A 913,628-nucleotide genomic window follows, 5' to 3' on the forward strand; every position below is an offset into this window, starting at 1 on the left:
CCTGGCGACTCTACATTAAAGGGCGTGACTTATGTCTCTAAAACAAATATGGCAAGCAGCAAACCCTAAAGGACATCTGCTGACCGCTATCTCGTTTCTGATCCCCATTGTCTGTGGTTCTGGGTTTATTATCGCCATCGGTATGGGGCTTGGCGGAACGGTGCAGGACACGTTAACTCCGGGACAATTTGATGTATGGCAGGCGATGGCCACCCTGGGCGCCAAGGCGCTTGGGCTGTTGCCGGTGGTGATTGCCGTGGGAATATCTGGCTCGATTGCCGGCAAACCAGGCATCGCGCCAGGATTTGTCGTCGGGCTGGCGGCGAATACTATAAGCGCAGGCTTTATCGGTGGGATGATTGGTGGCTATATTGCGGGGTATATTGCGCTGGCGATCATTAAAAACGTCAAGGTGCCTGACTGGGCCCGCGGGTTGATGCCGACGCTGATCGTTCCCTTTTTTGCCTCCATTATCAGCTGCCTGATTATGGTCTATATCATCGGTACGCCTATCGGTATCTTTACGGAAGCGCTTACGTCTTTCCTGAGAAGCATGGGCACGTCTTCGAATTTGGTGTTAGGCGCAGCCATAGGCGCATTGTGTATCATTGACTTTGGCGGCCCGCTGAATAAGACATGCTTTGCTTTCGTGCTGACCCTGCAGGCGCAGGGGATAAATGAACCCATTACCGCACTTCAGTTAGTTAACACCGCTACGCCTATCGGATTTGGCCTGGCTTTCTTTATTGCCAAACTGCTGCGTAAAAATATCTATAACCGTGAAGAAGTGGAAACCTTAAAATCAGCGGTTCCGATGGGGATTGTGAATATCGTTGAGGGTTCTATCCCGATCGTCATGAATGATATTGTGCGCGGTATCGCGGCGGCGGCTATCGGCGGCGCGTGCGGCGGGGCGGTCACCATGGTCTATGGTGCGGATGCGACGGTTCCTTTTGGCGGAGTACTGATGATCCCCACGATGTCACATCCGATGGCAGGCATCATGGCCCTGCTGGTGAATATCGTTGTTACCGCCACGGTCTATGCCGTCATCAAAAAAGATATCCCTCGCGACGTGATTGTTGATAATGATTACGAAGAAGAGGATATCGACCTGGATGATATTAAAGTGAGCTAACGTATCCCAGGGTTATTTTAAATCAACATTAAGCTCTTCCTGTAAGAACATCAGCCCATGACTAAGCATTACTTAGTCATGGGCTACTCTTTGCATCTGTCATCCCCGAAGAAAAATGGAGCAGGGTAAGCAGAAGATCAGGGGAAATAATCTTGTTGCAAAAATGTGAACCCTTCAGTAGCCTTGTCTCTTTCGGAGACAGGAAATGCTCGTCACTGATTCACTTCTTGCTTACACCCTCGCTGCTACACTGCTTACCCTGACGCCAGGTCTTGATACTGCTCTTATTCTCCGCACGGCGACTGCTGAAGGGGGACGCAAAGCCTTGCATGCCGCGTTAGGCATCGATCTCGGGTGCTTTATCTGGGGCGCGCTGGTGGCCTTTGGTTTAGGTGCGCTACTGGCGGTTTCTGAGTTGGCTTATACCTTATTGAAATGGTGCGGAGCAGGATACCTTTGCTGGCTGGGCATCCAGTTGCTCCTGCGACCACGCCAGCAATTTAACACCCACCCTGCCGAATCAGATTCCACGAGTAACTGGTTTCTGCGTGGGATGCTGGGGAATGTGCTTAACCCCAAAATGGGCGTCTTCTACGTTTCGTTTTTGCCCCAGTTTATCCCTGCCGGGCATTCACCGATCAGCTGGACCTTTCTCCTGGTCACCATCCATGTATTGATAGGGACGCTGTGGTCGTTAACGCTGATTACCGCCACTCGCTATGCCGCCGGCATCCTGAAAAAACCGGCCGTAGTGAAATGGATGGACCGAACGACCGGCTGCCTGTTTCTGTTGTTTGCCGCGAAGCTGGCCATGAGTCGGCGGTAATCTCCGGTTTCATCTTCCCGGGGGGCAATGCCCGCTTTCATCCGGTGTCGCCTTGCCGGAATACAGACTTTCCTGCCATACCATGGCAAATTTCCTGCACTTTGATGCTCATTGATTATACTTTGATGGCAGCTTGTGCTGCCTCAAGCAGTTGTCGCGATGGTGGATATCAAAACCAATATCCCGAACATTGGGTCAACGGGGCCGAGGAACATGTGTTCATGTAACAGTCGTGGAGGTATGGAAAGATGGGATTATTAAATTTTGTGAAAGAAGCGGGCGAGAAAATATGGGATGCCGTCTCCGGCGACAGTAAAGAAGATCGGGCTGAAAAGCTGAAAAAACATATCGATGGACTTAATCTGCCTGGCGCCGAAAAGGTCAATATTGATGTTGCGGAAGATGGCACAGCAACGGTCACTGGTGATGTCGCTTCGCAGGAGGATAAGGAAAAAATTCTGGTTGCGGTCGGGAATGTCACTGGGGTAGGCCAGGTCAGTGACGGCGTTAAGGTGACGCAAAGCGGGGCGGAAAGTCGTTTTTACACGGTCAAATCCGGTGACACTCTGAGCGCAATCTCAAAAGCGATGTATGGCTCGGCCAATGAGTATCAACGCATTTTTGAAGCCAATAAACCGATGCTGACCCATCCCGACAAAATCTATCCGGGTCAGGTGCTGATTATCCCGGCGAAGTAGGCCACTCAGCAGCAACATCAGTGATGGCAGGAATACTTGCTTTATACCGCTGTCGGAAGCCGCCGCGGACATCTATTCCTCTATCAACGGCAAAAGAGCCAGCAAGCTGGCTCTTTCAGGCGCTTACTGTGCGTCAGCCAGTGCCAGCCGGGCCTCTTCCTGCTCGGTGATTTTACGCTGTTGCTCAAGTTCCAGCGCGCCGCGATGAGAGAGGTAGCAGAAGAGTATGCAGCAGACGATCCCGCCCATCAGCAGATAGAACCCGCCGTGCCAGCCCATTTTATCGACCATTACGCCGAACAGGCTGGTGCCTAACGATGCGCCAAAGATATAGCTCATAAATCCGCGCAGACCCACGGCTGAACCGACGGCAAAGCTGGGGACGATTTCCATGGTCTGGACCGAGGCCAGAAACTGCGGGACATAAATAAGGCAGCCCACAATCGCCGCGAATACCGTGACCATCAGTAGCGATTCGCTTTTCCAGTAGCCGATCAGACAGATGAAGATTAGCGTCATACAGATTATGGCTAACGGCATCCGGCGCCCTTTAAACAGCTTGTCGGAGAGCCAGCCGGCCAGCAGAGTAGACGGAATCGCCGCCCACTCAAAAAACAGGAATGCGACGCTCATTTGTTCTTTGGAAAAATGTTTCACCGTCAGCAGGTAAATTGGCAGCCAGCTGATCATGCCGAAACGCACCATATAGACAAACACATCCACAAAGGAGACATACCAGGCGTTTTTGTTACGCAGTACGTAGGTACAGAAGATCTGAAATGCGCTCATGTTCTCCGGCGCTTTCTGGCCGTGTTTGGTCTTCAGCACCACTTTCTCTTCCGGCATCATCTCTGCCAGCGAAGGCAGACCTTCCTCGCGCGGCGAACCCTTACCCAGCACCAGTACGCTAATGGCGAATACCACCGCCACGCAGGCCGGTACAATGTAGCTGGCGCTCTGCCAGTGCTCGGTGCCGAGAATGGCGAATGCGGCGCCGACGATCGGGGCGACAATTCCGCCGCCGACGTTATGGGAAATGTTCCAGAACGCCCCTACGCGGCCACGCTCACGGCGCGGGAACCAGTTCGCAATAGTAATAAAAGAGGGGCCGACCCCCATACCCTGAAACAGGCCGTTCAGGACAACCAGCGCAGCGAAGACCCAGAATGCGGTACTGAATCCTAACCCGACGTTGACGATAGCGCACAGCACCAGGCCACAGGCCATAAAGACTTTCGGGCTGGCTTTATCCGCGAGGCTGCTCATTACGCCTTTACTGATCCCGTAGGCGATGAGCATACAGCTGCTGAGCAAACCGATCTGCGTGGCGCTGAGGTCTAACTGTTCTTTCAGATAGGGCGTGGATAAGGTGAAGTTATTGCGCACGATATAGTACGCCAGGTATCCCAGAAATACGCTTAGCAGCGCCTGCATACGGTATCGACCATAGGTTGCCTGAATTTTCTCAGCAGGAACTTTATTCGCCGACGGGCCTTTTTTTAATAATGATAACATGTCGTCACCTGTATTTATATTGATATGAACATCAGGAGTAATTACCCCGAAGGGTGAAATAAGCGGCTAAAAAATTCAAATCGTCGAAATGAGTCAAAATTGACTCAAAATAATGCAGGGACGGGTTGTTTTTGACCCATCTGGCATGAGCGAGATTTTGCGTAATTAATTTTGCGCTGATTTTATGTCCGGCTTGTGCGGACACTAACAAATTGCCTAATCATTATCTGGTAATCTTTCCCGATATTCCCGGACGCCCGTTTGACTATTTTTTCGCTCGCGGCGATTAATTCACCAGATGTCATAAACGGGTAAGTTTTGTCTCAACGCGGTTTTTACGGTATTTCAATATTTATGAACGGGATCACAAACATATTTCTTCGTGGGGGCAGGATAGTGAGCAAAATGTTCGCGCTGCTGCTGCTGACCGCATGGCTGAGACCCTGTGCGGCGCAAGGCAATGAGCTGGTGATGGCGACGACATTTTCTCCCAGCGCCACCGTGTGGATTATCGACCGCTGGCAGAAAGAGCCGGGGTCGGTGATGATAAGGACGCTCAACCGCACCAGCGCCTCGCTGGAACAGTTGCTTGATACAGCAAATGCCGAAAATGTCGATCTGATCCTGACTTCGTCGCCGATGCTGCTGCAGCATCTTCAGGAGCATCAAAAACTGGCGCCGTTCAGCGGTGCGCCGGCAGTCAGCCAACATCTGGTGCCGGAATCCATTCGCTCCACCTCCGTGGCCGTGGCGATCTCCGGGTTCGGTTTGCTGATGAATCGCTTGGCACTGATGACCCGGCATCTGCCTGCGCCAGCGGACTGGGATGACCTGACCGATCCCCGTTATCAGGGGGCGCTGCTGATGAGCAGTCCGTCGCGTTCGGATACTAACCATCTGATGGTGGAGTCGCTGCTGCAACAAAAAGGCTGGATTAAAGGATGGGAAACGCTGTTGACGACGGCGGGAAATCTCGTGACCATTTCATCCCGCAGCTTTGGGGTGGCAGATAAGATTAAAAGCGGCCTGGGCGTGGCTGGTCCGGTGATTGATAATTACGCCAATCTGCTGCTGAACGATCCGCACCTGGCTTTTATCTATTTCCCGCAGTCGGCGGTTTCGCCGACCTATGTCGCAGTGCTTAAAAACAGCCAGCACGCCAGCGAAGCGCGGCGGTTTATTCGCTATCTGTTAAGTCCGGAGGGCCAGACGATCCTCGCCGACGCTAATACCGGGAAGTATCCGGTAACACCGCTGGCGCCAGGCAATCCACGGGCGGCGCAGCAGGCGATGCTGATGAATCAACCGCCATTAAACTATCGATTGATCCTCAAACGTCAGCGTTTGGTTCAGCGGATGTTTGATACGGCGATTAGCTTTCGTCTTGCCCAGCTCAAAGACGCCTGGCGAGCGCTGCATAGCGCGGAGGTCCGTCTTAAGCGTCCGCTGCCCGAGATACGGGCGCTGCTCACCCGTGTCCCGGTGGATCCGGCCAGCAGCGAGGATGAAGCCTGGCTGGCTCAGTTCGACAACAAAAGTTTTGCGGAACAGCAGATGATGGAGTGGCAGCTCTGGTTTCTCAACAACCAGCGGCAGGCGATTACTAAACTGGAAGAACTGAAATGACGGACAGGTCCATGCTGCAACGCCTGCGGCAAATCAGTATCAGTAGCAGTCTGCGCGGGGCATTTCTGACGGGGGCGCTGCTTACGCTGATTGTCAGCAGCGTAAGCCTCTATTCCTGGCATGAACAAAGTTCGCAGATCCGCTATTCGCTGGATGAGTATTTTCCGCGCATCCATGCGGCTTTTCTGATTGAAGGGAATCTCAACCTGGTGGTCGATCAGCTCAATGAATTTCTGCTGGCGCCAAATACCACGGTACGACTGCAGCTGCGCAACCAGATTATCCAGCATCTGGACAAAATAGAACGGCTAAGTCAGGGGTTGTCGCCGGCAGAACGCCAGCAGTTGGGGGTGATATTGCAGGACAGCCGCGCGCTGCTGGCGGAACTGGATCGCGTGCTCTACAACATGTTTCTGGTTCGTGAAAAGGTGGGAGAGCTTGCGGCGCGGATCGACTGGCTGCACGATGATTTCACCACCGAGCTGAATTCGCTGGTGCAGGATTTTACCTGGCAACAGGGAACGCTGCTCGATCAGATTGAAGCCCGACAGGGGGATGCGAGGCAGTATCTGAAACGCGCCCGGGAAGTGCAGAATGAACAGCAGCAGGTCTATACCCTGGCTCGTATTGAAAATCAGATCGTTGACGACCTGCGCGACAGGCTCAATGAACTGAAATCCGGGAATGATGACGGCATGCTGGTGGAGACGCATATCCGCTATCTTGAAAACCTGAAAAAAACGGCGGATGAAAATATCCGTGCGCTGGATGACTGGCCGAGCACCATTACCCTGCGACAAACGATAGATGAGCTGCTGGAAATTGGCATGGTGAAAAATAATATGCCGGATACCATGCGCGACTATGTTAGCGCGCAACAAGCGCTCGTGGAAGCCAGCCGGTCCAGAGAAGCGACGCTGGGGCGCTTCAGAACGCTGCTGGAAGCCCAGCTTGGCAGCAGTCACCAGCAGATGCAGATGTTTAATCAGCGTATGGCGCAGATTGTCCGGGTCAGCGGCGGGTTAATCCTGGTGGCGACCTTGCTGGCGCTGCTGCTGGCATGGGGGCTAAACCATTATTTTATTCGCTCGCGGCTGGTGAAACGCTTTACCGCGCTGAATCAGGCGGTGGTGCAGATTGGTCTGGGCCGGACCGAGGCGACCATTCCGGTTTACGGGCGCGACGAGCTGGGACGTATTGCCGGTTTGCTTCGTCATACCCTGGGTCAGCTTAATGCGCAAAAACAGCAGCTGGAACAGGAGATTGGCGAGCGAAAAGCGATTGAGGCCGATCTGCGCGCCACGCAGGACGAGCTGATCCAGACCGCTAAACTGGCGGTGGTGGGACAGACGATGACCACCCTGGCGCATGAGATTAATCAGCCGCTGAACGCGCTGTCGATGTATCTTTTTACGGCGGGAAGGGCGATCGAACAGGGACAGGCGGAGCAGGCGCGGACGACGTTAAGCAAAGCAGAAGGGCTGATCAACCGCATTGACGCGATTATCCGCTCCCTGCGCCAGTTTACCCGCCGCGCAGAACTGGAAACGCCGCTGCATCCGGTCGATTTGCGTCAGACGTTTACCGTGGCGTGGGAACTGCTGGCGATGCGTCATAAGCCTCAGCAGGGGACGCTGGTGATACCGGATGACACTGTCTGGATCCAGGGGGACGAAGTGCGCGTCCATCAGGTGCTGGTGAACGTGCTGTCCAATGCCCTCGACGCCTGCCCGCACGCCGCGCAAATCACCGTGAGCTGGCAAATCCAGGGCGGAAGGCTGTGCGTGTTGATTGCCGATAACGGCCCTGGCTGGCCTGCGGCCTTACTCCCTTCGCTGTTAAAGCCGTTCACTACCAGTAAAACCGTGGGGCTCGGAATAGGGCTTTCGATATGTGTTTCGCTGATGACGCAAATGGAAGGGGCGTTGCGCCTGGCGTCGACCTTTACACGCAGTGCCTGCGTGGTGCTGGAATTCAATTTGACGGATGTAAAAGATGTTGAGTAATAACTGTTCGATTCTGCTGATTGACGATGATGCCGATGTGCTGGATGCCTATACGCAGCTGCTTGAGCAAGCGGGGTATCATGTCAGTGCCTGTAATAATCCGTTTGATGCGCGGGAGCAGGTGCCGAAGGACTGGCCCGGCATCGTTTTAAGCGATGTCTGCATGCCCGGCTGCTCCGGTATCGATTTAATGACGTTGTTTCATCAGGATGACGATCTGCTGCCGATTCTGCTTATCACCGGTCACGGCGATGTGCCGATGGCGGTGGAGGCGGTGAAAAAAGGGGCTTGGGATTTCCTGCAAAAGCCGATCGATCCGGGCAAGCTGCTCACGCTGGTGGACGCCGCGCTGCGTCAGAGGCAATCGGTTATCGCCCGTCGCCAGTATTGTCAGCAAAAATTACAGGTTGAGCTTATTGGCCGCAGCCAATGGACGGTTCGGTATCGCCAGCGCCTTCAGCAGCTGGCAGAAACGGATATTGCGGTATGGCTTTACGGCGAGCCGGGAACCGGCCGCATGACCGGCGCGCGTTACCTGCACCAGTTAGGACGGCACGCTGAAGGTCCGTTTATCGCCTGCGAGCTGACTCCGGCTAACGCCCATACGCTTAATGAACTGATCGCCCAGGCCCAGGGCGGGACGCTAGTCTTAAGTCACCCCGAGCATCTGACTCACGAGCAACAGCATCAGCTGGTACAGCTGCAGAGTCATGAGAAGCGGCCTTTTCGCCTGATTGGTATCGGTAGCGCTTCGCTGGTGGAGTTGGCCGCCAGCAGCCAGATAGTGGCGGAACTCTATTACTGCTTTGCGATGACGCAAATTGGCTGCCAGCCTCTGTCAAAGCGACCTGATGATATCGAGCCGCTGTTTCATCACTATTTGCAAAAAACCTGTCAACGGCTGAATCATCCCGTCCCGGAGGTGGATGCTGGTCTGTTGAAGGGGATGATGCGCCGGGTGTGGCCAAATAACGTTCGCGAACTGGCGAACGCCGCCGAGCTGTTTGCAGTGGGGGTATTACCACTTGCAGAAACGGTTAATCCGCTGATGCACATCGGCGAGCCGACGCCGCTGGATCAGCGGGTTGAGGACGTCGAACGGCAGATCATCACCGAAGCGCTGAATATCCACCAGGGACGTATTAATGAGGTGGCGGAGTATCTGCTGATACCGCGTAAAAAACTTTATCTCAGAATGAAGAAGTATGGTCTGAATAAAGAGCACTACAAAGGGGTTTAGGGCATCTTGTCAGACGATGGTTGAAAATTATGAGGACAGATACAGATTATAAATGCCTTCAAGTCAGCAGAGGCGATTTATGTTATTGTGACTGCTTAAATTTCCTTAAAAGGTGTGACTGTTGAACATGCGAATATTGACTGTAGTTGATTATGATGAGATGTGGCCGGCTTTATTTGAGAACGAACGTACTCTGTTGCAGATGACGCTTGGTAAAGTGATATCCCGGATTCATCATATTGGTAGCACCTCGGTGCCTGGATTATCAGCTAAGCCAGTAATAGATATATTAATCGAAGTTGCTAATCTTGAAGAACTGGACAGTTTGAATCAGGCAATGGAGGGTATAGGATATACTGTGCGTGGTGAAAACGGCATTTTAAATCGTAGGTACTTTACAAAAGGTGGAAATCAGCGTAGTCATCATATCCATGCGTTTGCCACCGGGGATGCTCAAATCATAAAACACCTGGCATTCCGTGATTACCTTATTAAACACAATGACGTAGCCATTCAGTACGCTTTAATGAAAAAAAGCGCGATGTTATTATGTGAAAATGACAGCCACCGATACAGCATTTATAAAGCGGATTTCATTCAGAAACATCTTCGTATGGCGCTTATTGATGCGGGTCACCTGGGCTAGCCTTCAAATAAACTACAAACCATGTTTTTTTGTAATTTTTCACAGCGTTACCTCTTGTTTATCCATTATTAGCAAACAGCACGCCTTGCAGACTCCCTGCGGCTTCCTGCAACTGAGCATTCTGAATAAGCGACGGGGCGATAAAGCCGATAACGCATCGTTCAGTATGGAGGCACTATTTCACAACCCCAGCGGCCTGGCCTCCTGTATGAACTCAATCAGAAGGCGAAGCCCGGTCGGCAATTGCCGGCGGCTTGAATAATAGATATGAAAACCTTCCTCCAGTGGGGACCATTCCGTAAGCACCAGACGGAGCCGTCCATCCTTGACATAGGGTGCAACAAGAGGCTCCGGAAAATACATCAGGCCAGCCCCGCCCAATACGGCCACCAGACCCGTTTCGGCATGATTGACCGTCACTGAGCCTGGCACCGTCATTTGGTATGTTTCGCCGTCTCGCGCAAGTTCCCAGCGATAAACCCGATCGTCACCGAGACGATTGCTGATGCAGCGATGGTGTAATAAATCATCCGGATGTTCAGGCGTTCCGTAGCGTTCCAGGTAATCAGGGGAGGCCGCGATAACCCAGCGAATATCGGCAGATAAACGCCGGGCAACCATGTCCTCCGGGACGGTGCCACCGTAGCGGATGCCGGCATCGAAGCCCGCATCAGTCACGTCAACCATACGGTTGCTGGCCACAATATCGATTTCAATATCGGGATAGCGATCCATAAAAGCGGGCATGACCGGCGCAAGCAAAAGATTTGCCGCTTCAACGGCTGCATTGATGCGGATACGTCCGGTAGGGGTATTGCGATACCGGTTAAGCGATTCAAGCGCGCCTTCTATGGTGTCGAAAGGCTGAAGAACAGACTGAACCAGTTCCTCGCCGGCTGCCGTAGGGGTGACGCTCTTGGTCGTGCGATTAAGCAGGCGAACCCCAAGCCGGGTTTCCAGCCCCTTCAGGGCATGACTCAGCGCTGATGCACTGACGCCTAGTTCAATTGCCGCACGGCTGAAGCTGCGATGACGTGCAATCGCCATGAAATAAATAAGATCGGCAACATCAGCTCTGCTTATTTGCATACAGAATAGTTTTCCTTATGCGGCGTTAAAACCCGAATGCGTTGATGAAGAAATGATATACACCTTAGACCGATTAGGGCTAATCCGTTGCTGAATTTTTTTCACAAGTCCATTCATGCACGTCCACTCACTGTACACGTTGTGCTTCGTTATTCTTGAAAATCATGCGCTCTGGCTGGTAGGCCAGGGCGGAACACTCATCTAACGGAGCCGTTTATGAACTATACGCATCTTGGCCGCACCGGCCTGAAAGTCAGCCGCCTTTGTCTCGGAACCATGAATTTTGGTGACGTCACCGACGAGAAGACCAGCGCCCGCATTCTGGATGAGGCGCTTGAGGCGGGTATCAATTTCATTGATACAGCAGACGTGTATGGCACTGAACAATCTCCCGATATCCAGCAAGGCTCGGGGCTGTCCGAGGAAATTATTGGTCGCTGGCTTCAGCAGGGTGGCCGCCGTGAACGCATCGTTCTGGCGACAAAAGTCTATCAGCCTATGGGACCGGGCCCGAACGATCGCCGGCTTTCTGCTTACCATATTCGCAAAGCCTGCGAGGACAGTTTGCGACGGCTTAAGACCGACCATATTGACGTCTATCTGATGCATCACATCGATCGTCATACGCCGTGGGAAGAGATCTGGCAGGCCATGGAACTGCTTGTTCAGCAGGGAAAGGTTCTTTATATCGGTAGCAGCAATTTCGCGGGCTGGGACATTGCGACTGCGCAGTCAGTCGCCACGGCCCGTCATTTCCTGGGCCTGGTCGCCGAGCAAAGTCTTTACAATCTGACTGCCCGAACTGTTGAGCTGGAGGTCATTCCCGCATGCCGCCATTTTGGCCTGGGGTTGATCCCCTGGAGCCCGCTTGCCGGAGGGCTGCTTGGCGGCGTACTGAAAAAGATGGCAAGCGGGCGCCGTGCCAGGCCCGCGTTTGCCCGTCTAATCGAACAGTATCGTCCGCAGCTGGAAGCCTACGAGGGATTATGTGAGGACCTCGGCGAAACCCCCTCCGATGTGGCCCTGGCGTGGCTCCTGCAGAATCCTGTCGTTACCGCTCCACTGATTGGGCCTCGTACGGTCGAACAACTCCAGCAGGCGCTTCACGCAACGACAGTCACGCTATCAGACGACACCATGAGCTGTCTCGACGAAATCTGGCCCGGCCCCGGGGGAGAAGCGCCCCAGGCTTATGCCTGGTAATGACCAATTAATGAATCCTTTCTTCGTTATAGGGAGTTCCAGTTTATGAGCAAGATGATGCATGACCAGCCTTCTGCTGCCGTACCCGCTTCCCGGGACCGGCGCAATTTTCTGATCGCCGGCGCCGGTCTGGCGTTGGCCGCAACCACCCTTGGCAGGAGCGGCGCCGTGATGGCGAAACCGGCTGGTCAGGACACGCCGAACGCCCCTTCGGATGCTGCTCCCGTCCGGAAGGAAACCTTAACCACGCGTAAACTCGGCTCGCTGGAGGTGTCCAGCATGGGACTCGGGTGCCTGCCGATGGTGGGTTATTACGGCGGAGGTCCGCGCGATCGTAAAGCCATGGTTTCGCTTATCCGGGCAGCCTTCGAACAAGGTATCACGTTCTTTGATACTGCCGAGGTCTACGGCCCCCATCTCAGTGAAGAATTTGTCGGGGAAGCACTGGCCCCTGTTCGCGATCGTGTGGTGATTGCCACCAAGTTCGGTTTCGGCGTGGAGGAGGGGAAGCCCACTTCCCTTAACAGCCATCCTGACCATATCCGCCGTGCCGTAGAAGGCTCGCTAAAGCGTCTGAAAACGGACCACATCGATCTTCTCTATCAGCATCGCCCCGATCCGAATGTGCCGATCGAGGATGTGGCGGAAACCGTGAAGGCGTTGATCCAGGAGGGTAAAGTGAAACACTGGGGACTGTCGGAAGCGAGTGCCAGGACAATTCGCCGCGCACATGCGGTACTCCCTGTGACTGCGGTGCAGAGTGAGTATGCCATGTGGTGGCGGGAACCAGAGACGCGGATATTTCCAACGCTCGAAGAGCTGGGTATCGGTTTCGTACCTTACTGCCCGACTGCCCGCAGCTTCCTTGCCGGAGCAGTCAATCCAAGCCAGCGGTTCGACAGCACCGATCGGCGGCATAACCTGCCACGCTTCCAGCCCGATGCCCTGGCCAAAAACATGGTGCTGCTTGAATTTGCGCAGTCGTGGGCCCGTCGCAAAAACACCACTCCGGTTCAGTTCGCGCTGGCCTGGGTAATGGCCCAGCGGCCCTGGATTGTCCCAATCCCGGGTACGACGCAATATCCGCACCTGATAGAAAACAGCGGCGCACCGCAAGTCCGGTTGACGGACAGCGAGCTACGCGAAATCGATGCGGCGCTTGCCAAAATCCCATTGCAGGGCGGTCGCGCCGATCCGTTTACCGAAAGTCAGTTTGATAAAAGTTAATACCTGCTGTCACAGGGAGACTGCAGGTGAAGTCTCCCTCTGTATTATTGCCGGGGATAAACCACATGAATGGACTAAATCATAACGCGCTTACATGTAGTGCCGTCCCCATACCGCCCTGGGAGCGTTCTCTTCAGACCGTGGAGGCCCAGCCGTACTTCAACGTTTCACAGGCGTCGCTCGTGCTCGAAGGGATCGTGTTCGATCGGAACAATAACCTGCTGTTTGTTGATGTGGCGACGGGGCGCGTGTTTAAGCTCACCCCGGAGCGGCAGCTTTCCATTGTCCTTAAGGAGAATTCATTCGGTGCTTCCGGCCTGGCGGTACACAAGGATGGACGGATCTTTATCGCCTCGGTGGGCGATATGCAGCGAGGTTCTGTCCGGGCTATCGAACCCAACGGCACCCGTGAGCAGATGATTGTTGCCCCTGATACTGGATTTCTTGTCAACGATCTGGTCTTTGATAATCAGGGCGGATTTTATTTCACTGACAGCCGGGGAAATTCAGCCGATCCACAGGGTGGGGTGTTCTACGTTAGTCCCAATGTCGGGTCAATTCATGCCATCCTGCCTGGACTAGCGGTCGGGAACGGCATAGCGATTGACCCCGCCGGCTCTCAGATATGGGCCACAGAACACGCTAAAAACAGGCTTCATCGCGTAAGACTGTCAGACGCCACCACGGTCGCCCCGTTTGGTTCAGTTGTTACCTATCAGTTCACCGGGCCGGCGCCAGACGGGGCCCGTGTCGACAGCGAAGGCAATGTATATGTGGTCATCTCAGGCCAGGGCCGCGTCATGGTCTTCAACCGCAACGGACTGCCTATTGGGCAAATTGTGCTGCCTGACCGCGACAAAGGCCGTAACCTTAAATCGACAAGCCTGGCGATCCGCCCCGGGCATCGCTAGTTGTTTATTGTCGCTAACAGCGGGACCGAACCTGGTGGAGCGATGATTTTTCGATCGGGCGCATTCGCGCCGGCACCGTTTCCCTTTTCACATCAGTGACCGGGAATGAGTGGTCTGGGAGACCCGGCAACGCCGGGCCAGGGCAGGGTGTTAACAGTTCTGGATCGCTGAAGGCGGCGTGAGGGAAGGCGGCGTATCCGGAAGCGGGGGAATGATCCCGTCAACTTTCAACCCGCTACGACCCAGATTCACATACTTCATTCGGTGTTCCTTCTTTTATTGCCAGCAATTATGTTTGTGACAGGGTATTGCACTGGTATGAAGGGAACCAGCATGCGCCATTGAATGGTGTTATGAGTTTTTTTCACAAGTAGACAACATTCTCATATGCCAGCCTAGGCCCAAAGTCGGTATAGCGTTCGCGGATAATATTGAGTGCGTACCGGGCAAGACCATCAGGCAGCTGGTTATTGCTGGGTTATCCACGACGGCGGTTAGGCATACTCAGTGGGCCTGATTGATTGTAACGCGAGAGAAGGCGTCGGCACTGGCGATCGGGAATACCCAGGCGCTGCGCGGCCATCTGAGTGGTCAGACGCCGGTCGACAACGTCATGAATGATTTAGAGTCGGTTAACTTCATCCAAAGTAAAAATGCCGGTGCATGATCCGTCATCAGAATCCTTTGATTGGGAAACTATCTTTGAAAGCAGTGATCGCTGTGGTGAGACTGTAGCGCGGACATGTCTATTTGGTCAGAGGCGGATATCTCAATTTAGCTACTACAACATGTGTCAAAGCTCAATTGAAATGTCCTTTATCCGGCTCAATTAAAATGTCCACTTTGATCTCAGATTCTCTTTGCTGATAGACTTTCCTTCGACTGAAACAACAGGATGATTGATCTCATGCTTCGATACGAGTTAACGCCGAACAATGCAGGTTTTATACTGTGGGGAGATTCAGAAGCCCTGAATGAATTGCACGAACTCGTTCATTACATCGTGGATGAAAGCCCACTGATTAAAGTTAAAGACGGATTTATGTTATCCCTTGCCTATGATATTCGTAAAGCGCGGGAAGGTAATCGTCGTGTTGAGCAACATCAGTATGATCAACATGATACATATAAGCTTTATGGTGTTGAGATTTTATGGCCTCTGGTCCTGGTTCAGTCCTCAATACTCAGAAACTCAATGGGTTATATTCAGACAGACAAAAACCAGCTGTCTGTCATGTATGCCTTTGAATACCTGATAGAATCAGCATTAACAGAGTCTGACCGAACAACGTCGAATGATATTATGCAAACAGCAAAATATGCATCAGACTCTGATTTTAATTTCATTGAGGATAATATTGACAGCAGGTGCTGCTATTTTATCAGCTTATCTCCGGAGCAAAGAAAAAAGCAGTTAATCAGTATTGTTCGCTCTTTTGATTCATTATGGGGTAAGTATGCCCGTGAAAAGCAGGACATAAAGATGCTGAACGAAATGAATAATACATCATGGGTCTGGCCGGACAATATCAACTGGTGAGCAACAACCGTCCGGTCAGTGAGTACCATCAGCGGGCTCTTTTACCAAAAATATCCTCTGAACGTGACTGAAGCTGTTTGAGTGCTTCGAGCATGTCATCATTATCCAGTGAGCGCTGGGATTTCTTCCCTTCCTGCTTTGGCCGTCGTCGGGAAGGGCCATCACCAGCGGGAATTGACTGAGAGCGCGTGTTATCCCGCTTGCTCTGCACCAGACTGATAAACTCCAGGGTTCGGCCAAGACGCTTGTTATCGACAATCGCGCCCTGGTCGATTTCTGACAGTCGGTCGTAAGTAGAGTAGGGAAGTAACGTACCGTTCAGGCGCAGCTCTTTTCTGCCATCAGGATAGTGATACACATCGATATATTTACCTATTGCACGGCGACTCAGCTCGCTGTCTTCAATCAGGTACAACATTTTATCATATTGTATCGTCAACGATTTTGAGACTTTACGTTTTTCACGAACAGTGAAAATAAGCTCCAAGTCTTCATCATGTTCTACAGCACGGTGTACGTCAAAATCATGTCGCGGTACTTTGCCAAAACGGCGGTTATAGTCAGCCATATAGGCCTCAGCGAAGTCATTTGCAGCCTCCATTGAGCAAATGCCCTGTAACCGCAGTTCTTTTACCAGACGATCCTGTAAAGTCAGGTGAGCACGTTCTACACGCCCTTTGGCGGGGCTGGTTTCTGCACAGATAGTCTGGATGTTCAGTTCATGCATGGCTCGCCCAAACTGAGTATGTCCGTCTCCGCCTGTGGCGTGTTTATTGTTAACACGAAAAACACCAGCTTTATCGCTGTACAGTGCCAGCGGTTTACCATGCTTATCAATATAGCGCCGCGTGGCTTCAAAGTAAGAAAACGTGGACTCCGATTTAACAAACAACAGTTCCATCAGTTTGCTGGTTGCATCATCAACGTAGACCAGCGCTGTGCAGGCCGGGCCACGGCCTTCAAACCAGTCATGATCACAGCCGTCAATCTGTATCAGTTCACCAGTGCAAGGACGCCGGTACCGTGGTTGAGGGATCCTTGCGGCGCGTTGTTTACGGGGGATCCATAAACCAGCCCGGACCATGATGCGCCGGACTGTTTCTTTGCCAAGAAACAGTCCGTGGAGCTCTTCGAGCTTTTCACGCGCGAGAGTTGGACCGAAATCAGCATAACGCGTCTTGATCAGTTCCAGAGCCTCGTCTGCGAGCCCGGGAGGCAACTGACGGTTACCACGCATGCCACATCGTCTGCTGGCCATACCAAGCGGACCGCCTTCACGGTAACGAGCAAGAAGACGGCGGCATTGTCTGTCGCTGATACCAAGGTGCTCGGCCGCACGACGCGTTGTGATGCGGCGTTCGATGACGTCCTGTATAATCTTAACCCGGTTGATCTCTTTCAAAGTAAACACTCCTGAGCTTTCTGCGCTCATGATATGCCTCCCGGTAGTTTAAACGGACCAGTGAAGCTTACCATAACGCGGACATCTGAATTGAGCCACAGGCGGACATTACTATTGAGCCCCTACAATACAGGTGCGCATAATAAAGATTATGTTAAATGCAATGTCGTACTCAATAACGTCATCTTTGATAGCTGCCTCTTCCCACATCAACACTATGACCGTCATTCCTTTCATGCACGTGAATGCTGCGCTATAAGGCAAAATGTTCGAGGTGATAAATCAAGCATGGCTTTTAACAATCACTTCGCCCACTACAGCCTGTTCTCCTTCAGTAAAAGCCAGGGAAATTCATTCAGCCACACCTGCTGCTTGTACTGTCCGGCATATCTTACTGCTGTTGCATTTTCTGACCGAACGCGTCACGGGATGCCAGATGAAATGCTCATTTGATAGCGCGCCGCCTGCAGTGTGTATCAACCGGGCTTGATCAGCCACAGACGTGATTATCAAAAAGATGCCAGCTTCGTTTTCCGCACTCAAATGGCGAGTGCCATCGCGACCATAAACAGAACCGCCAGCTGAAGTTGAATGGTGTACTGAAGCCCAACGCAGCCGGCTTCCATGTTGACAGGCTCTGCCTCACCTCCCCCTTCCCTTGTATCTGGTGATTAGCTACCACCAGGGAGCACCTGACTACAACATATCGCAATTCCGTTCATCGCCGAAAAAGCATAAATGCTCTCCCGGGCATTTATGCTTTTATATCGCGGTCAGAAAGATTTGTTATGTTTCATCTATGAATGATACTCGAGCCACTATTCATCCAGCTGAACTGCTTATACTTTTACAGATGAATACAACACACAGTGGATTAGCTTTCACGCTTTGCCATCATCAATGCCAGATCAACGAGACGATTAGAGAATCCCCATTCATTGTCGTACCACGCCAGAATTTTGACCATATTACCGCCAATCACCAGCGTTGATAGACCGTCGATAATCGACGAGCGTGGGTCTCCCTGGTAATCGCTGGAGACGAGCGGTTCATCGCTATAACCCAGGATCCCTTTCAGAGGTCCCGCTGCGGCGGCTTCGCGAAAAGCATTGTTCACCTCTTCGACCGTCACATCTCGCTCAAGCGTGACGGTGAGGTCAACAGTGGACACCACTGGCACAGGGACGCGTAGCGAGTATCCCGTTAAACGCCCATCCAGCTCAGGAATAACTTTACCCAGAGCCTTCGCTGCGCCGCTGGAGTAAGGCACAATCGACAATGCGGCGGCGCGAGCCCCGCGCAGATCTTTTTCCGGCTGATCGTGCAGCGCCTGGCTGTTGGTGTAGGCATGGGTGGTGTTCATCAGACCATGCTTAATACCGAAATGCTGGTGCAGGACCTGTGCAGCAGGTGCAAGACCATTGGTGGTGCAGCTTCCGTTGCTGATCACGTAGTGTTTATCCGGGGAGTAAAGGCTCTCATTAACGCCCATCACAATGGTTAAATCATCGTTTTTACCCGGGGCAGAGATAATCACGCGCTTGGCGCCACCGCTGTGGATATGTACAGCAGCCTTTTCACGGTCCGTGAATAATCCTGTAGCCTCAATAACGATGTCGACTTCACACTGACGCCACGGAATACTGGCCGGGTTGCGTTCACTGAATACGGTAATGGGTTTACCATCAACAACAAGCCCCCCTTCACCCGCGGTGACCTCTGCATCCAGCTTACCGAGAAGCGAGTCGTATTTCAGCAGATGCGCCAGCGTTTTGCTGTCCGTCAAATCGTTGATTGCCACAATTTGAATATCCGGATTATTCAGTGCTGCGCGCAGTACATTGCGTCCGATCCGGCCAAAACCGTTAATACCGACCTTTACCATAATTAACTCCTTATCGATTATCGCTGGAGTCAGAGTAGGACGGACGGGTTATGGCGTAAATGACAAAAAAGGATCACTTTACGCCATTTTGCGACAGTGAAATCGTTGACGATATTCACCTGGAGTGAGGTTAAGCTGTTTCTCAAACAAGCGTCGCAGGTTAATACTGCTGCCAAATCCCGTTTGCTCGGCGATACGATCCAGCGTCTCGTGAGTCTGCTCCAAACGCTGCCGCGCGGCGGCCAGGCGGGCTTCCGCGACGTACCGCGCTGGCGAAGCGCCGGTTTCCCGGGTAAAGACGCGGGTGAAATTTCGCGGACTCATGGCGACTTTTTCCGCCAGCTTATCTACGCTGAGGTCGGCGGTGAGGTTTTCGAGCAACCACGCCAGCAGATCGTTAATCGGGCCTTGGGTGGCGGTCTGCTGAAGGTTATAGCGGCTAAACTGCAGCTGGCCTCCCGGGCGACGCAGATACATGACGAAGTCCTGGGCGATATCGCGCGCCAGGCTGAAGCCATAGTCTTCTTCAACCAGCGCCAGCGTAAGATCAAAGCCGGAACTGACCCCGCCAGAGGTCCAGATATGTTCGTCCTGAATATAGAGCGGCCCGCCCTCGACGCGGATCTGCGGGAATTCCGCCTGCATGGTTTCCAGCAGCTTCCAGTGGGTAGTGGCCCGTCTGCCGTCCAGCAGTCCGGTTTGCGCCAGCAGCATCGCACCGCCGCAAATGGAGACTATGCGGCGGGCATGGGGAGCGGCAAGGCGCAACCAGTCAACCACCGCCATCCCCTCCTGCGGGTTTTGACCTCTGCCGGTAATCATGATGGTATCGAGGGGCTCGCGAGGGTCAATCTCATGCAGACGATGGTCGGCCAGCAGATTTAAACCTGACTGACCATGGATAACCTGATGCGGTTGAGTTGTCGCTAGCTTGACCTGGTAGCAGATTTCCCGGGCACCTTCCGGGTGCAGGCGGTTGGCCTGCATCAGAATGTCAGCAATACCGGCGGATTCAAACAGCATGCCGCCATCGGGTACAATAATAAGTATCTTTTTCATGTCCTGAAAAGTAATCTTTTTACAGAATAAGTCAACAAAAGGATGTAAAAACCTGAAGGCTCGGAAAGAGTGGTTTCATACGTGCCTTCAGTTTCAGGGAGATGAACGTTAAACAGGTAGATTTTGCCTCACAGTACAGGCAGCATCACTTTGACAGGACATCACGAAGGTAGAATCTCAATCGTGGCTGCCCTGGCGCGTATCCCTGTCATTGCGGAAACATAGCTGCTGCCGGACTACTTTTTCAGGTAAGCCTGATCAATTTTACTTTCAAGCTCAGGGTCCGAGGGTTTTGCGAACAGTACGTCGAATTCCTGTCCGATAGCCAGTATCTTACCTGCCTGCTGGGACAATGCAGCCTGATACCATTTTGAACGGATACCACTATAGGCTCGGACGAAAAGTCGGTTGTCCACCTTCACTTCCCATATCCATGTCGGCGTACCGGTCGTATTCATATCGGGATGATACGGTGCGATTTTCAGGTCGTCGGCCGCATCTATTCTTGTTAATACTTCAGGGTTCCAGTACATATACCTCTCCTCTTTCATATGCGGTTGCTTTTTTCTGTCGCAGGATTAACTCGATAATATTCGGAAATTAATATCGCATCAGGAATTAGTGCCAGCTTTATCAGTAACAATAGAATACCCAACACCCCATGCTAAGAGAGCAGTATCTGTCGTTTGTCCCACAGACACTGCATCTGAAAACACCGGACGGTGCTATGGCTTATTTATTAAGATTTTTGTTGAAAAATGCAGTGATGTTATCGAACGGGATCTTGTCCATACGATCATATAAATCAACATGGGTAGCATTTTTTACAATCAGCAGCTCTTTTGGCTGATTTGCCGCTTCATAAGCCGTTTTGGAGAAGTAAAGCGAATGCGCCTTTTCACCATGGATGAACAGGATCGGGCGCGGAGAAATTTCCTTAATATAGGTCATGAGCGGGAAATTCATAAAGGCCATCGGCGTTGTCACGGACCATGAATTGCCAGAGTTGACGGCTCGGGGATGATAGCCGCGTTTAGTCATGTAGTAGTCCGCATAGTCCACGAGGAACTGTGCTTCACCGCCCTTCAGTTTATTATAGGCTGGCTGGTATGCCGGTTTGCCGTTTGCTGCATCTTCCCAGCGTTGAAGACTCATCTTCTCCAGCGCCTGCTCGCGTTGCTCCGGTATTACGCTGTCATTGTAGCCTTTTGACATTACGCGGCTCATATCATACATGGTGCTGGCAACGACCGCTTTTACGCGCTTATCCACGGCAACAGCGTTCAGGGCAATCCCCCCCATGCCGCAGATACCGATGACACCGATACGTTCACGATCCACATAAGGTTGTAGTCCCATAAAATCGACTGCAGCCATAAAGTCTTCGGTATTGATATCGGGTGAAGCAATATTGCGGGGTTCACCACTGCTTTCACCGGTATAAGACGGATCAAATGCCAGCGTCACGAATCCGCGCTCTGCTAAAGTCTGAGCATAGAGACCCGAGGCCTGCTCTTTTACCGCGCCAAAAGGCCCGGAAATAACAAGCGCAGCAAGCTTCTTGTTCCCGCGATCTTTTGGAAGATACACATCTGCGGCCAGCGTAATGCCGTAACGGTTTTTAAAAGTAACTTTTTGATGATCCACTTTTTCGCTCCTTGGGAAAGTTTTATCCCACGTCTGAACCAGACGGCCTGAAGAATCTGCTGTGCCTGGTGCAGGCTGGGCCACCGCAACTTCTGTTGAAATCAGAGCCATCGCCCCGGCAAGGAGTGCGCCATTAAAAAAGCGCGTCGAAGATATTAGCGTCATGATATTAAAACCTTTCATTGGATATTGAGGGACCTATTTCAGACAACATGCATGAGTATTTCAGTTACAACTTTCGGCCGGTAATCACTGGCGATACCAAACGCTTTGACATTGATCTGGACGTTCTCAACGATAGCGGGCAGATCTGCTTCCTTGATGTTCAGCTGTTCAAGACGTGTTGGCGTACCAATTTCTTCAAACCACTTCTCAAGCGCAGCGATGCCGTCGTGGCAGTTAAAAAATGGCTTAAACCTGAACGGGTTAAATTTGCTCGCGGTGAACCCTGATTTCAGGACACTGCCTCATTTCAGAGTTATTATTTTGAATGTCTTTAATAAAAGGTGTTATTAAAATACTCTGCATTATTTGCCTGATCCTCTGAACCTAATCTCAAAGCGTGTATTTCAGTTTTCATAGCTGCTAAGTTGATAACCTCAAAAGAGGTCAAAAGTGTGGGGCATTACAGAATGATTCCTGACAAATCGGTTGAAATACTGCTGGGTGAGCTATCGAGGGATATTGCACAGCGCACACCCGGCACCGGCGATTTCCCTACCGCCGTAGAAGGGCTCGAATTGTTTCGCCGAAACGAACCCGCTCCCCCGGTAAGCTGCCTGGTCCCTCCCAGTATCGTTCTGGTGGCCGATGGCGCGAAGATCATGTGGGTTGGGGGTGAACCTTATGAATATAATGCGGAAAAATTCCTGATTACCTCTCTTGACCTGCCGGCCAGTTCGGAAATATTGCAGGCTTCGACATCCCAGCCCTGCGTCGGCGTAGCCTATAAGCTTGACCAGCGCGTGCTAATGGAATTAATTGCCCAGGGAAGCCTGCCGCCGGTCAAAAAACGAGACGCGGGAACGAGTGTCGGGATAGGTACTATTACCGATGCTTTGCTGGAGCCTTTCTGCCGTCTGCTTTCTTTGCTTGACGAACCTGAAGCCATTCCTGTTCTCGGGCCGCTGATCCAAAGAGAGATACACTACCGGCTTTTGATGAGCGATCAGTCCGATCATCTCAGACAGATTGCAGCAGTCGACGGCCATGGCTACCGTATCGGTAAAGCTATCGACTGGTTAAAGACCAATATTGCATCACCTTTACGCGTCGAGGAACTGGCAAGTCGGGTGCAAATGAGCACGCCCTCTTTCCACCACCATTTCAGGCAGCTTGCGGGGATGAGCCCGCTACGGTATCAGAAATGGCTGCGCCTCAATGAAGCCAGGCGACTGATGCTGAATGAACATTACGATGTCACCACAGCAGCCTATGCGGTCGGTTACGAAAGCCTGTCCCATTTCAGCCGGGAATATACGCGGATGTTCGGGGAATCGCCCAAGAGGGATATTACTGAACTGAGAAAGTCAGCGGGTAAGCTTTAATCAATTCTGGACCGCCTGTACCATGCCTGGTCTTCGATATCCCCCCGGCACGTGAGTCTAATACCCAAAACTTTACCCCGCCCTGATGGACGGGATTTTACGACGCGCTGGTTAGTGACAACGTCACAGCAGCGCGCTAAAGATACTCCTCTTCATCCAGCGAGATCACCTGAATGCCGGCATTACGATACGCCTGAACATCATCAGGCAGACGATCCACCACCACCGTGTCAATTCGATCTGCGGCGGTAAATTGGGCAAGCGAGGTGTTATTCAGCTTGCTGTAGTCGCAGACAATAATCACCTGACTGGCGTGTTCCACCATGCCTCGTTTCGTTTCTGCCAGCATGATATCGGCCACGCAGGCGCCGTGTTTCAGCGACAGCGAATTGGTGCCCATAAATGCTTTATCGACGTTTAGCGTGTCGAGAATGGAACGTCCGTTGATCGCCACCACGCAGTGGTATCCCTTCTTAACGATCCCCCCGAGCAGAATCGTTTGAATCGAGGGACTGGCCTCAAGCTCCCGGGCGATTTGGTAATCATTGGTAACCACCGTGACGTTCTGTCTGTCACGAATATTGCGCGCGATATGCAGCGTCGTGGTACCGGTATCCAGCACGATTATATCGCCATCCTCAACCAGCGCCGCCGCGCGCTGGCCGATCCGTTCTTTCGCGCTGAGATTGACAATTTCGCGGGCGTCCGATGCTTGTTCGAAGCTCGCTCGGGTACGAAGAACGGCTCCGCCATGCGTTCGGGTCAGCAACCCTTCCTCTTCCAGCTGGCGGAGATCGGCACGAATGGTAGCGCCAGATACATTAAAGACGTCACACATCTCAGAAACAGCAACTTTGCGTTTTTCCCTGAGAATACCGAGTAACTTCTCCTGTCTTTCTTCTGCAAACATTCTGCCTCTCTCTTTTTTACAGCTCGTTACGCGCGTAGCGGCGCTGGCTTACCTTTGCGTATCAGTCGGGTCCTACGCTGAGCGCATCCAGCCTGTCGTATAAGGCAGCGGATTGCCGGTACAGCGTATCAAAAAGCTCGCAGCAGGCGTGGTAATAATCCCGCAGACGGGGATCCGGTGAGATCAGTTTGTCGAACTGCACCGTTTGCCGCACGCCGCTGGCAAAATCGGCGTACAACCCTACGCCAACCCCGGCGATAATACCGCATCCGGTGACGCCATTCTCCTGATTACGCGTAGATAATATCGGCAGATTGTACGCTGCGGCTTTGATTTCAAGCCACAGCGAGCTGCGCGCGCCGCCGCCGGAAGCGATCATTTGTTGCGGATACTGCCCGCACTTCTGCAGCTGCCGAAGATTGCGCCAGGATGCAAAGGCCACCCCTTCCAGAACTGCGCGGAATAAATGACCGCGGCGATGCTTGCGCTGCAGGCCAAAAAACTGTGCCCGCGAGTTCGTGTGTTCGGCCAGACGTTCTCCCGTCAGATAGGGAAGAAACAGCAGCCCTTCTGCCCCCGCCGGCACCGCCGCCGCTTCCTGTAAAAGCTGTGGATGCGTAATCTGGTTATCGGCAAGTGCCAGCCGCGCCCAGCGAACGGCATCGCCGCCGGCGTCGAGGATCGTAAATCCGCCCCAGGCCGCGTTGGCAAGATGTAGATTATTAACCAGCGGATGGTGTAACGGACGCGGCGACACCACCGTCATCAGCGTCGACGTGCCGGTTGAATCAGACGCCATCCCCGGTTCATACACACCCGAGCCCAGCAGAGAGGCCGCCATATCCGACGTCCCGGCAACCACCGGGATACCCGCCGGCAGGCCCGTCAGGTCGGCTGCGCGCTGCGTCACCTGGCCGATTATGTCGCTGGAAAGTTTAAGCTCCGGGAGCTGATCGACCCGCAGACCAAACGTTTCGCAGGCTTGCGAAGACCAGCTACGGGTTTCGCTGTCCATCAGGAAATAGCACGACGCTTCGCTATAATCGGTCGCCATGGCACCGGTCAGCATGAAATTAATATAGTCCTTCGGCATTAATACTTTGGCGAGCTGCGACCAGCGATCCGGATGATTTTCGCGCCACCAGGCTAACTTGAAAGCGGGCCATGCTGCCGCAGGCGGATTATTCAAATGCGCCAGCCACTTTTCCCAACCTTCGCGCGCGTTAAAGGCGTCCACCTGCGGCTGGCTGCGCTTATCATTCCACAGCAACGCCCTATCCTCCACCAGCTCGCCACGGTCGTCCAGAAGGACGGTGCCATGCATCTGTCCGCAAGCACCAATAACCGCAATTTGCGCTGCCGTTTCAGGATAGCGGTAAAGCACCTCGCGTATACAGTCGCAGGCGGCCTGCCACCATAAAGACGGGGCCTGTTCTGACCAACCTGCACGCGGCGTGGTTTGCTCATACTCTCTTTGCGCAAAGCCGATCATCGCGCCGTCAATGCGCACAATAGCGGCGCGGGTACTGCCAGTGCCAACATCAATCGTGAGTATTTTATCTTTCATCACTAACTCCGGTGACGTCTTAAGGCGGGCCACCAGGCCCGCGGTCTCTCAGTTTAATCGGCGTTCAGCTCGGGAAAACGTTCCGGGTGCTGCTCCAGTTCAGCCAGCACCTTGGTTACCGCGCCATGGCTCATGCCAAAGCGGCGCACGCCAAGCTGGTACAGCGCACGCACCGTGGCCAGATCGCGAATGCCCCCGGCGCCTTTGATATCGATTCGGCCTTTAAGCTGGTCGGCGATGATCCTGACTTTTTCCACCGTGGCGCCGGTGGGCGCCCAGCCGGTAGAGGTTTTGACCCACTTCATCCCCACCTCTACGGCAATTTCGCACACGTGACGAATCTGCTCCTCATTAAGATAGTGCGTTTCAAGGATCACTTTGGCCGGTACCGGGGCGGCGGCTTCCACCACGCGGCGCAAATCTTCGCGCACATAGTCATAATCGCCGGAGAGCACTTTGCCGATATTCACGACCATATCCACTTCCCGAGCGCCGTCGGCAATCAGCTGCCGCACTTCCTGAACCTTGGTATCGGTGGTATGCCCACCGCCGGGAAAGCCGACCGGACCGCCAATCATCACCTCTCCCGTACCCTGCTGCGGCAGCAACGTACTGAGAAAGCGCGTCCAGCAAGGCAGTACGTGGACGGAAATAATGTTGTATCTGGCAGCCAGCTCGGCGCAGGCGCGAACATCCGCTTCGGTACTGGTGGCCTGAACTGCGCTCAGATCAACTAAACGTGCAAAACGACGGGTTGTTTCATTCATGGTCTTATCCTGTCCTTTGTTTTTAATTACTTTCATTTAATGCTGATATTTGGCTTAAATCCATTTAAAAACGCATCAAATGAAAATAACGTGATCAAATTAGCATTTTTTTATTTTCATTTGTTTTTAATTAGCAGCAGGAAATAAGCGTTAACCTTGCAGAGCAGGCGTAATCGGGCATAAATGGGCGCAAAAGCAATCTTGCATTTATTTTTGTTTGTTTTTGTTTATGCCTGAATCACGGGCGAAATAGCGCAAACCGCTGACGGAAGTGAAGCGAAATGCGTGCGCTATCACAGTGTTCGGCTGCGGATAGCTTGCCTTCGTGGGACATTCCCGAGGTCTCAACGCTCTGCGCAAGGGAAAGGTAATCTGATTATGTACTTCAGGAGAGAGCTATGTTGCCGCTGGAACGTCATCGTTTGATTGTTGAACTGCTGGGCCAACACGGCGTCATGCGGGTGAATGAGATTGCGCAAGCGACTCGGGTCTCCAGGGAAACGATTCGCCGCGATCTGAGCGAGCTGGAACGCAAAGGGATCTTAACCCGAAGCCACGGTGGAGCGCTGGCGGCGGAAAATCCGCTGCCGGCGACCCGGGCGGCGGCATCCGCCCTGCCAGTTGAAGATAGCCAGGGAAGCTTTCAGCACAGAACGCTGCTGCACAGCGAAGGCAAAATGCGCGTGGCCCGTAAAGCACTGCAGTTTCTCCAACCGGGACAGACCATTGTCCTGGACGGGAGTAGCACCAGCTGGTTTTTGGCCCGGCAGATGCCGGAGATGGCGTTGACGGTGATTACGCCCTCCATTCGCATCTTACAAACTCTGATGAGCCGACGCTCGTTGCATCTCGTCGGGCTGGGGGGCGATTTCTCCCCGACCGAAGAGTCGTTCTTCGGGGAAACCGCCTCACGAACGCTACGCGAATATGCCATTGATACGCTCTTTTTCTCCTGCCAGGGGCTGGAGCGCGATAGCGGCTTGTATGCGGGTACGCAAGCCCACGCCGCCCTGCTGAAACAGATGCTGCTGGCCGCCCGTCAGACTGTGGCTTTGGTCGACGGCAGCAAGCTGGGGCGAACAGGCGTCGCGCGTATCGGCGGACTGGGCGAGCTGGACTGTCTGGTGACTGAAAGGTTTGTCGATCCGCTGCTGGAAAAAGAGATGACCTGGCATAACGTCAGCCTGCAAATAGCCTGAGTACGCCGTCATGACGTGACGGTTAATACGCGCAATGTCGAAACGCTGCTTACCGCGGCAGGGCCAGACTTTGCCTGAATTCAGCCACCACCGGAATAAATGAGGCCTTATGCGTTATTACCTTTCTCCCTCGCTGATGTGTATGGACATGATGAAGCTGACGGAACAGCTGCGCTTTCTAAACAGCAAAGCCGACAGGCTGCATGTCGACATCATGGACGGCCACTATGTCAAAAATCTGGCGTTGTCGGCCAGCTTTGTGGCGCAGATCCGTCCCTACACCTCGCTTCCTATCGATGTCCATCTGATGGTCGAAGCGCCCGCTTCGTTTATACCGGCGCTGTTAGACGCCGGCGCAGACGCCTTCTCACTGCATCCGGAGACCATCTGCCGCGAAGCGTTCCGGGTTATCAATATGCTTCGTCAGGCGGGGAAAGAGGTGGGAATGGTGCTCAATCCCGCCACACCGGTTGAGAGCATCCAGCACTATCTGCATCTGCTCGATAAGGTGACGGTGATGACCGTCGACCCAGGCTATGCCGGTCAGCCGTTTATTCCTGAAATGCTCGCCAAAATTACGCAGCTTCATCAGCTCAAAGAGACCGGCAGCCTCCGCTTCTTGCTGGAAGTCGATGGCTCCTGTAACCGCAACACCTACCGCGCGCTGCTGGGCGCCGGCGCACAGATATTAGTGATGGGCAGCAGCGGTTTATTCCGCGCTGATATGCCGCTCGAGCTGGCCTGGGAAACCATGTCCCGCGAACTGTCCGCCGCGCTGCACTCCCCCGAGCTGGTATAGAGGAGCGAATGATGTCAGGAAAAGTCTGTGTTTTTGGTTCATTCAATTTCGACATGGTCGCCAGGGTGGATCGCTTTCCGGTACCAGGTGAGTCTTTAGTGGCCTGCGGAAGTATGACCAGCGCCGGAGGTAAAGGGGCGAACCAGGCCACCGCCGCGCTAAAAGCGGGAGCAAATGTCCACTATATCGGCAAGATTGGCAATGACACCTTCGGCCATTTTGCCCGCCGTCATCTGAAAGGCGTGGGCTTCAATGCTGTGACGCTGCTGGTCGCCGAAGAGATCCCCACCGGCAATGCTCTGATTTATGTCGCCGGTAACGATGCCGAAAACATGATTGCCGTCGATCCCGGCGCGAATATGACGGTGACCGATGATGAAATCGCCGGCTGCATTCCCGCTATCGGCTGCGCGGATGTGGTTCTGGTTCAGCTGGAGAACAATCTTTCTGCTATTGAACAGGTCATAGACGCCGGCAAACAAGCCGGGGCCTTGGTAATACTCAATCCCGCGCCCTGGCAGCCCGTTGAGCACGCCGTTCTAAGCAAAGTGGATTTACTTACACCGAACGCCACGGAGGCCGGGTTAATGACCGGACGCCGGGTTGACAGTCTGACGGCCGCGGCTGAGGCCGCCGACGTGTTACATGCTCAGGGCGCGCGCAACGTCATTATCACTCTCGGCGCCAGCGGCGCCCTGCTGAGCGAGCATGGGGTGAAATCCCCTATTCCCTGCTTTCCTTCTCACCCCCGCGACACCACCGGTGCGGGCGATGCCTTCAACGGCGCGCTGGCGGCGCGGCTGGCCTGCGGGGAACCGCTACAGGCCGCAGCCCGATTCGCGGCGGCCTATGCCGCCGTCAGTGTCGAAAAGCAAGGCGCCTCATCTTTACCTGAGTACCTGGAGGCACAGGAACGGCTTCTCCGTGCCGCCGCTGATTATGAAATGGCATAAACCCTACTGTATAAAAAACATTAAGAGGATAGCTCAATGAGTACGCTAATCACGGATAAGGTCGATAACGCAGCGGTCCAAAAAGAAAAACTGGACACCAGTGCGTATTTACCCCATACCCCCTGGCTGCAATTTTTACTGGTCTGTTGCCTGTTTGCGCTATGGGGGATGGCGGGCAACCTGAATGATATTTTGATCGCCCAGTTTAAAAAGGGCTTCGATTTAACGGATACCCAGACAGCGCTGGTGCAGTCGATTTTTTTCCTCGGCTACTTTTTTGTCGCCCTGCCCGCGGCGGCGCTGATTAAGCGTTTCTCCTATAAAGCGGCGATTATTATTGGGCTGTGCCTGTACGCCCTCGGCTGCTTCCTGTTCGTTCCGGCCGCACAGATCATGACCTACGGCGCGTTCCTCGCCTGCCTCGGAGTGATCGCCTGCGGACTCTCTTTTCTGGAAACGTCGGCAAACACCTACTCCAGCCTGCTGGGTCCGATTCAATCCTCCACCCAGCGTATTAACTTTTCGCAGATCTTCAACTCGCTGGGCGTGATCTCCGGCGTATTAATTGGCCAGCTGATGGTCTTTGGCGAAAACGATCCGAGTCATGAACAACTGCTGGCGATGCCCGCCGCCGCTGCAGACGTTGCACGCCATCAGATGGTTGGTCAGGTGGTCGGGCCCTATCTGATTATCGGCTCCGTACTGGTGGTGCTGGCGCTGGTGTTCGTGTTTATTAAATTCCCGTCGTGCAAGGGCGCGCCCGCTCAACAGCAACAACTCCCGACGGAAAGCATGGGGCCAACGCTGAAACGCCTGTTTGCTATCCCGCGCTTTCGCCTCGGGATCCTGTCGCAGTTTTTGTACGTCGGCGCCCAGGTTGGCGTATGGAGCTTCACGATTCGCTTTGTGCAGCTCGTGCAGCAAGGCACCAGCGAGCACTCCGCGACTTACTGGCTGCTGGCTTCTCTGGTGATTTACGCCGTGGGAAAAACCGTGGCCACCTGGTTGATGAACCGTCTGAATCCGGCGATGCTGCTCGGAACGTTTGCCCTGGCCGCCACCGCCCTGTTACTGATTGCCGTTTTCAGCGGTTCAATGCTGGCGGTCTATGCGCTCATTCTGGTCAGCTTCTGTATGGCGCCATGCTGGCCGACGAACTTTGGTCTGGTGATCAAAGGGATGGGGAAAGATACCCAGACCGCAGGCTCGATCGTGGTGATGTCGATTATCGGCGGGGCCGTAATTCCGCTGGTGATGGGCATTATCTCGGATATGAACGGCGGCAATATGCAAATCGCCTTTATCGCTCCGCTCCTGTGCTTTGTGTATGTCGCTTTCTACGGCTTCTGGTGCGTGCGTAAGGGGGTATAACATGCGCGAACTTATCAACACGATTGCTCATATTGGCTATCAGGTCAGTGACTTAACGCGTTCGCTTGCCTTCTATGAACCGCTGGGCTTTCAGCGCCAGCAGCGGTTTAGCAAGCCATCGCCACAGGGCACTATTGAAGTTGCGTTCCTGGAAATAGCGGGCGCCGTCCTCGAGCTGTATCAGCTTCCCGCTGGAACGCCCTTTGACGCCCCTCGCTGCGGTATCGATCATCTGGCGCTGGAAGTCAGCGACCTGGATGCGGTGCAGCAGCGGCTGGCGGCGCTCGGTTATCCGCTCGATGAAGGGCCGATAGAAGAAGACAACGTGCGCTTCCTGCTTATTCGCGGCCCCGATGGCGAACGGCTCGAGTTCGATGCCTGTAAACGCTAAGCGGCAGGGCTGACCCCTTCACTCTTTTAGGCCCGGTTAATACGGGTCTAAAAGATAGCGTCCTCTGGCATTATTCACGTCGGTTTGATTCGCAGATATCTCTCCCCCACCCGGTCTCTCCTGCCCATTGTGCAATGTTACAAAATTGCTTCTGTTTTGTTGATTTTCTATTGTGAGCCATTCGGCAATTTCCTCTCCTGAATTTCCCCAGACTACTCCTACTCAATACGCGATATCAGGAGAGACACATGAACAGCACCTCCGCCGACTTCCAGAATCTGTACCAGGCCCTGAGCCACAGCGCCGCCCGCAGCCCGGATGCCCTGGCGCTGGCGTTTGAGGATCGGCGCTATCTGTACCGCGATTTTCATCTGCGGGTACAGCGGGCGATGGCGCAGCTTGATCGCGGCTGGTCGCTGCGCAAAGGCGACCGTATTCTGCTGGCCTGGGGCAATCACTCCGCTTTTTGCGAAGTCCTTTTTGCCGCGCTGGGTTTGGGCATCGAAGTGGTGCCGTTCAGCACCAAGCTTAAGCAGGCCGAAAGCGAGGCGCTGGTAGGCCATATCGCTCCCCGGGTTGTCCTGTTCGATGCGACCGTACAGGACTGGCTGAAAAACACCCCTGACGCGCGTGCGGTTTCACTCAGCGAATGGCAGGCGCTCTGCCTTCCCGAACCGCTGACCCGCCCGCCGGTCCCGGTTAACCGCGACGATACGGCGGTGATGATGTTCACCTCCGGCACCACCGGAGAGCCTAAAGGGGCGATTATCACCCACAATAACCTGCTCTGCGCGATTGACGCCTATACGCAAAAACTGAATCTCACCGCCGCGGATAGCACCATCCTGGCGGTGCCTATCTATCACATCACCGGCCTGTCGGCGCTGCTGGCGCTGTTTATTAGCCTCGGCGCGAGCATCTGGCTGCAGCATCGGTTCAATGCCCCGCAGGTGATCACCACCCTGCGCGAGCAGAACATTACCTTTCTGCACGGCTCGCCCACCATTTTTATCCTTCTTTGCCAGGCTGCGCGTGAGCAGAGCGTCAACCATCCCAGCGATTTTCCGGCATTGCGCACGATTGCCTGCGGCGCTGGCCACCTGAGCGATGGACTGATCAAGGAGTTAAAAACCCTGTTCCCGCATACCGCGATTCAGCCAATCTACGGCCTCACCGAAACGACCTCGCCTGCGACGATTTTTCCGGGCGACGTCTGGGGCAGCGATAAATGCGGCAGTTCAGGTCAGGCGATCCCGGGTCTCGCCATTACCATCCGCAACGATCGCCAGCAGCCCCTCCCCGCCGGACAAATCGGCCATATCTGGCTAAAAGGCGATGTGGTGATCCGCGAATACTGGCAGCACAGCGAGCGACGCCCGAGCTGCGATGCGCAGGGCTGGTTTTGTACCGGCGATCTGGGCTATCTCGACGACGAAGGCTGGCTGTACATCAAAGACCGCAGCAAGGACATGATCAATCGCGGCGGCGAGAAAATTTACTCACTGGAGCTGGAAAACATTCTCTCTACCTATCGGGGAGTACGGGAAGTTGCCGTCATCCCGACCCCCAGCCCGGTCTACGGCGAAGAGCCCGTGGCGTTTATCGTGCCGGATGGCCAGCATCACCTGACCAGCGAAGAGATCCTCGACTGGCTGAAGGTCAAAATCGCCCGTTTTAAGCTACCGGCGCGCATTATTTTCACCCGTGCTTTACCGCGTACCCACAACGGCAAAGTGAGCAAACAGCAGCTCAAAACGCGTCTCGCAGAATCCATCATCACGCTATCAACGGAGGATAAAAAGTGAGCAGCAAATTTATCGACGCCCATGAGGCGGCGCGGTGGGTCGCCAGCGGCGACACCGTCTGCACCGTCGGGATGACGCTTATCGGCGCGGCGGAGTCCATTTTAAGCGCCATCGAAGCGCGCTTTCTGACCGCGGGCGAACCGCGTGACCTGACGCTACTGCATGCCGCGGGGCAAAGCGATCGCCAGCGCGGTATCCAGCACTTTGCCCATCCGGGTATGGTGACCCGCCTTATCGGTTCGCACTGGGGCCTGGCGCCGCGCTGGATGGCGATGATCAACAACAACGAAGTGGAAGCCTGGTGCCTGCCGCAGGGGCAGATCGTTCATCTCTATAGCGCGATGGCCGCCGGACTGCCGGGGCGGCTTTCTCCCGTCGGTCTCGGTACCTTTGTCGATCCGCGCATAGAGGGCGGAAGGATGAACGCCCGCACCCGCGAACGACCCAATCTGATCGAGCACGTCACGTTTCGCGGCGACGAATATCTGTTTTATCCGGCTCTTCCTCTGGACGTGGTCATTGTGCGCGGCACCCATGCTGATGAAGACGGCAACCTCACGACCGATGAAGAGGTGATGAAGCTGGAAGTCCTGCACGCCGTTCTCGCCGCCAGACGCTACGGGGCGAAGGTGCTGGCGCAGGTGAAATATCGCGTAGCGAAAGGCTCGCTGCATCCGAAAAGCATCACCGTTCCCGGCAACCTGATCGACGCCATTGTGGTATGCGAAGAGCCGCAGACGGATCACCGCCAGACTTCAAGCTGGGCCTTCGACCCAGCGCTGTGCGGCGATATCCAGCTGCCCGCCGCGCAAAATGCGCCGCTGCCGCTGGACCTGCGCAAGCTTATCGGGCGGATTGCCTGCCGCTATCTGACCCCCGGCTGCGTCATCAATCTCGGCACCGGTATTCCCAATGACGTGATTGGCGCCATCATTCACGAGGAACAGCTCGGCGAGCAGGTCACCATCACCGTCGAGTCAGGGATCTACGGTGGGCAGCAGGCGGGTGGCGTGGATTTTGGTATCGGCCGTAATCTGAGCGCGATGATTAGCCACCAGGATCAAATGCTCTACTACAACGGCGCAGGGGTCGACATCACCTTTATGGGCGCCGGCGAGATGGACCCGCACGGGCACGTCAATGCCACACGGCTCGGCGCATCCTGCCCCGGCGCGGGCGGTTTTATCGATATCACCCAGAATGCCCGCCACGTCGTGTTCTGCTCCTCTTTTACCGCCAAGGGGCTGGAGATCGCCTGTGAACACGGGGCGCTGCATATCCGCCGCGAAGGCGAAGTGCGTAAATTCGTCGCCGGGGTAAACCAGATTTCTTACAACGGCGAACTGGCCCGCGCCAAAGGACAAACCATGCATTACGTCACCGAACGGGCGGTTTTCGAACTGCGCCCGGAAGGACCGGTGCTGACGGAAATCGCCCCCGGCATCGATCTTGAGCGCGACATCCTGGCGCATATGGATTTTCATCCGGCGATCGCCGCGGATCTTCAGGTTATGGACAGCCGATTGTTCGCCCCGCCGCCCTGCGGTCTCGCGGAACATCTGTCCCGGAATTCATCCTCTGACTCATAAGGAACGTTGCTATGAAACTTGCCAGTAAAACCGCCATTGTCACCGGCGCCGCACGCGGTATCGGCTTTGGCATTGCCCAGGTGCTTGCGCGGGAAGGCGCGCGAGTGATTATCGCCGATCGTGATGCACACGGCGAAGCCGCCGCCGCTTCCCTGCGCGAATCGGGCGCACAGGCGCTGTTTATCAGCTGCAATATCGCTGAAAAAACGCAGGTCGAAGCCCTGTTTTCCCAGGCCGAAGAGGCGTTTGGCCCGGTAGACATTCTGGTGAATAACGCCGGAATCAACCGCGACGCCATGCTGCACAAATTAACGGAAGCGGACTGGGACACGGTTATCGACGTTAATCTGAAAGGCACTTTCCTCTGTATGCAGCAGGCCGCTATCCGCATGCGCGAGCGCGGTGCGGGCCGCATTATCAATATCGCTTCCGCCAGCTGGCTTGGCAACGTCGGGCAAACCAACTATTCGGCGTCAAAAGCCGGCGTGGTGGGAATGACCAAAACCGCCTGCCGCGAACTGGCGAAAAAAGGTGTCACGGTGAATGCCATCTGCCCGGGCTTTATCGATACCGACATGACGCGCGGCGTACCGGAAAACGTCTGGCAAATCATGATCAGCAAAATTCCCGCGGGTTACGCCGGCGAGGCGAAAGACGTCGGCGAGTGTGTGGCGTTTCTGGCGTCCGATGGCGCGCGCTATATCAATGGTGAAGTGATTAACGTCGGCGGCGGCATGGTGCTGTAAGGAGAAAAACAATGACCCAGGCTAATGATATTGTGATTGTCAGCGGCGTCCGTACCGCTATTGGCACGTTTAACGGCAGTCTTAAACATACCCATCAGCATGACCTTGGGGCCGCCGTCATTCGCGAAGCGATCGCCCGCGCCGGGATTGCGCCGCAGGATATCGACGAAACGATCGTCGGCAACGTCGGGCAAATCGCCGAAAGCGGTTTTATCGCCCGCATCTGTCAGCTGCGCGCGGGGATCCCGCAGGAGAGCACCGCCTATTCCGTTAACCGCCAGTGCGGCTCCGGACTTCAGGCCCTGGCGGACGGCATGATGCAGCTGCAAAGCGGCCAGGCCGAGGTGGTCGTCGTCTGCGGCACTGAAAATATGACCCAGCTGCCCTACTACCTGCGTAAAGCGCGCGATGGCTATCGCATGGGCCACGGCGAGCTGGAAGATGGCCTGATCTCCATTCTCACCTGGCCGGAAGGCCCTTATCACAACGGCATCACCGCGGAAAACGTCGCGCAACGCTTCGGTATTACCCGCGAAGCGATGGACGATTTCGCCTGGTCGAGCCAGCAGAAGGCGCTGAAGGCGATCGCGGAGGGTCGCTTTCGCGAGCAGATCCTGGCCCTTGAGGTGCCGGACGGCAAAAAAGCGACCCGCCTGTTTGCGACCGATGAACACCCGCGCGACACCCCGCGTGAAAAGCTCGCCACGCTGCGTCCGGCGTTTAAAGCCGACGGCGTGGTGACGGCGGCCAACTCATCGGGCATTAACGACGGCGCGGCGGCGCTGGTGATGATGACCCGCCAGCAGGCGGAAAAACGCGGCTTAACCCCGCGCATGCGCATTCGCGGCTGGGCGGTCGCCGGCTGCGGGGCGGAGATTATGGGGTTTGGTCCCTCTCCCGCTACCCGACGCCTGATGGACCGTCTCAATATAGATGTGCAGTCCATTGATTTAATTGAACTCAACGAGGCCTTCGCCGCTCAGGCGCTGGCGGTGATGAACGATCTGCGTCTCGACCCGGCCCGCGTTAACGTCAACGGCGGCGCGATCGCCCTCGGCCACCCGGTAGGCGCCAGCGGTGCGATTCTGCCGGTCAAACTGATGTATGAAATGGCGCGCAGCGGCGCACGCACTGGTCTGGTCACCATGTGCATCGGCGGCGGCCAGGGGATTTCTATGCTGTTCGAGCGCGAAGGCGCTTAGCAAAAGACGGCCCGAAGTGGGGCTTCGGGCCGGGCGTCGTTCGGGTCAGCACCCGGCGACAACCTGTGAGCTGACGAACGGGATCGTCTCGATCCCGGCAAGGCTTCTGACCACGAATACGGGGAAATAATAACCATGTCCGCAATAAATGAAAAGGCGGTAAACGGGACGCAGCTGCAACGCACCCATAAAAAAATCTACCGCCATTTGATGCCGCTGCTTATCGTGGCGTACATCATCAGCTTTATTGATCGTACAAATATTGGCATGGCGAAAGCGACCATGTCGGTGGATATCGGCCTTTCCGCAACCGCATTCGGCCTCGGGGCCGGGTTGTTTTTTCTCACCTACGCAGTGCTGGAGATCCCCAGTAACCTGTTTCTCACCCGGATTGGCGCACGGCGCTGGATAGCTCGCATCATGATTACCTGGGGCATCCTCTCCTGCGGTATGGCGTTTGTCACCGGGCCTACGTCCTTTTACGTGATGCGCCTTCTGCTCGGCGCCGCCGAAGCGGGACTCTATCCGGGCATTATTTACTACCTCACCCTCTGGTTTGGCCGCGAAGAGCGCGCAAAAGCCACCGGCCTGTTCCTGCTGGGGGTCTGTCTGGCCAATATTATCGGCGCGCCGCTGGGCGGATTGTTATTAAGCCTTGATGGCATGTCCGGCTGGCACGGCTGGCAGTGGATGTTCTTTATCGAAGGGCTGCCTGCGATAGCGCTGGCGTTCGTCGTCTGGCGCAGACTGCCGGATAAACCAGCCGACGCCCGCTGGCTGGACAGCGACGATGTGCAAGCCATTAACGCGGTACTGGCGAAAGAAGCCGAGGAAACGCGCCATACGCCGAGCCGTTTCTCCCTGAAAACCGCGCTGTCCACCCGAGTGTTTTTGTTGCTGGTGCTGATTTACTTTACCCACCAGTTTTCGGTTTACGGCCTGAGTTATTTCCTGCCGGGGATCATCGGTAGCTGGGGCCAGCTTACTCCGCTGCAGATTGGTCTGCTGACCGCCATCCCGTGGATTGCCGCCGCCGCGGGTGGGATCCTGCTGCCGCGATTCGCCCGCACGGAACAGCGTTCCCGCAGCATGCTGATGGCCGGATATCTGGTCATGGCAACCGGCATGGCGATTGGCGCCATTGCCGGCCACGGTATGGCGCTGCTTGGCTTCTCGCTGGCCGCTTTCATGTTCTTCGCTATGCAATCCATCATCTTTAACTGGCTCCCGTCCATCATGAGCGGGCATATGCTGGCGGGCAGCTTCGGCCTGCTCAACTGCCTCGGGCTGTGCGGGGGCTTTCTCGGGCCGTTTATTCTCGGCGCGTTTGAGGACCGCACCGGTGCGGCAACGTCCGGCTTATGGTTCGCTGTCGCGCTACTGATTATCGGCGCGCTGGTGTCCCTGTTTCTCAAAAGTTCCTCATCCCCAGGCTCCGTCGTATCGGCGAAACAGGCCCACGGCGAAAAAGTGTAATCAGGAGGCCATTATGCGCATTGAAGTGTTACTGGATTTAAAAACCCGACTCGGCGAAAGCCCGGTCTGGGATGTCGAACAGCAGCGTCTTTGGTGGGTGGACAGCCTCGACGGGCGCCTGTTCGCCTGCAACGCGCAGGGCGGCGCGATCAAGAGCTGGGACGTGCGACAGAAAATTGGCTCTTTCGCCCTGCGCCAGAACGGCGCAGGCGCGGTGGTGGCGCTGCAGAATGGAGTTCATCTGCTCGACTTCGCCAGCGGCGAGCTGACGCTGTTGCACCATCCGGAAGCGGACCGACCCTTTAACCGGCTCAACGACGGCAAAGTCGATCGTCAGGGACGCTTTCTGTTCGGGTCAATGGATATGCGCGAAGAGGAACCGAGCGGCGCGCTATATCGCCTGGACCCCGATCTGTCACTGCACGTGCTGAAGAAAGACATTATCGTCTCTAACGCCCCCTGCTGGAGCCCCTCCGGCGAGACGTTCTATTTTGCCGATACCTGGACGGGCGAAATCTGCGCCTGGGACTACAACACCGCGACCGGCGATCTTTCCGGCGAACGGGTCTTTTGCCATGTCGATCGCAGCGAAGGCGGCGCGGCGGACGGCGCCACCGTGGACAGCGAAGGCTATCTGTGGAACGCGCTGGTCTACGCGGGCAAGCTGGTGCGCTATACCCCGGAGGGCAAGGTCGATCGCATCATTGAGATGCCGGTGAAAAAAGTGACCAGCGTGATGTTCGGAGGCGAAAACCTTGATGTGCTGTACGTCACCTCCATGGCGCAGCCGCCCCTGCCGCGCTTCCCGGAAGATAATCAGCTGCGCGGCAGCCTGTTCGCCATTTACGACCTGGGCGTGACCGGCGTAGCGGAACGGCGCTTCGCCGGCTAAACGAACCACCGGCTCGCCGCGATAACAATAATACCCGGCGAACTGACTCTGACCCTGACACCAGGCGGCGCGCATCATGCTGTCGCGACGCCGCGGAGTAAACACGACTATGACAACAATCAATCACACACCTGCCGGCGAACAACGTGGCAAAAAGCGGCTGATACATCGCTTCTCCTGGGTTTCGCTACTGGTTTGCTGGCTAATCTGGGTGCTTAACGCCTACGATCGCGAGATGATCCTGCGCCTTGGCCCGGTCATCTCTAAGGAGTTCTCGCTCTCGCCGGAACAGTGGGGCAATATCGTCGCCCTGATCATGGTAGCCCTTGCGGTGCTGGATATTCCCGGCTCCATCTGGAGCGATCGCTACGGGTCTGGCTGGAAACGAGCGCGCTTTCAGGTACCGCTGGTGCTGGGCTATACCGCGCTGTCTTTTATTTCCGGGATTAAAGCGATCAGCCACGGGCTGACGGCCTTTGTGCTGCTGCGCGTGGGCGTCAACCTTGGGGCCGGCTGGGGCGAACCCGTCGGCGTCAGCAACACCGCGGAGTGGTGGCCGAAAGAGAAGCGTGGTTTTGCGCTGGGGGTGCATCATACCGGCTATCCGATTGGCGCGCTGCTGAGCGGCGTGGTGGCAAGCCTGGTGCTTGCCACGTTTGGCGAAGGCAGCTGGCGCTACTGCTTCCTGCTGGCGCTGCTCGTCGCCATCCCGCTAATGATCTTCTGGGCAAAATATTCTACCGCCGACCGCATCAACACGCTTTATCAGCATATCGACAGCCAGGGGTTGACGCGCCCGGCGACGCAGGAAAGCAGCCATGTCGCCAAAGGCGAAGGGATGAAGACCTTTTTACGCACCCTGCGCAACCGCAATATTTCGCTGACGGCGGGCAATACCCTGCTGACGCAAATCGTCTATATGGGCATTAACGTTGTACTGCCCCCGTATCTTTATCACGTCTCCGGCCTGTCGCTGGCGGCGTCCGCCGGGCTGAGTATTATCTTCACGCTTACCGGTACCCTGGGTCAGGTAATCTGGCCCTGGCTGTCGGATAGCTTTGGCCGTAAACGAACCCTGATCGTCTGCGGTCTGTGGATGAGTATCGGCATTGCGCTGTTCTATTTCGCCACCAATATGCCGCGCCTTATCGCCATTCAGCTATTTTTTGGCCTGGTGGCCAACGCCGTGTGGCCTATCTACTACGCCATGGCGTCGGACTCCGCCGAAGAACGCGCCACCTCGACCGCTAACGGAATCATCACCACGGCGATGTTTATCGGCGGCGGCATTTCGCCATTGCTTATGGGCTGGCTCATTCAGTTTGGCGGCGGCTGGGAAAATCCAGCGGGTTATATCTACGCCTTCTTTACCATGGCGGGATGTGCGCTGCTGGGGATGTTATTACAGCTCATGACCACCGATAAAACGCCGCGCAAAGCGCATTAACGCAGGAGAACGTATGAAGATTGTTATCGCGCTGGATTCGTTTAAAGGTAGCTGTAGCGCGCAGGCCGCTTGCGCAGCGGTAGCCCAGGGATTGCGCCGGGTTGACCAGACGCTGGAGCTGGTCGAAATGCCCGTGTCCGACGGCGGAGAGGGACTGCTGTCGACTCTGGCGGATAGTCCGTTGCTTAAGGGGGCGGTGTGGCAACAGCAGCGCTGTACCTCGCCTTACGGTCTCTCCGTGCAGACGGATTTCCTGATCCTGCCCGGCGAGCGGGCCATTATCGAGATGGCGCAAAGCTGTGGGCTCGAACTCACGCCGCCAGCGCAGCGGGATGTGCGTCAGGCCAGCAGCTACGGGCTGGGCGAACAGGTAAAGGCGGCGCTGGACGCCGGGTGTCGGCACTTGATTATCGGCCTGGGCGGCAGCGCGACCAACGATGGCGGCATCGGTTTTGCCCAGGCGCTCGGCGCACGATTCTGGCGTAAGGACGGCACCCTGCTGCCGGCTCCCGCGGCAGGTCAGGACCTGGCGCATATTCAGCGCATCGATTTGAGCGGTCTGGACCCGCGTCTACAGCAAAGCGAAATACAGGCCTCCTGCGATGTCACTAACCCTCTGCTTGGCGAGCATGGCGCCACCTGGGTGTATGGGGCGCAGAAAGGCGCGGACGAGGCGGCGCTCTGCGAACTGGAGGCGGGAATGGCGCATTATAGCCAGCTGCTTACGCAAACCCTCGGATTCGACGTCAGCGGACGGCCCGGCGCCGGGGCCGCGGGCGGTATGGGGGCTGCGCTTATCGCCTATACCGGCGCCACGCTGCGTCCGGGCATTGACCTGGTGCTGGAGCTGCTTAACGCCGACGACCATCTTCGCGATGCCGCGCTGACGATCGTGGGTGAAGGCTGGCTCGATCGGCAGAGCGCCTTTGGTAAGGCCCCGGTGGGCGTGGCAGGCAAAGCCGCACGCCATGGCGTGCCGGTTGTGGCCCTTTGCGGCGGGCGTGATGAGAGCAGCCGGCAATTATATCAACACCATATTGACGCAATGTGGTCTATTTGCCAGCGCCCTATGGCGCTGGCAGAGTCGATGAACACATGCGAACCGCTCCTCGCCGACGCCGCGGAGAATGTTCTACGAACCTTTCTGAGCGGGTGGCGCGGAGAGGCACATAAGCGGATAACTGTATGATTATTACAACAGCGCTGGCTAATGAAATTGTCGCCCGGGCAATGGCGATAATTCATCATAACGTGAATGTGATTGACCATCATGGACAGATCATTGCCTCAGGTGAACGGCATCGTATCGGCGAACAGCATGAAGTCGCCCGGGAGGTAATACGCACCGGGAAACGCATTTGTATTAACAACGCCGCGGAAGCCGCGCGTTTTCACAACGTGCATCCTGGTATTAATCATCCCATTATCTATGACGATCGCGTGGTGATGGTGGTAGGCATCAGCGGCGATCCCGCGGCGATAAGCCGCTATGCTGAACTGGCGGTGCTCACCGCCGAACTGCTGGTCCGCCAGGCCATAGAGATGCGGGAAACCAACTGGCGGCAACGTCTGCGTGACACCTTGTTTTGTCAGTATCTGGAACAAGGGGCTACGCCCGCCGGGCAAGAAGCGCTTCATCGCCTGCTGGAACTTGGTTTCGATTTTGATACACCGCGGGTTCCGATCGTAGTGACCGTGCAGGTCGAACAGCATCAGTTAAGCGACATACTGAGTACGCTGTTGCGGGAATTCTCGCAGCTCTCCGGCGTAAGTGACGTTATTTTGCTGGGCAGCCATGAAATATTGATCCTCAACGCGCTAAGCGAAGCCCAGGAAACCCTGCTGCGGGGCATTGAGTTTGTACTGAGTAATCAGATAAGCCATTACTATATCGGAATTGGCGTGCAGGCGGACAGCGCCCCGGACATTCGCGAGGCCATTCGGTTCGCCCGCTCGGTGATCGAAGTGGGTAGCAAAGTGCAGCCGCAGCGGCAGATCTACTACTTTCGCGAAATGGCAATGCTCTGCCTTTTCAGGGTGCTGGAAGACAGCTATATGGTCAATTTTTTTATCAATAACGTACGCCAGCTGCTTGAGCATGATTCCGGAGAAGTGCTGCTGGATACCCTGAGCAGCTTTATTGCCAATAATGCCGAACCGGGCAAAACGTCGCTGCTGTTGGGGATTCATCGTAATACGCTCACCTATCGGCTGCAGCAAATTAAAAAGCATATACAGCTCGATCCGATGGTCTTCACCGACCTGACGCAGCTGGCGGTGTCGGTACACTGTTATCGCCGGCTGAATCCGCGCCAGAGCGAATGGATTGATAGCTTAAGCTAACGTACGATAGATTCGAATTGATGCCCCATCCGCCAGGATAAGTGGCCACCATGGCCACTTCTTTCCTGGCGTGGGTAGGAAACTACGCTTTTGACGACGGCGACAGCCACTGATATACCGCAGACAAATCCTCTCCGGCATATCCCGCGTCCGCCGCCTGCTGCCACAGTTCGGCGATGTTTTCCAGCCCCGGCATGGTGTGCGGCTCGGCCAGGGAAAGCGCCAGCCGGGCATCTTTCAGGGCATGCGCCAGCTGCATCTGCGGGGTAAACTGCTCGCTGGCGATGGCGTCCAGTTTCACTTTGACATAGGGCGCCGCCAGCGGGCCGCCTTCCAGGGCGCTCCACAGCTGGTCGGGGGTGAAGCCCAGCGTCTTCGCCAGCTGGGCGCTTTCCGCGATGCCCTGCATCATCGAAATCAGCCAGGCATTGAGGACCAGCTTCATTTTCTGGCTGTTGCCCGCCTCGCCAAACCACTGCGTCCCGCGGGAGATAGCCGCAAACACCGGTTCGGCAGCGGCGCCCTTTTCCCGATCTCCGCTGGCGAGCACCAGGATCTGTGCCTTCTCCGCGGGGGCTTTGGTCCCCGACACCGGGGCATCAATATAGGTCATCGCTGGCTGAAGTTCCCGCAACAACGCGATGGCCTGCCGGGTCTCCGGCAGGCCAATGGTGCCCATCTGGCAATAGATCGCCTGCGGCTGACAGGCGGGCGCGATTTGCGCCAGTACCTCGAGGGTGGCCTCGCCGTCGGCGAGCATACTGATGATCACCTCGGCATCGGCCACCGCCTGCTGCGGCGTGGCGTGCAGAGATAACCCATGCGCCTGTAAATCTTCGCCGCGGGCTGGCGAACGGTTCCAGCCGGCAACGGTAAAGCCGTTTTTCAGCAGGTTACTGGCAAAAGCGTGTCCCATGGCGCCGAGTCCCAGCACCGCGACCTTTGGTAATGTACTCATCTTGTCTGTCCTGATTCGCGTCTTAATAAAAGCGGACCTCTACTATCGCATCTCTGGCACGGATGTCAGTAGCAATAACGGGCATGAAAAGTGACACTGTCACTGATATTCTCAAGGCTGACGAAGCCATTCCAGTAAGCGGCGCATCGCTGGCGACAGGCTGGCGTCATCCTGGTAGCACAGGCACAAACGGCGCTGCGCCCAGCGGTCCTGTAACCCGATGACGGCAAACGAATAGCGCTGCCGGTAACGCTCGGCAATAACGCGCGGCAGGATCGCCCCGCCGGCGCCGTGCGCCACCATCTCGCAAAGCCCTGCAAAATGGCTCATCCTGACCCGAACGTTTAGCGCCTGGCCGAGTTCAGCTGCGTGCTGTTCGATATGCTGCTGTAGCGCACTGGTCTGATAGAGGGCGACCAACGGCTCGTTGAGCACCGCCGCAAACGCCACTTCCTGTTTTTCGGCCAGAGGGCGAGCTGGCGGCACGATCAGCACCAGCGGGTCGTCAGCGACGGGATCGAGGCGCAGCGGCCCGGGGTCGACCGCATCGGACACCACTCCGGCCTGCGCCACGCCCGCCAGGATACAGCTGACGATATCCGCGCTGGTGCGTTCTTCGGTTTCGATCTGCACCGCCGGGTGCGCTGCCATCCAGGCGGCGAGCTTCCCCGGCAGAAAGGCCGACATCGCCGAGGTGTTGGCGAACAGGCGCAGCGTCCCCCGCTGACCGCAGGCGAAGGCGTGCATCGCCTGGCGCAGACGCTGCTGCTGCGCAAGAAGCGGGCGGGCATGGCGCGCCAGTATCTCCCCGGCCTCTGTCATCGTCACCCCGCGGGCATGACGGTGCAACAGCGGCACGCCGATCTCGGCCTCCATCTTGCGCAGCCTCTCACTGGCGGACGCCAGGGCCAGATGGGCATTCGCCGCTCCGCCGGTGATACTGCCGGTATCCACGATGGCGATAAATAGCCGCAGATCGGCCAGATCCAGTCGCATCAGGCCCTCCTTTCCCTTCGGTTTTTCCGTAGTCTATGGCCAACATACCGCATTGTGGCCCTCACGACCAGCTGTTTCAATGCCCCTTTCTACCCTGAAAAGTGAGCCATAATGTTCGATTTACACACGATCTCTTTCCTGTTGATCTTTATTGCCGCCGGGCTGGTCAAAGGGGTGACCGGCATGGGATTGCCCACCGTGGCGATGGGCCTGCTTGGCCTGCTGATGCCGCCGCAGGCCGCAGCGGCGCTGCTGGTGCTTCCCTCGCTGCTCACCAATCTCTGGCAGTTACTGGCAGGCCCGGCGCTGGCGCAGATTGTACGCCGTCTCTGGCTTATGATGACCGGGATTATTATTGGCACGTTGGCCGGGTCCTCACTGCTGATCGGCCTCAATCCTCGGTGGTCGGCGCTGGCGCTTGGCGCCGCATTGATAGTCTATGCCGGGTATGCGCTCTGCAGTCCGGTGTTTCAGGTTTCCGGCCGCGTGGAGAAGTGGCTGTCGCCGCTCATGGGCGGGCTGACCGGCGTTATCACCGGGGCGACCGGGGTATTTGTTATTCCGGCCGTTCCCTGGCTACAGGCGCTGGGCTTTCGTCGCGACGAGCTGGTGCAGGCCCTGGGGTTGTCGTTCACCCTTTCCACTCTGGCGTTGGCGGCTGGCCTCGCCCTGCACGATGGCTGGCATGATGATGCATGGCTATTGTCGGCGCTGGCGCTGTTGCCGGCGCTGCTCGGCATGTGGCTGGGACAGCGGATCCGCTCGCGTCTCAGCCCGCAGCGCTTTCGTCAGGGCTTTCTGTTGTTCCTGCTGGCGCTGGGGATAGAGCTGATCGCCCGGGGATGGCTGGTCTGAATCCTCTAGCGGCGGGTAATGTGCTTCACATTGTACTTACTGGTGTTCTGGTAGATCTCTGAGAAATCGACGATCGCCCGGTTCTGGGCGTAGCTGATCGACTGCACCCGCAGCAGGAGGCTGTTTGGCGCCACCTGCAGCAGCTCCGCCTGCTCACGGGTCGCCAGCACCGGGGTATAGCTGCGGTGGCTCTCGATAATGGTGATATGGCACTCTTTTTTGAAATAGTTGAACTTAGACTGCTCGAGGTTACCCACGCTGAGCCAGGGGAAGGTGGCGAAGGGGATATAGCTGTTTTCCACCAGGATTGGGACCTCATCGATCAGCCGCAGCCGTCTGACGTAATACACTTTCTCCCCCGGCTGGATCTTTAACTGCTGGGCAATGGCTGGCGGGGCATCAAGCAGCGTAAATTCAATAACTTTGTTACGGTAGTTGGTGACGCCCACCACCTGCATCTGGTAGTTAAAGCCCTCCAGTTCCCCGCCATGATAGTTACTTTTACGCACAATGCAGGTTCCGCTGCCGTGCCGCCGCGCGATCAGCTTTTCTTCCTCCAGTAGCGCCAGCGCTTTGCGCAGCGTCATCACCGAGACCTTCAGCTCCGCGGCGAGCGCTTTTTCGCTGGGCAGCATATCGCCGACGGCATAGTCGTCGCTGTTGATGCGGGCCTTCAGTTCAGTGGCAATCTTTTTATAAATCACTTTTAGATGTCTCGATGGAGTGGCGCCAGTCAACGGTAACCATGAATAACCTAATGTAATTAAATGATTATTTTTATCTCGCAGCGAAAAAATCAACAACGACACATCTATAAATCACGTCATATTTATATATCTATCCAGCAACAATATATATGACTTTCGTCACAGATGGCCCTTTTCCTGCTCGGGTTCCCGGTGGTCTGCTCCTAGTCTGATAAGCCTATTCATCAGGTGATGACAGCGGTCTGCAAAGACGAGAGGACAACCATGATTGGAGTGAAAAAGCTTCAGGACTTTTCCAAGGCGATGATCGGGCCGGTGCTGTATCTGCCAGCTATCGGCCTGTTGATCGCCCTGTTCAGCATGACGACCAACCGGCTGTGGGTGGATGAAAGCAGCGGGCTCTACCTGGTGGGGAAATTTGTCTCCAGTATGCTCTGGGCGCTGATGAACCATCTTGGGTTTCTGTTCTGCCTTGGGCTGGCCAGCGGTCTGGCGAAAACCCGCAAGGCCGAAGCGGCCTTCGTGGCGGCCATGACCTGGCTGATGTACCTGGCGGCGAATAATAGCTGGCTAACCCTCACCCATCGCCTGGCGACCGGAGCCACCAACGCGCAACTGTACGGCAGCGGACAAACCTTTATCTTCGGTTTTCAGGTTATCGATATGGGCGTATTCTTTGGGATTATCCTTGGCTGCGCTGTCGCCTTTGTCCATAATCGCGTGATTGGGATTGAGTTTCGCGGCGCGCTGTCGATCTACGGCAACAGTAAGCTGGTGCTGATCGTGATGCTGCCGCTGGTTGGCATGTTCGCCATCGCCACCGTCTATCTCTGGCCGGTAGTGGAGCTGGGCATCTCGGCGCTGACCGGCTTTATGAAATCCTTTGGCGCCATCGGGGTCTTCCTGTACGGCTTTCTCAACCGGTTCCTGATCCCCACCGGGCTGCATCATCTGATCTGGTCGCCGTTCGTTTTTACCTCTATCGGCGGTCAGCTGCTGATCGATGGTCAGACCGTCATTGGCGCTAAGCCTATTTTCCTGGCCGAAATCGCCCGCCACCCCGTTGACGCGCTCAGTGATTCCGCCCGTTTCCTCACCTATGGGATGGTGAAGATTTTTGGCACCGCCGGCATGGCGCTCGCCTTCTACCGTACGGCGAAACCGGAGAATAAGCAGCGGCTGAAAGTCACGCTGATCCCCTTGATTGTTACCTCCGTCCTGGTGGGGATCACCGAACCTTTTGAGTTTCTCTTTATCTTCACCGCCCCATTGCTGTGGCTTATCTACTCCCTGCTGGACGGTTTTTTCCAGATGCTGGCCTGGCTGCTTCACGTCAGGGTCTGCGCCACTAACGGTCTCATCGATTTCGTCGTCTATAACCTCCCGGCGGGAGTCAGCGCGACGCGCTGGCCGGTGTTTGTCGCCCTCGGTCTGCTGGAAACCGCGACCATGTACCTGGTCGGCACCTTCTGTATTACCCGTCTGCGGCTGCTCACCCCGGGCCGCGAAACCGCAGCCGAAGATGAGCATTCGCAACAGGCTAATAGCGAGCATCCGGATAAAGGCGCGCTGGTGATTGCCGGGCTGGGAGGGAAAGAGAATGTCTGTGCGGTGGGCAACTGTTTTACCCGTCTGCGGGTTGATGTGCGGGACCCCGCCCTTATCCAGCAGACGCTGTTGAAAGAGAGCGGCGGGAGCAGCGTGCTGATTAAAGGAAACCATGTCCAGGTTATCTATGGCCTGGGAGTTAACAAAATTCGAACGGCGGTCAACGCCAGTCTGGGTGTTACTGAATAACGAGGTGGTAAATGAAAGATAATTTTGTGGTCACCATTGCCGGCGGCGGCAGTACTTATACCCCTGGGATTGTGATGATGTTACTGGAAAATATGTCCCGCTTTCCCCTGCGGGAGATCCGTCTGTACGACAACCATCACCAGCGTCAGAAGACTATCGGCGACGCCTGCGCCATCCTGGTGGCTGAACGCTTCCCACAGGTGAAGTTCAGCTATACCACCGATCCGCAGGCGGCCTTTACCGACGTCGATTTCGTGATGGCGCATATTCGCGTTGGCCTGTATGAGATGCGGGAAAAGGATGAAAAGATCCCGCTGAAATATGGCGTGCCGGGCCAGGAGACCTGCGGTCCGGGTGGGATTGCCTACGGTATGCGCTCGATTGCCGGGGTGCTGGAGCTGGTCGATTATATGCAGCAGTACGCACCAGGGGCCTGGATGCTCAACTACTCCAACCCGGCGGCTATCGTCGCGGAAGCGACCCGTCGCCTGCGGCCCGACGCGCGCATCATCAACATTTGCGATATGCCGGTGGCTATCGAGGGTCTGTTCGCCGACATCCTCGGCCTGCCGTCGCGCAAAGCGCTGAACGTTCGTTACTATGGCCTGAACCACTTCGGCTGGTGGACCAGCATCACCGATAAAGCCGGTAACGATTTGATGCCCGCGCTGAAGCGTCACGTGGCGGAGCAGGGATACAGCAGCCCAAAAGAAGACTTTCAGCATAAGGCGCCGAGTTGGATCGAGACCTTTAAAAAGGTGAAGGATGTGTTTGCCCTCGATCCGTCGACGCTGCCTAACACCTATCTGAAATACTATCTCTACCCGGACTATGAAGTGGCGCATTCCGACCCGGAGTTTACGCGGGCCAACGAGGTGATGGCCGGACGCGAAAAAGAGGTCTTTGATATGGCCCGGGAGATCACCCGTCGCGGCACGGCGGAAGGCGCGCATTTCCATGCCGGGGCCCATGCCACCTTTATCGTCGACCTCGCCTGCGCCATCGCCTTTAACACCCAGGAGCGGATGCTGTTGATCGTCGAGAACAACGGAGCCATCGCCAACTTCGATGAGACGGCAATGGTGGAAGTCCCCTGCCTGGTGGGCGTTAATGGTCCGGAACCGCTGGCGATGGGGAAAATCCCGTCATTCCAGAAAGGGTTGATGGAGCAGCAGGTGGCAGTTGAGAAACTGGTGGTTGACGCCTGGATTGAGGGCAGTTACCAGAAACTGTGGCAGGCCATCGCCCTGTCGAAAACGGTGCCCAGCGCTTCGGTGGCGAAAGCTATCCTCGATGAACTGATCGTCGCCAACGAAGGCTACTGGCCCGCACTGCACTGATCTTTTTCGTGATGGGTAAGATGCAGAGAATCCCCCTTCTCTGCATTTTTACCCGGTGTTTCCCCCGGTGATGCATTCATCCTTAACCTCCGCCCCCGTGGGCAAAGCGAACCGCTCATTTCCCCTTCAGACCGGAGGTAAAAGGCCTCTATCTTCATTTTGCCCCGATCGTGACAATGAAATATAAATTCTATTCTTCAATATTATGGCGTAAAAATGTGATCTGCGTAGTATTCTTCGATTTACATTAACCCACTGAAAACAACATCGTTATTACCTCACTGTAAATTTAACCTGCTTTTCATGGGGATATACTCCCTTTAGCCTTTGTGATTGGCTTCATGCATTTACCATTCTGCAACACTGATTTGAAATTAAATTTTCATAATGTGATCTTGTTGCATGTTCATTCCATTTCTTTGTGCCATATTCTTACCACGGTAAATCGCCGGAGCGACAGCAACGTGCCACACCAGAGCGCTGTTCATCGGCAAATGTCGTCGCGACTGACGCACTAAAGACCGCTAACCCGCAAAGGAGAACGGATATCGACTACATCCATGTCAACACCAAGCCGTAAACCTCTTTGACCGCCATTGCTTAGCGTACCCTGCCTTGTGCTGAGCAATTACACAAAGAAGAAAATCATTTAATTCAGTTAGATACGACAACACAGGCGTGATAAATCCTGACTGGGGAGATGTATTTTTATCTTGTGTCGTTCAACAAAATAAAGGGACTACCATGTCATTTATAACAAACCTGAACCAGCAACAGAGAAAACGACTTCATCAGATCACCTTAGTGGCCACCTTCGGCGGCCTGCTTTTCGGTTACGACACCGGCGTTATCAACGGCGCCTTTTCCTCACTGAAGCAGTACATGGCGCTGACCCCAACCACCGAAGGGCTGGTAATGAGCGTTCTGCTGGTCGGCGCCGCGCTGGGCAGCGTGTTTGGCGGCAAATTTGCCGATTACTTCGGCCGGCGTAAATATTTACTCTTTCTCTCCTTTGTTTTTCTCATCGGCGCGTTGCTTTCCGCCGCGGCCCCCGATATCACTACCCTGCTGATTGCCCGCGCCCTGCTGGGCTATGCCGTCGGCGGCGCTTCGGTCACCGCCCCCACTTTTATTTCAGAAGTGGCGCCTACCGAGATGCGCGGCAAGCTGACCGGCCTGAATGAAGTCGCCATCGTCATTGGCCAGCTGGCGGCGTTTGCCATCAACGCGATCATTGGCATCATCTGGGGCCATCTGCCGGACGTCTGGCGCTATATGCTGCTGGTACAAGCGATTCCGGCCATCTGCCTGTTCGTTGGCATGTGGCGCGCGCCGGAAAGCCCGCGCTGGCTGATCAGCAAAAATCGTCATGATGAAGCGCTGCATATCCTCAAACAAATCCGCCCGGCGGAACGCGCGCAGAAGGAGTACGATGACATCTCTACCCTGATCAAAATTGAAGCTTGTAATAAGTACAGCGCCCAGAGCACCTTTGCGACGATCGTCAAAACACCCTGGATCCTCAAAATTTTGCTGGTCGGCATTACCTGGGCCGCACTGCAGCAAACCACCGGCGTTAACGTCATTATGTATTACGGTACGGAAATCCTGAGTGCCGCCGGTTTCTCAGAGCGTACTTCGCTGATCTGCAACGTGCTGAACGGTGTTTTCTCCGTGGGCGGTATGCTGATCGGGGTGCTGTTCCTTGTCGACCGCTTCAAACGTAAGACAATCATCATCTACGGTTTCGCCATTATGGCAACCCTGCATCTGATTATCGCCGCTGTCGATTACACCCTGGTGGGTGACCTGAAAGCTACCGCCATCTGGCTGCTGGGCGCGCTGTTCGTCGGCGTGATGCAGGGCTCCATGGGCTTTATTACCTGGGTGGTATTAGCCGAACTGTTCCCGCTGAAATTCCGCGGACTGTCGATGGGGATCTCGGTATTTTTCATGTGGATCATGAACGCGGTGGTCAGCTATCTGTTCCCGCTGCTGCAGGCAAAACTGGGCCTTGGGCCGGTCTTCTTTATCTTCGCCGCCATTAACTATTTAGCCATTCTTTTCGTGGTCTTTGCCCTGCCCGAGACCTCCAATAAATCGCTTGAGCAGTTAGAAGCAGAGCTGTCAGCAAACCATGAAGATAAAAAATCCACTCGTCTCACCAGGGAGGTTGGTTATGATCGATAACATCACGCTGGATAATCTGCATATTGGCTGCAAAGCCAGTAATAAAGCGGAAGTCATCGCCATGATCGGCGCGGAGTTTAAAGCCAAAGGCTATGTCAATCAGGAATGTGTCCACTTTCTGCTGGAGCGTGAACATCAGGTCTCGACCTTTTTAGGCAATGGCATCACCCTGCCGCATTTGCCGAAATCCGCGACGGATATCATTCTTAAAACCGGGATTGAGATCTATCAGTTTCCTGATGGCGTAATCTGGGATCGGAGCAATGTAATGTTTATTGCCATCGGCGTGATCGCGAAAGAGAAAGAGCATATTGACGTACTCAAGGAAATTGCCTCGATATTTAGCGATGAGCTGATCGCTAACGCACTGTCATTAATCTCCGACAAACATGATTTCCTGAAAATTCTGCAGCATAACGCCTTGCCCCATTAAGTATGACACCGACCGGAGCTCTGGCCCCGGTCGGATTTTCACCCCTCGCCCAGCAAACATGGCGAATAATCTGATTCTCCCCGTTATAACCTCAATGGCAATAATAACCAGAGAAACCAACGTATTGCTACTTGCTTGAAGTACGCACATTAGCGCAGGTATCTCACAACTAAAATCCCATTAAAACAATGAGTTAAATATTCTCCAGGGCTACTGTTTCTCAGGTTTATTGCTCGCGCTGTTAGCACCGTACGCCAGTGATTCCTGCGGTATTCCATTAGTTTTGATTTATATCAATACCTGTTCGATCGTTAAAATGCATTTTACAGTGCGATTATTTTAGCAGGGTGAATACGACATTGGTTTTACGATTGGGATATTTATTTAGCCGACCCGCAAGTCTGTGGGGATGGCTGATGTGTAATGCGTTTAACGGTATTGCGATTGTCCTCTGCTTTCGTGGCATAAGCATCGTCACCGGTTTCAGCGAGGCGATCTGGCAGGTCATCATCACGCTGGCTATTATCATATCGACCTGGTACAGCGCTAACTATTTTGCTGCGCTGGAAGCTCGACGCGATAAACGACGCTATCTGCTACTGGCCTGGGTGGTCATAACCATTCTGTTGAATTTTATTCACCTTGGCGGTGGTTAACGCCATTTATTAAAGGTTCATACCATGACGCTGGCGATGCTGTTGGTGCTTATCAGCCACCATAAAGGGCTGACGCTCTTGCTGATCGTAATTATTGCGCTGCTGTTTATTGCGCTCACTCCGCTGGTCAAAAAACTGTTGAGTCACCTTCACGATCGTTCCTGAATTTTCTTTTATGACCGCCTACAGGGGGCCTTCTCTTCGTCATCTCCGTTTATCCCGTCACCCGCTCCCCCAGCATACAGTTTGTGGCAACGCCAGAAAAAGAAATGAGAACCATTATCATAAAAGCTGTGCTAACGTGTCAGCCCAACAATAACGCCAGAAGCAACAAAACAGGGGGACAGACGAGGTGAAGTTGAGTTCAGGGAGCATCACAACAGGTCGTACGAGCGGGCTGCTGACGCTGGCGATTGGCGCACTCTTCTACAGCAGCGGCAGTATTGCCCGGCCGGATCTTCAGCCGCTGGGGCCGAACATTGCGGATAAAGGGTCGGCGTTTTACCACTTTACACAACGCCAGTATGACTCTGCCGATGGCGAACGTCACTACCGGGTATGGACCGCAGTGCCGGACAAAGCCCCGCCCGCCGCCGGCTATCCGGTACTGTATATGTTGGATGGCAACGCGGTGATGGATAAACTCGACGACGCGTTTCTGCAGCAGCTCTTCGCCGGCTCCCCGCCGGTAATCGTCGCTATCGGCTACCAGACCGCGCTGCCCTTTGATACCGCAGCCCGCGCCTGGGATTACACCCCACCGCTAAAGACGCATGAGCCTCGCGCCGGGAAACCCGCGCTACCGCCGCGTAAAACCGGGGGCAATGATGTTTTTCGCCAGCTGCTGACCGAAACGATGGTTCCCCAGACGGAAGCTAACCTGAAAATAGATCCCCACCAGCGCGCTATCTGGGGCCACTCCTACGGCGGATTGTTTGTGCTCGACGCGTGGAGGAAGGCTTCGCCGTTCGGGATCTACTATTCCGCCAGCCCGTCGCTAGGTCAGGCCCTGCAATCGCCTTTGCAGGCAAGCCAAAGTCTTGATGCCGTCCGCTTTCGCGGGAAATCGCTGTACCTACTCGAGGGTGACGGTAAAGCCCGTGGAGAGCCGTCCGGGCACGAGGCCTCGCTTGAGGTGTTGCGTCAAACCCAACAGCAGCTTGCCAGTAAAGGGTTGACCGTAGCCTTCTGGCGCTACCCCGGCCTGACGCACGGTCAGATGTTCGAGGTCTCGCTGCGCTCGGCGCTGCTGCATCTTTCCGGGCAGGCAGCGCTTGCGCATCAGTAACGCCCTTACGCCCACCAGCGGAGGGTGGGCGCATCAGCGCCGGTCGGGCAGGTGTTTGATATCGACCGGCTCGCCGAACAGAAATCCCTGCATTTCGTCACATCCCTCCTCTTCGAGGATCTGCAGTTGTCCAGCCGTTTCCACCCCCTCGGCGATAAGCGGCGTATTGATCGAATTGCCCAGCGAAATAATGGCTCGCACGAATGAGCGTACCTGAGGGTTGCTCTCCACATCTGTCATAAAGCTGCGGTCGAGTTTGATGACGTCGAAATGAAAATCGCGCAGCATGCTCAGGGAGGAGTAACCGGTGCCAAAGTCATCCAGCGCAATACTGATCCCCATTTTTTGCAGATGATGCAGAACGCTGAACGCCAGCTGTTTATTGATCACAAACGCCGTTTCGGTGACCTCAAACTCCAGCAGACTGACCGGGTAGGCGGTACGCATCAGGATCTCGCGGACTTTTTCGATAAAGCTACGATGACGCAACTGCACCGGAGAGATATTGACCGAAACTTTTCTGTTCAAACCATTTTCCAGCGATTCGTTACACACCTGCTCGAGCACCCAGTAACCTAAGGGCACGATGGCGCCGCTCTCTTCGGCGATGGGAATAAACACGTCCGGCGGGATCGTCCCCAGCTGCGGATGCTGCCAGCGCAGCAGCGCCTCGTAACCGGTGATGCTACGATCTTTGATGTTGCGGATAGCCTGATAGTGGAGCGAAAACTCCCCGGCGTGAATACCGCGCCGGATATCGGCGGCCATCATATTGCGCTGCCGCGTCTTGTCATCCATTTCACGTTCATACCAGCAAATCTTATGGTCGAGGCTGCTTTTTGCCCGATACATAGCCAGATCGGAATTGCTCAGTATCGTATTAATATCCGTGCCGTCCTCCGGGTAGACTGAGATGCCAATGCTGGCGGAGAGAACCACTTCCGTCGCGGCAAACGTCTGCTTACCGCTGAAGCAGTGCCACAGGCGCGCAGCAAAGGCATCCACTTCACCCTCATCGGAAAAAGGTTTAACGGCCACAAACTCATCGCCGCCGAAGCGGGCGACCATCTCCTCCTTCTGCAGCGTTTTGAGCACGGCGCCCGCCACGCGCTGCAGCAGCTGGTCACCAATCAGATGGCCCTGCAGATCGTTAATCTCTTTAAATTTGTCTAAATCGATCGTGAAAATGGCAAAGCGGCGGGCATCATTTCCAGTGATCAGCTTCTCCACCCGTTCAAAAAACTCCACCCGATTGGGTAAACCGGTTAACGCATCGTAGCGCGCCATCCAGGCGATGCGGTCGTTAATCGCCTTCTGTTCACTAATGTCGCGGGTAATTTTGGCAAAACCCAGCAGGGTGTTCTGCTCATCGCGGATGGTATCGATCATGACATGCGCCCAGAATCGGGACCCGTCTTTGCGATACCGCCAGCCTTCCCCTTCAAACTGCCCGCTACGCAGGGCGATTTCCAGGTTTTTTGCGGGTACACCGGAGAGTTGCTCAGCTTCGCTATAGAAGAGACCGAAGTAGCGACCGATGATCTCATCGCTCAGGTACCCTTTTGCCCGGCGGGCGCCCTCATTCCAGCTAATGACCGTGCCGTCGGCGCTCAGCATATAGATGGCATAATCTTTAACGCTTTCAATAAAGTGGCGATAGGCAATATCCGTCAGGTGATCGTTACTCATGGTACAGCGCTCTCTGTGGCTTGATCGTGGCAAAACGCATTAGATATAGCAGAATTACGCCTATTAAGAATACAAGGAGATAGCCTTTTGTTGGCCTCTTTCTGACCCGGACACCGCAGTAGGCGCGGCGGACGCTCTCGTTAAGCGTAGTGGACCAGGCCGTCCGAAGGAGTGATATTCCCCGCGATTTTTGCACTTAGGTCGCCCACTAATAGTTACTTTTATTGATTAAAAAGTTTGATTGAAAGAATAAATAAAAGGAGTAATGTTAATAATACTTTCTATGGAGGTTAAATATGTTGCGTGATTATTTAAAAGTGGAAAAAGAAGACCAGCTTGTTGAACAACAGAGTCGGCATGACAATAGCCAGCATTATTCTTCGGTGACCGAATGGGTTATTTTAAGTAAAGATGGCCAGCGCAAAGGCCGGGTATCCCTGTTCGACCGCTTCACCACCCGCCGCTCCTGGAGCGACAGTTTCCGCATTACGCAGTTCGATAATGCGGGTAAAGTGGTGGTGGATAAACTCACTGACGCGCTGTAAATCCTTCCGATTCCCGGCCTGACGGGAGAATATTAATACGCAAAATTAACACCTGCATAAAATATATTGATGCGTCGCCATCATGTTATTTTCTTTCTGCATACCGATAATCTAATGGGTAATTTTCGCCATGGTGCACAGCGCGAATTTTTAACCCGAAAAAATGCTGAATATAAGCCCGCTGGTCGGGCTTTTTTGCATGGTGCTCGCCATCCACGCCACAAAATGCCAAGGACATCCCGCGCTGGATTGCATACGATGTATATACGAATCATTACGGTATATATCTATGGGAATCGTCAAAATCTCCGATCTGCTGCACGATGATATTCGTGATGCCAGCAAAGCCATGTCCCGCTCCGTCAATGCCCAGGCGGAATACTGGATCCGTCTGGGCATGATGAGCGAACTCTACCCTGAGCTTAACCACCAGCAGATCAAACTGCTGATGCTGAAATCCGGCTCTGACCGTCTGCTGGAGGTGATCAATGCCATCAATAATCATTAAAACCGCCGACGAACTCGCCCGGCAGCGCCATGCCGGCCAGCTGCTGGCGTCAGTGTTTGATATGCTGGATACTTTTATCGTTCCCGGCGTAACGACGATGGCGATTAACGATCGAGTGGAAGATTTTATCGTCAACCAGCTGCACGCCCGCCCGGCCAGCAAGGGGCAATACGATTTTCCCTATGTGTTGAACACTTCCATTAACGATGTGGTGTGCCACGGGATCCCCAAAGCGACCGAACATCTGCGCTCCGGGATGATTGTTAACGTCGATATCACCCTCGAGAAAGCGGGCATGATTGCCGACTCCAGTAAGATGTACCTGATAGGCGATGTCTCCCCGCTGGCCCGCCGGCTGGTAAAGACTACCTATGAAGCGATGTGGAAAGGCATTGAGGTGGTGAAGCCTGGCGCGACGCTGGGCGATATTGGCCACGCTATTCAGCGCTGGGTGGAGGAACATGGCTATAGCGTGGTCAGAGAATATTGCGGTCACGGCGTCGGTCAGGAAATGCATGAGGAACCGCAGGTGCTGCATTACGGCCGCCCCGGAGAAGGCGCCGTGCTGCAGGAAGGCATGGTGTTCACCATTGAGCCGATGGTCAACCAGGGCGACAGCCGTATCAAAACCAAAAAAGATGGCTGGACGGTGGTTACCCGCGATAAAAAACTCTCCGCGCAATGGGAGCACACCGTGGCCGTCACCGCCAACGGTTTTGAGGTGCTGACGTTACGCGACGATGAACAGTCGCGGATCCGCTGAGTTGCTTCCCTTTCTCTATGACGGTGGGCCGCTTTCCGATCCCGGAGCTCGCTTGGGCGCCAGACGACACCTGATTCTGCCGCCGGGCGGCGGCAATAATTGTTTTCATGAATGATTTTCTGCGCGCGCGTCTGCCCGCTGGTTATGGCTGATGCGCGCATAAACCGCACAACGGTTTATCCTTTACCTCCTTGCATCAGCTTACTCTTCATTGCCTTTATCCCGCCTTAGCGATAGCGAATAATGACATCCGCTTCACTATGCTGCGCATTTCGCCAGTGAATACTGACCTCACCACGATTGTCCGGCATGGCGTAGCGAGGACGGTTGTTTGTCAAGGCGACCTGTTCCGGTGAATGGTGCTGGCACGAGACATCGATACGATCGTGCCGGGGGGCGATAACACAGGCCGGATTGATGACCCGTCCTGAAAAATGAACCTGGCCGGAAAGCGCAGCAGACGACGCCAGCGGCGCCAGGCACAGACATAGCAGAGCGAGACGGAATGGAGACATAGCAATCTTCCTTGATAACGGGTGACACTGCGCGGCACAGCATCGTTTCTGTGCCCTACAACCTGCGGCTTCCTGCCGTCACTCCACGCTACTGCAAAATAGCGGCAGCGTAAATGATTATTCCGGGTCACCCGGTCAACTGCCGGGAATAACAGCAACTTTTTCGTAAAATTTGCTCAGAACAGTTATCTCCCGGAAATAATGCATTATACGTATGGGACTCTTTTTAATATTTAATGAGATTATACTTACACCAAAAAATAAATAATGTTACAGCTTAACACATCTTATCAATGGGCCTTTACGATGTTCTCCGTATAATCCCGCCCCCGACGGTAACATACATTAGCGATGCTTACCGTTTTTTTGTGAACAGAAATAAAAAACATGCTTTAAAAATGTTAAACGCTTTTGTTAACTTGTGATTATTTAATAAGGTTTGAGTATGAAAGAAAAAGGCACCCTGCTGGTTGTTGGTTCACTGCTGGCCTTAAGTCTGGCTACTGTGACCACCGCCCGCGCGGCGGGTACACTGAATTTCACCGGTAAAATTATTAACGAGTCCTGCCAGATCGCCAATAACGGTGGCGATGTTAATGTCGATTTTGGCAACGTCGATATGTCGGCGCTGAAATCCCATGAAGCGAAAACCGCAGAAACGCCGTTCACTATCAACCTCACCGGTTGCCCACTGGCGCAGAACATCAGTATCAGCCTGGAAGGTACTCCGGATACCAACGCTAACGGCACCAGCGCCGCCGTGCTGGCGCTCTCTGACGCCGCGGATACCGCCAAAGGGGTGGGCATTGAAGTCTTCTCTTCCCCTGACGGCTCAACGGAAGGCACTCAGCTGACCTTTGACAAGCAGAGCAAAACGGCGGTTTCGCAAGCCGACGAAAACGGTGATATTGCATTTAACTTTATTGCCGATCTGAAGAGCGATTCCTCACAGGATGTCACCGCCGGCAATATTAATGCCACGGCCAATATTGATATTGTGTACGAATAGAATGTCCTGATTGCCACTTTTCCAAGGGCAGCGTCCCCCTGCCCTTATTCTCATTCCTCGTGACCGGATCCTCAATTATGCAGTGTTATAAAGCGGCTTTTATCCTGAGCCTTCTCTTTTGCCCGTTCCTGGCGTCTGCCGCCGGGGTTGCCATTGCCGGCACACGTGTCATCTATAATGAACAAAGCCATGAGGCAGACATCACGGTAAAAAACACCAATCCTCACGATCCGGTGCTTATTCAGAGCTGGGTAGACGATCTGGCTGATAATAATAAATCACCGTTTATCGTCACCCCGCCATTGTTCCGTCTGGATGCCGGAGACAGCAACGATCTGCGCGTGTTATTAACCTCGGCGCAACTGCCAAACGATCGGGAAAGTTTGTTCACCCTGAATATCAAAGTGATTCCCGCCAATACCGCGCCGGCTGGCGAGAACATTCTGCAATTTGCTATAAAGAATCAACTGAAGCTCATTTATCGCCCGGCAGGGCTCCCTGGCTCGGCGCTCGACGCGGCGCAGCACCTGCGCTGGCGGGTCAGCGGCAACCACCTGCAGGCGGAGAATGCCTCCCCCTATTATGTGACTATCACCACGCTCAGCTGCGCGGGCCAGAACCAGAAAACGCCGCTTGAGCGCAGCGTGATTGCTCCTCACAGCCGTGAAGAGTATTCCCTCCCCGGCGAGGCCTGCGCCCGCGAGGTGAGCTGGCGCATTCTGGATGACTTTGGCGCTGTGCAGACGTTTAGCGCTCCCGTTTCGGCGCACTAAGCGTCTGATGTCGCGATGCGCCATGGCCCGGCTCATACCGTTACCGTCGTCAGCCTCTCCATCCTGCTGGGCGGACAGAGCGCGCTCTTGCACGCCCAGGCGACCTTTAATATGGATCTGCTGGAGAAAAACGACCATTTGCCGGCAGTGGATCTGCAACGCTTCAATCAGCAGGCGGGCCAGCCGCCAGGCGCCTATCCGGTGAGCTGGCAGGTCAACGGCGTCACGCTGGACGCCCGTAAGACCGTCACGTTTCGCCAGAACGATCGCGGACAGCTCACGCCCTGCCTTAAGCCGGAAGATCTGCTGCAGGCCGGAGTTAACCCGGCCGTGCTGTCCCAGGCGACCGGCGCAACGTCCCGCTCATGTCCCGAACTCAACGCGCTGCTGCCGGGCAGCACGGTCAATTTCGATTTTGCTCATCAGCGGCTGGTAATGACCATTCCTCAGGCGCTGATGACGCACCGGGCGAGGGATAATGTTCCCTCTGCGCTGTGGGACGAAGGTATTAGCGCCTTCCAGAGTAACTATCGTTATTCAGGCGCCAGCCAGCGTACCCGCGAGGGCAGCACCGAGCGCGATAACTATCTGATGTTGAAAAGCGGCGTGAACGTCGGCGCCTGGCGCCTGCGCGCCAGCAATAACCTGACCGCCAACAGCGATGATAAGCCCCAGTGGACGACCAGCGGCGCCTGGCTTGAGCGCGACCTGACGCGCTGGCAGAGTGAACTGACCCTCGGGGATACCTTCACGTCGGGCGATGTGTTTGACGCGGTACAGTTTCAGGGAATATCCCTCGCCTCCAGCGATGCAATGCTCCCGGACTCGCAGAAAGGTTTTGCCCCGACCATCCGCGGGATTGCCAGAACCAACGCCCAGGTCACGGTTCGGCAAAATGGCTACGTGCTGTATCAAACCTACGTCACCCCCGGCGCGTTCGTGATTGACGATCTTTATCCCACCGCCAGCAGCGGCAATCTTGAGGTTGCCGTCAAAGAGTCGGATGGCGAAATCCGCCGCTTCACCCAGCCGTATGCTTCGGTGACCAGCATGCAGCGCGAAGGCAGCCTGAAATACAACCTGGTCGCCGGGCGCTACCATAGCGACGATGCCAGCCAGCGGCCGTTGATGATGCAGCTGTCGCTGATGCGCGGGTTCGCCCACAACCTGACGCTGTTTGGCGGACTGCAGAGCGCGGCGCAATACCATAACCTCTCGCTCGGCGCAGGACAGGGTTTGGGAGAAGCCGGGGCGCTCTCGCTGCAGCTGTTAAACGCCCGCGACCGGCACCAGCAGGATCCGATCGATGGCCGGGCCTGGCAGCTCCAGTACAGCAAAGGTTTTGATCGTCTCGGCACGCAGTTGACTTTCACCGGCTGGCGTTATTCGCATCAGCGCTATGCCACGCTGAGCGAGGCGTATTCCAGCCCGGATCCCGACGCCGACTCGCGGGATAACGACAACAAAAAAACGACCCTGCAAATCACCGCCAGCCAGAGCCTGCCGTACGATATCACCCTCTATCTGAGTCTCGACCAGGACAGCTACTGGTCAGGGGGCGCCACACAGCGTACCGCCAATATGGGGATCAGCAGCCAGGTTCACGGTATCGCGTGGTCGCTCAGCTACAGCGACTCCCGCAGCAGCCACGGTGACGAGGAGGATGACGAGCCGCATTCCGACAAAGTAGTGACGTTATCACTTTCCGTGCCGTTGAGCCACCTGCTGCCGGGGAGCTATGCCGGCTATACCCTGACCTCCTCCCGCCACAGCGTTGGCAGTCAGATGGTCAGCCTCAACGGCACATTGCTGGACAATCACGCGCTTAGCTACGCCGTCAGCCAAACCCGCGATCGGCAAAACGGGTCCAGCGGCAGCCTGACGGCCGGGTACAGCAGTGGAAGAGGCGATCTGAATCTCGGCTACAGCCACGATTCGCAGGCCGCTCGTCTGAACTACGGCGCCAGCGGGGGCATTCTGATTCACCGCCACGGGGTAGTCTTTACGCCGGAAATGAATGGCGCTGTCGTCCTGATTGACGCCGGTGGCGCCGGGGGTGTGACCCTCGCCAACCAGAAAACCATCGCCACCAATGGTGACGGGTACGCCGTGCTGCCCTTCGCCACCGCCTATCACCGCAACGACGTCTCTCTCGACAGCCATTCGCTGCCGGAGAATGTGGATCTGGCCAACAGCACCGTGACGCTGGTCCCTACCAAAGACGCGGTGGTTCTGGCGCGCTTTCACACCCACGTTGGCTATAAGGCGCTGTTTACGCTGCAGTCGCGGGGACAACCGCTGCCCTTTGGCAGCGAAGTACGCGCCAAAGACACCAACAGCATCGTTGCCAGCGAGGGTCAGGTGTACCTGGCCGGCCTGGCGCCAAAAGGCACCCTTTATGCGCAATGGGGGCCGGGCCCTCAGCAGCGCTGTAGCGCCCGCTACGATCTCACCCCGACGCTGGCGCAGACCCCCCATCCACTCATTTTACAGCAGACGTTATCATGTCCTTTTTAACTCTCCTGCGTCGGGTCGCCATGACGCTGTTATTTATTCTGTTACCGGCCGCCAGCGGATGGGCCTGTACGCCAGTGTTTGTCCGCGGCCAGGCCTCCACCCTTCGGCTGAACGTGGGGCAGCTCACGGTTCCGGCTGACGCCAGACCCGGCACCCCGCTGTATCATAAAAGTTTCGCCTGGAACCGCCTTAGCGACGGCGGCGAACAGTGGATCCGCTGCGCGGACGATCCGCACGGGTTGTCGCCGCTGCTGCTGGACAGTCTGCTGTCCGGGGGAGTGACGCGACCGACGGTTTATCAAACTAACCTCGCCGGCATTGGCGTTCGCGTATCGCTGCGCGCTATCGGCGGCTATGGCGGCTTTCCTGACCGGCCGACGCCCTCGCCGTTTAGCCAACGGGTGGACAATCCCGCCGCCTTGCCCGATGCGGTGTGGAAACTGGGCTATTTCCGCCTGACGATTGAGCTCATTAAAACCGGTCCCGCGGCGACGCCGGGCGAGCTTGAGTATCACAGCGAGCGCTTTTTAATGGCGGAGCATACCCCGCTGGCCGCGTTAGACTTAACCGGCAGGATCAGCACCGCGGGATGTTCAGTGAATGACGCCACGCCAGCCCTGATTAAGCTCCCTGCGGCGATGCTTGACCACTTCGGCGGCGTCGGCAAAACCACCGGCGACACCCCTTTTGCGCTGCAGCTGGATTGCAACAGCGCGGTCACGATTTCCCTGCGAGTTGACGGCGCGGAGCCCCTCTCCGCCCGGGGGCATGGCGTTCTGCGCAATGACGCCACCGACGATCGGGCGCAGGGTATTGGCGTGCAGTTGCTTTACCATCGTCAGCCGGTCGTACTGAATCATGAGATGACGCTGGGCAGCGCGAGCGCGGGCCGGTTTACCCTGCCGCTCACTGCCCGCTACTACCAGACACGTTCCCGGATCACCGCCGGTCAGGTGTCGGCCGTCGCGACCTATACCTTGCATTATGACTAGGCGATGGCGAACCGACGGATGAAGCGGATGAAGGAATTGCTCTGACCGGCGAATCGTAAGAGAATAGCGCCTACACGCGACGATCTGAGTACACGGGAGTTCATCATCAGCCATTCTCGTCGATTCCCCTTAGCCAGCAAAGTGGCGCTGGCAGGCGCGGCGCTCATCGCCGCTGGCATGCTGTTCAGCTGCACCAGTAAAGCCCCTAAATCCCTTGTCACGCCGCCGAACGCTGCCGCCGTCAAAGCCGGGCAGGCGCACCGGGAGCCGGTGCGCGGCGTGTGGCTCACCACCGTTTCGCGCCTTGACTGGCCGCCGGTCGGGTCGATTATCGCCAGCACGCCGGAGAGCCGCATCACGCAGCAGAAGCTGGCGCTGATCGCTAAACTCGATAACCTGCAGCGCCTGGGGATCAACACCGTCTTTTTCCAGGTGAAACCGGACGGTACGGCGCTCTGGCGGTCGGATATTCTGCCGTGGTCCGATATGCTGACCGGCAAAATCGGCGAATACCCTGGCTACGATCCGCTGCAGTTTATGCTGGATGAAGCGCACAAGCGCGGCATGAAGGTTCACGCGTGGTTTAACCCCTACCGCGTCTCGGTCAACACCAAACCGTCGACGATTGCCGAGCTGAACAACACCCTCACCCAGGTACCGGCCAGCGTGTTCGTCCTGCACCGTAACTGGATCCGCACCGCCAGCGATCGCTTTGTCCTCGACCCGGGCATTCCCGAAGCGCGTGATTGGATCACCAGCATCGTCGCTGAAGTGGTGCAGAACTACCCGATTGACGGCGTGCAGTTCGACGACTATTTCTACACCGAAACCGCCTCTTCACCGCTTAACGACAACGAGACTTTCCGCCGTTACGGGCAGGGCTATGCCTCGAAGGGCGACTGGCGGCGGCATAACACCCAGCAGCTCATAGCCCAGGTTTCCACCACCATCAAAAAGCTCAATCCGAACGTCGAGTTTGGCGTGAGCCCGGCCGGGGTGTGGCGCAACCGCTCCCACGATCCGGCGGGGTCCGATACCCGGGGCGCGGCCGCCTATGATGAATCCTATGCCGATACCCGCAGCTGGGTGCAGCAGGGACTGCTCGACTACATCGCGCCGCAGATCTACTGGCCGTTTGCTCGCGATGCCGCGCGCTATGATGTGCTGGCCAACTGGTGGGCCGAGGTGGTTAAACCGACGCATACCCGGCTGTATATCGGCGTGGCGCTGTACAAGGTGGGTGAACCGTCCAAAAATGAGCCTGACTGGACGGTGGATGGCGGCGTGCCGGAGCTGAAAAAGCAGCTCGATCTCAATGAGACTCTGCCGCAGATCCAGGGCACCATCCTGTTCCGCGAAAACAACCTCAATCAGCCGCAAACCCGGCAGGCGGTTAACTATTTGCGCAGCCGCTGGGGGCAGCCGCAGAGCTAGCCGCCAGCCGGCTCTGCTATAGCGCCTGCAGCCCTTGCTGCAGGCGGGCGTGCAGCTTCAGCATGTTCTCTGTAATGGCCTGCCAGACGTGGCTGGAAAAGTCCGCCGGCAGCGTCCGGCGAGCGCTTTCGATTGCCTGCGGCACATGCCCGGCAAACTCCTGGAGGATCGCCAGCATCTGCTCCCGGGGAAAGTTCACCGCTTTGGCCGTCGCCAGAAAATGACGCGGATAGATGGCGTTAATCTCTGTTTTACGCCCTTTTGTAGCATTGAGCCCCATCGACAGCTTCAGATCGCGCAGATGCAGTCCCGTGCCGCCCAGCACCGGAAACGCCGAAATAATGTCGTAGAACGGTGTTAAGCGGTAGCTGCCGCCGGGCAACAGGTAAATTGAGAAGTTTTTTGCGTGACCGTCCGTCGCCCCCGTCAGCCACTGGAAGACCATGAACTTCATAAAGTCATAGCGATCTTTCAGCGCTTCACTCGAGCCCAGCAGAAAGGTCATGATCGCGGCGATACCCGGCCCGCCGTCAGACTCATATTTCATCGCTGAAGGAAGACCAAAAGCCTGACACAGATCCTCCTGCGGCAGACGCAGCAGCACCCGTCCCTCCTGCGCCCAGCGCCGGTCGAAGCGGGTTACCGCCAGGGCGCGGATCCGCGGGGTGGCGATGATCTCCGCTTCCGGCACCGCCAGGCCCAGTTCTCTGGCCAGCGCCAGGCACAGATACTCATTATCCACGCTTTCACGCAGATCCAGCGTCGCATTGGGCTGCTTGATCTCGCCGATGGGCAGCTTAATGATATGCGTGGTCGGCGTGGCGCCCTGCGGAATACACCACTGCTCGCCCATCCGCAGCAGCGCCGTTTTCTCCTGGGCGCCGGCCACCGAGATACGGAAATCGTCCTGGCCGGTAATCATCCCGAGGGGGATATCCGACTGGTAAGCGGTCAGCAAAGCGGTGAGCTGCGCCTCGTCCAGTGTCTGCCAGCGTAATCCTTCCAGGTGCGCCTCTTCCCCCGGCGGCAGGAGGGTCACCGCCCCTACGCTATCCCGCCCGACTTCGGCCAGCAGATCGAACGGCTGCTTCGAGCGCGCCTGATAGCGCCTGACGATCCGGTCGCGGACCTGCGGGCTGTCGGGCAGCAGGTTATCAAAATAGTGATACACCGCGTCGGCAGTGATATTGCCATACTGCAGCGGCAGTGAGAGGGAGAGCGGTCTGGCGCGCGGGCTGCGCAGCCACTCTTCGTCATAGCGAAAACTGTGCGCCCCGTTAGCCTGGCGGGTTAAGGTTCCCACGCGCACATTGTTCATCCAGGTGGTAAGCGTCGCCATTACCAGTCAAGGTCCGTGTTGTTATCGGGAGCCGGCGCCGTCTCAGCAGCTTTGGCGTTCAGCGTCATCACCACCCCCAGCGACTGGAGGATCTTAAACAGCGTGGTTAAGGTGGTTTTGTCGGGGTGATTTTCAAAATTGGACAGCGTGGCCTGCTTAATGCCGATCCGCCTGGCCAGCGCATCCTGGGTCCAGTGGTTCTGCTGGCGCAGCAGCTTCAGGTAATTGGCCAGCTGCACGGGACTGTATATCTGCGGGGAATTCATCGCCTTGTTCCTCACCATCATTTATCCCCCTGTCGGGATAAACTTGGTTTTATACCCTGTAGGGGATAATGTCAAGGTTATCCCCTGGTGGGGATAGGAGAATAATTATCCTTGTGTGGGGATAAAACAGGAAGGATGATCGCCGGAGCCACCTGTACATGCCCGGTGGCGGCTGCGCCTTACCGGGCCTACGGGCTGTCTCTGCCCGCTCCGTAACGATCCAGGCCGGGCAAGCGCAGCGCCGCCCGGCAGCGGACAGCCGGCTTAGCTGCCGCGGTAGGTCGACCACCCGCCCGGGGCGATGAGAAACGGCAGATGGAAATGGTCCTCTGCCGCCTCGCCGATAACAAAATCAATCTGCGCCCGGGTAAAGACGCTCTCGCGCCCGGCGCGGGCAAACCACGCCCCGGTTTCCGCTGTTAAGCAATAGCGCCCCGCCGGCAGCGGCGCGGCGCTAAAGGTGGCGATACGCCCCTGGGCGTTGGTCACCAGGTTCGCCAGCGTCTCGCCCTCCCGGCTCAGGCTGACCGTTACGCCTTCTGCCGGCGTACCGGTGGAAATATCCAGAATATGGGTGCTCAGGGTGCTCATTCGCCAATCACTCCTTCCAGTCTTAACATCGTAATCTCTCGCAGCTGGGCAAGCGCCTCGGCCACTTCTTCGTCGGCGGTATGCTGCAGCCGGCGCGTCAGCGCCTGCAACATCTCATCGCCGCTGCGCCCTTTGGCGCGGATTAAAAACACCCGGCCAAAGCGGGCTTCGTAGCGGGCATTCCCCTCCCGCAGGGCCTGCGCGAGCCGCTCATTCTCGCTGTCCACCGCCGACTGCTCCTGGCGCGACAGCGCCGCATGCGCCTGGCCGCCGGTCGGCTTTTCACCGATCCGCGGATGGGCGCTGAGCGCCGCGTTCAGCTCATCCTCTCCCCAGTTAGCCATCGCCTTACGGGCGGCCTGCAGCAGCGCATGGCGGCTGGCGAAAGGTCGTAAGCTCACCAGCATCTCGCCCCAGGCCGGGATCGCCACGCAAGGGGCCAGCAGCCCCGCCGCCTCATCTTTGCTCAGGCTGTTAAACTGACTCAGCGCGATCATCCTGACTCCTTAACGATTTCGTCGCCGCCTGCTCCTGCGGCAGAATAAGGTTCAGCGCTATCGCTACCAGCCCACCGCTGGTGGCCGCCGAACCGAACAGATCGCCGACCATCGGCGGAAAATGGCTGAGAAACGCCGGCACCGACTCCACGCCAAGACCCGCGCCAAACGCCAGCCCCACGATCAGCACATCGCGACGGCTCAGCGGGGTCTGGGTAATAATCCGGATCCCGGCCGCCACCACGCAGCCAAACATCACCATCGTGGCGCCCCCCAGCACCGGCGCCGGGATCTGCCGCAGCAGTTCGCCCACCGGGGGAAACAGCCCGAGCAGGATCAGAATCACGCCAATGTAGCGTCCGACATAGCGGCTGGCCACCCCGGTCATCTGGATCACGCCGTTGTTCTGCGCGAAGGTGGTGTTCGGAAAAGCACAGAGCATGGCCGCCACCATACAGCTGACGCCATCCGCCAGGATACCGCCCTTCAGCCGGTTACGGAAAGCGCGATCGTCAACAGACTGTTGCGAAATCAGCGAGTTGGCCGTCAGATCGCCCACCGCCTCCAGAATACAGACCAGCGACACCAGGGCGACCGGCAGAAATATCGCGCTGTTAAACTGAAAGCCAAACGGAAACAGCGTCGGCAGGCGAAACAGGGTGTCGCCCAGGCTGTGAAGATGGAACTGACCGCTCAGCCCCGCTGCGATGCAGCCCACGGCAATGCCCACCACCACCGAGGAGAGCCGCAGCCAGCGGTTTTTGGCGCAGCTCAGCAGGACGATAACCCCGAGGGTGCCCGCCCCGAGCGCGATATTGCTCATGCTGGCGAAATCCTCGGCCTTTTCCCCACCGCACCAGTTGATGACGCTGACCTTGATCAGGCTGATGCCGATCAGCGCAATCACGCTGCCGGTAATGATGGGAGTAAAGATTTTCTTCAGCGGTTCGATAAAGCGGCTGACAATCACCGGCACCAGAGCGGCGACAAAGTTAACGCCAAACAGCATCGCCATCATATCCTGCGGCCCGCCGCCCTGGGCTTTTACCCACATCCCTCCGGCCACCGTCACGCCGAGGAAGGCAAAACTGGTGCCCTGCATGCAGATCATCCCGGCGCCGATGCCCCATACCCGATTGGACTGCAGAAAAGTGCCAATGCCCGAGGCCAGCAGCGACATACTGATGAGATACGGCAGCCAGTCGCCAAGCCCGAGGGTAGCGCCGATAATCAGCGGCGGCGTGATGATCCCCACCAGGCCCGCCAGCACATGCTGGAGAGCGCTGAAAAAGGCCGGAAGCGGTGGGATCCGCTGTTCAAGGCCGTAAAGCAGGCCACTGTGATGTTCGTCAGACATAGTGATATCCCGTAGCAAAGAGAAGTGCATGGGCTTGTGCACAAAGCAGGCCAGAGACGACAAAAGGGCACCAATAAATTTATTATCACTCCAAAATCATCAACTTAGATTACGCTCGTGATGCATCACTCCTCTTCACTGCTGAACCAGGCGCCTGAAACGATAGATTCTTAATGCAACATACAGAAACTTTTGATTCATAAAAAGGCAACCAATACCTCACATTGCACCGATGCGGTGCGTCATGAGCCATCGCTGTGCCTCAGGCAGGCGGTTTTCCTCCCTCCAGCGAACTGGTACGCAAATTGCTGTAGTCAGTCACAACATCGGGAGAAGGAGAAAAAAATGAAAGCAATCGTGATTGGCGCCGGCATCGGCGGTTTAAGCGCGGCAGTGGCGCTCAAACAGTCGGGGATCGACTGCGACGTCTATGAAGCGGTGAAAGAGATCAAACCGGTCGGCGCAGCGATTTCCGTGTGGCCCAACGGCGTGAAGTGCATGGCCCACCTCGGCATGGGCGACATCATGGAGACCTTCGGCGGGCCGCTGCGCCGGATGGCGTATCGTGATTTCCGCAGCGGCGAGAACATGACCCAGTTCAGTCTCGCCCCGCTGATCGAACGCACCGGCAGCCGCCCCTGCCCGGTCTCCCGGGCAGAACTGCAGCGGGAAATGCTGGATTACTGGGGACGGGACAGCGTGCAGTTCGGCAAGCGCGTCACCCGCTGTGAAGAAGACGCCGACGGCGTGACGGTATGGTTTACCGACGGCAGCAGCGCCAGCGGCGATCTGCTGATTGCCGCCGACGGCAGCCATTCCGCACTGCGTCCGTGGGTGCTGGGCTTTACCCCGCAGCGCCGCTACGCCGGCTACGTCAACTGGAACGGTCTGGTGGAGATAGATGAAGCGCTGGCCCCCGGCGATCAGTGGACCACCTTTGTCGGCGAAGGCAAGCGCGTCTCGCTGATGCCGGTCTCCGCCGGCCGGTTCTACTTTTTCTTTGATGTGCCGCTGCCGGCGGGTCTGGCGGAGGATCGTGACACCCTGCGCGCTGACCTCAGCCGCTACTTTGCCGGCTGGGCGCCGCCGGTGCAGAAGCTGATCGCCGCCCTCGACCCGCAGACCACCAACCGCATTGAAATCCATGATATCGAACCTTTCAGCCGCCTGGTGCGCGGCCGCGTCGCGCTGCTCGGCGATGCCGGACACAGCACCACCCCGGATATTGGCCAGGGAGGCTGCGCGGCGATGGAAGATGCAGTGGTGCTGGGCGCCGTTTTCCGCCAGACCCGCGATATTGCGGCCGCCCTGCGCGAGTACGAAGCCCAGCGCTGCGACCGGGTTCGTGACCTGGTGCTGAAGGCGCGCAAACGGTGCGATATTACCCACGGGAAGGATATGCAGCTCACCGAAGCCTGGTACCAGGAGCTGCGCGAGGAGACCGGGGAGCGCATTATCAACGGCATGTGCGACACCATCCTCAGCGGGCCGCTGGGCTGACCGTCGCCATGGATTCGATCACCGCACTCAGCGTCTGAATGGCCATTTGCGCGGGCCGCGAAAGCTGACGCGAGGGTGCAGTACACAGCGCCAGGGTCAGCGGTCGCAGCAGCGTACTGCGCAGCGGGACAAAGGCCAGCTGTCCACGCTGGACCTCGTCCAGCACGTCGAGCAGGCTAAGGAGCGTCACGCCGCTGCCGCGCAGCACCAACGACTTGATAAGCCGGATATCATTGCAGCTGATGGTATTCTCCGGCGCAAAGTCATGGTGGCGATAGAGGAGCGCCACCCGCTCATGGACGATCAGCGGCGCGCCGGGCACGATATGCCGCTCCAGGCTGAGCTCGCCCAAAGACAGCGCCTTCGCCCCCGCCAGGGGATGGTCCGGACGCATCACAATCCCCACCTCCAGTTCGGCAAAGGCCAGCACGCTGAGTCCAGCCTGCCCCTGCGGATCGAGGATCAGGCCGACGTCCAGGTCCGCCTGACGCACTTTCTGGCTGACGGTGTGGCTGTCAGCCACCTGCAGATCCAGTTCCAGCCACGTCCAGCTGGCGATGATCTCCGCCAGCGCGGCGGCGAAGCCCCCTTCCGCCAGCGCCTGCACCATGCCAACGCTAACGCTCCCGCGCTTCATCCCCTGCAGCTCATCAAATTTCTGTCGGGTCTGACGAAATTCCTTCTGCCAGCGCAGCAGATTGTCATACAGCAGTTCACCGGCGGTGGTCATCCGCAGTCCCTCCGGCAGGCGCTCGAACAGCGGGGTACCGAAGGCCTCCTCGGCCTGCAGGATCTGGCGGTTAATTGCCGAGGCGGAGATATGCAGCTGCTCGGCGGCCCGGCGCAGACTGCCGCAGCGGGCCACGGCGATGAAATAGTGCGCGAAACGGGAAAATGGACTCATGGCGCCCCTGTACTCTTTTTTGCAACAGCAGAGTGAATTAATGGTGATGGATGTGAACACCCTAATATGACAACAATAATCTCACAACAATAAAACAATCACCGATGTGAGCAGGAAGAGAAATCATGAAGACAACCACCCCCACGCCCCCCGCCCATTGCACCTTTGATCCAGAGGACTGGCTGCGGCTGGCCCGCTGCTGGCACCCGGTGGCCCGCGCCTGCGATATTGCCGGCGCCCCGGTGAAAGCCACCTTGCTGGACGAACAGCTGGTTATCTATCGTATTAAAGGCCAGGTGGTGGTCGCCCGCGACGTCTGCCCGCACCGCGGGGTGCCGCTGACCCTGGGGTTTCATGAAGAGGAAGGCATCGTCTGCCCCTATCATGGCCTGCGCTTTGGCGAGGATGGCCGCTGCAACCGCATCCCCTCCAGTCCGGGGCAACCCATTCCGGCCAAACTGCATCTCACCAGCTTCGCCGTGGAGGAGCGCTACGGGCTGATCTGGACCTGCCTGGCCTGCGATCCGGACAATCCGCCGCCGTTACCGACCATGCCGCACTGGGACGACGCCGGCTTTCAGCAAATCAACTGCCCGGCCTTCGAGGTAAAGGGATTTGCCGGCCGCCAGGTCGAAGGCTTTCTCGATGTCGCCCACTTCGCGTGGATCCACACCGACACCTTCGCCGATCCGGACAACCAGCGGGTGCCGGACTATACCCCGCAGGAGACGCCGTTCGGCTTTGTTGCCGACTACTGGAGCTCGGTGGGCAATTACCCGGCCAGCTCTGATTTCCGCGCGCCGGAAGGGTTCCAGTGGCTGCGTCACTTTGAAATGCATCTGCCGTTCACCGCTACGCTGACCATCCATTTTCCCGCCGACGCCAGGCTGGTGATCATGAACGCCGCCTCGCCGGTGTCGTCCCGGGTGACGCGGATGTTTGCCCCTATTGCCCGCAACTTCGATCTGCACGTGCCGGTGGAAGACGTACATGCGTTCAACCTGCGGGTATTTGAAGAGGACCGCCTGATGGTCGAGACCCAGCGTCCGGAACGGTTGCCGCTGGATCTGACCCTGGAGGCGCATATTCCGGCGGACCGCAGCTCTATCGCCTACCGGCGCGGGCTGAAGAAGATGGGCTTTGGCGATTTCTTTCTGGTATGAGTGGAGGTCATATGCGCGACATACTCCCGGTGGTGGTCGATGGCCTGTGGCGCCAGGGCGCGAAAAATCTGGCCGTTCGTCTGGTGAGCGCCGAGGGGCAACCGCTGCCGGCGTGGACGCCCGGCGCCCATATCGATCTCCATCTTCCCTGCGGGCTGATCCGTCAGTACTCCCTGACCGGCAACCCGGCCGAACGGGATCGCTATCTGCTCTGCATCGCCCGCGAGTCGCAGTCTCGCGGTGGCTCCCGTTATATTCATGACACCCTGCGCCCGGGACAGCCATTGATGATCTCTGCCCCGCGCAACCACTTTCCGCTGCACGAGGGCGGCCATGTGGTGCTTCTCGCCGCCGGGATCGGCATTACGCCGCTGCTGGCGATGGCCCACGCCCGGGCGGCGTCCGGCGCCAGCTTTACGCTGCACTATTACGTTAGCCGTGCGCAGGAGGCCGCCTTCGCCACCGAGATCGCCCGCCAGCTAGCGGGTGGAATCTGCCAGATCCACTGCTCAGACGAGGGGCAGAGTCCGCGCCAGCGGCTGGCGCAGGATCTGGGGGCTCCGGACGCCGACACCCGGGTCTACTTTTGCGGTCCGCCCGGATTTATGGCCCGGGTTCGCGATACCGCACGGGCGGCCGGATGGGAGGAGGCGCAATTGCACAGCGAAGCGTTCCAGCCGCCCGCCCCGACGGCGGCGTCGGCGGCGGACGGAACCTTCACCATCACCCTCGCCTCCACCGGGGAGCGCTGGCCGGTACCGGGGGACAAAACCATCGCCCGGGTGCTGCAGGAGCATGGCGTTGAGGTGCCGCTCTCCTGCGAGATGGGGATCTGCGGCGCCTGCCTGACGCCGGTGCGGGAGGGAACGGTCGACCACCGGGATACCGTGCAGTCGGAGGCGGAAAAACAGGCCGCGGAGCAGCATATCGCGCTGTGCTGCTCCCGCAGCCTGTCGGCCAATTTAGTTATCGATCTCGCGGGATAAGCGGCCGGTCTCCGGCTGATCGGCGCTGGCGACCGGTTTCACCCGCACGGCGGTGAAGACCACGACCATCGCGGTCAACAGCAGCAAACCGCTGCCGGTGAAGACGCCGCTGGCGCCATGCAGATCGAACACCGCCCCGCCGCCGGCGGCGCCGGCGCTGATGGCCAGCTGAATAGAGGCCACCAGCAGACCGCCTGCGCTTTCCGCCTCATCCGGCACGGTGGTGGCCAGCCAGGTGGACCAGGCCACCGGCACCAGACCGAAGGCAAATCCCCACAGGGCGACCAGCACCCCGTCGAGCACGGACAGATGGCCAAACGTCACCATCAGCAGCGCCAGGACGCTCATCATCAGCGGCACCAGCGCCAGGGTCAGACGCAGGCTGCGGTTCAGCAGATAGCTCGCGACCGAGGTGCCGATAAAGTTAGCGACACCGAAGCCGAGCAAAATCAGCGAAACGCCTTCAACGCTGGCCTGCGCGACGGTCTCAAGGAACGGTCGCAGGTAGGTGAAGAAGGCGAAATGGCCGCTGAAAATCAGGATCGACGCCAGCATGCCCCCCAGCATACCGGAACGGCGCAGCACCCTGAACAGCGTGGAGAAGGTGCCAACGCTCTCCGGGCGCATGGAGGGCAGCACCCACAGCTGCCAGAGCAGCGCCAGCAGGCTGGGTATCGCACAGAGAATAAACACGTTGCGCCAGCCGATCAGCTCCCCGAGGTAGCTGCCGAGCGGCGCGGCCACCACCGTGGCGACAGACACCGCGGAAAAGATGATCGCCAGCGCCTTTGGCACATGGGCCGCCGGCACCAGACGCATCGCCGTGGCGGTGGACATCGCCCAGAAGCCGCCGATGGCGATCCCCAACAGCAGACGGCCCAGCAGGAGAAACGCCAGCGAATCGGCAAACGCGACCATCAGGCTGGAGACTATCTGCAGTATGGAAAAGAACATCAGCACCCAGCGGCGATCGATATTGCGGGTGGCGGTGGCGATCAGCAGGCCGGTAACTAACGCCACCAGCGCCGTCGCGGTGACCGCCTGTCCGGCCATCCCTTCACTGACGCCGAGGCTGCTGGCCATCGGCGTTAACAGGCTGGCGGGCAGAAACTCGGCCACGATCAGGCCGAACACCCCGAGGGCGAGGGCATAGACGGCGCGCCAGGCAGGTTTGGCGGATGACAGGCTCGCGTCAGCAGCTATGCAGGAACTCATATACAACTCTCCAGGTTTATTAACATCCTGGTCATCTTAGGGCCTTACTTTCGGACGATATATGATACATACTCTTCAGTTATTGATTATTCGTCCGGAATTACCATGAGCCAGCCTGCCATCGATCTGACCAGCGAACTGTTGCGCGGTATGCGCCTCTCCGGCGTTAACTACCGGCGCATCGAAACCGCACGCCCGTTCGGCGTCGGCTTTAGCGCCGTGGCGGGTAAAGCCCAGTTCCATTTCATCAGCCGCGGGCCGGTGCTGCTGCGCATGGCCAGCGGGGAACAGTTCACCCTCGAGAGCGGCGATGCGCTGTTTATTCCCAACGGCGACGGGCACGCCCTGCTCTCGGATCCGCAGGCCACGGTGGTCAATGTGGCGCAGCTGCCCAGCGAAACGGTGTGCAGCACGGTAAGTTGTATCAACGCTGGCGACCAGCCTGACTGCCCGGAGCGCGCCGTCATTTTCAGCGGTTGTATGGACTTTGAGCTCGGCGGCATGCAGCCGCTGGTCAAGGCCATGCCGGAGGTGATGCGGGTCAGCAGCCTGCTTAATACCTGGCCGGAGATCCAGCCGCTGCTGGCGGCGATGGAGCGGGAATCCCTCACCCGCCAGGCAGGCTATGCCGGGATCCTCTCCCGGCTGGCGGACGTGGTGGCTGCGCTGATTGTCCGCGGCTGGGTAGCGTGCGGGTGCGGCAACGCCACCGGCTGGGTACAGGTCCTGCGCGATCCCCGGCTGGCGAAAGCGATCTACGCCATGCATCAGCGCCCGGGGGTCAACTGGAAAGTGGAAGATCTGGCGCGGGAGGCGGGTCTTTCACGCTCGCTGTTCGCGGAACGTTTTCTCGCCGCCACCGGCACCACCCCCGCCCGCTATCTCACCGAGCTGCGTATGCGGCTGGCGGTGCAGTACATCACCTATGAAGGCCAGGCGCTGGAAAAAGTCGCCTTCAGCCTCGGGTATCAGTCGCTGGCGGCCTTCAGTCGGGCTTTCAAACGCATCACCGGCCAGCCGCCGGGGGCCCTGCGCGCCACGGCACGCTAGAGTCAGCCTTTATGTAAAGCGATACACGCCGTTGCCGACACGAAAGCGCAGCCCCTTAAGCGCCGGGTTGGCGACGCGGAACACCAGTTCGGTCAGCTGGTTGGCAGCCCCTTCACGGAAGATAAATTGCTGGCCGCCCACATCCAGTCCCTGCTCCCCCAGGGGCGGAAAGCCCAGCAGCGCCTGCCAGCGATCGCGCACCGCCTGCGGATTGACCACCTCGAACACCGCCTGCTCAAGCGTAATGTCGCCCAGCGGATGCGGCGCGTCCAGCCTCTGGGCGCGCAGCCGCGTCAGCCGGGTGGCGTCGTCTTCTCCCCACTGCAGCACAAAGGGATAGACCAGCCCGGCAGTGTCGCCATCGATGGTGAAGATCCGCCAGCGGATGATATTGCCCTGCGGATCGTTGCGCTGGCCATCGACAATCGGTGACACTGTCACCCCTGTACGACGCAACTGGTCATAGGTGGCGTCGATGTCGTCGCTGCGCAGCGCCACCCGAAACAGCGCCTCATTCTCCGGCAGCAGCCGTGCGGCGTCGCGCGAAAGGAGGAATTTGTCCGTCGCGGCGCGCAGTTCGTCCGGGTCGGCAATGGCGAGGAATTCGATATAGGTCAGGCCAAAATAGCTCAGCGCATTACGGGTTCCCCACCCCGGATGCCGCCCTCCGGCCACCGCCCGCAGCTGCTGCCCGGCAAAGATTTCAATCGCCGCTTCCGGCTGATTCACAAACTGTACTGCGTGGTCCCACTGCAAGGTTGCCATGATCTCTCCCGCGATTGTGCCTGGTCAGGCGCCTGCGGCAAAAGATAGTGCTGGGGTGAAGGGAATGGCAAACAAGAATTAAATATATCGAAAGCTGGATAAGTGATTTATATCAACGCGGTATGTCGCATCTGACAGGCGATGAAACGGCGGGCAAAGAACCGCCCGCCGCGGGGTCAGACCGACCCTTCTTTCTCAATCACCAGAATACGCGCCGCCCCCTGCGGGTGGGCGACATGCTCGCATCCCACCCCGGCGTAGAAGATATCGCCGGCGTTTAGCATGATAACCTGCTCCTCGCCGTCGACTTTCACATGCATCGCCACCTGACCATCCATCACGGCAAACACCTCCTGACCATCATTGATGTGCCAGATATAGGGTTGGTCGGTCCAGTGCAGACGCACGGTGGTGCCGGAAAAATTGGCAATATCCAGCGCGCCCCACGCGCGGTCGGCGGTGAAATCTTTACTGCTCCAGCTCTGCATGATGGTGCCCTGTGGTAAGGGTTATTTTTTCTGCCAGTTTGCCCAGGGATCCGCTTTCTCCACCGGCGCGTCATCATCAAGGGAGGCGAGATACATAGCCTCCACCTCTTTGCGCGCCCACGGCGTCCGGCGGAGAAATTTGAGGCTGGACTTAATGCTGGGATCGCTTTTAAAGCAGTTAATGTTGACCTGGCGGGCCATTTCCGCCCAACCATAGCGCGCCACCAGGGCATTGAGCAGCGCTTCCAGCGTCACGCCGTGCAGGGGATCTTTCGAGCTGTGCATTACGATACGTCCGTTCCGCATTAAAAAGTGCGCCTACCTTACTGGCTCTCACCGACGGGCGCAACAGGCTTCATTACGCGCTTCGCGCCTATATCTATTTAACGCAAAAGCACTGAACCCCGCGCGGTCATAAATTAGAAAATAACGTTATTGGTTGCTTATTTGGCCTTGAGGCAAGCTGTGTTCAGCCCCGGACAGAGGAAATCACCATGCGCTGCTGTTGTGCCCGAACCCAGAACCTGAATCTACCCATAACTTATTACCCCGTTTTCGGAGAACACAATGAACGCGACCACCCTGCCGATTCTCGACCTGGCCCGCTACGCGGACCCCGCGGATAAAGCGGCCTTCCTGGCCGACCTGCGTCATGCCGCCCGCGACATCGGCTTCTTCTATTTGATCAACCACGGTGTCGACGACGCGCTTCAATATGAAGTTCAGCGCCAGTCCCAGCGCTTTTTTGCTCTCGATGAGGCGCAAAAACAGCAGGTGGCGATGATCCACTCCCCCCATTTTCGCGGCTATAACCGCGCGGCCTCTGAGCTGACGCGCGGCCAGCCTGACTGGCGAGAACAGTTTGATATCGGCGCCGAACGTCCGGCGCTAACCCTCAGCGACGACGCCCCGCGCTGGCAGCGCCTGCAGGGTCCGAATCTGTGGCCTGCCGCCCTGCCGTCGCTTAAACCGGTATTACTTCACTGGCAACAGCAAATGACCCAGGTGGGCATCCGCCTGCTGCGCGCCTTTGCCGAAGCCCTGCAGCTCCCGGAGAATGCTTTCGATCAGCTCTACGGCGACAAACCCAACGAGCATATCAAACTGATCCGCTACCCCGGCCAGCAGGAGACCCAAAGCAGCCAGGGCGTCGGCGCCCATAAAGATTCGGGGTTTCTCAGCTTCCTGCTGCAGGACGAGCAGAAAGGACTGCAGGTAGAGGTCGCGCCTGGGGAATGGATCGACGCCGTGCCGCTGGCCGGCAGCTTTGTGGTCAATATTGGCGAACTGCTGGAGCTGGCGACCAACGGGTATTTGCGCGCTACCGTCCATCGCGTGGTGTCGCCGCCGGCGCAGCAGCAGCGCCTCTCCATCGCCTTCTTCCTCGGCGCCCAGCTTGACGCGGTGGTGCCGGTTTACACCCTGCCGCCCGAGCTGGCGCGTGAAGCGCGAGGGCCGGACAGCGACCCGCACAATCCGCTGCTGCGCGATGTCGGCTGGAATTATCTCAAGGGCCGTCTGCGTTCCCATCCGGACGTGGCGGAACGCTACTATCAGGACGTGTTTCGCGAACGCGCCGAGCAATTGATCGTTTAACCATAACTAAAAAGGAACACATCATGAAATATGCCGCTTTTAAACTGGCAGGAGTCGCACTGTCTCTTTCTCTGGCATGGACGTCTGCCCAGGCTGCCGCGCTGCGCGTCGCCGCGGACCCGGTTCCCCACGCGGAGATCCTCAACTACATCAAAAAAATTGATCCCAGCCTCGATCTGAAGGTGGTGGAGCTGACCAGCGGGGTCAACGCCAATGAACTGCTGGCCAGTGGCGATGTGGATGCCAACTACTTCCAGCATGTTCCCTATCTGAAGGATCAGGAAAAAGCGCTGGGTAAAACCTTTGCCGTCGCGGCCACCGTGCATATTGAGCCGCTGGGAATTTACTCGCATAAGCATAAAGATTTCTCATCACTGCCGGAAAACGCCACCGTGGCGGTGCCGAATAACACCACCAACCTGAGCCGGGCGCTGTTCCTGCTGCAGGCGCAGAAGCTTATTAAGCTGGACCCTAAATTTACCGACCCGGCCACCACCCTGGCGACGCCGAAGGATATTGTCGAGAACCCGAAACACCTGAAGATTCTGGAGATTGAATCGCCGCAGATCCCGCGCTCCCTCGACGATGTCGACCTGGCGGTGATTAACGGTAACTACGCGCTGGAAGCCGGCCTGGTGCCAGCGAAGGATGCCCTGGGGCTGGAAAGCGCCGAGCATAACCCGTACGCCAATATTCTGGTGACCACCCCAGCCCTGGCGAATGACCCGCGCATTAAGGCGCTGGCGAAAGACCTGACCTCGCCGCATGTGGCGGAGTTTATCCGTAAAACCTACAACGGCTCGGTGATCCCGGTGGCCCCTCAGTCATGATAACCATCGAAGGGCTGAGCAAAACCTACGCCGGAACCGGCCGACCGGCGCTGAACGATATCGCGTTGCAGATACCGAAAGGGGCAATATACGGCATTCTCGGGCGCAGTGGCGCCGGCAAAAGTACGCTCATCCGCTGTCTCAATTTACTGGAGCGGCCCACCTCGGGCCGCATTCTGGTGAACGGACAGGATATTACCCAGTTGAACAAGGCGGCGCTGCGGGATTATCGCCTGCGCACCGGGATGATTTTCCAGCACTTCAATCTGCTGCATGCCCGCACCGTCGCTGACAACGTCGCGGTGCCGCTGGAGATTGCCGGAGTGCCGAGGGCCGCTCGCGAGGCCCGGGTGCGCGAACTGCTGGCGCTGGTGGATCTCAGCGAAAAGGCCGCCGCCTTCCCGTCGCAGCTTTCCGGTGGGCAAAAACAGCGCGTCGGCATCGCCCGGGCGCTGGCCGCCCGGCCGGAAGTGCTGCTGTGCGATGAGGCGACCAGTGCGCTGGATCCCGAGACCACCGCCTCGGTGCTGGCCCTGCTGGCGGATATTAACCAGCGCCTCAATCTGACCATTGTGCTGATTACGCACCAGCTGGAGGTAGTGAAAACCATCTGTGACCACGCGGCGCTGCTGGAACAGGGCGAGATTGTCGAAAGCGGTAAACTCGCCGACCTGCTGGTGACCCCATGGTCGCGGCTGCGCCAGTCGCTGCTGCACGACCCGCAGGCTGAACAGGAATTTCTTACCCGCCACGGCGTTCAGGGGAGGCCATTATGCGGAGTAGCATGAGCTGGGAAGATTTGTGGCCGTTATTACTCGACGGCACGCTGGATACGCTCTATATGGTGGGCCTGGCGGCCCTGTTTACCGTGCTGATCGGGCTGCCCACCGGCGTGCTGTTGTTTATTTCCCGCGCCAACGGGCTGGCGCCGATGCCGAAACTGAACGCGCTGTTAGGCGCGGTGATCAACATCGGCAGGTCGCTGCCGTTTATCGTACTGCTGATCGCCCTGATCCCCTTTACCCGGCTGATCGTCGGCACCACGCTGGGCAGCACCGCCGCCATCGTGCCGGTGACCATCGGCGCCTTTCCGTTCTTTGCCCGTCTGACGGAAAACGCGCTCGACGAGGTGGACTACGGGAGAATTGAAGCCATTCTGTCGATGGGCGGCAACGTCTGGCACGTGATTTTTAAATCCCTGTTGCCGGAAGCCCTGCCAACGCTGCTGGCCGGGATCACGCTGACCATCGTGATGCTGATTGGTTTCTCCTCCATGGCCGGTGTGATCGGCGGCGGTGGACTCGGCGACCTCGCCATCCGCTACGGCTATCAGCGGTTTAATAATGAAGTCATGTTTGGCACAGTGCTGATCCTGGTGGCGATGGTCCAGGGGGTGCAAATGGCCGGCGATCGGCTGGTGCGCCGCCTGGCCCACCGCCGCTAGCCGTCAGTCATTAGTTCCAGCCGCTCTCTGCCGCCAGCTGGCGGACCAGACTGGCGGCGTCACACTCGCGGATCAACCCCACCCCCTGCCCGGCCCAGTGGGCGCCATACTCATGGACGCCCTGGGCTTTCGCGGCGGCGGCCAGCGCTTTGCCGATATCATACGCCAGCGGATAATCCGGCACGGCGCTCGCCGGACAGGCTTCCCCCAGCGCACAGAAGGCATTCGCCAGACAGCGTGCCGGACGCCCGGATATCGCGGAGGTCAGCACCGTACGCCCGTCAAGGCTGTTGTGGATCGCCGCGCGGTAGCCGGCGTCGGCGGCCGATTCCGGACACAGTAAAAACGCCGTACCGAGCTGTACGCCCTGCGCCCCCAACTGCATCACGCTGGCGATCCCCGCTCCGTCCATGATGCCCCCGGCGGCCACCACCGGGATGGTTAGTCGACGCCGCAGAAGTTGCACCAGGGTGAAGGTGCTCAGCTGCGCGTCAGGCGCCTGCGGAGCAAAGATCCCCCGGTGCCCGCCCGCCTCATAGCCCTGAGCGACCACCACGTCGATCCCCTGCTGTTCAATCAGCAGCGCCTCCTGCAGCGAAGTCGCTGTCGCCAGGGTAACGATCCCCTGCCGCCGCAGACGCTGGATCGTCTCACCTTCAGGAAGACCAAAATGAAAGCTCACCACCGCCGGCGACAGGTCGAGAAGCAGCTCCAGCATCGGCGCATGACCGATAAATGTCTGGTAGATCTCGCTTAACGAATCCGGTGGCGTACTGCCATAGCGGGCAAAATGGGGACGTAATGTTGTTGCCCAGTCGGCTTCCCGCCGGGCGTCGCGCCGGGGCGGCGCATGGCAGAACAGATTGACATTGAACGGGCGGTCCGTCAGCTGGCGGGTGGCGACTATCATCGCTTCCGCCTGGGCAACGGTTGAAGCGCCCAGCCCCAGCGAGCCCAGCGCACCGGCATTACTTACCGCGGCAGCCAGCGCGGGGGTGGAGACGCCCGCCATCGGGGCCTGAATCAGGGGATAATCAATATCAAGAAGCGAAAGCAGCGGGTTGCTCATGGTTTCCTCATGCATTAACGATGCTGGAGGCTTACCATCTCCTTTAAAGATGGTAAGATCAACATTATTATCGTATTGAGAAGAAAAATATGAACCACAGCACACTCGAGATCTTCATTCAGGTGGCAGACACGCAGAGCGTCACCCAGGCAGCAAAACGGCTGGGCCGCGCACAGTCCAATATCACGACCCGCATTCAGCAGCTGGAAGAGGAGCTTGCCGTTGAGCTCTTCGTTCGCGGCAACAAAAAAATGGTGTTGTCCCCGGCAGGCGTGCAGTTTCTCAGCTATGCCCGGCGGATCCTGAGCCTGGCGGAAGAGGCAAAGCAGGCTCTGCATCCGACAACCCCAGGCGGCAGTCTGCGTCTGGGCGCGATGGAGGCGACCGCCGCCAGCCGGCTGCCGCCGCTGCTTACCCGCTTCCAACAGCAGTGCCCACAGGTGGATATCACCCTCATCACCCAACCGACCCGCCAGTTAACCGAGGGGGTGTTAACCGCCGCCCTTGATGCCGCGCTGGTCTGCTTGCCGCCAGGGGCCGATGGGCAACCGGCCTGTCCCGCTGAGCTGGCATTCACCCCGGTGTTTTATGAAACCCTGATGCTGGTCCGTCCGCAGACCCCGGGTCCGCTGCGGTTCGCGGCATTTGCCAGCGGCTGCAGCTACCGCGCGCTGGGAGAACGCTGGCTGGCGGAACAGCAGGCGGCCGTCGAGGTGCATGAGGTCAATTCCTATCACAGCATGCTTGCCTGCGTGGCGTCCGGGCGCTACGCCTGCCTGCTGCCGGAGAGCGTGCTGTCGCTGATGACGCTTCCCGAAAACTGCCTTAGCGAACCGCTGTGCGAGGCGACCACCCAGCTTATCTGGCGCAGCGGCTTGAGCGCCCCCGCCCTGAGCGAGTGGCGTAAGCTGCTGCAAAGCGTGGCGATTGGCTAAGCCTGGCGTTCGGTAAAGACCAGCCCTGCGGCAATCAGCAGCGCCAGCGCCGCGGCATAGAGCGCCGGGTTAAATGAAGCCGCGATCTGATACAGCGCGCCGGCGATAAGCGGCCCGGCAATCTGTCCCACACCGTACAGTGCAGTCATCGCGGCAATCATATTGAAGCTCACCTGATGGCTGAGACTTTTCGCCTTCGGTAGCGCAATGGTTACGGTGCCCATAAAGGTAAAGCCCACCAAAAGCGCGCTTAGCACGCAAAACAGCAATGAAGCGCTGCAGGCTGGAAGGATCACGCCAAGCGCCTGGACGAGCAGGTTGCGGGTCAGCGCTTGCCGGTATCCCCACTTTAGCACCAGCTTATGCCAGATGAGGCAGGACGGCGCGGCCGCCAGACCAAACAGCGCCCACAGATGGACCGGGTCAACGCTCTGCAGCGAACCGGACAGAAACAACGGCAGATAAGTGGCGGTGATGATATAGCCGAAGCCCGCCAGGCCGTAAACCATCAAGAGTCGCCACGCCGCGCGACGGGTATCGCTCCCGGACGCAGGCAGGGAGGTCTCAACATGGGAAGCCCGCACCAGTGCAGCCGGCGGAGTCAGCAGCCAACGGATCGCCAGCGCCAGCAGCAGACCGGCGCATAATGCGCAGAGCAGCCAGATCTGCTGGCTGGTGAGGCTCAGGGCATGTCCAAGGGCGATCCCCTCCGCGGAGATAAATATCCCCAGCCCCACCCCGGCATACAGCAACGGCGCCCCGTGATGATGCCCCATATGTTCCAGCAGCCACAGCGAACCTGCAATCAGCGTTATCGCGCTCAGCGCGCCGGCGACGGCGCGCAGCGTAATAATGGTCCACGGCGAGCTCACCCAGGCCAGCAGCGCCAGGCTGGCGATGGTCAACCCGGCGGAGATAATGCTCAGTCGGGTGGCGGCCCCAGGCTGCACCCGCGCCAGCAGCAACGCACCGACCAGATAGCCAGCGTAATTGGCCGACGCGGCGAGATTGCCCTCGTGCAGGGTTAACAGACCTTCATTAAGCATAAGCGGCAGCACGCCGGTGAAGGCAAAGCGCCCGTAGCCCATGCCGATCATCAGTACTATCGATCCAGCCAGTGCCAGCCATAAGGCCTGGCGCGATTGGTTATTCATCCACCACCCCACAATGATTCTCAATTTAAGAATAATAATATTGAATGATTCTTTTTTTATTATGATTAAGAGGTAATGTTGGCGCAAGGCGGATGTTAGTCCGCTATGGTATTTACAGAGAGAAGGTGGCGCCTGGGCACGGCTTAACACACGCCGGGCCGATTTACCGGTACAGTATCAACTCAACTTATGCTCACGGGAGTCATTATGTCGTTCTGTCATATGCGCATTGCCAGGCCGGTCAGCGAACTGGACACCACCGCCAGCATGTATTGCGCCGGGCTGGGACTCGAGCTGCTCGGCAGCTTTACCGATCATGAAGGATTCAGCGGGATAATGCTCGGCGCGCCCGAAGCGGGCTGGCATCTGGAATTCACCCACTGCCGCCACCATCCCGTCACCCCCTCGCCAGGCGATGAAGATCTGCTGGTGCTGTACTATCCGCAGCAGGCGGCATGGGAGGCACAGTGCGCAGCCATGGACGCCGCCGGATTTCTGCGCGTTACGGCGTTTAACCCTTACTGGGAGGTCAATGGCGTCACTTTCGTCGACCGGGACGGTTACCGCACGGTATTGCAAAACCGCGCCTGGGGCATGGTGTGTGATTCGTCGGGTATGGCGGCGAGCTGACGCTGAGCGAGGCGGGCGTTAAGCGCTGTAAAAGCAGTTATTTACATTCGTACAAATATCGTTCCCGTCGGTTACCGATAAAACGCTGTCGCGCCTCGCCAGCGTCCTCACGGCGCGCTATGCTACACATCCCGTTGTATTAACCTCTTATCCCTATGAGCACTTCCGTCAGCACTACACAACTCAATTTGCGCATTATTTCGATCGTTGTTTTTACCTGTATCTGCTATCTCTCCATTGGTCTGCCGCTGGCCGTACTGCCGGGCTATATTCACTATCAGCTGGGCTACAGCACCTTTGTGGCCGGAATTGTGATCAGTCTGCAGTACATATCGACGCTGGTAAGCCGGCCGCACGCCGGGCGCTATACCGATATCTGGGGGCCGAAAAAAGTGGTCAGCCTTGGGATCGTCTGCTGCCTGCTCAGTGGCGCCTTCACGCTACTGGCGGTAGTCCTGCAGGCAACGCCGATGCTGGCCATTGCCGCGCTGCTGGCGGGCCGGGTGTTTCTCGGCGTCGGCGAGAGCTTTACCGCCACCGGCGCCACCCTGTGGGGGATCAAAACCGTCGGCGCGATCCACACGTCACGGGTTATCTCCTGGAACGGCGTGGCGACCTATGTGGCGATGGCGGTCGGGGCGCCGCTGGGAGTTACCCTCAATCACTATTTTGGCATCAGCGGCTTTGCTACGGTGGTAGTGCTGGTCGCGGCCATCGGTCTGCTGTTCGCTCGTACCCGCCAGGACGTCAAGGTGACCGCCGGCGCCAGAGCGCCCTTTCACGCGGTGGTGCGAAAAATCTGGCCTTACGGCCTGGGGCTGGCCTTTGGCACCGTCGGTTTCGGCGTTATCGCCACCTTTATCACCCTCTACTTCGCCGCGCACAGCTGGCAGGGCGCCGCGTTTACCCTTTCGCTGTTCAGCGTCGGCTTTATCTGCGTTCGCCTGGTGCTAGGAAATACCATTACCCGCTTTGGCGGAGTCCCGGTCTCCCTGGCCTGCTTCATCATCGAAAGTCTCGGCCTGCTGCTTATCTGGCTGGCGCCATCAGCATGGATGGCCGGCGTCGGCGCCTTTCTCACCGGTTCGGGTTTCTCGCTGGTCTTTCCGGCTTTAGGAGTTGAGGCGGTAAAACAGGTGGAAGAGCAAAATCAGGGAACCGCCCTCGGCACCTACTCGGCGTTTCTTGATCTGGCGCTGGGCCTGACCGGGCCGCTGGCCGGCTGGGTCGCCGGGTTCTACGATCTCGCCACGCTGTATCTGCTGGCGGCGATCGTGGTGGCGCTCGCATTCCTGCTGATTTTCCGCGTACATCGGCAACAGCGGCTTGTCGCCAGAGAGTAGTGTGGCCCGGCTCGCGGGCCGCCGCTGTCCGATGACGCCGGCAAAAAATGAATCGGCAATTGACGACGATTCGGCTTCCGTGCCAACATCCCGTCAGCGTCTGGCAACAGATGCATGGACGGTACTGGTAGACAACAGAGTTCGCGCAACGATCCAGCCCGGTACCGTAGTCCAATCCGAATCACTGACCCACACGGTGAATTCCTGATTCTGGCGGGAAACACAGACATGCACCAAAGTTTTAATCAGCGCGTTCATTTCTATTACTGCGTCCTGGTCGCGCTGAAGATGCACGGAAAATCGAAAAAAGCGGGTGGTATCAGGGGAAAGAATAACTTTCTGCTGAAATGGCTGCGCCGGGCGCAGGATAACAACATTTTTCCTCCCGATATCACCAGTGAAATCGAATGGCTGCGAGGAAAAATTATTCAGGCTGGCTATGACACCGATCTCGAGCCGATGCTAGATTTTGTCTACGCCACCGCCAGCCGCGCCGAGGCGCTCAAAAACGCCGAATAGGCTCCTGCGCCCGCCACGGGCGCAGAGACGTTCCCTGCCATGTCTCAATCCCAGGTTCGGCCAACAGCGCAGGCGCAATCCAGCCACGTTCTATTTTGTGACACTGTCACGCATAAAGGTGACCGCTGAGGTTCATTAACCGCTGACATGCCGCCTGACGCGTTCTATGCTTTACCCTGTCTCCCTCCTCACACAGGAACTGCACCCGATGGCCGACTGGAATCCTTCGTTGTATCTGCAATTTGACGCTGAACGTACCCGCCCCGCGGCCGACCTGCTCTCGCGTATTGCCCATCTGCAGGTCGAGCACGCCGTCGACCTCGGCTGCGGGCCGGGAAACAGCACCCGCCTGCTACGCGCCGCCTGGCCGTTGGCGACGATCGTCGGTATCGATAACTCCCCGGCCATGCTGGTCCAGGCGGCGCAGGCCTTACCCGACTGCGAATTCCTTGATGCCGATATTGCCCGCTGGCGGCCTGCGCAACCGCCAGATGTGATCTATGCCAACGCCTCTCTGCAGTGGCTGACGGATCATGAGACGCTTTTCCCCCATCTGGTAAACCAGCTGGCGGACAACGGAACGCTGGCAGTGCAGATGCCGGATAACTGGCAGGAACCTTCCCATACCCTGATGCGTCAGGTTGCCAGCGAGATGGGGTTGCCGGACCGTGGACGCCAGCCGTTACTCCCGCCCGCCGCCTGGTACGATCTGCTCAGCCGCCAGGGTTGCGAAGTTGATATCTGGCGCACCACCTATTTTCATCCCCTTGCTTCTCATCAGGCGATTGTCGACTGGCTGCAGGGCACCGGGTTACGCCCCTATCTGGCAGGCCTGGACGAGCAGGCCGGAAGCGCGTTTCTCACACGCTATCTCGCATTGCTGGCCGCACACTATCCGTTACAGTGTAACGGGAAGGTGCTCCTGCGTTTCCCACGGCTGTTTATCGTGGCGCGAAAGATCGCCGCCTGACCGTTGGGATAGGTGGGCAGAAAAGCGGAGTGATGAAAGGTGTAAAGGATCGGCTATACCATCCTGATTTTCAGGATTGATAATCCTGAACGTTGCGATATTCAATATCTTAGTCAGCGTGCGACAGTGATGACTCCTTTAACCTGCAAAGAGAATCACTATGAGTACTCCTCCTGTCGATCGCCGAACGCTGGCTGCTATCGCGCCAAAGCTAGCCGAGCTGACCGAAACGGTGCTGTTTGGCGATATCTGGGCGCGTAGCGAGCTGTCGCCCCGCGAACGCAGCCTGATCACCCTTTCCGCCCTGACGGCGCAGGGCAAAACTGAACAGCTGCCGTGGCACATCGCGCTCGGCTATCAGAATGGCCTGAGCCGGGAAGAAATTGTCGAATTATTTACCCATCTGGCGTTCTATGCCGGTTGGCCGGCGGCGGCCAGCGCCCTGACCTGCCTGAACGCGCAGGAGGCGTCATGCCCCTGACCCGAATTTCGCTTGGCACAGCCTGGCGTCCCGCGGAGTTTGCTCAATTGTCGGCGCTCTTTCATGAGTGTCTGGTGGCGGAGTTCGACGTTCCGTCAGCAGATAGATTTCAGTTTATCGAACGGGCCGCTGATGAGCAGCGCATTTACGACCCGCACTACCTCAGCGAAGGACGCAGCGCCCGCTTCGTGCTGTTTCATATTTTCGCTGGAAAACCGCGCAGCCGGGCGCAGAAACAGGGACTCTATCGTCGGCTCTGCGCGCGGTTAGACGATGAGATGGCGGTCAGCCCGCAGGACGTGATGGTGGTTATCCAGTTTAACCAACTGGAGGACTGGAGTTTTAGCGCAGGGAAGATGGCGGGTGAATGAGACAGGCGGCGCCGCAAGAGGCGCCGCGTTTCAGCACTATATCATTTGCTACCATGCACAACAGCGATCGTTCCATGAATCACGATACATGATGTTCCCTTCTGTGTATATCCAGGTGATCGTCTCATAACGGAAATCAATGTCTTCAAGGTGAGTACTTGTCATTCCGGCCGGATGTAAATTTGGTGTGATTGCCGTAATCTTAATATTCGCCATCGCTATGTTAAAATATTCAACTTCCAGTCCCGCCTCATTTATTCTGTACATTTTTAGCGTTGCCGATCTTAATGTTCGACCTTCACAAAGAGCCCTAAATAGCAAAGGTGTTGTTCTGTCAAACTCTTTTTGAATTTTAACCGGTGTATGAAGACGGGTTCCCGTCAGCTTTCCTGTATTATTATCGGTAGGTAACCAAACATGATGATTCACTGCGCGCAATTCGATGGAACCCGTGCGTGTGGGCATCAGGCAAGAACCTATAATAGGCGAATCATTCTCATCAGTTAACCATAAACATGCTGGATTTGACATTACCCCTCCTCTTTCATATCAGTTTTTAACTTTAAACCAAACGACAACGTGAAACCCAATGATTAATAAAACAAAAAGTCCTATTAAGTTAATGGCAATATCAGGAAAAAGAGAGACTGCAATCATGCTAAATATATGATTAATAATACAATACCCCATCCCCATAAAAAAAGAATGAATTCTTCTTTTAACCATCTTTTCAAGAAATCCATCCATTCACCTCATTAATTTAATAAGTAATTCAGCAAGTTCATCATCAGAAATAATCATCGGATTTAAATAAGGAACGCCTGTGATGACAGATTAGATCATTCATTGTTCCGGCACATATTTCTTATGATCATCTGGCCTTTCAATATACTTATAAAACGATGGCCTTGATAGTAATATTGACGCTACTCTTTTGTTTATATTCCCTCGCCCCCTGCCCGGTTTAAAATATCTCGGTTAGCTATTACTTCGTATTGTTTCATATTTTCGCCGGAAAACCGCGCAGCCGGGCGCAGAAACAGGGACTCTATCGTCGGCTCTGCGCGCGGTTAGACGATGAGATGGCGGTCAGCCCGCAGGACGTGATGGTGGTTATCCAGTTTAACCAACTGGAGGACTGGAGTTTTAGCGCAGGGAAGATGGCGGATGAATGAGACAGGCGGCGCCGCAAGAGGCGCCGCGTTTCAGATGATATAATTTACTACCACGCGAGATGATGCACCATCGAGAGATCCCAGGCCGTTGCCAATAGCGAAAGAAACATTATCACATTGACCACTGTTTCAAGACGTTTTTCCATCGTTGCTTCTCCTGAGCCTGTTTCCCCTGTTATAGCGGGAAAAGCTTAACAACCTCTTACCGCTTCAGGACTCAAGCGTGATCCTGTAGCGTACGTAATCGTCAGCCGGGGTAAACTCATCATACAGATGACGGGCGGGATTATCACGGCGCGTATGCCAGTACAGCCGCGACCAGCCTTTGTCCGCCCCTTCGCTTTGCAGCGACTTAATCATGGTTCTGGCAATACCCTGTCCACGGAAGGCGGGATCGACAAACAGATCCTCCAGATAGCAGATCGGCGTGGTAACCCAGGTTCCCTCATGAAGAACACAGATAGCGAAGCCGACCACCGCATCATCCACCACCGCGACTCTACCCAATACAGACGAGTTTACATCCAGCATCCGCTGCCAGGTGCATTCGGTCACCTCTTCCGGCTGCGGGCTACCGTAAAAACGAGTGTAGCCTTGCCAAAGCTGAAGCCATTCGGCTTTGTCGTGGGGCCGTACTTCCCGGATATCGATGACCATGAGAGTTTCCTTACAGATGAATGCATTAGCCTGCGAATATTGGCAGGAGATATGAGTTGAGGTCATTATTTTCCTGCGCAGATATTTGTTCAAGCGCTTCGGCCATAATTCTCCTGCTGTTCGGAACGATTTGGCACTAAAAAGCCGTATGCAGAGGAGCCACTGACCGGCTGTTACAGGTTAGTATAATAGTATGTTGTAACTAATAAAAATCCTGCACAACCCGGCCGCAGCCGGGTGTATAGATGGACTATCAGCAAAGAGGTTTGACGGCGTCGCGCATACCGCAGGTCAGGATAGCGTCAAGGTCGGCAGTCACTAGCTCCACCAGCCCCGGGATCTGGCTCAGATCCTGCTGCCAGTGATCCGCCACGCTGAGCACGGCGGTGACCAGCTCGCGAGTGCTCATCTGGCCATCGCGATGGCGGGCCCACAGCGTTTGATAGCGCGATATCCAGTCGGCGTCATCCTGTACTGGATAGCTCTCACCATCCCGCTCTCCCCGGTAAAAGGCGATCAGCGCTGCCAGGGCAAAGGTCAGACGCGGCGGCAGCGCGCCATGCGCTTTCTGCCCCGCCAGCAGCTGCGGCAGAATACGGGTGCGGTACTTGGTCATGCCGTTGAGCGCAATCGAGAGCAGCTGATGTTTAATATAGGGATTACGGAAGCGCCCTGTCACGGCGCTGGCGAATGACACCAGCTCATCGCGCGGCAGATCCAGCACCGGAATAATCTCGTCATAAATCGCTTTTTCGACAAACGCGCAAATCTCCGCATCGTTCATCGCCTCACCCACGGTGTCGATCCCGGCCTGGAAGGCCACTGGCACCAGCGCGGTGTGCGCCCCGTTAAGGATCGCCACTTTGCGTTCTTTATACGGCTTGATATCGTCCACAATGCGCACATTCAGCGGCAGTTTATCGAGACGCAGCTCGGCCTCCAGCGAGGCAGGCCCCTGGATCACAAACAGGTAGAAATGCTCGGCGGTATCAAGGAAAGCATCTTTATAGCCGGTCTGCGCCTCGAGAGCCGCCACTTCATCACGCGGATAGCCGGTCACAATGCGATCCACCAGCGTCGAACAGAAGGTATTCGCTGAGGTCAGCCAGGTGATAAATGCCTGCGGCAGTTCCCATTCGCTAGCATAGCGCAGCACCAGCGCCTGCAGCGCCTCGCCGTTATAATCGATCAGCTCGCAGGGAATAATCACCCATCCCTTGTCGGCCGCACCGGCGAAATGCTGGTAACGCTCAAACAACAGACGGGTCAGTTTCGCCGGATAACTGACCGGCGGCGCGTCGTCAAACCGATCCCCGGCATGGTAGCTGATGCCCGCCTCGGTGGTGTTGGAGAAGACAAACCGCATCTCCGGGTTATGCGCCAGGCGTAAAAAAGCGTCGAAGTCTGCGTAAGCGCTGATCTCCCGGTTGACCGAGCGGATAAGACGCGCATCGCTGACCGCTTCGCCCTGCTCGTTCAGGCCGCGAATAATAGTCGTGTACAGGCCATCCTGGGTGTTCAGCGAAGGCGGAAAATCTGTGGCGATAGGCCGCACGACCACGATGCCCGCATTCAGGTCGGTATGCTCGTTGAGCAGGTCGATCTGCCAGTCAACGAATGCGCGCAGGAAGTTACCTTCCCCAAACTGGATGATACGGTCAGGGTACTGCGCGCCGGGGAAATCACGACGGTTTAAAGTTTTCACAATGGGTTCCCTCTAATAGTAGTCATACAACCTGAGTAATTGGTCCAATAAGTTATCAGATTTTGCTACCAGTGAAACCCTGTTTTGATCAAAGCAATCTGCAATAGCGGCCGTCAGGGCAGAAACTTATAGAATAGTGAGGTGGCAGTCATTTCGCCGTCGGGCATCAGCGCATAGCGCGGAATTTCCCCCACTTTTTCCCAGCCGCAGCGGGCATAGAACTGTTCCGCCCCGCTGCCGGTCGCCGTGTCCAGCACCAGCACCGTCTTCCTTTCCCGCCGGGCAATGCGCTCCAGCTCGCTCATCAACGCCTGGGCGATCCCCTTGCGGCGGACATTTTGGTGAACCAATAATTTGGCGACATCCGCTCGATGGGGCTGGTTTTCCGGTTGACTGGTGATAAGTTGCACGGTGCCAACGGGACGTTCCTCCGCGTCGAAGGCGGCCAGCACAATGCGCTCCCCGGCCGCCACGCTGTCGGCAGTGCGTTGCCAGAACGTTATCGCCGTTTGCGGCGCGAAAGGCAGCATAAAGCTCACCGAGGCGCCGCCGTTGACGCAGCTTGCCAGGATCTCGCTTAATGCCGGGAGGTGATGGAGAATATCGTCACGCGAGAGCGTGCGCAGTGAAAAGGATGTGGTCATAAAAGCTCCCTGTTATCGACCACATCACTATGTTTTTAACCAAAAATTAGCACAAGTAGGATCCCGATAGGATTTTCTTATGGCGCGCTTTCGGTCAGCGTCGGCATACAAATTTGGTTACGACCGCTCTGTTTGGCTTTCACCATCTCATCGTCCGCCGCCAACAGCAGCTGGTTAAACAGCTCGGTGATGCGGGCGTGGCCTACCTCGCGCGTCTCCAGTCCCAGACTGATGGTCAGGTGGATCGGGTTCTGGCCCAGGCCGAAAGGCTGCGACTCCACCCCGTGACGGATCTTTTCCGCCAGCAAATAGCCCTGCTGGGCGCTGTCGACGACGGCGGCCACCGCAAACTCTTCGCCGCCGATACGGGCCACCATCCCCTGCTCACCCACCAGCTGTCGAACCTGCTGGGCAAACTGGGTCAGCACGCAATCGCCGCCTTCATGGCCCAGAGCATCATTCACCCGTTTGAAGCCATCGATATCCAGCACCATCACCGTCAGCAGCTTATCCGCCGGCAGCGTCTGACGCTTCAACGCTTCGCTCAGTCCGGAACGGGAATAGACGCGGGTCTGAAAGTCAAAATCGGCGCGCAGGGCCAGCTGCTTCACCAGCGTGTTAATCGCTTCGACACTGGATGCGACAATCACCGGGCTAATCAGCATGGCGGCAATTCCGAGGCGGGTGGAGAACAGCTGCCACGGCTGCATTCGCGCATCTGGCGAAAAGTGAATTAACGAATTAGCGACCAGCAGTATTTCGCCGATGCCAGTGAGAAAAGTCAGCAGACAGGTCAGCGGCAGCGGATAGCGTACAGCGCACCAGATCAAAGCCGGTAACGGGAAGGTAATGCTGCCCGCGCCGCCTACCGCCACGCCAAGCGCAATTGACAGGACCAGCGCCAGCACCGGCAACAGCTGGCGAAAGCGAAAACCGCTTAATGCCGAAGGCAGCGTCAGGGTCAGAATAAAGGGCAGGATTAATACCGCCGTCGAGAACTGTTCGCTAAACCAGTCCGCCAGCTGGGGAACGAAGGTGGCGCGTTCAACATCCACCGACCCCAGCGCGCCGACCGCTGCGCACAGTAAGGCGGCTAACAGGCAGAAACAGAATAAATTAAGCGCGTTTATCGGGCCCGGCATGGAGTCGGCGCGACGTTTATCCCACAGCACCAGCTGCGCCAGCGTCACAATAAAGACAATATTGGAAAAGTTAATCAGCAATGAGGCAAAGCCCATTCCCCAGCGCGAGGTTAATCCGTCATAGACCAGCATTGCCGCAAAACAGACGGCATAAAAATAGCTGCGGTTAAGCCATACATAGCGTGCAAAAATGCCGGCCATCACTGCATTGAGCGGCCAGAAGAAAGAGAGCTCCTGCACCAGACGCAGCATAGCGCCAAGAAAATGCAGCAGTAGCGTTAACGTAAATAAGACCAATGCATCGCGCACGGGTTGTTCTTCACGAAACAGCGTAAATGACCGAATCGACAGTGAAGACATTCAGTAATTATCCGTCTAATTGTTTCAGGAAATTATTATGTTAATAGTTAGTTAGCGGATTATCATAACATGAGAATATTTATCAGGCATACTCCGGCGCCGATCAAATGCAAATTAGCGCACAGACGGCGCATTCATTTGTAGCACCAGCCAGCGGTGGATGACCTGCACGATATAGTCCTGCTCCGGCTCGCTCAGCGCGCGGCCGTGGGGAATGGCATGCCATTTTTCCAGGCAACCGCGACAGCAGGTAGCGGTCGCGTGCTGGGCGATAAACACCGGGTGACCGCGCATCGGCGTCTGCTTGCCATCATTGATCGGCGCAGCGGGCGCCAGCCGCTGGCGAATAAAGTCTGCGGCATGCCGATCAATGACCTCCGGTCCCTTATCGAGACAATATTGCCGCTCTTTCCCCCCCAGACGGAAGCGTGAGCGAAACGTCGAGCGCGCCAGGCGCGCAAACAAGCGATCCTGATCGACCATCAGAACACCGACCTCCCCATCCGCTGAGTTAGTTTTTCCAGCATCGCCACGCCGGCCAGCGAGTTCCCGGCGTCGTCAAGCTCCGGGCTCCACACGGCGATCGCCATCTCCTGCGGGACAATCGCCACGATCCCGCCGCCGACGCCCGATTTCGCCGGCAGGCCAACGCGCCAGGCGAATTCACCGGCGTTCTGGTACATGCCGCTGGTCATCATCAGGGCATTCACCTGGCGGGACTGGATGGGCGCAATAACCGGCGCGTCGAGATGCGAGGCAATGCCGCGGTCGGCGAGAAACAGAAAGGTTCGCGCCAGCTCAACGCAGCTCATCTCCAGCGAACAGTAGTGGAAATAGTTCTGCAGCACGGTGGCGACGTCGTTATGGAAGTTACCAAAGGATTTCATCAGCCAGGCGATGGCGGCGTTGCGCGCCGAATGCTCAAACTCTGAGCGAGCCACCACCGGATCGTAGGCGATATCGGCCACGCCGCTCAGACGGCGGACAATCTCCAGCATCCGCTGACGCGGGGCGCTGAGCCGGCTCTGCAGCATGTCGCAGACCACCAGTGCCCCGGCGTTGATAAACGGGTTGCGCGGTTTGCCCTGCTCGATCTCCAGCTGCAGAAGCGAGTTAAAGGGCTGGCCGGAAGGATCTTTCCCCACCCGCTGCCAGATCTCCTCCTCCTGATAGTGGTTCATGGCCACCACCAGGCTCAATACCTTGGAGATTGACTGGATGGAAAAACGTTCATGGGCATCGCCAGCGGCAAAGTGCTGACCGTCCACCGTACTGATCGCGATACCAAGCTTGTCGCCGCTGACGCTGGCCAGCGCCGGAATATAATCCGCCACTTTTCCGCGGCCAATCAGCGGCCTGATTTCTGCCAGAATGGCTTCCAGCATTGCATTATTGATAACCGTCGCCACACGCGGCTCCTTGCCCACCATCAAAATTCGGTGGGCGAGTATAGCAGACGTGGACGACGGTCGTCAGGGGCTAACGTTGATTAGCGACGGTCTTTCCAGACGGTCTGCGCATTACAGAACTCGTGCAGGCCAAAATGCGACAGCTCGCGGCCAAAACCGCTCTTCTTCACACCGCCGAAGGCCACGCGGGCGTCGCTGGCGCAGTAGCCATTGAGGAAGACGCCGCCGCACTCCAGCTCGCGGGCAAAGCGCTGGGCCTGCGCCTCGTCGGTGGTATAGACCGTGGCGGACAGGCCAAACTCGCTGTCGTTGGCGAGGGCCAGTGCATGGTCAGCGTCGCGAGCGGTGGTCAGGGTTGCTACCGGACCAAACAGCTCCTGACGAAAGCCGGTCATCCCGGCGGTGACGTTGCCCAGCACCGTTGGCGCATAGTAGTTGCCTGCCCCTTCGATTTTTTCCGCGCCCAGCAGCAGAGTCGCTCCTTCATCAAGGGTCGCCGTTACCTGCTGGTGCAGTTCATCGCGTAAATCGAACCGCGCCATCGGTCCGACGTAGTTTTGCTCATCGCGCGGGTCGCCCATCTTCAGCGCTGCCACGGCGTCGACAAATTTGCGGGTGAAGGCCTCGGCAATGCCGGCTTCGAGAATAAAGCGTTTCGACGCCGCACACACCTGGCCGCTGTTCTGATAGCGGCCGGTGACGGCGGCTTTCACCGCTTCATCGAGATCGGCATCGTTGAGCACGATAAAGGGATCGGATCCCCCCAGCTCAAGCACGCATTTCTTCAGCGCCGCGCCCGCCTGGGCGCCAATCGCCTTCCCGGCGCGGACGCTGCCGGTGACGGTCACCGCCGCGATGCGGTCGTCATTGATAATCTGCGAAACGCCGTCATTGGTGGCGTTCACCCAACCAAATACACCATCCGGCAGGCCGGCGGCGGCAAAAATTTCGCCCAGCAGACCGGCGCTGCCCATCACGTTCGGGGCATGCTTCAGCAGATAGCTGTTGCCGGCCAGCAGGATCGGCACCGCGCCGCGCATCACCTGCCAGACCGGGAAGTTCCACGGCATCACCGCCAGTATGGCGCCCAGTGGACGATACTCAATTACCGCCTGGTTATTTTCCACCAGGGTAGCTTCCGTCGCCAGCATCGCCGGGCCGTGTTCAGCGTACCAGTCGCAGAGGTTGGCCGATTTCGCCACCTCGCCGCGCGCCTGAGCGATCGGCTTGCCCATCTCAAGGGTGATCATCTGGGCCACCTCTTCGCCACGGGCGCGCAGCGCGGCCCCGATGCGGCGCAGGGCGTCGGCGCGGTCGGCAAGCGGCGTCTGACGCCACTGGCGATAGCCCGCCGCGGCGAGCGCGATCGCCGCGTCGACCTCGCGTTCGCTGGCCCACGGCAGCGAGGAGACCACCTCACCGGTAGTCGGATTGACGGAGACGGCGTGCGTTGCAGATAAATTCATCATTATTCTCTCTCGTTGCTTGCGAAGTGTCCGTATTCTGGCTTACCTTTCCATTCATTGAAAATGAATAATATTAAGCAACGCATTCACAAAAGAAGAATATCATGGACCTGACTCAGCTAGAGATGTTTAACGCTGTCGCCAGCACCGGCAGCATTACCCAGGCGGCGCAGAAAGTGCATCGCGTGCCGTCCAACCTCACCACCCGCATCCGCCAGCTGGAGGCCGACCTCGGCGTTGAGCTGTTTATCCGCGAGAACCAGCGCCTGCGCCTGTCGCCTGCGGGACACAGCTTTTTGCGCTATAGCCAGCAGATCCTCGCCCTGGTGGACGAGGCGCGAATGGTGGTGGCGGGCGACGAACCCCAGGGGCTGTTTTCACTTGGTTCGCTGGAGAGCACCGCGGCGGTACGGATCCCCAGCACTCTGGCCCACTTTAATCAGCGCTACCCGAAAATTCATCTGGCGCTCTCAACCGGCCCTTCCGGGACGATGATCGACGGCGTACTGGAGGGCGCCCTGAGCGCCGCGTTTGTCGACGGCCCGCTGGTGCATCCGGGCCTGGAGGGGCTGCCGGTGTTCCCTGAAGAGATGATGATCGTCGCCCCCTACGGCCACGCACCCATCACCCGCGCCAGCGAAGTGAACGGGGCCAACGTCTACGCCTTTCGCGCCAACTGTTCCTATCGCCGGCATTTTGAGAGCTGGTTTCATGCCGACAGAGCGACCCCGGGCAGGATCCACGAGATGGAGTCTTACCACGGGATGCTGGCCTGCGTCATCGCCGGCGCCGGCCTGGCGTTGATCCCGCGCAGCATGCTGGAGAGTATGCCCGGCCATCAGCAGGTTTCCGCCTGGCCGCTGGCCGAAGAGTGGCGCTGGCTCACCACCTGGCTGGTGTGGCGCCGGGGCGCCAAAACCCGCCAGCTGGAGGCGTTTATAGCGCTGCTGAACGAAGATCGGCAAACAGTGGTTTCTCCATAAACACGCTGAGCGGATCGGGTTGATACGGCGCAAACGCGCAGCGGGTCTGGTAGCCGTTGCGCGTGTAGAGGGCGATGGCCGCATGCTGATGGATACCGGTCTCCAGGCGCAGGGTATGGCAGTCGCGCTGACGCGCTTTCGCTTCCAGCGCCGCCAGCAGCTTTTCTCCCAGCTGCTGGCCGCGGTGCTGGGGATCGATATAGACCCGCTTCATCTCGCCAAAGCCTTCCTCACTGAGGACAATAGCCCCGCAGCCAACGGCCTCGCCCTGCGGGCTGCGGATCGCCAGGGCGATGACCGTCTGCGGCGGCAGCTGGCTAAGGTCCAGCAGGTGGTTGCTCTCCGCCGGGTAGAGGGTCTCCTGCCAGGCGTCGAGGGCGGCAATCAGGGCGATAAATTCGGCGTCGGTAGGGGCGATGTCGGTGATGGTGTACATAGGTGAGCTCCTTTTTTACCCCACTGTAGCGCGGCCGGCGGCTTTTCCCGACATAGCATTAACTTATATTGCCGCCCGCCTATTGCGCTAACCAACTGAAACACAGTAATTTTATCCCCTGCCGTTCGTACTTGAGATCTGAATATGCACACCAAAGCCCGTAAAGTGATGATTATTGGCGCCGGCAATGTCGGCGCGTCGGCGGCCTACGCCCTGCTCAACCAGAGCATTTGCGAGGAGCTGATCCTCGTCGACCTTAACCAACAGCGCGCTGAGGCCCACGCTCAGGACCTGAGCGACGCCGCGGCCTACCTGCCGGGGATGATGACCATCTCCACCCGCGAGGCCAGCGACTGCGCCGATGTCGATATCGCGGTGATCACCGTCTCCGGCGGCGCGCTGCGCCCCGGCCAGAGCCGGCTGGATGAACTGACCTCCACCGCGAAGATTGTGAAGAGCATTGTGCCGACGATGATGGCCAACGGATTTAACGGCATCTTTCTGGTGGCCACCAACCCCTGCGACATCATCACCTGGCAGGTATGGCAGCTTTCCGGCCTGCCGCGCAGCCAGGTGCTGGGCACCGGCGTCTGGCTGGATACCACCCGCCTGCGTCGCCTGCTGGCGCAGGAACTGGAGATTGGCGCCCAGAGCATCGACGCCTTTATCCTCGGCGAGCATGGCGATACCCAGTTTCCGGTGTGGTCGCACTCCTCGGTATATGGCACGCCAATCGCCGACCTCTACCAGCAGCGCACCGGCCTGCCACTCGATCGCGAGGCGATGGCTGACAAAGTGCGCAAGCTGGGATTTGAGATCTACGCGGGTAAAGGCTGCACCGAATATGGCGTGGCAGGGACCATCGCCGAGATCTGCCGCAATATCTTCACCGGCAGCCACCGCGCGCTGGCGGTCTCCTGCATTCTTGACGGCGAGTACGGGGTCAGCGGCGCGGCGGCTGGGGTGCCGGCGGTGCTGGCCCAGGGTGGCGTGAAGCAGATCATTGAACTGCAGCTGGCCGGCGAAGAGCAGGCGAAGTTCAGCCAGTCGATCGCGGTGATCAAGGCCAATATCGCCCGTCTGCCCTGACGGCAGCCTGCGAGTCAGTCGGCAATGATCAGCTGCGGGGAAAGGGTCTCCAGCGCCTCGCGGGTTTTATCCGGCAGGTGGGCGTCGGTCACGATATCGGTCAACGACGCCAGCGGAGCGATGTTGAACAGTGACCAGGCGCCGTATTTGGAGCTGTCCGCCAGCAGGATACGCCGCCGGGCATTGGCCATCAGATCGCGCTTCAGGGCGGCCTTTTCCTCCGTCGGGGCGGTGATCCCCTTCTCAAGGTCCCAGCCGTTGCAGCTGACGAAGGCGAGATCGGGCCAGATGGTCTGCAGCAGGCGGCGGCCGTGATCGCCGATGCACGACTGGCTGCTGTCATCGATGCGCCCGCCGATAATCGTCACTTCGATCTGCTTAAATTCTGATAGGAACAGCGCGATATGTAAATCGCTGGTGATCACCCGCAGCGGCAGATGGGTGATCTGCCGCGCCAGCTCAATCATGGTGGTGCCGGCGTCAAGCACAATGGCGTCGCCGGCTTTCACCAGCGCTGCCGCCGCACTGGCGATAGCCTGCTTCTCAAGCGGACTACGCTGGGCTTTCTCCAGCGTCGTCGGCTGGGAAGGAATAAACCGGTTCAGCGTCACCCCGCCGTGCGTTCGGCTGATCACCCCTTCCTGATCGAGTTTGATCAGGTCGCGGCGAATGGTGGCCGGCGAGGCGTTGGTCGCCGCCACCAGCTGGTCGACTGTCACCAGATTATGGCTTTTCAGGAAGTCCATAATCTGCTCTAACCGGTTATATCCCTTCATGTTATTCCTGCGCGATGTGCATGGCGAGCTCAATGGAGGTTGCCATGCTCTCAGACTTCGCTTTACCTGTCCAGGCAATATCAAACGCAGTGCCATGATCCGCGGAGGTACGGATAAACGGCAGCCCGGCGGTAATATTCACCCCGTCATAGAATCCCAGCAGCTTCAGCGGAATATGCCCCTGGTCGTGATACATCGCCACCACCATGTCGTACATGCCTTCGTGACACTGCATAAACACCGTGTCCGGCGGACAGGGGCCGGTCACCTCCACTCCCTTCGCCCGCATGGCGGCGACCGCCGGGGCGACGATACGGATCTCTTCATCGCCAAACAGGCCGTTCTCCCCGGCGTGCGGGTTAACGCCGGCGACCGCGATGCGCGGACGCGGATAGCCGACGCGGCGCAGAAAGCGATCCGCCACGCCAATCACCGTCTCAATCCGCGGCTGGTTGAGGGTATCGAGGAACTGGCGCAAGGAAATATGGGTAGTGATATGGATAACCTTAAGCTTCTCGGTATAGAGCACCATGGCGTAATCGGTAGTCTGCGTCAGGTGGGCCAGCAGTTCGGTATGGCCGGGATAAGCGTGCCCGGCGAGATGCAGCGCCTCTTTATTCAGCGGCGCGGTAGCGATGGCCGCGACCGCGCCCTCCAGCGCCAGCGCGGTCGCCCGCCTGATGCAGCGAAACGCGAGATCCCCTGCCTGGGCCTGGACTTCGCCAGGGCGCAGCCCCTGCGGGTCACTGAGTGGTTCATCAATGACGTTGATGGTCGCTGGGGAGAAACTCGCCTCGGCGGGATGGTCAATAATGCGCAGCTCCGCACGCGGTGTGATATTTAGCGCCAGGATCCGCCGCAGCGTCTGCGCGCAGCCCACCACCACCACCGGCGCGCCGCTCAGCGCCCCCTCGGCGAGGGATTTGATAATAATCTCCGGACCAATCCCTGCCGGGTCGCCCATTGTCACTGCAATCATCTTAGACACTCAGTTTCTCCTCAATAAAATTCACAACATGTAATAGCGTGGTGTCGGTGCCGAATCCTCCGGCTTTGGTCATCACCGGCCGCGACCAGCGGCCGCCGAGAAAATGCCCGTATGGAACGCACTCCGCCACCCGGCCGCGGATCTGAAACCCTGTGGCGCCGAGCGCGTGCGCGACGGCGATGGCTACATCGCCGCCAGAGAGGTACAGGGCACCCGGTGGGCACAGCGCCACCACCAGTGCCGTGACGTCGGCAAGCCAGGCGCAGATGTGCTCCCCGTAGGCGGCGCGGCTGAGACCGCGTTCACGGCACCGGGCTTCAATCCCGTGCCGGGCGGCGTGATTCGGGCGGGTGGTCACCACGCAGTGCTGGCCCTCGCGCAGCGCCCCGGCGATCCGTGAAGCTTCCTCCTTCGGCGATCCGCTAAAGGTCTGTTCGACATCAATTTCAATCACCCGTACTCGGGAATGGACCTGCAGCGCAGCAACCTGACGCTGCGCCATCTCGCTCATCGAACCGACCACCGCCAGCAGCGGGCCCTGCTCGCTGCGGCGCAGGCGGCGAGCCAGCGCCTCGCAGAGACCCGCCGAGCCGACCAGCAGGGTCTCCCGCGCATGGGGCGCAACGGCGTCGATCACCTGGTCCAGATGGCTGTCTTCCCAGGCGTCGACAATCAACACTCGCTTCTCCTCGCCCGCCGTCGCTAATGCCGCCGGAAGCTGGCCAGCGTTCAGGGTCAGACAGGGAAGACGGCTCTGCATGGCGATAATTTCGCTAATCTCCGCCCGGCTCACCGGCGTTTTCGGATCGCTGGCAAATTCGGTCTGATCGAGGGGCACACCATGCACATAGCAGCGCCCGTCCCGGGTATGCCGCCCGGCTGCCGGATAAGCCGGGGCCACCACCGCCATCCGGCAGCCTTGCGCCGCCATCATTGCCTCCAGTTCGCCGCCGGGATTACCGCGCAGCGTGGAGTCAATCTTCTTTACCTGCCAGTGCGGGACGAATGTCGCCGCGCCGCGCAGCAGAGCGGCGACCTTGTCCGCCGCCGCCGCGGCGCTCATCGCCCGGCTGTCGCTGTTGAGAATTAATGCCCGGGCGGTTGATGGCTGTCCGGCGGTGAAGGCCACTTCCACCGACATACCCGCCTCCGCCAGGCTGACCCCGGCGTCATTGGCCCCGGTAAAGTCATCCGCCAGCACCAGCACTCTGTTATTGCCGTCGTTCATTGTCCTGCCTTGTAGTCGATAAAATCTTAAATTGATTATATTCAATCATATTTGATTAAATGTGAGCAAGCTCAAGTTATTAAGCTGCCGTATAAATTATAACTTTTCCCCATCAGACGAGTGGCAAGATTTATGAATGATTGAATTCAATCAATTACTACCAAGGAGAAACGCGTGGCGACGATACACAGCACAATCATCAGCGGGGCTGGCGCCTCATCGGCCCTGCTCCCGCTGCTGGCCGGTAAAACCTCAATCCTGCTGGTGACCGACAAGAACGTCGGGGCGCTGGAGGCAACCCAGGCGATTCATCGCCTGCTGGCGGCTGAAGGGCGTGAAGTTGAGGTCATTGACAGCGTGCCAGCTGAGCCCAACCATCACGATGTTACGCAGATCGTCAGCCAGCTGGGCGCCAGCCAGCCGCAGATGGTCGTTGGTATCGGCGGGGGGAGCGTACTGGATGTAGCAAAACTGCTGTCAGTACTTCTGCACCCTGAGGCGCCCTCGCTGACGTCCCTGCTGGCAGGCGAGCAGCCGCAACGACGAATTTGCTCATTGTTAATCCCGGCCACCGCGGGCACCGGATCCGAAGCGACGCCGAACGCCATTCTGGCGATCCCCGAGCAGCAGACGAAGGTGGGGATCATCTCCCCGGTGCTGCTTCCGGACTATGTCGCCCTGCTGCCGGAGCTGACCACCAGCATGCCGCCCAGCATCGCGGCGTCGACCGGAATCGATGCTCTGTGTCATCTGCTGGAGTGCTTTACCTCCACCGTCGCCAACCCGGTGAGCGATAACGCCGCGTTAATCGGTTTACACAAGCTGGTACGCCATATCGAGCGTTCGGTAAATCAGCCGCAGGATCTGACGGCGAAGCTGGAGATGCTCTGGGCCTCGTGGTACGGCGGCGCAGCGATCAACTATGCCGGCACTCACCTGGTGCATGCGCTCTCCTATCCGCTTGGCGGTACCTGGCACCTGCCGCACGGGGTGGCCAACGCCATTCTGCTGGCGCCCTGCATGCGGGTGGTCCGCCCTCACGCGGTGGCGAAGTTCGCTCAAGTCTGGGACCTGATCCCCGATGCAGATCGCACGCTCAGCGCGGAAGAGAAATCCCATGCGCTGGTCGCATGGCTGGCGGCGCTGGTCAAACGACTGCCGCTGCCGGACAACCTGGCCGCGCTAGGCGTGCCTCAGGAGAGTATTTCCGCCCTCAGCGCAGCGGCGCAAAACGTCAAACGCCTGATGAACAATGCCCCATGCAGCGTCAGCCGCGAAGAGATCGCGGCCATCTACCAAACGCTGTATCCAGAACATGCCTAACAGGAGAAAGTTAAATGAGGAAAGCTATTAGCGGCGTACTCACCGCCATTGTCACTCCCTTTACCGCCGAGGGAGCGCTTAACCTGCCGGCTCTACGCCAGCAGGTGCAGCGCCAGCTCGCCGCAGGCAACGGTATTTTCTGCGGCGGCACCAACGGCGAGTTTTTTGTCCTCAATGAGGAAGAGAAGATCGCCGTCGCCAGAACCTGCGTGGAAGAGGCGGCCGGTCGCGCGCCGGTGGTGGCCCATATTGGGGAGGTTTCCACCCGGGAGACGCGCCGGCTGGGCCAGCAGATCGCCCGCCTCGGAGTTGACGCGGTATCGGCCATTACCCCGTGGTTCGTGCCCTTGAAGCAGGAAGAGCTGATTAACCACTATACGGCGATCGCCGACGCGCTGAGCGTCCCGCTCTTTCTTTACAACATTCCCGCCCGCACCGGCAACACTATTGCCCCGGAGACCGCGCGCCAGCTGGCCCGCCACGAGAATATCGTCGGCATTAAGGATAGCGCCGGCAGCTACGACAGCCTGAAAGGCTTTCTCGACGCGGTGCGCGATATCGACGGTTTCGACGTTCTGAACGGGCCGGACTCGCTTATCCATCAGGGATTTGTCGACGGCTGCTCGGCCTGCATCTCGGGGCTTGCCAACGTCGCCCCCGCTGAAATTAACGCCATCTGGTCGCGCTTTCACGCCGGGGATATCGCCGGATCGCGCCAGGCCCAGGAGCAGGTAACGGGCCTGCGCACCGATCTGTATAAAGTGGCGTTCTCGCCTGCGGCGGTGAAGAAAGCCCTGCAGCTAATGGGTCACGAGGTGGGCGACAGCCGCTACGCGGTGCAGTTTAGTGACCACCAGCTGCAGCAGATTAAAAATATCATTAACACCTACCTTCACTAATTTACGTATCCCCCCCGGCCATCACTGGCTGGGGCAAGGTCTTGTATTTGCGACGCTCATTGTCGCCAGTAAACAGGAAACGGTTATGAAAGTAATTTGCACCTCGCCCTCATTCGCCAAATACGACGATGCGCCCATTTCGGCACTGAAAGAGGCCGATCTTGAACTGGTCATGTTGCCTGCCGATGCCTCTATAGAGATGCTGGCTCAGCATCTGCCTGATGCCATAGCGATGATTGTCGCCTTCACCGACATCAATGAATCGCTGCTGGCAAAGGCCCCGAGGTTAAAAATTGTCTGCAAACACGGCGTTGGTGTGGATAACATCGATCTTAACGCTACACGTCAGCGCAAAATTTTTGTCACTAACGTTCCTGATGCCAACAAGCATGCGGTGGCCGATTTTGCTTTTGGCTTAATTCTCAATACTGCCCGCCAGATTTCTCAGGCAATCAGTGAAACGAAAGCAGGCAACTGGCCTCGTATTTTTGCCACTGATGTGTATGGCAAAACCCTGGGGATCGTCGGTTTAGGCCATATCGGTAAGGAAGTGACGCGACGTGCGCGCGGATTCAATATGCGAGTGCTCGCCACCGACGCCTGGCCAGACAGAGAATTTGCACAACAACACCAGATTGAATATGTCTCACTGGATACCCTGACGGCGCAAAGTGATTTTATTAGCCTGCATACCCCTTTAACCCCGGAAACTGAAAATATGTTTAATGCCGCCCGGCTACAGCAGATGAAATCAGGGGCATTCCTGATCAATGTTTCCAGAGGCGGTATTGTTGATGAACAAGCGTTGTATGAAGCACTAAAATCAGGACACCTCGCCGGAGCCGCAGCTGACGTTTTTCTCGAGGAACCTTGCGCTACGCACCCTTTATTTACCCTGGCGAATTTTGCGCCAACATCTCATATTGCTGGATATACGGATGGCGCAATTAGCAATATTAGCGCGCGCTGCGTCAACAATATTATTACCTGCGTCTGTCGTGGTGAACGACCTGAAAACATTATGAATTCGCTGTAAATAACGAGGTGGGAAGCATGCCATTCCCACCAATATAACGAACATCTACTTAGAGCCGAATATATGAACACGACAGCTAACACTACTCGTATTCGCTGGTGGATAGCCGGGTTAATGTGGTTGGCTATTGCCATCAACTATATCGACCGGACAGTATTATCTGCCGCAGCCCCACATTTAATCGATGAACTGAAACTCGACCCCGAAATGATGGGGTTTATCATGGCTGCTTTTTTTTGGTCATACTCGTTATTACAGATCCCCGCTGGGTGGTTCGCCGATCGTTTTGGTCAGAAAAAAGGTCTTGGTTTAGCCGTCGCCTGGTGGTCAATTGCCACCTCGATGATGGGTGTTGCCACGGGTTTTAAATCACTTCTGGCACTGCGTCTGGCTTTAGGTGTTGGCGAGGCCGCCGCCTACCCCAGCAACGCAGGGATCGCCGCACGCTGGTTTCCGGATAAAGAACGTGCCACCGTATCCGGACTCTTCGATAGTGCGTCAAAATTTGGCGGGGCGATTGCCATGCCGCTTATCGTCTGGATGATCTACACCTTTGACTGGCGACTGACCTTTTTGATTATCGGCAGTGTGGGCATTTTATGGGTTATCGCCTGGTATTTTATCTATGCTGAAAACCCGGAAGAACACAAACGCATCAGTCCTTCAGAAGTGCGTATTATTCGCGATGGCCAAAAACAACATCACGGCGACAAAACTGTATTGCCCATGAAATGGTATAAGCTCTTGCGTTATCGTAACATTTGGGCAATGTGCATCGGCTTTTTTACCATCAATTATACCTCCTATTTTTTTATTACCTGGCTCCCTACTTACCTGGTAAAAGAAAAAGGTATGGATTTTATTAAAATGGGAATGGTAGCCGCTCTGCCTTTATTATGCGGGATGGTGATTGAAGTTTTTGCTGGCTGGGCCTCGGATCGTCTGGTACATAAGAAAGTACTGTCTCTAACAGCGACCCGTAAACTGTTTTTGACTATCGGCTTGCTTATGGCACTTTGTATCGGCTTTGCACCATTTACCGACTCTGTGTTTATGACCGTCTTTCTCTTGTGTGTCGCGAAATCAGGCACGACGGTCGCCGCATCGCAGGTTTGGGCCTTACCGGGTGATGTTGCACCCAAAAATAGCGTCTCAATTGTCGCTGGGCTGCAAAATACGGTTTCGAATATGGGAGGCGCAGTCGGTCCGATCATTACGGGTGCGATCGTTGCTGCGACAGGCTCATTCAACTGGGCACTGATTTTCTCGGCCATTCTTGTCGTTATCGGGATAATCAACTACCTGTTCCTGATGGGTAAAATTGAACCTATCAATGACAAAGGTGGAAAGTCACCCGTCCTTAATGCCGCAGAACAACATTAAGTCCAATCCGCCCGGTAGAGGACGCCACCGGGCGTAAACACATTGTTAACCTCGCAGGTAAACCGTTCCGCGCATATAGGTGGTGGCCTGGCCGCTAATCAGCACACGGTCGCCCTGCCACTGGCAGCGCAGGTCGCCGCCGCGAGCGGAGACCTGGCGCGCCATCATGGTGGTTTTCCCCAGCTTTTCGCCCCACCAGGGGATCAGCATGCTATGGGCGGAGCCGGTGACCGGATCTTCCGGCACCCCTTCTCCCGGGCAGAAGAAGCGGCTGACAAAGTCATACTCTTCATCCGGCGCGCTGACGCAGATCATTTTGCCAAGCGTTCGCAGCCGCGCCATATCCGGTCGCACCGCTTCAACCTGCTGGCGATCCGCCAGTACCACCAGATAATCGCGTCCTTCCCGAACTTCAACGGCGGCCTCGAGTCCCAACCCGGTCAGCAGATCCGCCGGCGGGTTTTCCACCGGGGAGGTCGACCACGCCGGGAAATCGAGCGTCAGCCAGTCGCCATTACGGGTGACCCGCAGCTCACCAACAAAACGGGTGCTAAAGAGAATCGTCGCCGAAGGATGGTCGAGATATTCGAAAATAACGTGCGCAGCGGCGAGGGTCGCGTGGCCGCAGAGATTGATCTCAGCGAGTGTGGTAAACCAGCGCAGCTCATAGCCCTCGTCGGTACGGACAAAGAAAGCCGTTTCGGATTGATTATGCTGCTGGGCCATTTTCAGGAGCACATCGTCGGCTAACCACTCGCTGAGCGGGCAGATGGCCGCGGCATTGCCGCCAAAGTTTTTATCGCTGAAAGCATCGACCAGATAAAATTGAATTTCCTGCATACCCTGTCCTTACTTTTTTTACTTTCCTTCAACATGACATAAAAGCGCCCCCTTGACACTATCCATAGCAAAATTAATCGCTTAACCGCGGCCAGCCCCTTGCGATGAAATGAGACGCAGATCACAAAATGATTGTCTTTTCGCCAACAATCGTTTTAAGATCAGCGTCACATCTTTCCCTGAATCACCAGTCCAGAGCTTATGACTACGAATACGGTCTCACGCAAGGTAGCGTGGCTACGTGTCGTGACGTTGGCCATCGCCGCGTTTATTTTTAACACCACAGAGTTTGCCCCGGTCGGTCTGTTGTCGGATATTGCCGACAGCTTCGGCATGGAAACCGCCCAGGTGGGCATGATGCTGACCATCTACGCATGGGTGGTGGCGTTAATGTCGCTGCCGTTTATGCTGCTGACCAGCAAAGTGGAGCGCCGGCGCCTGCTTATCGGCCTGTTTATTCTGTTTATCGCCAGCCACGTCCTGTCGTTTTTTGCCTGGAATTTTGACGTGCTGGTGATCAGCCGCATTGGTATCGCCTTTGCGCATGCAGTGTTCTGGTCGATAACGTCGGCACTGGCCATCCGCATGGCCCCGCCGGGCAAACGGGCGCAGGCGCTGAGCCTGATCGCCACCGGTACCGCGCTGGCGATGGTGTTTGGTATTCCGATCGGGCGCATTATCGGCCAGTACTTTGGCTGGCGGATGACCTTCCTGGCGATCGGCCTCGGCGCGTTAGCCACCCTGGCCTGCCTCGTAAAACTGCTGCCGACCCTGCCGAGCGAACATTCTGGCTCGCTGAAAAGCCTGCCGGTGCTGTTCCGCCGTCCGGCGCTGGTCAGCGTGTACATTCTGACCGTGGTGGTGGTGACCGCTCATTATACCGCCTACAGCTATATCGAGCCCTTTGTCCAGACGGTAGCGGGCCTGAGCGGCAACTTTGCCACCGTACTGCTGCTGATCCTTGGCGGGGCCGGTATTATCGGCAGCATTCTGTTCGGTAAACTCGGTAACCAGCACGCGTCGGGGCTGATAAGCCTGGCGATTGCCCTGCTGCTCGCCTGCCTGCTGCTGCTGCTGCCGGCCTCGCATAACCCGCAGCACCTGATGCTGCTCAGCATCTTCTGGGGGGTGGCGATCATGATTATCGGTCTCGGCATGCAGGTGAAAGTGCTGGCCTCCGCTCCGGATGCCACCGACGTCGCCATGTCTCTGTTCTCGGGCATCTTTAATATCGGCATAGGCGCCGGGGCGCTGGTCGGCAGCCAGGTGAGTCTGCATCTTTCCATGGCCTCCGTCGGCTACGTCGGCGCCATTCCGGCGCTGGTCGCGCTGGTCTGGTCGCTGATGATATTCCGTCGCTGGCCGGTATCGCTGGAAGACCATCAGCCGCACCACTCCTGAATCCGTCGCACAAAAAAGCCCGCCGGTATCGCGCCGGCGGGCTTTTTTTCTCTGCGCATCGCGGGCGGTCAGGGATGCCAGGTCGAAATGATCTCCAGCACGCCATTAATAATAAACTGCACGCCCATGCAGACCAGCAGAAAGCCCATCAGTCGCGAGATGGCCTCGATGCCGCCTTTGCCAACCAGACGCATAATCGCGCCGGAACTGCGCAGACAAGCCCACAGAATCACCCCTAACAGCAAAAAGATGATCGGCGGCGCCGCCAGCACCACCCACTCCGGGAAGTCCACGCCGTGCTTAACGGTCGAGGCGGAGCTAATAATCATCGCGATGGTGCCCGGACCGGCGGTGCTTGGCATCGCCAGCGGCACAAAGGCGATATTGGCGGTCGGTTCATCCTGCAGTTCTTCCGATTTGATCTTCGCTTCCATCGAATCGTGGGCTTTTTGCTGGGGAAACAGCATGCGGAAACCGATAAAGGCCACAATCAATCCGCCGGCGATACGCAGCCCAGGTATTGATATGCCGAATGTATTCATCACCACCTGACCGGCATACCACGACACCATCAGGATGGCGAAGACATACACCGATGCCATTAACGCCTGTTTATTACGCTCGGCGTTGTTCATATTACCGGCCAGGCCAAGGAACAGCGCCACGGTTGTGAGTGGATTCGCCAGCGGTAAAAGCACCGCCAGGCCGAGCCCTATTGCTTTAAACAAATCGAACATAGTTAATTAAAGTCCCGTTAATATTCATTTTTTAAGAATGGTTTCATTCCGTGAGTATATCGGCTTCAACAAATTTGACGCCAACCTGCTGATAAATCACTTATGCAAAAAAATAACAAGCGTTAGAAAAATCATAAAGAGTGACCCACATCGTACTTTTCCATTTTAGCAAATCGTGGCATCGGCCAATTCATAATGTTGACTTATGATTGCCTGGGCAATAGTATCACTTGCAACTAATTACTTGCCTGGGCAACCATTATGAAAAGTACCAGCGACCTGTTTAATGAAATGATCCCGCTGGGTCGCTTGATCCAGATGGTTAACCAGAAAAAAGATCGCCTGCTCAATGACTACCTCTCACCTATGGATATTACCGCGACCCAGTTTCGCGTGCTCTGCTCCATTCGTTGCGAAGTATGTATTACCCCCGTTGAGCTGAAAACCGTGCTTTCCGTCGACCCGGGCGCGATGACGCGCATGCTCGACCGCCTGGCGTGCAAAGGCTGGATTGAACGGTTACCCAACCCCGCTGACAAGCGCGGCGTGCTGGTGCAGTTGACGCCGGACGGCGCAGCCCTTTGCGAGCAGTGTCATCAGGTTGTGGGTCAGAAGTTACACCAGGAGTTAACGAAAAATCTGTCGGCGGACGAAGTCGCCATGCTTGAGCAACTGCTCAAGAAGGTCCTGCCGTAAAAATAAGAAGAGGTAAGATGATGTCCAGACGTAATAATGACGCCATCACTATCCATAGTATTTTGTCGTGGATCGAGGATAACCTGGAATCGCCCCTGTCGCTGGAAAAAGTGTCTGAGCGCTCCGGTTACTCTAAGTGGCACCTGCAACGTATGTTTAAGAAAGAGACCGGCCATTCCCTCGGCCAGTACATCCGCAGCCGCAAGCTGACGGAGATTGCGCAGAAGCTCAAGCAGAGCAATGAGCCAATCCTGTACCTGGCGGAACGCTATGGTTTCGAGTCGCAGCAGACCCTGACGCGAACGTTCAAGAACTATTTCGATGTTCCGCCCCACAAGTATCGCATAACGAATGTACCTGGCGAATCCCGCTATCTACATCCGCTAAATAACTGATGTTAATCGCCTGCACTATAAAAGACGTATTGAGGAAATCATGAAACTATTCGCTGCCGCAGCTATCGTAGTCTTGTCGTTGGCCTCCAGCCTCAGCTATGCGGAGCAAAACACCACGCCGGTGCGTCAAAACCAGCGTGATACAATGATTATCCCTTCAGAACATAATGATTCGCCGTTTGATTTCAATCATATGGCGGCTGGTAATGATAAATCTGACGAACTTGGCGTGCCGTACTACCAGCAGCACGACCTGTGATGCCATTACACGCATAATTGTGTATAGCCCCGTCTCCGGGGCTTTTTTTTAACCGCGCGCCATGCCAGGCCGCACCAAACGTAAGCCAAAGACATTAATGTAGAGCCCGGCCATAATCAGCACCGCCCCGGTGAGCTGCAGTCCGCTCAGCGTCTCCCCGAGCAGCAGCGCAGCGCTGGCCATTCCCACCACCGGCACCAGCAGCGACAGCGGCGCCACCCGCCAGGTTTCATACCGCCCCAGCAGCGATCCCCAGATGCCATAGCCGACGATAGTGGCGATAAACGCCAGATAAAGCAGCGACAGTATCGTTAGCAGATCGATGTGTTGCAGACTCGCCAGCATGGTCTGCGGGCCATCGATCAACAATGAGGCCAGCATAAACGGCAGCACCGGGATCAGCGCGCTCCAGACCACCAGCGACATGATTGGTGGCCGGCTCGCCTGGGACATGATTTTCTTGTTGAAAATATTGCCGCAGGCCCAGCTGAGCGCCGCCGCGAGGGTCAGCATAAAGCCCACCAGCGGCACATGCTCCCCGCCAAGGCTGCCCTCCACCAGCACCAGCACGCCAAAGATCGCCAGGGCGATCCCCGCCAGCTGCTTGCCCTGCAGACGTTCGCCAAAGACGAAGGCGCCAAGGATGATGGTGAAGAAGGCTTGCGCCTGCAGCACAAGGGAGGCCAGCCCGGCCGGCATACCCAGACCGATAGCGCAGAACAGAAAGGCGAACTGACCGAAACTTATGGTCAGGCCATAGCCCAGCAGCAGGCGCAGCGGAATAGCTGGCCGGGCGACAAACAGCAGCGCCGGGAAGGCGACCAGCATAAAGCGCAGCCCCGCCAGCATCAGCGGCGGCATATTGTGCAACCCCAGCTTAATCACCACAAAGTTAAGCCCCCACACCACCACTACCAGCAGCGCCAGTAGTCCATCTTTCCTCGTCATACCCCTGCCTCTGTCGTTATTGGAATTTTTGTGAACAAAATCAAAGTAGCGAAAAAGCGGCCGCCGGGATAGATCATTATTTTTGGCAGGCCCGGAAGTGCGCCCGTCGACCGCGATGACCTGTACAAGGCGTAATGGCCGTGTTATTTGTGATCGAAGACATAAAATTATAACAACATGACAGGCAAGGAAATCATGATCACCACTCTCCGGCGCTCCACCATCGCGCTGCTGGCATCGTCGTTACTGTTGACTATCGGCCGCGGGGCCACACTGCCGTTTATGACCATCTATCTCACCCGACGCTTTCAGCTGGAGGTGGATGTGATTGGCTATGCCCTGTCGCTGGCGCTGGTGGTTGGGGTGTTGTTCAGCATGGGTTTTGGCATCCTCGCTGACAGGTTCGATAAAAAGCGCTATATGGTGTGGTCAGTGCTGGTGTTTATTCTCGGCTTCAGCGCAATACCGCTGGTCAATAACGCCCTCCTGGTGGTGATCTTCTTTGCGCTGATCAACTGCGCCTACTCGGTCTTTTCCACCGTCCTGAAAGCCTGGTTCGCCGACCGGCTGACGGCAGAGAAAAAAGCGCGCATCTTCTCGCTGAACTACACCATCCTCAACATCGGCTGGACCGTTGGGCCGCCCATCGGCACCCTGCTGGTAATGCACAGTATCAATTTGCCGTTCTGGCTGGCGGCCGCCTGCGCCGCCTTTCCGCTGGTGTTTATTCAGCTGTTTCTTCAGCGGGATGGCGCCGCCGCGGCCCAGCCGGGCGCCGCGCCCTGGACGCCTTCGGTGTTGCTGCGCGACCGGGCGCTGCTGTGGTTTACCTGCTCCGGGCTGCTGGCCTCCTTCGTCGGCGGCGCCTTCGCCTCCTGTCTCTCGCAGTATGTGCTGGTGGTCGCCAGCAGCGATTTCGCCGAGAAAGTGGTGGCCGTGGTGCTGCCGGTCAACGCCGCGGTGGTGGTTGCTCTGCAGTACGCGGTTGGCCGGCGGCTGAGCGCGAGAAATATCCGCCCGCTAATGACCTTCGGCACCGTCTGCTTTGTGATCGGCCTTGTGGGCTTTATGTTCTCTGGCGCCAGCCTGTGGGCGTGGGGGATCTCGGCGGCGATCTTCACCCTCGGGGAAGTGATTTATGCCCCCGGGGAGTATATGCTGATTGACCATATTGCCCCGCCGGGGATGAAGGCCAGCTACTTCTCCGCCCAGTCGCTGGGGTGGCTGGGGGCGGCATTCAACCCGATGCTGACGGGGTTGATCCTCACCCATCTGCCGCACTGGTCGCTTTTTGTCATTCTTATCGTGGCGATTGTCGCCGCCTGGCTGATGATTTTCCGCGGGATCAATGCCCGCCCCTGGCAACCGGATTCTCCGCTGGCCAACGCCTGACGCCAGCTGGCGTGCGGCTGTCAGGTTGCTGTCGGGCCGTTGTCGGGTCGCTGTCGGGTCGCTGTCGTGGTGGCTGGCGGCCCGGTTCACCATACTCCATCACAGGTTTACATCCGCAGAACGTTATGGAGCATACGAATATGAACAGCAACAATCAGGTCAAACAATTACGGCTGCAGCGCGCCTGGTCCCAGGAGCAGCTGGCCGAAATGGCGGGTCTCAGCGTCCGCACGATCCAGCGCATTGAGAATGGCGAACGCCCGGGGCTGGAGACCCTCAGCGCCCTCGCCGCGGTCTTTGAGGTGACGGTGGCCGAGATCGGCGGCGAAGCCCGGCGGGAAGACGCGCCGGGCCAGGAAGCCTCACTGGATTTGCGCATAGAGGAAGCCAAAGCGCGGGTGCATCAGGAGAGCCGCTTTTTCCGTTCGCTGTCGGTGGCGCTGGTGGTTTGCGTGCTGCTGGCGGTGCTTAACCGCTTCACTAATCCACAGTACTACTGGTCCGGCTGGGTCGCCCTGATCTGGGGCGCCCTGCTGGTGGTGAGAGGATTACGCCTGTTCGTGTTCGGCGAATGGATTAAAAACTGGCGCCAGGCGCGCCTGCAGCGGCTGCTGCGCAAATAGGCCGCAAACCGGCGGCGCGACCGCCGCCGGCCTGGTCAGATGGTCACCATGGCGCGCACGCCGTCGCTCTCCATATCACCCCCCTTGCCTTGCTGGACGATGGCGCCGCGCGACATCACCAGGTAGTGGTCCGCCAGCCCGGCGGCAAAGTCATAGAACTGCTCCACCAGCAGGATCGCCATGTCTCCGCGGCTCGCCAGCTGGCGGATCACCTCGCCAATCTCTTTGATGACCGAGGGCTGGATCCCCTCGGTGGGTTCATCAAGGATCAGCAGCTGCGGGCGGCTGGCCAGCGCGCGGCCAATCGCCAGCTGCTGCTGCTGGCCGCCGGATAAGTCACCGCCTCGCCGCTGCTTCATGGTCCTGAGCACCGGGAAAAGCTGGTAGATCTCCTCCGGCACCTGCTGCGCTTCGCGGGCGGGAAAGCGCGACAGCCCCATCAGCAGGTTTTCTTCCACCGTCAGGCGCGGAAATATCTCGCGCCCCTGGGGGACGTAGGCGACCCCGGCCTGCACCCGCTGGTGCGGTTTGCGATGGGTGATGTTCTGATCCTGCCAGCGTACCTCACCGCTGCGCGCCGGGATCAGCCCCATCAGGCATTTCAGCAGCGTGGTCTTACCGACGCCATTGCGCCCCAGCAGGCAGGTGACTTCGCCCTGGCGGGCGGAAAAATCCACCCCACGCAAAATATGGCTGCCGCCGTAGTATTGATGTAGCTGACTCACCTGTAACATTGGCGCTCCTTAACGTCCCAGATAAACTTCAATGACCTGCTCATTGGCCTGTACCTCCCGCAGCGATCCCTCCGCCAGCACCTGGCCCTGATGCAGGACCGTCACCCGGTCGGCGATGGTCTCGACAAATCCCATGTCGTGCTCCACCACCATCAGGGAGTGCTGTCCGGCCAGGGTACGAAACAGCTCCGCCGTATACTCCGTTTCCGCATCGGTCATGCCGGCCGCCGGCTCATCAAGCAGCAGCAGATGCGGCTCCTGCACCAGCAGCATGCCGATCTCAAGAAACTGTTTCTGACCATGGGACAGCAGACCGGCCTGGCGGTAACGCTCGCCGTCAAGACGCAGCAAGCGCAGCACCTCATTCAGCCGATCGTCCTGTTCGCTGCTCATCCGGGCGCGCAGGCTGGCCCACACCGATTTATCCCCCTTCATCGCCAGGGCGAGATTTTCCGCCACCGTCAGCGCTTCGAAGACCGTCGGCTTCTGAAACTTGCGCCCGATGCCCTGGCGGGCGATGGCCACCGGGTCAAGAGTGGTCAGATCCACCGACTGGTCATAGAGCGCTTTGCCGCTTTGCGGCCGGGTCTTGCCGGTGATCACGTTCATCAGGGTGGTCTTGCCCGCCCCGTTGGGGCCGATCACACAGCGCAGTTCGCCGACGCCTATCGCCAGCGACAGATCCGTCAGCGCCCGGAAACCGTCAAAGCTGACGTTGATGTTCTCCAGCTGCAGCACCGGATCGGTTTGTTCGCGAAAGCGATCGCCGGGCAGCTGGCGGGTAAATAGTCCTTCATCCGGTTGCATTAGCGGTCTCCTCGACGCAGCAGGCCCATCACCCCGCGGGGTAAAAACAGGGTCACAATGATGAAGATGAGGCCGAGAAACAGCTGCCAGTACTCTGGCATCGCCACGGTGAAAATGCTTTTCGCACCGTTGACCAATCCGGCGCCAAGCACCGGGCCAATCAGGGTGCCGCGCCCGCCGAGCGCCACCCAGATGGCGGCCTCGATGGAGTTGGTCGGCGACATTTCGCTGGGGTTGATGATCCCGACCTGCGGGACATATAACGCCCCCGCCAGACCGCAGAGCACCGCCGACAGCGTCCACACCAGCAGCTTGAAGCCGCGCGGGTCGTACCCGCAGAACATCAGCCGGTTTTCGGCGTCACGTACCGCGGTGAGGATCCGGCCAAACTTACTCTGCGCCAGCGCCGCGCCCAGCCACAGCGTCAGCAACAGCAGCAAAACCGTGGCCATAAACAGGCTGGCGCGGGTGCCGGTGGCGGTGACCGGAAAACCCAGCAGCGTGGTAAAACCGGTGAAGCCGTTATTCCCGCCAAACCCGGTCTCGTTGCGAAAGAACAGCAGCATACCGGCATAGGTCAGGGCCTGGGTCATGATCGAGAAATAGACCCCTTTGATCTTCGAGCGGAATGCAAACCAGCCGAAAACCAGGGCCAGCAGACCGGGAACCAGCACCACCAGCGCCATCGCCCAGGCGAAATGCTGCGTGCCCCACCAGAACCAGGGCAGCTCGCTCCAGGAGAGAAAAGACATAAACGCCGGCAGACCGTCGCCCGCCGCCTGGCGCATCAGGTACATCCCCATGGCGTACCCGCCGAGGGCAAAGAAGATCCCGTGCCCCAGCGACAGCATACCCGCGTAGCCCCAGACCAGATCCAGCGCCACCGCCACAATGGCGTAGCAGAGGATTTTGCCGCTCAGCGTCAGCAGCCAGCTCGGCACCGCCAGCGGATGGGAGGCCGGCAGCAGCGCCAGGAATGGCATACTCAGCAGCCCCAACACCAGCAGGATCCCCAGCCAGCGCAGAGGCCGCGGCGCGCGCTGCGCCAGCGTTAAGGTGATTGGTTGGCTCATTAGTCAATAACCCTCCCTTTCAGCGCGAACAGACCCTGCGGGCGTTTCTGAATAAACAGAATAATCATCACCAGGATCAGGATCTTGCCCAGCACCGCGCCCATTTGCGGTTCGAGAATTTTGTTGAAAATGCCCAGCCCAAAGGCCGCCGCCACGCTGCCGGCCAGCTGGCCGACGCCGCCGAGCACCACCACCAGAAACGAGTCGATGATGTATCCCTGACCCAGTTCAGGCCCGACGTTGCCAAGCTGCGACAGCGCCACGCCGCCCAGCCCGGCAATACCGGAGCCGAGGCCAAAGGCCAGCATATCCACCCGCCCGGTAGGTACGCCGCAGCAGGCGGCCATCGCCCGGTTCTGCGTCACGGCGCGGACGTTCATACCCAGACGGGTACGGTTCAGGATGAGCCAGGTAAAACACAGCACCAGCAGGACGAACGCCAGCACCGCCAGCCGGTTCCACGGCAGGATCAGGTTCGGCAGGACCTGCACGCCGCCGGAGAGCCAGGCCGGGTTTGCCACCTCCACGTTCTGCGCGCCAAACAGCATCCTCACCAGCTGGATAAGCATCAGGCTGATCCCCCAGGTGGCGAGCAGCGTTTCCAGCGGCCGACCATACAGATGACGAATAATGGTGCGCTCCAGCGCCATGCCGATCCCGGCGGTCACCAGAAACGCCACCGGCAGCGCGACCAGCGGATAAAAGGCCAGCCATTGCGGCGCGAGCTGCGCCAGCGCCTGCTGTACCAGCCAGCAGCTGTAGGCGCCGATCATTAACATCTCGCCGTGGGCCATGTTAATCACCCCCAGCAGGCCATAGGTGATCGCCAGCCCCAGCGCGGCCAGCAACAGCACCGATCCCAGCGACAGCCCCATAAAGGCCTGGCCCAGCAGATCGCCGAGCAGCAGACGATGTTTGATCTTTTGCAGGCTGTCGCTGGCCGCCTCGCGCACCGCCGCATCCGGCTCATGTTGGGCATCGGTAAAGGGGATAAGCAGCGCCTGGGTTTCCGGGTCCGCGGAATGGCCGAGCAGCGTCACGGCGGCCAGCCGCGCGCTGGCCTCAGGCTGAGTCAACTGCAGGCGCGCCAGCGCCACCTCCAGCAGACCCCGCACATTATCATCGGTTTCCGCCTGCAGCCGCTGTTGCAGCAGCGCGGCCATAGCCGGGGTCGCTTCCCGCTGTAGCGTTCGTGCGGCGGAAGCTCTCTCCGTGACGTTGTCACTTAAAATAAGGTGGCTGGCCAGCGCGCCGGCAGCCAGATTGCGCAGCCTGTTGGTCAGACGGACCGGTCGGGTTTCGCCCTGCGGCGCGGCGACAGCGCCCAATGGCTGTAATCCGCCCTGTCGGGTGCGGAAAGCATGTTTTCCGTCGTCCATCACCAGGCTCTCGGTGGTCAACGCCCGCAGCAGCGGCAGACGATCCGCCTGCGGCGCTGCCGCCCACTGGGTCAACAGCTGCGCCTGCTGGCTGCGACTGGCGGCAACGAAGTCGTCCGCCTCCGCGGCCTGCGCCCGCCATGGCAGCAGGATCAGCAGTAGCGCCAACACATTCATGAGACGCAATGCGTTCATGTCGTTCTCCTCTGGTCAGCGGCCGACGAGCGCGACGCTCCCGCCCCGTCGGCCGTGGCGCTTACTGGCTGACGGTTTTCACCGGATGGTCAGGTTTCTTATCATTACCGGGGATCCACGGGCTCCACGGCTGCGCGCGGACGGGCTCATCGGTCTGCCAGACCACGTTGAACTGGCCGTTGCCTTCAATTTCACCGATCATCACCGGCTTATGCAGATGGTGGTTGGTGGCATCCATGGTCAGGGTAAATCCGGACGGCGCGTTGAAGGTCTGCCCGGCCATCGCCTCGCGTACTTTGTCAACATCGGTGGTGCCCGCTTTGGTCACCGCCTGCGCCCACATATGCAGGCCCACCCAGGTCGCTTCCATCGGATCGTTGGTCACCACCGTATCGGCATTCGGCAGCTTGTGCGCTTTGGCATACGCGCGATAATCGGCGACAAAGGCTTTGTTGGTCGGATTATCGACGGACTCAAAGTAGTTCCATGCCGCGAGGTTGCCGACCAGCGGTTTGGTATCGATGCCGCGCAGCTCCTCTTCCCCCACCGAGAAGGCCACCACCGGTACATCGGTCGCTTTCAAACCCTGGTTAGCCAGCTCTTTGTAGAACGGTACGTTGGAATCGCCATTGATGGTGGAGACCACTGCCGTTTTGCCACCGGCGGCGAATTTTTTGATATTGGCGACGATGGTCTGGTAATCGCTGTAGCCGAACGGGGTGTAGACCTCCTCGATATCTTTGTCCTGGATCCCTTTGGCATGCAGGAAGGCGCGGAGGATCTTGTTGGTAGTGCGTGGATAGACGTAGTCCGTCCCCAGCAGGAAGAAACGTTTAGCGCCGCCGCCGTCCTCGCTCAGCAGGTATTCCACCGCCGGGATAGCCTGCTGGTTAGGCGCCGCGCCGGTATAGAAGACGTTGGGGGACATCTCTTCCCCTTCGTACTGCACCGGGTAGAACAGCAGGCCGTTCAGCTCCTCAAACACCGGCAGGACCGATTTACGCGAGACCGACGTCCAGCAGCCAAACACCACCGCCACTTTATCCTGGGCCAGCAGCTGGCGCGCCTTCTCGGCAAACAGCGGCCAGTTGGAGGCCGGGTCGACCACCACCGGCTCCAGTTTCTTGCCCAGCACCCCGCCTTTGGCGTTGATGTCGTCGATGGCCATCAGCGCGACGTCTTTCAGCGGCGTTTCGGAAATCGCCATCGTCCCGGAGAGCGAATGCATGATCCCGACTTTGATGGTGTCGGCGGCATAGGCCTGAAAGGAGAGACCCATAGCCATAACAGAGGCGGAGAGTGCAAAAGCTTTTAATAACGTTCTACGTTGCATGATTCACTCCTGAGTAGCGCAAAAAATAAAGAATTAACAGCTAACCAGAGGTGATAAGGCAAAAAAGGTGCCAGGTTGTGAAAACAGCAGGATGCGGCGCAGGTGGGCGATAGTGGCGAAGAGGATGGCAGCGTTGCCTCATCACGGTGCAACGCTGCGCTAAGAAAGCAATTACCAGACGTCGGCGGCGATGGAGGTCACCAGACGGACCTTTTGCCATTGCTGGTCTTCGCTGAGGGCATTCCCCTCTTCAGTGGAGGCGAAACCGCACTGCGGGCTGAGGCAGATCTGCTCGAGCGGCACGTACTGCGCGGCCTCGGCGAGACGCGCTTTTACCCCTTGCGGATTCTCCAGCTCGCCGTTTTTGGTGGTGATCAGCCCGAGGACCACCTGCTGGTGGCCGGGACGAATAAAGCGCAGCGGCGCGAAATCCCCGGAGCGGTCGTTGTCGTACTCCAGGAAGAAGGCATCGACATTAACGCCGCCAAACAGCACCTCGGCAACCGGCTCGTAACCACCTTCCGAGATCCAGGTTGAACGGAAGTTACCCCGGCAGACGTGCAGGCCCACCGTCAGATCGGCCGGCTTACCCTCCAGCGCCTGGTTCAGCACCCGGGCATAAATACGCGCCAGCGCATCCGGATCCTCGCCGCGCTCGCGTACCTGCTGGCGCTGGGCATCGGAGCACAGATAGGCCCACACGGTATCGTCCAGCTGCAGATAGCGGCAGCCGGCGTCATAAAACGCGCGGATGGCGTCGCGCCAGGTGGTGGCCAGATCGTCGAAGTAGTCGCTAAGATCCGGGTAGGCCGTGGCATCGATATCTTTCCGCCCGCCGCGGAAGTGCAGCACGCTCGGGCTGGGAATGGTCATCTTCGGCTGCGCGTCGCCGCTGATGCTTTTCAGATATCGGAAATCCTCCAGCATCGGGTGGTCGCCAAACGCCAGCTTGCCGGTGACGCGAACGCCGTGCGCTTTGGTCTGCACGCCGTTGAACTGGATCCCCTGCTCGGCATCGTAACGTTCAACGCCCTGCAGGCCATCGAAGAAATCGAAATGCCACCATGCGCGACGAAACTCACCGTCGGTAACCACATGCAGGCCGCAGTCGCATTGCTGCTGAACCAGATGACGGATCGCGTTATTCTCAATCTCGCGTAGCTGAGCGGCGTCGATAATCCCCTCAGCCAGCTGCTGACGCGCCTGTTTAATGCTGTCCGGGCGCAAAAAACTGCCGACGATGTCTGCGCGGAACGGGGCCTGTTGACGTTGCATGCTGTCTCCTTAGCGGTGGGCGCGTTAGTTGCCCACCGTGATAGTTCATTATTTGAATTTTTAGACTTCTGGATGGCTATATGTCCAGATACTGGCATGCAGAGTGGTGGGTCGCAAACGAGAATATTTCATGGTACATGAAAAATTTTCATTTACCGGAAACAAACGCATAGCCCTCATCTTCCCAACCGGTGAGTCCGCCGAGCATCATTTTCACCGGCCGCCCCAGCTCAGCCAGCTTCAGCGCGGCAACGTCAGCGCCGTTGCAGTGCGGCCCGGCGCAGTAGACCACAAAGAGGGTATCCGCCGGCCAGGCCGCCATTCGCTCGGCGGTGATCTGGCTGTGCGGGAGATGCTGCGCGCCTGGCAGGTGACGTCTGGCGAAAGCTTCCTCGCTGCCGACCACGTGCAGCAGGACAAAGTCGACCTCGCCGGCACGCTGGGCGCTGTGCACATCGGCGCAGTCGGTCTCAAGATGCAGCTTATGGCTGAACCAGCGGATAGCCTCAGCGGAGGTGGCGGGGGGAAATTGGGTTACTACACTCATGGCGTCTTCTCCTTGTCTGTGATAACACTACTTTACTGACGCCCATCACCCTGATCTGCCGACAACCATGACAGAAAACGCTAACATCCTGACAACCCCTTCTGTGACACCGTCACGTCATCAGGTGGTCGTCCTCGCCTACGATGGCCTGTGCACCTTTGAGTTTGGCGTAGCCGTGGAGATCTTCGGCCTGCCGCGCCCGGAAATGGGCGACAACTGGTACCAGTTCGCCGTCGCCGCCGTCGATGAAGGGCCGCTGTGCGCCACCGGCGGCATCCGCCTGATGACCGACGGCGGTCCTGAACTTCTCGCCCAGGCGGATACGATTGTGGTCCCCGGCTGGCGCGGCGTCGACGCCCCGGTCCCCGAGGCGCTGTGCGCCGCGCTGGCTTCCGCCCACGCCCGCGGATGTCGGATTATTTCTATCTGTTCCGGGGTGTTCGTTCTCGCCGCCGCCGGGCTGCTCAATGGCCGCCAGGCGACAACCCACTGGCGCTACACCGCGGCGCTGCAGTCCCGTTTTCCGCAGATCCAGGTGGTGGAGGATGTCCTTTACGTGGGCGATGCTTTGCTGATGACTTCCGCCGGCAGCGCGGCGGGGATCGACCTTTGTCTGCATCTGGTGCGTGAAGATTTCGGCAGCGAAGCCGCCAACGTCGTCGCCCGCCGCCTGGTCGTCTCTCCCCATCGCGACGGCGGTCAGGCGCAGCAGGTCCTGCGCCCGGTAGCCCGCAGCCGGGAGAGCCTGCGCCTCGGTCAGCTGTTTGACTATCTGCACCAGCATCTTGCCGCCAGCCATACCGTCGCTTCCCTCGCCCAGCGCGCCGGCATGGGGACGCGAACCTTTTTGCGCCGCTTTGAGGAGGCCACCGGTAAAACGCCCGCCCGCTGGCTGCTGGAGGAACGACTGCTGCGCGCCCGCCAGCACCTGACGGAGAGCACGATGGGCATCGATCAGATCGCTGAGCGCTGCGGGTTTGCCAGCGCCGGCACCCTGCGCCACCATTTTCGCCAGCACTTCGCGCTCAGCCCGCTGCAGTACCGTAAACAGTTTACGCCTTCTCCGATTGCAAAATCGTCGCAGCCACGGACAATAGACGGCCACAGTAAACCGGTCGCCAGGAGGGTCGATGATGAAGAAAGAGTGTCGGGTAGTGATCTATAAAGAGGGGCTGCTGGGCAGTCTGTTTTTTGGCGAAGCCAAGGCCGACCCTGACAAAATGAGCCAGTTTCTCAGCAGCTATACCCGTGAGGGATGGGAAGTGAAAACCATGTCGGTGGAGCGCCGCCGTACCGCCCTGTTCTGGTCGCGGGAAGCGTATCTTTTCGTGCTCGAACGCCCCCTCTGACAGCCTGCGCCTGGTTTACCCGTTTAAGCCAGGCGTTTCTAAGCGTCAGCTTTCAGGGCTGACGGATATAGCCCTGCTCCTGCATTTTCTGCATGCCTTCCTCGCTGGCGCAGACCATGCCGGTAGTCAACATGGCAAAGCCAAAGCGCTGATAAAACGTAATTTTATCGGCCACCGCATAGATAAATATTTTGCCAAAGGGCAGGAGTTGCTCCCGGATGGCCAGCATCAGCTGTTGCCCGTAGCCCTGTCCCTGACGAGCGGGGACGATCGCCACATCCGCCAGATAGCTGCTCCAGGTGCAGTCGCTGATGGCTCGCGCCACGGCAATCAGCTGACCGTTCTCATAGCCAAACCAGCAGAAGGTGCTCTGGCGGAACGCCTGCTCCAGTTGCTGAACATCACGCTCATTCAGCCCGGCCTCGGCGATGATCGTTCGCACTCGTTGCCAGTCCACCCGCGCGATCGCCTCTTTACCCTCAATCACCATCATGACCTTGTCTCCCGTCGTCTCCCGGAAGCAAGATCTAGCATGCCGCGGCAGGATATGCCAGATGGAAAGCCGGACTGAAGCAGTCGGTACAGGGTGGAAGGGGCAAAAAAAAACCGCCATATGACTGGCGGTAAATCAATGCTTGCATGGATAGATTGTGTTTTGCATTTTTCGCAGACAGATAAGCTTTACCTCTCTACGTTTGCTGCCGAAGTTAGCATGCTCAACCTCAATAAAGCCTCAACGACCAGCAGCTAAAGCTTCTCCACCAGCGCTTTCAGCTGCGCCAGGGTCTGCTGCCGGTCCTCCGCGGCGGCGACAGGCCAGGCCGACTGGCGCACGATGAGCCGGGTCGGCAGCAGCTCGCGGATCCGCAGCTGCGGGGCCGCCATCAGGGCAATCAACCGCTCCACCGCCCTTTTGCCCAACAGATCGAAGTCCTGCGCCACCGTGGTGAGCGGCGGCTGGAAGTAAAGGCTGTCGGCGGTGTCATCGTAGCCGGTCACCGATACCGCCTGGCTGCCGCTGCGATTGAGCTGGGCCAGCGCGCTGAGCACGCCGAGCGCCATCTGATCGTTTGCCACCACTATGGCGCTGATCCGCGGCTGCAGGTGGAGGAGCTCGAAAGTTTTCTGCCAGCCGCTGGCGGCGCTCCAGTCGCCAAACACCGTAGTAGAGCGGGCAATATTCAGACTGTGCAACGCCTCGCGCCAGCTGGCGAGACGCAGACGGGCGGAAACCGAACTTTCCGGTCCCGCCAGCAGACCAAATTCGCGATGCCCCAGCTCCCACAGGTGGCGCACGCAGGCCCCGCAGCCGTCGCGATGGTCGAAGCGCACGCAGCAGACATCGGCCTCCGGGGAGACATCGAGAAACAGGCAGGCCATATCCGGATTGTCTTGCACCAGCCGCTCGGCAGTGGCGCTCTCCAGCGGCAGACTGACGATCACCCCGCGAATATGCTGGGCGCGCAGCTCGTCCAGCCGGGCCTGCAGCGCGACAAAATCAGCCTGCGCCGGCATCGCTATCGCCACTTCCAGCTGATGCAGGCTGGCATGGCTCTTTATCGCGGCGGCGATCTGCGAGGGGGCGTGCAGCGTCAGCGAGGCGGTAATCAGCCCGATGGAGGGCGCCGCTTTGCCGGCAAGCAGCTGCGCCGAGCGGTTAGGCACATAGTGCAGCGCCTGCATCGCGCGGATCACCTGCTCGCGGGTGCGGGCTGACACCACCTCAGGACGGTTCAGCACCCGGGAGACCGTCTGCTGGGACACGCCCGCGGCGCGGGCGACATCCTCCAGGGTTGCGGTACGACGCGGCATCTTTTCTCCTCAGCAATAACAATGTCGTGCGCTAACATTTTATGTTTAACGCGCGACAAAAAACAGCGCTTCGCCCCCGCTTTCGTGATCGTCTGTTAATTTCGATTCCCCCGAGATTGCTGGACAAAACAAATTACCCGATAACGTTAATCATCCTGTTTAGCGAACGACAATTTCTGACTTACCGGGGTTTAATATGCAAATTAGCGATACCGGCCGCAGCCACACTCCTGACTTTCACGCCGTCCTCGCCCGTGAAGACTGGCAGAACCAGACTATTACCCACCTTAACCGCCTGCCAGCGCATCCCGTTTTCGCCAGCTGGCGCGATGAGCTTGCCGCCCGCGATAACCTACCTTCATCCCGCCGCCGTCAACTGGACGGCGAGTGGCAGTTCTCTTACGCCCGTAGCCCGTTTGCCGTCGATGCGCAGTGGTTGACGCAGGATCTACCGGACTGCCGCGGCACGCCTGTGCCTTCCAACTGGCAGATGGAGGGCTATGACGCGCCGATCTACACCAACGTCCGCTATCCCATCGACACCACCCCACCGCGGGTGCCGGAGGATAACCCGACCGGCTGCTACTCCCTGCACTTTACGGTTGAGGACACATGGCGCGAGAACGGGCAAACGCAGATTATTTTCGATGGCGTCAACTCGGCGTTTCATCTGTGGTGCAATGGCGTGTGGGTCGGCTATTCGCAGGACAGTCGCCTGCCGGCGGCGTTCGATCTCAGCCCCTTTCTGCGTCCGGGCGACAACCGCCTGTGCGTGATGGTCATGCGCTGGAGCGCCGGCAGCTGGCTGGAAGACCAGGATATGTGGCGGATGAGCGGTATTTTCCGCTCGGTATGGCTGCTGAATAAGCCGCAGCAACGGCTATGCGACGTGCAGTTGACGCCAGCCCTTGACGCCCTCTATCGCGACGGCACTCTGCAGGTCCAGGCGACCGTCGAAGCGACTGAGGCGGCGCTTGCCGGGCTCAGCGTCGGGGTTAGCCTGTGGCGCGGCGAGGAGCAGATCGCCGCCGGGCGGCAGCCGTTAGGTACCCCGACGGTGGATGAGCGCGGCCACTACGCGGAACGGGTCGATTTCTCCCTGGCGGTGGCGACGCCGGCGCACTGGAGCGCGGAAACCCCGAACTGTTATCGCGCCGTGGTCACCCTGTGGCGCGGCGACGAACTGCTGGAGGCCGAAGCGTGGGACATCGGTTTTCGCCGCATCGAGATTGCCGATGGCCTGCTGCGTCTCAACGGTAAACCGCTGCTGATCCGCGGCGTTAACCGCCATGAGCATCATCATTTGCGCGGGCAGGTGGTCACCGAGGCGGATATGGTGCAGGACATTCTGTTAATGAAGCAGAACAACTTTAACGCCGTGCGCTGCTCGCACTATCCCAACGCGCCGCGCTGGTATGAACTCTGCAACCGCTACGGTCTGTACGTGGTCGATGAAGCCAATATTGAAACCCACGGGATGGTGCCGATGAATCGGCTGTCCGACGATCCGGCGTGGCTGCCAGCCTTCAGCGCCCGCGTCACCCGGATGGTACAGAGCAACCGCAACCATCCGTGCATTATCATCTGGTCGCTGGGCAACGAGTCCGGCGGCGGCGGCAACCACGAAGCGCTGTACCACTGGCTGAAACGCAACGATCCGAGCCGTCCGGTGCAGTACGAGGGCGGCGGCGCGGATACCACCGCCACCGATATTATCTGTCCGATGTACGCCCGCGTCGAACGCGACCAGCCGATCCCGGCGGTACCCAAATGGGGGATCAAAAAATGGATCAGCCTGCCCGGTGAGCAGCGGCCGCTGATCCTTTGCGAGTACGCCCACGCGATGGGCAACAGCCTCGGCAACTTCGCCGATTACTGGCAGGCCTTTCGCGAGTATCCGCGGCTGCAGGGCGGGTTTATCTGGGACTGGGCCGACCAGGCGATCCGCAAAACCTTTGCCGACGGCAGCGTCGGCTGGGCCTATGGCGGCGACTTTGGTGATAAGCCTAACGATCGCCAGTTCTGTATGAACGGTCTGGTGTTTCCCGATCGCACGCCGCATCCGTCGCTGGTGGAGGCGAAGCACGCCCAGCAGTATTTTCAGTTCACGCTGCTGTCGACCTCGCCGCTGCGGGTGCGCATCATCAGCGAATACCTGTTCCGCCCAACCGATAACGAAGTGCTGCGCTGGCAGGTGCAGGCGGCCGGTGAACCCCTGTATCACGGCGACCTGACCCTGGCGCTGCCCCCTGAGGGCAGCGACGAGATAACGCTGCTCGATAGCCTGATCCTGCCTGAAGGCGCCCGCGCGGTGTGGCTGACGCTGGAGGTGACCCAGCCCCAGGCGACCGCCTGGTCAGAAGCGGAGCACCGCGTCGCCTGGCAACAGTTTCCCCTGCCCGCCCCGCTGGCGCTGCCGGCGCCCACCGTGTCTGCCGGCGCTCCGGATCTTATCGTCAGCGATGAGGTCTGGCAGATCCGCGCCGGTTCGCAATGCTGGACCATCGATCGCCGGACGGGTCTGCTGAGCCGCTGGTCGGTTGGCGGTCAGGAGCAGCTGTTGACCCCCCTGCGTGACCAGTTTATTCGCGCGCCGCTCGACAACGACATCGGGGTCAGCGAAGTAGAGCGTATCGACCCCAACGCCTGGGTGGAGCGCTGGAAAAGCGCCGGCCTGTACGATCTTGAGGCGCACTGCGTCCAGTGCGATGCGCAGCGCCTGGCAAATGAAACCCTCGTCGACTGCCGCTGGCACTACCTGCGCGGCGAAGAGGTAGTGATTGTCAGCCACTGGCGCATGCACTTCACTGCTGACGGAACCCTGCGGTTGGCGGTGGACGGCGAACGGGCGGAAACCCTGCCGCCGCTGCCGCGGGTCGGGCTGCACTTCCAGGTGGCGGATCAGCAGGCGCCGGTGAGCTGGCTGGGTCTGGGGCCGCATGAGAACTACCCCGACCGGCGGAGCAGCGCCTGCTTCGCCCGCTGGGAGCAGCCGCTGGCGGCGATGACCACCCCCTATATCTTCCCGACGGAAAACGGCCTGCGCTGTAATACCCAGGCGCTGGACTGGGGGCGCTGGCACATCAGCGGTCATTTCCACTTCTCCGTTCAGCCATGGAGCACCCGTCAGCTGATGGAGACCGACCACTGGCACAAGATGCAGGCCGAAGACGGCGTGTGGATCACCCTCGACGGCCTGCATATGGGGGTGGGAGGCGATGACTCCTGGACCCCCAGCGTGCTGCCGCAGTGGCTCCTGAGCCAAACGCGCTGGCAGTACGAGGTCTCATTGCGTTGCTTTTAATCCGTGGGGGCGACAGCCCCCACCCCACAAACAGAATAACAAGGGATCATGGTGATGAAATTCTCAGAACTAGCGCCACGAGAACGGCATAATTTCGTCTATTTCCTGCTGTTCTTTTTCTTTTACTATTTCATTATGTCGGCCTACTTCCCGTTTTTTCCGGTGTGGCTGGCGGACGTTAACCATTTAACTAAAACGGAAACCGGGATCGTTTTCTCGTCTATCTCGTTATTCGCCATTATTTTTCAGCCGGTGTTCGGCCTGATGTCGGATAAGCTCGGCCTGCGCAAACATCTGCTGTGGACCATTACGGTACTGTTAATTCTGTTCGCGCCATTCTTTATTTTCGTTTTCTCCCCGCTGCTGCAGATGAATATTATCGCTGGTTCGCTGGTAGGCGGGATCTACCTGGGGATTGTTTTCTCCAGCGGCTCCGGGGCGGTGGAAGCTTATATCGAACGCGTCAGCCGGGCCAACCGCTTTGAATATGGTAAAGTGCGGGTCGCAGGCTGCGTCGGCTGGGCGCTATGCGCCTCGATAACCGGCGTGCTGTTCGGCATCGATCCCAATATCACCTTCTGGATCGCCTCCGGCTTTGCGCTGGTGCTCGGTCTGCTGCTCTGGCTGTCGCGGCCGGAAAGCAGCAACAGCGCTCAGGTTATCGAGGCGCTGGGCGCCAATCGTCAGGCCTTTTCGCTGCGTACGGCGGCAGAACTGCTGCGTATGCCGCGCTTCTGGGGCTTTATCGTCTATGTGGTGGGTGTCGCCAGCGTCTACGACGTGTTTGACCAGCAGTTCGCCAACTTTTTCAAAAGCTTTTTCGCCAGTCCGCAGCGCGGTACCGAAGTGTTTGGCTTCGTCACCACCGGCGGCGAGTTGCTCAACGCGCTGATCATGTTCTGCGCGCCGGCCATCGTTAACCGCATCGGCGCCAAAAACGCCCTGCTGACCGCGGGCATGATCATGTCGGTGCGTATTCTCGGGTCGTCCTTCGCCTCATCGGCAGTCGAGGTGGTGATCCTCAAGATGCTGCATATGTTTGAGATCCCCTTCCTGCTGGTGGGAACTTTTAAATATATCTCTTCCGCCTTTAACCCGCGCCTCTCGGCCACCCTGTTCCTGATCGGTTTTAATCTGTCAAAACAGCTGTCCGGGGTGGTGCTTTCCGCCTGGGTGGGCCGGATGTACGACACCGTCGGCTTCCATCAGGCCTATCTGATCCTCGGCTGCATAACCCTGAGCTTCACCCTGCTCTCGTTCGTCACCCTACGCGGCGGCAACCGTCTGCTGCCGACCGCAGAGACGCAGAGCCCCGCCTGACTCCAGCGCCCCCGTCAGGGATGACGGGCTTCACTCGACAATCCGCGTCTCCCCGCCACGATTCTCCAGCGCATAGCGCTGACAAGGCGCCCCGGCGGCGATAAGCTCCGCCAGCTCCGCCGAGTGGCTGGTCAGCCAGATCTGGCTGTAGCGCGAGGCCTCGATAATCAGCCGGGCCAGCGCGGGCAACATGTCGCGATGCAGGCTGTTCTCCGGTTCATTGATCGCCAGAAACGCCGGCGGGCGCGGACTGAGCAGCGCGACGGCGAGGCACAAAAAGCGCAGCGTACCGTCGGACATCTCCGCCGCCAGCAGCGGGCGGCGGATCCCTTCGCGACGCATTTTCAGAGCGAAACGCGAGTGCTCGTTTTCACAATAAAACTGGCAGCCGGGAAAGGCGTCGGCAAGGATTTCATGCAAAATCTCCTCCGCGCCGATCTCGACAATGGTCTGAAAGGCGGCGGCGAGATTCTGGCCATCGCTGTCGAGGACTGGCGAACGGTAACCCACGGCCGGCTGACGCAGCGGCGAATGACGGCCAATCGCGAATTCATGATAAAACCGCCAACGGCGCAAGGTCTCCCGCACTCGCGATACTTCGGGGAAACGGTGCGGCTCGCCAAGCTGACCGAACACCGACTCATTTTCATAAATACTCTCGGTGAAAGTACTTTTCTCCCCGGTGACATCGACGAGAAACGCCGCCTGATTCTTGCGCTGCAGTACGCGGGAGGAAGGCCGGCGGGAGTAGCCGGCCAGCCAGATATTCTCTTCTTTAACGATAGGATCGAGCATGAATTGCGTCGGATAGGGCAATTTTTCAGGGAAGCCTATCTGCAGCTCATAATCGAAGCTGTCGGTCCGGCAGGCAATTTGCAGCCGGCGGGGGTGACGATCGAGGGGCGAACGCTCCCCGGACCACATCATATTCTCCAGACCGCCCTCTTCGCTGATAAACCCCGAAAGCCTGCCCTCAGCGGCAGCGGTCAGCAGGTGGATGGCGTTATAAATATTGGATTTACCGCAGCCGTTAGGGCCGAAGACAATGTTCAGCGGCCCGAGCTCCAGCGCAATATCCTTCACTGAGCGAAAATTTTGAATACGAATGTACTGAATCATTATGCGTCCGGCCCTGGAAATAGAAGGCTGCCACAGTAGCACAGCGGCGCCCGGCACACCCTCTTACGCCCCCTTTCGGGCAGGGTTTAACAGAACATTTTTTTCATTCCACGGGTCAGGGCGACCCGCGTCAGCTTATCGCTATCCTGATGGGCGTCGCTGAAAACGCCAAAAAAATAGCGTTCATCGTCAATGGTTTGGCTAACAATTCGGTAGCTCAACGGTTGCCCGGATAGCGCACCGTACTGCGCAGGCGTCACCGAGACCTCGGTCGCGTCATCGGCGACGCTGACCAACAGCCCGTCCGCCTTACCGCCCACCAGCATGACCTTAATTATCGGGTGCACCAGTTCCTCCCGGGGTGGCATATAGCGTTGGCGAACCGCAGGGACCGGCGGGCGTGGTGATCGGCAAACAGCGACGCCCGACAGAGTGCGGTATTTAGTACTTTCTTATAGTTCATCACGGCCTTGAGTCAAAAAATAGCGTGCTTAGGCAGGGCTAGATATTGATTATTCGAAATAAAAGATGACAAATGATGAAGGAAAAAAGAGGAATTGTGAATCAGCAAAACGCCGGGTTATTCTTATTTGTCGCTTCTTTACTCGCCTTTATCGGCCCTCACTCAAGGATGTATGTGGTTATGCGTTATATTCGCCTGTGTATTATCTCCCTGTTAGCCACCCTGCCGCTGGCGGTACACGCCAGCCCGCAGCCGCTTGAGCAAATTAAACTAAGCGAAAGCCAGCTGTCGGGCCGCGTAGGCATGATAGAAATGGATCTGGCCAGCGGCCGCACGCTGACCGCCTGGCGCGCCGATGAACGCTTTCCCATGATGAGCACCTTTAAAGTAGTGCTCTGCGGCGCAGTGCTGGCGCGGGTGGATGCCGGTGACGAACAGCTGGAGCGAAAGATCCACTATCGCCAGCAGGATCTGGTGGACTACTCGCCGGTCAGCGAAAAACACCTTGCCGACGGCATGACGGTCGGCGAACTCTGCGCCGCCGCCATTACCATGAGCGATAACAGCGCCGCCAATCTGCTGCTGGCCACCGTCGGCGGCCCCGCAGGATTGACTGCCTTTTTGCGCCAGATCGGCGACAACGTCACCCGCCTTGACCGCTGGGAAACGGAACTGAATGAGGCGCTTCCCGGCGACGCCCGCGACACCACTACCCCGGCCAGCATGGCCGCGACCCTGCGCAAGCTGCTGACCAGCCAGCGTCTGAGCGCCCGTTCGCAACGGCAGCTGCTGCAGTGGATGGTGGACGATCGGGTCGCCGGACCGTTGATCCGCTCCGTGCTGCCGGCGGGCTGGTTTATCGCCGATAAGACCGGAGCTGGCGAGCGGGGTGCGCGCGGCATTGTCGCCCTGCTTGGCCCGAATAACAAAGCAGAGCGCATTGTGGTGATTTATCTGCGGGATACGCCGGCGAGCATGGCCGAGCGAAATCAGCAAATCGCCGGGATCGGCGCGGCGCTGATCGAGCACTGGCAACGCTAACCCGGCGGTGGCCGCGCGCGTTATCCGGCTCGTAGCACCTCGCAGGCGTGCCGGGCGATATGACTGGCGGCGGCATCGGAGAGATGCCGGTCGGTAATGATGGTGGTGAACCGGGTCAAAGGTAACGCCATAAACGTGGCCACCTGATTGTATTTCGAACTGTCGCACAGCAGGATGCTTCTCGCGCTGACCTGGCTGACGGTCTCCTTGACGGTAACCTTGTTCTCATCAGGGGTGAATATCCCGCGACTGTCCCAGCCGCTGGCGGAGATAAAGGCCGTATCGATAGCCAGGTGGCGTAACGTACGCGCCGCCGATTCGCCCACGCAGGAGCGGTTCTCCCGGCACAGAGTGCCGCCGGTGTGGATCACGCCGCACTGACTGGCATCGATCAGCAGCTGGGTTATCTCAAAATCATTGGTGACCACCTGGAGATCGTTCCGGTCGAGGATCGCCCGCGCCAGCGCCAGGGTGGTAGTCCCGGCATCCAGATAGATGCAACTGTTTTTGGCAATATGACTCGCCGCCAGCGCGCCGATCGCCTGTTTCTCCTCACTCTGCAGCGTGCTTTTCACCAGATGACTGGGTTCCGCAGCCAGCCGGCTGACGGCGCGTACGCCGCCCGAGACGCTGACCAGCAGCCCCTGCTCCTCCAGTTTACTGACGTCCCGACGGATGGTCATATGGGACACGCCGAGGATCTCCGTCAGCTCGTTAATGCTTACCGCCCCACGCTGCTCCACCAGGGCTAAAATACGCTGATGTCGTTCTATTGGAATCACCGCTCTCCCCTTACCATTTTTTCACACCAGGCGTCACCACCCAGGCTACGGCCCTGGCGACACCCGGTGTTGTTATCGCGCTTTGCCACTGTTTTTACGCTATTTTAGGGCAAGAATCGCCGTTGTGCAGCCTCTTTCCGCCTGTGAATTTTTTATATTCATGTGGGTTATTCGTGATAACTCTCACATAAATTCACATGATAACGCTTTATTCTATCATTAAATCACATTAATTAACTAATGTTCACAAGGAGACCAGCATGGCTGCACACACTAACGTCTGCGTGATTGGACTGGGTTCAATGGGCATGGGCGCCGCCCGCGCCTGCCTGCAGGCGGGCCTGAACACCTGGGGCGTTGACATCAATCCCGACAACTGTCGCGCACTGCTGGCGGCGGGCGCCAAAGGCGCGGGCCCCAGCGCGGTGCCGTTCGCCGCGGAACTGGATGCAGTTGTGCTGCTGGTGGTCAATGCCGCCCAGGTGCGGGGGATCCTGTTCGGCGAGAGCGGCCTCGCCGCCCATCTGAAGCCGGGCACCGTCGTGATGGTGTCGTCCACCATCGCCTCCGCCGATGCTCAGGCCATTGCCGAGGCGCTGGCGGAGTACCAGCTATTGATGCTCGACGCGCCGGTATCGGGCGGCGCCGTGAAAGCGGCCGCCGGCGACATGACGGTGATGGCCTCCGGGAGCGATGCCGCCTTTGCCCGCCTCGCGCCGGTGCTGGACGCCGTGGCCGGCAAAGTCTACCGCATCGGGAGCGACATTGGTCTTGGCTCGACGGTAAAAATTATCCATCAGCTGCTGGCCGGGGTGCACATCGCCGTTGCCGCCGAAGCGATGGCGCTTGCCGCCCGCGCCGGGATCCCACTGGAGACGATGTATGACGTGGTCACCCACGCGGCGGGTAATTCCTGGATGTTTGAGAATCGCATGCAGCACGTCCTGGATGGCGATTACTCGCCAAAATCCGCTGTCGATATTTTTGTCAAAGATCTCGGGCTGGTGAATGACACTGCCCGGGCGCTGACCTTCCCGCTGCCGCTCGCTACCACCGCGCTGAATATGTTCACCTCCGCCAGTAATGCCGGATTCGGTCGGGAAGATGACAGCGCGGTGATCAAGATTTTCAACGGCATCACCCTGCCGGGCCATAAACAGTGAGGAGAGACAACATGCAGCTTGGTGTCATTGCCGATGACTTCACCGGCGCCACGGATATTGCCAGCTTCCTCGTGCGCAACGGCATGCCGACGGTGCAACTGAATGGCGTGCCGACCCGCGATCTTCCGCTGACCAGCGAGGCGGTGGTCATCAGCCTGAAAACCCGCTCCTGCCCGGCGGAAATGGCCGTCAGCCAGTCGCTGGCGGCCCTGCGCTGGCTGCAGGCCCAGGGCTGTCAGCAGTTTTATTTCAAGTACTGCTCCACTTTCGACAGCACCGCGCAGGGCAACATTGGCCCGGTGCTGGATGCCCTGCTGGCCGAGCTGGGTGAGACGCGGACGGTGATTTCCCCGGCGCTGCCGGTTAACGGCCGCACGGTCTATCAGGGATATCTGTTCGTCGGCGAGCAACTGCTGAATGAGTCCGGGATGCGCCACCATCCGGTGACGCCGATGGAGGATGCGCACCTGGGCCGCTTAATTGAGCGCCAGGGGCGCGGAAAAGCCGCGCTGATTGCCTGGCCGATTGTCGCCCGGGGGCCGGAGGCGGTCGCCGCCGCGCTGGCGGCAGTCAACGATCCGGCGGTGCGCTATGTGGTGCTCGACGCCCTCAGCGAACAGGATCTGCTCACCCAGGGCGTGGCGCTGCGGGAGATGAAGCTGGTCTCCGGCGGTTCCGGCCTCGCCATCGGCCTCGCCCGCGACTGGGCGCAGCGCCATGGCGCCCGGGGTGAAAGCGCTCAGGCCGGCATGCCGCTGGCCGGCCCGGCGGTGGTGCTCTCGGGCTCCTGCTCGGTGATGACCAACAGCCAGGTGGCGGCCTATCGTCAACAGGCCCCCGCCCGCGCCGTCGACTTAAGCGCCTGCTTTAACGATCTGGAGAGCTACGTCAGGACGCTGACTGACTGGGTGGACGCGCAGCGCGATGCGCCGCTGGCGCCGATGATCTATGCCACCACCGAGCCGCAAACGCTGCAGCGGATCCAGGCGCAGTATGGCGACAAGGCCAGCAGCGAACGGGTGGAACAGCTGTTTGCCGCTCTTGCCGCCGCCCTGAAGGCGAAAGGATTTACCCGCTTTATTGTGGCCGGAGGGGAAACGTCGAGCATTGTGGCGCAGAACCTGGGGGTTGAGGCGTTCCATATTGGGCCGACCATCTCCCCTGGCGTGCCCTGGGTGCGTGACACCCGCCAGCCGCTCTCCCTGGCGCTGAAGTCAGGTAACTTCGGCGATATCCAGTTCTTTGCCCGTGCCCAGCAGGAGTTTCGTCATGACTGAGCAACAACTGCGAGAGGAAATGGTGCAGATTGGCGCCTCGTTGTTTAGCCGCGGCTATGCCACCGGCTCCGCTGGCAATCTGTCGTTGCTGCTGCCGGACGGCAACCTGCTGGCGACGCCGACCGGCGCCTGCCTCGGCGAACTGCAGGCTCAGCGGTTGTCGGTGGTGACGCTGCAAGGGGAATGGATCTCCGGCGATAAACCATCGAAAGAGGTCACTTTTCACCGGGCGGTCTATTTGCACAACCCGGCCTGCAAGGCGATCGTCCACTTGCACAGCCATTATCTGACCGCGCTCTCCTGCCTGCAGGGGCTCGACCCGCACAACTGTATCCGCCCCTTTACCCCCTATGTGGTGATGCGCGTCGGCGACGTCCCGGTGGTTCCCTACTACCGGCCGGGCGATGACCGCATTGCCCAGGCGCTGGCCGGGCTGGCGCCGCGCTATAACGCCTTTTTACTGGCCAACCACGGACCGGTGGTCACTGGCTCATCGCTGCGCGAAGCCACCAACAATACCGAGGAACTGGAAGAGACCGCACGGCTGATATTTACCCTCGGCAACCGCGAGATCCGCTACCTGACCGCTGACGAAGTAAAAGAACTGAGATAAAACCATGCCAAAATTCGCTGCAAATTTATCCATGCTGTTTACCGAACTGCCGTTCCTGGAACGCTTTGCCGCCGCTGCCCGGGCGGGATTTGAAGCCGTTGAGTTTCTGTTTCCCTATGAGTATGCCGCCGGGGAAATCAGACAGCGCCTGCAGGAGAACCAGCTGCAGCTGGTGCTGTTCAATACCCCACCCGGCGACGTCAACGCCGGAGAATGGGGGCTCGCCGCCATCCCCGGGAGAAGCGCGGAGGCCCGACGCGATATTGAGCTGGCGCTGGAGTATGCCTGCCAGCTCGGTTGCCCGCAGGTGCATATCATGGCCGGCGTGGTGCCGCCGGGAGCGGATCGCGCAGCCTGCGAGGCCGTGCTTATCGATAATCTGCGCTACGCGGCGGAGTGCTTTGCCCGCCACGACAAGCGGATACTCATCGAAGCGCTGAATCCGCAGACCAAACCGGGCTATCTCTACCACAGTCAATATCAGACGCTGGCGATGGTGAAACGGGTCGACAGGCCGAACCTGGCGGTGCAGTTAGATCTGTTTCACGCGCAGAAGGTGGACGGCAATTTAAGCCATCTTATTACCGAATATGCCGGCCAGTATCGCCATATTCAGATTGCCTCCCTGCCCGACCGTCATGAACCGGATGAGGGCGAAATAAACTATCCGTGGCTCTATGCGCTACTGGATAAAACCGGTTATGACGGCTGGATCGGCTGCGAATATATCCCCCGGACAGACACGCTTTCCGGGCTGGGGTGGTTCTCGCCCTACCGGAAAAAATAAACGCCGTTTTCTAAAAAAATAACTCTCTGTACACCTGTTAATACCCGAGGCAAACCTATGTCGACATCGGCGCTGTTACTTATTGCGTTAGCCAGCGTAGTGCTGTTGCTCCTGTTAGTGATCAAAGCGAAAGCACATCCTTTTGTGGCGCTCCTGATCGTCAGCCTGCTGGTGGCATTCGCCACCGGCATTCCGGCAGATAAAATTATAACCACCATTGAAAAAGGCATGGGCGGCCTGCTTGGCCACATCGCCAGCATTATTATTCTGGGCTCAATGCTGGGGGTGCTGATTGAAATGTCCGGCGGCGCCGAATCGCTGGCGAAAACGTTGACCGGCGTACTGGGTGCAAAACGAACCATTGCCGCCTTAACCATCGTGGCTTTTATTCTCGGCACCCCGGTCTTTTTTGAAGTCGGCTTTATCATCATCATTCCGTTAATCTACGGCTTCAGCAAAGTCGCCCACGTGTCGCCGCTGAAGTTTGGCCTGCCGATGGCCGGCGTGATGTTAACCGTCCACGTGGCGCTGCCCACCCATCCTGGCGCAGCGGCTGCGGCAGGCATTCTGCATAGCGATGTCGGTTGGCTGATGCTGGCGGGGATTGGGGTGTCGGTGGTCGTCGGTATCGTGGGCTATTTTGTCGCCCGGTTTATCAATCGCCGCCATTATCATCTGTCGATTAACGTGCTGGAGCAGCAACAAACGGCGGAAGTACCGGATCTCTCGGTTAACGCGCAGCAGACCCGTCTGCCGCCGCCGAATGCGCTGGTTATCGGTGGGCTGATCGTGGTGCCCATCATGCTGATTGTTTCCGGGACGCTGTGTCAGGCGCTTCTGCTGCCGGAAAACGCGGTTCGCCAGCTGATGACCGTCATTGGTACCCCGCCGGTCGCCCTGCTGATCTCCCTGGGCCTGGCCAGCTGGACGCTGGGCATCCGTCGGCGGATGAGCCTGAAAAAGCTGGGCGAAGTCACCGGCAGCGCGATCCCCTCGTCGGCGGACGTGATCCTCGTCGCCGGCGCCGGCGGCGCCTTTGGCGGCGTACTGGTCGCTTCCGGCATCGGTAATGCCTTAGCCGAGGCGCTGGAGACAATACATCTGCCGCTGATGCCCGCCGCTTTTCTGCTATCGCTGGTGCTCAGAGCCTCGCAGGGTTCGGCCACCGTGGCGATCCTCACCACCTCCGGTCTGCTGTCGCAGGCGGTTGTCGGTCTGGAGCCGCTGCAGCTGGTGCTGGTGACGCTGGCGACCTGCTTCGGCTCGCTCGGGCTGTCGCACGTCAACGACGCCGGATTCTGGGTCGTCACGCGCTATCTCGGACTCTCGGTGCCAGATGGACTCAAAACCTGGACCGTCTTGACAACCATCATGGGGGTGACGGGCTTTCTCATCACCTGGCTGCTGTGGTTTGCGCTTTGATGTTAACCTGGGTGGCTCCGGCCACCTTAACTTCGCCCCGGCACAGGCCCTGACCCACTACCGCTGTCAGACCGCAGACCCGCTGCCGACAGCGTCACCGGGATAAAATAGCGTACGCGATAGCGCCTGTCCCCTGCCTCTTCGCCTTCCGCATGGCGGGTTATAAAACATTCAATGTCATAGCCGTCCCGACGACTTACCCCCAGGGATGGCAGCAGCTCCATATACAGATCGCTGGATAAACGAGCATAACGTGACCAACTGCCGTAGAATTCAACCCCGACATAAAGCCCTGACCGGGTGGTCAGCGAGCTGTTCATGGCCAGCGCGGGGGGCAGCTTTCCCGCCTCATGACAGCCGACAAAAGCGTTAACCTCGACGTTAAGCTCATTTTTGCTCGCCGCGGCGTAGTCGGAAAGTACGGAAAGCGAGCCTCCGCCAGCGGTGAAAAAACGGTCAACCTTTTGTCTGATGCTCGTCTTAGCGGTGCTTTGCAACACCAAATCCGACAGGCGCAGTTCATACTTCATCGGATAGCCGTAATAGACCTGTTCCGGCAGAGAAAAAAAACGAGCCAGAGGTAGGCTCTCTCCGTCCGGGTGAAACTTTTTCAACAGCTTTGCCGTGTCCCAGTGCGCCGCGCAACGGTATTCACGTGGCGAGAGCGAAAAGCGCTTCTTAAACTCCCGGGAAAAGGTCTGCGGCGAGTCATAGCTTAACTGCCAGGCAATAGCGGCGATCGGTTGCCGTGTTAAGCGCAGACTGACCGCTGCGATGGTCAACCGCCGCAGACGAATATACTGCCCGATGGGTAACTGGCCATACTGGTAAAACACGTCGTACACAAACCGACGCGAATAGCCCATATACTGCGCCAGGTCATCGATCGCCGGGTTACAATAGATATTATCCTCCAGCCACGCCAGCATTTTCAAATAGAGCATCTGCTTCATAAGTACGGCATACATCCTGTATTCTTGTCCTCCGCTAATTTTAACAACAGAGCGCGGCTATCACTAAGCTTTTTATGCATCGCAAAAATAAAAAAACAGGAAACGGCTTTAAATAGTGAAAAACATATGCTTAAGGTTTTGTTTATTAGGAACTTTCGCATATCAATATACCGTTATCTCACTTTCCCCACCAGATATTGCATTAATGGAAAACATCCCTTAGATTACCACGGCTAAAAATAGTACCTGCATCATCATTATATTCTTTAATTTATCCAGATATGTTTTTTAATGCCCACAGGGAAGTTATATGACTAATTTTTTGTTCAATATAAAAAATCACTATTTGCGAGTCGCTATTGCTGAACTGGTTGATGAAGCGATGAAGGCCGCCGGGCGGCCACACTATCAGTTTTCTCAACAATGGGATGCAGGATCGATGGCGCAAGCTGATGTGATATTCACGGAAATGGTCGCGGGGGAGTGGTACTTGTGCCAGGATCTTTTTCAGCATGCCCCGGAACAATATACGCTTTTTATTTTCCCGGACAATGAACACGCTACCGTAGATGAGGGTTTACCGAATTGTCTGCAGCATGTGGTGTTTATGCCGCCTCACGCTCGCGTTCAGCGGCTGAAAGATGAGATAGCTAACGCCATTGAGCGTCCGCTGCTACCGCGGCAAGACCCGCCGTTCAATCGTCTGCGGCGTTGCATTAATTGCGCCTGCAGGTCGGTCAGCGACGCGCAAACCAAAGTCATTTACGCGTTCAGTATTGGCCTGAGCCCTCATGAAGTCGCCGCTGCGCTAAATATTAGTCCCAAAACGATTCATTCACATAAAAAGAATATTATGAGTAAATTTAATTTGAATAGCCGTCAGCAGTTTAACAACCTTGTGCAACTGCTCGCCAAACGCTGATACAACTCGTCATTTTATTCTGTCAAACAATCATCTTCTGGAACGGAAAACATACCGTCTCTTGCGCCTTTCCTGAATATAGGAAAAGCCACTCCATAAAGAAATGATGGGACATAAAATCAGACACAAAATAATAAAGAAGTCGCTCATATCAAACCTGACAAAAGAATTTAATTTAGAGTAATAATATTCACTCGATTATATTCAGGCAAGACCAGCGCCTCATTTTTGAGAGTGGGAAATAGAATGGTAGGATAATTCCTGGTAGCGAATATTAACAGGTAAAATAAGACGCAGCGCCAGTGTCTGAGGAGGGAATGAGAGGCCTGTTAGCGTCATTTTGCATTGAGGATGAGAAAAAGATAGCCAAATGTGTAATTCCCTGTACAGTGGAGGGAATCACAAAGTGAAGCTCGCGTTCCGCGTAGCGGACATCACGGTTGGTTGAATGTTTGTACATATCAGCCTCGCCCTCCTTTAGGGTCAGGCCATACTCATCTTGCATGCTGAGCGCGGATGTTCTTACGCCGCGGGAGCGATCGTAACAACTATGCTAACCACCCTGATTTACCGCAGCCAGGTTCATCCTGACCGCCCGCCCGTCGATCTCGACGCTTTAGTCCATCGCGCCAGCAGTAAAAATTTGCCCCTTGGCATCACCGGCATTCTGCTGTTTAACGGCCTGCAGTTTTTCCAGGTCCTGGAAGGGACTGAGGAGGCACTTGAGTCGCTGTTCAGCGAAATCCAAAGCGACCCGCGTCATCGCGACGTAGTGGAGCTGATGCGCGATTACTCAGCCTACCGACGTTTTCACGGCACCGGAATGCGCATACTGGATCTCCGGCTGTTTGAAACCGATGGCGCGCTGGAGGAAATTCTGCGCTTTAGCACGTTTGGGGTCACCGAACCGGTCAACGACCGGATGTTCCGGCTGCTTAGCGCCTTCATTGCCGACGGCGGCCGCTATTGCCTGCCCGAGCCGCTGCAGCCCTCTCGCTGGATGATGATGCCCGCGTCAGGTACGGCCGCGCCGCAGCACCTGCCCGGTCAACCTTGCCAGTTTGCTCTGCAGGCTATTGTCGAGCCGGCTAAAAAGCGAGTTTCTTCCTTTGAGGCTCTGATCCGCAGCCCAACCGGCGGCTCTCCCGTGGAAATGTTTGCCGCCATTGCGGCGGAGGATCGCTACCGTTTTGATCTTGAAAGCAAAGCGTATGCATTCGCTCTCGCCGGCCTGCTGCCGCTCGGGAAACATCAGCTGGCGATTAACCTGTTGCCCGGATCGCTGTATCACCACCCTGACGCCGTAGGCTGGCTGATGGACAGCCTGCTGGCGGCCGGCCTCAGACCGGATCAGGTACTGATCGAGGTCACCGAGACAGAGGTGATCACCTGCTTTGACCAGTTCCGCAAGGTGCTCAAAGCCCTGCGCGTCGCGGGCATGAAGCTGGCCATCGACGACTTTGGCGCAGGTTATTCCGGCCTGTCGTTACTGACCCGTTTTCAGCCTGATAAAATCAAAGTGGATGCGGAACTGGTGCGCGATATCCATATTAGCGGCACCAAACAGGCGATTGTCGCCTCGGTCGTTCGCTGCTGCGAGGATCTTGGCATTACGGTGGTGGCTGAAGGTGTCGAAACCCTGGAGGAGTGGTGCTGGCTGCAGTCGGTGGGCATTCGCCTGTTTCAGGGCTTTCTCTTTTCCCGACCCTGCCTTAACGGCATCGGGGAGATCTGCTGGCCGGTAGCGCGCCAGGCAATGGACCTGTAAGGCCGCGCACCCGGGCATCGTCACTGCCAGTGGGGAAGCTTTTCGCTCAGCGCCGCCAGGGCATATCGTACCGCTTTCGCCACCACGGTCTCACAGTCGCCGGCAAAGCACATCCGTTTGGTTTCAGTCTGGCCGCGAAAATTCCAGGCAAACCATACCGTGCCGGCGGGGGTACCATCTTCCCCGCCCTCCGGTCCGGCGTAGCCGCTGACGGCGATGGCGATATCGGCCCCGGCGAGCGCCAGAATACCAGAGGACATCTCCTGAACGCAGGCTTCGCTGACGGCGCTGTGTACCGCCAGGGTTTCCGCGCGAACCTGCAGCACGTTGCGCTTGGCTTCATCGCTGAAGGTCACTACGCCGGTATCATAAAATGCCGCGGTATCCGCCTGGGCACAGAGCGCTGCCGCCAGATTCCCTCCGGTGCAGGACTCCGCCGTGGTCAGTCGCCAACCGCGCGCGATCAGCGCCCGAGCCACTTCAGCGGTTAGTTCATGCGTACTGTTTGCGTCGCTATCGATCTCGTCAGTCATTCTTCCTCCTCGCCGAAATTGAAAGAAATAGCAGACTCACTGCGTCTGTTAACAGAATAGCATATCGATTTCTTTGTCGTCGGGAGGCCATTTATATTTTCAGGGGGAAAGGATAAAGGCCCGCAGGGCGGGCCTTTAAGGTAACATCGTCGGAACAACGGTGAATCAAACTTTATGTTCTATCACGCGCCCCTGATTCTCGATCGCAATTTTACGCGGTTTTTCGCTCTCCGGGATCTCCTGGTGGATGGCTATTTTTAAGATGCCGCTATCCAGCTGCGCCTGATTAATTTGGGCGTGTTCAGGAAGAGAGAAACTGAGCTGGAAATTAGCGCGGCGGATACCTTTATAAATCCAGCGTTCACCGCTGTCTGTCGAGGAATCGGTTTCCTGGCGTTTCCCGGAAATATGCAGATTCCCCCCTACGGTTTCTATTTCCAGCTCATCATCTTTCCAGCCAGGCACGCTGACGCTGAGCAGGAAATTGCTGTCGTCGACTTTCTGTAAATCATAAGCCGGTAAAGTGCCCACCGGCGTATCGCCCGTTAACTGGCTGAAAAGACGGTCAATACGATTAAAGCGATCGGCAAAAAGAGAATCAGCAAATACCGGGAGTGCTGACAAGGTTTTGAGTGCCATAATTAACCTCCTGAATATTCATTCAAAAGCTCAACATAAAGGCAAGCATTGCTTGTCCGCTATATAAAATAATATCTAAGGCGCGTTTTTCAAGACCCGAAATAAAAAATTTTTCTTCGCCAGCCTCAGTGAAAAATAAGCATGCCGGTGGCGAAGTTACCCCCGCCCGACGGCGGGGGCTGTGGCGCTTCTGAGTCCCATAACTGATGCTGTTTAACATTCAATAAACAGAAGCGACATGTATATATAACTTGTTTAAGGGGATGTCAACGTCCGAATCGCTCCCCCTTTGCCGTCGTGTATTCTCCCCATGAACAGCGCGTTTAGCAACACGGCTGCCTGTCAGGATCCCCTTGCCAACAGCGGCGCTTCGACGTGGCATTCGCCTTGTTGCCGTCAACCGGACGCCGCTGGTGAAAATATACCCGGCCGGGTAAGGAACCTTTCATCCGACACCGTGCCTAATGATCTGCATACGCACTTTCTGAGGCACCGCCATGACCAGCATTTTTATCTCAACCACCCTGTTCGCCCTCTTCGCGTCGATGTTGATCGGCCTGGGAATGGTGTGGAAAAGCATTTCCAACAATCCTGATAACTGATTCTGTTGTACGCCGTTGCTGTTCACCCTCCGCAGCGGCGGGTCTACCCCGCCCCTTTTTATCAATGACCACCCCAGGTTTCGCTCAGGCGCAATCTCCTCAAGGACCCGCGCCTGCAAAAGGTATTTTTGAAAAAGCAATTCATACAGTGAATAAGTAACTCTGATTAATATATTTGAGACCAGAATTAACGCATGCAATATAAGCAATTTAAGCAGTTTGTGCCAAATTAGCGGTCATGCCCGCGCAACGCTAAAAAAATAAGTCATTGATTAATATGCCATTAATTTCACTCGCCAGCTCAAAGTCCAAAATTAGACTTATTGCATTTGTTGATTATTAGAAATATCCTAAAGGCATACGCATTTAATGTTCTCCACTTTAAATGCATGACAACTTTCACGATCGCCATGACTATGCCTGATATTTTAATTAACACTGAAAACATATTTCTTAATCGCGGAATTTGCGAACTGCTTAGCGAGATCGCGAAAGAAGAACACATCCGTGAACCGTATTCCGTTGTGGACTGTTCCACAGATATATTAGGTCCGATTGATATGCTGTTCACAGAAATGGCCGCTGGTGAACATTATCTATGCCACCCGTTTTTCAAAAAACTTCCTCCGCACACGTCTATTTTTATTTTCGTCGCCACCGACAGCGCTTTGCAGGTTGAACAGTTACCACTTTGTCTACGCGATGCCACTTTTATCAGCATGAACAGCGGCTTGCGCCGCGTAAAAAATCAGATTGCAAAACGTCTGACGGAGTCGACAACATCTAGTTGCGGTGGGCTGGAAAAAGACAGCAGACGCTGTGTCAAATGCCCTCGGTTAACCTTGACCAAATCACAACTTTATATTATCGATGCGATCAGAACGGGAATGAACAATCAGCAGATAGCGCAAAAACTGGGCATCAGTCATAAGACGATCTTCTCTCACAAAATCAATATTATGAAAAAATTCCAAATAGCTACCAAACAAGAGTTAACGAGATTCTCATCTGTTGCTCTTGCGCTTTCCGCAGGAAGGATCGGTTAACGTCGGAATTTATTAAAGCGCATCTTCATTTTTCTTCTTTCTCTAACATAGGACAGGCCAAAAAACAAAGATGTAAACAATAACACCACCGCCAGGACTAATAATAGTAAGTTACTCATAACAACCTTTTAAAAGATAAAGATGACTTTTTAAATAATAAGGGGTGGATATTTTCAAATACAACCCAGCGACAACCATTTCAAACAAAGGTAAAACTCTGTGCGATAATTCTGAAAGATAATAAAAAGAGTAAAAACGATTTCCTTTATCAGACAGGCGTTAGGGTAATAACGATGAAGCATAAACGGACAATGCCAGGCCTAACGCCCAGCGTGTACTGTCGCGACGTCAGGCAAGATGACGGCCTGAAATAATGGTCTACTAACGTGGAAGGAGCGTGGTGATTGGGCAGGTGAAAACACCGTTTTGCAGCTGATCTATACTGTTAGTCAGACATGACGCTGGAGGTGGCTATGTGCGGACGTTTTGCGCAAGCGCAAAGCCGGGAGGAATACCTGGCGCATCTCGTGGAAGCGGCCGAACGAGATATTGCCTGGGACCCGGCGCCTATCGGGCGCTATAACGTCGCGCCCGGGACAAAAGTTTTACTCCTCAATGAACGCGATGAGCAACTCCATCTCGATGCCGTTTACTGGGGCTATGCGCCAGGATGGTGGGATAAACCGCCGCTGATTAATGCCCGGGTTGAGACTGCAGCCTCCAGCAGGATGTTCAAGCCGCTGTGGGAGCACGGACGGGCGATCTGCTTCGCCGACGGCTGGTTTGAGTGGAAAAAGGAAGGAAATACAAAGCAGCCATACTTTATCCAGCGTAAGGATGGCCAGCCAATTTTTATGGCCGCGATTGGTCGGACTCCGTTCGAACGTGGGGACCATGCCGAAGGATTCTTGATCGTGACGGCCGCCGCCGATCGCGGTCTTGTCGATATTCATGACCGTCGGCCGTTGGTCCTGGCGCCTGAAGCCGCCCGGGAATGGATGAGGCAGGATGTCACCGGCGCGGAAGCGGCGGAGATAGCCAGCGACGGAGCCGTTTCCGCCGACGATTTTACCTGGCACCCGGTAACGCGGGCGGTCGGCAATGTGAAAAATCAGGGGCCCGAATTACTTGCCCCTCTCATCCCATGACAAACGTAATCAAAGCGGCGGATAACGCATCATGTTCAGCGAAGAGATAATTAAATTTTATACCGCCCTGGAGTAGTGCCGAACATCCGACGGAACAAGGCTATGAAGGCACTCACATTGTCATATCCCAGATCCAGCGCTATCGCCGTCACTGGCTTGCCGGCAGCCAGTAGCTCAAGAGCCCTGAGTAAGCGTATCCGCTGTCGCCATTCATTGAAGCTAAAACCCGTTTCGGCTCGGAATCGTCGCGTGAGCGTGCGTGATGACATGCCGGCCCAGGCTGCCCATTCTTCCAACCTGCGCCCGTCGTCCGGGTTTGCTGACAGCGCCTGCGCGATTCTGAGCAATCGGCTATCTTGCGGCATTGGAAGCCCAAGATTAACCCTGGGAAGGGAACCAATTTCATCAAGAATAACGCCAGCTAAACGTTTTTGGGACGCATTAAGCTCTACACCTTGCCATGCAGCCGCTCGCGTTATCGCTTCACGCAGCAGATTTGTCATTGAGAGAACAGATGGCTTATCAGGTAGCTCGCCACAGGCTTTGGCAGAAACATAAACACTCCATCCTGAATATGTACCGTGCGAGCACAGGCCGTGCGGAACACCTGGCGGTATCCAGACGGCATGTGTTGCCGGTACCACCCAGCGACAATCACCGCTATCGACCGTAAGTAGCCCACGTATGGCACCGATTAACTGCCCACAGCTGTGATGGTGGCGTGGAGTCTCCCGTATTACCTCAGACTGACGTACCGCGACGAGTAAAGTGGGTCCCTGGGGTGAAAACACCGGTTCGAATGGAATCAATGGATCGTGCATATTGGCGTGTTTGAGGTGTTTAATGTCTTTTATACCGTACTGAAGCCAGTTAGTCGATTGTAAAGTATTCATCACTTTCACAGAGGACTAACCATCAAAATGATTACTATTACTAGGGTATTGGATGAAATTATCAACCACCAACAGATACCACTGGATCGGATACTCAGTCGCTATTTTAGTCCCGGTTATCGGCAGCGTACTGATAACAAGTGGGAAGGATTAGATGGCTTTGCTCAGCATGCGCGTAGACTCCGGGAAATTATCGCCTTCGCTAAAATTGAGTTACATGACGAACTTCGTAACGGGAATCTTTATGCCACAAGGCATCGCGTTCTGTGCACCAGGCGCAGCGGAGAAGAGGTGGACATGGAAGTTTATATGTTCGCTGAAATAGATGATTCCGGGCGCTTCATTCGTATCGAAGAAGCCACGCTAATGCTTAAAGGGAGAGAGAGCGATAGAGATTTAGGCAGCGTGAGGTAAAAGAAATATAAGGTTACGACTAGATCAGACAAAAAACCGGGCAGCGCGCCCGGTTATCTTGTCAGACTAAAATTGCCCTACGCACTCAACCCGCGATTTTTCAGCATCGGCTCAATCTGCGGATCGTGTCCGCGCCACTGGCGATACAGTTCAGCTAAATCAGTGCTGTTCCCGCGTGATAAAATCGCCTCACGGAAACGCTGACCGTTCTCACGGGTCAAACCGCCCTGCTCCACGAACCATTGATAGCCGTCGTCGGCCAGCATCTGGGTCCACAGATAGGCGTAATAGCCTGCCGCATAGCCGCCGCCGAAGATATGGGAGAAATAGCTGCTGCGATAGCGCGGGGGGACCGCCGCCAGATCCAGGTTCTCTTCCCGAAGCACCAGCTGCTCAAACGCGTCCACCTCCTCCGGTAATGCCGAGGTCGACAGGCTATGCCACCGCATATCGAGTAACGCAGCAGCCAACAGCTCGCTCATGTCGTACCCTTTATTGAAGGTTGCCGCACGCAACATATTGTCGCGTAGCGCTTGCGGCATCGGCTCCCCGGACTGGTAGTGCTTCGCGTAGTGGGCAAACACCTGCGGCTGGCTGGCCCAGTGTTCGAAGATCTGCGAAGGAAATTCGACAAAATCGCGCGGCGTATTGGTCCCCGAGAGACTGGCGTAGCGCTGGCTGGCGAACAGCCCATGCAGGGTATGGCCGAACTCATGAAACAGGGTGATCACCTCATCCCACGACAGCAGCGCGCTCTGCCCTGCCTGCGGGCGGACGTAGTTGCAGACATTGTAGATAACCGGGCGCTGCGCGCGCAGAGTCGACTGTTCGACAAACACATCCATCCATGCGCCGCCGCTCTTTGAGTCACGAGCGTAGTAGTCACCGTAAAACAGCGCCATCCCTTCGCCGTTGTGATCGAAGATCTCCCAGACCCGCACATCCGGGTGATAGACCGGTATATCGAAGCGCTCAACAAAGCGCAGCCCAAAGAGCTGCGTTGCCGTCCAGAAGACGCCGTCGTGCAGCACCCGCTCGAGGGCAAAATAGGGTTTGAGCTGCGCGTCGTCAATGGCGTAGGCAGCCCGCCGCACCTGCTCGCTGTAGTAAAGCCAGTCCCATGCCGTCGCGCGAAAACCCCCGCCTTCGTTGTCGATCACCTGCTGGATGTCCGCCAACTCACGTTCCGCCCTCGCCCGCGCCGCCGGCGCGATCTGACGCATAAAGCCCAATGCCTCCGCCGGGGAAGCCGCCATTTGATCGGTCAGCGCCCAGCTGGCGTAATCAGCGGCTCCCAACAGCTCAGCCTGCTGCGCGCGGATCGCCGCCAGCCGCAGTACCAGGTCACGCGTATCATGCTCATCGCCCTGCTGATTGCGGGTCCAGCCGGCGGCGAAGAGATTCTCCCGCGTTTGCCGGTCGCGCAGCGCAAGCAGCTGCGGCTGCTGGGTGGTATTGGTCAGCGTCAGCAACCAGCGGTCGCTAAGCCCTCTTTCACGCGCTGCGTCAGCCGCCGCCGCTATCTCCTCATCGCTCAGGCCAGCCAGTTGATGCCGGTAATCAACCACCAGGCCGCCGCTTTTTGCCGCTCCCAGCAGTCGCTGCTGGAACTGACTTTGCAGCGTAGCCGCTTCGGTGTTCAGTGTGCGCAGCGCCGCCTGCTGCTCGGGAGCCAGCGTCGCCCCGGCGTGAACAAAACGTTGCCACGTCAGGGTCAGGAGACGATAGGACTCGCTGTCCAGCGCCAGCGCGTCGCGCTGCTCGTAGACGCTGTTCACGCGCTGAAACAAGGCCGCATTAAGCCAGATGTCATTCCCCAGCTCGGCGAGTTCGGCGGAAAATTGTTCATCCAGTGATTGAATATAAGGATTGGTATGGGCGCCAGCCATGGCGAAAAAGACCCGCGTCACCCGCGCCAGCAGCTGACCACTCTGCTCCAGCGCCTCGAGCGTGTTGGCGAAACTGGCCGGCTGCGGATTGTCGATAATAGCGCGAATTTCGGCCCGCTGCTGCCGGACGCCCTCATCAAACGCCGGGCGATAGTGGCTGTCGTCAATCACATCGAACGGCGGCGCCTGGTAAGGCAACGTACTGACGCTAAAAAAGGGGTTTCGTTCGGACATCTTTCTCTCCTGTACAGGCTAATGCTGTAAGATTAGGCCTCTCCTTAAGGGGTCGCAATGATTTCCGTTACCGGTCGCCGCCTGTGCGTGCTATGGTATGAAAACACAAAAAGCGTTGAGGAACAGTAAGATGATTATCATGGTCACCGGCGCCACCGCCGGTTTTGGTGAAAGTATTACTCGCCGTTTTATCGCTAACGGTCATAAAGTGATTGCCACCGGTCGTCGTGAAGAGCGCCTGAAGACGCTGAAAGACGAGCTGGGCGATAATCTTTATATCGCGCAACTTGACGTCCGCAACCGCGCCGCCATTGAGACGCTGATTGCTGACCTGCCGGCCGAGTGGCAGGCTATCGATGTGCTGGTGAACAACGCCGGCCTGGCGCTTGGTCTGGAGCCGGCGCACCGCGCCAGTGTGGAAGACTGGGAAGATATGATCGACACCAATAATAAAGGGCTGGTGTACATGACCCGCGCCGTGCTGCCGGGGATGGTGGAGCGCAATCGCGGCCATATCATCAATATCGGCTCTACGGCAGGCAGCTGGCCTTACGCCGGCGGAAACGTCTATGGGGCGACCAAAGCCTTTGTCCGTCAGTTTAGCCTCAATCTTCGTACCGACCTGCACGGCACCGCGGTGCGCGTGACCGACATCGAGCCGGGTCTGGTGGGCGGCACCGAGTTTTCTAACGTCCGCTTTAAGGGCGATGACGCTAAAGCCGAAAAAGCTTACGAAAATACCCAAGCGCTAACGCCGGAAGATGTGACCGAGGCGGTCTGGTGGGTCGCCACCCTGCCGAAACATGTCAACATCAACACCCTGGAGATGATGCCGGTGAGTCAGAGCTTTGCCGGACTCAGCGTTCACCGTCAGGGCTAACCGTCAGCCACCCGGCCTGCGGGCCGGGTATGGGCGGAAACGCAAAAAACGCGTAAAATAGTGCGCATAACCCCCTAAAAAGTAACCATCAATGGCCGCAGAATCGCAACTGAATCCGACGCAACCCGTCAATCAGCAAATTTATCGCATCCTCCGCCGGGATATCGTTCACTGCCTGATCCCGCCTGGTACACCGCTGTCGGAGAAAGAAGTCTCCGTGCGTTTTGCGGTGTCTCGTCAGCCGGTGCGCGAAGCCTTCATTAAGCTGGCGGAAAACGGACTTATCCAGATTCGTCCCCAGCGCGGTAGCTACGTCAATAAAATCTCATTGTCGCAGGTGCGTAATGGTTGCTTCGTCCGCCAGGCGATTGAGTGCGCGGTGGTTCGCCGTGCCGCCGGCATGATTAACGAAGAGCAACTTTATCAGCTGGAACAGAATCTTCACCAGCAGCGTATTGCCGTTGATCGGCAGCAGTTAAACGACTTTTTCCTGCTCGATGATGAATTTCACCAGAAGCTGTCGATTATCGCCGACTGTCAGCTGGCCTGGGATACGGTGGAAAATATTAAAGCCGCCATCGATCGCGTCCGCTATATGAGTCTGGACCATGTCACCTCTCCGGAGATGCTTCTGCGCCAGCATCATGAGATTTTTACCGCGCTGGAAAAACGCGATGCCGAGGCGGTAGAAAAAGCCATGAGTATCCATTTGCATGAAATCAGCGAATCCGTACTGCTGATTCGCCAGGAGAACCGCGACTGGTTTAGTGAAGAATAAGAGTCAGACGGCTGCCGGCATGGCCGACGCAGCCGTCGTCATTGAAGGGATTATCTAACGACCAATACCGGCGTTTTGGCGTAGCGCAGAATTGACTCGGCGTTGGAGCCCAGCAGATGGGTCGAGATCCCCGGTTTGCGGGAACCAATCACAATGACATCGAACTCTTCGTTGTTACTGATAGCCAGAATTTCGTCACGCACGTTGCCAAAGACTACGCGGGTATGGATCCGCGTCATGGGGATGGCGAACAGTCGCGCCACCTCGCGCATTTTTTTCTCCGACTCTTCTTTCATATAGGCTTCAAACTTACGAATATCCGCCGTAAAACCGCGCAATAGCGAACGGCTGCTGTTCGGCAGAACGTTGAGCAAGGTGATCTCGCCATTTTCGGCCGAAGCGAGAAATTCCGCGTGACGCACCGCTTTATCGCTTAAATCCATTTCAAAGACATCAACAGGCAATAAAATTTTTTTATACATGGCCCGTACTCCTTTTGCAGAGAAAGTTCTTTTTCAATAACTTAACTATGCCATTATTGCGGTGAAATACCAGCCATTGTTCGGAAAAATAACAGCTAATTATCTTTAGTAAATCAGGGAAATATAGAGTTATGTATAGACATTGCGTTCGATCATATTCTGCGTCTGCTAAAACCGATCGTCAGCAAAAAATAGACATCAGCGGAGTATCGTAAAAATAACTGAAGAGCCGGTGTCGACCCCGGGACCGACACCGGAAAAAGATTATTGCGCGGCGGCCCACGCGGCGACGGTAGCTTTAGCCCCCTGCCGCTGCAGCGCTAAGTAGGCGCGGGTCACCGCCGTGACAAAGCGTAACTCCTGCGGCAATTCGACGCCGAAAATCGCCTCAATACCCAGCAGCGCTTTGACTCGCGCTTCGCCATCGGCGCTGGCAGCCACCGCTTGCTGGATAACCGGCAACAACGGGTCGCATATCTCGATTGCCTGGCCCGCATCGTCAACGCCGCCAACGTAGCGCATCCACCCTGCCACGCCCAGCGCCAGCAGTGTAAAATCACGCTGATGCACCAGATGCCAGCGTATTGAGTCCAGCATGCGCTGGGGCAACTTCTGGCTGCCGTCCATGGCTATCTGCCAGGTGCGGTGCTTCAGCGCCGGATTGCAGTAACGGTCAATCAGCAAACTGGCATAGCGTGACAGATCCACCCCCTGCACCTTCAGCGTTGGTGCTTGTTCGTCCAGCATCAACGACAGCGCCGCGCGACGGTAGTTATCGTCCTGCATACAGTCGTTGATATGCTGATAACCGGCCAGATAGCCGAGATAAGCGAGGAACGAATGGCTACCATTGAGCATTCTCAGCTTCATCTCTTCGAAAGGCACCACGTCGGCGACCAGTTCCGCTCCCGCTTTCTCCCACTGCGGACGTCCGGCAACAAAGTTATCCTCAATCACCCACTGACGGAAAGGTTCGCAGGCCACCCCGGCCGGGTCGCGCACCCCGGTCAGCTGGGTAATTTTATCGAGGGTTTCGGCAGTCACCGCCGGGACAATCCGGTCCACCATGGTCGACGGAAAGGTGACATTCTGCTCTATCCATGCGGCAAGATCCTCGTCTAAAGCCCGGGCGTAGGCGCAGACGACGTTGCGCATAACGTGACCATTTTCCGGCATGTTATCGCAGGACATCACGGTAAAAGCAGGCAGGCCGGCCGCCCGGCGGCGAGATAAGGCCTCCACCACTACCCCCGCCGCCGATTTTGGCTGGTGCGGGTTATGCAGATCGGCGGCGATCAGCGGGTGATCGAGCTGCAGTTCGCCGCTGGCTGGCGAATGGCAATAGCCTTTCTCAGTAATCGTCAGGGAGACAATGGCCACCTGTGGCTGGCACATCGCCGCCAGCACCGCTTCGAGACCATCAACCCCGGCGTGCAGCGCTTGCTTCACCACACCAACCACGCGCGCGGTCCAGGCGTCGGCGGACATTTCGGCGACGGTATACAGCAGATCCTGCTGCTGGAGATCGGCGATCTGCTGCTCGCCGCCAATCAGATTAACTTCGGTGTAGCCCCAGTCGCTGCCGTGCTCGCTGGCCAGTATATCGGCATACACAGCCTGATGAGCGCGATGAAACGCGCCAAAACCAAGATGAACGATACGGGGGATCAGTGCGCTGCGATCGTAGGTCGGCAGCGTGGCGTTAGCGGTTAAGAGGGTGTTTTCCATGATGACTCTCGTTGTTATGTAGCCCATCAACCATTCTCGGGGAGAACTCTCGAGGAGAATGCCTTTGTGCCTCAACCATCTCACGCAATTGGTATAACATCTTTGATTTCTGTCAACTACCATACAAGAAGATCTTGCGTGATAAAGCACGGGGCACGAGGCTGCAATCGCCGCAGTGACAGGATAGCGCAGGTAACGGGAGGAGAAGAACATGGCGGCCGCGCGTCCCTGCGGGCCTGCTGTTGACGAATCGCCGAGCGTTGCTAATCGATGCGAGTTTTGACGATAAAGAAGTAGCACAGCGCCCCGGCAAAGGTCACCCCGGCGGCGATCACCAGCGCCAGATTGAAAGAGTGAGTCGTATCCACTACCCAGCCGGTCACGATCGGCGCGAAGGAGGCAAACACAAAGCTGCCGAAGTTCTGGATCGCCGCCACCGAAGCCACTTTATGCTCCGCCACCATTACCTGCACCAGCCCCCAGGCGGACGTCCCGGCAAAATGAACGCAAAACAGCGCCATGGAGATAAAAGCCACCGCCTGGGCTGGCGTGGACGATTGCACCACCAGCAAGGTGCCCAGCGCCGACAGCACCAGACCGATAACAATCGCCGTTTTGCGGGTTTTCGCCTGATCGTAGCCTCTGCGCGCCAGGGCATCGACCACCAGGCCGTTGACCCACATCCCCACCGCCGCGGCAAGAAACGGGATCGCCGCCACCCAGCCGGTACGGGCCAGGCTTAACCCCTGCTGCGCCTGCAAATAGCCGGGTAACCAGGCGATATACAGCCAGCCGGTGTAGTTCACACCGGAAAAGCCGAGGATCATCCCCCAGGTAGTCCGCCGTTTAAACAGAGCCAGCCATTCGCTAAACTTCAGCGCCGGGCGGGCCGCCTCCTCACTGGCCAGATACTGCTGCTCCTCCTCCTGCAGGGTAAACTGCCGACGGTTACGGTAGCCCACATACCAGCACAGGCCGACCACGATCCCGGCTAAACCAATCACCACAAACATCGTTCGCCAACCCCAGGCCAACTGCATGATGACCAGGGCCGGCGGGGCGATAGCCTGGCCCAGCACCGTCGAGGAGTTGAATATTCCCACCGCCGTGCCGCGCTCTCTTTGCGCATACCAGTCGTTGATCGATTTCACGCCGGCTGGCATAAACGGCGCTTCGCCGATCCCGAGGCCAATGCGCAGCAGAATAAAATGCGAGAACGAATTGACCATCCCGGTCAGGGCCTGCATCGCGGACCAGAAAATCAGCCCGGCGCCCAGCACAATCCGTGGTCCCAGGCGATCCAACAAAATACCGGAGGGCAGTTGCGCGAAGCCGTAGGAGAGCGAAAAGGCGGAGAGCAGCACCCCAAACTCGGTGGCGCTAAGGCCCAGGTCGGCGCGTATCGCCTCCCCGGCGACGCTCAGCGAAGAGCGGTCAAGAAAGTTGACGATACCGGCGATAAACAGCAGCGTCAGGGTGATCTTCTGCACCCGACGGATGCGTAACGGCGTCGCCCCGGTCCGGGCGGCAAGAGTCTCGATAGCCATCGTTGTTCCTTACAGAGTCATATGAAATAGGATGTCTGATAAGTAAGGCAACAGGTCGACTACCATACAAGAATTAGGGTTGAAAAAAGCGGCAGGGATCACACATGACGGGCTTAGGCCCGTCCCCACCCCGCCACGATGATTAGCATGCCGCACAGGGCGATGGCCGCGCCCGCCCAGTCATAATGGGTTAATTTGACCCCATCAACGACCCGCAGCCAGAGCAATGCGGTACAAACGTACACCCCACCGTAGGCGGCATATACCCGCCCGCTGGCGGCCGGATGGAGCGTCAGGAGCCAGACGAATAGCGCCAGCGCCAGGGCGGTGGGGATCAGCAGCAGCGGCGTTGCCCCGCGCTTGAGCCATAGCCACGGTAGATAACAGCCGACGATTTCACACAGAGCGGTAGCAAAGAACAGCAGCGTTGTTTTGAGCATTAAAAGATTCGTAAAAGAGACAAAGCGTTGAACCATTCTACGTGATAATAGCTTCTGCCCCACGCTGTTTTGCCGGCTATGCCCGACAAAAGAGCTGTAGTAAGCTGTAGTAAACTGAATCTGAGGGTTAACCCATCACTTAAAGGAAATCGTGATGAACATGACACTGAACAAACGCTGGTGCCTGACCGCCATTCTGGCGTTAAGCGCTGTGGTCTACACCTCCAGCTCCTATGCCGCCACCGACCGGCTGGTGATTGAATCTGGCGACAGCGCGCAGAGCCGTCAGCAGGCGTCGATGGAAAAAGAGCAATGGAACGACACCCGCAGCCTGCGCCAGAAGGTGAACAAACGGGCGGAAAAAGAGTGGGATAAAGCCGATGTCGCTTTCGACGCGCAGGATAACTGCCAGAAGAGCGCCAACGTCAATGCCTACTGGGAGCCAAACACCCTGCGCTGTCTTGACCGTCGCACCGGCCGTGCGATAAATCCCTGAGCCGCTCCCAGACCACGCTGGCGCCTGCGGGCGCCGCCTTTCTGTAATCCCTTTTCCGTTTTGACCACAGGAATCTCCATGACCGACGCGCTACACGTCAAACTCCGCCCGCTTGAGCGCGAAGATTTGCGCTTCGTCCACCAGCTCGATAACAACGCCAGCGTCATGCGCTACTGGTTTGAAGAGCCGTACGAGGCCTTCGTTGAGCTCTCCGATCTGTACGACAAACATATTCACGATCAAAGCGAGCGCCGCTTTGTCATCGAATGCAATGGCGATAAAGCCGGACTGGTGGAGCTGGTTGAAATCAACCATGTGCACCGCCGGGCCGAGTTCCAGATCATCATCTCCCCCGACTTCCAGGGAAAAGGTCTCGCCACCCGCGCCGCACGCCTGGCGATGGACTATGGCTTTACCGTGCTCAATCTGTATAAGCTGTATTTAATCGTTGATAAAGAGAATGAAAAAGCGATCCATATTTACCGCAAGCTCGGCTTTATGGTCGAGGGTGAACTGATCCATGAGTTTTTCATTAACGGCGAGTACCGCAACACCATCCGCATGTGCCTGTTCCAGCACCAGTATCTGGCCGAGCACAAAACGCCCGGGCCGTCCCTGCTGAAGCCGACGGCTCAGTAATAATCGATACGGTTTTTAATGGTGTAGTGGCGGGTCAGCGGCGGCTGGACGCTTTCATCGACCACCTGCAGCTCACAGCTCAGCGGATTGTCGTGATCGTCGTAGTCGCAGGTCTGACGCACCGTGCCCAGCGTGCGATCGTTGAAGGTGCTGATGGCGGTATAGTCCAATTTCTTACGCGGATCCTTTGACGGCGTTGAGGCGACGGTAAATCGCTCCTCTTTGGCGGTGGTGGTTTTTCCCAGCGGATAGCCATCGCTGTCATAGCGGTAGGTGGCGGTGGTCTCTTTGCCGCGTGCGCTGATAATAAAACCGTTATCATCCGTCTCCCAACTCACCCCGGCGGCAGGCATCTCCGCCAGCTGACACTTGCCCTGCAGGCGCAGCCGCTTCTCGTGGGTGCGCCCGTCGACGTAATAGTTGGCGTCCAGCAGCAGCGTGGCGCCGGTTTTGTTCTCCACATCTTCCAGGGTCAGCAGATCGAAACACCCTTCCCTGGAGAGCTGAGCGCTCACCTTCTTGACCACCACATCGTGTTCATCCAGCAGCGTCTGGCTAAAATCTTTCACCGGCCCGCGCAGGGGATCAAACTCAAACTCATTGGAAAAACTCGCCATCTCCGGGGTGAAGGCGTCCGGGGCGCTTTTACGGTCGCATGCCGTCAGCAGCAGCGCTGCCGGGATCAGCCAATACAATCTTTTCACAGACGATTCCTTTTGTGTACATCCGATCATATTAGCAAATACAATTGTTTACACCAGTTCTGCTATGCTTAAATCTGGATAACATCGATAAGGAGCGTAAGATGAAACTATCCCTCTGCACCGGCGCTGCGCTACTGCTGTGCTCCACGGCCGTACTGGCGGCTCCCGACTCCTGTGAACGGGTCAAAAGCGACATCCAGCAGAAGATCATCAACAATGGCGTACCGGAAACCGCCTTCAGCCTGGCCATTGTGCCAAACGATCAGGCAGACCAGCCCGGGGTTCAGGTGGTCGGTCATTGCGCCAACGACACCTTCAAAATCACCTATACGCGTAACAGCGACAGTCCCGCCGAAAACGACGCTCAGTAAGCCCTCTTCGGTTTCAAATGAAAGATCTTATCCCTGCATTGACCAGGGATAAGGTCTACTGGCTACCCATAACGTATTATCGCTCACCCCTGCGTCTGTTAATGGCACAGCGGCCCTTCTCCGTACAACATAACGATCATGGAGTGAGCAATGTCGAATCAGGAATCTCCCGGCGGCGTCAGCCGACGCGCGCTACTCAAATCCACAGCCCTCGGTTCCCTGGCGCTGGCCGCCGGCGGGCTGACCCTGCCCTTTACGCTGCGCCGCGCCGCGGCGGCGGTACAACAGGCTACCGGCGACAACACCCGCATTGTCTGGGGCGCCTGCTCGGTTAACTGCGGCAGCCGCTGCGCCCTGCGGCTGCACGTGCGTAATGATGAAGTGGTTTACGTCGAAACGGATAATACCGGCGACGACCGCTACGGCGACCATCAGGTCCGCGCCTGCCTGCGCGGGCGTTCGATTCGCCGGCGCATTAATCATCCGGATCGCCTTAACTATCCCATGAAGCGCGTCGGCAAGCGCGGAGAAGGCAAATTTGTCCGCATCAGCTGGCAGGAGGCGCTGGATACCCTCGCCGACCGCCTGAAGAGCGTGGTAGCACAGTATGGCAACGAAGCCGTATACATTAACTACTCTTCAGGGATCGTCGGCGGCAACATCACCCGTTCGTCGCCTTCCGCGTCGCCGGTGGCGCGTTTAATGAACTGCTACGGCGGCTCGCTTAACCAGTACGGTACCTACAGTACTGCGCAGATTGCCTGCGCCATGCCCTACACCTACGGCAGTAACGACGGCAACAGCACCTCGGATATTGAAAACAGCAAGCTGGTGGTGATGTTCGGCAACAATCCGGCGGAGACCCGGATGAGCGGCGGCGGCATTACCTGGTATCTGGAGCAGGCCCGCGAGCGCTCTAACGCGCGAATGATCGTCATCGATCCGCGCTACACCGATACCGCCGCCGGTCGGGAAGATGAGTGGATCCCCATTCGCCCCGGCACCGACGCCGCGCTGGTGGCCGGTATCGCCTGGGTGTTGATTAACGAAGATCTGGTGGACCAGCCTTTCCTTGATAAATACTGCGTTGGCTACGACGAGAAAACGCTCCCGGCCGGGGCGCCGGCGAATGGTCATTACAAAGCCTATATCCTCGGCGAGGGCGACGACGGGATCGCTAAAACGCCGCAGTGGGCCTCGCGTATTACCGGTATCCCCACCGATCGCATCATTAAGCTGGCGCGCGAAATCGGCATGAGCAAGCCGGCCTACATTTGCCAGGGCTGGGGGCCCCAGCGCCAGGCCAACGGCGAACTCACCGCCCGGGCGATCGCCATGTTGCCGATCTTAACCGGCAACGTCGGCATCAACGGCGGCAATAGCGGCGCCCGCGAATCAACCTACACCATCACCATTGAGCGCCTGCCGGTACTGGAAAACCCGGTGAAGACCGCCATCTCCTGCTTTACCTGGACCGACGCCATCGCGCGCGGTCCAGAGATGACCGCCAGCCGCGATGGCGTACGCGGAAAAGAGAAGCTGGATGTGCCGATCAAGTTCCTGTGGAACTACGCGGGCAACACCATCATCAACCAGCACTCCGACATCAATAAGACCCACGAAATTCTGCAGGATGAAAGCAAGTGCGAAACCATTGTGGTTATCGACAACTTTATGACCTCGTCGGCGAAATACGCCGACCTGCTGCTGCCCGACCTGATGACCGTTGAGCAGGAGGATATCATTCCTAACGATTACGCCGGCAATATGGGCTATCTGATTTTTATTCAGCCCGCCACCTCAGCGAAGTTCGAACGCAAACCGATTTACTGGATCCTAAGCGAAGTGGCGAAACGGCTCGGCGACGACGTGCATCAACGTTTTACCGAGGGGCGTACCCAGGAACAGTGGCTGCAGTATCTGTACGCCAAAATGGTGGCGAAAGATCCGGCGCTGCCGGCCTACGAGGATCTGAAGCGAATGGGCATCTACAAGCGCAAAGACCCGAACGGCCACTTCGTCGCCTATCGCGACTTCCGGCGCGATCCTGAAGCGCATCCGCTCAAAACCCCGTCCGGCAAAATTGAAATCTACTCCAGCCGACTCGCAGAGATTGCCGCCCGCTGGCAGCTTGAGAAAGACGAAGTTATCAGCCCGCTGCCGGTCTACGCCTCCACATTTGAAGGCTGGGACGATCCGCTGCGCAGCCAGTATCCGCTGCAGCTGTTTGGTTTCCACTATAAAGCGCGCACCCATTCCAGCTACGGCAACGTTGATGTATTACAAGCGGCCTGTCGCCAGGAAGTATGGATCAATCCGCTTGACGCGGAAAAACGCGGGATTAAAAACGGCGATATGGTGCGCGTTTTTAATCAGCGCGGCGAAGTCCGTCTTCCGGCGAAAGTGACGCCACGCATCATGCCGGGGGTCTCGGCGATGGGCCAGGGCGCCTGGCACGACGCCAATATGACCGGAGATCGGATCGACCATGGCGCCTGCATGAATACCCTGACCACCCACCGCCCGTCGCCGCTGGCGAAGGGGAATCCACAGCATACCAACCTGGTCGATATCGAGAAGGTTTAAGGAGTAAACCATGAGCACGCAATATGGATTCTTTATCGACTCCGCTCGCTGTACCGGATGCAAAACCTGCGAGCTGGCCTGTAAGGACTACAAGAACCTGACTCCGGAGGTCAGCTTCCGCCGGATCTATGAGTATGCCGGCGGCGACTGGCAGGAGGACAACGGCGTCTGGCAGCAGAACGTGTTTGCCTATTACCTCTCCATCGCCTGTAACCACTGTGAAGATCCGGCCTGCACCAAGGTCTGTCCGAGCGGCGCGATGCATAAGCGCGAAGACGGTTTTGTGGTGGTCAACGAAGAGGTATGCATTGGCTGCCGCTACTGCCATATGGCCTGCCCGTACGGCGCCCCGCAGTATAACGCCGACAAAGGCCATATGACCAAATGCGATGGCTGTCACGAGCGCGTCGCCGAGGGGAAAAAGCCGATCTGCGTCGAGTCCTGCCCGCTGCGGGCGTTGGATTTCGGGCCAATTGCCGAACTGCGCGCTAAGCACGGCCAGCTGGCCGCGGTAGCGCCGCTGCCGTCGGCGCACTTTACCCGGCCGAGTATCGTTATCAAACCTAACGCCAATGCCCGGCCGTGTGGCGATACCACCGGTTACCTGGCGAACCCGAAGGAGGTGTGAGATGGGAAACGGATGGCATGAATGGCCGCTGGTGCTGTTTACGGTGCTGGGTCAGTGCGTGGTCGGCGCGACCATCGTCAGCGGTCTTGGCTGGCTGGCGCTGGGGGACCAACGGGAAGCCCGGCGGCGGCTGGTGCGCAATATGTTTTTTATCTGGCTGTTGATGGGCATTGGTTTTCTTGCTTCGGTGATGCATCTCGGTTCACCGCTGCGCGCGTTTAACTCGCTGAACCGCATCGGCGCCTCGGCGCTGAGCAACGAAATCGCCAGCGGCGCTCTGTTCTTCGCCGTGGGCGGATTCTGGTGGCTGCTGGCGGTGCTGGAAAAAATGCCGGCGACGCTGGGTAAAGTCTGGCTGGCGATCGCCATGCTGTTAGGGCTGCTGTTTGTCCTCGCAATGACCCGGGTTTACCAAATCAATACCGTGCCAACATGGTACAATGGCTACACCACCAGCGCGTTCTTTCTGACGGTGCTCCTCAGCGGGCCGCTGTTTGCCGCCCTGCTGCTGCGGCTGGCGAAAGTCGACTTTAACGGCTGGTTTTTTGCCGGACTGAGCGTGGCCGCGCTGGTCATCAGCGCCGCAGTTATCATTATGCAAAGCGCCGGGCTCAGTACCCTTCACAGCTCGGTTCAGCAGGCGGCCACCCTGCTGCCAGATTATGGCAAACTCCAGGCGCTACGCCTGGTACTGCTGGCGCTGGGCCTCGGCTGCTGGCTATGTCCGCTGATCCGCCGCCAGCCGCCGCGCGCTACGGGGCTGCTGATCGGCCTGCTGCTGGTCTTGATCGCCGAATGTATTGGCCGCGGCCTGTTTTATGGTCTGCATATGACCGTCGGTATGGCGGTTGCCGGTTAATGAGACGGCGCGCAGGCGCGCGCCGCAGAAAGGAATAAGTGATGATGCCGATCCCAAATCGCGACGCCGTCGCGTTAAGCGCCCGCACCCTGGGCGCGCTGTTCTCTTATGCGCCGAATAGCGCGGAAATTGCGCCGCTGGTCGCCGCCTTCCAGGACGGGAGCTGGCAGCAGCAGTGGCCCTTCCCGGTCGCAGCCCCGCTGGCGTCAGGGTTTGCCGCATCGGCTGAAGAAACGTTGCCGGAAGCCTGGCAGCGCCTGTTTATCGGGCCATGGGCCCTGCCGGCGCCGCCCTGGGGCTCTGTCTGGCTGGATAAAGAGTCTGTGCTGTTTGGCGATTCCACGCTGGCTCTGCGCCAGTGGATGCGCGAGAACGGTATCGCGTTGGAGGCCGATGGCAACGAACCGGAAGATCATTTCGGCACCGTGCTACTCCTGGCGGCATGGTTGTGCGAAACGGAGCAGGATGCGTTGTTCGCTCAACTGCTGGCCTGGCACCTGCTGCCGTGGTCCGGGCGTTTCCTGAGCGTCTTTGTCGACCATGCCGCCCACCCCTTCTATCAGGCGCTGGGTCAGCTGGCGCAGGCGACTCTGGCGCAGTGGCAGGAGAATCTGCCGATCGCCGTGGCGCAAAAACCGCTCTATCGTTAACCCTTCGCCGCGCCGGTATCCGGCGCGGTTTTATTTTGCCGCTTTCCAGCCTTTCACCCGCACTTATCGCTTTTGCATCTAAGGTTATTCCCTATCACAATAAGCCAATGTTTTCCGAACCTCGCCGTGACTAATGCATCGTCTTCATCCCTATCCTGATGTGCAGGTGATGTTTCGCCGCCTGCTGATCGCCACCCTGATTGGCCTTCTCGCCGCCCTGGCGGTGGCGCTGTTTCGCCACGCTATGGTGGTTCTGGAAACGCTGTTGCTCAGTAATGACAGCGGGAGCCTGGTCAACGCCGCACAGTCGCTGCCGGCGTGGCGTCGGCTGGTTACCCCCGCGCTGGGCGGCCTGACGGCGGGAACCTTACTCTGGCTCTGGCAACGACGCAGCGTCGCGCGTCCGCATGCCGCCACCGATTATATGGAAGCCCTGGAGACCGGCGACGGCTGTTTCGATACGCCGGCAAGCCTGGTGAAATCGCTGGCGTCATTGCTGGTCGTGGTGACCGGCAGCGCGATTGGCCGGGAAGGCGCCATGATCCTGCTGGCCGCGCTGGCGGCCTCGCTGTTTGCCCGTCGCTTCACGCCGCAGAGTGAATGGAAGCTATGGGTCGCCTGCGGCGCGGCTGCCGGGATGGCCAGCGCCTATCATGCCCCGCTGGCCGGCAGCCTGTTTATTGCTGAAATTCTCTTTGGTACGCTGATGCTGGCCTCGCTTGGGCCGGTGGTGATCTCGGCGGTGATCGCCCTGCTGTTGACGCAGTTTCTTAATGGCGGCGCCGCGCCGCTGTATCACGTCGTGTTACAGCAAAACCTCAGCGCCCTGCACTATGGCTTAATGCTGGCGACTGGCCTGCTGGCCGGGCTGTGCGGGCCGCTGTTTATCTGGCTGATGGACTACAGCCACCGCGGGTTCGTTAAACTAAAGCTGGCGCCGCCGTGGCAGCTGGCGCTGGGCGGGCTAATTGTCGGCGGCTTATCGCTCATCACCCCGGCAGTATGGGGCAACGGCTACAGCGTAGTGCAAAGCTATTTGCTGCTGCCGCCGTCCGGTGCGCTGCTGGTGGGCGTATTTATCTGCAAACTGCTGGCGGTGCTGGCCAGCAGCGGCTCCGGCGCGCCTGGCGGGGTCTTCACCCCGACGCTGTTTGTCGGCCTGGCGATGGGCATGCTGTTTGCCTGCTTCAGCAGGCTGTGGCTACCGGGAAGTGAAGAAATGGCCATCATGATGGGTCTGACCGGCATGGCGGCGTTTCTGGCCGCCACGACCCATGCGCCGATCATGTCAACCCTGATGATTTGCGAGATGACCGGGCAGTATACGCTGCTGCCCGGTCTGCTGATAACCTGCGTCGTGTCGTCTGTGCTGTCGCGGACGTTACGCCGGGATTCGATCTATCGCCATCACGTTGCCGAGCATGTCTAAGTCGACGTAGCGGCTCAGCTCACGCTGTTCGGCGCGCGGTAGATAAGGCAGCTCGCCGATCAGCGGCGCCGGCAGCTTTTTGCTGAGGACATCGATGATTTCGGCGTAGTGCGCCAGACCGGGGTTGATCCGATTGGCCACCCAGCCAATCAGCGGTAAACCGTCATTGGCGATCGCCTGGGCTGTCAGTAGCGCATGGTTGATGCACCCCTCCTGGATCCCCACCACCATCAGCACTGGGAGCTGCTCCTGAACCACCCACTCGGAGAGCGGCCGCAGGTCGTTCATCAGGCTGCGCCAGCCGCCGGTGCCTTCAACCACCACGTGTTCGGCCTGCGCGGCCAGACGCTGCAAACCATCGGACAGCAGACCGTAGTTGATCGGGCAGCTATGCGCCACGCTGCTCTCGTCTTCGCTTAAGGCGATGGGGTTGACAGCCTCATAGGGTAACGCCAGCGTGGAGACGCTCTGCAACACCAGCGCATCTTTGTTACGTAAACCGTCCGGCGTCCCTTTGCTGCCCTTCGCCACAGGCTTATACCCGGCCACGCTTTTGCCTCTGGCAGCAAGTGCCTGCAACAGCGCACGGGAAACCACTGTCTTCCCGACAGAGGTGTCTGTACCTGTAATAAAGAAACGCTTAAACATCACTAACCCCACAGTTTTGTCGATGAAATATACGGGAGAGAAATAATCAACGGTGGGCAAAGTCTACGTGAAGCCGTCTGAGGTCAGCTTGAGATAGCGCAATTTTTGGTGTGACTATGAAAAAATGTTAACCCTGTAACAGTCGTATGAGTAAGGATCCGTTATAGAGCGCATCTTTGACCAGCGCCGCGCCAGCCATCGTTCCGCGGTTGGAGAACTGAGTACTTTCAACGGTAATATGCCGGCTATAGGCTGGGAGAGATTGTTGCCGAATACAGCTGGAAATTGCCGGAAAAAGAATTTCTGCCGCCAGATTGAACGGCGAGCCAATCAGAATTTTCTGCGGATTAAACAGATTGACCATGATCGCCAGAATCCGCCCAACGTGATTACCCACGCCGCTGATGATGTCCCGGGCTAACAAATCGCCCTGCAGCGCCGCCTGACAAAGCCACTCCACGCTCAGCGGACGCTGGTGCAGCAGCGAGCTCATCGACTGCGCCATGCGCATCTGCGCCAGCTCCAGCACGCTTTCTACGCTGGCAATTGTCTCCAGGCAACCATGGTTGCCGCAGTAACAGCGTTTGCCGTAGGGATCGACCTGGGTATGGCCAATCTCCACCAGGCTGCTGCTGCCGGCGTGCAGCAGGCGCCCATCGGTGATCACCCCGGCGCCGACGTTATGATCGATGACCACCTGAATGACGTCCCGGGCGCCGCGCGAGGCGCCAAACAAAGATTCCGCCATAGTCCAGGCGCTGATGTCATGCTGAATATAGACTGGCACCCCGGTATGATTGGCCAGCGCTTCGCCGAGCGGGACATCTTTAACATCCTTATAAAACGGCATGCGATGAATAATGCCATTTTCGGTATCGATAATACCGGGCATCGTCATGGCGATGGAGGTAAGGCGTTCCAGCTTCTTTTGATGGCGAATAAAGAAGCGATCAATATGGTCGATAACGCGCGTCAGAAACGGCGTGCTGTCGGTGAGCACCAGCTCCAGCTGATCCTCCACCACCAGCTGACTGCTTAAATCACGCAGCGAAAGATGGATCTCACCGCGGCTGATGCGCACCGCCAGATAGTGCCATGCCTCGGTCTCCACCATCAGCCCCACCGCCGGGCGGCCGCGGCTGCCGGGCTCCTGGATCTCGGTCTCCTGAACCAGATGCGCTTCCAGCATTTCGCGGACGATTTTGGTGATGCTGGCCGGCGCCAGTTGCGCAAATCGGGAAAGGTCGATACGCGATACCGGGCCGAGCTGATCAATCAGGCGATACACGGCGCCCGCATTGGTCTGCTTTATTTGATCGATATGGCCTGGTTGACTATCCGCTACCACCATTGACTCCCTTATTTTCGCGCTTCGAAATAAACTTTCGGCTATGGTGAAGCACTTCGACGGTGAACGTCAAATTTTTACTTAGCCTTGTGATTTACCGCACATTTCCAGCCCCTTTTCGCCTCAATTATGCTCGCTTTTCCAGGAGAGCAGCGCCTCACGAAAGCGTTTTGCCAGTGCCCCTTGCTCATGGTGTTTAGACCACACCAGCCACATCTCCGATACCGCATCCTGTTCGTCGATCGGCAGCCAGCGCATTTCACTGAGCTGGACGCGCTGAAAGGAGGCCGGGAGGATCGATACCCCCAGGCCCGCGGCCACCAGACCAATAATCGTCATTGCCTCCCCCACCTCCTGGGCAATCTTCGGCGTGTGGCCGTAGCGGCGCAGCAAGCCGAGGATGTCGTCATACAGGCCAGTGCCGACGTGCGGGTCGAAAAAGACGAAGGGCTCGCGCGCCAGCGCCGCCAGGCTGACCGAGGGCTGGCGGGCCAGCGGGTGATTCGCCGGGACCATCGCCAACAGCGGCTCGCGCAGAACCCGCTCCCACGCCAGGGTGTCCGGCAGTTGAGTATTGCGCAGCAGCCCCAAATCCAGAGCCCCTTCGCTCAGGGGCACTATCTGTTCGCGGGTGTTAGTCTCGCGGGTGAGAATATGCACATCCGGAAGGCGTTGGCGAAACATCGATAGCGTATCGGAGACGGCCTTAATAAAAGGGGCCGAGGAGGTAAAGCCGATGCGCAGCTCACCCGTTTCGCCATGGTGTAGACGGGCGGCGCGAGCAGCCGCCTCATCTACCTGGGCGAGGATTTGTCGGCTATCGGCGAGAAACTGCTTTCCGGCCGCAGTCAGGCTGACGCTGCGGTTGGTACGGGCAAACAGGCGAGCGCCGGTCTGCTGCTCAAGGATCTGAATCTGCTGGCTTAGCGGTGGTTGAGAGATGTTCAGTCGCGCCGCGGCGCGGCCAAAATGTAGCTCCTCAGCGACGGCGACAAAGTAGCGCAAATGACGCAACTCGATATTCATATTTAAAACGTCTTATTTGAGATTATTAATATATTAGACAGAATATTTACATTTTCATACCCTAAAAATGTGAGCTGAATGGTCACAACACTCTGTTGGTAAGCAGCAACTTCTACGCAAGGAATTCTCTGTGAGTCGTACAACAACCGTTGACACCGTGCCGGCGGGCGAGGTCAGCGTCGCTGGTGCATCCCGCCCGGATCCGTTTATTAAGCGTGGCACCCCGCAGTTTATGCGCGTCACTCTCGCGCTGTTCTCCGCCGGTCTGGCCACCTTTGCCCTGCTCTACTGTGTGCAGCCGATCCTGCCGGTGCTGTCGAACGAGTTTGGCGTGTCGCCGGCCAGCAGCAGTATTTCGCTTTCAATTTCCACGGCGATGTTGGCGGTGGGCTTGCTGTTTACCGGCCCGCTGTCGGACGCTATAGGCCGCAAGCCGGTGATGGTCACCGCCCTGCTGCTGGCCGCCTGCTGTTCACTGTTGTCGACTATGATGACCAGCTGGCACGGCATCCTGATTATGCGCGCGCTCATCGGCCTGTCGCTGAGCGGCGTAGCGGCGGTCGGCATGACCTATCTGAGCGAGGAGATCCACCCCAGTTTCGTCGCCTTTTCGATGGGACTCTATATCAGCGGCAACTCCATCGGCGGCATGAGCGGCCGCTTGCTGACCGGGGTCTTTACCGATTTCTTCGGCTGGCGCGTGGCGCTGGCGGCGATCAGCGGCTTTGCGCTGGCCGCGGCGATTATGTTCTGGCGTATCCTGCCCGAGTCGCGCCATTTCCGCCCGACCTCGCTGCGACCGAAAACGCTGCTGATTAACTTCCGTCTGCACTGGCGCGACCGTGGCCTGCCGCTGCTGTTCATCGAAGGTTTTCTGCTGATGGGCGCTTTTGTCACCCTGTTTAACTATATTGGCTACCGGCTGATGATGTCGCCGTGGTCGTTAAGCCAGGCGGTGGTAGGCCTGCTGTCGGTAGCTTATCTCACCGGGACCTGGAGTTCACCGAAGGCAGGGGCCATGACCGTACGCTTTGGCCGCGGGCCGGTGATGCTTGGCTTTACAGCGGTGATGCTCTGCGGCCTGCTGCTGACGCTCTTTTCTTCCCTGTGGCTTATTTTCATCGGCATGCTGCTGTTTTCCGCTGGCTTCTTCGCCGCGCATTCCGTCGCCAGCAGCTGGATTGGCCCACGCGCCCGCCGCGCCCGCGGTCAGGCGTCATCGCTGTATTTGTTCAGCTATTATTTGGGTTCAAGTCTTGCCGGGACGTTAGGCGGGGTATTCTGGCATCACTACGGCTGGAACGGCGTCGGTGGGTTTATCGCGCTGCTGCTCCTTGCCGCGCTGTTGACCGGCACCTGCTTACATCAGCGACTGAAATAGTCGCGTGTGACGTGGCCTGCGGGCCACGTTTCACCACATGCCCATTATGGAAGACAAGCCCATCAGCTCTCTGACGGCATCAACGGACAGCAGTGCAATAAACAGCCAGGTGAACGGATTCATAAACCACCCCCGAACCTCCAGACCTGTGTAATCGATCACAGTTTAGTACCGATATGTTACCGTTTTCTGTCACACCGATCACAGAGGTGAGCTTATTCTCCCGCCATGTGTCTTTCCCTTCCCCTGTGCGCAACGCTCGACCCGCCGGGCGTATCAGGATAGTGTAGAGGCAAAGCGATAATCTCTTTATTCACCTGTCACGGACCGAACGCCACTATGACTGAAAATACGCCTTATCAGCAGCTTACCCGTACCTTTCAGCGCCTGTCGCGCTTTTCGCATCTCGCCGCCATCGCCGGCTGGGATATGTTCGCGATGATGCCCCCGGGCGGGAGCGTCGCCCGCGGCGAAGCGCTGGCCGAGCTCGGCGTGCTGCAGCATCAAATCCTGACCGATAAAAAAGTGGGACAATGGTTACAGGAGGCCCGCCAGCAGGATCTTAATGATGTTGAACAGGCCAACCTGCGGGAAATGCAGCGTCAGTACGATCAGGCGGCGCTGCTGCCGGAGAGCCTGGTGGAAGCAAAATCGCTGGCCGGCAGCCGCTGCGAACATGCCTGGCGCAGCCAGCGTCCCGCCAATGACTGGACGGGCTTTGCCGACAACCTACGCGAGGTGGTCAGACTGAGCCGCCAGGAAGCGCAGATCCGCGCCGATGCCAGGGGCGGCTCACGCTACGACGCGCTGCTGGATATTTTCGAACCGGATATGACCAGCGCGCGGCTGGACAGCCTGTTCGCCGATCTCAAATCGTGGCTACCTTCCCTGCTTAGCCAGGCGGTGGAGAAGCAGGCGAAGCAGACGCTAATCGCCCCGCAGGGGCCTTTCCCCATTGCTGAACAACGGGAGCTGGGCCTGCAGGCGATGCGCATTCTTGGCTTTGACTTCGACGGCGGGCGCCTCGACATCAGCGCCCACCCGTTCTGCGGCGGCGTACCCCAGGATGTGCGCATCACCACCCGCTACAACGAAAACGACCTGCTCAGCGCTCTGTTCGGCGTGATCCACGAAACCGGCCACGCCCGCTACGAGCAGAATCTACCTCGCCCGTGGGTCGACCAGCCCGTAGGACTCGCCCGCTCCACCGCTATCCACGAGTCGCAGAGCCTGTTTTTTGAAATGCAGCTGGGACGCAGCGAGCGGTTTCTTAACCGCCTGTTACCGGCGGTGCGCGAGCGGTTTGGCGATCGGCCGGCCTTTAGCCAGGACAACTTTGTCGCCTGGAATCAGCAGGTGAAACCCGGCTTTATTCGCGTCGATGCCGATGAGGTGAGCTACCCGGCGCATGTCATCCTGCGTTATGAAATTGAACGTGCGCTGATCGACGGCGAGATTGAGGTAGATGATATCCCGTCGCTGTGGGACGAGAAAATGCAGCACTGGCTGGGGCTGTCGACCACCGGCAACTATCGGGATGGTTGCATGCAGGATATTCACTGGACCGACGGCGGATTCGGCTATTTCCCTTCCTATACCCTGGGCGCGATGTATGCCGCGCAGCTGATGGCCGCGGCCCGCCGCGCGCTGCCGACGTTAGATCGCGATATTGAGGAAGGCGATTTCAGCGCCCTGTTCGACTGGCTGCGGCAGAATATCTGGCAGCATGGCAGCCGCTTCACCACCTCGCAGTTGATTCAGCAGGCCACCGGTGAGGATCTTAATAGCCGCTACTTCCGCGAGCACCTGACCACTCGCTACCTGTAATCATACGCGCCGGGCTACCCGGCGCGTCCTGTCGTTCCTGCCTTGTACATTCGGTTACACGCCGATACCAAACACTCACGGAAAGCTCGAAAAGACAAGCATATAGTGATTTCACCGGCCCCGCAGTGGGGTTGAAATTAAGAAAACTTTTCGAGGATATCAGAATGAAAAAAGTATTAGCTCTGGTCGTTGCCGCTGCTATGGGTCTCTCTTCCGCCGCTTTCGCTGCTGACGCAGTAAGCACCACTCAGGCACCGGCTGCCACCCACAGCACGGCTGCCAAGACCACCCATCACAAAAAACACCACAAAGCCGCGGCAAAACCGGCTGCAGAGCAGAAAGCTCAGGCTGCCAAAAAACACAAAAAAGCAGAAGCTAAACCAGCCGCTGCTCAGAAAGCCCAGGCCGCTAAAAAACACAAAAAAGTAGCAGCTAAACCAGCTGCTCCGCAGAAAGCTCAGGCGGCGAAAAAGCATCACAAAGCTGCGGCTAAACCGGCAGCCCAGAAAGCGCAGGCAGCGAAAAAACACCACAAAACCACTAAACACCAGGCCGCTAAACCGACTGCACAGCCGGCAGCATAATTCCTCCCGGTGAACCAACCTTCTTAATAATCGGCGCTGTTTCAGCGCCGTTTTTTCTGGAGAGCACTATGCTGCGGCGCTATCGTTTTGAGCTCATCCTGATCCTGCTAATTATATGCGCAGTGGTTGCAACCCGTTTTTTCCTCTCTTAATTATTTATCCCGCGCTCGCATTTTGCTGCTTCTACCAGCTTTTCATTAAAATGAATACCGTGCGGCTATCGCTGACCCGCTCCCCGCTTCCCATTATCCTGTGACTCTCTGCGGCGCAAAAAAATGTCCGGCGCCAGAAGACGCCAGACATGTTAGTCGTAATATGTCGCACGCCTGGCCCTTGCCGGGTGGCGCGCCCATCACAATGCACGCACTGCTTCCATCACCAGATAGCCGGTCGCGCCCCAGATAGCGACTGAGACCAGGGAAACATAAACCAGTGCGCGAATACCTTTTTTAGACATAAGCCCTCCGAACGCAGGGGAAATAGAGTTCAGGCTATCATCGCCGGTACTACCTCTCTATTTACTCAACGGCAGGGCGACGGTAACAACGTTTTCGGTGAGAAAATGTTTCGCATTGAAAATAATTACGAGAGGCGTAAAGAAGTGCGAATTCCGGTGAAGATCTGGTGGGTAAAAGTATTATTTTTGGGCATTATGCTGACAAACCAGGAATAATCCCACGGATGAATTGCTGCATTATTAACCGAATTCAGTACGTTCTGATACATGAATTTTGTTGCGCAAGACGCCACTTTCTGCGGAAATAGCACAAGCAGAACACTGGTATTAACCGCTTGAAATCAGGAGGTTTTACCAGCGCCAGACCCCACCGCGCGCTGATGTGGTATACGGTTTGGCCTGTTTAGAATTATTGTTTACTTTCAAAAACTTAAATCTCCTGCTACTGTCAATAGACATCATAGCCTCCCCAGAGAGTGATATGCGTAGAGACGTTCTGTTATTACTGTGTTCATTTTATCTGTTACCTCTGGGCGCACATGCCGATGATAGCGGACTGAGCGCCAAAGATATTAAGACGTTGTTTTTCGGTCACGATGACCGCAAAGCGGTGAACCGCCCCGAGGAGAGTCCGTGGGACGCGATTGGCCAGCTGGAAACCGCCAGCGGCAATCTGTGTACGGCGACGCTCATCTCTCCGCATCTGGCGCTGACCGCGGGCCACTGTCTGTTAACGCCCCCGCGCGGCAAGCCGGACAAAGCGGTCGCCCTGCGCTTTATTTCCCGCAAGGGCAACTGGGTCTATGAGATCCACGGCATTGACGGGCGAGTCGATCCCAGCTTAGGCAGACGCCTGAAAGCCGATGGCGACGGCTGGATTGTCCCTTCCGCTGCAGCGCCGTCCGATTTTGGTCTGATCGTGCTGCGCTATGCTCCGTCTGGCATTACGCCGATCCCGCTCTTTCCGGGCAGCAAGGCCGATCTCACCGCCGCGCTGAAGGCGGCGGACCGTAAAGTTACCCAGTCTGGCTATCCTGAAGATCATCTCGATAATCTTTACAGCCACCAGGATTGCATCGTGACAGGGTGGGCGCAAACCAGCGTACTGTCGCATCAGTGTGACACCCTGCCTGGCGACAGCGGCTCGCCGCTGCTGCTGAAAACGGAGGACGGCTGGCAGGTGATCGCCGTGCAGAGTTCGGCCCCCGGCCCGCAGGATCGCTGGCGGGCGGACAATCGCGCCATTGCGGTGACTGGCTTTCGCGATAAGCTGGAGGCGCTTGCCGGTGAGTAATGGACCGAGGCCGGTGAAGAATATCATTATTGACATCGTCCTGGCGGAAATGATTTTCCGCCAGCCGAAAGCAGTGAACCTGCGCAGCCCTCAGCGTCACCTGACACAATTACAGCGGGGCCAGGCGTGAAGGAAGCTTCCGTTTGCCGCCTGGCTTTGCAGGCGGCGAGACGTCAGGCGAGTTTAATTAACACCATGCCGGCTACCAGCAGGATAACCCCCGCCCAGCCTTTGTTATTCAGACGCTGACCAAACAGCACCCAGCCGGCGGCGATGGTCGCCGCGATACCGAAGCCGCCCCACAGCGCATAGGCAACCGAGAGATCGATCCCTTTAACCGCCTGCGACAGGGCGCTGAACGCGCCCAATACTGCCGCCAGGGACAGAATGCCGTAGATCTTGCGGCGGAAGCCGTCGGAAAACTTCAAAAAGACGTTGGCAATAATTTCCAGCACAATGGCGATTGCCAGCCAGGCGGCGTGGATCCACTCAAACTGCTGCATGGGCCACCTCCTGCTTGGAAGACGCTTTTTTCTGGGTGCCGGACTTAATTAAGACGATCCCTATCACCAGGGTGGTCAAACCGGCTATTTTCAGCAGGGACAGACTCTCATCAAACAGCAGCACGCTGAACAGGGTAATCAGTAAAATACCGATCCCTTCCCACAACGCATAGGCCACACCGAGGGCAATCTTTTTAACCGCAAAGGCAAGAAAAATATATGACAGGACAATCATGGCCAGCATTAAAATAAAGCCGGTGTGCCCGCCGCTCACGCTTGCCCATTTCATAGACAAGGTGCCGGTAATTTCAGCAATAATTGCTAAAGCTAATAAAATCCAATAAAACATGATCCCTTCTCCTGCTTGAGAATATAATCCATTACCGTTTACGCGAGACGTAAACAGGAAAATTTCTGACGTAGATATCGCTGTGCGCTTGGCGCCAGCTCAGGCAGAAAGAAGGTGACTATAGCGCCGAATGCCAGTGCTGTTCGCCGGCAAAACGGGAAAAAGTGAGGGATACTGCGGGGTGATTTAAAATATACATCCTGAACTGATTGTCCATAAAATTACAATTATCCGCGGTGTTGCTTCTCGTCCGGTGCGGATGAAAATTGTCCTCAGTAGTTAAACACAGATAGATTTGTAGCATAGTGCTACATTTAATTCAAAGACTTTGCAATTCTTTACGCCGCGGTTTTTCTTCAATGCGTTTGTTCTGCAAAAAAGCGTCATTATGCTAATGTAACGCAACCTGTTAATAGGCAAGGAAGTTTGAGGTCGGGATCCTATGGCTAAACCCATTATTACACTTAACGGATTAAAGATGGTCATCATGTTGGGCATGCTGGTGATCATCCTTACCGGCATTCGCTTTGCGGCGGACATAATCGTCCCGTTTATCCTGGCGCTTTTTCTGGCGGTGATCATCAATCCTCTGGTCCAGCTCCTGGTCCGCTGCCGGGTACCGCGCGTGCTGGCGATCTCGCTACTGATTGGCCTGATTGTTATGTTAGCCATTGTGCTGCTGGCCTCGCTGGGGACCTCGCTCAACGAGCTGGCGCGCACCCTGCCGCAGTATCGCAATTATCTCTATGAGCCGATGCAAACCATCGCGCCCTGGCTGCAGCGTATGGGATTCACCGTTTCGGTGGTCGAGCTCAATAAGTACATCGACCCTAACGCCGTAATGACCCTGGTCACCAGCCTGCTCACTCAGCTGTCGAATGCCATGTCTTCTATTTTTCTGCTGCTGCTGACGGTGGTGTTTATGCTGCTGGAGGTGCCGCAGCTTCCCGCTAAGCTGCAGCAGTTAATGTCCAGACCAGTAGAAGGCATGGGCGCCATCCAGCGGGCCATCGACAGCGTATCGCATTATCTGGTGCTGAAAACTGCGATAAGCCTGATCACCGGCCTGGTGGTCTGGGGCATGCTGGTGCTGCTGGATGTGCGCTTCGCCTTTATGTGGGGGCTACTGGCCTTCGCGCTGAACTATATTCCCAATATCGGTTCCGTGCTGGCGGCCATTCCGCCGATCCTGCAGGTGCTGGTATTCGGTGGTCTGTACGAGGCGCTGGTAGTGCTGGCCGGCTACCTGATCGTCAACCTGGTATTCGGCAATATTCTCGAACCTCGTATCATGGGGCGCGGGCTGGGCCTCTCGACGCTGGTGGTATTCCTGTCCTTAATCTTCTGGGGATGGTTGCTGGGTCCGGTTGGCATGCTGCTCTCGGTGCCGTTGACGATTATCGTCAAAATTGCCCTCGAGCAGACCAGCGGCGGGCAGAGTATCGCTTTCTTATTAAGCGATGTCAGTAAACAGTAGTCCTTCCGCAGGCCGGCGCTTCGCCGGCCTGCTCCCTGCCCTACACTCTCTCCGTAGACCACTACGCCTTATGTATTATTGATCCGCATCACAAACGTTGCGGCGGAATCGTTACTCTGATGCTAACGATCGGCCACCGCGCTTAATTGATGCTCATAGCCTCGCGTCGCACACTAATCTCCACCAGGACAAACAAAACGATTTGTCGAATCAGGAGGTTATTAATGAATGCCGAACAAACGACGGGGCGGGTCTGGAACCGTCGCCGAACGGAAAAACAGCGGCGGCTGGCCGAGGCGAACATGCCAGGTAAGGTCATCCCGACTGACCAGTTGGTCAGCGTACTGGAAAACCTGCTCGCCCCCGGCGACCGGGTTGTGCTGGAAGGCAACAACCAGAAACAGGCCGATTTCCTCTCGCGCATGCTGGCGGAAGTTAATCCGCAGAAAATCCACGACCTGCATATGATTATGCCAAGCGTCGGGCGCAGTGAGCATCTGGACCTGTTTGAAAAAGGCATTGCCCGTAAACTGGATTTCTCTTTCTCCGGCACGCAAAGCCTGCGCATCTCGCAGCTGCTGGAAGATGGCCTGCTCGAAATCGGCGCCATCCATACCTATATTGAACTCTACTCCCGCCTGTACGTCGATCTGTCGCCAAACGTCGCGCTGATCGCCGGCTATAAAGCGGACCGTAAAGGCAACCTGTATACCGGACCGAGTACTGAAGATACGCCAGCGCTGGTGGAAGCCGCCGCCTTCCACGACGGCATTGTGATAGCCCAGGTCAACGAACTGGTGGACGACGAATGCGACCTGCCGCGCGTCGATATTCCCGGCTCGTGGATTGATTACGTGGTGGTCGCCGACAAACCGTTCTTCATTGAACCGCTCTTCACCCGCGACCCTCGTCTGATTAAGCAAGAACACATTCTGATGGCGATGATGGCGATCAAAGGCATCTACGCGGAACATCAGGTGCAGTCGCTTAACCACGGCATCGGCTTTAATACCGCCGCCATCGAGCTGTTGCTGCCCACCTACGGCGAACAGCTCGGACTGAAAGGCAAAATCTGTAAACACTGGACGCTGAACCCGCATCCGACCTTAATCCCGGCCATCGAAAGCGGCTGGGTGGAGAGCGTGCACTGCTTCGGCGGCGAACTGGGGATGGAAGAGTATATCCGCGCCCGCCCGGATATCTTCTTTACCGGCCCGGATGGCTCAATGCGTTCCAACCGCGCCTTCTGCCAGCTGGCAGGTCAGTACGCGGTAGATATGTTTATCGGTTCGACCCTGCAGGTCGATGGTCTGGCTAACTCCTCAACCGTCACCCGCGGTCGTCTTTCCGGTTTCGGCGGCGCGCCGAACATGGGCCATGACCCGCACGGTCGCCGCCACGCCACCCCGGCCTGGCTCAATATGATCACCGAACCAGACCCGATGCAGCGCGGTAAAAAACTGGTGGTGCAGATGGTCGAAACCTTCCAGGCCGGCGTAAAACCGACCTTCGTTGAAACGCTCGACGCGGTCGACGTCGCCAAAACCTCCGGCATGCCGCTGGCGCCGGTGATGATTTATGGCGATGACGTGACCCACGTGCTGACCGAAGAGGGTATTGCCTACCTGTACCGGGCGGAGAGCCTTGAAGAGCGCCGGGCGATGGTCGCCGCGGTGGCCGGGATCACCGATATTGGCCTCGGGGTGGACGCCAAACGCGTCGCCGCGCTGCGCCAGAGCGGCAAAGTGGTGTACCCGGAAGATATCGGCATTCGCCGTAGCGATGCCACCCGCTCGCTACTGGCCGCCGGCAGTGTCGCCGAGCTGGTGGAGTGGTCCGACGGACTGTACAACCCACCGGCAAAATTCCGGAGCTGGTAATGAAAAATCTCTCCCCCCTACACGCAGAAAGCCGCGTCAGCTGGCTGGCGCATACCGCCAGCGCGTGTCTGATTGACGAAGCCCGTCTGAGTCCGAAACCGGGTCTGGTCGATAGTCGCGGCAACGGCGCGCATCAGGATCTCAATCTGGACCTGATGGAACGCTCCGCCCGCAGCCTGCAGCCAACCTTTCACGCACTGGCGCAGCAAAGCTGGCAGCGTCCGGCGGATATCGCCCTGCGCGAAACCGTCGGCCGCCTCGGTCGCGAAGGTGAAGCGCAGATGATGATGGCGACAGGTGGCGTTAACACCCACCGCGGCGCCATTTGGGCGCTGGGACTGCTGGTCAGCGCGGTGGCGATGTTGGGTGGAGAGGGTCAATCACAGGCGATCGCCGGGACCGCCGCCGCCCTTGCCCGCCTGCCTGACGGTTTCGCGCCGAAAAGCTTTAGTAAGGGGCTGCGCGCCAGCCGCCGTTGGCAGGTGCCGGGCGCACGCGAGGAAGCGCAGCGCGGATTTCCGCATGTTACCACCCTGGCGCTGCCGCAACTGCAGCAGAGCCGGGCGAAAGGCGCCAGCGAGCAGCAGGCGCGCCTTGATGCGCTGATGGCCATCATGACCTCGCTGAGCGATACCTGCGTGCTGTCGCGCGCCGGCATGAACGGGCTGCATGCCATGCAGCAAGGCGCCCGCGAGGTTCTGGCGGCGGGCGGTTGCGCCAGCGTCGCCGGTCGCGCCGCGCTGGCGCGCCTTGATGCGCAGATGCTGGCGCAAAACGCCTCGCCGGGTGGCGCGGCCGATCTCCTTGCCGCCACCCTGTTTCTCGACCGGGTTTCCGGCTAACGCATTCAGAGGATGTTATGGAACAGATTACATTGTCATTTCCTGCCAACCGCGCCCTCAGCGGCAAAGCATTGGCAGGAGTCGTAGGTTCAGGCGATATGGAAGTGCTTTATACCGCCGCACAGGGCGCCACGCTCAACGTACAGATCACCACCTCAGTGGATAACAGCCAGGCGCGCTGGCAGGCGCTGTTCGACAGGTTGAACCTGATCAACGGCCTGCCCGCCGGGCAGTTGATTATCCACGACTTCGGCGCCACGCCGGGCGTCGCCCGTATTCGTATTGAACAGGTTTTTGAGGAGGCCGCTCATGCGTAACGATCGCAGCTTTATCGAACTGCGCGCTCGCGAACGCGCCCACGCCCTGCTGGACGACGGCAGCTACCGCGAACTGCTGGATCCGTTTGACGGTATTATGTCGCCGTGGCTCGGCGCCCAGGGCATCGTCCCGCAATCCGATGACGGTATGGTGGTCGCCAAAGGCACGATCAACGGCCAGCCTGCGGTGGTGATTGCCATCGAGGGCACCTTCCAGGGAGGCAGTATGGGCGAAGTGTCCGGCGCCAAAATGGCCGCCGCGCTGGAGCTGGCGGCGGAAGATAACCGCAACGGTATCCCGACGCAGGCGGTGCTGTGCCTCGAAACCGGCGGCGTACGTCTGCAGGAGGCCAACCTCGGTCTGGCCGCCATCGCTGATATTCACGCGGCGATTGTCGATCTGCGCCGCTACACGCCGGTAGTCGGCATCATCGCCGGCACCGTCGGCTGCTTTGGCGGTATGTCTATCGCCGCCGCGCTGTGCAGTTACCTTATCGTCACTCGTGAAGCCCGTCTCGGCCTCAACGGCCCGCAGGTTATCGAGCAGGAAGCCGGCATTGAAGAGTACGACTCCCGCAACCGGCCGTTTATCTGGAGCATGACCGGCGGCGAAATTCGCGCCGCCAGCGGACTGGTCGACGCGCTGGTTAACGATGGCGTTAACGCCGTTAAAACCGCAATGAATGAGGCGATCGCCAAAGGCGTACCGGTACAGCACCGCAGCGACAACTATGACGATTATCTGCGTCGCTTGAGCCAGTTCGACACCCGCCAGCAGGCGGATACCGCGCAGATTAAACAGCTTTTTGCCCGGGAGGATAAATAATGAGTCAGTTCCCAAACCGCGCCGCGCTGTGGCTGAACAAACTGGCGCCCGACGTGCCGCTGATGAGCGGCCTGTGCCCTTCCGTCCAGGTGGCAGACGGCCAGATTAATGGCGAAAACGTGCGTTTTATCGCCGTGGTCCCGGATGCTAACAACCACTACCCGCGCGCCGCCGGCGGCGAAGTCGGCCTGCTGGAAGGCTGGACGCTGGCGAAAGTGGTCAACGAAACCATCGCCACCGACGCCGATCGGCCTGTCAAACGGCCGATCGTCGCCGTGATCGATGTGCCAAGCCAGGCCTATGGCCGCCGCGAAGAAGCTTTCGGCATTCACCAGGCGCTGGCCGGGGCGGCTGGCGCTTATGCCAAAGCCCGTTTGGCCGGCCACCCGGTAATTGGCCTGATCGTCGGCAAAGCGATGTCCGGGGCGTTTCTGGCCCACGGCTACCAGGCCAACCGCCTGATCGCCTTTAACGATAGCGGCGTGCTGGTCCACGCGATGGGTAAAGCGTCGGCGGCGCGCATTACGCTGCGTACCGTAGAGGCGCTGGAGAAACTGGCGGCTACCATTCCGCCAATGGCCTACGACGTCAGCAACTATGCGACGCTCGGCCTGCTCTCCGCCCTGCTGGATATTAATAATCCGGATGCCCCTGACGACCACGATCTGTCGTTGGTCAGCAACACGCTGCGCGACGCCATCGCTGACGCGCGCACCGATGCCTCACTGAAGTGCCGCCTGGGCGCGGAAAACCGCCGCAGCTCGCAGCTGGTCCGCGATCGCATGCGCGCCAGCTGGTAAGACGTTCGTACGTAAGTAGTAGAAGAAAACCTGCCGGAAGCCGTCCCCCGGAGCGCGTAATAACCGCGCCGGGAAGGGACGGCTTTTAGAAAAAATAACAATCGCGCCAGTACTCTATCTTATTTACAGGTGATTTATGACTTATGTGATTATTCATGCTCTTGCCCCGATTTTCGTCATTATGCTGCTGGGCTTCTGGGCCGGTAAGGCCGGGATGGTAGATAACAAAAACGTCTCGCTGCTTAATATTTTTGTAATGGATTTTGCCTTACCCGCCACGCTGTTTAGCGCGACGGTACAAACGCCGTGGGCCGGGATCGTCGCCCAGTCGCCGCTGGTGCTGGTGTTGACCGGCGCGATGTGGATCACCTATGCCGCGATCTACTTCCTCGCCACCAGCGTGTTCAAACGCACGCCGCAGGATGCCGCGGTGCTGACCCTCACCGTCGCCCTGCCAAACTATGCCGCGCTGGGTCTGCCGATCCTCGGCAGCGTGCTGGGTGAAGGCGCGTCAACCTCACTGTCGGTAGCGGTCTCTATCGCCTGCGGCTCGGTGCTGATGACCCCGTTCTGCCTGCTGATTCTGGAACGTGAAAAAGCCCGCGCCGCGGGAGAAAACAGCGGTTCTACGCTGGCGATGCTGCCGGTGCTGATGTGGCGTTCGGTGAAAAAACCGATCGTCTGGGGCCCGCTGCTTGGGGTGGTGCTTTCCGCGATCGGCATTAAAATGCCGGACCTGCTGCTGGCGTCGATCAAACCGCTGGGCCTGGCCGCCACCGCCGCCGCGCTGTTCCTCACCGGGGTGATCCTGTCGGCGCGTAAACTGCAGCTCAATGCGCTGATCGCTACATCAACCATCGTGAAACTGCTGGTGCAGCCGTTTATTGCCTGGGGTCTGGTGATGTTACTTGGGCTGCACGGTTCCATTGCCATTACCGCGATCCTGATGATTGCCCTGGCCGCCGGCTTCTTCGGCGTGGTCTTCGGCAACCGCTTCGGCGTCCAGTCTCCGGATGCTGAAGCCGTGCTGCTGTTGAGCTCGGTTCTGTGTATCCTGTCGCTACCGCTGTTTATCTCTTTGACTTCAGGACTGTAAACCATGTCAGCCACGCCGCGTCCCCATGATCTAGTTTGGTTAAACCACGCCAGCGCCCTGGAAGATATTGCCGAGCCGTGGGTGGCTCAGCAGTGGCGAGCCGCGCTGCCGGTGGTGGTGAGGCGCGACGTTGACGACCAGGCCCGCGTCCCGGTTGGGGTGCGGGGCATGAAGCGCGAGCAGCGCGCCGCCGGCTGGGTACAGGCGCGCAATATCGTGCGCAGCGTCACCCCGGAGATGCTTGTTGATCGTGAGGTCTTACTCCATTCGCCTTTTGTCTCGCAGCCGCCGGTCCAGGGGGCTATCGCCCTCACCTTACACCGCTGGCCCTGGGGCTGGGGCGTCACCGGCAGTACCGGCTACGCGCTGGCAACCGAGATCCCGGTGCTGCATGCGGCCAGCGATCTGGATCTGCTGATCCGCGCGCCACAGCCGCTGGACCGCGAGGCGCTGCTGGAATGGCAGACCCGGGTGGCCCAACTTCCATGCCGCGCTGATACCCAGGTCGAAACGCCGTACGGCGCCTTCGCCCTTAATGAATGGCTGCGCGACGGGCGCGCGCTGCTGAAAACGTCCCGCGGCGCGCGCTTAACCGCGACGCCGTGGCACAGGGAGGAATAATGAAGATTTTATTTACCTTTCCCGGTCAGGGCGGCCAGCGTCCCGGCATGCTGGCGATGATCCCCGATCGCGAGGCGATCCTCACCCAGGCGCGCGCCGTGCTGGGGGATGAAGTCGATACCCTCGATAGCGCCGATGCGCTACAACACACCCGTGCGGTCCAGCTCTGTCTGCTGATCGCCGGGGTAGCCTGGGCGCGCGAGCTACAGCGTCAGGGCGTGGATCCGCAGATGGTCAGCGGCCTGTCCATCGGCGCGTTTCCGGCCGCGGTGATTGCCGGCGCGCTCGATTTCGCCAGCGCGTTGCGGCTGGTGGCCCTGCGCGGGGACTTAATGGAACAGGCGTATCCTGAAGGTTACGGACTGACGGCGATTATGGGCCTGACCCGCCCGCGGGTTGAGGCGCTGATGCAGGGCCACGAGGTTTATCTCGCCAACCTGAACGCCGAAACGCAGTTCGTGATTGCGGGCCGTGATGAGGCAATGGCCGAGGTGGCGCAGCTGGCGCTGCGGGCTGGCGCCAGTAAAGTCCAGCGGCTGGCGGTCAGTGTCCCGTCGCACTGCGCGCTGTTGGATAAACCTGCCGCAGCCCTGGCAAAAGCCTTTGCCGACGTCACCTTAACGCGCCCTCAGCGCGCCTATTTAAGCGGCTCGACGGCGCGCGTGCTGTGGGATCCGCAGCGGATCGCCGACGATCTGGCGATGAACATGGCGCGCCCGGTCCACTGGCAGGAGGCGATGGTCGCCGCCGATGAGCGCGATGCGCGCTTAGCCATTGAGATGCCCCCCGGCGGGGTACTCACCTGCCTGACCCGCCAGGCGGGCTGGCGCGGGGAGACCATTGCGCTGGAGCGCAGCGGCATGGACGTCGCCCGCCATCTGGCGCAGCGGCTTAGCGATTAAGACTGCGGGCGTACATGCGCCCTTCCGCCGCCAGCGCCAGCAGGTCGGCATCGCGCTCGCGGTGGTGCGAATAGACGATAGAGATCAGCTGGCGCATCTGGTAGGGTTCCGCCAGCTTTAGCAGCTGTACATCCTTCTCATACACTTTCTTCATCCGCCCCGGCAGCAGGGCAAAACCGACGCCAGCCTGCACCAGGCTAATCATCGAGAAAATATCATTCACCCGGGTGACGATCTCCGGCTCGAAGCCGGCGATGTGGAATGCTTCCCGGAATCCGGCATAGGTGGCGAACCCCTCCGCCAGCGAAACAAACTTGCGGTCGGCGTAATCGCGCAGATCGGCGAGCCGTGAGGCATCCAGCCGTTCGGTCGCCGGGGCGGCGAGAAAAATATCGTCCTCAAACAGCGGCACCACGTCGAAAGCGGTATTATTGAACTCCCCTTCGTTGGTGGCGATCAGGATGGCATCGAGGGCATCGTCTTCCAGCATATCCAGCAGCATCTGATTTGAACCCATCGTCAGGTCCAGCTCCAGCTCCGGGCGACGCAGCTTCATCCCCATAATGATGCGCGGAACGGTTTCCAGGGTCAGAGAATAGAGGGTACCGATGCGCAACCGCCCCTGACCGACGCCTGCAACCTTGCGCGTCGCCTCGAGCCCGCGGTTCATCAGACTTATCACATCCTGGCAGTATTCAAGCAGCGTCCACGCCGCCTGCAGCGGCAGCAGGTTGCGCCCTTTGTGGACAAACAGCGGGCAGCCCACCCCCTCTTCCAGGGTATGCAGCGCGCGGTGAACGCTGACGCTGCTGAGTTTCATCACTTCGGCGGTTCTGGCGATATTACCTTTCGCCATAAACATCATAAAGACCGACAGCTTGCGGAAGGTGATCTCCTGGTTAATATCGTCTTTCATAGCCCTTCCACACTCCTGGTTTAATTTTCTTTTACAAATTCAAGCCAGTATAACAATAACCACGAAAACTATTTTGATTGCGACCACTATTGTCGACCGCTGCCACCAGCAACCAAAAAAATCACGTATCATCTTGTGAATTTTATCAGTTGTCCGCCGATCATCGGACCGCAATCGGCGTAATCACTTTCACGATACGCAGATATAGGCAAAAAAACGCGCGCTCTCGCCCGCACCAGCCTTAACACGGAGCAGGTGCCCAGTGCCTGTAAAACACGACAGCCGGTCGCTTATCGGGCCCATACCAGCTGTACGTACGCAAAACCATCAGAAATCCGGTGATAATGAGATCGGCTTCGCCGACAATTGCGTGGCCAACATCGGCATTACTGGCAAGGAGATATCAATAGAGACTAAGGTGAAGACTATCAGGCCGCTCAAAATCAAGTTAAAGATAATCTTTTAATAAGGTTGACCTTAATTTTCGTCCCGGACAGGCGGTTATGTAAATAACGAAAATAATGAGGTTGAGCCTTTCCCGGAAACGACTGCTTCAGACATTGTACAGTACCATCAAAAACGGGGATGTGGGTTGGGTATGAATGTTGTATGATGCCGGCAAGGATAGCCGCTTAAACATTGAGGGATTAATGATGGCAGTTTACAAGCTTAGTACACGAATAAGATCTAATGTTCCAACAGATTCTTTGCTTTATGACCTGTGTATTTATCGTATGGACTCTCGCAGGAATAAATATTCCCTGATAGATGTGAAGCAACAGCCATTTTCTGGAACTTATGAAACACAAACTCACATGACAGGAAATGTAGATGAGTCACTCTCGACAATTTATATTATGGAAATGAATCTTTACCGCAAAACCATGTTGCATACGGTCTGTGTGACCCCCGTTCCATTCACTAAAATGTACACACTTGAAGCCTTTGCATCAGGCAACGCCTGGTCTTCGGTAAAGCGAGAGAACCTCTGTTATTTTGAGACAAAAGGCACAATGAAGCCTGCAAGCGAGGGTGGGGAAACAAAGGAGATAAGAATTACTATTCCTGAACGTCCATTTATTGCGCGAGAGTATCCCATAGGTTCACCGCAAGATCCGTTTAAAAAAAAGAAGATAGAATCAGAAATTCAGGACAGATTCTATAATCTCTCATATCCTTCTCAGTCCGGAGCGAGCGTGTGCGGCCCTGCTGCATTCTTTTACTGTCTGCAACAAGACCGTCCTGATGTATATGCCCAGGCCGCCAGGGAACTGTGGCGATATGGAAAAACTAAAATAGGCACACTGACAATCTCACCAGGAGAGGGATGTAGACATCCAACGGGTATGTTTTTTACCAGTGATGGGCAGCCAAGAATATTAGGACTAGACTGGATAACGCTTGCTGGCCTGAGGGATTCAGAGAATGCAGCGCTGAGCTTCGATGCTCTCGATTCTCCAGTGGCAGGTATCACCATGTGGCCCACACTAGCGGAATGGTTTGAAAAAGCAGGTTATGAAATGGTCTTTAGTAATGTAGGAATCACTCAAGCTGGTGTCCAAGGAATCCGAGATTTAAATAGGTATGTAGCGCAAGGCTTTAAAGTCGTCACATTAATAAATGACGGACTGCTCGAAGGCAGTACAAATAACACAACGTTACCTACACACTGGGTTGTATGGGATAGTTCTGTAACACAAGACGATAATGGATATGTTAATTTAAAATTATTTTCTTGGGGCCGTTCAACTTACTGGATAAAAAAGGGAAAAGATGTGCGTTTTTTTCTCAACAGATTCTTTGGGGGAATGGTTTTCAAGCCATTGAAGTGATTATGAAAAAATTGAGCGTTGTATGTATTACCTCTTTATTGACAGCTTGTGTTTTACATGCTGACGTTACTCCATATGGTAGCTCACTTGCTGATGCAGCAGTTGGAAAAGCTTATTCCAGCGAAATAATAATAAAGGGAGGCGCCGTATCAGCTTTAGATGAAAACGGGAAGGAAAGATTTGTAGGTGAAATAACCCCATCCGACACCGGATTAACTTTGAGTTATTGTAATGATTCTCCTGCGCATAATTGTGTCAGGGTGCAGGGAGTACCCGTAAAACATGGGATCGTCACCATACGAATATCTGGCGGACTGTTTGGTACAAATGTCGCGACAGGCGGAGAATTTGATAAAACCTATACGATTAGGATTAAGAATTCAGAAGATTCTTCTTAAGATATTTTATGAGGTGCTGTTGCCATCATGCATCAAAATACCTTGCCCCCAGGTAATTAACAAAATAACCAGGAAGTTCAATAATTATCGAAATCCAAACTGATGCCAGTCGCAAAGGGAAGACCATGGTCTTCCCTTTTGTTCACTGTCGAGTTTGCTTTTACAGCGCCATATCGTGCTGCGGCGAGGCCTCGCGCGGCGTCTCTGCCGGCTTGGCGGTCGCGGTAGGCGCAGCCGCTGGCATCTGGATCACCGGCGGTTTCGTCAGCTGCAGGGTCGCAGCGGTGTCATCCCAAACCTGCTGGGTCAGCGCCACGTTACCGTTCAGCTTCTGGCCGTAGCTCGGCACAATAGCGTGAATGCGGCTCTGCCACTCCGGCGAGTTAAACTGCTGCGGGAACATCTGCTTGAGCACGTTCAGGGTGATTGGCGCGGCGGTGGAAGCCCCCGGCGAAGCGCCGAGCAGCGCGGAAATGGTTTTCTGCTGATCGACCACCACTTCGGTACCGAGCTTCAGCACGCCGCCCTTCTCTGCGTCTTTCTTGATGATCTGTACGCGCTGGCCGGCCTGGATCAGTTTCCAGTCTTCTTTACGCGCGTCCGGGTAGTACTCTTTCAGCGCAGCGAAACGGTCATCATCGCTGAGCATCACCTGGCTAACCAGGTATTTCACCAGATCGAAGTTGTCGAGACCGACGTGGGTCATCGGCAGCACGTTATTGGTGGTGGTAGTGCTGAGCAGATCGAAGAACGAACCATTTTTCAGGAACTTGGTCGAGAAGGTGGCGAATGGCCCGAACAGCACCACGCGCTTACCGTCGAGGTAACGTGCATCAAGGTGCGGCACCGACATCGGCGGCGCGCCGACTGAAGCCTGGCCATACACTTTCTCCAGGTGCTGCGCAGTGACCGCCGGGTTCTCGGTCATCAGGAACGAGCCGCCCACCGGGAAGCCGGCATAGTTGTCCGCTTCCGGAATACCGGTTTTTTGCAGCAGCTTCAACGCGCCGCCGCCGGCGCCGATAAAGACGTATTTGGCGTCAATAGTCTGCGCTTCTCCGCTCTGCACATTCTTAATCGTTACGTGCCAGGAGTTGTCGGCATTACGTTTGAAATCCGTTACCTCAGAGGAGGTCTGCAGGGTGAAGTGGTTATTTTTCTTCAGGCTGCCGATCAGCTGGCGAGTGATTTCGCCGTAGTTGACATCGGTACCCACCGGCGTCCAGGTGGCGGCCACTTTCTGCTGCGGATCGCGGCCTTCCATCACCAGCGGCGCCCACTGTTTAATTTGCGCGTGATCGGTGGAGAATTTCATCCCCTGGAATAAGGTGGTCTGCTGCAGCGCGTTATAACGCTTCTGCAGATAATCCACATTATCACCCCAGACGAAGCTCATATGCGGCGTGGAATTAATAAACGAGTGCGGATCGTGCAAAATACCGCGTTTCACCTGTGCCGACCAGAACTGACGGGAAATCATAAACTGCTCGTTAATATCGAGCGCTTTGCTGATGTCAATCGACCCGTCCGCCCGCTCCGGCGTATAGTTCAGCTCCATATTCGCCGAGTGGCCAGTACCGGCATTATTCCAGCCGTTGGAAGACTCCAGCGCCACGCCGTCCAGTTTCTCCACCATGGTCAGATCCCAGTCCGGCTGCAGCGCCTGCAGCCAGGTGCCGAGCGAGGCGCTCATGATCCCGCCGCCAATCAGCAGGAAGTCGGTTTTTTTCGAGGTATCCGCTTCAGCATGCGTCGCCGCGCTGACGAACATCGCTAATGCGGTTAAGGAAATAATCGTTTTTTTCATTGCAGGCATAATAGAATTATCACGTAGCACACGGTCATAAGAGGCAGCATATTAACGCACTTTTACTTTATTTTAAAATATCATTTACACTCTCACATTTTAAACCAAACAGTTATTTAACTTAAAAAATCAATTTTAAAAACAGAGCGAAGACGGATAAAAAAATAAGGTCGAAAATTCAATATCTATTGCCGGGTAAAATAAAAGATAAGAATTTCTTTAATTACAAAAGTCCAGGCGCGCATGCTCATCGCGCACCTGGCAGAGAAGGGATTACTGGGCGGGAGTGACAGCGCTACGCTGGGCTTCACGCAGGGCGAGGCGCAGATGATCGTGATGTTTGGTTAGCAGCTCCCGCGCGTGCCAGGCGTCAAGCCCGCTGAGCAGCATCAGGATCGCGGTGCGGCAGTGCTGATGACAGCTGGCCAGGGCGGCCTTTGCTTCACTGCGCGTGCAATCGGTGGCCGCCATCACAATCGCTATCTGCCGCTCCGCCCAGTGCGAATTGTCAGCCTGCACGTCCACCCGCAAATTGCTGTACACCCGACCGTCACGGATGGCGAGTCCGGTTGTCAGCATATTGACGATCTGCCTCTGGGCCAACTGAGCCTTCGGATTGGCTAACCCCGCCACCGCCTCCGGCCCGGTCTGCGGAGCAATAATGATATCCGCCAGCTGCGCCGCCTCGCTGGTCGGCTGCTGGGTGATGACCGCTATCGGGGCACCCAGCGACCAGGCGTGGCGCATCGCCCCCCACACCCATGGCGTCTTGCCGCTGACGGTCAGCGCCAGCAGCATATCGCGATTGCTGAAGTCCAGCGACTGCAGCTCAAAGGCGCCCAGGTCATAATTATTCGCCGCAGTCTCCCGCTCGGCCATCGCCGTCGTCTGCCCACCGGCAATCAGCCCCACCAGCGCGTGTTTACCTTCCGGCGAATAGTCGCTGACCGCCTCAATGGCCGTCCGGCCCGAAGCGCCGGCGCCAATAATGACCAGGCGCCCTCCCCGGCTTATCGTCGCGGTGGCGATATCAATCAGCCGGGCGATATCCGGCAGACAGGCGCCGACCGCCTCCGATATCTGCTTATCATCCTGATGCAGCATCGCCAGCATATCGGCGGTGGCGAGGCGATCGATGTGGGTGGTCTCCGGGTGACGACGAGCCTGCATTGACGCGGTTAGCGAACTGCTCATAACAACCTCCATTTACGACAGAAAAAGCGCATCTCGGCAAAATCAGCGGCCTGATGCATATCCTTATATTCATCAGGACTATTTAACCTCTGCCGCCACTATAAGTGGAATGTTCTGCGCTTTACCGCCGTCGGGGTCACAGTTTACCGTCCCCAACGCGCGTTTACGGGTGATTGTCGGTTATCTGAGCAATTCTGTCTGAGGTCTCATCTTCACCACCCGCCTGCATAGCCAGCCAGAAGGATTGCTGGCAAAGGTTATAAAACTGTTTGCGCATCGGGTTGATCTCCTGGCCGGCGGCGTCGATAACCTGCCAGTCAATCCAGCACTCCGGGCAGGATGCGCTATCCTGCTGCGCGATCTCGAGCTCATAGCGGCGCTGGATCACCACCCCGCTGCGATGCCGCCAGCGGGCGATCTCCCACTCTGCTTCCGCTTCATTATCCTGTTCACGATGCTGCGCCAGACGTTCAACGTGCCGCTGCCGGAGGATATCCCGGACCAGAGAAGCCAGTTCCATAGTGTCTCCCTTAAGCCTGTGGCGAAAAGCCGCAGTGTACCGCGCGCAGGAGGAGTCTGCCGTAGCAAAAGCGGCCTTTTGCTTTGATTACACGGCTTTATGTATGCCGCGCTATCGGCGATAATAATCTTTCACTGAATCTACCCGGGGTCGTCATGAAGGCTTCAGAGCACCCGCCTCGCGTTCGCCAACGCGCCTTACCGTTAAAGCTGAGCACCGCCGTGTCCTTGATGATCGGCAGCGTCATCGGCGCCGTGCTGCTGCTGGTGTATGCCTTGTGGTATATGCAGATCAGCAACGCCACCCGCGACGGTCTGAAAGAGACCGCGCTGGCGGTGGCGCGCACCATGGCCGATATGCCGCAGGTGAAGCGCGGACTGGAGGCGCCCCCGCAGCAGCAGATCATTCAGCCGCTGGCGCAGGCCATTACCCGCCGCAACGACCTGTTGTACGCTATCGTCACCGATATGCAGGGTATTCGCTATTCGCATCCGGACAGCTCAATCATCGGCAAACCGTTCATCGGCCACGATATTCAGCCGACGCTGCAGGGAAAAGAGAATGTCGCCATCAACCACGGGGTGCTGGCCCCGGCGCTACGGGTGTTTACGCCGGTGTTCAACGAACGGCATCAGCAAATCGGCGTGGTGGTGGTCGGCATTTCACTGAGTAAAGTGGACGAACAGATCGCCAACAGCCGTTGGGACGTGCTGCTGACCATCCTGTTCAGCGCGCTGGTCTGCGCGCTGGGCACCTGGAGCCTGGTTCGCGGCCTGAAGCGCGTGCTGCTGGGGCTGGAGCCGCACGAAATATCCACCCAGTTTCAGCAGCGTCAGGCCATGCTTCACGCCCTCAAGGAGGGGGTGGTAGCGGTCGATGCCCATGGCGAGGTAAATCTCATCAACCCCGCGGCGGAAGAGATCCTCTTTTCCGGCCCGGATAAGACTCTCGTTCACAGCCCCCTGCTCGACGATCTGCAGACCGTACTGCAGAGCGGCGAGCCAATGTACGACCGCGAACTGGGGTGCAATGGTCTGCTGCTGATCGGCAATACAGTGCCCATTCGCAGCCAGGGTGCGGTGGTCGGCGCCATCTGTACCTTCCGCGATAAAACGGAGGTCAGCCAATTGCTGCAGCGACTGGACGGCATGATGAGCTATGTGGATGCCCTGCGCACCACCTCCCATGAGTTTATGAATAAACTGCACGTGATCCTCGGTCTGCTGAATATGAAAAGCTACGGCAAACTCGAGGAATACGTGCTGCAGACCGCCCACCGCTACCAGTCGGACATCGGCGACATTCAACATCGCATTAAATCCCCGGTGGTGGCCGGCTTCCTGATAAGTAAAATTCAGCGCGCCACGGAGTGCGGCTTTACCCTGACGCTGGCGGAGGAGAGCCTGGTGCCGGATTGTCCGAACGAGAAACAGGTCACGGTGCTGGTGACGGTGCTGGGCAACCTTATTGAGAACGCGCTGGACGCCATGAGCGGTCAGGCGGAGGGTGAGATCGGCCTGCTGTTGCACTACCAGGACGGCTGGCTAAGCGGTGAAGTGAGCGACGATGGGCCGGGGATCCCGGAGAACAACATCGACGCTATCTTTAACAAAGGCTTCTCCACCAAAGGCGAGAATCGCGGCGTCGGGCTGTTTCTTGCTAACCAGCAGTTGCGCGAGCTCGGCGGCACCCTCGCCGTCGAATCGGAACCCGGCGTATTTACCCAATTTTTTGTTCATCTCCCCTGGGATAGTAAAAGGAAACCTGCGTGATAAATGTTTTAATTGTTGACGATGATGCCATGGTGGCCGAACTGAATCGCCTGTACGTGGCAAGGGTTCCCGGCTTTCGTTGCAGCGGGAGCGCTTCGACGCTCAGTCAGGCCCAGGAGATGATTATCGATCCGCAGCAGGAGATCGATCTGGTGCTGCTGGATGTCTACATGCAGCAGGACAGCGGGCTCGATCTCCTGCCGACCATCCGCGAGTCGGGGCGCGCCATCGACGTTATCATGATTACCTCGGCGGCGGATGCCGCCACGGTACAGACCGCGATGCATTACGGGGTGGTCGATTACCTGATTAAACCCTTCCAGTTTCCGCGCTTTGAAGAGGCGCTCACCACCTGGCGGGAGAAGCGCAAGCTAATAACCGGCCAGCCCTATTACGAACAGGCCGATGTCGACCGCCTGCTGCACGGCGGCGCGCCGGAGGCCAGCGACGCGCGCAAGCTGCCTAAAGGGTTAACCGCGCAAACGCTGCGCACACTCTGCCAGTGGATTGACGCCCATCCGGATGTCGAATTCTCTACCGATGAGCTGGCGGCGGCGGTGAATATCTCCCGCGTTTCCTGCCGCAAATATCTGATTTGGCTGGCGCAGATCAATATTCTCTATACCACTATCCACTACGGCGCTACCGGGCGGCCGGTCTATCGCTACCGCCTGGTCGCCGAACAGTACAGTTTGCTTAAGCAGTACAGTCAATAACCCGATAGCCGCTGTCCAGCGGCGCAAAACGCAGCCGCTGCGGCGATGAGAGAATAATGTCGCGATTTTTGGTAACGAAAATCGCGTCGATATCCTGCCGCTGACGCAGCGCTGCGCAGCCCTTCTCCACGCCGAGGCCGAACAGCAGCGTGGTCCAGATGTCGCCGTCTAAAGAATCCGCGGAAATGACCGTCACGCTGTCGAGTTCGTTGTCCAGCGGATAACCGCTGCGCGGGTCGAGAATATGGTGCCAGCGTTTGCCATCCTGTTCGAAATAGCGCTCGTAGGTCCCGGAGGTGACTACCGATTGCCCGTTGACCGTCAGGGAACCGATCAGCGCCTGCGCGTCGGCAAATGGTTTTTTCAGGCCAATGGCCCATTCGCCGAGGGTATGCACATTGCCGCCGAGGTTGATCAGCGCCTTCTCCACCTGCTGCTGACGGAGATAATCGCGCACGCGGTCAGCGATATAACCTTTGGCGATCGCCCCGAGATCCAGCTCCATCCCCGGCTGTTGGAGAAACACGCTGCAGGTTGCCTCATCGAGGATCACCTCCTGTGGGCGGGTCAGCGCCAGTCGGGCTCTGATATCAGCCGCGTCAGGCACGCTGTGCCCGTGAAAACCAATTCGCCACAGCTTCACCAGCGGGCCGATGGCGAGGTTAAAGGCGCTGTCGCGCACCATGCTGGCGGCTTTGGCGCACTGGATCAGCTGAAAGACCGGTCGGCTGACGGTGACCGGATGACGCCCGGCGGCATGGTTGATATCCATCACCTGCGACTCGGCGCGGTTAACGGTAAGCAGGTCTTCGTAGCGCTTGATAAGCTGGAAAACGCGGGAGGCCATCGCCTCATCGTGGGAACAGAGTTTGAGCAGGATGGGCGAGCCCATCAACACGGCGGAGTAGCTATAGACGCGGTTATCGGACATCGGGCTCTCCTTAGAAGGGGCAAGCCGGGCGGCGAAAGCGCCAACCCGGCAGGATCAAGGTTACAGGTTATCCTCTGGCACGTTTCGCCGCCTGATGGCCCGCGAGGGTACCGAAGATGATGGTATCCGCCACCGCGTTACCGCCGATACGGTTGCCGCCGTGGATCCCGCCCACCACTTCACCGGCGGCGTAGGCGCCGCGAATCGGCTGCTGCGCCACATTCAGCACTTCGCCATCGGTATTAATGGTCACGCCGCCCATGGTGTGGTGCACGCCGGGGGCGATGCGAATGGCGTGGAACGGGCCTTCGTTAATCGGCGCGCGTAGCGCGGTGGTCCGGCCAAACTGTTCATCATGCTGTTTTTCCACCGCCCCGTTATAGCACTCGAGGGTGGCGAGGAAGGCATGGTAATCCATCCCCAGTTTCTCCGCCAGTTCCCGCGGTGAGCTGGCGCTGGTGACGAAGCCTTTGGCGATGTACTCGTCGGCAGCTTTGTTTTTCGCCCGCACATGCTCGTCGAAGACGATGTAAGCATAGTGTTCCGGCAGAGCGATAATCGCCGCCGAGACTTTATCGCGGGTCTCCATCTCGTTGAAGAAGCGGTTCCCCTGCTGGTTTACGAGAATAGCGCCGCCGCCGCGAATCGATTCGGAAATCAGATACGAGGTCTGCTGCTCGACGGTCGGGTGAATCTGAATTTCGCCCATGTCCACGGTGCCGGCGCCGATGCGTTCCAGCAACGCGATACCGCTCCCGGTAGCCCCTTTGTGGTTAGTGGTGACGAAGCCTTCAAGGTCAGGACGATACTTCACGACCATCGCGCTGTTAGCGCTGAAGCCGCCGGTGGCCACTACGATGCTTTTGGTCTGTACTTCAATGACCTCTTTTTCGTCGTTGATCAGACGTACACCGCTAACCTCATCCCCGCGCATCAGGATCTCTTCCACCGAGGTATCCAGCAGGACGTCAATACCGCGTTTGGTGATGTTGCGCACCAGGCCGCTAATCAGATAGCCGCCAACCGCTGACCCGTCGCGCGGACGGTGGGTACGGTCAATGCTCATCCCACCGGTGGTGGTAATGTCGTTGAGCATAATGCCCCGGTCCGCCAGCCACTCAATGGCTTGCGGCGCGTTTTCAACGAAACGGCGCAGCAGCTGCGGGTTGTTTTTGTTGTGGCCGCCCTTCAGGGTTTCCTGATAGAACAACTCCTTACTGTCTTCGATACCTTTCACGCGCTGGAAGCGGGTTTCCGCGGCGTTCATCCCGGCGGAAGCCTTGATGGTGTTCCCGCCGATGGTTGGCATTTTTTCAACGATCAGCACGCTGGCCCCTTCGTCGTGGGCCTGAATGGCTGCCGCCAGACCGGCGCCGCCGCTGCCGACTACCACCACATCATAGCTTTTCGGCGCGACGTCATTGCCGCCCTCTTCCGCCGCCAGCGCTTTACTCGATTTCAGCATCGCTTTGGCGACCGCTTTTTTCACCGCCTCGCTCTGGCTGGTGGCCCCGGAAATGGCATCGACGTGCGGGGTATTGGCGGTGAGAATACGTTCGCGGATCTCTTCGAAGCTGGTGGTGAATTCCACGGTCTGGACCGGGCTCGCCGCCAGTTCGATATCGGCAATATGGTCATTTTCGAGGCTGACGTTGATCACCAGCTCATTGGCGTCATCGTGGACGGTCTCAACAAACGTCCCCGGTTTAAATTTGGCGTCGCCCATGCTCATGTCGCGGATCATCGCTTCCACCAGCGAGAAACGCCATAGCGGTTCCGGAATGTGCAGCGCTTCACGCTGGGTGCTGTCGATAAACAGCTCCAGCTCTTCGCCGGCGGCGATACGTGACGCCCAGTCCGGATAGGCGATGCAGGCGCGGCCCACGGCGATCAGGTCATAACCATGATCGAGGCCCTGCTCGGCATCAGCGGCGTTCACCACCCCGCCGACGCCCATCACCGGCACCTGGGCGAGGGTGTCAGAGCGCATCGCGCAGTATTTCTCGATCAGCGGCGTCGCATCGCTGGTATCGACGATAGACGGACGCAGGGTGGCACCCACCGAGAAGTGCAGATAGTCGACACCGCGGGCGGCCAGCTTTTCCAGCAGATACATGGTGTCGTCAAAGCGGATCCCCGGGACCTCCATCTCCTCCGGCGAGAAGCGATAGCCGATGATAAAGGCATCGTCAGCATACTGGCGGGCCATTTTGTGGGTAATATCCAGCACCGCCAGTGGGAAACGGGCGCGGTTGTCGCGGCTACCGCCCCACTCGTCATCGCGCTGGTTGGAGTTCGGCGAATAGAACTGCTGAATGAGATAGGTGTTGGCGCCGTGAATTTCGACCCCGTCGAAACCGGCGAGAATGGCGCGACGAACGCCGTCGCCAAACTTGGCGATCATCCCTTCCACTTCTTCTCCGCTCAGCGCCCGCGGCATGGCGGCGCCCTCACGCGGCGCGGCAATAGCGCTCGGCGCCACCGGCTGGCGCCCCCCGATCAGCTGCGGGTCGACCATACGGCCGCCGTGGTAGATCTGCAGAATCGCTTTTGAACCTTCGGCTTTGATCGCCTCAGCGATTTTCGCCAGGCCGGCAATTTTTTCATCATTATCGATGCCGATCGCTCCCGGGAAGGCCAGACCGTAGTCATCAATAAAGCAGCACTCGACAATAATGGTACCGATGCTTCCGGCGCGCGCGCGGTAGTACTCCACCAGCTCGCTGGTGACGGTACCATCGAAATAACCGGTGCAGGTGGTCATTGGCGCCATGAGCAAACGGTTTTTCAGCTCGGTACCATTTGGTAAAGTAAATGGCTGCAAAATACGTTCGTTACTGGTCATAAGTTACGCTCCAGATTTTAAAATATTAAAAGCTCAGAATGGGGTGACGGAATCATTAATGGTTTTGGTTTTTTAATTCCTGTTGTCATGCCAATAATATAGCGCCTTTTTTAATTACTAAACCAATTACGTTAGTTATAAAACTATTTAACCCCAGCAATAACATCGCTACCTCTATTGTATTATTAAAATAATAAATAGCATTTACATAATACAAATGCGTGATAACAATTAGGATACTTTTGTTAACATAAACAATGACAAGGAAACAACAAAAAATACAATAAAATCATAAAGATACTAAAACAGAAAATAATTCCAGCATTTATTGTTCATTTTTCTTTTAACATCTATCGATATTTTCGCCAAAATAACACCTCATCATATAGGGTTATACTGATAATAAAAAAATAGTGAAATCACCGGCTTTTCTTGATCTTGATCAATTGCAATGGCCATTGAAAGCGCAATATATAAATAACCAACAAATTTAATTTAACGCCTCATAAAACGCGTTAAATAAGCGCCCTGTCGATACTCAGAAACGCAAAATAAAAACTAAAGTAACTTTTGCAATTAAAGAAACCACTGAGCAAGACGCTGGCGTAAACGTTATTTTCAACAACTTGCAGATACTCATTATGAAAGAGAAAAAGACAACCATACCGCCTGCCGGTGCAGTCAAGCCAACGACTGCGAATAAAAAACCTCTCCTGATGATGGCGCTGCCGATTATCGTTGCCGTGCTGTTATTGTTCGTCCCGGTCCCCGAAGGCCTGCCGCCGTACGCCTGGCACTACTTCGCTATTTTTGTCGGGGTGATCGTCGGGTTGATTTTTGAACCGCTGCCCGGCGCCGTTATCGGTATCACCGGCGTGGTAGTTATTGCCTTGTGCAGCCAGTGGCTGCTGTTCAGCCCGGATCAGATGGCCGCGCCAGGCTTCAAAATGGCTGGCGCCTCCTTTAAGTGGGCGGTGAGCGGCTTCGGCAACTCCACCGTGTGGCTTATCTTCGGCGCGTTCATGTTCGCCGCCGGCTACGATAAAACGCAGTTCGGCCGCCGCCTGGCGCTGATTCTGGTGAAATATCTTGGCCGTCGCAGCCTGACGCTCGGCTACGCCATCACCTTCGCGGATCTGCTGCTGGCGCCGTTTACGCCGTCTAACACCGCACGCAGCGGGGGGACTATCTACCCGATTATCGCTAACCTGCCGCCGCTGTACGGTTCAAAGCCAAACGATCCGAGCGCACGTAAAATCGGTTCCTATCTGATGTGGGTAGCGATCACCGCCGCCTGTATTACCAGCTCGATGTTCCTGTCGGCTCTGGCCCCGAACCTGCTGGCCCTGGCGCTGGTCAAAAGCATTGTTGGCATCAATATCTCCTGGGGCACCTGGTTCATCGCCTTCCTGCCGCTGGGTATCCTGCTGATTCTGGCCATGCCGCTGCTGGCCTACTGGTTCTACCCGCCGGAAGTGAAAGTCAATAACGAAGTGCCGCTGTGGGCCGCGCGTGAACTGGAAAAACTGGGCAAACTGTCGCGCAATGAAATTCTGCTGCTGGTATTCGTCTGCTTCGCGCTGATGATGTGGATCTTCGCCGCCGACTGGATCGAACCGGCGCTGGCTGCCCTGCTGGTTATCGTGCTGATGCTGTGGACCGGCGTGCTCTCCTGGAGCGATATCACCAACAACAAAGCGGCATGGAACACCTTTGTCTGGTTCGCCACCCTGGTGGCACTGGCCGACGGCCTCTCCTCCACCGGCTTTATCGCCTGGCTGGGTAAAGAGGGCGGCGCGCTGATGAGCGGCATCTCCCCGGGGATGGCGACCATCGTCCTGCTGCTGGCGTTCTACCTGCTGCACTATCTGTTTGCCAGCACCACCGCGCACACCACCGCGCTGCTGCCGGCCATGCTGACCATTGCCTCGACTATCCCTGGAATGAATATGGAAGTGTTTGTCCTGCTGATGGTCACCTCGCTAGGCGTGATGGGGATCATCACCCCGTACGGTACTGGCCCAAGCCCAATCTACTACGGCAGCGGCTACCTGCCGACCAAAGATTACTGGCGCCTCGGCACCATCTTTGGCGCCATCTTCCTGGCCGCCCTGCTGCTGATTGGCTATCCGTGGATGTCCATGATGTTCTGATTCATAACCGCCGGGACTACCCCGGCGGTTTTTATCTTTATGGAGTAAGTGACTATGTCGACTAAACCGTTTGTTTATCAGGATCCGTTTCCGCTGGCGCACGACGATACGGAATACTATCTGCTCAGCAAAGAGCACGTCTCCGTCGCCGAATTTGACGGCCAGCAGGTCCTGAAAGTAGAGCCGCAGGCGCTGACCCTGCTCGCTCAGCAGGCCTTCCACGACGCCGCCTTTATGCTGCGCGTCTCCCATCAGCAACAGGTCGCCTCGATTTTGCTCGACCCGGAAGCCAGCGATAACGATAAATATGTCGCCCTGCAGTTCCTGCGCAACTCGGAAATTGCCGCCAAGGGCGTGCTGCCGACCTGCCAGGATACCGGCACCGCGATTATCATGGGGAAAAAAGGCCAGCGCGTCTGGACCGGCGGCGGCGATGAAGCCGCTCTGGCGCAGGGCGTTTACAACACCTATACCGAAGATAACCTGCGCTACTCACAGAACGCGCCGCTGGATATGTATAAAGAGGTTAACACCGGCACCAACCTGCCGGCGCAGATCGATCTCTATAGCGTCGACGGTGAAGAATATAAGTTCCTGTGCATGGCGAAAGGCGGCGGTTCCGCCAACAAAACCTATCTGTACCAGGAAACCAAGGCCCTGATCACCCCGGCGAAGCTGAAAAACTACCTCGTTGAGAAGATGCGCACTCTAGGCACCGCCGCCTGCCCGCCGTACCACATCGCGTTTGTGATCGGCGGCACCTCAGCGGAAGCGACGCTGAAGACCGTCAAACTGGCCTCGACCCGCTATTACGACGGTCTGCCGACCGAAGGTAACGAACACGGTCAGGCGTTCCGCGACGTGCAGCTGGAGCAGGAGTTGCTGCAGGAAGCGCAGAACCTCGGCCTCGGCGCGCAGTTCGGCGGGAAATACTTCGCCCACGATATCCGGGTGATCCGTCTGCCGCGCCACGGCGCCTCCTGCCCGATCGGCATGGGCGTCTCCTGCTCCGCCGACCGCAACATCAAGGCGAAAATCAACCGCGACGGTATCTGGATCGAGAAGCTGGAGAGCAATCCGGGAAAATATATTCCTGAACATCTGCGTCAGGCCGGCGAAGGCGAAGTGGTAAGCATCAACCTGAATCAGCCGATGAGCGAGATCCTGGCGCAGCTGTCGGCACATCCGGTCTCCACCCGCCTGAGCCTTAACGGCACCATTATCGTGGCCCGCGACATCGCCCACGCCAAGCTGAAGGAACTTATCGACAACGGCGAGGCGCTGCCGCAGTACGTCAAAGATCACCCGATCTACTACGCGGGCCCGGCAAAAACGCCAGCCGGTTACGCTTCCGGCTCCCTCGGCCCAACCACTGCCGGCCGCATGGACTCTTACGTTGATCTGCTGCAGTCCCACGGCGCGAGCATGGTGATGCTGGCGAAAGGCAACCGCAGCCAGCAGGTGACCGATGCCTGCCATAAACACGGCGGCTTCTACCTTGGAAGCATCGGCGGCCCGGCGGCAGTGCTCGCTCAGCAGAGTATCAAGAGCCTCGAGTGCGTGGCCTATCCGGAACTGGGGATGGAAGCTATCTGGAAAATCGAAGTGGAAGATTTTCCGGCGTTTATCCTCGTCGATGATAAAGGCAACGACTTCTTCCAGCAGATCCAGAATAAGCAGTGCGCGGGCTGTAAACAGCACGGCTAACGCTATCCTCTGACGCTGATATCAGGCCGTCGCCGTTTGGGCGACGGCTTTTTTTATGTCCGCATTTCCCCAGCTTGAATTCACTTCGCACCAGGCTATGCTCAACTACAAGCCCTCCGTTTTTTGCTGAAAAATAACAATAATTGTTATCTCAGGTGCCTCAATGAACAGGATGAGCATCGTTATCCTCTGGGCGCTGGCGCTGCTGGTGCTCCAGCCGGCGCTGGCCGCCGAACCGCGACAGCAGCCAACCGCGCGCGAGCAGGCACGCACGGTCACGATTTTTCACCAACCTGTCGTCATGTTGCAGGCCACCTTTGGCCAGACCACGCCCGAAGAGCGCGTTTTGCGTACCCGCAGCGCCCTGCGCGCCTTCACCGAAGATGATATTCGCCAGCCGCTGCGGGTCGTGCCGGTTATCCGCTATGGTCAGCCAGGCAGACTGTTTCTGATGAACGGCAAACCGGTGCTGCTGCTGAGCCAGGCGGATCTCGACGAGGGCGATGATTTAACCCTCGACCAGGCAGCCCAGCGGGTGCTGGCGCGTATGGAAGCCCAGCGCACCAGCCTCCAGGAACAGTTCAACAACCGCTATCTGTTCATCTCCGCCGGTAAAGCCCTGGCCGGGGCGCTGCTGCTGGCGCTGTTTTACTACGGCGCCTTCCGCGCCTGGCGGCGGGTGCGACGCTTTTTCCTGCTGCGGATCCTCGAAAAACGTAGCGCCATACCGCAGCACTGGCGGCGCTATCTCGGCAATATTGAAGTTCGACTCTATGCTGTGCTGGTCATCCTTCTCGGCATGCTGGCCTGTTATCTCTGGCTGAGCTGGGCCTTCAGCCTGTTTCCCTGGACGCGGGTGTGGAGCGAATCGCTGGGCGACTGGTCGCTGGGGGTGATCCGCGACCTCTCTCTGTCGATTGTCGCCTCCCTGCCGGGGCTGATGATCGTGGTGCTTATTTTCCTTCTCACCTGGCTTATCATTCGCCTGGTGAAGGTGGTTCTCGACCAGGTCGCCGCCGGCCGCATTCAGGTTCCCGGCATTCATCCGGAGACCGTTAGCGCCACCCGTCGGCTTATCTCGGTGGTCATCTGGTTGTTTGCCCTCTCCGCCGCCTACCCGTTCCTTCCCGGCGCCAACTCTCTCGCCTTCAAAGGCATTAGCGTGTTCTTCGGCCTGATGCTCACCCTCGGGTCAACCGGAGTGATGACCCATGCGATGAGCGGCCTGGTGCTGATCTACTCTCGGGCGCTGCGCAAAGGCGACTGGATCCGCCTCGCCGATAATGAGGGTCAGGTCAGCGAGATTGGCGTGCTGGCGACCAAAATTCTCACCCGCGAAAATTACATCGTTACCGTCCCGAACGCGGTGGTGGTGAGCGGGAAAATTATTAATCTCAGCGCCGAAAGCGCCGACGGTGGAGTCAACCTCACCACCAGCGTCACCATCGGCTACGATACGCCGTGGCGTCAGGTCCATGCGCTGCTGGAGCTGGCGGCGAGACGCACCCCGGGGATCGATCAGCAAATTGCGCCGGTGGTGCGTAAGCTGGGATTGCTTGACTGGTACACCTCGTATGAGCTGCAGGTGCGCTTACTCCCCACAACCAAGCTGCCGGATGGCCGCAACGCATTGCATAGCAGCATTATTGATGTGTTTAACGAATTCGGCGTGCAGATTATGTCGCCGAACTTCGTGATGCAGCCAAAGGCGGCGGTAGTGGTGCCGCAGGAAGCCTGGTACGCCGCCCCGGCCGTCGCGCCGCAGGAGCCTGAGAAATAAGGGTTAACGTAGCGGCATTTCCGCTGGGTGGCGGCTGCGCCTTACCCGGCCAGGGGTTCGTGAGGCCTGTCACTCATTTACCCATTTGCGCGACTGAAACTGCCGGTGCTGGCGGCCTCAAAATCGCTGAGACGTTCCCGGAAGGCCGGGGCAGCCCGCATGGATGCGGGCTGAGGGCCGTGTTTTGCAGGGACGCAGCCTCGGCCCGACCCGCAGCCTGCAGGGATAAGTCGAAGGTACCGCGCAGTGGCGATTTTGCTGGCCGGAGCCCGGGGGTACAGGGGGAGGCGGCGACTGGCCGCCCCCTGTGCGCTCCCTGCGCCATACGAGACATAACGCAGAAGATCAACCGGGAGCGCAATCTGCCCGGAATTAACATAGAAGTTGTAGCCCTGCCAAACGTTGTGGTCCTGCCAAACATAGTGCGAACAGGGACATTTCCGGTTGTGCCGCCATTTCGCCGGGTGGCGGCTGCGCCTTACCCGGCCAGGGGTTCGTGAGGCCTGTCACTCATTTACCCACTTGCGCGACTGAAACTGCCGGTGCTGGCGGCCTCAAAATCGCTGAGACGTTCCCGGAAGGCCGGGGCAGCCCGCATGGATGCGGGCTGAGGGCCGTGTTTTGCAGGGACGCTGCCTCGGCCCGGCCCGCAGCCTGCAGGGATAAGTCGAAGGTACCACGCAGTGGCGATTTTGCTGGCCGGAGCCCGGGGGTACAGGGGGCGGCGGCGACTGGCCGCCCCCTGTGCGCTCCCTGCGCCATACGAGACATAACGCAGAAGATCAACCGGGAGCGCAATCTGCCCGGAATTAACATAGAAGTTGTAGCCCTGCCAAACGTTGTGGTCCTGCCAAACATAGTGCGAACAGGGACATTTCGGGTTGTGCCGCCATTTCGCCGGGTGGCGGCTGCGCCTTACCCGGCCTACAACGACTGCCGGGCAATCCTACTCGGACGCCGACTCACCCCTGCGCGGCGTCGATGTCGTCAAACACCTGCTGCGCCAGATGCATCGTGGCATTGGCCGCCGGCAGCCCGCAGTACAGCGCAGAGTGCATGATCAGCTCTTTTAGTTCATCGCGGGTCACCCCGTTGTTAAACGACGCGCGCAGATGCATCTTCAGCTCCGCCTCGCGATTGAGAGCGATCAGCATGGCAATAGTGATCATGCTGCGGGTATGGTGATCGAGCCCCGGACGCGTCCAGGTCTCGCCCCAGGCATAGCGGGTAATAAAGTCCTGAAACTCATCATTCAACGGCGTCAGATGCTGCAGCGTACGGTCGACGTGGGCGTCGCCCAATACTTTGCGCCGTACCGCCATCCCGTCCTGATAGCGCTGTTTATCATCCATGGCGTTCCCCCTGGAAAAAGCTCAGCAGCGCCGAAGTAAAGCTTTTCGGCGCCTCAATGTTAGACAGATGCGATGCTGCCAGAACCACCACCTCGGAGGCGGGGATCTGCTGCTGCAGGAAATGAGCGTCACCGACCGTGGTGACAGGGTCACTTTCCCCGGCGATGATTAGCGTCGGCAGCGGGATCTGCCCCACTTCGCCCCGCAGGTCGGCGGCGGCCAGCGCCTCACAGCAGGCGGCATAGCCTTCAGCATCGGTATGGGTCAGCTGGTGACAAAGCGCCTCGACCACCTCCGGCGCCTTCTGGCGAAACGCGTGGGTGAACCAGCGGTCTGCCGCTCCGGCGGCCACCACCGCCATCCCCTCCTGACGTACGGCCCGCGCCCGCGACAGCCAGCTAGCCTGATCGCCAATGCGCGCCGCGGTGTTGGCGACCGCCAGACCATGAAAACGCTCCGGCGCAAAGCGTCCCAGCCACAGGCCGGTCAAACCGCCCATCGAGATCCCGCAGAACCAGGCGCGGTCGATATTCAAGTGATCGAGCAGCGCAATCACATCCTCACCCAACTGGGCGAGGGTCACTTTGCCATTTTTCGTCGTTTTACCGTGGCCGTGCGTGTCGTAGCGCAGCACCCGGAAATGGGCGGTTAACGCCTCGATCTGCGGCTGCCACATCGCCCGGGTGGTGCCCAGTGAGTTGGAGAGGACGATAACCGGCGCGCCATCCGGCCCGTCGAGTTGATAATCAAGATTCATCACGTTGCTCCTGATAACGCGCCAGCACCTGGCGCACAAAGCGTTCGGCGCTGCCGGTCGCCGTTGCCGGGTCCAGCAGCGTGGTTAAGCGTTCACGAGAGAGATACTGACTGACCTGTGGGTCAGCCGCGAGCAGATCGACCAGCGGGCAGTGACGGTCCAGCGCCTGGCGGCACAGCGCCTCGATATGATGATGCGCCTCGGCTTTGCCGATGAATTCCGCCAGCGCCAGAGTCACCGCCTCAGCCATAATCAGCCCATGGGTGATATCGAGATCGGCGCGCATTTTCTGCGGGAAAACCTGCATGTCGCGCACCAGCGCCTCGCTTTGCGCCAACGCCCCGCCCACCAGGGTAATTAGCTCCGGCAGGGTCTCCCACTCCGCCTGCCAGCCGCCCAGCGCCCGCTCATGCTGCTGGAGTTGGCTGGCGTAGAGCGTCGCCATCAGCCCCGGCGTACGCTGGGCGGCGGTCAGGATCGCCGCGCAGGCCACCGGATTGCGCTTATGCGGCATCGTCGACGAACCGCCGCGACCTTCCGCCACCGGCTCGCCCACCTCAGCCACTTCGGTCTGCATCAGCAGGGAAAAGTCGTTAGCGAATTTACCCAGCGTGCCGCAGACGCCGGCGAACCAGGCGCCCGCCTCCAGCAGCCGATCGCGCTGGCTGTGCCACGGAGTATCCGGCAGCGACAGCCCGAGGATCTGCGCCAGCGCCAGGCCAACCGCCGGCCCTTTCTCTTTTAGCGCGTCCAGAGTGCCCGCGGCGCCGCCAAACTGCAGCGCCAGCAGCCGCGGACGCATCTCGCGCAGCCGCTGCTGCCAGCGCAGGAGCGCGTCGAGGGTGCCCGCCAGCTTCAGGCCAAAGGTCACCGGCAGCGCGTGCTGCATCCAGGTCCGGCCCGGCATCACGGTATCGCGATAACGATCCGCCTGGAGAGCCAGGGCCGCCAACAGCTGCTCAAGCAGAGTCTCAGCGGCATCCAGCGCCCCGCGCAGCTGGAGCACCAGTCCGGTGTCGATGGCGTCCTGGCTGGTAGCGCCCCAGTGAACGTAGCGCGCAGCCTCAGGATCTTGCGCTTTTACCTTCGCCGTCAGCTGTTTCACCAGCGGGATGGCCAGATTACCGGCTCCCACCGCCGCCTCGCCCAGCGCGGCAAAATCGATGGCCTCGTGGCGGCAGGCCGCGACAATTGGCCCGACCGCTTCCGGCGGCACCATCCCGCAGGCGGCCTGCGCTTGCGCCAGCGCCGCTTCAAAATCCAGCATGCCCTGCACCCGCTGCGCGTCGCTGAACCAGTCGGTTAGCGGACTGCTGCGCAGCATCGGGGTCAACAAACTCATTCTGGCTCCTTAAACACGTTCAATAATCAGGGCGATCCCCTGTCCGACGCCGATGCACATGGTGCACAGGGCGTAGCGGCTGCCGGTCCGTTTCAGCTGATAAGCTGCGGTCATCGCCAGCCGGCCGCCGGAGGCGCCGAGCGGGTGGCCCAGCGCAATCGCCCCGCCGTTAGGGTTCACGTGGGCGGCATCGTCCGGTAAGCCCAAATCACGGGTCACCGCCAGCGCCTGCGCGGCGAAGGCTTCATTCAGCTCAATGACATCCATCTGGCCTAATGTCAGGCCGGTCTGCGCCAGCACCTTGCGCACCGCCGGCGCCGGGCCAAAACCCATGATCCGCGGCGCCACGCCCGCCGTCGCCACGCCGACCACCCGGGCCAGCGGCTGAAGATCGTTGGCCGACAGCGCCGTCTCGCTGGCCAGCAGCAGCGCGCAGGCGCCGTCGTTAACCCCGGAGGCGTTACCGGCGGTAACGCTGCCGTCGGCGCGCACCACGCCGCGCAGTTTAGCCAGCGCCTCCAGCGAGGTGCTGCGCGGGTGCTCATCGCGGCTAAACAGCAGCGGCTCGCCTTTGCGCTGCGGCACCTGGACGGCGATCAGCTCATCGGCGAAACGCCCCGCCTCTTGCGCCGCGGCGGTACGCAACTGACTGCGTAAGGCGAACGCGTCCTGATCGGCACGGGAGATAGCAAACTCATCGGCGACGTTTTCCGCCGTCTCCGGCATGGAATGCACGCCGTACAGGGCTTTCATCTGCGGGTTAATAAAGCGCCAGCCGATGGTGGTATCCTCCATCTGCATACTGCGGCTAAAGGCGCTCTCCGCTTTCCCCATCACAAACGGCGCGCGGGACATGCTCTCCACCCCGCCGGCGATCATCAGCTGCGTCTCCCCGCTTTTAATCGCCCGCGCCGCGACGCCGATCGCGTCAAGGCTGGAACCGCACAGGCGGTTGATGGTGCTCCCGGGCACGCTCTCCGGCAGGCCGGCCAGCAGCAGCGCCATTCGCGCCACGTTGCGGTTATCTTCCCCGGCCTGGTTGGCGCAGCCAAAGATCACATCGTCAATGCGCGAGGGATCCAGTCCCGGGTTCCGCGCCAGCAGCGCTTTCAGCGGCAGCGCCGCCAGGTCGTCAGCGCGCATCGTCGCCAGGGCACCGCCGAAACGGCCAAAGGGTGTACGCACCGCATCACAGATAAATGCCTGATTCATCATAGGTTCCTTACGCGCTTTCCGCCAGTTGTTGAAAGGTCAGTGGCACCGGAGTGATGCGCTGCAGCTCTTCAAAAGAGAGGCCGTTAAAGATTTCCCGCACCACCGGGCCGCGGTCGGTGATGTCGATCACCGCCAGGTCGGTATAGATCCGGCTGACGCAGCCGACGCCGGTCAGCGGGTAGCTGCACTGCGCCACCAGCTTGCACTCGCCGTCACGGGTCAGGTGGTCCATCATCACAAACACCTGGCGGGCGCCGATGGCCAGATCCATCGCCCCGCCAACGGCCGGGATCGCATCCGGCGCACCGGTGCTCCAGTTGGCGAGGTCGCCGCTGGCGGAAACCTGATAGGCCCCCAGCACGCAGATATCGAGATGGCCGCCGCGCATCATGGCGAAGGAGTCGCCGTGGTGGAAATAGCAGCCCCCCTGCAGGAGGGTGACATACTCTTTACCGGCATTGATCAGCTCGGGATCTTCTTCCCCGGGCTGCGGTTTCGGCCCCATCCCCAGCAGGCCGTTTTCGCTGTGCAGGAACACCTCTTTGTCAGCGGGCAGGTAATTGGCGATGCGGGTCGGCAGGCCGATACCGAGGTTGACGTAAGCGCCTTCGGGAATATCGCGGGCCACGCGCTGGGCCATTTCGTCACGGGTCAGTTTTTGCATGTCGGGCTCCTCAGGCGCGTTGTGCGGCAGTCAGGTTTTCCAGCGAGAAGACGCGCTGGACGAAAATGCCGGGGGTGATGATGTTTTCCGGGTCGAGGTCGCCCAGCGCCACCAGCTGCGAGACCTCTACGATGGTGGTTTTCGCCGCTGTCGCCATGATCGGGCCAAAGTTGCGCGCCGCCTTGCGATAGACCAGGTTGCCCCAGCGGTCGCCCTGGTGGGCTTTAATCAGCGCGAAATCGGCTTTGATCGGGTACTCCAGCACGTAGTGGCGACCGTCGATTTCCCGTGTCTCCTTGCCTTCCGCCAGCGGCGTGCCGTAGCCGGTGGGGGTAAACACTGCCCCCAGCCCGGCGCCGGCCGCCTGGATCCGCGCCGCGAGGTTGCCCTGCGGCACCAGCTCCAGCTCCACTTTGCCGCGACGGTAGAGATCATCGAAAATCTGCGAATCCACCTGGCGCGGAAAGGAGCAGATCATTTTGCGCACCCGGCCCGCCTTGAGCAGCGCGGCGAGACCCACTTCCCCGTTGCCGGCGTTGTTATTTATGATGGTCAGGTCGCGAGCGCCCTGGTCAATCAGGGCGTCAATCAGAAAGGTCGGCTGGCCGGCGGGGCCAAAGCCGCCGATCATAATAGTCGCCCCATCGTGGATCCCGGCGATGGCCTCGCTCAGCGTCGATACGCTTTTATCAATCATCAGGTCGCTCCAGTGATGTGCGGTAATCGCACTTTTATTCGTTGTTCGCACAAAATGTGACCCGCTTAACGATGTCGGTCAAGGGCGATAATCGAAATATGGTGCGATAATCGAACATCGGTTATCTTTAGCGAAAGAATGTGATCGATGGCAAATATGGGGAACAGAAATGGACAAGCATCCAGACGATTTACTGACCGGCGACGGCGATCCGTTTAAAGGCGATCCTAACTTTATGGCCTCCCTGGCGCGGGGTCTGGAGGTGATTCAGGCGTTCACGCCGCAGCGGCCCCTGCTGTCTATCTCACAGATCAGTCAGAAGACCGGCATCCCGCGCGCCGCGGTGCGCCGCTGCCTGTATACCCTGAGCAAGCTGGGGTTCGTGTATGCCGAAGACGGTAAGAATTTCCAGCTGCGGCCGCGGATCCTGGCGCTGGGCCACGCCTGGCTGGCCTCGACGCCGCTGGCGCGTTCGGCGCAGCCGGTGCTGCGGCATCTGAGCGAAATGCTCAATGAGTCCTGCTCCATCGCCACCCTCGACGGCGACGATATCCTGTATATCGCCCGCGCCTCCAGCTCGCGGATTATGACCATCGACCTGGATATCGGCAGTCGCCTTCCGGCGTGGGCGACCTCGATGGGCCGGGTGCTGCTGAGCCATCAGCCGGAGGAGAAGCTCAACGATATGCTGGCCCGGGTGACCATGATCCGCTATACCCCACAGACGGTGGATTCGGTGGCGAAGCTGCGCGCCGAACTGAAACGGGTGCATCAGCAGGGGTATGCCCTCAACGATCAGGAGCTGGAGATGGGGCTGCGCTCCCTCGCGGTCCCGCTGTTTAACGCTCAGGGGCAGGTCCAGGCGGCGCTCAACGTCGGGGTGCATGCGGGCCAGATGACGGCCCGCGAGATGATCGAGCGCGTGCTGCCGGAGCTGCAAAAAGCCGCCCGCGAGCTGACGCTGCTTCTGCGCTAACGACTGCGCTTGGCGTGCTGCTCCCAGGTCTCCTGCTTCGCCTGCGCCGATTTACGCAGCGCAACATAGCAGGCGCCGCTGCCGCCATGATGCGGAAGCGCGGCGCAGAAGGCCTGCACCTCCGGCAGCTCTTCCAGCCAGCGCGCCAGATAGCTGCGGATAATATTGGCGTGGGACTGGTCGTCGCGGCCTTTGCCGTGAACGATCAGCACATTGCGTAACCCCTCTTTCTGCGCCTGTACCATAAAGGCGAAGAGCATCTGCCGGCACTGTTCCACCGGCTGGCGCAGCAGGGAGAGGCTCGCCTGCTGGCTGTATTTCCCCCGCCGCAGCTTATCCAGCACGCCGCTCTGCAGCCCTTCTCGCTTAAACTCCAGCGGCGTGGCGAGCGGCACGATATCGAGATAGCCGGTGGTGAGAAAATTATCCAGCTGCAGGGTATCGACGCGTTGCGGGGCCCGGCTGTTACGCCCGGGATGCCAGTGCACGTCATTATTACGTTTCAGAGGCTGGACATCTTCCATGGCGTCAAGAAACAGGGATTTGTCATCAAGGTTCATGGGCTCTCCTCCAGCGGCTGTCGCCAGCTACTATAGCCGCCTCGCGCTCCCCTCTCAACGCGTTTAGCCGCGTTCGCTGGCAAAGTGAGCGCGACGGACGATTAAGGAAACAATTGTCGGCTCTGGCGGCGGAACAGGGTGATTAACGACGCCGTGAGCGGCGTTTGCCGGGTATCGCGCCGCTGGATCAGATAATAGGTGGCGGTGGGTAACACTTCACGGATGGGGATCATCACCAGTTTGTCGGCCATCAGCGGGTCGTTGCCCAGCTCCACCGGCAGGATGCTGAGAAAATCACTTTTCACCACCAGGCTGATGCAGGATGAGAACGTTTCGCAGACGATCCCCACCTTTGGCTCCCGTCCCAGCTGTTCGAAGCATTCCTGCAGCTGCTTGAAGTAGCTGCCGCGCGGCGTCGGCATGGTCCAGTGGTGATCCATCAATTCCCCCAGCGAGGTGGCCTGCGCCGCCGGATGGCCCGCGCGGGCGAACACCGCGAACGGTTTCTCAAACAGTTTCTCAAAGCTGAACTCATGGTCGTACGGCCCGGGGTAATAGGTATTAATGGTGAAATCCAGCTCCCCCTGGCGCAGCTCATTAATCATCGCCAGCAGCTGACCCTCCATGATCCGCACCTTCACCTGCGGATGCTGCTGGTGAAAGCGGCAGATCACCGACGGCATCAGCGACCGGGCGACGCTGGCGCCAAGGCCAATATTAATTTGCCCGGCCTGTTCCCCCTGGCGCTGCAGCAGTTCATCCTGCGCCGCCCGCAGCTCCTCAAGGATCAGGCTCGCATGTTGATAAAAACTTTCGCCATTGTCGGTTAACGCCACCCCCTGGCTGCGGCGGACGAACAGCTGGGCGGAAAGCCCCTCCTCCAGCTCTTTAATCGCTTTGGTCAGCGCCGGCTGCGAGACCGCCAGCGCCCGGCTGGCGCCACGGATACTGCCTTCCCGGGCTACTTCGACGAAGGCGCGAATTTGATGAAATTTAATCTGAAATGCCATGCTTTTAGTGATAACCGTTGCTTATCAGACAGAAGAAAATGACATCTACTGTAATCCATCAGGCTGTGGCAGGTTAAGGGTGTTAAGGCCTGTAGCGCGTCAGTGATAAACAAAAGCTATCACATCGTGAACGCCGTCACATTTTTTACTTATGACAGGATAAGCTATGCCGCAACTTGATGAATACCTCCGCCAACTGGCGCCCTCCATGACCCAATGGCGCCGTGATTTTCACCTGCACGCTGAATCCGGCTGGCTGGAGTTTCGCACCGCCAGTATGGTCGCGGATATTCTTGACGGGCTAGGCTATCAGCTGGCGCTAGGCCGCGACGTCATCGATGCCGACAGCCGGATGGGGCTGCCGGACGAGGAGACCCTGGCCCAGGCTTTCGAACGCGCCCGCGAACAGGGCGCGCCGGAGCGCTGGCTGCCAGCGTTTGAAGGCGGTTTCGCCGGCGTGGTGGCCACGCTCGACACCGGGCGGCCCGGACCAACCCTGGCCTTTCGCGTCGATATGGATGCCCTCGATCTCAACGAACAGCATGACGACAGCCACCGCCCCCATCGCGATCATTTCGCCTCCTGCAACGCCGGCATGATGCACGCCTGCGGCCATGACGGCCATACCGCCATCGGGCTGGGGCTGGCGCATGTGCTCAAGCAGTATGCCGCCCAGCTCAATGGCGTCATTAAACTGATTTTCCAGCCTGCTGAAGAGGGTACCCGCGGCGCCCGCGCGATGGTGGCCGCCGGCGTGGTTGATGACGTGGATTATTTCACGGCGATCCATATCGGGACCGGCGTGCCGGCAGGTACCGTCGTCTGCGGTGGAGACAACTTTATGGCCACCACCAAATTCGACGTGCAGTTCAGCGGCGTGGCCGCCCACGCCGGCGGCAAGCCCGAGGACGGGCGCAACGCGCTGCTGGCCGCCGCCCAGGCCGCCCTTGGCCTGCACGCCATCCCGCCGCACAGCGCCGGCGCCTCGCGGGTCAACGTCGGGATGATGCAGGCCGGTACCGGGCGCAACGTGGTGCCCTCTTCCGCGCTGTTAAAAGTGGAAACCCGCGGCGAAAGCGAAGCCATTAATCAGTACGTGTTCGAGCGGGCGCAGCACGTCGTCGTCGGGGCTGCGGCGATGTACGAAGCCCGCTACGAACTGCGCATGATGGGCGCGGCGACCGCCAGCGCACCGTCGCCGGCGTGGGTGGACTATCTGCGCGAACAGGCCGCCCGGGTGCCCGGCGTGCAACAGGCGGTGGATCGCATCGCCGCCCCGGCGGGCTCGGAAGACGCCACCCTGATGATGGCCCGGGTCCAGGCGCGCGGCGGCCTCGCCTCGTACATGATTTTCGGCACTGAACTCAGCGCCGGTCACCACAACGAAAAGTTTGACTTCGACGAGAGCGTGATGGCGGTAGCGGTCGAAACCCTGGCGCGCGTCGCGCTTAACTTTCCCTGGCAGCGGGGGGTGTAATGGAAGCCATTTTTCAGTTTGTGGACGAGGTGGTTGAGGCACAACGCGACACTTACTGCGCCATCGCCGACGACATCTGGGACCACCCGGAGACCCGCTTTGAGGAGTTCTGGTCAGCCCAACGGCTGGCCGACGCCCTGGAGGCGGAAGGTTTTCAGCTCACCCGCGATGCTGGCGGGATCCCGAATGCCTTTATCGCCAGCGTCGGTGAGGGCCAACCGGTCATTGCCCTGCTCGGCGAATTTGACGCCCTGGCGGGACTCAGCCAGCAGGCCCACAGCGCGGAACCGACGCCCTTGACACCGGGAGCCAACGGCCACGGCTGTGGGCACAATCTGCTCGGCACCGCGGCATTCGCCGCGGCGGTCGCCGCCAAAGGCTGGCTGCAGCAGCACGGCGACAGCGGCACTCTGCGCTTCTACGGTTGTCCCGGCGAGGAAGGCGGTTCGGGAAAAACCTTTATGGTGCGCGAAGGGTTGTTTGATGATGTCGATGCGGCGCTGACCTGGCATCCGGAAGCCTGGGCCGGGATGTTCAGCACCCGCACCCTCGCCAACATTCAGGCGGCATGGCGATTTACCGGCACCGCGGCCCACGCCGCTAATTCGCCGCACCTGGGCCGGAGCGCGCTGGATGCCGTCACCCTGATGACCACCGGCAGCAATTTCCTCAATGAACATATCATCGAGAAGGCGCGCGTCCATTACGCCATTACCGATACCGGCGGCGTCTCGCCCAACGTGGTGCAGGCGCAGGCGGAAGTGCTGTATTTGATCCGCGCGCCGGAGATGGCCGACGCTGAGCAAATCTTCGCCCGCATAGAGAAGATTGCCCAGGGGGCCGCGCTGATGACCGAGACCCAGGTCAGCTGCCGCTTTGAAAAAGCCTGCTCCAGCTATCTGCCCAACCGCACGCTTGAGGCGGCGATGTATCAGGCGGTCTGTCATTACGGTACCCCCGCCTGGAGCGACGAGGAACGCGCTTTTGCCGCGGCGATCCGCGCCACCCTCAGCGCCAACGATATTAACAACAGCCTGAACAATATTGCCGGCACCAGTGGCGAGGAAGGCAAAACGTTCGCTCGTCGCCACCGCGACACCTTGCTGATTGATGAGGTGGCGCCCTGGGCGGCCACGGATAACGTCCTCGCCGGATCCACCGACGTCGGCGATGTTAGCTGGAAAGCGCCGGTGGCCCAGTGCTTCAGCCCGTGCTTCGCGGTGGGTACCCCGCTGCACAGCTGGCAGCTGGTGAGCCAGGGCAGAACCTCCATTGCCCATAAAGGGATGTTGCTGGCGGGGAAAGTGCTCGCGGCGACCGCCATCCGTTTATTCAGCGACAGCGCCCTGCTGGAGGCCAGCCAGCAAGAGCTCAGGCAGGTACTGGCCGAACGCCCCTATCGTTGCCCGATCCCGGCGGAGGTGAGTCCGTCCGTTTTACGATAACCACTTAGAGGCTACTCCTGGCCAACGCTGACCGGATCGCGGCACGCACCGCCCATAATAACCGCCGGCAGTACGGGAGCAGGCCTGCCCAACACAACAACGACAACAGAGGAATGCCCATGAGTATGTCATCCATACCGTCATCTTCCCCCGGCGGAAAGCGCTATGGCTGGGTAGAGAAGATCGGTAACAAGGTCCCGCACCCGTTTTTGCTGTTTATCTATCTCATCGCCGTGCTGATCGCTGCCACGGCAATCCTCTCCGCCCTCAACGTTGGGGTACAAAACCCAACTGACGGTTCGCGGGTGGTGGTCAAAAACCTGCTCAGCGTGGAAGGATTGCACTGGTTTTTGCCGAACGTGATTAAAAACTTCAGCGGTTTCGCGCCGCTGGGGGCGATCCTCGCCCTGGTGCTGGGCGCCGGCTTTGCCGAGCGGGTGGGCCTGTTACCGGCGTTGATGGTCAAGATGGCCTCGCACGTCAGCGCCCGCTATGCCAGCTATATGGTGCTGTTTATCGCCTTTTTCAGCCATATCTCTTCCGATGCGGCGCTGGTGATTATGCCGCCGCTGGGAGCGCTGATGTTTCTTGCCGTCGGTCGGCATCCTGTCGCTGGTCTGCTGGCGGCGATAGCCGGCGTGGGCTGCGGCTTTACCGCCAATCTACTGATTGTCACCACCGACGTGCTGCTCTCCGGGATCAGCACCGAGGCGGCAAAGTCCATCGATGCCTCTTTGCACGTCAGCGTGATCGACAACTGGTACTTTATGGCGACCTCGGTGATCGTTCTGACGCTCGTCGGCGGACTGATCACCGATAAGCTGGTCGAGCCGCGGCTGGGCCAGTGGCAAGGCAGTCGTGATGAAAAGCTGCAGACGCTGACGCCCGGGGAGCGGTTCGGCCTGCGCATCGCCGGCGTGGCGACGCTGGTATTCGTGGCGGTCATCGCCCTGATGGTGGTCCCCGAAAACGGTATTCTTCGCGATCCGGTTCAGCATACGGTCATGCCCTCGCCGTTTATCAAAGGCATCGTGCCGCTAATTATCTTTTTCTTCTTTGTCGTGTCGCTGGCATACGGCATCGCCACCGGCAAAATTCGCCGCCAGGCCGACCTGCCGCAGTTGATGATTGAGCCGATGAAAGAGATGGCCGGGTTTATCGTGATGGTCTTCCCGCTGGCGCAGTTCGTGGCGATGTTCAACTGGAGCAACATGGGCAAGTTTATGGCCGTCGGTCTGACGGACCTGCTGGAGAGTTCAGGCATGAACGGTGTTCCGGCGTTTGTCGGCCTTGCGCTGCTGTCGGCTTTTCTGTGTATGTTTATCGCCAGCGGCTCGGCCATCTGGTCGATTCTGGCGCCGATCTTCGTGCCAATGTTTATGCTGTTGGGCTTTCACCCGGCGTTTGCGCAGATCCTGTTTCGTATCGCTGATTCATCGGTGCTGCCGCTGGCGCCGGTGTCACCGTTTGTGCCGTTGTTTCTCGGCTTTCTACAGCGCTACCGGCCGGATGCCCGCCTCGGCACCTACTATTCGCTGGTGCTCCCTTACCCGCTGATTTTTCTCGCCGTCTGGCTGCTGTTGCTGGTGGGCTGGTATCTGGTGGGACTGCCGATCGGCCCTGGCATCTATCCGCGGCTGTCTTAACCCACCGATGCGCCAGGGACGGCCGCCTTAGCTTAACGCGATATCTTCACTTTGAACTTACGGGTCGCTTCCCCGGCTCCGGCGAATATGCCGAAAAGCGCGCGATACCCTCGCTCAAGCAACAGCGACATACCATGAATAACCAGACCGCTGAAGATCAGTACGATTACGCCAGTCAGTATATATTGCATAGCTCCACCTCTGAGTTATTAACCGCGCCGCGCCGACGCGGTAGCACTTTCCCGAGCGCGCACAGCGGCGCGGAGGACCGACGTCGTCAGCTTAAAAGTAGCAAAAACCCTGTCCGGTAACCCGCCAGGATCGATCCAAAAATAAATCATCGTGGCGATCGCAGAATACCTCCACGGCGGATAGCCCGCCGTGCTATCTGGCGATGCGGTTTTACCTTTTGGGAGTATAGTTGACTGCCGTCAGCGCGTGGTATCGTGTGCCTCTCATGTACGATGGTGGATGACAGAAACGATGTTGACCTTGCTGCAGGATAAAATGGATACCCCGCTGGGGCCGTTGTGGGTGCTTTGCGACGAACAGTTTAATTTGCGCGCCGTCGAGTGGGACGAGCACCGCGATCGGATGGAAACGCTGCTCGACGTACACTATCGCCGGGAAGGCTATCAGCGCGTCAACTGCCGCAATCCCGGCGGTCTCAGCAGTAAGCTGAGCGACTATTTTGCCGGCGATTTAGCCATTATCGAGACTCTGCCTACCGCCACCGCCGGCACCCCTTTTCAGCGCCAGGTCTGGCAGGCGTTACGCGAAATCCCCTGTGGCCAGGTGATGCACTACGGCCAACTGGCCGAGGCGCTCGGTCGTCCCGGCGCCGCGCGCGCGGTGGGCGCCGCCAATGGCGCCAATCCGGTGAGTATCGTGGTGCCCTGCCATCGGGTCATCGGGCGCAACGGCACCATGACCGGCTATGCCGGCGGCGTACAGCGTAAAGAGTGGCTTTTGCGTCACGAGGGCTATCTGTTGCTTTGACTGAAAATGCCTTTTCTGGAATTTTCAGGTAATTTTACAATCAAAAGTGGCGTAATAATCTGTTTTTAATCAAATAGATACACAAGCGATTTGATTTACCCTGCTGATATTACGTGTTTCCGGGCCTGAAGACTTACCTGCTGATCAAAAAGATGTTAAAATTGACCAATATCAATTAAGGCCTGAGCAGACATATGATCCCTGAGAAGCGAATTATTCGACGCATTCAGTCTGGCGGTTGTGCAATCCATTGTCAGGATTGCAGCATTAGCCAGCTCTGCATCCCCTTTACTCTGAACGAGCATGAGCTTGATCAGCTGGATAATATTATCGAGCGGAAAAAGCCTATCCAGAAAGGTCAAACCTTGTTCAAAGCCGGTGATGAGCTGAAGTCGTTGTACGCTATTCGCTCCGGGACCATCAAAAGCTATACCATCACCGAGCAAGGTGATGAGCAGATCACTGGCTTCCATCTGGCGGGCGACCTGGTGGGCTTTGACGCCATCGGCACCGGTCTGCACCCGAGCTTTGCGCAGGCGCTGGAAACCTCAATGGTCTGCGAGATCCCCTTCGAAACTCTTGACGATCTTTCCGGAAAAATGCCCAATCTGCGTCAGCAGATGATGCGCCTGATGAGCGGTGAGATTAAAGGCGACCAGGATATGATCCTGTTGCTTTCCAAAAAGAATGCCGAAGAGCGCCTGGCCGCGTTTATCTATAACCTTTCTCGTCGTTTCGCCCAGCGCGGCTTCTCACCACGTGAGTTCCGGCTGACCATGACCCGCGGCGATATTGGCAACTATCTCGGCCTCACCGTCGAAACCATCAGCCGTCTGCTGGGCCGTTTTCAGAAAAGCGGCATGCTGGCGGTGAAAGGCAAATATATCACTATTGAAAACAGCGATCTGCTGGCCCAGCTGGCCGGGCAGGCGCGCAACGTCGCTTAATCTCTGCGCAATACCTGGTCACGATCGGCAATTTTTTCAGATTTGTTGATCTGACCAGGCTCCTCCCCTGTTTCAATTCATCCATATAGGTTATCTTTTTAATAACTGACGGTAGCTGCAGTTGTAAGGAGACCCTGTATGGCGAAGTATCAGAGCATGCTGGTAGTAATCGATCCTAACCAGGACGACCAGCCGGCGCTAAGGCGAGCGGTGTACCTGCACCAACGGATTGGTGGACGCATCAAAGCCTTTTTGCCGATCTATGATTTTTCCTATGAAATGACCACCCTGCTGTCGCCGGATGAGCGGACGGCAATGCGCCAGGGCGTCATTGCCCAACGAACGGCCTGGATCCGCGAGCAGGCGAAATTCTACCTGGAATCGGGCGTGCCGATTGACGTGAAAGTGGTGTGGCACAATCGCCCCTTCGAAGCGATTATTCAGGAGGTGGTCAGTGAGAAACACGATCTGCTGCTGAAGATGGCCCACCAGCACGACAAACTGGAGGCGGTGATCTTTACCCCGACGGACTGGCATCTGCTGCGTAAATGCCCTTGCCCGGTGTGGATGGTCAAAGACCAGCCGTGGCCGGAAGGCGGCAAAGCGCTGGTCGCCGTCAATCTCGCCAGTGAAGAGAATTATCACAACACCCTTAACGAGAAGCTGGTTCGCGAGACGCTGTCGCTGGCGGAAGAAGTCAACCACACTGAAGTGCACCTGATCGGTGCCTACCCGGTGACGCCGATCAATATCGCGATAGAACTGCCGGATTTTGATCCCAGCGTCTACAACGACGCGATCCGCGGCCAGCATCTGCTGGCGATGAAAGCGCTGCGGCAGAAGTTTGGCATCGATGAAAAATTCACCCACGTCGAAAAAGGACTGCCTGAAGAGGTGATCCCGGACCTCGCCGAGCATCTGCAGGCGGGGATCGTGGTGCTGGGAACGGTCGGACGTACCGGCCTGTCGGCGGCGTTCCTCGGCAATACCGCGGAACAGGTTGTCGACCACCTGCGCTGTGACCTGCTGGTGCTGAAACCGGAGGCCTACCAGACGCCGGTGGAACTGGACGACGACGACGACGATTAACCGCTACCACTCATCTTCCCCCGCCTCGCGGGGGATTTTTTTGCTTGCTGCCAGCCAGGCACAAAAAAAGGGCCGTTGGCGGCCCCTGTCACTGTCCAGCGAGAATGGCTTAGTGGATACCCAGACGCAAGGCCAGATCGATCTCTTCTTTCAGCTCCAGCGAGGAGAGCGCCATCAGGTCAGCAAACTCCAGCTCCAGCAGTTTAAGTTTTTTCAGATACTGCGCTGGGGTCATGACGGTAGTGTCGCGGCGTAAGAATTCGATGGCCATCTGCGTTGGGGTTAACTCGGTATCCATAATATCCTCTGTCTGATGTAAGAACCGGAACATTATATCACCTCTTGCCGCTTATTTTGTGAACAATTCCAGGCATCCCCCTGCATATAAAAAAGCCGTCTCACAGGAGACGGCTTATAAACAAACGTTGTAAAACAATTATGTTACATTACAGCGCTTTCAGGATCGCATCGACGCTGGCTTTAGCATCGCCAAACAGCATATGAGTGTTCTCTTTAAAGAACAGCGGGTTCTGTACGCCGGCGTAACCGGTGTTCATTGAACGCTTAAAGACCACCACATTCTGCGCTTTCCACACCTCGAGCACCGGCATGCCGGCGATCGGGCTCTTCGGATCGTCCTGCGCCGCCGGGTTGACGGTATCGTTGGCGCCGATCACCAGCACGGTGTCGGTGTCGCTGAAATCGTCGTTGATCTCATCCATCTCCAGCACGATGTCGTAAGGCACTTTGGCTTCCGCCAGAAGGACGTTCATATGCCCCGGGAGGCGCCCGGCCACCGGATGAATACCAAAGCGTACTTTGATACCCCGCGCCCGCAGCTTCTCGGTAATTTCTGCTACCGGATACTGCGCCTGAGCCACCGCCATACCGTAGCCCGGGGTGATGATCACCGAGTGCGAGTTTTTCAGCATCTCCGCCGTCTCTTCGGCACTAATCTCGCGATGCTCGCCCACTTCTTCATCGCCGCCGCTTGAGGAACCATCGGTGCCGAAGCCCCCGGCGATCACGCTGATAAAGGAGCGGTTCATCGCCTTACACATAATGTAAGAGAGGATGGCGCCGGAAGAGCCCACCAGCGCGCCGGTGACGATCAGCAGGTCATTACTCAGCATAAAGCCCGCCGCCGCTGCCGCCCAGCCCGAGTAGGAGTTGAGCATCGAGACCACCACCGGCATGTCCGCACCGCCGATAGAGGCCACCAGGTGCCAGCCAAAGGCCAGCGCGATCGCGGTCATCACCAGCAGGCACAGGACCTGGGTGCCGGTGCTGTCAGAGCGAACAAAAATCACCATCAGGATGAAGGAAACCACCAGCGCCGCCAGGTTCAGCTTATGGCGATTGGGCAGCATCAGCGGCCTGGAGGAAATTTTGCCGCGCAGTTTACCAAACGCCACCACCGAACCGGTGAAGGTCACCGCGCCGATGAAGATCCCGAGGAACACTTCGGTCAAATGAATATTGACCAGAATTTGCTCCATACCGGTTTCATGCTGCAGGTAGCTGTTGAAACCCACCAGCACCGCTGCCAGACCCACGAAGCTGTGCAGGATAGCCACCAGCTCCGGCATTTCGGTCATCTCGACCTTCTTCGCCAGACGAATACCGATCGCCCCGCCGATCACCATCGCAAGAATAATCCAGCCGACGTTGCCGGCGTCCGGCCCCAGGATGGTAGCGATCAGGGCAATGGCCATCCCGGCGATGCCGAAATAGTTGCCCTGCTGCGACGTTTCGTGTTTCGACAGGCCCGCCAGGCTGAAAATAAACAGGATTGCAGCAACAATGTATGCAGCCGTTACTAATCCACCAGACATGTGCTACCCCTTATCCTTTGCGAAACATTTTCAGCATGCGCTGAGTCACGGTAAAACCACCGAAAATATTAATGCTGGCGATCAGCACCGCGATAAAGCTCAGGAAGCTGACCCAGCCGCCGTGGCCTATCTGCAACAACGCGCCAACCACGATAATGCCCGAAATGGCATTGGTCACCGACATCAGCGGCGTATGCAGCGCATGGGAGACGTTCCACACCACGTAGTAACCCACCACGCAGGCCAGCGCGAAGACGGTGAAATGGCCGAGGAACTCTTTTGGCGCCACGTTGGCCAGCCAGCCGAAGAGAATAATCGCCAGCGCCATCAGCGCATATTTGCGCCACGGCGACGCCGGTTTCACCGCTTCTTTCGGCGCTTCCACTTTTTTCGCCGCGGCCTGCGGCTGAGCGGAGACCTGAATCGGCGGCGCCGGCCAGGTGATTTCACCTTCGCGAACAACGGTCACACCGCGCACTACCACGTCATCGAAATCGATAACGATATTGCCGTCTTTCTCTTTGCACAGCAGCTTCAGCAGGTTCACCAGGTTGGTGCCGTAGAGCTGGGAGGACTGGGTCGGCAGACGGCCAGGAAGATCGGTGTAACCGATGATTTTCACGCCGTTGGCGGTGGTCACCACTTCGCCCGGTACGGTGTACTCACAGTTGCCGCCGTTTTGCGAGGCCAGATCGACCACCACGCTGCCCGATTTCATGGAGTCGACCATTTCGCGGGTGATCAGCTTCGGCGCCGGTTTGCCCGGGATTAACGCCGTGGTGACAATGATATCGACCTCTTTCGCCTGCGCGGCGAACAGCGCCATTTCAGCCTTAATAAAGGCCTCAGACATCACTTTGGCGTAGCCATCGCCGCTGCCCGCTTCCTCTTTAAAGTCCAGCTCGAGGAACTCGGCGCCCATACTCTGCACCTGCTCCTTCACTTCCGGACGGGTATCGAAGGCGCGAACAATAGCGCCCAGGCTGTTGGCGGCGCCAATCGCCGCCAGACCGGCTACCCCGGCGCCAATGACCATCACCTTGGCGGGCGGAACCTTGCCTGCCGCCGTAATCTGCCCGGTAAAGAATCGACCAAATTCATGCGCCGCTTCAACGATAGCGCGGTACCCGGCGATGTTGGCCATTGAGCTGAGCGCATCCAGCGACTGGGCGCGGGAAATACGCGGCACGGAATCCATCGCCATTACGTTGATATTACGGGCCGCCAGTTTTTCCATCAGCTGCGGGTTTTGCGCCGGCCAGATAAAACTAATCAGCGTGGTCCCCGGATTCAGCAGGGCAATTTCATCGTCATTCGGAGCATTGACCTTAAGGATGACATCAGACTGCCATACCTCGTCGCCGGTCACGATTTCAGCTCCTGCCTCGGCAAAGGCCTCATCGTCAAAGCTGGCCAGCTTCCCGGCGCCGCTTTCTACCGCGACGCTAAAGCCGAGTTTGAGCAATTGCTCAACGGTCTTCGGCGTGGCGGCGGCCCGGGTCTCCTGGGCTAGCCTTTCTTGTGGTACACCAATACGCATAGTTTTCCCTTCCATCGGTTTTTGATGATGGTTTACTTTTCTGCCCAACAACGCCAGGACGGCAAAATCTTCCTCGCCATCTTTCGCTGTCTACAAAATGAAACAGTAACAAACTTTTTATAACCTACTGAAAATACCGATTGTGATCTACTGCGATAAAACACAAATTTTGATTTTATTGCTTATTGTCAGCTCAGATGGGTCCGGGCAGCAATATTTACCTGAATTTGCCGCCCAGGCCTGATAATCCGCTTATCCTGCGGTATAAAACGCCATTTATCGCCATTGAGATCATTGTGTTAACATTACATTAACTAATAAAAGTGGTATTGATTATCGTTTTTGCTGGTCAAGCGCCTGTTTTTTCAACATATCGAAAAATGTTATCTTTCCGTAGTATACGATTCGGGCGGCAAGCAAAAATTGACGCAGACAGTCACGGCGATTAAATGCAATAATCAAACGTTTTCAGTCAACAACAACACCAGTATATGGTTTGCGCAAGGCAAAGGATTATTTTTATGAAGCTTAAAAACACCCTCCTGGCGTCTGCTCTCCTGACAACCGCCACGTTGTCTGCCCATGCAGCGACCGAGTTGACCCCGGAGCAGGCGGCTGCGCTGAAGCCCTACGATCGCGTTGTCGTCACCGGCCGGTTTAATGCCATTGGCGATGCGGTACAGGCAGTATCGCGCAAAGCCGACAAAGACGGCGCGGCCTCATTCTATGTTGTCGACACGTCGGACTACGGCAATGGCGGCAACTGGCGCGTCACGGCTGACCTTTATAAAGAAGACGCGCCGAAAGCGGATGCGCCGAAGAATCGCATTATCAACGGCGTGATGGAGTTGCCGAAAGATCAGGCCGTTGAGCTGATGCCTTACGACACCGTCACCGTTCAGGGCTTCTATCGCAGCCAGCCGGAAGTCAACGACGCCATCACCAAAGCGGCGAAAGCAAAAGGCGCCTATGCGTTCTTTATCGTCCGCCAGGTTGACGCCAACCAGGGCGGCAACCAGCGCATTACCGCTTATATCTACAAAAAAGATGCTGAAAAACGCGTGCTGCAGAGCCCGGACGCTATCCCGGCTGACTCTGAAGCTGGCCGCGCAGCGCTGGCCAAAGGCGGCGAAGCGGCGAAGAACGTGGAAATTCCGGGCGTTGCCACCACCGCCGCGGTGGGTTCGGGTACCGGCGTCGGGCGTTTCTTTGAGACTCAGTCTTCGAAAGGTGGACGTTACACTGTCACCCTGCCGAACGGCACTAAGGTCGAAGAAGTGAACAAAGTGACTGCGGCGCAAATGGTGCCGTTCGATAACATCCAGTTCACCGGCAACTACGGCAACATGACCGAAATCTCCTATCAGACGGCGAAACGCGCGGCGAAGAAAGGGGCGAAGTACTACCACATCACCCGCCAGTGGCAGGAACGCGGCGGAAACATCACCATCAGCGCCGATTTGTACAAATAATCGCTGCTGGCTGGCTAAAAAGGCGGCGCATTGCCGCCTTTTCATTTTTTTTCATCCCCCGCCATTGCATGGCCCCCGGACACTCCGTAAAATCCCGCGCCTTAGCGCAATCCTCCATTTTTATGCGATTTCGCAAAATAAATATTCTGGAACAGCCATTTTCACCTCGGGAATGCAATGGAAAAGAAACTGGGCCTGAGCGCCCTGACCGCCCTGGTCCTTAGCTCAATGCTCGGCGCTGGCGTATTCAGTTTGCCGCAAAATATGGCTGCCGTGGCCAGCCCCTCCGCTCTGCTCATTGGCTGGGCCATCACCGGCGTCGGGATCCTGTTTCTCGCTTTCGCCATGCTGCTGTTGACCCGTATTCGTCCCGACCTCGACGGCGGGATCTTCACCTACGCTCGCGAAGGATTCGGCGAACTGATCGGCTTCTGCTCCGCCTGGGGATACTGGCTGTGCGCGGTGATCGCCAATGTCTCCTATCTGGTTATCGTCTTTTCGGCGCTCAGTTTTTTCACCGATACCCCTGAGCTGCGCCTGTTTGGCGATGGTAATACCTGGCAGTCTATCGTTGGCGCGTCGGTTCTGCTGTGGGTCGTCCACTTTCTGGTCCTGCGCGGTGTCCAGACGGCAGCGGGGATTAACCTGGTGGCCACCCTCGCCAAGCTTCTGCCGCTGGGCGCCTTCGTCGCGCTCGCCGCCCTGGCCTTTCAGCTGGATACGTTCCGCCTCGATTTTAGCGGCCTGGCGCTGGGCGTGCCGGTATGGGAACAGGTCAAAAACACCATGCTGATCACCCTGTGGGTGTTTATCGGCGTGGAGGGGGCGGTAGTCGTGTCCGCGCGGGCGCGACACAAGCGCGACGTTGGCCGCGCGACGCTGCTGGCGGTGCTGTCGGCCCTCGCGGTGTATCTGCTGGTCACCCTGCTGTCGCTGGGCGTCGTGCCGCGCAGCGAACTGGCCGAAATGCGCAACCCGTCGATGGCGGGACTGATGGTCAGGCTGATGGGGTCGTGGGGGGAGATCGTCATTGCCGCCGGGCTGATCGTGTCGGTGTGCGGCGCTTATCTCAGCTGGACCATCATGGCCGCGGAGGTGCCTTTCCTCGCCGCCACTCATAAAGCCTTCCCGCGCCTGTTTGCCCGTCAGAATAGCAACAACGCCCCCTCCGCCTCACTGTGGTTGACCAATATCAGCGTTCAGGTATCGCTGGTGCTGATCTGGCTGACCGGGTCGGACTACGGCACGCTGCTGACTATTGCGTCAGAAATGATCCTCGTGCCTTATCTGCTGGTCGGCGCCTTTCTGCTGAAAATCGCCACTCGCCCGCTGCATAAAGCGGTGGCTATCGGCGCCTGTATTTATGGCATATGGTTATTATACGCGTCGGGGCCTGTGCATTTGCTGTTGTCGGTGGTACTTTACGCTCCGGGTCTTCTGGTCTTTTTGTACGCCCGACGTACGCACCAGCACGATCGTTCGCTCAAACGCCGCGAAGTGGCGCTAATTGGTTTATTGCTGGTTGCCGCTGTGCCGGCAACGTGGATGCTGGTGGGGTAAGCGGTCGCCCTGCCGCAGAACGCATAGGAGATACCCATGGCTGAACAACAGCCCCGCCCGATTCTGATCACAGGAGCAGGCCGCCGCATCGGCCTCGCTCTGGCACACCATTTTCTGCAGCAGCGCCAGCCGGTCATCATCAGCTATCGTACGCCCTATCCGGCGATTGACGGCCTGCGCGAAGCGGGCGCGCTCTGCCTGCAGGCCGATTTTAGCAGCGATGACGGCATTCTGACCTTCGCTGAAGCGGTCAAATCACACACCGACGGTCTGCGCGCCATCATCCATAACGCCAGCGACTGGATGGCGGAAAAGCCGGGCGTCCCGCTGAGCGCAGTCATCAACCGCATGATGCAGATCCACGTCAACGCCCCCTATCTGCTCAACCATGCGCTGGAGGCGTTGCTGCGCGGCCACGGCCATGCCGCCAGCGACATTATCCATATCACCGATTACGTGGTGGAGCGCGGGAGCGACAAACATATCGCCTACGCCGCCAGCAAAGCCGCCCTGGATAACATGACCCGCTCCTTCGCTCGCAAGCTGGCTCCAGAGGTTAAGGTCAACGCCATCGCGCCGTCGCTAATCATGTTTAATGAGGGTGACGACGAGGCCTATCGTCAGCAGGCGCTGGATAAATCGCTGATGAAAATCGCCCCTGGCGAAAAAGAGATTAGCGATCTCATCGATTACCTGTTTACCAGCCGCTACGTTACCGGCCGCTCATTCGCTGTCGACGGCGGCCGCCCGCTGCGCTAGTGGAAACGGCTCCAGCCGAGGATTAACAGCCAGGCGCACAGCCCCCAGCATCCCACTGCGCCTGCCAGCGCCAACGGCAGGCGCATAATCCCGGTGAAATACCACAGTGACAGCAGATAGATAAAATAGGGAAGAATCGACCACATGCCGAATACGATGGTCGCGCGCAGGGCTTCGATCCCCCGCTCGCTGGCGACAATATAATGGGCGATGAGCGCAAAGGTGGGAAACAGCGGGACCAGGCCAGCGATAGCGTAGTTTTTGGTTTTCGCCAGCACGCCAATCAGCACCACCACCAGCGCTCCCAACAGCCCTTTGATTAACAGCCCCATGCCCGTATGCCTTAACAGTGAATCAATAAGTTAGGGCAGCATAGCGGATTTAACGCTGTTTATAAAAGAGTAATGGCGGGTAAAATAAGTGCGGTGTATGTTACTTCTTTTACTGATGTGCAATAGACATGAATAAAATCGTTTTTGTTGAGGATGACCCTGAGGTAGGCACGCTGATCGCCGCCTATCTCGGCAAGCATGATATGGATGTGGTGGTCGAGCCTCGCGGCGACCGCGCTGAGGAGGTGATCGCGCGGGAGAAACCGGATCTGGTGCTGCTGGACATTATGCTGCCCGGCAAGGACGGAATGACGCTCTGTCGCGATCTGCGCGGGCAATGGCAAGGGCCGATTGTCCTGCTGACTTCGCTCGACAGCGATATGAACCATATCCTCTCCCTGGAGATGGGCGCCAGCGATTATATTCTGAAAACCACCCCGCCAGCGGTACTTCTCGCGCGACTGCGTCTGCATTTGCGCCAGCATATTGCTCCGGCAGGCGCCGGATCCGCCTCCTCAACGCTCACGCCACATAAAACCATCTCCTTCGGCTCGCTGACCATTGACCCGGTCAACCGCCAGGTGCTGCTTGGCGGAGAAAACGTCGCCCTGTCGACCGCCGATTTCGATCTGCTGTGGGAGTTGGCCACCCACGCCGGGCAGATTATGGACCGCGACGCACTGCTGAAAAATTTACGCGGCGTTACCTATGACGGGATGGATCGCAGCGTCGACGTGGCTATCTCCCGCCTGCGCAAAAAACTGCTCGACAACGCCACGGAGCCCTATCGTATTAAGACCGTTCGCAACAAAGGCTACCTGTTCGCCCCTCACGCCTGGGATAACTAAGCAGCCCTTCTGCGGCCCTGCGAGGGGCCCGCTCATCGCGCGCTCGCCGGCGGCAAAGTTATCACGTTTGCTGCCTGCTGCGTTCGTCCCTGGCGCGCACATTCATCACCGGAACTTGTCATATTGATTAAATCAATAGAATTAGCCGTACAGAACCCCATCACATAACTCCTCAATATGATTGTGCTCAAGGACTTACCGCTGTCAGAGTGGCATAAAGCCTGAAAACACAGGACTTTTGCATGATGAAATACGTTGTACTTTTGGCACTCTCACTGTTCACTTCTCTCTCTGGCTGGGCTTTTTCCCTCGACAACGCCGATATTCGACTCCTTTGTCCGCAGCGCGGGCAAATCGAGGTGATCCTTCATCGCTATGAACATACCCAGCAATCCTGGGGGCAGCATCACTTTGAAACCGGCGGCGGCCACGTTCGCCAGGGGCCGCTGCTGGTGATCCCGTTTGCCAACCTCGATCAGATGATTTACCACCAGACCACCGGCGAGTTTGCTTACTGGTATGCCGAAACGGAAAAGCTGGTGCGCTGTCGGCTGCTGAGTCTGACGACCACCTATCCGGTAGACATTCCTTATTATCGTGAGTAGCGTATCCATCGACGCACAAAATACGATTGCCCTGCTCCCCCCGAGGGTGAAGAAATCACCGCATCGAGTGACACTGTCACCTTTTCACCGTTCTGTCTCCAGGCTGGCTATTGTCAGGGGGCATAAACCCTGCTTTGATAGCGTATCTATGATTTCCCCGCGCCTCGCCCGGGGATATCGATAACATTGACTCCCCGACGCGCAGAAGATGCCCCTGGGGCGCCAGACAGGTTTCTCTTGAATACGCGGTAATGTAATGAAAAAGCTGTTCGTGCAGTTCTATCTTCTGCTCTTCGTCTGCTTTCTGGTGATGACCATGCTGGTCGGTCTGGTCTATAAATTTACCGCGGAGCGCGCCGGACGGCAGTCGCTTGACGATTTGATGAAAAGCTCGCTGTATCTGATGCGCAGCGAGCTGCGGGAGATACCGCCGCGCGACTGGAGCAAGACCCTTAAAGAGCTGGACCTGAATTTATCGTTTGATCTGCACATCGAGCCGATCAGCAAATTTAAGCTGTCGGAAAGCTCGATGCAGCACCTGCGCGCCGGCGATATCGTCGCCCTCGACGATCAGTACACCTTTATTCAGCGCATTCCCCGCAGCCACTATGTGCTGTCGGTGGGCCCGGTGCCCTATCTCTATTTTCTGCATGAGATGCGCCTGCTGGACGTGGCGCTGATGGCGTTTATTGCTATCTCGCTGGCCTTTCCGGTGTTTATCTGGATGCGCCCGCACTGGCAGGACATGCTGCGCATTGAGACGGCCGCCCAGCGCTTTGGCGAAGGTCACCTCAGCGAGCGCATTCACTTCGACAGTATGTCCAGCTTCGAGCGGCTCGGGGTGGCCTTTAACCAAATGGCCGATAACATTAATGCGCTTATTGCCAGCAAAAAGCAGCTGATTGACGGCATCGCCCATGAACTCAGGACACCGCTGGTACGCCTGCGCTACCGTCTGGAGATGAGCGAGAATCTCAGCGAGGCGGAATCGCAGGCGCTGAACCGCGATATCGGTCAGCTGGAGGCGCTGATTGAAGAGCTCCTGACCTACGCCCGCCTCGACCGCCCGCAGACGGAGCTCAGCCTGACGACTCCCGATTTTCCCGCCTGGATCAGCGATCACGTCGAGGATATCCAGATGGTTAACCCACAGCGCGAGGTCGCCCTGGCGACGCTGACCCACGGTAACTACGGCGCGCTCGATATGCGACTGATGGAGCGGGTGCTGGATAATTTGGTCAATAACGCCCTGCGCTACAGCAGCCAGCGGGTGGCGGTCAGCCTGACGCTGCAGGGTTCGCGCGCATCGTTGCTGGTTGAGGATGACGGCCCGGGAATCGCCCCCGAGGAGCGCGAGCGGGTGTTTGAGCCCTTTGTCCGCCTTGACCCCAGCCGGGACCGGGCGACAGGAGGCTGCGGCCTCGGCCTGGCGATTGTCCACAGTATCGCCCAGGCGATGGGCGGCGAGGTGCGCTGCGAGGCCAGCCCTCTCGGCGGCGCCCGCTTCTGCTTTAGCTGGCCGGTCTATCATCAGCTGCCTGATTTCACCTCTGCCTGAATAAAACTTGCGCAGAAGCCGCGGGCTGGGTATGCTGCAAAAATCTAATAGTATGTTGTAACTAAGGTGGTAATAATGGCCAGCTACGACCTCGTTGAACGTCTGAATAATACCTTTCGCCAGATCGAGCTGGAGCTGCAGGCGCTCCAGCAGGCGTTAAGTGACTGCCGTCTGCTGGCGGGCCGGGTATTTGAACTGCCGGCGATCGGTAAGGATGCCGAGCACGATCCGCTGGCCACTATTCCGGTGGTGCAGCACATCGGCAAGACGGCCCTGGCGCGCGCCCTGCGCCACTACAGCCATCTGTTTATCCAGCAGCAATCGGAAAACCGCAGCAGCAAGGCCGCCGTACGCCTGCCGGGGGCTATCTGCCTGCAGGTTACCGCCGCGGAGCAGCAGGATCTGCTGGCGCGTATTCAGCATATCAATGCCCTGAAGGCCACCTTCGAGAAGATCGTCACCGTCGACTCCGGCCTGCCCCCCACCGCCCGTTTTGAGTGGGTACACCGTCATTTGCCGGGGTTGATCACCCTTAGCGCCTACCGCACGCTGACGCCCCTCGTCGACCCGAGCACCATCCGCTTCGGCTGGGCCAATAAGCACGTCATCAAGAATCTGACCCGCGACCAGGTGTTGATGATGCTGGAGAAAAGCCTGCAAGCGCCGCGGGCGGTGCCGCCGTGGACCCGGGAGCAGTGGCAGAGCAAACTGGAAAGGGAGTATCAGGATATCGCCGCCCTGCCGCAGCGGGCGCGGCTGAAAATAAAACGACCGGTGAAAGTCCAGCCGATCGCCCGCGTCTGGTACGCCGGCGAGCAGAAACAGGTACAGTACGCCTGCCCCAGCCCGCTGATCGCCCTGATGTCCGGCAGCCGGGGGGTCAGCGTACCGGATATTGGCGAGCTGCTGAACTATGATGCCGACAATGTGCAGTATCGCTACAAACCGGAGGCGCAGTCGCTGAGATTGCTTATCCCGCGCCTGCACCTCTGGCTGGCTAGCGAATAGCCAGGCTGCCGACCATCTCTTCCGGGCGCACCCAGCTGTCGAATTCGGCTTCCGTCAGGTAGCCCAGCGCCAGCGCCGAGGCTTTGAGAGTCAGCCCCTCATGGTGCGCTTTTTTAGCGATTTCCGCCGCCTTGTCGTAGCCGATATGGGTATTCAGCGCAGTAACCAGCATCAGCGACTCATTGAGCAACTGACTGATCCGCTCGCGATTCGGTTCAATACCCACCGCACAGTGCTCGTTAAAGCTCGCCATACCGTCCGCCAGCAGACGCACCGACTGCAGGAAGTTGTGGATGACCATCGGGCGATAGACGTTAAGCTCAAAGTTGCCGGAAGCACCGCCGATATTCACCGCCACGTCGTTGCCCATCACCTGGCAGCAGACCATGGTCAGAGCTTCGCACTGGGTTGGGTTAACCTTGCCCGGCATAATCGATGACCCTGGCTCGTTTTCCGGGATGGCGATTTCACCAATGCCGCAGCGGGGGCCGGAGGCCAGCCAGCGGACATCGTTAGCGATTTTCATCAGCGAGGCCGCCAGGCCTTTCAGCGCGCCGTGGGCATGGACCAGGGCATCCACAGTGGCCAGCGCTTCGAATTTGTTCGGCGCGGTGACAAATGGCTGTCCGCTGAGCGACGCCAGCTCGGCCGCCACGCGTACGGCATATTCCGGATGGGTATTCAGCCCGGTTCCTACCGCCGTCCCGCCCAGCGCCAGCTCGGCAAGATGCGGCTGACTGGCTTCAATGTGCTTCAGGCTATGGTCCAGCATCGCCACCCAGCCGGAGATCTCCTGGCCTAAGGTGAGCGGCGTGGCGTCCTGCAGATGGGTGCGGCCGATCTTGACGATATCCCTGAAGGCCACCGCTTTTTCATTGAGCGTCGCCCGCAGCGCCTGCAGCGACGGGATCACTTTTTCCCGCAGGGCAATCAGCGCCGCGACGTGCATGGCGGTGGGGAATACATCATTTGAGCTCTGGCTCTTATTCACATCGTCATTGGGATGAATTTTTCGCGCCATCCCCCGTTCTCCGCCGAGCAGTTCACTGGCGCGGTTGGCCAGCACCTCGTTCATATTCATATTGCTTTGGGTGCCGGAGCCGGTCTGCCAGATAGCCAGGGGGAACTCCTGCGCGTGCTTTCCGGCCAGCACTTCGTCAGCGGCGGCGACGATCGCCCCGGCTTTTTCCGCCGTCAACAGTCCGAGATCCTGGTTAACCTTCGCCGCCGCCCGCTTGGTCAGCGCCAGGGCGTATATCAGCTCCCCGGGCATTTTTTCGGTCGAGATGCGGAAATGCTCCAGCGAGCGCTGGGTCTGGGCGCCCCAGAGTTTATCGGCCGGGACCTCGATGGCGCCCATCGAGTCTTTTTCACTGCGATGCGTTGTCATTACTTTCTCCTTGGATGAAAAGTGCGTCATAGCGACAAAGCTCACCTGCTTAAAAGACTAAGTATTGGCCAGATTGATAAGTTGTTTTGGTGGTTCGTGCCGCGAAGCGACATAAAAAAAGCCGCCCCGAGGGGCAGCCCAGACCGCTGACAAAATGCAATCGTCGGGATTGCCCGGCGGCGCTGCGCTTGCGCGGGCCTACAGAGAACTGCATAACTTATTGATATTGCTGTCTTTCGTAGGCCGGGTAAGGCGAAAGCCGCCGCCCGGCAGAAAGGCGCTCACCCTAACGAAATCAGGTTTGTCATCGACCAGCGCCGCCCCGAAGGGCGGCCTGGGTTACTTCACGCAGCGGGCGCACTGCGAGGTCTGGATCTGCTGGAAGAAGTCATTGCCTTTATCATCAACGAGGATAAAGGCCGGGAAATCCTCCACTTCAATTTTCCAGATAGCCTCCATACCCAGCTCCGGATAGGCCACGCACTCGAGGCTCTTGATGCTCTGCTGGGCCAGCACTGCCGCCGGGCCGCCGATGCTGCCGAGGTAGAAGCCGCCGTGTTTGTGGCAGGCGTCGGTGACCTGCTGGCTGCGGTTGCCTTTCGCCAGCATGATCTTGCTCGCCCCATGGGACTGCAGCAGATCAACGTAAGAGTCCATGCGGCCTGCGGTGGTCGGCCCCAAAGAGCCGGAGGCGTAACCGTCCGGCGTCTTGGCCGGACCTGCGTAGTAGATCGGGTGATCTTTGACGTACTGCGGCAGCGCCTCGCCGTTGTCGATAAGCTCCTTCAGCTTAGCGTGGGCGATATCGCGGGCGACGATGATAGTCCCGCTCAGCGACAGGCGGGTGGACACCGGATACTGCGACAGCTGCGCCAGGATCTCGCTCATCGGCTGGTTAAGATTTACCTTCACCGCTTCGCCTTCCCCGGCCTGGCGCAGATGCTCAGGGATATATTTCCCCGGGTTGCTCTCCAGCTTCTCGATCCAGATGCCGTCGCGGTTAATTTTGGCTTTGATGTTGCGGTCGGCGGAACAGGAAACCCCCATCCCGACCGGGCAGGAAGCGCCGTGACGCGGCAGACGGATCACGCGGATATCGTGGGCAAAGTATTTGCCGCCGAACTGCGCGCCGAGACCAAGGTTCTGCGCCTCCAGCAGCAGCTCCTGCTCCATCTGCACGTCGCGGAACGCCTGGCCGTGCTCGTTACCTTCGGTCGGCAGGCCATCGTAGTATTTGGTGGACGCCAGCTTCACGGTCTTCAGCGTCGCTTCCGCCGAGGTACCGCCGATCACGAAGGCGATATGGTACGGTGGACAGGCGGCAGTACCGAGGGTGCGCATCTTCTCGACGAGGTAATTTTTCAGCTTCGCCGGGGTGATCAGCGCTTTGGTTTCCTGGTACAGATAGGTTTTGTTCGCCGAGCCGCCGCCCTTGGCGATGCAGAGGAATTTGTACTCATCGCCATCGGTAGCATAGAGATCGATCTGCGCCGGCAGGTTGGTGCCAGTGTTAACCTCTTTATACATATCCAGCGGCGCGTTCTGCGAGTAGCGCAGGTTGTCCTGGATATAGGTGTTGTACACCCCCTGCGCCAGGGCGGCTTCATCGCCGCCGCCGGTCCACACGCGCTGGCCTTTTTTACCCATGATGATCGCGGTGCCGGTGTCCTGGCAGGTGGGCAGAATACCTTTGGCGGCGATATCCGAGTTGCGCAGGAACTGCAGCGCGACGTATTTATCGTTTTCGCTGGCTTCCGGATCGTTAAGGATATCCGCCACCTGCTGCTGATGCGCAGGGCGAAGCATAAAGGAGGCGTCGTGGAAAGCATGCTGCGCCAGAAGGGTCAGCGCCTGAGGGTCAACTTTTAGCACTTCCTGGCCGGCGAATTCGGCGACGGAGACGTAATCACTGCTGAGGAGATAATACTCGGTGTCATCCTTTTTGAGCGGAAAAGAATCCTGGTAAACAAACGGTTTATTCGACATTGTACTCTCACTTACTGCTTTGGCTGATTATGTTTCAGGCAGGGACTCCATGTGCCTGTAGAAAAGCGAGTCGAACAATCTTACACAATTTTTTAACAAAAACTGAGACAAGGACGACTTTTTCTTTCAGCAGTTGCTTCTCCACCGTTTGCTGGTTTAATAGGGCGATAAAATTTACTTTGTTTGAAACAGGGATTGAGAATGCAAAAGCTGATTAACGCCGTGCAGAACTATGCATGGGGAAGCCACACCGCCTTAACCGAACTCTATGGCATCGCCAACCCGGACAATCTGCCGATGGCAGAGCTGTGGATGGGGGCGCATCCGAAGAGCAGTTCGCAGATCCTGGCGGCCGACGGCCAGCCGCGTTCGCTGCGCGAGGTGATTGACGCGGATAAAGCCGCTCTGCTCGGCGACAAGGTTGCCGCCCGCTTTGGTGAACTGCCGTTCCTGTTTAAGGTACTGTGCGCCGCTCAGCCGCTCTCAATTCAGGTGCATCCCAACAAGCAGGCCTCGGAAGAAGGTTTCGCCCGCGAGAACGCCGCCGGTATCCCGCTCTCCGCCGCCGAGCGTAACTACAAAGATCCGAACCACAAACCGGAGCTGGTTTTTGCCCTGACGCCGTTCCTGGCGATGAATGCATTTCGCGAGTTCAGCGAGATTGTCACCCTGCTGCAGCCGGTGGCTAGCGCGCATCCGGCAATCGGCGCCTTCCTGCAGCAGCCGGACGCGACTCACCTGAGCCAGCTGTTTGCCAGCCTGCTAAATATGCAGGGTGAGGAAAAGGCCAAGGCGCTGCAGGTGCTGCGCGACGTACTGGCCCGTGAACAAGGCGAACCGTGGCAGACTATCCGCCTGATCGCGGAATTCTATCCGGACGACAGCGGCCTCTTCTCCCCGCTGCTGCTGAACGTGGTGAAGCTGAACCCAGGCGAAGCGATGTTCCTGTTTGCTGAAACGCCGCACGCCTATCTGCAGGGGGTGGCGCTGGAGGTGATGGCCAACTCGGATAACGTACTGCGCGCCGGCCTGACGCCGAAATACATTGATATTCCTGAGCTGGTTGCTAACGTCAAGTTCGAGGCTAAACCGGCGGGTGAGCTGTTGACCCAGCCGCAGCGTCACGGCGCGGAACTCGACTTCCCGATCCCGGTGGAAGATTTTGCCTTCTCCCTGCATGACCTCTCCGCCGAGGCCAGCGATCTGGCCCAGGCAAGCGCGGCGATCGTGTTCTGCGTCGACGGTGAAGCCGTACTGCGCAAAGGCGACCAGAGCCTGACCCTCAAGCCGGGCGAGTCGGCCTTCGTGGCCGCCAGTGAATCGCCGGTGCAGATCAGCGGCCGCGGCCGCGTGGCGCGCGTTTTCAATAAGCTCCAGTAAGCGACTGACCCTTAAGGTCGCGCTTACTGTTGGTGATAACTCAGCCAGGCGGTCTCTCCGCCTGGCTTCATTTATGGATAAATGCTATGAAAAAATCGCTGGTCGCAGCAGGAGTCATCGTGGCGCTGGGCGTGGTATGGACAGGCGGCGCCTGGTTCACTGGTAAACAGCTGGAAGGCCGGATCGCCGATATGGTGCAGCAGGCAAACGCCCAGCTGCGCAGCAGCGCGCCGGAGTCAGGTCTGGAGCTGAGCTATCAGGACTACCAGCGCGGGCTGTTCAGCAGCCATCTGCAGCTGGTAGTGAAGCCGATCGCCGGTCAGGCTAACGGCTGGCTGGCCGCCGGGCAGAGCGTGGTGCTTGACGAAGTGGTCGATCATGGCCCCTTCCCGCTGGCCTCGTTAAAAGCCTTTAATCTGGCGCCGGCAATGGCTTCCGTCCACACCACGCTGGTGAAAAACGACGCCAGCCAGGCGCTGTTCGAGATAGCCAAAGGCGACACCCCCTTTACCGTCGATACGCGCATTGCCTACAGCGGCGACAGCCAGTCGGCTATCGTCCTTAACGCCCTCGACTACGCTAAAGGCGATGAGAAAGTCACCTTCAGCGGCGGTCAGTTCCAGCTCGACGCCGACCGCGACGGCAAAAACATCAGCCTGAAGGGCCAGGCCGGCAGCGGGCAGATCGATGCGCTCAACGAATATAATCAGAAGGTACAGCTGCGCTTCGTCAACCTGACCACCGACGGCGCCACCGAGCTGGCCAGCTTCAACGAACGTATCGGCCAGCAAAAAATGACCCTCGATAAACTGGCCATCAGCGTCGAAGGCAAAGAGCTGGCGCTGATCGACGGCATGGCGCTGGACGGCGGCTCGACGCTGACCCAGGACGGCAAAGGCGTGAACAGCCAGGTGAACTACACCGTCAACAGCCTCAAGCTGCAGGGGCAGGATATGGGCAGCGGCAAACTCACGCTGAAAGTGGATAACGTCGACGGTCAGGCGTGGCACCAGTTCAGTCAGCAGTACAGCGCGCAGTCTCAGGCGCTGCTGGCGAAACCGGAGCTGGCGCAGAATCCGGAGCTGTATCAGCAGGCCCTCACCGAAACGCTGTTCAATGCGCTGCCGATCCTGCTCAAAGGCAACCCGTCGGTGACCATCTCTCCGCTGAGCTGGCGCAATGCCAAAGGCGAAAGCACCCTCAACCTCTCGGTTCTGCTGAAAGATCCGGCCCAGGTGACCGCTCCGCCGCAGACCCTGGCGGACAGCCTGGATCGCGTGGTGCAGTCCCTGGACGGCAAAGTGGTGATCCCGGTGGATATGGCGACGGAGTTTATGACTAAGATCGCCGGTCTGGAAGGCTATCAGCCGGCCGATGCCGCCAAGCTTGCCGATCAGCAGGTCAAAGGCCTGGCGGCGATGGGCCAGATGTTCCGCATTACCACCATGGAAGATAACGCCATCAGCAGCAGTCTGCAGTACGCGAACGGCCAGGTGACGCTGAACGGACAGAAAATGCCGCTGCAAGATTTTGCCGCGATGTTTGGTCTGGAAGCGCCTTCGCTGCCGGACAGCGCGCCGCAGGAAGGCCAGCCGCAGCAGGATGACGCCGCTCCTCAGCAGGATGACGCCGCCCCGCAGCCGTAACTTATCGGTACAGGAGACGGCCAGCGCGCGCCGTCTCCCTCATTTTCGCGTCACCAGCCGCGGGGGCATAATCTGGTTTCGCGTCTCGCCAGTCCCCTCTTCCAGCCGCCGCAGCATCGAATCCGCCAGGCTTTTCCCCATCTCCCGCGCCGGGGTGGTCACCCAGGTGAGGGGCAGGTCGTCGAGGGCGGCCTCCGGCACGTCGGCAAACGCCGCCAGCGCCACCCGCTGCTCAAAGTAGCTCTCGACGCCATCTTCCCCGCTCTGTCTTCCAGCCCGTAACAGACCGAACCACGCGCCGGTGGCTACCACGTTGTTGTAGCACAGCACCGCGGTAATGGTCGGATTCTGGCGCAGCAGGCCGGTCATCGCCTCCGCCGCCTGCTTCTGGCTGGACTCGCACTCCAGCACCCATTCGCTGTGAAACGGCAGGCCGTATTTCAGCAAGGTGGCGCAATAGCCGCCGACCCGCTCGGCGCGCGTCAGCGAAGCACTCTGCCCGCCGAGCCAGGCGATCCGCTGATGGCCGCGGCGGATAAGATGCTCCGTCACCAGCTGCGCCGCCTGCATGTTGTCCGGGCGGATTAGGTCGACATCGTCAAGATAGCTGGCGCGGGAAGCAAACACCAGCGGCACCCCCGCCTCCGCCGCACGCTCGCGCAGCTCGCTCCCGCGGTCGATCGCCCCGGCGATAATCACCCCGTCCACCCCCTGCGCCGCCAGCGTATCAAACCGCTGGGCCATCTTCTCGCCGCTGCGGCCTCCCTGGGTGAGAAATACCATTTTCCCCTGCCTCTCCAGGGCATCGGTGAGGCCGGCGGTTAATTCAGCATAAAACGGTTTTGACAGGTCGCTGACGATAAGGCCAATCACCCCGCTCTGCCCACCGCGCAGCGAGGCCGCCTGACGGTTGCGCACAAATCCCAGCTGTTCGATAGCCTGATTAACCCGCTCGCCGGTGGCGCTGGAGATGCGCCCTTTGCCGCTCAGTACCAGTGAAACGGTACTCACGGAGACGCCGGCAGCCAGCGCCACATCATTGATGGTGATCTTTTTTGCGATTGCCATAACCTGCTGGCTGACTCCCTTGCCTGTCGATAAATCGTTTTATCATTGTGCGATCTTTATAAACCTTATTATCGCTTGAATATGTGATTTTTATCGCACTAAAAAGTGGTAAAACGTTTTATCTTGCCGTGGCGTTAGTTCTCCCGACCACTTATGAATCAGGAACCGTGCTATGACGGCGAAAACAGCACCAAAAATCACCTTATGGGAATTTTTCCAGCAGCTGGGAAAAACCTTCATGCTGCCCGTAGCGTTGCTCTCGTTTTGCGGGATCATGCTGGGGATCGGCAGCTCGCTAAGCAGTCACGATGTTTTGACTCTGCTGCCGTGGCTGGATATGCCGCTGCTGCAGGCCATCTTTATCTGGATGAGCAAGGTCGGCTCCTTTGCCTTCAGCTTCCTGCCGGTCATGTTTTGTATCGCCATCCCGCTGGGTCTGGCGCGAGAGAACAAAGGCGTCGCCGCCTTCGCCGGCTTCGTTGGCTACGCGGTCATGAACCTGGCGGTCAACTTCTGGCTGACCGCGAAGGGTATTCTGCCCACCACCGACGCCGCGATCCTGAAGGCCAACAATATCCAGAACATTATCGGCATTCCGTCAATCGATACCGGGATCCTCGGGGCGGTGATCGCCGGAATTATCGTCTGGCTGCTGCATGAACGCTTCCATAACATTCGCCTGCCGGACGCCCTGGCCTTCTTCGGCGGCACCCGCTTCGTGCCGATCGTCACCACCGTGGTGCTGGGGCTGGTTGGGCTGGCGATCCCGCTGGTATGGCCAGTCTTCGCTATGGGGATCAACGCCCTCGGGAAGATGATCAACAGCGCCGGGGATTTTGGGCCGATGATCTTTGGCACCGGCGAGCGACTGCTGCTGCCGTTTGGCCTGCACCATATTCTGGTGGCGCTGATCCGCTTTACCGAAGCCGGCGGCACCCTCGACGTCTGCGGCCACAGCGTCAGCGGCGCGCTGACCATCTTCCAGGCGCAGCTGAGCTGTCCGACGACCCACGGCTTCGCCGAAAGCGCCACCCGTTTCCTGTCGCAGGGTAAAATGCCGGCATTCCTCGGCGGCCTGCCGGGAGCCGCGCTGGCGATGTACCACTGCGCCCGTCCGGAAAACCGACATAAAATTAAAGGCCTGCTGATCTCCGGGGTCATCGCCTGCGTGGTCGGCGGCACCACCGAGCCGCTGGAGTTCTTGTTCTTGTTTGTCGCGCCGGTCCTGTATGTCATCCACGCGCTGCTGACCGGTCTCGGCTTTACCATCATGGCGGTGCTCGGGGTAACCATCGGCAACACCGACGGCAATATCATCGACTTCGTGGTGTTTGGCATTCTGCATGGCCTGGCGACCAAGTGGTATCTGGTGCCGGTGGTGGCGGCTATTTGGTTCGCGGTCTACTATGCCATCTTCCGCTTCGCCATCACCCGCTTCAATCTGAAAACGCCGGGCCGCGACATCGACACTGCCGCCAGCGTGGAGAAAGCCGTCGCCGGTACCATCGGCAAATCCGGGTATAACGTACCGGCGATTCTGGCGGCGCTCGGCGGCGCAGAGAACATTGTTTCGCTGGATAACTGCATTACCCGTCTGCGCCTGTCGGTGCACGATATGAGCAAAGTGGACGCCGCCGCGCTGAAAGCCCATCGCGCCATCGGGGTGGTACAGCTCAACCAGCATAATCTGCAGGTGGTTATTGGCCCGCAGGTACAGTCGGTAAAAGATGAGATGGCCACGCTGATGAATACCGTGCAGGCCTGATCCCACTAGTCCCCCTCCGCTACGGAGGGGGCGCTCGCTAAGGAAGCTCCAATGTTTGATTTTGCCACCCCTATCGATCGCCACGGCACCTGGTGCACGCAATGGGACTATGTCGCCGACCGGTTTGGCGCCGCCGATCTGCTGCCGTTCACTATTTCCGATATGGATTTCGCCACCGCGCCCTGTATTCTCGACGCCGTCAGCCAGCGGCTGGCCCACGGGGTGTTCGGCTACAGCCGCTGGCGCAACGAGGCGTTTCTCGGGGCGATTGCCCACTGGTACGCCAGCCGCTTTAACAGCGACATCGATCCGCAATCTGTGGTCTACGGACCGTCGGTTATCTATATGGTGGCGGAAACCATCCGCCAGTGGTCGAAAGAAGGCGACGGCGTCGTGGTCCACACCCCTGCCTACGATGCGTTCTATAACACCATCACCGCTAACCGGCGGCGGATTGCCCCGGTGCCATTGATCCTGAAGGATAATCGGTGGCGCTGTGATATGGACCGCCTGGAGGCGGCGCTGGCGGAGCCAAAGAATACCCTGCTGCTGCTGTGCAGCCCGCACAACCCAACGGGGAAAGTCTGGCGTCGCGAGGAGCTGGAGACTATGGCGGCCCTGTGTCAAAAACATGGCGTCAGGGTGATTAGCGATGAAATTCATATGGACATGACCTGGGGCGAACACCGCCATATCCCGTGGAGCGAGGTCGCTCAGGGACCATGGGCGCTGTTCACCTCCGGTTCGAAGAGCTTCAATATTCCGGCCTTTACCGGGGCCTACGGCTTTATCCCCGAAGAGAACGAGCGCGACAGCTACCTGCAGGCGCTAAAGGGTCGCGACGGGCTCTCTTCCCCTTCCGTGCCGGCGCTGGTCGCCCATATCGCCGCCTACCGCGACGGGGCTCCCTGGCTCGATGCCCTGCGCGACTACCTGCAGGCGAATATGCGCTATGTCGCCGACACGCTCAACAACGCCTTCCCCGCGCTCTGCTGGCAGCCGCCGGAGGCCACCTACCTGGCATGGATCGACCTGCGCCCGCTCAACGTTGACGATCGCGCGCTACAGCAGGCGCTGATCGCCGAACAGAAGGTGGCGATTATGCCGGGTTATACCTATGGTCCTGAGGGCAACGGCTTTCTGCGACTCAACGTCGGCTGCCCGCGCGAGAAGCTGGAACGCGGTGTCGAAGGACTGATTGCCGCTCTGCGCAGCCTCAGCTGATTCGACGCGCAATCTACAGGTCATCGCGCCGGCGAAACGCCAGGTAACCGGCGCCGAGGGTAAAGACAGCGACAATCACCACCAGCAGGATAAACCCGTGGTGGTTGCTTGCCAGCGGGATCCCACCGACGTTCATGCCGAAAAAACCGGCGACGATGTTAATCGGCAGCGCGAGGACGGTGATCACCGTCAGGGTATAGAGGGTGCGATTGCTCTGCTCCAGCTGGCGGGCGCCAATCTCCTCCTGCAGCAGACTGATGCGCTCGATCAGGCCCGACAGATCGTTAAGCACCACGCTAAACTCTTCGGTGAACTGACGAAACGCCTGCACCACCGCGCGATCCATCCACGCCGGCGGCCGGTTAAGCAGCCGGAACATCGCCGCCGGCTCCGGCGCCAGCAGCCGCTGGAAGCGTAAAAGCATCCGCCGTAGCCGCGCCAGATCGGCCCGGTTGCGCTGCACGTGATTGCTCAGAAGACGCTCTTCAATAAGGTCAACATGGCGGCTGGCCTGGCGGACGACCTGCTCCAGCACCTCCTCCTGCTCCTCCAGCAGAAAGGCCAGCAGCTCAGTAGACGTGTTCACCCTGAGCGTCTGCAAGCGCGGCAGCATCCATTCGATAAACCGCAACGGTTTGAAGCGCGCCGTCACCACCAGCCTGGGGCTACAGTAGAGCCACAGCGTGGCGGTTTCCGCGCTGGTATCCTGCGGACGAAACAGCACATCGTTAAGCACAGCGAACAGATTTTCCCCCTGTCGCTCAATGCGGGTGGTGTGCGAGCCGCTGCGGATCTCCTCGAAGAAAAAATCGGCCACCGGAAAGTGGCTGGTTAACCATTTCTCGGCGGTGGCGTGATTAAGATTCAGGTGTAACCAGATAAACGCCTTGTCATCGGCGAGCGCCTGATAGCGGGCGCATACCTCGCCAGAGGCGATCGGCTGCGGGGGGCGCTGTTCATGAAACAAATAGCCATGCACCAGGCCGGAAACTTCACTATCAAAATCGGGCTTTAACATCTTCGCGGTGACGTCTTGACTCATGGCTCCCTCAGGACAGGCACTGGCACCGTTGATGCCCGAATATTGCCATCTTTCGCTATTTTCCGCGGGCTGGCAAGGTTAATAATCTGGTCATAAAACAGTAACCTGGCTGACATATGACGGCCAGTATCACGCTTCATCCCCTCGCCGCGCAGGCGATGCGATGGAGGCGAACAGAAGGTCTTCTTGCCTTTATGCTCAGGTGGTTATTAAAATAAATTTGATTATCCTCAAAACTTTTTTAGGCAGAAAGCGGTATTAATTTGCGCGCTTAATCATTGCTTTCACCCAGGTTTATTGAGGAGGAGACCATGAAAACCTATGACCGTAATCGTAACGCTATTGCTACCGGCAGCATGGTAATGATCGCCGGTAACGGGACGACGGGCGTGATTAAAGCTATCCATGGCGAGGGGAAAACCGCTGAGCAGTTGCGCCGGGCGGACTGCGTTGAAATCGACGGCTGCGAGGGCCGCTTCTGCCCGTTGGATCTGATCCGTCTCGGCTTCCATTAATTCCTGCCGCCAGGTCGTTAGTATCAGGCCACCTGTGGTGGCCTGCTCTTTTCCCGGGTAATAAAGCGTCTAGCGAAAGCTCCACTGAACACTCATCACAAAGATCGCCGGCACAATAATGCCGCCTTCCACACCGAAATAATCGGTGAAATTATATTGCAGGCCATGATAGAGGTAGGGCGAAAAACCGATGCCGGTGATTTTTTTGGCGGTGCGGTAGGTGCCGGAATCCCCACAGTGGCTGAAGGCATCAAAGAAAAATTCCCCGGTATAGGCATACACCCCTTTCAGTACCCAGCCGGTATCGTTTTTCAGCCAGTCGCGGCGCACGCCGAGGGTCAGGCAACGATCGTCAAAGCTGTTTTTCATCGTTCCGACCAGCACGCTGTATTTTGAATCCTGAGAAAACTTGCGCTCCACCGAGAAAAAGTTGTTATTGAAATGTTCGTTATATTGTCCGTGGTTACCCGTCATATGATAGACATAGGAGCCGGTATTCATCGAATAGAGGCTTAATTCCCCGGCCTGCGCCGACGGCATGGCAACCATTAGTAGGCCTGATAACAAAATCCATAATTTATTTACCATTCAGTAACCTATGCCATACCCGTAAAAAGAACCCGGCATGCTAGCACCGCTTAGCTAAACCAAAGGGCAATCAGATAAACCAACGCTCTTCGCGGCGGGAAAATATGACGCTATCTGCACTATAGCAGTCGTCCTCTCGCCTGGTGAGCGCCTGCGGTTATACTGGAGAAACATTCCCCTAATCGTTAAGGACCGCTGTGTTAGCCACTCTCCTCGTTGCGCTGGTCGCTATTATTCATCTCGCCATCCTGGTGCTGGAGATGTTTCTCTGGGAAGGCTCCGCCGGGCGCCGGGCCTTTAACCTCAGCGCCGATTTCGCCCGGCAGACCCGGGTGCTGGCGGCCAACCAGGGCTTGTATAACGGCTTTCTGGCCGCCGGCCTGGCATGGGGGCTGTGGCTGGGGGCGCCGGGGGTGCAGGTGGTTATCTTTTTCCTGGCCTGCGTGCTGGCCGCCGGGATTTTCGGCGCGCTGACCGCCAGCCGCAAAATTCTCTATATTCAGGCGCTGCCCGCGCTGCTGGCGCTGGTTGCCGTGCTGACGCAAGCGTAGGGCCTTGATCCAAAACAGAGAAAGCAGGCGCTAAGGCGGGTACTATTTGCCCCCTTTGGTCGGTCATCGACCGTTAATACCTTCTGAGTTCAGAGGCATTTTTATGACATGGCAATCCTTCAAACAGGCCTGGCTTATCCGGTTCTGGTCTCCTGTCCCGGCGGTCATTGCCGCGGGCATTCTCTCTACCTACTATTTTGGCATCACTGGCACCTTCTGGGCGGTGACCGGCGAATTCACCCGCTGGGGTGGTCAGCTGCTGCAGCTGCTGGGCGTCCACAGCGAACAGTGGGGCTATTACCAGCTGATACATCTCGAAGGGTCGCCGCTGACCCGCATCGATGGCAGGATGATCATCGGCATGTTCGGCGGCTGCCTGGCCGCCGCGCTGTGGGCGAATAACGTCAAACTGCGCCTGCCACGCAGCCGGATCCGCATTGCGCAGGCCGTGGCGGGCGGCATCATCGCCGGGTTCGGCGCACGGCTGGCGATGGGCTGCAACCTGGCGGCCTTCTTCACCGGCATTCCGCAGTTCTCCCTGCACGCCTGGCTGTTTGCCATCGCCACCGCCATCGGCTCCTGGTTTGGCGCCCGCTTCACGCTGCTGCCCCTTTTTCGCATCCCGGTAAAAATACAAAAGGTGTCCACCGCCTCGCCGTTAACCCAAAAACCGCAGCAGGCGCGCCGCCGTTTCCGCCAGGGGATGGTGGTCTTTTTCGCCATGATCGGCTGGGGCCTGCTCACCGCCGCAGACCACCCGGCGCTCGGCCTGGCGATGCTGTTTGGCATTGCCTTTGGCCTGCTTATTGAGCGCGCGCAGATCTGCTTTACCTCCGCCTTTCGCGATATGTGGATCACCGGCCGGACGGTGATGGCGAAGGCGATTATCTTCGGCATGGCGGCGAGCGCCATCGGTATCTTCAGCTATGTGCAATTGGGGATGGCGCCGAAAATTATGTGGGCCGGTCCTAATGCGGCGATTGGCGGGCTACTATTTGGCTTTGGCATCGTGCTGGCCGGCGGCTGTGAGACCGGCTGGATGTACCGGGCGGTGGAGGGCCAGGTTCACTACTGGTGGGTTGGGCTGGGCAACGTCATCGGCTCAACGCTGCTCGCCTGGTGCTGGGACGATATCGCCGCCCCGCTCGCCACCCACTGGCAGAAAGTCAACCTGCTGAACGCCTTCGGTCCCTTTGGCGGACTACTGGCCACCTATCTACTGCTGCTGATCGCCCTGCTGCTGGTGATCGCCTGGGAGAGACATTTTTTCCGCCGCCAGGCGGCGGTCCGGACCGTGAAGGAGAGCGCATGAAAAACATCATCCCTGATTATCGCCTGGATATGGTCGGCGAACCCTGCCCGTATCCGGCGGTCGCTACCCTGGAGGCAATGCCTTCCCTGCAAAAAGGCGAGATCCTCGAAGTGGTCAGCGACTGTCCGCAGTCGATCAATAACATTCCGCTTGATGCAAGGAACCACGGCTACACGGTGCTGGATATTCAACAGGATGGCCCAACCATTCGCTATTTGATCCAGAAGTAGCGCCGTTTTCCCGCCGGCGGCCTTCCCCGCCGGCGCTTGTCTTCTCGTTCCCGCCTCGCCGTTCGCTTACGCATCGCTGACCAGGTAGCCAAACGATTGCAATAGATTGTAACACTTGAAACCGTGTTCCAGTTACGCAATAACCATTAATATAACGCGCCTATATTATTAAAATGCGAATAAGTTATTTAGTGAATGGTTTCTGCCGCTATCGGCCAAAGCCGCACACAGCGACACGATAAGGATCGAAATGGAACTGCTGGTCAGGCTGGGTCATTTTTTTGAGCAAGCGCGTTCTGACGCCGACTATGCCACCTTCGCCAATGAACTGCGTCGGCATCAGGTCTCCTACTACATCTATTTTGTTTCCACCGGCAATATGAATTTCGTAATGGCAAACGACGAGGTGGTCTCGGTAAAAAGCGCCCGCGGGCTGCTGCGCGTTCGCGCTGAGGCCAGCCATTGTCTGACCAGGGCCGCCGTTATCCGCCACTTTGCCCGGGCCATTAACTTTGAACAGTACTGCCGGGATCTCGCCAGCGCCGGGGTGTTTAAGTGGATCGTCGATCTTGAAGAGGAGACCCGGCACTACTGGTCGAAGGATAATACGCTGTTATATAAAGAGTGCCTGATGCCCCCCTGAGCCGGTCTCAGGGGGAGGCGGCGAGGGTCAGCCTTTAATCGCGGGTCTGCACCCAAAAGGCGTGGATCAGGCCAGGAATATAGCCCAGCAGGGTCAAAATGATATTGAGAATAAACGCCCAGCCGAAGCCTTTTCCCAGCAGCACACCCAGCGGCGGCAGAATGATAGTGAAAACGATTCTCCAGAATCCCATAACCTCTCCCTTCGTCTAACGTCAATTTTTTACTAAGCTATTCAATAGTTAAGCATAGACGCTTTTCGTCGTTTCGCCAGCAGGCAGCCCCCTCATCTCTGGTAACAAAAATCATTCCCTGCCGTCACGGGCAAAAAAGACCGGGAAAACATTCACTTTTCCCCTCTCCGGCCCGCAGGCCCTGGCAAAGCGCACAGATTGTCAGTTGACCAATCAGGGGGACAGGGCTAAGCCTGGAGGAGTTTCATCACATCGAGTCGTTTTACCAACCGGAGAATATCCATGAGTAAACTTGGGATTAATGGATTTGGTCGTATCGGACGTCTGGTGTTACGTCGTTTATTAGAAGTCGACAGCAGCCTGGAAGTGGTGGCTATCAACGACCTCACTTCGCCAAAGGTGCTGGCCTACCTGTTGAAGCATGATTCAAACTACGGCCCCTTCCCGTGGAGCGTCGACTTTACCGAAGATGCGCTGATCGTCAACGGCAAAACCATTACGGTGTATGCCGAAAAAGAGGCGCAGCATATTCCATGGCAGGCGGCAGGCGCCGAGGTGATTGTGGAGTGTACCGGGTTCTACACCTCGGCCGAGAAATCGCAAGCCCATCTCCAGGCCGGCGCGCGCAAAGTGCTGATTTCCGCCCCCGCCGGCGAGATGAAAACCATCGTCTACAACGTCAACGATGACACCCTGACCCCGGATGACACCATCATCTCCGTGGCCTCCTGCACCACCAACTGCCTGGCGCCGATGGCCAAAGTTCTGCAGGATGCCTTCGGCATCACCGTAGGCACCATGACCACCATCCACGCCTATACCGGCACCCAGTCGCTGGTGGACGGGCCGCGCGGAAAAGATCTGCGCGCCTCCAGGGCGGCGGCGGAAAACGTTATCCCGCACACTACCGGCGCGGCAAAAGCCATTGGCCTGGTGATCCCTGCCCTGAGCGGTAAGCTGAAAGGCCATGCCCAGCGCGTACCGACCAAAACCGGCTCAGTGACGGAGCTGGTATCGGTGCTGGAGAAAAAGGTGACTGCGGATGAGGTCAATCAGGCGATGAGGCAGGCGGCCGAGGGTAACGAATCCTTTGGTTACACCGAAGAGGAGATCGTCTCTTCCGATATCATCGGCAGCCATTTCGGTTCGATCTACGATGCTACCCAGCTGGAGATTGTGGAGGCCGGCGGCGTACAGCTGGTGAAAACCGTCGCCTGGTACGATAACGAATACGGCTTTGTCACCCAACTGATCCGCGTGCTGGAGAAATTTGCCCGCTAAGTGAACGGCGGACAGCCTGCGCTGTCCGCCGGTTCTGTGTGGAGTGCCTCAGGCCTGCAGATAGACCACCTGGGTCTGCAGGTACTCATTCAGGCCGTGGCGGCCATCTGCGCCGCCGATCCCCGACTTACGCCAGCCGGCGTGGAACCCCTGCATCGCCTCAAAGTTCTCACGGTTGATATAGGTTTCGCCAAACTTCAGTCCCTTAATCGCTTTCATCGCCACGTTCAGATCGCGGGTATAGATTGAGGAGGTCAGGCCATAATCGCTGTCATTGGCCATCGCCAGCGCCTCATCGAGGGTCGAAAAGGCCACCACCGGCAGCACCGGACCGAAGGTTTCCTCATGGATAATGTCCATCTCCTGACGTACATCCAGCAGCAGGGTCGGCGGATAAAAATAGCCTTTGCCCTCCAGCGGCTGACCGCCCAGCGCCACCCGCGCCCCCTGCGCCACCGCCTTCGCCACTTTGCCCGCCACCTGGTCCCGCGCCGCCGCGTTGATCAGCGGCCCCATCGCGATGTCATCTCGCGTCGCCGGGTCGCCAAACTGGACGGCCTTCATCGCCTCACCGAGGCGGTTGACGAAGCGGTCGTATATTCCCTGCTGAACATAGACCCGCTCGACGCAGTTACACACCTGCCCGGTGTTAATCACCCGCGAGTCCACTACCGCTTTCACCGCCAGCTCCAGCTCCGCATCATCCATTACAATGGCAGGCGCTTTGCCGCCGAGCTCGAGGCACACTTTGGTGATATTTTTCGCCGCAGCGGCCATAATTTTTTCTCCCGCCGCCACGCTGCCGGTCATGCTGACCATCGCCACCTTCGGATTGCCGGCCAGCTCCTGGCCAACGGTTTCTCCGCGGCCAAGCACAAGGTTAAAGACCCCTTTCGGCAACCCAACCTGATGGACAATCTCGGCAAAGGCGATGGCATTATTGGGCGTAAATTCGCTGGGCTTAATGACAATGGTATTTCCAGTGATCAGAGCCGGCGCCAGCTTGCGGGCGATAAGAAAGAACGGGAAGTTCCACGGCAGGATCCCGGTGGTCACCCCCAGCGCGCGTTTAAAGACAAGGATATTCTCCCCCGGGCGATCGCTCTGCACGATCTCACCTTCGTAACGGCGCGCCCATTCTGCCATATAGTCGAGATAGTCCGCGGTGAACTCAACCTCCACCGCCGCCAGCTGCTGGATCTTGCCGCCTTCAGCGACAATCAGCCCGGCGATCTCGTCGGCACGCTGGCGGATACTGGCGGCAATTTTGCGCAGCCAGCCCGCACGCTCAATGGCCGGCAGCGCTTCCCAGCCGGGCTGGGCGCGCTCGGCGGCGTCAATCGCCAGCCGTGCCTCTTCGGCAGTCCCGTCCGGGATCCGCGACAGCAGCGCTTCGGTCGCCGGGTTAAGCACGTCGATCCAGCCGTCGCCGCGACCGGAAACGAACTGGCCATCAATATACATCGGGTGTTGAACGGGTGCTGTCATGGCTGCTCCTGTGGTGCATTTGTATTTAACAGGTGATTTTTTTGTTAAATATCGGGCGGATAAGCCGCTGTTCGGCAGCACATTGACGCAGTTCTGTGAGCTGATTCATAAAAACGGGCCAAAAATGCCCGCTTGAGGTTACATTTTAATAACACAAATTGCCCGTTTGCGACGAATCTGCCGTAAACGGGCATTTTTCAGCCGAGGGTGCGGGCCTGCAGCGCCCCGGCAAGCTGGGCGTCCTCCCGCAGCTGTCGCCAGGCGTCGAGGATCTCCGGCGGGAAGGTGACATGGCTGATGAAGTCTTTTCCCCGCGGACCGTACCCTTCAGGGGTATCCTGCAGGCGCGGCAGCTCGCCCAGCAGCAGCGCCAGGTAGCGGGTGACCGGCCAGAGCCCCGCTCCGCCGCCCGCGAACCCCAGTTGGCCATCGGTCTGCTCCAGCACCGGCGAGCAGCCTGGAAAGCTCAACCACTGCGGCGGCGTCGTCGCCCCCTGCCAGACGCGGGCGAAGGTAGCCATGGTTCGCCGCTGCATAGTCGGGTCCTGAATGACGATCCCGCGACGATGGGCGAGCCCCCGGCTCTCCAGCGTGGTCCGGGTAAAACGGGCGTTCTCACCGCAGTTGGTTGACTGGTCCTCCACCACCAGCCGCGAATGGGGGATGTGCCAGTAGTCATGAGCAATGTCGGCCAGAATATGCGCTTCCGGGCGGCCATCCACCGGCAACGTACGGTAACGGGGATCCTGGCGCACCGCCTCGTAGAGATAGCCCGTAGAATGTCCCACGCCGCCGCTGATCAGCAGCGGGACCGCCTGCGCCGCCGCCAGACGGCAGGCGGCGTCGATGGTTGGGATCACGGCGTTGCCGGCCAGCACTACCACGTCCACCTGCGGCAGCGCGGGCAGCGTCGCCAGATCGTCCTGCGCCAGCCAGGCGCCGACCTGGTTAGCCGCCGCCAGCGTCGCTGCCGACAGCGGAGGAAATTGTTCTGCCATTCTGTCTCCTTAATCCTCTCTCAGCCGAGCGGAGAGGATGCTTTCGCTATCATAAACGCCGCCTGCCGGGAGGCATAGCGGCGTCGATTTGTAACCATTTTGAAATAACAAGAAACATCTAAAAACAGGCGGGTTGCACCTGAACAACTCACTATGAAAATAACAAAAAACAGCAAAATCAGGTGGAAAATAAAAAATAGCGTCGCGGTTATACCAGTTCAAAGCGCGCCATAATGCCCAGTTTGCCAGCGATAAACTTGCCAATTGTAACCTTCAACCCTAAGTTGCTTAACAATTACACAACCTTTTCACATCAGGTTGCACCCTGCTCGTACAGAGTGACACCTGACCTATCTACCGTGGCGGGAGAACGTTTCGTAATGAGCAATCCACAAGACAACACTGCATCCATTCTGCAGAAAAACAAGAAGGTACTGATCGCGAGCCTGACAGGCAGCGCCATCGAATGGTTCGATTATTTTCTCTATGGCACCGCCGCCGCGCTGGTGTTCAACAAAATCTTCTTTCCGATGGTCGACCCGGTTATCGGCCTGATCCTCTCCTGGCTCTCCTTCTCGCTGACGTTTTTTATCCGCCCCATCGGCGGCGTGATTTTCGCCCATATCGGCGATCGCATCGGCCGCAAGAAGACGCTGGTGCTGACCCTGTCGCTGATGGGCAGCGCCACGGTGGCGATCGGCCTGCTGCCCACCTACGAGATGGTGGGCCTCTGGGCGCCGGCCCTGCTGATTACTCTGCGCATTATTCAGGGCATGGGTATCGGCGGCGAATGGGGCGGCGCGCTGCTGCTGGCCTATGAATACGCGCCGGAAAAGCGGAAAGGCTTTTTCGGCAGCATTCCCCAGGCCGGGGTGACCATCGGCATGTTGATGGCGACATTTATCGTCTCGCTGATGACGCTGTTCGATGAGGCGCAGTTTCTCGCCTGGGGCTGGCGCATACCGTTCCTGCTCAGCTCCGTCCTCGTTTTTCTCGGCCTGTGGATCCGCAAAGATATCGACGAAACGCCCGCCTTTAAGCAGGTGAAAAAATCCGGCCAGGTGGCGAAGGCCCCGCTGCGCGATACGCTCAAGCACCACTGGCGGGAAGTGCTGATCGCCGCCGGCCTGAAAGTGGTGGAGACCGCCCCCTTCTATATCTTCTCCACCTTTGTGGTCAGCTACGCCACCACCACCCTGAGCTATCAGAAGTCGCAGGCGCTGGAATCCGTGACCCTGGGCGCGCTGGTGGCCACCGTGATGATCCCGCTGATGGGGCTGCTGTCAGACAAGGTGGGTCGGCAAAAGATGTACACCCTGAGCGTGGTGCTGCTGGGGCTGTTTATCGTCCCGTGGTTCCTGCTGCTCGACACCGGCACCGGCTGGGGCATCATGCTGGCGACGATCGTTGCCTTCGGCATCCTGTGGGCGCCGGTAACCGCGGTGCTCGGCACCCTGTGCTCTGAGATTTTCAGCGCCAATGTGCGCTATACCGGGATCACCCTCGGCTACCAGCTGGGCGCCGCGCTGGCCGGGGGCACCGCGCCGCTTATCGCCACCGGTCTGCTGGCGAAATATGACGGTGACTGGCGGCCGGTGGCCATTTATCTGGGCGTTACGGTGGCGATTTCGCTGCTGGCGATATTCTGCGCCAGCCGGATGAAGTCCGCGCTGGGCACGGCCCCCTCCCGGGCGGAAAGCGCCTGACCGCAGCCCGCCAGGGCTACTACGGAGCCGACTATCCCGCCCGGCGGCGCTGCGCGTGCGCGGGCCTGGGGGGATCGCGCCGCGGGGGATACCGCTTATCCCAGGTCCGTAAGCATGTAGGCCTGGTAAGGCGCCAGCCGCCACCGGGCAGAAACAGGCGTCAAGTCTTCCCCCCTGCTTAGCCGGCCGCCAGGACCGGCGGGTGTCAGGCGCTCTGGTTGTCCAGCTGAAGCTGCCCCTCGCGCCGCTGCTTCAGCTTCCAGAAGCCCCACAGCGCGATAAACCACAGCGGAGAAGCCAACAGCGCCAGCAGCGTGTCCGGGTCAAAGATCATGATGAAGATAGAGAACGCGAAGAACAGCAGGCTCCCCCAGCTCATCACCACCCCGGCGGGCATCTTAAAGATCGACCCGGCGTGCAGGTCCGGACGCTGACGGCGGTAAACCAGATAGGCCACGAGGATCATCCCCCAGCTGAACACCACCATAATCGCCGCCAGGGTCGAGACGATGGTGAACAGGGTCATCACGTTCGGCACCAGAAACAGCAACAGCGTGCCGATCAGCATGCAGAAGCAGGAGAACAGCAGGCTGCGTACCGGAATGCGGGTACTGCGCGACAGGATACGAAACTGCCAGTGCGCATGCTTCTCCACCGACAGGCCGTACAGCATGCGGGTGCTGGAGAAGACCCCGCTGTTGGCCGAGGACATCGCCGAGGTCAGCGCCACAAAGTTAATCACCGCCGCGGCTGCAGGCAGCCCGGCCTTGGCGAACAGCGTCACGAAGGGGCTGGTCTCCGCCGACACCCCCGGCCACGAGGCGACAGCGATGATCACCACCATCGACAGCAGATAGAAGATGATAATCCGCAGCGGCAGAGCATTGATCGCCTTGGGCAAAATGCGCTGCGGATCGCGGGTCTCCGCCGTCATGGTGCCCAGCAGCTCAATGCCGGTAAAGGAGAAGATCGCTATCTGGAAGCCGGCGAAAAAGCCGGTGATGCCGTGGGGCATAAAGGCCGTCGGGTCGGTGAGATGGCTGAGGGAGGCCGTCACGCCGTCCGGGGAGGTCCAGCCGGTGGCAATCATCCAGCCGCCGGTGCCGATCAGGGCGATAATGGTGATCACCTTGATCAGGGCGAACCAGAACTCCGCCTCGCCGAACATTTTCACCGACAGCAGGTTAAGCAGGAACAGAATCGCCAGCATGCTGAGGGCCGGCATCCACGCCGACAGTTCCGGGAACCAGTACTGCATATAGCTCCCGCAGACCACCACGTCGGCGATACAGGTCACCACCCAGCTTAGCCAGTAGGTCCAGCCGAGGTAAAAGCTGGCCTGCGGCCCGAGATACTCGCCGACAAAGTCGGCAAACGAGCGGTAGTCATGGCGGGTGAGCAGCAGCTCGCCCATCGCCCGCATCACCATATAGGTAAAGAACCCGACCAGCACATAGATAACCAGGATCGAGGTGCCGGCGACGGCGATGTTGCGCCCCGCCCCCATAAACAGCCCGGTGCCGATGGCGCCGCCGAGGGCAATCATCTGGATATGGCGGGCGCTGAGCCCGCGCTTAAGCTGTGACGCGCCTTCACCTCCGGCGGCAGGTGACGCCTGATGTTGATGTTCAGTCATGGTGTTTCCTCAGGCTGGTTGCGGGAGACGAAGGTCAGCGGCGCGGAGCAACAGCCCGGCGCGCTGGCCGGTGGCGACCCCGGCGTTGGGAAAGAGGATATAGGGGGCCCGGGCCTGCACCACCCAACGTTTCTCTGCCTGGCGGGCGATCTCATACCCTGCCGGGAGCGCGGTGAAGTTTTCAACGTCTGCCGCGAGATTAAGCGTAAATTCCCCCTCGCGCTTGATAATGCTCTCCTCGACCAGGAAGTAGTCCACCGGCGCTTTGTCGCGCGGCGGCAGCGGCGCATCAGCGATCCAGGCCCGGATCGCCGCGTCGGCGGCGGCGAACAGGCTGAGATCGTTGGCGCCGAACGGCATCACTTTCCCCAGCTCCAGGGTGGCGCTTTGCGCGGCGAACTTTTCGCAGGTGAAATGGGTGAAGGTGCCGCCCGCTTCGGTATGGCGCACGACGGCGTCCATCCCGCTGGCCTGCAGCAGCTGATAGAAATCGGGCGAAAAATCCCCGGCGTGGGCCGGGAGCAGCGCAAACTGGCGATACAGCGATCCGCGAATGGCGGTGTGCATATCGAGATGACCACGGTTGACCGGCCCCGCCGCATCGGCGGCGCGATAAAAAGCCTGCACCGCCTGCTCCAGCGCAAAAGCCCGCCGCGACTCATTTCCCGGGGTGACCGCCAGATGGCGGCCGCCGAACAGGCGATTCAGGTCGTTATGCAGATAGCGGCGCGCGGCGCGGATCGCCGGCAGATTACCAAAGACGATCAGCAGCGCCTGCGTGAGCGGCTGCCGCCCCTGGCTCAGATCGTGGGTTAGCTGCAGCAGCAGTTCAATCGGCGCGGTCTCATTGCCATGCACGCCGGCGGAGAGGATCGTCGCCCGGCGCCACGGCGCCGTCGGCAGCAGCTGTAAAATGCCCTCGCCCAGCCAGCGGGCCTCGATGCCCGCCGGAAAGGTCCACGCCTGCAGGCGGCAGTGCAGTAAATCGTTAACCAGGTGCTCCATCTGCCGCTCCTTAACGCTGAAAATCATAGACCGCGCCGAGGCGCAGGATCTGCGTCAGCTCATCCAGCGCCTGATAAACCTCGCGCAGCAGCTGCGGGTCCGCCAGATCGCGGGCATGCAGCCGGTCGCGATAGTGTTTTTCCACCCATGCCGTCAGCTGCTGATAACGTTCGTCGTTCATCAGGCTATGGGCGTTGACCGCCTGGCGCTCCGCCTCGTTGAGCACCACCCGCAGCCGCAGACAGGCCGGGCCGCCGCCGTTGCGCATGCTTTCCCGCAGGTCAAAGACCGCCACTTCATCGATCGGCGATGCGCTATCGGCGGCGAGATCGCTGAGATAGCGCCAGACGTTTTCCCGCTGGCGGCACTCCTCCGGCACCACGATCAGCATCTTGCCGTCTGGTTTGCTCAGCAGCTGGCTGTTGAACAGGTAAGAGGCCACGGCGTCGTCGAGCGAAACCCGCTCGTCCGGCACTTCCACGCTGGTGAACGGGATATCCAGACTGTCGCTTTTAGCCCGCAGCGTGGTCAGCACCGCCGCCTGATCGACAAACGCCTGCTGATGGTGGAACAGCACATGGCGATTGCTGACCGCGATGACGTCGTTATGAAACACGCCGCGATCGATAGCCTGCGGCGCCTGCTGGGCAAACACCGTGTAGCGCGGATCCAGCTGATGCAGGCGGGCCACCGCTTCGCTGGCCTCGAGGGTCTGCCGCGCCGGATACTTCACCGGGGCGATACCGCCGCTGGCGCGTCGACCATAGACGAAAAACTGCACCCCCTGCCGGTCATATTCCCGGCAGAAGCGGTTATGGTTGGCCGCCCCTTCATCGCCGAGGTCGCCATGCTGCGGCAGCGCCGCATGGTGGGCAAAGTAGCGCGGATCGGCGAACGTGGCGCCCAGGATCGCCGAGGTGGTGGGTGCCTCCTGCATACGGTGCAGCTTATTGTTCAGGTTGGCGACGGTGAAATGGACTTTGCCATCGGCGCTGTCCGCCGACGGTGAGACGGTCGCCGCGTTGGCGGTCCACATCGACGAGGCGGAGCTGAAGGCGGAGAGCAGCTGCGGCGCCGCGTGGGCCGCCTGCCGGATAACCTGCTCATCGCTGCCCTGGAAACCCACTTCGCGCAGCAGACGCAGATTCGGCCGCGGCTGCGGCGGCAGAATGCCCTGCACGAAGCCGCGGTCGGCCAGGGCTTTCATTTTATACAGCCCCTGCAGCGCCGCCTTTTTAGGGTTAGAGAGACCATCGCGGTTATTTTGCGAGGCTTCATTGCCGACGGAGAGTCCGGCGTAGTGGTGCGTCGGGCCGACCAGGCCATCAAAGTTTGCTTCAAAACCAGACATATGTCCTCACAGGATCCGTTATCAGAATGGCAGGCCCGGCGATACCGTCGCCGGAAGCGTCAGCGTATCGCTGACCAGAGAGGCCATCGGCCAGGCACAGTAGTCGGCGGCGTACCACGCTGCCGCGCGATGGTTGCCGGAGGCGCCCACCCCGCCAAACGGCGCTTTACTCGATGCGCCGGTCAGCGGCTTGTTCCAGTTGACGATCCCGGCTCGCGCCTCGTCCGCCAGCTGATCAAACTGCGCCGCATCGCTGGAGATCAGCCCGACGGCCAGGCCATAGCGGGTCTGATTGGCGAGGCGAATCGCCTCCGGGAAGCCGTCGTAACGGATAATCGTCAGCAGCGGGCCAAAGTACTCTTCATCCGGCACCTCAATACCGGTGACGTCGACGATCCCCGGGGTCAGCACCGTGGAGCGCGGGTCAGGCTGGCGCATGCGCAGCAGCACCTTGCCGCCGAGCCCCTCCAGTTTTTGCTGCGCCGCCAGCATGTTCTGCGCAGCGTCGAGAGAGATCACCCCGCCCATAAACGGCGCCGGCTGATCATCCCACTTGCCGGCGCGGATCTGCGCGCTGGCCTCTACCAGCCGCTGCAGCAGCGCATCCCCCTGCTCGCCGCGCGGCACGAGCAGCCGGCGCGCGCAGGTGCAGCGCTGCCCGGCAGAGATAAACGCCGACTGGATAATCACATGCAGCGCCGCATCGATATCGGCCGCGTCGGCGACGATCAGTGCGTTGTTGCCGCCCATCTCGAGGGCCAGCATCTTCTCCGGCTGGCCGCCGAAGTAGCGATGGAAGTGGAAACCGGCCGCCGCGCTGCCGGTGAACAGCACGCCGTCGATATCACGATTTTCCAGCAGCGCCTGGCCGGTGGCTTTTCCGCCCTGCAGCAGGTTGATCGCCCCGTCGGGGATGCCCGCCTGCTGCCACAGCTGGACGGTCATTTCAGCGGTAGCCGGCGTCAGCTCGCTGGGTTTAAACACAATGGTGTTCCCGGCGATCAGCGCCGGAATGATATGTCCGTTGGGCAGGTGGCCCGGGAAGTTGTAGGGGCCAAAGACCGCCATCACGCCGTGCGGTTTGTGGCGCAGCAGCGCTTTACCGTCCGGCAGCGTCGACTCATGAAAGCCCGTCCGCTGGTGATAGGCCTCGATGGAGATCGCGGCCTTGCCGATCATCGCCTGCACTTCGGTGCGGGTCTCCCACAGCGGCTTGCTGGTCTCGCGGGAAATCAGGGTCGCCAGCGCCTCTTTATGCGTCTCCAGCAGCGCGGCAAAACGCTGTACGACGTCAATACGCTCGGCCAGCGGCCGGTGCGACCAGGGATAAAACGCCGCGCGCGCCGCGGCGCAGGCCGCCTGGACGTCGTCAGCCCCCGCGCTGGCCGCCTGCCACAGCAGCGACTGATCCTCCGGGGCCAGTTTGCTCATCGTTGCGCCGCTGCCTGGCAGCCACTGCCCGGCTATAAACTGTGCTTTTACCGCCATGATCTGTTGTCCTCTGGATTCAGGGTTACCGTATAAACGCGGTCGGTTTCACTGACCTGCAGCGCGTCCAGCGCGGCGCTGTCAAGCGAGACCTGCTCTTCGTGGGCCACCAGCAGCGCCCGAAAGTTGTCGAATTGACCGTTGGCGACGAGGGTCGGCGCCGGCAGGTCGCCCATCAGCTGCCGGACAGGCAGACGCTGGCTGTCGCGCACGGCGCGGATCTGATCGGTGTCCGCCTCCAGCACCGGACCGGCATCGAAAATATCCACCGAGCCGCGCCAGCTGAAACCCTCTTTCTCGAGGATCGCCCGCGCCGGGGCGGTATTGGGATGCACCTGACCGATGACCCCGCGGGCCGCTTCCGGCAGCAGTGAGATATAGATCGGGTACGCCGGCATCAGTTCGGCAATAAAGGTTTTCATGCCGGTGCCGGTCAGCCGGTCGGCATCGGCGAACGGGATGTCGAAGAAATGATGGCCCAGCGCATCCCAGAACGGCGACTGTCCCTGCTCATCGCTGCAGCCGCGCAGTTCGGCAAACAGATGCGGGGAGAACCACTCGCGAAAGGCGGCGATAAATAAAAAGCGCGCCTTGGAGAGCAGCAGACCATTGCGGTTGCGCTGATACGCCGGGTCGAGAAACAGCGTACACAGCTCACTATGCCCGGTGTGGTCATAGCTGAGATTAAGCAGCTCCTGGGGCTTATAGACTCCCAGCGCTTTCGAGGCGCGCACCGTTTTCTGAATGCGAAAATTGTAAAACGGCTCGTCCAGGCCCACTGCGACCTCAATGGCGCTCACCCCCACCACCCGCGCCAGCGCGGTGTCCTCCAGCACAAACAGGAAACCCTGCTGGCTGCGCGGCAGTTCGCCGGCGAAGGTCTCGATACTGCGCCGGATCCGAGCCGCCAGACGCCCGACGTCATGCGGTAAGGAGGTCATGCCGACCCCCGCCCGCGCGGCGAGGCGGACGATGTCGTCGAGATCGTTTTCCCGTACGGGACGAAATAGCATCACAGGCCGTCCTCCCGGTTAGCGGGTTAAGCGGGCAACGGCGCGATCAAGGCGCACGAAGGCTTCCGCAATATCCGCCAGCGGGATATTGAGCGCCGGCGCGAAGCGCAGCACGTCCGGGCCGGCAATCAGGGCGATCAGCCCCTCTTCCGCCGCCAGGTTGGTCAACGTTTTGGCCTTGCCGCGCAGCGGCCCCGCCAGCTCAGCGCCGATCAGCAGACCGGTGCCGCGCACGGCGCTGAACGCATCGTAACGGGCAGAGATCGCATTCAACTGGTCAACGATCAGCGCATGGCGCTCGCCAACGCCCGCCAGCAGCGGCGCATCGAGATGGGCCAGCACGGCGTTAGCGACGGTTGCCGCCAGCGGGTTGCCGCCGAAGGTGGTGCCATGGGTGCCTGGCTGGAAGACCTGCGCCCAGGCCTCTTTCGCCAGCATCGCGCCGATCGGGAAGCCGCCCCCCAGCCCTTTGGCGCTGGTGAGAATGTCCGGGACGACGTTGTAATGCTGGTAGGCGTAGAGATGGCCGGTACGCCCGGCGCCGGTCTGCACCTCATCGAATATCAGAGTGGCATGATGGCGATCGCAGAGGGTACGCAGCGCCTGCAGGAACGCCGGGTCCGCCGGGATCACACCGCCTTCGCCGATAATCGGCTCGACGATCACCGCGCAGGTGCGCGAGGAGATCGCCGCGGTGACCGCCTCGATATCGTTATAGGGCAGATGGGTAATGCCCTGCGGCAGCGGAGCATAATCGCTGGAATATTTCGGCTGGCCGCCAACGGAGACGGTGAACAGCGTGCGGCCATGGAAGGCGTGGTTGAAGGCGATGATTTCGCTTTTTTCACCGCCAAACTTATCGTGGGCATATTTCCGCGCCAGCTTAAGGGCCGCCTCGTTGGCTTCGGCGCCGGAGTTGCAGAAAAACACCTTGTCGGCAAAGGTCGACTGCACGAGGGTTTTTGCCAGCTGCAGCACCGGCTCGTTGGTATAGCCATTGCCGATATGCCACAGTTTCGCCAGTTGATCCTGCAGGGCCTGAGCCAGCGCCGGGTGAGCATGGCCCAGGGCGTTCACTGCGATGCCGCCCGCCATATCGATATACTCTTTCCCCTGCTGGTCCCAGACGCGGGAGCCCGCCGCTCTGACCGGAATAAACGGCGCGGGGGCAAAACAGGGAACCAGGTAAGCGTCAAAATCTTCGCGAGTCATACTGCCTGACATAATTTATCTCCGGAACGTAAGACGACGGAAAACGCTCCCGTCGCGTTGGACAATCGACATTAACCCTGCCTCTCGGCTTATTTTGGGCACGAGCGCACCCGCTGCGATGGTAAAAATATTCACCACAGAAAAATAAAGCCCTATTCTTTTTGCGGGTAATTGTTAATTCATGGTTAATGCCATGTTGTTGTGTGGGCTAATGCTGGCCTGTGAACAACAAGATTGTCAATACGGGCAAAAGCAATTTATTCACTTTTTGAAGATCATCAAGATAATGAAAAACATAGAAAAAATATTTTCTTATGCACTTAAGTGAATAAAAAGTGAATTAAAATGCACAGCTTGCGGGTGGTTGACGTGCGTAGTTATTCACTTAAAAAATAAAAAATCTAACAAAAATTTAAAAATCGGAATTGCCGTCAAATACCGCTTTATAAAATTGGTGATACCATTCATTGCACAGAGTTTACTGCTGTAGCTATTCCACGGTTTTACACGACATAAATAACACTGAGAAACAGGACTCTTATGGAAAAGTTATCTTACGCATCTGAAAGTAGTACATCTCCATGGACCACCTACCTGCGCCAGATCGACCGCGTCGCGCCTTATCTCGGCGATCTTGCCTACTGGGTGGAAACCCTGCGCCATCCGAAACGCGCGCTGATCGTCGACATTCCTGTGCAAATGGACGACGGCACCATCCGCCACTTCGAGGGCTATCGCGTTCAGCACAATCTGTCGCGCGGACCGGGTAAAGGTGGTGTTCGCTACCATCCGGATGTCGATCTTAACGAAGTCATGGCACTTTCTGCCTGGATGACCATTAAGTGCGCCGCGGTCAATATTCCTTACGGCGGGGCCAAAAGCGGCATCCGCGTCGACCCCTTCTCCTTGGCGGAAGGGGAACTGGAGCGTCTGACCCGCCGCTACACCAGCGAAATCGGCATTATTATCGGGCCGCAGAAAGATATTCCGGCGCCGGACGTCGGCACCAATGGCAAAGTGATGGCATGGATGATGGACACCTACTCCATGAACCATGGCACCACCATCACCGGCGTGGTCACCGGCAAACCGATCCACCTCGGCGGCTCCCTCGGTCGTGAAAAAGCCACCGGACGCGGCGTGTTTGTCACCGGCCGGGAAGTTGCCCGTCGCGCCGGTATCGAAATTGAAGGCGCCAAAGTGGCGCTGCAGGGCTTTGGTAACGTCGGTAGCGAAGCGGCCCGCCTGTTCGCCGGCGTCGGCGCTCGTATCGTGGTTATTCAGGATCATACCGCGACCCTGTATAACGAAGGCGGAATCGATATGGCCGCCCTCACCGCCTGGCAGGCGGAGAAAAAGCAGATTGCCGGTTTCCCGGGCGCCCAGGAGATCGATAAAGACGCCTTCTGGACCACTCCGATGGACATCCTGATCCCGGCGGCGCTGGAAGGGCAAATCACCCGCGAGCGCGCTGAGAAGCTGACCTGCAAACTGGTGCTGGAAGGGGCCAACGGCCCAACCTATCCGGAAGCGGACGACGTGCTGGCCGAGCGCGGCGTGATCGTGGTGCCGGACGTTATCTGCAACGCCGGCGGGGTGACCGTCAGCTACTTTGAGTGGGTACAGGACATGGCCAGCTTCTTCTGGAGCGAAGAGGAGATCAACGCCAAGATGGACCGCATTATGACCGACGCTATCGTGCACGTCTGGGATAAAGCCGCCGAGAAAGAGTGTACGCTGCGCACCGCCGCCTATATCGTGGCCTGCGAGCGCATCCTGATGGCGCGTAAAGACCGCGGCATCTACCCGGGCTGATCCCCATCAGCAACCGCATCAGGGGTGGCCTTGCGCCGCCCCTTTTTTTCTTTGCCGCGCCGTTAACCGCCGAGGATGTGCGCTATCTGACGAGGAGTTGTTCGGCAAAGGTGACAACGTCACGCAAGTAATAACCATCCGCTGCCCGTAGGGGATTATTTTTCGATTAAATCAAAGTCGCCCTGGGTATAGCGTAAGCCAGTGATGTTGTCGGCAGTGAAAATATGTTCGATGGTGAGGATGTCCTCCGCCGCGAGGGTAATATTCGCGGCGCCGGCATTGTCGCGCAGGTGAGCAATTTTCCTCGCCCCCGGGATAGGCACGATATCCTCGCCTTTGCTCATCACCCAGGCAAGGGCAATCTGCGCAAGGGTCGCGTCATAGCGGGTGGCCACCTGCTGCAGGCGCTCAAGCAGCAGCTGGTTTTTGCGCATGGTTTCGGCCTGGAAGCGCGGCAGATGGCGGCGGAAATCATCCGCTGACAAAACGCCGGGATCGGTAATTGTCCCCGTCAGGAAGCCGCGGCCAAGCGGGCTGTATGGCACAAAGCCGACCCCCAGCTCGCGGCAGGTGTGGAGAATACCGGCCTCCGGCTCGCGGCTCCATAGCGAATATTCCGTCTGCACGGCAGCGATCGGATGTACCTTGCAGGCCCGGCGCAGCGTCTGAGCAGATACTTCCGACAGACCGATATGGCGAATTTTACCCTCTTTAACCAGATCGGCCATAGTGCCCACCACCTCTTCCACCGGTACCGCGGGATCGACGCGGTGCTGATAGAGCAGATCGATGGTCTCGACATTCAGTCGCTTCAGCGACCCTTCCACTGATTCGCGAATATGTGCCGGACGGCTGTCAACGCCGGCCATCCGCTCCAGACCCTGGCCGGTCGGCAAAATACGAAATCCAAATTTGGTGGCAATCTGCACCTTATCGCGAAAACCTTTAATCGCTTTTCCGACCAGAACTTCATTATCGAAAGGACCATATACTTCGGCGGTATCCAGGAAGGTCACGCCCATGTCCATGGCGGCATGGATCGTATTTATCGCCTGCGACGTTTCAGCGCCGCCATAGGCAAAACTCATCCCCATACATCCGAGACCTAATGCGGAAACCTGAAATTTCTCTTTTCCAAGATAACGTGTTTTCATCTTATTTTCCTTAATTGCTGAATGGCATTAAATATATACTTCCCTTTCATATTGATAACAATTAATCTATTCCGAACGCGGTGTTAGCTGGAAATTAACAATGAAAACCTTGCCCGATCTGCAACAAATAGAAATATTAATACTCATAGTGAAACATGGCAGTTTTCGTCAGGCCGCTAAAGCGTTAAACCTTTCCCCACCGGCCCTTACCGTCGCTATTAATCATCTGGAAGAAAAGTTAGGCGTGCGCCTGCTAAATCGCTCAACACGCAGTTTGTCATTAACCGCAGTGGGTGAGGAATTTCTTAATAATATAACGCCGGTGGTCAATGATTATCGCCGGGTGGTGGACAGTCTGAATTATCACCGTCTGACTCCGGAAGGCGTGGTGAAAGTTAATTTACCGCGCATTGTTATTGACCTGTTTTTTCAAGACTATTTTATCGTCTTTAAAAACGCCTGTCCCAATGTGACGCTCGAACTGTATGCCACCGATCGGAAAGTCAATATTATCGAGTCCGGTTTTGACGCCGGCATTCGCTATTCGCAGGATGTGCCCAAAGAGATGATTGCCATCCCCTTTGGCGAGAAACTATCGCTGATCCCGGTGGCCAGCCCGGACTATATACGCGAAGCCGGAGAGCCCGACACCCCGCAGTCATTAGTTAATTTCCGCTGCATTAACCGCTGTTTTCCTGGTGGTGAGAAGTACCGCTGGGAGTTTATTGGCCCCAGCGGCGAGCTTAGCGAGGTCGCGGTTAAAGGCGATCTGGTCGTCGATGCCGATAGCGCAATGATCCAGGCCGCGGAGAGCGGATTAGGCATCGCCTTTGTCTATCAGTCGCTGGTGACGCAGCAGCTGAGCGCGGGCAGCCTGGTCCATTTGTTACCCGACTACCGCTATCCTGCCGACCATTTTTGCGTCTACTACCCAAGCCGGAAACATATTCCCGCCCCCCTGCGGGCCTTTATCGCCTGGGTGATGGCGCAGAATAAAAATATCCTTGGTCAGCAGACCGCACGACACGGATCGCGGCCGGAAGATTAACTACAATTAACGTACATACCGTTAACCAATTTCTATCTTTCATCTTGAACTCCGGCGGTTATCCGGCATAAAATCGTTAGAGCTCTAACGATATTGACAGACGACCTATGGACAATCGACAGCTTACCTTCTCCCATCTTTTATACCTCACCGCGCACCACTGGCGGCTGGCGGTCAATCGTCGGCTGAAAAATCTCGGTCTCAGCCAGGCCAGCTGGGTGGCGGTAGCGTCCATCGCCCGCCACCAGCAGCCGCTGTCGCAAAGCGAACTGGCGCAGGAGCTGGGGGTGGAGAGCCCGACCATTGTGCCGTTAATCCATCGTCTGGTCGCCCTCGGACTGGTGGAGCGCATCACCACCGCCAGCGACAAACGTAAGCGACTGCTGGTGGTCACCGACAAAGGGAAGGCCCTCTATGAACAGGTCAAAACGGTGGCTGACGATCTGCGCGAAGAGATCCTGACGGCGATTACCCCACAGGAGCTGGAGCAAACCCAGCGGGTGCTGGAAAAGCTGTTGCGCGAAGTGGAGAAGAAATAATGCCCCGTCGCCAGGATAACCCCTACGCCCCGCATGACTGGGCGCCGCATGAAAAACCGGCTCTGCTCGGTTCGCCGTCGACGCCGCTGCACAGTCCGGCGAAACGCCTCGCCTACGGCGTGGTCGGTCTGCTGGTATGTCTCACCGGCGCGCTGGGCAACGCAGTGGTCACCGCCAACCTGCAGCTGCTGCAGGGTACCTTCGCCGCCTGGTCGACAGAAATCGCCTGGCTGCCGGCGGTATACGTGATGACCAACGTCTCCATCAACCTGCTGCTGGTGAAATTCCGCCAGCAGTTTGGCCTGCGCGCTTTCACCGAAGGCTTTCTGGTGCTCTATGTGCTGGTCACCTTTTTCCACCTCTTCGTCAACGATCTCAGCTCAGCGATGATGGTTCGCGCCGCCCACGGCATGGTGGCCGCGGCGCTCAGCTCGCTGGGGATTTACTACCAGGTACAGGCCTGGCCTGCGCGCCATCGCCTGAAAGGGCTAACTATCGGCATCACCGGCTCGTCGCTGGCCATTCCCCTGGCGCGCCTCTTTTCCACCGAACTGCTGCAGACCGATGAATGGCGCGGTCTCTACTTCTTTGAACTGGGCCTGGCGCTGGTGTCGCTGGCCTGCGTCATCGCGCTAAAACTGCCGCCAAGCGATCGTAAAAAAGTGTTCGAAAAAAAGGATTTCATTACCTTCTTTCTGCTGGCGCCCGGCATGGCGCTGGTGTGCGCCGTGCTGTCGCTGGGGCGGCTCGAGTGGTGGTTTGAAGCGCCGTGGATCGGCTGGGCGCTGGCGGCGGCGGTAATACTGATCGTCGCTGCGATTACCTTCGAGCATAACCGCAGCAACCCCCTGCTCAATACCAAATGGCTCTCCAGCGGCAGCATCGTGCGTCTGGGCCTGATTATGCTGTTGATCCGCATCGTGTTGGCGGAGCAGAACACCGGGGTCATCGGCTGGCTGCAGTACGTTGGCCTGCAAAACGAACAGATGACTAACCTCGCGTGGTCGATTTTCGCCGGTATTCTGTGCGGGATCATTGCCAGCTGTCTGACGCTCAACCCGCAGAAGCTCTACTGGCCGACCGCCACCGCGCTGGCGCTGATCATGATAGCCTCGCTGCTCGACAGCCAGTCCAACGCCCTCACCCGTCCGGAACAATTAATGTTCAGCCAGTTTTTACTCGGCTTCGGCAGCGCCTTCTTTCTGGCCCCGGCGATGCTCGCCGGGATTGGCGGCGTGTTTGCCGACCCGCGCAACCTGGTCAGCTTCTCGGTGCTGTTCGGCATGAGCCAGAACATTGGCGGGCTGCTCGGCTCGGCGATCCTCGGCACCTTCCAGACCTGGCGTGAGAAATTCCACTCCAGCCAGCTGGCGGACCAGATAACCACCCTGAACCCGCTGATCGTCGAGCGGCTGCAGCAGTACAGCCAGATGTATCAGAGCCAGATTGGCGACAGTACGCTACTCAACGTTCAGGCCACCACCCTGCTGCAAAACGCCGCGACGCTGCAGGCCAATATTCTCGCCTGGAATGATACCTATCTGCTGACGGCGGCGATCTCCGCCGGGACACTAGTGTGGGTTTTCTGGCGCTTAATTCGCTTACGACTGACTGCCCGTATCGCGTTGCAACGCGCTACCGGCAGCAAATAATTATCATCATTTCATCTCTGGAGTCGTTATGAGTCAGCAGGATGCGGCCAAACAACAGGCCAACACCCGGAATAATATTCGCGTGGTTTCCATTTTTACCGCCGCGGCGATAGGCCTCGTCGGCGTGCTGGTGATCCTCTACGCCTGGCAACTGCCGCCGTTCACTCGTCATAGCCAGTTTACCGACAACGCCTATGTGCGCGGGCAGACCACCTTTATTAGCCCGCAGGTCAACGGCTATATCACCGCCGTCAACGTCAAAGATTTCGCGATTGTCCAGCCGGGCGAGGTGCTGTTCCAGATAGACGATCGCATCTATAAACAGCGGGTTCATCAGGCCCAGGCTACCCTGGCGATGAAAGAGGCCGCGCTGCGCAATAACCTGCAACAGCGCAAAAGCGCCGAGGCGACGATCGCCAAGAATGAAGCCGCGCTGCAAAACGCCCGCGCGCAGAATCTGAAAATCCAGGCCGATTTAAAACGCATCCAGCAGTTAACCGCCGACGGTTCGCTGTCGATCCGCGAACGTGATTCGGCGCGGGCCAGCGCGGCGCAAGGGGCGGCGGATATTGAGCAGGCGAAAGCGGCGCTGGAGATGTCGCGCCAGGACCGTGAATCGACCATCGTCAATCGCGATTCGCTGGAGGCCGACGTGGCCAGCGCCAAAGCGGCGCTTGAGCTGGCGCAGATCGACCTGCAGAATACCCAGATTATCGCCCCCACCGGCGGCCAGCTGGGGCAGATCTCGGTGCGTCTTGGCGCCTATGTCAGCGCCGGAACCCATCTGACCTCGCTGGTTCCGCCGCAGCACTGGGTGATTGCCAACCTCAAAGAGACCCAGTTGGCCGAAGTACGCGTTGGCCAGCCGGTCACCTTCACCGTAGACGCGCTCAACGGCGAGACCTTCCACGGCAAGGTGCAGAGTATCTCCCCGGCGACCGGGGTGGAGTTCAGCGCCATCTCTCCGGACAACGCCACCGGCAATTTCGTCAAGATCGCCCAGCGCATCCCGGTGCGTATTACGGTCAACGACGGGCAAAACAACAGCGAACGCCTGCGGCCGGGGATGTCGGTGCAGGTGACTATTGATACCCGTGCGGAGAAACAACCATGATCCGCCCGGTCGCCCTTGCTATCGTTCTGGCGCTGGTCGGCTGTCAATCCGCCGATGTGCAGCGCGCGCAGCCGACCCTGACCATTCCTGCCGCCTGGCGGGCCGACGTTGGCCCGGCCAGCCCGGTGGAGGGCGTATGGTGGCGCAATTTTCATGACAATACCCTCAATCAGTATGTCGACCAGGCGCTGCGCTATAACAGCGATGTGCTGATCGCCCGCGAGCGGGTGAATGAGTATCAGGCGCGCGCTTACGCCGCCGACAGCAGTCTGTTTCCGTCACTGGACGCCAGCCTCACCGGCACCCGCGCCCGGACGCAGTCCGCCGCCACCGGCCTGCCGATCCACAGCACACTGTATAAGGGCGGCCTGACCGCCAGCTATGATGTCGATATCTGGGGAGCGAACCGCAGCGCGGCCAACGCCGCCGGCGCCAGCCTTGAGGCGCAGAAAGCCGCCGCCGCCGCCGCCAATTTGAGCGTCGCCAGCTCGGTGGCCGTTGGCTACGTCACGCTGCTGTCGCTGGATGAGCAGCTGCGGGTCACCCAGCAGACGCTAACATCAAGGGAAGACGCGTGGCGCCTGGCCAAACGTCAGTTTGAAACCGGGTATACTTCACGCCTTGAGCTGATGCAGGCGGATTCGGAGCTGCGGTCAACGCGGGCGCAGATCCCGCCGCTACAGCACCAGATTGCGCAGCAGGAAAATGCGCTCAGCGTGCTGCTCGGCGATAACCCTGGCGCGGTAAAACGCGGCGAGTTCGCCCAGCTTACCCCGCTGCGTCTGCCGTCGCAGCTGCCGTCCACCTTGCTCAACCGCCGTCCGGACATCGCTCAGGCCGAGCGCCAGCTGGTGGCCGCCGACGCCACGCTGGCCTCGTCGCAGGCGCAGCTGCTGCCCTCTATTAACCTGACCGCTACCGGCAGCCTGCAGGACCGGACGCTGCCGGATCTGCTGGACAACCCGCTGCGGCTGTGGAGTCTTGGCGGCAGTATTCTGGCGCCGCTGCTAAACCGCCAGGCGTTAAATGCCCAGGTGGACGTCTCCATGGCCCAGCGCAACCAGGCGCTCTATAGCTATGAGAAAACGGTGCGCAGCGCGTTCAAAGAGGTCAATGACAGCCTGGACGCCATCAGTCGCTATGGCGAACAGTTATCCGAGCTTCAGGAACAAGAGACCGTTGCCCAGGAAACCTTACGTATTGCACAAAACCGCTACCGTAACGGCTACTCTTCTTATCTGGATGTGCTTGATGCCCAGCGAACGCTGTTCTCCACCCAGCTTAGCGTGGTGCAGGTGAAGAACAACCTGCTGCTGGCGCAGATCGATCTGTACCGGGCGCTGGGAGGCGGCTGGTCTGACTCATCAGGGAGCTAAATGGGGAAGCGTCATATGCAACAACAGTGGTCGGCAGTAGACAATTATTTGATTAAGGCCTTAATTCCCGGCGATCCAGTGCTCGATCGGGTACTGGAAAACAACCATCGTGCCGGGCTCCCGGCACACGATGTCGCCGCCAATCAGGGTCAGTTTCTCGCCCTGCTGGTACGGCTAACCCAGGCTAAGCGGATACTGGAGATCGGCACCCTCGGCGGCTATAGCACCATCTGGATGGCGCGCGAGCTTCCTGCAGACGGCCAACTCCTCACCCTGGAGGCCGACGCGCATCATGCCCAGGTGGCGCGGGAGAATCTGCAGCTGGCGGGCGTTGACCAGCGGGTCACGCTACGGGAGGGACCCGCGCTACAGTCCCTGGAGTCGCTTGGCGAATGTCCCGCTTTCGACGTGATCTTCATCGATGCCGATAAGCCGAATAATCCCCATTATCTGCGCTGGGCGCTACGTTATTCCCGCCCAGGAACCTTAATTATTGGCGATAACGTGGTACGCGACGGCGAAGTGGTCAACCCACAGAGCGCCGACGAGCGCGTTCAGGGCGTGCGTCAGTTCATTGAGATGATGGGCGCCGAGCCGCGGTTGACGGCAACGGCGCTGCAAACCGTGGGCACTAAAGGCTGGGACGGCTTTACTCTGGCGTGGGTAAACGCTTAAGCGTGGACGCCTGACCAGTAGCCCCGGTAAGCGCAGCGCCACCGGGGACAACCAGCCAGGCTATGGGGTAATTTGCTCCATCGCCTGCAACACTCGCTTGTCCGAGATAGGATACGGGGTGCCCAGCTGCTGGGCGAAGAAGCTGACCCGCAGCTCCTCGATCATCCAGCGGATCTCGCGGACATCGTCGTCCTCACGGCGGTTCGGCGGTAGCTTATTCAGCCACTGCTGCCACGCCTGCTGCACGCTCTCCACCTTAAGCATCTGCGCCCGATCGCGGTGCGGATCGATAGCCATCTTCTCCAGACGCTTTTCAATCGCCTGCAGATAGCGCAGCGTATCGCCAAGACGGCGGAAACCGTTGCCGGTGACAAAGCCGCGATACACCAGACCCGTCATCTGCGCTTTGATATCCGACAGCCCCAGCGCCATGGTCATATCCACCCGGCCTTTCAGCCGTTTGTTGATATTGAACACCGCGGTGAGGATCTGCTCGACCTGTTTAGCGATCTCCACCACCGTGTCGTTGAGCTCGGCTCGCACTTTATCGTGCAGCTGACTAAAGCCCTCTTCCGTCCACACCGGACCGCCCGCCTCGTCGATAAGCTTATCAACGCCGCAGGAGATGCAATCGTCAATCAGATCCAGCACTTTGCCGTACGGGTTAAAGTAGAGCCCAAGCTTGGCTTTATTCGGTAGTTTCTCGTGCAGATACTTAATCGGCGACGGGATGTTGAGCAGCAGCAGGCGACGCAGACCGCGCCACATGGCCTGCTGCTGTTCCTGTGGATTATCAAACAGCTTGATGGCCACGCTGTCGCGCTCGTCCACCAGCGCCGGCCAGGCTTTCACCTTATAGTTACCGCGCTTCTGTTCGTAACTTTCCGCCAGGGTGCCAAAGCTCCAGATATGCAGCCCGCTCTGCTCAATACCGTCATCAGCGACCGCCGACAGCGTCTCCTGCACTTTGCCCTTCAGGGCGTCTTTCAACGCCTGCAGCGAGCGCCCTTCCTGCAGCTTCTTGTTTTTATCATCCACCACCCGGAAAGTGATTTTCAGGTGATCGGGCACCTGATCCCACTGCCAGGCTTCGCGGTCGATGGTCACGCCGGTCATCTTACGCAGCTCGCGCTCCAGCGAATCGAGCAGCGGCAGCTCGAGCGGCGCCGCCCGGCCAAGAAACGCTTCCGCATAGTTGGGAGCCGGGACGAAATTGCGCCGTACCGGCTTCGGCAGCGATTTTATCAGCGCGATAATCAGCTCGCGACGCAGACCAGGGATCTGCCATTCAAACCCGGCTTCCTCTACCTGGTTGAGCAGCGGCAGCGGAATATGCACCGTCACGCCATCGGCGTCGGCGCCAGGTTCAAACTGGTAGCTAAGCCGCAGCTTGAGGTTGCCCTGATGCCAGAAGTTCGGGTAGTCCAGTTTACTGACCTGCTCCGCCCCCTCTTTAATCAGCATGCTCTTTTCAAAATTGAGCAAGTCTGGCGTTTCGCGGCTGGCCTGCTTCCACCACTTATCAAAGTGGCGAGCGGAGATGACGTCGTGGCTAATGCGCTGGTCGTAAAACTCGAACATCGTCTCGTCATCCACCAGGATGTCGCGACGGCGCGACTTATGCTCCAGCTCTTCGATTTCCGCCCGCAGCTTCAGGTTTTCGCGGAAGAAGGCGTGCCGCGTCTGCCAGTCGCCCTCCACCAGCGCATGGCGGATAAACAGTTCGCGGCACAGCGCCGGGTCGATCTGGCTGTAGTTGACCTTGCGCGCGCCAACGATCGGCAGGCCGTAGACGGTGACCTTCTCCGTCGCCATCACCGCGCCCTGCGACCGCTCCCAGTGCGGCTCACTGTATGAGCGCTTGATCAGGTGCTGCGCTACCGGCTCCACCCACTCCGGCTCAATGCGCGCGGCAATACGCCCCCACAGCCGGCTGGTCTCGACCAGCTCCGCCACCATCGTCCACTTCGGCGGCTTCTTGAATAGACCGGAGCCGGGGAAGATAGAGAACCGCGCATTACGGGCGCCGGTAAACTCCTGCTTATCGGCATCTTTCATGCCGATGTGCGACAGCAGACCGGTCAGCAACGCAGTATGGATCTCGCGATATTCCGCCGGCTCACTGTTGATCGGCAGGCCAAGCTCTTTCACCACCTGGCGCAGCTGGGTGTAGATGTCCTGCCACTCGCGCACGCGCAGATAGTTAAGAAAATCGACCCGGCACTGGCGGCGGAACTGATTCGACGACAGCGCCTTCTGCTGCTCGCCGAGGTAGTTCCACAGATTGACGAAGGCGAGGAAATCAGACTCTTTATCGTGGAAGCGGCGATGTTTTTCGTCAGAGGCCTGCTGTTTGTCCATCGGCCGCTCGCGCGGGTCCTGGATCGACAGCGCGGAGGTGATGATCATCGCTTCCCGCACGCAGCCGTGCTTCTGCGCCTCCAGCACCATGCGCGCCAGACGCGGATCCACCGGTAGCTGGCTGAGCTGGCGGCCCAGCGGGGTTAGCTTATAAGCCGTTGCCTGCGCATCGGTGGTGATGGCGCCCAGCTCTTCCAGCAGGCGTACGCCGTCCTGGATATTGCGCTTATCCGGCGCTTCGACAAACGGGAAGGCGGCGATATCGCCTAAGCCCAGGGCGGTCATCTGCAGGATGACCGACGCCAGGTTGGTGCGCAGAATCTCCGGGTCGGTAAATTCCGGGCGCGACAGGAAATCGTCTTCTGAATAAAGACGAATACAGATCCCTTCCGAAACGCGGCCGCAGCGGCCCTTACGCTGGTTGGCGGACGCCTGGGAAACCGGCTCGATCGGCAGGCGCTGCACCTTGGTGCGATAGCTGTAGCGACTAATACGCGCAGTACCGGGATCGATAACGTACTTAATGCCCGGCACGGTGAGCGAGGTTTCCGCCACGTTGGTCGCCAGCACGATGCGCCGCCCGCTGTGCGGCTGGAAGACGCGGTTCTGCTCGCTGTTGGACAGGCGGGCGTACAGCGGCAGCACTTCGGTATGGCGCAGATCCAGCTTATTCAGCGCATCGGCGGTATCGCGAATTTCCCGCTCACCGCTCATAAAGATCAGAATATCGCCGGGCCCTTCGCGCCCCAGTTCGTCAACCGCATCAAAGATCGCCTGTAACTGATCGCGCTCGGTATCGTCCGCCTCTTCCACAATCGGCCGATAGCGCACTTCCACCGGGTAAGTCCGCCCGGAGACTTCGATAATCGGCGCATTATTGAAATGCTTTGAGAAACGTTCCGGGTCGATGGTCGCCGAGGTAATGATGATTTTCAGGTCCGGGCGGCGCGGCAGGAGCTCTTTCAGATAGCCGAGCAGAAAGTCAATATTCAGGCTGCGCTCGTGCGCCTCATCGATAATGATGGTGTCGTACTGCATCAACAGACGATCCTGCTGGATCTCCGCCAGCAGGATACCGTCGGTCATCAGCTTAACCATGGTGTTTTCGCTGACGTGGTCGCTGAAGCGGACTTTATAGCCGATGCAGCCGCCCGGCTCGCTCTGCAGCTCTTCGGCAATACGGTTGGCGACGGTTCGCGCGGCCAGACGACGCGGCTGAGTATGGCCGATGAGTCCTTTCAGCCCGCGGCCCAGCTCCATGCAGATTTTGGGCAGCTGGGTGGTTTTACCCGAACCGGTCTCCCCGGCGACGATCACCACCTGGTGATCGCGTACCGCCTCGAGAATCTCTTGTTTTTTCTGGCTAACCGGCAGGTTTTCCGGATAGGTGATGGCCGGGCGCGCCGCTTCGCGCAGCAGGACTTTACCGGCTGCCTGGCTTATCTCCAGCGCCATCTCCTGCAGAATGGCCTGTTGCGATTCAGGATTTTTAACCTTCTTCACGCCGTGCAGACGGCGGGCAAAGCGCGTTTTGTCGCGCAGCATCAGGCCGTCGAGCTGTTGATAAAGCTGGGGGAAGGTGATTTTTTGTTGTTCTGTCATAGCGTTATCGGGCAGAGCTCTGCCGGGAAAATCTCTTTTGAAGTATTGCCTTAGAGTACCACATCTGTGTCATTCGTGCCTTGTTCAAAAAATCTGAACATAGGATTCGATATATTGCGCTATCTCTGTGGCGCGATTGTGAATACAGTGTCAACAAGCACCAGGGCATTGACCCGTCAATCACATTAAAAAAAGGAAACACCCATGAGCAAAGTATTAGTTCTGAAATCCAGTATTCTGGCAGGGTACTCACAATCTGGTCAGCTTTCCGACTATTTTGTTGAACAATGGCAGGAAAAACACCCTGGCGATGAGATCACCGTGCGTGACCTGGCCGCCAATCCGATCCCGGTTCTGGATGGCGAACTGGTTGGCGCCCTGCGTCCGAGCGACGCGCCGCTGACTCCGCGTCAGCAGGAAGCGCTGGCCCTTTCCGACGAGCTGATCGCCGAACTGAAAGGCAACGATGTGATTGTTATCGCTGCGCCGATGTACAACTTCAACATCCCGACGCAGCTGAAAAACTATTTCGACCTGGTGGCTCGCGCCGGCGTCACCTTCCGCTACACCGAGAAAGGGCCGGAAGGTCTGGTAACCGGTAAACGCGCGGTCGTCGTTACCAGCCGCGGCGGTATCCATAAAGATACTCCGACCGACCTGGTCACCCCATACCTGTCCACCTTCCTCGGCTTCATCGGCATCACCGACGTGAACTTTGTGTTCGCCGAAGGTATCGCTTACGGCCCGGAAGTCGCGGCCAAAGCGCAGTCTGACGCGAAAGCGGCCATCGACAGCGTGGTTGCAGCCTAATATTTCACTCCTCTCGCTTCCTGCGGGAGGAGAGTTTTACTTTTTCTCGTAGCGTAAATACCCCACCACGCCTCCGCCGCCATCTTTTGGATGATTCACGCCGTCGTTGACCTCCACGCAAGGGAAATCGAAAGGCGAAACGCCGTCAATGCAGGCCACATTCACCCCATACTGCTGTGGGTTTGATCGCCGTTGATGAAAGGTGTAGATCCCGCATACCGAGCAGAAAAAGTGCACGGCTTCCCCTGTATTAAAGCGATACTCTGTGAGCTTATCCCCTCCGCGTACCACCTCTATTCCTGAACGCGGCGAAGAGACCGCGACCGCCCCACGCATGCGACAATATGAGCAGTTACAGCGCCGAACGGTGTTGAAGCCGTCGCTGAGTTCCACGGTAAACGCCACCGCACCGCAGTGACAATGAGCGGATAATTTCTCTGCCATAATTTTACCCCTCAGGTGGCGGCTTTTGGCCGCAGGTTTTCATCAAACGCCAGCCGCTTACGCCCTGCTTCGACTTCCCGTAATGGCTCCACCTGGTGCAGCGTCTGCTTACAGCGTTCCACCAGCGCCTGGTATTCACGGGTACCTTGTTTTTTCCACGCCAGCTCCTGTTCGCTCAGGGTGCGAATCGCTTTTGCCGGGCTGCCGATAATCAGATGGTTGGCGGGCATCTCGGCGTTGGCTTTGACAAAGGCCGAAGCGCCGACAATGCTGTTTTCGCCAATGACCGCCCCGTCGATAATCACCGCACTCATGCCCACCAGCGCGTTGCGGCCAATCACGCAGCCGTGCAGAATAGCGCCGTGGCCGATATGGCCCTCCTCTTCCACCACCGTATCCTGGCCGGGGAAGCCATGCATCACGCAGTTATCCTGAATATTGGCGCCGTCTTTGACCACGATGCGCCCGAAGTCGCCGCGCAGGCTGGCGTTGGGCCCAACATAGACCCCTTTGCCGAGGATCACGTCGCCAATCAACACCGCGGTCGGGTGAACGTAACTCTCCTCCGGCACCACCGGCGTCAGTCCATCAATCTGATATATCGGCATGCAACCTCCTTATGCGCCCGGCAAACCGCCAAAGCGCTGATAATAGAGCGGACCCGGCACCGGGAGCTCGCCCACCGAGCTCTCACCTTTCTCGCTGACGAACGCCAGCGCGCCGGGACTCACGCGTTGATAAATATTGATACACAGCTGGCGGGCGGTTTGCCCTGCCCAATGCGCCGGCAGGAGCTCTTCCGGCAGCAGCGGGTCTTTGAGCACCACCCGGCGATAGAAATGGATAAGGAGCAGTTGGATCTGGAAACAGCGATCCGGCGTCAACTCTGACGGGTCGCAGTCGCGCAGCAGCGGCAGTAGAGGTCGGAACAAGGCGATAAACGCCTCGTACATCTCATTTTGTTCGGTGAGATGCCAGCACTCCTCCACCCGGCTGCGCAGGGCCGCTCTGGAGAGCGCCAGCGGCGAATGGGCTTCAAAACAGATGACGTTTTCGGCGACGCCCGCTTCGTGGAGCAGAGACTGGACATCGGCCAGCTTTTGCGACGGCGAGGCCAGCAGGCTCGGCGCCAGCGCGCCAAACCCCTGCCACAGCAGCTGCTTTTTAACGTCGGCGAGCACATTTTTCTCCAGGCCTTCCGAAAGCAGCAGCAGCCAGGTACCGTCCCATTCCGGGGCACTGGCGCGATAAATTTTATGCTCCGCGCGCCGGGTCAGGCGCAGCCCTTTATCACTCAGGCGATAGAAGCTGCGCCGGCCGATGCGGACAACATCAAGCCACTCTTCTTTATTGAGGCGAAACAGCGCGGTGCGTACGAAGCGCTCGCCGAAGCCTAATCCTTCCAGCAGCGCCGCGACGCTGCCCAGCCACACTTCCCCACCGCGTTGTAATAAAGCGTCGCCATACAGCGAGGCAATTAATGACGTGCCGCTGATGGGCATCGCCGTCACCGCTTGTTGAATAAAGGCGTCGAGTTTACTCATCTGATTCATTCTGTTGTTATATTTTTCCTTTATGAATCATAGCACAGGAAATTCCCGGCTTACGGCGTAAAGGCCTCAGCCGGGTTATCGGGGAGAGGATTAACCGCTAACCACCGCTTTTCGCAGGTCGAATACCCGACAGGCTTTCCCTTCCGAGCGCGGAATGCTGCCGCAGTTGACGATAGTAATATCGGTGGAGATCCCGACCATCGACTTAATGCGGTGACGCAACTGATGGCAAATCTGGCAGCGTTGTTCATGACTCAGCGCCAGCCCGCTCTCTTTCAGCTCAACGCGCACCGCCAGCGAATCCAGATGACCGCGGCGATTGACCTCTAACTGATAGTGCGGCGCCAGGTGTTCAAACTTGAGGATCTCCTCTTCCAGCTGCGAGGGGAAGACGTTAACCCCGCGGATAATCAGCATATCGTCGCTGCGTCCGCTGATGCGATCCATGCGGCGCATGGTCCGCGCGGTTCCCGGCAGCAGGCGCGTCAGATCGCGGGTACGATAGCGGATCACCGGCAGCGCTTCTTTGGTCAGGGTGGTAAACAGCAGCTCACCATGCTCGCCATCTTCCAGCGGCGTACCGTCGTCCGGGTTGACGATTTCCGGGAAGAAGTGGTCTTCCCAGATAGTCGGGCCGTCAACGGTTTCCAGACACTCCATCGCTACGCCCGGTCCCATGACTTCCGACAAGCCGTAAATATCCAGGGCGGTGATCCCCAGCCGGCGCTCGATTTCCGCGCGCATCGCCAGCGTCCACGGCTCAGCGCCAAAGACGCCGACCCGCAATGAACAGCCGCGGGCATCGCCGCCCATCTGGCGCTCCAGCTCTTCAATCAGATTCAGACAGTAGGACGGCGTCACCATGATCATATCCGGCTGGAAATCGCGGATCAGCTGCGCCTGTTTTTCGGTCTGTCCGCCGGACATCGGGATCACCGTCGCGCCCAAACGTTCCGCGCCGTAGTGCGCGCCAAGGCCGCCGGTAAACAGGCCGTAGCCGTAGGCGACGTGAATTTTATCTTTTGCTGAACCACCGGCCGCGCGCAGCGAACGGGCGACAATATTGGCCCAGTTATCAATATCGTTTTGCGTATATCCCACCACCGTCGGTTTGCCGGTGGTGCCGGAAGAGGCGTGAATGCGCACCACCTGCTCCATCGGCACCGCGAAGGTATCGAAGGGATAGTTGTCGCGCAGATCCTGTTTGGTGGTGCAGGGGAATTTTTGCAGATCGTTTAATTCCCGAAAGTCGTCAGGGTGCACGCCAGCGGCGTCGAATTTGCGGCGATACATCGGCACATTTTCGTACGCATGCTTCAGCGTCCATTTCAGGCGCTGGGTTTGCAGGGCCTGCAGTGCGTCACGCGATGCGGTTTCAATCGGATCTAATTTTGTAGTAGTTATCATTGTAGGGTACTCGCAGGTAAATTAGCTCACACTCGCTCGAGGATCATGGCAATGCCCTGACCCACGCCAATACACATCGTACACAGCGCATAGCGCCCGCCCCGGCGTTGCAGCTCAAGGCTGGCGCTCAGCGCTAACCGCGCGCCGCTCATGCCCAGCGGATGGCCTAACGCGATGGCGCCGCCGTTGGGATTCACGTGCGCCGCATCGTCCGGCACGCCGAGCTGTCTGAGCACCCCCAGCGCCTGGGCGGCGAAGGCCTCATTCAGCTCAATCAGATCCATATCGTTAATATTGAGTCCCGCCCGCTCCAGCACTTTACGCACCGCCGGTACCGGCCCCAGTCCCATCAGGCGCGGTTCGACACCCGCCGTCGCCATCGCCACGATACGCGCCCGCGGCGTGAGCCCCTGGATAGCGGCCTGCTGTTCGCTGGCGATGATCAGCGCCGCGGCGCCATCGTTGACGCCTGAAGCATTGCCCGCAGTAATGACGCCGCCCTGGCGGAACGGCGCTTTCAGTTTCGCCAGCTGCTCAAGCGTGGTTTCCGGGCGCGGATGCTCGTCCTCGCGCACGTCGCTAACCGTCCCTTTCCGGCCGACAATCTGCACCGGCACAATCTCCTGCGCCAGAATGCCGTCGCGCTGGGCCTGCGCCGTGCGCTGCTGGCTGCGCCAGGCGAAAGCGTCCTGATCGGCCCGGCTGATATTTAACAATTCAGCTACATTCTCGGCCGTTTCCGGCATGCTGTCAGTTCCGAAGTGTTGCGCCATGAGCGGGTTCACAAAACGCCAGCCAATCGTGGTATCAAAGAGTTCCGCCTGACGCTGGTACGGCGTGCTGGCTTTTCCCATCACGAAAGGCGCACGCGACATCGATTCCACGCCGCCGGCAATCAGCAGATCGGCATCGCCGGCTTTGATCGCCCTGGCGGCAAAGCCGATGGCATCCAGACCCGATCCGCACAGGCGGTTAATCGTGGTGCCCGGCACGGTATGCGGGTAACCGGCCAACAACGTCGCCATGTGCGCCACGTTGCGGTTATCTTCCCCGGCCTGATTCGCACAGCCGAAAATCACATCATCAATTGCTGCCGGGTCGAGCCCGGGATTACGACTCAGGAGCTCACGCAGCGGGATTGCCGCCAGGTCGTCGGCGCGCACACTGGCCAGCGCGCCGCCGTAGCGGCCAATCGGCGTACGGATCCCGTCACAAATAAAGGCGTCGCGCATTACACGTCTCCCGTGATTGTGCCGCCGATGCGGTGCGATTTGCCGCGGAACAGGGCCACAATCTTTTGCTGTTGATTAACAATTTCGATGTCGTAGACGCCGGTCAGCTTGCCCTGCTGTTTGACTCTGGCGGTGGCGACCAGCCGGTCGCCGGCAAACGCCGGACGAAGAAAATCAATGCTTGCCGCCGAGGCCACCGCCGCCAGCCCCTGGCTGTTACAGGCGTAGGCGAAAGCGGTATCGGCAAGCGTAAATAGCTGACCACCGTGACAGGTTTGATGGCCGTTAAGCATGTCCGCCGAGACGGTCATACTCATCTGCGCAAAACCGTCGTCCATTTCGATAAGTTCGATCCCCATCTTTCTGGCGCAGGTATCTTTTTCGTACATCACGCGCGCGTTGCGCCACGGATCATTGCTCATGGTGCTTCTCCATCAGCGCCTTCTGGCGCAGCAGGGAACTGGGGCGATAGCGCTCCTCGCCATAATGGTGTTGCAGGTTCTCCAGCAGTTGCAGCACCCGCCGCCAGCCAAGGCGTTCTCCCCATGCCAGCGGGCCATGCGGATAGTTGACGCCAAGGCGCATCGCGGTATCGACATCCTGCGGGCTGGCGACGCCTTTTTGCACCGCATCCAGCGCTTCGTTAATCAGCATCGCCACCGTGCGCCACACCAGCAGGCCGGGATAATCGGCAATACGCAGCACTTTCTTGCCCTGCTGCTGGAAGTAATGCACGGCCTTATCAGTGGCCGCAGGCGCGTTGGTTGCCGCTGCGGCCAGCACCACCTTATCGCTGGCGCACAGGTCATACACCACCACCGGGCGGTGATGCTTAATACTCAGCGCCAGGGCGGTCTCGCCTTCGGTCTCCAGCAGCAAGACATCGTCTAATTCAGTGACATTGTCACTTCTGACGGTAACGGATTCAGCACCCATCATTACCGGCGGCAGCGCCGCGTCCGGCAGTGTCTCAGCGGGCCAGCGATAGACGCCGTGGCCGCTCTTTTTACCTAGCCGCCCGGCCAGCGCCAGCTCTTGCTGGAGGAGCGATGGCAGGTAGCGGCGGTCCTGCCAGAAGGCGTTAAACACCGAACAGGTCACGGCGAAGTTGACGTCCTGGCCAATCAGGTCCGTCAGCGCCAGCGGTCCCATAGGAAAACCGCCGCCGTCACGCAAAGCGGCATCGATAACCTCCGGGGCGGCGACCTGCTCTTCCAGCGCGCGCCAGGCCTCAGCGTAGAACGGACGCGCTACGCGGTTAACGATAAAACCGGGCGTTGAGCGGCAGCGTACCGGCTGTTTCCCCCAGCCGCTTACGCACTGGCACAGCTGCTCCACCACTTCGGTGGAGGTCGCAAGACCACTCACCACCTCGACCAGCTTCATCACCGGCGCCGGATTAAAAAAGTGCAGTCCGGCCACCCGCTCCGGGTTTTTGACCCCGGCGGCGATGGCGGTAATCGAAATAGACGAGGTATTACTGGTCAACAGCGTTGACGGCGCGCAGATCTCCGCCAGCTGCGTGAACAGCGCCGTTTTGACCTCCAACCGTTCAGAGGCCGCTTCGATCACTAAATCTGCATCGGCAAGCGCGGCTAAATCGTGGGCCGGATGCAGGCGCGCCAGCAGCGCATCGGCCTGCTCTGACGCCAGTTTGCCCCGCGCAACGCGTGACGCCAGACGCCCGGCGATACCCTCTATCGCCAGGTCTACAGCCTTAGGGTTAATATCAAAAATACGCACCGGATGCCCGGCGGCGGCAGCCACTTCGGCGATGCCGGCCCCCATGGTGCCGCTGCCGATCACCGCCACGTTGACTAAGGATGTCGTCATCATCTATTTCCCGCTGAACTGTGGTGGCCGTTTGGCCAGAAACGCGCTGACCCCTTCGCGGTAATCATCGCTGCGCCCGGCCAGACGCTGATAATCGCGCTCCAGGTCCAGCTGCGCGTCGAGACTGTTGGTTTCAGAGGCCAGCAGCGCCTTTTTAATCAGCCCAAGACCAAACGTCGGTTGCGCCGCCAGATGGCGCGCCAGTTGCAGACTGGTATCCGCCAGTTCTGAATCGTCCACCAGTTGCCAGATAATCCCCCACTGCGCGGCCTGTTCCGCGCTGAGGCTGTCGCCCAGCAGCGCCAGCCCCATCGCGCGCGCACGGCCGGCCACCCGCGGCAGGAACCAGCTGCCGCCGCAGTCCGGCACCAGGCCGAGCTTGCTGAACGCCATCACAAATTTGGCCGAACGCGCGGCCAGCACGATATCGCAGCCCAGCGCCAGGGTAGCGCCCGCGCCGGCGGCCACGCCGTTAACCGCGCAGATGACCGGTTTCGGCAGCGCCGCCAGACGGCGCACTAACGGGTTGTAAAAGCGTTCTACCGACATGCCAAGATCCGGCGGCGGGCCGCTGGGGTCGACATTGCGGTCGTTCAAATCCTGGCCGGCGCAAAAACCGCGGCCGGCGCCGGTGATCAGCAGGCAGCGCACGCCATCATCGCGCTCGGCCTGCTTCAGACATTCCGCCAGCTGGTGATGCATCAGGTCGTTAAAACTGTTGAGGCGGTCCGGGCGATTGAGGGTAATGGTCATGACGCCCTGTTCCACTGCGCTGAGAATGAAAGCTTCCACGATTAGCGTCCTTTAAATTCCGGGGTACGTTTTTGTAAGAAGGCGTCGATGCCTTCGCGGCGGTCCTCGGTGGCGCTCAGCAGGCTAAACAGCTGGCGCTCCTGTTGTAGACCGGCCTGCAGGCTGACTTCCTGCGCCAGGCGCAGCGACTGTTTTGCCGCCCGTAGCGCCAGCGGCGAATGGCGGGCAATGGTGGTTGCCAGTTTCAGGGCATACTCATCGGTTAACGCCGCCGGATGGATATCACTGACCAGCCCGGCCTGCTGCGCCTGGCGGGCGTCAATACTCTCGCCGCTCAGCACCATCCGGCTGGCCAGCGCCTTGCCAACGCTGCGGATCAGCCGCTGGGTGCCGCCCGCGCCCGGCATTATGCCGAGGGTAATTTCCGGCAGGCCAAAGCGGGCGTTGTCCCCGGCGACAATCAGATCGCACAGCAGAGCCAGCTCGCAGCCGGCGCCGAGGGCGTAGCCGTTGACCGAGGCGATGAGCGGCTTAGTAAAAGCATCGATTCGCCCCCATAACCGTGGGCGAATATCATCCAGGGTGGCAGGCAGATCTTTTTCCGCCATTTCATTGAGGTCAGCCCCGGCGGCGAAAAAACGCGCGTTACCGCTGATAACGCAGACGCCGACGCTGTCATCAACTGCCGCGGCCTCCAGCGCCTCGGCAATCTGGGTTAATAAGGCATTGTTCAGCGCGTTGCGGGCCTGCGGGCGGTTCAGCGTCAACTGAAGCACCCGGCCATGACGGTGGATCAGCAGGTCACTCATGCCATCCCCCGCGCGTCAAAGTCGACCACTACATCGCCGCTGGTCGGCAGCGACTGGCAGCTCAGCACGTAGCCCGCCGCCAGCTCATCCGCTTCCAGGCTGTAATTGGCGGCCATCGCCACTTCACCGCGTAGCACTTTGCATTTACAGGTGGCGCATACCCCGCCCTTACAGGCGAACGGCAGATCGGCGCCCTGACGCAATGCGGCATCCAGGATGCTGTCGTCTTCGGCGCTGAGGGCGATAAGCCGATCGCGCCCGTCCTGGCGGATGGTCACCGTACGCCCTTCCGCCTGCACTCCAGCGACCCGCTTCACATTGCCGCCTGGGGTATTAAAGCGTTCGAGATGAATCGATTTCTCCGCTACGCCAAGTTCACGTAACGTCGCTTCCGCCTCGTCCATCATCGCCGCCGGACCGCAGATAAAGGCCTCGTCGAAACGGCTGAAATCCAGCAGATGGTCAGCGAGCTGGCGCAGTTTGTCGCCGTCAATGCGCCCCTGTAGCAGATCGCTGTCCATCGACTCCTGGCTAAACAGGTGGATCACCTGCAGGCGCTGCGGATAGCGGTCTTTTAAATCGGCCAGCGCCTGGCGGAACATCATGCTATGGCTGCTGCGGTTGCCGTAGATCAGCGTGAAGCGGCTTTGCGGCTCGGTCGCTAGCGTCGCGCTAATGATCGCCATCATCGGCGTGATCCCGGAGCCGGCGGCAATCGCCAGATATTCTCCCTGCCGTTCGGCCTGCGGTTGATAACCGAAATGCCCCTGCGGCACCATCACCTCCAGCTCCATACCCTGCTGGATATCGTGCTGGGCGTAGCGCGAGAAGCGTCCGCCGTCGATGGCTTTGACCGCGACGCTAATTTCGCCTGGCGTGCGGCTGTGACAAATGGAGTAACAGCGGCGCAGTTCTTCGCCGCCCAGACGGGCTTTTAGCGTCAGATGCTGGCCCGGGCGAAAACAGTATTCCGCCTGCAGGGCTTGCGGGATCGCAAAAGTGATGGTCACCGCATCGCGGGTTTCCGGCTCGACTCTCGCCACCTTAAGCGAATAGAACGTCGTCATGGCAACCTCAAATACATTTAAAGTAATCAAAAGGTTCCCGGCAGCTGTCGCAGCGATAGAGCGCTTTGCAGGCCGTGGAACCGAATTCGCTAATCAGTGAGGTATGGGTGCTGCCGCAGCGCGGACAGCTCACCTCAGCGGGCATATCCGCATGGCAGGCGTGCCCCTGGGGCGGGCTGATGCCGTACTGGTGCAGGCGCTCGCGGGCATCCTGACTCATCCAGTCGGTGGTCCACGGCGGATCCAGCTGCAGGACGATATGTACCGGCTGAAAGCCATGCTCGCTCATGACCGTGCGGATCTCCCCCAGCAGATGCTCCGTCGCCGGACAGCCCGAATAGGTCGGGGTAAAGCCAATCACCCAGCCGTCGCCATGGCGCGCGACGCTGCGCACCATACCGAGGTCGGTGATGGTGAGTACTGGCACTTCCGGATCCGGGATCGCGCTTAATAATCCCCAGATGGTGCGAACCTCTGCAGGAGCGATATCGGCAAGACGTTGCATAGTCACCTCACTTACCACTCCAGTCCGGGATGCGAACGCTGCAGATACTGCATCTCCGCCAGCAGCGGGCCGAGATGTTCACTGTGCAGCCCCTGTTTGCCGCCGCTGCGGAAGGCCGCTTCCTGCGGGATCTGTAAGCCGGAGTCGAGAAGCGCCGTGTGTACCGCGCTTTGCCATTCGGCCTGCAGTTCACGCGGATCAACCGCAATGCCCTGCTCAACCAGGCTGAGCTCCACTTCATCAGCGAGGAACAGTTCGCCGGTGAAGCGCCACAGATTGTCGACTGCCTGCTGCATTTTGCGATTTGATAATTCGGTGCCGTTACCCAGACGCTCCAGCCAGCCGCGGCTAAAGCGCTGGTGGTAACGCACCTCTTTTAGCCCTTTAGCGGCAATGGCCGCCAGCTGCGCGTCGCGGCTGTTCACCAGCCGGCTGAACAGGGCGACATGCCAGACGTCGATAAAGAACTGGCGGGCGATAGTGTCGGCAAAATTACCGTTTGGCTGCTCCACCAGCAGCAGGTTGCTGAACTGGCGCTCATCGCGGCCAAAAGCCAGCGTATCTTCGTCGCCGCAGCCGTTAAGCTCGGCGGCATAGCTTAAAAAATTGCGCGCCTGGCCGAGCAGGTCGAGGCCGATATTGGCCAGCGCAAGATCGATCTCGAGCTCGGGAGCATGTCCGCACCAGGCGCCTAAACGCTGGGCCAGAACCAGACCATTGTCGCCAAGCCGCAGGGCGTAGGTGGCTACGGGGTTAGGGTTATTCATCGCCGCCTCACATATGTTCCATGCCGTCCGGCACGGTATAGAAAGTCGGATGACGGTAGACTTTGCTTTCCGCCGGGTCGAAGAATTCGCCGCGATCTTCCGGCTGCGAAGCAACGATTTCGCTGGCCTTCACCACCCAAATTGAGCAGCCTTCGCTGCGGCGGGTGTAGGCATCGCGGGCATTCTCCAGCGCCATTTGATCATCGGCAGCGTGCAGACTGCCGACGTGACGATGGGATAACCCCTGTTTGCTGCGAACGAACACTTCATATAACGGCCAGTAAACTTTGCTCATGTTGTCTCTCCTCATGCCGCGCTGCGGGCCTGCTGTTTTTGCGCATGGGCCAGCGCGGCTTCGCGCACCCATTCGCCCTCTTCCCAGGCCTTACGCTTGGCGGCCAACCGCTCGTGATTGCAAATGCCACGGCCGCTAATCACCTCGTTAAATTCCTGCCAGTCGATTTCGCCGAAGCGGTAGTGGCCGCTGGCTTCATCAAACTGCAAATCCGGGTCCGGAACGGTCATACCGAGGATCTCTACCTGCGGCACGGTATTGTCGACGAAGCGCTGACGTAGCTCGTCGTTGGAGTGCAGTTTGATTTTCCACGCCATGCTGCGGGCGCTGTTCGGCGAGTTGTCATCGTTGGGGCCAAACATCATCAGCGCCGGCCACCAGAAGCGGTTAATGGCGTCCTGCAGCATCTGCCGCTGCGCGTCATTGCCCTGCGCCAGCGCCATGCAGGCTTCAAAACCCTGACGCTGGTGAAAGCTCTCTTCTTTGCAGATTTTGACCATCGCCCGGGCATAGGGGCCGTAGGAGGTCCGGCACAGCGCCACCTGGTTGACGATGGCCGCGCCATCGACCAGCCAGCCGATCACGCCGATATCCGCCCAGCTGAGGGTCGGGTAGTTAAAAATGGAGGAGTATTTCATCTGCCCGTCGAGCATCTTCTGATACAGGTCTTCCCGGGCGCAGCCAAGGGTTTCCGCGGCGCTATAGAGATACAGCCCGTGTCCAGCCTCATCCTGAACCTTAGCCAACAGGATCGCTTTGCGGCGCAGCGTCGGCGCGCGGGTGATCCAGTTGCCTTCCGGCAGCATGCCGACGATCTCCGAGTGCGCGTGCTGGCCTATCTGCCGAATCAAGGTCTTACGGTAGGCATCCGGCATCCAGTCCTGCGGTTCGATGGCCGTTTCCTGCGCGATGCGCTGGTCAAAGCGTTGTTCTTCTGTCACGTCATCACCTTTATGATTCCAATATTCACAACAAAAACATTTATGTGAATCACTTTGTTTATTGAAGGTTACATATTGGTTAAATAAAACCACAAATTTTGTTTGCTCTTTTTGTGATAATCTCCGCAAAACCTTTTGTAAACCACAATAAATACAGTAATTTAAGCATAAGGCGTAACGCCATCGCGATCACAATGTTAATAATTTATTAAATACGGGCTTGCATTTTATGATTCATAAAAGAACTATTTATAGATATCACACGTAACACATTTGGAGATTTGCGATGCAGCAGTTAGCCAGCTACTTATCCGGCGCCTGGCAGACCGGCCGGGGCCGCGCCCGTACTATCCATCACGCCATCACCGGCGCGGCGCTTTGGGAGGTGACCAGTGAAGGCCTGGATATGGCGCAGGCGCGCCGCTTCGCGATTGAGCGCGGTGGTAAAGCCCTGCAGGCGATGACCTTTATTGAACGCAGCGCGATGCTGAAAGCGGTGGCGAAACACCTGCTGGAGCAGAAAGACCAGTTCTACGCCATCTCCGCGCAAACCGGCGCCACTCGCGCCGACAGTTGGGTGGATATTGAAGGCGGTATCGGTACCCTTTTCACCTATGCCGGGCTCGGTAGTCGAGAATTACCGGACGATATCCTGTGGCCGGAAGACGAGCTCATCCCGCTCTCCAAACAGGGCGGTTTTGCCGCGCGTCATGTGCTAACCTCGAAATCAGGCGTCGCCGTCCATATCAACGCCTTCAACTTCCCCTGCTGGGGAATGCTGGAAAAACTGGCGCCCACGTGGCTTGCCGGTATGCCGGCGATCATTAAACCGGCCACCGCTACCGCCCAGCTCACCCAGGCAATGGTGAAAGCGATTGTCGACAGCGGCCTGGTGCCGGAGGGCGCCATCAGCCTGATTTGCGGCGGCGCGGGCGATCTGCTCGACCACCTCGATAGCCAGGACGTGGTGACCTTTACCGGGTCAGCCGCCACCGGCCAGCAGCTACGGGCGCACCCTAACCTGGTAGCCAAATCCATTCCCTTTACCATGGAAGCAGATTCACTCAACTGCTGCGTGTTAGGCGAAGACGTCACTCCGGAGCAACCGGAATTCGCGCTGTTTATTCGGGAAGTGGTCCGCGAGATGACGGCGAAAGCCGGGCAAAAATGTACCGCTATCCGCAGAATCATTGTGCCACTGGCTCAGATTAATGCGGTTAGCGATGCACTGATCTCCCGCCTGCATAAAGTAACCGTCGGTGACCCTGCGCAGGAGGGCGTTAAGATGGGGGCCCTGGTTAATAGCGAACAGCGTCAGGACGTACAGGAGAGCGTCAATAAGCTGATAGCCGCTGGCTGCGAAGTACTGCTCGGTGGAGAGGCGGATCTCAGCGCGGCCGGCGCATTTTTCCCGCCGACCCTGTTGTACTGCTCACAGCCGGATGAAACGCCGGCGGTTCACGCCATTGAAGCTTTTGGTCCGGTGGCGACGCTGATGCCGTATCGTGACCGCCAGCATGCGCTGACGCTGGCGCGCGCCGGCGGCGGCAGTCTGGCGGGGACGCTGGTCACCGCCAGCGGCGAGCTGGCGCGCGAGTTTATCCTCGGCGCCGCCCGCGCCCATGGCCGTATTCAGATACTGAACGAGGCGTCCTCGGTCGAGTCAACCGGCCACGGTTCGCCGCTGCCGCAGCTGGTGCACGGCGGCCCCGGCCGCGCTGGCGGCGGAGAAGAGCTTGGCGGGCTGCGTTCGGTGAAACACTATATGCAGCGTACCGCGGTCCAGGGCAGCCCAACGATGCTGGCGACCATCGGTCAACAGTGGGTGCGCGGCGCCCAGGTGAACGAAGACCGTATTCACCCGTTCCGCAAATATTTCGAAGAGATTCAGCCTGGCGACAGCTTATTAACCCCGCGCCGAACCCTGACCGAAGCGGATATCGTTAACTTCGCCTGCCTGAGCGGCGATCATTTCTACGCGCACATGGACAAAATCGCCGCCGCCGAGTCGATTTTTGGCGAGCGGGTGGTCCACGGCTATTTCCTGATCTCCGCCGCGGCCGGGCTGTTCGTCGATGCCGGCGTCGGGCCGGTTATCGCCAACTACGGGATGGAAAACCTGCGCTTTATTGAGCCGGTCAAACCGGGCGACACCATTCAGGTTCGCCTCACCTGTAAGCGGAAAACGGTCAAACGTCAGCGCAGCGCCGATGAGAAAGCCACCGGCGTGGTGGAATGGGCGGTGGAGATTTTCAACCAGCACCAGCAGGCGGTGGCGCTATATTCCATTCTGACCCTGGTGGCGCGTCAACAGGGAGATTTCCCGGCGTGATAGCGAAAAATAGATCGCTGGCGCTCTGTTGGCCGACCCTTTAGCCATTGATACAGCAATCGGTTTGCAACGGTTTCGCCCCGGGAAGTCCTTTATGTTATCTGTGGCTTCAGCGCACAGGGGGCGGCCAGTCGCCGCCGCCCCCTGTACCCCCGGGCTCGGGCCAGCAAGAATGGTGAATAAATTAACGGCAGGCCGCACGGACCGTAGGCCGGGTAAGGCGTCAGCCGCCACCCGGCAAAAAAATCAGCGCACATTCTCAATGCCTCTGCGGAGGCATTTTTTACGCCCGTCTGGCAAAACTGACAAACAAGCTGGCAAAAGCAAACAAACGCCCCGGCACCGCTGGCTGGTAGCTTAAGGATGACAAAGCCGACATTCGCAGCGGCAAGAGACAACACAACAATAAGATGAGGTCACAATGGCAAACGGCTTGAAATTTTCTCCTCGTAAAACCGCGCTGGCGCTGGCCGTGGCGGTGGTTTGCGCCTGGCAATCACCGGTCTTCGCTCACGGTAGCGAAGCCCACATGGTACCGCTGGATAAAACGCTGCAGGAATTCGGCGCCGATGTGCAGTGGGATGACTACGCGCAAATGTTCACCCTGATAAAAGACGGCGCTTACGTCAAAGTAAAGCCCGGCGCCAAAACGGCGATCGTCAACGGTAAATCCCTTGACCTACCGGTGCCTGTGGTAATGAAGGAAGGTAAAGCCTGGGTTTCCGATACCTTTATCAACGATGTCTTCCAGTCCGGTCTCGATCAGACCTTCCAGGTGGAAAAGCGCCCGCACCCGTTAAACTCGCTCTCGGCGGCGGAAATCAGTGAAGCGGTGACCATTGTCAAAGCCGCGCCGGAGTTTCAGCCGAATACCCGCTTTACTGAGATTTCCTTACACGAGCCGGACAAGGCGGCGGTATGGGCCTTTGCCCTGCAGGGAACGCCGGTCGATGCTCCCCGCACTGCCGATGTGGTGATGCTCGATGGCAAACACGTCATTGAAGCCGTGGTCGATCTGCAAAACAAAAAAATCCTCTCCTGGACGCCGATCAAAGGCGCCCACGGGATGGTGCTGCTCGATGATTTTGTCAGCGTGCAGAACATCATCAATGCCAGCAGCGAATTCGCTGAGGTGCTGAAAAAGCACGGTATTACCGATCCTGGCAAAGTGGTCACCACCCCGCTCACCGTTGGCTTTTTTGATGGCAAAGATGGCCTGCAGCAGGATGCGCGTCTGCTGAAGGTGGTCAGTTATCTGGATACCGGCGACGGCAACTACTGGGCGCACCCGATTGAAAACCTGGTGGCGGTGATCGACCTTGAAGCGAAGAAAATCATCAAAATCGAAGAAGGTCCGGTGATCCCGGTCCCAATGGAGCCCCGTCCGTATGATGGTCGCGACCGCAACGCCCCGGCGGTGAAACCGCTGGATATTACTGAACCGGAAGGCAAAAACTACACCATTACCGGCGATACCATTCACTGGCAGAACTGGGATTTCCACCTGCGTCTTAACTCGCGCGTCGGACCAATTCTGTCAACGGTGACCTACAACGATAACGGCACAAAACGCCAGGTGATGTATGAAGGTTCCCTCGGCGGGATGATCGTTCCCTACGGCGACCCGGACGTCGGCTGGTATTTCAAAGCCTACCTCGACTCCGGCGATTACGGCATGGGCACCCTGACCTCGCCGATTGTTCGCGGTAAAGATGCGCCGTCAAATGCGGTACTGCTGGACGAAACTATCGCCGATTACACCGGCAAACCGACCACTATTCCAGGTGCGGTGGCCATATTCGAACGTTATGCCGGGCCTGAGTATAAGCACCTGGAAATGGGCAAGCCCAACGTCAGCACCGAACGCCGGGAGCTGGTGGTGCGCTGGATCAGCACCGTCGGCAACTACGACTATATCTTTGACTGGGTGTTCCACGACAACGGCACCATCGGTATCGATGCCGGCGCCACCGGCATTGAAGCGGTGAAAGGCGTGCTGGCGAAGACCATGCATGACCCCAGCGCCAAAGAGGATACCCGCTACGGAACGCTGATCGACCATAATATTGTCGGCACCACTCACCAGCACATCTATAACTTCCGCCTCGACCTCGATGTGGACGGCGAGAACAACACCCTGGTGGCGATGGACCCGGAAGTGAAGCCCAACACCGCCGGCGGCCCGCGCACCAGTACTATGCAGGTGAATCAGTACACGATTGACAGCGAGCAAAAAGCGGCGCAGAAATTCGACCCGGGCACTATCCGCCTGCTGAGCAACACCAGCAAAGAGAACCGCATGGGCAATCCGGTCTCATACCAGATTATCCCTTACGCCGGCGGCACGCACCCGGCGGCGACCGGCGCCAAATTCGCCCCGGACGAGTGGATATATCATCGCCTGAGCTTTATGGATAAACAGCTGTGGGTGACGCGCTACCACCCGACAGAGCGATATCCGGAAGGGAAATACCCGAACCGTTCCGCCCACGATACCGGCCTGGGCCAGTACGCGAAGGATGATGAGTCGCTGACTAACCACGATGACGTCGTGTGGATCACCACCGGCACCACCCACGTGGCGCGCGCCGAAGAGTGGCCGATCATGCCGACCGAGTGGGCGCACGCGCTGCTCAAGCCGTGGAACTTCTTTGACGAAACCCCTACTCTGGGCGAAAAGAAAAAGTAATCTTAACCAGCGGTGAAATCCAGCAGGATCTTACCGCCTCTTCCCGGCTGGCCGGCGGCGGCAATCGCCGCCCGCCAGTCGTTCAACGCTATACGCTGGGCCGGCGGCTGGGAGGTCGTCGGCAGGCGCTGCCAGATTTCGTCGAACGCTGCCCGCCACGCCGCCACGCTGAGTGTCGGCAGCGCCTCCCGCAGATGAAACTTGCGCACCGTCGCGCTACCGCGCGTCTGGGTCAGCGGCCGCCCGGATAACAGCCCATAGGAGATGAGGGTCGACGACCCGGGCAGCACCGACAGCAGCGTATTCGCCAGTTCGCCGCCCACCGCGTCAAACACCAGATCGCTGTGCTGGCTGACCTTCTCCATCAGCGCCCGGTCGGTATCGAGGATCGGATAGATCCCGGCCTGTTCCAGGCGCGCCCGATGCTGCGGCGAGCGAATAATCCCGCTCACCGAGCGGGCGCCCATCGCCAGCGCCCACTGCCCCAGCAGACTGGCGCAGGAGGACGATGCCGCGGTCAGCACGAGGTGTTTTCCGGCAACCGGCCAGCGCTTGAGCATCAGCATCGCCGTCAGCGGATTGATATACCCGCGGGCGGCCAGCAGATCGTCAACTGCCGGCGGCACCGGCACCAGCCAGGTCTCATCCAGATCGATAAACCGCTGCCAGGTGCCGCCCCCGCGCAGGGGCAGCACCCGCTGGCCCGCGGCTAACCGGCTGCCGTATGGCGCGGCGACCACCTCGCCAAGGCCTTCATAGCCGGCGACGGCCGGCAGTCGGGTGCGGTGGCGATAGGCGCCGGTCACGGGGATCAGATCCGAAGGATTCACCGGGGCAAAGCGCATCCTGACCCGCACCCGTCCGCCCGCCAGCGGCGCCAGCGGCAGGCGTTTCAGCGTTAGCACCGCGGACGGCGGCCCGTAGCGGTCATAAACAATGGCGTCGTTGAACATCGACTGGCTCCAGACAACGAAAGTCGGGATCATAGCAGATCCCGCTTCCAGTGGCTCGCACCCGCGCCTGCCCGGGTCAGCCCGGGCCATCGCTGGCCGCCGCCAGCAGCGGCACGATGATATCGCTGAGCGGCGTCGGAATGCCGTGCTGACGCCCGCGACGCTGCACCACGCCGTTACGAATATCCCACTCCAGCGGTCGGCCATTGAGGCGATCGATCAGAATAGAGGTGCTTAAGTCGGAAGGCGCCCGATGAAAGCCGGCGATAATCTCCTCCGGCACGTTTTCGCTCAGGGCGGCCCCTTCCGCCCGCGCCACCTGCAGGCATTCGCGCAGATAAGCCAGCCCGAGGGCAGTGATGTCCTCCCGGGCGAACATCCCGGCGCGTCGTCCGGTCAGCACCATCAGACCGGCAACCGCGTTCTGCAACAGTTTGCGCCAGGCAACGGTGGTAAAATCAGCCGCCAGGTCCACCGCGCAGCGGGTTCCCGCCAGCGCCTGCTGCACCCGCTCTGCCCCCGGCAGATCCGGCAGCGTCAGGCGCGGCGTGGCGCGCAACCAGACAGAGGCATCGGCATCGCGCTGCGCCGGGAACCAGACCACCGACGGCAGCACCGTCGCGCCGCCGGTCAAGGGGGCAAACTGCTGGCGCTGCTCAACGCCGTTTTGCAGCACGCACACCACGGTGTCAGGGGAACATAGGGCCGTCAGCCAGGGGGCGATGGCCTCCGTCTGGGTGGTTTTCACCGCGACAAAGACCAGGTCGAAGGGGGCGGCTATCGCCATCGGGTCGGTGTGCACCGGGCCGGGCACCACGATCTCACCCTCGTCAGTGCGCAGCACCAGCGCCGAATGGGCGGTACGCCCGCAGACCATCGGCGCCCTCCCCCTCTCAAACAGGGCGGCGGCAATCGTGGTGCCGATGGCGCCGGGACCAATTAGCGCAACCTTAGGAAATGCTGTCATGCCGAAGACCTCCTGATGATTCACCGCCCAGATTAGGCAAAGATTGCCCTCCACAGTAGCGAGAAAGACCGGAGGTCGGCAAGCTGCGCGTCGGGAAAAGCCTTTCGCCTTCCCCGACGGAGGGCTAGTAGCGCACGCAGACGGATTTGGTTTCGCACCAGCCGTCGAGCCAGTCAGGGCCGAAATCGCGGCCGGTACCAGACTGCTTCATGCCGCCGAAAGGCAGGTTGGCGTCAATCAGGGTATGGCTGTTGACCCATACCGTTCCCGCCTGCAGACGGTCGGTGTAGTTCAGGGCCTGGGTCAGATCGCGGGTCCAGACGCTGGCGGTCAGACCAAAATCGCTGTCGTTGGCCAGGCGCAGCGCCTCCTCGCCATCGGCCACTCGCACCAGGTTCACCACCGGGCCAAAAACCTCCTCACGGCTGAGACGCAGTCCGGCGTCGGGGTTTACCACCAGCGTTGGCGGAATATAGTATCCTCCCGCATCTGGTCCGGCGCTGCCGCTGATGAGCTCTGCCTTCTGCTGGCGAGCCTCTTCGAGGTAGGCCGCCACCTTGTCGCAGTGGGCCCGGGAGACCACCGGGTTGATCTGCGCCGTCTCCTGCATCCCCGGACCCACCTGCAGCGATTTCACCGCCTGCTCGAAGCCGCTGACCAGGGTGTCAAACAGCGGCGCTTCGATGTAGATCCGCGAGCTGGCGGCGCAGACCTGCCCCTGATTGAGGAAGCTTCCGGTCATCAGCCCCTCAATAACCCACTGGGGGTCGGCGTCTTTGAGCACAATCGCCGGATTCTTGCCACCCAGCTCCAGCGTCACGCGGGTCAGGCGGTCGGCAGCCACGCGGGCAATCTGTTTCCCGGTCGCCGTCGAGCCGGTAAAGCTAACCTTCGCCACCTGCGGATGGGCGGTCAGCGCCGCGCCGCAGCCGGCGCCGCTGCCGGTGACCACGTTGAACACCCCGTCAGGAATGCCCGCCTGGGTCGCCAGCTCCGCCACCCGCAGCAGGGTCAGCGGGGTGGTTTCCGAGGGTTTAATGACGATCGAACAGCCCGCCGCCAGGGCCGGCATGACCTTCCACATGCCGATCATCAGCGGGAAATTCCACGGAACGATGCCCGCCACCACCCCGACCGGCTCTTTTTTGGTCCACGCCTGGTAACGCGCCCCTTGCGGGAACGGGATCGAAACGTCCAGCGTCCGGCCGCTGATCTTGGTGGTCAGCCCCGCGGTGTAGCGCATCCAGTTCAGGGTGCAGCCGACCTCAAAGGCGCGGGAGATGGCAATGGATTTCCCCTGCTCGAGGGTTTCCAGTTGCGCCAGCTCCTCGCCGTGCTGCTCCACCAGATCGGCAAAACGCAGCAGGATGCGTTCACGGTCAGCCGGGGTGCGCCCGGCCCAGCGGCGATCGACAAAAGCGCGCCAGGCGGACACCACCGCCCGGTCGACATCCGCCGGGCTGGCGTCGGCGGTGGTGGCAATCGCCTGCCCGGTGGCCGGATCCCAGACGGTTAACCGGTTTTCGCTCTGCGCGGCGCAGGGGGCGCCGTCGATATACAGGCCATGCTGACGGTCTAAAAACTGCTGGACGCTGGCAAGCAGCGCTATCTGTGAGGTGGACATACCCTTTCCTTATTCATCGCGGATAGTGCTTTCAGTCTATGTCTGGTTGGCGGTTGGCGCTTTTTTTCTCTGTGACATTCGTTTGCGCCGCTGTGACAGTCGCCGCAATTCCGTCGTCTGCCCTCGCAGAAATGTGCCGCGGGTAATAGTTCTTTCATATACCCGCCATCGCGCCCTTGCCTGAGGCGACACAAATGCAACAATGCGGAAACATTGTTATTACAGGAGAAGGGCGAATGATGACCACGGCAGAGGGGGGGCTGGCATATCAGCGCTGGCTGGCGACGATCAATCAGGTCTGCGGCCATTTCGCCGCCCGGCCGTTGGAGGAGAGTTTCCACGGCGAGATTGACGCCCGCTACGCCGGCAGCCTCAAGGTCAGTACCGTCACCGCCGCCGGCGTCAATCTCTACCGCACGCGCAATGAGATAAAACGCGATAACGACGCCTGGTTCTATACCGTGTTTCAGCTCGCCGGCGAAGCCATCATCGAACAGGACGATCGCCAGGTGACGCTGGCGGCAGGCGATATCACGTTAATCGACGCCGCCCGCCCATGCTCCATCGTCTGGCAGCAGACCTCGCGTCAGGCCTCGCTGCTGCTGCCGCGCCAGCGGGTGGCGCCCACAGGGGACATCACTACCGCCTGCCGGCTGGACAAATCTCTGCCAATGGTCCAGCTCAGCCAGCGACTGCTGCTGGAAAGCATGGGCGGCACGACGCTCTCCGCCAGCGAGAGCGAAGCCGCGCTGGAGGCGATCGCCTGCCTGTTGCGCCCGGTGCTGCATCAGCGCGATCCTGCCCCTTCCCGGCGGGTAAAGCAGTTTCAGAAGATTATTGCGTTAATCGATGCGTCCATTCAGTCGGAGCATCTGCGTCCGGAGTGGCTGGCCAGCGAGACGGGCATGTCGGTACGCAGCCTGTACCGGCTGTTTGCCGACCAGGGGCTGGTGGTGGCGCAGTATATTAAGAACCGGCGGTTGGATCTGTGTGCCCAGGCGTTACAGAACGTCCATGACGATGAAAAGCTGGCGGGGATCGGCTACCGCTGGGGCTTCAGCGACCACAGCCATTTCTCCACCGCCTTTAAGCAGCGCTTTGGCGTCACCCCGGGGCAATACCGCAAGCGCTGTCGCTAATTATTTGCGCAGCCACTGGCCGTTCAATCCCTGGACGTACTCCCCGGGCTGCGCGCGGGCCACCAGCTTCTGCCCGGCCATTTTCGCCACTTCATCCACCGGCAGATTGTTGTCATCCGCCAGCTGCTGGTAGCTTTCGCTGCGCGCGGCGTTAATCTGCTTTACCAGCGCCAGCGTCTCTTTATCCTGACGCAGCGGCGCGAGATAGCCGTTCAGCGTCTCCCCCACTCGTCCCTGCTGGCGCGCTTCGCTCAGGGTCAACGCCAGCGCGGGCGCGCTGAGTAAAGCCAGCGTCAGCGCCGCGGTTAACAGTCGTTTTCTCATCGTCGCCTCAGAACAAATCGCTGCGGGATTTGAGCAGGTTTTCCACATCCTTATCGACCTTGATATGGATCTCATGCTCAATTTTGACATTCATATTGATGGTGATGGGCTCTTTCGACGCCGCGATTTCGATGCGCGGCGTACAGCCGGCGAGCAGCATCGACGCCGCCATGGCCAGTAACAGCTTCTTCATTTAGGTTCCTTACATGTCTTACCGTCCGTACAGCGCCGTACGGGCAGCGTAGCATTCTGCTCGAGCCACGCCTGTAAATTGTCGCCGAAGCGCAAACTGCGCCACAGGTTGAAAATATTCTCTTCATGAGCGTAGTTTAAATGCACGGTACTGCTTTTCCCGTCCACCCGGCTGGTGCCGTTGATGCTGGCCTTAAGCGTCAACACGCCCAGATTATCGAGGTTAATCTGCGTCCACGAGCGGGAGATTTCCATATAGCGCAGCCAGTTAATCGCCGCCCCGGCGGAGACGTTATCCGCCACCAGCGCATCGGCGGTGTCTTTATCCAGCCGCAGGGTCATCGGTCCGTCATTGCGCAGCCAGCCGTCGTGGATGATCCATTGATTATTCTCCAGCCACAGCGGCAGCGCGCCGCTCACCGCGCCGGACATGGCGAACTGTTTCACCTTGACGGCGCTGGTCAGTTCGCTGCTGGAGATATGCTGCAGGCGGATCAACGCCGGTTCGCGCTGCGGCATACGCAGCTGCAGCAACGTCAGTTTCCCGCCTAACAGATCGACGCTGACGTCGCTGAGCTGCAGCGGATTGGCCTCGCTCCACGGCCAGGTGCCCTGCAGGTCCGCCGTCAGATTACGCGCGGTGATCTGGTTGACGATTTCGCCAATGCGCAGGGAGACCGGGCGGCGGATGCCCAGCTGCCAGTGACCGTCGCTGAAGCGGAACGGCAGGACGAAATCGACGCCGTTGATCTGGTTATCCGGCATCCAGGCGCTGCCGCCCTTCAGGACGCCATGGCCGCCCGCCTCAAATCCCTGCCCGGCTGCCGCCGAGAAGGCCACCTGCGCGTAGAGACTGCCTTCGCGCAGGTTCATCTTCCAGTCCGGCGGCACCAGCGGCTGGAACACCGTTAGCGACTGTTTTGGCCACCACGCCTGGCCGCGCAGCCGTTCGCCATCCCAGCGCCCGGACAGACGCACCGGACCGATAGCCTCGGCATGCAGGGCGCCGGTGAACTGGAACCACGTCGGGTCCCGACCGTCGAGAGCGAATTTCAGCGTTGAGGCCGGGAGATAGCTGCCGCCGGAGAAGGTGGTTTTGGCGGCGTCCAGCGACAGCGCGCCGGTCAACCGCGGATGCTCAGCATCGCGCAGCCAGCGGATCGGCTGCTCGAGGGTCAGACGCGGGGTGCTGACCCGCATTGTGCCGTACTCAAGCTTATCGAAGCCGGTGGAAAGGCTGCTCAGGGTAATAGCATTGTCGCGCCACTCCCCGCTGCCCTTCACATCCCAGCGCGCCTGCATCGGGGTAAAATGTCCCTCGCCCCAGTAGCGCCACTGCCAGCGGCCGCTGTCGGGCAGAAAATCGCTCGCCTGACCGTCCAGATGCAGCGTAAAGTCGCCCATCTGCTGCTCATGGGCGCGAAGGATCGCCTGCAGGCGGCCATCGACGCCCTGCTGAGTGACCTTAACCCCGGCCAGCGGCCAGCGGATTTCGTCAATATTCAGCGCGTCGATCACCCGCCCGCGCGAGCGCAGCAACGCACCGGGGTGAAAAGCCAGCTGCGGGCTGATCAGCGGCCCGCTGAGCTGAGCCGGCAGCGCCGCGTATAGTATCATCTCCCCCAGCTTGGCCTCGCCGGTGAGCCGCAGCGGCAGATCGCTGTTATCCATACTCAGCTTGCCCGGACCAATATTCAGTACCGCATTGCCCTTCCCGGCATGCCCCTCGGTGAGAACATTCAGGCGACCGCTGACGATCATCTGTTCGGTGCCCTGCTGCCAGTTACCCACCGACAGCGCCACCCGCCCGCGCAGCGGATACGCCTCGTAACGGGTGCGCCAGCGGCCGTCGCTGATGGTGATCCGCTCCGGAGTGATCTCCCACGGCAGGTCCAGAATAGGCTCTACCTCACCCCGCGGGGTGACCAGCAGCTGGCCGCGATTGTGCTGCCACTCGAGCTCAGCATCGATCCATTCCGCAGTCTGCGGGAATTCGAAGGTGCCCAGCATCTGGCCGTCGACCGGCAGACCATCCGGCACCAGCGGCAGATGGAAGGTCCCCACCAGCTTCACCGGCGGCTGATCGTCAGTCAGCCGGGCGCTGAACTGGCTGACGGTGAGCGCCTGGCCGCGCAGGCGCGCCTGCAAACTCAGTTCCTTCCCGGCAAAGCCGATATCCTGCTGCGCAGGCGTTAATGACATTACCAGCCGCCCCTGCCATTTCTCCCACGGCGACAGCCGCAGATTGTCAATGGTTAACCAGCTATAGGGCAACATCGATTGCCATTCGGCAAGCGTGCGCGGTGAACCGGGAGCGGGATCGCTGGCCGGCAATTTGCTCAGGCAGGCGCTGTTGATCTCCAGCTGGCCAATATGCAGCCGCCAGCGGCTGGGACGCGAGAGACGGGCATCGGTCACCCGGGCGATTTCACAGTCGCCCACCAGATAACGCAGATCGGGGATCAGCAGGACCGACCGCGTCAGGCGCGGGCTCTCCTGCAAAGAGATACGCGTGCCCACGGGCAGCCAGATGCCCGCCAGCGTCGGCACCCAGTGGGTTAGCGTCAACAGCAGGGTTAGCGGCAATAACACCAGAACTAACACCAGCGCGATGGCGGCTTTATATTTACCCTTCATGGGCAGTTAATATCCTGATTCAACATAAGTAAAAGCCGAAAGGCGTCCATTGTGACACGTTCGACCAGTGAGTGAAAGTTTACGGCCTGTTAAAGCATAGTTGCCAGCCGGACTCGCGGCGCGACGTTCGGCCATTATCATTTAACTGTTGTTTAAGTCGCCCCTGCCACACTCCAGCCAGACGGGAATAGCTTGCGGGAGAGGCGGTGTCGTTAATTATCTCGCTCATAGAGAGCGCACAGGACCACTATCCATGGGTATTGCTGATTGTTTTTCTGCTTACCTTCACTAAATCCTGCGCATTGGTCTCGCTGGCAATCCCCGGCACCTCCGGCCTGCTGCTGCTGGGGACATTCGCTTCCGCCAGCCTCGGACATTTCCTGTTAATGTGGTCCAGCGCCAGCCTCGGCGCCATCGGCGGATTCTGGCTATCGTGGCGGCTGGGCATTCGCTACCGTCATCGCCTCCCCCATCTACGCTGGCTGACCGCCGAGCGTCTGGCCCGCAGCCGCCTCTTCTTTCAGCGCTATGGCCCGTGGGCTATCTTTTTCAGCCGCTTTCTCTCTCCCCTGAGGGCTACGCTGCCCTTCGTTAGCGGCGCCAGCAGTCTGCCGCAGTGGTCGTTTCAGCTGGCTAACGTTAGCTCCGGTCTGCTGTGGCCGCTTCTGCTGCTCGCCCCCGGCGCTTTCAGCCTCAGTTTGTGGTGAAAAAACTTTGTCTTTCAAAGAGATTCCGCAAGTCCGCGATATGCTCTAGAATTAGGATTAGCACCCTCTCATTAAACTATTTTTTAATAATTGTACGATTATTTTAAATATGCTACCGTGACGGTATAATCACTGGAGAAAAGTCTTATGAAAATCGCGGTTTATAGTACGAAGCAGTACGATAAAAAGTACCTGCAGCACGTTAATGATGCATACGGCTTTGAACTGGAATTCTTCGATTTCCTGCTGACAGCGAAGACTGCCAAAACCGCCAACGGTTGCGAAGCGGTATGTATCTTCGTCAATGACGACGGCAGCCGCCCGGTGCTGGAAGAGCTGAAGGCCCACGGGGTGAAATATATCGCCCTGCGCTGCGCCGGGTTTAACAACGTCGACCTTGAGGCGGCAAAGGAGCTTGGCCTGCGCGTCGTGCGCGTTCCAGCTTACTCTCCGGAAGCGGTCGCTGAGCATGCGATCGGTATGATGATGTCGCTCAACCGCCGCATCCACCGCGCTTACCAGCGTACCCGCGATGCCAATTTCTCCCTCGAAGGCCTCACCGGCTTCACCATGTACGGCAAAACCGCCGGGGTGATCGGCACCGGGAAAATTGGCGTAGCGATGTTGCGGATCCTCAAAGGCTTCGGCATGCGCCTGCTGGCGTTCGACCCGTACCCAAGCGCCGCCGCGCTGGAGCTGGGGGTGGAATATGTTGACCTCGCCACGCTGTACAAGGAATCGGACGTGATCTCCCTGCACTGTCCGCTGACCGACGAAAACTACCACCTGCTCAATCGCGAAGCCTTCGATCAGATGAAAGACGGGGTGATGGTGATCAACACCAGCCGCGGCGCCCTGATCGACTCTCAGGCGGCCATCGACGCCCTGAAGCACCAGAAAATTGGCGCGCTGGGGCTGGACGTTTATGAGAACGAACGCGATCTGTTCTTTGAAGACAAATCCAACGACGTGATCCAGGACGATGTCTTCCGCCGCCTCTCCGCCTGCCATAACGTGCTGTTTACCGGCCATCAGGCGTTCCTCACCGCCGAGGCGCTGATCAGCATTTCGGAGACCACTCTGGGTAACCTGCAGCAGGTCGCCAACGGCGAAACCTGTCCAAACGCCATCGTCTGACGCCTTTCCCTTTTGTGCTCCTCTCCCGGGGGGAGCACATTCAGATAATCCCCACAGATCCCTGCTGCGATACCGTTACACTGGCTTGGTTTTATTAGTTATGTGAATGTTTTGGAGTGAAAATGAACAAATTTGTGGCGCTTCTGGCGGCAGGTATGCTGCTGTCCGGCTGTGTCTATAACAGTAAGGTGTCCACCGGTGCGGAACAGCTGCAGCATCATCGCTTCGTGCTGACCAGCGTCAACGGCCAGGCGGTCAACGCCAGCGACCGGCCGCTGGAGCTAAGCTTCGGTGAGAAGATGGCTATTACGGGCAAGATGTATGTATCCGGCAATATGTGCAACGGCTTTAGCGGGGAAGGTAAAGTGTCGGACGGCGAGCTGAAGGTCAAATCGCTGGCGATGACCCGGATGCTGTGCCACGACGCCCAGCTCAATACCCTGGATGCGACGATCGACAAGATGCTGCGCGAGGGTGCGCAGGTCGATCTGACGGAAAACCAGTTGACGCTGGCGACCGCCGACCAGACGCTGGTCTATAAGCTCGCCGACCTGATGCACTAGCCGGCGTTGAGGTGCCGCTGACGCTGCCCCGCGACGGGGCCGCTGTTAGTAGCCGCAGCTGCCGCCCGCCAGCGCCTGCTCGCTGCAGCGTTTGCCGTTCGGCAGCGCGCACATGCCAATCGCCGAACCATCGAGCTGACGAGCCACCGATAACGAGCCGCCTATCATGGCGCAGTTGGCCTGACCGGCGTCGCTCATCGCCGCCCGCATTCCCGGCGTGACGTGCGCCGCCGTGGCCTGCTGAACGGGTTCACTACTGCACGCGGACAGCAACAGCGCCGCACATCCTACTAACATCGCAGCTCGCATTCTCTCTCCCCTCGGAAACGTCTTAAAAAAGCAAACCCCAGAATAATAGGCAGCGTGGCGGGCGGCGTCGAGAGGGGAAGTACGTATTTATGCGCCTCATTAACATTTTCTAGCAAATTTTCGCCTAAAGCTTGATCTGCCTCGGCCATGTCGCCCGGCGCAGGTGGTTCATCTCCCGGCAGGCAGCCATTTTCTCCGCGAACCACGCAAAATATTGATCTGGTCACGGGTACCCGGCGCATTGAGGACACAAATGCAAAAATGGCGGGGTCAGCGGTTTGCTAAACTACCCCTTATATAATTACAGGGCGCGTCGCGGTTTCACGCGTCCATTCTTTTGCGCAATGTAAGGGTGTCTTCATATGATTACGATTGATGGTAATGGCGCGGTCGCTTCCGTCGCGTTTCGCACCAGTGAAGTTATCGCCATCTACCCGATCACGCCCAGTTCAACGATGGCGGAACAGGCTGACGCCTGGGCCGGCAATGGGCTGAAAAACGTCTGGGGCGATGTTCCCCGCGTGGTCGAAATGCAGTCGGAGGCGGGCGCCATTGGCGCCGTACATGGCGCGCTGCAGACCGGCGCCCTCTCCACCTCCTTTACCTCATCGCAGGGCCTGCTGCTGATGATCCCCACCCTGTACAAACTGGCCGGCCAGCTGATGCCGTTTGTGCTGCACGTCGCCGCCCGTACTGTCGCTACCCATGCGTTGTCGATCTTCGGCGACCATTCCGATGTCATGGCCGTCCGCCAGACCGGGTGCGCCATGCTGTGCGCCAGCAGCGTCCAGGAAGCGCAGGATTTCGCGCTGATCTCGCATATCGCCACCCTGCAAAGCCGGGTGCCGTTTATTCATTTCTTTGATGGTTTCCGTACTTCGCACGAAATCAACAAAATCGCCCCGCTGGCGGATGACACCATTCGCGCCCTGCTGCCGCAGGATAAGATCGCTGAGCATCGCCAGCGCGCGCTCAACCCGGAACACCCGGTGATCCGCGGAACCTCGGCCAACCCCGACACTTATTTCCAGTCCCGGGAGGCCACCAATCCGTGGTACGACGCGGTGTATGACCATGTCGAGAAAGCGATGGACGATTTCGCTGCCGCCACCGGCCGTCAGTACAAACCGTTTGAGTTTTACGGCCACCCGCAGGCAGAGCGCGTGATCGTCATTATGGGCTCGGCCATCGGCACCTGCGAAGAGGTGGTCGATGAGTTGCTGAGTCGCGGCGAGAAAGTCGGCGTGCTAAAAGTCCGCCTCTATCGCCCGTTCTCCGCCGCCCACCTGCTGGCGGCGCTGCCGGAAAGCGCCCGCGCGGTTGCCGTACTGGATCGCACCAAAGAACCCGGCGCGCTTGCCGAACCGCTTTACCTCGACGTGATGACCGCCCTGGCGGAAGCCTTTAACCGCGGCGAGCGCGAGACGCTACCGCGCACTATCGGCGGCCGCTACGGTCTCTCCTCCAAGGAGTTTGGTCCGGAATGCGTGCTGGCGATATTCAGTGAACTGCAGGCCGCCCAGCCGAAGCCGCGCTTTACCGTCGGGATCTATGATGACGTGACCAACCTGTCGCTGCCGTTGGGCGAAAATACCCTGCCGGCAGAGGCCAAGCTCGAGGCCCTGTTCTACGGCCTCGGCAGCGACGGCAGCGTGTCAGCCACCAAAAACAACATCAAAATCATCGGCAACTCGACCCCATGGTTCTCCCAGGGCTATTTTGTCTATGACTCGAAGAAAGCGGGCGGCCTCACCGTCTCGCATCTGCGGGTCAGCGAAAAACCGATTCGTTCATCGTATCTGATTTCGCAGGCTGATTTCGTCGGCTGCCACCAGCTGCAGTTTATCGATAAATACCAGATGGCCGAGCGGCTGAAGCCCGGCGGCATTTTCCTGCTCAACACGCCGTACAGCGCCGATGAGGTCTGGTCCCGCCTGCCCCAGGAAGTCCAGGCCACCCTGAATCAGAAAAAAGCGCGTTTTTACGTGGTCAACGCGGCAAAGATCGCCCGCGAATGCAGCCTCGGGGCGCGCATTAATACCGTGATGCAGATGGCCTTTTTCCATTTAACCCAGATCCTGCCGGGTGATAGCGCGCTGGCGGAACTGCAGGCAGCCATCGCCAAAAGCTACAGCAGTAAAGGTCAGGAGCTGGTGGAGCGCAACTGGCAGGCGCTGGCCCTGGCCCGTGAATCACTGGCGGAAGTACCGCTCCAGCCGGTGAACGCCAGCAGTCCGAACCGCCCGCCGGTGGTCTCCGACGCCGCGCCGGATTTCGTCAAAACGGTCACCGCCGCGATGCTGGCCGGGCTCGGCGATGCGCTGCCGGTCTCTGCCCTGCCGCCGGACGGCACCTGGCCCATGGGCACCACCCGCTGGGAGAAACGCAACATCGCCGAAGAGATCCCCATCTGGAAGGAAGCGCTGTGTACTCAGTGCAACCACTGCGTCGCCGCCTGCCCGCACTCGGCGATCCGCGCCAAAGTGGTCGCCCCGGAAGAGATGGAGAACGCCCCTGCCAGCCTGCATTCGCTGGATGTGAAATCCCGCGATATGCGCGGGCAGAAATACGTTCTGCAGGTCGCCCCGGAAGACTGCACCGGCTGCAACCTGTGCGTCGAAGTGTGCCCGGCAAAAGACCGCCAGAACCCGGAGATCAAGGCCATCAATATGATGTCCCGCCTGGAGCATGTGGAAGAGGAGAAGGTCAATTACGAGTACTTCCTCAACCTGCCGGAAATCGACCGCAGCAAACTTGAGCGCATTGATATTCGCACCTCGCAGCTGATCAGCCCGCTGTTTGAATACTCCGGCGCCTGCTCGGGCTGTGGCGAAACGCCGTATATCAAACTGCTGACCCAGCTGTACGGCGACCGAATGCTGATTGCCAACGCCACCGGCTGCTCCTCCATTTACGGCGGCAACCTGCCCTCGACACCGTACACTACCGACGCCAACGGCCGCGGCCCGGCGTGGGCCAACTCGCTGTTTGAGGATAACGCCGAATTCGGGCTCGGCTTCCGCTTGACCGTCGACCAGCATCGCCAGCGCGTGATGCGCCTGCTGAGCGAATTCGCCGACAAGCTGCCGGCAAAGCTGAACGCGGCGCTGCACGCCGAGGCGACGCCGGAAGTTCGCCGCGAACAGGTGGCGGCCCTGCGTCAGGCGTTGGCCGGCGTGGCGGGTGCTGAAGAGCTGCTGACCGATGCCGACGCGCTGGTGGAGAAATCCGTCTGGCTGATCGGCGGCGACGGCTGGGCTTACGATATCGGCTTCGGCGGCCTGGACCATGTACTGAGCCTGACGGAAAACGTCAATATTCTGGTGCTGGACACTCAGTGTTACTCCAACACCGGCGGGCAGGCGTCAAAAGCCACCCCGCTGGGAGCAGTGACTAAGTTTGGCGAGCATGGCAAACGCAAGGCGCGTAAAGATCTGGGCGTCAGCATGATGATGTACGGTCATGTTTATGTGGCGCAAATTTCGCTGGGCGCGCAGCTGAACCAGACGGTAAAAGCGATTCAGGAAGCGGAAGCCTATCCGGGGCCATCGCTGATCATCGCCTATAGCCCTTGCGAAGAGCATGGCTACGATCTGGCGCTCAGCCACGACCAGATGCGTCAGCTGACCGCCACCGGCTTCTGGCCGCTCTACCGCTTCGACCCGCGTCGGGCAGATGAAGGCAAGATCCCGCTGGCGCTAGATTCCCGTCCGCCATCAGACGCGCTGGCCGAGACGCTGCTTAATGAGCAACGTTTCCGCCGCCTGAACGCCCAGCAGCCTGAAGTGGCGGAGCAGCTATGGAAAGACGCCGCCGCCGATCTGCAGAAGCGCTATGACTTCCTCGCCCAGCTGGCTGGCAAAGCGGAGAAATCGCCAAGCGAAGGTTAACCGCCCCGTCACCTTTGTCCATAAAAAAAGCCCGAACACAACGTTCGGGCTTGTCGTTTTACCGATAAACAACATCATTCCGCAGAATGAGACGGCAACAATAAATTATTGGCATGACAATAAAGGCATATAACGCGCAAATAATACGTGATTAGCCCGGGCATGTATAATTTTTATTTTGTATATTATCTATAAATGCATTCAGCATAATTATCACCATTTCATTGGTATTATTTATTTTAGATTTTACTTATATCGTGACAATTGAGTCTTACCGGATCTCAGACCGCTCCTTTAGCATGAGTTCACTTCCCACCCGGAAGTTAAAACATAAAAACAGTTAAAGGAATTTCTTCATGAAAAGAAAAGTACTGGCCCTCGTTATTCCGGCTTTATTAGCCGCCGGTGCCGCGCATGCGGCGGAAATTTATAATAAAGACGGGAATAAATTAGATCTCTATGGCAAGGTAGATGGTCTGCATTATTTCTCCAGCGACTCGAAAAAAGACGGCGATCAAACTTATTTACGTTTTGGCTTTAAAGGCGAAACCCAGATCAACGATATGCTTACCGGCTATGGCCAGTGGGAATATAACGTTCAAGCCAACAACACCGAGACCTCCAGCGATCAGGCGTGGACCCGTCTGGCATTCGCCGGTATCAAAGTGGGCGATTACGGCTCCTTCGACTACGGTCGTAACTACGGCGTGCTGTACGACGTTGAAGGCTGGACCGATATGCTGCCGGAGTTCGGCGGCGACTCCTACACCTATGCGGATAACTTTATGGCAGGCCGCGCCAACGGCGTTGCAACCTACCGTAACAGCGATTTCTTCGGTCTGGTGGAGGGTCTGAACTTCGCCCTGCAGTATCAGGGTAAAAACGAAGGCCAGAACGCGCAGGATATCAACGTCGGCACCAATAACCGCAGCAGCGACAGCGATGTTCGCTTCGACAATGGCGATGGTTTCGGCCTCTCTACTTCCTACGACTTCGGCATGGGCATCAGCGCGGCGGCAGCTTACACCTCGTCTGACCGTACAGCCGACCAGCAACATTTCACTTCTGATAATAACTTTGCCACAGGCGACAAAGCGGAAGCCTGGACCGCCGGCCTGAAGTACGACGCCAACGATATTTACCTGGCGACCATGTACTCTGAAACCCGCAATATGACGCCATACGGCTCTACCAGCAGTACCAACGGTGGCGGTATCGCCAATAAAACGCAAAACTTCGAAGTCACCGCGCAGTATCAGTTCGACTTCGGCCTGCGTCCGGCCATCTCCTACCTGCAGTCCAAAGGCAAAGATCTGTACAATAACGGCCGCTATGCCGATAAAGATCTGGTCAAATATATGGACGTTGGCGCAACCTATTACTTCAACCGTAATATGTCCACCTATGTTGATTACAAAATCAATCTGCTGGATGGTAACGACAAATTCTACGAAGACAACGGTATCTCTACCGATAACATCGTCGCCCTGGGCCTGGTTTACCAGTTCTGATGCGCCTGCCCGCCGGTTCCGGCGGGCTTTCCCCCTCCCGCCTCGCTGCAGATAAAACAAAACGCTATATCTCGCGGACTAAAATAGCCGTCCGTTTAATGATATAGTCATGGCCAGTCAGTGCTTGCCCGAGGACGTCCATCATGCACCACCATCCGGTTAAATCTTCCCGAATTATCTCCGTCGCCTACGATGACGCCTCCGCCACACTGGAAATCTATTTCTATCACCAGCCGCCATTACAATATACCGGGGTCCCACCGCGTATTTTTCATGATTTTTTACAGGTGGTGTCAAAAGGCCGGTATTATGACGGAGTGATCAAAGGAAAATTTCCCGAACGCAAGCTACGTTAATGTCAAAGTGTGACTGCGGTCATGATACAAAACGTGCCCTAATACCGTACAATATGAAGGGATACTTAAACAGGAGGTTTTATGAGCAGAATGATTCTTGTCCCTATCGATATCTCTGATAAAGAATTTACTGAACGCATTATCAGTCACGTTGAATCGGAAGCGCGGATTGACGACGCCGAGGTGCATTTCCTCACCGTGATCCCTTCTCTGCCCTATTATGCCTCACTGGGAATGGCCTATACCGCTGAGCTTCCCGGCATGGACGAGCTGCGTGAGGGTTCTGAAACGCAATTGAAAGAGATCGCGAAGCAGTTCTCCATCCCGGAAGACCGGATGCATTTTCACGTCGCGGAAGGATCGCCAAAAGATAAAATCCTTGCGCTGGCCAAGTCGCTGCCAGCCGACCTGGTGATCATCGCTTCGCACCGGCCGGATATCACAACTTATCTGCTGGGCTCCAACGCCGCCGCGGTGGTTCGTCACGCCGAGTGCTCGGTACTGGTGGTCCGCTAACGCCGCAGCCCGCCGCCCGGCGGGCTTTTTATTTCCGCATCAGCCGCCCCCGCCTGGCTGCTCGCTGCCGAAAGTGCCGGAAAGATGCTGACATTCCGCCCCTGAATCCGTACCATACACGCCACGGTTGCCTGTCAAACCTCAATAATTGCTACGCGCCAGCGCCACGTTGTTCAGCGGCTGGCAGAATGCGTGCTCTTCTGATGCCACACTATGAATTGAGCCACTATTACATGCTGCAAAACCAAGAAATCAGTAAAAAAGAAAAGTACAACATCGATAAGCTGCAGAAACGTCTGCGCCGCAACGTCGGTGAGGCGATTGCCGACTTCAATATGATTGAAGAGGGCGACCGCATTATGGTTTGTCTTTCAGGCGGCAAGGACAGCTATACCATGCTGGAGATCCTGCGCAATCTGCAGAAAAGCGCGCCCATCTCCTTCTCGCTGGTGGCGGTGAACCTCGATCAGAAGCAGCCAGGGTTCCCGGAGCATATTCTGCCGGCGTATCTGGAGCAGCTGGGGGTTGAATACAAGATTGTCGAAGAGAACACCTACGGCATCGTCAAAGAGAAGATCCCGGAAGGAAAAACCACCTGCTCGCTGTGCTCTCGCCTGCGTCGCGGCATCCTCTATCGTACCGCCACCGAGCTCGGGGCGACCAAGATCGCCCTCGGCCATCATCGCGACGATATCCTGCAGACGCTGTTTTTGAATATGTTCTACGGCGGCAAAATGAAAGGGATGCCGCCGAAGCTGATGAGCGACGACGGCAAACACATCGTCATCCGCCCGCTGGCCTACTGCCGCGAAAAGGACATCGAGCGCTTCTCCCAGGCCAAAGGCTTCCCGATTATTCCGTGCAACCTGTGCGGTTCGCAGCCAAACCTGCAGCGCCAGGTGATCGCCGATATGCTCCGCGACTGGGATAAGCGTTATCCTGGGCGCATTGAAACCATGTTCAGCGCGATGCAGAACGTGGTGCCTTCGCACCTGAGCGACGTCAATCTGTTTGATTTTAAAGGTATCACCCACGGCTCAGAGGTGGTGGATGGTGGCGATCTGGCGTTTGACAGGGAAGATATTCCCCTGCAGCCCGCCGGCTGGCAGCCGGAAGAAGAAGACGCCCGTCTCGATGAGCTGCGTCTGAACGTGGTGGAAGTGAAATAACCCTCACGCGTCTCAGGCAGCCGCCTGAGACGCACTCTCCTGCCCTTACTTCAGCAGTCGTACGCGGCAGGATTTACCTTTGATCTTGCCATTTTGTAACTGCTTATACGCCTTCTGCGCCATATTCTGGCGGATCGCCACATAGACGTGGGCAGGGTGGACGGTAATTTTGCCGATATCGGCACCATCAAAGCCCATATCCCCGGTCAGGGCTCCCAGCACATCTCCCGGGCGCATTTTCGCCTTTTTCCCGCCGTCGATACACAGCGTCGCCATCTCCGCCGTCAGCGGCGCGATGGTGTTGCCCGTCGGCGCAGGCAGCCAGTTCAGGGAAAGCTGCAGCATGTCGGCCAGAATAGTGGCGCGCTGCGCCTCTTCCGGCGCACAGAAGCTGATGGCCAACCCTTGTTCACCGGCGCGGGCGGTACGGCCGATGCGGTGAACATGCACCTCCGGATCCCAGGCCAGCTCGAAATTCACCACCAGCGCCAGGGATTTGATGTCCAGACCGCGGGCAGCGACGTCGGTCGCCACCAGAACCCGGACGCTGCCGTTAGCGAAGCGCACCAGCGTCTGATCGCGATCGCGCTGCTCAAGGTCACCATGCAGCGACAAGGCGCTCTGCCCGGCGGCGTTGAGCGCATCGCAGACCGCCTGGCAATCGCGTTTGGTATTGCAGAACACCACGCAGGATGCCGGCTGATGCTGGCTGAGCAGGCGCTGCAGCAGGGCAATCTTACCGTGGCGGGAAACTTCAAAGAACTGCTGTTCAATCGCCGGGAGCGCGTCGACAGTGTCGATCTCAATGGTCTGCGGATTGCGCTGCACCCGGCCGCTGATCGCCGCGATTGCCGCCGGCCAGGTAGCAGAAAACAGCAACGTCTGCCGGTCAGCCGGTGCGAAGCGGATCACCTCATCAATGGCATCGCTGAAGCCCATATCGAGCATGCGGTCCGCTTCGTCCATCACCAGGGTCTGCAGCGCGTCAAGGGAGACCGTTCCCTTCTGCAGATGATCGAGCAGACGGCCCGGGGTGGCGACGATAATATGCGGGGCATGCTGCAGGGAATCTCGCTGGGCGCCAAAGGGCTGCCCGCCGCAGAGCATCAGAATCTTGATGTTCGGCAGGCAGCGCGCCAGGCGGCGCAGCTCGCCGGCGACCTGATCGGCCAGCTCGCGGGTCGGGCACAACACCAGCGACTGGGTCTCGAAGCGCGCCGGATCGATATGCTGCAGCAGACCCAGCCCAAATGCGGCCGTTTTTCCGCTGCCGGTTTTTGCCTGCACGCGCACATCTTTCCCCGCGAGGATCGCCGGCAGGGCGGCGGCCTGAACCGGGGTCATCGACAGATAACCCAGCTCGTTAAGGTTGGCTAATTGGGCGGCAGGTAAAACAGTCAGGGTAGAAAAAGCGGTCACAATGTATTCTCGTATTAAAAGGCAGACAATCTGCAGGCGCGTATCCTCGCAGATCTCCGCGCCTGATGCGACAATTTAATCGGCTCTTCGTCAGGCGGCGGATCGGGCTGGGGCTGCGGACGCGGTCGTGGATCGGGTAAAGGAGCCGGATCGTTCGGCTCGGGCGAGATAGGGATAGACTGGGCTGTCAGCTCTGAAGCGTAATACATAGAGGCCTCCCGGAGAGTGATACGGGCGTACCCGCAGGCGTCAACGGCCAGAAACCGTCGGGTGTCTTAGTAAGGGTAGAAGCTGGTCCGGAGAGCGCAAAAAAAAAGCCGACTCAACAAAGCCGGCGTCGTACGAATCAATTGTGCTATGCAGTAATTCAAAAAAGGAAGTAAGACAATATGGAGCGCAACGCCCATCGCTTGACGTTGCATTCACCTGCGAGAGAGATATTGCCCTGAATGGGTAGATGGTTTATTGATTTCGCTCAAACATTGCCGGGTTTTCCCGGCGCTACAGCCGCTAAAAGGCGATTCTTTACAGCCATTTACTGCGATGTAACCACCACGCAACACCACCGATGACAACGACTAACATCAAGCAGAAAAGGCTAAACCCCAGATGCCAGCTGTTGCCAGGGATCCCGCCGAGGTTGACGCCGAACAGGCCGGTTAAAAAGGTGCTGGGTAGAAACACCATCGCCATCAATGACATGGTATAGGTCCGCCGCGCCAGCGACTCCTGCATAATCTGGGCGATCTCGTCGCTCATGATCGCCGTCCGCGCGATACAGCTGTCGATCTCATCCAGACCGCGCCCCAGCCGCTCGGCGATATCCTGCATTCGCCGCCGCTGATCGTCACTCATCCACGGCAGCCGCTCGCTGGCCAGCCGGGCATAAACGTCGCGCTGCGGCGCCATATAGCGGCGCATCACAATCAGCTGCTTACGCAGCAGCGCGAGAAATCCGCGCGGCGGCACCTGCTGATCGAGCAGGTCGTCTTCCAGGTCGATAATGCGATCGTGCAGTTGTTCGATAAACTCGCTGGCATGATCGGTCAACGCATCGCAGACCTCCACCAGCCAGCTGCCGCCGTCCGTCGGGCCATTACCTTCCTTCAGGTCGCCCAGCACATCGTCCAGCGCCAGCACTTTGCGCTGACGAGTGGAGACGATCAGCCGCTCATCCATATACAGGCGCATCGCCACCAGCTGGTCGGGCCGCTCATCGGTACTGCCGTTGATACAGCGCAGGGTGATCAGCGCCCCGTCACCGATCCGCGTCACCCGCGGCCGGGTGCTCTCCCCCGCCAGGGCATCGCGTACGTTATTGGGCAGCAACGGGGTGGCCGCCAGCCAGTCGGCGCTGTCGCTATGGGTATAGTTGAGATGCAGCCAGCAAGGCTTGTCTTTGTCGATAATATCGTCATCGGCGAGCGGCTTAACGCCCCCCTGCCCGTCGAGCACCCACGCGAAGATCGCGTCCGGTATCTGCAACTCCGAGCCTTTAATCGCGTCCACTCAACCTCCGTTAATCCATATCTGCTAAATTACGCGCCTTCTCTATAAGGTACGCGAAAGCACGCATTCTTGCTTTTAATGACCCGGAAATACAGGCCTAGTCGCTTCATTGAAAAGCGCTTTCGCCCCCGGTCGCGGCGCTCCCCTCATTTAACGTTAAAACTTAGTGAAATCAAGTTCTTCACGATTCAACACATACAGAGCGACGTTTTGCCGTTTATTTTGCAACTTCTTGCTGTATTATGCTGTTTATTGCGTTAATTTGCGGAGTCAATGGCCATGCATAAGCTCGCCAGGCAAAAACTTATTCTCGACAGGCTTAGCGAAACCGGTCAGCTGAGCATCAGCGAACTGGTTGCAGAGCTGCAGGTGTCGGCCGATACCATTCGCCGCGATCTGAGCGACCTGGAACAACAGGGCGTGCTGCAGAAAAGCCACGGCGGGGCCATCGCCCTTAACGTCCCGGCCATGACGCGCCAGGGCAGAAACGCTCTTCTCACCCAGACCAAGCAGCGCCTGGGTCAGCAGGTCGCCGCGCGCATTCCCTCTGGCTCGACGCTGTTTCTCGACGCCGGAAGCACGCTGCTGGCGGTGGCAGCCCAGCTGAAAGGGCCGTTGACCGTGATCACGGCTTCTCTGGATATCGCTCAGCTGTTCAGCGACCGTGCCGATATCCAGCTGATCCTGCTTGGCGGCCAGTGGGATAGTAAACAACGGCTGTTCGCCGGCAGCGCCACCCTGTCGCTGGTTACCCGCTACCGGGCCGATATCGCCATTCTCGGCGCCTGCGCGCTCCATGCCGGGCTGGGGCTGAGCGCCAGCCAGGAAGCTGATGCCGACGTTAAACGCGCCATGCTGGCCGCCAGCGCCGAGCACTGGCTGGTGGCGGACCATACCAAACTCAACCGCTGCGAACCGTGGCGGGTGGCCGGACTCAGCGACATTCACCATCTTTTTCTTGATCGTCCCTGGGCTGAGCTGGGGGATGACCCCGCCCTCTCTGTACATATTGCTGACGCTTAACAACGTGGAGAACCTGATGAGTAACAACACGATAAATATCGCCCTGATTGGCTACGGATTCGTCGGTAAGACCTTCCACGCGCCGCTTATCCGTTCGGTGCCGGGGCTGAACCTGGCGTTCGTCGCCTCGCGCGATGAAGAGAAGGTCAAACGCGACCTGCCGGACGTCACGGTGATCGCCTCCCCGGAAGCTGCGGTCCAGCATTCGGACGTTGACCTGGTGGTCATCGCCTCCCCTAACGCCACGCACGCCCCGCTGGCCCGCCTGGCGCTGAACGCCGGCAAACATGTGGTGGTGGATAAGCCCTTTACCCTCGATATGCAGGAGGCCCGGGAGCTGATCGCCCTGGCGGAGGAGAAACAGCGTCTGCTTTCCGTCTTCCATAACCGCCGCTGGGACAGCGACTATCTCGGGATCCGTCAGGTGATTGAGCAAGGCACCCTCGGCGCGGTGAAACACTTCGAGTCGCATTTCGACCGCTTCCGCCCGGAAGTCCGCGTCCGCTGGCGCGAGCAGAACGTCCCGGGCAGCGGCTTGTGGTTCGACCTGGGGCCGCACCTGATCGACCAAGCGCTGCAGCTATTTGGTTTGCCGCAGTCGGTGCAAGGTAACATAGCCACCCTGCGCGACGGGGCGGAGATCAACGACTGGGCGCATGTGGTATTAAACTACCCGGCGCATAAAGTGATCCTGCACTGCAGCATGCTGGTCGCGGGCGGCTCGTCGCGCTTCACCGTGCACGGCGATAAAGGTAGCGTTATCAAAGCGCGGGCCGACCAACAGGAGAGCCAGCTGCTGGCGGGCGTGGTACCGGGCAGCGCCGGCTGGGGCCAGGATGACGACCCGCTGGTTATCTATGATGCCTCGCTGCAGGCCCACGCGCAGGCTACCCCGCAGGGCGATCAGCGCCAGTACTATATGCTGATCCGCGATGCGCTGAAGGGCCAGATCGCCAATCCGGTGCCACCGGTGGAAGCGCTGGCGGTGATGGCCGTTCTGGAAGCGGCGGTGCGCTCTGCTGAAAGTGGTATGGTGCAAACTCTGGACCTGTCCGACGACGAGCGCAACACGCTGCGCTAATCCGCCCTCTTCTCCGGTTACCTGCACGGCCCGCAGGTAACCGCAACTTTTGCTCCACCTTAGAAAAAATCACTATCTATCCGCAGATTAACATTGCTTTATCCTGCTCCATGGCGCAAAGCACCGCTGGAAATTTCAGCCAATTGGGAGGAGGATAGAATGCAGATCGATCGTAATGAGAAAGAGGTTGCTGACGCTGTGGACGCGGCAACCGTACTACCGGACAGGAGAAGCGCATGTATTACACGTTAGGAGATACCACTCTCCATTTTTATCGCTATCAGTGCAAATTTTACGTCGCCCACTGGGAAGGGGGTAACGTGATGAGCGAAAAATTTAAATCGTTTATCGAACAGATCACTGAGAAGACCGGGCTGGATGCGAAACGCGTCGAGACCGCCGCGCGCGATTATTTTACTAACGTGGATTAACAGGCAGTGCTGTTCGTAAGAGACAAGCTGGTGCGGTAGCCGCGCAGGCTAACCCCACCTTTCTCCGCCAGGACGCCTCGCGCCGCCTGGCGGCTTCTCTATTCTGCCAGCATTAAACGGTAGTCAGTTTTGCCAGAATGGCGGCGAAGGCGTCATTAACCTTATCGCCGGCGAGCAGTTTTTTACGCAACGTGAAGCTTCTGCCGCTGGAACGGATCAGCAGCCGGACTTTCGCATCATTATTGCTGCGTTCAACTACGGCAACATCCCGCAAGGGAATAACGTAGGTATCGGCATAGAGCCCCGGCGTAAATATCATCGACTCGCCGCTCACGCCAATCACCACCCGATTTTGCAGACGATAGCCATTGCACAGCGCAACAATACCGGCGGCAATAAATACTCCGCCTATACCCATGCCAATCATTAAAATAATGATCCCGGCGATGAGCGCCAGCGCCCCTTGGGGATAAAAGCCTGAGGCATTAAAGGTTAATAGCTGCTGGTTATCAGCCTCGCCCACTGCCGTGGTTGATCGCCAGGGCGTAAATCCGGCGTTAATCCGCGTTTGCAAGCTGAACAGACTACCCACCAGAAAGATCACGCTGGCGGGCACCATCACGATGCCGCCAACAAACGCCAGGACGATGGCCAGATAAGGGTAGCGGCCTGACAGCATTATGCTGATCGCCTGAACCACCACGGCAATAAACAGGGCCAGCACCAGCCAGGACCATACGCCGTCCGCCCGACTATGGAAGTTCAGCTGTCCTTCATCAAGTAATAAATTTCGCGCGACAAAACAGATAATAATATTGACGAACAGGCCTATCCAGGCCAGCTTGTGAACATGCTTCATTTCATACTCCATTATGTATTTTGCTATTCCATTATCAGACATTATTAAATACAGTCTCAATGCCGGCTGGATAGTAGCAAAGCGGTACGCAAGATCAATAAAAAGCGCGCGGTCTCCTCACATTCTAATTTATATTCAGCGTGATATTGTTAGTTATCATTTATCGTAATTATATAAACCATCCTATATATTGGCGCTATATATTTTCAGCGCAATAATATCGCCCTGCCGCCAGGCAGGGCGTCGCAGATTAACGCTCCTCAAGCGCCGCCACCGGCGCCGGCGCGCTTTTCCTGCGCAGCAGATAGCCTGCAGCAAGGATCAGCAGCCATACCGGGATCAGGCAGACGGAGATGCGGATGTCCGGGGTCAGATACATCACCCCGAGGATCGCGGCGAGAAACAGCAGACACAGCCAGTTTGTCAGGGGATAGGCGAAACTCTGGAAAGCCGTTACCTTCCCCGCCCGCTGCATGGCGCGGCGGAACTTAAGATGAGTGATGCAGATCATCGCCCAGTTGATGACCAGGGCGGCCACCACCAGGGCCATCAGCAGGGCAAAGGCTTTCCCGGGCATCACATAGTTAATCACCACGCAAAGCGCCGTGGCGACGGCGGATACCGCCAGGGCGGTCAATGGGATCCCGCGGTGGTTCACCCGCAGCAGCGCACGCGGGGCGTTGCCCTGCTGAGCCAGGCCGAACAGCATCCGGCTGTTGCAGTAGACGCAGCTGTTGTAGACCGACAGCGCGGCGGTGAGCACCACCAGATTGAGGGCGTTGGCCACAATATTGCTGTCAATGGCGTGAAAGATCAGCACAAAGGGGCTTCCCCCTTCCACGACGTTCCGCCACGGGTAGAGTGACAGCAGGACCGCCAGCGACCCCACGTAAAACAGCAGAATACGGTAGATCACCTGGTTGGTGGCTTTGGGAATGGTTTTATGCGGTTCGTCGGCTTCCGCCGCGGTGATCCCCACCAGCTCAAGCCCGCCGAAGGAGAACATGATCACCGCCATGGCCATCACCAAGCCCGTGATGCCGTTAGGGAAAAATCCCCCGTCCTGCCACAGGTTGGCCACCGTCGCCGCCGGGCCGCCGTGACCGCTAAATAACAGATAGCAGCCAAAGGCGATCATGCTGATGATGGCGGCCACTTTGACAATCGAGAACCAGAACTCCAGCTCGCCATACACTTTGACGTGCGTCAGGTTGATGGCGTTGATCGCCACGAAGAAGATCGCCGCCGACAGCCAGGTGGGTACCTCCGGCCACCAGTACTGAATATAGATCCCCACCGCCGTCAGCTCCGCCATGCTTACCAGCACGTACAACACCCAGTAATTCCAGCCGGACATAAACCCGGCGAAGGGCCCCCAGTAGCGGTTGGCGAAATGGCTGAACGACCCCGCCACCGGATCCTCTACCACCATTTCGCCAAGCTGACGCATGATAAAGAAAGCGATAACCCCGGCGATGGCGTACCCCAGCAGGACCGACGGGCCTGCCATACGGATCGTTTGCGCGATACCTAAAAACAGTCCGGTGCCGACCGCCCCCCCGAGGGCGATCAACTGGATGTGGCGGTTTTTTAACCCGCGTTTTAACTGATGCTCTTGCTGCGTTGTCATCTCTGACCTGCCCCTGTCTGTAAAAAGTCACGTTCGCCGGTAGCAACTTTCAGGCCAGCGGAGCACCTTGCAGCGTCAGACAAAAATTAATTAATTGAAATATATTCAAATATTCTTTTCAAATCAGTTCCGGTAGCTGGTCATGTCGGCGCCGACCTGGCGCATCACACGCGAAAACTGGCCAGATAACGCACAGATCATGAGAAAAAGAGCGGATTAATGCATGAACCTGACCCGTTTTGGTGCATCCGGTTTGCCGCCGTCCGCTCAGGCTTCACGCCAGGCAAAAAACTGTTAGGCTGGTAGCCACTTTTACGTTCCGCTAGTGGCCACTATGTACAACATCGACGACTATGATCTGAAAATACTTACCCTGCTGCAGGCCAATGGCCGTTTAACCAATCAGGAGCTGAGCGAGCTTATCGGCCTGTCCGCTTCCCAGTGTTCGCGCCGCCGTATCGCCCTTGAACAGGCACAGCTTATCCTCGGCTACCATGCGCGTCTGGCGCCGGATGCCGCCGGGCAGGAGATGCTTGGCCTGATTGAGGTGCGTCTGCTGAATCACACCCCGCAATGCGTGGAGAGCTTTCATCAGATGCTCAGTGAAGTGGACGCCATTCTGGACGCCTGGAAAACCACCGGCGACGCCGATTATCTGCTGCGGGTAACGGTCCCGGACCTGCCCGGTCTGAGCCATTTGATCAGCCATATTCTGGCGCAAAACAAAGGGGTGGCCCATCTGAAAACCGCCGTCGTGCTTAACCGCCTTAAAGAGAACGGCCAGCTGATGCCGGGCACGACCCCGCTGCGCTGAACCGGGGCACAGTGCCCTGCGCTGGTGCAGACGCGGGGCCAGACAATGCGCGAAAAGCGGCAAATTCGCACAATTCACGCATTCGGAAACCATAAAACGCACGACCCGTGCAATTTTCTCTTCCTGTCAGAACAACAGGTTAGGCTAAACCACGGCTATTTTTTCCGCAAACGCTCGCCAGGGCACGCTCCTCTGGTGCGATTTTTGCAAACAAGAGCTTATCCTTGTTAACGAAAAGATAGTGCTTATTTATGGATAACGTCCTTTCCCCTGAAAAACTGACCCACACCTGGCTGGAGGATGCCCTGGCGCTGCTGTTCGGCACGCTGATGATCTCCTTTGGCATTATCCTCTTTCGACAGGCTGGCGCCCTGACCGGCGGGACGGCGGGTATGGCCTTTCTGATCCACTACGCCACCCACTTGCCGTTCGGCGTGGTTTTCTTCGCCATTAATCTGCCCTTCTACTGGCTCTCCGTCCGGCGGATGGGCGCCGCCTTCACGCTGAAAACCTTCTGCGCGGTCGGACTGGTGTCGCTGTTCTCCGACCTGCACGGCTACTTTATCCATGTCGATCGCCTGAACCCCTATTACGCCACCCTCTTCGGCAACATCATGGTCGGCATCGGCTTTGTGGTGCTGTTCCGCCATAAAGCGAGTCTCGGCGGCGTCAATATTCTGGCCCTCTATCTGCAGGATAAAAGCGGCATCCGCGCCGGTAAATTCCAGATGGTAGTGGACGCCTGCATCGTCACCGCCTCGCTGTGGGTGGTTAGCCTGCCGATGCTGCTGGTCTCTGTCCTCGGCGCCGTGATTTTGAATTCGATTATCGCCATGAACCACCGTCCCGGACGCTACGCGGTGTAATGGCTTCACCTTTGACGGTCATTTCAGGAGTAACCACTGTGTTTCAGAACGTTGACGCCTATGCGGGCGATCCTATCCTGTCGCTGATGGAAGCCTTTCAACAGGATCCCCGGGCAGACAAAGTTAACCTCAGCATCGGGCTGTACTATAACGAGCAGGCCATTATTCCCCAGCTGGAGGCGGTCCGTCAGGCCGCTGACCGGCTGCAGAGTCAGCAGCAAAAGGCCAGCCTTTATCTGCCGATGGAGGGGCTGGCGCCCTATCGCCGCGCGGTCCAGACCCTGCTGTTTGGCGACAATCATCCGGCGTTGCGTGCCGGACGCATCGCCACCATCCAGACACTGGGGGGCTCCGGCGCGCTAAAGGTGGGCGCTGATTTCCTCAAGCGCTACTTCCCCGACTCCGCGGTCTGGGTCAGCGATCCAACCTGGGAGAACCACGTTGCCATCTTTGCCGGCGCCGGCTTTGAGGTACATACCTATCCCTGGTTCGACAGCGCCACCCGCGGGGTGAATTTCCCCGCTATGCTCGCCGCCCTCCAGCAGCTGCCGCCGCGCAGCATTGTGCTGCTTCACCCTTGCTGCCATAACCCGACGGGGGCCGATCTCACCCGCGAGCAGTGGGATCGGGTGATTGAGGTGTTGATCGGCAGGGAGCTGATCCCATTCCTTGATATCGCCTACCAGGGCTTCGGCCGCGGACTGGACGAGGATGCCTATGCCATTCGCGCCATCGCCAGCGCCGGGCTGACGGCGCTGGTCAGCAACTCGTTCTCGAAGATTTTTTCGCTGTACGGCGAGCGCGTCGGCGGCCTGTCGGTGGTCTGTGACAACGCCGATGCCGCTGGGCGCGTGCTGGGCCAGTTGAAAGCCACCGTGCGCCGCAACTACTCCAGCCCGCCGGGGTTTGGCGCCCAGGTGGTGTCGCAGGTGCTCAACGATCCCGAGCTGAATGCCCTGTGGCAGGAAGAAGTGGAGGCCATGCGCACCCGCATCAGCGCCATGCGCGTCGCGCTGGTGAAGGCCCTGCAGGCAGCCCTGCCGGCGGGGGATTTTTCCTATCTGCTGACCCAGCGCGGCATGTTCAGTTACACCGGCTTTAGCGCCGATCAGGTAGACGTTCTGCGTCAAGAGCATGGCATCTATCTGATCGCCAGCGGTCGGGTCTGCGTGGCCGGGCTCAACCACGGCAATATTGCGCGGGTAGCCAGCGCCTTCGCCGCGGTCTGCGCACGCTAGCCGGGTCAACCCCGGCGCGGTAGAGCGATTAATCGCGACGCAGCCGGCGAGCCAGGCGGGTCCCCAGCGTCTGAATAAGCTGGACAATCACAATCAGTACCAGGGCGGTAGTGAGGGTGGCGAAAGCGTCGAAGCGCTGATAGCCATAGGTAATAGCCAGATCCCCGATTCCCCCGCCGCCCACTGTACCCGCCATGGCTGTGGCGCCGAGCAGACCGATGGTCGCCGTGGTGAGGGCCAGAATCAGCGATGCCGCCGCCTCCGGCAGCATAAAGTGCCAGACAGTCTGCAGCGGGGTTGCGCCCATGGCGTCCGCGGCCTCGAGGATCCCCTCATCCACCTCCAGCAACGAGCTCTCCACTAGTCGGGCAATATAGGGGGCGACAAAGACGATCAGCGGCACGATGGCTCCCGCGGTGCCGATAGTGGTGCCCACCAGCAGTCTGGTAAAGGGCAGGATCACAATCAGCAAAATGATAAACGGCAGTGAACGCAGCACGTTAATCAGCGGATTCAGCGCCTGATGCACCACCGGGTTGGCCACGATGCCGCCGGGACGGCAAACCACCAGCACAATCCCCAGCGGGACGCCGATCAGCGCGCCAAAGCCCAGCGAGACGGCGACCATAATCAGGGTGTCACGCAGCGCCAGCAGAAACTGATCGCCGGTAATGGCGGTATCAATAAGATCAAACATGGGTGATTTTCACTCCTGCATCGACCAGATGGGTGATGGCGCGTTCGGTTTCGTCAGGCTCGCCGAGAAGCTGCACAATCATAAATCCCAGAATCCGGCCCTGAACTTCAGACATGCTGGCAAACAGGATATTCACCTCGACAGCATACTCGCGGATCAGGTGGTTAATAATCGGCTGCTGCGCCGTCGCGCCGACAAATTCGAGGCGTAAAGCCCGGGCGCCGTTATCGCGCTGCAGGAACGACGCCACCCGCTGCGGCAGGCGGTCGTGCACCACCGACTGCACGAAACTGGCAGTGACCGGATGCTGCGGCTGAGCAAAGAGGTCGAAAACCGCCCCCTGTTCAACGATACGGCCCGCCTGCATCACCGCCACCTTGTGACAGATTTTCTGGATCACCGACATCTCATGGGTGATCAGTACGATGGTGATGCCATACCGACGATTAATCTCCTGCAAAAGCAGTAAGATCTGCACCGTAGTGTGGGGGTCGAGCGCCGAGGTGGCTTCATCGCACAGAAGGACCGACGGGTTGGTGGCCAGCGCCCGGGCAATACCGACCCGCTGCTTTTGTCCGCCCGACAGCTCATTAGGGTAGCTGTGGATTTTGTCGCTCAGATCGACGAACGCCAGCAGTTCCGCCACCCGCGCCTGGATAAAGGCCTTGTCGCGCCCCTGTAAAATAAGCGGGATGGCGATGTTATGAAAAACGGTTTTCGAATTCAGCAGATTAAAATTCTGAAAGATCATGCCGATATCTTTTTTGATCGCCTGCAGGCGCTGGCCGCTGCAGGCCTGTAGCGGCTCGCCGTTTAACAGTACCTCGCCCTCGCCAGGCGTTTCCAGACGATTAATCAGCCGTAATAAGGTGCTTTTTCCTGCCCCGCTGTAGCCAATAATGCCAAAAATATCGCCTCGCTCAATGCTGAGATTAATATCCTGCAAGGCCAGAACCGGATGTCCTTTCCTGGAAAAGCTTTTACTGACGTGGCGAAATTCTATCATCGCGTTATTCATTTTAAATAGTCAGGCAGCAGGTAACCATCATACTGCGGATGGCTGAGAATATATTTTTTGAACTCGGCCGAGTGGTAGCCATCGATAATATCTTTGGCAAACTGCGCCTTCTGATTTTTACCGGCGACGGTCACGACATTAATAAAATGGCTGGTGGCTGCTTCCAGCTTTAAGGCCGAGGTCAGGGACATACCGCTGGAGACGGCAAAATTGCCCTGAATCAGGCCATAGTCGACGTCCGGCAGAGCGCGAACCTGCTGGGCATTATCCATCTCTTTTAGGACAATTTTGTAAGGATTATCTACGATGTTACGCTGCGAAAAAGTGGCCGGATCGCTGTCTGGTTTAATTTTCACCCAGCCAAGGCTCTCCAGCACCAGTACCGCACGATATTCATTTGACGGCTGGTTTGGTACCGACACGACGGTGCCCGCCGCCGGGGTCCCCAGGGTGGTCAGTTTCCCACCATACAGCCCCATCGGCGGCGTGGGGACCTGCACAATGCCCACGTTATCGATCCCCAGCCGCTCATTAATTGCTTTCAGATATACCGGATGCTGCATAATATTCGCTTCGATATCGCCGCGGGCTACCGCGTCATTCACCTGAATACCGTCGCTGAAATCCTTATATTCGATTTTATACCCTTTACTCAATAAATAGGGCGCGACGCCTTTCTCAAATTGTTCTTTATACGGCCCGGGGTTAAAGCCGACGCGGATAAGATGAGCGTCGGCGGCGGCATAAAAAGAGGTGGCCGACAACAGGGCGAGAGCGATCCCGCGCGCAACTGACTTGTTCATAAGGTATTTTCCTGGAGGGTTGGCGATATTGAACGATTAAATCACAGCCGACTGTGGGTTGTAAGCCAGAACGCCGAATTTCCTTTTGCTAATTCCTCATTAACTTTTGCTATACCGACATATCTTAAAAACAAGAATCTTTTGCGTATATTGTTATTTAGCCAGCCGCTATAAATCCCTTAAAGATGGTTAATTATTCGTGATTTAAACCGGGAATGTTATGCCTGATTTTACTGCTTCGCCGCTGGTGGACGCCCTGGAAGAGAATCTGTTCAGCCTGCTGGAAAAACTGGCCGCGGAGGTCAACACCGAAGCGCTGCCGCTGATCGATCTTTCCAGCGGCAGTCCGGATCAACCCACCCCGCCGGAAGTAATCGACTCGCTGCAGAGCGCTATTCATCGTCGTGAAAACCATGGCTACCCGTCGTTCTGGGGCAAACCACAGGTCCGCGAGGCGATCGCCCGGTTCTATCGCCGGCAGTATGATGTGGAACTCGATCCGCACAGCGAAGTCGCCGTGTTTCAGGGGTCGCATATCGGTATAGGCGGCATCCCGCGGGCGCTGCTCAGCCCCGGGCAATACCTCATCTCCACCGATCCCTGCTATCCGATTTACCGCTCGGCGGCGCTGCAGTCCCAGGCGGCGTTTTATGGCCTGCCGCTCAGGGCGGAGAACCATTTCCTGCCGGATTTTAACGATCTTCCCCGGGAAGTCGCTGACAAGGCCGGGCTGGTGGTGCTTAACTATCCGCATAATCCAACCGGCGCCCTCGCCACGCCGGCGCTGTTCGCCAGCGCGCTGCAGTTTGCTCGTCGTCACCAGGTGCCGATCCTCCATGATTTTGCCTATGCGGCCATCGGCAGCGCGGCCAGCGATGCGCCGCTGAGCCTCTTCTCCCAGCCCGACGCGAAAGCATGGGGAGTGGAAACCTATACTTTTTCCAAGACCTTTAATATGGCCGGCTGGCGCTTCGGCTTCGCGGTCGGCAACGCCTCGATTATCCGGGCGTTTAAAAAGCTGCACACCCATAGCTACAGTACGGTGTTTGGCGCGATTCAGGATGCGGCGATCGCCGCGCTCAACCTGCCGGCCGAACGGATTGCGCAGCTGACGGCGGTCTATCATCAACGTCGGGAGTGGGTTCTGCGTCGACTGGCTGCGCTGCGCTGGCCGGCGCGTGACGCACAAGGCACTTTCTTCCTCTGGCTCGGCGTGCCGCCCGGCTACCGTTCGCAGGAGTTTGCCCGTCTGCTGCTGCAGGAAGCGCATATTCTGGTGGCGCCGGGCACTGGTTTTGGCGCAGGGGGGGAAGGATTTATTCGCATCAGCCTGACCGCAGGGGACGAGGCGCTGAGCAACGCGCTGGACCGTCTTGCCCGGCTGGCGCTGTTTTAGTCCGCCGCCGGGAGAAGCAAAAACGCAACCCTGGCCGTCGGGGATTACCCGGCTGACGAGTCCATCACCAACAGCACGATTTTGCCCTCAAGATGCCCCTGCGCTGCTCGCTCATGCGCCATCTGCGCCTGCGCAAGGGGGAAAACGCTGTCAATTGCAACCCGGATGACCCCGGCGTCCAGCAGGTCGGCAAGCCGGGCGAGCTGCGCGCCGCTGGAGCGTACCTGGGTGGTGGAGACCGTCACTCCGCGCTGTCGCGCCTCTTCCGCCCCGGCAAAGCCGAGCGGAAAGATCGGGTACAGCGCGCCGCCGGGTCGCAGGGTACGCAAAAAACGGCCGCTGGCCGGCCCGCCCGGCGCATCAATGACCAGGTCCAGGTCACGCACCGTCTCTTCCACTGCGGTGGTTGTATAGTCGATAACGCTATCCGCGCCGAGCTGACGTAAAAAGGCTTCATGGCGGCCCGCGGCGGCGGCAATCACCTCGGCGCCTTGCCACTTTGCCAACTGCACGGCGAAATGACCGACTCCCCCTGCCGCGCCGTTGACCAGGACGCGTTTACCCGCCAGCGGCACCGGCCGATGCGGCCCCGGCTGCAGCGGATTCGCCACCTCATGCCCGGGATCGATCATGAACTGCCAGGCGGTGAGGAGCGACATCGGCACCGCGGCAGCCTGCTGATGGCTCAGGGTTAGGGGTTTGCGAGCGAGGTCGCTGACCGGCACGCTAACGTACTCGGCGTAAGCGCGGCTGCCCCCTGCCGCCCCTTCGGGAAAACGCGCCATAGCATACACTTCGTCGCCGACCGCCACCTCCCGGACGTCATCCGCCCGCGCCACCACCACCCCGGAGAGATCGGTCCCGAGGATCAAGGGAAAGCGGACCTCGGGCCGCCACTCCGGCGGCAGCTGTTGATAGCCATCGCGCAGATAGCTGTCCGGCGGGTTCACGCCCACCGCGTGCACCTGTACCAGTACTTCACCGGCCTGCAGGACCGGCATGGGCGCATCCTCATAGCTCAGGACTTCCGGCCCGCCAAAGGCGTGCTGTTGAACAGCCTTCATCATCTGCGTCGACATCGCTTTCTCCTCATATGGAAATGCGTTATATTTAACGGAGCACTGTTCCGAATATATGGAGCAGTGCTCCGATTGTCAAGGAACGCCAATGAGAGCTGATGCCAGAAAAAATTATGACCTGTTGATCGAGGTGGCCCGGGACGTCTTCGTGGAGCAAGGCGCTGAGGCCTCGCTGCGCGATATCGCCCGCCGGGCGGGCGTCGGAATGGGAACCCTCTATCGCCACTTTCCCAACCGCGACAGCCTGCTGGAAGCCCTGCTCCGCAGCCGCTTTGCGGCGCTAACCGCCCGGGCTGAGTCGCTTCTGCTCGCCGCCGATCCTGCCGCGGCGCTGCTGGAGTGGCTGGCCGAGAGCGTGGCGTTTACCCATCAGCATCGCGGGATCATCGCCCCGCTGATGAGCGCCATCGACGATCCTGAGTCCGCCCTGCACAGCGCCTGCGTTGCCCTGCGCGCCGCCGGTACGTCGCTGCTTACCCGCGCGCAGCAGGCCGGGCTGGCACGGCCAGATCTCAGCGGAGAGGAGCTGTTCGATCTGATCGCCGCGCTTGCCTGGCTGCGGGAGCAACCGTCCCATGCCCCGCGCGCAGAGCGGATTTTAGCGGTGCTGGCCGACGCGATCCTGACTGCCGGCTAGCGGCGGCCGGTCACCGACGAGACAGTGCGCCTGGCGGGTAACCAGAACACCAGCCTTTAACTATCAAACGCCCAGCGAGCCCCGCTGGTCAGCGCCCGCTCGAAGGCGGGACGGCCGGGGCCTGCCAGCCAGCCGGCGAAGGTGTGCAGCTGCGGGTGCAGCTGGCGCAGGGCGTCGAGGTCGGCGTGCCCGGCCAGCCGCCCGTCGTCCACCAGCCCGGTCAGCTTGTGCAGAAAAGGACTGGCGGCCAGCACCTCGTCGGAAAATCGCGAATAGGGGATCGGCCGTCCCGCCGCCGCGGAGAATAACAACTCCAGCTGACGACCGGTCACGCTGTCGCTGGCGATCTCGAACGTCTTGCCGGCAAACCGCGCCGGCGCGGCAAAAACCGCCGCGACAAGATGGCCGATATCCTCCACCGCCAGCACCTGCATTCTCCCCTCCGGCAACATAAAAAATTGAAAACGACCTTCATCAAGGCCAAAACCGGGCATCACCAGCAGCTCCATAAAGGTGGCGGGCCGCACGATGGTCGCCGCCAGCGGCAGGCGGCGAATATGCCGTTCAATTTCCGCTTTGGTGTCATAATGCGCTACGCCGGTCGGCGTCTCCCCCGTCGCGCTGCCGGAGCTGTACACCAGATGCTTCACCCCGCACTCGACGGCGAGATCGGCGATGGTTATCCCGTAGCGTACCTCCTGCTCATCGGTCACCGTCCCTCCCGGCGAACTGGGCTGGACGCTGAAGACGCCGTCGACCCCGGCCATCGCCGACCGCATTGCCGCCCGGTCTTCAAAGGTACCCACGACCAGCTCGGCTCCCCGCGCCGCCAGCGCAGCGGCCCCGGCGGAGAAAGGATCCCTGACCAGCGCCCGAACCCGCCAGCCGCGGTGCAGCAGCGCCCGCGCCACCGAGCCGCCCTGCTGACCGGTGGCGCCAAAAACCAACACGGTTTGCGCATTATTCATCACTGTTCCCCTTATCTGCAGCCTGTTTCCCGGCCTCTCGCCAGCGATAGTCACCTTGCTTATCCTTCTCCAGCCAGCCGCAGGAAGGCCCGGCAAAATGCCCGGTGAACCATTGAGCATGATGGCTTGCCCCCCACGCCATCATCTCCCGTCGCGAGACTTCCGCCTGCCGGGGATCGCCGCAGAACGCTGAATTCCACTGCGGATGGGCAAACTGGATCGGGGAATGCAGAAGATCGCCGGAGAAACAGGCGTAGTCATCTCCAGCGGCGAGGACCAGCGCGGCATGGTCCGGACTGTGGCCGGGGGTGGGAATAAAGTCGATCCGTCCGCCGACCCGCGGCCGGGTCGCCACATCGACGGTCTCCAGCTGGCCGGCCTCAATCACCGGCAGCAGGCTGTCAAGCCACAGCGCCCGGTAGCGTTCGCTGTTTTTCACCCGCGACAGCTCTTTTGCCGAGCACAGATAGCGGGCGTTGGGAAACAGCGGCACCCAGCGATCGTCCTGCCAGACGGTATTCCATCCGACATGGTCGGTATGCAGGTGAGTCAGTAGCACCAGGGTCACGTCCTCCGGGTTCACTCCTGCGGCGCGGAGATTCTCCAGATACGGCGTGTTAAGTTGATGATAGAGCGGATTGCCGCCGCGCTCCCGACCATTGCCGGTGGCGGTATCGATAACAATCAGATCGTAGGGGGTCTGCACCACCCAGCTGTGGATTGACAGCGCAATCGGCTGAATAACGGCCTCCGCCTCCGCTACCGGGAACGCCTCTGGATAGAGCGCTGCCGGCTGCAGGGAAATCTCGCGCTCCGGCACTTTGAAAATCAGGCTATCGCCTGTCTGGTAAGTTTGCATCACTCCCTCCGCGCGCATTGCGCTGGTTGATTTATCGGGGTGATATTCACTATGCTGCCGGGATAACCCACATTCAAATTGATTATCATAATGAACAAAATCATTGAAAATGATTTTAGTCGTATCGATCTGAATCTGTTGACAGTCTTGATGGTGCTGTACCGCGAAGGGAGCGTCACCCGCACCGCAGAGGTACTGCATCTTGGCCAGCCGGCTATCAGCGGGGCGCTGAAACGGCTGCGCGAGATGTTTGACGACCCGCTATTCGTCCGCAGCGCCAGAGGCATGCTGCCGACGCCGCGGGCGCAAGCGCTGATGACCGACCTGCAGCCGCTGATGGAAAACCTGCATTCGGCGATGTTTGGCGCCGGAGAGTTCGTCCCGGCGCGCGCGCAGCAGCTTTTTCGCATCGGCCTCAGCGACTGGAGCGAACACTGGCTGATGCCCCCGCTGTTACCCGGGCTGATGCAGGAGGCGCCCGGAGTGTCACTGCAGTCGATAGCCGCCGACCCCTTCCAGGTTCGCCAGTTGCTGGAGGAGGAGCGCATTGATGTCGCGGTGTCTGTCAACAAACAGAGCCGTGGGGAGATCGTCAGCGAGCCGGTGATGTCCATGGGAGTCACCACCCTGTGGTCGCCGCAGCAGATCCCCTGCCGCGGTCCGCTGTCGGTGAGCGACTTTGTCGCCTGGGAACATGTGATGGTGGCCTATCGCGAAACCGGCCACGGTGAAATTGACCGCCATCTCGCCAGCCAGGGGCTCGCGCGGCGCGTGCGCTTTGCCACGCAGAATTTCTCCACCTTTCCCCTGCTGCTGACCACCCTGCCGCTGTTCGCCACCGTCCCGCAGGGGCTGGCGCAGCGCTGGCAGGCGCAGTATGCGCTGCGCGCGGACGCTCCGCCGGTAGCGTATCCGGAATTTACGCTGTGCATTTTGCGGCACAAACGGCGGGCGCAGGATCCGGCGCTGAACTGGCTGGTGACGAAGTTAAAACAGGCCATGCGCGGCCAATAACCGGGCCGATGCCCCGGCATCAGGCCTCGCTGTGCGGGGGTTGCAGCACGCGCCTGCTCCAGTCATAAAACGCGCGCACCGCCGGCGGCAGATAGCGGTTTTGCGGATAGACCAGCGACAAGGGAAGATCAGAAGCGGCCTGCTCCAGACAGGCGACCAGCGCCCCGCTCTGCAGATAAGGTTGCGCCAGATAGCTGGCGACGCGGATCAGGCCCAGCCCCTGAATGCCGGCCTGAATGTAGGCATCGGTATCGTCGACCACCAGCGTCTCCCGCATGCGGATCGCGCAGTCGCCTTCATCGAGGGAGAAAAGCCAGTCGATGGTCCGCCCGGTACGGTGATTCAGGTAGCCCACCGCCCGATGCTGGTGCAGTTCGTCGATGCTCTGCGGCCGGCCGTGGGCCGCGAGCCAGGCCGGCGAGGCGAGGACCATCCAGCGGTAGCGAGCCAGAGGACGCGCCACCAGGGTGGTGGAATCTTCGATCCGTCCGGTACGGATCACGCAGTCGAATCCCTCCTGAATAATATCTTCCACGTTGTCGCTTGAGCAGAGGATCAGCTCCAGATCGGGATACTGCTGCAAAAACTCGCCGATCCTCGGCAGAATGCAGTGGCGGGCAAGGGATTGCGGCATCCCTACCTTGAACCGCCCGGCGGGCTGAGCCGAGCGCCCGGGAAAGGAGGCTTCCATCGCCGCCATCTCGGCCAGCAGCCTTTTACACTCCTCATAATACCGGCGACCCTCCGCCGTCACGCTGAGCTTGCGGGTGGTGCGCTGGAGAAGCTGCGCCCCGAGCCAGGCTTCCAGCTCCTTCACCACCCGCGATACCGTGGAGCGCGGCTGCCCGAGCACCTCCGCCGCGCGGGCGAAGCTGTGGGCATCCACGACCGCAACATAGACCTGCATGGCATCCAGTTTGTCCATTTCGTTACCTCCCCCCCCCGGCGCTCATTATCCCAATATTACGAACAGTCTAACCCGAAACGCTGTACTTATCGAATGTCGACCGTCCCCCTACACTGAGCCTGTAGCCCGTCAACACAAGGCTTAACTGAGCAAGGAGTTAAAATGAAAACTGATAATTTTAATCATGCGGAAAAGGTATTGGTGCTGGGAGCGGGACAACTGGGCGCCGCCGTTCTTGATGCGCTGGTGCCTGCGGTAATCGAGCGCCAGGGCACGGTCTCGGTCATCGTCTCGCCGGCGGCCTGGGATGAAGCCGGCCAGCTGCGGTCGGCAAACCATCAGGCGCTGGCCGACGCCGGAGCCACCTTCCTCGCCGTAGACATCGCCGGTAGCGCCATGGAGACGCTGGCCGATCAGTTTCGCGGATTCACCACCGTGATTAACTGCATGGGGTTTGTCGCCGGTCCGGGGACACAGCTGAAAATTACCCGCGCGGTGCTGGCGGCCGGGGTACCCCGCTATTTTCCCTGGCAGTTTGGCGTCAATTACGATGTGGTAGGCAAAGGCAGCGGTCAGCCGGTCTGGGACGAGCAGTACGATGTCCGGACCCTGCTGCGCGCGCAGCGGGCCACGGAGTGGGTCATTGTCTCCACCGGGATGTTTACCAGCTTTCTCTTCGAACCAGACTTCGATGTAGTGAATTTATCCAACCGAACCCTTCACGCCCTTGGCAGCTGGGATACCCAGGTGACCGTCACCTCACCGGCGGATATTGGCCGCCTGACCACGGCGATTTATCTGCATCAGCCGCGGATCGTCAACGAGGTGGTGTTTGTTGCCGGCGAAACGACCTCTTACCGGCAGTTGGCGGATACCGTGGAGCGCGTAACGCAGCAGACGTTCAGCAAAGCCGTCCACACCCTGCCCGCCCTGCTGGAGCAGCTGCGGACAAACCCGGATGACGCCATGCTGCGCTATCGCGCCGCCTTCGCCCGGGGGGATGGCGTGTGGTGGCCGATGGGCGACACCTGGAATGCCCGCCACCAACTGCCGACCCAGGACATTGCCGGCTGGCTGCAGACCGCGCGCTGATTTTCTCTCACAGGACAGAATGACGATGAACAAGTTAATTCCACTGATCGTATTGAGTTGTCTGCTGCCCCTGGCGGCAAATGCCAGAACCATCACCGCCACCGGCGATACCCTGGACCATGCGGAGAGCAAAATCCGCCAGCAAGCCGCCCGCGAGGGCGCGACTACCTATCGCATCACTGAAGCGCGAATGGGCAACAAAGTGCATATCACGGCGAAAATCGCGGACTAAAGCACCGGCGTCAGGCTCAGGGATGAGCTGCCGGCAGCCCGCGCGCCAGGTCAGGCGCTCATTTTTTCCCGTCGACGATCGCGGCCCGGCGGCGCGCCATACAGGCGAGCGTATTCCCGGGTGAACTGCGACACGCTGATATAGCCCACCTCCCCGGCAGCCTGCGCAATACTCATCCCTTCCGCCAGCATCAGGCGGCGGGCGTGGATCAGGCGTAACTGCTTCTGAAACTGCAGCGGCGACAGCGTGGTCATGGCGCGGAAATGACGGTGAAAGACAGAGACGCTCATCCCGGCGGCGTCGGCCAGCGCGTCGACGCTGACTGGCTGCATAAAATCCCGGCGCAGCATCGCCACCGCCCGACGGATCCGCGCCGAATGGCTGTCTACGGCGCCCAGCGCCCGGATGGCCGGCCCATGGACACTCTGCAACAGCCAGTAATGCAGCTCCCGCCGCAGACCTTCCCCCAGCACCGCCAGCGCCCCCGGTTGATCAAACAGCCTTGCCAGCCGGTAAGCGGCATCCGTCACATCGGCGTTCATCGGTTCGATACCAACGCGGGGCGCCTCATCCGGCCCTGACGGCCCGGCCTCCTGCAGCTCGCGCAGGATAGCCAGGTCCAGCTCCAGCACCAGCGCGTAATAGGGAAAACGCTGACTGGCCTCGGTGATCTGGCTGGTAGTGGGAACATCCGCGGCAATCACCATCGCCTCGCCCGGACCATAGTCAAAGCTTGCCAGGCCGGTGGTCACGCTCTTACGTCCCTGGAGCAGCATGGCCACCAGCGGCCTGGCGATAGCCGCCTGCAGGTCACCAGGATGCAGGGCCCGCACCAGAGTAATACCGGGAACCGGGGTAACTGCCACCCCGCTGCTATCGACATGAGCATCGGCAAACCGGCGGCAGAGATCGAACAGAGCGTCGCGCATAAGATCCTTTCAGGCAAGTTTTAAAGCCTGAGTATGCGCTATTTCCCGGCAAAAGGGAGTGAACGGAGAGAAATGGGCAAAAAATAACAAGGATTGGGCAACCCGGCCCGGTGAGCCTCTCCTATTGTAAGGACTCCACATACCAGAGAGGACCGAACATGACTAAGATTGCACTTATTACCGGCGCCAACCGCGGCCTTGGCCGTCAGACTGCACTGGATATCGCCCGCCAGGGTGGGGATGTCATCGTCACCTACCGCGGCAGTCTCGAACAGGCGGAAGCGGTGGTCGCCGACATCCGCGCCCTGGGCCGCAAGGCCATCGCCCTACCGCTGGATATGGCGCAAACCGCCAGCTTCCCGGCCTTCGCCGACAGCCTCGGCAGCGCGCTGGCCAGCGTCTGGGGGCGGGCCACTTTCGACCACCTGATCAATAACGCAGGGCACGGCGAATTCGCCCCGCTGGCCGAAACGCGCGAAGCGCAGTTCGACGGGCTGTTTAACGTCCACGTTAAGGGGGTATTTTTTCTCGTACAAACCCTGCTGCCGCTGCTGGCAGACGGCGGGCGGATCGTTAACTTTTCCTCCGGGCTGACCCGCGTCTCCTATCCTGGCTTCTCCGCCTACGCCGCCGCCAAAGCGGCTGTGGAGATGCTGAGCGTGTACATGGCCCGCGAGCTGGGCGGGCGCGGCATCACCGTCAATACCATCGCCCCCGGCGCTATCGCCACCGATTTTGGCGGTGGGCTGGTGCGGGACGACGCAGAGGTAAACGCGCAGTTTGCCGCCATGACGGCGCTGGGACGGGTGGGCGTTCCCGAGGATATTGGGCCGATGATCGCCAGCCTGCTACGCGACGATAACCGCTGGGTGACCGCCCAGCGGATCGAGGTGTCGGGCGGACAAACCATCTGACGACTCAGGCTGGCAGGATGCGCTCCAGCGCCAGGCCTGCCAGCCGCACGGTCTCCAGAAGACGCGGCAGACTATCCCCTTCCCGCGCTTTCGCCGACAGGCCAAGCATCAGCGTATCCATATAGTCAGTCACCCGCAGCGCGTCCTGCGGGCGATGGCGGGCGATATACTGCTGGATTTTGGCTCTTGCCGCAGCATGCCATTCGCCTGCCGCCACCCGGGCATCAGCATCCTGACAATGTACCCCCTCCAGCACCAGGCAGCCGGCGGCGGCCGGATCGGCCACATAGCGGCGAGCCGCCTCCTGCAGTACGGCGATGAGCGACGCCGCCACCGGCTGGTCGTCTCGCAGCAGGGCATCGATGGGAATGGCCCCGGTCTGGCTGTAGCGCTGCAGGACGCGGGTATACAGCCCGAGCTTGCTGCCGAAAGCAGCATAAAAGCTCGGGGGGTTGATGCCGAAAGCGTGGGTCAGATCGGCCACGCTCACCGCGTCGTAGCCTCGCGCGTGGAAGAGGCGTTGCGCCGTTTCAATGGCCTGTTCCGCATCAAACTGGCGGGGACGTCCCGGAGTACGCCCTTGTTTTGTAGTGGTCACTATATTAATCCTTGACAGCCTGTTTAGCCGCAGCATATTGTAATCATCACTACAATATCATGAGGTGTGGGATATGACAGCGTTTCACAACAAATCAGTGCTGGTTTTAGGCGGGAGTCGGGGAATTGGCGCGGCGATCGTCAGGCGTTTTGTCGCCGATGGCGCGTCGGTGGTGTTTAGCTATTCCGGTTCGCCGGAAGCGGCCGAGCGGCTGGCGGCAGAGACCGGCAGCACGGCGGTGCAGGCGGACAGCGCCGATCGCGATGCGGTGATAAGCCTGGTCCGCGACAGCGGCCCGCTGGACGTGTTAGTGGTCAATGCCGGGATCGCGCTTTTCGGTGACGCTCTCGAGCAGGACAGCGATGCCATCGATCGCCTGTTCCGCATCAATATTCACGCCCCCTACCATGCCTCCGTCGAAGCGGCGCGCCGCATGCCGGAAGGCGGGCGCATTATTGTCATCGGCTCGGTCAATGGCGATCGCATGCCAGTGCCGGGAATGGCGGCCTATGCGGTCAGCAAATCGGCCCTGCAGGGGCTGGCGCGCGGCCTGGCGCGGGATTTTGGCCCGCGCGGCATCACGGTCAACGTCGTCCAGCCCGGCCCAATTGATACCGACGCCAACCCGGAGAACGGCCCGATGAAAGAGCTGATGCACAGCTTTATGGCCATTAAGCGCCATGGCCGTCCGGAAGAGGTGGCGGGAATGGTGGCGTGGCTGGCCGGTCCGGAGGCGTCGTTTGTCACTGGCGCCATGCACACCATCGACGGAGCGTTTGGCGCCTGATACCCCAGGGCGGCGATGCGCGCTTTGCACCGCCGCCGCGGGGACGTCATCGCCTGTCAGGGATCTTCAGGCCAGGCTGTCGACCGCCATAAAAAAGCGATCTTCGGTAAGCATACGCCGCGCTTCCGGGGACTGGTGCGCCTTGCGGATCATCCAGCCCTCCTCCGGGGCCAGGCTCAGATAAAACACCTCCCGGGAGCCCGCGCCGTCGGGCGCCTCAAGACTCAGGGTCACGATCCCCTTTTCCACGCCATCCAACAGCTGCTGCGGCACGATATTGACGCTGCGCTCGCCGTTTTGCAGACGAATGGCCGGGATATCGTAGCGGCAGATGCCGCTGTTGAGGCTGTAGCCAAGGGTACTCAGGTCGTGGAGATGGCGGGTCGAAATCACCACCTCAATACCGGTTCCATCAAACCACTGACTTATCTGCTGAGCCAGCTCCGCCATCTGCTGACGAAACCTGGCGATATCCGCGGCGGCCGACCCGTCGAGGGCCGCTGTCCGCCGCGGATTTTGCTGTTGCTGCAGTTTCTTAAAAAAACGTTCCCTCGCTGTCACGTTATCTCCCTGTGCTGTGATGAAACCGGTTGGGCTGGATGAAGATGGTTATCGCCCGTTCGCTGGTTACGAAGATTGAGGGCGAACTGGCGCGATGGCCCCGCCGCAAATGTTTGTTTTTTTATGTTACTTCGCCGCTTCAGGCCTGAGCCGTAGCTGGTTGTGTTCGGCGGTGAAAATGCGCGGCTTGTCCGGATCCAATTCCTCACGCGCCAGCACCTGCTTCCAGGTATTTCTTTGTGTGTCCGGATGGCGGAACAGGCCGACAACCGCCACGAACGTCGCCTCCGCTTCCAGCGGCATATTCAGACTGGCGTCCCCTCCGGGACCGATCACCACATCGCGACTGGCGAGGAGATCGGCGGCGAGCAGAATATCCCCCTCCTCCAGCAGCTGCTGGTAAACCAGCCGGTCAAAGGTCTGGCGATCTTTAAGCTGATAGATGCGCACCACCACCGGTTCAGAGAGCGAGTGATTCTCTCTGGCATCGGTGTTGAGCGCTTCGCGCGCGGTAAAGTCCAGATGCAGCGTATTAATTTTCTTATAAAAAACGGCGTTGAAGGCAGACTTTGTTCCCTCCGAGACGCGCTGGGTGAGTCCGCATCCGCTCAGGCAAAGCGCAAGCAGGGGCAGCAGACAGGCGGTTTTAGTCAAACTTATACGTAACACGTCGGTTTCCTTGTAGAAAGGTGGCAGGCTGCAGGCCCGTATAGGTACCCAGCTCGGTGGTAAAGGTCTGAGGAATATCGCCCTCACTCTCGCCCTCACCCACGCCCAGCACGCCGTTCATACCGAGCCAGAACGGCTCGTCCCCCAGCGGCGGGACAGCCAGCAGTCGGGTCGGCGCGGTCAGGGTGATGTTGGCCCGGAATCGCCAGCCGAGGTATACCCGCAGCAGGATGAGAAAGTCCCGAAACAGCGGGCCGTCAGGCTTCCAGCCCTGCGCCTCCGCGGGATTGTCGGTGGTAAGGGCGACGAGGAGCTGGCTGCTGGCATCCATCGCTTCGTCACCCAGCGGCGTATTGCCGTCCAGGAAGAAGTCGTCATCGCCGTAAAACCCCAGCGGCTGGCTGATCGCCACCGGACGCAGGCTGTACGGGCTCACCCTGACGGTGGTCGCCGGGGCCAGCAGGGTGACCAGGGCCTGGATCCCCTGCTGGGTTTTGCCCGGCTGACGCAGCACGCCGGTTAGCGCCAGAAAGCGCGACGCCGGCGAGGCGATATGCTGCGTCGTGCCGGGGATGCCTAGCCCCGCCAGGCCCAGTAGCGACTGCGAGAGACGATCGGTGCCGCCGGGCTCAAAGGTGGCGGGCCAGGAGTATTTCCGCCAGATGCGGTAAAACTGCGTCATGATCCGGTGGCTGAAGATATCCAGTAAGCCCTGCAGCGCTTCATGCCCTTCCCTGTGCTGGGCGATATCATCGAGATATGCCGTCGGGAGCGGCGAATCGACACCGTACAACCCCATAAAGGTGGTGCGAATGACCGGCGGCCTGCTGTCATCGGCCTCATCGTATTCCACGGCTTTCAGTTCGCTGGCGGGAAATCCCATTCCCGGATGCGGGTAAAAACGCACCGGATCGTCAGCCGGATGGCTGGTTCCCCCCATCAGCGGTTGGCCGGGACGCCGTTTTTCCAGAAGCTGGCAGAAGCGGTAAAAATTGATCCGCGGCAGGTCGGCCTCCAGTCGCGGGGTCAGCCGGGAATGCGGCGGCTGTGCTTCTCTTCCCATTCCAGTCGTTCTCCGGTTGGTTGCAGAATGATAATCAGGCGGTTGAACAAGTAGATGTCGGTGTAGAGCGCGAAGAAGCGGCTAAGCATCTCGCCAAACAGGCATATATCGCCTCGTCCGGCAAAGCCGTGACTGTCGAGGGTGACTTCAATCTGCACGCCGCGCACCAGATGGCCCTGTGCAAAGCGCTCTGTCGCGCGGTGCTTCACGTCGAGGATGGCTTCCAGACGCCGACGATTCATCTCGCTGTCGGTCCATTCATACAGCGCCAGGGTGCCGCGCAGGACCTCCGCGTTATCCATCAGGGAAAGAAAACTGCTGCCCAGATGGCTCAGCACCCGCCAGTGAAAACGGTCCTGGGCGGGGGGATAGCACGGCAGCGTCGGCGCGCAGAGGTTACGCACTGCAATACAGGCGGAAGTGGTTTTCATCACCGTATCGAGCACGGTGCTCTGCAGCGCGCGACGCGGCAGCTGGCCGTTGGTTCCGGTGAGGGTCAGCGACAGGCTTTCATCTTCCGGTACGGTATGATTATCAAAGGCTTCTCCGCCGACGATAAGCCAGGTGTTGTACAGCCCGGAGGGGCCACGGCGCACCCGGGTATGATAGTAATAGTCCGCCGCGTCATGACGCATCATGCCGCCTTTGTGGCGAAAACTTGAGAACGGCGCGTAAACCTGCTGGTGCGAGGAGATCACGGAATCGACGGTGTAAATTTCGGTGTGGCCGTCCTGCACGCGCATCGGGCGCAGCGGGTATTCGGTCTGCAGGGAATTGATGGTCAGCGGATCCGACTCCAGCGGAAACAGGTTGATCACTGGCACGCAGTGCAGGCGCAGCTGCTTTTCGCTGAAGCGGAAGTCATGTTCCCAGCGTTCCGCCAGCACGACGTCGATTTCAAACCACGCCAGTCCGGCCGGAAAAACCACCGTCTCCAGCCCGCGCAGATCGATGAACATGAACTTTTCGCGGAAGGTAAAATACTCCAGCAGCAGCTGGTAACCGCGAAAACTGCGGCCATCTTCAGGCCAGAGGCCGTCATCCTCGCCAAATCCCAGCGCGCTGAAATACCCGTCCAGCGGCCTTCTGTCCACCTCATCGGGGATGCGCAGCCACATCCGGGCCACATTGAGGGTAAAGGCCTCGTGCATGGCGCAGGCCAGCGGCGCATCGGCGTTGCAGTACAGCGGGATATGACTGAGATCGACCCGGCGCCAGTCCGTCAGCTGGCTGCAGGTAAAGCGCAGCGTGATCACCGACCGGCCATCCGTATCGGTGGCCAGCTGGACGCGCTCCAGGGATAACGGCTGCAGAGCGATCGCTTTGGTGGTGGTGTACCGGCAGCGCGTGCCCTTTTCACCGATCGGCCGGGAAAGCACTTCAAAGCCTTTGGCCATCGTCATCGGCTCTTTCATTTCCGGCCAGTCGGGGGTGAACTCCACGACCGACATCGAGGGAATGGTACGTAAATAATGTGGCCACAGCAGACTGACCACGCCTTCGGTCAGCTCAGGCAGATCGTCATCGAGTTTCTCGCGCATGCGGCCCATCAGGAAGGCAAAACCTTCAAACAGGCGCTCGACAAAGGGGTCGCGGGCGCCCGCTTTGTCGAGATTGAGCATTGCCGCCTGCTCAGGATGAGCGCGGGCAAACTCTTCACCCGCTTCCAGCAGGTAGCGCATTTCAGCGTCGTAATAACGCAAGGTTAAATCGTCCATAAATTAATATTGATTTCCTTTCAATCATCAGATTTTGAAACTGGCAACTAAAAAAATAACCTTTATAACACCTGAATTAATACTTATAATTAAATGCCTTTATTTTTTTAAAACATTTATTGCTTGAACCATTTTTAATCGCGCCCTTAAAAAAATCATCTTTTATATAAATCGATGCGTAGCACACGCCCTCTTTTGAAGAAAGAATAAAATTTTGACCACCGCTACCTGCAGCGTTATATTCGTATTGACCACCAACCCTCCAACCAATGTCGAGCGCTGCATCTTTCCTAATCAGAGATGTAAACGAAGCTTTAATCTTAACTCTTTTTCCAGGTGCTATAATTTCAGGCTTTGATCGTACTATACGCGCGACTTCGTCAGGCTCAGGTTCGACATTATATATGCTCTCACCTGCATATACGAATATAGTTTCGTTAGTGTTATTTATAATAACAACGACTGGCCTTATCGGAATAAAATGAGCGACAAGGACTAACACCGCTATAAATAATGCAATACCCGTTAACGTTTTTGTTTTTTTCAAAATGATTCGTCACTTTTTTCTGGATTATCTGTATTCCAGCACCAATGATTTTCTCTTGAGTGAGGAAGGTGCGCGCCAGGTGTTGTTTCTAAAACGCAAAGAATATTATCTGCCGTCAACGTCTCAGCAAATTTCCCATGTTCATAAAATAGATTAAACCCTATTTTCATGCTAGTAATGTCATCCATGGTATCATCCCCCATGGCACCTGGCGTCATGTTTTGTTCCCAAGTGGACCCTTTCAAGAGAATTGCTTCAGAAAAACCGACACTACGTCCAACATAACCATAATGTATGTTTGACCAAACATCATAAAAATAATCATGCTGTTTAAACTTATGATAATAAGACTTTGATGATTTTCCTTTCCTGGGAAGTGGTCGTGCTACTGCAACGGATGAAAAAAGATCGCGGATCTTCGGTTTATGATCCCAGATTGAACCTGTTTTCACGGTCTGATACCAAATAGCCATTGCAGCAAGTAAATCTGCTTTTGGGGGGCGGCCCCAGCCTTGCATAAAAGGGAAGTTTATTCCATTCAGTAAGTCTTTTTATTATAAAATCTACGTCGATTAAATATCGTATTGTTTCTGCCGTATCGCTTCTGACATTCGCCTTTATTTCACTTATTATATATTCTGCAACTTTAATCGCCCCATCTGTGTGAGTACACTGTCGTTCAGTCTTATTTTCTGGATGAAGATTCTTATAGGGTTCCTGTAAAGATGCCATAAGCCCATTGAGTGAAAATAAAGTAGTTATGCATTCACCTCCTTTCTCATAAGTATCATTCATCATTGATGGAATAAACCTCGCCTTACAGGGGCAAGTACTAAAGCTGTCGAGGGTTCCGGCCATTCGCCGGCCATGAATGGTATCGTTGTCGATGCCACCGGCAATCTTGTATAGCCCTGCGTGCTTTCCGCAAGTGACGCTGTCCTGCTCCCGGGCAACAGGTTTATCAAACAGAGTGTGATCTTCTGCGCCTGTAGTGATTCTTCCGCCGCAGGTCGTTCTGTCTCCCTGTACCAGATAAAAACCTTTTGCTGCCATATGTTCTCCTTAGTGTCAGTTTCCGTTCTGTTAGCCGCAAAGCACCGCGCTACTGGCTGGATCGAGCGCAATCAGACCTGCCAGCAATTGATCCATCTCCGGTTGCAACCGTAACTTTTCACTCTCGCTGCGCGTGGCTTTCATGCGCAGTAGCCTGAGCCGTCGCGATTTAATCTCGAACAACAGGGCTGGGATCCACTGCGTGAGGGTGATTGATCCCGCCGCATCGTCGAGTTCTCGCAGAAGATAGAGCGCGAGGTCATTCTTCCCCTTTTGTTCGGCCACGCGGGCCATCAGCAGGCGCAACAGCCATTTTTCTTTAGTGGATTCAGTGCCCGGGCGCGTCTGAATCCAGTGGAGTGCAGCATCGAGACCGTCAGTGTCAGCCTTCTCGAGCGCTTCAGGTTCAAGGGCCAGAATGTCGTTATCAGCGCCGCTGGCAGCCGATACTGGCTCATCCTGCCAGACGGACATATCGTCGAGTACACTCTGATTTATCCAGTTCAGCGTGACCTCATCGGCAAATGGTGTGCCGTCGTTAAAAGCTAATGTTTCAAGCCCGGTGAGACGGCGCAGCAATCCTTTCAGATCGGCAATTATAATATCGGCCAGCACATCCTGACCCGACCTCACCAGCGCCTGATGGATATACCATTGCAGGTCAAGCCAGAGGTGGTTAGCGCCACGTGAGAAGGTACTGTCCGCCTGTTCCAGTATCTCCGACCAGCTCTGTTGCAGGTACAGCCGCTTGAGCATGGCACGCTGATCTGCTCTGGGAGGCTCGATACGTGTTTTTCCTTCAGCATCAGGCGCAGGGATGATTGTCAAGGTGTCATGACGAAGGCTTTTCATTAGCCGATGTGCGGCAAGCCAGCCATCGGGTTGAACACGCAGATATGCTGTCAGGGTTCGCGCCTGGGCCAGCAGATCCTGACCGGAGGTGATGTTACTGAGAACCGGCGCTTCGTATTCAGCCATGCGTGAAGCGGTTTGAGCCAGCCCCCGGTTTCCGACGTTCTGCGGCACCACCGCATCGACTCCCCCGCCCTTTATCAAACGAGACTCCAGTGCACCCCAGAGTGCTTGCAGATCTGGCCGTGATGTTTCTGGTTCTGTCGTCAGACAATCATCAATGAGAAGCAGCGCGCCGACGGTACGCCTTGCGTCCTCCCGCACAACTTCTGGAAAAAGTGAAAGACTGTCTAAGATACGAGTACCCGCCAGCCACTCGAGGGCTGCTTTGCGGCTACGGTCGCGCTGCGGATAAAGCTGCATACCATATCGTTGCAGCAAGCCTGCCAGCAGCTCCAGCCCATCGGCCAAGCCAGCTTCCCCGTCCTGGTGCAAACGGGCCCAGCAGTAATAGGTAACAATCCGGATATCTTTTGTTGTTGCCAGTAACTGTCCAGCCAACTGGCAAATCAGTACGGTATCGACACCGGAGATCTTATTGACCTCCTCGCGGATACGCTGAAAATCATCGTCATAGCCCGGATCGCTCCCGGTGGGCTGGCTATCACTGATTGGCGCAAGCCAGGACTGCCACTTCGCCTGACGTGACCGGGCCTGCTGGCGCAGTACGCTTTCATCCAACTGACTGGCGGCAACCAAATTTTGTAGAATACTCATAATTCCATCTCATCCATGTCACTATTCCCTACCCCCGTCGTCAGGGCCTGTGCGCTCTCAGCCGCATCGACAGTGAAAATCTTATCCGGCAGGGTCAATCCGCGCAGCGCCAGAAGCGCCAGCGGGCCGCTCCCAAGCTGGGAGCGCAATACCCACTGCAGGGTGCGGCCATCCGGGGCGGAGAAGCTCATCATCCACTGGCTGCGATCCAGCGGATGGCGTTTACCCTGCTCCAGCCAGCGAATAAAGCCCCAGGTACCGCTGTAGTCACCGAACAGACGCGTGCCCGCATTGACGGTGGTCCAGGTCAGCAGAGTGCCGGGTTTATACGTCTCCCCCGGCCAGCGGAAAGTCTGCCAGTCGGCCATCTGATTGAAATAGCGCAGCTTTTGGCCGTCTATCGTCAGCTGTGTCTCGACAACCTCCGGGGCAGGCCTGGCCTGTAACTCAAAGCTGATCCCCTGGCTGCCGTCGGTGAAAAGAATGTCGGACAGCTGGCTTAGCTGGTTGATCGCGCGCAGAAAGGCCGGATTAAAGACCAGGCCGTGACTGTTGACCTTATCCGGCACCCATTGGCTGCCTTCTTTATGCAGGACACCGTTCAGCTCCGTCGTGAGAAAACGTTCGATTCGCCCGCTGTCTTTGCGCACAAACTCAGCCAGCATCGGCAGGGAGGCATCGCTTTTGCTGGCGGCAAACGGAAAGCGTCCGTCAAAGGCGGTGTGCCAGTTGGTGACCACCGAGCGGCGCCATTTATCATTCAGACTGGCCGCCGACGGCAGAAGCACGGTTTCCCAGGCCTGAGTCAGCGGCTGCACAAACAGAGTATTACCGAAGCCACTCCACTCTTCGCCAAGGCTTGCCGAAATCAGGCTACCGTACTGTTGCGTGTCGGTCAGGTCGACGCTTTTCCCCTGGAAGACGGTCTGCGCCAGAGTCTGCATCATCTCCAGCGGATCGGAGGCATTCGCAACCTGCTGCAGGCGCAGGCGCACGCGGGTGATACGGGTCAGATAGGTTTGCAGGCTCAGGGAGCTATCGGCCGACATGACGTTGCTGCCCGTGTTTTTCCCCATCAGCTGGAGCAGTGGGCCGAACGTGTCATCCAGAGGCCCCTGCGGGCCGGCTGCCGACTGGTCGATGACCGGCTTGTCTTTCCCGCCCACCAGATCTTTGGCCGATTTAATAAGGCTGTCCGACAGCCCCTTCCTTTGTTGCCCCGCCTGCCCCTGCCAGGCAAGGGTATTCATCAGGGCAATCAGCGGCGACTGGCGGACATCGCTAATCAGCGTGAGCTGGTCGGTAACATCGGCGATATTGGTCGCCGGATTAAGTCGCAGACTGTTGAGAAAATTCAGCCAGCTGCCGGCGAAATCGGTGAAGTAGCGTCGGGTCAGACGCGCTTTCAGCGCCTCCGGCGACAGGTCTGTCGACACCGTTTTGCGCGAATCGCTCAGCACCCAGTCGATTTCCTCCCGGCGCGAGCTGGCTGCCTTATCAATGGCCTGCTGAATGCCGCCTTCCCATGCCTGGCGGGTAAACATCCCCGGGACCACTTCATCGGTGGTAAACAGGCGGCGCGCATCGGTGCCACTGGTCATGTCTTCCAGCGATACATCGGCAAAATTACGACGCACGGATTTGAGCATGTTCTCATATAAGGTGCTTTCGGCATTGCGGCGACCTAGCTGCTGCAACAGAACCTGACGGCTCTGACTCACCCGTTGCGCATCCGGGATGATCTTCCACTCTGGCCGCTCGGGCAGCAGGGAGAGATAAAAGGCCCACAAATCCGGCGCCAGACTTTGCCACAGACCGGTCGAGATCCCCATTCGCGTCGGCTGGACCGTTTTCATGGTCTGCGCAAAAAATGCGTCATCGGCTTTATCCGGACGAGCCATCATCAGCCAGGCTTTCAGCTGGTCATAGCCCGGTTTCGCCAGCTTGGCTCGTTGGTCGCTATTGGGGGCGGAGTTGACCAGCGCGTTGAGCGCCTGCTGCAACGCGGCATTGGCCGGGTCACGTATCAGGCGATGATTTGCCACACCGTACCAGGGTAGGACGGCGTTTAATAGTTGCTGATGATGGTCCAGACCAAAGCGCCGATACCAGGGCGCCCCCTTCTGCCCATCGTGCACGAGACGGCCGGCCTCATTGCGCAGGGCATGGAGGGCCGTCAGTTGATAGTCAGAAACGGAGGGGTGGGCCACCAGGTCGCGGGCTTTTCCCGCTACCGAAGCAATCTGACTGTAATTGAGGGCAAAGGAGAGCAGCAGTCCCGCCGCCCACAGGCCGAGGATGGCCAGCAGACCGCACGCCAGGCCCCGCTCCCACGCCATTCCCACGTGATGCCCGCGTAAACGGCGGCAGTCATCGACGATCCCCAGCCAGGTGGCGGGCAGCGTCAGGAGATGAGGCTGGCCCACAGGCGAGGTATCCGCCTCCTGATACGGATCTACGGTACGAGGCTCTGGCAGGCTAAACATCAGGCCTCGCAGCGCAAGCCGCTGCCGCGAGGCGGTCAGCCACGGCGCCAGCTGCCAGCGCCATTGCGCGATCCCCCCGTCGATAAGCTGCTGTCCCAGACGCAGCAGAAAGTCGTGGCGGGTCTCCTCCGCGATCTGGCGCATCCCCTGCTCCCGCAGCGTGGGCAGCATCTGCGCAAGCTGACGGGCGACATCGTCCTCGGTAGCGCGCAACGGGAAGCTAACCCCTACCGCCTGCACCGCGCGGTCAGCCTGCGGCCACTCACTATCGCATAGTTTCCACAACCAGACCGGGGCGGCATAGCCCAGCAGTTCGCTGATTTTTTCCAGCCCGTGCAGGTCGCTCTCGCTTATCTGCGGCGTCAGGGTGAGAGACGACGGCATCACCCGCACAATTCCGTCCAGAGGACGGCCACGGCGCAGCTTGCGCAGCGCGATGTATTTTTCTCGGTCAGGCTCCGATGCAAGGCTGCCGCCGTAAATCAGCACGGTGCGGTTGCCTTCAAGCCAGTGCTGCTGACGCAGGCCAGGCACCAGTTGTTCGATTGCCGCCTCGTCGCCGGTGACTAAAAGCAGGCGGACTTTGCGCCGCCAGTGAATTCCAATTCGGGTTCGCAGATGGTCACGAATCCTGGCACACATCACCACTGCTGGAGAAACAGAGATGTTTTCACTCTCATCTTTTCTCTTATTGTCATCACCACGAGTGACATCCAGGAGCGCCTCAAACTCCTTTTTACCGGCACTGCGAGCTGTCCACAGGAGCATAACTAACATGATAAAGATACATCCGGTAATGCAGCACCCACCAATAAGCCAGTAATTCTGCTGCTGACTATCGCCCTCAAGTCCGGCCATGTCAGGATGTTTCCAGACGATAAATGTCATTGCAGCCAAGATTAAAAAGAGAATGAATACGACTGAAAGATAGCGACCTTCCGTAGTTTTCGGTGCTAAAAGTAACTTCACAGATCCATCTCCTGTCTTGAAGCTATCGGGGTAATAAGCGTGCTCCATAGCACTTTCTGAGTGGTATCCCCGCAGATAATCATCTGCGGGGATTGTGTTTGTCGGGCGATTTCAGTGGCGGCAGCAATAGCCAGCCAGGGTGCAGCGGCTCCAGCATTCCCCATGGATATATCGAGTGAAATGACAGCCTCATCTTTTACGCACTGCGCAGGATGTGCATTCTGACATCCAATCGCTTCTGCACGTTGCTCACCTGTCATTCCAGCGAGCCATAAATTTTTCACCATACTTTCTTTTAGCGGGACGTTCCAGGCGGCCATCCTCATCCCTTCGCTAAGTTCACCTGAGGGAGCAGCATCTGGCCGGTGTAGTAATGCGAGGGGGTCAAGCGCCTCTTGCGTTAGGCGGTTGCCAAGAAGTAGAGCAACAGCCGCTTCAGCAGTATTGTTTGTAACAACCGGATCAATCTGGAGGCCAACGATCAATAACATTGCTTTATCTTTAATACGTTCATTTAACCAGCGGTCAATTACACTAAGACCACGCCCTTCAACGTGTTCAACAGGAAAAGTGATATTGTTCTTTTGCCATGCCTCATCCCAGTAATGGCGAATGTTCTCCAAAGGCAGCGATGTTGTTACATCAAAAACTACTACTAGTGGGCATTTATCAGGGATTTGTGTAAAAGGAATATCTGCAATCATCTGCGAAAAAATATTCATTATCACGAATTCCATAGAATCCTGCGGGCTGGAAGAAATTTGGCTCATTCTGGCGCTTTCATTACCATCCCGGCCGACCTGTGAAACAATAATGCTGTCGTTGTTTTGCATAGCAATAGCGGTATCTTTCTGAGCAACTGATGAGTGGCCGGTAATAAATGTTGCACTCAGCACTTGTAATGCACGCCGTGCCTTACGGGTTTCTCGAAGAATCCACTGTTCTCGCTGTTTGTCAAAAGCGTTTGCTTTGCTATCCTGTAAAGACCAAACAAGCAGACGAGAAGAAAGCAAGACACTCCACAAAGCAACAGGAAAACCTAAAGCTAATCTCCAGAAGTACAGATTTTCAACATAATGCCCAAATATACGCATTATGGTAATACTGACTGAAAGCATGACAACCAGAGCAACAAGCCAACGAGAAAATTTCAGAGGCTTAGGTCTGGGGTAGCGTTCTGGCAAATGTTTAAGTGTATATGGCATTAATTTCCTCATATTACAGGATGGCTAAATTAGCTCGATATGTAGGCGAAACAAAAACTCACCACATTATATTTCTTTCATTAGCAAACTCACACTTAAACATACGACCATCCTTTTTGGTAAAAAACAGAAATCAACGTGCTAGTTTACTTTTGTCGTTGAAGTGGCCTTCCATTTTTTTCAGCATGTAATTTAACAGAGACTTGTCTTTTTTAATTATAATCAGGAATCGGAGGGTTTTCTCCACCACACCTACCGTTTTCAACTATGATATTCTCTTCCCCTCGTAGGGCATATTTCAATCCATTTTATACGCGAAATAGTTGACAGTAACTGGGTCTATCCCACCAATACATCCAATTAATAAGCAAATAAAACAGTGCCTTCGTCATTGGTAAAGCTACTGTTTATTTCAACTGATTCTTTTACCCCCCATTCAGATTAATATCCATTTCACAGTCAATAATATAATCATTTGAAATGCAATCATCCTTACCCTTTGTCACCTGTTTTACAGATAAATACTCTGCAGTATTATTCTGGTTGATTTCCTTTTTCATCACCAGTAAATGCTTACCAGAATTACCTTCCCACTTTGTAGAAAAGATTGGATTTTTAGTAAAAATAGAGTTTATTGGTTACAAAATAATATGCAACACAACCTAAAAAGCAGCAAGAGCGCTGAATAATGATTAATCAACAACACCCTTAATTTAGGGCGAGATGCTTACATCAATACTCACAAGCTATTTTTGCAGCATAAATTTATTGGCAGCTTTGCAAGCTAAAGTTCCGTCGGGAAGAGAATCAAACAAAGAGGTAAAGTTATATAGAACTGTTTTCCCATTAACTTTCTTAAATTCAATAAAATACCCATAAGCACCATCATCATCACATTTTTTTCTAATAGACTCTGGTAGTGCAAAAGATACATTCCATACACACACTTTTTCATTTGGGAAAACTGCCGATGTGTTAACAGGATACTTTGATTTTTTGTCCACTCCCCAGCCATAGTAAACCTCAGATACATTGACAAGTGTACTGTATTTATTTTTGATAAGTAAATCACTTTCAACATAACGCCTCATTTCTTTTGAAGACATTTCAATCAACAACTTCTTATTATTTTTTTTGAAAACCTCTCTTAGAGAATCTATATTTGAGTTATCCATACACTCTTCTGCCAGTACACATGAGCTGTAACCAAGTAACAATGCTAAAACATAATAATACTTCACATCATCTCCAGTATTAAATTTTTTTTATCACCTTGTTCTTCCATCCTCTTTCGAGAGTAGATTGGCTCCAAGGATTTCACGCAATTCTGCAATATTAGAAATCGCTGCTTCTCTCGAGCCCGAATTTATTATTTTTTGTGCATAAGAATAATATGAATTAGGTACATAGAACCTGACCCTGGCCCAAAATCAGTGCAGTGCTAAATCAGAGATCTTCGTCTTTCCGGAGATTTCGGATGAATTCAGCCGGAGTCATGTCATTTAATGATGAATGCGTTCTCTCATGATTATATTCCCTGCGCCAGTTGTCGAGTTTGTCCTGCGCATCTTCCAGCGAGAGAAACCAGTGAATGTTCAGGCATTCATCCCGCAGACTGCCGTTCAATGATTCAATAAACGGGTTATCCGTTGGTTTTCCGGGGCGGGAGAAGTCCATTGTAACACCGTGCTGATACGCCCATTTATCCAGACTTTTCGAGATAAACTCGCTGCCGTTATCTGTCTGAATACGTACCGGCAGGCGCTTGCCCAGCACCCGCAACCTTTCCATCACACCGACCACATCCTCACCTTTCAGCGACTTTCCGGCATGGATCGCCACACACTCCCGACTAAAATTATCCACTACAGTCAGCGCCCGGAAACGTCGTCCGTTAAACAGGTTATCCGACACGAAATCCATACTCCAGCACTGATCGACTCCGCTCAGGACCGGACGTTGCTGACGATGTGCTGCACTGACATGCCTGCGGGGGCGCTTTTTGCGCAGGTTGAGGCCTTCCAGACAGTAAATCCGGTGTGTTTTCTTGTGGTTAACAGGCCAGCCTTCCCGCCGCAGCTGAATATGAATACGCGGGCAACCGTAGCGGATCCGGGTTTCCGCTATTTCCCGGATACGCAGGGTTATCGCCCGATCATCCCGCCGGCTCTGCCAGTGGTAAACGGTTCTGCTCTGCATCAGCAGTCCGCATCCCCGTCGGACACTGATACGGTAAGCCTCCCGCAGAAAATGCACCGCCTGACGCTTCTGAGCCGGCCTCAGAACTTTTTTTGATAACTTCCTGCAGCATCACCTTGTCCAGACTTAAATCAGCCACCAGACGTTTCAGACGCTGATTCTCTTCCTCAAGCTGGCGCAGGCGGCGCAGTTTTGTCACGCCCATGCCGCCAAACTTTTTCTTCCAGTTGTAAAATGTGGCTTCAGAAATGCCCATCTTTCTGCAGACTTCCTCCACCCGAGTGCCGGTTTCGGCCTGTTTCAGCGCAAATGCTATCTGTTCTTCGGTATAGCGGGTCTTTTTCATGGCGATGTGCCTCTCTGTGAGATGGAAGAAAGACCGGAGACTTCAGTTTAGCCTGACACTGTTTTCAGGGAGGAGATCAAAGGTTAAGCGGGATACTTACAGAGAACATTTCCCCAGCAATGGCACTTGAAAAACACAGCATACATATGATTAATGAAAAGTATCTAAACAAAGCTACTGACCTCAATATCATTAAGGACTGGAAGGGAGTATCTTTTATCTTATAGACTGGCAAATGGACCTTCCTAAAAGCTTATAGCTAATAATTCCATCAACATTCAACTCATTCGTAAAGATATGCCCAGGGGCTTTTGAGTCGAACGTATAAATAAATAACTTATTATCTTTCATTGCATAAAAAAGAACTCCATCGAAACCAGAAACTTGATCATCAGAGTAAGATGATAATATTTTGGCAATCAGAGTTCTGGATGATAAATCTGTTATGGATTTTATTAGTATATTGTCATCAATACCTTTTGGGAGCGTATTCAAATATACGTTATCAATATAAGGGGTATAATCATTTTGATCGCACGAAGGAGTGTGAGGATTGTCCACACCGTAATAATTTCTAAAAAAGCCATCAAGGACATATTTATAATCATTTGCAGAAGGCAATGCCTTTACAAGTAAGGATATTCCTCCGGGATCACCTGCTATCACTCTCAATGACAACAACAGTAACATACTTATAGCTATAAAATTTTTCATCGACCGCCACCTTCATCTTTCACAGATTTAGTTTTGCTATCAAATCCGAAAAAATTATTGATTTTACTGAGGGTTGATAATCCATGCTTATCCTCATGAGAAAGTATGATTGGGATCAATTGCTAATGATTCACGAGAAAATTTTTTGCGCTGATAGTAAATAGCCATTTGAAAAAGCATCATTTCATATTGATAAGCTCTCCCCCCAATTCATCAAGTGTTTTCTCTCCCGAGAAAAGCTGTCGGCATTTACTGTCAATTACAGCATCATCTTTATCTCTTGGGAATATAATTTTCATTTTTCTTGCTATATCCCACACACCTGGGAATGAATCAACCGCACAATCCAAATCGTTTGGCGCAATATATTCTCCATTGACAGATATTTTCCCTAGATATATTGAACCACCAGGGTAAAACAAGCTATTCTGATCTGGCTCAGATGAGGAATTACTCCAAAAACCTTTGCCTGACAAAAGGTTTTTATTCCCATTAAACTTAGATACTATCGCCTGATATGACCTAAAGTGAGCATCAATCACAACTAATGCCAGAACTAATTTTTTTTCAAAATTAACATCTATAATAGAAGAAATTGAATTATTAAAGTAATGAATAGAATGAATTCGAATTGACTGTCCTTTGCAATCTATAAGCTCCTTAACATCAAGATATTTATTTCCTGATGCTAAAAGCACGCCTAAATGATCACTAGTTAGAGAAATACCTCCAGCACCAGAGATTAATGAATCATTCCAATTTTCTATTTTGCATGAGTAATCCGTATTTAATTGATCATCGTGAACATTTACATATCCAGCTTTATCCTTATCTAAATGGATGCTTACACCATCGATATCAATTGTGTTGTAATATCCAGCCCAAGAATTAAGAGCAGTAGCACAAAGCATCATAAACAAAAATGAATTAGTTTTAAACTTCATCATCAATCATCTCTTTTGCTTTTTTAGTAGCTATTTTCCTTTCTGCAATTCCTTTATCTGCACCATTTATATTTTTAGTTACTTTCAAAATAATGCTGTCATCATCAGATTTCCCAATTTTGTCCTCATCCATAATTTTGAGAACTTTAGACTTAAAACAAACTATAAAAAAACCACCTGTATCAATACAGTTATATGCATTTTCTGTCACTTTCTGAGGGTTTCCTATTTTTGGTGGTTTTTTCTTCATACCGGCTGAATTTTTTTCTTGTACTCCGGGTCATCCCACCAATATTTATCAAAGTCATTTTTTGACAACCAACCTCGATATACCCAGTAGCTTGAATATGTGTTAAGTCCAGTTAGCATTTTAAACCCTCTACCTCTGAATTTTTGTGCATCTACATCTCCACAGTTACCGTTAATCCAGCTATAGGATCCTGTGATATACCCTCCACGGGAATTGTATTTTTTCCCGGAGAAATAGTTATCCTTCTCGGCTTTAAGAGCTCCGTACCAATGACCTAGCTTAGTAGTTTCATTAAATGTTGATGCTTCAACAATCACACCACCTTGCTGAACACCATCAACAATAATTTGTTGCTGGCTAGTTTCTTGCATGGACAATAAATAACCTGATTCAACTGCACCCTGCCCTAAAAAATGACAAATTCTATTTGCATCAGATAAGTTATACTTTCGCATGATTGTATTTATGTCCGCATAGTACTCTAATGTAATTTTTTTAATACCTTCAAGTGCATTTTTATTTTTTTTACTAGCATTCGCCGTCATTACTTTTTCAATTACTTCAGAGTCGAGCCAACTACATTTCCTGAAATGTCGAATAAATGATTTTGGCTCAAAATGCCACAACCGGTCAGAACTCAACGCTCCAGAATCAAAGCATAGTGCTTCCGCATGGGATTTAAACTTTGCATAATCGGCTTCCGTCATCGGTTCATGCTCTTCATTTCCCGTTTTCAGCCACGAAAAACGGATGTCGATCGTACTTTTTTCCCATTCAAATGGGAAATGACAGATTAGCTTCCCGCACTGGTTATCGAAGTCACCAACTTCGTGAAGTTTCTTGATAATAGCTGAATTACACTGGCTGTTGCTATCACTATCGTCATCTACCATCTGCCAGCCCGTCCAGTGAGGGAAATCAGCGTCACTAAACTTTTTAATACTGGAATCAGCAAGGTTGATCACCCCTTTACCACCCGGGTAATTGACTGTCATCCATAATGGTGCGTCTGCCGGTACCAGTGTTTCATGGTCCGTGTTGATCACTCGCCCAAAGCGAAGTAATTCAAACCCGGCACTTGGGCTCTCCTTATAATTCCGCATCGCGGTTTTATAGAGATTGTATTCGTAGTCATCACCATCTGCATTAACCAGTGGTTCACCCAGCAGATCATATTTTCCGTCAGTCTGCGTATTTTTCTGACGAGTAACCATCGTGCACTTGCCTTGGGCCAGAGTCATGCTGGCATACAGAGGCACATTGCTGGTATATAGTTCAGAAAGTCCGGTGGTAGAAATGCTGTTATCTGCTGGAGCCTTGTCATAAAACTTTGTCTGCGGTGGCAGATAAAAGTGAATATCACCATAAACCGCATCGGTGCGGCCATTCTTCGAAATATCCAGCTCTCCTGTTTTCCTGCCCGTTAGCTTGCTGATGTTGTCATCATCGCAGAAAATCTGGAAATGGAAAGCATTCACTCCATCAACCATGCCTGGAAGGCCTATAGGATCCTTACGGTAAACTTTATCACCGGCTTTAACAGTTTCAGCCAGCGACTTCAGATGCATGTATAAGGAATAGAAAGCCACTTTTCCTTCATCACCGCTACCGATCTCGGTTTCATGCTTTATGAGCACATAACCATCATTACTCCCCTTTGTATTGGGTTTATCGGCGTTGATGTTGAATGGTGCTAGGTCGCGCTTGTCTGAGCTTTTGCGGAGTGAAATGACGGTACCGTCAGCTATCGCCCGCACGCTCTCAGCAGGCCTTCCAAGATGTTATTACCTGTTTATTTCTGAATATTAATCTCATATTGTTTTTCAAAATATTGCCCCGCACTAGCAACAACCCCGCCCCTAATATTAATTGTTACAATCCCTTGCAACTGAGGCTTACATTCTATAGTAAAGTTATTATATACATATTTTGTGTAATATTTTTTTCAGAAAATACTAATTTCAATCCAGAATTTGATGGGTGAATTTCATAACTCAGATCAACAACTGGTCCTGTACCTCCAGAGATGGTGATTGGAACATAATATTCCTGATCTATATATCCATCTGGTAACTTATTAGGCTCAAATACAAGGTGATTGCCACAGCCAGTTAGAAAGAAAGAAATTACAAAAGCTCTTAGATAGTGATTCATTTTTAATCATGATATTTTTGTAAATACCATCCCCCCAAAAGTATGGTTTAGAAATTCTCCTAATTTTAATGATACTCGAAGCGAGTTATCTTTAACTTCACCCCATGAAAAAAGTCTCAGCGAGACAAGCTCTTCTAAACTCGTTTCGTTAGTGATTATCCAGATTAAATTCCTTCCTCAATTTTCAAAAAACTCCATCTCTAAATTACCAGGGATAAGATCTTTCGATTATTTCGTCAGGCTTTTAGGATTACGGTAAAAAAACCTGGTGTTACTTGTGCCCACCTTGACATACCCACTCTTTTAAAACCACTCGATATCACCCCTCCAAATTGTAATACCGGCGACCACATTGTCTACTTTAATATCATTAAAGACATGATCTAAAATAAATTCAATCAACATTTATTTGATATTTTTTAGTAAACACCTGTGATTTTGAATACATAGATGCATATGTTTTTGCAACTATTTCAACGGTTATCACACCTTTTATTCTGGGCACTCCACTTATTACAAGTTCGTTAGGGCTGCTACCTTTTTTAAAGTCATTTTTTTCATTCCCCATAAAGCTTGGTTCTATATCCAGACCGGAATTATCAGGAGTTAATTTTGCTCTAAAATTACTTGAAACAAAAGAAATAACCTCTCCACTCCCCTGAAATCTCATAACCAAACCTTGCTGATAAAACGTCCCTATCTTGGCATTTTTCAACCGCCCCCCACTTGGATAAAACTCTATTTTACCTGAAGAGCAGGATGCTAAAAAAACAAACAAACAGATTAGATATTTTTTCATAAAACTATTCTAGTGATTTAAACACCACCCCTCCAAAAATGCTTCCCATTACATCTGAAAGAGCAAGATGCCTCTTAATCTGATTTTTTACCTTACCCCAAGAGAATAATTTCAATTGAACTAACTCATTTTCCTTAGTCGTTAATGAAATGACCTCACCATACTGTGTGGTTATAGGTCCATCCCAAACAATCCAATGATTCTTAGCCGTGACAGTGGAGTCAAATCCATCAAGTATACCAGCTGATATCAAAGTAACAACTCGACAACCTTTTCTAATATACTCATTGAGGGTACTTAGTTCTTTCAGATTTACGTGCGATAGCCCGACATTACTAAACTCTTTTTGATAACCAGCACTTACAAACCATTCAGTAAGCGCTCTGATCCTCTCCTCGTAATATGGACACGCGCCTAAGCGAGATTCTGATTTTCAAATTGTTCCGGGCTGAGGCCGCCACAGGCACTGTGACGACGCCAGCGATTGTAATCGCACTCAATGTAATTAAATACCATCGTACGCATATCATCGCGACTGATTAGACGCTCACCGTGGATGCACTCTACCTTCAGCGTGTGGAAAAAGCTTTCCGCGCAGGCATTGTCATAGCAGCAGCCTTTTGCACTCATGCTGCCCCGAAGGTCGTGCTGCTTCAACAGGGCCTGATAATCTGCTGAGCAGTACTGACCACCCCGGTCGCTGTGGGCTATAACCCCTTTTGGCCGCTTACGCCGCCACAGCGCCATTTGCAGGGCATCGCATACCAGCCGGGCCGTCATTCGGGATGACATCGACCAGCCAATAACCGCGCGGGACCACAGGTCAATCACCACGGCAAGATACAGCCAGCCCTCATCGGTGCGAATGTAGGTGATGTCCTGCACCCACTTCTGATTCGGTGCGCTGGCGGTGAAATCCTGATTCAGCAGATTATCGAATACCGGCAGATTATGGGGCTTATAACTCACCGGACTGAACTTACGCGCGGCTTTGGCCCTTAGCCCCTGCCGCTTCAGGCTGGCCGCTACCGTTTTGATGTTGTATTTCACCCCCTGTTCGCGCAGCTCATCAGTAATGCGCGGTGCGCCGTAGCGCTGTTTCGCCTGATGAAAGGCCTGACTGACCGCTTTGTCACATTGCCGGCGAAATTGTTGACGCGGGCTTAGCTGCAGGCGACGGATACGCCAGGCATACCAGCCGCTGCGGGCCACGCGCAGCACCCGACACATGGCTTTAATGCTGAACTCAGCCTGATGTTTTTCGATGAAGACATACTTCATTTCAGGCGCTTTGCGAAGTATGTCGCGGCCTTTTGGAGGATAGCCAGCTCCTCGTCACGCTCTGCCAGCTGGCGCTTCAGGCGGGCATTTTCAGCGGCCAGCTCATTTTCCCGTTCGGAAGACGTTTTCTGCTGCTGTAATTTGCTGCGCCAGGTATATAGCTGAGACTCGTAAAGGCTGAGTTCCCGGGCGGCAGCGGCAACGCCGATGCGCTCCGCAAGCTTCAGGGCTTCGCTGCGGAATTCAGGCGAATGCTGTTTACGTGGTTTCTTACTTACGGTTGCTGATTTAGTCATGTGAGATACCTCTGTCTGGGAGTTTACTCACTTAGTCGCGTGTCCACTATTCGCGGGTAGGATCACTCCCCATAATGTTATCCCTGAAGCCTGGTCATCAATTTCGTCATAACTCATAATGGAATTTTCGGAGTCCCTTAAAGAAGCGAGGGTTATCCAATCGATCCCCTTCACTCGTTCTCCATAAGCATCATAGAAAGCCCCCATAGGATGCCGACTGATCCTCTCCTCGTAATATGGACACGCGCCTAAGCGAGATTCTGATTTTCAAATTGTTCCGGGCTGAGGCCGCCACAGGCACTGTGACGACGCCAGCGATTGTAATCGCACTCAATGTAATTAAATACCATCGTACGCATATCATCGCGACTGATTAGACGCTCACCGTGGATGCACTCTACCTTCAGCGTGTGGAAAAAGCTTTCCGCGCAGGCATTGTCATAGCAGCAGCCTTTTGCACTCATGCTGCCCCGAAGGTCGTGCTGCTTCAACAGGGCCTGATAATCTGCTGAGCAGTACTGACCACCCCGGTCGCTGTGGGCTATAACCCCTTTTGGCCGCTTACGCCGCCACAGCGCCATTTGCAGGGCATCGCATACCAGCCGGGCCGTCATTCGGGATGACATCGACCAGCCAATAACCGCGCGGGACCACAGGTCAATCACCACGGCAAGATACAGCCAGCCCTCATCGGTGCGAATGTAGGTGATGTCCTGCACCCACTTCTGATTCGGTGCGCTGGCGGTGAAATCCTGATTCAGCAGATTATCGAATACCGGCAGATTATGGGGCTTATAACTCACCGGACTGAACTTACGCGCGGCTTTGGCCCTTAGCCCCTGCCGCTTCAGGCTGGCCGCTACCGTTTTGATGTTGTATTTCACCCCCTGTTCGCGCAGCTCATCAGTAATGCGCGGTGCGCCGTAGCGCTGTTTCGCCTGATGAAAGGCCTGACTGACCGCTTTGTCACATTGCCGGCGAAATTGTTGACGCGGGCTTAGCTGCAGGCGACGGATACGCCAGGCATACCAGCCGCTGCGGGCCACGCGCAGCACCCGACACATGGCTTTAATGCTGAACTCAGCCTGATGTTTTTCGATGAAGACATACTTCATTTCAGGCGCTTTGCGAAGTATGTCGCGGCCTTTTGGAGGATAGCCAGCTCCTCGTCACGCTCTGCCAGCTGGCGCTTCAGGCGGGCATTTTCAGCGGCCAGCTCATTTTCCCGTTCGGAAGACGTTTTCTGCTGCTGTAATTTGCTGCGCCAGGTATATAGCTGAGACTCGTAAAGGCTGAGTTCCCGGGCGGCAGCGGCAACGCCGATGCGCTCCGCAAGCTTCAGGGCTTCGCTGCGGAATTCAGGCGAATGCTGTTTACGTGGTTTCTTACTTACGGTTGCTGATTTAGTCATGTGAGATACCTCTGTCTGGGAGTTTACTCACTTAGTCGCGTGTCCACTATTCGCGGGTAGGATCAGACAACTATTGCTTGGAACTATATTTAACGCACCTATTTTAGTTTTCCCATACAACCAAAGCTCATTAACTGCTTGTTTATAAATATCAGGTCTATCCATCAACAGGCAATAAAAAAATGATGCTGGCCCACACAAACTAGTATCCCCTTGATTTGGATAACTACTGCGATTCATCCTCGAAAGGAACTGATGTTCTATCTTATTTTTATCGAAGGGATCATCAGGACTACCTACAGGATACTCTTTTGCAATAAACGCTCTTTTCTGACAGGTAATCTGCACAGTATGTATATTATCCTCACCCTTATCATTAACCGGTTTTGTCTGCGCCTTTGTCTCAAAATAACAAACATTTTCACGCTTATTTTTAGAATATGCTTGCCCTGATGCCATTTCACCAAGTGTGTACATCTTTTTCGCAGGCGAGGAAAGCACAGAAAACAACTTACCTCCGTGCTTGCGATATAAGTTCATTTCCATTATGTAGATTACAGACAACCCATCCTCTGTGTCATTCGTTTCATGGGACTGAGTTTGATAATTTGATGTTACTGGTTGTTGCGCCACTGACAGTAGTATATGTTTTTTATTACTGGCATCAGTTCTGTAAACATTCAGATCGTAAAAAAGGTCGACTGCTGAAACATTCGATTCAATCTTTGTATAAATATTATATTTAGGCATTGATGGCCTCCGGTATCATATGCAGCAGAACATCCTGTATCTGTGCAGAAGTAAACAACTTCGTATACCCCTCGCCATCACTGACACCCTCTAATACCGAGCCATCAGCCAGAAAGGCCCTGTAAGGTGTATTCAGCATCGGCATCCCATTATCATCTGTACACAGGTAGCGAATATTATGGCTGCCGTCATTTATCGCATTAGCTAAAGGTGCAATGTCAGGCTTATGCTGCGCTTTTTCCCGCCTGACGTAATACCCGGCCCTTGTTCTGTACTCACCTGCCGTCGCTGATTCAATGCCACTGGCATTGAGCGTGATATAGCTTCCCCCGCCGTTTATTGTGACCCGTTTTTTCGCAATAATTTCGATACTGTCTTCCGTGCTGACAATGCTGATTTCCTTCCGGGCAAGCAACGCCATCAGGTCATTCTGCGCCTGCATCTGTACCGGTCCCTGGTTCGCTATCAGCCTGATCCCAAGCTTTCGCACAAACACGCTCAGCGCACTGCCCACCCCGATGAACAGATTTTTCACCACGCTGACGTCTGCATTCTTTCCGGCCGTGGCAATCAGGTTATGCCCGGCTGAGACCTGCAGATGCTCCCCGCTGGTCAGCGCTATCCCCTCCGGCGCGCTGACCAGCAGTACCGATTTTTTGAGGTCTGTCAGCTGCTGCTCCAGCAGGGTAATTTGCGCCTGGAGATCGGCCGGGTTCGCGGTCGCCTTCTGCGCGTCACCGGAGATGGACATCATCTGCTCCCGGGCTTCGGCCAGATTGCTGACCGCCGGCTCCATATCCAGCACCTGTCCCCGGGCCTGCACCTGTCCGTCCGCGCTGATAAATATCCCTTTCTGTGCCCGGATAGCTCCCCGGCTGTCGGTTCTCAGCTCAAAGCCTTCGCCGCGCGGCTGCCTGTCACTGTCCACCAGGTGCCCCAGGTTCAGCTGGCTCTTACCGCCGTACTCCGTCGAGACCTTGATATGCTCTTTTCCGCGCTCGTCGTCGAGGCGGATTTTGTTGTTGGCCGGGGTGCGCAGGACGTTACGTTTGTCATTGCGAATGGTGACGTGGTCGCCGTGCGCCGAGTCGTGCAGCACGCCCGCGATATACGGCCGGTCGGGGTTACCATCCTCAAAGCCAATCGCCACCTCCGTCTCCGCCAGCAGCGGCAGGTGCAGGCCGTAAGTGTCTCCGGCATACGGCCGCGACTGACGGACCCACAGGCTCTCGAACCCGGTTTCCCAGCGCGCCCGATCAAACAACATATTCACCCGGTAGCGTCCGTGTTTGTCGATATGCCCGTAGGTGTCGTTTTCCCGGGTGCTGGTCACGCGGGCCGGCAGCGTCCCGGCCATCACCGGACGCGCGCCGGGCTCAGGCCGGTAGCCGACGTCCGGGCTGTCCGGTATGCCGGCAAACTCCACCGCAAAGTCGGCATCGCGCCGGGCGCGGCTGAAGCGTCAGCGCGTAGTGCGTTTCATCCCTGGAGGTACTGAGCCGTTCAAACCCCGTCACCACGCCCTGGATCACCCGCACGGGTTGCTGAACATTGATGCCGAAGCCCTGAGCCACCGGCGCCTGCAGCGTCAGGGAGGCTGCCTTCATCAGCATCATCTCTTTGCTGATGGCATGGTCTGCGCTGGTGAATTCAATACGGTAGCGGAACGGCTGGCTCAGGGCTTCATCGCCCTCGAAGGCCAGCACATCAAGCCCGGCTTCACATCCCTTCACCGAAAGCAGGTGGTGGTTATGGCTGAACAACAACGATTTCACGCTACTCATCGGATATTGTCCCCTCGTCAAACGCCATCACGACGCCTTCCTCTTCGTGATACCCCAGCGTCACCTGGCGCGGTTTCTGCCCCGCCGCCATATGGCTCAATAGCTGCTGACTCAGCGCCGGCAGGATCTGCTGATTGAGCAGACTGTCGACGTTACGGGCGCCGGTATCCGGCAGCAGGCAGGCCTCGGTCAGCGCGTCGAACAGGCTCTCGCTGAGGGTGGTGTTGATTCCGTAATGGCAAGCCAGACGCTGACTTACCTGCCCGAGCTTCATGCCGACAATGGTGCGCAGCGCTCCCGCCGGCAGCGGACGGTAAATCACCGTCTGGAAGCGGGCCAGCAGCGCCGGCTGGAAGTGGCCGCGCAGCACCGGGCGCAGCAGCTCGTGCAGGTCTGATTCGCTGGCCTCCGGCTGTTCATCCAGCAACTGCATCAGGAGGTCGCTTCCGAGGTTGGCGGTCATCAGGATCACGGTGTTGCGAAAGTCGATTTCACGCCCCTCGCCGTCGCGCATTACCCCCCGGTCGAAGACCTGGTAGAACAGGTTCATCACATCGCGATGGGCCTTTTCCACCTCATCGAGCAGCACCACGCTGTAGGGGCGTTTGCGCACCGCCTCGGTCAGGATCCCGCCCTGGCCGTAGCCGACGTAGCCGGGCGGAGAACCCTTCAGCTGGCTGACGGTGTGCGGCTCCTGGTACTCGGAGAGATTGATGGTGATCAGCGCTTTCTCGCCGCCGAACAGCGCATCGGCCAGGGCGAGCGCCGTTTCCGTTTTGCCGGTGCCGCTCGGCCCGACCAGCAGGAACACCCCTTGCGGACCGTTCTCCGGCGTCAGGCCGGTTTTCGCGGCGCGCAGGCGCCGGGCAATAGCGCTCAGGGCCGCCTGCTGGCCAACCACCCGTTTGCCGAGACTCTCTTCCAGACTCAGCAGCTCCGTCTGCTCATCTTTCATTAGCGAGGAGAGCGGCACGCCGGTCCAGTCGGCAATCACCGTCGCCACGGTGCGGACGTCGACGTCCAGCCCGAGCAGCGGATTGCCCTGCTGGACGGCGATAAGCGCGGTTTGTAGATCGCTAATTTCCGCCTGGCGGGAGATATCGCGGCGACAGGCGAGCAGCGCTTCCGTCAGCTGCAGCTCCTGACCATACTGAGTTTCAAGGGTATCCAGCGCCAGAATAAGGCGGATCTCCTCCTGCTCAATGGCCGCCAGCCGATCGCCGCGGGCGCTGTTGCCCAGCGCAATATCTTCCAGCAGCGCCTGCTTCTCCATTGCCAGCGCGGTGAGCTGCGCCTTCATGCGGGTCAGCGGCTGAGGCACGGTATCCAAACTCATACGCAGGCGGGCGGAAGCGGTGTCGAGTAAATCCACTGCCTTGTCCGGCAGCTGGCGGCCGGTGAGATAGCGTCGTGACAGCGTCACGGCGGCGCGCACCGCATCATCCGTGATATGCACGCCGTGGTGGTCGGCATAGCGGGACTTCAGGCCGCGCAGCATCAGGCAGGCGGTGTCGTCGTCCGGCTCATCCACCTTGACCATCTGAAAGCGGCGCTCCAGCGCGGCGTCGCGCTCGAAGTACTGCTTGTATTCAGACCAGGTGGTGGCGGCGATGGTCCGCAGCTCGCCCCGGGCCAGCGCCGGCTTCAACAGGTTGGCGGCATCCGCGCCGCCCGCCTGATTACCCGCGCCGATGATCGTGTGCGCCTCGTCGATAAACAGCAGCACCGGCGAAGGCGACTGCTGTACCGCCTCAATGATATTTTTCAGCCGCTGCTCGAACTCGCCTTTGACCCCGGCGCCGGCCTGCAGCAGACCGAGGTCAAGGGTGCGCACCGACACCGGCTTCAGCGCGTCGGGGACGTTGCCTTCGGCAATGCGCAGCGCCAGGCCTTCCACCAGAGCGGTCTTGCCCACGCCCGGCTCACCGACGAGGATCGGGTTGTTTTTTCGCCGACGGGAGAGAATATCCACCATCTGGCGGATTTCCGTGTCGCGTCCGAACACCGGGTCAATCTGGCCGTCTCTGGCTTTGGCGGTGACGTCGAGAGTGAATTTGTCCAGCGCGTTCTGCAGCGCCGGGTTGAGCCCATCCGCATTCAGTTCGCTGCCCGCAGGACGCCCCACAAATTCCACGTCCCCGCCATGGGGCTGCGCCAGCGCCGCTTCCTGCTGCGCTGGCGGACGTTCGTCGGACTGGGCATCCAGCAAGGAGCGCAGGCGTTCCAGCTGACGCTGGCCCAGCGTTAACAGCGGCCACAGGCCATCCCACTGGATCAGATTCTGTTTTTCAACCAGCGCCATCAGCAGGTGAACACTGCGGATCTGCGCTTCGCCGCTGAGAGAGGCAATCAGCCAGGCCTCCTGCATCAGCCTCAGGGTATGGTCAGAGAGCTGGGGACGATGACGTACCGAGCGCGGCTGTTTATCCAGCCAGCTCAGCAGATCCTGCCACAGCGCATCCATATCCCATTCATAGCGCCGCGCCAGCACCGTCAGATCGCCTTCCCCCTGTTCCAGCAGCTTAAGCAGCCAGTGCTCGGGCAGGATCTCGGCATGCGCCCGGGTCTGGCACAGGGAGGCCGCCCCCTCCATTGCGCGGGCACAGCAGGGATTAAGACGGCGTAACAGGCTGGCTGGATTTTCCATGAGATCCTCTCTTATTGTTTCCGGACACGCTACCGCCCGTCGCTGTTCCTGAACAGGAACCCCAAGCGCACAAGGTCAGGCAGACAGATTGTGTTTTTCTTTGCTGAGACCCCGTATCTCAGGCGCTCAGCAAAAAACGGCGGGCAGAGAAACGCTGCCCGCATCAGGCGATCGCCCGCAATAATCCCCGGCCGCAGAGATAACGATGCGGCCGGGATGAGCGAACGTCGCCTGCGCGCCAGCGGCGCGAAATATGACGGGCAATTACGCGGTGGCGCGTTCGTTCCAGCTATCGGAGTGAATGATGTTGCCGTCTTTATAGGTCCAGGTGATCTTCTCGTAGCGCAGCTCAATCTGTTCCAGATGGTTGTGCTTCTCGTAGGCGGGGTTTTTGATGTCGTGCATCAGGGGATTCACTTTCACCACCTTGACGTTCTCAAGTTTGGTATTGAAATACTCCACTTCCTGGCCGGCATCGTTGATTCGGTACCACTTAAACTCGGCGGACTTCAGGGTCTGACCGGTGGTCACCGCCTTGTACAGGTAGGGGCTGGAGGAGTCGATCTCCTTGGTGAACAGGAACGGCGTATGAATACGCGTGCCGGTCAGTTTGCCGGTGTTGTTATCGGTCGGGATGTACAGGTTATGCTCCTGAGCCACCACTTCGATACTGCCTTCACGATCCTGAACGTCGACAGACCCTTTAATGTCCGCGCCGCCGTCGTCTTTCAGCCAAAGATAAACAGGAATTGCCATGGAATTACTCTCCATTGTGTAGTGAAGCGCCATCATCCTGGGATGACGCAGAGGGTTGGTCCGGTAACCGGCAGGCGTCTACCTGCGGCACCAGACTGATTTCGACACGACGGTTCAGCGCACGGCCTTCCGGCGTATCGTTTGTTGCAATTGGTCGGCTTTCGCCATAGCCCTGAACGGCAAAGCAGCTGTCCGGCACGTCGCCGGTATCGCGCATCCAGTCGCGGACCGATTCCGCACGTTTCAGCGACAATAGCTGGTTGGCTTTTTCCTCACCCACGCTGTCGGTGTGGCCCGCCACCACAATCAGCCACCCGGGCCTGGCCTTAATGTCCATCAGCGAGCTGACCAGCCGCTTTGTCGAACCAGGCTTCAGTACCCATTTCCCGGTATCGAATAGCGACATGCTGTCAAGGCGGATGACGTTCGGCGCGACGCGCTGCACCGGCCTGGGCGGCGGTGGAGGCGGCACGTAACCGCGAATCGCCTCCAGCAACGGCAGGCGAATCTGCTCCCCGTGATACAAGCCCAGACTCTGGCGCAGCGGGACGCCGTTACGCGCCCAGCTATCAAGCAGCGCGGCATCTTCACGCAGCACCCTGACAGCGCTGGCTTTTGGTCGATAATCATCCATCGCAATCCGCTCATAACGGGCAATATCGACGCCCACGCGCTGCAGCAGTTGTCGATTGTTCCAGCCACTGCTGAGCAGCGCGGCGACAGCCGCGAGGGTGAAAATCGCGAGCGCCGCGCGCCAGGCCCAGCCTCGTGGCGTGAGTCCCCGTCCCGCCGGTAACTGCGGCAGGATGAATTCCGGCAAAGCTGAAGCGTCCCCGGTGTCGCTCTCGCCAGGCTGCCAGCCAGCTACCCGCGACAGGCCGCTATGTCGGGATAACCACGTCGTCCAGGCCGACGATGCCAGACTTCCAGGCAGCGAGGGCCCGAGGCCCCACAGCACGGCCGCAGGGGGCAGAGGTGGCAGGTCGGTATTCTCTTCCGTCAACACGGCATGGACGTGCTGTTCAAACCAGCCCATCAGGCTGTTCATCAGCACCTGCTGCTCCAGCGCGGCCGCCCCACCGGCGCTTACCCAGGCCGGTACGGAACAGGGGGCGCAGGAGGGCTGCCAGACTTTGACCGCTTCACCCGGTATCGCCGCCTGCCACAACAGGTCGCGACTCATCGCGCTGCCCACCTGCCCCTGCAGCGCCAGCGGTACGGCATACCCCGTCTGCTGACGCAGCTGGCTGAGTTGCCAGCGCAGGGCCAGCAGAGCGCTGGTCAGCGCATCGCTTTGCGCATGCCGCTGCGGGCAGACGCAGAGCAGCACCGACAGCTGAGGCCCCCATTCCGGCCGCTGGCTCAATACCTGGCGCGCGACCTGCTGCAGCTCCTCCGTCTTTTCCACGCGGATCCAGCAGCCCTGTTTGACGACTCGCACCGGTGACGCTGGCGGCCAGACACACGGCAGGTCGCCGCAAACGAGGACCACCGGCTGGCGATAAGCGCCCTCCGGGAGAGGGTCCAGGGTTGATGCGACGTTACGTCCGGTACGACGACTGGCGATGCGCCAGATCCCGATGATCAGGGCCAGCGTGACCAGCAGAATGAGCCACGCCCCCCAGCGGGGAACCGGCAAAAATAGCAGGCACACCAGCGCACTCAGCAGACTGGCCCACAGCGCCAGCCCACGCTGCTGCGCGGGGCTCATTTCACCTCCCCCGGTAACAAGGTCAGCAGCAGGTGATCGAGCCAGTGGTTGAGTCCCCACCACAGGGCGAGTACCACCACCACGCTCAGGCCAATACGTACCGGCCATGGGGCCAGCCAGCCGCTTATCCCCAGACCGGCGCGACTCTCTACCAGTACGGGAGCGGTAGCCGGGCGCTGAAAAGGAGGAACACGCTCACCGAGCGCGTTGACCAGCTTCAGGCGCTCGGGGTCGTGGAGGGAGCGAAAGCTGCCAATAAAACCCAGCAGCATCACCCGCTGAAAACAGGTGACCACGGCCAGGTTGGGCGCCGGCTCACGCAACACATCACGCATCCGCTCGCACAGGGTGTCGCCGGCGTCCATGGTGCCGAGGAAGTGCCCCTGCAGCGGAATGTCATACCACTGCAGGCAGGCCTCATCCTCCACGCCGCGACCTTTCACGGCTTCATCGAGCAGCGCGCACTGGGCGGTGAGAATATGCTGACAGCTGGCGTCATCAAGCCCGCTCGCCTTCAGCTCATGTTGCACGCGCTCGACATCAGCAATACAGCGCTGCCATAGCGTGTACCCTTCCTCATCGCGGAACTGCGGGCCGTGGCGCAGGCTGATAACCTGCAGCCAGGTGTTCTGCAGCAGCGCATCAATATCAATGGACGCGGCGTTGCCGCGTTTAGGCTCATTCACGTTCGTAGTACCGCAAAAAGTTCAAGTTCAGGCTCACCGAGCATCCCCGGGACGTAAAACATACAGGTGCCGCTCTGCAGCATTTCCGTCGCCAGAGGGTGGGACACATCGAGGCTGAAATACTGATTTTCCAGACGTAGCGGGATCGCCGCCGGCACATGACGCAATGGCGTGAGGGGCACCCCTGTCCGCGAGGAGTTGACGATGGCTTTGACATGATCCGGACTGCCCACTTTGCACTGGCGCGGAAACTGCTCCTGCAGTTGGGCGACCGGTACCGACGAACGAACCGACAGGTAGTAATCAGCCCCTTCCCGCAGCCGGGCATCGTGCAGACGCGCCTGCCAGAAGTGCAGCCGGACATCATGCTCCAGCGCAATCGCCACCACCCGCGATGGCAGGCTCGCCTCCAGCAGGTCGCTCAGTAAATCAAACAGCGGCGGAAAAACCGCGTTCAGCTGGTCATGCTGATAGAACGGGACGGCATTCGCCTGATGGGTGAGCGAAAAGGTCAGCAGGCTACCAGCCAGGCGCGCCAGCTCCGGGTAGAGGCGTTCCGGCGGGCTTTGCCGGTAACGCAGAAAGTACCCCAGCACCGGCTCGGCGCTGTTCAGCGCATTCAGCAACCAGAACAGAGAGACATCGGCTACGGCAAAATCAGCCATCCGTTCATTGCTTTCGCGACGCATGGCCATCAGGCGCGTCAGACGAGCCCGGAGCTGGATGAGCAGCTGTTCAAGCTGCGTCGCCAGCCAGCGGCTGCCCTGGATCTGCAGCAGCGGCGGGAGAAACGTCTCGTCGATAAGCCAGGCCCCCTGCGAGTCCCGCTGCAGGCGAACAAGCGGACAGGTCAGGTAATCGCTGTTGTCCTGGTGGGCGAAGCGGAGGGTCAGCTCCGGCTGTATGACGGCAATCTGCCGGGTATCATCCCCAAACTGGTTACGGACATCGCGCCAGCGCTGGCGGAAGCGCGCCGGCCTTTCGGCCACCTCCTCCGGCTTCAGACAGTTGCCGCCATTCGCCTGCATCAGGGGCAGCGCCAGCACGATCACCGCCTCGCCGGATGCGCCGTCCAGCGACAGCGCGGACGGCAGCGCATCGGCATTGTCCGTATCAATCATCGTGCCATCCTGGAACCGGACCTGCAGCCTGTGAGCCTGCAGGCGGCCCAGTTTGAGCATCTCTGGTTCGAAGGTCGCCTCAACCACTCCCCAGGGGTGGTTAAGACCCATCCGGGCAATCACTTCCGCAGTCCAGGCTGCATACGCAGCCTGCTGTTGAAAATGCTGAGGCGACACCATAATGCCCCGGCCCCACAACGGACGTTCCGTTTTCATCATCGTCCGAACCTACGCCTTCGCCTTTGGCATCTGGCTAACCAGCGACAGATTGACGTCCATCCCCTCGACCTGGAAGTGCGGCACCGCGTACAGCTTCACGCGGAAGAATCCCGGGTTATCCTCGATATCTTCCACCACCACGCTGGCATCGCGCAGCGGATGGGAGGCCTGCAGCTCGTCGCCGGGGTCGGTCATTTCGGTCACCAGGCTCCGCACCCAGGTGTTCAGCTCCAGCTCCAGCAGACGCCGGTCCTTGGTGGTGCCGATATTCTCGCGCTGGATCATCTTCAGGTAGTGCGCGATGCGCGACAGCAGGAAGATGTAAGGCAGACGCGCGTTGATACGGCTGTTGGCGGTGGCGTCGGCGGTATCGTACAGCGCCGGTTTCTGCGCGGAGTTGGCCGAGAAGAAGCAGGCGTAATCGCGATTTTTGTAGTACGACAGCGGGATAAAGCCCAGGCTGGCGAACTCAAACTCCCGCGTTTCCGGGATCATCACCTCGGAAGGAATTTTCACCTGGTTGCCGGTGCCCAGATCGTACAGATGGATGGGCAGATCTTTCACCGCGCCGCCGGCCTGCGGACCGCGAATTTGCACGCACCAGCCGTTATTGACAAAGCTCTTCACCATATTGGAAGCGAAGGAGAACGCCGCGCTGGTCCAGAGATACTTTTCGTGGTCCGGGCCCTTCACCTGCTCGACATAGTTGAAGCTGCGCACCGGCACGGTATCCGGGCCGTACGGCAGACGCCCCAGCACGCGCGGCATCACCAGGCCGATGTAGCGGGCATCGTCAGTTTCGCGAAACGCCTTCCAGCGGATATATTCCGCACGATCGAAGTAGTTGCCGATATCCTTAATGGCAGCCACCTCTTCCATGGTCTCTTTCAGGAAGAAGGCCGGGCCGACGGCGCCGATAAACGGCATATGGGCGGCGGCAGAGACGCGGGAGATATTGCGCAGCAGCGCCACATCCTGCGGGCTGGCGTCGAACTCATAGGCCGAGATCACCGAGCCGATCGGCTCGCCGCCGGGAGTGTCATACTCCGCGGTATAGGTGTGCCAGTAGAGGCCGCTCTGGATAAGCTCCGGCGCGTCCTCAAAGTCCTGGCGCAGATCGTCTTTGGCGACGTCGAGGATCTCCGTTTTGACGTTCTGCCGATAGTCGGTGTTGTCCACCAGCTGTTTGAGGCCGCGCCACAGGGATTCGACCTGCTGAAACTCCTGATGGTGCATCACCGCGTCCAGCTGACGGCTTATCTGGAAATCCAGCTCGGCGATATGGTGGTCGATCAGCGTTTTGTCGAGCTTTTCCACCCGCTGGCCGGACTGGCGGATGCGTTCCATAAACACCTGCATCGCCGCGGTGAGACGTTCCGCCGCCGGCGCCTCGGAGAGCGCGGCATCGTCCAGAAAGTCGTTGATATCCCCGAGGCGAGACGCCGGGGTGAGATTAATTTTTTCAAACAGCGAGGCGTAAACGCCCTCGCCCGCCCTGTTTTCCTGCAGCGTGGTTTGCCCCTGAACAGGGGCGTTTTCTGTGGTAACAGACATTAGCATTTTCCCGGTTAATCCATTAACAGACTTGCCCCGCACTTATTTCGGGGCAAGCGCACTCATTTCGTCGCGTAATTCCTGGGACAGCGCCGGATCTTTCAGGATTGCCTCAAGCTCTTTTCTGAAAGTGGCGTTATCGAGCAGATTGGATTTGAGATCGCGTAATAAATTACGCATCGCCAGCATGGCGCGGAGTTGCGGAATTTGCCGGGCAACCTGCTCCGGTTCAAAATCTTTGATGTCGGTAAAACGCAGTCTGACGTTCTCCTCTTCGCCATTGCCGGCCAGCGTATTCGGCACCGAGAGGTTAACTTCCGGGCTAAATTCCGAAAGTACGCTGTTAAAATTATTTTTATTGACGTTGATTTTTTCTCTTTCCGATAAAGGCCGGTTTTCCTTACCATGACTAAAATCGCCAATGGTAAGCAGTTTGAGCGGCAGTTCGACCTTCTTTTGCGCGCCGCCGGTATGAAGAGATAATTTGAGATTAATGCGCGCCCTGGGGACTTCATTCTGGAACGTATCAGCCATAGCAGTTCCTTTCCTTAAGGAATAATTATTGAAGATATATTGATATGAAACGTGACGATGATAAAGCAAAAATGGATTACCGATCAACTTAACCACCTAATAATTATATTTATTCATAAACACCCCCCTTTCACCACGAAAATAAAAGCACCATGAATATCAATATTTGAAATGTGTAACAACAGCCAATGATAAATTCAATAAATAATGCACCAAAGGAATGTTTGCAATGGATACTATAAGGCGTGCTAAAACATTAAGCGGATGAATAAAGGAAACCATAGAGACGACCGGGGCAATATAATTCGCTCATTATGCAAATTTAGCGTAACAACGCAATAAATTACTCAGAGGGATAATATCTGGCTTCCATCCGATTGCCCCTTCGCGGCGGACGCTTAATAGTGCAGGCGCGAAATCTAAACGGTAACAATATTCTTCTGCTCCCCTTACTCCCCACAAACCGATTTTTTGCGGATAACGAGCCACAGCGCGATGTCGGACAAAGTTGTCGTTAGCAAAAAAACATGAGCCCGGTTACAAGACGCACACGACACCGTCGTCGGCATCCTGAACGGTTCGCATTCTGCAAGTCGCCAGGCTATATCTAAGACACCTTTCGCCCACAACGAGACACAAAGATGAGCAAGAAAATCCTAATGCTGGTCGGCGATTATGCCGAAGATTACGAAACAATGGTTCCTTTTCAGGCGCTGCAGATGATTGGCCACCAGGTCGATGCCGTCTGCCCGGATAAAGCCGCTGGCGACTATGTCATGACCGCAATCCATGACTTTGACGGCGCCCAGACTTATAGCGAAAAGCCGGGCCATCGCTTCACGCTGAACGCTGACTTCGCCGCAGTAAAGGCCGAGAACTACGATGCGCTAGTGATCCCCGGCGGCCGGGCGCCGGAGTATCTGCGCCTGAACGAGGAGGTTATTAAACTGGTACAGGCATTCGACGCCGCGCGTAAACCTATCGCCGCCGTCTGCCACGGCCCGCAGCTGCTGGCCGCCGCCGGTATTCTGCAGGGCCGCACCTGCAGCGCCTATCCCGCCTGCGCCCCGGAAGTGCGTTTGAGCGGCGGGCACTATGCGGATATTGGTATCGACCAGGCGCATGTGGACGGTAACCTGGTTACCGCCCCCGCCTGGCCGGCTCATCCACAGTGGCTGGCGAAATTCGCCGCCCTGCTGGCGGAATAACCATACTGAGCCGGCGTTTTTGTTGAGCCACCCGCTCCCCTGCGGGAATCTATGCCTCAGCGCGGTGTTTAGTCTCGGGTAAACGCGCTGTTGTAAGTTATACCGATGGCGGGGATGCGCCACGATTTACCGCTTATCTTCAGGGGCCGGTTAAAAAACCAGCCCCTGAAAGATTTATCGCTGCCCTGACGGGCATCATCAATTCAGCAACGCGATCTGCTTGACCACTATTTCATTGATTTTATAGATTATTTCAGGAGTTACGCGTTCTTTGATATCGCGGTCAACAAATACCCGAATGCAATATTTGATGATTTGATACTGATTTAACTTATCACCACATTCAATTAACGGTTTTATTTCGTAGCGGTTCTTAAGATCTTTCACCAAAAGCTTAACTTCGGTTTTATCCAGGTCTTTAAAGGCGCAGTCGGAGACAATATCAACGGCAAATTCATGTGGTTTGAAATGAGGCTGTAATACAGAAGTCAATAACCCGGTGAGTTGACTCTTCCACGCCTTATTTTCCTTGTCAGCGATGTTAGCTTTATACACAGAGTGTTTGGCCTCATAGACCTTCGACCATGGGTGTCGGTTAATAATGTCATCAAGTATTTTTTTATTAACCGCCTCGGTATCGCTGATATCTATCCATTCACCCACCTTGTCATTCAAAAAATAATCATCACTGCACGCCAAATAAAACTCCTTCAGCGCGTCGATGAAGCTTTCATCGCTATGGTCAACGATACGGTCGGTAACGTCAGCGATAATGACATTTTGTGGATCCTTGCTTTGCATAATCTCACATAATGTGCTCAACATCGTCGCAAAGGCGCGGTTTGTTTTATGGTAATACACCTGCGAGAAAAGGCTGGAGCGCGCCCCAATAAACTCAGCGATCGAATCAATCCCACTCTCTTTGTAAGCAAGGTACAATTTTCCCTGTTCCTCGACCGGGACAATTGACATAAACAAGCGATTGTAATCGTAGATACCACACTTGACGCCGGAGAAATAGCCATCTCTGAGCAAGTAATCCATCCGGTCGGCATCGATCGGACAGGAAGAGATGATCGAGGTCATTAACGGCAGGATATCTGTTGCCTTTCCATTAATTTCCTCAATGATCTGTTGGTCACCGTATCTTTTTTCGATGATTTTTAACACATTTTCGATATTTATTTCGTCATCGACCTTACCTTGTTTTCTCAGATCATGATAAATCATCAGGCTGAACAACAGCGAAAGCTGTTCATGTTCAACTTTCTGTTCTGGCTTGCTTAATACATCAATGATCGAATGGTAGGCTGTGGGGAGAACATCGGAGAATTCGTGCTTACCAGGCATAAAACTCTCAAACTGGTGGGATACAGGCCCATGCCCGATGTCATGCATCAGGGCAGCGAGTCTCAACTCCTGAATGTTGTGTTTTGGTATCTGATCGATATGACCAAACACATGGCCATCATCATATTTCTTTTGATACCGTATCGCATTCAGGCGTAAATTATTGAGTATTTCACTTGATAAATGCAGCACCCCGAGAGAGTGTTCGAAGCGGCTGTGCACCGCAGAGGGAAACACCTTATATAAAAAAGAGTTCTGTTTAATGTTGCGTAAGCGCTGGAACAGGGGGTGATTGATAAAGGCAATCTCGAGTGTCGTCAAACGAATAGTGCCGTGAATGGGATCAAGGATCTTACTGGTCAGTTCATTTTCAAAATCCATATCTTAAATCCTTTCATACGTGCATTAAATATATTTAGCATATTGACTGTTTATTCAACAATAATCTTGCGCATTCAGGCAATAAGGTCAATCACTAATATTTAACGAGCAACGCGGCAGATCATTATTTCCTTATCTCTCCACAGCGTCGCGCTATATCGGCATCCACTGACATATCGATTGACTACGGATGAAAACAGCCCCGGTTTTCTTCGCTCAGATGCGCATTCCCCCGGAAACCTCAATGCGCTGGGCATTCACCCAGCGATGATCATCGGATAACAGCGAGGCGATCATCGGCCCGATATCCTCTGGCAGGCCAGGTCGGCCCAGCGCCGTCATGTTCGCTACCGCCTGAGCGACCTGCGGGTTATCCCGCACCACCCCGCCGCTGAAATCGGTGGCGATGGCGCCGGGCGCCACGCAGTTCACCGTGATCCCGCGACTGCCCAGCTCAAACGCCATATAGCGAGTCAGGGTTTCCACCGCGGATTTCATGATCGCATAGGGCGCCCGGTTCGCCATCACGATGCGGGTGAGGCCGGACGAGACATTCACTATTCGCCCGCCATCGGCCAGCAGCGGCAATAGTTTTTGACTGAGGAAAAAAACGCTCTTCACGTGGATGCGATACAGCGCATCGAATTCCGCTTCCGTGGCGTTAAGAAATCCCATGCCGCTGGCGTTGCCGGCATTATTGACCAGATAATCAAATTTATCGGCGTCCAGCTCCGTCAGCGCGCCCTGAAAAGCGCTAACAAATGCGTCAAAGGTGTCGATTTCGCCAGCGCTGAAAGGCAACGCGATCGCCCGGGCGCCCAGTGCTTCAACCCGTGTAACCACCTCGTTCGCCTCGGCAAGACGCGTTTTGTAGGTCAGTACTACATTTACGCCGCGCTGTGCCAGCGCTTCGACGGTCGCGCGTCCCAGGCCGCGGCTGCCGCCTGTCACCAGGGCGATTTTTGCGCTATTGTTCATGTTTTCTCCTTTTCTCTCTGCTGAAAACATGAGCGATTATAAGCCCCTGAATGCCGACGATAAGACCGCGTTGGGCGACAGGATAGTTTTGCCAGCTGGAACAATGTCATGGATAAACTGGATACTCTGACCTTGTTTGTGCGCATCGTCGAACGGGGCTCATTCAGTGCCGCCGCCGCGGATCTGGGGGTTTCCCGGCCAGTAGCGACCGCGGCTATTAAAGCGTTGGAGGTCAGTCTCGGGGCGCGGCTGCTACATCGTACCACCCGGCACGTACGGCCGACGGCAGAAGGCTCGCTGTATTATCAGCGCTGCGTGTCCATTCTGGCGGCCCTTGAGGAGGCCAACCGCAGCGCCGGGGGGAGCATCTCCGGCACCATTCGGGTAGACGTGGCGGGCAACCTGGCGCGGACCCTGCTGCTGCCCGCGCTGCCGCAGTTTCTCGCCCGCTACCCGGACATTACGCTGCAGATCGGCGAAAGCGAGCGTGACGTCGATCTGGTTCGCGAGGGAGTCGACTGCGTCATTCGCGGCGGCCATCTCCCCGACAGCGAGATGATCTGCCGGCCGCTCGCCGGGTTGCAGGAGATCACCTGCGCCAGCCCGACCTATCTCGCCCGGTACGGCACCCCGCATACGATTGAAGGACTGACGGGCCACGTGATGATCGGGTTTGTTTCATCGCGCACGCAACGTACCTTGCCGCTGAGCTTTACCCAGGATGGCCGTCAGAGCGAGGTCAGTTTGCCCTGTCGGTTGCTGACTTCCGATGCCGACGTTGGCGCCGAAGCGGCAAGGCTTGGCTTTGGCCTGTATCAGGCCCCCTTGCCCCGCCTTGAGGCCGATCTGGCGTCGGGCGCGTTAACGGAAGTGCTGGCCGATTTTCGCCCTGCGCCGCTCCCGCTCTCCCTGCTCTATCCCAGTAATCGGCAGCTCTCTGCCCGGGTACAGGTATTTATCGACTGGGTGACGGCGCTGATGAAGCCTCCCCTGGCGCAGCAGGCATCCGGAAGGCTAAAATAACGTTTGCTATTATTCACGGCACGTGCGTTAATCGTTGAGTCGATTTACCAGACAAAAAGTTATTATCTGAGTACGTGTTCTCATCTCCAGGCGTTATCCCTGATACCACCTTCCTTTGAGCAGTCCCGTTAGTAGTTTGCTTTTTCTGTAAACAGGCCCTGTCAGATCCTTGTCGACTCCTTAAAAAGTCCGCCATCTGACACAAAACCCGGCTTACCACTAACTAAAATCAGCCGCGTTAATTTTCCTGAAAACGACCATTGTCTTTTCAACAGAACATCACCCATACAAGGTTTACATTATGATCGAACATATCCATTTTAGATGCCCATGCTGCCATGGCTCCCAGTACAGAACGTCCCAGTTTGACGTCACTGAAAAAAACCCTTTTGGTGCGAAATGCATTTTCTGCAAATCAGCCATGATGACGTTAGATACTCTTCGCCCTTATCACCTGGGCGCGCTGTCCACCGCTCAGGCCCAGCCATAAGACGGATGAAGAGGGTGAACGCGGGCGGGAAAATTCCCCCGGGGATTCACCTGGGGGCAAGCTCTGTTCCTTCACCTGACGCGATCGTCGGTGGAATGGCGAAGAACGGCATCCGGCAACGCTTTTATCAGGGTCGTCACATTCTCCCCGGCGCGGGTTTCCACATTAAAATAGTCCACCGCGCGCAGAATAAGCCGCAAACCTCTGCCGCTTTCCGCTAACGGATCGACATCGAAGCGCTCATCGCCACGCGCCAGCGCCAGGCGCTCGGCCGGAAAGACCTCTCCCGCATCAATAAAGCGCAGCGTCACCCGGTCTTCCGTTGCGATAAATTCGACACGAAAAACACGTTGCCGATCCTCATGCAACGCATAGCGAATGATATTGGTGGCCGTCTCACAGACGGCAAGATCGAGCGCGAAGCGCCACTCCTCCCCGACGGACAGCGGCGCCATTTGTTGAGCCAGCCACGCCGCCAGCGTTGATAGCGAGCTGAGTTGGGCAGGAAAATTCATGACGTTATTCACGGGCGCGTCACGGATTGAACTGCGCAAGGGCTGAAGTGCGATCCTCGCAAATACGAAAAATACGATCCATCCTGGTCAGGGTAAACATATTGCGAATGCCGGGGTTCAGCGCGCACAGTGTCATTTCTCCTTTACCGTTCATCATTTTCATCAGGGAAACCAGCGTTCCCAAACCGCTGCTGTCGATAAAATCGATTTTACTGAAATCAACAATCAGATCGGTGCTATCTTCGCCTATCTCCTGGGCGATTGCCGCCTTAAAGGCTACCGCGACGGAAGCATCCAGCCGACGCACCGCCGGCGTCAGGATCGTCACCGAGGCCTGCCGTTCAGTTTCAATTTTCATCACTGTCCCCTGTACGTTCAATAATCAAGAGTGAAACATCATCGGCCATCGCCTGGGTCTCCTGCGCGTCGCCACTGCGCCAGCGGATCAGGTGCCGGGCAAAACGCGGCAGCAGCGCGGGCAGCGGCTGCGTCACGCTGTCCTGCAGCCACGCTTGCAAGCGCGCCTCGCCAAACTGTTCACCGCTCCGGTTTTCACATTCGGTGATACCGTCGCTGAACAGGCACAGCCGCTCTCCCGGCGCCAGCGAAAAACTGACATCTGCCCACGAGAGATGGTCTATCAACCCCACCGGCGCCCCGCCGCTGCCGACCGGGCGGACGGTAGCGTCCGGGCTAACGATAAAAGGCGTGGGATGCCCGGCCTGACAGAGTTTGCCCGCACCGGTCTGCAGGTCGATCACGCCATAGATCAACGTGAAATAGCTGACGATCTCTGTTTCGTCACTGCAAAAACGACCATTGAGGATCGCCACCACCTCGGCCGGCGACGCCGGCTGGTTGTCTGCCGTAAAAAGAAAGCGCTCAACGGCCCTGCCATGCAAAAACTGGCGGGCGACGGCGAGCGACATCATCGCCGCCCCCACGCCGTGTCCGGAGACATCCACGCAGTAAAATCCGAGACGATCGCCCAGCGGGAAAACGTTAAAAATATCCCCCGACACCCAGGCCGAGGGCAGGAAAATCCAGTCGGAGAAAAATCCCTGATGGCGCAGCTGATGAGCCGGGAGAACCGACTGTTGAATGCGCGCCGCCAGCTCCAGATCCTGTTCAATCTGTCGCAGCGCTTCGCTCAGCCGCGCATTGCGCGCGGCGAGGTCAGCCTCGAGGGAGAGGATCCGCGCCCCGGCGTGCAGCCGCGCCCGCAGCTCGCTCTGCTCTACCGGTTTGCTGAGAAAATCATCGGCCCCTGCCTCAAACCCCTGCGTTAAATCGCCAGGGTCTTCGCGGGCGGTGAGCAATATCAGATAAACATAGCGACCAAACTGGCGACGGCGAATTTCCCGGCATAGCGTCAGGCCATTCATCTCCGGCATCTCCCAGTCGCTTATCACCAGGCTGACAGGCTGGTTTTCGAGGATCGCCAGCGCGTCGACACCGTTTTCCGCCTCACTAACGATATAACCCCACTGCGTCAACATTCGGCTTAGCAGCCGACGATAAACCAGCGAATCTTCAACAATCAGGACGTGCTGTGCCGACATCGCGCCTCCTAAATCGGCAAGAACCAGGTAAGGCTGATCGTGCCTTCACGAAACTTGCCGCTGCCGCTGTCATGCCCCGGGTAGCGGGTACCGGCATAGTTGGCATACTGCACAGAGAACGATCCCGGCGTATAGCCCGCGTAGCCAAAACTGTAACTATAATCGCCATTCCACGGCTGCTGCTGACTACTGTCCGGATACCAGAACGCGGTGGCGCGCACAAAAAAATGTTGTTTAAAGGTATATCCACACCCCCCAAGCAGCACATTTTTGTTTTTGCGGATATCGTTACTCTCCAGATCGTAATAACGCGGCACCCAGCTGTAGCCTGCCTGGCAGATAATGGCGTCGCCTTTGTTAATCAACAGCGCATGCTCCATGGGCTTCGGCAGCGAAAATTTATACGCCAGGGTAATCGCCCCCTGCTCAAAATAGGTGTGACGCTTGCTGCCCGAGGTCCAGAAGTGGTTATCGCCATAGTTACTGTAAACCAGGCTGAAGGTGTTGGCATGCCAGTCGTCGTAGCCAAAACTATAGCGAAAATCGGCGGTATAGCGGCTGGTGTCAGTCACCGGTAAACGGGATGTCACGTTGGCGAACCAGAAGCTGTAGGGCGAGTATTGCAGGCTAAGATTCAGAGTCTGATTATATTTTTTCTTCTGTTCTGCGCTGTCTGAGCTGTTGGGGACGGTCATCCACTGCTCTTTTAAACCCGAACTAAAGCTCAGCGCTCCCGAAAACACCTTGTCATTCCCGGAAAAAAGCCGTCCCCAGCGGCTGGTAAACACGCCGGCCTGCACCGGTTCACCATTTTTATCACGCAGCGGTTGTGCGTCGTTCTTCTCTGCGCCTTCCGCACCTGCGATGGCGCACCATAGCGCGCAGGCCAGCATATATTTCTCCCGCATTTGCCCTTCCTTAGTTAGGTATCCAGCGTGCGGCGACGCGGTATTTGGCCATCAGCCACAGTACGCCCAGCGCGGCGGCATGAATCAAGGTGTTCTCTATCCACGCCTGGCGCCACAGATCGAAGGTAACCAGCTGGCTTACGGCGAGCACGATGTAAACATGCAAAATAAAGGTGTAGAGCGAACGCTGCCCGAGCGGGATCAGGAACCAGCCTGCCAGCCGGTTAAGGGGGCGCCAGCACCAGGTCAATAGCAGATAAATGGTGACCATCAGACTGATATCATTGAGGATCCGTACCGGACCGAGGCCGTTTTTCGCCGCCCAGGTATGGTAAAAGGCGTTAAAATCCGCCGGCGGGATTACGTGCATCAGCAGCGCGGGCGGCATAAAAGGATTGGTATGGTTCTGGGCGACAAACGCAAGGATAAGCGCGATGAACACCAGCGCCGCCACGGCGACTTTGCCGGGCGGCGTGCGGGCGAAAGAGATCAGTTCCGCTTTGTACCAGCCGCAGCACATGCCCAGCACAAAGATAAATTGCCAGGCCAGCAGGGGAAAGGCGAATTCAAATTCGCAGGGCGTGACCCGTATCGGCCAGCGTTGCCAGCAGCCGTATATCAGCAGCGAGGCGCCCAGTAAGGGGTAGACGTGACCCTTTTGCAGCATTCCCAGAAACAGCGGGCTGAGCAATAACAAAAAAATATAGAGTCCGAGGATCTGCGTCTGATGCGGGCCAATCTGCAGATAGAGGATAATGTTAAACCACGTCTCTTTTATTTGCGGGGTTAGCGGATAGAGCGACCAACTGGTCCCGGAAAAGCGGTCGGTAAAATGAGTGACTTCATAGACATTAAGATAAGGCAAATATCTCAGCAAAAGAAAAGAGACAATAATAATAATATTAACCTGATATATTTTCCATGCGCGAAGATAAAGCCCCCAGCTCACCGTCAGTAATACTGCCTTTTGTAATCTGACACGATTTAGCATCCCTAACATGAAGCCGGACAGGATCACAAAGCCCTCGGCACCGGTGGTCAAACCAAATCGTTCCCAGCTGAAAATATTAAATATCGACATCACTTCGGTATGCGCCACCACCATCATCACAAGAGCAATACCGCGCATAAAGTCGATACGCAGGTCGCGATCCCCGGTCAGAGAGTATCGCCAGGGCATTGATTTATGAGTTTCTTTTTGCGAAATCGCTGAAGCAACCTGGCTCATTAGGGATCCTGCCGTCTACCCTGCAACATTTATTACAAATTATTTAGATAGTGTAGAATGGGCTATCTTGCAATGTTCGTTTTATAAATTCCGCCGGCGTGTATCACACTATGTTAAGTCATCCCGGTGACTATCATTTCGCGCTGTTGAAATTTTTGCGCCACCATCTACACTCACTTTACTGTTATTTATAAGCCCCTGTGCGTTCTGCAGAACGCCCCCAATCGATAACAGACCTGTCATTCAAACCCAGCGCGGAATCAGGATATCCTTGCTATGGATTTTTATTTTTCCCGTTTTGAACATCGCCGACCGCCTGAACCGCTCAGCACCCCGCGCTGGGTGAGAATGATTTGGCAGGTATTAGCTGTGGCCGCCCTGGTGCTTGGTGCCAATTATATTTACTGGCGCTGGACCGCGTCCTTAAACACTGACGCCCTGTGGTATGCGATCCCTCTGGTGCTGGCGGAAACCCTGGCGTGGATTGGCACAGTTCTGTTCACCATTAATTTATGGCAGGAAAAAGATCCTCCGCCAGGGGTCCCCCCGACGGAGATCAACGACTGTCTGCGCGCGGATGAAGCGGTGGAGTCGAGGCCGATTAAAGTCGATCTGTTTATCGCCACCTATTCCGAAGACGTGGAGCTGGTCAGGCTGTCGATCCGTGACGCCATGCAGATGACCTATCCTGGTCCGCTCGATTATAAAGTGCATGTCCTTGACGACGGGCGTCGCCCGGAGATGAAGGCGGTCTGCGAGCAGGAGGGGGCGAACTATATCACCCGTCAGAGCAATATCGGCTACAAGGCCGGTAACCTGCGCAACGGGCTGGAACATACCGATGGCGACTTTCTGATCATCTGTGATGCCGATACCCGCGTTTTCCCGACCCTGCTGAGCCACACGCTCGGCTATTTTCGCGATCCGGACGTCGCCTGGGTGCAGACCCCACAATGGTTTTTCGATCTCCCGGAAGGAGAGGATCTGGCGAGCTGGCTGCGGCGTAAAGCAGGCGGTGCAGGCTATGGCGTGGGCTGGCTGGCGCAGAAAATCGTCGGTCCGGTGACCATTGGTCGCGATCCTTTTTTCAACGATCCGCGCATGTTTTACGACGTGATTTTACGGCGCCGCAACTGGGCTAACGCCGCGTTCTGCTGTGGCGCCGCCTCCGTTCACCGACGGGAAGCGGTGATGCAGGCGGCGCTGCGCAGCTACGTCTGGAGCGTTGACGCCGAAATCGCGCGTCATACGCGGGATATTCGTGACCCGGCAACGCGGGAAGCGCTGCAGGACGCCATGCGCCCCCACGTTGCCTTCGATACTGAACTGACGCCCTATAAGTTCCACGTCTCGGAAGATATTTATACCTCCATCCTGCTGCACGGCGACGCTGCCCGCCGCTGGCGCTCGGTAATGCACCCGCGGATTGAGTCGAAAATGCTCTCTCCGCAGGATATGCTGACGTGGATGATCCAGCGCTTTAAGTACGCCGCCGGATCGCTGGATATCCTGTTCCATGACAACATCTTCAACCGACGCCGCTTTAAACTCTCGCTGCCGCAAACGCTGATGTACGCGACCACCTTCTGGTCGTATCTGGCCTGCGTGTGGAACACCGTATTCCTGATCTCGCCTGTTATCTATCTCTTCACCGGCATTCCGCCGGTGTCGGCGTGGTCTACCCCTTTCTATCTGCACTTTTTACCCTTTTTTATTGTCTCCGAACTGGCCTTTATGTTCGGCACCTGGGGCATTTCTGCCTGGGACGGCCGGGCCTCTTACCTCTCCTTTTTCTCGATGAATCTGCGGGCGCTGGACACCGTTTTGCGCGGGGAGCAGATCAAATTTCACGTTACGCCGAAAGAGCGACAGACGGGCCGTTTTCTCTATCTCGTCAAGCCGCAAATTGCCATCGTTTTGCTCACCCTGACGGGGCTGATATGGGGCGGTATTCAGGTGGCGCGCGGTCAGGTTGACGACCCCTCCGGGTACGTCATCAACATTTTCTGGGGCGCGGTGAATATTGCCGCCATGCTGCCACTGATCTTCGCCGCCATGTGGACGCCCCCCGAAGAGCAGGAGGCGAGCCGATGAGGATCCGCGACGCCCTGCTATCCGCGCGCAGCTATCTCACTATCCTCATTGGCTTCCTGCTGGGTTTTGCGATTGTCGTGTGGGTGGAAAAACAAATGCCCGCGCGCGTCGAGAGCAGCGGCGGGATGACGTTGAGCCAGGATTTTCCGCCGCTCCCTCCCCCGCGCGAGCTGACCTTTGACGAGGCGATCTGGGCTCGGGTGGCCTGGCAGTATTATGTCAACAATACCCAGCCAAACGGCCTGGCCAACGCGCACGATGGCGAACCCTGGCTCAGCCTGTGGAGCGTCGGCAGCTATCTTTTCGCCGTGGTCGCCGCAGAGCAGCTGCATATTGTGACCGCCGCCGAAGGTGATGAGCGCATTGCCGCCGCCCTGTTTACCCTCGGTCAACTGCCCCTCAACGCCCAGGGATTGCCCGCCGCTCAGTACCATGCCGACACGCTGCAGATCCTCGGCAACCCGGACTCCTCCGCCATCGGTATGGGACGCCTGCTCACCGCCCTGCAAACCCTGCTCTGGCGCTATCCTCAGCACGCCGCCGCGGTGCGGGATCTGTTTAATCAGTGGCGGGTCGGCGCGCTCATCAGCAACAGCCCCGCCAGCCAGGCCGCGGCGCCGCTGCACCACTGGGCGCTGGCGGCGGATGAACCGCGGGACAGCTTTGGCTACCGGCTGTACGCCAGCCATACGCTGCGGTTGATCGACAGCGCGGCGGGGCTGGCGGTGACCAACCCGCCGCAGGGGCAGCAGATGATCGATATCGACGGCATCATGGTGCCCGACGAGGGGCTGCGCACGCCCTGGGGGCGGCAACCTTCGCTGATCAGCCTGCCGTACCTGCTCACCGGGCTTGAGCTGGGCTTTGACGCGCAGAGTGCGGAGATCGCCTGGCGCATCATGCAAATCCAGCAGCGCCGTCATAGCCTGAGGGTCAGCAAGCCGCCGATCAGCACCGACTACGCCGAGCCCGCGCCGGATTATGCCAGCGCGCTGGCGGACCGGCAGCCGCAGAGCGCCTTCGCCCCGCGCAGTGCCACCCCGGAGCAAACGGCGATCACCTCTACCCGCACCGCCTTTGCCTGGTACGCCCTGTTCCGCAATAGCTGGAGCGAAGCGCTTCGCCAGCAGGTCCAGACGCTGCAGGTCCCGGGCAAGGGCTGGCAGCGTGGGTTAAATCTCAACCGCAGCGTCAACGACGTTGTTGACGGCGATACCAACGCGATCGTGCTGGAAAGCCTGGCCTACATTTCCCGGGGGCAGATGCTGTGTCTGGCCTGCCTGAGCCCTACCCCTCTACCCTCGTCCTCAGCAGGAGCAACGCCATGAAGCTGACCTATTTTTCCCGTTTTCCTCTGCTGGCCGGACTCATGGCGCTGTGGCTCTCACTCTCCGGCGCGCAGGCCGCGACCGGTCTGCCGGCTGCGGAATACGCCCCGCGTAGCGGGGAGCTGACGCCGAGGGAGATGACTATCGCCAAAAATGCCTGGCAATATTTCGTCGCCAACTTTCAGCCCACCACCGGGCTGGTCAATGCGGTAAACAAATACCCCTCGACCACCATGTGGGACAGCGCCTCCTATCTGGCCGCCATGACCGCGGCCCGTGAGTTGGGGATTATTGATAAGGCGGAGTTCGACCGTCGGATGCTGAAGTTTCTCGCCACGTTGAATAAGCTCGATTTATTCCGTAACGAACTACCCAACAAAGCCTATAACACGATAAGCGGACAAAAGGTTAACTACCAGAACAAGCCGGGTGAAATCGGCTATTCGGCGCTGGATATCGGCAGAATGCTGATCTGGCTGAAGGTGATCAAGGAGCGCTATCCGGAATACAGCAACAGCATCGATAATGTGGTGCTGGGGTGGGATTTTAGCCATGTGGTCGATCCCTGCGGCACGCTGTACGGGGCGTATCTGGAAAACGGCCAGCCCAAATACGTTCAGGAAGGCCGTCTGGGATACGAGGAGTACGGCGCGGCGGGCTTTCAGCTGTGGGGATTTAACACCTGTCAGGCCAGCCGGCCGCAGCCCTACGAGCTGGCGGAGATTTACTGCGTGCTGGTCCCCTATGATTCGCGCGACCCACGGCAAACCAGCCAGCATAACTATGTGGTCAGTGAATCCTACGTGCTGTATGGCATGGAGTTTGGCTTTGATAACCCTGGTGACCGGAACAACAGCCCGCGCGAGTACTCCCATCCCTGGATGAAAAACTTCGCTGACCGGGTCTACCAGGCCCAGGAGAATCGCTACGCCATCACCGGGATCCTCACCGCCCGCTCCGAGCATCAGCTCGATAAATCCCCGTACTTTGTCTATGACACCGTGTTCAGCGACGGGTTTAACTGGAACACCATAACCGACAAAGGCCAGTTCGTACCGAATAGCGCCGCCGTGTCGCTCAAAGCGGCGATGGGGATGTGGGTGCTGTGGAACTCGCCCTATACCGATCGTCTGCTGGACGCCATTGAAAACGCGAACGAAGCGGGAAAAGGCTATTACGAGGGGTTGTATGAGAACGGCGACGGGCCAATCAATGAGTTTACCGCCAACAACAACGGCATCATGCTGGAAGCACTGCTATTTAAAAAGGAGGGAAAACTGCTGCAGTTTTCCAGCGACAACCCGAAAAACCGCGATTTCGCCCCGTCGCTGTGGGACAAGAAGCTGGTGGATCTCTTTGAACCCAATAACGGCCCGCGCAATCGCCCGTTCCTGAGCAACACCCCCGCCGTCAAAACATGGTGCGAGCAGACCGGGACCACGCAGCGCACCAAACCCGCCTGCCAGGCCTGCCAGTGTGCCGCCTGCAAGGCTGACGAGCCCGTTAAACTTCCGCCGGTGACCGCGCAATGCTTAAAACCATAGCCCGCTGGCTGGCCATCGCCGTCGTCCTTTTTCTTATCGCCCTGGCGCTGTTTTATCGCGAAGGCGCGGGGTGGCGCTGGCTGACCAAAGGCGGCTGGCACACCACTGCCCGCATCAGCAGCCTGACGCCGCAGGAGCGCTCGTGGGCGCAGATCGCCTGGCGGTACGTCGAGAACAATACCCAGCCGCAAACCGGCCTGGTCAACGGCAGCGACAAACAGCCCCGCGCAACGCTATGGCAGATGGGCGACACCCTTATCGCCCTGCTCGCCGCCAGAGAGCTGGGGTTGGTAAAGGAAGCGGAATTCGACGCCCGCCTGACGCCCCTGCTCGGCACCCTCAATCGCCTGACGCTGACCGACGGCGGTTCGCCGGGCAGGCTATACTCCACTCAGACGGCGACCCCTGTCGACTTCAGCGGCAAACCGGCGGCCAGCGGCTGGTCAGCAAAAGATATGGCCCGACTGATGCTCGCCCTGCGGCTCACCGCCGAACGCGCGCCGCAGTATGGTGAATACATTGATAAAATTATCCTGCGCTGGAACTTCTGTCCGGTTATCGATAAAGACGGAGAGCTGTGGTCCGCCTCACTGCAGAACGGCCAGCGGACGATCCGCGAGGAGCTTCGGCTGGGAGACAGTGAATACGCCGCCAGCGCGTTTCGCCTGTGGGGGTTCCCGGCCGGCAAGGCCTTCTCTCCCCCGACGCGCCATGTGATTATGTATCAGCGTCGCCTCGCCGTTGACGACCGCGACCCGCGAACCACCTGGCAACCCGTGGCGCTCTCCACTCTGCCCGCCATGCTACCGGGACTGGAGTTCGGCTGGCAGCCGCCCGGCGTGCCGGAAGAGGTACAAAAAGCCATGCGCGAACGGGCGGAAGGGATATGGCTCAGCCAGAAAACGCGCTGGACACAGGATAAAGTGCTAACCGCCCGGGCCGATTTTTCGCTTACCCAGGCGCCCTGGCACGTGGAAGATACCGTCTGGGGGAATGGCTACGCCTGGAATACGCTCGGGGACGACGGGAAGTACTACCCCCGGCTGGCGCAGGTGACCACCAAGGCGGTCTTTGTCCTGTGGACGCTGTGGGAAACCGAGTATACCGATGCGCTGATGGCGGTCACTACCCATCTTAACGACCCGCAGCGCGGCTGGTTTGAAGGGCGGGTCGAGGCCACCGGCGACGTCAACGCCACCCTCACCCTCTCCACTAACGCCATGGTGCTGGAGGCGCTGTTTTACAAACACAACGCCGGGCCGTTGTTCAAAAACGGCCTCGCGGATGACAACAGCTACTTTGCCCGCCGCGCGACGGACGAATTTAACCCGCCCCGCCGCTGCCTGCCGGGCGAACGGGTCATGAGGAGCGCACCATGAAGTTTTATCGCGATCTCTTTGAAGCCAGCCTGAATCGCGTCGTACCGGAGCGCGACAAACAGCGCTTCTTCCAGGCCTTCTACAGCACCTTTATCCATATGTCACCGGAAACCGAGCAGCACTTCTCCCAACGCTCCGGCGAGGCAGGCCAGCAGATGATCTTTAAAAGCTTTTTCGCCATGCTGGCGGTCAACGGCGACCTCTTCGTACCCGATTTTCTGGAACGGCTGGCGCGGGCGCAGAGCGAGGAAGGCCTGCGCCTGCCGCCGCGTTTTTTTGCGCTGTGGCGAGAAGCCATGCTCAAAACCGTCCGCGCCAGCGATCCGCTGTGCGATGAAGAGATCCTCACTGCATGGGCAATGGCGATCGCCCCCGGGCTTGAGTATCTGCGCCGCCAGGCGGAGCTCCACTATCAGACCGCAGGTCACTGATCATGCATGCCGCTAACCGTGCCGACCTCAACGTCCTGCCTTCGGCGGTGATGATCTACGATGAGCGCGAACGACTGCAGGCCTGGAATGATAAGGTGGCGCTGTTTTATCCAACGATCGCGCCCTGGCTCGCCGTCGGCGCTTCTCTTGAGAGCCTGGCGGAGAAGTTTATCGATGCCGGTTATAACATTGACCCTGGCCGGCAACAGACGCTACGCGAGACGATTATCCGCAACTGCCGCCAGGCGAACCATTGCGAAGTCCGCCAGTCGGGCAACCGCCGGATTTACGTTCAGCATCAGCGGCTGGCGGATGGTGGAATTGTCAGTCTGCATACCGACATCACCGAGCTTGACGAGGCCCGACGCGCACGTCACCAGCTTCACGACGATTTTTTATTCACTGCGGAGTCGATCCAGATCGGCATCTGGGACTGGCAGGTCTCCCACGACAACCTGCAGGTGAATGACACCCTGCTGGCGATGGTCGGCCAGTCGCGGGCACAGTGGCGCTATCCGCTGCGTTTTATGCTCAATCTGGTCCACGAGGACGATCGCGCTACCCTGCAGCAGGCGATGATCGCCTCGCAAAACGAGCATATGCCGGTTTTTGAATGTGAACTTCGCGTCCAGCACCCGACGCAGGGCTGGCGCTGGATGCTGCTCTCCGGGCAGATTGTCACCCTCAATATGCAGCAGCAGGCAGAGCGGGTGATCGGCACGTTGCAGGATATTACCCGGCGCAAAGCCGCAGAGCTGCTGGCCATTGAGGCGGCGAAGGAGGCCCGCGAGGCGAACGAAGCGAAAAGCGCCTTCCTCGCCAATATGAGCCACGAAATCCGCACCCCGATGAACGGCATTCTCGGCATGACGCAGCTGTGCCTCGACACGCCGCTGACCGCGGAGCAGCGGGAGTACCTTTCGCTGGTGATGAGTTCAGCCCAGTCGCTGCTGCACATTATTAACGACATTCTTGATTTCTCACGCATTGAGTCGGGCAAGATGCAGGTGGACGAAGAGCCGCTGGAGATCCGCCCCTTTATCCAGTCGCTGATCCGCCCGCATATGCCCGCCGCCAGCGAAAAGGGTATTGAGCTGCTGGTGGATATCTACCCTGCGGTACCGGAGGTGCTGATCGTCGATGGCCCCCGGCTGCGGCAAATCCTGACTAACCTGTTGGGTAATGCGCTGAAGTTCACTCATCAGGGGGAAGTTCTGCTGGCAATAGCGCCGGCCGACGACGAAAGCCGCTGGCGCTTTCGCATTCGCGATACCGGGATTGGCATCGCCCCGGAAAAGCAAAAGGCAATCTTCGAAGCCTTCAGCCAGGCCGATAGCTCCACCACCCGCCGCTACGGCGGCACCGGGCTGGGATTAACCATTTCGGCCCGCCTGGTCAGCCTGATGGGCGGTGAGCTGACGGTGGAGAGCCAGCCCGGGACGGGCAGTGAATTTGCCTTCACCCTGCCGCTGGCAGGTCTGCACGCCGCCGTCTCCGCTAACGCCCCGCCGGGCCGCTTCAACAATGAGCGGGTGCTGGTGGTTGACGACAACAGCACCAACCTGCGCCTGCTCGACACCATGCTTCGCCAGATGGGACTGATACCGATCTGCGTGGACAACGCCAGCGAGGCGTTACGTCGGGCCGCCGAAGGGCCGCCCTGGCCGCTGATCCTGCTGGATGCACAGATGCCGGATATGGACGGCGTATCCCTGGCGCTGGAGCTTTCCGCCCTGCCTGAAGCCCGGCAAAGCCAGATTATTATGCTCAGCTCCATGAGCCGCCATTTTGACGCCAATATGCTTAAGCGCATCGGTATCGCCCACTATCTGCATAAACCGGTGGCGCAGCGCGAACTGCATCAGGTTATCGCCGGTATTCTCCTTCCCACGCCGGTGGTGGCGACAGCGCCAGCCCCCGTTGCGGAACCGGTCAGGGACCAGACCGGGCTGCATATCCTGCTGGCTGAGGACAACCTGGTTAATCAAAAGGTCGCCAGACGGCTGCTGGAGCAGTTGGGTCACCGCTGCGAGGTGGTGAGCAACGGCCGGGAGGCGCTGGAGCGCTGGCGCGCAGCCTGCTGGGATCTCCTGCTGATCGATCTGCAAATGCCGGAGATGGACGGTGAAACCGCCATCCGTCTGCTGCGCGAAGAGACGCCGGCGCTGGGCAGGCAACATCAGCCCGCGATGGCCATGACCGCCCATGCCATGCAGGGCGATAGAGAGCGCTGTCTGGCGATGGGCTTCGACGGCTATATCGCCAAACCAGTGAGTCTTGAGGCGCTACGGGAAGCCATCGCCCGCGTCGGCGCAGCGGAAGATAGCGGTTTGGAGGAAGAGAAAGGCCTGCCGGACGAGGCCCACCTGCTAAAACAGTGCGCCGACGATCCTGAGCTGGTCGAGGAGCTGCTGGGACTCTTCGCTGAAGGGCTTGACGCCGCAACGTCGGCCCTTACCCACGCCATTGACGCCAATGACCGGGAGACGCTGCGCCGTACCGCCCACAAGCTGCGCGGCGAGGCGGTCACCCTCGGCTTTCAACGCCTTGCCGGGGTGCTCCAGCAGCTGGAGAGCCAGGCGACGTCGCCCGACCGGACCGTCCCAGATGACCTGCGCGACGCGCTGGCCGAGGCAACCACAGGCTGCCACCGGTGGCTACATCGCAGATCGCAGGAGGTTCCCCGTGCTCCATAGACGCCTTCTGCTGCTGGTGGTTTGTCTGCCGCTGGCGCACGCCGGTTCTGCGCCGGTGACCTGGTCACTGGCCGGACAATGGCGGGTGCATGACGCCAACGACAGCGCCTTCGCCGGCGCGCAGGCTTCGGACGGCGACTGGCGCACGCTGCGGGTACCGGCAAACTGGTACAGCGCCGGATACGATCATCAGGGCGCCCTGTGGTATCGCCATCAATTTACCCTGCATGGCCTGACGCCGGACGCCATGGCTACGCTGGTGTTTGACGGCGTCGATTACTTTGCCGAGGTGGCGCTCAACGGCAAGACGCTGACCCGGCACGAAGGCTATTTTCAGCGCTTCCCGGTGGACATCACCGGGGCCGTTCGCCGCCATAATCAGCTCGCCGTGCGGGTCGACAGCCCCTATGAAGACCCGCAAAAGATCTGGCCACTGCACAAGACGCTGATGAAAGGGATCCTCAATCAGCACGATACCCGTCCGGGCGGCGCCTGGTCGGTTCAGGGGCAGGATGCCAACTCCGGGGGGATCTGGGCGCCGGTGAGGCTCCATCTGAGCCGCGGCGTCACCATCGACGAGGTGATCCTGCGCCCGGACTGGCAACAGGGGCTGGAGCAGCCCATGCTGCGTGCCGAAATCCGCTATCGGGCTGTGACGCCCGGCCCCGTCACGCTACGCCTGACGGCTACCCCGGACAATTTTTCCGGCCCACGTTTTCACCAGGCCTTCGCGGTCACTCTGGAGAAAACCGCAGGCGTCCTGCACGTCTCGCTGCCCATGCCGTCCGCGAAGCTCTGGTGGCCCATGGGCGCAGGCAAGCCGAACCTCTACCGGGTGCGCGCCACCCTAACGGATGACCGGGGGATGATGGATACCGCCGTCACCCGCACCGGATTACGTAAGGTGGAAGCGCTGGCGGACAATCAGGGCTGGCGCATCAACGACAGACGGCTGTTCATTAAGGGCAGCAACTATATTGGCTCCCCATGGCTAAGCACCATGACGCGGAAAAAGTACCGTCGGGATTTCAGGCTTGTCACGGCGATGAACGCCAACGCCATCCGCGTTCACGGCCACGTGGCGGGCCGCGCGCTGTATGAGGTGGCTGATGAGATGGGACTGATGATCTGGCAGGATGTCCCCCTGCAATGGGGTTACGATGACAGCGCCGCCTTCGCCGAGAACGCTGTGCGCCAGACCCAGACGATGATGGACCAGTTCGGCAATTCGCCGGCGATTATTGTCTGGGGCGGCCACAACGAGCCGCCGTGGAACTCGCCGTGGATGGAAAAACGCTTCCCCGACTGGCGTAAAACCTTAAATCAGACCCTGACGCAGCGGGTGGGCGATGCGCTTGCGGAAGATACCTCCCGCATCGTGCATCGCTTTTCCGCTGTCGAAGAGCACTACTGGGCAGGCTGGTATTTCGGCACCCTGCGCGACCTGCTCGCCCCGGCGAAAACCGGGATTATTACCGAGTTTGGCGCCCAGGCGCTGCCCCGGCTCTCCACCCTGAAGACCATTATCCCGGCCCGTCTGCTGTGGCCGAAAACCACCGCTGCCGACGACCCCGGCTGGGTGCGATGGAAGTACCATAATTTTCAGCCTTTCCAGACCTTTAAATTTGCCGGTATTCCACGAGGCAACAATATTCAGGAGATGATTGAAAACACCCAAGCATATCAGGCCCGGCTGGTGGCGCTGGCGGCGGAGAGCTATCGCCGCCAGCGTTATCAGCCGGTGACCGCCCTGTTCCACTTTATGTTTGTCGAGACATGGCCCTCCATCAACTGGGGGGTGGTAGATTATCTGCGCCAGCCGAAGGCCGGTTACTATGCCCTGCAGCGCGCCTATCAGCCGATCCTGCCGTCCATCGAGCCGGTGACCGCCAGATGGCGTCAGGGAAGCCCGGCGACGGTGCGCCTGTGGGCGATTAACGATACCTGGGCAGCCTGCGAGGATTGCCGCCTGACCTGGCAGGTCAGGCAAAATGGCCAGATGCTCGCTCAGGGAGAAACCTCGCTGACCCTGCCGCCCGACGCTGGCCAAATGGTCAGGGAGTTGACCGTCACCCCCGCCGGCCCGCAGCCCGTGACGATCGTCTACCGCATTGACAACCGTCGCGGCAAACACGTGGGTGCTAACCAGCATACCGAGCCCGTCGCCGCGGCGCAGGCGGGGAGATGAAGATGGAGCCAATCGGTGCCGCGGTCAGTCGTGGATTTTCACCCCCAGACATCCGCGAACGAACTCAGGGTTGAAGTGTTTTACCGCTTCGCCAACATAGCCTAAATCCAGGGCGCTGATTTGCGCCATTTCGTTATCTGTTAATACGAAATCCCAGATAGCAAAATTTTCTTCAATGCGCTCCTGGCGAGTGGATTTAGGGATCACCGTGACGCCACGCTGCACGTTCCAGCGCAGAACAACCTGCGCAATGGTTTTCTGGTGCGCATCGGCGATCCCCCGAAGCAATGCATCTTGATACGGATTATGTCTGCCACCGCCTAACGGCGCCCACGCTTCAGGCTGAACGTGATAATGCTTCATGGCTTCCAGCGCCGCGGGCTGCGCGAAATAAGGATGCAGTTCAACCTGGTTCACCATTGGTTTAATTCTGACAGTTTCGCAGAAGTTAGCTAACACATGGGGGTAAAAATTGGAGACGCCGATCGCTTTCAGGGTACCGGCCTCATAGGCCTCTTCCAGCGCACGCCAGGCGCTGAAATAATCGCCCATCGCCTGATGTAGCAAATAAAGATCAAAGTATTCCAGGCCCGATTTTTTTAATGACGCGGCAATCCCGGCTTTCGCCATCCCGGTGTTGGCCATGTCCTGGACCCACAGTTTGGAGGTAATAAACAGCGCCTCGCGGGTACACAGACCTTCGGCGATGGCTTCGCGCACGGCCTCACCCACCGCATCTTCATTATCGTAGACGGCAGCGGTATCGATGAGGCGATAACCGGTGCGAATGGCGTTCAACACCGCCTGCTTACACTCCGCTTTATCGGTCACCTTGAAAACGCCGAAACCCAGCATCGGCATTTTGCGAGCGTTACTTAATACTGAATATTCCACGGTGAAGCTCCCCTCTTGTTAAAACACCATGGTAAGACAGGAACGCGGTCACGATTAGCCTGTCATTCCTGATTTGACTTATGCATTCAATTCATTAATCGCAGTGCGCTGAGATGATCTGATTTTGACAGAGAGCAGAAAAGTCACCCCTGCCGCGCCCAGCAGTAACAGACCGCTCAGTGCAAAAGTGCTGTGCCATCCCAGACTATCAAACACCAGGCCGCCTACCGTTGACCCGAGGGCTATCGATAGCTGGATCACGGCGACCATCAGCCCGCCGCCCGTCTCCGCATCCTCGGGCAGCGTCCGCGCAATCCATGTCCACCAGCCGGTGGGCGCCGCCGTCGCCAGCAGCCCCCACAGGCTTAACAGTACGGCGACCGATCCCGTGTGGTGTCCGGCCAGCAGAAGCGTTCCGGCAATTGCGGCCATTAACAACGGGATAGCCACCAGCGTCGGATAAAATCGGGCATTCAGAACGGTCGTAATAAGCAGCGTGCCGATAAAACCGGCGATACCCATTGTCAGCAATATCAGGGACAGACCAGAAGGACTGACCTGGGTCACCGTCTCCAGAAACGGTCGCACATAGGTAAATAAGGTAAACTGTCCCATAAAGAACAGTCCGCAGGCCAGCAATCCCAGGGATAGCGTAGAAAGACGGAACAGACGCAGCACCGATCCCTGCCGCTGTGGTGCGCGCGGACTTTTCATCGACGGCAGGCTAATGCATTGCCAGACGAAGGCCAGCACCGCAAGCGGGACAAGACATAAAAAGGCGCCGCGCCAGCCGACGGTGGCCCCCAGGTAGCTGCCCAGCGGCGCTGCCACAACGGTGGCCAGCGCGTTGCCGCCGTTAAAGATGGCCAGTGCGCGGGGGACCTGGCGTTGCGGCACCAGCCGAATGGCCGTTGCCGCCGACATCGACCAGAAGCCGCCGATGACGATCCCAATGAGCGCTCTGCCCAGCATATAAACCGGGAAACTGGACGCCAGGGCAATAATCACCCCAGAGGCTGCCATCAACGCCGTGAGCCCCAGCAGCAGCCATTTACGGTCCAGCGATCCGGTAAGACGGGATATCGTCAGGCTGGTCAGTACCGCCAGCGCGCCAGAAAGCGCAATGCCCTGACCGGCTAATCCCTCGGTAATGTGTAAATCACCCGCGATGGGTGTCAACAGACTGACCGGCATAAATTCTGAGGCAATGAGCACAAATACGCAGAGCGTCATCGCCAGGACGCCGCTCCAGTGTGCCCGGGTGTGACCTAATGCAGACATTATTTCTCTCCGACAAGACAAAGCCGCCCGCAGGCGCGTGGCGGCTTTGGGGATGTCTCCGGCACAGGAGATCTATTTCAGGTTGGTTTTAAAAAATTGCGCGAACGTCGCAAAGGGAATTTTGCCCGCGACGTTGTCATAGAGATCGACGTGGTTTGCGCCTGGGACAATCACCAGCGCTTTCTCTTTACTGCCGATGGCCTTAAAGGCATCTTCGGCAAAATAGCGTGAATGGGCTTTTTCGCCGGTCACGATAAGCGTCGGAATAGTCACTTCGCTGGCGTAACTCAGCAGCGGCATATTCATAAACGACAGCGGCATCGTCGCATTCCAGGCCCCGGTTGAATTAACCGAACGCGGATGGAAACCACGCGGCATACGGTAATAATCGAAGAACTCTTTCAGGACCGGGTTGGGGTTGGCGGGCAAGGTTTCCGGCAAAATACGATCGGCAGCGCTGACGTTGCCCTTATCATCAACATAAATGTCATGCCCACCGGGGACGAAGGTGCCGTTTGCCGCATCTTTCCAGCGCTGCACGTTCAGATAGCGCAGTACGGCGCGACGATCGGCAGTGGTATAGCGGTCTTTGCCATCGCCCACTCCATGCCCCATCGCGCGGCTCATGTCATACATGACGCTGGTCGCCACCGCTTTGACGCGGGTGTCCATCGCCGCGTCGTTCAGGGCCATACCGCCCCAGCCGCAAATGCCGAGCAAACCGATACGGTTGCGATCCACCTCTTTTTGCAGGCCCAGAAAGTCCACCGCGGCACTGAAATCCTCGGTATTGATATCCGGTGAGGCTACGTTGCGTGGGTAGCCACCGCTTTCGCCCGTATACGATGGGTCAAACGCCAGGGTGACAAACCCCTGTTCGGCCAGCGTCTGGGCATACAGGCCGCTGGACTGCTCTTTTACCGCGCCGAAGGGACCGCTCACGGCAATAGCTGCCAGTTTGCGTTCACCGCGATCCTTCGGCAGGTAGAGATCGCCAACTAAGGTTATCCCGTAGCGGTTCAGGAAGGTCACCTTACGGTGATCCACTTTCGAACTCTCAGCAAAAGTTTTGTCCCATTTTTCAATCATTGAAACAGGCGCATTCGGGTTAGTTGTCTCAGCAGAGCTCATCGTTGTGACTCCAGTTAATGAGGCGCAAAGCAGCATGGCGGGTATCGCGGCTGTCAGTTTTTTGGTGAAAACCGTCATCAAAATTCCCCTAAATAAACGTGATCAATGCAAGTCTTCAGTAGACAACGCTGCTGTGCTTTGTTGTCGTGCGCTTAGTGTAGCCAGCAGTAATGGTTCTGATTAGAGGCTGAAAAATGCTAAAATTAATACCATATAGTTCTAAATGGCATCTGGGTGACGAGGCAGGATAATGGCGAAACGGGAAAACTATAATGACCTTTATCTGTTTATGCAGGTGGTACGGGAAGGCAGTTTTACCGCCGCAGCGCAACGACTTGGCCTGGCGCAGTCCGGGGTAAGCCGTGCGGTTCGTGAACTTGAAGAACGCCTGGGCGTTCAGCTTCTGGTGCGTACCACCCGCCGGTTGTCGCTCACTCAGGCAGGTGAGCAGCTCTATCACAACGTCGAATCCGGTTTCGACGCCTTAGATATGGGGCTCGCCACGCTGGCCCACTATCGTCAGACGCCCTCCGGTACGGTACGCATCAATGCCAGCCAGCATGCCATTGATAAAGTCCTGCTGCCGAAGCTGGCAGTATTTAAACAACGCTATCCCGATATCAGACTGGAACTGATCAGCGAAAGCCGGTTTGTCGATATTATTGCGCAGCGATTTGATGCGGGCGTACGTCTGGGCCCGGAAGTCGGAAGCGGCATGATTGCGGTACGCATTTCGCCCGATATGGAGATGGCGGTGGTGGGTACACCGGAACATTTTCGCCGCTACGGCTTTCCACAAACGCCCGCCGATTTAGTCGCCCACCCCTGCATCGCTTATCAGTTCGGCGACGGCAGCCTTTACGCCTGGGAACTTAATGTGGATGGCAAAAAAATCACCCACCCGCCTCAGGGACAGTGGGCTTTCGCCGATAGCTATATGGAGGCCAAAGCGGCGAGGCTCGGTCTGGGGCTGGCCTATGTCCCGGAAGAGCTGATTACCGACGATCTAGCCCAGGGCACACTTATCCGGGTGCTCCAGCGTTATAGCCAGCGTCTGGAAGGATCATTTCTCTATTACCCGCACCGCAATGTGTCGCCCGCGCTGAGAGCAGTCATTGATACATTGCGAATGTAGCTGAGGTTGCCTGCAGGCAGCAGGCAACCGGTAGTGGCCGTTGACAGCTTCTGTACTCGGACCTGTCATTTAATTCCGATCGATGCAAACAGTAATGCCAGACGGAAATGAATTTATATAAATATTAATTTTGTGAGTTATGTACTTCATTATAAAGTTTAGAAGCAGCACCTCTGCGTAACAAGCTAAAAAAGCAAATAATCGTAAAGATGAAGGGGTAAATAGCCAAAACCCATGCCAGTTTTTGATTTTTAATGATATTATTTATAGTATCACTCAACGAACCACTTGAAAAGTTCTCACAAATCCTGTCAACCGAGCGCACACTTATCCCCGCTTTTTCTGAGAAAACCGTTTTATCGAAATCTTCACTTTCACACTGTTTTTTATCGAGCTTCCACTCAGTCCAGTTCAGGGGAAGGTAATTATTGGTCCAGATCGAACTCTCAGCAATATGATCATTAATCCAAACCCATGACTTGTCGTCGCCTAATCGTACTAGTGCGGATGGCTTCAATGCCAGCAACATAAAATTTGATAATAGCAGCATAGTTAACACACAAGAGAAAAATACACCAACATTAGCGATAAATAATGGTTTTATTGCCTTGAGCGTTGATATTTCAAACCATCCTTTCGCGGCTGTGACATGACGAATATCTATATTTTTCTTTTTCGTCCAGTTAATCAGTGACTTGATCTCTTCTTTATTTCTTGCGCCGACATTAAATAAAACATTAAAACGTTCAACATCATTTCTCTCATTGAAATATGCATTTATTTTACCGTCGTGAAACGTTTTCCCTCCCAGGCAGAACTCCCATAGCCGGTTCAATAAAGAATATGCGGATCCTGCCCGTTTCCAGATAAACACTCCTAATAAACCAAAAGTAACAAAAATTAACGCGCTATTTATCAGTCCATCAAAATTCCATATCGAAGAAATTAAACTTTCCATCTAGCCCCTCTTAATCATCCCGCTAATCGTATGCTCAGCAATCACACCACAGCATCATTACAAAATAAATATTTTTTAACTGCAACTTTTCTTATCCAGCGCACAAGGTTATTGCCGATATCTTCTTATACGCAGGCCACAACTATACGTCACGCTCTTCTGCTACTTGAGCCTTACATTCCACCTCAGTGCTGCTACGCTATCTCTGAGAAAATGGCGAAGGAGATATAATGAAAGTCCTCAATATCCTGATCCGTCGATGCGTGCTGATTGCCCGCTTTGAAGAGACCGTTTCGTTCTACGAAAATCTCATCGCGCAGAAGGCAAGGTTGCGTTTCGACTATCCCGAATACGATCTCAAACTGGCGCAGGTGGGTTCCGTGCTTTTAATTGGCGGAACCGAGCAAAGCCTGGCTCCTTTTCGCGCCACCGAGGCCACTTTCCTGGTCAACGACATTACCGCCTGGGAGAAACATCTGCCTTCCACCGGGGCAACGATTATCAACCCGGTGAAGGCCGTACCCACCGGCTGGAACATGCTGGTTCGGCATCCGGATGGCATGATTGCCGAATACGTTGAGCATCATGATAAAAACCCGGCGGATGAGATCTTCTGATGCTTCGCGACCAGATGGTAGAACCTGGCATCAGTCGGCCATACTGCCAGAAAAGTGAGACTTTCTACTGTGGCGCGAGAAGGAGAGCAGGAGAAACTGGCGCTGCAAGCCGCGCCAGCTCGGGGATCAGCGATGGTTGCCTGACATTATCAGGCAACCAGTACCGGTTAGTGCTTCACGATATACATGGTACGGCTGTAGGCCACATCTTCCGGGTTGGTGATCGGGTAGCCTTTCAGCCACGGCTTAATCAATCGGCCGTTAGTGTACTGGTAGATCGGCGCGATCGGCGCTTTGACCATAATGATCTTCTCCGCCGCGTTGTAATCGTCGTTACGCGCTTTGGCCGAATTCTCCACCGCCGCCTGGGCGAGGATTTTATCGTACGCCGGATCGTTAAAGCGCGAGATATTTCCGCTGTGGGTGGAGGTCAGTAGCGACAGGAAGGTGGACGGCTCGTTGTAATCCCCCACCCACGAGGCGCGGATCACGTCGAAATTGCCGGTGTTACGGCTGTCGATATAGGTTTTCCACTCCTGGTTCTGCAGCTTCACTTCCACGCCGAGGTTTTTCTTCCACATCGACGCCACCGCGATGGCAATTTTCTGGTGGTTCTCAGAGGTGTTATACAGCAGCGTCAGCTTCAGCGGACGATTCGGGCCATAGCCAGCGGCAGCCAGCAGGGCTTTCGCCTGGGCATTAAGCTCAGCCTGACTCATGCTCTCAAACTGTGACGGCTGGGGGGTGAAGCCCGCCGTCACGTCCGGCGTGAAGCGCCAGGCCGGTTTTTCCCCGGTCCCCAATACTTTCTCCGCCATCACCCGGCGATCGATGGTCATGCTCAGCGCCAGGCGTACCCGCTCATCCGCCGTCGGCCCCTTTTGGGTATTGAAAGCGTAATAGTAGGTACCCAGCTGCGGCGGGGTATACACCTGCCCCGGAATATCCTTCAGCAGTTTCTGGTACATATTTTTCGGGAAAGACTCGGTGATATCGATATCCCCTGCAAGATAGCGCTTGGTGGCGGCGGACTCCTGGTTAATCGGCACAAAGGTGACCTGCTGGATCACCGTTTTGGCGTTATCCCAGTAGTGCGTGTTCGGCACCACCACCAGCTTCTCATTGACCACACGGTCTTTCAGAACATAGGCGCCGTTGCCCACCAGGCTGCCGGGCCGCGTCCAGTTCGCCCCGCTGTCGACATTCGCCTTTTGCACCGGATAGAAGGCAAAGCTGGCGGTCAGGTTGCTAAACCACGGCAGTGGTTTATCCAGCTGCACCCGCAGGGTGTGGGCGTCGACGGCGGTGACTCCCAGGGTCTCCGGCGCGGCTTTGCCGTCAATAATGTTCTGCGCGTTAGCGATCCCCGCCAGCGCCGCGAACCAGGCGAACGGCGAAGTGGTTTTCGGATCCACCAGACGCTGCCAGCTATAGACGAAATCTTCGGCGGTAACCGGCGTGCCGTCGGACCAGCGGGCATTATCACGCAGGGTAAAGGTCCAGACGCGGTTATCGTTGCTCTGCCAGCGGGTCGCTACGCCTGGAACCAGGTTGCCTTTCGCATCCTGATTGACTAAACCTTCAAACAGATCGCGGATCACCTGGATTTCCGGCAGGCCCACCGCTTTGGCGGGATCTAACGAGGCGGGTTCATCTTTGATATGGCGCACTAACAGCTGTTTTTCCGCCAGTACCGTGCCCGGCGGTACGTCAGCCGCCCAGGCCAGAGAAGATACGCTGGCTAACCACAGCGCGCCGCATGTCAAAGCGACAGGATACTTCATAAGATCCCCTTTAAAATGAAAAAAATACCGCCAACAGAGCGATAATTATTTGTTTCATCACCTGAAATTGCAAACGACATATGATAGAAAATTGATGTGCCGTCGGATTTCACGCCTCAGGGAATGGGTTTGATCCCGATACGCTTTTCGCCAACACTAAATAATAACGACACACAGGAAGCCCTATGTCTATTTCACGTCCTCGCCCGCAGCGCGGCGACTTTCCGCCGGGAACCCGGCAGTATGGCAGCTCGGAACTGGGCGCGCCGCTGCTGTGGTTTCCTGCGCCGCAGGCCGACAGCCGTAGCGGGCTGATTATTGCCGGTACCCACGGTGATGAGAATTCGTCGATTGTGACCCTCTCCTGCGCCCTGCGCACCCTGAAACCCGAGCTGCGCCGCCACCACGTGGTGCTGACGGTCAATCCTGACGGCTGTCAGCTCGGGCTGCGCGCCAATGCCCGCGGCGTTGACCTCAACCGTAACTTTCCGGCAGCCAACTGGAAGCAAGGGGAAACGGTTTACCGCTGGAATAGCGCGGCGGCGGAGCGCGACGTGGTGCTGTTGACCGGCGAGCAGCCGGGTTCGGAACGGGAGACCGAGGCCCTGTGTCAGTTGATCCATCAGATTCATCCGGCGTGGGTGGTCTCCTTTCACGATCCGCTGGCCTGCATCGAAGATCCGGGCCACAGCCCGCTGGGTCGCTGGCTGGCCGACGCCTTCTCCCTGCCGCTGGTGGGCAGCGTGGGCTACGACACGCCGGGCTCCTTTGGCAGCTGGTGCGCCGATATCGGACTCCCCTGCATCACCGCCGAGTTCCCGCCGGTCTCCGCCGACGAGGCAACGGAGCGTTACCTGCCGGCGATGACCGATCTGCTGCGCTGGCAGGCTTAAAGATGAAGCACGCCGGTGCTGAACAGCAGCGCCGGCTCAACGTCCACCGCCAGCCATGTCGGGCCGTCGAGGTCAGCGAAGCGCGCCAGCGGCGCCAGAGGGAGCGCGGCGGCGATCCCGCGCGAGGTGCAGAGCATACAGCCCAGCATCCGTTCAAATCCCTGCCGTTCCGCCTCCCCGGCCAGAGCCAGCGCTTCGGTCAGGCCGCCCGTTTTATCCAGTTTGATATTGACCATCTCATAGCGCCCGCGCAGCCGCGGCAGGCTCTCCCGGGTGTGGCAGCTCTCGTCGGCGCAAATCGGCAGCGGATGAACGAAGTTTTCCAGCGCCGAGTCGTCGTCGGCGGGGAGCGGCTGCTCAAGCATCGCCACACCGAGGTCCGCCAGCAGCTGACAGCGCGCCGCCAGCCCCTCGCTGTGCCAGGACTCATTGGCGTCAACAATCAGCGTAGCCTCCGGCGCCGCCTGGCGGATAGCGATTAGCCGCTCGCTGATCAGTCGATCGTCGAGCTTCACCTTCAACAGCTGGGCCCCTGCCTGCCACAGCGCCGCGGCGCTGGCCGCCATCTGATCCGGCGTGCCAATGACCACCGTCTGGGCGGTAATCACCCGGTCAGGCAACACCACGCCCAACAGCTGGGCCAAGGTTTTGCCTTCGCGCCGGGCCTGCAGATCCCATAGCGCGCAGTCAATGGCATTGCGGGCGGCGCCTGCCGGCAGCAGCCGCTGCAGCTGTTCGCGGGTAAGCCCCGCCTCCAGTTGCTCGCCGATCGCTATCACCTGGGCCATGACCGAGGCGATGCTCTCGCCATAGCGGGGATAGGGTGTGCATTCGCCTACCCCTTTCACGCCGTCCTCTTCCAGTTCCACTACCACCACTTTTGCCTCGCTGCGGCTACCGCGGGCGATCACAAAAGGGGTATGGAGCGGCCAGGCTTCCTCATACACTCGCACGTTACGCATTCCCTTGTCCTCTCTGGTAAATGTTAAATAGGGTTTGCCGTGTAGCTGGCGGATGTCATACACTACTCGCGACGTTAACTATATGTAAACAGGAAGATAACCATGTCACAAACCGTGCATTTCCAGGGCAACCCCGTTTCTGTTCAGGGCACCATTCCGCAGGCAGGCGCTAAAGCGCAGCCGTTTACGCTGGTCGCCAAAGATCTCTCTGACGTCGCGCTGAGCCAGTACGCCGGCAAACGTAAAGTACTGAATATTTTCCCGAGCATTGATACCGGCGTGTGTGCCGCATCAGTGCGTAAATTCAACCAGCTGGCCGCTGAACTGGACAACACCGTAGTGCTGTGCATTTCCGCTGACCTGCCGTTCGCCCAGTCCCGCTTCTGCGGCGCGGAAGGCCTGAGCAATGTGGTCACCCTGTCCACGCTGCGCGGCGCGTCCTTCCTCGCTGACTACGGCGTCGCCATCGCCACCGGTCCGCTGGCTGGCCTGGCTGCGCGTGCGGTGGTCGTAATCGATGAAAACGATCAGGTCGTCTACAGCCAGCTGGTGAACGAAATCACCGAAGAGCCGGACTACGACGCCGCGCTGGCCGCCCTGAAAGCCTGATAACAGATTGCCCGGGCGCATCGCGCTCGCGGACATTCGAGCTGCCCAGCCCCCGCTCTGCGGGGGCTTTTTATTGCCGCGGCGCATAGCGGGAGATAGCCCGCGCCATCGCCGGGCCGGTCAGCAAAATGGTAAACAGCCGCAGCGTCTGTAGCGCCATAATAAACGACATGTCCGCCCGGGTGCCGGCGGCGATAATCGCCACCGTGTCCAGCCCGCCGGGGCTGGTGGCCAGATAGGCGGTCATAAAGTCCATCTGCAGAATGTGGGTCAGGGCAAGGGCCATCAGGGCGCACATCAGGATCAGTCCGATGATGGAGGCGATAATCTGCGGCAGCGTCTTGAGGGCCAGCAGAAAAATGGCTTTATTAAACTGGAGCCCCACCGTCCAGCCCAGCACCGCATAGGCCATCGCCAGCAGCCACTCCGGCAGCTCCAGCATCAGCCAGCCGCCGCCCTGGGCCAGCGCGCCAAGCAGCATCGGCAGCAGCATGGCCCCGGAGGGGATGCGCAGCCGCATGCCCAGCCAACAGGCCACCGCCGTCAGCAGCAGCGTGAAAGGGAAATTCAGGGTCAACGATGGAAACCAGACAATATCCTGAGTCATCTCCTGTGCTTCATTGCCCAGGGCATAGCGCACCACCAGCGCCGCCGCGCCGACGACAAACAGCACCCGCAGATACTGCATCAGCGCCACCAGCCGCACATCGGCCCCGTACTCCTGGGCCATCACCACCATTGCCGACGCGCCGCCGGGAGAGCTTCCCCAGGCGCCAGTGGCGCCCGGCAGCGCGCTGTAGCGGACCAGCAGCCAGCCGGTAAGGCCGCTTATCGCCAGGGTGGTCAACAGGATCGCCAGCACCAGCGCCCAGTTGTTGAACAGCACGCCAAAAACAGAGGGATTAATCGCCCGGGCGATCATGCAGCCGACAATGGCCTGCGCCGCCAGATAACAGGGGCGAGGGATGCTCAACTTCACCCCGCGCAGGCTCAAAATGAGACCGGCGATCAGCGGCCCCAGCAGCAGCGCTGCCGGCAGGTGTATTCGTAACAGCAGCGAGGAAAAGAGAACAGAGAGCAGCAGCAATATCAGCCAGTGCCCGATCGCGCGACGCGACGCCAAGATGCACCACCCCGGAAAAAGGATTAAAAAACCAGTATATACAGGTTTGGCCCGCTTTGCAGGCCGGGATGCCGGCGACGTGAGTCGCCGGCCTGGCGGGATTATTCGTCGCCCTTTTTCTGACTCAGACCATATTCACGCAGTTTATTGGCGATGGCGGTATGCGACACCCCCAGCCGCTTCGCCAGCTTACGGGTGCTGGGGTAGCTGCGATAGAGCTGGGTCAGCACCGAGCGCTCAAAGCGGCGGGTGATGTCGTCCAGCGACCCTTCCATGGCCTCCTCGCCCACCGGCAGCGAGGCGACGTCATGGTCCGGCAGCAGAATGTCCTGTGGACGCAGCTCAAATCCTTCCAGCTGGGTCAGTGCGCGATAGACGGCATTCTTCAGCTGGCGGACGTTGCCGGGCCAGCTGTAGCGGGTAAGCACCGTACTGAGATCGGCAGAGAGCTTCGGCCGCGGGATCCCCTGCTCGTCGGCAAAGCGGGCCACGAACAGCTCCGTCAGCGGCATGATGTCCTGCGGGCAATCGCGCAGCGGCGGCAGATACAGCGTCAGGACGTTGAGGCGATAGTAGAGATCTTCGCGGAAAAGCCCTTTCTGCACCAGCTCGATCAGGTTTTTCTGCGTCGCGCAGATCACCCGCACATCGACGTGCACTTCATGATCCTCGCCAACGCGGCGGAAGGTGCCGTCGTTGAGAAAGCGCAGCAGCTTAGTCTGCATCCGCGGCGACATCTCACCAATTTCATCCAGCAGCACCGAGCCGCCGTTGGCCTGCTCGAAGAAGCCCTTCTTGCCCTGCAGCGCGTCGCCAAACAGCTCGCTCTCGACCGCGTCCTCGGGAATGGAGCCGCAGTTGAGCGCCAGATAGGGTTTGCCCGCCCGCGGACTGGCCAGATGGCAGGCATGGGCCAGCAGATCTTTACCGGTGCCGGTGTCGCCGACAATCAGCAGCGGCGCGCTGAGCATCGCCAGCTTGCGCGCTTGCTCCACCACGTGGCGCATTTTCGGCCCCACCGCGAGGATCTGACTGAAGGCGCTGGTATCCTGGCTGGTCATGGTCTGCAGCTGGCGTCCCATGCGCACGGTTGAGCGCAACATCGCCACGGCGCCGGTCAGCACTCGCTCGTTATGCTCGCCTTCCAGATAGACCGGAGTCACTTCCAGCAGGTAGTTCTGCCCATTCACCACCACATGCTCCGCATGCGTCTCCTGCGGGCTGCTCTCCAGCCAGCGCTGAACGTTAAAATCGGCGATCAGCTGGGCCACCGGGTGGTTACGCAGCTTCGCCTGGCTTTGGCCAAACAGCAGGCAGCTGGCGGGGTTCGCCAGTTCCACCCGACCTTTGGTATCCAGCGACAGCACCGGCTCCGGCATCGCTACCAGCAGCGCGCTGAGCGCCAGGTGTTCACGTTCAGACGGCATCCACGGCACGGTGCGCACGTCCGTCACGCCGGCGATACGGCGGATCTCAGCCATCAGGCTGCTGAACGTGGCGAATTCCAGTTCGGCGAAATTGAGGTAAATTCGGCCAATAGGGTCAATATCGATACCGCGCAGGTCAATACCACGCAGCACCAGCAAATCGAGCAATTCACGAGTCAGACCGAGACGGTCTTCACAAAAGACTTCAAGACGCATGGGAGTGTTCACCCTAAAAGTGCCAATGACGGGAGAATAATAGGCCAGGAATGGGTTTTCGGGAAGCTAACTGTCAACAATTATTGACAGTGTGGCGGAAAAATGGGCGCTGTGGCGTAAAGTCAGACGGTCAGTGGTTAAATCACCGGCCAGGCGGCCGGTGAGTCTTGGGTCAGGCGTGGAAAGCAGGCAGCCACTGACGGTTCTCAGCGATCACCTCATCCAACGCCAGTTCGAGCTTCTCGCCGCTGACGATCAGCGGATTCAGCATCAGAGCACGCCATGCGGTGTGGCGGTTGCCGGTGAGCGCGGCCTCGATAGTCAGCCGTTCAAATGATTTCATCAGCTGCAGCAAACGCAGGGTATCTTCCGGGAACGGCGCCACATTGAGAGGTAGCGGACCAGAAGCGGTAATCAGCGAGCTGACCTCTACCGCGCAGTCATCCGGCAGGCCATTGATGGCGCCGTTATTACGCGTATTGACGTGCATGATAATCCGCTTGTCGTTGTAGATGGCATTCATCAGCTCGCAGGCCGCCTCGGAATAGTACTGGCCGCCGCGCCCTTCCAGCGCCTTCGGTTTGACTGCCAGGTGCGGGTCGCGGTACTGGTCAAACAAGATTTTTTCCAGCTGCTTAACCACTTCCCCGCGGGTTCCTTCGCCGCCCGCCTCCGCCAGCTCCTGGCGCAGCAGATCGTCTTTCATGTAGTAATAACGCAGATAGGCGCAGGGGATCATGCCTAATCCCTGCAGCAGATGCGACGGCCAACGGAACGGCGGAATGTTGCGCGGCACCAGCGGATCCCGACCGGCGTTGATCTCGGCTATCACCTCCGGCAGCCATTCTTTACCTTTGTGCAGGATCTGGCGCACGAAGATAAAGTGGTTCAGGCCGGCGACCTGCATCACCACCTCTTTTTCGTCAGCGCATTGCAGCAGAGTGGTTATCCCTTTTTGCATAATCACCGGCACGTTACACAGGCCGACGGCTTTGATGCGGCTGTGGCGCAGGATCGCTTCGGTCACCATCCCCGACGGGTTGGTAAAGTTCAGCAGCCAGGCGTCGGGACACAGTCGCTCCATATCGGCAGCGATCTCCAGGGCGATGGGAATGGTGCGGCAGGCGTTGGCGAAGCCGCCGAGGCCATTGGTCTCCTGGCCGATCAAGCCATACTTGAGGGAGATACGTTCATCGCTGATCCGGGCGTCAAGGCAGCCGGCGCGAAACTGCGAGCAGACGAAATCGGCATCGCGCAGCGCGCTTTCCCGGTCAAGGGTGGCCACCACTTCAATAGTCAGCCCGGCTTTGGCGATCATTCGCCGCGCCAGTCCGGCGATAATCTCGACTTTCTCTTTGCCCTCTTCAATGTCCACCAGCCATAGCGAAGCGACCGGCATTTCGTGATAGCGGTTGAGCAAACCTTCAATCAGTTCCGGGGTGTAGCTGGAGCCACCGCCGATCACCACAATTTTGAGTCCTGACATGGTATACCTCGGTTTAGTTACGATATAACTATTTAAAACCGGCAAAACTGGCCTAACAAACGAATTAAATCGGCCTATGCATGAACTCAATTAATGCATAAGGGAGACAATCTGTGCTTGAGCAACAAAGCATCCTTGCGCTGCTGCAGACCTTTGAGGTGACCGCCCGCCACCTGAGCTTTACCCTTGCCGCGCATGAAATGAACCTTACCCAGGGAGCGGTCAGCCATCGGATCCGCAGGCTGGAGATGCACATCGGGTTTCGCCTGTTTATCCGCATGACGCGTAAACTGGCGCTGACAGAGGAAGGTAAGCGGCTGCTGGCGACGTTAAGCCATTCGCTGCGGGCGATTAACGATGAAATTGAGGATATTCGCGATCAGGATCTGCGCGGCACGCTGCATATTGGTATTGCGCCGACGCTGGCCCATCTGTGGCTGATGCCGCGTCTGCCGCGCTTTCAGGCGCAATGGCCGGGACTGAATCTGCGGTTTCGCGTGCGCGCCGGGGTGATGGATTTTAACGAGGAGCGGGTGGATCTGGCAATTTACTACGGCGCCACGCGCTACCCCGATCTTTATCAACAGCGGCTGATGGCGGAAAGTTTGCTCCCGGTCTGCTCCCCGCGTTATCGCCAGCAGTATCGTCCGCTAAGCGGCGGCGACCCGGCGGCGCTCGTCTGGATCCATGCGTGCGAATCCACCGACGTACAGGATCAATTTGCGGAATGGCGCCTGTGGTGCCAGCACAGCGGACAGGCGTTACCTTTTGAAGGCCGGTATTACGCGGTGAATAACCACTCGCTGGCCATCGAGATGGCGCTCAATGGACTCGGCGTGGTGATGGGGCGTAAAACGCTGATCCAGCCGCTGCTCGACGCCGGCAGGCTGGTGGCCTTGTCTGAAAATGAAGCGCCCTCACCCTTTGGCTATGACCTGATTTGTCCGCAGGAGAACCGTTCCCGCCCGCGCTTTCGCGCCTTCAGCGAGTGGCTGGCGGCGGAATGCGCCTAATCGAATATTGCCAGGGTGCGCGTGCCAGAGCTTGACTTCGAAGGCCGGGCAAGGCGAAGCCGCCGCCCGGCGATGTCTCTGAGCGGAGGTTACTTCTCCGGGCGGGTTTTGCTTTTCTGCAGGGTGTCTTTCAACTGCCCAATCAGCTCGCGACGAAAATCGCCGAGTCGCGGTTTATCATCGGCGATCCACGGCAGCGGGCGGCACAGCTCCATCGCCTTGATCCCGAGACGGGCGGTCAGCAGACCGGCGCCAATGCCCTGCGCGGCGCGCGCCGACAGCCGGGCCGCCAGATCCTGCGACATCCAGTCCATCCCCACCTCGCGCACCAGTTCGCTGGCGCCAGCGAAAGCGATATTGAGCAACACCAGGCGAAACAGTCGCAGACGGCTGTAATACCCGAGCTCAATGCCGTACAACGTGGCAATTCGGTTGATCAGCCGCAGGTTCCGCCAGGCGATAAACGCCATATCCACCAGCGCCAGCGGGCTGACGGCAATCATCAGCGTCGACTCCGCCGCCGAACGGCTGATTTCCCGCCGCGCCTGGGCATCGAGCACCGGCTGCACCAGCTGCGCATAAAGGCTCACCACTTCGCGATCGCTTTGCGTTTCGTGGATCGCGGCATACCAGCGCTGCAGCGCCGGATGCGACTGATCCAGCCCGGCCTGCTGCGCCAGCTTCTCACAAAACGCTTTCGCTTTACCGACCGCGTGACTGTGCAGCATATCGCGCGCTTCATCGCGTTCGTGGGCGCGCTGGCGCAGTCGCCACAGACGGCGCCACTCGGTGGCTACAGATCCGACGCCGGCTCCGACGATCAGCGCCCCGGCGACGCAGCCGCCCAGCGCAATCCAGTCCTGGGTCTGCCAGGCGTTAGCCGTCCATTGCACGCCTTGCGCCACGACGCTGACGCCGAAGATCGCCAGTCCGGCGCTGACCATCCGCCGCCACAGGCTGCGTTTGGGTCGCAGGACCGACTCCACCACCGCTTCCGCCGCCCCCTCTTCCTCTTCGCCGGTCACCAGCCGCGCTGGCGCGAAGTTGTCCGCCTCCAGGGTGTCGAAGGCGCGAGCGCCTTTCAGCGGCGGAATTTTCTCCGCTTGCAGCGGCCCATCAAAATCAATCCGCGGTTTTAACGGTTCGCTCATCGCAGTTTATCTCCAATCAAAAATTCCAGCGCCGCGTCGAGACGAATGTGCGGCAAAGGCCGATCGACATCCATGACCTGCGGACGAAAGTTTTCAAACTGAAATCCCTGCTGCTGCCAGAAGGCCTGGCCCGGCAGGCGCGCCGGCACCTCTCCGGGATAGATGGTCAACGGCTGGCCGTCGCTCAGGCGATTGCCGCGCAGGGCGGGAATTTTCTCGCCATTCACCTCAATCAGCCCGCTCTGGGTCGCCTGAATAGACGCCAGCCCCAGGCAATCCATACTGATCCCTTCAAAGGCGGCGTTCTGCCACGCGTCCTGAATCAGTTGCTGCAGGAGCGACACCATATTGCTGTGCTGATCGATCGTGACGTGATCGGCTTTGGTAGCGGCAAACAGCAGCTTGTCGATAACCGGCGAAAACAACCGGCGGAACAAGGTGCGCTGCCCGTAATGGAAACTTTGCATCAGCTGGGTCAGCGCCAGGCGCATATCGTTAAACGCCTGCGGCCCGCTGTTGAGCGGCTGCAGACAGTCCACCAGCACAATCTGCCGGTCGAAGCGCAGGAAGTGCTCTTTGTAGAACCCCTTCACCACCCTTTCGCAATAGTATTTGTAGCGTTCGCGCAGCATGCCGGCGTTGCTGTGTTTATCGGCCTGCGCCAGCTTGGCTTCGCCGACGGCGTCGACGTCGGGCCACGGGAAAAACTGCAGCGCCGGCGCGCCCGCCATTTCTCCGGGCAGGACAAAGCGCCCGGGTTGGATAAAGTGCAGCCCTTCACGCTTACAGGCGTGGAGATAGTCCGTCCAGGCGGCAGCGATATCCGCCAGCCGAGCCTCGTCGGCAGGGGCTAGCGGATCCAGCCCGGCGCACAGCTGCCGCCAGCGGGCCGACCACTCCGCACGCTGTCCCTGCAGGAGCCCGGTCATCTGTCGCGACCAGCTCAGATAATCCTGCGCCAGCATCGGCAGGTCGAGCAGCCACTCGCCCGGATAGTCGACAATCTCCAGATACAGCGTGGAGGTATCTTTAAAATGGCGCAGCAGGGAGTCATTCGAACGGTAGCGCAGCGCGAGACGGATCTCGCTCACCCCGCGCGTCGGGGTTGGCCACATGGGGGGCTGGCCGTACAGCTGGGCCAGCCCTTCGTCGTAGGTGAATCGGGGAATGCCAAAGTCCCGCTGCGGCACGCGCTTGACGCCGAGCAGCCGCTCTTCGCGTGCGGCGCTCAGCAGCGGCAGGCGGGCGCCGGTGTGGATATTCAACAGCTGGTTGACCAGCGCGGTGATAAACGCCGTTTTACCGCTCCGGCTCAGGCCGGTCACCGCCAGACGTAAATGCCGGTCAACCCCGCGGTTGACCAGCGCATTCAATTCAGTTTTCAGTCGCTTCATCGCCAGTCCGTTATGCCCTGAAGGTATGTCTCGTCATCATAAGCGATCTGCCGGGGATAAGCAGGACAACGTTAATCCTTTTGCGCCTTCCCCACGGCGGCATTATTTCATCCCGCGCGTGACGCGGTTGGCCAGCCGGCTGAGCAGCGGCTCCAGCGCCACCGCCAGCAGCATTTTCAGCGGCCGACGCGCGACCGATTTAACCGCCCAGCCGGCAACGCCCGCCGGGCCATAACGCAGCGCGGTCAGCAGCGCCAGCTTACCGACGATTTTCAGACCGGGCTTCACCTGCTGCCCGGCGCGTTGCCATTTGCTATTCATGCGTTGCCTCATTCGTTAGAAACAGGATTTACAGCTGGCGAAAGCGGCTGCGCAGCGTAAAGGTGTCGGAGGTCACGTACCGCTCCATTTCACGCAGACGCTGTTCACCGGAGGCCAGTTCGGCATCCACGGCGGCCAGCAGATCGCCATTGCTCGGCGCTTTATGACCGTACAGCTCGCTGTCCGGTATCGGATCCAGAGCAAAAGTCAAAATGATGTAGGCCACCAGGACAAAGAAAAAGAGGCCGAAAATCATCGCCAGCACGGTAATCAGACGCACCAGCTTCACCGGGACATCAAGATGCTGAGCAATACCCGCGCAGACGCCCTTCACCATCCCGCGCTGCGGGATACGCCACAGTTTTTTATTCAGATCCAGTCCGGCCATTATTTGTCCCTCCAGTTCGGATGTTCGGCATCCAGGATCGCTTCCAGCGCCTGAATGCGTTCGCGCATCCGCTTCGCGTCATCGGTCAACTGCAGCAGCCGTTGCTGCTCATTTTGCGTCAGACTGCCGTTGGCGCCGCGATTGTTGTAGTGCAGCCACAGCCAGACCGGCAGAACAAACAGCACAAACAGCGTCAGCGGAATGGCGAGAAAAAGCATGCTCATGTGTACTCCTTACAGGGGGTGAGCCGCGGCGCAACGCCGCGCCGCGCAATCATACTTACTGGTTGGACTGATTCATTTTGGCTTTCAACGCCGCCAGCTGCTCGCTGATTTCATCGTCCGCTTTCAGTTCGGCAAACTGCTGATCCAGCGTCTGCTGCTTGCCAAAGCGGTGGCTCTCCGCTTCCGCTTCCATCTGATCGATGCGACGCTCAAAGGATTCAAAGCGCGCCATCGCCTCATCCAGTTTACCGCTGTCCAGCTGGCGACGCACATCGCGGGACGAACTCGCCGCCTGATGGCGCAGCGCCAGCGCCTGCTGACGGGCGCGGGTTTCGCTGAGTTTGTTCTCCAGCTCGCCAATCTCTTTCTTCATGCGCGCCAGCGTTTCATCGACCAGCTGCACTTCATGATCCAGCTGAGCGATAAGGTCGGTCAGCTTTTGTTTTTCGATCAGCGCCGCCCGGGCCAGATCTTCTTTCTCTTTGCGCAGGGCCAGCTCGGCTTTTTCCTGCCATTCCGCCTGCTGGGCGACCGCCTGCTCAATACGACGGGACAGCTGTTTCTTTTCCGCCAGCGCGCGGGCCGATGTCGAACGCACCTCAACCAGCGTGTCTTCCATCTCCTGGATCATCAGACGCACCAGCTTTTGCGGGTCCTCCGCTTTCTCCAGCAGGGAGTTGATGTTGGCGTTCACGATGTCGGCAAAACGAGAAAAAATACCCATAATTTCAATCCTCATAGTTCTGGTTTCAGGCATTCACCTGTGGCTTAGCTAATACAAATGGCGTGCCAACTTTTTATCTTATTGATTTTAAACAGGGTGGTTGCGAAACGTGCTGGGCATTGCTACAGTCACCTGGTTAATTACACTACTTAATGGCGAAATTCATCATGGCGCAGTACAAGGATAATCTGCTGGGCGAGGCCAATAGCTTTCTCGAGGTGCTGGAACAGGTTTCCCGGCTGGCCCCGCTGGATAAACCGGTGCTGGTCATCGGCGAGCGCGGTACCGGGAAAGAGCTTATTGCTAACCGTCTGCACTACCTCTCCAGCCGCTGGCAGGGGCCGTTTATCTCATTGAACTGCGCGGCGCTGAACGATAATCTGCTCGACTCGGAGCTGTTCGGCCACGAAGCCGGGGCTTTCACCGGGGCCAGCAAGCGCCATCCCGGGCGCTTCGAGCGCGCCGACGGCGGGACGCTGTTTCTCGATGAGCTGGCGACAGCCCCAATGCTGGTGCAGGAGAAGCTGTTAAGAGTGATTGAATATGGCGAGCTGGAGCGCGTGGGCGGCAGCCAGCCGCTGCAGGTTAACGTCCGGCTGGTGTGCGCCACCAACGCTGACCTGCCGCAGATGGTCGAGGAAGGTCATTTTCGCGCCGACCTGCTCGACCGCCTGGCCTTCGACGTGGTACAGCTCCCCCCGCTACGCGACCGGCAGAGCGACATCATGCTGCTCGCCAACCAGTTTGCCATCCAGATGTGCCGCGAACTCGGTCTGCCGCTGTTTCCCGGCTTTAGCGAACGAGCGACCGCGACGCTGCTCGGCTACCGCTGGCCGGGGAATATTCGCGAACTGAAGAACGTGGTTGAGCGCTCGGTGTATCGCCACGGCGACAGCGAGCATGAGCTGGACGCGATTATTATTAACCCTTTTCGTCAGTCCCCCGGCTCTCCGCCGGAAGCCGCGCCCGGCGATGAGCTGCCCGCGCTACCGCTGGATCTGCGCGATTTCCAGCTCCAGCAGGAAAAACGCCTGCTGCAGCGGAGTCTGGAGCAGGCGAAGTATCATCAGAAGCAGGCGGCGGAGCTGCTGGGATTAACCTATCACCAGCTCCGCGCGCTGCTGAAAAAGCATCAGCTGTGAGAGGCGCGCGGCAGCAGCAGCGCGCTCACCGCCATCGCCCCCAGACATAAGACGGCGTTAAACCACAGGGCATACTGGGCGGCATGGGCCATGCCCAGCGGTAAAAACAGCGTGAAAAGTGACGCTGTCACGGCGATACCCATCGCCCCGCCCAGCGAGCTGCCCATCTTATAGATCCCCGAGGCGACACCGATTTTGTTCTCCGGGGCATTGGCCACCGCGGTATCCGTCGACGGTGTGGCGTAGCAGCCCAGTCCGAGGCCAAACAGCACGTTGCTGGCGAACACCACCCCGATATACAGCGCCTTTTCGAGAAAGGTGCAGGATATCAGCGCGATGGCGATAGCGGTCAACACCGGACCGGCCATCATCGGCAGCCGGGCGCCATAGCGCTGCAGCAGCTTCTCGCCGACCCGGATCATCGCCAGGACGGTCACCAGATAGCCGAGGGTCATCATCCCGCTCTCCAGCGGCGTCAGGTGGTGCCCCTGCTGCAGCCAGATGCTGGCGATCATCATGGTGCCAATCGCTCCATTGAGCAGAAAGTTCGACAGCACTGCCGCACCGTAGGCCCGGTTGCGAAACAGCGCAAAATCAATCAGCGCCGCCTCGCCTTTGCGCATGCCGTTGCGGATAAATACCGTTCCCGCCGCCAGCGCCCCGGCCAGCATGGTCAACGACAGCGGGCTGCTCCAGCCCCAGCCGTGGCCCTTGCTGATAAACAGATTCACCAGCACCAGCGCAACAATCAGGCTCAGCAGACCGCCGACGTCCAGCTTATGCTGGCTGGCGCTGGCGCTGCGGCTCTCCGGCGTGCCGCGCAGCAAAAACAGCGCCAGCAGGGCAACGGCGATCGAGAAGACGAAGATCCAGCGCCAGCCGAGCCCTGTGGCGATAGCCCCGCCAACGAAGGAACAGAGACCGCTGCCGCCCCACGAGCCGATGACCCAGAAGCTGACCGCCCGCTGCCGCGCGCGCCCTTCATACCAGGTTTTAATCAGCGCCAGCGTCGCCGGCATAATGCAGGCTGCCGACAGCCCCTGCAGCACCCGGCCGGCGAGGAACAGCCCCGGTCCCTGAGCGACCACCAGCATGGCGCTGCCGACGATACTCAGCCCCAGCCCGAGGGTGGTCATCCGCATCCGGCCAAACTTGTCCGCCAGGCCGCCGCTGGCGACCACGAAGCAGCCGCTGAACAGCGCGCTGAGACTGACGGCCAGAGTTAAGGTTTCAAGAGAGATATCAAGGCTGCTTTTCATCGCCGGCACCACGTTAATCACCGACTGGGCGAACAGCCAGAAGGTTAAAACGCTTAACACAATCCCCACCAGCAGGCGATCGTTGCCGACAAACGGGGTGTCGCTTATTGTGACAGTGCTCATCGCATGGCCCTCCCGTTTCTCGTGATTAGCGCAGATAGCGTTCCGTCAGGCCACACCACAGCGCCGCGCCGGTCAGCAACAGCGCGTCGTTGAAGTCATACCCCGGGTTATGCACCATGCAGCGATCCGGCTCATCGCCAGCGCCGATGGTGAAATAGCTGCCATGCGGGTGCTGCTCCAGCATGAAGGCAAAATCTTCACTGCCCATAAACGGCTTCACCTCGCCCACCTGCTCTGCGCCAAACAGCGCTGTCGCCACCTCCCGCACCATGGCGTTCGTCGCCGGATCGTTACGCAACACCGGGCTGCCGTTGACGTGGGTCAGCGTGGCGGTGGCATTGAAGCTCTCCGCCTGGGCCACGGCGATATCATGGATCCGCTGCAGCACGGTCTCGCGCACCTGCTCATTGAGGGTGCGCACCGTGAGCTTCATCAGCACGTGATCGTTAATGATATTGGGCGCATGACCGGCCTGGATGCTGCCGACGGTCACCACCGCCGGTTCAAACGGGGTGATATTGCGCGAGACAATGGACTGTAGCGCGAGGGTAATATGGCAGGCCACCAGCGTGGCATCCACCGTATGCTCCGGCACCGCGCCGTGGCCGCCAACGCCCTTCACTTCAATATGCAGCGTATCGGAGGAGGCCATCATCGCCCCGTCGCGCAGGCCGATCTTGCCCAACGGCTGACCCGGCATATTGTGCAGGCCGAAGATGGCGTCGCAGGGAAACTGGTCAAATAGACCGTCCTCGACCATTACCCGCCCGCCGTACAGCAACTCTTCCGCGGGCTGGAAAATCAGCTGCAGCGTGCCGGTAAACTGGCGGGTGCGCGCCAGATATTCAGCGGCGTAGAGCAGCGTGGTGGTGTGCCCGTCATGGCCGCAGCCGTGAAAGCGCCCTTCAACCTGGCTTGCCCACGGCTTACCGCTCCGCTCCTGCATCGGCAGGGCATCCATATCCGCCCGCAGGCCAAGGCGTTTTTTCCCCTCGCCGACGCGCAGCGTGCCCACCACTCCGGTGCCCGCCAGGCCGCGGTGAACCTCGTATCCCCACTCGCCAAGCAGTCGGGCGACCTCGCTGCTGGTCTGGTGCTCTTCAAAGCCGATCTCCGGCTGCTGGTGGAACCGACGACGCAGAGCAATAAATTGCGCCTCGTTAACCTGCAATGCTTCTAGCAACGGATGTGTCATTTTTGTTATTCCTGTGTTGTGTTTGCACGACACTTTCGAGTTTATGCGGGTGCCTCAGCTTGCAGGCGCGCTTTTTTGTTTTATATTGACGAAAAATCAATGAGTGTTTTTCATACATATCGGTTATGACAAAAAACAACCGGTTGTTTTTTGTCTACAGAGGAGAGTCATGTGGAGCAGCATTCAGGCGACTTTAGCGTCACCGTACGCGATGTGCGTCAGCTGACCCAGCCGGAAAGCGATCTGCTGACGCTGCTGTGGGTACTGGAGGGAAGCGTAAATCTGGCGGTGGCGGAAGGTGCGTCGCAGCCGCTCGCCGCCGACGGGCTGGCGATCGTTAACCGCAACCGTCGCTGGAGCCTGCGCAGCGCCGGGGCCAACGCCGTGATGATCCTCACCCTCTCCGCCAGCTGGCTGGCCCGCCTCGATAATGCCTTTTTTGCCGTCGATTACCAGATAACGCCGCGCACCCGGGATGCCGATGACGGCCTGCGCCGCCTGATGCGCCAGCTGCTGGTGAGCGGCCTGGTCAATCATCCTGGCCATTACCGACTGGAGGCCAACCGCTGGCTGAGTGAGATAGCGCTGCTGCTGGCCACGCGCTTTAGCCAGCCCATCGCCTCCACGCCCCGGCGCGATACCGAAAAATGGAGCCGGAGAATAGCCAGCGTGGTGGCGCGGATCGACGCTAACTATCAGCGTCGCCTCTCGTTGCAGGAGGTGGCGGCCGCGGAATTTGTCTCCGAGGCCTGGCTGTCACGCTTATTTCGCAAAGAGGTCGGGGTAAGTTTTGTCCAGTACCTCACCGCGCTGCGCCTGCGCCACGCCGCCGACCAGCTATTAACCACCCGCAAAACCGTCCAGCAAATCGCCCGCGAACAGGGATTCGCCAGTACGCGAATGATGAGCGATTTGTTTAAGCGCCAGCACGGCGTGACGCCGCGCCAGTATCGTGAACAGCATCCTCTGGAGCTTGCCCGACCGCGCCCGCCGCAGGCCGATCGCTGGCAGCCGGTGGCGGCCGACCGGCTGTATGCGCGACTCAATGAGCCGGAACCACGCGACCGGGAAAGTCCCCCCCTGCCGATCAACCCACCGCAGACCCGGGAGATCAATCTGCGCGATCGTCCAGCGCGCCCCGCAGCGCTGCGCCATACCCGGATGGTGGTGACCGTGCGCGAACTGGACGATCTGCTGCGCGCAGATGTGCGCCGGGAACTCGAACAGCTGCACCACGCCCTGCCGGTGTATGCCATCGATATCAACGATCCCTTTCTCAGCAGTCGGCTGTTCGGCACCGGCTGGGACGATCCGCAGATGGCCGGCTACGCCTGCTGGTACAACCTGCAGCAGATTTTTAGCTGGCTGGCGGCGATGGGCTGGCAGGTGATCCTGCACACCGGCGTCACCACCCGCAGCGACCTGCTGCAGCGCTTCCTGCAGCTCGCCGCCAACCATTTTCCGCCAGCCACGCTCAACAGCTGGCGCTTTGTCTGGCACTGGTCGCCGCAGGCCAGCGAAGCTGCGCGCCAGGCCGCCTGGCGGCAGCAGCGCGGGGTTCTTCATCGCCTGCTGCCACAGCCGCAGCTGGGGATCTGGCACCGCTTTGCTCCCAGCGATCCCGGGAACGATCCGCTGTTCCACTCGCCGCTGCTGGCAGAGGCGGATTTTCTCGCCTGCCAGGCAGATGCCAACGAACAGCTGGATCTGGCCCAGGCAGACAGCAGCCGCCTGGCCTCCAGCGAACATTACCCGCTGCACAAGCTGCGGCAGATCCACAGCGCCCTGCGCCAGCGTCAGCTCAACCTGCCGCTGTGGCTGCTCTCCTGGAATACGCTGACCGGCGATACGCGGGATACCAACGGCCGCTTTTTTCGCGGCGCGCTGCTGATGGATAATCTGCTGGGGGTGGCGGACCAGGTCTGGCTGGCGGGCTTCTGGTTAAATTCAGGCCTCCAGGGCGAAGCTCGCGCCAACGGCAAGCTCGATACCTCCAGCCTGGCGCTGCACTATCTGCACGGCCTGCCGCGCCCGGTTTACTGGGTACTCTGGCTCTGGCGGCGGCTGCGCGGCGAGATCCTGGTTCACGATAAAAACCTGCTGCTGCTCCACCACCAGGGTCACTACCAGCTGCTGCTGCGCAATACGGTGGTCTACAATCCCTGGCTCTCCAGCGAAGCGGCCTTTATCCAGCGCTTCAGCCAGCCCTACAGCGTGCGGCTGCAGGGCCTGGATGGCAGCTGGCGCATCAAACAGCACCTGTTCGATCAGCACCACGGCGCGTTGTTCCCGCTGGTGGACGCCTTTCGCAGCCGCAGCGGCCCTGACGCCGAGGATTATCAGTGGCTGATGCATCAGGCCCGTCCGGCGCTCAGCGTGGATGAAGCCAGGCTCGATGGCTATTGGCTGCGGATCGACTCGCTGCAGAGCAATGCGCTGGCGCTGTACGAGTTTACGCCTCAGTCGCCCACAGGCCCCTGAAGTAAACCGTGAATTTTCCGCTGGCTCTCCGTCGTTGCCGGATTAAAGACCAGCAGGGAAAGATCGGGACGGCCTTCCACGGCAAAGGAGGTAAATTCCAGTTCGAGCGGCCCCATCTGCGGGTGGTTAATGCGCTTATAGCCCTCGCCGTGGCCGGCGACGTCATGGCTTTGCCAGAAACGGGCGAACTCGACGCTCTGCTGGCTGAGCTCCGCGATCAACTGGTCAGTTTCTTTCGTGGCGCCCATCCGCGTGACGTCGGCGCGGAAGGCGTTGACGATAAGCTGCCCCACCCTCTGCCAGTCCTCCAGAATGCAGCGGGCCTCCGGCCGGGTAAACAGGCGGCGCAGCACGTTGCGCTCAGCCAGCGGCAGTTGGCTGTAGTCGGTCAGCACCCTGGCCGCCGGCGCGTTCCAGGCGATGACGTCCCAGCTGGCGGTGCGGATAATCGCCGGAATGGTGAAAGCGTCAAGCACCCGCTGCAGCCGCGGCGTCATATCATCCGTCACCGTCAGACGCGTCTGCGGCGGATGGCCAAAGGCGAGAATAAACAGATGCTCGCGCTCCGGGGTGGTCAGCCGCAGACCGCGGGCGATCCGCTCCAGCACCTCGCGGGAAGGCGCCCCACCGCGCCCCTGTTCAAGCCAGGTATACCAGGTCGGGCTGATGCTGGCGAGCTGCGCGACCTCTTCGCGGCGCAGCCCCGGGGTGCGCCGGCGTCCCGCCGGGAAGCCAAACGTTGCCGGATCGAGACGCTGGCGGCGGGCGCGGAGAAAATCGCCTAAAGCATGGTTGTCAGAAGTGTTCATCATCTGCCTGTGGGTTCTGCCTGTTAGAATTTATACCCCGATAATGTCTCTACTTTTATAGTATGACATCGCAGGTAGGATACGCCTGAAACCCATTCAGGAGATCCATGATGCGTATATTTCTTACCGGCGCGAGCGGATTTATCGGCTCACGTATTCTTCCGGCGCTGCAGGCGTCGGGCCATCAGGTTATCGGCCTCGCGCGCAGCGAAAGCACCGCACAGGCCCTGAAGGCGGCCGGTGCCGAGGTGCATCGCGGCACGCTGGATGCCCCGGAGTCGCTGCTGGCTGGCGTCGGGAACGCCGACGCGGTGATCCATACCGCCTTCGACCACGACTTCAGCCGCTTTGCCGCTAACTGCGAGAAAGACCGCCAGGCGATCCTGGCCCTGGGCCAGGCGCTGCGAGGCAGCACGCGGCCGCTGGTGATCACCTCCGGCACGCTGATGGGCGACGACGGGAGCGGCGCCCCGGCCCGGGAGTCGTTCTTCAACTCAGCGCACCCCAGCCCGCGCACCGCCTCAGAGCTCGCCGGCCAGCAGTTGCTGGAGGCGGGAGTGGATGTCAGGGTGGTCCGCTTACCGCAGGTGCATGACACCGTGCGTCAGGGACTGCTGACCTGCTATATCGAACGCGCGGTCGCCAACGGGGCGGTAGCCCTGCGCGGCGAGGGAAGCAACCGCTGGTCAGCCGCCCATGTCGATGACGTCGCACGTCTGTATGTCAGCGCGCTGCTTCAGGGCGCGGCCGGCGAGCGCTATCATGCGGTGGCCGAAGAGGGGATCGCGTTACGCGATATTGCAGCGGTAATTGCCCACGGATTAAACCTGCCGCTGACCCACCTGGATGACTCGCAGGTCGACGCCTGGTTCGGCTGGTTTGCGCCGTTTACCGCCCTTGACCTGCGCGCCAGCTCGGCATGGACCCGCGAGCGCTTGCAGTGGCAGCCGGTTGGCCCCGGGCTGCTGGAGGACCTGCAGAACATGGACTATCACAAAGTGACACTGTCACAATAATCGAAACACGCTCCCCCTGTATCACACCCGACGGGTACGGCTAGTCGCCCGTCGGGTCATCGGCTTTCTCCCCGCTATACTGAATCTATTCTCTAGCGTCCGCACGTCGTCGCCGTTTGGTCAACCGCGGCCAAACAGAGCTGACTGGCGATATCGGCGATAAAAAGTTACCATGTTTCACTATACAGACTCGGTTCCGCGACTATTTTAATCAATTGACTGAATACTATACGCACCCGGTAACCGCATTATCCCTCAGGCTTGTTGAAGGCGGTGGTGAATGTCTATTAATCTTAATAAGATAGAGTTCAGCTCTATAATCAAACAGAAAATATGCGCCTGAAATTGTCATCTCTCCTGGCAGCCGTTTCCCTGCTGTGTGGGCCAGCTTTTGCCGCCCCTGCGCTCCCCGACCGCGCCGATATCCGCGATAGCGGTTTCGTCTATTGCGTCAGCGGCCAGGTTAATACCTTTAACCCGCAGAAAGTCAGCAGCGGCCTGATTGTCGATACGCTGGCCGCTCAGATCTACGATCGTCTGCTTGACGTCGATCCCTATACCTACCGGCTGGTCCCCGAGCTGGCGGAGAGCTGGGAAGTTCTCGATAACGGCGCCACCTACCGCTTTCACCTGCGCCGCCACGTCCCGTTTCAACGCACGGCGTGGTTTACCCCGACGCGGGACTTTAATGCCGATGACGTCATTTTTACCTTTGGCCGTATTTTTAACCGCGACCATCCGTGGCACAACGTCAACGGCAGCAGCTTCCCCTACTTCGACAGTCTGCAGTTTGCTGACAGCGTGGAGAGCGTCCGCAAGCTGGATAATCAGACCGTGGAGTTTCGCCTCAAGCGGCCGGACGCCTCGTTCCTCTGGCATCTGGCCACCCACTATGCGTCAATTACCTCTGCCGAATATGCCGCCCGCTTAACGCAGGACGACCGCCAGGAGCAACTGGATCGCCAGCCGGTTGGCACCGGCCCGTTCCAGCTATCCGATTACCGCTCCGGACAATATGTTCGCCTGCAGCGCCACCCCGGCTACTGGCGCGGCAAACCTTTGATGCCCCAGGTGGTGGTCGACCTTGGCTCCGGCGGCACCGGCCGCCTGTCGAAACTGCTGACCGGAGAATGCGACGTGCTGGCCTGGCCAGCCGCCAGCCAGTTGACGATCCTGCGTGACGACCCGCGCCTGCGCCTGACGCTGCGCCCGGGAATGAACATCGCCTGGCTGGCCTTCAACACCGCCAAGCCGCCGCTGGATAACCCTGAGGTGCGCCATGCCCTGGCGCTGGCGATCAACAACCAGCGCCTGATGCAGTCTATCTACTATGGCACCGCGGAGACGGCGGCGTCCATGCTGCCGCGGGCCTCGTGGGCCTACGATAATGACGCTAAAATTACCGAATATAATCCGCAGGAGGCCCGCGCCCGCCTGAAAGCCCTGGGGCTGGAAAACCTGACCCTCAAGCTGTGGGTGCCCACCAGCTCGCAGGCGTGGAATCCCAGCCCGCTGAAAACGGCGGAGCTTATCCAGGCGGATATGGCGCAGATTGGCGTTAAGGTGATTATTGTGCCGGTAGAGGGACGTTTCCAGGAGGCGCGCCTGATGGACATGAGCCACGACCTGACGCTCTCCGGCTGGGCGACGGACAGTAACGATCCGGACAGTTTCTTCCGACCGCTGCTGAGCTGCGCGGCCATCGCCTCGCAAACCAACTTTGCCCACTGGTGTAACCGGGAGTTTGACGACGTGCTGCAAAAAGCGCTGCTCTCGCAGCAGCTCTCCTCGCGGATGGACGCTTACAAAGAGGCGCAGCGGATCCTCGCCCGCGAACTGCCGGTCCTGCCGCTGGCCTCGTCGCTGCGGCTGCAGGCCTACCGCTATGATATGAAAGGCCTGGTGCTCAGCCCTTTCGGTAACGCTTCGTTCGCTGGCGTATCGCGGGAAAATACCGAAGAGGTGAAAAAGCCATGATTATTTTTACCCTGCGCCGCCTGCTGCTGCTGCTGATCACCCTCTTTTTTCTGACCTTTGTCGGTTTCAGCCTGAGCTATTTCACCCCTCATGCCCCACTGCAGGGCGCTTCCCTGTGGAATGCGTGGCTGTTCTGGTTTGAAGGGGTGCTGCACTGGGATTTCGGCGTCTCCAGCATTAACGGCCAGCTGATTTCTGAGCAGTTGCGCGAGGTTTTCCCGGCGACCATGGAGCTGTGCATCCTCGCCTTCGGCTTTGCCCTGCTGATAGGAATTCCGGTGGGGATGATCGCCGGCGTAATGCGCAATAAATGGCCCGATACCCTGATCAGCGCCGTTGCGCTGGTCGGTTTCTCGATCCCGGTCTTCTGGCTGGCGCTGCTCCTGACCCTCTTCTTTTCCCTGACCCTCGGCTGGCTTCCGGTCTCCGGTCGCTTCGATCTGCTGTATGAGGTGAAAAATGTCACCGGTTTCGCGCTGATCGACGCCTGGCTTTCGGACTCGCCGTGGCGCCATGAGATGATCGTCAGCGCCGCCCGGCATATGGTGCTGCCGGTATTGACCCTGGCGGTCGCCCCCACCACTGAAGTGATCCGCCTGATGCGCATTAGCACCAGCGAGGTGTATGACACTAACTATGTAAAAGCGGCCGCCACCCGCGGCGTGTCGCGACGCAAAATTCTACTACGCCATGTGCTGCACAACGCCCTGCCGCCGGTGATCCCGCGTCTCGGCCTGCAGTTTTCCACCATGCTCACCCTGGCGATGATCACTGAGATGGTGTTCAGCTGGCCTGGACTAGGCCGCTGGCTGATCAACGCTATTCGCCAGCAGGACTACGCGGCGATCTCCGCCGGAGTGATGGTGATTGGCGCGCTGGTGATTATTGTCAACGTAATTTCCGATATTCTCGGTGCCATGGCTAACCCACTGAAACATAAGGAATGGTATGCCCTACGATAGCACCTACAAAATAAATATTTTTGTCAATTAAAAACAATGAGTTAAATTTTTAAATTGCGCAATTTTCCTGATTTTAATACACAATTTTGTACACATTGTTTTTGACGTCATCTCCGACAGTCATCAGTTAGATGGCTGTCGGAGTTCCCTTCCTACGTTTCCTCCACACCTTCTATACTTTCAGTCTGAAGACTGGAGGTAACCATGTACGGACGCTTTTCTCAATCACATACCCGTTAAGAGTACCCGGCTTATTTGGCTGAAGAGGCCGAGCGGGATATCGCTTATGACCCCGAACCACTCGGTCCGTACAACGTGGTTGATCCGCCTTACAGCACCTCAACTACTTCGAGTTCTTGGGTGATCCACTGCTTATCATGAGAGAAATTACCTTCCCTGGTAAAATTGTTGATGTTCCCTGCGCCAACGTTTAAGGCTTAAATCCCCTCTCCCCCTCTCCCCCTCTCCCCCTCTTTTCGAGCAAATAAGGTAGTCACATCGCAGAAACGTACCATCCTCATTATGCGCACCGGTTTATGCTCACCATCCCGTATGATGGTGCAGCCTGCTACCTTCAGGGCTGACACATCCTGTTGATCAGAAGCAAAAGAGCCACATGTGGAGGTTTTAATCCCCTCTTCGATAAGAGTAACCAGTTTGGTAGCAAAGGTCGGGCTCTCCCCATTTTCCAGTTGCCGACTCCAAGATGTTTTTCTTTTAAATATCTGTCATATTCATTTGATTAATTTTCCCAGAAAAATACTAAATCAATTTGAGATTAAACAAGCCCCCCTTCGAGGGGAAACAGTTTCTTTACATTCCTTGTCGGTCTCTAACAATAAAACACAACACATAAAATACATTAAAAACAAGAAAACATTTCTTTCAAATAAAAAATACCACCTATTAAAAAACCTTACGAACATAATGATAAAACTCTTCTTTTTCAATAGGATATAATAAAAGTAAAAAAAAGTTGCAGATATGCATGTATTTTATAATAATCGAAATGCATCATTGCAAATATAAGTTTAATGGATTTAACTCACCTTATATTTATGGAAATGAAATATAAATTAAACCCGGTTGTGTCGTTAGTCATAGTAATTAGTCTGTTTCTTATCGCCTCCAACACTATTATATATATGGAGGTGAATGAAATGAACATTCCGCTATCCTCTTATTTAATTGTTGTTATAGCCCTCTTTTTTATAAACATCACTGCTTTTATGTTTTTACAGATGGACTATATGTCTAACCGCATTGAGTTTTCAAAATTCGTGCTAAGCCTGACATTTTTTGGCTGTTTAGTCTACTTTGCCGAAACCATTATCATCATTCAAAAGCCGGTGAATGATGCACTAGAATTACAAATCAAAGCCAATGACACGGCAATATTTTATCTTTTCCGACAAATGAGTTTCATTATTTTACTCATACTGGCCATTTACAGTTATAAACTAGAACAATCCCAAATCCTGAATGGTTGTAGAAAAATCAAAATCATGGTTTATTGTCTTTTCCCAACATTTATCATGCCGATTATTGCTCATAACCTGAGTAGCCATAATGCGACATACACTTTCATGCTAACAAACTATTTGAGCGGTGATAAAAAAGCCATATGGAACATACAGTATATCAATGCATTGATCATTTTATGGTCTCTAACGTCATACTTTATAGTAAAGGTGACGAAGTTATCTTCTGATATCTGGAATGGTATGTTAGTTATTTGTCTGTCGGCAATTATGTATAATACATTCTTACTTTTATTAGATAAATATAACCTATCGATCTGGTATTTAAGCCGAGCGATTGAAGTGTTAAGTAAACTATTTGTAATTGGCACCCTAATGAACTGTGTCTTTGTCAAATTAAAGATTGCCAATCACCTCGCCATCCGTGACCCGATGACAAACATTCATAACCGACGATTCTTCTTTACCAGATTGGAAGAGATATTGAAATCTACTTGCCAGAATATCTGTGTAATGGTGATCGATCTAGATGATTTTAAAAGCATTAATGACACATGGGGTCATCCTACCGGGGATAGCACACTACTCGCCGTGGTGGATATTATTGGTCAATACATCGGCCCGAATGATATCTTTGCAAGAATCGGTGGTGAAGAGTTTGGTATTATTGTAAAAAAAAGCAGTTTAAAAGATGCAATTGAATTTTCGAATATGTTACGCAATAACGTAAAAATTGAAACCGCCAAAGGCAATAAATATAACATACCGAGGACGATCACCTTGAGTGTTGGTGGTACGCTCCTTACGTCTGGGACATATTCCGTGGGGGATGTAATAAAAGCAGTGGATAACGCATTATATTCAGTGAAGAACAACGGGAAGGATGGCATCATGTTCGCCGAAGTGAATTGAATTTCGCGCGATGATTTTAAAAGAGAGGACAGAGAGTCTGACTTATACCGGCTCTCTGTCTGTTAAAGTATCGGCTACATGTCCGGATCGCATCTAAGCCATGGGTGATGCTTTATGTATATCTGCGTTCCATTTTTTTGGTTTAAGCGAAAATGTATTATTTGGTATCTGATTCTTATAAACAACGATTTTCCCCGTTTTACCTAAACCAAGCTGTAGATGTCTTAGGCACGAGCAGTGACTCGCCTTGAAACCACCACGACAAGCAGGATTTTTATACCAGTGAGCTCATAAGAAATATTCACAGGGATGGCGCGAAACAAGCCGTAGTTCAAAGCATAATCAATTGCTGTGATACTCTCGAGATAAGAATATGTGCTACAGGAATCGAAAAAGCTGAAGAATGGATGTGGCTGGAGTCCGCAGGTATCGCTTACTTCCAGGGCCCCCTTTTTTCTGGCTACTCAGATGACGGCTTACCATTTGTAAGCTGGCCGGATCCTGTGGAGATTTAGTAACAGCAGAAAGTGGTGATGAATTTTAAGGCGTTTTACAGACGTTGAATTTGAGATCAATAAACGTCTGATTGACTTTTACTACCTATGCCCGCTAGCCGTGGAACCGTAGCAGCGCGAGAATAGATGAGGCAGGATGTCCCCGGGTTGCCGGCAGTTGAGACTACCGGAGGCGGAGTAGTGCCCGCTGAGCATTTCTTCTTGCACCCGGTCTCGCGTGCTATGGGAGACGTGAAAAACCAAGGGCCAGAACTAATTATTGAGCGGCTATAAATTCATAACGTCCGCAATGTGCCAAATGCTGACGCTCAGGAATTGAGTTTCAGGTACTTTAAAAGCGAGGCTAGCGACTTGACAGGTCCAGCGTGACAACTAGGTGAGCGGGTTTCATCCCAGGGCATTGCATCATCAGTGCAGAAGTCTCCTGCACATTCCATTTCAAGACGTTCGTCAATTAAACCGACAGGAACCCAGACATATGGTACGTCTCGCAGACTGTTAGGCACAGTTGAGCCACATACATTGCAAAAATCTGTACGGTACCCCGTTGGCTTAGACCATGAAGCAATGCAGTTTTCCCCTTTAATCCAGCGAAACTCACTGTCTTTGACTAGTGTGGCGAGATTGTAACCCACGCCGCTCTGCTTTCTGCATAGCGAGCAATGACAACGATAAAACACTGCTGGTTTATGAGTAAGTTCAAATTCAATTGTTCCACACAAACAAGATCCATTCATTTCAAAACCATTCCTGCAAGGCCTAAGAGATTTTATGAAACATTACCATCTTTTTTGTACTGAATAGGAGCGCTCTTTTTGGCAACTCAAAATCAGCTATCAGTCGGTCTGAATATCCGCTCTTCGCTCTAAGCGGACTGTAGTAGCACAATCACTAATGTTAATGGCTGAATCACCTGACTTTGAGCAGATCACAGAACCTCGTAGTATAGCGAGGCGAAAGCATTTCCCGCTTCATCTGCCAGGCAGTTTGGATCCCCTGCCCTGCAAAATACAGAGTTCCCCTTCCGTCTTTCGCATTGAGATGATCGAGTACTTCCATGAGCTTTTCACTGTTCTTTCGTGGTGCGTTGTCATCAAACAGGTTGAGTTGCGCTACGCCCTGACTATAGAAATCCCCAAGCATCACCCCTGCTTTTTGGTAGCGATGTCCGTCTCGCCAGATTACATCGAGGCATTTCGTCGCCGCGGTGATTATGTCCCTGCAGTCCTGGGTTGGAGTTAGCAGCTTTACTGATGCGCTGTTTCCGTAGTATGGCTCGTTAAGCGCAAAGGGGCTGGTTTTGACGAACGCTGAGATGAACCGACAATATTGATGCTCGCCACGTAGTTTCTCCGCTGCACGGGATGCGTATAAGCATATCGCCTGGCGCATCTCTTCGTAGGTGGAAATCCGCTGCCCAAAGCTGCGACTACAGACAATCTCCTGCTTTACCGGTGCGAACTCCTCCAGCCCGAGGCATGTTTCGCCTCGCAGCTCCCGCACAGTTCGCTCCAGAACCACATTAAAATGCTTCCGGATAAAACGGATATCGGTATCAGCCAGTTGAAGCACTGTTTTAATGCCCATTGCCTCCAGTTTTTTACTGATGCGGCGCCCGACTCCCCAGACCTCATCCACCGGAAGCAAAGCCATCAACTTCCTCTGTCTTTCCAGATTAGACAGATCCACCACTCCTCCGGTCTGCCGCTGCCACTGTTTCGCCGCGTGATTGGCCAGCTTTGCCAGGGTTTTAGTCTGGGCTATGCCGACACCGACCGTGAGGTGCGTCCTGCGCAGAACCGTCTCGCGAATTTCCCTGCCAAAGTCGGTAAGATCGCGACAATTCCGAACTCCTGTCAGGTCGCAAAATGCCTCATCAATACTGTAAATTTCGCAGCGTGGAGAGAGTTCCTCCAGCGTTGTCATCACTCGGTTGGACATATCGGCATAAAGCTCATAGTTGCTGCTAAACGCGATAATACCGTGCCGGCGAAACATGTCCTTTTGTTTGAAGTACGGCTCACCCATTTTGACGAAGGGCTTCGCCTCTGGTGAACGGGCGATCACACAGCCGTCGTTGTTTGACAGTACGACCACCGGACGCCCTTTCAGGTCAGGACGAAATACGGTCTCGCACGATGCGTAAAATGAGTTCACATCGCAAAGAGCAAACATCTCAGCCAGCCGATTTGATGATGTAAGTTACGACCCCGAACACATCGAGAGTATCCTCGCTACCAACGACTATCGGCGAATATGCAGGGTTCATTGGGTTAAGCTGAACCCGCGGATGCAGTTGCAGCTTCTTAACGGTGAATTCCCCATCCACTGCAGCGATAACGATATCGCCATGAACTGCTGTCCTTGAGCTATCCACAACAAGAAGATCACCTTCCCCTATGCCGGCATCCTTCATGCTGTCGCCGGCGGCTTTGACAAAATACGTCGCACTGGGGTGGTTAACGAGCAACTCGTTCAGATCGATACGTTGCTCAACGTAATCCTGTGCAGGGCTTGGAAAACCACATTGCACAAGGTCACTGTACAACGGGATCAGCATGATCTCACGTAACTCAACGGGCGTATAAAACTGCATAATTGACTCGCTCAGATTAACACTGTTTTTATATACAGTAGTTTTAGCAGAGCGACAGATCAATATAGGTTCTGGCTATCAATTTATGTCATTGCCGTAACACATTGATGTAACGAGTGAGGTAAGTCTTAAAGTGTTTTCAGGCCTTAGCTCTTTGATGGTTTTGCGAACAATGCGAGGTTAAAATTTTTCAGCTATGGCAATGCATTCATAGCAAATTGCTCACCTGCGATCTCTTGCATACGGTTCGCAGGTGAGCAAACTTAACCGGCTGGAAAATATTTATAAATCGTCTTCACCCCCTCCTATTACATCGGCTACCGACCCAATGTTTTAACTGCTCAGACCAGAAATATCTGGAAGCTTTGGGCGCCTTCTTAGAAGATAGGGGTGTGCGAAGACGCACACAGCAATGATGTTATGTAGTATTTTCCCCTTGAGTGTGCCTGCTCAAGGGGATTTTTTATCGCCGTATTGTACTGGCAAATATTTGTAAATAGTCTTCACCCCCACGCCTGTCACATCGGCCACACGCGACTGGACAGGCGGTTAGTCCGGTATGTTTCTCGCGCTACTACTGCTTACGTTAACGTCTGGTAATGATCTAGCGGCGCGACGTAAAGCGGCGTTGAAAGCAATTATAGTGACCGGCCGGCGTTGGTACTTCACACGGTTAGAATGGCTCTGAAATAAAAAAACATCTTCTGGATAGCGTTCTCTTCTACGAGCAATGATCCCCTCCACTGGAGGGGTTGATTCAACACGTAGCGCCTTCAGATGTCCCGGTTCCCGTATCATTATCGAACAACCATCAATGTCATCGTAACGGAGTGACAGCAGCCTTCCCGCACTTAAACGTGTGTAAAAAATCAACGCCCACAAATCAGCCCATGTATCGGACATGTGCATAAGGTTATGGTTAATAGTTAGAAAATCTCTAAAACTTATTATTTTCTTACTCATCACAAACAAACCAAACTGTTTTCAAAGCTGAATGAATTGATCAAGCCAAACGTAACATATCAGGAAAAGTAGTGAAATCTTTGTCTTCAAGTCGCCGGGAGGTACTTGTAGATTGTTTTCACGTCCACGCCTGTCACATCAGCCACCTGCTGCCGGGTAGCGCCGTTCTCCAGCATTCTGCAACTTCGCTCAATACCCCCTTCCCACATCAGCCGGGATTACCAAAACCTAATTTTCCCCATAATTATCAATGCATTAAATGATTAAATCATGAATCCATTTACTCGACCATTGATCTATTTGCCTTATAGAACTATTGTATAAATGTGTTTATTTGTAACATATTGAATCATTATATAATTGCACGGGGGATTCATGAAAAGCAAAAGGATTTTCGATTTGTGTGCATCACTACTTCTGATACTAATGGTTTCACCTGTCTTAATTGGTGTTGCAATAATTATTTCATTAAGTGGACACCCTCCTATTTATAGGAGTAAAAGAATCGGGCTAAATGGATGCATGTTTAATTGTTATAAATTTACATCAATGAAAGACATATCAACCTTGCCAATAGAGATACAAAATAATATATTGAAAGAATTACATGCTAAGGGCCACATGAAGAATGACCCACGTGTAACTAAATTTGGAAAATGGATAAGAAAAACGAGCATAGATGAATTACCTCAACTATTTAATGTTTTATTTGGAAACATGTCACTTGTTGGCCCAAGGCCTATATCTCAATATGAAGCAGATAAGTACGGAAAAAAAATTGAGTATTATAAAAAGTCCACGCCGGGTATAACTGGGATATGGCAAGTTTCTGGCAGGGATGAGGTAAAATACAAGCGAAGAGTTGCAATGGATATTCTTTATTATAAAAAAGGATGTTTATATTTCGATCTATTTATTTTATTAAAAACACCGGCAGTGGTATTTAAAATGAGCGGGGTTAATTAAATGATTGATTTCTTCACATCAAAAAAATGGTTAATTATAAGCCCGCACGCAGATGATGCTGAGCTAGGCTGCGGAGGAGCAATGTCAAGAGCGGTAGAAAATGATATAGAAGTTCACATTGCTGTAGTAACAATTAAAGGTGAGTGGCATGTGAGAAATGGTATCTATGTTAGCAGTGAAACGAGAAAAAAAGAACTTACAAACGCCATGCTCGAAGCCGGGGCGACTCTTCATATCATAAATAAAATTAATGATAATGAGGACTTTGATTTGTGTTCATCCAGTAAAAGTAGATGTGTAAATGCGATTGACTTACTTATTGAAAATATAAAACCAGATATTATTTTCATCCCTGTACCTTCATTCCATCAGGAGCATAAATGGGTTTATGAATGCTCAATCGCAGCCACCAGGACCACAAAAAATGCTGATTCACCCAAGTCTGTAATAGCATATGAGTATCCACCTGCTGGCTGGGGGGATTCAGGATCATGGAGTCAATCATCTGGATCTATTTATGTAGATATAAGTAAACATCTTGAGAGAAAGATATCAATACTTGGTAAGCATGAGTCTCAAATGTCAAATGTAGAGAACTCACTGATATCATTGGATGCAGTAAGGAGATTAGCATCCTTTAGGGGGCTTGAATCTGGTGTGAACTACGCAGAATTATTTTATCTATTAAGAAGCAAAATAACATATTAATCTAAATTATATTTCATTGCTAGTTAGATAATCAGAAAATAAATACACTGATAATAATTATGCGTAAGCAAAACTTACGCATAACTCACCAAAATAAACGATTATAAGATAAAAATTTATGTCATATGCTACTTCAACACCAAATTAAAAATCACTCCCTTGCACGTGCACGATGTATTGGCTCAGGATGGTATTTCTTTTCGTAATAATCTCATCAATTTGAATAAAGGAGCATGGTAGCCCCCTAGTCAATACTGGTTGCACACACAGTAGTTTCATCTCGAATACAGATCAATACAGGTATCGTCTATCGATCAACCACACCGACACAACACAATGATTTTTACTGGTGACCGGGAAATATTTATAAATAGTCCTCACACATCCGTCGATCACCTTGGAGACCTATTATCGGTTAACACTGCTCTCCAGCATTCGGCTTGCCCAATCGACAACATCAGGGGTCATTACCCGGCTACATCCGCCGATACGCCCCTGCTCTCTTGCTACCGCCAGTCCAGCGCGTGTCCTCTCCACTATCAGATCTCGCTCCATTTCCGCCAGGGCGCTCATGACGTGGAAGAAGAATCGCCCTGCTAGCGTACTGTATCCTGAGCACGATGAGGCCATTCTGATCCTGACCTGCGGGCGTAACAACACAACCAGCGTCAGCGAAGTGGAGAATAACGTCAAAAGTATCGTCAGTTACCTGAAGCCGCTTGGTGCGCTGCCGTGTATCTGCCCTCAGTTTACCCGCGGTGATGAAACTCGCGGTTCTGCTGGCTATCAGCGTATCCATGCCATAAACGCAGGGCTGAAAGCGGCCTTTCCGGAGTACTACTGTGAAATTGATGGCGTTGATCTGCTGCAGAACTTCAAAAACCACTACAACCCGGCGAATGCAACCGATGTGCAGAATATCGCCGACGACACCACACCTGCTTCCCTGAAATACGACACGCTGCATCCGTCACAGACGCTGATGAGTGGCGCGCTGTACGTCGGGGCAGAAGTCAACGCAAATTTCGTTTGCCAGTTTCTCAAACATAAAGGATGGGTTAAATAATGGGTAAGGTCGAACAGAGCACCGACTGGGTGAACGACACCGGGTCAAAATTATATTATTTCCCGTCCATCAATGCCGGTACGCTGGGAATGATCGATGTGAAACATAACTGGGCAGGAGGGGCGAATAACCTGGCTCCCGGTGCCCAGCTCAAAAATCTGTGCTTTCTGGATGACCCGGCCAGCGTGGGTTCGGTAGCTCTGAACTTTGACAGCACTTCCGGTGGGCTGGTTTTCGATAAAACGTCGCGCCAGTACCTGCGCCTGCCTGCGGGGTTTATTCCGACAGCGGCCATGAAAGACTACATGCATACGTTCTGGCTGAAAATCGATCCGGCGAATGCTGGCGCTGATGGTTTCAGTAATGTCTGGGTGGGGATTGGGGCAACCAGTTACGCCACTACCGCTAACCGGCTGATTCAGGTCTATCCTACCATCACGGCTGGGGTGATCACGGCGCTGACGGTGTGCGTGCGTGGCATTAACTACAGCATTAAGGATTACATCGGCAGTCTGGCCGACGGCAATCTGCACTGCCTGAGCGTCCGCTATCAGGAGTCGGCTGATGGCACGCAGCAAAAGGGGCTGGTTTATCTGGATGGGGTCCTTGCTTATGAGGGCGTCTGGACGGGGAAAATTGCCTATCCGACGGCGACTATCAACCTGAATGGCATTGGTTCAAACCTGGCGGATACCACACCCTTTGCAGGTCGCTTTTACCGTGCGCGAATTGACGATCTGACTCTGGTCAGCAAAACAGCGCTGCAGGTCATTGCGGAGGAGATGGCGGCTGTGTCGGGAAGGTTTAGTTAACCATACCCCCGGAGACTGCCGGGGGATGATTTTAATTACACCAGAGTCGACAGCAGTACATCAAAACTCGTGAATTGCTGAGCCGGGGAATAATCTTCCGGCACAAAATAGCGATACACCTTAGCCTCAAACGGTGCCGAGACGTAAAGCACGTCACCGCCGTTTCCTGGTGCAGCACCCAGGCGCAGAAGTGTGGGAGCGCTGTTGCCGAGTACCGAGTAGACCCATCCAGAACCTGCATTTTCCGCCAGGACAATGACAGCGACAGTATTCCCGGAAGACGTGTATTCCACCGAAAAATACACCCTCCGCTTGCCCCCCTGAACGGTTGCCGCCAGTGCTGCGGAAGTGTTTCCCCTCTCCGGCGGGACATACGCGATCTGCTGTTCGCTCCACGCAGACCCAGCCCATGTCGCAACGTATACCCCGAACTTACTGAACCAGGTCCCGGAAGGATCATCCACGGTTCTGAAACGGTAAGTGATATGCGACAACCCCTCGCCATCAAACGCAAATTTCGCAGACTGAATCCCCATTTTCAGCCCGTCACTTATCGCCGGGTTTTCACCCGGCTGCAATGGCTTATACGCCAGCTGTCCCTGCGTTACCGGCATTGGCAGGGGCGTGTTATTTATCGTTCTCATCAGTCCATCGGTACCAATGACGCCATATTCCCCGACATGGCGGACGGCAGAAGACGGGTAGGCCGACCACTGAAACAGAAGATGGACGCCGTCCTCGTTAATGGCTATATCATCCGGGTAAATAGCGCGGTTGGCTGTTTCAGCCACATGCGCATAACGGGTCCATCGCAGCGTGCCGACGTCAAAGCGGTAAAGGATACCCCCGCGTTTATTTTCCCCGGTGGTGCTCCGGCTGGCGACCCGCATCAGACAATACACATCACCATCTGGACCTCTGCCGGTGATCGGGTACGTCCAGACCCAGTCCACATCCGGAAAGTCCAGGGTCGCATCCACCATTTGCGACACGTCGCCAGGGCGCGCGCTGCGAAAGTACCGCAGCAGGTTAACGTGCATCGACGTAAACACGTGGATATATCCCGCACCGTCCACAACCACAGATGGCTGATTATGGCCCACGTCATTGTTAAATTCCGCGACCGTCCCGTCGACGTTCTTACACATTCCCCGCGTGAGGGTACCATCGGCATCACGGCGAACGATTTCGACCTGATGATAACCGGCGGTACCGTACTCTTTACACAGCCCGTAACATTCCACTCCCTGAAAGCTGTCAAGGGGATGCCACCACCCCGCCTGATTGCTCTCAGATGCCTGGTCTGAAATAACCGAAATCGACAAATCAGCCATTCACCGTTACTCCCAGATAACGCGCCCGTTTAATAAGGCGTTCTGCCACCCGTTCCATTTCACTGTCACTGAGCTTTCGGTCATAGAAAGCCGAACCATAGCCTGCCCATGCTGCTGCCAGGCCTGCCTGATTGGTCCCTCCCATCCAGGTGGCAGTCGTCCCGCTGTTCACCGCCGTGGAGGTGGATTTCTGAATACCTGAAGCCGTCACAATACCAAACGCATGCCCGGTGCTGTCACCACACAGGAATACGGCGAACGCGCCCGTTGCAGGCGCAGTGATATCCGAAACGCTTGTACCGGCATCCATGACGCGCTGAAGCTTTTTGCTGGCATTCGTGCTGATACGAATATTGCGGTGACGCAGTATCCCTGCATCCGGGCCCACGTCGACCAGCACGATGAAGGTGTAAGCATCCGGCGTAAAGGTACCCAGAGTCAGACGGCTTTCCGTACCCGCTGCCGCTGCAACACCTTTTGCTACCAGCTGAGCAATACCGGACAGCGCAAAGGTACCTCCGAGGCTACCGAAGTTTTTAAGGCGCCGACCTGCCGGCAGCAGATCGCTTTCCAGATTGGCCCAGGCTAGCGGGCCAGTGACCGGCGGAAGATAATTATTTGCGTACGCTGATGCATCAGTGCCAGCGGCCATAATTGCTGTGCCCATAGGGAGACTCCTTTACTGTAAGTTAAGTGCGCGCTCAGCCATACGCTGGCGGGAATTGTGATAAACGGCCTGGACCTGTTGCGCAGAAAGTGAATGGTCGAAGTAGATGAATTCAGCGATGTCGAGATTTTTGGTTTTGAACATGGCGTTATCACACCACCCGTTGCCAATGGCGATGTTGCGGCCGGAAAGAATCAGGCGATCTGCATCGGCCTCGCGCAGCATCTGATATTCTTCGCCACCCACGCTGATTGCCTGGTAACGCAGTCCGCTGCCCTCAAGTTTCACCACATGTGAAATGAACAGCCACTGGCCGACAGGCGGCTGTAGTGTCGGATAATGCCGGGACGTTCCCCGGTAACCGGAATTTTTCACACGCAGCCATCGCCGATCATCCCTGTCGGAAAACATCGACAGCTGATTGCCGGTGTAGGTGTCGTCGTCATCCCGAAGTGAATACCCGTTCTGTGTGCCGTAAATCACCACGCAGTCGGTTAACGGGGCCTGTTCAGGTACCCTGACCACCGCGCAGACAGTGTATTCCCCGGCATCGGGGATATCGGTCATCAGCGCGCCGCCCCAGGCGGAGATCGAAATGTAATTGTTATTGAATTCCGGCGCGGCCTGCGGTGTCAGCGTTTTATACCCCACACGGCTTGTATACGACGTGGACTCATAGCCAAACAGCCAGTGCGCTGCTGCGCTGCTCTCCAGTACAGAGGGCACAGGTTCGACGCTACCGCCGCCTCCATTCTTGCTGACCACATCACCATTTAATTTCACGCCTTCGATAACATACCCGAAGGGGTCAACGGTACAGCGTGCCCAGTCCGGCGCGTCAAATATGATGTTATCCCCGGCATACAGCCGCCCCTGCTTATCAACCAGAATCAGCTCGTTCCCGAATTCATCAGGGAAGGAAATAAGCGACTCTGAATCTGACAACTCATTATTTCCGGCAACCAGCGCGCCTCTTTCGGAAAACAGATTCACCGCATAACCGAAATCATCAACCAGCGTCAGTAGCGGACCTGTCTCTGACTGGATCAGTCTGAGTTTTCTCGTTTCGAAACTATTCTCAGTGATCCGCCCGGCTTCATATCCCCATTCATCGCATAAAGAGAGCATGGTCTGGTCATCGCTGCTGAATATCAGACCTGTTCGGGCCATGACCTCCGCCGTTACCGCCTGGCTGATGGCCGCCACCAGGTCATACGAAGGCATTTTTCGCCCGGTTGCGGTCAGAGTCCCGCCAACGTTCATCACCTCGATTGCGAGCGCGCTGTCATCCGGGCTGCGGTAATACGTGGTCGATCCTACCGGAATATTCGCGATATCCGCCTGGGCCGCTGCCAGCGTCTGGTATTGCTTGCTGAGCGGGATGATGTTTTGCCGAACTTCGTCATTCTTAGCCATCATCTGGCGCCAGGTATCGAGCGGTTCGCCTGCGCGGTCGTTAACCGTTCCGGCCGGACCGTTCACCAGTTCGTCAGCGCGCTTAACGTTGTCCATGAATATTTCAGGCGTCGTCGTTCCCAAAGGCGGGTTAAGTTCGGCCATGTTTTTTGCTCCAAAAAGGCGTTCGCCCAAACGAGGGTTTGAGCGAAAGAAAAGTTGAAAGGGATTTTTTTGGTATTAAGCAGCGTCGCCGGGGTATGTGGCGTCGTCGTACTGGTAGAACGATTCGAGATATTCTTTAGCGGTGACCTGGCATGTTCCGTCAGACTGCGGGGCGATCTCCTCTACAATGGCGTCGTAGACGTGGCGCGTTGAGCCGCAGAACACCAGGCGGATCGGCTCGATGGTTGCCGACGACAGGTCAACCTTCATCGGGTCATCAAACGCGCTCAGGTGCGGGACTGACAGCTGAAAATCGCCTACCCTGCTCGCCACCATCAGCCCGGATGCAGAACCATCCTGATAGCGGATCAGCGCGCGGGGATTTTCGAAAGACCAGTCCAGCGGCTCCGTAACGGTGAACGTTGTCACGCCACCAGCCGTTGTCATCGCCTCCACCAGACAGGAAATCGTGTTGTTACCCGGAATATCATCCGTGAGCACTATGCGATCGCCCGTGTTGTAGCACAGCGCGTCCAGCTCGGTAGTGGTCTGGAACGTCACCCGCTGCTGCAGGTATTTCATCAGGCGGCGCATCCCGATTTGGTAGGCGTGATCCTGATTCAGTACCCCATCGAGTTTGTAGTTCTCGATTTTCACCGGCGTGGGATTATCAGGCGTCCGGCATTTAACGGTCTCCTCTGCCCAGGTAGTCCCGTTGATGTATGTCACGTCGACGCCATCAAAATCATCGTCGGACGGTACGGTAAATCCGCTCTGCAGCTCCTCCACCATCTCATGCGGAGTGATCACGCCAGTCCAGGGCTTAATCCCCTCACGGTTGACCGTCGCCAGGCCATCACTCAGCAGAAAACGTGACTTCCCGGCATTGGCTATCTTCTGCAGCATTTCCAGCGCTGAGATACTGTCGCCCGTGGCGAAATCGAAATACTCGCCCCGTGGCGTCCAGTACGCGTACTCCAGCGCGTTGATGGTGTCGACATCCATCTCCAGGCCCAATGAGTTCCCTACATGCAGCAGCGCTCCCGAAATGGTTCTGGCCGTTCCTGAGTCGTAGGCCCGCGTGGCCACAACGTTTACGCGGCGGTCCGACTGCGCCGCCAGCTTCCCGCCCGTCTCAACGGTCACCGCCATCAGCGACACGCCGGGATAGGATGAAGGGCGCGTCAGCAGTCGCCCGCGCAGTGCCTGCCAGTACATACTGTCTCGCGCGTTGTTTGAGCCCTGCTCATTGCGCCGACGGCAGCGAACCTCTACCAGCCCCGGAGAGCTGAGGGTGATCCGCTCAGTGAAACCTAACCCGTTGACGTTTTTCAGCGCATACTCGCCCTGGTGACTCACCCACCCCGATCCGGAACCGTAGACGCGATACTGTATCTCCCACTCCACGTGGCGGATCCGTTTTTTGCCCTTACTGTCAAAGCCACAGATGCCGTTCGGGAAGGAGAAATTCACCTCGAACATATCGACGGTCTCATTTTCAGGGCAAACCAGGAACGGCCCAAGCCAGCTCAGCGTGTCGTTAAGACCAGTGGCCTCATAGTCAATCATCGTCCGGGCGGTGAATCCCGGCCATGACTCATCAACGGCACCATTAACCAGGCGCGCCACCGCCGCCGTCGTGCCGTCGGTAGAGACAATGCGGTACTCATTCCCGCGGTGAGCAAGTGAAAGCCGTTGCACCCCCTCCGGCATGCCGGAAAAGCCCGTTCCCGTGGCGCTGTTATAGGCAAGCGTCACATTCGCCGTTACCGCCGGGCTGCCGCCGGTTGATGCCGTGCCGGAGATGTAAACCGGGGCATCACCGAAAACAGCTGCAGGCAGCGAAGAGGACGTGATCTCCCCACCCGCGAACGGACTGGCCGACTCGGTTATCAGTACGGTGCCGCCGTTGTCCTGCGCAACCAGGCCGGAGCCGGTGAGTCCCTCGGTGATGGCCGCCAGCAGTCCCGACATCGAGACGTAGTTAGCCACCAGCGACACCGGGTAGGTAACCCCCTGCCAGGTGATCGTGAACGTGCTGGAGCTGGTCGAAAAATCGTAGGTGGTCGGGGCCGCACTGGCCTGGACTTTTGCCGCACTCCCCCCGGTGCCGGGCACTGCAGCCTGACCGGGGGTATATGACGCGATAAACAGATCGTAATCGACAGAGTTAAACCCCAGCGTCACCGGCATACCTACTACCGGCGCGATCTCCGTCAGCAGCGGGCTTGCGATAACGCTGTATCCAGCCGCCGTGGTGATCTGGTAGTTCGCCGGGGCTTTAAGTTCGACCACGGCGCCAGCGACCCAGCTGGGCGGCAGTGCGTTATCGTTCTCGTCATTATCGTCATCATCATCCGTATCCAGCCCGGTAAACGTCACGCTCGATCCGGAGACGGTCATGCTGTCTGCGATAATGTCGTCTGCGTCCGGCGACGTCTGGGCCATATCCAGCCCGGTGCCGGATGACGTCCCGCCAACTTCGGTGGAGTTGACCCAGTTTTCGCTGCGCTCATCACCGGAAACGTCCGCGCCTGGCGGGTAATGGGTGCTGCTGAATCCCGGTAGCGTTGAAGCTGGCGTACTGCCAACCCTGATATCGCCATTGGTATAAATCAGATCACCGACACCGAGACACAGCAGCATCTGGACGCGCATTTTCGTAGGATCGGCGGCATCAAACCGGGTAACCGGCTGCACCACATAATCAGGGTAGATACGCACCCGGCCAAATACCTCACGAATGGCATCACCGAGTTTTGCGGTATTCGCCTTTGCCGGGTTCAGGTCGAGACTCCGCCCTGTGGATGAGGTATAGCCGCCCGTATCGATGTTGCTCATCATAAAGTACGAATAGGCTGCAGCGGCAACGGAGATACCGACGCCGATCCACGCGATTGTGGCGGCCTCCAGCCCGAAAGGCACCGGATAAAGCCGGACATCACTATCAGGGTGGATCACGAAAATAGCCCATTCGCCTGGCGGAATTGACTGCCCCTCAACCTCAACGGTCAGCGGTGGGACATCCCGATCCTCGTAGCCTTCAACATTTGCCACCAGCCAGCTGCGAATACTGGTTACACCATGCTCATGCGTTTCGAGTGGTTCACCGGGAAGCCGGGACGGGTAAAAACGAATGGTCATTGCCAGAACTCCACTTTGACAAATCGCCGCTTAAACCGTGACAGCGGCAAGAAAGTGACGTTGGTACCGGGATTACATTCCGCCACATGCAGCAGACCATCGATACTGACCACGATCCCTACGTGGGAAACTGTTGAGCCCGAATAGCAAGCCACTCCGGCACCTTCACAGGGTTCACAACGTTTCAGCGAAAGCATCAGCTTTCTCGCTTCCCGGTCGAGGCCCCCGCCGTCTTTGGTCACACCTGCAAAATCCGGCCATTCAGGTAGCCCCAGGTCGCGACGTATCTCATTTACAATGCCGAAACAGTCGAGCTGCGGATATACGCGCCCGCCCTTCTGCCATTTAACAGAACGGTATTTATCAGGGTTGAACATTGGGATTCCTTAGCTGATATAACGCAGTCCTGGGAAGACAGGGAGCGTGTAGCGGTAACGCGGCCAGGCGGTATCAAGGATATTCATATAACCCGCGGTAATCTGCGCCTCTGTCGCCGTCCAGTAACCAGACTTGATTTTCAGCGTATACGGCACTTCCGCAGGGGCCGCTAAATCCGTGGAAATATAACGCCGGTACGTCAGCAATGCAGACAGACGGTTAGCCAGCGCATTGCGGATCGCCGTGGACACAACACCATCGATATTGCACAAGGCAAATTTGAGGTCCTGCGTGCCGTCCGCATTGCGCGCCGGCAGCGCAATGTCTATCGCACAGGCTGAAAACGTTACGGTATCGCCGTTCTCCGTCGTTGCCGTGATGTTCTCGTAACCATGGCACAGATAATGGACGTCAGAACCAATGGTGATCTGCAGCGTTTCAATGATCACCTCCGGTCCGCTGCTGGCGTAGAGGCGTTTAATCTGCGTCATGCTTCGGCCACTCCTTATTCAGCGCAATATCCAGCAGTGAGCTGCCGACGATCCATTCCGGGTAATTACCCCATGGGGCAGGAGCAAGGGGGCGTTCCCATAATTCAAGCGTCGCTGTGTACTTCCAGTAAATCGGGGCCACCAGTACCGGTCCCTGATAAATATCTGTAAAGCGGCATTTGTAAAACTTAATGCCTGCCGGCGTCTGCAGCTTCATCATGAACCATGCAGCCCCGTCAGATAACGCATCACGGAACCAGGACTCAAACGCCAGTCCCTGCGCATCGGTTTCCATAAACCAGGTGATGCTGGCCTGCGTCGGCGTGGACGTAAAAGCTCGCCTTTGCCTCGCGCGACCGGTGGTTAACTGGGTTCGTTTTAACGGGCTTACAGGTTGGAATCCGTATCCTTCCTGTAATGGCATCGGAAGACTGTCATGCGGGTAGTAGATATCAGTCATCACTCTACCCCTCTGCCTGAATATTTACTGCGCATTGCCTTACCAACTTTCCCGTCCCCTCTCAACAATTGCGCAGCAACCTGATCCAGGGCTTCCGTTGTCGCCCGCTTCTGCGTTTGAGCCATGGAGAGAGCCATCTGATCAGGTGTCACACCGGGCGGCGTATGGAAATGTTGCTCAATGGGAGCATGGATGGTGGTCTTGCTGCTGTTATCGCTGTTAACGTTCTGAACACCAGTACCAAACCCTGTACGCCCCAGAGTTGCATCAAGCGGTTGGCCATTTCGAAGTGCCTCAAGCTGAGACACGCCGATCCGGTTCGTTGACGCTTGGTCAAAGACGTACTCTCCTTTGTGAACAATACCTGCGGGCTGATACTTACTACCGGGGCCAGTGTAACCGCCGGAGGCGAAGCCAACTCCTGAAACAGCCTGGATATTTGAGACGATACTGGCAGTCTGCGCAGCGATTGAGGCCATAGCGATGATGTTGGCCGGATAAGGCGCGCTTACTGCCCCACTTGCTATAGCCTGCTGGATTTTCACCATAGAGTCAGCGATAGCGAATGCCTTGCTCGCAGCAAAAGCAACCTTGTAGATTGCCGATTGCTCACCAAACCCAGTTCGCATGATGTCGGCGGTACTGTCAAACAAGGATTGCGTGGCCGCAGATATGATGGTGTTTTTCTGAGCCTCTATGACCTGATTTGCATCCGCTGCACGCTGACGAATCGAGGTCATTCTGGCCTCACCCTCGGCAGTTATTTCGCCGGCCTTCGCATAAGCTTCCTCCTGAGCTGCCAGCCAGCGCTGGAGCTCTTGCTGAGCCTGGTCATATTCGTTGATTTGCCCCTGCATCCCCTCAAAAGTTCCAGAGAGTCGCCCTCCTGTGGGTGTCAGGTTTCCTACAACATTACGAACCGTCGAGGGCAGTTGCATATCGGTGTTTTGATAAATATCTGCCCGCGTTTTTTCATATTCACCGGGTTTAAGTTGCCCCGTTGCTTTGGCCTTCTCCAGCAGTTCAAGACGGGTTTTAAGCAGATCGTTGGTCCGCTCATCCTTCGTCTTTACCTGTTCCTGCATCTTCCGGTAATCGTCCAGGGTTTTTACGGAATTTTGCAGTGCCTCCTGCTGCTTATACGCCTGGAGGATTTCATCTGAACGGGAAAGAATCGACTTCTGGTCGGCTGTGAGCTGCGTTTTAGACTTGAGGTCAGCAATTTGCTGTTCGAACTTTACCCGCGCCTGGGTTGCGCTGTTAAGCTTGTCACTGGCATCCAGCTGGGACTGCAAGGCAGTTGTCTGCTGGTTTATTTGATCAAGCAGCCGGGTTGCCGCGTCCTCTGTATAGGCCTTTTGCTTAGGTGCCATTGGGTCCTTATACATCTCGTTAATACGTGAGACGTTTTTTGCGTATTGCTCTGCAGTAATTGCACCAGCCTTCAGGAACTCGCTTTGCTGCTTAATAGCTTTATTGCGCTTATCCGCATTGCTCAAATATTGCTGGTTAACGCGATCTGCTTCTTGCTGCGTTTTAATTCTTTGCTGTTCGGCTTCCTTAGCCTTCGCCTGTCCTTTGGTTACATCCCCCTGAAGATTGGCAACTGATTCGAGCAAATCTCTCTGTTTTATCATCTCCGGGAGGTTGGTAAACCTCGCGCTAAAACTGTTCCAGAACCCACCATCTTTTTGCCCTTTTTGGGCTTCAGCAATATTTTCGTTTAAGGTGGCAAGTTTATCCGTTAGTGTTTGTTCACGCCCAATATTGAGCATCGCATCCCAGGCGCCTTTGGCCGTTTTACCCAGCGAGTCCCATGCACTTTCAAGAAGACCAAGGTTTTGATGAATATCATTCGCACGCTGCTGCATGGCATTGGCGTAAGCATCAGTAGCCACCCGTGCAGCATCCTGCTGATTACCTTCATCCTGTAGCGCTTTAATCTGGTTGTAGGTTGCCAGTGTCAGAAAGTGGTATTGGTCGTTAAGTTTGGTTATAGCCGCTACTGGATCAGCAGCTAGATCGTTAAAGTCGCTCGCCAACTTTTCTGTAGCAATACCCGTCGCATCACTGATCTTAACAATAGCGATTGTCACGCGTTCCAGAGAATCTCCAGCAACTTTGCCGGATGATACCAATTGGTTAAGGGTTGATGCGGCTTTGCCAGTGGTTGAATCCGCAGCAATGCCTGCGCTGGCAGCTATATCGGCAAGTTGACCGGAGGTTTTGCCTACCAGATTACCAGTGAGAACGAGAGACTTATAAAATTCGTCCTGCTCCTGAGTGCCTTTGTAATAGGCCAGACCAAGAAAACCGACCGCCGCAGCTGCAAGAGTGAAAGGGTTAACCAACCCCATAACATAGGTGCCCACACCCTTAATTGCCGGACCAATACCACCAAACATATCTTTTAACTGCCCGCCCTGCTGCATAAGCACCATAAACGGTGACTGACCTGTAGATAAGCCGACAATAATGTCGGTCATCTGCGCTGGGATCATGCGCATGGCAAAGGCAGTCTGTGCGGCTGATTGGCCGGTTTTTCCAAGGTCGTCACGAAATCCAGTTAGCCTGTTTCGTGTTTCCTCGATTTTCTTTGAATAAAGATCGAATGTATCGGCATCTACCATCCCCTTTGATTTGAATTTCGCAAGATCTTGCTGCTGTTTATCCAGTTTGTTCAGGGCGGCGTTTACCGGGTCGATGCGATCTAAGAGTTCAGAAAGAGACTTTTTTTCTTCATCAGTGGCCTTTGTCACCTTCACTGCGCTGATGGCAGCACGTTCACCTGCCTGTGTCATTTTTACCAGTGCAGTTGCGAGATTATCGGCCTGTTTCTCTGCTCCGGAGCTATCAATAACAATGGCAAGGCGGGAGGTTTGTTCTGTCATTTAACGATCTCCGGACAATAAAAAACCCCGCCGGGGCGAGGTTAGATTTTTAATAAACAATTACTGTCGATATACGATAATTGTTGCGATTATTGCAACAGAGACAATCGCTGCCAGAATTAACCTGAGACTTTGCTATCTGAACACTTAATAGTTTTAAGAGATTCAAGCTGCTGAAGACGTGCCTGCGCCTTTTTACGCGCTTCACTTTTGGCCATACCATTACCGATACCGAAATCTCCCAAAGCCCCCAATACGGTACGCCCATCAAACTGACCTGTAGTTTCGATTTCGTTCTGAATGCTGTGCGTTTTTGCGATTTCCTGCTTAATTGCGGCACAATCTAACGCAGCAGACTCTTCGCTAGTTACGGACGGAGCTTGCGGATACTGCTTAGTAGCGCATCCAGAAATAACAAACATCCCAGCTATTACCATCATTAGTTTCTTCATTTTATGTTTCCCGTGATTACAATCAGAAACATCCTAACATATAGAGGCAGCTAAACAATGATTAGGTTATTTTACTATCGCCCGCCTTTTTTGCTCTTCGGCCCACTCAGCCCTCCAGGCATCATCGAGAGCCAGTATCGCTGCGTCAAACTCAATGCGCTCGATCAGGATGGTGCGCGATGCCAGGTAAAGCTCAATATCATTCAGGGATAGAGGGAGCGGCACCCCGGCCATGCCGGCATACTTCCTGCCGCGCGATATCATGGCGTAAGCGCTGAGGATCTCCCCAGTAACTGCATCGATTTCAGGCTCCGGAATGGGCGGGAGATTTAGTTTCTCCCTGCGCCACTTTGCTTTCTCGCCCTGCTCGCCGGCGAATTCCTTTAGCCATTTTTGGGCCTCTATGGCTTTTTTACGGTTTCCTGAGTCTGCTGCTCTTTACCCTGAGCAATGGACGCCGCCTCAGCCAGAATAAGCCAGTACAGAGAGGGGTTTTGTTTCAGTAACGCAACACCACGCTCCGGAGTATACGTTACGGCCGTCTCAGTACCATCCACCAGCTCCCCCACGCCTTCCCAGTCTTTCAGAAGAAAGCGCGCGCAATTGTCGATGAGAAGATCATCAACCGAGTCAATCTCGCCCACACTGGCAAGATCGAAAGCATCCGTACCGACCTGGTAGCTCGCGTCCATTTTGTCGATATGGCGCCGCACCAGCGCATTGCGTGAGCGGTATTGTGGATTCTCGCTACTGGCCACCAGCAGACGGAGTTTAAATAGCGCCTCGTCTTCAGGCGTGAATTTCTTTTTACTTCCTGCTGGCTTTTTGTAAGGGAAAAACCAGCGTTCTCCGTTCAAATCAATTTGAGAAGAAATAATCAGCATAAAGACTCCCAAAAAAGCCCGAGCCGCGATGACTGCAGAACGGGCCAGGTAAATTAAGGCGCGGTAACGATGATTTCAGACGTTGCCGTAAAGGTGCGGGCCTTACCGGTGATGGTTGCAGTACCGGCTGCGTTACGTGTGACTTTCGCTGTTTTCTGCCCGGTAGAAACCACGCTGGCGATAGTCGGATCCGATGACGTCCACTGGACGGTATCAGTTGAATCAGCTGGCGTAAGCGTGGCGGTTAACGTCACAGTAGATCCCACGGCCCCAGTTGAAGTGGCTGGCGCAACACTGATTGCCGTCGCCGGCACTTTGGGAACGCGGGTGATAGTTGGCGGAGTATTGGCCGCGGTGATATCCAGCTGAACCTGAACAATGTCAGTGCTCCCCGCATCCGGCCAGTCGCCAGAGATCTGCACTTCCGGGAAATCGAAGGTATAGGCGCCTTCAGCATTCTCCAGGGTGAAGCTAAACGGCACCGTTTCGCCGGTGAACGTTTTTTTGTAAACCTCCCAGGCTGCCTTTGACCATGACAGCGTGATTTGACCTGACGGGGTAAAGGTTGTCGGAATGTTGGCGCCGGCGAACGCCGAACCGGTACCGATGCAGCGCTGAGTCTGCATATTGTTGTTGAACTGAATGTTAAAGGTGTCGACGCAGAAGCCTGTCCCGCCATCAACACCATTCAGCCGGATGTTCGTGACCTCCTTGAAGGAGTAACGCAGCGCCCCCGCTAAATCCACTGGCGTGGTGAAATAGCTGGTATCGTCCCCCTTCGTCTCCCAGTCCAGCCCTGCAAACGTAATGGTTGCAGTGATATCACCATCGGCCGGGATTTCCATCTGGAAGGTGCCAACCTGGCAACCGCGGGCAATCTGGGCGATCCCCACATCACTGGCAAAAGTCGCCACGGAGAACGTAATGCGACCATTACCCATCGTCAGCACGTTATTTACCCATTCGGAACCGAAGCAGCTGGCAAGAAAATCATCATGCTGGTTCCAGCGAAACCGCGTGCCGACATCGCCGCCGACATCCACTGTGCCGCGTGAAACACCCTGCGCCATGCGGTCACCAGCGATTTCGTCATTGTCGTTGGTGTTCTGCGTTGGTTTCAGACCAAATGAAGAACGACGCAGCAGGTTCCACGCCCCTGCTGTAGGCGTGATTCCTGGTGTTGTCTCGCGAATAAACGCGGCTACTACTTTTGCACCTGAGCTCACAGGAGCCTCCTGTTTTTTGTGCGCTACAGAGCGCGATAAGGAATTTGAAGATTGAGCTGTAACCAGCCATCGGTCTCACCCGCCGGCACAGCAGAAACAGCGAAATAACTCAGCTTTCCGTCGTCCTTAAACTCGAATAGCTCCGTTAGCTGGTCGGCCGTTCGGGAGATAAGCAACGTCCCGGATCCGACCGGAACAAACAGCTGAATGATGAGTAAGCCCGTCCTGTGGACGACCGGCCCATTCCCGATCTCGGTTGCGCCAGCCTGTCCTGCAATGTTGGTGAGGCGGGCCCAGATATCGCGGTTGCTGGGGTCAAATACAGGACCATTGGGATAATCCACCGCATCAGAGGCAATAGCGGTCTGTGCCGCCATTCGGGAAATGACAGCGTTTCTGATTTCTGTAAGGGTCATTTGTAGGCCTGAATTACACCATTAAACGAGACGGCATAGACGCCTGTCGGCGCCTGTGTTGAGTGGCCATTCTCCAGAGGCACGGAGTAAGGCAGGTTCGACTGGATGTAAATCACCGAGTAGGCTGGCGCCTGGTCAATGATATTTTTGCCATTAAGAAATGTCATTGTCCCGCGCGGATCCGGTTCGGTCGGGACGGAATGATTAGGTTCGCCGATGCTGACGAAATGCGATGCCCTGAAGGTTCCTGCGCGATACTCAGCCGGCCGCCTGATATCCATGCTGTCATTAACACGGACTTTCTTTCTGAGACGGCCTGTCTTTGTCAGGTTGGCAGGATCGGCATAAAGAGATTCGTTCCATTCCCCAACAGCTTTGTTGTACTGAACCGCGGTCGCGTTAATGGCCCACAGCTCCGGGTTTCCTACCGGCGACCGCTGAACGATTTCATTCAGCAGCTGAATGGCGATTGTCCGCTGGCGTAGTTTGACATCTTCTTCCACCAGCCCGGCGAATGCCGCCGGGTCAATGTTCCAGCCCTTAGCCATATCACGCCCTCCGCAGTTGAATGGAGTACGCAGCGCCAGCAGAGTCGGCAGAAGCGGTGATGACCTCGTAGCACTGAAGCTCACCCGTAACCGGATCCGGTGCGGTGATGATATGCCCGACGGCCGGCTTATCAGTCACCTCGTTAACCAGTGCGGTTAGCTTCACATCACCATGCAGAATGTTAACTCCATCGATACGGCGCAGCTTATAGCGCGCCAGCACTCCACGCCCCGAGTAAGTCACCTGCGTTTCAGTGCCGGTTTCCGTCACCGGGTCCCAGGCACCCCGAACGGTATATGACCCAGTGAAATCCTTAACGGCATCCTGCAGGTCGGTATCGAATGCCGCGGCAACTTCGGTTTGCAGCTCGTCACGAATGCCCATTGCACCCACCAATACGCTGCTGAGGTTTAACGATCACTGTACCGTGGAGTTTGCGGGTATAAATTTCGCCATTGCGCTTAACCCGCAGCGGGAGCGGAGCAAACTCTACAACACCCTTTGCCTCGTTTGCGTAAACGACATGTCTGATCGGGTTTCCATTCACAAACACATCGCGGGGACCGAGCCCGTCGCCGGCATAATGCACATATGGATTTTGCATGTTACCCCCTTACCGCCGCTCAATATGAGCATGGATAAAGTCGGTTTTAAGCGACTCCATAGCGCCAACCATCACATAGGGGCGTCCACCGTTATGCCAGCAATCAATCGCGTTACCCTCATCATCAAGCAGTATCACTGCGACACTGTGGCAGCCGCCGTTTTCGGCTCTCTCCAGAGCCTGTTTCAGCAGGCGAATAACCTGGTCGTTATCGAGGTTGTGATGGCTGGGCTTTTGAAATGGGACCACCTTCAAATCGGACATATCACGCCCTCACAAAGAACGTCTGGAAAGGGTTAATCATCCACGGTTTGAGCATATCCAGCGCCAGCTGCAAATCAGGATCGAGTAATTCAGTGCTGGTGGTTGAAAGCTCGGCAAAAGTACGGGAAACCTTCACATCGTCGGCCTCAACGCTTTTGCTCGTCACCACGCCGGAATCTGTTTTTTGCTGATACAGATTGCCTGCAGCGGCTACGGAAGCGATAAACGCTCCGGCTTGCTTAACTTCTTCAGGAATATGCTCCGGGTCGATATCCTGAAGGTTAAGCGCCGTCATCCAGGTGTTTGCCTGGAGCACGGCTTTACCCTTTTTGTCGGCGGCAGCCCAGGTATCCCCCAGCAACTCGTCAACGTCCTGGATTGTTATATAAACGGTCATCGGATCCTCACCAAAAGAAACGGGGCTTTCGCCCCGTCGGTTAACCACCCGCAGGAGCAGTGAACGCAATCGCTTCAGTTGTTTTCACCACACCGTCAACGGTAGCCGTCACCGTGAAGGAGCCGGCCGTAGGAGAGGTGAGTTTCACCGTCGAGCCACCAGCAGACCCTGTCTGTGACGTCGAAGCACTTAGCGTGCCGCCTGTAGACGTCCACGCCACAGATGCGCCGGAGACTCCTGCACCATTTCTGGTGTACTTGAGCGAAACGGTCACCGCGTCGGTACTGTCAGCAGTTGCGGAAGTTTTATCCACTGACAGGGTTACTCCCCCGCAGGGGCTTCCAGCTTAATCAGTACGCCTGCAGTGGATTTGTTACTGGTGAAATGTTTCTTCCAGTTCGCGCCGGTGCCGATTTTGGTCAGGTCAGGGTTAGCGCCCTTCGTCTCATCCCAGCTGTAACCCAGCAGTTCAACGTTAACCGTACCCTCTGCGCGATAGCCAATGGCAAGGTTTTCCTGGTCGTTGATATCGTAGGAACGGAAGCCCGGAGCCTGTGATTCCGTTACGGATACCGCGCCGGCCACCAGCCCCAAAATCGCATCAACTGGCATGGTGTCAGTTACCAGCACCGGTTTACCCAACGTGCCTGGCTGTCCGCCATAAACCACCACGCCAGCTTCTTCGTAAATTTTGTTGTCGATAGCCTGATCAACAATGTCGAAATAGGTCGTGGAATGCATAACGAACAGCGCAACACGGTTAAATTTATCGCCGTATTTACGCAGGCCGCGGGTCAGCGTTTTCTTACCATCAGTGGCAATATCCGCGGATACCGTCATGTCAGCATTTGCGCCAATGGCTGCAACAAGACCCTGTAGGGCATACTTGATATAACCTTCAAGCGTTGCATCAGCGACGTCGACGCCGATCACCTCGGAGAATTCGCTAACGTCGCGACCCCGACGTTTAAACGCCTCCTCCGTGGTTTCATACGGGCCGTATTTCCACGGCGCCTTAACGCTGACAGATTCACCGGCACCGATTTTTTTACCCGTTACCGGGTCGGTGGAGTTAACGTTGCGCGATTCGATAGAACCACCAACTTTATAGAAGGTGCGCTTGCGAAAATCACCCTCGATCAGTTCGTTGTCGAGAATGATTGCGCCGTTTGAAGCGGCGTTGAAGACTTCCAGATTATCCTGGCGACGCTCAAGAAACGCAGTCTGCGCGAGGTCGTCATAGATAATCAGGTCGTTGTTTACGGTCGTAGGCATTGATTAGTCCTTACTTAGGCAATTTGAGATAGGCCTGCTGGCCATGTTTGCGGATGTAGTCCGCTTTGTCGCTTGAGCTCATTTCTGAACGTTTCAGACTACCGCCACCGCCACCGCCACCGGGTTTATGACCACCAGCCCCGGAGCCTTCGGCGCGCGGGAACAGGTGCGGGGCCGTCTCTTTCAGAGATTCAGCCCACTCAACCGGGGTGAGCGGAGTTTTGCCGTCTTTACCGAACAGAACATCGCCATTTGCATCAACTGCTACGGCCTCGCCTTCGTCGTTGAGCTGGAATGTGCCTTTAGCACGAAGAATCAGATCGTCGGATGCTTCTGGCAGCGCGCCAGCCTTAAGCGCTGCGCTGCGGATAGCATCACCCAGGACACGATCACGGAATTTGTTGGAGAACGCTTCCGCCTTTTCAGCGCGTTCATTAGCGGCTTTGATTTGCTTATCAACATCAGCACGTAGCCGCTCAGTGCGTTTATCCAGTACCTCGTCAATTTTCCCGGCGGCGATCAGTTGCGCCTCTTCATCATCAGAGAAACGCTGGAGAATAGTTTTCACCGCGTCAGGATCGATACCTTCAAAACGCTTAAGCGACTCAGTGGACTCTTTGAGCTTACCGAGTAACTCACTATTTTTATTTTTCAGGCCTGAAACCTGAGCACTGACCTGCTCATCGATCAGCTTTTGGATTTCCGGCGTAATCTCGGGCGCACCATTACCGGATCCACCGCCATCACCACCTTCACCACCAGTTGCCGAATAATATTTAATGAGCATGTTACGAATAAGCATGTTGTCCCCTTGGGATAGTTACTGTGGGCCTGGCCCAATAAAAAAGGCCGCCCGAAGGCAGCCTGATTGAATAAGATATGTTGGTTAAAGCCTGGCGTTTCTGAATGCCTGATCATCCTTTGAGCGCAACTGGTCCAGCGTCAGCCACTCGCCTCGGTCGTTGTAGAACTCATCGGGAGACATGCCGCCATCACGAATCAGCCTGGCGCGCGTTTCTCCGACAATCTCAGCTTGTCGCGTGAACGACTGCCGGGAGAACCAGTCCTGGTAAGTCGTATCAGCCGGAATCTGTCCATCCATACTGGCGCGCGAGCTGTCCTTGATTTCGCCGACTTTGATACCCAATTCCTCGGACGATTTCAGTATGTATGTTTCGGTGCTACGACAGCAAAAGTGAATTTTCCCCGGTCCCTGCAAATAAGGCACCTTGTGCCCTATCGGTTTGTTATCCAGCGTGTACTTGAGGCGGTCGCGGATCCGACAATCCTTTGATGTCCGGTTATCCAAAGTGGATAACCACTGCTTACCCTTCAGAATGTCGTCGTTCGCCGACGCAAAGCTTTGTCTTGCTGTTGATGCAAGATGCCCTACTGCCGTTTTCGCTATGCTGGCCGCATTGGCCCGGCTCATCTGAAGCGCACCATCCTGGTAGCCGCGGTTAGCATGTCCACGAACCTTTTTTGCGATCTGCTCATGCGTATCGCCCAGCAGGAATCCCTGCCGCACAGTATTGGATATCCGCGCCATCCGATCAGCTTCGAGGTTGCTGGCCCATTCACTCAGCAAACGTCCCTGAAATGGACGCCCCATCGCCGAGGCATAAACTGCATCCGGGGAGATGCCAACCAGTGGATGAAGAGCCAGAACATCGTCGGGAATGGCAAACTGGAAGAGGCTCATCTGAAAACTGGCCTCATGCTTCGCCAGCTCCTGCAGCTCGGTAGAGAGAGCTGCATACATGGACTGTATGGCATCCTTGTTTATGGCCCTGACACTGACCAGTAACGCTTCCAGACGCGAAACGGTAAAGCTCTCGGGATCCAGCGTATCGATAGCAACCAGCAGCCTGGCGGTAAGTTCGGCGTCGCTGTCATTCAGAACTTTTATCATCCTGTTGGCAACGCCGGTGCTGTAGCGACTCACCCATATAGCGTGGGCTATGGATTCATCCTGCAGTTTGTCATTCGCCGTTGCCATTATTGCCACCAATCAGGTTAGGCGCGCCGTTACGAATAGCGTCAATGACAGTTTCAGGGTCGTCAGCAGGATCTATCAAGTCAAGCCTCTGCAGAGCTCTGACCATATCCGTGTCGCGAATCGCACCGGACTGCCAGGCATTGACGATTGCCGTTACCATGCCGGATTCTGCGACTTTGGCGATAAACTCCTGATTGATGCTGTAACGATATTCCTCGCCTTTTATGCCGAGATATCTGGCGCACCAGCCGAGCGCCAGCGTATAGGCCTCCGAGACATTGGAAACGCAAATGCCGAGCACCGATGTGGATGCGGTTTGCTCGCCGCTGGATTGCGTGGCGGTTTTAACCGCGCCGTTCTGCTCGATAAGCCGGGCGCCAAGCTGAACAGAATAATCACGCTTACTGTCCATCGCCTCTTTAGCCAGGGTGTTTGGTTGCGCCTGAGCATAGGTAAAACTCCCCTCCTTCGGCAGCAGGAATGGAGAACGAGAACCGACACGAATTCCCTTATCCTGCAGCCAGTCACGCCAGGCGGTATCAAGCCCGGAAATCACCGGCTGAACCTGACCGCAGAAAAATACGCTGTCTTCGTAATCCGCCGAATTTCGATAATGACCAAGGTTAATTTCAACGAGGGCGGCTAAAGGCGACTCGTCGATGCTGGGATCGTTATTTTGTGCACCAACGAAGGTAAAGGGGATTTCATCCCAAAAATCCTCACCTTTAGGCTTAGGGTGATACTCAGAATCGACGGAAAAAGAGCCTGCGTCAGCTGACTTTCGCCATACCCGGCAGACAAACTTTCCGTTCTCCAGAGCCAGTTCGCGATACTGGATTTCATCCTCGTACGCAAAACCATCTTCCTTTTCCATGCATTCACGTAAAACCACCAGCACCAGTTGATCACGTCCATTGATGCGTTTGGTGCGCCAGTTAATGATGCTTTCCGCCTGATAACGAAGGATGATCGCCTCGTCGGTCTCAGCTGCATAATCCGTATAAAGCCCCTCGCGCGCGGCCTCCAGAATATTTTCTGTAACCTGCTGGGACTGCTGATAAATGCTGGCACCAGCACCATCGGCGTTGTCACGAAGATAATTCAGTTTATCCGGCGCGGTCATGGTCGGGTCTTTTCTGAATGCCAGCCCCAGTAGACCCACTTTTGTATTGCCCGTTATCGCGTAGAAAACGGCGCGCTGAATGTAATCAGCATTGCGCTTTTTATTGCGTACAGACTTATCGGACGGATCCAGAAAAGGGAGGTATTCATTCCCGGCGGCCTTTACAGCATCAGCCCCTTTGCACACGTCACGAATTTTTTTCCACACGGGCATCGCCGCCCTGACCTCAGGGCGAACATAAGTAATATCGTTATTGGCCATCAGAATGTCGTGTCCAGTGAAATAGAGAATGCAGGTCGAACGATTGGGAATTGCTTCACAATGAAGTAACCAGCGCCATCGTTGGGGTGATCGTTATCGCTCTTTTTATCCGGCTCGCCGTTTTTATCCCACACCTGTTGTTCCAGGCAGTCGGCATAGACCGGGCAACGGGCCACATTCACCTTGTACCGGCGATCACCATTACCATTACAGAACATGGCGTTCATGGAGTTGATGCGGTCCTTTACCGGCGGGTTAGCATCATCAACGATGACGTTAAATCCGGCCTGTCGGAGCTGCTCAATATCTGTTTTGCTGGCGTTGTTTGATTTCCTGGAGTCACCAGAGGCATCCGGGTAAATATAAATCTCGCGGACCTTGCGGTAGTCACCGTCGGCATACAGCCAGAAACGTTCCTTGATGATGCGTATCATGTCTGGCGTATCGTAAGCGTTGATAATCTCTGTTACCGCGTGTGGTAAGCCGAGCCGCAATACATGGACGATCCCTGCCATCTTCCCGACGTTGAAATCCATCCCGATATACAGCGCTTCACCTGGCTGCTCTTCCTCACTGGAATTATTCAGCACCCTGTCGAACTGATGATAAATGGTGCCGCTGGTCAGGTTAGTAAACTGGCCATTCAGATATGCCTTGATCAATTCCGGCGGGTAACTCGCCAGGAGCGAAGGAATATAGTCATCCGGCAGGTTCTTTTCGTTGTCGAATGTCGAAGCCTGTACCAGACCATACATCGACCTCAGTTCAGGCTTTTCCCTCACAGCCTTAACAAACTGGTTATAGACGAACTTAAATCCTTCAGGTGTGGTGGTCACGTCAATGCCATTACGCAGACCATCAACCTTATAACGCATACGCGCGATTATTTTTCGCCACGCCTGACGCGCCTTATCCGCTTTCAGAACGTCGAGTTCATCCACCAGCGCATTGCCGATTTTAAAGCCTACTATCGTGTCGGGCTTTTCCATCGACCGACAAATTGTCGTGCCGCGGTACTGGCGCCCACTGTAGAAATGGACCTCTTTGTTGCTTTCAACGATTTTGACTTTCAGTCCCCAGTCGTGAGCAACTTCTTCCACCGTGGGGTAGAAGATATCGCGGATCTGAGGATAGGTCGGGGCAAAGTAGCCCTGGTTTATTTTGGGGAACTCCCAAAACCCTTTGCATATTCCACCGCAGCCAACCCATGTCTTTCCGGATCCAAAACCAGCTACATAGGCTTTGAACTTCTGCTGCATAGCCAGAAAACGAGCCTGGGGAACGTTAAGCGTCGGAGCTATCGCCATCCTCTTCCCTCACTCGCGCATCGACTACGTTGATATTGATCGCAACTGGCGTTGGTTCGTCATCTTCCGGGTCAGCGGCCAGCTCTTTACGGAGCTTGTCGATCTCCAGCTGCCGGCGCTCGATTTCAATCTGCTGTAGACGCTGGGTGAACTCACTGTCAGCCAGGCCGAGACGTTTCATCACCGCCTCGTACATTCGCTCGCGGCTGATAGCGGTTATCTCCACGCCATTCTTCCCGAGCTTAACGCCGGAATAGGCAAGCGCAGCATCAGGCGCCAGCTTGCGCGTATCGGCGAAGAATGGCTGGCCGACGCCATCACCATTGCAGCGAGGACATTCCGGGTTAGGTGCGCTGGTGTGGTTGTAACCGTAGCCGCCATCATCCAAAGGCTCTCGACGTTTACGCTCAAGCGCTTCAAGCCGCTTCTCTTCGTACTCCACCGCATCGCGCCATTGATACTGGTGACCGAAGCCCCAGCAGTAGCGGCAGCTCCCGCGGCGATACTGAGAAAGTTGGTTGGCGTCGAATGTTGCCAGCCGCCACATCTGCTCAAGCACTTCATCAGCGCTGCCAAGCGTGCGCACAATGGATGCTTTCTGCTGCTGCGCAATGGCCTGCGCAACTGAAGTTTTCTGAAGCAGCTGATAGCCAATTTGTTCAGCAGTCTTCTTGCTGTACCCGGCACGGATAGCGGCCTGCGTGGCGTTGTGGTCCTTCAGGTATTCTGCGACAAATAAACGTTGCTGATCGGTGAGGCCATCATCATCCACCAGCTCTTCTGCGCACTTTTCCTTTTGCGCAGTGCGCAGTTTCTTCTGCGCAGGTTTTTGCGCAGTTTGCGCAGTGGGTTTCTTGATGTATCGGCGGGCAGTAGCGTAATTCAGTCCCTGCGCTTCACACCAATCCTTCGGTGATACGCCGGTTGCGGCATGATCGGACAGGAACCGTCGCTGAAGCTCGCCCCAGTCCGGTTTTGCCATGGATTATTCCTATTTAACGTGAGGGAGAAAAAGGAATTACTGATTCTCCATAAAATATTCACTTTTTTGTTTTGGAATTAAGGCTCTTTAGTTCAGGAGTTATTATGAAAAGAATTATGCTTGCTGTTTTTGTGATCTGTGGTGCGCTGTCTCTTTCAGGATGTATCCTTCCCCCTGGGCCTCATAGCGGCGGACATGGTGGAGATCACTTCCATGGTCCAGAGCATCGTTAACCGCCTGAGGACTTTCATTTTACAGAAATGAAAAAGGCCGCAAAATTATGCGGCCTTTGGTCACTACCAACCAGCGTATAAAGAATCTCTCAGGAGCCAACAGAGAGAGGTGCATCTATCCGGCTAACTAACCTCTGGCGTTCTGATGTTGGCAGGCAGAGACGTTATGAGAGTATTGAGTATTTCAAAATACACCGGGAGAAACAGACAATGATATCAGTCCATTGTCTGACGGGCATTATCACAGGCACTCAATGAATACCTGCTGTAATGCGGTCAGATACCAGTTTATAACCTGACCAAATGTTACTTAGATCACAATCCATAGAACCACCCACCAATGCCAAAGGCTGCAGCGATCACCAGACAAGCAATTGCCGTTTTAGGCATTAACACACCGTAAAATGCAGGAGACAATCCCAGGAATAAAACCATTAGCACTGGCCACATACTAAGCAACAGGAATAAGTAGCCATTTATACCACCGCTGCTAAACATCACATTCACTCCAAACCATTACCCGGACTTTCCATAGCTTGGTTGTTTCGTTGCATGATATCATACAACTGCCCCTTATACAGGAGCTTTAACATTATCACAGGCACTCGATGAATGCCTGCTGTAATGCCTTAGCTGACCTTCTCAGCGGCAGTATCAAACAGCGCCAGCGCTTCGGTCGCTTCCTGGATTGCCTTACGGGTCTTCGAGACAATCTCACTTTCCGTGAAAACACGATCGAAAGAGTCAGCGAATAGCTCAGACTTCAGATAGCTGTCTCCTACCCAGTCAATGGCCAGCTTGGCCGCTGCGGTGTCATAATTAACTTTCTTGATTATATCCAGGCGGATTTGCTCGGATGCAGTGATCTCTGACATGTCTTACCTCTGTGCGATGTGGGGAGTATTATCGAAGCCATTCGACAAAATAGCCTCTGTGATGCTTTTGCATTTATCTTTGCCGTGTGTACAAGCTGAACGGTTTCCTTACGGATGCCTGTTACGCACAATAAAAAAGGTCGCATAAAAAATGCGACCTTTGGTTGGTACCAGTTAGAAAACTAAAATCTCTCAGGAGCCACCCGGGAGAGGCTTTTCTGCTTTTTAACTGACCACTGCCGTTTTGGTGTTGGCTGGCAGTGATCACGTGATGATAGCTTCATTTAAGTTATCGAAAGCATTTAAATATCGAAAGAGCTCATTGAACCAATCATTTTCAACTTGCCGGAACATTCAACCAGAGCACCAGGCATCTCTGCTGGTCTTTTGATGGCAATTCTCAGCTCTCCCGAACGAGGCCGGTAACTAACAATTTATTCGACAGTTCCTTCGGCATTAACCCAAAGATCTAGATGCTTGATGTAGCGTTGGATGGGCACATAAATAACCGCCCCATCTACAAGGTTAACGGACTTGATAACACATCCCTGCGGAGCTAAATAATCCCCATCACAATGAGGGTGAATAGAGTGCTCGTCACCGTATCGATAACCATGCGGAAGTTGAGGGAGTGAATTTCTTGTCATGGGCAGCTTCTTAGATAGAAGGAATTGAAAATCCATAGTGCCTTAATGCACCTGACTTAGATACCAACTTTTCATTTTTCAGCGCTCTGTTGTCTCGTATTCTGATTTTTTGTTCATGTGGCCATGTAAATTTCAATACCTAAAGTGTTCTGCGTTTGTAGCTGAATTACCTGGAACCCTTCTCTGTGAGCTGCGAGCAATTGGCCTGCACTGCTTTGTTGTGCGCCAGGATGTCACGCTTGGTCTGCTTATCCAACACATCGATATCGTGGTCAGTCAGGTAGATGATCCGCACCCAGCTGCAGGCCGTGTCAACGACTACCGGGGCGGGTAAACTTTTCGCGCAACTCCCGATCAACATCGTCATCGCCCATACGCTTAACGTCTTCCTGTACATCGCTGGCCCCTTTCGTGACTTCAGCACGGCGTTCTGCCGCGGCGACAGTAGCAGCGGCGTTCTCTTCGGTACGTTGCTGATCAGCTTTGGCTTTCGCCTTACTGGCCCCGCGAGCATGCCCAATGCCGAACGCGCCAGCAATAGCACCCAGGATGACGACCACCAGTCCCGCGATAATTTCAAAGCTCATTGCTGCTCCTTCAGTTCGTCGGCCTTTTCTTTCAATGCTGGCTGGCGTACGTATTGCGATAGTACGGCCAGCACCACCAGCGCAGGGCTAATCAACGCAACGATGTTTGGCGGCAGGATGTTTTTGATATCCGGCGGCAGCACCGCCCAGGCGTGCAGCGCAGCATCCGGGAACGACTGCGCCCATACACCAACCAGCGCGCCGATAGCTCCCAGCTTTACAGACCACGTTTTCAGCAGCAAGCTGGCATGCCCTACGAACTCCAGCCGGGTATATTTGCGCAGAAGTAACAGAACGAGCACAGCCACCAGCACAAGCAAAGCGAAAATGATCATCTTCACAGGACACGCTCCTTAACCCAGCCGTAGAGAAAATCCTCGTTGGCTTCGCGGCCCTCCGCCAGTTCGAGGTATCTGGCACCCTGGCTGCAGTTCAGCGCACGCAACAGAACCTGTTCACCCTCTTTCCCGCGGGCGGAAAGGTATCCCTTAAGCGCGGTGATGGTTCGGGGACCAATGGCGCCATCCGGAATCAGATCGGGATACAGCTTTCCGCGCATATTCATTGCGGTCAGCCAGCGCTGGAAAAACTTACTGGCTACAGATGGCCCCATGTTCACGCCAGTGTCGCAAAGCTCATCTGCCAGTAACGTAGATAGAGCTGCCACCTGGTCAAACCGGGGGCCGGTCCAGTAATCGCTCAGCAGGATTTGCTTTGCTGTTTCCCTGGGCAGGTTCCGCATATCACCGGTGTAGCCATGTGCACGGGCGGTGGTCTGCGTGATGCCCCAGCGGGTCGGCCCGCCTTTATCCGACGGATGATCGACATAACCACCCTCCTTGCCGAGGATCCCCTCGATAATCTGATCTGCTGTCATGGCGCCTTAACTCCGGTAATGCGTTCCCAGAAATAGGTCAAAGCAACAGAACCCATTGCCCCGCTAATTCCGGAAGTGGCCAGTATCATGTAAATGCTCAGTCCGCTTTCAATGCTCACCAGGCCAGCAATAACGCCGGTAAACCCTGAAACCACCATTTGGGCAAGAGCATTGATCAAGCTCCATGTTGCCTTGCTCTGCTTCACATCTATCAGGTAGCGGACAAGTCCACCCCAGCAAGCAATGATCAGCAGAACCAGCCAGGACATCCCGGCAATGCTCTCTTTGTCTTGCATACGCTTAGCCATAGTTACCGCCTCCGATGAAAGATCGGGAAGCTGTGTGTGAGAAGGTCAGGCCCGTCAGGCTGGATTTAACAACGAAGCATGTCGGTGATGATTTCCGCGGGACCTGATAATAAAAAAGCCATGCAAATGCATGGCCTTGTGATTTGAATCCGTTATTTACAAAATGTATTCGAGACAGTATCTTTCGACTTCCGGACAAAAAAACATATACCGGGACAAAATCTAAATGTAACTGCCTTGCCTGCATGAAACCATGCGGGCTTTTTTTTGCCCAAAGAAAAAGCCCACCGAAGTGGGCCTTACAGCTATCATCATTTTTTATTAGGTGTGGTGCCGGGTGCCTCCCGGTAAGTCGCCGCCAGTCCACAGACGACTCGCAATGCGCAAAAAAACATATCAGACTGGCAATGCCCCTCCGCATAGGGGGATTCACCACACCAAAAATTTAACATCTGATGAAACTCGTTTCAATGCTCTACGACGATGTGTGATCCTACCCGCGAATAGTGGACACGCGACTAAGTGAGTAAACTCCCAGACAGAGGTATCTCACATGACTAAATCAGCAACCGTAAGTAAGAAACCACGTAAACAGCATTCGCCTGAATTCCGCAGCGAAGCCCTGAAGCTTGCGGAGCGCATCGGCGTTGCCGCTGCCGCCCGGGAACTCAGCCTTTACGAGTCTCAGCTATATACCTGGCGCAGCAAATTACAGCAGCAGAAAACGTCTTCCGAACGGGAAAATGAGCTGGCCGCTGAAAATGCCCGCCTGAAGCGCCAGCTGGCAGAGCGTGACGAGGAGCTGGCTATCCTCCAAAAGGCCGCGACATACTTCGCAAAGCGCCTGAAATGAAGTATGTCTTCATCGAAAAACATCAGGCTGAGTTCAGCATTAAAGCCATGTGTCGGGTGCTGCGCGTGGCCCGCAGCGGCTGGTATGCCTGGCGTATCCGTCGCCTGCAGCTAAGCCCGCGTCAACAATTTCGCCGGCAATGTGACAAAGCGGTCAGTCAGGCCTTTCATCAGGCGAAACAGCGCTACGGCGCACCGCGCATTACTGATGAGCTGCGCGAACAGGGGGTGAAATACAACATCAAAACGGTAGCGGCCAGCCTGAAGCGGCAGGGGCTAAGGGCCAAAGCCGCGCGTAAGTTCAGTCCGGTGAGTTATAAGCCCCATAATCTGCCGGTATTCGATAATCTGCTGAATCAGGATTTCACCGCCAGCGCACCGAATCAGAAGTGGGTGCAGGACATCACCTACATTCGCACCGATGAGGGCTGGCTGTATCTTGCCGTGGTGATTGACCTGTGGTCCCGCGCGGTTATTGGCTGGTCGATGTCATCCCGAATGACGGCCCGGCTGGTATGCGATGCCCTGCAAATGGCGCTGTGGCGGCGTAAGCGGCCAAAAGGGGTTATAGCCCACAGCGACCGGGGTGGTCAGTACTGCTCAGCAGATTATCAGGCCCTGTTGAAGCAGCACGACCTTCGGGGCAGCATGAGTGCAAAAGGCTGCTGCTATGACAATGCCTGCGCGGAAAGCTTTTTCCACACGCTGAAGGTAGAGTGCATCCACGGTGAGCGTCTAATCAGTCGCGATGATATGCGTACGATGGTATTTAATTACATTGAGTGCGATTACAATCGCTGGCGTCGTCACAGTGCCTGTGGCGGCCTCAGCCCGGAACAATTTGAAAATCAGAATCTCGCTTAGGCGCGTGTCCATATTACGAGGAGAGGATCAGTGACAGGGGTACTGATGCAATGCATCTCGCGAATACCCCTGTCGTGTCGCCGGAAAGCAAAAAGCCCAAGGCGTTAACCTCGGGCTTGAATTCTTTGTGTGTCGACAATCGAAGCTATGGCGACGATATCAGATTTACATGAAATATATGCCTTTCAGTTCGGTTTTGCAAGTCTGAAGTGATTAGCAAGTCTAAATGCTATATCGGCTCTTTTTAAATCATCATAGAGACCTAAATACTCCCGTTTTCCATCGATGAGAATCTGTGCCTGCCACTTTTTTGCTCTTTTGTTGTAATAAATACCCTTGCTACCTGATGTGTTATTTTTATAGATACCAGTGTTAAGAGAGTTAAGTTGGCTGGTTGCTTCTCTAAGATTGGCAATCCTGTTGTCGTCTCTTATTCTGTTTATGTGATCGATCTCTTTTTCTGGCATATATCCGTACACGTAGAGCCATGCAAGGCGATGAGCATGATAAAGTTTCCCAGAAATTTTTATTTGCACATAGCCAAGAGAATTTTTGCTTCCAGCAACGCTTCCTACAACCACCTTCTGCCTTTTCACTGCCCATAAAAACAAACCAGAAAAGGCGTCGTACTTAAGAATAGATTTAAGAGTTTCTTGGTCCATTACTTATATCCTCTCAAATCTAAATTTGTCGCCTTTTGTTGTGAACGTGATCGCGTTACCGATATGAGAGCGTCGCTATCAAGCTTCACAAAACTGCTGCGCAGCGCCAGCCAATGAGGGAGGTAGGTTTCTGTCCATGTGGACTTTGCTACACCAACCAGCTCCGCCAGCGCCTGATATTCATACGCCTCCCGCCCTGCCAGCTCGGCTTTGACATCCTGCGCGGCCAGCCAGATAAGTTGGCGCAGGCGATCGACTGTTTTCTTTGCAATGCGCACGCCGGCCAGCTTTTCGTTGAATTGCCCCCATGCCCACCGGGTGATCGTCTCCTGGTGTTCCCAGCGGATATTATCGCTGTAGTTCCACAGCAGCCACGCTTTCTGGTGGTCTTCCAGCGACAGCAGAGCCCGTCGCCAACTTGCCGTCGAATATTCAACGGGCAGAACGAGAGCGATTGATGAACCCTTAGCGCGGGACTGGCTGCCGCTCATCGGCGGCCCATCCGGGTTAACCATTTTTTGCTTTACTTCGCTATAAACCTTCTTCCTTCCCCGGCTGCGCGCCGTAGCGGTGAATTGCGCATTTTCTGCGAAAGCCACCAGTTGCCCTTTCGTCGCGCCGCTCAGATCGGCGGTGGCCACTATCAGCTGCTGGCGAACAAATTCCAAGTATTGAGCTGTCATGTTGCTTCTCCCAGGCGCTTATAGATACGTACGAAATTGCGTAATATTTTGTAGTCAACCAGTACGGTGCCGCGGTGCCGGCAGAGGCGGAGCTTTTGCCAACGGTCGCGGATGCGTTCGATAACGTCACGGCTCATTTGCCAGTCCTCGCCATGGCCTTAGCCATCGCCTTATATGCCCTGAGCACATACGCGCTCTTTCCGTACAGGGTGATCTGGAAGGTAATGCCGCGAGACTCCCAGGTATTGACCGGAGAAGCGTCCAGACCAGCATCCGCAATGCGTCTGGCCATAGCCAGCTGCCAGAACGGGCCAGTCAGCCAGATGCGGGAATAAGCCCCTTCGTCGCTATAGGTGATCTTCATGCAGCCTCCCGTTGTTTTATGAGAGCACGGCGTAGCGCGCTGTAATGGCGCCTGATGCCTTCCAGTTCTTCGATGGTGTATCGGTGAGGGGTGTTGTTGTTTTCGAGCGCCTCGACGCGCTCAGCGCCGATTTTCTCTACCAGAGCAATGCGGTACTGCTGCTGGTTACCTGACATTTGCACGTTGCAGTGATGACACTGCTTGTGAATGTTGTCCTCGTTGTAGCGCAGGTGCGATGCTTTACCGCGGGATCGGTAATGCCCGGCCTCCCACTGAACCGTTTCGAACGTGCCGCAGCTGATACACGGCAGATCGTGGTCACGCTCGCGGATATAGTCGTTAACGACACGCTGAGTCATATCCTCCCAGTGTCGGAGAGGTTTCACCGCTGCTTTGCGCTTGCGCCAGGCTGCGCGCTCTTTCTTCTCTTTCGCCTGAGCCTGCTTTTCGCGCTTCTTCTCAAGCTCCTGCATGGCAAATTCAGCGCCATGCTCAGGACAGCACCAGCGATGATTTTCGAATGCAGGAGTGAATTTCTCCCGGCAGATTTTGCAGCGACGCAATGTTTTCTTTTTCAGAATGGCAGGCATTGCTGTCCACCTCCCTGAATGATATTTAGTTCCCGGCGGTGCTTGTTCAGATAGCTATTCCAGTGGGCCTTACGGATAATATTTGCTTGCTCCTCAAGCAGCGCCGGTTCACGAATAGCCTTCCCTTTGCGGTGCGGGTCTTCACGGATAACATCACCGTTTACGTGCAGCGCCTGACAAAGCGGGCAGTAATCGCGAGTTTCCATTCCACCCGCTTTGCCTGAGAAAAATATGTTGCCGTGCCATGTTGCGCATTCACGACACATCGGAGCGTCGCATGTAAAAATTCCACGGGCATTACTGAGATGGTGATTTTCATCTTCATCAGCGTCCCAACCAATAATTCCATCGCAAAGCAAAGTTGCGGGCTTACCGCAAAATAGGCATGTCTCCTTCTTAGCCATACTTACCCCCACATCCTGTTGCGCCAGCGAGAGTCTGGCCGAGGCGGATTTTTGTCCTCCACCAGCTGCGCGCTGACGGTCCATGTCATAAAGTCAGGGTTTAAGCTTCGTTCGACCTTTACGCCCCGCTGACGATATCTCGCTACCAGTTCGTCGGCCTGCTGCGTTGTGCATTCGAGATGGTGAAACCATGAGTGTTTCATCGGCATCACCCCGCGAAGCTTAAAAGCTGGTTGGCGGCGTTCTCAGCTTCCTGCAGGCTGTTGAATGAACGAGAGAGGATCCACCGCCAGAGAACATCCAGCGATGCTTTGTACAGTTCCTGGAACTCGCATTCGTCCATGCTTGCGAAAGAAATGCTGCGAGGGTGTTTTTTCAGCGTGCCGTCCGGCAGCTGTATGGCGTCATAGTGGCCGGCTTCAACGATGACCCACGCCCGGTAAGCATCGAAGGATTTGCAAATACTGATATAGCCGGATCGCTTCTCAGCTATCCGGTCGAGATATTGCCCGGCGGCATCAAGCAACGCCGATTCACTCCCGCCATATGCAGCAAGGTATTTGGCGTAACCTGTGATAAGCCTGCGCTCGTTAGACGAAATCGCCCCGCCGGTAGGTTCCCAATATTCAAAGCCGAGATTGAGTAAAGCAAAGTAACGGCGGTGAAACGCCGGATTGCGGACAAGCTTATAATCGGCTTCCAGAACGGATCCGAGCTTGCATTTTGATTGCAGAAAATCACTGGTCTCCGGCGTCGCGGGGATCAGGATACCTTGAGATTGTTTTATTAAGTGCAATTGCGCCATGGCTTCTCTCCGTGGCGCAGTAGGTAACGGTTGTTCAGGCCGTTGATTTCATATTATCAGAAGGTGGGAGAACTCGGTAGCCAAGTCGTTCCGCAAATTTCATAAATCCGTTTAGAGTAAAAATTTCTTCTTCAGGCAATAAAGGTCGCATTGAAATTATGCCATTAACCCTGTAAATCAGATGCCTTCCTTCGGCCGGGAAGCTACAAATAATGGCGCCATCTGATCTCCTGACAACATCGTACCAGGAATGATTAGTAGGAACCTCAATACCATCACTCACACTACCCCCTGAGCGACATACAGACGCAAAAAAAAGTCCGGTGACAGCATCAAAGGGACACGCTTATTGCGATGCTTTGGGAAATGCCAGCCACCAAAAGGTGAATCAGTAGAACCAGTCGTCCGCGCTTTCCCACGTCTCTTGCAGAATTTGCTCAACGCGTTTTTTATCGCCATCAGCGCCGCCCAAAACGCTAAGGCCATCGTTGCTTGTGCGTCGAATGGTTAATTTGCAGTCATCATAAGACTGGGACAAGCGGCGCAGCAATTCTTGCTCAAGCGCAGGTATGGCGCCATCAGGGAGTTTTTTATGTTTATCAATTGTGACTTCAACTTTCATGGTTAGCATCTCACATGAATACTGTACAAATAAACAGTATACCGGTTGCATGAAATGTTCAACCCCTCTGCAGCACTTTTTGCCAACACCATGCTTATGTTTAGATTGATGTTTTTCCATAATAAAAAACCCGCCGAAGCGGGTTTTATCATGTTGCAATACCTTTTTTCAGGCACATCCACCAGCAACAGGCTTTCCAGTTCCTGCAGGCGTTTGCAGGCGTATTCCAGTGAAGAGTCCACTATTTCACCTCCGCATCAATGCAGGCGATAATACAGCCACGTTCGATCGCTTCTTTAACCCAACGGCGGTAAGTCTCCGGATGGAATACTTCGGTTTTACCGGAACCACTCCAGAACGCCTTTGAGCTGATATCGGGTAGTATGATGGTCAACGGTTTACCAGCAGTGACATCGTTAACCGGAGAGTTGCCAGCCTGCAACATGGCGGCGCGGCAGGCGTTCCAGCCCTTCACCTCAGCGATGGCTGCTACTGCATCCACGGCGTACATGCCCAGTGTATTTGGAATTGGTTTTTCCTCCGGCACTACCGGCACCGGCTGCGCGTGGCGATAGAGCGTGAGGAACTCTGCATTTTCCCCGGCATTCTCTTTGATGAATGAGAACTCGTTTTCGGTAAGCTCTTGCCAGCCTGTGGTTAAGCCGTTGTAGGGATTGCACTCCCGGTACAATATCACCGGCTCGCTGGCCTTTTCGGCCAGCGCCATGCGGGCCAACTCTTTGCTTTCGCCATGCTTCAGGAATCCATCTTCAGCGATTTCCAGGAGGCGTTCTTTGGTTAATTTACTGGTCATTGGTTAAGCCCTCACCCAGCCCTTGGATGTACTGCGGATTTTTCCCGCTTTACGTAGCGCCTGAAGCCGGCGATCGAGAATGCGGAAAGGTTCTGGCTTATTCTCATCCTTTGCAATTCGGACGCATTCTTCTGCTACATCCCTGACGTACAGACTGGAAAATGGCGTAGGGTGCGCATCAATTTTGCTCATTATTTTTGAGTCGAGTAATTCATACTTAGTCATTGGTTGGCTCCTTCTAACGCCGCTGCTATCTCTTCGAAAAAGCCATCTCGGGTATGGCTGGTCATTGCTGGTAAAAATACGGACATCAGCCTGTTTGTGTTGCAGTTCTCATCGTCTGCGAACAGAGCGATTTTTTTATCCAAGCGCACCTTCGCTTCCTGTAACTGCTCGTTTTTCTTGTTAGTGCGCTGGATATAGTCGGCAATGATTTCTATAGCCTTGTTTGTGTATTTTTCGACGTGTTCAGTCATGTGAACCACCTATCGCCTCAATCGTTTCCAACAACAACCGGCGGCGCGTATTTTCTGCAAAGTGACGGCGCCCGGTTTCTTTATGGTAAAACTCGTTTTTGCCGACGACCCACATCCGCTCTGTCTGGTGCAGTTTTTTTACCTTCGGACCGTCTTTGGTGATCACGGTGCCGGTATGGGTTTTTACGATTGTCATACAGCCTCCCCAAGCACCCAGCGCAGAGCCGCCGCGTATTCACCGCTGGCACCTTCGAGGGCTTTTGCGATTTCTTTGCGTGATTTGAGACGCGGCTTTGCTTCACCGAGAATCTGGCGTTGTCGACGAGCTTTTTCGTGGCCATTAGTACCAGCTGTTGCCCGCTCGATTTCTGCTACTTTTGCCCGCTGCTCTTCAGGTGTGAGCGCACCTAGCTGACGTGCCTGGGTAACGGTGACAGTTCCAGCCTCCACCGCTTCCCGGACGGCCTGAGTGGCATCGAGAAGGGAGAGCGTTGCACGAACGGTCTGAACGCTGCAGCCAAACAACACCGCAATGTCGTCCTCATCGAGCCCGCGGTCGAGCGCGTCTGACATTTTTTTAGCCCGGCCAAGCGGTGTATCAGGTCGGCGAATTTCGTTTTCACTGACCATGTATTTAGCCATCTGATTTGCTGATCCGCGCTTAACGACTCCAGGTACAAGCAGTGGGTCTTTGCCTTCTTTCAGACGGAGTTTATTTGCCTCCAGGGTATGTTTAACGCGCTGACGGCCAACAACTACGCAGGTGAGCCCCGTTTCAGGGTCTTTCCAGACGATGATCGGCTCAAGTACACCCAGCTCCGCAATGTTCAGTACCATCCCTTCCTCAATAGGCAGGTGTACCCGCTCATCATAAAGTGGGTGGGTCTTATCGGTGACCAGGTGCAGGTTTTCAGGCTCGAAATTGAGCACGTTTGTTTTGCCGCTGGCACCGTATACATCGATTGAATTCTTAGCCATGAATAGCCTCCTGAACATCTAAAACTCGCTGAAAAACAGGACTGCCAAGCAGGCTGTAATTCATCCCAACAGCAACTTTCGGCACCAGGCCAAAACGCTTCATGTCAAAGTCGATGACGGCCCGCTGATCGCGGAACAGCCCCAAACGACCATGCCGGACAACCTCGCCAGTCGCTTCTGCTTCGGAAAAAAACCGCTGGACAGTAGCGCGGCTCAGCCCCAGTTTTTTCATTGCCTCGGTGGTCGTAAGGCGCCCCTGATGCCTGGTGATCCGAATCACTGCGCGGACGTACTCTCTGCGCTCAACTGCTGATAATGCTCTAGCCATGATTCCGCCCTCTGCCTAAACCGAATTTCGCGCGGATTTCAGCGATTTTGTTTAAGCCCTGCTCGTTACTCAGCGGACGTCCGCCAAGCTTTGGGATCTGTTTAACCGGCTCGGGAATCACTTCCCCGGCATTCAAGCGACGAACCATACGCAGAAGCTCATCCTGCGCCTTACGTCGCAGCTCAGTGTCGCTGAGGCCGTTTGCGCGCATGTCTGCGTACAAGCCAGTAACCATCCAGTAGCAAGCTTTGTGTTTCAGCGTTAACGGTTCGATTTTGTGCTCAGGCCATGGGTACGACTCAGCGTCTGGATACTGGCCGCGAGTCCGGCAATACTGGTAAACCATTTCAACCAGCTCACTCGCATCTGGCAGGCCTACAGTTACCGCCTCCTCAGAACGACACCAGGCGACGAACTGTCCCGGTGATGGCATAAATGGTTTTTCCTGTTTGCGCGCAACCCGCATCCCTGCGTTAATCTGCTCAACTGTGGTGATCCCGTTTTCTTTGAACGCCAACAACCACTGGCGACGCATCTCGTTGAGGTCTTCCACAGATTTGTTGGCCAACACCGGGAATACGGCAAGCAGCTGGCGGAACAGCTCGTTGAAGATCTCCGCAGTCTTGGCCGCCTGGCGCTTTACTGCATGCTCGTCCTGCATTTCCGGAAGCCCGGCAGCCACTCGCTGGAAGTTTTCACGGTCGAAGTTGTGCATGCTTTCTGCGATAGATTTCATTCGAGTACCCCGTCGATCCAATCGGTATTGTCCAGCGCACTGGCGCCTGATTTGTTTTTTGATGGGCTATGGCTACGAAGTCTTTTTGTCGTGAGTTGATCCCACTGTTTGCGTAGTTTTGATGGGCAGAGAATGTTTTCTTGCCAGAAATCATTTTCATTCGCCCACTTGAACAGTTCGCAGATTTCATAGTGAGTGCGCTTGTCCTGCAGACGCATCAGGCGGATGGTGTTCGCCCATTCAACCCAGTTGGGCTCTGAGAGGGAGGCGTTCACGGTGAGGGCTTTATCGAAAATCCATCGCGCGGCTTTGAGGTCGTCAGCTGTTCCCCAGGATTTACCCGCAGGGGTATAAATCCCATCGGCCGCTTCTGGATGACGAGAGAGAAACTTCAAAGTTTCCTCGTTTCGGGATTCTTTAGAATTCCGAGACGAAGAAGATCTTTTACTATTGTTCTTGTTCTTGTATTGGGTGTCTCCCGTTTCCGGGAAAGGTTTTCCCGTTTTCGGTAACACTTTTCCCGATTCCGGGAAGAGTTTTCCCGTTTTCGGTTTGTCTAAAATCCACTCAGATAGCTCAGTATTTATACCGACAATTTTCATCACTCCCTGCTTATGAGCGAAGATAATTTTCCGCTCCGCGAGAGATTTGATTGTGTCGGAAATATGCGACTCTCCGAGGTCTGTAAGCTCAGCAATCACCGTGTTTGTTACTCGGTCCTGCTTCTTGTTCCATCCATAGGTAAGCCAGATAACAGCCTCAAGACACTGCCACTCACGACCAGACATCCGCAGACGTGGCTTGAGCTTCTGTATCTCGTTTGCGATCTTGGTATACCCGTTAGCCAGGTCGGCCATTTGACCTCCCGAACGCTCGGTTTTAATCGGAAAATTGATAACTTCAGCGGTATTTGACATACTCACTCCGTGAACTAAGAGCCCTTTTTTCACACCCCGAAGACTGGCTGTGTTGGCGCACAACAGTCTTCACCCTTTCAGAACAACCCAGCCTGGTCGCCGCCCTTTCGCACTTTGCGCTTTGCTTCCCGGCGTTCAGCTGCGCTGGTCTGCTTCTCAGCCCATAACTTTGCGTATCGCATAACATCGTCAAACATTCCCCCTTTGCGGCTTGCCTGTGACATCCGCTTGTACATATCGACCGCCTGGCATGCCCCCCCTGAGCCACTGCTTGCGTGAAGCCCTGGCGAAGAAGTTCCTCGCGGACGTTCTTCTCAATAAAATCGATGTGATTCATGGATACCCCGCTTACATCACGCCAAGCATTGAGCTCACGATCGTCATCAGCGTTCCTGTCTGCTCAGGCATTAGCCTGAAAAGCGACGCTATTCCCTCGCTCACCTCCTTCAGTTTCTGGTGTTCTGGCGCATTCAGCATCACCGCCTGCTTTGCTTCAGCGCATTCCTTGATAGCCTCGGCGATCATCTCTTCCTTGGTCTTCCCCTTCAGCAGGCCAAATTCCCGGGCCACTTTCTCGTTGTCGCGAGACATCACGTCGATAATCACTGGGAGCAGAGCTGTCAGATTTGCGTCGTTCTTCGGGCCCGGCGTGTTAATCATTCTGAAAAAGTTCTGCTTAACGTTGTGCTTCGATCCCACCAGAAGCAGCCCACGTCCACCGCGCGCAATCCACTCCCGCGCGACCAACTGCGATATGTGATCCTGGGCAGCTCCGGGGGTGGCTTTGTTCCATGCGCGGACGGCTTCCCTGATATGAGTCAGCATATTGTTGTTGCGCGGGACATTTTGATAATTCGGAATCAGCAATCCCTGCTGAAATCCGGTAGTCTGTTGCAATGAAATGGAATGCATGGCTATTACCCCCGGTTCTGCGGCAAGCCGTCAGTTGGATTCGGGTAGAGATCCGGTCGCAGCTCATGCGGGGTAACGCCGGTGATGTTGAATATCGGCAATACCCGATCGTGAGGAACAACGCCTTTGTAGCGATTTTTCCAGCGACTTACCGACATGGGTTTAATACCCAGTAGGGTTGCCAGATTGCTAGCTGTACCTGCTTTTTTGATGGCCTTTTCTAATCCGTTCATAGTCGTCTCCGGTGAGTACATACACCAATTAAGCCTAAGACTTAATTTACAGTCAAGCCCTAGGCTAATTTAAATTTATAAGCAAAAGGCTTACTCTTCTGATATGACTGAGAAAAAATTACTTAACCCGATTCTCGTAGAGCGCCTAACAGAACTAACTCGCCGCGGGATGACAAAATCTGATATGGCTAGGGTTGCGGGAATTACGCCGCAGTCCGTGAACGGCTGGTTCAAGAAAGGCGCCATGAGTAAGGAATCTGCGCTCGCGGTCGCAGATGCCGCCGGGGTGTCAGTGCCATGGTTACTGGGAGAAGAGGTTAATGAAGGGAGTGGGCTGAAGCCCGACGAGCAACGTTTGCTCGAACTCTATCGACAATTGCCCGAAGATGAGCAGCAGAACATGTTGCGGATCGTATCTCTACGGCTAAAGGAGCTCGACGAACTGTATGCCAAGTACATGGGGCGGCGGATTAAGGGTGATGGCGAGTGACCGTTAAGGGTGGTCTTATGAGAATTGGTATAGCATTTCCGGTGATCGTGTTCATCGTTGCAGTCGTTTTCTGGCTTGGTTCATTCTTGGCGACTATGCGAACCCTGGCGCTTAATGCAGAGCTATCATGATTTTCTGGTTGGCAGCAGGACAGGCAATCCCCTTATAAGGCGTCTGGATAAACCTTCAACAATGCTGAGGAAGTATGTCTGATCTGGTTATCCCCATACTCATTACTTTGCTAATTGTCGGACTGGTTGGGATAGTGCTCAGGTTGGAGAAGATTTTCTTCAAGCGAAGGGGGGAGCGGGATGATTTTGACTAAGATAGCTAGCGATTACGGATTCTTACAAAACAAAGAAAATACAAAAATAAACAATAAAATCAACATGTTAGCCAATAGCAACTGCCTATTTAAAATATTCTAAGGGATAGCGATGACAGATATGGACAACAAAGGTGCAGTCATTCCCAATGTCATTGAAATAATCCGCCGCATCAAGGAAGGTTCTACTCAACCATTTCTATGCAAATGTGATGATGGGCAAATGTATGTTTTAAAAGCAAAACCGTCCATGCCCCCAAAAAACCTTCTTGCTGAATTTATTGCTGGGTGTTTGGCCTATGACATAGGGCTATCACTACCCGACTTTAAGATTGTTTTCGTCCCAGAGGAGTTGATTGAGTATGCTCCAGAACTTCAAAATGAAATCCTGCCTGGTCTTGCCTTCGCCTCAAGATACATAGAAGGTGCACTCGCACTTACTTTTACCCAGTCTAGAAATGATGCCATCATACCGACAAATGAACAAAAACTAATATATGCCTTTGATAAATGGGTACTAAATGCTGACCGCACTCTTACAGACAAAGGAGGAAACGTCAACATCCTTTATGACGTTGGCAATGATAAGTATTATCTAATTGACCATAACCTATCATTTGATAAAAATGCTGTTTCGGAAGATTTTACGGTGCATGTTTATGGCCCGGGGAACCGGAAGTGGGAGTACGATTTAGTTGATCGCCTCGAGTACAGACAGAAGGTAGCGGACTGTCACTGTAAGCTCCCAGCAATCATTCAGAAGATCCCGGAGGAATGGATTGTTGACGATGAATTTTTACCTTTTGTACAAAAAACGTTAGAGAAAGGCGATAGCGATGAATTTTGGAGCGACATAGCATGAGTACACCATGCCTTTACAGCATTGTTCGGTACGCACCTTATGCGGAAACTGAAGAGTTCGCAAACATAGGTGTGGTCATGTGCGCGCCAAAAGAAAACTTTTTTGATTTCCAGATCACAAAGCGCAACGATTCTCGCGTAAGAAGTTTTTTTCATGATGACTGTATCTTCCCGATAGCAAAAGACACCATTCAAAGAGAGTTACAGTTTGCTAAAGCCCAGGCAACTCAGATTAGTGGACACCATCAACTTGCTCAATTTTTTAGGTATTTTACAGCGAAAAAGGAGTCAATATTCCAGTTTAGTTCTATTCGTGTGATTCTTAGTGAGAACCCTAAATCTGAGATGGATCGAATTTACAATAAATATGTAAACCACTCAGATTATACAAAAGAACGCCGTGAAGATGTACTGGCTAGGGAACTGAAACGCAGCATTGACAGAATAGATGGTCTAAAAAATACGTTTAAGAATGAATCCATTGAAGGTTCGTATGCTAAGTTCACCATGCCTTTGGTTGCCAAAAAAGGCAATGAAATTCAATGTGCTATAAAACCACTCGCATTTACTCAAACCGAGCCGGGTAAAATGATGGAACATAGTGATACTTGGGTAATGAGGGTTACCCGTGCGGCTGAAGAGAACTTATTAGATATTGATGATGTGCTATTCACTCTTGAAGTACCTGAAACCCCAACATCAGGGCAACGAAAAGTGATAGATACGATTAAAAAAACAATGGACTCTAAGAAAATAAATCATACAGCAGCATCAAATCATATAGACACTATTGAATTTGCGAAAAAAATATTGTTCCAAAAATAAATACGAGTAATCGTATTTTCCACCCGGCCCCCGCGCCGGGTTTTTTATTGCATCAACTCTTTCCACAGCATCAGCACATCCATTGCCAACTCCACAGCCAGATCGACCTGGTCTTCCTGCCACAACACCTGAATCATCTCTATCAGCGCCTCTCTTGACGGCTCTTGCTTTTCAACCAGTAACTGCATAACCGCGATCCCGATAACCGGCGCTATTTGCGGGTGCATCTCCGCGAAAAACTCATCACCGTACCCCATACCCACAGCCTTCCTTGGTGATTTTGTGGGCGTAGCACACTGCTACTCCCCATAAAAATTAAGTCACAAACTTAACGCCAACTTAGCCCAGGACTTGACAAAGTTTAAGTCCAAGGCTTAACATCAACTCACACAAGAACACACCCAGGCAGGACGCCCACGAAGTAGCTGCCGGCGGCATACGAAACACCGGATGAGGTGGAGAGAGCAACGCGCAGTAGGTTTAAACGTTCCGCTGGCCGGCGACAAGGCAATGAGGGTGAGATGAGTAAGGTAAAGGTGGCGCCTATTGAACTCGAAATAGACGCCACGGAAGTAATCAATCAGGTCGAGGAACTACTGGGGTTACTTGAGCTTCCAGCCCGTTCCCTTGAAGGCATCCCTGAGGATGTCGTCAACCTGCTTTTTGACAACATCCGTCCCTTGCTTAACAACATCGTCCTTAGTGATTTCTCGACCACAGTTGGCACAACTGACGCCAACAAAATTTGTATCAAAGTCGAAACCATCGGGACGCTTGAGCATCTCGCTTCCGCAATCAGGGCAAGCAACTTTCATAGTTGTCAGTTTTGACATTTTTTATTTCCTTGCTGGCTGTGTGAGAACTACCAGCATACCACCGAGCCTGAAGTGGTTAAAAGACAGGCAAACATGAGGAGTTGGAATGAGCAAGCAAGGCATCAGAGCCCTGATCATTTCAGCAGTTATTGGGCTCTTCATCTGGATCGCGCTCTTCAGCGCACTGAGGGGATTGTTTCTATGAATGATTTCGCACGCAAACCCGCTCGTCAGCAGGCTGTTCGTTTAAATCCGCTGTCGGCTTTCATCCGCCGGGTGTGCTACATGCTCGCGCAAAAAGGAGGCCCTTCATGAGCACGATGTTTGCCCTGGTTCTCACCGTCAGCATGCTGACGGGCGGTAATCAGGATGTCCTGCTCGGCGTTTACGACACTGAGAATGACTGCAAGGCAGCTGCAGAAGAGCAACACGTGAAAGCTGAATGTTATCCACTGAAAGGTTTACTGGACGAGCATCCGGCCGGGTTCACGGTGCAAATGTAGGGGGAAGAATGCAGAAGAAATGCGGTTACTGCAGTAAAGCAATCGAGGGAAAGCCAGTGGTAAGCACCCTGTTGTACCTCCAGGGGAACCAGCTAGCACGGAAAGAAAAAGAGTATTGCTCTGAACGCTGCGCCTCTTACGACCAGATGGCGCACGAGAGCTAACGTAAACCCGCCGAAGCGGGCTGTACGTCCGGTGCCACCGACCAAAGTTACACCGGAAATTACCAAAACCAATGACCACCCTAAATGGGCGCTACCAATGGCCCGGGGGATTCTACATCCAAAATAGAGGCTATCACATGGAATATTTTTATCTGATAAAAGCGACTCAAAAATCGGGTAAAGCTGATGCCGTAATCTGGCGCACTAATAAATCAGAAGCCCGCGCTCTACTGCAGCTCGACGTCGATCTGGAAGACGCTGGGATCGAAACAGGCCGCGGCAAAGACTATCAAAAACCTATTCGCACCGATTTCCCGGTATTCAACGACCTGCCAGCGGAGGGTGTTCTCGATTACTCATGGTGCGAACGCTACCAGCTCGGCGACGATGGCCGCACCTGGACTCTTAAGCCAGGACTGGCGCCTGCTGATGTTCATCACGGCGATAATGCCGGAGTATCCTCTGAGGCCGTTACTGGAGAGCTGGTTGATGCCAATACTACTGGCGACGCGGCACAAGATGAGACCGTGGAAACTTTCGGCAGCGATGAATACCAGGACGATTCAAGCGCGCTTTTTAACGTGGCAGAACTCCCCTTTCGCGCTCAGCTGCTGGCGCAGTATATGGCCGAAGAGAGTCACGTTTATCATATCAGCATGCCTCACCGGCAGGAGCTGTCAGTTCTGGAAATGGACACTGATAACGCAGCCGTCCAGGATCTGATTCTGGCCGCCGAGAATATCCCTGAAATCAAAAAATACGATATGCCGACGCTCTGGAAATTCACCAGCGCCAATAAAAAAGTCTTCCCGGAAGGGAAACGGCATGAGCTCGGCAAACGTATTCAGTTTGCAAAGCTGTGGTTCGCCACGAACGCGATCGACCGCGGCATTCTCACCAGGGAATGGGCTGCCGGTAACTGCATTTCTTCGGTTTTGAAAACTGATGCAGGAACTAATGCTGGCGGCGGTAATAAAACCGATCGCAACCCTGACTACACCCATACCCTTGATACGCTCGATGTAGAAATAGCCCTGGCCACAATGCCAATGGATTTCGATATCTACAATTTCCCGGCATCAATTCACCGCCGGGCCAAAGAGATCGTTCAGAAGAAAGAAAGTCCGTTCAAGGAATGGTCGGCAGCGCTGCGCAAGGTTGCAGGCATCCTGGATTATTCCCGCGCCGCGATTTTTGCCCTTATTCGTGGCGCCACCAGCGACATTCATCATTTCCCGGTAAGTTTGCAGACCTATATCAATGCGAACCTGACCGAGCATAAGCATGACGCCCCTTCTGCTGAGACTCTTGAAAAAGCTGGTCATGTTTCATCTGCCGCCGTCACTCTGGACGCTGTGAAAAAGGCTATCGATGGAGATGAAGGTGTGCCTGACCTGGAAACTCTCCCAACTGACTTTCAGGTAATTGGCACCGAACTGGTGAAAGAAGCTCAAAAGAAACGCCCTGACGCTAATCAGGTTCTGGCCGCCGAACGTGGCGAATATGTCGAAGGCATCAGTGACCCCACGGATCCGAAGTGGATAACCGAAGACCTGACCAAACCCAAACAGCCTGAAGTTTCAAACATGGGCAATGGTGTTTTTTCGATTGATGGTCTGATGGATAGCCAGCCATCACCAGCACCAGCACCAGCACTTTCTATCGTGGACCAGGCGCGCCAGCGCGCTGCAGAGGAAAAATTACATCCAGCTAATTCCGGGGAAACCACCAGCGATGTGCAGATGGAAACGGCTCAGCCGGTCGAAGACGAAAATGATAATGCGGTATCAGCAGGCGAAGGCGCTGATGAGCCTCCTGCGCAAACAATTGCCGTGAACATGAGCAAAATACTGGCTGAACGCTGCCCGGATCTTACCGCCGAAGTGCTGAAAAGCCAGGTTTCCGAGAGTGCTCATAGAGATGAAGAGAAAGAGGCTGAACAAGCAGCACCAGCATGGCCGGAGTATTTCGAGCCTGGTCGATATGAAAGCGTGCCAAATGAGGTCTACCACGCCGCTAACGGCATCAGCTCCACGATGGTTAAAGATGCCCGGGTATCGCTGATGTATTTCGAGGCGCGCCACGTATCCAAAACCATCCAGAAGGTGCGCTCTCCTGTTCTGGATATGGGCAATCTGGTGCATGCACTGGCGCTGCAGCCTGATCAGCTGGAAAAAGAATTCAGTATCGAGCCGGAAATCCCGGAAGGTGCCTTCACCACGACGGCGACGATCCGCGCATTTATCGACGAATACAACAACGGGCTTCCGGTTTTGCTCAGCGCAGAGGACATCAAGAGATTCCTGGAGGAATACAACGCGAACCTGCCCGCCCAGGTTCCCTTGGGTACATCATTTGAAGAAACCGGCCAGGGTTATATGTCTTTACCTGCTGAGTTCCAGCGCATTGAAGACGGTCAGAAGCAAACCGCCAGCGCAATGAAGGCCTGCATCAAAGAATACAACGCCACCCTACCCGCCCAGGTGAAAACCAGCGGTGGCCGCGATGTCTTACTGGAACAGCTGGCGCTTATTAATCCTGACATGGTTGCTCAGGAAGCACAGAAGGCGCAGCCCCTGAAAGTCTCTGGTACAAAGGCCGAACTGATTCAAGCCGTGAAATCGGTAAAACCGGATGCCGTGTTTGCCGACGAGCTGCTGGATGCATGGCGCGAGAACCCGGAAGGAAAAGTGCTGGTTACCCGCCAGCAGCTGGCTACGGCACTGGCCATTCAGAAAGCACTGTTGAATCACCCGACCGCTGGCAAGTTGTTGACGCACCCGAGCCGTGCCGTCGAGGTGAGCTATTTCGGCATTGATGAGGAAACCGGGCTGGAAGTTCGCGTGCGCCCTGACCTTGAGATAGACATGGGCGGCCTGCGCATTGGTGCGGACCTGAAAACCATCAGTATGTGGAACATTAAGCAGGAAGGCCTGCGCGCGAAGCTGCACCGGGAAATCATCGAGCGCGATTACCACCTGAGCGCGGCTATGTACTGCGAAACCGCAGCCCTTGACCAGTTCTTCTGGATATTCGTCAACAAAGACGAGAACTACCACTGGATCGCCATCATCGAGGCATCCGAAGAACTGCTGGAACTCGGCATGCTGGAATATCGCAAAGCAATGCGTGCCATCGCGAACGGTTTCGACACTGGCGAATGGCCGGCGCCGATTACCGAAGACTACACCGAAGAACTTAACGATTTTGATATGCGCCGTCTCGAAGCGCTGCGCGTACAGGCATAAGGGGGAACAGTCATGGAAAACACTAACATTGTTACAGCCGAACAGCAGGCACCAAACACCATTTCAGCTAGCAACGCGATCTTTAACGTTCAGGCTCTCGGTCAGTTAACTGCTTTCGCAAACCTTATGGCTGATTCACAAGTGACAGTGCCAGCTCACCTTGCAGGTAAGCCAGCCGATTGCATGGCCATCGTTATGCAGGCTATGCAGTGGGGCATGAATCCCTATGCAGTCGCGCAAAAAACGCATCTGGTAAACGGCGTGCTCGGATATGAAGCCCAGCTCGTCAACGCGGTAATCGCCAGTTCCAGCGCTATTAACGGTCGATTTCATTATCGCTACGGCGGCGACTGGGAACGTTGCACAAGGACGCAGGAAATTACCAGGGAAAAACACGGTAAAAATGGGAAATACAGCGTTACAGAACGGGTGCGGGGCTGGACTGATGAAGACGAAATCGGGTTATTCGTCCAGGTCGGCGCGATTCTGCGCGGTGAATCAGAAATCACCTGGGGGGAGCCACTTTATCTCTCTGGAGTCGTCACACGTAATTCTCCTTTGTGGGTTTCTAACCCGAAACAGCAGATCGCTTATCTGGGCGTCAAATACTGGGCACGGCTGTATTGCCCGGAAGTCATCCTGGGTGTTTACAGCCCGGATGAAGTTGAACAAAGGACCGAGCGAGAAATAAACCCGGCGCCGGCGCAAAGAATGTCTGTCGCAGAGATCACCAGCGGAACAGACATCACCACCAGCGCGCAGGATTCAGCTCTCAATATTGATTCCCTGGCAGATGATTTCCGTGACCGCATTGAGCGCGCCGAATCGGTCGATGCAGCAAAAGCCATCAGGGCGGATCTGGATAAAGAGAAAGCTGTGTTGGGCACTGTTCTTTTCACCGAACTGAAAGGTAAAGCCGTGCAGCGTTATTTCATGGTAGACGCCCGAAACAAAGTTGAGGCCGCGATCAACTCTCTACCTAATCCCGGAGAACCGGAAGCCGTCGAACTGTTCGCTAAAGCTGAAGGCATTCTCAACGGCGCGAAACGCCACCTCGGTGATGAACTGTATGACCAGTTCCGCATCGCCCTGGACGACATGAAACCGGAATACGTGGGTTAACCAGATTGGGAGGGGAAACTCTCCCGATAAAGGAATGTATATGCGATTGATTAACCGAAGCAGACACTCCCCTCTGGGCCGCCAGGCGTGCGATGCGGCACTGGCAAAACACGTTGAGCTTTATGGAGCCTACGGGCGACAGAAAACAAAGAGAACTTATACGGTGGTGGTTCAAGGCTCAAAGATCACTGTAGAAGTTGTTAACAGAAAAAGTAGCTATGTGGCCACAGCCATGAGCTGCGCGCGCCGGCTACACCATCTGCCTGGACAATGTAACTAAGGGGTTTTTATGACTAATACATCTCATATATCAGATGAAATTTTGATAACCGATGACGTTCTGTCCAGATACAAAATATCGCGCAGCACACTTTATTTCTGGAGCACCCCATCCCGGATGCCCTCTTACTTTGCTCAGCCATTCCCGCAGCCTAAAATAAATGGCAGCCCTAAAAGGTGGAGACTTTCAGACTTGTTGGCCTGGGAAGATAACGTGGGGATCAAACCAGAGGCTGACCAACCAGCTTCTCAAGGTGACCCTGCCAAACAGCAAGCCAGTGACGCTGATCATCCAGATAATCATGCAGGTTATAACGTGCCATGACACCTGCCATATGATGGCCAAGCAGTTTTTCCACAACATGTGGCGGCGCACCTAATTCAGAAAGGCGTGTCGCCACTGTTCGCCTGAGGTCATGGAGAGACCAGGGCTTCATGCCTGTTTTAGCTATAATCTGAGCAGAAAACAGAGCGACGTTTGGTTGTAGTGGCGGTCTGTCATCTTCTGGCCCTCTGTAGCGTGACAGTGTCACAACGTGTTTTGAAACTGACGTTTCCTTCTCTGCTAACATCATTCTTACTACTGCCTCGGGAAGTGCCCTTCTGACCGATTTCCCGGTTTTATAATCGCTTGCCGGAATGGTCCACGTTTGCTCATGGAAATCGAACCACTCCCATCTTGCTGTCCTGATCTCCGTACTCCGGCAGCCAGTCATGATGAGAAACTTCATTATCAGCTGTTGTCTGTATTTCAATTCAGGAAGGATGTTCCAAACTGTTTTGATTTCCTCATCACTCAATCTGCGATCTTTTACGGATGCTGTGAGACCTACGTCAGAGCGCCTAAGGCTCTCAATTGGGTTCACATTAATTACCCCTCGATTGGAGCAAAAACGGAACGTACGCTGCATCAGCCCAAGCATCTGACCAGTGACAACTCTTCGCCCCATGCCATCAAAAAGGTTAAGCCAGTGCGCTTTAGTGGTCTGATCAACAATCATGTTCCCCAGCACAGGCGCTATATGGTTATTGAAGTCCCGCCGGTTAACCTTGATTTTCACAAGACCTTCAGGGATGCAGTAATACTTTTCCCAGTAATCGAAAGCCTCTTTAACGGTGAGCGCTTCGACTTTTTTCTGTTTCTCCAGAACTGTTTGCCGTCTCGGATCGAGTCCTTCTGTCAACCAAGCCCTGAACTGCTGTCTACGTTCGCGAGCTTGAGATAAGGAGTTGGTGGGATAATCGCCAATCGTTAGCTGAGCGGCTTTCCCGTTCCATCTGTAGCGGTAAAAGAATGTTATACTGCCGGAAGTAGACAACCGGACATTCAGACCATGAGCGTCCGATATGACCTCGATCTGGTCTCTCTTTTTGCCAAGAGCTTTTCTTAATTTTGTGTCGGTAAGCAATGAGTACACTCCGGAAGATGATATACACATCAGTGTACACATTTTGGTTAAATTGATAACCTTCAAATCAATGCAGAACACACAAAATTAAAGCACTCAATGCTGGCAAGGTGTTGGTATTAGCGGGATTTTTGAAAAGACTTAAAGTATGACTAACAAACTTAAAACGGATTCATATGCCCTACGATAGCGTTTATCTGGAAAAGCGTCCGCCCGGCGCGCTGCGCACCGTATGGCGTAAGTTCTATGGCGACACCACGGCGATGATCGGTCTGTACGGCTGCGCGGGCCTGCTGCTGCTCTGCGTCTTCGGCGGCTGGTTCGCCCCCTACGGCATCGACCAGCAGTTCCTCGGCTACCAGCTGTTGCCGCCGTCGTGGTCGCGCTATGGCGAAGTCTCCTTCTTTCTGGGAACCGATGACCTCGGCCGCGATGTGCTGAGCCGACTGCTGAGCGGCGCGGCGCCCACCGTCGGCGGCGCTTTTGTCGTCACCCTCGGTGCCACGCTGTTTGGTCTGGTGCTGGGCGTGATTGCCGGATCGACCCACGGCCTGCGCTCGGCGGTGATGAACCATATCCTCGACACCCTGCTCTCCATCCCCTCGCTGCTGCTGGCGATTATCGTCGTCGCCTTTGCCGGGCCGCATCTGAGCCATGCGATGTTCGCCGTCTGGCTGGCGCTGCTGCCGCGCATGGTGCGCTCCGTCTACAGCATGGTCCACGATGAGCTGGAGAAAGAGTACATCATCGCCGCCCGCCTCGACGGCGCCTCGACGCTGAATATTCTGCTGTTCGCCATCCTGCCCAATATCGCCTCCGGCCTGGTGACCGAGATCACTCGCGCCCTGTCGATGGCCATTCTGGATATTGCCGCGCTGGGCTTTCTTGATCTCGGCGCCCAGCTGCCTTCGCCGGAATGGGGAGCCATGCTGGGCGATGCGCTGGAGCTTATCTATGTGGCGCCGTGGACCGTGATGCTCCCCGGGGCGGCGATTATGCTCAGCGTACTGCTGGTCAACCTGCTGGGCGACGGTATTCGCCGGGCGATCATTGCCGGGGTAGAATAATGCCGTTACTCGATATTCGTCACTTAACCATTGAATTTAAAACCAGCGAAGGCTGGGTAAAAGCCGTCGATCGCGTCAGCCTGACGCTGACCGAAGGCGAAATCCGCGGCCTGGTGGGGGAATCCGGCTCCGGGAAAAGCCTTATTGCCAAAGCTATCTGCGGCGTGACCAAAGACAACTGGCGGGTCACGGCCGACCGCATGCGCTTCGATGACATCGACCTGCTGCGACTGTCGAACCGCGAGCGCCGGAAGCTGATCGGCCATAACGTGTCGATGATTTTTCAGGAGCCCCAGTCGTGCCTCGATCCCTCTGAGCGCATCGGCCAGCAGCTGATTCAGAGTATCCCCGGCTGGACCTACAAGGGCCGCTGGTGGCAACGGCTGGGCTGGCGCAAGCGCCGGGCCATCGAGCTGTTGCACCGCGTCGGCATTAAAGATCACAAAGATGCCATGCGCAGCTTCCCCTATCAGCTGACCGAGGGCGAGTGCCAGAAGGTGATGATCGCCATCGCCCTGGCCAACCAGCCGCGTCTGCTGATTGCCGACGAGCCGACCAACGCCATGGAGCCGACCACCCAGGCGCAGATTATTCGCCTGCTGACGCGGCTCAACCAGAACAACAACACCACCATCTTGCTGATCAGCCATGACCTGCAAATGCTCAGCAAATGGGCGGATAAAATCAACGTCATGTACTGCGGGCAGACGGTGGAGAGCGGGCCCAGCGAAGAGCTGATCACTCTCCCACATCACCCCTACACCCAGGCGTTAATCCGCGCGATCCCGGATTTCGGTAGCGCCATGCCGCATAAAAGTCGCCTCAACACCCTGCCTGGAGCGATCCCGCTGCTGGAGCAGTTGCCTATCGGCTGTCGGCTGGGGCCGCGCTGCCCGTACGCCCAGCGCGAGTGTATCGAAACGCCGCGTCTTACCGGGGCGCGCAACCATCTGTACGCCTGTCATTTCCCGTTGAACATGGAGAAAGAGTGAAATGGTCGAAACATTGCTGGAAGTTCGCCAACTCAGTAAGACCTTTCGCTACCGCACCGGCTGGTTTCACCGTCAGACGGTTGAGGCGGTTAAACCGCTGAGTTTTACCCTGCGCGAACGGCAGACGCTGGCGATTATCGGCGAGAACGGCTCCGGGAAATCGACCCTCGCGAAGATGCTGGCGGGCATGGTGGAACCCACCAGCGGCGAACTGCTGATTGACGATCATCCGCTGACTTTTGGGGATTACTCCTACCGCAGCCAGAAGATTCGCATGATCTTTCAGGATCCGTCGACCTCGCTGAACCCGCGTCAGCGCATCTCGCAGATCCTCGATTTTCCGCTGCGACTGAATACCGATCTCGACGCCGAGGCGCGGCAGAAGCAGATAATCGACACCCTGCGCATGGTCGGTCTGCTGCCGGACCACGTCAGCTACTACCCCCATATGCTGGCGCCCGGTCAGAAGCAGCGTCTCGGCCTCGCCAGGGCGCTGATCCTGCGCCCGAAGGTTATCGTCTGCGATGAGGCGCTGGCCTCGCTGGATATGTCGATGCGCTCCCAGCTTATCAACCTGATGCTGGAGCTGCAGGAGAAACAGGGCATCTCCTATATCTATGTCACTCAGCACCTGGGAATGATGAAACACATCAGCGATCAGGTGCTGGTGATGCATAACGGCGAAGTGGTCGAGCGCGGCAGCACTGCCGATGTGCTGGCCTCGCCGCTGCACGACCTGACCCGGCGCCTGATCGCCGGCCACTTCGGGGAAGCCCTCACCGCCGACGCCTGGCGCAAAGACGGGAAATAGCTGGCAGGCGACGGCAGGGGCGGCCCTCACGCCGCCCTTGTCATTCAGGTAGAAGGGAAAAGACTCTGCGCCGGCAGCGACCGGCGGTCAAAGCGGCGCAGCGCGTAGTAAAGAACCCCGGTGCCAAACCAACCTATTATCCATGAGACATCGTTACCGGCGAAGATCCACGTGAGCGAACCATGGAACAACGGGTTCTCAATGAACGGCAACTGGATAAGCACACCGACGATATACAGGGTGATCGCGTACAGGTTCCAGAACCCGTAGCGTTGCTGCGGGTCGCTTAGCGCCGGAATATCGATGGCGCCCTTCGAGATAAGATAATAATCCGTCAGACAGATGGCGCTCCACGGCACGAAGAACGCCAGCAGAAACAGAAGAAAATGCGTGAAATGCTTTAAGAAAGCGGGTTCGCTAAGCAACGCGATAATGCAGGAAGCCGTCACCATCAGCACCACGAATGCAATGCGACACTTTTGCGACAGCACGGTTTGCCGGCGGAAGGCGGAAACAATGGTGGTCAGCGACATAAAGCTGCCGTACGCATTGAGGGTAGTGAAGGTAATTTTACCAAAACAGATGGCGAAATAGATAACCATGGCCATCGCCTGACTCTTACCTAATCCCACCAGATAGCTCACCTCATGACCAGGGAACGCGCTGCCGGCAATGGCCGCTGTCAGAACCCCGAGCGTCATCGACGTTTGGGTACCAAATACGGTGCCGAAAAACACTGAGCACCACGTTTTCGTGGCGGAAACATCGCATGGCAGGTAGCGCGAATAGTCGGATACATAGGGGCAAAAAGCGATCTGCCACGATGAGGATAGCGATACGGCTAATAAAAACGTCGGCAGCGAAAAATGGTTATTGTGCGCGAGCGCACTGAGATCGGCTGAAAGTAGCAGCGTGATGAACATATAAACGAAGGCGAGAATTCCGACGATACTCGCCAGTTTGCCCAGCTTGTGGATCACCTTATAACCGAGGACGGCGATAACGATAATAATCGCACTGAATATCAGCATCCCGGCTACGTGGCTGATATTCAGTAGTTTGGCCATTGCCTGCCCGGCCAATACGGTGCCGCTGGCAGAAAAACCGATATACATGACGCAAACCAGCACCAGCGGCACCACCGCGCCAAAAACCCCAAACTGGGCGCGGCTAAGGATCATTTGCGGAAGTCCCAGTCGCGGTCCCTGCAGCGCATGCAGAGACATCACCGCCGCCCCCAGCATCTGACCGACCAGAAGCCCGACCAGAGACCACACTACATCGCCGCCCAGCACAACGGCTAAAGCGCCAGTGACAATCGCCGTAATTTGCAGATTGCCGCCAAACCAAAGGGTGAACTGGCTAAAAGGGTGTCCATGCCGTTCGCTTTCCGGGATGTAATCAATCGACCGCCTTTCACTCATTCCAGCATAATTGCTCTTTGACTGCCCGTCTGTAGACGAAAACGAAGACATAGGTTCCTCACTCAAGTTATTAATATCACCTCACTCAATCGTTCTTGTATATACAAGCATTGACAACTCACCGCCTTGCATGCACTCTCATTTTGTGACGAATATGTAAAATATTTGTATTGCAGAAAGTTACTGAACTAGCTCAAGGCGGTGCTTATTGTTGACGCCGGAAGCGATTAACTAAGGTATGCTGCCCATGATGGTCCCTTTTCAACTTTCGACGCTCCCCGTCACGCCGTGGAAAAACGGTGGCGGAGAGACGCGCGAAATCATCTGCGTACCCGCTCCAGATGCCCCTTTTCTCTGGCGAGCGAGTATTGCCACCCTGCAGGCGGATGGCCCTTTCTCCCCCTTTCCTGGCGTCGACCGGGTCATTACTCTGCTGGCGGGGCAGCCGCTACGGCTGTGTGGCGAGAATATCGACCAACCGCTGGCGCTCTGGCAGCCGTGGGCTTTCCCCGGCGAATGGGCGCTGTCCAGCGTCGGGATCGTTGCGCCAGGGCTGGACTTCAATATCATGACTCAGCGCGGGCGCGCGTCGGCGACAGTTCAGGTCGTTAGCGACCTGCAATGCCCTGCCAGCGAGGGGGTCGCTTATGTTCTACAAGGCGAGTGGGATCTGGCCGGGCGACGCTGCGCGGCCGGCAGCGGCCTCTGCTGGCGCGGTGGATCCCCGCGGAATCTGCGTCCCGTGGGCAGCAATGGACGCCTGCTGCTGGCGGAGATCGCGCTCAAATAATCGTCAGGAGAGATGATATACTGCAGCTATCGCGATGTACTTTTGCCCCGCGCGGCGCGGACCGGCTGAAAAATATCGTGACACAAGGGGTCGTCAGTGGGATATAATTCCCGGCTAAATTTGAGTTATTTTGAAATAACAATGTTAACGTTATGATTGTTAAAGTAAAAATAAGCAATAACGATAAGGATTAAAGCTATGGGTTTTCTTTCCGGTAAGCGCATTTTGATCACTGGCGTCGCCAGCAAACTGTCCATCGCCTACGGCATCGCGCAGGCAATGCACCGCGAAGGCGCGGAACTGGCATTCACCTATCAGAATGAGAAACTGAAAGGTCGCGTAGAAGAGTTTGCTGCCGCGCTGGGTTCTGACATTGTGCTGCCGTGCGACGTTGCTGAAGATGAGAGCATCACCGCGCTGTTCACCGAGCTGGAAAAAGTCTGGCCAAAATTCGATGGTTTCGTCCACTCAATCGGTTTTGCCCCGGCTGACCAGTTAGACGGCGACTACGTTGACGTTGTCACTCGCGACGGCTTTAAAATCGCGCACGACATCAGCGCTTACAGCTTCGTGGCAATGGCCAAAGCCTGCCGCGGCATGCTGAACCCGGGTTCGGCTCTGCTGACGCTCTCCTACCTGGGCGCAGAGCGCGCGATCCCGAACTATAACGTGATGGGTCTGGCCAAAGCCTCTCTGGAAGCTAACGTCCGCTATATGGCTAACGCCATGGGTCCGGAAGGCGTTCGCGTCAATGCCATCTCTGCCGGTCCTATCCGTACGCTGGCCGCGTCCGGTATTAAAGATTTCCGTAAAATGCTGGCGCACTGCGAAGCGGTCACCCCGATCCGTCGCACCGTCACCATTGAAGATGTGGGTAACAGCGCAGCCTTCCTGTGCTCCAACCTGTCTGCGGGGATCTCCGGTGAAGTCGTTCACGTTGACGGCGGGTTCAATATCGCCGCCATGAACGAGCTGGAACTGAAATAAGTTCCTTCCCCTCCTCGCCCCGGTGAGGAGGGTTCTTCCATCCCCCACGCCTTACGCCCCACCTGTTATTCCAATCGGCTATTTGTTAGCACGTATCAATATTTTCTCCTGCTTCCGGGTTACGCCAGGATAGTTCTGCATAAACGATCCGCGGAACGGCGGTTCGCCACATACCGAACAAGGAAAGCCCATGGAGCCACGCCGCGTGAATGGCAAAAATCACTGGTATCACGAAACCCAGTCAACAATCTGCCCGGTGGATGTCCTGCCGCTCGTCCCTGAAGCCGCCCATGTTGAAGACCGCTTTTTGCTGGACCTGACGCTGCCGGCCGCCTGGCTACGTGCCCACGCTGACTGGCTACACCCCGCACGCCAGCTGGCCGAACTGCTGTTTCCCGACCAGGTGGCGGTGAGTCGCCTGCAGACCTTTACCGCTTACGATCGACTCAGCACCGCGCTCACCGTCGCCCAGGTCTACGGCGTCCAGCGGCTGTGTAACCACTACGCCGCCCGCCTTGCTCCCCTGCCAGGCCCCGACTCCTCGCGCGAGAGCAACCGTCGTCTGGCGCAAATCACGCAATATGCTCGTCAGCTTGCCGGTTCGCCCTCGGTTATTAACGCTCTCTCCCGTAGCCAGCTGGACGAAGTGGGCTTAACCAGTCGGGACATTATTCTGTTCAACCAGATTATCGGATTCGTCGGCTTCCAGGCGCGGGCGATTGCCGTCCTGCAGGCGGCCCAGGGCTTTCCGGTGCGCTGGATCCCCGGTATGCCCCAGCAAGAGGAGGCACCCGCGGAGCTGTTCGCCCCGCCGCCGGGAGCATGGCAGGCAGACATTGCGGATCCCGACCTGCAGTATGCTGATGATGAGCGTCAGCGGCGCATCGCCGGCTGGCAGTCGCTGCCCGGTCTGGGCGAGCTGGCGCCGCTGCTGGCCTGCGACCCACAGTTATTCGCGCCTCTGGAGACCTTGATCCGCCAGCTCAGCACGGATGATACCTTTGGCCCGCAGGTCGCCTTACTCACGGCGCGCACCAATGGCAGCCCCACCTGTTTTGACGCCTGGCTCCCCCACTGGCAGGGTGAAGAGGAGTTCGCCAGCCATCTGCGGGAGGGCGACCAGGCCCTCCATCACTGGCTCCAGCAGCATCCTCAGGCCCGGTCTCTCGTGACCGCGGTGCAGCTGTTAACCCGCTCGCCTGACCGGTTTAGCGCCGCCCAGTTAACGCCCCTCGCGGAATATCGACTCTCTGAGCAACAAGCAATCGATCTGTTGATCTGGAGCGGGCTGTGCGGATGGATGAATCGTCTGAAAATCGCCCTCGGCAATGTGCGTCAGCAGACGTAAATTGCTGAAACAGCGCTTGCTGCGGCAGGCATATTCGCGTAAAAATGTCAGCCGCTCTTTTAGCCACGAAAATACCTAATTATGTTTCAGGATAACCCGCTGCTAGCGCAGCTTAAACAGCAACTGCATTCCCAGACGCCGCGCGCGGAAGGGGTCGTTAAGGGCACGGAAAAGGGCTTTGGCTTCCTCGAAGTGGACGCTCAGAAGAGCTACTTCATTCCGCCGCCGCAGATGAAAAAAGTGATGCATGGCGACCGTATCGTCGCGGTGATCCATTCTGAAAAAGAACGCGAAAGCGCCGAGCCGGAATCGCTGGTTGAGCCCTTCCTGACTCGTTTTGTCGGTAAAGTCCAGAAGAAAGACGATCGCCTCGCTATCGTTCCTGACCATCCGCTGCTGAAAGACGCCATTCCCTGCCGCGCCGCCCGCGGCGTTGAGCACGATTTTAAACAGGGTGACTGGGCCGTCGCCGAGATGCGCCGTCATCCATTAAAAGGCGACCGCGGATTTTACGCGGAGTTGACCCAGTTCATCACTTTTAGCGACGACCACTTCGTTCCATGGTGGGTAACCCTGGCGCGCCATAATCTTGAGAAAGAGGCACCGGACGGCGTCGCCACCGAGATGCTCGACGAGGGGCTGACGCGCCGCGACCTAACCGCCCTCGACTTCGTCACCATTGACAGCGCCAGCACCGAAGATATGGACGATGCGTTGTATGCCGAGTCCACTGCTGATGGCAAACTGCTGCTGACGGTCGCCATTGCCGACCCGACCGCCTGGATTGCCGAAGGCAGCAAGCTGGATAACGCCGCAAAAGTGCGCGCCTTTACCAACTATCTGCCGGGCTTCAACATTCCAATGCTGCCGCGCGAGCTGTCGGACGACCTCTGCTCCCTGCGCGCTAACGAAGTGCGCCCGGTGCTGGCCTGCCGGATGACCCTGGCGGCCGATGGCACCATCGAAGACAATATCGAGTTCTTTGCCGCCACCATCGAATCGAAAGCCAAGCTGGCCTATGACGACGTCTCTGACTGGCTGGAAGGCCGCGGCAGCTGGCAGCCGGACAGCGAGGCGATCGCGCAGCAAATTACGCTGCTGAAGGACGTGTGCCAGCGTCGTAGCGAATGGCGTCAGACCCATGCGCTGGTGTTCAAAGACCGTCCGGACTACCGTTTTGTTCTCGGCGAAAAAGGCGAAGTGCTGGATATCGTCGCGGAACCGCGTCGCATTGCCAACCGCATTGTCGAAGAGTCGATGATCGCCGCCAACATCTGTGCCGCCCGCATTCTGCGCGACAAGCTCGGCTTCGGCGTTTATAACGTTCATACCGGTTTCGATCCGGCGAACACCGAGCAGTTGGCCGCCCTGCTGAAAACCCATGATGTGCACGTCGACCCGACGGAAGTGCTCACCCTGGAAGGGTTCTGCAAGCTGCGCCGGGAACTGGACGCTCAGCCGACCGGTTTCCTCGACAGCCGCATTCGCCGCTTCCAGTCGTTTGCGGAAATCAGCACCGAGCCGGGCCCACACTTTGGTCTTGGGCTTGAAGCCTATGCCACCTGGACCTCGCCGATCCGTAAGTATGGCGACATGATCAACCACCGTCTGCTGAAAGCCATCATTAAAGGCGAGACCATTGCGCGTCCCCAGGATGAAGCCACCGTGCAGATGGCGGAGCGCCGTCGTCTCAACCGGATGGCCGAGCGCGACGTCGCCGACTGGCTGTACGCCCGTTTCCTCAACGATAAAGCCGGGACCGATACCCGCTTCGCGGCGGAGATCATCGACGTCAGCCGCGGCGGGATGCGCGTGCGTCTGGTGGACAATGGCGCGGTCGCCTTTATTCCGGCCCCGTTCCTCCACGCCGTGCGCGACGAACTGGTGTGCAGCCAGGAGAACGGTACCGTGCAGATCAAAGGTGAAGTAGTCTATAAAGTGACTGACGTTATCGATGTCACTATCGCTGAAGTTCGCATGGAAACCCGCAGCATTATTGCGCGTCCGGCGGTCTGACGCCCCTTCACAGCGGTTCCTGCGGGAACCGCTGCTTCTTTCCTCTCTATCCAGCCATTTCCGTCGCACCGATTAAGGTTGTGCGTTTTTTTCGCTTCTCTTTTTCATTCATTTTTAGCATCATTGATTTCATTCGTTTTTGTTACCAGGATAATGCCATGTCAGATGTGAATGCCCACCTGCTCGCTCAACGTATCGATACCGTGCTGGATATTCTGGTTGCCGGTGATTACCATTCTGCGATCCATAATCTGGAGATCCTCAAAGCGGAGCTGCTGGCGCTGGCGGCGGACGATGCTGAACAACAAAACCAACCCAAGGCGCCCTGGGAAATCTGAATATCAGCCATGCCGCAGCCGGCCATATGGACCGGTTGCTCGCCATATAGCCCCCTAACAGTGATGTTGCTATGAACGCCCGACAACAAAGTATTTTGCAAGTGGTCATCGATAAAGGCCGCATGAGCGTCGCCGATCTGGCGAAGATGACCGGTGTCTCTGAGGTTACTATTCGTCAGGATTTGAATTTGCTGGAAAAGCAGAGCTATTTGCGCCGTACTCATGGCTATGCCGTACCGCTGGACAGCGAAGATGTCGAAACCCGCATGATGACCCATTTCGCCATTAAGCGTGAGCTGGCCAGCCGGGCTGCGGCGCTAGTGAATACCGGTGAAACGGTATTTATCGAAAACGGCAGCAGCAATGCCCTGCTGGCGCGTACGCTGGCCGAGCGCGGCGATATCACCATCATTACCGTCAGCAGCTATATCGCCCATCTGCTGAAAGAGACCCCAGGAGAGGTGATCCTGCTGGGCGGAATTTATCAGAAACGCAGTGAGAGTATGGTCGGTCCGCTAACCCGTCAGTTCATCCAGCAGGTGCATTTCAGCAAAGCCTTCATCGGGATCGACGGTTGGCAGGCGGAAACCGGCTTTACCGGCCGCGATATGATGCGTGCGGACGTGGTGAACGCCGTGCTGGAGAAGCATTGTGAGGCAATTATTCTTAGCGACAGTTCAAAATTCAGCGCGGTACATCCCTATCCGCTCGGTCCCGCCGGCCGCTTTAATCGCGTTATTACCGACGATCGCTTACCGGACGCCTGTCGCGAACAATTGCTCCGCAGCGGCCTGACCGTCGATATCGTGCCCTACATCTGATCCTCCGCCGCCCCATCTCCTGCCAAAGCGCCGGAAGGGGCGCTTTATCGCTCTGAGAGTATTCCGAGCCGCTAATTAAGACTTTTTACCTGACGATAAATTTTAAAAAAAGTAAAATTATTATTAGCGATATAACAGGAAGTGACTATCACCTGCGTGATTTTCGTGACACCTGCGCACCTTAACTTCATGGAATTGCCCTAAAGCTGCTTTATCAGGCTATGCTTAGAGGAGCGCTGTAATCCATGAATAGATTATTCAGGAGAAAAAAATGATGACTTCAACGAGCAAAAAAATGGCTGCTGTCGTTCTGGCTGTCACTGTAGCAATGTCTCTGAGCGCTTGCTCTAACATGTCTAAACGCGATCGTAACACGGCTATCGGCGCTGGCGCCGGCGCTATCGGTGGTGCGGTGTTAACTGACGGTAGCGCGCTCGGTACCCTGGGTGGCGCAGCAGTCGGTGGTATTATTGGTCACCAGGTCGGAAAATAATTTAATTATCTGACGAAATAAAAGAATAATTCACACGAATTGACTTACGCACGTTAAATCATTCAAGGCCGCGGCATTTACCGCGGCCTTGTTATTTCAACCAGACCATTGGAGCAGAGGGAAAATAGCGATCAGCCACCGGCTAACTTGACCTTCATCCCTTTCGCCTCAAGCAGCGACTTGAGTAAATCCCGCTTATCGCCCTGGATCTCGATCACGCCATCTTTCACCGCGCCGCCGCAGCCGCATTTCTTTTTCAACTCTGCCGCCAGAGCGGTTAGCGCAGCATCGTCGGTATCAATCCCGCTAATCAGACAGACGCCTTTGCCCTTGCGGCCGCTGGTCTGGCGCTGGATCCGCACAATGCCGTCGCCTTTCGGGCGCACCGGCGCCGGTTTCGCCTCATCGATACGCCCGGTTTCGGTGGAGTAGACCAGACGGCTGTTGGAATCGCTCATTATGCCCCCTTGCGCAGAGAATCGTTGATCGCCCGCAGCGTCGCGGCTGGATCCGCCGACTGAGTAACCGGGCGACCAATCACCATATAGTCTACCCCAGCTTCCTGAGCCTGCTCAGGAGTCATAATTCGCCGCTGATCGCCAGCGTCGCTGCCCTGCGGACGAATCCCCGGGGTCACCAGCTTAAACGCCTGCCCCAGCTCATGCTTAAAGCGCACCGCCTCCTGGGCTGAACACACCACCCCATCAAGGCCGCAGCGTTGGGTCAGTGCCGCCAGCTTCGCCGCGTAGTCAGCCGGAGATAAGGTAATGCCCAGATCCTGTAGATCGCTGGACTCCATGCTGGTGAGCACCGTGACAGCGATCAGCAGCGGCGCATCTTTGCCAAACGGCAGCAGCGCTTCGCGCGCGGCGGTCATCATTCGCGCGCCGCCGGAAGCATGGACATTCACCATCCATACGCCCAGCTCAGCCGCTGCGGCCACCGCGCGGGCGGTGGTGTTGGGAATATCGTGAAACTTAAGGTCCAGGAACACCTCAAACCCACGCTGATGCAGATCGCGGACAAACTGCGGGCCCAGCAGGGTGAACATCTCTTTGCCCACCTTCAGGCGGCAGTCGCGCGGGTCGATGCGGTCGACAAATGCCAGCGCTTTATCGCGATTATCATAGTCGAGCGCAACCACAACGGGAGAGGATGTGACAGCGCGGGAAGATGGGATAGCTGTAGACGTCATGACCAGACCTTAGTGTTGATGGGCGCCGGGGTGGCGCAAAAAAGGTAAACGGGCAGCATTCTACCTGTGAAGCGAACAAAATAACAGACTGCCGTACCTGCCCTGACCGGACGATGGCGCTGCCGGGGCCGCGCCTGGAGAGGAGTGAAGCGATAAGTATGTTGTAACTAACGGAGGGCTTTTTTTTGGCTTTACTGGCCGTCGAGACCGCGAATGGGTTTAATGGTCGCCCACGAGCGGCAGGACGGACAATGCCAGTAGAGTGTATGAGCGGTAAACCCGCATTTCTGGCAGCGATAGCGTGGTTTGCTGCGCACCTGCTCACCAACCATGTTTCGCAGCACCCCAAGGCTTTCTTTCGCCCGCCCTTCTTCCGCTTCGTTGAGATGGTAGTCCATCAGCTTATGGAAGACGCGCATGGTCGGGTGGCGTTCCAGCTGCCGGGTGACGTAGTTTTGCGCCGCTTCGACGCCTTCCCGTTGCTCAAGGATCTGCGCCAGCATCAGTTCGGCGGTCGCCCCGGCGTTCTCCTCCACGCAGCGGCGCAGAAAAACTTCCCATTCATCGGTTTTGCCGAGCTGCTGGTAGCAGGTCTGCAGCATCTCCAGCGTTTCACCCACCAGCTCTTTATCCTGATCGATAACCCGCTCGAGGCTCTCCACCGCTTTGGCGTAGTCGCCCTTTTCCATCCACACCCGGCCCATCATGATCGATACCCGGGCGCTGTTGCGGTCCGCGGCGGCGCCTTTTCTCAACAACGCCATCGCTTTATCCAGATCGTTGGCTGCCATCTGCTGCAGGGCCAGTTCGCACCAGAAGTTGGCGATTTCGCCACGATGTTTCTCTTTCCCTAGCTTCACCAGCCGTTCAGCCACTTCAATAGCCGACTGCCAGTCGCTGGTCGCCTGGTAAATCTGCAGCAGTTGCTGCAGCGCGCCGAGGCGGAAATCGGTCTCATCCACCAGCTGTTTGAACATGTCTTCCGCGCGGTCATACAGTCCGGCGGCCATATAATCTCGTCCCAGCTGCTGCACCGCCAACAGGCGCTGATCGTAGGTTAACGACGCGCTTTCCATCAGGCTCTGGTGAATTCGGATCGCGCGGTCGACTTCGCCGCGCGAACGGAACAAATTACCGAGCGTCAGGTGCGCCTCAACGGTACCGGTATCCTCTTTCAGCATATCAAGGAACAGGTCGACGGCTTTATCCTGCTGGTTGCTGAGCAGGAAGTTAACCCCCGCCACGTAATCTCGCGACAGGCGGCTCGCATCGTCCTGTTTGGACTGTTGTGCACTTCTGCGCCCCATGTACCAGCCGTAAGCGGCGGCAACGGGTAAAAGCAGAAACAACAACTCCAGCATAAGAGGTTATTCCTTCACCGCAGGCACGCCTGCGTCGACAGCCGCCGGGCTGACGGGGGCAATCTGATGCTCAAGACGCTTAATTTTCCGCTCCGCGCGCGCCAGTGAGACACGCACCCGCAGCCAGAACAGGCCGCAGATCAGCCAGCCAATGGCAAAGCCCGCGGCAAACAGCACCGCCAGCAGCGTCGATATGCGGAATTCACCCTGAGCGAGTAAATAGTTGAAAGTGACCTGTTGGTCATTCTGCGCCCCCAGCGTCACTGAAATGACGAAGATTGCTAACACCAGTAAGAAAATGAGTAAATATTTCACATGACTTCCCGTTATGTGGGTTGCGCGAAAAAAGCCCGCTTTCAGCCCTATAAAGTATCATTTTCGCCGCAGCGGTGGAATGAAAAAGCATGGCAACTCTTCAGGATATGCGGTCGGATGCCGCTAAAATCAACATTATTCCGCTTCAGGCATCCGTTTTTTAATATCCTGCGCCTCTTCTCCGGGCGGCGAGAGCGGCCCACAAAGGCGCTGCGTCAGCCAGCAGGCCACCGTGACCAGCAGCCAGGAGATCAGCGTGGCGACGATGAGATCCAGCGGCCAGTGCATGCCCAGCGCCAGGCGACTGCCCATCACCGCCGTCGCCCACACCAGCAGCACCGCGATTGTGCCCCAGCGGCGACGCGGCCACAGCAGCCCCGCAGCGAGTAACGCCCAGCTGGCGGCAAACATGGTGTGACCTGACGGGAAAGCAAACCCCGTCTCCTTCTGCCAGTGTTTGCGTAAAAATGACGGAATGTCCTGCGCCTGCGCCAGCTGTTCATGCACCAGTTTAGCGCGTTCTTTACGCTTTAACGCGTAGAATTGCGTCACCGGCACCTGCCTTGTGTTTTCCAGCCAGATGACGAACGGTCTCGGCTCCTGGACCCGCGCCTTGACCCAGGATTTCGCCCCCTGTCCCGCCAGGATAGCGGCGGCAAGGATAAGGAACAGGATCAACGCCGCGCGCAGGCGAAAGCGCAGACACCAGAGGAACCAGCCGCAAAGCACGACATGAGTGATAATTCCCCACGGCTGGGTCACCGTTTCCGTCACCCACCACAGGCTTTTCAACATGGCAACCGGCAGTCCAGGCTGCCACAGCCACCCGGAAAGCCAGACCGTGAGGGGCATAACCAGCAGCAGCGCCGCCGCGAGAGCAGTTCGTCGGGCTATCAACAGCATTTTCTCTCCTTCTCCTTGTAGATGAACATCATAGCGGAAAGTAGATCGTTTGTGCGCTTTCCACACGGCTAACCGTTCGCGATTAGGAGAACGTCCAGGCGTTGTGGCAAAATAGCGGGAAACAGAAAGCACAGTCAGGTGCTGACAAAATCTGGAGAATCACATGCAGCTTAAACGTGTGGCAGAAGCCAAACTGCCAACCCCCTGGGGCGATTTCCTGATGGTGGGTTTTGAAGAACTGGCAACCGGACAGGATCATGTCGCGCTGGTATATGGCGATATATCAGGGCAGTCGCCGGTCCTCGCCCGCGTACATTCAGAGTGTTTGACGGGCGATGCCCTGTTTAGCCTGCGCTGTGATTGCGGCTTTCAACTGGAAGCGGCTCTGTCGCATATCGCTGAAGAAGGTCGGGGGATCCTGCTCTATCACCGCCAGGAAGGACGCAACATTGGTTTATTGAATAAGATCCGCGCCTACGCGCTGCAGGATCAGGGCTACGACACTGTCGAAGCGAACCATCAGCTTGGCTTCGCCGCCGATGAGCGCGATTTCACCTTGTGCGCCGACATGTTCAAATTGCTCAACGTTGAGCAGGTGCGGTTATTAACCAATAACCCGAAAAAAGTGGAAATTCTTACCGAAGCCGGGATCAACATTGTGGAGCGGGTGCCGCTGATCGTCGGGCGTAACCCGAAAAACGCTCACTATCTGGACACCAAAGCCGCCAAGATGGGCCATCTGCTGAACAGCAAGCCGACGGAATAAACCGGTGGAATAACCGAAAAAGGGCCAGCGATGCTGGCCCTTTGTTTCACAGCATATTACGAATAACGTAGTGCAGGATGCCGTCGTTGCGGTAGTAGGTGAGTTCGGTCGCCGTGTCGATACGGCACCGACAAGGGATCGCTTCCTGCGAGCCGTCAGCGCGAGTCAGGGTCACCGGCACCGTAGCGCCAGGCTGAAGCGACTGCAGATTACTGATATCAATCCGCTCTTCTCCGGTCAACCGCAGCGTTTTGCGGGTGACGCCCTGCGGGAACTCCAGCGGCAAAATGCCCATTCCGATCAGGTTGGAACGGTGGATACGCTCGAAGGACTCGGCGATCACTACCCGAATCCCCAGCAGGCGCGGCCCCTTCGCCGCCCAGTCACGGCTGGAACCTGAGCCATACTCCTTACCGGCAATCACCGCCAGCGGTGTGCCCTCAGCCTTGTACAGCATCGCCGCATCGTAGATCGCCATCGGTTCAGGATCCGGCAGATGGCGGGTCATGCCCCCTTCCACCCCTGGGACCATTTCGTTACGAATGCGGATATTGGCGAAGGTGCCACGCATCATCACCTCATGGTTACCGCGACGGGAACCATAGGAGTTAAAGTCGCGCCGGGCAACCCCATGCTCCTGCAGATAGCGGCCTGCCGGACTATCGGCTTTGATGCTCCCCGCCGGCGAAATGTGGTCCGTGGTGACTGAGTCGCCCAGCATGGCGAGGATCCGCGCGCCGCGAATATCCTCTACCGGCAGCGGCTCGGCGCCCATCTCGTCAAAGAACGGCGACAAGCGAATATAGGTCGAGTCCTCCTGCCAGTCGTAGGTATCTGACGCCTCCACCTTGATCGCCTTCCACTCCTCAGTGCCGGAAAACACTTCCGCGTACTCTTTGCGGAACATCTCGGTGGAGACCTGTTCCACCGCGCGGGCAATCTCCTCCCCGCTCGGCCAGATATCTTTCAGATAGACCGGCTCGCCATTCTTGCCCTGTCCCAACGGCTCGCGGGTGAGGTCGATATTCATGTTCCCCGCCAGCGCATAGGCGACCACCAACGGCGGCGAGGCCAGCCAGTTGGTTTTCACCAGCGGATGAATACGCCCTTCGAAGTTACGGTTACCGGAGAGCACTGCCCCGACGGTCAGATCGCCTTTTTTGATCGCTTCTTCGATAGGTTCAGGCAATGGACCGGAGTTACCGATACAGGTGGTGCAACCATATCCCACCAGATTGAAGCCGAGCTGGTCGAGGTAAGGCGTCAGGCCGGCATGGGCCAGATAATCCGACACCACTTTCGAGCCTGGGGCCAGGGAAGCTTTCACCCACGGCTGCGGCTGCAGGCCGCGTTCGACGGCTTTTTTCGCCAGCAGGCCGGCGGCCATCAACACGCTGGGGTTAGAGGTATTGGTGCAGGAGGTAATCGCTGCAATAGCCACCGCGCCATCCGGTAGCGAATAGTGATGCCCGTTCAGCGTATAGTCAACCGGCTGACGCTGACGCTGAAGGTGGTTAACCTCCAGCTCGCCGCTGGCGGCGAAGGCTTTCGGAACATCGCCCAGCGCCACGCGATCCTGCGGTCGCTTCGGCCCGGCGAGGCTCGCTTCGACGCTGCTCATATCCAGCGCCAGGGTACTGGTAAAGACCGGCTCATCGCCAGGCTGGCGCCACATGCCCTGGGCTTTAGCGTAGGCTTCCACCAGCGCGACCTGTTCTTCGCTACGGCCGCTGAGACGCATATAGCTGAGCGTTACGTCATCGATAGGGAAAAAGCCACAGGTGGCGCCATACTCCGGCGCCATATTGGCGATGGTCGCCCTGTCGGCAAGGGGTAAGGTATCCAGGCCGTCACCGTAGAATTCAACAAACTTGCCGACGACGCCATGCTGACGCAGCATTTGGGTAACCGTCAGTACCAGGTCAGTGGCGGTGATGCCTTCGCGCAGTTTGCCGCTGAGCTTAAAGCCCACAACATCGGGGATCAGCATTGACACCGGCTGGCCCAGCATAGCGGCTTCCGCTTCAATCCCGCCCACGCCCCAGCCCAGCACGCCAAGACCATTAATCATGGTGGTATGGGAGTCGGTGCCCACCAGCGTATCCGGCCACGCCATCCACTGGCCGTTCACCTCCTCGCTCCAGACCGCCCGGCCGAGGTATTCCAGGTTCACCTGGTGGCAAATACCGGTGCCCGGCGGCACCACGCTGAAGCGGCTGAAGGCCTGCTGCCCCCAGCGCAGAAAAGCGTAGCGTTCGTGGTTCCGCTCCATTTCCAGGCGGACGTTGTCTTCGAAGGCCTCGTCGTCGCCGAAGCGGTCAACGGTCACCGAGTGGTCGATCACCAGGTCAACCGGCGATAGCGGATTAACCTTCGCCGTATCGCCGCCAAGGCGTTTCACCGCCTCGCGCATGGCGGCCAGATCCACTACCGCCGGCACGCCGGTAAAGTCCTGCATCAGGACGCGTGCCGGACGGTAGGCGATTTCCCGGTCGGCATGGGCCTGTTGCAGCCAGCCGGCCAGGGCGCGAATATCTTCTTCAGTTACCGAGTCACCGTCCTGCCAGCGCAGCAGGTTCTCCATCAGCACCTTCAGCGACTTGGGCAGTCGACTGATCTCGCCCAGCTGCTTCTCCGCCAACGGCAGACTGTAGTAATGCCAGGTTTTATCGTTGACCTGCAGCGTGTCCTTACTGGCTTCTCGTAGGGTTGACGACATAGCTCCTCCTTTATCTCAGGGATGGCATACCCTGATTCTCCTCAGGGTCTCCATTAAAGATAACACATACTGAGCATAACACTTTGATAACAACCCAAATTGCTAAATACGATGAGACAGAGAGAGAGGAAACGGGAATTATCCGAGAGCAGGCGAAATAGCACCAAAATAGTGCAAAGAGGGCGTATGCCGATATTGTATTAGTACACGAGGACAAAAAAAGAGCTAATCGGCCAGCTGGCAGTGATTAGCTCTGGTGAGTGATTTCAGGTTGGATGAATCCAGCGGCAAAATATATTCTCCCTGTATTGCCGGTCACTGATTTTATATTACAGTTTCCTTTCACTGTCATAAAAATGACATGTATCTACAACGATGACCTACAGCTTTAGCTGACAATCCAGATGTTGCAGATGGTGAGCGCGATGATGCTCCAGAACATCGCCAACCCTACCAACACTACGCCCCATACGCGACTACGCAGAACGGGATCGATTTCGGTTTTGTCATTCTCGTATGACATCGCCAGTTTCATGTAATCGATATTACTTATCATATTGTCACCACCAATTGCTCAAATCATCAGGTACAGATAAATCTTAATTATGGATAAAAGATTAATCCAGCGAATTTAGGCCTGATGGAATATATTTAACCGGTTATTTGATCGCGGCGGGCATAATGAAAAACGTGTTGCCAAAAATTATTAATTTTGTGATTGGTTCGAGGTTTAAGTTGTTAAATACAGTCCATCATAGTTAATGGCACTCCTCGCAGGGAGTGCCATTATTATTTTCAGGGTTATTTTTCCGGAAGTTTTATATCTTTGAACATCGCTTCAATATCTTCATTCGAGCGTAAAGCCACCGCGGTATCTACCACGTCCCTGGTCAAATGGGGAGCAAAACGTTGAATAAAATCATACATGTAGCTTCGTAAGAAGGTGCTACGGCGGAAACCTATCTTAGTGGTGCTGTGGCTGAAAATACCGTTCGCATCCAGCTTCACCAGATCCGGGTCAGAGACCGGATCCACCGCCATGCTGGCGATTACCCCTACCCCCAGCCCCAGGCGAACATAGGTTTTGATGACGTCGGCATCGGTGGCGGTAAAAACAATGCGCGGCGTCAGGCCCGCACGGTTAAACGCGGTATCCAGTTCGGAGCGGCCGGTAAAACCAAAGGTATAGGTTACCAGTGGATACTGGGCCAGTTCCTCTATGGACACCGAGCCCTTGGTGGCCAGAGGATGCTCGGGGGTCACTACAATCGACCGGTTCCAGTGATAGCATGGCAGCATCACCAGATCGTCATACAGATGCAGCGCCTCGGTGGCGATGGCGAAATCGGCATTGCCTTTCGACACAGCCTCCGCAATCTGAGTCGGCGAGCCCTGATGCATATGCAGCGACACCCGCGGGTAGCGTTCAATAAACCCCTTGATCACTCCCGGTAACGCATAGCGCGCCTGGGTATGGGTGGTGGCGACGTAAAGAGACCCTTTGTCAGGCCAGGTATGCTCTCCGGCGACAGATTTGATGGCATCGACTTTCGACAGCACTTCGCGGGCGATGCGGATGATCTCCTGCCCGGCCGGCGTCACCTGGGTTAAGTGTTTACCGCTGCGGGCAAAGATCTGAATGCCCAGCTCATCCTCCAGCATGCGGACCTGCTTACTGATACCCGGCTGGGAGGTATAGAGCCCTTCGGCGGTGGATGAAACATTCAGGTTATGGTTAACCACCTCAACGATGTAGCGAAGCTGTTGTAGTTTCATGGCTGATATCCGTTTGCGCGTAAAATGAAGCCGCTTAATACACTTTACGTTCAGGCAACTTGTCGCCGATGAAGGCCCTGGGCTCCCGGCAGTTGGCCATAGTGGCGCCGCAATGCATCCTGAAAGCGATGATGTATAAGACGTTTTAATAATAAAAAAGGCATTAACTATAACCACTATATCATTTATATCAACACTGTATAGACGCTAACGAAAAATAATATAGGTGGTTATAAGGGGAGGAAATTAACGCAAAGAGGGGAAGACGACACGGCAGAGAAATGCACTCTCTCTGCCGGTCGCCTGAGCAGGAAAAGCGCGCTTTTCCTGCCCGAACGAACGCCATTACTTTTTGGCTTCCGTCCACTTACCGTCGATAAAGAAAGCTGACCAGCCGGTCGCTTTGCCCTCTTTTTCGGACGCCACGTACTGCTGCTTGGTTTTACGGCTAAAGCGTACCAGCGTTTTATTGCCTTCCGGATCCTGCTGCGGCGCATCGGCGAGATAACGCAGTTTTTCCGGCAGACGATCGCGGAAGCGGTACAGCTCCTCCACCAGCGGCGCACGCGTTTCCCGTGATTTCGGGAAGGTGTTGGCCGCCAGGAAGACGCCCGCCGCCCCGTCGCGCAGCACAAAGTAGGCGTCAGACTTCTCACACGGCAGCTCCGGCAGCGGCACCGGATCTTCCTTCGGCGGAGCCACTTCGCCATTGCGCAGGATCTTACGCGTGTTCTTACACTCGTCGTTGGTACAGGCCATGTACTTACCGAAACGCCCCATTTTCAGGTGCATTTCAGACCCGCACTTCTCGCACTCCACCACCGGGCCGTCATAGCCCTTGATGCGGAATTCGCCCTCTTCAATCTCGTAGCCGTCGCAGGTCGGGTTATTACCACAGACATGCAGCTTACGCTTAGGATCGATAAGGTAGCTGTCCATCGCCGTCCCACACTTCTGGCAGCGACGTTTGGCGCGCAGCGCGTTGGTTTCCGCGTCATCGCCTTCCAGCACGTTGAGGACTTCGTTCTCCGGCACCAGGTTGATGGTGGTTTTGCACCGCTCTTTCGGCGGCAAGGCATAGCCCGAACAGCCGAGGAAAACGCCGGTGCTGGCGGTACGGATCCCCATTTTACGGCCGCAGGTCGGGCAGTCGATGCTGGTGAGCACCATCGGGTTCGGCTGCATGCCGCCCTCTTCCGGATCTTTCTCTGCCGTCGCCAGCTGGGTGGTAAAATCGCCGAAGAAGTGGTTCAGCACCTCTTTCCACTCGGCCTGGTGGTTCGCAACCTGGTCGAGGCGATCCTCCATCTGCGCGGTAAAATCGTAGTTCATCAGATCGCGGAAGTTTTCTTCCAGCCGGTCGGTAACGATCTCGCCCATTTTTTCGGCGTAAAAACGACGATTTTCCACCCGCACGTAGCCGCGATCCTGAATGGTCGAAATGATCGACGCGTAGGTCGACGGACGGCCAATCCCGCGTTTTTCCAGCTCTTTCACCAGCGAGGCCTCGCTGAAACGCGCCGGCGGCTTGGTAAAGTGCTGCGCAGGCGTCAGCTCCACCAGGCTCAGGCGGTCGCCCTGTTTGACCAGCGGCAGCGTTCGGTCTTCATCGCCCTTGCGCAGCGCCGGCATGACTTTTGTCCAGCCGTCGAAACGTAAAGTGCGACCGCGCGCTTTCAGTTTGAAATCACCCGCAGCCACGGTCAGCGTGGTGGAGTCGTACTGCGCCGGCGTCATCTGACAGGCGACAAACTGGCGCCAGATCAGCTGATAAAGCTTCTGCGCATCCGCTTCCATATCTTTCAGCGTTTCCGCCAGCACGTTCACATCAGACGGACGAATCGCTTCGTGCGCTTCCTGCGAGTTTTCTTTGCTGGCGTACTGGTTCGCGCTATCCGGCAGATATTTTTTGCCAAATTTGTCGCTGATGTAGCCGCGAACCATGTTCAGCGCGTCCTGACTCAGGTTGGTGGAGTCGGTACGCATATAGGTGATGTGCCCTGCCTCATAGAGTCGCTGAGCCATCATCATGGTCTTTTTCACGCCGAAGCCCAGACGGGTGCTGGCCGCCTGCTGCAGGGTGGAGGTGATGAACGGCGCGCCCGGCTTGCTGCTGGTCGGCTTATCTTCACGCTCCAGTACGCTGTAGCTGGCTTTTTCCAGCAGCGATACCGCCGCCATGGTCTCATCACGGCTGACCGGACGGAACGGCTTATCATCCTTATGGGTCACCTGCAGCGGCAGGGCGTCACCGCCCGGCGTGGTGGTGCTGGCGTCGACTTCCCAGTACTCTTCCGGGACGAACGCTTTAATTTCACGTTCACGCTCCACCACCAGGCGGACCGCGACGGACTGCACGCGCCCGGCAGAAAGACCACGGGCGATTTTTTTCCACAGCAGCGGCGAAACCATATAGCCCACCACGCGGTCCATAAAACGACGCGCCTGCTGGGCGTTAACCCGATCGATATTCAGTTCGCCCGGCTTTTCAAAGGCCTGACGAATAGCGTTTTTGGTGATCTCATTGAACACCACGCGGCTGTAACGCTGTTCATCGCCGCCGATGACTTCCCGCAGGTGCCAGGCAATGGCTTCCCCTTCGCGGTCAAGGTCGGTTGCGAGATAGATGTGGTCAGCTTTTTCCGCCAACTGTTTGAGTTCTGAAACTACCTTTTCTTTACCCGGAAGTACTTCATAGTGCGCATTCCAGTCATGCCATGGGTCCACGCCCATACGGTTAACCAGAGCACTACGTTCGTCCTTTTTAGGCTTTTTAGCCCCTTTGGTGGCGGTAGAGTCGGCGCTCTTTTTGGAAGCTGATCCACTGGTCGGCAAATCGCGGATATGACCGACGCTGGATTTCACCACGTAGTCATTACCCAGATACTTATTGATCGTTTTGGCTTTTGCCGGGGACTCAACGATAACGAGAGCTTTACCCATATTCACCTTTACCTAATTTGATTCATCCAGGAATACATCGCACATTCATACACCCTCCACTGGCGACTGCCTCATATGTTGCGGCACCGTCGGTGAATATCAACCCTGAACACCCGTTTCATCTCCGTAAAACCAGGCGCTTGAGTTTGCTGACTTTTTCTCGTCAGGTGACATAGCACGAAGAATTTTTGGCCGAATGTCAAGCAAATCTGTTGCCAGATCGCCGAAAGCGTCACACTGTACCTGATAAAATTCGTTACGCAACTTTATTAGCATGCAAAAGCAAATCCCGCCAGTAAACGGCTGTTTCTCCACTGGTTACCATTACCCCTGATTTATGCATGGAAAATTTGCCCCACGCCGCCGCGCGGCGTAAACTACGCGCGGAGAAAAAGAGGAGTCCGTTATGCAAGGTACAACCCAACCAATCGATCGCCAGACGCTGCTCGAAAAAGCCAACAAACTTATTCGCGAACATGAGAATACGTTAGCCGGTATCGAAGCCACCGACGTCGTTCAGCGCAACAATGTCCTGGTGTTTAGCGGTGAGTTTTACCTTGATGAGCAGGGACTACCGACGCCGAAGAGTACAGCGGTATTTAACATGTTTAAGTATCTTGCTCACGAGCTGTCGGACAAGTACCACCTGGTCGATTAAGACCAGTGAAAACAATAACGCGAGGCCCAGGCCTCGCGTTATGTTATTTACATCAGCGGTTTCTGACCGCGCTGCCACCAGCGCAGCAGAAGCCGATCGGCGCTCTCCGCCGCGCTACCGGTAAAGCGGTCGAGCATCTTCTTACGCTGTTGATAACGTACCCCGATCACCTCGTGGCTCTCCATCAGCCCCAGCAGCAGCTCATCGCTGGTTTCAACCGCATCCACCAGACCTTTTTCCAGCGCCTGCACTCCGTACCAGTGTTCGCCGGTGGCCACCTGCTCAATATCAAGTCCCGGACGCATCCGGTGGACGAAATCCTTGAACAAATGATGTGTCTCATTGAGATCCTCGCGGAACTTGCGCCGCCCTTCCTCGGTATTTTCGCCCAGCATGGTGAGCGTTCGTTTGTACTGCCCGGCGGTGTGCAGTTCAATATCGATATCTTTATTCTTCAGGAAGCGGTGCAGGTTCGGGATCTGCGCCACCACGCCAATAGAGCCGAGGATCGCAAACGGCGCCGAGACAATTTTGTTCGCCACGCAGGCCATCATATAGCCGCCGCTGGCCGCCACTTTGTCGACCGCCACCGTCAGCGGGATCTGCTTGTCGCGCAAACGCTGCAGCTGAGAGGCGGCCAGACCGTAGCCGTGCACCACCCCGCCGGGGCTTTCCAGGCGAATCACCACCTGATCGCGCGCTTTCGCCGCCGCCAGTACCGCGGTGATCTCTTCCCGCAGGCTATTGACCTCATGAGCATCCATACTGCCTTTGAAATCCAGCACCCAGGCGCGCGGCTTGCCTTCCGGCTCGGCATTACCCAGCTTCGCCCGCGCTTTGGCCGCCTTCGCCTCTTGTTTTTGCTTTTTCTTCTGCGCCTTATGCCACTGCTTCTGCTGCGGGCCGTCCAGCAGCGCCACCGCCAGCGATTCCTTCATCTCTTTATAATGCTCGCTAAGATTGGTCACCCGCAGCTCGCCGCGCTGCTTCTTGCGCTGAGCGAGGTTGACGATAATAGCGGCAATCACCGCGATGGCGACGACAACCGTCGCGATCTTGGCTAAAAATAAGCCGTACTGAGCAAGTAATTCCACGTTTTCACCTTGTGTAAAGCACTGACGTTGCTGCACAGTGTACCTCAGCCGCTGGCGAGAAGTCTTTGTGCTTTGTGTTCTCTGCGCAGCGGATTCCGTTTTTTTTCGCGCGGCTGAAATCGTTGCAAGATATTAATTTTGTGAATACTTTCCGCTTCGCCGATTGCAATGGCGGGCGCTTTCAGGCATAACAGCGCAAAAGTGAGATACCAAAGATGAAGCGCGATCGGGAACCGATCGCCCAAGGAGTTGCCGTGCATTATCAACCACAACGTCACTTGCTGAAAGATCGCATCATCCTGGTCACCGGGGCCAGCGACGGGATTGGTCGTGAAGCGGCCCTGACCTACGCGCGCTATAGCGCCAGCGTTATCCTGCTGGGTCGCAACGACGACAAACTGCGCACCGTCGCCCAGGAGATTGAGCGTGAGGGTGGAATTCCCCCTCGCTGGTTTACCCTCGACCTGCTCACCTGTACGCCCCAGGCGTGCCAGCAGCTGGCGCAGCAGATCAGCATGCACTATCCCCGCCTTGACGGCGTGCTGCATAACGCCGGCCTGCTCGGCGACATCTGCCCAATGGAAGAGCAGAAGCCGGAGGTCTGGCAGCAGGTGATGCAGGTGAACGTTAATGGCACCTTTATGCTGACCCAGGCGCTTCTTCCTTTATTACTCCGTTCGGAATCGGGCTCGCTGGTCTTCACCTCATCCAGCGTCGGTCGTCAGGGCCGCGCCAACTGGGGCGCCTATGCCGTTTCCAAATTCGCCACCGAAGGGATGATGCAGGTGCTGGCCGACGAGTATCAAAGCCGCCACCTGCGGGTAAACTGTATCAACCCCGGCGGCACTCGCACCGGAATGCGCGCCAGCGCGTTCCCGACGGAAGATCCGCTGAAACTGAAAACCCCCGCTGACATTATGCCCGTCTATCTGTGGCTGATGGGTGACGACAGTCGTCGCAAGACGGGAATGACCTTCGACGCCCAACCGGGACGTAAACCAGGAATTGCCCAATGAGTGATGAACGCTACCGCGAACGCCAGCAGCGGCTGAAAGATAAAGTTGACGCCCGGGTGGCGGCGGCCCAGGACGAGCGCGGCATTGTGATGGTCTTTACCGGCAACGGCAAAGGCAAAACCACCGCCGCCTTTGGCACCGCGACCCGCGCAGTCGGCCATGGCAAAAAAGTCGGCGTGATCCAGTTTATCAAGGGGACCTGGCCTAACGGCGAGCGTAATCTGCTGGAGCCTCACGGCGTCGAATTTCAGGTGATGGCCACCGGCTTCACCTGGAACACCCAGGATCGCGACAGCGACACCGCCGCCTGCCTGGCGGTCTGGGAGCATGCCCGCCGTATGCTCGCTGACGACCAGCTCGATCTGGTGCTGCTGGACGAGCTGACCTACATGGTGGCGTATGATTACCTGCCGCTGGAGTCGGTGCTGAGCGCCCTGCGTGAGCGCCCTGCCCATCAGTCGGTAATCATCACCGGCCGCGGCTGTCATCGCGATATTATTGAACTGGCCGATACCGTCAGCGAACTGCGTCCGGTCAAGCATGCATTTGATGCCGGGATTAAAGCGCAGATGGGGATAGACTACTGAGGGCCTGATAGCGCGGAAGGAAGTACGCGTTCCGGCGGCAAGTCACCGGAACGCATAACATTAACCGTTAGTCTTATTGCGAGTACTGGAACGACGGTTGCTGTTGTTACCCTGGCGCGGATTAGCGCTGGTCTGGCTGTGACGCTTCACCGCCCGACGGATCTGATTGGCTTTCAACCGCCGACGGTCTTTCTCGACGGCAACCTTAGAGCTGGTTTCCGGCGTGAGCTCCACCAGCTCGCGCAGGTAGTTGGTCTGCGCCAGGTCCAGCTCGGTATAGCCGCCGCGCGGCAGGCCTTTCGGCAGCAGAATATCGCCGTAGCGCACGCGGATCAGACGGCTGACCTGCACGCCGACCGCTTCCCACAGGCGACGCACTTCGCGGTTACGCCCTTCGGTCAGGGTAACGTTATACCACTGGTTAATCCCTTCGCCGCCGGTGAATTTGATAGTTTTAAACGCTGCCGGACCATCTTCTAACTGTACGCCGCGCGACAGCTGGCGCAGCTTATCATCATCCACCTGGCCGAAAACGCGAACGGCGTACTCACGCTCGACTTCACGGCTCGGGTGCATCAGGCGGTTGGCCAGTTCGCCATCGGTGGTGAACAGCAGCAGGCCGCAGGTATTCACGTCCAGACGACCAACGGCAATCCAGCGCGCGCCGCGCAGTTTAGGCAGACGATCAAACACCGTCGGGCGTCCTTCCGGATCGTTACGGGTGCACAGCTCGCCTTCCGGCTTATAGTAAGCCAGCACGCGGCAGATCTGCTCGGCAGACTCTTTCACCGAGATCAGATGACCATCGATACGAATTTTTAAACCAGGGACAATTTCCACACGATCGCCGAGGGTGGCGATTTTGCCGTCGACGCTGACGCGGCCAGCTTCGATTTTCGCTTCAATTTCACGGCGGGAGCCGTGGCCGGCGCGGGCCAGCACTTTTTGCAGTTTCTCGCTCATTGAGCTTCCTTAAGGTGTCGCCTTCCCAGGCGTCTGGTATGCTTTCAAAAACAACGAGTTAGCCTAAAACTCAACTTAACTCACTGATCTGTAAATATTTCATGGCACACAGCATGGCAAACAACGTATCACACAAGCTGTCACACAATGATTCGTGGGCGCACATACTACACGAATTTTAGACTAAATGATTCAACAAGTTTTGTGCGCCTGAGTCTTTCTGAACTTGGACGTATAACGATGAGCAATCCGGAACAGTCAAGCACAGCGAACGGGAAAACGCTGTGTGTCTACTCCAACAGTATCTACACATTTACCTTCGTCACGGAGTCGCAGCATTGCCCGTACAGCAAAAACTTCGACATAGTCGATAGTAAATGAATCGCGCCATAACATTCACAAAATAAATATTTTAAAACGCAGTTTCATTTTTATGAAAAACAACTTCCGGCACATGGGTGTTATTTGTACAATGAATTACGTATGAAGATTAATTCACAACAAGCAGAGGGACTTATGCAGCAATATACCAACGAAATCACACCCGAAATTAATGAGGCCCAATCACAACCGCCTTACGACGAAGAGCTTTTGTCACTCTGCGATGACAAAACCCGGAAAGAACTTGAGGAAATTAAAAAACAGCATCTAAGCCGCCCGTTAGCTCACATTTTCCGGTTTGCAGTCGTTGGAAGTCTGACCCGTCGCGGTGGAGTCATTCGCCATGCTTCAGGCGGTGCGACTACCGGAGGATTACAAGTTGCTCGGGTAGGTGACAAGGTTGTATATGCTGATGGCAGCGAGTCCACTATTATTTCCGGTGCTGGCAAGGCCCGAATCATGCAGGGCGCATCCGCTGCACTCGTTGGCAGTATGCTTGATAATGGTGATGAAATAATCTCTACCCCACAATCGTGCAGCAAACTGGTTTTTCGTGAAGGCCGCGAACTCCCGGAAGGATTCTTGACCGTGTCAGGGAGTAAGCACTGATGGGCGTTAAGGGATACTATTTATTCAGAGGTGATAAGACACGATGTGGTGGCGTTATCACTGAAGGATGGAGCGACCACCAGCATTTTGACAGAGATATGTCCTGTGAAGGGCATAAAGTAACTTGTGGTAAACATCCAGGGCTTTACCGTATTTGTGGTGGGCTTGATGATGACATACACGGCAAAAGGATTGCCGGAACACTACACAGTTATAGCTCCTGCCCCTGTAAATCCAAATTCATCAATTCAAACTGGGATGATGATTACGAACTTGGTGGAGAAGCAACGGTAACGCACACTGATCTACCTCACCTCGTCAAGATGCCTGAACTTCCAGGGCCGATTGAGTCAGAACCGGAACAGAACGCCCAAACAGCAAAAAAGAAAACAGGTATAGATGCAGGTTTTGCCGTTATCACTTATGGCGGTACTACGGAAGCGTGGCAACGCCTGTTATTCACTGAAAACCCACCAGCAGGGGCAAAAGAGCTATTCTCTATTCTGAACGGCCCGGATGAAAGATACAAAGCTGGTTCGATTATGCTTCTGGTTGATCCAGAGAAACAGGACGACGAGCAGATTGCCCACATGAAAGCCGCGAAAGCGCGAGTTGATGCGGCGTTAGAACCGCTGACAATCCAGGAAGCTAACTTGCTGCACAAACACTACGCAACCATAGCTAATTTCACCAGCTACGCTGATACAGGAATTGGCCTTGCTGCTGATCCTGTTGGAAAATACTTTGAGAGTATCGAAAAAATACTCAGAGAGATTCAAGAAACGTATAAGAATACCTACATAACGAGAGGCTCGTTGATAGGAGAACAATTTTACGTTCAACGTAGCCAGTTGTTTAAAGAGCTTGAATCAATACTTAAAGTCAGATTCCTGAATAAGGCTATGAAATTCGGAGAGTATACAAAAATAAAAAAGCACTTGGCCTATCCAGCAGTTCTATTACCCACAAATGGAATGAAACGGGGATCAGTGACATTGAAGGCTATGCTACCCACATCGAACGGGCAGCTAAATACGTAAAAGCAATGCGTTACACTGGTTATTTAGGCATTGGTTTTAGCGGACTGCATTCACTAAATGAAATAAATGAGGCTTGTTCTGTTGGTCGCGAAGCTGAATGTACCAAGAAAAAGTATACTGAGATTGGTAGCTTTGCTGTAGGTACGGGGGTTGGTGTTGCTGGTGGCTATTTAGCAATACCTCTTTGTATCGCTATCGGTGTTGGTACTGCTGGTGTCGGAGGGCTTGCTTGCTCTGTGATTGCTGGGGCTGGTTTAGGCTATGTCGGTAGTAGTGCAGGTGGCGCATTCGGTGAATGGGGTGGAGAGCAGCTGTATGAAACTTTCGGTAATTAATTTTATAATTATGCATCGTAACTCGATTGGATTGGTATTGTGTCTATGCCTAATACTTACGGGGGTTATTTCAATTATTTACGATCGCATTTCGAAAAATAAATTCATTACTCTCTGTTCGCTATTTGTTGAAAAATTTGGCGCAAGACCAGCAGAGGCTTTAATTTATCAGGATGGGGGGTTCTTTTTCTCGTTTATGCGTGATGCATTTTTTATTAAAGCATTATACTTTAAAGAAAACTCATTTCATACGCGAGGAATGGATAATGAACAAATTCGATTCATTAAAGAACTTCCTAATCAGTATACCGATTGGTTACGTGTAAAAGTACGATTTTCCGCGGTCGGTATTATTTTTTTATTCATGATGTTATCAGTTTTCTATTTGCCATCATTCATTTAATTGAAATAAATAGCCAAGAGCAAAACTTGGCTATTTTATTCACTCCCAATCAGTATCATCAATTACATAAGAAACTGAGGATAAGGGAAACGTATGCAATTAGCGCATAGCGATCCCTCATATTGATCTTTGGCAAAAAGTCTATTCAGAGAAAAAATGATGATGTCGATTATATACGGGAGCTACCTGCAAACATCAAATACTGGTTTATCGCCGAATTGTTGTGTTCATTGGTAGGTTTTATTGCTCTACTAATTGGTGGTATCTGTCTTTGGGTCGATAAATGATTAATTCAGCAGAACTGATCATCTGCGGGTTAGGAAGATTAAGCCTCATCTGCGGTATAGCTGTTACGGTGCTCTCATTTATCAACAAAAAGCGCTTCTCCGCGACCTGTACGCTGTAAAAAGAAAAACTTCGTCGGGAAAGCTTCTGTTCGCCGCGCCCCGTCTTTAGTATGGAACAGATTTTCCTCATTCTCCTGTGCCCATTCACGCATACAGATCTTTATCGGACAGCGCCCCCCCTCACTACGCGCGCTCCTCAGCAACGGCCGGGCGCTGGCCAAGCAGCCAGTCGCGAAAACAGCGGTTGGCAGGCGCCAGCAGCGCGGTCTCGTGGTAAACCAGATGATAGGCCAGCGGACAGGCGATGGGCTGCGCCAGAGGATTAACCAGCCGCCCCTGCGTCAGCGCAGGCGCTATGAATGAGCGTCGCAGCAACGCCATCCCCATACCGGCGAACGCCGCCTCCGTCACGCCGTTGGAATCAGTGAACACCGGCCCACGCCGCGCGAAGTGCGGCGCCAGCCCCACGGCCTCACACCACAGCGCCCAGTCTTCACGATGTTCATCGTGCAGCAGCGGATACTGTAGTAGATCGCTCTCATCGGTGAGCGTCCGGCGCGGAGCAATCAGTTGCGGGCTACAGACCGGCATCAGATCGTCATCCAGCAGGCGGTAAGCCTGCAGTTCCGGCCAGCCGCCGACACCATGACGCACGGCAAAATCGATCCCTTCACTCAGCAAATCCACTCGCCGGTTGGTGGTGCCGATCTGGATCTCTATCTGCGGATAGCGTCGTTCAAAATCAGCCAGCCGCGGCAGCAGCCACTGAATGGCGAAGCCGCTGGTACAGCTGATAGCTACCTTTTCTGGTCCCGGGGGCACCTGCAGGCGCTGGGTGGCGGCGGCTATCTGATGAAACGCCGGCTGAACGGCCCGCAGGTAGATCTCTCCCACCGCCGTTAACTGTAACCGTCGCGGAGTACGGATAAATAGCGGGACATTCAGCGTCTCCTCAAGGCGGGCAATCTGCTGGCTGACAGCGCTGGGCGTGACGCAAAGCTCACTGGCGGCCAGCTTCAGGCTGAGCAGCCGCGCCGCCGCCTCAAAGCAGCGCAACGCATTCAGCGGCGGGAGTTTCATGGGTATGGAACCTCAGTTAAGAAAAACTTAATCATGTAAGCATAACGCGTTTGTCGCACGCTGCACGTGGGTTCTACAGTTGACTTCCTTCGTGACTACAAGGAGTCAATCATGCGTGTTATCGACTATGGCCGCCTGCTGCTGCTCGCCGCCCTCTGGGGCGCCAGCTTTTTGTTTATGCGCATCACCACCCCGGCCTTCGGGGCGTTGAACAGCGCTTTTCTTCGCGTACTGTTCGCCGCTATCGCGCTCGGTCTGTTACTCGGCGTGCAGGGTAAATGGAGCGGGTATCAGGGAAAATTCACATCCACTCTGCATCTGGGGGTCATTAATTCAGGCCTTCCTTTTCTCATGTACTGCCTTGCCGCGCAATGGCTGCCGGCAGGGTACTCCGCCACGCTTAACGCCACGGCGCCGATGATGGGGGTGCTGATCGGCGCGTTATGCTTTGCAGAACCGTTAACCCTGCGCAAAGGCGGCGGCGCGATACTGGGCGCCATTGGTGTGGCGGTGATCGCGCGCCCGACATCTGGCCTTAGCGCCGCCCTGCTGCTGCCGGGGATTGGCGCCTGCCTGACCGCGACCGCCTGTTACGGTCTGGCCGGCTTTCTGACCCGCCGCTGGATCCAGCAGCGAGGCGGCCTCGAGGCTGAACGCGTCGCGCTGGGTAGCCAGGTCGGCGCCACGCTGTTTCTGTTTCCTTTCTTTCTCTGGTCCTGCTGGTATGGGCCAGCCGTAGACTGGCGGCAGAGTCTGCCGTGGATAGCGATAGTCATGCTGGGCGTGGTCTGCACGGCGGCAGGGTATATTCTCTACTTCCGCTTGATTGCAGATATAGGGCCGCTGCGTTCGCTGTCGGTGACCTTTTTGATCCCACCTTTTGCGGCGCTGTGGGGCTATCTCTGCCTCGGAGAGACAGTGGAGGAAGGATTGATTCTCGGCGCGCTGCTGGTTTGTGTAGCGCTATGGATGATTATCGTGCCGTCGGGGCGAAAACGCGGGGTACCGGACGGCGCATGATGCACCGCCCGGCAGATAGCCTTAGAGAAACGGCCTCACGTCGCCGACGCCTTCGCGCAGCACCACCGGGGTGTCTTCAGTGAGATCGATAACCGTGGTCGGCTGCTGCCCAAGGAAACCGCCGTGAATGATGAGGTCCACCACTTTCTCCAGACGATCTTTGATCTCTTCCGGGTCGGATTCGGTAAAGTCGCTGCCGGGCAGCATCAGCGACGTGGAGAGCATCGGCTCGCCTAAGGTCTCGAGCAACGCCTGAGCGATGGGGTTAGACGGGACGCGCATGCCGATGGTTTTACGCTTCTCCTGCAGCAGCCGACGCGGCACCTCTTTGGTCCCCTTAAGGATAAAGGTATAGTTGCCCGGCGTGTTGTTTTTCATCAGGCGAAACGCCACATTATCCACAAAAGCGTAGGTTGACAGCTCGGACAGATCGCGGCACATCAGGGTAAAGTTGTGGCCGTCCGGCAGCTGACGAATGCGGCAGATCCGCTCCATCGCCCCCTTGTCTTCAATTTTGCAGCCCAGCGCGTAGCCGGAGTCGGTAGGATAAACGATTACCCCGCCCTTACGCACAATCTCCACCGCCTGGTTAATCAACCGCGCCTGCGGGTTATCCGGATGGATATAAAAAAACTGGCTCATACTTCCCTCTCAATTTTTATTCGGCGGCCGCTTCCCAACTGTGCCAGACGCCTTCCACGCCGGCAGGAAGCCAGAGCTTACGGCCAAGTTCGATCCACGCGCAGGGCTGATGAAAATCGGATCCCTGCGACGCCAGAAGACCAAACTGCACGGCCAGGGTGGCCAGCTGGGCGCGTTCATGGGGCGCCTGCTGACACTGGGCCACTTCCATGGCATCACCGCCCTGCTCGCTAAAGTGGGCCAACAGCCGCTTCAACCACTTGGCGGAGAGATCGTAGCGCCCGGGATGGGCAATCACCGCCTTGCCGCCAGAATGATGAATCACATCAATCGCTTGTTTTATTGTACACCACTGCGGCGGCACGTAACCGGTTTTCCCGCGGGCAAGGTATTTTTTGAAGACTTCCGCCATGTTTTTCGCATGGCCGGCCTCCACCAGAAAACGGGCAAAATGGCCGCGGGTGACGGCGCCACCGTCCGCCAGTCGCAGCGCCCCTTCCCAGGCGCCGGGGATCCGCGCCTTCTCCAGGCGCTCGGCAATCATCTGACCGCGCTGCTGGCGCCGCGCTTTCTGCTCCTCCAGCAGGGCGGTCATCGTTGGGTGCGCAATATCAATATTCAGACCCACAATATGAATCTCGTGATTCTCCCAGAGGGTGGAAATCTCGACGCCGTTCACCAGGGTCAAGGGTAATCCGGCGCGGGCGATCTCCTCCCGGGCCGCCGGGATCGCCGCCACGCTGTCATGGTCGGTGATCGCCAGGGTGCCGACGCGCATCTCATGGGCGCGATGGACCAGTTCCTGCGGAGTCAGCCGCCCGTCAGAGGCGGTGGTATGGCTGTGCAGATCGTAAATCACTGCGTATTGGCTGTCGCTCAAAAGGACTCCTGCTGGACATCAACGTAAATAAGCGCATTATCATACCGACAGGCAGAGAAAATCTGCAAACAAGGGTTGACTTTATTCCATTGAACTAGTTAACTAGTACGCAAGTTCACATGAAGGGGTATCACGATGAAAATGCACTTTATCACTCTGCACAGCTGGTGGCGCACCTCCTGACGACGGGCGGCGTGATCGCGTTTTGCATTCAGCATACAGATACCCGGCCCGCCAATGAGCGGGCTTTTTATTGGACAAAAATAATACGAACAGGCGAGAACAATAATGCAAACATCCAAACCGGCACTCGAGCTTCTCACCAGCGACGCCATCTACCGGGAGAACCCGACGGCGTTATTCCACCAACTGTGCGGCGCCCGTCCGGCGACGCTGCTGCTGGAATCCGCTGACATCGACAGCAAAGATGACTTAAAAAGCCTGCTGCTGGTCGATAGCGCGCTGCGCATTACGGCCCTTGGTGACACTGTCACTATTCAGGCCCTCTCCGCCAACGGCGCGGCGCTGCTGGAACTACTGGACGGCGCGCTGCCCTCCGGGATCAACAATCAGCGCCAGCCCAACGGCCGCACCCTGACCTTCCCGGCCGTCAGCGCCCTGCTCGATGAAGACGCCCGTCTCTGCTCACTGTCGGTGTTTGACGCCTTCCGTCTCCTGCAGGAGCTGGTGAGCGTTCCGGACAACGAGCGCGAAGCGATGTTCTTCGGCGGCCTGTTCGCCTATGACCTGGTGGCCGGTTTTGAAGATCTTCCCCAGTTGCAAAGCGACACCGCCTGCCCGGACTACTGCTTCTATCTGGCGGAAACCCTGCTGGTCATCGACCATCAGACCAAGCATACCCGCATTCAGGCCAGCCTGTTCACCCCGCTGGAGAGTGAAAAACAGCGCCTGGAGCAGCGCCTGAGCCAGCTGCGTCAGCAGCTGAACGAGCCGCCGGCGCCGCTACCGGTTACCACCGTGGCCGAAATGCGCTGCGACGTTGACCAGAGCGATGAAGAGTACGGCGCGGTGGTGCGCAAAATGCAGCGCGCGATCCGCGCCGGGGAAATCTTCCAGGTGGTTCCTTCCCGCCGCTTCTCGCTGCCCTGCCCATCGCCGCTGGCCGCTTATGATGTGCTGAAGAAGAGCAACCCCAGCCCGTACATGTTCTTTATGCAGGACAATGATTTCACCCTGTTCGGCGCCTCGCCGGAAAGCTCGCTGAAGTATGATGCCGTCAGCCGTCAGATTGAGATCTACCCCATCGCCGGCACCCGGCCACGCGGCCGCCGCGCCGACGGCTCGCTGGATCGCGACCTCGACAGCCGCATCGAGCTGGAAATGCGCACCGATCATAAAGAGCTTTCCGAACACCTGATGCTGGTGGACCTGGCGCGTAATGACCTGGCGCGCATCTGCACCCCGGGCAGCCGCTATGTCGCTGATTTAACCAAGGTTGACCGCTACTCCTTCGTGATGCATCTGGTCTCCCGTGTAGTAGGCGAATTGCGTCAGGATCTCGACGTCCTCCACGCCTATCGCGCCTGCATGAATATGGGCACCCTCAGCGGCGCGCCGAAGGTCCGCGCCATGCAGCTGATTGCCGCCGCCGAAGGTAAACGCCGCGGCAGCTACGGCGGCGCGGTGGGCTATTTCACCGCCCACGGCGACCTCGACACCTGCATCGTCATCCGTTCCGCCTACGTGCAGGAGGGTATCGCTACCGTCCAGGCCGGAGCCGGCATTGTGCTCGACTCGGTTCCCCAGTCGGAAGCGGATGAGACCCGAAATAAAGCCCGCGCGGTGCTGCGCGCCATTGCCCAGGCCCATCACGCGAAGGAGATTTTCTGATGGCTGACATTCTGCTGCTCGATAATATCGATTCCTTTACCTATAACCTGGCAGACCAGCTGCGCGCCAACGGCCATAACGTAGTGATTTATCGCAACTCCGTTCCGGCGCAGGCGCTGATTGAGCGTCTGGGCACCATGGACAACCCGGTGCTGATGCTCTCCCCGGGCCCGGGTACGCCAAGCGAAGCCGGCTGCATGCCGGAGCTACTGACCCGTATGCGCGGCAAGCTGCCGATCATCGGCATCTGCCTCGGCCACCAGGCCATTGTCGAAGCCTACGGCGGCTATGTCGGCCAGGCGGGGGAGATCCTTCATGGCAAAGCCTCCAGCATTGAGCACGACGGCCAGGCGATGTTTGCCGGTCTGGCTAACCCGCTGCCGGTGGCGCGCTACCACTCGCTGGTCGGCAGCAATATTCCCGCCGGGCTGACGATTAACGCCAATTTCAACGGTATGGTGATGGCGGTGCGTCACGATGCGGATCGGGTGTGCGGCTTCCAGTTCCACCCGGAATCGATCCTCACCACCCAGGGCGCGCGACTGCTGGAGCAGACCCTGGCCTGGGCGCTGCAGAAGCTGGAGCATACCAACACCCTCCAGCCGATCCTTGAGAAACTGTACCAGGCGGAAACCCTGAGCCAGCAGGAGAGCCACCAGCTGTTCTCCGCCGTCGTGCGCGGCGAAGTGAAGCCTGAGCAACTGGCCGCCGCGCTGGTCAGCATGAAAGTGCGCGGCGAGCAGCCGCAGGAAATTGCCGGCGCCGCTACCGCGCTGCTGGAAAACGCCGCGCCGTTCCCGCGCCCGGACTACCTGTTTGCCGACATCGTTGGCACCGGTGGCGACGGCAGCAACAGCATCAATATCTCCACCGCCAGCGCCTTTGTCGCTGCGGCCTGCGGGTTAAAAGTGGCGAAACACGGCAACCGCAGCGTCTCCAGTAAATCAGGCTCTTCTGACCTGCTGGCGGCCTTCGGCATTAATCTCGATATGAACGCCGATAAATCCCGCGCCGCGCTTGATGAGCTGGGCGTCTGCTTCCTGTTCGCGCCGAAGTACCACACCGGTTTCCGCCACGCGATGCCGGTCCGTCAGCAGCTGAAGACCCGCACCCTGTTCAACGTGCTGGGGCCGCTGATCAACCCGGCGCATCCGCCGCTGGCGCTGATTGGCGTCTACAGCCCGGAACTGGTGCTGCCGATCGCCGAGACCCTGCGCGTGCTGGGTTATCAGCGCGCGGCGGTGGTGCACAGCGGTGGGATGGATGAAGTTTCACTGCATGCGCCTACGGTGGTGGCCGAACTGCATAACGGGGAAATTAAAAGCTATCAGCTGACCGCCGACGACTTCGGCCTGACGCCTTACCATCAGGCGCAGCTGGCGGGCGGCACCCCGGAAGAAAACCGTGACATTCTGACGCGCTTGCTACAAGGTAAAGGTGAAGCCGCTCACGAAGCCGCCGTCGCCGCCAACGTCGCCATGTTGATGCGTTTACACGGGCATGAAGATCTGAAAGCTAACGCTCAGCAGGTACTGGATGTGCTGCACAGCGGCGCGGCCTATGACAGAGTGACCGCCTTAGCGGCAAGAGGGTAAAGAATGCAAACCGTTTTAGCAAGAATCGTTGCCGACAAAGCGATTTGGGTGGAAGCCCGCAAACAACAACAACCGTTAGCCAGTTTTCAAAATGAGATCGTTCCGACGCAGCGCAATTTCTATGACGCGCTGGCCGGCACCCGCACCGCGTTTATTCTCGAGTGCAAGAAGGCCTCACCGTCGAAGGGGTTGATTCGCGAGGATTTCGATCCGGCAGCGATCGCCAGCATCTACAAGCACTACGCCTCGGCGATCTCGGTGCTGTGTGATGAGAAATATTTCCAGGGCAGCTTCGATTTCCTGCCGATCGTCAGCCAGGTCGCGCCGCAGCCGATCCTGTGTAAGGACTTCACCATCGACCCTTACCAGATCTACCTGGCGCGCTACTATCAGGCCGACGCCTGCCTGCTGATGCTCTCGGTGCTCGACGATGAACAGTATCGTCAGCTCTCGGCGGTGGCTCACAGCCTGAATATGGGCGTGCTCACCGAAGTCAGCAATGAAGAGGAACTGGAGCGCGCCATCGCCCTGAAGGCGAAGGTGGTGGGCATTAACAACCGCGACCTGCGCGATATGTCGATTGACCTTAACCGCACCCGTCAGCTGGCGTCGCGTCTCGGCCCGGATGTCACGGTGATCAGCGAATCCGGCATCCATACCTATGCCGAAGTGCGCGAGCTGAGCCACTTCGCCAACGGCTTCCTGATCGGCTCCGCGCTGATGGAGCAGGCGGATCTGGAAGCGGCGGTTAAACGCGTGCTGCTCGGCGAGAACAAAGTGTGCGGCCTGACGCGCCCGCAGGATGCCCAGGTGGCCTGGGAGTCCGGCGCCATTTACGGTGGGCTGATCTTCGTCCCGACCTCGCCGCGAGCGGTGAATGACGCCCAGGCCAAAGCGGTGATCGCCGCTGCGCCGCTGCAGTACGTCGGCGTCTTCCGCAATGCGCCGCTGGAGGAGGTGGTCGCCCGCGCGCAGGCTCTGGGGCTGGCCGCCGTGCAGCTGCACGGTGATGAAGACCAGGCCTATATCGACGCGCTGCGCGACGCTCTCGCGGACAACGTCCGCATCTGGAAAGCGCTGAGCGTCGGCGAAACCTTCCCGGCCCGTACGCTCCGCCATGTCGACAAGTACCTGCTCGACAACGGCCAGGGCGGCAGCGGCCAGCGCTTTGACTGGAGCCTGCTGCAGGGCCAGGATCTGCGCAACGTCATGCTGGCGGGCGGCCTCGGCGCCGATAACTGTGTGGAAGCGGCCAAAAGCGGCTGTGCCGGACTCGATTTCAATTCAGGCGTAGAGTCGCAACCCGGGATTAAAGACGCCAGCAAGCTGGCCTCCGTATTCCAGACGCTGCGCGCATATTAAGGAGCAATAATGAGCACTTTACTGAACCCCTACTTCGGCGAATTCGGCGGCATGTATGTGCCGCAGATCCTGATGCCCGCCCTGCGCCAGCTGGAAGAAGCCTTTGTCAGCGCGCAGAAGGACCCGGCCTTTCAGGCGGAATTCACCGACCTGCTGAAAAACTACGCCGGTCGTCCGACGGCCCTGACCAAATGCCGGAATCTGACCGAAGGCACCCGCACCACCCTGTACCTGAAACGCGAAGATCTGCTGCACGGCGGCGCGCACAAAACCAACCAAGTGCTGGGCCAGGCTCTGCTGGCCAAACGGATGGGCAAAACCGAAATTATCGCCGAGACCGGCGCCGGCCAGCACGGCGTCGCCTCAGCGCTGGCCAGCGCCCTGCTCGGCCTGAAATGCCGTATCTACATGGGCGCCAAGGACGTCGAGCGCCAGTCGCCGAACGTCTTCCGTATGCGCCTGATGGGCGCCGAGGTGATCCCGGTGCACAGCGGCTCCGCCACGCTGAAAGATGCCTGTAACGAGGCGCTGCGCGACTGGTCCGGCAGCTACGAAAAGGCGCACTATATGCTGGGCACCGCCGCCGGTCCGCACCCGTTCCCGACGATTGTGCGTGAATTCCAGCGCATGATTGGCGAAGAGACCAAAGCGCAGATCCTTGAAAAAGAGGGCCGCCTGCCGGACGCGGTGATCGCCTGCGTCGGCGGCGGATCAAACGCCATCGGCATGTTCGCTGATTTTATCGAGGAAACCAACGTCGGCCTGATCGGCGTGGAGCCCGCCGGACACGGTATCGAGAGCGGCGAGCACGGCGCGCCGCTGAAGCATGGCCGCGTTGGGATCTACTTCGGTATGAAGTCGCCGATGATGCAGACCGCCGACGGCCAGATCGAAGAGTCTTACTCCATTTCCGCCGGGCTGGACTTCCCGTCCGTTGGGCCGCAGCACGCGTTTCTGAACAGCACCGGTCGCGCTGACTATGTGTCGATCACTGACGACGAAGCGCTGGACGCGTTTAAAGCGCTTTCCCGCCACGAAGGGATTATCCCGGCGCTGGAGTCCTCTCACGCTCTGGCCCACGCGCTGAAGATGATGCGCGAGAACCCGGAAAAAGAGCAGCTGCTGGTGGTTAATCTCTCCGGCCGCGGCGACAAAGACATTTTCACCGTACATGACATCCTGAAAGCGCGAGGGGAAATCTGATGGAACGCTATGAGACGCTGTTTGCCCAACTGAAAAATCGCCAGGAAGGCGCCTTCGTCCCCTTTGTCACCCTTGGCGATCCGGGACCGGAGCAGTCGCTGAAAATTATCGATGCGCTGATCGAAGGCGGCGCCGATGCCCTTGAACTGGGGATCCCTTTCTCCGACCCGCTGGCGGACGGCCCGACCATCCAGGGCGCGGCCCTGCGCGCCTTCGCCGCGGGAGTGACCCCGGCGCAGTGCTTTGAGATGCTGGCGGCGATCCGCCAGAAGCATCCGACCATCCCAATCGGCCTGCTGATGTATGCCAACCTCGTCTTCAGCCCGGGCATCGATGCGTTCTATGCCCAGTGCGCCCGCGTCGGCGTCGACTCGGTGCTGGTGGCCGACGTGCCGGTGGAAGAGTCCGCCCCGTTCCGCCAGGCGGCGATGCGCCATAACATCGCGCCGATTTTCATCTGCCCGCCCAATGCGGATGACGATTTACTGCGCCAGATTGCCTCTTATGGCCGCGGCTACACCTATCTGCTGTCGCGCGCCGGAGTGACGGGTGCGGAAAATCGCGCCGCGCTGCCGCTGCACCACCTGGTGGAGAAGCTGGCGGAATATCACGCCGCGCCGCCGCTGCAGGGCTTTGGTATCTCCGCGCCGGAGCAGGTGAGCGCCGCCATTGACGCCGGAGCCGCCGGGGCTATCTCCGGTTCCGCCATCGTCAAAATCATCGAACGCCACCTCGATGAGCCGCAGACCATGCTCGACGAGCTGAAAGCCTTCGTCCAGAGCCTGAAGGCAGCGACCAAAACCGCCTGACCATCAGCCGCCTGGCATCGCGCCAGGCGGCGATGATTTCTGCAAACTGTCGGCGTATTTGCGCGTTAAGCGAAACAGCGCCTGCACCTCCTCTTCCGACCACTGCGCCAGCACCTGATTCATTAACTGCCGCCGCGCGACCGCAATACTGTCGATCATCTGTTGTCCGCTGGCGCTAAGCGTCACTTCGCTGATCCGTCGATCATGACGGTTCGGTTGCTTACAGGCGAGTCCCTGGGCTTCCAGTTTTTTCACCTGGCGGCTGACGGTGGTGTAATCGCGCCCTAAATGATCCGCCAGCTCAACCACCCCCACCGGGCCATGGCGCCCTACCGCCACAAGCAGCGGAAACAGCATCTGTTCCAGCTGGACGCCGGCCGCCTGGAGGATCTGCTCGTCGCGCAGCGGCTGGTTCATCACGCTGATGATATCCAGTAGCGCGCCGTGAAAGTCGGTAATGTCGTAGTCATTATGTGCATCTTGCATATATTGATTTTCCGCGTATAGTGCTGCAAAACAATATGTGTATTTTACACATAATTCCCGACAGGAGATAATTTATGAAAGCAGCCGTGGTTTTTGACCTCGCAGAAGGCCCGGTTTGGGCCGATTTTATCGACCCGCAGCCCGCGCCCGGCCAGACGCTCATTGACGTCCGCGCCGCCGCGATAAGCCATGTGGTTAAGGCCCGGGCATCCGGACGCCATTACAGCTTCGACGGCAATCTGCCCTTTGTGCCCGGTATCGATGGCGTCGGCACCACACCTCAGGGCCAGCGCGTCTACTTCGCCTTCCCCACCGCCCCCTTCGGCAGTATGGCGCAGCGGGCGCCGGTCGCCCTGCAGAATTGTCTGCCGCTGCCGGATGCGCTCGATGATATCCAGGCGGCGGCAATGGCCAACCCCGGTATGTCCGCGTGGGCATCGCTGGTGACACGCGCCCAGCTTCAGGCCGGCGAAACGGTGCTGATTAATGGCGCCACCGGCAGCGCCGGTCAGTTGGCGGTACAGATTGCCCGCTATCTGGGAGCGAAAAAAATCATTGCAACCGGACGGAATGCGCAGACGCTGGCGGCGCTGGACGCCGATGAGTGTATTCAGTTAACCGCTGATGATAAAACCTTGAGCGGGCAATTTTCAGCGGTCAGCGCCGCGCAGATCGATGTGGTCATCGATTACCTGTGGGGACACAGCGCGGAATTATTATTGCCGGCACTGGCGAAATATACCCCTGCCGGCAGTCCGGTGCGCTATGTGCAGGTGGGTTCCCTGGCTGGCGCCGATATCGCGTTAAATGGCGCAGTGCTGCGTTCCGCCCCGCTCCTGCTGATGGGCAGCGGGATCGGTAGCCTGTCGGTATCGCAACTGCTGGCGGCGACCGGTGAAATGCTGCAGGCGGCGGTGCCGGGGAAATTGACCATCGCCACCACCCCGCGGCCGCTGCAGGAGATCGCGGCGGCCTGGCCGCAGGACGACAGCCAGAAGCGCACGGTTTTCACCCTCGGATAAAAAATCGCTTCCGCACAAAAGATGGGGTTGATATCTTAAATGAGAAATATTATCTTTCTCATCACTGAATAGTTGAGTAAATCACTCGGGTATTCAGTACGACATTGCTCACATTGCTTCCAGTATTTTTGCCCGCACTTGTGCGGGCTTTTTTTACTCGCGACACACCTCACGTACCCGCTGCCGCAGCCAGCGGTGGCCGGGGCCTGCTCCAGACGCGGATGCCACGCCTGCGAAACCGTAATCACCTCGGTACTGACCGGCAGCGGATCGAGGGCCGCCAGCAAATTAAAATCGGGATCGTTCATTATCGCTCCAGTCGCCAGACAGGGCGTTTGCTGCAAGATATGAGTGCACTGGCGGCGTCTTCCGCCCGCTCTCGGGCCTGATTATAGTGAAGACCTCCTTTCTGCAGCGAGAGACATCATGAAATCCGATCAGCACAACACTATCCTCATCGTCGGCGCCTCGCGCGGCCTTGGCCATGCTATGGCGGCGACGTTCCTCCAGCACGGCTGGGAGGTCATCGGCACCGTGCGTGATTTATCATCCCACACGCCGCTCCACGACCTGGCCAAAACGCATCCCCTGCGGCTACGCCTGGCGACGCTCGACATTCGCGATGAAGCCCAGCTGGCCGCGCTGCAGGCGACGCTTCCCCCGGCAAGCCTCGATATGCTGTTTGTCAACGCCGGTACCACCAATCGTGACCCATCGCAGACCATTGGCGACGTCTCCACCGAGGAGTTTTACCAGGTGATGCTCACCAATGCCCTGGCGCCGATGCGGGTTATCGAGCGCCTGCAGCAGGCCGTTAAACCGCAGGGGCTGCTCGGCGTGATGTCCTCCGGCCAGGGGAGTCTGACCAATAACCTTACCGGCCAGCGGGAACTCTATCGCGGGAGTAAAGCTGCGCTGAATATGTTCATGCGCAGCTTCGCCGCTCGCCCCTCCTCGGCCTCCCATCCGTTGGTGGTGATGGCCCCGGGATGGATCCGCACCGAGCTCGGCGGGGCAGATGCCCCGCTGACCATCGAAGAGACGATCCCACGCCTGGTGAACGTCCTGCTCGACAAACGGCAACGTCCGGGACTGGAGTATCTGGATTACCAGGGCCGTACCGTGCCCTGGTGATCCGAGCCGGAACAACCATCATATGGCCGCCCGGAAGTTAACCCCGCCCGGCGCGGCTTGCGACCGACCTTATTCTGCAGCACTTTTCCTATATTCCCGCATTATCGTTCAAAAAATGTGAATTATGTAAATCGGAGTGAAGAAAGTTGTTTTAAGGTCAACTTTTCTATGTAAATATTAAGGCAAATGATAACTATTCTTTTTATCATTTATAGAATCACACCGGGTCAGCGCAAGCCAGACGACGAATAACGTCGCTTTTGCGCGGTGTGATATGTGCTCATAACAAAAAATAAGCCTGCATTTATCATGGAAAAAAACGCTTCTCTGCCTTTCGGCAGTTTCAACTCATTGGCATTGTTTACAGGTCTGTGTCTGGGAGCCTCGCCGGCAGCAGGCATCGCAGCGGAAAATTCGGTCAAAAATAGTGAAGAGACGCTGGTAGTGGAAGCCGCTCCGCCTTCACTCTACTCCCCCGGCGCTTCCGCCGATCCCAAGTTCAATAAACCGCTGGTCGATACCACCCGCACCATCACCGTGATCCCGGAACAGGTGATTAAAGATCAGGGCGTCACCAACCTGACTGACGCCCTCAAAAACGTTCCCGGCGTCGGGGCGTTTTATGCCGGGGAGAATGGCAGCTCAACCACCGGGGATGCCATCTTTATGCGCGGCGTGGATACCTCTAACAGCATCTATGTGGACGGCATTCGCGACATCGGCAGCGTGACGCGCGATACCTTCAATACCCAGCAGGTGGAAGTCATCAAAGGGCCCGCCGGCACGGACTATGGCCGCAGCGCGCCCTCCGGCTCGATCAATATGATCAGCAAGCAGCCGCGCCTTGACTCCGGGATCGACGGCTCGGCCAGCATCGGCAGCGCCTGGTCGCGCCGGGGCACTCTCGACCTGAACCAGGCATTTAGCGATAACGCTGCGTTCCGTCTGAACCTGATGGGGGAAAAAACCCATGACGCTGGTCGGGACCGCATTGAAAACGAACGCTATGGAATAGCACCGTCGCTGGCCTTCGGCCTTGATACCCCAACTCGTCTGTATCTGAACTATCTGCACGTCCGGCAGAACAACACCCCGGATGGCGGGATCCCTACCGTCGGCCTGCCGGGCTATTCGGCGCCTTCGCCGAAGTATGCCGCACTCAACTCCGCCGGGAAGGTCGATACCAGCAATTTCTATGGCACCGACTCCGATTACGATAAATCTACTACCGACAGCGGTACCCTGCGCTTCGAACACGATCTGACGGAGAATACCACCGTGCGCAATACCACCCGCTGGTCGCGAGTGAAACAGGAGTATCTTTTGACCGCGGTGATGGGCGGCGCGAACAATATCACCGCCCCCGATATCAATGACGTCAACACCTGGAGCTGGTCGCGTCTGGTTAATACCAAAGATGTCAGCAACCGCATTCTGACCAACCAGACCAATATCACCTCGACTTTCAATACTGGCTCGATAGGCCATGACGTCAGCGCCGGCGTGGAGTTTACCCGGGAAAACCAGACCAACTATGGCGTTAACGCCAGGACCGCGCCGGCGGTGAATCTCTACCATCCGGTGAGCAACCTGTCGATTGGCGGGCTGGACAGAAACGGGGCGAACGCCAACGGCCAGACCGATACCTTCGGGATTTATGCCTTTGATACGCTGACGCTGACCGAGCGGATTGAGATCAACGGCGGGCTGCGTCTCGACAATTACCATACCAAATATGACAGCGCCACCGCCTGCGGCGGCAGCGGACGCGGGGCTATCGCCTGCCCGCCCGGACAGTCGACCGGCAGCCCGGTCACCACTGTCGATACCGCTAAATCCGGCAATCTGGTTAACTGGAAAGCCGGGGCGCTGTACCGCTTAACCGAGCAGGGCAATGTCTACGTCAACTACGCCATCTCACAGCAGCCGCCGGGAGGCAGCAGCTTCGCCCTGGCCGCCAGCGGCAGCGGCAACAGCGCTAACCGGACCGACTTTAAGCCGCAGAAGGCGAAATCCAGCGAGCTGGGCACCAAGTGGCAAATCTTCGACAACCGTCTGCTGCTCAGCGCGGCGTTATTCCGCACCGATATTGAAAACGAAGTGGCCGCCAACGATGACGGAACCTGGTCGCAGTACGGCAAAAAGCGCGTGGAGGGGTATGAACTCTCCGCGACCGGAAACCTGACCCCGGACTGGACGATTATCGCCGGCTACACTCAGCAGCATGCGACAGTGACGGAGGGACAGAACGTTGCACAGGATGGATCTTCCGCCCTGGCCTACACCCCGAAACATGCCTTTACGCTGTGGACGCAGTATCAGGCCACCAGCGATCTGTCCGTCGGCGGCGGTGTGCGCTATGTCGGAAGCCTGCGCCGGGGCAGCGATGGTGCGGTCGGTACCCCGGATCACACCGAGGGCTACTGGGTTGCCGACGCCAAACTGGGCTATCGGGTCAACAGCAACCTCGATCTGCAGCTCAATATGTATAACCTGTTTGATACCGATTACGTGGCCTCCATCAACAAGAGCGGCTATCGCTATCATCCGGGCGAACCCCGGACCTTTATGCTGACGGCGAACGTCCATTTCTGAGTCTGCGCGTGGGGCCGTTGCGCCCCACCTTTTAGAGAGAACACCGCGATGATGTATCACATTCCTGACGTGCTATCGACAGACCAGGTGGCGGAATTTACCCGGCAGCTGGCGCAGGCCGAGTGGGTCGACGGGCGGGTTACGGTGGGTAGCCAGGGGGCGGCCGTCAAACAGAACCAGCAGATCGATACCCGAACGCCGCTGTATGCCCGCCTGCAGGCCGCTGTGCTCGATATGCTGCGCGGCCATCCGCAGTTTTTTTCCGCCGCGCTGCCGCGGACGATTTCCGCGCCGTTGTTTAACCGCTATGGGCCAGGGGAGACCTATGGTTTTCACGTCGATGGCGCCGTTCGCCAGAACGGCGAGGCGGGCTGGATGCGCACTGATCTGTCAGCGACGCTGTTCCTTTGCGATCCGGAGAGCTATGAGGGTGGCGAACTGGTGATTGAAGACACCTATGGCCAACATCGGGTGAAGCTCCCGGCCGGGCATCTGGTGCTCTATCCCGCCAGCAGCCTGCACTGCGTCACCCCGGTCACCCGCGGCGTACGCCAGGCCTCTTTCCTGTGGATCCAGTCGATGGTCCGCGACGATAAGCAGCGTGCGATGCTTTACGACCTGGACCGCACCATCCAGTCTCTGAAGGCCCGCTTTGGCGACGGAGAAGAGGTCCTCTCCCTGCTCAACATGTATCACAACCTGCTGCGCCAGTGGACGGAAGTGTGATCCGCTGTTGATGGCAGAGGCTTGCGGCAGACAGGTGTGACGAGACAATGAACTGGCCATCCGTTGGCCAGTTTACAGAAGAATTTAGAACCGATAGCCTGCGGAGAACATAAATACCCACGGATCCAGGCGGGTACTGACTTTCTGGTCCACGCCGCCGGCTTTGAATTTCACATCGGTATCGATATCCATGTACCACACTGACATATTCAGCAGCCAGTCGCGGTTAATCAGATAATCGAGGCCGACCTGCCCCGCCGCGCCCCAGGAGTCCTTCAGGCTCAGATCGGAAAGCCCGGCCGCCTTGCCGGTGTCGTTAAAGTCTTCATTAAAGAAGGTGGTGTAGTTGATACCGGCCCCCACGTACGGGCGCACCTTGCTTTGCGCATCGCCAAAGTACCACTGCGCCATCAGGGTGGGCGGCAGCTGATGGACGGTGGCGATAGTCCCGGTTGGCCCGGTGCCGACCTTATGGCGGAACGGCGTCGCGGCAAGCAACTCCACGCCAATGTTATCGGTCGCCATATAGGTAAAGGTTAAACCCAGCTGGGTATTGTTACTGACGTTGAAACTGCCAAGGCTGCCTAACACATTGTCAGAGCCCTCCGTCGGTCGGACGGTGGCGGTCCCGGCACGAATGAAAAACTCCCCCGCCTCATGCGCCCAGACGCTGCCGGTAGAAAGCGTGCCAAGAATCAATGCCGCCGCTGCTAACTTCTTCATATCCACTTCCTCATTATGGTTTTTCAGCGCGGCCAAATATACCTATAACGAGTTACGTTTGATCTGTTTTAGATCACACTAAGTCCTCAGATTTAACATTTATTGATCCAGATTAATTTTCGCTACCGATCGCAATGCCTTGAATTGTTCGCACATCAATTTTCACTTTTCGCCCAAAAATTTATTTCTGCCCCTCTTGCCGACGCTGAGGCGGCTGGATAAGTTAACTGCCGACAATCTGTGTTGATGCGTTTTTTTCAGGTGTAATTATGAGTGAAATCAACCCGTGCATGACGTGCGGTGCCTGTTGTGCGTATTTTCGAGTCTCTTTCTACTGGGCGGAAGCCGACGACGCGGGCGGCCTGGTGCCCTCCGCGCTGACCGAACCGCTGACCCCTTTCCTGCGCTGCATGAGCGGCACCAATCAGCGCCAGAGCCGCTGCGCGGCCCTGTCTGGCGATATCGGCGACGCCGTTCACTGCACTATTTATGAAAACCGGCCTTCGCCGTGTCGCGAATTCGCCATGTCCGGGGAAAATGGCGAGGAAAACGATGCCTGCAACCGGGCGCGGGCGCGCTACGGCCTGCCACCATTGCGGCCTCTTTACAAAGATATACCTGCCCTGACCGGCGCAGAGAGTGCTACGACGGAACGATTTGCGGTACAATCGCCGGCTAGTTAACACCTGCGACACTCAAGGAGAATGCATGTCTATCACGGCGAAGTCCGTCTACCGTGACACCGGGAATTTTTTTCGTAATCAGTTCATTACTATTTTACTGATTGCGCTGTTGTGCGCGTTTATTACGGTAGTACTTGGCCATGCCTTTTCACCCAGCGACGAGCAGCTGTCGATACTCAGCGAAGGCGATAACCTCGCCGGTAGCGCCGGGCTGTTCGAGCTGGTGCAGAACATGACGCCGGAGCAGCAGCAGGTTCTGCTGCGCGCCTCGGCGGCATCAACCTTCTCGGGTCTGGTAGGTAATGCGATCCTCGTCGGCGGCGTCCTGCTGCTGATCCAGCTGGTCTCCGCCGGTCATCGCGTTAGCGCCCTGCGCGCCATCGGCGCCTCGGCGCCGGTGCTGCCCAAGCTGCTGCTTCTGATCCTGTTCACCACCTTCCTGGTGCAGATGGGGATGATGCTGGTGCTGGTGCCCGGCGTGCTGCTGGCCATCGTGCTGGCCTTTGCGCCGATCATGCTGGTACAGGACAAAATGGGCATCCTCGGCGCCATGCGCAGCAGCATGCGCCTGGCGTGGGCCAATCTGCGGCTGGTGGCGCCGGCTATTATCGGTTGGCTGGTGGCGAAAACCCTGCTGTTACTGTTTGCTTCCAGCTTTGCCGCCCTGACGCCAAACGTCGGCGCGGTGGTGATTAATACCATCAGCAACCTGATTTCCGCCCTGTTGCTGATCTATTTATTCCGCGTGTATATGCTTATCCGCAGCTAATTTTAACCAGGACCGGGGCCTTCCCCGGTCCGTCCTGAAAGACGGGATCGATGTATGAAGCAGTTTCTGGATTTTTTACCGCTGGTGGTCTTCTTTGCCTTTTATAAGCTTTACGATATCTACGCCGCCACCACGGCGCTGATTGTGGCGACCGCCGTCGTGCTGATCTACAGCTGGGTGCGCTACCGGAAAGTGGAAAAAATGGCGCTGATCACCTTCGTGCTGGTGGCCGTCTTCGGCGGGTTAACCATCTTCTTCCATAATGATGAGTTTATTAAATGGAAGGTGACGGTGATCTATGCCCTGTTCGCCGGCGCGCTGCTGTTCAGCCAGTGGGTGATGAAAAAGCCGCTGATCCAGCGCATGCTGGGTAAAGAGCTGAGCCTGCCGCAGCAGGTCTGGTCGCGACTTAACCTGGCCTGGGCGGTGTTCTTTATTCTCTGCGGGCTGGCCAATATCTATATCGCCTTCTGGCTGCCGCAGAATATCTGGGTTAACTTTAAGGTCTTTGGTTTAACCGCCCTCACGCTGGTCTTTACCTTGCTGAGCGGGATCTACATCTACCGTCATATGCCGCAGGACGACCACCACTAACCCCTCCGCCGGCGCGCCATCGCGCGCCGCGCTCGCCCCCTATAAGCTTACTGCACTGGCAAACATTCCCTGCAACCACACAACCTCAGCGCATACGCTGACAGCTTCCCGGCCACACTGTGTAGGCTCTCTTCACGATTTCTCTCAACTGCATAAAAAGTTGCGGTAATTGTGAGGATTTTATGGAGATTCATCTCGTTACATTGTAATGATAATTGTTATCATTAATATTCTCGATCTCATTTTGCATTGCTTTGAAAAGGATATTTACATGAGATCGCCGCAATATTCTGTGCCCACGACCCTGGCGCTGGTCATATCCAGTCTCCTCGCCCCTAACGCCTTTGCTGAAGAATCAGAACAAGATACCGAAACGATGATTGTGCGCAGTACGGCGGAAGAGGCGCTTAAGCAACAGCCCGGGGTGTCGATTATCACGGCTGAGGATATTGCTAAGCAGCCGCCGGTCAACGATCTCTCAGACATCATCCGTAAAATGCCCGGGGTGAACTTGACCGGCAACAGCGCCAGCGGCAGTCGGGGCAACAACCGCCAGATTGATATCCGCGGCATGGGGCCGGAGAACACCCTGATCCTGATAGATGGGGTACCGGTCACGTCACGTAACGCGGTTCGCTATAGCTGGCGCGGCGAACGCGATACCCGGGGCGACAGCAACTGGGTACCTGCCGAAATGGTCGAACGGATTGAAGTTCTCCGCGGTCCGGCAGCCGCGCGCTATGGTTCCGGCGCGGCGGGCGGAGTGGTCAATATCATTACCAAACGTCCGACCAACACCTGGCACGGTTCGCTGTCTTTCTTCACCAACCAGCCGGAAAACAACAAAGAAGGCACGACCAATCGCGCTAACTTCAATCTCAGCGGCCCACTGGCCGGCGAGGCGCTGACGATGCGCCTGTATGGCAATATCAATAAAACGGAACCCGACGCCTGGGATATTAACCATGCGCAAAACGGCTCTTACGCTGCGGGGCGCGAAGGGGTCCGCAATAAAGACATTAACGCGCTACTGTCATGGAAAATGACCCCGCAACAAATTCTCGATTTCAGCTACGCCTATAGCCGTCAGGGGAATATCTATGCTGGCGATACCCAGTACAGCAACGGCAATCTTAGCCCGAACGGGCTGGTGGACTCCCTGTACGGCCACGAAACTAATCGCCTCTATCGCCAGTCCTGGGGACTGACCTACAACGGTCTATGGGATTGGGGCCAGTCCAAAGCCGGTGTTTACTACGAGAAAACCAACAATACCCGCCTGCAGGAAGGCTCTACCGGCCGCGTCGAAGGCATGATCAACAGTGAAGATTATGCCACCAGCCGTCTGGAATCCTGGCGTACTACCTCGGAATTCAATGTGCCTTTCTTCTGGCTGGCGGACCAGACGCTGACGCTGGGAATGGAATGGAACCATGATCAGCTTGACGACCCGGCATCAATGCAGGCCACTAACAGCAACGGCGAGACTATCCCTGGGACCTCGGGCGACCCTACGCAACGCAGTACCAAAAACAGCGCCACCCTCACCGGTATCTATCTGGAAGATAATATCGAAGCCGTGCCCGGCACCAACCTGATCCCCGGCATTCGCTTCGATTATCATAATCAGTTTGGCAGTAACTGGAGCCCCAGCCTCAATCTGTCCCAGGAGCTCGGCGATATGTTCACGCTGAAGGCCGGTATCGCGCGCGTGTTTAAAGCGCCAAACCTCTATCAATCCAGTAAAGGCTATTTGCTCTCCACCCGCGGCAACGGTTGTCCAAACACGATCGCTGAAGGCAGCTGCTACCTGCTGGGTAACCCTGACCTCGACCCGGAGATCAGTATCAACAAAGAGATCGGTATCGAATTTAACCTTAATGGTTACGCTGCCGGAGTAACCTGGTTTCGCAACGATTACAAAAACAAAATCGTCTCCGGAACAGAGGTACTGGGCTATACCTCCAGCGGCAATAATATTTTGCAATGGCAGAACGGCGGCAAAGCCGTGGTCGAGGGGCTGGAAGGAAATCTGCTGATCCCGGTGCTGAGAGATGTCCTCAGCTGGCGGACCAATGCCACCTGGATGCTCAAATCTGAAAGTAAAGAGACTGGCAACCCGCTGTCGGTTATCCCGAAATATACCGTTAACACGATGCTCGACTGGCAGGTAAACGACGCCCTGTCTGCGAATGTGAACTGGACGCTTTATGGCCGTCAGAAGCCGCGTCAGTATGCGGAGATCCGCAACGAAACCGGGACCCTTGCCACCACCGAGGTTGGCGCCTATTCCATCGTGGGTATTGGTACTCAGTATCAGCTAAACCGGGATATTCGCCTGAATGCCGGAATAAGTAATCTATTTGATAAACAACTGTATCGCGAAAATGCCGGCGCCTCGACCTACAATGAGCCTGGCCGCGCGTATTACGCCGGCGTTACCCTCTCCTTCTGAACCACCGCGCCCGCGCCAGCGGGCGTATTCCCCTATTCTCACTGCGCTATTTTCATAGTAGCATCCCGCTGATCGTCTTTGACCACAACAGAGTAGAGCATGACAACAACAGATCTCGCCCCAAAGGGCGAAATGGTTTTACGCACCCTGGCAATGCCGGCGGATACCAATGCCAACGGGGATATTTTTGGCGGCTGGCTGATGTCGCAGATGGATATTGGCGGCGCCATTATGGCCAAAGAGATCGCCCAGGGTCGCGTGGTGACCGTGCGGGTGGATGGGATGACCTTTTTACGCCCGGTCGCCGTTGGCGACGTGGTGTGCTGCTACGCCCGCTGCGTGAAGCGCGGCAACACCTCGGTGACAATTAACATCGAAGTGTGGGTGAAAAAAGTCTCTTCAGAACCGATTGGCCAGCGCTACAAGGCGACGGAAGCGCTGTTTATCTACGTTGCCGTTGATAATCAGGGAAAACCACGTCCTCTGCCAGCGGAATAAGAAGGTGCCCGGCTTGCCGGGCACCTGACTTACAGAAAGCCCAGCAGCGAAAAGAAGAAGTAACCGATGACAATCACGATCACCGGCAGCACGTACAGTGGGAAATACTGCACCAGGATCGTATGGCGCGGTACCACAATGCGTTCAGCGAGCTGCTCGCGGGTTAACCCATCTGCGCCTTTGGCCTGCTCGAGGATCAGCTGATCCTCAATCCCCTCGCGGAGAAATTTCGCCTGCCGCGCCATTCGCGCGCCGGAAGCCTGCAGGGCCATGCCGACGAACACCAGAATGTAGATGATCCAGAAACCGATGTTCAGGCTATGGTGAAAATCCGGCAGCGGCGAGTTGTACCAGAAAAAGTTCAGGAACGGCGTGTTAAAGCGCATCATTTCAATCATCACGTGCGCAAAATCCATCATTACCGCATCAATGCCGGGTTTCTTTTCACTGTGCTCATACATAAATTTGAGCACAGAAATCAGCGTCGACAGCACGGCGGGAATAAAGATAACCCATCCTAAAATGCGTTTGATAACCGCTATGCGTCCAGCTTGTTGGTACGTCATGAGTTCCCCTTGTTAAAGACGCGTTGGTGGTTCGCCTGCTGCCTGTTGCGTGGCGCTGGCTTCCCTCGCTCCCCCGAGTATGTCGGGTATAAGTCTATCTGCCACGGCGAATTTCGCCCAATAATGCGCGGTATGATATACCATGATTGCCGATTCGTTTATCTGATTACGCAACAGGAGAAGGACATATGTCAGCGAAGCGCCGCATTGAGGCCGCGATATTTGATATGGACGGGTTGCTGATTGACTCGGAGCCGCTCTGGGATCAGGCGGAGGTCGAGGTCATGGAGAGCCTGGGGGTGGATACCCGTCGCCGCGATGAACTGCCCGACCTGCTCGGTCTGCGAATCGACCTGGTGGTGGATCTGTGGTACGCGCAGCAGCCGTGGCACGGCGTAGACCGGGCGGAAGCTACCGCGCGCATTATTCGTCGCGCCATTGAGCTGGTGGAAGCCTCACGCCCGCTGCTGCCGGGCGTACGCGAGGCAGTGGCCCTGTGTAAAGCTCAGGGCTTAAAGGTGGGCCTGGCCTCGGCCTCGCCGCTGATGATGCTGGAGAAAGTGCTCGATATGTTTGAACTGCGCGACCAGTTTGATGCTCTCGCCTCCGCGGAGCATTTACCCTGGAGCAAACCGCACCCGCAGGTCTACCTCAACTGCGCCGCTGCCCTGGGAGTCGACCCGCAGCGCTGCGTCGCGCTGGAGGATTCGGTCAACGGCATGATCGCCAGCAAAGCCGCGCGCATGCGGTCTATCGTGGTGCCGGAAGCGGAGAACAGCCGCGACCCGCGCTTTGCGCTGGCGGACGTCAAGCTTCCGTCACTGCTGGCACTCACTGCTGAGAACTTGCTCGGCTAAGACCGCTGGCGGGTGCAACAATCGCTGTCACGCCGCCAGCAACAAAATCAAAACATTGTTTCATTTTAATTGTAATTTTGTTTTCCTCCCTCTATGCTGGTCACAGGTGGCGTCATCGTACGCCAGTAGATCAGCTGACAGAGGTGAATATGGTACTGAACGCCTTCGACCTGACGGGTAAGGTCGCCATCGTGACCGGTTGCGATACCGGCCTGGGACAGGGAATGACGCTGGGCCTGGCGCAGGCCGGGTGCGATATCGTCGGCATCAACCGTAAAATTCCCCATGATACGGCCGCCCAGGTGCTGGCGCTGGGCCGCCGCTTTCACGCCATTCAGGCGGATCTCAGCCAAGAGAATGATATGAGCGGTCTGGTCGACCAGGCGGTGGCGGCGATGGGCCGGGTCGATATTCTGGTCAACAACGCCGGAATTATCCGCCGCCATGATGCCCTGACCTTCACGGAAAGCGACTGGGACGCGGTGATCGACCTGAATCTCAAAGCGGTTTTCTTTCTCAGCCAGGCGGTCGCCAGACAGTTCATTCGCCAGGGGGAAAGCGGGAAAATCATTAACATCGCCTCGATGCTCTCGTTTCAGGGCGGGATCCGCGTCCCCTCCTATACCGCTTCGAAAAGCGGCGTGCTGGGTTTGACCCGTCTGCTGGCCAACGAATGGGCTGGCCAGGGTATCAACGTCAACGCCATAGCGCCCGGGTATATGGCCACCAACAACACCCAGGCGCTGCGCGAAGATGAAGAGCGTAACCAGGCGATCCTCGAGCGCATTCCCGCTGGTCGCTGGGGAGCGCCGAAAGACCTGCAGGGGCCGGTGGTGTTTCTCGCCTCATCAGCGGCCGACTATATTAACGGCTATACGCTGGCCGTCGATGGCGGATGGCTGGCGCGCTGAGAGTTTGTGACAAAGAGTTACACCGTCACCTCTTCCGTACACTGTATAAAAACCCTATACTGTATGAATCGACAGTTTAGGGTGTGTTATCATGACGGCGGAAGGCCATCTCTTCTTTTCAATCGCCTGCGCAGTATTTGCCAAAAACGCAGAGTTAACGCCGGTGCTGGCGCAGGGCGACTGGTGGCATATTGTGCCCTCGGCGGTATTGACCTGCCTGCTGCCGGACATCGATCACCCAAAGTCGTTTCTTGGCCAACGGCTGAGCTGGATCTCAAAGCCCGTGGCGCGGGCCTTTGGCCACCGCGGCTTCACCCACAGCCTGCTGGCCGTCTTTGGCGCGCTGACGCTGTTCTATCTGAAAGTGCCTGACAGCTGGATTGTCCCGGCAGACGCTCTCCAGGGCCTGGTGCTGGGCTATCTCAGCCACATTCTCGCCGATATGCTCACCCCCGCCGGTGTGCCGCTGCTGTGGCCCTGTCGCTGGCGCTTCCGGCTGCCGATCCTTGCGCCGCGCAAGGGCAATCAGCTCGAACGCGCCTTGTGTATGGCGCTGTTCGTCTATGCCGTCTGGATGCCGCAGACGCTGGCGGACAACAGCGCGATACGCTGGACATCCGGGGTGATCAATTCCCTGCAGATCACCTTCAATCGCTTTATAAGTCACCAGAGTGGGCGATAAAGCGGCGGAAAACGCCATTTGGTTATAACCCATTCCATTTGAATATAAGTCCTTGATAACGCCTTCTGCTAACCTTGCCGTCATAAGAGCTGGTTATCCACCAGCCCAGGTTATAAAAATATCAGGAGAACGGGGATGAACTTTCCATTAATAGCGAACGTAGTCGTGTTCGCCGTATTACTGTTTGCGCTGGGGCAAACACGCCATAAAGAGTGGAGCCTGGCCAGAAAAGTGCTGGTCGGTCTGGCGACTGGCGTGGTCTTTGGTCTGGCGCTGCAGCTGATCTACGGGTCTGACAGCCAGGTGCTGAAGGACTCCATCCAGTGGTTCAATATCGTCGGCAACGGTTACGTCCAGCTGCTGCAAATGATTGTTATGCCGCTGGTCTTCGCCTCCATCCTTAGCGCGGTGGCCCGCCTGCACAATGCCTCGCAGCTGGGGAAAATTAGCTTCCTGAGCATCGGTACTCTGTTGTTCACCACCCTGATCGCCGCCCTGGTTGGCGTGCTGGTGACCAATATGTTCGGCCTCACCGCCGAGGGTCTGGTCCAGGGCAGCGCGGAGACCGCCCGTCTGAACGCCATCCAGAGCAACTATGTGGGGAAAGTAGCGGATCTCAGCGTCCCGCAGCTGCTCCTTTCCTTCGTGCCGAAGAACCCGTTTGCTGACCTGACCGGGGCTAACCCAACCTCCATCATCAGCATCGTCATTTTCTCGGCGTTCCTCGGCGTCGCAGCGCTTAAGTTGCTGAAAGAGGATGTGGAAAAAGGCCAGCGCGTGCTGACCGCGATCGATACCCTGCAGGGCTGGGTAATGAAGCTGGTTCGTCTGGTCATGCAGCTGACCCCTTACGGTGTGCTGGCCCTGATGACCAAAGTGGTTGCCGGGTCGAATTTGCAGGACATCATCAAGCTTGGCGGCTTCGTGGTAGCCTCGTACATTGCGCTGGGTATTATGTTTGTCGTCCACGGCCTGCTGCTGGCGATTAACGGCGTCAGCCCGCTGAAGTACTTCCGTAAAGTCTGGCCGGTGATCACCTTCGCCTTTACCAGCCGTTCCAGCGCCGCCTCCATTCCGCTGAACGTTGAGGCGCAAACCCGTCGTCTCGGCGTACCGGAGTCGATTGCCAGCTTCTCCGCCTCCTTTGGCGCCACCATCGGCCAAAACGGCTGCGCTGGTATCTATCCGGCAATGTTGGCGGTGATGGTCGCGCCGACCGTGGGCATCAACCCGCTGGATCCGATGTGGATTGCCACCCTCGTGGGCATCGTCACCGTCAGCTCGGCGGGCGTCGCCGGGGTGGGCGGCGGCGCGACCTTCGCCGCGCTGATCGTCCTGCCGGCGATGGGGCTGCCGGTGACCCTGGTAGCCCTGCTCATCTCCGTCGAACCGCTGATCGATATGGGGCGTACCGCGCTGAACGTTAACGGCTCAATGACCGCCGGGACGCTGACCAGCCAGTGGCTGCGCCAGACCGACAAGTCGATCTTCGATAGCGAGGAAGAAGCCGAACTGGCGCATCGCTAAACGGCAAGCACAAAAAAAACCGCTGATCATTCAGCGGTTTTTTTATTTCTGCAGCCGACTCAGGCTTCAATCTCACCTTCCTGACGCACCTGGTTAGCCCAGCGCTGCGCCGACTCCGGCACGCTGAATGCCGGTGAGCGACGGAAATGCTCCCCCATCAGCAGAAAAGCGACATACTTCCCGCGCAAAATCCAGACATCGCGAAAATGGTCCATTTTCACGGCATGTTCCGGGGGCGCAGGCTCCACGCGCGGCACGTAGCTAATGACAGGGCGATTTTGTTGGCGCAATGGTTTCATAACAAATGGATTCACTAAACATAGCGGGAAATAGAAACCTCTATCATAGCCGATTGTGGCCCCGTTCGTCGCCCCTTCGCCGCCGATGCGCATTTTAGGATAACTCCCTGCCCCCTCGCCGGGCGCAGACAGCGTAATGTTCTATAGTTAGAAGGGTTTTGGTCTATCAACGACCACTTTTAGCAATGAAAGCAGGAGACGAGTAATGTCTGATAAGCACCCGAACCCTCACCAACAGCAGGCACCGGTCCACGACAGCGAGGAAGCGCAGCCGGGTCTCGATTCGCTGGCGCCGGACGATCGGGAGTGGCGCCCCACGCCGAAACCTACCGCTCCGGGCGTCGAACCCACCGCCCCAGGCAGCCTGAAAGCGCCCGATACTCATAACAGCAAACTGGATTCCCTGGAGGCGCAACGCAAAGGGGGGGAAGATTTTCCGCTGACCACCAACCAGGGCGTGCGCATTGCTGACGATCAGAATTCGCTGCGCGCCGGTAGCCGCGGCCCAACGCTGCTGGAAGATTTTATCCTGCGGGAGAAGATCACCCACTTTGACCACGAGCGTATTCCGGAGCGTATCGTTCATGCCCGCGGCTCTGCCGCCCACGGCTACTTCCAGCCCTACAAAAGCCTGGCTGCGTTGACTAAAGCCGATTTTCTTTCGTCAGCCGATAAAATCACCCCGGTGTTTGTACGCTTTTCCACCGTGCAGGGCGGCGCGGGGTCGGCGGACACCGTCCGCGATATTCGCGGCTTCGCTACCAAGTTTTACACTGACGAAGGGATTTTTGACCTGGTGGGCAACAACACACCAGTCTTCTTCATCCAGGACGCGATGAAGTTCCCCGACTTTGTCCACGCCGTGAAGCCTGAACCCCACTGGGCCATCCCACAGGGGCAGAGCGCCCACGATACTTTCTGGGACTATGTTTCCCTGCAGCCGGAAACGCTGCACAACGTGATGTGGGCGATGTCGGATCGCGGCATCCCGCGCAGCTATCGCACCATGGAAGGCTTCGGGATCCACACCTTCCGTCTGATTAATGCCGAGGGCAAAGCCACCTTCGTCCGCTTTCACTGGAAACCGGTCGCCGGCAAGGCGTCGCTGGTGTGGGATGAAGCGCAGAAGCTGACCGGCCGCGACCCCGATTTTCATCGCCGCGATCTATGGGAGGCCATCGAAGCCGGGGACTACCCGGAATTTGAGCTTGGCCTGCAATTGATCCCCGAAGAGAATGAATTTGCTTTTGACTTCGACCTGCTCGATCCCACCAAGCTGATCCCCGAGGCGCTGGTGCCGGTGCAGCGGGTTGGCAGAATGGTCCTCAACCGCAACCCGGATAACTTCTTTGCCGAAAATGAACAGGCAGCCTTCCATCCCGGACATATCGTCCCGGGCATTGATTTCAGCAACGATCCGCTGCTGCAGGGGCGTCTCTTCTCTTACACCGATACGCAAATTAGCCGCCTGGGTGGGCCGAACTTCCATGAAATCCCCATCAACCGTCCGACCTGCCCGTATCATAATTTCCAGCGTGACGGGATGCACCGGATGGACATTGACACCAATCCGGCCAACTACGAGCCCAACTCGATTAACGACAACTGGCCGCGCGAGACGCCGCCTGCCGCCAAACGCGGTGGCTTTGAGTCCCTCGCCGAGCGCGTCGACGGCGAAAAAATCCGCCAGCGCAGCCCTTCGTTCGGCGAATATTACGCCCAGCCGCGTCTGTTCTGGCTGAGCCAGACGCCGATTGAACAGCAGCATATTATCGATGGTTTCAGCTTCGAACTCAGCAAAGTGGTCCGCACCTGGATCCGCGAGCGGGTGGTCGATCATCTGGCCCACATTGATACTAAGCTTGCGGAAGCGGTTGGGGCGAACTTAGGGATCGAACTGAGCGACGATCAGCGCAACATTACCCTGCCCGCCCCGGTCAATGGTGTGGAGAAAGACCCTAGCCTCAGCCTCTACGCCGATGCCGAAGGAGATGTGAAAGGTCGCGTGGTGGCAGTCCTGCTCAACGAACGCACCTCAGCGCAGGATCTGGTTCAGCTCCTGCAGGCGCTGCAGGCCCAGGGCGTGCACAGCAAGCTGCTCTACTCGCGAATGGGCGAAGTCATTGCCGACGATGGTTCTCCGCTGCCGATCGCCGGCACCTTCGCCGGTTCCCCGTCGCTGACGGTGGATGCGGTGGTGGTGCCCGGCGGCGACCTCAGCGCCCTGAGTCAGAGCGGTGACGCGCGCTATTACCTGCTGGAAGCCTATAAACATCTGAAGCCGATCCTGCTGGCAGGGGATGCGCGGCAGCTGACGTCCGTTCTGCATGTTCCGACCCAGGGTGAAGAGGGGGTCATCGTCACCGATGCGCTCGACACGCCAGCGGCGGACAAACTGCTCGCCCTGATGACGGCCCACCGCGTGTGGTCGAGAAGCCCGAAAATCGCCGCTATTCCGGCGTAGTAAAAAGCCCGGCACGCTGTGCCGGGCTTGATTCACTTTCCCTTTCCCCCGTCGGGCTTACACGTCGCGGTAGGTTCCCAGACGATAACCCCGGTCGGCCACCGCCGCTTTCAGCGAGGCAGATGTCAGCACATCAAGCTCATCCAGTCGCGGATAGCAGTAGGCGCTGCCCATAATGATCCGATCGACATAAGCCGGATGACACATCACCTCCAGGGAGCGCTCCCCGCGGGCGATGGAGGCATCCAGCGTCTGCAGAAACAGTTCCTCAGAGACCGCTTCGCCGTAAAACTCGCTGCTGAAGCCGGCGCTGCTGCGCGCCGCCTGCTGGTCGAGCCCACTCTGCGCCGCCACCTGGCGGTCAATGCGTAACGCAATGCCCTTCTCGCGGGCAAAGGCCGCGACGATGGGATAAATCTGGGCGAACATATGTACATGGTGATGGCTGTCGATATGCGTCGGCTCATGGCCGAAGAGTTCGACAAAACGACGGTACTGACACGCCAGCTCGTGGGCGATCTCTTCCAGCGGCAGGCTATCTTCTTCCGCCTGCTGCCAGATCCATTTGCCCAGCCGGCCATCGCGGGTTAATCCCGGCATGGCCGACAGCGGCTCGCCCAGCGTCAGTACAAAGTGCATACCGACCGCCAGCTCCGGAGTACTGCGGCTCAGCTGGGCGGCGTGGTCAATGGCCGCGCCGTTGACCAGCGCGGTGGTCGATGTCACCACGCCGTTGCGACAGGCCTCGATAATGCCGTAGTTCTGCCCTTTACTGAGGCCGAAGTCGTCGGCATTGACGATCAATACGCGTTCCATTTGCTACTCCCGTTACGATTTTAATTTTTCGATCGTCGCCGCAAAGTTCGGCAGCCATTTTTCATGCGCCAGAATCATCTCCCGCGCCAGCTGTTCGGCGTCACGATCGGAATGGATCAGCGGGCTTAAGTTCAGCGCCAACAGGACATCGTTCAGCTCACCGCTGATCGCCGCCTGGCTGGCCGCCACTTCGAACCCCTTGATGGTGTAGATAAGCCCTAACACCTTCTCATCGAAATGAGTAATGCGCGGCGTCGGCTTCGCGCCGTCGCGACCTAAGGTGCAGCTCATCTCTACCGCCCAGTCCGCCGGGATATTATCGACATGACCATGATGCGGGATATTCACATAGTGCTCAGTCTGTTTGTCGTTATAGATGGCATTGATTACTTCGCAAGCGGCATCAGAGTAATAGGCCCCGCCGCGCTGCTCCAGCTCCTTCGGCTTAACGTTAAGATCCGGGTTTTTATACAGCTCGAACAGCTGTTTCTCCACCTTCTGCACCACCTGGGCGCGCGCACCGCCTTTGTAGTACTCGCCCATCTCAATCGCCAGCATCTCTTTTGGCTTAAAGTAGTAGAGCAGGTAAGAGCATGGGATCAGCCGCAGGGAGCGGATCAGCCCTTCGCTAAACGGCAGGTCGAAGATGTTTTTCACCGAGTTCGCGGTCAGACGGCCGGAGGCCACGCCGTCCAGCAGTTCATCGAAGCGCGAGACGCCGTTAACCAGCACGTCGCGGACGAACACCAGGTGGTTCAGACCAAACAGGTCGATATTCAGCTCATCGCTCGGGCTCAGCTGCAGCACGTCGGTGATGAACATCTTCATGCCGATAGGAATGTTGCACACGCCAATAAAGCGTTTGAAATTGGTGTGGCGATAGACCGCCTCGGTGACCATGCCCGCCGGGTTGGTGAAGTTGATGATCCATGCGTCGGGGCAAATTTCCTGCACATCTTTCACGATGTCGAAAATCACCGGGATGGTGCGCAGTCCTTTAAACAACCCGCCCGCCCCGTTGGTCTCCTGACCCAGGTAGCCGTGACTCAGCGGGATGCGCTCATCTTTTTCACGCGCCTTCAGCTGGCCCACGCGCAGCTGGGTGGTGACGAAATCTGCGCCCTGCAGTGCTGCGCGGCGATCCAGCGTTTTATAGACTTTCATCGGCACGCCGGCTTTTTCCACCATCCGCTGGCACAGCGCGTGGATAATATCGAGCTTCTCCTGTCCCTCTTCGACGTCTACCAACCACAGTTCGCTTACCGGCAGTTCATGATAACGTTTCAGAAATCCTTCCAGTAATTCCGGGGTATAGCTGCTGCCGCCGCCAATAGTGACTACTTTTAATTTCTGGCTCATCTTTTTCTCCCTTAGGCGCTGCGCCTGGACGCAGGCCGCTCTCCGCAACAATGCGGACAGTTAACTTGAATGATTTTCGGTATAAACCTGGCGGCGAACGCCGCGCGGGTTTAATTAATACTGGTCAAATGCTTGCGATAACTGCTCGGCGTAAACGACGTCAGTTTTTTAAAGGTTTTAATAAACAAGCTCGGGCTGCTGTAACCTGATTCATACGCAATATCCGTCACCGAATAATTGGTAATTTCCAGCTGTTTTTTGGCAAAGTTGATACGGATATCATTAATTATCTGCATCGGCGTTTTACCATAATAGCGCTGGGTCGCCCGGGTTAAATATTCCTGCGTTTTTCCGGATAAGCGAACCATATTTTCGAGAGCGCCTTCACCGAATTTCAGCTTATCATGCATGGCTTCCACGGTATTTTTTAACCATTGCGGCGTCACGTCGGCAACCGGCTCTTCACGATAGTGGCGTAAACGGTTAATGACATAAAAAGAGACCAGCTCGATAAATTCGTCAAATTCCGTTTCGCGAAAATTGAGTGAGGCGATGACCGACTCAACGTAGCCGAGAAAAGCGCTCTGCACGGCGTAGACTTGCGAAGCCACCAGGCCAAACGGCAGCAGCGGCAGGTAGTGTTTCTCAAAGAAGCGTCTGCTGATGCCGACGTTAAGGATGCGCGTCGCCCCGAACTCGTAAAAGCTCTGGTGGTGCGAGCCCATCGGGATAAAGACGAAATCCCCGCGCTCCAGCAGCACCCGTTTGCCATTGATCTCCTGGTAATAGCGCCCGGTTAACACCACGGTAAATTCGTAGTAATCATGCTGGTGAAGCCCGCTCACGCTTTCCGTTTTGTTATAGATGACCACATGAAAGTTCTTCCCGTTGAACAGCTGTTGTTCTCTGGCGGTACTGATCTCGGTGGTCATCATTCTGGGCTGCCTCATCGTCGCGATGGCCTATTGTACCTTCTCGTGCAGCTCAATCAATTCGGCCACCAGCTCACGAGCCAGCATGGAGGTCATCAGATGGTCCTGGGCATGCACCAGCACCAGGCTGACCTTCATTTTCCCTTCGCCCTCGTCGCTTTCGATAAGCTGGGTCTGCACGCGATGCGCCTCGCTCAGCGCCTGGCGCGACTGCTCCATCATCGCTTTCGCTGCGGCAAAGTCGCCCTGCTTCGCCTGCTTCAGCGCGCCATAGGCCAGGCTACGGGCTTGTCCGGAGTTGATAATCAGCCCCATCACTACCTCTTCGAGGTCATTTTCCGGGGTCTCTACCGCGTCGATGTTGTCCAGATCAAACATAATATTTCCCTCATTTATCAGGCGGTACGGGACGCTGCCCGTACCGCGCGGTATCAGAATTTCAGTGCGTTAGCGATGTCTTCTTCGCTCTCTTCCTGCTCGATAACGGTCTGCGCTTTATTCGACAGCACCACAAACGGCAGGTAGACCAGGGTAGCGACGCCAAGGTTGAACAGGGCCACCAGCAGGGCGGCAACGCTGCCGTTACTGTTAAAGAACGCTCCCAAACCGGTCGGCATAGTCCACGGCGCCAGGTTGGTCACCGGTGGGATAATCCCCAGGCTGTAGGCCGCCAGCGTAATGGCCGCCAGAATCGGCTGAACCAGCACGAACGGGATGAACATCACCGGGTTCATGATGATCGGCAGACCAAACAGAATCGGTTCGTTAATCTGGAAGATGCCTGACGGCAGCGCCAGCTTGGCAACCTGACGATGGTCAGCGCGGCGAGAAGCGATAAAGATGGCGATAATCAGACCCAGCGTCGCCCCGGAGCCACCCAGCAGGATGTAGGAGTCGAGCATCGGTTTAGCCCAGAAGTGGAACTGTTTGCCCGCTTCGATGGCCGCATCAACAGAGCCGTACTGGTTGTACAGCGCGATGTTTTCCAGCGCCCACGGCGTCATGATGCCGTTATCCAGGGCGGTAAGCGCCAGAGAACCGTGCACACCGAAGAACCACAGCAGAGAGTTAAAGATAACGTATGCCCAGCCAACCACGCTGCCCATCGCCGCCAGCGGCGTCGAGATAGAGTCCATGATGATCTGGTGGAAGTTGCTGCCATAGCTCGCCAGGGCCCACGAGATAATGCCGAAGATGGAGAGGATCAAGAAGCCCGGGATCAGCGCAGAGAAAGAGCGTGATACCGACCCCGGCACGCTGTCCGGCAGTCTAATCACCCAGTTGCGACGGATCACGAAGGTGAACAGTTCCGCAACGACCAGACCGATAATCATCCCGGAGATGATGTTCTGCCCGCCCAGCCAGTTGGCGCCCACCGCATAGGCTTCGCCCACGCTATACGGGGTCACGGTCATGAAGGCCGCCACCGCCAGCAGGCCAGCTGCCATCGGGTCAACTTTGCGCTCTTCCGCCAACGCGGAGCCGATAAAGAACGGCGCCATTAGCGACATAATCCCGAGGGTGCCGTTATAGACGTTTCCGCCGATAGCCTTAAAGTCGTTTAAGGTTTCAATGGTGGAGGCATCCAGGCGAATGCCCATGGAATAAAAGAAAGAGCCTTCGCCGAAGCTCAGAAAAACGTTGTTAATTAACACAAACATGGCCCCGGCGAGGGTCAACGGCATTAATTTAATAAATCCATTTTTTATTGCATTAATATGCGGCTGCTTTCCTATTTTCACTGCAAAAGGAAGGAGTACCTTTTCAAGCGAATCGATCACTTTACTCATAGTCAATACCCTTAAAAGCCGCAATAAACTATTACGGCGATGATGTATGAAATTACTCTTTGACGGGAAAATAAACTCATTATTTTTTGACGTCCGGCAACAGGCAGCCGCCAGGCGTCAAAATACATCGAGTTTTAAAAGTTAAAATTATTGTGCTGCAGCTTTCTTAATAGCCGCGACGGCGGCTTTCAATACCCCTAAACCATCAACTTTGCCATAGAGAAGGGAGTCGATAACTTCAACCGGTTTATTCGGCAGCAGGCGCTGAATTTCCGGTAACATATACGCAATTTGTGGCCCTAATAATACTACGTCGGCTTCCGGCCCTTTTTCGCCCGCGAGGGTTTCGGGATAGGCTTCAATAATGACCGGGACTTCATATTTTTCCGCCTGCGCCCGCATTTTGGAGACCAGCAGTGACGTGGACATGCCTGCCGAGCAGAAGAGATAAATGTGTTTCTTTTCCATGAACGCTTCCTCAATGTGTGAGACCAGGGCCTTCAGTAACCGCTGAGAGCCGGTAAGACTGGTAACATCCGGTTAATTCTGTTTATGAGTTGAGTATACGGCAAGCTGAGCCGCCAGGATAATTCGCTGTTGAACAGAATTGTCTCTCATTGACCTCCGGTTTTGACTACCCTCACATTTTCATCCAAATAATTCGCGCAATTAAATAAGCATCATGACTCACAAAAAAGCCCGACCAGTGGTCGGGCTTACGTAGAAGTAAGTAAACAGTAGGAAGCTTACCTGGCGTTGCGCGGGTCGGTATCATACTCGGCGCAGGTCTGGTAGCCGGAGTTCATGACGTGACCCGTTTCGTCGAGGGCCACAAAGTAGGTTTCAACTTTACCATCTCGTTGACCGAGGATATAGGTCTGGCAGGTGCCGCGGGCATGGACCATGGTGACTTCCGTTGAAGGTTTGCCGGCGATCTGCATCACCTGCTGACGCGACATCCCTTTCTTCACATCTTTCACCACCGGCTGGGTAAACTGGTCTTTGGTACGATCGTAAGCGGTACAGCCCGCCAGTAAGGTTAACGCGACGGTGACGCCCAGTATTCCTGCTAAGCTTTTGTTCATTTTGGTTCCTCTTTTCTACTGTGTAACGATAAGCCTGGAATAAATAGTGTTATTTTTCAAGCCGAACAGCGAAATCATGTCAGGTTATGTTATTGCGTAAACAGGATTGTTCTGCCGACGTCGGACGGCGGCGCAATGCGCGGTACAGCATCTATAATGAAAACCTATGTCATTGATTGCCTTCTTTTCCGGCAGTCAAAACTCCGGTCCTTGTCGTTTCAGCGGCAAAGAGGTAGCTTTAAGCCAACAGCTTGCCAAACAGATTCACTTTCGGAGGGCGCGATGACGCTACAACAAGAGATTATTCAGGCGCTGGGCGCAAAGCCGCAGATTGATGTCGCAGGCGAGATCCGCCGCAGCGTCGATTTCCTGAAGTCATACCTGCAGACCTACCCGTTTATTAAATCGCTGGTGCTGGGTATCAGCGGCGGTCAGGACTCCACCCTGACGGGAAAACTGTGCCAGATAGCGATTAACGAACTGCGTGCCGAAACCGGCGACAGTAGCCTGCAGTTTATCGCCGTCCGTTTACCCTATGGCGTGCAGGCTGATGAGCAGGACTGCCAGGACGCCATCGCATTTATCCAGCCTGACCGGGTGTTGACAGTCAATATTAAAGCTGCGGTGCTGGCCAGCGAACAGGCGCTGCGCGAAGCAGGCATCGAACTGAGCGACTTCGTTCGCGGAAATGAAAAAGCCCGTGAGCGAATGAAGACCCAGTACAGCATCGCCGGAATGACCAAAGGAGTTGTGGTCGGTACCGACCATGCGGCGGAAGCGATTACCGGCTTTTTCACCAAATATGGCGACGGCGGCACCGACATCAACCCAATTTTCCGCCTGAACAAACGTCAGGGCAAACAGCTGCTGGCCCATCTCGGCTGCCCGGAACATCTGTATAAGAAGCTGCCCACCGCCGACCTGGAAGACGATCGCCCCTCCCTGCCGGATGAAGTGGCCCTGGGTGTCACCTACGAGAACATCGACGATTATCTGGAAGGCAAAACGCTGGACCCGAGCATCGCCAAAACGATCGAGGGCTGGTATCTGAAAACCGAACACAAGCGTCGGCCGCCGATCACCGTCTTTGACGATTTCTGGAAAAAATAGTCTCTCCCCCCGCCCCGGCCTGCGCCGGGGTTATTTTTTGTCCTTTTCGCCGCAAAAATGGCCTGCTATACTGGATAGATAGACAGTACCAGGAGTTATTGTGGCCAGAAAGCAATCAGCCCCGCGTCTCGAGTTTGAGGCGGCGGCGATCTATGAATATCCCGAACATCTTCGCCCGTGGCTGGAGGCGCTGCCGAAGCTGCCGGGCGTCTATCAGTTTCACGGCGACAGCGACACGATGCCGCTCTATATCGGTAAGAGCGTCAACCTCCGCAGCCGGGTGTTATCCCACCTGCGCACCCCTGAAGAGGCCGCGATGCTGCGTCAGTCGCGGCGTATCACCTGGCAGCGCACCGCTGGCGAGCTGGGAGCGCTGCTGCTGGAGGCGCGGTTGATTAAAGAGCAGCAGCCGCTGTTTAACAAGCGGCTACGGCGTAACAAGCAGCTCTGCGCCTGGCTACTTGCGGACGACCGGCCGCAGATTGTCTATGCCCGTGAGGTTGATTTCTCGCACCAGCAGCATCTCTATGGCCTGTTCGCCAACCGGCGGGCGGCGCTGCAGATGCTGCAGAGCCTCGCTGACGAACAGCGCCTCTGTTATAGCCTGCTTGGTCTGGAACCGCTCAGCCGCGGCCGCGCCTGCTTTCGCTCCGCGCTGGGCCGCTGCGCCGGGGCCTGCTGTGGAAAGGAGAGCGTGGAGGCGCACAGAGAACGCCTGCTGGCGCAGATGAGCAGACTGCAGCTGGTGTGCTGGCCGTGGGCGGGGCCCGTGGCGCTGGAGGAGCGCGGCCCGGACATGACGCAGTATCACGTCATTCATAACTGGCTGTGGCTGGGCGCCGTTGAATCGCTCGACCAGGCGGCGGAGTTGACCCGTCTGCCCGCCGGATTTGACCAGGATGGTTACAAGATCCTCTGTAAGCCTTTGCTCAGCGGAGACTATCCGCTGCATCCGCTTGGCTGAGAAGCCACCAATAAAAAACCGCCGGCCCTGCCCAACGCCTGATGGCATTATTGGGCAAGACCGGCGGTCTTGATTCAGTGCGCTACATTATTCAGCAGGTGCAGGCATTTTACCTGCCGGCGCGTTGCGTTCTGTCAGATGCTTCTCAAAATTAGCATTGAACTGTTTTTTCTGCTCTGGGGTCAGAATGTTGTAGATCTTGTTCTGCGTTTCCAGGCGGGACAGCGCCATCGCTTTATGCTGCGCTTCCATCTTATCGATCTGCGCTTCCGCCTTCGCCTTATCGAAGGTGTCGCTGGCGATCAGATCGTGCATCGCGCGGCGTTCTTCAAGGGACGGACGTTTCATATTTTCGCGCTGGCTCTTCATGATGTCGCGGATCTGCTGCTTCTGCGCATCGGTCAGGTTCAGGCCTTTAAACATCATGTCATGCTGACCCGGGCCGCCTTTATGATGCATCATCATCGGCTTGCTGTCGCTCGGCGCGGTGGTGGTATCGGCGGCGTGTGCCAGGTTAGCCGCGCCCAGAGCCAAAGTAGAGGCAACAAACAGTGCAGTGAGTTTCTTCATCATTCAATCCTTACTTTACGTTATTCTTACGGCGCGTTGCCGTGTTGACGAGATTAACTTTACGACGTTAATCGTCAATTAGTCAGAGCAAGAGTAAAACAATGAAAGTGTAAAAAACAGTTTCTCGCCAATTATGGAGAAAATAAGGAATTTAGCCGAAGAATTGCAATAAAAAATAAATAACTTACTGTTTTGCAGAGAAATTATGGAGAGTATAAAGGAGGGGGGATTAAAAACAAAGCATTTTACCAGGAATAATCTGCAAATTTACAGTGGAGCACGAAAAAATAAGATGGCGAAAAAAGACGCGCGCAATAAAGCAGGCCGCCCGGCGGACGGCTTGCCCTCAGGATAATTTCTCCAGCATCAGGCCGGCGCGCAGTCCTTTCGCCACCGTCGGGTTAGGAAACAGAACATACTCCGTCTCAGGCCCCACCACATACCGCGTCTCGCCCTCCTCCGCCAGCAGCGTGCCGGGTTCGAAGGGGGTGAAGTTCAGCGTCTGATCCGCCATATGCAAGCGGAAATCATCACTATGGCGGGTTAGCTGCTGTACCACCCGGTAGCGCAGCGGCGCCGGGGCGTCGGCAATGGCCAGATCCCCCACCAGCAGCCGGGAGAGCGCCCGCTGGACGGCGGCAAACTGCGTCAGATCGTTTTCCCCCAACGGCAGCGCTTTGCCCAGCTCAAGGGTGCAGGCCAGCGCCGCGAACCGTTCGCAGCTGAAATGGGTAAAGGTCCCGCCGGGCTGGCGATGAAACACCAGCGCCTCCAGCCCGGCGCCGCCCAGCCAGTGAAGAAAATCCTCCTCCCACGGCGTATCACGGGCCGGGAGCACGCCGAAGCGCGGATGTAGCGACCCGCGGATCGCGGTATGCAGATCGAGGTGCCAGCGCGGGCCATCGTGGTCGCGATAAAAGCGGGCCACCGCCTGCTCCAGCCGCTGCGCCCGCTGCGTCTCCTCACTGAGCGGAAACTGCCGCCAGCGCTCGCCAAACATGCGGTTCATATCGCTGTGCAGATAGCGCTTATTCGCCCGCAGCGCTGGTGGGTTGCCGACGATCACCAGCAGCCGCCAGCGCAGCGGGAGCGCCTCCCGGACCAGTCGCTGCACCAGCTGGTCGACTATCTCCACCGGCGCCGTTTCGTTGCCATGAATGGCGCAGGAAAGTACCAGCCCGCGTTCGCAGCGCGCATGCGGCGTCAGCTCAAGGATCCCCTCCCCCTGCCAGTGCCAGCGGAAATGGGCCGTCTCGCCGTGAAAGTGATGGGGCAATCGCCCCGCCAGGGTTAATGCCAGAAAATGTTCCACCGCGCCCCCTTATTGCTGAAATGGATAAACCGAACCGAGCTGCAGGATCTGGGTCAACCGATCCAGCGCGTCGCGCCCTTCCCGCAGCAGCTGCGGGTCGGCGAGGTCGGCCTGGGTGAGACGATCGCGATAGTAGCGATCCACCCAGTCATTGAGGGTGGCAAACAGCGTATCGTTCATCAGGACGTGCGGATTGACCGCCTGATACTCCTCGGCCGTCAACACCACCCGCAGGCGCAGGCACGCCGGACCGCCGCCGTTGGCCATGCTCTCGCGCAGATCGAACACCCGCAGGTCGGCGATAGGGTTATCCCCGGCCAGCAGCTCATTGAGGTATTCCCAGACGCCGGCATGCTCCTGCGCTTCCTGAGGCAGGATAAGCGCCATGCTGCCATCCGCCCGGCTCACCAGCTGGCTGTTGAACAGATAGGTGACAACCGCCTCTGCCACCGAGACCCGGCTGGCGGGAACCACCAGCGGCGTAAAACCCGGCACCCGCTGCGCCAGCTGCTGGAGAAGCGCGGTCTGGTCGGCAAAGGCCTGCTCATGGCAGAACAGGACCTGACGGTTGCTCACCGCGATGACGTCGTTATGAAAAACCCCCGTGTCGATCGCCGCCGGATGCTGGCGGGCGAAGATCAGCTGGCGGGGATTGACCTGATTGAGGCGCGCTACCGCCTGGCTGGCCTCAAGGGTTTGCCGCGCCGGATAGCGACGCGGCGCCTCCTCGCTCCCCCGGCGGCGGCCATAGACAAAGAGCTGGACGCCGGGAGCGCCATACTCGCCGCCGAGACGATTATGGTTCGCCGCCCCTTCGTCGCCAAACCAGGCCGAGGCGGGCAGCGCCGGGTGGATAGCAAATCGCGTGCGGTCGGGGAAAATCGCCTGCAGCAGCGCCTCTGTAGTCGGTGCTTCGCTGGCGCGGTGGAATTTATCCTGCAGATTCGCCACCGTCAGATGCACCAGGCCATCCAGCGAATCGGCGGAGGGACACACCGTCGCCGCGTTCGCCACCCACATCGCCGAGGCCGAACTCACCGCCGACAGCAGATCCGGCTCCTGCTGCGCCACCCGGGCCACCACCTGCTCATCGCTGCCGCTAAAGCCCAGCTGGCGCAGAAGCGGCACGTTGGGACGCTCCTGCGGCGGGATCACCGCCTGCGGGTAGCCAGCGTCGGCGAGGGCTTTCATTTTTTTCAGCCCCTGCTTTGCCGCCAGCTGCGGGTTAGACACCCGATAGCGATGCCGGGTGGAAGCCTCATTGCCAAAGGAGAGCCCGGCGTAGTGATGGGTCAGCCCGGGCAGACCGTCAAAGTTGACTTCGCGGGCGGTCATGACGCCTCCCCGGCCAGAAAGTCGAGCCCCGGGCTCAGGCTGGCGGGCAGCGTCAGGGTCGGTGATTCAAGGCTGGCCATCGGCCAGGCGCAATAATCGGCGGCATACCAGGCCCCCGGACGATGGTTACCGGACGCCCCGGTGCCGCCGAACGGCGCGGTACTCGCCGCCCCGGTCAGCGGTTTGTTCCAGTTAACTATCCCTGCCCGCGCCTCGAGCAGCAGTCGATCGAACTTCTCCCGTTCCGGGGAGATTAACCCACAGGAGAGGCCGAAGCGGGTAGCGTTGGCTAAGGCAATCGCCTCCTCGAACGTGTCGTAGCGCCAGACCCCAAGCAGCGGGCCAAACACCTCTTCATCCTCGACATTGGCCACGTCGCTCATGTCGACAATCCCCGGCGTTAGCAGCGACGTCCCGGCCTGCAATAACCGCGGCTCCAGCAGGGTGACCGCGCCAGCGGCGACCCGCTGCAGCCAGGCCTGATGCACTTTCTGCGCGGCTTGTTCAGAGATAAGCCCGCCGAGAAACGGCTGCGGCTCGGCGTCCCACGCCGCCGGGATCAGCCGTTGGCTCACCGTCACCAGCCGGGAGAGGAAGGCATCGCCCGCCTCTCCGCGTCGGACCAGCAGACGCCGGGCGCAGGTGCAGCGCTGGCCAGCGGTAATAAAGGCGGACTGGATGGTCAGATGCACCGCGGCATCCACGTCCCGCGGATCGTCGACGATCAGCGGGTTATTGCCGCCCATCTCCAGCGCGAGGATCTTCTGCGGCTGCCCGGCCAGCTGGCGATGCAGATGAAAACCGGTGGTTGAGCTGCCGGTAAACAGCAGTCCGTCGATATCCGCCTGGCCGCTGAGCGCCTCGCCGGTTTCCCGACCGCCCTGCACCAGGTTGAGCACCCCGGCGGGCAGGCCGGCCTGCTGCCATAGTTTCACCACTGCTTCGCCGCTGCGCGGGGTGAGTTCGCTGGGTTTAAAGACCACGGTATTGCCCGCCAGCAGCGCCGGCACGATGTGCCCGTTCGGCAGATGGCCGGGAAAGTTATAGGGGCCAAACACCGCCAGTACGCCGTGCGGCCGGTGACGCAGCGTGGCGGCGCCGTCGGGCAGGTCGCTGTGCTGTTCGCCGGTGCGGACGTGGTAGGCCTTCACCGAGATCGCCACCTTGTTGATCATCGCCGTCACTTCCCCGGCCGCCTCCCAGCGCGGCTTTCCGGTCTCGGCGCCGATAACCGCCGTCAGCTCCGCCTTACTGGCTTCCAGCAGAGCGGCAAACTTTTCAACGATCGCCTGACGGGCGGCAAACGGCAGCCGCGCCCAGGACGGGAACGCCTGGCGGGCAGCCGCCACCGCCTCGGCAACCTGCCCGGCATCCGCCGCCTCGCCCTGCCAGACAACCTTCAGGTTAACCGGATCCTGTTTACTGAAACCTGGCCCACGGCCGGGCCGCCACTCGCCGTTAATCCACAGACTCATGCAGTTTTCTCCTCAGGGATCAGGCGCACCATGCGCACCTGGTCGCCGGCATGACACTTCAGCATATCCAGTTCGCGGGCGCTGAGGGTCAGGGTGTCGCCATCCGGATCGGCATGCACCAGCAGAGCGCGGAACTGGTGATACTGTTCATTCGCCACCAGGCACAGCGGCCAGTCACCGGGCGGGGTTTCGCCGGCCTCGGTGGTCACCAGACGGCTTTTGCGGATCGCCCGCACCCGGTCGATGTCGCACTCCAGAGTCGGGCCGCCGTCGAAAATATCGATGTAGTTCAGGTAGCGGAACCCCTCTTTCTCCAGCACCGTCCGGGCCGGGGCGGTCTGCGGATGAACCTTGCCGATCACCGCCTGTGCCTCAGGGGAAAGGAAATCGATATACAGCGGATGCTTGGGCATCAGGGCGGCAATGAAAGCCTTCTGTCCGGTGCCGCACAGGTAGTCGGCACGGGAAAACTCCATGGCGAAAAAGCGTTTGCCCAGGCTCTCCCAGAACGGCGAGTAGCCCTGCTCGTCAATCACCCCGCGCATCTCGGCGACCACCTTCTCATTGAAGCGCTCGCGAAAGGCGGCCATAAATAAGAAGCGTGATTTCGACAGCAGATAGCCATTGCCCTCTTTGCGCCACTGCGGGTCGAGGAACAGGGTACACAGCTCGCTGCTGCCGGTATGATCGTTGCTGAGAAACAGCGTCGGCAGCGCCTGATAGACGTTGAGCTCCTTCGAGGCATGGACCTGGGTGCCGACCCGGTAGTTATACCAGGGATCGTTGAGCCCCACCGCCACCTCGATCGCGCAGATGCCCACCACCGCGCCGCTTTCGCTCTCCTCCAGCACAAAGACATAGCCCTGCTCGCTTTTCGGTAGCTCGCCGCGCCAGGTCTGCTGCGAGCGGGCGATCCGCGCCGCGAGGGTCGCTTCATCCACCGGCAGCGAGGTCAACCCGCCGCCGGTCTCCGCTGCCAGCTTCAGCAGCCCGGGCAAATCGCCCGGCTCCACCGGTCGAATAACCATCATGATGAGACTCCTGCCACGAAACGCGCGCAGGCCCGCTCGACGCGATCCAGCCCGCTGTTCACCTCTTCTTCACTAACGTTCAGCGCCGGCGCGAAACGCACCACGTTGGCGCCGGCGATCAGAATCATCACCCCCTCTTCCGCCGCCAGGTTACTGAGGGTTTTCGCCTTCCCGGCCCAGGCGTCGTTTAGCACGCAGCCGAGCAGCAGTCCCAGGCCGCGGATCTCCTTGAACAGGCCATAGCGGGCGTTAATTGCCTGCAGGCGTTCACAAAACCACTGATGGCGCTGTCTGACGCCGGAGAGCACTTCCGGGGTGTTGACGATCGACAGCAGTTCGCCGGCCACCGCCCCGGCCAGCGGGTTACCGCCGTAGGTGGTGCCGTGGGTGCCGACGGTCATCACGCTGGCGCAGGCCTCTGTCGCCAGCAGCGCGCCAATAGGGAAACCACCGCCCAGCGCTTTGGCGGTGGTCAGCACATCGGGCGTCACGCCGTAGTGCATATAGGCATACAGCTCGCCGGTGCGCCCGACCCCGGTCTGCACTTCATCGAAAATCAGCAGGGCGTTGTGCTGGTCGCAAAGCTGACGCAGGCCGCGTAAAAACTCGACGCTGGCCGGCACCACGCCCCCTTCGCCCTGCACCGGCTCGACGATCACCGCGCAGGTCTGGTCATTGATTAAGGCCTTTGCCGACTCGAGATCGTTAAATACGGCATGCTGGATCTGCGGCGGCAGCGGGGCGAAATCCCGGGAATAGGCCGGCTGACCGCCCGCCGAGACGGTGAACAGCGTCCGCCCGTGGAAAGCGTTCTGAAAGGCGACGATGCCACTTTTCTCGCTGCCAAAGCGATCGTGGGCATATTTACGCGCCAGCTTGAGCGCTGCCTCATTGGCCTCGGCGCCGGAGTTACAGAAGAAGACCCGGTCGGCGAAGGTAGCATCGATAAGCATTTTGGCCAGACGCAGGATCGGCTCATTGGTGTAGCCGTTGCCGGTATGCCAGAACTTGCCGGCCTGGTCGGTCAGGGCTTGCACCAGACGCGGATGGGCATGCCCCAGCGCGTTCACGGCGATGCCGCCGGCAAAATCGATATACTCTTTGCCCTGCTGATCCCACAGCCGTGACCCGGCGCCCCGCACCGGAATAAACGCCGCTGGCGCGTAGACCGGCATCATCCATTCATCAAAGTGGTTACGCGTAATTGACTGAGACATATCGACCTCTTCCGGTAAATTAAAAGTAGCAATAATGTTAATAAATATGAGTTATTACGCTGTAAATGTAGATTGCACGGTTCGTGCCAGCCAGCGATAAAAATGCATAAATCGGATGAGATAACGCAGAATCAATGAGTTACAGCTGAACGCTATTCACATAAAATGCATATTTAGTGAATAAGTATCCGACAAAGGGGGATAAACAGTGATTAAAGAAGATAAATTATGCAACGGTAAGATATAATTCTGTAATTGTGATCCTCTGCGAAATTTATCGTATCTATTTGCCCTTTTTTGGCGCGGCATGCCCGCAAAAGGGGCACCCACGGCACGCTCATGCGCAGCGATTGGCAGAATGACGCATCCGGTGGCAGCCAGCCTGGCGAATTTCTGCTACCATCCCTGCACTATTCACCTTGCACAGTGGCAGCGACTATGAAATTCGTCTCTTTTAATATCAACGGCCTGCGTGCCCGCCCACACCAACTGGCCGCCATCGTCGAAAAACACCAGCCGGACGTGATTGGCCTGCAGGAAACCAAAGTTCACGACGACATGTTCCCTCTCGAAGAGGTCGCCAGGCTCGGCTATAACGTCTTTTATCACGGGCAGAAAGGCCATTATGGCGTCGCGCTGCTGACCAAAGAGACGCCGATTGCCGTCCGCCGCGGTTTCCCGGACGATGGCGAAGAGGCTCAGCGCCGCATCATTATGGCGGAGATCCCGTCGCCCTTCGGCAACGTCACAGTGATTAACGGCTATTTCCCGCAGGGTGAAAGCCGCGATCATGAAACCAAATTCCCGGCCAAAGCGGCGTTCTATCAGAATCTGCAGAACTATCTGGAGACCGAGCTCAACAAAGAGAATCCGGTGCTGATCATGGGCGATATGAACATCAGTCCTACCGATCTGGACATCGGTATCGGTGAAGAGAACCGCAAACGCTGGCTGCGCACCGGCAAATGTTCCTTCCTGCCGGAAGAACGGGAATGGATGGACCGCCTGCTGGGCTGGGGCCTGGTGGATACCTGGCGTCAGGCTAACCCCGACAATCATGAGCATTTCTCGTGGTTTGATTACCGCTCCAAAGGCTTCGACGATAACCGTGGGCTGCGCATCGATCTGCTGCTGGCCAGCCAGCCTCTGGCGCAGCGCTGCGTGGAAACCGGGATCGATTACGAGATCCGCGGGATGGAAAAACCGTCCGACCACGCGCCGGTGTGGGCCACCTTCCGGCCATAATTCACGCCCTTCTCTCGCCTCCCGCTGTGCGGGGGGCAGAATTTCCTGAGCAAAATCAACAAAGCGACGGTAAACCATTGTGACGGTCGTCGGAACAGGATACTGTCGCGCGCACTTTTTGATGTCCACTGCGTCCAGACTGTACAGGAGCACCTCTCATGCAAAAGAAGCCGTCATCCGGCCATTGGTAAAGGGCTGGGACTTCTCGCGCTGGTGGCCACGCTGGCCGTTATCAGCCACCGCGTCGGTCTCCACGATCTGCTGACTCATCTGCATCTGCTTCAGGACACCCTCCGCCATCAGGGCGCCTGGGGATATCTGGTCTATGCTGCGCTGTTTATCATTGCCACCCTGTGTCTGATCCCCGGCAGCCTGCTGGTGATCGCCGGCGGGATGCTCTTCGGCCCGCTAACAGGCTCCCTGCTCTCGTTTGCCGCCGCCACCCTCGCCTCTTCGCTGTCGTTTTTAATCGCCCGCTGGCTTGGGCGCGATCTGCTGCAGCGCTATGTGGGCCATACCACCGTCTTTCAGGCGATTGAGCGCGGTATCGCCCGCAGTGGCTGCGATTTCCTGATCCTCACCCGCCTGGTGCCGCTCTTTCCCTACAATATTCAGAATTACGCCTACGGCCTGACGGCGATCCGCTTCTGGCCCTTTACCCTGATCTCGGCCGTGACCACCCTGCCGGGGCTGGTCATCTATTCGGTGATGGCCAGCGAACTGGCCCGCGAGGGGGTGACCCTCGCCTTCGCGCTAAAACTGAGCCTCGCCGGCGGGCTGCTGTTTGCCCTGGTGCAGATAGGCAAACGGTTTGCCCGCGCCCGTCGCGTGGCGGCGTGCAGTGAGGAGGTGCGCCATGACCCAACCTGATCGCCGTCACCTGCGCCGCGCCCGGCTGGCCCTTGCCGTCGTGGTCGCCGCCGCTCTGGCCGCCTGGCTGTGGTTCCCTGGCGGGCGTACCTTTCTGCAGCAGAGTCTGACGGCGTTAGCCTCCCTGGATCCGCAGCAGGTCAGAGGGTTTATCGCCGCCTGGGGGCCGCAGGCCGCGCTGGTCTCATTTGCGCTGATGATCCTCCAGGCGATCGTCGCTCCGCTGCCGGCTTTCCTGATTACCCTGGCGAACGCCGCCCTGTTCGGCGCCTTCTGGGGCGGGGCGCTGTCGTGGTTCAGCGCTATGGTCGGGGCCGGGCTCTGCTTCTGCATCGCCAGAGCGCTGGGGCGCGAAGTGGTGGAGAAACTCACCGGCCGCGCGGTGCTGCGCAGTGCCGACGGCTATTTCACCCGCTTTGGCCCGCAGACGATCCTGGTCTGCCGCCTGCTGCCGTTTGTCCCGTTTGACCCGGTCAGCTATGCCGCCGGACTAACCTCGCTGCGCTTCTGGCCCTTTATGCTGGCCACCGGCGTGGGCCAGCTCCCGGCGACTATCGTTTATTCCTGGGCCGGGAGTCTGCTCACCGGGGGCACCTTCTGGCTGGCCACCGGGCTTTCGCTGCTTTTTGCCCTGGCGGTGGTCATCTCTATCGCCAAAAATATTTACCGTGAACGTCATAAGAGATCGTCGCCATGAGCTTACCCCCGCTGGATTCTGTCCCCCTGATCCTTCGTCCGCAGGCCTGGCTGCACCGCCGGCATTACGGCCAGGTGCTGAGCCCCATTCGCTGGTGGGGACGGATCCCATGGCTGTTTTACCTGGTTTCGCTGTTCGTGGGCTATATTGAACGCCGCCGCTCGCCGCTGGATCCGGTGCTGCGCTCGCTGGTCAGCGCCCGCATCGCCCAGCTGTGCCACTGCGAATTCTGTATCGATATCACCAGCATGACCCTCGCGGCGCGGAGCGGGAGCCAGGACAAGCTGCTGGCGGTCGCCGACTGGCGCAGCAGTACGCTGTTCAGCGAAAAAGAGCGCCTGGCGCTGGCCTATGCCGAAGCCGCCACCCAGACGCCGCCGGCGGTGGATGATGCCCTGCGTAGGGCGATGGCCGCGCATTTTGACGCCCGGGCGCTCACCGAGCTGACCGCCCTGATCGGCCTGCAAAATTTATCAGCGCGGTTCAATGCCGCGATGGCGATCCCGGCTCAGGGGTTGTGCCAGATACCCACCTCTTCCTCGCAGAATAAGGAGTAACGATGCGCCGTTTGCGTGATTACAGCCTCTGTCTGTGCCTGCTGCTGCTCTGGCCGCTGGCGGTTAATGCCGACGACAGCTGGCGGCAGATTCAGACGGAAGCCCACGGACAGACCGTCTGGTTTAACGCCTGGGGCGGCGACCCGGCCGTCAATCGCTATCTGGCGTGGGTCAGCGAAGAGGTCAAACGCTATTACGCAATCGACCTGCGTATTGTGCCTGTCGCCGACGCCGCCGACGCAGTGAAACGCATCCAGACCGAGGCGCAGGCCGGTCGTCGCCAGGGCGGGTCAGTGGATCTGCTGTGGATCAACGGCGAAAACTTTCGCACGCTTAAGCAGGCCAACCTGCTGCTCACCGGCTGGGCCGAATCGCTGCCCAACTGGCGCTATGTCGATCTGCAAAAGCCGGTACGGGAAGATTTTTCAGTCGCCACCGAGGGCGCGGAGTCGCCGTGGGGCAGCGCCCAGCTGACGTTTATCGCCCGCCGCGGACAAACGCCGCAGCCGCCCAGCAGCCCGCAGGCCCTGCTGGCCTTCGCCAGAGCCCATCCGGGCAGCGTAACCTACCCGCGGCCGCCGGACTTCACCGGTACCGCCCTGCTGGAGCAACTGCTGATCGCGCTCACCGACCAGCCAGCCGCCCTGCGCCAGCCGCCGCAGCCGGCGACCTTCGCGGCGGTCACCGCCCCGCTGTGGCGCTATCTCGATGCGCTGCACCCGGCCCTGTGGCGGGCGGGCAAGGATTTCCCGGCGTCGCCGGCGCGGATGGACGCCATGCTCAACCAGGGCACCCTCCGCCTGTCGCTGACGTTTAACCCGCTGCACGCCCGGCAGAAAGCCGCCAGCGGCGAATTACCGACGGACAGCTACAGCTTCGGCTTTACCGCGGGGACCCTCGGCAACGTCCATTTCGTTACCATCCCGGCTAACGCCCGCGCTGTCGCTGGCGCCAAAGTAGTGGCCAATTTCCTGCTCTCCCCTGAGGCGCAATTGCGCAAGGCCGATGCCGCCGTCTGGGGCGATCCGAGCGTACTGGATCCGCAGCGTCTGCCTGACGGCCAGCGCCAGGCGCTGGCGGCAGCCCTGCCGCAGGATCTGCCGCCGCTGCTTGCCGAGCCTCACGCGGCATGGGTTGACGCGCTGGAGCAGGAATGGCTGCGCCGCTACGGTACCCACTGATCCTGCTGGCCTGGGGGGCGATGGCGGCGATCTATCTGCCGCTGCTCCCCGCCGCCGGGGAACTGGTGGGCGCTGCGCGCTCCCCGGCCCACTGGCGGGCGCTGTTCGCCGACCCGCAGCTGAGCCAGGCGCTGGCCGCCACGCTCGTCTCCACGCTGTTGTCCGTCGGCGGCGCGCTGCTGATCGCCCTGACCATCGTCGCCGCCCTCTGGCCTTCGGCCCGCTGGCGGCGGCTGGCTTCCCGTCTGCCGCTGCTGCTGGCGGTGCCCCATCTCGCCCTGGCGACGGCGGCGCTGCTGCTGTTCGCCGAAGGGGGCTGGCTCTGGCAGCAGTTGCCGTTTCTGACGCCGCCGGTCGACCGGTACGGCATTGGGCTTGGCCTGACGATGGCCCTGAAAGAGAGCGCCTTTGTGCTGTGGGTGATCTATGGCCTGCTGGGAGAGAAACGCCTCGCCGACCAGGCGACCGCCCTGAAGAGCCTCGGCTACGGCCGCTGGCAGTGCCTGCGTTGGCTGGTGCTGCCCGCCCTGCTGCCCGCCCTCGGCATGGTGCTGCTGGCCACCACCGCCTGGAGCCTGTCGGCGGTAGACGTCGCCCTGGTGCTGGGGCCCGGCAATCCGCCCACCCTCGCCGTGCTGGCGTGGCAATGGTTAAGCCAGGGCGATGAGCTGCAGCAGACCAAAGGGGCGCTGGCCAGCCTGCTGCTGATGGCGATCCTCGGCGGGCTGGCGCTGGTCGCCTGGGGCGGATGGCGGCTACAGCGCCAGTACCAGCCCGATCTGCGCGGTGTTCGTCACCCGCATCCTCATGCCCTGCCCGGCCGCCTGCTGGCGGCGCTGCTGCCGCTGAGCGGTCTGCTGGGCGCGCTATTGCTGGCGGGGCTGGCGCGCTCGGCGCCGCCGCAGATGGATGCCCTCGGCAACAGCCTTGGGCTGGCACTGACGGCCTGCGCCCTCGGCGCGGCTGTCTGCCTGCTGTGGTTGGCCTGCGGCCCGGCGCGAGGCGATGGCTGGGTCTGGCTACCGCTGGTCCTGCCGGCCCTGCCGCTGGCCGACGGCCAGTACCGGTTGGCGCTGTACGCCTGGCTTGACGGTGACTGGTGGACCGTCCTGTGGGGCCATCTGCTGTGGGTGGTGCCATGGATGCTGTTTATTTTGCGCCCGGCCTGGCGCCAGCGCGATCCGCGGCTGACGGTTGTCGCCCGCACGCTCGGCTGGGGATCCACGCGTATTTTCTGGTTGCTGACCCTGCCTTCGCTAACTCGCCCGCTGCTGACCGCCCTGGCGGTGGGCTTCTCAGTGAGCATCGCGCAGTATCTGCCAACGCTATGGCTGGGGGCTGGCCGAATTCCGACGCTCACCAGCCAGGCGGTGGCGCTCAGCAGCGGCGGCGAGGCGCAGACGCTCGCCGCTCAGGCGCTGTGGCAATTACTGCTGCCGGCGGTATGCTTTACCCTGACCGCTCTGCTGGCCTGGCTGGCAGGCCGCTATCGACGAGGACTTCGCTAGTGCTAACCGTAAACCATCTGACCCTGAGCGTGAGACGCCAGCCGCTGCTGCGGGAGGTCGCCTTTTCGGTAGCCCCGGGGGAGGTGCTGACGCTGATGGGCCCCTCCGGTAGCGGGAAATCAACGCTGTTTGCCTGGATGATTGGCGCCCTGTCCGGCGATTTTCGCGCCCGAGGCGAGCTGTGGCTCAACGAACGGCGTTGCGATACGCTGCCGACAGAGCATCGGCGCATCGGCATTCTGTTTCAGGACCCGTTACTGTTCGACCATTTCAGCGTCGGGCAAAATTTACAGCTGGCGCTGCCGGAGAACGTGCGCGGCGAGGCGCGAAAAGCCGCGGTGGAGGAAGCGCTTAGCCGCGCCGGGCTGGCGGGCTTCGCCCCGCGCGATCCGGCCACGCTCTCCGGCGGGCAGCGGGCGCGGGTGAGCCTGCTGCGCGCCCTGCTGGCGCGCCCCGAGGCATTACTGCTTGATGAGCCCTTCAGCCGCCTGGATGCCAGCCTGCGCGCCGGGTTCCGCCGCTGGGTCTTTGAAGAACTGGACCGCCAGGCCATTCCGGCGATCCTGGTGACCCACGATCGCGAGGACTGCCCGCCGACGGGGCGCTGCCTGGCGATGGAGCGCTGGCAATGAAGGACAATAGCGTGCAAACCTGCGTTACCGCAAAGAAATCGGCGCCTGGCGAGCGGAGAATACGCCCTCCACTTTTTACCGTCGGGCATTTCGATGAAACGTGTTTCTCAATTGACCGCACTCGCCCTGCTCATGGGGCTTGCTGCTTCCACTACCTGCGCCGCTGAAACCATGCCAGCGCTCACTCTCTCCCACCTGCAACAGCAGCACGGCGTGGCCATCGACACCCGGCTGAGCGCTTATTACAACGGCTGGCCGCAGCGCGCCAACGGCCCGGAAGGCCATGAGCCGCAGGCCCTCAATCTTTCCGCCCGCTGGCTCGGCGCCATGAGCGACGATCAGCTGCGCGCCTGGGCTAAGCAGCACCAGCTCCAGTCCGATACCCCCATCGCGCTGTACGGCAGCCCGGAGGATAACGCCAGCGTCGCGGCGCGGCTGAAACAAACGGGTTTCACCCGGCTCAGCACCCTGAGCGATGCGCTGAGCCAGACCGACCGTCTGCAAAAGCTGCCGCACTTTGAACAGCTGGTCTACCCCCAGTGGCTGCACGACCTACAGCAAGGGAAAGCGGTCGCCGCCGCCCCGGCAGGCGATTGGAAAGTGTTTGAAGCCGCCTGGGGAGCGCCGAAGCTCTATCTGCTGAGCCATATCCCTGGCGCGGGCTATATCGATACCAATGAGGTGGAGAGCGAACCGCTGTGGAATAAAGTGTCCGACGCGCAGCTGAAGGCGATGCTGGCGAAGCACGGCATCCGGCATGACACCACGGTGATCCTCTATGGTCGCGACGTCTACGCCGCAGCGCGGGTGGCGCAGATCATGCTGTACGCCGGGGTCAAAGACGTGCGCCTGCTTGACGGCGGCTGGCAGACCTGGTCCGACGCCGGGCTGCCGGTAGAGCGCGGCATGCCGCCGGCGCAGCAGCCGGCGCCTGATTTCGGCGCGCCGATCCCCGGCCAGCCGCAGCTGATGCTGGATACCGAACAAGCCCGCGGGCTGCTGCATCGTCAGGACGCCTCGCTGGTCAGCGTCCGCTCATGGCCGGAGTTTATCGGCACCACCAGCGGCTACAGCTATATCAAGCCGAAGGGCGACATCGCTGGCGCCCGCTGGGGCCACGCCGGGAGCGACTCCACGCACATGGAGGATTTCCATAACCCGGACGGCACCATGCGCAGCGCTGACGATATCGCTACCCTGTGGCGCCAGTGGAACATTCTGCCAAGCCAGCAAGTGGCGTTCTATTGCGGGACCGGCTGGCGGGCCTCGGAAACCTTTATGTATGCCCGCGCCATGGGCTGGCCGCACGTCGCGGTGTACGACGGCGGCTGGTACGAATGGAGCAGCAACCCGCACAATCCGGTGGCCCGCGGAGAGCGCGGCCCGGAAAGCAGTCAGTAACTCGCCCCGCCTCAGCGCGTCGCCCTTTGTCGGCGACGCGCGATACCCCGTTTACGCTGTGGTCGTTACCCGCTTTAAGGTCTGGTAGCCACTGCAGATGCGCGTCGCCGTCGTCAGCCAGCACAGCGCGCCAAACAGCCACGCCAGCCAGGCGAAATGCGCCGGAAACAGGCAGCCGAGGATAAACAACAGGATGGTCTCCGTCCCCTCCGTCAGTCCCCCGAGATAGTACAGCGATTTATGGGCGTAGCCGGGATTGGCGATCTGGTGCCTGGCCGCCAGGGCGGCAAAAGCGAGAAAGCTGCTGCCGGTGCCGATAAAGGCAAACAGCAGCCAGCCGCCCGCCAGGGCATTGTTCAGCGGATCCGCCAGAATAAAGCCGAACGGCACCAGGGCGTAAAAGAGAAAATCCAGCGCAATATCGAGAAAGCCGCCCGCGTCCGTGAGCCCGCGCCGCCGCGCCAGAGCGCCGTCCAGGCCATCCAGCAGGCGGTTAAGGAGAATGGCCGCCAGCGCCGCGCCATACCACCCCAGCGCCAGAAAGGGCAGAGCCAGCACGCCGATGGCAAAACCGACCAGCGTCAGCCCGTCCGGTGAGATGCCGGGGCGGTCAAGGGCGCCGGCGACAGCGTTTAGCAGGGGTTTAAGGCGCGGATGCAGGTGGCTATCAAGCACGAAGGTCTCCAGCAGGGTTGGCGGTTGTCAGTTACGGTCTATGGCGGTGATAATAGGCCATATTCGTCTTATTAACCTTGATGCTTATGCTAAAAATGATTGATGTTGTCGCCGCCATTATTGAACAGGATGGCCAGATTCTGCTGGCGCAGCGTCCGCCCCACGCCGACCAGCCGGGGATGTGGGAGTTCGCCGGCGGCAAAGTGGAGCCGGGTGAAAGCCAGCCGCAGGCGCTGGCCCGCGAACTGCAGGAGGAGATGGGCATCATCGCCCGCCCGGCTTGCTATATCGCTAGCCATCAGCGGGAGGTCTCCGGCCGCCGGATCCATCTGCACGCCTGGTGGGTGCCGCACTTTCAGGGCACGCCGCTGGCCCACTATCACACTCAGCTGCGCTGGTGCCTTCCCACAGAAGCGCTGGCCCTCGATCTCGCCCCGGCCGATATTCCTCTGCTGCACGCCTTTATCGCCCAGCGCCCCACCCTTTCCGTCCGCTGATCCGCCCGCCGCCTCGTCATCGCTTTTAGTTATGACGAGCGGGCAATTATAAATTTTGTTGTCGGCTCAATTTTTCCTTGCTTGCCTAAGGATTAGCGGTGTTATAGTCGGAAAATCGGTTTTTTCAAGGACCGAATCATAATAAATACATGCAACCACAACCATAAGGGGAACTGATATCTATGGATCAGACGTGCACTCTGGAAGGCTTTCTCACCCGCGTTCAACAGCGCGATCCTCATCAAACCGAATTTGCTCAAGCCGTCCGGGAGGTGATGACCACCCTGTGGCCTTTCCTTGAGGAAAATCCGCGCTATCGTCAGCTTGCTTTGCTGGAACGTCTGGTGGAACCGGAGCGCGTGATCCAGTTCCGCGTGGTGTGGGTGGACGACCGCAATCAGGTCCAGGTCAACCGCGCGTGGCGCGTGCAGTTCAACTCGGCCATCGGCCCGTATAAAGGCGGGATGCGTTTTCACCCGTCGGTTAACCTGTCGATTCTCAAATTCCTTGGCTTCGAGCAGACCTTCAAAAACGCCCTGACCACTCTGCCGATGGGCGGCGGGAAAGGCGGCAGCGATTTCGATCCTAAAGGCAAGAGCGATGGCGAAGTGATGCGTTTCTGCCAGGCGCTGATGACCGAACTCTATCGCCACCTTGGCCCGGATACCGACGTACCGGCGGGCGATATCGGCGTCGGCGGTCGCGAAGTCGGCTTTATGGCCGGAATGATGCGCAAGCTCTCCAACAACAGCGCCTGCGTCTTCACCGGTAAAGGACTCTCCTTTGGCGGCAGCTTGATCCGTCCGGAAGCCACTGGTTACGGCCTGATCTACTTCACCGAAGCGATGCTCAAACGTCATGGCCTCGGCTTCGAAGGCGCTCGCGTGGCGGTTTCCGGCTCCGGCAACGTCGCGCAATACGCCATTGAGAAAGCGATGGAGCTTGGCGCGCGGGTGGTGACGGCCTCCGACTCCAACGGCACCGTCGTTGACGAAGCGGGCTTCACCAAAGAAAAACTGGCCCGCCTGATCGACATTAAAGAGCGTGCCCACGGCCGCGTGGCCGATTACGCCCGCGAATTTGGCCTCACCTATCTTGAAGGCCAGCAGCCGTGGTCAGTGCCGGTGGATATTGCCCTGCCTTGCGCGACCCAGAACGAACTGGACGTCGATGCCGCCCGCCAGCTGATTGCCAATGGCGTCAAGGCCGTGGCGGAAGGCGCCAACATGCCGACCACCATCGCCGCAACCGACCTGTTCCTGGAAGCTGGCGTGCTGTTTGCCCCGGGCAAAGCGGCCAACGCCGGCGGCGTGGCGACTTCCGGTCTGGAGATGGCGCAGAACGCCGCGCGCATGGGCTGGAAAGCGGAAAAAGTGGATGCCCGTCTGCATCACATCATGCTGGATATCCACCACGCTTGCGTGCAGTACGGCGGCGAAGCGAAGCAGACCAACTACGTGCGCGGCGCGAATATCGCCGGTTTCGTGAAGGTTGCAGATGCCATGCTGGCCCAGGGCGTGATTTAACCTCCCCTAACTCCATCCCGGCGGCAGCCCGCCGGGATGCGTCTCACGACGTCATCGTGATCACTACTTTCCCCAGATGCTGACCACTGTCCAGACAGGCATGGGCCTCGGCAATCTCCGCCATCGGGTAGCTGGCGTAGATCAGCGGCTTGCATTTCCCTGCCTCTAGCAGCGGCCAGACGTGGCGGCGCAGCGCCTCGGCAATCTGCTGTTTCTCTGCCGCCGACCGGCCGCGCATGGTCGAGCCGGTGACGGTGGCTCGCTTGAGCATCAGAGTCTGAATATCAACCTCATGAGCGATTCGCCCGCCCATAAAGCCGATGATGACCAGTCGTCCATCCTTTTTCAGTAGCCCAAGGTTGCGGTTAAAGTAAGGGCCGCCAACAATATCCAGAATGACGTCCACCCCTTCATCGTTGGTCAGCTGGCCGATTTTCTCGGCAAAATCATCGGTTTTGTAGTTAATCGCCGTAGCATAGGGACGTAGCGCAGCAATTTTTTCGTCCTGGCCGACGGTGGCATAGACGGTCATCCCCAGCGCGTGGCACAGCAGGACCGCGGTGGTGCCAATCCCGCTGGCGCCGCCGTGGACCAGAATGCTTTCGCCAGGCTGCAGCTTACCCAGCTGGAAGACGTTCGCCCAGACGGTGAAGAAGGTTTCCGGAATGGCGGCCGCTTCGCTAAAGCTGAGGCCCGCCGGGATCGGCAACGTCTGGCCTGCCGGCACGGCGCAGTATTCGGCATAGCCGCCGCCGTTGGTCAGCGCGCAAACGCGATCGCCGGGCGTAAACGCTGTGACCTGCGCGCCGACCTTAACAACCACGCCCGCCACCTCGAGGCCGGGCACGGGGGTGACGCCCTCAGGCATGGGATACAGACCCTGGCGCTGCAGAATATCCGGCCGGTTGACGCCCGCCGCCTTCACCTCAATGAGCACCTCATGCTCCCCGATGGTGGGGATCTCCCCTTCGCGGATCTGCAATACCTCCGGGCCGCCCGGTTGGCTGATAGCAATATATTTCACGGGTCCTCCTTATCGCCTGTGAGAGAAATGGGGCATCGGCATCAGGAAAAGCGCAGCGGGCATCCCCTGCTCAGGGGCCCCGCGTCCAGGCTCTTCCCGGCTGTTTAGTGTAGACCATTGGCCTGACTGGCGGAGAAGCGGTGGCCGCGGGGTAACGCATCCTCGCGACCACCGGCGGGTTACTGCGGCGGCGGCGCGGTATCGTCTGCCGCTTTTTTGCCTTTCGGCTTCCCTTTACCTTTGCTGAACGACTTCTTCGCCCCGCCCGGCGCCACCAGGCCGCGGAACTGACGCACCGGCGTGCTGCGCGCCTGATCGATCAGTTGATACAGCGTCCCCACCAGCGGCTGCATAAAGTCCTGATAGCGGCACTGTTTCTCGCTGATCTGCGTCAACACCGACTCCCAGTGGGCGGTCATGTCCGGTCGCCCGGCCATCTCCGGCAGGGAATGAATGAGCGCCCTGCCGGCCTCCGAAGAGTGGATATAGCGCCCCTTTTTGCTCAGGAAACCACGCTTGAACAGCAGCTCGATAATCCCTGCGCGGGTCGCTTCCGTGCCGAGGCCGTCGGTGGCGCGGAGGATCTTCTTCAGATCTTTATCCTGCACGAAGCGGGCAATCCCGGTCATCGCCGACAGCAGCGTGGCGTCGGTAAAGTGGCGCGGCGGCTGGGTCTGACGCTCCACCACCTCGCCCCTCTCGCACAGCAGTTCATCGCCTTTGGCCACCACCGGCAGCGGCGTGCCGTCGTTCTCTTCATCGCGCTCTTTGCTGCCAAGCAGCGTCCGCCAGCCCGCCTCGGCCAGAAAACGCGCCTTGGCGACAAACTTGCCGTTGGCGATCTCAAGATCAATCTGGCATTTGCGGAACACTGCGTCAGGGCAGAACTGCATCAGATACTGGCGGGCGATCAGGGTGTACACCTTCGCTTCGTTATCGGTGAGCTTCACCTGGCTGCTGCGGGCGGTTGGGATAATCGCATGGTGCGCGTCGACCTTTTTATCATCCCAGCAGCGGTTGCGGATCTCCGGATCCACTACCGGCTGCGGCAGCAGGTCCGCCGCATGGACGGCAATCGCATTCAACACCGCATGGCGGCCAGCGAAGTGCTCTTCCGGCAGATAGCGGCTGTCCGAACGCGGATAGGTGATGAGTTTGTGGGTTTCGTACAGCTTCTGGCAGATATCCAGCACGTTCTGCGCGCTGAAGCCGAAACGTTTGGCCGCCTCAATCTGCAGCGCCGACAGCGAGAACGGCAGCGGCGCGGGTTCGGAATCGCGCTTATCGTTATAGCCGGTCACGATTGCCGGCTGGCCTTCGATGCGCTTAACCACATGCTCGGCCAGCGGACGATGCAGCAGGCGCCCTTCTTCATCCTGGTAAGGTTCGCAGGCTTCGCTCGGCACCCAGGTGGCGACAAAACGCTCCTCCTGCGGCGTGACGATATGCGCCTTCACGTCGAAGAAATCTTTGGCGACGAAATTTTCAATCTCTTCATCGCGACGGACCACCAGGCCAAGTACCGGGGTCTGCACCCGCCCCACCGAGAGCACCCCCTGATAGCCGGCGTTGCGCCCCAGCAGGGTGTAGGCGCGGGTCATATTGATGCCGTACAGCCAGTCGGCGCGGGCCCGCGCCAGCGCCGACACGCAGAGCGGCACGAACTCGCTGTTGGCGCGCAGACGGTTGATCGCCCGCTCCACCGCCTGCGGGTTGAGATCGTTAATCAGACAGCGCTGCACCTGCTGACGCTTCTCCGGCGCCAGCTGCAGGTAGTCGAGTACTTCGTCCACCAGCAGCTGCCCTTCTCTGTCCGGGTCGCCGGCGTGGATAACCTCCTCGGCGTCGCCGAGCAGGCGCTTGATGACATTCAGCTGTTTGGTGACCGAGGGCTTTGGCTGCAGCTGCCATTTCTCCGGCACAATCGGCAGATCGTTGAGATTCCACCGGGCATAGCGGCTGTCGTAGATGTCCGGCTGCGCCTGCTCCAGCAGGTGGCCGATACACCAGGTGACCACCTGCCCGTTGCCGCACTCAATATAGCCATCGCCTTTGCGGTGCGGTTTAGGCAACACATCGGCGATAGCCCGACCGAGACTCGGTTTTTCTGCAATAAACAACCGCATCGAATCAACGGATCTCGATCATGGGTCGCCCGCCGCGGGCGGTCACCAGCTCGCCGATGGCGGCCAGCTTAATGCCGAACTCCGCCGCGGCGGCCTGAACTTCCGCCTCCGCCTCCGGGGTCACCGCCAGCAGCAGACCGCCGGAGGTCTGCGGATCGCACAGCAGATCCCGCCACTCCGTCGGCATCTCGCCCATGAGATGGCCGTAGCTGGCAAAGTTGCGCCCGGTGCCGCCCGGCACCGCGCCGGCGGCGATATAGCCCTCCACCCCCGGCAGTTTTGGGATATCGGCATAGCGCAGCTGCGCCTGCACGCCGGCCCCGCGGCACACCTCGCTGAGGTGGCCGAGCAGGCCAAAGCCGGTGACGTCGGTCATCGCCTTCACCCCGTCGATGGCGGCAAACGCGGCGCCGGCGAGGTTCATCTGGCACATGGTCTCCGTCGCTAACCCTTGATGCTCTGGCTTGAGCAGCGATTTTTTCTCTGCGGTGGTCAGTACGCCGATCCCCAGCGGTTTAGTAAGATACAGTTTGCAACCCGCCTGGGCGGTGCTGTTTTTCTTGATGCGCTCGGTGGGCACCACGCCGGTGACCGCCAGACCGAAGATCGGCTCCGGGGCGTCAATGGAGTGGCCGCCCGCCAGCGCGATCCCCGCCTGCTGGCAGGCAAAGCGCCCGCCCTCCACCACTTCGCGAGCGATTTCCGGCGCCAGGGTGTTGATTGGCCAGCCGAGGATGGCAATCGCCATAATCGGTTTCCCGCCCATAGCGAAAATATCGCTGATGGCGTTGGTGGCGGCGATGCGGCCAAAGTCGAACGGGTTATCGACAATCGGCATAAAGAAATCGGTGGTGCTGACGATCGAGGTGCCATTACCGAGATCGTAAACGGCGGCATCATCGCTGGTTTCGTTGCCGACAAGCAGGTTTGGGTCGACAAACTTCGCCTGCTCGCTATGCAGGATAGTTTCCAGCACTTTCGGGGAAATTTTACAACCACAACCGGCTCCGTGGCTGTATTGCGTTAAACGAATGGCTTGCTCGCTCATGGACATCTCCTGTCATTGCAATCCCGCTATGTTAGCGCCCAAACGCCAGGGTGGTAAGTACGACAGTCTGAAATCGCGTATGGTTGCTCATTAAGCAGACAAAAAGCCGTTTTTGCGAGATACGGCAATTTTTTCCCGACCATTTTCACTTTTACTTAAAGATGACAGAAATGTGACAGCACAGGACTGTCTTCTCTGGAATGATTATGACGTAAGGAAATTCTAATGAAAAAGCGTGTTCTTGCCCTTTGCCTGGCCAGTTTCTTCTCCGTTAACGCCTTTGCTCTGGTTCCCCCCGGGAACGATGTCACCACCAAGCCCGATCTCTACTATCTGACCAATGCCCAGGCCATCGACAGCCTGGCGCTGTTGCCACCACCGCCGGCGGTGGGCAGTATCGCATTTTTAAACGATCAGGCGATGTATGAGCAAGGACGTCTGTTGCGCAATACCGAGCGCGGGAAGCTGGCGGCAGAGGATGCCAACCTCAGCGCGGGCGGCGTAGCCAACGCCTTCTCCAGCGCCTTTGGTTCGCCGATCACCGAGAAAGACGCGCCGCAGCTTCACAAACTGCTGACCAATATGATTGAAGACGCCGGCGACCTGGCGACCCGCAGCGCGAAAGAGAAATACATGCGCATTCGCCCGTTTGCGTTCTATGGCGTCTCCACCTGCAACACCACCGAACAGGACAAGCTGGCGAAAAACGGCTCTTACCCGTCCGGGCATACTTCTATCGGCTGGGCCACCGCCCTGGTGCTGGCGGAGATCAACCCGCAGCGGCAAAACGAAATTTTGAAGCGCGGCTATGAGCTCGGCGAGAGCCGGGTGATCTGCGGCTATCACTGGCAGAGCGATGTCGATGCGGCGCGCATCGTCGGCTCCGCGGTGGTCGCTACGCTGCACACCAACCCGGCCTTCCAGCAGCAGTTGCAGAAAGCCAAAGATGAATTCGCGAAAAGGCAGAAGTAACGTCATCGCCGTTGCATTCCCGGATGCGGCGCCTGGCGCGTCTTGTCCGGGCTACAAAAACCGCGATTGATTCGAATGGTAGGGGTTGTAGGCCGGGTCAGGCGCGAGCCGCCACCCGGCACAAAATCGGCTCCGTGCCCGCTGTCCTTGCCCGGCGGCGCTGCGCTTGCGCGGCCAGCCGGACGGTTCCCTCTCCCTCCGGGAGAGGACCAGGGTGAGGGGAAGCACTGCAGTGTGGTTGTTTATGTTATCTGTGGCTTCAGCGTAGTTTGCGCTCCCGGGTAATCGTCTGCGTTATGTCACTCATGGCGCCGGGAGCGCACAGGGGGCGGCCAGTCGCCGCCGCCCCCTGTACCCCCGGGCTCCGGCCAGCAACATCGCCGCTGCGCGGTCCCTTCGACTTATCCCTGCAGGCTTCGGGTCGGGCCGAGGCAGCGTCCCTGCAAAACACGGCCCTCAGCCCGCATCCATGCGGGCTGCCCCGGCCTGCCGGGAACGTCTCAGCGATTTTGAGGCCGTCAGCACCGGCAGTTTCAGCAAGAAAAGTGAATAAATTAACGACAGGTCGTACGAACGTAGGCCGGGTAAGGCGACAGCCGCCACCCGGCACAAAATCGGCTCCGTGCCCGCTGTCCTTGCCCGGCGGCGCTGCGCTTGCGCGGGCCTACAGACAATCAGAGCCGGATGCGTTGGCCGGGTAAGGCGCCAGCCGCCACCCGGCATAATAAGCACCGACTCAGAATCGCGTCACAAACGGCGCGGTATCCGGCAGGGCAATGGTGGTTGAGGCTTTTAGCTGCGGCGTCCCCAGATAGAGGAAGCCGACAATTTTATCCTGTTCGCGGCACTCGAAGCCGGCCCGCACCACCGGACTCTCGGTCAATGCTCCGCTGCGCCAGATACCGTTGAATCCCTGAGCCAGGGCCGCCATCTGCATCGCCATCACCGCGCAGCCAGCGGACATCTCCTGCTCCCAGCGCGGCACCTTAGGGTGGTCTTCACAGCGCGCGACCACGGTAATAATCAGCGGCGCGCGGAACGGCGCATTGCGGGCTTTCTCTATTCCCTTCTCATCCTGGCCGGCCTCTCTGGCCCCTTTTTCCAGCAACTGGCTGAAGCGCTCGCGGCCGTCATCGGCGATAATAAAGAAGCGCCACGGCTGCAGGGTGCCATGATCCGGGGCGCGCAGCCCGGCGCGCAGAATGTTTTCCAGCTGTTCGCCCGCCGGGGCAGGTTCCGCCAGGCGGGAAGCGCTGCGGCGATTAAGCAGTAGATCGAGAGCATCCATCTGTATAACTCCTGTGATGTCATTTTTCATAAAATTAACATGCACAAGGATTTTGTTACAGCGCGGTCGGTGATTCCTGCTGACAACCGACGGCTCACTCTTTAGGATAGCCAGACGCGGCGGCCCCTGCGGCCTGCCCTTTTTAGATAACGTTAGGGAGAAGACATGCGAACCCTTTGGCGACTGATTGCCAGCTTTTTTAAATGGACGTGGCGGATACTCAACTTTATTCGCAAACTGGCCCTCAATGCGATCTTCCTGGTGCTGGTGCTGGTGTGTATCGGCATCTGGAGCCAGTTCAGCAGCACCACCAGCGAACATGCCGCGCGCGGCGCGCTGTTGCTGGATATTACCGGCGTGGTGGTGGATAAACCATCCGCCAGCAGCAAGCTCGGCGTGATTGGCCGCCAGCTGTTTGGCGCCAGCTCGGACCGTCTGCAGGAGAACTCCCTGTTCGATATCGTGCAGACCATTCGCCAGGCGAAGGATGACCGCAATATCACCGGTATTGTGCTGGATTTGAAAAACTTCGTCGGCGGCGACCAGCCATCCATGCAGTACATCGGCAAAGCGCTGCGCGAATTCCGCGATAGCGGCAAACCGGTGTATGCCGTCGGCAGCAGCTACAGCCAGGGCCAGTACTACCTGGCGAGCTTCGCCAACAAAATCTGGCTCTCGCCGCAGGGCGAGGTAGACCTGCACGGCTTCGCTACCAACGGGCTATATTACAAATCGCTGCTGGATAAGCTGAAGGTCTCCACCCATGTCTTCCGCGTCGGCACCTATAAATCCGCCGTCGAACCATTCATCCGCGATGATATGTCCCCTGCCGCCCGCGAAGCGGATAGCCGCTGGATTGGCGAACTGTGGCAGAACTACCTCAACACCATTGCCGCCAACCGCCAGATCACCGCCCAGCAGCTCTTCCCGGGCGCCCAGGGCATTATCGATGGCCTGCGTAAGGTGGGCGGCGATACGGCGAAATATGCGCTGGACAATAAGCTGGTGGATGAGCTGGCGACCTCCACGGAAGTGGAAAAGGCGCTGACCAAACAGTTTGGCTGGAGCAAAGCGGATAACAATTACCGGGCGATCAGCTATTACGACTACAACGTGAAGACGCCGTCTGACCAGGGTTCCGCCATCGCGGTAATCTTCGCCAACGGCGCCATCATGGACGGTGAAGAGACCCCGGGCAACGTCGGCGGCGACACCACCGCAGCGCAAATTCGCGATGCGCGCCTCGATCCGAAAATTAAGGCCATCGTTCTGCGCGTAAACAGCCCGGGCGGCAGCGTAACCGCTTCGGAAATCATTCGTGAAGAGCTGGCGGCAGCCAAAGCCGCCGGTAAACCGGTAGTGGTCTCGATGGGCGGCATGGCGGCGTCCGGCGGCTACTGGATCTCCACCCCAGCGGATTACATCGTGGCGAACCCAAGCACCCTCACCGGCTCCATTGGCATCTTTGGGGTGATCAACACCGTGGAAAATACCCTCGGGTCGATTGGCGTCCACACCGACGGCGTCGCCACGTCGCCGCTGGCGGATGTCTCCAGCACCAAAGCGCTGCCGCCGGAAGTGCAGCAGCTGATGCAGTTGAGCATTGAGAATGGCTATCAGCGCTTTATCACCCTGGTGGCTAACGCCCGTAAGAGCACGCCGGAGAAAATCGACCAGATCGCCCAGGGCCACGTCTGGACCGGGGAAGATGCCAAAGCCAACGGCCTGGTCGACAGCCTCGGCGACTTCGACGACGCGGTGGCCAAAGCCGCCGAGCTGGCGAAGCTGAAAACCTGGCACCTCAACTACTATCAGGAAGAGCCGACCTTCTTCTCGATGGTGCTGGACAGCCTGACCGGCTCGGTACGCGCCTCGCTGCCGGCGGCCATTCAGGCCTGGCTGCCTGCGCCGGTCGCCGCGGCGGCCGAGACGGTGAAAGCGGAGAGCGACAAGCTGGCGGCGTTTAACGACCCGCAGAATCGCTATGCCTTCTGCCTGACCTGCGCTAACATCCGTTAATACGCAGCGGCTGCCCCGTCTCCCGGGGCAGCCTTTTTCCCTCTCCTGCCAACACTGCCACAAAGCCCGCGACCGACGCTGTATTTTTTCTTGCGTCTCTTTATACTGCGCCTGTCTACGACCAACCTAAGCGATGCTATGCAAAAAAAATCGATTTACGTTGCCTACACCGGTGGGACCATCGGTATGCAGCGCTCTGAACACGGCTATGTACCCGTTTCCGGCCATCTGCAGCGTCAGCTGGCGCTGATGCCGGAGTTCCATCGTCCGGAGATGCCGGACTTCACGATCCATGAATACCATCCGCTGATGGATTCATCCGATATGACCCCCGAGGACTGGCAGCACATCGCCGACGATATCCGCAGCCATTATGAGGAGTATGATGGCTTTGTGATCCTCCACGGAACCGACACCATGGCGTTTACCGCCTCGGCGCTGTCGTTCATGCTGGAAAACCTTGGCAAGCCGGTTATTGTGACAGGGTCACAAATTCCGCTGGCCGAGCTGCGTTCCGATGGTCAGATTAACCTGCTCAACGCCCTGTACGTCGCCGCCAACTATCCGATTAACGAAGTGGCGCTGTTCTTCAACAATCGACTGTTCCGCGGCAACCGCACCACCAAAGCCCATGCCGACGGCTTCGACGCTTTCGCCTCGCCAAACCTTGCCCCGCTGCTGGAGGCCGGGATCCATATTCGCCGTCTCGGTACTCCGCCGGCGCCGCAGGGTAGCGGAGAGCTTATCGTGCACCCCATCACTCCGCAGCCGATTGGCGTGGTGACGATTTATCCCGGCATCTCCGCCGACGTGGTGCGTAATTTTCTGCGCCAACCGGTGAAAGCGCTGATCCTCCGCTCCTATGGCGTCGGCAATGCCCCACAGAATGGCGAGTTTATTCAGGTGCTGGCGGAAGCCAGCCAGCGCGGTATTGTAGTGGTCAATCTGACGCAGTGCATGTCCGGAAAGGTGAACATGGGCGGCTATGCCACCGGCAACGCCCTCGCCCAGGCGGGGGTCATCAGTGGTTTCGATATGACAGTGGAAGCGACGCTGACCAAGCTACACTATCTGCTTAGCCAGCAGCTGGACGTTGACGCCATTCGCGCGGCGATGCAGCAAAATCTGCGTGGCGAACTCACCCCCGACGAGGCTTAAGGAGGACGTATGGCACATCGAGCGCTGTTACTGGTTGATTTGCAGAACGACTTTTGCGCCGGCGGCGCGCTGGCGGTTCCTGAAGGCGACAGTACCGTCGACGTAGCCAATGCGCTTATCGACTGGAGCCTGGCGCGCGGCGAGCCCATCGTCGCCAGCCAGGACTGGCATCCGGCGGATCACGGCAGTTTCGCCAGCCAGCACCAGGTGGAACCCTACACCGAGGGCGAGCTGGACGGCCTGGCGCAAACTTTCTGGCCGGATCACTGCGTGCAGCACAGCGAAGGCGCGGCGCTGCATCCGCTGCTCAAGCAGCAGGCGATCGCCGCTGTGTTCCACAAAGGGCAAAACCGGATCATCGACAGCTATAGCGCTTTCTTTGACAACGGTCACCGGCAGAAAACCGAACTGGACGGCTGGCTGCGTGGTCAGGGGATCGTGGAGCTGACCGTTCTCGGCCTCGCCACCGATTACTGCGTTAAGTTCACCGTGCTGGATGCCCTGGCGCTGGGCTACGCGGTCAACGTCATCACCGACGGCTGTCGCGGCGTAAATCTGCAGCCACAGGACAGCAGCCAGGCGTTTATGGAGATGGCCGCCGCGGGCGCCACGCTCTATACCCTCGACGACTGGCGGGAAACTCAGGCCTGATCCCTCCCCCCCCGGCGCCCTCGCGCCGGGTCTTCTTCTGCCGCCTCGCTATTGTCCATAAATTGAACTCTCTCGCAGTTTCAACAGGTTATTGCTGCTAGTCTGGCAAGGCTGTTTTTTCGCCACGCCATTTCCGTGGCGTGGTTATTTTTATGTCAAAGAGGAACCACTATGAAACGTTTGCCCTTGCTGGCAGCTTTGCCCTTGCTTTGCGCTTCCGCGCTCTCTGCCCAACCGCTGATGTCCGTCGGCTATTTTAACGGCGGCGGCGACGTCACCGCCGGGCCGGGCGGTGATATCGATAAGCTGGACGTCCGGCAGATCACCCATCTCAACTACTCGTTTGGCCTTATCTATAACGATGAAAAAGACGAGACCAATGCGGCCCTGAAGGATCCTGCTCATCTGCACGAGATCTGGCTGTCGCCGAAGGTGCAGGCGGATCTGCAAAAGCTCCCCGCCCTGCGTAAACAGAATCCGGACCTCAAAGTCCTGCTGTCGGTCGGCGGCTGGGGCGCGCGTGGTTTCTCCGGCGCGGCGGCGACCGCAGAAAGTCGCGCCGTCTTTATTCGTTCCGCGCAGAAAATCATCCAGCAATATGGTCTGGACGGCATTGACCTCGACTGGGAGTTTCCGGTCAACGGCGCCTGGGGACTGGTGGCCAGCCAGCCGGCTGACCGCGACAACTTCACTGCCCTGCTGAAATCGCTGCGTGAGGCAGTCGGTGAGCAAAAGCTGGTGACTATCGCCGTGGGCGCCAATGCCGAGAGCCCGAAAAGCTGGGTGGACGTCAAAGCGGTGGCCCCGGTGCTGAACTACATCAACCTGATGACCTACGACATGGCCTACGGCACGCAGTACTTCAACTCGAATCTGTATGACTCCAGCCACTGGCCGACGGTCGCCGCAGCGGATAAATACAGCGCCGATTTTGTGGTCAACAATTACCTGGCCGCCGGGCTTAAACCCAGCCAGATGAACCTCGGGATTGGTTTTTATGGCCGGGTACCGAAACGGGCGGTCGAGCCGGGGATTGACTGGACGAAAGCGGATGCGCAAAACAATCCGGTCACCCAGCCCTATTTTGGGCCACAACAGATCGCACTGTTTGCCTCGCTGGGCTATGACCTGAGCAAAGACACCTACGTGAAATACAATGATATCGTGGGCAAACTGCTCAACGATCCGCAAAAGCGTTTTACCGAGCACTGGGACGATGAGGCGAAGGTTCCGTGGCTGTCGGTGCAGTCCGTGGAGGGCAAGCCGCTGTTCGCCCTCTCTTATGAGAACCCGCGCTCGGTAGCCATTAAGGCGGACTATATCAAGGCGAAGGGCCTCGCCGGGGCCATGTTCTGGGAATATGGCGCCGATGACCAGAATCAGCTGGCCCGTCAGCTGGCGGAATCGCTGGGGATCAAACACTAATCATGGCTGTTCCGCCGCATCGTCGGCACCGGGAGGCGTGACGCAGGCAGCATCGCCTGCAATGCAGGTATATCGCGCCGCCCGGGATAGGTTATGATGCCTGTTATCCGCTGCGCCAGGGGCTGGCGCAGCTTAACCGTTTGACAGGAGGCAGGGGGCCATGGCCTATATCCCCAAAAATTACGCACGTCTGGAAGTGGGTTACCGCGAAAAGGCGCTCAAGCTTTTTCCCTGGGTGTGCGGACGCTGCTCACGGGAGTTTGTCTACTCCAATCTGCGCGAGCTGACGGTGCACCACATCGATCACGACCACTCCAATAACCCGGAAGATGGCAGCAACTGGGAGATGTTGTGCCTGTACTGTCACGATCACGAACATTCCAAGTACACCGAAGCCGATCAGTATGGCTCCACGGTGGTGGCAGGAGAAGATGCGCAAAAGAGCGTCGGCGAGGCCACCTACAACCCGTTTGCCGATCTGAAAGCGATGATGAACAAAAAGTAAGCGAAGCGGCTGACCGCCGGACGCGGTCATTCGACATGACGCCATCCGGCGCGCGGTTACCCGACGCCGGAACGTCTCACCGCCGGCCGGCGGTTTATTGCAGTTTAACGGTGGCGATCGGCTTCGGCACGATGCCAAAATCCTCTTTCAGCTGCTGTTTGCTCTTCATTACCATCTGCCCGCTGGTGTCAATGGTCATGTGCTGGGCGTCGGTGTTATACCGGGCCTGCCAGAGCATCACCAGCTGCAGGCTATTTTCCTTCTGCTCCGGCGTCAGCGCGACGCCATCCGGCCATTTTCCCAGCTCTACCGCCGTCGCCAGACGCTGATACACTTCCGGCGTCATACTGTCGATAATTTGCTCAATATCCATCTTCCGCTCACCTCCGCCTGGAATAATTTGCTGAATCGTTTCTTCAACCCTTGATTTGCTCGCCATTTTGCTCATCGGTGAAGCTCAGCGATGCCGAGTTGACACAATAGCGCTCGCCGGTCGGCTGCGGACCATCCGGAAACACGTGGCCGAGATGGGCATCACAGTTTCCGCAACGGATCTCAATGCGCTGCATGCCGTGAGAATTGTCGGTCAGATAGCGAATGGCCTCCGCGCTTACCGGCTCGTAGAAGCTCGGCCAGCCGCAGCCGGAGTCGTATTTAGTCTGGGAGTTAAACAGCGGCGCATCGCACACCAGGCAGTGGTACACGCCATTTTTCTTGTTGTGCAACAGCCGTCCGGTGAAAGGCGGTTCGGTGCCATGATGCTGCGTCACGTAAAACTGCATTTCGCTCAAGCCATTTTTCAGCTCTTCCGGGGTGGGTTTATTCGCCATGGGCTTACATCTCGCTTTGCAATGGACTACTTTCGCTCCAATTCTAACAAAACATTAACAATGAAGCGTACACTTTTGTTCTAAACTTATCCGGTGCCCACAGGCAGCCAGATAATTGTGACTTAAATCACGTTTTTATCTTAAATGCCCTTTAAAATTCCGCGCGCAGCCCCCATATGGAATTGGGCTCAAAGGGAAAGTGAGGCAAATCAATCGCGCAAAGGTCTGCTCAGGATTGATTTGTCGCAATGATTGACACGATTCCGCTTGACGCTGCGTAAGGTTTTTGTAATTTTACAGGCAACCTTTTATTCACTAACAAATAGCTGGTGGAATATATGACTATCAAAGTAGGTATCAACGGTTTTGGCCGTATCGGTCGCATTGTTTTCCGTGCTGCTCAGAAACGTTCTGACATCGAGATCGTTGCAATCAACGACCTGTTAGACGCAGAGTACATGGCTTACATGCTGAAGTATGACTCCACTCACGGTCGTTTCGACGGTACCGTTGAAGTGAAAGACGGTCATCTGGTCGTTAACGGTAAAAAAATCCGTGTTACCGCTGAACGTGACCCGGCTAACCTGAAGTGGGACGAAGTTGGTGTTGACGTTGTTGCTGAAGCAACCGGTATCTTCCTGACCGACGAAACCGCTCGTAAACACATCACCGCTGGCGCGAAAAAAGTCGTTCTGACTGGCCCGTCCAAAGACAACACTCCGATGTTCGTTCGCGGCGCTAACTTCGACGCTTACGCTGGCCAGGACATCGTTTCCAACGCTTCCTGCACCACCAACTGCCTGGCGCCGCTGGCTAAAGTTATCAACGACAACTTCGGTATCGTTGAAGGCCTGATGACCACCGTCCACGCTACCACCGCTACTCAGAAAACCGTTGATGGCCCGTCTCACAAAGACTGGCGCGGCGGCCGCGGCGCAGCTCAGAACATCATCCCGTCCTCTACCGGCGCTGCTAAAGCAGTAGGTAAAGTACTGCCAGAACTGAACGGCAAACTGACCGGTATGGCGTTCCGCGTTCCGACTCCGAACGTATCTGTTGTTGACCTGACCGTTCGTCTGGAAAAAGCAGCGTCCTACGAAGAAATCAAGAAAGCCATCAAAGCCGCTTCTGAAGGCGCTATGAAAGGCGTTCTGGGTTACACCGAAGACGACGTTGTTTCTACCGACTTCAACGGCGAAGTTTGCACTTCCGTGTTCGATGCTAAAGCGGGTATCGCACTGAACGACAACTTCGTGAAACTGGTTTCCTGGTACGACAACGAAACCGGCTACTCCAACAAAGTTCTGGATCTGATTGCCCACATCTCCAAATAAGTTGAGATGAAAAAGTAATCTGTAAGAGCGACTTCGGTCGCTCTTTTTTTTGTCTGCAGAGATAGGATTGCACAATGATAAATAAAATTTTTGCTCTCCCGGTGAATGAAACCATTTCTCCCGTGATCTCCCGTCGCCAGCTGGACGACCTGGAGCTGATTGTCATCGACCATCCGCAGGTGAAAGCCTCTGTGGCGCTGCAGGGGGCGCACCTGCTCTCCTGGAAACCCGCCGGTGAAGAAGAAGTTCTGTGGCTGAGCAACAACACCCCGTTTAAACAGGGCGTCGCCCTGCGCGGCGGCGTGCCGATTTGCTGGCCCTGGTTTGGTCCTTCTGCGCAGCAAGGTCTGCCGTCGCACGGCTTTGCCCGCAATCTGCCATGGACCCTGGAAGGTCATGACGAAGACGACAGCGGCGTAATGTTGACCTTTGCGCTCCAGCACAGCGCTGAAACCATGAAGCTCTGGCCGCACGAGTTCACCCTCTATGCCCGCTTTAAGCTGGGTAAGACCTGTGAAATCGAGCTGGAAGCCCACGGTGAATTCGAGACCACCTCTGCCCTGCACAGCTATTTCAACGTCGGCGATATCGCGGCGGTGAAGGTGAGCGGTCTTGGCGAGCGCTATATCGATAAAGTGAACAATGCCGAAGAAGGCGTTCTGAGCAACGGCGTGCAGACCTTCCCTGACCGCACCGATCGCGTCTATCTCAACGCCGACAGCTGCAGCGTGATCCATGACGACGCGCTAAACCGCACTATCGACGTGGTGCATCATCATCAGCACAATGTGGTGGCCTGGAACCCGGGCCCGGCGCTGTCCGTCAGCATGGGCGATATGCCGGACGATGGCTACAAAACCTTCGTTTGCGTCGAAACCTGCTGCGTAACCCAGCCGCAGAAAGCCAGCGAAGAGACGCCCTCTCGCCTGGCGCAAACCATCAGCGTGAAAAAACGCTAATAGCAAAAGCCCCGTTGGTAACGGGGCTTTTGTTTTTCTTTGCCGTGAACGATGGGTTAAACCATATCCAGCCGGGTTTTTCGCTGCGGCGGCGGATAGAGGCGGTCCAGCTGCGCGAGCTCTTCCCCACTAAGGACGATGTCGAGCGCTGCGGCATTCTGCACCACATGCTCAATACTGGCCGCTTTCGGGATCGCCAGCACTCCCGGATGACGAATCACCCAGGCGAGCAGCAGTTGCGCTACCGTAATCCCCCGCGCGTTAGCCATATTAATGATATCGCTATGCTGAAAAAGTCCATCGCGTAAGCGCCCCGCCTGCGCCAGCGGGCAGTAGGCCATCACCGGCAGACTGTGCTGCTGGCACCAGGGCAGGAGATCGTATTCAATGCCCCGCGATGCGAGATGGTAGAGCACCTGGTTGGTTGCACAGTGCTCGCCATCCGCCGTCCGCCACAGCGCCTGCATATCCTCGGTGTCCAGATTAGAGACGCCCCAGCGGCGGATCTTGCCCTCGGCCACCAGCTTCTCCATCGCCTCAACCGTCTCCTGCAGCGGGATATCCCCGCGCCAGTGCAGGAGATACATGTCCAGATAGTCGGTCTGCAGCCGGCGCAGGCTGTTTTCACAGGCGCGGTGCATCGCCGCTTTGCCGGCATGCCAGGGATAGACTTTGGAGACCAGCACTACCCGGTCGCGCAGACCGCGGATCGCCTGGCCCACCACTTCCTCCGCCCCGCCGTCGGCGTACATTTCCGCCGTATCGATCACCGTCAGTCCATGGTCGATGCCCGCCCGCAGTGCAGCCACTTCCTGCTGACGCTGCGCCGCATGTTCGCCCATATACCAGGTGCCCAGCCCGATGGCCGGCACTGCCGCCTGCTCGCCGAAGCGTACTGTTTTTTTCACCATCTTCTCCTCCTTAACCGTATGCACCACCATAAAGCAAAACAGGGCGCAAGGCCCTGTTTTGATGCATGAAGCGCACTGTAAGAATGCACAATCAGAAGGTGTAGGTGATCCCGGTGGAGATCAGACCGCTCCAGGATTTATCCACCATCGGACTGTCGGTAATTTCATCCGACAGACGCGTGTAGCGCGCCACGCCGTAAACGCTCCAGTCACCGAGGAAGCGATAGTTAGCCGACAGTTCCAGATATGGGTTCCAGCTACTGTCCGGGTCATAGCTGCGCATGCCGCTGCGGCGCGACTCGTGCCGGGAGACACCATAGTAGTATTCGTTCTGATTGTCGCTGTTCCACTCCACGCCAATACCCGGCGTCAGCGTCAGGTTACCGTTGGTGTAACGGTACAGCCAGGCGAGATCCCAGTTAATACCGTTGCTGTTATCCAGCGTATCGCCGGCAATCGTCGTGCGCAGGAAGCCATAGGGCGTGTTGTGGACATAAGAAAGACCGGCCATCACGGTCGATTTACGTTTATCCAGTCGACGCATCTGCTCGCTGTCGCTGTCGCCCGGCTTGAAGTACATTGGCGACCAGTAGGCCGTAATCGACAGTTTATCGTTGGTGTCATTCCACAGGTAGTAACCCCCGCCCAGACCGTGGAACCAGAAGTTTTCGCTCTCATAACTAATGACCGGCACCGGATAGACATCCGCATCATATTGCTTATACGGATGCTCAACGACCCCTACGCCAGCCCCAAGAGTGAACTTCCCGTCGGCATGCGCCGCGCTGGCGGACGTCGCTATCAGCACGCCGAGTGCCAGAAGTTTGATTTTAGTCACAATCCATATTCCCGTTGTCAAATAATCAGCCCGTGCAGTGTACCGTCGTAGGTCTCATGCCTCAAATTCTTTACCCGATATGACACAAATCGTTCACTTTGCCACCCTTCTCTTACCATCCGGTGACAGCCCGATGACAACTTTGCGTCCCAACGAATCAAAAAGCGCCATGTTCAGGATGAGTTATTGATATGTCATTGAAATTGATTTTCTGCGCCATGCAAGATTTCTAAATGCATCTACGCTTAAATTTAGAAGGTGTAATTGCCGGGCACATTCACGCTACCCCACCCGCAACCTGGCATAAGGGTTGCTGGATACCAGGAGAGCGATGTTCAGCTTATGTCTTCCGGGGGCCCCCACTATTCATATGAACGGCTCTCAACCTGTGCTAAAAAACGAAAGGACGCATACCATAATCAATGGGAACATTTGAATTTTCGTAAAAAAAAGAGGCCATGCGGCCTCTTCTGTGTATCAACCCTTTGGCGGGAAAGGATCATTCCCGTAAGAATCTCTCTCACGTATCTGTCCATCACGCCCATGAATTAACAATTCACTTTGTTGATGGCGAGCTATCTCACGAGCCGCTTCTATGGCTTCAGCTTGCGTTGAATGTACAGAAGTTGCTCGTTCATTACCTTCACCTTTTACAGCCCATCCATCAGGATGTGTTACTACATGTTGGTTTTTACCCATCTAAGTTACCTGCTGTGTGAAATACACCATATGGTGTCGTTAGTAATTATAGATACTATATATAGCGTTGCGTTTGTGCGGAATCACATTTTTAATACTCAACAGTAACCACCTCACACACAACGCTCGTTCCGTGCCATTCGTCCTTATAGATTGAAGTATCGATACCGCATCCCGGCTCAAGTGACCATCCCGTATCGTTAACAAACTTCTTGTACTTCGCAGAATCCCTACGCTCGCAGCAATGTACTCCACTGTACTGAAATCCTGCTGAACCTTGCGGTACGATCCATACGCCATAAGGGGCTAATGTCGCTCCATGTGTGATCACCTTGTACTCAAACTCAGTACCCGTATAACGGCCTGTAATCGCCTCTGAGGTTTTGATCTTACCGAATGGTGGATTGCCATAGACCACATCGTAGCGTTCACTGGTAGAGTACTGGAGAGCGTCACCAACGATCCATTCAGCCTCTGGAAGTACCCTTTGCCCAATCATGACGTATTCGGGATTCAGTTCTACACAGGTGATATGTTCTGGTCGGTTGCGTTGATACTGATCGAATGACAACCGCCCTATCCCGGCACATAGTTCAATGCAGCGTCCTGTACACCCGGCATCAATGATGAAATCCCATGAGAGCATTTCGGGAGTGAAAAAAGCACCAGTAGCCCCAACGGCATCCCCGGCGTAGTTCTGAAGGATGAATTCTTTTTCGTCGTATGTGAGTGGCTTATCGGAATAGACAAGATCCAGTACTTGTTGATGTAGTTTTGTTTCTTTTTTAGTGAGTTTTGCCATAATAATACCTTGTTTAAAAAGGTATTTATCACGGAGAAAATATGAGACTAACTGTACCTGAAATCGATTGTAGCGAAGGATTTACCCCCGAAAATGATATTTTCAATAGGAAACAGTTCAGCATCCAGTTAGAAAATATAATTGAAAATAGTGACGATGATAACCTTGTCATCGCTTTAAATGATAAGTGGGGTAATGGAAAGACCACATTTCTAAAAATGTGGGAGGCCGAAATAGCTAAGAGTAATAATTTAAGCGTTGTATACTTTGATGCTTTTCAAAATGACTTTCAAACAGATCCTTTTATAGCAATAGCATCGCATATATATGCTAAAATCGATGATGAAGACGCAAAGAAAAAGTATCTCGCCGCAACCAAAAAAGTAGCATCTGTACTATTAAAAACGACACTAAAAGTAGGTGTAAGTGCATTGACACTTGGAGTTGTAAAAGGTTCTGATCTCGAAGGTGTAGGTAGTGAGATCAGCTCTGCCATTAATGATCCTTTAGAAAGTTACATCGAAGAAAAAATAACACAACTTGATAAAGAAAATAATACACTTGAGCACTTCCGCTGTACACTTAGTGAGATCGCCGCAGAAAAAAAACTGGTCTTCATAATTGACGAATTAGACCGTGCAAGACCTAACTACTCACTTGAACTACTTGAAAGAATTAAACATGTATTTAATACAAAGAATATATTCTTCGTTCTTTCCACAGACAAAGAACAATTCATGAAAGTCATACAAAAAACTTATGGCTCAATAGATGCAAACATGTATTTAAATAAATTTGTTCATTTATGGATGAGTCTGCCCAAAAATGACAGTCCTGAAAGAAAATCGTATGTTCTTTCAAAATATATAAATTACATTAACAAGAGAATCTTAAGCAGAGATTTAAATCTTCAGTCATCACTGGACGTTTTGTCATACTTACTGAGGGTTAATAAATTTAGTTTACGAGATGCAGAGCGATGTTATTCTCTTTTACTACTGTGCAATGCAAATGTTGCTAATGGTTTCAAATGGGAATATCAGGTTGGTATTGCAATCGCCGTGTTTCTTAAACTCAAAGATGAAACTATTCTTACAAAAATAAAAGAAAGATTAATTACTAAAGAACAACTCATGGAAGAGTTAGGCGTTACGCAACTACCTGAAGAGGAAAGCTATCATATTCTTTTAGCATTGAACACTGAGTATCTAACACGCGAAGGTTATGCCAAAGCATTGAGAGATGGTGATCAAATGATCTTTCGCGATGGTTTTGGTCAGCAACCATTGACCATAACTCATGCGATTGAGCTTATTTATAACTTTCAATAAGATTTAATCATTTAACTACCCCCAATCAATATTATCAGTACTTTCCATATCTCATCAAGTGGAACTATGGGAAGTACTACACCACATAAGGCCAGTACTGGCACAATGACGTAGTTCCATAGAATGATGAACGTCAGTACCCAGCCTAAACCCTGTCGCCACGTGAAGCCCTTACGTGTTTCTTCAAGTGTGATCTCGTTCTGCTCGTGACTGTTCTGTGCGTCCAGTTCCTGTTTGCTTTGTTCTTTTTTCTGGAAGAAACCCAATCCAGTTTTGATTAAATCAATTATCATTCCAATCATTCAATAATCCCCACACAATATCCCCAAAAGTGCTTTCCTTTTACAAATAATTTCTTACTTTCGATTAAGTACACATTCATTTCATCACCCTGTAGTGACCATGTGAGTACTTCACCATCTTTAAAACGTTGCTTTGTCTCGTAGCAGACATTCATAAAGCACTCAATCTGTATATCTGCTTTCTTCAATTGCTTTTGGAACTTCTTCCCGAGAAAGCACTTATTGATTGGCATACTATTACCATCTGGCGTAGTACCATTTAGTGTTATCTCACCCGTAAGTTCACCATAGTGTTCTTCAAAATTCATATTATCCCTTTTTTATAACAAACGATCCCTGTATACCTGCAATAACAAGTCTTGCCCCCTTTTCTGCTTCTGCATAGAAGTCATAAATGATTTTACGTTTCTTACTTTCACGTAATCCAATTACTCGCTTTTCTTTTTTCTTCTGGCTGGTATCAATTAATCGCTCCTTACCATTCTTCCCTGTAATGACCTTATAACGCCCATTTGATAGATTACGTTTCAGTCCTGCAATGTTACCAAACCGATCAAGACGTGCTTTACTCGTTGGTACAAACTTATCAATGGCCTTTTCCTCAACGAGTACGTCATATAAGTACTTCGCTTGTAGATCCTTCACGAGAATGGTACTGCGAACACCATTACAAACTTTCTTGTACATAAAGAGAATGGAACGCTGAGTGAAAGGTACTGCTCCTTTATCGACGGCATTGTTTAAGTCCATTTGCATTTTGGCTGATAACGCTCTTGACCTTTTGATTATTTCGTTCTGAAAGTCACGTCCAAGACGTTGACCCGTTGTATTAAGATAGGTTGTTGCGTTATTCAGTCCTGTTATTCTGCCTCTAATCATATTTACCTCACGCCCAACATTTCAATCAAACTCTGTAGCACCCGGAACAATTCAATTCGATTTTTTGGTAATCGGGATTTACACAGAATGGCTTTATTAAGATTATCGGGATGTAAACCGTAATAGCTAATCAATGCAGTTTCAATCAAAGTAGCTTCTGCATCTGTCTTAAAACAGTACAGAATCTTTTTTGAGTACTCCATACCTGAATCAATCATGGCATTTACACTTTTACTGCTGCCCGTATAATCCAGCCAGTTACTTTCCGTTGAAGTACTTTTAAGGTTTGAAATGTCTTTGATACCTTTATATATCTGCTTCTTCCCGAAGTAGTACTCTCCCGTTTCGGGAAATTCAATTAAGTACACAAATGAACAGTACAGACCTTCATTTACTTCCTTGATATCCCATTGTTCTGGATCGAACATCGTCCAGTTGTTATTAATTCTCATCACTAAATACCCATATGTAATTTATATAGGTATTTAGTGAATGGATTTAAAATGCAGACTTAAGGAATATGAAGGTACGATTGCCTATCAGACAAAATTGGGTTACTTCCGTAATGGAAAATTCTTCCCATACTCTGATTCATTGGGATTCAGAACTGTCGGGTATGGTCATTTAATCAAACCGGGAGAAAATTTCAGTACTGGATTATCCCCCAATGATGCAGAGGCTTTACTTGATAAGGATATTGCAGTTGCCCGAACTGGATTGAGTACATTACGTTTAGGTACTCTCCCTGCCGACATTGAGGACTATCTGGTCATCATGATTTTTCAGTTAGGGGTAAATGGCGTAAGTAAATTCAGAAAACTACTGGCAGCAGCAAAGGCGGGAGATCGTAATGGAATGCGGCGTGAGTCCGTTGATTCATTATGGTACAGGCAAACGCCAAACCGGGTAAGAGATATGAATAATCAATTAACATAACAAAGGGGCATTATGCCCCTTTTGTCTTTTCGAGAATTGTAAGAATACGCTCAATCTTCAAATCCAGTTGATGAATTTGATCTTCAAGATTACGTAATGTCTTCTTCATTTCATCCTGCTCTGTTTCGAGGCGGTTTATACTACTACTGTGTAGTTGTATCTTCGCTTCAATCTGCGAAACTCGCGTGAGCAAATCTTCAGTATCAGAAGAACTGTCACGGAATATCGTATAAAGAAAACCAAGGCCAGCGATAACAAGAGCAACAATAGTACCGAAATCCATACATTATGCCTTATTATTGTTATTATGAGTATTTATATCAATAGCCAGTGAAACTTGCTAAAGCAATTTGAAATCCGCTGTTCCCCATTGCCTGGCGATATGTCTTCTGGTTTTTATTCACATACTGTAAAGAGAATGAAGTACTGCTATTCCTTTTAATCAAAATGCCAGAATAGCCAACTGTACCACCATCATCGGATATGTTGCCCGGACACTGACTAATGCATATCCACGGATCGGCAAAACTCGTTGTAAGCGTCAAGGCAGTACCGAGATCATGAGAGGATGGCACGGTAAGAAAACCCTGAATACGTGGCATTGTACCCGCACTGGCAGCAGACCAGATCAATGTTCCGGCACTGTTATACACATCGAGATAGCCTGATGTAAGAGCCGTAGTATTACTGGAGAGCATGAACCGCCCTGAACCTGCCTCGAACATTGCCGAGCCGGGAAAGCAGTACTTTCCATTCGTCTGTAGCTGAAACCAGCGTAGCCCCGTATTGGGGAAGAAATTTAGGGGCAAATACCCCAGCGTACTCCCGTTACCAAAGGCACTGTTAATGAGATAGTAACCTGTGTCTGAGAGTGTACCCATTGCTTTAACTGAACTCATTACGACCGATTTATTATCGGAATCTATCGTAAGAGCACCTGCTGAATTGTAAACCTGAAAACCTGACATAGTGATCCTTACACGTCATATTTGTATATATCGAATGTTAATGTTTGGGCATAAACGCCACTCACTGGAAGATATTGAACGGTAAAAGTGTTAGTACCCGGAATACAGTAAAACTCATTCCAGTACTGACTCACTCGCATTACTGCTAACCAACCCGTAGGACGCATACCCGACCAGGCTACGCTCCATGATGTAGTACTACCAGCCGATACATTAAGGTTGACTGATCCCATATATCGCATGTTGTAATCACCAATATCGACAATTAATCGTCCAGACGCATCCCAGCATTGTAAACCCTGTGCCATTACCACAACCCCATTCTTACACGTAATTTATTATTGTTATCGTAGATCTGAATGAGGTTATTACTGATAATCATCTTACCTGTGCCACCAGATCCATTTATATAGAAAGTACCTGATTTATTTATCTGCCACCCCGTAGAGTTAGCAACATAGTTAGTACTTTGTATCGTGGCACCAATTTTCGCATTGGTAATTTCACCATCGATAATTTTTGCTGCATTAATACTGGCATTGGCAATTTTCGCATTTGTGATCGCTGCATCTGCGATGTAACCAGTACCGATACTTGCCGCCTGAATCATGGATGTTTTGATGTAAGTAGTACCATTCACGATTGAGAATGGAGCCGTACCGCCAACTGTCGCCGCACTACTGCCGCTGACAATAAATTTATCTGCTGCGAAATAGATAGCACTGTTATTACTCGTTCCCTGAGAAGCAACAAGACGGATACCCGCTACAGTACCGTTAGCATTGACGGACAATGAGTACTGGCTGTCTACAGTGCTTGCAGTTGCCTTTGTACTCATCTGCTGGTTAACCGTGGCAATCTGCCCGTTCACATCACTACGTAGCTGTATAACTGCCTGTGATTGTGCTGTGTCATTATCCGCTACCGTCTGATTCAGATTGGTTATGCTTGCCGTATTTCCGTCTACCGTGTTTTTCAATGTAGAGATTTGCGTATTGGTGTATTCATTCGATTCATTAACGGCGTTTTCAATTGTCTCATTCAGGCGGTCATCGAGATCAAGTATTCCATTGATCTGTTCTGCATCATCTTCCGTAAACTGGTATTTGCTATTAATACTGACAGTCTGCTCTGCTGAGTACTGAATATTGTCCTGTCCAAATACATCAAAAAATCCGACCTTAACTTTATATTCACCATCTGGAATATTAGGTATACTGTCAAATTCAGGTTTATTACTGGTGTATAGTTTAGTACTCGTACCATTAACAATACTCACTACTGCCCCGGCGTAATCTCTTTCAGTTGATGGAGTCCATGAGGCGAATAAGTTGCCAAAACCACCTGTGAACTGAACACCCTGCACTAATCCACATTGTTTATTCTCAACGGTGATTCGTACTTCCTGTGAATAAGTACCATTATTGAATCCCTGAGCAATAATGCCAATAGTAGGTTTACGTACTCTGAGTCGATTCATTTCAAGCATAAAGTTGAATGTATTGCTCTGCGTATAGAATGTATCGATTAAATCACTACCGTTATAGATATTAATGATGTAGTACTTGAAGTAATCAGAAAATGAACGACCATTAACGATTAAGTTCTTCTGATTATCCCAACGAATATTGAAATCAGCAGAATCAGTTTCATATTGTCCCACGGTGCGATTTGCCAGTAAGACACCAGTTACGGAAGGTAATGCAAAGTTATATGTCGGTACTAATCCCGTTAACGTTAGTCTGTTACTGGTAAGGCCGAGATTGTTATATGCCTCAACCCCAAAGTCATAAGCCGCCGTGTCTGAGAGGCCGAATAGTTCAAAGTCGGTTTTCTGCGTGTTAGTACTTCCCGCATATGTCCATGTACTGGAGCTGCTCAACTTATAGTAGATGTAATAGCCCCGTAGCCACGGATCTTGTGACGCATCCCATGTGAGATCGACAATAGAGCCGTTTGTGGTGTTACCTTTGCGTACTGCCTGTAGATTCGTGGGAGCCTTTACGCTCAGTTCGGGAAACTGGATTGAACCACCAGGCGACCAGATACCGGGATCTACGCCATCATACATCGCATCAGGGGCTTCAACTGCCGTGATCGTAACGTACCCAACGTTCTCCTGATCGGTTGCCACATCTTTTGACAGTACCTTAAACTTCCCTGAAATGTTCAGTTCGGTATTACTGACGGTGATAGCATCCCATACCTTCAGATCCCAGCCTTCACTTGTGGTGAAGGATACAGTTCGTAAGGCGTACTTAGCCTTGAGTACATCAACATTGACCATCTTCGCCAGTACATCAGCGTCATAGCACCATGAGTAATCACGGCTTAGGGTAATAACCTGCCCGTCACGCTGGATTGCCTCATCAATTGTAATATCGGAAGGAATGCGTAACACGTCAGTCGTGTACATACTGGCTGGATTGGTGTACTTCGCATCAACAGTATTGAAGTAGTCTGTGCCACCGCTGGTACTGATCTGTACTGCACCGAACATGTTATTTTCATTGAATGATGCAACTGAAAGCGTTTTACGATCCGTCGTAATACAGATTTGCCCTGCATGAACATACATAATACCGCCAAATACCTGACAGATATTTTCAATGTTTTCCTTATACGAGCGTTGATAACTAATTGAACCATTTGCGTAATACTCCATCTGGTCACAATACGCTGCGGTTTCAAGGAAGGTATCGAGATTAATTAATCCCGGTTCAATTCCCATCCCGTATGTTGTATTGGTCAGATAGTCGTAGATAATTGATGGTGGATTTGACGTCGCCAGTACTGACCCTGTTGCGAGGTCTAATATCCTCTGCCCTTTCATTTCAACAGTCATCGTGAACTGATCATTCACGAGTAGATTCTGTTCTAATGATTGTTGTGTTTTTTTGATAACCGCACTGACAGAAACAATGCCTTTGCCAAGAAATTTATTTGTCCACTTCGGCCCTGCGTATTGGCTGGCAAGGGATTTAGTACTGGTATAATCACCACCAAAGCGTACTTCCAGTTGTAGATATTCCTGATACTTACTGGCAATATTCGCCTTTGGTACAATACCATCCTGAGTTACCGGAACGGCTAATACTGGTTCATTATCAATATAAATCTGGTTTATATTCTTTTCAGTTCCCGCGTAACATATTGCCTGTTCGCTGAATAAGTACTGTGAATCACTGTTTGGGATGTTATACCATGAGACAATACTACCCGTGAGAATGAACGAACCGCCCGATACCCCATTTTTATGGGGGAGTTGCCCACCGTACAGTACTGGTAATCCAGTGGTAGGACTCGTTGACCTGCTGAGAGAATCCGTTACATCCCCATAACTCTGTACGCCAATCTGTCCCAGCATACTTGTTGCAACAAGGCTTGCAGCCCCTGCCGCTGCTCCCCAGCCAATCGCGGCTAATGCCGTACCGCCAGTGAAGTAAACCGCCAAAGCGACAATGACTGCCGTAATTATTGCTCCAAAGAAGCCCCCTAAACTTTTCCCCATTCCTTTTCTTTCCTTACTCTAAAATATCTTCCCTGTACCGGTTTTGGATGAAGTTCAAAGCCATCATGGCTTTCATTCACCCCAAGTACTCGACCTGATACAACCACTGCCATAATTAAGGGGTTATCGGGATCTAACCAGATATCTCCGTCTATAACGTGCTGTACCTCATCACAGTACTGTTCAACTATTTGACCCGTATGATCCCATCCTTCTTTTTTAAGTCCTGCTATGCCCTCTTTAACGCTCGTATAATTTCGATTTGCAAGGGTACTGCCAGTGAATAGATCAATAATGCGGAGTACTATCAAATTACAATCGTTATCACCATACTTATAAGGATTGTCGATTGAGTACTGAATTATTTTCATTAATTCATTATGCATCATTTGTATCTCCACGTTTGATCCTGATTCACCTGTCCTAATAAACTAAAGTATTCATCCCCTTTATAGAGAGATTGATATACTGAATTGGCGGCAATCAATGGCGGCTGTCTGTCCAGCTTTTTATAAATGCTGTTCACGTAAACTGTCATTTCATTCGTTTTTTCATTTGGATCGGCTACTGCCTGAATGTAATCAATAAACCCTGAGAACATCAGCATGGAGTACAATACAGTACTGTCATAGGGATTCAGGATAACGAGTGTAATATTCATTTGTGCATCTTTAAGGAAGCCCCCTAAAGCAAGTGCTCTTACACTCGTGTTCACATTACTAATTTTGAAGTTAATCGCATCGTTGTTGATCCCCTTCTGTTCGCTGAAAGAAGGCAATGAACCACTAATGATATCGGGAAAACTAATGTACTGGTTACCATTCAGATCAATATCAATAAGAGAATCAGTCCAGTGAAAACCGTTTGTACCTTTCGGGAGTACATCAAAACAGGTAACATGAACACCTAAACTCATTACGTCCATTACGCTGAGGCGTGTTTTAGTCGTGCCCCGAACTAACTTCCAGTACTTCAATAATGTTGCGTTAGTTAAAATACTTTCGTCCATTAGATAATATTCTCCGTTGCCTTTAATGTGATATTCATGATGTTGCCAACGGGCATTGTATAATCATTATCGGGATCTAATACTGCTTCAATTTGAATGTTGTTATAGATAATTGGTTCACTTGCCTGTACGGTATTTTGCAGTACAGGGAATACGGTTAATGAAGTACTGGTACGGTCAATAATTCTGTATATTTTTTTATGATTCGTGAATTGTATTAATTCACCAACTGCCATTGAATTATTATTAGTCGCGATTACCCTTGTACCCTTAGATGCGATTGACTGGCTTGTTAATGCCCCGCTCTGTACTCCCCTGTAAGTACCCATCAATCCGAGCGAGAATGTGAAGGATTTACCTTGAGAGTACTGAGCCAAAAAGTTTTGAACCTCTCCAATACTGGAAGGATTGAAACTTAACTGAAACTGAATCTCATAGTATTGAATGCCTGTACTTCTCATGATACGTTGACCTGTCCACGTTTGATTTGAGTAAACAGGTTCAGTACTTTTAATCTGGAAGTTTGTTATTTTTATTTGATTTGAAAAGGATGCCATTTTGATACCTCTAAGATCCTGTTATCGTATTTATATTAAATCGCCCGCAGTTAGATTTTTTTCTAATTTAAACTGGCAGGCCGCATCTGTAATAATGGCAATGCTATTGTTCATTGCCCAATTAGGTTACAACGGTTATGACAAAATACGAGATAGCTCTGATCAGGCTTACAAACTGAGAGTTTTACTTCTGAGTGAGATCAGTAATAATCTCTTAACTCTGTCAACAGGTGGTGATGAGTCTCATGCATTTGGCACAGTAGATATTTGCATTCCTCTTCCTGAAGATGACAAAGAAGCAGTTGATAAAATGGCACTCGTCGCCACTAATCTTCACGATGAAGTTTATTACTCACAATTAGATAAGTTATCGATCTTATCAAAAGATGAATTAAACACTGTAGTAAAAAGTTATCATTCCCTCACTCGATTAAGAACACTTTCTTTGGAACTGGCATTTGTCAAACCATTACCTAATAATAAAGTAAAAATTCTACGAAGTGAGTACAGCAATCTTTATAACTCTCTTTTTGCTCTTTCATCTACGTTTGATAATGAGACTAAAAACCCCTGAGAAGATAGATTTTAGGTATTTCGTCTCTGACTGCTTCTCACGGCCTGAGTAACGCTATTAGCGTGTTTCTTCAACATTTCATTGAATTTCTTATCATCACCTGCAACGTCTCCCTGAATGATCAAGGGGGCGTTGACGGTGATATCTCCAGCAGTACTACCGCCTTTCTCCTGAGTATCGAGGAACTTAGTCAGCTTCTTGTTAGCTTCTGGCTGTACTACACGCTCACCGGCTTTCAGTACAAAACTTTTGTTATCCATACCTGCTGGCAATTCATCTACACCGCCGTGGAACTGCCCACTTGCAGCCCCCTTCGCAGTACTGATAATGCTCATACCTAACGATAGTACCTGAGCGTAGTTTGCGAGGCTTGCGGGCCAGGGCGTAGCAAGAGCCTGTGCTAATGCTGATTGTATTGAGAGTACTGTCTGAGCAATAGTAATGCCCTTACTCAATGCGAATGCCGCCTGTGCTGCCCCTGAAGATTCACCAAACGCTGCCACCATGCCATCACTTAAGGATTGGGCTGTATCGCTGAAAATAGTCAATTGTTGCTGTGCATTCTGGTTACTGATATCGATAGCCTGAGCATTATACTTTGCCGTAATCTCTGCCTTTCGCTTTTCATAATCTTCATGACCCTTCAGTAATAAATCATTCTGCTGAAGTTCTGCATTCATGGCATCCTGATTATCTTTCAGTAATTGATCGGTATTATCATAACTTAAGGGATTACCACCATTGATACGCTGATTCTGCTGATCTGTCAGGAATGATTTTTGAGTACTGTTCAGTACACCAGAAGAAATTAAGCTATTTGTATCTTTCAAACCCTGATTGGGATCTTGATAACCAACCATTGAATTGATTAAATCATTACGTTGTTTAGTACCAGAAGCATTTGCAGCATCGACATATTCTTTAAGTTGTTTTGGTGATATTCCAAGAACCTGAGCACTGTCCGTAATCGTCTTAAGAAGGGCTTTCTGTTGCCTGTCAAACTGCTGTAGGCGTACTTTGAAGCCCTCTTCCCCGACCTGAGCAAGTGCCGTTTCAAGATTACGCTGTGCCTGTAGCCTTTTTGCATCAGCCTGCTTTTGGGCTTGTTCTGCCTGTTTCCGTAGCTGATCGGCTTTCTTCTGAGCATCCTCACGTTCTTTAGCTTCGTCTTTCCAGCCTCCTTGCGGAGCCGTAACAGTAGCTATGTCACTACGAAAGTTGTTCACGAGTCCTTCAAGATTGGCCTGAGCACTGGCGTACACACTCTGCTTGCCATTATCCATACTGCCAGTTTGCAAGGCTGCACCCTGATAGTTTAAAGCCCCGGCGGTGCGTAGCTTTTCCCATATGTCTAAAAAGTCCTGTAATGACCCCTTCGACGTTTTAATCTTTTCGTTCAGATCTTCAAATAGCCCTGCTTCATGGGGCTTCTGATTGGCTGCATCCAGTACTGCATTCATTGCCCCCACGAGTGGATTCAGACCATCAGCGATAGTACCTTTGATACGGGTAGTCAGCTTATCCAGATTCTTATCGAACTCTGCATAGTTAGCTGCTGCTTCGTTACTCACGGCGGCGTTCTGGCCCTGTATGTACGTCATTGCATCGGCTTCAGTATTGAACTGCTGTAGAGTACTGATCATGTGGCTTGAATCACTTGCCAGTGTCTCCATGACGTTGACGATTTCGGCCAGTGATTTACCTGCATCCCGCATGGCATAAAACGTGTGGATCACGGCCTGCATACCGCCATCTGCTTGTTTAAGGTACTTGTTATACTGCTGTAGGTTTAGCCCGTACTCTTTAAGATCGTCACTAACACCGCCCCCGGCACGGAACGCATCACCAAGTTTATCGAGCGTATCCTTGTTGAAATCCCCAAACTTATCCATTTCAAGGCCAAGACCGCTAAACGCCGCCGATAGCTGCTGAAGCTGCATCACGGACAATCCAGTACTACGACTGATTTCATTCATTTCGCGGACATATTCGCGGCTTGAATTGACCAGTGCAGTAAGACCGCCAATACCAATTGCAGCAGCCCCCGCTAATCCCGTCATTGCCGTACCGAAACCGCCAGCAAGCCCACTAAAACTGCCAGTGAGATCTTCAATTACACCGCCAGCATTTGAACCGAATTCTTCAAGTGATGAGGTGCCTTGTCGCAAGGCACGCTGTAAACCTGACGTATCCCCGTCAATATCAAAACGAATTCTATTATTATTTGCCATTCTTCTTTCCTAATACCTGATTCCTGATAGCGTCACCGATTGATTTAATATCATTGGCCTGAGCTTCTTTTTTCTTCTGTTCTTTCACTTCTGCTTTTTCTTGTGTAGTGAGATCGCTATTGAGAACATCCAGAAAATCAAAATCAGCAACTTTGATACTACGCCGTGCCTCTGGCGTGAGATTCCCATTACTTATCGTGGTGTAATAGCACTGATAAGCATGTTTCAACATCTCAATTTGCGTACCTGTCGGTTCTATATAGACATCGTAAACCATAAGCATATCGAGTACTTCAGGATCTAAATTAAAGTACTCATCTGGTGATAAACCACGTTTATTGACCATTTTACAGAAGTACCGCAGATGGCTATCACTTCTTACTTTTTTTCGACTTCATCCACTGGATTACTGTCACTGACGAGTTGAATGATTGCCTGATAGATTTTGCCCTGCATAACATAATCAATACTGTTAACATTAATACGCCCATCAATATCTTCACCAGAGAAAATAGGATCACCATTTTCATCTTTAACACAAAGAATGAGAGTATTTGCCACATCAGTACAGCTTGCGAAATCGCGACCACTTGGACGGTGGATGTAGAGCGTGAAGCCTTCGATCTCAAATGGTTTTAGCTCAGGTTGTAGTTTCTTTTTTAGTTCCATTAAATTCATCTGTTATCTCCTTATACGAAAAAGGGAAAGTTAATAACCTTCCCTTTATTTATTAAATTATGGAGTTTCAGTAATCAGTCCTGAATCAATAGCAGCACCATCTACAGCAAGCGTGAAGGTCTTAGTTACGACTTCATCCTTGTCACCTCCGATAGTCGTACTCGACACGAAACAGGTGTAGATAACGTAGAATCCTGTTGTTTTAGTGGCATCTTCAAAATAGCTGAGTTTGATCTGACAACGTTTCTGATCATCGGCCAGCTGTTCTAACTTTTGGTGTACTTCATTATCTGGCAAGTAGTTAACTGCAAGACTAATATCAGGGATTGATTTAGTACCTAATAGTTTCCGGTCATACGCGTTATTAAATGTTTTTACAGTAATTACTGTACTTTCAAAGCCTGAAGTCGTGAAGGTATTCACTTCGGGGATTACTTCAAAATCCGTTGCAATAGTACTGCCAGCACTTGTACCTACTTCGACCTGTAGGTTAGCACCAGCAAAAATATCCATAGCCATATTTATATCCTTATAAGAATTGAATTGACGGGATAAATCCATTTATCCCTTTTATATTTATTTATTATCAAGTAGTGATTGTACAAGTACTTTCAATGTTTCAATTTCGGCTGCAAGTTCATCATTCTTTATTTTTAGTGCCTTGATAGCAGCAAGGCCATCTAACATCATGGGTGTTTCATCGAGATGATAGAGATCACCGACTTCTTTAACGTATTGTGGATCAATATTCATAATCTGCTGTGAAACCACACCACGTCTTGGTGTTTGATCCTCATCAGATTTAAAAGTGAAGTTCACAAAATCCATTTGCGATATATTATTGAGTGCAATATTAAGATCTAATTGTTCACCAATATTCTTTGCTCTTTCATCGGAAACTGAAGATGTTGTTATTTGTGCCCACGCTCCCCATGCGGCAACATTCGTTTGTATCCGAGAATAGATACGATTCGACGTATCATAAAAACGTTGTTGATACCATTGATTGGTTGTTCCCATTGCTGAAGTGCCACCGACATTTAAACCCTGAGTTGCCTGTGTAAATAATGAGCCATAGATATTTCCGCTTAATGGACCATTTGACCACGTACCGCCGACAGCTTGCCACCCCTGATTAACAACATTCATATCAGTACCAGTAGCTGCTTGTGATGAGCCAGTAGGTGCAAGCCCGCCATTATATGAGACTTTAACCAGTCCCTGGCTTGGTCGGTCAAACTCGATTGCAACCTGCCCTGTATTACTATTTTGTTGTCTCCAGAATATAGTCGGAGTTAGTGCGTCGTTAACTTCAAATCGAACTTTATAGCCAATAGTTGATGGTGTAAAACTTGTGGATAGAAAGTCAATCGCGGGCCAGGTTTCACGCGTAATAACCAATGAATTGTATATTGATTGAACTGTCGAAAAATTATTTGAACGATCTAATGTTGGCACTTCATGAAACTGCCATAAATCAGTTGGTGTAGCTTGTCCTGCGGCAAAGACTCTGTTTCCGTCCGGTTGTACAAATAATCCTGCATAAGACGGAGAACCATCGAACTGTGCAATGAAACCAGCACCACCGAATGTACCTGGACTACCAACAGTTGAACCAGTGATTCTTGCGAAACCTTTGTATTGTTCAGCATTAGCCATATCGCTGATATGTCTTGGATCTTGCCCTATACCGATTGCTGAAAGCGTTCCTGCTTTCGAATACACATCAAGTGCTGTTTGAGCTTCCAGTTTCGTAGCTGAACCAGTACCACCATTACTGATCGGCACAATGCCAGTAACATTACTCGCTGTACCTGAGACATTACCCTGAATAGTACTTGTGAATGTTTGTACACCGTTCCACGTGTTAGAAGTCGAGAGCAACGGAACAGTACTACCTGATGTACCAATGTTTGTTGTCGCTGCCGTACCAAGCCCTAAAGCTGTACGTGCTGCCGCTACCGTCGTAGCCCCTGTACCGCCACTCGTTAAGGGTAATGCCGTAGATAGGGATAGCGACGATAAAGCTGCCGTACCGCCAGTGATAGCGACTGCGTTAGCATTCTGCGTCGCGAGGCTACCTAACCCGAGATTAGTACGTGATATTGCTATGTTCGCAAGATCCGAAAGGTTCGATGTGATTTTAAGCTGTGCATCATTCGTTACGCTGGATAAGCCAAGATCCCCTTTATCAAGGATGATATTACTGCTTAATGGCTTGCCGTTAACCGTTGTGGTTTTTTGTACATAATTCTCACTAAAAGTATCGACTTCGCCCTTTGAATAAACATCCAGATTGTTACGGGCTTCTTCAATATCAGTTAGATCAGAAAGGTTATTACCGATCGCCAATTGTGCATCGTCAGTAACGGAGCCAAGACCAACATCATCTTTCGAAAGTACTACATCATCACTGAGTACATGCCCGTTGATCGTTCTGCTATCCGGTACACTGCCTGTGTCTGAACTCGTCAGTACCACATCATCAGAAAGTACATGGCCATTAACGGTACGTTCTACAGGAACAGCACCAACATCACCCGGAGTCAGAACAATGTCAGTACTCAGTTGCTTGCCGTTTACCGTTCGAGTGAGAGAAACATAGCGTGCGTCCATCTGTGTAGCGGTATAGATACGAGTCCACGCTGTAGTGGCATTCTTCGCATAGATACTTAGCGTTCCCGATTTCGTCATTGCAAGGGAACTGACAGACGAGCCATCAACAAGACCCATGCCCATCATGTCGGCCCCGGCAGGATTGCCCGCCTGTGTAGACGGTACTTTGATAAAACTGTTCCCTGTAGGGATAGCCGGTGCGTACTGAGGAACATCTGTTGTGTTTGAACCTACACCATAATCTCCCTGATAGACCGGAAGTAACGCCGTAATCGCCTGACTACGGGCAACAACATCAGTTGGGGTAAATTCATAGGTTTTGGTTACTACGCTATCCTTATCCCCGGAGAGTTGTGTACTGGTAATCGCCCCGTTCACCATTGCATAAGTTAACTGGCTGCCCTCTTCCTGATAGGCAATGGTTAGCTGGAACACATCCTGATTTTCTGCTGCTTCATCCAGAAATTGATGTGTAGAATCATCGGGGAGGTAATTAACAACAATATCAAGTGGATTAGCGGATTTCTCTGCAAGTAATTTACTGTTATATGTGCTGTTGTAGGTGTCGTACTGATTCACCTCTGATTCAATCTCCAGTACTGGAAATTCTGCCACTTCATTAATCTGGACGTTGCCAATTCCCTGTGGTGATCTGTTCCCCGTATCGGTGTTATATGATAATGAAAGTCCATTACCTGTAAAAATATCTGCCATTTTAAATCCTTTTAGTTATCTTGTTTTCTCCGTAACTTGAATATTTATCGTGAATGACAGACTTACAGAGCCAGATACGGGATCTGTTACTATGTCGCTTTGTTCATATGAATAAGAAAGAATAATCAATCCAGCATCTTTAAATGACTGTGACTTTTGCTCATCAAAGGTACTGATAATCTGGTCATAAGTAATTGAAGGAGCCGTATTAGTACTCACTGGCTTTGGACTAACAAGGTACTGAATAGCAAATGATGCCGATTGTCTTTGATTGCCAAAATTAATACTACTCAATGAATAATCGAATGCAATTTGTGTAAACACATCCTTATCACGAGAAGCCGTCAGGTTCTTTGAAGCATTAATCAGTTGATTCATTGTTTGCCGTACTTTACTGACTAATTCCATTAGTAATCCTCCGCAAATGATTGCCCTGATTGCGTTCGGTAAAACACATTCACCATCCCGGAGTGATCATCTTCAATGTTATAGACAACCTGATTAATGCCATCAATTATCAGTACTGAATTAAGTGCCACGTTAGCAGTAACTAAATCCTCTTTTTTCATACTTACATATGTTTCTGTGCTTTCGATAAATCCACCACCACTATCAATAGAAACGGGAAGTACTTCTACAATGCCAGTAAAAGTACTTCCCGTAGAAGTCTGGATTATTTGACCAAAAGCATTCAGAAACGCATTACATTGCGATTCTTTAAACGCTCTCATAATTAATCCTTATTATGCCTTGATAGTTAGCTGTACGAATGCATCAGCATGGGCAATTGCTACATCTGTAAAATCCCAAACGCGGTATACAATTGTTGCAGAAGAACGATAAGTAGTATCGTCAAAATCAACTTCCTGACCTTCCCAATTAGCGATAATGACATTATCAAACTGACCAATCAAAATAGTATCGTCTTCAATAAATTCAGAAACGACTACCTGTACTTCGTCATTTAGCCACATTGCATCTGCACGGAATCCCTCAACCATTGCTACAGCAGCAGTATTATCGAGTACCTTAGTCTGACGCATTTTGGATAGCATTTTACTGTTCATCACAGCCTTGCAACGACGAACGTCAACATTAGCAGAACCCAATTGAGCTACAGCACCCTGTACATCAGCCTGGGTTAATACACCAGCATCAGCAGATTCAACAACTGGAGCAGCCGCAGCAATCTTATCGAATACGGATTGTTCAAGACCCTGAGCGGCATAGCGGAGTAACTCTGCCTGTACGAATGTCTCAATGTTTGGAGCCGTTAGGATCGCCGTCTTACTGACAGGGATAGCACCAGCAAATGTTTTTGGTGTAAGTACGACTTTTGAGAAGGAAGCGATAGAATCGACAACGGTTTCACCTTCTGCATAGAATTTGAATACTGGTGCGACACCATCAGCTTTAGGGATCGCAAGATTGCCACGACCAGCAAGGCCACTGTACACAGTCGGGTTAAGTTCACCGAGTGAGGATAGTTTTAGTAGTTCTGGAATGTACTGATCCTGTAGATCTTCGACGACCAGACCCGTAGCAGTACTGGTATTGGTTGAAGGTACTACGGCACGTACAAAACCATTTAGGCCACGTTCATATGCTTCAAGTGCTGATTTATCACCAGTTTTGATAGCACGCACCATATCCTTAATTAGATTTTTTTCCATTGTTTTGATTTCCTTATCATGAACAGGATTTTTGTTATCATTTAAATGACGTTTAAATTCGGAGACGGTAATTCCTTTACCAATGGCTTCCGACACATCAATATTTAGTACTTTACCGATGGAAGTTAATTCGCGTTGGCGTTCTAATTCTGCTTCGGTTAATTCATTACTATTTACTGTTTCTTCTACAGTTGTGAGTTTATTTAGTAGTTCTGGACGATTAGCGATAATGGCTAACAGTTCTTCATCACTGTGTTCTTTTGGTGTTTCAACTTCAATTTCCTGAGTAATTTCCGTCTCAACAGATTTGTTCTGTTCTTCCATGAGTTCTTCCTTTTGAATTGTTTCACTGGTTGTATTTAGTGATTCAGGTTCAATAGGCTTTTCATTTGTTTCGAGAGAACGACCAATTCCCGCATTGGTATCAGCAGGTACAGTAACTAAACTGATTTCATAGATTTCAAATTGCGTAACATAGATGTTATTAGCCTCAATTCGATAATCATTAATGTTGTAGCCAATACTGATATGCTGGAGGATTCCTTCCTGGATCATTTCCCACATATCACTCGCTGTAGTACTAATCTTTAAAGTCGCTCTGCCTACCCGGTCTGTATCCATTTGAGCCGAAACAACAGCACCAATAAGATCATCACGATTATGGTTATAAAGTACTGCACCATTGTTATTCAGGCGGCGTAGGTCTGCGTTTTCTGAGCCACACAAAAGAATTTCGTTATAGACTTCGCCATTGATTTCACGTTCTACTGGCATTTCTGAGCAAAAGGCGACATCGATAGTTCGCGATTCTGTATTAATCGCCTGTAGGGGTATCGTTAGCTCCCTCTTCTTGTTCCTTATTTCCATTCTGGTTAACTTCCTTGTTAATATTCTCTTCTTTTTCTTTAGCTATCTCCGCTAATACCTTCACTGGATCACCGCCCAGTTCTGCGATAACTTGTGTTTTGGATTTAAGACCTGCATCGAGTTGCATGACTTCAGCCTGAATATCCTTCACTGGATCAAGACTGATTGGTTTCTGAGAAATAAAACGAGCACAAATAAGATCATCAAAATCTGAGAAACTAAGATTTAATGTATTATTGTGTAGCATTTCATTTTTCAGCCATGCGGCATAAATTGGCTTCAGTACTTTACTGATGAGTACATTTGTTCTGGTACGGAATGTCGTAACCTGGAGTTTTTCTGTAAGTCGTGCTGCACTGAATGATGCATTAGAGGTATCAGATAATAGTGCTTGTTTAGTAACGTTAAGACCCATACTGATTTGGTTCATCAATTCGTTCGTAAAAACATCAATTCCATCGACACCATTTGTTGGCGTAATCGTTTTAATATCCTGACCTTCACCAAGTTCACCGATAAATCCCGCTTCAAAGTACTCTGTATATACAGGAGTGACTTCCTCACGATTGTCATCAATGAGATCTACTTGAGTGGTATCACTGTTGTTCGTGATAAATGCCATACTCGAAGCACTCACACGTTTTGCCGTTAATGCCGCTTCAGTGAAGTTCTGTAAGTCGGTCATTAATTTACTGGTAGCAACCATATCGGGAATGCCCCGTTCCTGCCCCTGTATATCGGCAATGAAGTAATGACAAATTTCATTTGCGGGAATAACTTCGTAATCAGTTGTATTGAACTGATAGTTAACAGGATTGAAAGTACAGAAATAGTAATTCACCGGACGATGGTACTTATCGAACTCAATACCGTTACTAATATAGTTACCATTAGACATGAACTGATTATTAAGCTGTGTTAATCGTGCAGCATCGATAATTTCAATTTGAATCTGTCCATTATTTGTATGGATTCGAATAAAACATTCCCCATCCTGTACCCGAATCTTCTCGACCGTCTGCTGGAATAAGTCGAAACTCAATGCTCCATCAATGCTAAAGCGGTCTGGATTGTATGCCCATCGGTCAAACAGTTTTTCTAACTGCTGGTTAATCTCGTTAAGTACTGCATCATCTTGTTCAAGTTCTACGGCGGGTTTTACATATACCCCATCACTGCCCACTACCCCATCTACCGAAAGGTTCATATACTTACGACCTATCGGATTTTTCAAAATTGCATCACGACTAAAAGCACGGAATGTAGGCAACGCTTTCATCAACAGAAAGTTAATATTACCTCCCGTATTTGCATTGAACCCAAAATTCATTACTGACGTATTACGTGCTGCCTGAATATCTTTCTTCAATGTACTTGATTGTGCATTACGCTGACGTAGTTTCTTTGGTACTGGCTGTGGTTGTTTCTCTTCTTTCTTCTTCCAGAACATTATCGAGTACTCCATGTATTAGGTTTAAACACGGTAATACTCTTGATTGGTTTTCCGTTTCCTGAGACGTTAATTCCATTCATCTTCGCCCATAAAGCGTTTGCACGTTTCACATAACGTTCACGCATAGATTCAAGAGAGCTAAGAGATTCACTTACTAATGTTTTATTATTAATTGTTATGCTGTAATTCGCACCACCAGAAATCTTTACTGCAATAACCTGATCAATTTCATCAATCATCCCTTTCAGTTTTGCGTATTCATTAGTATGCATAACAGGGTTGATTACTTCGGAGGTAAAGGTACTCACACTGTTATTAGTAATTTGAGTACAGAATAGTGTTTCACTTGCTGTATCAATTTCTAACGTTAGAGTAAATTCCCTTGAAGTATCAGACTGTAGATTATCGAATGAAATACTTTGACCGGATGAAGTAAAACTTACTACAAGTATTGTTCTGGCGGGTAATGTTACAGCCAGATCATATGGGTTGCTGACCATATAGATCTTTTCTGATAATAGTGCCATTTAATATCCTTATCATTTGCCGAACCAATTACTCCCCATGCCACTACGCCTGCGTTTTGCTGGTTTTGTCGTTGTGGGTGTTGGTTCTTCATTTTTATTTATAGCTTCCTTGCTATATTTAGTATTTTCGTTCGCCTTAGCTTTATGTTCGCGTAATTTTCTGAAAGGTTGAGTACCTAATTTACTTTGTGCATAAACTACTGCGATCATTCCATAGACCAGACAATCAAGGGCTTCATTACGTTTCTGCCCTTTCTTTAATCGCCATACTAATTTGCCACCAGTGGGTTTTAATTCTTCGGCAGATAGTTGTTCAAAGTAATCAGAAGGGAGAGTACTGCTAAAGCGTAACTGCACAGGGGCTTGATCCCCCTGTTCTGTTAGCATGAGATTGAGTAGCTTACGTATCGCATTCTTCTGCTCATGTACGTTTAGGATCTGTAGCTTGTACCCGGCCTGTGTGGATTGCTTGAACAAATCGCCAGTAGTGGAACTACTACCCTTAATGGGATGGTATTTAGCCCAACGAGCTGTGAACTTCTTAACCGTATCAGTAGCGTTACCGTTCGAACTATCCACGAATACCGCCAGTGTCGGAACTATGCGGCATGATACAGTACTGAAATCCTGCCTACAGAATTGATCTAACTCTTTCCATGCCGGGCTTTCAATCTTCGTACAATCGTGGCCGTAGAAGAACTCATGACCAAGTACATAAATGTTCTTCTCATCGAAGCCGAGTACCGTAGCCTCGAGACGATCTAATTGCTGGTCTACGGCTATCGTAACGCCTAAAGTACTTTCAGGAATGGTATGAAGGTTAAATTCATCTTCACGCAACGATTCAAGTTGAAGAATGTCTAATTCTTTCTTATATTCATCCTCATAAGGTAATCCCAATTCGTTATTATAGAACGTCTGTAAATTGAAGTTATAAAGAGCATCGGCATATTTACTGACCATTTCAGTAATTGTATTTAATGGTGAATACATACGGCTGATTTGATAACCCACTACCCCCGGCTCACCATCTGAACTGGTGGCAATCCATCGACCTTTATCGATCATCTGATGGCGTGTATGCTCATCTACCTCTCCCTGACAATGTGGGCAAATTAAACGAGTTGTAGTACTGTCAGGTATTGCCCTACCGTTCTCTAATGTTTTAAACGTGAAAGCAACCTGCTCCCATTCAAATGTATATTCATGACCGCAAAAATGAGTAACAAAGTACCGACGTTTATCACTGAGATTATATTCAGCATTAATCAGATCATCTTTATATAGTGGAGTACTTGATACCACTACAAGAGAATCATCACCAAAGGTACTGGTACGTGCTTCGGCTAATTTTATTGGATTACCTTCATCCGTAATCTCACAATTACTAACTTCGTCAAAGTAACACCATACGGCAAGTAATCCCGCGTAGATTACCCGGCGTGTTTAAATTCAGCCAATATATAAAAGTACCGTTAACTAATTGCGTCTGTTTCGCATTGTTTGCTGCATTCTTATCATTTTTATCTGTGACTAAAGGCTTGAGTACCTCACTGGTTTCAATTGCAGGAAGAAATTTACCATCTTTAAACTTTTTCACTTCGGATTCAGAACTGCTACCAAATGCGAAGTTACAGGGATCATTCGCCATCGCACCAAATGCAATTGATTGCAGGACGGTAGTTTTCAAAAGTTGGCTGCATGACTGAAGTACAATCTTCTTAGTACTTCTCAGTTGGGCAATATCCATTGGTTCTTTTTGAAAACTAAATGGAATCCAGTCAAGCCCCATATTCGGGCCATCAACAAATTTCACTACGCCTTTACTAATCCATTCACTCGTATTCTGGATTTTCGGCGGTTGTATTGTCGGTAGTACTTTCTGTAATATCCTCGTAAGTTTTATTTTGTTCGTTTCCATATTCTAATATTTCTTCATCCGTGGGTAGTTCAAATTCCATTGAACCTAATTGATATAATGTTTTATCTATCTCCGTTTTCAATAAATCACGCAGATCTTTTGCATCTGTTTGTGCAAATAGTTCAAGGTATGCTTTAGAAGGGATTGCCCTCATTGCCGTTTTTACCTGAAAGAGATACTCAGTCAGTACTTGTTCAATATATGCAGTACTGATTACTTCACCATTCTTTTCGTCAAGTTCAAGTTCGGCTAATGCCGCTTCTGCTTTTAACTTCTTTAATCTTTCTTGTTCTATCTGTTCTTTCGTATCAGTATTACGTAATGGAGCAAGGACATTCTCACGTATCCATTCGTAAATTTCAGGTTCTGTTTTAGTACAGTCTAATCCCCTGTTCACCCAATCGCGGCTAATAACGGAAACGTCATAACCATAGCGGCGTGATAACTCGCTATACGAAATTGACAGGTTGATTTTATTTGTTCTTGTCTTAGGCATAAAAAAGTCCTCCTGACTTATTTATCAGGAGGACTATGTTTTGTGTACATCTAAAATGTCACATACGATTCAAAGCATCCGATGCCGAAAACTCGCATTGACAATCAGGCTGACGGAGTACCTTAATTATTAGCTTCACTTAATTAACTTGATTAAAATCACTTACTTTTCATTTTACATTATCATTATTGCAATGTAATATCGAAAGCACATACACATTGCCGTCACAAAGGAATATCCAAATTGGTAAAAAATGTCTACTTCGACGAATCAGGGTTTACAGGTAATAACTTACTTTCTAAAGACCAGCCTTTTTTTAGTTATGCAGCAGTCATAACTGATGAAGAAGAAAGTAAACAGTTTGTAGATTACATAATACAAAAGTACTCGATTGCAGCCGGAGAGCTAAAAGGTAGCACTCTCGTTAATAGCAAGAGACTTCAACCAGCCGTAGATGAGATACTTAATCATTTCCGTGGTCGTATGCGTGTGGTTGTTAACGAAAAGAAATATGCCCTTTCAGGGAAATTCTTTGAATATATTTTCGAGCCAGTATTAGCTGCTAAAAGCTCAATATTTTACAACCTTAAATTTCACCTATTTATCTCTAATATAATGTATTTTTCTTTAATAGCTAAGGATGAGTATTCTGAACTATTGCATTCTCGATTTGAAGATTTTTCACGAGGTAAAATATTGGTTAATAGTTTTATCGAACCAGTTATTGGTACTAAAAACTCTGAAATTATGATGGACATTCATGATTTCGCCAAACATAACATTTCAATAATTGAAGAGGAATATGAAGGTCTTGAGGGAACTGGGTTTGATAAGTGGTTGTTAGATTTGACAACTACTTCTCTTTATAATCTCTTATGCGATATGAGTAGTAGGTTTGGTACATTGAGGGCTATATGTGACAGTTCAAAACCATTAATCACCCATCAGGAATCATTCAATGAGATGATAGGTAATGATGAAATTGTGTTCGAGACCTACAATAATAAAAAAGTCCCGATCACATTCAAACTCTCTGAGCCGATAATCCTTTCTGATTCTAAAGTCACGCATGGTATTCAAATTGCTGATGTGATAGCTGCGGCCAGCATTTATGTGCTTAATAAGAAAAAATCCAAAGAAAGATATCACGCAAAATGGCTAACTCATTTCGAAGATGAGATTTTTTATTGGCAATGTTGTGTTGTTCCCACACCAGAAAACCTTGACCCTAAAAATGTCAACAGCTATTTGAATAGATATATATTGCAAGAAATTGCTGAACGAAGCAGAAAATCAATACCTGTTTTAGATGATATTGAAAAGGATATCATACGAATTTCCAGAACATTAGCAATGGTGCGTTGAAGTATATATCCTCATGCTGTGTTATTATCACCAGCGGCATGAGTATATCATATGCAATTATTTTATCATGCCACATACACTCAATCACTTAATAATTTAACTTTGATGATTTTTATTATCTATATTATTATATTTTTGAATTCTTTCCTCGCGTATTAGACATGTCGTACTGCCATTGTCCATCTGGTAGATTGGATTGTAGATGCGACCGCAATCACTCTGAAACTGAGGCCGATAATACTTCACCCCGTTACGTGTGCCAGCGTCAAACAGTACGACTACAGCCTTGTTATCAACATTGCCGACAAAGGCGTTATCCATGAATGAGTGATGTACACTACTACAACCTGTGAGCAGTGCTACCAACATGACGATGAGTATTTTCATTGTTATTTCCTTATAGTAATTTTTCGCAGTGCTCGAAGCGGATCGGCTTGTACATGCCCTGTACTGCCCAAACTCCACATCCCTTAAGCAACTGGTGATGGTTGGTATCCTGTACCTGTACGATCACCTTGTCACAGCATCTATGGATGTTCTGTAGCAGTACGGGGAACATGACGCTGCCGATCAACTCATCACTGAACCTTCTATTTAGCCGTACTACCTCATAATCACCGTGTAACAATTCGACAGCCGTAGTACCACGCCTCCCTACGTCATCGAGCCAGTGCAAGCCAAAGTGCTTTATGTAGTCTGCCGTCTCAGTGGGAAGTATTGGAGTACTGACAGCACAGAGCAGACCATTTGACCTGAACCACTCTTCTTTCCTGCGTATGACGCTCATCTGTTCATGGTGTAGCTGCCGCTTCAGTACATCCCCAGCAATAACCCGGCAGCCATGTATTTCTATCTGTGGCTGGATTTCCACTCCGAGCAGTTGCCCATTGAGAGAAGTGATCGGCACAGACCAGTACTGGATGTTCATTTAATGACCTCATTTGACGGTAAGTCATTAATATTGATCATTTTTATAGATCATTCAATGCATAATTTAACAGTTTTATCGATTGATTGTGTTCTACTGGATTTTTAAAACCACATAGTCGATACTGTACATCCATACAGCACATCTATGGAGAGCATCAAATGAGTAAGAATGGCTACGATCCAGCAATCATTCGAGGGGTACAGACCTTCACCCACGGCGAGCGTGAATTCAGGGTTTGTTACTACGGTTCAGTACTGGACAAGTTTGCATGGGGTGATCGTGTGTTCTTCCAGAATGGACAAGGGAAGTACTGGTTCGGTACAGTTCAACGTGATTGCTTCTGCCTGATCATGGAGTACCCGATCACTTCAGTACTGGAAGGGTTAACTTATCTGGTGAGGGAAGATGAAATTGCCAGGCTTCATGAAGATGGTTGGTTTTGTGGACAAGAAGAACTGCCGTTTTGAGTACTACCCCCTCGCACCCAACAAACCTACCCATTAGCAAGGGGGAGTACTTTCTCGTAGTATACAGAACGAATAAATTCTTTGTATACTTCCGTTTTATCCTAAAGCGATTAGATTATGGACGAGAATGAAAAAGAAGTAATTGAAATAAGACCAGAGGATAAGGATTTCTTCGCCGAATTTATCGACTGCGAAGGTCCAATTATCAAAGATTCAATTAATCATAAAAAAATCACCATGGCACTTGATAAAGCCCATGACATAAGAAAGTTTGAAATAGATCTCTATTGGAAGCGTGCTACATACTTCTTCGCATTCTTCACTGTAATAACAGGTGCATTTGGTTATTTGTTCACCCATAACAGTTATGCTTTCTTAGCCCCTACGCTTGCGATCATTGGTTCTGTTTTTGCTTTATGTTTTTGTTATGTGAATATCGGCAGTAAGTATTGGCAAGAAAACTGGGAGTTTATAATCGATAAAATTGAATATTATGTCACAGGAAACCTTTATAAACTTTTTTTCTTCGAAAACCATAGAACCAAACGTCCATCAGTCACTAAGATTAATATATTTCTAAGCAAGTTAATTATAGTTATATGGTACGCTTGCTTTATACTTTCCATGCACCAGATATGGAATCAAAGCATGGCATTAAATATCTCTTACATTATCGCTATCATATATAGCACTGGAACGACAATATATTACTGCGATAAAACTGTTGCAGACATATCGAACAATGATAAACAATCACCACGATTCTTTAGCTTCAGAAAACCAAATTACATAAAATCGTAAGCTTGGGGGCATTTGATGCCCCCTTGTTAATTAAGCAGTAGCTCGTTCATTCCACGCATCTGTGTACTGGATATTACCGTCACAGTACTTCCATGTAATTCTTTCGTAGCGTAATTCTACACGCTCCATATGATTACATTTTTCAACGGTCTTTGTATTGTACATTATCGGAGTTACAGCAACGACTTTGACGCCTTCAAGAAGCATATTAAAGTACTCTACTTCCTGACCAGCATCATTAATCTTGTACCATTTAATTTCAGCACTTTTAAGTGATTGGCCTGTTGCAACTGCTTTATAGAGATACGGTGTAGAGCTATCAAATTCCTTTTCTAATACCATCGGTGCATGGATTCGAGTTCCAGTAATTTTACCAGTATTATTATCGGTAGGAATATGTAGACCATGACCGAAACCAATAATTTCTACACTTCCCTCGCGATCCATTACATCGCATGATCCCTTAATTAATGCTCCACCATCATCTTTAAGCCATAAGTGTGCTGGGATTGCCATTGAAAACTCCTTTTAATCGTAAAGCCAGCGACCAGCCTTAGCTGATTCAACAAGCATTTTCAGTGTTAATGGTTCTGGTTCAATCCATTCCCATTTATTATCTTTTGATCGTAAAAAATTCAATGGAAGTACTACTTCTTCATTGGGCCAGTACTTACCAAATGTGAAGTTTTTCCGATCAACATTGAACTTCGTAAAGTAATCATCAAGTATCTCTATCGCATCTTCATCTGCCCAAGGATACTTTCCTGTTGATAGGCTCGTTTCCAGCGTCAATGATGGCTTCCTGAAAAATGGAAAAACACGCCCATTCCAGTTCTCGTTATACCAATTCATGACCTGCTGCTCTATGTTATCTGAATCGTTCATTCAGTACCTACCATAGACGATCTGAAGGATGGGCGATTGTATTGTACTTATTGACTGCTTTGAAACTGATTATAGAAACGTCTGCTGCGAGTACAACCCTGATCCTCTCCTCGTAATATGGACACGCGCCTAAGCGAGATTCTGATTTTCAAATTGTTCCGGGCTGAGGCCGCCACAGGCACTGTGACGACGCCAGCGATTGTAATCGCACTCAATGTAATTAAATACCATCGTACGCATATCATCGCGACTGATTAGACGCTCACCGTGGATGCACTCTACCTTCAGCGTGTGGAAAAAGCTTTCCGCGCAGGCATTGTCATAGCAGCAGCCTTTTGCACTCATGCTGCCCCGAAGGTCGTGCTGCTTCAACAGGGCCTGATAATCTGCTGAGCAGTACTGACCACCCCGGTCGCTGTGGGCTATAACCCCTTTTGGCCGCTTACGCCGCCACAGCGCCATTTGCAGGGCATCGCATACCAGCCGGGCCGTCATTCGGGATGACATCGACCAGCCAATAACCGCGCGGGACCACAGGTCAATCACCACGGCAAGATACAGCCAGCCCTCATCGGTGCGAATGTAGGTGATGTCCTGCACCCACTTCTGATTCGGTGCGCTGGCGGTGAAATCCTGATTCAGCAGATTATCGAATACCGGCAGATTATGGGGCTTATAACTCACCGGACTGAACTTACGCGCGGCTTTGGCCCTTAGCCCCTGCCGCTTCAGGCTGGCCGCTACCGTTTTGATGTTGTATTTCACCCCCTGTTCGCGCAGCTCATCAGTAATGCGCGGTGCGCCGTAGCGCTGTTTCGCCTGATGAAAGGCCTGACTGACCGCTTTGTCACATTGCCGGCGAAATTGTTGACGCGGGCTTAGCTGCAGGCGACGGATACGCCAGGCATACCAGCCGCTGCGGGCCACGCGCAGCACCCGACACATGGCTTTAATGCTGAACTCAGCCTGATGTTTTTCGATGAAGACATACTTCATTTCAGGCGCTTTGCGAAGTATGTCGCGGCCTTTTGGAGGATAGCCAGCTCCTCGTCACGCTCTGCCAGCTGGCGCTTCAGGCGGGCATTTTCAGCGGCCAGCTCATTTTCCCGTTCGGAAGACGTTTTCTGCTGCTGTAATTTGCTGCGCCAGGTATATAGCTGAGACTCGTAAAGGCTGAGTTCCCGGGCGGCAGCGGCAACGCCGATGCGCTCCGCAAGCTTCAGGGCTTCGCTGCGGAATTCAGGCGAATGCTGTTTACGTGGTTTCTTACTTACGGTTGCTGATTTAGTCATGTGAGATACCTCTGTCTGGGAGTTTACTCACTTAGTCGCGTGTCCACTATTCGCGGGTAGGATCACCCAACCAACAAGAGGAATAGTCCTACCAACAAATGTACCCAACCTCTGTGTCATAATTCGTTTAGCATTAGGGGGGAATCCGATCCATGTAGGCATCCTAACTGGCATCATCTTTCCTCTGAATAATTTTCTGGAATAGATTGATGCTACGGATGTTCCGGGCGTTGCTCCTGCTAACTTACCTGCTACCGTGACACTATTCGAACCAAGGTAGATCCCTGCAACTGCGGCTATGTCTGATATACCAAAGTGATCTAATGTTTCATCAACCATAATCCAGAAGAATAGCTCCCCTGCACTCAGATTGGACGAACCATCATAGAAGTATGTTCCGTTAAGTTCTTCTACTGTATCCATCAGTAATCCCTACTTTTTGTGTAGAATTCCCTATAGTACTATCAATTTGGACACAGATGGGAGATAAAACCCCATGAAATTTCTTATTTAAGTTCAGCAGTACTTAATTTTAAATTAAGTTGTGATAATGATCACACTCAACCAACAGTTACTAATCCATCCATAAAATGGTAGAATGCCCTTAGAAATCCTTAATTGAAAGTTTAAACAAATGAAATTTAAAAAATATAACAATGCTTTGATTTGCACTGTTCTTGTACTCTTATGGGTAACAATATTGGTGTTGGTTAAAGTTTTATTTTCTGGAAATAACGATTTTGAATGGGGTAGTGTCTCTGATTGGGCATCCACATTATGCAATGCTATAATGGCTGGAGCTGCATTATATGCGGCTATTAATGCAAAAAATTGGTTATCAGAGAAAACACGAACATTAGGTATGGAAAAAGCCGAAGCTATACTTAATGAAATCGATACTTTTTCTTCCACCCATAGCTCTTATATAGATAGTTTAGCGGAAGCTGAAATCTACTATCGTTCTAACATCTTTGACAATCAAGCAGACAGAAATAAAGTAATAAGTTCACTTGATGAGTTACGAGTATTAATTGAAAATAACAGATTGAGATTACAGGATACGCATTCTAAATTTTCATCATTAAAACGCTGGGATGTGACAATATTAAAGGAAAAGGAAATTTATCAACTGCTTGATGTTTATCAAATGACAATTATGTCTTTATCGAATGCGACTTTTAACCTAAGAAATGCATTATCTGAATTTATAAATGATGAAAGATATTTTGCACTCTTTGGGCATCATTTTAAGGTAAATTATGCTGAGGCTCTCTCTTCTTATTATCAAGGAACAAGTATCCATGAAAAAATTAGAACATATAAATTCCGAGAACTATTTGATGTATAGTTTATCGTAGTGCATTGGAATTATGTCGATACCGCATATGCTAACAGTTTCTGATAAAATCGGGCTTCTCATCTGAGTCTTTCATTAAGCACCGTTACATTAGTTATACTGTCATGACTCACTTAAGCAATAGGCCCGGTTGGCCGGAGGGTGTGCTTGTGGCAGCGGGGCTGGCGGGTTACTCACTAATACCTTGGTGACAGTACTGATTTAGTAGTTTACACAGTAAGGGCTTCAACAGCCCGATAACCCCGACAAGGGAGTTTACGACCGCGTAGGTACTCACGAAGACTTGCCAAATCACTTTGAGTACTTCATTTGTCAGTACTATTATCTGTCTGAGCGAGAGCGAGTAAGGGCTTTGGCGTTCTTTCGAGTACAGCGAGAAAAACGCAAAGTTACTAACCAATACTACGAGGAGTTCACGACGAGTAGTATTCGTGACGCAAGTCACAGTTTCATTGAATACTGATAGAGAAAGAAATACATGGAATGAAATGGAATGGATTTCGTATCTCTATACTTAGTTGCCGTATTGATGGTAAAACGCGGGTTTCAGGAGCTTTTTTTGCCGTATTACGGCATGGATATATGCCGTTATATGCCGCAATAAGGCATAATTAACGCAAGCTCTTTAAGTACTCGATCATGTCATCAATAAAGTTACCTTGTTTTTGTAGGTCCAATAGCTTACCTACCTCTTTATATGTTAGTGTTCTTTGTCCATATGCCGGTGCTGGTAGTGCGTCTGGGTGCTCCATCATATACTGCTCGATTCGTTTTGCTGCATCCGTGATCGCTGCCCCGTAGTACCTGATCATACGTTCTTTTACTTGTTTCTTATTCTGATTTACTTTAATAGCATTGATAGTGCTGAATAGTAAATCATTTCGTATTTCATCTTCATTGCTCAATACTGTAAACACATCGTATACACTAATCTTATCCCTCACATTCAGTTTAGCCACTGAATCCTTCATTATATTTTTGATATCTTCACATGGGATATCTTTATATAGCTTGTACTGACTAATTAGTGCTTTTATGTTTCTGTTATCAAAACTTGAATAAGTTTTTGCCATAATAAATACTCCTAAGTTAGATGTTAATTTTGGCCTGTAGTATTTCCAGTACTCAGGCCATTTTATTATTTTGATTTTTGTAATAGTACCGCACTAAGTTTCGGATATGCTTTATACTTCTGCGATAGCTCATAGATGTATGACTTACGTCCAGCAACATAAGGGCTTTGTTGAATAAATCAGATTTCGGGTAAGTCTCCCCCGTAGCGGGTTGTGTTTTCAGGGGCTTTGTTGAATAAATAAGATTTCGTGCGAACGACCCTGTAGCTGGCTGGATTTTCAGGCAATACGCACGCTTTCTGGCATCCCGGCCTTTGTCATCCTGTTCAACGCTCGCACCATGGCCATAGCTTCCGCTACCTGACCATCGTAGTCACGCAGCGTCAGTGAATCTCCCAACAACTGCTTCATTCTGTACATTGCCGTTTCCGCTATCGAGCGACGGTTATATTCCGTTGTCCATTTCCACCGTGCATTGCTTCCGCTCAGCCGCTGATTAGCAACGGCACGGTTGCGGTCTGCGTACTCACCGGGCCAGTAACCTGCTCCTTTTCGGGGAGGAATAAGCGCGCTGATTTTTTTGCGGCGCAGTTCATCGTGACAGAGCCGGGTATCGTAAGCCCCGTCTGCCGCGGCTGCCCTGATTTTTCTGTGAGTCTGCCGGATAAGGCCCGGGAAGGCTTCTGAGTCCGTGACGTTATTCAGCGACAGGTCTGCACAGACAACTTCATGTGTGTTGCTGTCAACAGCAAGATGCAACTTTCGCCAGATACGACGGCGCTCTTTGCCGTGCTTTCTGACTTTCCATTCGCCTTCACCAAAGACCTTCAGCCCGGTGGAATCAATCACCAGGTGTGCGATTTCACCCCGGGTGGACGTTTTGAAACTGACATTAACCGACTTTGCCCGCTTACTGACACTGGTGTAATCCGGGCAGCGCAACGGAACGTTCATCAGGGCAAAAATGGAATCAATAAAACCCTGCGCAGCCCGCAGGGTCAGCCGGAATACGCGTTTAATCACCAGAACGGTGGTGATGGCGAGATCAGAATAGCGCTGGGGCCTTCCTCGTGATGAAGGCGTTGCCGACTCATACCAGGCCTGAATCGCCTCATCATCCAGCCAGAAAGTGAGGGAGCCACGGTTGATGAGAGCTTTGTTGTAGGTGGACCAGTTGGTGATTCTGAACTTTTGCTTTGCCACGGAATGGTCTGTGTTGTCGGGAGGATGCGTGATCTGATCCTTCAACTCAGCAAAAGTTCGATTTATTCAACAAAGCCCAACATAAGCTGTATGAGCTTCTTCTACTGTTGGGTATGTTCCAAATTTATGTACTTTCTTATCAAATGTAGCTTGTGCTTGATAGCCCTTGTGATTAACGACTACGCCAGTTGATAAAGATGTTGGTACTTCCCGAAACAATTGATTGATTTCTCTCGGTACAAAGATACAGTTACTTGGGCTGTACTCATTCCTTCCTAATATATCTTTATCCAAGTGCCAATCATCAACGACATTATCAATATACCAGTAATAAAAGTTACTAAAGAGATACCAGTCATCGCAGATGTTAACAGTACTGTAATTGACGTTATTACGTATTCTTGAGTGAAAATTATTCCATACTCGTAATGCTTCTTTCATACGTGGCAATCTCTGACCTTTTAGGTCATTTCTTTTTCCCTTCTTCATAATTCTTCCTTGAACATAAGTACTTCATCCTGAAGTACAGTTAGTACTTTTCTAAAGTGAAAGTACCAAACCCTTACTTGCTACCTAAAACCGCATACTGATGTATCAGATACTGAATGGCTGAACTAATCGTAGTAGCCTTACCACATTCTATAAGTGATTTTAGTATTTCTTCTTGTGAAGGATTTAACCTCACTCCAACACTAATCGTTTTCTTTTCTTTCATAACAATGTCCTTTTGTTAAACTTTTATGATTTTCTTCCACACAAAAAGTACCCCAAGGAATTGGGGTAAATTATTGGAGGAGTTATAATGATATTATACCATGCTTATTTTTGGTGTTTCATTTTTGTCATTACATATCTATTTATAGCTGGAATCTTAAATGGTAGCAGTAATACTACCAAAACCATAAAACAAAGATGCAGTACTATCCAACATGGAATTATGATCCTACCCGCGAATAGTGGACACGCGACTAAGTGAGTAAACTCCCAGACAGAGGTATCTCACATGACTAAATCAGCAACCGTAAGTAAGAAACCACGTAAACAGCATTCGCCTGAATTCCGCAGCGAAGCCCTGAAGCTTGCGGAGCGCATCGGCGTTGCCGCTGCCGCCCGGGAACTCAGCCTTTACGAGTCTCAGCTATATACCTGGCGCAGCAAATTACAGCAGCAGAAAACGTCTTCCGAACGGGAAAATGAGCTGGCCGCTGAAAATGCCCGCCTGAAGCGCCAGCTGGCAGAGCGTGACGAGGAGCTGGCTATCCTCCAAAAGGCCGCGACATACTTCGCAAAGCGCCTGAAATGAAGTATGTCTTCATCGAAAAACATCAGGCTGAGTTCAGCATTAAAGCCATGTGTCGGGTGCTGCGCGTGGCCCGCAGCGGCTGGTATGCCTGGCGTATCCGTCGCCTGCAGCTAAGCCCGCGTCAACAATTTCGCCGGCAATGTGACAAAGCGGTCAGTCAGGCCTTTCATCAGGCGAAACAGCGCTACGGCGCACCGCGCATTACTGATGAGCTGCGCGAACAGGGGGTGAAATACAACATCAAAACGGTAGCGGCCAGCCTGAAGCGGCAGGGGCTAAGGGCCAAAGCCGCGCGTAAGTTCAGTCCGGTGAGTTATAAGCCCCATAATCTGCCGGTATTCGATAATCTGCTGAATCAGGATTTCACCGCCAGCGCACCGAATCAGAAGTGGGTGCAGGACATCACCTACATTCGCACCGATGAGGGCTGGCTGTATCTTGCCGTGGTGATTGACCTGTGGTCCCGCGCGGTTATTGGCTGGTCGATGTCATCCCGAATGACGGCCCGGCTGGTATGCGATGCCCTGCAAATGGCGCTGTGGCGGCGTAAGCGGCCAAAAGGGGTTATAGCCCACAGCGACCGGGGTGGTCAGTACTGCTCAGCAGATTATCAGGCCCTGTTGAAGCAGCACGACCTTCGGGGCAGCATGAGTGCAAAAGGCTGCTGCTATGACAATGCCTGCGCGGAAAGCTTTTTCCACACGCTGAAGGTAGAGTGCATCCACGGTGAGCGTCTAATCAGTCGCGATGATATGCGTACGATGGTATTTAATTACATTGAGTGCGATTACAATCGCTGGCGTCGTCACAGTGCCTGTGGCGGCCTCAGCCCGGAACAATTTGAAAATCAGAATCTCGCTTAGGCGCGTGTCCATATTACGAGGAGAGGATCATTAGTACAAATATATAAATTATTGTTGCGAGTACTTCAATGAGTACATTACTGAGCCAAGTCATAATCAACCCTCCTATTCTTACAGTCTTATTTATCACGACTAACAAAAATAGGAGTTGATATAATGTCTTATTTATAAAAGGCAGTGACATCTAATCCATGCGATGAGATCAAACGCATAATTTCGGTAAATGCATCGAAGTCTAACGGTAGATCACACCTGAACATGAATTGAAAGAACGCATCCTCTGAGCAAGCTAACGATAGCTGAGTTGCTTCAAAGGTGTTCACGTCAAAATATGTATAATGTATCGCTTTATCAATTACTGCGAAGGTGTAAAAAATCGGTTCTGGCTGATCCGTTTCCCGAATGACCTTGAAGTAATGGGCATTAACTGATTTCCCCCACTTGATGTTTGCAGAGTAGCTTTCCCCCATGCGACTGAACTGCTCTTGTATGGCTTCTTTGATTGTTTGCGGCACACGGCCACGTTTTGATACGGTCATAGTGAGACCTCCTTTTGGCTAAATTAAAAGTCATCTCATGTTGTCTGCCCTCACTGTTGATTCACATTTGATGCAACTATTGTACGGTTTTAGCATAAAAAGTCGAGAAATTTAAATTTTGTCTTGACGCTATCATAAGTTGGTGATAAAAAGTATTTGCTTTATCTTATACGGAAAATTCAAACCCACCGGGTGCGTAGCTTTATCTAAAATCCCTCCTTGTTCTTAAGTTAAACTTCACAACTCCCCTGTAACGCTCAGTACGCATCTGACCTCTTCAGGCAGGGAAATGTATACCTTTATACAAAAAGACCTCACACAGAGCGTCTGGTGAGGTCGAAATTCACTTTTTAACAAGTAAATCAGCAATGCTTCCCATAATAAAGGCTCTATAATATTTCAAGAGTTACATGGCACTTGTCGCTAATTTAGGGATGTACTTTTATCAGCTGCAAACGAAAGAAACGGCAAACTACCCTCTTTTTAATTTATCTGAACGATAAATTCCCCGGTAAGCCGCAACACTAAAACCAATCAATTTGATCTTCGTTTACGAAGATCTCAAAACCTTCACGAGCAAGGAGGCTTAGGTAATTGCCAACGCTATCAATTGTACGTGTGCGGCTTAAAGCTAACGACCATAATTCTGTGCCGATAGTTACTGATGCAATGAAAACTGCATAACCATTTTCATGAACTGTATAGATACGCTCACCTTTTTTTTCTTCAATGGACATTTCATACATTACTTCTCCACCGCCACGTTTATTATCAATTACAAGCATGTGTGAAAGTACATCATTGAAGTATTCCAATTGAATAAAAATACGTTTATCGAACATCCAGTACTTCACTGCTTTAAGTACTAACCTAAGCTGTTTTCGCACTTTCGCCCGAAGCTCTATGTTCATTGGATCAAGTACTTCATCCATATCAAAATCAAATTTAGGTATCTCTCTTACAGTCTGAGCACTGATAATTTCTTTTTCTATTTCCTCAATCCTGTCCTGCACCTCCGTTAACCCATCATTGAGATGTATACCTACTCTTTTACCTGCTAATTTTCTTTCGTTTATTTTATCGTTATAACTACTTTCTTCTCTGCGTAATGATGATAGCTCTTCACGCAGACCATCCAGCACTGAAGTTTCACTGCCAGTACTTTCTATCATTAATTTTTGAAAATCGACATTCTTCACACATTTGAGTATATTTTTTTCAATTCTAATATACTGTATAGATTTTGCATCACAAATCTTCCTTTCTTCTCGATTTCGACAAATCACATATTTCGTTCTGACATGATTGTAGTGAATCGCAATATTACCACCACAACAACCGCACTTAAGGATCTTCGGGAATAAGTTAGTTATGTAATCATCTTGTGCAATAGTTATATCCTTCCGAATACGATTAGCTACACCATTCATTGACAATTTTTGATTCACACGCTCAAACGTTAAGTTATCAATAATCTTCTGCGTTACTACATTTTTGTCACGTAAAACCCTTAGTACATTTACAGTACTCCACCCTTTCGGCAAACGCTTAACAATAGCACCCGATCCAAGCCCACTTTCATATAGCTGAAAGATCTCTTGCACTACATCAGATTCAAGTAGCAGGTCTTCTGCTGGTTTATTCTTCTCCAACATCACACGATCCATCATGCGATTAGCTGTGAGAAACAAATCATCATCTATGACTTTTGGATAGACATTATGAATAATCTCGTCATTGTAACGTTTATGTTCACCCAACAACCGACGATCCCTTACTAGCCTTGAAACTGTAACCATCTGCCATTTTGGATCGGCAATACGTTTGACTATCTCTCCAGTACTGAATCCATCCCTATACCACTCGAAGCATCTGATGATCAGATCTGCCTTTTCTTGAATCACTTGATACCTGTTATCAACGTTCTTCAACCACATAGGCATTTTGTTTGATATCACTGTACCGTTCTGTACTGCTTCAATGATTTTCCTATCCCATGCAGCCTTTGCTCGTACTGACTTCATTAGCGACTCGTTGTGAGAACGCATCTGTATCAGTTCCATGATAAGTTTCGAGTGAGGATCATCTTTCCGTAACACAGTGCTGGCAGAAATATCGTGAACCTCGATCCCACTGTTCACTATGAACCTGATGGTGTCCTCTGCCCAACTTGACCTTCGACTAATGCGGTCAAGCGACATCACAATGAGTGCGTCACCTTCGCCGTACTTGCGGTTTTGTACATCTTGCAAAAATATCCCAAGTTGTGACTCCGATGATATATTGGAGTTTTTGAACGCACTCACCCCTCTGTCTTGAATGAATATTCTATCATTACTGAATTTGTCAGAATTTCTATCTAAGTAACCTTCCAGTGCTGAACGTTGGTCATCCAGACCTCCGCCCCCTTCGATTTGCTGAATGCTTGATACTCGCTCATAACATATAGGACGGAGCATAATTTTTATCCCGTTGAAGAACTACGCTAAAAGTATTAAATCAAAATGTTCCCATAGTATACGAAAGGACGGCATGCCATGAATATATTCGATCACTATCGCCAGCGCTACGAAGCTGCCAAGGACGAAGAGTTCACACTGCAGGAGTTTCTTACCATCTGCCGGCAAGATCGCAGTGCCTATGCCAATGCGGCAGAACGTCTGTTGATGGCCATTGGTGAACCCGTCATGGTTGATACGGCTCTCGAGCCGCGGCTATCCCGTCTCTTTTCAAACCGGGTTATCGCACGCTATCCGGCATTTGAAGAGTTTTACGGTATGGAAGACGCCATTGAGCAGATCGTTTCCTACCTCAAGCATGCCGCCCAGGGGCTGGAAGAGAAGAAACAGATCCTCTATCTGCTGGGGCCGGTGGGCGGTGGTAAATCGTCGCTGGCTGAACGGCTGAAAGCGCTGATGCAGCGCGTGCCCATCTATGTGCTGAGCGCCAACGGCGAACGCAGTCCGGTCAACGATCACCCGCTGTGCCTGTTCAATCCGCAGGAAGATGCGCAGATCCTCCAGAAAGAGTATGGCATCCCGACCCGCTATCTCGGCACCATTATGTCGCCGTGGGCGGCCAAGCGCCTGCACGAGTTTGGCGGCGATATCACTAAATTCCGCGTGGTTAAAGTCTGGCCATCGATTCTCGAGCAGGTTGCCATCGCCAAAACCGAACCGGGTGATGAAAACAACCAGGATATTTCAGCGCTGGTCGGTAAGGTGGATATCCGTAAGCTGGAACACTATGCGCAGAACGACCCGGACGCCTACGGCTACTCCGGTGCGCTGTGCCGCGCCAACCAGGGGATTATGGAGTTCGTCGAGATGTTTAAAGCGCCGATTAAGGTGCTGCATCCGCTGCTGACCGCCACCCAGGAAGGTAACTATAACGGCACCGAAGGGATCTCCGCCCTGCCGTTTAACGGGATCATCCTTGCTCACTCCAACGAATCGGAATGGGTGACCTTCCGTAATAACAAGAACAATGAGGCCTTCCTCGACCGCGTCTATATCGTCAAGGTGCCTTATTGCCTGCGTATCTCCGAAGAGATCCGCATCTATGAAAAACTGCTCAACAACAGTGAGCTGACCCATGCGCCCTGCGCCCCGGGCACCCTGGAAACGCTGGCGCGCTTTTCGATTTTGTCGCGCCTGAAAGAGCCGGAAAACTCGAGCATCTACTCGAAGATGCGGGTCTATGACGGCGAAAGTCTGAAAGATACCGACCCGAAAGCGAAGTCCTATCAGGAGTATCGCGATTACGCCGGGGTTGATGAAGGGATGAACGGGCTCTCCACCCGCTTTGCCTTTAAGATCCTGTCTCGGGTATTTAACTTCGACCACGTCGAGGTGGCCGCTAACCCGGTGCATCTGTTCTATGTGCTGGAGCAGCAGATTGAGCGCGAACAGTTCCCACAGGAGCAGGCCGAGCGCTATCTGGAATTCCTCAAAGGCTATCTGATCCCGAAATACGCCGAGTTTATCGGCAAAGAGATCCAGACCGCTTATCTGGAATCCTACTCCGAGTATGGGCAGAACATTTTCGATCGCTATGTCACCTACGCTGACTTCTGGATCCAGGATCAGGAATACCGCGATCCGGACACCGGGCAGCTGTTTGACCGTGAATCGTTGAATGCCGAGCTGGAGAAAATTGAGAAGCCAGCCGGGATTAGCAACCCGAAAGACTTCCGTAACGAAATCGTCAACTTTGTGCTGCGCGCCAGAGCCAACAACAGCGGACGTAATCCGAACTGGACCAGCTATGAGAAACTGCGCACGGTTATTGAGAAGAAAATGTTCTCCAATACCGAAGAGCTGTTGCCGGTCATTTCGTTTAATGCCAAAACCTCAACCGATGAGCAGAAAAAACATGACGACTTTGTCGACCGCATGATGGAGAAAGGCTACACCCGCAAACAGGTTCGCCTGCTGTGCGAGTGGTACCTGCGGGTTCGTAAATCGTCCTGATGCGTCCAACCCGGCGGCACGCCGCCGGGTCAACTGCAGCTGAATGATGATAAGTAAAGTTGGCTAATGCAGTACAGGAGGGCATATGACCTGGTTCATAGACCGACGCCTGAACGGGAAAAACAAAAGCGCCGTCAACCGCCAGCGCTTTTTGCGCCGTTATAAGGCGCAAATTAAACAGTCGATCTCCGAGGCCATCAACAAGCGCTCGGTGACCGATATTGAGAGCGGAGAATCCGTCTCGATCCCGACGGACGATATCAACGAGCCGATGTTTCATCAGGGTCGCGGCGGCCTGCGCAACCGCGTCCACCCGGGCAACGACCATTTTGTGCAAAACGACCGCATTGAGCGCCCGCAGGGCGGTGGCGGCGGTGGCGGTAGCGGTCAGGGGCAAGCCAGCGCCGATGGTGAAGGAAAGGATGAGTTTGTCTTCCAGATCTCGAAAGATGAATACCTGGATCTGTTATTTGAAGATCTGGCCCTGCCGAACCTGAAGAAAAACCAGCACCGGCAGCTGAACGAGTTTAAAACCCATCGCGCGGGTTTTACCTCCAATGGGGTGCCAGCCAACATCAGCGTGGTACGTTCACTGCAGAACTCGCTGGCCCGCCGTACGGCGATGACCGCCGGCAAGCGTCGTGAACTGCGCGCCCTGGAGGAGGATCTGGAAGCCATCAGCCGCAGCGAACCGGTGCAGCTGCTGGAGGAGGAGCGCCTGCGCAAAGAGATTGCCGAACTGCGGGCTAAAATAGAGCGGGTGCCGTTTATCGACACCTTTGATTTACGCTACAAAAATTACGAAAAACGGCCGGAGCCTTCCAGCCAGGCGGTGATGTTCTGTCTGATGGACGTCTCAGGCTCGATGGACCAGGCCACCAAAGACATGGCCAAGCGCTTTTATATCCTGCTGTATCTGTTCCTCAGCCGGACTTATAAAAACGTCGACGTGGTCTATATCCGCCACCATACCCAGGCAAAAGAGGTGGATGAGCACGAATTCTTCTATTCTCAGGAAACCGGCGGCACCATTGTCTCCAGCGCCCTGAAGCTGATGGATGAAGTAGTGCAGGCCCGCTATGACCCGGCGCAGTGGAACATCTACGCCGCCCAGGCGTCGGATGGCGACAACTGGGCCGATGACTCCCCGCTGTGCCACGAACTGCTGGCGAAGAAAATTCTGCCGGTGGTGCGTTATTACAGCTATATCGAAATTACCCGCCGGGCGCATCAGACCCTGTGGCGCGAGTATGAACACCTGCAGGCGACCTTTGATAATTTCGCCATGCAGCATATTCGCGACCAGGAGGATATCTACCCGGTATTCCGCGAACTGTTTCACAAGCAGTCATCTAAAAGTGAAGCTTAATTAAATACTCAGCCAGTGAGTCGAGTGACTTGCTGGCTGTTTTCCTCAGACACAAGGCCCGGTGGCACATCCATACATCATGTAAAACGGAAACAACGGGGCCAGGGCAACGGCGCCAAGCGAGCTAATCGTTTTGGTCTTATCATTGATTGATACCACAACGGGGTGCGCTAACTGGTAGGCGGCGGCCAGATCTGACGCGTCCGATGCAGTCCAAAATCCTGTCGCTTTAAACAACACCCCGAGGCGATCGTTATCAATTTGCACCGCATGATACTGATTCACCAGCTCGCTATGCTGCCCGGCATCCAGTTTGCGCTGATCCATCACCACCAGATATTCCGCCGTCACCTCATGTTGTACCACGACAAAGTTAACCCGCACGCCGGAAGCCTGTTGGTGAAAGCGTTCATAAAAGGTCTTATAACGCTGATATTCCTGAGGCACACCGTCACGGACAAAGCGGTAACTGTATTTCGCTGAGCTGGCGACAATACCGGACTCTGTGGGTTTCATCGCCACAATGGTATCCCGAGGCGGCAAGTTTGGCGTGCTGGTACATCCTGCGAGTATCGCCACCACCACCAGCGATAAGACATATTTCATCATTTTCAGCCGTTCCTGTTCGCGATTTTCTCTATGACATCTGGCGTTTTTTTAACACTCCAGGTACAAATCCCTAACCCTGTGTATCATAACTGCCTAATCTGCTTCAAACATTCGCGCGATCGTCAGCGTTGAACTGTTTCTACTCTCAGGAGCCTGCTATGACCCCTTTTTATCAATTGACGGCTACCCGCCTGCGCGGCCAGCCCCTCTCCATGGCTGACTATGCTGGCAAGGTGGTTCTGGTGGTGAATACGGCCAGCCATTGTGGCTTCACACCGCAATACGCTGGCCTGGAAGCGCTCTACAAAAAGTACGCGGCTCAGGGGCTGGTAGTGCTTGGTTTCCCGTGCAACCAGTTTGGTAAGCAGGAACCCGGCGGTGCGGATGAAATCGAGCAGACTTGTCACGTTAACTACGGCGTGAGCTTCCCGATGTTTGAGAAAGTGGACGTCAACGGCCCCGCCGCACACCCGCTGTTTCGTTATCTGAAACAAGCGTTGCCCGGCGTGCTCGGCGGACGGATCAAGTGGAATTTCACCAAGTTCCTCATCGGTCGCGACGGCACACCCCTCACGCGTTTTGCGCCGTTCACGACGCCGGAGAAAATGGAAGCCTCCATTGTCGCGGCCCTCACGCGCTGAGTGTTCCCATCATGCCACGTTCACCCAGCGGCGGCTGGCTGCCCATACAAGGTAGACGTCGCTCTCGCGCAGCCAGCAACCGCCTGCTGCTGGCCAATCTTCCACCTGCCCGGTCATCAGCCTACAGCGGCGACACGGCCTCGACTTCATGCTGAAACACATAGGGGTCGGAGAGGAGTTCGAATGCTTCGTCGTCCGGATAGGTGACCGCGACGTGATAGTCTTCGCCAGCGAAGGCTTTGACCGCCGCGAGATCCTGCCAGTAGGTGACAAGAAAGAAATGCGCCCATTCGCCCTGGTTTTCCTGGCGCACCAGCGCGCCTCTGTTGCCGGGGATACCCCGGGCGTGTTCCACGCCGGTCAGCTCAAGGTGGCGGGCAAACCCCTCAGCATGTTGCAATGGCACACAGCCGTGCCAGGTCCTGACAATCATTTGCGTTCTCCTGTGGTGATAAACGTCTCACCCTAACATCGACAGGCATTTCTGGGGGAGCGCAACAATGCCGCGCTGGCAACAACACAAAATTATTTTGCCGGACGGGGATATCCTCTCACTCTGCAGTATTTTCGACTGCGGGGCAGCATTGGGCCGAATATTGCGCGGCGAGTATCACTGTTAGCTGGCGCGGAAAAAATCGTGGCTCGTCAGCCTCGGGCAGTCTTATCGATACACGCCCAAGCCGCGCCCCTTCAGGGCATCGCCAGCCGATCTTGATGGTCCGCAAAGAGAGCGATGAGATGGTCGGCGAGAACCCGCACGCGTCTGGATCCGGCCAGGTCAGAATGCATCACCAGCCAGAGGGTCTGATCCGCGCCGATCTCCGGCTGCAGGCACTGCAGGCCGCTGGCCCGCGCCATAAAGTGCGGCAGGACGCCCAATCCGAGGCCCGCGGATACTGCGGAAACCTGGGCCACGAGCGTATTGGCTTCGACTTTACACGGCCGGCCGCGCAGGGTGCGCGTGATCCATTGGGCGGCCGGCAGGTGCTGGTGAGTTTCCGGCCACCCCACAAAGTCCGCCTCGCTCAGCGACAGGCCGTCCGCGCCGACCAGACAGTCGGCGGCGCCATAGACGCCAAACCCCACCGTCCCCAGCCGCTTTAACGTCAGATGCCCGGCCTCAGGCTTGACCATGCGGATCGCCAGATCGGCATCCCGACGGTGCAGGTTCACCGGCTGCACGCCGCTCAGCACCTCCACCCGCAGCTCGGGATAATGGTCCAGGAGCCCTTTCAGGGAGGGCAGAATAAAATGCGTGGCCAGGTTATCCGAGGTGGCCAGGCGAACAACCCCGGCGACATGCCCCTGCAGTTGCGCCGCTTCGCCGAACGCCAGGCCAGCGTATTCCAGCGCCTCCGCCCGCGCGAGCAGGGCTTCGCCATCGTCGGTCAGGCGGTAGCCGCTCTGATGGCGGCTGAAGAGCGGAACGTTCAACGCCTGCTCCAGCCGATCCAGCCGGCGGGAGACCGTGGCAATCCCCATGTTCATCTTGTCGGCGGCGCCGCTCAGCGTTCCCGCCCGGGCGATGGCGAGGAATATGCGAGCATCATCCCAGTGAAATTCTGCGGTCATCTCTTTTCCATTTATGGAAAACGGCTCTCCGTTTTCTGCTCTTTTTTATCAATTTTGCAGGGATGATACTGCACGCCATTCGCGGAGACAACCAGGCCATCCGATCGCCTGCTCTCTCCTCACCTGAACGTTCGTGCACCGCGCGGAACGCTCCTTTCCTAAGGATACGCCTGATATGAAAGAGATTGCTTTACCCCTCCACCCGGCGCCGGCGCGCGTCTGGACTGCCGTCGTTGCGCTCGGGATCTGCGCCTTTTCGATCGTCACCAGCGAACTGGCGCCGGTGGGCATGCTCAGCGCCCTGGCGGCGGATTTTCACCAGACGGAATCCGGCGTGGGCCTCGCCGTCACCGCCTATGGCTGGGTAGGCGCCCTGGCGGCTCTGCTTTCCGGCGCAATGCCGGCGCGTATTTCCCGCAAGGCGCTGCTGGTCGGGCTGATGCTGATCCTCGCGTTTTCCTGCCTCGCCGCAACCCGGTCTTATTCGATGTTCGCCCTGATGAGCGCCCGCATGATTGGCGCCCTGGCGCATGGCGCCTTCTGGGCCTTAATTGGCATTGTCGCCGCGCAGCTGGCGCCGCCGCACCGGCTGGGGCTGGCCACGGCGATCATTTTTGGCGGCGTGTCAGCGGCAAGCGTAGTGGGGGTGCCGCTGGCGAGCTTTATCGCCACCCTGGCGGGCTGGCGACTCGCGTTTATGTCGATGGCCTTGCTGTCACTAGCCGCCGCTGCTGTGCTGTGCTCGACGCTGCCCCCGCTGGCCGCCCCTGCCCCCGTCAGGCTGCGTGTTTATCGCGATATCTTCCGCAATCCGCTGCTCGGTGGCCTGTATGGCGCCACGGCCTGCATCATTACCGCTCACTTTGCCGCCTTCACCTACATTGAACCGCTGCTGATAAATCTGCAGGGAGTCCCGGCGACCGCCCTCTCCGGCCTGCTGCTGCTGTCAGGGGTTTCCGGGCTGCTGGGTAACGTTATCGCGGGTAAGCTTATCGATCGTCATCTGAAGGGGCTGATTTTCGCTGCGCTGCTGCTGAGCGGGGGCGCGCTGGCGCTCCTTGGCGCCGCCCGTCTTGCGCCACTGCCGTTCTGTTTTAGCGGGCTACTGTTAGCCCTGTGGGGCGCCGGCATCGCGATTGTGTTCGTCGGCTTACAGACCTGGCTGCTGCGCAGCGCGGGCGCGGTCGCCCAGCCGGCGTCAGCCATTTATGTGGCCATTTTTAATGCCGCCATCGGCACCGGGGCGTTTGTCGGCGGCCAGTTGATCGCCTCAGCTGGCCTGTCGGGAATGGTGTGGCTGGCGGCGGGGATCATGGTGGGCAGTACGCTGCTGATCGCCCTGCTGAAAGCGCCTCTGCCCGGTCAGATCGGTGCGGCGACGGCAGGCGCTTAGATTTGCGCCAGCCCGCCGTCGACATAGATCTCCGCGGCGTTAATAAAGCTCGACTCATCCGACGCTAAAAATACCACCGTCCGGCCAATCTCCTCCGGCTCGCCCAGCCGCCCGAGCGGTACGCCGGCCGCCAGAGCATCGAACAAGCCCTGGCGGTCCGCCTCCGCCACCAGCCCTCCCAGACCCGGGGTACGTACCGGCCCCGGGCTGACCACATTGATGCGGATCCCGCGGTCGCTAACCTCCAGCGCCCAGGAGCGCGCCAGGCTGCGTACCGCGGCCTTACTGGCGCTATAGATGCTGAAGTTAGCCGTCCCTTTTACCGCCGCCGTAGAGCCGGTCAAAATCACCGAGGCGCCATCGGCGAGCAGCGGCAGCGCTTTTTGCACGGTGAACACCACCCCGCGCACGTTGGTGGCGAAAATCCGGTCGACGTGCGCTTCGGTGATGGCGCTCAGCGGCAGCATGTCTCCGCCGCCGGCATTGGCGAACAGCACATCCAGCCGGCCGGACTCTTCGGCAATGGTCGCAAATACCGCGTCAAGGTCGCTTAACACGGCGGCGTCGGCGCGGATCGCGCGGGCGGCGGGCCCGATGAATCTTACCGCCGCATCCAGCTCCTCCTGACGGCGGCCGGTGATGTACACCTTCGCGCCCTGCTCCGCCAGCGCTTTCGCCGACGCCAGGCCAATCCCGGCGCTGCCGCCGGTGACTAACGCCACTTTATCCGCAAGTTTTTTGCTCATGGTGCATCTCCTTGGTTAGAGTATAAACAGGCCAGGCTCGCGAACGCGCCCCGCCGGGTATGGAAAGCACTGTAATCGTCCCGGCGAGGCGGAAAAATGGCCTAATCTGAAAAACACTCTTCCCCTCGGTGGATAATGACCTTCAGTAACCAGGATAAAGCGAATAATGGACCGGTTTTCAGCTCTCAAAGCCTTCACCCGCGTTGTCGAAGCCGGCAGCTTTACCCGCGCCGCGGACTCGCTGAATATGCCCAACGCCACCCTCAGCAAAACCATTCAGCAACTGGAGGCGCATCTTGGGGTTTCCCTCCTGCAGCGCACTACGCGGCGTATCACCGTGACGCCGGAAGGACGGGAGTACTATGAAAAAGCCCGCTGTCTGCTGGAAGACCTGGAAGAGATCGACGCGTCGTTCAATACCGCCCGCAATAAGCCGAAGGGCCATCTACGGATCGCCATCGGCGGGTCGACCGCGTGCGATGTGCTGATCCCGCTGCTGGCGGACTTTATGACCTCCTGGCCGGATATCCGTATCGATTTGCAGGTGGCCGATAAACCCGCGGACCTCATCAGCGGCAATATTGACTGCGCCATCCGCGGCGGTCCGATGGAAGACTCGACGCTGATCGCCCGTAAAATCGGCGAGGCGACGCTGGTCACCTGCGCCACCCCGGGCTATCTTCAGCGCTACGGCACCCCCGCCTCGCCGGATGAACTACATCATGGCCACCGGCTCATCAGCTATCTGTCGCCGGCCAGCGGCAGAGCGTTTCCGTTTCGCTTTACGCGTCACGGCGTCAGCACCGAGCTGAAGACAGAGCCCCATCTCGGCATCAATGAGAGCAACGCGCATATTGCCGCCGGCGAGGCGGGCTTAGGCATTGTGCAGACCTTTACCTATTCGCTGAAACCGGCGCTGGCGAGCGGCGAACTGGTGGAGATCCTCAGCGCCTGGCGCCCGGCCCCCTATCCTTTTCACGTTGTCTATGCCCGGCACCGGCACGTCCCGCCCCGGCTCCGCGTCTTTATTGACTGGCTGGCGGCGGTTTTTCCGGCCGCGGTGCAGGGATAGCGCGCGTTATCTGACGCGGAGCAGGTCGCCGTATCGCGTGGTGTAGCGCGGCGAGAGCATCTCTCGCTTCATCTGCCACTGCTGCTGGATCCCCTGGCCGGCAAAATAGAGCGCCCCCCTGCCGTTTTTCGCATTCAGCTGATCGAGAACCTGCATCAGTCTGGCGCTGTTGTGCCGCGGAGCAAGCTCGTCGAACAGATTCAGCTGGGCGACGCCCTGGCTGTAGAAATCGCCGAGCATCACGCCGGCCTTCTGATAGCGATGCCCCGCTTTCCAGATGGCATCCAGACAGCTCGTCGCCGCGGCGATAATATCCCGGGAGTCCTGGGTCGGCGTCAGCAGCTTTAGCGAGGCGCTGTTGCCGTAATAGGGTTCATTCAGCGCGAAGGGGCTGGTTTTGACAAAGGCGGAGACGAACCGGCAGTACTGATGCTCACCGCGCAGCTTTTCTGCTGCCCGCGCGGCATAGCTGCAGATCGCCTGGCGCATATCCTCATAGGCCGTAATCCGATCCCCGAACGAGCGGCTGCAGATAATTTCCTGCTTAGCGGGGGCAAACTCCTCCAGCGCCAGGCAAGGCTCGCCGCGCAGCTCCCGTACCGTTCGTTCGAGCACCACCGTGAAGTGCTTGCGGATAAAGCGGATATCGCTCTCCGCCAGCTGGAGTACCGTGCCGATCCCCATCGCTTCAAGCTTTTTGCCGATCCGCCGCCCGATGCCCCAGACCTCGCTCACCGGCAGCAGCGCCATCAGCTTTCGCTGCCGCTGCGGGCAGGACAAGTCCACTACCCCGCCCGTCTGCCGCGGCCACTGCTTCGCCGCGTGGTTGGCCAGCTTCGCCAGGGTTTTGGTCGGGGCGATGCCAACGCCCAGCGTCAGATGGGTACGCTGCAGCACCGTGGCACGGATTTCGCGGCCAAAATCGGTCAGATCTCTGCAATGACGCACACCGCTGACATCGCAAAAGGCCTCATCGATACTGTAAATTTCGCAGCGCGGGGTGAGCTCTTCCAGGGTGGCCATGACCCGGCTGGACATGTCGGCATACAGCTCATAATTACTGCTAAACGCCACGACGCCGTGGCGAAGAAACGCAGCCTTCTGCTTAAAGTAGGGTTCGCCCATTTTCACAAACGGCTTCGCCTCCGCCGAGCGGGCGATCACGCAGCCGTCGTTGTTCGACAGCACCACCACCGGCCGCCCCTTCAGGTCTGGCCGGAAGGCGGTCTGACAGCTGGCATAGAAGGCGTTCACATCACAATGCGCGAACATGATCAGCCCGCCGCCTTGATGATGTAGGTTACGACGCCGAAAATATCGAGCGTCTCCTCGCGGCCGACCACGATGGGTGAATAGGCCGGGTTCATCGGGTTAAGCTGCACCCGCGGCAGAAGCTGCAGCTTCTTTACCGTAAACTCGCCGCCGACGGCGGCAATCACGATATCGCCATGCTCCGCTTTACGCGCGCTGTCCACCACCAGCAAATCGCCTTCGTCAATGCCGGCATCGATCATGCTGTCGCCAGCGGCTTTGACAAAATAGGTCGCGCTGGGATGCTGCACCAGCAGCTCGTTGAGGTCGATTCGCTTCTCAACATAGTCCTGAGCCGGGCTGGGAAAGCCGCACTGCACCAGGTCGGCAAAAAAGGGAAAGGAGACAATCTGACGTAGCTCAACCGGCGTGTAAACGTTCATTTTTCAACCCACCACACAATACTGAATATATATACAGTAGTTTTGCCAATTTTACCGGTCAATATCGGCTCCAGCTATCAATCGCCAGCACTGAAATAACTCCTTGATGTCAATAGGGGTCTTCTTCAGCACCAGCGAACCGTTTGCTGCTTTTGCGCGCAGCCCGCCCGCCGCGCGAGGTGGTAGATGCGCAGCGCCGCGGCATTCGCTTGACACTGTACATTAATACAGTAAAACTATCGCCCGCGATCAGCATACAGAGGACAGAAGATGTTTGTGGAACTGATTTATGACAAGCGCAATTTTGCCGGGCTGCCGGGCGCCAGAGAGGCCATTCTTAACGAGCTGACCAAACGCATGCAGCGCATTTTCCCGGAGGCGGAAGTGCGGGTGAAGCCGATGATGACGCTGCCGGCGATCAACACCGACGCCAGCAAGCATGAAAAAGAGCTGATCAGCCGCACGGTGCAGGAGATGTTTGAAGAGGCGGATATGTGGCTCACTGAAGAGTGATCCCGCCCGTCAGTCGCGGCGACCACCTCTTTAAGAGCTTTCCCGGATGTGGCAGAGCCGCGGGCAGCAGTACAATAGCGGCGGTTGCAGACTGGCAATGCAACCTTCGCTCACCTGCTGGCTCTTGCATACGGCCAGCAGGTGAGCCCTACCTGTCTCCCCTCATCGCCTCACAGCGTCTCCGGTAGCGCCGCTATAATTCTATCCACTAGCCCGCGATGCTGATGGACCTTCCCGCATTTAACAATGATCTGCCTGGCGTTGTCATAGCCCGGGGCCCACAGCCGGTTATTAAGCAGAACGTCCTTATAGACCGCGATCAGCGGTTTGTTCCACGCCGCCGCCATGTGCACCACCGAGGTGTCCGGGGAGATAATCAGCTCCGCCTGGGCGATCAGCGCCATCGCATGGTGTAACGTGTTAAATGGGTTAATCACCACCTCCGGCGGTAGCGGGATGCGGATCTCGCGCCGGTGATCGAGCAGAATAACCGCGTTCCCCGGATGGCGGGCCAGCAGTTTGTCGAGCAGTTCCGCCAGCTGCGTCTGCGAGAGACTGCGGTCGGCATGGCCGGCAAAAATATTAATCACCACCGCTTTTCCGCTTAGCGACGCCAGATACTGCGCCACCTCCTGCATAATCGGCCCGGGCACCGCCAGGTCGTAAGCGTCCAGCCCGCGGGTGTCCAGTTGGAGATAATCGGCGATCAGCTCGAACGTTTTCGTCACGTGCCAGCGCTGGCAGTCAAAATCAAAAGAGTGGGAGTAGTGCTTAATCGATGGCCATTTATTAAACCCGAGCACTGATTTGGCTTTTATTTGTCGAAAAAGCCGCAGGCGATGCACGGGAATATCGAACAGCGAAGGGTCAATAATAATATCGTACTTATTATTAGCCAGTTCATTAATAACGTCGCGAGGAACGTTATGATTAAATTTACGCAAAAAATCGGCGGACGTGACCGGGTCAGCTTCATAAATATGGCGGATCCGCGGGTTATAACGCATCACCTGGCTGTTAGAGGTCGTCAGCAAAAAATCAACGATATAGCCTGACTGATGCAGGCATTTCACCAGCGCGGAATCCACCACTACATCGCCGACCGCCCCCTCATTGCGCATCAACAGGACGGTTTTCGCAGACGACAAATCTACCGGCTGACGGCGTCGGCGATCCCAGAGCGCTTTCGCCACCCCCACCCGCAGGGCATTACGTACTTTCTTAGTAAAGTAATTCCGCCGTCTGTTGAGCTCCCTTATTTTATTAAATTTCTTGCGTGGGGAACCCTGCATGGTTGCATCGTGCATCATCCTAACCTCATTACGGCAATTATTAATATTCTGTGTCGTCCGATAGAGACTGAGCGAAATAAAAAAAGTTCGATTGAAAATGAAAATCATTCTTTTTTTTATTTACAAAACTCATCTGCGCCTGCGGGATTGCACCACAGCACTGTGAAGTAATAATGAGCGAATGGTGAATTTCCCGGCCCACCGTTGGCAGGCCGGCGCAACAGCGCTAAGCTGGCTGCTTTATGATGTCAGGAGGACGCTATGCTTGAAGCAGTAGAAGGTAATATCCACCAGCGGCTGTGCGCGCTGCTCGACGAGCACCGGGCCCGCTACCGGGTGATGGCGCACGAGGCGGTCGGTCAGTGCGAAGCCGTCTCGGCAATCCGCGGCACCGCGCTTGGCCAGGGCGCGAAAGCGTTAGTCTGTAAAGTGAAAGGAAACGGCGTCAACCAGCATGTGCTGGCGATCCTCGCCGCCGATCGCCAGGCCGATCTCGCCAGCCTGGCCCGGCATATCGGCGGCAGCAAAGCCTCGCTGGCCAGCCCGGCGGAGGTGGATGCCCTCACCGCCTGCGTGTTCGGCGCCATTCCCCCCTTCAGTTTCCATCCGGCGCTGCGGCTGGTGGCGGACCCGCTGCTGTTTGAACGCTTTCCACAAATCGCCTTTAACGCCGGGCGCCTGGACCGGTCGATCATTCTCGACACCGAAGACTATTTACATATCGCCCGACCAGAGATCGCGACCTTTCGCCGTCTTAGCTAACCGGGCATCCGCCCAGATTTCCGCCGCATGGCGTAAAAATCCTGTTTATTCACGCCACGATGCGTAGAGTAAGCGGGATATTTTTGGCATTCTTATTTTGGCAAGGACCTCTGTACATGTTTGATACCACCCTGTTGATCCTGCTGGGTCTGGCGGCGCTCGGCTTTATCAGTCATAACACCACCGTGGCGATCTCCATCCTCGTGCTGATTATCGTGCGCGTCACGCCGCTGAACGCCTTCTTTCCCTGGGTTGAGAAACAGGGACTGACCGTCGGGATCATTATTCTGACCATCGGCGTGATGGCGCCTATCGCCAGCGGCACGCTGCCGCCCTCGACGCTGATCCACTCCTTTATGAACTGGAAATCGCTGCTGGCGATTGCGGTCGGGGTGTTTGTTTCGTGGCTCGGCGGGCGCGGCGTCTCCCTGATGGGCTCCCAGCCGCATCTGGTGGCCGGGCTGCTGGTCGGTACAGTACTCGGCGTCGCCCTGTTTCGCGGCGTCCCGGTCGGGCCGCTGATTGCCGCCGGGATCATCTCATTGTTTATTGGGAAGTCGTAGCCAGGCTACCGTGATAGCGGCCCGGTGTCTGCCCGAGCCCTTTTTTAAACATGGTGATGAAGGCGGTGGTGGAATCGTAGCCCAGCGCCTGAGCCGTCTGCTGCACCGTCTGCCCGCGGATCAGCAGCTGCAGCGCGAGGATCAGCTGCAGCTGATGGCGCCAGCGGCGAAAGCTCAGCCCCGTTTCGCGCACTACCAGGCGGGCCAGATTCCGCTCGCTCATCGCAAACACCGCCGCCCACTGGCTCAGGGTCTGCCAGCGCGCCGGATCCTCAGCCATCATCGTCACCATTTGACGAATTTTCGGGTGGTTTGATACCGGCAGCTGCAGGTGCTCCTGCGGCTGGCGGGGCAGCTCATCAAACAGAACCTGCACCAGCCGGGCCGTGGCGGGGGCAGCCAGGGACTCTCCGCCGCGCTCCGCCAGAGTAAGGATCAGCTCTCGCACCAGCGGGGAAATCTTTAGCGTACAGCAGCGATCCGGCATCGGCGCGGCGCCCGGCTCGATGAACAGGAAGCATACCTGGGCGCCGGGGGTAGCGCGGTTACTGTGGGACAGCTGCCCCGGAACCCACACCGCATACTGCGGCGGCACCATCCACATTGCGTTCTCCACCTCGCAGGTCAAGGCGCCGTGCAGGGCAAGGATCAGCTGCCCCTTACGGTGGGAATGCGCCGGAATATACTGCTCCGCCTCCACCACCCGGATACGAAAGGCAATGGCCGATTCGTGGCCACTGTCCGGTTCATAGCCATCCAGCCCCAGTCCAATCATCATATTGTCCGATATTAGCGATAATCTGTCATTTTAGCTTGATTTAAACGAGGGACAAAGCCGCTATCGTAACCCCCCTCGTTAGTTACTTTGAGAATGATATGTCTTCTGTGATCTCCTCTACCGGCCGCCGCCCCGCGCTGCTGATTGCCGGTATCCTGCTCATCGCCACCACCCTGCGCGTGGTCTTTACCGGCGCGGCGCCGCTGCTGGACGCGATTCGTAGCGACTATGGCCTGACCACCGCGCAGACCGGGCTGCTCACTACCCTGCCGCTGCTGGCCTTTGGCCTTGTCTCGCCGCTGGCGGCAGGGGTTGCCCGCCGGTTCGGCATGGAACGCAGTCTGCTGCTGGCGATGCTGCTGATCTGCGCCGGCATTGCCCTGCGCTCCCTGCCCTCCGCTGCGCTGCTGTTTATCGGCACGGCGGTGATCGGCTGCGGCATTGCGCTGGGTAACGTGCTGCTGCCCGGGCTGATTAAACGGGATTTCTCGCAGCATGTCGCGCGGATGACCGGCGCCTATTCCCTGACGATGGGCGGCGCGGCGGCGCTTGGTTCGGCGCTGGTGGTCCCCGTGGCGATGGCCGGATTCGGCTGGCGCGGGGCGCTGCTGCTGCTGATGGTCTTCCCGCTACTGGCGCTCCTCAGCTGGCTGCCGCAGTCCCGGCGCCGGGCGGAGACGCCATTGACCGGCTCAGGCGCTATGCATAACCGGGGGATCTGGCGGTCGGCGCTGGCCTGGCAGGTGACGCTGTTCCTCGGCATCAACTCGCTGGTCTATTACGTGATTATCGGCTGGCTGCCGTCGATTCTGCAGAGTATGGGCTATAGCGAAGCGCAGGCCGGCTCGCTGCATGGCCTGCTGCAGCTGGCGACCGCCGCGCCCGGCCTGGCGATACCGCTGATCCTGCATCGGCTGCGCGACCAGCGCGGGATCGCGGTGCTGGTCGCCCTGATGTGCGCCATCAGCGCCGCCGGGCTGTGGCTGTTGCCTGAGCTGGCGATCGGCTGGACGCTGCTGTTCGGCTTTGGCTCCGGAGCCACCATGATCCTCGGCCTGACGTTTATCGGCCTGCGCGCCAGCTCGGCGCATCAGGCCGCGGCGCTGTCAGGGATGGCGCAGAGCGTCGGCTATCTGCTGGCCGCCTGCGGGCCGCCGCTGATGGGCAGGATCCATGATGCCAATGGCGACTGGCATATTCCGCTGCTGGCGGTGGCGCTGATTTCGCTGGTGATGGCGGTCTGCGGCGCGCTCGCCGGACGTGACCGGGAAATTCACCCCTGAAGATGACCGGCAGCGCCCGCTGCCGGTGGAATTATTGTGCCGCGGCGCGGAGAAACGCCTGCACCAGCGGCGCGGGACGCCCGTCCAGCGCGTGACGCTCATGCTGGAACAAGGTGGCGACAAAAAACGGGTGCGTCACCAGCTCGACGGCGCGGATCTCACCCTCTTCATCCCAGCCGGTGACGCGCAGATCGCCCTGCTCCAGCTCCGCCGCAAACGCGCTGCTCACGCCGTACCGGCAGTGGTAGCCCTCTTCAATGCTCTCCCGGCCATAGGCGCGGGCAATCAGCGTATTCGCCCGCAGCTCGACGACGGCAGAGGTCTCCACCAGCGAGCAGCTGAGGGGAGCGATCACCATCCGCCCTTCGCTGTCGGTTTCCGCATGTCCGGCGTCCTGCCAGCCGAGCACGTTACGGGCGTATTCAATCACCGCGTGCTGAAAGCCGCCGCAGGTGCCGAGGAAAGGAATGCTGTTTTCCCGGGCATAGCGGATCGCGGTAAACGCGCCTTCCGGGTGACGATACGGGCTGCCGGGAACGACCCAGACGGCATCGTACTCGGCCAGCGCCTCGCCGGAGGCGATCGACGGGGTGGCGAGCCAGTCATATTTCACCGGCTGCTCCAGCACGGCGGCGGCATCGTCTATCGCCAGGGGAATGGCCTGATGGGCAACAATATCGGGGTGATAATCGCCGACAAGGGCGAGGCGTAAAGGAGTTTTCATAGCAGGTTCCTTATGTCTGGACGAGACGGACAGCACAAGGCACGTCAGAATAGCGATCCCGCCTGTGGAACACAATCCTTATTTTCACCCCACCGCCGTGGCCGACGGGTGAGGTATACTGGAAAAAGCGCGTAAGGGAGAGAGAATGAAAAATAAGCTTTTGGTCAGCGCCTGCCTGATGGGATTCCAGGTGCGGTATAACGGTAGCGAGAAGGCACAGCTGGCGGCGACGCTGTCCCGCTGGCAGCAGGCGGGGCGGCTGGTGATCCACTGCCCGGAGCTGGCGGCCGGTCTGCCTACGCCCCGACTGCCGGCGGAGATCCTCGGCGGCACCGGCGGCGATGTGCTTGCCGGACGGGCGCGGATCGTGGAAAGCGACGGCCGCGACGTCACCGGACATTATCAGCTGGCCGCCTGGCTGGCGCTCAGCGCCGCCCGGGAAGCGGGCTGTCAGGCAGCGTTACTCACCGACGGCAGCCCTACCTGCGGCAGCCAGTTTGTCTATGACGGTTCCTTTCGCGGACGGCGCAAAGCGGGCGCCGGCGTGGCCGCCGACCTACTCCGCGCCCACGGCATCACGGTATTTTCCGACGGGCAAATCCCGCAGTTGCTCGCCTGGATGGCACAGAAGGAGCAGGATGATGATTCAGTGTAAACGGGTGTATGACCCGCAGGAAAGCAGCGACGGCTATCGGGTGCTGGTCGACCGTCTCTGGCCGCGGGGGATTAAAAAAGAGGCGCTGGCCTGTGATGAGTGGTGTAAGGAGTTAACGCCTTCCGCTGAGCTGCGCAAAGCCTTTCACGGCGAGGCGATCGATTTCGCCCACTTCAGCCAGCGCTATCGTCAGGAGCTCGACGCCCATCGCGAAACGGGCCTGCGGCTGGCGGCGCTGGCGCAACGCCAGCCGCTGACGCTGCTGTACGCTGCGAAGAACACCGAGCAGAATCATGCCCGGGTGCTGGCCGCCTGGCTGGCGGCCCTGCCGGTTACGATTTAGCCGGATGATCCCGGCGCCACAGCGCCCACTCGTCGAGGGTTTCGCCGCTGGGTAGTTTGCACTGGGTGCTGACGCCCTGCGGCGTTTGCACCGGCACCCGGGTGCCGCCGGATTGCTGACAGTATACCGCCGCGGGGTTGGGCATGCCGATGGTTTTCGTCGGCGCAGTGGGCTGCGGCTGGGCACAGCCGGCTAATACCAGTGGCAGAATAGCCAGTAGCTTTTTCATTGTTCCTCCCTTTCCTGAATGCCCGGGGATTTTAGCCTGAATCTCCACGTTTTCTCCATCTTGCCTGCACTTTTCCCCCGTAGAGTAGCCCTGTTCTCGAACTGACCAGAGAACAGATCATTCCATAATCAATGAGTTTTTCCCCGTCGCCCCCGACGGGGCTTTTTTTCCCACCGCGTGGACAAGTATTCCCCAGACAGATGTGATAAATTTAAAAATATCACTGTTTATTCGACGCTGATGTCCGTTTGCAGCCCATTATGCTGGGGTGACGTTTGGCGTGCTGGAGCTGTATTATTCATGTCAGATTTTATTCTTGCCCGGGTGTCGCAAACCCTCGCTGCGGAACAGTCCCTGGAAACCCTGGTGCGTCAGCTACTGGAGATGCTGGAGGCGGTGACGCGAATGGAGTCCACCTACCTCACCCGCATTGATACCAACGCCCAGCGGCAGCAGATCATGTTCGCCCACAACAGCAGCGAAATGCAGATCCCGGAAGGATTTTCCGTCCCCTGGGATGAATCCCTGTGCAAACGCGCCCTTGAGGATCAGTGTACGTTTAGCAATGACGTTGCCAACCGCTGGCACTCCTGCATCGCCGCCCAGGAGCTGGGAATCGCTACTTTTTTAAGCATTCCCGTCCGCCTGGCCGACGGCTCTCTGTTCGGCACCCTCTGCGCCACCAGCCGGCAACAACAGCCTTATAACCTCGAAGGCGAACAGGTCATGGGCCTGTTCGCGAAGCTCATTTCCCACTACGTGGAAAAAGACACCCTGGTGCAACAGCTGCAGGCGGCAAACGTCGCGCTGGAGCTGCACTCGTCTACCGATGAGCTCACCCAGCTTCCCAATCGCCGCGCGCTGTTTAAGCAGCTGGCGTTACGCTTTGCCTCCGCCCGCGCCCAGCAGCAGCAGGTCTCGCTTATTTTTATCGATCTCGATGGTTTCAAAGCCATTAACGATCGGTTCGGCCATCCGTGCGGCGACAGCTTTCTGGTGCAGGTCGGCAAACGACTCACCGCTGTCGCGCGCCGGGAAGATATCGTTGGCCGCCTTGGCGGCGATGAGTTTTTGATCGTCGGTAGCGCCCAGCAGCCTGCCGCACAGCAGGCGTATGTCACGTCCCTGCGTCAGGCTCTGTGCGGCGTCTACTTCCTCGGCGAACAGCGTATCGACTATGAGGGCGCCAGCTTCGGGGTGGTCACCTGCGATCCGCAGAGTATCGATGTTGAAGCGGCCTTACGCGCTGCCGATGAGGCGATGTACCAGGATAAGAAGTCCCGCCGCCAGGAGAATTTCATTCATATTGACTAAAGTACCGCGATATCCAGTATCATGCAGGGCATCATTCGTGGGCACAGGGACACAATCATGAAATTGGGTATTCTTTTCCCGGTGGCGATCTTTATCATCGCCGTCGTCTTTCTCGGCTGGTTTTTTGTCGGCGGCTATGCGGCGCCGGGTGGGGCATAATGAAAAAAAGCACCATTATCATGCTGGTCGTCGCCATCGTGGCGGTGGCCGGCACCCAGTTTGGCTGGTGGTGATCGCCGCGGCGATATTGCGGAGTTATCCTATCCCATCAATAAGTTAACCCTTTACACTCACGTTATCCGCCGCGGCATTCTCGGCCCCGGGGAATAAGAATAGCGGGAGAAGTAAGGATGAAAAAACCGATCGTGTTACCGTTGATTATTGCGCTGTGCACGCTGTTATCGGGATGCATTATTGACGATGGATATCATCCCCATCGCCACCACCACCATCATCACTATCATGACGACGACTAATGCTTCACGCTGTTGATAAGCCGATAAGACAGGGCGAACCGCGGTTCGCCCGTTGACGCTTAATCCTGACGATCGGCGCCGAGGAAAATAAAGCCGAGGGGGATAGCGAAGAGCGCGGTAAAGACAATGCTGTAAACCGTCACCATCGCCCCCTGCAGGAAGAACATGGACGTCGTCCACTCTGAGTACGGCATATTGTACTCGCTCACCACGCCCCCGAAGGTCGCCCGCCCCACTACCGCCAGCGCGATAGCAAACACCACCGCGAGCGACAGACAGTATTTTTTGCAGTTTTTATTGCTGAGGAGTTTTTGCAGAATCATCGGGGCTTCCTTTTTGCTGAGCGATAAACGGCTGTATATGTAACACCAATGCAATAAAAAATGAAGGGTTTTTGTTACAGGGCAGAATAAGAGACGGCGGGCCGGTCAGCGGGTAACCGGCCCGTGGGGATCAGGACTGCAGGGTAGCCAGGCGCGCGGCGAACCCGACGAAAACCAGACCAATCAGGCTGTTGCCAAGTTTAGCCAGCTTCTTGCGGGTTTTGACGTAGCGGGTGACAAACGAGCCGGAGAGGATCAAAAAGCTCATATAGCAGAAGCTAATCACCTCGAGGGTCAGCGCCAGGATAAAGAACGCCACGCCGGGGGTTTTGGCGTTGACATCGATAAACTGCACGAAAAACGACACATAGAACAGAATCGCTTTCGGATTGGTCAGGCTCAGGGTCAGGGAGCGCTTGAGGATCGCGCTCGCCGGCTCCGCGCTGGCGTCGGACTGGCCGTCGCGCTGGGTCAGCACCGCATAGAGCATTTTGCCCCCGAGCCACAGCAGGTAAATTGCCCCGAGGTAGCGCACGACGTTAAACAACACCGGCGTGGTTTTAATCAGCGTCGCCACCCCGGCGAAGGCCAGAAACATCAGCACTGCGTCGCCAATAAAGACGCCCGCCGCCGCCAGATAGCCTTTCTTCACCCCGTGGGCAATGCCCGTTTTCAGCACGAAAAACGTATTAGGGCCAGGAACGAGGATGATAAACACCGCCCCGACCAGATAGGTTAAATAATTCAGAACACCAAACTCAGCGAACACTCTGCACTCCTTCGCGCACGACTAAAACATGATCCGGCTCACGTTACCCCAACTGTCGGGATTTTGAAAGCGCAGCCTGTGCGGGAAGGTTAATAGACGGAAGGTTCACCCAGCGGGCGGGTTTTAAAACGACGGTGCACCCACAGATACTGCTCGGGGGCACGCAAAATCTCGCGCTCGATCACCTTGTTGATATAGCCGGCAGCGATCTGCTTATCTTCACCCGGATAATCATTCATTACTTCGCTAATATGCAGGCTGTAGCCCTGGCGATCCAGCTTGCGCACCATACTGATACTCAGCATTTTCGCACCCGATAAACGAGACAGAACATAGGTGCCGTTGGTGGTCGCCGCCTGTGGGACGGAGAAAAACGGCGCAAACACGCTGCCCTTAGGACCGTAATCCTGATCGGGCGCGAACCACACCGCTTCACCGGATTTCAAGGCATGCACCAGACCGGTCAGATTGTTGCGATCGATCATCGCTTTGTTCGAACGCAGGCGACCGCGGGTTTGCACCCACTCCATCAGCGGGCTGTTGTGCGGCCGGTAGGTGGCCATCATTGGCCGACACAGCCCCATCGCGCGCCCGCCCAGCTCCAGCGACATAAAGTGCACGCCGACGACCATTACCCCTTTCCCACCGCTAAGCGCGTGATTAAGGTTGGCGAACCCCTCGACATCAAACCATTTTTTGACCCGCTCGTCGCTCCAGAACCAGGCCATGCCGGTTTCGATAAGCCCCATTCCCAGCGACATAAAGTTTTGATCGATCAGCGTCTCGCGCGCCGCTGGCGACATGTCCGGGAAGCAGAGTTCGATATTACGCCGGGCGATATGTTCGCGGCGTTTAAGAAAGCGACGGGAAAGGCGACCAGCGCTGGTGCCGATAAAATGCAGCAGCGGATAAGGCAGTTGCACGATTAACCAGAGGATGCCGAGCCCGAACCAGGTCAGCCAGTTACGCGGGTGTAAAAGTTGTTTATTAAATACGCAGGCCATGATTTTTCCTGTAAACATTAATTATGTGGTAACGCTTAAGGAAAACAGAATCCATTTATCATCATTAGGCGGTACGTACAGCAAGTTCGACAATACTAATCCGCTGAAATTCCCTCCGGCAAGTAAAAAACAGCAAGCTGACAAAAAAACATAATTGCGGCACATATGTTACTAAATGTAAACTTAAATCTTGAACCACGCTTAATATATTCATCATGCATATCATTTTCACGCTAATCATCAGCGTTACTAACGAAAACAACCGAAAGCTGCCGCAGTGCGGCCCTGGCCGCCGGTGGCAGGCGTCCGCTGAGCCGCGCGATCGGCGGTCTGACCGCGTTGGGATGCATCGTAGTCTGTCAAAGCGAGTATTAAACGCGTCCCACTGCGAAATGCATCTTTTTTAATCCGTCAGCATAAAAAAGATTAAAACGACTTTAAGACAACAATTAAGAATAGACTTATTTAAACCTGCTTTTAAAATAAGCGCGGTGCATTGAAATACTGTGCCCGCCGGACAATAAAAAATATTTTTTTACGCCTCGTGGGAAACACAGGTGGAGTGAATGATGGGCAATCATCCGCCATCGATTTGCATGGAAGCCAGGTCATTGAGAAGAAAGCACGGCGAGGGTGTGAAAAACGCCCTCGCCGCAGAGGATCAGTAGGTATGGAAATATTGCTGAATCAGCTGCGGATCTTTAGTCTGCGTCAGCGCGGTCATCAGCAGTATACGCGCTTTTGCCGGGTTGAGGGAGTCGGCCACCAGCCCGGGCTGGCTGTCATCCGGCGGTACGACGCCGCTGCCGGTACGGGAGGCTCGCACCACCACGATGCCCGCCTGCTGCGCTTTTTTGATACCGGCGGCGCTACGTACCGACACCGACCCCGCCCCGGTTCCGGCGTAGATAATACCGTCGGCATGATGGGCGATCGCCGCATCGTACATATACTCCGGATCGTCCTGGTAACCATAAATAATCACCACCTTCGGCAGAACCTTCAGCTGACGCACATCGAACACCGAGCGCAGCGTGTGAATTTTATCCACCCGCGTCTCGAACTGGGGTTTTCCGCCCACCACGACACCAAGATAGCCCTCCTCGGGCGCCCGGAAGGTATCCAGCGAAGTGGCATTAGTTTTGGTGACAAAGCGCGCCGCGCCGATGCGGTCGTTAAGCACCACCATAACCCCGCGTCCCCGGGCATCAGGATCGGCGGCGACCGTGACCGCTTCCAGCAGGTTCATCGGCCCGTCGGCGCTGATCGCCGTCGCCGGGCGCATCGCCGCGGTAAAGACCACCGGCTTGTTGCTTTTCACCGTCAGATTGAGGAAATACGGGGTTTCATCCAGCGTGTCCGTGCCATGGGTGATCACCACGCCATCGACATCGTCCCGGGCCAATAGCGCATTTACCCGCTTCGAGAGCTGGAGAATAATATCGCTGGTCATATTCTCACTGCCAATATTCGCCACCTGCTCGCCCTCGACGTGAGCGATTTTACTCATTTCCGGCACGGCGTTAATCAGCGTCTGCACCCCAAGCGCCCCGGCTTTATAGCCGGTTGTTTGGGTATTGCTGGCCGCCGAACCAGCAATCGTTCCGCCGGTGGCTAAAATAACAATATGCGGAAGACGCGTCTCGCTAAACGCCAGGCTGCTCATCGTCAATAACGCAATGGCAAGTAATGCTCTAAAATTCATACAGGTCACTCCCTTCATAGACATTAATCAAACTTACGCTTGCTTAATGCAAAGGGCTTGCCAGAATTCATTTCTTTTCTGGGGGGGAAATGGTTAACTATCAGACAATAATAAGGTTCTTAGGACGATATCGCCCAACTCTGGTGCACCACTGGATCTGAAACGGGCAGAGCTATGAACCAAAACATTCTGCGGATTTACCTGTTCAGCAACACACAACACGCATTGCGATCAGATTATCGACACTTCCGTCACCGGCGAGAGCATTTTTGCCCGCCAGGTCACGCGAACGGAGAACAGAGATGCGTATTGCCCTGAAGTCGGCCCTGATGCTGACCACCAGAGTCATCCAGATCATTAACCCTGAACTGCACCGGCATATGCAACGAACGGCCTTAATCGCCCTGACGCTGGCGCAAAGGCTGAGACTGCCTGACGAACGGCAGCAGACCATTTTTTGCGCCGCGCTGCTGCACGATATCGGCGTGCTGGGGGATAAACGCACCATTCATTCGCTGGATGCTATCGATAATATCCACGACCCGCATCAGCGCCAGGGTGTGGCGATGCTGGAGGGATTAGCGACCTTCCAGCCCATCGTTCCCTTTATTCGCGATCACCATTTTAGCCCGAACCACCGGGGCTCCCGCGAACAGCACATTGTCTATTTCGCTGATGCCTTTGAACGGCTGCTGCCGGCCGATAGCCACGTTGCCGCCTGGCCCACGCGGGCGGTGGTGGAACAGTTCGTCGCTTTGCATCGGGAGATCGATCCGCCGCTCTGCGATATCCTGTGCGAGGTCGCTGAAAATGCGAACTTCTGGCAGCACCTTCACCCCGGCCATATTCAGCGGCTGCTGGAGATTATTGGCCCCATCAACACGCGCTATCTGGATATTCACGGTCTGAAGGATGTCTGCCTGCTGATTGCCAAAATCGTCGACACCTACAGCAGCTTTACCGCCACCCATAGCATCATGGTGGGGGAAATCGCCCGCCAGCTTGCCCGCTGGATGCAGCTGCCGGAGCCCACCTGCCAGCAAATACAGATAGCCGGCTATCTACACGATATTGGCAAGGTCTATATCCCACTCTCCATTCTCGAAAAAGAGGGCGAGCTGGATGATGAGGAGCTGAGTCAGGTGCGGGAGCACAGCTACATGACCGGCGAACTTCTCAGCGACTATAGCGAGCTCGGCGACATCATTAACTGGGCCTCGAATCATCATGAAAAAATGGACGGCAGCGGCTACCCTCTGCATCTCGAAAAGGAGCACCTGACCCTCGCCGACCGGATTATCTCCATCGCCGATATTTTCACCGCGCTGACCGAAGATCGCCCTTATCGTAAAGGGATGGCCTGGCAGGAAGCCTTACAGATTATGGAAGCGGATGTTATAAATGGCGCTCTGGATAGCGATGTCTTCCTCGTTTTGCGCCACCATGCGGAAACGCTACACGCCATCATTCTTCAGACCCTTGCCCCTCTGCATAGCGAGCGCCGCCTCTGAAGCGGGCCGCCGTCGTGGCGGGGGCGGAGTTCTATAATCAAAACAGCTTCATCTGCATGCAAGGAAATTCACGGTGAGAATCGCCACCATCACTAACTGGGCTTACGGGATCACCGTTGGCCTGACGCTGGCTTCCGGGAGCGCTATGCTCATGGCCTCCAGCGCCGACCGCGTCGAACGCCAGGCGGTACAGCAGCGCCAGGTCTTTGATACCCTCTCCGACGAGGTGGAAAACGACGCCTGGGCGCTGTCTGACCTCGCCCGGCTGTACGTGATAAAGCCTTCGCCGGAGACGCTTACGCAATATCAGCAGCTGCAGCAGACCGACAAGAGCATAGAGCAGCGGCTGGGCGGCCTGAAAGATAACGGCGCCAGCCGCGAGGAGCTGGCGCTGCTCCAGGATGGCCTGCGGATCGCCAATGAGCTACAGGATGAACAGCAGGCGGCCCTGGCGCATGTCGCTCGCGGCGATGCGCCAGCGGCCATCGCGGTGCTGTACGGCACCGCGTACGAGACTGAACTGGAGCGCATGCAGACGCAGATCGATCGCTTCCGCCAGATGCTTGAGCATCGCGCCGCCGTCGCTATCGACCAGGCCACCGAGCGCTCGCGGATCTGGCGTACGCTGTCGGAAATCATGGTCGGCCTGACCGCCCTGATGTTTTTGTTCGTCCTCGGCTTCATTCTCAAACGCCGGGTGCTCTACCCGGTGGTTCGCCTGAGCGACGTGGTCCAGCGTCTCGCCTCCCAGGATTATGCGGTGGAGACGCCGCACTTTACCCAGGTGGATGAGATTGGTGACATGGCCCAGGCGATCCGCATTTTTCGCGAGAACGGCCTGGCCCGTCAGCGGCTGGAGCAGCAGCGCGACGCCGACTGGGCGATCCGCGAGCTGCTGGCGCGTATGACTCAGCGGCTGCAGGGCTGTGAAACCATTGAGGATGTGATTAAGGTGGCGGAGCGGTTTGCGCCGAATATCGCCCCGACGATCCCCGGTAAACTGTATGTTCTGGATACCGACCCCTGGCAGATGCGCTGCGTAGCGCAGTGGCTGTCACCCGCCGGTGAGACGACGCCCTTTTCTCCCGACGACTGCTGGGCGATACGGCGGGGACTCAGCCATCCGCCGGTGCAGGGCGAGCCCGATATCACCTGCTATCATCTGCCGGAGACGCACGCCGGCCAGTCGCTCTGCGTACCGCTCATCGCCCAGGGCGAAGCCATTGGCCTGCTGACCTTCCAGAACGTTACCGCCGGTGACGCTCCTTCCCGGGCCTATCTCGAGCTGATGGCGGAAGCGTTGGGCCTGGCGCTGGCCAATCAGCGTTTGCGCAGCGCCCTGCTGGAAAAAGCGCTGTTCGATTCCCTGACCGGCCTGCGTAACCGCCATCATCTTGACGAAGCGCTGCATTCGCAGATGGCGCTGGCGGTCCATACCCATACTCCGCTGAGCTGTCTGATGATCGACATCGATCATTTTAAAACCATCAATGATCGCTATGGCCATGAGGCTGGGGATCTGGTGATTAAGAGCGTTGCGACCATTGTGCAGCGCGCGGTGCGCGATATCGGCATGGCTTTCCGCTACGGGGGCGAGGAGTTTTTAGTGCTGCTCCCCGGGATTGACGAAGCTGGGGCGCACCAGTGCGCCAGCGAGATCTACACCCAGGTGCGCAATATGACGCTGCGCGATGGTCTGACCGAGATAGGCCAGGTGGATGTGTCGATTGGCATCGCCAGCTACCCGCAGCACACCCAAAGCGATAGTCTGCTGCGCGCGGCGGATGCCGCGCTGTACCGGGCGAAAGAGCTGGGCCGCTCAAGGATTGTCAGCTTTGGCCGCCTGAAGACCAGCTAACCAGGACTATCGCTCAGCGGTATTAAGCAGCGAGATAACTTTCCTTACCACCGCCGAACGAATATGGCGGTGGTAAACCATGCTCAGCTCACTCTCCGCCAGCCGATCCTGGAGATCGATATACACCACGTTATCAAGGCGTAAGGCCCGCGCCGAGAGCGGAACCAACGCCACTCCCACCCCGGCGGAGACCAGGCTAATCATCGAGGTAACGTCGTTAATCCGCTGCGCCACCTGCGGCGTAAAGCCCGCGATGCGACAGGCATCCATAAAAACCTGCTCCAGTCCGGTGCCCTGCGGATCGTCAAGCGAGATCCAGTTGTCAGTGCGCAATGAGGCCAGATTAAGCGCGCCCACGCCGGCCAGCGGATGCTGTTGATAGAGGGCCAGGCAGAGCTTTTCACGTACAAACGGCCTGACCACCAGCGCGTCCGGCGGCGAGGCCAGCGGCGCGCGGATGATGGCGATATCCAGACGCAGATCCAACAGCGCTTCGTAGAGCATTTGCACATCCCCCTGCACCAGCGACAGCTCAATCCCCGGCCAGTCGGCGCGCAGCCGGCGCAGGAGCCCCGGCAGTTTACTGTCGTACATCGCGCTGGAGACATACCCCAAATGCAGCCTCCCCTGCTCGCCCCGCGCGGTGCGCTGGGCGTCCAGCACCGCCTGATCGGCCATTTCCAGCGCCAGCCGCGTCTTGTGTAAAAAGGCCTCGCCCGCGGCGGTCAGAGTCAGACGGCGGTTGGCGCGGGAAAAGAGCACCACGCCCAGGCGCTGCTCAAGCTGCTTAATCTGCTGACTGAGGGCGGGCTGGGCGATATGTAACCGCTCCGCCGCCCGGTGCATATGCAACTCTTCGGCAACGACCACAAAATGGCGTAACGCTCGCAAGGACATGGTCGGACTCCTCCCTACAAATTGATAAGAAAAAGCTTATCAATAAAGCATAAATGATGCAATTGATAACCATTAGCCTGCGAAGCATACTGTGCGCATCGATACGCTAAGGAGAACATCATGACCGCACCGATTCAGGATCTGCGCGACGCCATCGCGCTGCTGCAACAGCATGACAATCAGTATCTCGAAACCGATCATCCGGTTGACCCTAACGCCGAGCTGGCCGGTGTTTATCGCCATATCGGCGCGGGCGGCACCGTGAAGCGCCCCACTCGCATCGGGCCGGCAATGATGTTTAACAATATTAAGGGTTATCCACACTCGCGCATTCTGGTGGGTATGCACGCCAGCCGCCAGCGGGCCGCGCTGCTGCTGGGCTGCGAAGCCTCGCAGCTGGCCCTTGAAGTGGGTAAGGCGGTGAAAAAACCGGTCGCGCCGGTGGTCGTCCCGGCCAGCAGCGCCCCCTGCCAGGAACAGATCTTTCTGGCCGACGATCCGGATTTTGATTTGCGCACCCTGCTTCCGGCGCCCACCAACACCCCTATCGACGCCGGCCCCTTCTTCTGCCTGGGCCTGGCGCTGGCCAGCGATCCCGACGACGCCTCGCTGACCGACGTCACCATCCACCGCTTGTGCGTCCAGGGCCGGGATGAGCTGTCGATGTTTCTTGCCGCCGGCCGCCATATCGAAGTGTTTCGCCAGAAGGCCGAGGCCGCCGGCAAACCGCTGCCGATAACCATCAATATGGGTCTCGATCCGGCCATCTATATTGGCGCCTGCTTCGAAGCCCCTACCACGCCGTTCGGCTATAACGAGTTGGGCGTCGCCGGCGCGCTGCGTCAACGTCCGGTGGAGCTGGTTCAGGGCGTCAGCGTCCCGGAGAAAGCCATCGCCCGCGCCGAGATCGTTATCGAAGGTGAGCTGTTGCCTGGCGTGCGCGTCAGAGAGGATCAGCACACCAATAGCGGCCACGCGATGCCGGAATTTCCTGGCTACTGCGGCGGCGCTAATCCGTCGCTGCCGGTAATCAAAGTCAAAGCAGTGACCATGCGAAACAATGCGATTCTGCAGACCCTGGTGGGACCGGGGGAAGAGCATACCACCCTCGCCGGCCTGCCAACGGAAGCCAGTATCTGGAATGCCGTCGAGGCCGCCATTCCGGGCTTTTTACAAAATGTCTACGCCCACACCGCGGGTGGCGGTAAGTTCCTCGGGATCCTGCAGGTGAAAAAACGTCAACCCGCCGATGAAGGCCGGCAGGGGCAGGCCGCGCTGCTGGCGCTGGCGACCTATTCCGAGCTAAAAAATATTATTCTGGTTGATGAAGATGTCGACATCTTTGACAGCGACGATATCCTGTGGGCGATGACCACCCGCATGCAGGGGGACGTCAGCATTACGACAATCCCCGGCATTCGCGGTCACCAGCTGGATCCGTCCCAGACGCCGGAATACAGCCCGTCGATCCGTGGAAATGGCATCAGCTGCAAGACCATTTTTGACTGCACGGTTCCCTGGGCGCTGAAATCGCACTTTGAGCGCGCGCCGTTTGCCGACGTCGATCCGCGCCCGTTTGCACCGGAGTATTTCGCCCGGCTGGAAAAAAACCAGGGTAGCGCAAAATAAGCAATAGCCGCCGGTAAACGACGGCATTTTTCCCTGCCGCGCGATCCTGAGCGGATGGCGCAGGCAGGATTAATTGATCGCAGCGGCGAGATCTTTTTTCACCAGCTCGCGCAGCTCAGAAATCAGCACCTGGCTTACGTCGAAATGGCGATCGGGGCGTTACGCATGGGGGTATTTACAGGGAATGATCCTTCATAAAAAAGAGAGGCGCTTATCACTGCGCTAATAAAGACTATCTGTAGCAAAGGGGGTATTTAAAACTGGATAATAAAAGAATAGCAGGTAACCGAAACCAGCCCCCGGTCGCCCCTCAACCGCAAAGAAAAATATATTCTTCCTTCCAGTAGCGGCCCTGACCTATGATGTCCCCGGCAGAAGTGATTAACCGTTTTTGCTTTTCGGTTTCGATACCCTCAACGATCACATGGCCGGTCAGGGTATGAATAGACTGCAACAGACCGGGCAAAGCGGGGTCGTTTTCTTTATCCCAGAAGTAATCCTTATCCACTTTGACGCAATCGAAGCGGAATCTCTCCAGCAGCGGGAAGGAGGTTCGCCCGCGACCAAAATCATCCAGCCAGACCGGACAAAGCGCCGCCAGCGTGCTTAGCGCCGTCAGCTCGCGGCCGGCGATAAACTCATGAAAATTCTCATTTATCTCCAAAGCAATATGCTTACACGAGCGCAGAAAATCGCAGAGATAGCGGTCCGTCAGAATAAAATGGCTTAATAAATCATCGATATTGAGCGAGATCGGCTTATTATCGACCAGGGAAAAATCAAATACGGAAAGCAACTCGATTTGTCGGGTAAATAGTGCAAGCTTATCGCTTTCGGTAAGCGTGGAGAAAGAAAACGCGGGCGCTGAGGCGTTATTTCGTGCGGGTGCTATAATATCTTTAGTGAGCAATTCCCACGAGTGGCAGCTGCCATCATCGCTAATAGCAGGCTCCAGTACGAAGCGATAGGAGGTATTTTTCGCGTTTTCTTCAACCATTTAAAAAATACCAAAAATAAGAAAGGGTTAAAGCATGTCATATATTTCCCGCCAACAAAAATAGTTTAAAATGATCGATAAGAAACATTCGATAGCTAAAAACTATCAACATATAATTTATTGATCGGTAAAGTGAATTAATATAAATTAGCCACCGCTGTCGCATGCGTTTAGACAACAATTAAAATATTGTTTCAAACCAGCCAGTTACATGACGAGCCGCATCCAGTCGTAGCCACATTACGCTTTTCCCCGGCGGCAAAGAAAAAGCGTGGTGTAATAAAAATCAAAAATACAAGCCGCCAGTTTTCGTCCTTTCGTATGCCAAAAGATGAATAATCTCTGACCCAACGCAACCGCTTGCCGATAATAAAAACGCTGCCCCGGTCAACGAAACGTCATACTTTACCGCTACCTTGCTGGCAGAACAGGCGCAGCGGATAAAGGGCAGTGAAAAGAAAATACATGGTTCCACTGGCGCTAATGCTCCTCATGCTCATCGCCAGCGCATGGCTGGAACCGGCCCCGCGGCCTGTCGCCAGAGGGCTGTGCGTCTGGTTCGACGGGGCAATGGTCAACTGTCTGCAGAGGCAACGGCTGGGCGAAAGGTTGCCGACTCACTCGCTGGCCAGGCGGTAAACGGGCACTCGTCGGGTGGTATTGAACAAATTGTCGCTGACCTCCACCTCCGTCGTGACAATCGCCATGCCGGACCGGCGCAACTGCGCGATGTCCGCCGCCACTCGCTGACTGCCGAACCAGAACAGGGCGTCGAGAGCGGTGACCGGCAGGCCGGCGTTCAGCGCCTGGCGGAGCCGCTCCCGGGCCGGCTTTATCTCCCGGGCAATCTGCTGGTACGGGGCCGCCGTCAGCCCGGTTGCATCGACGCGACGAATGCGGTTTGCCAGGCGGTAATGAAAGGCGTCCGGTACAGCCTGTAAATCCTGTTTCAAACTATAGACGCAGCCGTAACGTTTGCCGTTGAAAACGGCGGCTTTACGGCTAAGCTGCAACGTCTCGCGAACATCGGCGATTAGCTGCGGCGCGCGCACCAGCAGCAGGCGAAAAGGCAGCTCGAAGCTGGTGACATAGTCGACGTTCAGTAACGCAATGCGCAGGCGCTCCTCTGCCCCGGCCCGCAGCTGACGACACTCCAGGTATACTTCGCGCCACTGCTCCCGGAGCCGTGGCGTCTCACCGGCTTCGGTAAACTGGTATTTTTCAATATCGTAATCAATTCTCCCGGCCACCGCGCATTCCTTTCTGAATCAGTCCGCGGGTTATATTATCATCCTCCGACGCCGTCCCCTATGCCCAACGCCGCTGTCGTTGTCGATTATTTACGATAAAGATAACGGGTGATGATCACATCAAGAACAAACAGCAGGAAGATAACGCTGCTTAACCATAATAAGCCTGCGAATAAATCAAGTAATTGCATCGTTGTTCCCTCGCCGTTGGCCCTAAAAAAGACGCTCCATCACCATAAAGTAGTTAACAACCACCTTACCAGCCACAGAATAAAATTATTTAGCACGATGCCATCCCGAGCCCGGACAGATTCATTTTATTGTCATTAATTTGTCATCAAAAAATGTCTATCATCAACCGGCGCCGCAGGGTCGTCTCTGCCGTCATGGTATGGCGGACAACGCGTCGCCACGCGGTTTAACAACACGGAATAACCTCGCCCTGCCTCATTCTTACTGTCATTGCATAATTTTATATCAGGCACGTTTGTCATCCTGCTGAATAATCCGTAAAAGCGCCGTAAGCAATAAAACCCCTGCAGATCGGTTTACCATGGAGAAATAAGATGCCTAGCGAAAAAGCCCGCAGCCTTGACCATTTCTATGAATTACTGGCGACAGGACAACACCCGAAGATTGAACTCGATTTTGATGTCGCCGCGGACGATTTTTTTAAAATCGCCACCGAGTTTGGCGATATTGGCGCGAGGATCACCCGGGTTAACGAACGATTTATTATTAAGATCAAGCCGCCGAAGGCATAAACACCCGGCCCGAGTCGTTGCAGCAGATCACCGGTTTGTGCGCATCCCTCTCGGTCATCCCTGACCGGACGGCGCGACGCGCCGGCAAATCCTCACCTACCGGCGCGAATCAGGCTCAGTGATAGCCCTCGCTGCCGGAGACTTTGCCGCGAAAGACGTAGTAGCTCCAGGCGGTATACATCAGGATCACCGGGATAATGAGCAGCGCCCCCGGCAGCATAAATACCTGGCTGGAGGGCGGCGCAGCGGCATCCCAGAGAGAGATATGCGGTGGGATAATGTTCGGCCAGACGCTGATCCCCAACCCGCTGAAGCCGAGGAAAATCAGGCCCAGCGTCAGGATAAAGGGACGGGCGTGGCTGGCGGGGCGCGCGCTCAGGCGCCAGATCCACAGGCTCAGAGCCAACACCAGAATCGGCACCGGCACGAACCAGAAGAAATTGGGCAGCGTAAACCAGCGTTCCGCCACGTAGCGCCAGCCCAACGGCGTCCAGACGCTGACCGCCGCGATCACCGCCATCAGCGCCAGCAGTACCTTGCGGGTCAGCTCGCGCATCCGCTGCTGCAGCGCGCCTTCGCTTTTCATAATCAACCACGTGGTGCCCAGCAGCAGATAGGCCACCACCAGCCCCAGACCGCAGAACAGATTGAAAGGGGTAAGCCAGTCCAGCGTCGAACCGGCGAAGCGGCGGTCAGCCACCGCAAAGCCGTTGATAAACGCGCCGACGACAATCCCCTGGCTGAAGGTCGCCAACAGCGAGCCGCCGGCAAAGGCATAGTCCCAGAAGATGCGATGCGAGGGAACCGCTTTAAAACGAAATTCAAAGGCCACGCCGCGAAAAATCAGGCCGATGAGCATCGCCGTCAGCGGGATAACCAGCGCATCGGTGATCACCGCATAGGCCAGCGGAAAGGCGCCGAACAGCCCTGCCCCGCCGAGCACCAGCCAGGTTTCGTTACCATCCCAGACGGGGGCGACGCTGTTGACCATCACATCGCGCTCTTCGCCATCATGCACCACGCTGAACAGCATCCCAATACCTAAATCGAAACCATCCATCACGATATACATCAGCGTGGCGAAGACAATGATGACAAACCAAATCACCGAGATATCGATGCTCATGATGCGTTCTCCTCATCACGCACCGGCTCAGCCGCTGAGAGCGGACGCGCCGGGGTGCCTGCGGTTTGCGAGGTCAGCTCCGTCACCGGCTGCGGCCCTTTTTTGATAAGCCGGAAAATGTAGTAATACCCCACGCCAAACACGGCGCAGTAAACCACGATAAATACCAGCAGGCTGATGGCCATCTGCAGGGTGCTGTGCAACGACACCGCATCCCGCGTGCGCAGCAACCCGTATATCACCCACGGCTGGCGGCCCATCTCGGTGGTCACCCACCCGGCGACCAGGGCAATCAGACCGACGGGCCCCATACAGAGCGCAAACCACTGGAAGGGACGCGAGTGGTACAGCCGCCGCCGATAGCGCAGCCAGGCGCTGCAGATCCCTAAGGCGATCATCAACACGCCCATCCCGACCATGATGCGAAACGACCAGAAGACGGCGGGCGAATAGGGTCGGTCCTCTTTCGGGAAGTCTTTCAGGGCCGGCACCTGCTTATGCAGGCTGTGGGTAAGGATCAGGCTACCGAGAGCGGGGATCTCCAGACCATAGCGGGTCCGCTCCTGCTCCATGTCCGGCAGGCCAAACAGCAGCAGCGGCGTGGCCTCGCCGGGGCGATTTTCCCAGTGCCCTTCGATGGCCGCGATCTTCGCCGGCTGATGCTCAAGGGTGTTAAGACCATGCATATCCCCCACCACCGCCTGGATCGGCGCCACCAGCAGCGCCATCCACATCGCCATCGACAGCATTTTGCGGATGGCCGGCGAGTCGTTGCCGCGCAGAAGATGCCACGCGGCAGACGCCCCGACGAACATGGCGCTACTGAGAAACGCGGCTATCGCCATATGGAACAAGCGATACGGAAAAGAGGGGTTAAAGATAATCGCCAGCCAGTCCTGCGGGATGAGATGGCCATTTTCGATGATAAAACCCTGCGGCGTCTGCATCCAGCTATTGGAGGCAAGGATCCAGAAGGTAGAAACCAACGTGCCAAGCGCCACCATGCAGGTGGTAAAAAAATGCAGCGCTGGCGGCACTTTATTCCAGCCGAACAGCATCACACCGAGGAATCCCGCTTCAAGGAAGAAGGCGGTCAGCACTTCGTACAGCAGCAGCGGGCCGGTAATACTGCCAGCGAACTGGGAAAATCCGCTCCAGTTGGTGCCGAACTGATAGGACATGACTAATCCGGAGACTACGCCCATGCCAAAATTGACGGCAAAGATTTTCAGCCAGAAATTGTAGAGTGAACGCCAGACATTATCCCGGGTTCGCAGCCACATCCCCTCAAGCACCACAAGGTAGCTGGCAAGGCCGATGGTGATGGCCGGAAAGAGGATATGGAAGGATACGGTAAAGGCGAATTGCAATCGGGCCAGATGAAACGCGTCGAATTCAAACATATTCCACACCCATCATTGTGAATCGCCCCGGCCGCAGCCGGGGCTCATGCGAACATCACTTAGCCGATGATGAAGTGTTTTGCTTCCCGGCGCCGAGTTCGGCGCCGGTCAAAGGATCGCCCTGCGGGTCAGACTGCGTTCGCTTCAGCATCGCTTTGCACAGCGCTTCCTGCTCTGGCGTCAGGCCGACAGAAGCACTGCCATCTCCGCCATCTACGGCCGGCTGTGGATCCTTGACATAATCGAAGTGTTTGTCACTGTTCCAGCTGCCGCGTACTTCTCCACCTTCAGACATATTGTAGTAGGTGTTAGCGTACTCGCTAATGGGCGGCAGTTTGCCCGGTGGATAGTTGTTGCGAATCGACTGCAGGGCCTTCTCAAAAGAGAGCTGATGCGCCGCTTCGCGGGTCATCAGGAAGGCCAGCGCGTCTTTCACGCCAGGATCGTCGGTCACGTTGATCAGGCGTTCATAGACGATCTTCGCCCTCGCCTCCGCCGCGACATTCGACCGCAGGTCGGCGGTGGGTTCGCCGATAGTATCAATGTAGGCCGCCGTCCACGGCACGCCCGCCGAGTTGGTCAGCGGGGTACCGCCGCCGTACAGCAGGGATGTAATATGGCTGTCATTGCCGTTGGCGGTGAGCGAACGATAGAGTTCCGCCTCGCTCTCGGTGCCCTCCGCCAGGGCTCCTTTGGCGCCTTTATTCAGCATGCCGACCAAAGTGCCAATGATCTCCAGATGGCTCAACTCCTCTGTCGCGATATCCATCAGCATATCTTTGCGGCCGGGATCGTCATCGCTTAATCCCTGGGTGAAATAACGACACGCGGCGGCCAGCTCGCCCTGAGGGCCGCCAAACTGTTCGAGCAGTAAATTCGCGAGCCCCGGATTCGGTTCAGCAACGCGTACGGTATACTGCAGTTGTTTCACATGACGAAACATAGGCCTGCCTCCTGGGTTATTTTTTCGCTTCTACGCCGTCAGCATCTGAACGCAGGAGAAACTGCTCCGTGGTCTGAGGAATATGTTTAATCAGCCAGTCGGCCATTTCCCGCTCTTCCGCCAGGATGGCTTCAATGGCTGGGATGGAGGCGGTATCGCCCGCTTTTTCAGCGGCCGCCAGCAGAGAGGTATAGCAGGCGATTTCAAACTGCTCGAAAACGTACCCGCTGATCGAGCCTTTGACGATTTCATCGGAAGGAAACATCCCGCCGATGGACTGGCCGAGAGCCGCCATTTTACTCATCGAATCTTTAATCACCGAGCGCGAAATCTCATTGCGGTCGAGGATCTCTTCCAGCACGGTAATTTGCCGTTTGGTCTCGTTAACATGCTGTTCGATTCTGGCACGGAGATCCGGATAATTATCGATACGGCCAGCCATTGATTCCAGCATGGACTCTGCCTGTTTTTCCATGGCATGCGCATCTCGTAGCCAGTCATGGTAATGTTCAACGTGATTCATCGTGATTTCCTCGTGTCAGGGAGAGTTTATTTTTCCGCTTTCTTATTAATATTACCTACCGCCAGATCGGTTAATTTCACATCGGTTTGTTTTTCTTCTTCCAGGGTTTCGGCAAGCAGTTTGGCTGCTTTTTTATAGCCCAACTGCTCTGCCAGGGTGACCAGAGTACCGTAACTGGCAATTTCGTAATGCTCGACCTTTTGCGCAGCGGCAATTAATGCAGCATCACGTACCTCATTTTTTTCCGTGCTCTCAACGACTTCATTAGCTTCTTCGATTAATCCTTCCATGGCCACGCATTTCATGCGTTTGATTTTCAGGTTGGATTCCTGTTCAATAATCTGGTCGATACGTTCGATCTGGCCCTGGGTTTCTTCAAGATGAGCATTGAACGCCGCGCTGAGTTTTTCACTGGACGCCGCTCTGGCTAGTTTAGCCAGCCCGCGGGTTAATTGTTTCTCTGCGCTGTAGGTATCTGAGAGCAGGTGAATAAATACATCTTCAATGCTTTTCATATTCATAGAAATACCTTCTGGAGTCAGAAAATAACTGCGAGTCTGTGACAGACTCGCAGGAGATACTTTCACTTCAGGGTGCAAGGAAAAGGATAATCAGGAATTATCGGACTTGCGGCCACCGCCGTGGCTATTCTGTCCGCCTTTTTTACCCGCTTCGGACGCACGCTGCGGATCATTTTTAAAGTTCCCGCCGCTGTGCTGACCACCTTTACGACCTGCTTCAGAAGCTTTTTCACGGTCTTCAGCAAAATTACCGGAACCACCACGATGCTCTGCCATATTTCACCTCATGTATATCGGTTATGTCAGTACGATACGAAAATATTCCGTATCACTCGTCGTTCGATATTTAAATCTAGCGGGTAATGCTGGTTAGTCAAATTATTATTCCGTTTTTTCGACACCTTTTAGCAGTAATTCGGAATAATTCTACAAGACACCTGAAAAATAACCAGACGGCACCTTGCCGCTAACTTACTGTGTTCAGGGAAATAATGTATGCAGATCACCTCTGCGGCAAAGAATTATCTATACCGGAGGATTACTACCGTTGGGTTATATAACGAAGCGGCAGCATTGCCCTTTGCCAGACGGAAATTAAGAATTTTCCCTGATGTTACGGATAAAAAAAGCCGCTGGGGAAGCGGCTAGCAAAGAAAATGGAGCGAATATCATGCCCGATTAATACTGGCACACATACGGGCAATAGGCAAATAACTCGAACAGACCAGCCGGGAAATAAGCGAAGCGTGGAATATATTCAGCTCCTGGAATATCACGCAGTTCCATTATTAGTACTCTACGCTTTATTTTTTACGATGATTTATCGGTGACGATAGCAGCCGTTCACCAGGCCGAAGAACCGCATGCTGTCAACCTTTCTCTCGAGGAGAATATTCTATGAAAGCACTCACTTATCACGGCCCGCATCATGTCAGCGTCGACACCATGCCTGACCCGGCTCTTGAGGCAGCGGACGATATTATTCTGCGCGTCACCGCGACAGCGATTTGCGGTTCCGATCTGCATCTGTACCGCGGAAAGATCCCCGGCACGCACCATGGTGATATTTTCGGCCATGAATTTATGGGGGAAGTGGTGGAAGCCGGTTCCGAGGTCACCGCGGTCCGCAAAGGCGACCGGGTGGTTATCCCGTTTGTCATCGCCTGCGGAGACTGCTTCTTTTGTCGCTTGCAGCAGTATGCCGCCTGCGAAAGCACCAATAGCGGCCAGGGAGCGACGCTCAATCGAAAAGGCATTTCGCCACCGGCGGCGCTGTTTGGCTATAGCGATTTGTACGGCGGGATCCCGGGCGGCCAGGCGGAATATGTACGGGTCCCCAAAGCCAATACCGGACCGTTTAAAGTGCCAGACACCTTACCCGATGAAAAGGTGCTGTTTCTGTCAGATATTCTGCCCACCGCCTGGCAGGCGGTTAAAAACGCCGAGGTCAAACCCGGCAGTAGCGTGGCTATTTTTGGCGCCGGCCCGGTAGGCCTGCTCTGCGCCTCCTGCGCCAGGCTCAATGGCGCAGAACAGATATTTATCATCGATCATAACGATTACCGACTCGATTTCGCGCAACAACGCTATGGCGCGATCCCGATAAACTTTGACCACCATGACGATCCTGCGCAGTGGATTATCGATAACACGCCGGGCCATCGCGGCGTCGACGCGGTGATCGACGCCGTGGGCTTCGAGGCGAAAGGTAGCCTTACGGAAACCGTCCTCAGCACCCTGAAAATCGAGGGGAGCAGCGGAAAAGCCCTGCGCCAGTGCATCGCCGCCGTGCGCCGCGGCGGCATCGTCAGCGTACCCGGGGTTTACGCCGGTTTCATCCACGGCTTTATGTTTGGCGATGCCTTTGATAAAGGACTGACCTTCAGGATGGGACAAACCCACGTCCACGCCTGGCTGCCGGATCTGCTGGCGCTTATTGAGCAAGGGCTGCTTACCCCGGAGGAGATTGTCACTCACCATATGCCGCTGGAGGAGGCCGCGCGCGGCTACCAGATCTTTGAGAAACGTGAAGAGGCGTGCCGCAAAGTGATCCTCGTACCGGGAATGCAGCCCGGGAAGGCGACCCTCTGAGAAGGCGATTACCGCGCAAGGAAATTCTCGGCGGACCGATCGCGGCATGATATAAACATAGCGTGCTTTGGCCCGCCGTCGCTGATATAGCCGTTCACCAGAGGAGAAGTTGATGCTCGAGTTACGTCCGAATTGCGAATGCTGTGATAAAGATCTGCCGCCAGACTCACCCGAGGCGTTTATCTGTTCATTCGAGTGCACCTTTTGCCGGGACTGCATGACGACGCGACTGAACGGACATTGCCCGAACTGCGGCGGCGAACTGGTGCGGCGCCCTGTGCGTCCCGAAGAGGCGCTGCGGCGCCACCCCGCCTCCACCCTGCGCCGCCATGCACAGTAGGCGAGACGCAGGTCTCCCGGCTAAGATAAAAATCCACGCCCGAGGAGAGCGCGGAGCCTGAAGGCGTGACCGGTGGCAGACAACGTGCTCTTTCGATTATCGCCCGGCGGCGCTTCGCTAGTCCGGGCGAGCGTTTCCGGGTTCATATTCTGCATGTCAGTAAAACGGCTTTCCCGCCCGTACTGCCCGTCGGCGATCGCTTTCATCGATAGCCGCAGCCGTCAGGGTTTATCCCCCCACATCGCGATTTCACTAAAACTCAGCCAGCCCTGTGCGCTCAGGCTGCCGTATCGCATGGCTGGCGTTCTTTTTTATTCACCATCGCAATAACGCCTGGGAGCATTTCCGTTGCAATCGTTGATCTCCTGCCAGGCATATTTCGCTGCACACCGAAGCTTCCTGCTCTGACCGTCAGTAGACTGCCGGGAAATTCACCACGGAGCAGACTTATGATTGCGGTACTTTTTGAGGCCGACGCCTTACCACAAGCACAGGAAAGATATCTTCAGCTGGCGGCCGGGCTGACGCCTTTGCTTTCAGACACGCCGGGGTTTATTGCCATTGAGCGCTTTCAGAGCCTGAGTACGCCCGGCAAAATCCTCTCGCTATCCTGGTGGGAAGATGAAGCCTCGGTGGCCAACTGGCAGCAAAATGAGCGGCATCTGGCTGCCCAGCGCGAAGGCAAAGCATCGATTTTTTCATATTACAGAATACGCGTAGCCCGCGTGTTCCGGGATTACGCATCGGATCGGGGAGCACAGTCAGATGTATGACATTCACGTGATTCTCAGCAACTCGCCGGGCTCGCTTGGCGCAATGGGTAAGGCGCTGGGTAACAACGGCGTGGGGCTCGAAGGCGGTGGCGTATTCACCACGCCTGATGCCGGACATGCGCATTTTCTGGTGGAAGACGGTGAGAAAGCCCGCAGGGTGCTGACCGAGGCCGGCTTTACGGTCAGCAATGTATGCCGTCCTCTGATACGAAAGTTACCTCAGGAACGACCAGGGGAACTGGGAGACATCGCAGACACCCTGGCCCATAATGGTATTAATATTCTGGTACAGTACAGCGACCACCGTAACCGGCTCATTCTCCTTACCGATGATGACGCCCGGGCAGCGAAAGTGACCAAAAAATGGGCCATACTTTCTGAATGAATCTCCTGAAACCGCAGCAAGACAGTGAGCCAGAGGAGGCGCTGGGAACCGCTATGGCGATGGTGGCCTCCGCCCTCTCTGACTCGTCAAGGGTCAGTATTCTCTGCGCGCTGATGGACGGGCGCGCATGGACGGCAACCGAACTCAGTACGGTCGCCGAGGTGTCCGCCTCCACCACCAGCGGCCATCTTGCCAGGCTGCTCAGCAACGGGCTGGTGGTGTGTCTCGCGCAGGGGCGCCACCGCTATTACCGCCTGGCGGGCTCGCATATTGCCGGGCTGCTGGAAAACCTGATGGGCGTCTCTATGCAAGCGCATAAGACGCTTCTCCCCAGCACGCCGGTTAATCTTCGCTACGCCCGGACCTGCTACGATCATCTGGCGGGCGAGCTGGCGGTCAATATTTATGAATTTATGCTGAGGGAAAAATGGCTGGCGGCAGATGGCCTGGCCCTGACGTCAGCCGGTAAAACCCAGCTTGAACGCCTTGGCGCAGTACTGAACGCCCGCCCACGGCGTAAGCCCTGCTGCCCCTGTCTCGACTGGAGCGAAAGACGTTTTCATCTGGGAGGCGACGCCGGCTCGGCGCTAATGACGCTGTTCCTGCAAAAAGGATGGATAACGCGCGCGCCGGGATATCGGGAAGTACAAGTGACGGATAGCGGCAAAGCGGCGCTGTCCCGGCTGTTTAATCTGAAAGTGAGCGGATAGCCTGAGTTTAGGCTAAAGCACATTTTCGCCGAACGGCCCCGGTTTAAGCCGGTCGGGCCATCAGTATGACGCCTGGCGTGCAATCCGTTTTCATGCGAGCTCTTACGGCAAATGGATCTCTCCCTGTCATGAGGTATATAGCTTTGTTGAACGTTGCGCTGCGGGACATTCGCCATCGCCTAATGCTTCAAGCGTCCGGCAGATTAATTGTCTGAAGGCGAAAAAAAACGGGAGCCCATCGGCTCCCGCTTTTACTTAATCCACCAACGGGATTACATATTCGCGATAATCGCGTCGCCAAACTCTGAACATTTCAGCAGTTTAGCGCCTTCCATCAGACGTTCGAAGTCATAGGTCACGGTCTTGGCGGCGATAGCGCCTTCCATGCCTTTAACGATCAGGTCTGCGGCTTCGAACCACTGCATGTGGCGCAGCATCATCTCTGCGGACAGGATGATGGAGCCCGGGTTCACTTTGTCCTGGCCGGCATACTTCGGCGCAGTACCGTGAGTCGCTTCGAACAGCGCGCACTCGTCACCGATGTTGGCGCCCGGGGCGATACCGATACCGCCAACCTGCGCCGCCAGGGCGTCAGAGATATAGTCGCCGTTCAGGTTCATACAGGCGATAACGTCGTATTCCGCCGGACGCAGCAGGATCTGCTGCAGGAACGCATCGGCGATCACGTCTTTCACCACGATCTCTTTGCCGGTGTTCGGGTTCTTGATTTTCACCCACGGACCGCCGTCGATCAGCTCGCCGCCGAACTCTTCGCGAGCCAGCTGGTAGCCCCAGTCTTTGAACGCGCCTTCGGTGAACTTCATGATGTTGCCTTTGTGCACCAGAGTGACGGAATCACGATCGTTGGTGATCGCGTATTCAATCGCGGCGCGCACCAGGCGTTTGGTGCCTTCTTCAGAGCACGGCTTGATGCCGATGCCGCAATGTTCCGGGAAGCGAATTTTCTTCACACCCATCTCATCGCGCAGGAATTTGATCACTTTGTCTGCTTCCGCAGAGTCGGCTTTCCACTCGATACCCGCATAGATATCTTCTGAGTTTTCACGGAAGATAACCATGTCGGTCAGTTCCGGGTGTTTAACCGGGCTCGGGGTGCCCTGGTAGTAACGTACCGGACGCAGGCAGACGTAGAGGTCCAGCTCCTGGCGCAGCGCCACGTTCAGAGAACGAATGCCGCCGCCGACTGGGGTGGTCAGAGGACCTTTGATAGCAACGCGGTAGTCACGAATCAGATCGAGGGTTTCAGCTGGCAGCCAGACGTCCTGGCCATAGACGTGGGTTGATTTCTCACCGGTGTAAACTTCCATCCAGGAAATTTTACGCTCGCCCTTATAGGCTTTCTCAACGGCGGCATCAACCACTTTCAGCATCGCTGGGGTAACGTCAACGCCGATACCGTCACCTTCAATAAACGGGATAATCGGATTGTGAGGGACGTTCAGTTTGCCGTTTTGCAGGGTGATTTTTTGACCTTCCGCCGGAACTACTACTTTGCTTTCCATTAACCTCTCCTTCGAGCGCTTCTGGTTCTGCTCTTCCCTCTTCACGCGAGCCTGGTGTTGGCTGAGTCGGCCAGCTTCGGCGTACCGGGTCTTCCCGCTAACCGGAGCTATCGCGTCCGTGTCGCCTTCCTGCCTGTAGTGCGAATCGGTTTGAGCAATTTTTTGTTAATAATTTGTAATGAGCATGTCAATACTACCTGAATGTTTGCGTCCATGAAAGGCATTCGTAATTAGGCTATAATGCGGCAATTGATAAAGCCTGAAAATACCATGCAGAAAACTTCATTTAGAAAACATCGCGTTGAGCGATTCAGCACACAACAAGTCACCAGACAACGTAAAGAACGCCAGCCAAAAACTGTGATCTTGTTCAATAAACCCTATGATGTGTTGCCGCAATTTACCGATGAAGCCGGGCGCAGCACGCTGAAAGATTTTATTCCGGTGGCGGGCGTTTACGCCGCAGGTCGGCTCGATCGCGACAGCGAAGGCCTGCTGGTGCTGACCAACGACGGCGCGCTGCAGGCGAAGCTGACCCAGCCGGGTAAGCGCACCGGCAAGATCTACTATGTTCAGGTGGAAGGCGAACCCACGCCCGAGGCGCTGACCGCCTTGCGCGACGGCGTCACCCTTAACGACGGCCCCACCCTGCCTGCCGGCGTAGAACTTGTCGAGGAGCCCGTCTGGCTGTGGCCGCGCAACCCGCCGATTCGTGAGCGCAAATCGATTCCCACCCGCTGGTTGAAAATCACGCTCTACGAGGGACGCAACCGCCAGGTGCGCCGGATGACCGCCCACGTCGGCTTCCCCACCCTGCGGCTGATCCGCTACGCCATGGGCGGCTATACCCTCGACGGACTGGCCAACGGCGACTGGCGCAAAGCCGAATAACTGAAAAGGAAAAGCGATGTTTAAACCTCATGTCACCGTTGCCTGCGTGGTTCACGCCCAGGATAAATTTCTCATCGTCGAAGAAACCATTAACGGCAAAGCGCTGTGGAACCAGCCGGCGGGCCATCTCGAGGCCAATGAAACGCTGCTGCAGGCCGCCGAACGTGAACTGTGGGAAGAGACCGGCATTCGCGCCACGCCGCAGCACTTCATCCGCATGCATCAGTGGCTGGCTCCCGATAACACCCCGTTTCTGCGCTTCCTGTTCGCCATCGAACTTAGCGATCTGTGCGCCACTGAACCGCACGACAGCGATATCGATCGCTGCCTGTGGCTCAGTGCTGAGGAAATTCTTAACGCGCCGAACCTGCGCTCGCCGCTGGTTGCCGAAAGCATTCGCTGCTACCTGCAGGACCCGCGGCAGCCGCTGTCGCTGATTGGCGCATTTAACTGGCCGTTCACAGGGGGTGAATGAACGGTGAGCGCGTGCTAGAATACGCCGCCTCGAAGTTCAATGTAGCGAGTATTTCCATGTCAGAAAGCCAGAAAAAAGTGATCGTCGGCATGTCCGGCGGCGTCGACTCCTCGGTCTCCGCGTACCTGCTGCTGCAGCAAGGGTATAAGGTGGAAGGCCTGTTCATGAAGAACTGGGAGGAAGACGACGGCGAGGAATACTGCACCGCCGCCGCCGACCTTGCCGATGCGCAAGCGGTCTGCGATAAGCTGGGCATTGAACTGCACACCGTTAACTTTGCCGCCGAATATTGGGATAACGTCTTTGAGCTCTTCCTGGAAGAGTACAAAGCCGGCCGCACGCCGAACCCGGATATTCTGTGCAATAAAGAGATCAAATTTAAAGCCTTCCTCGAGTTTGCTGCCGAAGACCTCGGCGCCGACTACATCGCCACCGGGCACTATGTGCGCCGCGCCGATGTCGACGGTAAAAGCCAGCTGCTGCGCGGCCTCGACGGCAACAAAGATCAGAGCTACTTCCTCTACACCCTTAGCCACGAGCAGATTGCCCAGAGCCTGTTCCCGGTGGGTGAGCTGGAAAAACCGCAGGTGCGTAAGATCGCCGAAGAGCTGGATCTGATCACCGCGAAGAAAAAAGATTCCACCGGCATCTGCTTTATCGGCGAGCGTAAATTCCGCGATTTCCTTGGCCGCTATCTGCCGGCGCAGCCGGGCAAAATCCTCACCGTCGACGGCGAGGAGATCGGTACCCATCAGGGGCTGATGTACCACACCCTGGGCCAGCGTAAAGGGCTGGGTATCGGCGGCACCAAAGAGGGTAGCGAAGATCCATGGTACGTGGTCGATAAAGACGTTGAGAATAATATTCTTATCGTCGCCCAGGGCCATGACCACCCGCGCCTGATGTCCGTCGGTCTGATTGCCCAACAGCTGCACTGGGTAAACCGTGAACCGCTGCAGGGCACCCTGCGCTGCACGGTGAAAACCCGCTATCGCCAGACCGATATCCCCTGCACCGTTACCGCGCTGGATGAAGACCGTATCGAAGTCCGCTTCGATGAGCCGGTCGCGGCGGTGACCCCGGGCCAGTCCGCAGTGTTCTATTTAGGGGAAGTGTGCCTCGGCGGCGGAATTATTGAACAACGACTGCCTCTGCAGTCCTGAACGCGCGTTATTTCCGCCGGGACGAACCGCCCTGGCGGCTGACAAGGAGTATGTGTGGCGAAGAATTACTATGACATCACCCTGGCGCTGGCTGGCGTTTGCCAGGCGGCGCGACTGGTTCAGCAACTGGCGCATCAGGGACATTGCGACAGCGATGCCCTGCATGTGTCGCTGAACAGCATCATCGACCTCGATCCTGAGTCGACGCTGGCGGTGTTCGGTGGCAGTGAAGCCAATCTTCGCCTCGGCCTTGAAACGCTGCTCGGGGTGCTCAATACCAGCAGCCGTCAGGGCCTCAATGCGGAACTCACCCGCTATACCCTGAGCCTGATGGTGCTGGAGCGCAAGCTCGCCGCCAGTAAAGGGGCGATGGACACGCTCGGCAACCGCATCGCCGGCCTGCACCGTCAGCTGGAACACTTTGACCTGCAGTCCGAAACGCTGCTCAGCGCCATGGCGGGCATCTATGTCGATGTGATAAGCCCGCTGGGGCCGCGTATTCAGGTGACCGGCTCCCCTGCCGTGCTGCAAAGCCCGCAGGTGCAGGCGAAAGTTCGCTCAGCGCTGCTGGCGGGTATTCGCGCCGCGGTGCTCTGGCATCAGGTGGGCGGCGGACGTCTGCAGCTTATGTTTTCCCGTAATCGTCTGGTTAACCAGGCAAAGCAAATTCTTGCTCATTTAACCCCGGAGTTGTGATCTATGGAATTATCCTCACTGACCGCCGTTTCCCCTGTAGACGGCCGCTACGGCGATAAAGTCAGCGCGCTGCGCGGTATCTTCAGCGAATTCGGTTTGCTGAAATTCCGCGTTCAGGTGGAAGTACGTTGGCTGCAAAAACTGGCCGCCCACGCAGCGATCAAGGAAGTTCCTGCTTTTGCTGCCGACGCAAACGGTTTCCTTGATAAAATCGTCGCCGATTTCAGCGTTGAAGACGCGGAGCGCATCAAAACCATCGAGCGCACCACTAACCACGACGTGAAAGCGGTAGAGTATTTCCTGAAAGAGAAAGTCGCTGACGTCGCCGAGCTGCACGCGGTATCAGAGTTTATTCACTTCGCCTGTACGTCTGAAGACATCAATAACCTCTCCCACGCGCTGATGCTGAAAACCGCCCGCGACGAAGTGGTTCTGCCTTACTGGCGCAAACTGATTGACGCGGTAAAAGATCTGGCGACCCAGTACCGCGATGTGCCGCTGCTCTCCCGTACCCACGGCCAGCCGGCAACGCCGTCCACCATGGGTAAAGAGATGGCGAACGTCGCCTACCGTATGGAGCGGCAGTATCGTCAGCTGAACCAGGTGGAAATCCTCGGTAAAATCAACGGCGCGGTGGGTAACTACAACGCCCACATCGCCGCCTACCCGGAAGTCGACTGGCATCAGTTCAGCGAAGAGTTCGTTACCTCGCTGGGTATTCAGTGGAACCCGTACACCACGCAGATCGAGCCGCATGACTATATCGCTGAGCTGTTTGACTGCATCGCGCGCTTCAACACCATTCTGATCGACTTCGATCGCGACGTGTGGGGCTATATCGCGCTCAACCACTTCAAACAGAAGACCATCGCCGGGGAAATCGGCTCCTCCACCATGCCGCACAAGGTGAACCCAATTGACTTCGAAAACTCCGAAGGCAATCTCGGCCTGGCCAATGCGGTCATGCAGCACCTGGCCAGCAAACTGCCGGTTTCCCGCTGGCAGCGCGACCTGACCGACTCCACCGTTCTGCGTAACCTCGGCGTGGGCATCGGCTATGCGCTGATCGCCTATCAGTCCACCCTCAAAGGGATCAGCAAGCTGGAGCTGAACCAGGATCGCCTGCTGGACGAACTGGATCACAACTGGGAAGTACTGGCTGAGCCGATCCAGACCGTGATGCGTCGTTACGGTATCGAAAAACCGTACGAGAAGCTGAAAGAGCTGACCCGCGGCAAACGCGTGGACGCGGAAGGGATGAAGCAGTTTATTGACAGCCTCGCCCTGCCGGAAGAGGAAAAAGTGCGTCTCAAAGCGATGACCCCGGCCAACTATATCGGTCGGGCAACCACCATGGTTGACGAGCTGAAGTAATCGCCCTGCCCCTCTTTCCGCCGGAAAGAGGGGCGTTTTATCGCCGGAAAGCGATCAGATCCAAACGTCGTTCACCGCCGTCCGCTCGCCGCCTTCGTGGCCGGTATTCAACACCCCGCGCGGCTCAATCAGCATCAGCTTCGCTTCCGTCTCCGCCGAGGTCTTATGTTCCACCCCGCGCGGCACGACGATCATCTCCCCGGCCTTCACCAGCACATGCCCGTCGCGGAAGTCCACGCGCAATACCCCCTCCACCACCATCAATGTCTCATCGGTTTCCGGGTGGCTGTGCCAGATAAAGTCGCCGGCGATGCGCACGACCTTGAACTGATAGTCGTTCATTTCAGCCACCACTTTGGGCTGCCATTGTTCGCTGAACAGGGAAAATTTATGAGCAAGATTAACGAGTTGATACATGGGCTGTCTCCTTGTGGTAAGGCAGTCAGCATAGTTCGCCTCGCCGCGGTCACGCTTGAACGATTGTGCAACCTGAACCGCGCTAGCCGCGGATCGCCCGCAGCCAGCGGCCCGGAGAGAGACCAAAGCGGCTGATAAACTGGCGCGTCATGTGGCTCTGGTCGGCAAAGCCCGCGTCGGCGGCAATATCCACCAGACGTTCCCCGGCGCGCATCCGCTGGCGGCAAAAATCGAGCCGACGCATCATGACGTAACGCCACGGGCTGGTGCCGTACAGCGTTCTGAAATCCCGGCTCAGGCTCCAGCGGTCCCGGCCGCTGACCTGCGACAGGGTGTCGAGGGTCATATCCTGCATAAAACAGGCATGAATATACTCCCGGGCCCTCTCCGCCGCCTGATAATCAAACGCCTGGCGACGGGAACGTTGGCCGCCGACAACGGCCAGGGTCTGCGCCAGGTCGTACAGAGCATCCTCTTCCTCCAGCGGCTCGAAGGTATCCGTGACCGCTTTCAACAGCGGCTGCGCGGCGCGACGTAGCCGTGGATCCGCCGACAAGCCGTCGGGGATAAACGGTAGTGGCCTGCCGCCGAGTATCTTCTGGAACAGCGCCGGTTCGATATAAACCATGCGGTAGTGAAACCCCGCCTCGGTGCCCGCCTCGCCATCGTGTATTTCGTCCGGATGAAGCACCATCGTTCCGCCGGGCAGGCTGTGCTGGAGTCCGCCGCGATAGTGAAAGCTCTGCACGCCGGCGATCGTCTGGCCGATGGCGTAGGTATCATGCCGGTGCGGCTCATAGCCGTGGCCGCCGAAGAAGGCTTCGATGCGTTCCGTCCGGCTGGGCGATTGCGCCAGCCTGACCCAGTCCGTGCTCTGCTGCTGAGACATAATGGATAACCTGCGACGTTCTTGAGGGGTGATTCCAGCACTATTACACAAAAAATTAACATCACCAACCCGCTCGCCGTTCGCATCCTGCCGCTGGGCGTTTACTGAAATTACGCATAGAATGAAGGAGTTCCATGCAGTATGCGCAAAGGGCGCCGCCGAATGCTGGCCAGCCCGGGGCACCAGGGGCCCTTTTTATAAAAAGCTTTATTTAACAGCCGTTTATATTTTGCGTATATAATGAGCGTCAGACTACTATCGAAAATGCTAGGGAGAACAGCCATGCGCGTACTCGTGGTTGAGGATAATGCCCTGCTGCGTCACCACCTCAAAGTTCAGCTGCAGGAGCTGGGCCATCAGGTCGATGCGGCGGAAGATGCCAGGGAAGCGGACTACTATCTGGGCGAACATCTCCCGGATATCGCCATCGTCGATCTCGGCCTGCCGGATGAAGACGGTTTATCACTGATCCGCCGCTGGCGCAGCCACGACGTGTCGCTGCCGGTGCTGGTGCTGACCGCCCGCGAAGGATGGCAGGATAAAGTGGAAGTGCTGAGCGCCGGGGCGGATGATTACGTCACCAAGCCTTTCCATATTGAAGAGGTTGCCGCCCGCATGCAGGCGCTGCTGCGCCGTAACAGCGGCCTGGCCTCGCAGGTGATCTCCCTGCCGCCGTTCCAGGTCGACCTCTCCCGGCGCGAGCTGTCGGTGAATGACCAGCCGATCAAGCTGACCGCCTTTGAATACACCATTATGGAAACCCTGATCCGTAACCGCGGCAAAGTGGTCAGCAAAGATTCGCTGATGCTCCAGCTTTACCCGGATGCCGAACTGCGAGAAAGCCACACCATCGACGTGCTGATGGGTCGGCTGCGCAAGAAAATTCAGGCTGAATACCCACAGGACGTCATCACCACGGTGCGCGGCCAGGGCTATCTGTTCGAACTGCGCTGATGAAGGGACTGTTGCGGCATATCTTCCCGCTGTCATTACGGGTTCGCTTCCTGCTGGCGACCGCCGGGGTGGTGCTGGTGCTCTCCCTGGCCTACGGCATGGTGGCCCTGGTGGGCTATAGCGTTAGCTTCGATAAAACCACCTTTCGCCTGCTGCGCGGCGAGAGCAATCTCTTTTATATGCTGGCGAGATGGGAAAACGGCGCTATTGACGTCGACATCCCGGAAAACCTGAATATGGAAAGCCCGACGGTGACCCTTATCTACGATGAGCAGGGCAAACTGCTGTGGGCGCAGCGTGATGTTCCCTGGCTGGCGAAACGCATTCAACCGGAATGGCTGAAACGCAATGGCTTCCATGAGATTGAAGCCGATGTCGACAGCAGCAGTATGCTGTTGCGCAATAACCATGAGATTCAGGAACAGCTGGACGCTATCCGCGAACAGGGCGACGACTCTGAGATGACCCACTCGGTGGCGATCAACCTCTACCCGGCCACCAGCAAAATGCCTCAGCTCAGCATTGTGGTGGTCGACACCATTCCGGTGGAGCTCAAGCGCAGCTATATGGTGTGGAGCTGGTTTGTCTATGTGCTGGCCGCCAACCTGCTGCTGGTGATCCCCCTGCTGTGGGTCGCCGCCTGGTGGAGTCTGCGGCCCATTGAGTCGCTGGCCAAAGAGGTGCGCGAACTGGAGGAACATCACCGCGAAAAGCTCAATCCCAACACCACTCGCGAGCTGACCCGGCTGGTCAGCAACCTCAACCGCCTGGTTCGCAGCGAGCGCGAACGCTATGACAAATACCGCACTACCCTCACCGATCTCACTCACAGTCTGAAAACGCCGCTGGCGGTGATGCAGAGTACACTGCGCTCGCTGCGCGGCGAGAAGATCAGCGTCGACGAGGCGGAGCCGGTGATGCTGGAGCAGATAAGCCGCATCTCGCAGCAGATTGGTTATTACCTGCATCGCGCCAGCATGCGCAGCGGCGGCACCCTCTTGAGCCGGGAATTACACCCGATCGCCCCCCTGCTTGACAGCCTGACTTCCGCTCTCAACAAGGTCTATCAGCGCAAAGGGGTCAATATCTCGCTCGACATCTCGCCGGAGATCACTTTTGTCGGCGAGCAGAACGATTTTATGGAAGTGATGGGTAACGTTCTTGATAACGCCTGTAAGTATTGTCTGGAGTTTGTGGAAGTTTCCGTGCGCCAGACCACCGACAGCCATCTGCACATCCTGGTGGAAGACGATGGGCCGGGGATCCCGCAGAGCCAGCGCCGGGCCGTTTTCGACCGCGGCCAGCGGGCTGATACCCTGCGTCCCGGCCAGGGGGTAGGACTCTCCGTTGCGCGTGAAATTGTCGAACAATATGATGGAGAGATCATCGCCGGGGAAAGCCTGCTCGGCGGCGCCTGCATGGAGGTGGTGTTTGGCCGCCAGCAGATGGAAGATAAACAGAGTTAATCGTTGAGATTTTTCACGGCGCCTGCATCGCCAGGGCGCCGCATCCGTTATAATCCCTGTCAGACACCTGCAGTGGAATATCAATATGGATTATCAATTAACGCTTAACTGGCCCGACTTTATCGAACGCTACTGGCAAAAACGGCCGGTGGTATTGAAGCGCGGCTTCGCCAATTTTATCGACCCCCTAAGCCCGGACGAACTGGCAGGACTGGCCATGGAGAGCGAGGTCGATAGCCGCCTTGTCAGCCATCAGGATGGAAAATGGCAGGTCAGTCACGGTCCTTTCGAAAGCTACGATCACCTGAGCGAAAACAACTGGTCCCTGCTGGTGCAGGCGGTTAACCACTGGCATGAACCGTCCGCAGCGCTGATGCATCCGTTCCGTGCCCTGCCGGACTGGCGTATCGACGACCTGATGATCTCCTTCTCGGTGCCGGGAGGCGGCGTCGGCCCGCATCTGGATCAGTATGATGTGTTTATCATTCAGGGCACCGGCCGTCGGCGCTGGCGCGTTGGGGAAAAGGTGCCGATGAAACAGCACTGCCCGCATCCGGACCTGCTGCAGGTTGACCCCTTCGAGGCGATCATCGATGAAGAGATGGAGCCGGGCGATATTCTCTATATTCCGCCGGGATTCCCGCATGAGGGTTATTCGCTGGAAAACTCGCTTAACTATTCGGTCGGCTATCGCGCGCCGAATGCCCGCGAGCTGTTTAGCGGCTTTGCCGACTATGTCCTCCAGCGCGAACTGGGCAGCCAGCGCTACGCCGATCCGGACGTGCCGTCCCGCGACCATCCGGCGGATATTTTACCGACCGAACTCGACCGCCTGCGCGAGATGATGCTGGGTCTGATTAACCAACCGGAGCACTTTAAGCAGTGGTTCGGCGAGTTTATCACCCAGTCGCGTCATGAGCTCGACGTCGCGCCGCCGGAGCCGCCGTATCAGCCAGATGAGATTTACGATGCCCTGCAGCAGGGCGATACCCTGGAACGCCTGGGCGGCCTGCGGGTGCTGCGCATTGACGGCGAGGTATTCGTTAACGGCGAGAAGATCAACTCCCCGCACCGTCCGGCGCTGGACGCCTTAGCCACCCATCTGACGCTGCGCGCCGACCATTTTGGCGATGCGCTGGAAGATCCTTCTTTCCTCGCCATGCTGGCAGCGCTGGTCAACAGCGGCTATTGGTTCTTTGGCGACTGAGCCATCATCCTGCCCGGCGGCGCTGCGCTTGCCGGGCCTACGGGTTCCGCGCTCATCGGCTGGACCGTAGGCCGGATAAGGCGAAGCCGCCATCCGGCATCTTGTCCGACACGCGGCCTACCGGGCCACCTGAGAAGATTAATGCCCTTTGCGTGCCGCCGTCAGCTCGGCGATACGCACGATCACCTGCACCGCTTTCTCCATTCCTTCCAGGGTGACAAACTCATGTTTGCCGTGATAGTTGTAGCCACCGGTAAACAGGTTTGGGCACGGCAGTCCCATAAATGAGAGCTGCGCGCCGTCGGTGCCGCCGCGGATCGGCTTCATCTGCGGTTCAATATCGCAGTCCACCATCGCCTGGCGGGCAATATCGACCACGTGCGGATGGGCGATCACCTGCTCATGCATGTTGTAATAACTGTCCTCGATCACCAGCTCAATATAACAGTCCGGGTGCAGTCCCTTGCCGACCTTTTTGGCGATCTCCATCATCTTGCGCTTGCGCGCCTCGAAGTGCTTACGGTCAAAATCGCGGATGATGTAATGCATCTCGGCCCGATCGACGCTGCCTTTCATGCTGGTGAGGTGATAAAAACCTTCATAGCCTTCAGTGGTCTCCGGCGCTTCATCGGCCGGTACTTCGGCATGAATGCGCGCGGCCAGCGACAGCGCGTTGACCATCACCCCTTTCGCGGTGCCGGGGTGCACGTTATTACCGACAATTTTTATCGTCACCGAGGCGGCGTTGAAGTTTTCAAACTCCAGTTCGCCGACCCCGCCGCCGTCGACGGTATAGGCCCAGCGGGCGTCAAAGGCCTCGACGTCGAAATGCTTCGCCCCTTTACCCACCTCTTCATCAGGGGTGAAGGCCACGCGGATATCGCCATGAGGAATATTTTTCGCCTGCAGAGTCGCCAGCGCGGTCATAATTTCGGCAATGCCGGCTTTGTCGTCCGCCCCGAGCAGCGTTTTCCCGTCGGTGGTGATCAGCGTCTGTCCCAAAAGCTGATGCAGAACCGGGAACATCACCGGGGAGAGCACCTCATCGCCGATACCCAGCGCGATATCGCCGCCGCGATAGTTTTCAACAATCTGCGGATTAACGTTTTTACCACTGAAATCCGGGGAGGTGTCGACGTGGGAGATAAAACCGATGGCCGGGATATCGCCCTCAACGTTAGCGGGCAAAGTTCCCATTACCGTCCCTTTTTCACTCAGCGTTACCTTGACCAGTCCCATTTCTTCCAGCTGCGCCTGCAACAGGCGTAACAGCTTCCACTGCCCTTCCGTGCTGGGGACCTGACGAACGCCAGGCTTTGACTGCGTGTCCAAAGAAACGTACTGCAAAAAACGCTCAAGCAATTTATCCATGTAGCCACCCTCTTCTTTTGTGACAACATTATTCATAAGCCAGAAAAGACAAATATTGCGTCAGGTCATTTTTAGCCCGTAAAGCGAAATTTAATAACGGAACCGACGTTATGGTGTAAAGGTAGACTATGCGGGCGTATCAAGGATTGGCGATTACCCTCGTTTGCCGTAGAATGCTGGCCCTTATTAAAAACGTGCAACCCCAAAGGTGGTTAATCACAAACCCCGCAGCGGCCGGAAATTTGCCGTTGCGTCTACATGGGACAGAGTCAAAAATTGAATATACAACCGCGTTCGCGTTCGCCGCTGGTGCATCTGGCGGGAATTCGCAAGAGCTTTGATGGTAAAACGGTCATCGACAACCTTAACCTGACCATCAACAATGGTGAGTTTCTCACTCTGCTTGGCCCCTCTGGCTGCGGTAAAACCACCGTTCTGCGCCTTATTGCCGGCCTGGAAAACGTCGACAGCGGACGGATCCATCTCGAAGATCACGATATCACTCATGTTCCGGCGGAAAACCGCCACGTCAATACCGTATTCCAAAGCTACGCCCTGTTTCCGCATATGACGGTGTTCGAGAACGTCGCCTTTGGCCTGCGGATGCAGAAAACCCCGGCGGCGGAAATCACCCCACGGGTGATGGATGCCTTAAAGATGGTGCAGCTGGAGGCGTTTGCCCAGCGCAAACCACACCAGCTCTCCGGCGGCCAGCAGCAGCGCGTGGCCATCGCCCGCGCGGTGGTCAACAAACCGCGTCTGCTGCTGCTCGATGAGTCTCTTTCGGCACTGGATTACAAGCTGCGCAAGCAGATGCAGAACGAACTGAAAGCGCTGCAGCGTAAGCTCGGGATCACCTTCGTCTTCGTCACCCACGATCAGGAAGAGGCTCTAACCATGTCCGATCGCATCGTGGTGATGCGTGATGGCAAAATCGAACAGGACGGCACCCCGCGAGAGATCTACGAAGAGCCGAAGAACCTGTTTGTCGCCAGCTTTATCGGCGAGATCAATATCTTTGACGCCACGGTAATTGAACGTCTCGACGAACAGCGCGTGCGTGCCAGCGTTGAAGGACGAGAATGCAACATCACCGTCAATTTTGCCGTGGAGGCCGGCCAGCGTCTGCATGTCCTGCTGCGCCCGGAAGATCTGCGCGTCGACGAGATCCACCATAACAGCGACGCCGACGGCCTGATCGGCTATGTCCGCGAGCGCAACTATAAAGGCATGACTCTGGAGTCGGTGGTGGAACTGGAGAACGGCAAAATGGTGATGGTCAGCGAGTTCTTTAACGAAGACGACCCGGATTTCGACCACTCTCTTGACCAGAAAATGTCTATCAATTGGGTGGAAAGCTGGGAGGTGGTGCTGGCCGATGAAGAACACCAGTAAATTCCAGAATGTGGTGATCGCCACTATCGTCGGTTGGCTGGTGCTGTTTGTCTTCCTGCCCAACCTGATGATCATCGCCACCAGCTTTTTGACCCGCGACGATGCCAACTTCGTCAAACTGGTCTTCACGCTGGATAACTATTCGCGGCTACTGGATCCGCTCTATTATGACGTTCTGCTGCATTCGCTAAACATGGCGCTGCTGGCGACCCTCGCCTGCCTGGCGCTTGGCTATCCGTTTGCGTGGTTCCTCGCCCGGCTGCCGCAGAAGGTACGGCCCCTGCTGCTGTTCCTGCTGATCGTCCCTTTTTGGACCAACTCGTTGATCCGCATCTACGGGCTGAAGATTTTCCTCAGCACTAAAGGTTACCTGAACGAGTTTCTGCTGTGGCTGGGGGTGATCGACACCCCGATACGCATTATGTTCACCCCCTCGGCGGTGATCATCGGCCTGGTGTACATCCTGCTGCCGTTTATGGTGATGCCGCTCTACTCCAGCATTGAGAAACTGGATCGCCCGCTGCTGGAAGCGGCGAAAGATCTCGGCGCCAGCAAGCTGCAGACCTTTATCCGCATTATCATCCCGCTGACCATGCCGGGGATCATCGCCGGCTGTCTGCTGGTGATGCTGCCGGCGATGGGGTTGTTCTACGTTTCCGACCTGATGGGCGGCGCCAAGAACCTGCTGATCGGCAACGTGATCAAAAGCCAGTTCCTCAATATCCGCGACTGGCCGTTCGGCGCGGCAACCAGCATTACCTTAACCCTGGTGATGGGCCTGATGCTGTTGATTTACTGGCGCGCGGCGCGCCTGCTGAATAAAAAGGTGGAGCTGGAATGATCGGTCGACTGCTGCGCGGCGGCTTTATGACCGCCATCTACGCGTATCTCTACATCCCTATTATTATTCTGATCGTTAACTCGTTTAACCGGTCGCGCTTCGGCATCAACTGGCAGGGGTTCACCACCGACTGGTATAGCCTGCTGATGAACAACGATAGCCTGCTGCAGGCCGCCCAGCACTCGCTGACCATGGCGGTGCTGTCGGCGACCTTCGCCACCCTTATCGGCTCGCTGACCGCCGTGGCGCTGTACCGTTACCGCTTTCGCGGCAAACCGTTTGTCAGCGGCATGCTGTTTGTGGTGATGATGTCGCCAGATATTGTGATGGCCATCTCTCTGCTGGTGCTGTTTATGCTGATCGGCGTCCAGCTTGGTTTCTGGTCGCTGCTGTTTTCGCATATCACCTTCTGCCTGCCGTTTGTGGTGGTCACCGTTTACTCCCGCCTGAAAGGCTTTGACGTGCGGATGCTGGAGGCGGCGAAAGATCTGGGCGCCAGCGAGATGACCATCCTGCGCAAAATTATCCTGCCGCTGGCCCTGCCGGCGGTAGCCGCTGGGTGGTTGCTGAGCTTCACCCTGTCGATGGATGACGTGGTAGTCTCCTCGTTCGTGACCGGTCCGGGGTATGAAATCCTGCCACTGAAGATCTATTCGATGGTCAAGGTTGGCGTTTCGCCAGAGGTGAACGCCCTGGCCACGATTTTGTTGGTTCTGTCGCTGGTGATGGTCATCGCCAGTCAGTTAATTGCACGTGATAAAACTCAGGGGACGTTAAAATGAAAAAATGGTCACGCCACCTGCTCGCGGCGAGCGCTCTGGCAATCGGCATGGGCGCTGCGCACGCGGACGATAGCAAAACGCTCTATTTCTATAACTGGACCGAGTATGTGCCGCCGGGCCTGCTGGAGCAGTTCACCAAAGAGACCGGCATCAAGGTTATCTATTCGACCTACGAGTCGAACGAAACCATGTACGCCAAGCTCAAAACCTATAAAGACGGCGCGTACGACCTGGTCGTCCCGTCGACCTACTTTGTCGACAAGATGCGCAAAGAAGGTATGCTGCAGAAGATCGATAAGAGCAAGCTGACTAACTTCAGCAACCTCGATCCGCAGATGCTGAATAAACCGTTCGATCCGAATAACGACTACTCCATCCCCTATATCTGGGGGGCGACGGCCATCGGCGTCAACAGCGAGGCGATTGACCCGAAAACTATCACCAGCTGGGCCGACCTGTGGAAGCCGGAATACAAAAGCAGCCTGCTGCTGACCGACGACGCGCGCGAAGTGTTCCAGATGGCGCTGCGTAAGCTGGGCTATTCCGGCAACACCACCGACCCGAAAGAGATTGAAGCCGCCTATAACGAGCTGAAAAAGCTGATGCCCAACGTCGCAGCGTTTAACTCTGATAACCCGGCGAACCCGTATATGGAAGGCGAAGTGAACCTCGGGATGGTATGGAACGGCTCGGCTTACGTCGCCCGCCAGGCAGGTACTCCGCTGGAAGTGATCTGGCCGAAAGAGGGCGGCATCTTCTGGATGGACAGCCTGTCGATCCCGGCGAACGCCAAAAACGTCGACGGCGCGCTGAAGCTGATTAACTTCCTGCTGCGCCCGGATGTCGCCAAACAGGTCGCTGAAACCATCGGTTATCCGACGCCGAACCTTGCGGCGCGCAAGATGCTCAGCCCGGCAGTGGCCAACGATAAATCGCTCTATCCGGACGCCGCAACCATTGAGAAAGGCGAATGGCAGAATGACGTCGGCAGCGCCAGCGCCATTTATGAAGAGTATTACCAGAAGCTGAAAGCGGGCCGTTAATCCCACAGGGCGGAACCGCGGTTCCGCCCTTTTTTTTGCTCTCACCTTAGCCCCGCAGCGCGCGCCAGAGGAGCGCCGGCAATTTGCGCCAGCGCGGCCGATGGTAAAAATCCACCAGCCGCTGCGCCACCGCTTCCTGCCCCCGGTGGGTGATGAACCAGGGCGGCAGGGGCATCAGCGTCAGTTCGCCATGCCAAAGACTACGCGGAAACGGCCGAAACGGCGCCTCAATCACCGTGCGCTCGGTTTTCTCCAGCATAAAGCTGTTATGCACCTTGCCCCGCCCGCTCTGAATATCGTCGAGCGTGTGGCCGGGAAACGCCCCCCACGGGCAAGGGGCTAACAGGAAGGCCACCCCGCTCCAGCAGTTGATCGCCACCGTGCCGTAGCGCAGCTCGGCGATCAGCGCATTAAAACGCTTACGTCCAATCGCTTTGCGGGTGCGCGGGTGGATCACAATATTGGCCCCCAGCGTGCCCTGCAGCCGCTGATTCGCATAGCCGATCGCCTGGCGCAGAAAGCTTTCCGCACTATCGGCCTCAAGACGGGTGACCGACAGCCCCGGGCCAAAGACCTCCTGCTGGCAGAACCCGGGATCATCGTCGGTATTCGCCACAATCAACGGTAGCGCGTCACCGCGGGCTATCTCCAGCGGCTGACGGGCGCGCAGGCGAAAGTCGGTCAGCCGGTTTTCAGCGCCGGGGTAGTAGTCCGGGCGGGTATTCGCGGCGATCAGTCGGTACAGCTGATTCAGCAAGGCCGTCGCAGGCTCCCAGCCTTGCTGCAGGATCAGCACCTGGCTGGCCACGCAGTTAAACCCGCCGTTGTTCATCTTCTGCGTCGCCAGCTGCTGCGCCTGAAAAGCGATGTCCGCCTCGCTCCACGGCCCGGGTACGATAATGGTGGGGCTGACGCCGCCCAGCTCCGAGGTCACCCGACGCGGGTTCAGCGGCGTCCCGGCGGCCCGACGCTGGCGAGCCGCCTCACCCTCGCCCCAGACGATGACGTCATGGGTGTCGCGGGAGCCAGTGATATGGATCTCATCGACAGCGGGATGGGTGGTCAGCCACGCTCCCGCCCGGGCGTCGCCGGTGACGATGCGGAGCGCATCCATGGCAATCACCGGCGCCAGGGCCTGGACCAGCAGATCGTGCAGATAATCATTCACCGGGTTGAGCTTCAGCAGGCAGACCTGATTCTCAATAAACAGCTTGTGTAGCACATCCAGTGGCGCAATCGAGGCCACATTGCCGGCGCCAAGCACCAGCGCCAGCTTGCCCTGCCGCGCGGCAGGCGGGATGTCGTATGCCCGCGCCGCATAGCGGTCGAGATGGGCCCGGGTGACGCCTGGCTGCATCCATATCTCAGCGCGAACACCAGACAGAAGCAGCCGATCCCAGAGCGTGCCGGGCACCACCCGCAGCGCCAGGCGGCCGTCCGCCAGCGTCCGCAGCGGGATCCGCCGCAGAAAGGTCTTCTCCTCCAGTTGCTCCAGGGTGGCGATAAGCCCGTTGCAGCCGACCATTAGCGCGCAGGGGCCCGCCAGCCACTCTTCCCCCGCCAGCGGATCGCCCGCCGGCAACCCTTTGGCCGCCGCTGCCGCGGCCACCCACGCCGGGGCAATGCCGGCCAGGGCATCCTTGATCTGGCGCAGGAGCGCCAGACGACGGTTCACTGAGGTTTCCGCCCAGCGCTGGCGCGCCGCCGACAAGGCGTGCAGGGCCGCATCATACTGAGAACAGGTCGTCAGACCGGGTCGCGCATGGCTCATTTTCCCTCACTCATTAAAATCTCTCCGTAGGCCTGGCGCAGCTGATTTTTGAGCACCTTACCCGTGGCGCTGACCGGCAGCGCATCGACAAATATCACCCGGTCCGGGATCTGCCATTTAGGCACCCGCTTCTCAAACCAGCTCAGCAGATCGGTCTCCTCCACTTCGCCCCCTTCCGCACGGACGCACAGCAGCACCGGCCGCTCGTCCCAGCGCGGATGGCGGGCGGCGATGGCCGCCGCGCTGCGCACCCCCGGATGCGCGATGGCGATATTCTCCAGCTCAACGGTGGAGATCCACTCGCCACCGGACTTGATAATATCCTTTGCCCGATCGCTGATCACCAGATAACCATTGGCGTCGAGCGTACCGATATCACCGGTATCAAACCAGCCTGCCGCGGTCAGGGCGCTCGCGTCCTGACCATAGTATTGCTCTACCACCCAGTGCCCTCTGACCTGCAGATACCCCTGGCTTTGACCATCCCGGGGCAACGGTTCGCCATCCACGTCCACCACCTGCAGTTCGATGCCGAAAATGGGCCGCCCCTGACCGGCGCGCTGCTTTTGCTGCTCCTGTGCCGGGAGCGCGTCATGTTTGCTCAACGGTGTGTTGATGGTGCCGATGGGCGATGTTTCGGTCATTCCCCAGGCGTGGGTCAGCGCAATGCCGTAATCACGCTGAAAGGCCTCGGCCATCGACGGCGGCAGCGCGGAGCCGCCGACCAGCGCACGTTTAAATTCAGGCAGCCGGACCTCTGTCCGGCGCATCGCCGCCAGCAAGCCGGCCCAGATCACCGGTACGCCAAACCCCACCGTCACCTTCTCGGCGGCCAGCAGCTGCAGCAGGCTGTCGCCATCGAGGTGCGGCCCCGGCAGCACCAGCCGCGCGCCGACCATGGCGGCGATAAACGGCGTCCCCCACGCGTTGACATGGAACATCGGCACCACCGGCAACAGGCTGTCCTTCGCCGATATGCCGGCGGCGTCCGGCTGGTTGCCGCTCAGGGCGTGCAGGACCAGCGAACGATGGGTGTTCAATACCCCTTTCGGCCGGCCGGTGGTTCCCGAGGTGTAACAGAGCGAAGCCGGAGTCAGTTCATTGAGCTGCGGCCAGCGATAGTCTGCCATCCCCTGCTGCAACAGATCGTCATAAAACAGCAATGAGGGCAGCTGGCTGAGCGCCGCTTCGCTGCGGGACTCCATCAGCACGACGTGTTTCACCGTCGGCAGCTGCGGCAGCAGCTGCGCTACCAGCGGCAAAAAGGTCTGGTCAAAAAACAGCACTTCATCGGCAGCGTCGTTGAGGATATACCGCAGATGGTCAACCGACAGCCGCGGATTGACGGTGTGCGTCACCCAGCCGCCGGAGGCGACGGCAAAATAGATCTCCAGATGGCGGCGGTTGTTCCATGCCAGCGTGGCGCAGCGGGCGCCCGGCGGCAGCCCCAGCGACGCCAGCGCCGATGCCAGCCGCTGAGCACGGCTGGCCACCTCTCCCCAGCAGCTGCGCTCCTTCTCACCGCCAGTACTCACCGAGACAATCTCGGTCTCGCTGTGATACTGCGCCGCATGGCCGAGCAGCGCGGCAGTGGTGAGATCCTGATAAATCATCGGTGACGGCATGGCGGGGTCTCCTTTACAGACGTCCGGCGGAATCGAGGGGCGCGGCGCGATCGTGCGGGCGCCTATTGAATCTGGTCTACATTTGCCGGTCTGCACAAAAAAACGTACAGAAATCAGCGGTCACGCACAAAATAGAGTGGGAAATGGTTCAGAAAGGAAAAGACAAACTCATGATCGGAAGATCATTACTCAGAGAGCGTATCGCCCGACTTCGGGCCGGGCGATAGCGGTGGGGATTTACAGCAGCGCTTTCGCTTTAGCAACCACGTTATCGACGGTGAAGCCGTACTCCTCGAACAGCTGCTCAGCCGGCGCAGACTCACCGAAGGTGGTCATGCCAACGATAGCGCCGTTCAGGCCAACGTATTTGAACCAGTAGTCAGCGATACCCGCTTCCACGGCAACGCGCGCGGTCACGGCTTTCGGCAGTACGGATTCGCGATAAGCCGCATCCTGCTTGTCGAACGCGTCGGTGGACGGCATGGAAACCACGCGCGCCTTCACGCCTTCGGCAGTCAGTTTGTCCCATGCGGCAACCGCCAGCTCCACTTCTGAACCGGTGGCGATGAAGATCAGCTCCGGCTGGCCGGCGCACTCTTTCAGCACATAACCGCCGCGGGCCACGTTCGCCAGCTGCTCTGCGGTACGCTCCTGCTGCGCCAGGTTCTGACGGGAGAGGATCAGCGCGGTCGGGCCGTCCTGACGCTCCACGCCATATTTCCACGCAATCGCGGATTCCACCTGGTCACACGGACGCCAGGTGGACATGTTCGGGGTCACGCGCAGGGAAGCCACCTGCTCTACCGGCTGGTGAGTCGGGCCGTCTTCGCCCAGACCGATCGAGTCGTGGGTGTAGACCATCACCTGACGCTGTTTCATCAGCGCGGCCATACGTACCGCGTTACGCGCGTATTCCACGAACATCAGGAAGGTGGAGGTGTACGGCAGGAAGCCGCCGTGCAGCGCGATACCGTTGGCGATAGCGGTCATACCGAACTCGCGCACGCCGTAGTGGATGTAGTTCCCGGCAGCGTCTTCGTTGATCGGCTTAGAGCCGGACCACAGGGTCAGGTTGGACGGCGCGAGATCTGCGGAGCCGCCGAGGAATTCCGGCAGCAGCGGGCCGAAGGCTTCGATGGCGTTCTGCGAGGCTTTACGGCTGGCGATTTTCGCCGGGTTGGCCTGCAGCTTCGCGATGAACTCGTTAGCTTTCGCGTCGAAGTCAGACGGCATTTCGCCTTTCATACGGCGGGTGAATTCGGCTGCTTCCTGCGGGAAGGCTTTGGCGTAGGCAGCGAACTTCTCGTTCCATGCGGCTTCTTTCGCCTGGCCGGCTTCTTTGGCATCCCACTGGGCATAGATGTCAGACGGGATGTCAAACGGCGCGTGTTTCCAGCCCAGCGCTTCGCGGGTCAGGGCGATTTCGGCGTCGCCCAGCGGCGCGCCGTGGGAGTCGTGGGTGCCGGCTTTGTTCGGCGAACCGAAGCCGATGATGGTTTTGCACATCAGCAGGGACGGTTTGTCGGTGACCGCCCGCGCTTCTTCTACCGCGCGTTTGATGGCGTCAGCGTCGTGACCGTCCACGCCGCGCACCACGTGCCAGCCGTAGGCTTCAAAGCGTTTCGCGGTGTCGTCGGTGAACCAGCCTTCAACGTGGCCGTCGATGGAGATGCCGTTGTCATCATAGAACGCCACCAGTTTACCCAGTTTCAGGGTACCGGCCAGGGAGCACACTTCGTGAGAAATGCCTTCCATCATGCAGCCGTCGCCCATGAAGGCGTAGGTGTAGTGGTCGACGATATCGTGTCCCGGACGGTTGAACTGCGCCGCCAGGGTTTTCTCGGCGATAGCCATCCCGACCGCGTTAGCGATACCCTGGCCCAGCGGACCGGTGGTGGTTTCCACGCCTGCGGTGTAGCCGACTTCCGGGTGACCCGGGGTTTTGGAGTGCAGCTGGCGGAAGTTTTTCAGCTCTTCAATCGGCAGATCGTAGCCAGTGAGGTGCAGCAGGCTGTAAATCAGCATCGAACCATGGCCATTTGACAACACAAAACGGTCACGGTCAGCCCAGGCCGGATTGTTCGGGTTATGGTTCAGGAAATCACGCCACAGCACTTCGGCAATGTCAGCCATACCCATCGGGGCCCCCGGGTGGCCGGATTTGGCTTTCTGTACAGCGTCCATGCTCAGGGCGCGCAGCGCGTTGGCGCATTGGCGGCGAGTGGTATTTGTCGTTTTCATCAGTCTTTATCCCCGCGGATTACAACATCTGCTGAATCTGTTGTTCCAGTTTCACCTGATCGACAGCAAACAGTCGGATCCCTTCCGCTAGTTTTTCCACTGCCATGGGATCCTGATGATGCTGCCAGAGGAACTCCGCCTGCGTCATCGGGCTGGGACGGGTTTCCGTCACGCAGCCGGGAGTCAACTGGCGGGTCAGCACTCCTTCGCTGGCCGCCAGCTCGTCCAGCAGTGCCGGAGAGATGGTCAGGCGATCGCAGCCCGCCAGCGCCTGGATCTGCTCAATTCGACGGAAGCTGGCACCCATTACCACCGTGTCATAGCCATGAGATTTGTAATACTGATAAATCTGGCGCACAGAGACCACGCCCGGATCGCTGTCCACCTGATAGGCTGACTGCGGCTGGTGCTTCTGATACCAGTCGTAGATGCGGCCCACAAAGGGCGAGATGAGAAAGACGCCCGCTTCGGCGCACGCCCGGGCCTGAGCGAAAGAGAACAGCAGCGTCAGGTTGCAGTTTATACCGCTCTGCTCCAACTCTTCGGCAGCGCGAATGCCCTCCCAGGTGGCGGCGAGCTTAATTAGAATCCGCTCGGGACCAATGCCATTTTTTTCATATAACTGGATGAGCTTGCGCGCCTTCGCGACGCACATCCCGCGATCCCAGGCAAAGCGAGCATCCACTTCGGTGGAGATACGCCCGGGCACATGGCGCAGCACCTCGCTGCCGATATCCACTGCCACCTGATCGCAGGCGTTAATCAATTGCGTTTCTGCGCTGCCTCCCTGGCGGCGTGCCTTGCCAATCGCATCGGCAATCAGCGGCTGATACTGCGGCAGCTGCGCGGCCTTCAGCACCAGCGAGGGGTTGGTGGTCGCATCCTGGGGTGCAAACTTTTTAATCGATTCAATATCGCCGGTATCAGCAACAACCGTGGTGTATTTTTTCAGTTCGTCTAACTGGCTCATCATCTGTTCCTTATCTTACGACTGCGGAGATTAATCTCTGGCATGCTGGTGTTCGTAATAATCAATACGTTCCACTTTGGGCGCGGATCCGCCGCCTTCATATTCGGACTCAAGCCACGCCTGAATAATTTTTTTGCCCAGCTCAGCGCCAATCACCCGCGCGCCGAGGGTAATAATCTGCGCGTTGTTACTTTTACGCGCTCGCTCGGCGGAGAAGGTATCGTGACACTGTGCGGCGCGGACCCCGGGGACTTTATTGGCCACAATACTCATCCCAATGCCGGTACCGCAGATCAGGATCCCACGCTCGTGTTCGCCCTGTTTAATCGACATCGCCACCGCATGGGCAACATCCGGATAAACGGTACTCCCCTGGCGTTTATCGCTGCTGTAATCCGCGACGTTAATTCCCAACCCATTCAAATAAGCGACGATGGCATCGCGAAAAGCATAGGCGGCATCATCCGCACCAATAGCGATTGTTTTCATGGTTATTTCCTTAATTTAACAGTACGTCTTAATGACAATTCGGGTAAAACGAAATTTGGTCGCCAGGCTGAATAATTTGTGGTGGTTCGCCGTAAAGGTGTACCGTCCCGGGTAATTCAGCGATATCTGCGCCATCAAAATTTAGCGTGATATGGCCAAGCTGTCGTAAATTTGCCGTTGCCACACGGCCTACCGCGGTCACCCGATAATTTTTATCATTTAATTTCATTTGCTGACCAGGCGATAACTCGGCGGTCAGTTCGCTGGCCTGGTGTACAGCGCAATAACTCGCAATATCGTCGGGAACGGCATCGGAGAATAAAATAAGCCGCAGCTCCCGCAGAGAGTACTCAACATATTCCCCGACGGCGGTAATCCGTAATGAATACAACGGCACGCTCATACTATTTGTGTCCTTTGGCGGCAGGGGAAGATAATGTCACGCTCTCTTCACTTTTCACCTCTTTCAGCGGTTCAGCGGCTGGCGCACGCTTTTTCAGCCGTTTATCAAACCAGGCGACCAGTATCGGCGCGGTGATCATGGTGATAATGCTCGCCGTCGCCAGCTGCGCGGTGGCGGCATCCACGTACATCGCCAGCGAAGGATCCGCCTGGGCAACCATCGCCGGCGTCAGCGCCGAGCTGGCGGCGGTGGTTCCCAGCGCGGCGCCCAGCGCGCTTTTCTTCTTCAAAAACAGGTTGTAGATAAAGTAGAACACAATCCCGGTTAGCGCGGAGATAATCCCCAACAGGATCCCGGACAGCCCGGCGGTGAACACCGTATTGATACTGGAGTTGGCGCCGATGGCGAACGACATAATAATGATCACCAGCGGCTGCGCCGCAGCGCATAACTGTTTAAAGCGTTCGTCCAGATTGCCCCACAGCATGCCAATCAGCAGTGGGATCAGCATCGACAGCAGCGCGGCGAAGGGAATATTGGCCAGGCCGCTGACGCCCAGCACCATCATGGTAACAAACGGACCATCCTTGATGCAGAATACGGAGATCGCCCCGGCATCACTGGCATCGCCATAGTTGCTGCACAATGCGATATAGAGGGAGCTGTTCGAGCTGGTCAGGCAGGCAATCAGCGCCAGGGTCGATATTCCGAGAAAACCGCTCGGGCCAAACAACGTTCCCGCAACCCACACCGCCAGTGCCCCGGCCAGACATTTGAGAAACAGCAGCACGGCGCCTTTATAGAGCGGCAACCCGGCCTGACGGATATTGATCGAGGTTCCGCAAATGAGCAAAAATATGCCCATCATGGCGCTGGAACCGACTTTAAATAAGGCGGTGGTCGGGCCGCCAATGCTGAGCACCTGGGGCGCGAAAGTATTAATTAATATAGCCACCAGCAGTGGAATAATAATTAACCCACCGGGCACCTTATTCATTTTTTCAAGTATATTAATATTCATAGGGTAACTCTTAAATTAAGATTTAACAGAGATAACGACGCAATACTACCCTGACGACCATTACGTCGTTTATTAGTTATTAGATTACTGGGTTATTGCTGTGCTTCCTGATAAATTCGGTCAACAATGATGCTAATAATATCTTCCGGTCCGGTTAGCCCTCCTTTCCCGACGCAAATTAAGCCGGCATAATCGCCGCCAATGATCCGCACCATATCGGTTTGCGGGATGACATAGTCAATCATTTCTATTCCGGTGGCGCCCAGCTCTTTTAGTACATTGACCATGGTGTCACCACCGGTCATATACAATCCTTTAATTTCACCCGACGCACAGTTAAGCACCTCGCGCACAATACTGCCCAATCCGTGGTTAATATTTTGCGCAGCCTCACCGTGGGCCAGACCAAATCGCTGCTCCTCTTCCTGAAGGTTTAGCAACCGCCCGGTCAAGGCGGACTCAAAAACAAAGAGCGCGTTGTGCTGCGCCGGAACGCACTGTCGGGCATGCTGCACCACGCGATTGACTTCAATCTCAGCGGCGTTTTTCCGGTCAACCAACAGCTCGGCATCCACCGGGATATGGCAGACCCGGGCATCATTAGCGATCAAATACTGGAGCTGTTTTTTGGTTACTGGCGTTGCGCTGCCGGCAACGATCAAAATCGAGCCGCGCTGGCCGTCCGCTGTCAGGCTCGCGGGCGCGCTGCTCCGCGCTTCGCGCATCAGGCCGCGACGAACCGCCAGCCGTTCGGTAAAGGGCCCCGGATCGACGGCCAGCACGTTCCAGTTCAGGGCCACTACCGCCCCGGCGATGGCATCGACATCGTCGACGGTTATCGCATCGACCACTATCACCCGCACGCCGCGCTGTTGTTGTTCCTGTAAATCCTGCTGGATTTGCCCTTCGCCTTTCATCACCGATGTCAGCGCGATATGCCCGACCTGATGATGGGTCTGCGCCGCCAACAGTCCCGGCACCCACGACTCGGTGACCGGGGTACGTACATCGCGAGCCACATCGGTCCGCGACAGGGCTACCGAATCAATCACCGAGTAACCGCCGACGAGAATACGCCGTGACTGCGGCATCGCCGGCACCACAACCGCCACCGTCTCCTGCGGCAGTTGTTCCAGCATGGCGTCGATTTCAAATCCGATGCCGCCGCGCAGCGTGGTATCAATCCGCTTGGTGAAGTAATGCGCGCCGCGAGCCTGCAGCTGTTTCACCGCAGCGCTCACTTTGTGCTGGGCCTCCGCTTTCGGCAATGGGCGGCTGTCGCTGCTGACCACCATCGCCGGATACTCTACCTCATTGCGGGCGAAGGATTCGGTATCGAAAAACGCGGCGGTTTTTAAACCACTGCGCGCCAGCAGCACCCCGACGGTAGTTGCCCCGGTCAGATCGTCAGCCACGATCCCAAGCTTTCCGCCTTCCCCTTGCGGCCAGACCATCTCAATGCAGGCTGGCGTCACGCCGGAGACGTAGATCCCTTCGTGTATAAATTCCGCCAGCGGGCCGCTTTTACCGGTGGGATGCAGGTTAATGGTGGGAATTCCCCGCTTCGGATAGAGTCCGCAGCGCAACGTGCCGCCGCAGTCGATGACCATTAAACCAATCTCTTCCGCCGGCGGTTCGCCATTCTTGAATACATCAATGGAAGGCCAGCCGGTCAGTTCGCTCAGGCGGTCGACGACCGGGGGACGGATCCCCCCGGTGATGTACGCAATCTTTTTCCCCTGACCTGGCGTGATAGTCAGCGGCCCGCCCCAGCCCTTACAGCCCTTGCTAATCAACAGATGTTTTTCCATTTCTCTGTCCTCGTGATTCGCATGAACCTCAGCGATTATTGATGCTTCATTTTCCAGTAACGGGCCGCCACCAGCGTCGACTCCAGCATACTGACGGTACCCGCCTTACCGGTACCGGCGATATCAAACGCCGTCCCATGGTCGACGGAGCTGCGCATAAACGGCAGGCCGAAGGTAATGGTGATCGAACGTTCAAAGTCGAGGGTTTTGCAGGCAATATGCCCCTGATCGTGATACAGCGAGAGAATGGCGTCGTAGCGCCCCTGTTTGCCGAGATGGAACACGGAATCGGCCGGAACCGGCCCGATAGCGTTGATCCCCATCTCCTGGGCCGCTTTCACCGCCGGGATCAGATTGTCAGCCTCTTCGTGACCAAACAGACCATTGTCGGAACCATGCGGGTTCAGGGCGGCCACGGCAATGCGCGGATTTTTGATGTTCAGGGCGGTAAATTCATGGTGGATCTGCTGAACGCAGGCCAGCACTCGCGCTTTGTTGGCATAGTCACAGGCTGCTTTTAGCGCCATATGACGGCTCACGAAGAAGACGCGCAGGTTGTGGACGTGGAACATGGTCAGACCGTAATCAGATTGGGTTTCCACCTGATAGATTTCGGTATGGCCCGGGAGCTTACATCCTGCCAGCTTGATGGCTTCCTTATGAATTGGTGCAGTAGAGACCACGTCGATCAGCCCCGCTTTGCCCAGCTCGATCGACTTCATCACATAGTCCAGCGACATTTGCCCCGCCAGTTTCTGCACCTTGCCCCATTCGATACTGTCGCAATCGTAGTCGCCAGTTTCCAGAACATCCAACGTCCCCCAGCTAAAACGGGCCTCCTGCGGATGGGCAATTTTATGGATAGCAAAATCGCAGCCCATGATTTTCATCGCCCGGCTGATAATCGGTACCGAGCCGATCAGGAACGGTTTGCACTCGTCATACACGCTTTTGTCCATCATGGTGGCCACGGTGATCTCTGGGCCGATCCCTGCCGGATCGCCAATGGTAATCGCCACAACGGGTTTTTTCTCTGCTGACATCATGCGCCTCTCATTTTTTCAGTTGACTGTTCATATGTTCACTATCAAATCATATGCTCAAAACATTACCTGATGAATGAGCCGCCATGAGTGATGAAGATCACATAAAAAAATTCATAGATTTTTTTCATCGAAAAATGTGATCTAACATATGTTCATGCAGTGATAAAAAGTTCAACCTCAATACAGGGTATGGCCCCGTTCCTGGCAAGTATTTGATTTTATTAAGAGGAGAAGCAATGATGACCCCGATATGGTTAGGAACCAGCTGGAAAATGAACAAGCCGCTGTCGCAGGCCATGGCCTGGTGCGAAACGCTGGCAGCGCGGATGCCGGAGGGCTGTCACCCTGCTATTCAGCCCTTCGTCATTCCCCCCTTCACCGCGATCCAACCCGTCAGCCATTTTCTGCAAACGCATCAGTTACCGCTTCTGACCGGCGCGCAGAATATGCATGAAGCGGATCAGGGCGCCTGGACCGGGGAAATCTCGGCGGCCATGTTGGCAGAAACCGGCGCCACGCTTGTTGAGCTGGGACATTCAGAACGACGTGCCGCCTTTAATGAAAGCGATGCCGCGATTAATCGAAAAGTGCATAGCGCCTTAGGTCATGGCCTGCGCCCGCTGATCTGTATTGGCGATAGCGCCGAGGAGAAACGCTGGCAGGTGTCGCGTGAAAGCGTGGTGCGGCAGATGAAGATCGCCCTGTATGGCCTGAGCCACCAGCAGGCGCTGCGGACCCTGATTGCGTATGAACCGGTGTGGGCCATTGGCGAACATGGTACGCCCGCCTCACCGCAGGAGGCGGGCGTCATTCATCAGGCGCTACGTCAGGCGCTTTGCGAGCGGTTTGGTCACGAGACGGGAACCCGTATCCCGCTGCTCTATGGCGGCAGCGTAACGCTGCAAAACGCGGTGGAATTGCTGCGCCAGCAGGAGATCAATGGCTTGTTTATCGGCCGCGCGGCCTGGGACGCGCAAGGCTATTGCGACATTGTTCAACGCGTTACACAGGAATTTATTTTGCAGGCGCAGTAATATAAAAGGGACACCAGAGATGGAAATTCCAGGCCATGATTGAACAAGACTCAGATTACGCCCTGCTCACTGAAATTGCGGTGGCTTATTACGATCAGGAACAAACGCAGGAAGAGATCGCCAAACGATTCGGCATTTCGCGTATCAAAGTCGGGCGCCTGCTGAAAAAAGCGCGCCAGGAAGGGATTGTTGAGATCAGCGTCAAATACCATCCGGTCTTCAGCTCCCAGATTGAGCAGCAGTTTATTTCGCACTTTGGCATTAAGCGCGCGCTAATTGCCCTGGATCACCATGATGAAGATGAACAGCGCCAGCAGGTGGCGGCCCTGGTCAGTAACTACCTTGCCGGGGTGTTAAAAAACGATATGACCGTCACCGTTGGTCAGGGGCGCAATGTGGCCGCGGTGGCGAATCACGTTGGCGTGTTTCCTGAGCGCCACTGCCGCTTTATCTGCGGCATCGGCGGAACCAAGCGTGACAATCAGCTGATTGACGCCGACCACATCAGCCGGAATCTGGCGCGCAAATTTAACGGCTTCAGCGAAACGCTTTATGCCCCGGCATATGTGGAAACCCCGGAGCTGCGCGCGGCCTTTATGCAAAACCGCCTGATTAAGGCCACGCTCGAACAGGCCAGCAAAGCTGACGTGGCGATCATCGGCCTCGGCGATATGAATGAAAACAGCTTTATGGTGCAGCTCGGCTGGTTTACGCCGCAGGAAATTGCCACCGCGCGTCAGGAACAGGGGGTGGTGGGCGATCTGGCGGGGTACAGCTTTTTCAATATTCAGGGCAAACCCGTCGATACGGTGATGAATGACCGGGTCATTGGCTTAAGTCTCGAACAGCTGCGGGCCATTCCCTGCGTCATCGCTATCGCCTCCGAAAGTACGAAAGCGACGGCGATCCTGGGGGCATTACGCACCGGGGTTATCGATGTGCTGGCTACCAGCGCCTCGAACGCCCGTTCGGTCATTAATATGCAAAAGGCGCTATAAATAAGCCACGGCGCAGGCGGCGGATCAGCGTTGACCGCCGTCGTGCTGGCCTTTGCCCTTCCCTTTTTCGGCTCGCCGCTGCACAAAATCTTCAATGATGCCGACAACCCAGTTGAGAGGTTTCCACAGCACCACCAGCAGCAGCAACGGGCCGTATATTCGCACACCGCCCGTCGCGACCTGACCGGTCAACAGCAGGGCTAAGATATCCAGCAGCAGGCACAATGCGCTGCCAGTGCCGAGGAACAGACATAGCAGGAAGAGGATCGGTCGGCTATCGGCGTGTAGCGGTAAAGCGCGCTGGCTCCAGACGCCAACGATAATGGCCGCGATCAACATGATCGCTTCGATAACCAGCGGATTATGCATGGTCTGACTCCTGTCATGACGTGACATCCTTGTCAGCAGCGCTGCCGGCGGCCGTGGGCTGCGCCCTGGCTACCGGCAGGCGGCTTCAGTTTACAGCGCGTTTTCCTGCAGCAGCTTATCGATAAAGGCGGGTACCACTTCGCTTGCCAGCCCGTAGTGCTTCTCGGCAAACTCGCTGCCCACCTGGCTGGGCTCCAGGTTCAGTTCAACGGTATGGGCGCCGTGCAGTCGCGCCTCGTGCACAAAGCCAGCCGCCGGATAGACATGGCCGGAGGTGCCGATGGCGATAAAAATATCTGCGTCGGCCAGCGCGCTGTAGATCTCATCCATCCCCAGCGGCATTTCGCCAAACCAGACCACGTGCGGACGCAGCGCCGCCGGGAACTGGCAGCAGTGGCACTTGTCCTCGGCGGTGACGTCGCCGGTCCACTCCAGCACCTGGCCGCTCCACGAACAGCGCACCTTTAGCAGCTCGCCGTGCATATGGATCACCCGGCGGTTGCCGGCGCGCTCGTGCAGATTATCAATATTCTGGGTGACCAGCAGAAAATGGTCGCCCAGCAGATCCTCCAGACGCGCCAGCGCCAGATGCGCCGCGTTCGGCGCGATTTCCGGACTCTGCAGCTGACGACGACGGGCGTTGTAGAACGCCTGCACCAGCGCCGGATCGCGGGCGAAGCCTTCCGGCGTCGCCACATCTTCCACCCGATGCTCTTCCCACAGGCCATCGGCCGCGCGGAAGGTTTTGATCCCCGACTCTGCCGAGATGCCCGCGCCGGTTAACACCACCACTCTCGGTTTTGCCATCGCTTCAGGCTTCATCCTGTCCTCCCTAAAGAAAATCCGCTGACGCAGACGGTCACGCAACCGACGTTTATTGCGACGAAAACGGCTCAATCGATGTAAACGGCGCGACTGCATAGCTACCTCTGTGATTAATGGGTCAGGTGAAGGAAGGCCGCACCGCGCATTCCCCCGGCATCGCCGTGGCGCGCGCGCTCAATGCGCGGAACCCTGGCGACCGGCAGAAGATGGCGCGGCAATCGTTGCGCCAGCCCTTCGCTAATGGCCGTAAAGTTAGATAATCCACCGCCGAGCACCAGCAAATCCGGGTCGACAATGGTCAGTATATTCCCCAGACACACCGCCAGCAGATCGAGATAGCGCTCAACGTGCGCCTGCGCGCGCGGATCGTGCTGCTGCCACTGCGCCACAATCTCCGGCGAGGAGAGCGGTTGCTGATAAAAATGTTCGTACAGCCAGGCGAAACCGCGACCGGAGAGATAATTTTCAATACAGCCCAGCTGGCCGCAGCCGCAGCGCAGCAGCGGAAAATCGCGCCCAACCACCTCCAGGGCATCCACCGGCAGGCGAATATGACCGAACTCGCCGGTGATATAGCTATGTCCGGTAATCGATTTACCGTTCAACACCAGGCCGCCGCCCACGCCGGTGCCGAGGATCAATCCCATCACCAGCGGGTATTGCGTAAACTCATCGTCCCACGCTTCCGACAGCGCGAAACAGTTGGCGTCATTATCGAGACGCACATCGCGCCCCAACCGCGCGCTGAGGTCAGCGCGCAGCTGCCGGCCGCTGGCGGCTGGCACGTTAGCGGCATACAGCGTGCCGTCCGCCGTTTCCGGCATTCCCGGAATACCGATCCCGACCGAACCCTGCTGGTCGAAGCGCTCATCGGCCTCGCGGACCAGCGCCTCTACCGCCTGGAGAAAATCCTCATAACTACTTTTCGGCGTGGCGACGCGTTTTTCCCACTGCAGTCGCCGCTCCTGATTAAATACGCCCAGCGCTATCTTGCTGCCGCCAATGTCAAATCCATAATACATTTCAGCAATTCCTCTTTTGTCGTCAGCCAGGCCGACGATGACGATAAATTACTGGCCACTCAGCACCCTCGCCGGGTCGATGCGGCTGGCGCGGCGGGCGGGATACCAGCTGGCCAGCAAACTCAGCAACAGTGCTGTCACCAGCACATAAAAGACGTCCAGCCAGTGCAATTCTGACGGCAGGAAGTCAATAAAATAGATGTCGCCGGAGAGGAATTTATGCCCAATCAGGTATTCGATGCCGTTGATGATCGACGTCAGGTTCAACGCGCAGATCACGCCGATCACCACCCCAAACAGGCTGCCTACCGATCCGGCTAATAAACCATACCACACGAAAATCGCGCGAATTAAGCCGTCTTTTGCGCCAAGCGTGCGCAGCACCGCAATATCGCCGCTTTTGTCTTTGACCGCCATCACCAGCGTCGAGACGATGTTAAAGCAAGCCACGCCGATCACCAGCACCATCGCCAGGTACATAATGGCGCGGATCATCTGGATGTCGCGATACATATAGCCATAGGTGCCGATCCAGCTCTTGATGTAGACGTAGCTGTTGGTCACCTCGCCGGCGTCGCGTACCAGCTTGTTAGCATGGAAAACGTCGGTGACCTTGATGGCGATGCCGGTCACGCTGCTGCCCATCTCCAGGTACTGCTGCGCATCCTGCATCGGGATCATGGCAAAACTATGATCGAGCTGGCCGCTCAGCTGTAAAATTCCGGTCACATGCAGCCTGACGCGTTTTGGCTGCAGCAGCTGATGGTCGGCGTCGGCATTAGGGATCATGATCGACACCCAGTCCCCCTGCTTCACGTGCAGGGCATCGGCGACCCCTTTGCCCAGGATCACCTGCTGTTCGCCAGCCTTGAATCCGGCCCACGCGTTATTCTGCACAAAGGTAGGCAGCGCGCTGAGCTGGCTCTCCTGCTGCGGGTCGACGCCTTTCACCTGGATGGCGCGCATATTGCTGCCGCTCTCCACCAGGCCGGTGAAGTTAATATAGGGTGCTGCCGCGACAATCCCCTTCACCTTCTGCACCTTCGCCAGCGCTTCCTGCCAGTTATTCCACGGCTGATTCACGGGTTCGATTTCGCCGTGCGGTACCACCGCCAGCACGCGGTTATTCAGCTCGCGCTCAAAGCCGTTCATCGCGCTGAGGCCGACGATCAGCACCGCCACCCCCAGCGCAATGCCGATGGTGGAGATCACCGAGATCAGCGACACCATGCCGCCGCGCCGCCGGCCGCGGCTGAAACGCAATGCAATCAGTAACGATAACGGAGACGCCATTACTCGGCCCCCATCAGGGTCAGGTCGGCGGTCAGACGGCCATCGCGCATCTCCAGCTGGCGGCTCATGCGCTTCGCCAGCTGCAGGTCGTGGGTCACCACCAGAAACGCGGTGCGCTGCGCGACGTTCAGTTCGCCCAGCAGCTGGAAGATGCTGTCGGCGTTGCGAGCGTCGAGGTTACCGGTTGGCTCGTCCGCCAGCACCAGCCGCGGTTTATTCACCAGCGCGCGGGCAATCGCCACCCGCTGGCGCTCGCCGCCGGAGAGCTCCGACGGACGGTGATGGCTGCGGTGTTCAAGCCCGACCGCCTGCAGCATCGCTTTCGCCTGGCGTTCAATATCCGCCGGCTTCTTTTTGCCAATCAGCAGCGGCATCGCCACGTTTTCCAGTGCGCTAAAGTCCGGCAGCAGATGGTGGAACTGATAGATAAAGCCCAGCTCGCGGTTACGCAGGTCGGCGCGCGCGGCGGTGGATAGCTTGCTCATCGGCTGACCGGAGAAAATCACGTCGCCAGAGGTGGGCGTATCCAGGCCGCCGAGCAGATGCAGCAGCGTACTTTTGCCAGAGCCGGAGGTGCCGACGATAGCCATCATCTCGCCTTCACCAATGCTGAAGCTGACATTGTGCAGGACATCGGTTTGCACATTGCCTTCCTGATAGCGTTTGCACAGGTTGTCGCATTGCAGCAGGATCTTATTCATAACGTAAAGCCTCAGCGGGTTGGGTGGCGGCAGCGCGCCAGGAAGGGTACAACGTAGACAACAGGGCCAGCACCATCGCCACCAGGGCGATAACAATGACCTGCAGCGGCTCAATCGCCACCGGCAGCGCCGCGCCGTCAAGGAAGGCGCCGATGATCGGCATTAAATTATTCAGCTGGCTGGCCAACAGGGCGCCAAGCACCGCTCCCAGCAGCGCGCCGACGATCCCGGCGCTGGCCCCCTGCACCATAAAGACGGCCATAATCTGCCGCGGCGTCAGCCCTTGGGTCTGGAGGATCGCCACTTCGCCCTGCTTCTCCATCACCATCATCCCCAGCGAGGTAATAATGTTGAAGGCCGCGACGGCGACGATCAGGCTCAGCAGCAGGCCCATCATATTTTTCTCCATGCGCACCGCCTGGAACAGTTCGCCCTTGCGCTCGCGCCAGTCCTGCCACTGAGTTCCCGGCGGCAGCGTCTGTTGACTCAGGGTGTCGACCTGCAGCGGTTTATCCAGCCACAGGCGCCAGCCGGTGATATTCCCCAGCGGATAGCGCATCAGACGGGAGGCGTCGTCGATGTTGGTCAGCATCTGATAGCCATCGACTTCGCTGTTGGCGGCGAAGGTGCCGATGACCGTGAACAGACGCTGGCTCGGCACGCGGCCCATCGGCGTAAACTGACTCGCGGAAGGAACCATCACGCGAATTTTATCGCCGCGATTAACCCCCAGCTGGCCCGCCAGCTGCTCGCCGAGAATAACGTTATATTTGCCCGCCTGCAGATCGCTCTGTTTGACGTTCACCAGGTATGGAGTCAGGGGATCGTTCTGCGCCGGATCAATGCCCAGCATAACCCCCACCGCCACGCTGCGCGCGCTCTGCAGCACCACGTCGCCGGTGGTGATCGGCGCTACGCGGGTTACCCCATTAAGTTTCGCTTCGCGCTCCGGCAGTTGCTGAGGGTTCACCGAACCCTGTTTGGCGCTAAGAATGGCCTGTGGCATCAGCCCCAGGATGTTGTTTTGCAGCTCGCGTTCAAAGCCGTTCATCACCGACAGGACTGTCACCAGCGCCATTACGCCAAGCGTAATACCGATAGTTGAGAGCCAGGAGACGAAACGACCGAAGCGGTCGGCTGCGCGCCCGCGCATATAGCGTAGGCCGATAAAGAGTGCGGCAGGTTGGTACATGTCATCCATCTGGTTGCTGATAGCCGATGCCCGAGTATATAAGCGATTAGAGGCAGCGTAAACGACTGATACATGACGACTTTATTAGCAATAATCCTAAAAACCAAGTAAATACAAACGGATAGATAAGTACTTACTTATTTATCTTTACGCTTATCGACAGCGCTGACCTTTCTTCACCCAATACGCGATGGCAATTCGGGTTGGCGAATCCAGACCAATCGCGGATAATCTCACTATTGAATATCAGCGAGTTGCCCTCCATATCGGCAGAGCGAATCCCTAAGAGATCATGAAACCGTCTATGCCTGAACAATATCGATACTCATTGCCGGTCAAAGCCGGTGACCAGCGCCAGCTTGGCGAGTTGACCGGCGCAGCCTGCGCCACCCTGGTGGCGGAGATGGCCGAACGCCACAAGGGCCCGGTGGTGCTGGTGGCGCCTGACATGCAAAACGCGCTGCGTCTGAACGACGAGATCAGGCAGTTCACCGACAGCATGGTGATGGGGCTGGCGGACTGGGAAACGCTCCCTTACGACAGCTTCTCGCCGCATCAGGACATCATCTCCTCCCGTCTTGCCACCCTTTACCAGTTACCCACCATGCAGCGCGGCGTACTGATCGTCCCGGTCAGCACCCTGATGCAGCGCGTCTGTCCGCACAGCTTCCTTCACGGCCACGCGCTGGTGATGAAAAAGGGCCAGCGCCTGTCGCGTGATGCGCTGCGCGATCAGCTGGAGGGGGCCGGCTACCGCCATGTCGATCAGGTGATGGAGCACGGCGAATATGCTACCCGCGGCGCGCTGCTCGACCTGTTCCCGATGGGTAGCGATCAGCCCTACCGCCTTGATTTCTTTGACGATGAAATCGACAGCCTGCGCCTGTTCGACGTTGACAGCCAGCGCACGCTGGAGGAAGTGGCGGCCATTAACCTGCTGCCGGCGCACGAGTTCCCCACCGACCAGACCGCTATTGAGCTGTTCCGCAGCCAGTGGCGCGACCGCTTTGAGGTGAAGCGCGATGCCGAGCACATCTATCAGCAGGTCAGTAAAGGGACGCTACCTGCCGGTATCGAATACTGGCAACCGCTGTTCTTCAGCGAGCCGCTGCCGCCGTTATTCAGCTATTTCCCGGCCAGCACGCTGATCGTCAACACCGGCGATCTCGAGGCCAGCGCGGAGCGATTCCAGAATGAAGCCCGCGCCCGCTTTGAAAACCGCGGCGTCGACCCGATGCGCCCGCTCCTGCCGCCTGAGCTGCTGTGGCTGCGCAGCGATGAGCTATTCAGCGAACTGAAAAAATGGCCGCGCGTGCAGCTGAAAACCGAACGTCTGGCGGACAAAGCGGCGAATACTAATCTGGGCTACCAGACGCTGCCGGACCTCGCCGTCCAGGCGCAGAACAAAGCGCCGCTGGATAATCTGCGCCGCTTCCTCGAGTCCTTTACCGGTCCGGTGATCTTCTCGGTGGAAAGCGAAGGCCGCCGTGAAGCGCTGAGCGAAATGCTGGCGCGGATTAAAGTTGCGCCAAAACATGTGCTGCGTCTGGAGGAAGCCACCGGCAACGGCCGCTATCTGATGATTGGCGCTGCTGAGCACGGGTTTATCGACAGCCAGCGCGGCCTGGCGCTGATTTGCGAGAGCGACCTGCTCGGCGAGCGGGTGGCGCGCCGTCGTCAGGATTCGCGACGCACCATTAACCCTGACACTCTGATTCGCAACCTCGCCGAACTGCATATCGGCCAGCCGGTCGTTCACCTGGAACACGGCGTGGGCCGCTACGCGGGCATGACTACCCTGGAAGCCGGCGGCATCACCGGCGAATATCTGATGCTGACCTACGCCAACGATGCCAAGCTATACGTTCCGGTATCGTCCCTGCATCTTATCAGCCGCTACGCCGGCGGGGCGGAAGAAAACGCCCCCCTGCACAAGCTGGGCGGCGATGCCTGGACCCGGGCGCGACAAAAAGCGGCTGAGAAAGTACGCGACGTGGCGGCCGAGCTGCTGGATATCTACGCCCAGCGCGCGGCGAAGGCGGGTTTTGCCTTTAAACACGACCGCGAACAGTATCAGCTGTTCTGCGACGGTTTCCCATTTGAAACCACGCCGGATCAGGCGCAGGCGATCAACGCCGTCCTCAGCGATATGTGCCAGCCGCTGGCCATGGACCGCCTGGTATGCGGCGATGTGGGCTTCGGCAAGACCGAAGTGGCCATGCGCGCCGCCTTCCTCGCCGTGGAGAACCACAAGCAGGTGGCGGTGCTGGTGCCGACCACCCTGCTGGCTCAACAGCACTATGACAATTTCCGCGATCGTTTCGCCAACTGGCCGGTACGCATCGAAATGCTCTCCCGCTTCCGCAGCGCTAAAGAGCAGGCGCAGATCCTCGAGCAGGCCGCAGAAGGCAAAATCGATATCTTGATCGGCACCCACAAGCTGCTGCAGAGCGAGGTGAAGCTGCGCGATCTCGGGCTGCTGATCGTCGACGAAGAGCACCGGTTTGGCGTGCGGCATAAAGAGCGCATCAAAGCGATGCGCGCCGATGTCGATATTCTGACCCTCACCGCCACGCCGATCCCGCGGACGCTGAACATGGCGATGAGCGGGATGCGCGATCTGTCGATCATCGCCACGCCGCCGGCGCGACGCCTGGCGGTGAAGACCTTCGTTCGCGAATATGACGCCCTGGTGGTGCGCGAGGCGATCCTGCGCGAAACGCTGCGCGGCGGCCAGGTCTACTATCTGTTTAATGACGTTGAGAACATCCAGAAAGCCGCCGACAAGCTGGCGGAGCTGGTGCCGGAGGCGCGGATCGCCATCGGTCACGGTCAGATGAGGGAGCGCGAACTGGAGCGGGTGATGAATGACTTCCATCACCAACGCTTCAATGTGCTGGTGTGCACCACCATCATCGAGACCGGGATCGACATTCCCACCGCCAACACCATCATCATCGAACGCGCCGACCATTTTGGCCTCGCCCAGCTGCACCAGCTGCGCGGCCGCGTTGGCCGTTCGCATCACCAGGCCTATGCCTGGCTGCTGACGCCGCATCCGAAAGCGATGACCACCGATGCGCAAAAGCGCCTCGAGGCCATTGCGTCGCTGGAAGATCTCGGCGCCGGCTTTGCGCTGGCAACCCACGATCTGGAGATTCGCGGGGCCGGGGAACTGCTTGGGGAAGATCAGAGCGGTCAGATGGAAACCATCGGTTTCTCCCTGTATATGGAGTTGCTGGAGAACGCAGTCGATGCGTTGAAAGCCGGGCGTGAACCCTCGCTGGAAGATCTCACCAGTCAGCAGACGGAGGTTGAACTGCGCATGCCTTCCCTGCTGCCTGATGATTTCATCCCTGACGTCAATACGCGCCTGTCATTCTATAAGCGCATTGCCAGCGCCAAAAACGAACAGGATCTGGAGGAGATCAAAGTCGAGCTGATCGATCGTTTTGGCCGCCTGCCCGATGCCGCCCGCAACCTGCTGGATATCGCCCGTCTGCGTCAGCAGGCGCAGAAACTGGGGATCCGCAAACTGGAAAGCAACGAAAAAGGCGGCGTGATCGAATTTAACGAGAAAAACAACGTCAATCCGGTGTGGCTGATCGGCCTGCTGCAGAAGCAGCCCCAGCACTTCCGCCTGGACGGGCCGACGCGCCTGAAGTTCATGCAGGACCTGGAGGAGCGTAAAACGCGGATGGACTGGGTTCGCCAGTTTATGCGCCAGCTGGAAGAGAACGCCGTCGCCTGACTGGCAGGAGATACGGCCCCGCTGCCGTATCTCCCTTCCCACATATCTGGCAATCTTTACAAACATTTTGCAATCCGCCTGGATTTCCCCACACAGACTCACGCCATAATCTCATCTGCTTTTCGTATAAAAATAACCACTTACATATTTTGGAGTTATGGTAATGAGAAACCGTTTCCCCGTGACGCTTTGGCTGACGCTAGTCGCGTTAGTCGCCGCGCTGGCCCTCCCCGCGCGCGCTAACACCTGGCCCCTTCCCCCGCCGGGCAGCCGGCTGGTGGGTCAGAATCAGTTTCATGTGGTACAGGATGACGGCGGTTCGCTGGAAGCGATTGCCAAGAAGTACAATGTCGGCTTCCTGGCCCTGCTGCAGGCCAATCCCGGGGTTGACCCCTATGTTCCGCGCGCCGGCAGCGTGCTGACCATCCCCCTGCAGACGCTGCTGCCCGATGCGCCGCGCGAAGGGCTGGTGATAAACCTCGCCGAACTGCGCCTCTACTATTACCCGCCGGGCAAAAATGAAGTGACCGTCTACCCAATCGGCATCGGCCAGCTGGGCGGAACCACCATCACACCGACGATGGTCACAACCGTGTCCGACAAACGGGCCAATCCGACCTGGACACCTACCGCCAACATTCGCGCGCGCTACAAGGCTATGGGGATTGAGCTGCCGGCGGTAGTGCCTGCTGGTCCTGACAATCCGATGGGCCATCACGCCATCCGCCTCGCCGCCTATGGCGGAGTCTATCTCCTGCACGGCACCAATGCCGATTTCGGCATCGGTATGCGCGTCAGTTCCGGCTGCATTCGTCTGCGCGATAACGATATCAAGGCGCTGTACAACACTATCTCGCCGGGCACGAAGGTGAACATTATCAACACGCCGATCAAGGCGTCGGTTGAGCCGGATGGCCGCCGTCTGGTTGAGGTCCATCAGCCGCTGTCTGAGCATATCGATGACGACCCGCAGACCCTGCCCATTACGCTTAATGCGGCCATGACTGCGTTCAAACAGGCGCCGCAGACCGACGGGACGGTAATGGAGCGCGCGATGAATTACCGCTCGGGCATGCCGATTGACGTCACCCGTCATGCTGAACCTGGACCGCAGTCGCTGTAGTCTTACGCTGCATAAAACAAAAAACCCGCCTGATGGCGGGTTTTTTGTTGGCAAGGGTCAAACAGGGGTACAACAGGGTCTTACTCATCGCCGTCCGGTGAAGGGGGCCGGGCAGCGACGCATCGGGCTTACTTGTAGATAACGGCGGTACCGTGAAGGGTATTCGGACCGGTTACCGAAGTAATACGGTATGAGGTGGCGCCCATCTCATCCGCTTTCTGCGCCAGCTGGTCTTCCAGCGAGCCCAGGTTAGTCCCGGCAGAAGCAGAGATGGTGCCTACTTTATGCTGTCCTGCAGGGGTGGACTGCACCTCTACAGCGGCAAAGCTGGCGAAAGAAAGGGAACTTAAAACGGCGGCAATAGCCAGAGTATTAACGGTTTTCATGATTATTATACCTGTGCAGATGAATTTTATAGTAGGGTCGCAAGCATTAACTTAACGATCGATAGGTAAATAATAATGTGATCTATGTCACACGTCAATGCATTTTTATAACGATCGTTTAACTATTTATAAAATGCTTAAATTTCATACATATATGAATTATTTATTTTTAAACCGACAGCGCTGGCCCCGGCGATCGTTTATTTTTATAATGGCCTTTCACCAAACCAACATAGGTACAACGGCACCATGACAACTGACGTTCAAAGTTGCGCCAAAAAAAGCCGTGGCCGACCGAAGGTGTTCGACAGGGATGCGGCGCTGGACAAAGCCATGACACTCTTCTGGCAGCACGGCTATGAGGCGACCTCGCTCGCCGATCTGGTCGAGGCGACAGGAGCAAAAGCCCCCACCCTGTATGCGGAATTTGTGAATAAAGAAGGCCTATTCCGCGCAGTGTTGGATCGTTACATTTCGCGCTTTGCCGCGAAGCACGAAGCCGTGCTGTTTGCCGAGGGAAAATCCGTCGATCGCGCGTTGCGTGACTACTTCACGGCGGTCGCCACCTGCTTTACCAGCAAAGAGACGCCGGCCGGCTGCTTTATCATCAATACCTCCGCCGCGCTGGCCGCCTCCTCGACGGATATCGCCAATACCATCAAATCCCGCCATGCGATGCAGGAGCAGGCGCTAACCCAGTTTCTGCAGCAGCGGCAGGCGCAGGGCGAACTGCCCGCGGGCCGCGATGTCGCGCAGCTGGCGCAATTTCTTAACTGCGTTCTGCAGGGGATGTCGATTAGCGCCCGGGAAGGCGCGGATTTCGACAAGCTGATGCAAATCACCGACACCACTCTCCGTCTCTGGCCGCAGGTCCTCGAGTCCTGATGCGCCCTGCTTCCGGCGGTATTCTGCCGCCGGATCCGCTCTCCTGTTGGCTTTATCCCCACAAAATAGATTGATTTTTATTACCTTTTCTCGCGCAAGATAAACGCAAATGATATTGATTGAGATATTCATTATGTGCAAAATCCTTTTTTGAGTTTTTCCAGATGTTTCGCATTGTAACGAATACCGGCCGACGCCGGCCCATAACAACGACAAAGCAACTTGCTCATAAAAGGAATGGATATGAAAAAGCGCCTCTGGGTGCTCCACCCTCTGCTGCTGGCCAGCACGCTGCCTGCGCTGGCGGCTCAGTCTGATGAAGACAGCATCATCGTTAGCGCAAACCGCACCCATCGCACCGTGGCCGAAATGGCCCAAACCACCTGGGTCATTGAGGGCCAGGAGATTGAGCAGCAGGTCCAGGGCGGGAAAGAGTTCAAAGACGTGCTGGCGCAGCTGATCCCCGGCATCGACGTCAGCAGCCAGGGGCGGACCAACTACGGGATGAACATGCGCGGGCGCGCGATCGTCGTGCTGATTGACGGCGTCCGACTCAACTCCTCACGCACCGACAGCCGCCAGCTCGACGCCATCGATCCATTCAACATCGAACATATCGAAGTGATCTCCGGAGCGACCTCGCTGTACGGCGGGGGCAGTACCGGCGGGCTTATCAACATCGTTACCAAAAAGGGGCAGCAGGATCGTCAGGTCGATCTCGAGGTGGGCAGCAAGAGCGGTTTTGCGAACAGCAACGATCATGATGAGCGCGTCGCGGCGGCCGTCAGCGGCGGAACAGACCACGCATCCGGCCGCTTGTCGGTAGCCTATCAGCGTTTCGGCGGCTGGTACGACGGCAATAACGATGCGCTGATCCTCGATAATACCCAAACGGGGCTCCAGCACTCTGACCGCCTCGACGTGATGGGGACGGGGACGATTGAGATCGATGATAACCGCCAGCTGCAGTTGGTCACCCAGTATTATAAAAGCCAGGGCGATGATGACTACGGTCTGTGGCTCGGGAAGAACATGTCCGCGGTCACCAGCGGCGGCAAAGCGTATACCACCGATGGGCTCAATTCCGACCGTATCCCCGGCACCGAACGCCATCTGATCAGCCTCCAGTACTCCGATGCCGACTTTTTCGGCCAAAATCTGGTGAGCCAGGTGTACTATCGCGATGAGTCCCTCACCTTCTATCCGTTCCCGACGCTCACGAAAGGTCAGGTCAGTAGCTTCTCCTCGTCGCAGCAGGATACCGATCAGTATGGGGCCAAGCTGACCCTCAACAGTCAACCGCTGGCGGGGTGGGATCTCACCTGGGGTCTCGACGCCGATCATGAGACCTTTAATGCCAACCAGATGTTCTTCGATCTGCCACAATCGATGGCCTCCGGCGGGTTGCACAACGAATCGATCTACACTACCGGCCGCTACCCGGGATACAGTATTTCCAATGTCGCGCCATTCCTGCAGTCCAGCTACGATCTGAACGATATCTTTACCGTCAGCGGCGGGGTACGCTACCAGTGGACCGAAAACCGGGTCGACGACTTTGTCGGCTACGCCCAGCAGCAGGATATCGCCAACGGCAAAGCGCGCTCCGCCGACGCCATCAAAGGCGGCAAAACCGATTACGATAACTTCCTGTTTAACGCCGGGATCGTGGCCCACCTGACCGAGCGTCAACAAACCTGGTTTAACTTCTCGCAGGGCGTCGAGCTACCGGACCCTGGTAAATACTATGGCATCGGTAAATATGGCGCTGCGGTGAATGGTCATCTGCCGCTGATCTCCAGCGTCAACGTCGATGACTCGCCGCTGCAGGGGATCAAAGTTAACTCGTACGAGCTGGGCTGGCGCTACACCGGCGATAACCTGCGCACCCAGCTGGCGGCCTACTACTCGACCTCGGATAAGACCATTGTCGTCAACCGCACCGACATGACCATCGACGTTCAGTCCGACAAACGGCGTATTTACGGCGTTGAGGGGGCGGTCGACTACTTTATTCCGGATAGCGACTGGAGCGTCGGCGGTAACTTCAACGTGCTGAAATCCCAGGTGCAGACCGACGGCCGCTGGCAAAAATGGGACGTCACCCTCGCCTCGCCGTCTAAAGCCACCGCCTGGGTGGGCTGGGCGCCGGATCCGTGGAGCCTGCGCGTGCAGAGTCAGCAGGTATTTGACCTCAGCGATGCCGCCGGTAACAAGCTGGAAGGCTATAACACCGTCGATTTTATCGGTAGTTACGCGCTGCCGGTGGGGAAACTGACCTTCAGTATCGAAAACCTGCTTAACGAAGACTATGTCACTATCTGGGGCCAGCGCGCGCCGCTGCTCTACAGCCCAACCTACGGCAGTTCATCGCTGTATGAGTACAAAGGTCGTGGCCGCACCTTTGGTCTGAACTACGCCTTAACCTTCTGATAAAAAAAGCCCCTCAGCCTGAGCGATTGAGGGGCTAATCACTACACAAATCTGTTTTTAGATTTTGTTGTTCAGGACCAGCTGGCCGTTGTTGTCCAGCGGGATCTGGCTGCCGGGATCGTGATCCATGCGGATTTTCCCCTGCTGATCGCCTATCTTATAGGTCACATCGTAGCCGAGCATTTTATCGGATTTGTCATACACCGTTTTGCAGCGCTGCTGGGTGGTGGTGTAGGTATCGTTGTCCTGCATCGCGCCCTGGATCTGGTTGCCTGCATAGCCGCCGCCCAGCGCACCTACGACCGTCGCCACGCTGCGTCCGTGACCGCCGCCAAACTGGTGGCCAATCACCCCGCCCGCCACCGCGCCCAGCACCGAACCGGCGATGCGGTTTTCATCCTGTACCGGACGACGATGAGTCACCGTGACATTGCGGCATTCCTGACGCGGCGTTTTCACGGTTTCTTTAATCGGTGTACTGGAGACCACTTGCGCATACTGCGGGCCGCGATCCAACACGTTGAGACCAGCGACAGCTGCAACGCCCAGCGCGGCAGCCACGCCTATCCCTATACCCGCCAACATAGATTTATTCACGGGAGTTCCTCCTTTGTTGCTGTTGATACAATTTTGCAACCGGAGCCGGGAGGGCGCAAATCAGATAGCGGATGAAAAGTGCGAGAATTCGCTGCAAATCAAAGGGATTCAGAGGATTCCGAGCGGGATCTCTGCGGTTCCAGCAGAAGAGCCCGGAGGCGCCCTCAGAGCGCGCCTCCGGGTCGCGACAGCGATTAGTGCAGTTTCAGGCGCGGGCGAATGATGCGGTTGATGCGCCCGACCAGCATCATCAGGCCGGTCTTGAAGTAACCATGCAGGGCAATCTGGTGCATACGGTACAGGGAGATGTACACGAAGCGCGCAATGCGCCCTTCCACCATCATCGAACCGCGCATCAGGTTACCCATCAGGCTGCCGACGGTGGAGTAATTTGACAGCGACACCAGCGAGCCATGGTCTTTATAGGTGTATGCCTTCAGCGGTTTGCCTTTCATCTGCGCCAGGATGTTGTTCAGCGCGCAGGTAGCCATCTGGTGCGCCGCCTGGGCCCGCGGAGGCACAAAGCCGCCTTCCGGACGGGCGCAGGAGGCGCAGTCGCCGATGGCGAAAATATCCGCATCGCGGGTAGTCTGCAGCGTCGGCTCGACCACCAGCTGATTGATACGGTTGGTTTCGAGGCCGCCGATCTCTTTCATGAAATCTGGCGCTTTGATCCCCGCCGCCCAGACCATTAGATCCGCCTCAATATATTCGCCATCTTTAGTGTGCAGGCCGCCCGCATCCGCGCTGGTGACCATGGTCTGCGTCAGAACCCGTACGCCCAGCTTAGTCAGCTCATTATGCGCTGCCCCGGAAATGCGCGGCGGCAGCGCAGGCAGAATGCGCTCGCCCGCCTCGACCAGCGTGACGTTCAGCGCTTCGTTGGTCAGCCCTTTGTAGCCGTAGCTGTGCAGCTGTTTCACCGCATTGTGCAACTCAGCGGAGAGCTCCACGCCGGTGGCGCCGCCGCCGACGATGGCGATATTTACTTTACCGTTAGCGCCGAGGTTAGCAGAGTATTTAAGGAACAGGTTGAGCATTTCCTGATGGAAGCGACGCGCCTGGTGCGGGTTGTCGAGGAAAATGCAGTTCTCTTTTACGCCAGGGGTATTAAAGTCATTCGAGGTACTGCCCAACGCCATGACCAGCGTGTCGTACGGCAGTTTACGCTCAGCCACCAGCAGCTCGCCTTTTTCATTGCGCAGCTCGCCGAGGGTGATGGTTTTCCCTTCGCGGTTGATATCAACCACCGAGCCCAGCTGGAACTGGAAACCGTGGTTGCGGGCATGGGCCAGATAGCTCAGCGCATCAACGCCTTCATCCAGAGAACCGGTGGCCACTTCGTGCAGCAGCGGCTTCCACAGATGGCTGTGGTTACGGTCCACCAGGGTGATTTTCGCTTTCTTATGGCGCCCTAACTTTCTCCCCAGCTGAGTTGCCAGTTCCAGTCCGCCAGCGCCGCCACCCACAATTACGATTTTTTTCAATGGCGTAGTCATGTGTACCCCTAAAATTATTAACCAATTGTTAAATAAAAGTTATTGAAATAGCCTTTATTTAACAACAAGTTACGTTAATGAAACCATTCAGCACTGTCGAGAATACCATGAACGGTGCATTGGTCATACCAAAATTGATGTGCATCAAGTTTTGTCGCGTATTTTTTCAGCGAAACCAATAAGTGTAGACATGAAAAAACCCGCGTGGTGAACCCGACGCGGGTTTGGGAACAAGGGAAAAGCAGTTAGCCGAGGGTTTTAAACGCTTTCAGCCGCTGCAGATGCGGCGAGATATTTTTAAACTTATGGGTCTGCTCTTCATCCCAGATAATTTCATAATAGTGGTGCAGGAGATCGGCGGAACGCTGGCTGTCCAACGCCTCGTCCTGGCGGGAAAGCACCACCAGGCAGCGATCGCGGTTCTTCTCGCGGAAGTTGGTCACGCACTTGGTGGCGATGTCAGCATACTCTTCCGGTCGGTCGATTTTGCCTTCCATGTTCTCATGCGGAAACAGGTTTGGATTGAACACCGCCTGGCGGATATCGCACAGAAAACCAATCCGCTCCGCCCAGTAGCCGCCAAGGCCGACGCCGCAGATCAGCGGCCGGTCATCGGCAGTGAGCTGCAGCATTTTATCGACCTCTTTCAGCAAATGCTGCATATCGTGCTTGGGATGCCGCGTGCTGTAGCTAATCAACCGCACGTCCGGGTCGATAAACTGCAGCTGCATCACCTTCTCATGGTTACCGGGGCTGTTCGAGTCAAAACCGTGTAAATAGATAATCATCGCATCCTCACCAGACAACAACGCCCCGTAGAGCGTTACGCGGACTTCGCCTCTTGCCAGCGCGCATGAAGCTGCTCCAGCTGGGCACTCACCGTTTTCCAACGGGCTGAATCCCTTAACTCCTGACGGGAAAAGGAACCTTTATGATACAATTTCGTAACACGCTCTGCTTTGATCGGCGACAGGTTATCCAGCACACTGACCGCGCCTTTACGATTATTGCAGACGAGGATCATATCGCAACCGGCGTCGAGCGATGCCTGACCGCGTTCGGCATAGCTGCCCATGATCGCCGCCCCTTCCATCGACAGATCGTCGGAAAAAATCACCCCGTCAAAGCCCAGTTCGCCGCGCAGCACCGTTTTCAGCCAGTACGCCGAGCCGCTGGCCGGACGCGGATCGAGCTCCGGGTAAATCACATGCGCCGGCATAATGGCATCCAGACGCTGCTCGGCGATAAGGCTTTTGAACACCGCCATATCATGGTCGCGGATAACCGATGCCGCCCGCGGATCGAACGGCGTCTCTTTGTGCGAATCGGCAGTCACCGCCCCGTGTCCCGGGAAGTGTTTGCCGGTGGTTTTCATGCCCGCGGCGTGCATCCCGTCAATGAAGTGACGCGCCATCGTCAGCGCTTTCTGCGGATCTTCATGATAAGAACGTTCGCCGATTGCGGCGCTGATATGGCCGACGTCCAGCACTGGCGCAAAACTAATATCGATATCCATGGCGATCATTTCGCTGGCCATCAGCCAGCCGGCTTCGGCGGCCAGTTTGCCCCCCTCTTCCATCCCCAGCAGCGCGGCGAAAGACTGGGCCGCCGGTAAACGGGTAAACCCTTCGCGGAAACGCTGAACCCGCCCCCCTTCCTGATCGACCGCCACCACCAGGTGGTTCCGGGAGGCGTCGCGGATCTGGCGCACCAGCTCGCGCAGCTGCGCCGGATCGTGATAATTTCGGGTAAAGAGGATCAACCCTCCCACCAGCGGATGCGCCAGAATTTCTCGCTCTTCCGCATCCAGCTCATACCCTTCGACATCCAACATCACTGGGCCCACACTGACCTCTCTTATCCTTTACGTTCGTTGTCTAACTGACACCATGTTTCATCTGCCAGCGTGATAAATTGCCGGTCCCCGCTCTGCCGCCAGCGCATTTCATACCAGCCCGCCATCAACAGCAGTACCCACGGGCGCCAGAGTGCAACCTGCCACCAAAGCAGCTGCGCGTCGATGGCCGCCCGCCGGGCATACGCTTCTACCAGCCGACGGCGCTCGCCAGGCGTGATCCACACCGCGGCCAGCTCCAGCGCGATATCGCCATCACCGGCATATTCCCAGTCGATCAGCCTCAGGCCGGACTCATTATGAATAATATTGCCGGCATGGACGTCCATGTGCAGCGGCGCCAGCCGCAGGGGACGGGGCTCGCCCTGGCGGCGCAGCCGCTGATGCCAGCGCAGCCAACGCGGCTTGCGCCGCGCCGGATCGCACCTCTGCCAGTACTGGGCCAGCAGTGGTGTGAGGCTAACCCGCCAGCCAAACCGCGGTTGCTGATGCAAATCATACAATAAGCCTGACAGCTGCGGGGAGGCCGGTAACTCGCTTTTCACCTCCCCTGCGCAATACTCCACCACCATCCAGCAGGGTGAGTAAAACAGCGGGGTTGGCGCCAGCCTGGCAGGCAGTCGGCGGAGCGCGCGATACTGACGGCGAAAATAGTAAGTGCCGGCAGACGGATCGTGCGGCTGACGCAGCACGTGCCGCCGGTCGCCGTCGCTGATAATCACACTGCCGCCGCTGAGGCCACTCTGGCTCAGCGAGGCGACAGGATGATAATGGGGAAAGAAGCGCGACAAGAGCTCGTCGCGCGTTAGCTTATTGTTGCTGAACAGCACCTTTACCTGACCAGATAATCTCACCGGTTTGCACCAGCATGAGCTGCATTTTCAGCTCAGGCGCGTTGACGTTGCCGGTGGCATTGGAGTAAAGCACATACTGCGCGCCCACGTTGCGGGCGATGCCCATGGCTTTGCTGCGGCTGCCGAGGCTGTCCTGCGGCGACAGGCCCAGCTGCTGCTTGGCGACCGCCAGCTGCTGCGCCGATACCAGGGTAAATTTGCCGTTACCGGCCAGCGCACTACGTAGCGCAGTGGTGGCTTCTCCAGCATTCAGCGAACCGTTGGTGCGGTTGTTCACGCTGTCAACCAGCAGAATACTGCCGGCATTGACCCCACTCGCCTGCAGCATCTGCCCCACCAGCGGCTGAACCGCGCCGTTCCAGTCATAATGACGCACGCGCGGCGCCGGCTGACCCGACTGCTGATCCTGATGCTCAATCGGCCCAGGCTGCGCCGGGACAGAGGGCACCGCCGGTACGGTCGGCACCGTGGGCTGCGGCTGCGCAGGCTGCTGCGGCTGCGGTTTGGCCTCTTCTACCGGCGCGGGCTGCTCCCGCAACCCCGCACAGCCTGCGAGGAATATCGCCAGTGCTGTGATTAACGCATAGCGACACATTTTCATCATTATAATTACCCCTTACAGATAAAGATAAAGGCGGGCCTTATGCGCCCCCAGGATATTGGCGCTGCCATATAACGTGACCGAGGAGCGGGCCGGTACCACGATGGTGCGCGGCGCGTCCAGCGGATGCATCTCCAGCCCTCGGGCGTCATACCAGAAAAAACGATAGTGCACGGTAACCGGCTGCTGGCGCTCGTTATATAGCGTTGAGGAGGCGGTAGCCTGAATCTCTGTCGCCACGACGGCAGGCTCGCTGGCGCTGATCCCCGCCGCCAGCACGCTCGACTCCATCACCAGCGCCTGCTGGTCAGAAACCGGGATCTCCGGGTGTGAACTACACCCGGCGAGTAGCCCCGCCGCCAGACACGCGCCCAAAAGGGTCCTGAGCATGACGTTAGCCTTTGTGCGCCAGCATCGGGCCAAGCGGACGACCGCCCAGCAGATGCATATGGATATGGTACACTTCCTGGCCGCCGTGGCGGTTGCAGTTGACGATCAACCGATAGCCATCGTCGGCAAGACCTTCATCGCGGGCGATCTTCGCCGCGACGGTCATCATCCGGCCCAGCGCCAGCTCATGTTCAGCGGTGACGTCATTTACGGTAGGAATCAGAACATTCGGGACAATCAGAATATGGGTGGGCGCCTGCGGGGAGATGTCGCGAAAAGCGGTCACAAGCTCATCCTGATAGACAATATCCGACGGGATCTCCCGGCGAATGATTTTGCTGAAAATCGTTTCTTCTGCCATGACTGATTCCTTATAAGTTTTATCCCGTGCGCTGGCCTGCTTCTGCAGATAAACGCGGACGCACAGGTTCCGCTAAGAGTATGAGCGACATTCTCCCTCTCTTTCAACCTGAAAGCTCTTTTTCTTATTCAACTATAGACTTAGCTGCTGAGGGAATAAGCATATGGCGGACTGTTTTCAGGGTTATCGCTTGTGGGGCACCGACTTTAGCGCATAAAAAAGGCAGCCAGTTGGCTGCCTTAGTCTCCCCGATACTACGTCTTAACTGTTACGGATGTACTCATCCATTTCAGTTTTCAGGTTATCGGACTTGGTACCGAAGATGGCCTGTACGCCAGAACCTGCCACTACCACGCCAGCGGCGCCCAGTTTTTTCAGGCCAGCCTGGTCAACTTTCGCTACATCCGCCACGCTAACACGCAGACGAGTAATACATGCGTCGAGGTTGGTGATGTTCTCTTTACCGCCGAAAGCGGCGACCAGAGCCGGAGCCATCTCGCTGGTGGCGCCAGCTTTGCTCTCTTCGGTGGTGTCTTCACGACCCGGAGTTTTCAGATCCAGGGCTTTAATCAGCACACGGAAAATGACGTAGTACACGATCGCATAGCAGATACCAACAATCGGGAACAGCCACAGCTTGCTGCTGTTACCGGACAGCACGATAAAGTCGATCAGGCCGTGAGAGAACGAGGTACCGTCACGCATACCCAGCAGGATACAGATCGGGAACGCCAGGCCCGCCAGAATGGCATGGATAACGTACAGGATCGGCGCCACGAACATGAACGAGAACTCGATCGGCTCGGTGATACCGGTCAGGAACGAGGTCAGCGCGGCGGAGATCATGATACCGCCCACTTTGGCGCGGTTTTCCGGTTTAGCAGAGTGCCAAATCGCGATAGCCGCTGCCGGCAGACCATACATTTTGAACAGGAAGCCGCCAGACAGTTTGCCCGCCGTCGGGTCGCCTGCCATGTAGCGCGGGATATCGCCGTGGAACACCTGACCAGCCGCGTTGGTGTATTCGCCGATCTGCATCTGGAAAGGAACGTTCCAGATGTGATGCAGACCAAACGGCACCAGGCAACGTTCGATGAAACCGTAGATACCAAACGCCACCACTGGGTTCTGATAAGCAGCCCACTGGGAGAAGGTTTGGATCGCGGAGCCGATCGGCGGCCAAATGAAGGAGAGGATCACGCCGGTGAAGATAGCGGCCAGACCAGAGATAATCGGCACAAAACGCTTGCCCGCAAAGAAGCCGAGATATTCTGGCAGCTTGATGCGATAGAAGCGGTTGAACATGTAGGCGGCGATAGCACCTGAGATAATACCGCCAAGCACGCCGGTATCAGCAAGGTGTTTTGCCGCAATCTCGTCAGCAGGTAAATGCAGCACCAGCGGCGCAACAACCGCCATGGTTTTCACCATGATGCCGTAAGCCACGACTGCAGCCAGTGCGGATACACCGTCGTTATTGGTGAAGCCGAGGGCCACACCGATAGCGAAGATCAGCGGCATATTGGCGAAAACTGAACCGCCTGCTTCTGCCATAACGTGGGAGACCACGGCTGGCAGCCAGCTGAAGTTAGCGGAACCGACGCCCAGCAGGATACCTGCGATAGGCAGTACGGATACCGGCAGCATCAGCGATTTACCGACCTTCTGCAGGTTAGCAAATGCATTCTTAAACATAATTGAGAGTGCTCCTGAGTATTTGGTACTTTTTTACGCTTTCACGCATTGGCCCGGGGGGAGAACCGTGCCGTGGACAGGACATCTAAGCGCCCTTTATTTATTACACAGAGTAAAATAATTAACGGGATGATTGTTTGACGGCTATCACGTTTCAATCAGCCTTCCGGTAAAAATTTACATCAACTTACATAAATTGTATCCAGATGTTGCTAAAAAACCTTCACCGCCACTTTTGTGGCGGTGAACTTTACTCGCTTTGGCTATTAATTACGAGCCTTAAAATAATAAGCAGATCAAGCAGGTTGCAAACGGGCGGGGTCGATGTGGAACAGGGTGGCAAAATTGTCGGTGGTCTGCTGAGCCAGCTGCTCAAGCGACACCCCCTTCAGTACCGCCATATACTCGGCAACGTCACGGACCAGCGCCGGCTGGTTCTCTTTGCCACGGTGGGGGACCGGCGCCAGGTACGGCGAGTCGGTTTCAACCAGCAGACGATCCAGCGGCACGTAGCGCGCCGCATCACGCAGCTGCTCGGCGTTACGAAAAGTGACGATACCGGAAAACGAGATATAGAACCCCATATCGAGCAGCTTGCCCGCTGTCTCCCTGTCCTCAGTGAAACAGTGTAGTACGCCACCGCAATCCGTCACCTTTTCTTCGCGCAAAATAGCCAGAGTATCGGCACGCGCGTCACGGGTATGGACGATCACCGGCTTATTGAACTCACGGCCGATACGAATGTGGTCGCGGAACGAGCTTTGCTGTTGGGCTTTAGTTTCCGGGGTATAAAAATAATCCAGACCGGTCTCCCCCATCGCCACGACGCCCTCTTCCGCTGCCAGCGCGCGCAGAGTCTCTACCTCCCAGGGCTCGTCCTGGTTTAATGGGTGTACGCCGCAGGAGAAGACGACGTTGTCACGCGTCCCCACCAGTTCGCGCATACTGCGGTAGCCAGGCAGCGTCGTGGCGACGGCGAGGCAAAATTTCACATCGCGTGCGGCCGCTTTTGCCAGCACGTCGTCGACGTTTTTGTGTAGAGTTTGATAATCCAGACCATCAAGATGGCAGTGGGAGTCGACTAAAAACATAATGTCTCACTCAGAGGTGGGAGACGGGTAAACCCGTCCCGGGTTGCAGGTAATGTTCCCAGCGCAGCAGGCGCTCGGTAAGCAGCAGTTCGCGGTTGACACCGACAACGTTGAGCAATTGCTCGCGGCAGGTACAGACGTCATGGGCAATCGCCTGCAGCCGGGCAGCGGGCAGGCTGTGCGCCAGCTGCTCCAGCAGCGGCCAGACGTCAGGGTTACTCACCAGGGTAATCCCCTGCTGTCGTTTTTGCGCATCGACCAGCAGCGACGCCAGCCAGTGCAGGCGAACCGCCGCCTGTTCATGATTGAGTATCGGCAGCAGCGCCAGCCAGTCACCGCTCGCCAGGGTAGCCGCCAGCGCCTGACACAACTGCTGCCGCGCCGTCCACAGCGGTTCCTGTAACAGTTCGAGCGCCGCAGCCGGCGCGCTGGCGCACAGGCGTAACGCGGTCAACAATGACTCCTGCGGCAGGCTCACCTCACGCTCCAGCCAGGCCAGAGCATAAGGCTCAGACGGCGGCGCCAGATGATGCAGGCGACAGCGGCTGCGCAGAGTGGTCAGCAGACGCGCCGGCTCCTCGCAGGCGAGGAAGAACCAGGTATTCTCCGGGGGCTCCTCCAGCGTTTTCAGCAACGCGTTGGCGGCGGCATCGGTCAGCAAGGCAGCATCGCTAATCCAGACCACTTTTGCCCCACCAAGGCGCGCATGTTCATAGAGCTTTTCATTGACATCGCGCACCGCGTCAATACCCAGCGCGCTCTTGCCCTTCTCGGGGCTGAGCGCATAGTAATCGGGGTGCGTGCCGGCCTGCATCAGCTGACAGCTATGGCAATGGCCGCAGCTTTTATGTCCTTCGGGCTGGCGGCACATCAGGAAGCGGCACAGCGCGTAAATCAACGCCTCGCCGCCCATCCCGTTCAGGGACTGTAACAGTAAGGCGTGGTGGCCTCGTCCGGCCTGATAGCTACCGACCAGTTGCTCGAACGAGGGGCGCAGCCACGGATACCATTTCATGCCGCTTGCTCCGCCATCCACTGGGCGATCGTGGCGCGAATGTCGCGCGCCACGGCATCCAGCGGCTGAGTTGCGTCAACCGTGCGGATAGAAGGATCGGCGGCGGCCAGCTCAAGATAGCGCGCGCGGGTACGGTTGAAAAAGTTCATGGACTCCTGCTCAATGCGATCCAGCTCGCCGCGGGCCCGGGCGCGCTGCAGCCCCACTTCCGGCGTGACGTCGAGATACAGCGTCAGATTGGGGCGAAAATCACCGAGTACCGCGTCGCGCAGCGTCGCCAGCATCGTGCGGTCAATTCCCCGGCCGCCGCCCTGATAGGCCTGCGTCGACAGATCGTGACGATCGCCGATCACCCACTGGCCGCGGGCCAGCGCGGGCTTAATCACGGTCTCCACCAACTGGACGCGCGCCGCGTAAAACATCAGCACTTCCGCTTTATCGTTAATCACTTCATCGCCCGTGGACTGGATATCCAGCACCAGGCTACGCAGTTTTTCGGCAAGGATTGTGCCCCCCGGCTCGCGGGTAAACACCATATCGTGAATACCCGCCGACTGCAGCGTCTCCACCACCAGTTGACGTGCGGTGGTCTTCCCGGCGCCCTCCAGCCCCTCGATGACGATATAGTTACTGCGCATTTTTTTCCTTAAGTACTTTCAGATAATCCTGCACCGCACGGTTATGACTGACCAGGTTTGTGGTAAACGTATGGCCCCCTTTCCCGTCGGCGACGAAATAAAGATATGGCGTTTTCGCCGGATGGGCGGCCGCCTTCAGCGAGGCCTCGCCCGGCACCGCGATAGGGCCTGGCGGCAAACCGCTGATGGTATAAGTATTGTATGCGGTCGGCGTCTCGAGATCCTTACGCGTTAACTTACCAGTATATCCTGCGCCCATCCCGTAGATTACGGTCGGATCGGTCTGCAAGCGCATACCGATGCGCAGGCGGTTGATAAATACCGACGCGACGCGGTCGCGCTCTTCAGCTACCGCGGTCTCTTTTTCAATAATCGAGGCCATGGTCAACAGCTGGTTCTGATCGGCATAGGGCAGATTCTCCATCCGTCCTTCCCAGACCTTCGCCACTTCGGCGACCATTTTCTGATGCGCGCGCTTGAGGATGGCGATATCGCTGGTGTTGGCGGTGTACATCCAGGTATCCGGCCAGAACCAGCCCTCTACCCAGTCGGCATGCTCAAGACCTAATGCCTTAGCCACCGTCGCGTAGCTATCGTCTTCAAGCGTGTGCTTCACGTACGGGGCATCGCGCAGCTGGCGCAGGTAGTCGCTGACGCGCATGCCTTCGACAAAGCGCAGCGGAAACTGCGCCTCTTTGCCGCTGGCCAGCAGCTGCAACATCTCGCGCACCGTCATTTGCGGCGTGAAGCGATAGGTCCCGGCCTTGAAGTGAGACAGCTCAGGTTCCACCCGCAGCAGCCACTGGAAAACGCGCGGGCGATTGATCACCTTCTCGCGATAGAGATCCTGGCCCAGCGCCAGCCGGCCGGTGCCAGCTTCGAGGGTAAAGATGGTCTCTTCCTTAATCAGCAGCTTGCTGTCCGCCAGCTGGCGTACCTTCCACATGCCTGCCGCCGCGGCGATGCCCAACAGCACGACCAGCAACAGGATAAAACGTAACATTTTCTTCATACTAACCAGACAGCTCACACAAAGGGGCTAAAAAATGGTAAAGCTCACGCGAGGACCAGGTGGTCTCCTCCCAGCGGCGAACCGGCACCAGCGGCATCAGCGCATTGCAGATCAGCACTTCATCGGCCTCCCGCAACGTCTCGGGACGCGCTGTCACTTCGACAACGCGAAACGTCGATGGTGCCAGCTGCGCGATACAGCGCTGCCGCATAATGCCGTTGACCCCGGCATAATCGAGTCGCGGAGTAAATACATCACGTCCCTGACGCCAGAATAAATTCGCGGCACAGCATTCCGTAAGCCACCCGTCACTGTCAAGGACCAGCGCCTCATCGGCGTCCGTCTGCTCAAGATGAGAGCGGATCAGTACCTGCTCAAGGCGATTAAGGTGCTTCAGGCCGGCAAGCCAGGAGTTGCGCCCCAGGGGCACCGGACTCTGGGTCAGAGTAATGCCCTCCTCCCGCCAGCGCGCATAATGCGCCGGGTATGGAGAGAAGCTGAGAATGCGAGTGGGCGACACGCAGCCTGCCGTACTGTATCCCCTTCCCCCAACGCCGCGGGTGAGAGTCACCTTGAGCACGCCCTGCGCGTGCGGCCGAGCCAGACGCTGCATCTCTTCGCTCAGCGTCAGCCAGTCGTTAAATGGGATATGTAATTTTTCACAGGTTGTCTGTAAACGCTGCAGATGGGCGTCCAGTAGCGCAACCTGCCCTTGCTGGATGCGGGCGGTGGTAAAACAGCCGTCGCCAAACTGGATGGCGCGATCGTTCGCTGCCAACGTGTCCTGTACAACGCCGTTTATCAAGAACATAAAGGACTCCTTTTCACTGGTCGGTCAGTGTGTCAGGACCCAGAGCAGAGAACAAGGGGAGAAAGCTGAATAAAAAAGGCCCGACGAACGGGCCTTTTGTTAAAGCAGTGCCGGGGCAAGCCCTGTCACACTTTTTTGAAGATCAGCGAACCGTTAGTGCCGCCAAAGCCGAAGGAGTTGCACAGGGTGTACTCCATACCGGAAACCTGACGCGCTTCGTGTGGAACGAAGTCGAGGTCGCAGCCTTCATCCGGGTTGTCGAGGTTGATCGTCGGCGGAACCGCCTGATCGCGCAACGCCAGGATAGAGTAAATCGACTCTACCGCCCCTGCCGCACCCAGCAGATGGCCGGTCATGGATTTGGTAGAGCTCACCAGTACGCGGCTCGCCGCATCACCGAAGACAGACTTAACCGCCTGCGCTTCCGCTTTATCGCCGGCCGGCGTCGAGGTGCCGTGGGCGTTGACGTAGCCGATCTGGCCTGGTTCGATGCCCGCATCGCGAATAGCATTCACCATTGCCAGCGCGGCGCCCGCGCCATCTTCCGGCGGTGACGTCATGTGGTAAGCATCGCTGCTCATGCCGAAGCCAACGATCTCGGCGTAGATTTTGGCGCCGCGTTTTTTGGCATGCTCGTACTCTTCCAGCACCACCATACCCGCGCCGTCTCCCAGCACGAAGCCGTCACGATCTTTATCCCACGGACGGCTCGCCGCCTGCGGGTTGTCATTGCGCGTGGAGAGCGCACGCGCCGCGCCGAAGCCGCCCACGCCAAGCGGGGTGCTGGCTTTTTCCGCGCCGCCTGCCACCATCGCATCGGCATCGCCATAGGCGATGATGCGCGCGGCCTGGCCGATGTTGTGCACGCCTGAAGTACACGCGGTCGCGATAGAGATACTTGGCCCACGCAGACCAAACATGATGGTCAGATGTCCGGCCACCATGTTAACAATTGTGGAAGGAACGAAGAATGGGCTGATCTTGCGCGGTCCGCCGTTAACCAGCGAACTGTGGTTTTCTTCGATCAAGCCGAGACCGCCAATACCGGAGCCGATAGCGGCGCCAATACGGGTTGCATTCTCTTCCGTCACTTCAAGGCCAGAATCCTGCATGGCCTGAACGCCAGCGACAATTCCATATTGAATGAAGGCATCCATCTTGCGCTGTTCTTTGCGCGAGATAATGTCATCACAGTTAAAATCCTTTACTAAGCCAGCAAATTTCGTTGCATAGGCGCTAGTATCGAAATGGTCGATCAGGCTGATGCCACTCTGACCGGCAAGGAGAGCTTTCCAGGTAGACTCTACGGTATTGCCGACAGGAGACAACATGCCCAGTCCGGTCACAACTACACGACGCTTAGACACGTTTGTCCTCCAGGGAGGGAAAATAGATTCTTGTGGGACAAAAAAAAGATAAAACTCAGGCGGTCGAATGACCGCCTGGAGATGTTCACTTACGCCTGGTGGCCGTTGATGTAATCAATGGCAGCCTGAACGGTGGTGATTTTCTCAGCTTCTTCGTCCGGAATCTCAGTATCAAACTCTTCTTCCAGAGCCATTACCAGCTCAACGGTGTCAAGAGAATCAGCGCCCAGGTCTTCAACGAAGGAAGCATTGTTGGTAACTTCTTCCTGCTTAACGCCCAGCTGCTCGCCGATAATTTTCTTAACGCGTTCTTCGATAGTGCTCATACTCTTAAATTTCCTATCAAAACTCGCTTTCGCGATGGTTTTCGTAGTGTATAAAATGTTGAAAAATTTGCAACTAAATCCCGGCAGGTCTTACCACGATTTTGCGCTATTTTGAGGCCGTTTGCCCTAAGAACGCAAATCTTTTCGCACAAAACCGCACAGAGAACCGTGCGAAGTGCGCGGTTCCTGAACGTTTTGCACAAATCTCGGTCAGACCATGTACATTCCGCCGTTGACGTGCAGCGTTTCACCAGTGATGTAACTTGCTTCGTCAGAGGCTAAAAATGCAACCGCGCTGGCGATTTCATTTGGGGTGCCAAGGCGCCCCGCAGGAACTGCCGCCAGCGTACCCGCACGCTGCTCATCGGTCAGCGCACGCGTCATGTCCGTTTCAATAAAGCCCGGAGCAACAACGTTTACAGTAATACCGCGGGACGCAACTTCACGCGCCAGTGATTTACTGAAGCCGATCAGACCCGCTTTCGCCGCGGCGTAGTTGGCCTGACCCGCATTTCCCATGGTACCAACCACAGAACCGATAGTGATAATACGTCCATGACGCTTTTTCATCATAGCGCGCATTACCGCTTTTGACAGACGGAAAACCGATGACAGGTTGGTTTCGATAATATCGTTCCACTCGTCATCTTTCATGCGCATTAACAGATTGTCGCGAGTGATCCCGGCATTATTCACCAGGATATCCACTTCGCCAAACTCTGCGCGCACATTTTCCAGAACAGATTCAATAGATGCCGGGTCGGTCACATTCAACATCAGACCTTTACCATTGGCGCCTAAATAGTCGCTGATCGCCTGCGCGCCGCTTTCGCTGGTCGCAGTACCGATAACTTTCGCGCCACGGGCGACGAGCGTTTCAGCGATGGCACGGCCAATACCGCGGCTTGCACCGGTAACCAGCGCGATTTTTCCTTCAAAACTCATGGTTTTCCTCTTTTATTGCTCAAGCGCCGCAGACATCGCCGCCGGCTCGTTAAGCGCGGAAGCGGTCAGGGTGTCAACAATACGTTTGGTCAGGCCGGTGAGGACTTTACCCGGGCCAACCTCATACAGGTGCGATACGCCCTCGGTAGCCATAAACTCAACGGTTTTGGTCCACTGCACCGGGCTGTACAGCTGGCGCACCAGCGCGTCGCGAATGGCGTCCGGCGCGGTTTCGCACTTCACGTCGACGTTATTCACCACCGGAATCGTCGGCGCGTTGAAGGTGATCTTCTGCAGCTCTACCGCCAGTTTTTCTGCGGCTGGCTTCATCAGCGCGCAGTGGGACGGCACGCTCACCGGCAGCGGCAGCGCGCGTTTGGCACCGGCGGCTTTACAGGCGGCGCCCGCACGTTCAACGGCCTCTTTGTGCCCGGCGATAACCACCTGGCCCGGAGAATTGTAGTTCACCGGAGAGACCACCTGCCCTTCGGCCGATTCTTCACAGGCTTTGGCGATAGCGGCGTCGTCCAGACCGATAATCGCGGACATGGCGCCGGTACCTTCCGGTACGGCTTCCTGCATGAATTTACCACGCAGCTCAACCAGGCGAACGGCATCAGCGAAACCGATAACGCCCGCGCATACCAGCGCGGAGTATTCGCCGAGGCTGTGACCCGCCAGCAGCGCTGGCGCTTTGCCGCCCTGCTGTTGCCAGACGCGGTACAGCGCCACGGAGGCGGCGAGCAGCGCCGGTTGAGTCTGCCAGGTCTTATTCAGTTCTTCTGCCGGCCCCTGTTGCGTCAGCGCCCACAGATCGTAACCCAACGCTGCGGAAGCTTCACCGAAGGTCTCTTCAATGACCGGCCAGGCGGCAGCCATTTCGGCCAGCATGCCTACGGCCTGAGAGCCCTGCCCCGGGAACACAAATGCGAATTGCGTCATGTTTAAATCCTTATACTAAAAACGAACCAGCGCGGAACCCCAGGTGAAACCGCCACCAAAGGCTTCCAGCAAAATCAGCTGACCGCGTTGAATACGGCCATCGCGGACGGCCTCATCCAGCGCGCAAGGGACTGACGCCGCGGAGGTGTTGCCATGGCGGTCGAGGGTCACAACGACGTTATCCATCGACATACCCAGTTTCTTCGCCGTCGCGCTGATAATACGCAGGTTAGCCTGATGCGGCACCAGCCAGTCCAGCGCTGAACGTTCAAGATTATTCGCTGCCAGCGTTTCATCAACGATGTGCGCCAGCTCGGTGACCGCCACTTTGAAGACTTCGTTGCCGGCCATCGTCAGATAGATCGGGTTTTCCGGATCGACGCGATCGGCGTTCGGCAGGGTCAGCAGTTCGCCATAGCTGCCGTCGGCATGCAGATGCGTCGAGATAATGCCCGGCTCTTCGGAGGCGCCCAGTACAACCGCGCCGGCGCCGTCTCCGAAAATAATAATCGTTCCGCGATCCGCCGGATCGCAGGTGCGCGCCAGCACATCGGCGCCAACAACCAGCGCATAATCTACCGCGCCGTTCTTCACATACTGATCGGCGACGCTTAGCGCATAGGTGAAACCGGCGCAGGCGGCGGCGACATCAAACGCCGGGCAACCCTTAACGCCCAGCATTGACTGGATCTGGCATGCAGAACTCGGAAACGCGTGCGTGCCGGAAGTGGTCGCAACGATAATCAGACCAATTTGCTCCGCGGACACGCCCGCCATCGCCAGCGCCTGCTTTGCGGCTTCAAAGCCCATCGTAGCAACTGTTTCATGCGCTGCGGCAATACGACGCTCACGGATACCTGTGCGGGTGACAATCCACTCGTCAGAGGTTTCTACCATTTTTTCCAGGTCGGCGTTTGTACGCACTTGCTCGGGCAGATAGCTGCCGGTACCAATAATCTTCGTATACATGTACGCTCAGTCACTCTTGGGTGATATACCCGCCTCGTTCAACCGCCGCGGCGTCAATCGTGGCCATTCGTCCCGCTTTGCTGTCGGGCGTTCACGTCACTGTCGCTTTCCGGCAGCTCGAAACCAGCTGGGTATAAAGATTCCAGGCGCGCGGCGATCCGCTGAGGGATCTGCCGCTGCACCGCCTGCACTGCCTGCTCTATCGCGACGCTAAAGGCGCGTTGATTGGCAGCACCATGACTCTTGATCACGGAACCGCGCAATCCTAACAGACAGGCGCCATTATACTGGTCGGGGTTGAGGTGACTGAATCGCCTCGCCAGGCTTTTTTGTAACCAACGTTTTAGTAACAGCAGCCACCACGACCGTTTTTTGCCCTCTCCCTGAGATTTCAGCAGTGAAAGGAACATTCTGACAACACCTTCCATGGTTTTTAATGTGACGTTGCCCGTGAATCCATCACAAACCAGCACATCGGTTTTTCCGGTCAACAGTTCATTGGCTTCAAGATAGCCGATGTAGTTGAGGGAAGGCAGCGTTTTGAGCACTGCGGCAGCATCGCGGATGCTGCCGAGGCCTTTCATCTCTTCTTCGCCGATGTTCAACAAAGCGACGCGGGGGTTGGAAATGCCGACCACTTCTTCCGCCAGCACCGCGCCCATTACCGCGAACTGCACCAGCATCGTGCTGTCGCAATCGACGTTGGCGCCGAGATCCAGCACCACGGTTTTGCCCTTCTGCTGGTGCGGTAAAACCGTCACCAGCGCCGGCCGCTCAATACCTTCGATCGGTTTGAGCAGCAGTTTCGCCAGACCCATCAGCGCGCCGGTGTTGCCAGCGCTGACGCAGGCTTGCGCCCGCCCTTCTTTCACAAGCTCCAGCGCCACGCGCATTGAGCTTCCACGACTGCTGCGGATAGCCTGTGCGGGTCGCGCATCACTGGCAATAACTGACTGCGCAGGAATAATCTGCAGACGCGAACGTTGTTCGAAGTCAGCTTTGGCGAGTAATGGCGTGATGGCGTCGGGATCGCCGACTAAAAGAAGTGTGAGTTGCGAATTAGAGTTCAGTGCCTGCAGTGCTGCAGGCACCGTCACGGATGGGCCGAAATCGCCCCCCATGACATCTAACGCCAGGGTTAGACGTGTCAAGGTATCGTCGCTGCCCGGTTCGGTGATTCCCCAGTTGCCCGGGGAGTCCTCACTAAGCTTCATCACGCTGGCACCCGCGAATATTCACGCTGCAGACGCAACAATCCGGGCATAAATGCCCCCAGCGACCGGGTTAACCGAGTTTCCAGGGACGCACACGCCCGCCATGGCCTGCAACGGGAAATCCTGCGAGTATCGCGTGATTACTTAGCGATAACCTTGCGACCGCGGTAGAAACCGTCGGCAGTGATGTGGTGACGCAGGTGTTTCTCACCAGAAGTTTTGTCTACAGACAGGCTGGTGACTGCGGTCAGCGCGTCATGGGAACGACGCATGCCACGTTTGGAACGGGTTGGTTTATTCTGTTGTACGGCCATGGACCTTACTCCTCAATTACTTACGCTTTAAGCTGGCTAATACGGCAAATGGGTTTGGTTTTTGTGCCTCTTCAGGCAGTTCGCCAAAGACCATGTCCGCGTCGGACACTTCACAGTGTTCAGAATCATGCACCGGAACTACGGGCAGGGAGAGGATAATTTCATCCTCGACCATTGCCTGCAGGTCGATTTCACCGAATTCGTTAACCTCAATCGGCTCATACGCTTCCGGTAGTGCTTCGGCCTGTTCGTCATTTCTGACGGGGCTAAAACAATACGTGGTGTGGACGTGATGGGAGAACGGTTTCCCGCAACGCTGGCATTCGAGAGTTACCGTTACCTTTGCATCGCCAGTAATAACGGCGAGACGCTGGTTATCGATAGCGAACGACATGCTGCATTCCACATCGCTGTCCACGCTGACTACAGAATCGGTTACACGTTCAACCTGATCGCGGGCATAGATGCCTTCGTAATCAAGGCGTTTTTGAGCCGTGCGTACCGGATCAAGAGTCAGGGGTAATTTTACCTTTTGCATAGGGCGCGCATATTAACTTTGTAATGTCATAGAGTCAAAGAAAAAGGCAGCCTCAGGTTGCCTTTTGCCATTTATTCGCACACATTGCGGCGCATAGTTTAAGATGATGCTCTGCGAAGCGCTATATGTGGATGAAAAAATATGTCTGATCTTATCCTCGCGTCAACCTCTCCCTGGCGGCGCATGCTGCTGGAAAAACTGGGTTTACCGTTTGAATGTGCCGCGCCTGACGTCGACGAAACGCCCCGGCCTGATGAATCCGCACGTCAGCTTGTCACCCGACTGGCGCAGGCCAAAGCGCAAAGTCTGGCCACACGCTTCCCTAATCACCTTATTATAGGCTCCGATCAGGTTTGCGTACTGGACGGTGAAATCACCGGCAAACCGCACACCGAGGAAAATGCCCGCAGGCAGTTAAGAAAGGCCAGCGGGTCAATCATTACCTTTTATACCGGACTGGCGCTGTACAACTCTGCCAGCGGCCATCTGCAAACCGAATGCGAACCCTTTGACGTTCACTTTCGCCATCTCAGTGATAAAGAGATAGAAGGCTATGTGCGCAAAGAGAACCCGCTGCAGTGCGCCGGGAGTTTCAAGAGCGAAGGATTGGGCATTACGCTGTTCGAACGGCTGGAAGGCCGCGACCCGAACACCCTGGTCGGTTTACCCTTAATCGCGCTCTGTCAGATGTTGCGCCGTGAAAACTACAACCCGCTGTTAGGCTGAGGCAAAAAAACGGCGGAACTGATTCCGCCGTTGCGCTTATTTGCTCTTCCGTAGCACCTGTAAACAGTGCTTCAGCTGGTTGTCCAGCGGCGCCTCAACGCGCATCACCTCCCCGCTCCCCGGGTGGGTAAACTTCAGCGCCGCCGCGTGCAGGAACAGGCGGTTTAAGCCGGTAGCGGACAGCTGCTTGTCGAACTCGCGGTCGCCATAGCGGTCGTCAAAAGCGATAGGATGGCCGGCATACTGGGTATGAACGCGGATCTGATGCGTGCGGCCGGTGACCGGGCTGCAGCGCACCAGCGTGGCGAATTCGTAACGCTCTTCCACTTTAAAACGCGTCTCCGACGGCTTGCCTTCCTGACTCACGCGAACGATGCGCTCCCCGCTCTGCAGAATATTCTTCAACAGCGGGGCCTGGACCACTTTGGTATGCGACTGCCACTGGCCGCGCACCAGCGCCAGATAATCTTTCTGCATGCCTTTATCGCGCAGTTGCTCGTGCAGCGAACGCAGCGCTGAGCGCTTTTTCGCCACCAGCAGCACGCCGGAGGTATCCCGGTCGAGACGATGCACCAGCTCAAGGAAGCGCGCCTCCGGGCGCAGGGCGCGCAGCCCTTCAATCACGCCGAAGCTCAGGCCGCTGCCGCCGTGTACCGCGGTACCAGAAGGCTTATTGAGCACCAGAATATGATCGTCTTCATAGAGGATCACCTCAGAGAGCGCGGCCACTTTCTGCAGGTGCGGCGATACCGCCTCTTCTTCACGCTCCGCCACGCGCACCGGCGGGATACGGACTTCATCGCCCGCTTCCAGCTTATACTCCGGCTTCACGCGCTTTTTGTTTACCCGCACCTCGCCTTTACGCAGGATGCGATAAATCATGCTCTTCGGTACGCCTTTCAATTGCGTACGCAAAAAGTTGTCGATACGTTGCCCCGCTTCATCAGCAGCAATGGCAACCATTTTTACGGTTGGGGTCTCAGTTTTCATGGTGCGCGATTCTAAATAGCCGGACGCATTAGCGCCACTCATTTTTATATGCTTATATTTATCATTATCCTGTTTTCACGGTTTACCTGACCGCCATTTTGTTTGTTATTAGAACAATCTGTATGGGCAGGTGATAAAACTGTGAGTAACCGGGTGATAAAAGGTGAAAGTCAACTTGCTATAACAAGGTTAGCAATGGAATAATGAGACCGTTTTCCGTATTGCATCTTGTTAGAACAAGACATTAGCGGAATGACCAATTTTGTCTGACCGATCGCCCACGCAGCAATGGCGTAAGACGTTGTGATCTTTCAGACAGTTAGCGGGCTGCGGGTTGCAGTCCTTACCGGTACAGGCTCTATGGATTTCAAGTCGCAGGAAGGCGTCAACTCCGGGACTCCCGGGAGCTCATCTGGATCGCCAGATCGAGGTGAGCAGGTTAAGCCACCATGCCTGCAACGCGAAAGACGACGAGTATAAATGGAATATTCTCTGGTGATACATCCCAGGCTGTTCCCCTGAATAATTGCGCTGTGTTTCCGTTTGAAACACAGGCGACCGACACTCTGCGCCTCTTAAGCGCGCGACAACCGTGAGGTTGGCGACGTGAACCAGACACGAGGCCATCGGTTTTCCCCCGGAAAGGCATTACTCTGCCCGCAGCTTAGTCGTCAATGTAAGAATAATGAGTAAGTTACGATGAAAAGAATGTTAATCAACGCAACTCAGCAGGAAGAGTTGCGCGTCGCCCTTGTTGATGGGCAGCGCCTGTACGACCTGGATATCGAAAGCCCCGGGCACGAACAGAAAAAAGCGAACATCTACAAAGGCAAAATCACCCGCATTGAACCCAGCCTTGAAGCCGCGTTTGTTGATTACGGCGCCGAGCGTCATGGTTTCCTCCCCCTCAAAGAAATCGCCCGCGAATACTTCCCCGCCAACTACAATGCGCATGGTCGTCCTAATATCAAAGACGTACTGCGGGAAGGTCAGGAAGTTATCGTGCAGATTGATAAAGAAGAACGCGGCAACAAAGGCGCTGCGCTCACCACCTTTATCAGCCTGGCGGGCAGCTATCTGGTACTGATGCCGAACAACCCGCGCGCCGGGGGAATTTCCCGCCGTATCGAGGGCGACGACCGTACCGAACTGAAAGAAGCGCTGGCGAGCCTGGAGCTTCCGGACGGCATGGGCCTGATCGTTCGCACCGCTGGCGTCGGCAAATCCGCCGAAGCCCTGCAGTGGGACCTGAGCTTCCGCCTGAAGCACTGGGAAGCGATTCAGAAAGCCGCGGAAAGCCGTCCGGCGCCGTTCCTGATCCACCAGGAAAGCAACGTCATTGTCCGCGCCTTCCGTGACTACCTGCGCCAGGACATCGGCGAAATCCTGATCGATAACCCGAAAGTGCTTGAGCTGGCGCGCCAGCATATCGCCGCGCTGGGTCGTCCGGATTTCAGCAGCAAAATCAAACTGTACACCGGTGAAATCCCGCTGTTCAGCCATTATCAGATCGAATCGCAAATTGAGTCCGCCTTCCAGCGCGAAGTGCGCCTGCCTTCCGGCGGGTCTATCGTTATCGATAGCACCGAAGCGCTGACCGCGATCGATATCAACTCCGCCCGCGCCACCCGCGGCGGCGATATCGAAGAGACAGCCTTCAATACCAACCTCGAAGCGGCTGACGAAATTGCCCGCCAGCTGCGTCTGCGCGACCTCGGCGGCCTGATCGTTATCGACTTCATCGATATGACCCCAGTTCGCCACCAGCGCGCCGTGGAGAATCGTCTGCGCGAAGCCGTCCGTCAGGACCGGGCGCGCATTCAGATCAGCCATATTTCGCGCTTCGGCCTGCTGGAGATGTCCCGTCAGCGCCTGAGCCCGTCGCTGGGCGAGTCCAGCCACCACGTCTGCCCGCGCTGCTCCGGCACCGGCACCGTGCGTGATAACGAATCGCTGTCGCTCTCTATTCTGCGTCTGATCGAAGAAGAAGCGCTGAAAGAGAATACCAAAGAAGTCCACGCCATTGTTCCGGTACCGATCGCCTCCTATCTGCTGAACGAAAAACGTGCCGCAGTGAGCGCTATCGAATCCCGTCAGGGCGATGTGCGCGTTATTATCGTGCCAAACGACGAGATGCAAACGCCGCACTACTCCGTCCTGCGCGTGCGCAAAGGTGAAGAAACCTCAACGCTGAGCTATCTGCTGCCGAAGCTGCATGAAGAAGAGATGGCGCTGCCAGGCGACGATGAGCCGGCGGAGCGGAAACGTCCGGAACAGCCGGCCCTGGCCGCTTTTGTCATGCCAGATGCGCCGCCAGCCCCGATGCTCGAAGAGCCTGCCGCCGCGCCTGTCGCCGCAGCGGCACCGGTCGCGGCCGCCGCACCGGCGCAGCCTGGCCTGCTCTCACGCTTCTTCAGCGCGCTGAAGAATATCTTCTCTGGCGCCGAAGAGGCCAAACCGGCTGAAGTTCAGGTCGAGAAGAAAGCGGAAGAAAAACCGGAGCGTCAGCAGGAGCGTCGTAAACCGCGCGCCAACAACCGCCGCGACCGCAACGACCGCCGTGATAACCGCGACAATCGTGACAACCGCGATAACCGTGACAATCGCGACACCCGTGCGGACAATGCCGAGGGCCGTGAACCGCGCGAATCGCGTGAAGAGAACCGTCGCAACCGTCGCGAGAAGCCGTCGCAGAACGTGGAAGCCCGTGATGTTCGCCAAACCTCAGGCGACGACGCGGAGAAAGCGAAATCCCGTGACGAGCAGCAGCCGCGCCGCGAACGCACCCGCCGCCGCAATGACGACAAACGTCAGGCGCAGCAGGAAGCCAAAGCGCAGACTCGCGAAGAGCCGGTTGTGCAGGAGACGGAGCAGGAAGAGCGTGTACAAACTCTGCCGCGTCGTAAACCGCGCCAGCTGGCACAGAAAGTGCGCGTTGAGTCCGCTGTCGTCGAGCCAGTTGCCGAGATCGTGCCAGAAGCCGTAGTGGCTGAAGTTATCGCTCCGCACAGCGAGCCGGTGAAAGCCGAGCTGCCGGCAGGGGTAGAGAGCGTTGCGGACCAGGACGAAAATGGCGAATCCCGTGAAGCGAACGGTATGCCGCGTCGCTCACGTCGCTCCCCGCGTCACCTGCGCGTCAGCGGTCAGCGTCGTCGTCGCTATCGTGACGAACGCTATCCGACCCAGTCGCCTATGCCGCTGACCGTAGCCTGCGCATCGCCGGAGATGGCTTCCGGTAAAGTTTGGATCCGCTACCCGGTGGTTCGTCCGCAGGATCAGCAGCCGGAAGAGGTTCAGGTTCAGGACGCCAGCGTCGCGAAAACTGTCGAGGCCGTAGCGGCCCCGGTTGCCGTCGTTGAAACCGTTACCGCTGCGCCGGTCACCGTCGAGCCGGCTACCATGGAACCAGTAACCGCTGAGCCGGTAGTCGTCGAGCCGGTAGCGGCCGCCGAGCCGCTGGTCGTTGATGCTGCGGAAGTTGTCGCGCCAGCAGCCGTCGAGCCAGCGCCTCAGGAGCCGGTCACCGAAGCACCGGCTGTCGAAGCGCCTCAGGCTATCGCGCCAGTGACGCTCGACCCCGAGCCGGTGGTGGTAGAACCTGAAGCGGTGGAAACGACGCCTGTCGTTGCAGCGCCAGTGGAAACCATCGCCCCGGCCGCAGAAACCGTGGAGCAAGCGCCAGTGACCGAAGCGGCCCCTGCCGAACCGGTCAAAGCCGAGCCCCCGGTGAGCAAGCCGGTCGTAGTGGCGGGTCATCGCCATGCCACCGCGCCAATGACCCGTGCGCCAGCTCCGGACTATGTCCCGGAAGCACCGCGTCACAGCACCTGGGTGCGCCCGCCGTTCGCCTTTGAAGGTAAAGGCGCCGCCGGTGGTCATAGCGCGACCCATAAAGCCACCGCTGAACCGACTCGCCCACAGCCCGTCGAGTAAGCGTGCTTAATAAAAAAACCGGCCTTTGGCCGGTTTTTTTATGCGCTTTGCGGACGCTGCATCCCGGCGAGATCCGGCATGATCTCCCGCATCAGGTCGAGGAACTTACGCAGGCGTGTCGGGTAATAGCGCGCCCAGGGATAAACCAGATGAACCGGCAGCGAGGCGGGTCGCCACTGCGGGAACAGCTCAATCAGCCGTCCGGCGGCAATATCCTCCACGACCGTCCAGCTGGACACCATCGCCACCCCCAGCCCCGCCAGCGCGGTGTTGCGCGCGACGTAAAGACTGTCAGTGCTCAGACAGGGAGTAATCGCTGTAGAGACAATCTGCCCGCTTGCCTGATGCCTGAGCCGTACCTCATGCTGATAAAAGGTATTAATGGCGATCCATGGCAGGCCCGATAACGCCTCCAGCGAGGTTAACGGCGGATACTTCGCCAGCAGCTCAGGAGAAGCCACTACGCAGCGCGGCACTTCCGCCAGCAGTACGGATACCGTTGCTGGATCCACCTCCGCCCCCACGCGAATAGCGCAGTCGATATTATCGCTGAGGAAGTCGACGGTATTATCGTTTAGCATCCACTCCACCGACAGCTGCGGATGGCGCTGTAGAAATGCCACCAGCGGCGCCAGCAGCTGCTGCTGGCCAAACGCGTGGGGCGCCCGCACTCGCAGAACGCCCACCGGCCGATCGTCGGCAATACGCAGGTCATCCTCCAGCGCCAGCCAGGCGTCCACCACCTGACGGGCGTGACGATAACAGCGTTCGCCATCGTCAGTGAGCTTCATCGCATGGGTGGTGCGCAGGATCAGCTTAACCCCCAGCAGCCCTTCAAGGGACTGCAGGCGGCGGCTGACGGTCGCCTGGGTAGTGTCCATCTGCCCTGCGGCGGCGGAGAGCGATCCGGCCTCTACGATGCGGATATAGGTGCGCATCAGCTCAATGCGGTCTATACGCTCTTGTCTTTTCATTTTCCTTTTGCCTATACGTGCTACGTATAACCGTTTTACCACCAGCCCAGCTACCGCGCCAGCCGCGTTCAGGGAAAAATAGCCCCATCGCATCTATGAGGCATTGAACATGACACCGACTTCCCTTTCCACCCGCGACGCAGGCTGGATTATCTTCATTCTCGCACTCGGCGCCGGCTTTAGCGTCGCCTCTATTTACTACGCGCAGCCGCTGCTGCCGTTGATTGGCGCCAATCTCCACCTGACTGTAGAAGGTATGGGTCTGGTCCCTACCCTGACGCAGGCGGGTTATGCGCTCGGCATTCTGTTCCTGCTCCCGCTCGGCGACCGCCACGATCGCCGCCGGCTGATCCTGGTGAAAAGCGCGCTGCTGGCGCTCCTGCTGCTCCTGTGCAGCCTCACCGGCCAGCTCAGCTCACTGCTGGTGGTCAGTCTGCTGATCGGTATGGCGGCGACCATGGCGCAGGATATCGTCCCGGCGGCGGCGATCCTCGCCCCGGCGGGCAAGCAGGGAAAAATGGTGGGCACGGTGATGACCGGGCTGCTGCTGGGGATCCTGCTCTCCCGGACGGTCAGCGGCGTGGTGGGCGCCGTATTCGGCTGGCGGGTGATGTATCAGGCGGCGGCGGTCAGCGTCGCGCTGATTGGCCTGGTAATGTGGCGCGTCCTGCCGCGCTTCGCTGTGCACTCGACGCTGAGCTATCCGCAGCTGATGGCCTCGATGGCGCATCTGTGGCAGCGTTACCCGGCATTACGCCGCGCCGCGCTAGCTCAGGGCGCGCTCTCCATCGCCTTTAGCGCCTTCTGGTCGACGCTGGCGGTGATGCTCTCCGAACACTATCACATGGGCAGCGCAGTAGCGGGCGGTTTCGGTATCGCCGGGGCCGCCGGGGCGCTGGCCGCGCCGCTTGCCGGCGGTCTGGCCGATAAATTTGGCGCCGGTAAGGTGACACAGATGGGTGCGGCGCTGGTCACCCTCTCCTTTGCCCTGATGTTTATGCTGCCGCTGCTGCCAGTGCACGCTCAGTTGGCGCTGATTGCCCTGTCGGCGATTGGCTTTGACCTTGGCCTGCAGTCAAGCCTGGTGGCGCATCAGAACCTGGTATATGGCCTTGAGCCACAGGCCCGCGGCCGCCTCAACGCCCTGCTGTTCACCGTGGTGTTTATCGGGATGTCGCTGGGGTCGGTGCTGGGCAGTAAGCTGTACGTGCTGGCCGGCTGGAACGGAGTGGTCACGCTGGCAGTGATCACTGGCGCGCTAGCCCTGGCGATCCGCCTGCTGGAGAATGCCCGCATCCTCGCTGCCGAACGCAGCGCATCATAAAAAAAACCCCGCTTCGCCTGAGGCGAAGCGGGGTTTTTCTACCCACACAACCGCTTACGCCGTGCGACGGACAAACTCTTTCACGCGGAAGCCCAGCACCAGCAGCGTGGCGAAATAGGCTACCACCCCGGCGATAACCACCGCCAGCAAACGCATCAGACGGAACGGCATCGTCCCCAGCGACCACTCAGGCATGAGATGCATGACGCCCAGCAGCGCCGCGGCCATAACCAGCACTGCAATAATCAGACGCAGCAGGAAGGCCAACCAGCCCGGCTGCGGGGTGAAAATTTTCTGTTTACGCAGCTGCCAGTAGAGCAGCGCGGCGTTCAGGCAGGCCGCCAGGCCGATGGACAGCGACAGACCCGCATGCTTCAGCGGGCCGATAAACGCCAGGTTCATTACCTGAGTCATAATCAGGGTGATAATAGCAATCTTGACCGGGGTCTTGATGTCCTGACGGGAATAAAAGCCCGGCGCCAGCACTTTCACCACGATAAGGCCCATCAGCCCCACGGAATAGGCCACCAGCGCGCGCTGGGTCATCGCCGCGTCAAAGGCGCTGAATTTGCCGTACTGGAACAGAGCCACGGTCAGCGGTTTGGCGAGGATCCCCAGCGCCACCGCGCTCGGCAGCGCCAGCAGAAAACAGAGACGCAGTCCCCAGTCCATCAGCCGGCAATACTCGTCATGGTTACCGCTGGCGAAGCTTTTTGACAGCGATGGCAGCAGGATAGTGCCGAGCGCCACGCCCAGCACGCCGGAGGGAAACTCCATCAGGCGGTCGGCATAATACATCCACGACACCGAGCCCGACACGAGGAATGAGGCGAAAATGGTATTGATGATAAGGGAGATCTGGCTTACCGACACGCCAAGGATCGCCGGCCCCATCTGCTTCACCACCCGCATCGCGCCGGCATCTTTCAGATTAATTCGCGGCAGGACCAGCATGCCAATCTTCTTCAGATGCGGCAGCTGGTAAGCCAGCTGCAGCACGCCGCCGACCGTCACCGCCCAGGCCAGCGCCAGCACCGGCGGATGGAAATATGGCGCGGCAAACAGCGCAAAGCCAATCATACTGACGTTGAGGAACGTCGGCGCAAAGGCCGGCACCGAGAAGCGGTTCCAGGTATTGAGGATCGCCCCCACCAGCGAAGCCAGGGAGATCAGCAAAATATAGGGAAAGGTAATACGCAGCAGCTGGGTGGTTAGCGCAAACTTATCGGCGGTATCGGCAAAGCCGGGCGCAGTAATGGTGATTACCCACGGCGCCGCCAGCATCCCGATAACGGTAACGATAGCCAGGGCCAGGGTCAGCAGCCCGGAGACGTATGAGACAAACACGCGGGTGGCATCTTCGCCCTGCTTGCTTTTATATTCGGCAAGGATCGGCACAAACGCCTGTGAGAAGGCGCCTTCGGCAAAAATACGCCGCAGCAGGTTAGGCAGTTTTAAGGCGACAAAAAAGGCATCGGTCGCCATCCCGGCGCCAAAAATACGCGCCACAATCGCATCGCGGGCAAAGCCCAGCACGCGCGAAAACATGGTCATCGAACTGACTGCCGCCAGTGATTTTAAAAGGTTCATTACGCTGTTATTCCAAACCCTGGAGTAAAACGCCCGCAAATGCGGGCGCTGGAAAGTGGCGATAGTCTACCGGGTTCAACATGAATTACTACTGTCAGTTGTTACAATGGATTATTCGCTAATGGCGTCGCGCCACAGTTTCTCAACGATCCGCTGAGCCAGCAGCGCCTGTTCGCCTGCAGTTTCAGGAACTGTCTGATTTTGCACGCATTCGATAAAATGGCGCGCGCAGCCGACAAAGCCGCGCTGCTCAAGGGTGGTTTGCCAGCCGGCAACCGGGCGCTGGACCACGCCATGACCGCACTCCTCCTGCCATTCGCGCATCTCGCTGACGGCATATAGCCCGCCATCCGTGACCGCCTGCACCCACTCGCGCTGGCTGCCTGCGCGACGATGCATGCTGGTGGTGACCTGCAGCCGGGGCGAACTGAACTGATGTTCGGCATAGAGCATTTCGCCCTGCGGGGTGATCTTCAGCGCGCCGCCGCGCAGACGTGCCTGACCGTCGGCCAGCCATAGCGCGGTATCCACCACATGCAGATAGTCATCAAGCAGCGTAAAGCGCAGATCGTTGCCGACGCTATCGCTACGATGCTTATCCATCCGCAGCGAGGCCGCCTCGCCCAGCCGCCCCTTCAGCTCCCGATAGAGCGGCGCGAAGCGGCGATTAAAACCGACCATCAACGTCAGTCGACGTCGCGCCGCCAGCTCGACCAGCGTCTCCGCCTCACTCAGCTTGTCCGCCAATGGTTTATCCACACAAACATGAACCCCGGCATTCAGTAAGTGATTCACTACTTCATAATGTGAAGCCGTCGAGGTATGGACAAAGACCGCATCGCACTGTGCCGCCAGGGCATCGAGGGAATCAGCGTATGGCATCCGCCAGGTTTCGCAGATCCGCAGCGCCTTCTCTTTACCCGGCGACCAGGCCGCTTGCAGCGTCCAGCTTTCCGCCGCCCCCAGCACCGGCAGCCACGCTTTCTGCGCAATGCTGCCTAAGCCGACCACCCCAATGCGCAATCTTGTCCCCACGTTTTAGTCTCCCAGATGGTGTAACAGCGAATCGAGGCGCGCTTTCAGCTCCGCCACCTCGCCCTCCAGCGCTTCAACCCTGGCGCGCAGATCGCCGTCATCGTCCAGCGGCGCGAGAGCTTCCACTGTGGTGATCAGCGTGTCCATATCGTCGCAAAACAGATGCATATAGCGGCTTTCCCGTTTTCCCGGCTCCCGGGGCAGCCGGGCGACGAAGGGGCCATCTTCGCGCGTCGTCAGCCCTTCCAGCACGCTTTCCACTTCCGCCATATCGCTGAACTCATACATCCGCTGCGCCCGGCTGCGTAGTTCGCCCGGCGTCTGAGCACCGCGCAGCAGCAGCGTCGTGACCACCGCGACCTCGCCGGCGCTAAGCTTCAGATCGCCAAATTCAGAGTTGCAAAAGCGCTGTTCATACTTGGTGACGCGATTACCGAATCCGCTGACCGTGCGCAGATAGTGCCGTTTCACCAGCGTATCCAGCAGGGCCTGGACCTCGCTTTCGCTCAGCGACATCACTGGCTCGCGGTTGGTTTTCTGATTGCAGGCGGTCACCACAGCATTTACCGACAGCGGATACTGCTCGGGGGTGGTGACCTGCTTTTCCAGCAGGCAGCCAATGACGCGCGCTTCATGCGCAGTTAACTGATATTTCATCCTCTCTCCTTAACGTCCCGCAGACCAGTCCGGCGTCGTTAGCGCCGTCAGTACATGGTCACGCCACTGCCCGTCAATCAGCAGATAATCTTTGGCGTAACCCTCTTTTTCAAACCCCAACCGCGCCAGCAGCGCGCCGCTGCGCTGATTATGCGGCATGTAGTTGGCCATAATGCGATGAATATGCTGCGTGCGCTGCATATAGCGAATCGCCGACGTCAGCGCTTCAAACATCAGCCCCTGCCCCTGCCACTTCTCGCCAATGGAATAGCCAAGATAACAGGCATGGAAAGATCCGCGCACCACGTTGGAGAAATTCGCCACACCGATGATCTCTTTTTCCTCAGGATCGAGCAGCGCGAAATAAAAAGCTGACCCCTGCTTATGAAACTCAGCGATCATCGACAGACGCGCCTGCCATCCGGAGGGATAGCAGTGGCTGTCGTCACGAACCGGCTCCCAGGGTTTTAAGAACGCTTTATTTTCGGCGTAATAATCGGCCAGACGCCAGGCGTCACGATCGTGAACCAGGCGCACCACCAGCCGGTCCGTCGTCAAACGCACCTTCGGCACGTTACTGCGATAGCCAAACATTTCCTTTTTCAGTCCCCCTGACTTCACTCTTGCTTTCATCACTATACCTTTCCTGCACGATAGTGTGAAAACAGCAACATACCATTTTCTGCGCCATCTCCTCTTTTCGATGAATAGGCTCAATCGATCTTGCTTTTTGATAAAAAAATATTGTCGCAAGGGTGCTGGGAAAAGCAGCAGATTGCCCGCAGAATATCCTCGCTTATCTCTATTTTTCCCTGGAGGGGAAATGTCCCGCGTCTCGCAGGCAAGGAGCCTGGGTAAATATTTCCTGTTAGTCGATAACATGCTGGTCGTGCTGGGCTTTTTTGTCGTTTTTCCGCTGATTTCCATCCGCTTTGTCGATCAGATGGGCTGGGCAGCGCTGATGGTCGGCATTGCGCTCGGCCTGCGCCAGCTGGTACAGCAGGGATTAGGCATCTTTGGCGGCGCCATCGCCGACCGCTTCGGCGCGAAACCGATGATCGTCACCGGTATGCTGATGCGTGCCGGCGGTTTCGCGGCGATGGCCGTCGCCCATGAGCCGTGGGTGCTGTGGTTCTCGTGCATACTCTCCGGACTCGGCGGTACACTGTTCGATCCGCCGCGGGCGGCGCTGGTGGTTAAGCTGGTGCGTCCGCATCAGCGCGGCCGCTTTTTCTCCATCCTGATGATGCAGGATAGCGCCGGCGCGGTGATTGGCGCGCTGCTGGGCAGCTGGCTGCTGCAGTATGATTTTCGCCTGGTGTGCAGCGCCGGCGCCGCGCTGTTTATCGCCTGCGCCGCGTTTAACGCCTGGTATCTGCCGGCATGGAAGCTCTCGACGGTGAAAACGCCGATTCGTGAGGGGCTGGGCCGGGTGCTGCGGGACAAACGCTTCGTCACCTATGTCCTGACGCTGACCGGCTATTATATGCTGGCGGTACAGGTGATGCTGATGCTGCCGATCATGGTGAATGATATCGCCGGCTCGCCGGCCGCAGTGAAATGGATGTACGCCATCGAAGCCACCATTTCGCTCACCCTGCTCTATCCTATTGCCCGTTGGAGCGAAAAACGCTTCCGCCTTGAGCACCGGCTGATGGCCGGTCTGCTGGTGATGACCCTGGCCATGCTCCCCATCGGGATGACCAGCAGTTTACAGCAGCTGTTTACCCTGATTTGCCTGTTTTACATCGGCTCTATCATTGCCGAACCCGCCCGCGAGACGCTGGGCGCTTCGCTGGCGGACGCCCGGGCGCGTGGCAGCTATATGGGTTTCAGCCGTCTGGGGCTCGCCTTCGGCGGCGCGCTGGGTTACGCGGGCGGCGGCTGGCTGTTTGATGCCGGGAAAGCCGTCGGCCAGCCCGAACTGCCGTGGCTGATGCTCGGCGCCATCGGAGTTATCACCTTCCTGGCGCTATGGTGGCAATTCAGTCCGAAACGCTCTGCCTCCGGTATGCTGGAGCCGCGCACCTGATGCGCGCGGCGGCGGATTCTCCTGCTTTCAGCCTATTCTGCTGGCGCGATGGGTGCTGACAGGTCATGATGCTTTGTGTCAGGATGAAGGAAGGTATGAGCTTGAGGAACCCCATGAAAAAGATATTGATCGCCGCCGCGCTAATTGTCAGCGGCCTGCTGAGCGGCTGTAATCAGCTGACCCAATACACGGTAAGCGAGCAGGAGATTAACCAGGCCCTGCAGAAGCGAAACCATTTCGCCAAAGATATTGGTCTGAAAGGCGTTGCCGACGCCCATATCGAACTGCAGAACCTGACCAGCGCTATCGGGCGCGAGGAGCCGGGCAAAGTCACCCTGAGCGGGATCGCCAACGTCGATCTTAACTCCCTGTTCGGCACGCAGAAAGCGACGATCGATCTGAAGCTCAAAGCGCTGCCAACCTTTGACCGAGAGAAAGGCGCCATCTTCCTGCAGGAAATGGAAGTGGTCGATGCCAAAGTGGCGCCGGAGAAGCTGCAGTCGGTTATTCAGGCCCTGCTCCCCTACCTGAATCAGTCTCTGCGCAGCTACTTCAGCCAGCAGCCGGCTTATGTCCTGCGTGAGGACGCCAGCACCGGCGAAGCGCTGGCGAAGAAATACGCCAAAGGTATAGAGGTGAAGCCAGGCGAGATTGTCATCCCCTTTACCAATTAATCTCCAGGGCGCTACGGCGCCCTGAATTTTTTACGGAAATGAGTGCAAAGGAAAACGTTTACGCTTATCCTTAGTGCCCGGCAAAAAACAGCCCTGATGACTGAACCTATTAGCCGGAGCCTTCCATGACAGCACAATCCCAGGTATTGAAAATCCGCCGCCCAGACGACTGGCATATCCATCTGCGCGATGACGATATGCTGAAAACCGTCGTGCCTTATACCAGTGAGTTTTATGGCCGGGCGATCGTGATGCCGAATCTGGTGCCGCCTGTCACCACCGTCGCGGCGGCTATCGCTTACCGCCAGCGCATTATGGACGCCGTGCCGGCCGGGCATGATTTTACCCCGCTGATGACCTGCTATCTGACAGACTCCCTCGACCCAGCGGAGCTGGAACGCGGCTTTAACGAAGGGGTGTTCACCGCCGCCAAGCTCTACCCGGCCAATGCCACCACTAACTCCAGCCACGGCGTCACCAGCACCGACGCCATTATGCCAGTGCTGGAGCGGATGGAAAAACTGGGGATGCCGTTGCTCGTTCACGGCGAAGTCACTCACGCCGAGATTGATATTTTCGATCGTGAAGCGCGCTTTATTGAGACGGTGATGGAGCCCCTGCGCCAGCGCCTGCCCGGCCTGAAAGTGGTTTTTGAACATATCACCACCAAAGACGCCGCCGAGTACGTGCGTGACGGTAACGAACTGCTGGCTGCTACCATCACCCCGCAGCATCTGATGTTCAACCGCAACCATATGCTGGTGGGCGGCATTCGCCCTCACCTGTACTGTCTGCCGGTACTTAAACGCAATATTCATCAGCAGGCTCTGCGGGAGCTGGTCGCCAGCGGCTTCAGCCGCGCCTTCCTCGGCACCGACTCCGCACCGCACGCCCGCCACCGTAAGGAAGCCAGCTGTGGCTGCGCCGGCTGCTTTAACGCCCCGACCGCCCTCGGCAGCTACGCCACGGTGTTTGAAGAAATGAACGCTCTGCAGCACTTTGAGGCTTTCTGCTCGCTAAACGGCCCGCGCTTCTACGGTCTGCCGGTCAATGAGAGCTACGTTGAACTGGTGCGTGAAGAGACGACCGTTGTGGACAGCATTGCCCTGCCTAATGACACCCTGGTGCCCTTCCTGGCGGGTGAAACCGTTCGCTGGACCGTGAAGAAATAAAAACGCAGCCCCCTGTTGTCAACGCTAACCGGATACTGTATAAATAACCAGTATCGAACGCAGGGGGCAATTATGCGCATTGAAGTGTCTATCGCCAAAACGACCGCCTTACCTAACGGCGCGCTGGAAGCGCTGAATAACGAACTCTCTCGCCGTATCGCCGAGCAATTCCCGGCCATCGATAGCCAGGTGAGCGTCCGCTACGCCAGCGGTAATCAGCTCTCGGTGTTTGGCGCCCTGAAAGAAGACAAAGACCGGATAAGCGAAATCCTGCAGGAAACATGGGAAAGCGCGGACGACTGGTTTGTCCACGATCTCTCCTGAAGCATGGCGGGATCCAGTTACTCTGGTTTGCTCCCTCATTGTGCTTTTTTTGCCGGGTCGCCCCGGCTTTTTTTATCCCCTCTTCTGTTCAGAATAGTCCTGATTATTCTGCTCAATATCGACTAAAGTGGCCATTTTACGCGCTTATCTTGAGTAAAAAAACGGCAAAAGAAGAAAATCATGCTGCCTTTCATTTAATTTCTCGAGTTTATTCTTGATCCCTGATATAATTAACTTGCTTCAAAAAATATGCATTAAACCTCGAGAATTGTTGTCTTTTAACATATGAATAAGGGGTTATGATGGAAAAAAATAATGAAGTCATTCAGACCCATCCCCTCGTTGGATGGGACATCAGCACCGTTGATAGCTACGATGCGCTGATGTTGCGCCTGCACTACCAGAACCCCACTCAAGAAAACAGTAATGATGCTGAGATCGGCCAGACGCTATGGCTAACGACGGACGTCGCACGTCAGTTTATTTCAATCCTGGAAGCAGGCATTGCGAAGATTGAATCTGGCGAATACCAGGAAAACGAGTACCGCCGACATTAACGCGGCTTGCGAATGACTTAACATTAAACTTAACAGGCACCTGCGGGTGCCTGAATTATTTTCGGGCTTGTATAAGCACAGGGAGTTAATTACCCTGCTAACAAGGCAATTACCCGGAACTCACCATGCAATACGATCTTATCATTATTGGCAGCGGCTCCGTCGGCGCCGCCGCTGGCTATTATGCGCGCCGTGCCGGACTCAATGTTCTGATGACCGATGCCCATCAACCTCCCCACCAGGAAGGCAGCCATCACGGCAGCAGCCGTCTTATCCGTCACGCCTATGGCGAAGGTGAGAAATATGTTCCGCTGGTGCTGCGTGCCCAGCAGCTATGGGATGAACTGGCAGAGATCAGTGGCGAAGCCGTGTTTGAACGCACCGGCGTCATTAACCTCGGCCCCGCCAGCTCCGCTTTTCTCGCCAACGTCGCCGCCAGCGCCCGTGCGTTCCAGCTTGAGGTGGAAGAGCTTGATGCCCAGGCCGTGATGCAGCGCTGGCCGGAGATACGCCTCCCCGATGACTATCGGGCGATTTTCGAACCCGCTTCCGGCGTACTGCGCAGCGAACTGGCCGTCGAAACCTGGATCCGACTGGCGCGGGAAGCAGGCTGCGCGCAGCTATTCAACTGTCCGGTCTCGGCTATTCATCACCATGCTGACGGGATCACCATCGATACCCTCGACGGTGAATATCATGGTAAAAAGCTGCTGGTCAGCGCCGGCACCTGGGTTACCCGCCTGCTGCCGGATCTCCCCATCCAGCCGGTACGCAAGGTCTTCGCCTGGTACCAGGCCGATGGCCGTTACAGCAGCAAAAATCATTTCCCGGCATTCACCGGCGAGTTGCCCAACGGCGATCAATATTACGGCTTCCCGGCGGAAGATAATGAACTGAAGATTGGCAAGCATAACGGCGGCCAGCCGATCTCCACCCCGCAGGAACGGGTAGCGTTTGGCGCTGTCGCCAGCGATGGTTCCGAATCCTTCCCGTTTTTGCGTAACGTCCTGCCTGGCATCGGCGGCTGCCTGCACGGCGCCTCCTGTACCTACGACAATACCGTCGATGAGGACTTTATTATCGATACGTTGCCAGGCAGGCCAGACACGCTGCTGATCACCGGGCTGAGCGGCCACGGCTTTAAGTTTGCGCCGGTGCTGGGCGAAATTGCCAGTCAGTTTGCTCAGGGCGAAGCATCGAGCTTCAATCTGGCCCCCTTTTCTCTGGCGCGCTTTAACGCGTAATGGAATGCGGCACTTTTGCCGTTGGGTAAAGAAACGGCCTCTGCTGAGGCCGTTAGTGATTGAGAGCGGTTATGCGTCGCCTGTTTAATATGCTGGTCAACAACGTGCGCGAGCATTTTATGATCTACCTGGCGCTCTGGCTGCTGCTGGCGATCATCGATCTCGTCTGGTTATGGTTTTTCTGACGGCTCCGGGTCGAGGATCCCGAGTTTGGTATTCAGCCGGCCACGGGATTTATTAAAGATTTTGTTGCCGTTTTCACGCCCGGCGCGCAGCTTACGCTGCTCCTCTTCCGGTAGCTTATGCTCTTCCATGCAGGCTTCGCTACAGCAGCCGGCAAACTTCTCGGCGCAGCTCGGGCACTGGATAAACAGCAGATGGCAGCCATCGTTCAGGCAGTTAGTATGGGTGTCGCACGGCGCGCCGCACTGATGACAGTGCGCGATAACGTCATTGGAGATCCGCTCGCCCATCCGCTCATCAAAGACAAAGTTTTTGCCAATGAAGCGCACCGGTAGCCCCTGCTCGCGGGCGCGACGGGCGTACTCGATGATGCCACCCTCGATGTGCCAGACCTTATTGAAGCCGTTATGCTTCATCCAGGCGCTGGCTTTTTCACAGCGAATGCCGCCGGTGCAATACATGACAATTTTCTTGTCTTTATGGTCCTGCATCATTTCCACGGCTTTCGGCAGCTGGTCGCGGAAGGTATCCGCCGGGATCTCCAGCGCGTTTTCGAAATGGCCCACCTCATATTCATAGTGGTTGCGCATATCGATAAACACGGCATCCGGATCGTCAAGCATCGCGTTGACTTCCGCCGCCTTGAGATACTCCCCCACATTGGAGGCGTCAAACGAGGGATCGTCGATGCCGTCGGCGACGATACGATCGCGAACTTTCAGGCGCAGCACCCAGAAAGACTTACCATCGTCCTCCACGGCGATATTGAAACGCAGCCCCGCCAGCGCCGGATCGAAGCCATAGAGAAACTCACGCAGAGCCTCAACGTTGCTTTGCGGCACGCTGATTTGCGCGTTGATCCCTTCCCGGGCCAGATAGATGCGGCCAAAGACCTTCAGCTGGGTTAAGGCAACCCACAGCGCATCACGGGTCGCCTGCGGGTCGACAATGGTGAAATATTTATAGAATGAGATCGTCGTGCGCGGCTCGGTCTCAGCCAGCATTTGCGCCTTTAACGTCTCATTTGAAATGCGGTTGTGTAACACTGGCATGGTGTACCTGCTCGACATAGAAATGAGGAAATAAACGGCGGGCATGATATAGCAAAGCTAATTAATTTACATCCCTACATTTTACGCTACATTTCTCTCACCCGGTCGCGCCCCGCTTAACAAAACGAGCTGACTGTCGCCGCCTTTGGCTGGCCGGTAAAAAAATGCGATAATATAAGACGTTGCTCACTGATACGGGTATGAAATGACTCATTTGCCTAAATTTTCTCCGGCGCTGTTGCATCCGCGCTATTGGCTGCTGTGGCTGGGTATCGGCCTGCTGTGGCTGGTTGTCCAACTGCCCTACCCGCTGATCTACCGCCTCGGGAACGCCATCGGCCGTCTGGCCATGCGCTTTATGAAGCGCCGGGCGAAAATCGCCTATCGCAACCTTGAGCTCTGCTTCCCCGAGAAAAGCGAGCAGGAACGCCACCGAATGGTGGTGATGAACTTTGAATCGGTGGGCATGGGGCTGATGGAGACCGGTATGGCCTGGTTCTGGCCGGTTCGCCGTATCGCCCGCTGGACCGACACCATCGGCTTTGAGCATATTCGCGATGTGCAGGCGCAGCAGCGCGGCATTCTGCTGATCGGTATTCATTTCCTCACTCTCGAGATGGGAGCGCGGATGTTCGGTATGAACGAGCCGGGGATTGGCGTCTATCGCCCCAACGACAACCCGGTGATCGACTGGCTGCAGACCTGGGGCCGCTTGCGCTCCAACAAGGATATGATTGACCGTAAGGATCTGAAAGGCATGATCCGGGCACTGAAAAAAGGCGAAGTGGTGTGGTACGCACCGGATCACGATTACGGCCCGACCGCCAGCGTCTTTGCCCCACTGTTTGCGGTCGACCAGGCGGCGACCACCTCCGGCACCTGGATGCTGGCGAAAATGTCCAAAGCCTGCATCGTGCCCTTCGTCCCGCGCCGCAAACCGAACGGTAAAGGTTATGAACTGATTATCCTGCCGCCAGAGTGTTCCCCGCCGCTGGACGACGCGGAAACCACCGCCGCGTGGATGAACAAGATCGTTGAGCAGTGCATCATGATGGCCCCGGAACAGTATATGTGGCTCCATCGTCGCTTCAAAACCCGCCCCGAAGGCATGCCCTCCCGCTACTGATCCCTTTTCCCGGCCGCGCTCATCCCGGCCGGGAAGCTTCGCCGCTCAGGCTTTAGGCACTCCTTTAGCTTTAAAAGCTCTCCTCCATTGCGGCATCTATTTCTCAGGCGCATAATTAGCAGGCTCATATTTTCTCTTAATTTGACCTGCCGCGCAGGCCAGTGGAACCCTATGTCGTCTGCTGAAACCCCTATTAACTGGAAACGAAACCTGACCGTGACCTGGCTTGGCTGCTTTTTAACCGGCGCCGCCTTCAGCCTGGTCATGCCCTTTCTGCCACTCTACGTCGAACAGCTCGGCGTCACCGGGCATAGCGCCCTGAACATGTGGTCCGGGCTGGTCTTTAGTATTACCTTTCTTTTCTCCGCCATCGCCTCGCCGTTCTGGGGGGGGCTTGCTGATCGCAAGGGGAGAAAAATCATGCTGCTGCGTTCCGCCCTCGGGATGGCCATCGTGATGATGCTGATGGGAATGGCGCAGAATATCTGGCAGTTTCTGCTGCTGCGCGCATTGCTCGGCCTGCTGGGCGGTTTTATTCCTAACGCCAACGCCCTGATCGCCACCCAGATCCCGCGCCATAAAAGCGGCTGGGCGCTGGGGACACTGTCTACCGGCGCGGTAAGCGGCGCCCTGCTCGGCCCGCTGGCAGGTGGCTTCCTGGCCGACCACTGGGGATTGCGCACCGTCTTCTTTATGACCGCGGCGGTACTATTTATCTGTTTCTTGTTTACCCTGTTTTTAATCCGCGAAAATTTTGTGCCGATCGCCAGGAAAGAGATGCTCAGTGCCAGAGAGGTGTTCTCCTCGCTGCAGAATCCCAAACTGGTGCTCAGCCTGTTTGTGACCTCGCTGATAATCCAGGTGGCCACCGGTTCCATTGCGCCGATCCTGACGCTTTATGTACGCGATCTCGCGGGCAACGTCAGTAACATCGCCTTTATCAGCGGAATGATCGCCTCGGTGCCGGGCATTGCCGCGCTGATGAGCGCCCCGCGGCTGGGCAAACTGGGAGATCGCATCGGGCCGGAAAAAATCCTCATCGTGGCGCTGATTATCTCGGTGCTACTCCTGATCCCGATGTCGTTCGTTCAGACCCCGCTGCAGTTAGGTATCCTGCGATTCCTGCTCGGCGCCGCGGACGGCGCGCTGCTGCCGGCGGTGCAAACCCTGCTGGTGTACAACTCCACCAGCCAGATCTCCGGGCGAATCTTCAGCTATAACCAGTCGTTCCGCGATATTGGCAACGTTACCGGCCCCCTGATTGGCGCGTCGGTTTCCGCTAACTATGGCTTCCGCGCTGTATTTCTGGTCACCGCAGGGGTGGTATTGTTTAATGCGATCTACTCCACCCTCAGCCTGCGTCGGCCAGCCGCGGATACTTCGCATTCAGTAAATTAACGTCGAGAGTGGCTCTGTCCCTTGACGCCGTGCGTACCGCCTTCTATAGATTGAATCGTGTTCAATTCATATTCTTCTCAGGAGATTCGCTATGCCAAAGGATTCGATGTTCTACGCCACGCTTGAAGAAGCTATTGATGCAGCACGTGAAGAATTTCTCGCCAACAACCCTGACAGCGATGAAGAGAGCGCCAACGTTGAGCAGCTCAACATTCAAAAGTATGTGCTGCAGGATGGCGATATCGCCTGGCAGGCCGAATTTTTTGCTGACGAAGAGGAACAAGGCGAATGCCTCCCGATGCTCAGCGGCGAAGCCGCGCAGAGCGTCTTCGACGGGGATTATGATGAGATAGAGCTGCGTCAGGAGTGGCTGGAGGAAAATACGCTCCACGAATGGGATGAAGGCGAATTTCAGCTCGAGCCCTCGCTGGACACCGAAGAGGGGCAGACGGCAGCCGACGAGTGGGACGAGCGTTAATCAGTTATAGGGTCCGTGGCTGGCGTCCAGAGGCAGCAGAAGCGTATCAAATACCAGCGAGAACGGCAGGTCGAGAATGGTGAGATAGCGCCATGCCGAATCGCGAACATCCCACTGTACGCCCGGGTAATATTGATTGCCATGCCCCTGCCCGGGCACCGTACGGCTGATAATGCTGCCGCAGCCGCTGAGCAGCAGCGCCATGGCAATGATCGGTAGTATTCGCATCCACATCCTCGTATTTCAGATAAAAAAATACCGGCATCGCTGCCGGTATTTTCCTTAACGTACGGCTTATTTCGTTTTCAGCGCCAGCGGGTTAAGCGCCAACTGCTGATAGGCGTTCACCCATGAAGAGTATTTCTCCGGCGCGGCCCATACGCGATAGTGCAGACGCGACATGGTTACCGGGTCGCTCAACAGCACCAGTCGACGATCGCGGTTCAGCTTATCCGGCGTTTCATTCAGCGCCTGCTCGACATGGCGCTCGCGGGCGATCTCCAGGATATGCCCCTGACGGTGGCGCGCAGTGGCCATTGCGGTGGCGAGGGCGTTAAACGACGGGTTAAACACCGCGTGCATAAAGCCATCGTCCAGCGAACGCTGACGGTTCATCGTCAGGTACGCATCGGTATCCTTGAGCACCTGCGGCGGCGAATACTCTTCCGGGATCAGGAACAGCTTCCAGCGCTTGGTGCGCAGGCCCACTGTCGCCCGGCTGGAAATTGCCGATACGAACGGCGAGAGGATCAGCGAGACGACGATCGGCGCCAGCCAGAACAGGAAGCGCAGATCCAGCCATGCCATCCCGACCGCCCACACCAGCCCCAGCAGCAGCTGCGAGCCGTGGCGCATAAAGGCTTCCCCCCACGGCGTGGAGTCATCATCACGCTGCGGCGAATTCCATACCACCTCCCAGCCGAGGAAGGCGCTGACCACGAAGACCGTGTGGAACAGCATACGGACCGGCGCCAGCAGGACCGAGAACAGGACCTCCAGCAGCAGTGAAAGCGTGACGCGGATAAATCCGCCGTACTCTTTCGGCCCTTTACACCACACCAGAATAATACTCAGCAGCTTCGGCAGGAACAGCAGCACCATGGTCGAGGCGAACAGCGCGATGGCCAGCTCAGGCCGCCACTGCGGCCACACCGGGAACAGCTGACGCGGCTGCAGGAAGTACTGCGGTTCGGTCAGGGCATGCACCACCTGCAACGCCGTCGACAGGGCAAGGAACATAAACCACAGCGGCGCCGACAGGTAGGACATCACGCCGGTAAGGAACACCGCCCGGTGAACCGGGTGCATCCCTCTGACAAGGAACAGGCGGAAGTTCATCAGGTTGCCCTGACACCAGCGACGGTCGCGTTTCAGCTCGTCCAGCAGGTTCGGCGGCAGCTCCTCATAGGAGCCCGGCAGATCGTAGGCAATCCACACCCCCCAGCCGGCACGGCGCATCAGCGCGGCTTCGACGAAGTCGTGCGACAGGATCGACCCGGCAAAGTTGCCCTCGCCCGGCAGCGGCGCCAGCGCGCAGTGCTCAATGAACGGCTTCACGCGGATAATGGCGTTGTGGCCCCAGTAGTGGGACTCCCCCAACTGCCAGAAGTGCAGACCCGCCGTAAACAGCGGACCGTACACCCGGGTGGCAAACTGCTGGCAACGCGCATACAGCGTGTCCATGCCCGAGGCGCGCGGGGAAGACTGAATGATCCCGGCATTCGGGTTCGCTTCCATCAGGCGCACCAGGCTGCTCAGACACTCACCGGTCATCACCGAGTCAGCGTCCAGCACCACCATATAGCTATACTGGCTGCCCCAGCGGCGGCAGAAGTCATCGATGTTGCCGCTCTTACGCTTCACTCGACGACGACGGCGGCGGTAGAAGATCTGCCCTTCGCCCTGCACTTCGGCAATCAGCTCCATCCACGCCTTTTGCTCAGCCACACAGATATCGGGGTTATAGCTATCGCTGAGGATATAGACGTCGAAATGAGCGGCGTTACCGGTCGCTTTCACCGACTCCCAGGTCGCCCGCAGGCCGGCGAAAACGCGGTCAACGTCTTCGTTACAGATCGGCATTATCAGCGCCGTACGGTGCGCCGGGTTCAACGGTTCGTCACCGACCGTAGAGGCGGAAATACTGTACTTATCGCGGCCGATCAATAGCTGCAGGAAGCCCATTAACGCGGTCCAGAAGCCGGCGGAAACCCAGCAGAACAGCACCGCGAAGAGGATCAGAATGCCGCTCTGCAACACGTACGGCAGCAGCTGCATGAACGAGATCCACAGGTTCTGCCCCACCATGTCGGCCGGGTTGATCAGCGCCCAGCCCTGATAAGGCAGAATGGTTTTCATATACCAGGTGGCTACCACGGTCTGCGACAGCGTCAGCAGCAGCAGGATATAGCGACGAATGGTGCCGACGGTACGCCATTTTTGCTCACTCTCGCGCTCTTCTTGCGTCAGACGGGAGAGATAGCGCGGCGTGACATCGCGTCCGCGCAGACGGTCCCAGAAGCGGCCGACCGGGTTGGTACGCCACGGGTCCGGGATCATTGAGGAGCGCTTGGCTTTAGGCATCGCATGCAGCTGAGTACGGCCTTCATCATCCTTCACCAGCTGATCGCCAGACAGCGAATCCGGCCAGCTGTGCGCCAGCCGTGCCTTGACCGACCCCAGCGGGGAGTCGTCTTCGCGGGCGAAGGTCTGATGGTCGTCATCCAGGGCCTGATGAACGGCCTGCAGGCTGGTGTCCGGCAGCGCCGATTTCTCGGCGTCCGACAGCGGCAATGCGTCAATGTACTTTGTTATCTTATTCATTGGCAGGCAGCTGATAGCTCCAGGTTTCGCTCAACGTGTCATCACCGTTAACCAGCGCGGCGCGCATTTCCGTCGTTTTCTTCGGATCTTTCACCTTCAAACGCAGGATCATTCGCCAGCCTTTGGTCACCGGATTGTAACGCACGGTATTTTCAACGATTTCAGCGTTATCGCCGGTACTCGCCTGGGCGGCGACCGGGGTATCCGCCGGCAGTTTTTTCATATCGGCGCCGGTGAAGTCGACAATGAAAGCAATGGTGCCGTCCGGCTGGCGGATCAGGTTCGACTGCTTCACGTCGCCGGTAGAGCGGCGGGTCTGCATAACGTAAGCGTTATCCGGCGCATGCAGCTTGTCTTCATCGCGGCTGAAGGTGATGGTGTACTTGAAGTTCATCTCCTTGCCCGGCTCCGGCAGCTGATCCGGCGTCCAGTAAGTCACGATGTTATCGTTGGTTTCATCGTTGGTCGGGATTTCAACCAGTTCGATTTTCCCTTTGCCCCACTCCCCTTTCGGGGTGATCCAGGCGCTCGGACGCAGGTCATAACGATCGTCGAGATCCTCGAAGCGCGAGAACTGACGGCCGCGCTGCAGCAGGCCGAACCCTTGCGGGTTTTCCATCGCATAGCTGCTAACGGCAAGGTGTTTCGGGTTGTTCAGCGGACGCCAGATCCACTCGCCGTTACCGGCCAGGATCGACAGACCATTGGAGTCGTGTAGCGCCGGACGATAGTTAAGCGCCGGAGAAGGCTGGTTGGAACCGAACAGGAACATGCTGGTCAGCGGCGCCACGCCCAGTTTGCCCACTTTGTCACGCAGGTAAACTTTGGACTGGACATCTACCACGGTGTCGCGTCCCGGCATGATGACAAAGCGATAAGCGCCGGTTGCCCGCGGGGAGTCCAGCAGCGCATAGATAGTCAGACGTTTGTCGGTGGCTTTAGGACGCTCGATCCAGAACTCGCGAAAACGCGGGAACTCTTCGCCGGACGGCAGCGCGGTATCGATAGCCAGGCCGCGCGCGGACAGGCCGTAAACCTGACCCTGACCCAGCACGCGGAAGTAGCTGGCACCGAGCATGCTGACGATCTCATCGTTCTTATCTTTGCTATTGATCGGATACAGTACTTTGAAGCCGGCGAAACCGAGGTCTTTCACCGTGTCTTTATCGTGCTGAACGTTACCAAAGTTAAAATAGTCCGGGCTATATTTAATTTTGCGCACGCTGGTGGCCGTCACTTCATTGATGGTGACCGGCGTGTCGAAGTACATACCCTGATGGTAAAATTCAAGCTTGAATGGGGTTTTCTGGTTATTCCAGTAAGCTTTATCGTGATTAAACTGAATTTGCTGGTAATCCGCGTATTTCATGTCGCGGAAAGCGGAGGGCAGGTTACTCTTCGGCGCTTCATAGCCTTTCCCGGCTAACGTTTTGGCCTCTTTTGCAACGTCATCAATGCTAAATGCCCATGCAGATGAAGTACACAGGGACAACATTACGGCTGCGCTTAACCAACGCATTTTCATCATCTGTGGTTTATGTTTCATATAAGTAAGCACTTCCCCCTTTGTGTGCTTAAATCGATCCGATCTATTTTAATGGAAACTCAGGCAATCCGACAACATAATCCCTGCTTTGTTCAGCGTAGCGGCGCAGGGAATAAACAGTTCGCTATCCCGTTTGCACTTTGCGTGCTTATCCTGGAGACAGGTACCCCGAGTTCATGTAGGGTTGCTGATAATGTAAGCGTTATCATCTTGAGTGATAAGACGAATTATCTGAGATTGTCGTGAATCGTATGAATAATACTCCGGTACAGCGTGAATATTTCTTCGACAGCATCCGCGCCTGGCTGATGCTGCTGGGGATCCCTTTCCACATTTCGCTGATCTATTCCAGCCACAGCTGGCATGTCAACAGCGCTGAGCCCTCGTGGTGGTTGACGCTGTTTAATGACTTCATCCATGCCTTCCGGATGCAGGTCTTTTTCGTCATCTCCGGCTATTTCTCCTACATGCTGTTCCTGCGCTACCCGTTGAAAAAGTGGTGGAAAGTGCGCGTCGAACGGGTCGGTATTCCGATGCTGACCGCTATCCCACTGCTGACGCTGCCGCAGTTTATTATGCTGCAGTACGTCAACGGCAAGGCGGAAAACTGGCACACCCTTTCCGGGTACGATAAATTTAACACCCTGGCGTGGGAGCTTATTTCCCACCTGTGGTTTTTACTGGTGCTGGTGGTGCTGACCTCGCTGGGCGTGGTGCTGTTTAAATGGCTGACGCGCCGCCCGGCAGGGGGCGCCTCAGCCTTTGGTGACACTGTCACTATGGGCCAGCTAACGATGATTTTCCTTGCGCTGGGGGTGCTTTACGCGCTGATCCGCCGATCGCTGTTCCTGATTTACCCGCCGCTGCTTAGCAATGGTCTGTTTAACTTTGTGGTGATGCAGACGCTGTTCTATCTTCCCTTCTTTGTGCTGGGGGCGCAGACCTTTATTAATCCGCGTCTGAAGGCGATGTTTACCACCCCGTCACCATGGTGCTGCGCAGCGGCGCTGCTGGGATTTATCGCCTACCGGCTGAACCAGCAGTACGGCTCCGGCGACGGCTGGATGTATGAAACGGAATCGGTGATCACCATGGTGCTTGGGCTGTGGATGGTCAATGTGGTCTTTTCGCTCGGCCATCGCCTGCTGAACTTCCAGTCGGCGCGCGTAACCTATTTCGTCAATGCTTCGCTGTTTATTTACCTGGTGCACCATCCGCTGACGCTGCTGTACGGGGCGTGGATCACCCCGGTCATTAAGTCCAATACCTTAGGCTTTATTGGCGGGTTGGTTTTTGTGGTGGGTATTGCCCTGATCCTGTATGAAATTCACCTGCGCATTCCGCTGCTGCGTTTCCTGTTCTCCGGTAAACCGATGAACAAACCGGCCAAAACCCCAGCCTCGGCCAGCTAACCACTAGCCTGTGCGGCACGCCAGGCGTGCCGTATTATGCCTGCTCGTCAAAAAGCCGGTCGAAAATCATATTGTACAGGGCTTCTAAATCTGCCTTATCGACCGGGGTGGAGGCGCTCAGCTCACAGCGGTAAGCTGCCCCCTCTGTCAGAACGGCGATGAGCTCTGATGCGGCATTGCGTCGCGCATCGCTGAGCCCGGGATGGTAGCGCTGCGACAGGCGACCGCCCTCCTCTTTCAACCGCCGATCGGCCTGCATCAGGATCTCACGCAAGCGTGGGTTACGCGAGGCCTCGGCATTGATCTCCATCAGCAGATAATTATCGCTTTTGGTGGCTGCCGACGTCGGGATCCTGCCAGCCAAAACCGCCGCTTTACGCGCCAGATTGTGGTTCTCATCGATCATCTCCCCGACTCTGGCGTTGACGATTTCGCTAACAATCGCTTCGATGATCGCTTCCTTGCTGGCAAAAATGCGATATAGCTGACCGACGCTCAGGCCCGCTTCCCGGGCGATATCGGCGACGGAAGCGCCGTGCAGCCCCTTTTCAGCGAAACATTTTTGCGCAGCGACAACGATCTCCGCGCGGCGCGCCTGCTGTTTCTGCTGGACTTTTCCTTCTGACACCCTGCTCCCTCCTGCTACCCATCATTCCCGTCAAGACTGGCGGTTATCATAGCCTATTCTGTTGAATCAGGGGTATGACGCCAGCAGGCGGCGATAGATAGCCGCAGTTTCCTCGTCAAAACAGACGAACAGGACGCGCTCAAGAGGGTTATAGCGAGTGAGAAACGCGGTGACGGTGCGCACGGCGATCGCCGCCGCTTCCTCTTTCGGATAGCCATACACGCCGGTGCTTATCGCCGGAAACGCAATGGAGCGATAGTTGTTTGCCGAGGCCAGCTGCAGACTGTTTTTGTAAGCATCGGCCAGGGTTTGCGCCTCCATGCGGTCGCCGCCGTGCCAGACCGGGCCCACGGTGTGGATCACCGCGCTGGCCGGCAGATTGCCGGCAATAGTAATTACCGCATGCCCGGGAGGGCATTCGCCCTGCTGCTGCAGCACCTGCTTACAAGCCGCCAGCAGCGCGGGACCGGCCGCCCGGTGGATGGCCCCGTCTACTCCGCCACCACCCAGCAGCGAGGGATTTGCCGCATTAACAATCACATCGACATCAAGTGTCGTAATATCGCCGAGAATTACCTCAGGTTTAACAGCCATTTCTCCTCCTGTCGGCATAGCGTGTGGATACGGCTTTCTGCCGATACTAGGGCATTCTCGCCTGCGGGAGCAAGATTATCGCTTTGTCCGGTGACGAGAAGATAAAAAAACAGGACCCGTAAGGTCCTGTTTTTTAGTCGTCCCGCCGATCAGGCGTTGTCGTTGACGAACAATTTATGCTTATCCGCACGGGCCGCCAGCCACAGGCCACTATTTTTCATGGCATAGCCAAAGACCAGACCCAGCGCCAGGGAAGGGATCACCAGACGCCAGTCGCCGTCTGCCGCGAAGGTCGCGCAGGCGCCGATAAAGGTGCCCGGGACAAACGACAGTAGCGTCCGTCGCGCCTGAATGCACATCAGGAAGGCGACCACACCGGTCATCATATAGCTGAGGATCTGCACCTGTGGCGCCAGCGCGCTACCGTGGATAATCACTAACGCCCAGGCCACGCCGCTCATCACCGTGCAGGACGAGATGGCCAGCCCTTTCAAGCCGCCCTGCGGGCAGGCGAAATAGGCCGTACAGCCGAGGAATCCGGCCCAGCTCAGCAGGCCGAGAGCGACCGCCACCCACCCCCAAATCCCGGAGAGGATGCCTGTCGTTAATGCGATTGCGAAGAGTATGTTCATGGCGCGTATCCTAGCAGATACGCGCCGGAAGAATGCGATCTAAAACACAGTATATGAATGAACTTTCTTTCAGTTTCATTCAAACAGTGATTTACATCACATATTATTGCTCATCTTCTTCCTGAAGCTCGTCCCACATCGCGGCGATGGCGTCGCGGGTCAACGGCGCCATGGTGCGCCAGAACGGCGTGTGCGCATGGGCTTCGACTTTCCCCAGCATCGTCCCGCACCACGGCAGGATATAGTCGGCGAACAGGAGCTCCAGCGTCTCGCTCTGGTCTTCTGCGGCATGATCCTCCAGCCAGGAGGCGGCCAGCAGCAGCGAGCCGAGATGATCCGCCGGACCTTCCCCTGTCGGGATGCCGTGTTCGCTCAGAAAAGCCCGAACTTCCGCTTCCGAGGAACCCTCCACCCACGCGCTACGGTACGGCGGGACGCTGCAGGCTTCACCGACGAACAGCGCATTATAGTCCGTCGCCAGGGATTGCATTTCACAGCTTTTCTGCAGACGCGCCAGCAGCTCGTCCTGCTCAAGCGGCCAGCTGGCGGCCAGTTTGCCCTCGCGGATCAGGGTAAACAACGGCACCAGCAGCGGGTCCTGCGGTTGACGGTAATACAGCGAACCCAGCACGCGGCAGAGGATTGAAAACTCGTTCATTCAGTTATTCCAGTTATACAAATTAAAGGTCAGCAAATTCCGGGATCGCCGGCATGCCCCGCGACTCGAGGAAGTTAAGCAGGCGACGCGGAGAAACGTTGAGGATCCTGTCCTCCGGGAAATCGACCGCATCAAGGATCTTGCGGCATTCGGTAAACTCCCCGAGGGTAAAGGCGGTGTGAGAGTCCGAGCCCAGCGCCACCCATCCCCCGGCATCACGCACTGCGGCGGCGATGGCCCGGCAGTTGTCTTCACTGCCCACGCGCGATGATACGAACGAGGAGTTATTAATCTCCAGCGCCACCTGGTAGCGAGCCGCCGCTTCGGCAATCGCCGGGATATCCACCGGGAATTTCGGATTACCCGGATGGCTAATCATATGCACTTTACCGCTGGCCATCGCGGCTATCATCGCCTGTGTATGGGTGTCACGATCCTGCGGCGGAAACACCGGCTCATGAAATCCGGCGATGATCAGATCGAGGGAAGTCAACATCGGTCCGGAACAGTCGATCTCGCCTTCAATATTTTTAATATTCGACTCAATACCGCGCAGGATCCCCACCCCGTCTACCAGGCGGGGCCAGATGCGCATATTAACGAAGTGCCAGTAGTGCGGAGCATCCGCCATGTCCGGGCCGTGGTCGGTGATGGCGAAGAGTTTGATCCCTTTACGCTTTGCTTCCGCAATATAATCGTGCAGGGTGCTGTAGGCATGGGTGCTGGCGACGGTATGCATGTGCAGGTCAACGGGATACATCACATTCTCCTCTTCTGTTTGCCGCAAGAATAGCAGGAAACCGGGCTATTGATTAGCAAAAACCCCGCCGTGGCGGGGTTCTCTCGTCTTAATAACCGCGCTGGCGGTCGACCTGACCGCTTACCGGCTCCCCTCGCTCAAGCCGGCTAATGGTCTCCGCAATGTAGGTGATAGCTTCCATTGGACGGGTCACTGCCGCCACATGGGGGGTCATGGCCACCCGCGGATGCGCCCATAGCGGGCTCTCCTGCGGCAGCGGTTCGCGACTGAAGACATCGAGCATCGCCCCTTTGAGCTTACCGCTGTTCAGCGCCGCCAGCAGATCCTCTTCAACGACATGCACGCCGCGAGCAAGGTTGAGGACATAGCTCTCATCAGGCAACTGCGCCAGCAGCGTCTGGTTAATAATGCCGGCGGTTTCGGCGGTATTCGGCAGCAGGTTGATCAGCACGCGAGTGCCCTGCAGGAATTCGCCCAGCTCGGCCTGGCCGGCGAAGCTCTGCACCTGCGGCCAGGATTTGCGGCTACGGCTCCAGACGCGAAGCGGGAACCCCCAGGGTTGCAGACTTTCCGCAACCTTCGCCCCCAGCACGCCGGCGCCCATAATCCCGACGGTGAATCCGTCGGCGCGGTACTCGGGCAGCGGCTGCCAGCGGGACGCCAGCTTCAGCGCCTGATAGTCATCAAAGCGGCGGAACCAGTGGAGCACCTGGCTAACGGCATACTCCTGCATCTGCCGTCCCATACCGGTATCTTCGAGACGAAACAGCGGAATCGACAGCGGCAGCATATCCGGATGGTCGCGCAGCTTGCTGAGAATAGAGTCCACCCCTGCCCCGAGGGCGAACACGGCCTTCAGCGCCCGGCCCTGCAGCATCTCTACCGGCGGATGCCAGACCAGGGCATAGTCCGCCGGCCGGTTATCGCCCGCTTTCCACTCGCGCACCCGCGCGCCGGGTAACTGCTTTTCCAGCTCACAGATCCAGTATTGGGTATCAAAGGTCGGATGGTAAAAAATAATCTCCATAGGGGCTCCTGATAGCAGACGCCTTTGGCCGATTGACGCTGGCGTCTTATTTTACTCATTGTTTTCTATTGGTTTGCCAGCATAACAAATTTCCCCTTGTCGCAAAGTGAAAAGGGAGTGGCGACAAAAAAAACGGATTTCGCACGTTTAAGGAGCAAGTTGCTCGAAGTTTGTCTAAACGCGCTTTTTTTGCAAAAAGTTGATTGACGGGCGATACGTATTTCCCTACATTAGCGCCCGTTCCCGACAACAACGGGAAAGACAATATGGTGAGGTGTCCGAGTGGCTGAAGGAGCACGCCTGGAAAGTGTGTATACGGCAACGTATCGGGGGTTCGAATCCCCCCCTCACCGCCATATTTTAAGAAGAGCTCGTACGCAAGTACGGGCTTTTTTTTCGCATGTGGCACTCACCGGGGGGATGAGAACCCCCGACCGGGGTTCGACAACTGGCGCAGCCAGTTGGACAGACCGCGCACGCAGTAAGCGGGCTGCCCCGCAGGGGCGAGCGAAGCGAGTCAATCCCCCCCTCACCGCCATATTTTAAGAAGAGCTCGTACGCAAGTACGGGCTTTTTTCTTTTATATTCTCTGCCGGGGGGGGGAGCCCCTCGAGAAAAGCCAATCCCGAAACTAATCCTCCTCCATCCGCTGATACTCTTCACTGAGGTAGTCCACCAGCGCCCTGACGGAGGGCAGCAGCCCGCGCCGTGAGGCAAATACCGCATGGATCACTTCCCGCCGCGGCTGCCACTCGTCCAGAACCACCTCTAATTCACCTGACGCCAGCTGATCGCGCACCATTAATAAAGGAAGCTGCACCACGCCTACGCCGGCCATCGCCGCCTCGCGCAGCGCCAGCATATCGGTGGTCACCATTCGCGGCGTGAAATACACTTCCGCTCTCGCTCCCCCGGGCCCGGTGAGCTGCCATTTATGCTGATGCTTGTTCGCACCCAGGCTGAGCCCCGGCCAGGCGCTCAGCTCGGACGGTGCCTGCGGACGTCCGAGCCGGGAAATGAGATCCGGGCTGGCCACCAGTCGGTGCCCGCGGTCCGCCAGCACGCGCATCACCAGGTCGCTATCCTCGATGGGCCGGGGACGGACGCGGATCGCCACATCAATGCCCTCCCCGACCACATCCACCCGGCGGTTGGTCGCCTCAAGATGCAGCGTTACCCCAGGATAGCGCGCCATAAATCGCGCCAGCATCGGTCCGATATGGACATGCAGCAAGGTGACCGGACAGGTGATCCTGACGCTACCGCGCGGCTCGGCGCGCAGCGTCTCGACCGCCTGCTGCGCCGCCTCGGCCTCAATCAGCATCGCTTTGCAATGCTGATAAAAGGTCTGCCCGACCTCGGTGACCGCGAACTGACGGGTGGTTCGCTGAATCAAACGCACGCCCAACCGCTCCTCGAGTTGCGCAATGCGGCGGCTGAGTTTGGATTTCGGCTGGTCAAGCGCTCGCCCCGCCGCGGCGAAACCGCCATGGTCTACCACCTGGACAAACCAGGCGAAGTCATTGAGATCCTGCATCCTTCCTCCATTGTTCCATTTTTGGAACAGTATAGGTCATTTTTGCTCACTACCGCATACGTCGTCCCGGATATAAGCTTATTTACATCAGATACCGATACACAGGAGAAAGCCATGAAACAGATCACAGGAGTCTACACCGCGCCTGCGCAGCATTGGGTAGGCGACGGCTTCCCGGTTCGCTCGATGTTTTCCTATCAGACGCACGGCCAGCAGCTGAGCCCCTTCTTACTGCTCGACTATGCCGGGCCGTACACCTTCCCGGCGGGCAGCGAAAAACGCGGCGTCGGTGAGCATCCGCATCGCGGATTTGAAACCGTCACCATCGTCTACGCCGGTGAAGTAGAGCATCGTGACTCCACCGGACGCGGCGGGGTGATTGGTCCAGGCGACGTGCAGTGGATGACGGCGGGCGCCGGGATCCTGCACGAAGAGTTCCACTCGGAGGCCTTCACCCGCAGCGGCGGCGAGCTGAAGATGATCCAGCTGTGGGTCAACCTGCCCGCGAAAGACAAAATGGCGACCCCCGGCTACCAGAGCATTACCGCCGGGACGATCCCCACCGTGGCGCTGGCGAACGGCGCCGGACAGGTTCGGGTTATTGCCGGCCAGTATGACGACGTCAGCGGCCCGGCCCATACCTTCTCACCGCTTAACGTGTGGGATCTGCAGCTGAATCAGGGGCACGACCTCACGCTGCGCCAACCGGAGGGCTGGAGTACCGCGCTGGTGGTGCTGGAAGGGGAAGTGATCATTAACGGTTCCGAATCTGCTCGCGAAGGCCAGCTGGCCGTCCTGAGCCAGGCAGGTGACGCAGTGCATCTGGAGGCGACCGCCCCGGCAAAAGTTCTGCTGATGGCCGGAGAACCGCTACAGGAGCCGATTGTGGGCTATGGCCCGTTTGTCATGAATAACAAAACGCAGATCGCAGAAGCTGTACGCGATTTTAACAGCGGCCGCTTTGGCCAAATCTAACTGATTGAGGTGAATACTATGTCTACTCCCGCTAACTTTAACGGTGCTCGTCCGGTGATTGATGTTAACGATACCGCAATGCTGTTGATTGACCATCAGAGCGGTCTGTTCCAGACCGTCGGCGATATGCCGATGCCAGAGCTGCGCGCTCGCGCCGCCGCGCTGGCCAAGATGGCGTCGCTTGCCGGGATCCCGGTGATCACGACCGCCTCCGTGCCGCAGGGGCCGAACGGTCCGCTGATCCCGGAGATTCATGAAAACGCGCCACATGCGAAATACATCGCCCGTAAAGGTGAGATTAACGCCTGGGATAACCCGGAATTCGTCGCCGCGGTGAAAGCGACCGGTCGTAAAACGCTGATTATCGCCGGGACCATCACCAGCGTCTGCATGGCCTTCCCGGCTATCGCCGCTGTCGCCGACGGTTATAAAGTGTTTGCCGTGATTGACGCTTCCGGCACCTACAGCAAAATGGCGCAGGAGATCACCCTGGCTCGCGTGGTACAGGCCGGCGTAGTGCCAATGGATACCGCCGCCGTCGCCTCTGAGCTGCAGCGCACCTGGAATCGCCCGGACGCCGCAGAATGGGCGGAGGTGTACACCAAAGTCTTCCCGGCCTACCAGCTGCTGATCGAAAGCTACAGCAAAGCGCAGGACGTCGTGAAGAATAACGAACAGCTGGATTCCCAGCGCTAAAACGCCCGCCCCGCTGAGCCGCAGCGGGGCATTGTTCATTGCGTGAGCGAACGGCAAAGAAAGAAGAAAATATGCTTGACCGTTTTAACGCAACTCCCTATAGTAGCGCCCCGTTGCCCACCCAAGGTGAGCAGCAAGACAATATGGTGAGGTGTCCGAGTGGCTGAAGGAGCACGCCTGGAAAGTGTGTATACGGCAACGTATCGGGGGTTCGAATCCCCCCCTCACCGCCATATTTTAAGAAGAGCTCGTACGCAAGTACGGGCTTTTTTTTTCGCATGTGGCACCCACCGGGGGGGATGAGAACCCCCGACCGGGGTTCGACAACTGGCAACGCCAGTTGGACAGACCGCGAGCCTGCGAGCGGGCTGCCCCGCAGGGGCGAGCGAAGCGAGTCAATCCCCCCCTCACCGCCATATTTTAAGAAGAGCTCGTACGCAAGTACGGGCTTTTTTTTCGCATGTGGCACCCGCCGGGGGGATGAGAACCCCCGACCGGGGTTCGACAACTGGCGCAGCCAGTTGGACAGACCGCGCACGCAGTAAGCGGGCTGCCCCGACAAAAACGCCCGGAGCGTTTTTGAACAACGCCTGCGTTGGCCCCGCAGGGGCGAGGCCCAGGGATGGGCCGAGTAACGGCGAGCGAAGCGAGTCAATCCCCCCCTCACCGCCATATTCGAGATGAGAGCCTGTGCGCAAGTACGGGCTTTTTTTTCGCATGTGGCACCCGCCGGGGGGGATGAGCCCCCCCGACCGGAGTTCGACGAGTGGCAACGCCACCCGGACAGAACGAAAAAGACAAGCCTAATGATACTTTCTCACTTTGTGTTACAGGGGCTTGTTAAGCAAAAATAAAACCAGATTAGCCATATCCTCTGCATAGGTATCATAGTCATCTTGCGCGAGTGATGCATTGTTAATATGATATTTTCCTGAAACATAAAAAGAAGGCGTACCATGCACTTTCATTTTTTCGACCAGATTATCCTGTCTGGCAATTAAAGCTTTTACCATAAAGTTACTTTGCATTTCGGCATATTTCTCTGACGTAATGCCAAGTTGATTAAACACCTTAACAATATCAGCTGCCGTTTTAATATCACGCTTAACCTGTAAACCTTCAAACAATAACTTTTCCACCTTGCCATCTACCCCAGCATATTGTGCTACGGCCCATGCTTCTGTTAATGCTGGTCCTAAAGGCCCCATCTGGCTGACATGGTATTTTTCCAGTTTCATATCGTCGGGCAGGCGCTTTCTGATAGCTGTATCAACATTGATGCGCTCTGCAAACGCATAACAAGGTCCGCAGTAGAAGGAAAAAAACTCAACCAGTGGCGGTGGTTGCTTAACAGTAGAATGAATAACAGTGAAGTTTTTCCCTGCCTGATAATCTTTACTATAAGCAGCGGATGACAACCCCACCATCAAAATAGTAATTAATAACTTGATAACTTTCCCATGTACGACCATTGTGCTTCCCTTACAAGTATCCATACAATTAAATGAGTAAAACGGCGTAAGACGAAAGAAATTATTAGAAAGGCGCTTATGTATAGCAAAGCAGATATTCTTGTATTACAGAGAAGATATTCTATCACATACAGCGATGGATCCCTCAAAACAGAAATTTTATCCGCACTTCAGACTGTCGCAAGGATCAAAACAACAAAGCCCGGGCTAGCCCGGGCCTTGCTCACAGTATGACGATTAATAATAGGCTTTCAGCGTCCGCTGGCAGAGGGCCGAGCGCACGCAGTCATCGGTGGTGAAACGCACGATGCCGATCATCTCGTCTTCCTCAAAACGCGCCAGCGCATCGCTCAGGCCAGATCTCACGCCAGAGGGCAAGTCGCACTGGGTGATATCGCCATTGACGATGACCGTCACGTTCTCCCCGAGGCGGGTTAAAAACATCTTCATTTGCGCTGCGGTCACGTTCTGGGCCTCGTCCAGAATCACCACCGCATTTTCAAAGGTACGTCCGCGCATATAGGCGAACGGCGCGATTTCCACCTTGCCGATTTCCGGACGCAGGCAGTACTGCATAAAGGAAGCCCCCAGCCTTTTCACCAGCACATCGTAAACCGGTCGGAAATAGGGAGCGAACTTCTCGGCGATATCTCCCGGTAAGAAGCCGAGATCTTCGTCGGCCTGCAGAACGGGACGGGTAACAATAATTCTGTCCACATCCTTATGGATCAGGGCTTCAGCTGCCTTCGCCGCACTGATCCAGGTCTTGCCGCATCCAGCTTCGCCGGTAGCGAAAATCAGCTGCTTATTGTCGATGGCATTCAAATAATGCGCCTGAGCCTCATTGCGCGCCTCAATTGGGGAAGTATCACGGCTGTCCCGCGCCATGCCAATTGCTTCTACGCCACTCATTTGCACAAGCGATGTGACCGATTCTTCTTCACGCTGCTTATGACTGCGTGAATCCCGTCTCAGCACACGTTTTGCTTCACGACGAGCTTTGATCACTGCTTTTTGTCTTCCCATGGATAGCACCTTGCGTTGTTGGTTTACATCACACGCGTCAACATCGACGCGACTATGCGCACGAACGATTGAGGTTTGGCTTCCTTGTAAGCCATTGCTTGCCGGTAGAACTGACAACGAGTCGCGGCTACGCGCACCGCGTACCCTGCCAAGGTTGTAATAATGCGAAGCGGAGAGAGAAAGAGTAAGAAAATCGCTGCCGGAAGCGGGGCTTCCGTGCTGAAGAGTACGGTCTGAGGTTTTACGTTGTCCGGTACGGGACCTTACCATTCGCGATCTCCATAGTGAAACGTCACACTGCCGGGAACTACCGCGTATGTAATAAGTACATCAAAAAAGATTCTTAATGCAACTTATTTTTCACAATGACGCAACAAATAGTTCTTAAGCAAGTGTAGGAGACTATCGGTCATTTGTATTACAGAAATATAACACATGGCAGGAAATATAAGAAAAATGAGAAAAACAGCAGAAAACGCCCTACCCTTACGGGCAGGGTTGGTATCAGGTCTGCAGCAGCGACTCTCCCAGATAGTGTTTATCATCCACTACGCCGGGTAAAACAAAGAAGTAGCCTCCGCCGATCGGTTTGACATACTCCTCCAGCGCCTCGCCGTTAAGCCGTTTCTGCACCGTCAGAAAACCCTTTTCCAGATCGTGCTGATAGCAAACGAATAACAGCCCCATATCCAGTTGTCCGGCGTTAGTAACCCCCAGCGAATAGCTGTAGCCGCGGCGCATCATCAGGCTGGACTGGGTTTCCGGCGTGCGGGGATTGGCCAGACGAATATGGCTATCCAGCGCAATGACTTCGCCGTTAGGATCTTTACTGTAATCCGGGGTATCGTGTTCGTTTTTCATCCCCAGCGGCGCACCGCTGTGTTTGTCGCGGCCAAAGATGGTCTGCTGCTCTTTGAGCGGCGTCCGGTCCCAGAACTCGACGTGAAACTGGATGATGCGCGCCGCCTGATAGCTGCCGCCCACGGTCCAGGCCGGCTCGTCCTGATCGGCTGTCACCCACACGACGTTATCCATCAACGCGCTGTCGTCGCTCGGCGGGTTAGCGGTGCCATCCTTGAATCCCAGCAGGTTGATGGGGGTCTCTTTGCCTTTGCTGCGCGCCGCGCTGTCGGAGATAAACCCTTCCCGCTTCCAGCGCACGCTCAGCAGATCCGGCGTATGTTTGATGACATCACGCAGGGCGTGGATCACCGTATCCTGAGTATTGGCACAGATCTGCAGCAGCAGGTCGCCATGGCACAGCGCGGCATCCAGCGAATCGTTGGGGAAGCGGGTCATCGGCTGCAGCTTTTTCGGTGCTTTATCCGCCAGGCCAAAGCGCTCATCAAATAGCGAATGGCCGACCGAGACGGTGATGGTCAGGTTATCTGGCGCAATCCACGGCCCCAGGATGCCGGAATCCATCGGCGGCAGCCGCGGATTCGGCGTGTCCGGCGCCGGGCCGCCCTGGGTTAAAAAGGCGATACGCTGGGTCAGCAGTCGAAACAGCCGCTCGAGGTCGGCTTTATCAGCCGCCAGCACATCGAAGGCCACCAGCATCATCGAAGCCTGCTGCGGCGTCAGAATGCCCGCCTGATGCCGGCCATAGAATGGCTGCTTTTCCTGGCGCGCGTCGGGTGTGAGCGTCCCCGGGGAACTTTCCGCTTTTGCCGCATGCGCTACCGGGCAGCCGCCGGTGATGGCCAGCGCGCCGCCAAGCGCGCCGATCCCTTTCAGTAAGCGACGACGTGACGGCTCGTTCACGTCGTGGGGTTTCTGCTGTGCCATCGACTTAGTCCAGCCCCAGGATCCCGCGCAGCTGAGCGAGATCTTCCGCCAGGGTGGTGATCGGCCCTTTCAGCGCATTACGGTCGGCGGTGGTCAGCTTATCGTAGGTCTCGAAGCCGTCTTTGGTGCGATATTTGCTGAGGATGCTGTCCACTTTCTTAAAGTTGGCGTCCACTTTCGCCAGCAGCGCGCTGTTCTCTTTTTGCAGCTGCGGGCGCAGCAGGTCGACAATTTTCTGCGCGCCGTCAATGTTGGCCTGGAAGTCCCACAGATCGGTATGGCTGTAGCGATCTTCTTCACCGCTGATCTTGCTGGCCGCGACTTCCTCAATTAATCCTGCCGCGCCGCCCACGACTTTTGACGGCGGGAACGCCAGCTCGCTGATACGCTTTTGCAGCTCCAGCACATCGCTGTTCAGCTGATCGGCATATTTTTCCATCCCTTTGACGCTGTTATCGCCAAACAGCGCTTTTTCCAGACGGTGGAAACCGGTAAATTTCGGATCTTCCGCTTTTTTCTCGAAGTCGTCTTCGCGGGCGTCGATGCTGCCGTCAAGGTCAGAGAACAGCTCGGCAATGGGCTCGATGCGCTCGTAATGCTGACGCGTCGGGGCGTACAGCGCTTTCGCTTTTTCGATATCGCCGGCTTTCACCGCGTCGGTAAAGGCTTTGGTGCCGCTAACCAGCTGCGCGGTTTCCGCCGTCACATAGGCTTTATAGGCGGTGATCGCGTCGCCGAGGCTCAGCACCGCATCCGCTTTCGCCGCGTCTTTGGTGGCGGCGCCGGTGACGATCAGTTTGCCTTTCGGGTTGGTGAGCAGGCCACAGGTCATGTCATATTCGCCCGGCTGCAGGTTCGCGGTGAGCTTCTGAGTAAAGCCCGGCGCGATGTTTTCGCGCTCTTCCACTACCATCACCCCTTTCAGAATCTCCCACTCCAGCGCTTTCTGGCTGTGGTTCTGAATAATAAACTGGGTTTTACCCGCGTTAACGGTCACCTGCATCGGCTCGCACTGCTTGTCGTTGACGGTGACTTTGACCTGCGGGATATCCGCAGCCTGAGCACCGAATGCAGAGCTGAGCAGCGCGGCCACGGTCACCCGCAGCGCATTACGGCGAAAATGAATCATCATGATCATCCCTTTCGGTAAGTAGAGTGTCGCTTATAAGCTCGCAGCGCCCGGTCAGGCAGCCCGCGAGGCAGTGGTATTATTCCGCGGCGGCAGGGCAAACAGCACCAGCGCCGGGATCAGATAAAGCAGATAGACAGCCACTTCGCTGACGCTCGGCGTCTCCTGATAGCCGAAGATCCCTTCCAGCAGCGTGCCGAACAGCGTATGCGTCGACAGCACGTTGCTCAGATCGAAGGCGGTATCCTGGAACAGGTTCCACAGGCCCGCCTCGTGGAAGGCGCGGATCGCCCCCGCGGCCAGGCCAGCAGCCACCAGCAGAATAAACAGGCTGGTCCATTTGAAGAACACGCCAAGGTTAAGGCGGATACCGCCCCAGTAGATCAGGAAGCCCAGCACGATAGCGGTGGCCAGACCCAGCAGCGCCCCCAGCGGCGGCCAGATACCGACATCCTGCTGGAAGGCCGCCAGCAGAAAGAAGACCGACTCCAGCCCCTCACGGGCGACCGCGAAAAAGACCATCATCACCAGCGCCCAGCCGTGGTGATTACCGCGGTGCAGCGCCTTGTCCACGGCCTGCTCCAGCTGCTGCTTGACGTTGCGTGAGACATTGCGCATCCAGAAGACCATCCACGTCAGGATCACCACCGCAATGACCGCGACGATCCCTTCGAACAGTTCCTGTTCACGCTGAGGAAATTCGCCGGTGGTTTCGTTGATAAAGATGCCTAAGCCAAGACATAGCGCCGCCGCGAGGATCACGCCAATCCACATCACGCCAATCCAGTTGCCGCGCTGGGTGCGTTTCAGATAGCTGGCGATCAGGCTGACAATCAGCGCCGCCTCCAGGCCTTCGCGTAACATAATGAGAAATGGGACAAACATGCCAATACCCTTAAATGTAAAGCACCGTCAACGAATGCAAAAACAGGTAATATTTATGATAGTGATTATCATTACAATGCTCAGAAACACAAGCGAAATGTGCAGAGAATGATGATCAGTTGTAAATAAATCGCTGACAAATAATGACTTATGAAAATATTCGCCTGTTATGAAGGGAAAGAATAAGCAAAGGATTTTTTACGCCAGATATTTACCCGCCGTAGCGGCTATGGCTAAATGGCGGCCTTATTGACTTGCGAAAAGAACAACATGACTGCATTTTTTCATTTCCTGCTGGCGCTGGCGGTGATCCTCGCCCTGGCCTGGCTTGTCAGCTACGACAGACAAAAAATTCGTATTCGTTATATTCTCCAGTTGATTATTATCGAAATAGCGCTCGCTTTCTTTTTCCTGCACGCCGAAAGCGGCCTGTGGCTGGTAAAAAATATTTCCGGCTTTTTTGCTTCGCTGTTAGGCTTTGCCGCCGAAGGGACCAATTTCGTCTTTGGCGGCATGAGCGAAAAAGGCTTAGCCTTTATTTTCCTGGGCGTCCTGTGTCCGATTGTGTTTATTTCCGCGCTGATTGGTATTCTCCAGCACTGGCGGATCCTGCCGATTTTTATTCGCGTGATTGGCACCCTGCTGTCGAAAGTAAACGGCATGGGTAAGCTGGAATCTTTCAACGCCGTCAGCTCGCTGATCCTCGGCCAGTCGGAGAACTTCATTGCCTACAAGGGCGTACTGGGCGACCTCTCCTCACGGCGACTGTTCACTATGGCGGCGACGGCCATGTCGACCGTATCGCTGTCGATTGTCGGCGCCTATATGACCATGCTGGACGCCAAATATGTCGTCGCAGCGCTGATCCTCAATATGTTCAGCACCTTTATCGTGCTGTCGGTAATTAACCCGACGCGGCCGGGCAGCGAGCAGGAAATAAAACTCGAGAAGCTGCATGAATCGCAGAGTTTCTTTGAAATGCTCGGGGAATATATTCTGGCCGGCTTTAAAGTGGCGATGATTATTCTGGCGATGCTGATCGGTTTTATCGCCCTGATCAGCGCCATTAACGCGCTGTTCGCCACCCTGTTTGGTCTCAGCTTCCAGCAGATCCTCGGCTACGTCTTTTATCCGCTGGCGTGGCTTATCGGCATCCCGCTGAGCGATGCGCTAAACGCCGGCAGCATCATGGCCACCAAACTGGTCGCTAACGAATTTGTGGCGATGATTGAGCTGCAAAAGATTGCCGCCAGCATGACCCCTCGCGGGCTCGGCATTCTCTCGGTATTCCTGGTGTCGTTTGCCAACTTTGCCTCGATCGGCATTATCGCCGGGGCGATCAAAGGCCTGAATGAACCGCAGGGCAATATCGTCTCCCGCTTCGGCCTGCGGCTGGTGTATAGCGCCACGCTGGTAAGCCTGCTTTCCGCCAGCTTCGCCGGGCTCGTGCTGTAAAACAAACGGCGGGGCTGCCCCCGCCGTTTACTCAGAACTGCACGCAGACCGGCTGGTCGACACGCATCACCGACTCCTGCGCGAAGCGTGATTTATAGCCCTGGCGCAGAGCCTCAATACCCGCCTCGCTCTGCGCGTCATGCCCATGGATCACCATCAGCGCCTTGCTCTGCTCCCGCACCACCTGACCATTCTGGCCAAGCCACTGGCCGTGGGCATCAAACACCGTCAGCCCGTCGCGAAAGCGCGGCGTGACGTCACGGTCGACAAACTGTTGCCACTCTTCAGCGGTGATGTCTTTCCCCGCCGGGCGGCTCAGACCGAAGTAAAGCGTGGTTTGCACCATGGACTTATCCGCCGGGCAGACGCCGGGCTTCGGCGCGCTGGTCGATGAACTTCCACCCGCCACGCAGCCGCTGAGTAACCCTGCCAGCACCAGCGCCATTGCACCCTGTCTGAACGTCATCTTTGCTATCCTCATTGTTATTAGTCAGGAAATATCAGCGGATTTTCAGATAATTAGCAAGGGTTATAATATTCCGGCACGGCACCAGGCAATAAAAAGCCCGCCAGCGGCGGGCTCGTGAGCATTAGATGATCTTACTCAGCCGTGGCGCGTACCGGCGGCGGCGTATGGTAGTGGGCATCCGCTTCGGCAAAGCGCTGCTGCATGCTGGCCGACGGCGCTTTATCCAGCAGGCTAAAGACCACAATCCCGATGCTGCCGAAGACAAAGCCCGGAATGATTTCATACAGGCCCAGCCAGCCAAACTGCTTCCAGACGATCACGGTCAGGGCGCCAATCACCATCCCGGCCAGCGCGCCGTTACGGGTCATGCGCGACCACATTACCGAGAACAGGACCACCGGGCCAAAGGCGGCGCCGAAGCCAGCCCAGGCGTAGCTCACCAGACCCAGCACGCGGTTTTCCGGATTGGCCGCCAGGGCAATGGCCACCAGGGCAACCACCAGCACCATCATACGGCCCACCCACACCAGCTCTTTCTGACCGGCGTTTTTACGCAGGAAGGCTTTATACAGGTCTTCGGTAATTGCGCTCGAGCAGACCAGCAGCTGACAGCTCAGGGTGGACATCACCGCCGCCAGAATCGCCGACAGCAGGATCCCGGCAATCCACGGGTTAAACAGGATTTGCGCCAGTTCGATAAACACGCGCTCGGCGTTCTGGTTAACCGCGCCCGCCAGGCTCGGGTTGTTATTGAAGTAGGCGATGCCAAAGAAGCCGACGGCCACCGCCCCGCCGAGGCAGAGGATCATCCAGGTCATACTAATGCGACGTGCGTGAACGATGCTGTGGTGCGAATCCGCCGCCATAAAGCGCGCCAGAATATGCGGCTGACCGAAATAACCCAGCCCCCAGCCCATCAGCGAGATAATCGCCACGAAGTTCAGCCCTTTCAGCATGTCGATATTTTCGATGCTCTTCTGCTTAATCACTTCCAGCGAATCGCCAAAGCCGCCGACGGAAATAATCACGATCACCGGGGTGAGGATCAGCGCGAAAATCATCAGGCTGGCCTGCACGGTATCGGTCCAGCTAACCGCGAGGAAGCCGCCGACGAAGGTATAGATAATCGTCGCCGCCGCCCCGGCCCACAGTGCGGTTTCATAACTCATGCCGAAGGTGCTTTCAAACAGACGCGCCCCCGCGACAATTCCTGAAGCGCAATAGATGGTAAAGAACAGCAGAATAACCAGCGCCGAAATAATTCTCAGCACCCGGCTTTTATCTTCAAAACGGCCGGTAAAATAATCGGGCAGCGTCAGGGCGTTATTATTCACCTCGGTATGCACGCGCAGGCGACCGGCCACCAGCTTCCAGTTAATCCACGCCCCCAGCGTTAAGCCAATGGCGATCCAGCTTTCGGAAATCCCGGAGAGAAAAATCGCCCCTGGCAGGCCCATCAGCAGCCAGCCGCTCATATCCGACGCCCCTGCGGAAAGCGCGGTCACAAATGGCCCCAGACTCCTTCCCCCGAGAATATAATCATCGAAGTTTTTGGTCGAACGCCAGGCAATAAACCCTATCAATACCATACCAAAAATATAAACAATAAATGTCACCAGCATCGGTGTGCTAATAGCCATGCAAAGTCTCCAGAATTTTTATCGACAGCGTCCAACTTCGTCGTTTTTTTCCACTACCGGAACGGGGTAATGGCGCATTGTTTAATTGGGCGACCGTATCCTGACGGAAGCTTCGGTTTTTCACAAACGATTTAACACAGCATTTACACGAAAAACCGACGGCGCAAAACGTCAATTTGTTAGAGGTTGCACTCTCTCACGTTTTTAAAGGTTGCACCAAACAAAAGTGTTAACTCACGCATACAAATACCCTATGAGCCCGGGGTTAAATTTCTGCTATTTTAGGGGTTATTTTTAACAAATTAGCCATTTCACGGCTTCCGTCACAAGCCACAATTAACAAGGTTGCACAAAGTTGCAACATAGTGGATATTTCCATGCAACCGCATAAGCCTAACGATAAATGACAGGAGTTTTGAGCATGGGCACCACCACCATGGGTGTTAAGCTTGACGACGCAACCCGCGAGCGCATTAAATCCGCCGCGAGCCGTATTGACCGCACGCCGCACTGGCTGATTAAGCAGGCCATCTTTAATTATCTGGAAAAACTGGAGAACGACGAGACGCTGACTGAGCTGCCGGCCCTGCTCTCCGGGGCCGCCAACGAAAGCGATGACGCCAGCGAACCAACGGAAGAGCCCTATCAGCCGTTCCTCGAATTCGCCGAGCAGATCCTGCCGCAGTCGGTGAGCCGCGCGGCGATCACCGCCGCCTGGCGACGTCCGGAAACCGACGCGGTACCGATGCTGCTGGAGCAGGCCCGTCTGCCGCAGCCGCTGGGCGAACAGGCGCACAAGCTGGCGTATCAGCTGGCGGAAAAACTGCGCAACCAGAAAACCGCCAGCGGCCGCGCCGGCATGGTGCAGAGCCTGCTGCAGGAGTTCTCCCTCTCTTCACAGGAAGGGGTGGCGCTGATGTGCCTGGCGGAAGCCCTGCTGCGTATTCCGGATAAAGCCACCCGCGATGCGCTGATCCGCGACAAAATCAGCAACGGCAACTGGCAGTCGCACATCGGCCGCAGCCCGTCGCTGTTCGTCAACGCCGCCACCTGGGGGCTGCTGTTCACCGGAAAACTGGTGTCGACCCATAACGAGACCAGCCTCTCCCGCTCCCTGAACCGCATCATCGGCAAGAGCGGCGAACCGCTGATCCGCAAAGGCGTGGATATGGCGATGCGCCTGATGGGCGAGCAGTTCGTCACCGGGGAAACCATCGCCGAAGCGCTGGCCAACGCCCGCAAGCTGGAAGAAAAAGGGTTCCGCTACTCCTACGATATGCTCGGCGAAGCCGCCCTGACCGCCGCTGACGCCCAGGCCTATATGGTTTCTTATCAGCAGGCGATTCATGCCATCGGCAAAGCCTCCAACGGCCGCGGCATTTATGAAGGTCCGGGTATCTCCATTAAGCTCTCCGCGCTGCACCCGCGCTACAGCCGCGCGCAGTATGACCGGGTGATGGAAGAGCTTTACCCGCGGCTGAAATCGCTGACCCTGCTGGCGCGCCAGTATGACATCGGCATCAATATTGACGCCGAAGAGGCAGACCGTCTGGAGATCTCCCTCGACCTGCTGGAAAAACTGTGCTTCGAGCCGGAACTGGCCGGCTGGAACGGGATTGGCTTCGTGATTCAGGCCTACCAGAAGCGCTGTCCGTTTGTCATTGATTACCTGATTGACCTCGCCACCCGCAGCCGCCGTCGCCTGATGATCCGTCTGGTGAAAGGCGCCTACTGGGATAGCGAAATTAAACGCGCGCAGATAGAAGGTCTCGAAGGCTATCCGGTATACACCCGCAAGGTTTACACCGACGTCTCCTACCTCGCCTGCGCGAAGAAGCTGCTGGCGGTGCCGAACCTGATTTACCCGCAGTTCGCCACCCATAACGCCCATACTCTGGCGGCTATCTACCAGCTGGCGGGCCAGAACTACTACCCGGGCCAGTATGAGTTCCAGTGCCTGCACGGCATGGGCGAACCGCTGTACGAGCAGGTGGTGGGCAAGGTCGCCGACGGCAAACTGAATCGGCCGTGCCGGATCTACGCCCCGGTGGGCACCCACGAGACGCTGCTGGCGTATCTGGTGCGTCGTCTGCTGGAGAACGGCGCCAATACCTCTTTCGTCAACCGTATCGCGGACAATACCCTGCCGCTGGACGAGCTGGTGGCCGACCCGGTCAGCGCGGTAGAAAAACTGGCGCAGCAGGAAGGCCAGGCCGGCCTGCCGCATCCGAAAATCCCGCTGCCGCGCGATCTCTACGGCAGCGGCCGGAGCAACTCCGCCGGTCTCGATCTGGCGAACGAGCACCGTCTGGCCTCCCTCTCCTCTTCCCTGCTCAACAGCGCGCTGCATAAATGGCAGGCATTGCCGATGCTGGAGCAGCCGGTGGCCGAAGGCGAGATGCAGCCGGTGGTTAACCCGGCAGAGCCGAAAGATATCGTCGGCTACGTCCGCGAAGCCAGCGACGCTGAAGTGCAGCAGGCGCTGACCAGCGCTATCAACAATGCGCCGATCTGGTTCGCCACTCCGCCGCAGGAGCGCGCCGCCATTCTTGAGCGCGCCGCGGTGCTGATGGAAAGCCAGATGCCGACCCTGATGGGGATCCTGGTGCGCGAGGCGGGTAAAACCTTCAGCAACGCCATCGCTGAAGTGCGCGAAGCCGTTGACTTCCTGCACTATTACGCCGGCCAGGTGCGCGACGATTTCGATAATGAAACTCACCGCCCACTGGGTCCGGTGGTCTGTATCAGCCCGTGGAACTTCCCGCTGGCGATCTTCACCGGCCAGATTGCCGCCGCGCTGGCGGCCGGCAACAGCGTGCTGGCGAAACCTGCCGAGCAGACGCCGCTTATCGCCGCCCAGGGCGTGGCGATTCTGCTGGAAGCCGGCGTGCCGCCGGGCGTTATTCAACTGCTGCCGGGCCGCGGGGAGACCGTGGGCGCCGCGCTAACCTCCGATGAGCGCGTACGCGGCGTGATGTTCACCGGCTCCACCGAAGTGGCCACCCTGCTGCAGCGCAATATCGCCAGCCGCCTCGATCCCCAGGGCCGCCCGACGCCGCTGATCGCCGAAACCGGCGGGATGAACGCGATGATCGTCGATTCGTCGGCGCTCACCGAGCAGGTAGTGATCGACGTGCTGGCTTCCGCGTTCGACAGCGCTGGCCAGCGCTGCTCCGCCCTGCGCGTGCTTTGCCTGCAGGAAGAGGTCGCCGATCACACCTTAACCATGCTGCGCGGCGCCATGAGCGAGTGCCGGATGGGCAATCCGGGGCGCCTGACCACCGATATCGGTCCGGTTATCGATGCGGAAGCGAAAGAGAATATCGAACGCCATATTCAGGCGATGCGCGCCAAAGGCCGCACCGTCTACCAGGCGGTGCGTGAGAATAGCGAAGACGCCCGCGAATGGCGTCACGGGACCTTCGTGCCGCCGACGCTTATCGAGCTCGACAGCTTCGACGAGCTGAAAAAAGAGGTCTTCGGCCCGGTACTGCACGTGGTGCGCTATAACCGTAACGAGCTGGACAAACTGGTCGAGCAGATTAACGCCTCTGGCTACGGCCTGACCCTCGGCGTGCATACCCGTATCGACGAAACCATCGCCCAGGTCACCGGCAGCGCCAAGGTGGGCAACCTGTACGTCAACCGCAATATGGTTGGCGCGGTGGTCGGCGTTCAGCCGTTCGGCGGCGAAGGGTTGTCCGGTACCGGTCCGAAAGCCGGCGGTCCGCTGTATCTGTACCGTCTACTCTCCAGCCGTCCGCAGGACGCGGTTGGCGTGACCTTCGCCCGCCAGGATGCGGAGCGTCCGCTGGACGCCCAGCTGAAAACGCTGCTGGAAAAACCGCTGCAGGCGCTGCAGCAGTGGGCCGCGGGCCGTCCTGAGCTGCAGGCGCTGTGCCAGCAGTACAGCGAGCAGGCGCAAAGCGGCACTCAACGCCTGCTGCCGGGGCCAACCGGCGAGCGCAACACCCTGACGCTGATGCCGCGCGAGCGCGTGCTGTGCGTAGCGGATAACGAACAGGATGCGCTGATCCAGCTGGCGGCTGTGCTGGCGGTGGGTTGTGAAGTACTGTGGCCGGACAGCGCCCTGCAGCGCGATCTGGCGAAGAAACTGCCGCGGGAGGTCAGCGAGCGCATTCGCTTTGCCAAAGCGGAGCAGTTGCCTGGCCAGGCCTTCGACGCGGTTATCTACCACGGCGATTCCGACCAGCTGCGCGAGCTGTGCGAGCAGGTGGCGGCGCGCGACGGGGCGATTGTCTCCGTGCAGGGCTTCGCCCGCGGCGAAACCAATCTGCTGCTGGAGCGGCTGTATATCGAGCGTTCGCTGAGCGTTAACACCGCGGCGGCAGGCGGTAACGCCAGCCTGATGACCATCGGCTAAAACGGGCTCCCCGGTGGCGCTGCGCTTACCGGGGCTACCTACCACCGCCAAAGGGTAGCCCGGATAAGGCGCGGTGCGCCGCCATCCGGGCAATCAGTCTGCGCTGCGATCAGCTAATGACAGCCGACGTCAGCTGTGTTTAATTAAGGCTCCCGGACGGGAGCCTTTTTTATGGGAGCAGAACAATGAAACGCACGTTATTTGCCGTGATGGCCCTGCTGGCCAGCGGCGCGGCGCTGGCGGACGAGTGCAGCAGCGCCAACACCCAAACCGAAATGAATCAGTGCGCGGCTGCGCAGTATCAGGCGGCCGATAAAAAACTGAACGACACATGGCAGCAGGCCCTGCAGCGGGCGGTGGGTAAACAACAAACATTACTGAAGCAGGCGCAGCAGGCATGGATCGCCTTACGCGACGCCGACTGCGCCTTTCTCGCGTCCGGCGCCGAAGGCGGCAGCATGCAGCCAATGCTGGTCAGCCAGTGCATGACCGATAAGAGCGTGGAGCGGGAGTCTTTCCTCGCCTCGCTGCTACAGTGCGAGGATGGCGATCAAAGCTGCCCGCTGCCGCCCGCCAATTAACGGACGCGAATGCCTTCGATAATCATCCGCTGGACATTATCGACCGTTTGTTCAAAAAAGGCCGCATCCTGCAGCGTGGCGCCGGTGACCGCCTCCACCTGGGTGGCGAAGTCGGCGTAATGCTGGGTGGTAGCCCAGATCATAAAGATTAAATGCTGTGGATCGACCGGCGCCAGCTTGCCGCGGTCGATCCAGCCGGAGACTATCGCCGATTTTTCGTCGACCAGCGCTTTCAGATCCCCGGTCAGTTCGCCCATCAGCAGCGGCGCCCCCTGCAGCATCTCGAGGCAGAAGAGCTTCGAGGCCTGGGGGTGATCGCGGGACACCTCCAGCTTCAGGCGAATATATTCGCGGATCGCCACCAGCGGGCTGATATCCTCACGAAAGGCCTTCAGCGGCGCCAGCCAGATGGCGAGGATCTGCTGCAGGACAGCCACATACAGCGCCTCTTTCGAAGGGTAGTAATAGAGCAGATTGGTTTTCGATACCCCGGCGCGCTCAGCCACCTGCTCCAGCCGCGTACCGTGAATACCAAATTGCGAAAATGCCTCCAGCGCGGCGGCCAGGATGGCCTCCTTTTTGGCGCTGACCGCTTGTGAACGTTTGCCGCTTTTCTTCACCGCGCCCTGTGCCATACATCCTCTCCTTCAGTTGACGCCACCAGCATAGCAAAAGCCCTGCGCCGACACGACCCCATGCACCCTGATTGCGCATGACTGCCGTTTTTTCGTGCACTGATTTTGACCATCCAGTCCACTTTTTTATCGTCCTTTTTAGCAACTCAAAAGTAACACATTAATAACATTAGCATTTATAAAACTGGCATCGCCTTTGCTTTACCTTTTCTGCGAGGTGGTCCAGGGAGAGGCAGGATGCCGCACCATCGCAACCCATCTTCCATGACTGCAGAGAGGTAGGTATGAAAATTGGTGTTTTCGTTCCCATTGGCAACAACGGCTGGCTGATCTCCACCCATGCCCCGCAGTATATGCCGACCTTTGAACTGAATAAGGCCATCGTGCAGAAGGCCGAGCACTACCATTTCGACTTCGCGCTCTCCATGATCAAACTGCGCGGCTTCGGCGGGAAAACTGAATTCTGGGATCACAACCTGGAGTCCTTCACCCTGATGGCCGGCCTGGCCGCGGTGACCTCGAAGATCCAGATCTACGCCACCGCCGCCACCCTGACGCTGCCGCCGGCGATTGTCGCCCGGATGGCCTCCACTATCGACTCCATCTCCGGCGGCCGGTTTGGCGTCAATCTGGTGACCGGCTGGCAAAAACCGGAATATGACCAGATGGGCATGTGGCCGGGAGATGACTATTTCGCCAGCCGCTATGACTATCTCACCGAATACGTCCAGGTGCTCCGTGACCTGTGGGGCACCGGGCGCAGCGATTTCAAAGGTGACTACTTCACCATGAACGACTGCCGGGTCAGCCCGCGCCCGTCGCAGCCGATGAAGGTGATCTGCGCCGGGCAGAGCGATGCCGGGATGGCCTTCTCCGCCCAGCATGCGGACTACAACTTTTGCTTTGGCAAAGGGGTCAACACGCCAACGGCCTTTGCCCCGACCGCCGCACGCATGATGCAGGCGGCGGAAAAAACCGGCCGCGACGTGGGGTCCTATGTGCTGTTCATGGTGATTGCCGACGAAACCGACGAGGCGGCGCGCGCCAAATGGGAACATTACAAAGCGGGCGCCGATGAAGAAGCGCTGGCGTGGCTCACCGAGCAGAGTCAGAAAGATACCCGCTCCGGCAGCGATACCAACGTGCGCCAGATGGCCGACCCCACCTCGGCGGTCAACATTAACATGGGCACCCTGGTCGGATCGTATGCCAGCGTCGCCCGTATGCTTGATGAAGTAGCGAGCGTGCCCGGCACCGACGGCGTGCTGCTGACCTTTGATGATTTTCTTGCCGGCATTGACGCCTTTGGCGAACGCATTCAGCCGCTGATGCGCTGCCGGAACCACATTGCTTCTGTTACCCGTGAGGTGGCCTGATGATTACCCTTCCCGCTCGCCCGGAATCCCTGACCTTCGCGCCGCAGCAGAGCGCGCTGATTGTGGTCGATATGCAGAACGCCTACGCCAGCCAGGGCGGTTATCTGGATCTCGCCGGCTTTGACGTCTCCGCTACCCGGCCGGTTATCGACAATATTAATACCGCCGTCGCCGCCGCTCGCGCCGCGGGTATGTTGATTATCTGGTTCCAGAATGGCTGGGATGATCAGTATGTTGAAGCTGGCGGCCCGGGCTCGCCGAACTATCACAAATCCAACGCGCTGAAAACGATGCGTCAGCGTCCGGAGCTGCAGGGCAAGCTGCTGGCGAAAGGCGGCTGGGATTATCAGCTGGTGGACGAGCTGACGCCGCAGGAAGGCGATATCGTGTTGCCGAAACCGCGCTACAGCGGCTTCTTTAACACCCCGCTCGACAGCATTTTGCGCAGCCGCGGCATACGCCACCTGGTGTTCACCGGGATCGCCACCAACGTCTGCGTCGAATCGACGCTGCGCGATGGCTTCTTTCTCGAATACTTCGGCATCGTGCTGGAGGATGCCACCCATCAGGCCGGCCCGGCCTTCGCCCAGCAGGCGGCGCTGTTCAATATTGAAACCTTTTTCGGCTGGGTCAGCGACGTCGAGAGCTTCTGCCACGCGCTGTCCCCCGCCACCCCGCTGGCTTTAGCCAAGGAGAAACGTTATGCCTAAACAGGTGATTATTCCGCCAGGCACCACCGCGCCGATTGCCCCCTTTGTTCCGGGGACGCTCGCCGACGGGGTGGTCTACGTCTCGGGCACCCTGCCGTTTGATAAGCAAAACAATGTGGTGCACATCGGCGACCCAAAGGCGCAAACCCGCCACGTGCTGGAGACCATCAGGAGCGTTATCGAAACGGCGGGCGGGAGTATGGCGGATGTGACTTTCAACAGCATCTTTATCACCGACTGGACAAATTACGCCGCGATTAACGAGGTCTATGCCGAGTTCTTCCCCGGCGATAAACCGGCGCGCTTCTGCATTCAGTGCGGACTGGTGAAGCCCGATGCGCTGGTGGAAATCGCCAGCGTCGCCCATATCGGTACCCCGACATGATGAGGCTCAATATTGCTCCTGCTCCGTGGCCCGGCGCGCCGGTGGTGGTCCTCAGCGCCGGTCTGGGCGGGGGCGGCGGCTACTGGCTGGCGCAGCGCGCGGCGCTGGAGGAACAGTATCAGCTGGTGAGTTATGACCATAACGGGACCGGGGAGAACGCTGGTCCGCTGCCCGCCGGCTACAGCCTGGCGACGATGGCCGGGGAGCTGTTCAGCGCTCTGCAGGCGGCGGGGATCGCCCGCTTCGCGCTGGTGGGCCACGCCCTGGGGGCGCTGATTGGCCTGCAGCTGGCGCTCGATCGCCCCGAGGCGGTGAGCGCCCTGGCGCTGGTCAACGGCTGGCTGTCGCTGTCGCCGCATACCCGCCGCTGCTTCCAGGTGCGCGAGCGTCTGCTGCATGCCGGCGGCGCGCAGGCGTGGGTCGAAGCGCAGCCGCTATTTCTCTACCCGGCGGAATGGATGGCCGCGCGCCTGCCGCGCCTCGAAGCGGAAGATGCGCTTGCCATCAGCCATTTTCAGGGCAAAGAGAATCTGCTGAAGCGGCTGCAGGCCCTGAAGCAGGCTGATTTTTCACGCCGTGCGTCGGCCATCGCCTGCCCGACGCTGATTATCAGCGCCGCTGACGACCTGCTGGTCCCCGCCTCCTGCTCCCGCGTGCTGCAGACGGCGATCCCCGGCAGCCAGCTCGTGGAAATGCCGCGGGGCGGCCATGCCTGTAACGTCACCGACGCCGATACCTTTAATACCATTTTACGCGACGGGCTGTCCGCTATGCTGCCGGTCGCCAGGGAGACCCGATGAACGACGCAATAAACCACACGGCCTGCGAGACGCTGTTTACCCAGGCCCGGACCCACAACGGCTGGCTGGATAAGCCGGTGAGCGATGCGCAGCTGCAGGCCGTCTGGGACCTGATGAAAATGGGGCCGACTTCCGCCAACTGTTCGCCAGCGCGCATCGTGTTCGTGCGCAGCGCGGAAGGCAAAGAGAAACTTCGCCCGACGCTCTCCAGCGGCAATCTGCAGAAAACCATGCAGGCGCCGGTGACCGCCATCGTGGCGTGGGATAGCGCCTTCTACGACCGGCTGCCGACCCTGTTTCCCCACGGTGACGCCCGCAGCTGGTTTACCTCCAGCCCGCAGCTGGCGGAAGAGACCGCGTTTCGCAACAGCTCCCTGCAGGCGGCGTATCTGATTTTTGCCTGCCGGGCGCTGGGCCTCGACACCGGGCCAATGTCCGGTTTTGACCGGGAAAAAGTCGACGCGGCATTTTTTGCCGACAACGGCTGGAAAAGCAACCTGCTGGTGAACATCGGCTATGGCGACCCCGGCAAGCTGTACGGCCGCCTGCCGCGCCTGTCCTTTGATGAAGCCTGCCTGCTGGCATAAGGAGTTTACGATGGAGTTAACGGACAAAACGAGTTTCCGTGACGCCATGGCCCACGTCGGCGCCGCGGTTAACATTATTACCACCGATGGCCCGGCGGGCCGGGCGGGGTTCACCGCCAGCGCGGTCTGCAGCGTTACCGACACGCCGCCGACCCTGCTGGTCTGCCTGAACCGCTCGGCCTCGGTGTGGCCGGTGTTCAGCGAACACCACACGCTGTGCGTCAATACCCTGGCGGCCGGACAGGAGGCCCTGTCGACGCTGTTTGGCGGTAAAACGGCAATGGACGAGCGTTTTGCCGCCGCCGACTGGCAGACCGGCGCCACCGGCTGTCCGCGGCTGGAGGCGGCCCTGGTCAGCTTTGACTGCCGCATCGACCAGCGCGTCAGCGTCGGGACGCACGACATTCTGTTTTGTCACGTCGTGGCCATTACCCGTCACCCGGAGCCCCGGGGACTGATGTGGTTTGACCGCGGCTATCACACGCTTATGCGACCCGCTTGTTAACCTTTAACCCGGGATATCATCATGGCACTCTTCGATTTTCCTCGCTGGAAGCTGACCTCTCCTGCCGCCGAATCCGGCGTTGTCGCCCCCGATGAACGCTTGTCGGCCGGGCAAACGCTGGTGATGGGCGTGCAGCACGCCGTTGCGATGTTCGGCGCGACGGTGCTGATGCCGTTGTTGATGGGGCTCGACCCGAACCTGTCTATTCTGATGTCGGGCGTCGGCACCCTGCTGTTCTTTGTCGTCACCGGCGGACGGGTGCCGAGCTATCTCGGCTCCAGCGCCGCTTTTGTCGGGGTGGTGATCGCCATTACCGGCTTTAACGGCCAGGGGCTGAACCCTCATCTGAGCGTCGCCCTTGGCGGGATCATCGCCTGCGGGCTGGTCTACACCCTGATTGGTCTGGTGGTGATGAAGATCGGCACCCGCTGGATCGAGCGCCTGATGCCGCCGGTGGTGACCGGCGCGGTGGTGATGGCTATCGGCCTGAACCTGGCGCCGATTGCCGTGCGCAGCGTCTCCGCCAGCGCCTTCGACAGCTGGATGGCGGTGTTAACTGTGCTCTGCATCGGCATAGTGGCGGTATTTACCCGCGGGATGCTGCAGCGACTGCTGATCCTGGTCGGCCTGATCGTCGCCTGCGCGCTGTACGCCCTGCTGGCTAACGGCCTGGGCCTTGGCAAACCGCTGGACTTCTCCCCCCTCGCCCAGGCGGCGTGGTTCGGGCTGCCGCACTTTACCACCCCATCCTTTAACGGCCAGGCGATGATGTTGATTGCGCCGGTCGCGGTGATCCTGGTGGCCGAGAACCTCGGGCACCTGAAGGCCGTCGCCGGGATGACCGGGCGCAATATGGACCCGTACATGGGGCGCGCCTTCGTCGGCGACGGGCTGGCGACCATGCTCTCCGGTTCGGTGGGCGGCAGCGGGGTCACCACCTATGCGGAGAACATCGGCGTCATGGCGGTGACCAAGGTCTACTCAACCCTGGTGTTTGTCGCCGCGGCGCTGATTGCCATGCTGTTGGGTTTCTCGCCGAAGTTCGGCGCATTAATCCACACCATTCCCGGGCCGGTGATCGGCGGCGCCTCGATCGTGGTCTTTGGCTTAATTGCCGTCGCCGGGGCGCGGATCTGGGTGCAAAACCGGGTGGATCTGAGTCAAAACAGCAATTTGATCATGGTGTCGGTGACCCTGGTGCTGGGCGCCGGCGATTTCGCGCTGTCGCTGGGCGGCTTTACGCTGGGCGGGATTGGCACGGCCACCTTCGGGGCGATCCTGCTGCACGCGCTGCTTCATCGCGGGACGCGCGAGGCGAAGGAGGCCAGGGTAACGCCGGTGTAAGCCACATTAGCGCGGCGTTGGCGCAGGGTGCGGTGTGGGCCTGGGTGGTGTGATCCTGTAGGCCGGATAAGGCATTTATGCCGCCATCCGGCACCACCACGGGCACGGAACCTGACCGCCCGGCGGCGCTGCGCTTGCCGGGCCTGGAGACTGCCACGGCCTTCCGGGAATGTCTCAGCGATTTTGAGGCCGTCAGCACCGGCAGTTTCAGCAAGAAAGGTGAATAAATTAACGGCAGGTCCTACGAACGCAGGCCGGGTAAGGCGCAGCCGCCACCCGGCATAAAAGCGGCTCCGTTCCCGCAGTCATCGCCCGGCGGCGCTGCGCTTGCGCGGGCCTGGAGACAATCAGAGCCGGACGAGTACCAGCCAGGATAAGCGCCGCTGTCGGGTCAGAAGGAAAATATTATGGCTCGCGGCGATCGGCCAGGTCCGTGAGCGGCTGCGCATCGTCGTTTGTGGAAACCTGCGGCGGCGACTTGCGCTTCCACTTCAGCTCGCTCACCAGCACCCCCGCGAGGATCAAAACGCAGCCGAGCAGGGCCAGCAGCGGCAGACGCTCACCGGCCAGCCGGCCAAAAATACCGGCCCATACCGGTTCACCGGTATAAATAAGGGTGGCCCGCGTCGGCGAGACGCTGCGCTGCGCCCAGTTCATGGTCACCTGAATGATCGCGCTGAAAATCCCCAGCCCCAGCGCGACGCCGAGCAGGGCCGGCGTCAACGACGGCACCGATTCACCTGCCGGCTTCATGGCGGCGAAAGCCACCAGCGACGCGGTCGCCAGCTGCACCACCGTCACCCGGCGGACATCGACTTTTCCGGCCCAGGCGCTGATAAGGATAATCTCCGCCGCGATCGCCACCGCGCTTGCCAGAGTGATCATCTCCCCCACGCCAAGCGCCAGCAGATTATTTTCCGGCCCGGCCAGCAGAATTAAACCAATAAAGGCCAGCACAATCCCCACGCAGGACATCACCCCCGGCATACGTCCCAGGCACAGCCACTGCAGCAGCGGCACCAGCGGCACATACATCGCGGTGATAAAGGCAGATTTACTGCTGGAGATGGTCTGTAGTCCCCAGGTCTGCAGGCCATACCCCAGCGCAATCGCCACGCCAATCGCTACCCCGGCCTTCACCTCCAGCCACGTCAGACCGCGCAGAGTGCGCAGCGAAAGCAGGCCCACCGCCAGCGCGGCGGTCGCAAAACGCAAACCGACAAAAAACAGCGGCCCGCTGAGGCTCACCGCGTACTGTACGGCAAGGAACGTCCCTCCCCAGAACATGGTGATCATGATAAGGAGCGCTTCCTGGCGGCTAACGGAGAATTTTAACGAAGACATAAGACAGCCATGACGATTAACGGGCGACCAGTGTGCAATCCGCCCGGCGGGAGCGCAACCACCGACAGATAAAAAAACCGCCGGCAGATGCCGGCGGCGAGGGCGATGCGGTTGGGTCGGGGAGATTAACACCGCATCAAAGAGAACAGTGCGAGTCGCGCGTTAACTTTCACGACTACCATGACTGTTTTTACCCCCTTTTTTGCCAGCCTCTGAGGCGCGCTGAGGGTCATTTTTAAAATTCCCCCCGCTATGCTGGCCACCTTTACGTCCTGCTTCTGATGCTCTTTCACGGTCTTCGGCAAAGTTGCCGGAACCGCCACGATGGTTTGCCATTACTGACCTCCATTAGGTTAGACATCATAGTGCATTACGCGGGAGCGGCGACGCCGCTGTCCTGCCGCGTATCTATAAGGTTAGTGAATGACTACGGCTGACGGCGGCGAATGTAATATCCAGAAACAAAGCCGGGCGAAAAAAGCTTCCTCGCGCCGCCAACAGCTCCTAACCGACTCTGCTGGCGAAGAAAAAATAGTCAGCAAAAATGTATCCTGATGCTACATCCTCGCCGCAGCGGCCAAAATAGCAGGCGCAACGCTTCCTCCTTCACTTCCTTTCAGGCCGCGCGGTGCAAGGAAAAGTAAATAACGCTTTGTCATTTTGTTATAAATCAAACAAATGCCCGTTGGATTTGCACTCTCCGGCGGAGGCTTTATCTTTAAAGGTACCAGCTATTTTGCTGGCTTATAATGCAACCGAGGAGTGATGGAAATGGCTAAAATTCTGGTGCTTTATTATTCCATGTATGGACACATTGAAACCATGGCTCACGCCGTCGCCGATGGGGCGAACCGGGTGGACGGCGTTGAGGTGGTTGTGAAGCGCGTGCCGGAAACCATGCAGGCTGAAGCATTCGCCAAAGCAGGCGGGAAAACGCAAAACGCGCCCGTCGCCACGCCGCAGGAGCTGGCAGAGTATGACGCCATCATCTTTGGTACCCCGACGCGCTTCGGCAACATGTCCGGTCAGATGCGTACTTTCCTCGATCAAACCGGCGGTCTGTGGGCGTCCGGCGCTCTGTATGGCAAAATCGCCAGCGTATTTAGCTCAACCGGTACCGGCGGCGGCCAGGAACAAACCATTACCTCGACCTGGACGACGCTGGCCCACCACGGCATGATCATCGTCCCGATCGGCTATGGCGCCCAGGAGCTATTCGATATCTCCCAGGTACGCGGCGGTACCCCTTATGGCGCAACCACCATCGCCGGCGGCGACGGCTCGCGGCAGCCGAGCGAGGAAGAGTTAGCCATCGCCCGCTATCAGGGTGAACATGTCGCCAAACTGGCCGTTAAACTGCACGGCTAATCTTCTGCAGGAGGAGCACTATGCCAACTCAAGAAGCAAAAGCACATCGCGTCGGCGAATGGGCAAGTTTACGTAACACCTCACCGGAAATTGCCGAGGCGATTTTCGAAGTCGCCCACTACGATGAGAAACTGGCGGAGCAAATCTGGGAGGAAGGCAGCGACGAAGTGCTGGCGCTGGCCTTTGCCAAAACCGATAAAGACAGCCTGTTCTGGGGCGAACAGACGATTGAGCGTAAAAACGTCTAGGAGGTTTATCCCCACCTGGGCTCACCCTAACCTGCTAAAAAAACCCGGAGTGCTCCGGGTTTTTTTCGTTATTTCGCCGCCTCGTTGATCACCTTTTTAAAGGTCTCCAGCGGGCAGAATCCCTGGTCATCAACCGGACAGCCGTTAAGCGCCAGAGTGACCCGCTGCGGCGGGGCCTGCAGGGTTAACGCGTCGGCGTTACGCAGTTGCTCGGTACTTTGATAGACATACTCAATCTTCATCAGATCGCGATTGCCGGCGCTGTCATGCCAGCGCTGAAACAGCAGTTTGCCGCCGATAGGAGTGCGCTCATACTGGCCGGGCAGTTGATAGGGCTTAAAGTCCAGGGCGGTGAGCAGCGAGGCGATATTCGAGTCGTGTCCGACCAGCAGCGTGACTTTCGCCTTGCTGGCTCCCTCGCCCACCAGCGCGTTATCGATATATTTAACCAGCGGTTTGGCGACGTTTTGCGCCACCGCCACCGAGGTAAACAGACTATCCTGATAGCCATTTTTCAGCTTCGACAGCACTTGCCACTGCTTATCGCTGGCGATCTCCCCCCACGCCACCTGATCTTTCGGGAAGCCTTCATAATATTGCAGGGTGAAGGCGTCTACCAGCGAGTTGCCCACCTTCAACGGTCCGGACACTCCCGGCTCCTGCTGATAACCGGCGCTAAAGGTATCTTTACCCTCGCTCAGGGAACAGACCTTCTTCTCTTTGCAGGAGGGCGAGTTGCGGTAATCGATCATCGTCTCCAGCAGCTTGTAGCTCTCGGTCAACTGCATTCCCTGGCGCTCTTTTTCCATCGCCTGCAGCGCTTTCTCGCGAAACGCCGGGGAGTCGTCGGTAATAACCGGGTTGAAGGTCGGGTCCATGGTGCCCATCTGAGGCTGGTGATGCACCGGGATGCCGCAGCCCGGGAACGCGCCGGTGATAAAGAACTGCGCGGTGGCGACGGTGCGCTGCAGGCTGTTAGCGTAGGCATAAACTGCGTTTTCCGGCGGGCACTCGCCGCTGGTCACCAGCTTCTGCTGCGCCAGCCATTCGCGCATATAGTGGCCCATATACACCTCCAGCACACCGCCTTTGGTGGTCAGCTGGCCGCCCGGCACATCCCACTGCGGCCAGGCCTTGGCGGTGGACTGCTCCAGCACGCTGCCGTTATTGGCCAACGGCGCACGCAGGTTGTGACGACTCATGATCAGCACCTGCTGCAGCTGATACCCCTCCGGAGCGGCCGTGTCCTGCGCCTGAGCGCCAGCGGATAACATCACCGCGCCGGCAACGGCGGCGGCAAGTAGACGTTTTTTCATCCCTTCATCCTTAGTCATTTATTATCATCGCGTTAATTGTGCCGGATTTATGACATTTTTCCTGGTAATCGCTCGCAAACTTAGACCGTAGCCGAAAATTTCCCCTGCAGGGCAAAGAGTTTTATAATGAAACAATTAACCTGGAGGCTTTCGTGAAACGTACCCGTCTGGAAAACAGCTGTTGCCCTATCGCCCGCTCCCTCGACGTTATCGGCGACTGGTGGTCGCTGCTGATCGTCCGCGATGCTCTGCGCGGGGTGCGCCGTTTTAGCGAATTCCAGAAAAACCTCGGTATCGCCAAAAACATGCTCGCCGGGCGGCTGAAAATGCTGTTGGATGAAGGCATCCTGCGCCTGCAGCCGGCCTCCGACGGCAGCGCCTGGCAGGAGTATGTCCTGACCGATAAGGGCCGTGCCCTGCAAACGGTGCTGGTCGCCCTCTCCCAGTGGGCAGACGACTATCTGTTCGATCCTGACGAACCGGCGACCCGGCTCATTGACCGCCAGCAGCGCCAGCCCCTGCGTAAGCTGGTCCTGCAGGCGGCGGATGGCCGTGAGCTGGCCCCGGCGGACATCACCATCGCTATCCCGCTGAACGACTAAACGCTGCCCGCGACAGGCAAAAATGAAAAAGTCCTGGCAAAATGGTTGCATTATTAAACCTAATATCTCATGCTGAATTTGGTTTAATAATGCAACCTTTTACGAGGCGTTTCTCATGACCCAACCATCGCACACAGCTTTTATCACCGGCGCGTCCTCAGGTATCGGCGCGATCTATGCCGAACGACTCGCCGCCCGCGGCTACAACCTGATCCTCGCCGCCCGTCGTGAAGACCGTCTGCAGGCGCTCGCCGACCAGCTGCAGGCGCGCTACGCCATCCAGGCAAGCATCCTCAAAGCCGATCTTAGCGAAGAGCACGGGATTGCCGCCGTAGAGCAGCGTCTGCAGCAGGATCCCGCCATCGACCTGTTCATTAACAACGCCGGCACCGCGAAATTGGCGGGTTTTCTCGCCAGTACGCCACGCGAGCACCAGGCGATTCATACGCTCAACACCACCGCGCTGCTGCGTCTGAGCTATGCCGCGCTGGCCGCTTTCACCCCACGACGCCGGGGGACGCTGATCAATATTGCCTCTATCCTCGCGCTGCATACGCTGCCGGGCAGCGCAGTCTACAGCGCCAGCAAAGCCTGGGTGTTGAGCTTCACCCGCGGCCTGCAGGAGGAGTTTGCCGACAGCAGCGTGCGTATTCAGGCGGTATTGCCGGCGGCGACCGCTACCGATCTGTGGCCGACCTCCGGCGTGGCGCTGGACGCTCTGCCCAGCGGCACGGTAATGACCACCGAGGATCTGGTTGACGCCGCTCTCAGGGGGCTGGAGATGGGGGAACAGGTCACCTTACCACCGGTTCATGACCTGGGACTGTGGGAGACTTTTGAGCAGTCCAGAGTGGCGCTGTTTACCAGCGCGCGAACCGGACAGCCTGCGCCGCGGTATCGATAAGCGGCACCGTGCGGCGGGCGCTACTCCGGTAGCGGAACCGCCGTCAGGGTACAGATCGCCTCGTGCTCGCCGCCGCGGCGATCGGTAATCACCACCTTATCGCCCGCCTTTTTGCCTTCACACGGCTTGAGGACCTGCTCCACGATCCGCTCGCGGCTCGCCTGACGTTCACTTTCAGCCTGACTGGCGAAGGCAGACAGCGCCAACGCTACGCCCAGCAGGCTGAGGGTTTTCTTATACATGACTGACTCTCAGATCGTTCTTATTCGCGGTCAGCGTAACTCGCTGTAGGCCGCACTTCTGTAAAATCACTTAACGGAGTGTTACGCCATTTCAGGTGAAACCCAGGCGGTCACATCCCTGCGGGAAATATTTTATCACAACCCCGCCGCCGGATATTCTCGCGATGAGGCGTCATCTTTCAGACATATCCCGATGTTATCTTCACACAGAGCCCTGTATCTTTTTCCCTTTCCAAACAGAATATTAGGTTGGTCTATGTCGGGTCTTATTCTCTTTATCGTCGCGGTGGCGCTGCTGGGCGTCGCCATCTACAGCCTGGTGTCGTACCTCAAAGAGCGGCGCGCCAGTCAGTTACCTGTCCATAAAAAGAAGAAATAATACCTTCCGTTCCCCACCGTTTTCTGCTGATTTCTTTACCGTCCTGTACTGTCCCTTACCGAAGCCAACACGAAGGCAGGCCTGCGGGCCTGCCTTCGTTCAGTTTATGCCTCAGAACCTATGACTCCCAGGCCTGCTCCGCTTTAGCGGCATCAAACTGCGGCGGCGGTTTGCGGAAGCGTCGGGTCAGATAAGTCAGGTACAGCAGACCAAGCACCGCCCACACCAGGCCGAGCGTCAGGGAGGTGGCCTCGAGATTGATCCACAATACCCCGACCGTCAACGCCCCGACCATCGGCAGCAGCAGATAATGCAGTCGATCCTTCCAGGTTTTGTTGTACCCCTTGCGCCGCCAGAAGTGGTTGAACACCGACAGGTTAACGAAGGTGAAGGCCACCAGCGCACCGAAATTAATCAACGCGGTGGCGGTCACCAGGTCGAAGAACAGCGCCGACAGCGCAACGATGCCCACCATAATCACGTTCAGCGCCGGGGTACGCCATTTCGGATGCACATAGCCAAAAATGCGCTCCGGGAAGACGTTGTCGCGGCCCATCACGTACAGCAGACGGGAGACGCTGGCATGGGAGGCCAGGCCGGACGCCAGGGTGTTAACAAAGGTGGTGCACAGGAAAATCGACTGGAACAGCTTGCCGCCCACGTACAGCGCAATCTCCGGCAGCGCGGCATCGGGGTCTTTAAAGCGATGAATATCCGGGAAGAACAGCTGCATAAAGAACGACGCGACGATAAAGATAATGCCGCCGTACATCGCGGTGAGAAAAATTGCCTTCGGGATCACTCGCGCGGCGTCAGGGGTCTCTTCCGACAGGGTGGTCACCGCGTCGAAGCCGAGAAACGAGAAGCAGACAATGGTCGCGCCGGTAATAATCGGGATCAGATGCGCATTCTGGCTGATAAACGGCTGCAGCGACCAGACGGTACCCACCCCCTCGCCTTTATGCAGCCCCTGCACCACCAGAATGACAAACACCACCATGATCGAAATCTGCACCAGCACGAACAGGGTATTGAAGTTGGCCACCAGGTTAACGCTTTTCAGGTTCGCGGCGGTCAGAATAGCGACAAAGGTCACTACCCACACCCACGGCGGCACTTCGGGGAACAAGGCCGAGAGATAGATCTTCGCCAGCAGGACGTTGATCATCGGCAGAAACAGATAATCCAGCAGCGACGACCAACCGACCATAAAGCCGACGTGCGGACTGATGGATTTTTGCGCGTAGGTATAGGCGGAACCGGCTTCCGGAAACTGACGCACCAGTTTGCCGTAGCTGATGGCGGTGAACAGCACGCCAGCCAGCGCCAGCAGATAAGACGCCGGAACGTGGCCATTGCTGATGCCGGAGACGATGCCGAAGGTATCAAACACCGTCATTGGCGTCAGATAGGCCAGCCCCATCATCACCACTTGCCAGAGTTTGAGGGATTTACGCAGACGCGGTCTGCCCGCCTGAGCGGCGTTATGCGCCGGAGGATTAATAGCCATCGCCCATCCCCCCCTTGCTGTTAACAGTTTGCGGGCCCAACGTCCGCGTGACAAACCTGCTTAGCAAAGGGGTAAGGCATAGATAAAAGGGTAAGACGGACCGGTAAGCGGTAGCTGGCTGGCATCCAATGCGGCCTGAGCGGCCTCCCTCTCCCTGCGGATATTTGAACATCTGCATCATCTCATTTCCTCGTCACACACTGTGTCGTTAACTGAAGCCCCGTTGCCGCCTGCGCTCCTTAACGCGACATCCGGGAAATGGCTGGGCTCCCAGCAAAAACGTCGGCCAGGCTCCGCTCAGGCCGTATGATGCTACTGATTACCAAACTTATGGGCCCCTCGCGGGGCGACCATCAGGCGTTTTTCAACATCCACTCAATTTCGGTTTCTGTGATAAGACGCTCAAACTGCAGTAATTCATCATGCTTACAGGCATGGAAAACATGGCAGAAACGCTCGCCGAGGCGCTCACGCAAGTGATCGTTCTGCATAAACTCCCACAGCGCATCGCTCTGGCGGATCGGGAACGGCAGGCCCTCTTGTTCCAGACCGTTACCTTCCACCTCTTCCTGTAAAGGCAGCTGGGGGTTATCCAGCCCGTGCAGAATGCCGGCGAAAATCGCCGCCATCACCAGATACGGGTTGGCATCCGCCCCCGCCACGCGATACTCCACGCGGTGGTTCTGCCGCTCGCCGCACGGAATACGCAGCGCGACGGTGCGGTTGTTATGCCCCCACGAAGCCTGCGTCGGGACGTACATCCCCGGCTGGAAGCGGCGATACGAGTTCACGTTCGGCGCCAGCAGCGCCATCGAGGCCGGCATCAGATCGATCATCCCGGCCAGCGCGCGTTTGAGCAGCGCAGAGTCTTCCCCATCGCCGTCCACCAGCACGTTTTCCCCTTTATTGTTCAGCATGCTGATGTGGATATGCATCCCACTGCCGGCATGCTCTTCATAAGGCTTCGCCATAAAAGTGGCGTGCATCTTATGCTTCTCCGCCATCAAACGCACGAGACGTTTTAACGCCAGCGCATCATCGCAGGCGTCCAGCACGTTATCGGTATGGTGAAGGTTGATTTCAAACTGGCCCGGCGAGGCTTCCGCCACCGCGCCATCGGCGGGGATCAGCTGCAGTTTCGCCAGCTCGTCGATGTCGTTGAGCACGTCGGCGAAGTGGTTAAGGTTATCGACCGAGTAGACCTGGCTTTGGGTGTTGCGATCGTCAGTGCCCGGCGCACACGGCGGCTGCAGGTAGCCTTCGGCATCGCGTTTGCGGTCCAGTAAATAGAACTCCAGCTCTACCGCTACCACGGGGAACAGCCCGCGCTGGCGCAACTGCTGCCAGAGGCGGTTGAGTACGTTCCGCGGCTCAACGTCAAAGGGAGCGCCATCTTCATCAACCATGGTTAGCTGTACCTGGGCTATCGATTGTGGGTCAGCCGCCGAAGGGGTTAAGGTGCCGGGAACCGGGATGCAGCTGCGATCCGGCTCGCCCATCTCCTGGCCCAGACCGGCCTCTTCCACCACATTGCCGAGAATATCCATCGCAAACACCGAGGCCGGGAAATAACAACCTTTCTCCAGTTTGCTCAGGCCGGCAACCGGGATGCGCTTGCCGCGGAAGCAGCCGTTCAGGTCAGTGAGGAGGACATCGACATACTGGGTATCAGGGTAGGTTTCGAGGTAGCGCTTCACTTCTTTCGCGAACGCGCTAACCCGTCTCTCTTCCGTTTGCTGAACAAAATTCTCAACTTCTACGATATTGGTTTCCATGATTCACCGCCGTTGGTTGGGTTTCGGTCCTGCACTCAGACCGTTAAATATAATGTCCACCCCATCGACTGTGTATGCAAATAAATTGTTTGTCAAATGTTAAATTAAGTTTGCAAAGGGCTATTTCCACTGCTAGATTGAGAAAATATTGAACGATATGGCCGTTAAACCCGCTATAGCGGTCATAATTTAGTCCACTTTGTGAGGGCGATCATGGAAAATATAATGTACAAGCCAGTTATTGGCGTCGTGATGTGTAGAAACAGGCTTAAGGGTCACCAGACCCAGACCTTGCAAGAAAAGTACCTGAATGCAATTGTTAACGCCGGCGGACTGCCGATTGCCCTGCCTCATGCGCTGGCGGAGCCGGAGCTACTGAACGCGGTCGTTGATAAACTGGACGGGATCTACCTGCCAGGCAGCCCCAGCAATGTGCAGCCGCACCTTTATGGTGAAAACGGCGATGAGCCTGACGCCGACCCCGGGCGTGATCTTCTGAGCATGGCGCTGATTAACGCCGCGCTCGAAAGGCGCATCCCCATTTTCGCCATCTGTCGTGGACTGCAGGAACTGGTTGTCGCCACCGGCGGGACTCTGTATCGTCGTCTGTTCGAGCAGCCTGAGCTCCTTGAACATCGCGAAGATCCTGAACTGCCCGTCGAGCAGCAGTATGCGCCGTCCCATCAGGTTGAGGTTCAGGAAGGAGGATTGCTGTCGCAATTGATACCGGGCTGCAACACGTTTTGGGTAAACTCGCTACATGGGCAAGGGGCAAAAACCCTCAGTCCGCAGCTGCGCGTGGAGGCGCGAGCGCCGGATGGACTGGTGGAAGCGGTCAGCGTGAACGATCATCCTTTCGCGCTGGGCGTACAGTGGCATCCAGAATGGAACAGTAGCGAATACGCCCTGTCGCGTATGTTGTTTGATGGTTTTATCACCGCCTGTCAGGGCCATCATGCTGAAAAGCGGCGGCGCTGACCACTACCGTTAAGGAAATGCAAATATGAGCGATGACGGACTGGCGCCAGGGAAACGTCTGTCAGAGATCCGCCAACAGCTGGGTCTCTCACAGCGTCGTGCCGCCGAACTGTCTGGGTTAACACATAGTGCCATCAGCACCATAGAGCAGGATAAAGTCAGTCCTGCCATCAGTACGCTGCAAAAGCTGCTGAAAGTCTATGGGCTGTCGCTCTCGGAATTCTTTTCTGAACCCGAAAAGCCGGATGAACCCCAGGTGGTCATTAATCAGGATGACCTGATTGAGATGGGAAGTCAGGGCGTTTCCATGAAGCTGGTTCATAACGGAAATCCGAACCGTACGCTGGCGATGATTTTTGAAACTTACCAGCCTGGAACCACGACCGGGGAGAGGATTAAGCATCAGGGTGAGGAGATAGGCACCATACTGGAAGGTGAGATCGTGCTGACCATTAACGGTCAGTCGTACCACCTGGTGGCTGGACAGAGCTATGCCATTAATACCGGCATTCCGCACAGCTTCAGCAACACCTCGGCAGGCATCTGCCGCATCATCAGTGCCCACACCCCCACCACATTCTGATTATTTCGCCTGAACGAGGTTCAGGCTTACTTCAGGCCTGTCGCGACGGAAAATCTATTTTCGTCGCGGCGAAGAACTCGTAGTAATAACGTCTGCGCCGTACGGAATATTATTTCCTGTTGGCCCTGAAATAATTAACGCCAGTGAATGGCGACTCGCTCCTGAATAATTCGGGTTGCAAACAACCCGTCAAAACTCAGGAGAATAAAACGGTATTCAACTCCGGGGATACGCTATGCCCTGCGCCCGACGCAGTGCCCCCGTGCAGCCTGAAAACGCCGCACTGATTAATTTGCCGATAATGTTTTTAAGGAGTCATGATGAATTTTCAGCACCTGGCTTACTGGCAGGAAAAAGCGAAAAACCTGGCCATTGAAACGCGCTTATTTATTAACGGCGAATATTGCGCCGCGGCCGATAATACCACCTTTGAGACTATCGACCCTGCCGCGCAGCAGACATTAGCCCAGGTCGCCCGCGGTAAAAAAGCCGACGTCGAACGGGCGGTGAAAGCCGCGCGCCAGGCTTTTGATAACGGCGACTGGTCGCAAGCCTCTCCGGCCCGGCGTAAAGTGGTTCTCACTCACTTTGCTGATCTGATGGAGGCCCATCGTGAAGAGCTGGCGCTGCTGGAAACGCTGGATACCGGCAAACCGATTCGCCACAGCCTGCGCGACGATATTCCCGGCGCCGCCCGCGCCATTCGCTGGTATGCCGAAGCGCTGGATAAAGTCTATGGCGAAGTGGCCCCCACCGGCAGCAACGAGCTGGCGATGATCGTTCGCGAACCAATTGGCGTGATCGCCGCGGTGGTGCCGTGGAACTTCCCGCTACTGCTGGCCTGCTGGAAACTCGGCCCGGCGCTGGCGGCGGGCAATAGCGTAATCCTCAAACCCTCGGAAAAATCGCCGCTTACCGCCCTGCGGCTGGCCGGGCTGGCGAAAGAGGCCGGCCTGCCGGACGGCGTGTTGAACGTGGTCAGCGGCTTTGGCCACGAGGCCGGGCAGGCGCTGGCCCTGCATCCTGATGTTGAAGTCATCACCTTCACCGGCTCCACCCGCACCGGCAAGCAGCTGCTGAAAGACGCCGGCGACAGTAATATGAAGCGCGTGTGGCTGGAAGCGGGCGGCAAGAGCGCCAACATTGTCTTTGCCGACTGCCCGGATCTGCAACAAGCGGTTAGCGCCACCGCCGGCGGCATCTTCTACAACCAGGGACAGGTGTGCATCGCCGGGACCCGTCTGCTGCTCGAGGAGAGCATCGCTGACGAGTTCCTGGCGCGGCTGAAAGCTGAGGCGCAACACTGGCAGCCGGGCAACCCGCTCGATCCGGACACCACCATGGGCATGCTGATTGACAATACCCATGCCGACAACGTGCATAGCTTTATTCGCGGCGGCGAAAGCCAAAGCACCCTGTTCCTCGACGGACGGAAAAACCCGTGGCCTGCCGCCGTTGGCCCGACCATTTTCGTTGACGTCGACCCGGCATCAACCCTCAGCCGGGAAGAGATCTTCGGCCCGGTGCTGGTGGTGACCCGCTTCAAAAGCGAAGAAGAGGCGCTAAAGCTCGCCAATGACAGCGACTACGGCTTGGGCGCCGCGGTGTGGACCCGCGATCTCTCCCGCGCCCACCGCATGAGCCGCCGCCTGAAGGCCGGCTCGGTCTTCGTCAACAACTATAACGATGGTGATATGACCGTTCCGTTCGGCGGCTACAAGCAGAGCGGCAACGGGCGCGATAAATCGCTGCACGCACTGGAAAAATTCACCGAACTGAAAACCATCTGGATTGCCCTGGAGTCTTGATCATGACTGAACATACCACTAGCTACTATGCCGCCAGCGCCAACAAGTATGAACCGTTCCCGACGCTGGAGGGATCCATCAACTGTGACGTCTGCGTCGTCGGCGGCGGCTACACCGGCCTCTCGTCTGCCCTGCATCTGGCCGAAATGGGCTACGACGTGGTGGTGCTGGAAGGGGCGCGCATCGGCTTCGGCGCCAGCGGCCGCAACGGCGGGCAGCTGGTCAACTCCTATAGCCGCGATATCGACGTCATTGAAAAGAACTACGGCCCGGATGCGGCAAAAATGCTCGGCAGCATGATGTTCGAAGGCGGCGATATCATCCGCGAACGCATCCAGCGGTATCAGATCCAGTGCGATTACCGCCCGGGCGGCCTGTTCGTGGCGATGAACCATAAACAGCTGGAAACCCTGGAAGAGCAGAAAGCCAACTGGGAGCGCTACGGCAACACCCAGCTGGAGCTGCTGGACAGAGAGGCCATTCGTCGCGAAGTGGACAGCGACCGCTACGTCGGCGCCCTGCTCGACCACAGCGGCGGCCATATTCACCCGCTGAACCTCGCCATCGGCGAAGCGGATGCCATTCGCCTGAACGGCGGCCGGGTGTATGAGCAGTCGCCGGTCACCCGCATCCAGCACACCAGCCCGGCGGTGGTCAGCACCGCGCGCGGCCAGGTCACCGCGCGCTACGTGATCGTCGCCGGCAACGCCTATCTCGGCGATAAACTGGAGCCGGAGCTGGCGAAACGCAGCATGCCGTGCGGCACCCAGGTGGTCACTACCGCTCCGCTGTCGGAAGAGGTCGCCCGCTCGCTGATCCCGAAAAACTACTGTGTGGAAGACTGTAACTACCTGCTGGACTACTACCGTCTGACCGGCGACAACCGTCTGCTGTACGGCGGCGGTGTAGTCTACGGCGCGCGCGATCCGGACGACGTGGAGCGGCTGATTATGCCGAAACTGCTGAAAACCTTCCCGCAGCTGCAGGGGGTGAAAATTGACTACCGCTGGACGGGAAACTTCCTGCTAACCCTGTCGCGGATGCCGCAGTTCGGGCGTCTCGATAACAATATTTACTACATGCAGGGCTACAGCGGCCACGGCGTGACCTGTACCCACCTTGCCGGACGCTTGATTTCAGAGCTGCTGCGCGGCGACGCCGAGCGTTTCGACGCCTTCGCCAAACTGCCGCACTACCCGTTCCCGGGCGGCCGCAGCCTGCGCATTCCTTTTACCGCCATGGGCGCCGCCTACTACAGCCTGCGCGACCGCCTTGGGGTTTAATCGCCTCTGCCGACGGCGCTGGCCGTCGGCTCATGCTGCGGATAGTGCTGCTGAAAGTAGTGGCGCAGAAACTCCACGGTGGTGCGAATTTTAGCCGACGTCGCCAGCCGGGAGACGTAAACCGCCCAGACGTTGGCCGGCTGCCAGTAGTCCGGCAGCACCTGCACCAGATGTCCGCTGGCGATATTCTCCCGGACGTCCCACCACGAACGGAGCGCAATCCCCTGCCCGTCCAGACACCACTGATGCACAATTTCACCATGGTTGGAGGAGAGCGGCCCGGTTACCTTGATGGCGTGCTGGCCCTCTTTGCTATGCAATTGCCAGACGCCGAACGGGTGATCGCGCTCTTTAATCACCAGGCAGGGTAACGCGGCCAGATCGCTCAGCTGTTTCGGCGGCGCATAGCGGGCAAGGAACTGCGGCGAGGCGCAGAGTACGCGGTGATTGGCCGCCAGCTGGCGGGCAATCAGATTCGGTGCGATATCGTCGCCGACGCGAATATCGAGATCCACCCCTTCATTGACTAAATCCACCAGCCGGTCCTGGACATCGAAACGCAGCTCCAGCTGCGGGTACTGGAGAGCCAGCGCCGACAGCGCCGGGGCGACAACCCGACGGCCAAAGCCGAAGCTACTGATAATACGCAGCGTTCCCTGCGGCACCTGGCGCACGTCGGAAAGCTCATCCATCATCTCATCGACATCCTGCAAAATGCGCTGCGCCCATTCATAGATCCGCTCCCCCTCTTCGGTAATGGTGACCCGGCGGGTGGTCCGGTGCAGCAACATCACATTCAGGGTTTGCTCCAGCAGCGAAACCCGCTTGCTGACGAACGCCTGCGATACGCCAAGCTCCTCGGCGGCGGCGGCGAACCCGGCCCGGCGAGCGACCAGCATAAAGACGCGTAAATCATTTAGCAGCGGCAGATTATTCATGATCTGTGTTTTATGTTTCACCAGTTAGCGTGATTAATTATGAACTAGTCAATTATAGGATAGGTAGGTGGTCAAACATCATCGTTAAAAAGTGAGAACCGGAATGAAAAAAACCTGTCGTATTGCCGCCATCCCGGGTGACGGAATTGGCAAAGAAGTGCTGCCTGAAGGGATTCGCGTGCTGCAAGCCGCCGCGCAGCGTTGGGATCTGTCATTGAGCTTCGAGCAGATGGAGTGGGCAAGCTGCGAATATTATGCCCATCACGGCAAGATGATGCCGGACGACTGGCGCGAGCAGCTGCAGGGCTTCGATGCTATCTACTTCGGCGCCGTCGGCTGGCCGGATACCGTTCCCGACCACATTTCGCTGTGGGGGTCGCTGCTGAAGTTCCGCCGCGAGTTTGACCAATACGTCAACCTGCGCCCGGTGCGCCTGTTCCCCGGCGTCCCCTGCCCGCTGGCGGGTAAAAAGGCCGGCGATATCGATTTTTACGTGGTGCGCGAAAATACCGAAGGCGAATATTCCGCCCTCGGCGGCCGCGCCAATGGAGGCACCGAGCATGAATTGGTGATTCAGGAGTCGGTCTTCACCCGCCGCGGCGTTGACCGGATCCTGCGCTACGCCTTTGAGCTGGCGCAAAGCCGCCCACGCAAAACGCTGACCTCCGCAACCAAATCCAATGGCCTGGCCATCAGCATGCCCTATTGGGATGAGCGGGTGGAAGAGATGGCCAAAAACTATCCCGAAATTCGCTGGGACAAGCAGCATATCGATATCCTGTGCGCCCGTTTCGTGCTGCAGCCGGAGCGTTTCGACGTGGTAGTGGGTTCTAACCTGTTCGGCGATATTCTCTCCGATCTCGGCCCGGCCTGTACCGGCACTATCGGTATTGCGCCATCGGCCAATCTCAATCCGGAGCGCAATTTCCCGTCGCTGTTCGAACCGGTTCACGGGTCGGCGCCGGATATTTACGGTAAAAATATCGCCAACCCGATCGCCACCGTTTGGGCCGGGGCGATGATGCTCGATTTCCTCGGCAACGGCGATGAGCGCTACCACGCCGCTCACGATGGCATTCTGGCGGCGATTGAGCAGACGATCGCCTGCGGACCGAAAACTCCGGACATGAAAGGCAGTGCCTCAACGCAGCAGGTTAGCGAGGCTATCTGCAAGGCCATTTTGGCGTAATTACTCCGCCGCTCCCCGGTGGCGCTGCGCTTACCGGGGCTACAATGGCACGATAATGTAGTGAGTAGGCCGGGTAAGGCACAGCCGCCACCCGGCAAAAAAACGGCACAGCAAGTAGCCCGGGTAAGGCGCAGCCGCTACCCGGGAAAACCCGCGCGCCTGGTCCGCCAACTCCCCTCTCTTTTCGCTATGCAGAATCCCCCACGATTGACAAGTGAACCGCATCACAGCGGTGAACTTTATTAATTCCTGAAAGGACAGAACCTGCGCCAATTCACCTTTTATTATTTCCGTTTCGTGTTTTATTGCTTCACGAAACGGCCAATTGTTTAATTCATGTAACGAAGAAATAATCCAATTGTTAATAGCATTTTGCTACGAACCCTGACCCTACAGCGTGATAACAACGACAGGCTAAAGCCACCGACGGGCAATCATGCCCAGGAGATCACTCATGTTGAGCAACGTAAAGAAAAAAGATGTGCCGCTGATTGCCATCAGCCTGGCGGCCATTGTTTTCATCGCCGCTACATTAAGTCTCTTCCCCCAGCAAACCGCGCAGGCGGCTGATTCGATTTTTAACGGCGTGACCCGCCTGCTGGGTTCCACGGTACAGGTACTGGTGCTACTGGCGCTGGGACTGGTGTTGTATCTGGCCACCAGCAAATACGGCAATATCCGTCTCGGCGAAGGTAAAGTCGAATACAGTACCCTCTCATGGCTGTTTATGTTTATCTGCGCCGGTCTCGGCTCCTCCACGCTGTACTGGGGCGTTGCCGAATGGGCTTATTACTACCAGACCCCGGGCCTTAACATTGCCCCGCAATCGCCGAAAGCGCTGGAATACAGCATCCCATACTCTTTCTTCCACTGGGGGGTAAGCGCCTGGGCAACCTATACCCTCGCCTCGCTGATCATGGCCTATCACTTCCACGTGCGGAAAAATAAAGGCCTCAGCCTCTCCGGGATCGTTTCGGCGATCACCGGCGTTAATCCGCAAGGTTTCTGGGGCCGTCTGGTCGATCTGATGTTCCTGATCGCTACCGTCGGCGCGTTAACCATTTCGCTGGTAGTCACCGCCGCCACCTTCACCCGCGGCCTGTCAGCGCTGACCGGACTGCCGGATAACTTCACCGTGCAGGCATTTGTGATCCTGCTCTCCGGCGGTATTTTCTGCATGAGTTCGTGGATTGGCATCAACAACGGCCTGCAGCGCCTGAGCAAAATGGTCGGCTGGGGGGCGTTTCTGCTGCCGTTGGTGGTATTACTGGTTGGCCCGACCGAATTCATCACCAATAACGTCATTAACGCCGTCGGCCTGACGACCCAAAACTTCCTGCAGATGAGCCTGTTTACCGACCCGCTCGGCGACGGCGCCTTTACCCGCAACTGGACCGTCTTCTACTGGCTGTGGTGGATCTCCTATACCCCAGGCGTGGCGATGTTCGTCACCCGCGTCTCCCGCGGGCGCAAAATCAAAGAGGTGATCTGGGGACTGCTCCTCGGTAGCACCGCCGGCTGCTGGTTTTTCTTCGGGGTGATGGAAAGCTACGCCATGCACCAGTTCGTTAACGGCGTGATTAACGTACCACAGGTGATGCAGACTCTCGGCGGCGAAACCGCCGTCCAGCAGGTCCTGATGTCGCTGCCGGCAGGTAAGCTGTTCCTCGCCGCCTATCTGTTCGTGATGATTGTATTCCTCGCCTCGCACATGGATGCGGTGGCCTACACCATGGCGGCGACCAGTACCCGCAACCTGCGCGAAGGCGAGGATCCGGATCGCGGCATGCGCCTGTTCTGGTGCGTGGTGATCACCCTCATCCCGCTGTCGATTCTGTTTACCGGCGCTTCGCTTGAGACCATGAAAACCACCGTGGTGCTGACCGCCCTACCGTTCCTGGCCATTTTACTGATTAAAACCGGCGGCTTCGTGCGCTGGTTAAAACAGGACTACGCCCACGTTCCGGTCCATCAGATAGAAACCCATACCCCCGAGCCCATTATTAAAGCCGAGACGCTGCCGGTTGGCGCGGTACTCAAAGGCGACGGCCAGTCGCTGTAAAACCTCTTACTGACAATAATCACAAGGAGACCCTACATGAGCAATTTGAGCCCTGACTTCACCCTGCCGATTAACTTTTGCGCTAATCCGCAGGATGCCTGGACCATTCCGGCCCGTTTTTATACCGACAGCCAGGCGTTTGAGCACGAGAAAGAGCGCATCTTCGCCAATAGCTGGATTTGCGTTGCCCACGGCAGCGAGGTCGCCCGGCCGAACGATTACATTACCCGGGAGATCATCGGCGAAAATATCGTTATCGTCCGCGGCCGCGACAACATTCTGCGCGCCTTCTATAACGTCTGCCCACACCGCGGCCACCAGCTACTGAGCGGCGAAGGCAAAGCCAAAAACGTGATTACCTGCCCCTATCACGCCTGGGCCTTCAAGCTGGACGGCAATCTCGCCCACGCCCGCAACTGCGAAAACGTGGCGAATTTCGATAGCGAAAAGGCAACGCTGGTGCCGGTTCGCCTGGAAGAGTATGCCGGCTTTGTGTTTATCAATATGAATCCGGAAGCGGAGAGTGTGGAAACGCAGCTACCGGGGCTGCAGGACAAAGTGCTGGAAGCCTGTCCGGACGTGCATGATCTGAAACTGGCGGCGCGCTTTACCACCCTCACCCCGGCGAACTGGAAAAATATCGTCGATAACTATCTGGAATGTTACCACTGCGGTCCGGCGCACCCGGGCTTCTCGGATTCCGTCCAGGTTGACCGCTACTGGCACACCATGCACGGCAAATGGACGCTGCAGTATGGCTTCGCCAAACCGTCCGAGCAGTCGTTTAAATTCGAAGAGGGTACCGACGCCGCGTTTCACGGTTTCTGGCTGTGGCCGTGCACCATGTTCAACGTCACGCCGATCAAGGGCATGATGACCGTTATCTATGAATTCCCGGTGGATGAAGAGACCACTCTGCAGAATTACGACATCTATTTCACCAACGAAGAGCTGACTGACGATCAGAAAGCGCTGATTGAGTGGTATCGCGACGTGTTCCGCCCGGAAGATTTACGCCTGGTGGAAAGCGTGCAGAAGGGGTTGAAGTCCCGCGGCTATCGCGGCCAGGGGCGCATTATGGCGGATAACAGCGGCAGCGGTATCTCCGAGCACGGGATCGCGCATTTCCACAATCTGGTCGCCCAGGTGTTCCAGCCGTAATCGTTGAAGGAGCTTACTATGTCTGTGTTTCACTCAGATCTGTTTCGCCAGCAGGCGCTGATTGCCGGAAGCTGGCGCGACGCCGCCGACGGCACGACGCTTGCCGTCAGCAATCCTTCCACCGGCGCGACGCTCGGCCAGATCCCCAATATGGGGCGTGCGGAAGCGCAACAGGCAGTGGATGCCGCCGCGGCCGCGCTGCCGGACTGGCGCGCGTTCACCGCCGCTCAGCGCGCCGCGCTATTGAAAAACTGGCACCGCCTGATCCTCGAAAACAAAACCGCGCTGGCGCAGATAATGACCGCCGAGCAGGGCAAGCCGCTGGCGGAAGCGGAAGGCGAAATCGCCTATGCCGCCTCGTTTATCGAGTGGTTTGCCGAACAAGGGAAACGCGCCAACGGCGAGATAATCCCCTCCCCCGGCGCCGATAAACGCCTGATGGTGATCCGCCAGGGGGTAGGCGTCTGCGCGGCGATCACCCCGTGGAACTTCCCGGCGGCGATGATCACCCGGAAGGCCGGCCCGGCGCTGGCCGCGGGTTGTACGATGGTGATTAAGCCGGCTAACGAAACGCCGTTTACCGCGCTGGCGATGGCGGATCTGGCGAATCAGGCCGGGATCCCGCAGGGCGTCATTAACGTCGTTACCGGCCAGTCGCGAGAGATTGGCGCGGTGTTCACCGGCGATGAGCGGGTGCGTAAGCTCTCCTTTACCGGTTCGACCGAAGTTGGCCGCGTGCTGATGCGCCAGTGCGCGGAATCCATCAAAAAGCTCTCTTTAGAGCTCGGCGGTAACGCGCCGTTTATCGTCTTTGACGACGCCGATATCGATAAAGCGGTCGAGGGCGCGCTGATCGCCAAGTTCCGCAACGCCGGACAAACCTGCGTCTGCGTCAACCGCTTCTATATTCATCGCGCCATCTACGACCAATTCTGCGATAAGTTCGTCGCCCGTGTCGCCGCCCTGAAAGTGGGCGATGGCAGCGAGTCCGATGTACAGATTGGCCCGCTGATCAACGCCGAGGCCGGGCGCAAAGTGCAGTCCCTGCTCGACGACGCCCTGAGCCGCGGCGCCACGCTGTTAACTGGCGGTAAAGCGCATCCGCTGGGCGGTAATTTCTTCACCCCTACGGTGATCGGCGACGTACAGCCGGGGTCACTGCTGCTGCAGGAAGAGATTTTCGGCCCGGTGGCGGCGCTGGTGAAATTTGACGATGAGCAGCAGGTCATCGAGCAGGCGAATAACACCATCTACGGTCTCGCCTCCTATTTTTACAGCAACGATGCCGCCCGTATCTGGCGCGTCTCCGAGCAGCTGGAATACGGCATGGTCGGTATCAATACCGGGCTAATTTCCAACGAGGTCGCGCCGTTTGGCGGGGTAAAGCAGTCCGGTCTTGGCCGCGAAGGGTCGGAACACGGAATCGAAGATTACCTGGAGATGAAGTATCTCTGCCAGGGGTTGTAAATGTGCTCTCCCGGCGATGGCGCTAGCCACGCCGGGATTTTTTGATGGAGTTCAGCGATGTCTGATTATCAAATGTTTGAGGCGGTCGTTCGCGATGTTGAACAGATCACCCCTCTTGTGAAGCGTTTTACGCTGGTGTCGCCGACCGGCGCCCCGCTGCCGGCATTCAGCGGCGGCAGCCATATTATCGTCCAGATGCAGGATGGCGAGCAGCGCTACAGTAACGCCTATTCGCTGATGAGCTCGCCGCTGGATACCACCAGCTGGCAGATTGCGGTGCGTCTTGAGTCGGCTTCCAAAGGCGGCTCGCGTTTTATGCACCAGCGGGTGCGCCCGGGCGATACCCTGACGGTGTCCACGCCCAACAATCTGTTCGCCATCGAACCACAGGCGCGAAAACATCTGCTGATCGCCGGCGGCATCGGCATTACGCCATTCTTATCGCATATTCCGGAACTGGAACAGCGGCAGGCCGACTGGCAGCTGCATTACTGTTTTCACGACGCCGACAGTAATGCTTTCGTCGATGCGCTCAGCGCTGCGCCATGGCGCGATCGGGTCAATGTTCATGTATCAGCGCTCGGCAGCCGTCTCGACCTACCGCGCCTGTTCGCCGACCTCGAGCCAGGAACCCACGTGTATACCTGCGGCCCAGCGGCGCTTAACGAGGCGGTGAAAGCCGCCGCCGAACGCCATCAGGTGCCCGCCAGCCAGCTGCACTTTGAGCAGTTTATCCTTGAGGATAAAAGCGGAGAGGCATTTACCCTGGTGCTGGCGCGTTCCGGACGCGAATTTACCGTGCCGCAGGATATGACCATTTTGCAGGTGATCGAGAATAACAAAGCGGCAAAGGTCGAATGCCTGTGCCGAGAAGGGGTGTGCGGCACCTGCGAAACGATGATTCTGGAGGGGGAAGCCGACCACCGCGATCAGTATTACAGCGAGGAAGAGAAAGCCAGCCAGCAGAGTATGCTGATCTGCTGCTCACGCGCTAAAGGCGGCCGGTTAGTGCTGGATTTGTAAAGCGCACACCGGCAAAACGGCGGTGAGATGGACTGACCCCGCGGAATTGTTCCAACGTACTACCACTCCATGGCGACGAGGTCAGTGGCGCGGATACTATCGGCTTCATCCTCCGCCTGATTAGCTTTCTGTGCGGCACCGGCGATAGCCGGCGCCGCCTGCTCAGGGTTTAGCCGCTAAATACCCGCGCCTTGCCGCTGACCGTCAGTCGCACCATCGCGCCGGGCTGCCACGCGGCCTGGCTGACGGTGCGATCGCCAAGAAACAACGCCGTCTCTTCATCCACCGGCTGCGAGTGATTGCCTTTTCCCTGGCGCTGATGGTATTTCTTGCTGGCGTGTTCGTCATTAACTGGCAACCGGGTTCTGACACTTAGCCCTGAGTCTTTGCCTGATGACCCTCTGTTACTGCTCCCGGCCAGAATGATGGTCAATAAACGGCCGGTACTGATCTATCAGGCGCGCGTAGCGGCGATCCGGGTGATTGTCACTATCAGCGACATCCATCTGCGTGATGCACTATATAGCGATACCGATAACAACGGGCTGGCACTCTGGGTGCAGAACCAAATGATTGCCAGATATGGCGATGTTAAGCCGCTGGCTGCTGACCCACACCAGGGCGTCTTTACCTCACCTGCCTATCCATTTCGCATTACCTACCCTGATTCACTTTTCTTTAGCCCCGGCCGCTTAGTCCATAATGGCTCCGGTCTGTTGATCTTTATTTTCTCAGTTTCGCTGCTGTTTTATTTCCTGATGCGTAAATATCTCAATGTTTATACCTCTGAAGAGGAAAGACTGCGCTACGCCATCAATCAGGGCTATATCGTTCCCTACTATCAGCCGCTGGTGAATGGGAAAACCGGAGAGATATACGGCGTGGAAATTCTCGCCCGCTGGCAAAACAGCACGACGCCATCGCGCTCGCCAGCGGAATTTATTCCGCTGGCCGAACGTACCGGCTTAATTATTCCCCTAACCCGCAGCCTGATGGCGCAGGTCAACGCGCAGATGAGACCACTCTTTAGTAAACTACCGGATGGGTTTCATATTGGCCTCAATATCAGCGCGTCACACATTAACGCCCCAACGTTTATCGATGATTGCCTGCACTTTCAGCACGGTTTTGAGGGTAAAGCGGTGAAGCTGATGCTGGAGATCACTGAACAGGAACCGCTGTTGCTCAACGGGGTGGTTGTCGACAAACTCAATACATTGCACAATCGCGGTTTTTCCATCGCCCTGGACGACTTTGGCACCGGCTATTCCGGGCTTTCCTGTCTCCACGAGCTGGTTTTCGACTATATCAAAATCGATCAGAGCTTTGTCGCCCGCGTGACCGGTGAGGCGCCGTCAAGCAAGCTGCTGGACTGCGTGATAGAGATGGCCCGGACGTTGTCACTGCGCATTATTGCCGAGGGCGTCGAAACCCAGGCCCAACTGGAATATCTTAATCGCCAGAATATTCATCTGCTGCAGGGCTACTATTTCTGGAAGCCGATGCCCTACGTCGCGCTGGTGATGCTCCTGCTGAGCAAACCGAAGGCGCGGATTGTCGAAGAATAAGCGAGCGACCCATCACCCGCGGGTCTGCACCGACGTCATCACTGAGTGAACGTGTTCAGCGCATCCTGTCGAGTCTCCTTAATAGAAAAGATGCGATCCATGCGGGTGAGCTTAAACAGATTTTTAATCGTGTCATTGAGTGAACACAGCGCCAGCTCGCCCTGACCGTTGACGCTTTTCAGAATGGAAACCAGCGCGCCAAGGCAGCTACTGTCGATGAAATCGACGTGGTTCAGATCCAGCAGCACGTTTTTGGTATCCGGGTCGATAGCCTCCAGAACCTGCTGCTTAAACGCCTGCACGACGGAAGCATCCAGTCGGCGCACAAGAGGTACAATAATTTTTACGCCCTGCTCGGTATGTAATTCAACGTTCATGCTCATCCTCAATAGTGACTGATATCCGTCGACGAGTCCCTTTTTAGCCCGGCGTGTTCGCTCTTTAGCTGGTGATACCCCAAATATCCCGGGCGTAGCCACGTATGGTTCTGTCGCTGGAAAATTCGCCCATCCGGCAAATATTGAGTAAGGCCCGACGGTGCCATTGTTCCGGCTGTTCAAAATCGATCATCGCCTGCTGCTGCGCCTGGCAATAGCTGTCGAAATCCAGTAAATGACAGTAATGATCGCCCTCAGTCAACATGTGGTGAAGGGGTGCAAACAGCTCACGATCGCTGGTGAACAACCCAGACACGAGGGTATCGACAACACGCGCCATAGCCGGGTTCTGATGATAGAAATTATGGTGATGCCCAAGGCGCCGGCTCTCTTCAATCTCTTCCGCCACGGCGCCAAACAGATAAAAATTATCGATCCCCACGGCCTCGCGAATTTCGATATTCGCCCCATCATAGGTGCCGATGGTTAACGCGCCGTTCATGGCAAACTTCATATTGCTGGTGCCGGACGCCTCGGTCCCGGCGGTGGAAATTTGCTCGGAGAGGTCTGTGGCCGGAATGATTTTTTCCGCCAGCGAGACTTTGTAATCTTCGAGAAAAACCACTTTAAGCTGTCCGGCGACCTGCGGGTCGCGGTTAATTTTCCGGGCGACGGTATTAATCAACTGAATAATCAGCTTCGCCATCCGATAGCCCGGCGCCGCTTTACCCGCAAACAAATGCGCCTTAGGCGCGATAGTTTTCCCTGTCTCTTTGATATCCAGGTAAAGCGCGATCACATGAAGAATATTGAGCAACTGACGCTTATATTCATGAATACGTTTGACCTGACAATCAAACATCGCCAGCGGATCGAGGACGATGCCATAGCGTTGAGCGACCAGCTGGCTGAGCGCGGTTTTGTTGGCAAATTTAATGGCCCGGATATTATCAATAACAGCAGTATCATCGGCCAGGCTTTCCAGACTGGACAGCAAGGGTAAATCGGTTGGCCACCCTTCCCCCAGCTGTTGGTGCAAAAAAGCGGCCAGGCCGGGGTTAGCCTGCTGCACCCAGCGTCGCGGCGTGACGCCGTTGGTCTGATTAATGAATTTCTCCGGGGTCATAAAATAGAAGTCGGGCACCAGTTGTTTCTTGACCAGTTCCGAATGCAGCCATGCTACCCCGTTCACGCGATGGCTACCGACAATCGCCAGATTGGCCATACGGATTTGCTTATCGTGATGTTCGTCGATTAAAGACAGCGAAGATAACAGATGATTTTTATCCGGCCAGCGCCGGGCCACCTCTTCAAGGAAACGATGGTTGATCTCAAATATAATTTGCAAATGACGCGGCAGCAGTTTTTCAAACAGCGTCACCGGCCAGGTCTCCAGCGCTTCCGGCATCAACGTATGATTCGTGTAGGCACAGGTGTTTTGCGTTATCTCCCACGCCTGCTCCCAGGGCAGCCGGTATTCATCGACGAGGATACGCATCAGCTCCACCACCGCTAATGCCGGATGGGTGTCATTCAGCTGAATCGCCACATGCTGCGGCAGGAAAGTAATATCGTCATTAACCTCGGCATAGTCGCGAAATATATCCCGCAGCGTACAGGCCACCAGAAAATACTCTTGCGTCAGCCGCAGCTCTTTTCCGGTCAGCACCTCATCGGATGGATAGAGTATTTTTGAAATATTCTCCGACGCGATTTTATCACTCACCGCCTTGATATAATCACCGCGATTGAAAATATGGATATTAAAGGAGTCAGAGGCCACCGCGCTATAAAGCCGCAGCTTGTTGGTCGTCGTATCCCGGTAACCGGAAACGAAATAGTCATGGGGTATACCGATAATCGTTTTCCAGCCCAGCCACATTGGATTGTAATTGCCATCAACATCTTCGCTGTGTTCAATATAGCCTCCCAGCGGGATCAGGATTTGCTGAGCATGATGTTCGACCAGCCACGGGGAGTGCATGGAATGCCAGTCATCCGGATGCTCGATCTGCTGGTCATTTTGAAAGGATTGGCGAAAAAGACCATATTCGTATTTGATGCCATGCCCGGATGCGGCAATATCAAGGGTGGCCATCGAATCGATAAAACAGGCGGCTAAGCGCCCTAACCCTCCGTTACCCAGCGCGGCGTCGGGCTCTTCGTCAAGAAGGTGGTCAAGATCAAACCCCAGGTCATTCACCACCTGGTGCATCTCCGCCAGTAAATTCATATTCAAAAGGTTATTACGCAGCGACTGTCCCAGTAAAAACTCCATCGACAGATAGTAAACGCGCTTTTTACGTTCTTCACGTTGCCGCTTCTGGCTCAACAAAAAATGGTCCTGTTGAAAATGACGAATGGCCAGCGCCACCGCGTTAAAAATATCGCCATTCGTAGCTTTATTTAAGCTAACACACAATGTGTACTGTAATTGCTGTTCAACCAACGCCCGTAATTCTTTGATATTTTGCGGGTTAATGTCAGGCATGCTGACCTCTCTGGTCTCTGTATCTGCGTAAAAACCATGGCAGGTAAATCATCATTTTTCCAAGTATAGACGAAGATATTTTACCGCATGGTTTTTATTCCTCAGCACCATTGCCGTTTATAACAAGAGGCTGAATAATTAAAATAACAACCATTTGCAATGGATTGATCGTCACCTTTTCGCCAGCGATAGCACTACAGACATGGCGGGTTTGCGGAGTCGGGAGGTGAAGGTGAAGTGCAGTCAGGACGGCTACAGGTAAAAGCAAAAAGGGGTTACCTTTCGGTAACCCCTTCTTTTATATGGCGGAAGCGCAGAGATTCGAACTCTGGAACCCTTTCGGGTCGCCGGTTTTCAAGACCGGTGCCTTCAACCGCTCGGCCACACTTCCGGTGTGAGGCGCACTATAAACACCTCGACGGATGCTGTAAAGCATCATTTTGATCAACTGCCTTAAAAACAAACAATTTTGTGTTATTCGTCTGAATTTCAGGCAGTTTGCACAGAAAATCAACGCCCATCGCCGCTGGCGGATGGGTGTTTTTTAATGTACATGTCTTTGGTGTAGTAATACCCCAGCTTATCCGGCGTGAAGCCCCCTACCCAAGGTTTCACCAGATGGGTACGTACATAGTGATAGACCGGAATGGCGGGAACATCCTGCGCCAGCAGATCTTCCGCCTGCTGATAGTATTTGCCCCGGGTCGCCACGTCGGAGGCTTTCGCCGCATTGCGCAGGGCCTCATCGTAAGCAGGGTTGCTGTACTGACTGGTGTTCTCGCTATCCCCGGTACGGAAAGTATTGAGGAAGGTGGCGGCATCGTCGTAGTCGGCAATCCACGCGTAGCGGACGGCGTCGAAGTTATGCGTATGCATGGTATCCAGCATCGTCTTCCACTCCTGGTTCTGTAGCTTCGCCTCGACGCCGAGGTTTTTCTTCCACATAGAGCTGGCGGCAATGGCGATACGCTGGTGCGACTCAGAGGTGTTATAGAGCAGGGTAAAGACCAGCGGATGGCTTTCATCATACCCCGCCTGCGCCAGCAGTTTTTTCGCCTCGGCAATCCGTTTCTCACGCGGCCAGCTGGCGTAGTCCGGGTTATGCAGCGTCACGCCGCCGATATCCGGCTGACCGATCAGCCAGGCCGGGCGCTGGCCCTGGCCAAGCACTTTTCCGGCAATGATATCTTTATCAAGCGCCATATTCAGCGCGCGACGCACACGGGCGTCGTTAAACGGCGGCCGGGTAGTATTGAATTCGTAGTAATAGGTCGCCAGCTGCGGCGAAACGTCCAGCTGGTCGCCCATGGTTTTCTGCAACTGCGCAAACTGATTGATCGGCACCGTATAGACAATATCAATCTCCCCTGCTTTGTAGCGGTTGACATCAGCGGCCTCCGAAGAGATTGGCAGATAAGTCACTTTATTAATAACGGTATGCGCATTATCCCAGTACTTTGCATTACGTTCAGCCACCAGCCGCTCATTCACCACCCATTGGGACAGCTTATACGGGCCGCTGGTGACGATATGCTCTGGTCGGGTCCATTTATCGGCATACCGCTCCACCAGCACTTTGTCGATCGGTACCAGCGAAGGGTGCGCCAGCATCGCCAGGAAGGCGGCATTCGGCTGGGTCAGAGTGACCTGCAGCGTGGTGTCGTTCAGCGCTTTCACCCCCAACGTCTCGGGTCCCTTTTGCCCGAGGGCAATCTCGCGGGCGTTGGCGATATGCATATTGCCAGGGTAGCTCGCGTAGGGGGAGGCTGTTGCCGGCGAGACCAGCCGTTGCCAGCTCCAGACGATATCCTGCGCTGTAATGGCCGTGCCGTCAGACCAGGTCAGACCGGGGCGTAAATGAAAGGTCCATAACAGGTTGTCTTTGTTTTCCCAGCGTTCCGCCAGTCGCGGCTGGATCGCCCCCGCTGGCGACACGTTAACCAGCCCTTCAAAGAGATCGCTAATGATATTGAATTCAACATCGCTCTCGACTTTATGCGGATCGAGTGACGCCGGTTCACTGCCGTTATTTCTGACCAGCTCCTGCTTTTCCGCCAGCTGGGTGCCCGGCGGCACCTGCGCCGCCAGCGCCCCGCAGCTCATAGCCAGCATACTGACAGCCAGGAGTGTTCGGGTGATGTGATTTTTTTTGTGTAATGTCATTTCCCTTTGCCTTTGACGTACGGGGTAATCCCCCTCTTCCACACTTAGTCGCAGAACTGCAATAAGGCAATATTTTTCAGTGACCTATAAGATTTCGATCGGCTCAGCGACGCGAAAAGCGAAAATATATCGCTTTTCCCTATCTATATAGAATTTTATGCCAGGCAAAAGCGGTAAAAACTAAGTAAAGATGGGTAAAAGCATTAGGGCTTCACGCTTGTTTTTCTTATTCTTTATCCCTAATTACATCTGTCATAAGAGAGTGACTCATGGATCGCATAATTACATCATCGCGTGACCGTTCCTCGCTGCTCAGCACGCACAAGGTTCTGCGTAACACCTACTTCCTGCTCAGCCTGACGCTGGCGTTTTCCGCTATCACCGCCACCGCCAGCACAGTGCTGATGCTCCCTTCGCCGGGTCTCATTTTGACCCTCGTGGGGATGTACGGTCTGATGTTCCTGACCTACAAAACGGCGAATAAACCCACCGGGATTATTTCCGCCTTCGCCTTCACCGGGTTCCTCGGCTATATCCTTGGGCCGATGCTGAACGCGTATCTTTCTGCCGGCATGGGCGATTTAATCGGCCTGGCGCTGGGCGGCACGGCGCTGGTCTTCTTCTGCTGCTCGGCCTATGTGCTGACGACGCGTAAAGACATGTCATTCCTTGGCGGGATGCTGATGGCCGGCGTGGTGGTCGTCCTGATTGGTATGGTCGCTAACCTGTTCCTGCAGCTGCCGGCGCTGCACCTGGCGATTAGCGCGGTGTTCATCCTGATCTCTTCGGGCGCCATCCTGTTCGAGACCAGCAACATTATCCGCGGCGGTGAAACCAACTATATCCGCGCGACGGTCAGTCTGTATGTCTCGCTGTACAACATCTTTGTCAGCCTGCTGAGCATCCTGGGCTTCGCCAGCCGGGACTAACCGCTCCCCTGCTTAACAGAGGCCTCGCTTATGCGGGGCCTTTTTTTTTGCTACACTGCGGCCAGTTTCAGGCGGTATGTGAAAAATCATGTTTATTTTTGAAGGCAACGAAATTGAAACGGATAGCGAAGGCTATCTGAAAGATACCACCCAGTGGAGCGAGGCGATGGCGGAAGTCATTGCCGCGCAGGAAGGGATAACGCTCGCCGTTGAACACTGGGAAGTAGTACGCTTTGTGCGCGAGTTTTACCTTGAATTTAACACCTCCCCGGCGATCCGTATGCTGGTCAAGGCGATGGCCAACAAGTTTGGCGAAGAGAAAGGCAACAGCCGCTATCTCTATCGCCTGTTCCCGAAAGGACCCGCCAAACAGGCGACTAAAATCGCCGGCTTGCCGAAGCCGGTGAAGTGCATCTAATAGAGGATCGCGAATTTGTCCCAGCTGCGGGTGGGTTGATGGGGTTCGGTTAACACTCGGTCAACCCGCGCGCTGCGCGGCCCCCCGGCTTTCAGCCAGGCGATGAGTTTTTCCACCTGCTCCGCCTCGCCGCAGGCAAGCACTTCCACCCCGCCGTCATCCAGATTACGGGCATAACCGGTCACCCCCAGCTGCAGCGCTTCCCGCTGCGTGGAATAGCGAAATCCCACGCCCTGAACCGAACCGTAAATCCATGCCATTGTGCAGATACTGGCCATAATCATCTCCTTTTCGCTCACGCTATACGCTGAGGATAGCAAATTCGCTCAGCGTACATGCTTCGGCAGTAAACCATAATGCTGACGGAAGCGCGCGGTAAAGCGCGATCCCGACTGATATCCGCTGTTCTGCGCAATTTCGCCTATTGGCCGCGAGGTGGTCTGCAGCTGCCCCAGGGCGTGGGCCATCCGCACCTCCTCGACGATCTGGCGAAAACTCTGCGATTCCTGCTGCAGCCGACGGCGCAGCGTGGACTCGCCGAGAAAGAGCATTTTCGCCACCCGCGACACGCTCCATGCCTGCGCCGGCGACAGCATAATCAGCTGCCGCACCTGCGCCGACAGATCCTGCTGCCGCTCGACGAGCAGCGGGCCCGCATAGCCAGCCTCATACAGGGCCAGCAGCAGCCCCATGGTCTGGTGCTGCTGCAGCGCGACGGACAATCCCTCCCGCACCGCCTGCAGAACGCTTTGCCACATAAACGCCAGCTCTGTCGTCACCGGTGCGCAGAGCGAGGTCAGGCGCCCTGGCGGTGGTTCGCTGAGATAACGGGTCTTAAACCTCGTCAGCAGCTCGGGCGTCAGCGATAGCAGATCGGAGCAAAAGAGGCCATTCTCCGGCTGGTTAATCACCTCCAGTTCCACGTCAGCTGGCAAAACAATCAGCTGTTGCGGAGTCGCCAGCACCCGGCTCTCCCCTTGCACAATCACTTTGCTGCCGCGTTTCACCCGACAGAGCGCCGGGGAGAACAGCCGCACGCGATGCAGTCTGCATAGCCGTCGGGTGGTGATCTCCGCCGCGGTTAAGGCGCTATGCTGAAAGTGGATACTCTCCATCAGACCGACCTTTTATTTTAACGCCCGGCCATCGCCGTCAACTGTGCGCTGGCGAGAGCATGGCTATGTAACAGATAGCCGACCAGCGCCCCGCTGGCCCCGGCATCCACCGGCAGCGTGGGGACATCCAGCGCCCATACCGTAAAGCGATAGCGGTGCGGTTTATCTCCCGCCGGCGGACAGGCGCCGCCGAAGCCGGCATAGCCAAAATCGTTGCGGCCCTGGACCGCTCCGCCCGGCAGTGTAGCGCTGTTTTTATCTCCCGCGCCAGCGGGCAGCGAAAAGACGCTGCTGGCGATATTGACCACCGTCCAGTGCCACCAGCCGCTGCCGGTAGGCGCATCGGGATCCCGGACGGTGACCGCGAAGCTGCGCGTGCCCGCCGGGGCGTTTTTCCATGCCAGCTGCGGAGAGACATTGCCTCCGGTACAGCCGAAACCGGCAAACCAGTGCTGCTGGGCCAGCGGCTGCCCGTCACGCATATCATTGCTGCTTACGCTAAACGGCGCGGCCATCGCGCCGCTGCTCACAGCCGCTACCATCGCCACAGCCATGCGGATACCTGTTTTCATCGTCTGCTCCTCGTTGGGGTGAGAAAACAGGGTATGAGAGTCCGCACCAACTGAATGTGCCGAAGCGCCTGCATTTTGTGCCGAAACGCTCACCTGTGCCTGCCGGGCGAAAGATGCTTGCGTGCGCCAGGTGTGCTAATCTACGCGCCATTTTTCGGTGCCGACATTCCCGTTGCTTAAAGGTAGCCCCATGACAGATTCCCTATTCCCCCGCTTAGTGTTAGCCAAAGGACGCGAGAAATCCCTGCTGCGTCGCCATCCGTGGATATTCTCCGGCGGCGTCGCCCGCATGGAAGGTAAAGCCCGCAGCGGTGAAACCATCGATATCGTTGACCATCAGGGAAAATGGCTGGCCCGCGGCGCTTACTCGCCGTCGTCGCAGATCCGCGCCCGCGTGTGGACCTTCGACCGCAATGAAGCCATCGATAGCGCCTTCTTTGAACGCCGTCTGAAGCAGGCGCAAACCTGGCGTGCCTGGCTGGCCGAGCGTGATGGCCTCGACAGCTACCGCCTGATCGCCGGCGAGTCCGATGGCCTGCCGGGCGTCACTATCGACCGCTTTGGCAACTTTTTCGTGCTGCAGCTGCTCAGCGCAGGCGCCGAATACCAGCGCGCCGCCATCATCAGCGCCCTGCAGAACCTGTTCCCGGACTGCGCCATTTACGATCGCAGCGATGTCGCCGTGCGTAAAAAAGAGGGACTGGAGCTGGCCCAGGGGCCGGTGGTGGGCGAATTGCCCCCGGCGCTGCTGCCGATCACCGAGCACGGCATGAAGCTGTTAGTCGATATCCAGGGCGGGCACAAGACCGGCTACTACCTCGACCAGCGCGACAGCCGCCTGGCCACCCGCCGCTATGTCGCGGATAAACGGGTGCTGAACTGCTTCTCCTACACCGGCGGCTTTGCGGTGTCGGCGCTGATGGGCGGCTGCCGCCAGGTCACCAGCGTGGATACCTCGCAGGAGGCGCTCGACGTTGCCCGCCAGAACGTGGAGATCAACGGACTGGATCTGTCCAAAGCGGAGTTTGTGCGCGACGACGTGTTCAAACTGCTGCGTAAATACCGCGATCAGGGAGAGAAATTCGACGTGATCGTGATGGATCCGCCGAAGTTCGTGGAAAATAAAAGCCAGCTGATGGGCGCCTGCCGCGGCTATAAAGATATCAATATGCTGGCGATCCAGCTGCTGAACCCCGGCGGCGTGCTGCTGACATTCTCCTGCTCCGGGCTGATGACCACCGATTTATTTCAGAAAATCATCGCCGATGCCGCAATTGATGCCGGGCGTGATGTACAATTTATAGAACAGTTCCGTCAGGCTGCCGACCACCCGGTGATCGCAACCTACCCGGAAGGGCTGTATCTGAAGGGGTTTGCCTGTCGCGTCATGTAACTTGAAAAACGAAACATGAGCCTCATATAGGGAGTATTCATGTTTCCCAGGAGGTGCCTATGATAGCCAGCAAATTCGGTATCGGCCAACAGGTCCGCCATACGCTCTTGGGCTACCTGGGCGTCATCGTCGATGTCGATCCCGAGTATTCGCTCGCGGAGCCGGAAGAGGATGAAATTGCCGCCAATGACGAACTGCGCGCGGCGCCCTGGTACCATGTGGTGATGGAAGATGATGATGGCCAGCCGATTCACACCTATCTGGCAGAAGCGCAGCTGAGCAGCGAAACCCGCGACGAACACCCGGAACAGCCGTCCCTTGACGAACTGGCCAAAACGATTCGTCAGCAGCTGCAGGCTCCGCGCCTTCGCAACTAAAATAAAACCCCGCTAACGCGGGGTTTTATTTTATTTCGCCAACCCTAGTCGCGGTAGTTCAATGGCCGGGCAGCGATCCATCACTACGCTCAATCCGGCTTCCCTGGCCAGCACCGCAGCCTGCTCATTGATCACCCCCAGCTGCAGCCATAGCGTTTTCGCGCCGATGGCTATCGCTTCCTGCGCTACGCCCCACGCCGCTTCTGAATTACGGAAGACATCAACCATGTCGACCTTTTCCGGAACGTCGGCGAGCGTCGCATACCCCTGTTGTCCCAGCAGCGTCTTGCCCGCCACCTTCGGCGAAACCGGGATAACGTGATACCCCTGATCCAGCAGATACTTCATGACCCGGTAGCTCGGACGATCAGGCTTGTCGCTGGCTCCGACCAGCGCAATCGTCCGTGTCGAGGTCAGGATGCCAGCAATATCATTCTCTTTCATGGTTTCCTCCTGCTATTTCACCTAAGTGTATGCTAATCCGCAGCAGGGGGCCATCCAGCCTAACCCACAGATTCAGCAAAATTTTCATCCCCGATGCTTGCAGCGACAGCCACATTCAGTAATCTGTTTGCAGGTCAAAATGTGGAATGAAAATATGGAACTGACAACACGTACCCTGCCTGCGCAAAAACATATCGCGCTGGTGGCTCACGATCACTGCAAAGATATGCTGATGAAATGGGTTGCTCGCCATCAGGCGCTGCTGGCGCAACATATTTTGTATGCTACCGGCACTACCGGTAATCTCGTCTCCCGGGCTACCGGCCTGGAGGTTAATGCCATGCTGAGCGGTCCGATGGGCGGCGACCAGCAGGTGGGTGCCCTGATTTCAGAAGGCAAAATCGACGTGCTGATCTTCTTCTGGGATCCGCTGAACGCCGTTCCCCACGACCCGGATGTCAAAGCGTTGCTGCGCCTGGCCACCGTCTGGAACATTCCGGTCGCCACTAACGTCTCCACCGCTGACTTTATTATCCAGTCGCCGCACTTCGGTCAACCGCTCGATATTCTGATCCCGGATTATCCACGCTATCTTGCCGAGCGCCTGAAATAATCGAGCCGCGATTACGGCTTCCTGGCCACGGGCACATCCAGCGCCTGCAGGATCTCGACAAACGGCGAAGGTTGCGCCTTGTTAAATAACAGCCATACCCGGTGACGAGCGCGGGTGAGCGCCACGTACAACAGTCTACGCTCCTCCGCATCCGGAAAATCTTCCGGCTGCGGCAGGAGCGCCTGCTCCATAATCGACTCGCGCGCCGGGGCCGGAAACGCATCCTCCCCCTCCTGCAGTCCCAACACAATGACAAAGTCAGCCTGCTGACCTTTGCTGGCATGAATCGTCATAAAATCAAGCTGCAGGTGCGGCCAGCGCGTCGCCGCTTTGTTGAGCGCCTCAGGCTTCAGATGGTGATAACGGGCAAGCAGCAGGATGCGCTGCTCGGGCTTAACGTAACCACTCAGCTTATCCAGAAGATCGTCCAGCTTGTCGTCGGCTAACAGCGTGACGGCCTTTTTATCACCTGCCATAAGGCTGTTCAGCGGTTTGCTTAACTGATGCGGATTTTGCTGGATAAAGCCATTGGCTATTTCGCCGATACGCCCGTTAAAGCGATAGGTGGTATCCAGCGCACAGCAATCCCCTTCGCCAAAGTAGTGGTTGAATGCGGTGGTCAGAGAAAGCTGCGCCCCGCTGAACCGATAGATCGCCTGCCAGTCATCCCCGACGGCAAAGAGCGTGGTTTGGCTATTCTGCCGGCGTAACGCGGCCAACAGCGAGGCTCGCTGCGGCGAAATATCTTGAAATTCATCCACCAGAATGTGTTTCCATGGGCTGACGAAGCGGCCTTTATCGAGAATATTGACCGCCTGATGGATCAGGCCGGAAAAATCGACCGCATTCTCGGCCTTGAGCGCCGCTTTCCAGTCTTTCATCAGAGGCGACATCAGCTTCACCCGTTTACTGAACAGGTCGCGTACCGCTTCCGGCGCCCCGGCAATCATCTCCGCCTGGGAGCCGCCGTGCATGCGCATCAGGCTCACCCAGCGGTCAAGCCGGCTGGCCATCCGCCGCTGCACCTTTTTGTCCTGCCAGAAGTCCCCCTCCGGCAGTTGCCAGCCCATCTCTTCTTCCAGCCACAGGCGCCAACCTTTCGCCTGCGCTTTTTTCTCCTGGCACTGCTTTTGCCAGCTTTTCAGCAGCAATGCGTGGCGGGCCGCAGTATCGCTTTCCAGCTTACTGATAGTGGGCACTTTTTTGCTGCCCTGCTGAATAATATGCAACGCCAGCGAATGGAAAGTACGCGCGGTAATATCATCTGATGCCAGACGCTCGCGGATCCGCTCATCCATTTCCTGCGCCGCCTGGCGGCCGAATGCCAGCAGCAAAATTTGATCTGCCGCGGCTTCTCCCCGCGCCAGCAGCCAGCCCGCTCGCGCCACCAGCACCGAGGTTTTACCGCTGCCCGCTCCCGCCAGCACCAGCAGGGAGCGCTCGCCGTTCACTACCGCACGCGCTTGTGACGCATTGAGCGGGGACGACTCAACGCTATCAAAAAATTCGCGATATTGCTCCAGCATCGCCTCGGTAAAGGCCTGGTTATGGGCCAGACGCGTCGCTTCAATATCGCCTAACCAGCGCTGACACTCCCGCCACAGCTCCCGGCAGTTATCAAAGGCATCAAGCCGACTGGTGGGCATCGGCAAACCAGTCAACGCATGGCGTATATTATCCTGAACATCCGCCACCTGCTGACGGGTTAGCCACTTGCCTTCTGCGCGAGTGTGCTCGATCGTCGCCAGCTGCTGCTTCAGCACGCCGGCGGCGATATCGCTCATCTCCGTGCTCCACTGCTGCCAGAGCGTATGTAAATGATGATAAAAGCGCTGCGTTTCGCTCCACTCGGTACCGTGCAAACGCACGACTTTCCCGTCCGGTAGCACAAACTCCAGTTCGCCCCAGACCAGACCGCGCTTACAATGCACTGACAATAACTGATTGAAAGGGATAAGATACTCATGACGATCGCCGGAAACTTTTACCCCGGCGTTCAGTAGCTGCACCCGATCATAAGGGTGCTGAGCCATGCGTTTGCCCAATGTTGTCGCTTTAAGTTCCATATAATGTCGATTTTCAATCAGGGTGGATTGTTTTTCAGTTTAACCGCCCCGGACCAGGTGCTCCAGCGCAAAAAAACGTTACAATCATCAGGTCTTATTATCCACCGGGCAAAACCGAGGCTTTATGCGTACCATTCTGAATATTTTGAACTTTATCCTTGGCGGTTTCGCCACCACTCTAGGCTGGCTACTCGCCACCCTGGTCAGCATCATTCTGATTGTCACGCTGCCGCTGACTCGTTCCTGCTGGGAAATCACTCGCCTTTCGTTATTTCCCTACGGTAACGAGGCGATTCATGTTGACGAGCTCGAGCCGGGGCGCAAAAACGGTCTACTGAACGCCGGCGGTACCGTTCTGAACATTCTGTGGTTCATTTTTTTCGGCTGGTGGCTCTGCCTGATGCACATTTTCAGCGGTATAGCTCAGTGCCTGACTATCATAGGCATCCCGGTGGGGATCGCGAATTTCAAAATCGCCGCCATCGCCCTCTGGCCGGTGGGTCGCCGGGTCGTTTCTGTGGAAACCGCGCGTGCTGCGCGTGAAGCCAATGCGCGTCGTCGCTTTCAGTAACCGAACGGAACACGGACATGATTAGCCCCCTGCTACGCCGCTACACCTGGAACAGCGCCTGGCTTTATAACGTACGAATTTTTATCGCGCTCTGCGGCACAACGCTGTTTCCCTGGTGGATCGGCGAAGTCAAACTGACCATCCCCCTCACCCTCGGCGTCGTGGCTGCGGCTCTGACCGACCTTGACGACCGTCTGGCTGGCCGTCTGCGTAATCTTGCCATTACTCTGGTTTGCTTTTTTATCGCCTCCGCCTCCGTGGAGCTGCTGTTTCCGTGGCCGCCGCTGTTTGCCCTTGGTTTAACCGTGTCTACCATCGGCTTTATTTTGCTTGGCGGCCTCGGTCAGCGCTATGCGACCATTGCCTTCGGCGCCCTGCTTATCGCCATCTACACCATGCTCGGCGTCACGCTGTACGATCATTGGTATCTGCAGCCGTTGTTCCTGCTGGCGGGGGCCGTGTGGTACAACCTGCTGACGCTGTCCGGGCACCTGATCTTTCCGATTCGTCCATTGCAGGACAACCTGGCGCGTAGCTATGAGCAACTGGCCCGCTATCTTGAGCTCAAATCCCGGCTGTTTGATCCTGACCTTGAGGATGAGAGCCAGGCGCCGCTGTACGATCTGGCGCTCGCTAATGGCCAGCTGGTAGCTACGCTTAACCAAACCAAGGTCTCGCTGCTAACCCGACTGCGAGGCGATCGGGGCCAGCGCGGCACCCGCCGCACCCTGCAGTACTACTTTGTGGCCCAGGATATTCATGAACGCGCCAGCTCATCGCATATTCAGTATCAAACCCTACGCGATCAATTTCGCTATAGCGATGTGATGTTCCGTTTCCAGCGAATGCTTTCGATGCAGGCGCAGGCCTGCCAGAAACTGTCGCGGGCGATTCTGTTACGCGAACCCTATCAGCATGATGCCCATTTTGAACGGGCGTTCATGCATCTCGATGCGGCACTTGAGCGCGTGCGCGCCGGCGGCGCATCCGACGAGCAGCTCAACGCCCTAGGGTATTTACTGAATAACCTGCGCGCTATCGATGCTCAGCTGGCCACCATTGAATCGGTGCAAACCACCGCGCCTGCCGGGAGTAATACCGAGACGCTGCTGGCCGACGACAGACTTGGCGGTCTGAGCGATATCTGGCTGCGCCTGCAGCGCAATATGTCGCCAGAGTCGGCCCTTTTCCGCCACGCAGTACGTATGTCGTTGGTGCTCTGCGCCGGCTATGCCTTTATCCAGTTTACCGGGCTCCAGCATGGCTACTGGATCCTGCTAACCAGCCTGTTCGTCTGTCAGCCGAACTATAACGCCACCCGCCATCGCCTGGCGCTAAGGATTATCGGCACGCTGGTTGGGGTGGCGATCGGCCTGCCGGTCCTGCTGCTGGTTCCCTCTGTTGAAGGGCAACTGCTGTTGATCGTCCTGACCGGCGTGCTGTTTTTTGCCTTCCGTAACGTGCAGTACGCCCATGCCACGATGTTTATTACGCTGCTGGTGCTGCTGTGCTTTAACCTGCTTGGCGAGGGCTTTGAAGTCGCGCTGCCGCGTATCATTGATACGCTGATCGGCTGCGCCATCGCCTGGGCAGCGGTCAGCTTCATCTGGCCGGACTGGAAATTCCGCAACCTGCCGCGGGTGCTGGACCGGGCAATGAACGCGAACTGCCGCTATCTGGACGCGATTCTGGAGCAGTATCATCAGGGCCGCGACAACCGGCTGGCCTACCGTGTCGCGCGTCGTGACGCCTACAACCGTGATGCTGAGCTGGCCTCCGTCGTCTCGAACTTATCGACTGAACCACGCGCGGATGCCACCCAGCGAGAAACCGCCTTTCGTCTGCTATGCCTTAACCACACGTTCACCAGCTACATCTCCGCTCTTGGCGCGCATCGGGAAAAACTGTCCACGCCGGAAATCCTCGCCCTGCTGGATGATGCAGTCTGTTATGTGGATGACGCCTTGCACCATACCCCCGCGGATGAACAGCGGGTGCAACAGGCTTTGAACAGCCTGCAAAGCCGGATCCATCATCTGGAACCGCGCGCGGACAGTAAGGAACCCTTGGTCTTACAGCAGATTGGCCTGCTGCTGGCGCTGCTGCCTGAAATCTGCCGCCTGCAGCAACGGGTCCACGCCCAAACCGAATAACAAGGCTTTTCCGCTACCGGGTAGCCGCCCATTCGAGAAGCTCCTGACGCCGTGGCGTCGGGAGCGCGGCGGCATGTACCCCGGCAATCGCCCCCTCCAGCGCCAGCAATACGCTCAGCGATAAAGAAGCATTATTTACGCGTAGCCTCAACTATGCCTCCTGCGCACCAACTTCCCGCAACGTCCTAACGTCCGGTATGCCCGCGTGAATCAGCTGCAATTCCATATGAAAGCTGATATTGGGTAAATCCTTCAGGCGGCCCGACGCCCGTCGGCAGTTCTTTTCGCGCTGCGCACTCTGCCACGACAGTAGCGATAGCCGAAAAAGCTGCTGCTCATCGCGCCATAAAGTGTCGTCAATTTGATAATACTTCAGCGGCACTATGCGGCCGTGTCGGCGCAGCGTTAACAGAGGATTACGATGTTCCACCCGATAAGCAGCGCTCTGCTCGCAGGCCTTCAGATAAATGTTCCCCTCGGCCACCATCGCAAACACCGTATCATCAATAGCCAGGCTGTAGCCGCCAAAGAGCGGACGAGTATGCAGTTGACCCAGCGGTGAGACGCAGGCCTGAAATTGCGGGAGCCGCGGACAAACTAGTTTTCTCATGATCATTCCTTTGTTAATCATGTAATTAAACTTAAGTTGTTAACGGATCCGCTAAGAGAAAACATAAGGGACTTCCCGGGCAGCAGCAAGATGATTTTCGCCGACTTTTTCACCAGAATGCGGTTTTGCGAGACGCTTTCAGAAAATCGCAAGCGTTGCAGCAATCGACAGGGAGAAATGAAACCATTAGCGCGCGTTAAGGATTGGATAATGCAGGGGCTTCTTTTGACAGATAAGGAACCACGAGAAGCGATTAAATTCCCGGCAGCAAAATGGCAAATTGCGGTTGATCTTTTCCCCTGGCGAAGATACTGTATATGCATACAGTAACTAAAGGCGGGATAGACTATGTTTACTTCAGCTCACGCAAACCGTTCAGCACAGGCTTCTGCTCCGGCAGGCCACTACGCTCATCGTTCTGGCGAACAGAACACCAATGGGCTGATCAGTGAAATTGTCTATCGTGAAGATCAACCCATGATGACGCAGTTATTGCTGCTACCTTTATTACAGCAGCTGGGTCAACAGTCGCGCTGGCAGCTGTGGCTCACGCCGCAACAAAAGCTCAGCCGCGAATGGGTTCAGTCCGCCGGTCTGCCGCTGTCCAAGGTCATGCAAATTAGCCAGCTCTCTCCCAGCCATACCATAGACTCAATGATCCGTGCCCTGCGCACGGGTAATTATAGTGTGGTTATCTGCTGGCTGGCGGAGGAGTTAACCGCTGACGAACACGAACGTCTCGTTAACGCTGCCCAGGTAGGGTCCGCGATGGGATTCATCATGCGCCCGGTGCGAAATCAGGGCACGCTCGGCAGACAACTCAGCGGGCTAAAAATTCACTCAAATTTGTATCATTGAGTGAAATTAGGATTATTCCTGGAATTTTTTTTACCGCTGGGAAAGGTACAGCGTTTTTTATGGTCTTTTTCGCGGAATGCCTGCCACACGGGGATTTCTGTCTTTTTTTCGTGTACGAAAATCAACCATATTTGTTAAATATTGTGTACACAACCCTTTTTTTTCATATGCCTGACAGAGTTCACACTTGTAAGTTTCGAACTAAGTTGTAGACTTTACATCGCCAGGGGTGATCGGCTTACGCTGCATGTATCAGCATAGTTAACAACAAGTCACGCCCCCGGTGAAGGATTTAACCGTGAGGTCTTTTGTAACTTCATGGCGAATTTTGGATGATAATGAGGCGCAAAAAATGAAAAAGACAGCTATCGCGATTGCAGTGGCACTGGCTGGCTTCGCTACCGTAGCGCAGGCCGCTCCGAAAGATAACACCTGGTATGCAGGTGGTAAACTGGGTTGGTCCCAGTATCACGACACCGGTTTCTACGGTAACGGTTTCCAGAACAACAACGGTCCGACCCGTAACGATCAGCTTGGTGCTGGTGCGTTCGGTGGTTACCAGGTTAACCCGTACCTCGGTTTCGAAATGGGTTATGACTGGCTGGGCCGTATGGCATATAAAGGCAGCGTTGACAACGGTGCTTTCAAAGCTCAGGGCGTTCAGCTGACCGCTAAACTGGGTTACCCGATCACTGACGATCTGGACATCTACACCCGTCTGGGCGGCATGGTTTGGCGCGCTGACTCCAAAGGCAACTACGCTTCTACCGGCGTTTCCCGTAGCGAACACGACACTGGCGTTTCCCCAGTATTTGCTGGCGGCGTAGAGTGGGCTGTTACTCGTGACATCGCTACCCGTCTGGAATACCAGTGGGTTAACAACATCGGCGACGCGGGCACTGTGGGTACCCGTCCTGATAACGGCATGCTGAGCCTGGGCGTTTCCTACCGCTTCGGTCAGGAAGATGCTGCACCGGTTGTTGCTCCGGCTCCGGCTCCGGCTCCGGAAGTGGCTACCAAGCACTTCACCCTGAAGTCTGACGTTCTGTTCAACTTCAACAAAGCTACCCTGAAACCGGAAGGTCAGCAGGCTCTGGATCAGCTGTACACTCAGCTGAGCAACATGGATCCGAAAGACGGTTCCGCTGTTGTTCTGGGCTACACCGACCGCATCGGTTCCGAAGCTTACAACCAGCAGCTGTCTGAGAAACGTGCTCAGTCCGTTGTTGACTACCTGGTTGCTAAAGGCATCCCGGCTGGCAAAATCTCCGCTCGCGGCATGGGTGAATCCAACCCGGTTACTGGCAACACCTGCGACAACGTGAAAGCTCGCGCTGCCCTGATCGATTGCCTGGCTCCGGATCGTCGTGTAGAGATCGAAGTTAAAGGCTACAAAGAAGTTGTAACTCAGCCGGCGGCTTAAGTTATAACCGATAAAAAAAACCCGCTTCGGCGGGTTTTTTTTATGCCCTCTCGCCCACTTTAGCGGCTGAGAGCTGTGAAGCAGCCCCCGGCCAGGGCAACCACCAGCAGGCGGGTCGACGATCCTACCTGGCTATTCTTTCCCTAACAGTACCTGCAGATCGTGCTTCAGGCTCGACATTTTGCTGGCATATTTCTCTTTGTGCTCGGCATCTTCAATCAGCTGGACGATGGTTTCAGACAAGGTTTTGCCCCGCCGCTGCGCCAGGCCAGCAAGTCGCTGCCAAACGACAAACTCAAGGTCGATAGACTTCTTACGCGTATGCTGATGCTCAGCGTTAAAATGGCGTTTCCGTCGCGCGCGGATAGTCTGCTTCATGCGGTTCATCAGCGCCGGATTCATATGCTGCTCAATCCAGGCATGCACCAGCACAGGTTCATTCTCGAGCGTCAGCAAGTCATCTACCGCAGCTTGCGCAGCGCTGGCCTCAATGTAGCGGGTAATCAGCTCACCTTCCCGGTGCTTCTTTACCAGATATTTCCATTTCCAGCCGCTTTCAAGATTTTCCAGTTGTTGATATTTCATTGCGATCTCAATGTGACCGTGTAACTCATTTCAGGATATCAGTTTTTTTCTGATGTGCTGAATATAAATCATTATTCGTGAAGTCTGCGACCGGGTAATCATCAGGGTAACCATAATCCTCCGTGTGCTCGGTCGCGGCATCAGGTATAATTGCGCGCTTTACATCTAACTAAAAAACAGCGACTTTGACCATTACGAAACTGACCCGAACCGACCTTGCGCCTGATCTGGAAGCTTACCAGGCGCTGTTTGCTCAAGCTGAACTTTCCCATCCGGCCCCCTCCCTCTCGGGCGATCTGCAGCCGCGTTTGTTCTATGGGCTTGAGCAGCTGCTGTACACGCCGGCAGTCTCCTCCTTCATGCTGGTGAAAGCCCCTGAAGAGCCGGAATATCTGCAATGGCTGGCGGCTGAAACCCGGACTCTGCACGAGCCTGCCGCACCGCTTTACGGCGTCCGCTATGAGGTAACCGACGCTCAGGTGACGCTCGCACCGGCGCAGGGCGCTGAGGATAATTTCGCCAGTACTGCCCCGGTCGTGATGGCCGATTGGGTAGAAGCGGAACAGCTGTTTGGCTGCGTACGCCAGTTTAACGGTGCAATCACCCTCCAGCCTGGGCTGGTCCATCAGGCCAACGGCGGCGTGCTTGTGCTTTCGCTACGTACACTGCTGGCGCAACCGCTGCTGTGGGTGCGTCTGAAAAATATGGTGACTCGTCAGCGCTTTGACTGGCTTTCTATGGATGAATCGCGTCCGCTGCCGGTCAGCATTCCCTCCATGCCGCTGAGTCTGAAAATCATCCTGGTGGGCGAACGCGAATCGCTGGCCGATTTCCAGGAAATGGAGCCGGAGCTGGCTGCGCAGGCGATCTATAGCGAGTATGAAGACACTCTGCAGTTTGCTGACGCCGACACGCTAAAGGCCTGGTGCCAGTGGGTATGGCAGAATGCGCAGCAGCTGGAGCTCCCGGGCCCGGCAGCCGATGCCTGGCCTCTGCTGATCGATGAGGGAACGCGCTATACCGGCGACCAGGAGACCCTGCCGCTCAGTCCGCTATGGATAACCCGCCAGCTGCGGGAGGCTGCCGCCTTCTGCGAAGGAGAGGAGATTACCGGCGAAGCGATGCAGACCATGCTGGCGCGCCGGGTATGGCGTGAAGGCTACCTGGCGGAGCGTATGCAGGATGAAATCCTGCAGGAACAGATCCTGATTGAAACCGAAGGCGAATGCGTCGGGCAGATCAACGCCCTGTCGGTGATCGAATTCCCCGGTCATCCACGCGCGTTCGGTGAACCTTCACGCATCAGCTGCGTCGTGCACATTGGCGATGGCGAATTTATCGACGTCGAACGTAAAGCCGAGCTGGGCGGTAACATTCATGCGAAAGGCATGATGATCATGCAGGCTTTTCTGATGTCCGAGCTGGAGCTGGAGCAGCAGCTTCCCTTCACTGCTTCGCTGACCTTTGAGCAGTCCTACAGTGAAGTGGATGGCGACAGTGCCTCCATGGCGGAACTCTGCGCCTTAATCAGCGCCCTGGCCAATGTACCGATAAATCAGAGCATCGCGATCACCGGCTCCGTCGACCAGTTTGGTCGCGTGCAGCCGGTCGGCGGCCTGAACGAGAAAATTGAAGGCTTCTTCACTATCTGTCAGCAGCGCGGTTTAACCGGCAAACAGGGAGTGATTATCCCTGCCGCCAACGTTCGTCATCTCAGCCTGAGCCACGAGCTACGTCAGGCCGTTGCCGACAACCAGTTTGCTATCTGGGCCATTGACGATATTACCGAAGCGCTGCCGATGTTGACCCAGCTGATGTGGGACGGTGAAGGACAGACGCTGCGACAAACCATTCAGGAGCGGATAGCGCAGGCGACCCAGCAAGAGACTCGCCATCGTTTTCCGTGGCCGCTACGCTGGTTAGGTGGGACAAGTTCTAACTGATCGGACTTGTTCAGCTTACACGTGTTAGCTATCCTGCGTCCCGAACTTAAAATAAGGCTTACTGAAAACATGGTAGATAAACGCGAATCCTATACAAAAGAAGATCTTCTTGCCTCTGGTCGTGGTGAACTGTTCGGCGCGAAAGGCCCGCAGTTACCGGCACCAAACATGCTGATGATGGACCGCGTCATCAAAATGACCGAAACCGGTGGTAACTACGATAAAGGTTATGTTGAGGCAGAACTCGACATCAATCCTGACCTGTGGTTCTTCGGTTGCCACTTTATCGGCGATCCGGTGATGCCGGGCTGCCTGGGCCTGGATGCTATGTGGCAGCTGGTCGGGTTCTATCTTGGCTGGCTGGGCGGCGAAGGCAAAGGCCGCGCGCTGGGCGTTGGCGAAGTGAAATTCACCGGTCAGGTTCTGCCGACCGCGAAAAAAGTCACCTACCGCATCCACTTCAAGCGCATTGTTAACCGTCGTCTGATTATGGGACTTGCGGATGGTGAAGTGCTGGTTGACGATCGTCTGATCTACACCGCGAACGATCTGAAAGTGGGTCTGTTCCAGGATACTTCCGCTTTCTGATAACATTCAGTAGCGATTAAAAGGCGAAGCCCCCGCTATGCGGAGGCTTCTTTTTTAAAGAGACAGTGTCAGGCCGTTAGTACCCTGTCCTCCATGGCTTCTCGCCAGCCTCCCAGCCACCATGAGCGTTGATTCAGGCTCTGGTATGGACACATTTCTTTCGATCTTCCCGCGATACCCGCCTGATATCCGCGTTGGTGTGCCCGTTCCAGGCGATCTCGTTTTTGTCTCTTCATGCCTCGTTTCCCTCATTCTTTGATCTGGTGGAAAAGAAAACAGTGGTCGCAAATTGTGCAGCCACGGGTTACGAATACCGCGAAAAGAAGGCAACGTCAATGCGCAAAATTCACGCCAGTGTCATATTTGTGACCTATATAAGAGTTCATTTTTTGTTCGCTCGGCGCAGCCGCCGGTAACAAACTGACCTGGCAAAAAAAATGCCGCGCGGCCCAGGTGAACCGCGCGGCAGATCATTATGATGAATTTTACTTATGGCAGACGATTAAGCTCGCTGGCAATGGCAGCCGCCTCCTGGCTCCACGCCTGCGCCAGGGTCTTGACCATCGCGTCATAACCATCCTGTTCCTGCCTGAGGACGATGTTAAACGGGCGTTTAATCAGCTGTCCCTGATGCTTCAGCAGCCACTCGCCGCTAACGATAACCCGCCCGTCATAGCGACCATGAAAGCCATTGACCGCAACGTTGAGGGTATCCTGCTCGCTCCCCAGCGGCTGGGACGACACTACCCAGCCCGGCAACTGCTGGCTGAGATTCGCCACCAGCGTAGTGCGCAGCTGCTGATCCAGCGGACTGGCCCACAGATTATTATTGGCGATCACATACTGCACGTCGGTGGTCTGATAGACCACCCCGTTACCCGCCAGATAATCCGGGATGCTGACCTGCTCTACCCACAGCAGACGTGCCCCCTGACTGGCGGCGCTCTGCGCGCCGCCCTGCACAACCGGTAGCTGATAGTATGTCTTGCTTTCCCCGCCGCTACTGCACGCCGTCAGTACGCATACGGCTGCCGCCAGTAACCATTTTTTCATTATTTCGCTCCCTTCGGCTGTGGATCTTTTTTATCCTTCGCCTCAAATACCAGCGCATTGCTCTTATCATTTAGCGTTTTCAGAACCGGCTGCAGCTCACGCAGCACCTGATCCAGACGCTGCATATCGGCCACCATCTTATTGTAGGCCGCAGAGCCCGGCTGGAAGCCCTGCATGCTACGGTTCAGTTCACGCAGCGTCGTCTGCATATCGGCGGGCAGCTGCTGCATTGACTGGCTGGAGGTGATCTTATTCAGATTATCCAGCGTGGTCTGCACGTGCTGCATCGTCTTCTCGCTCTGCGCCAGGGTGCTGGTCGCCTGCTCCAGCAGCGGATTAATCGGCAGGTTATTAATCTTATCCAGCGCATCCATCAGACGCTGCTGGATCTGTGCCAGTCCACCGCTGATGGTCGGGATAATCGGATAGCCGTTAAACTCCTGTATTTTCCCGCGCGGGGGCGCCTTCGGATAGAAGTCGAGATCGATATACAGCGCGCCGGTCACCAGGTTACCGGTTTTCAGCGAGCCGCGCAGTCCGCGGTTAATCAGATCGTCAATGTGGGCGCGGATATTCGGATCGCCGCCAAGCTGATTAATCAGCCGTTGCGGTTCAACCCGCACTTCCACTGGAATACGATAGTCATCGTTCAAACGCTGCTTCAGCCCCGGAATAAAGAACGGCACTTTGCCGACGGTGCCCAGACGGATACCGCGGAACTCCACCGGCGCGCCCGGCTGCAGGCCGCGAACCGAGTCTTTGAAGAACATGACGTAATCGATATGCTCGGTAAAGACTGAATCCTGGATGCTCTTCTGATCGTCAAACAGATGGTATTCCGTTTTATTCGCCACCGGCTCGCCGAGGTCCAGTCCTTCAGGAATATCGAAGCTCACCCCGCCGCCAAACAGCGTCGACAGCGAGCCCATCTCGACGCGCATCCCCGCCGAGGTCAAATCTACAGCGATCCCGCTGTCCTTCCAGAAACGAACGTTGGTGGTCACCAGGCGATCGTTCGGCGCATTGATGAACAGCTGGTAAGTAATACGACGTTTCTGCGTGTCGAAGGTGCTGGTTTCCACTGACCCCACGCGATAGCCGCGGAACAACACCGGATCGCCCGGCGACAGCTGGCCCGCCTTGCTGCTTTCCAGCAGAATACGGATCCCCTTGGCATCCGGCGAGGCCAGCGGCGGAGAATCCAGTAGCGGATACTGCGCTGGCACCGAACCTTTCGTTCCCGGCTGCAGTTCAATATAGGCCCCGGACAACAACGTCCCAAGACCGCTGATCCCCTCGCGCCCAACCTGCGGTTTTACCACCCAGAAGACGGAATCGTTGTGCAGCAGCTTCTGCATCCCGGAATTGAGGCGGGCTTTGATTTCCACGTGGGTGAGATCGTCGGTCAGCGTCGCGCTCTCCACCACCCCAACGTCTACGCTGCGGCTCTTGATCCGGGTTTTTCCCCCTTCAATCCCTTCCGCATTGGTGGTGATCAGCGTGACCTCAGGCCCCTGATGGCTGTAATGATAAAACAGGATCCATGCCCCGATTAGCGCAGTGACGATAGGGAAGATCCACACCGGTGACCAGTTCTTCACCTTCTGCACTTTCGCTTCTCCGCTCTTATTTTCCATGTTGTTGTATTTCCTCATGGCTTGAATCTGGCTCACGATCCCACAGTAAACGGGGATCAAATGTCATGGCTGAAAACATGGTCATCACCACCACCAGCGCAAACATGACCGCGCCGATGGCTGGATAGATATTCATTAATCCTCCCATGCGGACCAGCGCAGAGAGCACGGCGATGACAAAAACGTCAATCATTGACCAGCGGCCAACAAATTCCACCACCTCATAGATCAGATGCATGCGCTCCGAATCTCGCGCGCCGTTGCCGTTGGCGTTCCAGCATAACCAGGCGATAGCGATCATCTTCAGCGTCGGCACCATAATACTGGCGATAAAGATCACCAGCGCCACCGGATAAGAACCTTCGCTCCACAGTAAAATCACCCCGGCCATAATGGTCGATGGCATTTTATCGCCCAGCAGATCGGTGATCATGATCGGCATAATGTTGGCAGGGAGATAAAGGATAAATGACGTCACCAGCAGCGCCAGCGTCCACTGCAGGCTATTTTTGCGCCGCGCCGTTCCTTTACTGTTACAGCGCGGGCAGACGGTCTGATCGACCGGCAACACCGCCGTACAGCAGGCACAGGAGCGCAGCCCCTGACGGATACCGGTCACCCCGACCTTCAGCGGCTGGGTAATGGCCGGCATGGGGGCAATATCATCCCATAGCCAGCGGCGGTCGACGCACTGAAAAGTACGTAACTGCAGCAGGCAAAACATACACCAGGGAACAAAGCTCAGACCGATGCCGATATCACCGTAGGCCATCAGCTTGACGAAGCTCACCAGCACGCCGGCAAGAAAGATCTCCGCCATCCCCCAGGTTTTCAGTTGAAAGAGAATTCGCGCAAGGAACGTCTTCAGGCCGGCAGGCATTCTGACCCGATTAACCAGCAGCAAAATGGTGACCAGGCAAAACGCCGGCACTAATTGAACAAAGAGTAAAAAGAAAGTCCCGAGACTGGCGTAATCCTCGGTAAACAGTACGTTGGGAATTTCCAGCAGCTCTATTTCGCTACTGATGCCGCCCACTTTCATATAGATAAAAGGGAACAGGTTGGCCAGCAGCAGCATAAACAGCGCGACCAGCGCATACGCCGTGGGACGCTGGCGAGGCGCGTCCCACGTGGTGGTTAACGTTGTACCGCAGCGCGGGCAGGCGGCTTTCTGGCGATGCTCAAGCTGCGGCAAAGCCACCAGCAAATCACATTGGGGACATAGAATATGTCGCGCAGCATGATGATGATCGCACATGACAACTCCTCGGCTCAGGCGCCGTTCTTTAATCCTTCGAGATATTCCCAGCGTTCAAAGGCCGCTTCCAGCGCCTGCTCCGCTTCGGCCAGCTGCGCCAGCACCTGCTGCGTGCGATCGTGCGGTTGACCGAAGAAATCGGGATCGGCAACCTGATCCTGCAGCGTCTGCAGTTCGGCCTCGAGAGCCTCCAGCTTCTGCGGCAGTTGTTCCAGCTCGCGCTGCAGGTTATAGCTTAGTTTGTTCCCGCCGCGTTTGACAGTTTCTGCTTTTGGCTGAGCGACTTCCGTCGTTTTTTTAACGACCGTCTGCTTTTGCGCCAAAGACTGGGCCTGCTGACCGCGGGCGTCGTGATAGCCGCCGACGTACTGGCCAATACGACCGCCGCCTTCGAAGATCCAGCACTCGGTCACGGTATTGTCGACAAACTGACGATCGTGGCTCACCAGCATCACGGTCCCCTGATAGCCATCGATCAGCTCTTCCAGCAGCTCCAGCGTTTCAACATCGAGGTCGTTAGTCGGTTCATCAAGGATCAGCAGATTGCTGGGTTTCAGGAACAGCCGGGCCAGCAGCAGGCGGTTACGTTCCCCTCCGGAAAGCGCACGTACCGGGGTCATCGCTCGTTTCGGATGGAACAGGAAGTCCTGTAGATAACCCAGCACATGGCGTGGCTTACCGTTAACCATTACCTCCTGTTTGCCTTCCGCCAGGTTGTCCATCACCGTTTTATCCGGATCCAACTCCGCGCGGTGCTGGTCGAAGTAGGCGACCTCCAGCTTGGTGCCAACATGGATCCGCCCGCTGTCGGCCTGCAGCTGGCCGAGCATCAGCTTCAGCAACGTGGTTTTCCCGCAGCCGTTGGGGCCGATCAGGGCGATCTTGTCGCCGCGCTGGATCTGTGCGGAGAAATCCTTCACCAGCACTTTGCCGTCAACCTGATAGTTGACGTTTTCCATCTCAAAGACGATTTTGCCGGAACGGGAAGCCTCCTCAACCTGCATCTTCGCGCTGCCCATCACTTCCCGACGCTCACCGCGCTCGCGGCGCATCGCCTTCAGCGCGCGGACTCGGCCTTCGTTACGGGTCCGGCGCGCTTTGATTCCCTGACGGATCCACACCTCTTCCTGGGCCAGCTTGCGGTCAAATTCTGCATTCTGCAGTTCTTCGACCCGCAGGGCTTCTTCTTTATCGAGGAGATACTGATCGTAATTTCCCGGATAGGTCACCAGCTTGCCACGATCGAGGTCGACAATGCGCGTCGCCATATTGCGGATAAAGGAACGGTCATGCGAAATAAAGATAATCGTGCCTTTAAAGGTTTTCAGGAAACCTTCCAGCCAGTCGATGGTTTCGATATCGAGGTGGTTAGTGGGCTCATCCAGCAGCAGCACGCGCGGCCCACTGACCAGGGCGCGGCCCAGCGCCGCTTTACGTAGCCAGCCGCCGGACAGCGACGCCAGCTGCGCATTGGCGTCAAGGCCCAGCTGCTCAATCACTTCGTTAATGCGGCTGTCCAGCTGCCATAGTCCCAGGTTATCGAGCTGCTCCTGCAGGCGCGCCAGTTCATTTAAATTTTTGTCGCTCGGATCGGTCATCACCTGATGCGACACGTCATGGTAGGCTTTCAGATAAGCCGCCTGCTCGGCGATCCCTTCGGCGACAAAATCGTATACCGTACCAGCAACGTTACGCGGCGGATCCTGCTGCAGACGCGCCACGATCAGGTCCTGTTCATAAATGATGCGTCCGTCATCCAGCCCCTGTTCGCGGTTGAGGATCTTCATCAGGGTAGATTTACCGGCGCCGTTGCGTCCGACGAGGCAGACGCGTTCGTTATCTTCAATATGCAGCTCGGCATTATCCAGCAGCGGCGCATCGCTGAAGGAAAGCCAGGCGCCGTGCATACTAATCAGTGACATTATTTATTCCTTTCAGGCTGCGGTAATCAGCCAGCAGTTGTGGATCTGACGGTTGCGGGCAAAATCCTGCGACAGCGTTTTTTGCGAAATCTCTTGCGCCTTCAGGCCAAGCGCCGCCAGCCCGTCATGATCCATACGGAAACCGCGTTTGTTATTCGAGAACATAATGGTGCCGCCTTTACGCAGCAGACGTTTTAGATCGGTCATCAGGCGAATGTGATCGCGCTGGACGTCAAACGCATCTTCCATTCGTTTGGAGTTGGAAAAGGTCGGCGGATCGATAAAGATCAGATCGAACTGCTCGGTGCTCTCCCGCAGCCAACCCAGCACGTCCGCCTGCATCAGGCGATGCGCGCGGCCGGTCAGGCCATTGAGACGCAGGTTGCGTTCCGCCCACTCCAGGTAGGTGCGTGACATATCCACCGTGGTGGTGGATCGTGCACCGCCGAGGCCTGCGTGGACGCTGGCGCTGCCGGTATAGGAAAACAGGTTCAGGAAGTCCTTACCTTTACTCATCTGGCCGAGCATGCGACGGGCGATACGGTGGTCGAGGAACAGACCGGTATCCAGGTAGTCGGTGAGGTTGACCCACAGGCGCGCGTTATACTCCTGTACCTCAATAAAGTCGCCCTTCTCCGCCATCTTCTGATACTGGTTTTTCCCCTTCTGCCGTTCACGGGTTTTCAGCACCAGCTTGTTAGGCGCCATGTCCAGTACGGCGATAGTCGCAGCGATGATGTCGAACAGACGCTGGCGCGCCTTATGCGCGTCGACGGTTTTCGGCGGGGCATACTCCTGGACCACCACCCAGTCGGCATAGCGGTCAATGGCCACGTTGTATTCCGGTAGATCAGCATCGTACAGGCGATAGCATTCAATTCCTTCCTGGCGGGCCCATTTTTCAAACTTCTTCAGGTTCTTACGCAGACGGTTAGCAAAATCCTCCGCCAACATCGCCGGCTTGCCGCCTTCGCTCTCCGCCAGGTGATAATTCTTCTGCACGCAGTCCAGCGGGCCGTTCTTGGCTTTAAACTGCTTGTCGGCACGCAGCTGCAGGCAACTCAGCAGCTCCGGCGAAGCGCTGAATACCGACAGGTTCCAGCCGCCGAACTGACTTTTCATTATCCGGCCAAGCAGGCTGTGCAGAGCGATCAGCGCTGGCTCGCTTTCCAGACGTTCGCCGTACGGCGGGTTACTGATCACCGTCCCGTACGGGCCTTTCGGCAGCGGGTTGTTCAGTTGGGCGACGTCTTTCACGTCAAAATCGATCAGCTCGCCAATGCCGGCGCGGCGGGCGTTGCGGCGCGCGCGCTCGATTACGCGCGCGTCGACGTCTGAGCCGTAGAAGCGTGACTCATACGCTGCCAATCCCTGACGAGCGCGGGTTTGCGCTTCCGCCTTCACCTCTTTCCAGATGGCGTCATCGTGCTGCGCCCAGCCGCCAAAGCCCCAGTGGCCACGGTGCAGGCCCGGCGCGCGGTCGGTCGCCAGCATCGCCGCTTCAATCAGCAGGGTACCGGAGCCGCACATCGGATCGAGCAGCGGCGTACCCGGTACCCAGCCAGAGCGCATGACGATCGCCGCCGCGAGATTTTCTTTGATCGGCGCCATTCCGGTACCATCGCGATAGCCGCGCAGGTGCAGGCCTTCGCCGCTCAGATCCAGCGAGATGTGCGCCGTCTCTTTGTTCAGCCAGACGTTGATCCGCAGATCGGGCGACTCACGATCGACGTTCGGGCGCGGCAGATTCTTACGGGTGAAGCTGTCGACAATGGCGTCTTTAACCTTCAGCGCGCCGTACTGGCTGTTACGGATCTCGTCATTGAGGCCGCTAAAATGCACCGCGAAGGTGGCGCCAGGGTTGAACATCTCCGTCCACGGAATGGCCTGTACGCCGAGGTACAGATCCAGATCGCTGTATACGCGACATTCGCCCAGCGGCAGCATGATGCGCGAAGCCAGCCGGCTCCACATCAGGCTTTGATACAGCAGGCGCGTATCCCCCTGAAAATGGACCCCGCCCTGGACTACCTGGCAGTCCGTCGCGCCAAGCCCTTCCAGTTCAGTTTTTAACAGCTCTTCCAGCCCACGAGCCGTACTGGCAAACAGAGAATTCATATCGTCACTTTTACTTAAAGAAAATTGGTGCGCATTATAGCCAATATGTGCCCTATGTCATAAAGTTATAGGCTTATTTTTGGAACCCGGAGGCAGCGTATGGTAACGCTATCGCGACTTTTTATTCATCCTGTTAAATCCATGCGCGGCATGGGCCTGACCCACGCCTTTGCTGATATCAGCGGCCTGGCCTTCGATCGCCTGTTTATGGTCACCGAAACCGACGGGACCTTTATTACCGCTCGCCAGTTTCCGCAAATGGTGAAATTTATTCCGGCGCCGCTGCATGATGGCCTTCACCTGACCGCACCGGACGGCAGCAGCGCCGTGGTGCGTTTTAGCGATTTCGCCACGCAGGCCGAGCCGACCGAAGTCTGGGGCAACCATTTTACCGCCCTCATCGCGCCCGCCGCCGTTAACCAGTGGCTCAGCGGCTTTTTCAAGCGCGATGTCCAGCTGCGCTGGCTGGGGCCGCAGCTAACCCGCCGGGTAAAGCGCCATGATGCGGTGCCGCTCTCCTTCGCCGACGGCTACCCTTACCTGCTGGCTAACGAGGCCTCCCTGCGCGATCTGCAACAGCGCTGCCCGGCCAGCGTAAGCATAGAACAGTTTCGCCCTAACCTTGTGGTCACCGGCGCGGCGGCCTGGGATGAAGATAGCTGGAAAGTGATCCGCATCGGCGAGGTGGTGTTTGACGTCGCTAAGCCGTGCAGCCGCTGCATTTTTACCACCGTCAGCCCGGAGCGCGGTCAGAAGCATCCCGCCGGGGAGCCGCTGGAAACCTTAAAGCGTTTTCGTACCGCGCTGGACAATGGCGATGTCGATTTTGGCCAGAACCTGATTGCCCGCAACAGCGGGGTGATCCGGGTGGGAGATGAAGTGGAAATCCTTACCCGCGGCCCGGCGAAAGCCTACGGGGCAGGTGAAAGCGACGATACCCCGGCTCCCGAGGCGCAGCAGCAGGCTACGGTTGCCATCGAATGGCAGGGTCAACAGTTTACCGGCAATAACCAGCAGGTGCTGCTGGAGCAACTGGAACAACAGGGCATTCGCGTACCCTATTCGTGTCGGGCGGGGATCTGCGGCAGCTGCCGCATCCGGCTGGAAGAGGGAGAAGTGAGTCCGTTAAAGAAAAACGCGGTTGCCGGGGATGGCACTATTCTCGCCTGCAGCTGTGTACCGAAAACAGCGCTACGCCTGGCGCCTTAAACCGCCTGCCCCAGACTGTAGCTGACCGCGCTCTGCGCCGGCTGCAGTCTGTCATTCATGATTTTAATGACATCGCCCAGCTGCATGACGCGGCCGGCAAGGGTGAGACCCGGCTGAGCCAACAGACAGAGCGCGGCGTTATCGCCCGGCTCCACCACCAGTAAATTCACCTGCTCGCCGGTATCGCTCAGCCAAACGCAGGCGGCGTCGCCGCCGCTCGGCTGCCAGTGATGGGTATGGGCGATAAAGTGCCAGCTTTTCGGCATCTGCGGTTTGAGAAAACGGATGGCGGTGAGCGCGTTAAGGACTAATTCCGCCCGCTGCTCTTTCGATAGCTCGAGATCGCGACATTTTTCTTCAAAAGAGAAATAGAGCGCGGCGTCATCAACGCAAAATCCCGAAGGGGCAAAGGCATCCGGAGTCAGCATGCGCCGGGCGAAGCGCGAGCGAAATAACATGCCATTGGCCAGATCGAGCATCATGCGGTCGTGCTCTTCATCGTAATACCAACGCCAGTTATCGTCAGGTTTAATCCGCATTTTTCCCCCTGTCCCCTTTCATACGCCTCTGCAAAGTTGTTGCGACTTACCGCAGAATATTTTCTAAAATTAAGAAAAGTCTAAAATGTTTAAATAAGCAACAGTGAGGGAATATAAAACAACCAGGGCCGGAAATAAAGCCCTGGGTGGGATTCAGAGGAGGAAAAGATTAGATGTGGGTAACAATTTCTTTAATCAGCGGCGGACCTTTAAAAATAAATCCAGAATAGATCTGCACCAGCGATGCCCCGGCGGCAATCTTTTCCCGCGCGGCAATCACCGAATCAATGCCGCCCACGCCGATGATAGGCAAACGGCCATTCAGCTCAGCGGAGAGCATACGGATAATTTCAGTGCTTTTTAATTGTAATGGACGACCGCTAAGCCCGCCGGTCTCATCGCAATGTTTCATTCCCTGAACCAGGGAACGATCGAGGGTGGTATTGGTTGCAATCACGCCATCAATATTATGACGCACGAGGCTATCGGCAACCTGGATCAATTCCTCAGGCAAAAGATCCGGCGCGATCTTTACGGCGACCGGGACATATTTTTGATGCTTCTGCTGCAGCTCGAGCTGCTTATTTTTAATACCGGAGAGTAAATCATCCAGCGCTTCGCCGTATTGCAGCGTGCGCAGCCCTGGGGTATTCGGCGAGGAGATATTAATGGCGATATACCCGGCGTACGGATAGACTTTTTCCATACAAATCAGGTAATCATCTTTCCCGTGCTCAACCGGCGTATCTTTATTTTTGCCGATATTGATACCCAGCACGCCGTCAAAATGCGCCTTTTTCACATTCTCAACCAGGTTATCGACGCCATGGTTATTAAAGCCCATGCGGTTGATCAATCCCTCGGCATCAACCAGACGGAAGATCCTTGGCTTATCGTTGCCCGGCTGCGGACGCGGCGTCACGGTGCCGATCTCAATCGAACCAAACCCCATCGCGCCCAGCGCGTCAATGCATTCCCCATTTTTATCCAGCCCGGCCGCCAGACCCAGCGGGTTTTTAAAGGTTAGCCCCATGCAGGTGACAGGCCTGGCCGGTACCTTCTGGCGAACCAGCATTTCCAGCGGCGTCCCGGTGACACGGCGTAATTGTTGAAAGGTAACTTCATGAGCGCGCTCAGGATCGAGCTGAAAAAGGGCTTTACGAACGAAGGGGTAGTACATGAACTCTCCTGGATTCCCGGTGTGCAAACCGGGGGCGTATTATGTGCGATCTGTTGCGGAAAGGGAATTGACCTGCGACAAAAAATCCCCCATCAGCGCAAACGATTACCTACCCCGCGCGCCATTATGCGCTTTTCGGCTATCTAACCGCGGATAAATCATTTAGGGAAATAATGGCCCTCTGTCACACTCACTATAAATGTTATCAATTATAGATAAATGCAAACATTTAGTTATAAGGAGAGAGAGATGCGCGTCATTACGCTTGCGGGCAGCCCGCGTTACCCTTCCCGTTCCAGCGCCTTGCTGGAATACGCCAGAGAGACGCTCACCGCCGCCGATATCGAAGTCTGCCACTGGCATCTGCAGAACTTTGCCCCGGAAGACCTCCTGTACGCTCGTTTTGACAACCCGGCGCTGCAGACGCTCAATGAACAGCTGGCCGGGGCTGATGGCCTGATCATCGCCACGCCGGTGTATAAAGCCTCGTTCTCCGGCGCGCTGAAAACGCTGCTCGACCTGCTGCCTGAGCGAGCGCTGGAGGGCAAAATTGTGCTGCCGCTGGCCACCGGCGGCACCATCGCTCACATGCTGGCGGTGGACTACGCGCTGAAGCCAGTGCTGAATGCCCTCAAGGCCCAGGAGATCCTCCATGGCGTCTTCGCTGATGACAGCCAGGTGACCGATTACCAGCATAAGCCGCAGTTTACCGCGAATCTGCAGCGGCGCCTTGATGACGCCCTGGAGACCTTCTGGCAGGCGCTGCATCGCCCCAGCAGCCGTGCGCCGTCGTTAACATCTCTGCGTGGGGTGGAGCATGCTTAATCCTCTCCGCGCCCTGACTCTGGGCGGACTGCTGCTATTCTCTACGCTGGGTCACGCCGCCCCGGCGGCGCCTGACGCTCTGCGCATCGGCTACCAGAAAGGCAGCGTCAGCATGGTGCTGGCGAAGAGCCATCAGCTGCTGGAGCAGCGCTATCCGCAAACCCATATCTCGTGGATTGAGTTCCCGGCCGGTCCGCAGATGCTGGAGGCGCTGAACGTCGGCAGCATTGATATCGGCAGTACCGGCGATATTCCGCCTATATTTGCCCAGGCGGCAGGCGCCGATTTGGTCTATATCGGCGCGGAGCCGCCCAAGCCCAAGGCGGAGGTGATCCTGGTGGCGCAGGGCAGCCCGATTCATAACGTTGCTGAGTTAAAAGGGAAAAAGGTCGCTTTCCAGAAAGGCTCCAGCTCCCACAATCTGCTGCTGCGCGCCCTGCAGCTCGCTGGTCTGAAATTTAGCGATATTCAGCCGGTTTACCTTGCCCCCGCCGATGCGCGCGCCGCCTTCCAGCAGGGCAATGTCGACGCATGGGCCATCTGGGATCCGTACTACTCCGCCGCGCTGCTGCAGGGCGGCGCCCGGGTACTCACTGACGGAACCGATCTGAAACAGACGGGATCCTTCTATCTTGCTTCCCGGCCCTACGCTGAACGCAATGGCGCTTTCATTGAAGGCGTACTCGACACCTTTACTCAGGCCGATGCCCTGACCCACAGCCAACGCGCGCAAAGCATTACGCTGCTGGCGAAAACGATGGGCTTACCGGAGGCGGTGATCGCCAGCTATCTGGACCATCGTCCCCCCACCGCGGTTACCCCGGTGAGCGCCGAAACCGCCGCTCGCCAGCAGCAGACGGCAGACCTGTTCTACGAGAACAAGCTGGTGCCAAAAAAAGTTGATATCCGGGCCCGCATCTGGCAGCCCACCGCCACACAAGGAGCGAAATCATGAGTCTGAATATTTTCTGGTTTTTACCGACCCATGGTGATGGTCGTTATCTGGGTACCGAAGAGGGTGCCCGTCCGGTCGATTATGGCTATCTGCAGCAAATCGCGCAGACGGCGGATCGGCTGGGCTTCACCGGCGTGCTGATCCCGACCGGACGCTCTTGTGAGGATGCGTGGCTGGTCGCGGCCTCAATGATCCCGGTGACGCAGCGGCTGAAGTTCCTTGTCGCCCTCAGGCCAAGCGTGGTATCGCCGACGGTGGCCGCGCGTCAGGCGGCGACCCTGGACCGGCTGTCAAACGGCCGGGCGCTGTTCAATCTGGTCACCGGCAGCGATCCTGCCGAACTGGCAGGCGACGGCGTCTTCCTCGACCACACCGAGCGCTATGAGGCCTCGGCTGAATTTACCCACATCTGGCGTAAGCTGATGGAGGGAGAAACCGTCACCTTTAACGGCAAGCATCAGCGCGTTCGCGACGCCAAACTGCTGTTTCCGCCACTGCAGCAGCCGCGTCCACCGCTCTATTTCGGCGGCTCGTCTGAGGTGGCGCAGGAGCTGGCCGCTGAGCAGGTCGATCTTTATCTTACCTGGGGAGAACCGCCGGCCCAGGTGGCAGAGAAAATAGCTCAGGTGCGAGAGAAAGCCGCCCGGCATGGTCGCCAGGTGCGTTTTGGCATCCGTCTGCACGTGATCGTCAGGGAAACCAACGAGGAAGCGTGGCAGGCGGCGGACAGCCTTATCTCCCATCTTGACGACGAGACGATCGCCCGCGCCCAGGCGGCTTTCGCCAGAACCGACTCCGTCGGCCAGCAAAGGATGGCGGCCCTGCACAACGGGCGACGCGATAAGCTGGAAATCAGCCCCAACCTGTGGGCTGGCGTGGGTTTAGCGCGCGGCGGCGCCGGGACCGCGCTGGTGGGCGATGCCGCCACCGTTGCCGAACGGATCAATGAATACGCCGCGCTGGGTATCGATAGCTTTATCTTTTCCGGCTATCCGCATCTGGAAGAGGCGTACCGGGTCGGAGAGCTTCTGTTCCCCCTGCTTGACGTCGCGGTGCCGTCCATCCCGCAGCCGCAAAGCCTGCGCCTGCAGGGGGAAGCGGTCGCCAACGAGTTTATTCCGCGTAAAGTAGCGCAAAGCTGAGGAGACCGTGATGGCAAAATCAACCCATCCCCTGTTGTTACGCCTCGCCCCCTGGCTGCTGCCGGTAGGGACGGTCATTGTCTGGCAGCTGGCCTCGTCCGTCGGCTGGCTGTCGACGCGGGTGCTGCCCTCGCCGGAGGGGGTATTGAAAGCGTTCTGGACCCTCTCGGCCAGCGGTGAGCTGTGGCAGCATCTGGCCATCAGCTCATGGCGGGCGCTGGTCGGCTTCGCCATCGGCGGCTCGATCGGGCTAATACTCGGCCTGATCAGCGGCCTGTCTCGCTGGGGCGAGCGTCTGCTGGATACCTCGATCCAGATGCTGCGCAATGTCCCGCATCTGGCGCTGATCCCGCTGGTGATCTTGTGGTTCGGCATCGATGAGACCGCCAAGATCTTCCTTGTCTCGCTGGGCACCCTGTTCCCGATCTATATCAACACCTGGCACGGGATCCGCAATATTGACCGTGGGCTGGTTGAGATGGCGCGCAGCTATGGCTTATCCGGCTTCGCCCTGTTCCGTCACGTGATATTACCCGGCGCCCTGCCCTCAGTTATGGTCGGCGTGCGTTTTGCCCTTGGTCTGATGTGGCTGACGCTTATTGTCGCCGAAACTATCTCGGCGAATGCCGGCATCGGTTATCTGGCGATGAACGCGCGTGAATTTCTGCAAACCGACGTGGTGGTAGTGGCGATCATCCTTTACGCCATCCTTGGCAAACTGGCCGACGTCTGCGCCCAGCTGCTGGAACGGCTCTGGCTGCGCTGGAATCCGGCGTATCATCTTCAGGAGGCTAACGCATGAACACTGCCCGTCTCAACCCAGGTATCCCGCTGCTGCTGAACGGGGTGACGAAACGCTATGGCGACAACACCATTCTTAACGAGCTGGATCTGCATATTCCCAGCGGCCAGTTTGTGGCGGTGGTAGGCCGCAGCGGCGGCGGCAAAAGTACCCTGCTGCGCCTGCTGGCAGGTCTGGAAAAACCAAACGCCGGCGAACTGCTGGCTGGCGCGACGCCCCTGGCGGCGATCCAGGACGACACCCGGATGATGTTTCAGGATGCGCGCCTGCTGCCGTGGAAAACAGTGATTGATAACGTGGGGCTGGGGTTAAAAGGCGCCTGGCGCGACGCCGCCCTGCAGGCGTTGGCCAGCGTCGGACTTGAAAGCCGCGCACAGGAGTGGCCGGCCGCGCTGTCGGGTGGGCAGAAGCAGCGCGTTGCGCTGGCCCGCGCGCTGATCCATCGCCCGCGCCTGCTGCTGCTGGACGAACCGCTGGGGGCGCTGGATGCCCTCACCCGTCTGGAGATGCAGGAGCTGATCGTCTCCCTGTGGCAGGAGCATGGCTTTACGGTCCTGCTGGTCACGCACGACGTCAGTGAAGCGGTGGCCATGGCCGATCGGGTGCTGTTAATTGAAGAGAAGAAGATTGGCCTCGATTTAAGCGTGGATATCCCGCGACCGCGGCGCACCGGTTCGGCGAAGCTGGCCGAGCTGGAGGCTGAAGTACTGGATCGGGTGATGAAACGCGGCGACAGCGAGCGTGCGCCGCGTTTGTTTAGTCATGGCTAACTAACGTCCCCGGCCCGCGCTTCGCTCGGCCGGGCTACCAAATCGCACAGCGCTGTAGCCCCGGTAAGCGAGAGCGCAACCGGGGATTTTGCCACCGTTACGCCAGCGCCTTACTGATTTTCTCGAACAGGTCGCCAGAGAGATTCTCCAGCCCCTTCAGCTGCTCCAGCGCGGCGCGCATCAGCGCCTGTCGCTTCTCATCATAACGCTTCAGACGAATCAACGGCTCAATCAGGCGCGACGCCACCTGCGGGTTACGCTGGTTAAGCTCGGTCAGCATCTCCACCAGGAACTGATAGCCGCTGCCATCTTCAGCATGGAACGCCGCCGGGTTGCTGCTGGCGAAAGCGCCGATTAACGAGCGCACACGGTTCGGGTTGCTCATGCTGAACGAACGGTGGTTCAGCAGACCGCGCACGGTTTCCACCACGTTGGCTGCCGGGCTGGTGGACTGCAGGATAAACCACTTATCCATCACCAGACCGTCCTGATGCCATTTGTCATCGTACTCCTGCATCAGCGCATCGCGGCACGGCAACTCAGCGGCAACCGCCGCCGACAGGGCGGCCAGCGCGTCGGTCATGTTATCTGCCTGGTGATACTGCGTCGCCACCAGCTTATCGCCCAGCGTCGGTTCCGCAAACGCCAGATAGCGCAGGCAGGTATTGCGCAGAGCACGTTTACCAATATCGGCGTGCTCCACCCGATAGCTGTCGAGCTTATTGGCGTTATAAACCGCGAGGAATTCGTCCGCCAGTTCGTTCGCCAGGGTGCGGGTGAGCGCTTCGCGCACGGCGGCGATGGCGATCGGATCGATAATCGCGAACATCTCGGCGATTTCGTTGGCTGACGGCAGGGTTAAGATCTCAGCGGCCAGCGCCGGATCAATCTTCTCATCCAGCAGGATGGCGCGGAAGGCATCCGCTACGTGCACCGGCAGCGACAGCGGCTGCCCCTGCTGATGGCGGTTGACGTTCAGCTTGATGTAAGTCGCCAGCAGGCTCTGCGCCGCATCCCAGCGCGAGAAATCATTCCGCGCGTGACGCATCAGGAAGGTCAGCTGCTGATCGCTCCACTTGTATTCCAGTTTCACAGGCGCTGAAAATTCGCACAGCAGCGCCGGCACCGGCTGGAAATAAACGTTATCGAAGACGAAAGTCTGCTCGGCCTGGGTCACATTAAGCACCGGGTGTACCGGGTGACCGCCCTTCTGCAGGGGGATCACCTTGCCCTCGTTATCGTACAGCTCAATGGCAAACGGGATATGCAGCGGCTGCTTCTCGGCCTGCTCGGCGGTCGGCGGCGTACGCTGGCTGATGGTCAACGTATACTGCTCGGTCTCCGGATTATAGTCGTCATGCACGGTGACGATTGGCGTACCGGACTGGCTGTACCAGAGGCGGAAGTGCGACAGGTCGACGTTAGAGGCATCTTCCATCGCCTGCACGAAATCGTCGCAGGTGGCGGCGCTGCCGTCATGGCGTTCAAAGTACAGCTGCATCCCTTTCTGGAAGTTTTCTTCACCCAGCAGGGTGTGCAACATGCGGATCACTTCGGCACCCTTTTCATAGACCGTCAGGGTGTAGAAGTTGTTCATCTCGATAACCATATCCGGACGGATCGGGTGCGCCATCGGGCTGGCGTCTTCGGCAAACTGCAGCCCGCGCATGGTGCGCACGTTGTTGATGCGGTTCACCGCCCGTGAGCCGAGGTCGGAACTGAACTCCTGATCGCGGAACACGGTCAGCCCCTCTTTCAGGCTGAGCTGGAACCAGTCACGACAGGTGACGCGGTTGCCGGTCCAGTTATGGAAATATTCATGACCAATCACGCGCTCAATATCGAGGTAGTCTTTATCGGTGGCGGTATCGGTACGGGCCAGAACATATTTGGAGTTAAAGACGTTGAGTCCTTTGTTCTCCATGGCACCCATATTAAAGAAGTCGACGGCGACAATCATATAGATATCGAGGTCGTACTCGAGGCCAAAGCGCTCCTCATCCCACTTCATAGAGTTTTTCAGCGAGGTCATCGCCCAGGGAGCGCGATCGAGGTTGCCGCGATCGACGTACAGCTCCAGCGCCACTTCGCGGCCAGAGCGGGTGCGGAATGAATCGCGCAGGACGTCAAAATCACCGGCCACCAGCGCAAACAGATAGCACGGCTTCGGGAACGGATCCTGCCACTGTACCCAGTGACGACCGTTCTCCAGCTCCCCTTCCGCCATACGGTTGCCGTTGGAAAGCAGGAACGGGTATTTCGCTTTATCGGCGATAATTTTGGTGGTAAAGCGCGCCAGCACATCCGGACGGTCCAGATACCAGGTGATATGGCGGAAACCTTCCGCTTCGCACTGGGTGCACAGCGCTTCGCCTGACTGATACAGGCCTTCCAGCGCGGTGTTCGCCGCCGGGCTGATCTCATTGACGATGGTCAGGGTGAAATGCTCCGGCAGGCCGCCGATCACCAGCTGATTGTTTTCTTCTTTATAGTCACTCCACGGCTGGCCGTTCACCTGCAGAGCGATCAGGGTCAGATCTTCGCCGTCCAGGCGCAATGGCACATCAGACGCAGCCGCGTGGCGGGAGACCTTGCTCTCGGCCGTAACAACGGTTTTTGCGGCATCCAGGTCAAAGGTCAAATCGATATCACTAATCAGATACTCCGGCGCACGATAGTCGTGGCGGTATTTGGCTTGGGGCTGTTGTGTCATAAAAAACCTTTAGCATCTTCGGTAAAGTGTCGTCCCAGTCTATTCCTGTTGTGTCAATCGCGCTATGCAGAATCTTCATCTTTTCAACGTGAAACACGGAAATCGCTACATTTTGTTAACACTCGCGGCACGAAATGCCCTCGACCCGACGCAAAGCTTGTGGTGTGATCCATGTTCAATATATTAAACTAGGCCTCGCAAATGACCGTTAGCGTCACCATTGCTCGCCATCGCGGGACAGAGTCGGGTAATAAAGGTATACTCCGCCTCCATTTTCCGCGTTGGTTTCGATGGAACGCTCCAGTGAGAGGATGCTACTGCGCACCATGACACAATTCACTTCTCCTGTACTGCACTCGCTGCTTGATACGGATGCCTATAAGCTGCACATGCAGCAGGCTGTCTTCCACCGCTACGGCGATGTGCATGTGGCGGCGGAGTTTCGCTGCCGCGGAGACGACCTGCTCGGCATCTATGCCGACGCGATCCGCGAGCAGGTGGAGTCCATGCGCGACCTGAGGCTGCGGGATGATGAATATCGCTGGCTGTCCACCCTTCCCTTTTTTCGCCAGGATTACCTCAACTGGCTGCGCGATTTTCGCTATGACCCGAGCCAGGTCACGGTCAGCAATGACAATGGTAAGCTGAACATTCGCCTTACCGGCCCATGGCGGGAAGCCATCATGTGGGAAGTCCCGCTGCTGGCGGTGATAAGCGAGTTGGTCCATCGCTATCGTTCACCAGAGATGGGCGTCGATCAGGCGCTCAACACGCTGGAACATAAGCTAGGCGACTTCGCCACCATGACCGCTGACCTCGACATGAGCGCCTTCCGTCTGATGGACTTCGGCACCCGCCGTCGTTTCTCACGCGAGGTGCAGGAAGGTATTGTGCGGCGTCTGCAGCAGGAACCATGGTTTGTCGGCACCAGCAATTACGATCTGGCGCGCCGTCTGAATTTAACCCCGATGGGTACCCAGGCCCATGAGTGGTTCCAGGCCCACCAGCAGATCAGCCCCAGCCTTGCCAGCAGCCAGCGGGCGGCCCTTGCCGCCTGGCTGGAAGAGTATCCCGACCAGCTGGGCATCGCGCTGACCGACTGCATCACTATGGATGCGTTCCTGCGCGATTTCGGTCCGGAATTCGCCACCCGCTATCAGGGGTTGCGCCACGATTCCGGCGACCCGGTGGAATGGGGAGAAAAAGCTATCGCCCATTATCAGAAGCTGGGTATCGATCCGCTGAGCAAAGTGCTGGTCTTCTCCGATAATCTCGACCTGGCCAAAGCCGTCGATCTGTACCGCCACTTCGCCTCGCGGGTGAAGCTCAGCTTTGGGATTGGCACCCGTTTAACCTGCGATCTGCCGCAGGTTAAACCGCTCAATATCGTGATTAAGCTGGTGGAATGTAATGGCAAGCCGGTGGCGAAACTCTCCGACAGCCCGGGGAAAACCATCTGCCACGATAAGGCCTTCGTCCGCGCCCTGCGCGAGGCTTTCGACCTGCCGCCGATTAAAAAGGCAAGCTAAAAAACATGGCCCGACGGCATTCTGCTATCGGGCCAATCAATATCACTCCTGCGGCAGACGGGCTCTGACGACCTCGGCAAAATACTCCGCGCCAGTTAGCAATATCTCATCATTAAAGTCGTAGCAGGCATTATGCAACGGTGTATTGCCCTGAGCATCTGAACTATCGCCGTTGCCTAAAAAGATGAAACAGCCGGGGATTTTTTGCAGAAAAGCGCCAAAATCTTCCGAAATCATCATCTGTGCGACGTTGCCGTCCACCTTCTCAGCCCCTACCACGTTAATCGCAGCGGTGACCGCTACATCAACGCATTGCTGCCAGTTCACCGTTGGCGCAAATTCATGGGTATAGCTGAACTGGCACGTCGCACCGTGCATCGCGCAAATCGCTTCGCTAATGGTACGCATTCGTTCTTCGAGCAGCATCTGCACCTCCGGTGCAAAGCTGCGCGTATCCCCTTTGATTTCGACGTGCGTCGGAATCGCATTGCGGATGCCATCGGTGTGCAGTTCAGTACAGGAAATGACCGCTGGCACGTTCGGATCAACATTTCGCGAAACAATTGTCTGCAAAGCCAGGATGATTTCCGCCGCAATGACCAGCGGATCTTTCGCCATATGCGGCCGCGCCGCATGCGCTCCCTGCCCTTTAATACGAATAATAAAGTTATCTTCACTGGCCATAATGCCACCGACTCGCGTGGCGATAGTCCCGGCTTTCATACCCGGCATATTATGCAGACCGTAGATTTCCTCTATGCCAAAGCGTTCAATAACGCCATCGTCCATCATCGCTCTGGCGCCATAGCCAGGTTCCTCAGCAGGCTGAAAAACAAAGCAGACCGTGCCGTTAAAATTCTGCCGCTGCAATAGCAACTGCGCCGCGCCCAGCGCAATGCAGGTATGACCATCATGTCCGCAGCCGTGCATCCGCTCGGCGGTCATGGAGCGGTAAGACCAGTCTCCCTGTTCGGTCAATTGAATGGCATCGATATCGGCACGAATAGCGATAACGCCCTTCCCGTCGCCGCATTTCAATCTCCCCACCACCCCGGTTTTGCCAATATCGCGGTGCACCTCAATGCCCATAGCTTCGAGCTTTTCGGCAATAAACCGTGAAGTATTCTGCTCCTCGAAGGCGCTTTCCGGATGGGCATGCAAATAGTGACGCCAGGCGATAAGCTGCTGCTTTAGCTGTTGCTGATTCATTCTCTGCTCCTGTAAACATTAGTCCATACGCTGGGCGCGCTGTAAAACCACCTGCAGCAGCACATTGGCGCCAGCAATCAGATCTTTGGCTGCGCTATGTTCTTTGACGTTATGGCTAATGCCATCGACGCAGGGGACAAAAATCATCCCGGCGGGACATACCGACGCCATAAATTGTGCATCGTGTCCGGCGCCGCTTGGCAAACGTCGGTAACTGAGCGCCTGACGCTCCGCCTCGGCTTCCACCGCATTGACGATCTCATCGGCAAAAATGACCGGATTAAAGCGCACCAGTGAGCGGCTGGTTATCTCCACGCCCTCTTCCTGCGACGTTTTCGCGACAAATTCGGCCAATTGCTGCTCCGCCAGACATAAGATCGCATTATCGGTATTGCGGAGATCCACTGACATGACGACATGGTTGGGAATGACGTTGATCAGATTAGGCTTCACGCTGAAATGTCCAACGGTAGCTACCTGATTACCACCAAGGCTTAGCGCCAGCTCACGGGCAAAAACAGCGATTTTCGCAGCCGCCAGCCCGGCATCACGTCTCATGGACATTGGGGTAGTACCCGCATGATTCGATACGCCTCTCAGGGTAAATTCCTGCCACGAAATACCCTGTACGCCGGTAACCACGCCAATATCAATCTGCTCTTTATCAAGAATTGGTCCCTGTTCGATATGCAGCTCAACGTAGCTATCTACCGCCATATCTCCCGGCTGACGTTCGCCTTTATAACCAATGTTACGCAGCGCTTCATCGAGCGTGATACCGTCGAGATCTTTTGCCGCGAGCGCCTGCGCCAACGGATACTCGCCGGCAAACACCACGCTGCCCATCATATCGGGCTGAAATCGCACCCCCTCCTCGTTAGTAAAGAAGGTTACCGCCAACGGTCGTCGGGTGCGGATCCCGGCATCCTGGAGGGTGGCAATCACCTCAAGGCCGGCCATAACGCCGTAGTTGCCATCGTATAACCCACCTGTGGCGACGGTATCGATATGTGACCCCATCATCACCATCGGCAACGTCTCCTCGCCGTGATAAACGCCGGTGACATTGCCGATAGCATCAATTGACACGCTCAGGCCCAGCGCCTTCATGCGGGCTACAACAAAGTCCCTGCCGGCTTTATCTTCGGCAGTCGCTGCCAGGCGGCATACACCGCCGCCTGGCAGCGCACCATGTTCGCCAAGTGCATACAGGGAATCGATAAGCCGTTGGCCGTTAATCTGCAGATAATGACTCATATAACATCTCGCTAATAATGGTGGTTATTGGAACATGCCGTAAAAAATGGCAGATACGGTGATAAGACCGATCAGGGTGACGAAAACGTTGCTCGCTTTACCGCGCCAGGGGGCAAGCACCGGTAATTTATGAATGGCGTACATAGGCAACAGCAGCAGAATTGCCGCCCCGGTGGGACCGCTGATGCATTCGATAATACCGAGGATACTGGGGTTCTTGTACGCGGCGAACCAGCAGGTAAGCACCATAAACACCAGGATGACCGCGTCGACGAGGCGAATACCAGGTTTTTTACCGCGTGCGGCGGCGGCCTCCAGAATCAGGTCGCGCAGCGATTCATAGGCGCCGATGTAGTGGCCAAGAAATGATTTAGTAATAGCGACAAAGGCGATAATCGGCGATAGCCAGGCAATAATCGGTGTATCGTACTGATTGGCCAGATAGGACAAAATCGACAGATTCTGGGCTTTGGCTTCCGCCAGTTGCTGCGGCGACAGGCTTAACACGCAGCTGAGAACAAAAAACAGCACCACCACCGTCATGAGCAGGATACCGTAGCGCTGGATCTGCGCACATTTACCCTCAGCGAGCGCCAGACCGTAACGCTGCTTCTGGCGCACCACCATCGGCGAAATGATGGGATAGTGGTTAAACGACATCACCAGTACCGGGAAGGTCATCCACAGGGATAATATGATCCCCTGCGTATCGCCCGTGGCGCTGAAGCTTACGGTTTGCAAAATTGCGCCGTTCCAGTGCGGAATCAGAAAAAGTGCCATAAAAATAAGCGAGATGATGAAGGGATAAACCAGGGTGCTCATCACCCGCATTATCAAACGCTGTCCGAAACGGACGATAAACATCAGCCCGAGGATCAGAACGATGGCCACCAGCGACCGGGGAGGCTCGGCCATTGCCAACTGGTGGGTGATAAAGCTCTGCGCGGTGTTGGTGATAGCCACCGCATACATAATCAGAATGGTATAGACGGCGAAGAAATAGATGACGGTAAATACTTTTCCCGCCAGCGCGCCAAAATGCTCGCCAATAACATCGGTAATACTGCTTTCCGGCGTATTGGAAGAGTAAATGAATCTCGCCAGACCGCGGTGAGCCAGATAAGTAATAGGAAAAGCGAGGACAAAAACAATCAGCAGCGGCCAGAAGCCGCCAATTCCGGCATTAATCGGCAGAAACAGCACCCCGGCGCCAATGGCGGTACCGAACAGGCCAAGGACCCAAACGGTATCTTCGCTATGCCACTTTGCGGGATCGGAATATCCTTTATTGATAATTATATTTTCAGTATTCATCGGTCAGGTTCTCTCTATGCATGACGCGAAAGCGCGTATGTTTTCGTTATGAGTCAGAACGCTTGTCATACCGAGGGCTTGTAGGGTAGGTAAGATGGCCCCCTTGTTATTGTCGATAGCGCTCAACCATTACGGCCAAACCAGACGATGTCTTCATAGACATCGGGTGATGTATCTCCTTCCGTGCTGATTAACAGAACCTGTGCATCGGCATTCAGGCGCAGCGATTCGGCAAGCTCGCGATACGCCGGTTGAGTCATCAGCGCATAAAGCACTCCTGTGCCAATAGCGCCGGATTCCCCGGAGACAAAAGGTTCGTCAGTACCTGGTCGCGGAGCGGCCAACAGGCGCATGCCGTTGGCCGCCAGACAATCGTCGGCGGAAATAAAACAGGTGGCATGGTCGCGGAGCATTGGCCAGCTGGTGATATTAGGTTCACCACAGGCAAGCCCGGCCATCAGGGTTGACATATCCCCGCCGACGCTGTGCGGCAGTCCGTCATTAATGGTTGCCGAGCGAAACAGGCAGTTCGCCTTGTGCGGCTCAACGATGATGATGGTGGGAGCCTGCTGCTGCATCTTTTCGATGAAATATCCCATGATGCTACCGGCAAACGACCCGACCCCGGCTTGTAAAAACAGATGCGTCGGCATCGACGCTCCGCTTTCTGCCAGCTGCTGCCAGATTTCAACAGCGAGGGTCATATAGCCTTGCATGATCCATGTGGGGATCTGCTCGTAGCCCTGCCAGGCGGTATCCTGGAGTAGAACCCATCCCTGCTCGCGCGCGGTTTTGGCCGCCAGCCGAACTGTGTCGTCGTAGTTCAGTTCAGTAATCGTGCATTCGGCGCCATGCCGGCGAATATTCTGCGCGCGTACCGGCGACGAGCCCTTTGGCATATACACCACCGCACGCAGCCCAAGCTGCTCAGCCGCCCACGCCACGCCACGTCCGTGGTTACCGTCGGTAGCAGTCACAAATACGATGTCCTTGATACGCGCCTTAATCACTGGTGAATTAAGCTCGGCAAAGCTCAACGTATTAATATCTCGCTCAAGCAGAGCGGCGAGATATTTCCCCATCGCATAAGATCCGCCTAATCCTTTAAACGCATTCAAACCGAATCGCTGCGCTTCATCTTTTATATGGATCGATCCCAGCCCCAGCCGCTGGCTTAAAAATTCCAGCTTACGCAGCGGCGTGACCCGGTAATCAGGAAATTTTTGATGGAATGCCAGCACTTCGTTCCCCACGCTTTCATTCAGCAGACTCAAGTCTGCTCCCTGGCCATAGGGCTGCCGCCGGGCGTTAAGTTGAAATTTAATTGTGTCCACTATTCAGGCACCTCTATTTTCATATCGTCCTGCGACGATAACGTTATTTGCGACCATTCCGCCTAAACAACGGGTGCACGGATCCGTGCGGCCTGAGACAGGACGGTCGCTTTAAATTGGTTAAGTCAGAATGTGAGAGGCTTTTTGTCGCGATATACCGCTTTCCCACTGCCTGTGATGGTACACTGCGCCCGGCGGTTAATTGGCGCAAAGTTGCCCATCGCGCCGCAATTTTCACTCTGTTTTATCATTCTCACGCAACAACGTTGCATTAGTGAGGTTGATCACAGGCTTGCAGGACGAGATATATGATGAAACTTGACGCATGGGATAAAAAAATTCTTACGCTCTTGCAGCGTAATAATCGCTTGTCGCAACGGGAGATCGCCGATCGGATCAGCCTGTCTCCTTCGGCAGTCAATCGGCGTATCGCTGCACTGGAGGATGCAGGAGTGATTAAAGGCAGTGTTAGCTTAGTGGACGCCAGTAAAGTGGGAAGACCAATCACCATTATGGTGCAGGTGACCATTGAGAATGAACGTCTCGATCTGCTTGAGGAGGATAAACAGCGTTTCGTAACCTGTCCGCAAGTGCAGCAGGTCTACTATGTCACTGGCGACTTCGATTTCCTGCTCGTGATCAACGTCCGTGATATGGCGGAATACGAAGCGCTAACCCGTGAACTCTTTTTTGCCTCGGGAAATATCAAGTCTTTCCGGACCATCGTGTCGATGCAAAATGCGAAGCAGGAAATGACGGTCATTATCGAGTAAGTCGTGTAAAAGTCGACATGGGGAGCCAAAGAACGCCCCGGAGGTGTATTTATTTCCGAAATCCACCCTTCCCTGTGCGAAATCTACTTGTCTGATGGAAGATGACAGGTAACATAGATATCCCCCCGCTGTTGGGGGAAGAGACTTTTTTATTGGACTACATAGAGAGATTATTATGAGCGTTGTGCCTGTAGCCGACGTACTCCAGGGCCGCGTTGCCGTTGACAGCGAAGTCACGGTCCGCGGATGGGTGCGTACCCGCCGAGATTCTAAAGCTGGCTTTTCTTTCCTCGCCGTCTATGACGGTTCCTGCTTTGATCCTGTACAGGCCGTTATTAATAATTCTCTGCCCAATTACAATCAGGAAGTGCTGCGTCTGACCACCGGCTGCTCGGTGATTGTCACCGGTAAAGTCGTAGCTTCTCAGGGTCAAGGTCAAAGCTTTGAGATCCAGGCGACCAGCGTGGAAGTGACCGGCTGGGTAGAAGACCCGGACACCTACCCGATGGCGGCCAAGCGCCACAGCATCGAGTATCTGCGTGAAGTAGCGCACCTGCGTCCGCGCACCAACCTGATTGGCGCGGTAGCCCGCGTGCGTCACACCCTGGCGCAGGCGCTGCACCGCTTCTTCAACGAACAGGGCTTCTTCTGGGTTTCCACCCCGCTGATCACCGCCTCCGATACCGAAGGCGCCGGCGAAATGTTCCGCGTGTCGACGCTGGATCTGGAAAACCTGCCGCGTAACGATCAGGGCAAAGTCGATTTCGACAAAGACTTCTTCGGTAAAGAGTCGTTCCTGACCGTTTCCGGCCAGCTGAACGGCGAGACCTACGCCTGTGCGCTGTCGAAGATTTATACCTTCGGCCCGACCTTCCGCGCCGAGAACTCCAACACCAGCCGCCACCTGGCGGAATTCTGGATGCTGGAGCCGGAAGTGGCCTTCGCCAACCTGAACGACGTTGCCGGCCTGGCGGAAGCGATGCTCAAGTACGTCTTCAAAGCGGTACTGGAAGAGCGTGCGGACGACATGCAGTTCTTCGCCGAGCGCGTGGATAAAGACGCTATCGACCGTCTGCAGCGCTTTATCACCGCTGATTTTGCCCAGGTGGATTACACCGACGCCGTCACCATTCTGGAAAACTGCGGCAAACAGTTCGAGAACCCGGTGTACTGGGGCGTGGATCTCTCCTCTGAGCACGAACGTTACCTGGCCGAAGAGCACTTCAAAGCGCCGGTGGTGGTGAAAAACTACCCGAAAGACATTAAAGCGTTCTATATGCGCCTTAACGAAGACGGTAAAACCGTCGCGGCAATGGACGTTCTGGCGCCGGGCATCGGCGAGATTATCGGGGGTTCCCAGCGTGAAGAGCGTCTCGACGTGCTTGACGCGCGTATGGCAGAGATGGGGCTTAACAAAGAAGACTACTGGTGGTATCGCGACCTGCGTCGCTACGGCACCGTGCCGCATTCCGGCTTCGGTCTGGGCTTCGAACGCCTCATCGCTTACGTCACCGGCGTGCAGAACGTCCGCGATGTTATTCCGTTCCCGCGGACGCCGCGCAACGCGACATTCTAAATTTTTCTGACATCAATCTGAAAGGCCAGCGCAAGCTGGCCTTTTTTTATGTCAATTACTGTTAGTAAAATTCAACAACCTTAAACATCAAGACCTGGAAATCACAATTATGTTACGCACTGTTTCGGTGCATCCTGGTGATGCAGATCGCACTTTATGTTCATAACTGAGCAAAACCGCTGATAAATTTGCTCATTTTTTGACCTTTACCCGCACATCTTGCAAAGACAGAGACTGAATAAAAAGAATACGAATTCAATACACAAAATGAACGAATTGCCGCTTAGCCAAATTAATCATAAATAATTCATATAGATAGATAAGCAATCGCGTTTTCCCTTATCCGGTGGAACGGAATTTTGATTAAGTTCACAAAGTTCCGTTAAATACACATTTAGTTACATGATTTTTCGTTTTGTTACTCATATGAGATATTCGTAGCATTTTCCGGCTAGCGAAACGTTGTCGCGGATGGAAAGATGCCTTCAGACACCAAACTCTCATCAATGGTTCTGTAAGTTTTTATTGACAGAACTTATTGACGGCAGTGGCACGTGTTCATATAAAAAATATTAATGAGGGTAATAAATAATGATGAAGCGCAATATTCTGGCAGTGGTGATCCCTGCCCTGCTGGTAGCCGGTGCAGCCAACGCTGCAGAAATCTATAACAAAAACGGCAACAAACTGGACTTCTATGGAAAAATGGTCGGCGAGCACGTCTGGACCACCAATGGCGACACCAGTAGCGACGATACCACCTATGCCCGTATCGGCCTGAAAGGCGAAACTCAGATCAACGATCAGCTGATCGGCTACGGCCAGTGGGAATACAACATGGACGCGTCCAATGTTGAAGGTTCCCAGACCACAAAAACCCGTCTGGCGTTCGCGGGCCTGAAAGCGGGCGAATACGGTTCATTCGACTATGGCCGTAACTACGGCGCGATCTACGACGTCGAAGCGGCAACCGATATGCTGGTTGAATGGGGCGGTGACGGCTGGAACTATACCGACAACTACATGACCGGTCGTACCAACGGCGTCGCAACCTACCGTAACTCCGACTTCTTCGGTCTGGTTGACGGTCTGAGCTTCGCGCTGCAGTACCAGGGTAAAAACGACCATGACCGTGCGATTCGCAAGCAGAATGGCGACGGCTTCAGCACCGCAGCCACCTACGCGTTCGACAACGGTATCGCACTGTCTGCAGGCTACTCCAGCTCTAACCGTAGCGTCGATCAGAAAGCTGACGGCAATGGCGACAAAGCCGAAGCCTGGGCGACCTCTGCAAAATATGACGCTAACAACATCTATGCGGCCGTCATGTACTCCCAGACTTACAACATGACTCCGGAAGAAGATAACCACTTCGCCGGTAAAACTCAGAACTTTGAAGCAGTTGTACAGTATCAGTTTGACTTCGGCCTGCGTCCGTCCATCGGCTACGTACAGACCAAAGGCAAGGACCTGCAGTCGCGTGCTGGCTTCTCCGGCGGCGATGCGGATCTGGTTAAATACATCGAAGTGGGTACCTGGTACTACTTTAACAAGAACATGAACGTCTACGCTGCGTATAAATTCAACCAGCTGGACGACAACGATTACACCAAAGCGGCTGGTGTCGCCACTGACGACCAGGCGGCCGTGGGTATCGTTTACCAGTTCTAATCTGCAGTACACCCCTTCGTGATATGCCTTCAAAGCAGGACTTCGGTCCTGCTTTTCTGTATTCGTGAGACAAAGATCGTCTCTTTCGAAAACCTTCGCGCTTTTTGTCGCAAACGGTTGGCAATTCGTTATTCTCCCGTTAACCTGATAGCGGATTTCCCTTCAGTAATCACAATGGAACCTCGTCATGTTTGAGAACATTACCGCCGCCCCAGCCGACCCGATTTTAGGTCTGGCCGATCTGTTTCGTGCCGATGACCGCCCTGAAAAAATTAACCTCGGAATTGGTGTTTACAAGGATGAAACCGGTAAAACGCCCGTTCTGACCAGCGTCAAAAAAGCAGAGCAGTATCTGCTGGAAAATGAAACGACTAAAAACTATCTGGGCATCGATGGTATTCCTGAATTTGGTCGCTGCACCCAGGAGCTGCTGTTCGGTAAAGGCAATGCGATTATCGCTGATAAACGCGCCCGCACCGCGCAGACACCGGGCGGTACCGGTGCGCTGCGTGTCGCCGCAGACTTCCTCGCCAAAAACACCGACGTGAAACGTGTGTGGGTAAGTAATCCGAGCTGGCCGAACCATAAAAGCGTATTCACCTCTGCCGGGCTGGAAGTGCGCGAATACGCATACTACGACGCGGCTAACCACGCGCTGGACTTTGATGGTCTGCTGGCCAGCCTGAACGAAGCCCAGGCGGGCGACGTGGTACTGTTCCACGGCTGCTGCCACAACCCGACCGGTATCGATCCGACGCTCGATCAGTGGCAGCAACTGGCGCAGCTGTCGGTGGAAAAAGGCTGGCTACCGCTGTTCGATTTCGCCTACCAGGGCTTCGCCCGCGGTCTGGAAGAAGATGCTGAAGGGCTACGCGCTTTTGCTGCTCTACATAAAGAGCTGCTGGTCGCCAGCTCCTACTCGAAAAACTTTGGCCTGTACAACGAGCGCGTCGGCGCCTGCACTCTGGTCGCCGCGGATCAGGAGACTGTAGACCGCGCCTTCAGTCAGATGAAGTCGGTGATCCGCGCCAACTACTCCAACCCGCCTGCGCATGGCGCCTCCGTGGTCGCCACCATTCTGAGCAACGATGCGCTACGGGCAATCTGGGAGCAGGAACTGACCGATATGCGCCAGCGCATCCAGCGTATGCGTCTGCTGTTCGTCAATACCCTGCAGGAGAAAGGCGCGAGCCGCGACTTCAGCTTTATCAGCCAGCAGAACGGCATGTTCTCATTCAGCGGCCTGACTAAAGAGCAGGTGCTGCGCCTGCGTGAAGAGTTCGCCATCTATGCGGTCGCTTCCGGACGTATCAACGTGGCCGGGATGACGCCTGACAATATGGCGCCGCTGTGCGAAGCCATCGTCGCCGTACTGTAAGCGATAGTATTCGGTATAAAGAAAAAGGCCGCGAATGCGGCCTTTTTTATGTGTTCGCGTCATGTCTGTTACCAGACCGGCATCTCATCCTGCAGAAACGGGTTATTACGGCGTTCCTCACCCAGCGTCGACAGCGGACCATGGCCGGGAATAAAGGTCACATCATCGCCCAGCGGCAACAGCTTTTCCTTGATAGCCGCAATCAGCTGCCCATGGTCGCCGCGCGGAAAATCGCTGCGTCCCACCCCGCCTTTGAAAATCACGTCTCCGGAGATCAGCAGTCGGGAGGCGTCATCAAAAAAGACCACATGGCCCGGCGTATGGCCCGGGCAGTGCAGCACCTGCAGCGCCACATTCCCCACATTGACCACATCGCCTTCATTGAGCCAGCGATCCGGACGCAGCGGTTGGCAATCCTCCAGGCCGAACATCCGGCTTTGCGCCGGTAATCCTTCCAGCCAGAACTCATCCTCTTTTTCCGGACCAATAACCGGTACGCCATAATGCTGCGCCAGTTCAGCCGCGGCGCCAACGTGATCGAGGTGGCCATGCGTCAGCAGGATCTGCATCAGCGTGACGCCAGCCTCCGCCACCACCGCTTTGATACGTTCAGCATCGCCGCCAGGATCGACCAGCGCCGCCAGCCGGGTTTGCCCGCACCAGATAAGAGAACAGTTCTGCGCGAACGCGGTAACCGGAATAATACGATAGTTCATGACGCTCCTTTCGTTACCAGTGCCTTACGGGACCGGTATCAATATGCACAAAGTTACTACGTGGGTAATATCCTACACCACCTGCGCGCATAGATAACGCCGCTTTGCGAATATTGCTTAACGAAATACCTTCAATATGGAAATCCATCGCCTGCCCCTTGGTGTGATAGCTGTGTTTCGCTACACCACGGCTTCGTGCGCGAAGCTCATCGTTGGTATCGAGGGAACGATAGCCAGAGATAAGCTGGACAGGTTTGTTGGTGCCAAGTAGTCCCTGCAACCGATAAAGATGATCGAACAGATTTGGATCGATGGACTTAATTTTATTCGCGCGATAGTCACGGAAAAAATGGTTAAGTCTTGCTAATTCATCCTGAATATAGCCTCTGCCATCGAAAAACTCCGCCCTGAGCGATTCACCGGTATGCAGGTTATTCAGCGTCAAAATACGCGGACGGGGGGTCGAGAGGGTGGCAAATGCCGGCGCAGGGAGAATGGCGGCAGCACCCAGCGCAGCGCCACCCAACGCCAGCAATCTGCGGCGATTAGCGTCAAATTTGTCCATGATAATCAGGTCTACAGTCAATGAATCGTTATATACTTTTTCCGCTTTGCGCGATGCCAGGATCAGCTCGCTATCGCTCGCCACGACCGAGATGTTGCCCGGCAAAGGAGAACGTTCGCGCTAACCGCGCTACGCATTGAGCGGAATGATATGTATATGCACTTCTGGCGCACGAAAGGCACCTTACCGGGCATTATTGCCAACGTCAAGGCAGCCTCACCCCAGGAAAATCGGGCGCTGCAGAGGTGCTGCGCCCTTTTTTACCCAGTGCTAGGACAACAAAATCCATTGAACTACTTCATTTACCTGATTAATTGTTCCGCTTTCGTCAGAATTTGTGCGCTGGATCGCGCGGTGATATCGTAATTGTAAATATCTGTTCGATATTGTGTACGTCCATCAGCGTCCACAAACGCCGTTAAGTAATATAAATTCACCGGTATATTTTGCCGAATATTGACATAGCGCGTATCCCCCTGCTTCAGGGCGTCGGAAATGCGCGTGTCATTCCAGCCCGCGTCCTGCAGCAGCATATTGGCCAGCTCCGAGGCTTTATTCACCCTGACGCAGCCGGAACTGAGCGCACGGACATCCTTCTGAAACAGATTATGGTTCGGCGTATCGTGCAGATAGATAGCATCCGAACTCGGCATATTAAACTTGTAACGCCCCAGTGAATTACGTGCCCCAGGCGCCTGCTGAAAACGGAACGGTAAATTGTTCTCGGTGATGGTTGACCAGTCAACCCGGTAAGGATCGATGGTCTCTTTACTGTTCCAGCCGCGCATCACGGTGTAGCCATGCTGCTCCAGATAGCCAGGATTATTACGCACCTTCGGCAGAATATCTTTGCGCGCCAGGGTGGGCGGTACGTTCCACGGCGGATTGACCACTACGTTGTTCAGCGCGCTGCTCATCATCGGCGTCTTGCGGTCCGGACGTCCGACGATCACCCGCGAGGCCAGCACCTGACTGCCGTCCTGGTAATAGACCAGCGAAAACGCGGGAATATTCACCATGATACCGGTCGATAGTTTGCCTGGCAGCAGACGTAGACGCTGAATGTTCAGCGCCAGCACGCCAGCGCGCTGCGCCGATGAGACATTGAGCCAGTCACGGGTGGATTGGCCGATGACCCCATCCGCCCCCAGCCCCTGCATGGCCTGAAAGCGCTTAACGCCCTCCACCAGCTGGCGATCGTACACACCGCGCGCCGCGGGCTTGCTCTTTTTCTTCGCCGAAGGACTCACCACGTCGCCGGGCAGAACGATATTGGCGGAATTTTCCAGCATCCCAGTACGCTGGAGGATCTCGCGCAGCGCGCCGATATCATTGCTCCATTCTCCCGGGCGCAGCGAGCCGCTGCCGGTCATCTGCGGCCATGGACGTGAATCAGCCACCAGCGCCAGCAGCGACTGGTGCATGGCCTCATACTGCGGATGACGCGGCGCCAGGCCGGCGATAAACGCCGGCAGGGAGCCATTATCCAGCGCCAGCTGCCACTGGTTAATCACCGACAGCGGCGGGGTCGCCATCTTGTACGGTGTCGAGCTATATAACCAGCGGGTCCCCTGGGTGGGGATGCCGCTGATAAAGTGCAGATAGCCCATCATGGCATCAGACAACACCACATCGCGCGCCATGCCGCTGACGGCAGGATCGGTCAGCAGACTGACCCAGGTGGTAAACTGCGGCTGAAAACCGGCGATGGCGATCTCCGCCAGCTGCTGCTGGAACGCCTGCACCGCCTCGCGGTTTTCCCACATCGGTTTCATATCCCTGGCGGCGTATAGCGAGACCAGCGGATTCATAAAGACGGGTTTGTAGCCAGCCGGCAATAGCGCTTCGATCTGGGCGCGACTGTTCGCCGCGGCTTCCATCGACAGCGGCTGCTCACCGGCCAGCTTTGCGACCGCCGGCGATTGCCCGTCGCTTTGCGACAGCGCGACGGAAAGCTCTCCAGGCGTAGCGGAGCTATCACCTGGTACGACTTCAGGCTCTGCGGCCTGGACATTGAACAGCGGAGCAAATGCCATTGCCAGGCTCAGACTGAGCGCTGACAATGGACGACCATACCGTTTCTTAAGCAACATCCCTTGCCCCCTGTTGTCACACATTGCCGCCCACAAATTCGTGGGCTTTAACACAGTATATAAAGACGAAAAGGCTTTTGCCTTACCTAATGTAAAGAAGCTTAAAGATTATACCACCCTGGCATAGCAAGCTGGATAGCAAAAAGGGCAACTTAACGTTGCCCTTTTCAGCGCTTACCCGCCAGTAGTGAGCTGCATCGTCACGAGGCGTCGGCCGTTCCCGGCAGCGCTTCCGGCAGCGGCGCAGCAAACCCGCGCAGCCCCACGACGTGCACATGTTCGTGATTATTGAACACCTTACGCACCAGTTTATAGGTAGTGCCTTTTTCCGGACTGATGTTCTCCGGCGCTGCGATAATCAGCTGCATCTCCAGACGTTCGCACAGCTCGAACAGGGTGGCGATGGAGCGGGCGTCGAGACGCGCCGCTTCATCGAGGAACAGCAGACGGCAAGGCGAGATATCCTTGCCGCGCAGGCGACGGGATTCATCTTCCCAACTCTGCACCACCATCACCAGAATCGACATCCCGGTACCGATAGCTTCCCCGGTAGACAGCGCGCCGGACTCCGCGCGCAGCCAGCCGTCGGAGCCGCGGTTAACTTCCACTTCCATCTCCAGATAGTTGCGGTAGTCGAGCAGCTCTTCACCGATGGTTTGCGGCGTACGCTGCCCCATGTCGATCTGTGGGTTGAGACGCTGATAGAGCTTGGCCAGCGCCTCAGAGAAGGTCAGACGATTGCTGTTAAACAGATCCTGGTGCTGCTCATGCTGCTCGGAGAGCACGTCGAGCAGCATCGAGTGGGTCTCACGCACATTGACGTTCAGACGCACGCTGTTGACCTGGCCGAAGGAGACACTCTGCAGACCCTGGTTGAGCATCCGGATACGGTTCTGCTCGCGCTGAATGGTTTTGCGAATAATGTTGGCCACGCTGCGGGAACTGATCGCCAGCTTCTGTTCACGGTTGGTCAGCTCTTCGGTCAGGCGGCTGAGCTCGATCTCCATCTGCTCGATCGCTTCCACCGGATCATCGGTGCGAATAATATCCTGACGAATACGCTCCCGCAGATGCTGGTACACGGCAACGAAGAACTGAATTTTGCGCTCCGGACGTTTCGGATCTTCCGAGATACGCAGCACGTCACGCAGGTGTTCGTTATCGGCGACCGCCAGACGCAGCGCCCCCAGCGCCTTATCCGACATTGAGCGCAGCTCATCGGCGGAGAGATAGGCCAGCTCGCGGCGATGCAGACGACGTTCGACGCCGTTATCTTTCACCAGACGCATCACCGCGCACCAGCCCGCCTTGGCGGTCACCACCTGCTCGCGCATTTCGCAGTAATCGCGCTCCAGCTTGCGCAGTTTACGGGTCAGGTTGTCCATTTCCGCTTCGCAGAAGGTCAACGCTTTCTCCAGCTGATTGCGTCGGGAGCGGTTATTGCTCAGCTGCATGTGCAGCTCATCGCGACGCGCGCGAGCACGCTCTTCCGCGCCGGCGTCGGCGCGCACGCCAATGTCCTGCAACTCTTTATACAGATCGTTGAGCAGCTCTTTCTTGGTGTCATACGAGCTCTTCAGCGAGGCCAGCACCTGATTGTACTGACTAAGCTGCGCCGCATGGGCACGCATCGCGTCGCGCGCGCGGCTGCGTTCGGACTCCGCCTGCTCCAGACGCTGGCGCAGCTTCTCGTTGAGATCGCTGTTGCCGCTGAGCATTTCCGCCGAATCGGAGTAGCTGAAGTGGGCCCTGCGCTGCACAACTTCCGCCAGGGCAAAAGCCTGCTGACGCGCATCGCGCTGGGTTTGCTGGGCATAGGCGTAATCTTCTTTCAGCTGCTCAAACTGCTCCGGATCGCTCTGCAGCACCGAAACAATAGGCTCCAGCTTCGCCAGCTGGTTACCGTGCTGCTGAATAAAGCGCGCGGCCTCCTGCGCTTCGTCCAGACGTTCCTGGATCTCGTCCACGCGGTCGGCCAGCGTATCATCCGCCAGCAGGTTCAGGCGCGGCAGCAGGCGGTTGAGCGCCGACACGCCCTCTTTCGCCTGCTCGTACTGCACACGGTTCTGTTGGTTATCGCTTTCATGGGCGCTCAGCGCACGCTCCAGCTCGCCGCGGCGGCTGTTGAGTTTGCGGATCTCTTCTTCCGGATCGTCCTCGAAAGCCACCGCCAGATGGCTGCCGATAAAGCGGCTGAAGGCCTGGTGCAGGCGCTGGGTTTTCTGCACATCGAACGACAGGGTCGCAAAACGTTCTGACAGCGATTCACGCTCGGCATGCAGGGTTTCAATGCGGTTTTCACGTGCCGCGCGGCCAAACAGCGGCAGCGACGGGAAGCGCGAATAACGCCACTGGCGATCGGCAATCTTCACCACCACCGCTTTTTCCAGCTCGTCGACGCTGAATACGCTGTCGTCAAAGGATTGCGGATCGCCTTCGATCAGATACAGGTCTTCCGGGCAATCTTCCAGTCCCTCAAGCTGCTCGGCTACCCGCGACAGATCCGGTACCACGATCGCATGGCGCGACGGACCGTACAGCGCGGAGAAGTACGGCGCATCGTCCAGGCTAACATCATCGTAGATCTCGGACAGCAGAACGCCGCCGAACCGTTCCGCCAGGGCGTTGAGGCGCGGATCTTCCGAACCGCCCGGCTGGCTGAGACGCTCGATTTCTTCGTCGATGGCGCGCTTGCGGGCGCCGACCTCGTCACGTTCAACGATAGCCTCTCGTTCACGCTCCAGCAGCTGCTGCAGGTATTCGGTGACCTCCTGGCCGGACGCAAACTGCTCGCCGCTTTGCTCGCACAGCTGGTTAAGGCTGTTCTGCGCCGCCAGCCAGACCGGCGCCCGGCGCATCAGCGTCTGGGTACGCGACTGCAGTTGCTCCAGCTCCTGACGCAGCGCCATGCGCTGCTCCTGAGCATTGGAGACGCTGTCGGCCAGCGACGCGATGCGCGCTTCCAGCTCCTGATGCAGCGTTTCCAGATCGTCGATATCGTAGCGTTTACCCTGGCGTTTGCAGAACTCGGCCAGCTGACGCTCAGCGTCCTGCTGCTCTCGCAGGCGCTGTTCAAGCTCGTTGAGGCGGCTGCGCAGCCCCTGCGCCTGCTCGGCCTGGTGGCGCTGGTTCACGCCGTCGCGCAGCAATTCGCGCGCCACGTCCCAGGCTTCATTGCGCGCCAGCGGGCCGTTAATCGCCGCCACCAACTGGTAAGCCTGTTCAAACTGGCTGTGCGCGGTTTGCGCCACGCTCATTTTCTGTTCCAGCGACAGCATTTTCTCCGTCGCTTCCTGCTCTTTCGCCTGGAAGGTTTCCAGCCACTCGTCGGCGCTCTCCGGGGTCAGATCCGGCAGATGGCACAGCGCCTTCGCGCGCTCCAGCGCCTGCAGCGCCTGGTTATACTGAATGGCGCGGGTCTGCTGCACATCGAGCGCCTGCTGATAGTCGGCGAGCTGGCTTTTCAGCTCATCCACTTCCAGCTCGGCGGCCTCAGCGCGGGCTTCGTTCTCTTCCTGACGATCGACGGCTTCCGCCACCACTTCATTCTGCTCTTCCAGACGGATCTGCAGCTCGTCGAGATCCGCTTCGTAGCGCTCGATTTTTTCCTGCTGACGCAGCGCAGTCTGCACCAGGTTCAGGTGATCGCTGGCGGCCTGGTAATCGGCTTCCAGATCGCCCTCCGCGCCGTTATGCTCCTGCAGTTCGCGCGCCATGTCGACGTGCTTATACTGCTCAGCCGCCAGCTGCGAACGCGAGGTGAAGAGATCGCGGCGATACTCCAGCGCCTTATCCAGGTGAATGCGCCTCTCGTTGGCGTGACGCATATAGTCCGCCGCCACGTAGTTGGTGGCTTCGCTGATCAGGTGTTTAAACAGATCGCGGTCGGACTGGGTAACGCGAATGGCTTCCAGCGTCATGCGGTTTTCCCGCAGCGCCGCTTCCATATCCTGGAACGCTTTACGCACGCCGCTGTTTTCCGGCAGCAGGTAGTCGCGCAGCGAGCGGGTAATGGTGCTGGAGATCCCGCCGTACAGCGAGGCCTCAATCAGGCGGTAGTACTTGCTACGATCGGAGGCGGAACGCAGGCGACGCGCCACCACGCCCAGATCGAACATTAGCGAGTGATATTCGGTGATCGAGTTGAACTGTTTAAACTGGACCCCTTCCATCGCCTCGAGTTTATCTTTCAGCTCGTTGAGGCTCACGACGCGCGCCTGGCGATCGTTCAGCGTTTCGGTCAACAGCTGGGTCGGCAGGATAGAGGTCGGCAGTCCCTGAATGGCGAAAGGTTTAATATCGACTTTACGATCGCGCCCGGCGACCTGCTGCAGGCGCACGCCGACCACCACGCGCTGGTGGCGGGAGTTGATCACATCGAGTACCGAGTAACACACCCCGGCGCGCAGCTTACCGTGCAGGCCTTTATCGCGTGAGCCGCTGGTGGCCCCCGCTTCGGTGGTGTTACGGAAGTGCAGCAGGGTTAAATCCGGGATCAGCGCCGTGACGAAGGCCGCCATGGTCGTGGACTTACCCGCGCCGTTCCCCCCGGAGAGGGTGGTCACCAGTTCATCAAGATCAAAGGTCCGGGCAAAGAAGCCGTTCCAGTTAACCAGCGTTAGCGAGCGAAACTTACCGCGTTCAATCATTACTCTTCCTCCCCGCTATCCGGCTGGTGTTCTTCATTCTCATCATTGAGCTGCAGGTGATTTTCCAGGGCCATCGCTTCCCCGTCGCGGATCAGACGGCGCTGCGCTTCGCGCGGGTCGTCGCCGGCGCGCACATCGGCGCCAAAGCGGAATACCGATTCGGTAATGCGAAACTTGCTGCTATCGTGGCCCATAAACCACACCATCCCCAGACGGCGTAAGCGGTTAAGCGAGGCCCGCATTTTTTCCTGCAGCTTCTGGCGGTCCAGATCCGAACCGGTGGAACGGTTGTTCACCAGCTTCAGCAGCCTGGATTCATCGGCCAGGGTCAGCAGCTCGTCATAGAGCTCCTGCTGGGTAAAAATCCCTTCGTTCGCCAGGCGCTCCGGGCTGAGATAGAGATAGCAAAGAATTTTGCCCACCATCATATCCAGCTCGGACAGTACCGAGCGCGAAATCAGCGTGGTGGACCGCGGGCGCAGGTAGAAGAATCCCTCCGGCGCGCGGATCAGCTCGACGTTATAGCGAGCGTAAAACTCTTCCAGGTAATCCTGAAAATCCATCAAAAATGCGTGATTATCCAGCTCGTCGAGACCGATATGACGGCCCGCGCGCAGGGCGCTGTCCAGCGCCGGAAATAACGGATTGGCCAACGCCTGCGCCAGCTTAACCGGCATCACTTGTTCAATATTTGTCAATGACATGCGCCTGTACCTTGGCTCCGTAATCATTAATCGGCTGCCATTTTGCCGGCAGTCCGGTGAAATCTGCCTGGGCGACGCCCAGCTGTACCGCCTGATCCACGACGATCCGCGCCACGTCGAAGTGACGCCCGCGCGGATACTGCGCCAGGAACTCCCGCGCCACCAGGCCGAGATCCAGCGGTATTCCTTTCTCTTTATAGACCGCCAGCTGCGCTTCGATCAGCGCCGCCAGCTGCTCGCGAATTTCGTTAAACTCTTCAAATTCGAGGTCCGCCGGCAGCTCGCCGGTGACCTCTTCATCGCGCAGGGCCATCTCTTCATCGCGCATATCCAGCAGGCGGTCGGCGTTGGCGTAAGTTAGCGCCCACGGTTCATCAAAATAGGTCTGTACCGACTGGCGCAGACGCTGGGCGAAGACGCGGTTCTTATCCATATCGATAGCGGTACGGATAAACTTGTGCACATGGCGGTCGTAGCCGATCCACAGGTCAATCGCCTGCTGACCCCAGCTGACGATGCGGTCGAGCTTGCTTTGCAGATCGAACACCAGCCGATCGACAAAATGGAGATCGTCGCGCGCCATGGTCGAGTCCTGAATGCGCAGCAGGTTCGCCTGCAGCTTATCCCCTGCCGCATCCAGCGTATCCTGCAGTTCGCGCAGGGTGCCGGAGGTTTCCGACAGCAGCAGTTCACAGCTGGAAATCGCCGCGCGCCAGTCTTTATTCAACAACTGCGCGATATCGTCTTTCACCAGCTGCTGCTGCTCATCCATAATGCGCTGCGTCAGGTCGATGCTGTCGAAAATTTCCGCTACGGAATACTTCAGCGGCGCAAAAACGTTGCGATGCCAGTGGAATTCATCACCGCCCTCTTCCGCGGCGTCCGCCGCGCGCTTCAGCTCGCCGGCGACGATCGACAGCTGCATCGAGAGACGCAGCGTCGAGAATTCGCGCTGACGGATATAATAATCGGTGATCCCAATCCCCAACGGCGTCAGGCGATAGATCGCATTGCCTTCGGTAATTTCGCTGGTAAAGCGGTTCAGCAGACGCTGGCGCACCAAATCGTTGATCGCGTTATTGGCGCGCTGGCTGATGGTTTCGCTGGTCTGCTCAAACGCATCACTGACGTGGCGGAACGCATCCACCAGTTCACCCTCGCTCATTTCCCCTTCCAGTCGTTCACCATTCAGAGTGGCGATCGCCAGCAGGAAAGAGAGTCTGTCGACCGGTAGCGAGATTGAAAAATCATTTTTTCTGGCCCAGGCAACCAGTTCGGGGACTGTCTGGGAAAATTCACTCATACTTTATCCTTGCATCTGCGGCTATGAGCCTGGCTCTTAAGCGCGGTGACATGAATATAACGGCCCAGGCTGAGATACGGCTCCTGACGACAGTAGCGCGTCTCCAGCGCCAGCAGCGCCGCATAGCTGTCATGCTGTTGGCGTTTTTCACGCAGATAATCATGAAACACCCGCACGCCGGTTTTGCTGACGATCTGCCAGCCAATCTCTTCCAGCCAGTGATAAACCTGCTGTGGTTCACGCGGATAATCCGGCGACAGCGTGCGTTTTTTCTTTTTTGGCATGCCCAGTTGAACGTAATCAAAATTACCGGCAACCATATTGTGCATCAACAGGCCGTTAGCATTGTAGAACATCAATGACAGTCCACCGCCAGCACGCAGCGTCGACCACAGGGTATGCAGTATTTCCTGGGGCTCCGCCACCCACTCCAGCACCGCATGAAACAGTACCAGATCGACCGGGCTTTCCAAATGCTGCGCAATATCCTGAGCCGCGCATTGTACAAAATGCATGTTGTCGATCACACCTTTATCGGCGGCCGCCTGGCGGGCGCGAGCCACCATCTCAGCGGAGAGATCGCAGAGCGTCACGTGATGGCCCAGTTGCGCGACTTTGATGGCCGTTTGCCCTTCGCCGCCGCCGGCATCCAGCACCCTCAGCGGTCCCGGCCCCAGCTGCGCCAACAGCGGTTCCAGATCCTGCCAGAGGATCGCCTGACGCAACTGGCCTTTTGTGGTGCCGTAAATATTGCGCGAAAACTTTTCAGCAATGTCATCGAAATTGCGATCCTGCACGAGTGACTCCACAAGCCAACACAAAACCGCTATTTTGTCATACCCGCGCCGAGAATGAAGCGATCTGTTATAAGATCCGAACATAACTTTGGTTATATGGTTAAAAAAGGAACCATCTGGCATGCTTTTCACGCTAAAAAAGATCGTCGGCGGCCTGCTGTTGCCGCTACCCGCCTTACTGTTGCTGATCGGTATCGGGATCGCGCTGTTATGGTTCAGCCGCTTTCAGCGTACCGGGAAGCTATGCGTGAGCCTCGGCTGGCTGCTGCTGACGCTGCTGAGCCTGCAGCCCGTGGCCGACAGCCTGCTGAAACCGATTGAAGATACCTACCCCACCTGGCGCGGCGAGCAGCCGGTGAACTACGTGGTGGTGCTGGGCGGCGGCTATACCTGGAATCCGGAGTGGGCGCCAAGCTCTAATCTTATCAATAACAGCCTGCCGCGCCTGACGGAGGGCATCCGCCTGTGGCAGGCGAATCCCGGTTCGAAAATGATCTTTACCGGCGCGGCGGCGAAAACGAACCCCGTCAGCACGGCGGAAGCCGGGGCGAGAGTGGCGGAGAGCCTTGGCGTACCTCGCAGCGATATCATTGTGCTCGATCGGCCGAAAGATACAGAAGAGGAAGCGCTGGCGGTGAAGCGCGCCATCGGCGACGCGCCCTTCCTGCTGGTCACCTCGGCGTCACACCTTCCGCGGGCGATGATATTCTTTCGCCATGCCGGCCTGGATCCGCTTCCCGCGCCGGCCAATCAGCTGGCGGTGACCTCGCCGCTCAATCCGTGGGAGCGGGCCATTCCTTCTCCAGTATGGCTGATGCACAGCGACCGGGTCGGCTATGAAACCCTTGGTCGCGTCTGGCAATGGCTGAAAGGCAGCTCAGGCGAGCCAGGGCAGGAGTGATTTTGCAGCGAGGTCAAAACGGGCGCGATCAAAGCGCCCGGTGTTGACCAGACTATCCACCTCATCCCACAGCAGATAAAGCCAGCGCCGCCAGACAAAGGCCTCGGAAACTGGCGCCTGCTGCAGGTAGCGCCACAGCAGCTGTTCCGCCTGGCCGCCTTCAGCAAGGCGGAACAGTTCATACTCGCGTGGCGCCCACAGCATCATCCCCGGCCCCACCATCGCCAGCAGCTGATCGCTGCGCGGATCTTTTAGCATGCTGCGCAGAGTGAAGTTGCCATGCACCAGCACAGCATTATCATTGAAATCGCGGAATAGCTCCGGAAGGCACTCGCGGGAGCGGAACAAAAGGCGCTTATCCTGCATGGTGAGACCGGTGTCCTGATACAGGTTCAGGGTGCTCCACAATATCTCTACCCGCTGGCGGTACCAGTTCGGCCACAGGTTTTCCTGGGTATTGTCGACCATTCCCACGCAGCCGCCACTGTCCTGCCGATGCCACGCCAGCAGCGCCTCGACGATTTGCTCCTGCAGTTGCTCCCAGCGCGCCGGGGTGCGCGTCGGCGCCTCCACCGGTACGCCGCGCAGGCGCTCAAGCAGCAGCACATCTGGTCCGGGATGTTCTTCGTGCGTCATGACGCCATAAACCACCGGCATACGCACCGTACCATTACGCGCCAGGGTCGAGATCTTCCATGCCAGCTGCCGCGCCACGCCGGGCGTGGTGAAACTTCGCGCCAGCAGCGGCATCGGGTTTCCCTGCGCATCGTACAGGAACCACAGCGCCGTAGCGGCTTGTTCACTGACACACTCCACCCGGCTTAGCTTTTCGCCAAGAAGATGACTGAGTTCGGTTCGCAACTGTTCCATTGTCGATTACCCCTATGAACACTACTGGTTTCATAATGAGCGCCCGCACCTGGCTTGTCATCGGATAAGATCAAAAAGGGGTAAAAAAAGCGAAAAACCGACGGGATATCCCCTCCAGCAAGGAGGGGACAGAGGACTAACGCAGCTCAGCGCGGACGCGCTCCAGATCTTCCGGGGTATCCACGCCGGTGCCGGGCACTTCCGCCGCCACGGCGACATGGATTTTCTCGCCATACCACAGCACTCGCAGCTGCTCGAGCATTTCAATCTGCTCCAGCGGGCTCGGCGCCCAGCTGACATAGCGGCGGATAAAGCCGGCGCGATAGCCATAGATGCCGATGTGACGCAGCAGGGAGTCACCGATGGTCTCGCGGGATTGGGCAAAGCGATCGCGATCCCAGGGAATAGTCGCGCGGGAGAAATAGAGCGCGTAACCCTCGGCATCCATCACCACTTTGACCGCATTCGGGTTAAACGCCTCTTCCGCATCATGGATCGGTACCGCCAGGGTCGCCATTCCGCTGCTGCTGGCAGCCAGATTCTCCGCCACCTGGCGGACAATCGCCGGGGGGATCATCGGCTCATCGCCCTGAATATTGACGATAATGGTGTCATCGCTGAACGCACACTTTTCCACCACTTCCGCCAGCCGTTCGGTGCCGGACTGATGGTCGGCGCGGGTCATACAGACCTCGCCGCCGGCGGCTTCAACCGCCCGGGCGACATCTTCGTGATCGGTGGCGACAATAATGCGATCCGCGCCGGATTCGCGAGCGCGCTCCAGCACATGGACAATCATCGGCTTACCATTAATGTCCTGCAGTGGTTTTCCCGGCAGGCGCGTGGAGGCGAAACGCGCAGGAATAATGACCACGAAACTCATGAGTGACTCTCTTCTAGCGCCAGCGGACGCGCCTCTGTCTCCAGCAGCACCGGGATACCGTCGCGCAGCGGAAACGCCAGGCTATCAAGTTTGCAAATAAGTTCTTGCTTATCCTGACTGTAATACAGCTTGCCGTTACAGACCGGGCAGGCGATGATTTCAAGTAAACGGTGATCCATGTTTCCTCCTGATGGACCGGATAGATTTCTCAGCAGCATATCACAGGAAGGCAGGCGCCGGGATCAATCGGCGTCGATTTCCCACCCCTGCTCCTGGCCGACAAACAGCCCTTCCGGCAGGCGTCGGCAAAGGATCCGCTCTGCCGATTGCCAGCGTGCGAAGTCGTTAATCGCCCGGCGCAGCCCCTGCTCCAGACCACGGGTGATCTTCACCCCCTCCTCCAGCCACAGAGCGAAGATCTCCAGCTCCCGGCTTTTGCGATGTATTTTACTGTCCATCCGCCCGACCAGTTTTCCCTGGTGCAGCAGAGGCAGTACGAAGTAGCCATACTGACGCTTCGGCGCCGGGGTATAACACTCCAGGCGATAGCTGAAGTTGAACAGCTGCTCAGCGCGTTTCCGATCCCAGACCACCGGGTCGAAGGGCGAGAGCACGGCGCTATGGCTGGCGGTCAGCTTACCGCCGGGCGCGGTCTCCAGCTGCGCCAGCGCCTCGTGATGCAGCCACATCTCGCCGAGTGCTTCCACGTTAACTGGCACCACCAGCCCCTCTTCCTGCCAGGCCGCCAGCAGACCCGGTAGCGCCGGCTGGCGCAAGCGATAGTAATCGGCCAGCCACTGGGCGCGGAAGATGCCGAGACTACGGGCGCTATTGCGCAACATAATGGCCTCTGCGTCTTCGCGGGAGAGCGCGTCGCGCTCGTCGTCCCAGTCCGGCATCACCCGCCGGGTTAGATCATACACGCGGTGAAAATTGCGCCGCTCCACCACCATCACTTCGCCGGCGGTAAACAGCCCTTCCAGGTGGCGCTTATGCGGTTTCCACTCCCACCAGCCGCTGGCGCCTTTGCGCGGGTGGGTAAAATCCGCCGAGCGAACCGGGCCGTTTTGCCCGATATGCGCCACCAGCTCGGCAATACTCCCGGCATGCTCCTCCATCCATGCGCGATGGTATTTCCAGCCCATATTGTCGGGATTCAACATGCGATGGCGCACCAGGGCGAAATCGCTGCGCGGCAGAAAGCAGGCTTCATGCGCCCAGTATTCCATTAGCTCGCCGTTGCGCAGCGACTCATCCAGCCAGTGCTGCGGATAGCTGCCAAGACGGCTGAACAGCACCAGGTAGGGGCTGCGGGCCACCACGTTGATGGTATCGATTTGCAGCAGCGACATCTGCTGGATGGTGGAAAGAATGTCTTTCGGGCGAGCGCGACGTCGGGGCTTCTTTAACAACCCCTGCGCCGCGAGATGGAGGTGGCGCGCCTCGTTAAGCGATAGTTGCAATACCGACATGCAGGTTCTCCGTCAGGAATTCCAGCACAGCGGCGAGCAAAGCCGGCGCGTCAGTTAACGTTGCGCCAACGTCGCTAAGTCCGCAAGCAACCGCTGTGCGCGTTCATCGGCCATTATGGCGTCGACCGGTAAATACCACCAGTTTGCAGCGGCGAAATCGCGACATTTCACGGCATCTTTCTCGGTCATCAGCAGCGTCTGATCGGCGGTCACCAGGGCGGCGACATCATCCTGGCTCAGCGCCTGATGGTCCGCCAGCGCCACGGTTTTGACCGGCTGGACGCCGCAGCTTTCGAGGGTGGCGAAGAAGCGCGGCGGATGGCCGATGCCGGCCATCGCCACTACGTTCGTGAAGGTGGAGACATCGCGACGTTCGCCGGTAAGCAGGTTAACCGCCATCCCTGGGCGCAATCGCATCGGGATCTCACCCGGACGCGCCACGCCGCCGTTAACGATAACCGCATCAACGCTTTGCAAGCGCGACGCCCGCTCGCGCATCGGCCCGGCAGGCAGCCACCAGCCGTTGCCAAAGCGGCGCACGCCGTCAATAACGACAATTTCTCTGTCCCGCGCGAGCTTATAGTGCTGCAACCCGTCGTCGGTCACAATCATCTGCAGATCGTGCGCGCTGAGCAATGCTTTTACCGCGTCGCTGCGTAGCGGAGCGACAGCGACCGGGGCACCGGTACGCTGATGGATCAACACCGGTTCATCACCCGCCAGCGCCGTACTGGTTCTGTCGTCCAACACCAGCGGATAGCGGTCGGCTTTACCGCCGTAGCCGCGAGACACGACGCCAACGCGAATACCGCGCTGCTGCAGCTGCTCCACCAGCCAGATCACCACCGGCGTTTTGCCATTGCCGCCGGCGGTCAGGTTACCAACCACCACCACCGGCACCGGCGCGCGCCAGGCTTTTTGCCACCCCAGCTGATAGCTGAGGCGAATCACCCCGCTCACCAGGCCATACAGCCAGGAGAGCGGCAGCAGCAGGCGCCACAGCGGCGATTCCCCGGACCAGATGCGCGCGATCATTCGCCGAATTGCATCTTATGCAGCTGGGCGTACACGCCCTTATGCTCCAGCAGGTCATGGTGCGTTCCGCGCTCCACGATCCGCCCGTCTTCAACCACCACGATTTCATCAGCCTGCTCAATGGTCGACAGACGGTGAGCGATAACCAGCGAGGTACGGTTTTTCTGCAGCTCATCCAGCGCCGCCTGAATGGCACGCTCAGACTCGGTATCCAGCGCCGAGGTGGCTTCATCAAGGATCAGGATCGGGCTGTTACGCAGCAGCGCGCGGGCAATAGCAATACGCTGGCGCTGGCCGCCGGACAGCATCACGCCATTCTCGCCGATGATGGTATCCAGACCATTATCCATCTTGTTAATGAAATCCATGGCGTAGGCCATGCGCGCGGCCTCTTCAATCTGCTCGCGGCTGTACTCTTCGGTACGGGCATAGGCGATATTGTTGGCGACGGTATCGTTGAACAGATGCACGTTTTGTGAAACCAGCGCCACCTGGTCGCGCAGCGAGCTCAGCTTGTACTCGCGCAGGTCGTGGCCATCCAGCAGGATCTGCCCCTCGTCGACATCGTAGAAGCGGGTGATCAGGCTGGCAATGGTCGATTTACCCGACCCTGAGCGCCCCACCAGCGCCACTGTTTTCCCTTCCGGGATATCGAGATTGATATTGCGCAGCGCGGCCACTTCGCGACCCGGGTAGGTAAAGGTGACGTTCTCGAACTTGAGATTGCCTTTCGCCCGCTCAATGACCCGCGTACCTTCGTCTTTTTCCTGCTCGGAATCGAGGATCGCAAACAGCGTCTGGCACGCCGCCATCCCGCGCTGGAACTGGGCATTGACGTTGGTCAGCGACTTCAGCGGACGCATCAGCGCAATCATCGAGGAGAAGACCACGGTAATGGTCCCGGCGGTCAGGGTGTCCATCACGCTCGGGAAGCTGGCGGCATACAGGACAAAGGCCAGCGCCAGGGAGGCGATAAGCTGAATGATCGGGTCGGAGATAGACGAGGCGGAAACCATCTTCATCCCCTGCAGACGCATTTTATTGCTGACTTTATCAAAACGTTTGGTTTCCACTTCCTGGCCGCCAAACATCAGCACCTCTTTGTGCCCTTTCAGCATCTGCTCGGCGCTGGTGGTGACCTGCCCCATCGTGTTCTGCATATTCTTACTGATATTGCGAAAACGCTTGGAGACCACGCGGATCGCCACCGACACAATCGGCGCCAGTACGATCAGGATCAGCGACAGCTGCCAGCTGTAATAGAACATCATCACGAACAGACCGATAATCGATGCCCCTTCGCGGACCACGGTGATCAGCGCGCTGGAAGAGGAGGAGGCGACCTGCTCAGAATCATAGGTGATGCGTGACAGCAGCGTTCCGGTAGACTGCTTGTCAAAGAAGGCCACCGGCATACCCATCATGTGGCCGAACAGGCGACGACGCATGGTCATCACCACTTTGCCGGAAACCCAGGAAATACAATAGCTCGAGATGTAGCTGGTGATCCCACGCAGCACCATCAGGCCGATAACCACCAGCGGCATCCATAGCAGCACTGAGCGATCCGTTTTACCAAAACCATCATCCAATAACGGTTTAAGAAGCGATAACATGAAGGTGTCACTGCCCGCGTTAAGCACCAACGCCACCGCCGCTACGATTAGCCCGGCTTTAAACGGCGCGATAATCGGCCAAAGTCGGCGGAAGGTCTGCCACGTGGAGAGATCTTTATCGTTCTGCATTCAATAAACCAGCTTGTGTTGAAATAGCCGCATATTCTACCCGTTATCGGCGGGCGCGCCAAACCACTGATGATACCAACGCGGTAAAACTTGATCCCGTAAGCTATGGATTTGCCACCCTTCTGCGGAAAAAACCACCGTTATCTGCCCCTGCTGCGGCGTGGCGAACCAGCGATAACCCCGCTGGCGGTAGCGCTGAACCACCTTGTACGAGGGCATCCGCCACGCATTGTAGCGCGAAGCGGAGGCCAGCGCGGCCGCGCCATCCACCCGGCGGATCAGCAGCGCGCTGGAGGAGGTATTGCTGCCGTGGTGGGGAACCTGAATAAGTGTAGACGTCAGATGCCGCCAGTAACGGCTGATCATCGCCTGCTCCGCCTGACGCTCTATATCGCCGGTGAGCAGGATGCTGGAGCGACCATCATCGATCCGCACCACACAGGAATGATTGTTACCCTTTGCCGTGCTGCCCTGTAGCGGCCACAGGGCCTGGAAGTTGAGTCCCTGCCATTGCCAGCGCTCACCGCGATGACACGGCAGATGATGCGCCCAGCCTAACGGGCTGCGCACCCAGGCCTGCGGCCATCCCTGCAGCACTGAATCAAGGCCGCCGCGATGATCCAGATGTTCATGGCTCAGCATAATCCCTTGCAGCTGCAGATGGTGCCAGCGCAGCCACGGGATAATCACCTGTTGACCGCTATCACCCTGCGGCCAAGCCGGCCCGGTATCGTAAAGCAATGCCTTACCGTGACGCTCGATCACCATCGCCAGCCCCTGTCCGACATCCAGCATCGTCACCCGCCATTCGTCCGCAGGCGGTTGTCGGCTGAATGGCCGCGTCAGTAAAAACAGCACGCTGAGACACAGCGCCGGTGAATGCCGCCAGCTCTGAAAACGCCAGCCCATCACCAACAGCCACGGCAGGATACTGATCCACAGCCAGCGAGCATCCAGCGTCAACCAGCCGTCCGGTAAACGTCGTAATCCCCAAAACAGTAGCGCCAGCACGCGATCGGCCGCCAGCCAGAGTAGCGACTCCACTATATCCGGCCCCGAGAGATGCACCAGCATCGCGGTCAGAATAAGCGGCACCGCCAACAGGGTGACTAACGGTACCGCCAGCAAATTAGCCGCCATCGACGTCAGGCTGACTCCATGGAATAGCAACAACTGCAGCGGCAGCAGCAGCAGCGTCACGCCAGCCTGCAAATGAACAAGAGCAATTATGGTCTTCCACGGCCAGCGCCAGCGGCCGGCAGGCAACGGGAGCCACTGGAACCAGAAGATCAGCCCCGCCACGGCGAAGGCAGATAGCCACAGGCTTTGCGACAGCACCGCCAGCGGGTCGGCAACCAGTATCGCTCCCAGACAGCAGAGCCACACCTGCCACGCCGTCCAGCGTTGACCCGACAAACGTAAGGCACAACAGACCGCAAGCCCTAAGCAAGTGCGCAGGGCCGGCGGCTGCATACCGGTCAGCCAGGCATAGCCGACGGCGCCCGCCAGCCCGGCGACAAGGGGCAACCGCCAGCCAATCCAGCGGCCCGGGAGAATATACTGCACGCCGCGCAGCAACAGCATGATAAGAGAAGCCGCGAGAGCGATATGCAGACCCGAGATAGCCATCAGATGGGAAGTGCCCGTGTTCTGCATCAGGACCTTTATCTCCGTCGGCAGAGACAGCCGCTCCCCCATTCCTAATCCCAACATCACCGCGCGCCAGGGATAAGTCTGCAGTCGCCGGGTCAGCGACGTCAGATAGCGGGCGCGCAGACTGCAGCGGGCATCCAGCGCGGAAGCGGCGACGATCCCTCCGCTCAGCGGTCGGTGCTGCGCCAGCGCATAGCGCTGGCTGTCGAAGCCCCCGTCATTGAGCTGCCCGTGCACCGGGCGCAGGCGCAGCGTCATCAGCCAGTGTTGACCCGCACAGGCTGGCGCAGGTGCAAGTTCCCCGTACAGCGTTACGCCTACCGGGGGAAACAGATAGCGGCCCCGCAGGCGCACCATTTGTCCACGGTGCAAGGTCTGGCCATCCGTCTCGCTAAGGATCACTTCCGCTTGCCGGATGGCGCCGGTAAGGTGCCGGGTCGGCCACAGCGCCTGATGCGCGCTCAATACTCCCCAGACCACCAGCAGAAGCGTCATCGCCACTCCGGCGACGGCCCTTCCATGCAGACGAATCAGCGCCAGCGCCAGTGCGCTCGCGCCCGCCAGACTGTACGGGCCCGGCAAGACGGGTAGCCAGAGAAGCGGCAGCATTGCAATGAAAGCGTCATCGCCACTCCGGCGACGGCCCTTCCATGCAGACGAATCAGCGCCAGCGCCAGTGCGCTCGCGCCCGCCAGACTGTACGGGCCCGGCAAGACGGGTAGCCAGAGAAGCGGCAGCATTGCAATGATGGCGCATCCGGCAAGCCATGGTAGACGCATAAACACCTCCCTGTGAGTGGACAGTGTTACGCAAAGCGGTGCTGGCGTCCTGGAGGCGAATTCAGGCTTGCGCGGCGCATTCCAGACAATCGCCTCGCTTGCAGCCGGGCACGCTTTTTTTGTGAGGATGGCCGTAAATGGCGGGCACAAAAAAAGCACCCGAAGGTGCTTTCTTTATCGTCAGGCAGGCTGCACGTCGTGCAACTCACCCTTCATAAATATTGGCGCGGTCACGTAATTCTTTCCCGGGCTTAAAGTGCGGAACGTACTTACCTTCCAGTTCGACTTTATCACCAGTTTTCGGGTTACGTCCGGTGCGAGGTGCTCGATAGTGCAGAGAAAAGCTGCCGAAACCGCGGATTTCAATGCGCTCACCTTGAGCAAGCGTTGAGGCCATATGTTCCAGCATTTCTTTAACAGCATCTTCCACCGCTTTCGCCGGAATGTGAGATTGCTGGCTGGCAAGTCTTTCAATCAATTCTGACTTGGTCATTATTCCTCCGGTTTCCTTCAAGGCAAAAATTAGCTAACAGCTTAAACAAGGGCGGCCGTAGCCGCCCTTTGTGCTTGATTACAGGACGAATCCTGCAATCTGTCAAGTAAACTCGTCGCTATTCAGGTTGTTATTACCTGAATGACAAAGATTACTCGCCTTTCGCTGCTTTGAACGCTTCAGCCATAGCGTTGTTGGAGAAGTTCGCGTCTTCCTGCTTGTTCACGGTAGCGATAGCGTCTTTTTCTTCCGCTTCGTCTTTCGCACGTACAGACAGGCTCACTACGCGGTTCTTACGATCCACGCCGGTGAATTTCGCTTCAACTTCGTCGCCAACGCTCAGAACCAGAGTTGCGTCTTCAACGCGGTCACGGGATGCTTCAGAAGCACGCAGGTAACCTTCTACGCCGTCAGCCAGTTCTACGGTTGCGCCTTTAGCGTCAACTGCAGTCACTTTACCAACAACGATAGCGCCTTTCTTGTTCAGAGCAACGTAGTTGTTGAACGGATCTTCCGCGAGCTGTTTAACGCCCAGGGAGATACGCTCACGCTCTGCGTCAACCTGCAGAACAACTGCTGCGATTTCGTCGCCTTTTTTGTATTCACGAACTGCTTCTTCGCCTGCAACGTTCCAGGAGATGTCAGACAGGTGAACCAGGCCGTCGATGCCGCCGTCCAGGCCGATGAAGATACCGAAGTCAGTGATAGACTTGATTTTACCTTCAACACGGTCGCCCTTGTTGTGGGTTTCCGCGAACTGCTGCCATGGGTTAGATTTGCACTGCTTCAGACCCAGGGAGATACGACGACGCTCTTCGTCGATATCCAGAACCATTACTTCCACAACGTCGCCAACGTTAACAACTTTGGACGGGTGGATGTTTTTGTTGGTCCAATCCATTTCGGAAACGTGAACCAGGCCTTCAACGCCCTCTTCGATTTCAACGAAGCAGCCGTAGTCGGTCAGGTTGGTCACGCGACCGGTCAGTTTGGTACCTTCCGGATAACGTTTAGCGATAGCTACCCACGGATCTTCGCCCAGCTGTTTCAGGCCCAGGGATACACGGGTACGCTCGCGGTCGAACTTCAGCACTTTAACAGTGATTTCGTCGCCAACGTTTACGATTTCGCTCGGATGCTTAACGCGTTTCCAGGCCATATCGGTGATGTGCAGCAGGCCGTCAACGCCGCCCAGATCAACGAATGCACCGTAGTCAGTGAGGTTCTTAACGATACCTTTGACTTCCATGCCTTCCTGCAGGTTTTCCAGCAGCTGATCGCGCTCTGCGCTGTTTTCGGATTCGATAACGGCACGACGAGAAACAACAACGTTGTTACGCTTCTGGTCCAGCTTGATGACTTTGAACTCAAGCTCTTTGCCTTCCAGGTGCAGCGTGTCGCGCACCGGACGAACGTCTACCAGGGAACCCGGCAGGAACGCACGAATACCGTTCAGCTCAACAGTGAAGCCACCTTTAACTTTGCCGTTGATAACACCGGTAACAGTTTCAGCGTCTTCGTAAGCTTTTTCCAGCGTGATCCAAGCTTCGTGACGTTTAGCTTTCTCACGGGACAGCAGAGTTTCACCGAAGCCGTCTTCTACTGCATCCAGAGCAACGTCAACTTCGTCACCAACCTGGATTTCCAGCTCGCCCTGGGCGTTTTTGAACTGCTCAGCCGGGATGGCGGACTCAGATTTCAGACCGGCGTCAACCAGTACTACGTCTTTGTCGATAGCAACAACAACACCACGAACGATGGAACCCGGGCGGGTTTCGATTTCTTTTAAGGATTCTTCAAACAGTTGAGCAAAAGATTCAGTCATGTTTAATCTTCAGGTTAATATTAACGTCCACCTGGCTCCGTGCCGGATGGGGTTGTTTCACATACCCGCTGACCATCCATTGCCGCGGGGTACTGCTATAATTCGGAGGCTTCGGCGCGTTACCGGTTAAGGCCTACGCAACGGCCAATTTTTCGCGCGCATATTGTAGCGCTTTTTCAATCACTTGCTCAATGTTTAGTTCGGTTGAATCGAGAACTAATGCATCGGCAGCCGGGACAAGCGGCGCCACGGCGCGATTTCGGTCGCGATCGTCACGCTCTTTTATCTCGGACAAAAGACGTTCAAAGTTAACATCAAAGCCCTTTTCCTGCAACTGCCGCATGCGGCGATGCGCCCGCTCATCGGCCGAGGCATCGAGGAAAATTTTCACCGGCGCGTCCGGGAAAACTACCGTTCCCATATCGCGACCGTCGGCGATAAGCCCCGGCAGTTCGCGGAAGGCGCGCTGGCGGCGCAGCAGCGCTTCGCGAACGCGCGGAAAAGCCGCCACTTTCGAGGCCGCGTTCGCAACCTCCTGAGTGCGAATTTCGCTACTGACATCTTCCCCTTCCAGCACCACTTCCAGGTTGCCGTCAGTAGAAATAAAACGCACGTCAAGATGGGCAGCCAGGGGCACCAGCGCCTCTTCGGACTCCACGTCGACATGATGATGCAGCGCCGCCAGCGCCAGAACGCGGTAGATCGCGCCTGAATCTAACAGATGCCAGCCCAGCGCTTCCGCCATTGCCTTGCACAACGTACCTTTACCCGCACCGCCAGGCCCATCAATGGTGATTACCGGAATATTCGCCGTCATCTTTTTCTCCTTCAGCAAGGCGCATGGAATATAAACGCCGCGCATTATACGCATCAATACGCCGGAAAGTGAGCATTGCTTGTAAATTACGGACTACAGGAAATGAAAAGCAGAAGTTTTGCGCAATTATAGCGGGCTGACAGGACATCAGCCCGCGGGATGACAAAGTTTTACTCAGGCGAGGGTACTGATCCGCGCCAGCTGCTCAAAGTAGTCAGGGAACGTTTTGGCCGTACATTTGGGATCAAGGATGGTCACCGGCGTATCAGACAGCGCTACCAGCGAGAAGCACATCGCCATCCGGTGGTCGTTATAGGTGCCGATTTCTGCGTACTTCAACTTTGCCGGCGGGGTGATGCGGATATAATCTTCCCCCTCTTCCACCTCGGCGCCCACTTTACGCAGCTCGGTCGCCATGGCGAACAGACGGTCCGTCTCCTTGACCCGCCAGTTGTAGATATTGCGCAGGGTAGTGGTCCCTTGCGCGAACAGCGCGGCGGTGGCGATGGTCATCGCGGCGTCCGGGATATGGTTCATATCCATATCGACCGCCTTGAGCTCGCCGTGGGTGCAGGCGATGAAATCGTCGCCCCAGGTGACGGTGGCGCCCATTTTCTCCAGTACGTCGGCGAAACGAATGTCGCCCTGTACGCTGTTGCGGCCGATACCGGTGACTTTTACCGTGCCGCCCTTAATGGCGCCAGCGGCGAGGAAATACGAGGCCGAGGAAGCATCGCCTTCCACCAGGTAATCTCCCGGCGACTGATACTGCTGCTTGCCGCGCACCACAAATCGCTGATAAGACTGATTGTCCACCTCAACGCCGAAGGTTTTCATCAGGTGCAGCGTAATGTCGATATAGGGTTTCGACACCAGATCGCCCTTAATGACGATGACGGTATCCTGCGGCGCCAGCGGCGCGGTCATCAGCAGCGCGGTCAGGAACTGGCTGGAGACGCTGCCGTCAACCTCGACGTTGCCGCCCTGAAAACCGCCGCGCAGGCGCAGCGGTGGATAATTTTCCTGCTCCAGATAGTCGATCTGAGCGCCGCCCTGACGCAGGGCATCCACCAGATGGCCGATCGGACGCTCTTTCATCCGCGGTTCGCCGGTCAGCACGATATCGTTGCTGCCAAGGCACAGAGCCGCCGCCAGCGGACGCATCGCGGTACCGGCGTTGCCAAGGAACAGCTCCAGCGCCGCGGCAGAGCGCAACGGGCCGCCGTTGCCGGTCACTTCGCAGCGGGTGCGGTCGGCAGACAGGGTATATTGAACCCCCAGCGCACTCAGGGCATTCAGCATATGGCGCACATCGTCGCTGTCCAGCAGGTTGGTCAGCACCGTCGTGCCGCGGGCCAGGGCAGCCAGCAGCAGCGCGCGGTTGGAGACGCTTTTCGAACCTGGCAGGTTCACGGTGCCCTCTACGCGTGCGATGGGTTGTAACGTCAGGGATTCCATCAAACTTCACTCTCAAACAAACAGAATAAAAACCCCGCAGACAGGCCGCGGGGAGGAAGAAAGAAACAGGCGATTAACCGTGGCGGCGTTCGAAGTCCAGCATAAAGTCGGTTAACGTCTTCACGCCGTCCAGCGGCATGGCGTTGTAGATGGAAGCACGCATGCCGCCCACCACCCGGTGGCCCTTCAGCGCGTGCAGCCCGGCAGCAAACGACTCTTCGAGGAACAGTTTGTCCAGGGCGCTGTCCGCCAGCTGGAACGGTACGTTCATACGCGAACGGTTGGCCTGCGCCACATCGTTACGATAGAAGCCGCTGTTATCGATCACGCCGTAGAGCAGTTCGGCTTTCTGCTGGTTGATTTTATCCATCGCGGCAACCCCGCCCTGCTGCTTCAGCCACTTAAACACCAGTCCAGCCAGATACCATGCGAACGTCGGCGGTGTGTTAAACATCGAGTCATTCTCGCTTAACACGGTGTAGTCAAGAATTGACGGGCAGGCCACGCTGGCTTTGCCCAGCAGATCTTCACGCACGATGACCAGCGTCAGCCCAGCCGGACCGATATTCTTCTGCGCGCCGGCGTAGATTACGCCGAAGCGGTTGACGTCAATTTCGCGGGAAAGAATGGTGGAGGAGAAATCGGCGGTCACGATGACGTCGTCGCCGAAGTTCGGCGTCTCATCAATCGCGATACCATCAATGGTTTCGTTCGGGCAGTAGTGCAGATAGGCCGCCCCCGGGGTCAGCTGCCACTCGCTCATCGGCTTCACAGCGCGCTTGCCGTCGACGGTGATTTTCGCGTCGATAACGTTCGGCGTGCAGTATTTCTTCGCCTCTTTGACCGCGCTGGCCGCCCAGTAGCCGGCGTCCACATAGTCAGCGACCTTTTTATCGCCGAGGATGTTCAGCGGGATCCCGGCGAACTGGCCGCGGCCGCCGCCGTGGCAGAATAAAACTTTATAGTTGGAAGGGATGTTCAGCAGAGCGCGGAAGTCCTGTTCTGCCTCTTCTGCCACCTGGATAAACTCCTTACCACGGTGACTGATCTCCATGACCGACGTCCCCAGACCGTGCCAGTCGCACAGTTCCTGCTGCGCCAGTTTGAGTACTTCCGCCGGCAGCATTGCCGGGCCCGAACTGAAGTTATAGACCTGAGCCATTTCCCCTCACCACGTTGCTATGTTGTTTTGCCCGCGAACCGCCGCGGGCATAAGTTATTCCTGTGGCTATCGGTTTTATCATTCAGTGACACGGTCCGCAATGGCTAAAACTCGCCGACGGTAAAACGCGGCCGCCGTCACACAACAGAATCTATCGGCTTGACGTAATAAAACCGACATATTTGCTGTCAGGTAAGCCGTTTCGCCCGGCTGGCCTTCGACCATTCTGCATTTGCGCAGCGCGGACATATTCGTTTTTCTCCCGCCTGCATCGCCATTACGATGCTGCAGCGCACGCAGGCATAGATCCCCTCTTGCGGAATGGTGGTATAGCGTGTGGTACAATGCGCTGGAAGGATCGATAATCCGGCCCTCACCTCTTCATCGGGATAATAAAACACGCTGATCTGCCCGTTGGTTTCGAGGATTGCCAGCCGGACCTGGCCAAGCTGCTCGACGCTGTTGACCCGCAGCTCCATAAAAAATTCGAATTCGGTCATGTTTTCCGCATGCAGCTTCTCCCAGGCCAACTGTCCCTCTTCCACCACTACGATAGGTTTCCCCTCCAGTAGATCCTCCAGCTTTTCGCTATGCCCCATCAGCCACATAATGCCGCGATACAGTAGCGCCAGCGTAACGAAGACCACCAGCACCGGCAGCAGCGGCACATCGTCATAAAACGCCACGTCACCCGCCGCCGAGCCGAGGGTCAAAATAATCAGCACCTCGAACAGCGACATCTGCCGCACGCCGCGCCGTCCGGTAATCTTGAGGAAAATAAAGACCAGAACGAAGGTATAGAGGCTGCGCAACGCCACCTCCGCCAGGAATTCCACCGGTACTTTATCGAGCGCCATCCGCTGCCAGTCAAAGGCTTTCATTTTCCATCTCCCTGTGTATTAAAGATGCCTCTAAGCATAGCCAGATGATGGAGATAGCACCTGTCAGATAAAAGCCGTATCATTGCGCGCTTTCCGTACGACAAAAGTGATCGCCATGACCCAAACGTTTATTCCCGGCAAAGATGCCGCCCTGGAAGATTCCATCGCTCGCTTCCAGCAGAAATTGCTCGACCTCGGATTTGATATCGAAGAGGCCTCGTGGCTGAACCCGGTGCCGCACGTGTGGTCCGTTCACATTCGCGATAAAGCGTGCGCGCTGTGCTTTACCAATGGTAAAGGCGCCACCAAAAAGGCAGCCCTGGCCTCCGCGCTGGGCGAATATTTCGAACGTCTGTCCACTAACTATTTCTTCGCCGACTTCTGGTTAGGCGACACTATCGCTAACGGCCCGTTTGTTCACTACCCGAACGAAAAGTGGTTCCCGCTGACTGAGGATGATGAAGTCCCGGAAGGTCTGCTGGATGCCCGCCTGCGCGCGTTCTACGATCCTGACGATCAGTTAACGGCCAGTATGCTGGTGGATCTGCAGTCGGGTAACGATGAGCGCGGCGTGTGCGGTCTGCCTTTTACCCGCCAGTCCGACGGCGAAACCGTCTATATTCCGATGAATATTGTCGGCAACCTGTACGTCTCCAACGGCATGTCCGCCGGTAACACCCGCAACGAAGCGCGGGTACAGGGTCTGTCAGAGGTCTTTGAACGTCACATTAAAAACCGCATCATCGCTGAAAGCATCAGCCTGCCGGAGATCCCGGCGGAAGTCATGGCGCGCTATCCGGGCGTCGTGGAATCGATCGCCAAACTGGAAGCTGAAGGTTTCCCGATCTTTGCCTATGATGGCTCGCTCGGCGGCAAATATCCGGTTATCTGCGTCGTGCTGTTTAACCCGGCTAACGGCACCTGCTTCGCCTCCTTCGGCGCCCACCCGGACTTTGGCGTGGCGCTGGAGCGAACCGTCACCGAACTGCTGCAGGGCCGCAGCCTGAAAGACCTCGATGTCTTCACGCCGCCAACCTTCGATGACGAAGAGGTCGCCGAGCACGCGAACCTCGAAACCCACTTTATCGACTCCAGCGGCCTGATCTCCTGGGATATGTTCAAGCAGGACGCCGACTATCCATTCGTTGACTGGAGCTTCTCTGGTACTACCGAAGAAGAGTTCGCCACCCTGATGGCCATCTTCAAGGCCGAAGATAAAGAAGTGTACATCGCCGACTACGAGCACCTGGGCGTTTACGCCTGCCGTATCATCGTCCCGGGGATGTCGGACATATACCCGGCGGAAGACCTGTGGCTGGCGAACAACAGCATGGGCGCTCATCTGCGGGACACCATTCTGTCCCTGCCGGGCAGCGAGTGGGATAAAGAAGATTACCTGGCGCTGATCGAGCAGATGGACGATGAGGGTCTGGATGATTTCACCCGCGTTCGCGAACTGCTGGGGCTCGCCACCGGAAAAGACAACGGCTGGTATACCCTGCGCGTCGGCGAGCTGAAAGCGATGCTGGCCCTGGCCGGCGGCGATCTGGAACAGGCGCTGATCTGGACCGAGTGGACCATGGAATTCAATGCTTCGGTCTTCAGCGCGGAGCGCGCGAACTACTATCGCTGTCTGCAAACCCTGCTGCTGCTGAGCCAGGAAGAAGAGCGTCAGCCGCTGCAGTACCTGAACGCCTTCATCCGTATGTACGGCGCCGACGCGGTCGAAGCCGCCAGCGCGGCGCTGAGCGGGGAAGCGCCGTTCTATGGTCTCCAGGCGGTCGATAGCGATCTGCAGGCCTTCCCGGCCCATCAGTCGCTGCTGAAAGCCTATGAAAAACTGCAGCGGGCGAAAGCGGCGTTTTGGGCAAAATAAGCCCAGCTTGCGCCATCGTTCATGCTTACAACGGAGCCCTCAGCGGCTCCGTTATTTAACCCTGAGAAAGCGCCTCCTATAATTTGTAGTTGTAAAGTTAATTAATGTTAAATAACGCCATTTCATCATTTATCAATTGTTAAATTTAATAAAAATACTCCATTTTAATTAACTCAAAAATGGGGGTAAAAAAGAAATAATTCAACATTATCTATAAAATTTAAAAATTATTTTCTATATATATTTCATGCAGTTAGATGTAATTTCAATAAAAACCACACACTAAAAAGGCATATAGTTCCGGTGAGATATGATCTATATCAATTTCCATTCTATAATGCTTTGTTAGTATCTCACCGCCAACTTATATAAAGAGAGAGTTAGTGTGAAAGCTGACAACCCTTTTGATCTTTTGCTCCCTGCCGCGATGGCGAAAGTCGCCGAAGAAGCAGGTGTCTATAAAGCAACGAAGCATCCGATGAAGACGTTTTATCTGGCGATCACCGCTGGCGTTTTCATCTCCATCGCTTTCGTATTCTATATCACCGCGACCACCGGCACTGCCGCGATGCCTTATGGGATTGCCAAACTTATCGGTGGGATCTGTTTTTCTCTGGGTCTGATTCTGTGCGTTATCTGCGGCGCTGACCTCTTTACCTCTACGGTACTGATCGTGGTGGCCAAAGCCAGCGGTCGAATTACCTGGGGGCAACTGGCAAAAAACTGGCTCAACGTCTATTTTGGTAACCTGGTGGGCGCGCTGCTGTTTGTGCTGCTGATGTGGTTATCAGGCGAATATATGACTGCCAACGGCGGCTGGGGGCTAAACGTTCTGCAGACCGCCGACCACAAAATGCACCATACTTTTGTGGAGGCCGTGAGCCTGGGTATCCTCGCTAACCTGATGGTTTGTCTCGCCGTATGGATGAGCTATTCCGGTCGTAGCCTGATGGATAAAGCGATGATCATGGTCCTGCCGGTAGCGATGTTCGTTGCCAGCGGCTTTGAGCACAGCATCGCCAACATGTTTATGATCCCGATGGGTATCGTAATCCGCAACTTTGCAAGCCCGGAATTCTGGACCGCCATCGGTTCGACTCCGGAAAGTTTCTCTCACTTGACCGTTATGAACTTCATCACTGATAACCTGATTCCGGTAACTATCGGGAACATTATCGGCGGGGGTCTGCTGGTCGGGTTGACATACTGGGTCATTTACCTGCGTGGCAACGACCATCACTAAGGGTTGTTTCAGGCAGTAAATAAAAAATCCACTTAAGAAGGTAGGTGTTACATGTCCGAGCTTAATGAAAAGTTAGCCACAGCCTGGGAAGGTTTTGCGAAAGGTGACTGGCAGAATGAAGTCAACGTCCGTGACTTTATTCAGAAAAACTACACCCCATATGAAGGCGACGAATCCTTCCTGGCTGGCGCGACTGAAGCGACCACCAAGCTGTGGGACACCGTAATGGAAGGTGTAAAACAGGAAAACCGCACTCACGCGCCTGTTGATTTTGACACTGCCCTGGCTTCCACCATCACCTCTCACGACGCGGGCTATATCGAGAAAGGTCTGGAAAAAATCGTTGGTCTGCAGACCGAAGCGCCGCTGAAACGTGCGATCATCCCGTTCGGTGGTATCAAAATGGTTGAAGGTTCCTGCAAAGCGTATAATCGCGAGCTGGACCCGATGCTGAAAAAAATCTTCACAGAGTACCGTAAAACTCACAACCAGGGCGTTTTCGACGTCTATACCCCGGACATCCTGCGCTGCCGTAAATCCGGCGTGCTGACGGGTCTGCCGGATGCTTACGGTCGTGGTCGTATCATCGGTGACTACCGTCGCGTTGCGCTGTACGGTATCGACTTCCTGATGAAAGACAAATTCGCCCAGTTCAACTCTCTGCAAGCGAAACTGGAAAGCGGCGAAGACCTGGAAGCGACCATCCGTCTGCGTGAAGAAATCGCTGAACAACACCGCGCACTGGGCCAGATCAAAGAGATGGCCGCTAAATATGGCTATGACATCTCCGGTCCGGCGACCACCGCTCAGGAAGCGATTCAGTGGACCTACTTCGGTTACCTGGCTGCCGTGAAATCTCAGAACGGCGCGGCAATGTCCTTCGGTCGTACCTCCAGCTTCCTGGATATCTACATCGAGCGTGACCTGCAGGCGGGTAAAATCACCGAGCAAGACGCGCAGGAAATGGTTGACCACCTGGTCATGAAACTGCGTATGGTTCGCTTCCTGCGTACCCCGGAATATGATGAACTGTTCTCCGGCGACCCGATTTGGGCAACGGAATCCATCGGCGGTATGGGCGTTGACGGCCGTACTCTGGTGACCAAAAACAGCTTCCGCTTCCTGAACACCCTGTACACCATGGGGCCGTCTCCGGAGCCGAACATTACTATCCTGTGGTCTGAAAAACTGCCGCTGAGCTTCAAGAAATTCGCCGCTAAAGTGTCCATCGATACCTCTTCTCTGCAGTATGAGAACGATGACCTGATGCGTCCGGACTTCAACAACGACGACTACGCTATCGCATGCTGCGTAAGCCCGATGGTTGTTGGTAAGCAAATGCAGTTCTTCGGCGCTCGCGCTAACCTCGCGAAAACCATGCTGTACGCTATCAACGGCGGCGTGGATGAAAAACTGAAAATGCAGGTTGGTCCGAAATCTGAACCGATCAAAGGCGACGTCCTGAACTTCGACGAAGTAATGGATCGCATGGATCACTTCATGGACTGGCTGGCTAAACAGTACGTCACCGCGCTGAACATCATCCACTACATGCACGACAAGTACAGCTACGAAGCCTCTCTGATGGCGCTGCACGACCGTGACGTTATCCGCACCATGGCGTGTGGTATCGCTGGTCTGTCCGTTGCTGCTGACTCCCTGTCTGCTATCAAATATGCGAAAGTTAAACCGATTCGTGACGAAGACGGTCTGGCTGTTGACTTCGAAATCGAAGGCGAATACCCGCAGTTTGGTAACAACGACCCTCGCGTCGATGACATGGCCGTTGACCTGGTTGAACGTTTCATGAAGAAAATTCAGAAACTGCACACCTACCGCAACGCTATCCCGACTCAGTCTGTTCTGACCATCACCTCTAACGTGGTGTACGGTAAGAAAACCGGTAACACCCCAGACGGTCGTCGCGCTGGCGCGCCGTTCGGTCCAGGTGCTAACCCGATGCACGGCCGTGACCAGAAAGGCGCAGTAGCCTCTCTGACCTCCGTCGCTAAACTGCCGTTTGCTTACGCGAAAGATGGTATCTCTTATACCTTCTCTATCGTGCCGAACGCGCTGGGTAAAGACGACGAAGTTCGTAAGACCAACCTGGCAGGTCTGATGGATGGTTACTTCCATCACGAAGCGTCCATCGAAGGTGGTCAGCACCTGAACGTGAACGTCATGAACCGCGAAATGCTGCTCGACGCGATGGAAAACCCGGAAAAATATCCGCAGCTGACCATCCGTGTATCTGGCTACGCCGTACGTTTTAACTCCCTGACCAAAGAACAGCAGCAGGATGTTATTACCCGTACCTTCACTCAGACCATGTAATTCCCTGTCTGACTGAAAAGGCGTACAATAAAGGCCCCACATCAGTGGGGCCTTTTTAACAAGCATTCCCCGCCCCAGCCTGCTTTGCCAGTTATCTATACTTTGGGTACCTGTCAAAACAGACTCGACGCAGCCGCTGAGCTGCGCACCAACACGGCCCCGGATGGGCCACATCTGGAGAAAACACCGCAATGTCAGTTATTGGTCGCATTCACTCCTTTGAATCCTGTGGTACCGTTGATGGCCCGGGCATCCGCTTTATTACCTTTTTCCAGGGCTGCCTGATGCGCTGCCTGTACTGCCATAACCGTGACACCTGGGATACCCACGGCGGCAAAGAAATCACCGTTGAAGAATTAATGAAAGAGGTGGTGACCTATCGTCACTTTATGAATGCTTCCGGCGGCGGCGTCACCGCCTCGGGCGGTGAGGCGATCCTGCAGGCGGAGTTTGTTCGCGACTGGTTCCGCGCGTGTAAGAAAGAAGGCATCCACACCTGCCTGGATACCAACGGCTTCGTACGTCGCTACGATCCGGTTATCGACGAGCTGCTGGAGGTAACAGACCTGGTGATGCTGGATCTCAAGCAGATGAACGATGAGATTCACCAGAACCTGGTCGGCGTCTCTAACCATCGTACGCTGGAATTCGCCCAGTATCTGGCGAAGAAGAATATCAATGTCTGGATCCGCTACGTGGTGGTTCCCGGCTGGTCAGACGATGATGATTCCGCGCACCGCCTGGGCGAATTTACCCGCGATATGGGCAATGTCGAAAAAATCGAGCTGCTGCCCTACCATGAGCTGGGTAAACACAAATGGGTAGCGATGGGCGAAGAGTACAAGCTGGACGGCGTCCATCCGCCGAAGAAAGAGACCATGGAGCGGGTAAAAGGCATCCTTGAGCAGTATGGTCACAAAGTAATGTACTAATCCCGCCCGGGCCGGTGATGCGCTTATGCCGGCCTGCAACGGCGTGGGAAGCTGTGTCCGCCCCGCCGTTTCATTCTCATGAAAAACGACTTGTCCTCTCTGCGGCAGAAAGCCTATGCGATTGCAGCAGATGACGCGCAGCATGCGCTGCGCGTTGCAGGGTCAGGCGTGCGCCACTGGCGTCGGATGATGCCCGGCTTTGCGCAGCAGGGTCAGCAGATAGATAAACGACACGCTGGCGATCATGATAAACAGCAGGTTGTCTGAGAAGTTCTGCATCAGCATCGCCGTCAGGGTCGGGCCCAGCAGGCTGCCGATGGTATAGCTCATCAGCAGCGCCTGATTCATCGCCACCAGCTGATGGTGCTCCACTTTTTCACAGGCCCAGGCCATCGCCACCGGATACAGCGTGAAACCAGATGCCCCAAGCACAAACAGCGCCGGAGCCATTGCCGCCTGACTAAGCATCGCCAGACATCCCAGAATGACCACAAAGACCTGTACCCGCAGCACCAGCAGGCGACCGTAGCGGTCTGCCAGGCGCCCTACCGGCCACTGGCCGAGGATCCCCGCACTCACCATCACCGCCATCCAGAAGCCGATGCCGGAGTCGCTGACGCCCTGATGGTTCAGCCACAGCGGCATCAGGCCATACAGCGAGCCGAGGACAATCCCCGAAATAATACAGCCATTGACCCCGTGGCGCGCCTGGCGCAGCTTCAGCATCGGCCAGATACGTACCGTTTCATGCGGTTCTTCTGCCTGCCCCATAATGCGGGTAAACAGCAACGGCAGGATCGCCGCCAGCGCCAGGCCGGTCACCCACGGCAGGACGCTCATTAAATCGGTGGGTAATTTACTGACCATCAGCTGGCCCAGTACGGTACCGACGTAATAGACCATCATGTACGCCGCCAGCAGACGACCGCGACTGCGGGAAGTGCCGCTGCAAACCAGCGCGCTTTCCACCACCACCCAGATCATCGCGCAACCTACGCCGGCGATAAAACGCCAGCTCAGCCATGTCCAGAAGCCAACGGTGATCCCCAGCCCTACGCAGCCGACGGCGAAAATTAACGATGCGAGATAATAGCTACGGTTAAACCCCAGGCGCTTGATCACCCAGCCGGCCAGCAACGTACCGGCCAGGTTGCCGGTAAAATAGGATGACCCCACCATGCCGACCTGCCAGGTTGGCATGTTTTCATGGGCGAGCCAGAGCGGGACGAGCGTATTCAGCACCGCTATCGCCAGGGTCAATAAAAGCAGGCCACAGAGCAGCATTTGCACTGGCCGGGTGTAGATGGTCATGGGTAAAAACCGTGAGGAATGTTCAGATCGCGAGCGCATCATGCCACTGCTAAAAACATTGTCAATCCACCTGAAATCAGGCGTGACGCGGTTTTGTCGGCTACGATAGAAGTTTTTTATCCAGAGGATGGAAAAAGGTGAGACAACAGATAATACGCTATTGTTTTTGCTGGTTTATTAATAAATGCCGAAGTTAATTTCAGTTGAAAAATTTCATCTATCGACAGCACGTTTTCATCATGCCGGTGGTTAGGCACCGGCATGATGGAGGTAGTTAACTGGCGACAGCCATCCCAACGGTCATATGCAGGCCATAGAATACGCCGCGGCCGATCATCTCTCCCGCCAGTATCAGAACAAAGGCCAGGCCGAGCAGCGAGACCGCCGGTTTGCGGCCGCGAATCTGTGGCACGCACCAGCAGGCCAGGGCCAGGGCCAGCAGCACCACGCGCCAGGCCATAAACAACCCGTAATCCGGCACCAGGGCGGAGGCCTGCTGAACTGAGCTGCGGATAGTGGCAAGTTCACTTCCCTGCATCACGACCACCATAATACTGACCAGCAGCGCCAGCAAACTAACCACCGGCAGCAGGCGCAGCGCCCAACCATCGACGCCTGCGACGCGCAGCAGCAGGTAGCCCAGCAGCGGACCGCCGATAAACAGCGTCAGGAAGAAGCTCAGCGGCGTCCAAACGGTGTACCAGGTCGGCACCGTGTCGATGGTGTTGTATACCCGCACCATCATCCACACGAAAATCACGCCCAGCACCATGGTCACCACCAGCCACAGGCTCCGCAGGCCGGCAGGCAGCTTTTTGCACACGGCCAGCAGCCAGCCAATTCCGCCGACGGCGAAGAAGATCGCCCCGCTGGCGATTTCATTACTCAGCGACGAGGCTCCCACGCGATTCAGCGAATTAAAGGCCCGCAGCGGCGAGCCAAGGTGCATCGTCGAGGCAATAAACCCGATCCCCATCAATACCCACAGGCCGAACATGCTGCCCACCACGCGCTGCTCCTGCTCACGGGAAAGCTTGCCTGTCATCAGCGCCAGCGCCAGAACAATAAAGCCGCCTACGACGCACTGGCCGAAGACCGTAAAGACCATCAGCGGCCATTCATGCCATCCGTTTCCCATCTCACACCTCCTTCGGGTTCGCCAGGTAACCGGTGGTATCGCCACACGGCCGGGCATTGGCGTTAGGTTTGATAACGATACTCGGCCGGGTAAAGTGCGCCGACGGCAGCGGCGCTACCGCGGCCAGCTGGCCGTGCTTAGCGCGCAGTTCGGCAATCGGCCCGAAATCCAACGCCCGCAGCGGGCAGGACTCGACGCAGATCGGCTTTTTCCCCTCGGCGACGCGCTCGTGACAGCCATCGCACTTGGTCATATGGCCTTTGTCGGCATTGTACTGCGGGGCGCCGTACGGGCAGGCCATATGGCAGTAGCGGCAGCCAATGCATACCTCTTCGTTGACCACCACAAAACCGTCTTCGCGCTTATGCATCGCGCCGCTCGGACAGACCTTGGTGCAGGCCGGATCTTCACAGTGGTTACAGGCGATGGAGAGGTAATAGGCAAACACGTTCTGCTGCCAGACGCCGTTGTCCTCCTGCCAGTCGCCGCCGGCATATTCATAGATGCGGCGGAAGCTGACCTCCGGGGTCAGGTTCTTGTAGTCCTTACAGGCCAGTTCGCAGGTTTTGCAACCGGTGCAACGGGCGGAATCAATAAAAAATCCATACTGAGTTGTCATCGGTTACTCCTTACAGCTTCTCAACCTGAACGAGGTTGGTATGCGACGGGTTTCCCTTCGCCAGCGGCGACGGACGCTGGGTGGTCAGCACGTTGATGCTGCCCGCCTGATCCACACGCGAGGCGTCCGGGTTGTACCAGGCCCCTTCCCCCAGCGCGACGACGCCCGGCATCATGCGCGGCGTCACCTTCGCTTCGATATGCACTTCACCCCGATCGTTGAAGATGCGAATACGATCGCCGTTGGCAATGCCGCGCTTGCGGGCATCGATCGGGTTAATCCACATCTCCTGCCGACAGGCGGCCTTCAGCACATCGACGTTGCCGTAGGTCGAGTGGACGCGAGATTTATAGTGGAAGCCGGTGAGCTGTAGCGGGTATTTCGCTGTCAGCGGATCGTTGTAGTTTTCGAAACCCGGGGTGTAGATCGGCAGCGGATCGATAACATCCCCTTCCGGCAGCTCCCAGGTGGCCGCGATTTTCGCCAGATCCTGCGAGTAAATTTCGATCTTGCCCGAAGGCGTTGTCAGCGGATTAGCCTGCGGATCCTCACGGAAGGCTTTGTAGGCCACATGATGACCTTGCGGATCGCGCTGCTTATAGATGCCCTGCTGACGGAAGGTGTCGAAATCCGGCAGGTCGGGAATCGCTTTGCGCGACTGCTCATACAGATAGCGCATCCAGCCTTCCTGGGTACGGCCTTCGGTAAACTGCTCTTCGACGCCCAGACGCTTTGCCAGTTCGCTGGTCATTTCATAGATGGTTTTGCATTCAAAGCGCGGCTTGATGGCCTGATCGGCAAAGATAACGTAGGACATGTTGCCGCAGGAGGCATCCAGCGCGAAATCCATCTGCTCGGAGGCGGTACAGTCAGGCAGCAGAATATCGGCGTATTTCGCCGAGGAGGTCATATGGCAGTCAATGACCACAATCATCTCGCATTTCTTGTCGTCCTGCAGGATTTCGTGGGTCCGGTTGATCTCAGAATGCTGGTTAATCAGACAGTTGCCCGCATAGTTCCAGATCATTTTGATCGGCACGTCGAGCTTATCTTTACCGCGTACGCCGTCGCGCAGAGCGGTCATTTCCGGGCCGCGCTCAATCGCATCGGTCCACATAAACATCGAGATACTGGTCTCAACAGGATTCTCCAGCGTCGGCATACGCTCAAAAGGCAGACTATACGAGCCCTCGCGCGCCCCGCTATTGCCGCCGTTGATCCCGACGTTACCCGTCAGAATGGCGAGCATTGAGATGGCGCGGGTGGCGATCTCTCCGTTGGCGTGACGCTGCGGACCCCAGCCCTGGCTAATATAGGCCGGTTTGGCGGTGGCAATTTCGCGCGCCAGTTTAACAATGCGTTCGCGCGGAATACCGGTAATTGTCGAGGCCCACTCCGGCGTTTTGGCGATACCGTCAGTGCCCTGGCCAAGAATGTAAGCTTTGTAATGACCATTGGCTGGCGCACCGGCGGGCAGCGTTTTCTCGTCGTATCCCACGCAGTATTTATCGAGGAACGGCTGATCGACCAGATTCTCGGTGATCATCACCCACGCGAGGCCCGAAACCAGTGCCGCATCGGTCCCAGGACGAATCGGGATCCATTCATCTTCACGCCCGGCGCCGGTGTCGGTATAGCGCGGATCGATGATTATCATCCGGGCATTGGATTTCTGCCGCGCCTGTTCAAGGTAGTACGTCACCCCGCCGCCGCTCATCCGCGTTTCGCCGGGGTTATTGCCGAACAGCACCACCAGCTGACTGTTTTCAATATCCGATGGGCTGTTGCCGTCCGCCCAGCCGCCGTAGGTGTAATTCAGACCGGCAGCAATCTGCGCTGATGAATAGTCGCCATAATGGTTGAGATAGCCACCGCAGCAGTTCATCAGACGGGCAATCAGCGTTTTCCCCGGCGGCCAGGAGCGGGTCAGCGTCCCGCCGAGCGTGCCGGTGCCGTAGTTCAGATAGATGGATTCATTGCCGTACTCTTTAATCAGCCGCTGCATATTGCTGGCGATGGTATCCAACGCCTCTTCCCAGCTGATTTGCTCGAACTTGCCCTCACCGCGTTTACCAACGCGCTTCATCGGGTACTTCAGACGGTCCGGATTATAGACCCGGCGGCGCATTGAACGCCCACGCAGGCAGGCGCGGACCTGGTGCAAACCGTCATAGTTATCATCACCGGTATTATCGGTTTCGACGTATTTAATCGCGCCATCCACCACGTGCATGCGCAGCGGGCAACGGCTACCGCAGTTGACGGTGCAGGCGCTCCAGACCACCTTCTCACTGGCGGGCGCCGGCGTATCGGCAGCATGCGACAGTCGGGTAAAGGGTAACGTTAGTGCGTTGCTGGCCAGCGCCAGGCCGCCTATTGCCGTGGTTTTCATCAGACCACGGCGGCTTACCTCAGCAGCCAGTAAAGCATCAGGGGCTTTAATTTTCATGGATACTCGCTTTGGTTGCTCACAATAAACTGACAAGCGTTATATAGACATATATATAATGCTTTGCGATATTATTGGTTTTTTATGCTGGTTTAACCCAAAGGGAGTATCACTGCATTCGCGGCAAGGATTATTGCCCGGTATCAATAAGGGCGTAAAAAAAGCGCCCGCAGGCGCTTTTAAAAGAAGGAGTGAGAAGTTTAGCCGATATATTCGAGGCCGCGCATATACGGGCGCAGCACTTCCGGGATCTCGATACGGCCATCAGCCTGCTGATAGTTTTCCATCAGCGCCACCAGCGTACGACCTACTGCCAGGCCAGAACCATTCAGGGTATGAACGAGACGGGTCTTCTTATCGGACTTGCTGCGGCAGCGAGCCTGCATACGACGCGCCTGGAAATCCCAGACGTTGGAGCAGGAGGAGATCTCACGATAAGTGTTTTGCGCCGGAACCCATACTTCGAGGTCATAGGTTTTGCAGGCGCTGAAGCCCATATCGCCGGTGCACAGCGCGACCTTACGGTACGGCAGGCCCAGCAGCTGCAGCACTTTCTCGGCGTGACCGGTCATCTCTTCCAGCGCGGCCATAGAGTCTTCCGGGCGGACGATCTGCACCATTTCAACTTTATCGAACTGGTGCATACGGATCAGACCGCGGGTGTCGCGGCCATAGGAACCGGCTTCAGAGCGGAAGCACGGCGTATGGGCGGTCATTTTGATCGGTAGGTCGTCTTCATCGATGATTTCATCGCGCACCAGGTTGGTCAGCGGCACTTCCGCCGTCGGGATCAGCGCGTAGTTGCTGCTGTCAGCCTCTTCTTCCAGCGGACGGGTATGGAACAGGTCGCCGGCGAATTTCGGCAGCTGGCCAGTGCCATACAGGGTGTCCTGGTTTACCAGGTACGGGACATAGTTTTCGCTGTAGCCATGCTGTTCGGTGTGCAGATCCAGCATGAACTGCGCCAGGGCGCGGTGCAGACGGGCCAGCTGCCCTTTCATCACCACGAAGCGCGAGCCGGTGAGCTTAACGGCGGCGGCAAAATCCAGCCCCCCGTGCATTTCACCCAGCGTCACATGATCGCGCACCTCGAAATCGAACTGACGCGGCGTACCCCAGCGGCTAACTTCAACGTTGTCGTTTTCGTCGCGACCAACCGGCACATCATCATGAGGAATATTCGGGATCGCCAGCGCGATATCGCGAATTTCCGCCAGCAGCGTTTCCAGCTCGGATTTTGCAGCATCCAGTTGTTCGCCAAGCTTGTTAACTTCCAGGCGTAATGGCTCGATGTCTTCCCCGCGCGCTTTCGCCTGGCCAATGGATTTCGATCGGGAGTTACGCTCCGCCTGCAGGTTTTCCGTTTGCACCTGCAGAACTTTACGACGCTCTTCAAGCGCGCGAAGTTTATCTACATCCAGCTTAAAGCCCCGGCGTGCCAGTTTTTCTGCGACTGCGTCTGGCTCGGTACGCAGCAGATTGGGATCGAGCATGCTTATCCTGTGCTTATCGAATTAAAAAAGAAAAGTGGCCGCAGACTACGACCACGGAAATAGTGTAATAACCTTACCGCAACGCCTCAATTAGCGGTAGCGTTTTATCGGGCTATTTTGATCCTGTTCAGCGAGCCAGGCGAGCTTTTCGCCAATTTTACCCTCAAGCCCCCGGTTTGTCGGGTGATAATAGCGCGTTTGCGCCATTTCCTGCGGGAAATACTGCTCGCCGGCGGCATAGGCGTTGGGTTCGTCATGAGCGTAACGATACTCCTGGCCGTAGCCCATCTCTTTCATCAGCTTCGTCGGCGCATTGCGCAGATGCACCGGAACGTCGTAGTCAGGACGATCCCGCGCGTCGGCCAGCGCCGCTTTGAAGGCGGTGTACACCGCGTTGCTTTTCGGCGCGCAGGCCAGATAGACGATGGCCTGGGCAATCGCCCGTTCGCCTTCCGCCGGCCCGACGCGGGTAAAGCAGTCCCACGCCGAAATGGCGACCTGCATCGCCCGCGGGTCGGCGTTGCCGACATCTTCCGAGGCAATCGCCAGACAGCGGCGGGCAACATACAGCGGATCGCCGCCGGCGGTGATGATCCGCGCGTACCAGTAAAGTGCCGCATCCGGCGCGCTACCGCGCACCGACTTATGCAAGGCGGAAATCAAATCGTAGAACCGGTCGCCTTTGTTATCAAAGCGCGCGCTGCGCTCGCCAGCGATCTCGGTCAGCAGTTCCGCCTTCAGCACCCGCTTGCCCGAGTCATCGCTTTCGGCCATATCGGCCATCATTTCCAGGGTATTCAGCGCTCGCCGCGCGTCGCCATTCACTAGCTCGGCAATGGCCCTGCGGGTCTCATCCGGCAAAACGATATCCTGGCCGCCGTAGCCGCGGGTTTTGTCGTTCATCGCCTGGTCAAGCACCCGCTCGATATCGTCGGTGGTGAGCGATTTCAGTAAGTAGACGCGAGCGCGGGAGAGCAGCGCCGAGTTAAGCTCAAAGGAGGGGTTTTCGGTGGTCGCGCCAATAAAAGTAATGGTGCCGTCTTCAATATGCGGCAGAAAGGCATCCTGCTGGCTTTTATTAAAGCGATGCACTTCGTCAACAAACAGGATGGTTCGCCGGCCGGCGTTGCGATTTTGCCGCGCGCGCTCAATAGCCTCGCGAATCTCTTTCACCCCGGAGGTTACCGCTGAGATCCGTTCGACATCGGCGCTGGCGTAGCGGGCAATCACTTCCGCCAGAGTGGTCTTGCCGGTACCCGGCGGCCCCCAGAGGATCATCGAATGCAGGTGCCCGGCCTCAATGGCCCGCGGCAGGGGTTTACCCGGCGCCAGCAGGTGCTGCTGGCCAATATACTGCGCTAAATTTTCTGGCCGCATGCGAGCGGCCAGAGGTTGAAACGAGTTGTCGGAAAAATCGAGCGACAGATTGCTCACTTTCGCCTCTACTTACGTTGATCGTCCACCGTCACCCCTTTCGGCGGCGTAAAGGTGAACTTAGCTGCGTCGACGGCGCCGTTCTGCTGCGATTTCAGCTGATAGCTGCTGCGCTGATCATCCTGCTCGACGGCGCTGAACTGATGGATAGTGCCGTCCCGACCGACGTTGATCGTGAACTGCTTGAGGTTGCCGCTGCCGCTTTTTGGCGTCAGCACAAAATCATCGCCATTTTGCTTGATATTATATTGCTGCCAGTCGCTGGACTGGTTGCGGGCAATCAGCATAAACGGCGTGTTGCTGGTGGCGTCTTTCAGCCAGGTCGCCGTGGCCTGCTCGACGAACGGGTTATAGAACCACAGCGTTTTACCATCCGAAACGAGGACGCTCTCATCCGGCTGGGTCATATGCCAGTTAAACAGGTTCGGGCGTTTCACCCACAGGTCTCCCTGCCCGTCCTGCACGGCGTTACCGCTACCGTCGGTGACTTTTTGCGTGAAGCTGGCATGGAAGCTGCTCACTTTATCAAGACGGCTTTTTAAGTCGCTGGCCGCATCTGCCCAGACCTGGCTGACGACCATACCAGACAGTAATGCACAGGTGATTGCGAGTTTTTTCATTGTTCTTCCTTAATGTGCGTCACTCCCGACGCGGGAGCCTCTTCTGCCCCTACTGTAGGACCGCCGGCGGCGGCGGGACAGAAGAATTGGCTGATTTTGCGCTTATTTACCCAACTTTGCACTCATTCAAAGGGCGGCGGCGCCAGCACTTCGCGGTTACCGTTATGGCCCTGCTCGCTGACGATACCCTGCGCTTCCATCTGTTCGATAATACGCGCGGCACGGTTATAGCCGATGCGGAACTGACGCTGAACCCCGGAAATCGACGCTTTGCGCTTCTCGGTCACAAAGTTGACTGCCTGATCGAACAACGGATCCAGCTCTTCCCCGCCGTCGAAGCCGCCACCGCCGCCTTCGCTTTCGCTGTCGGAGGTAATGCCATCCACATATTGCGGGCGACCGCGGGCTTTCCAGTCCTGAACCACGGCGTGGACTTCCTGGTCGCGCACAAACGCCCCGTGGACGCGCACCGGCGTGGTAGAGTTCGGCCCGGAGTAAAGCATATCCCCCATACCCAGCAGCGATTCCGCGCCGCCCTGATCGAGAATGGTACGTGAGTCAATTTTACTCGACACGGTAAAGGCGATGCGCGTCGGGATGTTGGCCTTAATCAGGCCGGTAATAACATCTACCGACGGACGCTGTGTCGCCAGCACCAGGTGGATCCCCGCCGCGCGCGCTTTCTGCGCCAGGCGAGCGATCAGCTCTTCCACCTTTTTGCCGACAGTCATCATCAGATCGGCGAATTCATCCACCAGCACCACGATGTACGGCAGTTTTTCCAGCACCGGATGTACGGCGTCCATGCTGTCGCCAGGCTTCCAGTACGGATCCGGGATCGGACGTCCCATGCGCGCGGCTTCGGCGATCTTCTCGTTGTAGCCCGCCAGGTTACGCACGCCCAGCGCCGACATCAGCTTGTAGCGGCGCTCCATCTCATTGACGCTCCAGCGCAGCGCATTGGCGGCGTCTTTCATGTCGGTGACCACTTCCGTCAGCAGGTGCGGAATTCCTTCGTAGACCGACAGCTCGAGCATTTTCGGGTCGATCATAATGAAACGCACATCTTCCGGCTGCGCCTTGTAGAGCATGCTGAGGATCATGGCGTTGACGCCAACAGACTTACCGGAACCGGTGGTACCGGCCACCAGCAGATGCGGCATTTTCGCCAGATCGGCTACTACCGGATCGCCAGCGATGTCTTTACCCAGCACCACGGTGAGCGGAGATGGGTTATCACGGAACTTGGCGTTGTCGAGCACTTCACGCAGGTAGACGGTCTGGCGTTTTTTATTCGGCAGCTCAAGCCCGACATACGGTTTGCCCGGGATCACCTCCACCACGCGCACGGCGACCGTTGACAGCGATCGCGCCAGGTCCCGTGACAGGTTAGAGATCCGTGCGGCCTTAACGCCAGGCGCCAGATTCAGTTCGAAGCGGGTGATCACCGGCCCCGGTGAGTAGTTCACCACATCCGCTTTAATGCGGAAATCGGCGAGTCGCGCTTCCACCAGGCGTGCCATCTGCTCGAGAGCAAAGGTATCCACCGGCTCGACTTCACTCGGCGGCGGGGTAAGCAGATCCAGCGACGGCAGTGGCGTGGTCGGCTTTTGCAGCGGTCGACTATCGCCATTGCGCATCAGCAGCGGGTGGATCAGGCTCTCCTGCGGCTCAGGGGCGGCAGGCTGATGCCCCTGAGGGGCAACCGGTTGTTGCGGCTGTACGGGCTGCGACGCAGTCGGATAGGACTGCGGCTGCGGCGGCACAGGCTGATGGTGTATCGGCTGATGCTGCGCAGGCTGATAACTCTGCTGCGGAGCGGCCGCCGGTTGTTGATAGCGCTGGGCCGGCTGCTGCGGCTGGACTTCCGGCGTCGGCGTAAACAGCGGTTCGCTCGGGCCGTCATTGACCAACGTTTTCATCGGCGAGAATTCATAATCTGCCGGCGAGAACGGGTTGGCGCCCGGCGGCTGCTCGGTAGCGTACCGCTGCTGCTGGGTAGCGGCAAACTGACGCGCCAGCTCCGCTTCCGCCGCGGCGTCGGCCTCATCGTCATCAGTCGCCTTATCGTCTTCCCAGCGATGACCGTAGCGCTGCTGCTGGGTGGCGGCGAACTGGCGAGCCAGTTCATCCTGCTCCATAGCATCCGCTTCCTCATCCGAGAGCAGCTCATCATCATAATGCGGATCGCGCTCCGCCTGCCGCGCGCGCTGTTCCGCCTCCCGCTGCGACGGTAGCTTGATGCCGTAGGAGGCCAGTTCCCGACGCGTAGGAACACGCACGCGATTAGGCCGCGGTAGTTTTGGACCGATGCCCTCTTTCACCTGAACCCGTGGGCCGCTGGACGCCGGGCTGAACAATGGCGTAGCCGCAGCGGATGCGGCAGTGGACGAGGTTGCTGCCGCCGCGCCGCCGCTGGCGGCGGTAGCCTGATGCACCCCAGCCGCTACCGCAGAGACTACGGTTGTCTCCACTGGCGGTTTGGACGCAGTGGTCGGCGGCGTCAGCGGTTTAGTGGCAATCGGACTTTCCGGCTCAGGAATTGGCTGATACCAGGAGGCCAACAGCTCGCGTTCGCGCGCCCGCTTCTCTTCCACTTCCTCGAAATAATAGAGCGGCGGACGTTTCACTTCCTCCTGCACAACCTCGGGCTCTGGCTCCGGTGGGGGAACTGGCGCGCTTTGCGGCTGATACGCCGCTGGCTCCGGCTGATACGGCTGCGGCGCGGGCTGGCCGGCATGCGGGTCGTAAGCCGGCTGCTGGTAGGTCTGCGGCGCGGGCTGACCGGCATTCGGATCGTAAGCCGGCTGCTGATAGGTCTGAGGCGCAGGCTGACCGGCATAGGGATCGTAAGCCGGCTGCTGATACGGCGCTGGCTCCGGCTGATAGGCCTGCGGCGCAGGTTGACCGGCATAGGGATCGTAAGCCGGCTGCTGATACGGCGCTGGCTCAGGCTGATAGGCCTGCGGCGCAGGTTGACCGGCATGCGGATCGTAAGTCGGCTGCTGATACGGCGCTGGCTCAGGCTGATAGGCCTGCGGCGCAGGTTGACCGGCATACGGATCGTAAGCCGGCTGCTGATACGGCGCTGGCTCAGGCTGATAGGCCTGCGGCGCAGGTTGACCGGCACGCGGATCGTAAACCGGCTGTTGATACGGCGCTGGCTCAGGCTGATACGCCTGCGGTGCGGTTTGCCCCGCTGGCGGCTGATAAGCAGCCTGCTGGAACGGAGCGGGTTCAGGCTGATAGGCCTGCTGCGGCGGATAGCTGGCTTCCGGCTGATAAGCTGGCGCAGCGCCGTGATGGCCCACCGGTGATTCTGCCCACGCCTGCGGCGCGGCAGTAGCCGCCGCCGCTGCGCTTACCGGCTCAGCGATACTGTGGCCATTCAACAACGGATCGTAAGGGTCGAAATCGCCCGGGCGCACGGCGCTGGCGCCGGAGAACAGCACATCATCCTCTGCGGGACGCGCGGCGCTGGCGCCGGAAAACAGTACATCGTCGGCGGCAACAGGGGCCCCGCTGGCGCTGTATTGCACCACCTCTTCGCCGTCATCCATCCGTTTGCCGGAGAAAAGCGCAGCGTCGGTTTTACGCCCCATAGGGTTGGTAAACTTCTCGGCCAGACGCTTACGCCGCGCCAGCGCGCTGCGTAAGATACGGGCGCGACGCGATTCCTGCGGCCTGGCCGCCTCTTCGTCGTCGTACTCTTCCTCGTCGTCTTCGTATTCGCCTTCATCGACCCAGGTATCATCCCGACGGGTACGGTTGCTGGCAAAGGTGAGAACGGACAGGATGCCGCCGCCCAGCTTTTCCGCAATGCTGACCCACGACCAGCCGGTGAACAGCGTCAGCCCGGCCGCCCAGATACACAACAGGGCGATGGTGCCGCCGCTGCTGTGCAGCAGGGGTTGCAGCGTGGTGCTCAGCAGGCTGCCGATCACCCCGCCGGAGGCGAAGTACCAGATATCATCGGCGTTAATCGCCGCCAGACCACAGGAGGTCAGGATCAGGGCTAACGCACCGATGAGGCGAAGGGAAACGGCAAAATAATCAATGTATTCGTCGTTTTCCTGATGCCGCCAGGCAAACCAGCATCCGCCGATGATGATCACCGGGATGGTGTAGGCCATGACGCCAAAAATGAAAAAGAGGGTATCGGCAAGCCACGCGCCGGGGGCGCCGCCTAAATTATGAATAGGCTCATGCCATGCCGTTTGCGACCAGCTGGGGTCCGAGGGGTTAAAGCTCAGTAGTGCCGCCATCAGCCAGATGGCGAAGAGGGAGCAAAGGATGAGCATCGCCTCAAGGAGTCGGCGCCCGCTGCTGAGTTTGGTTAGTTTGACTTCTTTGTCTTCGGTGTATTCCTGGCTCAAGAAAGGCTCTCCAGGTATCAGGCTGTTTCCTGCCTGCTGCTAAAACGGACAACAGCGCCGGGTCTCCCCGGCACTGTTGCTGTATGGATTAACAGGAGTGTAATCAAACTACGTCGAGTTTGCACCTGTTCCGTGTTAGCGCGTCTTAATAACCAGACGATTACTTTGCTTGACTTCTTCCATTACCACGTAGGTACGGGTGTCGTTAACGCCCGGCAGGCGCAGCAAGGTCTCGCCCAGTAATTTACGATACGCTGACATATCCGGTACACGGGTTTTCAACAGATAGTCGAAATCACCGGAAACCAGATGACACTCTTGAATTTCTTCAAGTTTTTGCACTGCGGCGTTAAATTGCTCAAACACATCCGGTGCGCCACGATTCAGAGTAATCTCAACAAATACCAGAAGTGATGCATCCAGATAATGCGGGTTGAGCAGCGCCGTATAGCCCTGAATAAAACCCTGTCTTTCAAGACGACGCACACGCTCAAGGCAAGGCGTCGGAGAAAGTCCCACCCGTTTAGAAAGCTCGACGTTAGAAATTCGCCCATCTTTTTGCAATTCATTCAGGATGTTACGATCAATGCGGTCGAGATCTTTGCCAGGGCGCTTCTTGCTATCTACCATTATTATTGTCTCTCTGTATTCCTTCCCTACTCCTGTTCCGGCTCTGAGCCTTCACTGCCAGAGCCCATCCTGTTATCACCCGTACGACATTGGGTAACCCAGGGGTACGTGAGAAGCCCGTTGCCTGACGGCAGTCACCGACATCACGCATGGCGTCTGTCCACACCATGCGTAGATTTCGTTAACCCGGATAAAAATGGCATTTGCGTGCATGAAAATTCGCCGCACGCTAAATACTGCTTTTCTTCTTCCTTGAATGTTTTCGCAAAAGCACAGGTGATTGTCAAAGCAAAACATCGATTTTTAGTACAAGATGCCAGATATTCATCATCCGCCCTGGTTGATTCTCATTTTTTCGTCTTATAATTGTCCCGCCGACAGTAGAAATAGTTATATTCCTTGCCGGGAAAATCACCAATTCATTGGCAGCATCTATTGCACACATCGTTAACAAAATCGCTGTGCTCTTTTTTTACGACAACAAATTCCCTACAATCCCAGCCCAATGTATGCCAATTATTATGGGGATCTCATGGGCACAGCCAAACACAGTAAACTGCTTATCCTTGGTTCTGGACCTGCGGGATACACCGCGGCGGTCTATGCCGCACGCGCCAACCTGCAGCCGGTGCTGATCACCGGGATGGAAAAAGGCGGTCAGCTGACCACCACGACGGAAGTGGAAAACTGGCCAGGCGATCCGAACGATCTCACCGGTCCGCTGCTGATGGAGCGCATGCACGAGCATGCCGCAAAATTCGAAACCGAGATCATTTTCGACCATATCAGCCGCGTCGATTTGCAAAACCGCCCGTTCCGTCTGACAGGCGACAGCGGCGAGTACACCTGTGACGCGCTGATCATCGCCACCGGCGCTTCCGCCCGTTACCTGGGCCTGCCTTCCGAAGAAGCCTTCAAAGGCCGCGGCGTTTCCGCGTGCGCTACCTGCGACGGATTCTTCTATCGCAACCAGAAAGTGGCGGTGATCGGCGGCGGCAACACCGCAGTGGAAGAGGCTCTGTATCTGTCGAATATCGCCTCTGAGGTACACCTGATCCACCGTCGCGATTCCTTCCGTGCGGAAAAAATCCTCATCAAACGCCTGATGGATAAAGTGGCAAGCGGCAACATCGTGCTGCATACCGATCGTACCCTCGAAGAGGTGACCGGCGACCAGATGGGCGTCAGCGGCCTGCGCCTGCGCGATACCAAAAACAGCGACAATGTCGAGTCCCTGGAAGTGGCTGGTTTATTTGTCGCCATCGGCCACAGCCCGAACACCGCCATCTTTGAGGGCCAGCTGGAGCTGGAGAACGGCTACATCAAAGTGCAGTCCGGTATCCACGGCAATGCGACCCAGACCAGCATCCCGGGCGTGTTCGCCGCCGGCGATGTCATGGACCATATCTATCGTCAGGCCATCACTTCTGCGGGCACCGGCTGCATGGCGGCGCTGGATGCGGAGCGTTACCTCGACGGTTTGGCTGACGCTTGCAAATAATCTTTACAAGTCAGTAACAAAGGTAAAGAAGGCGACGAAAAGTCGCCTTTATTTTTGCTGCGATGTAACATTGCCGTGCCCAATACTCCGATAACGACACCTGCAAAGCGCGCAATGAATAAAACCCGTCAACAAGAGTTAACCCGCTGGTTAAAACAGCAAAGCATTATCTCCCGTCGCTGGTTGATGATTTCTCGCCTGCTTGGCGTGGCGAGCGGTCTGCTGATCGTGGCGCAGGCCTGGTTCCTGGCGCGGATCCTGCACCGGATGGTGATGGAGAATATTCCAGCGACCGCCCTGCTGCTGCCGCTCACGCTGCTGGTGCTGATCTTTGTACTACGCGCCTGGGTGGTCTGGCTGCGTGAGCGGGTCGGCTTTCAGGCCGGGCAGCATATTCGCTATGAAATTCGCCGCCAGGTTCTTGACCGCCTCCAGCAGGCAGGCCCGGCGTGGATCCAGGGCAAACCGGCCGGCAGCTGGGCAACGCTTATTCTTGAGCAAATCGACGACATGCACGACTATTATGCCCGCTACCTGCCCCAGATGACGCTGGCGGCCTGCGTACCGCTGCTGATCGTTATTACTATTTTTCCGATTAACTGGGCCGCCGCGCTAATCCTTCTCGGCACCGCCCCGCTGATCCCGCTTTTCATGGCGCTGGTCGGGATGGGCGCCGCCGACGCCAACCGGCGTAACTTCCAGGCGCTGGCCCGCCTCAGCGGCCACTTCCTCGACCGCCTGCGCGGCATGGAAACCCTGCGTATTTTTCATCGCGGTCAGGCAGAAACCGATAATATTCGCGACGCCTCGCAGGATTTTCGCCAACGCACCATGGAAGTCCTGCGTCTGGCCTTCCTCTCCTCCGGGGTTCTGGAGTTTTTCACCTCCCTCTCCATTGCGCTGGTAGCGGTGTATTTTGGCTTTTCTTACCTTGGCGAGCTGAACTTCGGCCACTATGGCGCGGGCGTCACGCTGATGGCGGGATTCCTGACGCTGATCCTCGCCCCGGAATTTTTCCAGCCGTTACGTGACCTGGGTACCTTCTACCATGCCAAAGCTCAGGCCGTGGGCGCCGCAGACAGCCTGAAAACGTTTATGGAAACGCCGCTGACCCAAGTAGAGCGTGGCGAGAAAACGTTAAATGACAACGATCTGATTAGCGTGGAAGCGCGCGACCTGGTGATCAAATCTCCGGAAGGTAAAGTTCTGGCGGGGCCGCTTAATTTTGCGCTGCCCGCCGGCGCTCGCGTGGTGCTGGTCGGCCAGAGCGGATCCGGGAAAAGCTCTTTGCTGAATACACTGCTCGGCTTTCTGCCCTATGAGGGGTCGCTGATGGTCAACGGCGTAGAGCTGCGCGAGCTGGACGCTGAGCGCTGGCGCCGCCTGCTGAGCTGGGTAGGACAGAATCCGCAGTTGCCTGCCGCCACGCTGCGGGAAAACGTGCTGCTGGCGTGGCCCGAAGCTAGCGAAGCACAGCTTAGGCTGGCGCTGGACAAGGCCTGGGTCAGCGAGTTTATCGCCCTGCTGCCGCAGGGGATCCATACCGCCGTAGGCGATCAGGCGGGGCGTCTGTCGGTAGGCCAGGCGCAGCGTATCGCGGTCGCCCGCGCGCTGTTGGTGCCGTGCCGCCTGCTGCTGCTGGATGAACCTGCCGCCAGCCTTGACGCCCATAGCGAACAGCGAGTCATGCAGGCCCTGACCCACGCCTCCAGTGAGCAAACCACGCTGCTGGTCACCCACCAGCTCGAGGGGCTGGCCGACTGGGACGACGTCTGGGTGATGCAGGACGGACAGATTATCGAACAAGGCGACTACGCCACGCTGGCCCGTGCTGGTGGGGTCTTCTCGGCGCTGCTGGCCCATCGTCAGGAGGAGATTTAAATGCGCGCACTTTTACCCTATCTGGCGCTCTATAAACGCCATAAATGGATGCTGCTGCTTGGCGTCGTGCTGGCCATTGTGACCCTGCTGGCCAGCATCGGCCTGCTGACGCTCTCCGGCTGGTTCCTCTCCGCCTCAGCGGTGGTGGGCGTCGCCGGGATCTACAGTTTTAACTATATGCTGCCTGCCGCGGGCGTTCGCGGCGCGGCAATTATCCGTACCGCCGGGCGCTACTTTGAGCGCCTGGTCAGCCACGACGCTACCTTTCGCGTGCTGCAGCACCTGCGCGTTTTCACCTTCAGCAAACTGCTTCCCCTCTCTCCGGCGGGGCTGGCGCGCTTTCGCCAGGGTGAGCTGCTCAACCGGGTGGTAGCCGACGTTGACACCCTGGATCATCTCTACCTGCGGGTCATTTCGCCGCTGGTCGGCGCGCTGGTGGTGATTGTGGTCGTCACCTGCGGATTAAGTCTGCTCGACGTCACCCTCGCGCTGACGCTCGGCGGTATCATGCTGGCGACCCTGCTGGTTATGCCGCCGCTGTTCTATCGCGCAGGTAAGCCAGCCGGCGAAAGTATGACGCAGCTGCGCGGCCAGTATCGCCAACAGCTCACCGCCTGGCTGCAGGGTCAGGCGGAGCTGATGGTATTTAACGCCAGCGACCGCTACCGCGCACAAATGGAAAAGACCGAGCTGAGCTGGCAGGATGCACAGCGGCGCCAGGCCGAGCTGACCGCGCTTTCGCAGGCGGTAATGCTGTTAATCGGTGGCATCGCCGTGGTGGCCATGCTCTGGCTGGCCTCAGACGGCGTCGGCGGCAATAGTCAGCCCGGGGCGCTGATCGCGCTATTCGTATTCTGCGCGCTGGCGGCTTTTGAAGCCCTGGCGCCGGTTACTGGCGCTTTCCAGCATTTAGGCCAGGTGATCGCCTCCGCGCGGCGGATCTCGCAGATTACCGACCAGCAGCCGGAGGTCACCTTTGTCGAAGATGAAGCCAGTCCGCCAGCGCAGGTGGCCCTAACGCTTCGGGAGGTCACCTTCCGCTATCCTCAGCAGCCCTCCCCTGCCCTGGAGAATATTTCCCTGCAGATTGCCGCCGGAGAGCACATCGCCATTCTTGGCCGGACCGGCTGCGGAAAATCGACGCTGTTGCAGTTGCTTACCCGCGCCTGGGACCCGTCACAGGGAGAGATTCTGCTCAACAATCAGCCGCTCTCCGGCCTCAGCGAAGCCACTCTGCGGCAGGCAATGAGCGTAGTGCCGCAGCGCGTGCACCTGTTCAGCGCCACCCTGCGCGACAACCTGCTGCTGGCGGCGCCTGAAGCGGATGACGCTCATCTCAGCGCTACCCTTGAGAAGGTGGGCCTCGAAAAACTGCTACAAGATGGTGGTCTTAACGGCTGGCTGGGCGAAGGCGGGCGTCAGCTCTCCGGCGGCGAACTGCGCCGACTGGCCATTGCCCGCGCGCTGCTCCATGATGCGCCGCTGATGCTGCTCGATGAACCGACAGAAGGTCTGGATGCGGCCACCGAAAGCCAGATCCTGCATCTGTTGGCAGATGTCATGCGCGACAAAACCGTGCTGATGGTGACCCATCGCCTGCGGGGCCTGGCGGGTTTTAATCAGATAATAGTCATGGACAACGGCCAGATAATTGAGCAAGGTAGTCACGCGGAGCTACTCGCTAAACAGGGCCGGTACTTCCAGTTTAAACAGCGTCTGTAGGCTATTCTATTATCTAATTTTTGCTGATGCGTATTGAGGTTAAAATGCGTCTGGTTCAGCTCTCCCGGCACTCTATCGCCTTCCCCTCTCCGGAAGGCGCCTTGCGAGAACCTAATGGCCTGCTGGCGCTCGGCGGCGATCTGAGCCCCGCGCGGCTGCTGATGGCCTATCAGCGTGGTATTTTTCCCTGGTTTTCCCCTGGCGACCCGATCCTCTGGTGGTCGCCCGACCCCCGGGCGGTACTTTGGCCAGAGCAATTCCATCTCAGCCGCAGCATGAAGCGCTTTCATCAGCGTTCGCCCTACCGGGTCACGCTCAACCACGCCTTTGGCGAAGTGATTGAGGGCTGCGCCAGCGATCGTGACGAAGGCACCTGGATAACCAGCAGTATCGTTCGCGCCTATCACCAGCTGCATGAGTTGGGTCATGCCCACTCCATTGAAGTCTGGCAGGAGAATACCCTGGTGGGAGGAATGTACGGCGTAGCGCAGGGAGCGCTGTTTTGCGGCGAATCGATGTTTAGCCGGGCGGAAAATGCCTCCAAAACCGCGCTGCTGGTATTTTGCCAGGACTTTGCGCACAGCGGCGGTAAATTAATTGACTGTCAGGTACTGAACAACCATACCGCGTCATTAGGCGCAGTGGATATTCCCCGCCGCGATTATCTGGACTATCTGTCGGTATTACGCGGCTACCGACTGCCCGAGCGATTTTGGGTGCCGCGGGTGCTATTTCCTGGCGGATAATAAAATGTTTTCAGCACATTTTGCGTCAGGATGGTATAATTGCGCGGTAGAGTAGCTTCTGCCTGTTGCCCCGCCGCCGTTTGGGAATAATAAGAGTCAGATAACGCCCATCGTTCTGTCACTCCCCTTTACGTTTGCGCCTGTCACGCGGCATGGCCGTGTGTGTCCCGGGCAATGCGCCAAAACTACTTCGGCGATTCATACCCGTCATATTTCCGTAGCCGCTGTGCTGACTATGCGCCTTGCGGCAAGGTGAATGATTCAGGGTAGATACGTAAAACTTTACTTACATGATGAACTTCGGCATTATCTTGCCGGTTCAAAACTACGGTAGTGATACCCCAGAGGACTAGATGGCCAAAGAAGACAATATTGAAATGCAGGGCACCGTACTTGAAACGTTGCCTAACACTATGTTCCGCGTAGAACTGGAAAACGGTCACGTGGTAACCGCGCATATCTCCGGTAAAATGCGTAAAAACTACATCCGCATTCTGACGGGCGACAAAGTGACTGTTGAGCTGACCCCGTACGACCTGAGCAAAGGCCGCATTGTCTTCCGTAGTCGCTGATTGTTTTCGCCCCTAAGGCGTCAGATGCTGAAGGCCGGGATAATTCCCGGTCTTTTCATTTCTGCCGTCAGCAAAAAAAAACCGGCCCTTGGCCGGTTTTTTACATTGAAGATATCGCCTTAGTGGGCCGCTTCCGGTTTGTGCTTCGGCGCGCTCTGGAAGTCGTAAGTCAGCGTATTTTTGTCGCTGTCCAGAGAGACAGTGACCTGACCACCGTCGACCAGCGAGCCAAACAGCAGCTCGTTCGCCAGCGGTTTTTTCAGGTTGTCCTGAATGACGCGTCCCATTGGACGTGCCCCCATCGCCCGATCGTAGCCTTTCGTCGCCAGCCAGTCGCGCGCTTCCTGACTCACTTCCAGGGAGACGCCTTTCTGGTCCAGCTGGACCTGCAGCTCGACGATAAACTTGTCGACAACCTGATGGATCACCGTGGTAGACAAATGATCGAACCAGATGATGTTGTCGAGGCGGTTACGGAACTCCGGCGTAAAGATCTTTTTGATCTCATCCATCGCATCCGGACTGTTGTCCTGCTGAATAAGGCCAATCGATTTACGCTCGGTTTCCCGCACCCCGGCGTTGGTGGTCATCACCAGCACCACGTTGCGGAAGTCCGCTTTACGGCCGTTATTATCGGTCAGCGTCCCGTTATCCATCACCTGCAGCAGCAGGTTGAACACGTCCGGATGCGCTTTTTCGATCTCATCAAGCAGCAATACCGCGTGCGGATGTTTAATCACCGCATCGGTCAGCAGCCCGCCCTGATCGAAGCCGACGTAGCCCGGAGGCGCCCCGATCAAACGGCTGACGGTATGACGTTCCATATATTCGGACATGTCAAAGCGCAGCAGCTCAATACCCAACGCCTTCGCCAGCTGGACGGTCACTTCGGTTTTCCCGACCCCGGTCGGCCCGGCGAACAGGAACGATCCCACCGGCTTGTGCTCATGGCCCAGCCCGGCGCGCGCCATTTTAATAGCCTCGGTCAGCGCCTCGATGGCTTTATCCTGTCCAAAGACCAGCATTTTCAGACGGTCGCCCAGGTTTTTCAGCGTGTCGCGATCGCTGCGGGAGACGCTCTTCTCAGGGATCCGCGCAATGCGCGCCACCACTGATTCGATATCCGCCACGTTAACCGTTTTCTTACGCTTGCTGACCGGCATTAAGCGCGCCCGCGCGCCCGCTTCGTCAATGACGTCAATCGCCTTATCCGGCAGATGACGATCGTTAATGTATTTCACCGCCAGTTCTACCGCCGCACGCACCGCTTTGGCGGTATAACGCACATCATGGTGCGCTTCGTACTTCGGCTTCAGGCCGTTGATAATCTGGACCGTCTCTTCCACCGACGGTTCGGTAATATCGATCTTCTGGAAACGGCGGGCCAGCGCACGATCTTTTTCAAAGATGTTGCTGAACTCCTGGTAAGTGGTGGAGCCGATCACCCGGATCTTGCCGCTGGAAAGCAGCGGTTTGATCAGGTTAGCCGCATCGACCTGGCCGCCAGACGCCGCCCCCGCACCGATAATGGTGTGGATTTCATCAATAAACAGGATGCTGTTGGTATCCTGCTCCAGCTGTTTGAGCAACGCTTTGAAGCGTTTTTCAAAATCGCCACGATATTTGGTCCCTGCCAGCAAAGAGCCAATGTCGAGCGAGTAGATAGTGCAGTCGGCCATCACTTCCGGCACATCGCCCTGCACAATACGCCAGGCAAGGCCTTCGGCGATCGCGGTTTTACCGACGCCGGATTCCCCCACCAGCAGCGGGTTATTTTTCCGCCGACGGCACAGGACCTGAATCGCGCGCTCCAGCTCTTTTTCACGGCCGATCAGGGGATCAATGCCGCCGACGCGAGCAAGCTGATTGAGGTTGGTGGTGAAGTTTTCCATACGTTCCTCCCCGCCGGCTTGCTCTTCATTGCCAGGCTGGCTTCCGCTGTTATCGGAAGACTGGCTCGGCTCGTCTTTGCGTGTACCATGAGAAATGAAGTTCACCACATCAAGACGGCTCACTTCATGTTTACGCAGCAGGTAGGCGGCCTGCGACTCCTGCTCGCTGAAAATCGCCACCAGCACGTTGGCGCCGGTCACTTCGCTGCGGCCAGAAGATTGTACGTGGAAGACGGCGCGCTGCAGCACACGCTGGAAGCTTAGCGTCGGCTGGGTGTCGCGCTCTTCTTCCGTGGCTGGCAGAATGGGTGTGGTTTGTTCGATGAAGGCTTCAAGTTCCTGACGCAATGCCACCAGGTCCACTGAACACGCTTCCAGGGCCTCACGGGCCGAGGGGTTGCTTAGCAGAGCCAGCAGCAAGTGCTCGACGGTCATAAACTCATGACGGTGCTCGCGCGCTCTGGCGAAAGCCATATTTAAACTGAGTTCCAGTTCTTGATTGAGCATAGGCACCTCCCCCAATTTTCATGCCTGTATTCAGGCTTTTTCCAGCGTACACAGCAATGGATGCTCGTTCTCCCTCGCGTACTGATTCACCATAGCGACTTTGGTCTCCGCCACTTCCGCGGTAAACACGCCACAAATCGCCTTACCTTCATAGTGAACCGTGAGCATCAGTTGCGTTGCACGTTCAACATCATAAGAAAAGAATTTTTGTAACACGTCAATAACAAACTCCATCGGAGTGTAGTCATCATTGACCAATATCACTTTATACATAGATGGCGGTTTAATCGCATCACGAACTTCGTCGTCAACCAGGTGCTCGAAGTCCAGCCAATCTCTCTTACTCATCGTCAGTGTTCATCATCGGTTGCTGTTGCCAACAGGCGGAGGCCTGTCGATGACCAGAGGTTATGCTCATCACAAATCTACAATAGATCATAGATAACTATCATCTATCGCTTCTATCCGCGACGGCTGTCACATTCCCCGGCAATAGCGTTAACTGCTTCAAATTTTGACGCATTTTTCGCCGTTCCCCCTCCTCAATCGCTTGACGCGTTTTCGTATTTCTCTAAATTGTAGTGGCGAGAGTTGGCGAGCAATTGAACAACTCGTCACTCCACCACCGGTTCATTCCATCTTACTAATAAAGATTTACGAAGGATGTCGAAGTATGGAAATGGGTACTGTTAAGTGGTTCAACAATGCCAAAGGGTTCGGTTTTATCTGCCCTGAGGGCGGCGGCGAAGACATTTTCGCCCATTACTCCACCATCCAGATGGATGGTTACAGAACGCTAAAAGCCGGACAAGCCGTTCGGTTTGATGTTCACCAGGGGCCAAAAGGCAATCACGCCAGCGTGATCGTCCCTGTGGAAGCGGAAACGGCTGCATAACTCTTTTGCTTCATTGTGTACATCCTGCTAATAAAATGCCAGTCCTTCTGACTGGCATTTTTATTTCTCGCCCCGCCTATTCTCGCGCCAGGGCATCCACCGGATCGAGCCGCGCCGCGTTGCGCGCAGGCAGCCAACCAAACAGCACCCCGGTCAGCGTCGAACAGAGAAACGCCGTCAGCAGCGCCAGCGGAGAAAAACCAATCTCCCAGCCGGGGAGAAACAGCTGTAAAATAAAGGCGATCATCAGCGACAATGCTACGCCCAGCGCGCCACCGACCAGGCAAACCAGCACCGCTTCAATGAGAAACTGCTGCAGCACATCGCTGGCCCGGGCGCCAACCGCCATGCGGATGCCGATCTCCCGGGTTCGTTCGGTCACCGACACCAGCATAATATTCATTACGCCAATCCCGCCGACCACCAGGGCAATCACCGCCACCAATGTCAGGAACAGCTGTAAGGTATGTGTGGTCCTTTCGGCGGTTTTCAAGACGCTGTCCATATTCCAGGTGAATACATCTTTTTTACCATGCCGCAGCTCCAGCAGACGCAGCAGCTGTTTCTCTGCGGTTTCACTGTCGTAGCCTTCATGAACGCGCACAGTGATGGAGTTCAGCCACGACTGGCCCATTACTCTTCCCGCCATGGTGGTGTAGGGCAACCAGACGCGGAGAATTTTGCTGCTGCCGAACATCGACTGCTTTTCATCCGCAACGCCAATCACCGTGGCCGGCATATTGCCCACCAGAATCACCTCTCCCACCACTTTCGCTTTATTGGGAAACAGCTGCCGACGGGTATTGCTGTCGAGCACTACCACCTGTGCCCGACTGTTGAGCTGCAGTTCATTGAAGGTATTACCTTCGCTAAAGGTCATGCCGTAGACATTAAAATACTGCGGACCGACCCCCTCCGCGCTGGCGGCAACGTCAATATTGTTGGCGCGCAGGCGCAGGCTTTTTGAAACCGCTGGCGTGGCGGAGCGCACCCACGGCTGCTTCTGGATCGCCAGCAAATCGTCATACTTCAGCGCCTGCTGATAGCGCGGGTCGTCGTCGCCAAAATCCTTACCAGGATATACATCAATGGTATTGGTGCCGATGGCGCGAATATCTGCCAGCACCATCTGCTTGGCGGCATCCCCCACCACCACGATCGACACCACCGAGGCAATACCGATAATAATGCCGAGCATGGTCAGCAGGGTACGCATTTTATTCGCCGCCATCGCTCGCCAGGCCATCACCAGCGCTTCGCGAAAGCCGCTGGTAAACTGACGCCACGCCGAAGGCTCCGCCTGCGGACGGGCGCGCAGTCCGCCGCCCTGGCGGCTGGCGGGCGGGTTGCGGACGATCTCGCCATCGCGGATCTCGACGATCCGCTCCGCCTGAGCGGCGACCTGCGGATCGTGGGTCACAATGATGACCGTGTGCCCCTGCGCTTTTAGCTGGTGCAGGATCGCCATTACCTCTTCGCCGGAATGGCTGTCCAGCGCGCCGGTCGGTTCATCAGCGAGGATCACCTCCCCGCCATTCATCAGGGCGCGGGCGATACTGACCCGCTGCTGCTGACCGCCAGACAACTGTGACGGTTGATAGTCGGCGCGCTCGCCCAGCCCCAGCCGCACCAGCAGCTCATGAGCGCGCGCCAGGCGCGCGCGCCGTTCACTGCCGGCATACACCGCCGGCACTTCGACATTCTGCGCGGCGGTCAGATGGGACAGCAGATGGTAGCGTTGAAAGATAAAGCCAAAGTGTTCCCGCCGCAGACGGGCCAGCGCATCGCCATCCAGCTGCGCGATATCGGTTCCCGCCACCCGATAGGTGCCGCTGGTGGGTTTGTCGAGGCAGCCAAGGATATTCATCAGCGTCGATTTTCCCGAGCCGGAGGCCCCGACGATCGCCACCATCTCACCCGCATGGATGCTGAGGGTGATCCCCTTCAGGACCTCAACGCTGCCGTCGCCGGAAGGATAGCTGCGACGTATATCTCGCAGCTCAAGCAGCGCCGTCATTTTGCCGCCCCGCTCGCGCTCTCGCCGACGATCACTTCGTCGCCCTCTTCCAGACCTTGCACCACTGCGACGTCGGTATCATTGCGGGCGCCAATGATAACCTCACGCTCTTTGACCTCACCGGTGCGCAACAGTCGAACGTGGTAGCGGTTATCGCCTACCGCGTCGCCCAGGGCGCTCAGCGGGATAGTAATCACGTTCTTCACCTCAGCCAGCTGAATGTGCACTTGCGCGGTCATGTCGAGGCGCAGGATCCCCTGCGGGTTCGGTACCTCGAAGCGGGCATAATAGAAGATGGCGTCATTCACTTTTTCCGGCGTCGGCAGAATGTCTTTCAGTTTACCTTCATAACGGGTAAGCGGGTCGCCCAGCACGGTAAACCACGCTTTTTGCCCAGGTCTGAGGTGGATGACATCCGCTTCAGAGACCTGCGCTTTAACCAGCATGGTGCTGAGATCTGCCAGCGTCAGAATGTTAGGCGCCTGCTGGGCGGCGATCACTGTCTGTCCCTGCAGGGTGGTAATTTGCGTCACTTCGCCGGCCATCGGCGCCAGGATCCGCGTGTAATCGAGGTTGGTCTTCGCCGTATCGAGCGTCGCCTGGTTACGCTTTATTTGCGCTTCAATAGTGCCGATCTGCGCCTGTTTCACCGCCAAATCGGTGGCCGCGGTATCAAGGTCCTGCCGCGAGACCAGTTGGCGCTGCGCCAGCTGCTGCTGACGGGCCAGAGTCACTTGCGCCAGTTTGCTCTCCGCGCGCGCCTGATTGAGCTGGGCGCGCAGCTCCATGAGCGTCGCTTCCACCTCTTTAATCTGGTTTTGCGCCTGCTCCGGATCGATAACCCCCAGCAACTGATCCTTTTTAACCTTATCGCCAATATTGACGTGCAGCGTTTTCAGCTGTCCGCTGACCTGGGCGCCGACGTCAACTTTTCGCAGGGCATCCAGTTTGCCGGTGGCCAGCACGCTCTGCTGGAGATCCCCTTTGCGAACTACCAGCGTCTGGTAGTTCGGCAGCGGCGCATTGAGGATCCGCCATCCCCAGATAGCCAGCCCCAGCACAACGATCGCCAACAGCCACCAGACGGTCCTGCGTTTTCCCTTCACTTTCATATTCCGATTCCTGCTGTTTCCCTGCCGCTCCAGGCGGTGATTCTATCGAAACCCGTTGGCAACAGGACACCCATTTTTCTCGTCAATGAGGTTTTGTTTAGCTGCCGGAGAGCTTTGTGCCGCCGTAAATGACGACGGCGGTGAGATTAATCGGCACGACCGCGGGCTAGCCACAGCACCCGTGAGAACATTTTCTTCAGCAGCGTCGGCACAGCGTCCACGCCACGGCGGCCGGCCTCCATCGCCACCTCAATCGCCAGGTCCGGCTTGGATGAGCGATGGATGGCTTTGGTGATCACCCGCCGCATATTCATCGGGACATTATCCGGGATCTGCGCCACCCGATGATAAACGTCATCAAATCCCTGACGATACATAAAGTGTTCCATATCCAGCGCCGGCAGACTGGTCAGATGGTCGCGCTCCAGCTCGCGATCGTTATTAAGCAGACCTCGTACCGTCGCGGCATATTTTTTCCCCGCCTCATCGCCGTCCACCAGCACGTGCCACTGGATCCCCATCCGGCGGGCAAATTTGATCAATGGCTTCAGGCCGGACTGGGCGAATTCGATCACCTTAACCCCTTCAGCATCAAAATGATGACCGCACTGCCGGGCCAGTTCGTTGATAACCCAGGTTTCCGTCTCTCCCTCCACCAGCAGCCAGCAGCGGGCGAAGAGCGATGAGGCGCGATTGAAGCGGATGTGAAAAGCAATGCGCCGGCTCTCTTCGGCATTCATTCCGCCCGGCCCCAACCGCCACGCCGATACCCGCGTCGACTCACGCACCAGCCGGCAGACCTGCTCTACCGGCGTCAGGGACAGCAGCTCTCCGGAGTTGGTGGTGGTCACACGCTGCAGCGGCAACAAATTCAGCAGGTGCCAGGCGACGGAAAGCATGATCGGATGCAGACGGGTCTCGGGATCTTCAATCAACAGCAGCGGTCGCGCGTCGCGATCGAGGCGCACCGTCCCTTTCGCCTGCAGGAGGGTGGCAAACAGCCCCAGCAGGATCACCCGATGGCTGCGCCCGCCGGGCTTGTCGATCATCCGGTTGATAATATCCAGATAACGCCAACTGCGCTGTTCATCATGGGAGCGCCGCCGCATCAGGCGATGCCGCGTCTGAGCGCTGCTTTGCTCGGCAAAGTAATGCTCAAGCAGTTGCACCATGGCCGATAGCCCCTGACGGATCTGACCGTCCGATAAATTTTGCGGATGGCTGACCAGTTCGCGGGAGAGAAAATCCAGCTGACGGGCGGTGATCTCTATCTGCGGCGAGTGCGGTACCGTCCCGTTATGGATGCGGCGCATAAAGCGCGCATCGCGCAGGCGCAGCACCGGCATCAAACGCACCAGGTGTCGGGCCAGCTCATCAATCTCCTCCAGCACCAACGCTTCGCCTTCACCATCGATAAAGCTCCGCAGGGTCATCACGCTGTCATCTTCGGCGAGCTCGCCCTCCAGGCGATAGAACACCCGGTGATACCCGTCATCGCAAGGCACCCAGCAGCGCTGAAGCGGACGGAAACGCCGGACCCGATGGCGGCCTGGCTCCGTTTCGCGGAAGGTCAGGATAATATGCAAATGGTGTTCGCGCCCCTGGATGTCGCCCGGGGGAAACCAGAAATCATCGCGAACAAAGTGATAAAGATCGAACTCCGGCGACAAAAGCAGGGTCAGCGCATCAAGCAGACTGGACTTCCCCCACGCGTTCTCCCCGATCAGGACGTTATTTTGCTCCAGCATCAACGACAAACGATTGATACCGCGAAAACCGACGATTTCTACGCGCTCAAGAAGCATATCCCCTCCGCTACACCACCACTCTCCTTCAGTAATCAACAGTATAGCGAGGGCGGAGGCAAGATGACACTCTGCTTAATCGCATCCGTGGCTCATATTCAGCGGATTAAATATATTCATAAAATTACTCACTTATCGCCTATTACCGACTGTTGATTATTCATCAAGCAAAATAGTTTTATTTCAGGCGTTATGATCTACACTATTGATAATCTTCCATGGATAAAGGAAAGGCT

891 protein-coding genes, 3 tRNA genes, 20 pseudogenes and 1 other annotated feature are annotated in these 913,628 nt (G+C 56.8%); of the genes and pseudogenes, 406 read left to right on the plus strand and 508 right to left on the minus strand.

What is annotated here, in order from left to right; translation table 11 throughout:
• The first annotated feature begins 31 nt into the window (after nt 1–31).
• From IB144_RS13065 to lysM, 3 genes are all read left to right on the plus strand, one after another.
• Nucleotides 32–1,138 carry a PTS fructose transporter subunit IIC gene (locus tag IB144_RS13065; protein WP_040216000.1) on the plus strand — a complete coding sequence of 369 codons (1,107 nt, stop codon included), beginning with the start codon at nt 32–34 and terminating at the stop codon, nt 1,136–1,138.
• A gap of 205 nt (nt 1,139–1,343) precedes the next feature.
• Nucleotides 1,344–1,964: a LysE family translocator gene (locus tag IB144_RS13070; RefSeq protein WP_004176141.1), complete on the plus strand. Its 621-nt coding sequence runs from the start codon at nt 1,344–1,346 to the stop codon at nt 1,962–1,964.
• A 248-nt stretch (nt 1,965–2,212) separates the two neighbouring features.
• Nucleotides 2,213–2,662 carry a peptidoglycan-binding protein LysM gene (gene lysM / locus IB144_RS13075; protein ID WP_002904908.1) on the plus strand — a complete coding sequence of 150 codons (450 nt, stop codon included), beginning with the start codon at nt 2,213–2,215 and terminating at the stop codon, nt 2,660–2,662.
• 123 nt (nt 2,663–2,785) lie between these two features.
• Here the strand turns inward: lysM and pgtP are convergent, their stop codons facing one another.
• The gene (gene pgtP / locus IB144_RS13080; protein ID WP_004184088.1) at nt 2,786–4,177 is read right to left on the minus strand and encodes a phosphoglycerate transporter PgtP; all 1,392 of its coding nucleotides are present in this window, start codon (nt 4,175–4,177) and stop codon (nt 2,786–2,788) included.
• Nucleotides 4,178–4,582: 405 nt separating this feature from the next.
• Here pgtP and pgtC point away from each other — a divergent pair, with 405 nt between their 5' ends.
• From pgtC to IB144_RS13100, 4 genes are all read left to right on the plus strand, one after another.
• A complete protein-coding gene (gene pgtC / locus IB144_RS13085; protein ID WP_040215994.1) occupies nt 4,583–5,803 on the plus strand; it encodes a phosphoglycerate transport regulator PgtC in 1,221 nt (406 codons plus the stop codon).
• An 11-nt stretch (nt 5,804–5,814) separates the two neighbouring features.
• Entirely contained in the window at nt 5,815–7,809 is a 1,995-nt protein-coding gene (pgtB, locus tag IB144_RS13090) for a two-component system sensor histidine kinase PgtB (protein ID WP_074177545.1), read from the plus strand.
• On the plus strand, nt 7,799–9,049 hold the full coding sequence (pgtA, locus tag IB144_RS13095; protein WP_002904899.1) for a two-component system response regulator PgtA: 1,251 nt from the start codon (nt 7,799–7,801) through the stop codon (nt 9,047–9,049). The genes pgtB and pgtA overlap by 11 nt, the downstream gene beginning before the upstream one ends.
• Before the next feature lie 127 nt (nt 9,050–9,176).
• The gene (locus IB144_RS13100; protein WP_032446046.1) at nt 9,177–9,695 is read left to right on the plus strand and encodes a GrpB family protein; all 519 of its coding nucleotides are present in this window, start codon (nt 9,177–9,179) and stop codon (nt 9,693–9,695) included.
• Nucleotides 9,696–9,875: 180 nt separating this feature from the next.
• On the opposite strand, the gene IB144_RS13105 is transcribed toward IB144_RS13100, so the two are convergent.
• Nucleotides 9,876–10,784, minus strand: a complete 909-nt coding sequence (locus tag IB144_RS13105) for a LysR family transcriptional regulator (RefSeq protein ID WP_002904893.1) — start codon at nt 10,782–10,784, stop codon at nt 9,876–9,878.
• Nucleotides 10,785–11,000: 216 nt separating this feature from the next.
• Here IB144_RS13105 and IB144_RS13110 point away from each other — a divergent pair, with 216 nt between their 5' ends.
• The 3 genes and pseudogenes from IB144_RS13110 to IB144_RS13120 all read left to right on the plus strand — a co-directional run bounded on the left by IB144_RS13110 (nt 11,001) and on the right by IB144_RS13120 (nt 14,224).
• Nucleotides 11,001–11,987: an aldo/keto reductase gene (locus IB144_RS13110; protein ID WP_134894705.1), complete on the plus strand. Its 987-nt coding sequence runs from the start codon at nt 11,001–11,003 to the stop codon at nt 11,985–11,987.
• A 45-nt stretch (nt 11,988–12,032) separates the two neighbouring features.
• Nucleotides 12,033–13,214 carry an aldo/keto reductase gene (locus IB144_RS13115; RefSeq protein WP_004891956.1) on the plus strand — a complete coding sequence of 394 codons (1,182 nt, stop codon included), beginning with the start codon at nt 12,033–12,035 and terminating at the stop codon, nt 13,212–13,214.
• A gap of 65 nt (nt 13,215–13,279) precedes the next feature.
• Nucleotides 13,280–14,224 (plus strand): annotated as a pseudogene (locus tag IB144_RS13120) (SMP-30/gluconolactonase/LRE family protein).
• A 379-nt stretch (nt 14,225–14,603) separates the two neighbouring features.
• Here the strand turns inward: IB144_RS13120 and IB144_RS13125 are convergent.
• Nucleotides 14,604–14,708, minus strand: a complete 105-nt coding sequence (locus IB144_RS13125) for a helix-turn-helix domain-containing protein (RefSeq protein WP_077257447.1) — start codon at nt 14,706–14,708, stop codon at nt 14,604–14,606.
• Between IB144_RS13125 and IB144_RS13130 the strand changes: the two genes are divergently transcribed.
• A complete protein-coding gene (locus IB144_RS13130; RefSeq protein WP_223168828.1) occupies nt 14,673–14,792 on the plus strand; it encodes a hypothetical protein in 120 nt (39 codons plus the stop codon). The two genes, IB144_RS13125 and IB144_RS13130, sit on opposite strands and share 36 nt — an antisense overlap.
• A gap of 240 nt (nt 14,793–15,032) precedes the next feature.
• Complete coding sequence (locus IB144_RS13135) at nt 15,033–15,665, plus strand: hypothetical protein (protein ID WP_004883463.1); 633 nt, start codon at nt 15,033–15,035, stop codon at nt 15,663–15,665.
• Nucleotides 15,666–15,693: 28 nt separating this feature from the next.
• Here the strand turns inward: IB144_RS13135 and IB144_RS13140 are convergent, their stop codons facing one another.
• Complete coding sequence (locus IB144_RS13140; protein WP_004883460.1) at nt 15,694–17,097, minus strand: ISNCY-like element ISKpn21 family transposase; 1,404 nt, start codon at nt 17,095–17,097, stop codon at nt 15,694–15,696.
• A gap of 258 nt (nt 17,098–17,355) precedes the next feature.
• Here IB144_RS13140 and IB144_RS13145 point away from each other — a divergent pair, with 258 nt between their 5' ends.
• Nucleotides 17,356–17,520, plus strand: a complete 165-nt coding sequence (locus tag IB144_RS13145) for a hypothetical protein (RefSeq protein ID WP_065888686.1) — start codon at nt 17,356–17,358, stop codon at nt 17,518–17,520.
• Between the two features lie 421 nt (nt 17,521–17,941).
• On the opposite strand, the gene gap (IB144_RS13150) is transcribed toward IB144_RS13145, so the two are convergent.
• The 4 genes and pseudogenes from gap (IB144_RS13150) to IB144_RS13165 all read right to left on the minus strand — a co-directional run bounded on the left by gap (IB144_RS13150) (nt 17,942) and on the right by IB144_RS13165 (nt 21,841).
• Complete coding sequence (gene gap, locus IB144_RS13150; RefSeq protein ID WP_149358909.1) at nt 17,942–18,952, minus strand: type I glyceraldehyde-3-phosphate dehydrogenase; 1,011 nt, start codon at nt 18,950–18,952, stop codon at nt 17,942–17,944.
• Nucleotides 18,953–19,030: 78 nt separating this feature from the next.
• Nucleotides 19,031–20,011, minus strand: coding sequence for a helix-turn-helix domain-containing protein (locus tag IB144_RS13155; protein ID WP_002904870.1), 981 nt, complete (start codon nt 20,009–20,011; stop codon nt 19,031–19,033).
• Between the two features lie 161 nt (nt 20,012–20,172).
• Nucleotides 20,173–20,544, minus strand: a pseudogene (locus tag IB144_RS13160) (DUF2255 family protein).
• Nucleotides 20,545–20,743: 199 nt separating this feature from the next.
• Nucleotides 20,744–21,841, minus strand: a complete 1,098-nt coding sequence (locus IB144_RS13165) for an alpha/beta hydrolase (protein ID WP_040224161.1) — start codon at nt 21,839–21,841, stop codon at nt 20,744–20,746.
• 29 nt (nt 21,842–21,870) lie between these two features.
• On the opposite strand from IB144_RS13165, the gene IB144_RS13170 reads away from it, so the two are divergent.
• Both IB144_RS13170 and IB144_RS13175 read left to right on the plus strand, forming a co-directional pair.
• Nucleotides 21,871–22,110, plus strand: a complete 240-nt coding sequence (locus IB144_RS13170) for a hypothetical protein (protein WP_002904864.1) — start codon at nt 21,871–21,873, stop codon at nt 22,108–22,110.
• Between the two features lie 180 nt (nt 22,111–22,290).
• Nucleotides 22,291–23,205: an AraC family transcriptional regulator gene (locus IB144_RS13175; protein WP_004199872.1), complete on the plus strand. Its 915-nt coding sequence runs from the start codon at nt 22,291–22,293 to the stop codon at nt 23,203–23,205.
• 136 nt (nt 23,206–23,341) lie between these two features.
• Here IB144_RS13175 and IB144_RS13180 read toward each other — a convergent pair whose 3' ends face one another.
• The 3 genes from IB144_RS13180 to deoC form a co-directional block, all read right to left on the minus strand.
• Nucleotides 23,342–24,115, minus strand: coding sequence for a DeoR/GlpR family DNA-binding transcription regulator (locus tag IB144_RS13180; RefSeq protein WP_004213051.1), 774 nt, complete (start codon nt 24,113–24,115; stop codon nt 23,342–23,344).
• Nucleotides 24,116–24,176: 61 nt separating this feature from the next.
• Complete coding sequence (locus IB144_RS13185; RefSeq protein WP_004891963.1) at nt 24,177–25,682, minus strand: FGGY-family carbohydrate kinase; 1,506 nt, start codon at nt 25,680–25,682, stop codon at nt 24,177–24,179.
• 53 nt (nt 25,683–25,735) lie between these two features.
• Nucleotides 25,736–26,485 (minus strand): deoxyribose-phosphate aldolase, encoded by a 750-nt coding sequence (gene deoC / locus IB144_RS13190; RefSeq protein ID WP_040242580.1) that lies wholly within the window; start codon nt 26,483–26,485, stop codon nt 25,736–25,738.
• A 362-nt stretch (nt 26,486–26,847) separates the two neighbouring features.
• Here deoC and IB144_RS13195 point away from each other — a divergent pair, with 362 nt between their 5' ends.
• From IB144_RS13195 to IB144_RS13260, 14 genes are all read left to right on the plus strand, one after another.
• Nucleotides 26,848–27,648: a DeoR/GlpR family DNA-binding transcription regulator gene (locus IB144_RS13195; RefSeq protein ID WP_004143408.1), complete on the plus strand. Its 801-nt coding sequence runs from the start codon at nt 26,848–26,850 to the stop codon at nt 27,646–27,648.
• Between the two features lie 109 nt (nt 27,649–27,757).
• Nucleotides 27,758–28,447 (plus strand): D-allulose 6-phosphate 3-epimerase, encoded by a 690-nt coding sequence (gene alsE / locus IB144_RS13200; protein WP_004151641.1) that lies wholly within the window; start codon nt 27,758–27,760, stop codon nt 28,445–28,447.
• An 11-nt stretch (nt 28,448–28,458) separates the two neighbouring features.
• Nucleotides 28,459–29,400, plus strand: coding sequence for a ribokinase (locus IB144_RS13205; RefSeq protein WP_023278994.1), 942 nt, complete (start codon nt 28,459–28,461; stop codon nt 29,398–29,400).
• Between the two features lie 36 nt (nt 29,401–29,436).
• Nucleotides 29,437–30,771 (plus strand): L-fucose:H+ symporter permease, encoded by a 1,335-nt coding sequence (gene fucP, locus IB144_RS13210; protein ID WP_002904849.1) that lies wholly within the window; start codon nt 29,437–29,439, stop codon nt 30,769–30,771.
• 1 nt (nt 30,772) lies between these two features.
• Nucleotides 30,773–31,162, plus strand: a complete 390-nt coding sequence (locus tag IB144_RS13215; protein WP_048333666.1) for a VOC family protein — start codon at nt 30,773–30,775, stop codon at nt 31,160–31,162.
• A 248-nt stretch (nt 31,163–31,410) separates the two neighbouring features.
• Nucleotides 31,411–32,967: a class I adenylate-forming enzyme family protein gene (locus IB144_RS13220; protein ID WP_065888688.1), complete on the plus strand. Its 1,557-nt coding sequence runs from the start codon at nt 31,411–31,413 to the stop codon at nt 32,965–32,967.
• Nucleotides 32,964–34,556 (plus strand): CoA-transferase, encoded by a 1,593-nt coding sequence (locus IB144_RS13225; protein ID WP_004179836.1) that lies wholly within the window; start codon nt 32,964–32,966, stop codon nt 34,554–34,556. The genes IB144_RS13220 and IB144_RS13225 overlap by 4 nt, the downstream gene beginning before the upstream one ends.
• A gap of 11 nt (nt 34,557–34,567) precedes the next feature.
• On the plus strand, nt 34,568–35,302 hold the full coding sequence (gene fabG / locus IB144_RS13230; RefSeq protein ID WP_002904841.1) for a 3-oxoacyl-ACP reductase FabG: 735 nt from the start codon (nt 34,568–34,570) through the stop codon (nt 35,300–35,302).
• Between the two features lie 11 nt (nt 35,303–35,313).
• Complete coding sequence (locus IB144_RS13235) at nt 35,314–36,504, plus strand: thiolase family protein (RefSeq protein ID WP_048289347.1); 1,191 nt, start codon at nt 35,314–35,316, stop codon at nt 36,502–36,504.
• A 135-nt stretch (nt 36,505–36,639) separates the two neighbouring features.
• Nucleotides 36,640–37,980, plus strand: a complete 1,341-nt coding sequence (locus IB144_RS13240) for an MFS transporter (protein WP_048289346.1) — start codon at nt 36,640–36,642, stop codon at nt 37,978–37,980.
• Between the two features lie 13 nt (nt 37,981–37,993).
• On the plus strand, nt 37,994–38,872 hold the full coding sequence (locus tag IB144_RS13245) for an SMP-30/gluconolactonase/LRE family protein (protein WP_023287640.1): 879 nt from the start codon (nt 37,994–37,996) through the stop codon (nt 38,870–38,872).
• 76 nt (nt 38,873–38,948) lie between these two features.
• Entirely contained in the window at nt 38,949–40,319 is a 1,371-nt protein-coding gene (locus tag IB144_RS13250) for an MFS transporter (RefSeq protein WP_004176181.1), read from the plus strand.
• A 13-nt stretch (nt 40,320–40,332) separates the two neighbouring features.
• A complete protein-coding gene (locus IB144_RS13255) occupies nt 40,333–41,508 on the plus strand; it encodes a glycerate kinase (protein ID WP_064162055.1) in 1,176 nt (391 codons plus the stop codon).
• The gene (locus IB144_RS13260; RefSeq protein WP_020804964.1) at nt 41,505–42,662 is read left to right on the plus strand and encodes a sugar diacid recognition domain-containing protein; all 1,158 of its coding nucleotides are present in this window, start codon (nt 41,505–41,507) and stop codon (nt 42,660–42,662) included. Before IB144_RS13255 ends, IB144_RS13260 begins: the two co-directional genes overlap by 4 nt.
• 82 nt (nt 42,663–42,744) lie before the next feature.
• Here IB144_RS13260 and IB144_RS13265 read toward each other — a convergent pair whose 3' ends face one another.
• Complete coding sequence (locus IB144_RS13265) at nt 42,745–43,620, minus strand: NAD(P)-dependent oxidoreductase (RefSeq protein ID WP_002904832.1); 876 nt, start codon at nt 43,618–43,620, stop codon at nt 42,745–42,747.
• A 111-nt stretch (nt 43,621–43,731) separates the two neighbouring features.
• Nucleotides 43,732–44,616: a LysR family transcriptional regulator gene (locus IB144_RS13270; protein WP_020804968.1), complete on the minus strand. Its 885-nt coding sequence runs from the start codon at nt 44,614–44,616 to the stop codon at nt 43,732–43,734.
• A gap of 111 nt (nt 44,617–44,727) precedes the next feature.
• Between IB144_RS13270 and IB144_RS13275 the strand changes: the two genes are divergently transcribed.
• Nucleotides 44,728–45,471 (plus strand): sulfite exporter TauE/SafE family protein, encoded by a 744-nt coding sequence (locus IB144_RS13275; RefSeq protein ID WP_002904827.1) that lies wholly within the window; start codon nt 44,728–44,730, stop codon nt 45,469–45,471.
• A gap of 5 nt (nt 45,472–45,476) precedes the next feature.
• On the opposite strand, the gene IB144_RS13280 is transcribed toward IB144_RS13275, so the two are convergent.
• Nucleotides 45,477–46,175: a GntR family transcriptional regulator gene (locus tag IB144_RS13280; RefSeq protein ID WP_004891992.1), complete on the minus strand. Its 699-nt coding sequence runs from the start codon at nt 46,173–46,175 to the stop codon at nt 45,477–45,479.
• Between the two features lie 267 nt (nt 46,176–46,442).
• Between IB144_RS13280 and IB144_RS13285 the strand changes: the two genes are divergently transcribed.
• The 7 genes from IB144_RS13285 to iroE all read left to right on the plus strand — a co-directional run bounded on the left by IB144_RS13285 (nt 46,443) and on the right by iroE (nt 53,882).
• Complete coding sequence (locus tag IB144_RS13285; RefSeq protein WP_065888689.1) at nt 46,443–47,975, plus strand: PTS transporter subunit EIIC; 1,533 nt, start codon at nt 46,443–46,445, stop codon at nt 47,973–47,975.
• Nucleotides 47,976–47,986: 11 nt separating this feature from the next.
• A complete protein-coding gene (locus IB144_RS13290; protein WP_004143438.1) occupies nt 47,987–49,315 on the plus strand; it encodes a 6-phospho-alpha-glucosidase in 1,329 nt (442 codons plus the stop codon).
• 744 nt (nt 49,316–50,059) lie between these two features.
• Nucleotides 50,060–51,505 carry a sugar porter family MFS transporter gene (locus tag IB144_RS13295; protein WP_048270686.1) on the plus strand — a complete coding sequence of 482 codons (1,446 nt, stop codon included), beginning with the start codon at nt 50,060–50,062 and terminating at the stop codon, nt 51,503–51,505.
• Complete coding sequence (locus tag IB144_RS13300; protein ID WP_002904819.1) at nt 51,495–51,938, plus strand: PTS sugar transporter subunit IIA; 444 nt, start codon at nt 51,495–51,497, stop codon at nt 51,936–51,938. The genes IB144_RS13295 and IB144_RS13300 overlap by 11 nt, the downstream gene beginning before the upstream one ends.
• Nucleotides 51,939–52,354: 416 nt before the next feature.
• Nucleotides 52,355–52,594 (plus strand): hypothetical protein, encoded by a 240-nt coding sequence (locus tag IB144_RS13305; RefSeq protein WP_004143442.1) that lies wholly within the window; start codon nt 52,355–52,357, stop codon nt 52,592–52,594.
• A gap of 24 nt (nt 52,595–52,618) precedes the next feature.
• Nucleotides 52,619–52,759 carry a hypothetical protein gene (locus tag IB144_RS13310; RefSeq protein WP_002904814.1) on the plus strand — a complete coding sequence of 47 codons (141 nt, stop codon included), beginning with the start codon at nt 52,619–52,621 and terminating at the stop codon, nt 52,757–52,759.
• A gap of 187 nt (nt 52,760–52,946) precedes the next feature.
• A complete protein-coding gene (gene iroE / locus IB144_RS13315; protein ID WP_004148380.1) occupies nt 52,947–53,882 on the plus strand; it encodes a siderophore esterase IroE in 936 nt (311 codons plus the stop codon).
• 33 nt (nt 53,883–53,915) lie between these two features.
• On the opposite strand, the gene IB144_RS13320 is transcribed toward iroE, so the two are convergent.
• Nucleotides 53,916–55,571 (minus strand): EAL domain-containing protein, encoded by a 1,656-nt coding sequence (locus IB144_RS13320; protein ID WP_004143447.1) that lies wholly within the window; start codon nt 55,569–55,571, stop codon nt 53,916–53,918.
• A gap of 296 nt (nt 55,572–55,867) precedes the next feature.
• Here IB144_RS13320 and IB144_RS13325 point away from each other — a divergent pair, with 296 nt between their 5' ends.
• The 3 genes from IB144_RS13325 (at nt 55,868) to map (ending at nt 57,387) form a co-directional block, all read left to right on the plus strand.
• A complete protein-coding gene (locus IB144_RS13325; protein ID WP_002904810.1) occupies nt 55,868–56,116 on the plus strand; it encodes a hypothetical protein in 249 nt (82 codons plus the stop codon).
• A gap of 289 nt (nt 56,117–56,405) precedes the next feature.
• Nucleotides 56,406–56,624, plus strand: coding sequence for a ParD-like family protein (locus IB144_RS13330; protein ID WP_002904808.1), 219 nt, complete (start codon nt 56,406–56,408; stop codon nt 56,622–56,624).
• Nucleotides 56,605–57,387, plus strand: coding sequence for a type I methionyl aminopeptidase (map, locus tag IB144_RS13335; protein WP_004179825.1), 783 nt, complete (start codon nt 56,605–56,607; stop codon nt 57,385–57,387). Before IB144_RS13330 ends, map begins: the two co-directional genes overlap by 20 nt.
• Nucleotides 57,388–57,614: 227 nt before the next feature.
• Here the strand turns inward: map and IB144_RS13340 are convergent, their stop codons facing one another.
• On the minus strand, nt 57,615–57,902 hold the full coding sequence (locus IB144_RS13340) for a hypothetical protein (protein ID WP_004176193.1): 288 nt from the start codon (nt 57,900–57,902) through the stop codon (nt 57,615–57,617).
• Between the two features lie 445 nt (nt 57,903–58,347).
• On the opposite strand from IB144_RS13340, the gene IB144_RS13345 reads away from it, so the two are divergent.
• The 5 genes from IB144_RS13345 to IB144_RS13365 all read left to right on the plus strand — a co-directional run bounded on the left by IB144_RS13345 (nt 58,348) and on the right by IB144_RS13365 (nt 64,627).
• Nucleotides 58,348–58,911: a fimbrial protein gene (locus IB144_RS13345; protein WP_004143457.1), complete on the plus strand. Its 564-nt coding sequence runs from the start codon at nt 58,348–58,350 to the stop codon at nt 58,909–58,911.
• 77 nt (nt 58,912–58,988) lie between these two features.
• Nucleotides 58,989–59,684: a molecular chaperone gene (locus tag IB144_RS13350; protein WP_004213066.1), complete on the plus strand. Its 696-nt coding sequence runs from the start codon at nt 58,989–58,991 to the stop codon at nt 59,682–59,684.
• A 15-nt stretch (nt 59,685–59,699) separates the two neighbouring features.
• A complete protein-coding gene (locus tag IB144_RS13355; protein ID WP_102016927.1) occupies nt 59,700–62,201 on the plus strand; it encodes a fimbria/pilus outer membrane usher protein in 2,502 nt (833 codons plus the stop codon).
• The gene (locus IB144_RS13360) at nt 62,189–63,193 is read left to right on the plus strand and encodes a fimbrial protein (RefSeq protein ID WP_004184029.1); all 1,005 of its coding nucleotides are present in this window, start codon (nt 62,189–62,191) and stop codon (nt 63,191–63,193) included. The genes IB144_RS13355 and IB144_RS13360 overlap by 13 nt, the downstream gene beginning before the upstream one ends.
• Before the next feature lie 141 nt (nt 63,194–63,334).
• Entirely contained in the window at nt 63,335–64,627 is a 1,293-nt protein-coding gene (locus tag IB144_RS13365) for a glycoside hydrolase family 10 protein (RefSeq protein WP_002904794.1), read from the plus strand.
• Nucleotides 64,628–64,643: 16 nt separating this feature from the next.
• On the opposite strand, the gene IB144_RS13370 is transcribed toward IB144_RS13365, so the two are convergent.
• The 5 genes from IB144_RS13370 to IB144_RS13390 all read right to left on the minus strand — a co-directional run bounded on the left by IB144_RS13370 (nt 64,644) and on the right by IB144_RS13390 (nt 68,677).
• Nucleotides 64,644–65,966 (minus strand): type II toxin-antitoxin system HipA family toxin, encoded by a 1,323-nt coding sequence (locus IB144_RS13370; RefSeq protein WP_004176197.1) that lies wholly within the window; start codon nt 65,964–65,966, stop codon nt 64,644–64,646.
• Nucleotides 65,966–66,232, minus strand: a complete 267-nt coding sequence (gene hipB, locus IB144_RS13375) for a type II toxin-antitoxin system antitoxin HipB (protein WP_002904790.1) — start codon at nt 66,230–66,232, stop codon at nt 65,966–65,968. Before hipB ends, IB144_RS13370 begins: the two co-directional genes overlap by 1 nt.
• Before the next feature lie 264 nt (nt 66,233–66,496).
• A complete protein-coding gene (gene uraH / locus IB144_RS13380) occupies nt 66,497–66,823 on the minus strand; it encodes a hydroxyisourate hydrolase (RefSeq protein WP_002904788.1) in 327 nt (108 codons plus the stop codon).
• Nucleotides 66,820–67,320 (minus strand): 2-oxo-4-hydroxy-4-carboxy-5-ureidoimidazoline decarboxylase, encoded by a 501-nt coding sequence (gene uraD / locus IB144_RS13385; RefSeq protein ID WP_002904787.1) that lies wholly within the window; start codon nt 67,318–67,320, stop codon nt 66,820–66,822. The genes uraH and uraD overlap by 4 nt, the downstream gene beginning before the upstream one ends.
• A complete protein-coding gene (locus tag IB144_RS13390) occupies nt 67,298–68,677 on the minus strand; it encodes a nucleobase:cation symporter-2 family protein (protein ID WP_004184021.1) in 1,380 nt (459 codons plus the stop codon). The genes uraD and IB144_RS13390 overlap by 23 nt, the downstream gene beginning before the upstream one ends.
• 345 nt (nt 68,678–69,022) lie before the next feature.
• Between IB144_RS13390 and hpxO the strand changes: the two genes are divergently transcribed.
• A complete protein-coding gene (gene hpxO, locus IB144_RS13395) occupies nt 69,023–70,177 on the plus strand; it encodes an FAD-dependent urate hydroxylase HpxO (RefSeq protein ID WP_002904783.1) in 1,155 nt (384 codons plus the stop codon).
• Here the strand turns inward: hpxO and hpxR are convergent.
• Nucleotides 70,158–71,081: a LysR family hpxDE operon transcriptional regulator HpxR gene (gene hpxR, locus IB144_RS13400; protein ID WP_065888692.1), complete on the minus strand. Its 924-nt coding sequence runs from the start codon at nt 71,079–71,081 to the stop codon at nt 70,158–70,160. The two genes, hpxO and hpxR, sit on opposite strands and share 20 nt — an antisense overlap.
• A 125-nt stretch (nt 71,082–71,206) precedes the next feature.
• Between hpxR and hpxD the strand changes: the two genes are divergently transcribed.
• Together hpxD and hpxE are read left to right on the plus strand one after the other, a co-directional pair.
• Nucleotides 71,207–72,244 carry a molybdenum cofactor-independent xanthine hydroxylase subunit HpxD gene (hpxD, locus tag IB144_RS13405; protein ID WP_065888693.1) on the plus strand — a complete coding sequence of 346 codons (1,038 nt, stop codon included), beginning with the start codon at nt 71,207–71,209 and terminating at the stop codon, nt 72,242–72,244.
• Nucleotides 72,245–72,255: 11 nt separating this feature from the next.
• On the plus strand, nt 72,256–73,230 hold the full coding sequence (gene hpxE / locus IB144_RS13410; RefSeq protein WP_065888694.1) for a molybdenum cofactor-independent xanthine hydroxylase subunit HpxE: 975 nt from the start codon (nt 72,256–72,258) through the stop codon (nt 73,228–73,230).
• On the opposite strand, the gene IB144_RS13415 is transcribed toward hpxE, so the two are convergent.
• Nucleotides 73,207–74,445, minus strand: a complete 1,239-nt coding sequence (locus IB144_RS13415; RefSeq protein WP_102016929.1) for an MFS transporter — start codon at nt 74,443–74,445, stop codon at nt 73,207–73,209. The genes hpxE and IB144_RS13415 overlap by 24 nt on opposite strands.
• 105 nt (nt 74,446–74,550) lie before the next feature.
• Here IB144_RS13415 and IB144_RS13420 point away from each other — a divergent pair, with 105 nt between their 5' ends.
• Nucleotides 74,551–75,495, plus strand: coding sequence for an AraC family transcriptional regulator (locus tag IB144_RS13420; RefSeq protein WP_065888696.1), 945 nt, complete (start codon nt 74,551–74,553; stop codon nt 75,493–75,495).
• Nucleotides 75,496–75,504: 9 nt separating this feature from the next.
• Here the strand turns inward: IB144_RS13420 and IB144_RS13425 are convergent, their stop codons facing one another.
• The 3 genes from IB144_RS13425 to IB144_RS13435 form a co-directional block, all read right to left on the minus strand.
• Entirely contained in the window at nt 75,505–76,260 is a 756-nt protein-coding gene (locus IB144_RS13425; RefSeq protein ID WP_065888697.1) for a VOC family protein, read from the minus strand.
• A gap of 176 nt (nt 76,261–76,436) precedes the next feature.
• A complete protein-coding gene (locus IB144_RS13430) occupies nt 76,437–76,748 on the minus strand; it encodes a cupin (protein WP_004143501.1) in 312 nt (103 codons plus the stop codon).
• A 21-nt stretch (nt 76,749–76,769) separates the two neighbouring features.
• Nucleotides 76,770–77,033, minus strand: coding sequence for a VF530 family protein (locus IB144_RS13435; protein WP_002904643.1), 264 nt, complete (start codon nt 77,031–77,033; stop codon nt 76,770–76,772).
• Nucleotides 77,034–77,315: 282 nt separating this feature from the next.
• Here IB144_RS13435 and IB144_RS13440 point away from each other — a divergent pair, with 282 nt between their 5' ends.
• From IB144_RS13440 to IB144_RS13455, 4 genes are read left to right on the plus strand one after another with little or no spacing between them, the layout of a single operon-like run.
• Nucleotides 77,316–78,344: an isopenicillin N synthase family oxygenase gene (locus IB144_RS13440; protein WP_004143503.1), complete on the plus strand. Its 1,029-nt coding sequence runs from the start codon at nt 77,316–77,318 to the stop codon at nt 78,342–78,344.
• 23 nt (nt 78,345–78,367) lie between these two features.
• The gene (locus tag IB144_RS13445; RefSeq protein ID WP_065888698.1) at nt 78,368–79,174 is read left to right on the plus strand and encodes a MetQ/NlpA family ABC transporter substrate-binding protein; all 807 of its coding nucleotides are present in this window, start codon (nt 78,368–78,370) and stop codon (nt 79,172–79,174) included.
• Nucleotides 79,171–79,962: an ATP-binding cassette domain-containing protein gene (locus IB144_RS13450; RefSeq protein WP_004176216.1), complete on the plus strand. Its 792-nt coding sequence runs from the start codon at nt 79,171–79,173 to the stop codon at nt 79,960–79,962. Before IB144_RS13445 ends, IB144_RS13450 begins: the two co-directional genes overlap by 4 nt.
• Entirely contained in the window at nt 79,959–80,618 is a 660-nt protein-coding gene (locus tag IB144_RS13455) for a methionine ABC transporter permease (protein WP_021440109.1), read from the plus strand. The genes IB144_RS13450 and IB144_RS13455 overlap by 4 nt, the downstream gene beginning before the upstream one ends.
• A 10-nt stretch (nt 80,619–80,628) precedes the next feature.
• Here IB144_RS13455 and IB144_RS13460 read toward each other — a convergent pair whose 3' ends face one another.
• Complete coding sequence (locus IB144_RS13460) at nt 80,629–81,702, minus strand: nitronate monooxygenase (RefSeq protein WP_077256911.1); 1,074 nt, start codon at nt 81,700–81,702, stop codon at nt 80,629–80,631.
• A gap of 74 nt (nt 81,703–81,776) precedes the next feature.
• Between IB144_RS13460 and IB144_RS13465 the strand changes: the two genes are divergently transcribed.
• On the plus strand, nt 81,777–82,622 hold the full coding sequence (locus IB144_RS13465) for a LysR family transcriptional regulator (RefSeq protein WP_032446032.1): 846 nt from the start codon (nt 81,777–81,779) through the stop codon (nt 82,620–82,622).
• Here the strand turns inward: IB144_RS13465 and IB144_RS13470 are convergent.
• Nucleotides 82,619–83,776, minus strand: coding sequence for a YbfB/YjiJ family MFS transporter (locus IB144_RS13470; RefSeq protein ID WP_004184010.1), 1,158 nt, complete (start codon nt 83,774–83,776; stop codon nt 82,619–82,621). The genes IB144_RS13465 and IB144_RS13470 overlap by 4 nt on opposite strands.
• A gap of 207 nt (nt 83,777–83,983) precedes the next feature.
• Between IB144_RS13470 and IB144_RS13475 the strand changes: the two genes are divergently transcribed.
• The 6 genes from IB144_RS13475 (at nt 83,984) to IB144_RS13500 (ending at nt 88,090) form a co-directional block, all read left to right on the plus strand.
• Nucleotides 83,984–84,406, plus strand: coding sequence for a VOC family protein (locus IB144_RS13475; RefSeq protein WP_002904629.1), 423 nt, complete (start codon nt 83,984–83,986; stop codon nt 84,404–84,406).
• A 155-nt stretch (nt 84,407–84,561) separates the two neighbouring features.
• Nucleotides 84,562–85,749 carry an MFS transporter gene (locus tag IB144_RS13480; protein ID WP_004176220.1) on the plus strand — a complete coding sequence of 396 codons (1,188 nt, stop codon included), beginning with the start codon at nt 84,562–84,564 and terminating at the stop codon, nt 85,747–85,749.
• A 228-nt stretch (nt 85,750–85,977) separates the two neighbouring features.
• Nucleotides 85,978–86,268, plus strand: a complete 291-nt coding sequence (locus IB144_RS13485) for a hypothetical protein (protein ID WP_002904624.1) — start codon at nt 85,978–85,980, stop codon at nt 86,266–86,268.
• 208 nt (nt 86,269–86,476) lie between these two features.
• On the plus strand, nt 86,477–87,238 hold the full coding sequence (gene tam, locus IB144_RS13490; protein WP_004224735.1) for a trans-aconitate 2-methyltransferase: 762 nt from the start codon (nt 86,477–86,479) through the stop codon (nt 87,236–87,238).
• A gap of 160 nt (nt 87,239–87,398) precedes the next feature.
• A complete protein-coding gene (locus IB144_RS13495) occupies nt 87,399–87,719 on the plus strand; it encodes a carboxymuconolactone decarboxylase family protein (RefSeq protein WP_004143517.1) in 321 nt (106 codons plus the stop codon).
• Nucleotides 87,710–88,090 carry a tautomerase family protein gene (locus tag IB144_RS13500; RefSeq protein ID WP_004190202.1) on the plus strand — a complete coding sequence of 127 codons (381 nt, stop codon included), beginning with the start codon at nt 87,710–87,712 and terminating at the stop codon, nt 88,088–88,090. Before IB144_RS13495 ends, IB144_RS13500 begins: the two co-directional genes overlap by 10 nt.
• Nucleotides 88,091–88,138: 48 nt before the next feature.
• Here IB144_RS13500 and tssD read toward each other — a convergent pair whose 3' ends face one another.
• The 3 genes and pseudogenes from tssD to IB144_RS13515 all read right to left on the minus strand — a co-directional run.
• Nucleotides 88,139–88,621, minus strand: coding sequence for a type VI secretion system tube protein TssD (gene tssD / locus IB144_RS13505; protein WP_023313152.1), 483 nt, complete (start codon nt 88,619–88,621; stop codon nt 88,139–88,141).
• A gap of 18 nt (nt 88,622–88,639) precedes the next feature.
• A pseudogene (locus IB144_RS13510) lies at nt 88,640–88,833 on the minus strand (hypothetical protein).
• A gap of 4 nt (nt 88,834–88,837) precedes the next feature.
• Nucleotides 88,838–88,933: pseudogene (locus IB144_RS13515) on the minus strand (hypothetical protein); the annotation flags it as partial.
• Nucleotides 88,934–89,079: 146 nt separating this feature from the next.
• On the opposite strand from IB144_RS13515, the pseudogene IB144_RS13520 reads away from it, so the two are divergent.
• Nucleotides 89,080–89,265, plus strand: a pseudogene (locus IB144_RS13520) (tautomerase family protein); the annotation flags it as partial.
• 210 nt (nt 89,266–89,475) lie between these two features.
• Here the strand turns inward: IB144_RS13520 and IB144_RS13525 are convergent.
• The 7 genes from IB144_RS13525 to sad all read right to left on the minus strand — a co-directional run bounded on the left by IB144_RS13525 (nt 89,476) and on the right by sad (nt 96,651).
• Nucleotides 89,476–89,922: a GNAT family N-acetyltransferase gene (locus IB144_RS13525; RefSeq protein ID WP_002904604.1), complete on the minus strand. Its 447-nt coding sequence runs from the start codon at nt 89,920–89,922 to the stop codon at nt 89,476–89,478.
• Nucleotides 89,923–90,175: 253 nt separating this feature from the next.
• On the minus strand, nt 90,176–91,627 hold the full coding sequence (locus tag IB144_RS13530; protein ID WP_004179787.1) for a tagaturonate reductase: 1,452 nt from the start codon (nt 91,625–91,627) through the stop codon (nt 90,176–90,178).
• A gap of 113 nt (nt 91,628–91,740) precedes the next feature.
• Nucleotides 91,741–92,271 (minus strand): GNAT family N-acetyltransferase, encoded by a 531-nt coding sequence (locus tag IB144_RS13535; RefSeq protein ID WP_009308905.1) that lies wholly within the window; start codon nt 92,269–92,271, stop codon nt 91,741–91,743.
• A gap of 77 nt (nt 92,272–92,348) precedes the next feature.
• Nucleotides 92,349–93,773: a GGDEF domain-containing protein gene (locus tag IB144_RS13540; protein ID WP_004148352.1), complete on the minus strand. Its 1,425-nt coding sequence runs from the start codon at nt 93,771–93,773 to the stop codon at nt 92,349–92,351.
• Between the two features lie 114 nt (nt 93,774–93,887).
• Complete coding sequence (locus tag IB144_RS13545) at nt 93,888–94,256, minus strand: DUF4186 domain-containing protein (RefSeq protein WP_002904598.1); 369 nt, start codon at nt 94,254–94,256, stop codon at nt 93,888–93,890.
• Nucleotides 94,256–95,182: a glutaminase B gene (gene glsB, locus IB144_RS13550; RefSeq protein ID WP_040245360.1), complete on the minus strand. Its 927-nt coding sequence runs from the start codon at nt 95,180–95,182 to the stop codon at nt 94,256–94,258. The genes IB144_RS13545 and glsB overlap by 1 nt, the downstream gene beginning before the upstream one ends.
• A gap of 80 nt (nt 95,183–95,262) precedes the next feature.
• Nucleotides 95,263–96,651: a succinate-semialdehyde dehydrogenase gene (gene sad / locus IB144_RS13555; protein ID WP_004190208.1), complete on the minus strand. Its 1,389-nt coding sequence runs from the start codon at nt 96,649–96,651 to the stop codon at nt 95,263–95,265.
• A gap of 101 nt (nt 96,652–96,752) precedes the next feature.
• On the opposite strand from sad, the gene IB144_RS13560 reads away from it, so the two are divergent.
• Nucleotides 96,753–97,631 carry a LysR family transcriptional regulator gene (locus tag IB144_RS13560; protein ID WP_002904495.1) on the plus strand — a complete coding sequence of 293 codons (879 nt, stop codon included), beginning with the start codon at nt 96,753–96,755 and terminating at the stop codon, nt 97,629–97,631.
• Here IB144_RS13560 and IB144_RS13565 read toward each other — a convergent pair.
• The gene (locus IB144_RS13565; RefSeq protein WP_002904493.1) at nt 97,585–98,067 is read right to left on the minus strand and encodes a GNAT family N-acetyltransferase; all 483 of its coding nucleotides are present in this window, start codon (nt 98,065–98,067) and stop codon (nt 97,585–97,587) included. The two genes, IB144_RS13560 and IB144_RS13565, sit on opposite strands and share 47 nt — an antisense overlap.
• Nucleotides 98,068–98,211: 144 nt before the next feature.
• Here IB144_RS13565 and IB144_RS13570 point away from each other — a divergent pair, with 144 nt between their 5' ends.
• Nucleotides 98,212–99,156, plus strand: a complete 945-nt coding sequence (locus IB144_RS13570) for an L-lactate dehydrogenase (protein WP_002904491.1) — start codon at nt 98,212–98,214, stop codon at nt 99,154–99,156.
• Between the two features lie 14 nt (nt 99,157–99,170).
• Here IB144_RS13570 and IB144_RS13575 read toward each other — a convergent pair whose 3' ends face one another.
• Genes IB144_RS13575 through IB144_RS13585 form a run of 3 tightly spaced genes read right to left on the minus strand, consistent with a single transcriptional unit; the run spans nt 99,171 to nt 102,148 of the window.
• Complete coding sequence (locus IB144_RS13575) at nt 99,171–99,932, minus strand: DeoR/GlpR family DNA-binding transcription regulator (RefSeq protein WP_002904489.1); 762 nt, start codon at nt 99,930–99,932, stop codon at nt 99,171–99,173.
• 1 nt (nt 99,933) lies between these two features.
• Complete coding sequence (locus IB144_RS13580; protein WP_004151623.1) at nt 99,934–100,920, minus strand: D-threonate 4-phosphate dehydrogenase; 987 nt, start codon at nt 100,918–100,920, stop codon at nt 99,934–99,936.
• Nucleotides 100,913–102,148, minus strand: coding sequence for a four-carbon acid sugar kinase family protein (locus tag IB144_RS13585; RefSeq protein WP_065888699.1), 1,236 nt, complete (start codon nt 102,146–102,148; stop codon nt 100,913–100,915). The genes IB144_RS13580 and IB144_RS13585 overlap by 8 nt, the downstream gene beginning before the upstream one ends.
• A gap of 174 nt (nt 102,149–102,322) precedes the next feature.
• On the opposite strand from IB144_RS13585, the gene IB144_RS13590 reads away from it, so the two are divergent.
• From IB144_RS13590 to IB144_RS13605, 4 genes are all read left to right on the plus strand, one after another.
• Nucleotides 102,323–103,471, plus strand: coding sequence for an iron-containing alcohol dehydrogenase (locus IB144_RS13590; RefSeq protein WP_004179774.1), 1,149 nt, complete (start codon nt 102,323–102,325; stop codon nt 103,469–103,471).
• A 14-nt stretch (nt 103,472–103,485) separates the two neighbouring features.
• Complete coding sequence (locus tag IB144_RS13595) at nt 103,486–104,370, plus strand: dihydrodipicolinate synthase family protein (protein ID WP_004179772.1); 885 nt, start codon at nt 103,486–103,488, stop codon at nt 104,368–104,370.
• Between the two features lie 85 nt (nt 104,371–104,455).
• Complete coding sequence (locus tag IB144_RS13600) at nt 104,456–105,406, plus strand: phosphoglycerate dehydrogenase (protein ID WP_065888700.1); 951 nt, start codon at nt 104,456–104,458, stop codon at nt 105,404–105,406.
• A 63-nt stretch (nt 105,407–105,469) separates the two neighbouring features.
• The gene (locus IB144_RS13605; RefSeq protein WP_004179768.1) at nt 105,470–106,789 is read left to right on the plus strand and encodes an MFS transporter; all 1,320 of its coding nucleotides are present in this window, start codon (nt 105,470–105,472) and stop codon (nt 106,787–106,789) included.
• A 45-nt stretch (nt 106,790–106,834) separates the two neighbouring features.
• Here the strand turns inward: IB144_RS13605 and IB144_RS13610 are convergent, their stop codons facing one another.
• A complete protein-coding gene (locus tag IB144_RS13610) occupies nt 106,835–107,629 on the minus strand; it encodes a PhzF family phenazine biosynthesis protein (RefSeq protein WP_040224140.1) in 795 nt (264 codons plus the stop codon).
• A 201-nt stretch (nt 107,630–107,830) separates the two neighbouring features.
• On the opposite strand from IB144_RS13610, the gene IB144_RS13615 reads away from it, so the two are divergent.
• Nucleotides 107,831–109,030, plus strand: coding sequence for a sugar transporter (locus IB144_RS13615; RefSeq protein ID WP_002904407.1), 1,200 nt, complete (start codon nt 107,831–107,833; stop codon nt 109,028–109,030).
• Nucleotides 109,031–109,098: 68 nt separating this feature from the next.
• On the opposite strand, the gene IB144_RS13620 is transcribed toward IB144_RS13615, so the two are convergent.
• Both IB144_RS13620 and IB144_RS13625 read right to left on the minus strand, forming a co-directional pair.
• Nucleotides 109,099–109,767, minus strand: coding sequence for a MarC family NAAT transporter (locus IB144_RS13620; RefSeq protein WP_002904403.1), 669 nt, complete (start codon nt 109,765–109,767; stop codon nt 109,099–109,101).
• A gap of 103 nt (nt 109,768–109,870) precedes the next feature.
• Nucleotides 109,871–109,939 (minus strand): annotated as a pseudogene (locus IB144_RS13625) (hypothetical protein); the annotation flags it as partial.
• An 89-nt stretch (nt 109,940–110,028) separates the two neighbouring features.
• Here IB144_RS13625 and marR point away from each other — a divergent pair.
• From marR to marB, 3 genes are read left to right on the plus strand one after another with little or no spacing between them, the layout of a single operon-like run.
• Entirely contained in the window at nt 110,029–110,463 is a 435-nt protein-coding gene (gene marR, locus IB144_RS13630; protein ID WP_004143563.1) for a multiple antibiotic resistance transcriptional regulator MarR, read from the plus strand.
• A gap of 20 nt (nt 110,464–110,483) precedes the next feature.
• Nucleotides 110,484–110,858 (plus strand): MDR efflux pump AcrAB transcriptional activator MarA, encoded by a 375-nt coding sequence (marA, locus tag IB144_RS13635; RefSeq protein ID WP_002904397.1) that lies wholly within the window; start codon nt 110,484–110,486, stop codon nt 110,856–110,858.
• Between the two features lie 40 nt (nt 110,859–110,898).
• Complete coding sequence (marB, locus tag IB144_RS13640) at nt 110,899–111,117, plus strand: multiple antibiotic resistance protein MarB (protein ID WP_065888701.1); 219 nt, start codon at nt 110,899–110,901, stop codon at nt 111,115–111,117.
• A gap of 48 nt (nt 111,118–111,165) precedes the next feature.
• On the opposite strand, the gene eamA is transcribed toward marB, so the two are convergent.
• The gene (gene eamA, locus IB144_RS13645; RefSeq protein WP_004143566.1) at nt 111,166–112,065 is read right to left on the minus strand and encodes an O-acetylserine/cysteine exporter; all 900 of its coding nucleotides are present in this window, start codon (nt 112,063–112,065) and stop codon (nt 111,166–111,168) included.
• Between the two features lie 195 nt (nt 112,066–112,260).
• Here eamA and ydeE point away from each other — a divergent pair, with 195 nt between their 5' ends.
• Nucleotides 112,261–113,457, plus strand: a complete 1,197-nt coding sequence (ydeE, locus tag IB144_RS13650) for an efflux MFS transporter YdeE (RefSeq protein ID WP_023283681.1) — start codon at nt 112,261–112,263, stop codon at nt 113,455–113,457.
• A gap of 140 nt (nt 113,458–113,597) precedes the next feature.
• Entirely contained in the window at nt 113,598–114,080 is a 483-nt protein-coding gene (locus IB144_RS13655) for a helix-turn-helix domain-containing protein (protein ID WP_002904389.1), read from the plus strand.
• Nucleotides 114,081–114,115: 35 nt separating this feature from the next.
• Here IB144_RS13655 and urtE read toward each other — a convergent pair whose 3' ends face one another.
• From urtE to IB144_RS13690, 7 genes are all read right to left on the minus strand, one after another.
• A complete protein-coding gene (gene urtE, locus IB144_RS13660; protein WP_004176246.1) occupies nt 114,116–114,814 on the minus strand; it encodes an urea ABC transporter ATP-binding subunit UrtE in 699 nt (232 codons plus the stop codon).
• A gap of 9 nt (nt 114,815–114,823) precedes the next feature.
• On the minus strand, nt 114,824–115,621 hold the full coding sequence (urtD, locus tag IB144_RS13665; RefSeq protein ID WP_065888702.1) for an urea ABC transporter ATP-binding protein UrtD: 798 nt from the start codon (nt 115,619–115,621) through the stop codon (nt 114,824–114,826).
• Nucleotides 115,621–116,694, minus strand: a complete 1,074-nt coding sequence (gene urtC / locus IB144_RS13670) for an urea ABC transporter permease subunit UrtC (protein ID WP_004148341.1) — start codon at nt 116,692–116,694, stop codon at nt 115,621–115,623. Before urtC ends, urtD begins: the two co-directional genes overlap by 1 nt.
• A complete protein-coding gene (gene urtB / locus IB144_RS13675; protein ID WP_004179758.1) occupies nt 116,694–118,268 on the minus strand; it encodes an urea ABC transporter permease subunit UrtB in 1,575 nt (524 codons plus the stop codon). Before urtB ends, urtC begins: the two co-directional genes overlap by 1 nt.
• 61 nt (nt 118,269–118,329) lie before the next feature.
• On the minus strand, nt 118,330–119,601 hold the full coding sequence (gene urtA, locus IB144_RS13680) for an urea ABC transporter substrate-binding protein (RefSeq protein WP_004224704.1): 1,272 nt from the start codon (nt 119,599–119,601) through the stop codon (nt 118,330–118,332).
• A gap of 171 nt (nt 119,602–119,772) precedes the next feature.
• Nucleotides 119,773–120,876, minus strand: a complete 1,104-nt coding sequence (locus tag IB144_RS13685; protein ID WP_065888703.1) for a cobalamin-independent methionine synthase II family protein — start codon at nt 120,874–120,876, stop codon at nt 119,773–119,775.
• 148 nt (nt 120,877–121,024) lie between these two features.
• Nucleotides 121,025–121,423 (minus strand): rhodanese-like domain-containing protein, encoded by a 399-nt coding sequence (locus IB144_RS13690; protein ID WP_020805005.1) that lies wholly within the window; start codon nt 121,421–121,423, stop codon nt 121,025–121,027.
• 67 nt (nt 121,424–121,490) lie between these two features.
• On the opposite strand from IB144_RS13690, the gene ftrA reads away from it, so the two are divergent.
• Together ftrA and IB144_RS13700 are read left to right on the plus strand one after the other, a co-directional pair.
• On the plus strand, nt 121,491–122,588 hold the full coding sequence (ftrA, locus tag IB144_RS13695) for a transcriptional regulator FtrA (protein WP_102016915.1): 1,098 nt from the start codon (nt 121,491–121,493) through the stop codon (nt 122,586–122,588).
• Nucleotides 122,557–122,772: a DUF4177 domain-containing protein gene (locus IB144_RS13700; protein ID WP_004205985.1), complete on the plus strand. Its 216-nt coding sequence runs from the start codon at nt 122,557–122,559 to the stop codon at nt 122,770–122,772. Before ftrA ends, IB144_RS13700 begins: the two co-directional genes overlap by 32 nt.
• Before the next feature lie 52 nt (nt 122,773–122,824).
• Here the strand turns inward: IB144_RS13700 and IB144_RS13705 are convergent, their stop codons facing one another.
• Both IB144_RS13705 and IB144_RS13710 read right to left on the minus strand, forming a co-directional pair.
• The gene (locus IB144_RS13705; protein ID WP_004176252.1) at nt 122,825–123,265 is read right to left on the minus strand and encodes a GNAT family N-acetyltransferase; all 441 of its coding nucleotides are present in this window, start codon (nt 123,263–123,265) and stop codon (nt 122,825–122,827) included.
• A gap of 254 nt (nt 123,266–123,519) precedes the next feature.
• A complete protein-coding gene (locus tag IB144_RS13710) occupies nt 123,520–124,584 on the minus strand; it encodes a LacI family DNA-binding transcriptional regulator (protein ID WP_004183956.1) in 1,065 nt (354 codons plus the stop codon).
• 196 nt (nt 124,585–124,780) lie between these two features.
• Here IB144_RS13710 and IB144_RS13715 point away from each other — a divergent pair, with 196 nt between their 5' ends.
• Both IB144_RS13715 and IB144_RS13720 read left to right on the plus strand, forming a co-directional pair.
• Nucleotides 124,781–127,888 carry a beta-galactosidase gene (locus tag IB144_RS13715; protein WP_065888705.1) on the plus strand — a complete coding sequence of 1,036 codons (3,108 nt, stop codon included), beginning with the start codon at nt 124,781–124,783 and terminating at the stop codon, nt 127,886–127,888.
• 54 nt (nt 127,889–127,942) lie between these two features.
• A complete protein-coding gene (locus tag IB144_RS13720; protein WP_004176258.1) occupies nt 127,943–129,208 on the plus strand; it encodes an MFS transporter in 1,266 nt (421 codons plus the stop codon).
• Between the two features lie 30 nt (nt 129,209–129,238).
• Here the strand turns inward: IB144_RS13720 and IB144_RS13725 are convergent, their stop codons facing one another.
• Entirely contained in the window at nt 129,239–130,327 is a 1,089-nt protein-coding gene (locus IB144_RS13725) for an AAA family ATPase (RefSeq protein ID WP_001620097.1), read from the minus strand.
• An 86-nt stretch (nt 130,328–130,413) separates the two neighbouring features.
• Nucleotides 130,414–130,674, minus strand: coding sequence for a hypothetical protein (locus IB144_RS13730; RefSeq protein ID WP_004176262.1), 261 nt, complete (start codon nt 130,672–130,674; stop codon nt 130,414–130,416).
• A 296-nt stretch (nt 130,675–130,970) separates the two neighbouring features.
• Between IB144_RS13730 and IB144_RS13735 the strand changes: the two genes are divergently transcribed.
• Nucleotides 130,971–131,831, plus strand: a complete 861-nt coding sequence (locus IB144_RS13735) for a broad-spectrum class A beta-lactamase SHV-1 (protein WP_001620095.1) — start codon at nt 130,971–130,973, stop codon at nt 131,829–131,831.
• Between the two features lie 20 nt (nt 131,832–131,851).
• Here IB144_RS13735 and IB144_RS13740 read toward each other — a convergent pair whose 3' ends face one another.
• Nucleotides 131,852–132,613 carry a DeoR/GlpR family DNA-binding transcription regulator gene (locus tag IB144_RS13740; RefSeq protein WP_002210513.1) on the minus strand — a complete coding sequence of 254 codons (762 nt, stop codon included), beginning with the start codon at nt 132,611–132,613 and terminating at the stop codon, nt 131,852–131,854.
• Nucleotides 132,614–132,873: 260 nt separating this feature from the next.
• On the opposite strand from IB144_RS13740, the gene ltnD reads away from it, so the two are divergent.
• The 5 genes from ltnD to IB144_RS13765 are packed head-to-tail and all read left to right on the plus strand — an operon-like array spanning nt 132,874 to nt 137,875.
• Nucleotides 132,874–133,776: an L-threonate dehydrogenase gene (gene ltnD, locus IB144_RS13745; protein WP_002903955.1), complete on the plus strand. Its 903-nt coding sequence runs from the start codon at nt 132,874–132,876 to the stop codon at nt 133,774–133,776.
• Nucleotides 133,777–133,787: 11 nt separating this feature from the next.
• Entirely contained in the window at nt 133,788–135,053 is a 1,266-nt protein-coding gene (gene otnK, locus IB144_RS13750) for a 3-oxo-tetronate kinase (RefSeq protein ID WP_102016914.1), read from the plus strand.
• Nucleotides 135,046–135,666, plus strand: a complete 621-nt coding sequence (locus IB144_RS13755) for an aldolase (RefSeq protein ID WP_002210516.1) — start codon at nt 135,046–135,048, stop codon at nt 135,664–135,666. The genes otnK and IB144_RS13755 overlap by 8 nt, the downstream gene beginning before the upstream one ends.
• Nucleotides 135,667–135,670: 4 nt before the next feature.
• Entirely contained in the window at nt 135,671–136,453 is a 783-nt protein-coding gene (locus IB144_RS13760; protein WP_004183945.1) for an HPr family phosphocarrier protein, read from the plus strand.
• A 57-nt stretch (nt 136,454–136,510) separates the two neighbouring features.
• A complete protein-coding gene (locus tag IB144_RS13765) occupies nt 136,511–137,875 on the plus strand; it encodes a GntP family transporter (protein WP_002903916.1) in 1,365 nt (454 codons plus the stop codon).
• 26 nt (nt 137,876–137,901) lie between these two features.
• Here the strand turns inward: IB144_RS13765 and IB144_RS13770 are convergent, their stop codons facing one another.
• Nucleotides 137,902–138,828, minus strand: coding sequence for a helix-turn-helix domain-containing protein (locus IB144_RS13770; RefSeq protein ID WP_032103266.1), 927 nt, complete (start codon nt 138,826–138,828; stop codon nt 137,902–137,904).
• A 310-nt stretch (nt 138,829–139,138) separates the two neighbouring features.
• Here IB144_RS13770 and kbvR point away from each other — a divergent pair, with 310 nt between their 5' ends.
• The gene (gene kbvR, locus IB144_RS13775) at nt 139,139–139,750 is read left to right on the plus strand and encodes a LuxR family transcriptional regulator KbvR (RefSeq protein ID WP_019705638.1); all 612 of its coding nucleotides are present in this window, start codon (nt 139,139–139,141) and stop codon (nt 139,748–139,750) included.
• A 30-nt stretch (nt 139,751–139,780) separates the two neighbouring features.
• Here kbvR and IB144_RS13780 read toward each other — a convergent pair whose 3' ends face one another.
• On the minus strand, nt 139,781–139,900 hold the full coding sequence (locus tag IB144_RS13780; RefSeq protein WP_004195995.1) for a small membrane protein: 120 nt from the start codon (nt 139,898–139,900) through the stop codon (nt 139,781–139,783).
• A gap of 400 nt (nt 139,901–140,300) precedes the next feature.
• Here IB144_RS13780 and IB144_RS13785 point away from each other — a divergent pair, with 400 nt between their 5' ends.
• Nucleotides 140,301–141,518: a diguanylate phosphodiesterase gene (locus IB144_RS13785; RefSeq protein WP_040170822.1), complete on the plus strand. Its 1,218-nt coding sequence runs from the start codon at nt 140,301–140,303 to the stop codon at nt 141,516–141,518.
• Between the two features lie 20 nt (nt 141,519–141,538).
• On the opposite strand, the gene IB144_RS13790 is transcribed toward IB144_RS13785, so the two are convergent.
• From IB144_RS13790 to IB144_RS13805, 4 genes are all read right to left on the minus strand, one after another.
• Entirely contained in the window at nt 141,539–142,051 is a 513-nt protein-coding gene (locus IB144_RS13790; RefSeq protein ID WP_004179742.1) for a 2-oxo-tetronate isomerase, read from the minus strand.
• A gap of 165 nt (nt 142,052–142,216) precedes the next feature.
• Nucleotides 142,217–142,690, minus strand: a complete 474-nt coding sequence (locus tag IB144_RS13795; protein ID WP_004183942.1) for an Hsp20 family protein — start codon at nt 142,688–142,690, stop codon at nt 142,217–142,219.
• Between the two features lie 22 nt (nt 142,691–142,712).
• Nucleotides 142,713–142,910: a hypothetical protein gene (locus IB144_RS13800; protein WP_004190251.1), complete on the minus strand. Its 198-nt coding sequence runs from the start codon at nt 142,908–142,910 to the stop codon at nt 142,713–142,715.
• Nucleotides 142,911–143,135: 225 nt separating this feature from the next.
• Nucleotides 143,136–143,237, minus strand: coding sequence for a hypothetical protein (locus tag IB144_RS13805; protein ID WP_223174880.1), 102 nt, complete (start codon nt 143,235–143,237; stop codon nt 143,136–143,138).
• Here IB144_RS13805 and IB144_RS13810 point away from each other — a divergent pair.
• From IB144_RS13810 to IB144_RS13820, 3 genes and pseudogenes are all read left to right on the plus strand, one after another.
• Nucleotides 143,197–143,292, plus strand: a complete 96-nt coding sequence (locus IB144_RS13810; RefSeq protein WP_271229884.1) for a YnaM/YnfT family protein — start codon at nt 143,197–143,199, stop codon at nt 143,290–143,292. The genes IB144_RS13805 and IB144_RS13810 overlap by 41 nt on opposite strands.
• Nucleotides 143,293–143,511: 219 nt before the next feature.
• Nucleotides 143,512–143,635 (plus strand): annotated as a pseudogene (locus IB144_RS13815) (hypothetical protein).
• A 67-nt stretch (nt 143,636–143,702) separates the two neighbouring features.
• Nucleotides 143,703–144,338, plus strand: a complete 636-nt coding sequence (locus IB144_RS13820; protein ID WP_004179740.1) for a helix-turn-helix transcriptional regulator — start codon at nt 143,703–143,705, stop codon at nt 144,336–144,338.
• On the opposite strand, the gene IB144_RS13825 is transcribed toward IB144_RS13820, so the two are convergent.
• Together IB144_RS13825 and IB144_RS13830 are read right to left on the minus strand one after the other, a co-directional pair.
• Nucleotides 144,335–144,457 (minus strand): small membrane protein, encoded by a 123-nt coding sequence (locus tag IB144_RS13825; protein ID WP_004143611.1) that lies wholly within the window; start codon nt 144,455–144,457, stop codon nt 144,335–144,337. The genes IB144_RS13820 and IB144_RS13825 overlap by 4 nt on opposite strands.
• 54 nt (nt 144,458–144,511) lie before the next feature.
• Nucleotides 144,512–144,640 carry a hypothetical protein gene (locus tag IB144_RS13830; RefSeq protein ID WP_004219446.1) on the minus strand — a complete coding sequence of 43 codons (129 nt, stop codon included), beginning with the start codon at nt 144,638–144,640 and terminating at the stop codon, nt 144,512–144,514.
• A 171-nt stretch (nt 144,641–144,811) separates the two neighbouring features.
• Here IB144_RS13830 and IB144_RS13835 point away from each other — a divergent pair, with 171 nt between their 5' ends.
• Nucleotides 144,812–145,486: an SOS response-associated peptidase gene (locus IB144_RS13835; protein WP_004179739.1), complete on the plus strand. Its 675-nt coding sequence runs from the start codon at nt 144,812–144,814 to the stop codon at nt 145,484–145,486.
• Nucleotides 145,487–145,536: 50 nt separating this feature from the next.
• Here the strand turns inward: IB144_RS13835 and IB144_RS13840 are convergent, their stop codons facing one another.
• Nucleotides 145,537–146,379: a helix-turn-helix transcriptional regulator gene (locus IB144_RS13840; RefSeq protein WP_074440769.1), complete on the minus strand. Its 843-nt coding sequence runs from the start codon at nt 146,377–146,379 to the stop codon at nt 145,537–145,539.
• Between the two features lie 27 nt (nt 146,380–146,406).
• Between IB144_RS13840 and IB144_RS13845 the strand changes: the two genes are divergently transcribed.
• A complete protein-coding gene (locus IB144_RS13845) occupies nt 146,407–146,793 on the plus strand; it encodes a nuclear transport factor 2 family protein (protein ID WP_004143614.1) in 387 nt (128 codons plus the stop codon).
• Between the two features lie 77 nt (nt 146,794–146,870).
• Here IB144_RS13845 and dcp read toward each other — a convergent pair whose 3' ends face one another.
• The gene (dcp, locus tag IB144_RS13850) at nt 146,871–148,916 is read right to left on the minus strand and encodes a peptidyl-dipeptidase Dcp (RefSeq protein WP_016946663.1); all 2,046 of its coding nucleotides are present in this window, start codon (nt 148,914–148,916) and stop codon (nt 146,871–146,873) included.
• Between the two features lie 130 nt (nt 148,917–149,046).
• Between dcp and ydfG the strand changes: the two genes are divergently transcribed.
• Nucleotides 149,047–149,796, plus strand: coding sequence for a bifunctional NADP-dependent 3-hydroxy acid dehydrogenase/3-hydroxypropionate dehydrogenase YdfG (gene ydfG, locus IB144_RS13855; protein WP_002903733.1), 750 nt, complete (start codon nt 149,047–149,049; stop codon nt 149,794–149,796).
• 91 nt (nt 149,797–149,887) lie between these two features.
• Nucleotides 149,888–150,574 (plus strand): GntR family transcriptional regulator, encoded by a 687-nt coding sequence (locus tag IB144_RS13860; RefSeq protein WP_004143618.1) that lies wholly within the window; start codon nt 149,888–149,890, stop codon nt 150,572–150,574.
• 50 nt (nt 150,575–150,624) lie between these two features.
• On the opposite strand, the gene IB144_RS13865 is transcribed toward IB144_RS13860, so the two are convergent.
• The 4 genes from IB144_RS13865 to IB144_RS13880 all read right to left on the minus strand — a co-directional run bounded on the left by IB144_RS13865 (nt 150,625) and on the right by IB144_RS13880 (nt 154,807).
• Nucleotides 150,625–151,056: a universal stress protein gene (locus IB144_RS13865; protein ID WP_002903728.1), complete on the minus strand. Its 432-nt coding sequence runs from the start codon at nt 151,054–151,056 to the stop codon at nt 150,625–150,627.
• 264 nt (nt 151,057–151,320) lie between these two features.
• A complete protein-coding gene (locus tag IB144_RS13870; RefSeq protein ID WP_004224666.1) occupies nt 151,321–152,784 on the minus strand; it encodes a fructuronate reductase in 1,464 nt (487 codons plus the stop codon).
• Between the two features lie 263 nt (nt 152,785–153,047).
• A complete protein-coding gene (locus IB144_RS13875; RefSeq protein WP_002903724.1) occupies nt 153,048–154,331 on the minus strand; it encodes an MFS transporter in 1,284 nt (427 codons plus the stop codon).
• 113 nt (nt 154,332–154,444) lie between these two features.
• Nucleotides 154,445–154,807 carry a YnfA family protein gene (locus tag IB144_RS13880; RefSeq protein ID WP_004219442.1) on the minus strand — a complete coding sequence of 121 codons (363 nt, stop codon included), beginning with the start codon at nt 154,805–154,807 and terminating at the stop codon, nt 154,445–154,447.
• A gap of 118 nt (nt 154,808–154,925) precedes the next feature.
• Here IB144_RS13880 and IB144_RS13885 point away from each other — a divergent pair, with 118 nt between their 5' ends.
• Nucleotides 154,926–155,267 (plus strand): DUF1283 family protein, encoded by a 342-nt coding sequence (locus IB144_RS13885; protein WP_002903720.1) that lies wholly within the window; start codon nt 154,926–154,928, stop codon nt 155,265–155,267.
• 78 nt (nt 155,268–155,345) lie between these two features.
• Complete coding sequence (gene speG / locus IB144_RS13890) at nt 155,346–155,906, plus strand: spermidine N1-acetyltransferase (protein ID WP_002903719.1); 561 nt, start codon at nt 155,346–155,348, stop codon at nt 155,904–155,906.
• On the opposite strand, the gene IB144_RS13895 is transcribed toward speG, so the two are convergent.
• The gene (locus tag IB144_RS13895; protein ID WP_023282549.1) at nt 155,900–156,610 is read right to left on the minus strand and encodes a YnfC family lipoprotein; all 711 of its coding nucleotides are present in this window, start codon (nt 156,608–156,610) and stop codon (nt 155,900–155,902) included. The two genes, speG and IB144_RS13895, sit on opposite strands and share 7 nt — an antisense overlap.
• A gap of 101 nt (nt 156,611–156,711) precedes the next feature.
• On the opposite strand from IB144_RS13895, the gene IB144_RS13900 reads away from it, so the two are divergent.
• The 6 genes from IB144_RS13900 to clcB all read left to right on the plus strand — a co-directional run bounded on the left by IB144_RS13900 (nt 156,712) and on the right by clcB (nt 163,133).
• Entirely contained in the window at nt 156,712–156,981 is a 270-nt protein-coding gene (locus IB144_RS13900) for a DUF1161 domain-containing protein (RefSeq protein WP_002903714.1), read from the plus strand.
• 150 nt (nt 156,982–157,131) lie between these two features.
• The gene (ynfE, locus tag IB144_RS13905) at nt 157,132–159,567 is read left to right on the plus strand and encodes a selenate/tellurate reductase subunit YnfE (protein WP_023282548.1); all 2,436 of its coding nucleotides are present in this window, start codon (nt 157,132–157,134) and stop codon (nt 159,565–159,567) included.
• 10 nt (nt 159,568–159,577) lie between these two features.
• Nucleotides 159,578–160,195: a DMSO/selenate family reductase complex B subunit gene (locus IB144_RS13910; RefSeq protein ID WP_004152235.1), complete on the plus strand. Its 618-nt coding sequence runs from the start codon at nt 159,578–159,580 to the stop codon at nt 160,193–160,195.
• Nucleotide 160,196: 1 nt separating this feature from the next.
• Nucleotides 160,197–161,054: a DmsC/YnfH family molybdoenzyme membrane anchor subunit gene (locus IB144_RS13915; protein WP_002903710.1), complete on the plus strand. Its 858-nt coding sequence runs from the start codon at nt 160,197–160,199 to the stop codon at nt 161,052–161,054.
• A gap of 41 nt (nt 161,055–161,095) precedes the next feature.
• Entirely contained in the window at nt 161,096–161,704 is a 609-nt protein-coding gene (gene dmsD / locus IB144_RS13920; protein ID WP_004209765.1) for a Tat proofreading chaperone DmsD, read from the plus strand.
• Nucleotides 161,705–161,837: 133 nt separating this feature from the next.
• Nucleotides 161,838–163,133, plus strand: coding sequence for a voltage-gated ClC-type chloride channel ClcB (gene clcB, locus IB144_RS13925; protein WP_004148305.1), 1,296 nt, complete (start codon nt 161,838–161,840; stop codon nt 163,131–163,133).
• On the opposite strand, the gene bioD is transcribed toward clcB, so the two are convergent.
• The 3 genes from bioD to IB144_RS13940 all read right to left on the minus strand — a co-directional run bounded on the left by bioD (nt 163,086) and on the right by IB144_RS13940 (nt 166,155).
• Entirely contained in the window at nt 163,086–163,781 is a 696-nt protein-coding gene (gene bioD / locus IB144_RS13930; protein ID WP_065888651.1) for a dethiobiotin synthase, read from the minus strand. The two genes, clcB and bioD, sit on opposite strands and share 48 nt — an antisense overlap.
• Before the next feature lie 127 nt (nt 163,782–163,908).
• The gene (mlc, locus tag IB144_RS13935) at nt 163,909–165,129 is read right to left on the minus strand and encodes a sugar metabolism global transcriptional regulator Mlc (protein ID WP_065888654.1); all 1,221 of its coding nucleotides are present in this window, start codon (nt 165,127–165,129) and stop codon (nt 163,909–163,911) included.
• Nucleotides 165,130–165,252: 123 nt separating this feature from the next.
• Entirely contained in the window at nt 165,253–166,155 is a 903-nt protein-coding gene (locus tag IB144_RS13940; RefSeq protein ID WP_002903700.1) for a LysR family transcriptional regulator, read from the minus strand.
• A 130-nt stretch (nt 166,156–166,285) separates the two neighbouring features.
• Between IB144_RS13940 and IB144_RS13945 the strand changes: the two genes are divergently transcribed.
• Entirely contained in the window at nt 166,286–167,536 is a 1,251-nt protein-coding gene (locus tag IB144_RS13945) for an MFS transporter (RefSeq protein WP_002903698.1), read from the plus strand.
• A gap of 30 nt (nt 167,537–167,566) precedes the next feature.
• On the opposite strand, the gene IB144_RS13950 is transcribed toward IB144_RS13945, so the two are convergent.
• Entirely contained in the window at nt 167,567–167,659 is a 93-nt protein-coding gene (locus tag IB144_RS13950; protein ID WP_004206050.1) for a hypothetical protein, read from the minus strand.
• Nucleotides 167,660–167,875: 216 nt separating this feature from the next.
• Between IB144_RS13950 and IB144_RS13955 the strand changes: the two genes are divergently transcribed.
• From IB144_RS13955 to IB144_RS13970, 4 genes are all read left to right on the plus strand, one after another.
• Nucleotides 167,876–169,363: a carboxypeptidase M32 gene (locus tag IB144_RS13955; protein WP_002903695.1), complete on the plus strand. Its 1,488-nt coding sequence runs from the start codon at nt 167,876–167,878 to the stop codon at nt 169,361–169,363.
• A 164-nt stretch (nt 169,364–169,527) separates the two neighbouring features.
• Nucleotides 169,528–169,947: an acid resistance repetitive basic protein Asr gene (gene asr / locus IB144_RS13960; RefSeq protein ID WP_002903693.1), complete on the plus strand. Its 420-nt coding sequence runs from the start codon at nt 169,528–169,530 to the stop codon at nt 169,945–169,947.
• Nucleotides 169,948–170,885: 938 nt separating this feature from the next.
• On the plus strand, nt 170,886–171,698 hold the full coding sequence (locus IB144_RS13965; RefSeq protein WP_002903687.1) for a serine protease: 813 nt from the start codon (nt 170,886–170,888) through the stop codon (nt 171,696–171,698).
• A gap of 13 nt (nt 171,699–171,711) precedes the next feature.
• Entirely contained in the window at nt 171,712–171,828 is a 117-nt protein-coding gene (locus tag IB144_RS13970) for a hypothetical protein (protein WP_002903685.1), read from the plus strand.
• Nucleotides 171,829–171,871: 43 nt separating this feature from the next.
• Here IB144_RS13970 and kpnF read toward each other — a convergent pair whose 3' ends face one another.
• Nucleotides 171,872–172,201: a multidrug efflux SMR transporter subunit KpnF gene (gene kpnF / locus IB144_RS13975; protein WP_002903683.1), complete on the minus strand. Its 330-nt coding sequence runs from the start codon at nt 172,199–172,201 to the stop codon at nt 171,872–171,874.
• Nucleotides 172,188–172,550, minus strand: coding sequence for a multidrug efflux SMR transporter subunit KpnE (gene kpnE / locus IB144_RS13980; RefSeq protein WP_149358941.1), 363 nt, complete (start codon nt 172,548–172,550; stop codon nt 172,188–172,190). Before kpnE ends, kpnF begins: the two co-directional genes overlap by 14 nt.
• A 442-nt stretch (nt 172,551–172,992) precedes the next feature.
• Between kpnE and IB144_RS13985 the strand changes: the two genes are divergently transcribed.
• The 9 genes from IB144_RS13985 to mdcH all read left to right on the plus strand — a co-directional run bounded on the left by IB144_RS13985 (nt 172,993) and on the right by mdcH (nt 181,311).
• Complete coding sequence (locus tag IB144_RS13985; RefSeq protein ID WP_002903679.1) at nt 172,993–174,027, plus strand: AI-2E family transporter; 1,035 nt, start codon at nt 172,993–172,995, stop codon at nt 174,025–174,027.
• A gap of 224 nt (nt 174,028–174,251) precedes the next feature.
• The gene (gene mdcA / locus IB144_RS13990; protein ID WP_004190296.1) at nt 174,252–175,907 is read left to right on the plus strand and encodes a malonate decarboxylase subunit alpha; all 1,656 of its coding nucleotides are present in this window, start codon (nt 174,252–174,254) and stop codon (nt 175,905–175,907) included.
• Nucleotides 175,907–176,749, plus strand: a complete 843-nt coding sequence (locus tag IB144_RS13995) for a triphosphoribosyl-dephospho-CoA synthase (RefSeq protein ID WP_048270656.1) — start codon at nt 175,907–175,909, stop codon at nt 176,747–176,749. Before mdcA ends, IB144_RS13995 begins: the two co-directional genes overlap by 1 nt.
• A gap of 17 nt (nt 176,750–176,766) precedes the next feature.
• On the plus strand, nt 176,767–177,066 hold the full coding sequence (gene mdcC / locus IB144_RS14000; RefSeq protein ID WP_008805033.1) for a malonate decarboxylase acyl carrier protein: 300 nt from the start codon (nt 176,767–176,769) through the stop codon (nt 177,064–177,066).
• On the plus strand, nt 177,059–177,892 hold the full coding sequence (locus IB144_RS14005; RefSeq protein WP_004143105.1) for a biotin-independent malonate decarboxylase subunit beta: 834 nt from the start codon (nt 177,059–177,061) through the stop codon (nt 177,890–177,892). The genes mdcC and IB144_RS14005 overlap by 8 nt, the downstream gene beginning before the upstream one ends.
• Nucleotides 177,892–178,692, plus strand: a complete 801-nt coding sequence (gene mdcE / locus IB144_RS14010; protein WP_049185418.1) for a biotin-independent malonate decarboxylase subunit gamma — start codon at nt 177,892–177,894, stop codon at nt 178,690–178,692. Before IB144_RS14005 ends, mdcE begins: the two co-directional genes overlap by 1 nt.
• Before the next feature lie 136 nt (nt 178,693–178,828).
• Nucleotides 178,829–179,788, plus strand: coding sequence for an AEC family transporter (locus tag IB144_RS14015; protein WP_004148291.1), 960 nt, complete (start codon nt 178,829–178,831; stop codon nt 179,786–179,788).
• A gap of 3 nt (nt 179,789–179,791) precedes the next feature.
• Nucleotides 179,792–180,409: a malonate decarboxylase holo-ACP synthase gene (locus IB144_RS14020; protein ID WP_004152239.1), complete on the plus strand. Its 618-nt coding sequence runs from the start codon at nt 179,792–179,794 to the stop codon at nt 180,407–180,409.
• Nucleotides 180,409–181,311, plus strand: a complete 903-nt coding sequence (mdcH, locus tag IB144_RS14025) for a malonate decarboxylase subunit epsilon (RefSeq protein ID WP_048265527.1) — start codon at nt 180,409–180,411, stop codon at nt 181,309–181,311. The genes IB144_RS14020 and mdcH overlap by 1 nt, the downstream gene beginning before the upstream one ends.
• Here mdcH and IB144_RS14030 read toward each other — a convergent pair.
• Nucleotides 181,301–182,227 (minus strand): LysR substrate-binding domain-containing protein, encoded by a 927-nt coding sequence (locus IB144_RS14030; protein WP_149358940.1) that lies wholly within the window; start codon nt 182,225–182,227, stop codon nt 181,301–181,303. The genes mdcH and IB144_RS14030 overlap by 11 nt on opposite strands.
• 653 nt (nt 182,228–182,880) lie before the next feature.
• Here IB144_RS14030 and IB144_RS14035 point away from each other — a divergent pair.
• Together IB144_RS14035 and IB144_RS14040 are read left to right on the plus strand one after the other, a co-directional pair.
• The gene (locus tag IB144_RS14035; RefSeq protein ID WP_048270956.1) at nt 182,881–184,059 is read left to right on the plus strand and encodes a hypothetical protein; all 1,179 of its coding nucleotides are present in this window, start codon (nt 182,881–182,883) and stop codon (nt 184,057–184,059) included.
• A gap of 2 nt (nt 184,060–184,061) precedes the next feature.
• Nucleotides 184,062–184,457, plus strand: coding sequence for a hypothetical protein (locus tag IB144_RS14040; protein WP_071891109.1), 396 nt, complete (start codon nt 184,062–184,064; stop codon nt 184,455–184,457).
• Between the two features lie 160 nt (nt 184,458–184,617).
• Here IB144_RS14040 and mqo read toward each other — a convergent pair whose 3' ends face one another.
• The 3 genes from mqo to IB144_RS14055 all read right to left on the minus strand — a co-directional run bounded on the left by mqo (nt 184,618) and on the right by IB144_RS14055 (nt 187,978).
• A complete protein-coding gene (mqo, locus tag IB144_RS14045; protein WP_231256484.1) occupies nt 184,618–186,228 on the minus strand; it encodes a malate dehydrogenase (quinone) in 1,611 nt (536 codons plus the stop codon).
• A 309-nt stretch (nt 186,229–186,537) separates the two neighbouring features.
• Nucleotides 186,538–187,458 carry an N-acetylmuramic acid 6-phosphate etherase gene (locus IB144_RS14050; protein ID WP_004183912.1) on the minus strand — a complete coding sequence of 307 codons (921 nt, stop codon included), beginning with the start codon at nt 187,456–187,458 and terminating at the stop codon, nt 186,538–186,540.
• A 163-nt stretch (nt 187,459–187,621) separates the two neighbouring features.
• Complete coding sequence (locus IB144_RS14055) at nt 187,622–187,978, minus strand: hypothetical protein (protein WP_004176301.1); 357 nt, start codon at nt 187,976–187,978, stop codon at nt 187,622–187,624.
• Between the two features lie 155 nt (nt 187,979–188,133).
• Between IB144_RS14055 and IB144_RS14060 the strand changes: the two genes are divergently transcribed.
• Entirely contained in the window at nt 188,134–189,750 is a 1,617-nt protein-coding gene (locus tag IB144_RS14060) for a sensor histidine kinase (protein ID WP_048270653.1), read from the plus strand.
• Nucleotides 189,747–190,466 (plus strand): two-component system response regulator DcuR, encoded by a 720-nt coding sequence (dcuR, locus tag IB144_RS14065; protein ID WP_149358939.1) that lies wholly within the window; start codon nt 189,747–189,749, stop codon nt 190,464–190,466. The genes IB144_RS14060 and dcuR overlap by 4 nt, the downstream gene beginning before the upstream one ends.
• Here the strand turns inward: dcuR and IB144_RS14070 are convergent.
• The gene (locus IB144_RS14070) at nt 190,447–191,397 is read right to left on the minus strand and encodes an FAD:protein FMN transferase (protein ID WP_004179712.1); all 951 of its coding nucleotides are present in this window, start codon (nt 191,395–191,397) and stop codon (nt 190,447–190,449) included. The genes dcuR and IB144_RS14070 overlap by 20 nt on opposite strands.
• A 67-nt stretch (nt 191,398–191,464) precedes the next feature.
• Entirely contained in the window at nt 191,465–194,242 is a 2,778-nt protein-coding gene (locus IB144_RS14075) for a flavocytochrome c (protein ID WP_032419016.1), read from the minus strand.
• A 641-nt stretch (nt 194,243–194,883) separates the two neighbouring features.
• Between IB144_RS14075 and IB144_RS14080 the strand changes: the two genes are divergently transcribed.
• The 3 genes from IB144_RS14080 (at nt 194,884) to IB144_RS14090 (ending at nt 199,882) form a co-directional block, all read left to right on the plus strand.
• The gene (locus tag IB144_RS14080; RefSeq protein ID WP_004148278.1) at nt 194,884–196,395 is read left to right on the plus strand and encodes an anion permease; all 1,512 of its coding nucleotides are present in this window, start codon (nt 194,884–194,886) and stop codon (nt 196,393–196,395) included.
• A gap of 54 nt (nt 196,396–196,449) precedes the next feature.
• Entirely contained in the window at nt 196,450–198,102 is a 1,653-nt protein-coding gene (fumA, locus tag IB144_RS14085; RefSeq protein WP_004152246.1) for a class I fumarate hydratase FumA, read from the plus strand.
• Nucleotides 198,103–198,265: 163 nt separating this feature from the next.
• Entirely contained in the window at nt 198,266–199,882 is a 1,617-nt protein-coding gene (locus IB144_RS14090; protein WP_004179708.1) for a mechanosensitive ion channel domain-containing protein, read from the plus strand.
• Nucleotides 199,883–200,844: 962 nt separating this feature from the next.
• Here the strand turns inward: IB144_RS14090 and pcaC are convergent.
• Genes pcaC through IB144_RS14120 form a run of 6 tightly spaced genes read right to left on the minus strand, consistent with a single transcriptional unit; the run spans nt 200,845 to nt 205,909 of the window.
• Nucleotides 200,845–201,234 carry a 4-carboxymuconolactone decarboxylase gene (gene pcaC / locus IB144_RS14095; protein ID WP_004143067.1) on the minus strand — a complete coding sequence of 130 codons (390 nt, stop codon included), beginning with the start codon at nt 201,232–201,234 and terminating at the stop codon, nt 200,845–200,847.
• Nucleotides 201,227–201,991, minus strand: a complete 765-nt coding sequence (pcaD, locus tag IB144_RS14100; RefSeq protein WP_004151556.1) for a 3-oxoadipate enol-lactonase — start codon at nt 201,989–201,991, stop codon at nt 201,227–201,229. Before pcaD ends, pcaC begins: the two co-directional genes overlap by 8 nt.
• On the minus strand, nt 201,981–203,333 hold the full coding sequence (locus tag IB144_RS14105) for a 3-carboxy-cis,cis-muconate cycloisomerase (protein WP_032419017.1): 1,353 nt from the start codon (nt 203,331–203,333) through the stop codon (nt 201,981–201,983). Before IB144_RS14105 ends, pcaD begins: the two co-directional genes overlap by 11 nt.
• Before the next feature lie 9 nt (nt 203,334–203,342).
• Nucleotides 203,343–204,545 (minus strand): 3-oxoadipyl-CoA thiolase, encoded by a 1,203-nt coding sequence (pcaF, locus tag IB144_RS14110; RefSeq protein WP_065888650.1) that lies wholly within the window; start codon nt 204,543–204,545, stop codon nt 203,343–203,345.
• Between the two features lie 10 nt (nt 204,546–204,555).
• Nucleotides 204,556–205,212 carry a 3-oxoacid CoA-transferase subunit B gene (locus IB144_RS14115; protein WP_004176317.1) on the minus strand — a complete coding sequence of 219 codons (657 nt, stop codon included), beginning with the start codon at nt 205,210–205,212 and terminating at the stop codon, nt 204,556–204,558.
• A gap of 10 nt (nt 205,213–205,222) precedes the next feature.
• Nucleotides 205,223–205,909 (minus strand): 3-oxoacid CoA-transferase subunit A, encoded by a 687-nt coding sequence (locus IB144_RS14120; protein WP_002903522.1) that lies wholly within the window; start codon nt 205,907–205,909, stop codon nt 205,223–205,225.
• 169 nt (nt 205,910–206,078) lie between these two features.
• Between IB144_RS14120 and IB144_RS14125 the strand changes: the two genes are divergently transcribed.
• Nucleotides 206,079–206,885: an IclR family transcriptional regulator C-terminal domain-containing protein gene (locus tag IB144_RS14125; RefSeq protein WP_004151560.1), complete on the plus strand. Its 807-nt coding sequence runs from the start codon at nt 206,079–206,081 to the stop codon at nt 206,883–206,885.
• Here the strand turns inward: IB144_RS14125 and smrA are convergent.
• Both smrA and IB144_RS14135 read right to left on the minus strand, forming a co-directional pair.
• On the minus strand, nt 206,882–207,445 hold the full coding sequence (smrA, locus tag IB144_RS14130) for a DNA endonuclease SmrA (protein ID WP_004143055.1): 564 nt from the start codon (nt 207,443–207,445) through the stop codon (nt 206,882–206,884). The genes IB144_RS14125 and smrA overlap by 4 nt on opposite strands.
• A gap of 101 nt (nt 207,446–207,546) precedes the next feature.
• Nucleotides 207,547–208,455 carry a LysR family transcriptional regulator gene (locus IB144_RS14135; RefSeq protein ID WP_002903460.1) on the minus strand — a complete coding sequence of 303 codons (909 nt, stop codon included), beginning with the start codon at nt 208,453–208,455 and terminating at the stop codon, nt 207,547–207,549.
• A 166-nt stretch (nt 208,456–208,621) separates the two neighbouring features.
• Between IB144_RS14135 and IB144_RS14140 the strand changes: the two genes are divergently transcribed.
• The 3 genes from IB144_RS14140 to abgT all read left to right on the plus strand — a co-directional run bounded on the left by IB144_RS14140 (nt 208,622) and on the right by abgT (nt 213,023).
• Nucleotides 208,622–209,932, plus strand: coding sequence for a M20 family metallo-hydrolase (locus IB144_RS14140; protein WP_048270651.1), 1,311 nt, complete (start codon nt 208,622–208,624; stop codon nt 209,930–209,932).
• Entirely contained in the window at nt 209,932–211,377 is a 1,446-nt protein-coding gene (locus tag IB144_RS14145; RefSeq protein WP_004176321.1) for a M20 family metallopeptidase, read from the plus strand. The genes IB144_RS14140 and IB144_RS14145 overlap by 1 nt, the downstream gene beginning before the upstream one ends.
• Nucleotides 211,378–211,496: 119 nt before the next feature.
• Nucleotides 211,497–213,023, plus strand: a complete 1,527-nt coding sequence (gene abgT / locus IB144_RS14150; protein ID WP_002903400.1) for a p-aminobenzoyl-glutamate transporter — start codon at nt 211,497–211,499, stop codon at nt 213,021–213,023.
• A gap of 32 nt (nt 213,024–213,055) precedes the next feature.
• Here abgT and IB144_RS14155 read toward each other — a convergent pair whose 3' ends face one another.
• Nucleotides 213,056–213,214, minus strand: a complete 159-nt coding sequence (locus tag IB144_RS14155) for a hypothetical protein (RefSeq protein ID WP_002903398.1) — start codon at nt 213,212–213,214, stop codon at nt 213,056–213,058.
• Nucleotides 213,215–213,506: 292 nt separating this feature from the next.
• Here IB144_RS14155 and ogt point away from each other — a divergent pair, with 292 nt between their 5' ends.
• The 3 genes from ogt to uspE all read left to right on the plus strand — a co-directional run bounded on the left by ogt (nt 213,507) and on the right by uspE (nt 216,058).
• Nucleotides 213,507–214,022 carry a methylated-DNA--[protein]-cysteine S-methyltransferase gene (ogt, locus tag IB144_RS14160; RefSeq protein WP_065888649.1) on the plus strand — a complete coding sequence of 172 codons (516 nt, stop codon included), beginning with the start codon at nt 213,507–213,509 and terminating at the stop codon, nt 214,020–214,022.
• A 194-nt stretch (nt 214,023–214,216) separates the two neighbouring features.
• On the plus strand, nt 214,217–214,969 hold the full coding sequence (gene fnr / locus IB144_RS14165) for a fumarate/nitrate reduction transcriptional regulator Fnr (protein WP_002903394.1): 753 nt from the start codon (nt 214,217–214,219) through the stop codon (nt 214,967–214,969).
• A gap of 138 nt (nt 214,970–215,107) precedes the next feature.
• Nucleotides 215,108–216,058, plus strand: coding sequence for a universal stress protein UspE (uspE, locus tag IB144_RS14170; RefSeq protein WP_002903391.1), 951 nt, complete (start codon nt 215,108–215,110; stop codon nt 216,056–216,058).
• A 109-nt stretch (nt 216,059–216,167) separates the two neighbouring features.
• On the opposite strand, the gene IB144_RS14175 is transcribed toward uspE, so the two are convergent.
• From IB144_RS14175 to pntA, 3 genes are all read right to left on the minus strand, one after another.
• Nucleotides 216,168–216,356, minus strand: a complete 189-nt coding sequence (locus tag IB144_RS14175; protein ID WP_048270955.1) for a YdiH family protein — start codon at nt 216,354–216,356, stop codon at nt 216,168–216,170.
• A 148-nt stretch (nt 216,357–216,504) separates the two neighbouring features.
• Nucleotides 216,505–217,893 (minus strand): Re/Si-specific NAD(P)(+) transhydrogenase subunit beta, encoded by a 1,389-nt coding sequence (gene pntB / locus IB144_RS14180; protein ID WP_002903386.1) that lies wholly within the window; start codon nt 217,891–217,893, stop codon nt 216,505–216,507.
• Nucleotides 217,894–217,903: 10 nt separating this feature from the next.
• Nucleotides 217,904–219,433, minus strand: a complete 1,530-nt coding sequence (gene pntA / locus IB144_RS14185; protein WP_004148265.1) for a Re/Si-specific NAD(P)(+) transhydrogenase subunit alpha — start codon at nt 219,431–219,433, stop codon at nt 217,904–217,906.
• Between the two features lie 521 nt (nt 219,434–219,954).
• Here pntA and ydgH point away from each other — a divergent pair.
• The 3 genes from ydgH (at nt 219,955) to folM (ending at nt 223,224) form a co-directional block, all read left to right on the plus strand.
• A complete protein-coding gene (ydgH, locus tag IB144_RS14190; RefSeq protein ID WP_002903384.1) occupies nt 219,955–220,905 on the plus strand; it encodes a DUF1471 family protein YdgH in 951 nt (316 codons plus the stop codon).
• A 177-nt stretch (nt 220,906–221,082) separates the two neighbouring features.
• Complete coding sequence (locus IB144_RS14195) at nt 221,083–222,465, plus strand: amino acid permease (RefSeq protein ID WP_004183892.1); 1,383 nt, start codon at nt 221,083–221,085, stop codon at nt 222,463–222,465.
• Nucleotides 222,466–222,501: 36 nt separating this feature from the next.
• Complete coding sequence (gene folM / locus IB144_RS14200) at nt 222,502–223,224, plus strand: dihydromonapterin reductase (RefSeq protein ID WP_048270649.1); 723 nt, start codon at nt 222,502–222,504, stop codon at nt 223,222–223,224.
• Here the strand turns inward: folM and IB144_RS14205 are convergent.
• Nucleotides 223,221–223,556 (minus strand): GlpM family protein, encoded by a 336-nt coding sequence (locus IB144_RS14205; protein ID WP_002903379.1) that lies wholly within the window; start codon nt 223,554–223,556, stop codon nt 223,221–223,223. The two genes, folM and IB144_RS14205, sit on opposite strands and share 4 nt — an antisense overlap.
• A gap of 128 nt (nt 223,557–223,684) precedes the next feature.
• On the opposite strand from IB144_RS14205, the gene rstA reads away from it, so the two are divergent.
• The 4 genes from rstA (at nt 223,685) to tus (ending at nt 227,575) form a co-directional block, all read left to right on the plus strand.
• A complete protein-coding gene (gene rstA, locus IB144_RS14210; protein ID WP_002903377.1) occupies nt 223,685–224,404 on the plus strand; it encodes a two-component system response regulator RstA in 720 nt (239 codons plus the stop codon).
• A 242-nt stretch (nt 224,405–224,646) separates the two neighbouring features.
• Complete coding sequence (locus IB144_RS14215; RefSeq protein ID WP_002903374.1) at nt 224,647–225,009, plus strand: hypothetical protein; 363 nt, start codon at nt 224,647–224,649, stop codon at nt 225,007–225,009.
• A 256-nt stretch (nt 225,010–225,265) separates the two neighbouring features.
• Nucleotides 225,266–226,567 carry a two-component system sensor histidine kinase RstB gene (gene rstB / locus IB144_RS14220; protein ID WP_004140030.1) on the plus strand — a complete coding sequence of 434 codons (1,302 nt, stop codon included), beginning with the start codon at nt 225,266–225,268 and terminating at the stop codon, nt 226,565–226,567.
• Between the two features lie 75 nt (nt 226,568–226,642).
• Nucleotides 226,643–227,575 (plus strand): DNA replication terminus site-binding protein, encoded by a 933-nt coding sequence (gene tus, locus IB144_RS14225; RefSeq protein ID WP_004148259.1) that lies wholly within the window; start codon nt 226,643–226,645, stop codon nt 227,573–227,575.
• Here tus and fumC read toward each other — a convergent pair.
• A complete protein-coding gene (gene fumC / locus IB144_RS14230; protein WP_002903315.1) occupies nt 227,565–228,965 on the minus strand; it encodes a class II fumarate hydratase in 1,401 nt (466 codons plus the stop codon). The genes tus and fumC overlap by 11 nt on opposite strands.
• A gap of 339 nt (nt 228,966–229,304) precedes the next feature.
• Entirely contained in the window at nt 229,305–230,951 is a 1,647-nt protein-coding gene (gene fumA / locus IB144_RS14235; RefSeq protein ID WP_065888648.1) for a class I fumarate hydratase FumA, read from the minus strand.
• Between the two features lie 201 nt (nt 230,952–231,152).
• Here fumA (IB144_RS14235) and manA point away from each other — a divergent pair, with 201 nt between their 5' ends.
• Both manA and IB144_RS14245 read left to right on the plus strand, forming a co-directional pair.
• Nucleotides 231,153–232,331, plus strand: coding sequence for a mannose-6-phosphate isomerase (gene manA, locus IB144_RS14240; protein ID WP_004176341.1), 1,179 nt, complete (start codon nt 231,153–231,155; stop codon nt 232,329–232,331).
• An 86-nt stretch (nt 232,332–232,417) separates the two neighbouring features.
• Nucleotides 232,418–233,977 carry a YdgA family protein gene (locus IB144_RS14245; protein ID WP_004190339.1) on the plus strand — a complete coding sequence of 520 codons (1,560 nt, stop codon included), beginning with the start codon at nt 232,418–232,420 and terminating at the stop codon, nt 233,975–233,977.
• Between the two features lie 39 nt (nt 233,978–234,016).
• Here IB144_RS14245 and IB144_RS14250 read toward each other — a convergent pair whose 3' ends face one another.
• The gene (locus IB144_RS14250) at nt 234,017–235,045 is read right to left on the minus strand and encodes a Mal regulon transcriptional regulator MalI (RefSeq protein WP_004148253.1); all 1,029 of its coding nucleotides are present in this window, start codon (nt 235,043–235,045) and stop codon (nt 234,017–234,019) included.
• Between the two features lie 172 nt (nt 235,046–235,217).
• Here IB144_RS14250 and malX point away from each other — a divergent pair, with 172 nt between their 5' ends.
• Nucleotides 235,218–236,810 (plus strand): maltose/glucose-specific PTS transporter subunit IIBC, encoded by a 1,593-nt coding sequence (gene malX, locus IB144_RS14255; protein WP_002903245.1) that lies wholly within the window; start codon nt 235,218–235,220, stop codon nt 236,808–236,810.
• A 51-nt stretch (nt 236,811–236,861) separates the two neighbouring features.
• Complete coding sequence (locus IB144_RS14260) at nt 236,862–238,034, plus strand: MalY/PatB family protein (protein ID WP_009308961.1); 1,173 nt, start codon at nt 236,862–236,864, stop codon at nt 238,032–238,034.
• Nucleotides 238,035–238,047: 13 nt separating this feature from the next.
• On the opposite strand, the gene IB144_RS14265 is transcribed toward IB144_RS14260, so the two are convergent.
• A complete protein-coding gene (locus tag IB144_RS14265; RefSeq protein WP_004179669.1) occupies nt 238,048–239,076 on the minus strand; it encodes a CorA family divalent cation transporter in 1,029 nt (342 codons plus the stop codon).
• Between the two features lie 311 nt (nt 239,077–239,387).
• Here IB144_RS14265 and ydfZ point away from each other — a divergent pair, with 311 nt between their 5' ends.
• Nucleotides 239,388–239,591, plus strand: coding sequence for a putative selenium delivery protein YdfZ (ydfZ, locus tag IB144_RS14270; RefSeq protein WP_004151566.1), 204 nt, complete (start codon nt 239,388–239,390; stop codon nt 239,589–239,591).
• A gap of 69 nt (nt 239,592–239,660) precedes the next feature.
• Here the strand turns inward: ydfZ and IB144_RS14275 are convergent, their stop codons facing one another.
• Nucleotides 239,661–240,140 (minus strand): hypothetical protein, encoded by a 480-nt coding sequence (locus IB144_RS14275; protein WP_004151567.1) that lies wholly within the window; start codon nt 240,138–240,140, stop codon nt 239,661–239,663.
• A gap of 236 nt (nt 240,141–240,376) precedes the next feature.
• Between IB144_RS14275 and IB144_RS14280 the strand changes: the two genes are divergently transcribed.
• The 4 genes from IB144_RS14280 (at nt 240,377) to IB144_RS14295 (ending at nt 242,915) form a co-directional block, all read left to right on the plus strand.
• Nucleotides 240,377–240,730: a DUF1304 domain-containing protein gene (locus IB144_RS14280; RefSeq protein WP_004179665.1), complete on the plus strand. Its 354-nt coding sequence runs from the start codon at nt 240,377–240,379 to the stop codon at nt 240,728–240,730.
• Nucleotides 240,731–240,833: 103 nt separating this feature from the next.
• Nucleotides 240,834–242,042, plus strand: coding sequence for a selenium metabolism membrane protein YedE/FdhT (gene yedE, locus IB144_RS14285; protein WP_004179663.1), 1,209 nt, complete (start codon nt 240,834–240,836; stop codon nt 242,040–242,042).
• Entirely contained in the window at nt 242,039–242,272 is a 234-nt protein-coding gene (gene yedF, locus IB144_RS14290) for a sulfurtransferase-like selenium metabolism protein YedF (protein WP_002903233.1), read from the plus strand. Before yedE ends, yedF begins: the two co-directional genes overlap by 4 nt.
• 250 nt (nt 242,273–242,522) lie before the next feature.
• Complete coding sequence (locus IB144_RS14295) at nt 242,523–242,915, plus strand: DUF1398 domain-containing protein (RefSeq protein WP_004224558.1); 393 nt, start codon at nt 242,523–242,525, stop codon at nt 242,913–242,915.
• A gap of 34 nt (nt 242,916–242,949) precedes the next feature.
• On the opposite strand, the gene IB144_RS14300 is transcribed toward IB144_RS14295, so the two are convergent.
• Nucleotides 242,950–243,108, minus strand: coding sequence for a YqaE/Pmp3 family membrane protein (locus tag IB144_RS14300; RefSeq protein ID WP_002903230.1), 159 nt, complete (start codon nt 243,106–243,108; stop codon nt 242,950–242,952).
• A gap of 282 nt (nt 243,109–243,390) precedes the next feature.
• Here IB144_RS14300 and gap (IB144_RS14305) point away from each other — a divergent pair, with 282 nt between their 5' ends.
• On the plus strand, nt 243,391–244,389 hold the full coding sequence (gene gap / locus IB144_RS14305) for a type I glyceraldehyde-3-phosphate dehydrogenase (protein WP_002903227.1): 999 nt from the start codon (nt 243,391–243,393) through the stop codon (nt 244,387–244,389).
• Between the two features lie 48 nt (nt 244,390–244,437).
• Here the strand turns inward: gap (IB144_RS14305) and aldA are convergent, their stop codons facing one another.
• Nucleotides 244,438–245,877: an aldehyde dehydrogenase gene (gene aldA / locus IB144_RS14310; RefSeq protein WP_149358938.1), complete on the minus strand. Its 1,440-nt coding sequence runs from the start codon at nt 245,875–245,877 to the stop codon at nt 244,438–244,440.
• Here aldA and IB144_RS14315 point away from each other — a divergent pair.
• Nucleotides 245,876–246,013 carry a hypothetical protein gene (locus IB144_RS14315; RefSeq protein WP_004140057.1) on the plus strand — a complete coding sequence of 46 codons (138 nt, stop codon included), beginning with the start codon at nt 245,876–245,878 and terminating at the stop codon, nt 246,011–246,013. The genes aldA and IB144_RS14315 overlap by 2 nt on opposite strands.
• Nucleotides 246,014–246,074: 61 nt before the next feature.
• Here IB144_RS14315 and IB144_RS14320 read toward each other — a convergent pair whose 3' ends face one another.
• On the minus strand, nt 246,075–246,875 hold the full coding sequence (locus IB144_RS14320) for a YdcF family protein (protein WP_038431717.1): 801 nt from the start codon (nt 246,873–246,875) through the stop codon (nt 246,075–246,077).
• A 380-nt stretch (nt 246,876–247,255) separates the two neighbouring features.
• On the opposite strand from IB144_RS14320, the gene IB144_RS14325 reads away from it, so the two are divergent.
• Nucleotides 247,256–248,581, plus strand: coding sequence for an MFS transporter (locus IB144_RS14325; protein WP_032417093.1), 1,326 nt, complete (start codon nt 247,256–247,258; stop codon nt 248,579–248,581).
• 205 nt (nt 248,582–248,786) lie between these two features.
• On the opposite strand, the gene IB144_RS14330 is transcribed toward IB144_RS14325, so the two are convergent.
• The 6 genes from IB144_RS14330 to IB144_RS14355 are packed head-to-tail and all read right to left on the minus strand — an operon-like array spanning nt 248,787 to nt 256,298.
• Nucleotides 248,787–250,217 (minus strand): amino acid permease, encoded by a 1,431-nt coding sequence (locus IB144_RS14330; RefSeq protein WP_009760658.1) that lies wholly within the window; start codon nt 250,215–250,217, stop codon nt 248,787–248,789.
• A gap of 9 nt (nt 250,218–250,226) precedes the next feature.
• On the minus strand, nt 250,227–251,222 hold the full coding sequence (gene astE / locus IB144_RS14335) for a succinylglutamate desuccinylase (RefSeq protein ID WP_038431721.1): 996 nt from the start codon (nt 251,220–251,222) through the stop codon (nt 250,227–250,229).
• Between the two features lie 10 nt (nt 251,223–251,232).
• Nucleotides 251,233–252,573 (minus strand): N-succinylarginine dihydrolase, encoded by a 1,341-nt coding sequence (gene astB, locus IB144_RS14340; RefSeq protein ID WP_004190366.1) that lies wholly within the window; start codon nt 252,571–252,573, stop codon nt 251,233–251,235.
• Nucleotides 252,574–252,594: 21 nt separating this feature from the next.
• The gene (gene astD / locus IB144_RS14345) at nt 252,595–254,061 is read right to left on the minus strand and encodes a succinylglutamate-semialdehyde dehydrogenase (protein WP_047682107.1); all 1,467 of its coding nucleotides are present in this window, start codon (nt 254,059–254,061) and stop codon (nt 252,595–252,597) included.
• The gene (astA, locus tag IB144_RS14350; protein WP_004140076.1) at nt 254,052–255,074 is read right to left on the minus strand and encodes an arginine N-succinyltransferase; all 1,023 of its coding nucleotides are present in this window, start codon (nt 255,072–255,074) and stop codon (nt 254,052–254,054) included. The genes astD (IB144_RS14345) and astA (IB144_RS14350) overlap by 10 nt, the downstream gene beginning before the upstream one ends.
• Nucleotides 255,075–255,092: 18 nt before the next feature.
• Entirely contained in the window at nt 255,093–256,298 is a 1,206-nt protein-coding gene (locus IB144_RS14355; RefSeq protein WP_004176366.1) for an aspartate aminotransferase family protein, read from the minus strand.
• Nucleotides 256,299–256,467: 169 nt separating this feature from the next.
• Here IB144_RS14355 and IB144_RS14360 point away from each other — a divergent pair, with 169 nt between their 5' ends.
• Both IB144_RS14360 and IB144_RS14365 read left to right on the plus strand, forming a co-directional pair.
• Nucleotides 256,468–256,614 (plus strand): hypothetical protein, encoded by a 147-nt coding sequence (locus IB144_RS14360; protein WP_004224524.1) that lies wholly within the window; start codon nt 256,468–256,470, stop codon nt 256,612–256,614.
• 212 nt (nt 256,615–256,826) lie between these two features.
• Nucleotides 256,827–258,101, plus strand: a complete 1,275-nt coding sequence (locus IB144_RS14365) for a Glu/Leu/Phe/Val dehydrogenase (RefSeq protein ID WP_188200918.1) — start codon at nt 256,827–256,829, stop codon at nt 258,099–258,101.
• Between the two features lie 155 nt (nt 258,102–258,256).
• Here the strand turns inward: IB144_RS14365 and IB144_RS14370 are convergent, their stop codons facing one another.
• The gene (locus IB144_RS14370) at nt 258,257–259,255 is read right to left on the minus strand and encodes an aldo/keto reductase (protein WP_032439946.1); all 999 of its coding nucleotides are present in this window, start codon (nt 259,253–259,255) and stop codon (nt 258,257–258,259) included.
• 100 nt (nt 259,256–259,355) lie between these two features.
• On the opposite strand from IB144_RS14370, the gene IB144_RS14375 reads away from it, so the two are divergent.
• The 6 genes from IB144_RS14375 to IB144_RS14400 all read left to right on the plus strand — a co-directional run bounded on the left by IB144_RS14375 (nt 259,356) and on the right by IB144_RS14400 (nt 265,659).
• Nucleotides 259,356–260,303, plus strand: a complete 948-nt coding sequence (locus tag IB144_RS14375; protein ID WP_065888645.1) for a LysR family transcriptional regulator — start codon at nt 259,356–259,358, stop codon at nt 260,301–260,303.
• A 107-nt stretch (nt 260,304–260,410) separates the two neighbouring features.
• The gene (locus IB144_RS14380; RefSeq protein WP_044244551.1) at nt 260,411–260,842 is read left to right on the plus strand and encodes a MarR family transcriptional regulator; all 432 of its coding nucleotides are present in this window, start codon (nt 260,411–260,413) and stop codon (nt 260,840–260,842) included.
• The gene (locus IB144_RS14385) at nt 260,842–262,494 is read left to right on the plus strand and encodes an MFS transporter (RefSeq protein ID WP_002902967.1); all 1,653 of its coding nucleotides are present in this window, start codon (nt 260,842–260,844) and stop codon (nt 262,492–262,494) included. The genes IB144_RS14380 and IB144_RS14385 overlap by 1 nt, the downstream gene beginning before the upstream one ends.
• Nucleotides 262,495–262,522: 28 nt before the next feature.
• Complete coding sequence (locus tag IB144_RS14390) at nt 262,523–263,608, plus strand: HlyD family secretion protein (protein WP_002902965.1); 1,086 nt, start codon at nt 262,523–262,525, stop codon at nt 263,606–263,608.
• Nucleotides 263,605–264,984: an efflux transporter outer membrane subunit gene (locus tag IB144_RS14395; RefSeq protein ID WP_020804011.1), complete on the plus strand. Its 1,380-nt coding sequence runs from the start codon at nt 263,605–263,607 to the stop codon at nt 264,982–264,984. Before IB144_RS14390 ends, IB144_RS14395 begins: the two co-directional genes overlap by 4 nt.
• Nucleotides 264,985–265,659, plus strand: coding sequence for an O-methyltransferase (locus tag IB144_RS14400; RefSeq protein WP_074177851.1), 675 nt, complete (start codon nt 264,985–264,987; stop codon nt 265,657–265,659).
• Between the two features lie 60 nt (nt 265,660–265,719).
• On the opposite strand, the gene hrpA is transcribed toward IB144_RS14400, so the two are convergent.
• Nucleotides 265,720–269,565, minus strand: coding sequence for an ATP-dependent RNA helicase HrpA (hrpA, locus tag IB144_RS14405; RefSeq protein ID WP_231256438.1), 3,846 nt, complete (start codon nt 269,563–269,565; stop codon nt 265,720–265,722).
• A 261-nt stretch (nt 269,566–269,826) separates the two neighbouring features.
• Between hrpA and azoR the strand changes: the two genes are divergently transcribed.
• Nucleotides 269,827–270,432 carry an FMN-dependent NADH-azoreductase gene (gene azoR, locus IB144_RS14410; protein WP_002902889.1) on the plus strand — a complete coding sequence of 202 codons (606 nt, stop codon included), beginning with the start codon at nt 269,827–269,829 and terminating at the stop codon, nt 270,430–270,432.
• Between the two features lie 36 nt (nt 270,433–270,468).
• Here azoR and IB144_RS14415 read toward each other — a convergent pair whose 3' ends face one another.
• From IB144_RS14415 to paaA, 14 genes are all read right to left on the minus strand, one after another.
• The gene (locus tag IB144_RS14415) at nt 270,469–270,879 is read right to left on the minus strand and encodes a GFA family protein (protein ID WP_024940864.1); all 411 of its coding nucleotides are present in this window, start codon (nt 270,877–270,879) and stop codon (nt 270,469–270,471) included.
• A gap of 8 nt (nt 270,880–270,887) precedes the next feature.
• Nucleotides 270,888–271,484 (minus strand): phenylacetic acid degradation protein PaaY, encoded by a 597-nt coding sequence (paaY, locus tag IB144_RS14420; protein ID WP_002902883.1) that lies wholly within the window; start codon nt 271,482–271,484, stop codon nt 270,888–270,890.
• A gap of 9 nt (nt 271,485–271,493) precedes the next feature.
• Entirely contained in the window at nt 271,494–272,420 is a 927-nt protein-coding gene (paaX, locus tag IB144_RS14425) for a phenylacetic acid degradation operon negative regulatory protein PaaX (protein ID WP_004194367.1), read from the minus strand.
• Between the two features lie 99 nt (nt 272,421–272,519).
• Nucleotides 272,520–273,836, minus strand: coding sequence for a phenylacetate--CoA ligase PaaK (paaK, locus tag IB144_RS14430; RefSeq protein WP_048270643.1), 1,317 nt, complete (start codon nt 273,834–273,836; stop codon nt 272,520–272,522).
• Nucleotides 273,837–273,862: 26 nt separating this feature from the next.
• The gene (gene pcaF, locus IB144_RS14435; RefSeq protein WP_032419031.1) at nt 273,863–275,068 is read right to left on the minus strand and encodes a 3-oxoadipyl-CoA thiolase; all 1,206 of its coding nucleotides are present in this window, start codon (nt 275,066–275,068) and stop codon (nt 273,863–273,865) included.
• A complete protein-coding gene (gene paaI, locus IB144_RS14440; RefSeq protein WP_002902876.1) occupies nt 275,068–275,490 on the minus strand; it encodes a hydroxyphenylacetyl-CoA thioesterase PaaI in 423 nt (140 codons plus the stop codon). The genes pcaF (IB144_RS14435) and paaI overlap by 1 nt, the downstream gene beginning before the upstream one ends.
• Nucleotides 275,480–276,904, minus strand: a complete 1,425-nt coding sequence (locus IB144_RS14445; RefSeq protein WP_074440766.1) for a 3-hydroxyacyl-CoA dehydrogenase — start codon at nt 276,902–276,904, stop codon at nt 275,480–275,482. The genes paaI and IB144_RS14445 overlap by 11 nt, the downstream gene beginning before the upstream one ends.
• Complete coding sequence (gene paaG, locus IB144_RS14450) at nt 276,905–277,693, minus strand: 2-(1,2-epoxy-1,2-dihydrophenyl)acetyl-CoA isomerase PaaG (RefSeq protein WP_004140117.1); 789 nt, start codon at nt 277,691–277,693, stop codon at nt 276,905–276,907.
• Between the two features lie 2 nt (nt 277,694–277,695).
• Nucleotides 277,696–278,463, minus strand: a complete 768-nt coding sequence (paaF, locus tag IB144_RS14455; RefSeq protein WP_032414853.1) for a 2,3-dehydroadipyl-CoA hydratase PaaF — start codon at nt 278,461–278,463, stop codon at nt 277,696–277,698.
• Nucleotides 278,460–279,530, minus strand: coding sequence for a 1,2-phenylacetyl-CoA epoxidase subunit PaaE (paaE, locus tag IB144_RS14460; RefSeq protein WP_004212297.1), 1,071 nt, complete (start codon nt 279,528–279,530; stop codon nt 278,460–278,462). Before paaE ends, paaF begins: the two co-directional genes overlap by 4 nt.
• A gap of 7 nt (nt 279,531–279,537) precedes the next feature.
• A complete protein-coding gene (paaD, locus tag IB144_RS14465) occupies nt 279,538–280,035 on the minus strand; it encodes a 1,2-phenylacetyl-CoA epoxidase subunit PaaD (RefSeq protein ID WP_046654301.1) in 498 nt (165 codons plus the stop codon).
• Nucleotides 280,036–280,046: 11 nt separating this feature from the next.
• Nucleotides 280,047–280,802 carry a 1,2-phenylacetyl-CoA epoxidase subunit PaaC gene (gene paaC / locus IB144_RS14470; RefSeq protein WP_023285070.1) on the minus strand — a complete coding sequence of 252 codons (756 nt, stop codon included), beginning with the start codon at nt 280,800–280,802 and terminating at the stop codon, nt 280,047–280,049.
• A gap of 7 nt (nt 280,803–280,809) precedes the next feature.
• Nucleotides 280,810–281,097, minus strand: coding sequence for a 1,2-phenylacetyl-CoA epoxidase subunit PaaB (gene paaB / locus IB144_RS14475; protein WP_002902768.1), 288 nt, complete (start codon nt 281,095–281,097; stop codon nt 280,810–280,812).
• 11 nt (nt 281,098–281,108) lie between these two features.
• Complete coding sequence (gene paaA, locus IB144_RS14480) at nt 281,109–282,038, minus strand: 1,2-phenylacetyl-CoA epoxidase subunit PaaA (protein WP_004176377.1); 930 nt, start codon at nt 282,036–282,038, stop codon at nt 281,109–281,111.
• Between the two features lie 286 nt (nt 282,039–282,324).
• On the opposite strand from paaA, the gene paaZ reads away from it, so the two are divergent.
• Together paaZ and tynA are read left to right on the plus strand one after the other, a co-directional pair.
• Nucleotides 282,325–284,370, plus strand: coding sequence for a phenylacetic acid degradation bifunctional protein PaaZ (gene paaZ, locus IB144_RS14485; RefSeq protein WP_020802307.1), 2,046 nt, complete (start codon nt 282,325–282,327; stop codon nt 284,368–284,370).
• 421 nt (nt 284,371–284,791) lie between these two features.
• On the plus strand, nt 284,792–287,059 hold the full coding sequence (gene tynA / locus IB144_RS14490) for a primary-amine oxidase (protein ID WP_065888644.1): 2,268 nt from the start codon (nt 284,792–284,794) through the stop codon (nt 287,057–287,059).
• A gap of 2 nt (nt 287,060–287,061) precedes the next feature.
• On the opposite strand, the gene IB144_RS14495 is transcribed toward tynA, so the two are convergent.
• From IB144_RS14495 to IB144_RS14505, 3 genes are all read right to left on the minus strand, one after another.
• Nucleotides 287,062–288,045, minus strand: a complete 984-nt coding sequence (locus IB144_RS14495) for a zinc-dependent alcohol dehydrogenase family protein (protein WP_072201119.1) — start codon at nt 288,043–288,045, stop codon at nt 287,062–287,064.
• Between the two features lie 43 nt (nt 288,046–288,088).
• Nucleotides 288,089–288,979 (minus strand): oxidoreductase, encoded by an 891-nt coding sequence (locus IB144_RS14500; RefSeq protein ID WP_065888643.1) that lies wholly within the window; start codon nt 288,977–288,979, stop codon nt 288,089–288,091.
• 124 nt (nt 288,980–289,103) lie between these two features.
• Complete coding sequence (locus IB144_RS14505) at nt 289,104–290,603, minus strand: aldehyde dehydrogenase family protein (RefSeq protein ID WP_040215808.1); 1,500 nt, start codon at nt 290,601–290,603, stop codon at nt 289,104–289,106.
• Nucleotides 290,604–290,839: 236 nt separating this feature from the next.
• Here IB144_RS14505 and feaR point away from each other — a divergent pair, with 236 nt between their 5' ends.
• Nucleotides 290,840–291,742: a transcriptional regulator FeaR gene (feaR, locus tag IB144_RS14510; protein WP_032419956.1), complete on the plus strand. Its 903-nt coding sequence runs from the start codon at nt 290,840–290,842 to the stop codon at nt 291,740–291,742.
• On the opposite strand, the gene IB144_RS14515 is transcribed toward feaR, so the two are convergent.
• Genes IB144_RS14515 through IB144_RS14525 form a run of 3 tightly spaced genes read right to left on the minus strand, consistent with a single transcriptional unit; the run spans nt 291,743 to nt 294,895 of the window.
• Nucleotides 291,743–292,066: a YdbL family protein gene (locus tag IB144_RS14515; protein ID WP_002902522.1), complete on the minus strand. Its 324-nt coding sequence runs from the start codon at nt 292,064–292,066 to the stop codon at nt 291,743–291,745.
• Nucleotides 292,067–292,073: 7 nt separating this feature from the next.
• Nucleotides 292,074–292,259: a YnbE family lipoprotein gene (locus IB144_RS14520; protein WP_002902519.1), complete on the minus strand. Its 186-nt coding sequence runs from the start codon at nt 292,257–292,259 to the stop codon at nt 292,074–292,076.
• The gene (locus IB144_RS14525; RefSeq protein ID WP_065888642.1) at nt 292,256–294,895 is read right to left on the minus strand and encodes a YdbH family protein; all 2,640 of its coding nucleotides are present in this window, start codon (nt 294,893–294,895) and stop codon (nt 292,256–292,258) included. Before IB144_RS14525 ends, IB144_RS14520 begins: the two co-directional genes overlap by 4 nt.
• A gap of 206 nt (nt 294,896–295,101) precedes the next feature.
• Here IB144_RS14525 and IB144_RS14530 point away from each other — a divergent pair, with 206 nt between their 5' ends.
• From IB144_RS14530 to hslJ, 3 genes are all read left to right on the plus strand, one after another.
• Nucleotides 295,102–295,602 (plus strand): DedA family protein, encoded by a 501-nt coding sequence (locus IB144_RS14530; RefSeq protein ID WP_023283626.1) that lies wholly within the window; start codon nt 295,102–295,104, stop codon nt 295,600–295,602.
• Between the two features lie 147 nt (nt 295,603–295,749).
• A complete protein-coding gene (locus IB144_RS14535) occupies nt 295,750–296,739 on the plus strand; it encodes a 2-hydroxyacid dehydrogenase (protein WP_002902515.1) in 990 nt (329 codons plus the stop codon).
• Nucleotides 296,740–296,861: 122 nt separating this feature from the next.
• Nucleotides 296,862–297,302 carry a heat shock protein HslJ gene (gene hslJ / locus IB144_RS14540; protein ID WP_065888641.1) on the plus strand — a complete coding sequence of 147 codons (441 nt, stop codon included), beginning with the start codon at nt 296,862–296,864 and terminating at the stop codon, nt 297,300–297,302.
• 45 nt (nt 297,303–297,347) lie between these two features.
• Here hslJ and IB144_RS14545 read toward each other — a convergent pair whose 3' ends face one another.
• Nucleotides 297,348–297,611, minus strand: a complete 264-nt coding sequence (locus IB144_RS14545; RefSeq protein ID WP_004140155.1) for a DUF333 domain-containing protein — start codon at nt 297,609–297,611, stop codon at nt 297,348–297,350.
• Nucleotides 297,612–297,973: 362 nt separating this feature from the next.
• Here IB144_RS14545 and nifJ point away from each other — a divergent pair, with 362 nt between their 5' ends.
• From nifJ to ttcA, 5 genes are all read left to right on the plus strand, one after another.
• Nucleotides 297,974–301,501, plus strand: a complete 3,528-nt coding sequence (gene nifJ / locus IB144_RS14550; protein WP_060175760.1) for a pyruvate:ferredoxin (flavodoxin) oxidoreductase — start codon at nt 297,974–297,976, stop codon at nt 301,499–301,501.
• Nucleotides 301,502–301,857: 356 nt separating this feature from the next.
• Nucleotides 301,858–303,012, plus strand: a complete 1,155-nt coding sequence (gene ompK37, locus IB144_RS14555; protein WP_016530075.1) for a porin OmpK37 — start codon at nt 301,858–301,860, stop codon at nt 303,010–303,012.
• A gap of 143 nt (nt 303,013–303,155) precedes the next feature.
• Entirely contained in the window at nt 303,156–303,368 is a 213-nt protein-coding gene (locus IB144_RS14560) for a KTSC domain-containing protein (RefSeq protein WP_002902432.1), read from the plus strand.
• 81 nt (nt 303,369–303,449) lie between these two features.
• Nucleotides 303,450–303,884 carry a universal stress protein UspF gene (uspF, locus tag IB144_RS14565; protein WP_004140161.1) on the plus strand — a complete coding sequence of 145 codons (435 nt, stop codon included), beginning with the start codon at nt 303,450–303,452 and terminating at the stop codon, nt 303,882–303,884.
• 233 nt (nt 303,885–304,117) lie between these two features.
• A complete protein-coding gene (ttcA, locus tag IB144_RS14570) occupies nt 304,118–305,053 on the plus strand; it encodes a tRNA 2-thiocytidine(32) synthetase TtcA (protein WP_002902422.1) in 936 nt (311 codons plus the stop codon).
• Nucleotides 305,054–305,098: 45 nt separating this feature from the next.
• Here the strand turns inward: ttcA and dbpA are convergent, their stop codons facing one another.
• The 3 genes from dbpA to zntB all read right to left on the minus strand — a co-directional run bounded on the left by dbpA (nt 305,099) and on the right by zntB (nt 307,981).
• Entirely contained in the window at nt 305,099–306,472 is a 1,374-nt protein-coding gene (gene dbpA / locus IB144_RS14575; RefSeq protein ID WP_004151591.1) for an ATP-dependent RNA helicase DbpA, read from the minus strand.
• 14 nt (nt 306,473–306,486) lie between these two features.
• On the minus strand, nt 306,487–306,681 hold the full coding sequence (locus tag IB144_RS14580) for a hypothetical protein (protein ID WP_049245346.1): 195 nt from the start codon (nt 306,679–306,681) through the stop codon (nt 306,487–306,489).
• A gap of 316 nt (nt 306,682–306,997) precedes the next feature.
• Nucleotides 306,998–307,981: a zinc transporter ZntB gene (zntB, locus tag IB144_RS14585; protein WP_004148192.1), complete on the minus strand. Its 984-nt coding sequence runs from the start codon at nt 307,979–307,981 to the stop codon at nt 306,998–307,000.
• 279 nt (nt 307,982–308,260) lie between these two features.
• Between zntB and IB144_RS14590 the strand changes: the two genes are divergently transcribed.
• From IB144_RS14590 to IB144_RS14600, 3 genes are all read left to right on the plus strand, one after another.
• Nucleotides 308,261–309,004: a DeoR/GlpR family DNA-binding transcription regulator gene (locus tag IB144_RS14590; protein ID WP_149358937.1), complete on the plus strand. Its 744-nt coding sequence runs from the start codon at nt 308,261–308,263 to the stop codon at nt 309,002–309,004.
• Nucleotides 308,967–310,085 (plus strand): oxidoreductase, encoded by a 1,119-nt coding sequence (locus IB144_RS14595; RefSeq protein ID WP_065888640.1) that lies wholly within the window; start codon nt 308,967–308,969, stop codon nt 310,083–310,085. The genes IB144_RS14590 and IB144_RS14595 overlap by 38 nt, the downstream gene beginning before the upstream one ends.
• Nucleotides 310,086–310,321: 236 nt before the next feature.
• Nucleotides 310,322–310,516, plus strand: a complete 195-nt coding sequence (locus IB144_RS14600) for a hypothetical protein (protein WP_004176404.1) — start codon at nt 310,322–310,324, stop codon at nt 310,514–310,516.
• A gap of 112 nt (nt 310,517–310,628) precedes the next feature.
• On the opposite strand, the gene IB144_RS14605 is transcribed toward IB144_RS14600, so the two are convergent.
• The gene (locus tag IB144_RS14605; RefSeq protein ID WP_002902411.1) at nt 310,629–311,375 is read right to left on the minus strand and encodes a hypothetical protein; all 747 of its coding nucleotides are present in this window, start codon (nt 311,373–311,375) and stop codon (nt 310,629–310,631) included.
• 250 nt (nt 311,376–311,625) lie between these two features.
• Nucleotides 311,626–313,005 carry an amino acid permease gene (locus tag IB144_RS14610; RefSeq protein WP_032423855.1) on the minus strand — a complete coding sequence of 460 codons (1,380 nt, stop codon included), beginning with the start codon at nt 313,003–313,005 and terminating at the stop codon, nt 311,626–311,628.
• A gap of 334 nt (nt 313,006–313,339) precedes the next feature.
• Between IB144_RS14610 and IB144_RS14615 the strand changes: the two genes are divergently transcribed.
• From IB144_RS14615 to IB144_RS14625, 3 genes are all read left to right on the plus strand, one after another.
• Nucleotides 313,340–313,819, plus strand: coding sequence for an Lrp/AsnC family transcriptional regulator (locus IB144_RS14615; protein WP_002902405.1), 480 nt, complete (start codon nt 313,340–313,342; stop codon nt 313,817–313,819).
• Nucleotides 313,820–314,070: 251 nt separating this feature from the next.
• A complete protein-coding gene (locus tag IB144_RS14620; RefSeq protein WP_004176405.1) occupies nt 314,071–314,685 on the plus strand; it encodes a YitT family protein in 615 nt (204 codons plus the stop codon).
• Nucleotides 314,686–314,723: 38 nt separating this feature from the next.
• Nucleotides 314,724–315,923: an amino acid aminotransferase gene (locus IB144_RS14625; protein ID WP_004190464.1), complete on the plus strand. Its 1,200-nt coding sequence runs from the start codon at nt 314,724–314,726 to the stop codon at nt 315,921–315,923.
• A 28-nt stretch (nt 315,924–315,951) separates the two neighbouring features.
• On the opposite strand, the gene IB144_RS14630 is transcribed toward IB144_RS14625, so the two are convergent.
• The 3 genes from IB144_RS14630 to IB144_RS14640 are packed head-to-tail and all read right to left on the minus strand — an operon-like array spanning nt 315,952 to nt 318,441.
• Nucleotides 315,952–316,620 carry a methionine ABC transporter permease gene (locus tag IB144_RS14630; protein ID WP_004224411.1) on the minus strand — a complete coding sequence of 223 codons (669 nt, stop codon included), beginning with the start codon at nt 316,618–316,620 and terminating at the stop codon, nt 315,952–315,954.
• On the minus strand, nt 316,613–317,626 hold the full coding sequence (locus IB144_RS14635; protein WP_004152912.1) for an ATP-binding cassette domain-containing protein: 1,014 nt from the start codon (nt 317,624–317,626) through the stop codon (nt 316,613–316,615). The genes IB144_RS14630 and IB144_RS14635 overlap by 8 nt, the downstream gene beginning before the upstream one ends.
• An 8-nt stretch (nt 317,627–317,634) precedes the next feature.
• On the minus strand, nt 317,635–318,441 hold the full coding sequence (locus tag IB144_RS14640) for a MetQ/NlpA family ABC transporter substrate-binding protein (RefSeq protein ID WP_002902393.1): 807 nt from the start codon (nt 318,439–318,441) through the stop codon (nt 317,635–317,637).
• A 220-nt stretch (nt 318,442–318,661) separates the two neighbouring features.
• Between IB144_RS14640 and IB144_RS14645 the strand changes: the two genes are divergently transcribed.
• Complete coding sequence (locus tag IB144_RS14645) at nt 318,662–319,837, plus strand: aminotransferase class I/II-fold pyridoxal phosphate-dependent enzyme (protein ID WP_004148182.1); 1,176 nt, start codon at nt 318,662–318,664, stop codon at nt 319,835–319,837.
• A gap of 44 nt (nt 319,838–319,881) precedes the next feature.
• On the opposite strand, the gene IB144_RS14650 is transcribed toward IB144_RS14645, so the two are convergent.
• A complete protein-coding gene (locus IB144_RS14650; RefSeq protein ID WP_040167436.1) occupies nt 319,882–320,916 on the minus strand; it encodes an NADP-dependent oxidoreductase in 1,035 nt (344 codons plus the stop codon).
• Between the two features lie 88 nt (nt 320,917–321,004).
• Here IB144_RS14650 and IB144_RS14655 point away from each other — a divergent pair, with 88 nt between their 5' ends.
• On the plus strand, nt 321,005–321,553 hold the full coding sequence (locus IB144_RS14655; protein ID WP_004179582.1) for a TetR/AcrR family transcriptional regulator: 549 nt from the start codon (nt 321,005–321,007) through the stop codon (nt 321,551–321,553).
• Between the two features lie 56 nt (nt 321,554–321,609).
• On the opposite strand, the gene IB144_RS14660 is transcribed toward IB144_RS14655, so the two are convergent.
• Complete coding sequence (locus IB144_RS14660) at nt 321,610–322,521, minus strand: NmrA/HSCARG family protein (RefSeq protein ID WP_019705255.1); 912 nt, start codon at nt 322,519–322,521, stop codon at nt 321,610–321,612.
• On the minus strand, nt 322,514–323,383 hold the full coding sequence (locus tag IB144_RS14665; protein WP_014907706.1) for an MBL fold metallo-hydrolase: 870 nt from the start codon (nt 323,381–323,383) through the stop codon (nt 322,514–322,516). The genes IB144_RS14660 and IB144_RS14665 overlap by 8 nt, the downstream gene beginning before the upstream one ends.
• A gap of 87 nt (nt 323,384–323,470) precedes the next feature.
• On the opposite strand from IB144_RS14665, the gene IB144_RS14670 reads away from it, so the two are divergent.
• Nucleotides 323,471–324,394, plus strand: coding sequence for a LysR family transcriptional regulator (locus tag IB144_RS14670; RefSeq protein ID WP_065888639.1), 924 nt, complete (start codon nt 323,471–323,473; stop codon nt 324,392–324,394).
• Between the two features lie 19 nt (nt 324,395–324,413).
• Here IB144_RS14670 and IB144_RS14675 read toward each other — a convergent pair whose 3' ends face one another.
• The gene (locus tag IB144_RS14675) at nt 324,414–325,319 is read right to left on the minus strand and encodes a LysR family transcriptional regulator (RefSeq protein WP_004190483.1); all 906 of its coding nucleotides are present in this window, start codon (nt 325,317–325,319) and stop codon (nt 324,414–324,416) included.
• Nucleotides 325,320–325,463: 144 nt separating this feature from the next.
• Between IB144_RS14675 and IB144_RS14680 the strand changes: the two genes are divergently transcribed.
• Together IB144_RS14680 and IB144_RS14685 are read left to right on the plus strand one after the other, a co-directional pair.
• Nucleotides 325,464–326,393 carry an aromatic alcohol reductase gene (locus IB144_RS14680; protein WP_002902287.1) on the plus strand — a complete coding sequence of 310 codons (930 nt, stop codon included), beginning with the start codon at nt 325,464–325,466 and terminating at the stop codon, nt 326,391–326,393.
• A 25-nt stretch (nt 326,394–326,418) separates the two neighbouring features.
• Entirely contained in the window at nt 326,419–326,625 is a 207-nt protein-coding gene (locus tag IB144_RS14685; protein WP_004179576.1) for a DUF1471 domain-containing protein, read from the plus strand.
• A gap of 50 nt (nt 326,626–326,675) precedes the next feature.
• Here the strand turns inward: IB144_RS14685 and IB144_RS14690 are convergent, their stop codons facing one another.
• The gene (locus IB144_RS14690; protein ID WP_004151595.1) at nt 326,676–327,554 is read right to left on the minus strand and encodes an AraC family transcriptional regulator; all 879 of its coding nucleotides are present in this window, start codon (nt 327,552–327,554) and stop codon (nt 326,676–326,678) included.
• 158 nt (nt 327,555–327,712) lie between these two features.
• Here IB144_RS14690 and IB144_RS14695 point away from each other — a divergent pair, with 158 nt between their 5' ends.
• Nucleotides 327,713–328,468: an SDR family oxidoreductase gene (locus IB144_RS14695; RefSeq protein WP_004151596.1), complete on the plus strand. Its 756-nt coding sequence runs from the start codon at nt 327,713–327,715 to the stop codon at nt 328,466–328,468.
• Between the two features lie 4 nt (nt 328,469–328,472).
• Here IB144_RS14695 and IB144_RS14700 read toward each other — a convergent pair whose 3' ends face one another.
• The gene (locus IB144_RS14700; protein WP_025368195.1) at nt 328,473–329,066 is read right to left on the minus strand and encodes a TetR/AcrR family transcriptional regulator; all 594 of its coding nucleotides are present in this window, start codon (nt 329,064–329,066) and stop codon (nt 328,473–328,475) included.
• 73 nt (nt 329,067–329,139) lie between these two features.
• Between IB144_RS14700 and bdcA the strand changes: the two genes are divergently transcribed.
• A complete protein-coding gene (bdcA, locus tag IB144_RS14705) occupies nt 329,140–329,853 on the plus strand; it encodes an SDR family oxidoreductase (protein WP_023302022.1) in 714 nt (237 codons plus the stop codon).
• A 66-nt stretch (nt 329,854–329,919) separates the two neighbouring features.
• Here the strand turns inward: bdcA and IB144_RS14710 are convergent, their stop codons facing one another.
• The 28 genes and pseudogenes from IB144_RS14710 to tssB all read right to left on the minus strand — a co-directional run bounded on the left by IB144_RS14710 (nt 329,920) and on the right by tssB (nt 363,909).
• Nucleotides 329,920–330,414, minus strand: coding sequence for a hypothetical protein (locus tag IB144_RS14710; protein ID WP_014907712.1), 495 nt, complete (start codon nt 330,412–330,414; stop codon nt 329,920–329,922).
• A gap of 126 nt (nt 330,415–330,540) precedes the next feature.
• Nucleotides 330,541–331,083 carry a type VI secretion system lipoprotein TssJ gene (gene tssJ / locus IB144_RS14715; protein ID WP_004176417.1) on the minus strand — a complete coding sequence of 181 codons (543 nt, stop codon included), beginning with the start codon at nt 331,081–331,083 and terminating at the stop codon, nt 330,541–330,543.
• On the minus strand, nt 331,061–332,146 hold the full coding sequence (gene tssG / locus IB144_RS14720) for a type VI secretion system baseplate subunit TssG (RefSeq protein ID WP_040215800.1): 1,086 nt from the start codon (nt 332,144–332,146) through the stop codon (nt 331,061–331,063). Before tssG ends, tssJ begins: the two co-directional genes overlap by 23 nt.
• Complete coding sequence (gene tssF / locus IB144_RS14725; RefSeq protein ID WP_065888638.1) at nt 332,110–333,864, minus strand: type VI secretion system baseplate subunit TssF; 1,755 nt, start codon at nt 333,862–333,864, stop codon at nt 332,110–332,112. The genes tssG and tssF overlap by 37 nt, the downstream gene beginning before the upstream one ends.
• Nucleotides 333,865–333,940: 76 nt before the next feature.
• Nucleotides 333,941–334,411, minus strand: coding sequence for a hypothetical protein (locus IB144_RS14730; protein ID WP_022631448.1), 471 nt, complete (start codon nt 334,409–334,411; stop codon nt 333,941–333,943).
• Nucleotides 334,408–335,483, minus strand: a pseudogene (locus IB144_RS14735) (polymorphic toxin type 44 domain-containing protein). The gene IB144_RS14730 and the pseudogene IB144_RS14735 overlap by 4 nt, the downstream one beginning before the upstream one ends.
• 11 nt (nt 335,484–335,494) lie before the next feature.
• The gene (gene tssA, locus IB144_RS14740; RefSeq protein ID WP_040215798.1) at nt 335,495–337,093 is read right to left on the minus strand and encodes a type VI secretion system protein TssA; all 1,599 of its coding nucleotides are present in this window, start codon (nt 337,091–337,093) and stop codon (nt 335,495–335,497) included.
• Nucleotides 337,090–340,548, minus strand: a complete 3,459-nt coding sequence (locus tag IB144_RS14745; protein WP_077269715.1) for an ImcF-related family protein — start codon at nt 340,546–340,548, stop codon at nt 337,090–337,092. The genes tssA and IB144_RS14745 overlap by 4 nt, the downstream gene beginning before the upstream one ends.
• Nucleotides 340,545–341,753 carry a hypothetical protein gene (locus tag IB144_RS14750; RefSeq protein WP_065888636.1) on the minus strand — a complete coding sequence of 403 codons (1,209 nt, stop codon included), beginning with the start codon at nt 341,751–341,753 and terminating at the stop codon, nt 340,545–340,547. The genes IB144_RS14745 and IB144_RS14750 overlap by 4 nt, the downstream gene beginning before the upstream one ends.
• A gap of 746 nt (nt 341,754–342,499) precedes the next feature.
• Entirely contained in the window at nt 342,500–342,994 is a 495-nt protein-coding gene (locus IB144_RS14755; RefSeq protein WP_071531917.1) for a sugar ABC transporter permease, read from the minus strand.
• Between the two features lie 205 nt (nt 342,995–343,199).
• A protein-coding gene (locus IB144_RS14760; RefSeq protein WP_087638354.1) for an IS3 family transposase occupies nt 343,200–344,298 on the minus strand; the annotation gives its coding sequence in 2 pieces (ribosomal slippage) (nt 343,200–344,046 and nt 344,045–344,298; 1,101 coding nt in all).
• Between the two features lie 216 nt (nt 344,299–344,514).
• A complete protein-coding gene (locus tag IB144_RS14765) occupies nt 344,515–345,012 on the minus strand; it encodes a hypothetical protein (protein WP_074440764.1) in 498 nt (165 codons plus the stop codon).
• 179 nt (nt 345,013–345,191) lie between these two features.
• On the minus strand, nt 345,192–345,959 hold the full coding sequence (locus tag IB144_RS14770) for a hypothetical protein (protein ID WP_015958252.1): 768 nt from the start codon (nt 345,957–345,959) through the stop codon (nt 345,192–345,194).
• On the minus strand, nt 345,946–346,206 hold the full coding sequence (locus tag IB144_RS14775; protein ID WP_004190528.1) for a hypothetical protein: 261 nt from the start codon (nt 346,204–346,206) through the stop codon (nt 345,946–345,948). Before IB144_RS14775 ends, IB144_RS14770 begins: the two co-directional genes overlap by 14 nt.
• Nucleotides 346,203–347,963, minus strand: a complete 1,761-nt coding sequence (locus IB144_RS14780) for a M23 family metallopeptidase (RefSeq protein ID WP_065888635.1) — start codon at nt 347,961–347,963, stop codon at nt 346,203–346,205. The genes IB144_RS14775 and IB144_RS14780 overlap by 4 nt, the downstream gene beginning before the upstream one ends.
• A 145-nt stretch (nt 347,964–348,108) precedes the next feature.
• Nucleotides 348,109–348,360 (minus strand): hypothetical protein, encoded by a 252-nt coding sequence (locus IB144_RS14785; RefSeq protein WP_123797881.1) that lies wholly within the window; start codon nt 348,358–348,360, stop codon nt 348,109–348,111.
• 394 nt (nt 348,361–348,754) lie between these two features.
• Nucleotides 348,755–349,159, minus strand: a complete 405-nt coding sequence (locus IB144_RS14790) for a hypothetical protein (protein WP_223168863.1) — start codon at nt 349,157–349,159, stop codon at nt 348,755–348,757.
• Between the two features lie 414 nt (nt 349,160–349,573).
• Nucleotides 349,574–350,736, minus strand: a protein-coding gene (locus tag IB144_RS14795; RefSeq protein ID WP_087759146.1) for an IS3 family transposase whose coding sequence is annotated in 2 segments (ribosomal slippage) — nt 349,574–350,475 and nt 350,475–350,736 — 1,164 coding nt in all. Because the reading frame shifts where the segments join, the coding sequence is not laid out codon by codon here.
• 248 nt (nt 350,737–350,984) lie between these two features.
• Nucleotides 350,985–352,147, minus strand: a protein-coding gene (locus IB144_RS14800; RefSeq protein ID WP_087759146.1) for an IS3 family transposase whose coding sequence is annotated in 2 segments (ribosomal slippage) — nt 350,985–351,886 and nt 351,886–352,147 — 1,164 coding nt in all. Because the reading frame shifts where the segments join, the coding sequence is not laid out codon by codon here.
• Nucleotides 352,148–352,174: 27 nt separating this feature from the next.
• Nucleotides 352,175–352,897: a hypothetical protein gene (locus IB144_RS14805; protein WP_223168860.1), complete on the minus strand. Its 723-nt coding sequence runs from the start codon at nt 352,895–352,897 to the stop codon at nt 352,175–352,177.
• A pseudogene (gene vgrG / locus IB144_RS14810) lies at nt 352,890–354,672 on the minus strand (type VI secretion system tip protein VgrG). Before vgrG ends, IB144_RS14805 begins: the two are co-directional and overlap by 8 nt.
• Nucleotide 354,673: 1 nt before the next feature.
• Nucleotides 354,674–357,328 carry a type VI secretion system ATPase TssH gene (gene tssH / locus IB144_RS14815; protein WP_065888633.1) on the minus strand — a complete coding sequence of 885 codons (2,655 nt, stop codon included), beginning with the start codon at nt 357,326–357,328 and terminating at the stop codon, nt 354,674–354,676.
• A gap of 264 nt (nt 357,329–357,592) precedes the next feature.
• Nucleotides 357,593–358,084 (minus strand): type VI secretion system effector Hcp, encoded by a 492-nt coding sequence (gene hcp / locus IB144_RS14820; RefSeq protein ID WP_002902160.1) that lies wholly within the window; start codon nt 358,082–358,084, stop codon nt 357,593–357,595.
• Between the two features lie 4 nt (nt 358,085–358,088).
• Nucleotides 358,089–359,795, minus strand: a complete 1,707-nt coding sequence (locus IB144_RS14825; protein ID WP_020323828.1) for an OmpA family protein — start codon at nt 359,793–359,795, stop codon at nt 358,089–358,091.
• Nucleotides 359,792–360,481: a type VI secretion system protein TssL, short form gene (gene tssL / locus IB144_RS14830; protein WP_020323825.1), complete on the minus strand. Its 690-nt coding sequence runs from the start codon at nt 360,479–360,481 to the stop codon at nt 359,792–359,794. The genes IB144_RS14825 and tssL overlap by 4 nt, the downstream gene beginning before the upstream one ends.
• Nucleotides 360,478–361,821 carry a type VI secretion system baseplate subunit TssK gene (tssK, locus tag IB144_RS14835; protein ID WP_020323830.1) on the minus strand — a complete coding sequence of 448 codons (1,344 nt, stop codon included), beginning with the start codon at nt 361,819–361,821 and terminating at the stop codon, nt 360,478–360,480. Before tssK ends, tssL begins: the two co-directional genes overlap by 4 nt.
• A gap of 9 nt (nt 361,822–361,830) precedes the next feature.
• Nucleotides 361,831–363,375 (minus strand): type VI secretion system contractile sheath large subunit, encoded by a 1,545-nt coding sequence (tssC, locus tag IB144_RS14840; protein WP_004892641.1) that lies wholly within the window; start codon nt 363,373–363,375, stop codon nt 361,831–361,833.
• A gap of 42 nt (nt 363,376–363,417) precedes the next feature.
• Nucleotides 363,418–363,909 (minus strand): type VI secretion system contractile sheath small subunit, encoded by a 492-nt coding sequence (gene tssB / locus IB144_RS14845; protein WP_004176434.1) that lies wholly within the window; start codon nt 363,907–363,909, stop codon nt 363,418–363,420.
• Between the two features lie 641 nt (nt 363,910–364,550).
• On the opposite strand from tssB, the gene IB144_RS14850 reads away from it, so the two are divergent.
• Nucleotides 364,551–365,117: a DJ-1/PfpI family protein gene (locus IB144_RS14850; protein WP_004190556.1), complete on the plus strand. Its 567-nt coding sequence runs from the start codon at nt 364,551–364,553 to the stop codon at nt 365,115–365,117.
• 198 nt (nt 365,118–365,315) lie between these two features.
• On the opposite strand, the gene IB144_RS14855 is transcribed toward IB144_RS14850, so the two are convergent.
• Together IB144_RS14855 and IB144_RS14860 are read right to left on the minus strand one after the other, a co-directional pair.
• Complete coding sequence (locus tag IB144_RS14855) at nt 365,316–366,848, minus strand: HD domain-containing protein (RefSeq protein WP_004183778.1); 1,533 nt, start codon at nt 366,846–366,848, stop codon at nt 365,316–365,318.
• A gap of 216 nt (nt 366,849–367,064) precedes the next feature.
• Complete coding sequence (locus tag IB144_RS14860; protein ID WP_019705447.1) at nt 367,065–367,826, minus strand: SDR family oxidoreductase; 762 nt, start codon at nt 367,824–367,826, stop codon at nt 367,065–367,067.
• A 108-nt stretch (nt 367,827–367,934) separates the two neighbouring features.
• Here IB144_RS14860 and IB144_RS14865 point away from each other — a divergent pair, with 108 nt between their 5' ends.
• Entirely contained in the window at nt 367,935–368,849 is a 915-nt protein-coding gene (locus tag IB144_RS14865; protein WP_004176438.1) for a LysR family transcriptional regulator, read from the plus strand.
• Nucleotides 368,850–369,150: 301 nt separating this feature from the next.
• On the plus strand, nt 369,151–369,339 hold the full coding sequence (locus IB144_RS14870; RefSeq protein ID WP_004183775.1) for a hypothetical protein: 189 nt from the start codon (nt 369,151–369,153) through the stop codon (nt 369,337–369,339).
• 71 nt (nt 369,340–369,410) lie between these two features.
• On the opposite strand, the gene IB144_RS14875 is transcribed toward IB144_RS14870, so the two are convergent.
• From IB144_RS14875 to opgC, 5 genes are read right to left on the minus strand one after another with little or no spacing between them, the layout of a single operon-like run.
• Nucleotides 369,411–369,854 (minus strand): ATP-binding protein, encoded by a 444-nt coding sequence (locus IB144_RS14875; protein ID WP_014907732.1) that lies wholly within the window; start codon nt 369,852–369,854, stop codon nt 369,411–369,413.
• Nucleotides 369,855–369,873: 19 nt separating this feature from the next.
• Nucleotides 369,874–370,212: an STAS domain-containing protein gene (locus IB144_RS14880; RefSeq protein WP_004183770.1), complete on the minus strand. Its 339-nt coding sequence runs from the start codon at nt 370,210–370,212 to the stop codon at nt 369,874–369,876.
• Nucleotides 370,202–371,416 (minus strand): SpoIIE family protein phosphatase, encoded by a 1,215-nt coding sequence (locus IB144_RS14885; protein ID WP_004183769.1) that lies wholly within the window; start codon nt 371,414–371,416, stop codon nt 370,202–370,204. The genes IB144_RS14880 and IB144_RS14885 overlap by 11 nt, the downstream gene beginning before the upstream one ends.
• Before the next feature lie 8 nt (nt 371,417–371,424).
• Nucleotides 371,425–372,324: a hypothetical protein gene (locus IB144_RS14890; RefSeq protein WP_020324874.1), complete on the minus strand. Its 900-nt coding sequence runs from the start codon at nt 372,322–372,324 to the stop codon at nt 371,425–371,427.
• A gap of 10 nt (nt 372,325–372,334) precedes the next feature.
• A complete protein-coding gene (gene opgC, locus IB144_RS14895) occupies nt 372,335–373,552 on the minus strand; it encodes an OpgC domain-containing protein (RefSeq protein WP_020324891.1) in 1,218 nt (405 codons plus the stop codon).
• A 276-nt stretch (nt 373,553–373,828) separates the two neighbouring features.
• On the opposite strand from opgC, the gene IB144_RS14900 reads away from it, so the two are divergent.
• The 7 genes from IB144_RS14900 to IB144_RS14930 are packed head-to-tail and all read left to right on the plus strand — an operon-like array spanning nt 373,829 to nt 385,212.
• The gene (locus tag IB144_RS14900; RefSeq protein WP_019704221.1) at nt 373,829–375,646 is read left to right on the plus strand and encodes a cellulose synthase catalytic subunit; all 1,818 of its coding nucleotides are present in this window, start codon (nt 373,829–373,831) and stop codon (nt 375,644–375,646) included.
• Nucleotides 375,643–376,974, plus strand: a complete 1,332-nt coding sequence (locus IB144_RS14905) for a DUF3131 domain-containing protein (protein ID WP_004183757.1) — start codon at nt 375,643–375,645, stop codon at nt 376,972–376,974. The genes IB144_RS14900 and IB144_RS14905 overlap by 4 nt, the downstream gene beginning before the upstream one ends.
• Complete coding sequence (locus tag IB144_RS14910) at nt 376,971–378,518, plus strand: DUF3131 domain-containing protein (protein ID WP_004183756.1); 1,548 nt, start codon at nt 376,971–376,973, stop codon at nt 378,516–378,518. Before IB144_RS14905 ends, IB144_RS14910 begins: the two co-directional genes overlap by 4 nt.
• On the plus strand, nt 378,503–379,897 hold the full coding sequence (locus IB144_RS14915; RefSeq protein WP_020324883.1) for a DUF3131 domain-containing protein: 1,395 nt from the start codon (nt 378,503–378,505) through the stop codon (nt 379,895–379,897). Before IB144_RS14910 ends, IB144_RS14915 begins: the two co-directional genes overlap by 16 nt.
• Complete coding sequence (locus IB144_RS14920; RefSeq protein ID WP_019705453.1) at nt 379,894–380,328, plus strand: globin; 435 nt, start codon at nt 379,894–379,896, stop codon at nt 380,326–380,328. Before IB144_RS14915 ends, IB144_RS14920 begins: the two co-directional genes overlap by 4 nt.
• 2 nt (nt 380,329–380,330) lie before the next feature.
• Nucleotides 380,331–383,024: a response regulator gene (locus IB144_RS14925; protein ID WP_046654337.1), complete on the plus strand. Its 2,694-nt coding sequence runs from the start codon at nt 380,331–380,333 to the stop codon at nt 383,022–383,024.
• Nucleotides 383,014–385,212, plus strand: coding sequence for a glycoside hydrolase family 2 TIM barrel-domain containing protein (locus IB144_RS14930; RefSeq protein WP_149358953.1), 2,199 nt, complete (start codon nt 383,014–383,016; stop codon nt 385,210–385,212). The genes IB144_RS14925 and IB144_RS14930 overlap by 11 nt, the downstream gene beginning before the upstream one ends.
• A 24-nt stretch (nt 385,213–385,236) precedes the next feature.
• Here IB144_RS14930 and IB144_RS14935 read toward each other — a convergent pair whose 3' ends face one another.
• From IB144_RS14935 to IB144_RS14945, 3 genes are all read right to left on the minus strand, one after another.
• Nucleotides 385,237–386,106: an aldo/keto reductase gene (locus IB144_RS14935; protein WP_004152141.1), complete on the minus strand. Its 870-nt coding sequence runs from the start codon at nt 386,104–386,106 to the stop codon at nt 385,237–385,239.
• Between the two features lie 78 nt (nt 386,107–386,184).
• Nucleotides 386,185–387,387 carry an MFS transporter gene (locus tag IB144_RS14940; RefSeq protein ID WP_004179500.1) on the minus strand — a complete coding sequence of 401 codons (1,203 nt, stop codon included), beginning with the start codon at nt 387,385–387,387 and terminating at the stop codon, nt 386,185–386,187.
• Between the two features lie 72 nt (nt 387,388–387,459).
• Nucleotides 387,460–388,596, minus strand: coding sequence for an alpha/beta hydrolase (locus tag IB144_RS14945; RefSeq protein ID WP_004888562.1), 1,137 nt, complete (start codon nt 388,594–388,596; stop codon nt 387,460–387,462).
• Between the two features lie 172 nt (nt 388,597–388,768).
• Between IB144_RS14945 and IB144_RS14950 the strand changes: the two genes are divergently transcribed.
• On the plus strand, nt 388,769–389,653 hold the full coding sequence (locus IB144_RS14950; protein ID WP_004152138.1) for a LysR family transcriptional regulator: 885 nt from the start codon (nt 388,769–388,771) through the stop codon (nt 389,651–389,653).
• A 124-nt stretch (nt 389,654–389,777) separates the two neighbouring features.
• Here the strand turns inward: IB144_RS14950 and IB144_RS14955 are convergent, their stop codons facing one another.
• Nucleotides 389,778–390,611 carry a DUF6216 family protein gene (locus tag IB144_RS14955; protein ID WP_004888565.1) on the minus strand — a complete coding sequence of 278 codons (834 nt, stop codon included), beginning with the start codon at nt 390,609–390,611 and terminating at the stop codon, nt 389,778–389,780.
• 230 nt (nt 390,612–390,841) lie between these two features.
• On the opposite strand from IB144_RS14955, the gene IB144_RS14960 reads away from it, so the two are divergent.
• Nucleotides 390,842–391,228 (plus strand): glyoxalase/bleomycin resistance/dioxygenase family protein, encoded by a 387-nt coding sequence (locus tag IB144_RS14960; RefSeq protein ID WP_004140226.1) that lies wholly within the window; start codon nt 390,842–390,844, stop codon nt 391,226–391,228.
• Nucleotides 391,229–391,395: 167 nt separating this feature from the next.
• On the opposite strand, the gene IB144_RS14965 is transcribed toward IB144_RS14960, so the two are convergent.
• Complete coding sequence (locus IB144_RS14965) at nt 391,396–393,012, minus strand: peptide ABC transporter substrate-binding protein (protein ID WP_004176446.1); 1,617 nt, start codon at nt 393,010–393,012, stop codon at nt 391,396–391,398.
• Nucleotides 393,009–393,125 (minus strand): hypothetical protein, encoded by a 117-nt coding sequence (locus tag IB144_RS14970; protein ID WP_004148146.1) that lies wholly within the window; start codon nt 393,123–393,125, stop codon nt 393,009–393,011. The genes IB144_RS14965 and IB144_RS14970 overlap by 4 nt, the downstream gene beginning before the upstream one ends.
• 72 nt (nt 393,126–393,197) lie before the next feature.
• On the opposite strand from IB144_RS14970, the gene mpaA reads away from it, so the two are divergent.
• Nucleotides 393,198–393,905, plus strand: coding sequence for a murein tripeptide amidase MpaA (gene mpaA, locus IB144_RS14975; RefSeq protein WP_004152134.1), 708 nt, complete (start codon nt 393,198–393,200; stop codon nt 393,903–393,905).
• Here the strand turns inward: mpaA and ycjG are convergent.
• A complete protein-coding gene (gene ycjG, locus IB144_RS14980) occupies nt 393,902–394,867 on the minus strand; it encodes an L-Ala-D/L-Glu epimerase (protein ID WP_020324890.1) in 966 nt (321 codons plus the stop codon). The genes mpaA and ycjG overlap by 4 nt on opposite strands.
• A gap of 102 nt (nt 394,868–394,969) precedes the next feature.
• Here ycjG and tpx point away from each other — a divergent pair, with 102 nt between their 5' ends.
• Nucleotides 394,970–395,476: a thiol peroxidase gene (tpx, locus tag IB144_RS14985; protein ID WP_004152131.1), complete on the plus strand. Its 507-nt coding sequence runs from the start codon at nt 394,970–394,972 to the stop codon at nt 395,474–395,476.
• Nucleotides 395,477–395,546: 70 nt separating this feature from the next.
• Here tpx and IB144_RS14990 read toward each other — a convergent pair whose 3' ends face one another.
• From IB144_RS14990 to IB144_RS15000, 3 genes are all read right to left on the minus strand, one after another.
• Nucleotides 395,547–396,599, minus strand: a complete 1,053-nt coding sequence (locus tag IB144_RS14990; protein ID WP_004183734.1) for an AbrB family transcriptional regulator — start codon at nt 396,597–396,599, stop codon at nt 395,547–395,549.
• 101 nt (nt 396,600–396,700) lie between these two features.
• Entirely contained in the window at nt 396,701–398,242 is a 1,542-nt protein-coding gene (gene tyrR / locus IB144_RS14995) for a transcriptional regulator TyrR (RefSeq protein WP_002901979.1), read from the minus strand.
• 172 nt (nt 398,243–398,414) lie between these two features.
• Nucleotides 398,415–399,728, minus strand: coding sequence for a 6-phospho-beta-glucosidase (locus IB144_RS15000; RefSeq protein ID WP_002901977.1), 1,314 nt, complete (start codon nt 399,726–399,728; stop codon nt 398,415–398,417).
• A gap of 158 nt (nt 399,729–399,886) precedes the next feature.
• Here IB144_RS15000 and IB144_RS15005 point away from each other — a divergent pair, with 158 nt between their 5' ends.
• Nucleotides 399,887–400,741, plus strand: a complete 855-nt coding sequence (locus IB144_RS15005; RefSeq protein WP_031281228.1) for a LysR substrate-binding domain-containing protein — start codon at nt 399,887–399,889, stop codon at nt 400,739–400,741.
• Nucleotides 400,742–400,830: 89 nt separating this feature from the next.
• Here the strand turns inward: IB144_RS15005 and IB144_RS15010 are convergent, their stop codons facing one another.
• From IB144_RS15010 to pspA, 6 genes are all read right to left on the minus strand, one after another.
• The gene (locus IB144_RS15010) at nt 400,831–401,892 is read right to left on the minus strand and encodes a YcjF family protein (RefSeq protein WP_020324878.1); all 1,062 of its coding nucleotides are present in this window, start codon (nt 401,890–401,892) and stop codon (nt 400,831–400,833) included.
• A complete protein-coding gene (locus tag IB144_RS15015) occupies nt 401,889–403,286 on the minus strand; it encodes a YcjX family protein (RefSeq protein ID WP_002901917.1) in 1,398 nt (465 codons plus the stop codon). The genes IB144_RS15010 and IB144_RS15015 overlap by 4 nt, the downstream gene beginning before the upstream one ends.
• Before the next feature lie 102 nt (nt 403,287–403,388).
• Nucleotides 403,389–403,607 carry a phage shock protein PspD gene (pspD, locus tag IB144_RS15020; protein ID WP_002901915.1) on the minus strand — a complete coding sequence of 73 codons (219 nt, stop codon included), beginning with the start codon at nt 403,605–403,607 and terminating at the stop codon, nt 403,389–403,391.
• A gap of 28 nt (nt 403,608–403,635) precedes the next feature.
• On the minus strand, nt 403,636–403,995 hold the full coding sequence (gene pspC / locus IB144_RS15025; protein WP_002901913.1) for an envelope stress response membrane protein PspC: 360 nt from the start codon (nt 403,993–403,995) through the stop codon (nt 403,636–403,638).
• Nucleotides 403,995–404,219, minus strand: coding sequence for an envelope stress response membrane protein PspB (gene pspB / locus IB144_RS15030; RefSeq protein WP_002901911.1), 225 nt, complete (start codon nt 404,217–404,219; stop codon nt 403,995–403,997). Before pspB ends, pspC begins: the two co-directional genes overlap by 1 nt.
• Before the next feature lie 55 nt (nt 404,220–404,274).
• Complete coding sequence (gene pspA / locus IB144_RS15035) at nt 404,275–404,943, minus strand: phage shock protein PspA (RefSeq protein WP_002901908.1); 669 nt, start codon at nt 404,941–404,943, stop codon at nt 404,275–404,277.
• 152 nt (nt 404,944–405,095) lie between these two features.
• On the opposite strand from pspA, the gene pspF reads away from it, so the two are divergent.
• Nucleotides 405,096–406,085 carry a phage shock protein operon transcriptional activator gene (pspF, locus tag IB144_RS15040; protein ID WP_004148137.1) on the plus strand — a complete coding sequence of 330 codons (990 nt, stop codon included), beginning with the start codon at nt 405,096–405,098 and terminating at the stop codon, nt 406,083–406,085.
• Here pspF and IB144_RS15045 read toward each other — a convergent pair.
• The gene (locus IB144_RS15045; protein ID WP_065888625.1) at nt 406,076–407,467 is read right to left on the minus strand and encodes an MFS transporter; all 1,392 of its coding nucleotides are present in this window, start codon (nt 407,465–407,467) and stop codon (nt 406,076–406,078) included. The two genes, pspF and IB144_RS15045, sit on opposite strands and share 10 nt — an antisense overlap.
• A gap of 25 nt (nt 407,468–407,492) precedes the next feature.
• Nucleotides 407,493–408,662, minus strand: coding sequence for a M20 aminoacylase family protein (locus IB144_RS15050; RefSeq protein WP_002901900.1), 1,170 nt, complete (start codon nt 408,660–408,662; stop codon nt 407,493–407,495).
• Between the two features lie 171 nt (nt 408,663–408,833).
• Between IB144_RS15050 and IB144_RS15055 the strand changes: the two genes are divergently transcribed.
• Nucleotides 408,834–411,143, plus strand: a complete 2,310-nt coding sequence (locus IB144_RS15055; protein ID WP_046654346.1) for a helix-turn-helix domain-containing protein — start codon at nt 408,834–408,836, stop codon at nt 411,141–411,143.
• On the opposite strand, the gene IB144_RS15060 is transcribed toward IB144_RS15055, so the two are convergent.
• Complete coding sequence (locus tag IB144_RS15060; RefSeq protein ID WP_149358954.1) at nt 411,122–411,952, minus strand: helix-turn-helix transcriptional regulator; 831 nt, start codon at nt 411,950–411,952, stop codon at nt 411,122–411,124. The genes IB144_RS15055 and IB144_RS15060 overlap by 22 nt on opposite strands.
• A gap of 107 nt (nt 411,953–412,059) precedes the next feature.
• Here IB144_RS15060 and IB144_RS15065 point away from each other — a divergent pair, with 107 nt between their 5' ends.
• From IB144_RS15065 to IB144_RS15080, 4 genes and pseudogenes are all read left to right on the plus strand, one after another.
• Complete coding sequence (locus IB144_RS15065) at nt 412,060–412,968, plus strand: SDR family oxidoreductase (RefSeq protein ID WP_072198157.1); 909 nt, start codon at nt 412,060–412,062, stop codon at nt 412,966–412,968.
• Between the two features lie 333 nt (nt 412,969–413,301).
• Nucleotides 413,302–414,945 (plus strand): ABC transporter substrate-binding protein SapA, encoded by a 1,644-nt coding sequence (gene sapA, locus IB144_RS15070; RefSeq protein ID WP_002901817.1) that lies wholly within the window; start codon nt 413,302–413,304, stop codon nt 414,943–414,945.
• Nucleotides 414,942–415,907: a putrescine export ABC transporter permease SapB gene (gene sapB, locus IB144_RS15075; RefSeq protein ID WP_002901816.1), complete on the plus strand. Its 966-nt coding sequence runs from the start codon at nt 414,942–414,944 to the stop codon at nt 415,905–415,907. Before sapA ends, sapB begins: the two co-directional genes overlap by 4 nt.
• A 204-nt stretch (nt 415,908–416,111) precedes the next feature.
• Nucleotides 416,112–416,225 (plus strand): annotated as a pseudogene (locus IB144_RS15080) (SOS response-associated peptidase); the annotation flags it as partial.
• Nucleotides 416,226–416,236: 11 nt separating this feature from the next.
• On the opposite strand, the pseudogene IB144_RS15085 reads toward IB144_RS15080, so the two are convergent.
• Nucleotides 416,237–416,632, minus strand: a pseudogene (locus IB144_RS15085) (ASCH domain-containing protein).
• A gap of 435 nt (nt 416,633–417,067) precedes the next feature.
• On the opposite strand from IB144_RS15085, the gene IB144_RS15090 reads away from it, so the two are divergent.
• Nucleotides 417,068–418,300, plus strand: a complete 1,233-nt coding sequence (locus tag IB144_RS15090) for a GGDEF domain-containing protein (protein ID WP_223168850.1) — start codon at nt 417,068–417,070, stop codon at nt 418,298–418,300.
• A gap of 284 nt (nt 418,301–418,584) precedes the next feature.
• Nucleotides 418,585–418,815: pseudogene (locus tag IB144_RS15095) on the plus strand (EAL domain-containing protein); the annotation flags it as partial.
• 308 nt (nt 418,816–419,123) lie between these two features.
• On the opposite strand, the gene IB144_RS15100 reads toward IB144_RS15095, so the two are convergent.
• From IB144_RS15100 to IB144_RS15120, 5 genes and pseudogenes are all read right to left on the minus strand, one after another.
• On the minus strand, nt 419,124–419,552 hold the full coding sequence (locus IB144_RS15100; protein WP_071845816.1) for a GFA family protein: 429 nt from the start codon (nt 419,550–419,552) through the stop codon (nt 419,124–419,126).
• A 172-nt stretch (nt 419,553–419,724) separates the two neighbouring features.
• A complete protein-coding gene (locus IB144_RS15105) occupies nt 419,725–420,990 on the minus strand; it encodes a Y-family DNA polymerase (RefSeq protein ID WP_065799515.1) in 1,266 nt (421 codons plus the stop codon).
• A gap of 1 nt (nt 420,991) precedes the next feature.
• Nucleotides 420,992–421,411, minus strand: coding sequence for a translesion error-prone DNA polymerase V autoproteolytic subunit (locus IB144_RS15110; RefSeq protein ID WP_002901812.1), 420 nt, complete (start codon nt 421,409–421,411; stop codon nt 420,992–420,994).
• A gap of 549 nt (nt 421,412–421,960) precedes the next feature.
• Nucleotides 421,961–422,383, minus strand: a complete 423-nt coding sequence (locus IB144_RS15115; protein ID WP_025983156.1) for a hypothetical protein — start codon at nt 422,381–422,383, stop codon at nt 421,961–421,963.
• Between the two features lie 77 nt (nt 422,384–422,460).
• Nucleotides 422,461–422,568, minus strand: a pseudogene (locus IB144_RS15120) (helix-turn-helix domain-containing protein); the annotation flags it as partial.
• 181 nt (nt 422,569–422,749) lie between these two features.
• On the opposite strand from IB144_RS15120, the gene IB144_RS15125 reads away from it, so the two are divergent.
• Nucleotides 422,750–423,340 (plus strand): sugar transferase, encoded by a 591-nt coding sequence (locus tag IB144_RS15125; protein ID WP_040146340.1) that lies wholly within the window; start codon nt 422,750–422,752, stop codon nt 423,338–423,340.
• Nucleotides 423,341–424,048 carry a PIG-L deacetylase family protein gene (locus IB144_RS15130; RefSeq protein ID WP_071959684.1) on the plus strand — a complete coding sequence of 236 codons (708 nt, stop codon included), beginning with the start codon at nt 423,341–423,343 and terminating at the stop codon, nt 424,046–424,048.
• A gap of 411 nt (nt 424,049–424,459) precedes the next feature.
• Here the strand turns inward: IB144_RS15130 and IB144_RS15135 are convergent.
• Nucleotides 424,460–424,654, minus strand: a pseudogene (locus IB144_RS15135) (recombinase family protein); the annotation flags it as partial.
• On the opposite strand from IB144_RS15135, the gene IB144_RS15140 reads away from it, so the two are divergent.
• Nucleotides 424,620–425,114 (plus strand): hypothetical protein, encoded by a 495-nt coding sequence (locus tag IB144_RS15140; RefSeq protein WP_040221898.1) that lies wholly within the window; start codon nt 424,620–424,622, stop codon nt 425,112–425,114. The pseudogene IB144_RS15135 and the gene IB144_RS15140 overlap by 35 nt on opposite strands.
• Nucleotides 425,114–425,926, plus strand: a complete 813-nt coding sequence (locus IB144_RS15145; RefSeq protein ID WP_040221897.1) for a hypothetical protein — start codon at nt 425,114–425,116, stop codon at nt 425,924–425,926. The genes IB144_RS15140 and IB144_RS15145 overlap by 1 nt, the downstream gene beginning before the upstream one ends.
• 35 nt (nt 425,927–425,961) lie before the next feature.
• Here the strand turns inward: IB144_RS15145 and IB144_RS15150 are convergent, their stop codons facing one another.
• The 31 genes from IB144_RS15150 to IB144_RS15300 form a co-directional block, all read right to left on the minus strand.
• Entirely contained in the window at nt 425,962–427,260 is a 1,299-nt protein-coding gene (locus tag IB144_RS15150; RefSeq protein WP_040146348.1) for a BNR-4 repeat-containing protein, read from the minus strand.
• Complete coding sequence (locus IB144_RS15155; RefSeq protein WP_032412789.1) at nt 427,253–427,927, minus strand: hypothetical protein; 675 nt, start codon at nt 427,925–427,927, stop codon at nt 427,253–427,255. Before IB144_RS15155 ends, IB144_RS15150 begins: the two co-directional genes overlap by 8 nt.
• A 12-nt stretch (nt 427,928–427,939) precedes the next feature.
• On the minus strand, nt 427,940–429,487 hold the full coding sequence (locus IB144_RS15160) for a hypothetical protein (protein WP_264937768.1): 1,548 nt from the start codon (nt 429,485–429,487) through the stop codon (nt 427,940–427,942).
• Nucleotides 429,488–429,562: 75 nt separating this feature from the next.
• Nucleotides 429,563–432,631: a host specificity factor TipJ family phage tail protein gene (locus tag IB144_RS15165; RefSeq protein ID WP_149359034.1), complete on the minus strand. Its 3,069-nt coding sequence runs from the start codon at nt 432,629–432,631 to the stop codon at nt 429,563–429,565.
• Complete coding sequence (locus IB144_RS15170) at nt 432,628–433,008, minus strand: nitrite transporter (RefSeq protein WP_149359033.1); 381 nt, start codon at nt 433,006–433,008, stop codon at nt 432,628–432,630. Before IB144_RS15170 ends, IB144_RS15165 begins: the two co-directional genes overlap by 4 nt.
• 9 nt (nt 433,009–433,017) lie before the next feature.
• On the minus strand, nt 433,018–433,500 hold the full coding sequence (locus IB144_RS15175) for a DUF1833 family protein (protein WP_149359032.1): 483 nt from the start codon (nt 433,498–433,500) through the stop codon (nt 433,018–433,020).
• Complete coding sequence (locus tag IB144_RS15180; protein ID WP_023159427.1) at nt 433,487–433,960, minus strand: hypothetical protein; 474 nt, start codon at nt 433,958–433,960, stop codon at nt 433,487–433,489. The genes IB144_RS15175 and IB144_RS15180 overlap by 14 nt, the downstream gene beginning before the upstream one ends.
• Nucleotides 433,960–436,851 (minus strand): phage tail length tape measure family protein, encoded by a 2,892-nt coding sequence (locus IB144_RS15185; protein ID WP_149359031.1) that lies wholly within the window; start codon nt 436,849–436,851, stop codon nt 433,960–433,962. Before IB144_RS15185 ends, IB144_RS15180 begins: the two co-directional genes overlap by 1 nt.
• 119 nt (nt 436,852–436,970) lie before the next feature.
• Nucleotides 436,971–437,303: a hypothetical protein gene (locus tag IB144_RS15190; RefSeq protein ID WP_023313119.1), complete on the minus strand. Its 333-nt coding sequence runs from the start codon at nt 437,301–437,303 to the stop codon at nt 436,971–436,973.
• A 66-nt stretch (nt 437,304–437,369) separates the two neighbouring features.
• Nucleotides 437,370–437,537, minus strand: coding sequence for a hypothetical protein (locus IB144_RS15195; RefSeq protein WP_087803953.1), 168 nt, complete (start codon nt 437,535–437,537; stop codon nt 437,370–437,372).
• A gap of 167 nt (nt 437,538–437,704) precedes the next feature.
• On the minus strand, nt 437,705–438,187 hold the full coding sequence (locus tag IB144_RS15200) for a hypothetical protein (protein WP_038992558.1): 483 nt from the start codon (nt 438,185–438,187) through the stop codon (nt 437,705–437,707).
• A gap of 53 nt (nt 438,188–438,240) precedes the next feature.
• A complete protein-coding gene (locus IB144_RS15205) occupies nt 438,241–439,413 on the minus strand; it encodes a phage tail tube protein (RefSeq protein ID WP_059065381.1) in 1,173 nt (390 codons plus the stop codon).
• A 23-nt stretch (nt 439,414–439,436) separates the two neighbouring features.
• A complete protein-coding gene (locus IB144_RS15210) occupies nt 439,437–439,829 on the minus strand; it encodes a phage tail terminator-like protein (RefSeq protein WP_023282426.1) in 393 nt (130 codons plus the stop codon).
• Nucleotides 439,826–440,377 carry a hypothetical protein gene (locus IB144_RS15215; protein ID WP_038992555.1) on the minus strand — a complete coding sequence of 184 codons (552 nt, stop codon included), beginning with the start codon at nt 440,375–440,377 and terminating at the stop codon, nt 439,826–439,828. Before IB144_RS15215 ends, IB144_RS15210 begins: the two co-directional genes overlap by 4 nt.
• A 1-nt stretch (nt 440,378) precedes the next feature.
• Entirely contained in the window at nt 440,379–440,762 is a 384-nt protein-coding gene (locus tag IB144_RS15220) for a hypothetical protein (protein ID WP_023282424.1), read from the minus strand.
• Nucleotides 440,749–440,982 (minus strand): hypothetical protein, encoded by a 234-nt coding sequence (locus IB144_RS15225; RefSeq protein WP_016946677.1) that lies wholly within the window; start codon nt 440,980–440,982, stop codon nt 440,749–440,751. The genes IB144_RS15220 and IB144_RS15225 overlap by 14 nt, the downstream gene beginning before the upstream one ends.
• A 9-nt stretch (nt 440,983–440,991) precedes the next feature.
• The gene (locus IB144_RS15230; protein ID WP_004190649.1) at nt 440,992–441,246 is read right to left on the minus strand and encodes a hypothetical protein; all 255 of its coding nucleotides are present in this window, start codon (nt 441,244–441,246) and stop codon (nt 440,992–440,994) included.
• Nucleotide 441,247: 1 nt separating this feature from the next.
• Nucleotides 441,248–441,643 (minus strand): hypothetical protein, encoded by a 396-nt coding sequence (locus IB144_RS15235; protein ID WP_008807837.1) that lies wholly within the window; start codon nt 441,641–441,643, stop codon nt 441,248–441,250.
• Between the two features lie 321 nt (nt 441,644–441,964).
• Complete coding sequence (locus IB144_RS15240; RefSeq protein ID WP_032427966.1) at nt 441,965–442,918, minus strand: major capsid protein; 954 nt, start codon at nt 442,916–442,918, stop codon at nt 441,965–441,967.
• 10 nt (nt 442,919–442,928) lie between these two features.
• Nucleotides 442,929–443,720, minus strand: coding sequence for a hypothetical protein (locus IB144_RS15245; protein WP_149359030.1), 792 nt, complete (start codon nt 443,718–443,720; stop codon nt 442,929–442,931).
• An 84-nt stretch (nt 443,721–443,804) separates the two neighbouring features.
• A complete protein-coding gene (locus IB144_RS15250) occupies nt 443,805–444,917 on the minus strand; it encodes a phage minor head protein (protein ID WP_149359029.1) in 1,113 nt (370 codons plus the stop codon).
• Nucleotides 444,901–446,301 carry a DUF4055 domain-containing protein gene (locus IB144_RS15255; RefSeq protein WP_149359028.1) on the minus strand — a complete coding sequence of 467 codons (1,401 nt, stop codon included), beginning with the start codon at nt 446,299–446,301 and terminating at the stop codon, nt 444,901–444,903. The genes IB144_RS15250 and IB144_RS15255 overlap by 17 nt, the downstream gene beginning before the upstream one ends.
• Nucleotides 446,301–447,608, minus strand: coding sequence for a terminase family protein (locus IB144_RS15260; protein WP_004190663.1), 1,308 nt, complete (start codon nt 447,606–447,608; stop codon nt 446,301–446,303). The genes IB144_RS15255 and IB144_RS15260 overlap by 1 nt, the downstream gene beginning before the upstream one ends.
• A complete protein-coding gene (locus IB144_RS15265) occupies nt 447,586–448,590 on the minus strand; it encodes a terminase small subunit (RefSeq protein WP_032438547.1) in 1,005 nt (334 codons plus the stop codon). The genes IB144_RS15260 and IB144_RS15265 overlap by 23 nt, the downstream gene beginning before the upstream one ends.
• Nucleotides 448,591–449,138: 548 nt before the next feature.
• Nucleotides 449,139–449,321: a hypothetical protein gene (locus IB144_RS15270; protein WP_117157530.1), complete on the minus strand. Its 183-nt coding sequence runs from the start codon at nt 449,319–449,321 to the stop codon at nt 449,139–449,141.
• 131 nt (nt 449,322–449,452) lie between these two features.
• Complete coding sequence (locus IB144_RS15275) at nt 449,453–449,698, minus strand: DUF2560 family protein (protein WP_004218558.1); 246 nt, start codon at nt 449,696–449,698, stop codon at nt 449,453–449,455.
• An 813-nt stretch (nt 449,699–450,511) separates the two neighbouring features.
• Entirely contained in the window at nt 450,512–450,706 is a 195-nt protein-coding gene (locus IB144_RS15280; RefSeq protein ID WP_019405025.1) for a hypothetical protein, read from the minus strand.
• Complete coding sequence (locus IB144_RS15285) at nt 450,657–450,932, minus strand: hypothetical protein (RefSeq protein ID WP_004190672.1); 276 nt, start codon at nt 450,930–450,932, stop codon at nt 450,657–450,659. Before IB144_RS15285 ends, IB144_RS15280 begins: the two co-directional genes overlap by 50 nt.
• Nucleotides 450,929–451,273, minus strand: a complete 345-nt coding sequence (locus IB144_RS15290) for a hypothetical protein (protein WP_004190674.1) — start codon at nt 451,271–451,273, stop codon at nt 450,929–450,931. Before IB144_RS15290 ends, IB144_RS15285 begins: the two co-directional genes overlap by 4 nt.
• Nucleotides 451,270–451,809 (minus strand): putative peptidoglycan-binding domain-containing protein, encoded by a 540-nt coding sequence (locus IB144_RS15295; RefSeq protein ID WP_004184488.1) that lies wholly within the window; start codon nt 451,807–451,809, stop codon nt 451,270–451,272. Before IB144_RS15295 ends, IB144_RS15290 begins: the two co-directional genes overlap by 4 nt.
• On the minus strand, nt 451,806–452,105 hold the full coding sequence (locus IB144_RS15300; RefSeq protein WP_031280382.1) for a phage holin family protein: 300 nt from the start codon (nt 452,103–452,105) through the stop codon (nt 451,806–451,808). The genes IB144_RS15295 and IB144_RS15300 overlap by 4 nt, the downstream gene beginning before the upstream one ends.
• A gap of 565 nt (nt 452,106–452,670) precedes the next feature.
• On the opposite strand from IB144_RS15300, the gene IB144_RS15305 reads away from it, so the two are divergent.
• Nucleotides 452,671–453,833 (plus strand): IS3 family transposase gene (locus IB144_RS15305; protein ID WP_087759146.1). Its coding sequence is split into 2 segments (ribosomal slippage): nt 452,671–452,932 and nt 452,932–453,833, totalling 1,164 coding nucleotides; the frame shifts between segments, so codons are not numbered across the junction.
• A gap of 185 nt (nt 453,834–454,018) precedes the next feature.
• On the opposite strand, the gene IB144_RS15310 is transcribed toward IB144_RS15305, so the two are convergent.
• The 21 genes from IB144_RS15310 to IB144_RS15410 form a co-directional block, all read right to left on the minus strand.
• A complete protein-coding gene (locus IB144_RS15310; RefSeq protein WP_117157529.1) occupies nt 454,019–454,495 on the minus strand; it encodes an HNH endonuclease in 477 nt (158 codons plus the stop codon).
• The gene (locus IB144_RS15315) at nt 454,495–455,178 is read right to left on the minus strand and encodes a bacteriophage antitermination protein Q (RefSeq protein ID WP_071081061.1); all 684 of its coding nucleotides are present in this window, start codon (nt 455,176–455,178) and stop codon (nt 454,495–454,497) included. The genes IB144_RS15310 and IB144_RS15315 overlap by 1 nt, the downstream gene beginning before the upstream one ends.
• Nucleotides 455,175–455,315 carry a YlcG family protein gene (locus IB144_RS15320; RefSeq protein WP_117157528.1) on the minus strand — a complete coding sequence of 47 codons (141 nt, stop codon included), beginning with the start codon at nt 455,313–455,315 and terminating at the stop codon, nt 455,175–455,177. The genes IB144_RS15315 and IB144_RS15320 overlap by 4 nt, the downstream gene beginning before the upstream one ends.
• The gene (locus tag IB144_RS15325; protein ID WP_032723549.1) at nt 455,312–455,542 is read right to left on the minus strand and encodes a hypothetical protein; all 231 of its coding nucleotides are present in this window, start codon (nt 455,540–455,542) and stop codon (nt 455,312–455,314) included. Before IB144_RS15325 ends, IB144_RS15320 begins: the two co-directional genes overlap by 4 nt.
• Complete coding sequence (locus IB144_RS15330) at nt 455,539–456,132, minus strand: recombination protein NinG (RefSeq protein ID WP_048292009.1); 594 nt, start codon at nt 456,130–456,132, stop codon at nt 455,539–455,541. Before IB144_RS15330 ends, IB144_RS15325 begins: the two co-directional genes overlap by 4 nt.
• On the minus strand, nt 456,117–456,536 hold the full coding sequence (locus IB144_RS15335) for a hypothetical protein (protein WP_048292008.1): 420 nt from the start codon (nt 456,534–456,536) through the stop codon (nt 456,117–456,119). The genes IB144_RS15330 and IB144_RS15335 overlap by 16 nt, the downstream gene beginning before the upstream one ends.
• A 2-nt stretch (nt 456,537–456,538) precedes the next feature.
• The gene (locus IB144_RS15340; protein ID WP_032422218.1) at nt 456,539–456,745 is read right to left on the minus strand and encodes a hypothetical protein; all 207 of its coding nucleotides are present in this window, start codon (nt 456,743–456,745) and stop codon (nt 456,539–456,541) included.
• Nucleotides 456,745–457,341 carry a DUF1367 family protein gene (locus IB144_RS15345; RefSeq protein ID WP_016946309.1) on the minus strand — a complete coding sequence of 199 codons (597 nt, stop codon included), beginning with the start codon at nt 457,339–457,341 and terminating at the stop codon, nt 456,745–456,747. The genes IB144_RS15340 and IB144_RS15345 overlap by 1 nt, the downstream gene beginning before the upstream one ends.
• A 34-nt stretch (nt 457,342–457,375) precedes the next feature.
• Nucleotides 457,376–457,624, minus strand: coding sequence for a hypothetical protein (locus tag IB144_RS15350; protein WP_071557491.1), 249 nt, complete (start codon nt 457,622–457,624; stop codon nt 457,376–457,378).
• 105 nt (nt 457,625–457,729) lie between these two features.
• On the minus strand, nt 457,730–457,963 hold the full coding sequence (locus tag IB144_RS15355; RefSeq protein ID WP_004184503.1) for a DinI family protein: 234 nt from the start codon (nt 457,961–457,963) through the stop codon (nt 457,730–457,732).
• Nucleotides 457,964–457,965: 2 nt separating this feature from the next.
• On the minus strand, nt 457,966–458,205 hold the full coding sequence (locus tag IB144_RS15360; RefSeq protein WP_047670651.1) for a hypothetical protein: 240 nt from the start codon (nt 458,203–458,205) through the stop codon (nt 457,966–457,968).
• Nucleotides 458,205–458,777 carry a hypothetical protein gene (locus IB144_RS15365; RefSeq protein WP_117157527.1) on the minus strand — a complete coding sequence of 191 codons (573 nt, stop codon included), beginning with the start codon at nt 458,775–458,777 and terminating at the stop codon, nt 458,205–458,207. Before IB144_RS15365 ends, IB144_RS15360 begins: the two co-directional genes overlap by 1 nt.
• Before the next feature lie 3 nt (nt 458,778–458,780).
• The gene (locus IB144_RS15370) at nt 458,781–459,002 is read right to left on the minus strand and encodes a hypothetical protein (RefSeq protein WP_023286281.1); all 222 of its coding nucleotides are present in this window, start codon (nt 459,000–459,002) and stop codon (nt 458,781–458,783) included.
• Entirely contained in the window at nt 458,999–459,253 is a 255-nt protein-coding gene (locus IB144_RS15375) for a hypothetical protein (RefSeq protein ID WP_020804604.1), read from the minus strand. The genes IB144_RS15370 and IB144_RS15375 overlap by 4 nt, the downstream gene beginning before the upstream one ends.
• Complete coding sequence (locus IB144_RS15380) at nt 459,246–459,449, minus strand: hypothetical protein (RefSeq protein WP_020804603.1); 204 nt, start codon at nt 459,447–459,449, stop codon at nt 459,246–459,248. The genes IB144_RS15375 and IB144_RS15380 overlap by 8 nt, the downstream gene beginning before the upstream one ends.
• Nucleotides 459,446–460,231, minus strand: coding sequence for a ParB/RepB/Spo0J family partition protein (locus IB144_RS15385; protein ID WP_117157526.1), 786 nt, complete (start codon nt 460,229–460,231; stop codon nt 459,446–459,448). The genes IB144_RS15380 and IB144_RS15385 overlap by 4 nt, the downstream gene beginning before the upstream one ends.
• A complete protein-coding gene (locus IB144_RS15390) occupies nt 460,224–460,559 on the minus strand; it encodes a DUF977 family protein (protein WP_117157525.1) in 336 nt (111 codons plus the stop codon). Before IB144_RS15390 ends, IB144_RS15385 begins: the two co-directional genes overlap by 8 nt.
• Nucleotides 460,552–461,295, minus strand: a complete 744-nt coding sequence (locus IB144_RS15395) for a replication protein P (RefSeq protein ID WP_117157524.1) — start codon at nt 461,293–461,295, stop codon at nt 460,552–460,554. The genes IB144_RS15390 and IB144_RS15395 overlap by 8 nt, the downstream gene beginning before the upstream one ends.
• Complete coding sequence (locus tag IB144_RS15400; RefSeq protein WP_032409425.1) at nt 461,292–462,212, minus strand: replication protein; 921 nt, start codon at nt 462,210–462,212, stop codon at nt 461,292–461,294. Before IB144_RS15400 ends, IB144_RS15395 begins: the two co-directional genes overlap by 4 nt.
• A 348-nt stretch (nt 462,213–462,560) precedes the next feature.
• A complete protein-coding gene (locus tag IB144_RS15405; RefSeq protein ID WP_117157523.1) occupies nt 462,561–463,124 on the minus strand; it encodes a toxin YdaT family protein in 564 nt (187 codons plus the stop codon).
• Nucleotides 463,125–463,129: 5 nt separating this feature from the next.
• Nucleotides 463,130–463,357, minus strand: a complete 228-nt coding sequence (locus IB144_RS15410) for a YdaS family helix-turn-helix protein (protein WP_101996023.1) — start codon at nt 463,355–463,357, stop codon at nt 463,130–463,132.
• 103 nt (nt 463,358–463,460) lie between these two features.
• Here IB144_RS15410 and IB144_RS15415 point away from each other — a divergent pair, with 103 nt between their 5' ends.
• The 3 genes from IB144_RS15415 to IB144_RS15425 all read left to right on the plus strand — a co-directional run bounded on the left by IB144_RS15415 (nt 463,461) and on the right by IB144_RS15425 (nt 465,858).
• Nucleotides 463,461–463,847 carry a helix-turn-helix domain-containing protein gene (locus tag IB144_RS15415; RefSeq protein WP_101996022.1) on the plus strand — a complete coding sequence of 129 codons (387 nt, stop codon included), beginning with the start codon at nt 463,461–463,463 and terminating at the stop codon, nt 463,845–463,847.
• Nucleotides 463,848–464,284: 437 nt separating this feature from the next.
• Nucleotides 464,285–465,034 carry a HipA family kinase gene (locus tag IB144_RS15420; RefSeq protein ID WP_064149203.1) on the plus strand — a complete coding sequence of 250 codons (750 nt, stop codon included), beginning with the start codon at nt 464,285–464,287 and terminating at the stop codon, nt 465,032–465,034.
• Nucleotides 465,031–465,858 carry a DUF3037 domain-containing protein gene (locus tag IB144_RS15425; protein ID WP_064149204.1) on the plus strand — a complete coding sequence of 276 codons (828 nt, stop codon included), beginning with the start codon at nt 465,031–465,033 and terminating at the stop codon, nt 465,856–465,858. Before IB144_RS15420 ends, IB144_RS15425 begins: the two co-directional genes overlap by 4 nt.
• Before the next feature lie 44 nt (nt 465,859–465,902).
• Here IB144_RS15425 and IB144_RS15430 read toward each other — a convergent pair whose 3' ends face one another.
• Both IB144_RS15430 and IB144_RS15435 read right to left on the minus strand, forming a co-directional pair.
• Nucleotides 465,903–466,115, minus strand: a complete 213-nt coding sequence (locus IB144_RS15430) for a hypothetical protein (protein WP_101996020.1) — start codon at nt 466,113–466,115, stop codon at nt 465,903–465,905.
• 345 nt (nt 466,116–466,460) lie between these two features.
• On the minus strand, nt 466,461–466,691 hold the full coding sequence (locus IB144_RS15435; protein ID WP_153932150.1) for a hypothetical protein: 231 nt from the start codon (nt 466,689–466,691) through the stop codon (nt 466,461–466,463).
• Nucleotides 466,692–466,984: 293 nt separating this feature from the next.
• Between IB144_RS15435 and IB144_RS15440 the strand changes: the two genes are divergently transcribed.
• From IB144_RS15440 to IB144_RS15460, 5 genes and pseudogenes are all read left to right on the plus strand, one after another.
• Nucleotides 466,985–467,176 (plus strand): YebW family protein, encoded by a 192-nt coding sequence (locus tag IB144_RS15440; protein ID WP_020804303.1) that lies wholly within the window; start codon nt 466,985–466,987, stop codon nt 467,174–467,176.
• 8 nt (nt 467,177–467,184) lie between these two features.
• Entirely contained in the window at nt 467,185–467,340 is a 156-nt protein-coding gene (locus IB144_RS15445; protein ID WP_020804294.1) for a YdaE family protein, read from the plus strand.
• Between the two features lie 137 nt (nt 467,341–467,477).
• Nucleotides 467,478–470,588, plus strand: coding sequence for a RecE family exodeoxyribonuclease (locus tag IB144_RS15450; protein WP_117242995.1), 3,111 nt, complete (start codon nt 467,478–467,480; stop codon nt 470,586–470,588).
• A pseudogene (locus IB144_RS15455) lies at nt 470,551–471,710 on the plus strand (RecT family recombinase). The gene IB144_RS15450 and the pseudogene IB144_RS15455 overlap by 38 nt, the downstream one beginning before the upstream one ends.
• 40 nt (nt 471,711–471,750) lie before the next feature.
• On the plus strand, nt 471,751–471,990 hold the full coding sequence (locus tag IB144_RS15460; RefSeq protein WP_022631172.1) for a DUF4060 family protein: 240 nt from the start codon (nt 471,751–471,753) through the stop codon (nt 471,988–471,990).
• Nucleotides 471,991–472,210: 220 nt separating this feature from the next.
• Here IB144_RS15460 and IB144_RS15465 read toward each other — a convergent pair whose 3' ends face one another.
• Complete coding sequence (locus tag IB144_RS15465; RefSeq protein WP_188006550.1) at nt 472,211–473,428, minus strand: site-specific integrase; 1,218 nt, start codon at nt 473,426–473,428, stop codon at nt 472,211–472,213.
• Nucleotides 473,429–473,574: 146 nt separating this feature from the next.
• Here IB144_RS15465 and sapC point away from each other — a divergent pair, with 146 nt between their 5' ends.
• From sapC to sapF, 3 genes are read left to right on the plus strand one after another with little or no spacing between them, the layout of a single operon-like run.
• On the plus strand, nt 473,575–474,465 hold the full coding sequence (gene sapC, locus IB144_RS15470) for a putrescine export ABC transporter permease SapC (protein ID WP_004151901.1): 891 nt from the start codon (nt 473,575–473,577) through the stop codon (nt 474,463–474,465).
• Entirely contained in the window at nt 474,465–475,457 is a 993-nt protein-coding gene (gene sapD, locus IB144_RS15475; RefSeq protein WP_004140266.1) for a putrescine export ABC transporter ATP-binding protein SapD, read from the plus strand. The genes sapC and sapD overlap by 1 nt, the downstream gene beginning before the upstream one ends.
• Before the next feature lies 1 nt (nt 475,458).
• Nucleotides 475,459–476,268, plus strand: a complete 810-nt coding sequence (sapF, locus tag IB144_RS15480; RefSeq protein ID WP_004140269.1) for a putrescine export ABC transporter ATP-binding protein SapF — start codon at nt 475,459–475,461, stop codon at nt 476,266–476,268.
• Between the two features lie 44 nt (nt 476,269–476,312).
• Here sapF and IB144_RS15485 read toward each other — a convergent pair whose 3' ends face one another.
• Complete coding sequence (locus tag IB144_RS15485; RefSeq protein WP_040216335.1) at nt 476,313–477,692, minus strand: cytosine permease; 1,380 nt, start codon at nt 477,690–477,692, stop codon at nt 476,313–476,315.
• 247 nt (nt 477,693–477,939) lie between these two features.
• Between IB144_RS15485 and IB144_RS15490 the strand changes: the two genes are divergently transcribed.
• The 7 genes from IB144_RS15490 to osmB all read left to right on the plus strand — a co-directional run bounded on the left by IB144_RS15490 (nt 477,940) and on the right by osmB (nt 484,485).
• Nucleotides 477,940–478,482, plus strand: coding sequence for a HutD family protein (locus IB144_RS15490; RefSeq protein ID WP_004152967.1), 543 nt, complete (start codon nt 477,940–477,942; stop codon nt 478,480–478,482).
• Between the two features lie 198 nt (nt 478,483–478,680).
• Complete coding sequence (fabI, locus tag IB144_RS15495) at nt 478,681–479,469, plus strand: enoyl-ACP reductase FabI (RefSeq protein ID WP_004140277.1); 789 nt, start codon at nt 478,681–478,683, stop codon at nt 479,467–479,469.
• A gap of 190 nt (nt 479,470–479,659) precedes the next feature.
• A complete protein-coding gene (locus IB144_RS15500; RefSeq protein WP_004151905.1) occupies nt 479,660–480,817 on the plus strand; it encodes a carboxymuconolactone decarboxylase family protein in 1,158 nt (385 codons plus the stop codon).
• A gap of 81 nt (nt 480,818–480,898) precedes the next feature.
• Nucleotides 480,899–482,833, plus strand: coding sequence for an exoribonuclease II (locus IB144_RS15505; protein ID WP_004176468.1), 1,935 nt, complete (start codon nt 480,899–480,901; stop codon nt 482,831–482,833).
• A 158-nt stretch (nt 482,834–482,991) separates the two neighbouring features.
• A complete protein-coding gene (locus IB144_RS15510; protein WP_002901786.1) occupies nt 482,992–483,171 on the plus strand; it encodes a hypothetical protein in 180 nt (59 codons plus the stop codon).
• A 71-nt stretch (nt 483,172–483,242) separates the two neighbouring features.
• Nucleotides 483,243–483,992, plus strand: a complete 750-nt coding sequence (locus IB144_RS15515) for a DNA-binding transcriptional regulator YciT (RefSeq protein ID WP_002901785.1) — start codon at nt 483,243–483,245, stop codon at nt 483,990–483,992.
• A 274-nt stretch (nt 483,993–484,266) separates the two neighbouring features.
• Complete coding sequence (gene osmB, locus IB144_RS15520; RefSeq protein WP_002901783.1) at nt 484,267–484,485, plus strand: osmotically-inducible lipoprotein OsmB; 219 nt, start codon at nt 484,267–484,269, stop codon at nt 484,483–484,485.
• A 131-nt stretch (nt 484,486–484,616) separates the two neighbouring features.
• Here the strand turns inward: osmB and yciH are convergent, their stop codons facing one another.
• The 5 genes from yciH to pgpB all read right to left on the minus strand — a co-directional run bounded on the left by yciH (nt 484,617) and on the right by pgpB (nt 488,259).
• On the minus strand, nt 484,617–484,943 hold the full coding sequence (yciH, locus tag IB144_RS15525) for a stress response translation initiation inhibitor YciH (RefSeq protein ID WP_004210732.1): 327 nt from the start codon (nt 484,941–484,943) through the stop codon (nt 484,617–484,619).
• Nucleotides 484,943–485,680, minus strand: a complete 738-nt coding sequence (gene pyrF / locus IB144_RS15530; protein ID WP_004151907.1) for an orotidine-5'-phosphate decarboxylase — start codon at nt 485,678–485,680, stop codon at nt 484,943–484,945. Before pyrF ends, yciH begins: the two co-directional genes overlap by 1 nt.
• Nucleotides 485,681–485,871: 191 nt before the next feature.
• Nucleotides 485,872–487,041 carry a lipopolysaccharide assembly protein LapB gene (gene lapB, locus IB144_RS15535; RefSeq protein WP_004140292.1) on the minus strand — a complete coding sequence of 390 codons (1,170 nt, stop codon included), beginning with the start codon at nt 487,039–487,041 and terminating at the stop codon, nt 485,872–485,874.
• Between the two features lie 6 nt (nt 487,042–487,047).
• On the minus strand, nt 487,048–487,356 hold the full coding sequence (locus tag IB144_RS15540; protein WP_002901780.1) for a LapA family protein: 309 nt from the start codon (nt 487,354–487,356) through the stop codon (nt 487,048–487,050).
• A gap of 135 nt (nt 487,357–487,491) precedes the next feature.
• Entirely contained in the window at nt 487,492–488,259 is a 768-nt protein-coding gene (gene pgpB, locus IB144_RS15545) for a phosphatidylglycerophosphatase B (protein ID WP_002901779.1), read from the minus strand.
• 163 nt (nt 488,260–488,422) lie between these two features.
• Between pgpB and ribA the strand changes: the two genes are divergently transcribed.
• Nucleotides 488,423–489,025, plus strand: coding sequence for a GTP cyclohydrolase II (gene ribA, locus IB144_RS15550; RefSeq protein ID WP_002901778.1), 603 nt, complete (start codon nt 488,423–488,425; stop codon nt 489,023–489,025).
• Nucleotides 489,026–489,071: 46 nt separating this feature from the next.
• On the opposite strand, the gene acnA is transcribed toward ribA, so the two are convergent.
• The 4 genes from acnA to topA form a co-directional block, all read right to left on the minus strand.
• Entirely contained in the window at nt 489,072–491,744 is a 2,673-nt protein-coding gene (gene acnA, locus IB144_RS15555; RefSeq protein WP_004176472.1) for an aconitate hydratase AcnA, read from the minus strand.
• Nucleotides 491,745–492,132: 388 nt separating this feature from the next.
• On the minus strand, nt 492,133–492,300 hold the full coding sequence (locus IB144_RS15560) for a YmiA family putative membrane protein (protein WP_002901776.1): 168 nt from the start codon (nt 492,298–492,300) through the stop codon (nt 492,133–492,135).
• A gap of 245 nt (nt 492,301–492,545) precedes the next feature.
• Nucleotides 492,546–493,520 carry an HTH-type transcriptional regulator CysB gene (gene cysB / locus IB144_RS15565; RefSeq protein WP_002901772.1) on the minus strand — a complete coding sequence of 325 codons (975 nt, stop codon included), beginning with the start codon at nt 493,518–493,520 and terminating at the stop codon, nt 492,546–492,548.
• Between the two features lie 345 nt (nt 493,521–493,865).
• The gene (topA, locus tag IB144_RS15570; protein WP_002901763.1) at nt 493,866–496,463 is read right to left on the minus strand and encodes a type I DNA topoisomerase; all 2,598 of its coding nucleotides are present in this window, start codon (nt 496,461–496,463) and stop codon (nt 493,866–493,868) included.
• Between the two features lie 406 nt (nt 496,464–496,869).
• Between topA and IB144_RS15575 the strand changes: the two genes are divergently transcribed.
• On the plus strand, nt 496,870–497,121 hold the full coding sequence (locus IB144_RS15575) for a YciN family protein (RefSeq protein WP_149358919.1): 252 nt from the start codon (nt 496,870–496,872) through the stop codon (nt 497,119–497,121).
• Between the two features lie 47 nt (nt 497,122–497,168).
• On the opposite strand, the gene sohB is transcribed toward IB144_RS15575, so the two are convergent.
• The gene (gene sohB, locus IB144_RS15580) at nt 497,169–498,215 is read right to left on the minus strand and encodes a protease SohB (protein WP_002901758.1); all 1,047 of its coding nucleotides are present in this window, start codon (nt 498,213–498,215) and stop codon (nt 497,169–497,171) included.
• A gap of 44 nt (nt 498,216–498,259) precedes the next feature.
• The gene (locus tag IB144_RS15585; RefSeq protein WP_004148112.1) at nt 498,260–498,475 is read right to left on the minus strand and encodes a hypothetical protein; all 216 of its coding nucleotides are present in this window, start codon (nt 498,473–498,475) and stop codon (nt 498,260–498,262) included.
• On the opposite strand from IB144_RS15585, the gene IB144_RS15590 reads away from it, so the two are divergent.
• Nucleotides 498,470–499,231, plus strand: coding sequence for a YciK family oxidoreductase (locus IB144_RS15590; protein WP_004196459.1), 762 nt, complete (start codon nt 498,470–498,472; stop codon nt 499,229–499,231). The two genes, IB144_RS15585 and IB144_RS15590, sit on opposite strands and share 6 nt — an antisense overlap.
• Complete coding sequence (gene cobO / locus IB144_RS15595) at nt 499,228–499,818, plus strand: cob(I)yrinic acid a,c-diamide adenosyltransferase (RefSeq protein ID WP_002901749.1); 591 nt, start codon at nt 499,228–499,230, stop codon at nt 499,816–499,818. Before IB144_RS15590 ends, cobO begins: the two co-directional genes overlap by 4 nt.
• A 60-nt stretch (nt 499,819–499,878) precedes the next feature.
• Here cobO and rluB read toward each other — a convergent pair whose 3' ends face one another.
• Entirely contained in the window at nt 499,879–500,781 is a 903-nt protein-coding gene (rluB, locus tag IB144_RS15600) for a 23S rRNA pseudouridine(2605) synthase RluB (protein ID WP_002901746.1), read from the minus strand.
• Nucleotides 500,782–500,928: 147 nt separating this feature from the next.
• Between rluB and IB144_RS15605 the strand changes: the two genes are divergently transcribed.
• The 4 genes from IB144_RS15605 (at nt 500,929) to IB144_RS15620 (ending at nt 503,146) form a co-directional block, all read left to right on the plus strand.
• Entirely contained in the window at nt 500,929–501,162 is a 234-nt protein-coding gene (locus IB144_RS15605; RefSeq protein WP_071579624.1) for a hypothetical protein, read from the plus strand.
• A 102-nt stretch (nt 501,163–501,264) separates the two neighbouring features.
• The gene (locus IB144_RS15610; RefSeq protein ID WP_004190748.1) at nt 501,265–501,771 is read left to right on the plus strand and encodes a PAAR domain-containing protein; all 507 of its coding nucleotides are present in this window, start codon (nt 501,265–501,267) and stop codon (nt 501,769–501,771) included.
• On the plus strand, nt 501,771–502,811 hold the full coding sequence (locus IB144_RS15615) for a PAAR domain-containing protein (protein WP_223168829.1): 1,041 nt from the start codon (nt 501,771–501,773) through the stop codon (nt 502,809–502,811). Before IB144_RS15610 ends, IB144_RS15615 begins: the two co-directional genes overlap by 1 nt.
• 5 nt (nt 502,812–502,816) lie before the next feature.
• Nucleotides 502,817–503,146, plus strand: a complete 330-nt coding sequence (locus tag IB144_RS15620) for a hypothetical protein (protein WP_223168830.1) — start codon at nt 502,817–502,819, stop codon at nt 503,144–503,146.
• Nucleotides 503,147–504,079: 933 nt separating this feature from the next.
• Here the strand turns inward: IB144_RS15620 and gcvA are convergent.
• Nucleotides 504,080–504,976: a transcriptional regulator GcvA gene (gene gcvA / locus IB144_RS15625; protein ID WP_040216353.1), complete on the minus strand. Its 897-nt coding sequence runs from the start codon at nt 504,974–504,976 to the stop codon at nt 504,080–504,082.
• Between the two features lie 111 nt (nt 504,977–505,087).
• Here gcvA and IB144_RS15630 point away from each other — a divergent pair, with 111 nt between their 5' ends.
• Nucleotides 505,088–505,996, plus strand: a complete 909-nt coding sequence (locus IB144_RS15630; RefSeq protein ID WP_046654389.1) for a DMT family transporter — start codon at nt 505,088–505,090, stop codon at nt 505,994–505,996.
• Nucleotides 505,997–506,017: 21 nt separating this feature from the next.
• Here the strand turns inward: IB144_RS15630 and IB144_RS15635 are convergent, their stop codons facing one another.
• Both IB144_RS15635 and rnm read right to left on the minus strand, forming a co-directional pair.
• Nucleotides 506,018–506,638 carry an L-threonylcarbamoyladenylate synthase gene (locus IB144_RS15635; RefSeq protein WP_002901738.1) on the minus strand — a complete coding sequence of 207 codons (621 nt, stop codon included), beginning with the start codon at nt 506,636–506,638 and terminating at the stop codon, nt 506,018–506,020.
• A gap of 16 nt (nt 506,639–506,654) precedes the next feature.
• Nucleotides 506,655–507,518: an RNase AM gene (gene rnm, locus IB144_RS15640; protein WP_002901735.1), complete on the minus strand. Its 864-nt coding sequence runs from the start codon at nt 507,516–507,518 to the stop codon at nt 506,655–506,657.
• A 159-nt stretch (nt 507,519–507,677) separates the two neighbouring features.
• Nucleotides 507,678–507,773 (plus strand) — a sequence feature (Trp leader region).
• Nucleotides 507,774–507,806: 33 nt separating this feature from the next.
• Here rnm and IB144_RS15645 point away from each other — a divergent pair.
• The 5 genes from IB144_RS15645 to trpA are packed head-to-tail and all read left to right on the plus strand — an operon-like array spanning nt 507,807 to nt 514,338.
• Complete coding sequence (locus IB144_RS15645; RefSeq protein WP_040216355.1) at nt 507,807–509,369, plus strand: anthranilate synthase component 1; 1,563 nt, start codon at nt 507,807–507,809, stop codon at nt 509,367–509,369.
• Complete coding sequence (gene trpD, locus IB144_RS15650; RefSeq protein WP_004148109.1) at nt 509,369–510,964, plus strand: bifunctional anthranilate synthase glutamate amidotransferase component TrpG/anthranilate phosphoribosyltransferase TrpD; 1,596 nt, start codon at nt 509,369–509,371, stop codon at nt 510,962–510,964. Before IB144_RS15645 ends, trpD begins: the two co-directional genes overlap by 1 nt.
• Before the next feature lie 3 nt (nt 510,965–510,967).
• On the plus strand, nt 510,968–512,326 hold the full coding sequence (gene trpCF, locus IB144_RS15655; RefSeq protein WP_040216357.1) for a bifunctional indole-3-glycerol-phosphate synthase TrpC/phosphoribosylanthranilate isomerase TrpF: 1,359 nt from the start codon (nt 510,968–510,970) through the stop codon (nt 512,324–512,326).
• Nucleotides 512,327–512,335: 9 nt separating this feature from the next.
• Nucleotides 512,336–513,529: a tryptophan synthase subunit beta gene (gene trpB, locus IB144_RS15660; RefSeq protein WP_002901730.1), complete on the plus strand. Its 1,194-nt coding sequence runs from the start codon at nt 512,336–512,338 to the stop codon at nt 513,527–513,529.
• Nucleotides 513,529–514,338: a tryptophan synthase subunit alpha gene (trpA, locus tag IB144_RS15665; protein ID WP_002901728.1), complete on the plus strand. Its 810-nt coding sequence runs from the start codon at nt 513,529–513,531 to the stop codon at nt 514,336–514,338. The genes trpB and trpA overlap by 1 nt, the downstream gene beginning before the upstream one ends.
• Nucleotides 514,339–514,341: 3 nt before the next feature.
• On the opposite strand, the gene IB144_RS15670 is transcribed toward trpA, so the two are convergent.
• Complete coding sequence (locus tag IB144_RS15670; protein ID WP_040216359.1) at nt 514,342–514,824, minus strand: MarR family winged helix-turn-helix transcriptional regulator; 483 nt, start codon at nt 514,822–514,824, stop codon at nt 514,342–514,344.
• 74 nt (nt 514,825–514,898) lie between these two features.
• Here IB144_RS15670 and IB144_RS15675 point away from each other — a divergent pair, with 74 nt between their 5' ends.
• Nucleotides 514,899–515,846: a zinc-binding alcohol dehydrogenase family protein gene (locus IB144_RS15675; protein ID WP_023287495.1), complete on the plus strand. Its 948-nt coding sequence runs from the start codon at nt 514,899–514,901 to the stop codon at nt 515,844–515,846.
• 35 nt (nt 515,847–515,881) lie between these two features.
• Here IB144_RS15675 and IB144_RS15680 read toward each other — a convergent pair whose 3' ends face one another.
• Nucleotides 515,882–516,154, minus strand: coding sequence for a hypothetical protein (locus tag IB144_RS15680; protein WP_040168957.1), 273 nt, complete (start codon nt 516,152–516,154; stop codon nt 515,882–515,884).
• 118 nt (nt 516,155–516,272) lie between these two features.
• Here IB144_RS15680 and IB144_RS15685 point away from each other — a divergent pair, with 118 nt between their 5' ends.
• The 3 genes from IB144_RS15685 (at nt 516,273) to ybiX (ending at nt 520,301) form a co-directional block, all read left to right on the plus strand.
• Nucleotides 516,273–516,980: an SDR family NAD(P)-dependent oxidoreductase gene (locus IB144_RS15685; RefSeq protein WP_004183694.1), complete on the plus strand. Its 708-nt coding sequence runs from the start codon at nt 516,273–516,275 to the stop codon at nt 516,978–516,980.
• Nucleotides 516,981–517,289: 309 nt separating this feature from the next.
• A complete protein-coding gene (locus IB144_RS15690; RefSeq protein ID WP_004176501.1) occupies nt 517,290–519,575 on the plus strand; it encodes a catecholate siderophore receptor Fiu in 2,286 nt (761 codons plus the stop codon).
• A 48-nt stretch (nt 519,576–519,623) separates the two neighbouring features.
• Complete coding sequence (gene ybiX, locus IB144_RS15695) at nt 519,624–520,301, plus strand: PKHD-type hydroxylase YbiX (RefSeq protein ID WP_004140326.1); 678 nt, start codon at nt 519,624–519,626, stop codon at nt 520,299–520,301.
• Nucleotides 520,302–520,385: 84 nt separating this feature from the next.
• On the opposite strand, the gene ompW is transcribed toward ybiX, so the two are convergent.
• On the minus strand, nt 520,386–521,024 hold the full coding sequence (ompW, locus tag IB144_RS15700; protein ID WP_002901634.1) for an outer membrane protein OmpW: 639 nt from the start codon (nt 521,022–521,024) through the stop codon (nt 520,386–520,388).
• Nucleotides 521,025–521,293: 269 nt separating this feature from the next.
• On the opposite strand from ompW, the gene IB144_RS15705 reads away from it, so the two are divergent.
• From IB144_RS15705 to yciA, 5 genes are all read left to right on the plus strand, one after another.
• Nucleotides 521,294–521,707, plus strand: a complete 414-nt coding sequence (locus IB144_RS15705; protein ID WP_002901633.1) for a YkgJ family cysteine cluster protein — start codon at nt 521,294–521,296, stop codon at nt 521,705–521,707.
• Nucleotides 521,708–521,732: 25 nt separating this feature from the next.
• Nucleotides 521,733–522,476 carry a YciC family protein gene (locus IB144_RS15710; RefSeq protein WP_002901632.1) on the plus strand — a complete coding sequence of 248 codons (744 nt, stop codon included), beginning with the start codon at nt 521,733–521,735 and terminating at the stop codon, nt 522,474–522,476.
• A 54-nt stretch (nt 522,477–522,530) separates the two neighbouring features.
• Complete coding sequence (locus IB144_RS15715; protein WP_002901631.1) at nt 522,531–523,070, plus strand: septation protein A; 540 nt, start codon at nt 522,531–522,533, stop codon at nt 523,068–523,070.
• Nucleotides 523,071–523,341: 271 nt separating this feature from the next.
• Entirely contained in the window at nt 523,342–525,525 is a 2,184-nt protein-coding gene (locus IB144_RS15720; RefSeq protein ID WP_004179434.1) for a TonB-dependent siderophore receptor, read from the plus strand.
• 99 nt (nt 525,526–525,624) lie between these two features.
• Nucleotides 525,625–526,023, plus strand: a complete 399-nt coding sequence (yciA, locus tag IB144_RS15725) for an acyl-CoA thioester hydrolase YciA (protein WP_002901629.1) — start codon at nt 525,625–525,627, stop codon at nt 526,021–526,023.
• A gap of 29 nt (nt 526,024–526,052) precedes the next feature.
• Here the strand turns inward: yciA and IB144_RS15730 are convergent, their stop codons facing one another.
• Nucleotides 526,053–526,589 (minus strand): YniB family protein, encoded by a 537-nt coding sequence (locus tag IB144_RS15730; RefSeq protein ID WP_032445927.1) that lies wholly within the window; start codon nt 526,587–526,589, stop codon nt 526,053–526,055.
• A 188-nt stretch (nt 526,590–526,777) separates the two neighbouring features.
• Here IB144_RS15730 and hxpB point away from each other — a divergent pair, with 188 nt between their 5' ends.
• The 4 genes from hxpB to IB144_RS15750 all read left to right on the plus strand — a co-directional run bounded on the left by hxpB (nt 526,778) and on the right by IB144_RS15750 (nt 530,566).
• The gene (gene hxpB, locus IB144_RS15735) at nt 526,778–527,446 is read left to right on the plus strand and encodes a hexitol phosphatase HxpB (RefSeq protein ID WP_004140335.1); all 669 of its coding nucleotides are present in this window, start codon (nt 526,778–526,780) and stop codon (nt 527,444–527,446) included.
• A 149-nt stretch (nt 527,447–527,595) separates the two neighbouring features.
• Nucleotides 527,596–528,357 carry a 2-dehydro-3-deoxy-D-gluconate 5-dehydrogenase KduD gene (gene kduD / locus IB144_RS15740; protein ID WP_040216362.1) on the plus strand — a complete coding sequence of 254 codons (762 nt, stop codon included), beginning with the start codon at nt 527,596–527,598 and terminating at the stop codon, nt 528,355–528,357.
• A gap of 91 nt (nt 528,358–528,448) precedes the next feature.
• Complete coding sequence (locus IB144_RS15745) at nt 528,449–529,039, plus strand: metal-dependent hydrolase (protein ID WP_040216364.1); 591 nt, start codon at nt 528,449–528,451, stop codon at nt 529,037–529,039.
• Between the two features lie 135 nt (nt 529,040–529,174).
• Nucleotides 529,175–530,566 (plus strand): L-cystine transporter, encoded by a 1,392-nt coding sequence (locus tag IB144_RS15750; RefSeq protein ID WP_040216366.1) that lies wholly within the window; start codon nt 529,175–529,177, stop codon nt 530,564–530,566.
• Between the two features lie 59 nt (nt 530,567–530,625).
• Here the strand turns inward: IB144_RS15750 and cedA are convergent, their stop codons facing one another.
• Nucleotides 530,626–530,865 (minus strand): cell division activator CedA, encoded by a 240-nt coding sequence (gene cedA / locus IB144_RS15755; protein WP_004151919.1) that lies wholly within the window; start codon nt 530,863–530,865, stop codon nt 530,626–530,628.
• 205 nt (nt 530,866–531,070) lie between these two features.
• On the opposite strand from cedA, the gene katE reads away from it, so the two are divergent.
• Entirely contained in the window at nt 531,071–533,329 is a 2,259-nt protein-coding gene (katE, locus tag IB144_RS15760; protein WP_002901554.1) for a catalase HPII, read from the plus strand.
• Nucleotides 533,330–533,386: 57 nt separating this feature from the next.
• Here katE and chbG read toward each other — a convergent pair whose 3' ends face one another.
• The 8 genes from chbG to osmE form a co-directional block, all read right to left on the minus strand.
• On the minus strand, nt 533,387–534,145 hold the full coding sequence (chbG, locus tag IB144_RS15765) for a chitin disaccharide deacetylase (RefSeq protein ID WP_004176512.1): 759 nt from the start codon (nt 534,143–534,145) through the stop codon (nt 533,387–533,389).
• Between the two features lie 12 nt (nt 534,146–534,157).
• Nucleotides 534,158–535,504, minus strand: a complete 1,347-nt coding sequence (locus tag IB144_RS15770; RefSeq protein WP_004148093.1) for a 6-phospho-beta-glucosidase — start codon at nt 535,502–535,504, stop codon at nt 534,158–534,160.
• Between the two features lie 110 nt (nt 535,505–535,614).
• The gene (chbR, locus tag IB144_RS15775; protein ID WP_002901552.1) at nt 535,615–536,439 is read right to left on the minus strand and encodes a transcriptional regulator ChbR; all 825 of its coding nucleotides are present in this window, start codon (nt 536,437–536,439) and stop codon (nt 535,615–535,617) included.
• A 27-nt stretch (nt 536,440–536,466) separates the two neighbouring features.
• Nucleotides 536,467–536,814, minus strand: coding sequence for a PTS N,N'-diacetylchitobiose transporter subunit IIA (gene chbA, locus IB144_RS15780; protein WP_004140356.1), 348 nt, complete (start codon nt 536,812–536,814; stop codon nt 536,467–536,469).
• Between the two features lie 53 nt (nt 536,815–536,867).
• Complete coding sequence (gene chbC / locus IB144_RS15785) at nt 536,868–538,226, minus strand: PTS N,N'-diacetylchitobiose transporter subunit IIC (RefSeq protein ID WP_065888523.1); 1,359 nt, start codon at nt 538,224–538,226, stop codon at nt 536,868–536,870.
• 11 nt (nt 538,227–538,237) lie between these two features.
• Nucleotides 538,238–538,354: a hypothetical protein gene (locus IB144_RS15790; RefSeq protein ID WP_014907779.1), complete on the minus strand. Its 117-nt coding sequence runs from the start codon at nt 538,352–538,354 to the stop codon at nt 538,238–538,240.
• 19 nt (nt 538,355–538,373) lie between these two features.
• Entirely contained in the window at nt 538,374–538,694 is a 321-nt protein-coding gene (gene chbB, locus IB144_RS15795) for a PTS N,N'-diacetylchitobiose transporter subunit IIB (RefSeq protein ID WP_002901547.1), read from the minus strand.
• A gap of 278 nt (nt 538,695–538,972) precedes the next feature.
• Nucleotides 538,973–539,311: an osmotically-inducible lipoprotein OsmE gene (gene osmE / locus IB144_RS15800; protein ID WP_002901544.1), complete on the minus strand. Its 339-nt coding sequence runs from the start codon at nt 539,309–539,311 to the stop codon at nt 538,973–538,975.
• Nucleotides 539,312–539,593: 282 nt separating this feature from the next.
• Between osmE and nadE the strand changes: the two genes are divergently transcribed.
• Nucleotides 539,594–540,421, plus strand: a complete 828-nt coding sequence (gene nadE, locus IB144_RS15805; RefSeq protein ID WP_065888522.1) for an ammonia-dependent NAD(+) synthetase — start codon at nt 539,594–539,596, stop codon at nt 540,419–540,421.
• 100 nt (nt 540,422–540,521) lie between these two features.
• On the plus strand, nt 540,522–541,385 hold the full coding sequence (gene cho / locus IB144_RS15810) for an excinuclease Cho (protein ID WP_040216370.1): 864 nt from the start codon (nt 540,522–540,524) through the stop codon (nt 541,383–541,385).
• Between the two features lie 87 nt (nt 541,386–541,472).
• Here the strand turns inward: cho and spy are convergent, their stop codons facing one another.
• The 6 genes from spy to IB144_RS15840 form a co-directional block, all read right to left on the minus strand.
• Complete coding sequence (gene spy, locus IB144_RS15815; protein WP_004217130.1) at nt 541,473–541,958, minus strand: ATP-independent periplasmic protein-refolding chaperone Spy; 486 nt, start codon at nt 541,956–541,958, stop codon at nt 541,473–541,475.
• Between the two features lie 343 nt (nt 541,959–542,301).
• Nucleotides 542,302–543,267, minus strand: a complete 966-nt coding sequence (gene astE / locus IB144_RS15820) for a succinylglutamate desuccinylase (protein WP_004176515.1) — start codon at nt 543,265–543,267, stop codon at nt 542,302–542,304.
• A 9-nt stretch (nt 543,268–543,276) separates the two neighbouring features.
• Nucleotides 543,277–544,602 carry an N-succinylarginine dihydrolase gene (gene astB / locus IB144_RS15825; protein WP_065888521.1) on the minus strand — a complete coding sequence of 442 codons (1,326 nt, stop codon included), beginning with the start codon at nt 544,600–544,602 and terminating at the stop codon, nt 543,277–543,279.
• Complete coding sequence (gene astD / locus IB144_RS15830; protein ID WP_004151922.1) at nt 544,599–546,077, minus strand: succinylglutamate-semialdehyde dehydrogenase; 1,479 nt, start codon at nt 546,075–546,077, stop codon at nt 544,599–544,601. The genes astB (IB144_RS15825) and astD (IB144_RS15830) overlap by 4 nt, the downstream gene beginning before the upstream one ends.
• Nucleotides 546,074–547,108 (minus strand): arginine N-succinyltransferase, encoded by a 1,035-nt coding sequence (astA, locus tag IB144_RS15835; protein ID WP_002901491.1) that lies wholly within the window; start codon nt 547,106–547,108, stop codon nt 546,074–546,076. Before astA (IB144_RS15835) ends, astD (IB144_RS15830) begins: the two co-directional genes overlap by 4 nt.
• Nucleotides 547,105–548,325: an aspartate aminotransferase family protein gene (locus IB144_RS15840; RefSeq protein ID WP_002901489.1), complete on the minus strand. Its 1,221-nt coding sequence runs from the start codon at nt 548,323–548,325 to the stop codon at nt 547,105–547,107. Before IB144_RS15840 ends, astA (IB144_RS15835) begins: the two co-directional genes overlap by 4 nt.
• A 438-nt stretch (nt 548,326–548,763) precedes the next feature.
• Here IB144_RS15840 and xthA point away from each other — a divergent pair, with 438 nt between their 5' ends.
• The 8 genes from xthA (at nt 548,764) to IB144_RS15880 (ending at nt 556,416) form a co-directional block, all read left to right on the plus strand.
• Entirely contained in the window at nt 548,764–549,570 is an 807-nt protein-coding gene (gene xthA, locus IB144_RS15845; protein WP_002901486.1) for an exodeoxyribonuclease III, read from the plus strand.
• A gap of 213 nt (nt 549,571–549,783) precedes the next feature.
• A complete protein-coding gene (locus IB144_RS15850; protein WP_004140389.1) occupies nt 549,784–550,440 on the plus strand; it encodes a TVP38/TMEM64 family protein in 657 nt (218 codons plus the stop codon).
• Complete coding sequence (locus IB144_RS15855; protein WP_004151923.1) at nt 550,427–551,137, plus strand: TVP38/TMEM64 family protein; 711 nt, start codon at nt 550,427–550,429, stop codon at nt 551,135–551,137. Before IB144_RS15850 ends, IB144_RS15855 begins: the two co-directional genes overlap by 14 nt.
• Nucleotides 551,134–551,694: a carboxymuconolactone decarboxylase family protein gene (locus IB144_RS15860; RefSeq protein ID WP_004140393.1), complete on the plus strand. Its 561-nt coding sequence runs from the start codon at nt 551,134–551,136 to the stop codon at nt 551,692–551,694. Before IB144_RS15855 ends, IB144_RS15860 begins: the two co-directional genes overlap by 4 nt.
• A gap of 2 nt (nt 551,695–551,696) precedes the next feature.
• Entirely contained in the window at nt 551,697–552,875 is a 1,179-nt protein-coding gene (locus IB144_RS15865; RefSeq protein ID WP_040216378.1) for an ABC transporter substrate-binding protein, read from the plus strand.
• The gene (locus IB144_RS15870) at nt 552,848–554,383 is read left to right on the plus strand and encodes an ABC transporter permease subunit (RefSeq protein ID WP_065888520.1); all 1,536 of its coding nucleotides are present in this window, start codon (nt 552,848–552,850) and stop codon (nt 554,381–554,383) included. Before IB144_RS15865 ends, IB144_RS15870 begins: the two co-directional genes overlap by 28 nt.
• Nucleotides 554,383–555,015 carry an ATP-binding cassette domain-containing protein gene (locus tag IB144_RS15875; protein ID WP_040216468.1) on the plus strand — a complete coding sequence of 211 codons (633 nt, stop codon included), beginning with the start codon at nt 554,383–554,385 and terminating at the stop codon, nt 555,013–555,015. The genes IB144_RS15870 and IB144_RS15875 overlap by 1 nt, the downstream gene beginning before the upstream one ends.
• A 93-nt stretch (nt 555,016–555,108) precedes the next feature.
• The gene (locus IB144_RS15880; protein ID WP_040189186.1) at nt 555,109–556,416 is read left to right on the plus strand and encodes a sulfurtransferase; all 1,308 of its coding nucleotides are present in this window, start codon (nt 555,109–555,111) and stop codon (nt 556,414–556,416) included.
• Nucleotides 556,417–556,467: 51 nt separating this feature from the next.
• Here IB144_RS15880 and IB144_RS15885 read toward each other — a convergent pair whose 3' ends face one another.
• A complete protein-coding gene (locus tag IB144_RS15885; RefSeq protein WP_023159188.1) occupies nt 556,468–557,091 on the minus strand; it encodes a CDP-alcohol phosphatidyltransferase family protein in 624 nt (207 codons plus the stop codon).
• A gap of 86 nt (nt 557,092–557,177) precedes the next feature.
• Here IB144_RS15885 and IB144_RS15890 point away from each other — a divergent pair, with 86 nt between their 5' ends.
• Complete coding sequence (locus IB144_RS15890; RefSeq protein ID WP_004176525.1) at nt 557,178–557,588, plus strand: pyrimidine (deoxy)nucleoside triphosphate diphosphatase; 411 nt, start codon at nt 557,178–557,180, stop codon at nt 557,586–557,588.
• Between the two features lie 182 nt (nt 557,589–557,770).
• Complete coding sequence (gene gdhA, locus IB144_RS15895) at nt 557,771–559,114, plus strand: NADP-specific glutamate dehydrogenase (protein WP_004176526.1); 1,344 nt, start codon at nt 557,771–557,773, stop codon at nt 559,112–559,114.
• A gap of 43 nt (nt 559,115–559,157) precedes the next feature.
• On the opposite strand, the gene IB144_RS15900 is transcribed toward gdhA, so the two are convergent.
• From IB144_RS15900 to selD, 3 genes are all read right to left on the minus strand, one after another.
• Entirely contained in the window at nt 559,158–560,138 is a 981-nt protein-coding gene (locus IB144_RS15900; RefSeq protein WP_032104656.1) for an NAD(P)H-quinone oxidoreductase, read from the minus strand.
• A gap of 179 nt (nt 560,139–560,317) precedes the next feature.
• Nucleotides 560,318–562,264, minus strand: a complete 1,947-nt coding sequence (locus IB144_RS15905; RefSeq protein WP_004148065.1) for a DNA topoisomerase III — start codon at nt 562,262–562,264, stop codon at nt 560,318–560,320.
• Between the two features lie 4 nt (nt 562,265–562,268).
• Nucleotides 562,269–563,312: a selenide, water dikinase SelD gene (gene selD, locus IB144_RS15910; protein ID WP_040216467.1), complete on the minus strand. Its 1,044-nt coding sequence runs from the start codon at nt 563,310–563,312 to the stop codon at nt 562,269–562,271.
• Between the two features lie 225 nt (nt 563,313–563,537).
• On the opposite strand from selD, the gene phoC reads away from it, so the two are divergent.
• Entirely contained in the window at nt 563,538–564,284 is a 747-nt protein-coding gene (gene phoC / locus IB144_RS15915) for an acid phosphatase PhoC (RefSeq protein WP_002901387.1), read from the plus strand.
• 736 nt (nt 564,285–565,020) lie between these two features.
• Here phoC and IB144_RS15920 read toward each other — a convergent pair.
• Nucleotides 565,021–565,572: an NAD(P)H nitroreductase gene (locus IB144_RS15920; protein ID WP_004176531.1), complete on the minus strand. Its 552-nt coding sequence runs from the start codon at nt 565,570–565,572 to the stop codon at nt 565,021–565,023.
• 165 nt (nt 565,573–565,737) lie between these two features.
• Here IB144_RS15920 and sppA point away from each other — a divergent pair, with 165 nt between their 5' ends.
• The 5 genes from sppA (at nt 565,738) to yajD (ending at nt 571,330) form a co-directional block, all read left to right on the plus strand.
• Nucleotides 565,738–567,591 (plus strand): signal peptide peptidase SppA, encoded by a 1,854-nt coding sequence (sppA, locus tag IB144_RS15925; RefSeq protein WP_004140411.1) that lies wholly within the window; start codon nt 565,738–565,740, stop codon nt 567,589–567,591.
• Nucleotides 567,592–567,729: 138 nt separating this feature from the next.
• Nucleotides 567,730–568,749 carry an asparaginase gene (gene ansA, locus IB144_RS15930; RefSeq protein WP_004176535.1) on the plus strand — a complete coding sequence of 340 codons (1,020 nt, stop codon included), beginning with the start codon at nt 567,730–567,732 and terminating at the stop codon, nt 568,747–568,749.
• Nucleotides 568,750–568,758: 9 nt separating this feature from the next.
• Entirely contained in the window at nt 568,759–569,400 is a 642-nt protein-coding gene (pncA, locus tag IB144_RS15935) for a bifunctional nicotinamidase/pyrazinamidase (RefSeq protein ID WP_004892853.1), read from the plus strand.
• A gap of 171 nt (nt 569,401–569,571) precedes the next feature.
• Nucleotides 569,572–570,825 (plus strand): glycoside hydrolase family 18 protein, encoded by a 1,254-nt coding sequence (locus IB144_RS15940; protein WP_020802839.1) that lies wholly within the window; start codon nt 569,572–569,574, stop codon nt 570,823–570,825.
• Between the two features lie 160 nt (nt 570,826–570,985).
• Nucleotides 570,986–571,330 (plus strand): HNH nuclease YajD, encoded by a 345-nt coding sequence (gene yajD / locus IB144_RS15945; RefSeq protein WP_002901254.1) that lies wholly within the window; start codon nt 570,986–570,988, stop codon nt 571,328–571,330.
• 94 nt (nt 571,331–571,424) lie between these two features.
• Here the strand turns inward: yajD and IB144_RS15950 are convergent, their stop codons facing one another.
• Both IB144_RS15950 and msrB read right to left on the minus strand, forming a co-directional pair.
• Nucleotides 571,425–571,703, minus strand: coding sequence for a YeaC family protein (locus tag IB144_RS15950; protein ID WP_002901249.1), 279 nt, complete (start codon nt 571,701–571,703; stop codon nt 571,425–571,427).
• Nucleotides 571,704–571,746: 43 nt separating this feature from the next.
• Nucleotides 571,747–572,160 carry a peptide-methionine (R)-S-oxide reductase MsrB gene (gene msrB, locus IB144_RS15955; RefSeq protein ID WP_002901246.1) on the minus strand — a complete coding sequence of 138 codons (414 nt, stop codon included), beginning with the start codon at nt 572,158–572,160 and terminating at the stop codon, nt 571,747–571,749.
• 338 nt (nt 572,161–572,498) lie between these two features.
• Here msrB and gapA point away from each other — a divergent pair, with 338 nt between their 5' ends.
• Nucleotides 572,499–573,494, plus strand: coding sequence for a glyceraldehyde-3-phosphate dehydrogenase (gapA, locus tag IB144_RS15960; RefSeq protein ID WP_002901243.1), 996 nt, complete (start codon nt 572,499–572,501; stop codon nt 573,492–573,494).
• Between the two features lie 74 nt (nt 573,495–573,568).
• The gene (locus IB144_RS15965) at nt 573,569–574,453 is read left to right on the plus strand and encodes a D-hexose-6-phosphate mutarotase (RefSeq protein ID WP_002901240.1); all 885 of its coding nucleotides are present in this window, start codon (nt 573,569–573,571) and stop codon (nt 574,451–574,453) included.
• A gap of 56 nt (nt 574,454–574,509) precedes the next feature.
• Here IB144_RS15965 and IB144_RS15970 read toward each other — a convergent pair whose 3' ends face one another.
• The 4 genes from IB144_RS15970 to IB144_RS15985 all read right to left on the minus strand — a co-directional run bounded on the left by IB144_RS15970 (nt 574,510) and on the right by IB144_RS15985 (nt 577,703).
• Nucleotides 574,510–575,364 carry an aldo/keto reductase gene (locus tag IB144_RS15970; protein ID WP_004176538.1) on the minus strand — a complete coding sequence of 285 codons (855 nt, stop codon included), beginning with the start codon at nt 575,362–575,364 and terminating at the stop codon, nt 574,510–574,512.
• Nucleotides 575,365–575,455: 91 nt separating this feature from the next.
• Nucleotides 575,456–576,202: a MipA/OmpV family protein gene (locus tag IB144_RS15975; protein ID WP_002901236.1), complete on the minus strand. Its 747-nt coding sequence runs from the start codon at nt 576,200–576,202 to the stop codon at nt 575,456–575,458.
• Between the two features lie 477 nt (nt 576,203–576,679).
• A complete protein-coding gene (locus IB144_RS15980; protein WP_000517707.1) occupies nt 576,680–576,901 on the minus strand; it encodes a DUF2188 domain-containing protein in 222 nt (73 codons plus the stop codon).
• Nucleotides 576,902–576,992: 91 nt separating this feature from the next.
• Nucleotides 576,993–577,703 (minus strand): methyltransferase, encoded by a 711-nt coding sequence (locus tag IB144_RS15985; protein ID WP_023328015.1) that lies wholly within the window; start codon nt 577,701–577,703, stop codon nt 576,993–576,995.
• A gap of 41 nt (nt 577,704–577,744) precedes the next feature.
• On the opposite strand from IB144_RS15985, the gene IB144_RS15990 reads away from it, so the two are divergent.
• Nucleotides 577,745–579,034, plus strand: a complete 1,290-nt coding sequence (locus IB144_RS15990; RefSeq protein WP_023328016.1) for a P-loop NTPase fold protein — start codon at nt 577,745–577,747, stop codon at nt 579,032–579,034.
• An 11-nt stretch (nt 579,035–579,045) separates the two neighbouring features.
• Here IB144_RS15990 and IB144_RS15995 read toward each other — a convergent pair whose 3' ends face one another.
• From IB144_RS15995 to IB144_RS16010, 4 genes are read right to left on the minus strand one after another with little or no spacing between them, the layout of a single operon-like run.
• Nucleotides 579,046–579,336, minus strand: a complete 291-nt coding sequence (locus tag IB144_RS15995; RefSeq protein WP_023328017.1) for a hypothetical protein — start codon at nt 579,334–579,336, stop codon at nt 579,046–579,048.
• The gene (locus IB144_RS16000; RefSeq protein ID WP_023328018.1) at nt 579,333–579,644 is read right to left on the minus strand and encodes a hypothetical protein; all 312 of its coding nucleotides are present in this window, start codon (nt 579,642–579,644) and stop codon (nt 579,333–579,335) included. The genes IB144_RS15995 and IB144_RS16000 overlap by 4 nt, the downstream gene beginning before the upstream one ends.
• A 1-nt stretch (nt 579,645) precedes the next feature.
• Complete coding sequence (locus IB144_RS16005; protein WP_023328019.1) at nt 579,646–580,215, minus strand: hypothetical protein; 570 nt, start codon at nt 580,213–580,215, stop codon at nt 579,646–579,648.
• Between the two features lie 2 nt (nt 580,216–580,217).
• Nucleotides 580,218–580,667 carry a hypothetical protein gene (locus IB144_RS16010; RefSeq protein WP_023328020.1) on the minus strand — a complete coding sequence of 150 codons (450 nt, stop codon included), beginning with the start codon at nt 580,665–580,667 and terminating at the stop codon, nt 580,218–580,220.
• A gap of 40 nt (nt 580,668–580,707) precedes the next feature.
• On the opposite strand from IB144_RS16010, the gene IB144_RS16015 reads away from it, so the two are divergent.
• The gene (locus tag IB144_RS16015) at nt 580,708–581,151 is read left to right on the plus strand and encodes a glycoside hydrolase family protein (RefSeq protein WP_032435853.1); all 444 of its coding nucleotides are present in this window, start codon (nt 580,708–580,710) and stop codon (nt 581,149–581,151) included.
• A gap of 10 nt (nt 581,152–581,161) precedes the next feature.
• On the opposite strand, the gene IB144_RS16020 is transcribed toward IB144_RS16015, so the two are convergent.
• The 6 genes from IB144_RS16020 to IB144_RS16045 form a co-directional block, all read right to left on the minus strand.
• The gene (locus IB144_RS16020) at nt 581,162–581,434 is read right to left on the minus strand and encodes a hypothetical protein (protein ID WP_023328021.1); all 273 of its coding nucleotides are present in this window, start codon (nt 581,432–581,434) and stop codon (nt 581,162–581,164) included.
• Between the two features lie 37 nt (nt 581,435–581,471).
• Nucleotides 581,472–582,119 (minus strand): hypothetical protein, encoded by a 648-nt coding sequence (locus IB144_RS16025; protein ID WP_023328022.1) that lies wholly within the window; start codon nt 582,117–582,119, stop codon nt 581,472–581,474.
• Nucleotides 582,120–582,426: 307 nt separating this feature from the next.
• On the minus strand, nt 582,427–585,630 hold the full coding sequence (locus tag IB144_RS16030; RefSeq protein WP_023328023.1) for a fibronectin type III domain-containing protein: 3,204 nt from the start codon (nt 585,628–585,630) through the stop codon (nt 582,427–582,429).
• The gene (locus IB144_RS16035; protein ID WP_023328024.1) at nt 585,615–586,019 is read right to left on the minus strand and encodes a hypothetical protein; all 405 of its coding nucleotides are present in this window, start codon (nt 586,017–586,019) and stop codon (nt 585,615–585,617) included. Before IB144_RS16035 ends, IB144_RS16030 begins: the two co-directional genes overlap by 16 nt.
• Entirely contained in the window at nt 586,016–586,639 is a 624-nt protein-coding gene (locus IB144_RS16040; protein WP_023328025.1) for a hypothetical protein, read from the minus strand. The genes IB144_RS16035 and IB144_RS16040 overlap by 4 nt, the downstream gene beginning before the upstream one ends.
• The gene (locus IB144_RS16045) at nt 586,639–587,196 is read right to left on the minus strand and encodes a hypothetical protein (protein WP_023328026.1); all 558 of its coding nucleotides are present in this window, start codon (nt 587,194–587,196) and stop codon (nt 586,639–586,641) included. The genes IB144_RS16040 and IB144_RS16045 overlap by 1 nt, the downstream gene beginning before the upstream one ends.
• Before the next feature lie 94 nt (nt 587,197–587,290).
• Here IB144_RS16045 and IB144_RS16050 point away from each other — a divergent pair, with 94 nt between their 5' ends.
• Nucleotides 587,291–587,770 carry a hypothetical protein gene (locus tag IB144_RS16050; RefSeq protein WP_125049973.1) on the plus strand — a complete coding sequence of 160 codons (480 nt, stop codon included), beginning with the start codon at nt 587,291–587,293 and terminating at the stop codon, nt 587,768–587,770.
• 11 nt (nt 587,771–587,781) lie between these two features.
• Here IB144_RS16050 and IB144_RS16055 read toward each other — a convergent pair whose 3' ends face one another.
• From IB144_RS16055 to IB144_RS16115, 13 genes are read right to left on the minus strand one after another with little or no spacing between them, the layout of a single operon-like run.
• Nucleotides 587,782–590,001: a hypothetical protein gene (locus IB144_RS16055; protein WP_023328028.1), complete on the minus strand. Its 2,220-nt coding sequence runs from the start codon at nt 589,999–590,001 to the stop codon at nt 587,782–587,784.
• Complete coding sequence (locus IB144_RS16060) at nt 589,991–590,347, minus strand: hypothetical protein (RefSeq protein ID WP_032435855.1); 357 nt, start codon at nt 590,345–590,347, stop codon at nt 589,991–589,993. The genes IB144_RS16055 and IB144_RS16060 overlap by 11 nt, the downstream gene beginning before the upstream one ends.
• A gap of 32 nt (nt 590,348–590,379) precedes the next feature.
• Nucleotides 590,380–590,679, minus strand: coding sequence for a hypothetical protein (locus IB144_RS16065; RefSeq protein WP_023328030.1), 300 nt, complete (start codon nt 590,677–590,679; stop codon nt 590,380–590,382).
• 57 nt (nt 590,680–590,736) lie between these two features.
• On the minus strand, nt 590,737–591,198 hold the full coding sequence (locus IB144_RS16070) for a phage tail tube protein (protein WP_032435856.1): 462 nt from the start codon (nt 591,196–591,198) through the stop codon (nt 590,737–590,739).
• Nucleotides 591,199–591,255: 57 nt separating this feature from the next.
• Nucleotides 591,256–594,009: a tail fiber domain-containing protein gene (locus IB144_RS16075; RefSeq protein ID WP_023328032.1), complete on the minus strand. Its 2,754-nt coding sequence runs from the start codon at nt 594,007–594,009 to the stop codon at nt 591,256–591,258.
• 15 nt (nt 594,010–594,024) lie between these two features.
• Nucleotides 594,025–594,417, minus strand: coding sequence for a hypothetical protein (locus IB144_RS16080; protein ID WP_071836344.1), 393 nt, complete (start codon nt 594,415–594,417; stop codon nt 594,025–594,027).
• A complete protein-coding gene (locus IB144_RS16085) occupies nt 594,417–594,740 on the minus strand; it encodes a hypothetical protein (protein WP_023328033.1) in 324 nt (107 codons plus the stop codon). The genes IB144_RS16080 and IB144_RS16085 overlap by 1 nt, the downstream gene beginning before the upstream one ends.
• Before the next feature lie 12 nt (nt 594,741–594,752).
• The gene (locus IB144_RS16090) at nt 594,753–596,549 is read right to left on the minus strand and encodes a phage major capsid protein (RefSeq protein ID WP_023328034.1); all 1,797 of its coding nucleotides are present in this window, start codon (nt 596,547–596,549) and stop codon (nt 594,753–594,755) included.
• A complete protein-coding gene (locus tag IB144_RS16095; protein WP_023328035.1) occupies nt 596,497–597,999 on the minus strand; it encodes a phage portal protein in 1,503 nt (500 codons plus the stop codon). The genes IB144_RS16090 and IB144_RS16095 overlap by 53 nt, the downstream gene beginning before the upstream one ends.
• Nucleotides 597,999–598,529 (minus strand): hypothetical protein, encoded by a 531-nt coding sequence (locus tag IB144_RS16100; RefSeq protein WP_023328036.1) that lies wholly within the window; start codon nt 598,527–598,529, stop codon nt 597,999–598,001. The genes IB144_RS16095 and IB144_RS16100 overlap by 1 nt, the downstream gene beginning before the upstream one ends.
• A 12-nt stretch (nt 598,530–598,541) precedes the next feature.
• Nucleotides 598,542–599,963, minus strand: a complete 1,422-nt coding sequence (locus tag IB144_RS16105) for a terminase gpA endonuclease subunit (protein WP_306293159.1) — start codon at nt 599,961–599,963, stop codon at nt 598,542–598,544.
• Nucleotides 599,926–600,345, minus strand: coding sequence for a phage terminase large subunit family protein (locus tag IB144_RS16110; protein ID WP_228963392.1), 420 nt, complete (start codon nt 600,343–600,345; stop codon nt 599,926–599,928). Before IB144_RS16110 ends, IB144_RS16105 begins: the two co-directional genes overlap by 38 nt.
• Nucleotides 600,346–600,364: 19 nt before the next feature.
• Nucleotides 600,365–600,946: a terminase small subunit gene (locus IB144_RS16115; RefSeq protein WP_023328038.1), complete on the minus strand. Its 582-nt coding sequence runs from the start codon at nt 600,944–600,946 to the stop codon at nt 600,365–600,367.
• A 243-nt stretch (nt 600,947–601,189) separates the two neighbouring features.
• Here IB144_RS16115 and IB144_RS16120 point away from each other — a divergent pair, with 243 nt between their 5' ends.
• Nucleotides 601,190–602,311 carry a DUF3800 domain-containing protein gene (locus IB144_RS16120; RefSeq protein WP_023328039.1) on the plus strand — a complete coding sequence of 374 codons (1,122 nt, stop codon included), beginning with the start codon at nt 601,190–601,192 and terminating at the stop codon, nt 602,309–602,311.
• Nucleotides 602,312–602,407: 96 nt separating this feature from the next.
• On the opposite strand, the gene IB144_RS16125 is transcribed toward IB144_RS16120, so the two are convergent.
• Both IB144_RS16125 and IB144_RS16130 read right to left on the minus strand, forming a co-directional pair.
• On the minus strand, nt 602,408–602,698 hold the full coding sequence (locus tag IB144_RS16125) for a hypothetical protein (RefSeq protein ID WP_023328040.1): 291 nt from the start codon (nt 602,696–602,698) through the stop codon (nt 602,408–602,410).
• Nucleotides 602,699–602,708: 10 nt separating this feature from the next.
• Nucleotides 602,709–603,239, minus strand: a complete 531-nt coding sequence (locus tag IB144_RS16130; RefSeq protein ID WP_023328041.1) for a hypothetical protein — start codon at nt 603,237–603,239, stop codon at nt 602,709–602,711.
• 161 nt (nt 603,240–603,400) lie between these two features.
• On the opposite strand from IB144_RS16130, the gene IB144_RS16135 reads away from it, so the two are divergent.
• Together IB144_RS16135 and IB144_RS16140 are read left to right on the plus strand one after the other, a co-directional pair.
• Nucleotides 603,401–603,709: a hypothetical protein gene (locus IB144_RS16135; protein ID WP_023328042.1), complete on the plus strand. Its 309-nt coding sequence runs from the start codon at nt 603,401–603,403 to the stop codon at nt 603,707–603,709.
• A 117-nt stretch (nt 603,710–603,826) separates the two neighbouring features.
• Complete coding sequence (locus IB144_RS16140) at nt 603,827–604,510, plus strand: hypothetical protein (protein WP_023328044.1); 684 nt, start codon at nt 603,827–603,829, stop codon at nt 604,508–604,510.
• 30 nt (nt 604,511–604,540) lie between these two features.
• On the opposite strand, the gene IB144_RS16145 is transcribed toward IB144_RS16140, so the two are convergent.
• From IB144_RS16145 to IB144_RS16165, 5 genes and pseudogenes are all read right to left on the minus strand, one after another.
• On the minus strand, nt 604,541–605,026 hold the full coding sequence (locus tag IB144_RS16145; RefSeq protein ID WP_023328045.1) for an Hcp family type VI secretion system effector: 486 nt from the start codon (nt 605,024–605,026) through the stop codon (nt 604,541–604,543).
• 12 nt (nt 605,027–605,038) lie between these two features.
• Entirely contained in the window at nt 605,039–605,395 is a 357-nt protein-coding gene (locus IB144_RS16150; RefSeq protein WP_032435857.1) for a DUF1493 family protein, read from the minus strand.
• 7 nt (nt 605,396–605,402) lie between these two features.
• Nucleotides 605,403–605,489 (minus strand): annotated as a pseudogene (locus IB144_RS16155) (STM2901 family protein); the annotation flags it as partial.
• Nucleotides 605,490–605,524: 35 nt separating this feature from the next.
• Nucleotides 605,525–606,687 (minus strand): IS3 family transposase gene (locus tag IB144_RS16160; protein ID WP_087759146.1). Its coding sequence is split into 2 segments (ribosomal slippage): nt 605,525–606,426 and nt 606,426–606,687, totalling 1,164 coding nucleotides; the frame shifts between segments, so codons are not numbered across the junction.
• Nucleotides 606,688–606,714: 27 nt separating this feature from the next.
• Nucleotides 606,715–607,110 carry an STM2901 family protein gene (locus tag IB144_RS16165; protein ID WP_149358985.1) on the minus strand — a complete coding sequence of 132 codons (396 nt, stop codon included), beginning with the start codon at nt 607,108–607,110 and terminating at the stop codon, nt 606,715–606,717.
• Between the two features lie 211 nt (nt 607,111–607,321).
• Between IB144_RS16165 and IB144_RS16170 the strand changes: the two genes are divergently transcribed.
• Nucleotides 607,322–608,035, plus strand: coding sequence for a hypothetical protein (locus tag IB144_RS16170; protein WP_023328046.1), 714 nt, complete (start codon nt 607,322–607,324; stop codon nt 608,033–608,035).
• Nucleotides 608,036–608,655: 620 nt separating this feature from the next.
• Here the strand turns inward: IB144_RS16170 and IB144_RS16175 are convergent.
• From IB144_RS16175 to IB144_RS16190, 4 genes are all read right to left on the minus strand, one after another.
• Nucleotides 608,656–609,117, minus strand: a complete 462-nt coding sequence (locus tag IB144_RS16175) for a hypothetical protein (RefSeq protein ID WP_023328047.1) — start codon at nt 609,115–609,117, stop codon at nt 608,656–608,658.
• Between the two features lie 279 nt (nt 609,118–609,396).
• Complete coding sequence (locus IB144_RS16180; protein WP_000654811.1) at nt 609,397–610,365, minus strand: IS5 family transposase; 969 nt, start codon at nt 610,363–610,365, stop codon at nt 609,397–609,399.
• A 21-nt stretch (nt 610,366–610,386) separates the two neighbouring features.
• The gene (locus IB144_RS16185) at nt 610,387–610,809 is read right to left on the minus strand and encodes a hypothetical protein (RefSeq protein WP_188006560.1); all 423 of its coding nucleotides are present in this window, start codon (nt 610,807–610,809) and stop codon (nt 610,387–610,389) included.
• A 73-nt stretch (nt 610,810–610,882) separates the two neighbouring features.
• A complete protein-coding gene (locus tag IB144_RS16190) occupies nt 610,883–611,035 on the minus strand; it encodes a hypothetical protein (RefSeq protein ID WP_023328049.1) in 153 nt (50 codons plus the stop codon).
• 288 nt (nt 611,036–611,323) lie between these two features.
• Between IB144_RS16190 and IB144_RS16195 the strand changes: the two genes are divergently transcribed.
• Nucleotides 611,324–612,486, plus strand: a protein-coding gene (locus IB144_RS16195; protein ID WP_087759146.1) for an IS3 family transposase whose coding sequence is annotated in 2 segments (ribosomal slippage) — nt 611,324–611,585 and nt 611,585–612,486 — 1,164 coding nt in all. Because the reading frame shifts where the segments join, the coding sequence is not laid out codon by codon here.
• Between the two features lie 161 nt (nt 612,487–612,647).
• On the opposite strand, the gene IB144_RS16200 is transcribed toward IB144_RS16195, so the two are convergent.
• Both IB144_RS16200 and IB144_RS16205 read right to left on the minus strand, forming a co-directional pair.
• Nucleotides 612,648–613,025: a hypothetical protein gene (locus IB144_RS16200; RefSeq protein ID WP_023328050.1), complete on the minus strand. Its 378-nt coding sequence runs from the start codon at nt 613,023–613,025 to the stop codon at nt 612,648–612,650.
• A gap of 524 nt (nt 613,026–613,549) precedes the next feature.
• Complete coding sequence (locus IB144_RS16205; RefSeq protein WP_023328051.1) at nt 613,550–615,484, minus strand: recombinase family protein; 1,935 nt, start codon at nt 615,482–615,484, stop codon at nt 613,550–613,552.
• A gap of 78 nt (nt 615,485–615,562) precedes the next feature.
• On the opposite strand from IB144_RS16205, the gene yeaG reads away from it, so the two are divergent.
• Together yeaG and IB144_RS16215 are read left to right on the plus strand one after the other, a co-directional pair.
• Nucleotides 615,563–617,497: a protein kinase YeaG gene (gene yeaG, locus IB144_RS16210; protein ID WP_002901234.1), complete on the plus strand. Its 1,935-nt coding sequence runs from the start codon at nt 615,563–615,565 to the stop codon at nt 617,495–617,497.
• 85 nt (nt 617,498–617,582) lie between these two features.
• The gene (locus tag IB144_RS16215) at nt 617,583–618,866 is read left to right on the plus strand and encodes a YeaH/YhbH family protein (protein WP_004152363.1); all 1,284 of its coding nucleotides are present in this window, start codon (nt 617,583–617,585) and stop codon (nt 618,864–618,866) included.
• A gap of 45 nt (nt 618,867–618,911) precedes the next feature.
• Here the strand turns inward: IB144_RS16215 and IB144_RS16220 are convergent, their stop codons facing one another.
• Entirely contained in the window at nt 618,912–619,475 is a 564-nt protein-coding gene (locus IB144_RS16220; protein WP_004190861.1) for a hypothetical protein, read from the minus strand.
• Nucleotides 619,476–619,633: 158 nt separating this feature from the next.
• Here IB144_RS16220 and IB144_RS16225 point away from each other — a divergent pair, with 158 nt between their 5' ends.
• Nucleotides 619,634–620,116 (plus strand): glutathione peroxidase, encoded by a 483-nt coding sequence (locus tag IB144_RS16225; RefSeq protein ID WP_002901230.1) that lies wholly within the window; start codon nt 619,634–619,636, stop codon nt 620,114–620,116.
• 121 nt (nt 620,117–620,237) lie between these two features.
• Here the strand turns inward: IB144_RS16225 and IB144_RS16230 are convergent, their stop codons facing one another.
• Nucleotides 620,238–620,549, minus strand: a complete 312-nt coding sequence (locus tag IB144_RS16230) for a hypothetical protein (RefSeq protein WP_134894588.1) — start codon at nt 620,547–620,549, stop codon at nt 620,238–620,240.
• A gap of 67 nt (nt 620,550–620,616) precedes the next feature.
• Between IB144_RS16230 and IB144_RS16235 the strand changes: the two genes are divergently transcribed.
• Entirely contained in the window at nt 620,617–620,736 is a 120-nt protein-coding gene (locus tag IB144_RS16235; RefSeq protein WP_014907792.1) for a hypothetical protein, read from the plus strand.
• A 70-nt stretch (nt 620,737–620,806) separates the two neighbouring features.
• Here the strand turns inward: IB144_RS16235 and IB144_RS16240 are convergent, their stop codons facing one another.
• Nucleotides 620,807–621,688, minus strand: coding sequence for a LysR family transcriptional regulator (locus IB144_RS16240; protein WP_004179386.1), 882 nt, complete (start codon nt 621,686–621,688; stop codon nt 620,807–620,809).
• A 175-nt stretch (nt 621,689–621,863) separates the two neighbouring features.
• On the opposite strand from IB144_RS16240, the gene IB144_RS16245 reads away from it, so the two are divergent.
• The gene (locus IB144_RS16245; RefSeq protein ID WP_040216465.1) at nt 621,864–623,081 is read left to right on the plus strand and encodes an MFS transporter; all 1,218 of its coding nucleotides are present in this window, start codon (nt 621,864–621,866) and stop codon (nt 623,079–623,081) included.
• Here the strand turns inward: IB144_RS16245 and IB144_RS16250 are convergent.
• The gene (locus IB144_RS16250; RefSeq protein WP_004213132.1) at nt 623,078–623,827 is read right to left on the minus strand and encodes an SDR family oxidoreductase; all 750 of its coding nucleotides are present in this window, start codon (nt 623,825–623,827) and stop codon (nt 623,078–623,080) included. The two genes, IB144_RS16245 and IB144_RS16250, sit on opposite strands and share 4 nt — an antisense overlap.
• Nucleotides 623,828–623,993: 166 nt before the next feature.
• On the opposite strand from IB144_RS16250, the gene IB144_RS16255 reads away from it, so the two are divergent.
• On the plus strand, nt 623,994–624,899 hold the full coding sequence (locus IB144_RS16255; protein ID WP_004140447.1) for a LysR family transcriptional regulator: 906 nt from the start codon (nt 623,994–623,996) through the stop codon (nt 624,897–624,899).
• 6 nt (nt 624,900–624,905) lie between these two features.
• On the opposite strand, the gene IB144_RS16260 is transcribed toward IB144_RS16255, so the two are convergent.
• Both IB144_RS16260 and IB144_RS16265 read right to left on the minus strand, forming a co-directional pair.
• Nucleotides 624,906–626,171: a Y-family DNA polymerase gene (locus IB144_RS16260; RefSeq protein WP_004183665.1), complete on the minus strand. Its 1,266-nt coding sequence runs from the start codon at nt 626,169–626,171 to the stop codon at nt 624,906–624,908.
• A 2-nt stretch (nt 626,172–626,173) separates the two neighbouring features.
• Nucleotides 626,174–626,593 carry a translesion error-prone DNA polymerase V autoproteolytic subunit gene (locus IB144_RS16265; RefSeq protein WP_002901192.1) on the minus strand — a complete coding sequence of 140 codons (420 nt, stop codon included), beginning with the start codon at nt 626,591–626,593 and terminating at the stop codon, nt 626,174–626,176.
• A gap of 270 nt (nt 626,594–626,863) precedes the next feature.
• Here IB144_RS16265 and IB144_RS16270 point away from each other — a divergent pair, with 270 nt between their 5' ends.
• Entirely contained in the window at nt 626,864–627,106 is a 243-nt protein-coding gene (locus tag IB144_RS16270) for a DinI family protein (RefSeq protein WP_002901096.1), read from the plus strand.
• A gap of 170 nt (nt 627,107–627,276) precedes the next feature.
• Here the strand turns inward: IB144_RS16270 and IB144_RS16275 are convergent, their stop codons facing one another.
• A complete protein-coding gene (locus IB144_RS16275; protein ID WP_074421917.1) occupies nt 627,277–628,413 on the minus strand; it encodes a glycosyltransferase family 9 protein in 1,137 nt (378 codons plus the stop codon).
• Between IB144_RS16275 and IB144_RS16280 the strand changes: the two are divergent.
• The 3 genes and pseudogenes from IB144_RS16280 to IB144_RS16290 all read left to right on the plus strand — a co-directional run bounded on the left by IB144_RS16280 (nt 628,408) and on the right by IB144_RS16290 (nt 629,723).
• Nucleotides 628,408–628,564, plus strand: a pseudogene (locus IB144_RS16280) (hypothetical protein). The gene IB144_RS16275 and the pseudogene IB144_RS16280 sit on opposite strands and share 6 nt — an antisense overlap.
• Nucleotides 628,565–628,659: 95 nt before the next feature.
• Nucleotides 628,660–629,160, plus strand: coding sequence for a YbaK/prolyl-tRNA synthetase associated domain-containing protein (locus tag IB144_RS16285; protein WP_004892876.1), 501 nt, complete (start codon nt 628,660–628,662; stop codon nt 629,158–629,160).
• Nucleotides 629,161–629,276: 116 nt separating this feature from the next.
• Nucleotides 629,277–629,723, plus strand: coding sequence for a DUF441 domain-containing protein (locus tag IB144_RS16290; protein WP_002901080.1), 447 nt, complete (start codon nt 629,277–629,279; stop codon nt 629,721–629,723).
• Here the strand turns inward: IB144_RS16290 and IB144_RS16295 are convergent.
• Nucleotides 629,707–630,501 (minus strand): helix-turn-helix transcriptional regulator, encoded by a 795-nt coding sequence (locus IB144_RS16295; RefSeq protein WP_004140469.1) that lies wholly within the window; start codon nt 630,499–630,501, stop codon nt 629,707–629,709. The two genes, IB144_RS16290 and IB144_RS16295, sit on opposite strands and share 17 nt — an antisense overlap.
• Before the next feature lie 107 nt (nt 630,502–630,608).
• Between IB144_RS16295 and IB144_RS16300 the strand changes: the two genes are divergently transcribed.
• Nucleotides 630,609–631,784, plus strand: coding sequence for a CynX/NimT family MFS transporter (locus IB144_RS16300; RefSeq protein ID WP_020324105.1), 1,176 nt, complete (start codon nt 630,609–630,611; stop codon nt 631,782–631,784).
• A 31-nt stretch (nt 631,785–631,815) separates the two neighbouring features.
• Here the strand turns inward: IB144_RS16300 and IB144_RS16305 are convergent, their stop codons facing one another.
• Entirely contained in the window at nt 631,816–632,508 is a 693-nt protein-coding gene (locus tag IB144_RS16305; RefSeq protein ID WP_046654414.1) for a CTP synthase, read from the minus strand.
• Between the two features lie 145 nt (nt 632,509–632,653).
• Between IB144_RS16305 and IB144_RS16310 the strand changes: the two genes are divergently transcribed.
• Complete coding sequence (locus IB144_RS16310; protein ID WP_004176547.1) at nt 632,654–633,163, plus strand: DUF523 domain-containing protein; 510 nt, start codon at nt 632,654–632,656, stop codon at nt 633,161–633,163.
• Between the two features lie 4 nt (nt 633,164–633,167).
• On the plus strand, nt 633,168–633,506 hold the full coding sequence (locus IB144_RS16315) for a DUF488 family protein (RefSeq protein WP_014343000.1): 339 nt from the start codon (nt 633,168–633,170) through the stop codon (nt 633,504–633,506).
• Here the strand turns inward: IB144_RS16315 and IB144_RS16320 are convergent.
• Nucleotides 633,496–633,735 carry a DUF333 domain-containing protein gene (locus tag IB144_RS16320; RefSeq protein ID WP_004176548.1) on the minus strand — a complete coding sequence of 80 codons (240 nt, stop codon included), beginning with the start codon at nt 633,733–633,735 and terminating at the stop codon, nt 633,496–633,498. The genes IB144_RS16315 and IB144_RS16320 overlap by 11 nt on opposite strands.
• Before the next feature lie 300 nt (nt 633,736–634,035).
• Between IB144_RS16320 and IB144_RS16325 the strand changes: the two genes are divergently transcribed.
• The 3 genes from IB144_RS16325 (at nt 634,036) to IB144_RS16335 (ending at nt 635,525) form a co-directional block, all read left to right on the plus strand.
• Entirely contained in the window at nt 634,036–635,049 is a 1,014-nt protein-coding gene (locus tag IB144_RS16325) for a sensor domain-containing diguanylate cyclase (RefSeq protein ID WP_004176549.1), read from the plus strand.
• Nucleotides 635,050–635,106: 57 nt separating this feature from the next.
• Entirely contained in the window at nt 635,107–635,208 is a 102-nt protein-coding gene (locus IB144_RS16330; protein ID WP_004150782.1) for a YoaK family small membrane protein, read from the plus strand.
• 191 nt (nt 635,209–635,399) lie between these two features.
• On the plus strand, nt 635,400–635,525 hold the full coding sequence (locus IB144_RS16335; protein ID WP_004140488.1) for a hypothetical protein: 126 nt from the start codon (nt 635,400–635,402) through the stop codon (nt 635,523–635,525).
• Nucleotides 635,526–635,584: 59 nt separating this feature from the next.
• On the opposite strand, the gene IB144_RS16340 is transcribed toward IB144_RS16335, so the two are convergent.
• From IB144_RS16340 to fraE, 4 genes are all read right to left on the minus strand, one after another.
• Nucleotides 635,585–635,848 carry a DUF2534 family protein gene (locus tag IB144_RS16340; RefSeq protein ID WP_004140489.1) on the minus strand — a complete coding sequence of 88 codons (264 nt, stop codon included), beginning with the start codon at nt 635,846–635,848 and terminating at the stop codon, nt 635,585–635,587.
• 130 nt (nt 635,849–635,978) lie between these two features.
• Nucleotides 635,979–636,617, minus strand: a complete 639-nt coding sequence (leuE, locus tag IB144_RS16345; protein WP_004150783.1) for a leucine efflux protein LeuE — start codon at nt 636,615–636,617, stop codon at nt 635,979–635,981.
• 89 nt (nt 636,618–636,706) lie between these two features.
• Entirely contained in the window at nt 636,707–637,621 is a 915-nt protein-coding gene (lpxP, locus tag IB144_RS16350; protein WP_008807690.1) for a kdo(2)-lipid IV(A) palmitoleoyltransferase, read from the minus strand.
• A gap of 661 nt (nt 637,622–638,282) precedes the next feature.
• On the minus strand, nt 638,283–639,326 hold the full coding sequence (gene fraE / locus IB144_RS16355; protein WP_004179363.1) for a fructose-asparagine asparaginase: 1,044 nt from the start codon (nt 639,324–639,326) through the stop codon (nt 638,283–638,285).
• Between the two features lie 302 nt (nt 639,327–639,628).
• On the opposite strand from fraE, the gene IB144_RS16360 reads away from it, so the two are divergent.
• Both IB144_RS16360 and IB144_RS16365 read left to right on the plus strand, forming a co-directional pair.
• Entirely contained in the window at nt 639,629–640,837 is a 1,209-nt protein-coding gene (locus IB144_RS16360; protein WP_032419083.1) for an HD domain-containing phosphohydrolase, read from the plus strand.
• Nucleotides 640,838–640,910: 73 nt separating this feature from the next.
• A complete protein-coding gene (locus tag IB144_RS16365) occupies nt 640,911–642,695 on the plus strand; it encodes a sensor domain-containing diguanylate cyclase (RefSeq protein ID WP_019705575.1) in 1,785 nt (594 codons plus the stop codon).
• Between the two features lie 6 nt (nt 642,696–642,701).
• Here the strand turns inward: IB144_RS16365 and IB144_RS16370 are convergent, their stop codons facing one another.
• Nucleotides 642,702–643,592: a LysR substrate-binding domain-containing protein gene (locus tag IB144_RS16370; protein WP_032439862.1), complete on the minus strand. Its 891-nt coding sequence runs from the start codon at nt 643,590–643,592 to the stop codon at nt 642,702–642,704.
• 120 nt (nt 643,593–643,712) lie between these two features.
• Here IB144_RS16370 and IB144_RS16375 point away from each other — a divergent pair, with 120 nt between their 5' ends.
• A complete protein-coding gene (locus IB144_RS16375) occupies nt 643,713–645,221 on the plus strand; it encodes a UbiD family decarboxylase (protein ID WP_004140497.1) in 1,509 nt (502 codons plus the stop codon).
• Nucleotides 645,222–645,254: 33 nt separating this feature from the next.
• A complete protein-coding gene (locus tag IB144_RS16380; RefSeq protein WP_020804938.1) occupies nt 645,255–645,419 on the plus strand; it encodes a hypothetical protein in 165 nt (54 codons plus the stop codon).
• Nucleotides 645,420–645,531: 112 nt separating this feature from the next.
• Here IB144_RS16380 and IB144_RS16385 read toward each other — a convergent pair whose 3' ends face one another.
• The 3 genes from IB144_RS16385 to IB144_RS16395 all read right to left on the minus strand — a co-directional run bounded on the left by IB144_RS16385 (nt 645,532) and on the right by IB144_RS16395 (nt 647,468).
• Nucleotides 645,532–646,218 carry an EAL domain-containing protein gene (locus IB144_RS16385; protein WP_004150790.1) on the minus strand — a complete coding sequence of 229 codons (687 nt, stop codon included), beginning with the start codon at nt 646,216–646,218 and terminating at the stop codon, nt 645,532–645,534.
• 398 nt (nt 646,219–646,616) lie between these two features.
• Complete coding sequence (locus IB144_RS16390) at nt 646,617–646,796, minus strand: hypothetical protein (protein ID WP_004140501.1); 180 nt, start codon at nt 646,794–646,796, stop codon at nt 646,617–646,619.
• 39 nt (nt 646,797–646,835) lie between these two features.
• The gene (locus IB144_RS16395; protein WP_040216458.1) at nt 646,836–647,468 is read right to left on the minus strand and encodes a helix-turn-helix domain-containing protein; all 633 of its coding nucleotides are present in this window, start codon (nt 647,466–647,468) and stop codon (nt 646,836–646,838) included.
• Between the two features lie 566 nt (nt 647,469–648,034).
• On the opposite strand from IB144_RS16395, the gene IB144_RS16400 reads away from it, so the two are divergent.
• Nucleotides 648,035–648,232 carry a hypothetical protein gene (locus IB144_RS16400; protein WP_004140506.1) on the plus strand — a complete coding sequence of 66 codons (198 nt, stop codon included), beginning with the start codon at nt 648,035–648,037 and terminating at the stop codon, nt 648,230–648,232.
• Nucleotides 648,233–648,347: 115 nt separating this feature from the next.
• Here IB144_RS16400 and cydB read toward each other — a convergent pair whose 3' ends face one another.
• From cydB to IB144_RS16430, 6 genes are all read right to left on the minus strand, one after another.
• Nucleotides 648,348–649,358, minus strand: a complete 1,011-nt coding sequence (gene cydB / locus IB144_RS16405) for a cytochrome d ubiquinol oxidase subunit II (RefSeq protein ID WP_040215891.1) — start codon at nt 649,356–649,358, stop codon at nt 648,348–648,350.
• On the minus strand, nt 649,355–650,761 hold the full coding sequence (locus IB144_RS16410; RefSeq protein ID WP_065888517.1) for a cytochrome ubiquinol oxidase subunit I: 1,407 nt from the start codon (nt 650,759–650,761) through the stop codon (nt 649,355–649,357). The genes cydB and IB144_RS16410 overlap by 4 nt, the downstream gene beginning before the upstream one ends.
• Nucleotides 650,762–650,816: 55 nt before the next feature.
• Complete coding sequence (locus IB144_RS16415) at nt 650,817–651,704, minus strand: manganese catalase family protein (RefSeq protein WP_004140512.1); 888 nt, start codon at nt 651,702–651,704, stop codon at nt 650,817–650,819.
• 16 nt (nt 651,705–651,720) lie between these two features.
• Nucleotides 651,721–652,227 carry a ferritin-like domain-containing protein gene (locus tag IB144_RS16420; protein ID WP_004140514.1) on the minus strand — a complete coding sequence of 169 codons (507 nt, stop codon included), beginning with the start codon at nt 652,225–652,227 and terminating at the stop codon, nt 651,721–651,723.
• Between the two features lie 26 nt (nt 652,228–652,253).
• Nucleotides 652,254–652,748 carry a ferritin-like domain-containing protein gene (locus tag IB144_RS16425; protein ID WP_004148027.1) on the minus strand — a complete coding sequence of 165 codons (495 nt, stop codon included), beginning with the start codon at nt 652,746–652,748 and terminating at the stop codon, nt 652,254–652,256.
• Between the two features lie 90 nt (nt 652,749–652,838).
• A complete protein-coding gene (locus IB144_RS16430) occupies nt 652,839–653,024 on the minus strand; it encodes a general stress protein (protein WP_004150795.1) in 186 nt (61 codons plus the stop codon).
• A gap of 621 nt (nt 653,025–653,645) precedes the next feature.
• Here IB144_RS16430 and IB144_RS16435 point away from each other — a divergent pair.
• Together IB144_RS16435 and IB144_RS16440 are read left to right on the plus strand one after the other, a co-directional pair.
• A complete protein-coding gene (locus IB144_RS16435; protein WP_004140529.1) occupies nt 653,646–654,839 on the plus strand; it encodes a zinc-dependent alcohol dehydrogenase in 1,194 nt (397 codons plus the stop codon).
• Nucleotides 654,840–654,951: 112 nt separating this feature from the next.
• On the plus strand, nt 654,952–655,179 hold the full coding sequence (locus tag IB144_RS16440) for a DUF1272 domain-containing protein (protein WP_004140530.1): 228 nt from the start codon (nt 654,952–654,954) through the stop codon (nt 655,177–655,179).
• 20 nt (nt 655,180–655,199) lie between these two features.
• Here the strand turns inward: IB144_RS16440 and IB144_RS16445 are convergent, their stop codons facing one another.
• Nucleotides 655,200–655,385: a hypothetical protein gene (locus IB144_RS16445; protein WP_023159860.1), complete on the minus strand. Its 186-nt coding sequence runs from the start codon at nt 655,383–655,385 to the stop codon at nt 655,200–655,202.
• Here IB144_RS16445 and IB144_RS16450 point away from each other — a divergent pair.
• The 4 genes from IB144_RS16450 to IB144_RS16465 all read left to right on the plus strand — a co-directional run bounded on the left by IB144_RS16450 (nt 655,333) and on the right by IB144_RS16465 (nt 657,047).
• Nucleotides 655,333–655,509, plus strand: a complete 177-nt coding sequence (locus IB144_RS16450; RefSeq protein WP_020805510.1) for a hypothetical protein — start codon at nt 655,333–655,335, stop codon at nt 655,507–655,509. The two genes, IB144_RS16445 and IB144_RS16450, sit on opposite strands and share 53 nt — an antisense overlap.
• 119 nt (nt 655,510–655,628) lie before the next feature.
• On the plus strand, nt 655,629–655,952 hold the full coding sequence (locus IB144_RS16455) for an antibiotic biosynthesis monooxygenase (protein WP_004150797.1): 324 nt from the start codon (nt 655,629–655,631) through the stop codon (nt 655,950–655,952).
• Nucleotides 655,945–656,337, plus strand: a complete 393-nt coding sequence (locus tag IB144_RS16460; RefSeq protein WP_040215889.1) for an amino acid-binding protein — start codon at nt 655,945–655,947, stop codon at nt 656,335–656,337. Before IB144_RS16455 ends, IB144_RS16460 begins: the two co-directional genes overlap by 8 nt.
• Entirely contained in the window at nt 656,334–657,047 is a 714-nt protein-coding gene (locus tag IB144_RS16465) for a winged helix-turn-helix domain-containing protein (RefSeq protein ID WP_032419088.1), read from the plus strand. The genes IB144_RS16460 and IB144_RS16465 overlap by 4 nt, the downstream gene beginning before the upstream one ends.
• Before the next feature lie 272 nt (nt 657,048–657,319).
• On the opposite strand, the gene icd is transcribed toward IB144_RS16465, so the two are convergent.
• Nucleotides 657,320–658,570, minus strand: coding sequence for an NADP-dependent isocitrate dehydrogenase (icd, locus tag IB144_RS16470; RefSeq protein WP_004150800.1), 1,251 nt, complete (start codon nt 658,568–658,570; stop codon nt 657,320–657,322).
• 240 nt (nt 658,571–658,810) lie between these two features.
• On the opposite strand from icd, the gene rluE reads away from it, so the two are divergent.
• From rluE to purB, 5 genes are read left to right on the plus strand one after another with little or no spacing between them, the layout of a single operon-like run.
• Nucleotides 658,811–659,461 (plus strand): 23S rRNA pseudouridine(2457) synthase RluE, encoded by a 651-nt coding sequence (gene rluE / locus IB144_RS16475; protein ID WP_004150801.1) that lies wholly within the window; start codon nt 658,811–658,813, stop codon nt 659,459–659,461.
• A gap of 16 nt (nt 659,462–659,477) precedes the next feature.
• A complete protein-coding gene (locus tag IB144_RS16480; RefSeq protein ID WP_004150802.1) occupies nt 659,478–659,936 on the plus strand; it encodes an NUDIX hydrolase in 459 nt (152 codons plus the stop codon).
• 56 nt (nt 659,937–659,992) lie between these two features.
• Nucleotides 659,993–661,099, plus strand: coding sequence for a tRNA 2-thiouridine(34) synthase MnmA (gene mnmA / locus IB144_RS16485; RefSeq protein WP_004150803.1), 1,107 nt, complete (start codon nt 659,993–659,995; stop codon nt 661,097–661,099).
• A 54-nt stretch (nt 661,100–661,153) separates the two neighbouring features.
• Nucleotides 661,154–661,795 (plus strand): high frequency lysogenization protein HflD, encoded by a 642-nt coding sequence (hflD, locus tag IB144_RS16490; RefSeq protein WP_004140557.1) that lies wholly within the window; start codon nt 661,154–661,156, stop codon nt 661,793–661,795.
• A 3-nt stretch (nt 661,796–661,798) separates the two neighbouring features.
• Nucleotides 661,799–663,169: an adenylosuccinate lyase gene (gene purB, locus IB144_RS16495; RefSeq protein WP_004176557.1), complete on the plus strand. Its 1,371-nt coding sequence runs from the start codon at nt 661,799–661,801 to the stop codon at nt 663,167–663,169.
• 54 nt (nt 663,170–663,223) lie between these two features.
• Here the strand turns inward: purB and IB144_RS16500 are convergent, their stop codons facing one another.
• Together IB144_RS16500 and IB144_RS16505 are read right to left on the minus strand one after the other, a co-directional pair.
• A complete protein-coding gene (locus tag IB144_RS16500) occupies nt 663,224–663,586 on the minus strand; it encodes a cupin domain-containing protein (protein ID WP_015958193.1) in 363 nt (120 codons plus the stop codon).
• Between the two features lie 82 nt (nt 663,587–663,668).
• Entirely contained in the window at nt 663,669–664,475 is an 807-nt protein-coding gene (locus IB144_RS16505; RefSeq protein ID WP_149358950.1) for an AraC family transcriptional regulator, read from the minus strand.
• Between the two features lie 282 nt (nt 664,476–664,757).
• Here IB144_RS16505 and phoP point away from each other — a divergent pair, with 282 nt between their 5' ends.
• The 3 genes from phoP (at nt 664,758) to IB144_RS16520 (ending at nt 668,102) form a co-directional block, all read left to right on the plus strand.
• Complete coding sequence (gene phoP, locus IB144_RS16510; RefSeq protein ID WP_004150807.1) at nt 664,758–665,429, plus strand: two-component system response regulator PhoP; 672 nt, start codon at nt 664,758–664,760, stop codon at nt 665,427–665,429.
• Nucleotides 665,429–666,895, plus strand: a complete 1,467-nt coding sequence (phoQ, locus tag IB144_RS16515; protein ID WP_004147969.1) for a two-component system sensor histidine kinase PhoQ — start codon at nt 665,429–665,431, stop codon at nt 666,893–666,895. The genes phoP and phoQ overlap by 1 nt, the downstream gene beginning before the upstream one ends.
• An 85-nt stretch (nt 666,896–666,980) precedes the next feature.
• Nucleotides 666,981–668,102, plus strand: coding sequence for a cupin domain-containing protein (locus tag IB144_RS16520; RefSeq protein WP_004176560.1), 1,122 nt, complete (start codon nt 666,981–666,983; stop codon nt 668,100–668,102).
• A gap of 138 nt (nt 668,103–668,240) precedes the next feature.
• Here the strand turns inward: IB144_RS16520 and pepT are convergent, their stop codons facing one another.
• Nucleotides 668,241–669,473 carry a peptidase T gene (gene pepT / locus IB144_RS16525; protein WP_004150810.1) on the minus strand — a complete coding sequence of 411 codons (1,233 nt, stop codon included), beginning with the start codon at nt 669,471–669,473 and terminating at the stop codon, nt 668,241–668,243.
• 258 nt (nt 669,474–669,731) lie between these two features.
• Between pepT and potA the strand changes: the two genes are divergently transcribed.
• From potA to potD, 4 genes are read left to right on the plus strand one after another with little or no spacing between them, the layout of a single operon-like run.
• Nucleotides 669,732–670,868: a spermidine/putrescine ABC transporter ATP-binding protein PotA gene (potA, locus tag IB144_RS16530; protein ID WP_004150811.1), complete on the plus strand. Its 1,137-nt coding sequence runs from the start codon at nt 669,732–669,734 to the stop codon at nt 670,866–670,868.
• Complete coding sequence (potB, locus tag IB144_RS16535; RefSeq protein ID WP_004150812.1) at nt 670,852–671,709, plus strand: spermidine/putrescine ABC transporter permease PotB; 858 nt, start codon at nt 670,852–670,854, stop codon at nt 671,707–671,709. The genes potA and potB overlap by 17 nt, the downstream gene beginning before the upstream one ends.
• A complete protein-coding gene (potC, locus tag IB144_RS16540) occupies nt 671,706–672,491 on the plus strand; it encodes a spermidine/putrescine ABC transporter permease PotC (protein WP_004150813.1) in 786 nt (261 codons plus the stop codon). The genes potB and potC overlap by 4 nt, the downstream gene beginning before the upstream one ends.
• Nucleotides 672,488–673,534, plus strand: coding sequence for a spermidine/putrescine ABC transporter substrate-binding protein PotD (gene potD, locus IB144_RS16545; RefSeq protein ID WP_004140590.1), 1,047 nt, complete (start codon nt 672,488–672,490; stop codon nt 673,532–673,534). The genes potC and potD overlap by 4 nt, the downstream gene beginning before the upstream one ends.
• A 46-nt stretch (nt 673,535–673,580) precedes the next feature.
• On the opposite strand, the gene IB144_RS16550 is transcribed toward potD, so the two are convergent.
• The 9 genes from IB144_RS16550 to pdxA all read right to left on the minus strand — a co-directional run bounded on the left by IB144_RS16550 (nt 673,581) and on the right by pdxA (nt 684,908).
• Nucleotides 673,581–675,305 (minus strand): aldehyde dehydrogenase family protein, encoded by a 1,725-nt coding sequence (locus IB144_RS16550; RefSeq protein ID WP_040215886.1) that lies wholly within the window; start codon nt 675,303–675,305, stop codon nt 673,581–673,583.
• Nucleotides 675,302–676,930, minus strand: coding sequence for a long-chain fatty acid--CoA ligase (locus tag IB144_RS16555; protein WP_004183652.1), 1,629 nt, complete (start codon nt 676,928–676,930; stop codon nt 675,302–675,304). The genes IB144_RS16550 and IB144_RS16555 overlap by 4 nt, the downstream gene beginning before the upstream one ends.
• A 237-nt stretch (nt 676,931–677,167) precedes the next feature.
• Entirely contained in the window at nt 677,168–679,171 is a 2,004-nt protein-coding gene (gene tkt / locus IB144_RS16560; RefSeq protein ID WP_032410213.1) for a transketolase, read from the minus strand.
• Between the two features lie 19 nt (nt 679,172–679,190).
• Nucleotides 679,191–680,141, minus strand: a complete 951-nt coding sequence (gene tal / locus IB144_RS16565) for a transaldolase (protein WP_004147958.1) — start codon at nt 680,139–680,141, stop codon at nt 679,191–679,193.
• 30 nt (nt 680,142–680,171) lie between these two features.
• Nucleotides 680,172–680,630 (minus strand): ribose 5-phosphate isomerase B, encoded by a 459-nt coding sequence (gene rpiB / locus IB144_RS16570; RefSeq protein ID WP_004140598.1) that lies wholly within the window; start codon nt 680,628–680,630, stop codon nt 680,172–680,174.
• Nucleotides 680,631–680,658: 28 nt separating this feature from the next.
• Nucleotides 680,659–681,033: a PTS glucitol/sorbitol transporter subunit IIA gene (locus IB144_RS16575; protein ID WP_004140600.1), complete on the minus strand. Its 375-nt coding sequence runs from the start codon at nt 681,031–681,033 to the stop codon at nt 680,659–680,661.
• A 1-nt stretch (nt 681,034) separates the two neighbouring features.
• Nucleotides 681,035–682,054, minus strand: coding sequence for a 2-keto-3-deoxygluconate permease (locus IB144_RS16580; protein ID WP_004140602.1), 1,020 nt, complete (start codon nt 682,052–682,054; stop codon nt 681,035–681,037).
• A gap of 92 nt (nt 682,055–682,146) precedes the next feature.
• The gene (locus tag IB144_RS16585; RefSeq protein WP_004183649.1) at nt 682,147–683,865 is read right to left on the minus strand and encodes a four-carbon acid sugar kinase family protein; all 1,719 of its coding nucleotides are present in this window, start codon (nt 683,863–683,865) and stop codon (nt 682,147–682,149) included.
• Between the two features lie 35 nt (nt 683,866–683,900).
• A complete protein-coding gene (gene pdxA / locus IB144_RS16590; RefSeq protein ID WP_004179336.1) occupies nt 683,901–684,908 on the minus strand; it encodes a 4-hydroxythreonine-4-phosphate dehydrogenase PdxA in 1,008 nt (335 codons plus the stop codon).
• Nucleotides 684,909–685,150: 242 nt separating this feature from the next.
• On the opposite strand from pdxA, the gene IB144_RS16595 reads away from it, so the two are divergent.
• Complete coding sequence (locus tag IB144_RS16595; RefSeq protein ID WP_004211823.1) at nt 685,151–685,945, plus strand: triose-phosphate isomerase; 795 nt, start codon at nt 685,151–685,153, stop codon at nt 685,943–685,945.
• A gap of 35 nt (nt 685,946–685,980) precedes the next feature.
• The gene (locus IB144_RS16600) at nt 685,981–686,943 is read left to right on the plus strand and encodes a sugar-binding transcriptional regulator (protein WP_004140612.1); all 963 of its coding nucleotides are present in this window, start codon (nt 685,981–685,983) and stop codon (nt 686,941–686,943) included.
• Between the two features lie 24 nt (nt 686,944–686,967).
• Here IB144_RS16600 and IB144_RS16605 read toward each other — a convergent pair whose 3' ends face one another.
• From IB144_RS16605 to IB144_RS16635, 7 genes are all read right to left on the minus strand, one after another.
• Complete coding sequence (locus IB144_RS16605) at nt 686,968–687,312, minus strand: hypothetical protein (protein ID WP_002900906.1); 345 nt, start codon at nt 687,310–687,312, stop codon at nt 686,968–686,970.
• Between the two features lie 90 nt (nt 687,313–687,402).
• Nucleotides 687,403–688,233: a Sir2 family NAD+-dependent deacetylase gene (gene cobB, locus IB144_RS16610; protein WP_004176563.1), complete on the minus strand. Its 831-nt coding sequence runs from the start codon at nt 688,231–688,233 to the stop codon at nt 687,403–687,405.
• Between the two features lie 14 nt (nt 688,234–688,247).
• Complete coding sequence (gene nagK / locus IB144_RS16615; protein ID WP_040216398.1) at nt 688,248–689,159, minus strand: N-acetylglucosamine kinase; 912 nt, start codon at nt 689,157–689,159, stop codon at nt 688,248–688,250.
• A 48-nt stretch (nt 689,160–689,207) separates the two neighbouring features.
• The gene (gene lolE, locus IB144_RS16620) at nt 689,208–690,452 is read right to left on the minus strand and encodes a lipoprotein-releasing ABC transporter permease subunit LolE (protein WP_002900801.1); all 1,245 of its coding nucleotides are present in this window, start codon (nt 690,450–690,452) and stop codon (nt 689,208–689,210) included.
• Nucleotides 690,452–691,153, minus strand: a complete 702-nt coding sequence (gene lolD / locus IB144_RS16625; protein ID WP_002900798.1) for a lipoprotein-releasing ABC transporter ATP-binding protein LolD — start codon at nt 691,151–691,153, stop codon at nt 690,452–690,454. Before lolD ends, lolE begins: the two co-directional genes overlap by 1 nt.
• Nucleotides 691,146–692,345, minus strand: coding sequence for a lipoprotein-releasing ABC transporter permease subunit LolC (gene lolC, locus IB144_RS16630; RefSeq protein WP_004176566.1), 1,200 nt, complete (start codon nt 692,343–692,345; stop codon nt 691,146–691,148). The genes lolD and lolC overlap by 8 nt, the downstream gene beginning before the upstream one ends.
• 133 nt (nt 692,346–692,478) lie before the next feature.
• Entirely contained in the window at nt 692,479–692,610 is a 132-nt protein-coding gene (locus IB144_RS16635; RefSeq protein WP_004140630.1) for a hypothetical protein, read from the minus strand.
• A gap of 39 nt (nt 692,611–692,649) precedes the next feature.
• On the opposite strand from IB144_RS16635, the gene mfd reads away from it, so the two are divergent.
• Nucleotides 692,650–696,096 carry a transcription-repair coupling factor gene (mfd, locus tag IB144_RS16640; RefSeq protein WP_020325001.1) on the plus strand — a complete coding sequence of 1,149 codons (3,447 nt, stop codon included), beginning with the start codon at nt 692,650–692,652 and terminating at the stop codon, nt 696,094–696,096.
• A 163-nt stretch (nt 696,097–696,259) separates the two neighbouring features.
• A complete protein-coding gene (locus IB144_RS16645; protein ID WP_002900790.1) occupies nt 696,260–697,219 on the plus strand; it encodes a L,D-transpeptidase family protein in 960 nt (319 codons plus the stop codon).
• Between the two features lie 128 nt (nt 697,220–697,347).
• On the opposite strand, the gene bhsA is transcribed toward IB144_RS16645, so the two are convergent.
• Nucleotides 697,348–697,605, minus strand: a complete 258-nt coding sequence (gene bhsA, locus IB144_RS16650) for a multiple stress resistance protein BhsA (RefSeq protein WP_002900788.1) — start codon at nt 697,603–697,605, stop codon at nt 697,348–697,350.
• A 97-nt stretch (nt 697,606–697,702) separates the two neighbouring features.
• Here bhsA and IB144_RS16655 point away from each other — a divergent pair, with 97 nt between their 5' ends.
• Nucleotides 697,703–697,858, plus strand: coding sequence for a hypothetical protein (locus tag IB144_RS16655; protein ID WP_004147941.1), 156 nt, complete (start codon nt 697,703–697,705; stop codon nt 697,856–697,858).
• On the plus strand, nt 697,855–698,490 hold the full coding sequence (locus IB144_RS16660; protein WP_004140640.1) for a TetR/AcrR family transcriptional regulator: 636 nt from the start codon (nt 697,855–697,857) through the stop codon (nt 698,488–698,490). Before IB144_RS16655 ends, IB144_RS16660 begins: the two co-directional genes overlap by 4 nt.
• A gap of 52 nt (nt 698,491–698,542) precedes the next feature.
• Here the strand turns inward: IB144_RS16660 and IB144_RS16665 are convergent, their stop codons facing one another.
• Nucleotides 698,543–698,665 carry a hypothetical protein gene (locus IB144_RS16665; protein WP_188006557.1) on the minus strand — a complete coding sequence of 41 codons (123 nt, stop codon included), beginning with the start codon at nt 698,663–698,665 and terminating at the stop codon, nt 698,543–698,545.
• 68 nt (nt 698,666–698,733) lie between these two features.
• Here IB144_RS16665 and IB144_RS16670 point away from each other — a divergent pair, with 68 nt between their 5' ends.
• Nucleotides 698,734–700,923 (plus strand): TonB-dependent siderophore receptor, encoded by a 2,190-nt coding sequence (locus IB144_RS16670; protein WP_004150817.1) that lies wholly within the window; start codon nt 698,734–698,736, stop codon nt 700,921–700,923.
• A gap of 57 nt (nt 700,924–700,980) precedes the next feature.
• Here the strand turns inward: IB144_RS16670 and IB144_RS16675 are convergent, their stop codons facing one another.
• From IB144_RS16675 to yceD, 22 genes are all read right to left on the minus strand, one after another.
• Nucleotides 700,981–701,520, minus strand: coding sequence for a glycine zipper 2TM domain-containing protein (locus IB144_RS16675; protein ID WP_002900781.1), 540 nt, complete (start codon nt 701,518–701,520; stop codon nt 700,981–700,983).
• A 194-nt stretch (nt 701,521–701,714) separates the two neighbouring features.
• Nucleotides 701,715–703,019, minus strand: coding sequence for an NAD(P)/FAD-dependent oxidoreductase (locus IB144_RS16680; RefSeq protein WP_002900778.1), 1,305 nt, complete (start codon nt 703,017–703,019; stop codon nt 701,715–701,717).
• A 245-nt stretch (nt 703,020–703,264) separates the two neighbouring features.
• On the minus strand, nt 703,265–703,807 hold the full coding sequence (gene ycfP, locus IB144_RS16685) for an alpha/beta hydrolase YcfP (protein WP_002900775.1): 543 nt from the start codon (nt 703,805–703,807) through the stop codon (nt 703,265–703,267).
• Between the two features lie 35 nt (nt 703,808–703,842).
• Nucleotides 703,843–704,853 carry a beta-N-acetylhexosaminidase gene (nagZ, locus tag IB144_RS16690; protein WP_004147935.1) on the minus strand — a complete coding sequence of 337 codons (1,011 nt, stop codon included), beginning with the start codon at nt 704,851–704,853 and terminating at the stop codon, nt 703,843–703,845.
• 23 nt (nt 704,854–704,876) lie between these two features.
• Nucleotides 704,877–705,704 (minus strand): thiamine kinase, encoded by an 828-nt coding sequence (gene thiK / locus IB144_RS16695; RefSeq protein WP_032439836.1) that lies wholly within the window; start codon nt 705,702–705,704, stop codon nt 704,877–704,879.
• Nucleotides 705,685–706,323 carry a penicillin-binding protein activator LpoB gene (gene lpoB / locus IB144_RS16700; RefSeq protein WP_014342994.1) on the minus strand — a complete coding sequence of 213 codons (639 nt, stop codon included), beginning with the start codon at nt 706,321–706,323 and terminating at the stop codon, nt 705,685–705,687. Before lpoB ends, thiK begins: the two co-directional genes overlap by 20 nt.
• Nucleotides 706,324–706,344: 21 nt before the next feature.
• Complete coding sequence (locus tag IB144_RS16705; protein WP_002900683.1) at nt 706,345–706,719, minus strand: YcfL family protein; 375 nt, start codon at nt 706,717–706,719, stop codon at nt 706,345–706,347.
• Between the two features lie 4 nt (nt 706,720–706,723).
• Nucleotides 706,724–707,080 (minus strand): purine nucleoside phosphoramidase, encoded by a 357-nt coding sequence (hinT, locus tag IB144_RS16710; RefSeq protein ID WP_002900681.1) that lies wholly within the window; start codon nt 707,078–707,080, stop codon nt 706,724–706,726.
• A 261-nt stretch (nt 707,081–707,341) separates the two neighbouring features.
• Nucleotides 707,342–708,775 (minus strand): PTS glucose transporter subunit IIBC, encoded by a 1,434-nt coding sequence (ptsG, locus tag IB144_RS16715; protein WP_002900680.1) that lies wholly within the window; start codon nt 708,773–708,775, stop codon nt 707,342–707,344.
• A 296-nt stretch (nt 708,776–709,071) separates the two neighbouring features.
• Nucleotides 709,072–709,866, minus strand: coding sequence for a metal-dependent hydrolase (locus IB144_RS16720; protein ID WP_065888792.1), 795 nt, complete (start codon nt 709,864–709,866; stop codon nt 709,072–709,074).
• A gap of 10 nt (nt 709,867–709,876) precedes the next feature.
• Nucleotides 709,877–710,881, minus strand: a complete 1,005-nt coding sequence (gene holB, locus IB144_RS16725) for a DNA polymerase III subunit delta' (protein WP_002900676.1) — start codon at nt 710,879–710,881, stop codon at nt 709,877–709,879.
• Entirely contained in the window at nt 710,878–711,519 is a 642-nt protein-coding gene (gene tmk / locus IB144_RS16730) for a dTMP kinase (RefSeq protein ID WP_002900674.1), read from the minus strand. Before tmk ends, holB begins: the two co-directional genes overlap by 4 nt.
• A complete protein-coding gene (gene yceG, locus IB144_RS16735) occupies nt 711,509–712,531 on the minus strand; it encodes a cell division protein YceG (RefSeq protein ID WP_002900671.1) in 1,023 nt (340 codons plus the stop codon). The genes tmk and yceG overlap by 11 nt, the downstream gene beginning before the upstream one ends.
• Before the next feature lies 1 nt (nt 712,532).
• Nucleotides 712,533–713,342, minus strand: coding sequence for an aminodeoxychorismate lyase (gene pabC / locus IB144_RS16740; protein WP_021467041.1), 810 nt, complete (start codon nt 713,340–713,342; stop codon nt 712,533–712,535).
• 125 nt (nt 713,343–713,467) lie between these two features.
• Nucleotides 713,468–714,709, minus strand: coding sequence for a beta-ketoacyl-ACP synthase II (fabF, locus tag IB144_RS16745; protein WP_002900666.1), 1,242 nt, complete (start codon nt 714,707–714,709; stop codon nt 713,468–713,470).
• A gap of 89 nt (nt 714,710–714,798) precedes the next feature.
• On the minus strand, nt 714,799–715,035 hold the full coding sequence (gene acpP / locus IB144_RS16750) for an acyl carrier protein (protein WP_000103754.1): 237 nt from the start codon (nt 715,033–715,035) through the stop codon (nt 714,799–714,801).
• A 210-nt stretch (nt 715,036–715,245) separates the two neighbouring features.
• Nucleotides 715,246–715,980, minus strand: coding sequence for a 3-oxoacyl-ACP reductase FabG (fabG, locus tag IB144_RS16755; RefSeq protein WP_002899294.1), 735 nt, complete (start codon nt 715,978–715,980; stop codon nt 715,246–715,248).
• A 12-nt stretch (nt 715,981–715,992) separates the two neighbouring features.
• The gene (fabD, locus tag IB144_RS16760; protein ID WP_009308402.1) at nt 715,993–716,922 is read right to left on the minus strand and encodes an ACP S-malonyltransferase; all 930 of its coding nucleotides are present in this window, start codon (nt 716,920–716,922) and stop codon (nt 715,993–715,995) included.
• A 15-nt stretch (nt 716,923–716,937) separates the two neighbouring features.
• Nucleotides 716,938–717,891, minus strand: coding sequence for a beta-ketoacyl-ACP synthase III (locus IB144_RS16765; protein WP_002899288.1), 954 nt, complete (start codon nt 717,889–717,891; stop codon nt 716,938–716,940).
• A 53-nt stretch (nt 717,892–717,944) separates the two neighbouring features.
• A complete protein-coding gene (gene plsX, locus IB144_RS16770) occupies nt 717,945–719,042 on the minus strand; it encodes a phosphate acyltransferase PlsX (RefSeq protein ID WP_201304136.1) in 1,098 nt (365 codons plus the stop codon).
• Nucleotides 719,043–719,245: 203 nt separating this feature from the next.
• Nucleotides 719,246–719,419, minus strand: a complete 174-nt coding sequence (gene rpmF, locus IB144_RS16775; RefSeq protein ID WP_000290724.1) for a 50S ribosomal protein L32 — start codon at nt 719,417–719,419, stop codon at nt 719,246–719,248.
• Nucleotides 719,420–719,435: 16 nt separating this feature from the next.
• A complete protein-coding gene (yceD, locus tag IB144_RS16780) occupies nt 719,436–719,957 on the minus strand; it encodes a 23S rRNA accumulation protein YceD (RefSeq protein ID WP_002899276.1) in 522 nt (173 codons plus the stop codon).
• Between the two features lie 141 nt (nt 719,958–720,098).
• On the opposite strand from yceD, the gene IB144_RS16785 reads away from it, so the two are divergent.
• The gene (locus tag IB144_RS16785) at nt 720,099–720,683 is read left to right on the plus strand and encodes a nucleoside triphosphate pyrophosphatase (RefSeq protein WP_002899273.1); all 585 of its coding nucleotides are present in this window, start codon (nt 720,099–720,101) and stop codon (nt 720,681–720,683) included.
• Between the two features lie 36 nt (nt 720,684–720,719).
• On the opposite strand, the gene rluC is transcribed toward IB144_RS16785, so the two are convergent.
• On the minus strand, nt 720,720–721,673 hold the full coding sequence (rluC, locus tag IB144_RS16790; protein ID WP_002899271.1) for a 23S rRNA pseudouridine(955/2504/2580) synthase RluC: 954 nt from the start codon (nt 721,671–721,673) through the stop codon (nt 720,720–720,722).
• 699 nt (nt 721,674–722,372) lie between these two features.
• Between rluC and rne the strand changes: the two genes are divergently transcribed.
• Nucleotides 722,373–725,606, plus strand: coding sequence for a ribonuclease E (gene rne, locus IB144_RS16795; RefSeq protein WP_004183640.1), 3,234 nt, complete (start codon nt 722,373–722,375; stop codon nt 725,604–725,606).
• Nucleotides 725,607–725,644: 38 nt separating this feature from the next.
• Here rne and IB144_RS16800 read toward each other — a convergent pair whose 3' ends face one another.
• Nucleotides 725,645–726,673, minus strand: coding sequence for a LysR family transcriptional regulator (locus IB144_RS16800; protein ID WP_014907853.1), 1,029 nt, complete (start codon nt 726,671–726,673; stop codon nt 725,645–725,647).
• A 16-nt stretch (nt 726,674–726,689) separates the two neighbouring features.
• On the opposite strand from IB144_RS16800, the gene IB144_RS16805 reads away from it, so the two are divergent.
• Nucleotides 726,690–727,904 (plus strand): MFS transporter, encoded by a 1,215-nt coding sequence (locus tag IB144_RS16805; RefSeq protein WP_032437690.1) that lies wholly within the window; start codon nt 726,690–726,692, stop codon nt 727,902–727,904.
• 54 nt (nt 727,905–727,958) lie between these two features.
• Here the strand turns inward: IB144_RS16805 and murJ are convergent, their stop codons facing one another.
• From murJ to rimJ, 4 genes are all read right to left on the minus strand, one after another.
• On the minus strand, nt 727,959–729,494 hold the full coding sequence (gene murJ, locus IB144_RS16810) for a murein biosynthesis integral membrane protein MurJ (protein WP_149358948.1): 1,536 nt from the start codon (nt 729,492–729,494) through the stop codon (nt 727,959–727,961).
• Between the two features lie 111 nt (nt 729,495–729,605).
• Nucleotides 729,606–730,517, minus strand: a complete 912-nt coding sequence (locus IB144_RS16815) for a Gfo/Idh/MocA family oxidoreductase (protein WP_004140718.1) — start codon at nt 730,515–730,517, stop codon at nt 729,606–729,608.
• 15 nt (nt 730,518–730,532) lie between these two features.
• Entirely contained in the window at nt 730,533–731,186 is a 654-nt protein-coding gene (locus tag IB144_RS16820) for a YceH family protein (RefSeq protein ID WP_004179323.1), read from the minus strand.
• A gap of 9 nt (nt 731,187–731,195) precedes the next feature.
• Entirely contained in the window at nt 731,196–731,780 is a 585-nt protein-coding gene (gene rimJ, locus IB144_RS16825; RefSeq protein ID WP_002899099.1) for a ribosomal protein S5-alanine N-acetyltransferase, read from the minus strand.
• 229 nt (nt 731,781–732,009) lie between these two features.
• Here rimJ and mdtH point away from each other — a divergent pair, with 229 nt between their 5' ends.
• From mdtH to IB144_RS16860, 7 genes are all read left to right on the plus strand, one after another.
• Entirely contained in the window at nt 732,010–733,218 is a 1,209-nt protein-coding gene (mdtH, locus tag IB144_RS16830) for a multidrug efflux MFS transporter MdtH (protein WP_002899096.1), read from the plus strand.
• 113 nt (nt 733,219–733,331) lie between these two features.
• Nucleotides 733,332–733,892 carry a lipoprotein gene (locus tag IB144_RS16835; RefSeq protein ID WP_004150824.1) on the plus strand — a complete coding sequence of 187 codons (561 nt, stop codon included), beginning with the start codon at nt 733,332–733,334 and terminating at the stop codon, nt 733,890–733,892.
• Nucleotides 733,893–734,017: 125 nt separating this feature from the next.
• Nucleotides 734,018–735,064 (plus strand): dihydroorotase, encoded by a 1,047-nt coding sequence (gene pyrC, locus IB144_RS16840; protein ID WP_004176586.1) that lies wholly within the window; start codon nt 734,018–734,020, stop codon nt 735,062–735,064.
• A gap of 72 nt (nt 735,065–735,136) precedes the next feature.
• On the plus strand, nt 735,137–735,388 hold the full coding sequence (gene dinI / locus IB144_RS16845; RefSeq protein ID WP_004140729.1) for a DNA damage-inducible protein I: 252 nt from the start codon (nt 735,137–735,139) through the stop codon (nt 735,386–735,388).
• Between the two features lie 302 nt (nt 735,389–735,690).
• Nucleotides 735,691–735,945 (plus strand): biofilm formation regulator BssS, encoded by a 255-nt coding sequence (gene bssS, locus IB144_RS16850; protein WP_002898992.1) that lies wholly within the window; start codon nt 735,691–735,693, stop codon nt 735,943–735,945.
• Between the two features lie 125 nt (nt 735,946–736,070).
• Complete coding sequence (gene solA, locus IB144_RS16855; protein WP_002898990.1) at nt 736,071–737,189, plus strand: N-methyl-L-tryptophan oxidase; 1,119 nt, start codon at nt 736,071–736,073, stop codon at nt 737,187–737,189.
• Between the two features lie 71 nt (nt 737,190–737,260).
• Nucleotides 737,261–737,374 carry a DUF2770 family protein gene (locus IB144_RS16860; protein ID WP_002898988.1) on the plus strand — a complete coding sequence of 38 codons (114 nt, stop codon included), beginning with the start codon at nt 737,261–737,263 and terminating at the stop codon, nt 737,372–737,374.
• On the opposite strand, the gene IB144_RS16865 is transcribed toward IB144_RS16860, so the two are convergent.
• Entirely contained in the window at nt 737,360–738,424 is a 1,065-nt protein-coding gene (locus tag IB144_RS16865; RefSeq protein ID WP_002898987.1) for a rhodanese-related sulfurtransferase, read from the minus strand. The two genes, IB144_RS16860 and IB144_RS16865, sit on opposite strands and share 15 nt — an antisense overlap.
• Before the next feature lie 205 nt (nt 738,425–738,629).
• On the opposite strand from IB144_RS16865, the gene IB144_RS16870 reads away from it, so the two are divergent.
• From IB144_RS16870 to IB144_RS16880, 3 genes are all read left to right on the plus strand, one after another.
• On the plus strand, nt 738,630–739,550 hold the full coding sequence (locus IB144_RS16870) for a Kdo(2)-lipid IV(A) acyltransferase (protein ID WP_032419104.1): 921 nt from the start codon (nt 738,630–738,632) through the stop codon (nt 739,548–739,550).
• A 171-nt stretch (nt 739,551–739,721) separates the two neighbouring features.
• A complete protein-coding gene (gene mdtG, locus IB144_RS16875; protein ID WP_002898984.1) occupies nt 739,722–740,948 on the plus strand; it encodes a multidrug efflux MFS transporter MdtG in 1,227 nt (408 codons plus the stop codon).
• Nucleotides 740,949–741,039: 91 nt separating this feature from the next.
• Nucleotides 741,040–741,426 (plus strand): MysB family protein, encoded by a 387-nt coding sequence (locus IB144_RS16880; RefSeq protein ID WP_002898981.1) that lies wholly within the window; start codon nt 741,040–741,042, stop codon nt 741,424–741,426.
• Here the strand turns inward: IB144_RS16880 and IB144_RS16885 are convergent, their stop codons facing one another.
• The 3 genes from IB144_RS16885 to mdoG form a co-directional block, all read right to left on the minus strand.
• Nucleotides 741,427–741,654, minus strand: coding sequence for a YceK/YidQ family lipoprotein (locus IB144_RS16885; RefSeq protein WP_002898978.1), 228 nt, complete (start codon nt 741,652–741,654; stop codon nt 741,427–741,429).
• Between the two features lie 66 nt (nt 741,655–741,720).
• Nucleotides 741,721–744,249, minus strand: a complete 2,529-nt coding sequence (gene mdoH / locus IB144_RS16890) for a glucans biosynthesis glucosyltransferase MdoH (RefSeq protein ID WP_002898967.1) — start codon at nt 744,247–744,249, stop codon at nt 741,721–741,723.
• Nucleotides 744,242–745,795 carry a glucans biosynthesis protein MdoG gene (mdoG, locus tag IB144_RS16895; protein WP_004140751.1) on the minus strand — a complete coding sequence of 518 codons (1,554 nt, stop codon included), beginning with the start codon at nt 745,793–745,795 and terminating at the stop codon, nt 744,242–744,244. Before mdoG ends, mdoH begins: the two co-directional genes overlap by 8 nt.
• 251 nt (nt 745,796–746,046) lie before the next feature.
• Between mdoG and mdoC the strand changes: the two genes are divergently transcribed.
• Nucleotides 746,047–747,207, plus strand: a complete 1,161-nt coding sequence (gene mdoC / locus IB144_RS16900; protein ID WP_002898962.1) for a glucans biosynthesis protein MdoC — start codon at nt 746,047–746,049, stop codon at nt 747,205–747,207.
• A gap of 34 nt (nt 747,208–747,241) precedes the next feature.
• Here mdoC and IB144_RS16905 read toward each other — a convergent pair whose 3' ends face one another.
• The 6 genes from IB144_RS16905 to ghrA all read right to left on the minus strand — a co-directional run bounded on the left by IB144_RS16905 (nt 747,242) and on the right by ghrA (nt 751,506).
• Nucleotides 747,242–747,835, minus strand: a complete 594-nt coding sequence (locus IB144_RS16905; protein WP_004179313.1) for a TetR/AcrR family transcriptional regulator — start codon at nt 747,833–747,835, stop codon at nt 747,242–747,244.
• A gap of 66 nt (nt 747,836–747,901) precedes the next feature.
• On the minus strand, nt 747,902–748,429 hold the full coding sequence (gene ymdB / locus IB144_RS16910; RefSeq protein ID WP_004176593.1) for an O-acetyl-ADP-ribose deacetylase: 528 nt from the start codon (nt 748,427–748,429) through the stop codon (nt 747,902–747,904).
• 149 nt (nt 748,430–748,578) lie between these two features.
• Entirely contained in the window at nt 748,579–749,061 is a 483-nt protein-coding gene (locus tag IB144_RS16915) for a DUF1097 domain-containing protein (protein WP_004191006.1), read from the minus strand.
• A 103-nt stretch (nt 749,062–749,164) separates the two neighbouring features.
• Nucleotides 749,165–749,719, minus strand: a complete 555-nt coding sequence (locus tag IB144_RS16920; RefSeq protein WP_004140758.1) for a molecular chaperone — start codon at nt 749,717–749,719, stop codon at nt 749,165–749,167.
• A gap of 22 nt (nt 749,720–749,741) precedes the next feature.
• Nucleotides 749,742–750,479 (minus strand): phosphatase, encoded by a 738-nt coding sequence (locus tag IB144_RS16925; RefSeq protein WP_004215132.1) that lies wholly within the window; start codon nt 750,477–750,479, stop codon nt 749,742–749,744.
• Nucleotides 750,480–750,567: 88 nt separating this feature from the next.
• Nucleotides 750,568–751,506, minus strand: coding sequence for a glyoxylate/hydroxypyruvate reductase GhrA (gene ghrA, locus IB144_RS16930; RefSeq protein ID WP_032439834.1), 939 nt, complete (start codon nt 751,504–751,506; stop codon nt 750,568–750,570).
• A gap of 268 nt (nt 751,507–751,774) precedes the next feature.
• Between ghrA and IB144_RS16935 the strand changes: the two genes are divergently transcribed.
• Nucleotides 751,775–751,862, plus strand: a tRNA-Ser gene (locus IB144_RS16935).
• 275 nt (nt 751,863–752,137) lie between these two features.
• Here the strand turns inward: IB144_RS16935 and IB144_RS16940 are convergent.
• Nucleotides 752,138–753,043, minus strand: coding sequence for a LysR family transcriptional regulator (locus IB144_RS16940; protein ID WP_004141420.1), 906 nt, complete (start codon nt 753,041–753,043; stop codon nt 752,138–752,140).
• Between the two features lie 114 nt (nt 753,044–753,157).
• Between IB144_RS16940 and IB144_RS16945 the strand changes: the two genes are divergently transcribed.
• From IB144_RS16945 to IB144_RS16955, 3 genes are all read left to right on the plus strand, one after another.
• Nucleotides 753,158–754,018, plus strand: coding sequence for a pirin family protein (locus tag IB144_RS16945; protein WP_004199757.1), 861 nt, complete (start codon nt 753,158–753,160; stop codon nt 754,016–754,018).
• An 18-nt stretch (nt 754,019–754,036) separates the two neighbouring features.
• The gene (locus IB144_RS16950) at nt 754,037–754,714 is read left to right on the plus strand and encodes an isochorismatase family protein (protein WP_002898927.1); all 678 of its coding nucleotides are present in this window, start codon (nt 754,037–754,039) and stop codon (nt 754,712–754,714) included.
• Nucleotides 754,715–754,859: 145 nt separating this feature from the next.
• A tRNA-Ser gene (locus IB144_RS16955) sits at nt 754,860–754,947 on the plus strand.
• A 594-nt stretch (nt 754,948–755,541) separates the two neighbouring features.
• On the opposite strand, the gene IB144_RS16960 is transcribed toward IB144_RS16955, so the two are convergent.
• From IB144_RS16960 to efeU, 5 genes are all read right to left on the minus strand, one after another.
• Nucleotides 755,542–756,186 (minus strand): DsbA family protein, encoded by a 645-nt coding sequence (locus IB144_RS16960; protein ID WP_004183625.1) that lies wholly within the window; start codon nt 756,184–756,186, stop codon nt 755,542–755,544.
• 237 nt (nt 756,187–756,423) lie between these two features.
• Nucleotides 756,424–757,212, minus strand: coding sequence for a phosphate starvation-inducible protein PhoH (gene phoH, locus IB144_RS16965; protein WP_002898923.1), 789 nt, complete (start codon nt 757,210–757,212; stop codon nt 756,424–756,426).
• Nucleotides 757,213–757,716: 504 nt separating this feature from the next.
• Complete coding sequence (gene efeB / locus IB144_RS16970) at nt 757,717–759,000, minus strand: iron uptake transporter deferrochelatase/peroxidase subunit (protein WP_149358917.1); 1,284 nt, start codon at nt 758,998–759,000, stop codon at nt 757,717–757,719.
• A gap of 4 nt (nt 759,001–759,004) precedes the next feature.
• Nucleotides 759,005–760,132 (minus strand): iron uptake system protein EfeO, encoded by a 1,128-nt coding sequence (gene efeO, locus IB144_RS16975; protein WP_004157740.1) that lies wholly within the window; start codon nt 760,130–760,132, stop codon nt 759,005–759,007.
• A gap of 51 nt (nt 760,133–760,183) precedes the next feature.
• A complete protein-coding gene (gene efeU, locus IB144_RS16980; protein WP_048270554.1) occupies nt 760,184–761,014 on the minus strand; it encodes an iron uptake transporter permease EfeU in 831 nt (276 codons plus the stop codon).
• A 270-nt stretch (nt 761,015–761,284) separates the two neighbouring features.
• Between efeU and IB144_RS16985 the strand changes: the two genes are divergently transcribed.
• Nucleotides 761,285–762,469 carry a nucleoside transporter C-terminal domain-containing protein gene (locus tag IB144_RS16985; protein ID WP_002898911.1) on the plus strand — a complete coding sequence of 395 codons (1,185 nt, stop codon included), beginning with the start codon at nt 761,285–761,287 and terminating at the stop codon, nt 762,467–762,469.
• A gap of 31 nt (nt 762,470–762,500) precedes the next feature.
• Here the strand turns inward: IB144_RS16985 and IB144_RS16990 are convergent, their stop codons facing one another.
• Both IB144_RS16990 and putP read right to left on the minus strand, forming a co-directional pair.
• Nucleotides 762,501–762,935, minus strand: coding sequence for a DUF3574 domain-containing protein (locus IB144_RS16990; protein WP_004150827.1), 435 nt, complete (start codon nt 762,933–762,935; stop codon nt 762,501–762,503).
• Nucleotides 762,936–763,069: 134 nt separating this feature from the next.
• Nucleotides 763,070–764,578, minus strand: a complete 1,509-nt coding sequence (putP, locus tag IB144_RS16995; RefSeq protein WP_004147889.1) for a sodium/proline symporter PutP — start codon at nt 764,576–764,578, stop codon at nt 763,070–763,072.
• A gap of 421 nt (nt 764,579–764,999) precedes the next feature.
• On the opposite strand from putP, the gene putA reads away from it, so the two are divergent.
• Complete coding sequence (gene putA / locus IB144_RS17000; RefSeq protein ID WP_065888817.1) at nt 765,000–768,962, plus strand: trifunctional transcriptional regulator/proline dehydrogenase/L-glutamate gamma-semialdehyde dehydrogenase; 3,963 nt, start codon at nt 765,000–765,002, stop codon at nt 768,960–768,962.
• 185 nt (nt 768,963–769,147) lie between these two features.
• A complete protein-coding gene (locus tag IB144_RS17005; protein ID WP_002898886.1) occupies nt 769,148–769,543 on the plus strand; it encodes a lysozyme inhibitor LprI family protein in 396 nt (131 codons plus the stop codon).
• On the opposite strand, the gene rutR is transcribed toward IB144_RS17005, so the two are convergent.
• Nucleotides 769,540–770,178, minus strand: a complete 639-nt coding sequence (rutR, locus tag IB144_RS17010; protein WP_002898883.1) for an HTH-type transcriptional regulator RutR — start codon at nt 770,176–770,178, stop codon at nt 769,540–769,542. The two genes, IB144_RS17005 and rutR, sit on opposite strands and share 4 nt — an antisense overlap.
• Nucleotides 770,179–770,462: 284 nt before the next feature.
• On the opposite strand from rutR, the gene rutA reads away from it, so the two are divergent.
• From rutA to rutG, 7 genes are read left to right on the plus strand one after another with little or no spacing between them, the layout of a single operon-like run.
• The gene (rutA, locus tag IB144_RS17015; RefSeq protein ID WP_004179293.1) at nt 770,463–771,554 is read left to right on the plus strand and encodes a pyrimidine utilization protein A; all 1,092 of its coding nucleotides are present in this window, start codon (nt 770,463–770,465) and stop codon (nt 771,552–771,554) included.
• Nucleotides 771,554–772,264, plus strand: coding sequence for a pyrimidine utilization protein B (rutB, locus tag IB144_RS17020; RefSeq protein ID WP_004224061.1), 711 nt, complete (start codon nt 771,554–771,556; stop codon nt 772,262–772,264). The genes rutA and rutB overlap by 1 nt, the downstream gene beginning before the upstream one ends.
• Nucleotides 772,257–772,649 carry a pyrimidine utilization protein C gene (rutC, locus tag IB144_RS17025; protein WP_002898877.1) on the plus strand — a complete coding sequence of 131 codons (393 nt, stop codon included), beginning with the start codon at nt 772,257–772,259 and terminating at the stop codon, nt 772,647–772,649. The genes rutB and rutC overlap by 8 nt, the downstream gene beginning before the upstream one ends.
• Nucleotides 772,646–773,449 (plus strand): pyrimidine utilization protein D, encoded by an 804-nt coding sequence (gene rutD, locus IB144_RS17030; RefSeq protein WP_048270551.1) that lies wholly within the window; start codon nt 772,646–772,648, stop codon nt 773,447–773,449. Before rutC ends, rutD begins: the two co-directional genes overlap by 4 nt.
• Nucleotides 773,446–774,036 carry a malonic semialdehyde reductase gene (locus tag IB144_RS17035; protein ID WP_002898814.1) on the plus strand — a complete coding sequence of 197 codons (591 nt, stop codon included), beginning with the start codon at nt 773,446–773,448 and terminating at the stop codon, nt 774,034–774,036. Before rutD ends, IB144_RS17035 begins: the two co-directional genes overlap by 4 nt.
• Before the next feature lie 10 nt (nt 774,037–774,046).
• Entirely contained in the window at nt 774,047–774,541 is a 495-nt protein-coding gene (gene rutF / locus IB144_RS17040) for an NADH-dependent FMN reductase RutF (protein WP_014907862.1), read from the plus strand.
• A 21-nt stretch (nt 774,542–774,562) separates the two neighbouring features.
• Nucleotides 774,563–775,885, plus strand: coding sequence for a pyrimidine utilization transport protein G (gene rutG / locus IB144_RS17045; protein WP_004211313.1), 1,323 nt, complete (start codon nt 774,563–774,565; stop codon nt 775,883–775,885).
• 405 nt (nt 775,886–776,290) lie between these two features.
• Here rutG and IB144_RS17050 read toward each other — a convergent pair whose 3' ends face one another.
• Together IB144_RS17050 and IB144_RS17055 are read right to left on the minus strand one after the other, a co-directional pair.
• Complete coding sequence (locus IB144_RS17050) at nt 776,291–777,229, minus strand: DMT family transporter (RefSeq protein WP_004183619.1); 939 nt, start codon at nt 777,227–777,229, stop codon at nt 776,291–776,293.
• A 162-nt stretch (nt 777,230–777,391) separates the two neighbouring features.
• Complete coding sequence (locus tag IB144_RS17055; protein WP_002898708.1) at nt 777,392–777,565, minus strand: general stress protein; 174 nt, start codon at nt 777,563–777,565, stop codon at nt 777,392–777,394.
• 87 nt (nt 777,566–777,652) lie between these two features.
• Here IB144_RS17055 and IB144_RS17060 point away from each other — a divergent pair, with 87 nt between their 5' ends.
• From IB144_RS17060 to IB144_RS17070, 3 genes are all read left to right on the plus strand, one after another.
• Complete coding sequence (locus IB144_RS17060; protein WP_020323707.1) at nt 777,653–777,784, plus strand: hypothetical protein; 132 nt, start codon at nt 777,653–777,655, stop codon at nt 777,782–777,784.
• Nucleotides 777,785–778,000: 216 nt separating this feature from the next.
• On the plus strand, nt 778,001–778,597 hold the full coding sequence (gene wrbA / locus IB144_RS17065; protein ID WP_002898704.1) for an NAD(P)H:quinone oxidoreductase: 597 nt from the start codon (nt 778,001–778,003) through the stop codon (nt 778,595–778,597).
• A gap of 20 nt (nt 778,598–778,617) precedes the next feature.
• Entirely contained in the window at nt 778,618–778,845 is a 228-nt protein-coding gene (locus tag IB144_RS17070) for a YccJ family protein (protein WP_002898701.1), read from the plus strand.
• A 68-nt stretch (nt 778,846–778,913) separates the two neighbouring features.
• Here IB144_RS17070 and agp read toward each other — a convergent pair whose 3' ends face one another.
• Complete coding sequence (gene agp / locus IB144_RS17075) at nt 778,914–780,161, minus strand: bifunctional glucose-1-phosphatase/inositol phosphatase (RefSeq protein ID WP_004183618.1); 1,248 nt, start codon at nt 780,159–780,161, stop codon at nt 778,914–778,916.
• 152 nt (nt 780,162–780,313) lie between these two features.
• Between agp and IB144_RS17080 the strand changes: the two genes are divergently transcribed.
• Together IB144_RS17080 and IB144_RS17085 are read left to right on the plus strand one after the other, a co-directional pair.
• Nucleotides 780,314–780,763, plus strand: coding sequence for a helix-turn-helix domain-containing protein (locus tag IB144_RS17080; protein ID WP_032103568.1), 450 nt, complete (start codon nt 780,314–780,316; stop codon nt 780,761–780,763).
• Between the two features lie 115 nt (nt 780,764–780,878).
• Nucleotides 780,879–781,667 carry an SDR family oxidoreductase gene (locus IB144_RS17085; protein ID WP_048270549.1) on the plus strand — a complete coding sequence of 263 codons (789 nt, stop codon included), beginning with the start codon at nt 780,879–780,881 and terminating at the stop codon, nt 781,665–781,667.
• A gap of 20 nt (nt 781,668–781,687) precedes the next feature.
• Here IB144_RS17085 and IB144_RS17090 read toward each other — a convergent pair whose 3' ends face one another.
• A complete protein-coding gene (locus tag IB144_RS17090; protein ID WP_002898602.1) occupies nt 781,688–781,909 on the minus strand; it encodes a hypothetical protein in 222 nt (73 codons plus the stop codon).
• Nucleotides 781,910–782,165: 256 nt separating this feature from the next.
• Between IB144_RS17090 and IB144_RS17095 the strand changes: the two genes are divergently transcribed.
• Entirely contained in the window at nt 782,166–782,288 is a 123-nt protein-coding gene (locus IB144_RS17095; RefSeq protein WP_002898600.1) for a small membrane protein, read from the plus strand.
• Between the two features lie 118 nt (nt 782,289–782,406).
• Here IB144_RS17095 and IB144_RS17100 read toward each other — a convergent pair whose 3' ends face one another.
• Together IB144_RS17100 and IB144_RS17105 are read right to left on the minus strand one after the other, a co-directional pair.
• Nucleotides 782,407–783,798, minus strand: coding sequence for an APC family permease (locus tag IB144_RS17100; protein WP_023341273.1), 1,392 nt, complete (start codon nt 783,796–783,798; stop codon nt 782,407–782,409).
• Nucleotides 783,799–784,151: 353 nt separating this feature from the next.
• Nucleotides 784,152–785,573 carry a glutamine synthetase family protein gene (locus IB144_RS17105; RefSeq protein WP_002898595.1) on the minus strand — a complete coding sequence of 474 codons (1,422 nt, stop codon included), beginning with the start codon at nt 785,571–785,573 and terminating at the stop codon, nt 784,152–784,154.
• Between the two features lie 225 nt (nt 785,574–785,798).
• Here IB144_RS17105 and puuD point away from each other — a divergent pair, with 225 nt between their 5' ends.
• From puuD to IB144_RS17125, 4 genes are all read left to right on the plus strand, one after another.
• Nucleotides 785,799–786,551 (plus strand): gamma-glutamyl-gamma-aminobutyrate hydrolase, encoded by a 753-nt coding sequence (puuD, locus tag IB144_RS17110; protein WP_020802183.1) that lies wholly within the window; start codon nt 785,799–785,801, stop codon nt 786,549–786,551.
• 25 nt (nt 786,552–786,576) lie between these two features.
• The gene (gene puuR / locus IB144_RS17115; protein WP_002898590.1) at nt 786,577–787,134 is read left to right on the plus strand and encodes an HTH-type transcriptional regulator PuuR; all 558 of its coding nucleotides are present in this window, start codon (nt 786,577–786,579) and stop codon (nt 787,132–787,134) included.
• Between the two features lie 320 nt (nt 787,135–787,454).
• The gene (puuC, locus tag IB144_RS17120; RefSeq protein WP_040216643.1) at nt 787,455–788,942 is read left to right on the plus strand and encodes an aldehyde dehydrogenase PuuC; all 1,488 of its coding nucleotides are present in this window, start codon (nt 787,455–787,457) and stop codon (nt 788,940–788,942) included.
• Nucleotides 788,943–788,944: 2 nt separating this feature from the next.
• Nucleotides 788,945–790,225, plus strand: a complete 1,281-nt coding sequence (locus IB144_RS17125) for an FAD-binding oxidoreductase (protein WP_002898585.1) — start codon at nt 788,945–788,947, stop codon at nt 790,223–790,225.
• Here IB144_RS17125 and IB144_RS17130 read toward each other — a convergent pair.
• Nucleotides 790,222–791,184, minus strand: coding sequence for a LysR substrate-binding domain-containing protein (locus IB144_RS17130; RefSeq protein ID WP_188006548.1), 963 nt, complete (start codon nt 791,182–791,184; stop codon nt 790,222–790,224). The two genes, IB144_RS17125 and IB144_RS17130, sit on opposite strands and share 4 nt — an antisense overlap.
• A gap of 82 nt (nt 791,185–791,266) precedes the next feature.
• On the opposite strand from IB144_RS17130, the gene IB144_RS17135 reads away from it, so the two are divergent.
• From IB144_RS17135 to IB144_RS17155, 5 genes are all read left to right on the plus strand, one after another.
• On the plus strand, nt 791,267–792,352 hold the full coding sequence (locus tag IB144_RS17135) for a tartrate dehydrogenase (protein WP_048270547.1): 1,086 nt from the start codon (nt 791,267–791,269) through the stop codon (nt 792,350–792,352).
• 454 nt (nt 792,353–792,806) lie between these two features.
• Nucleotides 792,807–794,414, plus strand: coding sequence for a BCCT family transporter (locus IB144_RS17140; RefSeq protein ID WP_004183615.1), 1,608 nt, complete (start codon nt 792,807–792,809; stop codon nt 794,412–794,414).
• A gap of 36 nt (nt 794,415–794,450) precedes the next feature.
• Nucleotides 794,451–795,575, plus strand: a complete 1,125-nt coding sequence (gene yeaW / locus IB144_RS17145; RefSeq protein WP_002898571.1) for a carnitine monooxygenase, oxygenase subunit YeaW — start codon at nt 794,451–794,453, stop codon at nt 795,573–795,575.
• 18 nt (nt 795,576–795,593) lie between these two features.
• Nucleotides 795,594–797,042: an NAD-dependent succinate-semialdehyde dehydrogenase gene (locus tag IB144_RS17150; protein ID WP_048279392.1), complete on the plus strand. Its 1,449-nt coding sequence runs from the start codon at nt 795,594–795,596 to the stop codon at nt 797,040–797,042.
• 57 nt (nt 797,043–797,099) lie between these two features.
• Nucleotides 797,100–798,065, plus strand: a complete 966-nt coding sequence (locus tag IB144_RS17155) for a PDR/VanB family oxidoreductase (protein WP_065888820.1) — start codon at nt 797,100–797,102, stop codon at nt 798,063–798,065.
• A 169-nt stretch (nt 798,066–798,234) separates the two neighbouring features.
• Here the strand turns inward: IB144_RS17155 and IB144_RS17160 are convergent, their stop codons facing one another.
• Nucleotides 798,235–798,423 carry a hypothetical protein gene (locus tag IB144_RS17160; protein ID WP_002898472.1) on the minus strand — a complete coding sequence of 63 codons (189 nt, stop codon included), beginning with the start codon at nt 798,421–798,423 and terminating at the stop codon, nt 798,235–798,237.
• Between the two features lie 64 nt (nt 798,424–798,487).
• On the opposite strand from IB144_RS17160, the pseudogene IB144_RS17165 reads away from it, so the two are divergent.
• Both IB144_RS17165 and IB144_RS17170 read left to right on the plus strand, forming a co-directional pair.
• Nucleotides 798,488–798,706: pseudogene (locus tag IB144_RS17165) on the plus strand (cyclic diguanylate phosphodiesterase); the annotation flags it as partial.
• 117 nt (nt 798,707–798,823) lie between these two features.
• The gene (locus IB144_RS17170) at nt 798,824–799,633 is read left to right on the plus strand and encodes an EAL domain-containing protein (protein WP_074440792.1); all 810 of its coding nucleotides are present in this window, start codon (nt 798,824–798,826) and stop codon (nt 799,631–799,633) included.
• 38 nt (nt 799,634–799,671) lie between these two features.
• Here the strand turns inward: IB144_RS17170 and IB144_RS17175 are convergent, their stop codons facing one another.
• The 4 genes from IB144_RS17175 to IB144_RS17190 all read right to left on the minus strand — a co-directional run bounded on the left by IB144_RS17175 (nt 799,672) and on the right by IB144_RS17190 (nt 804,664).
• A complete protein-coding gene (locus tag IB144_RS17175) occupies nt 799,672–800,010 on the minus strand; it encodes an STAS domain-containing protein (protein WP_040216652.1) in 339 nt (112 codons plus the stop codon).
• Between the two features lie 64 nt (nt 800,011–800,074).
• Complete coding sequence (locus IB144_RS17180) at nt 800,075–802,501, minus strand: glycogen/starch/alpha-glucan phosphorylase (protein ID WP_040216653.1); 2,427 nt, start codon at nt 802,499–802,501, stop codon at nt 800,075–800,077.
• A 303-nt stretch (nt 802,502–802,804) separates the two neighbouring features.
• Nucleotides 802,805–802,892, minus strand: a tRNA-Ser gene (locus tag IB144_RS17185).
• Between the two features lie 119 nt (nt 802,893–803,011).
• Nucleotides 803,012–804,664: an ABC transporter substrate-binding protein gene (locus IB144_RS17190; protein ID WP_048968853.1), complete on the minus strand. Its 1,653-nt coding sequence runs from the start codon at nt 804,662–804,664 to the stop codon at nt 803,012–803,014.
• 269 nt (nt 804,665–804,933) lie between these two features.
• Between IB144_RS17190 and yccA the strand changes: the two genes are divergently transcribed.
• Together yccA and tusE are read left to right on the plus strand one after the other, a co-directional pair.
• Nucleotides 804,934–805,593 carry an FtsH protease modulator YccA gene (gene yccA, locus IB144_RS17195; protein ID WP_002898458.1) on the plus strand — a complete coding sequence of 220 codons (660 nt, stop codon included), beginning with the start codon at nt 804,934–804,936 and terminating at the stop codon, nt 805,591–805,593.
• Nucleotides 805,594–805,681: 88 nt separating this feature from the next.
• Nucleotides 805,682–806,011, plus strand: a complete 330-nt coding sequence (gene tusE / locus IB144_RS17200; protein ID WP_002898457.1) for a sulfurtransferase TusE — start codon at nt 805,682–805,684, stop codon at nt 806,009–806,011.
• On the opposite strand, the gene yccX is transcribed toward tusE, so the two are convergent.
• From yccX to IB144_RS17215, 3 genes are read right to left on the minus strand one after another with little or no spacing between them, the layout of a single operon-like run.
• Nucleotides 806,008–806,289 (minus strand): acylphosphatase, encoded by a 282-nt coding sequence (gene yccX / locus IB144_RS17205; RefSeq protein WP_032419131.1) that lies wholly within the window; start codon nt 806,287–806,289, stop codon nt 806,008–806,010. The two genes, tusE and yccX, sit on opposite strands and share 4 nt — an antisense overlap.
• Before the next feature lie 48 nt (nt 806,290–806,337).
• Nucleotides 806,338–807,126 (minus strand): AraC family transcriptional regulator, encoded by a 789-nt coding sequence (locus IB144_RS17210; RefSeq protein WP_004141625.1) that lies wholly within the window; start codon nt 807,124–807,126, stop codon nt 806,338–806,340.
• 17 nt (nt 807,127–807,143) lie between these two features.
• Complete coding sequence (locus tag IB144_RS17215; protein ID WP_004210995.1) at nt 807,144–807,698, minus strand: YbhB/YbcL family Raf kinase inhibitor-like protein; 555 nt, start codon at nt 807,696–807,698, stop codon at nt 807,144–807,146.
• A gap of 190 nt (nt 807,699–807,888) precedes the next feature.
• Between IB144_RS17215 and rlmI the strand changes: the two genes are divergently transcribed.
• Nucleotides 807,889–809,091, plus strand: coding sequence for a 23S rRNA (cytosine(1962)-C(5))-methyltransferase RlmI (rlmI, locus tag IB144_RS17220; RefSeq protein WP_032419134.1), 1,203 nt, complete (start codon nt 807,889–807,891; stop codon nt 809,089–809,091).
• Nucleotides 809,092–809,150: 59 nt separating this feature from the next.
• A complete protein-coding gene (hspQ, locus tag IB144_RS17225) occupies nt 809,151–809,468 on the plus strand; it encodes a heat shock protein HspQ (RefSeq protein ID WP_002898441.1) in 318 nt (105 codons plus the stop codon).
• A 30-nt stretch (nt 809,469–809,498) separates the two neighbouring features.
• Here the strand turns inward: hspQ and IB144_RS17230 are convergent, their stop codons facing one another.
• Nucleotides 809,499–809,912, minus strand: coding sequence for a CoA-binding protein (locus IB144_RS17230; RefSeq protein ID WP_004144085.1), 414 nt, complete (start codon nt 809,910–809,912; stop codon nt 809,499–809,501).
• 154 nt (nt 809,913–810,066) lie between these two features.
• Here IB144_RS17230 and mgsA point away from each other — a divergent pair, with 154 nt between their 5' ends.
• Nucleotides 810,067–810,525 (plus strand): methylglyoxal synthase, encoded by a 459-nt coding sequence (gene mgsA / locus IB144_RS17235; protein WP_002898432.1) that lies wholly within the window; start codon nt 810,067–810,069, stop codon nt 810,523–810,525.
• A gap of 11 nt (nt 810,526–810,536) precedes the next feature.
• Here the strand turns inward: mgsA and helD are convergent, their stop codons facing one another.
• A complete protein-coding gene (helD, locus tag IB144_RS17240; protein WP_009308304.1) occupies nt 810,537–812,591 on the minus strand; it encodes a DNA helicase IV in 2,055 nt (684 codons plus the stop codon).
• A gap of 124 nt (nt 812,592–812,715) precedes the next feature.
• Between helD and IB144_RS17245 the strand changes: the two genes are divergently transcribed.
• Nucleotides 812,716–813,162: a YccF domain-containing protein gene (locus IB144_RS17245; RefSeq protein WP_002898425.1), complete on the plus strand. Its 447-nt coding sequence runs from the start codon at nt 812,716–812,718 to the stop codon at nt 813,160–813,162.
• A 17-nt stretch (nt 813,163–813,179) separates the two neighbouring features.
• Nucleotides 813,180–815,315, plus strand: coding sequence for a YccS family putative transporter (gene yccS, locus IB144_RS17250; protein ID WP_002898422.1), 2,136 nt, complete (start codon nt 813,180–813,182; stop codon nt 815,313–815,315).
• A gap of 13 nt (nt 815,316–815,328) precedes the next feature.
• Here the strand turns inward: yccS and IB144_RS17255 are convergent.
• Nucleotides 815,329–815,925 (minus strand): annotated as a pseudogene (locus IB144_RS17255) (TfoX/Sxy family DNA transformation protein).
• 348 nt (nt 815,926–816,273) lie between these two features.
• On the opposite strand from IB144_RS17255, the gene sulA reads away from it, so the two are divergent.
• Both sulA and ompA read left to right on the plus strand, forming a co-directional pair.
• Entirely contained in the window at nt 816,274–816,783 is a 510-nt protein-coding gene (sulA, locus tag IB144_RS17260) for an SOS-induced cell division inhibitor SulA (RefSeq protein ID WP_002898418.1), read from the plus strand.
• A gap of 352 nt (nt 816,784–817,135) precedes the next feature.
• Complete coding sequence (gene ompA / locus IB144_RS17265; protein WP_002898408.1) at nt 817,136–818,206, plus strand: porin OmpA; 1,071 nt, start codon at nt 817,136–817,138, stop codon at nt 818,204–818,206.
• A gap of 132 nt (nt 818,207–818,338) precedes the next feature.
• On the opposite strand, the gene matP is transcribed toward ompA, so the two are convergent.
• Nucleotides 818,339–818,791, minus strand: a complete 453-nt coding sequence (gene matP, locus IB144_RS17270; RefSeq protein ID WP_002898404.1) for a macrodomain Ter protein MatP — start codon at nt 818,789–818,791, stop codon at nt 818,339–818,341.
• 185 nt (nt 818,792–818,976) lie between these two features.
• On the opposite strand from matP, the gene IB144_RS17275 reads away from it, so the two are divergent.
• Complete coding sequence (locus IB144_RS17275; protein WP_004147851.1) at nt 818,977–820,734, plus strand: Lon protease family protein; 1,758 nt, start codon at nt 818,977–818,979, stop codon at nt 820,732–820,734.
• Nucleotides 820,735–820,803: 69 nt separating this feature from the next.
• Nucleotides 820,804–821,322: a bifunctional 3-hydroxydecanoyl-ACP dehydratase/trans-2-decenoyl-ACP isomerase gene (gene fabA / locus IB144_RS17280; RefSeq protein WP_002898398.1), complete on the plus strand. Its 519-nt coding sequence runs from the start codon at nt 820,804–820,806 to the stop codon at nt 821,320–821,322.
• A gap of 68 nt (nt 821,323–821,390) precedes the next feature.
• On the opposite strand, the gene rmf is transcribed toward fabA, so the two are convergent.
• The 6 genes from rmf to rlmKL all read right to left on the minus strand — a co-directional run bounded on the left by rmf (nt 821,391) and on the right by rlmKL (nt 829,310).
• Nucleotides 821,391–821,558 carry a ribosome modulation factor gene (gene rmf / locus IB144_RS17285; protein WP_002898396.1) on the minus strand — a complete coding sequence of 56 codons (168 nt, stop codon included), beginning with the start codon at nt 821,556–821,558 and terminating at the stop codon, nt 821,391–821,393.
• Nucleotides 821,559–821,811: 253 nt separating this feature from the next.
• On the minus strand, nt 821,812–822,375 hold the full coding sequence (pqiC, locus tag IB144_RS17290) for a membrane integrity-associated transporter subunit PqiC (RefSeq protein ID WP_002898392.1): 564 nt from the start codon (nt 822,373–822,375) through the stop codon (nt 821,812–821,814).
• Nucleotides 822,375–824,012, minus strand: a complete 1,638-nt coding sequence (gene pqiB / locus IB144_RS17295; protein ID WP_002898390.1) for an intermembrane transport protein PqiB — start codon at nt 824,010–824,012, stop codon at nt 822,375–822,377. Before pqiB ends, pqiC begins: the two co-directional genes overlap by 1 nt.
• Nucleotides 824,002–825,270, minus strand: coding sequence for a membrane integrity-associated transporter subunit PqiA (gene pqiA / locus IB144_RS17300; protein WP_004147849.1), 1,269 nt, complete (start codon nt 825,268–825,270; stop codon nt 824,002–824,004). The genes pqiB and pqiA overlap by 11 nt, the downstream gene beginning before the upstream one ends.
• A gap of 14 nt (nt 825,271–825,284) precedes the next feature.
• On the minus strand, nt 825,285–827,192 hold the full coding sequence (locus IB144_RS17305) for an ABC transporter ATP-binding protein (RefSeq protein ID WP_004147848.1): 1,908 nt from the start codon (nt 827,190–827,192) through the stop codon (nt 825,285–825,287).
• A gap of 12 nt (nt 827,193–827,204) precedes the next feature.
• A complete protein-coding gene (rlmKL, locus tag IB144_RS17310; protein ID WP_004147847.1) occupies nt 827,205–829,310 on the minus strand; it encodes a bifunctional 23S rRNA (guanine(2069)-N(7))-methyltransferase RlmK/23S rRNA (guanine(2445)-N(2))-methyltransferase RlmL in 2,106 nt (701 codons plus the stop codon).
• A 99-nt stretch (nt 829,311–829,409) separates the two neighbouring features.
• On the opposite strand from rlmKL, the gene IB144_RS17315 reads away from it, so the two are divergent.
• Nucleotides 829,410–830,519: a YcbX family protein gene (locus tag IB144_RS17315; RefSeq protein WP_004179196.1), complete on the plus strand. Its 1,110-nt coding sequence runs from the start codon at nt 829,410–829,412 to the stop codon at nt 830,517–830,519.
• Here IB144_RS17315 and zapC read toward each other — a convergent pair.
• Nucleotides 830,516–831,058 carry a cell division protein ZapC gene (zapC, locus tag IB144_RS17320; protein WP_002898308.1) on the minus strand — a complete coding sequence of 181 codons (543 nt, stop codon included), beginning with the start codon at nt 831,056–831,058 and terminating at the stop codon, nt 830,516–830,518. The two genes, IB144_RS17315 and zapC, sit on opposite strands and share 4 nt — an antisense overlap.
• A gap of 169 nt (nt 831,059–831,227) precedes the next feature.
• Nucleotides 831,228–832,238 (minus strand): quinone-dependent dihydroorotate dehydrogenase, encoded by a 1,011-nt coding sequence (gene pyrD / locus IB144_RS17325; protein ID WP_002898303.1) that lies wholly within the window; start codon nt 832,236–832,238, stop codon nt 831,228–831,230.
• Nucleotides 832,239–832,487: 249 nt separating this feature from the next.
• On the opposite strand from pyrD, the gene ssuE reads away from it, so the two are divergent.
• The 5 genes and pseudogenes from ssuE to ssuB all read left to right on the plus strand — a co-directional run bounded on the left by ssuE (nt 832,488) and on the right by ssuB (nt 836,732).
• On the plus strand, nt 832,488–833,063 hold the full coding sequence (gene ssuE / locus IB144_RS17330) for an NADPH-dependent FMN reductase (protein WP_002898296.1): 576 nt from the start codon (nt 832,488–832,490) through the stop codon (nt 833,061–833,063).
• Nucleotides 833,056–834,055, plus strand: a pseudogene (locus IB144_RS17335) (sulfonate ABC transporter substrate-binding protein). The gene ssuE and the pseudogene IB144_RS17335 overlap by 8 nt, the downstream one beginning before the upstream one ends.
• Entirely contained in the window at nt 834,015–835,160 is a 1,146-nt protein-coding gene (gene ssuD / locus IB144_RS17340) for an FMNH2-dependent alkanesulfonate monooxygenase (protein WP_032419135.1), read from the plus strand. Before IB144_RS17335 ends, ssuD begins: the two are co-directional and overlap by 41 nt.
• Before the next feature lie 10 nt (nt 835,161–835,170).
• Nucleotides 835,171–835,962, plus strand: coding sequence for an aliphatic sulfonate ABC transporter permease SsuC (gene ssuC / locus IB144_RS17345; RefSeq protein ID WP_004141755.1), 792 nt, complete (start codon nt 835,171–835,173; stop codon nt 835,960–835,962).
• Nucleotides 835,959–836,732 carry an aliphatic sulfonates ABC transporter ATP-binding protein gene (gene ssuB, locus IB144_RS17350; protein ID WP_004150838.1) on the plus strand — a complete coding sequence of 258 codons (774 nt, stop codon included), beginning with the start codon at nt 835,959–835,961 and terminating at the stop codon, nt 836,730–836,732. Before ssuC ends, ssuB begins: the two co-directional genes overlap by 4 nt.
• A gap of 97 nt (nt 836,733–836,829) precedes the next feature.
• Here the strand turns inward: ssuB and pepN are convergent, their stop codons facing one another.
• Nucleotides 836,830–839,445: an aminopeptidase N gene (pepN, locus tag IB144_RS17355; protein ID WP_002898220.1), complete on the minus strand. Its 2,616-nt coding sequence runs from the start codon at nt 839,443–839,445 to the stop codon at nt 836,830–836,832.
• Between the two features lie 326 nt (nt 839,446–839,771).
• Between pepN and pncB the strand changes: the two genes are divergently transcribed.
• Nucleotides 839,772–840,974: a nicotinate phosphoribosyltransferase gene (gene pncB, locus IB144_RS17360; protein WP_002898217.1), complete on the plus strand. Its 1,203-nt coding sequence runs from the start codon at nt 839,772–839,774 to the stop codon at nt 840,972–840,974.
• 42 nt (nt 840,975–841,016) lie between these two features.
• Here pncB and IB144_RS17365 read toward each other — a convergent pair whose 3' ends face one another.
• From IB144_RS17365 to dpaL, 4 genes are all read right to left on the minus strand, one after another.
• Nucleotides 841,017–842,183, minus strand: a complete 1,167-nt coding sequence (locus IB144_RS17365) for a M20 aminoacylase family protein (RefSeq protein ID WP_004147828.1) — start codon at nt 842,181–842,183, stop codon at nt 841,017–841,019.
• An 18-nt stretch (nt 842,184–842,201) separates the two neighbouring features.
• Entirely contained in the window at nt 842,202–843,440 is a 1,239-nt protein-coding gene (locus IB144_RS17370) for a Zn-dependent hydrolase (protein WP_004141764.1), read from the minus strand.
• A gap of 24 nt (nt 843,441–843,464) precedes the next feature.
• Nucleotides 843,465–844,754, minus strand: a complete 1,290-nt coding sequence (locus IB144_RS17375) for an aromatic amino acid transport family protein (protein ID WP_032419136.1) — start codon at nt 844,752–844,754, stop codon at nt 843,465–843,467.
• 122 nt (nt 844,755–844,876) lie between these two features.
• Entirely contained in the window at nt 844,877–846,028 is a 1,152-nt protein-coding gene (dpaL, locus tag IB144_RS17380) for a diaminopropionate ammonia-lyase (protein WP_019704435.1), read from the minus strand.
• Nucleotides 846,029–846,399: 371 nt separating this feature from the next.
• Here dpaL and IB144_RS17385 point away from each other — a divergent pair, with 371 nt between their 5' ends.
• From IB144_RS17385 to IB144_RS17400, 4 genes are all read left to right on the plus strand, one after another.
• Nucleotides 846,400–846,861 carry an Lrp/AsnC family transcriptional regulator gene (locus tag IB144_RS17385; protein ID WP_002898209.1) on the plus strand — a complete coding sequence of 154 codons (462 nt, stop codon included), beginning with the start codon at nt 846,400–846,402 and terminating at the stop codon, nt 846,859–846,861.
• 175 nt (nt 846,862–847,036) lie between these two features.
• Nucleotides 847,037–848,437 carry an asparagine--tRNA ligase gene (gene asnS, locus IB144_RS17390; protein ID WP_002898206.1) on the plus strand — a complete coding sequence of 467 codons (1,401 nt, stop codon included), beginning with the start codon at nt 847,037–847,039 and terminating at the stop codon, nt 848,435–848,437.
• A gap of 591 nt (nt 848,438–849,028) precedes the next feature.
• Nucleotides 849,029–850,108: a porin OmpK35 gene (gene ompK35, locus IB144_RS17395; RefSeq protein WP_004141771.1), complete on the plus strand. Its 1,080-nt coding sequence runs from the start codon at nt 849,029–849,031 to the stop codon at nt 850,106–850,108.
• A gap of 187 nt (nt 850,109–850,295) precedes the next feature.
• Nucleotides 850,296–851,486, plus strand: coding sequence for an amino acid aminotransferase (locus tag IB144_RS17400; RefSeq protein WP_002898202.1), 1,191 nt, complete (start codon nt 850,296–850,298; stop codon nt 851,484–851,486).
• A 68-nt stretch (nt 851,487–851,554) separates the two neighbouring features.
• Here IB144_RS17400 and IB144_RS17405 read toward each other — a convergent pair whose 3' ends face one another.
• The 7 genes from IB144_RS17405 to cmoM all read right to left on the minus strand — a co-directional run bounded on the left by IB144_RS17405 (nt 851,555) and on the right by cmoM (nt 862,313).
• Nucleotides 851,555–852,202, minus strand: coding sequence for an MBL fold metallo-hydrolase (locus tag IB144_RS17405; RefSeq protein WP_002898200.1), 648 nt, complete (start codon nt 852,200–852,202; stop codon nt 851,555–851,557).
• A gap of 13 nt (nt 852,203–852,215) precedes the next feature.
• Nucleotides 852,216–852,767: a YcbK family protein gene (locus IB144_RS17410; RefSeq protein ID WP_002898198.1), complete on the minus strand. Its 552-nt coding sequence runs from the start codon at nt 852,765–852,767 to the stop codon at nt 852,216–852,218.
• 302 nt (nt 852,768–853,069) lie between these two features.
• Nucleotides 853,070–854,860 (minus strand): L,D-transpeptidase, encoded by a 1,791-nt coding sequence (ldtD, locus tag IB144_RS17415; protein WP_004211429.1) that lies wholly within the window; start codon nt 854,858–854,860, stop codon nt 853,070–853,072.
• Between the two features lie 200 nt (nt 854,861–855,060).
• Nucleotides 855,061–859,509, minus strand: coding sequence for a chromosome partition protein MukB (gene mukB / locus IB144_RS17420; RefSeq protein ID WP_004176682.1), 4,449 nt, complete (start codon nt 859,507–859,509; stop codon nt 855,061–855,063).
• Nucleotides 859,509–860,213 carry a chromosome partition protein MukE gene (gene mukE, locus IB144_RS17425; RefSeq protein WP_004893172.1) on the minus strand — a complete coding sequence of 235 codons (705 nt, stop codon included), beginning with the start codon at nt 860,211–860,213 and terminating at the stop codon, nt 859,509–859,511. Before mukE ends, mukB begins: the two co-directional genes overlap by 1 nt.
• Nucleotides 860,194–861,516 carry a chromosome partition protein MukF gene (gene mukF / locus IB144_RS17430; RefSeq protein WP_002898189.1) on the minus strand — a complete coding sequence of 441 codons (1,323 nt, stop codon included), beginning with the start codon at nt 861,514–861,516 and terminating at the stop codon, nt 860,194–860,196. Before mukF ends, mukE begins: the two co-directional genes overlap by 20 nt.
• Nucleotides 861,513–862,313 (minus strand): tRNA uridine 5-oxyacetic acid(34) methyltransferase CmoM, encoded by an 801-nt coding sequence (gene cmoM / locus IB144_RS17435; protein WP_002898187.1) that lies wholly within the window; start codon nt 862,311–862,313, stop codon nt 861,513–861,515. The genes mukF and cmoM overlap by 4 nt, the downstream gene beginning before the upstream one ends.
• 121 nt (nt 862,314–862,434) lie before the next feature.
• On the opposite strand from cmoM, the gene elyC reads away from it, so the two are divergent.
• Entirely contained in the window at nt 862,435–863,214 is a 780-nt protein-coding gene (gene elyC / locus IB144_RS17440; RefSeq protein ID WP_004141786.1) for an envelope biogenesis factor ElyC, read from the plus strand.
• Here elyC and IB144_RS17445 read toward each other — a convergent pair.
• The 14 genes from IB144_RS17445 to IB144_RS17510 form a co-directional block, all read right to left on the minus strand.
• Entirely contained in the window at nt 863,191–864,084 is an 894-nt protein-coding gene (locus IB144_RS17445; RefSeq protein WP_002898182.1) for a YcbJ family phosphotransferase, read from the minus strand. The two genes, elyC and IB144_RS17445, sit on opposite strands and share 24 nt — an antisense overlap.
• Nucleotides 864,085–864,220: 136 nt before the next feature.
• Nucleotides 864,221–864,967, minus strand: coding sequence for a 3-deoxy-manno-octulosonate cytidylyltransferase (gene kdsB, locus IB144_RS17450; RefSeq protein ID WP_012737725.1), 747 nt, complete (start codon nt 864,965–864,967; stop codon nt 864,221–864,223).
• Nucleotides 864,964–865,146, minus strand: a complete 183-nt coding sequence (ycaR, locus tag IB144_RS17455) for a protein YcaR (protein WP_002898177.1) — start codon at nt 865,144–865,146, stop codon at nt 864,964–864,966. Before ycaR ends, kdsB begins: the two co-directional genes overlap by 4 nt.
• A gap of 63 nt (nt 865,147–865,209) precedes the next feature.
• Nucleotides 865,210–866,439: a winged helix-turn-helix domain-containing protein gene (locus IB144_RS17460; RefSeq protein ID WP_004147814.1), complete on the minus strand. Its 1,230-nt coding sequence runs from the start codon at nt 866,437–866,439 to the stop codon at nt 865,210–865,212.
• Between the two features lie 54 nt (nt 866,440–866,493).
• A complete protein-coding gene (gene lpxK / locus IB144_RS17465; RefSeq protein WP_004147813.1) occupies nt 866,494–867,474 on the minus strand; it encodes a tetraacyldisaccharide 4'-kinase in 981 nt (326 codons plus the stop codon).
• Nucleotides 867,471–869,219, minus strand: a complete 1,749-nt coding sequence (gene msbA, locus IB144_RS17470) for a lipid A ABC transporter ATP-binding protein/permease MsbA (protein WP_002898170.1) — start codon at nt 869,217–869,219, stop codon at nt 867,471–867,473. Before msbA ends, lpxK begins: the two co-directional genes overlap by 4 nt.
• Before the next feature lie 36 nt (nt 869,220–869,255).
• On the minus strand, nt 869,256–871,481 hold the full coding sequence (locus IB144_RS17475) for a ComEC family protein (protein WP_149358916.1): 2,226 nt from the start codon (nt 871,479–871,481) through the stop codon (nt 869,256–869,258).
• Nucleotides 871,403–871,651 carry a hypothetical protein gene (locus IB144_RS17480; RefSeq protein WP_149358915.1) on the minus strand — a complete coding sequence of 83 codons (249 nt, stop codon included), beginning with the start codon at nt 871,649–871,651 and terminating at the stop codon, nt 871,403–871,405. Before IB144_RS17480 ends, IB144_RS17475 begins: the two co-directional genes overlap by 79 nt.
• A gap of 205 nt (nt 871,652–871,856) precedes the next feature.
• Entirely contained in the window at nt 871,857–872,144 is a 288-nt protein-coding gene (gene ihfB, locus IB144_RS17485; RefSeq protein WP_002898165.1) for an integration host factor subunit beta, read from the minus strand.
• Between the two features lie 151 nt (nt 872,145–872,295).
• A complete protein-coding gene (gene rpsA / locus IB144_RS17490) occupies nt 872,296–873,969 on the minus strand; it encodes a 30S ribosomal protein S1 (RefSeq protein ID WP_002898162.1) in 1,674 nt (557 codons plus the stop codon).
• Nucleotides 873,970–874,102: 133 nt separating this feature from the next.
• A complete protein-coding gene (gene cmk, locus IB144_RS17495) occupies nt 874,103–874,786 on the minus strand; it encodes a (d)CMP kinase (RefSeq protein WP_002898160.1) in 684 nt (227 codons plus the stop codon).
• A 174-nt stretch (nt 874,787–874,960) separates the two neighbouring features.
• On the minus strand, nt 874,961–876,244 hold the full coding sequence (gene aroA / locus IB144_RS17500) for a 3-phosphoshikimate 1-carboxyvinyltransferase (RefSeq protein ID WP_002898157.1): 1,284 nt from the start codon (nt 876,242–876,244) through the stop codon (nt 874,961–874,963).
• A 73-nt stretch (nt 876,245–876,317) separates the two neighbouring features.
• The gene (gene serC / locus IB144_RS17505; RefSeq protein ID WP_009486275.1) at nt 876,318–877,406 is read right to left on the minus strand and encodes a 3-phosphoserine/phosphohydroxythreonine transaminase; all 1,089 of its coding nucleotides are present in this window, start codon (nt 877,404–877,406) and stop codon (nt 876,318–876,320) included.
• A gap of 188 nt (nt 877,407–877,594) precedes the next feature.
• Complete coding sequence (locus tag IB144_RS17510) at nt 877,595–878,287, minus strand: DUF421 domain-containing protein (RefSeq protein WP_002898152.1); 693 nt, start codon at nt 878,285–878,287, stop codon at nt 877,595–877,597.
• 115 nt (nt 878,288–878,402) lie between these two features.
• Here IB144_RS17510 and ycaO point away from each other — a divergent pair, with 115 nt between their 5' ends.
• The 4 genes from ycaO (at nt 878,403) to pflA (ending at nt 884,672) form a co-directional block, all read left to right on the plus strand.
• Nucleotides 878,403–880,163, plus strand: a complete 1,761-nt coding sequence (gene ycaO / locus IB144_RS17515; protein ID WP_004150842.1) for a 30S ribosomal protein S12 methylthiotransferase accessory factor YcaO — start codon at nt 878,403–878,405, stop codon at nt 880,161–880,163.
• A 385-nt stretch (nt 880,164–880,548) separates the two neighbouring features.
• Nucleotides 880,549–881,406: a formate transporter FocA gene (gene focA, locus IB144_RS17520; RefSeq protein WP_002898150.1), complete on the plus strand. Its 858-nt coding sequence runs from the start codon at nt 880,549–880,551 to the stop codon at nt 881,404–881,406.
• A 51-nt stretch (nt 881,407–881,457) separates the two neighbouring features.
• Nucleotides 881,458–883,740, plus strand: coding sequence for a formate C-acetyltransferase (gene pflB, locus IB144_RS17525; protein ID WP_004191136.1), 2,283 nt, complete (start codon nt 881,458–881,460; stop codon nt 883,738–883,740).
• A 191-nt stretch (nt 883,741–883,931) separates the two neighbouring features.
• Nucleotides 883,932–884,672, plus strand: coding sequence for a pyruvate formate lyase 1-activating protein (pflA, locus tag IB144_RS17530; protein WP_002898145.1), 741 nt, complete (start codon nt 883,932–883,934; stop codon nt 884,670–884,672).
• Nucleotides 884,673–884,834: 162 nt separating this feature from the next.
• Here the strand turns inward: pflA and IB144_RS17535 are convergent, their stop codons facing one another.
• The 9 genes from IB144_RS17535 to lrp form a co-directional block, all read right to left on the minus strand.
• Nucleotides 884,835–885,983, minus strand: a complete 1,149-nt coding sequence (locus IB144_RS17535; protein ID WP_004150843.1) for an MFS transporter — start codon at nt 885,981–885,983, stop codon at nt 884,835–884,837.
• A 274-nt stretch (nt 885,984–886,257) separates the two neighbouring features.
• Nucleotides 886,258–887,121, minus strand: coding sequence for a dimethyl sulfoxide reductase anchor subunit family protein (locus IB144_RS17540; protein WP_019704637.1), 864 nt, complete (start codon nt 887,119–887,121; stop codon nt 886,258–886,260).
• A gap of 1 nt (nt 887,122) precedes the next feature.
• Complete coding sequence (locus IB144_RS17545) at nt 887,123–887,740, minus strand: DMSO/selenate family reductase complex B subunit (RefSeq protein ID WP_004150845.1); 618 nt, start codon at nt 887,738–887,740, stop codon at nt 887,123–887,125.
• Between the two features lie 10 nt (nt 887,741–887,750).
• Entirely contained in the window at nt 887,751–890,189 is a 2,439-nt protein-coding gene (gene dmsA, locus IB144_RS17550) for a dimethylsulfoxide reductase subunit A (protein ID WP_004147794.1), read from the minus strand.
• Between the two features lie 200 nt (nt 890,190–890,389).
• Nucleotides 890,390–891,682, minus strand: a complete 1,293-nt coding sequence (gene serS, locus IB144_RS17555) for a serine--tRNA ligase (RefSeq protein WP_002898139.1) — start codon at nt 891,680–891,682, stop codon at nt 890,390–890,392.
• A 90-nt stretch (nt 891,683–891,772) separates the two neighbouring features.
• Nucleotides 891,773–893,116, minus strand: coding sequence for a replication-associated recombination protein RarA (gene rarA, locus IB144_RS17560; RefSeq protein WP_032419141.1), 1,344 nt, complete (start codon nt 893,114–893,116; stop codon nt 891,773–891,775).
• An 8-nt stretch (nt 893,117–893,124) separates the two neighbouring features.
• Nucleotides 893,125–893,736 (minus strand): outer membrane lipoprotein chaperone LolA, encoded by a 612-nt coding sequence (gene lolA, locus IB144_RS17565; RefSeq protein ID WP_002898132.1) that lies wholly within the window; start codon nt 893,734–893,736, stop codon nt 893,125–893,127.
• Nucleotides 893,737–893,858: 122 nt separating this feature from the next.
• Nucleotides 893,859–898,112: a DNA translocase FtsK gene (gene ftsK / locus IB144_RS17570; protein WP_040216714.1), complete on the minus strand. Its 4,254-nt coding sequence runs from the start codon at nt 898,110–898,112 to the stop codon at nt 893,859–893,861.
• Between the two features lie 135 nt (nt 898,113–898,247).
• Entirely contained in the window at nt 898,248–898,742 is a 495-nt protein-coding gene (lrp, locus tag IB144_RS17575) for a leucine-responsive transcriptional regulator Lrp (RefSeq protein WP_000228469.1), read from the minus strand.
• 532 nt (nt 898,743–899,274) lie between these two features.
• Between lrp and trxB the strand changes: the two genes are divergently transcribed.
• The 5 genes from trxB to infA all read left to right on the plus strand — a co-directional run bounded on the left by trxB (nt 899,275) and on the right by infA (nt 905,164).
• On the plus strand, nt 899,275–900,243 hold the full coding sequence (gene trxB, locus IB144_RS17580; RefSeq protein ID WP_002898019.1) for a thioredoxin-disulfide reductase: 969 nt from the start codon (nt 899,275–899,277) through the stop codon (nt 900,241–900,243).
• Nucleotides 900,244–900,357: 114 nt separating this feature from the next.
• Complete coding sequence (gene cydD, locus IB144_RS17585; RefSeq protein WP_002898017.1) at nt 900,358–902,124, plus strand: cysteine/glutathione ABC transporter permease/ATP-binding protein CydD; 1,767 nt, start codon at nt 900,358–900,360, stop codon at nt 902,122–902,124.
• Entirely contained in the window at nt 902,125–903,846 is a 1,722-nt protein-coding gene (gene cydC / locus IB144_RS17590) for a cysteine/glutathione ABC transporter ATP-binding protein/permease CydC (protein ID WP_016532437.1), read from the plus strand. It begins immediately after the preceding gene.
• Nucleotides 903,847–903,890: 44 nt separating this feature from the next.
• Nucleotides 903,891–904,592, plus strand: a complete 702-nt coding sequence (aat, locus tag IB144_RS17595) for a leucyl/phenylalanyl-tRNA--protein transferase (RefSeq protein ID WP_002898014.1) — start codon at nt 903,891–903,893, stop codon at nt 904,590–904,592.
• A 353-nt stretch (nt 904,593–904,945) separates the two neighbouring features.
• Nucleotides 904,946–905,164 (plus strand): translation initiation factor IF-1, encoded by a 219-nt coding sequence (infA, locus tag IB144_RS17600; RefSeq protein WP_001040187.1) that lies wholly within the window; start codon nt 904,946–904,948, stop codon nt 905,162–905,164.
• Between the two features lie 119 nt (nt 905,165–905,283).
• Here infA and clpA read toward each other — a convergent pair whose 3' ends face one another.
• Nucleotides 905,284–907,563: an ATP-dependent Clp protease ATP-binding subunit ClpA gene (gene clpA / locus IB144_RS17605; protein ID WP_065888825.1), complete on the minus strand. Its 2,280-nt coding sequence runs from the start codon at nt 907,561–907,563 to the stop codon at nt 905,284–905,286.
• 30 nt (nt 907,564–907,593) lie between these two features.
• Nucleotides 907,594–907,911 (minus strand): ATP-dependent Clp protease adapter ClpS, encoded by a 318-nt coding sequence (gene clpS / locus IB144_RS17610; protein WP_002896520.1) that lies wholly within the window; start codon nt 907,909–907,911, stop codon nt 907,594–907,596.
• Nucleotides 907,912–908,236: 325 nt separating this feature from the next.
• Between clpS and cspD the strand changes: the two genes are divergently transcribed.
• On the plus strand, nt 908,237–908,458 hold the full coding sequence (gene cspD / locus IB144_RS17615) for a cold shock-like protein CspD (protein WP_002896516.1): 222 nt from the start codon (nt 908,237–908,239) through the stop codon (nt 908,456–908,458).
• A 76-nt stretch (nt 908,459–908,534) separates the two neighbouring features.
• On the opposite strand, the gene macB is transcribed toward cspD, so the two are convergent.
• The 3 genes from macB to IB144_RS17630 form a co-directional block, all read right to left on the minus strand.
• A complete protein-coding gene (macB, locus tag IB144_RS17620; RefSeq protein ID WP_004150848.1) occupies nt 908,535–910,475 on the minus strand; it encodes a macrolide ABC transporter ATP-binding protein/permease MacB in 1,941 nt (646 codons plus the stop codon).
• Nucleotides 910,472–911,587 carry a macrolide transporter subunit MacA gene (macA, locus tag IB144_RS17625; RefSeq protein ID WP_002896440.1) on the minus strand — a complete coding sequence of 372 codons (1,116 nt, stop codon included), beginning with the start codon at nt 911,585–911,587 and terminating at the stop codon, nt 910,472–910,474. The genes macB and macA overlap by 4 nt, the downstream gene beginning before the upstream one ends.
• Nucleotides 911,588–911,733: 146 nt before the next feature.
• On the minus strand, nt 911,734–913,392 hold the full coding sequence (locus tag IB144_RS17630; RefSeq protein WP_004176693.1) for an ATP-dependent endonuclease: 1,659 nt from the start codon (nt 913,390–913,392) through the stop codon (nt 911,734–911,736).
• Between the last annotated feature and the right edge of the window lie 236 nt (nt 913,393–913,628).

It is taken from the genome of Klebsiella sp. K4, from assembly GCF_014596785.2.
In the GTDB taxonomy this organism is placed as follows: Bacteria; Pseudomonadota; Gammaproteobacteria; order Enterobacterales; family Enterobacteriaceae; genus Klebsiella; species Klebsiella pneumoniae.

Coding starts and splice junctions, on each gene's coding strand:
- IB144_RS13065 (WP_040216000.1), top strand. CDS start 32: ATGTCTCTAAAACAAATATGGCAAGCAGCAAACCCTAAAGGACATCTG.
- IB144_RS13070 (WP_004176141.1), top strand. CDS start 1,344: ATGCTCGTCACTGATTCACTTCTTGCTTACACCCTCGCTGCTACACTG.
- lysM (WP_002904908.1), top strand. CDS start 2,213: ATGGGATTATTAAATTTTGTGAAAGAAGCGGGCGAGAAAATATGGGAT.
- pgtP (WP_004184088.1), bottom strand. CDS start 4,177: ATGTTATCATTATTAAAAAAAGGCCCGTCGGCGAATAAAGTTCCTGCT.
- pgtC (WP_040215994.1), top strand. CDS start 4,583: ATGTTCGCGCTGCTGCTGCTGACCGCATGGCTGAGACCCTGTGCGGCG.
- pgtB (WP_074177545.1), top strand. CDS start 5,815: ATGCTGCAACGCCTGCGGCAAATCAGTATCAGTAGCAGTCTGCGCGGG.
- pgtA (WP_002904899.1), top strand. CDS start 7,799: ATGTTGAGTAATAACTGTTCGATTCTGCTGATTGACGATGATGCCGAT.
- IB144_RS13100 (WP_032446046.1), top strand. CDS start 9,177: ATGCGAATATTGACTGTAGTTGATTATGATGAGATGTGGCCGGCTTTA.
- IB144_RS13105 (WP_002904893.1), bottom strand. CDS start 10,784: ATGCAAATAAGCAGAGCTGATGTTGCCGATCTTATTTATTTCATGGCG.
- IB144_RS13110 (WP_134894705.1), top strand. CDS start 11,001: ATGAACTATACGCATCTTGGCCGCACCGGCCTGAAAGTCAGCCGCCTT.
- IB144_RS13115 (WP_004891956.1), top strand. CDS start 12,033: ATGAGCAAGATGATGCATGACCAGCCTTCTGCTGCCGTACCCGCTTCC.
- IB144_RS13125 (WP_077257447.1), bottom strand. CDS start 14,708: ATGGCCGCGCAGCGCCTGGGTATTCCCGATCGCCAGTGCCGACGCCTT.
- IB144_RS13135 (WP_004883463.1), top strand. CDS start 15,033: ATGCTTCGATACGAGTTAACGCCGAACAATGCAGGTTTTATACTGTGG.
- IB144_RS13140 (WP_004883460.1), bottom strand. CDS start 17,097: ATGAGCGCAGAAAGCTCAGGAGTGTTTACTTTGAAAGAGATCAACCGG.
- IB144_RS13145 (WP_065888686.1), top strand. CDS start 17,356: ATGGCTTTTAACAATCACTTCGCCCACTACAGCCTGTTCTCCTTCAGT.
- gap (WP_149358909.1), bottom strand. CDS start 18,952: ATGGTAAAGGTCGGTATTAACGGTTTTGGCCGGATCGGACGCAATGTA.
- IB144_RS13155 (WP_002904870.1), bottom strand. CDS start 20,011: ATGAAAAAGATACTTATTATTGTACCCGATGGCGGCATGCTGTTTGAA.
- IB144_RS13165 (WP_040224161.1), bottom strand. CDS start 21,841: ATGAAAGGTTTTAATATCATGACGCTAATATCTTCGACGCGCTTTTTT.
- IB144_RS13170 (WP_002904864.1), top strand. CDS start 21,871: ATGCATGAGTATTTCAGTTACAACTTTCGGCCGGTAATCACTGGCGAT.
- IB144_RS13175 (WP_004199872.1), top strand. CDS start 22,291: ATGATTCCTGACAAATCGGTTGAAATACTGCTGGGTGAGCTATCGAGG.
- IB144_RS13180 (WP_004213051.1), bottom strand. CDS start 24,115: ATGTTTGCAGAAGAAAGACAGGAGAAGTTACTCGGTATTCTCAGGGAA.
- IB144_RS13185 (WP_004891963.1), bottom strand. CDS start 25,682: ATGAAAGATAAAATACTCACGATTGATGTTGGCACTGGCAGTACCCGC.
- deoC (WP_040242580.1), bottom strand. CDS start 26,485: ATGAAAGTAATTAAAAACAAAGGACAGGATAAGACCATGAATGAAACA.
- IB144_RS13195 (WP_004143408.1), top strand. CDS start 26,848: ATGTTGCCGCTGGAACGTCATCGTTTGATTGTTGAACTGCTGGGCCAA.
- alsE (WP_004151641.1), top strand. CDS start 27,758: ATGCGTTATTACCTTTCTCCCTCGCTGATGTGTATGGACATGATGAAG.
- IB144_RS13205 (WP_023278994.1), top strand. CDS start 28,459: ATGTCAGGAAAAGTCTGTGTTTTTGGTTCATTCAATTTCGACATGGTC.
- fucP (WP_002904849.1), top strand. CDS start 29,437: ATGAGTACGCTAATCACGGATAAGGTCGATAACGCAGCGGTCCAAAAA.
- IB144_RS13215 (WP_048333666.1), top strand. CDS start 30,773: ATGCGCGAACTTATCAACACGATTGCTCATATTGGCTATCAGGTCAGT.
- IB144_RS13220 (WP_065888688.1), top strand. CDS start 31,411: ATGAACAGCACCTCCGCCGACTTCCAGAATCTGTACCAGGCCCTGAGC.
- fabG (WP_002904841.1), top strand. CDS start 34,568: ATGAAACTTGCCAGTAAAACCGCCATTGTCACCGGCGCCGCACGCGGT.
- IB144_RS13235 (WP_048289347.1), top strand. CDS start 35,314: ATGACCCAGGCTAATGATATTGTGATTGTCAGCGGCGTCCGTACCGCT.
- IB144_RS13240 (WP_048289346.1), top strand. CDS start 36,640: ATGTCCGCAATAAATGAAAAGGCGGTAAACGGGACGCAGCTGCAACGC.
- IB144_RS13245 (WP_023287640.1), top strand. CDS start 37,994: ATGCGCATTGAAGTGTTACTGGATTTAAAAACCCGACTCGGCGAAAGC.
- IB144_RS13250 (WP_004176181.1), top strand. CDS start 38,949: ATGCTGTCGCGACGCCGCGGAGTAAACACGACTATGACAACAATCAAT.
- IB144_RS13255 (WP_064162055.1), top strand. CDS start 40,333: ATGAAGATTGTTATCGCGCTGGATTCGTTTAAAGGTAGCTGTAGCGCG.
- IB144_RS13260 (WP_020804964.1), top strand. CDS start 41,505: ATGATTATTACAACAGCGCTGGCTAATGAAATTGTCGCCCGGGCAATG.
- IB144_RS13265 (WP_002904832.1), bottom strand. CDS start 43,620: ATGAGTACATTACCAAAGGTCGCGGTGCTGGGACTCGGCGCCATGGGA.
- IB144_RS13270 (WP_020804968.1), bottom strand. CDS start 44,616: ATGCGACTGGATCTGGCCGATCTGCGGCTATTTATCGCCATCGTGGAT.
- IB144_RS13275 (WP_002904827.1), top strand. CDS start 44,728: ATGTTCGATTTACACACGATCTCTTTCCTGTTGATCTTTATTGCCGCC.
- IB144_RS13285 (WP_065888689.1), top strand. CDS start 46,443: ATGATTGGAGTGAAAAAGCTTCAGGACTTTTCCAAGGCGATGATCGGG.
- IB144_RS13290 (WP_004143438.1), top strand. CDS start 47,987: ATGAAAGATAATTTTGTGGTCACCATTGCCGGCGGCGGCAGTACTTAT.
- IB144_RS13295 (WP_048270686.1), top strand. CDS start 50,060: ATGTCATTTATAACAAACCTGAACCAGCAACAGAGAAAACGACTTCAT.
- IB144_RS13300 (WP_002904819.1), top strand. CDS start 51,495: ATGATCGATAACATCACGCTGGATAATCTGCATATTGGCTGCAAAGCC.
- IB144_RS13305 (WP_004143442.1), top strand. CDS start 52,355: ATGTGTAATGCGTTTAACGGTATTGCGATTGTCCTCTGCTTTCGTGGC.
- IB144_RS13310 (WP_002904814.1), top strand. CDS start 52,619: ATGACGCTGGCGATGCTGTTGGTGCTTATCAGCCACCATAAAGGGCTG.
- IB144_RS13320 (WP_004143447.1), bottom strand. CDS start 55,571: ATGAGTAACGATCACCTGACGGATATTGCCTATCGCCACTTTATTGAA.
- IB144_RS13325 (WP_002904810.1), top strand. CDS start 55,868: ATGTTGCGTGATTATTTAAAAGTGGAAAAAGAAGACCAGCTTGTTGAA.
- IB144_RS13330 (WP_002904808.1), top strand. CDS start 56,406: ATGGGAATCGTCAAAATCTCCGATCTGCTGCACGATGATATTCGTGAT.
- map (WP_004179825.1), top strand. CDS start 56,605: ATGCCATCAATAATCATTAAAACCGCCGACGAACTCGCCCGGCAGCGC.
- IB144_RS13340 (WP_004176193.1), bottom strand. CDS start 57,902: ATGTCTCCATTCCGTCTCGCTCTGCTATGTCTGTGCCTGGCGCCGCTG.
- IB144_RS13345 (WP_004143457.1), top strand. CDS start 58,348: ATGAAAGAAAAAGGCACCCTGCTGGTTGTTGGTTCACTGCTGGCCTTA.
- IB144_RS13350 (WP_004213066.1), top strand. CDS start 58,989: ATGCAGTGTTATAAAGCGGCTTTTATCCTGAGCCTTCTCTTTTGCCCG.
- IB144_RS13355 (WP_102016927.1), top strand. CDS start 59,700: ATGCGCCATGGCCCGGCTCATACCGTTACCGTCGTCAGCCTCTCCATC.
- IB144_RS13360 (WP_004184029.1), top strand. CDS start 62,189: ATGTCCTTTTTAACTCTCCTGCGTCGGGTCGCCATGACGCTGTTATTT.
- IB144_RS13370 (WP_004176197.1), bottom strand. CDS start 65,966: ATGGCGACGCTTACCACCTGGATGAACAATGTGCGCGTGGGAACCTTA.
- hipB (WP_002904790.1), bottom strand. CDS start 66,232: ATGAATTCCCCGCAGATATACAGTCCCGTGCAGCTGGCCAATTACCTG.
- uraH (WP_002904788.1), bottom strand. CDS start 66,823: ATGAGCACCCTGAGCACCCATATTCTGGATATTTCCACCGGTACGCCG.
- uraD (WP_002904787.1), bottom strand. CDS start 67,320: ATGATCGCGCTGAGTCAGTTTAACAGCCTGAGCAAAGATGAGGCGGCG.
- IB144_RS13390 (WP_004184021.1), bottom strand. CDS start 68,677: ATGTCTGACGAACATCACAGTGGCCTGCTTTACGGCCTTGAACAGCGG.
- hpxO (WP_002904783.1), top strand. CDS start 69,023: ATGAAAGCAATCGTGATTGGCGCCGGCATCGGCGGTTTAAGCGCGGCA.
- hpxR (WP_065888692.1), bottom strand. CDS start 71,081: ATGAGTCCATTTTCCCGTTTCGCGCACTATTTCATCGCCGTGGCCCGC.
- hpxD (WP_065888693.1), top strand. CDS start 71,207: ATGAAGACAACCACCCCCACGCCCCCCGCCCATTGCACCTTTGATCCA.
- hpxE (WP_065888694.1), top strand. CDS start 72,256: ATGCGCGACATACTCCCGGTGGTGGTCGATGGCCTGTGGCGCCAGGGC.
- IB144_RS13415 (WP_102016929.1), bottom strand. CDS start 74,445: ATGAGTTCCTGCATAGCTGCTGACGCGAGCCTGTCATCCGCCAAACCT.
- IB144_RS13420 (WP_065888696.1), top strand. CDS start 74,551: ATGAGCCAGCCTGCCATCGATCTGACCAGCGAACTGTTGCGCGGTATG.
- IB144_RS13425 (WP_065888697.1), bottom strand. CDS start 76,260: ATGGCAACCTTGCAGTGGGACCACGCAGTACAGTTTGTGAATCAGCCG.
- IB144_RS13430 (WP_004143501.1), bottom strand. CDS start 76,748: ATGCAGAGCTGGAGCAGTAAAGATTTCACCGCCGACCGCGCGTGGGGC.
- IB144_RS13435 (WP_002904643.1), bottom strand. CDS start 77,033: ATGCACAGCTCGAAAGATCCCCTGCACGGCGTGACGCTGGAAGCGCTG.
- IB144_RS13440 (WP_004143503.1), top strand. CDS start 77,316: ATGAACGCGACCACCCTGCCGATTCTCGACCTGGCCCGCTACGCGGAC.
- IB144_RS13445 (WP_065888698.1), top strand. CDS start 78,368: ATGAAATATGCCGCTTTTAAACTGGCAGGAGTCGCACTGTCTCTTTCT.
- IB144_RS13450 (WP_004176216.1), top strand. CDS start 79,171: ATGATAACCATCGAAGGGCTGAGCAAAACCTACGCCGGAACCGGCCGA.
- IB144_RS13455 (WP_021440109.1), top strand. CDS start 79,959: ATGAGCTGGGAAGATTTGTGGCCGTTATTACTCGACGGCACGCTGGAT.
- IB144_RS13460 (WP_077256911.1), bottom strand. CDS start 81,702: ATGCATGAGGAAACCATGAGCAACCCGCTGCTTTCGCTTCTTGATATT.
- IB144_RS13465 (WP_032446032.1), top strand. CDS start 81,777: ATGAACCACAGCACACTCGAGATCTTCATTCAGGTGGCAGACACGCAG.
- IB144_RS13470 (WP_004184010.1), bottom strand. CDS start 83,776: ATGAATAACCAATCGCGCCAGGCCTTATGGCTGGCACTGGCTGGATCG.
- IB144_RS13475 (WP_002904629.1), top strand. CDS start 83,984: ATGTCGTTCTGTCATATGCGCATTGCCAGGCCGGTCAGCGAACTGGAC.
- IB144_RS13480 (WP_004176220.1), top strand. CDS start 84,562: ATGAGCACTTCCGTCAGCACTACACAACTCAATTTGCGCATTATTTCG.
- IB144_RS13485 (WP_002904624.1), top strand. CDS start 85,978: ATGCACCAAAGTTTTAATCAGCGCGTTCATTTCTATTACTGCGTCCTG.
- tam (WP_004224735.1), top strand. CDS start 86,477: ATGGCCGACTGGAATCCTTCGTTGTATCTGCAATTTGACGCTGAACGT.
- IB144_RS13495 (WP_004143517.1), top strand. CDS start 87,399: ATGAGTACTCCTCCTGTCGATCGCCGAACGCTGGCTGCTATCGCGCCA.
- IB144_RS13500 (WP_004190202.1), top strand. CDS start 87,710: ATGCCCCTGACCCGAATTTCGCTTGGCACAGCCTGGCGTCCCGCGGAG.
- tssD (WP_023313152.1), bottom strand. CDS start 88,621: ATGTCAAATCCAGCATGTTTATGGTTAACTGATGAGAATGATTCGCCT.
- IB144_RS13525 (WP_002904604.1), bottom strand. CDS start 89,922: ATGGTCATCGATATCCGGGAAGTACGGCCCCACGACAAAGCCGAATGG.
- IB144_RS13535 (WP_009308905.1), bottom strand. CDS start 92,271: ATGACCACATCCTTTTCACTGCGCACGCTCTCGCGTGACGATATTCTC.
- IB144_RS13540 (WP_004148352.1), bottom strand. CDS start 93,773: ATGTCTTCACTGTCGATTCGGTCATTTACGCTGTTTCGTGAAGAACAA.
- IB144_RS13545 (WP_002904598.1), bottom strand. CDS start 94,256: ATGGTCGATCAGGATCGCTTGTTTGCGCGCCTGGCGCGCTCGACGTTT.
- sad (WP_004190208.1), bottom strand. CDS start 96,651: ATGATGAATTTATCTGCAACGCACGCCGTCTCCGTCAATCCGACTACC.
- IB144_RS13560 (WP_002904495.1), top strand. CDS start 96,753: ATGGACCTGACTCAGCTAGAGATGTTTAACGCTGTCGCCAGCACCGGC.
- IB144_RS13565 (WP_002904493.1), bottom strand. CDS start 98,067: ATGTACACCATCACCGACATCGCCCCTACCGACGCCGAATTTATCGCC.
- IB144_RS13570 (WP_002904491.1), top strand. CDS start 98,212: ATGCACACCAAAGCCCGTAAAGTGATGATTATTGGCGCCGGCAATGTC.
- IB144_RS13575 (WP_002904489.1), bottom strand. CDS start 99,932: ATGAAGGGATATAACCGGTTAGAGCAGATTATGGACTTCCTGAAAAGC.
- IB144_RS13585 (WP_065888699.1), bottom strand. CDS start 102,148: ATGAACGACGGCAATAACAGAGTGCTGGTGCTGGCGGATGACTTTACC.
- IB144_RS13595 (WP_004179772.1), top strand. CDS start 103,486: ATGAGGAAAGCTATTAGCGGCGTACTCACCGCCATTGTCACTCCCTTT.
- IB144_RS13600 (WP_065888700.1), top strand. CDS start 104,456: ATGAAAGTAATTTGCACCTCGCCCTCATTCGCCAAATACGACGATGCG.
- IB144_RS13605 (WP_004179768.1), top strand. CDS start 105,470: ATGAACACGACAGCTAACACTACTCGTATTCGCTGGTGGATAGCCGGG.
- IB144_RS13610 (WP_040224140.1), bottom strand. CDS start 107,629: ATGCAGGAAATTCAATTTTATCTGGTCGATGCTTTCAGCGATAAAAAC.
- IB144_RS13615 (WP_002904407.1), top strand. CDS start 107,831: ATGACTACGAATACGGTCTCACGCAAGGTAGCGTGGCTACGTGTCGTG.
- IB144_RS13620 (WP_002904403.1), bottom strand. CDS start 109,767: ATGTTCGATTTGTTTAAAGCAATAGGGCTCGGCCTGGCGGTGCTTTTA.
- marR (WP_004143563.1), top strand. CDS start 110,029: ATGAAAAGTACCAGCGACCTGTTTAATGAAATGATCCCGCTGGGTCGC.
- marA (WP_002904397.1), top strand. CDS start 110,484: ATGTCCAGACGTAATAATGACGCCATCACTATCCATAGTATTTTGTCG.
- marB (WP_065888701.1), top strand. CDS start 110,899: ATGAAACTATTCGCTGCCGCAGCTATCGTAGTCTTGTCGTTGGCCTCC.
- eamA (WP_004143566.1), bottom strand. CDS start 112,065: ATGACGAGGAAAGATGGACTACTGGCGCTGCTGGTAGTGGTGGTGTGG.
- ydeE (WP_023283681.1), top strand. CDS start 112,261: ATGATCACCACTCTCCGGCGCTCCACCATCGCGCTGCTGGCATCGTCG.
- IB144_RS13655 (WP_002904389.1), top strand. CDS start 113,598: ATGAACAGCAACAATCAGGTCAAACAATTACGGCTGCAGCGCGCCTGG.
- urtE (WP_004176246.1), bottom strand. CDS start 114,814: ATGTTACAGGTGAGTCAGCTACATCAATACTACGGCGGCAGCCATATT.
- urtD (WP_065888702.1), bottom strand. CDS start 115,621: ATGCAACCGGATGAAGGACTATTTACCCGCCAGCTGCCCGGCGATCGC.
- urtC (WP_004148341.1), bottom strand. CDS start 116,694: ATGAGCCAACCAATCACCTTAACGCTGGCGCAGCGCGCGCCGCGGCCT.
- urtB (WP_004179758.1), bottom strand. CDS start 118,268: ATGAACGCATTGCGTCTCATGAATGTGTTGGCGCTACTGCTGATCCTG.
- urtA (WP_004224704.1), bottom strand. CDS start 119,601: ATGCAACGTAGAACGTTATTAAAAGCTTTTGCACTCTCCGCCTCTGTT.
- IB144_RS13685 (WP_065888703.1), bottom strand. CDS start 120,876: ATGCAACGTCAACAGGCCCCGTTCCGCGCAGACATCGTCGGCAGTTTT.
- IB144_RS13690 (WP_020805005.1), bottom strand. CDS start 121,423: ATGAGTGTAGTAACCCAATTTCCCCCCGCCACCTCCGCTGAGGCTATC.
- ftrA (WP_102016915.1), top strand. CDS start 121,491: ATGACAGAAAACGCTAACATCCTGACAACCCCTTCTGTGACACCGTCA.
- IB144_RS13700 (WP_004205985.1), top strand. CDS start 122,557: ATGAAGAAAGAGTGTCGGGTAGTGATCTATAAAGAGGGGCTGCTGGGC.
- IB144_RS13705 (WP_004176252.1), bottom strand. CDS start 123,265: ATGATGGTGATTGAGGGTAAAGAGGCGATCGCGCGGGTGGACTGGCAA.
- IB144_RS13710 (WP_004183956.1), bottom strand. CDS start 124,584: ATGCCGCGTCGTACCGCAACCCTGGAGGATGTCGCCCGCGCCGCGGGC.
- IB144_RS13715 (WP_065888705.1), top strand. CDS start 124,781: ATGCAAATTAGCGATACCGGCCGCAGCCACACTCCTGACTTTCACGCC.
- IB144_RS13720 (WP_004176258.1), top strand. CDS start 127,943: ATGAAATTCTCAGAACTAGCGCCACGAGAACGGCATAATTTCGTCTAT.
- IB144_RS13725 (WP_001620097.1), bottom strand. CDS start 130,327: ATGATTCAGTACATTCGTATTCAAAATTTTCGCTCAGTGAAGGATATT.
- IB144_RS13735 (WP_001620095.1), top strand. CDS start 130,971: ATGCGTTATATTCGCCTGTGTATTATCTCCCTGTTAGCCACCCTGCCG.
- ltnD (WP_002903955.1), top strand. CDS start 132,874: ATGGCTGCACACACTAACGTCTGCGTGATTGGACTGGGTTCAATGGGC.
- otnK (WP_102016914.1), top strand. CDS start 133,788: ATGCAGCTTGGTGTCATTGCCGATGACTTCACCGGCGCCACGGATATT.
- IB144_RS13755 (WP_002210516.1), top strand. CDS start 135,046: ATGACTGAGCAACAACTGCGAGAGGAAATGGTGCAGATTGGCGCCTCG.
- IB144_RS13760 (WP_004183945.1), top strand. CDS start 135,671: ATGCCAAAATTCGCTGCAAATTTATCCATGCTGTTTACCGAACTGCCG.
- IB144_RS13765 (WP_002903916.1), top strand. CDS start 136,511: ATGTCGACATCGGCGCTGTTACTTATTGCGTTAGCCAGCGTAGTGCTG.
- IB144_RS13770 (WP_032103266.1), bottom strand. CDS start 138,828: ATGAAGCAGATGCTCTATTTGAAAATGCTGGCGTGGCTGGAGGATAAT.
- kbvR (WP_019705638.1), top strand. CDS start 139,139: ATGACTAATTTTTTGTTCAATATAAAAAATCACTATTTGCGAGTCGCT.
- IB144_RS13780 (WP_004195995.1), bottom strand. CDS start 139,900: ATGAGCGACTTCTTTATTATTTTGTGTCTGATTTTATGTCCCATCATT.
- IB144_RS13785 (WP_040170822.1), top strand. CDS start 140,301: ATGCTAACCACCCTGATTTACCGCAGCCAGGTTCATCCTGACCGCCCG.
- IB144_RS13790 (WP_004179742.1), bottom strand. CDS start 142,051: ATGACTGACGAGATCGATAGCGACGCAAACAGTACGCATGAACTAACC.
- IB144_RS13795 (WP_004183942.1), bottom strand. CDS start 142,690: ATGGCACTCAAAACCTTGTCAGCACTCCCGGTATTTGCTGATTCTCTT.
- IB144_RS13800 (WP_004190251.1), bottom strand. CDS start 142,910: ATGTTAAACAGCATCAGTTATGGGACTCAGAAGCGCCACAGCCCCCGC.
- IB144_RS13820 (WP_004179740.1), top strand. CDS start 143,703: ATGACTATGCCTGATATTTTAATTAACACTGAAAACATATTTCTTAAT.
- IB144_RS13825 (WP_004143611.1), bottom strand. CDS start 144,457: ATGAGTAACTTACTATTATTAGTCCTGGCGGTGGTGTTATTGTTTACA.
- IB144_RS13830 (WP_004219446.1), bottom strand. CDS start 144,640: ATGCTTCATCGTTATTACCCTAACGCCTGTCTGATAAAGGAAATCGTT.
- IB144_RS13835 (WP_004179739.1), top strand. CDS start 144,812: ATGTGCGGACGTTTTGCGCAAGCGCAAAGCCGGGAGGAATACCTGGCG.
- IB144_RS13840 (WP_074440769.1), bottom strand. CDS start 146,379: ATGAATACTTTACAATCGACTAACTGGCTTCAGTACGGTATAAAAGAC.
- IB144_RS13845 (WP_004143614.1), top strand. CDS start 146,407: ATGATTACTATTACTAGGGTATTGGATGAAATTATCAACCACCAACAG.
- dcp (WP_016946663.1), bottom strand. CDS start 148,916: ATGTCCGAACGAAACCCCTTTTTTAGCGTCAGTACGTTGCCTTACCAG.
- ydfG (WP_002903733.1), top strand. CDS start 149,047: ATGATTATCATGGTCACCGGCGCCACCGCCGGTTTTGGTGAAAGTATT.
- IB144_RS13860 (WP_004143618.1), top strand. CDS start 149,888: ATGGCCGCAGAATCGCAACTGAATCCGACGCAACCCGTCAATCAGCAA.
- IB144_RS13865 (WP_002903728.1), bottom strand. CDS start 151,056: ATGTATAAAAAAATTTTATTGCCTGTTGATGTCTTTGAAATGGATTTA.
- IB144_RS13870 (WP_004224666.1), bottom strand. CDS start 152,784: ATGGAAAACACCCTCTTAACCGCTAACGCCACGCTGCCGACCTACGAT.
- IB144_RS13875 (WP_002903724.1), bottom strand. CDS start 154,331: ATGGCTATCGAGACTCTTGCCGCCCGGACCGGGGCGACGCCGTTACGC.
- IB144_RS13880 (WP_004219442.1), bottom strand. CDS start 154,807: ATGGTTCAACGCTTTGTCTCTTTTACGAATCTTTTAATGCTCAAAACA.
- IB144_RS13885 (WP_002903720.1), top strand. CDS start 154,926: ATGAACATGACACTGAACAAACGCTGGTGCCTGACCGCCATTCTGGCG.
- speG (WP_002903719.1), top strand. CDS start 155,346: ATGACCGACGCGCTACACGTCAAACTCCGCCCGCTTGAGCGCGAAGAT.
- IB144_RS13900 (WP_002903714.1), top strand. CDS start 156,712: ATGAAACTATCCCTCTGCACCGGCGCTGCGCTACTGCTGTGCTCCACG.
- ynfE (WP_023282548.1), top strand. CDS start 157,132: ATGTCGAATCAGGAATCTCCCGGCGGCGTCAGCCGACGCGCGCTACTC.
- IB144_RS13910 (WP_004152235.1), top strand. CDS start 159,578: ATGAGCACGCAATATGGATTCTTTATCGACTCCGCTCGCTGTACCGGA.
- IB144_RS13915 (WP_002903710.1), top strand. CDS start 160,197: ATGGGAAACGGATGGCATGAATGGCCGCTGGTGCTGTTTACGGTGCTG.
- dmsD (WP_004209765.1), top strand. CDS start 161,096: ATGATGCCGATCCCAAATCGCGACGCCGTCGCGTTAAGCGCCCGCACC.
- clcB (WP_004148305.1), top strand. CDS start 161,838: ATGCATCGTCTTCATCCCTATCCTGATGTGCAGGTGATGTTTCGCCGC.
- bioD (WP_065888651.1), bottom strand. CDS start 163,781: ATGTTTAAGCGTTTCTTTATTACAGGTACAGACACCTCTGTCGGGAAG.
- IB144_RS13940 (WP_002903700.1), bottom strand. CDS start 166,155: ATGAATATCGAGTTGCGTCATTTGCGCTACTTTGTCGCCGTCGCTGAG.
- IB144_RS13950 (WP_004206050.1), bottom strand. CDS start 167,659: ATGAATCCGTTCACCTGGCTGTTTATTGCACTGCTGTCCGTTGATGCC.
- IB144_RS13955 (WP_002903695.1), top strand. CDS start 167,876: ATGACTGAAAATACGCCTTATCAGCAGCTTACCCGTACCTTTCAGCGC.
- asr (WP_002903693.1), top strand. CDS start 169,528: ATGAAAAAAGTATTAGCTCTGGTCGTTGCCGCTGCTATGGGTCTCTCT.
- IB144_RS13965 (WP_002903687.1), top strand. CDS start 170,886: ATGCGTAGAGACGTTCTGTTATTACTGTGTTCATTTTATCTGTTACCT.
- kpnF (WP_002903683.1), bottom strand. CDS start 172,201: ATGCAGCAGTTTGAGTGGATCCACGCCGCCTGGCTGGCAATCGCCATT.
- kpnE (WP_149358941.1), bottom strand. CDS start 172,550: ATGTTTTATTGGATTTTATTAGCTTTAGCAATTATTGCTGAAATTACC.
- IB144_RS13985 (WP_002903679.1), top strand. CDS start 172,993: ATGGCTAAACCCATTATTACACTTAACGGATTAAAGATGGTCATCATG.
- mdcA (WP_004190296.1), top strand. CDS start 174,252: ATGAATGCCGAACAAACGACGGGGCGGGTCTGGAACCGTCGCCGAACG.
- IB144_RS13995 (WP_048270656.1), top strand. CDS start 175,907: ATGAAAAATCTCTCCCCCCTACACGCAGAAAGCCGCGTCAGCTGGCTG.
- mdcC (WP_008805033.1), top strand. CDS start 176,767: ATGGAACAGATTACATTGTCATTTCCTGCCAACCGCGCCCTCAGCGGC.
- IB144_RS14005 (WP_004143105.1), top strand. CDS start 177,059: ATGCGTAACGATCGCAGCTTTATCGAACTGCGCGCTCGCGAACGCGCC.
- mdcE (WP_049185418.1), top strand. CDS start 177,892: ATGAGTCAGTTCCCAAACCGCGCCGCGCTGTGGCTGAACAAACTGGCG.
- IB144_RS14015 (WP_004148291.1), top strand. CDS start 178,829: ATGACTTATGTGATTATTCATGCTCTTGCCCCGATTTTCGTCATTATG.
- IB144_RS14020 (WP_004152239.1), top strand. CDS start 179,792: ATGTCAGCCACGCCGCGTCCCCATGATCTAGTTTGGTTAAACCACGCC.
- mdcH (WP_048265527.1), top strand. CDS start 180,409: ATGAAGATTTTATTTACCTTTCCCGGTCAGGGCGGCCAGCGTCCCGGC.
- IB144_RS14030 (WP_149358940.1), bottom strand. CDS start 182,227: ATGAAAGACGATATTAACCAGGAGATCACCTTCCGCAAGCTGTCGGTC.
- IB144_RS14035 (WP_048270956.1), top strand. CDS start 182,881: ATGGCAGTTTACAAGCTTAGTACACGAATAAGATCTAATGTTCCAACA.
- IB144_RS14040 (WP_071891109.1), top strand. CDS start 184,062: ATGAAAAAATTGAGCGTTGTATGTATTACCTCTTTATTGACAGCTTGT.
- mqo (WP_231256484.1), bottom strand. CDS start 186,228: ATGTTCGTCAGCGCGGCGACGCATGCTGAAGCGGATACCTCGAAAAAA.
- IB144_RS14050 (WP_004183912.1), bottom strand. CDS start 187,458: ATGAGCAGTTCGCTAACCGCGTCAATGCAGGCTCGTCGTCACCCGGAG.
- IB144_RS14055 (WP_004176301.1), bottom strand. CDS start 187,978: ATGGAACTGGCTTCTCTGGTCCGGGATATCCTCCGGCAGCGGCACGTT.
- IB144_RS14060 (WP_048270653.1), top strand. CDS start 188,134: ATGAAGGCTTCAGAGCACCCGCCTCGCGTTCGCCAACGCGCCTTACCG.
- IB144_RS14070 (WP_004179712.1), bottom strand. CDS start 191,397: ATGTCCGATAACCGCGTCTATAGCTACTCCGCCGTGTTGATGGGCTCG.
- IB144_RS14075 (WP_032419016.1), bottom strand. CDS start 194,242: ATGACCAGTAACGAACGTATTTTGCAGCCATTTACTTTACCAAATGGT.
- IB144_RS14080 (WP_004148278.1), top strand. CDS start 194,884: ATGAAAGAGAAAAAGACAACCATACCGCCTGCCGGTGCAGTCAAGCCA.
- fumA (WP_004152246.1), top strand. CDS start 196,450: ATGTCGACTAAACCGTTTGTTTATCAGGATCCGTTTCCGCTGGCGCAC.
- IB144_RS14090 (WP_004179708.1), top strand. CDS start 198,266: ATGAACAGGATGAGCATCGTTATCCTCTGGGCGCTGGCGCTGCTGGTG.
- pcaC (WP_004143067.1), bottom strand. CDS start 201,234: ATGGATGATAAACAGCGCTATCAGGACGGGATGGCGGTACGGCGCAAA.
- pcaD (WP_004151556.1), bottom strand. CDS start 201,991: ATGAATCTTGATTATCAACTCGACGGGCCGGATGGCGCGCCGGTTATC.
- IB144_RS14105 (WP_032419017.1), bottom strand. CDS start 203,333: ATGAGTTTGTTGACCCCGATGCTGCGCAGCAGTCCGCTAACCGACTGG.
- pcaF (WP_065888650.1), bottom strand. CDS start 204,545: ATGAATCAGGCATTTATCTGTGATGCGGTGCGTACACCCTTTGGCCGT.
- IB144_RS14115 (WP_004176317.1), bottom strand. CDS start 205,212: ATGCAAAAACTGACCCGTGACGAAATGGCCCAGCGCGTGGCCCGCGAT.
- IB144_RS14120 (WP_002903522.1), bottom strand. CDS start 205,909: ATGATTGATAAAAGCGTATCGACGCTGAGCGAGGCCATCGCCGGGATC.
- IB144_RS14125 (WP_004151560.1), top strand. CDS start 206,079: ATGGACAAGCATCCAGACGATTTACTGACCGGCGACGGCGATCCGTTT.
- smrA (WP_004143055.1), bottom strand. CDS start 207,445: ATGAACCTTGATGACAAATCCCTGTTTCTTGACGCCATGGAAGATGTC.
- IB144_RS14135 (WP_002903460.1), bottom strand. CDS start 208,455: ATGGCATTTCAGATTAAATTTCATCAAATTCGCGCCTTCGTCGAAGTA.
- IB144_RS14140 (WP_048270651.1), top strand. CDS start 208,622: ATGCCGCAACTTGATGAATACCTCCGCCAACTGGCGCCCTCCATGACC.
- IB144_RS14145 (WP_004176321.1), top strand. CDS start 209,932: ATGGAAGCCATTTTTCAGTTTGTGGACGAGGTGGTTGAGGCACAACGC.
- abgT (WP_002903400.1), top strand. CDS start 211,497: ATGAGTATGTCATCCATACCGTCATCTTCCCCCGGCGGAAAGCGCTAT.
- IB144_RS14155 (WP_002903398.1), bottom strand. CDS start 213,214: ATGCAATATATACTGACTGGCGTAATCGTACTGATCTTCAGCGGTCTG.
- ogt (WP_065888649.1), top strand. CDS start 213,507: ATGTTGACCTTGCTGCAGGATAAAATGGATACCCCGCTGGGGCCGTTG.
- fnr (WP_002903394.1), top strand. CDS start 214,217: ATGATCCCTGAGAAGCGAATTATTCGACGCATTCAGTCTGGCGGTTGT.
- uspE (WP_002903391.1), top strand. CDS start 215,108: ATGGCGAAGTATCAGAGCATGCTGGTAGTAATCGATCCTAACCAGGAC.
- IB144_RS14175 (WP_048270955.1), bottom strand. CDS start 216,356: ATGGATACCGAGTTAACCCCAACGCAGATGGCCATCGAATTCTTACGC.
- pntB (WP_002903386.1), bottom strand. CDS start 217,893: ATGTCTGGTGGATTAGTAACGGCTGCATACATTGTTGCTGCAATCCTG.
- pntA (WP_004148265.1), bottom strand. CDS start 219,433: ATGCGTATTGGTGTACCACAAGAAAGGCTAGCCCAGGAGACCCGGGCC.
- ydgH (WP_002903384.1), top strand. CDS start 219,955: ATGAAGCTTAAAAACACCCTCCTGGCGTCTGCTCTCCTGACAACCGCC.
- IB144_RS14195 (WP_004183892.1), top strand. CDS start 221,083: ATGGAAAAGAAACTGGGCCTGAGCGCCCTGACCGCCCTGGTCCTTAGC.
- folM (WP_048270649.1), top strand. CDS start 222,502: ATGGCTGAACAACAGCCCCGCCCGATTCTGATCACAGGAGCAGGCCGC.
- IB144_RS14205 (WP_002903379.1), bottom strand. CDS start 223,556: ATGGGGCTGTTAATCAAAGGGCTGTTGGGAGCGCTGGTGGTGGTGCTG.
- rstA (WP_002903377.1), top strand. CDS start 223,685: ATGAATAAAATCGTTTTTGTTGAGGATGACCCTGAGGTAGGCACGCTG.
- IB144_RS14215 (WP_002903374.1), top strand. CDS start 224,647: ATGATGAAATACGTTGTACTTTTGGCACTCTCACTGTTCACTTCTCTC.
- rstB (WP_004140030.1), top strand. CDS start 225,266: ATGAAAAAGCTGTTCGTGCAGTTCTATCTTCTGCTCTTCGTCTGCTTT.
- tus (WP_004148259.1), top strand. CDS start 226,643: ATGGCCAGCTACGACCTCGTTGAACGTCTGAATAATACCTTTCGCCAG.
- fumC (WP_002903315.1), bottom strand. CDS start 228,965: ATGACAACGCATCGCAGTGAAAAAGACTCGATGGGCGCCATCGAGGTC.
- fumA (WP_065888648.1), bottom strand. CDS start 230,951: ATGTCGAATAAACCGTTTGTTTACCAGGATTCTTTTCCGCTCAAAAAG.
- manA (WP_004176341.1), top strand. CDS start 231,153: ATGCAAAAGCTGATTAACGCCGTGCAGAACTATGCATGGGGAAGCCAC.
- IB144_RS14245 (WP_004190339.1), top strand. CDS start 232,418: ATGAAAAAATCGCTGGTCGCAGCAGGAGTCATCGTGGCGCTGGGCGTG.
- IB144_RS14250 (WP_004148253.1), bottom strand. CDS start 235,045: ATGGCAATCGCAAAAAAGATCACCATCAATGATGTGGCGCTGGCTGCC.
- malX (WP_002903245.1), top strand. CDS start 235,218: ATGACGGCGAAAACAGCACCAAAAATCACCTTATGGGAATTTTTCCAG.
- IB144_RS14260 (WP_009308961.1), top strand. CDS start 236,862: ATGTTTGATTTTGCCACCCCTATCGATCGCCACGGCACCTGGTGCACG.
- IB144_RS14265 (WP_004179669.1), bottom strand. CDS start 239,076: ATGAGTCAAGACGTCACCGCGAAGATGTTAAAGCCCGATTTTGATAGT.
- ydfZ (WP_004151566.1), top strand. CDS start 239,388: ATGAAAACCTATGACCGTAATCGTAACGCTATTGCTACCGGCAGCATG.
- IB144_RS14275 (WP_004151567.1), bottom strand. CDS start 240,140: ATGGTTGCCATGCCGTCGGCGCAGGCCGGGGAATTAAGCCTCTATTCG.
- yedE (WP_004179663.1), top strand. CDS start 240,834: ATGACATGGCAATCCTTCAAACAGGCCTGGCTTATCCGGTTCTGGTCT.
- yedF (WP_002903233.1), top strand. CDS start 242,039: ATGAAAAACATCATCCCTGATTATCGCCTGGATATGGTCGGCGAACCC.
- IB144_RS14295 (WP_004224558.1), top strand. CDS start 242,523: ATGGAACTGCTGGTCAGGCTGGGTCATTTTTTTGAGCAAGCGCGTTCT.
- IB144_RS14300 (WP_002903230.1), bottom strand. CDS start 243,108: ATGGGATTCTGGAGAATCGTTTTCACTATCATTCTGCCGCCGCTGGGT.
- gap (WP_002903227.1), top strand. CDS start 243,391: ATGAGTAAACTTGGGATTAATGGATTTGGTCGTATCGGACGTCTGGTG.
- IB144_RS14315 (WP_004140057.1), top strand. CDS start 245,876: ATGGCTGCTCCTGTGGTGCATTTGTATTTAACAGGTGATTTTTTTGTT.
- aldA (WP_149358938.1), bottom strand. CDS start 245,877: ATGACAGCACCCGTTCAACACCCGATGTATATTGATGGCCAGTTCGTT.
- IB144_RS14320 (WP_038431717.1), bottom strand. CDS start 246,875: ATGGCAGAACAATTTCCTCCGCTGTCGGCAGCGACGCTGGCGGCGGCT.
- IB144_RS14325 (WP_032417093.1), top strand. CDS start 247,256: ATGAGCAATCCACAAGACAACACTGCATCCATTCTGCAGAAAAACAAG.
- IB144_RS14330 (WP_009760658.1), bottom strand. CDS start 250,217: ATGACTGAACATCAACATCAGGCGTCACCTGCCGCCGGAGGTGAAGGC.
- astE (WP_038431721.1), bottom strand. CDS start 251,222: ATGGAGCACCTGGTTAACGATTTACTGCACTGCCGCCTGCAGGCGTGG.
- astB (WP_004190366.1), bottom strand. CDS start 252,573: ATGTCTGGTTTTGAAGCAAACTTTGATGGCCTGGTCGGCCCGACGCAC.
- astD (WP_047682107.1), bottom strand. CDS start 254,061: ATGGCGGTAAAAGCACAGTTTATAGCCGGGCAGTGGCTGCCAGGCAGC.
- astA (WP_004140076.1), bottom strand. CDS start 255,074: ATGCTATTTCGTCCCGTACGGGAAAACGATCTCGACGACATCGTCCGC.
- IB144_RS14355 (WP_004176366.1), bottom strand. CDS start 256,298: ATGTCAGGCAGTATGACTCGCGAAGATTTTGACGCTTACCTGGTTCCC.
- IB144_RS14360 (WP_004224524.1), top strand. CDS start 256,468: ATGGTTAATGCCATGTTGTTGTGTGGGCTAATGCTGGCCTGTGAACAA.
- IB144_RS14365 (WP_188200918.1), top strand. CDS start 256,827: ATGGAAAAGTTATCTTACGCATCTGAAAGTAGTACATCTCCATGGACC.
- IB144_RS14370 (WP_032439946.1), bottom strand. CDS start 259,255: ATGAAAACACGTTATCTTGGAAAAGAGAAATTTCAGGTTTCCGCATTA.
- IB144_RS14375 (WP_065888645.1), top strand. CDS start 259,356: ATGAAAACCTTGCCCGATCTGCAACAAATAGAAATATTAATACTCATA.
- IB144_RS14380 (WP_044244551.1), top strand. CDS start 260,411: ATGGACAATCGACAGCTTACCTTCTCCCATCTTTTATACCTCACCGCG.
- IB144_RS14385 (WP_002902967.1), top strand. CDS start 260,842: ATGCCCCGTCGCCAGGATAACCCCTACGCCCCGCATGACTGGGCGCCG.
- IB144_RS14390 (WP_002902965.1), top strand. CDS start 262,523: ATGAGTCAGCAGGATGCGGCCAAACAACAGGCCAACACCCGGAATAAT.
- IB144_RS14395 (WP_020804011.1), top strand. CDS start 263,605: ATGATCCGCCCGGTCGCCCTTGCTATCGTTCTGGCGCTGGTCGGCTGT.
- IB144_RS14400 (WP_074177851.1), top strand. CDS start 264,985: ATGGGGAAGCGTCATATGCAACAACAGTGGTCGGCAGTAGACAATTAT.
- hrpA (WP_231256438.1), bottom strand. CDS start 269,565: ATGCTGCGCGACAAAACGCGCTTTGCCCGCCGTCTGCACGGCGTGAAG.
- azoR (WP_002902889.1), top strand. CDS start 269,827: ATGAGCAAAGTATTAGTTCTGAAATCCAGTATTCTGGCAGGGTACTCA.
- paaY (WP_002902883.1), bottom strand. CDS start 271,484: ATGCCGATATATCAGATTGATGGACTGACGCCGGTGGTGCCGGAGGAG.
- paaX (WP_004194367.1), bottom strand. CDS start 272,420: ATGAGTAAACTCGACGCCTTTATTCAACAAGCGGTGACGGCGATGCCC.
- paaK (WP_048270643.1), bottom strand. CDS start 273,836: ATGATAACTACTACAAAATTAGATCCGATTGAAACCGCATCGCGTGAC.
- pcaF (WP_032419031.1), bottom strand. CDS start 275,068: ATGCGCGACGCCTTTATTTGTGACGGGATCCGTACGCCGATTGGCCGC.
- paaI (WP_002902876.1), bottom strand. CDS start 275,490: ATGAGCAATGATCCGTGGCGCAACGCGCGCGTGATGTACGAAAAAGAT.
- IB144_RS14445 (WP_074440766.1), bottom strand. CDS start 276,904: ATGATGACGACATCCTTAGTCAACGTGGCGGTGATCGGCAGCGGCACC.
- paaF (WP_032414853.1), bottom strand. CDS start 278,463: ATGAGTGACCTGCTGATCCACCGTCATGGCCGGGTGCTTCAGTTGACG.
- paaE (WP_004212297.1), bottom strand. CDS start 279,530: ATGACGACGTTCTATTCGCTTAAGGTGGCGAGAGTCGAGCCGGAAACC.
- paaD (WP_046654301.1), bottom strand. CDS start 280,035: ATGCAACGTCTTGCCGATATCGCTCCTGCAGAGGTTCGCACCATCTGG.
- paaC (WP_023285070.1), bottom strand. CDS start 280,802: ATGAATAACCCTAACCCCGTAGCCACCTACGCCCTGCGGCTTGGCGAC.
- paaB (WP_002902768.1), bottom strand. CDS start 281,097: ATGAGCAAAGTTTACTGGCCGTTATATGAAGTGTTCGTTCGCAGCAAA.
- paaZ (WP_020802307.1), top strand. CDS start 282,325: ATGCAGCAGTTAGCCAGCTACTTATCCGGCGCCTGGCAGACCGGCCGG.
- tynA (WP_065888644.1), top strand. CDS start 284,792: ATGGCAAACGGCTTGAAATTTTCTCCTCGTAAAACCGCGCTGGCGCTG.
- IB144_RS14495 (WP_072201119.1), bottom strand. CDS start 288,045: ATGATCCCGACTTTCGTTGTCTGGAGCCAGTCGATGTTCAACGACGCC.
- IB144_RS14500 (WP_065888643.1), bottom strand. CDS start 288,979: ATGACAGCATTTCCTAAGGTTGCGCTAATTGGTCCCGGCGCCATCGGC.
- IB144_RS14505 (WP_040215808.1), bottom strand. CDS start 290,603: ATGTCCACCTCACAGATAGCGCTGCTTGCCAGCGTCCAGCAGTTTTTA.
- feaR (WP_032419956.1), top strand. CDS start 290,840: ATGATGACCACGGCAGAGGGGGGGCTGGCATATCAGCGCTGGCTGGCG.
- IB144_RS14515 (WP_002902522.1), bottom strand. CDS start 292,066: ATGAGAAAACGACTGTTAACCGCGGCGCTGACGCTGGCTTTACTCAGC.
- IB144_RS14520 (WP_002902519.1), bottom strand. CDS start 292,259: ATGAAGAAGCTGTTACTGGCCATGGCGGCGTCGATGCTGCTCGCCGGC.
- IB144_RS14525 (WP_065888642.1), bottom strand. CDS start 294,895: ATGAAGGGTAAATATAAAGCCGCCATCGCGCTGGTGTTAGTTCTGGTG.
- IB144_RS14535 (WP_002902515.1), top strand. CDS start 295,750: ATGAAAATCGCGGTTTATAGTACGAAGCAGTACGATAAAAAGTACCTG.
- hslJ (WP_065888641.1), top strand. CDS start 296,862: ATGAACAAATTTGTGGCGCTTCTGGCGGCAGGTATGCTGCTGTCCGGC.
- IB144_RS14545 (WP_004140155.1), bottom strand. CDS start 297,611: ATGCGAGCTGCGATGTTAGTAGGATGTGCGGCGCTGTTGCTGTCCGCG.
- nifJ (WP_060175760.1), top strand. CDS start 297,974: ATGATTACGATTGATGGTAATGGCGCGGTCGCTTCCGTCGCGTTTCGC.
- ompK37 (WP_016530075.1), top strand. CDS start 301,858: ATGAAAAGAAAAGTACTGGCCCTCGTTATTCCGGCTTTATTAGCCGCC.
- IB144_RS14560 (WP_002902432.1), top strand. CDS start 303,156: ATGCACCACCATCCGGTTAAATCTTCCCGAATTATCTCCGTCGCCTAC.
- uspF (WP_004140161.1), top strand. CDS start 303,450: ATGAGCAGAATGATTCTTGTCCCTATCGATATCTCTGATAAAGAATTT.
- ttcA (WP_002902422.1), top strand. CDS start 304,118: ATGCTGCAAAACCAAGAAATCAGTAAAAAAGAAAAGTACAACATCGAT.
- IB144_RS14580 (WP_049245346.1), bottom strand. CDS start 306,681: ATGTATTACGCTTCAGAGCTGACAGCCCAGTCTATCCCTATCTCGCCC.
- IB144_RS14590 (WP_149358937.1), top strand. CDS start 308,261: ATGCATAAGCTCGCCAGGCAAAAACTTATTCTCGACAGGCTTAGCGAA.
- IB144_RS14595 (WP_065888640.1), top strand. CDS start 308,967: ATGACCCCGCCCTCTCTGTACATATTGCTGACGCTTAACAACGTGGAG.
- IB144_RS14600 (WP_004176404.1), top strand. CDS start 310,322: ATGTATTACACGTTAGGAGATACCACTCTCCATTTTTATCGCTATCAG.
- IB144_RS14605 (WP_002902411.1), bottom strand. CDS start 311,375: ATGAAGCATGTTCACAAGCTGGCCTGGATAGGCCTGTTCGTCAATATT.
- IB144_RS14610 (WP_032423855.1), bottom strand. CDS start 313,005: ATGACAACGCAGCAAGAGCATCAGTTAAAACGCGGGTTAAAAAACCGC.
- IB144_RS14615 (WP_002902405.1), top strand. CDS start 313,340: ATGTACAACATCGACGACTATGATCTGAAAATACTTACCCTGCTGCAG.
- IB144_RS14620 (WP_004176405.1), top strand. CDS start 314,071: ATGGATAACGTCCTTTCCCCTGAAAAACTGACCCACACCTGGCTGGAG.
- IB144_RS14630 (WP_004224411.1), bottom strand. CDS start 316,620: ATGTTTGATCTTATTGATACCGCCATTACCGGCGATCAGTTTCTGCTG.
- IB144_RS14635 (WP_004152912.1), bottom strand. CDS start 317,626: ATGATAGAATTTCGCCACGTCAGTAAAAGCTTTTCCAGGAAAGGACAT.
- IB144_RS14640 (WP_002902393.1), bottom strand. CDS start 318,441: ATGAACAAGTCAGTTGCGCGCGGGATCGCTCTCGCCCTGTTGTCGGCC.
- IB144_RS14645 (WP_004148182.1), top strand. CDS start 318,662: ATGCCTGATTTTACTGCTTCGCCGCTGGTGGACGCCCTGGAAGAGAAT.
- IB144_RS14650 (WP_040167436.1), bottom strand. CDS start 320,916: ATGTCGACGCAGATGATGAAGGCTGTTCAACAGCACGCCTTTGGCGGG.
- IB144_RS14655 (WP_004179582.1), top strand. CDS start 321,005: ATGAGAGCTGATGCCAGAAAAAATTATGACCTGTTGATCGAGGTGGCC.
- IB144_RS14660 (WP_019705255.1), bottom strand. CDS start 322,521: ATGAATAATGCGCAAACCGTGTTGGTTTTTGGCGCCACCGGTCAGCAG.
- IB144_RS14670 (WP_065888639.1), top strand. CDS start 323,471: ATGAACAAAATCATTGAAAATGATTTTAGTCGTATCGATCTGAATCTG.
- IB144_RS14675 (WP_004190483.1), bottom strand. CDS start 325,319: ATGGACAAACTGGATGCCATGCAGGTCTATGTTGCGGTCGTGGATGCC.
- IB144_RS14680 (WP_002902287.1), top strand. CDS start 325,464: ATGAAAACTGATAATTTTAATCATGCGGAAAAGGTATTGGTGCTGGGA.
- IB144_RS14685 (WP_004179576.1), top strand. CDS start 326,419: ATGAACAAGTTAATTCCACTGATCGTATTGAGTTGTCTGCTGCCCCTG.
- IB144_RS14690 (WP_004151595.1), bottom strand. CDS start 327,554: ATGCGCGACGCTCTGTTCGATCTCTGCCGCCGGTTTGCCGATGCTCAT.
- IB144_RS14695 (WP_004151596.1), top strand. CDS start 327,713: ATGACTAAGATTGCACTTATTACCGGCGCCAACCGCGGCCTTGGCCGT.
- bdcA (WP_023302022.1), top strand. CDS start 329,140: ATGACAGCGTTTCACAACAAATCAGTGCTGGTTTTAGGCGGGAGTCGG.
- tssG (WP_040215800.1), bottom strand. CDS start 332,146: ATGGGAAGAGAAGCACAGCCGCCGCATTCCCGGCTGACCCCGCGACTG.
- tssF (WP_065888638.1), bottom strand. CDS start 333,864: ATGGACGATTTAACCTTGCGTTATTACGACGCTGAAATGCGCTACCTG.
- tssA (WP_040215798.1), bottom strand. CDS start 337,093: ATGAGTATTCTACAAAATTTGGTTGCCGCCAGTCAGTTGGATGAAAGC.
- IB144_RS14750 (WP_065888636.1), bottom strand. CDS start 341,753: ATGCCATATACACTTAAACATTTGCCAGAACGCTACCCCAGACCTAAG.
- IB144_RS14765 (WP_074440764.1), bottom strand. CDS start 345,012: ATGAAAAATTTTATAGCTATAAGTATGTTACTGTTGTTGTCATTGAGA.
- IB144_RS14770 (WP_015958252.1), bottom strand. CDS start 345,959: ATGATGAAGTTTAAAACTAATTCATTTTTGTTTATGATGCTTTGTGCT.
- IB144_RS14775 (WP_004190528.1), bottom strand. CDS start 346,206: ATGAAGAAAAAACCACCAAAAATAGGAAACCCTCAGAAAGTGACAGAA.
- IB144_RS14785 (WP_123797881.1), bottom strand. CDS start 348,360: ATGAATCACTATCTAAGAGCTTTTGTAATTTCTTTCTTTCTAACTGGC.
- IB144_RS14790 (WP_223168863.1), bottom strand. CDS start 349,159: ATGAAAAAATATCTAATCTGTTTGTTTGTTTTTTTAGCATCCTGCTCT.
- IB144_RS14805 (WP_223168860.1), bottom strand. CDS start 352,897: ATGCCTAAATATAATATTTATACAAAGATTGAATCGAATGTTTCAGCA.
- tssH (WP_065888633.1), bottom strand. CDS start 357,328: ATGGAAAATCCAGCCAGCCTGTTACGCCGTCTTAATCCCTGCTGTGCC.
- hcp (WP_002902160.1), bottom strand. CDS start 358,084: ATGGCAATTCCTGTTTATCTTTGGCTGAAAGACGACGGCGGCGCGGAC.
- IB144_RS14825 (WP_020323828.1), bottom strand. CDS start 359,795: ATGAGCCCCGCGCAGCAGCGTGGGCTGGCGCTGTGGGCCAGTCTGCTG.
- tssK (WP_020323830.1), bottom strand. CDS start 361,821: ATGATGAAAACGGAACGTCCGTTGTGGGGCCGGGGCATTATGGTGTCG.
- tssC (WP_004892641.1), bottom strand. CDS start 363,375: ATGTCTGTTACCACAGAAAACGCCCCTGTTCAGGGGCAAACCACGCTG.
- tssB (WP_004176434.1), bottom strand. CDS start 363,909: ATGGCTGATACGTTCCAGAATGAAGTCCCCAGGGCGCGCATTAATCTC.
- IB144_RS14850 (WP_004190556.1), top strand. CDS start 364,551: ATGAGCAAGAAAATCCTAATGCTGGTCGGCGATTATGCCGAAGATTAC.
- IB144_RS14855 (WP_004183778.1), bottom strand. CDS start 366,848: ATGGATTTTGAAAATGAACTGACCAGTAAGATCCTTGATCCCATTCAC.
- IB144_RS14860 (WP_019705447.1), bottom strand. CDS start 367,826: ATGAACAATAGCGCAAAAATCGCCCTGGTGACAGGCGGCAGCCGCGGC.
- IB144_RS14865 (WP_004176438.1), top strand. CDS start 367,935: ATGGATAAACTGGATACTCTGACCTTGTTTGTGCGCATCGTCGAACGG.
- IB144_RS14870 (WP_004183775.1), top strand. CDS start 369,151: ATGATCGAACATATCCATTTTAGATGCCCATGCTGCCATGGCTCCCAG.
- IB144_RS14875 (WP_014907732.1), bottom strand. CDS start 369,854: ATGAATTTTCCTGCCCAACTCAGCTCGCTATCAACGCTGGCGGCGTGG.
- IB144_RS14880 (WP_004183770.1), bottom strand. CDS start 370,212: ATGAAAATTGAAACTGAACGGCAGGCCTCGGTGACGATCCTGACGCCG.
- IB144_RS14885 (WP_004183769.1), bottom strand. CDS start 371,416: ATGTCGGCACAGCACGTCCTGATTGTTGAAGATTCGCTGGTTTATCGT.
- IB144_RS14890 (WP_020324874.1), bottom strand. CDS start 372,324: ATGCGGGAGAAATATATGCTGGCCTGCGCGCTATGGTGCGCCATCGCA.
- opgC (WP_020324891.1), bottom strand. CDS start 373,552: ATGAGCCAGGTTGCTTCAGCGATTTCGCAAAAAGAAACTCATAAATCA.
- IB144_RS14900 (WP_019704221.1), top strand. CDS start 373,829: ATGGATTTTTATTTTTCCCGTTTTGAACATCGCCGACCGCCTGAACCG.
- IB144_RS14905 (WP_004183757.1), top strand. CDS start 375,643: ATGAGGATCCGCGACGCCCTGCTATCCGCGCGCAGCTATCTCACTATC.
- IB144_RS14910 (WP_004183756.1), top strand. CDS start 376,971: ATGAAGCTGACCTATTTTTCCCGTTTTCCTCTGCTGGCCGGACTCATG.
- IB144_RS14915 (WP_020324883.1), top strand. CDS start 378,503: ATGCTTAAAACCATAGCCCGCTGGCTGGCCATCGCCGTCGTCCTTTTT.
- IB144_RS14920 (WP_019705453.1), top strand. CDS start 379,894: ATGAAGTTTTATCGCGATCTCTTTGAAGCCAGCCTGAATCGCGTCGTA.
- IB144_RS14925 (WP_046654337.1), top strand. CDS start 380,331: ATGCATGCCGCTAACCGTGCCGACCTCAACGTCCTGCCTTCGGCGGTG.
- IB144_RS14940 (WP_004179500.1), bottom strand. CDS start 387,387: ATGTCTGCATTAGGTCACACCCGGGCACACTGGAGCGGCGTCCTGGCG.
- IB144_RS14945 (WP_004888562.1), bottom strand. CDS start 388,596: ATGACGGTTTTCACCAAAAAACTGACAGCCGCGATACCCGCCATGCTG.
- IB144_RS14950 (WP_004152138.1), top strand. CDS start 388,769: ATGGCGAAACGGGAAAACTATAATGACCTTTATCTGTTTATGCAGGTG.
- IB144_RS14955 (WP_004888565.1), bottom strand. CDS start 390,611: ATGGAAAGTTTAATTTCTTCGATATGGAATTTTGATGGACTGATAAAT.
- IB144_RS14960 (WP_004140226.1), top strand. CDS start 390,842: ATGAAAGTCCTCAATATCCTGATCCGTCGATGCGTGCTGATTGCCCGC.
- IB144_RS14965 (WP_004176446.1), bottom strand. CDS start 393,012: ATGAAGTATCCTGTCGCTTTGACATGCGGCGCGCTGTGGTTAGCCAGC.
- mpaA (WP_004152134.1), top strand. CDS start 393,198: ATGTCTATTTCACGTCCTCGCCCGCAGCGCGGCGACTTTCCGCCGGGA.
- ycjG (WP_020324890.1), bottom strand. CDS start 394,867: ATGCGTAACGTGCGAGTGTATGAGGAAGCCTGGCCGCTCCATACCCCT.
- tpx (WP_004152131.1), top strand. CDS start 394,970: ATGTCACAAACCGTGCATTTCCAGGGCAACCCCGTTTCTGTTCAGGGC.
- tyrR (WP_002901979.1), bottom strand. CDS start 398,242: ATGCGTCTTGAAGTCTTTTGTGAAGACCGTCTCGGTCTGACTCGTGAA.
- IB144_RS15000 (WP_002901977.1), bottom strand. CDS start 399,728: ATGTCAGGACTCAAAATTGTGGTGATCGGCGGTGGCTCCAGCTACACC.
- IB144_RS15010 (WP_020324878.1), bottom strand. CDS start 401,892: ATGAGCGAACCGTTAAAACCGCGGATTGATTTTGATGGGCCGCTGCAA.
- IB144_RS15015 (WP_002901917.1), bottom strand. CDS start 403,286: ATGAAGCGACTGAAAACTGAATTGAATGCGCTGGTCAACCGCGGGGTT.
- pspD (WP_002901915.1), bottom strand. CDS start 403,607: ATGAATAGCAAATGGCAACGCGCCGGGCAGCAGGTGAAGCCCGGTCTG.
- pspC (WP_002901913.1), bottom strand. CDS start 403,995: ATGGCCGGACTGGATCTGAATAAAAAACTGTGGCGTATCCCGCAGCGC.
- pspB (WP_002901911.1), bottom strand. CDS start 404,219: ATGAGCATGCTTTTTCTCGCCATTCCGCTGACGCTGTTTGTGCTGTTT.
- pspA (WP_002901908.1), bottom strand. CDS start 404,943: ATGGGTATTTTTTCTCGTTTTGCCGACATCGTGAACGCCAACATCAAC.
- pspF (WP_004148137.1), top strand. CDS start 405,096: ATGGCGAAATTCATCATGGCGCAGTACAAGGATAATCTGCTGGGCGAG.
- IB144_RS15045 (WP_065888625.1), bottom strand. CDS start 407,467: ATGAGCACTGTCACAATAAGCGACACCCCGTTTGTCGGCAACGATCGC.
- IB144_RS15050 (WP_002901900.1), bottom strand. CDS start 408,662: ATGACACATCCGTTGCTAGAAGCATTGCAGGTTAACGAGGCGCAATTT.
- IB144_RS15060 (WP_149358954.1), bottom strand. CDS start 411,952: ATGAACACTTCTGACAACCATGCTTTAGGCGATTTTCTCCGCGCCCGC.
- IB144_RS15065 (WP_072198157.1), top strand. CDS start 412,060: ATGATGCGTATATTTCTTACCGGCGCGAGCGGATTTATCGGCTCACGT.
- sapA (WP_002901817.1), top strand. CDS start 413,302: ATGCGCCTGAAATTGTCATCTCTCCTGGCAGCCGTTTCCCTGCTGTGT.
- sapB (WP_002901816.1), top strand. CDS start 414,942: ATGATTATTTTTACCCTGCGCCGCCTGCTGCTGCTGCTGATCACCCTC.
- IB144_RS15090 (WP_223168850.1), top strand. CDS start 417,068: ATGAACATTCCGCTATCCTCTTATTTAATTGTTGTTATAGCCCTCTTT.
- IB144_RS15100 (WP_071845816.1), bottom strand. CDS start 419,552: ATGAATGGATCTTGTTTGTGTGGAACAATTGAATTTGAACTTACTCAT.
- IB144_RS15105 (WP_065799515.1), bottom strand. CDS start 420,990: ATGTTTGCTCTTTGCGATGTGAACTCATTTTACGCATCGTGCGAGACC.
- IB144_RS15110 (WP_002901812.1), bottom strand. CDS start 421,411: ATGCAGTTTTATACGCCCGTTGAGTTACGTGAGATCATGCTGATCCCG.
- IB144_RS15125 (WP_040146340.1), top strand. CDS start 422,750: ATGAAAAGCAAAAGGATTTTCGATTTGTGTGCATCACTACTTCTGATA.
- IB144_RS15130 (WP_071959684.1), top strand. CDS start 423,341: ATGATTGATTTCTTCACATCAAAAAAATGGTTAATTATAAGCCCGCAC.
- IB144_RS15140 (WP_040221898.1), top strand. CDS start 424,620: ATGACGTGGAAGAAGAATCGCCCTGCTAGCGTACTGTATCCTGAGCAC.
- IB144_RS15145 (WP_040221897.1), top strand. CDS start 425,114: ATGGGTAAGGTCGAACAGAGCACCGACTGGGTGAACGACACCGGGTCA.
- IB144_RS15150 (WP_040146348.1), bottom strand. CDS start 427,260: ATGGCTGATTTGTCGATTTCGGTTATTTCAGACCAGGCATCTGAGAGC.
- IB144_RS15155 (WP_032412789.1), bottom strand. CDS start 427,927: ATGGGCACAGCAATTATGGCCGCTGGCACTGATGCATCAGCGTACGCA.
- IB144_RS15160 (WP_264937768.1), bottom strand. CDS start 429,487: ATGGCCGAACTTAACCCGCCTTTGGGAACGACGACGCCTGAAATATTC.
- IB144_RS15165 (WP_149359034.1), bottom strand. CDS start 432,631: ATGACCATTCGTTTTTACCCGTCCCGGCTTCCCGGTGAACCACTCGAA.
- IB144_RS15170 (WP_149359033.1), bottom strand. CDS start 433,008: ATGTTCAACCCTGATAAATACCGTTCTGTTAAATGGCAGAAGGGCGGG.
- IB144_RS15175 (WP_149359032.1), bottom strand. CDS start 433,500: ATGACGCAGATTAAACGCCTCTACGCCAGCAGCGGACCGGAGGTGATC.
- IB144_RS15180 (WP_023159427.1), bottom strand. CDS start 433,960: ATGACTGATATCTACTACCCGCATGACAGTCTTCCGATGCCATTACAG.
- IB144_RS15185 (WP_149359031.1), bottom strand. CDS start 436,851: ATGACAGAACAAACCTCCCGCCTTGCCATTGTTATTGATAGCTCCGGA.
- IB144_RS15190 (WP_023313119.1), bottom strand. CDS start 437,303: ATGAAGAAACTAATGATGGTAATAGCTGGGATGTTTGTTATTTCTGGA.
- IB144_RS15195 (WP_087803953.1), bottom strand. CDS start 437,537: ATGGCCGGGGTGCCGCTCCCTCTATCCCTGAATGATATTGAGCTTTAC.
- IB144_RS15200 (WP_038992558.1), bottom strand. CDS start 438,187: ATGCTGATTATTTCTTCTCAAATTGATTTGAACGGAGAACGCTGGTTT.
- IB144_RS15210 (WP_023282426.1), bottom strand. CDS start 439,829: ATGACCCTTACAGAAATCAGAAACGCTGTCATTTCCCGAATGGCGGCA.
- IB144_RS15215 (WP_038992555.1), bottom strand. CDS start 440,377: ATGGCTAAGGGCTGGAACATTGACCCGGCGGCATTCGCCGGGCTGGTG.
- IB144_RS15220 (WP_023282424.1), bottom strand. CDS start 440,762: ATGGGCATTCGTGACGAGCTGCAAACCGAAGTTGCCGCGGCATTCGAT.
- IB144_RS15225 (WP_016946677.1), bottom strand. CDS start 440,982: ATGCAAAATCCATATGTGCATTATGCCGGCGACGGGCTCGGTCCCCGC.
- IB144_RS15230 (WP_004190649.1), bottom strand. CDS start 441,246: ATGTCCGATTTGAAGGTGGTCCCATTTCAAAAGCCCAGCCATCACAAC.
- IB144_RS15235 (WP_008807837.1), bottom strand. CDS start 441,643: ATGACCGTTTATATAACAATCCAGGACGTTGACGAGTTGCTGGGGGAT.
- IB144_RS15240 (WP_032427966.1), bottom strand. CDS start 442,918: ATGCCTACGACCGTAAACAACGACCTGATTATCTATGACGACCTCGCG.
- IB144_RS15245 (WP_149359030.1), bottom strand. CDS start 443,720: ATGCTTATTCGTAACATGCTCATTAAATATTATTCGGCAACTGGTGGT.
- IB144_RS15250 (WP_149359029.1), bottom strand. CDS start 444,917: ATGGCAACGGCGAATGACAAACTGCAGGATGAATCCATAGCCCACGCT.
- IB144_RS15255 (WP_149359028.1), bottom strand. CDS start 446,301: ATGGCCAATAACGATATTACTTATGTTCGCCCTGAGGTCAGGGCGGCG.
- IB144_RS15260 (WP_004190663.1), bottom strand. CDS start 447,608: ATGGCGATAGCTCCGACGCTTAACGTTCCCCAGGCTCGTTTTCTGGCT.
- IB144_RS15265 (WP_032438547.1), bottom strand. CDS start 448,590: ATGGCAAAACCGGACTGGGGCGAGCTTCAGCGACGGTTCCTGTCCGAT.
- IB144_RS15270 (WP_117157530.1), bottom strand. CDS start 449,321: ATGTTTAGCAGCGGTGGTATAAATGGCTACTTATTCCTGTTGCTTAGT.
- IB144_RS15275 (WP_004218558.1), bottom strand. CDS start 449,698: ATGTCAGAGATCACTGCATCCGAGCAAATCCGCCTGGATATAATCAAG.
- IB144_RS15280 (WP_019405025.1), bottom strand. CDS start 450,706: ATGTTGATCGGGAGTTGCGCGAAAAGTTTACCCGCCCCGGTAGTCGTT.
- IB144_RS15285 (WP_004190672.1), bottom strand. CDS start 450,932: ATGAGCTTTGAAATTATCGCGGGACTGGTGGTCGTCATCCTGGGTGCT.
- IB144_RS15295 (WP_004184488.1), bottom strand. CDS start 451,809: ATGACAGCAGATCAGATTATCGAGGGGATCCTCGGCAAGGAGGGTGGT.
- IB144_RS15300 (WP_031280382.1), bottom strand. CDS start 452,105: ATGCAAGACAAAGAGAGCATTGCCGGGATGTCCTGGCTGGTTCTGCTG.
- IB144_RS15310 (WP_117157529.1), bottom strand. CDS start 454,495: ATGGACCAAGAAACTCTTAAATCTATTCTTAAGTACGACGCCTTTTCT.
- IB144_RS15315 (WP_071081061.1), bottom strand. CDS start 455,178: ATGACAGCTCAATACTTGGAATTTGTTCGCCAGCAGCTGATAGTGGCC.
- IB144_RS15320 (WP_117157528.1), bottom strand. CDS start 455,315: ATGAGCCGTGACGTTATCGAACGCATCCGCGACCGTTGGCAAAAGCTC.
- IB144_RS15325 (WP_032723549.1), bottom strand. CDS start 455,542: ATGAAGATCACCTATAGCGACGAAGGGGCTTATTCCCGCATCTGGCTG.
- IB144_RS15330 (WP_048292009.1), bottom strand. CDS start 456,132: ATGCCTGCCATTCTGAAAAAGAAAACATTGCGTCGCTGCAAAATCTGC.
- IB144_RS15335 (WP_048292008.1), bottom strand. CDS start 456,536: ATGGCTAAGAAGGAGACATGCCTATTTTGCGGTAAGCCCGCAACTTTG.
- IB144_RS15340 (WP_032422218.1), bottom strand. CDS start 456,745: ATGCCGATGAAACACTCATGGTTTCACCATCTCGAATGCACAACGCAG.
- IB144_RS15345 (WP_016946309.1), bottom strand. CDS start 457,341: ATGGCGCAATTGCACTTAATAAAACAATCTCAAGGTATCCTGATCCCC.
- IB144_RS15355 (WP_004184503.1), bottom strand. CDS start 457,963: ATGAAAGTTGAAGTCACAATTGATAAACATAAAAAACTCCCTGATGGC.
- IB144_RS15365 (WP_117157527.1), bottom strand. CDS start 458,777: ATGACCAGTAAATTAACCAAAGAACGCCTCCTGGAAATCGCTGAAGAT.
- IB144_RS15370 (WP_023286281.1), bottom strand. CDS start 459,002: ATGACTAAGTATGAATTACTCGACTCAAAAATAATGAGCAAAATTGAT.
- IB144_RS15375 (WP_020804604.1), bottom strand. CDS start 459,253: ATGACTGAACACGTCGAAAAATACACAAACAAGGCTATAGAAATCATT.
- IB144_RS15380 (WP_020804603.1), bottom strand. CDS start 459,449: ATGACAATCGTAAAAACCCATACCGGCACCGTGATCACCAAAGACGGT.
- IB144_RS15385 (WP_117157526.1), bottom strand. CDS start 460,231: ATGGCTAAGAATTCAATCGATGTATACGGTGCCAGCGGCAAAACAAAC.
- IB144_RS15390 (WP_117157525.1), bottom strand. CDS start 460,559: ATGGCTAGAGCATTATCAGCAGTTGAGCGCAGAGAGTACGTCCGCGCA.
- IB144_RS15395 (WP_117157524.1), bottom strand. CDS start 461,295: ATGAAATCTATCGCAGAAAGCATGCACAACTTCGACCGTGAAAACTTC.
- IB144_RS15400 (WP_032409425.1), bottom strand. CDS start 462,212: ATGTCAAATACCGCTGAAGTTATCAATTTTCCGATTAAAACCGAGCGT.
- IB144_RS15405 (WP_117157523.1), bottom strand. CDS start 463,124: ATGCATTCCATTTCATTGCAACAGACTACCGGATTTCAGCAGGGATTG.
- IB144_RS15410 (WP_101996023.1), bottom strand. CDS start 463,357: ATGAACGGATTAGAAAAGGCCATCAAAAAAGCAGGTACAGCTAGCAAT.
- IB144_RS15415 (WP_101996022.1), top strand. CDS start 463,461: ATGACTGAGAAAAAATTACTTAACCCGATTCTCGTAGAGCGCCTAACA.
- IB144_RS15420 (WP_064149203.1), top strand. CDS start 464,285: ATGACAGATATGGACAACAAAGGTGCAGTCATTCCCAATGTCATTGAA.
- IB144_RS15425 (WP_064149204.1), top strand. CDS start 465,031: ATGAGTACACCATGCCTTTACAGCATTGTTCGGTACGCACCTTATGCG.
- IB144_RS15430 (WP_101996020.1), bottom strand. CDS start 466,115: ATGGGGTACGGTGATGAGTTTTTCGCGGAGATGCACCCGCAAATAGCG.
- IB144_RS15435 (WP_153932150.1), bottom strand. CDS start 466,691: ATGTCAAAACTGACAACTATGAAAGTTGCTTGCCCTGATTGCGGAAGC.
- IB144_RS15440 (WP_020804303.1), top strand. CDS start 466,985: ATGAGCACGATGTTTGCCCTGGTTCTCACCGTCAGCATGCTGACGGGC.
- IB144_RS15445 (WP_020804294.1), top strand. CDS start 467,185: ATGCAGAAGAAATGCGGTTACTGCAGTAAAGCAATCGAGGGAAAGCCA.
- IB144_RS15450 (WP_117242995.1), top strand. CDS start 467,478: ATGGAATATTTTTATCTGATAAAAGCGACTCAAAAATCGGGTAAAGCT.
- IB144_RS15460 (WP_022631172.1), top strand. CDS start 471,751: ATGCGATTGATTAACCGAAGCAGACACTCCCCTCTGGGCCGCCAGGCG.
- IB144_RS15465 (WP_188006550.1), bottom strand. CDS start 473,428: ATGTGTATATCATCTTCCGGAGTGTACTCATTGCTTACCGACACAAAA.
- sapC (WP_004151901.1), top strand. CDS start 473,575: ATGCCCTACGATAGCGTTTATCTGGAAAAGCGTCCGCCCGGCGCGCTG.
- sapD (WP_004140266.1), top strand. CDS start 474,465: ATGCCGTTACTCGATATTCGTCACTTAACCATTGAATTTAAAACCAGC.
- sapF (WP_004140269.1), top strand. CDS start 475,459: ATGGTCGAAACATTGCTGGAAGTTCGCCAACTCAGTAAGACCTTTCGC.
- IB144_RS15485 (WP_040216335.1), bottom strand. CDS start 477,692: ATGAGTGAAAGGCGGTCGATTGATTACATCCCGGAAAGCGAACGGCAT.
- IB144_RS15490 (WP_004152967.1), top strand. CDS start 477,940: ATGATGGTCCCTTTTCAACTTTCGACGCTCCCCGTCACGCCGTGGAAA.
- fabI (WP_004140277.1), top strand. CDS start 478,681: ATGGGTTTTCTTTCCGGTAAGCGCATTTTGATCACTGGCGTCGCCAGC.
- IB144_RS15500 (WP_004151905.1), top strand. CDS start 479,660: ATGGAGCCACGCCGCGTGAATGGCAAAAATCACTGGTATCACGAAACC.
- IB144_RS15505 (WP_004176468.1), top strand. CDS start 480,899: ATGTTTCAGGATAACCCGCTGCTAGCGCAGCTTAAACAGCAACTGCAT.
- IB144_RS15510 (WP_002901786.1), top strand. CDS start 482,992: ATGTCAGATGTGAATGCCCACCTGCTCGCTCAACGTATCGATACCGTG.
- IB144_RS15515 (WP_002901785.1), top strand. CDS start 483,243: ATGAACGCCCGACAACAAAGTATTTTGCAAGTGGTCATCGATAAAGGC.
- osmB (WP_002901783.1), top strand. CDS start 484,267: ATGACTTCAACGAGCAAAAAAATGGCTGCTGTCGTTCTGGCTGTCACT.
- yciH (WP_004210732.1), bottom strand. CDS start 484,943: ATGAGCGATTCCAACAGCCGTCTGGTCTACTCCACCGAAACCGGGCGT.
- pyrF (WP_004151907.1), bottom strand. CDS start 485,680: ATGACGTCTACAGCTATCCCATCTTCCCGCGCTGTCACATCCTCTCCC.
- lapB (WP_004140292.1), bottom strand. CDS start 487,041: ATGCTGGAGTTGTTGTTTCTGCTTTTACCCGTTGCCGCCGCTTACGGC.
- pgpB (WP_002901779.1), bottom strand. CDS start 488,259: ATGCTGTTGATAGCCCGACGAACTGCTCTCGCGGCGGCGCTGCTGCTG.
- ribA (WP_002901778.1), top strand. CDS start 488,423: ATGCAGCTTAAACGTGTGGCAGAAGCCAAACTGCCAACCCCCTGGGGC.
- acnA (WP_004176472.1), bottom strand. CDS start 491,744: ATGTCGTCAACCCTACGAGAAGCCAGTAAGGACACGCTGCAGGTCAAC.
- IB144_RS15560 (WP_002901776.1), bottom strand. CDS start 492,300: ATGATAAGTAATATCGATTACATGAAACTGGCGATGTCATACGAGAAT.
- cysB (WP_002901772.1), bottom strand. CDS start 493,520: ATGAAACTACAACAGCTTCGCTACATCGTTGAGGTGGTTAACCATAAC.
- topA (WP_002901763.1), bottom strand. CDS start 496,463: ATGGGTAAAGCTCTCGTTATCGTTGAGTCCCCGGCAAAAGCCAAAACG.
- IB144_RS15575 (WP_149358919.1), top strand. CDS start 496,870: ATGCAAGGTACAACCCAACCAATCGATCGCCAGACGCTGCTCGAAAAA.
- IB144_RS15585 (WP_004148112.1), bottom strand. CDS start 498,475: ATGCACGGCAACTCCTTGGGCGATCGGTTCCCGATCGCGCTTCATCTT.
- cobO (WP_002901749.1), top strand. CDS start 499,228: ATGAGTGATGAACGCTACCGCGAACGCCAGCAGCGGCTGAAAGATAAA.
- rluB (WP_002901746.1), bottom strand. CDS start 500,781: ATGAGCGAGAAACTGCAAAAAGTGCTGGCCCGCGCCGGCCACGGCTCC.
- IB144_RS15605 (WP_071579624.1), top strand. CDS start 500,929: ATGATTCGTGGGCGCACATACTACACGAATTTTAGACTAAATGATTCA.
- IB144_RS15610 (WP_004190748.1), top strand. CDS start 501,265: ATGAAGATTAATTCACAACAAGCAGAGGGACTTATGCAGCAATATACC.
- IB144_RS15615 (WP_223168829.1), top strand. CDS start 501,771: ATGGGCGTTAAGGGATACTATTTATTCAGAGGTGATAAGACACGATGT.
- IB144_RS15620 (WP_223168830.1), top strand. CDS start 502,817: ATGCGTTACACTGGTTATTTAGGCATTGGTTTTAGCGGACTGCATTCA.
- gcvA (WP_040216353.1), bottom strand. CDS start 504,976: ATGAAACTCCCGCCGCTGAATGCGTTGCGCTGCTTTGAGGCGGCGGCG.
- IB144_RS15630 (WP_046654389.1), top strand. CDS start 505,088: ATGCGTGTTATCGACTATGGCCGCCTGCTGCTGCTCGCCGCCCTCTGG.
- IB144_RS15635 (WP_002901738.1), bottom strand. CDS start 506,638: ATGAGCCAGTTTTTTTATATCCATCCGGATAACCCGCAGGCGCGGTTG.
- IB144_RS15645 (WP_040216355.1), top strand. CDS start 507,807: ATGCAAACATCCAAACCGGCACTCGAGCTTCTCACCAGCGACGCCATC.
- trpD (WP_004148109.1), top strand. CDS start 509,369: ATGGCTGACATTCTGCTGCTCGATAATATCGATTCCTTTACCTATAAC.
- trpCF (WP_040216357.1), top strand. CDS start 510,968: ATGCAAACCGTTTTAGCAAGAATCGTTGCCGACAAAGCGATTTGGGTG.
- trpB (WP_002901730.1), top strand. CDS start 512,336: ATGAGCACTTTACTGAACCCCTACTTCGGCGAATTCGGCGGCATGTAT.
- trpA (WP_002901728.1), top strand. CDS start 513,529: ATGGAACGCTATGAGACGCTGTTTGCCCAACTGAAAAATCGCCAGGAA.
- IB144_RS15670 (WP_040216359.1), bottom strand. CDS start 514,824: ATGCAAGATGCACATAATGACTACGACATTACCGACTTTCACGGCGCG.
- IB144_RS15675 (WP_023287495.1), top strand. CDS start 514,899: ATGAAAGCAGCCGTGGTTTTTGACCTCGCAGAAGGCCCGGTTTGGGCC.
- IB144_RS15680 (WP_040168957.1), bottom strand. CDS start 516,154: ATGAACGATCCCGATTTTAATTTGCTGGCGGCCCTCGATCCGCTGCCG.
- IB144_RS15685 (WP_004183694.1), top strand. CDS start 516,273: ATGAAATCCGATCAGCACAACACTATCCTCATCGTCGGCGCCTCGCGC.
- IB144_RS15690 (WP_004176501.1), top strand. CDS start 517,290: ATGGAAAAAAACGCTTCTCTGCCTTTCGGCAGTTTCAACTCATTGGCA.
- ybiX (WP_004140326.1), top strand. CDS start 519,624: ATGATGTATCACATTCCTGACGTGCTATCGACAGACCAGGTGGCGGAA.
- ompW (WP_002901634.1), bottom strand. CDS start 521,024: ATGAAGAAGTTAGCAGCGGCGGCATTGATTCTTGGCACGCTTTCTACC.
- IB144_RS15705 (WP_002901633.1), top strand. CDS start 521,294: ATGAGTGAAATCAACCCGTGCATGACGTGCGGTGCCTGTTGTGCGTAT.
- IB144_RS15710 (WP_002901632.1), top strand. CDS start 521,733: ATGTCTATCACGGCGAAGTCCGTCTACCGTGACACCGGGAATTTTTTT.
- IB144_RS15715 (WP_002901631.1), top strand. CDS start 522,531: ATGAAGCAGTTTCTGGATTTTTTACCGCTGGTGGTCTTCTTTGCCTTT.
- IB144_RS15720 (WP_004179434.1), top strand. CDS start 523,342: ATGAGATCGCCGCAATATTCTGTGCCCACGACCCTGGCGCTGGTCATA.
- yciA (WP_002901629.1), top strand. CDS start 525,625: ATGACAACAACAGATCTCGCCCCAAAGGGCGAAATGGTTTTACGCACC.
- IB144_RS15730 (WP_032445927.1), bottom strand. CDS start 526,589: ATGACGTACCAACAAGCTGGACGCATAGCGGTTATCAAACGCATTTTA.
- hxpB (WP_004140335.1), top strand. CDS start 526,778: ATGTCAGCGAAGCGCCGCATTGAGGCCGCGATATTTGATATGGACGGG.
- kduD (WP_040216362.1), top strand. CDS start 527,596: ATGGTACTGAACGCCTTCGACCTGACGGGTAAGGTCGCCATCGTGACC.
- IB144_RS15745 (WP_040216364.1), top strand. CDS start 528,449: ATGACGGCGGAAGGCCATCTCTTCTTTTCAATCGCCTGCGCAGTATTT.
- IB144_RS15750 (WP_040216366.1), top strand. CDS start 529,175: ATGAACTTTCCATTAATAGCGAACGTAGTCGTGTTCGCCGTATTACTG.
- cedA (WP_004151919.1), bottom strand. CDS start 530,865: ATGAAACCATTGCGCCAACAAAATCGCCCTGTCATTAGCTACGTGCCG.
- katE (WP_002901554.1), top strand. CDS start 531,071: ATGTCTGATAAGCACCCGAACCCTCACCAACAGCAGGCACCGGTCCAC.
- chbG (WP_004176512.1), bottom strand. CDS start 534,145: ATGGAACGCGTATTGATCGTCAATGCCGACGACTTCGGCCTCAGTAAA.
- IB144_RS15770 (WP_004148093.1), bottom strand. CDS start 535,504: ATGAGCCAGAAATTAAAAGTAGTCACTATTGGCGGCGGCAGCAGCTAT.
- chbR (WP_002901552.1), bottom strand. CDS start 536,439: ATGATGACCACCGAGATCAGTACCGCCAGAGAACAACAGCTGTTCAAC.
- chbA (WP_004140356.1), bottom strand. CDS start 536,814: ATGTTTGATCTGGACAACATCGACGCGGTAGAGACCCCGGAAAATGAC.
- chbC (WP_065888523.1), bottom strand. CDS start 538,226: ATGAGTAAAGTGATCGATTCGCTTGAAAAGGTACTCCTTCCTTTTGCA.
- IB144_RS15790 (WP_014907779.1), bottom strand. CDS start 538,354: ATGTATTTTGACGCCTGGCGGCTGCCTGTTGCCGGACGTCAAAAAATA.
- chbB (WP_002901547.1), bottom strand. CDS start 538,694: ATGGAAAAGAAACACATTTATCTCTTCTGCTCGGCAGGCATGTCCACG.
- osmE (WP_002901544.1), bottom strand. CDS start 539,311: ATGAACAAAAGCTTAGCAGGAATACTGGGCGTCACCGTCGCGTTAACC.
- nadE (WP_065888522.1), top strand. CDS start 539,594: ATGACGCTACAACAAGAGATTATTCAGGCGCTGGGCGCAAAGCCGCAG.
- spy (WP_004217130.1), bottom strand. CDS start 541,958: ATGATGAAGAAACTCACTGCACTGTTTGTTGCCTCTACTTTGGCTCTG.
- astB (WP_065888521.1), bottom strand. CDS start 544,602: ATGACCGCCCGCGAAGTCAACTTTGACGGTCTGCCCGGGCTGACCCAT.
- astD (WP_004151922.1), bottom strand. CDS start 546,077: ATGAGTCTGTGGATTAACGGCGAGTGGCGGCCCGGCCGTGGGCCAGGT.
- astA (WP_002901491.1), bottom strand. CDS start 547,108: ATGATGGTTATTCGACCGGTGGAGCCGGGCGATTTGCCCGGGCTGCTG.
- IB144_RS15840 (WP_002901489.1), bottom strand. CDS start 548,325: ATGTCTCAGTCAATTACGCGTAACCACTTTGATGAATGGATGATGCCG.
- xthA (WP_002901486.1), top strand. CDS start 548,764: ATGAAATTCGTCTCTTTTAATATCAACGGCCTGCGTGCCCGCCCACAC.
- IB144_RS15855 (WP_004151923.1), top strand. CDS start 550,427: ATGACCCAACCTGATCGCCGTCACCTGCGCCGCGCCCGGCTGGCCCTT.
- IB144_RS15860 (WP_004140393.1), top strand. CDS start 551,134: ATGAGCTTACCCCCGCTGGATTCTGTCCCCCTGATCCTTCGTCCGCAG.
- IB144_RS15865 (WP_040216378.1), top strand. CDS start 551,697: ATGCGCCGTTTGCGTGATTACAGCCTCTGTCTGTGCCTGCTGCTGCTC.
- IB144_RS15870 (WP_065888520.1), top strand. CDS start 552,848: ATGGCTGCGCCGCTACGGTACCCACTGATCCTGCTGGCCTGGGGGGCG.
- IB144_RS15880 (WP_040189186.1), top strand. CDS start 555,109: ATGAAACGTGTTTCTCAATTGACCGCACTCGCCCTGCTCATGGGGCTT.
- IB144_RS15890 (WP_004176525.1), top strand. CDS start 557,178: ATGCTAAAAATGATTGATGTTGTCGCCGCCATTATTGAACAGGATGGC.
- gdhA (WP_004176526.1), top strand. CDS start 557,771: ATGGATCAGACGTGCACTCTGGAAGGCTTTCTCACCCGCGTTCAACAG.
- IB144_RS15905 (WP_004148065.1), bottom strand. CDS start 562,264: ATGCGGTTGTTTATTGCAGAAAAACCGAGTCTCGGTCGGGCTATCGCC.
- selD (WP_040216467.1), bottom strand. CDS start 563,312: ATGAGCGAGCAAGCCATTCGTTTAACGCAATACAGCCACGGAGCCGGT.
- phoC (WP_002901387.1), top strand. CDS start 563,538: ATGAAAAAGCGTGTTCTTGCCCTTTGCCTGGCCAGTTTCTTCTCCGTT.
- IB144_RS15920 (WP_004176531.1), bottom strand. CDS start 565,572: ATGGATGCTCTCGATCTACTGCTTAATCGCCGCAGCGCTTCCCGCCTG.
- sppA (WP_004140411.1), top strand. CDS start 565,738: ATGCGAACCCTTTGGCGACTGATTGCCAGCTTTTTTAAATGGACGTGG.
- ansA (WP_004176535.1), top strand. CDS start 567,730: ATGCAAAAAAAATCGATTTACGTTGCCTACACCGGTGGGACCATCGGT.
- pncA (WP_004892853.1), top strand. CDS start 568,759: ATGGCACATCGAGCGCTGTTACTGGTTGATTTGCAGAACGACTTTTGC.
- IB144_RS15940 (WP_020802839.1), top strand. CDS start 569,572: ATGAAACGTTTGCCCTTGCTGGCAGCTTTGCCCTTGCTTTGCGCTTCC.
- yajD (WP_002901254.1), top strand. CDS start 570,986: ATGGCCTATATCCCCAAAAATTACGCACGTCTGGAAGTGGGTTACCGC.
- IB144_RS15950 (WP_002901249.1), bottom strand. CDS start 571,703: ATGGATATTGAGCAAATTATCGACAGTATGACGCCGGAAGTGTATCAG.
- msrB (WP_002901246.1), bottom strand. CDS start 572,160: ATGGCGAATAAACCCACCCCGGAAGAGCTGAAAAATGGCTTGAGCGAA.
- gapA (WP_002901243.1), top strand. CDS start 572,499: ATGACTATCAAAGTAGGTATCAACGGTTTTGGCCGTATCGGTCGCATT.
- IB144_RS15965 (WP_002901240.1), top strand. CDS start 573,569: ATGATAAATAAAATTTTTGCTCTCCCGGTGAATGAAACCATTTCTCCC.
- IB144_RS15970 (WP_004176538.1), bottom strand. CDS start 575,364: ATGGTGAAAAAAACAGTACGCTTCGGCGAGCAGGCGGCAGTGCCGGCC.
- IB144_RS15980 (WP_000517707.1), bottom strand. CDS start 576,901: ATGGGTAAAAACCAACATGTAGTAACACATCCTGATGGATGGGCTGTA.
- IB144_RS15985 (WP_023328015.1), bottom strand. CDS start 577,703: ATGGCAAAACTCACTAAAAAAGAAACAAAACTACATCAACAAGTACTG.
- IB144_RS15990 (WP_023328016.1), top strand. CDS start 577,745: ATGAGACTAACTGTACCTGAAATCGATTGTAGCGAAGGATTTACCCCC.
- IB144_RS15995 (WP_023328017.1), bottom strand. CDS start 579,336: ATGATTGGAATGATAATTGATTTAATCAAAACTGGATTGGGTTTCTTC.
- IB144_RS16000 (WP_023328018.1), bottom strand. CDS start 579,644: ATGAATTTTGAAGAACACTATGGTGAACTTACGGGTGAGATAACACTA.
- IB144_RS16005 (WP_023328019.1), bottom strand. CDS start 580,215: ATGATTAGAGGCAGAATAACAGGACTGAATAACGCAACAACCTATCTT.
- IB144_RS16010 (WP_023328020.1), bottom strand. CDS start 580,667: ATGAGAATTAATAACAACTGGACGATGTTCGATCCAGAACAATGGGAT.
- IB144_RS16015 (WP_032435853.1), top strand. CDS start 580,708: ATGGATTTAAAATGCAGACTTAAGGAATATGAAGGTACGATTGCCTAT.
- IB144_RS16020 (WP_023328021.1), bottom strand. CDS start 581,434: ATGGATTTCGGTACTATTGTTGCTCTTGTTATCGCTGGCCTTGGTTTT.
- IB144_RS16025 (WP_023328022.1), bottom strand. CDS start 582,119: ATGTCAGGTTTTCAGGTTTACAATTCAGCAGGTGCTCTTACGATAGAT.
- IB144_RS16030 (WP_023328023.1), bottom strand. CDS start 585,630: ATGGGGAAAAGTTTAGGGGGCTTCTTTGGAGCAATAATTACGGCAGTC.
- IB144_RS16035 (WP_023328024.1), bottom strand. CDS start 586,019: ATGATGCATAATGAATTAATGAAAATAATTCAGTACTCAATCGACAAT.
- IB144_RS16040 (WP_023328025.1), bottom strand. CDS start 586,639: ATGGACGAAAGTATTTTAACTAACGCAACATTATTGAAGTACTGGAAG.
- IB144_RS16045 (WP_023328026.1), bottom strand. CDS start 587,196: ATGGCATCCTTTTCAAATCAAATAAAAATAACAAACTTCCAGATTAAA.
- IB144_RS16050 (WP_125049973.1), top strand. CDS start 587,291: ATGGCAATGCTATTGTTCATTGCCCAATTAGGTTACAACGGTTATGAC.
- IB144_RS16055 (WP_023328028.1), bottom strand. CDS start 590,001: ATGGCAAATAATAATAGAATTCGTTTTGATATTGACGGGGATACGTCA.
- IB144_RS16060 (WP_032435855.1), bottom strand. CDS start 590,347: ATGGTCAATAAACGTGGTTTATCACCAGATGAGTACTTTAATTTAGAT.
- IB144_RS16065 (WP_023328030.1), bottom strand. CDS start 590,679: ATGAATTTAATGGAACTAAAAAAGAAACTACAACCTGAGCTAAAACCA.
- IB144_RS16070 (WP_032435856.1), bottom strand. CDS start 591,198: ATGGCTATGGATATTTTTGCTGGTGCTAACCTACAGGTCGAAGTAGGT.
- IB144_RS16075 (WP_023328032.1), bottom strand. CDS start 594,009: ATGGCAGATATTTTTACAGGTAATGGACTTTCATTATCATATAACACC.
- IB144_RS16080 (WP_071836344.1), bottom strand. CDS start 594,417: ATGGAATTAGTCAGTAAAGTACGGCAAACAATGAATCAACTGATTAAT.
- IB144_RS16085 (WP_023328033.1), bottom strand. CDS start 594,740: ATGAGAGCGTTTAAAGAATCGCAATGTAATGCGTTTCTGAATGCTTTT.
- IB144_RS16090 (WP_023328034.1), bottom strand. CDS start 596,549: ATGGAAATAAGGAACAAGAAGAGGGAGCTAACGATACCCCTACAGGCG.
- IB144_RS16095 (WP_023328035.1), bottom strand. CDS start 597,999: ATGTTCTGGAAGAAGAAAGAAGAGAAACAACCACAGCCAGTACCAAAG.
- IB144_RS16100 (WP_023328036.1), bottom strand. CDS start 598,529: ATGGCACTATTATCAGAAAAGATCTATATGGTCAGCAACCCATATGAT.
- IB144_RS16115 (WP_023328038.1), bottom strand. CDS start 600,946: ATGCCTAAGACAAGAACAAATAAAATCAACCTGTCAATTTCGTATAGC.
- IB144_RS16125 (WP_023328040.1), bottom strand. CDS start 602,698: ATGAAAATACTCATCGTCATGTTGGTAGCACTGCTCACAGGTTGTAGT.
- IB144_RS16130 (WP_023328041.1), bottom strand. CDS start 603,239: ATGAACATCCAGTACTGGTCTGTGCCGATCACTTCTCTCAATGGGCAA.
- IB144_RS16135 (WP_023328042.1), top strand. CDS start 603,401: ATGAGTAAGAATGGCTACGATCCAGCAATCATTCGAGGGGTACAGACC.
- IB144_RS16140 (WP_023328044.1), top strand. CDS start 603,827: ATGGACGAGAATGAAAAAGAAGTAATTGAAATAAGACCAGAGGATAAG.
- IB144_RS16145 (WP_023328045.1), bottom strand. CDS start 605,026: ATGGCAATCCCAGCACACTTATGGCTTAAAGATGATGGTGGAGCATTA.
- IB144_RS16150 (WP_032435857.1), bottom strand. CDS start 605,395: ATGAACGATTCAGATAACATAGAGCAGCAGGTCATGAATTGGTATAAC.
- IB144_RS16165 (WP_149358985.1), bottom strand. CDS start 607,110: ATGGATACAGTAGAAGAACTTAACGGAACATACTTCTATGATGGTTCG.
- IB144_RS16170 (WP_023328046.1), top strand. CDS start 607,322: ATGAAATTTAAAAAATATAACAATGCTTTGATTTGCACTGTTCTTGTA.
- IB144_RS16175 (WP_023328047.1), bottom strand. CDS start 609,117: ATGGCAAAAACTTATTCAAGTTTTGATAACAGAAACATAAAAGCACTA.
- IB144_RS16185 (WP_188006560.1), bottom strand. CDS start 610,809: ATGAAGAAGGGAAAAAGAAATGACCTAAAAGGTCAGAGATTGCCACGT.
- IB144_RS16190 (WP_023328049.1), bottom strand. CDS start 611,035: ATGAAAGAAAAGAAAACGATTAGTGTTGGAGTGAGGTTAAATCCTTCA.
- IB144_RS16200 (WP_023328050.1), bottom strand. CDS start 613,025: ATGACCGTATCAAAACGTGGCCGTGTGCCGCAAACAATCAAAGAAGCC.
- IB144_RS16205 (WP_023328051.1), bottom strand. CDS start 615,484: ATGCTCCGTCCTATATGTTATGAGCGAGTATCAAGCATTCAGCAAATC.
- yeaG (WP_002901234.1), top strand. CDS start 615,563: ATGAATATATTCGATCACTATCGCCAGCGCTACGAAGCTGCCAAGGAC.
- IB144_RS16215 (WP_004152363.1), top strand. CDS start 617,583: ATGACCTGGTTCATAGACCGACGCCTGAACGGGAAAAACAAAAGCGCC.
- IB144_RS16220 (WP_004190861.1), bottom strand. CDS start 619,475: ATGATGAAATATGTCTTATCGCTGGTGGTGGTGGCGATACTCGCAGGA.
- IB144_RS16225 (WP_002901230.1), top strand. CDS start 619,634: ATGACCCCTTTTTATCAATTGACGGCTACCCGCCTGCGCGGCCAGCCC.
- IB144_RS16230 (WP_134894588.1), bottom strand. CDS start 620,549: ATGATTGTCAGGACCTGGCACGGCTGTGTGCCATTGCAACATGCTGAG.
- IB144_RS16235 (WP_014907792.1), top strand. CDS start 620,617: ATGCCGCGCTGGCAACAACACAAAATTATTTTGCCGGACGGGGATATC.
- IB144_RS16240 (WP_004179386.1), bottom strand. CDS start 621,688: ATGACCGCAGAATTTCACTGGGATGATGCTCGCATATTCCTCGCCATC.
- IB144_RS16245 (WP_040216465.1), top strand. CDS start 621,864: ATGAAAGAGATTGCTTTACCCCTCCACCCGGCGCCGGCGCGCGTCTGG.
- IB144_RS16250 (WP_004213132.1), bottom strand. CDS start 623,827: ATGAGCAAAAAACTTGCGGATAAAGTGGCGTTAGTCACCGGCGGCAGC.
- IB144_RS16255 (WP_004140447.1), top strand. CDS start 623,994: ATGGACCGGTTTTCAGCTCTCAAAGCCTTCACCCGCGTTGTCGAAGCC.
- IB144_RS16260 (WP_004183665.1), bottom strand. CDS start 626,171: ATGTTCGCGCATTGTGATGTGAACGCCTTCTATGCCAGCTGTCAGACC.
- IB144_RS16265 (WP_002901192.1), bottom strand. CDS start 626,593: ATGAACGTTTACACGCCGGTTGAGCTACGTCAGATTGTCTCCTTTCCC.
- IB144_RS16270 (WP_002901096.1), top strand. CDS start 626,864: ATGTTTGTGGAACTGATTTATGACAAGCGCAATTTTGCCGGGCTGCCG.
- IB144_RS16275 (WP_074421917.1), bottom strand. CDS start 628,413: ATGCACGATGCAACCATGCAGGGTTCCCCACGCAAGAAATTTAATAAA.
- IB144_RS16285 (WP_004892876.1), top strand. CDS start 628,660: ATGCTTGAAGCAGTAGAAGGTAATATCCACCAGCGGCTGTGCGCGCTG.
- IB144_RS16290 (WP_002901080.1), top strand. CDS start 629,277: ATGTTTGATACCACCCTGTTGATCCTGCTGGGTCTGGCGGCGCTCGGC.
- IB144_RS16295 (WP_004140469.1), bottom strand. CDS start 630,501: ATGATGATTGGACTGGGGCTGGATGGCTATGAACCGGACAGTGGCCAC.
- IB144_RS16305 (WP_046654414.1), bottom strand. CDS start 632,508: ATGAAAACTCCTTTACGCCTCGCCCTTGTCGGCGATTATCACCCCGAT.
- IB144_RS16310 (WP_004176547.1), top strand. CDS start 632,654: ATGAAAAATAAGCTTTTGGTCAGCGCCTGCCTGATGGGATTCCAGGTG.
- IB144_RS16320 (WP_004176548.1), bottom strand. CDS start 633,735: ATGAAAAAGCTACTGGCTATTCTGCCACTGGTATTAGCCGGCTGTGCC.
- IB144_RS16325 (WP_004176549.1), top strand. CDS start 634,036: ATGTCAGATTTTATTCTTGCCCGGGTGTCGCAAACCCTCGCTGCGGAA.
- IB144_RS16330 (WP_004150782.1), top strand. CDS start 635,107: ATGAAATTGGGTATTCTTTTCCCGGTGGCGATCTTTATCATCGCCGTC.
- IB144_RS16335 (WP_004140488.1), top strand. CDS start 635,400: ATGAAAAAACCGATCGTGTTACCGTTGATTATTGCGCTGTGCACGCTG.
- IB144_RS16340 (WP_004140489.1), bottom strand. CDS start 635,848: ATGATTCTGCAAAAACTCCTCAGCAATAAAAACTGCAAAAAATACTGT.
- lpxP (WP_008807690.1), bottom strand. CDS start 637,621: ATGGCCTGCGTATTTAATAAACAACTTTTACACCCGCGTAACTGGCTG.
- fraE (WP_004179363.1), bottom strand. CDS start 639,326: ATGAATTTTAGAGCATTACTTGCCATTGCGTTATTGACGATGAGCAGC.
- IB144_RS16360 (WP_032419083.1), top strand. CDS start 639,629: ATGCGTATTGCCCTGAAGTCGGCCCTGATGCTGACCACCAGAGTCATC.
- IB144_RS16370 (WP_032439862.1), bottom strand. CDS start 643,592: ATGTCCTTGCGAGCGTTACGCCATTTTGTGGTCGTTGCCGAAGAGTTG.
- IB144_RS16375 (WP_004140497.1), top strand. CDS start 643,713: ATGACCGCACCGATTCAGGATCTGCGCGACGCCATCGCGCTGCTGCAA.
- IB144_RS16385 (WP_004150790.1), bottom strand. CDS start 646,218: ATGGTTGAAGAAAACGCGAAAAATACCTCCTATCGCTTCGTACTGGAG.
- IB144_RS16400 (WP_004140506.1), top strand. CDS start 648,035: ATGCCTAGCGAAAAAGCCCGCAGCCTTGACCATTTCTATGAATTACTG.
- cydB (WP_040215891.1), bottom strand. CDS start 649,358: ATGAGCATCGATATCTCGGTGATTTGGTTTGTCATCATTGTCTTCGCC.
- IB144_RS16410 (WP_065888517.1), bottom strand. CDS start 650,761: ATGTTTGAATTCGACGCGTTTCATCTGGCCCGATTGCAATTCGCCTTT.
- IB144_RS16415 (WP_004140512.1), bottom strand. CDS start 651,704: ATGTTTCGTCATGTGAAACAACTGCAGTATACCGTACGCGTTGCTGAA.
- IB144_RS16420 (WP_004140514.1), bottom strand. CDS start 652,227: ATGAATCACGTTGAACATTACCATGACTGGCTACGAGATGCGCATGCC.
- IB144_RS16425 (WP_004148027.1), bottom strand. CDS start 652,748: ATGAATATGAAAAGCATTGAAGATGTATTTATTCACCTGCTCTCAGAT.
- IB144_RS16430 (WP_004150795.1), bottom strand. CDS start 653,024: ATGGCAGAGCATCGTGGTGGTTCCGGTAATTTTGCTGAAGACCGTGAA.
- IB144_RS16435 (WP_004140529.1), top strand. CDS start 653,646: ATGAAAGCACTCACTTATCACGGCCCGCATCATGTCAGCGTCGACACC.
- IB144_RS16440 (WP_004140530.1), top strand. CDS start 654,952: ATGCTCGAGTTACGTCCGAATTGCGAATGCTGTGATAAAGATCTGCCG.
- IB144_RS16450 (WP_020805510.1), top strand. CDS start 655,333: ATGTCAGTAAAACGGCTTTCCCGCCCGTACTGCCCGTCGGCGATCGCT.
- IB144_RS16445 (WP_023159860.1), bottom strand. CDS start 655,385: ATGAAAGCGATCGCCGACGGGCAGTACGGGCGGGAAAGCCGTTTTACT.
- IB144_RS16455 (WP_004150797.1), top strand. CDS start 655,629: ATGATTGCGGTACTTTTTGAGGCCGACGCCTTACCACAAGCACAGGAA.
- IB144_RS16460 (WP_040215889.1), top strand. CDS start 655,945: ATGTATGACATTCACGTGATTCTCAGCAACTCGCCGGGCTCGCTTGGC.
- IB144_RS16465 (WP_032419088.1), top strand. CDS start 656,334: ATGAATCTCCTGAAACCGCAGCAAGACAGTGAGCCAGAGGAGGCGCTG.
- icd (WP_004150800.1), bottom strand. CDS start 658,570: ATGGAAAGCAAAGTAGTAGTTCCGGCGGAAGGTCAAAAAATCACCCTG.
- rluE (WP_004150801.1), top strand. CDS start 658,811: ATGCGGCAATTGATAAAGCCTGAAAATACCATGCAGAAAACTTCATTT.
- IB144_RS16480 (WP_004150802.1), top strand. CDS start 659,478: ATGTTTAAACCTCATGTCACCGTTGCCTGCGTGGTTCACGCCCAGGAT.
- mnmA (WP_004150803.1), top strand. CDS start 659,993: ATGTCAGAAAGCCAGAAAAAAGTGATCGTCGGCATGTCCGGCGGCGTC.
- purB (WP_004176557.1), top strand. CDS start 661,799: ATGGAATTATCCTCACTGACCGCCGTTTCCCCTGTAGACGGCCGCTAC.
- IB144_RS16500 (WP_015958193.1), bottom strand. CDS start 663,586: ATGTATCAACTCGTTAATCTTGCTCATAAATTTTCCCTGTTCAGCGAA.
- IB144_RS16505 (WP_149358950.1), bottom strand. CDS start 664,475: ATGTCTCAGCAGCAGAGCACGGACTGGGTCAGGCTGGCGCAATCGCCC.
- phoP (WP_004150807.1), top strand. CDS start 664,758: ATGCGCGTACTCGTGGTTGAGGATAATGCCCTGCTGCGTCACCACCTC.
- phoQ (WP_004147969.1), top strand. CDS start 665,429: ATGAAGGGACTGTTGCGGCATATCTTCCCGCTGTCATTACGGGTTCGC.
- IB144_RS16520 (WP_004176560.1), top strand. CDS start 666,981: ATGGATTATCAATTAACGCTTAACTGGCCCGACTTTATCGAACGCTAC.
- pepT (WP_004150810.1), bottom strand. CDS start 669,473: ATGGATAAATTGCTTGAGCGTTTTTTGCAGTACGTTTCTTTGGACACG.
- potA (WP_004150811.1), top strand. CDS start 669,732: ATGGGACAGAGTCAAAAATTGAATATACAACCGCGTTCGCGTTCGCCG.
- potB (WP_004150812.1), top strand. CDS start 670,852: ATGAAGAACACCAGTAAATTCCAGAATGTGGTGATCGCCACTATCGTC.
- potC (WP_004150813.1), top strand. CDS start 671,706: ATGATCGGTCGACTGCTGCGCGGCGGCTTTATGACCGCCATCTACGCG.
- potD (WP_004140590.1), top strand. CDS start 672,488: ATGAAAAAATGGTCACGCCACCTGCTCGCGGCGAGCGCTCTGGCAATC.
- IB144_RS16550 (WP_040215886.1), bottom strand. CDS start 675,305: ATGAGCCATGCGCGACCCGGTCTGACGACCTGTTCTCAGTATGATGCG.
- IB144_RS16555 (WP_004183652.1), bottom strand. CDS start 676,930: ATGCCGTCACCGATGATTTATCAGGATCTCACCACTGCCGCGCTGCTC.
- tkt (WP_032410213.1), bottom strand. CDS start 679,171: ATGAAAACGACAAATACCACTCGCCGCCAATGCGCCAACGCGCTGCGC.
- tal (WP_004147958.1), bottom strand. CDS start 680,141: ATGAGCCAGTTAGACGAACTGAAAAAATACACCACGGTTGTTGCTGAT.
- rpiB (WP_004140598.1), bottom strand. CDS start 680,630: ATGAAAACAATCGCTATTGGTGCGGATGATGCCGCCTATGCTTTTCGC.
- IB144_RS16575 (WP_004140600.1), bottom strand. CDS start 681,033: ATGAGCGTGCCGTTGTATTCATTACGGATTACCGCCGTCGGGGAATAT.
- IB144_RS16580 (WP_004140602.1), bottom strand. CDS start 682,054: ATGAATATTAATATACTTGAAAAAATGAATAAGGTGCCCGGTGGGTTA.
- IB144_RS16585 (WP_004183649.1), bottom strand. CDS start 683,865: ATGGAAAAACATCTGTTGATTAGCAAGGGCTGTAAGGGCTGGGGCGGG.
- pdxA (WP_004179336.1), bottom strand. CDS start 684,908: ATGTCAGCAGAGAAAAAACCCGTTGTGGCGATTACCATTGGCGATCCG.
- IB144_RS16595 (WP_004211823.1), top strand. CDS start 685,151: ATGACCCCGATATGGTTAGGAACCAGCTGGAAAATGAACAAGCCGCTG.
- IB144_RS16600 (WP_004140612.1), top strand. CDS start 685,981: ATGATTGAACAAGACTCAGATTACGCCCTGCTCACTGAAATTGCGGTG.
- IB144_RS16605 (WP_002900906.1), bottom strand. CDS start 687,312: ATGCATAATCCGCTGGTTATCGAAGCGATCATGTTGATCGCGGCCATT.
- cobB (WP_004176563.1), bottom strand. CDS start 688,233: ATGCAGTCGCGCCGTTTACATCGATTGAGCCGTTTTCGTCGCAATAAA.
- nagK (WP_040216398.1), bottom strand. CDS start 689,159: ATGTATTATGGATTTGACATTGGCGGCAGCAAGATAGCGCTGGGCGTA.
- lolE (WP_002900801.1), bottom strand. CDS start 690,452: ATGGCGTCTCCGTTATCGTTACTGATTGCATTGCGTTTCAGCCGCGGC.
- lolD (WP_002900798.1), bottom strand. CDS start 691,153: ATGAATAAGATCCTGCTGCAATGCGACAACCTGTGCAAACGCTATCAG.
- lolC (WP_004176566.1), bottom strand. CDS start 692,345: ATGTACCAACCTGCCGCACTCTTTATCGGCCTACGCTATATGCGCGGG.
- IB144_RS16635 (WP_004140630.1), bottom strand. CDS start 692,610: ATGGAGGGCAACTCGCTGATATTCAATAGTGAGATTATCCGCGATTGG.
- mfd (WP_020325001.1), top strand. CDS start 692,650: ATGCCTGAACAATATCGATACTCATTGCCGGTCAAAGCCGGTGACCAG.
- IB144_RS16645 (WP_002900790.1), top strand. CDS start 696,260: ATGAGAAACCGTTTCCCCGTGACGCTTTGGCTGACGCTAGTCGCGTTA.
- bhsA (WP_002900788.1), bottom strand. CDS start 697,605: ATGAAAACCGTTAATACTCTGGCTATTGCCGCCGTTTTAAGTTCCCTT.
- IB144_RS16655 (WP_004147941.1), top strand. CDS start 697,703: ATGCATTTTTATAACGATCGTTTAACTATTTATAAAATGCTTAAATTT.
- IB144_RS16660 (WP_004140640.1), top strand. CDS start 697,855: ATGACAACTGACGTTCAAAGTTGCGCCAAAAAAAGCCGTGGCCGACCG.
- IB144_RS16665 (WP_188006557.1), bottom strand. CDS start 698,665: ATGCGAAACATCTGGAAAAACTCAAAAAAGGATTTTGCACATAATGAA.
- IB144_RS16670 (WP_004150817.1), top strand. CDS start 698,734: ATGAAAAAGCGCCTCTGGGTGCTCCACCCTCTGCTGCTGGCCAGCACG.
- IB144_RS16680 (WP_002900778.1), bottom strand. CDS start 703,019: ATGACTACGCCATTGAAAAAAATCGTAATTGTGGGTGGCGGCGCTGGC.
- ycfP (WP_002900775.1), bottom strand. CDS start 703,807: ATGATTATCTATTTACACGGTTTTGACTCGAACAGCCCCGGTAACCAT.
- nagZ (WP_004147935.1), bottom strand. CDS start 704,853: ATGTTGGATGTCGAAGGGTATGAGCTGGATGCGGAAGAGCGAGAAATT.
- lpoB (WP_014342994.1), bottom strand. CDS start 706,323: ATGTGTCGCTATGCGTTAATCACAGCACTGGCGATATTCCTCGCAGGC.
- IB144_RS16705 (WP_002900683.1), bottom strand. CDS start 706,719: ATGCTCAGGACCCTTTTGGGCGCGTGTCTGGCGGCGGGGCTACTCGCC.
- hinT (WP_002900681.1), bottom strand. CDS start 707,080: ATGGCAGAAGAAACGATTTTCAGCAAAATCATTCGCCGGGAGATCCCG.
- ptsG (WP_002900680.1), bottom strand. CDS start 708,775: ATGTTTAAGAATGCATTTGCTAACCTGCAGAAGGTCGGTAAATCGCTG.
- IB144_RS16720 (WP_065888792.1), bottom strand. CDS start 709,866: ATGTTTTTAGTCGACTCCCACTGCCATCTTGATGGTCTGGATTATCAA.
- holB (WP_002900676.1), bottom strand. CDS start 710,881: ATGAAATGGTATCCGTGGCTGCGCCCCTCGTTCGAGCAACTGGTCGGT.
- tmk (WP_002900674.1), bottom strand. CDS start 711,519: ATGCGCAGTAACTATATCGTCATCGAGGGGCTGGAGGGCGCCGGGAAG.
- yceG (WP_002900671.1), bottom strand. CDS start 712,531: ATGAAGAAAATGTTACGTTTTATCCTGTTGCTGGTCGTGCTGTTGGGC.
- pabC (WP_021467041.1), bottom strand. CDS start 713,342: ATGTTCTTGATAAACGGCGTTGTACAGGACACGTTGGCAGCGAACGAT.
- acpP (WP_000103754.1), bottom strand. CDS start 715,035: ATGAGCACTATCGAAGAACGCGTTAAGAAAATTATCGGCGAGCAGCTG.
- fabG (WP_002899294.1), bottom strand. CDS start 715,980: ATGAGTTTTGAAGGAAAAATCGCGCTGGTTACCGGTGCAAGCCGCGGT.
- fabD (WP_009308402.1), bottom strand. CDS start 716,922: ATGACGCAATTCGCATTTGTGTTCCCGGGGCAGGGCTCTCAGGCCGTA.
- IB144_RS16765 (WP_002899288.1), bottom strand. CDS start 717,891: ATGTATACGAAGATTATTGGTACCGGCAGCTATCTGCCCGAGCAAGTG.
- rpmF (WP_000290724.1), bottom strand. CDS start 719,419: ATGGCCGTACAACAGAATAAACCAACCCGTTCCAAACGTGGCATGCGT.
- yceD (WP_002899276.1), bottom strand. CDS start 719,957: ATGCAAAAGGTAAAATTACCCCTGACTCTTGATCCGGTACGCACGGCT.
- IB144_RS16785 (WP_002899273.1), top strand. CDS start 720,099: ATGTCTGATCTTATCCTCGCGTCAACCTCTCCCTGGCGGCGCATGCTG.
- rluC (WP_002899271.1), bottom strand. CDS start 721,673: ATGAAAACTGAGACCCCAACCGTAAAAATGGTTGCCATTGCTGCTGAT.
- rne (WP_004183640.1), top strand. CDS start 722,373: ATGAAAAGAATGTTAATCAACGCAACTCAGCAGGAAGAGTTGCGCGTC.
- IB144_RS16800 (WP_014907853.1), bottom strand. CDS start 726,673: ATGCGATGGGGCTATTTTTCCCTGAACGCGGCTGGCGCGGTAGCTGGG.
- IB144_RS16805 (WP_032437690.1), top strand. CDS start 726,690: ATGACACCGACTTCCCTTTCCACCCGCGACGCAGGCTGGATTATCTTC.
- murJ (WP_149358948.1), bottom strand. CDS start 729,494: ATGAACCTTTTAAAATCACTGGCGGCAGTCAGTTCGATGACCATGTTT.
- IB144_RS16820 (WP_004179323.1), bottom strand. CDS start 731,186: ATGAAATATCAGTTAACTGCGCATGAAGCGCGCGTCATTGGCTGCCTG.
- rimJ (WP_002899099.1), bottom strand. CDS start 731,780: ATGTTTGGCTATCGCAGTAACGTGCCGAAGGTGCGTTTGACGACGGAC.
- mdtH (WP_002899096.1), top strand. CDS start 732,010: ATGTCCCGCGTCTCGCAGGCAAGGAGCCTGGGTAAATATTTCCTGTTA.
- IB144_RS16835 (WP_004150824.1), top strand. CDS start 733,332: ATGAAAAAGATATTGATCGCCGCCGCGCTAATTGTCAGCGGCCTGCTG.
- pyrC (WP_004176586.1), top strand. CDS start 734,018: ATGACAGCACAATCCCAGGTATTGAAAATCCGCCGCCCAGACGACTGG.
- dinI (WP_004140729.1), top strand. CDS start 735,137: ATGCGCATTGAAGTGTCTATCGCCAAAACGACCGCCTTACCTAACGGC.
- bssS (WP_002898992.1), top strand. CDS start 735,691: ATGGAAAAAAATAATGAAGTCATTCAGACCCATCCCCTCGTTGGATGG.
- solA (WP_002898990.1), top strand. CDS start 736,071: ATGCAATACGATCTTATCATTATTGGCAGCGGCTCCGTCGGCGCCGCC.
- IB144_RS16860 (WP_002898988.1), top strand. CDS start 737,261: ATGCGTCGCCTGTTTAATATGCTGGTCAACAACGTGCGCGAGCATTTT.
- IB144_RS16865 (WP_002898987.1), bottom strand. CDS start 738,424: ATGCCAGTGTTACACAACCGCATTTCAAATGAGACGTTAAAGGCGCAA.
- IB144_RS16870 (WP_032419104.1), top strand. CDS start 738,630: ATGACTCATTTGCCTAAATTTTCTCCGGCGCTGTTGCATCCGCGCTAT.
- mdtG (WP_002898984.1), top strand. CDS start 739,722: ATGTCGTCTGCTGAAACCCCTATTAACTGGAAACGAAACCTGACCGTG.
- IB144_RS16880 (WP_002898981.1), top strand. CDS start 741,040: ATGCCAAAGGATTCGATGTTCTACGCCACGCTTGAAGAAGCTATTGAT.
- IB144_RS16885 (WP_002898978.1), bottom strand. CDS start 741,654: ATGCGAATACTACCGATCATTGCCATGGCGCTGCTGCTCAGCGGCTGC.
- mdoH (WP_002898967.1), bottom strand. CDS start 744,249: ATGAATAAGATAACAAAGTACATTGACGCATTGCCGCTGTCGGACGCC.
- mdoG (WP_004140751.1), bottom strand. CDS start 745,795: ATGAAACATAAACCACAGATGATGAAAATGCGTTGGTTAAGCGCAGCC.
- mdoC (WP_002898962.1), top strand. CDS start 746,047: ATGAATAATACTCCGGTACAGCGTGAATATTTCTTCGACAGCATCCGC.
- ymdB (WP_004176593.1), bottom strand. CDS start 748,429: ATGGCTGTTAAACCTGAGGTAATTCTCGGCGATATTACGACACTTGAT.
- IB144_RS16915 (WP_004191006.1), bottom strand. CDS start 749,061: ATGAACATACTCTTCGCAATCGCATTAACGACAGGCATCCTCTCCGGG.
- IB144_RS16920 (WP_004140758.1), bottom strand. CDS start 749,719: ATGAACGAGTTTTCAATCCTCTGCCGCGTGCTGGGTTCGCTGTATTAC.
- IB144_RS16925 (WP_004215132.1), bottom strand. CDS start 750,479: ATGTATCCCGTTGACCTGCACATGCATACCGTCGCCAGCACCCATGCC.
- ghrA (WP_032439834.1), bottom strand. CDS start 751,506: ATGGAGATTATTTTTTACCATCCGACCTTTGATACCCAATACTGGATC.
- IB144_RS16940 (WP_004141420.1), bottom strand. CDS start 753,043: ATGCAGGATCTCAATGACTTCGCCTGGTTTGTCCAGGTGGTAGACCAT.
- IB144_RS16945 (WP_004199757.1), top strand. CDS start 753,158: ATGAAACAGATCACAGGAGTCTACACCGCGCCTGCGCAGCATTGGGTA.
- IB144_RS16950 (WP_002898927.1), top strand. CDS start 754,037: ATGTCTACTCCCGCTAACTTTAACGGTGCTCGTCCGGTGATTGATGTT.
- IB144_RS16960 (WP_004183625.1), bottom strand. CDS start 756,186: ATGGTCGTACATGGGAAAGTTATCAAGTTATTAATTACTATTTTGATG.
- phoH (WP_002898923.1), bottom strand. CDS start 757,212: ATGGGAAGACAAAAAGCAGTGATCAAAGCTCGTCGTGAAGCAAAACGT.
- efeB (WP_149358917.1), bottom strand. CDS start 759,000: ATGGCACAGCAGAAACCCCACGACGTGAACGAGCCGTCACGTCGTCGC.
- efeO (WP_004157740.1), bottom strand. CDS start 760,132: ATGATGATTCATTTTCGCCGTAATGCGCTGCGGGTGACCGTGGCCGCG.
- efeU (WP_048270554.1), bottom strand. CDS start 761,014: ATGTTTGTCCCATTTCTCATTATGTTACGCGAAGGCCTGGAGGCGGCG.
- IB144_RS16985 (WP_002898911.1), top strand. CDS start 761,285: ATGACTGCATTTTTTCATTTCCTGCTGGCGCTGGCGGTGATCCTCGCC.
- IB144_RS16990 (WP_004150827.1), bottom strand. CDS start 762,935: ATGACGTTCAGACAGGGTGCAATGGCGCTGGTGCTGGCAGGGTTACTC.
- putP (WP_004147889.1), bottom strand. CDS start 764,578: ATGGCTATTAGCACACCGATGCTGGTGACATTTATTGTTTATATTTTT.
- putA (WP_065888817.1), top strand. CDS start 765,000: ATGGGCACCACCACCATGGGTGTTAAGCTTGACGACGCAACCCGCGAG.
- IB144_RS17005 (WP_002898886.1), top strand. CDS start 769,148: ATGAAACGCACGTTATTTGCCGTGATGGCCCTGCTGGCCAGCGGCGCG.
- rutR (WP_002898883.1), bottom strand. CDS start 770,178: ATGGCACAGGGCGCGGTGAAGAAAAGCGGCAAACGTTCACAAGCGGTC.
- rutA (WP_004179293.1), top strand. CDS start 770,463: ATGAAAATTGGTGTTTTCGTTCCCATTGGCAACAACGGCTGGCTGATC.
- rutB (WP_004224061.1), top strand. CDS start 771,554: ATGATTACCCTTCCCGCTCGCCCGGAATCCCTGACCTTCGCGCCGCAG.
- rutC (WP_002898877.1), top strand. CDS start 772,257: ATGCCTAAACAGGTGATTATTCCGCCAGGCACCACCGCGCCGATTGCC.
- rutD (WP_048270551.1), top strand. CDS start 772,646: ATGATGAGGCTCAATATTGCTCCTGCTCCGTGGCCCGGCGCGCCGGTG.
- IB144_RS17035 (WP_002898814.1), top strand. CDS start 773,446: ATGAACGACGCAATAAACCACACGGCCTGCGAGACGCTGTTTACCCAG.
- rutF (WP_014907862.1), top strand. CDS start 774,047: ATGGAGTTAACGGACAAAACGAGTTTCCGTGACGCCATGGCCCACGTC.
- rutG (WP_004211313.1), top strand. CDS start 774,563: ATGGCACTCTTCGATTTTCCTCGCTGGAAGCTGACCTCTCCTGCCGCC.
- IB144_RS17050 (WP_004183619.1), bottom strand. CDS start 777,229: ATGTCTTCGTTAAAATTCTCCGTTAGCCGCCAGGAAGCGCTCCTTATC.
- IB144_RS17055 (WP_002898708.1), bottom strand. CDS start 777,565: ATGGCAAACCATCGTGGCGGTTCCGGCAACTTTGCCGAAGACCGTGAA.
- IB144_RS17060 (WP_020323707.1), top strand. CDS start 777,653: ATGACTACGGCTGACGGCGGCGAATGTAATATCCAGAAACAAAGCCGG.
- wrbA (WP_002898704.1), top strand. CDS start 778,001: ATGGCTAAAATTCTGGTGCTTTATTATTCCATGTATGGACACATTGAA.
- IB144_RS17070 (WP_002898701.1), top strand. CDS start 778,618: ATGCCAACTCAAGAAGCAAAAGCACATCGCGTCGGCGAATGGGCAAGT.
- agp (WP_004183618.1), bottom strand. CDS start 780,161: ATGAAAAAACGTCTACTTGCCGCCGCCGTTGCCGGCGCGGTGATGTTA.
- IB144_RS17085 (WP_048270549.1), top strand. CDS start 780,879: ATGACCCAACCATCGCACACAGCTTTTATCACCGGCGCGTCCTCAGGT.
- IB144_RS17090 (WP_002898602.1), bottom strand. CDS start 781,909: ATGTATAAGAAAACCCTCAGCCTGCTGGGCGTAGCGTTGGCGCTGTCT.
- IB144_RS17095 (WP_002898600.1), top strand. CDS start 782,166: ATGTCGGGTCTTATTCTCTTTATCGTCGCGGTGGCGCTGCTGGGCGTC.
- IB144_RS17100 (WP_023341273.1), bottom strand. CDS start 783,798: ATGGCTATTAATCCTCCGGCGCATAACGCCGCTCAGGCGGGCAGACCG.
- IB144_RS17105 (WP_002898595.1), bottom strand. CDS start 785,573: ATGGAAACCAATATCGTAGAAGTTGAGAATTTTGTTCAGCAAACGGAA.
- puuD (WP_020802183.1), top strand. CDS start 785,799: ATGTACAAGCCAGTTATTGGCGTCGTGATGTGTAGAAACAGGCTTAAG.
- puuR (WP_002898590.1), top strand. CDS start 786,577: ATGAGCGATGACGGACTGGCGCCAGGGAAACGTCTGTCAGAGATCCGC.
- puuC (WP_040216643.1), top strand. CDS start 787,455: ATGAATTTTCAGCACCTGGCTTACTGGCAGGAAAAAGCGAAAAACCTG.
- IB144_RS17125 (WP_002898585.1), top strand. CDS start 788,945: ATGACTGAACATACCACTAGCTACTATGCCGCCAGCGCCAACAAGTAT.
- IB144_RS17135 (WP_048270547.1), top strand. CDS start 791,267: ATGAAAAAAACCTGTCGTATTGCCGCCATCCCGGGTGACGGAATTGGC.
- IB144_RS17140 (WP_004183615.1), top strand. CDS start 792,807: ATGTTGAGCAACGTAAAGAAAAAAGATGTGCCGCTGATTGCCATCAGC.
- yeaW (WP_002898571.1), top strand. CDS start 794,451: ATGAGCAATTTGAGCCCTGACTTCACCCTGCCGATTAACTTTTGCGCT.
- IB144_RS17150 (WP_048279392.1), top strand. CDS start 795,594: ATGTCTGTGTTTCACTCAGATCTGTTTCGCCAGCAGGCGCTGATTGCC.
- IB144_RS17155 (WP_065888820.1), top strand. CDS start 797,100: ATGTCTGATTATCAAATGTTTGAGGCGGTCGTTCGCGATGTTGAACAG.
- IB144_RS17170 (WP_074440792.1), top strand. CDS start 798,824: ATGCGTAAATATCTCAATGTTTATACCTCTGAAGAGGAAAGACTGCGC.
- IB144_RS17175 (WP_040216652.1), bottom strand. CDS start 800,010: ATGAACGTTGAATTACATACCGAGCAGGGCGTAAAAATTATTGTACCT.
- IB144_RS17180 (WP_040216653.1), bottom strand. CDS start 802,501: ATGCCTGACATTAACCCGCAAAATATCAAAGAATTACGGGCGTTGGTT.
- IB144_RS17190 (WP_048968853.1), bottom strand. CDS start 804,664: ATGACATTACACAAAAAAAATCACATCACCCGAACACTCCTGGCTGTC.
- yccA (WP_002898458.1), top strand. CDS start 804,934: ATGGATCGCATAATTACATCATCGCGTGACCGTTCCTCGCTGCTCAGC.
- tusE (WP_002898457.1), top strand. CDS start 805,682: ATGTTTATTTTTGAAGGCAACGAAATTGAAACGGATAGCGAAGGCTAT.
- yccX (WP_032419131.1), bottom strand. CDS start 806,289: ATGGCCAGTATCTGCACAATGGCATGGATTTACGGTTCGGTTCAGGGC.
- IB144_RS17210 (WP_004141625.1), bottom strand. CDS start 807,126: ATGGAGAGTATCCACTTTCAGCATAGCGCCTTAACCGCGGCGGAGATC.
- IB144_RS17215 (WP_004210995.1), bottom strand. CDS start 807,698: ATGAAAACAGGTATCCGCATGGCTGTGGCGATGGTAGCGGCTGTGAGC.
- rlmI (WP_032419134.1), top strand. CDS start 807,889: ATGACAGATTCCCTATTCCCCCGCTTAGTGTTAGCCAAAGGACGCGAG.
- hspQ (WP_002898441.1), top strand. CDS start 809,151: ATGATAGCCAGCAAATTCGGTATCGGCCAACAGGTCCGCCATACGCTC.
- IB144_RS17230 (WP_004144085.1), bottom strand. CDS start 809,912: ATGAAAGAGAATGATATTGCTGGCATCCTGACCTCGACACGGACGATT.
- mgsA (WP_002898432.1), top strand. CDS start 810,067: ATGGAACTGACAACACGTACCCTGCCTGCGCAAAAACATATCGCGCTG.
- helD (WP_009308304.1), bottom strand. CDS start 812,591: ATGGAACTTAAAGCGACAACATTGGGCAAACGCATGGCTCAGCACCCT.
- IB144_RS17245 (WP_002898425.1), top strand. CDS start 812,716: ATGCGTACCATTCTGAATATTTTGAACTTTATCCTTGGCGGTTTCGCC.
- yccS (WP_002898422.1), top strand. CDS start 813,180: ATGATTAGCCCCCTGCTACGCCGCTACACCTGGAACAGCGCCTGGCTT.
- sulA (WP_002898418.1), top strand. CDS start 816,274: ATGTTTACTTCAGCTCACGCAAACCGTTCAGCACAGGCTTCTGCTCCG.
- ompA (WP_002898408.1), top strand. CDS start 817,136: ATGAAAAAGACAGCTATCGCGATTGCAGTGGCACTGGCTGGCTTCGCT.
- matP (WP_002898404.1), bottom strand. CDS start 818,791: ATGAAATATCAACAACTGGAAAATCTTGAAAGCGGCTGGAAATGGAAA.
- fabA (WP_002898398.1), top strand. CDS start 820,804: ATGGTAGATAAACGCGAATCCTATACAAAAGAAGATCTTCTTGCCTCT.
- rmf (WP_002898396.1), bottom strand. CDS start 821,558: ATGAAGAGACAAAAACGAGATCGCCTGGAACGGGCACACCAACGCGGA.
- pqiC (WP_002898392.1), bottom strand. CDS start 822,375: ATGAAAAAATGGTTACTGGCGGCAGCCGTATGCGTACTGACGGCGTGC.
- pqiB (WP_002898390.1), bottom strand. CDS start 824,012: ATGGAAAATAAGAGCGGAGAAGCGAAAGTGCAGAAGGTGAAGAACTGG.
- pqiA (WP_004147849.1), bottom strand. CDS start 825,270: ATGTGCGATCATCATCATGCTGCGCGACATATTCTATGTCCCCAATGT.
- IB144_RS17305 (WP_004147848.1), bottom strand. CDS start 827,192: ATGTCACTGATTAGTATGCACGGCGCCTGGCTTTCCTTCAGCGATGCG.
- rlmKL (WP_004147847.1), bottom strand. CDS start 829,310: ATGAATTCTCTGTTTGCCAGTACGGCTCGTGGGCTGGAAGAGCTGTTA.
- IB144_RS17315 (WP_004179196.1), top strand. CDS start 829,410: ATGGTAACGCTATCGCGACTTTTTATTCATCCTGTTAAATCCATGCGC.
- zapC (WP_002898308.1), bottom strand. CDS start 831,058: ATGCGGATTAAACCTGACGATAACTGGCGTTGGTATTACGATGAAGAG.
- pyrD (WP_002898303.1), bottom strand. CDS start 832,238: ATGTACTACCCCTTCGTTCGTAAAGCCCTTTTTCAGCTCGATCCTGAG.
- ssuE (WP_002898296.1), top strand. CDS start 832,488: ATGCGCGTCATTACGCTTGCGGGCAGCCCGCGTTACCCTTCCCGTTCC.
- ssuD (WP_032419135.1), top strand. CDS start 834,015: ATGAGTCTGAATATTTTCTGGTTTTTACCGACCCATGGTGATGGTCGT.
- ssuC (WP_004141755.1), top strand. CDS start 835,171: ATGGCAAAATCAACCCATCCCCTGTTGTTACGCCTCGCCCCCTGGCTG.
- ssuB (WP_004150838.1), top strand. CDS start 835,959: ATGAACACTGCCCGTCTCAACCCAGGTATCCCGCTGCTGCTGAACGGG.
- pepN (WP_002898220.1), bottom strand. CDS start 839,445: ATGACACAACAGCCCCAAGCCAAATACCGCCACGACTATCGTGCGCCG.
- pncB (WP_002898217.1), top strand. CDS start 839,772: ATGACACAATTCACTTCTCCTGTACTGCACTCGCTGCTTGATACGGAT.
- IB144_RS17365 (WP_004147828.1), bottom strand. CDS start 842,183: ATGAATCAGCAACAGCTAAAGCAGCAGCTTATCGCCTGGCGTCACTAT.
- IB144_RS17370 (WP_004141764.1), bottom strand. CDS start 843,440: ATGAGTCATTATCTGCAGATTAACGGCCAACGGCTTATCGATTCCCTG.
- IB144_RS17375 (WP_032419136.1), bottom strand. CDS start 844,754: ATGAATACTGAAAATATAATTATCAATAAAGGATATTCCGATCCCGCA.
- IB144_RS17385 (WP_002898209.1), top strand. CDS start 846,400: ATGAAACTTGACGCATGGGATAAAAAAATTCTTACGCTCTTGCAGCGT.
- asnS (WP_002898206.1), top strand. CDS start 847,037: ATGAGCGTTGTGCCTGTAGCCGACGTACTCCAGGGCCGCGTTGCCGTT.
- ompK35 (WP_004141771.1), top strand. CDS start 849,029: ATGATGAAGCGCAATATTCTGGCAGTGGTGATCCCTGCCCTGCTGGTA.
- IB144_RS17400 (WP_002898202.1), top strand. CDS start 850,296: ATGTTTGAGAACATTACCGCCGCCCCAGCCGACCCGATTTTAGGTCTG.
- IB144_RS17405 (WP_002898200.1), bottom strand. CDS start 852,202: ATGAACTATCGTATTATTCCGGTTACCGCGTTCGCGCAGAACTGTTCT.
- IB144_RS17410 (WP_002898198.1), bottom strand. CDS start 852,767: ATGGACAAATTTGACGCTAATCGCCGCAGATTGCTGGCGTTGGGTGGC.
- ldtD (WP_004211429.1), bottom strand. CDS start 854,860: ATGTTGCTTAAGAAACGGTATGGTCGTCCATTGTCAGCGCTCAGTCTG.
- mukB (WP_004176682.1), bottom strand. CDS start 859,509: ATGATTGAACGCGGTAAGTTTCGCTCGCTAACGCTGGTTAACTGGAAC.
- mukE (WP_004893172.1), bottom strand. CDS start 860,213: ATGTCATTGACAAATATTGAACAAGTGATGCCGGTTAAGCTGGCGCAG.
- mukF (WP_002898189.1), bottom strand. CDS start 861,516: ATGAGTGAATTTTCCCAGACAGTCCCCGAACTGGTTGCCTGGGCCAGA.
- elyC (WP_004141786.1), top strand. CDS start 862,435: ATGCTTTTCACGCTAAAAAAGATCGTCGGCGGCCTGCTGTTGCCGCTA.
- IB144_RS17445 (WP_002898182.1), bottom strand. CDS start 864,084: ATGGAACAGTTGCGAACCGAACTCAGTCATCTTCTTGGCGAAAAGCTA.
- kdsB (WP_012737725.1), bottom strand. CDS start 864,967: ATGAGTTTCGTGGTCATTATTCCTGCGCGTTTCGCCTCCACGCGCCTG.
- ycaR (WP_002898177.1), bottom strand. CDS start 865,146: ATGGATCACCGTTTACTTGAAATCATCGCCTGCCCGGTCTGTAACGGC.
- IB144_RS17460 (WP_004147814.1), bottom strand. CDS start 866,439: ATGTCGGTATTGCAACTATCGCTTAACGAGGCGCGCCACCTCCATCTC.
- lpxK (WP_004147813.1), bottom strand. CDS start 867,474: ATGATCGCGCGCATCTGGTCCGGGGAATCGCCGCTGTGGCGCCTGCTG.
- msbA (WP_002898170.1), bottom strand. CDS start 869,219: ATGCAGAACGATAAAGATCTCTCCACGTGGCAGACCTTCCGCCGACTT.
- IB144_RS17475 (WP_149358916.1), bottom strand. CDS start 871,481: ATGCTGCCGCTTCTCTGGCTACCCGTCTTGCCGGGCCCGTACAGTCTG.
- IB144_RS17480 (WP_149358915.1), bottom strand. CDS start 871,651: ATGCGTCTACCATGGCTTGCCGGATGCGCCATCATTGCAATGCTGCCG.
- ihfB (WP_002898165.1), bottom strand. CDS start 872,144: ATGACCAAGTCAGAATTGATTGAAAGACTTGCCAGCCAGCAATCTCAC.
- rpsA (WP_002898162.1), bottom strand. CDS start 873,969: ATGACTGAATCTTTTGCTCAACTGTTTGAAGAATCCTTAAAAGAAATC.
- cmk (WP_002898160.1), bottom strand. CDS start 874,786: ATGACGGCGAATATTCCGGTAATCACCATTGATGGGCCTGGCGGTGCG.
- aroA (WP_002898157.1), bottom strand. CDS start 876,244: ATGGAATCCCTGACGTTACAACCCATCGCACGCGTAGAGGGCACCGTG.
- serC (WP_009486275.1), bottom strand. CDS start 877,406: ATGGCTCAGGTCTATAACTTCAGTTCGGGCCCGGCAATGCTGCCGGCG.
- IB144_RS17510 (WP_002898152.1), bottom strand. CDS start 878,287: ATGAAAGCCTTTGACTGGCAGCGGATGGCGCTCGATAAAGTACCGGTG.
- ycaO (WP_004150842.1), top strand. CDS start 878,403: ATGACCCAAACGTTTATTCCCGGCAAAGATGCCGCCCTGGAAGATTCC.
- pflB (WP_004191136.1), top strand. CDS start 881,458: ATGTCCGAGCTTAATGAAAAGTTAGCCACAGCCTGGGAAGGTTTTGCG.
- pflA (WP_002898145.1), top strand. CDS start 883,932: ATGTCAGTTATTGGTCGCATTCACTCCTTTGAATCCTGTGGTACCGTT.
- IB144_RS17535 (WP_004150843.1), bottom strand. CDS start 885,983: ATGACCATCTACACCCGGCCAGTGCAAATGCTGCTCTGTGGCCTGCTT.
- IB144_RS17540 (WP_019704637.1), bottom strand. CDS start 887,121: ATGGGAAACGGATGGCATGAATGGCCGCTGATGGTCTTTACGGTCTTC.
- IB144_RS17545 (WP_004150845.1), bottom strand. CDS start 887,740: ATGACAACTCAGTATGGATTTTTTATTGATTCCGCCCGTTGCACCGGT.
- dmsA (WP_004147794.1), bottom strand. CDS start 890,189: ATGAAAATTAAAGCCCCTGATGCTTTACTGGCTGCTGAGGTAAGCCGC.
- serS (WP_002898139.1), bottom strand. CDS start 891,682: ATGCTCGATCCCAATCTGCTGCGTACCGAGCCAGACGCAGTCGCAGAA.
- lolA (WP_002898132.1), bottom strand. CDS start 893,736: ATGAAAAAACTCGCAATCACCTGTGCATTACTGTCTGGTATGGTCGTC.
- lrp (WP_000228469.1), bottom strand. CDS start 898,742: ATGGTAGATAGCAAGAAGCGCCCTGGCAAAGATCTCGACCGCATTGAT.
- trxB (WP_002898019.1), top strand. CDS start 899,275: ATGGGCACAGCCAAACACAGTAAACTGCTTATCCTTGGTTCTGGACCT.
- cydD (WP_002898017.1), top strand. CDS start 900,358: ATGAATAAAACCCGTCAACAAGAGTTAACCCGCTGGTTAAAACAGCAA.
- cydC (WP_016532437.1), top strand. CDS start 902,125: ATGCGCGCACTTTTACCCTATCTGGCGCTCTATAAACGCCATAAATGG.
- aat (WP_002898014.1), top strand. CDS start 903,891: ATGCGTCTGGTTCAGCTCTCCCGGCACTCTATCGCCTTCCCCTCTCCG.
- infA (WP_001040187.1), top strand. CDS start 904,946: ATGGCCAAAGAAGACAATATTGAAATGCAGGGCACCGTACTTGAAACG.
- clpA (WP_065888825.1), bottom strand. CDS start 907,563: ATGCTCAATCAAGAACTGGAACTCAGTTTAAATATGGCTTTCGCCAGA.
- clpS (WP_002896520.1), bottom strand. CDS start 907,911: ATGAGTAAGAGAGATTGGCTGGACTTCGAGCACCTGGTTGACGACGAA.
- cspD (WP_002896516.1), top strand. CDS start 908,237: ATGGAAATGGGTACTGTTAAGTGGTTCAACAATGCCAAAGGGTTCGGT.
- macB (WP_004150848.1), bottom strand. CDS start 910,475: ATGACGGCGCTGCTTGAGCTGCGAGATATACGTCGCAGCTATCCTTCC.
- macA (WP_002896440.1), bottom strand. CDS start 911,587: ATGAAAGTGAAGGGAAAACGCAGGACCGTCTGGTGGCTGTTGGCGATC.
- IB144_RS17630 (WP_004176693.1), bottom strand. CDS start 913,392: ATGCTTCTTGAGCGCGTAGAAATCGTCGGTTTTCGCGGTATCAATCGT.